This window comes from Arthrobacter sp. zg-Y1171 (assembly GCF_025244845.1).
GTDB lineage: Bacteria > Actinomycetota > Actinomycetes > Actinomycetales > Micrococcaceae > Arthrobacter_B.
This window is the reverse complement of sequence record NZ_CP104264.1, coordinates 2,732,982-3,421,827: the sequence shown is the minus strand read 5'-3', so window position 1 is coordinate 3,421,827 and position 688,846 is coordinate 2,732,982. Positions and strand designations below refer to the sequence as shown.

The window sequence follows — 688,846 nt, the reverse complement described above, 5'->3', positions numbered from 1 at the left end:
TTGTGTCTGCTATCTGTACTCACACATGCCCTGCAGGGGTTCTGGAAATCAGGGTCCAGGTCCGGGCGAGTACAGACAGACACATGAAAAAAGCGCCGCTTGTTCTTCCCCCTTGTCGCAACAAGTGCCGGCGCGACTCAAGATTGTCTTGGAGTAACTACCGTGAGCAAGCGGACTTTTCAGCCGAATAACCGCCGTCGTGCCAAGAAGCACGGCTTCCGCCTTCGCATGCGTACCCGTGCCGGCCGTGCCATCCTTTCCGCACGCCGTGGCAAGGGCCGTACCGAACTGTCGGCCTAAATAACCTCAAAGTTTGTCGATGCTGCCTCTTAGCAGCTTTACTCCGGATTCCAGGTGGTCATAATGCTGGCCGTGCGGAACCGGGTAAGGGCATCGGCAGATTTTTCTCGTACTGTACGTTCCGGTGCCCGCAGTGGGCGCCGGAACGTAGTGCTATATGCGCTTCCTACGGGTGGCCAGCCGAGCCGCATAGGCTTCATAGTGGCCAAATCCGTCGGGAACGCGGTGACACGCAACCTCGTTAAGAGAAGACTGAGGGAAGCGGCAGCGCAGAGCCTCGCTCTTCACCCCACCGGGTTTGACGTGGTGGTGCGGGCCCTGCCTGCTTCCGCGTCGGCGTCGTGGCCGGTACTGAGTGCCGACTACCACAGCGCTTTGAACGCCTGCATAGCCAAACTTTCGCAGCTTTAGACATGCCAGGTGAGGAAGGATGAGCCAGCGATGAGGGACTCCGGATCTATTCCGTTGAGGGCCTTGATTGTTGTTGCCCGTTTTTTATGGAACCTCCCGCGCATGCTCCTCATCGGCCTGCTGATGGCGTACCGGAAGACCGTTTCCCCCCTCTACGGGCAGGTCTGCCGATTTTTCCCATCGTGTTCCGCCTATGCCCTCGAAGCAGTCACCGTCCACGGAGCCGTCAAGGGTTCCTGGCTGGCTTTCCGACGGCTTATCCGCTGCCATCCTTGGAACGGCGGCGGCGTGGACCACGTACCTGATGGACACCGGATTTGGGACTCAAAGAAGGTCCCGAGGATCATTGTGCTGAATCACCCCGTGATTCCAGCTGACGAAGACAGCCGCTCGGCGGCCTGAGGAGAGTAAATGGGTTTCTTCGAGACGATACTGTTCCCCTTTAAGTGGGTAGTGTCATGGATCATGTGGGTCTTCCACGAGGGATTCGTTTTCCTCGGGATGGATGCCGCATCCGGGTGGACCTGGACGTTGTCCATCATCGGCTTGGTGATCGTGATCCGTGCAGCGTTGATTCCGGTCTTCGTCAAGCAGATCAAGGCGCAGCGCGGCATGCAGTCCCTGCAGCCGGACCTGCGCAAGCTGCAGCAGAAGTACAAGGGCAAGACCGACCAGCTTTCGCGTCAGGCAATGACGCAGGAGCAGATGGCCCTGTACAAGAAGCACGGCACCAACCCGTTTGCTGCCTGCCTGCCCATGCTCGTGCAGATGCCGTTCTTCTTTGCCCTGTTCCAGGTGCTGAACGGGATCTCCACCTCGAATGCCGAGGGCAAGGGCCAGGGCGCGCTGTCGCACAGCGCCATCCAGCAGTTTGACGAGGCCACCATCTTCGGTGCCCCGCTGTCCTCCTCGCTCCTGCACGGTTTCGGCGACGAAGGCCACTTCTCGGTTGTAGTGCTCTCGATCATCATGATCCTGGCGATGACCGCTTCGCAGTTCATTACGCAGAAGCAGATCATGTCCAAGAACATGTCCGAAGAGGCACTTGCCAGCCCGTTCATGCGCCAGCAGAAGATGATGCTCTACGTACTGCCCATCGTCTTCGGCGTCGGCGGCATCAACTTCCCCATCGGTGTGCTCATCTACTGGACCACCACCAACCTGTGGACCATGGGACAGCAGTTCTTCGTCATCCGGCGGATGCCTACCCCCGGCTCGCCGGCGGCAAAGGCCCTCGCCGAGCGCCGTGCCCGCAAGGGCCTGCCGATGGCGCCGCTCCTCGGAGAGAAGAAGGGCGAGGCACCGGTCGAGGTTCCCGCGGCACCCAAGGGCCAGCGCGTCCAGCCCGCGCGGAAGAACAGGAAAAGGAAATGAGCACTGAGCACATTGACGACCCCGTAGTTCCCCTGGAAGAAGCCGAGGAACCTGTGCAGGCGCGCACCGGGAGGCTCGAGGAAGAAGGCGACGTAGCCGCTGACTACCTGGAAGAGCTCCTGGATATCGCCGACATCGACGGGGATATCGACATTGAGGTCCGAAACGGCCGGACGTATATCTCCGTAGTGTCCGAGGAAGGCGACGACGCCGCTCTTCAGGCACTCGTGGGACGCGATGGCGAAGTGCTTGAGGCATTGCAGGAACTCACGCGGCTGTCGGTGCTGACAGCAACGGAAAACCGCTCCCGCTTGGTCCTGGACATCGTTGGCTACCGTGAAGAACGCGGCGGCCAGCTGCAGTCCATAGCTGAGGACGCAGCCAAGCGTGCCAAGGAAACCGGGCAGGAAGTGGCGCTCGTTCCCATGAGCGCCTATGAGCGCAAGATTGTTCACGACGCCGTGGCCGAGCTTGGCCTGGTCAGTGAATCCGAGGGTGAAGGCGCGGACCGCCACATCGTCGTTTCCCTGCCTGCTTCCTAGTTATCCCCGCCCGGCAGTGCAGACAAGGAATATGAAGTAAGTGGTTGAAACAACTCCCGCAGAACTGGACGCCGCCCGGAAGATCTTCGGTGACCGCCTGGATCTGGCGCAAAGATACGTAGAGCACCTCGCGACGTCGGGCATGGAACGGGGACTCCTCGGCCCGCGGGAAGTTCCGCGGCTATGGAGCAGGCACGTCCTGAACTGCGCCGTGGTTGCCGAGCTGATCCCTGCGAATGCCGCCGTCGCGGATGTCGGCAGCGGTGCCGGGCTGCCCGGCTTGTGCTTGGCCATTGCCCGGCCTGACCTCTCCATGACGCTCATAGAGCCCCTCGAGCGTCGGGTCATATGGCTCAACGAAGTCGTTACGGATCTTGGACTCGACAATGTCCGCGTGATCCGCGGCCGTGCCGAACAGGTAGTCGACGAGGTAAATGTGGATGTGGCCACCGCCCGGGCCGTTTCGGCCCTCGGCGGTTTGGCCGGACTGACAGTACCCCTGCTGCACGGCAGGGGGCAGGTGCTGGCCATCAAGGGCCGCAGCGCTGAAGAAGAAGTGCAGAAAGCCGCGAAAGCAATCCGCAAGCTCGGCGGACGGGATACCGCGGTGCTGACCGTAGGGGCGGATGTACTTGAAGAACCCACCACGGTGGTACGCATCTCCGTAGGGTGAGAAGCCCGACACCTCAGCTTTCATGCACACACCCATGCCGGTCCCGGGGAATGGCCGCGAAGCGGATAGTCTAGATGAACTAATGCCTTAACGCTTTATGTTGGAAAGTGAGCATGACCAGGTGAGTGCGCGTGATTCTGCCGCAAAACGAATTCCTCCCTTCGCCGCACTCGGTTCTGCCCTGTCCGCCTCATTCGGTAGAAAGCAACCCCAATTGGTTGTGGACAAGCCGGCCGCCGTTTCACGTGAAACGGTGCCGGCCGAGCCGCTGGAACCCGCCAAGCAGCAGGAACCCGCCAAGCCGCTGGAACCCGCCAAGCCGCTGGAACCCGCCAAGACTGAAAGCAGTGCCGCACTCGTGCAGGCCCCCCGAGCTATCGAAGGTGGTGTATCCGAAGAAGCCGCTGCTGTGGCGACCTCGGAAGACGTTATGGATTTGATGGACGAGAGCACCCCGCTGGCGCGGGAACTGGCTAGTGAAAACCGGCGTCGGGAGAAGCTCCGCGGACGCGTTCTGCCGCGGCCTCCCCAGACGCGCATCATGACGGTGAGCAACCAGAAGGGCGGGGTGGGGAAAACGACCACCACGGTCAACCTTGCTGCTGCTCTGGCGACTGCCGGCCAGAACGTCCTGGTTATCGACATCGATCCGCAGGGAAACGCATCAACGGCCCTGGGGATCGACCACCGTGCTGACGTGGAGAGCATCTACGACGTGCTGATTGATGACCTGCCGCTGGCAAATGTGGTTGCGCAGTGCCCGGACATCAGTAACCTCATCTGTGCACCGGCCACGATCCACCTCGCCGGGGCGGAGATCGAACTGGTATCGCTGGTTGCGCGTGAACAGCGTTTGAGCCGCGCCATTAACGTCTACGCGGCCGAACGGGAAAAGCAGGGCCTGGAGCGTCTGGATTACATATTCATCGACTGCCCGCCGAGCCTTGGCCTCCTCACCGTCAATGCCTTTGTCGCGGCAAGGGAAGTCCTGATCCCAATCCAGTGCGAGTACTACGCGCTCGAGGGCCTCAGCCAGCTGCTGAAGAACATCGAAATGATCCAGAAGCATTTGAACGCCGATCTGGTTGTCTCCACCATTCTGCTGACCATGTACGACGGTAGAACGAACCTTGCCGCACAAGTCGCCGCCGAGGTGCGCGAGCACTTCCCGGAGCAGGTCCTGCGCGCCGTCGTGCCGCGCTCCGTGCGCGTTTCGGAGGCTCCCAGCTACCAGCAGACGGTCATGACCTATGACCCGTCTTCAACGGGTGCGCTGTCCTATTTGGAAGCGGCAGCCGAGATAGCCCAGCGCGCCTAGTGACACCCCGGCGGGGTTCGGCTGCCAGCTTGGCTCCGCGCCATAGAATACTCTCACAATCAATCCGTGCCGCTTGAAGTGCGGGCATAAGGGAAGGACTTACCCATGGCCGAGAAGCGTCGGGGTTTAGGCCGCGGTCTGGGAGCTTTGATTCCTAGCAGTGCGGAACCTGCGGAGACAGAAAACTCGAGCCAGGGAACCGTTACTCAGGGACGTCCGGCTGATTTGTTCTTCGCCGCAGCCGATGAGTCCCGCTCACAGTTCGGTGGTACGGGTCCGCGTAAGGGCGCGGGGATCAATAAGGAAGCGCTTCGCGGTCCGGCAAAGAAGTCAACAACGCGCAGCTCTGCGGCCCGTTCGGGAGTCCGTACCGACAAAGGTGTGGAGCCGGTGCCCAGCCCTGTCCCCGCTGCCAATCCCGATGACGCCACGTCTGTAGGGACGGATGCTGGGACCACCCCGGCTTCCGCCCAGGCTTCCGGAAGCAAGGGCACCAAGCGGGCTTCCAAGGCCTCTCAGGGGGCTGTGGAGGTGGCGGCGAAGGCCAAGGATCCCGAAAGTCCTGAGACCGCCGCAGAAGACGTGCAGTCGGCACCTGCTTCGCTGCCGGTCCCCGCGGAGGCCGCCCCGGAAGCGTCGAAGCAGGCAGCTGCTGCCCCGGTGGAAGCGGATGTTTCCCGTGAAACATCGTCCCCGGATTACAGTGGTGAGGATGGCCTGGTCCAGGTTCCCGGCGCGACGTTCGCCGAGCTTCCCATTGATTCCATCCACCCGAACCGTAAGCAGCCGCGGTCCGTCTTCGATGAAGACGACATGGCCGAACTGGTGCATTCCATTAGGGAAATCGGCGTGCTGCAGCCGATTGTTGTTCGCCCCTCGCTCGAGGAGGATGCGGAACACCCCTATGAACTTGTTATGGGTGAACGTCGCTGGCGTGCATCACGCGAAGCTGGACTATCCTCGGTGCCGGCTATCATCCGCTCCACACAGGATGTCGATCTCCTCCGTGACGCCCTCCTGGAGAACCTGCACCGGAGCCAGCTGAACCCGTTGGAAGAAGCGGCGGCTTACCAGCAGCTTCTGGACGACTTCGGCTGCTCGCACGAAGAACTCGCAGACCGCATCGGACGCTCGCGGCCGCAGGTAACCAACACCTTGCGGTTGATGAAGCTTCCGCCGTTGGTTCAGCGCCGGCTGGCGGCTGGAGTTCTGTCAGCGGGGCATGCACGCGCGTTGCTCGGGCTGGGTGACCCGGCGGAGATGGAAAAGCTGGCCCAGAAGATCGTGGCGGAGGGCCTTTCCGTTCGTGCCACCGAAGAGATCGTGTCGCTGGCCGACGGCCTGCGGAAGCCGGCGAAGACTTCCAAGCCGAAGATCGGCGCACGCCACGAACGGCTGGACTACCTGGCAACGTCTTTGGCTGACCGCCTGGACACGAACGTCAAGATCACCCTTGGAGCACGCAAGGGCAAGGTCAGCATCGAATTCGCTAGCGTGGATGACCTGAATCGAATTATGGGCGTACTCTCCACACCCGGAGAGTAGCTCCAAGCTCGGCGAGGTTCCCGAAGGGTCGGTGTTTCACGTGAAACACCGGCCCTTTCGGCTTTCCGGGCGCACCTGGATGGGTAGGTGCGCCCAGCCGGTGCGAAGGCTGGTTGCAGGAATGCACCCGCAACCGCGGGCCAGCTGAGCAAATCGACAAAGTGCCGGACGATCGGTACCCCCGCCACTGTCGGCTGTAACCTGCACCAGGTGCGTGAGGCCCAAACCCGCTGCCTGTGGGGCCTGTCCGCCCCGGAGCTGTCCGTACCGGGTAGCGAAACAAGACGGCATGCCCCTTCTGTCGTATTTCGCGCGCCGTCCTACAGTCTGGGCTTACGTGTTTCACGTGAAACACGTAAGACTCGTTCAGGTGTCCTCACTCCGGGTGCCTGAACGCTGACGTGATTACCGCACTCGTTGCCGCTCGGACCGAGTGAGTCGACGTTTCACGTGAAGCCTACCTCCCGCTGCGTCGGTACGTCCGGTATCCGGACCCTGCAACTACATTTCCGCCGCGGGTCGTCCGGGGTATCCTCTCGTAGTTGAATGCCGGTCCGGGTGTAGGTAAGGAGCTGGATGGAGTCGTATGGAGCCAAACCGCGAGTATCACAGGAACCAGGCTGCGCCTATTTGCTGGGCGTAGTCGGCGGTGCATTTGCGTAGTTAGGTGCTGCAACTCTTTACGTAAGTTGGGGGTCACTGAGCTCAGTTTGGAGGTTCGTCGCAACGGCCCCAGTGGTGCGGTTGATTATCAGAGCGGCGAGCCCCGGGTAATGTGCAGTTTTGGCTCCAAAAACTCTCCGCGGGCCACCCTCAGGTCGGCATAGCTTCCGTGTTTGGCAGACTTCTTGCCGGGCCGGACGGGTCTATGAGCCGGAGCAGCTATACAGCAGGCGGTGTTTCACGTGAAACGATGCCTTGGCTGCAGCCAGCGCCCGGTACTGCAGTCCACTAAAAGCCATTCGTCCACTGACCGGGTCGAATCAGGCCGTGCGGTCGGCTTCGGTAGCCGGGTGGACGCCGCGCGCAATGGTAGTTTGCACGGTCCTTGCAGAGCTCCAATGTCTATGCAATCGGCCTCCTTACAGGTCCAGGCAGAAGGGTTACCACCTCCCCGCCGCCAGAACTGACGTCCCGGACGTCCAGTCTGTAAGCCGGATAGGAAACGCAATCAGCGCTTTGCCTGCCAAACACGCGTATAGGGCGTCGGTCATGTACCGGGCATGGGAGCTTGGCATGACGTGCCATAGGGCGTATGCCCGTGGCGCCGAATAGAGGATAGGGGCGGGGTTTCACGTGAAACATTGTCGAAGGCGGCCAACCACGACGTGTGGCTAGCCATGCAGATGACATGTCCAACCGCCGTACACGGTAGAGCGCGGCCGGATTGGGGCCTGCAAAGCGGCTCTCTGTGCACCCCGTCGCAGCAAAGGCTGCGTATGAATTCTTAGAACTGGGGCCAGCGCCTGGCGGTGTTTCACGTGAAACTGGGGCGTCCGAGTCCCTACAAAGGAACCCCACCCTAGGCTGTTGTGCCTGGGAAGGCGAGGCTTGGGTGCTAGGAATCGTACTCTCTGGAGCGGCTTTAGGCGCGGCCTGGGATGGCAGGGCTGTCTTCGGCGGGTTACCCCTTGCACCGACCGGCTCTCTGCCGGCCTGCCTGCCCGGCCTGCCTGCCCGCCCTGCCTGCCCGCCCTGCCTGCCCGCCCTGCCGGGCCTCCTGCCCGCCCGCCCTGCCGGGTCATAAGCACGCTATGGGCGGCTGCCGGCAAACCAGTATCCAATGCCTATCTTCCCTTTGCCGGGCATCAGGAAGTCGTCCATGGGGCGGAGAATGCCATCAAGCTACCTGCACAAGCTACCGCCGATGCCGGCTCCCGTTTCGGTTATCCGATATGCGGTTAGGTGCGCGTTGCCTCGTTTTCGTGCGGGGAGTCCCATGACCTATCGTCCGCAACTAGACGATATCTCCCCCCACGCTGCCTAAAATACGCGCCGATCTCCGGTGGAAACAACTACACACTGCTGCTTCAGAGAACATCTAAGCGAAGGCAAGAAGGGAATCGAACCACGAACAATGGTGGCAGCGGATGTGTGGCGGGTCCCTGGAGTCGGGTCCGTGGCGTTTCCAAGCCCTGCCCAGGTGGAAGCGCCGCAGCGGATATCGCCGCCTGGTGGGGTAAACGTGGCCCTTGGCGTATGTCTAGCTGCCGCTGTCCCAACACCAGGGGTATGCCTTGATAGAGGCGGATTGTGTGCAGGGCTGTCGAGTAGGGCCTTGTCTGGGAAGTGAAGTGAAGTGAAGTGAAGTGGAGTACGCTGCAGGGCAGGGAGGCTGGGGGCAGGGGGGCAGGGCAGGGCGGGGCCTTGCTTGTCTTGCGCAGCCACGCTTGAGCCGACGATTGCCTGCCGCTCGTGGCCCTGCCCAGCGTTCGGCAGCCGCGCTGCGGCTCGACTTCAGCCGTCCCGTGACGTCTTTGGTGCAGTGAGGGAGCCCTCCCGGAGCCTGAGGACGTTATTCGCCCACCCTGATCGATCACGTCTATTCATTACCGTCGGGCGGATCGAACGAATACTGCGTAGCTGCGCCGCTGCTAAATCCTGGGGGAAGAGAGTAGCAGGCAATGCTCGAGAACCATTATGGTTTCACTCTCGGCCCCCAACGCTCAGTATTGAGCTCCCGGCACGGGCACTCGGCACCCGGCACCCAGCACCAAGCAGCGCACCGCACACGCAGACCAGATCCGCCCTCGGCGTCGTGTTTCACGTGAAACGAGACGCCGAACTTGTACTCGGCGTCAGCGGCGGAGGAACATGTGAAGGCTTACGGGGCGGAAGGCGTGGCCGATGCTGGGTGTTCATCGGGTAGCTTCCGCATGCTCCGCAGGGGAGACAAGGTGACGGGCAGGAAGGCCACACAGGCCGCCCATGCAGCCATCCACAGCGCGGCCTCAGCTCCGTAAAGCTGTCCAAGCAGGCCGCCAATCAGCGCGCCGACGGGCTGGGTTCCCCAGACCAGGAAACGCATGGTGGCGTTCATGCGGCCTAGCAGGCGGTCCGGAGTCAGTCTTTGCCGGAAGCTCACCTGTGTGACGTTGTAGACGACCATGCCGAAGCTGGCCACAGCTAGCCCGGCCGCGCCGAGCCAAACCGACCATTCGCCCCCCGCCGCAGGCATCAGGAGCGCAAAGGGAGCTGTCGCCGCCACGGACCAACAAATGGCGGGTCCTTCACCCAGCCACAGGGTCAGTCGGCGGGTAGCCAGGGCGCCGGCAAGACCGCCCACACCGAGGACCGAAAATACTATGCCGATTTGGTGCGCGCCCAGGCCGACTTCTCTCGGAAGGAAGAACACCAGCATCGCCATGTAGGCCGCGAAAGCCAGGTTGAACAGTCCTGTGGACCCGGCAATCGCCCGCAGCAACGGGTTGCCCAGGACGAAACGCAGGCCCTCTGCGATGTCCGTGCCCAGCCGGGACCCCGGTACCGGCTCCGGCTTGGGCTGCCGGTGCCGCATGCGCCCAACGAATAGTGCGGACAACCCCATCGCAATGGCATCCAGGGCCAGGGCAACGGGTGCCGTCAGCCAGGCGATCAGCTGGCCGGCTGCGACCGGACCAGCGAGTTGGGCAACCGAGTGCACCGTTTCCAACTTGGCATTGCCTTCAACCAAATGGTCACGCCCGACAAGGCGCGGCAGAAAGCTCTGGTAAGCGACGTCAAAGAAGACGCTGAACACGCCGATGAGCAGCGCCACGACGTAGAGCTGCCAGACTGTCAACACCCCGAGCCACCAGGCGAGCGGAACAGTGAGCAGGACCGCTGCCCGAATCAGGTCCGACGAGACGAGCACGTGGCGGTACCGCATCCGATCGACCCAGACTCCGGCGGGCAAGCCAATCAACAGGAACGCAGCGGTGCTCAGGGCCGAAAGCAGCCCCACTTCGAATTCACTGGCAGTCAGCGTCACCACCGCCACGAGTGGCAAGGCGAGACTGGATACCTGCTGCCCAAGTTGGCTCAAGGAGGTGGAATAGAAAAGGAATCGGAAGTCACGGTCCCGCAGGACGCCGCCAGGAACCGTGGCTGCGCCGCCGTCTTCAGTCGTCATGCGGTTGACTCTGGTCAATCGATTGATATTTGTCAATAGCCCTCTGGTATTCTGCACACATGACAGACGAGAGCGGCCAGGTCCCTCGGCGGTCAGCGAGTGAGGAAGAGGCGAAGGCCCTTGCCTCGGCAACGCGTATCCGCATTTTGCGGCTCTGCATGAAAGAGCAGCTGACCAACAAGGAAATTGCAACCATGCTCGCCGCCAACCCGGCAACGGTGCTCTATCACGTCCGCAAGCTGGTCTCGGCAGGCTTCCTCGAACCCCAAGAGGCGCGGTCCGGACCGAGTGGCGCATATGAGATTCCCTACCGTGCCACGGGGAAGTCGTGGCGGTTGAATCTCGACGGCCGGGATCTGCGCTTGCGGGGCGCAATGATCGGTGCGTTCGTGTCCGAGGTGGGACAGCTCCCTGCATCGGATCAGGTCGGAATCTCCCGGCTGGGTGTACGCCTCACGGAAGAAGGACATGCCCGGCTCCTCGAACGTGTGCAGGACCTGCTGGATGAGTTCGAGGCCGAAGAACCTCCTGAGGGCAGCACCCACTACTCGGTCTTTATGGCCATCCATCCTGATCGGCACCCGGAGCAGAATCCGGAAAGAGCCGCTGAGGGCAACCCTTGAGGGTTTAGGTGGGTCATATCGGACGACGACGCCGGGCTGCGCGGCGGCAGGAAACGTGTTGTTTCACGTGAAACGGATCAGACGATTGACTGCAGGCGCTCGGTTGCGTCGATAAAGGGTTGCAGTGGCGGGGTGAAATAAATCGCGCCGGCAAGTCCACCGCTGCGCAGGGTCGCCCCGATGTGCACCGGAGGTACGAGGCGGCGCTCCACGATCGCGGCAGCGTCCATACCCCAAGGGACCCCGCGCCCGCCCAGTGCCGGAATCCGCATCGTCGGGTGCTCCGACGATGCAACCGCGTACAGGGAGCTCGTCAGTTCCATCATTTGCGCCGGAGTCCCGACGGAGACCGGACTCAGGGCAGGAGCCGCCGCCGCAGCAGCGCCGCCCAGCCCCAGCGTTTCCATAATCAAGCTGTCACCACCGCTGTACCCCAGATCGGCGGGCGTCCAGGGCACCATGATTCTTCCGGGAAACCCGGAGATCGGCGGTAGGGGCGCGCGGAACCACTGGCCCGGCAAGCCGGAAACCCTGACTGCGAACTCCTTCTCATTCATCGCCATCGCCGTGACGATTGAGCTCCCCGGAATTGAGTCTGCTGTGTCCGCAATAACCTTTGCGGCTGCCATCGCGACGTGCAGGAAATGGAATTCCGCTGTGTCGAGGTAGGCCAGCAACGCAGCGGATTCCGGGGCATTGCCCCGGAGGTGGAGGAGGCGTTCCAGGACGGCGTTCCGGAACAGCAGCCCGGCGGCAGTCTGCCTGCCGTGCAGTTCGTCGCCCATGGCCAGCGCCTGGGCCATGATCGGCAGGAGCGGTATCGGAGATGCCCGGAGGATACGAGCCAGGGCAGGCGGCACTCGGTCCCTGATGCGGGCCAGATTGGCGGTGACTGCTGGTCCCTGGGAGCCGAATGTAAGGGCCCGCGTGCCCGCGCCTTCATTCATCCTGCATGTAGCGGTGCGCCCGGACAGGCGGTCCTGTACAACCAGTACGGGCATGGAGGCGGAACAAACGCCCGTAAGCGAACCTACGGCACCGTACTCGTGGCAGGAGGCCAGCCGGATCGCGCCGGAGCGGAGCAAGCCGTCAGCCTCTGCCGGAGAGGCCGCAAGTCCTTCGAATACAGCCGCACCGACAACCGCCAAGCGTTGGCAACCCGTGTAATCCTGCCACCGCATCAGCGGACCCGAGACGAGGATGATGTCATTGGCCATGCCCGGAACCGCCTCCAGGGCCGGGAGAACGTCGATCAACTCGGGCTCCGCGGAAAGCATTGCCGCGACAGCTGCTTCGTTGGCAGAGAGTCGGGAAGCATCCCTTGTCGTCGTCGTCACATTATTTCCGTCGCCATGGCATTCCCCGGACCGTCATGCCAGAAGCATGGCATACGGCACGGTACGTTGGTGCGATGAACGAGGGAGCCCTGCACAGTGTCCCCGGCGCCGACGCCCGGGCCTACAACCTTGTTTCCCAGGCCTACGCGGAGCTGATCCCCACTGCCGGCAGGGAGGGAGACCCGGAGGACGAGCAGGACTTGGCCATGGTGCGCAGGTTCGCCGGTTCACTGCCGTCCGGGGCAGCCGTCCTGGACGCGGGGTGCGGAGCCGGCCGAATGATTACCTATCTCGACACCCTGGCGCCGCTGGCCATCGAAGGGTGCGACATTTCCGCAGGCATGGTCCGGCAGGCCCGGAAGGCACATCCGCATCGGAGATTCGAGGTCACGGCGATGTCCTCGTTGCCCTACGGCGACGGGTCATTTCAGGGGGTGCTGGCCTGGTATTCGATTATCCATACCCCGTCTGCAGGGCTGCCGGCGGTTTTCGCCGAGTTTCGACGGATCCTGCGTCCCGGCGGCCGGCTCCTGTTGGGTTTTCAGGCAGGAACGGGTTCCCGTCGAATAACGACGGCCTACGGACATGCCGTGGAACTCACGGGCTACCTCCACGACATCCCGGAAACCGCCGCGCTGCTGGAGGGCGAAGATTTCCAGGTTGATGAACACCTGCTCCGCTCCCCGACAGCTGCGGAACGCTATGCGCAGGGGTTCATCAGCGCCGGGAAAAGCGGCAGAACGGCCTAGAGGCCGGAAACCCGCCTGGTAGCCGGCTCTTCCGTCGGGTTGAACTTGAGGACGTCGTCCAAAGCCAGGGTGCCCGTGGGCTGGTCCTCCTCCTCGAGGAGGTACAGGCGCTGGATGCCAATCACGATTGAATCGGCAACCGTCTGGCGGAAAACCGGATCGGCGAGGCGCTCGGCGTCGTGCGCATTGCTGAGGTAGCCCAGATCGAGGCCCACGGAGGGTACACCGGGCACCTTGAGCGTGTCCCAGGTCCGGGCATGCACGCCCAGATTGTCCAAGTCGGTACGGGCACCCAGTTCCTTCAAAAGCAGGACGGCGGCCCTGTGGCCGATGGGGGAGCGTGCCTCACCGGTACCGGGTAGGCCCCAGTAGTAGGCAGCCATCCCCGAGGCGGCCTGCTGGTCCAGCCAGTCACAATGGATATCCAGGTTCAGGCTGGGCACGTTCCGCCGAGACCCCGATTCGGTGGCCGCACCGCTTTGCTGCGGAACCAGCCGGGCACCGAATTCACGCAGGATGCGTTCTACACGCCCGGCGATGTCAGTGGTGACCAGCAGCTCGGTCAGCGGATCCCCGCTGAGCCGCTCGACGCCGTGCGGAGACACCAGCCGCGCACGGCCGATGTTCACGGAGATAACACGTCCGCGCAGGGCCGCGGTGGATCGGTCCAGCCGTTCGTAGTCGCGCAGGGCGAACGCCTGGCTGGGCGAGATGGCGCGGTTCACGCGGGACATGGAACGCATGGTGTCGGCGTCGCACACACCGGTGCCCGGCAGCCCGAGGTTCTGCTGCAGCTCGGCCACGGCGTAGCGGGTACGCACCCCGAAACTGCCGTCGATGTGGCCGTAGTAGAACCCCAGGTGGGACAGGTGGCGCTGGAGTTCGGCGACGTCGTCGCCCCGCAGCTGCCCGCCCTCAACATAGTTCAGCGTCCGGTCGCCAAAGCGGAACTGCGCTTCGGACAAGGCCCGCTGGGTGTCCGGACCGGCAACGCCGTCGACAATCAGGCCTCGGCTCTGCTGGAACGCGCGGACCGCCGCGTCAACGTGGTCATCGAAAATGGTCGGATCGTTTACCGCGTCCGGTGCCAGGTAGGACAGGGTGACGCCGGCGCGCAGCAGCGCTTCACGAAGCGCCACCACACGCCGGCTGGCATCCAGCCTCCGCAGGCTTTCACCATGCACACTCATTGCTGTTTACTTCAGGAAGGCCGCGAATTCCTGCTCCAGGACCTGCTTCGGCTTTGCGCCGATGGAAGTCGCCGCAACCTCACCGCCCTGGAACACGTACACCGCCGGGATGGAGGTGATGCCGTACTGAGCGGCGATCGCGGGGTTTTCATCCACGTTCACCTTCACAACGTCCACCTTGTCGCTGTACTGGGCGGCAATGTCGTCGAGGATGGGGGACAGCATGCGGCACGGGCCGCACCATTCAGCCCAGAAGTCCACGATTACGGGCTTGTCCGCGGTCAGGACATCGGTACCGAAAGAAGCATCGGTTACTGCTTTTGCACTGCTCATTTTTGCTCTCCTAAGCGAGGAACGGAATTAGAGGGCTGCGTGTTCGGAAACAGCCTCGGACGGCGGGGTGGGGACCTCCGCCGCGGTGGGGACGGAATCGCCCAGATCGGCGAGGTAGTGTTCGACGTCGACGGCGGCCACACAGCCGGAGCCCGACGCGGTGATGGCCTGCCGGTAGGTCGGATCGATGACGTCGCCGGCCGCGAAGACGCCCGGAAGGGACGTCTTGGAGGTGCGTCCGAGGACCGCGATGGTGCCCTCCTCGGTCAGTTCAAGCTGGCCGCGGACCAGGTCCACCCGGGGGTCGTTGCCGATGGCCACGAACACACCCGTGACGGCAAGCTCGGATTCGGAACCGTCCTTGGTGCTGCGCAGCACGAGGCCGGTGACCTTGTCCTCGCCGCGGATGGCGGCTACTTCAGAATCCCAGGCGAAGCGGATCTTCTCGTGGGAAAGGGCCCGCTCCTGCATGATCTTGGAGGCCCGCAGGCTGTCGCGGCGGTGCACCACGGTTACCGAAGAAGCGAACTTGGTCAGGAACAGTGCTTCCTCCAAAGCGGAGTCGCCGCCGCCGATGACGGCGATGTCCTGGCCCTTGAAGAAGAAGCCGTCGCAGGTAGCACACCAGCTGACACCGCGGCCGGAAAGGCGCTTCTCGTCCGGCAGTCCCAGTTCACGGTAGGCGGACCCGGTGGAGATGATGACTGCGCGGGCGCGGAAGGTCTCGCCCGTGCCGATCGTCACCGTTTTGATGTCGCCGGTCAGGTCCACCTCGGTGACGTCCTCGAAAAGGATTTCGGTGCCGAAACGGGCGGCCTGCTTTTCGAAGTTGGCCATCAGGTCCGGCCCCATGACGCCTTCGGGGAAGCCGGGGAAGTTCTCCACATCGGTGGTGTTCATGAGCTCCCCACCGGCGGTGACGGAGCTCGCAATCAGGAGCGGCTTCAGATTGGCACGTGCCGCGTAAACGGCTGCCGTGTATCCGGAAGGGCCGGAACCGACGATGATGACCTCGCGGACGTCGCCGGCAGCAGCGGCGCCGTCTGTGGCAACGGAGTTTGCGGTGCTCACTGGGGGGTGTTCCTCTTCCTTGTTGAACTACAGTGTCGAACTAAAAATACGGACCGATCCGAAAGGACCGGTTCATAAGTGGATCACCCGGCACAACGGATACCGGGTCCAGCTTATTCCGGCAGCCCGGCGCTGGACATGCTCATCACAGCCGGACGGCCGGTCCGGAGCGTAGTAGTCAGGACACGCCGATTTCGGCGATCCTGAGTCCCCACGGGTAAGCAGCCTGGACCCCGTTAAGCCGGGGCAGCTGCGTGAAGTTGACGATCACGTAGCGGGCAGTGGCAGCCTGGCCATCCGTCTTCGGCACCGGAATGCTGGTGGTGGGACCGGTAAAGCCGCTCTGGGCAACCGACGTCGCACCCTCCAGGTCCGGAGTGTCGTTGAGCATTACGGAGAAGCTGCCGCCCGTGCCGTTCAGCTGGGTGATGTTGACCTCGTTGACCGCCGAATCCGCACCCAGGTCCACCACCAAGGCCAAGCTGGGGGCGAGCCCGCCGAACGTGTCACTGGCGTAGACGTAGCTGGACCAGTACGAGGACGGGTTGCCGTCGATGATCTGCGGCAGCGCGCCGTCGTTGGCCGAATCAAGCTGCGGATTGCCTGGAACCAGACGTGTGATGCCTGCAATCTCCGGTGCCGGTGCAGGTGCGGCGGCGTCCGCGCTCGGGGCGGCCTGTGCAGCCTCCTGCGTGGGGGCGGTGGATGCACCGGCTTCCGGGTCGGATCCGAAGATATCGCCCATTTTGCCCAGCTGGGAAACCGCCAGCACCACTGCGAGGACAAGCACGAGGCTCAGGACCGCTCCGATAAGCACGCGGCCGGACTTGCGGTTCGGCTTCTCCTCGGCGCTGTCCTCTTCGTAGTCGTCGTCCGGATCGCCGTACCCGTAGCCGTCATCGTCGTAACCGCCTGCCGCCAGGGCGGACTTGGGGAAGGTCGACGCAGAGCGGGAGTTCCGTTCCGGAACCGGTGCCGACTGGGGCTCGTCATCTTCCCACTTGGTGACCTTTGCCGGCCGGGCTTCTGCGGCGGACTGCTTGGGCCGGGTAGTGGGAGCCGGGGGAACGTTGGCACCGCCGGTGGCGGCCTCTGCCGGAGCGTCGGCGGCCTCGCCGAACTGAAGATCGCGCTCCGCCGCAGCGGCCCCGGCTCCGGTTCCGGCAGCAGCCCCGGCTCCGGCAGCAGCAGCGTTGCGTCCGAACCGGGGGAGCTTGGGCTTGTGCGACCCGGAGAGCAGCGGCTTGCGCGGCTCGCGCTCCTCATGTTCGACGTAGCGGTCTTCTTCGACGGTTTCCGGTTCGCGGGAACGGGGCATGCCGAAGATTTCCGAGCCCAGGGTGTCGGTGAAGAAAGGCTCGACGTAGGGGGCATCGCGCTCAATCACGAGATCCAGGAGATCCGCCGCGCTGGCGGTATTCGTGATCAGGTACGTGCGGCCGTCGCTGACGCCCAAATCCAGCACCTGGACATTGCCATGGCGTTCACCGGTGGCGATTTCGCGGGCGCTTGCCGAGACCTGGCTGGCATTCATGGGGGCGGCTACGAGGATGCTGACGGAACGGTTCAGGACCTGGTCCACACCATCGAGCACCATGTCCTGCTCAGCTGAAGCGAGTACAAGGGCTGTCACCTTGTAACGTCCGCCCAGCACTGAACCGACGTCTACGGACTGTGGCACGTGTTCCTCCCATGAAAACGGCAATAAGACTGCGTCAGGCTTATCTGACATTGCGTACTCGGATGTTCGTTCACGGACACGGAACACGGCCGGCTGCCGCAGTCCTGAACTGCCTGCTTTGTTCCCATGCTACCCGTGCCGAAAGCAGAATGCCGGAAGCGGCACTTTAGGGAGTCCGCCGGAGTTTGGCAAGGAGCGGTGCCAGGAACGCGTCCAGCTCGGAGACCTTCAGAACCCGCAGCATGAAGTAGTACGCCACGGCCATCAGGGAGCCGCAGACCACCAGGACCACTGTGGCGGAAGGCACCGACTGCCAGGCGAAGCCGTCGGCCGAGTACCCGCCCAGCAGGGCCAAGGCGGCCGAACCGACGGCGCCGGCGGCCAAAGCGGCAACCACGAGCCGGACATGGACGTCGAAGACCCGGGCTCCGCCGTAATCGCCGAGGCTGCGGCGGAGGAAAATATGGCTGAGGACGACGGCCGCGACGTTGCCCAGGGAATAGGCAATTGCCAGGGCGAAGATGATCTGGTCCGCCGGCAGGGCGGCCGCCCCCAGGGCAAGCGCAATGCCGAAGGCCGACAGGATCAGCTGCATAACAAGCGGGGTTTTCGCGTCCTCGTTGGCATAGAAGGCACGGTTCATCAGGAAGGTGGCACTGAGGAAGGGCGCGGTGATGGCCAGCAGCACCAGCACCTGGGCCTGCAGCGCGGCGGAAACATTCGATCCGCCGCTGAACCAGATGCTGATCGGTCCGGCCAGGACAATCAGCACCGCAGAGCAAAAGACAGTGGCCACCCCGATGGCCCGGAGCCCCTGCGAAAGGGTCTCCCGGACGCCGTCGTAGTTTTTCTCCGCATAGGCGTGGGACATCTGGTTGAAGAGCACCGTGGCGAGGGACAACGTGATGACCGAGTGCGGAATGATGTACAGCATCGACGCCGTTTCCAGGTTCATCTGCCCGGCAATCTCACGGCCCATGGCTTGGTATTCGGGCCGCGCTTCCGAGGCGATCGTGGCCACGGCCGTGTAGACCAGGTAAGCGCCGTTGCCCACGAGCATGGTGATGATCGTCCACTTGGCCACCTTCCCGGTTTCCCTCAGGCCCACCCCGCGAAGCCCGAACGAGGGACGCAGCCCCAGGCCCAGGCGGCGCAGCGGGACCAGCAGGACCACTGCCTGCATCACAATGCCGAGGGTGGTGCTGCCGGCCAGGATGAGGGTGGCCTGCGAAGTCCAGTTCTCCGGCGAGAACGACGACGTCTCCTCCCTGCCGATGAACGTAATGAAGACGAGCAGGCCGGCGATCGCGATGATGTTGTTGACCACGGGCGCCCACATATAGGCGCCGAACCTGCCGTTGGCGTTGAGGATCTGCCCGATCACCGCATAGGCGCCGTAGAAGAAGATCTGCGGGAAAAGCCAGTAGGCGAAGGTGGTCGCCAGCGTCAGCTGGTCCGGGCCCAGCGACAGGACCGTGGACAGGATCACGGGTGCCGCGAGCGTGGCCACGAGGGCTATGCCGGCGAGCACGAGGAGGCAGAGCGTGAGGATCCGGGAAACGTACTCGGCGCCCCGGTCAGGCCGCTTGCTCGCCTTGATGATCTGCGGAACCAGCACTGCGTTGAAGACACCGCCGGCCACCATCAGGTAGATAAAGTTCGGCAGCACGTTCGCTGAGCTGAAGATATCGGTGACCAGTCCGGTGCTGCCGATGGCGATTGCCAACAGGGCGGTGCGGACCAGTCCAAGGACACGGGAAACCAGGGTTCCCGATGCCATCACAACACTCGAACGCGTAGTACTGGGGGCTATGTTCTTTTCGGCCATCGTGACCCTATGTTCTCACCTCCGGTACGGATTGCCTCAAACGGCGCTGCGCACCGGGGGAGTCACAGGTAGCGGGGGAGGATCTCGCGGGCGAGGTCCGCGATGCGGCGCTCGTTGGGGAAGGAGAGCCTCCGGCCGAGCTCCGCCAGCGGAACCCAGGCGACGTCCACAGCTTCGTGGTCCGGATCGTTCTCGATGGTCAGGTGCCCGCCGCAGGCTTCCAGGAGGAAGTGGTGGACCGTCTTATGCACCCGGTGCCCGCTGACCGTAAACCAGTAATCGATGCTGCCCAGCGCCGTCAGGATGCGGCCGTCGATGCCCGTTTCCTCCGCAATTTCGCGGATGGCAGCAGCCTGGCTGTCTTCGTCGTTTTCCGGGTGGCCCTTCGGTAGGCACCATTCCAGCCGGCCGCCGCGGTTCAGGCGGGCAATAATCGCCACGTGCAACTGCTCCGTTGAGGTGTCGACCACAATCCCGCCGGCAGAAACCTCCTCCACCGTTGGGAGGGGGGCATGTACCGAATGCGCACCGGCGCCACCCATTGACGCAGTCAACGGGGTCCGCTTGGGCGCGCTCGGTACGGGATGGGCCATACTCCCACTGTAACGATCTTTGCCGGGGGATGATGACTGTTATGCGGGCTGCCGGAGAGGAAGCGGGAACCCTCGGCGTGTCCGCGCTCCGGCTCCCACCCCTTGTCGGCCTTCACCGTTTTATCTGGCAGGCTTAAAGCACTATGGTGCACCTTTTTGATAGTTCGGCCTTGAAGTCCCCGTTACCCGAGGTGATCCCGGAACTCGGGGCGCGTTTCGAGGATGCCGGGTACGAGCTTTCGCTCGTAGGCGGTCCCGTCCGCGACCTGTTCCTGGGCAGGGTTTCCCCGGACCTGGATTTCACCACCAACGCGCGCCCGGACGACATCATCCGGGTGATCAAGGGCTGGGCCGACACTTACTGGGAGATCGGCCGGGAGTTCGGCACCATCGGAATGCGCAAGGACGGCTTCCAGGTGGAGGTCACCACCTACCGTGCCGATGCCTATGATCCCGACTCCCGCAAGCCCTCCGTGGCTTTCGGCGACAAGCTTGAAGACGATCTGTACCGCCGCGACTTCACCATGAACGCAATGGCGCTGCGGCTGCCGTCGATGGAACTGGTGGATCCCTTTGGCGGAGCCCGCGACCTGCATGCCGGTATGGTGCGTACCCCCGGTGCGCCGTCGACGTCGTTCTCCGACGATCCGCTGCGCATGATGCGGGCCGCACGGTTCGCCTCCCAGCTGGGCGTGGAGGTGGCGCCGGACGTTTTTGAAGCGATGCGGGACATGGCCGGGCGGATCGAAATCATCTCCGCCGAACGGGTCCGGGACGAATTGACCAAGCTGATCTGCGGCAAGGCGCCGTGGACCGGCGTGAACCTGCTCGTGGAGAGCGGCCTGGCCGACCACGTGCTGCCCGAGGTCTCGGCACTGCGCCTCGAGATTGACGAGCACCACCGGCACAAGGACGTGTACCAGCACTCGCTGACGGTCCTCCGCCAGGCGTGCGAACTGGAAACCGACAGCGACGGTCCGGTGCCGGCACCGGATTTCGTGCTGCGCTTCGCGGCCCTGATGCACGACGTCGGAAAACCCTCCACCCGCCGTTTTGAGTCAACCGGATCCGTGAGCTTCCTGCACCACGACGCCGTCGGCGCCAAGCTGACCGCGAAGCGGATGAAGGCCCTGCGGTTCGACAATGACACCATCAAGGCCGTGGCCCGGCTGGTGGAACTGCACATGCGCTTCTACGGCTACGGCGATGCAGGCTGGACCGACTCGGCAGTGCGCCGCTACGTCAACGACGCCGGTCCGCTGCTGCAGCGGCTGCACCGGCTCACGCGCTCCGATGTCACCACCCGCAACCGCCGCAAGGCCGAACGGCTGGCTTTCGCCTACGACGATTTGGAGCAGCGCATTGCTGTCCTGGCCGAGCAGGAAGAGCTGGCCGCGATCCGTCCGGACCTGGACGGCGAACAGATCATGGCCCTGCTGCAGATCCGTCCCGGGCCGGTGGTGGGCCGCGCGTACCGGTTCCTGCTGGAGGAACGGATGGAAAACGGTCCGCGGAGCGAGGCCGAAACAGCGCAGCTGCTCCGCGCCTGGTGGGCGGAACAGCCGGAGAACCCGATTGCTGCCGCTGGCACAGCACCTGATACAACGGAAAAGGAACCCCAGCGGGAACCGGAAGTATCAGGTACGAATGTGAAGGACAGCGAAAAATGAGCAACGGGGAAAACTTCGGACCGGCAGTTCCGGACCTGACTCCGTCCGGAACCCGGCTGCCCCGCCTCTGGCTGCTGCGCCACGGGGAAACCGAATGGTCCCGGGAAGGCAACTACACCGGCCTGACGGATATCCCCCTTACGGCCGAGGGGGAAGCCCAGGCTGAGGCCGCGCGGGCCAAGATCGGTCCGGTGACCTTTGACCGGGTACTGACCTCTCCGCTGATCCGTGCCCGCCGCACCGCCGAACTGGTGGGTTACCCCGACGCCGAGGTGGTTCCGCACGCCCACGAGTGGGACTACGGCGACAACGAGGGCCGCAACAGCCGGCAGGTCCGCGCCGAGAATCCCGGGTACCTGATCTGGAAGGACGGCGTGCCCAACGGGGAGACCCTGGCACAGGTTGCCGCACGGGCCGACCTCATCATCTCCTCCGTGCAGGCCGGCTGCGGCACCGAAATGGACCGCGACCCCGAGGCGACGCCGGTGGAGAAGGTCCTGCTCGTGGCGCACGGCCATTTCCTCCGTATCCTGGCGGCCCGCTGGCTCGGCCTTGCCCCGGAGATGGGCCGGCACTTTGCGCTCAGCACCGCAGCGGTCTGCACCCTCGGTTGGGACAAACACACGCCCGCCGTTGTCGGCTGGAACCTCTAGTACCGCGATACGGCCCTGCCCGCACGACCCTGGAATAAAAGTTTTTTAGGGAATTTTGTGAAAGTGCTTGGCAGGGCCACGAACTCTGTTGTACCTTTCTTTTGCGGGCACATTAATTGTCCGCAATAGACCGAACTGGATTCCCTGCTTATGTAGCTGCTTCTGCAGCCACGCCAGGCTCCAGTACCCCGGGTACCGCGAACAGGAGGTGGAGATTGATGAACACTAATGGAATTCACATCGTAGTTACCGGTGGCAACACCGGCGGCAATCTCCGGCCGTCCTTCCGGAATCCGCAGGTACCGCCTTCGGTCCTCCCCGGTCGGCCCTATGCCGCTTCCCGGTTTACCGTGACTGCCAGCTGGTCGGCCGTTTCAGCGTAAACGCTGCCGGCCCGGCAAGCCGTCCACGCCACCGGGGCAAGCACCGCGCACTTCCGTCCGACTCCACACCCGCTCTTTGGGCACCCCTCGTTTCCAGGGGAAGTTGGCGGAACCCGTGTATCGGGTGTGTGCGGAACCGCAGCCGGAATTCCCCTTTGAAAGACATTGCCGCGTCATGGTCGGGTATTTACCGCAAATCGCCTTGACGTCGCTTTAACGTCCTTTATTGGTTTCCTGCGTCATTTCGACGTCCTTTTATCCGCTTATTCTTTTGCGCCCTTTTTTGCGCCTCCCCGTCGGAGCTTCCAATGCCTGAATTGCCCCTGCCCAATACCACTCTGCCCAAAACCAACCAACCCGGCCCACGGCCCGGACTTCCGGACCGGCTGCCCTATGACGCCGCCGGCAGCGACGAGCCGCTGCTGCCCCGTGCCCGGCCTCCGGAACAGGCCGCTCCTGTCCTGCGACGCGCAGCCAAGGGGGTGTACACAATGCTCAAGCGCCTGCGGAGCTCCTTTCTCCGTTCCAATGCCGTCCACCATGCCCGGATGGACGCGGCCCTGAAAGGCGAACAGGGTCACCTGCTGATGCACTACTTCAATTCCGTCAAGTAATCGAAGTACCCGCCCGGACCTGGTCAACCGTCACTGCCCGGCGCCTCCCTTGGGGTGCCGGGCAGTGCCGTGCCCGGCGTCCGGAGGCGAGGGGACGGACGTGTTCTGGCTGACAGGAAACAAAGCTCGAGCCCGTGGCGTTATAAAGTCGATAGAGAAGATAACGGTCAGGAAGGGAGCGAAGTGCCCCAGGTCAAGCGTGTGGCCATGCTCTCCCTTCATACCTCCCCGCTTGAACAGCCCGGGTCCGGTGATGCCGGCGGCATGAACGTCTACGTCCGGTCCGTCGCCCTCGAACTGGCACGCGCAGGTACTGAGGTGGAGATCTTCACCCGGGCGACCGACCCGCTGCAGACCGCCGACGTTGCCCTGGCCCCCGGGGTGAAGGTTCGCCACGTGGTTGCCGGTCCCGTCCGCAAGGTGGCCAAGGAACAGTTGCCGTACCTGGATCTGGCCGGCGCGGTGGCAGAAGCGCAGCCGTTCCTGCTGGACGGCGGTTTCGACGTTGTCCACTCCCACTACTGGGTTTCAGGCGCCGCAGGACTATCCGTGGCGCAGCAGTGGGACCTTCCGCTGGTCCACACCATGCACACCATGGCTCGGGTCAAGAACCTGCAGGGGCAGCCCGGCGAGGCGCTCGAGCCGCAGATCCGGATCGACGGCGAGGAGCAGATAGTCCGCGGCGCCACCCGGTTGATAGCCAATACCAGCACCGAGGCAGCCGAACTGGAAACGCTCTACGGAGCCGATCCGGAGTCTGTGGACGTGGTGGCGCCGGGCGTGGACCTGAATGTGTTTTCACCACGCGGCAGGCCCGGAGTGCAGGCCGGAATGGGCTTCCTCCCCGGGGTCTTCCATGTGGTCTTTGCCGGCCGGATCCAGCGCATGAAGGGCCCTCAGATCCTGGTGGAGGCCGCCGCCGAGCTGCGCCGCCGCCGGCCGGACATTCCCCTGCGCGTAAGCATCCTCGGCGCCGGCAGCGGCTCCTCCGTGCTTGACCTGGCACCGCTGGTCCGCCGGCTGGGACTGCAGGACACGGTGTCCCTGCGCCCGCCGGTCGAGCCGCACCAGCTCGCTGCCTGGTTCCGGTCCGCCGACGTTGTGGCCGTGCCTTCCTTCAGCGAATCATTCGGCCTGGTTGCCCTCGAGGCCCAGGCCTGCGGCACCCCTGTCCTCGCCGCCAACGTGGGCGGGCTGCCCAAGGCCGTGCGCAACGGCAGCAGCGGCGTTCTCGTTGACGGCCACGCCCCGGGCCGGTGGGCCGCCGAACTGGAGGCACTCTACGACGGCACCGACCGCCGTCGTGCGCTCGGAGAAGGCGCGGCCGCCCATGCCCAGGCGTTCGGCTGGCGCCGGACAGCCATGCTGACGGCGGAAAGCTACCGCGAGGCAGCGGACCAGTTCGCCAGCCGTTCCGTGCGCAAGTAGGCCGAAGCAGCCCCCGCGGGCCGGCACTGCTGGTAGCTTGGCTTCCATCCAGCGACCAGCAGCCGTCCAGCGAATCCGTTGACGGCACAGCGGAAGGAACGCAGAACATGCGTATCAGTGCCGATATGCCCTCGGACCTCGAAATTTCCCGGGCGGCCCGCCTGCTGCCGATCACGGAGATTGCCCGCGCCGCGTCGATTCCCGACGCCGCCCTGGAATCCTACGGACGGTACAAGGCGAAAATCGACCCGGCGCTCCTGCGGGAGGATTCGGTCCGCGGCCGGGTGGTCCTGGTGACGGCCATGAGCCCCACGCCTGCCGGTGAAGGCAAATCAACTGTGACGGTGGGTCTGGCGGACGCCCTGCACCGGGCCGGGGAAAACGTGATGATTGCCCTGCGTGAGCCGTCCATGGGTCCGGTTCTCGGTATGAAGGGAGGCGCCACCGGCGGCGGCTACTCGCAGGTGGTGCCCATGGAGGACATTAACCTGCATTTCACCGGCGATTTCCACGCCATTACCTCGGCGAACAATGCACTGGCCGCACTGCTGGACAACCACATCTTCCAAGGCAACCAGCTGGGCCTGGATCCGCGGCGCATCACCATCAAACGCGTCCTGGACATGAATGACCGCGCCCTGCGCGACGTCGTCATCGGCCTCGGCGGACCGGCCCAGGGCGTGCCGCGGCAGGACGGCTTCGACATCACCGTGGCCTCGGAGGTGATGGCTGTTTTCTGCCTCGCCCGGAACCTGGCGGACCTCACGGAACGCCTGTCCCGGATCACCGTCGGCTACACCTACGACCGGCGGCCCGTCACCGTTGCCGATCTCGGCGCGCAGGGCGCCATGACGCTGCTGCTGCGCGACGCACTGAAACCGAACCTGGTGCAGACCCTGGCCGGAACCCCGGCCCTCGTCCACGGCGGGCCGTTCGCCAACATCGCGCACGGCTGCAATTCGGTCATTGCCACGTCCGCTGCCCTCCGCCTGGCCGACCTCGTTGTGACGGAAGCCGGGTTCGGGGCGGACCTCGGGGCGGAGAAGTACCTGGACATCAAGTCCCGGGTGGCGGATGTCGCCCCGGACGCCATAGTGGTGGTGGCCACCGTCCGTGCCCTGAAGATGCACGGGGGCGTGCCCAAGACCGGCCTGGCGGCGGAGAACCTTCCTGCACTGCGGGCCGGCGTCGTCAACCTGCACCGGCACCTGGAGAACGTCCGCCGGTTCGGGATCAACCCCGTGGTGGCGGTCAACCGCTTCAGCACCGATACGGATGCCGAACTGCGCTGGCTGATGGACTGGTGCGCCGAGCAGGGCGTCAGCGCTGCAGTGGCCGAGGTGTGGGCGCACGGCGGCGGCGGAACGGGCGGCGATGACCTGGCTGCGGCGGTGCTCCGGGCCCTGGAGCGGCCGGCGGACTTCCGGTTCCTCTATCGGGACGAGCTGCCGGTGGAGCAGAAGATCCGGGCCGTGGCCCGGGAGATTTACGGTGCCGCCGACGTCGAATTTGCCCCGGCCGCGCTGCGCCGGCTGGAGGAGATTGCGGCGCGGGGACTGGAGCACCTGCCGGTCTGCATGGCCAAAACGCCGTACTCCTTCTCCGACGACCCCGCGGCCCTGGGCGCGCCGTCGGGCTTCACCCTGCACGTGCGGGATCTGTCCATCAAGACCGGGGCCGGCTTCGTGGTGGCCCTGACCGGGGCGGTCATGACCATGCCGGGATTGCCCAGGGAACCTGCGGCGCTGCGCATGGGTGTCGCCGCGGACGGGACGCCGAGCGGACTTATCTAGGATTCAGGTCCGGGGCCCGGGGGAGGACCGGGCACGGCAAGGCCCCCGGTCCCGGAGCGTTCCGGGGACGGGGGCCTTGTGCTGCCGGGGTCCTAGCGCTCGACCTCGCCGCGGATGAACTGCTCTACCTTTTCCTTGGCGAGGTCATCGTTGTACTGCTCCGGCGGCGACTTCATGAAGTAGCTCGAGGCCGAGAGGATGGGACCGCCGACGCCGCGGTCCAGGGCGATCTTGGCGGCACGCACGGCATCGATGATGACGCCGGCGGAGTTGGGGGAGTCCCAGACCTCCAGCTTGTACTCCAGGGACACCGGAGCGTCGCCGAAGTTGCGTCCCTCGAGGCGGACGAAGGCCCATTTGCGGTCATCGAGCCACGCGACGTAGTCCGACGGGCCGATGTGGACGTCGTCGGCCTTCAGGTGGGCCGAGGTATTGGAGGTGACGGCCTGCGTCTTGGAAATCTTCTTGGATTCCAGGCGCTCGCGTTCGAGCATGTTCTTGAAGTCCATGTTGCCGCCGACATTCAGCTGGTACGTGCGGTCCAGGATGACGCCGCGGTCCTCGAACAGCTTGGCCATGACGCGGTGCGTGATGGTCGCACCGATCTGGCTCTTGATGTCGTCGCCGACAATCGGCACGCCGGCGGCGGTGAACTTATCCGCCCACTCCTTGGTGCCGGCAATAAAGACGGGCAGCGCGTTGACGAAGGCGACACCGGCGTCGATGGCGCACTGGGCGTAGAACTTCGCAGCCTGCTCGGAACCGACCGGCAGGTAGCAGACCATAACGTCCACCGCGTTGTCCCGAAGGGCGGCAACAATGTCCACCGGCGACGCATCGGATTCGGTGATGGTCTCCCGGTAGTACTTGCCCAGCCCGTCTAGGGTGTGCCCGCGCTGCACGGTGATGCCGGTCTGCGGGACGTCGGCGATCTTGATGGTGTTGTTCTCGCTTGCGCCGATCGCATCAGCCAGGTCAAGGCCGACTTTCTTGCTGTCGACGTCGAACGCGGCAACGAACTGCACGTCATTGACGTGGTATTCGCCGAACTTCACGTGCATCAGGCCAGGGACGGTTTCGTTGGGATCGGCGCTTCGGTAGTACTGGACACCCTGCACCAGCGAAGCTGCGCAGTTTCCAACACCGACAATTGCCACCCGGATGGGGTTCTCGGACACGGTTCTCCTTTGAAGAAAAATGTTGAACGCTGCGCCCCCGGCGCAGACAACCTCCACAGTCTACGTGCTTGGCATCACATCTTCGGTTTGGGTCCGGACCGCCGGGTCATCAAGGGGCATTTTCCCTCGTTACCCCGTCCGTTTCCCCGGTTCCCCGCCGGGACCGAAGCGGTGGTTCGCTAGTGGATACTGGACCCATGCAGCCCAACTCCCGGCGCGGCCCGCAGCGCATTGCGGCGCCCTCCCGCAACGATCCGTTCCTGAGGAAGTTCGCGGAAGGCATCGGCGGCCCCATGGGCCGCCACGCCGCCCCGGGCATGGTCTCGCCCGGATTTTTCACCGTGGAACGGGTGCTGGTCCTGTTCACGATCGTCTCCGCGCTGCTGGCCGTCCTGGTTAAGACTCCCTGCCGTGCGGGCGGCTGGGGCACTCCGGACCAGTTTTACTCCGCCTGCTATTCGGACTGGCCGGAGCTCTTCCGTACCCGGGGGATAGGCGACGGCGTTTTCCCGTTCCTGACGGAGGGCACCCTTTTTGAGTATCCGGTCCTCCTGGGACTCCTGGCCGGTGCCACCGCACTGGTGGTTCCCGGCGAAGGCGGCACGGCCCTGAGGTCGCTGCAGTATTTCGACGTCAACGCGCTCCTGGCCACGGGGGCCTGGATTGCCACGGTCATAGCAACCATGCGCCTGGCCGGGCGCCGGCCATGGGACGCAGCCATGGTGGCCGTCGCCCCGGCGGCGATCCTGTCGGTGTTCATCAACTGGGACATTTTCGCAGTGATGCTGGCCACGGCCGGCATGCTGGCTTTTGCCCGGAACCGTCCGGTGGCAGCAGGAGTGCTGATCGGGCTGGGCGCCGCATTGAAGCTTTATCCCGTGCTGATTCTCGGCGCCGTGCTGGTGCTCGCGCTGCGGACACTCCGCCTGCGGCCGGCGGTGCTGACCTTCACGGCTGCGGCAGCAACCTGGCTGGCCGTCAACCTGCCGTTCCTGCTCCGCGATTACGAGTCCTGGCGCTTCTTCCTCACGTTCACCGCGGAGCGCCCGGCGGGCTACTCGTCGATCTGGTTCGCCTGGAACCTGACCGTGGAGCGGGCCGGCGGAACCGGCGTCGGACCCGAATTCATCAATCTGTGGGCTTACCTGCTGTTTGCGCTGGCGTGCCTTGGAATCGCCGTGCTGGCGCTGCGCTGCGGGCGGCGGCCGCGGCTGGCGCAGCTGGTTTTCCTGATTGTGGCGGCATTCGTCCTCACCAACAAGGTGTACTCGCCGCAGTTTGTCCTCTGGCTCATTCCCCTGGTCGCCCTGGCCCGGCCGAGGTGGCTCGACTTCCTGATCTGGCAGTTCTTCGAAGTGATGCACTGGTGGGCTATCTGGATGTACCTCGCGAAAGAGACCTCCGGCGGAGCGGCCGAGAACAACCTCGATTCGCCCTACTATGTGCTGGCGGTGCTGGGCCACGTGCTGGCCACGCTCTATCTGATGTACCGGGTGGTGTCCGACATCCTGGAGCCCGACGGCGACCCCGTGCGCCGGCACGGCGTCGACGATCCGCAGGGCGGACCGTTCAACGGCGCCCCCGACCGCTGGGCCCTGCGGCGGCGAAGGCCGGTATCCTTGGAAACGCATGCGGCCCCGGCGAAAGAAGCACAGTGACCCCCGTTCCATACCGTTCCGAGCAGCTCAGCCACGAGGAGTTCGAGGCGCTCGCCGCCGCGCACCCCGATGTGGTGATCCCGCTGGAGCAGACCCCCTATTGGGCGGATTTTGAGCGGAAGCTTGGCCGCAGCCCCTACGGCATCTGGGCCTATTACGACGGCGGCACCCTGGTTGCCACCGCCAGTTACCTCCGCTCCGAACGGCGGCTGCGGCCGTCGCTGGTGGTCGTTAACGGCCCCACCTGGTTCACCACGCGCACGCACAACGCCGAGGCCCGGCTCGTTTCCACCGTGCAGGAACAGTTCCGGGCTGATCCCGCCGTGGACCCGCTGTACATCCGGATGCAGATCGCGCATCCGCAGCCACCCGTCACCGGTCCGCTGGAACACGGCTGGTACGAACGGGAAATCGTCGTCGACCTGACTCCGGATACGGACGAAATCTTCGCGTCTTTCCGTTCCAACGCGCGGAACCTGATCCGCAAGGCGGAGAAGCTGGGCGTCAAGGTCCAGACCATCGAGCGCGCACGCTGGGCGGAGGTGTTCCGCACCGAACTCTTCCCCATCATGCAGGAAACCGCTTCGCGGGACGGCTTCTCGAGTTTCGAGTCCTCCTTCTACGAAACCCTGCTTACCGAACTCGGTGACCATCTGCGCCTCATGGTGGCCTACATGGACGGACAGGCCGTGTCCTGGCTGATCACCACCGAGTACCGCGGCTACTCCGTCTACTACTTCGCGGCGAGCTCGCACAGCGCCCGCAAGACCAACGCGCCCTACCTGCTGCTCTGGGAGGCCTTCAAGGTCCTCAAGGAAGCGGGCAACACGGCGTGCGGGCTGACCGGGATCGTCAGCGACAACTACCCGAGCCTGATTAACGTCACCACGTTCAAGCGGAACTTCTCCAAGACCGTGGTCACCATCCCCACTACCTATGACGTTCCCCTCCACCCGCTGCGGTACGCTCTGGTGGCAAACGCCCTGAAGCTGCGGCGCGAGGGGCCCGCGAAGCTGCGCAGCCTGCCGGCCTCTGCCAAGGGTCTGGCCGGCCGGATCCCCGGACGGAAGGGCGAAAAGGCGGCCTAATGAGCGATGTCAGTGTAGTCGGGGCCGGTCCCAACGGACTCGCGGCGGCGGTCATCATGGCCCGCGCCGGCCTCAAGGTCGAGGTGTTCGAAACCCAGTCCACGGTGGGCGGCGGCAGCCGCACCAGGGAACTGATGGCACCCGGCCACCTGCACGACATCTGCTCCGCAGTGCACCCCATGGCCCTGGCCTCTCCGTTCTTCCGCAGCTTCGGACTGGACCGGCGGATTGACCTGGTGGTGCCGGAGATTTCCTACGCCTCGCCGCTCGACGGCGGACGCGCCGCACTGGCGTATCGGGACCTGGACCGGACGGTGGAGGGACTCGGAAGGGACGGTGCCGCCTACCGACGGCTGATGGAGCCATTGGTCCGGCGCAGCGAAGCAGTCACTGAACTGCTGATGGGTTCCCTCCTGAGCGTCCCCCGGGATCCGATTGCGCTGGCGTGCTTCGGCCTGGCCGCCCTGGACCAGGGCACGCCCATGTGGAACCGGCGGTTCGTGGAGGACGCTGCACCGGCGCTGCTCTCCGGCGTAGCGGCGCATCCGGTGGGGAAAATGCCTTCCCTGCCCTCCGCCGGAGGCGGTTTGATGCTCGGGACGCTCGCCCATTCAGTCGGCTGGCCCATCCCGGTAGGCGGTTCCCAGGCCATCGCCGAGGCGATGGCCGACGATCTGCGGGCGCACGGCGGCAGGATCTCCACCGGCCACCGCATCACCTCCCTGGACGAGGTGGCCGGCTCCCGGGCCGTCATCCTCGATGTCTCCCCTTCGGTGCTGCTGGAGCTGGGCGGGGACCGCCTGCCTCCGCGCTATGCGCGGGCGCTGGAACGCTTCCGCTACGGCAATGCCGCCTGCAAGGTGGACTTCATCCTCTCCGGTCCGGTCCCTTGGGCGAATCCGGAAATGGCCCGTACCGGCACCGCCCACCTGGGCGGCACCCGGGCGGAACTGGCCGCAGCGGAGGCCGACGTCGCCGCCGGCCGGCACCCGGCCCGCCCCTACGTCCTGTTGTCCCAGCCCAGCGGCTTCGATCCCACCCGGGCCCCGGCGGGCCGTTCCGTGCTCTGGTCCTACTGCCATGTGCCAGCCGGATCCACGGTGGACATGACGGAAGCGGTCACGGCGCAGATCGAGCGTTTCGCGCCGGGCTTCCGGGATGTGGTTGTCGATTCGCGGGTGACGACGGCGGCGGACCTGGCCCGGTACAACGCCAACTATGTGGGCGGGGACTTCGGCGGCGGGGCAGTGACGCTGGCCCAGATGCTGATTCGGCCGGTCCTGTCCCCGAAGCCGTGGCGTACGGCGCTTCCCGGTGTCTACCTCAGTTCGGCCTCCACCCCGCCGGGGCCGGGCGTTCACGGGATGGGCGGCCTGCATGCTGCGAAGCTGGCACTGGAGGACGTGTTCGGGCTGCCGATGCCCTCACTGGAACCTGCGCAGGGAGCCCGCTAGGGACCTCCGCCTCCCGGTTATCCGGGGGTCCTCGGCACCCCGTTTCCCGCCCTGCCGTGATTGTGACCCATGCCATAAAGCCTTGTATGTTATCCGGTACCGGCACCGTAGCCGGGTACTTGAACTGGGGGACAAGTCATGGGGGACAGACAAATGGATAGCCACGGTCCGGTTGTTGGCGCACAGGGGAACCAGGGGGCTCCGCCGCCGCCCGGTCCGGGCGCCGAGCAGCAACAACCACAGCAGCCGCACCAGCCCAATCCCCCTGCTCCGCAGGCACCGGGACCGCAGGGGCAATGGCCCCAGGCGGCTCCTCCGCCACCCGGGGGACCCGGACTGCCGGGACAGGCATCGAAGCAGCCGAACCCGAAGCGGCGTAAAGGCCTGATCATTGCCGGCAGCGTTGCGGCTGGATTGCTGGTGATTCTGGGCGTCGGAGGGTTCTTCGGCTACAAACACCTCAGCGAGACGACTTACAGCCCCCGGGTGCAGGCAGAGGAATACCTCCAGGCGCTCGTCGACGCGGACGTTGAGCGCGCCATGGAAATGGCTCCTGCCACCGGGGATGAGCTGGACTACTCGTTGATGACGAACGAGGTTTACTCGAAGGCCACCGACAGGATCAGCGGATTCGAAGTGACCGATGTGGTGGTCAACGACGGCACCGCTGACGTGACCGTGGACGTCAAACAGGGGGACGACACCCAGGCCATGAAGCTGGAGCTGTCAGAGAACGGCACGGAGGCAGTGTTTTTCAAGAAGTGGAAGCTGGACGCCCCGCTGGGCTCCTGGTCGCTGCGCTACACGCTGGATGAGGATGCCTCCGAACCTGCCGTAAACGGCGTCAGCGTGGAAATGCCCGAGGACGGCAGGAAGCTGGCCGTGCTGCCGGGCGAGTACACCTTCAATGCACCTACCGGAACGAAGTTCGTCAGCTACGGCGGGGACGAGAAAATGTCCGTCCGCCTGGACGGCCAGGAATCATTGATGGGGGTCGCATTCATCCCGGAGATCACGGACGCGGCGCGCGAGGAGATCAAGGCCCGGACAAAGGCGCACCTGGAAAGCTGCCTGAAGCTGACGGAACTGCAGCCCAAGGGCTGCCCAAACCAAGCGGACGGCGAGGATCCCAACAACTTCCGCAACATCAAATGGAGCATGGCCAAGGAACCCGCTTACGAGTCGATTGAGGGGGACCCGTCATTCCCGTTCTCGGTGGAGCTAGTAAACGGGCAGTTCACCCTGGATGCGGAAATGAAGGAGGGTGACGAGTGGCGGGCCATGAAGGGAACTGTTGAGCTCTACTCGCTGCCCGCCATGGTGGACATCCAGGGCGAAACGATCACCATGACTTTCGCCGACTAGCAGCAGGCGGCCCCGCCGGATCCGGCGGGGCCGTAATTGTTACCTCCGTCATAAAACCCGATAAGTTATCGAGTGCCGGCCGCGCAGCCGGGTACTTGAACCGGGGGAACAAGTCATGGCGGACCAGAATGTCGATTACTACGGGCCGGGGGCGGGGGCAGGGGTGTACCCAGCCTCGCCGCCGCCGGGTGCGGGCAGTGAAGACCGGCAGCAGTGGCCAAAACAGCAGTGGCCGCCGCCGCCCGGACAGAACGGCATGCAGGGACAGGAACCGCCCAAAGCCGACCCGTCGCAGCGCAACACCCTGTTGATCGCCGCCGGCGTTACCGTCGCCGTGCTGGCGGCATTGGTTGCAGGAGGCTACTTCGCTTTCAGGCACTTCAACGAGACCGTGTACGGCCCGCAGGTGCTGGCTGAAGAGTATCTTCAGGCAATTGTCGACGGTGACGTGGAACGGGCCATCGGCATGGGTCCCGACCTTGACTGGGAGGACTACTCCCTGATGACCAACGAGGTGTACGCCGAGGCGGAAAACACAATCACCGGCTTTGAAGTGACCGATGTGGTGGTCACCGACGGCCAGGCTGACGTGAGCGTGGACATCGAACAGGGCGGCGACAGCCATGCCGTAACACTGGATCTGCGCACCGCCGGCAGCGAAGCGTTGTTCTTTCGGAAATGGAAGCTGAATATCGGCCTGGGGAGCACCCAGGTGCACTACATCCTGCGGGGAGACGCCACTGCCGTCGCTGTCAACGGGGTGGACATCCCCGGCCAGGACATGGAGGCGCTCCGCAGAAGCACGGTGTTTAATTTCCTGCCCGGCGACTACACCCTGAGTGCCGCTACCGGCAGCCCTTATTCCGGCTATCCGGACCGGGTGGTGAGCGCGCGCCTGAACCCGGACGGCGCTGCGGCTGTACGGGCGGGAACCGTCGACCTGAAGCCGCAGGTCACGGAAGCCGGCCGCGGGGAAATCGAGGCCGGGCTAACGGCGCACCTCGAAAAGTGCATGAAGGCGACTGAACTGATGCCGAAGGGCTGCCCGAACCAGTGGACGGCCGAGGATCCGGATAGTTACCGGAACATCTCCTGGAGCATGAAGACTCCGCCCACCCTCGACCCCATCGAAAGCGATCCCACGGGACCGTTCCCGGTGCGGGCCGTGGACGGGGAATTCATCCTGGACGCCGAAGTGAATCGGGGCGGTTCGTGGCAACCGGAGCGGGAGAGCTACCAGCTTTACTGGATGTACGCCGAAGTGGAGATCAACGGCGAGGAACTCTCCCTCACCTTCGCAGACTGACAGCACTCCGGCTCCGGACGAAGGCTCCGGACGAAAAGCGGCCCTATTCGACCGTCAGCTCACCCATCCGGGACCATTCTTCGCCCTCAATGACGGTGTTGATGATCTTCGGGGTTTCCACCAGCGCCGGGACCATGTCCTTCATGGCCTGCTGGAAGTGGTCGCTCTGGACGTGGGCGGCCGCGGCGTCGTCCTTGAACGCCTCCACGAGGACAAACTCGTTGGGGTTTTCCAGGCTGCGGGACCAGTCGAACCAGAGGTTCCCCGGCTCGGCCCGGGTGGCTTCGGTGAAGCCGGCGGTCAGTTCCGGCCAGCGCTCGGTCCACTCGGGCTTGACGAGGAACTTGACGGTTATGAAGATCATTTCAGTCCTGCTTTCGCTGATTCTCGGGGTTTTCATCGTATGCCCCGACGGCGGCACCGGGCCACCGGAGGGAGGGACGGAAGGATGGCAAGATGGGTACGTGGCGCACCTCGACGTATCCAACATTGACTATTTCCTCTCCGACGGACGGCAGCTGCTCAACGGCGTCAGCTTCAAGGTCGGCGACGGGCACAAGACCGCTCTGATCGGCCCCAACGGCACCGGAAAAACCACCCTGCTCCGGATCATCGCCGGTGACCTGATGCCGGACGAGGGCACGGTTTCCCGGTCCGGGAACATGGGCATCATGCGCCAGTTCGTCGGGCAGGTCCGGGATGACAGCACGGTCCGCGACCTGCTCGTCTCGGCCGCGCCGCCGGCACTTGCTGCCGCTGCCCGCGAAGTGGACGCCGCCGAGCTGGCCATGATGGAGCACGACGACGAGCCCACCCAGATGCGCTATGCCACCGCCATCACCGAATGGGGCGACGTCGGCGGGTACGAGCAGGAGACGGTCTGGGACGAGGTGACCATGGCGGCGCTCGGGCTGCCCTTCGACCGGGCGCAGTACCGCAAGGCCGCCACCCTTTCCGGCGGCGAGCAGAAGCGGCTGGTCCTGGAAGCGCTTTTCGCCGGCCCCGACGAGCTCCTGCTCCTGGATGAACCGGACAACTACCTCGACGTGCCAGGCAAACGCTGGCTCGAAGGAAAACTTGCCGCCTCCAAGAAGTCCGTGCTGTTCGTCAGCCACGACCGGGAGCTGCTGGACAACGCCGCCACCCGCATCGTGACCCTGGAGCCGGGCATCAACGGCGCCTCCGCATGGATCCACGGCGGCGCATTCGGCAGCTACGTCAAGGCCAGGGAAGACCGCAACGCCCGGTTCGAGGAACTGCGCCGGCGGTGGGACGAGGAGCATCTCAAGCTCAAGGAACTCGTCAACATGTACAAGAACAAGGCCGCGTTCCGCTCCGACATGGCCAACCGCTATCACGCCGCCCAGACCCGGCTGGCCAAGTTCCTGGAAGCCGGGCCGCCGGAGGCCCTGCCGGTGGAACAGAACGTCAAGATGCGGCTGCGCGGCGGCCGCACGGCCAAGCGCGCCGTCGTCGCCGAGAAGCTGGAACTGACCGGCCTGATGAAACCGTTCAGTACCGAGATCTGGTTCGGCGACCGGGTGGGGGTGCTCGGCTCCAACGGCTCCGGAAAATCCCACTTCCTGCGCCTGCTGGCCCTGGGCGGCAGCGATCCGGACCGGGAACACGAACCGGTGTCGGAGGTGGAGATCGCCCCGGTGCCGCATGCCGGCTCGGTGAAGCTGGGTGCCCGCATCCGGCCCGGGTTCTTCGCCCAGACCATGATGCGCCCGGACCTGGCCGAACGGACCCTGCTGGACATCCTGCACCGCGGCGACGAACACCGCTCCGGGCTGGGCCGCGAAGCAGCCGCGGGCGCCCTGGACCGCTACGGGCTGGCCGCCTCTTCGGAGCAGAAGTTCGAGTCGCTCTCCGGCGGCCAGCAGGCGAGGATGCAGATCCTGCTCCTGGAGCTGTCCGGCGCCACCCTGCTCCTGCTGGATGAGCCCACCGACAACCTGGACCTGCACTCGGCCGAGGCGCTGGAAAAGGCCATTGACGCGTTCGAGGGGACCGTCCTGGCGGTCACCCACGACCGCTGGTTTGCCCGCAGCTTCGATCGGTTCCTGGTGTTCGGCTCCGACGGCAGGGTCTACGAGTCCGAGACACCGGTCTGGGACGAGAAACGCGTGGAGCGTGTGCGGTAGGGGACAATACTGGCGTGAACGAAAACAGTGCGCAGCCCCTCAATGATGCCGCCCTCCGCCATGAAACCGGAGTGAATAAGGCGCTCATCGCCGTCTTCGTGATCTTCGGCCTCAACGGCTTGGTGTTTGCCAGCTGGGCAGCCCGCATTCCGGCCGCCGCAGAGGATTTGGGGATCGGCGCCGCCGGTGTTGGCCTGCTCCTGCTGTTCTCGGCCATCGGATCCGTGGCCGCGCTGCCGCTGGCCGGTTCGGTGGCGCAGCGCATCGGCACCGCAGGCACCGTGCGCGCCGGTGGAATTACGACGTCGATAGCCTCCCTCGTCATAGCCGCCGGACTCAGCCTGGGGTCGATTCCGCTGACCGGTGCCGGTCTGCTGGTCTTCGGCGTCGGCATTGCCGGCTGGGATGTCGCCATGAACCTGGAAGGGGCCGACGTCGAACGCCGGGTGGGCCGGACGGTGATGCCCAAGTTCCACGGCGCCTTCAGCGCCGGGGCGTTTGTGGGTGCCATGATCGGTGCGTTGCTCTCCTGGGCGGGAATCTCGCTGTCCCTGCATCTGCTGGGCATCCTGACGGTGGTCTGCGTGGCGGTGCTGATCGTGCCGCGGAACTTCCTCCAGTTGCCGCACGCATCTGCAGGCCACGGCGCCGACGCGACGGCTAAACCCTCCCGGTTCGGTGCCTGGCGGGAGGGCAGGACGCTGCTGATCGGCGTCGTCGTCATGGGCGCAGCCCTCACCGAAGGTGCGGCAAATGACTGGGTTGCCAAGGCGACCGTGGACGGACTGGGCACCAGTGAGTCCGCCGGCGCCGTGATGTTCGGCGTCTTCGTGGCAGCCATGACCCTTACCCGCTGGTTCGGTGCCCGGCTGATCGACCGGATGGGCCGCGTACCGGCGCTGCGGGTGTGCATGAGCGCCTCCCTGGCCGGACTGCTGCTCTTCGTTTTCGCCCCGAACCTCGGTCTCGCCGCCCTCGGCGCCGTGCTGTGGGGCATCGGTGCGGCCCTGGGCTTCCCGATGGGCATGTCTGCCGCGGGGGAAGATCCGGTCCATGCCGCGGGCCGGGTATCGGTGGTGTCCACCATCGGCTACATGGCCTTCTTCGTCGGACCGCCGGTGCTGGGTTTCCTGGGCGAACACTGGGGCATACGCAACGCCCTGCTGGTGGTGGGCGCAGCCATGCTGGTTTCCATTGCTTTTGCTCCGGCCGCCGCCGAGCAGAAGGCCGGGTCCGAACCCGCCTAAAGCTGCGGACCGTTTCTGTCCGCAAAGCACGGGCGCGGGGGCCCTTCCCGGTCCTACCCTCGACCCATGTCCTTTTCACCACAGTCCACGCCGTTGATTTCCGCCGAGGGGCTGACCAAGGTCTACTCCTCGAAATCCGGTCCCGTGCATGCCCTGGACGGACTGGATATTACTGTCCCTGAAGGAACGGTGACCGCTTTGCTGGGCCCCAACGGGGCCGGGAAAACGACTGCCGTCAAGGTCCTCACCACCCTGATCCGGCCCGATTCGGGCACAGCCGTCATTGACGGCATAGACGTTCTCTCCAACCCCAAAGAAGTACGCCGGGTCATTGGAGTGTCCGGCCAGTACTCCGCCGTGGACGAAAACCTCACCGGTATCGAAAACCTGGACATGGTGGGGCATCTGTACCACCTGCCTGCCCGGCGCGCGAAGGAACGGGCGATCGAACTTATCGACATGTTCGAGCTTTCCGACGCCGGCAACCGGCCGGTCAAGGGCTATTCCGGCGGCATGCGCCGCCGCCTGGATCTCGCCGGCGCGCTGGTGAACCAACCCCGGGTCCTGTTCCTGGACGAACCGACAACGGGGCTGGATCCGCGGTCCCGGATAGCACTGTGGGGCGTCATCACCGACCTCGTGGCCCGGGGAACCACCCTGCTGCTGACCACCCAGTACCTGGAGGAAGCGGACCAGCTGGCAGACAAGGTGGCCGTGATCGATGAGGGGAAGGTTATCGCCGAGGGGACCTCGGATGACCTGAAGGCACAGATCGGCGGGCACCGAGTGGCGGTGGCCCTGCACCGCCAGGAGGACGCTGACGCAGCGGTGACCATCCTGGGCCGGCACGGTTCGGGCGATCCGCACGTTTCCGGCGACGGCCGGACCCTGGAGGTCGCCGTCGTCGACGGTCCCGCAGCGCTCCAGCGCATCCTGTCCGAGCTGGAGGCCGGCGGCATCGAACTGCACGACGCCGGCATCCGCCGCCCCACCCTGGACGACGTCTTCCTGCAGCTCACCGGCAAGCCGACCGCAGAGGACAGCGAAACGGAGAAAGAGGAGGCACGCCGATGAGCGCGGCAGTATCCGCAACCGGCATCCGGACCGGCACCCCCAGTCTTCCGGCACGGTGGGCAGGGGACGGGTGGACCGTCACCAAACGGAACCTGATCAAGATCAAGCGGTCCCCGGACATGATCATCTTCGCGGTGCTGCAGCCGATCATGTTCGTGCTGCTGTTCAGCCAGGTCTACGGCGGGTCCATTGCCGTTGCGGGGACGGATTACACCCAGTTCCTGATGGCGGGCATCTTCGCCCAAACCGTGGTGTTCGGGTCCACGTTCTCCGGCTCCGCCATGGCGCAGGACCTGAAGGAGGGGATCATTGACCGCTTCCGGACCCTGCCGATGAGCCCGTCCGCGGTGCTGATCGGCAGGACCAACGCCGACCTGGCGCTCAACGGGATCTCCATGCTCATCATGATGGGTACCGGCCTGCTGGTGGGCTGGCGGGTGAACTCCACGCCCGGCCGGTTCGTGGCCGCCATCGCCCTGCTGCTGCTGTTCTCCTACGCCTTCAGCTGGGTCATGGCCCTGCTCGGTATGTCGGTGCGTTCACCGGAGACAATCAACAACGCGTCCTTTATGATCCTGTTTCCGATCACCTTTATCTCCAACGCATTCGTGCAGAGTTCCACCCTCCCCGGCCCGCTGGAGGCTTTTGCGGACTGGAACCCGGTCTCGGCACTCGTGCAGGCCGTGCGCGAACTGTTCGGCAACCTCGGCACCGCCCCGGTGCCGGACACCTGGCCGATGCAGAACGCCGTTGCCACGGTGGTGATCGGCGCGGTCGTGATGCTCGTCGTCTTCGTCCCGCTGGCGGTACGGAAGTTTGAGTCGATCAGCTCCCGGTAGCGGGGCGGAGCCCTTCGGAAACGAGGATCAACCATGATTGAGGCCCGCAGCCTCGCCAAGGTCTTCGGCGGCAAGACTGCCGTCGACGGCATCTCCTTCGATGTCCAGCCCGGCAAGGTCACCGGCTTCCTCGGCCCGAACGGGGCCGGCAAGTCGACCACCATGCGCATGATCATGGGGCTCGACCATCCAACCGCCGGCAGTGTGGAGGTCAACGGACGGCCCTACGCCGACCATAAGGCGCCCCTGCGGGAGGTCGGTGCGCTCCTGGAGGCAAAGGCTGTCCACCCTAAGCGGACGGCATACAACCATCTGCGGGCGCTCGCCGCCAGCCACGGCATTCCCAGGGAACGCATCACCGAGGTCATCGAACTGACGGGCCTCGGAGCGGCGGCCAACAAACGCGTGGGCGGTTTCTCCATGGGGATGGGCCAGCGGCTGGGAATCGCCGCGGCGTTGCTGGGAGACCCCCGCACGCTTATCTTCGACGAGCCGGTCAACGGACTGGACCCGGAAGGCGTGCAGTGGGTCCGGCATCTTGCCAGGGGCCTAGCCGCGGAGGGCCGCACGGTGTTCATTTCCTCGCACTTGATGAGCGAAATGGCAGTGACCGCCGACCACCTGATCGTGATCGGCCGCGGCAGGATCCTGGCGGACGCACCCATGGACCAGGTCCTCGCCGGCAGCGGGCGTGAACGCACCCTGGTGCGCGCGGACGACGTCGATGCCCTGGCGGCCGCAATAGGTTCGGACGGCGTGGAAATACGCCGGCCGGCACCGGGCCAGCTCGAAATCCTCGGGCTGTCCGCCCGCGGGATTGCCGAAGCCGCGCTGTCACGGCGGATCCTGGTCACGGAGCTGACCCCGCTGCAGGCATCCCTGGAGGACGCCTATATGGAGTTGACCCGAGGAGAGGTCGAGTACCAATCCCGGGACATCGGGCAGGGTCGGGGAAACCCCTAGTCATCCCTAAGGGGGACCCCTGATTCATCCCTTGGACCGGTCCCGTTGCGGCGCCGGCCCTCTATGGTGGAGGTAGACCCCCCAGCTTTTGCTTCCCAACGTGAGGATCACCCATGATCGAGGCATCCGGCCTCTCCAAGCGCTACGGCGGAAAAACAGCCGTCGATAATGTTTCCTTTACTGTCCAGCCGGGCAAAGTCACCGGCTTCCTGGGTCCGAACGGGGCCGGTAAATCCACCACCATGCGCATGATCGTGGGCCTGGACCGGCCCACCGCCGGCAAGGTTCTGGTCAACGGCAAGCCCTACGCCCAGCACAAGGCGCCGCTTCGCGAGGTGGGAGCGCTGCTGGATGCGAAGGCCGTGCACACCAAGCGCAGCGCGTACAACCATCTGCGGGCGATGGCAGCCACCCACGGTATTTCAACCAAGCGGATCAACGAGGTCATTGAACTCACCGGCCTCTCTCCGGTGGCGAAAAAGCGGGTGGGCGGCTTCTCCCTGGGCATGGGCCAGCGGCTGGGCATCGCGGTGGCGCTGCTGGGGGATCCGCACACGGTCATCCTGGACGAACCGGTCAACGGCCTGGATCCCGAGGGAGTGCTCTGGGTGCGGCACCTGGCCCGCGGGCTGGCATCGGAGGGGCGTACGGTCTTCCTTTCCTCGCACCTCATGAGCGAAATGGCACAGACCGCAGATCACCTCATCGTGATCGGCCGCGGCAGGATCATCGCCGACGCCCCCATCAGCGAAATCATCGCCGGAGAGGACAAGGTCCGCACGCTTGTCCGCACGGACAGCCCGCGGGAGCTGTTGCTTGCCCTGGACCGCCCCGGGGTTGCCGGTGTGGAGAAGGAAGGCGGGCTGCTGGAGATCACCGGCGCCGATCCGCGCCTGATCGCCGAAACGGCACTGGAACGCCGGATCCTGGTGTACGAACTGACACCCCAGCAGGTGTCCCTCGAGGACGCTTACATGGAACTGACACGCGACGACGTCGAATACCGGTCTCAGGACCTGCCGCAGGACCTTGTTCCTGCGGGCGCTGCCTCCGGGAAGGGGAACTAGCACCGTGAGTACTGCTACATCAACTAACAAACACGGCGCGCCCGCCCCGACCGGCTCCGGTGTCAACTTCGGCCGGGTCCTCAAATCCGAGTGGATCAAGGTCAACACCGTACCCTCCACCGTCATCCTGCTGGCCATCACGGTTGTGGTGATGGTCGGCCTGGCCGCCCTGGCGGCCTGGCAGGTGGTGGCCGTGCTGGACATGATCAGCTCGGCGAGCACCCCCGAAGAAGCCATGGCGTTCGGCGATCCGAAGATATACACCGATCTGGTGCCTGAAATACCCGCCAGCGGCCTGTTCTTCGGCCAGCTGCTGATCGCTTCGCTGGGCGTGGTGCTGATCGCCTCGGAGTGGGGCACCGGCATGATCCGCTCCACGTTCAGTGCGGTCCCGAAGCGGATCCCCGCACTGCTGGCCAAGGCCCTGGTCATTGCCGTGATCTCCTTCGTCATCGGCGCCGGCGCCGCCTTCATTTCCTTCCTGGTGGCACAGCCAATCCTGGACAGCGGGGACCTCAGCCTGTCGCTGGATGACAACGGCGTGCTCGCCAGCATCCTGAACACCGGTACCTGCCTGGCCCTGATCGCCGTGTTCTCGATGGCGATCGGCACGCTGCTGCGCAACACCGCCGGGGGAGTGGTCACCGCCATCGGCATCATCTTCGTACTGCCGCTGGTGGTTCAGATTGTGCAGGGAATCGCCGACTGGATCCCCGACGCCGCGCGGTTCCTGCCGAGCAACGCCGGCACCCAGCTGGTCACCGCCGGGGCCACCGCCGAAGGGGCCCTGACCCAGCTGCAGGGCGGCCTGGTGTTGGCGGCCTGGGCCGTGGTCCTGCTCATTGCTGCCCTGATCGTCACCAAGCGCCGCGACGTCTAAGGGAAACCCGGACTTCGGTGAAGGCGGCGGCGGAAGAACGGCCGCCCCCGCCTTCACCGGACATCACCTCCACAACCCCCGGCAATGGTCTTGCCGGGGGTTCTTTACGTCCCGGAAGGCCGATGGTTACGCCGGGGCGGCGGGCTCTGGTTGAATCGGAGCATGTCTGACGCATTGGCCCACATAAATGACCTCGGCGCGTTTGTCAGCGCCTCACCCTCCAGCTTCCACGCGGCGCGTGAAGGCGCGCGCCGCCTGGCGGAGGCAGGGTTCACGGAAGTACTCGAGACCGGGGATTTCCCGCGCTCGTCCGGAAAATTCTTTGTGGTGCGCGACGGCGCATTCATCGCCTGGGTCACGCCTGAGGCCGCCGGCCCCGCCACCGGGTTCTCGATCTTCGGTACCCACACCGATTCCCCGTCCTTCAAGCTCAAGCCCCGGCCCACCACCGGACGGCTCGGCTGGCTGCAGGCCGGCGTCGAAGTCTACGGCGGCCCGCTGCTGAACTCCTGGCTGGACCGGGAGCTGCAGCTTGCCGGACGGATGGTCACCCTGGCCGGCGAGGAGCGGCTCGTGGAGACCGGCCCGCTGATGCGCTTTCCGCAGCTGGCCATCCACCTGGACCGGGCCGTGAATGAGGGCTTGAAGCTGGATAAACAACAGCACATGAACCCGGTCTGGGGACTGGGGGACCCGTCCACTTCCGACCTCGTGGCTCTGCTGGCGGCCAAGGCCGGCCTGGCCCCGGAGGAGATCGGCGGCTACGACATCGTTGCCGCCGACACCCAGGCACCGCAGGTTTTCGGCGCCGAGGGGGAGTTCTTCGCCTCCGGGCGGCTGGACAACCTTTCCTCTGTCCACGCCGGCGTCGTCGCACTTATCGCGGCCGACGTCGCGCCCACCGCACCGGTTGCCGTCCTCGCGGCGTTCGACCATGAAGAGGTGGGCAGCGGCAGCCGGTCCGGCGCTGCCGGCCCGTTCCTCGAAGATGTACTGCTGCGGATCGGTGACGGACTCGGCGCGACGACGGCGGACCGTGCCCGCGCGATGGCCGCCTCCTTCTGTATTTCCGCGGATGTCGGCCACGCCGTCCACCCCAACTACGCGGAGCGGCATGATCCCGCCAACCACCCGGTGCTCAACGGCGGGCCGCTGCTGAAGATCAACGCCAACCAGCGTTACACCACCGACGCCCCCGGCATGGCCCGCTGGGCGAGCCTCTGTGCGGCCGCCGAGGTGCCGTACCAGGAATTCGTTTCCCACAACTCCGTCCCCTGCGGCTCCACCATTGGACCCCTGACCGCAACCCGGCTCGGCATCCGGACCGTGGATGTCGGGATTCCCGTACTCTCCATGCACTCGGCCCGGGAAATGGCAGGCGTGCAGGACCCCCGGCGCCTGGCCGCAGTGGCACAGTTGTTCTTCGCGGCGGGGGCGGCCTGACCCGGACGGAAGGGTCGGCGGATCCCGGCGTGTCAATCCCGTCCCGGGAAATCGGATAGGATAAGAAAGTCTGTGCTGTCGGCTTCGGCCGGCAGATTCCCCCCGCTGCGGATCAGCTGCATGCCGAGGGGAGACAACGCAAAAGAACCTCCTGTTACGGAAATGCCGTGACCGTATAGCCCAAAGGAGGTGGGTTCACAAATGCGTGCTTATGAACTGATGGTAATCATCGACCCCGAGGTCGAAGAGCGTACCGTCGAGCCTTCGCTCGACAAGTTCCTCAATGTTGTCCGCAACGATGGTGGAACCATCGACAAGGTAGACATCTGGGGCCGTCGTCGACTGGCCTACGAAATCCAGAAAAAGACTGAAGGCATCTACGCGGTGGTTAACTTCACCGGTACGCCTGCAGCAGCAGCCGAGCTTGATCGCCAGCTGAGCCTCAATGAGACCATCATGCGCACCAAGATCATCCGCCCGGAAGAGCAGAAGATCTCGAAGAAGGATGCCAAGAAGGCCGCTAAGGACGCTGCAAAGGTTTCCGCAGAATAATTTCGGCAACCCGTACTGATATCAGGAGGCTTTCATGGCAGGCGAGACAACAATCACCGTCGTCGGTAACCTAACCAACGACCCGGAACTGCGGTTCACTCCGTCCGGTTCGGCAGTGGCGAACTTCACCATTGCCTCGACCCCGCGGACCTTCGACCGTCAGTCCAACGAGTGGAAGGACGGCGAAACGCTGTTCCTCCGCGCGTCTGTCTGGCGTGAAGCTGCTGAAAACGTCGCCGAGTCCCTCACCAAGGGAACCCGCGTAGTTTGCCAGGGCCGCCTGAAGTCGCGTTCGTACGAAACCAAAGAAGGCGAAAAGCGCACCGTAATGGAGCTTGAGGTCGACGAAATCGGCCCCTCGCTGCGTTATGCCTCTGCCAAGGTCACCCGCACCCAGCGCTCCGGCGGTGGCGGTGGCGGCTTCGGCGGCAACAACGGCGGCGGTGGCGGTGGCGGCTTCGGCGGCAACTCCAACTCCGGTTGGGGCGGCGGCCAGCAGCAGCCCGCGCAGTCCGCACCGGCTGACGATCCCTGGGGCGCCCCTGCGGGCGGCAACTCCGGTGGATGGGGCAGCGGCCCGGATTCGAACGATCCGCCCTTCTAAACCTCTTCATCCGAAGAGCGGCGACCCCCATTCGGGAGAAGCGGCCCTTCACCCGGCGCCTTCGGGCGCCATCCTCAGACGGCAACCGCCGTCGAGCCCATCCCGTGGAAAATGTATCCACGGGCTCCACTAGACATAAGGAGCTCCACGATGGCTAAGGCTGAACTTCGCAAGCCCAAACCAAAGTCCAATCCCTTGAAGGCCGCTGACATCACTGTCATCGACTACAAGGACGTAGCATTGCTGCGCAAGTTCATTTCCGACCGCGGAAAGATCCGCGCTCGTCGCGTAACTGGCGTCACCGTGCAGGAACAGCGCAAGATCGCCCAGGCAATCAAGAATGCCCGCGAAGTTGCTCTCCTGCCTTACTCCGGCGCTGGCCGCGGCTAAAGGAAAGGAACCTAACTCATGGCAAAGCTCATTCTGACCCACGAAGTAACCGGTCTCGGCGCTGCCGGCGACGTCATCGAGGTTAAGGACGGTTACGCACGTAACTACCTCCTGCCCCGCGGCTTCGCTCTGACCTGGACCAAGGGTGGCGAGAAGCAGGTTGAGTCCATCAAGGCTGCCCGCGCTGCCCGCGAGCACGCTTCCCTGGAAGATGCTCAGAAGCAGGCTGCTGCTCTCTCCGCCAAGCCGGTCAAGCTGACCGTCAAGGCCGGCGAGTCCGGACGCCTCTTCGGTACCGTCAAGCCCGGCGACGTTGCCGCTGCTGTCGAAGCCGCCGGTCTCGGCGCCATCGACAAGCGCAAGGTTGAACTCCCGACGCACATCAAGTCGGTTGGTTCCTTCCAGGCCAACGTCCGCCTGCACAACGATGTTGCAGCTGTCATCGACCTCGAGGTCGTTGCAGGCTAACGTCTGACGCAGACACCAAAGCACCCTCCTGCCTTCGGGCCGGGGGGTGCTTTTTTTGTGCGGGGAACCGCTGATCCGGCCGCCGTTCTGCATGCCCCGGCAGCAGACGTACGCAATCCATGCTCCGTTGAGACTGCTGTTGTGGATATCGCGGGGGGTATTTGTGGATTTCGGCACTCCTAGGCCTGTTTTGAGCTGCTGTCAACACGGCACCGGCAGCCGGGCGCGGCGGAAAAATAGTTTGTTTACACAGGTGTGGACAAGCGTTTGCCCTAGTCAGAGCCCCTTTTGTGGAAAAAACTAAGATTTATCCACATGCTTATGCCCAGCCTGTGCACAAGACACGCCGCGTTATGCACAGCCTGTCCACAGGACCTGTGGATAACTCGTTTGTCGGTAGGGCGAAGGAGGCATACGGTTGCGGTGAATCCCTTCTTCAGACGCATGTCCGCCGGCTCGGATCCGTCAGCACGCCGCCGCCGTTCCGGCGATAGTCAGTGCGGGCTGATAGAGATAAGCAAGCCCTCCGGCAGGGCAGGGATCGAAACGTCTTAGCCTTTATGGAAAGGGTCACAGTGTCGCTCACGCATACGGACTCCCCGGCATCAACATCAAGTCCGGACTTCGCGAGGACACCGCCGCAGGACCTGGTTGCAGAACAATCGGTGCTTGGCGGCATGATGCTCTCCAAGGATGCCATCGCAGACTGCGTGGAAGTCCTGCGCGGGCTGGACTTCTACCGCCCTGCACATGAGGCCATCTACGAGGCCATCATTGATCTCTACGGCCGCGGGGAACCGGCCGATGCCGTCACCGTTTCGGATGAACTCACCAAGCGGGGCGAGATTGGCCGGATCGGCGGACCGGCCTACCTGCACGAGCTGATCCAGTCCGTTCCCACCGCGGCCAATGCCGGCTTCTATGCCGAAATCGTGCGCGAGCGGGCGGTTCTCCGCCGCCTTGTTGGTGCCGGCACCAAGATTGTCCAGTTGGGCTACTCCAACGAGGGCATGGAAGTGGATGACATTGTCAACGCTGCCCAGGCAGAAATCTACGCCGTGGCCGAGCGGCGGACTGCTGAAGACTACGTGCCCCTGAAGGACATCATCGAGGGCACGGTGGACGAGATTGAGTCCGCCGGGCACCGCGGCGAAGGCATGACCGGCGTGCCCACCGGCTTCTACGAACTGGACGAGCTCACCCAGGGCCTGCACCCGGGCCAGATGATCGTTATCGCTGCCCGTCCGGCCGTCGGAAAGTCCACCTTCGCGCTGGACTTCGCCCGGTCCGCGGCCATCAAGAACAACATGACCACCGTCTTCTTCTCCCTCGAAATGGGCCGCAACGAAATCGCCATGCGCCTGCTCTCGGCTGAAGCGACCATCGGGCTTCAGGACCTGCGCAAGGGCACCATCAAGGACGAACAGTGGGGCAAGATTGCCACCACGATGGGGCGCATGAATGATGCGCCGCTGTTCATCGATGACAGCCCGAACATGTCCCTGATGGAGATCCGTGCGAAGTGCCGCCGCCTGAAGCAGCGCCACGACCTCAAGCTCGTGGTGCTGGACTACCTCCAGCTGATGTCCTCGGGCAAGCGCGTGGAATCCCGTCAGCAGGAAGTCTCCGAGTTCTCACGTGCCCTGAAGCTGCTGGCCAAGGAGCTCGAAGTCCCCGTGATCGCGTTGTCGCAGCTGAACCGAGGTTCGGAGCAGCGCACCGACAAGAAGCCCATGGTCTCCGATCTGCGTGAATCGGGCTCCATCGAGCAGGATGCGGACATGGTCATCCTGCTGCACCGCGAGGACATCTACGACAAGGAATCGCCGCGCGCCGGCGAGGCCGACGTCATTGTGGCCAAGCACCGTAACGGCCCCACCAAGACCATCGTCGTAGGGTTCCAGGGCCACTATTCACGCTTCTCGAACATGGCGGTTGAGGGCGGCAGCGGCTTCTAGCCGCCGCGTTCACCCCTCCACCGCTTTCCCCCACCGCCGCAGGAGATCCAGCATGCCCAAGTCCAAGCCCCGCAAGAAAGCTGTTTCCAAAAAGAAGCAGGCCCGCCGCGCCGAGCATGAAGTCAATGCCCTGCTGCGCGGCGAAACCGCCTACTTCAGCGATGAGGCAGAGGCACTGCTGACCGCCCGCGGCTGGATCAGCGAGCGGGACCAGCCCGGCGGCCCTGACCAGGGCGACGCCTGGTACTGGATGCCGTCCCAGCTGCCGGCGTACCTGGAGGAAGGCGAACCCGTCCCCACCTCCATCTACCCGTCTTCCGAGAGCACCTTCGTCAGCCAGCTGGCGACACCGGACGGCTCCGTTCCCCCCGTGGCACAGACGGAGTACGACTCCCTGGCGGAACTTGAGGCGGACCTGGACCGGCTGCAGGCCTACCGGGTGCCCGACGGCGAGTGGACTGTCCTGGGCGGAGGCCCGTCCGCTGAAGAGACCCCGGGCGATCTCATCGACTCGATTACCGAGGAATGGGAGCTCATTGCAGAGCTCATCCACTTCCCGTACAGCAGCGACGCCGGTGCGCGCTCCTTTGCTGTCGTGGAGCAGGCCGTGCAGGACGGCAGGCTTACTGAGTACGCCTACCGGTCAATCCTCGCCGGCCGCGCCGGAAAGTAGGCGCCCCCGGGGGAGTAGGCGCCCCGGCCGCGCCTAGCCCCGGTTTGACGCGCCGGGGCCGCCCGCCGGCTCTCCGTGGGCATCGTGGCTGGACGCCAGCTGCCACGGCACGGAGGCAACCATGATGGCCGGCTCGAAGTGGAGCCGGGCCTTGATGCGCAGGGCGGTCTGGTTATGCACCAGCTGCTCCCACCAACGGCCCACCACGTACTCCGGAATGTAGACCACGAACAGTTCCCGCGGCGCGTTTCGCCGGGCATCGCGCAGGTACGCCAGCACCGGGGAGATGGTCTCGCGGTACGGCGAGGAGAGGACCGTCAGCGGCACGGGAATCTGCAGCCGCTCCCAGTCAGCCAGCGTGCGGCGGGTGTCCTCCGGATCAAGATCCACAATGATCGCGTTCAAGCTGGAGGGACGGGACGCCCGCGCATAGGCAATGGCCCGCAGGGCCGGCTTGTGGACCTGCGAAATCAGGATCACCGCATTGACCCGGGAGGGCAGGGCCAGGCCGTGGTCGTCAGCGCTGAGCGCCAGCTCGCGGGCAACCGTGTCGTAGTGGACCCGGATGCTGTACATGATCACGTAGAGCACGGCCATGGCCAGCAGGGCAATCCACGCGCCGTGGGTGAACTTGGTGATGATGACGATGAGCAGCACCAGGGCCGTCATGCCGAAGCCGAGGGAGTTGATCGCCCGGGAACGCTGCATCCGGCGTCGTACGTCCTTATCCCGCTCGGTGCGCAGCTTGCCGGTCCAGTGCCGGATCATACCCAGCTGGCTGGCGGTGAAGGAGACGAAGACCCCGACAATATAGAGCTGGATCAGCTGGGTGACATCGGCGTCGAAGGCCACGATAAGCACCAGGGCGCCCAGGCCGAGCGAAATGATGCCGTTGCTGAACGCCAGCCGGTCCCCGCGGGTGCGCATCTGGCGCGGGAGGAACCCGTCCTTGGCCAGGATCGAGGCCAGCACGGGGAAGCCGTTGAACGCGGTATTGGAGGCAAAGACCAGGATCAGCCCGGTGGCGGCCACGACAAGGTAGAACGCGATGCTGCCGTCGCCGAAGATGGTCTCCGCCAACTGGCTGATCACCGGATGCTGCACGTAGTCCTCGCCCACGGGTGAACCGTTGGATGTGAGCTGGGTGGCCGGGTCCTGGGCGACATGGACCTTGGTGAGGTTGGCCATGGCGATGATCCCGCCGATCATGGCAGCGGAAATCACGCCCAGGAGCAAGAGGGTGGTGGCGGCATTGGCGCTCTTGGGTTTGCGGAACGTGGGGACGCCGTTGCTGATGGCTTCAACGCCGGTCAGTGCGGCTGCGCCGGAGGAAAAGGCCCGCAGCAGCAGGAGGACGCCGGCAAGTCCTACGAGCCCTTCGTCGAAACCGGATTCCCGCACCAGTTCAAAGGATGCCGAGGGGGCCTGGCGGAGGTCTCCGCTGAGGAACTGGAGGAAGCCGGTGAGGCACATGCCCAGTACGGAGAGCATGAAGATGTAGGTAGGTACGGCAAACAAGGCGCCGGCCTCCCGGATGCCGCGCAGGTTCACCAGGACCAGTACGGCCACCCCGATCACGGCGATGGTGGCCTGGGTGCCGTGCAGCGCGGGGATGGCCGTCACGAGGTAGGACGCCGCCGAGGACATCGACACAGCGACGGTGAGCACGTAGTCCACCAGCAGTGCGGAGGCGACGGTCAGGCCGGCGGGCTTGCCCAGGTTGGTGCTCGCGATTTCGTAGTCGCCGCCGCCGGACGGGTAGGCGTGGACGTTCTGGCGGTAGGACGCCACCACCGTGAGCAGGACGACAATAACGGCCAGCCCCACCCAGGGGGACAGGGTCACGGCAGCCACGCCGGCCAGGGCCAGGGTAAGGAGAATCTCATCGGGCGCATAGGCAGCAGATGAGAGGGCGTCCGAGGCGAAAACCGGGAGCGCAATCCGCTTGGGGAGGAGGGTGTGCGAGAGCCGTTCGTTGCCGTAAGGACGCCCGACCAGAATGCGTTTGAGCGCATTGAAGAATGTGAGCACGAGGACCAACGTTAGACGGGTCCGCCTGCACTGTCCAGAAGCGGAAAAACGCGGCGGCTGCGCCCTTCCCGGGCCGGGGCGCGGCTGGCTCCCCGGCACCGTCCGGAACCCGGGCGCCGGTATCGGCGCGATCACCGGAGCATGATCAAGGACACGCTGAATAACGGTATGGCTGTTGCACATGGGGTGGGAACGGGTCTCGGCAAGAAGCTGTAGGCGGCGGACGTCCGCACGGCGTCTGCCGGCGTTCTTTTGATGGCGTTCCTCACTGCTTTGAGGATGACCCGGATCACGGAAAACGCGTCCTGGGCCCCGAAAATGAATACGTGACGGAATCTACAAAAACGGGTGTGGATTGTACTTCTGCCGCTTATCTACGCGGATCTGGAAAAGATAACGATTCGTGCATATTTGATATCGATTTGATCTCGATAAAAGACTCCCTTACGTTGGTTAAGGCCCTGATCGAGGGCTGGACCGCCTGACTGAATCGAAGTCGGCGGCGGCCGCTACTAATGCTGGTGCGGCCTCAAACCAGTAAGCCTGATGCCACGCGTCCACTGCACGTCGCCGCTGCGTGGCATCCAAGAAGACCTCTATCAATATGGGGAAGGCGACGGCGTGCAGACGCCCGGGGACGGGATGAGCGCAGGTGGAACCCGTGGGAGCACAAAACTTATGAAGAACCAGAAGATCCGTCGTATCGTACGTCGCGGCCTGGCTACCGCCGCCATCACCGGTGCTGGCGCTGCCGGCCTCGCCGGCCTGGCCGCTCCGGCAAACGCAGCCTCCATGGACTGGGATGCCCTTGCACAGTGCGAGAGCGGTGGAAACTGGGCTATCAACACCGGCAACGGTTTCTCCGGCGGGCTGCAGTTCACGCCCAGCACCTGGGCAGCCTTCGGCGGTACCGGCAACCCGGCAGACGCCAGCCGCGAGCAGCAGATTGCCGTGGCTGAGCGTGTCCTGGCTGAGCAGGGCCCCGGCGCCTGGCCTGCCTGCACCGCCAAGCTGGGCCTGACCGGCGCCACCGCCAACCCGCAGGCCGCCCAGCCTGCTCCGGTTGAGCAGGCTCCTGTCACCGAAGCCGCTCCGGTTGAGACCTACACCGAGCCTGCTCCGGTTGAGACCTACACCGAGCCCGCTCCGGTTGAGACCTACACCGAGCCTGCTCCTGTGGTCGAGGCCGCTCCGGTCGAGACCTACGTACAGCCGCAGACCGTTGCTCCGGCACCGACCAGCGTCCCGGTTGAGGCCGTTGCACCGGTACAGACCCCGGCTCCGGCCCTGTCCGGCGAGACCTACGTCATCCAGGCCGGCGACACCCTCTCCGGGATCGCCGAGAAGCTTGGCATCGAGGGCGGCTGGCAGGCGCTGTACAACGCCAACCTGGATACCGTTATCCACCAGGACCTGATCTTCACCGGTCAGACCCTGCAGCTGCCGGCCTAGTCACGGCAGCGTGAGTCTTCGGTAGCTGTTCCGCCTTAGTGCGGCGATCGAAGCAGAACGGGCGCTTTACGCGAAATGCGTAAAGCGCCCGTTCCTTTTAACTATCCTCACCCGCCGGCGATCGACTGCAGGACCAGAAGCTCCGCACGGGCGGGCAGCACGGTGGAAGCGCCGTCCAGGTCCCGGATGTCCTCGCCGTCCAGGTACAGGTTCACATAGCGGCGCAGCTCCCCGGTCTCGTCGCAGATCCGGCGGTACACACCGGCGAAATCGGACTGCAGGAGCGCCAGGACATCCGCAACGGTGATGTTTTCCGGTGTGCCTTCGCCAGGCGCGGGACGAAGCGTCAACAGGCGGCGTCCGTCCGCGGCGTCGGCCAGCGCCGCCGGGAGCAACAGCTCGACGTCGGTGCGGCCGGGAGCGTCAGGCCGCAACGGCGCGGACACAGAGCACATCCGGAAGATTGGCTGCCACCAGGTGAAAGCTCTCGCCCTCGTCGGCGCTCGCATACACCTCGCCGCCGCGGGTACCGAAGTAGATGCCGGCGGGATCGGCGTCGTCCACGTAGGCGGCATCGCGCAGCACGGCGTTGAAATCATAGGCGGGCAGACCGGCGTCGAACCGCTCCCAGCTCCCGCCTGCATTTGTGCTGCGGTATACCGCCGGGCGGCCCTGCGGCGGATTGCGTTCCCCCGCCGAACCCAGCGGAATGGTCCAGATGGTATCCGGGCGGGTGGGGTGGGCAAGCATCACGAAACCGAAATCCGCGGGAAGGCCGTCCGCAATGGACAACCACTGTCCGCCGGCGTCGTCGCTGCGGTACACCCCGCCGTGGTTCTGGGCGTATAGCCGCTGCGGGTTGCCCGCGTCCCGGGCAACCTTGTGCACGCACTGCCCGAACTCGGGATACTTCTCCGGCATAAAGTCCGCGATGATGCCGGTGTTGAATGCGTCCCAGGTCTCCCCGCGGTCATCGGAGCGGTAGACCCCGCCGCTGCTGATCGCCACGTGGACGGAATCGTCGCTGGGGCTGGGCAGGACCGTATGGGCGGCCGGGCCGCCGTAGCCGGCACCCCACTGGGTGCGGTGCGGGTGGTCCCACAACCCCCGCACCAGTTCGAAGTGCTTGCCGCCGTCCTGGGAGCGGAACACGGAGATCGGTTCGCAGCCCGCCCAGACAACGCCCGGCCGGTCCGCGTTGTCCGGCGCCAGCTGCCAAATGCGCTCCAGCGAGGCGCCGGTGTCCTCCGGAAAGGCAATGGCCGCCTGCTCGGGTTCCTGCCAGGTCCGCCCCAGGTCATCCGAAATCGCGACATTGGTGCCCCACCACTCGGACCGGACGCCGGCCAGCAGGCGCGGGGTCCCGCTGCGGGCGTCAAAGGCCAGGGACGGGACCTCCGTCATCGCAAACTCCGGCCCGCGCAGCTCCCAGTTGCGGCGGTCGGGGCTCGTGGCCAGCCACAGGCCCTTGCGGGTCCCGATGGCGACGACGGTGGAGGCACCGGGGGATGCGGCGGCGGGCACGGCAGCGGGGTCGGCGGCGGGCATCGCTTCGGGCACGGCATCCATGCGGTTATTCCAGCACCGGGGGGTCCCCGGAACAAGGGGTTGCGCAAAGACCGGCTGCCCGGCGGTCCGACGGATGCGCTGCCGCATGGAAATTGCTGCCCCGGGTGCGATAGACATACAGGATGCTGTTGCTGCAGCCGGAAACCCGGCGTCCATGATCTACATCGATCCGCCGATGTGGCCGGCGCACAACACCCTCTTCTCGCACCTGATCTCCAACTCCGGGCTGGACGAGCTGCACGCGTTCACCCGGGAGGCCGGCATCTCGGACCGGGCGTTCGACGGCGACCACTACGACGTGCCCCGGGAACGCTATGACGCGCTCGTGTCGCTTGGGGCCGTGCCGGTCAGCTGCGGCGACCTGGTCCGCATCCTGATCTCCAGCGGGCTCCGGATCCCGGCGAGGGAGCGTCCCTCTGCCCTTGCCGCCCCGCTGCGCCACCGGTGGAACCGGCTGCTTCCCGGGACCCCGGAGCTGGGCGAACACCTGCTCCAGCTCTGGAATGAACCGCACCGCCGCTACCACGACCGCAGGCATCTGCTGCAGGTCCTGGAGGCCCTGGACCTGCTTGCCGGCGGCGAAGTGCCCCGCCCCGTGGCCCTGGCCGCCTGGTTCCACGACGCCGTGTACACCGGCCGGGCCGGCGCCGATGAGGATGCCTCGGCCCGGCTGGCGGAGCAGCTGCTCTCCGGCGCGGGCGTAGCTGCGGCCGAGACCGCCGAATGCGCACGGCTGATCCGCCTGACCGCCAGCCACGATCCGGCTCCGGCGGACGGCAACGGCGCGCTGCTCACGGACGCGGACCTAGCCGTGCTGGCCCGCGACCCGGCGGGCTATGCCGCCTACCTGCAGGCGGTCCGCGCCGAGTACGCGCACCTTTCAGCAGATGACTTCACTGCCGGACGACGCCGGGTGGTCCGGCAGCTTGCCGCAGCCGATCCGCTCTACCGGACGCCCGCCGGCCGGCAGCTCTGGGAGGAACGGGCCCGCCGCAACCTGGCCGCGGAACTGGCGGAAGACCCGTCCGAGGCATCGAGGACCGCGCCCGCCGGCACGGCCCGGGACGCGGCAACGGACCAGCCATGACGAGACGCGATGACGCGCCCGGGTCCAGCGGCCAGTTCACCGGGCACCGGCGCGGCAGCCCCGGCTACCGCGGCGTCCTGGTGGGACTGGCCGCGGCCGGTGTGGCTACCTTCGCCCAGCTGTACTCCCTGCAGGGAGTCCTGCCCGAACTCGCTGCCGATCTGGGTATCTCCGCCTCGTCGGCGGCGTTGACGGTTTCCGCAGCCACCCTCGGACTCGCCGTCACGGTGATTCCCTGGTCCGCCGCAGCGGACCGGTTCGGCCGGCTGCCGGCCATGCGCCTGGCAATCCTGGCCGCCGTGGTGCTGGGCCTGGCCGTTCCGCTCAGCCCCAATCTGCCGATGCTGCTGGGACTCCGCTTCCTTGAGGGGGCGGCGCTGGGCGGGATTCCGGCGGTGGCGCTGGCTTACCTCAGCGAGGAAGTGAGCAGGCTGCATGCCGCAGTGGCGGCCGGGACCTACGTTTCGGGCACCACCATCGGCGGTCTCGCGGGCCGGATCCTGGCCGCGCCCCTGGCGGAACTGGTGAACTGGCGGGTGGGTGTAGCCGCGGTGAGTCTCCTGGCAGCCGGAGCCGCAGTCGTTTTTATGCTCACCGCACCCCGCCAGCACGGTTTTCTGCCCGTCCGCCGTGCCGCCTCCGGACACGGCCTGGCTGCGCGGCTGGCGGCGAACCTTCGCAGCCCGCGGCTGCTGGCCCTGTATTCACAGGGCTTCCTGCTGATGGGCGGGTTCGTGGCGGTTTACAACTACCTGGGTTTCCGGCTGGGCGAGCCGCCCTTCGGGCTGCCCCAGAGCCTGGCCAGCTCCCTGTTCCTCGCCTATCTCGCCGGAACCTGGTCCTCCCGGGCCGCCGGTACCCTTGCGGCCCGGCTTCGCGGCGGGCGGAAGCCGGTGCTGCTGCTGTCCCTCGGTGCCATGGCCGTGGGTCTTGCCCTGACGCTGGCCGAGAACCTTCCGGCCATCGTGGCCGGACTGCTCGTCTTCACCGCCGGTTTCTTCGCCGCGCATTCCATTGCCTCCGGCTGGACTCCGCTACTCGCCCGGGAGGGGCGGGCACAGGCCTCCTCGCTCTACAACCTCTTCTACTACACCGGGTCCAGCCTGCTGGGCTGGGTGGGCGGCTATTACTTCCAGCAGGGCGGCTGGCTGTTCCTGGTGGTTTTTGTCGGCGTGCTGCTGCTGGCGGCGGCACTGGCGGCCGTCCTGGTCCTGCGCAGCAACGACGACGGCGGCGCCGGGGCGGCGGACCCCGCCGCAGCGGCACCGGACAACGGACGCAAAACGTAGGCTGGATGGTGTGAAGACCGAAGCCGACCTTTCCTCCCGGCGGCTCAGCCGCCGGATCCTGGCCCTGGCCCTCCCGGCGCTGGGCGCACTGATTGCCGAACCCCTGTTCCTGCTGGCGGATTCCGCCATTGTCGGGCACCTCGGCGTGGCCCAGCTGGCCGGCGTGGGCCTCGCCTCCACGGTGCTGCAGACCGCCGTCGGGCTGATGGTCTTCCTGGCCTATTCCACCACCGGCACGGTGGCGCGCTACCTCGGCGGCAACCGGCAGCCTGAGGCGCTCGCCGCGGGACGGGACGGCATTGCCCTGGCCGTCCTGTTGGGCGCCGTGCTTTCGACCGCGGGGTACCTCTTCGCTCCACAGCTGTGCAGTGCCATGGGTGCCACCGGTGACGTGCACCGCTACGCCGTCGATTACCTGCGCTTTTCAATGCCCGGCCTGACCGCGATGCTGGTGGTCCTGGCCGCCACCGGCGTCCTGCGCGGGCTGCAGGACACCCGCACCCCGCTGGTGGTTGCCACGGCCGGCTTCGCCGTGAACATCGGGCTGAATTACCTGCTGGTCTACGGGTTCTCCCTGTCCGTGGCGGGATCTGCCCTGGGCACCAGCATCGCGCAGTGGGGCATGGCGGTGTTCTACCTGATCGCGGTGGCGCGGATGGCACGCTCCCAAGGCGTACCCCTGCTTCCCGCAGTGTCGGGGATCCGGGCCACCGCCCACGTGGGTTCGTGGCTGATGCTGCGGACGCTGAGCCTGCGTGCCGCGGTGCTCGCGACCGTCCTGGTTGCCACCGCGCAGGGGCCGGAATCCCTCGCGGCCCACCAGCTGGTCATGACCGTGTTTACCTTCCTGGCGTTCGCGCTGGACGCCCTGGCCATCGCGGCGCAGGCAATGATCGGGAAGGAACTGGGAGCCGGAGATACCGTGACGGCCCGCGCGCTGACCCGGCGGATGATTGTGTGGGGTGTGGGCTTCGGCGTCATCACCGGGGCCCTGTTGGCGCTGGTGGCGCCGGTGGCAGGGGTGCTCTTCACCAGCGACGCCGGAGTGCAGCAGGCCATGACCGCCGGGCTTTGGGTCCTCGCGGTTTCGCAGCCGATCTGCGGTCTGGTGTTTGTGCTGGACGGCGTGCTGATCGGGGCGGGGGACGCCAGATACCTGGCCCTCACCGGCGTGCTGAACCTGGCCGCCTATCTGCCGCTGCTGATCTGGGTGCACGCTGCGGGGCTGTCCGGCGCCGGGGGGATCGCCTGGTTGTGGGCGGCGTTTGCCCTTGGCTACATGAGCGCACGCGGAATCACCTTGTCCTGGCGGACCCGGCGGGACGCCTGGATGGTGACCGGTGCCCGGGCCGGAGCAGGGAGCGACTAAGCTTGACGGTGGCCAACCGGCCACCGAAATGACGCAAAAGTGAAAGCGGAGGCTCTGCAGTGGGCGCATCCAATCCCGGAGCACCTTGGGGACCCATGCTGGTCCGTTCAATGGTCGCAGCAGTCTACGGCGTGCTGACCGTGTTCTGGCAGGACCCCACCGAGCCCGTCCTGGTGGTTGCCGGCGGCACGTATCTGCTGCTCACCGGCGTCGCACTCTGGCCCATGCTCACCGCGGCACGCGGACACGGCAACGTTCGGGCTTTCCTGCTGGTTGAAGCCGCCGCCTACGTTCTGGCCGGTGCGGCCACGCTGGTCTTCGCCTCGGCCGAGGCATTCCGGGCCGCGGCTGCCGCCGCCCTCATCCTCGGGGGAGCCCTGGAAATCATCCTCTGGGTCCGGAACCGCAGCGGCTTCCTGCCGGCCCGTGACTGGCTGATCACCGGTGCCGCCGCCCTGGGGGCCGGCATCCTGGTGCCGCTCGTCTACAGCCTGGGTGTCCGCGCCTTGCTCGGCGTGACCGGTGGCGCGGCGATCATCATTGCGGTGATCGTGGCCATTTCCGCCCTGGGCGCCCGGCATGATTCCCGTGCAGCCGTGGACGAGCAGGCATAGGCCGTAAACTAGGTAACGCGCGCGGTGCATCTACGCTCCGATCCGCGCCACCCCAACGCAGCAGGAGGCAATCATAGTGGCGAACAGCTCAACCGGTGGACCGCAGAGGCGGAACTCCGTTAAGGCACCGCTGATTTTCTCTGCCGTGCTGGCGTTGATTGCCGGCATTGCCACCATGATCTTCGCCACCGGGGGAGCGGAGCAGGAACTGAGGTTCGACCTCGGGCTCATTGCCGTCGGCATTGCGTTCATCGCGTCGCTGCTGGTCTCTTCGCTGCTGCTGATGACGGAGAAGCCGAACCCCGAGCACCTAAGCCAGGGTTCGGGTGTCCACCGCAGTTCGGCAAAGATCCCGGGCGGTGCGGGAAACGTGGGCAAGCCAACCGCGCCCGCAACGGATCAGGACGATTCGCCCCGGCCCGCGGATCCCACCGCCTGAGCAGCTAGATCTCCCGTCCGCTGGACGGGTCGCACCCGCCGGTGCCCAGAATGAGCTCGGCAGCGTCAGCGGACCGGTCGGTAACCGTGGTCGGCGACTCCAGGTGCACTGCGCCGGAGGGAATCATTCCGGCGCCGCCGAACCTCTCCATTACCCGCCACTGGGCGGCCACGTCCTCCCCGGCGTGCCCCGGCGGCAGCTGGTCCCAGAACCCGAAGCCGCCGCACGCAAGCAGGGCCTGCCGGTCATAGAGGACGCACGCCCCCACCCAGGCGATCCGGTACAGCCGCCATTCTCCCGGCGGAATCCCGAGTCCGGACGCCACATGTGCCAGATTCGCGGCGTTGTGCAGGGTCCAGCGCGAGAAGCCCGGCTGGTTGCGGCGGATCCGCTCCGGCTGCACCTGTCCGTTCTCCCAGGCCTCGAACGGCTGCTGTTCCTCGGGCCGCCGGTCGGCGAGGTAGGACAGCCCCTGGACGGCCGCCCCCACAAACCCGCCGCCGGACGCCGCCAGGGCCGCCGTCAGCCGGGCCAGCATGTCCGGTTCCAGCCAGACGTCGTCGTCCAGGAACAGGACCAGCGGCGCGACGGCCTGCCCAAGCAGGAAGTGCCGCTGTTCGGCCAGCCCCCGGGCCGGCAGGTGCCTCAGCAACCGGACCGGGCGGCCCTGCGCCTGCAGGACCCGGACCATCGCTTCGGCGGCGGGATGGTCCCAGGACGGGACGTCGGTGCTTTGGTCGCTGATGACGACGGCGAAGTCCGGCCCGTCCTGTGCGGCCAGCCCGGCGAGGGTGACCGCGAGTTCGGCCGGCCGGTTGCGGGTCGGAATCAGCACGTCCACCGCCATCGCACTGCCCGCATCGGGTGGGCGGGCCCAGTCCCCGGACCAGCGGCGCGTCACGGCGGGATCCCGGGGCCGTTCCCGCCTGCGGTTGCTTCCGAGCCGCCGTTGCCCGCGGGGTTTCCCTCAGTCGCGCCGGGACCATTCCCGGTGCCGCCGGACCGGATCCGGGACACCAGCGCAGTGGTGGAGTGGTCGGAAACGTAGTCCAGGATCAGCACCCGGCCGCCGCACTCCTCCACCACCGGGGTTTCAGCCAGCATCTGGGCGGAGTAGTCCCCGCCCTTGGCGTAAATATCCGGGCGCAGCTCCCGGATGAGCGGAATCGGCGTGTCCGTGTCGAACACGGTCACGTAGTCCACGCAGCTGAGCGCGGCAATGATTCCGGCCCGGTCATGGACGGGATTGATGGGACGGCCCGGTCCTTTCAGCCGTCGGGCGGACGCGTCGCTGTTCAGGGCGACCACCAGGATGTCGCCGAGCTGTTTGGCCTGGTTCAGGTACCGGGTGTGCCCGCGGTGCAGGACGTCGAAACAGCCGTTGGTCAGGACAATCCTGCGCCCGGCGGCACGTTCGACGGCGGTCCGGGCCAGGAGATCGGCCTGGCTGAGTGCCGTGTCGGCAAAGCTGTCCAGATGCTTTTCCAGGTCGGCGGTGCTGCAGACGGAGGTGCCGGGCCGCTGGACCACAATATCGGCGGCGTTCTGCGCCAGGTCCGCGGCGGTGGACAGGGGCAGGCCTGCGGCCCGGGCCAGCGTCAGGCAGGCAACGAAGGTGTCGCCTGCTCCCGACGCCTGTTTTTCGGCGGCGGGACGCGCCCAGGTGCGGTGGAACCCGCCGTCCGCGCCGATCACGGCCGCGCCGTCGCGGTCCAGGGTGACGGCTGCCGCTGCCGCACCGGCGGCGGCGAGCAGGGCCGGTGCAGCGGTCCGAACCGCTGCCGCCCGGTCATGCCCCAGCGACTTTGACCCGCCCAGCAGTTGCGCGGCTTCGGCGGCATTCGGCGTGACCAGGTCGGGGGACAGATGGGCCCAGCCCGCGGCGTCGTGGGCGTCCACGACGGTGAGGCGGCCGCCGCGCAGTGCCACCAGGGCGTCGCGGACGGCCCCGTGCAGCAGCCCGGTGCCGTAGTCGCAGACCACCAATGCATCGGCGCCCTCCAGCAGTGCAGGCACGGAAGCCGCCAGCAGTTCTTCTGCCTCCGGCGGGAACCGCCCGCCGTCGTCGAGCCGGAACAGGACCTGTTCCGCGGCGACAATCCGGTCCTTCGTGGCGGTCTGCGCGTCGGGGTGCCGCACCATCCCGCGCAGGTCCACGCCTGCCTCTGCCAGGATGCCGCGCAGCCGGTCACCGGCGGCGTCGGTGCCGGTCAGTCCGCCGAGCCGGACCCGTGCTCCGAGCGCCTGCAGGTTCATGGCGGTGTTTCCCGCACCGCCGGGTGCGTAGTTTTTCCGCTGCACATCCACCACGGGAGCCGGGGCCTCGCGGCAGAACCGTTCGGTGACCCCGGACCACCAGCCGTCCAGCATCACATCGCCGATGACCGCTATGCACAGGGAGGCGGCCGCGAGGCGATCAGGGAGCCCGGGAGCGAGGCTGCGGACCTCCCCGGGGTTCCGGAAGTCCGTCACTCCGGTATTCCCGGTGCCGCGGTGCCCGGAGAGCCGACGTGGACCACCTTTACGAGGGAGAACTCGTCCAGCAGTTCCGGGCCGTAGCCAAATCCTCGGCCGCTCCGGCGCCGGGGCTGTGCCGAACCGCCCGGGGCGCCGCCGAACACGGCGTTGATCTTCACCGTGCCCACGTCCAGGCCAGCCACTGCCTGCTGCGCGTGGGCAATGCTGCCCGTCAAGACCGTGGCGGCCAGCCCGTAGGACCCCGCAGCGGCGAGGGCGAGCCCTTCGTCGAAGCTGTCCACCACCTGCACGGCGGCCACCGGGCCGAATGTTTCGGCATCGAAGACCTCCATCCCCGCCGAGCAGTTCAGCAGGACGGTCGCGGGGTAGTGGGCTCCGGGTCCTTCCGGTAATGCGCCGCCCTCCGCAACCGTGGCACCGCGGCCCAGCGCCTGGGTGACCTGATGGTGCACGGTGTCGCGGAGCCGGGTATCCACCAGCGGCGCGACCGCGTGCGCGCGGTTGCGCCGCCGCGCTTCGGCCATCAGCTCGGCGCAGAACGCATCCGCGATGTTGCGGTGAACGTAAATGCGCTCCACCGAGGTACAGATCTGTCCGCTGTTGCTGAATGCCCCGACAGCTGCCTGTCCGGCCGCCCATCGCGGATCCACATCTGCATCAACCAGCAGCGGATCGTTGCCGCCGTTCTCGAGAATGACGTGGGCTCCCGTCAGGGCAGCCGCCCGGGCAATCCTGGCGCCGGCCGCACTGGAACCCACGTGTGCCAGGACGTCCACCCCTGCCTCCATGGTCAGCTGGGCACCCGCGTCCGGGCCGCCGGTGACCGTGGTGAGGACACCGGCGGGGAACAGCGGAGCGAGGATCTCCCCGAGCAGTTTCCCGGTGTGGGGAGAACGCTCGCTGGGCTTGTGAATCACCGTGTTTCCGGTGACCAGCGCCGCGCCGATCAACCCGGCGGCGACGGCCACCGGGTCGTTCCACGGAGTCAGCACGACGGCGACGCCGCGAGGCCCGGCTACCGTGTAGTCCGCAGCCAGCGATGCACCGCGGAGGCTATGCCCCCGGTGCACAGGGCCAAGTTCGGCGTATTGCTCCAATGCGGCCACCCCGGCCTGCACCCCGGCAAGGGCTTCGGTCCCGGGCCGTCCGGTCTCACGGGTGTTCCACTTGGCCAGTTCGGCGGCCCGCAGCTCCAGGGCAGCGGCGGCGGCGCGCAGGAGGCGCCCCCGCTCTGCGGGGTCGGTGCCCGCCCACCCGGGCAGGGCGCCGCGGGCTGCCGCCACGGCGGCGCGGATGCCGGCCCGTCCGTCCTGCTCCACCCGACCCACCGGCGTTCCGTCCCGGGGATCGAAAATGGTGAGCGGCTCGGGGGAACCGGCGGGGTGCATCGGGGAGGCGGGCCGGAGAGCCGGCGGCTGGATGGTGGTGGACATGCTGCTCCTTGTCGCGCGTTGTATAGCTCCCATACCCCGTTTCCGGCGGATTCAGACAGGCGCGGAAAGCAGGTGCGGGGCTGCAGGCGGCGGCACGGGGTTCCGGCCGCCTCGACGGACGTATGCCGTCAGCGGCATATATTGCCGGAGCCTTCTGGTCGTTCGGACCGCGATCCGCCGCGGCCAACTGGAGTAGGCATCTCCCTTGGGTCCGGCGTCGCCAGCACCTATGGTGAGTGCCCACAGGGCAGACCGGCGCGGCACGCGCGTCCTCGGCGAAAGGAAGCCCAATGAAGCAGCAGACCACGGAACAGCGCGGGCCGCTGCACCCGCCTGGCGACCGGGCGGGGCTCGTCCGCGGTGTCGGCCCCCTGGCCGCACCCTTTCCGGCGGTGAAGAAAATCGCCGTGCTGCGCGGCGGAGGGCTGGGGGACCTGATGTTCGCCCTGCCTGCGGTCGAAGCGCTCGCCGCCGCCTATCCGTCCGCGTCCATCACGTTGCTTGGTACTGCACTGCACGCCGCCCTGCTGGCGGACCGGCCCGGGCCGGTGCAGCGGGTGGAGGTCCTGCCCGCCGCCCCCGGCATTGCCTCCGGACCGGCGGACCCGGCGGCCGTTGAGGCATTCCTGGCCCGGATGCAGCGGGAGCGGTTCGATCTGGCAGTACAGGTGCACGGGGGCGGCCGGAATTCGAACCCCTTCCTGCTCCGCTTGGGGGCACGGCACACAGTGGGGACCCGCACCCCCGATGCTGCTGCCCTGGAGCGGAGCATTCCCTACGTCTACTACCAGCACGAGGTCTTCCGGGCCCTGGAAGTGGCCGGGCTCGCCGGGGCCGCCCCCGTCAGCCTGGACGCGCAGCTGCCCGTCCTGCCCGAAGAAGCAGCAGCGGCGCGGGCCCTGGTATTGCCGGGCCGGAACCTGGTGACCCTGCACCCTGGGGCCACGGACCCGCGGCGGCGGTGGCCGGCGTCGTGCTTCGCGGAGGTGGCGGTGCGCGCCGCCGCCCGGGGCTGCCAGGTTGTGGTGGTGGGCGACGACGCCGACCGGGGCCTCGCGCACGAGGTTGTGGACCTTGCGCTCGCCGAGGCCGGACCCGATGCGCCCGTCCGCTCACTCGCCGGCGAACTGGGCATCGGCACGCTCGGTGCCCTGCTGCAGGCCAGTGCGGTGATGGTGGGCAATGACAGCGGGCCCCGGCATCTGGCGCAGGCGGTTGGCGCGGCCACGGTGGGGATCTACTGGTTCGGCAACGTCGTCAACGCCGGGGCGATGGGCCGCACCCGGCACCGGGTGCACATGTCCTGGGTGTCGGAGTGCCCCGTCTGCAAGGCGGACGTCACGCAGGTCGGCTGGACGGCGGAGCGGTGCGAACACGATGACTCGTTTGTGGCGGAAGTGCGGACCGCAGATGTGTGGGCCGACGTCGACGAGCTGCTGGGGTAGCGCCGGGATCCCCTTGATGCCAGCGGAGGAGAGGGAGTTTACGGCACCGTAACGGAGCGATACCGCACCGTAACAGGGGGTGTCCGCCGCAGAAACAAAGCGTTCGTAGGCTCGGGATTCATCACCCCGCACCTACTGAAAGCGGTACCCATGAACGTCCTGCCCCGGCTGCGCACACGCGCCGCGAATACACGAATCCTGCTCGGCACACTCGCCGCGTCCAGCCTTCTGATGGTCACCGCCTGCGGCGGGTCTGCCGACGCCGGGGACGCGGAGTACGACACCCTGGACGTGAACCTGTCCTGGATCAAGAACGCCGAATTCGCCGGTGAGTACTTCGCCGAGGAGAAGGGCTATTACGCGGATGCGGGCTTCTCCGAGGTGAACCTCATAGCAGGCGGTCCCGGCGGCACCTCGACGGAAACCATGGTCCTCTCCGGCGGTGCACTGGTGGGAACCTCCAGCCCCATGGGGGTGGCCCCGGTTATCGCGGAGCAGGACGCACCGCTGAAAATCATCGGCACCACCTATCAGAAGAACCCGTTCGTCATTATCTCCCTGGATTCCCTGCCCATCACCACGCCGGAGGACCTCGTTGGCAAACGGATCGGAGTGCAGGCCGGCGTCAACGAAACACTCTTTGACGCCCTGCTCGAGGTCAATGGGATCGATCCCGGTTCCGTGGAGAAGGTCCCGGTGCAGTATGACCCGCAGCCGCTGGTCAACGGGGATGTGGACGGATTCTTCGGCTACCTCACCAATGAAGTGCTGACACTGGAGCAGGCCGGGCATCAAACCGCCGTACTGCCCTTCGCCGACAACGGCCTCCCGTTCATCGCAGAGAGCTTCGTGACGACTGACGAAGCCATTGAAACCCGCCGGGAGGAACTCAAGGCATTCCTGAAGGCGACCGCGCAGGGATGGAAGGACGCCGTCGCCGACCCCGAGGAGTCCGCACGGCTGGCCGTCGAGGTCTACGGCACGGACCTGAACCTGGACACGGCCAAGGAGACCCGGCAGGCCGAGGAACAGAACACCAAGCTTGTTGTATCCGCGGATACCGAAGCCAACGGATTGTTCACCATCTCGGACTCACTGATCGCGGAGAACCTGGAAATCCTGAAACTGGCCGGATATGACCTCACCGCCGAGCAGGTGTTCGATATGAGCCTCCTGGCCGAGGTGTACGAGGAAAACCCGGAGCTGAAGTAGATGCAGTCCGAACACGCCCTGGCACCGGCTTCCCCGGGCATCACAGCACCCGGGGAAGCCGTCCGGCCGGGCAGCGGCACGGGAATCCGGCTCACGAATCTCGGTAAGACGTTCGGATCGGGGCGGAAAGAGGTGACAGCCCTGGCGGAGACCAACCTCGTCACCGACCGCGGATCCTTCATCTCCCTGCTGGGTCCTTCCGGCTGCGGAAAATCCACCGTGCTGCGGATCCTGGCCGGGTTGGAAACACCGACCACCGGGGAAGTCCTTGTAGACGGAAAGTCGCCCCAGGATCTCCGGCGCGGCCATGAACTGGGCATCGCCTTCCAGGACTCGGCGCTGCTGCCGTGGCGGAGCGTGTACGCGAATATCCGGTTGCCGCTGGAGGTCGCCGGGCGTGCAGCGGATGACGCTTATATCCGCGAGCTGATCAATCTGGTAGGGCTGGAGGGATTCGAAAAGGCCCGGCCCGCGCAGCTCTCCGGCGGCATGCGGCAACGCGTTTCGATTGCGCGGGCGCTGGTTCTGAAACCGTCGGTACTGCTGCTGGATGAGCCCTTCGGGGCCCTGGACGATATGACCCGCCAGCGCCTGAACCTTGAACTGCTGCGGATCTGGACCGAGAAACCCGCCACGACGCTGATGGTCACCCACGGAATTTCCGAGGCCATCTTCCTCTCGGACACGGTGGCGGTGATGAGCCCGCGTCCCGGCCGCGTGAAGGAGGTCATCACCGTGGACCTCCCGCGGCCGCGCACCCCGCAAATGATGCGGACCCCCGAATTCCACGCCCTGCACGACCACGCCTCCGAGCTGCTTTTCGGCGGACCGTCCTCCGCGGAGGCATCATGACCCGCGTGCCGCCGTGGGCCGTGGGGGTCACCGGCGCGGCTGCCGTACTGGCCCTCTGGTGGGTGGGTGCGGCCACCTTCCTCAGCGGCATCGGCGCCGCAGGCGACGGCGGCCCCGGAGCCATCCCGACCCCGTGGGAGGTGCTCGCCCAGGTGGGGGCCGACGGATGGGGTTTCTACTGGCGCAATGCCGCCGTGACCCTGGCCGAAGCCGGCGCCGGTTATCTGTGGGGCAACGCCCTGGCCCTGCTGCTGGCGTTCCTGGTGCTGTTGGTCCCGCGGCTCGAGCAGCTCGCCACGCAGCTGGCCGTCGTCAGCTACTGCCTGCCGGTGGTCGCCGTCGGCCCCGTGATCTTTATTGTCCTGGGCCCGCCGCGGTCCGGAGAGTCCTCGGGAACGGCGGTGGCACTGGCTGCACTGTCGGTGTTTTTCACCACGATGGTCAGCGCCCTGGCCGGGTTGAAAGCGGCGGACCGTGCCTGCCTGGACATCGTCACGGTGTTCGGCGGCCGCCGGATCCATCAGTTGCTCAAGGTCCGCATCATTGCCGCCCTGCCGTCGGTCCTGGCTGCGTTGAAAATTGCCGCACCGGCCGCGTTGCTTGGTGCCATCCTCGGTGAGTACGTGGGCGGAGTGGACCGTGGACTGGGGCCCGCGATGGTCAACGCGCAGCAGACCCTGGAAGTGGCACGGGTATGGGGTGTGGCGGGTGCCTGTGCCGCCCTGGCCGGTTCCGCCTACGCGGTGCTGGGGCTCCTGTCCCGATTTGCTGTTCCGTGGGCCTCCGGCGGGCCGGGTGTCCGGGTGGGCGGCCTGTGATGGGCGCGCTGGTCCGGTCCGTCGGCCGGATGCTGCTGGGCCTGGCGGTGTCACTGGCCGTGGTTGGTGCGCTCTGGATCGGGCTGCTGAAGGTTTTCGACGTGTCCGCCTACATCGGCAAGGGACCGTGGGAGGTCTGGACATTCCTGGTCCTGGACCCGGAGGCCGCAGAGAACCGCGCGCTGGTGGGCGGGCAGCTGGGACAGACACTGCTCGACGCCGGCATGGGGTTCGCCGCCGGAATGCTGGCCGCGCTCGCCGCGGCCTGTGTCTTCACCCTGTTCCGCGGGGTGGAGCACGCTCTGATGCCGCTGGCCATGCTCCTGCGCTCGGTGCCGCTGGTGGCACTCGCGCCGATGATCATCCTGGTCTTCGGCCGGCAGGAAGCTGCGGTGGCCGCGATGGGCGGCATAGTGGTGCTGTTCCCCGCGCTCGTCACCATCGTGTTCGGCCTGCGCTCCGCCTCACCGGCCATGCTCGAAGTGGTGCAGGTGTACGGGGGCAGCCGGTTCGATGCCTTCCGGAAGGTGGCGGTGCCGACCGCAGTGCCCGCCCTGTTCACCGCCCTGCGGGTCTCCATTCCCGGGGCACTGACCGGGGCGTTGCTCGCGGAGTGGCTCGCCACGGGGCAGGGAATCGGCTACGGGATAGTCTCCGCGGTGTCCCGGGCGCGGTATGACCAGGTGTGGGCCGCCGTCGTCGCCGTGACCTTGGCCTCGATCCTGCTGTACGCGGTGGTTGCCGCAGTGGAGGCGGCCCTGAAGCAGCGCGCAGGGACGTAGCCTGCCACCCGCCGTCCCGGCTCCGGGGGAGGGCAAAGCCGCGGAAACGGTTGAGTGCCGGGCGGCGCGGCGCAAGACTGTTGGCGTCGGGTGTATCCGCCCGCGTGCGCCGAGCCGGCAGGCCGGCGGACTTTGAAAAGACAGGACGGACACCATGGAGCTTGTTCCGAACAATTCCCTCAAGTGCGCCACCCCGGAGGAAGGCCGGCAGCTGGCCATTCAACTGGCGCTGCAGACCGCCTTTGCCATCCAGCCGGACGGGCAGGCGGAGCACATCATCCGGGATGCCTATGCCAACAACCCGGACGGCATCATTGCGGCCTCACACGTGGTTGCCACAGAGTTCGCGACCGTTGCGGCCGCGAACAACTACTGGCGGTAGTCCTCCGGCCCGCCTGCCCCGACCGCCTAGGCGTACAGCCGGCTGAGGAACCGCGCAATGACTGCCGGGCGCTCCTGGCCCTCGATTTCGATGGTGAGGTCCGCGACCACGTGCAGGCCGTTGCCCTTGACCTCCTGGACCTCGGCGATCGCGGCGGTCATCCGGATCCGGGAACCGACCTTCACCGGCGAGGTGAAGCGGACCTTGTCCAGGCCGTAGTTGACCTTTGTCTTGACGCCCGTCACGTCGAACAGCTCGCCCCACATCGGGATCAGCAGTGACAGCGTCAGGAAGCCGTGGGCTATCGGGGCGCCGAAGGGGCCGTCCTTGGCCCGCTCCGGATCCACGTGGATCCACTGGTGGTCGTCGGTGGCATCGGCAAACAGGTCCACCTGCCCCTGGGTAATCTCGCGGTACGCCGAGGTGCCGAGGTTCTTGCCAATGAGGTCCTTGACCTCTTCGAACGCTACGACGGTCTGGGCGGAGGCGGGTGCTTCAGTCATGGAAAACTCCTAGGTTGCTGGACGGATACGGCGGAGCGTGTCAGGCGAAGGCGCTCTTGCCGGTGACTGCGCGGCCTACGACCAGCGCATTGATTTCGTGGGTTCCCTCGTAGGAATAGACGGCCTCGGCGTCGGCGTGGAAACGGGCGACGTCGGTGGCCAGGGTGATCCCGTTGCCGCCGACCACTTCGCGGGCCAGGGCAACGGTTTCACGCATGTGCAGGCTGATCCACATCTTCGCCAGGGCGGAATCCTCATCCCGGAAAATCCCTTCCTGCTGGCGCTCCGCGAGGCCTGCCACCAGATTCAGGGACGCGGTGACGTTGCCCAGCATGCGGGCAAGTTTTTCCTGGACCAGCTGGAAGCTGCCCAGCGACCGGCCGAACTGTTCGCGGCTGCGCACGTACCGCAGGGCAGCTTCGTATGCTCCGGCCTGGATGCCGGTGGCAATCCAGGCCACGTCGGACCGCATGGCCCGCAGCATCGCCGCGACGTCCTTAAAGGAGTTCACATTGCCGAGCCGCCGGGATTCAGGAACACGGACACCGTCGAGGTAAATATCGGCATTCTGCATCATCCGCAGAGACGTTTTGCCGCGGATCTTTTCGAGCCGCACCCCGGCTGCTTCGCGGTCCACGAGGAACCCCTTGACCTGTCCGTCGGCGCTGTCCCGGGCGAAGACGGCCAGGTAATCGGCGGTGAACGCCCCGCCGATCCACCGCTTGGCGCCGTCCAGGATCCACTCCTCGCCGTCGCGGCGTGCCGACGTCGCCAACCCGCCGGCAATGTCCGAACCGTGCTCGGGCTCGGTCAGGCAGAACACGCCGGTCATCTCAAAGGAGGTGATCAATGGATCCCACTGGGCGAACTGCTCCGGCGTTCCGCCTACCCGGCACGCGGTGCGGAACAGCCCGGCCTGCGCGGTGTAGTAGGTGGCAAGCGAGGCGTCGGTGCGGGCCAGTTCGAAGATCCGGAAGCCGTGGTAGAGCGCGCGGGGTTCGGCGCCGTCCGCGGTGAGTTCCTCCGGCACCATCAGGTTCAGCTCCCGCAGCGGGCCGTCCAATTGGTACGGAAACTCCCCGGCCTCCCAGTATTCCGCCAGCAGCGGCCGGGCTGAGTCCTCGAGTACCCGGCGCAGGCGCCGCAGCGGAGCCTTCTCCGCCTCGGTCAGCCGCCCCTCGACGTTGAACGGATCGCAGTCCGGGTACAGGCGCGGCTCGGTCAGCAGCCCGGTCATGCGCTTTCCCCTGCGCTGGCGGCGCCGGCGGCAGCACCGGCCGCGGTATCCAGCCCGAGCAGGCGCACCGCGTTGTCCTTCAGGATCTTCGGGCGTACTTCATCCTTGAAACTCTGCTGCTCAAAGGCACCCAGCCACTTCTGCGGGGAGATCAGCGGATAGTCGGTGCCGAACAGGACCTTGTCGGCCAGCATCGAGTTCGAAGCCCGGACCAGGGACTCCGGGAAGTACTTCGGCGACCAGCCGGACAGATCGATCCAGACGTTGGCCTTGTGGGTGGCAATGGAGTTGGCCTCGTCCTGCCACGGCACGGAGGGGTGGGCCATGATGACCTGCAGCTCCGGGAAATCCGCGGCGACGGCGTCGAGCAGCATCGGGTTCGAATACGCAAGCTTGATGCCGTAGCCCCCGGGAAGCCCGGCCCCCATGCCGTTCTGCCCGGTGTGGAACAGGGCCGGGACGCCCAGGGCGGAGATCGCCTCGTAGATCGGATAGAACTGCTGGTCCGAAGGATCGAAGCCCTGCAGCGAAGGGTGGAACTTGAAGCCCTTGACCCCGTAGTCCTCCACCAGCATCCGCGCCCGGTCCACGGCACGGCTGCCCTGCAGCGGATCCACTGAACCGAAGGGGATCAGTACGTCGTTGTTGCGTGCCGCGCCCTCGGCTATCTCCTCGATGGAGTTCGGTTCATGGCCCAGCGCGGTGGTGGCATCCACGGTGAAAACGACGGCGGCCATCCGCCATTCGCGGTACCGCTCGGCGATGGTGTCCAGGGAGGGGCTGCGGTCCTCCGATTTGAAGTACTTGGCCGACGCCTCGGTGAGGGCTGCCGGCAGCGACGCGTGGCCGTGGTCGGAGCACTCGATGTGCACGTGCATGTCGATGGCGTCCAGGGACGCGAGGTCCAAGCCGTATTCGTAGCGCATATCGGTCTCCGTCCCTACCGGGCCTGCGGTTCGAGCTCTTCAGGCAGCGGAGGCATCTTCTCGCCGACCGGCTGCAGGTTCCCCTCCAGGAGTGCCGGGAACTGCTCGCGCAGGGCCTCAAACGTCCAACCGCCCTCACGGTATTCGGTGACCACGGGTACGGGGTGGGAGAAGATCTGCAGCCGGTCGCCGCCGGCACCGATGACCTGCCCGGTGATCCCCGCCGCGTCGTCGGAGGCCAGGTACGCAACCAGCCCGGCGACGTCGGCGGAGGTGCCGAAACCCAGGTCCTTGCGGAAGAAGTCCGGCATCGGTTCGCCGCGGCGGTCAGCCTCGACGGCGGCGCGGAAGTAGGGGACAGTCTCGGTCATGGCGGTGGCGGCCACGGGAATGACGGCGTTGGCGGTGACGCCGGCCTTGCGCATTTCCAGCGCCCAGGTGCGGACCATGCCGACAATGCCGGCCTTGGCGGCGGCGTAGTTGGTCTGCCCGAAGTTGCCGTACTGGCCAGTGGGGGAGCCGATGGTGATGATCCGGCCGGCCACGTTGTTTTCCTTGAAATACCGGTAGGCCTCGCGGGCGCAGGTGAACGTTCCGCGCAGATGCACCTGGATCACGAGGTCAAAATCCTCGTCCGTCATCTTCAGCAGCGACTTGTCCCGCAGCACACCCGCGTTGGTGACCAGGATGTCCAGGCGACCGAAGGCGGACACGGCGCCTTCCACCAGGGCTACGGCGGCCTCCGTGGTGCCTACCGGGGCGACGACGGCGACGGCCCGGCCTCCGGCGGAAGTAATCATTTCGACGGCGCGGTCTGCTGTTTCCTGGACCACGTCATTGATAACGACGGCGGCGCCCTGGCGGGCGAGTTCGGCGGCGTAGGCCAGCCCGAGGCCCTGGCCGGAGCCGGTGACAACGGCGACCTTTCCGGCGAGTGCACCAGTGGATTCAGTGGTCATGCGAAGCTCCTTTGCTCAGGCCGGCCGCATGTGACTGCGGCCACGTTGCGGCGGTGTTCCCATTCCACGGCATATCATTGAAAAAGTCAACAGTTAATATCCTCACTTATTGGGAGAAGCGACTATCTCCTAGGATGGGGTTCTGACCGTGCCCCTGCCGAAGGATCAAACACTCCATGAGCACCTTCCCTGACGGCGTTGCCGCCCGCTTCGCCGCTACCGATCTCGGTGCCGAACCCGTCTTCCTGATGGCCCGCGCCGCGTCCATGGGCTCGGCCGAGGCCAACCGCCGGCTGGCCGACCTCGGCCTGAAGGTGCGCCACTACTCCGTGCTGTCCCTGGCCTGCAGCGGAGCGGCGCCAACACAGCGGGAGCTGAGCCAGTTCCTGGTGCTGGATCCCAGCCAGATCGTGGCCATCATCGACGAGCTGGAGAGCCGCGGCGCCGTCGAACGCCAGACCGACCCCCGGGACCGCCGCTCAAAGGTCATTGCGCCCACCAAGGACGGAGACGAGCTGTATGCGCGGGCCAGGGAGGCAGTGGTCGGAGCCACAGCGGCCTCCATGGCGCAGCTCTCCGCCGCCGAACAGGACGAACTCCGCCGGCTGCTGCAGCAGGTCGCTTTCTAGCTGCCGCGGGCTGGGCCGGGGAGTGTCATCCCGCTTCCGGGGCGGACCCCTGAAGCGGGGAGCTGGACGCCGTAGTGCCGCATCCTCTAGCAGCGGAGGATGCGGCACCGTTTTGAGGCGGGGTCAGTGCTCGTGCGTCTCCAGGTCATAGTCCTTGGATTCGCGGGTCAGCAGGATGAAGATGGCACTGATCAGTGCCATTCCGGCCAGGTACCAGACCACGGGCCCGGTGTCCCGGCCGCTGGAGGCATAGATCGAGGACAGGATGCCGGGTGTGAAGCCGGCACCGAGCAGGGTGGCGAACTGGTAGCCCAGGGACGCACCGGTGTACCGGGCGGTGGTGCCGAACTGTTCGGAGATGAACGCGGCCAGCGGTCCGTAAATGGCGGCATGGAAGAGTAAGCCCAGCATAAAGACGGCGAAGATCAGCCAGACGTTGCCCGTCGACAGCCAGGAGAACATCGGGAAGATCATGGCGATGAACAGCACCAGGCCGGCGACCATGACCGGACGGCGGCCCAGCCGGTCGGAGAGCCGGCCCATACCCACCACGAACGCGACGCTGAGGATGGAAGCGGCGGCGAAGACGTAGAGGACCGACTGGCGCTCGGCTCCGTGTTCGACGGCGTAGCTCACGGCGAAGGTGGCCAGGAATACCTGCAGGGCAAAGCCCGAGGCTCCGCCGAGCATGGTGAAGATCAACGCACGCGGCCGGCGCAGCACCTGCAGGATCGGCAGCTTGGGCTTGGCGTAGCCCTGATCGGCTGCTTCCTTTTCCACGGCTGCCTTGAAAATGGGGCTTTCGGAAACGCGGGAACGTACAAAGAGTCCCACCACAAGGAGCAGCGCCGAGAGCAGGAACGGAACCCGCCAGCCCCAGGACAGGAACTGGTCCTCCGGCATGGAGGCGAAGAGGCCCAGGATGAACGTGCCGAGGGCCGCACCGGTGGGGGCTCCGGCATTGGTGAAGGAGGCGGCGAATCCGCGTTTCCCCTTCGCTGAGTGCTCCAGTGCCATGAGGGCGGCTCCGCCCCATTCGCCGCCTACGGCAATGCCCTGGCAGACGCGCAGCAGGATCAGGATCACGGCGCCCCAGGAACCAATGGTGTTGGCGCTGGGGATCAGGCCGATCAGGGTGGAGGCGATGCCCATGATGAGCATCGACAGAATAAGCATCTTCTTGCGGCCCAGCCGGTCACCGAAGTGCCCGAACACGGCACCGCCCAGCGGCCGGGCAAGATAGCCGGCGGCGAAGGTGCCGTAGGAGGCGATGGTGCCGGCCAGCGGATCCAGGTTGGTGAAGAAGACATGCGGAAACACCAGTGCCGAGGCGGAGGCGTAAAGCAGGAAGTCGTAGAACTCGATGGTCGAGCCGAGGTAGCTGGAGAGAATGACCCGGCGGGCCTCGTTCTTTCCGGTGCGCAGCGCCGGGGCGGCCGGAGCGTCAGGAGCGGATGACATGGTTTCCTTCGAAGGGGAGTGATGGATAGCGGGGTTGCGGGCCGGTGCCCTGCTCAGGCACCGGCACGCAGGACGTGCTTTTGGATCTTGCCGGTCGCGGTGCGGGGAAGCTCGGTAACGACGTTGATCCGGCGCGGCAGCTTGTAGGTGGCCAGCCGCTGGCCCAGCTGGGCGCGGAGGTCCTCGCTGGTGCGGGAGTCGCCGTCGGCCAGGACAATGAAGGCCAATCCGGTTTCGCCCCACTTCGAGTCGGGGATGCCGATGACCGCTGCATCCCGGACGCCGGGGATGTTCAGCAGCGCGTTTTCCACCTCGGCGGGATAAACGTTCTCGCCGCCGGAAATGTACATGTCCTTGATCCGGTCCTTGATGTACATGTATCCGTCTTCGTCCACGACGGCGATGTCACCGGAGTGATACCAACCGTCAGCAAGTGCCTTGGCGGTTTCTTCCGGCTTGTTCCAGTAACCGGACATCACGTTGGGGCCCCGGACGATCACTTCTCCGGGCGCACCCGGCGGCACGGGCTTGCCGTCGAAATCCACCACCTGATGCTCCGTGAAGAAATGCGAACGGCCCGCTGAGCCGGCTTTCGTAACGCCGTCACGTGCCTCGAGCATGCACACCCCGGGACCGGTCTCCGTCATGCCGAAGCCCTGCATGATGGCCGCCCCCTTGCCCGCCCAGGTGCGGATCATCCGTTCGGGGACCGGTGATCCTCCCACCATGAATCCACGAACCGAGGACAAATCCGCATCGGCAAACCCGGGGTGCTCGCTGAGTGCATCGAGCATGGCCGGAACCATGAAGGAGGAGGTGACTCGGGAAGCGGCGATTTCGCGCAGTACGGCGTCCGGCTTGAAGGAGCGGTGGATGATGATCCGGCCGCCCAGGGTGAAGGCGGGCAGGGTCATCATGTTCAACCCGGCAATATGGAACAGCGGCGCCACGGCCAGGTGCACCTCGTCCTGCCGCAGATCGACGCCGATCAGCGCGTTTACGTACTGGTAGAACAGATTCTGGTGCGAAAGCATCGCGCCCTTCGGCCGGCCGGTGGTGCCGGAGGTGTACATAATCAGGGCGAGATCCTCCATCTCGACGCCGTCCGGCACCGGATCCTCGCTGCCGGCGGAGAGGAAGTCTTCGAACCCGGTTCCCGGCCCGCCGCCGTCCACGCTCAGCCACCGGTCGACGTCGAGCTCCGCGGCGAGCTGTTCAATGTTCTCCCGCTGCTCATCGGTGTAGACCACGGCCCTGGCGCCGCAGTCGCGCAGGATGTAGTCCACCTCGGCCTGCCGCAGGCGCGGATTGACCAGGACGCAGGCGGCGCCGATCAGGCCGGCGGCAAAGAAGGTTTCCAACAGGGCCGGATGGTTGAAGCCGACGTAGGCCACGCGGTCTCCGCGGCGGATCCCGGCGTTGAGCAGGGCATTGGCCAGCTGGCGGACGCGGCGGTCCACGTCCGCGTAGCTCCACTCGCGACCCTCGAACACGATCGCCGGATCATGCGGGCGTACCTTTGCCCGCCGTGCCGGCCAGGAACCAATTCCCAGATTCACCATGACTCCTTTGTCGTGAGCTAGTTCACATCAAAAACCATTGGAACAGCAATCTATTGATAAAGTCAATGATTGTTGATGCGGACGACGGCGAAGGCGTTGGGCGCCCGGCGCGGTCGAAGATGACCGAGGCCTGACTGGAATGCTGGCGAGGGGCCGGATATCAACGGGCTGAATCCCGCCGCCGGCATCTCCCTGGTGCGCGTGCCGCTGGCCCTCAGCTGCTTTTGAGAATTCTCAAAGCAACAAGTTCGAGGATGGTAACCGTCAGCAAACCACTTATTCGGAGGTGAAACAGCACCATGGGTATAGGCAGCGGAGCTCGGAAAGTCATCGTCTGGGGCGGCGGTGCCCTTGCCGGTGTGGGCCTGCTGGTTGCCAGTTTTTTTGCGGGTACCGCCGTAGCGGAGAACCCGGAGTTTGAGCAGGTCGGCTCCACCGCCCAGGAACAGGATGCCGGGGACAACGAGAGCCGGGACTTCTTCGACGAGCAGGACACCCAGGACAAGCAGGACGAGCAGGACGAGCAGGACACCCGGGACGAGGAACGCCGGGACGCCGACGGCGAGGCGGAACAGGGTCCGGACGGCCAAGGTCCCGAGCAGAAGGACCCGGACGCCGAGGAGGGTGAAGGCCGGTACGACGACCACGGCCGCCACCACGGCCGGCACCATGACGGCGGCCACCACGACGGCGGACCGGATGCGGACGCGGAGAACCAAAGCGGGGACGGATCGGCCCCCGCGTAGTTTCCGCAGTCAAAGGGCCGGGTGCAGCGGCACCCGGCCCTTTTTGTGTGTCGAGCGACCGGTTCGCTCGTGTTCTTGAAGTTCATCGCGCGGTTTTCGGTATCCTGCCGCGCCCTGAAGTGGAACCATGGCAAAAAGGGCCGGCGGACAAACCGATCAGGAATCGTGCGTGAGGCGCACCGTGCAACGACCGATCAGGAAAGGGCGGTTTTCGCCGTCCCAGAGAGGGTGAGCCCGATGGGCATCTCCATCAATGCGGTATTTCTTCCCCAGACCGATCCCGATGCTTCGCTGGCGTTCTACCGCGACGTGCTGGGCTTCGAGGTCCGCAACGATGTCGGCTACGGCGACATGCGGTGGATCACGGTGGGGCCGCCGGACCAGCCGGGAACTTCCATTGTGCTGGAACCGCCCGCAGCGGACCCCGGCATCACTGACGCCGAGCGCAGGACCATCGAGGAAATGATGGCCAAGGGCACCTATGCCGGGATGATGCTGGCAACTGCCGATCTGGACGCGGCATTCGAGCGCGCCGTCGCCGGCGGAGCGGAGGTGGTCCAGGAGCCCATGGAGCAGGACTGGGGAGCGAGGGACTGCGCGCTGCGGGACCCGGCGGGCAATCAGCTGCGGATCCAGGAACTGCGGTAGCCTCCCGGCCCTACTCCCGGCGCGGCTCGGGCACCAGGTCCAGGAGGTGGGTTTCCACGTAGTCCAGGGCCAGGCGCACCGCACCGGTGGGCACCAGCATGGTGCCCAGGTTCGAAACGGCGACCCGGGGCGGTTTCACCACGTACCCGTTCAGCTCACGCGTCATGGCGGGCAGCAGGGCAGTGGCCGACGCCGCCACCGCGCCGCCGATCACGATCAGCCGAGGATCGAAGAACGAGGACACCAGTGCCAGTACCCGGGCCATCCGGCGGGCAATCCGGTCCAGGATTTCTTCGGCCACCGGGTCTCCGGCCTCGGCCGCTTCGAACACCAGCCGGGCCGAGGCGCGGTTGGTATCCGGTCCCACGAGTTCGCGGATGCGGCCGTTGTGCCCTTCCTTCAGTGCGGCACTGCCCCAAAGGCGGGCAAGCTTGGCAATGCCGTCCTCGTTGCCTACGCCTTCCACCAGGTCCAGCGCACCCATGGCGCCGGTGCCGCCGGTCGCACCGTGCAGCAGGCGGCCGGACTCGATGATGCCGCTGCCGAGGCGCTCGCCGGCCAGGATCACCGCCAGGTCGTTTTCGCCCGCGCCGACCCCGCGCCAGCGTTCGGCGAGGGCTGCCAGCTTGGCATCGTTTTCCACGAGCAGCGGCCAGCCGCGGGAATCGCTGAAGATGGTGCTCAGTCCGAGATCGAACATCGGCGCCACCTCCTGCCCCGGGGCGACGTCGCCGGCGCCGGTGACCTGCGCGGCGATGCCCATCCCCGCGCACAGCACGGCCGACGGGGAAATCCCTGCGTCCTGCAGGGCGGCATCGACGGCCTCGGTGACCACGCGCCGTCGTTGTTCCGGTTCGCCGCCGTGACGCGGGAACCGTGCCTCCGATTCGCCGACGACGGCGCCCGCGAGGTCGGCGACCAGTACCCGGACGGTGGCGATGCCGACGTCGAGCCCCAGGACATAGCCGGCACTTTCGTTGAATTCGAACCGGCGGGCGGGCCGGCCTTTTTGCCGGTCGATGCGCGGGGACTCCGTTTCCCGGGCCCAGCCCCGGGCAATCAGGTCATCACACACGGCAATGACGGTGGCGCGGGTCAGGCCGGTGGCGTTGATCAGGTCGGTGCCCGTGACGGAGGGGGCAGCACGGAGCACCTCCAGCACCGCGCGCAGGTTGGTGCGGCGCAGTAGCTGCGGAGTGTTTGCTGAGGCGTCCATGGAAGTGCCCTTTGACGTGTGGCGGTAATAACAGCATAATTATAGGAGACAATAAATTTAGTTCCTAAATTTAGTTTCAGCATCAAGGAGGCACCAGTGACGGTACGCGTCGGAATCAACGGTTTTGGTCGGATTGGCCGCAATTACCTGCGGGCAGCCCTGCAGCACGGCGAAGGGTTCGAGGTTGTCGCAGTCAACGACCTTGGCGACCCCGCGCAGCTGGCCCACCTGCTCAAGTACGATTCGGTAGCCGGACGCCTGGCCGAGAAGGTCACCGTCGAAGACGGAAACCTCGTGGTCGGCGGCCACACCATCAAGGTCTTCGCTGAGCGCGATCCCAGCAACCTGCCCTGGGCCGACCTCAACGTGGACATCGTCATCGAATCCACCGGCTTCTTCACCAACGCCGAGGATGCACGCAAGCACATCTCCGCCGGCGCCAAGAAGGTCCTGGTTTCCGCACCGGCCAAGGGTGACGCGTTCACCGTGGTCATGGGCGTGAATGACGGCGACTACGACGCCGAGAAGCACGACGTCATCTCGAACGCTTCCTGCACCACCAACTGCCTGGGCCCGCTGGCCAAGGTCCTGAACGACGCCTTCGGCATCGAAAAGGGCCTCATGACCACCGTGCACGCCTACACGGCAGACCAGAACCTGCAGGACGGCCCGCACAAGGACCTGCGCCGCGCCCGCGCCGCAGCCCTGAACATGGTTCCCACCTCCACCGGTGCCGCCAAGGCCATCGGCCTGGTCCTGCCGGAACTGAAGGGCAAGCTGGACGGTTTCGCCATCCGCGTTCCCGTCCCCACCGGTTCCGTCACCGACCTGACCGTCACGCTGGAAAAGGAAGCCACGGTCGAGGAGATCAACGCCGCCTACGCCAAGGCTGCACAGGATCCGCGCTGGGCCGGCATCCTCACCTACACCGAGGACGAGATCGTTTCCTCGGACATCGTGGGCGATCCGTCCTCCTGCATCTTCGACTCCGGCCTGACCCGCGTCATGGGCAACCAGGTCAAGATCGTCGGCTGGTACGACAACGAGTGGGGCTACTCCAACCGCCTGGTCGACCTGACCGGACTGGTTGCTTCCAAGCTCTAACAAGCAACAACGCACGACGGCGCCGCGCCGGACTCCCTGTGAGTCCGGGCGGCGCCGTCGTCGTTTAATGTGCAGGTTGCTGAAACAGGGGAAAGACGAAAAGAAAATCGGGGGAACCGTGAACCATTTGCGGTGAGCGGGCATTACAGGGTGTGAACACAGACAAAGAGATTGTGGAGCGGTCGCGGAGCGCCCCCGCCACATTCGGGGAACTCTATGACCGGCACGCGCCGGACATCTACCGGTACGCGGCCCGCCGTGCCGGTGACTTTGCTGCCGAAGACGTGATGGCGGAAACCTTCCTGGTCGCCTTCGAAGGCCGGGCCGGCTTTGACGGGCCGGCCGAAGCCGTGCGGCCCTGGCTCTTCGGCATCGCCACCAATTTGCTGCGCCGGCACCATCGCGCCGAAGCGCGCATGCTGCGTGCCCTGGCCCGAAACGGCGGCCGCGGACACTCCGCGGACGGGCTCGATGCGGTGGACGCGAAAGTGGATGCCGACGGCGACCGGTCCCGGATCGGTGCGGCCCTGCATGCGCTGGCACCGATCGAGCGGGAAGCCATCCTCCTCTACGCGTGGGCGGACCTGACCTACGACGGAATCGCCACCGCCACCGGCGTGCCTATCGGCACCGTCCGCTCCCGCATCAACCGTGCCCGGCGCAAGCTCCGGGCCGACCTCGGCTTTGCCCTTTTCGACGATATGGACAGTGATCATGGACGAACTGCACCTGCTCCGCACAACGCGTAACAGCACCGGAACGGTACTCCCGGCCGTCCTGGCCGCCGGGCGGGAGAAACTGATGCAAAAGGCCGCGGAAGAGGAATCCTCCCGTCGCGCGGCGGGCCCGGTGCACGCCCGGCGGCCCTGGCGCCGCACTCTGTTGGCCTCCGCCGCGGCTGCGGCGCTCGTTGCAACGCTCGTGGCGGTGGACGTTGTCGGAGCCAATGAACGCGCGGGTGCGACGGCGGAGGCGGCCTTGGTCCTCAACGCTGCGGCGACAGCCGCGATCAACATGTCTGATCCCGTAGTCCAGCCAGGCCAGTACCTGAAGATCGAAACCACCGGCGTGATAATGATGTTCGAGCGCGGGCCCGCAAATGACGCTACTCACCGGTGGCTAGCCAGTATGGACCGGCAGATGTATGTGCCGGCCGATAGGACCGGGGAATGGGTCTGGGCCTCGGAGCCCAGCGCACCGGTGCAATTCTTCGGCGAAGGTTCGCGGCAGGCGTCCGAGAGGATGGCGGCGGAAAGGCGGGCCTTCGGAATGCCGATGGAAGGCGAAGTGCTGCGTGCACCCGGCGGGCAATGGGGCGGCTCCGACTGGTATGTCCTCAACGATATGTCGCTGAACGAGGTGATTAAAAGCGCCCCCCGCGACCCGGACGAATTGTTGAAGATGATCTATGCACAAACAGAGGGCAACCACTGGAACACGGAGGCCGAAGCCTTCATGGCCTTCGCGAATATCCTGCGTACGGGAGCCGTTCCTGCGGACCTGCGTGCTGTGATCTACCAGGCCATTGCGCTGATTCCGGGAGTGTCCGTGGTGGACCGCGAGGCCACGTTGGACGGGCGGACCGGAGTCTCCCTGGGAATGAAAAGCAGCAATTACCGGGCCAGGATGGAAATCATCATCGACCCGGCGTCCGGCCACGTGATCGGCGAGCGGGAGGTGCAGCTCAGGGAGGACAAAGGGGTCCCGGCGGGCACCGTGACTGCTTGGACCGCAATCACCGCCTCCGTGGTGGATTCGGCGCCCTAGTTTGCCGGAACCCCTTGCCGGACCTCTCGATTGTCGATAAGTATTGATTGTCCTTCAATCGAAGTGGTCCGGTAGGGAGAGCCTGATGGGAAAAGCAACCATCCTGGCATTGCGGATAGTGCTGGTGCTGGTGTTCCTCGGCACCCTGTTTGTGCAGGCCGTACTGGTGCCGCTGTTCGGCATTGACCTGGCCGAGGCGGGCGCCGAAGCCGTCCGTGTGCCGGTCCTGGTGATTGTGGTGCTGGGGGTCCTCGCCTTCCAGGTCTGCCTGGTCTGCGTCTGGCGCCTGCTGACCATGGTCCGGCGGGAGACCGTGTTTTCCTCTGCGGCTTTCCGTTACGTGGATGTGGTGATTGGTGCGCTCTCGGTGGCAGCCCTGCTGCTCTTTGCGCTGGGGGCAGTGCTGGCACCGGGGGAAGGGGTGGCTCCCGGCATTGTCCTGCTGATTGGCGGCATGGGGGTGACCGTTGCGGCCGGTGCCCTGCTGGTGCTGGTGATGCGGGCGCTTCTGGCCTCCGCCGTCGACACCGCGGCCGAAGCCAGCCGCCTGCGCGCCGAACTCGGCGGGGTGATCTGATGCCGATCATTGTGGACATCGACGTGATGCTGGCGAAGCGCAAGATGCCGGTTGGCGTGCTGGCCGAGCGGATCGGCATCACCCCGGCGAACCTTGCCGTGCTGAAGAACGGCCGTGCCAAGGCGGTGCGGTTCACCACTCTGGCTGCCCTTTGCGAGGTACTGGACTGCCAGCCCGGGGACCTGCTGCGCTGGGAGGCCGGTGAAACGGACGGGGCCGACGACAGTGGCGGGTTCCTCGTCGCCGTGCCCCGCCAACCGGCAGACTAGGCCATCGATTCATCTGTCGCGTCCGTGAGGATCCGGCCTCCTTGCAGGTCTTCCCGTCCGGAAGCCGCGTCTTCTGCCAGTCCGGCTTTTAGTCGGGCGGCAGCGTGCTGTCCGGCACGGCGGCCGCTGAAAATGCAGTCTGCGAGGGATAGTCCGCTGACGTAACTGTTGGAACAGACGCCGACAGCATTGCGGCCAGCGGCATAGAGGCCAGGGATAAGCGTCCCGTCCTGCCGTTTCACCAGCCCGGACTCCCCGTCCACCACCAGTCCGCCCAGCGTGAGGCCCGGAATCGGATAGAACGGCGAGGCATCAACGGAAATGTCGTAGGCATAGAAGGGAGCCTTGCCTACGGGAACGGATAGTTCAGGAGCTTTATGGGCGGGATCGCCGGCGCCGCTGGCAATACCATGGTTGTAGGCCTCAACGGTTTGCTGCAGACCCGAGGCATCAACACCGATTTTCATCGCCAGCTCCGCGAGGGTATCCGCTTTCTTGTGGCCCACGGTCAGAAGGAAGGCGACCTGTAGCTTTTGGAAAATCTGGGTCTGGGACCGGACCTGGCCGCGCGCTTTCTTCCAACTCACCGAGTCATAGACGGCCCAGCCCTTGCCGCCGAACTCCCGCATCAGCACGTTGCCGTGGGTGGCCCCGTAGAGATCCTCGTTCTTGATCCGGCGGCCGTTCAGCCCCACGGTAACTCCTTCTATGAAGGCGCTCGGCGGGGAGAGGAACCGCCAGGCCGTCACGTTGCCCATCTTGGCCGTGGCTCCGCCCGCATCCATGCCGAGCCGGATTCCCGACCCATCATCCGCCGGTGTTCCCAGCGGGGAAATCCCGGTAAATTCCGGGGCGTAACGCTGGACCCATTCCTGGTTGTAGATGAAGCCTCCAGCAGCCAGAACCACTGCTGTCGCGCGGGCTTCCTTCTCTTCGGCGCCGTTTTCCCACAGGCTCTTGATCTTCGCCACCGGTCCTTTCACCAGACCGGGAGCCCAGTTGCCCAGCTTCCCCGTGAGGCGGGTCAGCCGTGCGTGTTCCGCCGCATTGGCATGGTCCTGCCCGAGTACGCGGTACCGCACCCCCACCACGCCTCCGTCCTCGACGATCAGGTCACTCACTTGGGCCAGTGGAACGAACACCACCCCCTTCCGACGGGCGGCGGCAGCGAGGGCTGACCACAGCACCTTGCCTGAAGCCAGCCCCTTGGCAACGGCGCGGTGTCCACGCGGCGCGGGTTCGGCAGTGAGGTTGTACGGATAGGCCTTCTCGTTGCCGGAAAAATACAGGTAGTGCTGATCGGTGGGGTACGACGTCTTGTAGGACGGAACACTGCTTCCGAAGACCACTCCCTGCTGCTCCAGCCAGGTGATTGTCTCCGGGCTCTGGGCGCAGAAGCGGCGAAGCGTTGAGTCGTCAACACTGTTGCCCGCCTCCTGCCGCAGGTAGTTGTAGAGGTTCTCGACGGTGTCTTCGTAGCCGGCCTCGCGTTGCTGCCGGGTGCCGCCACCTGCATAAACGACGCCTCCGGAAAGGGCGCTCGCTCCGCCGCCGTAAGACCGGTCCAACACCAACACCCGTGCTCCGTTGTCGGCTGCCTCAATGGCTGCTGCCGCACCTGCGTCTCCGTACCCCACTACGATCACATCGAACTGCTGCACTTCGGGCATAACGACCTCCTTGTCGGTACCTCAATTCCGGCAGAGTCTGCCATAACTCGCAGAACGGGACAAGGGCTACGGTTGAGCCATGAGTTCGAGCAGACGGGCACCGGGACGGCCCCCGCTTCTGGAAGACGTTGAATTGCGTGCACGGGCATTCGACGTCGTCGTCCGGCAGGGCTACGAAAACGTCACCGTTGGAGACATCGCGGCGGAGGTAGGAGTAAGCGTCCGTACCCTGCATCGATACTTTCCTGCCAAGGCGGACATTGTCTGGGGAGCCGTTGACTCTGCTTTTGAGGCGTTGAAGCAGGGGTTCGATCAAGCGGGAGAGGACCTTCCCCTCATCGACCTCATCATCGCCGCCGTCACGGCGGCGTTCGGAGAGCCCGATGAACATTCCGTGCTCAGCCGCCAGCGCATGCGGCTGATCGTGACCATCCGCGAACTGCAGTCCAGCCAGTCGGAGATGTACCAGTTGTGGCACGGTCAACTGGTAGAGATCATCTCCAGGCGACTGGGTGAACCCGAGGACGGACTCCGACCGAGGGCGCTGGCCTCGGCCGTGCAGGCTGCGATCATGGAAGCCCTCGCGTTCTGGGCATTCCAGGATGATGCAGACACGCCTTCGGCGGTTGTCGCCAAGGCACTGAGGGCGTTCGAGCTGTTGAATGCGGCGGCGGCGCGGGACTAGCGGTCAGCCGTGCCGGTGCTGCTCCAGCACCCGCCCCAAGATGCGCGCCCCCTCGCCGAACGCACCGGGATTCGGCCCGGAGTAGTTCAGCCGCAGATAGGCACCGGCCTGCTCGGCCGGAAACCACTCGTTCCCCGGTGCCACCCGCACGCCGGCGCTTTCGCAGTCCCGGGTGAGGGCGGCGAGGTCCGTGTTGTCCGGCAGGCGCACCCACAGGTTGAGTCCGCCCTTGGGGACCGCCTCCACCTGGGCTAGCGGAGCGTGCTCCCGGAGCGCATCAATCAGCAGGTCCCGCCGTCCTGCCAGCTGGGGCCGCAGCTGGCGCAGATGCGTGCGCCAGGCGGGCTGGGTGACGACGTCGAGCGCCACCGCCTGCAGTATTCCGCTGACATACACGGAGGATGCCTGGAAATCCGCCAGCAGCCGTTCGCGTGCAGGGCCGCGGGCAATGATGGCCGCCACCCGCACCGCCGGGGAAATGCTCTTGGTGAGGGAGCGCAGGTACACCACGTGCCCGCCGTCATCGCGGGCGGCCAGGGGCGCGGGATCAGCGGCAATGCCGAAGTCATGTGCCCAGTCATCTTCGATCAAAAACGCCCCGTGCCGCCGTACGGTCTGCAGCACCTGGTCGGCCCGCTGCCGCGACCAATAGGCACCGGTGGGGTTGGCGAAAGCGGGCTGGGCGTAGAAAGCCCGCGCGCCGGTCTGAGCGAAGGCGCGGGCCAGCTCCTCCGGGTCCGGTCCGTCACCGCCGCTGGGCACCGGGACCACCTGCACCCCGGCCTGCGCGGCGGCCAGGATGGCGCCCCAATAGGTGGGGGATTCCATCAGCAGCGGGCGTCCGGACCCCACGAGGGCGCGGAAGGCGGCGCTGAGCCCGATCTGGCTGCCGGGGAGGATTACGACGTCGGAGGCTGCCGGAGGTGCCACCCCCGGCGGGGCATCCCTGCCCAGTTCGGCGGCAAACCAGGCACGCAGTTCGGGCAGCCCGGCGGCGGGGGAGCGGGAGAGGGCGGCGTCGGTGCGGGCGGCGCGGGCGAAAGCTGCCCGGACCAGGCGTCCGGGCAGCAGCTCCGGGTCCGGATAGCCGGAGTGCAGCGCAATCACGTCATCCGCCACGGACCGCATGGCGGTGGAGAGGGTGGGCAGGCTGCGCGGAGCGCCGAGGGCGGCGGTCTGCCAGCCGTAGTCGTGAGCGCGGGCAACGGTGCGGGCGCGGACGAAAGTTCCTGCACCGGGCCGGCCTTCCACCAGGCCCAGGGATGCCAGGGTCCGCAGCGCTTTCTGCACCGTGACCGGGCTGGCTCCGTGCCGTGCCACGAGCTCCCGGGTGGACGGCAACTGTGCCCCGGGAGCCGCCGCCGAGATCCACGAGCGCAGGTCTGCCACGATCCGGTTCGCACTGCTACTATCGGCCATGAAGCCACATAATAGCGCTACTCTCCGAGTGCCAACAGTGCTACCGCCCAGCCGCGAGGGCCTGTGGTGGGGCCTGCTCGGCGTCACCGCCTTCTCCTTTACCCTTCCCTTCACCCGACTCGCCGTGGCGGGCGGCATGGCGCCGCTTTTTGTCGGATCAGGCCGGGCGGTGGTCGCCGCCCTGCTCGCTGCCGCCGCGCTTGCACTGACCCGGCAGCGGCTGCCCCGGGGCACGCAATGGGCGCGCCTGACCCTGGTAGGCGGCGGCGTGGTAGCCGGTTTCCCGCTGCTGACCTCCTTCGCACTCGCCACCGCCCCGGCCAGCCACGGCGCCGTTGTCACCGCCCTCCTGCCCGCCGCCACCGCCGTTATGGCAGTCCTGCGCACGCATGAGCGTCCGCCCCGCCGGTTCTGGGTTATGGCAGCCGTCGGGGCAGCGGCCGCCGTTGGGTTCGCGGCCCTCCAGGGCGGCGGGCTGGCCGGGCTGCACCCGTCGGACCTGCTGTTGTTCGCCGCGGTGATCGCCGGAGCGGTTGGCTACGCCGAGGGCGGCATCCTGACCCGGGAGCTGGGTGCCTGGCAGACCATTTCCTGGGCGCTGGTGCTCGCCTCGCCGGTGATGGCAGGCCTGACTTTGTTCAGCCTTGCCGGGAGGGCACCTGCCGGCGGCCCGGGGGAATGGGCTGCCTTCGCCTACCTGGGTGTGGTGAGCATGTTCCTGGGCTTCTTCGCCTGGTACCGCGGCCTGGGCATCGGCCCCATGGCCCAGGTCAGCCAGGTACAGCTGGCCCAGCCGGTGCTGACCATCTGCTGGGCAGCCCTGCTCCTGCATGAGCAGCTGACCTGGGCCACCGTCCTGGGCGGGCTGGCCGTCATCCTCTGCGCCGGCGTCGCCGTGCGGACCCGCGGACGGAAGGCGCCGCCGTCGTCCGCGTGACCGGCACGCACCGGAGCCGGGCTCAGGGCCAGGAATCCTCCTGATCGTGGCAGATCAGCATTTCGCGGACTTCGCAGCCGACGGGCTGGCCCAGCACAAAGAGGATTGCCGCGGCCACGTTTTCCGGATCGTTCAGCCGTGAATCGTCCTGCGGGCGGTACTGCTCGGTGCGGTCCTCGAAAAACCGCGTTTTCATGCCGCCGGGAATCATGGTGGTCACACCCACCTGGCCGCGGGTCTCGGCGGCCAGGGCGCGGCTGAAGCCGATCACCCCGAACTTGGAGGCGCAGTACGCCGTCGCATCGGAGACGGCCTTGAGCCCCAGCGTGGAAGCCACGGTGATGACCCGGCCGTGGGAGGCGGCCAGATACGGCAGGGCGGCGCGGACCACGGAGACCGTGCCCAGCAGGTTCACGCCGATGACCTTCTCCCATTCCTCCGCCGCCACGTCTTCTAGCCGGCCGCAGCGGTCAATACCGGCGGCGGTGACCACGGCATCGAGTCCGCCCAGGATCTGCGCCGCCTCCCGGACGGCCGCTTCCACGCCGGCGCGGTCCGCCACGTCCACCTGCACGGCCTTGGCCTCCGTGACGGCGCTGATATCCCGGTCCAGCACCACCACGGACCCGCCGGCGGCGGTCACGGCGGCACTGACGGCGGCGCCCAGCCCGGAGGCGCCGCCGGTGACCAGCACCCGGCCGGTAAACACCGCGGGAAGGGGGCGCGTTTGGAGGAGGGGGTCCGGAACCGGGACAGGACCGGGCACAGGATCGGGCAGTGAAGCCGGCGCGGGGGCCGCGGGGAACAGGGTCATGGGAATTCCTTTCAGCGGAGTTATTAGGGGGCAGTGGAGCCAGGGGCCGGGGCCGCTCAGCCGACCTTCGCGAGTGCGGAGGCCAGGGCCGTGGTGGAACGGGCCGGATGGAACGGGACGGTGACCGTTTCCCCGCCCCATGAACGGATCAGCGCGGCCTCCGGAAGTTGGTCTTCGCGGTAATCCCCGCCCTTGACCCAGATGTCCGGGCGCAGCCGTTCCAGCACGGCGGCCGGGGTGTCCTCTTCGAAGACCAGGACCCCGTCCACGCATTCCAGGGACTGCAGCAGTTCCGCCCGGTCCCCGGCACCGATAATCGGGCGCTGCTCTCCTTTGAGCCGCCGGACGGAATCGTCGGAGTTCAGGCAGACAATCAGGCAGTCGCCCAGCCCCCGGGCCGCCAGCAGGGTGCGGGCATGCCCGGCGTGGAGCAGATCGAAGCAACCGCCGGTGGCCACCACGGTTCCGCCGCGCGCCCGGACCTGCGCCGCGGTCGCCATCGCGTCCGGTGTTTCGGTGCCGAAGATGGGGTCCTCCGCGTCCAGTCCGGCCACCCCGCCGGCGGCCAGGAAAGAGGCCGCCGCCTGCACCGCGCCTTCGGCGGCGGTTTCCAGCCCGTCGCCGTCGAGCAGCCGCACGGCGAGGGAAGCGGCAAACCGGTCTCCGGCACCGCACGCGTCCTCGGCGGAAACCTTCGGGGCCGGAAGTATCTGTGCCAACCCCGCTGCGGGGAGGGCCAGCGCGCCCTGCGCCCCCAGGGTGAGCACCACGGATTGGCTTTGCCAGCGGGTCAGCAGTTTTTCCGCCGCCCGAAGTGCGGCCGGAACCCCGCCCGGTGCCTCCCCGGCAGCGGACAGGGCCTCAGCCAGGTTCGGCGTCACTGCCGCAACCCCGGGCACCGGATCGGCCCCGGCCGGGTGCGGGTCCCAGACCACGGGGATACGCCCTGCCAAGGTCCCCAGCAGGTCCCGGAGGGCCGGGTTGGCCGTGAGCCCGCGGCCGTAGTCGGCAACCACCACCGCATCGGCCGCCGCGACCACGGACAGCATCTGCGCGGTGACCGCAGGGACCGGGGCGGGGGAGCAGCCCTGGTCGAAGCGGACCACGGCGTGGGTGCCGGCCCGGATCCGCGTCTTTACCGGGGTGGGAGCGTCGGACGGGCCGGAGGTCAGGGGGATGCCGGCCAGCGCGGTCCGCAGCAGCCCGGAGGCGTCGTCGTCGGAGAGTACCGTCACCAGATGGACCTGCCGGCCGTCCCGCTCCAGCAGGCGCGCCACCAGGCCCGCTCCGCCGGCCCGGCGTCCGACGTCGTCCACGTCCACCACGGGCACGGGCGCATCGGGGGAGAGGCGCTGGGCCGAGCCGGAAATGTCCGTGTCCAGCAGGACATCACCCACCACTACGATTGTCTTCACGCGGTTCCTCCTGCAGCGGTGAGCCGTTCAATCTCGGCGTCAAAGGACCGGCAGAGGGCATGCAGGGCAACCAGATGGGCCTCCTGTGCATTTGCTGCCGGTGCATCAATGGCAATGAAGTCCTCACAGGCCGCCGCGAGCGGATTCGGCGCCCGGCCGGTCAACGCCCAGGTCCGCAGCCCGGCAGCGTGTGCGGCCTGCACTGCGGCCAGCAGGTTGGGGCTCGCGCCGCTGGTGGAGAAGAGGATGAGGACGTCTCCGGGCCTGCCGTGGCCCCGCACCTGCCGGGCGTAGAGCTGGTCGAAGCCGTAGTCGTTGGCGATGGCCGTCACGGCTGAGGTTTCGGCATGCAGGGCAATCGCGGAAAACGGGCGGCGCTCGCCGTCGAACCGTCCCACCAGTTCCGCGCTCAGGTGCTGGGCTTCGGCCGCGGACCCCCCGTTTCCGGCGGTCAGCAGCCGGTGCCCGGCCAACAGGCGGGCCGCCAGCTCAAGGCCCCATTCCGTCAGGTGCCGGGCCTGCCGTTGGAGGGAGAGCAGGGCGGGCTGCGCCTGGGCCAGGTGGTCCAGCACTGCCTGCTCCGGCCCGGAGACGGGCGCGGTGACCGGTGATTCGATGCTCACAGCGCCTTCCCTCCCAGCGGCTGCAGCCGTCCGGGCCTCGCCGCGGCGCCCAGCGCCAGCTGATAGGCCTTCTCCGTCTCCAGTGCCACCCGGTCCCAGGAGTAGCGGGCGGCGGCGCGCTGCTTGCCCGCTGCGCCGAGCCGCCGGGCGTAGCGGGGGTTCTGCAGCAGCTCCTTGAGCGCGGCGGCCAGGGCTGCCGGATCCCGTGGCGGCACATGCAGGCCGGTTCTGCCGTGGACCACGGTGTCGATCAGCCCGCCCACTGCCGAGGCAACAACGGGCACTCCGCACGCCATCGCCTCCAGCGGCACGATCCCGAAGGGTTCATACCAGGGCGCGCACACCACGGCATCGGCGCTGCGCAGTACTGCGGGCATTTGTTCGCGGGGGACCTGGCCCCGGAGCAGCACCCGGTCCGCCACATCCAGGGACCGGGCGAGGGCCAGCAGCCGGCGGGCCTCCGGATCCGATTCCAGTCCGGCACTGTCACTGGAGCCGCCGACAATCAGCAGCTCCACATCTTCCAGGCCCTCGTCCCGCAGCAGTGCAAGGGCCCGGATGGCCAGGTCCACGCCCTTGCGCGGCACCAGGCGCCCGACGGCGGCAATCCGGTGCCGCCGTCCGCGTGGTTCCGCCGGCCCGCTGGAAGAGAAGAGGGACAGATCCACGCCGCAGGGCGCAATGGAGATCCGGCTGCCCGGCACCCCGATGGCCTTGAGTTCGAAGACCTCGTCCGAACAGGTGGCCAGCACCCGGTCCGCCCGCCGGCCCACGGAGGGTTCCAGCCAGGCCCGTTCCGGCGGGGACGTGTCCTCGGCACCCTGATGCCGTTTCTTCACGGTGCCCAGGGCGTGGAAGGTGTGGACCACCGGCACGCCCTCGTCTCCGGCGCTCCGGGCCGCCTCCAGCGCGGCGAGCCCGGACATCCAGAAGTGCGAGTGCACGACGTCGGGCGGTTCGGTTCCCCAGTCGGCCAGCACGCCGCCGGCCAGCTGCCCCATGTACGGCAGCAGGTCATCCTTGGGCAGCGGCAGGGCCGGACCGGCGGTCAGGTGCACTACCTCCAGGCCGTCCTGCACCTGCACCCGGTCCGGGAGCCCGGGATCGTCCCTCCGCGTGTACACCTGCACGGTGTGGCCGCGGGCGGCCAGCGCCACGGACAGCGCGGCCACATGCACGTTCTGGCCGCCGGCATCCACCCCGCCCAGTGCGGCCAGCGGACTTGCATGTTCGGACACCATTGAGATTCTCACTGTTGTCCCCCTCCTGTTGATGCCGGTGCGGTTCCCGCGGCCGGAAGAAACGTTGCGGCGGAAACCGTCTCGGTCAGCAGGTCCGCGAAGAGCCGGTCCCAGTCGGAGAGGAACCGCTCCAACCCGTACCGGGCCAATGCCGCCGTACGGGCGGCCCGGCCGCAGGCGCGTGCCTGCTCGGGCTCGGCCAGGAACATCCGTGCCGCCCGGACCAGCTCGTCGGGATCGTTGCTGGCCATCCCCGCCTCCGGCGGGATTGCCCGGACCGCTTCAGTGGTTGCAAGGGCCAGGACCGGCAGTCCCAGATGCATAGCCTCAAGCAGGGACAGGCCCAGCGACGTCCAGCGCATCGGGTGCAGGTAGGCCCGGCAGCCGGCCAGTTCCCGGTGCAGCCTGGCAACGGGCAGGTCGCCGCGGACCAGCAGGCGGTCTGCGCCCAGCAGTCCGGGCAGCCGTTCCGTGCCCATCCCGAAGATTTCCAGCGGTGCGGCCCGGGCAAATCCGGGCAGGAGATCGGTGCCGGCCACCCGGCTGCGGCGGACCGGCTCGTTCACCACCACTCCAAGATGCGGGCGCTCCCCGGTGTAGCGGTAGCCGGGGTCGGGGATGCCGTGTTCGATCACCCGTACCGGCGCCCTCCCGGTGTCCCAGATCAAGCGGTTGAACTGCGTGACGTGCACAACCGGGATGTCCGTTCGGCCCGCCAGCGGATGCCGGGTCTCGGGCACGTTGCCGCGCGGGGTGTTGTGTTCCAGGTACACCGCCGGAATGTCGCGGCCGGGCCGCCTGCCGAGCAGGCGGGTGCAGGCTTCGATCTCTTCGGGACGCTGCAGCACGACGACGTCGATCTGCTGTGTGCGTAGATCTTCCGGCACCACTTCCACGGCAGCTGCCGGCCAGGACCGGCCGCCGCGTCCCAGCCCCCAGCCATCCCGTGCGGGAGTAGCCGGCAGCAGGTACTCATGGGCGCCGCGGACAAAGGCCTCCATCCAGCCGCCGTGCACGTGCCACAGCAGAATCCTCATCGGTGCCTCATTTCACGGTGCGTCTGCAGCGACGGCACGCCGGTGACCAGGCGCTGCACCGCTTCCACCACCTGCTCTGGGGAAACGCCGGAGAGGCAGGGATGCCCGGGCACCGGGCAGATCCGGGCACGGGTTCCGCTGCAGGCAGCGTGCTGGTTCCCCAGCAGTTCCAGCGGAACCCCGTAGGGCGCCCACCGGATGGCGGGCACCACGGGTGCGAAGAGGCTCACCACCGGAGTGCCTGCCGCGGCCGCCAGATGGGCCGGCCCGGTGTTTCCGGCCACCACCGCGTCCGCTCCGGCCAGGACTGCCGCCAGCGTGGCCAGATCCGTGCGTCCGCCCAGGTCCAGGCCGGCTACCGCCGCCACGGTGGCGGTCAGCTCCTTCTCTCCGGGGCCGCCGGTGACCACCACGCGGAAGCCGGCGGCGGTAAGCAGTTCGACGGCGGCGGCATGGTGCAGCGCCGGCCAGGCCCGGGCCGGGACGGCGGCACCCGGATGCACCGCGATGTAGGGTCCGGTGCCCACCAGGTGGGAGACGTCGGGCAAGGGTCCCAGCCGCAGCCGGCCGTCGTCGCCGGCGGGAAGCGGAAAACCTGCGGCGGCAGCGATCCGCAGCGCACGATCCACCTCCGGCTGGTCTTCGGGGAAGTCCTCCCCGGGTTTGAGCCGGTGGGCCAGTAAGGCACCGGCGTAATCCGAGGACGCCCCCGTAATAGTGCGTACCCCGGCTTCGCGGAGCAGCAATGCCAGGGGCAGCGGGGACTGGTGGAAGGACGTCAGGATCACCGCCTCCTCGGCCCGGACGGACCGCACCATGACCCGCAGTGCCTCCAGCAGGTCCCGGGAAGGTTCCGGGGCAGGATTCAGGATCCAGGGACAGGACCACTCCAGCACCTGCGCGACCCCGGGCAGCAGCCGTCCGGCGGGCGCCCCCTGCGGACCGCACAGCAGCACCGTTTCCACCTCCGGTGCCGCCGCCACCGCCCGGACGGCAGGGCCCGCGAGCAGGACGTCCCCGGCGCCGTCGAGCCGGGCCACCAACACCCGGCGGCTCATCGGCTGCCCCACAGCAACTCCACGGCCTCGGCCAGGTCGCCCGCCACGAGCGGAGCCGCGGCGGTTTCCTCGGCACGGGTAGCGGCGGTGGGCACCAGCACGCCGCGTGCACCGGCGGCCGCGGCGGCTCCGACGTCGGCACCAATGTCACCGATGACGGCGACTTCTGCCGGATCGAGCCCCAGGCGGCGGCTGGCCCGCAGCACCATGCCGGGCATCGGCTTGCGGCAGGCGCAGCCGTCGCCCGGTGCATGCGGGCAGATTTCCCAGACATCGAACGGTCCCAGCAGGCCTTCGACGGCGTCGTTCACTCCCGCTACTTCTTCGGCGGACAGCATTCCGCGGCCGATGCCGGACTGGTTGGTGATTACCCCTACGGCCACGCCGGCTTGCCGCAGCCCGGCCAGCACCTCGACGGCGCCGGGCACCGGCCGCACGCGCGCCGGATCCGCGTTGTAGGGCACGTCAAAAATCAGCGTGCCGTCCCGGTCAAACAGGACGGCACGCGGCGGCGACGGCAAAAATCCCATACCGCATCTGTTCCCCGCCGGAAGGGAAGCTAAACACCGCGGGGACCACTTCTTCGACAACCGGATCAGCCGCCCCACGCGTATCCCGCGGCACAATCTTCTGGCAGGATGTGGACGTTCTGGCAGGAGTTGACCCGACCGGAAGGAAACTGCGCCCATGTCCGAGGTGCCCGAGCGTCCCGAACTGCTGGTGCTGCGAGCCTTGAAACTGGGGGATCTGCTGGTTGCAGTTCCGGCGCTGAAGGCCCTGCGGCGGGAGTATCCGGAGCACCGTATCCGGTATGCCGCGCAGGAGTGGCTGCGTCCCATCCTGCCGCTCACCGGCGCCGTGGATGACCTGCTTCCCCTGCACGGCCTGGATGTGCCCATTCCGCTCGAACCCGGACAAATCGACGTGGCCGTGAACCTGCACGGCAGCGGTCCGGAGAGCTGCAGCAGGATCGAGGCGCTGCAGCCCCGTCGCCGGATCGGGCACGCCGGACCCGGATGGGACGGTCCGCCGTGGAAGGACGGCGTCCACGAACGCGAGCGGTGGGCAGGACTGCTGTCCTGGCACGGCATCCCGGCGGATCCGCTGGATTACCGGTTGGCTCCGCCGCCGGCGGCGGAAAACGCACCGGAAACGGTAGTGATCCATGTGGGCGCGGCCTACGGCAGCCGGCTCTGGCCCGCGGACCGGTTTGCCGACGTCGCCCGTGAACTCGCCGCCACCGGTTCCCCGATTCTCTTTACGGGCAGCGGGTCCGAGCGGCAGCGGGCGCTCGCCGTCGCCGCCGCCGCCGGGCTTGGGGCGGAGTGCGTTGTGGCCGGTGAGCTCCGGCTGGACGAGTTCGCCGCCGTGATTTCCCGATCCCGGCTGGTGATCTCGGCCGATACCGGTGCGGCGCATCTGGCGTCGGCCTATGCCCGGCCGTCAGTGGTCCTGTTCGGCCCGGCGCCGGTCAGTGAATGGGGTCCGCCGCCGGGTCCGCACATCGCCCTGACCGACGGAAGCCGACGCCGCGGAGACACCTTCGCCACGGATCCGGACCCTGCGCTGCTGGCGGTCACAGTGGAGGACGTCCTGGCCGCCGTGGATAAGCTCGAGGCGCTCTAACGGTCGCTGAGGCGCAGCCGGCCGCCGGACGCGTCCACCGTTAGATCCGCCCGCCCGCCGATCGGCAGGGTCAGCTGCGGCTGGGTGTGCCCGAAATCCACGTTCGCCAGAACCGGCAGGCCTGCCAGGGCAGGCTGGGCAGCGATCTCCTGCAGATGCGGCAGCGTGATGCCGCTGGACGCCTGGAACCTGCCGATGACCAGACCCTGAATATCTTCCGCGTCCGGCTGCTGGAGCAGGGAGGTGAGGTCACGGGCAAAGGTCATGGGATCGGTGGAGGCATCGTCCTCCAGCATGAGGACGGCGCCGGCCAGCGGAGGCATCTGCGCGGTCCCCTGCAGGAGGTTCAGCGTGCACAGGTTTCCTCCGATAATTCGGCCGGAGGCGCTGCCCTGCTGCACGGGCCACCATCCGGTCCCCGGCCGGGGACTGCGGTTGTCCTGGTCCAGGAACCAGGCATCGTCGGTCCACTCCGGGGAGGGGGAAAGCTCCATCCGGTAGCCGTTCACCAGCGCGTCCTCGAACCACTGCTGCGTTAGGTCAAAGTGGTCCCGCATACCGAAGCTGGACCAGTGCGGACCGGAATAGGTCACCAGGCCGGTGTGGGCGAAGATCGCGTTCTGCAGCGCCGTAATGTCGGAATATCCGCACAGGATCTTCGGATTGGCGGCAATCAGGTCCCAATCCAGATAGGGGAGCAGCTCGTTGCTGTTGAAGCCGCCGATGACGGTCAGGATGCCCTTGACCTCCGGATCCGCAAACGCGTCATGCAGGTCGGCAACGCGGGAGGCGACCGATGTGGAGTCGAAAATGTCGCGCTCATCCACGTGGCGGCCGTAGGAAAGCCGCAGGCCCAAGTCGGCGAAACGGCGTTCGATGAGGGCGCTGTGATCGTGTTCGGCCACCATGGCGCGGCTGGCCGCCGGGGCAATGACGCGCAGCAGGTCGCCCCTGGCCAGTTTGGGCGGGACGGTGGCTGGCGGGACTCTATTTTCCGGGCTGGCAGTTTCCGGAGCGGCGGCAGGATCCATGCTGGAACGGTAACAGGGCGCCGTGCGGTATCCGGGGAGGGCAGGGCAGGCCGCGCGGCGGTTCAGGCGGTTGCGCTGCCCCTGGCCGCGGGCGTCGCTGCTTGGCTGAGTGGCTTGGGCGCATCCAGCAGGTCATGCTGCAGCCGCACCAGGATCCTCGCCAGTCCGCGGGAGACCTGCATCTGGGTCAGGCCCAGCCGCTCTCCGATGGCCTGCTGGGATTCCTCGTGGAAATACCGCAGGAACAGCAGCTCCTTGTCCTGGTCCGTCAGGTCCCGCACGGCGCGGCGCAGCATGGCAAGGTTCTCGGCCCGCTCCAGCCGGCCATCGGCTACGGCCCATTGTTCGGCGCCGGTGGTGTCCGCCAAGGCTTCGAGGGATTCCGGGCGAAGGCTGCTCTGGCAGTTCAGTGCTTCCGAAACGGCTTTCGTGGGAACTCCCAATGCCTCGGACAATTCACGGAGTGACGCTTCCCGCCCCAGTGTCTGCAGGAGTTCCGGTTGCAGCCTGGCGATGGCGGTCCGCAGGTCCTGGAGCTGCCTCGGCGGCCGGACAACCCAGGAGTGATCCCGAAGATAGCGCTTGAGCTCGCCATGAATGGTGGGAACCGCGAAGGCGGGAAAGTGCGGGCCGACGGCAGGGTCAAAGCGGCGCACCGCCTTGATCAGGCCCATGTAGGCGACCTGGCGCAGGTCCGCCAGCTCGCGCCCTCTCCCCGCGTAGGCGGCGGCAGCCGTTTCGGCGATTTCCCGGTACCGGAGGACAAGTTCGTTGTGCAGCGCCTGCTGCAGGTCACCGCGTGCCTGGCGGGCCTTTTCAAACGGAAGCAGGGAGGACGGAACACCGGAGAAATCGCTCATGAGCAGCACGGGTTTTCAGGAGCAGGTCCGGCCCCCTGCTGGACCGCCTGATCAGGACACCAGAGCGCTCAGGGGTTATCAATAGTCCGGACCACCTGTTTTGTTACTGCTTCTTGAGCTCTCGGTGGAGCAGAAGGTATAAGCGCCGTGAACGGTCCGCATCCTCCGGCACGGCGGGACCGGCTCCGTTTGCGGCGCCGGCCCGGTCCACGGAGCGGTGCAGGACCAACGCGGCGACGGCGGCCGCAGCCACCGGCACGCTTCCCAGGGCAAGCATAAGACTGCAGTACATCCACAGGAACATCAGGGTGGGCGGGGTGCCGAGCGGTGCCTCCAGGAATCCGGTGGCCAGAACCAGCCAGAACGCCGCACAGACGGCGAGGAGAATCCACGCGGTGCGGCGACTGAGCAGGGTGAGCAGCTTTTGTTCCATGGGAACATCCAGACAGGAAGAACGGAGGTGCCGCCTGCTTGACCCAACAACCCTAGGCCCGCAGGCGGCTTCACCGCCGGTTTTGCGGAGCTTGTCCCTACTTTGTGGACAGAGGGGTTGCCATTCCCGCTGATTCCTCCACAATTATGGATATTTCCCCGGCCGGTGCCTGCTCATCGGCTGCCGATTGCAGTGCGGCGACCTGATCCGCTGGGACCTGGACAGTCACCGCGCCGGCGCGTCCGCTGGTGCTGATCGAGTGCACTTCCAGGTCCGGAACGGGCTTGGCCGCGAGCCAGGCCTGCACTTGGCTGCGGGCCTGCTGCAGTTGGTCGGCGTTGAACGCCACGAGGACCGGCTCTGCACCGGCGTCGCGCACCTTGGCCTCGGCCTCCGGACCGGTTACCGCGACGTGGAGAACGCCGCGGTCAATCCAGCCGTCCGCGTAATCGGCTCCCAGCTCATTCTTGAGGCGCGCGTGCAGCAGCAGGAGCTGGGCAGCGGGTCCGTCCGTTGTCATGGTTGCATCCGATCCTGGTGTAGGTGACGTGGCAGTGCCGGATGGTGAATCCGGCGGGGCGCCCGGGCCTTCGTCTGCGGATAGCGGCGCGCAGCCGGTAACCGCGCCTGCGGCGATCACGGTCGCCAGGGCGACCCCGGCCAGGGATCGGGCTGAAAGCAGGTGGAGCGACGGCGGCGTCCGGTTTCGGATCATGATTCCTCCTGGTGCGTGACAGTAGCTTAAGTCAAAGCGGGTCCCGGCCGTTGGCAGGGACCCGCTTCAGTGTGTACCGCTGGTGCTGTTAGGCGTCCACAGAAACCCGGCGGCGCTTGTTGTACATCAGCGCTGCAGCACCGGCGGCGAGCAGGGATGCTCCGCCTCCGGCCAGCAGGCCGAGGTTGGCGGCGCCGGTGTCAGGCAGCCCGCCACCCGGATTGGCGGCCGGAGCCGGGTTCACCACAACCGGAGCTGCGGTGACCGTGATGCCCGCGGAGGCGTCGGCCGACGGAGCGCTGTTGATGGTCTGGACGGCCGTGATTGCGTAGTCGCCCGCGGTCAAATCGCCCATCGGAACAGACCAGTTGCCGTCTTCGTCCACGACTACGGCCTCGAGGGCCTCGTCATCGACCGCAACGGTCACCTCGACGCCGGCGGTGCCGGTACCGGTGATTTCGTTGGGGAGTGAACCTTCAACGAACTCCTGGCCGTCAGTTGGGGAGGTGATCACCGGAGCGTCGGGTGCGACCGTAAGGTTCAGCGTCGCTGCCGCCGAGTCTTCCTTGCCGGCAATGCCGCCCTGGACTGCGGACAGCTTGTAGACGCCGTACGTCAGCGGTTCCTCGAGGGTTACCGCCCAGTTGCCTTCGTCGTCGACCTCGGTATCGAGAACTGCAGCGGCTGCTACTTCCTCTTCCTCGGCGTCGCCCGGCACAGTCAGGGACACGGTGGCGCCGGCTACGCCGGTGCCTTCAACGGTCTCGATGGAATGCAGCACCGTGGCGGGGGTCGTGAAGACCGGGGCCGGCAGGGGAGCTTCCTTGACCGTCAGTTCGAAGTTGCTGACGGTGGACTTGCTGTATCCGTTGACGGCCTGCGCAGTGATGGTGAGCTTTTCGTCGGCCGGCACCAGGGTCGGTGCCTTGAAGGACCAGGTGCCGTCCGCGGCGACCTCTACCGTCGAGTCGACGCCGTCGACGGTCAGGTCCACGGTCTTGGCGCCCGTTGCGGTGCCGGTGATGACCGCGTCGGTGTCAACGGTGCCGTTGTTCGCCGGGCTGGTCAGCGCGGGTGCGTCCAGGTGGATGGCGAGGGTGTAGCCGGAGAGCACGGGCATGGCACGGTCGAGGTCGGCGCCCGTGACCTTGCCGGAGCCGGGTACGCCCGCGCTGATGAGGCCTACGGCCAGGTTGCCGGAGATCATGGATCCGCCGGAGTCGCCCTGCGCAGCCTGGAGCTGGGCTTCAAACCCTTCAACCCAGGAGCCCTCAACGTTGACAAGATGATCACTCTGCAGGATGGTGCCGCAGGTCCAGAAGGTTGTCCGGCCGGACTTGCAGATCGGTGCGCCCACGACGGGTGAGGTGGTTCCGGTGACCTTCACTGTGGTGGCGGAAAGATCATCAACGTTCTCCCACTGCAGGGTCTCCGGCAGCAGGGTCAGCTCGGGGTTGATGTCGTCGATGACGCCGATATCGGTACCGGGATCGGTCTCGGTGCCGCCGAATTCATAGGTGGCGCTGAAGAGGCCCAGGTCGTAGTCATGATGTTCGAGAGTGGTCTCGGGGAATGCTCCGTCCGGGCAGTGCCCGGCGGTGATGGCGGCAGCCTCGCCGTCGGCGTTGAACCCGGCGAAACCGATGGAGCAGGCAAAGGCACCTTCGGCGGTCGCGAAGAGGTAGCCCGAACCATTCGGAATGTCTTCAAACTTCAACGTGGTCCCGTGGTCGTAGGTGACCGTGACGTTTGAGTACAGCTCGTCGAACTGCTGCGGCGTCATAGGTGCAGTCGTGCCGCGGGCCCTCTGGGAACCCAGCGCTTCTGCGGGATCGCCCACCTTGAGTTCAAACCCCTGCTCAATGTTGCCGCTGACCGACTGCAGCTTGTCCGCACTGCCCGTTGCTGCGGCGTATTCGGACAGGAGGCTCCGGAGATCCGATGCCCGCTTTGCCTTTACATCAGCCGGAGCTTTGTCCTCGGCTGCTTCGGTTTCGGCGGGCTGGACTGCGGGGGACGCCGCGGGGGCCGGTTCTGCGCTGGGAGCCTCCACAACCGGGGCCTCAGGCTTAACGACTGTGGCGTCGAGTTCGGTAGCGAGTGCCTGGAGTTCTTCGCCGCTGCCGGTGATAACCAGGCTGCCGTCGAGGACCTCAATGCCGACGAAGCCCGCAGTGGCCTTGAGCCGCTCGAGGTTGTCCGAGGCCTTCTTGCCGAGGTCGCCTGCAGCCACGAATTCGTCGACGGTCATGCCGAGGTCGCGCTGGAGGGCCTCCTCGAGACCGGGAGCCAGTTCTCCGGTGCCCTGCATTGCAGCGGCGGGTGTTTCGGTCGTGGTCGGCTGCGGGGTGTCCCCGGTATCAGCCATGGCCGGGCCGGCGATGAATGCGCCGCTCACCGCCAGAAGGGCAGCGGCGCTAAGGGCGCCTACCCGTGCGTAGAGCGGGCGTGAACTTTCCTGCATGAAATTTTTCCCCCATAAAACATCGACCACCGGCGTTTCCGTGCAGGCGCACGTACGGCACCTGGAGATTGCGGAGGTAATGAGACTGACACTACTGAATTTGTACCGATCCCGGCCGATTCCCTGAAAGGCCGTTATCCTGCCAATGAATTCAACCGGCCGGAATTAAAGCACCGGGTAACCGAGATCACAGACACGCGAAAGAATAGCGGCCACCGCCCGGTATGGCAAGGCTTGTGCATGGGCGCTTTGCATGCCGGGCCTAACGCCACCGCGTTCGCGAAAAAGGGCATAAACGCGAAGCGGGCCCCGGCTATTCGCCGGGGCCCGCCTCGTCTATTGCTTAGGAATTCCTAGGACTCGGAAGCCGCGTTGCGGCGCCGGTTGAACAGCAGGGCTGCACCACCGGCGGTGAGCAGGGCTGCTCCGCCTCCGGCCAGCAGGCCCAGGTTCGCCGCACCGGTGTCGGGCAGTCCGCCGGCTCCCGGGTTTCCGGCCGGAACGGGATTGACGGTGACGGGCGGAGCAACAACTGCAGCCGTAACGGTGAAGCTGGTGTCGGAGAAATCGGAGATTGCATCCCCGACGGCCTGGATGGCAACAATGTTGTGGGCACCCTCAGCCAAAGGAGTCAGCGGGACGGACCAGTTGCCACTGGCATCGGCGACAGTTGCCTGGATCGCGAGTTCATCCACATCGGCCTCACCGTCGAGGTCGAAGTCGACCACGAGCTCGACGTCCGCACCGGGCACCGCGGTGCCGGTGATTGCTGCCGGCAGCTTGTTGACGGGGACTTCGGCACCCTCGCCCGGGGTGGTGACCACCGGAGCGGCGGGGACCACATCGATGAAGTCGGTGATTGTCTCGGAGCTTTCCTTGCCCTCCTGCGACTGCACGAGGGTCAGGTCATACCCTCCGTAGCCCAGCGGCGTCTCGAGGGCCAGCTCCCAGATACCGTTCTCGCCAACCGTGACAACTCCGGTAATCGGTGCTGCTACGTCCCCGGCGATCGTGATCGTGACGGTGGCTCCCGGCACGCCGTTGCCGGTGAGAACCTTCAGGGAGTCCACGACGCGGGTCGGGGTGGTGACTCCGGGTGCCGGCAGTGGTGCATCTTCAAGGGTCACAACGACAGTGGTGGGTTCTGACCGGGTGTCGCCGTTGATGGCAACTATCGTAAGGGTCAGCGTAGCCCCCCCTTCCGCCGTGAAGGTGGGCGCGAGAATACTCCACGTGCCGTCTGCCGCTACAGCAATGGTGTCCGGCTTTGCTCCATTGATGGACAATTCCACGGAGGTTGCCCCCGGAGCTGTTCCCTTGATGAGGTGGCTCGTCTTAATGACATCACCATCGGCCAGATTGGTCGTGGGCGGCGCCAGAACTGCGGGTGCGGTGGGTGCCTCGGTGGCCGGTGCGGTCGGTTCCTGGGTGGCCGGCGGCGTGGCCGGTGCGGTGGGTTCCTGGGTGGCCGGCGGCGTCGTCGGCGGCGTGGTCGGTTCCTCGGTGGGCGGCGGCGTCGTCGGCGGCGTAGTGGCCGGCGGCGAGGCGGGTGCCGACGGGTCCAGCTCTCCGGCCATCGCGGGGCTGGCAATGAATGCGCCGCTGACTGCCAAAAGGGCTACGGCGCTGACGGCGCCGACCCGTGCCGAAATGTTGCGTGAATTTTCCTGCATGAAATTTTCCCCCATAAAACCGTCAACCTCCGACGTTTCCATGCTGGTAAGGCGGCAAATGGAGAATGCGGAGGAAACGAGACTGAAACTGCTGAACAAGTATTTGAAGTACGCACAGTAATGTGCGCCATCAATAAGTGGTACCTGCACCGGATAGAGACCCATGCCGCAGGTAAGGGCGAGAATAGCGTGCCTCTCCTCAGATAGCAAGGATGCAGATTATCCGGACAAAGAGCATATTGAAAGCGCTCCCCGGGCCGGGTAGCGTCGCCGTCGTAATCCCGGACCCTCAGTCCCGGGCTGTCCTAAACCGCAGGGAGATTCATGGCACGGGCGCGGACAAAAGGCAGCCAAACGGCACTGCGGCCGGGAGCGGCCGGGATTCTCGTGGCGCTGGCATCGTCGGCGGTGTTTGGATTGTCCGGATCCTTTGCGAAGGCGCTGCTGGAAACCGGTTGGAGCCCCACCGGCGCCGTTGCTGTCCGGATGCTCGGAGCAGCACTCGTCCTCGCGGTTCCCACAGCTCTCGTCCTGCGCGGACGCTGGAGCCAGGTGCGGAGCAACTGGCGCACCATCGTACTGTTCGGGTTCATCGGGGTGGCCGGTTGCCAGTTCTTCTATTTCAACGCGGTGGAGCGCCTGTCCGTGGGCGTTGCCCTGCTCCTGGAGTTCCTTGCCCCGGTACTGATGGTGCTTTGGATCTGGGTCGCCACGCGACGCCGCCCCGGCATCCGCACGGTCCTTGGTACGGTGGCCGCCGTGGCGGGGCTGGTCCTGGTCCTGGACCTGGGCGGGAGCACGCGGATTGACCCGGTGGGAGTGCTGTGGGGACTCGCCGCCGCGGTCTGCCTGGCGAGCTATTTCTTCATCACCGCCAAGCAGAACGATTCCCTTCCGCCATTGGTGCTGGCCACGGGCGGGATGTTCGTGGGCGGTGCCACCATGGCCGCGTTGGGCCTCACCGGCGTCCTTTCCCTGGATTTCAGCACCACGGATGTGGACCTGGCCGGCTGGCGGACCGCATGGTGGGTCCCGCTGATCGGCCTGGTGCTGTTTTCCACGGTGCTGGCGTACGTCACCGGGATTATTGCGGCCCGCTCCCTCGGCTCGCGGGTGGCTTCGTTCGTGTCCCTGACCGAGGTGCTGTTCGCGGTCCTGTGGGCGTGGCTGCTGCTTTCGGAGCTGCCACGCCCCGTCCAGCTGGCAGGCGGGTGCCTGATTGTTGCCGGTGTTGTGCTGGTCCGTTCCGACGAATCGGCCGGGCTGCCGGGGGAGGCAGCGGCCGACGTCGAGCCCTACGCCTAGCCGCCGCTTAACCCTTCAATTCCCGCAACGCCTGCGGGCCGCAAACTGGAGACTGGCACTTGCTGGCCCTTCCGCGGGCACCGGAGGGGCCTGGAGGAAGGCGGCTTTAATATTCTCGCGAGCTCTGCGAGCGGAGAATTTCGTTGCCGCCGTTCCAGGCCCCGTAGGGGCCTAAAGGCCCCAGGCCCCGGGCCGCTACACCCCGGGCGCCTCAGCCGCCAGGGGAGCGGAAACCTTGATTTCCCGCTTCAGGATCTTGCCCGTGGGCCCCTTGGGCAGCGCGTCGGTCAGCTCGATCCGGCGCGGATACTTGTACGCGGCCAGCCGGTCCTTGGTGAACTGCTGGATGTCTGCGATCAGCTCGTCCCGTGCTGCGTCGTCAGCGGGCATTGCTTCTTCACGAAGTCCGACCACCGCCACGATTTCCTCGCCGTGCAGCGAATCGGGGATGCCGATGACCGCTGCTTCGGCCACGGCCGGGTGCTCGTAAAGGACCTCTTCGACCTCACGCGGGTAGACGTTGTAGCCGCCGCGCAGAATGATGTCCTTCTTCCGGTCCACTATGTAGATGTTCCCGTCCTCGTCGAAACGGGCCAGGTCCCCGGTCCGGAACCAGCCGTCCGGGATGGCAGCGGCCGTGGCGTCGTCGTTCTTCCAGTAGCCCTTCATCACGCCGTCGCCGCGGACGGACAGCTCCCCGACCTCGCCGACCGGAACGTCGTTGCCGTCCGGGTCCAGCATCCGGACCTCCGTCCCCGCCACGGTTTTACCGATGGAGCCGGGCCGGCGGTCGCCGCCGGGAACATTGAAGGAGACAATCGGCGAGGTCTCCGAGAGGCCGTAACCCTCCAGGAGTTCGATGCCGAAAACCTCCTCGAACTCGTGCAGGATTTCCAGCGGCATGGCGGAACCGCCGGTGATGGCTCCGCGCAGGGATGACAGGTTGGTGGTCTTGACCGCCGGGTGGCGGAGCATGCCCACGTACATGGTGGGCACGCCTTCGAAGATGGTTACGCCGTCGCGCTCGATGATCTCCAGGGCCTTGCCCGCATCGAAACGAGGCAGCAGGCTGATGGACGCGCCGGACAGGACGGACGAGTTCAGGGCCGCGGTCTGGCCGAACACATGGAAGAAGGGCAGGCCGCCGAAGTGGACATCCGTCTCCACCGTGTTCAGCAGGGACTGCGCCACGTAGGCGTTGGTGAGGAGGTTCCGGTGCGTGAGGGCTGCGCCCTTGGGCCGTCCCGTGGTTCCGGAGGTGTAAAGGATCACCGCGGTGTCCTGGTCATCCACTTCAGCCACTTCGGTGCGGCTGTCCGCACCGGCCAGCAACTGCAGGAATGCGGCCGAATCCACGGAAACCACCTCCACTCCGCCGGCCTCTTCCGCCCCGGCAGAGACTTCCCCGGCCACGCCTTCCCACGCGAAGGCAATCCGGGCACCCGAGTCCTGCAGGTGGTAGGCCACCTCGCGGGCCTTCAGCAGCGGGTTCATGGGAACGACGACGGCGCCGTGGCGCAGGGCGCCGAAGTACAGGAACGCCATCTGCGGGATGTTCGGCATCACCAGCGCAACGCGGTCTCCGGGCTCCACGCCCCGGCTGGCGAGGAAACCGGCAACCTTGGCGCTCATGGCGTCGAGGGCGGCGTAGGAGACTACGGTTTCATCTAGCTTCAGGGCTGTCCGCTCCGGAAAGCGCGCCACCGTGTCGGTCAGAATGCCGGCGAGGTTGTGCATGGGGTGATCTCCTTTGATCTGCGACGTAGAGGGAAGTCTAGCCACCGCCGTCGGACGCGGGAAACTTTCTTGACCCGGCGGCTCACAAACGGAGCGCGGAAAACGTCTACCGTATGTGGAAGTGAAACCCTTTGAGCAGATTGTCCGCGAACACGGCCCGTCCGTGCTGCGCGTCTGCCGTGCCGTCGTGGGCCCGGACCAGGCCGAAGATGCGTGGTCCGAAACGTTCCTCGCCGCCCTGGGCGCCTACCCGGACCTGCCCGAGGGCGCCAACGTCCAGGCCTGGTTGGTGACCATAGCCAAGCGGAAGGCCGTGGACCAGCACCGTTCCGCCGCCCGAAACCCGGTTCCGGTGGACGAAGTCCCCGAACCGGTGAGGGCACCGCAGGTGGACACCGACGGACTGTGGTCGGCCCTGAAAACCCTGCCGGTCCGCCAGCGCGAGGCGCTCGCGTACCATCACCTCGCCGGGCTCCCGTATGCCGAAGTGGCCCGGCTGCTCGGCGGCAGCGAAGCCGCCTGCCGCCGCTCCGCGGCAGACGGGATCAAGAAACTACGAACCCTGTATGAGGAGGACCGCCATGGCATCCTTTGAGACCACCGACGCCGGCCCCTCCAGTGCCGGGCTCCTGGACCCCGACCCCCGCGAGGGCGCGGTCCTTGCCGCCCTGCATTCCCGCCTGGCCGCAGGAGCCGGGTTAGCCGGGCTGCTGGACGTTGCCTACACCGTCATCGACAGTCCCGTGGGCCGGCTCATCCTTGCCGCCACCGACGCCGGCCTGGTCCGGGTCGCGTTCGAATGCGAAGGGGTGGATACCGTGCTGCAGGACCTCAGCACCCGGATCAGCCCGCGGATCCTCGAGGCTCCGGAGCGCCTGGCCCGTCCCGCCGCCCAACTCCGCGAGTACTTCGAAGGGACCCGGCGCAGCTTCGACCTGGACCTGGACCTGCGGCTCACCGCCGGATACCGGCGGACCGTGGTCCAGGCGCTGCAGCAGATCGGTTACGGGCACACCTCCACGTATGCGGGCATAGCCGCACTAACCGGAAACCCCGGTGCCGTCCGGGCTGTGGGCACCGCCTGCGGCCGCAATCCGCTGCCCCTGGTCATCCCCTGCCACCGGGTCCTGCGCTCCGACGGGACTACCGGCGGCTACCGCGGCGGTCCCGCCGCCAAGAAGATCCTCCTCGACCTGGAAGCCGCCGCATGAGCAACTCCCTCTTTCCCCGCGAACGATCCGAACCCGCCGTCGGCGCCGTCCATGTGCCGGGCTGGCTGCCGCCGGAGAAACAGCAGCGCATTGTCCAGGCCTGCCGGCAGTGGGCCATCGGGCCCGTTCCCATGCGCGCGGCCGTCCTCCCCGGCGGGCACACCATGTCCGTGCAGACCGTATGCCTGGGCTGGCACTGGCAGCCCTACAAGTACACGCGGACGGCCGACGACGTCGGGGGCGGCCGCGTTGCCGAGCTGCCGGACTGGCTGGTCGAGCTGGGCCGCGACGCCCTACGCGAGGCCTATCGGCAGCCCGACGGCGGGTACGCCCGGGACGATTTCCGGCCGGAGAACTACACCCCCGATACGGCGCTGATCAACTACTACGCCGAGGGCGCCCACATGGGCATGCACCAGGACAAGGACGAGAAATCCAGCGCACCGGTGGTATCCATCAGCATCGGGGACACCTGCGTTTTCCGGTTCGGGAACACCGAGACGCGGACCCGGCCCTACACCGACTTGGAGCTGGAATCCGGAGACCTGTTTGTCTTCGGCGGTCCCTCCCGGTTCGCCTACCACGGTGTTCCGCGGACCCTGGCAGGCACGGCGGACCCGGCATCCGGCCTGCCCGCGGGGCGGATCAACATCACGCTGCGCATGACCGGACTGTCATGACCGAGGGGGCGGCCCTGGCAGGCAGGCAGCGGCGTCCACTCCGGCACCGCGGCCCCTTCGCCTGGGAACCGCTCGCCGGTGCCCTGCAGGCGCACGCCGTGCCCGGCCTGGAGCGGGTTACCCGGACGGACGACGGCGCTACGGTCGAGCGGTTGCTGGAGGGAGCTTCGTCCCCCGTCGCCGTGGCAGTGTCCCTGGCGGACGCCGGAGTAGTCCTCGACCTGCCCGCGCTGCCCGCGGCGGAGGAAGCCGCCCTCATATCAACGGTCCGGACCTGGCTGGACCTGGATGCTGATCCGGGCGTAGTGGACCCGTTCCTCTCCCGATTCGAGCTGCTGGAACCCCTGGTGAACAGGCACCCCGGCCTGCGGGTGCCCGGCTCCACGGACGGCTTTGAAACCGGCGTCCAGACTGTCCTCGGGCAGCAGGTATCCCTCGCGGCCGCCCGGACCTTCGGCTCCCGGCTGGTTGCGGCGTTCGGGGAGCCCGGGCCGAACGGGTTGTCCGCTTTTCCGACGGCGGAGCGGCTGGCAGCAGTGCCGGCCGCCGAGATCCAATCCGCGGTCCGGATCACCCATGCCCGTGCCCGAACTCTTTCTGCGCTGGCCGAAGCCGTGGCCGGTGGCCTGCCGCTGCGCCCGGGAGCGGAGCCGGCGGCCGTGCGCACCGGCCTGCTGGCCCTGCCCGGAATCGGACCGTGGACAGCGGACTACCTGGCTGTACGGGTGCTGGGGGACCGGGATGCCTACCCGGCCGATGACTTGGTGTTGAAACGCGCTCTCGGGGTGGGGAGCGGGCGGGAGGCAGCCCTGCTTTCGCAGCCCTGGCGCCCGTGGCGCTCCTACGCCCTGTTCCACCTGTGGACCCGGGCAGCCTACGCGGTGCCGGCCCCCGCTGCGCGGTAGCTTCCGCCCGCGGCCCGTCAGGTCCCGAGCAGCGCAAAGACGAGGGACAACGCCGCCGGACCGCCCTGCACCAGGGACAGCCTGCCCATTCTCCTGTCGCTGAGCACCAGGACCACCGCAGCGAGCAGCATGCACGCAGTGGTGAAGGTCATCAGCGTCAGCCCGGCCACGGCATTACCGGCGACAAGCAGGACCACACCCAGTCCTGCGCCCACCGCCAGGAACAGGTTGTAGAACCCCAGGTTGTAGGCCAGTTGTGCGGTGGCCGCGGCATTGGTTCCCCGCAGCTGAAAGATCGCCGCGGTTTCCGGCTCGGCCCAGCGCAGGGATTCGAGCATAAAGAAGTAGAACGCCACGGCGGCGGCTACTACGGCAAAAATTGCGGCGGCAATCAGCACGGGCACTCCTTGCGGATGCGGGGGCTGCCGGCGCAGTCGCGCCCCAGCAGTGTTCTCCGCAGTGCCGTCAATGCTGACAGCAGACCCCGGCGATCCTCAAGGGGGAAGGGGTTTTCGGTTGGCAGGCGGGACCGATTCCCCGCTAGCCTTGAAAGGGCAGCATTTTTGTACCTGCCTCCCCGGCGCTGGACGCCGTATCCGCTTCTTTGGAAGGACACCCCTTGCGCCCGATCCGCCCCGCCCGTTCCCTGGCCACGGTGGTGCTGGCAACGCTTGCCCTGACCGCCTGCGGATCCGATTACCCCCTCGGTGACGCCCAGCGCGAGGCTGCCGAGAACAGCACCTCCAACCTCACCGGAGTGCTGTCCGGCGCCGGATCGAGTGCCCAGGGCCCTGCAATGGATTCCTGGATCGCCGGTTTCGGGACGCTGCATCCCAAAGTCCAGCTCCAGTATTCGCCGGACGGCTCCGGTGCAGGGCGCAGCGCGCTGCTGGCCGGTGCGGTGAACTTCGCCGGGTCCGACGCCTATCTGCAGGAAGAAGAGATAGAGGACGCCAAGGCAGTCTGCGGGCCGGAGGGTGCCCTGGACATTCCCGCCTACATTTCCCCGATTGCCGTGGCGTTCAACCTCCCCGGCATCGAGTCGCTGAACCTGGATGCCGTCACCATTGCCCGGATGTTCCGCGGCGAGATTGACACCTGGAACGATCCGGCCATCGCCGCACTCAACCCGGGCGTGCAGCTGCCTGAAACCCGGATCACTCCCGTCAGCCGGGCGGATGACTCGGGCACCACGGAGAACTTCACCGAATACCTGCACGAAGTGGCGCCCGATGCCTGGCCGGATGCACCGTCCGGAACCTGGCCGGGAGGGCTGCAGGGCGAGAACGCACAGGGAAGCTCCGGCGTCGTCAGCACGGTGACACGCACCGAGGGAGCCGTCACCTACGCCGACGACTCGGTGATCGACGATTCCATGGGCACCGCCAACCTGCTCGTCGGAACCGAATTCGTGCCGATCAGCGCCGAAGCGGCAAGCACCGCCGTCGAACAGTCCAAGCGCGTCCCCGGACGCGGGGAACATGACATTGCGCTCCAGCTGGACCGGCGGACCACGGCGCCGGGGGCCTACCCGCTGGTGCTGGTTTCCTACCAGATCTACTGCAGTTCGTATGACGACGCCGACCTCGTCGAGCGGGTGCGGACCTTCGGCCAGTACGTGGTGAGCGAGGAGGGGCAGCAGACCTCCGCGGAAGCAGCGAAGAGCGCCCCCATCCCCGAATCCCTGGCCGAAGAGGCCCGCGAGGCGCTGGAATCCATCACCGTCCGCGACTAGTTCCACGGGCCTGCGGTGCTACCTGCCGGTAGCACCGCAGCTTCCCCTGCTGCTCTTTCGTTGCCCTCTTGCGCCCCCTCATCGCCGGTGTCACCGTGGATTTACGCAACGCTGAAGGGGGCTGCTGTGGAACCCATCCGAATCGAACGCTGGTGGCCTTACCTGGACGGTTCGGCCAAGGACTGGTTGAGGCACAATCTCCGCCAGGACGGCCTGCCGCCCAAGGTCCAGGACCGGATTGCCGAGGCCGGCGGCCCCGTCATGGACCCCATCCTCGCCGAGCCGGACTGGGCCTTCATCGAACTGGACGCCCAGGCCGTCGAGTAGGGGTGCGGCACCAAGGCTGCTATGGGAGGGGCCGAGCCAATCTGCTAGATTGGCCGCACCCCGGCCTAAGGCGGCATTATGACCAAGCTCAGTGACGAGTCCCTGCCCCATCTCCCGCAGTCCATTGCCCGGCCCGGCTATGACCGCTCCCGGCTCAGCACCGGCATCGTGCATTTCGGTGTCGGAGGATTCCACCGGGCACACCAGGCGATGTACCTGGACCGGCTGATGAACGCTGGCAAAGCCCTGGACTGGGCTATTTGCGGAGTGGGTGTACTGTCCTCCGACGCCGCCATGAAAACCGTGATGGACAGCCAGGACTGCCTGTACACCTTGGTCCTGAAGCACCCCGACGGGGCCCTGGAAGCCCGCGTGATCGGCTCGATTGCCGAGTACCTTTTCGCACCCGAGAATCCCGAAGCGGTCATTGAAAAAATGGCATCCCTGGCCACGCGCATCGTCTCGCTCACGATTACCGAGGGCGGCTACAACATCAGCGACACCACGGGAGAATTCGATCCCGGAAATGCCGGCGTGGCGGCGGACCTGCAGCCCGGTGCGGTGCCCTCAAGCGTCTTCGGCCTGGTGGTCGAGGCACTGCGCCGCAGGCGCGAGCGAGGGCTGGCACCGTTCGCGGTGATGTCCTGCGACAACGTCCCGGGCAACGGCGAAGTGGCGCGAAAGGCCTTCGGGGAGTTCGCCCGGCTGCGGGACCCGGAGCTGGGCAAGTGGGTGCAGGAGGCTGTTTCCTTCCCCTCCTCGATGGTGGACCGGATCACTCCGGCGACCACCGATGCCGACCGCGCGCTGCTGTCGGAGGAGTTCGGCGTCGAGGACGCGTGGCCCGTGGTGGCCGAGGACTTCGAGCAGTGGGCACTCGAGGACGCCTTCCCGCAGGGCAGGCCACCGTGGGAAGACGCCGGTGTGAGCATGGCGACGGATGTGGAGCCGTACGAGCACATGAAACTGCGCCTGCTGAACTGCGGCCACCAGGGTCTGGCCTATCTGGGCTACCTTGAGGGCTACCGCTACGTGCATGAAGCAGCCCGTGACCCGCAGTTGGCACAGTTCCTGCTGGACTACATGGATAAAGAAGCCACGCCCACCCTGCTCCCCGTCCCGGGCATCGATCTGGCCGAATACAAGAAACGGCTGCTGCAGCGCTTCGGCAATGAACACGTCCGGGACACCCTCGCCCGCCTGTGCGCTGAAAGCTCGGACCGGATTCCGAAGTGGCTGGTTCCTGTGGTCCGCGAGAACGTGGCGGCCGGCGGCGAAGTCTCCCGTTCCGCTGCGATCATTGCCGCCTGGGCACGTTACGCCGAGGGCGTGGATGAGGCAGGCGAACCGATACGGGTTGTGGACAACCGGCGGGACGAGGTAATGGCCGTAGCCGCCCGGAACCGGGAGGATCCGCTGGCCTTCATTTCCCAGCAGCAGTTCTTCGGCGATCTGGCCTCCGATGCCCGGTTCACGGAAGCGTACCTATCCGCTCTGGGGACCCTGCACCGCAGCGGAGCCGCGGCTGCCGTCGCCGCACTGGTGGACAAGGCCTGACCGGACAGCGTCCAGAGGCACGCCCTAGTCGACGAAGTGGGTTTTCACAGCCTGCGAGGTCACGGACTGCACCACGCGCTCGGCGACGTCCCGGAGTTTCACGTTCCGGTTGCTGGAGGCGTCGCGCAGGATTTCGAAGGCCGCTTCCTGGCTGCATTTGTTCTGCGCCATGACAATGCCCACGGCAACGTCGATGGTGGTCCTGGCTCCCATGGCCGCGCGGAGGTGATCGGCGGTGCTCCTGTGCCGGGCGATCTGGACGGCCAATTGCAGGGTAACTGCCGCCTCGGCGGCGAACATTTCGGCTGACCGGATGATGTCCGGCGTGAAGTGACCGGCGTCCCGGGCATACAGGTTGAGCCCGGCACCGCCGTCGTTACCGAGGATGAGCGGAACGCCGAGGATGGAATAGAAGCCGCGGTCCCGGATGGCGTCCGCATACTCCGGCCACCGCGGGTCGGTGCGCACGTCTTCCACCACGACGGTCCGCCCTGTCCGCGAGGCCCGCATGCACGGCCCGTCTCCGAAGCCGTACTGGATTTCGTCCAGCGCCCGCGCCGCCTCGCTGCTGCTGGCCACGGTGGTGCCCTGCTTGTTCCGAAGCAGGGTCACCCCGGCCAGGACTTCGGCATCGCTGCTGAAAAGCTCAGCGGCACGCATGGCGAACCCCTCAAGGAAGAACTCCACCGACTCAGTCTGCAGAATTAGCTGCTGCAATTCAGCTGCAACGGACTGCTGGTCCGCGGTTAGGCTCATACGCTGATTCTATCGCCGCCCGGCCCCGCACCCGTCCGCGCAACCGCTGCCCGCCACGCCTAGGTGGCCTCCACCAATTCGGTTTCCTTCTCCCTGCTCCACGTCCTGGCATAGACCCCGATCAGTGCCTCCTGGCGAAGCGTGAATCCCAGCCGGTTCAACAGGCCGTGCGCCTGGTACACAGTGAGGTGCTGGGCGCTGCGGCTGGCTCCGGCCTTGTCTGCCCGGTAGAGGTAGGTGTCAATGGTCCGCAGCCAGCGCCGGCGCCAGTTGGTGACGGCGGGTTCGGAGGCGGTGGCCATCATCAGCCGGTGCACGGGCATCAACTGGGCCTGGGCCTGCGCACCGGTAGCCTTCTGCACTCCGGCAGCCCGCGGATCGGAAGCGGTGCAGCTATAGAGATGGCTGTCCCAGTAGTACTCCCAGGAAACACGACGGCGGTCCGGCCATGTGGAGGCCCGCGGTCCCTTCATCATGGCGTAGGCCGAATCGAAGAGAAGCAGGGATGCCAGCGCCGATCGGTTCTGTGCCTTCGCAAACCGGGCGGTTGCCCAGAGGCAGAGATCGGAGGAAAGCTCGAAGACTTCCTCTGCCAAGGCCAGCCCGTCAACGCCGCCGTAGCGGGCCAGGTCCGCTTCGACCGACGGCAGCAGCGCGTCCGTGCCGATTGTCCGGTCCAGCACCGGTTCGTTGAATTCATGCTCCACCGAGAGGCTGCGCACCGGATCCCCGGACTGCTCCTGCAGTGCCCCCAGCAGGGACTGAAGCCGATCCAGGGTTTCCACGGGGGCAAGTACCCGAAGCCGGACCTGCGCATTGGACGGCTGCATCCGTCGGGTATAGAACCACCGCTTGGTTCCGCAAAGCCTCGCCTGCGCAACGAGGGGGGTCACAAGTTCACCGATGATCCGGTCTGCCAGTTCGAAACTACCGGCATCGACGGTCAGGTTCCACCATGTGGGGTGAGGAGAGGGGCGGGAGGGGGTGCGGAGCGCGGCTGGCTGGGTCATGGCCATCCTTTCGGTGCTTGTTGTGCTGAGCCACCCCACCCGGAACGCCTGTTTCAGCGCGTCCCGGGATGGAAGTCTTTCCCAATCCAGCGGCCGTGTCCACCACCTGAGGTTCCTCGCTGCGAAGACGGGCGGAACCCATCCCGAAGCGCTCGATTAGTAGTAATATCTCCTGCTTGTGCACGCGGGTCCGGGGGTGCCGCACAGCCGCACCCCCGGTACTGCAGGGGCCGGGAATAGGGTAATTCCGTCATATTTACGGATATCGCAAGCAGGCTGATAAATTGTTTGGCCGGGCACAAGACTTCTTCGAATATCCGATGAATGCGGGCCCCGGAAATTGTCCCTGCATAACTTGTTCTTCCAAAAGGTCCGGCATGCCCATGATTTCCCGCCGTTTTCCGCGCATCGGCCGGCAACGGACGTCCATTCCGGACTGGCCGGCCCTTTTCCACTGTTCCCCGTCCGGATACGTTGTGGTTTCCGGGCAGGGCGTCATCCTGGAATCAAACTCCACTTTCGCGGCGTGGATCGGCAGGAACCGGAGCGCGCTCGCAGGCACCGTTTTTGCCGATCTCCTTTCGCCCGAAGACCTGCTGGAATACCAGCGCTGGAGCGCGGCACTCACAACAACACCTGCAGCGAATCTAAGCGTCGACTTCAACGGAGCCGGAAACACCAGGCTGCCGGCTCACATCTCGGCGGTCCGGACCGCCTCCCGCGGCCGCACCGTGGACCTGGTCACGGTTTTCCCCATGCCCGGAAGGCGCAGGTATGAACGCGACCTGGTTGACGCGCTCCAGCAGGCCGAAGCCGCAGAAGCCGCACGCGGTGCTGCCGAGCGCGCGGCCAAGGAGCGGGAATCACTTCTGAAAACCATCCTGGACACGGTGGACGTGGGGGTGCTCGTGGTGGATGACGAGGGCCGGGAAATCCTCGCCAACGCCCATATGGAGGCCAGCCGGACCATATTGGGGGCCGAAGACCTGAGCGACTTCGAGTCCGGAGCGTGGTCTGTCTACGGTCCGGACCGGATCACACCGCTTCCGGACGAGTTGCTCCCCATCCGCCGTGCCGTTGCCGGTGAATCCTTTTCGCAGCAGATCATGTGGATCGGCACCGGCGAGGGCAAGATGGCGGTCAGCGTGTGTGCACGCCCGGTGCGGAACGGAGGGGACTTCAAGTGCTCGGTCCTGGCATTCAGCGACGTCACCCAGCTGGTGCGCGCGCTGGCGGCACAGGGTGAGTTCGTGGGTAATGTGTCCCACGAGCTGCGTACACCCCTGACGTCCATCCTCGGCTACCTGGATATGGCCCTGGAAGAAGAAGGACAGTTGCCGGGCACGGTCGAATCGGCCCTGCAGGCAGCGGTTCGAAATTCCGAGCGGCTGCTGCAGCTGGTCTCCGATCTGCTGTCCGTGGCATCCGACAACGGCGCGATGGAACTGCAGGAAGTGGATCTGGCTTCCACCGTCGCAGCCGCCGCCGATTCCTTCCGCCCCCACGCGCGGATCAACGGGGTGGAAATCGGTGTTGAGGTGGCGGCCGGGCTGCGGGCAGTGGCGGACGAAGGCCGGATCCGGCAGGTGCTGGAAAACCTGGTGTCCAATGCCGTCAAGTTTTCACCCGGCGGCGGAACGGTGCGGATAGGGGCGCGGAGGCAGGATGAAGCCGTGGTGATTGAGGTCGCCGACACCGGAATCGGCATGACGCCGGCGGAGCAGGAACAGGTCTTCAGCAAGTTCTTCAGGTCCGGGCAGGTTCTCACCGCGGCCATCCCCGGGGCAGGATTGGGCCTGGTGATCACCCGCAGGATTGTGGAAGAGCACGGGGGGAGCATCGACTTCAGCAGCGAGGCGGGGCGGGGAAGCGTCTTCACCGTGAAGCTGCCGGCGGCTGGGCCGGGTACAAGCTTGCAAAGTTAGTAAGTCTGCTTATCGTTAAGGGGCCAGATCCGGCTTCAGAGCGAGGAGACTGTCCAATGCGAGCGATGGTGTACCGAGGGCCCTACAAGGTGAGGGTGGAAGAAAAGGACATACCGCCGATCGAGCACCCCAATGATGCCGTCGTGCGGGTCACCCGGGCGGCCATCTGCGGCTCCGATCTGCACCTTTACCACGGCCTGATGCCGGATACCCGGGTCGGCACGACGTTCGGCCACGAGTTCATCGGAGTGGTGGAGGAAGTCGGATCGTCCGTGCAGAACCTCAAGGTCGGGGACCGTGTGATGGTCCCGGCCAACATCTACTGCGGATCCTGCTATTTCTGCGCACGGGGGCTCTACTCGAACTGCCACAACGTCAACCCCAACGCCACGGCCGTAGGCAGTCTCTACGGCTATTCGCACACCACCGGCGGTTACGACGGCGGCCAGGCGGAGTTCGTCCGGGTCCCGTTCGCCGACGTCGGACCCTCCCTCATCCCCGAGTGGATGGACGAAGAAGACGCCCTGATGTGCACCGATGCACTCGCCACGGGCTATTTCGGCGCCCAGCTGGGGGACATCGTCGAAGGTGACACCGTAGTGGTTTTCGGTGCCGGCCCGGTGGGTTTGTACGCCGCCAAGTCCGCCTGGCTGATGGGCGCCGGCCGGGTGATCGTGATTGACCACCTGGACTACCGGCTCGAAAAGGCCCGGACCTTCGCCCACGCCGAGACCTACAACTTCACCGAGTACGACGACATTGTGGTGCACATGAAGAAGATCACCGACTACCTGGGTGCCGACGTCGCAATCGACGCCGTGGGAGCCGAGGCTGACGGTAATTTCCTGCAGCAGGTTACGGGCACGAAGCTCAAACTGCAGGGAGGGTCCGCAGTGGCACTCAACTGGGCGATCGACTCGGTACGCAAGGCCGGCACCGTGTCCGTCATGGGCGCCTACGGTCCGCTCTTCAGCGCCGTGAAGTTCGGAGACGCACTGAACAAGGGCCTGACGCTGAACATGAACCAGACGCCGATGAAACGGCAGTGGCCGCGCCTGTTCGAGCACATCAAGGCCGGCTACCTCAAGCCCAGCGAGATCATCACGCACCGGATTCCGCTGGAGCACATCGCCGAGGGTTATCACATGTTCTCCGCCAAGCTGGATAACTGCATCAAGCCCGTCATCGTCCCCGGTTCCTGAAAGGAAGGACACTGCAATGGCCTACACGCCGCAAAAGCCGACCCGAACCCCGTCCAGCGAGGAACTGCGCGCGCGGATCCCGGGCTGGGGTGTTGACCTCGATCCTCGGGACCGTCCTGCCGTGCCCAAGCTGCAGTTTGATCCCACCCTCAGCGGCGCGCATTGGGAATTCCCGGAACGGCAGGAAGAAAAGTTCCCGCGGGAGCGCTCGATCGAGCACAAGTTCCTCACCCCGGTGTTCGGCACCGCCTGCCCGCCCAAGGGACTGTCCGGCGTGATGCGCCGGTACGCCTACCGCCGGTACAGCGAGGCCCGTGCGGCCCACTGGCTGATCCTGCTCGCCGCGGACCGCGTAGACGCCGTGGAGAGCCATCTTGCTTCCTTCGCGACCCTGCACCCGGATAATCCGATCACGGAGACCGGGGTGCTGAGCGAGTTCACCCGCCACGGCGTCTCCTCCCGGGTGGGCCGGAAGCGGGCGGACGTCAATCACCAGTGGATCGACCCGATCATCGTCGGCGGCCCGTGGCTGCTGGCCGGTGCGGGGGCGGCTACCGCCGTCGGCGCCGTGGTGCGCCGGCTGCGGAAGTAGCGCGGAACCGGGCACGCCTTCGTCGTGTCTGCCGTTGGTCCTTAGTAGGAATACCGGAGAGGTCCGAATCGGTTAAGACACCACACGGGACACGTTAGGCGGCGGGAGATCATGGACGGCAGGGGCGTTGAGCAGTACCGGCGCAGGATGGAACGGGCCGCACAGCTGCGGGCGGCGGCGGCCGGCGGAGGGCTCGACGATGAAGACCTCCAGCGTGCAGAGGCCGAGGAAGGGCTGCGGCACAAGCGCCGGAAAGTCGACGACGCCGCCAAAGCCGATTATCTGGTTCGGGATGCCATGGCCCGGGGCGAATTCGACAACCTGAAGTACGCCGGAAAACCTATCCCGAACCTGGGCGACGGCCATGATCCGGACTGGTGGATCAAGGGGCTGATGCAGCGCGAGAACGTGACTGGATTGGGACCCAAGGCCATCCTGCTGCGCACGGAAGACGCGGAACTGGACGCTCGGCTGGACACGCGGTGGACCGAAAAGCAGGTTCGGGAGATCGTCCAGGATTTCAATGCGCGTGTCATCGATGCGCGCCGCCAGCTCGAAGGAGGTCCGCCCGTTATCACGCGCACCCGCGACGTCGAGCAGGAAGTGCAGCGCTGGCGGGAACGGAAGGCGGAGGAAGCCGAAAAAGAAGCCGCCGCCGCTCCGGAGCCGGAGCAGCGGCGGCCTTGGTGGAAACGCAGGCGCTAGGCGTTAGACGGTGGTGGCGTCGTGGACTTCGCCCACCAGCTCTTCGATGATGTCCTCGAGGAACAGGACACCCGTGGTGTTGCCCTTCGCGTCAAAAACCCGAGCCACGTGGGCGCCGGTGCGGCGCATGGTGGCCAGGGCATCCTCCAGCTCGCTGCCCCGGTAAGCGGACGCCAGGCGGCGGATCCGCTTGGCGGGCACCGATGCGGCGAACTCGTCCGGCGTGGTGAGGTCCATGACGTCCTTCAGGTGAAGGTAGCCGTCGGGATCGCCGTCGTCGTTGGTGAGGATGTACCGCGAGTAACCGTGGACGTCCACAGCCTGCTGCAGGTCCGCAGGGGTTGCGGTCTCGGGCAGCAGCACCATCTGGCTGATCGGAACTTCGACGTCGGCCACGGTCTTCTCCGTGAACTCGAACGCGGCCGTCAGGGTACCGCTGCGGTCTGAAAGGACACCGTCACGCGTGGACTGCTCCACGATGTTCGCGACCTCGTCCAGGGTGTAGGCGCTGGTGGCTTCGTCCTTGGGCTCCACCCGAAACAGGCGCAGGACACCGTTTGCTATGCCGTTCAGCGTCCAGATGATCGGACGGACAATGCGGGACACGATCACCAGGGGCGGAGCCAGCAGCAGTGCGGCGCGGGTGGGCACGGAGAACGAGATGTTCTTCGGCACCATTTCACCCACCACCACGTGCAGGAACGTCACCAGCAGCAGCGCCACCACAAACGCGATAATGCCGATGGCGTCTGCGGACAGCGGAGTCAGGCCCAGCGGAATCTCCAGCAGGTGGTGGATGGCCGGTTCCGAGACATTCAGGATGACCAGGGAACAGACGGTGATGCCAAGCTGGCTGGTCGCCAGCATCAGCGTGGCGTGCTCCATGGCCCACAGGGTGGTTTTCGCGGCCTTGCTGCCGGCTTCGGCCTTGGGTTCAATCTGTGACCGGCGGGCCGAGATGACGGCGAATTCAGCACCGACGAAGAACGCGTTGACCACCAGCAGCACTACGAGCCAGATGATTCCGGGCAGGTATTCACTCATGGGTCAGGTCCTTGGTCAGCGAGTCGACAATGCGGTCATGGGCGCTCACCGGGGTCTCCAGCGAGCCCGACGGGGTGAAGCGCAGGCGTTCGATGTGGTTGCGGACCACCCGTTCCACACGGAGCGTGCCGCCCTCGATTTCCACTTCGTCGCCCAGCTCCGGCAGCCGGTCCAGTACGTCCGTGACAAAACCGGCGATGGTGTCATATTCCTCGCCGTCGGGAACCTCGACGCCGGTGCGGTCCAGGAGTTCGTCCGGCCGGAGCGAGGCGTCGAAGGTGATGGCGCGGCCCGTGCGGACGACGCCGACGCGCGCGCGGTCGTGTTCGTCCTCGAGTTCGCCCACAATCTCCTCCACGAGGTCTTCGAGGGTGACGATGCCGGCGGTGCCGCCGTGCTCGTCGGACACGATCGCGACCTGCAGGCCCTGGGCGCGCAGCAGTCCCAGCAGCGTGTCAACGCCCATGGACTCGGGTACATGCAGCGGTTCCACCATGAGTTCTGCGGCCGTGACGGAGGTCCGTGCGGCCAGCGGTACGGCGAAGGCCTGCTTGAGGTGCAGCACGCCCAGAACGTCGTCCGAATCGCGTCCGATCACGGGGAAGCGGGAATAGCCGGTTGCCGTGGCAACGGCGACCACCTGTTCGGCAGTGTCGGACTCGTGGACCGTCCGCATGCGGACCCGGGGGGTCATAACGTCCGCCGCGGAGTGTTCGGCGAAGCGCAAAGTTCGGTTCAGGAGCACGGCGTGGTCCAGGTCCAGCACGCCTTCCAGCGCTGAACGCCGAACCAGGGAGCTGAGTTCTTCGGCGCTGCGTGCGCCCGAGAGCTCTTCCTTGGGTTCGATGCCGAAGGACCGGATGATGGCGTTCGCCGTGTTGTTGAACAGCAGGATGACGGGCTTGAACACCGTGGTGAAAACGGTCTGGAAGGGCACTACCAGCTTGGCGGTGGCCAGGGGGAGCGCCAGGGCAAAGTTCTTGGGAACCAGTTCGCCGATGATCATCGAGAAGATGGTGGCGAGGAAAATGCCGGCGACGGCGCCGACGCCCGGCACCATCCCCTCCGGCAGGCCCAGCGCCGTGAGCGGGGAGCGCAGCATCGAGCTGATTGCAGGTTCGAAGGTGTACCCGGTCAGCAGGGTGGTCAGGGTGATGCCGAGCTGTGCGCTGGAAAGATGGGTGGAGGTGATCTTCAGCGCGTTGATTGTGGGATTGAGGCGTTTTTCGCCCTTGTCGCGGCGGGACTCAAGGTCCGCACGGTCCAAATTGACGAGCGCAAATTCGGAGGCGACAAACAGTCCGGTGCCGACGGTGAGGAGCAATCCTACGCCGACCATGAGCCATTCATACATGGGGCTGCCCCTCTCTCGTGATAGCCGGTGCAGCCGGAGTGGGCACGGTCTGCAGGTCGGTCAGGACGGGGAGGGGCATGGGTTTATGTGAGGGAGGGTCATCCATAGTCCAAGGAATGTTACAGGATGGACCTGTTTGCTGTTCCAAGGTTTCCTTCAGGCTGCAGCCGGAAACCACGTCAATGCCTACCAGCTGCCCTGCCCGTGCCGATACGTGGGCTCGTGGTTGGTGGAGGCCGCCACCCGGTGCTGGCGCACCAGGCAAAACGGGTCATAAAGTTCGATCCCCAGCCGGCCGGTGCCGGGCACGGGCTGGCAAAAGCAGGTGCAGGGAAAGTTCACGGGCGCCTTTCCGGGCCCTCGCTTCAAGGCCCTCGAAGTTCTCTTGATCCGCAGCGGAGGGTCCCCGCGGGAAGCGGAAACCGTCCTACTTTCCTTGATACAACGCCAGCGCGTCCTGAGCCAAAACGGGCAGTTTCCGCAGCCTTCCCGTCCTTCCGCACGTCGGTGGAATGCGGAAGGACGGGAAGCGGCGGCCGGGAACTAGCTGGTCGCCAGCTCCGGCTCGCTAACCGTTTCCATCAGGACGGAATCGAGCAGGTCACCGGCGTCCTCCGCTGACGAGGATCGGGCCAGGGCAAGTTCGGAGACAAGCAGCTGCCTGGCCTTCAGCAGCATCCGCTTTTCCCCGGTGGACAGGGGGTGGGTCCGCTCGCGGCACCACAGGTCGCGGACAACTTCTGCGATCAGGCGAAGTTCACCGGTGGACATTTTGCCTTCGTTGGCCTTGAACCGCCGGGACCAGTTGTCCGGTTCCATCCCCACGGGTCCGCGAAGCACCGTAAACACGGCCTCTACGCCGGCGTCGTCGATGACGGAACGTACCCCTACGTCTTCGGCGTTGTCCGCCGGGAGCTTGATGGTCAGTTCAGTCGCGTGGACGCGGAAGGTCAGGGTTTCCCGCTCCACTCCCTTGACTGTCATGGGGGAAATATCGGTAACGGTGACGGCGCCGTGGTGCGGGTACACCAGGGTCTGCCCGACGGTGAAATTCAAAATGACGTCCCTCTGTTCAAATGGTTCCGAGCTTGCTTCGGAAGCGGGCTCCCGAGACCGCTTGGACCTGTCCGGGCCGGTCACCGGTGAAGGGTGACGGCCGGGCGCGCGGGCAATAGAGAAGGAGTCAATTTCCAGGCGGGAGGTGCGGATCTTGCTGAAAAGGTTGACGGATTAGTCGTTGACTGTCCGGCTCGCGGTCCCCACGCTGTCCCGTCAGCTTATCCTCCCTGCGCAAGTGCCTTTCTTTTCGGGGCCGCTGGCAGTGCTTGTTTCTGCCGCTCGGCGCACTTGCGCTCAGGCTTTCCCCCGTGAGGCGTCGGGGTCCTCGGGTGCCTCACTGCGCCGCTGTGCCACCAGTTCCTTGGTGCGCACCAGCCGCAGTGCCGTGACCAGCACCAGCCCGCCCAGCATGTTGAACAGCAGGGTGTAACCGAACCAGCCCAGCCATTCGAGGTACGTGATTTCCGCGCCGGAGATGATCGCGCCGAAGATCAGCAGCGAGTCTAGGATGGAGTGGAAAAGCTGGAGCCCGGCGAGCAGGAAACCGCCGATTACCGTCGCCACGATCTTTGCCGGGTCCGAGGTGGTTCCCTGCTGCATACGGCTCATCAGGGTGATGGTGCTGCCGCCCAGAACCGCCAGTGCCACGGTCTGGAGTGAGAAGGGCGCCTCGGTAAAGTGCGACGCCGATGTTGCCACCGTGGACGACCACTGCGGAAAGGCCTGCATCACTATCCACATGAAGATCCAACCGCCGGCCAGGTTGGCCAGCAGGGTCCCGCCCCAGAGCTTGGCGAGCAGTTTCATGCTGCCTTCCCTTGCGGCAACTGCCGCGACGGGCATGAGGAAGTTCTCCGTGAACAGCTCGCTGTGGGCCAGGAAGAGGGCGATCAGGCCGACACTGAATGCCAGGCCCGCCAGGAGGTGGTCTCCCGTTTCATGCATCACGGCGAGATAGGCCATGACGCCCAGGCCAACCTCCATGCCGCCGAACACCCCGGTCACCAGGATGGTCCGGAAGGTGCGGTGCAGCCGTTCTGCGCCTTCCGTCACCGTCTTGTCGAAGGATTCCTTAAGTTCGTCCTCCACCGGCGCTGCGGAGTCTCCGATTTCGCTGCGGCGTTCCTCGCTCATGGCGTCCTTCCGGTGCGGCTGGATCTTTCTGGATGCGGTGCTGTTAAACCATAAAGCGGCCGGGGCGCGGTTCAATTCCCATTCCGTGAGTCCGTACCCGTACCGGCTTCGCACAGACATGGCACAGTCTCAGCACAGGGTGGAGACAGCAGGGAAAATACCGGGACGCAAAAGGGAACTTTGCGCTTACGCTTGACCCAGCCACCGGCACCGAGCCAAAGGACGTATTCATGGCACACGTTTCGTCCCAATCGCCCACGGGTAATCTTCCGCGCCTCGCGCACCCGGACGGGAGTCCGATCCGGGCGCTGGTGGTCGACGACGAGACCAGCCTCGCGGAGCTTGTTGGCATGGGCCTGCGGATGCTGGGCTGGAACGTCGTTACTGCAGGTAATGGACTCGGTGCGGTCTCTGCTGCCCGCGAATTCCGGCCCGACGTCCTGGTGCTGGACGTGATGATCCCCGGGGTCAACGGGCTTCAGGCCCTGCAGAAGATCAGGACCTTTCTGCCGCAGGTTCCCGCTCTGTTCCTTACCGCCAGGGATGCCGTGGAGGACCGTATCTCAGGGCTGGCCGCCGGCGGGGATGACTACGTGACCAAGCCGTTCAGCATGGAGGAACTGATGCTCCGCCTGCACCGCCTGGTGCAGCGTTCCGGGGCCGCGGCGTCGGGCTCGGACGAACTGGTGGTCGGCGACCTGGTGATGAACCTGGAAACCCGCGAGGTCATCAGGAGCGGGGAGGACATTGCCCTCACGAATACCCAGTGGGAGCTGCTGCGGTACCTTATGGAAAACCCGAGGCGGGTGCTGAGTAAGGCGCAGATCCTGACGAATGTCTGGAACTACGATTTCGGCGGCCAGGCGAACATTGTCGAGCTGTACATTTCCTACCTGCGCAAGAAGATCGACGTCGGACGCCCGCCCATGATCCATACGGTCCGGGGCGCCGGCTACGTGCTTAAACCGGCGGCCCCATGATCCACGCGGGTACTCGTCCGGCTGCCGGGGGATCGCAGATACGCAGCCATCCGCTGCGCACCAAGCTCATACTCACCACCCTGGCGCTCCTGACTGTGACCTGTGCGGCGTTGGGCATTTTCAGCCACGTGGCCATGGACCGGTATCTCACTGGAGTGCTCGACGACGGATTGGAACGTGCGGCGGCCAGAGCCGGGTTCCGCCCCGGCCACTCTGCGGGGGAGTATCCGTCGCCCCAAAAGGAGCCGGCCCCGGGCACCGCCGGCACGGACAACGGAGCCGGGGAACGCGGTGACGGCAGCGACTACCAGTCCGGCCAGCGCCCGGGCTCCCTGAATGCCTTCTTCGAGGACGGCGCTGCCCGCCGATCCACGCTTGTGCTTGAGGACGGCTCTGCGGTGTCGCTGAACGGGGCAGACCTGGAACTGCTGGCGGGAATGGATCCGGCCCGCGGCCCCCAGGACATGAACCTGTCCAGCGAGCATTACCGGGTGGATGCGTTCCCCGCCCCGCCCGGCGCCGGGAACGGAATGCTGGTCACCGGACTTTCAACTGCGCAGCGGGAGAGCACCCTGGCCTCGCTCGATCTGACCATGGTTGTGCTGTCCCTGGCCGGCCTGCTCGTCACCGGGTTTGCAGGCACAATGATCATCCGCCGCTCGCTGCGCCCGCTGGATGAGCTGGCCGCCGTCGCGACCTCCGTATCCAAGCTGCCGCTGGCCTCCGGAGAGGTGGAGATTCCAGTCCGTGTGCCCCCGGCGGCCGCGCGGCCCGGGTCCGAAGTCGGAACGGTGGGGATGGCCCTAAACGGCATGATCGATCACGTTACCAACGCCCTGCGCGCCCGGCAGGACAGCGAAACGAAGGTGCGGCGGTTCGTTGCCGACGCCAGCCACGAGCTGCGCACGCCGCTCACCTCGATCCGCGGGTACACGGAGCTGGTCCTGCTCAGCGAACACGTCAGCCCTCCGGGCCGCGCCGCGTTGGAACGCGTGGACAGTGAGTCCAAGCGTATGTCCGCGTTAGTTGAAGACCTGCTGCTGCTGGCGAGGCTGGACGAGGGCCAGCGGGGCGAGCGGACCGGCGTCGACCTCACCGAACTGATCGTGGAGGCAGTCAGCGATGCGCAGGTCTCGGCCCCGGAGTATCAGTGGACGCTGATGCTGCCTGATGAACCGGTAGTGGTGTCCGCCGTCGAGCCCGAGCTGCGGCAAGTGCTTATTAATCTGCTTTCCAATGCCCATAAGCACACTCCTCGGGGGACCCGCGTGGAAATCGGACTGCAGGCAGGAGCAACCTGGGCCACCTTGACGGTGACGGATGACGGCCAGGGGATAGAGCCGGACTTCATCGATTCACTGTTCGCCCGGTTCAGCAAGGCCGATTCCGCGCGGACCGGGAATACGAGCAACACGGGGCTCGGCCTGGCCATTGTCTATGCCCTCGTTGCGGCCAACGGGGGGACCATCGAGGTCGAGAGCAAACCCGGCCGCACCAGCTTCACCGTGGTGCTGCCGCTGGCTGGTGCGGTAGCGGTCTGAGCCCGTCGGGCAATTAATCGGGCAGGCCGATCCAGTACCGCCGCGTGCCGTCCCGGCTGTCCTCATAGACTCCGCCGTTTTTCTCGATGACCGCCCGGGAGCCGGCGTTGTCTTCGGCGCAGGTGACGAGTACCCGTGCAATGCCCAGCTGGCGGGCAACCGGCAGGGCGTCCTGAAGTGCGCGTGCGGCATGCCCCCGCCGGCGTGCGGAGGGCCGGACGCTGTAACCAATGTGGCCACCCTGCTCGAAGAGGAAATCATTCAGGGTGTGCCGGACGGCAAGCGAACCCAGGAACTCATCGCCGTCCACCAGCCACAGATAGGTGCAGGGCACCAAGCCTTCCTGCCGCGGTGTGTCCGGGAACCGTTCCTTGACCAGGCTGTCGACGAAACCGGCAAAGTCCCCGGCAATTTCCGTGCGAATGCGCTCTTTCGAGGTGTCCCCGTACACGCCGGAACCGTCCATCCTCTCGCCGTTGAATTCTTCGGCCGCGGCCAGCCAACTGTTCCGGAAACGGACATCGGGGGTAATCAGGGTTGCCATTGGCAAAGTGTAGGGCTATTCCGCAATCGAGCCTGAATTCTCCGCATTAGTTCGATATCCGGAAGGTCTGCCGGGTTGTGTTCCCTGTATTACCTATGAATGCAGGGTCCCGCGGTGAAGGGTTCCGCAGACAGGGAACCGAACGTATCCTCCGAGGATGGACCCGGTTCGCGTTTGTTTGGAGATATTCGCCGCTGCCTGCGCCGGAACCTGGGTGCTGTCACTGATCACCCGGGAATACTCCTGGACAGACCGCATCTGGTCCGTCATTCCGCTGGCCTACCTTTGGGTGTTTGCCGTCGCGTCCGACGGCGACCACCGGGTAACGCTGATGGCGGTCCTGGTTACGCTGTGGGGCGTCCGGCTGACGTTCAATTTTGCCCGCAAGGGCGGTTACGCCCCGGGCGGTGAAGACTACCGGTGGGGGATCCTGCGCCAACGGCTGAAGCCGTGGCAGTTCCAGGCCTTCAACCTGCTGTTCATCAGCATCTACCAGAACATCGTCATCTGGGTGATGACCCTGCCGGTGCTGACCGTCTATCAACACCCCGGAGCGCTCACGGGCTGGGACTGGCTGCTGGCGGTCCTGTTCCTGGCCGCGCTGGCCGGAGAAACCGTGGCGGACCAGCAGCAGTGGAACTTCCAGCAGTGGAAAAAGGCACTGCGGACCGCCGGACGAATTCCGCCGGCCGACTTCCTCCGCACGGGACTGTTCCGGTACTCGCGCCACCCGAACTTCTTCTTTGAACAGCTCCAATGGTGGCTCTTCTACGGTTTCGCCGTCACCGCCTCGGGGGAGTGGCTGCATTGGACGCTGGCAGGGCCGGTCCTGCTGACCCTGCTCTTCGCCGGGTCCACCGCCTTCACCGAGAGCATTTCCCTGGCACGCTACCCCGACTACGCGCGGTACCGGCGCCGGACCTCCCCGCTCGTTCCGCTCCCTCCCCGCCTGAGTTCAAAGCACTCCCGCTAGGCGGGAAGGCAAGGCGGAAGGTTGAGTGGGCCGCCGGGCCCAATCCGCGCCAACAGCTGTCTCCTCAGTCACATTCGACGGTTTTGGGAACGGCAGGTTCTTCTACAGGTGTTGAATAGGGCAGGATAGAAACGTACCGGTGCTGTTCCCGGCGAACCGCTGGGCCGGTTACAACTAAAAGTTTGCGGCGTCCCCCAGCGCCGCGGCACGGAAGGGCTTCGCTTCGGCGGGGCCCTTCCGTGTATCTGAGAAGATTGGTCGCATGCCCGGACTGCACCGCCCAAAGCCGCATCGGCACTCACCGTCGGATGAGCCGCGGATAACGCGCACCCGGGACGCGCTCGAGGCGGGACTGTGGGAGCTGCTTCGGGGCCACGACCTCGCGGATATCAGCGTGGCTGCACTCTGCCGGCAGGCCGGGGTGCACCGCACCACTTTCTACGGACACCACCGGAACATTTTCGACTTCGCCGGCTCGGTATACGCCGGCGTCGTGGACCGGCTCGGCACAGTTGAACTGGACCAACGCGGCACCGGCCGGACAATCGCGGAGATCGGGGACCTGTACGTCGAGTCCATCCGGCAGATCCTGCAGCACACCAAGGCAGAACAGCGGGTCTACCGGGCGCTTTTTCACACGGAGACCTTCCTCGGGATCCTCGCCGACCGGCTAAACGCGCGGATTCTCCTGGCACTGCATGTCTGGCGGGCGCACAACGCGCCGCCGGCGGCCCTGGACCTGGACACGACTGCGGCCTTCCTGGGCGGCGCCTATGCCTCCTGGTTCGAACATTGGGTGGTCAGTGACGACGATGACGTCGAGGCCTGGCTGGGTTCCCTGCGGAACCTGCTGCCCGCCTGGTGGCCGCGGGACGCTCTTCCCCCGGCACCCCCGGCACCCCCTGCGCCGCGTAGCGCCTAGAGCCGGTGCAGGGATCCGCGCAGCGAGGCCAGGTCCGGGTAGCCGTTGACCGCCATGGTCAGGTCGGCTTCGGCGAGCAGGCTGCGCATCACATGTGTCACCCCTGCCTGCCCGGCCGCCGCCAGGCCATAGACGTAGGGCCGGCCGATCCCCACCGCTGTAGCTCCGAGTGCCAGCGCGCGGAGGGCATCCACGCCGGAACGCACGCCTGAATCGAAAAGCACAGGGGCGCCGTCGGCCGCCTCAACGACGCCCGGCAGGCAGCCGATTGCCGGGATGCCGCCGTTTGCCTGCCGTCCACCGTGGTTGGAGCAGTAAATGCCGTCCATCCCGCCGTCCAGCGCGCGCCGGGCGTCGTCAGGTGAGCAAATGCCCTTGAGGATGATCGGCAGCGAGGTCAGGGACCGGAACCACTCCAGGTCCTCCCACGTCATGGCGGGGTTGCCGAACAGCGAGGCCCACAGCATTACGGCAGCGGCAGGGTCTGGTGACCCCTGGTCGGCCAGGAGCTTCCGGAACCGGTCATCGGTCAGGTAGTTGGCCAGGCACTGGCCGGACAGCATCGGCAGGTAGGCGGCACTGAGGTCGCGGGGCCGCCAGCCGTTCACCCACGTATCCAACGTGATGACGATGCCCGAGTACCCGGCTGCTTCGGCGCGGTGCACCAGCGACTCGGCCAGCTCCCGGTCCGCCGGCGGGTAGAGCTGGAAGAACCCGGGGGTTTCACCGGCGGCTGCACGGACCTGTTCCAGCGGAGCGGCGGAGAGGGTGGACGCCACCATCGGGATGCCCAGCTCTGCGGAAGCGGCAGCCGTCGCCAGGTCGCCGTCGTCAGCCACTGCGCCCAGCACCCCCACCGGAGCGAAGAACAGGGGAGAAGGCAGCCGGTGCCCCAGCAGATCAATGCCCATGCTGCGCCGGGCGGCTCCGACGAGCATCCGCGGCATGATGCCGAGCCGCTCAAAGGCAGCCACATTGGCACGTTGGGTGTGCTCGTTGCCGGCACCGCCGGCCACGTAGCCCAGGATCCGCGGATCCATCCTGCTTTCTGCCAGGTCCTCCATGGCGGCGGAGCTCATGGGCAGATCCGGCAGGACGCCGCGTGCGCCGTTCATGTAGATGCCAAGCTGATAATCGCCGTAGTTCGTGCTCATGGAGGCTCCGCCTTTTCTTTCCGGCCGCTTTGCCGGTTTTCCGCTTTGCCCGGATGCTACTCCAGCGGCAGCGGGGCATCCTGCCGACCCGCGGCGAAACGTTCCAGCCGTTCCTCCAGGCCGGCGCGGACTGCCGGCCATTCGTCGGCCAGGACCGAGTACACCGCGGTGTCCCGCCAGCTGCCGTCGGCGCGGCGTTTGTCCCGGCGCCTGATGCCCTCGAAGACGGCACCGATCCCGCTGATCGCCGCGCGGGAACGGGTATTGAGCGAGTCCGCCTGGATGCTGATTCGTCCGAAACCGGCTGCAAAGGCGGAGCCGAGCAGGAGCAGCTTCGTTTCTGTGTTGACCGCAGTGCCCCAGACCGCGGGAGCGTAGGCGGTCCACCCCAGCTGCGCGGATTCGCCGGGCAGGTCCAGATCAGCGAGGCTGCTGGTCCCCACGACGGCGCCCGGCGTATTGCCCTGGACCAGCCGCACCGCGAACGGCAGCTCGTCCCAGCGGTAATAGGCGCGGGCCCAGGCAGTGAACCCGTCCAGATCCGGGTGCAGCCCGGCGGGCCCGCCGCCGTAGCCACCGGCAAAGACCTCAGGAACCGCAATGGCCCGGTGCAGGTCCGGGATCAGGTCCAAGGTGAGCGGCTCGAGCCGGACAAACCGGCCGGAAAGAACCGAGTGCCGGGGCCGTGCGGCGCTCATGCGGTCAATCCGGCGTTGCCTGCCACGCTCAACCCGCCGTGACCTGGAACTTGTTGCGCCAGTCCGTGATCAGCCATTCGCCCGCGTCCTGCCCCGGCCGCGAGCAAAGCGTCATGGACGCCTCGATAACCTGTGTGTTGGTTCCGGGTTCGCCGACACCGGGTGCCACCTCCATTTCCGCGGATGCGGAAATCTCGGTGACGATGCTCTTGTTGTCGTCAGCCAGCCACACCTCGAGGACTTCGATGTCCAGCTTGGTGAAGCGTGACCGGTCATGTTCGTAGACATACCGGTAGGAATCGCCGTAACGCTCCTGATGGAAGGTGCTTTGCATAACGACTCCACCAAAGGGCGAACCGTCGTTGAGGCTCTGCTGAGCCATGCCTTGGAGCTCCGGAGCGATCCGCTGCCCATTCGCGGCCCACCATTCCTCCGGCGTCCAGGCGCCGCCGTTAAGCGGGGAGTCGAGCCCTTCCTCGACCATAAAAGCCAGGTTGTTCCGGTGCGCTTCCTCGATTTGCGCCTGCGAGTACAGGGAAAGCAGCTTCGGCTCCACCACCGCCGGATCGAGGGTCCACGCCGGATCATCTTCGGCCGGCGAAACCTGCAGGTAGGTTCCGTGGGCCGTGTCCACGTTGCCCTTGACTCCCAGCCCGCGCTGGGAAGCGGACGACGTCGGCGGCGGACTCGTCGTCGGCGGTGCCGAGGGGGAGGGCTTGGCCTTCACTGATGCTTTTTCCGTCGATTTCACTGCGGGAGACGCCGAAGGCGAGCTGGAAGCGGTGGACCTGCTGGTGTCGGTGTTCGCCGGGTCGGTGCCGCAGCCGGCAAGGACGGTCACCAGCAAGGCCAGACCCGCTGCGGCCGGGCGCGGGCCGGCTGAAATACCCATGGTCACGATTCCCCCAATCGGAACACACCGATTCCCGGTGCGGAAAGCGCCAGTATAGGGCGGGAATTCCGGCCGAGCGCACCGCCACGGGCAGCCCGGTCAGGCCAGGAACTTGTCCGGGGTCAGCGGCAGGTCCCGGATCCGGGTGCCGGAGGCGTTATAGGCGGCATTGGCAATGGCCGCAGCGCTGCCCACAATCCCTATTTCTCCGATGCCGCGGGCACCCAGCGGGCCGGCATGCTCGTCACGGTCCTCGATCCACAACGCCTCCATGTCCAGCACGTCCGCGTTGGTGGGGATGTGGTATTCCGCAAGGTCGGAGTTCACGAAGATCCCGAACCGCGGATCCAGCACCCCTTGCTCGTGCAGTGCCATGCCCAGGCCCATGGTCATGGCGCCGAGGAACTGGGACCGGGCCGTGCGCGGGTTGATGATCCGGCCGGCAGAAAACACCCCGAGCATGCGGGGGACCCGGATCTCCCCGGTATCCGCGTGGATCCGGACCTCGGCGAAGTGCGCACCGAAGGAATACAGGGCAAGGTTCGCAGCCTCCGGGTCTTCCGGTGGCTGCGCTTCCGTGTGGGCCCCGGGGGAGGGATGCTCGCCGTGATCCTCCCGGAAGGCACGCGCGGCGGCAATGATAGTGCCGCCCCAGCTGGCCGTCCCCGAGGAACCGCCGGCCACGCTGGCAGTCGGGAACCGGGTGTCACCGATGCCCAGCCTGATCCGGTCCACCGGCACCCGCAGGGCATCGGCGGCGATCTGCGTCAGGGCGGTCCAGCTGCCCGTGCCGATGTCAGAGGCACCGATCTGCACCGAGTAGACGCCGTCCTGCTCATACTGGATCCGCGCCGTGTTCGAGGGCTGGCGCATGAAGGGGTACACGGCGCTGGCGGTACCCATCCCCACCAGCCAGCCGTCCTGCTGAACGGAGCGTGGGCGGGCCACCCGGTTCTCCCAGCCAAACCGCTCGGCCCCGAGGTCGAAGCATTCCAGCAAGTGCCGACTGGAGAACGGATTGCCGGTTTCCGGGTCCACCTCCGGTTCGTTGCGTCGGCGCAGCTCGATCGGATCCAGGCCGGCCGCCGCCGCCAGCTCATCCATGGCCACCTCGGGGCCGAACATGCCCGGGCATTCCCCGGGGGCCCGCATCCAGGACGGCACCGGTATATCCAGCGGCGCCAGCCGCGTGCTGGTTCGCCGGTTAGGGGCGGCGTACATCATCCGAAACGGTGCCGGGGTCTGCTCGGCGAACTCCTTGATCCGGGAGGTGTGTTCCAGGATGTCCAGCGACATGGCGGTGAGCCGTCCGTCGTCGGCCGCACCCAGCCGGACATGCTGGATGGTGGGGGTTCGGTGGCTGGTCAGCGTGTACATCTGCTGCCGGCTGACCGGGAACTTCACCGGCCGGCCGTCCGTGCACTGCGCGGCCAAGGCCGCCATCACCACCTGCACGTGCGGCATACCCTTGGATCCGAAGCCGCCGCCCACGTGCGGCGCGATGACGCGGACCTGCTCCTCATCAAGACCCAGCACCTGCGCCAGCGTGCTCTTCACCGCGTGGACGCCCTGCGTGGAGTCCCAGAGGGTCATGACGGTCCCGTCCCACTGCGCCACCGTGACGTGCGGCTCCAGCGGGTTGTTGTGTTCGGGCGGAGTGGAATACGTCGCGTCGATCCGCAGTGCGGCGGTGTCAAAGGCGCCGTCAAAATCGCCCTGGCTGCTGTCCGTCGGGGTGCCGGCGTTCAGCTCCTCGGGGGCATACAGTGCAGGATCGTCAGCGCGCAGCTGGGCGGTGAACGGCTCCTCCGTGTAGGTCACCTGCACGGCAGCGGCTGCCTCCCGGGCGGTTTCCGGGGTCTCGGCCAGTACTGCAGCCACTATCTGCCCCCGGTAGCCCACGCTGGGATCCTGCAGGACCGCCAGTTCCCGGTCCGAGCTGTCTGCCAGTCGGGGAGTGGTCTCCGCTGTAAGGATGGTCAGGACCCCGTCGAGGGCCTCCGCTGCGGCGGTCTCCACCCGCTCCACCCGCCCGCGGGCAATGGTGGAAAGCACGGGATAGAGGTGGACGGGGTTCTCCACCGGCTGTTCATAGGCATAGGGCGCGGTGCCGCGGACCTTAAGTTCGCCGTCGAGCCGTTCATACGGGGTACCGATGGCGGAAGCGGGCATCAGCTTGCTCATGAGTTCAATTCCTCCCAGCCTGCGTCATCCGGGCCGCCGGGCCCTTCCGGATGGTCCGTCCCCGGTGCACTGGCGTCCGGCCTGGCGGTGCCGGTCAGGTCCCGCAGCACTGCGGCCAGGGTGTTCCGGACCATGGGCACCTTGAAGCCATTCCCGTTGAGCGTCTCGGCGTGCCTTAGCTCGGCATCCGCGGCGGCCCGGAAATTGTCCTCGGTGGCTGCGGCCCCGCGGAGCACCGCTTCGGCCTGGAGCGCCCGCCAGGGTTTGTGCGCCACTCCGCCCAGCGCTATCCGCACGTCCCGGATCACCGGGACGGCGGCGGCGTCGTCGTCCAGCTCCAGTGCCGCGGCCACGGAAACCAGGGCGAAGGCGTAGGACGCACGGTCGCGGACCTTGCGGTACGCGGAACGGGCCGGTGCCGGCGGGAGTTCAACGGCGGTGATCAGCTCGCCGTGGTCAAGCACCGTGTCCTTCTGCGGCTCGTTGCCGGGCAGCCGGTGCAGATCGGATACGGGGAGCACTCGTTCGCCCGCGGGGCCCATGACGACGACGGCGGCATCCAGGGCGGCCAGCGCCACCGCCATATCCGACGGATGGGTGGCAACGCAGTCCTCGGAGGCGCCGAGGATGGCGTGGTACCGGGTGTAACCCTCCAGTGCGGAGCAGCCGGTGCCGGGCTCCCGCTTGTTGCATGGCGTGGTGGGGTTCTGGAAATACACGCAGCGGGTGCGCTGAAGCAGGTTTCCGCCGGTGGTGGCCAGGTTCCGCAACTGGCCCGAGGCTCCGGCTAGCAAAGCCTGGGACAGGGCGGGGTAGCGGCTGCGGATGAACGTGTTGGCCGCCAGGTCCGCGTTGCGCACATTCGTACCGATCCTGACCCGCCCGTCTTCCTGCACCTCCACCGTGTCCAACGGCAGCCTGGAGATGTCCACCACCAGGGTGGGTTGGGCGACGCCGAGCTTCATCCGGTCCACCAGGTTGGTGCCCCCGGCCAGGAAAGCGGCCTCAGGGTTGCCGCTCACCAAGGCGACAGCCGACGCGACGTCCTCGGCGCGGTGATAATCGAACGGGATCATGCGCGTTCCTCCGGATGCTCGGGCATCGATTCCGCGGTGGGGGAGTCCGCCACTACCGGAACCTCCGGGTCGGGCGCTCCGCCCCGCCGTGCCGCGGCTGCTTCGGCGGCCTGCCGGACGGCGGCAACAATGTTCACGTACGCCCCGCAGCGGCACAGGTTTCCGCTCATGCGTTCGCGGATTTCAGCATCGGTGAGGTTTATGCCGCCCTCGGCCCGCAGATCTTCCGTGGCCGTGGACGGGTGCCCGGCGGCGGCTTCCTCGATGATGCCCGCGGCGGAACAGACCTGCCCCGGAGTGCAGTAACCGCATTGGAACCCGTCCTGTTCCAGGAAAGCGCGCTGGACCGGGTGCAGTTCGCCGTCGGGCGTGCCGCCGGCCAGGCCCTCGGCCGTGATCACCTCGGCGCCGTCATGGGCTACGGCCAGGGCGAGGCAGGAATTGGCGCGGCGCCCGTCCAGGAGGACCGTGCAGGCGCCGCATTGGCCGTGGTCGCAGCCCTTCTTGGGGCTCGTGACGCCCAGCTGGTCCCGCAGCGCGTCCAGGACCGTGGTGCGGGTATCCACCGTCAGGGTGCGCGGTTCGCCGTCCACCTGCAGGGTTATTCCGGCTTTCATGAGATGTGGACCACCTGTCCCTCGCGGTTTGTTCTCGCAAACTACCGGAGGGGATGTGGTGGAGACAACCAATGCCGGGACAAAAAAGATCCCGATCCGGGTTTCCGGATCGGGATCTTTTTCTTGGTTGCGGGGGCAAGATTTGAACTTGCGACCTCTGGGTTATGAGCCCAGCGAGCTACCGAACTGCTCCACCCCGCGGCGTGGTCTCAACTTTACCGCAGATCCGCCGCACAGCGTAATCCAGTGGCCGGGCTCACAATTTCCGCCGTCCGGTTCGGTACGCTGGGGCGGGTGAGCCTGCCGAAAACCGATACCGCCGTCACCTATCCCGCCGGAGCCCTGACGGGCACGGGAGCCGTACTCCACGTGGAGACACTGCCGGACGGAAGGCTTGCGGTGCTCCTGGACACCACTCCCGTACACCCGGTGGACGCCGGCTGGCCGGACCAGGGGCCGGACCGGGCAACGCTAACGACGCCGGACGGCCGCGAGGTGCCCGTGCTCGACTGCGTGGTCGGGGCCACGGACGGCACCGCATTGTTCCTGGGCGGGGACATCCCGGTCCGCAAGGGCACCGAGGGCTGGGTGTTCGCGGTGGTTCATGTGCTGCCGGGAGATACCGGCATTGCGGAGGGAAACCGTGTCGAGGTCCGGGTAGACGGCGAACACCGGGCCGCTCTTTCTGCCGGGCACACAGCCTGCCACCTGGCGGCCCTTGCCCTGAACCGGCAGCTGGCCGGGGCATGGAAAAAGGACGTGCCCGCAGACGCGGCCGGCAACCCGAACTTCGACGCCCTGGCGATCGAGACAACCACGATTCTGCCCGGAGGTTCCCGGGACGTTTACCGGTTGGGGAAGTCACTGCGACGCAAGGGCTTTTTGCCGGACGCGTTGCTGACGGACCCTGCCGCCGTGGAAAAGGGTGTGAACGCAACGTTGGCGGAGTGGGTGGCCTCCGATGCGGAGGTCCGCATCGAGTGCGAATCGGACCTCCTTACCGGCATGCGCCGCTGGGTCTGCGACCTGCCCGGCGGATCGGTCGGCATTCCCTGCGGCGGCACCCATCTGGCCTCCTTGGCCGCTGTTTCCGAAATTGAAGTGCGGTTGAGCTGCGAACCCGGCGAGGGAGCCGCGGAAGTAGTTATGGATACCATTTGCACCCGCACCGGATCGGCTTAGCCGGCAAACGATTCCCGGCCTGCCGCCGCGGGTATTCCTCAGCGCCCTCTTTCGACAGCATTCCCCGCTGCCCCTTGCCTCCGGAAATGCCTTGCGCCAATTGATCCGGTAACCCAGGGATAACCCTTGCCCGCTCGAATGGATGAACGTAGTGTTCCGCGCACGTGAGCGGAACCGCTGTCTCAAATGAGCAAAGGTGACCAGATGAGATTTCGACGCAGCAGGGGAAATCACAACCACCGCCGTTACCGGCTTCGAGCGGGTCTGGCATCCGCGGCAGCAGCCGCCCTGGCGCTGACCGGCTGCGGCGGTTCCGAGGCGGAGGGCCGGGATGAGATTGTCGTAGCCATTGTCTCCAACCCGCAGATGCAGGACGCAATCACTCTCCAGGACGAATTCAAGGCCCAGTATCCGGACATTGACGTCAGCTTTGTATCCCTTCCCGAAAACGAGGCACGGGCGAAGATCACTGCCTCTGTTGCCACCCAGGGCGGGGAATTCGACGTCGTGATGATCTCCAATTACGAGACGCCGATGTGGGCGGAAAACGGCTGGATCACTAATCTTCAGGACTATGCCGATTCCACCGAAGGGTACGACCCCGATGATTTCGTCCCCACTATCCGGGACGCACTGAGTTACGAGGGAGATCTCTACTCCGTTCCGTTCTACGGTGAATCCTCCTTCCTCGTCTACCGGCAGGACCTGTTCGACGAAGCCGGCCTGACCATGCCGGAAAGCCCCACCTGGGAAGACATCCGCGGCTTCGCCGAAGCACTCAACGATCCGGAAAATGACATGTCCGGAGTCTGCCTGCGGGGGCTGGCCGGCTGGGGTGAGGTGATGGCGCCGCTGGGCACCATGATCAACACCTACGGCGGCCGCTGGTTCGACGAAGACTGGAACGCCCGCCTGGACGAGCCCGTAGTGGAAGAAGCCGTCACCGATTATGTGGACCTGGTGCAGAACTACGGGCAGGCCGGTGCCGCTACCAGCGGCTACGGGGACTGCCTGACCCTCTACAGCCAGGGAAACACTGCCATGTGGTACGACGCCACGGCCATGGTTTCCGCAATCGAGGACCCCGCGTCCTCACTCGTAGTCGGCAAAAGCGGGTATGCGCCGGCACCCGTCAAGGAGACGGAGTCCTCCGGCTGGCTCTACAGCTGGTCCCTGGCCATCCCCACCACCAGCGACTCAAAAGACGCTGCCTGGGACTTCGTTTCCTGGATGACCAATAAGGAGTACATCCAGCTTGTCGGTGAGGAGATCGGCTGGGAACGGGTGCCGCCGGGCAGCCGGCTCTCCACCTATGAGATCCCCGAATACGCCGAGGTGGCCGAGGCCTATGCCGAGCCGACCCTGGATGCCATGGCCGGGGCATCCCAGGAAAACAGCATGGTCCGCGGTGTGCCCTACACCGGGCTCCAATTTGTCGGTATCCCGGAGTTCCAGGATCTGGGCACGCGGGTGGGGCAGCAGATTTCGGCGGCCATAGCCGGGCAGCAGACAGTCCAAGAAGCGCTGGAACAATCCCAGGGCTACGCCGAAACGGTGGCGGAAAGCTACCAGGACGGAGCGGGTTAAATGTCCACGTTGGTAGAGCGGCAACAGGTCCGCGCCAGGAAGGCCGCAACGGAGCGGGAGGGCGGGGGAATGTCCTCCGCCGAGGGGTGGCGGCGGCGGCTGCCGCTGTTGCCGGCCCTGATTTTCACCTTGATCGTGACGCAGGTGCCCTTCCTCTTCACCATCTGGTACTCCCTGCAGAACTGGAACCTGCTGCGGCCGGAGGGAAACCAGTTTGTGGGGCTGGGGAACTACATCGATATTTTCTCGGACTCCACGTTCCGCGGGGCGGCGCTGAACAGCGTCCTCTTCACCGTGGCCTGTGTTTTCTTCGCGATGTTGCTGGGCATCATCTTCGCCCTGTTGCTGGACCGCAGTTTCGCCGGCCGGGGAGTGGTGCGTACCCTCCTGATCACCCCGTTCCTGATCATGCCGGTGGCGAGCTCCCTGCTGTGGTCCATTTCAATCCTCAATCCGAGCTACGGCCTGCTGAACTGGGTGATCGGGCTGGTGGGCATCCCGCCGGTGGACTGGACGTCGCAGCACCCGATCGTGTCCATCCTGATGGCGCTGGTGTGGCAGTGGACGCCGTTCATGATGCTGCTGGTCCTGTCCGGGCTCCAGGCGCAGTCCAAGGACGTGCTGGAAGCCGCACAGGTGGACGGCGCGGGGTGGTGGCGGACGTTCATCTCGGTGACGTTGCCGCAGTTGCGCCGGTACATCGAACTCGGAATCCTGCTTGGCGCCATCTACGTGGTGAACACCTTCGACCAGATCTACCTCATGACCGCCGGCGGACCCGGGACGGCCAGTGCAAACCTGCCGTTCTACATCTACCAGCGGGCTTTCCTTGGCTTTGACATCGGCCAGGCCGCTGCCATGGGCGTGGTGGTTGTCATTGCCACCATCATTGTGGCCACCCTGGCCCTCCGCCTGATTTTCAAGAGCTTCGACGTAAAGGACTGACGACGTGGCTACCCAGACTGCTGCACCTACTCCCGCCGGGAAAGAAACAACTCCCGCTGCCAATACCGTTCGGAAACCGGCCCGGCGTTTCAACTCCGCACCCATCCTCACCACGGTGACGTGGGTCCTGGCACTGATTTTCTTCTCACCGGTGCTCTGGATGGTGCTGACCTCCTTCAAGCAGGAGTCCGCCGCCGCATCCGATCCGCCGGTGTTCTTCTTCGCCCCCACGCTGGACCAGTACCGGGCGGTGCTGGACAGCGGGGCCGGAAGCTATTTCGCCAACTCCGCGATTGCCACCGGCGTCTCCACCATCCTGGTGGTCATCCTGGCGGTGCCGGCCTCCTATGCCTTGAGCATCCGGCCGGTGAAAAAGACCTCGGACGTGCTGTTCTTCTTCATCTCCACCCGCATGCTGCCGGTAGTGGCCGTGATTATGCCGATCTACGTGATTGCCGGGCAGCTAAAGGTATTGGATAACGTGTGGACGCTGGTGGTGTTGTACACCTCGATGAACCTGCCCATCGCCGTGTGGATGATGCGCTCGTTTTTCCTGGAAGTGCCCGGCGAGGTGCTGGAGGCGGCGCAGATGGACGGAGCCGGGCTGATGAAAACCCTCCTGCGGGTCCTAATGCCCATGGTCGCCCCCGGCCTTGCCGCGACGGCATTGATCTGCGTGATTTTCGCCTGGAACGAGTTCTTCTTCGCACTGATCCTCACGGCGGGCCAATCGGCTACGGTCCCGGTCTTCCTGGTGTCCCAGATGACCAGCGAAGGCCTGTTCCTGGCGCAGCTCTCGGCAGCATCGGTGCTGGCTTCGCTGCCGGTGGTGATTGCCGGGTGGGTGGCGCAGAAGCAGCTGGTCCGCGGCCTGTCCATGGGCGCGGTCAAGTAGCCGGCAAGCGCCTTGACCGGGCCGCACCGGAGCCCGGTCAAAGCGCGGAGTTCTGCTCCTGGACCGTGGCGTTGGAGGAAACCTCGAAGGTGCGCTCGGGCGGCTCGACATTGGAGGGATCCATCCACATGAACTCCCAGACGTGTCCGTCCGGGTCGGTTGCCGAGCCGCTGTACATTCCGGGCATATGCTCCTCAGCCGGCGCGTAGAGGGCACCCCCGCCGGAGGCGCAGGCGGCCAGGAAACGGTCCACTTCGTCCGTGCTGTCGCAGCTGATGCAGTTCAGTACTTCCTTGCCTGCCGAAGCCAGGTGCGGCGTGTCCCCTTCGGGGAGGAAGCCCTGGTAGAAGTCCTGCTGCAGCAGCATCACCACGATGCTGTCCGAAATGACGATGGCGGTGGCGTTTTCATCACTGAACTGCGGGTTCTTGGTGAATCCGAGACCCAGATAGAAGTTCTCTGCAGTCTTGAGGTTCGCCACCGGCAGGTTGGGGAAAATCATGCGTTCCATGTCTGGTCCTTCCTTCGAAGCCCGCGGGTGCCCTTCGCGGGGGAGAACCCGCGGTGGAGGTGCGTTCGGGTAGCGCGCTGTTCCTTCACAATCCCACTGCCCGCCCCTGCTGACAACGGGTACCCGGAACGATCGGCAGCGGATCCGGGGCTCCGCCCACGACGGGCTGTCAAGGCCACGATTCACTTTAGAAAGGAAACCTCCTCCGGTCCTCAGTGGAAAGGGAAGAGCAAGTGTCCGCTCTCGGACAGTACCCTCGCCAGCAGGTCTGCAGAACGCTGATCGCGAGGCCTTCCCTGCGGAGTCTGCCGGGGATCGGACTCGAGTCCGGGAAGACTGCGGCGGTTCTTCTTGGCCTGTCTGCGATTCATGGCGGTGCCTCCCTTGTGGCTCCCCTTTCGGGAGCTTAGGGCTACAGCAAACGTGCTCAAGTGCACTTGAGGTCAAATCCCCGTCACAGTTCTTCGGTTGCCCGACAGCGTGCGCAACACTGGACGAGTGAACCAACCACCACGCCCATTGCTGGCTATCGGCGAGGTGGCGGAGCGCGCCGGTATTTCGGTGCCTGCCGTCCGCTACTACGAAGAGCGCGGATTAATCGTTTCCTACCGCACCAGCAGCAATCAGAGACAGTTCCCGCGCCACGTCCTGCGCCGGCTGGCTGTCATTTCCGCAGGCCGTCGTATCGGTCTGTCGTTCGAGGAAGTGGGTGTTGCCCTGGGCGGGCTACCTGTGGACCGGGCGCCCACGAAGAGCGAGTGGGCTGCCATGAGCGCCGACTGGTCACGGATGGTCGCCGGAAGAATCCGCGTACTTCAGGCGTTGCAGGCGTCCCTTGACGGATGCATCGGATGCGGATGCCTGTCCCGGGAACGGTGCGGGATCTTCAACCCCGGCGATCAGGCAGCACTGGAGGGACCCGGCTCCCGCTGGGAGCGCGAGGCCCGCGGCAAGGCAGGAAACGATTTCGCATCATGACGCAGCCCATATTCCCCTTGTCCCAATAACTGCTAGTCTCACTGCTGCGAAGGCGGGCCGGACACTTCCGGCTATCTACCTGGCACAACCGGACCAAGGGAGAAGCCATGAGCAGCACTTCGGACGATATTTACCTGGCCCAGGCCATTCGCCTTGCCACGGAGAATGTGGCCAACGACGGCGGACCGTTCGGTGCCGTCGTCGTCACCGCCGAAGGCGCGGCGTTTGAGGGCGTGAACCGGGTGACCGCGAACAACGATCCCACCGCACATGCCGAGGTCACGGCCATCCGCAACGCGTGCGCAGCCCTGGGCACGTTCGACCTCACGGGCGCGGTGCTCTACACCAGCTGCGAACCGTGCCCCATGTGCCTGGCGTCCTCGCTCTGGGCCCGCGTGGACCGGGTGGTTTTTGCCGCGGACCGGCACGACGCCGCCAGCGCAGGTTTCGACGACGCCGCCTTCTACGAATTCTTTGAAACGCCGCTGGACCAGCGCTCCATGCAGGTCACCCAGCGGGGTGTGGAGGGCACCCCCTCAATGGCTCCGTTCAATGCCTGGACCGCGGCGTCGGAGCGGATCGACTACTAGGCTCTGGCTCGTCCGGCGCTCGCAGCGGGCGCCGCAGCGGGCGCCGGACGCCTAGAACCGGTGCTCCAGCGCAGCGCCGATGGTCTTGGAATAGCAGGTTGACCCATCGGAGGCGATATACGGGCCGAAGTTCGGCACCACCCGGTAGCCGGCGTTCTCGTAAAAGCGGTGACCGTCCGGCTGGGCGGAGCCTGCTTCTGCCGTAAGGACAGCGAATCCCATCTGCTTCGCTCGTGCCTCCAACGCCCCGAGGACCGCCGTCGCCACTCCTGAACCGCGGGCATACGGCAGGACATACACGCGCTTGATCTCCGCCGTCGTGGTATCCAGCCGCCGAAGCCCCCCGCAGCCCAGCGGCTGGCCCGTGCTGCGCTCGTAGGCGATGAGGAAGACTGCGGAATCGGATGCGCGCGGCGGATTGGGGTCGTGTTCCGCGGTGCCGTAGCGGGCGTCCAGTTCCGCCTGCTGGGCTTCGCGCAGGTCAGCGCCTACGGGGTTGCTCCACGGCACTTCGCGGATCCGCAGGTGCGGGGTGGAGTAGGGACGGAATCCGGAAAAGGGTCGCAAATCCGACATGCTGCCTCCAGCGTCAGGGGTAGTGCTTCCACGCTAGGAGCCCGGGGTTTCACCCGTGTTTCGGCAGTGTGCCGTCCCGGCAAAAGGAATGTTCCGGATATGCGAACCGTGCGAGAATAGTAGCGATGTCAACTGTCGATTCTTCCCCCGAGAAAAACACCGCCAAAAAGCAGCGCACCGCCCGCGCGCTTCCCACCGCCACCGGACTGCAGGTCCGCCCCGCCACGGAGGGTTGGGAACAGGCCAAGGAGCCCGACGGCCGCCCGCTGCTGCAGTTCAAGTCGCCGCGCGTGTCCCAGCCGCCGGCGCATCTGGCCGATATGACGCTGGCCGAACGCCAGGAGAAGCTGAAGTCCCTGGGCCTGCCTGCGTTCCGCGCGAAGCAGCTGTCGGTGCACTACTTCCAGCACTACACCACCGACCCCGAAGCCATGAGCGACCTCCCGAAGGAACGCCGTGACGAGCTGGTGGGCGAAATGTTCCCCACGCTGCTCACCGAGATCAAGCGCCTGACCACCGATAACGGCGACACGATCAAGTTCCTCTGGCGCCTCTTCGACGGCTCCCTCGTCGAGTCCGTGCTGATGCGCTACCCCGGCCGCATCACCTTGTGCGTCTCCAGCCAGTGCGGCTGCGGCATGAACTGCCCGTTCTGCGCCACCGGCCAGGCCGGCCTGACCCGCAACATGTCCACCGCGGAAATCCTGGACCAGATTGTCCAGGCAAACCGCGTGATCAAGGAAGGCGGCCTGGGCGGCAAGCGCCGCGACGGCGGCCACGATGCCGAGCGCGTCACCAACATTGTCTTCATGGGCATGGGCGAGCCGCTGGCCAACTACAAGCGCGTGATGAACGCCGTCCACCGGATGGCCGCCGAGGTTCCCGAAGGCCTGGGCATGAGCGCCCGCAACATCACCGTCTCCACCGTGGGCCTGGTTCCGGCCATCAAGAAGCTTGCCGAGGAAAACATCCCGGTGACCTTCGCACTGAGCCTGCACGCCCCGGACGACGAGCTGCGCGACGAGCTGATCCCGGTCAACAGCCGGTGGAAGGTGGACGAGGCCCTGGACGCCGCGTACAACTACTACCGCGTCACCGGCCGCCGCGTCTCCATCGAGTACGCGCTGATCAAGGACATGAACGACCACGCCTGGCGTGCGGACCTGCTGGCCAAGAAGCTCAATGCCCGCGGCCGCGGCTGGGTGCACGTGAACCCCATTCCGCTGAACCCCACGCCCGGTTCCATCTGGACGTCGCCGGAGCCCGAGGTCATGCAGGAGTTCATCAACCACCTGATCGACGCCGGCATCCCCACCACCATCCGCGACACCCGCGGCAAGGAAATCGACGGCGCCTGCGGCCAGCTCGCCGCGGCGGACTAGCACCGGTAACGACTTCTTAACCACTTAACCACTTAACGACGACGGCGGGAGGCCGGGCTGCGAGCCCGGCTCCCGCCGTCGTCGTTTTGGCTTAAAGCGGGCAGCCTATTTGAGGTGGTCCACCAGGGTGTCCGCGATGCCCGTGTACTTGGCGGGGGTGAGGGCCTGCAGGCGGGCTTCCGCCTCGGCGGGAAGGCCAAGCCCGGCAATGAATTCCTTCATCCGCTCTGCGTCCACGCGGTGGCCGCGGGTGAGGTCCTTGAGCCGTTCGTAGGGGTTTTCCATGCCCTCAACGCCGGCCACGGCTTCGGCGCGCATCACCATCTGGATGGCTTCCCCGAGCACCTCCCAATTGGAGTCCAGGTCAACGGCCAGGACCTCTTCGGCAACGTGCAGCCGCTGGAGTCCCTTGGCGACGTTGGAAATTGCCAGCACCGAGTGTCCGAAGGCCACTCCGATGTTGCGCTGCGAGGAGGAGTCGGTGAGGTCGCGCTGCCAGCGGGAGGTGACCAGGGTGGAAGCCAGGGTGTCCAGCAGTCCGTTGGAGATTTCCAGGTTTGCTTCGGCGTTCTCGAAGCGGATCGGATTCACCTTGTGCGGCATGGTGGAGGAGCCGGTGGCGCCTTCCACGGGGACCTGCGCGAAGTAGCCAATGGAGATGTAGCTCCAGACATCCGTGCAGAAGTTGTGCAGGATGCGGTTGAAGCGGGCGATGTCTGCGTAGAGCTCTGCCTGCCAGTCGTGGGATTCGATCTGCGTGGTCAGCGGGTTCCAGGCCAGGCCCAGGACTTCCACGAAGCTGCGCGCCACCTGCTGCCAGTCTGTCTGCGGAGCCGCGGCGTAGTGGGCCGCGTACGTTCCGGTGGCGCCGTTGATCTTGCCCAGGAACTCAGTGTTGCGGATCCGGCGCAGCTGGCGGGTGAGGCGGTGGACGGTTACGGCCAGTTCCTTGCCCAAAGTGGTGGGGGTGGCCGGCTGTCCGTGCGTCCGGGACAGCATGGGCACGGTGCGGGTGTCCTCCGCCATCCCGGCAATCTGGTCCACCAGGTCCTGCGCGGCCGGCAGCCAGACGTTTTCGACGGCGCCCTTGATGCCGAGCGCGTAGGAAAGGTTGTTGATGTCTTCGGATGTGCAGCCGAAGTGCACGAGGCTCTTCAGATTCTCGAGACCGAGGGCCGGAAGCCTGTCGGCAATGTAGTACTCGACGGCCTTGACGTCGTGCACGGTGCGCTTTTCAATTTCGCCCAGCTCGGCCACGGAGTTGCCGTCGAAGCCCGTCACGATTTCCCGCAGCTGGTTCTGCTGGTCTTCCGTAAGCGGCGCGGTGCCCGGCAGGACGGCGTTGGAGGTCAGGTGAATCAGCCATTCCACCTCCACATGGGTCCGGTCCCGGTTAAGCGCGGCTTCGGACAGGTAGTCCACCAGCGGCGCGGTGGCGCTGCGGTAGCGGCCGTCCAGCGGGCCCAGGGCGATAGCGGGGGATACGGAGGCGAGGGAGACACGGGGTTCGGATGCGGCCATGCGGCAATTCTTTCATGCCGGCGCGGCGCTGTTGGTGTGTGACTCATCGCTGCTCTGCGGTTTTGCCCTGGGTCGGCACACTTTCCCTCGACACCCGGGCGTCACCGCGCACAGGTCCCGGTTGTTTCCACCGGAGGAGTGCGGAACGCCGCGGTCCGGTGACATGCACGGCACCCTTGACGGACCGGCGTCGTTCTTGAGCGGTCCTCGTCCAGACCCCTCCTGACCCGGCCCTGCACCCGGACGGCCTGGGCCGGGTTCATTCGAGATGTGGACAATCCGTCACCCGAGGGAGGAAATGATGAACCAAATGGCTGCTGCAGCATATGCGGCGGAGACGGAACGGTTGCTTTTGGCATTCGCTGTAGAAACCGACGAACTGGAGCATGAGGTTGCCGTCGCCGCAGTTGTCCAGTGGGAGTCTCCCGCGGCAGACGCGTTCCGGCAGGAGCTCCTTGCCGTAGCGCAGCGGTTCCCCGACGTTTCGCTGCAGCTGCGGTTCTCCGCGGGGGAGCTGCAGCAGGATCCGCTCATGTTGGCTGCGGGGAGCTGACAATGGCGGAGACAGGAACCTGCGACCGGCCGATGTACGAGGTACGGGGTGGGGCCGCAGGTCTCCTGGTCCAGTACGAGGACCTGGTCCGGGTTGCGGGCAGGCTGGAGTCGACCGCGGACCGCCTGCGGCTGCTCGGGCAGAGGGTGACGGAACTTTGGCTGGAGGTCGGGGCCGTTGGCGGCGGTTCGGCGCCGGCTGACCGCGTGCGGTTGCGGATGCAGGAGGCGGCCCACACCCTAAAAACCTCCGCTGCCGCCGTCGATGCCCTTACGGACGGGGTGCGCGGGAGTGCCCGTGCCTATGCGGAAGCGGAAGGCCGGATCAAGGAACGGACGCCTTCCATCGGCCTGTTCCCGGTGAACCCCTGGTTCGTCCGCGGCTCCTATCCGCGGGCGAAGTGGTGGTTCCCCACCCTGCGCCAGTCAGAGATGGGCCTTGCCGATCCGGCCTCCGAAACCTTGATGAACGCTGCTTTGCTCCTGCTTTACGGAGCCGGGAGGGGGAAGCTGCGGCCGGTGGAGGTATCGGAGCTGCCCGGCGAACAAGGCCGCGTACGCCTGGACGGAACTGCTGCCGGGCTGCTGGAGCGGTCAAAGGTACTGTTGCGGGAAAACAGGCCAGGCGTGATCGAAGTCCTGCCGGTCACGGGGAGCGACGGAAAGAAGACGTTTGTTGTCACCCTTCCCGGCACGCAGAGCTCCGGCATTTCCCCCGGAAGCGAGAACCCGTTCGATGCCATGGGTGTCTTCGAACCTTCGCTGAAAGACAGTTCGTACGTTACGGCGGGAGTGCGGGAGGCCTTGCGGCTGGCCGGGGCGGAAGCGGAGGATGCCGTCATCCTTTCCGGTTACAGCCAGGGCGGGGACCATGCCATCCGCGTTGCCGCATACCTGGCCGAGGAAAGCGACTACAACGTGGCGTACCTGCTGACCGCCGGCAGCCACACCGGAGCCGCCGACCTGCCCCCGGGCGTCCCCGCACTGCACCTGGAGCATGTGCAGGACTGGGTGCCCGGGATCGACGGCATCGCCAATCCTGATACACCGGACCGGGTCACCATGACCCTGACAAATCCGGTGGCCACACCGGTTGGGGAGGACGCCGGTTTGGGTCCCGGGCACCGGCTGGACAATTACCGTCGGGGTGCCGCGCTCGCAGACGCCAGTGATGATGCGTCGCTGCGGGCCTCTGTGGCATCCCTCGGCGCCGCCGTTGCGGCTGGAAGCGTTGCAACCAGGCACTTGTACCGTCTCTCCCGGGAAGAACTGCCGCAGCGGGAAGTGAGGGTTGTGTCGAGGCCTTCGCCGGGGCCGGGGAAGGACTACCGGCCGCCCGTCGGACCCTAGCTTTCCGGAAGATCGAAGCGGTTCGCCTCCCGCTTCAGCTGGGGGCTAGTTGCGGCTCCGGCTGTAACTCCGGTTCCGGCTCCGCCTGCCGGTGACCGTATCCAGGACCAGCGACACAAGGCTGATGACAACAGCGCCCAGAACGGCGGTCCAGAAGAAGGAATCGACCTCGAAGCGGATGGGAGTGTAGCTGCTGAGCCAGGCGGTGAGCTCTAGCATGGCGGCATTGATGACTATCCGGAACAACCCCAGGGTCAGGATGGCCAACGGCAAGGTCAGTCCCTGCGCGATGGGACGGACCAGGGCGTTCACCACGCCGAAAATCAGGCCCACAAAAAGATAAGCGAGCACCGTATCGATCACCGGATCACCGCTGAGGCTGCCGGTCGGCGCGCTCACCGTGAGGCCCGGTAAAAGCCAGCCGGCCACCCAGAGGGCAACGGCGTTCAGGACTATCCGCAGCAACAGAGAGAACATGCCCCCATGCTGGCAGAAAACGGACCATTACTGTTAACGCCATGACCACTACCGAGAATGACACCGACGCAGTTGAAGTTCCCGCACCCGGCGTCGCCCCACGGCCCGTTATCGGGATGCTGCCCCAATACGCCGCCGGCAAGCCGCCGGTGGTTGTAGAAGGGCTGCAGAGCTACAAACTCTCTTCCAATGAGAACCCGTTCCCGCCGCTGCCCGCCGTGCTGGATGCGATAAACGCTGCCGCGACGGTAAACCGGTATCCGGATCCGCTTTCCACTGCCCTGCGCAATGAACTCTCCACCTTCCTGGACGTTCCTGCGGAAGACATCGTTACCGGCGGCGGCAGCCTGGGAGCACTGAATCAGCTGCTCGCCACCTTTGCCGGACAGAACACGGACGGAGCAGCAGACGAGGTTATCTACCCCTGGCGTTCCTTCGAGGCCTACCCCATCAGCGTCGGCCTGGCCGGCGCCCGGAGCGTCCAGGTGCCGCTGAACTCCGACGGCACCCATAACCTGGCAGCCATGGCCGAAGCGGTCACTGACCGGACCAAAGTGATTCTGCTGTGCACCCCCAACAACCCGACCGGCCCGGTCCTGACGACAGCACAGGTGGAGGACTTCCTCCGGCGGATCCCCACCCACATCATTGTGGTCATCGATGAAGCGTATGAGGATTTTGTCCGGGACGAGGAAGCCGTCAACGGCGTCGAAATGTACCGCAGGCACCCCAATGTGGTGGTGCTGAGGACCTTCTCCAAGGGTGCTGGACTGGCCGGACTGCGCGTGGGCTACTCCATTGCGCACGCGCCGATCACCCAGCACCTCCGGGTGGCGGCTGTCCCGTTTGCCGTGTCCACCATCGCCGAACAGGCGGCCGTGGCCTCCCTCCGGCACCACGACCAAATTGTGGAGAGAATACAAGGACTCGTTGCTGAACGAACCCGGGTGGTGGAAGGGCTGCAGGCGCTGGGCTGGTCCATTCCTACTGCGCAGGGGAACTTTGTATGGCTGGCCCTGGGCGAAAATACCCCCGAGTTTGCAGCACTGGCGGGGCAGCAGGCGCTGGCTGTCAGGGCCTTCGGTAACGAAGGTATGCGAGTGACCATCGGCGAAGAGGAAGCAAACACGCGGTTCCTGGCGTTATGTGCGACTTATACAAAAGGCCCACGCGTTTCCTAGCGTGTCTTAGGTAGGGCCGGAAGCCGCACCGTCGTTAGGCTTTGGAAGGTAACTTCCACTTATATGCGACACAGGGAATGTATTCCCTGCGAGGTATATTTCCAGCGCGGTGCGGCTTTCGGCTGTCCAGGCAAGGAGAAGGCATGGACGTAGGACATTTGCCGGCCAGTGAATTCGACTCGGCCGGACTAGAGCAATCCCTCATGGGTGCTCCGGAGGAAAACCCTGTCCCCGACATGGTTCAGCTGCTCAGTATCGACGGCGAGCTCCTGCAGGACGAGACCTACGGCAGCTACGTCCAGGGCCTGACTTCCGAGGAACTCCGCGGGTTCTACCGCGACATGTTCCTGGTCCGCCGGTTCGATGAAGAAGCCACCGCCCTTCAGCGGCAGGGCGAACTGGTGATGTGGGTTCCGCTCACCGGCCAGGAAGGCGCGCAGATCGGTTCCGGCAGGGCCCTGGAGCCGCAGGATTACGTTTTCCCCACTTACCGGGAACACGGCGTCGCCTACACCCGGGGCCTGGAACTCGCCCAGCTGCTCCGGCGGTTCCGCGGCATCTCCCACGGAGGCTGGGACCCGCGCGAGGCCAACTTCCACCTCTACACGCTGGTGCTGGCCGCCCAGGTGCCGCACGCGGTCGGCTATGCCATGGGAATGGCCCGCGACCGGCTGGTCGACCCCAAGCTGCCCGAAGCCGCCACTGTTGCCTACTTCGGCGACGGGGCGAGCTCCGAAGGCGACGTGCACGAAGGCATGGTCTTTGCCGCGTCCTACGACGCACCGGTGGTCTTCTTCTGCCAGAACAACCACTGGGCCATCTCCGTGCCCACCGAAGTCCAGTCACGCATCCCCCTGGCCAACCGGGCACAGGGCTACGGCTTCCCGGGAGTGCGCGTTGACGGCAACGACGTCCTGGCCGTCCACGCCGTGACGCGCTGGGCGCTGGAACACGCCCGTTCGGGCGGCGGTCCGGTGCTCATCGAAGCCTTCACCTACCGGATGAGCGCGCATACGACGGCGGACGACCCCACCAAATACCGCCTCAGCGCCGACGAGGAAGCCTGGCTGGACCGGGACCCGCTGCTGCGGATGGAAAAGTACCTGCGCCGCCAGGGGCTGGCCGATGATGCGTTCTTTGAGGACCTCCGCGAGGAAGGCCGCAGCATGGCCGTCCGGCTCCGCGAGAACGTCCAGCAGATGGAGGCGCCGGGCTTTGAAGACGCCTTCGCCGACGTCTACGCAGAGGCCCATCCGCTGATCCGCGAAGAGCTGGATGAGCATCGCCGGTACGAAGCCGGATTCGCCGGCGCCGACGACGACGCCAGCCCCGCCACCACCAACCCCGCCGCCCCGGAGCACACCGCATGAGCACCACCATGACCATGGCCAAGGCCATCAACGCCGGTCTGCGCGCAGCCCTCGAATCCCACCCGAACTCCCTGCTCATGGGTGAGGACATCGGTTCCCTGGGCGGTGTATACCGGGTCACCGAGGGCCTGTTGGCCGACTTCGGTGCGGACCGCGTTATGGACACGCCCCTGGCTGAATCCGGAATCATCGGAACCGCCATCGGCCTGGCCCTGCGCGGCTACCTGCCCGTCTGCGAAATCCAGTTCGACGGATTCGTCTTCCCGGGTTTCAACCAGATCACCACCCAGCTGGCGAAAATGCACTCCCGCAGCGAGGGGGCGCTCAGCGCACCCGTGGTCATCCGGATCCCGTACGGCGGCGGCATCGGCTCCATTGAGCACCACTCGGAATCACCCGAAGCGCTCTTTGCCCACACCGCAGGTCTGCGCATCATCACGCCGTCGAACCCCCAGGACGCCTACTGGATGATCCAGCAGGCCGTGGCCTGCAAGGACCCGGTCATCGTCTTCGAACCCAAGCGCCGTTACTGGCTCAAGGGCGACGTCGACACCACCGCCCCGACCTCGGATCCGTTCTCTGCCCATATCGTCCGCGAAGGAACCGACGCAACCATCGTCGCCTACGGCCCGCTGGTCCCCGTCGCCCTGGCCGCAGCCGCAGCGGCTGAGGAGGACGGACGGTCCGTCGAGGTGGTGGATCTGCGGTCCATTTCACCCATCGACTTCGACACCGTGACCGAGTCCGTACGGAAGACGGGACGGCTGATTGTCACCCACGAAGCCCCTACCTTCGGCGGGATCGGCGGCGAGATCGCCGCACGGGTGGCCGAACGCGCCTTCCTGTCCCTGGAAGCTCCGGTGCTTCGCGTGGGTGGCTTCCACATGCCCTACCCGGTAGCGAAGGTCGAGGAACACTACCTGCCGGACATCGACCGCCTGCTTGAGGCGCTGGACCGCTCCTTCGCCTACTGATGCGCCTGCCCGCCCGCCTACACTCCATGACGAAGAACGAGTTGCAATGACTGAAAAGACATTCCGCCTGCCGGACGTGGGCGAAGGCCTGACCGAAGCCGATATCGTGCAGTGGAAGGTGTCGCCGGGGGACACGGTTGCCGTCAATGACGTGATCGTGGAAATCGAAACGGCGAAGTCCCTGGTGGAACTTCCCTCCCCGTTCGCCGGCACGGTCTCTGCCCTGATGGTTGCGGAAGGCGAAACGGTCGACGTCGGCACGCCCATTATCAGCGTGACGGTCGACGACGGCGCCGGGCCCAAGGCGCCGCCGGCGGCAGGGAAGCCTGCAGCCTCCGCGCCGGAAGAGGTTCCCGCGGAAACCAACCCCATGCCGTCCGCAGCGGCAGGGGAAGCTCCGGCAGCCTCGCTGACCGGCACCGGCCCCAAGCCGGACGCGGTGCGTCGCCGCCCGCGCCGCCCCGTGTCCTCCGGTGCGCCGGCGGCCGCGAAGCCGGAACCAGCCGCAGGGTCGGCTTCGGCCGCTCCCGCCGCTCCCGCCGCTCCCGCCGCTCCCGCCGCTCCCGCCGCTCCCGCCGCTCCGGCTCCGGCAGCTCCGGCTCCGGCGTCGTCCGGCACCGCAGCAGTCCAGGACCGGGTCAACCGGCTGATCCAGCGCGTGCTGGCCAAACCGCCGGTCCGCAAGGCTGCCAAGGACCTGGGCATCAATCTGGCGGACGTCACCGCCACCGGAGCCAGCGGCGAGGTAACCAAGCAGGACCTGATCAGCTACCAGGCCCAGCGTGAAGCAGAGCGCGAGTCGGCCGGCGACTTCTGGTCCCCGGGTGCCGGTGCCATTGATTCGCGGATTGAACGGATCCCTGTCAAGGGAGTGCGCCGCGCCACCGCAAAGGCCATGGTGGAAAGCGCCTTCAGCGCACCCCACGTCAGCATCTTCGTCGACGTGGATGCGTCCCGGACCATGGAGTTCGTGAAGCGGCTGAAGGCGGCCAAGGACTTTGAAGGCATCCGGGTTTCACCGCTGCTGATCCTGGCGAAGGCCGTCATCTGGGCGGCCGCACGCAATCCGTCCGTCAACGCCACCTGGGCCGGTGACGAGATCCTGGTGAAGCACTTCATGAACCTCGGGATTGCGGCGGCCACCCCGCGGGGACTGATGGTGCCGAACATCAAGGATGCGCAGGAACTGTCCCTGAAGGAACTCGCGATCGCCCTGAACACCCTGGCGGCAACGGCCCGAGAGGGACGGACCCCGCCGGCCGATATGCGGGGCGGCACGCTGACCGTGACCAATATCGGTTCGCTGGGCATCGACACAGGGACCCCGATTATCAATCCCGGCGAGGTGGCCATCGTGGCGTTCGGCACCATCAAGCAGAAGCCCTGGGTAGTTGACGGCGAGGTGGTGCCGCGCTGGATCACCACCCTGGGCGGTTCCTTTGACCACCGCGTGGTCGACGGCGACCTGTCTGCCCGCTTCATGGCGGACGTCGCCTCAATCCTGGAAGAGCCTGCACTGCTCCTGGAGTAGGCCCTTACGGCGCCGGACGGGTCCTCAGCGGACCCTCAGCGGACCCTTACGGCGCCGACGGCGGCACTCAGGATCGGTGCCAGCCGGCGCACACCCTCGGCTATGTCTTCGGAGGAGACGGCACTGAAGGCCAGCCGCAGCTTGTTGGAGGGGCCCTCGCCGGGCGTGAACGCCGCGCCCGGGATGAAGACTGTCCCGGCGTCGATCGCTTCATAGAGCAGGGGATAGGTGTCCACACCCTCGGGCAGCGTCACCCAGATGAAGAACCCGCCGTTCGGCCGGGTCCACGTGACACCCTCGGGCATGTGTTCGTCCAAGGCGTCCAGCATCGCGGAGCACCGCTCGGCGTAGAGGCTGCGGGAGCTGCGTACATGGCCCATCCAGTCGTACTCGCGCAGGTACGCGGAGACCAGCATCTGCGTCAAAGGCGAGGGGCAGAGGACCACGGCCTCGCAGGCGAGGTAGAACCGCCGGTAAAGGTGGCGGGGGACCAGTGCCCAGCCGAGCCGGACTCCGGGGGCGAAGATCTTGGAGAACGAGCCCAGGTACAGCACGTCCTGGGCGTTCCCTGCCCGCATCGGGGTCAGGGGTTCGCCGTCGAACCGGAGGAGGCCGTAAGGGTTGTCCTCCAGGATCAGGATGTTGTTCCGCCGGCAGATTTCCACTACCGCCTGCCGGCGGTCGGCGGTCAGGGTGACGCCGCTGGGATTGTTGAAGCTCGGGATCGTATAGAGCAGCTTGATGGTTTTGCCTTCGGCACGAACCTCGCGGATCCGCTGCTCGAGTGCCTCCGGGACGAGGCCGCCGTCGTCCATCGGGACGGTGCGTACATCCACCTCATAGGCCTCGAAGGCATTCAGCGCCCCTACGTACGTGGGATCCTCGCAGAGGATGACGTCTCCCGGATCGCAGAAGACCTTGGCTGCGACATCCTGCGCGGACTGCGAGCCGGTGGTGATGACGATGTCGGCCGGATCGGCGTCGAGGATGCCCTCCGCAGCCATGACCTCGCATGCCTGCGTGCGCAGCTCTTCCATCCCCTGCCCGCCGCCGTACTGCAGCGCCTCCAGCCCGTGTTCCGCAATAATGCGCTGGGCGGTCCGGCCGAGGTCTTCCAGGGGGAGCGAACGCAGATAGGGACTCCCGCCTGCCAGGGAAATCAGGCCCGGACGGATGGAAATGTCGAAGACATCCCGTACCGCGGACTGCTTGATGTGGAAGGCGCGGTTGGAGAACAGCACCTCGTGGCGATGGGAGCCGGCGGCGCGCTCCAAAGCAGCCATGGTGTCAACGGGCAGTTCTACGGCATCGGAGAATTCCTCGCGGGTCATGCCACCCATGCTAACCCCAATAGTTGACCGTCAGGCAACGGCTGTTTAGTACACCAATGCCGGGCACTCCGGGTCCGGCTGAACCCGATCAACCGGCGGAGCCTTAGATCCAGCCGGCCTTGTGGGCCTTGATCCCGGCCTGGAACCGGCTCTCCGCACCCAGCTCCTCCAGCATCCAGGCGATGTGGCGGCGGCAGGTCCGCACACTGATGCCAACCCGTCGGGCAATGGCCTCATCCGAATAACCGGCCGCCAGTGCCGTGAGGACGGACCGCTGGGTGCTGGTAAGGCCCTCCCTGCTGGGGTCGTCAATCAGGAAGGGCTCCGCCAAGCCCCACGCAAACTCGAAGAGCAACCCGAAGATACGGATCAGGTTGGTATCCCGCACTACCAGCCCGGCAACGTCGCCGGGGTGCAGATCGCGGGCCACCACCGCCACTTTGTCATCGAAGATCAGTGTTCTCAGCGGCATGTAGGGAAGGGTGCGGAACTGCCCTCCTGCTTGGGTAATAACTTCCACGGCTTTGCGGGTGGGCACATGGTCCCGCGTGCTTGCGTGGTACAGCGTTTGCCGGCGGACGCCGCTGCGCAGGAGATCCAGGTCCTTCTGCACGCTTTCCTCATGGATGTCTGCGTTGGCACCCTGTCCCGGACGGGCGATCAGCACACGGTCGGTGGCGCTGCGCCCGTACTCGATCAGTACCCGCTGGACTTTCTCCTGGTCCTCGACCACCTCCACCGAGGAATCGGCCGCCAGGCGCTTGCGTGCCTCGACATAGGCCGGGGTCAATGCCGCCATTTCCCGCCGGCGGGTGCTGATTCTTCCGCGCAGTTCCAGCAGGGTCCGTTCGTCCGGATCCACCAGTTCCGCGAGGGCAACATCAGGAGAAACCGCCGTGTAGCTCGGGCAGTCCGCGCCCTGCTGCAGCAGCAGGCAGCTTGCGGTCAGTTCGGAGATGGCGCCGTCGATTACCTTGCTGGTGTACCCCAAGGCCTCGGAAGCCTCCTTCGCCGTCCACCCCGGACGGCTCACGGCAAAGCGGTAGACGTCGAGCGAAACCTGAGACAGCACGGCGAATCCTTTCAAAGCATCAGCTGTAGCCCCCACAGCTACCCTACCCAGCGGGCCCGGTTTCCGGGCCGCATGTGACAAAAGTGTTTTGTGACCGCAACACACTTTGGAATGCAGGACATGGCCGGTTAATGCCAACGGCGGCGGTGCAAAGTTCCTGCCGCGGAAAACCTCAGGCCATGGGGCTTTCCGTCCCGGCTGCAATAGGGATAAGGAACCCCGAGGGTCCACATCCGGACATGTCAGGAACCGGGCAGCGGAGGCTATTTACAGGCCGTGCAGCGGCGGGGGAAGCTTTCGGAGTCAATCAAGGCGCCGGCTGAGCAACAGCCCAAGACCCAAGGGGGATAGCAATCATGAAGAGCTGGGATTGGTTCTAACTGAGGCCCCCAAGGGGCCATAGACAAGTAACTCGAACACTAGAACACTGAAAGGCCGCCCAGTGGCGGTAACCGCACCCCGAGGGGAAAGACGCATATGAGCCAGCTAGCTGCAGTTCGACCAGCCTCACGGACGCAACCGGGCACTCATTGGTGGTCGCTCTCCATTCATACCGGGGGCTTTGATGTAGCGGACGGCATCATCGGAGAACTGGTTACCCCGCTGGCGGCTCAGGCCCAGCTCCTGGGCGCGCAGCGCTGGTATTTCACGCGGTGCTCGGATCCGGCCAACGCACATGTAAAACTCCGGGTGCTCGCACCTACAAGCACGCTTGACCGGCTGCAGTCGCTGATGGTGGCCCTGCAGGACCAGTCCAGCGGTGTCATCGGCCACCTCGAAACCAGCCAGCAGTTCAGCGAGCCGGCAACGGACCGGCTCAGCCCGGGCGGCGGCGAGCCGCAGGACCCGCGCATTGAAGCAGACCTCGCGAAATACGGCGGTGTGGAAGGACTTTCCCTCGCCGAAGAGGTTTTCGAGCTCTCTTCCGATCTGGCGAGTTGGGCGACCGCACGCTTCCCCAAGGTCCAGAACCGCTGGGCACTGGGATCGCTCCTGCTGTTCGATGCGGCCCGGAGCATGATGAAAGGCCCCCGGGCATCAGCGTGGCCGGACCGGCGCCGCCTTTCCTGGGACTACTACTGGGACAGCCACCTGCGCAGCTGCACGGCAGGGTTCGGCCCGCGGGCAGCCGGTGTGCGGCAGGCCATGACGGTCCAGGTGGGCGCGAAGGTCATGCCCACCCACCGGCTAATGGCAGCGACGGCAGCCGAATCCGCCGTCGAAAACTGGCGGCGGCGCTGGTTCCGGGGCATTGACACGTATTTGTATCGGGCGGACAAGGCCCGGCTGAGCCGTAGCGCCCAGCACCTGACGGTCTACCAGGCGCACATGCTCCTGAACCGCCTGGGCCTGAGCCTCCGCGAGGAAGCGGCCATGGGATTGTACGCACGGACCTGGAGTCCGGAACGGGAATCAGTTCTGCTCGATAAGCGCTGAACCTGCGCACAATGGGAAGGGGGCCCATCCGGTGGCCGATCATGAAGAAGTAGTGGTAGCGGACGCGCAGGAACTCGGCTCGGTCCTCGGTTGCTCGGAAGACGTCCTGGCGGATCTGAAGAACAGCGGCGTCCTGGCGCCCTACGGCGAAGCCTGGAATGTTGGTCCGGCGCGTGAATACCTAAGGGACGCGGCCTGGGCGGACGAGGTCTGGTACTAGCAGGACGCCGAACGCAGAAGAGGGACGGACCCGTGACGGTCCGTCCCTCTTTTCTGTCTGTTTTGCCTAGGCTACGGAGACAGACGCCTCAGCGAGAACGCGGACGGCCTCGCCGAGCTGGGCCACGGTGTCCGGGTCATCCTGCGGGTGCAGTCCGGCGTAACGCGTTACGGATCCGCCGATGGCCAGGCGCACTTCCTCGACTACGCGGGCGCCGGCGATACCGACCGACTTGCGTGCATCGTCCTGTGCCCAAACGCCGCCGTACTGGCCGAAGGCGGCACCGATGACGGCGGTGGGCATACCGGAGATGGCACCGGCGCCGAAGGGGCGGGACAGCCAGTCAATGGCGTTCTTCAGCACTGCAGGCATGGTGCCGTTGTACTCGGGGCTGATCAGCAGCAGGCCGTCGGACGCAGCGGCGGCGTCGCGCAGTACCTGTGCTGCCTCCGGGACGAGCCCCTCCACATCAATGTCCTCGTTGTAGAACGGAATTTCGCCCAACCCCTCAAAGAGCTTCACCTCGACGCCTTCCGGAGCGCCGACGGCCGCGGCTTCAGCGAGCTGGCGGTTGATGGAACCGGCGCGGAGGCTGCCGACGAGGGTCAGGATGGTGGTGCTCAAAATTGGAACTCCTGTCTTGGCCGCGCCGCCTTGGGGGCACGGGCACGGATTCTTCTTCTAGGCCTTAAGCGGACTACAGTCCGATTTTATTCCCCACGGCGATACACTGGCCCGCATGGGCGGGAGAGGACCATCACAAGCGGGTATCCGGGTGGATGCCGCCCGGAACCATCACCGCCTGCTCGAAGCAGCTTTGGAACTCGTGGCCGCCGGCGGTGCGGACGCCCTGACGATGGATGACCTTGCCGAGCGCGCACACGTGGGCAAGGGGACGGTGTTCCGGCGCTTCGGCTCCCGTGCCGGCTTGATGCAGGCGCTTCTGGACCATGCCGAGCAGGGGTTCCGGACCGCCTACCTGTTCGGTCCGCCCCCGTTGGGGCCAGGGGCGCCGCCCAGGGACCGGCTGCTTGCCTTCGGCCTGGCACGGTTGGCATCGCTGGCCGTGACCGGCGAGCTGGCCCGGGCCGCCGACGTCGATCCCCGGACCCGCTACCAGCATCCGTCCCGGAGCCTTGCACGCCGACACCTCGCCGGGCTGCTCCGGCTGACCGGCACGGTTCCGGACCCGGAACTCGCCGCCTACCAGTTGATGGCCTTCCTGGATGCAGGCCTGCTTCTCCACCTGCGCGGCGAGGAAGGCATGAGCCTGTCCCGCCTGGAGACGGGGTGGGAGGAGCTGGTGGGCGCGCTTGCCCGCCCCGCGGGTTCCTGAGCTCAGGGTTCCTTCTGCGTGCCGCCTTCGGGCTGCTCGAGCCGAAGCGAGGAGATGAGGGTGCGCAGCGCCTGCCGCAGTTCCTGGCTGTCCTCTGCGTCCAGGGTCGCTTCCGCCTGGGCCAGATTGGCGCACTCCATGACGTTGAGGCCTGCCTCCGTAACCGACCAGATCCCGGATCCGTCCCGGGCGGAGTATCCGGAGGACTGGAGCTGCAGGAGGTGGACTCTTATAGCCGTTGAGGACTGGCCGGCGGCCTTGGCCAGCTCAGCTTCCGTAGCCGGCGCTGAGGCAAGGCAGCCAAGCAGGTGAAAGCTGTCCCGGTTCAGGCCGAACCGGTCCAGTGCACTGTCTGAGGCGATGTGTTTTACATGGGCAGCTGCCGAGAGGAGCCGGGGGAAATAGCCCGGTGCCGCGGCGGGCTCGGAACCGGAGACGGTGTTCAGGCCGGGGGTGGGGCCCGAAGCTGGTTCTTCGCCGCGGGCCGGCGTCACGCTGCCGCCCACGATGTGCGGAAGCTGACGGACAAGCGCGTAACCGTGGTCTTAGGGGCGCTCAGGAAAAAGGTGTCGCGGGGGCAGACGTGGCAAAACGGCACTGGTTCCTCGGAGGTTTAACATTTGGGTGCGGCTGGCAAGCAGCCTGTGGCCACGTCTTGACCAATGGTCATCCTATTGTGAAGTATCCACGCCGGACAAGCGGGATCAGACCGCGCCGCCGCCTGCTGAGCCGGTGCCGGGTCTGTAACGATTCCGATGTCCGGCGACACGGAATCTTTTTGTGACGTAGTTCTCAGTTAGCTTTGTTTGGTGCAAATTAAGGAACGGATCGAAGATTCGCGGATGAGCCCCCGGCAGGTGGCTATTATCGCCATCTGCACCACCCTTTACATGATCGACGGCTTCGATGTCCTGGTCATGGCCTTCAGCGCCAGCCATGTAGCCGAAGAGTGGGGATTGAACGGTGCACAGCTGGGCTACCTGCTCAGCGCCGCACTCGTGGGCATGGCCGTCGGATCCATCTTCGTCTCGACGGTCTCAGACATTATCGGGCGCCAGAAAACGCTGCTGATCGGTGTCTGCATTGTCGCCGCCGGCATGCTGGCCTCCTACTTCGCCCCGAACTATGGGGTGCTGCTGATTCTGCGCCTCCTGACGGGCGTGGCCATTGGAACGCTCCAGTCCACCATCAGCGTCTTTGCCTCTGAGTTCTCCAACGCCAAGCGCCGATCCACCGCCCTGTCCCTCGTCAGCATCGGACAGCCGATCGGCGGCGTCCTCGGCGGCCTGATCAGCGGCGTCTTGATCAGCCAATACGGCTGGCGTTCCGCGTTCCTGTTCGGCGCCGTCGTCACCCTCCTGATGATCCCGCTGGTGATGAAGGTATTCCCGGAATCCGTCGACTACCTGTTGACCCGCCGGCCGGCCGGCGCACTGGAACGGGTCAACCGCAGCCTGCGGGCCATCCGGCAGCCGGCCGTGGATGAGCTGCCGGAATCCGTCGCCGTCGAGCAGAACAAATCCCGTTTTGCGGACGTCCTAACCGGCTACAACGCCCGCCGGACCATCCTGCTGGCCATGGCCTACTTTGTCCTCATGGCGAGCTTCTACTTCGCGAACTCCTGGACCCCTCGACTGATTGCGGAAAGCGGGTTCACCGCCCAGGACGGCATCAACGCAGGAGTGCTTTTCAGCGTCGGCGCGATTGTCGGCGGCGTCCTGCTGGGCCTGCTGGGGGCGCGCTTCCCCATGCGCAGGGTCCTTGCCGTGTTCTTCGTGATTGGGGCAGCCACCTTCGTCGTGTTCGCCAACTCGACCAACGGTTCGCTTGGCTGGGCACTGTTCGCGGCGGCGCTGGTAGGGTTCGGCTCCAATGCGCCCATCGCAGGCATGCTGGCGATCAGCCCCACCTACTACACGAGCGAGGTCCGCGGGACCGCCCTGGGACTGGTGATCGGCATGGGCCGCATCGGCGCCATCATCTCGCCGATCCTGGCCGGCACCCTGATGGACGGCGGCTGGACGCCCGGTGACCTGTACTTCCTGTTCGTTATCCCGATGGCACTGGGCGCCGTCATCATTTCCATGCTCGGCCAGCCGGTCCTTCGCGGCCCCAGCCCCAAGGCTGCCGCACCGGTTCACTGACTCCCGCCGTCCGATCCGCCGCCGTCCGATCCAAACGGCCGCGGACCGGACGGTCGCCGGTGGAACTGCTAGGAAGTCACCAAATCAGGCCACTCCGAGGCCAGCTCCAACCCGTGGGCTGCAGAGACCGATGAGTGGGTGACGCGGCCGCCGGCGATGTTGAGCCCGTGCGCGAGGTCCGGGTGCTTCTCAAAGGCGCCGGCCACACCGAGGCTGGCCAGCGAAACCGCGTACGGCAGCGTCACGTTGGTCAACGCGTAGGTGGAAGTATTCGGAACCGCACCGGGCATGTTGGCCACGCAGTAGAACAGGGAGCCGTGCACCCGGAAAGTCGGATCTTCGTGCGTGGTGGGGTGGCTGTCTTCGAAGCAGCCGCCCTGGTCCACCGCGATGTCCACCAGTACGCTTCCCGGCTTCATCCGCGAAACCATCTCATTGGTGACCAGCTTCGGAGCCCGTGCCCCGGGGACCAGTACCGAGCCGATCACGAGGTCCGCATCCACTACGGCCCGCTCGATCTCGAAGGCGTTGGATGCCACCGTCTTGATCCGGCCGGCATACAGCTCATCGAGCTCCCGCAGCCGGTCGATATTGATGTCCAGGACCGTGACGTCCGCATGGGCGCCTACGGCCGCCGCCGCCGCGTTGGTTCCGGCCACGCCGGCCCCCAGCACCACGACCTTGGCCGACCGGACACCCGGAACGCCGCCCAGCAGCAGGCCGGGCCCGCCCGCCGGGGCCATCATGGACTGCGCACCTACCTGGACCGAAAGCCGCCCGGCTACTTCGGACATGGGTGCCAGCAGGGGGAGGGCCCGGCCGCGCTGCACGGTCTCATAGGCGATCGCGGTGACTCCGCGGTCCAGCAGGGCAGCCGTCAGTTCCGGCTCCGCGGCCAGATGCAGGTAAGTGAAGAGGATCAGGCCCGGCCGGAAATGCCGGTATTCGGAGGCAACGGGCTCCTTGACCTTGAGGATCATGGCTGCCTGGGCCCAGACGTCGTCGGCTGAGTCCAGGATCTGCGCCCCGGCGGCGGTGTATTCCGCGTCCGTAATGTTCGAGCCGGTGCCGGCACCGCTTTGTACCAGCACCTGGTGGCCATGGGAGCGCAGTTCGTGCACGCCCGAGGCGGTTATTGCTACACGGAATTCATTGTTCTTGATTTCCTTGGGGATACCGATGATCACAGTATTGCTCCGTCAGTAGGGTCAGCCGGCGGGGTGTCCGCCGACACATCCCCAGCATAGGTCCCCGCCACACGGCCGTGCAGTGGCACCGGGAGCCGGTTTTCCGCCGGCGGACTTCCGGTATCAGGTGCCGGGAGTCTCCGCGCTGTTCCCGGTTGCTTCCCCGGCTGCTTTGGCTGCCCTCGCGGCCTGCTGCGAGTCGAGCCAGGCCTGGACGTCTTCCATCCGGATACGGCGGTGCGAGCCGCGGTATTGGACCGGGATAATCCCGGCATCCGTCAGGTTGCGCAGGTAGGTATGGGAGATGCCGGCAGCAGCGGCCGCCTGGGAAGTGGTCAGCAGCGGCACGGATCCGGCCGGAAGCGGTGGATCCACCGGCGCCGCCGGCTCCGAGGACACGGTCACGGGGGCGCCCGCCGCGAGACGGGACAGCAGGTCCAGCACAGCGTCCCGGGCGGCGTCGGGCAGCCGCAGCGCCGTACCGTCCACGAAGACGGTGACATCGCCGGCAGCCAACGCACGCTTCAGCGCAAGGGTGTCTTTGTCCGGCAGCGCCGGTACGGTCCTGGAACTCTCATTCATGGCCCTAATCTTGCCAGTGGAACGGCGGGCGGGCGGGCACCGGTGCCGTGTTGAGGCGGTTCGGGCAGCGGAAACAGCGGGACGGCCCGGGTTCTTCGTGGTGGAATAGTGCTGGCGTATCGCGAAAGGGACCGGAAGCCGGTTCGAAATCTACTCGAAGGAGAGTTCATGGGCACCGAGAGCACCCGGTCCATCCGCGGCGCGGTCCTGCAGACCATCGGCGCCCCGCGCCCCTACGCTCAGTCCCGGCCGGTGGTGGTCCAGGACCTCCAGCTGCAGCCGCCCGGGCCCGGGGAAATCATGGTGCGCATCGAGGCTGCGAGCCTGTGCCACTCGGACCTGTCGGTGGTAAACGGCAGCCGGGTGAGGCCGCTGCCCATGCTGCTCGGGCACGAGGCCGCGGGCAAGGTGGAGGAGCTGGGCGAGGGCGTGGACGACCTCGCCGTCGGACAGCGCGTGGTGATGGCCTTCCTGCCCCGCTGCGGTGAATGTGCGGGCTGCCGGACCGAGGGCAAGATGCCCTGCATCCCGGGATCCGCAGCGAATAATGCCGGCACGCTGCTCGACGGCGGGATGCGCCTGACCGCCGCGGACGGCGGCGAAGTACGCCATCACCTCGGCGTCTCCGGCTTCGCCACGCATGCCGTGGTCAACCGGAAGTCAGTGGTACCCGTCGATGACGACATTCCGCCGCACGTGGCGGCCCTGCTGGGGTGCGCCGTCCTCACCGGTGGCGGCGCGGTGCTGAACCCGGCCCGTCCGGGCAAGGACGACGACGTCGCGATCGTCGGGCTCGGCGGCGTCGGCATGGCTGCGCTCCTGACGGCACTGTCCCTGGACGTGCACAGTGTGATCGGCATTGACTCATTGCCGGAGAAACTGGCACGCGCCCGGGAGCTCGGAGCCGACGCCGTGTATACGCCGCAGGAGGCGCTCGACGCCGGCATCCGGCCCGCGCTGGTGATCGAGGCTGCCGGCCATCCCCGCGCCTTCGAAACGGCCGTACGGATCACGGCCCCCGGGGGTACCACCGTCACGGTAGGGCTGCCGGCCCCGGACCAAACCTCCGAAATCACGCCGCTGACGCTGACCGCCGAAGCCCGGACCATCATCGGCAGCTACCTCGGTTCCGCCGTTCCTGCCCGGGACATCCCGGTTTACGCGCAGCTGTGGCGGGAGGGGAAACTGCCCGTGGAGGAACTGGTCTCCTCCACTATTGCGCTGGAGGACATCAACTCGGCCATGGATACCCTGGCGGACGGCCTCGCCATCCGCCAGGTCATCCGCTTCGAGCCCGACGGCGCTTCTGCATGAGCAACCCGCGCCCCCGGCGCCGGTGGGAACCGGACATCCTGGGTGAGGGATTCGACCAGCTGACCCTGGACCTGCCCGGCGGCAAGGTTGCCACCCTGGTCCGCTACACGCCGTCGGACACGCCGTCGGACCCGCCGTCCGACCCGCCCGCGTCCGGGCCGACGGCGGATGTCCTCTACGTGCACGGCTGGTCGGACTATTTCTTCCAGACCGAGCTGGCGCGCTACTGGGCCGGGCAGGGTGCGCGGTTCTTCGCCGTTGACCTGCACAACTACGGGCGCAGCCTGCGCCCGGGGGAGGAACCCGGCTATGTCCAGGACCTCCGCGACTATGACGCGGATGTGGGTGCAGCACTGGAAGCCATGGGGCAGGACGCGGCCGACGCCCGACCGCTGATCCTGCTTGGGCACTCCACGGGCGGCCTGACGCTGGCGCTCTGGGCGCAGCGCCACCCCGGCCGGGCCGCAGCCCTGATCCTGAACAGTCCGTGGCTGGAATTCCAGGCCACGGAACTGGCCCGCCGGGTTATTTCACCGCTGGTCAGCCTGGAGGCGCAGCATCACCCGCGCCGCCCGTTGCCGCCGGTTGACCCCGGAATCTACACCCGGACGGTGTCTGCGGCGTTCGGCGGGGAATGGCAGTACGACACCGAATGGCGTCCCGTGCGCGGGTTCCCGGTCACGGTCGCTTTCCTGCATGCAGTGTTCTCCGCCCAGGCAACGGTCGCCGCGGGACTGCAGCTGCAGCTGCCTGTGCTGGTGCTGCTGTCAGACAACAGCTACCTGCATCCGCGCTGGTCGGAAGATGCGGCGCGCTCCGACGTCGTGCTGGACGTCAACGTGGTGGCTCACCGCTCGCTCTCCCTGGGCTCCACCGTGAACGTGGACCGGATCCCCAATGCGATGCACGACGTGTTCCTGTCCGCACCGGCGGTCCGGGCACAGGCGTACAACGCCATTACCCGCTGGGGGAGCGGCTACCTGCGGGCCCTGCCGCACTTCGGCAAGGCCCGCCCGCCCGAGGGCTAGTCGATCAGCTCGTACGCCGGCAGGGTCAGGAAGTCCGTGTAGTCCTTGGACAGGCTGATCTCCCCGATGATCCGGCTGGCCGGCTCGAAGTACCCCGTGAACATTTCGTCCGACACCTCCCCGCGCAGCCGTTCCGTTTCTTCGGCCAGGATCCGGCTGACGAGCTCCTCGGAGACGGTCTCGCCGGTATCCTCAAGCACCACGTTGTTGCGGACCTGCTGCCAGACCTGGGAGCGGGAAATCTCCGCAGTGGCAGCGTCCTCCATCAGGTTCCGGATGGCAACGGCACCGTTGCCGGAGAGCCAGACGGCCACGTAGTTGACGGCCACATAGAGGTTGGACCGCAGCCCTGCTTCCGTGATGGAGCCTTCGGCGGTGCTGACGTCGAGCAGGTCGGTGGCAGTGACGGACACGTCTTCACGCTGCCGGTCCACCTGGTTCGGCTTGTCGCCCAGGACGTCATCGAAGACCTCCCGGCAGACGGGCACCAGATCAGGGTGGGCCACCCAGGAACCGTCAAAGCCGTCGCCGGCCTCACGGGTTTTGTCCGCCTTCACTTTAGCCAGGGCGGCGGCCGTCACCTCAGGCTCACGCCGGTTGGGGATGAAGGCCGCCATGCCGCCCATGGCAAAGGCGCCGCGGCGGTGGCAGGTCTTCACGAGCAGTTCGGTGTAGGCGCGCATGAAGGGTGCGGTCATGGAGACGTCGGCCCGGTCCGGCAGCAGATAGTCCTTCCCGGCGTCGCGGAAGACCTTGATCATGCTGAAGAGGTAATCCCAGCGCCCGGCGTTCAGGCCGGAGGCGTGATCGCGCAGTTCGTAGAGAATCTCCTCCATTTCGAAGGCAGCAGGAATGGTCTCGATCAGGACGGTGGCCCGGACGGAGCCCTGCGGCACGCCCACGTACTCCTCGGCGAAGTTGAAGACGTCGTTCCAGAGCCGTGCCTCCAGATGGCTTTCCATCTTGGGCAGGTAGTAGTACGGTCCCTGTCCGTTGTCCAGCAGCTGCCGGGCATTGGAGAAAAAGTGGAGTCCGAAATCCACCAGGGCGCCAACGGCAGGTTCGCCGTCGATCAGCACATGTTTTTCGGGCAGGTGCCATCCGCGCGGGCGCATTACGACGACGGCGAGCGGGGCATCGGTGCGCAGTGCATACTCCTTGCCCTCGGGTGAGGTGAAGGAGAGGTCATTGCGTGCGGCACGGTAGAGGTTCACCTGCGAATCCACCACGTTGTGCCAGGTGGGGGTGCAGGCATCTTCAAGGTCGGCCAGCCAGACCTTGGCGCCGGAGTTCAGGGCGTTGATGGCCATTTTGGCGGGGGAAGCCGGGCCGGTCATTTCCACCCGGCGGTCCTGCAGGGCGGCGGGTGCCTCGGCCACCTTCCAGTCTCCGCTGCGGATGTCGGCGGTCTCGGGCAGGAAATCCAGTCGGCCGGTGGAGGCGGCTTCCTGGCGGCGGACGGCGCGGGCGGCAAGCCGCTCGTCGCGGGTGCTGCGGAAGCGGCGGTGGAGTTCCTCGATGAATTCCAGCGCTTCGGGGGTCAGGATGTGTTCCGCTCCTTCGGCGGGCGAGGAGTCGGTTACTTCAATGGCCATAATGATTCTCCCTGTGGCAATGCCGGTGGACAGCAATAAAAGTGATGCCGGTTACTTCTTCCGTATCGTGGATATTATTGTCTGACAAGTGGAATTACAAGGGATTACCGCCACGGCGTCATGGCTGCTGACAGGTGTTCGCGGGCCCGCGACAACCGTCCGCGCACGGCCTGCGGGCTGATCCGCAGCGCAGCGCCGATCTCCGCATAGCTCTGTCCATGGACTTCACGAAGCAGCCAGCAGGCCCGCTGATCCGCAGGAAGCAGGGAGAGGGCCCGCCGCAGGGCGTCCAATTCTGCCGCCACCTCCGCCGTGCGGTGCGGATCCGCTTCCCGGTCCGAGTCGCGGGCGGTGGCGACCGCGGCGGCGTCGGCCAGCGGATCGGCGCCCGGCAGGTCCTGCGGGTGGGAAGTGCGGTGCCGAAGGACGTCCAGGCAGCGGTTGGTGGCCGTCCGGTAGACCCAGCCGCCGAAGGCTTCCTCCCGGTTCAAGGTCGGGAGCATCCGCCAGCCGGCCGTCAGCGTGTCCTGCACGACGTCCTCGGCATCACCGCGGTCCCGAAGCATGCGGTAGGCGAGCCGGAACAACCTGCGCTGGTAAATGGCCACAAGATGCTCGAAGGCGGGAAGGTCTCCTCCGCGGGCCAGTGCGACCAGGGCCGCCTCGTCCGGATACCGGTGCCCTGGCCCGGTGCGCGGGGATCTCCCGCCGTTATGCGCCGCCTGCGGCAGCTCGGATCCCGCCATGGTGTCCCTGTCCCGTCCGGCAGCGGCCGGACGTGGCTCGATTGTCCCAGAACGGCGGCCATCAAGGAATAACCGCAGGACGGACCGGGCGAAAGACGGTCGAAGTCCCGGTTCTGCCGTGACGATTCGGTCCTTCGCACGTCATTAACTCTGTAAGGGACGCGCGCGGTGCATCCGCAATGAACGCAGGAGATGATTCCCATGGCAGATCCATCAAAGACAGCGGGGGCAACGTCCGCTACGGCCAATCCGCAGGGTGCCCAGAGTATGCAGACCGGACAGGGTTCACCCCAGGGGCAGGGCGGCTCCTCCGCGTCGCCGTCGGCTGACGCCGAGCGCCGGACCGGACCGCTGCACACACCCCGGGGCGACACCACCATCGAGGAAACCGTGGTGCAGAAGCTGGCAGGCATGGCCACCCGCGAGGTGCCGGGCGTGCATGCCATGGGCAATGCCGCCCGGCGTGCTTTCAGTTCCATGACCGAAAGGATCCCGGGCTCGCAGACCAACGTCAGCAACGGCGTCACGGTGGAAAAGGGCGAACGCCAGGCCGCGATCGACGTCAGCATCGTGGTGGAGTACGGCTTTTCCGTGGTGGAGGTGAGCCAGGGCATCCGGCGCAACGTCATCCGGTCCGTGGAAAACGCCACCGGCCTGGAAGTGCTGGAGGTGAACGTGAATGTCACCGATGTCCACCTGCCGGATGAGAACGAGGACCAGGACGACCAGCAGCCCTCCAGCCCGTCCAAGAGCCTGGAGTAAGGGCCGTACAACAACCAAAAGGAGGACTCCATGTCCGCAACGCGGTGGTGTCTGTTAATCGGGCTGGTGCTGGGAATCGTGCTGGCCTTCGGCGGTTGGCTGGCGTTCCTCATTACGCTGCTGTTCGGCCTGATCGGGCTGCTGGTGGGGTTGGTGGCGGATGGGAAGGTGGACGTGGCGGGAATGCTCGGTAAAGCGTCAAGCCGATGAGCATTCCCTCGGCTCCGCCGTCGCTGGTTTCGGGGCGGGATGCCGATGACCGCGGCGAAACCGTCCTGGCCCGGCGGGTGCTGGAAAAAACGGCCAGCCAGGTAGCCCGGGATGAAACGTTTGCAGGCGGAAGCTCCGGAGGATTCCTTGGTATCGGCAGCCGGGCGGATCTTTCCGCACGGCCGGATGCCAGCGTGGAGTTGGCCGGAAACGTCGCCAGCCTCAAGGTCACTGTGGGGTTGCCGTATCCGATGCCGCTGCGCCAGGCCACCGAGCAGCTGCGCCGCCGGATCACGGAGCGGGTCACCGAGCTGACCGGAGTCCAGGTGCGGCAGGTGGACATTACGGTTGCCTGGCTGAAGCCGCCGCAGCGGGATACGCGTGGCCGAAGGAAACTGCAATGAATGCGAAGATCCCGCCGCCGGTGTCCATGCGGCGCAGGCCCAGCCGCTCCGTTCCCGCAGCAATTTCCGCCATCGTGATGCTGGCGCTCGGTGTAAGCCTGGTCTGGGCCGCCGTCGCCCGCCTCATTCAGGGGAGTTGGCCGGCCTTCGTGACGGAACCGCTGCGTTGGCTCTCCGAGACCGGGTGGGACAGCACCCGGGGCTGGACCGGTGCCGTAGTGCTGCTCCTGATCGGGCTGATCCTGCTGCTGTGCGGAATGGTCCCCGGTGACTTCTCCGCACTGCCGCTGCGGGCAAAGCCGGTGAATATGCCGGGGCTGCCCGGAGCGGGGGAAGCGGGCGGCGTTCCGTCGGTCCGGGGAGGGGAAACCGTGGTGATGAGCCGGCGTGCAGTTGCGCGGTTGGCGGCATCCACCTGCGACCACATTGACGGGGTGGCCACCGCCTCTGCGACGGCGTCCTCGCGCAAGGTCCATCTGGATGTGCGGACGGCGCTGCACGGCACCACCGATCTGCAGCACTGGGTGGTGGACGGGGTGCGCTCCCGCCTGGCCGCCACCGGACTGGATCCGGTGCCGGAAGTCACGGCAACCATTCGGACGCGGGACTGACAGACGGGACCAGGAGAGGAAGGCAGGGGCAATGCGGCACCATTCAGGTAGGGCCAACCGGACGTGGCTGATTATCCTCGGGGTCCTGTTCCTTGCGGCAGGAGTGCTGGCAGCACTTATTGCCAGCGGAACCCTGGACCGCCTCATCGGGGGCAGCCCGGGCCGTTCGGACCGGGTGCTGTCCGAATCCGACGGCCAGGGGTTCCTGGCCGGGGAGTACGTGCCCTGGGGCATGCTGCTGGCCGGGGTGATCCTTGGCATCCTGGGGCTGTGGTGGCTTCAAGCCCAGATTCCCCGGGCCTGGCCGGCGGGGACATTCCGGTTGCAGGAAGACCCGGCGCACGGCGTCACCGTGTGTGATCCGCAGGTGCTGGCCTCCGCCGTCAGCAATGAGACGGATCAGCTGCCCGGCGTGGTGGGCTCAACCGTCCGCCTGCGCGGCACTGCGGACGAGCCGGACCTGGCCATGAAGGTGACGGTGAATTCCGACGCCGACGTGCAGGGCGTGATCGCCCGGATCCAGCAGGAAGTGGTGCCGCACCTGGTCTCGGCCCTGGAGGTGCCGCTGAATACCTTCGGACTGGAGATAGACGCCAGCAGCAAAGCCGGCGCCCCGGGAGGCGGCGCAACGGTCAGCTCCCGGGGAACGGTGGTGTACTAGGCGCCGCTTATGGCTTCGCAGCGGGGAGCGCAGCGCGCTCGCGGGCGACGTCGTCGTGGTGTGCAGCCACCCGCGCCTGATGCACGGGGGTCCGCCGCAGGACGGCATAGACAATGCCCAGCAGGACGAACCACGCGGGGGTCACGAGGAGCGCCTGCAGGGTGTCTGCCTGGGTGGTGAGCGTCCACAGGATAAACACGAAGAACGCCAGCACGAGGTAGGCCATCATGACGCCGCCGGGCATCGGAAACTTCGACGCCTCATGCAGCTGCGGCCGGCGCCTGCGGTACACCAGGTAGCTGATCAGGATGATGGACCAGACGAACATAAAGCACAGGGCCGAAATGGTGCTCACCAAGGTGAATGCCGCGCTGACGGATTCGCCCGCGTACAGCAGGGCGACGCCGGCCAGCAGGAAGGTGCAGGAGAAGAACAGCGCGTTCTGGGGGACCTTCCGCCGGGAGAGGCGGCCGAACTGACGGGGAGCATCGCCCTCCTGCGCCAGGCCGAAAACCATACGCGAAGTGGAATATATCCCGGAATTCGCTGAAGATGCCGCGGATGTCAGCACTACGAAGTTCACGATGGCTGCGGCGGTGCCAAGCCCGGCCAAGGTGAACATACCCACGAACGGGCTTTCGTCGGCGCTGAATTCGTCCCACGGGATCACAGCCATCAGGACGGTCAGGGCGCCTACGTAGAAGAGCAGGATACGGATCGGAATGGAGTTCACGGCCCGGGGCAGGTTCTTTTCCGGATCCTTGGTTTCCGCCGCGGTGGTGCCCACCAGTTCAATGCCGACAAACGCGAACACCGCGATCTGGAAGCCGGCGACAAAGCCCATGGGGCCGGTGGGGAAGAAACCGCCGTGTTCCCAGAGGTTGCCGAAGCCGGCGGTAACCCCGTCGCCGTGCGTGAAGCCGGTCAGGATCATGACCAGCCCAACTACGATGAGCGTCAGGATGGCGACGATCTTGACCAGCGCAAACCAGAATTCGGTTTCGCCGAACGCCTTGACCGTCGGCAGGTTCAGGGCCAGCAGGACCAGGATGCAGGCCAGGGCCGGGATCCACAGGGGAGCGTTGCCCCACCAGAAGGTGACGTAGTGGGCAATCGCCACCACGTCGGCAATGCCGGTGACCACCCAGCAGAACCAGTAGGTCCAGCCCGTGAAGAAGCCTGCCCAGGGACCCAGCAGGTCCGCGGAGAAGTCGGTGAAGGACTTGTAACGAAGGTCGGAGAGCAGCAGCTCGCCCATGGCCCGCATAACGAAGAAGAGCATGAAGCCGATGATCGCGTAGACGAAGATCACTGACGGGCCGGCCGCGGAGATGGTCTTGCCTGACCCCATGAACAATCCCGTGCCGATGGCCCCGCCGATGGCCAGCAGCTGGATGTGCCGGCTGGACAGGGAACGGGCGAGGTGGGGTTCTTCCGCACTGTTTTGCGGCGCGGAAACAGAACTGTCGCTTGGTGGGCGGGTTATGTGCTCAGACATTGAAATCTCTCTTTTAGGCACCCGCCGGCAGCTCATCCGCCGTAATCGCCTATGCCGCCCGATAAGGCAAACCTGGATGTTGGCGCTGCCGCCGACATTTCAGTTTGGAAGCCGTTAACAGGCCCCGTCAAATTCAGGCAGCTGTGACGTTGCAGGTCACACGGGGGTTCGGAAGGCTTCCCGGGCGGAAGCCGGCACCCGCGCCCGGGCGTGTCTGAGGGTTGAGGCGCTGCCGGGGGCAGGCTAAAGTTGGCCGTGTCACATCAGCAGTTCCAACTGAATATGCCTTTATCAGCCGTGGCGGGAGAGTCCCGCCGGATGCGCATCAGCATCGGCGGGCGCCGTAGGAGCAAACCCTCCCCGGGAATCTCTCAGGCCCCCGTACCGCCACAGCGAGGCAACTCTGGAAAGCAGTTCCCGGCCGCGCCGGAAACTCACCGACGGTGCAAGCGGAAGTACACCCGCGGAATCTCTCAGGTCCAATACAGAGCGGGGAGGAGCCGTCGCCGTCGACGTACCCCCGTCTGCCTTTCCTGGAGCCTCACATGCCTGTAGAACCGTCCTCCTCTACTCTTGCCGCCGCGTTTGTGGACCGGCACATCGGTGCCCGCGCCGACGCCGTGGAAACCATGCTCAAAGCCGTCGGCTACGACTCCCTTGACGGTCTGGTGGACATGGCCGTCCCCGCCGCGATCCGGCAGAATTTCCCGTTGGTCCTGGATCCGGCGAAGAGCGAAGAGGAAACCCTCGCGGCCCTGCGGAGGATTGCCGGGAAGAACAAGACGGCCGTCCAGATGATCGGCCAGGGCTACTACGGCACCCACACCCCTCCGGTGATCCTGCGCAACGTGGTCGAGGACCCGGCCTGGTACACGGCCTACACCCCCTACCAGCCCGAAATCTCCCAGGGCCGGCTCGAAGCGCTGCTGAACTTCCAGACCATGGTCCAGGACCTCACCGCCCTGCCCATCGCCAACGCGTCCCTGCTGGACGAAGCCACTGCCGTGGCCGAGGCCGTGCTGCTGATGCGCCGGTCCAACAAGTCCCACAGCAACGGCGCCATCGTGCTGGACTCGGAGCTCTTCCCGCAGACCATCGCCGTGGTGAAGGGCCGGGCCAAGGCGCTCGGCTTCGACGTCATTGTTGCCGACCTTGCCGACGGCCTGCCCGAAGGCGAGCTGGCCGGCGTTGTGCTCCAGCAGCCCGGCGCCTCCGGCGTGGTGCGCGACTCCTCCGCCCTGATCGCCGAGGCGAAGGACCGCGGGGCGCTCGTCACCGTGGCCGCGGACCTGCTGGCCCTGACCCTCATCACGCCTCCCGGTGAGCAGGGCGCGGACATTGCCGTCGGCTCCGTACAGCGCTTCGGCGTTCCCCTGTTCTACGGCGGACCGCACGCCGCCTACATGGCCGTCCGCAAGGGCCTGGAGCGTTCCCTGCCCGGCCGCCTGGTGGGCGTCTCCAAGGATTCCGCCGGCACCCCCGCCTACCGCCTGGCGCTGCAGACCCGGGAGCAGCACATCCGCCGCGAAAAGGCGACCTCGAACATCTGCACCGCGCAGGCGCTGCTGGCCATCGTGGCCTCCATGTACGCCGTCTACCACGGCCCCGAAGGCCTCACCGCGATTGCCCGCCGCGCCCACGATTCCGCCCGGGCGCTGGCTACCGCACTGAAGGCCGCTGGCGTCGAACTGCTGCACGAGTCCTTCTTCGACACCGTTACTGCCCGCGTTCCCGGCCGCGCTGCGGAGGTCATCGCCGCCGCGGAGGCGAAGGGCATCAACCTGCGCCGGATCGATGCGGACACCGTGGGTATCTCCGCCGACGAAACGACGACGCCGGCCGTGATCGCCGACGTCGCCGCAGCCTTCGGTGCCGCCTCCGTGGAAGCGGCGGACGGCTTCGACCTGCCGGCTGGGATCCTGCGTACCTCGGAGTTCATGACGCACCCGGTGTTCTCCTCCTACCGCTCCGAAACCCAGATGCTGCGCTACCTGCGCCGCCTCTCGGACCGCGACCTGGCCCTGGACCGCACCATGATCCCGCTGGGCTCCTGCACCATGAAGCTCAACGCCACCGCCGAAATGCAGGCCATGACCTGGCCGGAGTTCGCCTCCATCCACCCGTTCGCTCCGGATTCCCAGACCGAGGGCTGGCGCGAACTGATCGCGGACCTGGAGGAGAAGCTCGCGGTCATCACCGGCTATGACACGGTTTCCATCCAGCCCAACGCCGGTTCGCAGGGTGAACTGGCTGGGCTGCTTGCCATCCGCGGCTACCACCACTCGCGCGGCGACGAACAGCGCACTGTCTGCCTCATCCCCGCCTCGGCGCACGGCACCAACGCCGCCTCCGCAGTGCTGGCCGGCATGAAGGTGGTGGTGGTGGCCACCGCCGACGACGGCGCCATCGACCACGCGGACCTGCGCGCCAAGATCGATGCGAACCGCGAAAACCTCGCCGCCATCATGATTACCTACCCCTCCACCCACGGCGTGTTCGACGACGACGTCCGCGACGTCTGCGAAGCGGTCCACGAGGCCGGCGGCCAGGTCTACATTGACGGCGCCAACCTCAACGCGCTGGTCGGCCTGGCGCAGCCGGGTGAGTTCGGCGGCGACGTGTCCCACCTGAACCTGCACAAGACCTTCTGCATCCCGCACGGCGGCGGCGGTCCCGGCGTCGGCCCCGTGGCAGCCAAGGCGCACCTCGCGCCCTTCATGCCCGGCGATGCCGCCACCTGGACCGGCGGCGAGGACATTCCCGTGTCCGCGTCCCGCTTCGGCTCCGCCGGCGTGCTTCCCATCTCCTGGGCGTACGTCAGCCTGATGGGCGGTGAAGGCCTGACCAGCGCCACCAAGCACGCCCTGCTCGCGGCGAACTACGTGGCTGCCCGGCTGAACGAGTACTACCCCGTGCTCTACACCGGCAAGGGTGGACTGGTGGCGCACGAGTGCATCCTGGACCTGCGGGAACTGACCGCCAAAACCGGCGTTACCGCCGAGGACGTGGCCAAGCGGCTGGTGGACTACGGGTTCCATGCCCCCACGCTGTCCTTCCCGGTGGCCGGCACCCTGATGGTGGAACCCACCGAGTCCGAGGACCTGGGCGAAATGGACCGCTTCATCGACGCGATGATCGCCATCCGTGCCGAAATCGACCAGGTGGCGGCCGGGGACTTCACCCTCGAAGGCAGCCCGCTGCGCAATGCCCCGCACACCGCCGTCGTCGTGGCAGCCAATGAATGGGACCGCGCCTACCCGCGCGAACAGGCCGCTTTCCCGCTGCGCAGCCTGCGCATGGACAAGTACTTCCCGCCGGTAGGCCGCATTGACGGCGCCGCAGGGGACCGGAACCTGATCTGCTCCTGCCCGCCCATCGAAGACTTCGAAAACTAGAAGGAACATTCCATGACTGAGAAGTACACGGCGCTCTACGAGGCGCACAAACAGCTGGGCGCTTCCTTCACCGACTTCGGCGGCTGGCAGATGCCCCTGAAATACAGCTCCGAGTTGGCCGAACATAAGGCCGTGCGCAGCGCAGCCGGGCTGTTCGACCTCTCCCACATGGGTGAAGTGGAGGTCTCCGGGCCCGACGCCGGGGCGTTCCTGGACTACGCCCTGGTCGGCAAACTCTCCGCAGTGAAGGTGGGACGCGCCAAGTATTCGCTGATCACCAACAACGACGGCGGGATCATCGATGACCTGATCAGCTACCGGCTCGCCGACGATTCCTACCTGGTGGTGCCCAACGCGGGCAACGCGGACACCGTGGCCGCCGAACTGGCGTCCCGCGCCGAGGACTTCGACGTCGCCGTGAACAATGTCTCGGCGGAAACCTCGCTGGTTGCCGTCCAGGGCCCGGTGGCCGAAGCGATCCTGCTGGACCTGGTCCCCGCCGATCAGGCTGAGACCGTCACCGGGATGAAGTACTACGCCGCGGCCACGGTGGGCATCCGGGCGGGGGAGCGGACCTTGGACCTGCTCGTGGCCCGCACCGGGTACACCGGCGAAGACGGGTTCGAGATCTACGTCTCCAACGACGACGCCGCGGCCCTCTGGTCTGCGCTGCTGGCTGCGGGTGAGGACCGGGGGCTGATTCCGGCGGGTCTGGCCTGCCGCGATTCGCTCCGTCTGGAAGCCGGGATGCCGCTCTACGGCAACGAGCTCACGCTGGACACGGACCCGTACGCCGCAGGCCTGGGGCCCGTCGTCGCCCTCTCCAAGGAGGGGAACTTCGTGGGGCGTGCCGCCCTCGAAGCCCGGAAGGCCGCCGGACCGGCCCGCCGCCTCGTGGGCCTCAAGGGCTCCGGCCGCCGTTCGGCGCGCAGCCACTATCCGGTCCTCAGCAGCGACGGCGAAACGGTCATCGGCGAAGTCACCTCCGGTGCTCCCAGCCCGACCCTCGGCTTCCTTATCGCCCTCGCCTATGTGGATACGCCATTCACGGAGCCCGGCACGGCCCTCTCAGTGGACCTCCGTGGCAAACCCGAACCCTTCACGGTTGTGGAACTTCCGTTCTATAAGCGCAGCAAGCAGTAACGCCCAAGACAAAAAGATTCTTGTGACGGCGGCGCGGGGTGACGCTGTGGGCAAGGTACAGACAGCGGCTCACGTGTGTAGGTGAGCACGTTTCTGACACCTTTGAACGGTGCGCGCGGCGCGGCGTTCGTGTAGCCCCGCATCGCCGAACGAGGAACGAGCGAGGCAGTGAAAGATCCAGGGTCCCCTCTCCGAGCTTGCGAGGAGGAGGGCAGGATCTGGAACGCTAAGGGCGGCAGAATGCCGCGCTTCCGACGCCCCGGCCTAGACTTTGAACCAGACCCGAACGCACCCGACACAGCTTCGAAAGGCAAACAGATGAGCAAAGTAAACGCAGGACTCCGCTATTCCGCCGAACACGAGTGGGTAGACTCCTCGAGCCCCGTCCGCGTCGGCATTTCAGCTGTCGCCGCAGACGCCCTCGGCGATGTCGTCTATGTTGACCTTCCTGCCGTCGGCGACACCGTGACCGCCGGCGAAACCTGCGGCGAGGTTGAGTCCACCAAGTCCGTCTCGGATCTCTACGCGCCGGTGTCCGGCGAGATCGTGGAGATCAACCAGGAGGCCATCGACAATCCGGCCCTCCTGAACGAGGACCCGTACGGTGCCGGCTGGCTGTTCACCGTTAATGCCACGAGTGAAGGCGCACTGCTCAGCGCCGAGGAATACGCGGAAAAGAACGGCGGCGAACTGTGAGCGATTACCTCAACGACTCCCTCGCGGTAGTTGACCCCGAGGTCGCAGCGCAGATCGACAACGAGCTCCGCCGGCAGCAGCAGGGCCTGGAGATGATCGCCTCCGAGAACCACACCGCCGTTTCCGTCATGGAAGCCCAGGGATCGGTGCTGACCAACAAGTACGCCGAAGGCTACCCGGGACGGCGCTACTACGGCGGCTGCGAATTCGTGGACGTCATTGAGCAGCTGGCCATCGACCGCGCCAAGTCCCTGTTCGGTGCGGGCTTCGCCAACGTCCAGCCGCACTCCGGCGCGCAGGCCAACGCCTCCGTTATGCACGCCCTGATCCGGCCCGGAGACACCATCCTGGGCCTGTCCCTGGCGCACGGCGGGCACCTGACGCACGGCATGAAGATCAACTTCTCCGGCCGGCTCTACAACGTGGTCCCCTACAACGTGTCCGAAGAGGACCACCGCGTGGACATGGCCGAAGTAGAGGCCCTTGCCAAGGAACACCGGCCCAAGCTGATCGTGGCCGGCTGGTCCGCCTACGCCCGCCAGCTGGACTTCGCCGAATTCCGCCGCATCGCGGATGAGGTGGGTGCTTTCCTGATGGTGGATATGGCCCACTTCGCCGGTCTGGTGGCCGCGGGACTGCACCCCAGCCCCGTCCCCCACGCCCACGTGGTCACCACCACCACGCACAAGACCCTTGCCGGTCCCCGCGGCGGCATCATCCTGTCCAACGACGCCGACATTGCCAAGAAGATCAACTCTGCAGTGTTCCCGGGCCAGCAGGGCGGACCGCTGGAACACGTGATTGCCGGCAAGGCGACAGCCTTCAAGATTGCAGCCACCCCCGAGTTCAAAGAGCGGCAGGAGCGCACGCTCGCCGGCGCCCGGATCCTTGCCGAACGCCTGCTGGCCGACGACGTCGCTGCCGCCGGCATCTCGGTGGTCTCCGGCGGCACGGATGTGCACCTGGTGCTCGTGGACCTGCGCAATGCGGCCCTCAACGGCCAGGAAGCCGAAGACCGTCTCGCGCAGATAGACATCACCGTGAACCGCAACGCCGTGCCGTTCGATCCGCGGCCGCCCATGGTGACCTCGGGCCTGCGGATCGGCACCCCCGCCCTGGCCACCCGCGGCTTCGGTGAAGACGCATTCCGGGAAGTCGCGGACATCATTGCCCAGGCTCTCATCGCCGGTGAGGACACCGATCTGGCACCGCTGCGCGAACGAGTTACCGCTCTCGCGCAGGCCCATCCGCTGTACCCGGAGGTGGCGGATCTCGCTGCTGCCCCCGCTGCGGCAAACCGTTAGGAAGCACTACCTTGGCTGTCGGCGTTTTTGACCTGTTTACCGTGGGCATCGGCCCATCGAGCTCCCACACGGTGGGGCCGATGCGTGCCGCTGCCGTGTTCGCGGCGGAGCTGGTCGACGCCGGCAGCCTGGCCGACGTCGCCGGCCTGAGGGTGGACCTGTACGGTTCCCTCGCGGCGACCGGCCGGGGCCACGGCACCATGACTGCAGTGCTGCTGGGTCTGGAGGGCTTCGCCCCCGAACTCATCCTGCCCGAACAGGTGGAGCAGCGGCTGGCCGACATTGAGGCGACCCGGAAACTGCAGCTGTGCGCGCAGGTTCCCGGTGCAGTGGCCTGCCCGCTGGAGTACGGCGAGGCGGACATCGTGCTGCACCCGCTGACGGTGCTGCCGCGGCACACCAACGGCATGAAGTTCGCCGCCCTGGCCGCCGACGGCTCCGTGCTGCGGGACGCTACCTTCTTCTCCGTGGGCGGCGGCTTCATTGTCCGCGAGGGTGAAGAACGGGCGGATGCCCTGGAACTCGAGGCCAGCAAATCCGACCTGCCGTACCCCTTCCGCACCGCCGTCGAGCTGCTGCAGCACTGCACCGGCAGCGGACTGAGCATTAGCGAAGTGATGCTGGCCAACGAGCTGGCCTCCCGCACCGAAGCGGAGATCCGCTCCGGCCTGCTGCACATCCGCGACGTGATGGAGGAGTGCAAGAACTCCGCCATCCGCCGCACCGGCCTCCTGCCCGGCGGACTGAAGGTCCGCCGTCGTGCGCCGGCCTGGCACACCCGGCTGCGCGCCGAGGATCCGAACCGGGACCCGAAGTTCTGGCAGGAATGGGTGAACCTCGTGGCACTGGCCGTTAACGAGGAAAACGCCTCCGGCGGGCGCGTAGTCACCGCCCCCACCAACGGCGCGGCGGGCATCATCCCCGCAGTGATGTTCTACGCCACCCACTACGGTCCGGGCATGGAGAACGCCACACCGGAGCAGCGCGACGACGTCGTGGTCCGCTTCCTGCTTGCCGCCGCCGCCGTGGGGGTGCTCTACAAGGAGCAGGCCTCCATTTCCGGCGCCGAGGTGGGCTGCCAGGGCGAGGTGGGATCGGCGTCGTCCATGGCCGCCGCCGGGCTGGCCGAAATCCTGGGCGGTACCCCGGAACAGGTGGAAAACGCCGCCGAGATTGCCATGGAGCACAACCTCGGCCTGACCTGCGATCCGATCGGCGGGCTGGTGCAGGTGCCCTGCATCGAGCGGAACGCCATCGGCGCCGCGAAGGCTGTCAATGCCGCCAAAATGGCACTTTGGGGCGACGGCGAACATCGGGTCTCGCTGGATGAAGTCATTGTGACGATGCGGGAAACCGGCCGCGATATGAGCTCCAAGTACAAGGAAACCGCGCTCGGCGGGCTGGCCGTGAATGTGGTGGAGTGCTGACCGGCTGTCTCACGTACAGCGTGTGATTTGTGCGATACCCCTGTGTTAAGCGAGGCTATGTTGTCGCATTCGACAGCACACTTACTTGAAACAGGGGTTCGAACCAAATGAACGCAGCTCGGGCAGTCTCCATGGCACCGGCATCTGAGGACGGTGGGTTGCTCGGCACCATCGACTCCGCGGTCAACTCCTTTTTCGAACCGATTACCACCGTGTTCTCCGGGATCGTGTTCTTCCCGGTCAGCATCGGCGACTTCAGTTTCCCCGTAGTGGTCGCCTGGCTGATCCTCGCCGGCATCGTCTTCACTTTCTACTTCGGCTTCATCCAGTTCCGCGGACTGAAGGTGGCCACCCAGGTGGTCCGCGGCAAATTCTCCTCCAAGGATGATCCGGGGGAGGTGCCGCATTTCCAGGCCCTTACCTCCGCCCTGTCCGGCACAGTCGGCCTCGGCAACATCGCCGGCGTCGGTGCGGCCATGGCCCTGGGCGGTCCCGGCGCAACCTTCTGGATGATCCTGGCCGGCCTGCTGGGCATGGCCTCGAAGTTCGCGGAATGCACGCTCGGCGTGAAGTACCGCGAAGTCCATGAAGACGGCTCGATCAGCGGCGGTCCGTTCAAGTACCTGCCGGTAGCCTTCCGGCGCCTGGGCCGCTGGCCCGCGAAGATCCTCACCGGAATCTTTGCGGTAGCGATCCTGATCTTCGGCATTGCCGGCGGCAACATGTTCCAGGCCAACCAGACCTTCGCGCAGATCCAGAACGTCACCGGCGGCGAGGACGGTCTCCTCGGCAGCGCGGGCGCGGCCCTGATCTTCGGACTGGTCCTGGCGGCCCTGGTGGCCGTGGTGATCCTCGGCGGCATCAAGTCCATCGGTGCCACCACTTCCAAGCTGGTGCCGGCCATGGGTGGCATCTACATTCTGGCCTGCCTGTTCGTCATCATCGTCAACTTCGAGAACGTGCCGGCAGCCTTCGGCGCCATCATCGAGGGGGCGTTCCGTCCCGAGGGCTTCGCCGGCGGCATCTTAGGCGTTATGATCGTGGGCTTCCAGCGGGCGTCCTTCTCGAACGAGGCGGGCGTCGGTTCCGCAGCTATCGCCCACTCGGCGGTCAAGACCCGCCGGCCGGTCAGCGAAGGCTTCGTGGCGCTCTTCGAACCGCTGGTGGACACCGTGCTCATCTGCACCATGACCGCCCTGGCCATCATCATGGCCTCCACCCCCAGCCTGCAGGCAGGAATTGACCAGGTCCAGGCCGGAGGCGACGCGCCCGACGGCGTCATCCTCACCTCCGATGCGTTCGCCACCGTCCTGCCGTGGTTCCCGATCGTGCTCTCCATCGCCGTGGCGCTCTTCGCCTACTCCACCCTGATCACCTGGTCCTACTACGGCCTGAAGTCCTGGGAGTACCTCTTCGGCCGCGGCAAGCGCCGCGAGATCGCCTACAAGGTCATCTTCCTGCTCTTCACCGTGGCCGGCTGCGTCCTGTCCTTCAGCCAGGTCATCAGCTTCGCCGACGCCGCGCTCTTTGTCTGCGCGTTCGTGAACCTGCTCGGCGTGTACCTGCTGCTGCCCGTGATCAAGAAGGAAATGAAGCAGTACCTGGCAGACCGCAAGAGCGGAAAGCTGGAGATGCTGGGCATTGACGACGACGACATCGAGGCCGCCGCCGCCACCGCGTAACCGTGCGTCGGGCAGGTGCCCTTGCTGCCAAACTCCTCCGCCGCTTCCGGGTATCGCCCGGAAGCCGCGGGGGAGTTTTTGGTTGAGCCCGTGCCGCGCAGGGTGGTAGACCGTAAGGAAATCTACGGACAGGGATGACGATGCCTAAGACCGGCAAGAACGACCGCGCAGTGAAGAGCGAACTGCCTTCGACCCTGCAGCGCTCGGATTCCAAGGCTCAGAACACGTTCGCCAAAACCTACGATTCCGCGGTGGAGGAATACGGCGACGGCGAGCGGGCCGCCCGGACGGCGTACGCCTCCCTCAAGCACACCCACGAAAAAGTGGGCGACCACTGGGAGGAAAAGGAGCAGAAAGGACCCTCCGATGCCCGTGCTGCCGAAGGGCGTACTTCGTCCAAGGACACGGCCGGAGGAGTGGACGCCAACGCGTCCAAGGCGCACTTGTACGAACTCGCGTCCCGGCTGGACATTCCCGGCCGCTCGAAGATGACCAAGGACGAGCTGGTGGAGGCGCTGCAGAAGGCCAGCGAAAAGCAGACCCGGAAGGCCCGGGAAAGCTAGCGGCGGGGCCCTAGCCGCGGCCGCCGAAAGGCATCCCGGCCGCGGTAACCAGCAGTGAGCGGACATTGGCCGACGCCGGGGCGGAGGCCATAAACAGTACGGCGGCAGCGGCCTCCTCCGCGGGGAACGAGGGTTCCTCGGCCCGGGTGCCGTTGGCCTGCAGCGCCCCCTGCCCGCCGCCGATCCCCGCAAGCAGGTCGGTGGCGGCGTTGCCGATGTCGATCTGCCCGCAGGTGATGCCGAAGGGGCGCCCGTCCAGGTCTATGGCCTTGGTCAGGCCGGTGACCGCGTGCTTGGTCGCGGTATACGCCGCCGAAAGTGGACGGGGCGTGTGCGCCGACACCGAGCCGTTGTTGATGATCCGGCCGCCGTGCGGGGACTGGGCCTTCATGTGCCGCACGGCCGCAGCGGCACACAGCATGGTGCCGGTGACGTTGACCGCCAGGGTCCGGTTCCAGTCCTCGATGCTCAGCTCGTCGATGCTGCCCGTGGGACCGAACGTCCCGGCATTGTTGAACAACACGTCTATCCGCCCGAATGCGCCGACGGCCGCGGCGAAAAGCCGCTCGACGTCGTCGGGCACCGTTATGTCCGCGGGCACCACGAGTGCCGCTTCGGAGCCGGCGGCGGTTTCCTGCAGCTCCGCCTCCCGGCGGCCGGCCAGGACCACCCGGAAACCGGCGGACAGGAAAGCCCGGGCCGTGGCACGGCCGATCCCCGAACCCGCCCCGGTAATAACGGCGGTCAGGGGCGGAGGTGTTTCGGTCGAACGGGTCTGGTTGTCCATCATTGCATTGTGCCTTGCCCTTCCTCCGGGCGGCACCGGTTCCGGAACGGGCCTGCCGCATCGCGTGCCGCTGCCTGCTGATTCCCGCAGGGGTCTGGCGGGCTGTCCGCCGCCGCCATACGATACCAAGCACAGTCTCGGATGTTCCTGGCAGGGCAGTACCCTTCGGCGGATCGGGATAGTTCCATGTCGACAGTGAAATACACCGCGGAACCGGACGGAACGTTTGTAGCGCCCCGGGTGGTGCCGGTGTCCAGGGGGCGGATCGTCGTCAACTGGATCACCTCCACGGACCACAAGACCATCGGCTACATGTACCTGATCACGTCCTTCGTCTTTTTCTCGCTGGCCGGTGTGATGGCACTGATTATCCGCGCCGAGCTGTTTGAACCGGGGATGCAGATCCTGCAGACGCGGGAGCAGTACAACCAGCTCTTCACGATGCACGGCACCGCCATGCTGCTGATGTTTGCCACTCCGCTTTTCGCCGGCTTCGCGAACGTGATCATGCCGCTGCAGATCGGGGCGCCCGACGTCGCGTTCCCGCGCCTGAACGCCTTGGCATTCTGGTTCTTCCTGTTTGGCTCGCTGATTGCACTGTCCGGGTTTATCACCCCGCAGGGCACCGCGTCCTTCGGCTGGACAGCCTATACGCCGCTGTCCAACGTCGCGTTCAGCCCCGGCCTCGGCGGTGACCTGTGGGTCTTCGGACTGGCGTTATCCGGCTTCGGCACCATCCTGGGCTCGGTCAACTTTGTCACCACCATCATCTGCCTGCGCGCGCCCGGCATGACCATGTGGCGGATGCCGATCTTCACCTGGAACACCCTCGTGACGGCGATTCTGGTCCTGATGGCGTTCCCGCCCCTGGCCGCAGCACTGTTCGCCCTGGGCGCGGACCGGCGCTTCGGGGCGGACATCTTCAACCCGGAACGCGGCGGCTCCATCCTCTGGCAGCACCTGTTCTGGTTCTTCGGCCATCCCGAGGTCTACATCATCGCGCTGCCGTTCTTCGGCATCGTCTCCGAAATCCTCCCGGTGTTCAGCCGGAAATCCATTTTCGGCTACAAGGGCCTGGTGTTCGCCACGATTGCCATCGCCGCCCTGTCGATGACCGTTTGGGCGCACCACATGTACGTGACCGGCGCCGTTATGCTGCCCTTCTTCTCCTTCATGACCATGCTGATCGCAGTGCCCACCGGGGTGAAGTTCTTCAACTGGATCGGCACCATGTGGCGGGGGTCCATTACCTTCGAAACCCCCATGCTCTGGAGCATCGGCTTCCTGATCACGTTCCTCTTCGGCGGACTGACCGGCATCATCCTGTCCTCCCCGCCGCTGGACTTCCACGTCTCGGACACGTACTTCGTGGTGGCGCACTTCCACTACGTGGTGTTCGGGACCGTGGTCTTTGCAATGTTCGCGGGATTCTATTTCTGGTGGCCCAAATTCACCGGGAAAATGCTGAACGAACGGCTCGGCAAGATCCACTTCTGGCTGCTTTTCCTGGGTTTCCACACCACGTTCCTGATCCAGCATTGGCTGGGCGTGCTGGGGATGCCCCGGCGGTACGCCGACTACCTGGTGGAGGACAACTTCGCCGGAATGAACCAGCTCTCCACCATCGGATCGGGCATCCTGGCGCTGTCCATGATTCCCTTCTTCTGGAATGTCTACAGCACCTGGCGGCACGGCAAGAAGGTCGAGGTGGATGATCCGTGGGGCTTCGGCGGATCGCTGGAGTGGGCCACTTCCTGCCCGCCGCCGCGGCACAACTTCACCTCGCTGCCGAAGATCCGCTCGGAACGGCCCGCGCTGGACCTCCACCATCCCGAACTGATGGCGCGCGCGAACTCCGACACGAATTCGCCGGCGGAAAAACTGTTCGGTGCTGCGGATATGGGCAGCGAGCAGCCGCGCAATCCCGATCCGCGGCAATAGGTAACCACTGCAGCCGCCGCCGCGGTTCCCGGGCCGTCACCGGCAGGGAACCGCGGCGGCGATTGTGTTTACGGCGCTTCGGTTTGGCTGAGCCGATTTTGTTCCGGGTGGTCACCAACCGTTGACCCTGCCAAGGGGCGGGCCTAGGGTCAACGCATCATCACCGTGGATGTGGAAACAAAAACAAAGGAGTTTTTGTGACGACTGCTGCTGCGTTCCAACAGCCCCTCGACCCGATGGCCGGTTCCCTGGCCCTGTCCGCCATCCTGGCCGCGCTGCCGCTGCTGATTCTGTTTGTCCTGCTGGGCGTGTTCCGGATGAAGGCCTACCAGGCGGCACTGATCAGCCTGGCACTGTCCATCATCCTTGCCGTCGTGGGCTGGAAGATGCCGGTGGGGCAGGTCCTTTCAGCCACGGGGCTCGGCGCCTTCTATGCCATCTTCCCCATCCTCTGGATCCTGATCAACGCCCTGTGGATCTACAAGCTGACCGTGGCAACGCCGTGGTTTGAGGTCCTGGGGCGCACCATCCGCTCCATCTCGGACGATCTGCGCATCCTGTCCATCCTGATCGCCTTCTGCTTCGGCGCCCTGCTGGAATCCCTGGCCGGCTTCGGAGCGCCCGTAGCCATCGCGGCTGCCATGCTGATGGCCGCAGGCATGAAGCCGCTGAAATCCGCCATGGTCGCCCTGCTGGCGAACACGGCGCCGGTGGCCTTCGGCGCCATGGCGGCACCGATCATCGCGCTGAACGGTGTCACGGGCATCCCGCTGCAGGAACTGTCCTCCATGACCGGACGGCAGACACCCTTCATTGCACTGGTGGTGCCGCTGATCCTGGTCTTCCTGGTGGACGGTAAACGCGGTCTGCGGCAGACGTGGCCGGTAGCACTGGTCGCCGGAGCGGCCTTCGGGCTGGCACAGTTCGCGGCCTCGAACTTCTTCATTGTGGAACTGACCGACGTCGTTGCCGCCGTCGTGACAGTGGTGGCAGTACTCCTGATGCTCCGGGTCTGGCAGCCGTCCGAGATCATCGGCATGACCGGTGAAACCCGCGAGGCCGAGAAGGCAGGGGAAACCGCGTCGGTGTCGGAAACGGAATCCGTCGGAACGGACACCCTCACCGGAGCGGGCCGCGGTTCCGCACCAGGGGCCGGAACCAGTGCCGCAAGCGGAGGGGCTGCCGGGGGAGCAACCGCCGTGGGCGCGGGGGCCGACGGCGGGGAGGGAGACGGAGCTGCCAGCGGCACCACCTCGTCCACCGGACGGCCCTCCGGACACGATGTCTGGATGGCCATCGCACCTTATCTGGTGATCATCGTGGTGTTCTCCATTGCCCAGGTTCCCGTGGTCAAGACCTGGCTGACCAGCATCGGCAGCACCACGTTCCTGTGGCCGGGACTCGACGTCACCGGAAACAACGGCAAACCGGCGGCTGCCCAGACACTGCGTTTTGACCACATCCGGGCCACCGGCACCCTGCTGCTTTTCTCCGGCATCATCACCATGGTGCTGTACCGGATCGCGGCGGGCCGCGGAGTACGCGTCTACGGAGAAACGCTGAAGCAGCTGCGCTGGACCATCCTGACCGTCTGCTCCGTGCTGGCCCTGTCCTTCGTGATGAACCTTTCCGGCCAGACCACCACCCTCGGGGTCGCCCTGGCCTCCGCGGGAAGCTTCTTCGCACTGCTTTCCCCTCTGCTGGGGTGGATCGGCGTGGCCCTTACGGGTTCCGACACCTCCTCGAACTCCCTGTTCGGCGCCCTGCAGGTAGCCGCGGCCAACGAAACCGGGCTGTCGCCCACGCTCATGGCCGCAGCCAACTCCTCCGCAGGCGTTATGGGCAAGATGCTTTCGCTGCAGAACCTGGCCATCGCCTCCGCCGCTGTAGGCCTGGAGGGGGCGGAAGGAACCCTGCTGCGCAAACTCATCGGCTGGAGCCTTGGCCTGCTGGCGTTCATCACCGTGCTGATCTGGCTGCAGTCCACGTCGATTCTTGGCTGGATGGTCCCCTAATCCCTGCCCGAACCACCTCCCCGAACTACAAGGAGAAGTCCCGTGAGCACGCACTCCCTCAACCCGGTTCCCGCTAACACTGCCGGCTCCGGCAGCACCGTCCTAAGCGGCTTCCCTTCCGTTTCCTTCCTGGAAGCGGACCGGCAACGGGTGAGCACCGACAGGTCCGGCTTCGTTCCGGAATCGCTGCCGGACGGCGTGGTTCTCGCCCGCACCGCCGACGACGTCGTCGCCACCCTCAAGTTGGCCACCGAACACCGCATACCCGTGGTTCCGCGGGGAGCCGGCACCGGGCTCGCCGCGGCGTCGTCCTCCCGGGCCGGGGAACTGGTGCTCGATGTTTCGGGCATGAACCGGATCCTGCGCATCGACCCCGTGGAGCAGTTGGCCGTGGTGGAGCCCGGAGTGCTCAACGCCGACCTCAATGCGGCCGCCGCGGAGTATGGGCTCTTCTATGCACCGGATCCGGCAAGCACCGCCATCTGCAGCATCGGCGGCAACATCGCCACGAACGCCGGCGGCATGCGCTGCGCCAAGTACGGCGTCACCCGGGAATCGGTGCTGGCCCTGCGCGTGATCCTGGCGGACGGACGGGAACTGCGGACCGGCCGCGAAACCATCAAGGGTGTCAGCGGCTATGACCTCAACGCCCTGATGATCGGTTCGGAGGGGACGCTGGGGGTGGTGGTCGAAGCCACGCTGCGGCTGCGCCCGCTACCGGTGCATACCGCCACAGTGGCTGCCTTCTTCCCGGACGTCACCGCCGCTGCCCAGGCCGCGTCCGCCGTCGTAGCCGCCCGGATCCAGCCGTCCGTGATGGAGCTGATGGACGGACAAACGCTGGAAGCGGTGGATATGGCCATGGGGACGGATTACCGCTCAAAGGGCGGAGCGTTCCTGCTGGTGCAGACGGACGGGTACGGTGCGTTCCTTGAACAGGACGTGGTGATGGACGTCCTGACGACGCTGGGCAGCTGCGAAAGGGCCGTCGACGACGAGCACGCCGCCGCGCTGATCACTGCGCGCCGGGAAGCCATCCCCTCACTGGAGAAGCTGGGCCGGGTGTCGATCGGCGATATCGGCGTTCCCCGGGGACGGCTGGCGGAAGTGGTGACTGGGCTCGAAGAAATCTCCGCGCGCACCGGGGTCCGCATCTTCACCATCGCGCATGCCTCCGACGGGAACCTGCATCCCATGATCGTGCTGGACCCGGAGGACTCGGTCACCACCGGTCCGGCGAAAGCGGCCCTGGGGGAGATGTTCCACCTTGCCCATGGACTGGGCGGCACCCTCACCGGCGAACACGGCATCGGGCTGCTCAAGCGGGATTGGCTGGCAGAGGAGCTGGGCGAGGTATCCCTCGAGGTCATGCACACCATCCGCACCGCCCTGGACCCGCTGGGCATCCTCAACCCGGGAAAGGCGCTCTAGGCCGGGCCGGCCCCCGGGACCGGGGGCCGGCGCAACAGTACCCGGGGGCGCCGCGGTGCCGCGGTTTCGGTGGCGCACGCCCCGGGCGGGGCCTACCCTGTGCAGTCCACCAGCTGTTTATCCCCGTGAGGAGGGGCCATGCGCCGACTGCCCTTGGTTACTGTTGCCGACAAACTGGAAAACGCGGGCTGGCTGGACCCTGCAGCCGGCTGGATGGCGAAGACCGTGAAGTCGGTGCTGCCCTGGCCTGCCGTCCGGGACGTCCTGCACGGCGTCCCCTTGGGACATCCCCTGCACCCGCTGATGATCGTGGTGCCGCTGGGAGCGTGGGTTTCCGCTGCCGTGCTGGACGTGCTGCCCGGTAACGAGCGGGCCGCCCGGACCCTGGTTGGCGTGGGCGTAGCAGCGGCTGGTCCCACGGCGCTCGCGGGCGCCGCGGACTTCTCCCAGCTGGATACCGAACAGCGGCGCACCGGAATTGTGCACCAGGGCGCCAACGCACTCGCCGTCGGCCTCTATTCCGCCTCCTGGCTGGTGCGGGGGCGGGGCCGGACGGGCCTGGGCCGGGTCCTGGCCTTCACCGGCCTTGCAGTCACCGGTGCCGGCGGCTTCCTGGGCGGACACCTGTCCTACCGGCAGGGGGCGGGAGTCAACCGCAATGGGGACTTCGCCGGGAAGGTGCCGGAAGGCTGGCACTCGCTGGGACCCGCGGCGTCGTTCGCTTCGGGGGTTCCGCAGCCGGCCCGGCTCGGAACGGTGAACCTCATGGTGCTTAAACGGACCGACGGCGCCGCGGACGGTGCGGTTTCCGTCCTGGCGGACACATGCAGCCATCTCGGCGGTCCCCTGCACGAGGGTGAGCTCCGCCAAGTGAAAAACGAGCTGTGCATTGTCTGTCCCTGGCACGGCAGCACGTTCTCCGTGCAGTCGGGTGAAGTGGTGCACGGACCGGCTACCTCCCCGCAGCCGGTTTTTTCCACCCGGATCCGGGACGGTCTGCTGGAAGTGAGCGTTAAGCCTTAAACCTGTCCGCTGCACTACGCAAGGAGCCTGCAATGCGTACAACTTCACTGGGAGCCAATGGTCCAGAGGTCGGCGTCATCGGCCTGGGTTGCATGGGCATGAGCTACGCCTACGACATGAATGCGGAACGCGACGACGAAACCTCTATCTCGGTAATCCGCGGAGCGATCGAACTCGGGACCACCCTGATTGACACCGCCGACGTGTACGGCCCCTACACCAATGAGGAACTCGTGGGGCAGGCGTTGAAGGACGGCTACCGGGAGCGGGTGGTGCTGTCTACCAAGGTGGGGCTGGAGGTCAGCAACGAGGCCCCGGCTGCCGGAACCATGCCCGGACTGAAGAAGGACGGCCGCCCCGAGCACATCCGCGCATCCATCGATGCGAGCCTGCGCCGGCTCGGCACCGATCACGTGGACTTATACATCCTGCACCGGGTGGATCCGCAGGTGCCGCTTGAGGAATCCTGGGGCGCCATGGCCCAGGTGGTCCGTGACGGCAAGGCCCGGGCCATCGGCCTGTCCGAGGCCGGCGTGGAACAGATCCGGCTGGCGCAGACGGTGCATCCGGTGACCGCCGTGCAGTCCGAACTCTCGCTCTGGACCCGGGACCGGCTGGCCGACGTCGTGCCCTACTGCGAGGAGCAGGGGATGGCGTTCCTGCCCTTCTCGCCGCTGGGCCGCGGTTTCCTCACCGGCCGCTTCACCTCCTTCGACGACCTGCCCGCTGATGACATGCGCCGCAGGCTTCCGCGCTTCCAGCAGGAGAACCTCAAGGCAAACCTCGCCATTGTGCAACGGGTGCACGACGTCGCGGCACGGGTGGGGGCCACGCCCGCCCAGGTGGCGCTGGCGTGGACGGTGGCCCAGGGCCGGCGGGTAATTCCGATTCCCGGCACCAAGACCCCCAAATACCTGCGCGAAAACGTGGGTGCCGGGGACCTGGTGCTCAGTGGCGAGGACCTGGCATTGCTCAATGACGCACCGCAGCCGGAGGGCGCCCGGTACTGACCCGGCGGATCGCGTCAGGCCCCGCCCACTGCCGTCAGATCCGCGCGGACCTGCTCGGGTATCGACGCCTTCCGGAATCGTTTGCACCGAGTGCAATGATGCACGTAGTGTAGAAACGTGCTCACCACCCTCCCGGTTGAAGACCGCCGCAAAGCGCTGAAAAGCCGCCACCGGCAGGACATTGTTGCTGCCGCGGCCGCGCTGATGGACGAACGCCAGGCCACGGACTTCACCGTGGACGAGTTGGCGCAGCGCGCAGACGTTTCGCGCCGCACGGTGTTCAACCACTTTGCCTCCATCAACGACATTGTCTCGGAGGTGTGCAGCGACATACTCAGCGCCGCCGTCGCCAGCCTGACCGCCGTCCCGGCGTCCGACGGCCCGGCCGTGCTGGACGAAATTGCCGAGGCCTTCCGCAAGGCGGACCTGGTGGCACCCATGGCCTACCTGAACCGCGTGCTCGGCGACGGCGGGCCGGCGGTGACGGCACATCCCATGGCCCTGCGGGCCTTCACCGAGCTCAGCGAACGGCTGTCAGCCGTGATGCTCAGCCGCCACCCCGAGGCCGACAAGCTCAGCGTGCACCTTCTGGTGGGCGCCCTGACCAGCGGGCTTGGGGTGCTGTACCACCACTGGCATTGCGCCACCGGCGCCGTCGACACCCCGGAGTCCCGGCGCAGCTGGGCGCGGATGCTGGACCAGCTCCTCGAAACCGTCCGTACCGGCCATGCCGCCGGACCGGCCGGCCAGGCCGGCCAACCCTGCCCTAGTTCCGTAGTTTCCTCCAACCATCCCTCTAAAGGACAGACTCTCAATGGCTGAATTCCTCTACCGCCTCGGAGCAGCTGCAGCCCGCCGTGCACGCACTGTGCTGGCGGCGTGGTTCGCAGTGCTCGTGGTGGCCGGCGTGGCCTTCACGCTCTTCAGCGGTACCCTCACCACCGCGTTCTCCATTCCCGACACGCCCACCACCCAGGTCACCGAACGCCTGCAGGAAAAGCTTCCGCAGGCATCGGGCGGCTCCGGCTCCGTGATGGTCCAGACGGAGGACGGCTCCCGCTTCACCGACGCCCAGCAGCAGGAAATCACCGCTCTGGTGAACAAGGCAGCCGAGATCGACGGCGTGGAAAACGTCATCGATCCGTTCGCCACCGAGGCGGACCGGGCCAAGCAGGGGCAGGAGCTCGAGGCAGGCCTGGCGCAGGTTGAGGCGGGCCGCGCCCAGATCGAGGACGGCCGCGCCCAGCTGGAGGCCGGGCAGGCCCAGCTCGACACCGCACGGCAGCAGGCCGAAGCAGCCGGCGCCCCCGCCGAAATGATGGCGGCGCTGGACGCGCAGCAGGCCGAACTGGATGCCAAGCGCGCGGAACTGGACGCCGGCAGTGAAGAGCTGGAAGCCGGCGCGGTGCAGGCCGAACAGGGTGCAGCCCTGCTGGACATGGCCAAGGAGATCCGCATGGTTTCCGAGGACGGCAGCGCCGCCATCCTGAACGTGACCTTCACGGATACGCAGATGGAAGTGACGGAGGAAACCAAGGACGCCCTGGTGGCCGTCTTTGAAGACGAGCCTATCGACGGGGTGAAAGTGGATTACTCCGCCGAGATCTCCGCCGCGGTGCCTGCACTCTTCGGCATCGGTGAAGTAGTTGGCCTCGTCATCGCAGGAATCGTCCTGTTTGTGATGCTGGGGACCCTGATCGGTGCCGGCCTGCCGCTGCTGACCGCCCTGATCGGTGTGGGCATCGGCGCCCTCGGCGCGCTGGCCTTCTCCGGCGTCGTCGAAATGGCGTCGGTAACCCCCGTACTCGGCCTGATGCTTGGCCTGGCAGTGGGCATTGACTACGCACTGTTCATCGTCAACCGGCATCGCCGGCAGCTCAAGACCGGCCTCTCCCTGCAGGAATCCATTGCGCTGGCCAACGGCACCTCCGGCAACGCCGTGGTGTTCGCCGGTGCCACCGTGTTCATCGCCCTGCTCGCCCTGAACATCACGGGCATCCCGTTCCTGGGCCTCATGGGAACCGTGGGGGCAGCCTGTGTTGCCATCGCTGTCCTGGTTGCGGTCACCCTGACCCCGGCACTGCTGAAGCTTGTAGGCATGCGCATCCTCAGCCGCAAGGAACGCGCTGCCATCACCCCGGCCGAGGGCGCCGACTCCAAGGAAGGCCGCCCGCAGCTCGCCGAGGCCAAGCCCATGTCGACCGGCCGTGCAGTGATCACGGTTGTTGCCTCCATTGCCGCGCTGCTGCTGCTGGCGGTGCCTTCCATGGACCTCCGGCTGAACCTTCCCGACGGTTCTTCCGAATCCCACGACACCACCCAGTACCGGGCTTACGCTGCAGTCTCTGAGAAGTTCGGGGAAGGCCAGAACGGCCCGCTGCTGCTGGTGGCCGAGCTGCCCGGCGAGCCTAGCGAAGAGGAAGCACTGGTAGCCCAGAATGAGATTGCCAGCGCCATCTTCGACCAGGACGATGTGGCGGCAGTGGCCCCCATCGGTACCTCCGAGGACCGCAGCGTGGCCGCCTTCCAGGTGATCCCGGAAGAAGGCCCCACGAGCGAATCCACCGAGGCCCTGGTGAACTCGCTGCGCGGCATGTCCCCGATTGAGGGTGAGAACGGCGACTACGAGATCGGCGTGGCCGGCTCCGCCAGCGGCAACATCGACATCTCCGAGAAGCTGGGCGAAGCCCTGCCGCTCTACCTCGGCGTGGTGGTGGGACTGTCCCTGCTGATCCTGATCCTGGTGTTCCGGTCCATCTTTGTTCCGATCATCGCCACGCTCGGCTTCATCCTGTCCTACTTCGCCGCGCTCGGCGGCGTGGTGGCCATCTACCAGTGGGGCTGGCTGTCCGGCATCTTCGGGGTGGAAACCCCCGGCCCGATCCTGAGCTTCCTGCCGACCATCCTGGCGGGCATCCTCTTCGGACTCGCCATGGACTACATGCTCTTCCTCGGTTCGGGCATGCGGGAGGCCTACGTCCACGGAGCCCCTGCACGCCTCGCCGTGGCGCAGGGCTTCCGCGCCGGCCGCTCGGTGGTTGCCGCGGCCGCCATCATCATGGCGTCCGTGTTCGGCGGGTTCATCTTCTCGCACAGCACGATGATCCGGCCGATTGGTTTCGCCCTGGCCTTCGGTGTCCTGGTTGATGCCTTCGTGGTCCGGATGCTGCTGATCCCGGCTCTGATGCACCTTGCCGGCGACAAGGCCTGGTGGCTGCCGAAGTGGGTGGACAAGATCCTGCCGGACGTCGACGTCGAGGGCGCGTCCCTGGAACGCCGCCATCCGCACGTCGATGAGCAGCACTCAGAGGTGGAGGAACCGGTCCGGAGCTAGTTTCCGCCCGTTTCCTGAGAACAAAAGGTGCCGCCCTTCCTTCGGGAAGGGCGGCACCTTTTTGGTTCGGGAATGGGAGTCCGGGAAGAGCGTGCCTAGACGGCTGCGGCCTCTTCGGCCGGAGCTTCCACGGACGCACGCGTGAGCAGCAGGAAGGACGCGGCGGCCAGGACCAGGAAACCGAGCATGGCGACGCCCATCGGCACGCCGGTCTCTTCGCCCCACAGGCCAACCAGCGGGGACACGAGGGCTGCCAGCAGGAACTGCAGGGAGCCCAGGAAAGCGGAGCCGGTGCCGGCGTGGTGCCCGGCCTCTTCGAGCGCCAGCGCCGTGGCGTTGCCGAAGATCAGGCCCAGGGAACCCTGGAAGACGGCGAACAGCACCAGGGTGGGGACTGTCGGGGTGCCGTTGGACACCGAAATGAGCATGCCGGCAGCCGCCAGGACGGCGACGGACAGGCCAACGGCGATCATCAGGCGGTACGGTGCCTTGCCCGCCAGGGCGGCAGCTACGGCACTGACGATGGTGATGGCGACGGCGTTCATGGCGAACACGAGTGAGAACCGGGTTTCGGACATGCCCAGGATGTTCTGGATGACGAACGGGGAGGCGGCGATGTACGCAAAGAGGCCAGCGAAGGAGAAGCAGAAGGTCAGCAGGTAGCCGGTGTAGTTGCGGTTGCGGAGTACTTCTCCCGCCACGCGGAAGGTGGTCTTGAGGCCGCCGCGGTTGCGGTCGGCGTCGGGCAGGGTTTCCTTCACTCCGAACAGTGCGCCCAGGAACATCAGCAGGACCAGGACCGCGAGGACCCAGAACACCATCCGCCAGCCGCCGGCGGCAATGATGCCGCCGCCGGCCAGCGGGCCGATCACGGGGGCAATGACGCTGATCATGGTCAGCACACCCAGCAGCTTGGCAGCTGCCGCGCCGCGGGAGGTGTCCGAGACAATGGCGCGGGCCAGCACAATGCCGGCGGCGCCGCCGAGGCCCTGCAGGAAGCGGGCGGTGGCCAGGATTTCAACGTTCGGGGCAGCGGCGCAGAGCACGGTGGCCAGCAAGGCAACGAAGGAGCCGACCAGCAGCGGCTTGCGGCGGCCGACGCCGTCGGAGAGCGGGCCGATAACCAGCTGACCGAGGGCCAGGCCCACCAGGAACGCCGTCATGGTGAGCTGGATGCCGGTGGCGCTGGTGTTCAGGTCATGCGCCATGTGCGGGAAGGCCGGCAGATACATGTCGATGGACAGCGGGGCCACCGCGGTCAGCAGGGCCAGGATGCCCGTCAGCATGCCGGCGTTGGGCCGCTTGGAGGGCGGTGCGGGGAGCGTGGTGCTCGTCATGGAAAACCTTCTTCTAAAACCGTTTAAGTGTCGAGCGAGCATAGCATATGTAGACATATATATCCTAAGATATGCGCTAGGATCGTTGGCATGACGAACGACGGCGCATCGGCGGCAACGCGCGAAATTGCGGACCTGCTGCGCGATCTTTCCTGGAACATCCACCGGAAGGCGCCCGAGATCACCGGGATCGAACCGCTGCCCAACACAGAGCTGGCCGTGCTCAAGCATGTGCTGGACAACCCGGGCCTGACGGTCACGGAACTCGCCCGGCTGATGGGGCTGAAGCAGAGCAATGCCAGCGCCGCCGTCCGTACGCTGGCCGACCGCGGGCTGGTGACGCGGTCGAGCAGCCCGACGGACCGGCGGGTCAGCCTCCTGCTGCCGACGGAAGAGGCGCGGGCGCAGAACGAGGTCATTGCCCACGCCTGGGCGGGGCCGATCCGTGCCGGGATCGAGCGGCTGAATGCCGACCAGCGGGAAGCGCTGGCGGCGGCATCGGGGGCGCTGGTTGCCCTGAACCGCACCATGCAGGCCCGGGGCTGAACGCCTGCTGCCGGTTCACACCGGCAGCAGAAAGGTAAACCGGCGGCCGAAATTCCCGTGACAGCCGGCGGCATGGGGTCCTAAGCTTCCGGCCATGGCTATCGCACGCGTTCCCAACACTGTTATCGACTGCCCGGATCCCGAGGCACTCGCCACCTTCTACGGCACCCTCCTGGACTGGAAGGTGGGTGTGGACGACGACGGCTGGGCCGACATCACCGACGTCACCGGCCAGCGCTTCGCCTTCCAGCGGGTGGAGGACTACACGCCGCCGGCCTGGCCCGGCCAGGACGTTCCCCAGCAGATGCATATCGACGTCGATGTGGATGACCTGGATGAGGCGGAAGCCGCTGTCCTCGCCCTTGGCGCCACCAAGCACGAGTACCAGCCGGGGGAGACCTTTCGGGTGTTCCTTGACCCGGCCGGCCATCCGTTCTGCCTCTGCGTCGGCTAGCAGGATGACTGAAGCCCGGCGCCCGCCCGGCATCGGGTGGGCAGAAATTCCGTGACAGCCGGCGGCAGGGTGCTCTAAGGTTCCAGCCATGGCTATTGCACGAGTACCCAGCACGGTTATCGACTGCCCGGACCCCGAGGCACTCGCCCTCTTCTACGGCGCCCTCCTGGACTGGAAGGTGGACCTGGACGGGTACGACGGCGACTGGACCGAAATCTCCGACGTCACCGGCCAGCGCTTCGCTTTCCAGCGGGTGGAAAACTACACTCCGCCGGTCTGGCCGGGCCAGGATGTTCCCCAGCAGATGCATATCGATGTCGATGTGGACGATCTGGACGAAGGGGAAGCCGCGGTTCTCGCGCTTGGGGCAACCAAACACGAGCAACAGCTGGGGAGGACTTTCCGCGTGTTCCTGGATCCGGCAGGTCATCCGTTCTGCCTCTGCCAGGCCTAGCCGTCCGGGGCGGCCGGCGTCCCGCAGATTAGCGGGCGAGGTTGTCCTCCAATGTGGCGGTGTGCGCGGCAAGCCGGGCGAACGCGCCCTCGGCCGCCCGCAGCTCGGCGGGCGTGCCCGCTTCGATGACCCGGCCGGCGTCGAGCACCACCACCTGATCCGCATTCTCCACGGTGGAGAGCCGGTGCGCGATGGTCAGCGTGGTGCGCCCGGCGGACAGCCGCTCGAGGGCTAGCTGCACCTGCGCTTCGGTGGTGTTGTCCAGCGCCGAGGTGGCCTCGTCCAGGACGAGCACCGGCGGATTGCGCAGGATGGTGCGGGCAATGGCGAGCCGCTGCTGCTCCCCGCCGGAGAAGCGGTGGCCGCGCGCACCCACCAGGGTGTCCAGGCCGTCGGGCAGGGCGCCGACGGTGTCGGCCATCTGCGCGGCGGCAAGCGCGGACCAGAGCTGCTCGTCGGTGGCGTCCGCCTCGGCCAGCAGCAGATTCTCGCGGATGGAGGCATGGATCAGGTAGGTCTCCTGCGAGACGACGCCGACAATCCGGGCGAGGTCCTCGGGGGCCAGGTCGCGCACGTCCACGCCGTCGATGGTGACGCGGCCGGAGCCGGTGTCATTGAGCCGCGGCAGCAGGGACGCCAGGGTGCTCTTGCCGGAGCCGGTGGGGCCGACGACGGCGGTGGCGGTCCCGGCGGGCAGCGTCAGGTCGATGCCGTGCAGGACTTCCGTGCCGTCGTCGTACGCAAAGTGCACGTCCTCGAACCGCACGTCGCCGCGCACGGTTGCCGGGTCCAGCCGGACCGGATTTTCGGCCGGCCGGATCTGCGGCTCGAGGTCCAGGTACTCGAAGATCCGGCTGAAGAACGCCAGCGCGGTCACCCACTGCACGCCGATGTTCAGCAGCCCCATGACCGGCCGGAAGATGCCGGCCTGCAGTCCGGTGAACGCCACCAGGGTGCCGATGGTCATGCCGCCGCTGGTGGCGGGGAAACCGGCGGCGAGGTAGATGACGGCCGGAATGGCGGCGAAGACAATCTGCATGGTGGCCATCCGCCAGCGCCCGGCGAGCTGGCTGCGCAGTTCCAGTCCCACCAGGGTTTCGGAGCGGGCGCGGAACCGGTCGGCGTCGCGCGGACCGGTGCCCAGCGTTTTGGCCAGCCGGACGCCCGAGACCGAGAGGCCCTCCTCCACCTGGGTGTGCAGGGCGGCGAGCTCGCGCTGGCGTTCGTCGGTGACGTCGCGGCGGATCATCGCCACGCGGCGGGAGAGCCAGATCGCCGGCGGGAGCACCACCAGCGAAATCAGGCTCAGGCCGGGGGAGAGTGCCACCATCGCCACGGCGGTGGCGACCGCCGTCGTGAGGTTGGATGCCACGCCCGTGGCGGTGGTGGTGACCACGGACTGCATGCCGGAGATATCGTGCGTGAGCCGGGACTGCACCTCCCCGCCGCGGGTGCGGGTGAAGAAGCCGAGCGACTGGGCCTGCAGATGGGTGAAGAGATCCACGCGCAGGGTGTGCATAACGCGCTGGCCCATGCTGGTGGCCAGCCAGGTCTGTACGACGCCGATGGCGGCGGTCAGGGCGGCCACGCCCACCATGGATGCGGTCAGGAACAGCAGCAGCCGGGTGTTGCCGTGCGGCAGTGCGTCGTCAATCACCGCGCGGACCAGGAACGGCTGTGCCAGGCCGACCACCGACGAGGCAGTGATCAGCAGGACGACGACGGCGATGGTCCCCTTGTGCGGGGCGAATAGTGCGGCGATGCGCCGCAGGTGAACCGGATGCCGGTTCAGTTGCTTTTGGTCGGCGGGATTCAGCTTTGCGGGGCCGCGGCCGCCGCCTGGTCCCCTGCCGCTTCCGGGGCCTTCGGGGGCCGCTTCGGGAATAGCCATGGTTCCTCCTGTCGCTGCCGGAAGATGCGATTCGGCAGCTAATGCAGAGGTTACCTCATTATGTGGTTACCGCGAAATGGGTAGACTGTTTTCATGACTGATGCTTCTGCCGATCCGGCCGCCCTGGGGGAACTGATGCATACGGCGTTCCGCGGACTGCGGAAGCGCTGGATGCAGCAGCTGGCCCCGTATGACCTGACGCCGCACCAGTTCCGGGCGCTGAGCGCCGTGGCACGGGCAGCGGCGCACGGGGCGGCACCGGACACGGCCGGGGTCGGCTGCGAGCCGGGGCTGCGGCTGAAGGAACTGGCGGAGCGGCTGCGCATTGCCCCGCGCTCGGCCACGGAGGTGGTGGACCAGTTGACTGCCAAGGGGCTGGTGGAGCGCCGGGCGCATCCGACCGACCGTCGGGCTACCCTGCTGACGCTGACGCAGGCAGGGGAGCGGCTGCGGGAAACGGTGCTGGCGGACCGGAAGCGCGAGGCGGACGAGTTCTTTTCCGTCCTGGAGCCGGGTGACCGGGCGGAGCTGGCGCGGATCCTGGGGGAACTTGGCGGAGGCAGGGACGGGTCCCGGCAAAACATGATGGAAAGCTAAGCAGCCTGATTTTCTCCTGTGGCGGTCGCTCTGTTAGATTTCGAACGGGAATTCCACGCATTGCTGCGTGCCTTCCTTGGCGGCAATTTGCCGGTGATTGAAAAAAGTCTCGATATAAGGTCTCTATTTCATGTGTAAAACGAGCGGTAAGTCCCTCACCCGGGCGGGTTTCGCGGCCCCGGCACGGCCCGCACTAAGTTCCTCGCCGCCCCCGAATCCTGCCCGCCCCTTGTAGGGCGCCGGCGCAGGACGGCCAGCGTACACAGCAGCTGCCGCGCGCCCCACGGGATGCCCGTGCCTTTCTCGCTCTTTTCCATCCGCTGAACCGCCCCGCTCACGCTTCGAACGGATCAACCGAAAGCAGGTGCAGGATGAATGCCCAGGCAGTAATCCAGCGCAACAACGTCCGGGTGCTTGGACGTCCCGATGGCCCTGTGCTGCTGCTGGTCCAGGGCTTTGGCTGCGACCAGGTGATCTGGGACCCGATCCTGCCGTTCTTCACGGACGCCTACAAAGTGGTGCTGTTTGATCATGTAGGAACCGGGGAGGCCGATCCGGAGGCTTACAACGCAGCAAAATACGCTGATCTGGAAGGTTATCTGGGCGACCTCATCGAGGTGCTGGATGCCCTGGATGTGCAGGACGCCACCATCGTGGGGCACAGCATTGCCGGCACCATGGCGCTGGCCGCCTCAGCGCGCACCCCTCGGATTGCACGCCTCATCCTGCTCTGCACCTCGCCCTGCTACGTCAACGACGAGGGCTATTCGGGTGGATTCGCCCCCGGCGACATCCAGAAGGTTATTGATGCGGTGGAGGCCAACTACCCCCTCTGGGCGAGGACGATGAGCGCGGGCATAGCGGGAGCGGACGCAGGCCCGGAGATCAATGACATATTGGCGGACCGGCTGTGCCGGTTGCATCCGGAGTACGTGCGGGACTTCCTGCGAATGAGCTTTGCCACGGACATCCGGCACCTGCTGCCCCTGGTATCTGTTCCGACCCTGGTGCTGCAGTCGCGGGCCGACCCGCTGACCCCGGAAACGGCGTCGTTGTACCTGCACCGGCATCTCCCCGGCAGCACGCTTGTGGAACTGGAAACGCGCGGCAACATGCCGCACATCATCAACCCCCGAGAGACGGCCGAGGCCATCCTCCAGTACCTGCCGACGGTTCAGGCATGACCGGCGCGACCAGCGCAGCGGCGGATGGTCCGCAGGCCGGCGACGGCGTGTACGAGGAGCACTTCCACGCGGCGGCTTCCGGGTACCTCGTCCTCACCACGGACGGAACGATCCTGGATGCCAACCGGACGCTGGCCTCCTGGACCGGGCATTCCCGGGAGGGGCTGCTCGGAGGCAACATCATTGACCTGATGCCGTTGGCAGACCAGGTGGTCTTCACCTCCTACGCCGTACCGCAGCTGGCCGTGGCGGGATGCTTCAACGAAATGGCGGCGGAGCTGGTATCCGCAGACGGGGACCTGATTCCGGTTCTCCTCTCCGGCGTGCGCTCGGAGGAAAAAGACGCCCGAGACGGGGCCGGCGTGGACCGGATCGCCGTCTTTAACGCCTCCGAACGCAGGCTCTACGAGCGGGAGCTGGTGGCTGCCCTGCGCAAAGCCGAGGCGGCTGAAGCAGCGCGGGCCGCAGCGGAAGAAGAAACCCGGGAAAAGCAGAAGGCACTGGAGGAGAAAGACCGCGTCCTGCAGGCGAATCTGGCGAAGAGCAGGGAGCGCGAAGCCTTACTGGAAACGGTGCTCAACACGATCGACGTCGGCCTGCTTGTGGTGGATGCGCAGGGCAGGACCATGCTGACAAACGCCCACCTCCAGTCCGCCTGGAACAGGGTGCAAACGGATGTCACCCCGGGCGGGGACCGGCCGATTTTCGGTCCGGACCGCGTCACGCCCCTGTCCGATGTCGAGAGTCCGGTGAGGCGGGCCGTCGCGGGTGAGTCCTTCTCGAACCGGTTGGTATGGTTCGGGTCCTTGGACCGTGGAAACCAGATGGCCCTCAATGTCTCCGCCCGGCCCATCAGGGCGGAAGGAGTGGTTTCCGGATCGGTGATCGTCTACAGCGATGTCAGCCGGTTGGTCCATGCCGTCGCGGCCCAGGAGGAATTCGTGGCGAGTGTGTCCCACGAACTGCGGACCCCGCTGACTTCGATCATGGGTTACCTTGACCTCGCACTGGACGAGGAGGGACTGTCCCCGGTGGTGACCTCAGCGCTGAATGTTGCGCTGCGCAACTCGGAACGACTGTTGGCGCTGGTGTCCGATCTGCTGTCCGTAGCGTCCGGAGCCACCAAAATGGACCGCCGGCCGGTGGACCTGGCCGAAATCGTGCGGGCAGGCGTGGTGTCGGTATCCCCGAAGGCAACTGCGGGACGGGTGGACCTGGTGTCGGAGATTCCGGCCTCGCTGACGGCTGATGCGGATCCGCAGCGCCTGGCCCAGGTGGTCGATAATCTGCTGTCCAACGCCGTGAAGTACTCCCCGGACGGGGGAACGGTGACAGTCCGCCTTCAGCAGGACGAGCACGCGGTCCGCCTTTCCGTGGCAGACACCGGGATCGGAATGAGCGAAGCAGAACAGGAAAAGGTATTCACAAAGTTCTTCCGGTCCCGCCGTGCTGTCGCCTCGGCGGTGCCCGGGGTCGGGCTGGGCCTGGTGATCACCAAGAACATTGTGGAATCGCACGGAGGAAAGCTGAGCTTCGTCAGCATTCCGGGGCAGGGAAGCGAGTTCACGGTGTCCCTGCCCCTGCCCCTGGCCGCGGAAACCGCGGCCGGAATCAGTCCCGCTCGTTAAGCTTCTTCAGCAGGTCGGTAAGGTTCTGCAGCTCGGACGAAGTCCAGCTCCCGAGCCGGTCCCGCAGGAGGGCCCGCTTCGCCGAGTGGGCATTCTCGAAACGGGCCCGGCCTTCCGGCGTCAGGTCCAGCAGCTGGACCCGCCCGTCGGAAGGGTTCGCCCGGCGGACCACCAGGCCCAGGGTTTCCAGCTGTGACACGGTCCGGCTGAGCAGGGCCTTGTCCACCTGAAGGGCCTCGGCCACGCTGCCCTGCGGACATTCGCCGCCGCGGTACAGGGTCATCAGCACCGTGAACCCCAGCGGCTGCACGCCCGGATGAACCGCTGAGGCGGCGTCCTTGAACGTCCCCCGAGCGGCGGCAAGCATCACCGAAAACTCGCGCTCCACTTCCAGGACGGCGGACTCGAAGGTGATGTTGTCAGCGTCCCCGGCTGCCGACGTCGTCACCCTATGCGTTGTTCTTCCCGGCCGGAACATCCTTTCCGGGCGCTACGTCCGGATCCTGCCCGGCTGCCTCTTCGGACACGGCGGCTACCGTTTCTGCAGTGGTCCCGGAGTCCTTCGCGGACTTATCCCCGGAGTCCTTGCCGGACGCCGCAGCAGCTTCTTCGGCCTGCATCTTCTCGTGCCGGGTCAGGCTGCCCAGCGGCAGGTTCGGCAGGAAGAGCACCGCCAGCAGGGTCAGGATCCCCAGCGGGGCGGCGATCATGAAGATGTGCGCCACCGAGGAGCCGTACACGGATTCCACAATGAGGCGCACGGATTCGGGCAGCGCTTTCACATTCGGGATGCTGCCGGAGGCCAGCGACGCGGCGACCGCCTTGCCCTCCTCGCCCAGCGCGCCGATGGCGGCCATCAGCTCGCCCTGCTTCTCGGCCAGACGGTCCGTCACCTGGGTGGCCAGCACCGCGCCCAGCGCGGAAACTCCGACGGTGCCGCCGATGGTGCGGAAGAAGTTGATGCTGGAGCTGGCGACGCCGAGATCCCGGGTGGAAACGTCGTTCTGCACCACAAGCACCAGGTTCTGCATCACCATGCCCACGCCGGCGCCGAGCAGGAACATGTACAGGGAAACCAGCCCGAAGTTCGTGTCATATTCGATGGTGCCCATGAGGACCAGGCCCGCCGTCAGCAGCACGGAACCGACCACCACGTAGGCCTTCCATTTGCCGCTCTTGGTGATCATCCGGCCCACGATGGTGGAGATGATCAGCAGGCCTGCCATCATCGGGATGGTCATCAGCCCGGACATGGTCGCGGATGCGCCGCGGGCCAGCTGCATGTACTGGGACAGGAACACGGTGGTGCCGAACATGGCGACGCCGACGGCGAGGGAGCCGATCACTGCGAAGGTGAAGGTCCGGTTGCGGAACAGGGTCAGCGGGATCAGCGGCTCCGGGGCCTTCAGTTCCACGGCCACGAACGCCGCCAGGCCCAGCAGTGAACCGCCGACCATCCATGCGGTGGCCGCACTGGCCCAGCCGAAGTCGGTGCCGACCAGGGAAACCCAGATGAGCAGGCAGGACACGGATGCCGAAAGCAGCACGATGCCGGCGTAGTCGATCTGCACCTTGCGCTTCTTCAGCGGCGGCAGGTGCAGGGTCTTCTGGATCATCACCAGGGCGACGGCGGCAAGCGGCACGGCGACGTAGAAGTTCCAACGCCAGTTGACGGTGTCCGTGATGACGCCGCCGATCAGCGGCCCGCCCACCGTGGACAGGGCCATCACGGCGCCGAACAGGCCCATGTACCGGCCGCGTTCGCGCGGCGAAACAATGTCCGCCATGACAATCTGGGTCAGCGCGCCGAGGCCGCCGGCGCCGATGCCCTGCACCACGCGCATGGCGATCAGCCAGTCGGTGTTATGCGCGAAACCTGCCGCGGCGCTGGCGACAATGAAGATGATCAGGGCCAGCTGGACCAGGACCTTGCGGTTGAGCAGGTCTGCGAGCTTGCCCCAGATCGGGGTCGAAACCGCGGTGGCCAGCAGGGTGGCGGTGACCACCCAGGTGAAGGCGGCCTGGTCGCCGTCGAGGTCCGAGATGATCACCGGCAGCGAGGTGCTCACCACCGTATTCGCCAGCATCGAGACGAACATGCCCAGCAGCAGGCCGGTCAGGGCCTGGAGAACGGCACGGTGCTTGCGTTTTGCTTCAGCCCGCACCTCGGCTCGGGTTGTGGGTGCGGCGCCCTGCGGGGCAGGGGAAACGGACATGGGGTACTCCAAAAAGCCGAACGACGGTTAAAGGTTGATTTAAATCAACGGTACGTCCGGGGTTTTTGCTGCCCTGACCAGATGCGCCCCTCGGTGACTGATCTCATGGGGGAAGGTGACGAGGTCGTCTTCCGGCTGTGGGATCGGAGCGCGCAGCGGTGAAGCCGGGCACAATGAAGGGTGGCCGAGATTCCGCTTTCCAAGGGGCACCGATGAGCAATACCGTGCATGGTTCGTCCACCTTCCCGCCGCACCACCCGGGCCTGGAGCCGCGCTTCCGGGTGTCCCGGGAGGCGCTGCGTGCCTCCCTCTGGTTTTGGCCCACCTGCGCCTCGCTTGCAGCGGTGCTGCTGACCCTGCTGCTGCTGCAGGTCCGCCCGGGCGACGACGTCGCGTGGGCACGCTGGATCTGGCCGGCCGGCGTCGATGCCGCGAGCAGCCTGCTGCAGACCGTGGCCACCAGCGTGATGACGGCCGCGACCGTGACGTTCTCCCTGACCGTGGTGGCACTGCAGCTGGCCTCGCAGCAGTTTTCGCCCCGGCTGCTGCGCGACTTTGCCCGGGATGCCCGGACCCAGACCATCCTGGGCGTGCTGATGGGAACGTTTATGGCGTCCGTCACCGGCCTCTACGGGATGGAGGTGGACCGCTCCGTCCCGGTGCTGGTGGTGGGCCTGGTCTACGTGCTGGGGATTGCCAGCGGCGTGGTGCTGCTCCTGTTCATCGGGCACATCACCCGGTCGCTGCGGGTGGACACCATGATGCTCAACGCGCATCAGGGCTGCCTGGCGGTGCTGCGCGAAACCTATCCCGCATCCGATACCGGCGAGGTGCAGGACTTTCCCCGGCCCGACGGCGGCACTCCCGTGCCGGTCGGCCGCAGCGGCATCGTGCAGGCAGTGCACGCGAAGCCCCTGGTCCAGATGCTGCACGAACACGGGCTGACTATGCGGATGGAGGTGCAGCCAGGCGACCACGTCACCATCGGCACGCCGGTGGCCCGGGTCTGGAGCGACGACGGCGGCCCGGTCCCGCTGGGTGCCGTGCGCGAGTCTCTGGCGGGTGCGCTGGAGATCGGCTATGAACGGACACCGGAGCAGGACGCCGCGCTGGGGCTGCGCCAGCTGACCGACATTGCGGTCAAGGCCATTTCCCCGAGCATCAATGATCCGATCACCGCCGCCCATGCACTGGGCTACTGTGCGGATCTGTTGGTGGACATCTCGCGCCGGCGGCTCGGCCCCGAGGGGCAGGAAGATCGCGACGGGGTGCTGCGCCTGGTCACTGTGGGCCGTGACTACCGGTACTTCTTGGACCTGGTCTGCGGACCGGTCCGCCGCTTCGCGGATTCCGAACCGATTGTGCTCACCGCCGTGCAGCGCCTGCTGCGTGACTGCGCGGCCACTGCCGTCAATGAGAACCAGCGCGAGGAGATCCGCCGGCAGTCCTCGCTGGTGCTCGAGAACACCTCACGGAACCTGGCGGTGGCTGACGGGCAGGAGGTCCGCGACATGGCCCGCCGGGTGGAGGAGGCCCTGGCCGGGGACCTGGAAGCCGCCTTCGGGGACCGGGCGGGGGAGACCCGCTCGGTCTAAGGCAGCAATTCCATGGCCAGGACGAAAATGCCCATGGCCAGCACGAAGAACCCGAAGCCGCGGCGCAGTGAGGCCTCGGGAATGCGTCCGACCAGCCGGGCGCCGATCAGCGATCCGACGATGGCCGCCGCAGTGACACCGCCCACCAGCGCCCAGTCCAGGGACACGGTGGTGAGGTAGCCGGCGAGGCCGGCGAAGGACTTCAGGGAAATGACCACCAACGAAGTTCCCACCGCCACGGGCATGGAAAGCCCGCCCAGCAGGGCCAGCGCCGGGACCACCAGGAAGCCGCCGCCGGCGCCCACCAGGCCGGTCACCAAACCCACCACCAGGCCTTCCACAATGACCTTCCCCACCGGGAGTTCCTTGCTATGGGATTCCACGGCCCCGCCCTTGCGCCCGCGGATCATCGCCGCCGAGGTGGCGATCATCATCAGGGCGAAGGCGACCATCAGCACCGCTCCCGGTATCCGCCCGCCGAGCAGGCCGCCTGCAAACGCCCCTGTCATCCCGGCCGCGCCGAAGAGCAGCCCGGTGCGCCACTTCACCCGGCCCTTGCGGGCGTGTCCGACGGCACTGAAGGCCGAGGTGACGCCAACAACGAACAGGGAGGAGGCAATGGCTTCGCGGGGGCTCATGCCGGCCACGTAGGTCAGGATCGGGACGGTGAGGATGGACCCGCCGCCGCCGAGCAGGCCGAGCGAGAGCCCGATCAGCACGGAAAGCAGGAGGGTCGCGGCGAGGGGGACGGTCATGGGTGGTGTCCTTGAAAGTGGGGCAGTGGTGGTGGATGCGGGCCGGGTCAGCGCTTTGCGGGCAATGCGCTAATGGCCGACTCCGCCGTGGGCTCGGATGCCGCCTTGTTCCACGGCATCTTCGACAGCGCCTGGCCCATGGCGCAGGTATTGGTCGCAGCGGAGAACGTCAGTCCGGCACCGATTCCCCCGGCCAGCAGCCGCACCTTGGGGGAGACGAACCGGCCGCCGGCGAGGCCGGCGATCACCAGGGAGCCTGCGGCCATACGGACCTGGCGCTCCAGGGACCAGCGCTGGGCCCCTCGGACGACGTCGCCGCCGGCCGCGGCGAACGCGGGAACTCCTCCGGTGAGGACCTGGGCGGTGTTAATGCCGGTGCCGCTGAGCCGCCCGCGGGCCTGTTCGGCGCGGACACCGGACTGGCAGACCAGCACCACGCGGTCGCCCAGGCGTGTGGCCAGTTCATCGGTGTGCTCGGACAGCAGCGGCAGCGGCACGTTGTAGGAGCCCCGGATGTGCATGCTTTCAAACTCGGCAGCGGAACGGACGTCGAGGATCACGAGGTCCTCGTGCCGGCCCATCCAGTTCTGCAGGGTGGCGGCGTCGAGCTCGGTTACGGGGGAAGCGGAGGAGGCCATGGGGCCCTCATTTCTGTAGGTAGGTAGTTCTGCGGGGCATGCTGGGGCGAAACCCCTGGGGGTATACTTCCGGTAGGAAAACCACCACCGGAGGAGAAATCCATGCAGCTGGACAGCAACGAACTCGCACCCGTCATCAACCGGTTGAAGCGGGCTCAGGGGCAGCTGGCCGCCGTCACCCGCATGCTCGAGGAGGGGCGGGACTGCAAGGACATCGTCACGCAGCTGGCCGCTGTGTCGAAGGCCCTGGACAAGGCAGGATTCGCAGTCATCGCGGCCGGTCTGGAGCAGTGCCTGCTCAACGAGGACGGCTCCATGGACAAGAAGGACCTCGAAAAGCTTTTCCTCTCCCTGGCCTAGGCGGAAATCAGCTGTTGTTGCGGGCCTGCATGCCGGTCCATCCGGCGTAGCTGCCGTCCAGTTCGACGATGTCGTACCCGGCCCGGCGCAGGGCGCTGGCGGCCACGGAATTGCGCACGCCGCTCTGGCAGTACGTCACGATGGTCCCCTCGTCCGGCAGCTGGTCCAGGTTCCAGAGCACCCGGCCGGCACTGAGCTGCTTGGAGCCGGGGATATGGCCGGCGCCGTGCTCGGTGCGGTTGCGGACATCAAGGACCAGGGCAGCGTCGAAGCCGTCCAGCTCCTCCGGCTGGATCAGGCGCGGCAGGGTCTGCGGCAGGCCGTCCAGGGTGGTGGTGAATCCGGCCACCTGGTCAATGCCGACCCGGACCAGGTGGTCCCACATCTCCTGCGCAGAGCCCTGATCGGCGGCGAGCAGCACCAGCGGGCGCTGGTCGGTTTCGGGGTCGACGGCCCAGGCGCCGAAGCTGGCGGTCTTGGTGCCTGCGGGGATGTTGACCGATCCGGAGACGGTTCCCTTGTGGACCTGGCCGTTCGGACGGGTGTCCACGAAGGTGAGGGTGTCCTGCGCCAACCCGCGGGCGACGTCGTCCGTGGACAGTTCCTGCAGCGGTGAGCGTTCGCCCATCACGGCCGGACCCTGCCGGTTTTCGCGCTTCATCCGGCCGAAGTAGGCGTGCGCATCGGGCTGCCCGTCGAGCAGTTCATCCACGAAGCCCTGCTCGTCATTGGCGGCAAGGTACTTGCCCCACCATGCGTAGAGGCGTTCGTAGCCCACGGTGGTGGAGGGGAGCGCGCCGAGCGCCTTGCCGCAGGCGCTGCCCGAGCCGTGGCCGGGGTAGACCTGGATGTGGTCGGGCAGGGTCAGGAACTTCTCCTGCAGGCTGCGGAAAATCTGCCGCGCGCCTTCGAAGCGGGTGTCCACGCCGCCGGCGGCTTCATCCAGCAGGTCGGGGCGGCCCAGGTCTCCCGAGAAGACGAAGTCGCCGGAGAGCAGGTAGCCGGGTTCGCTGCTGAAGGCGCCGTCGGTGACCAGGAAGGAGAGGTGTTCCGGCGTGTGGCCCGGGGTATGCAGGGCCTGGAGGGTGATGTTTCCGAGGGAAACGGTGTCGCCGTCGTGCAGTCGGGCTGCCTCGAACCGGTACTGCCAGTCGGTGCCGCCCTCGCCGGAAACGTACATTTCGGCGCCGGTGGCGGCCGCGAGCTCGCGGGTGCCGGAGAGGTAATCGGCATGGATGTGGGTTTCGGTGACTGCGACAATGCGCATGCCGTTGGCGGCGGCGAGCTCCAGGTAGGTGTTGATGTCGCGGCGGGCGTCCACCACCACGGCCTCGCCCTGGCGCTGGCAGCCGATGAAGTAGCTTGCCTGGGCCAGGTCCTCGTCATAGATGCGTTCAAGCAGCATGGAATCTCCTTTTGGGGGTTTTGGACACCCCCTGGGGTATCCGTCTGCTTCGACGGTAATACCTCCGGGGGTATGCAGGCAAACCGGAGGAGTATGCTTTTGCATACCCTAGGGGGTATCTGCCACGATGGTGGAGGGGCACCAAGTCCGGTAGGAAATCGAGCCAAGGAACAAGCAAAATGTGCAGAGCAGTAAAGTGCGGCAAATGCGGCAAGACCACGTGGGCCGGATGCGGAAACCACGTTGACCAGGTGATGCGCGGGGTGCCGAAGGCGGACCGCTGCAGCTGCGGCGCGGACGCCGGAAAAGCTGCGGCCGGCGCCCAGTCGTCCGGCGGATGGCTGGGGAAACTGTTCGGGCGTAAGTAAGCGACGTCCGGGGCAGGCCGCGCCTCCGGCCTCGGCAGGTGCGGCTGTGGCAGGCTGGCGGCATGGAAACCAGCACCGGCATGCCAGCCTGGCCGTCCGTCGATCCGCAGCACGGCAACGTGCGCCTGCGGCCCTTCCGGGATGAGGACGCGGCCACGGTCATGGAGATGTCCCGGGACGAGTATTTCCCCGCCATTGGCACTCTTGCCGGGAACGCCAGTGTGGAGCAGGCGATGGAGTGGGTGGAGCGGCAGCGGAACCGGTACGCGGAAGGTGCCGGCTTTTCCTTTGCGGTGGCCGACGCCGGCACCGACCGCTGCGTGGGTCAGCTGGGGCTGTGGCTCCGGGAGCTGGCGACGGGCCGCGCCCAGGCCGGCTACGGGATAACTCCGTCGGCCCGCGGCCACCGGTTTGCCGCCTCGGCACTTCTCGCCGCGTTGGAGTTCGCTTGGACCATTCCGGAACTGCACCGCGTGGAGCTGTACATCGAGCCCTGGAATACCGCCTCCATCCGCACTGCCGAACTCGCGGGTTTTGCGCGCGAAGGACTATTGCGCAGCTACATGGAGATTTCCGGGCAGCGGCGGGACCTGCTGGTTTATGGAGCGGTCAGGGGACACGAGGGGTAGCTGGCGCCGGGACGGTGCACCCGCAATCATCCGCTCCGGCACACACGCGGCCCTCGTCCGTTGACGCCCCGCCCCGCGGAAGCGGACAGTTGAGGAATGCCAGGCATCGCCGCACCCCTCTGGGACAGGCTGACCGAGACCGTCCAATCGGGCTGGTGCCCGGGACTGGTGGCAGGGGTCCGGATCAACGGGCAGACCGAAATCTTCGCCACCGGGTCACTGGGACTCGACCAGTCCGAGCCGATGGCCGAGGACACTCCGTTCCGCATCTCCTCGCTGAGCAAGCTGATCGGCGGCGCCCTGGCCATGAGCCTGGTGGCCGACGGCGCGCTGGGATTGAATGACGAGGCCGGCCGGTGGCTGCCGGGGCTCGCAAACCTGCGGGTGCTTCCCACACCGGATGCCCCTTTGACGCTGACGGTCCCGGCCCGCGGCCCCGTCACGGTGCGCCACCTGCTGACCTTCACCGCCGGCGTCGACTTCGATCCGACCCCGTACGTGGCGGCCACCCAGGACTTCCTCTGGGGACCCAACCCGCCGGACATGACCCCCGAGGAGTATCTGGCCCGGCTCGGCAGCCTGCCGCTGGCCTACCAGCCGGGGGAGCGCTGGATGTACCACGCCAGCGCGGACGTGCTCTCGGTCCTGCTCGCGGCAGCCACTGTCACACCCCTGGACCAGCTGGTGCAGGAGCGGATCAGCGAACCGTTCGGGCTGACCGGCACCGGCTTCCCGACGGGCACCGAACATTTCCCGGTGGTGTACGCGGTTAACGACGACGGCGCGTTGTTCGAGGCGGTGTCCTACCGGGATGCCATGGCGGGACCGCCGAAGTTCGCGTCCCTGGGCGGCGGCATGGTCTCCACCGTGCCGGACTTCATGCGCTTTCTCACCGGGCTCGCGGATGACACGGTGCTGCCGGCCGAGCTGCGGCACCAGATGACCGCGGACCAGCTGACCTCCCCGCAGCAGGTCGGCGTGGCTGAAGTGGCAGGTCCGGACGAGTCCTGGGGGTTCATGACCGCCGTACAGACCGGGCGCGGGGCGCCTTGGTCGGAGCCGGGCATGTGGGGGTGGGCCGGCGGATCCGGCACCAGCGCCGCCGTTTATCCCGACGGGGACATCGGCGTCGTGTTCACCCAACGGTTCATGGGTAGCCCGCAGGAGCATTTCGATTTCTTCTGGGAACCGTTCGGGGAGCTGCGGGAGAGTATTCGGAATACCGCTACTTAGTCGGCCGCGGCCTGGAGGTCTTCCTATGCGAAGTGGGTTGCTACCTTGGCAGCGGTCACCGACTCGACCAGCCGTTCAGCCAGCTCGCGCAGCTTGATGTTCTGGTGGCTGGACGCCCGCCGGAGGATGCCAAAGGCTTCCTCCTGGCTGCAGCGGTTCTGTCCGGCAACGATACCGACGGCAATGTCGATGGCGGTGCGGGATTCCATGGCTTTGCGCAGATCGTCGCTGTCGTCTTTGTGGTTGGCGATTTGAACGGCAACCTGCAGCGTCACGGCAGCTTCCGCCGCATAGTCCTCAACGGCATGCACGAAATCATCGGTGAAAATACCGGTGCTCTTGCCGTACAGGTTGAGGGCCGCGCCGCCGTCGTCACCAATGAGCAGGGGGACGGCGAGCATGGAATAGCAGCCCAGGCCATGGATAGCCTCGAAGTACTCAATCCAGCGGGAACCGGTGCGGGTATCCGGCACCAGCGTCAGCTCTCCGCTCTCCGCCGCGTACAGGCACGGACCGTCGCCGTACCCGTACTGGAGTTCATCGAGCTTGTTGGCCTCGGTGCTGCTGCTGGCCACGGTCTGGGCGCGTTTGTCCCGCTTCAGGGTGATGCTGCAGAAGAGCTGGTCCGGGTCGCTGAAGAGTTCCGCAGCTTGTCCGGCGAAGGCTTCAAGAAAAAGCTCCATGCCCGGGTTGTCCAGAATGAGTTGCTGCAGCTGCGCCGCAACTGAGGTTCCGCGAGTAAGGGCTGTCATTGCAACAGCTTACCCAACGTGCTTCTCCGCGAGACGGTTGGGAAATGGTCCACGGACGACGGCGCGCGGCCGGCGGCAACGCGGCCTGAACTTACGCGTTACGCTCCGGATGGGACCGACGAGCCCTAGGATAAACGCAGTCCCGAAGCGCAGCAGAAACACAGCACCGTAGAAACGAGGCCCCGTGTCCACGCCCCACCCTGATCCGCAGAACGACCACTACCCCTACCCAACAACAGCGGAATCGGGGGATCGTCCCCCGGCGTCGGCTCAATTCCCGTCCTACCCGGCGTCTGCCCAGCTGCCCGGCGGGCGTGCAGCGGGGGAGGGCTTTAAGAACCAGTCGCTGCTCTTCGGTGTGCTCGGCCTGTTTGTCGCTGGATTCGTCCTCGGTCCCATGGCCATTTACTACGCCCAGAAAGCCGAGGCGCTGAATGTCCCTGCAACTGCGGGCAAGGTGCTCGGCTGGGTCAACGTGGTTATGTGCGCCATCACCGTGGCTATCTTCCAGACGCTGATTTACTTCCTGGTGTTCGCCGCGGTTACCGGGTTTGGGGGCCGCGCCATCTAAGTGCTTGACCCTGACACAGTGGCAGGCAGGAGAACTGAGACATGCTATCCATCGGAGCCTTCGCGCAGATCGGCCAGGTGACCCACCGCATGCTGCGGCACTGGGACACCGCCGGGCTGCTCGTCCCGGCCCACGTGAACGAGTTCAGCGGCTACCGCTCCTACGATCCCTCGCAGCTGGAACGGCTGCACCGGATCGTCGCCCTCCGCCAGCTCGGCTTCGGCCTGGAGGAAGTTGCCTCCATCCTCGATGCCGGCGTCGACGCCGACCGGATCGCCCGGATGCTCCGCATCCGGCGGGCCGAGGTGGAGAGCGAACAGCGGACAGCGGCCGCGAGGCTCCTCGACGTGGAACGACGGCTCCATCTCATTGAAAAGGAAAATGCCATGTCCCAGATCGAAATTGTGCAGAAGTCCCTGCCCGCGGTCCGTTTGGCCGCCCGCACCGCCGTCGTCTCCGAACAGCACGAGGTGGCCGCCGTCGTCGGGCCGTTGTTCGACGCCGTGGCGAAGGCCCTGGCACCCACCGGCGCATCCCTGGATAGGCCGATCGCCCAGTACGAGACGAGCGAAAACGGCATGCACATCATGGCCGGGTATGCCGTCTCCACTGCAGGTCCCGACGGCGTGGAGCTGGTGGATCTGCCGTCCGTCCCGACGGCCATCTGCGGTGTCCACCTCGGCGCCATGGACCGCATAGGGGAAAGCTGGCAGGCCGTGCATACAGAGACCATTGCCCGCGGCTTTGTTCTCTCGGGTCCGTGCCGCGAGGTGTATATCCGTGCGGCCTCCGATGACCAGTCGGACTGGGTCACGGAGCTGCAGCAGCCCGTCCAGCCGGCGTAAGGAAACCTGCCCGAGGACAAGCACCGCGGACCGGCGCCGGGTGCGCCGGTCCGCGGATCTCCGCCGCTTTAGACGTTGTAGATCTTCCCGGCGGTGATCCCGCCGTCCACCACGAACTCCGCGCCCGTGGAGAAGCTGGACTCGTCGCTGGCCAGGAAGACGACCACACTGGTGACCTCTTCCGGAGCCGCCGGCCGGGTGAGGGTGGTTTCGGTGAAGTCGATCGGCTTCTGCCTGCCCATCACGGCGGTCATCGGGGTCTGGATGGACCCGGGGTGCACCGAGTTGACCCGCACGTGGGACGCGGCGAGTTCCAGTGCGGTGGACTTCGTCAGTCCGCGCAGGCCGAACTTCGACGCCGTGTAGCCGTGCATTCCGGCAATGCCCTCCAGCCCGGCGGTGGAGGAAATGTTGATGACCGACGACGGCGCGGACGCCTTGAGCGCCTCGACTGCTGCGGACATGCCGAGGAAGGGTCCGGTCAGGTTGATGTCCAGTGCCCGCTGCCAGCGCTCCGCCGGGTATTGGCCGAGCGGGCCGCCGTCGAGGATGCCGGCGTTGTTCACCAGGATGTTGAGCCCGCCGAAGGTGTCCAGCGTGGCTGCCACGGCGGCCGCCCAGTCCTCGGCGCTGGTGACATTCAGATGCACGTAGCGGGCGGCGTCGCCCAGTTCCGCGGCCAGGGCGGCACCGGCGTCGTCGTTGATGTCGGCGATCATCACCTTGGCGCCTTCACGCACGAAAGCGCGCGCATGGGAAGCGCCCATACCGCTGGCTGCGCCGGTAATCAGGGCTACTTTGTCTTTGAGTCGTTCGCTCACGGTTGGATCCTCCTGGTTGGATTGCCGGTTTCCACGGCACGTTCGGCGCTGGGGTGGGGCGGGGCCCTTTTTCGATCGTACGGCGGCGGAATCGGGCAATACCCGACGGAGTGGCCCCGTTGTGGGCAGTGTCATATCCGCAGGAAACCCTTTAGGCTCCTCCTCATGGCATCCCTGATCTCCCACACCTCCTTCGACAGCCTCGACGCCTACGGGCAGTCCGTGTTCTGGCGGCGGATCCTCGGCTTCCGGGAAGACCCGGAGGACCCGAACCGGCCCGGCGAGGAGGAATGCATGATCTTCTCGCAGGACGGCACCCAGCGGCTGCTGTTCATCGAGGTTCCGGACGCCAAGCAGATCAAGAACCGCGTCCATCTGGACTTGAAGCCCGCCGAAGGTACCCGCGACCAGGAACTCGAGCGACTCCTGGGGCTGGGCGCCCGCGAAGTGGACGACCGGCGCAACGCGGACGGCACCGGGTGGGTGGTGCTCGCCGATCCGGAGGGCAACGAATTCTGCATCCTGCGCAGCGACGAGGAGCGCCGGGCGTCGGCGGCAGCAGTCTAAGGCCTCTGATCAGAAGGGCCGGTGCCGGCGCGGAACTGCCGGTACCAAATTTGGCCGTCCGGCGTGGAAACGGTGCGGAGAGCCTCCCGCCTGCCGGTCACAGCTTGTAATCTCGAAAGGCCCATGGCGGCCGAATGACCGCAGCATCCGCGGCCACCCGTACACCCCGCCGAACCCGTTCGCCCAGGGAGCCCCCATGCAACTGGAACCGCGCAGACCCAGCACCAAGGGACCGGCACACATGTTCACCGGCGACGTTTGGTTCGAAGTCATTGCGGCACCGCAGCCGGCACCGTCCCGGATGCGTGTCAACGCCGTGCACTTTGCTCCCGGCGCCCGCACCGCCTGGCACGTCCACGCCGTTGGGCAGACCCTGCACGTCACCGAAGGCTACGGCCTGATTCAGTCCCGGGGCGGGGACATCCTGACGATGCGCCCCGGAGACACCGTCTACACCCCGCCGGGGGAGTGGCACTGGCACGGCGCCGCCCCGGACAACCTCATGACCCACCTGGCCATGTGGGAGGCCCCGCTCGACGACGGCGCGGAGTCCGACTGGGGCGATCTCGTCACCGACGAGGAATACGGTACCCGGCCCTGATTTCGGATGACCAACGAGAGGAATGCCGATGGAAAACGTGACCCTGAACAACGGCGTCGAAATGCCGATCCTGGGCTTCGGCGTGTACCAGGTCCCGCCGGACGAGACCGAAGAGGCCGTGACCAACGCGCTGGCCGCGGGATACCGCTCGCTGGACACCGCCGCGGCCTACCAAAACGAGGCCGCCGTGGGGCGTGCAGTGCAGAAGAGCGGCCTGGCACGCAACGAACTGTTCATCACCACTAAGCTCTGGATCCAGGACAACGGTGAGGCCACCACCACGCGGGCCTTCGAGGCCTCGCTGCAGAACCTGGGTACGGAGTACGTGGACCTGTACCTGATCCACCAGCCCTTCGGAGACGTCTACGGCGAGTGGCGGGTGATGGAACAGCTCTACAGCGACGGCGCGGCGCGGGCCATCGGGGTCTCGAACTTCGCCCCTGACCGGCTGGTGGACCTGGTCATTCACCACGACGTGGTTCCGGCCGTGAACCAGATTGAAACCAACCCGTTCTACCAGCGGGCGGTCGAAAACCAGCTGATGAGCGACCGCGGCATCCGGCACGAGTCCTGGGCACCGTTCGCCGAGGGGAAGAACAACCTCTTCTCCGATCCCACTCTCTCGGCCGTCGGCGAGGCGCATGGGAAGTCCATTCCCCAGGTAGTGCTCCGCTGGCTGATCCAACGCGGGATAGTGGTGATCCCGAAATCGGTCCGGCCGGACCGGATGGCGGAAAACTTCGACGTGTTCGACTTCGAGCTCAGCCCCCAGGAAATGGCCGCGATTGCCGACCTGGACACCGGGAAGTCCATGTTCTTCGACCACCGGGACCCCGAGGCTGTGGCCCGGTTGAGCGGGGTCACTTTGGAGTAGGTTCGGGCGCCCGGGTGTCTTACTTCGTTTCGGGCGCCCGATGCAGGTCCCGCACGAGGTAGAGCCATGGGAAGGACCGGCTCCCCACCTGCCAGCCGTCCGTTTCGTAGTGGGAGGACGGCCGGGTCCAGAGGACGCGGCGGTGTTCCCACTGGGTGTCCGTCTGCAGCATCCGGTGCCGGAGCATGTCGACGCCGATGGTGCGCCAGCCGAGCCGCCCGGCCAGTTCCAGCTCGGGCATTTCATCGAAGGCCGTGACCGGGCCGAGCCAGCGCTCGCGGGAACCGGGGGCCTGTTCCTCCGGGCGGGCACCGAAACGCTGTTGCACCGCCTGCCGGGTCATCCCCAGCTCACGGCCCAATGCGGCCCAGCTGACTCCCGCGCTCCGGGCCGCCGCGACGGCACGGTGCTGCAGCTGCTGGCTGGCCTGCTCGGCGGCTCCCGCCCTAGCCACCAGGGCGAGGTGGTCCTCCTCGGTGAGGGTCCCGGCGTCGTCGTAGTCGCCGAGGATCAGTGCGCCGATCTGTTCCTGCAGATCGGTGACCGGGCCGCGGGTCACGGCTGTTCCCCGGCATCTCGGCTGGGCAGCCAGTATTCGGTGCCGCTGCTGTCCGTGTTTCCCCGCCGGACCTGCGTGACGGCAAGGTACACGCTGAGCGCGATCAGAGCGAAGCCACCGCCCTGGCAGAGGCCCTTGGGGAAACCATGCAGGTCAAGCAGCAACCAGATGGCAAACAGAGCAACACCAACCAGGAACATCACTGCGGCGTAAACGGCGGTGAAGATGCGGAAAGTTTTCATGGTGTCAATCAAAGCTTGACGCCATAGAAACGTCAAGGATTTGTTGACACTTCTTTTTCCGGCTTGCGGTACTCGCGTATTAGGGGGCCGCGGCGGCTAGGGTGCGGGCATTGGTGCACCATCAGCGGTGCCCTGAAAAGAAGGTGCGCTGAAGAGAAGAGGAGCAGACGTGGAACGTTCGGTGTTGTCGTTGTGGTCATCCGGGTCGGTGCTGTCCATCGGGTCGAAGAACTCGGTGCTGTCGATCGGCAGTGTGGGATCGGCGTGTTCGATCGGTTCGATCGGATCGTTTGGGTCGGTGCTGTCCATCGGATCCGCGCTATCCGCGGCGGCGGTGATGTCCTGGCTGTCCGTCGGGTCGATCATGTCTTCACGGTCGAAGGCGGGGGTCATGGCCGCAGGGAAGGCCTAGCCTGCGGGCGCCCAAGCTGTGACCGTCAGATAGCCGGGTTCCGCCAGATCGATGTCCGCCTCCAGTTCCTGCCGCTGGGTCCCGGAGTAGGGCGCCACCAGCAAAGTGCCTACCCGGACCATGCCCGCGCCGGCCGTACCGCGCCAGCCGATCGAGGCCGCTGCTTCCTCGCCCGGGGCCAGCGTCACCGGCTCCACCGGAGGATCCTCGGTCATATGGGAGCCGCCGTGCACCGCGGTGATGCCCATGACCCAGCCATCGCTGCTCTCGAAGTCCAGATCCGGGTAGCCCTGCACCGTGCAGGACCGTGTTCCCGTGTTTCGCACGGTGATCTGCGCTGCCCGGTGGCCCGTGGCCGCATCCCACCCGCCGATCGAGGACTCGACTTCTTCACCGGTGCACCACAGCGGATCTGGCTCGGAGAGGGCGGCACCCACCGGGGCGGCACCGTAAACCGTTGGCTCCGGAGTGGGCGTCGCGGCAGGTTCCGGGGCCGGCTGCGAGGGGTCGCGGGCGGTGAGCGGAAGCGCAACCATCACGGCTGCGGAGAAAAGGGCGAATGCCCCCAAGGCCCAGCCACGCTGCCGAACCCGGGCGGTGAGGGCGGGTTCCTCCGGAACCCGGGCTGCGTGACGTTTCTCCGGCAGATGGGAACCCGCCCCGTCGGAAGCGGGGGCGGAAAGGAAGGTGGCCACGAGGGCCGGCACCCAGCCCCAGGCAACCCCCCAATACGCTCCGGTGAGCAGCGAGGGCCCAAGCAGGTCAAAAATCCACTGTGCCCGGCCCAGGGGCCATTGGGCTAGGACCGAAGCCACGGCCAGCACCGCTGAACCGGCCACGGCCGCCAGCGTCACGCTCATCCAGTTGGCCAGGAAGAGCGCGCCCCGGGTACCGGTCTTCCTGCTATCGGGCAGGAGCACCAAGGTGAACGCGGCCACGGCCAGGGCTGTTAACCCGGCCACCAGCACCAGGCCGGAACCGTCTAGGAGAGATTTGATGCGGACCGGCATAGTGTCCGGGGAGACCAGTGAAGCCAGATGGATCGGTATCCGGCCGTTCCCTGCGGTCAGCAGCGCTTCGAAGGCCCAGCCGGAAAGCAGCCAGAGGGCGGCGACGGCGGCGGGTAGAAGCAGCGGTTTCAATCTTGCGGCAGAGTTCCCCATGCCGCGAGGGTACCCCGTCATCCTCAAGCCGGATCCGGCAGCGGCGCGTGCGGGGAGTTACCGCACCGCTGCCGGTGCGAGTTGCCGTCGCAGCTCCGCGCACAGTTCCGCCAGCGCCTGCGGTGCGCTGCGGCACAGCCGCGGGAAGGCCAGGTAACCGTGCGGCATCCCTACATAGGTGGTGACGCGGACGGGAACGCCCGCCTTGCGCAGCACTTCGGCGTAGCGCAGCCCGTCGTCGCGGATGGGGTCGTGTTCGGCTACCTGGATCAGTGCCGGCGGCAGCCCGGTGTGGTCCAGTGCGAGCAGGGGTGAGGCGTACGGGTTGCTGCGGTCTTTCAGGTCAGGGACATAGAGGCTGCCGTAGCGGAGGATGTCCTTCTTGGTGAGGATGGGTGCGTTGGCGTTTTCCTCGATTGACGGGCTGCCCAAGGTCATATCGGTGGCGGGGTAGATCAGCCCCTGGAACGCGATGGCGGGACCGGACCGGTCCCGGCACATCAGCGTCAGCACCGCCGCCAGGTTGCCTCCGGCACTGTCGCCCACCACGGCGAGCCGGCCGGCGTCGGCCTCCCATTCATCGGCACGGGCGGCCACCTCAAGCAGCGCCGCATAGCAGTCCTCGGCGGCGGCGGGCCAGGGATGCGTCGGCGCCAGCCGGTACTCGAGGGAAACGACGACGGCGCGTGCGTCCCGGGCGATGGTGCTGGCCAGCGAGTCATAAATATCCAGGTTGCCGACGGTCCAGCCGCCGCCGTGGATCAGGACCACCAGGGGCAACGTTCCGTCGGCGTCCTTCGGCCGGTACACCCGGACGGGGATCCGGCCCTCCGCACCCGCGGCGGTGTCGTCCTTCAGCTTTACGCCGGACGCTACCCCGCCCAGCACCCAGTCCAGAACCGGGTTGTGCTTGATGGTGCGCTGCTGGTCAGCGAGGATCTGTTCCTCGCTCTTGTGCGCCACCGAAACCCTGCCCAGCACCTTGCCCACCAGCCGCACCCGGAGATCAAGCTTTGCCATCGTGAACCTTCCTTCTGCTTACCGGCACAGCCAGGGAACTTCCTCCGCTGCTCCGGACGGGCTATACCCCCGGCCGCCCGGGGCGCCCTCGCACCACTCGCTCACCAACGCCCCGCCGAGGCTCAGCGTAACGGGAAGCGCACCCACAAGGAGCAGCATCCCGGTGAGTGTTGAACATAGCCAGGCCTGGCCCGCAGAGGTGGCACGCCGCAACACGATATAGGCAGCTACCGCCCCGAAAAACGTGAGAAGAAAGGGCAGGAAGCGCAGAGCCTGGTCCCAGGTGGAGCCCGTCCCGGCGAGGGCGGACTGGAGGGAAGCTGCCGCCAGGACCGCCCCGATTAGGGCCGGTACCCCGCAGATGGCCCACACGATCATTGCCAAGGTCAGCGGCGCCTGGGGAGGGGGTGCAGCGTATGCGGGCATGCGCCCGAGTGTAGCTCAGGCGCCGATGTGCAGGATCGGCCAGGCCTTCCGCGCGTGCGGAAAGGCCGCGCCTGCCGGGACCCGCCGTCGTCGTTCCCGTCAGCCGTTGCCGCGCCGGAAGCGACCGGGCAGAATCGGACCGTCGGTGAAGGCACGGGACAATGAGGCCCGGGTACCGGCCTGGGCGGATGGAGCGGCAATGAGCACGGACACGACGACGAGCACGGGCACCGGGGCGGCGGCCCACGCCGCGGACAGCCATGACGTGATCCGGGTGCAGGGTGCACGGGTGAACAACCTGCGCGACATCAGCATCGAGATTCCCAAGCGGCGGCTGACCGTGTTTACCGGAGTGTCCGGTTCCGGCAAGAGCTCGCTGGTATTCGGGACCGTGGCTGCAGAATCCCAGCGGCTGATCAACGAGACCTACAGTGCCTTTGTGCAGGGGTTTATGCCCTCCCTGGCCCGGCCGGAGGTGGACCTGCTTGAGGGGCTGACCACCGCGATCATTGTTGACCAGGAACGGATGGGATCGAACCCGCGCTCCACGGTGGGTACCGCCACCGACGCCAACGCGATGTTGCGCATCCTGTTCAGCCGGCTGGGGCAGCCGAACATCGGCCCGCCCAACGCGTATTCCTTCAATGTCCCGTCCGTGAAGGCATCCGGCGCCATCACGGTGGAGCGGGGCGACGGTAAGACCCGGGCGGAAAAGGCGGTGTTCAACCGGCTCGGCGGCATGTGCCCGCGCTGCGAGGGGACGGGAGCGGTCACCGACTTCGACCTCACGGCACTGTTCGACGGCGCGAAATCACTGTCCGAAGGCGCCATCACGGTGCCGGGCTACAGCATGGAGGGCTGGTTCGGGCGGATCTACGCCGGCTCCGGGTTCTTCAACATGGACAAGCCGATTGCAAAGTTCAACAAGCGCGAGCTGCATGACCTGCTGTACAAGGAGCCCACCAAGATCAAGGTGGAGGGCATCAACCTCACCTATGAAGGGCTGATCCCCAAGATCTCCAAGTCCATGCTGTCCAAGGATCCCGAAGCGATGCAGCCGCACATCCGCGCCTTCGTGGAACGGGCCATTACCTTCAGCACCTGTCCCGAATGCGACGGCACCCGGATCAGCCCGGAGGCGCGGTCCTCGAAGATCGGCGGCCTCAACATCGCCGATGTCTGCGCCATGCAGATCAGCGACCTCGCCGGGTGGGTGCGCGGCCTGAAGGAACCCTCGGTGGCGCCGCTGCTGGCCGGACTGCAGCACCTGCTGGATGCCTTCGCCGAAATCGGGCTGGGCTACCTCTCCCTGGACCGCCCCTCGGGCACCCTCTCCGGCGGGGAGTCGCAGCGGACCAAGATGATCCGCCACCTGGGCTCCTCGCTGACCGACGTCACCTATGTCTTCGACGAACCGACCATCGGCCTGCACCCGCACGACATTGCCCGGATGAACCAGCTGCTGCTGCAGCTGCGGGACAAGGGCAACACGGTGCTGGTGGTGGAACACAAACCGGAAACCATCGCGATTGCGGACCACGTGGTGGACCTGGGGCCGGGCGCCGGCACCGAGGGCGGCACAGTGACCTTCGAGGGGCCGCTGGAGGGACTGCGGAAGAGCGGCACCCTGACCGGCCGCCACCTCGGGGACCGGGCCCGGCTCAAGGACTCGGTGCGGCGGGCGTCGTCGTCCCTGGAAGTGCGCGGTGCCGCCACCAACAACCTGCGCGACGTCGACGTCGACATTCCGCTGGGCGTGCTGGTGGTCCTCACCGGGGTGGCCGGCTCCGGCAAGAGCTCGCTGATCACCGGGTCGGTGTCCGGGCGGGACGGCGTGGTGACGGTGGACCAGGGTGCCATCCGCGGCTCCCGGCGCAGCAACCCGGCCACGTACACCGGTCTGCTGGAACCGATCCGCAAGGCGTTCGCGAAGGTCAACGGGGTGAAGCCTGCCCTGTTTTCCTCCAATTCCGAAGGGGCGTGCCCGTCCTGCAACGGCGCCGGCGTGATCTACACCGAGCTGGGCGTGATGGCCACGGTGGAATCGGTGTGCGAGGACTGCGAAGGCCGCCGCTTCCAGGCGTCGGTGCTGGAATACACGCTGGGCGGGAAGGATATTGCCGAGGTGCTGGCCCTGTCAGTGGCCGAGGCGCAGGAGTTCTTCGGCGACGGCGAAGCCCGCACCCCGGCCGCACATAAGATCCTGAGCCAGCTGGCCGACGTCGGGCTCGGGTACCTGCAGCTGGGGCAGCCGCTGACCACGCTTTCCGGCGGCGAGCGGCAGCGGCTGAAGCTGGCCACGCATATGGGCGGCAAGGAAGGCGTCTTTGTACTGGACGAGCCGACCACCGGGCTGCACCTGGCCGACGTCGAGCAACTGCTGGCCCTGCTGGACCGGCTGGTGGATGCCGGGAAGTCCGTGATCGTGATCGAGCACCACCAGGCGGTGATGGCGCATGCGGACTGGATTATCGATCTGGGTCCCGGTGCCGGGCGGGACGGCGGGAGCATCGTGTTCGAGGGGACCCCGGCGGATCTGGTGGCGGACGCGTCCACGCTGACCGGCCAGCATCTGGCGGCGTACGTGGCGGGGTAGGTTTGCTGCCGGCAGGGTTTTCCCCCAGCGGCAGCCGCTCCTAGACCCCTTCGACCGCGGGCAGGCGCCCGGAACGTACCGCGTCGGCGAAGGTTTGATAGTCCTGCTCATTTTGATCTGCGTACCGTTCGCAGAAGTCGGTGACCGAGTTATCGAACAGCAGGATCCGCTCGGGTGAGGCGAATACCCCGAACTTCGATAAATGGGCGTCGCCGCAGAGCTGGGTGATCAGGCCGGATCAGGTCCTGCGGGGTCAGACTCTGTCCGGCAGCTGACGCCCGTAGAATATCGGGCTGGCTTCCCCGAGGGGATGGGTCCGGCGTCGGGGACAGCCCTGCCCTCCGTATTCACCGCCGTCTTCCCGGACTATTCCGGCGGCCCGCTGGGCGTCCGCTCTCGACGGCCACGGGACTATCTCGTAGGTTGAGTGCTGGTCATACCCCATGCAAGGACCGCCACCGGTGTCACAAGTACGGGGAGGGACACGATGCTCTCGCTACTGCTCGGAGCCGCGGTACTGATGGTTTTCGGTGCCTTTTCGGCGCCGCTGAGCCGCCGCGGGGTGACGAGTGCCATGGTGTTCGTGCTCGCCGGGGCTGTCCTCGCGGCGGCATTGGGCGGACCACCAACCGTGGAAAGCCGCCCCGTCGAGCGGGTCACCGAACTGGCCCTTGTATTCCTTCTGTTTACCGACGCTGCCCGGCTCGATCTTGGAATCCTGCGCCGAAGTCTCGGGTGGCCGGGGCGGTTGCTGCTGATCGGGCTGCCGCTGACCATTGTCCTTGGCGTCGGGGCCGGGCTGCTCCTCTTCCCCGAACTTCCCCTGGCCAGTGCTTTCCTCCTGTCCGCGATGCTCTGCTCGACCGACGCCGCGCTGGGGCAGAGGGTCGTCGAGGACACTGCAGTGCCGGGACGCGTGCGCCAGGCACTGACTGTGGAAAGCGGTCTGAACGATGGCCTCGCGGTGCCGTTCTTTCTGGTGTCGCTGAACATCTCGTCGGCGACGCTGGACGGCAGCGTGCCGTCGGCTGTCGCCGGTGCCATCACGGAGCAAATCGGATGGGGGCTGCTGGCCGGGGTGGGTGTCGGGGGAGCAGGCGGGTACCTGCTGCGGGCCGCGGCCGGACGGATTGAAACGCAGTGGCGCCAGCCGTTCACGCTGGCCGTTGCCCTCGGCGCCTATGCGGCGGCCGGTTTGCTCGGCGGCAGTGCGTTCATCGCGGCGTTTGTGGGAGGAATGGCGTTCCGCCTGGCCTGCCGCGCAAGGAACATCGACGCTACTTCCTTCACCGCCGAAGTGGGGAGTGTTCTTGCTGCGGCCACTTGGATGATCTTCGGCGCAGTAGCGGTCCTGGCCGCCGTCCCGAACATCACCTGGCAGGTTGTGGCCTACGCCGTGCTGAGCCTCACCGTCGTGCGGATGCTGCCGGTCGCCGTCGCCCTGGCCGGCAGCGGTGTGCGGTGGCAAACCCAGGCGTTCATGGGGTGGTTCGGCCCCCGGGGGCTAACCTCCGTGGTGTTCGGCCTGTTGGCCTTTGAGCGGGGAATCCCGGCGGCAACCACACTCCTGACTACGGTGGTTGTCACCATCGTCCTAAGTGTCTTCGCGCATGGGCTTTCGGCCAAGCTGCTCGTGGCTTCCTACCACCGCTGGTCCGAGGCCAATCCCGGAAAGTAGTATCCGGCTGCCCAAGCAGTTACGACACCGGGCTGCGGGGACCGGCCGGCGCCTAGAGTTCCCGGATCGGGGTGCCGGCCAGGAACGCCGAGATGTCCTCCACCACCTGCGGAAAGAACGTGCGGTAGTTCCGCTCGGTGACGTACCCGAGGTGCGGCGTCGCCAGAACGTTGGGCAGGTCCCGGAACGGGGAATCTGCGGACAGGGGTTCTTCGGCAAACACGTCCAGCCCGGCGCCGGCAATCGTCTGCTGCCGCAACGCATGGAGCAAGGCGGGCTGGTCGACTATCCCCGCCCGGGAGGTATTGATCAGGAAGGCGTTCGGTCTCATCAGCGCCAGCTCCCCGGCCCCAATCAGCCCGCGTGTCCGGTCGCTCAGCACCAGATGGATGGACACGACGTCGGACGCTGCCAGCAGCGCCTCCTTGGAGGGAGCGAGTCGGGCGCCGGCGGCTTCGGCCCGCTCGGTGGTGAGGTGCTGGCTCCAGGCGAGGACCTCCATCCCGAACGCAGCGCCTACCCGTGCCACCTGCACCCCGATTTTCCCCAACCCCAGCAGGCCGAGCGTGGCACCATGCAGATCGGTGCCGATGGTCTGCTGCCAGGGTCCGCGGTCGCGGAGCGCAGTTGCCTCCGGGACCAGGTGCCGAGACAGCCCCAGGATCAGCGCCCAGGTCAGCTCGGCGGGCGGCGTCGAACTGCTCGCCGTGCCGCAGACCGTCACGCCCCGCTCCCGGGCGGCGGCGAGATCGATCGAGGCGTTGCGGGCCCCGGAGGTGACCAGCAGCTTCAGGCGGGGAAGCCGGGCGAGCAGGCTCGCCGGGAAGGGGGTGCGCTCGCGCATGATGACGACGACGTCGAACCCGGCCAGGCGCGCGGCTACTTCGTCCTCGTCGGCCAGGTGGTCGGAGAAGACGGTCAGCTCCACCTGATCAGCCAGCCGTTCCCAATCGGCGAACCGGGTGGCGGCGTGCTGGTAATCGTCGAGCACTGCGCATGTAACGGTCATGAACTCTTCCCTGCTGCGGTGGACGGGATGGGGAACGGCTGGGAACAAAGTACCGCGCCCGGCGGCAAATACGGCTCCCGGCTCCGGCAGGCCGACCGAAAACGAGGCCGGAAGTCACGCCGAACCGTTCCGCTTGTGACCCACGTCATGTCTCCGGTACGGTGACTACACCCCGGCGGTTCGACTATCGAACGTTCTGTTCAAATAACGAACACGATCGGCGGCACCAACGGCACAACGAAGTGAGGACCCCCGTGCAGTTCCACCACCACGGCTACGTATCCGGTGACCCCCGCATCCAGCCCGCCGCCGGCACCGGCGTCGACCGCCCCGCAGACCTGCCCGACAAAGTGGACGTGCTGATCGTCGGTTCCGGCCCCGCCGGGATGCTCACCGCCGCACAGCTCTCGCAGTTCTCCGGCGTAACCACCCGAATCGTGGAGCGCCGGGACAGCCGCCTCGCCATCGGCCAGGCGGACGGCATCCAGGCCCGCAGCGTGGAAACTTTCCAGGCCTTCGGCTTCGCCGAGGAAATCACCGCCGAGGCCTACCGCATCACGGAGATGTGCTTCTGGCGCCCGGACCCGGAAAACCCGGAGAACATCGTCCGCTCCGGCCGCGCCCTGGATGATCCGGCCGGAATCAGCGAATTCCCGCACCTGATCGTCAACCAGGCCCGCGTGCTGGACTACTTCGCCCGGTTCATGGCCAACTCACCCACCCGCATGCGGCCCGACTACGGGTTCGAGTTCCGCGGCCTCGAGGTCGACGACGACGCCGAGTACCCGGTCACCGTCACCCTCCTGTCCACGGCCGGCCCGGACGAAGGCACCGAACGCACGGTTAAAGCCAAGTACGTGGTGGGCTCCGACGGCGCCCGCAGCAAGGTCCGCGACGCCATCGGCTGCACCATGGCCGGAGACAAGGCGAACCACGCCTGGGGCGTGATGGACGTGCTGGCCAACACCGACTTCCCCGATATCCGCACCAAGTGCGCCATCCAGTCCTCCAACGGCGGCAGCATCCTGCTCATCCCGCGCGAGGGCGGCCACCTGTTCCGCATGTACGTGGATCTCGGCGTTGTGCCCGAAGGAGACAACGGCGCCGTCCGGAAGACCTCCGTTGACCAGATCATCGCCAAGGCCAACGGCATCATGGCCCCCTACACGCTCGACGTCCGCAACGTCGCCTGGCACAGCGTGTACGAAGTGGGCCACCGGCTCACCGACCGGTTCGACGACGTCCGGCCCGAGGACCTCGGCACCCGCACCCCGCGCGTCTTCATCACCGGCGACGCCTGCCACACGCACAGCGCCAAGGCCGGCCAGGGCATGAACGTCTCCATGCAGGACGGCTTCAACCTGGGCTGGAAACTCGGCCACGTGCTGGACGGCCGCAGCCCCGAAACCCTGCTCTCCACCTACTCGGCGGAACGCCAGGTGGTGGCGAAGAACCTCATCGACTTCGACAAAGAGTGGTCCACGCTCATGGCGAAGAAGCCCGAGGAGTTCGAGAACCCCTCGGACCTGGAGGACTTCTACGTCCGCACCGCCGAGTTCCCGGCCGGGTTCATGACCGAATACACCCCCTCCATGCTCATTGCGGAGCCGAAGCACCAGGACCTGGCCGCCGGCTTCCCCCTCGGCAAGCGCTTCAAGTCCGCACCCGTGCTGCGTGTCTGCGACACCAACCCGGTGCAGTTGGGCCACCAGGCGCGGGCGGACGGCAAGTGGCGGATCTATGTCTTCGCCGACGCCGCGGCCGCGGGCACCCCCTCACCGGTCACGGAGCTGGCCGAATGGCTGGACACGGCGCCGGATTCCCCGCTCGCGGCCACGCCGGAAGGCGCGGACCGGGATGCCTGGTTCGACGTCAAGGTGATTTACCAGCAGGACCACACGGGCATCGACCTCGGCGCCGTTCCGGCGGTGTTCAAGCCGCAGGTCGGACCGTTCCAGCTCGATGACCTGGCCAAGGTCTACGGCGCGGACCCGACCGCCGACATCTTCGAGGCGCGCGGCATTTCCCGCAACGGCGCCGTGGTGGTGGTCCGCCCGGACCAGTACGTGGCCAACGTGCTGCCGCTGACTGCCACGGCGGAGCTCGCCGGGTTCTTCGCACCCCTGCTGCCTGCCCGCCAGCAGGCGTAACCGGTTCCCAACGTACGACGACGGCGGCGCCTTAGGCGGCGCCGTCGTCACGCGTTAACGGCAGTGCGGCTGGCAGACTGCCCCGTATGGACCCATTCGAAAGGCACCAATGAGCTATACGCAGTACCCCATGCCCAGTCCGCCCAAGAAGGCGTCACTCGGACCGGTTGGAAAGACGGCCATTGCAGTGACCGCTTTCCTGCTGGTTATGGCCGTAGTGGCGGTAGGAGTCTTCATCGCGAGGGGTGGAGACGGGTATCAGGACCGTGATTGGGCAGACAAGGTGGACTCCATGGTCGACTCGCTGCTCCCGATGGTGTCCGGCGAGGTGGACGACCCCCACGGCGACGAGTTCGATGAGTTCTGGAAAGACCCGGCGATGAATACCCCGGAGGCCACCGCCCTCACGGCCGCGTTGACAGCTCAGTGGGAGTCCCACTTCCGCACCAACCAGCTTCAGGCGCAGGGATACCTGTCCAAGATCGAGGATGCGGACGCCAAGGCGAGAGCCCAAGAGAAGATGGACCAGCTTGACCGTGCGTTTGCCGACGACCGACCGGCGCGTGGAAAGGTGGTCATCTTCGAGGACCTGTCCCCGTTCCTCTCTGCGAGTTGCGACCCGGACGACAGCGACAAAGACCTGATCAAGTTCGACTCCTCCGGGAAACCCCAGCCGCAGTTCACCAATCGCAACACTCGGGCCGGTACTTGGCCTTCGGACCCCGATTTTGAAGCTCGGGTTAAGCCCCTGATCGCGAAGGCGTACCCGGAGATGTATGACGCTTGGCTCTCCGAGCGTTGTAGCAAGTAACCCTGGGCGGGACCTTTGCCGACGCGGATGAGGCTTTCGCCTACGACGAGGGTGAAGATGACCGGAGCCCTAAACGGTTCAGCCCCGCCGGAAACCGCCCTCGGTGCTGATCGTCTGGCCGACCACCCAGCGGCCCTCGTCGGACACCAGCCAGGCGATCAGCCGGGCCGGATCATCGGGGGCGCCGATGCGGCCGCCGGGGAACCGGGACCCGACGTCGTCGAGGACTTCCAGCGGACGGTCCGCCGTCGCCGGATCCAGGTAACCAGTGTTGACCGGCCCCGGATTGACGGTGTTAAGCAGGATCCCGCGGTCGGCGAGGTCAGCCGAGACTGATGGAGTGATGCCGGCGAGGGCGGCCTTCGAGGTGCAATAGGCAATTTCATCTGGCATCGGCCCCAGCAGCTGTCCACTGGTGAACCAGATGACCCGCCCGCCCGTCCGCCCGTCGTGCTGGTCGGCGAAGCGGGCGGTGGCGAGCAGCACGGAGCGGGCATTGACGGCCCAGTGCGTGTCCAGCATGGCGGCGTCCAGTGCCTGCAACCGACCGTCGCCCCCGCTGCGGGCATGGTTGCAGATCAGGATGTCCAGGTGCCCAAGGGCTGCCGAGGCGTCGCGGATCAGGGAATCGGGCGCCTCGGGTGCAGCGAAATCGTGTTCACCGTGGGCAAGCCGGGCGCCGGGCTGCAGCCGTGCCCGCAGCAGGTCCATCACTTCGTCGATGTCCTCGGCACCCCACGGCTGTTCGTCGTCGTGCGGCGCGAAGTGCTGCAGGTACAGGCTGGCACCCATATCGGCCAACCGTGCGGCAACGGCGAAGCCAATGCCCCGGCGGCGGCTCACGCCGGTGACGACGGCGGTGCGGCCGGTCAGGGGAGGGGTAGTCATCGGGCCATGCTAGCGGGAGGACTCCGCGGACCTGCGGAAGGACGAGCAGCCGCCCTTGAAATACTCCCGCAGCTGAGCGGGATCTCCGGCCTGTGCGGGGGCAATCACGGAGGCATCAAAGACTTCGGGGTTGACCATGAACTCCTGCGTTGAGGGCAGGGAGGTGTACTTGGCCAGGTACTCCATGCTGTGGTCCTGGCCCGCCGCGTCTCCGCTGTCGAGGGCCTGGAGGTAGGAATCCATCCACGCGCAGAGCCAGTAGCCGGCGACCGTGGTGTCCTGGACTCCGTCCTGGATGCTGATCCCTCCCTGCTGGGTTCCGGACGAGGGGTCGCTGAAATTGCTGAGTTCGATCCGCCATTCCATCCCGGCCGGCAGCGGCTCCGGGAACTCGGCGATGGCTTCCGCCACCGCCTGGTCGTAGCAACCGGGTGCGATGCTCACGTAGCCCCCGGCCGGGTCGATCCGCAGACTTTCGCCGCCCGGGCAGGGCCGCAGGGTCATTGTGGGTTCCGGGGTGGGACGGGCGCTGGCCTCGGCGCGGGCCGCTTCCTCGTTTCGTTCCGCGTCGGTGGTTCCGCAGCCCGCAAGCATGCCGGTGAATAGGACGCCGGCTGCGGCAACGCCCATCGCTGCGGTAAATCGAGTTTTCATGTGTCCCCCCGGTCTACGCAGACAATAGCCGAGCAGCGACCGGGGGGATAGCCGCATTTTTTGGCGAGCAGGCCGGGGCTAAGCCGTCCGGACGCGGGTTCGCCCTACCAAGGCAGGGGACCGTCCTCATCGCTGAAGGTGCCGGTGGGTCCGTTGGCCGGGATGGTGGCCATCCGGACGGCGGCCCTGGCACCCTGCTCCGGGGTGCGTGTTCCCCGGAAACCGTTCAGTTCCGTGGCAACAAAGCCCGGGCAAACCGCATTGACCAGGATGCCCTCCGGCGCCAGCCCTTTCGCATACTGCAGCGTCAGGGAGGTCAGGGCCGTTTTGGACGGGGCGTACCCGGCGGCGATCGGGTCGGCATTGGCCGGATCGGATACTGCGGCGAGGGATCCGGCCACGCTGGAGACGTTGACGATCCGAGCGGCCGCGGAGAGGCGCAGCAGCGGCAGGAAGGCGGCGGTCACGGAGATGACCCCGAAGAAGTTGGTCTCGAAGACGGAGCGGATTTCATTCACGTCCGCCGAGCCCGGCTGCTGGGCAGCAAAGCTGACTCCCGGCGTCGCCACAATCCCGGCGTTGTTGATCAGGGCATCCAGCCGCCCGAAGCGGCGTTTGACCTCGTCCGCAGCGGCCGCCACCGAGGCCGGATCGGTCACATCGAGGACGACGGCGACGGCGTCTCCACCCTCCGCGCGCACGGCCGCGGCAGCCCGCTCACCGGCGTCGGCGTTCCGTGCGGCTACCACCACGGTGTGGCCGAGCGCCGCCAGCTGGCCGGCAATCTGCCGCCCAATACCTTTGTTGGCTCCCGTGACGAGGGAAATCATGCTGTCATTCATGGCACTCCTTGAAAAAGCGGTTTCTTCCGGGTTGTGGAAGATACCTCCACTCTGTCTCCTCTATTCGGGACTGGGAATAAGGAAAAGTCCGCATTTCTTGCTCTAGAGTACAAACATGGTTTCCGACCGTTTATCCGAAGTCCTTGATTTCATCCAAGTCCGGGGCGTCATTTCCGGCAGCATTGCCGTGCACGGCCGCTGGGAAACGGAGGCAAGGATAGACGACGACATGAAGTTCTTTGCCGTGGTGCAGGGCAGCATGAAACTGGCGACCGACGGCCTTGAAGAACCACTGCATTTGGAGGCGGGCGACGTCGTCGTACTTAACGGCCGCACCTGGCTGCGGCTCCACGGCGGCAGCGGAGACGCAGTGCCCGCCCGCCTCGATCCCCCCGCCAGCGGCACCTTTGTCCGGGCGGGGGAGGGGGAGCCCGGAACCGAGGACATCATCATTGGCGGCCGGGTGGCGGTAAATACCGTGGGCAGGGACCTGCTGCTGCAGGCGCTTCCGCCCGTGGCCCACGTCCGGTCCGGCACCGACGCCGCACCCCACCTGCCCATGCTGATTCGGCGTCTTTTCGACGAAGTTTCCCGGCAGCAGATCGGCTCGGGGTTTGCGGTCCGCCAATATGCGCAGCTCCTGCTGCTGGACGTACTCCGGTCCTTCATCACCGATGCCGAACTCCCGCAGGGATGGCTGAAGCTGATAGCCGATGAACGGCTCCGCCCGGCCCTCGCCCTGATCCATGCCCCGGGGGCTCCGCCTCCGAGCCTGGCGGAACTCGCGAACGCAGCCGCCATGTCCCGCACCGCCTTCGCGGAGCGGTTTCGGGACGTTGCCGGCACTCCGCCTCGCGCGTACCTGAACAACTGGCGCATGCTCGTGGCGCAGCGGGAACTGAGGTCCGGGGATACCCGGATCCGGTCATTGGCGTTGGACCTGGGTTTCTCGTCCGAGAGCGCCTTCAGCACAGCGTTCAAGCGCAGCGTGGGCGAATCGCCGTTGCATTACCGGTCCCGGGTGCGGGCGCTGGAACCGGTGGATTAGCTCGCGCTGGCCGGACGGCGGCGGCGGGAGCGGGCGTAGATCCTCGCCCCGTCGCTGGACAGGGCAAGGATCAACAGGACGTCGAAGGCGTAGCCGAACAGGTTGGTCCGCAGTGCGGTCTCGGGACCGGCGGACACGGCTGCTACCTGCACGGCAATGGCAACGGAGCTCAGGGACATCGCTGTGAGCCGGGCCGAGTTGCTGCCGCGCAGAATGAGTACGGCAAGCACCGCCTCCACCCCGGCGAACACGGTCAGGGAGACGCTGGTGGGAGCGTAGGCGCTGCCCAGCTCGGCAACGCCGCGGCTCTGCGTACCCAGCAGGTTGATCACCAGGGAGATGTCGGTCAGGTGCACCAGGAAGGGCGCCGCCACCGCCAGGGAGGCGAATCCGCGCAGGAACACCAGAACGGCACCGAAAATAACCGCAGCCGGCGGCCGGTCCCGGGCGGCAGCTGTGCCGACGGGCACGGCCGGGCCGGTTTCCGGGAGCCTGCTCAGGTCCGCCACCGGCAGGTCCCCGTCGGTGACAATTGAGTCCCCGCCGCCGTTGCGGGAGTGGTATCCGGTGGAGAAGTTCTTGATGACCTCCACGGACACCGCGGGGGAGGCTTCCCGGAGGGAGTTGATCAGGTAGTCCCGTTCGGCGTCGATGTTCTCGCCGACCCGGTGCGTGACCTGCAGGGTAAACAGGGATAAACCAACGGCACGGTCAAAGGACGCGGCACCCAGCCAGTCCGCGGCAATGCCGCCGGGGAGCATCCAGCCCTCGGGGCAGCGCCAGAAACGGACATGGTGGCGCTGCCGCGGGTTGCCGTGCATTTCCTGCTCGTAGGCAAAATCCTGCTGCCGGTCGAACAGGAGCAGGGGGCTCACCGGGGCGTGGATGTAGCTGCGGTGCAGCAGGGTGGAGGAGGCAATGCGCCAGCTGCTGGCCAGGGTCACCGGGTCCGCAAGGTGCCAGCCGGCCTTTTCCATGGCGCCCCGCAGCTGCGCCTCGCTGCCAAGGAAGGCCAGGTTGACGGCGTCGCCGAACAGGCCGGCATTGGTGCGGGTGCGGCCCATGAAGTAGTTGGGAATGAAAATCTGCGTCAGGACGCGGTCCAGGCGCGGCAGCACCAAGTACGCCAGCGCGGCCCAGAACACCACCAGGAACCAGATATGCCGCTGCTGCAGGCTTTCCTCCAGCAGCAGCACGGCGAACCAGGCTGCACCGATGCCGCTGAACGTAAAGAAAGCCCAGTCGACGGCGGTTGCGCCCGGCCCGCCGTCGGACTCCGCTGCGGTGCCCGGCCGGATCATCCGGAAGTCATAACCCCGGCACTTCGCCGTTTGCCCGGGCCTCAATCCAGTCCACGGCCGCATCCGGCAGGTAATAGGCCCCGCTGCCGTCCGAAGCCATGCCGCGGCTGCGGGAGATCTCCTCCACCACCCACGGCTCTACGGCGTCACCGTTATTGGCGGTCAGCCACTCGCGGGACTCGGAGGTGAGCATCGGCCACCAGAGGGCAATGTCCAGGTCATCGCGCTCAAACTGTTCATCAGTCATGGCTAAAACTCTGGCACTAACGGACCGGATGGTCGACGGTCTGCGCTTCCCGGTTACCAACCGGCCGGAAATTCCCGGGCCCACCCGCCGCGAAGCCGGGTTGCCCCGGAAAACCGGACGTGCGACCGTGGAAGGGAGGCCGCGACACGGTCTCCCGGACGAGGGGTGCCGTACCCGGTGTGCGACAAGACGGCCCAAGGGAGACTCTCATGTCATGGATTGTTCTGGTGCTGTCCGGCGTCCTGGAAGCAGTGTGGGCCACCGCGCTGGACAAATCGCAGGGGTTCAGCCGGTTCTGGCCCTCGGCCATCTTCGTTACCGCCCTGCTGGCGAGCATGGCCGGGCTCGCATACGCCATGCGGGAACTGCCGCTGGGCACCTCGTATGCCGTCTGGGTGGGCATCGGCGCCACGCTGACCGTCATCTACGCCATGGCCACCGGCGCGGAATCCGTGTCCCTGCTGAAGATCGTGTTCCTGGCGATGATTGTGGGCGGCGTGATCGGCCTGAAGTCGCTCCACTAGACGGCGCCCCGGGCCCGCTAGATTAGACGGCATGACTGCTGCGGGGGCCGTGCTCGAGATTTCCAACCTACTGGTGGGCTACGCCGGTGCACCCGTCTGCGGCGCCATCACCGCGCACGCGGACGCGGGGGAGATCCTCGGCGTCGTGGGCTTCAACGGTGCGGGCAAGTCCACCGCCGCCCGCACCATCGCCGGGAAACAGCTGATGCTCGACGGCGAGGTGCGCGTCCACGGGCTGCCCGCCAACGAGGACGCCATCCCGTTCCGCCGGCAGGTGGCCGCACTCTTCGATGAGGACGCCTTCTTCCCCTCCCTGTCGCTGCGGGAACATCTGCAGCTGGTCGCCCGCGGGCACGGGGTCGCGGACCCGGACGCCGCCGTCGACGCGGAACTGGACTTTTTCGGCCTGCAGGACCGCGCAGACGCCGTCCCGGAGTCCGTCTCCTCCGGCCAGAGGCGGCGGCTGCTGCTCGCCTCGGCCCTGATCCGGCCGTCCTCCCTGCTGATCCTCGACGAACCGGAACAGCGCCTGGACCCGGTGATGCGCGAACGGGTGGGGAAGCGGATCCGCCAATACGCCGACGACGGCGGCACGGTTCTGCTTGTGACCCACGATCCGGCGTTGCTCCTGGCGACCGCGGAACGCTGCCTGCTGATCGATGACCAGGTGCAGGAGATCGAACCGGCCCGGGCCGCGGCCGAGATCGCGGGCCGGTAACCCGTGACCCGCATCGAAGCCGCCCCGAGGGCGACGGAGTTCAACCCGGCCCGCTACACTCGTGCAGCCTCGCGGGAACACCGCCGGGGCAGTGTCCGCGTCCGGGATGTGCTGCTGGACGCCTATGCCACCTTGCTGGGAGTCGGAACCATTGGCGCTCTGGCCGGGGGACTGGTGCTGGCGATGCGGAACGAGGTCGCGAAGGCCCTGGGTTCCGGAACCGGCAGCCGCCGCACTGTTATCACCGCGGACTGGACCGCCCTGCACGACGGCGCCGCGGCGACCGTCCTGCTGTTCGCGGCCCTGGCTGCGGTGTTGGCCGGTGCCCGGAAGCTCGGGCCGGTGGCCGTGGCCTCGGCCGAGGGGTACTGGTGGCTGAGCCTGCCCGTGGACCGTCGCCCCTTCCTGGCCGGACCGCTGCTCCGCCGAGCAGGCCTGGTCTGGGCCGGAGGTGCGGTGCTATATCTGCCGGTCGGCTTCATCAGCGACCTGCAGGCACCATTGCAAGGCCAGTTCCTCGGTGCCGCCGTCTTCGGGCTGGCGGCGGTCTGTGCACTGTTGCTGGCGGCCCTGCGGCAGTCGGCGGGGACCGGTTTCCCGGGCGGAACAGCGGGTACGGCCGGCGGGCTGGTGCTGCTGGTCCTGCTGAGTTTCGTTCCCCGGCTGGCCGCCGCCGGGGAGCTATGGCCGGCCGCCGCAGCGTTGGCCGCCGTCGTTGGACTGTGGGCGCTGGTGTTCGCACGGATAGGTGCGATCCCGGGCCGTGAGCTGATCCGGGGCGGCGGGGTGTCCGGGCACGCCGGTGCTGCGCTGTATCTGATGGACACCAACGAGCTTGGCCGGGCGTTCGCCGGCACGCCGAAGGTCCGGACGACCTCCCGCGCGCGGCGCTGGTACGCCAGGGGAGCGCGCACCCCGTTCGGCGCACTGCTGCGGGCGGATGCCACCGCATTCCTGCGCACCCCCGGGACCTGGGGCCGTCCCGTACTGCTGCTCCTGCTCTGCATCACGGTTCTGCTGTCCGCCGGACAGCAGCCCGCGCCGCTGCAGCTGGTCATCATCCTGCTCACCATCTGCGCGGTGGTTCCGGCGCTGGGCACCCTGGCCCGGCAAACCGCAATCACACCGGGGCTGGACGCCCTGCTGCCGCTGTCCCCGGCACTGGTGCGGCTGAGCCGGACGGCCCTGCCCGCGGCCGCACTGATGATGTGGTCCGCAGGGTTCTGCGCCGTCCTGGTGCTGCTGGGTGCGGGCAGCCCGGCGCTGATCGGGCTTGGCGCGCTCGCCGGGGTCGGGTTCGGTGCTGCGGCGGTCCGGGGTGCGTACCGGCCGCTGCCGGACTGGACCGCTCCGCCGACCGAAACCGTGTTCGGTCCGGTGCCCACAGCGCAGACCGGATCCCTGGCCCAGGGGCTGGATGCGATCCTGCTGGCCGCGGTGCCGTTGCTGCTGGGCCTGTTCCTCGGCTACGTTCCCGTAGTGCTGCTGCTGGCCCAGGCGGTCTTTTCCGCGGTCTGCGTCCTGCTGGTGATGTATTCGCGGAAATAGGACGGGCGGCAGACTCGATGGCGCACTGGGCCTTACGTGAGCAGTGCTTCGCGGTGCATGCGCGCCAGCGCCCTTGTGCAGGGAAAGACCCGGGGGTTGAGTTGCGGGATGGGATCCCTTACATACTCCATGAACTGCTCACTGGACGGGTACGGCGCCGACGCTGACGGCAACTTCGCCTGGTTGGAGCCGACCGAAGATTTTCTTGCCTCACACTCCGAGGACCTGGAAGACGCGACCGCCGTGCTCTACGGGCGGCGCATGTACGAAACCATGGCCGTGTGGGAAACCGATCCAACCTTGGCCGCGGGGCCGCCGGGGGCAGCCCGGTTCGCGGCGGCCTGGACGGCGGTGCCCAAGGTCGTGTTTTCCTCCACACTGCAGGATGTTTTCACCGGCCGGACGACTTTGGAACGCACCCTGACTCCGGAAGCCGTGGAACGGGCCAAAGCCGCGGGAAACGTTATGATCGGCGGCCCGGAACTGGCCAAGAGCGCTATGCGAATGGGGCTGGTGGACATTGTGTCGCTGGTGATCTGTCCGGTAATTGCCGGCGGCGGTGCGCGGGCCCTGCCCGACGGGTTGCCGCTGGACCTTCGCCTGCTGCGGGAACAACGCCTCGACAACGGGGGAGTCCGGGTGACCTACGCCGTGGGCTGAGGCGTGCTTTCTGCGCGGCGGCCGGATCGGAACCAACCGCCGCGCACCCTGCTCCCGCCTAGAAGAGGCGTTCGGCCACGTTCACCCGGGTGGCCGACGCCAGCGCGGACTCGACCTTCGCCTTGGGTGTTGTGCCCGGAACCGAACTCATCAGCTGGTCATCGGGTGTGCCGGCATCCGCGAGGTAAAGACGGGTGTAGCCCGCGGAGTCCGGCTCAAACCTCCAGCTCTCGGCGACTGTGCCGGCGTCGACGACGTCGAAGCCCAGTCCGTCGATGAGTGCGGCCGCCTCGGCCTTGGCTGAGTCGTCGTCGGAGGCGATGGGCAGCGCGGAGCGGTCAGCGGACCCGGCGGGGCGGGCCAGAAGCGGAATGTGATGGGCCAGGATGTTATTGAAGGCCTTGACGTACTGCGCCCCGGGAAGCCGGCTCTGCACCAGTTCACTGGTGGTCACCGTGCTGTCATCAAGCTCGGCGATCCGCCCGTCCCGGGACGGGTAGTAATTGCTGGTGTCCAGGACGATTTTGCCGGCCAGCAATCCATCCGGAAGAGCGGAAACCGCATTCAACGGAATGGAAAGCACGACGGCGTCGCCGAGTTTTGCGGCGTCTTCCACCGTTCCGGCCTGGGCCAGCGGCCCGAGGTCGGCCACCAGTTCCGTGAGCGTTTCAGGTCCCCTCGAGTTGGCAATCACGACGTTCATGCCCGCCGCAACCGCGAGACGCGCGACTGCCGATCCGATGTTTCCGCTTCCAATGATGCCCAATGTCGGCATGGCGTATCCCTTCGATGATGTTTCGTTGGACTGGCGCGGGTGTACTCCGGCAGTCCCTAAAGGAGGCAACTGCCCGTGCTGCGGAGGAATTCCTTCGGGGCGTCGACGGCGGCGCCCCCGACGGCGGCTTTCGGGCGGAAAGTGCTAGGCGAACCGTGCCCCGGCGGACATCGCGAGGTTCCGGGCTCCGGTGAAGTGCTCGGCCGTGGCGACACGGTTCAGCAGCCGTGCCGCCCGGACCATGAGGTTTCCCCGCCGACGCCGGCCGGCGTCGTAGCGCTGCAGGCCGGCGGTGACGTCGGGAGCCGCACTGAGTGCGTCGATCAGGGCCACCGCGTCCAGAAGAGCGTCACAGGCACCGCGGCCAAGGTTCGGCGCCATGCCGTGCGCAGCGTCGCCCAGCAGTGCCAAGTTGCCGGAAACGTAGGACGGGAGCGGCGGAACGTCGAACAGTTCCCGGTAATCCATCGGGCTTCCGTCCAGTTTCCCCAGGACCCGGGCGACGTCCGGATGCCACCCGCGGTAGAGGCTGCGCAGCAGTTCTACCCCCTGGGCGCCGATAGCCTCCGGGGAACCCAGCGGAGGAAGGTCTGTGGAACGGAGGCAGGCAAACCAGTTGGTGCTACCGGCATCCAGCGGGGTAATGCCGAACAGACGGCCGCGCCCCCACGTCTCGCTGACCCCGCCGGCCGGGCCGGGTACAACGCCGCGAAAGGCCACTGTTCCCAGCGCCCGGGGCGGTATTCCGTTGCAGGCGGTGCGCAGGCGGCTGAAGATTCCGTCGGCGGCCACAACAACATCCGCAGAGGGCAGGGTTGAGGGCCCTGCAGCCGGTGAATTCCATTGGATAAGCCCGGCAGGCAAGTCCCCGGCCAACGCCTCCAGCAGGACGGTGCGCGGCACCAGGCGGGCGGTCCGGCTGCGGCCCATGGCGGCGATCTGGCTGCCGTCCGGTTTCAGGATCCGTGCGCCCTGCTCTACCACCGAGCCGGCGCGGACTGCGTCACCGGCGCCCAATGCGTCGAGGGCCCGCATCGCCTCGGGCCACATGGCCAGCGCCGTTCCGCTGCCGGGAAGGTTTGCGCCGCGTTCGAGCACCTGGACCGACCATCCTGCGCGGAGCAGCCCCCGCGCAACGGCGGTTCCTGCGATACCCGCTCCGACGATCAGTGCTGAACCGCGCATGCGTGTCTCCTCATCATCAATGGTCCGGTTCCGTCGGGCTCGGGGTGGCCCCCGTCTGAGGGTGATTCCGTTCCTGCGGGAATCTACGCCGCCTGCTGCCTGCTGTCGACGTCGGCCGCCAGGTCCGCGGCGGTCTCCCGAGGCCGTCGGAAACCGACGACCGTCAGGTAGATCCCCAGCGACGCCTCCCAGATGATCTCCGGGAGCGTGGCCAGCGCGGAGGGAACCGAAGACTGTTCGTAGGCGCCGAAAAGCACGGCAATACCGGACAGCGACATCAGCGGACCGCCGACCAGGCCGAACAGTGCCATCGGCCGCGGCACCAGATGCGATCGGTACATCAGGAACCCGAGCAGCAGGCCGTTGCCGATACCCACCACGAACCCCGGGCCGAGCAGGAACGTCCAGTCATGCACCGTCACCAGTGCCCGCGCCACGGGCAGGTATTGCCCGGCGTCGGCACCCCCAGTCTGCCGCAGCGTCACCACGGTGAGCACGCTGAGAATCCCGAAGGCAATAAGCGCGCACTCCATGATCCGGGCCGCAACATAGCCGACAGCGGCAGTCTCGCTGTAGCGCCGCAGCACGGGAAACAGCACGACGGCGGTCCCGATGTTCGCGACGATCAGCACCAGTTCGCAGACGGCGCCGAGCAGGATCCGGGTGTCGGCGCCGGGTCCGGCGAGGTAGTTGGGGTCGGTGAGCAGCGGTGCGTACAGTGCGGCCCCGGCGATGGCGGAGGCGAAGGTGAGGAGGAAGAGGATCCCGGCGGTCCGGGCCGTGCGGTTAGAGGTCTGCATGACGCTCCTGTCGGCCAAAGGTGTACGACGTACACCGGATGCGATGAACTTAGGTGTATGTCGTACACTCTGTCAAGCATCGATTTCCGGGAAGGCGGCCCTGTGGGACAGGTATCCAAGGCACGGCAGCAGGAACCGTCCGCGCGGCGTCCGCGCCTGAACCGGGACGCCGTGCTGCGCGCCGGCGTCGAACTGGCTGACCAGGTGGGCACCGACGGCTTCACCATGCGCACGCTGGCGGACGAACTCGGCGTGGTTCCCATGGCGCTGTACAAGCACGTGGCCAACAAGCAGGAACTGCTTGAGGGCATGGTGGACCTGGTCTGGGCCGAGGTCACGGAACCGGAGAGTGCGCGCGGCTGGAAACAGGCCGTGCGTGATCGCGCCGCCTCCCTCTGGACCGCATTGGTCACGCACCGCTGGGCGGTGGGGCGGATGGAAGCGGCAGGCCGGCCGGGGCCGGAGAGCCTGCGCCAGCACAACGCGATGCTGGGCTGCCTGCGGCAGAGCGGATTCACGTTCCGCGCCGCCGTCCACGTCATGAGCCTGCTGGATGCCTACGTGTACGGCTTCGCCCTGCAGCAGAAGACGCTGTCCTTCGAAACCCCGGAGGAGTCGGCCGAGGCCGCCGCCGACACTCTCAACGGGGAATCGGCGGAGGTTGCGGCTCGGTATCCGTACCTGCTCGAAGTGGTGGGCGAGCTGGCGAAGCAAGGCTACGACTACGACGCCGAATTCAACGTCGGGCTCGACGTGCTGTTGGACGGCATCGAAACCCTGCGGGGCTCCTGGCGGGACGGCTAGGTTCGTCGGAGCGAGATCATCATTTCTTTGACGGCTTGATACTCAGCAGTGCGCTGATACGCCTCGAAAAAGCTGCTGTTCCCGGTAGCTTTGAGGCTCGGATGGAAAGTCTGACTTGAAAGTATTGATGCTCATTTCAGCACCCACTTCGCCACAGACCGGGTTGAACCTTGTTTCATAGTGATAAGCGATTGCCGTCCCTTCATGGGTTGGGACAATCTGCTCACCCGGGATTTTCTGATATTCGAGCGGAACAGGTGCGATAGGCCCGGCGACCACCGAGTCATTGACTGCTGGAAAACCTGCGACAAAAGCAGCCATCTGCCTTCCTTGCGCATCCTGCACGATGAGGGACGTGGACACTTCGTTCGGGCCCGAGGCGGGATTGGAGACCACTGACCATTCGGAGGGGTAATCGAACTCGAACATGCCGTCGGGGGTAACGTGCGTCGAAACCCGAGGTGTGGAGACCACCGGTTGAAGAATACGGTGGCTTTGAGGCATGGATTTCAATATCCCCTGATTTTATCGCTGATCGCAACATGAAACTCCGACAATCAGTAATTTATCGGAGATCCCGCGCTTTCGACGTGAGAGCAGGCGTGCTCCGTCGGATAATATGTCCGGGTCGACCTAATTGTTCCGGTATTTGCCAGGTGTGCGGCAACTTCGGAATCGACCGTAGCTGCAATCTCCGCTGCGGCGAAGACATGACGCTTTGACATCGTCGACTACTGAAGCACAACCCTGATAACAGAAAAGGCAAACACCTTAATGAGCACTACCGAAACAAGCTATAAACCCGTTATCGGCACCGGGAAGTCCTTTGTCGTGACATGGCTGCTCGCGCTCTTCCTGGGCGGGCTGGGTATCGACCGGTTCTACCTGGGCAAGATCGGGACCGGTGTCCTGAAGCTCCTGACGGGTGGCGGTTTCGGCATCTGGACGCTGGTTGACCTGATCATCACCCTGACCGGGAACCAGAAGGACAAGCAGGGCCGCCCGCTGGACGGGTATCAGCAGAGCAAGAAGACGGCGTGGATCGTCACCATCATCGTGTGGGTCCTGAACGTCATTGTTTCGGTGATCATGATTGTCACCATGACGGCGACAATTAGCGCGGCTGTTCAGGAAAGCCAGAAGGCATCGGAGACGAACAGCACTACGCTGTCCAGCCCGGCCCCGGCCTACTCCGCACCGACCGAGGAGGCACCAGCTGCTCCTGCCGTTCCAAAGAACAATGACAATATGCAGGCGCTGAACAGTGCCACGTTCTACAGCGACTCCCTGCACATGAGCAAGGCCGCCATCCAGGACCAGCTGGGCGGGGAATACGGCCAGTACACCCCGGAGGCCGCGCAGTACGCCGTCGATAACCTCAAGGCCGATTACAAGACCAACGCGCTGGAAGCCGCGAAGTCTTTGCAGAAGGAAACCCCGATGCCCCTGGATGAGCTGCGGGATTACCTCGCCAGCACCGATATGTACGGCGCAATGTTCACCCCTGAGGAAGCCGACTACGCCATTCAGAACCTGAAGTAGTCCCCTTCCGCAAAACTCCGATGCCGGCCGGCGGCTGGCGACCCGAGGACGACGACGGCGGGGCGAATGCCGCGGCATTCGCCCCGCTGATCCGGGAGCTGTTGCCACCCCGCTGCACCGGTGCAACGGTAGGACGGGTAGGCCAACCGACAAGGGGCACCATGGACCTCCAGGAACTGCTCGCGGCGCTCAACGCAGGCGAAACCGTTACCGCCGGATCACCGCTGCATGAAGCCATGCATCACGCCAGCCAGGCCGCCCTGCAGGTTACCGGCGAGCTCAACGGCGGCTACCACGAACCGGCCCGGGTGCGGGAGCTGCTCTCCCGGCTGACCGGGAGGCCGGTGGACGAAACCGTCGCCCTGTTCCCGCCGTTCTCCTCCGACTTCGGGAAGAACATCAGCCTGGGGAAACGGGTGTTTATTAACGCCGGCTGCCGGTTCCAGGACCAGGGCGGGATCCGCATCGGCGATGACTGCCTGATCGGCCACAACGTTGTCCTGGCCACCCTCAACCATGATCTGGCACCGAAACGCCGGGCGGACATGCATCCGGCGCCGGTCACGCTCGGCCGGAACGTCTGGCTCGGCTCCAACGTCACGGTCCTGCCGGGGGTGACGATCGGCGACGATTCCGTGGTGGCCGCCGGCGCCGTCGTCACCAAGGACGTTCCGGCGCGGGCCCTGGCCGTCGGGTCACCGGCACGGGTTCTCCGGCACCTCGCGGATTAGACCGGCGGGCGGCAGGCGTGTGGCGGGCGCAGCCCTTTAGTTGCCGTGAACGCCGGTGTTAGCTTGAGGCACGGATTGAATCGATGTGCGGGAACACCCGTACGGGATGGAGATCGCCATGACTGAACACCTCCACAAATACGCCGACCTGTACCGGAAACAAGGACCCTGGTGCGCGGCCTATGTCGATGCCGGGGCCGGAACCGTGGAAGGCCGGGAAGCGGCCGAAGTCCGCCCGGGCGCTGTCCGGAGGGCACTGGCGGAAAAGGGGGCTCCGCCGGCGGACCTTGAGGCCATGGAAGCCGCGGTGGCTCCTGCCTACGGCGTGCCCGCCCCGGTCTCGCGCTTCGTCCTAGTCCGGCAGGGGACGGAGGAACTGAACGAACTCCTGCCCGGCCCGCTTGTCGGCCCGAAGCACGTTTCCGTGGGGCCCGTTCCGGACCTGCTGCCGCTGCTCAAGCACCGTCCGGAAGAATTCCCGTACATCGTTGCGGAAGTGTCGCGGGAAGGCGCCGAGATCCGGCTGGCACACGTGGGCCGCCCCGGTCCCGCCAGCATCCAGGATGTCGCAGGCTCCACCGAGGACATCCGCAAACTCTCCGCCGGCGACGGCTGGGCGCAGGACAAGCAGCAGCGCAGGACCGAAGGCATCTGGCGCCGGAACGCGGACGAGGTCGCCGGCCAGATCGACAGCATCGTGGACAGCAGCGGTGCCCGGCTGATCGTGCTCGCCGGTGATGTCCGTGCCCGCGGACTGGTGCAGGACCAGCTCGCCGAAGCGCACCGGAACCTGGTCCGCATGCTCGATTCGCATACCCGTACCGGCGGTGCCCATCATGAGGGTTTCGAGGACCGCGTCCAGGAACTGATTGCCCTGCAGTGGGCGGACGAGCAGGAACAGATCATGGACCGCCTCGCCCTGCAGCAAGGGCAGGCCAACCCCGAGTCGACCACCGGCATCGGTGCTGTTGTCCAGGCCCTTCAACAGGCGCAGGTGGACATGCTGATCCTGAATGACACTGCGCTCGCCGACCACCGGTTGTTGGCCCTCGCCGTCGAGCCGTGGGTGGCCACTGCGGAGGAGCAGGCGCTGGGCTCAGACGTGCTGGGCAAGGTTTCCGCTCCAGTGGCCCTGCTGCGCGCGGCGGCCCTGACCGATGCTCGCCTCCTTCTGGTGCCCGACGGCGTCCTGCCCGCCGGAGCCGGCGTCGCCGCGCTGCTGCGCTGGCCCACCGGCCCCGAAGCTCCCGGCAGGAACGCGACCTAGGGGCAGTCGCGGATTAGCGCTCGCGGACGGCCTGGACGACGACGTCGCGCAAGGTGACCTGGCTGCCGTCCGGCGCGGTCATGGAGCGCGGATGTTCCTCGGCGACGGTGATGCTCCATGTCGCCGGATCCAGCAGCGCCCGGATGGCTTCGGCAGTCACGACCGTGTCGGCCGGCGGGTGGTGCCCGTGCGCTGTGGTGGCCTCGTCGTCGTGCGCGTGCCCGACAATCAGGAGGGTGCCGCCCGGTGCCACCCACTCCGCGACCCGGGTATAGAACGTCAGCTGCGGCATCGCCGGGTGGGCGTAGTTGGTGGTGACCAGGTCAAAGCGGCGTCCCGGTTCCCAGGAGACCAGGTCCGCCTCGATCCAGTCCACACTGCCGGACAGGGTCTGCGCTTCGGCACGCCGGGACGCTGCGGCGAGGGCAGATGCCGATACGTCCGCACCCACTACCGTCCAGCCGTGCGCGGCCAGTTCCAGGGCTTCCGCGCCCGTTCCGCAGCCGGCGTCCAGCGCGGTGCCTGCCGGGAGCTCCGCCGCGAGGCGCGCCACGTAGGGGTTCGCGGGCGGCTGGTGGCCGGCGGCCGGGTTGGTGTCCGGGGCCTCGTGCCAGTGCTGCTCCCAGTAGTCCTTGCCGAAGCTGTGTGTCATTGTTCCAGCGTAGTCCGGGGCCGCGCCGGAGCTAGCTGGAGGTGTCCTCCTGCAGCAAGGCGGTGGCATCGCTGCACGTGGTGACGGCGCCGAAGCCGGTGTGGTGCAGTGGGCGTCGCTGGTTCGCAAAACCCATAGTCGCTCAGCATGCGAAGGAAAAGCCCCCCTGACACAAATATGAAATTTCCTAGAGGCCGTATGGACATTCATATTTTGGCAACACAGTGTTGGCGACACCCTGTTGGGAACGCAGTGTGGGAACCCACCTACAGAAGCCAAGACGATCATTTTGGGGATGATATGAGCCACATAGTGCAATCAAACACTGTTCATCGAGAGGCAACTACCCGTCCTGTGCAGCACCACGCCAGCACAACCACCCTGTGGTCCGTCCTGAGCATAGAGCCCGAGCGGAGGGATGCGGGTGATGAGATAGTCCGCCGTATTGTGGGACCGCTGTCTTCCCAACTGCGGGTCGGGGAGGGGAGCCGGTTCCGGTTTTCACGCAACCTGGAATCCGCCCATCCGGCCGTACTCCTGCATTTGCTTGCCACCGACGACGTCGTTAAGCGCCTATGGAAGTTTGCGCACGCGCTGGCGGACGAAAGCGCTGCCACACTGGGCTCCGTGAAGATCTCACAGGCGCCGGACATCATTTATCCACCACGGCCGGGCGAACCGGTACCTGAGGTGGTGGAAGCGGGGCTTGCCCGGTTCGGTGGACCAAAGGGCTTGGAACTGGCTTCCGGGATTTGCGAGGTGTCTTCGGACCTGGCTTTGTGGGCAGTCAACCGCTTTCCCCGCCTCAACATGCGCTCGATGCTGGCTGCCCTGCTTCTCTTCGACGCCGGCCACGCCATGATGCGCGGACCCCGGTCCGCTGTTTGGCCCGACCGCAGAACCACTAGCTGGGACTTCTACTGGAACGCTCATCTGCACGCCTGCACAGGATCTTTTGGCTCGCAGTCGGAGCATGCGCGCAGGGCAGCGATGGCGCAGATGGCACCGCGGGTTATGCCCGCGCACAGGGTGATGGCCGCGCTTGCCGCGGAGTCGGCAGTGGATGTCTGGCGGAAGCGCTGGGCAAGGACCGTCGATGAGTATTTGTACCGGGCAGACAAGCAACGCATCAGTCGCAGTGCGCAGCAGCTGGCTACGGGGGCCAGCCAGCTGGCACTGAAACAGCTGGGCTTCCCGCTCCGGGAACAGGGGGCCCTCGGGATCTACGCGCGTGCTTGGAGTAAGGATATTGAAGCGCGGTATTCCGGTGAGGAGAGCTCGTCGCAGCCGTCGAAGCAGGGTAGGAAATGACGGTGTAGGCGGCACCGGCCAGGGGCCACCGCTTATGCTCGGGACCACAATTTCCTAGAACTGGATCCCCCGGGAGAGGGCGCCGTCCGCCAGGACGTTCGCTCCGGTCATCCGGGAGGCGCGCGGGCTGGAGACGAACACAACGACGTCGGCCACCTCCTGCGCGCTGCCCATCCGCCCGGTGGGATTCAGCGCCATGGACGAGGCGAACATCTCCGGACTGTTCCGTTCCATGCTCTGCCAGACGCCGCCGTCGTGATAGGTGTTGCCCGGCGACACCGTGTTCGCGCGGATCCCTGTCCCGGCCAACTGGAAGGCCAGCCCTGCCATATAGGCGATCAGCGCGGACTTGACCGTTCCGTACGGGCCGGACGCGAAATCCACCTCCCGGCCGGAGACGCTGGAAATGGCCACCAGCGACGGCGACTCGCTGCGCCCAACATGCGGGACCGCAGCCTGCATCAGGCGTACGGTGCCCATCAGGTCTACCCGCAGGCACGCTTCCCACGATTCGGCGCTGTCGTCGATGGCCAGGGCGCTGACGTTGCTGACCACCGCGTCCAAACCGCCGAAGCGTCCGGCGACGGCATCCACCCAGGCGGCCACGGCATCGCCGTCGCCCACGTCCAGGACGGCGCCTTCCACCTTCACCCCGCTGCCGGCCAACGCCGTTTCGGTAGCGGTGATTTCCGCCGCGTCCCGGGCACAGAAGGCCACGTTGGCCCCTTCCGCGGCGAACGCTTCCACGATGGCCCGCCCGATTCCGCGGGTTCCGCCGGTGACCAGTGCCGTCTTGCCGTTCAACTGCAGATCCATGATTCCTCCGGAGCGGGTTGTCGGGTCTTAGAGAAGTTCTTCGCTGCGCCGGCGCAGGTCGGCGTGCAGCCCGTCGTAGGCCGTGGCGGGCGGGAACAGGGCCTTGCGTGCCTTGACCACCACGGAGTAATTGGCGTCCACGGCGTTGGCGATCGGGGCCTGCGCTGTCTGGGTGAGCAGCTGGTAGGCGTCCATCTGGTGCAGGCCGAAGAGCTCACCGAACCAGCGCACCATCTCCACCTGGCCGATGCGCCAGGAATCCTCCATGGGCCGGGACGAACCGACGGCCATCCACTCGGCATCGGTTTCCAGCCTCGGCCAGGCCGGGGCGCCGCCCTTGATCAGTTCCACCAGGATCGTGGAATGCATGGCCCCTTCCACGGCGGTGCCGCAGGCTTCACCTTCGCCCTGGCGGTAGTGCCCGTCGCCGATGGAGAACAGTGCGCCCGGCTGGTTCACCCCGAGGTACACGGTGGTTCCGGCCTTCACCTCCGGGGCGTCCATGTTTCCGCCGAAGCGTTCCGGGACCAGGGAGGAGCGGACCTCCCCGCCGGGAGGAGCCACCCCCACCGTTCCCAGCATGGGTTCCAGCGGCAGGGCGACCTCAAAGTTCCCGAACCGGGCGGAGAAACCGACGGTGGATCGGGCCGAGTCCACGTGGTAGATCCAGGTGGTGTCCGGCAACGGATCCTGCAGGAAAGCGGTCCGGTCGGTGCTGGTGAGCCCGCCGAAGAACGGGATGGTGGCGGAGGCGCCGTAGCTTCGCGCCGGGGTCAGCTCCACGATGTGCAGGGCGAGCGTATCGCCGGGTTCGGCACCCTCGACGTAGAACGGCCCGGTCTGCGGGTTGACGAAGTTGAGGTCGACCTTTTCGCTGGACAGGTCCTCGACCGAAGTCAGCGCGTTGTTGAACGCGTCCTCGGACCAGAGCTTCAACGCGGTTCCCGGCCGGACTGTCATCACGGGCTCAGCCCCGCCGAAGGTGTACACCAGCTGATCCGGACGCGGGCGGTACTCAAGGATTTCCATGGGGCCGGATGCTATCGAAGGATTCCGGTTCTGGATACACGCGGCGTCGGGCTTGCTCCAGGCGAAGCGGCGGCGCCGGCCCGGTTTCCATCGAAACCGGGCCGGTAGCCGGAGCGCCGGGCGTCTTGCTCTCCGAGGACGTCGTCTCTTACGCCCTTGAGGGCAAACGATCCTTGAGACGGCGGTACCGGCGGCGGATGAGGCTAACGAGGCTTGCGTCGCTGACTGCGGCTTCCAGAAGTCGCGCCCGTTCCTCTGCCCTCTCTGTTTGGGCCTTCAGCTCGTGCAGAAGGCTCTCGGAATAGTTGAGCCGCTGGTGCAGGTGGTGGAAGTGTTCCTCGATTGATCCCTCCAGGTGCAGCAACGGGGCGATGCCCTGGCTGCCCGCATATTCCCGGAGGTAACGGTCGCGGACCACCCGGTCGTAGAGCCTATGCGCTTCGTTGCCCGCGAGGACACTGTTCGCGGTCTCGTCTGTGGCCTCCAAACGTTGCCGCCAGAAGGCGAGCGGCTCGCCGTCGATGAACCCGACGGGGTGCACCTGCATGACCCGAAGCAGGAATTCCCAATCCCCGACGGCGGTCAGGTTCTCATCGAAGCCGCCAACCTCTTCGTGGAGTGAGCGCCGGTACAGCAGGGAAATGGGAACGCAGCGGTTGTAGCGCAGGATTTCGCCCAGCAAAAGCGCCGGCACTGCGGGGCCGAACGGTGCACGTCCGGTTTCCGTGATGGTTTCCCCGTCCAGGCGCTCGTAGACGATTTCAGTCCGCACCCCCACCGCGGCGTCGGTGCTGCTGTCCAGGTATTCGACGGTCCGGGCGAGGAAATCCGCGTGCCAGGTGTCATCGTCGTCGTGGATTACCAGATACTGCGACGACGACGCCGCGATCCCGGCGTTCGAAGCGGCTTCCATTCCACGGCTGGTGGCGTGGTGGATGACGGTCACCCGGTCCTCGAGTTTGTCCTTGAAGCCATTCACGAGTTCATCGACCACGGCCGCCCGGCCGCCGTCATTGACGATGACGAGATGCCAGTTCTGGAATTTCTGGTCGAGCACATCTCCGATTGCACGCTTCAGCAGAACCGGGCGGTTCTTTGTGCGCATGATGATTGCGACGTCGGCGGTACGCATCTGCATGGTTGCCTCTTTCTTGGAAACAGTTGGCGGGGAGCGGCTATCCTTCTCGCCATTCTTACCCATTTCCAGCGGAGGGCCGAACGCGGCAAACTGCCGTGGTGCCCCTTGCACCGGCCCGGCGGAACGGTCAGGGCGCGAGCAACCGCAGCAGGCGGGCGACTTCGCCGGCCACCGCGTTCCGGGCAGGAGTGATGTACTTGCGGGGATCAACAAGTGCGGCATCGGCATTGAGCGCCTGCCTGGCCGCCGCGGTGAAGAGCCCGTTGAGATGGGTGGAGATGTTGATCTTGGTCATCCCGGCACCGACGGCGCCGATTAACTCCTCATCGCTCAATCCGGAGGAGCCGTGCAGAACAAGGGGGACACCGGCACAGGCAGCCAGTTCTCCTATGAGCTCGCGGTCAACGGTCGCAACCCGGGCGGTCATGGCGTGTGAGGTTCCCACGGCGACGGCGAGGGCATCCACCCCCGTGGCGGCCACAAAGGCGGCTACCTCGTCCGGACGGCTTCGGGCGCCGGGGGCGTGCACGCCGTCCTTTCCGCCGACCTCGCCCAGCTCGGCTTCCACGAAGACCCCATGATCGTGGCAGAACTCAACGACTTTGCGGGTAGTTGCCACGTTCTCCTCATAATCGAGGGTGGAACCGTCAAACATCACGCTCTGCACCCCGAATTCGACGGCGGTGTACACAAGCTGAAGGTCTTCGGCATGGTCGAGGTGCACGATTGCCGGCACGCTTGCCGTGCGCGCAATGGCCAGGCTTGCCGCCATGATGGGTTCAAAGGACCCGTGGTAACTGACCGTGTTTTGGCTGATCTGAAGAATCACCGGCCGGCCCGCCCGCTCAGCTCCGGCCACGATGGCCTCCGCATGCTCAAGCAGCACCACGTTGAAGGCGCCGATTCCCTGGCGGGCCGCGCTGGCGTTGGCCACGAGGTCGAGTTCAGTGGACGAGTTCATGAATACCCCAGGGGTCGATAGTGGGCGGGAGGGTGAATGGCATGGCGCCTAGCGGTGCGCCTCAAGGCGTTCGCTGAGCAGGGTGAGGTGGGCGGGATCAATCGCTCCCGCTGTCGGAGCGAGCACCGCGGCGGCGCCGACGACGGCGGCCCGTCGAAGCGCCTCCGGCAGGGTCGCGCCGCCCACAAGTGCCGCCACGAGGCCGGCGGTCGTTGCGTCTCCGGCCCCGGTCGGATTGCCCGAAACGCCAGGCACGCCCGGCTGGGATTCACGGGTTCCGTCGCTGGAGGCGAGGATGAGGCCTGCCGCGCCCCTCGAGGCGATAACGCTCCCGGCGCCCTGCTCCAGCAACCGGGCAATGCCCGACTCGAGGTCTGCGGATCCCGTGGCCTCGAGCAGCTCTGCCTCGTTGGGCTTCACCAGATGGGCCCCGGCGCCGGCCGCGGCAACCAAAGCCGGTCCCCGGGCATCGACAATGACGAATGCTCCCGCGGTCCGGCCCGCTGCCACCAGCGAGGCGACCTGGCGGGGCGTGGTGCCGGGCGGGAAGGATCCGGCGATGACGAGGAAGCCGCCGGGTTCGCAGTTCTCCGCGGCCGCAGCCAGAAGAAGGTCCCAGCCCCGTGGGCCGAGGGAGCCGCCGGGTTCGGCATAGAGCGTCGGATGCGCCAGGTCGTCAACAACTGCAACCGTCGTGCGGGTCTCATGGGCGGCATCAATGTTTACGGCCGCTACTCCGTCATCGGCGAGCTGCCTGCGGATCGACTCCCCGGCGGCGCCGCCGAGCGGCTGCACGGCCAAGGCATCCACCCCCAACTGCCGGAGCACCTGCACCACGTTGATGCCCTTGCCGCCGGCACGACGCCGCACGCGCAGGACACGCACGGTCTCGCCGAGCACCTGCCGTGCCACGTTGTAGGTGACATCCACCGCCGGGTGCGGCGTGATCACGACTACGCGCGCCACGGCCCGGCCCTCAGCGCGGACACGACCCCGGACTCCCGCGCCCCGAAGCCGCCGGCCGCCCCGCCGCGCAGGCTGCTTCCCGCCGCGGTCATGTCAGGACAACGGAGCGGGTCAGCGAGCGGGGATGGTCGGGGTCAAGGCCGCGGGACTTCGCCAGGCCCACGGCGAAGCGTTGCGCCACCACCAGCCCGGCCTGCGGGTCCAGATCGTGGTGCAGGAATCTGGCACCCGTCGCGGCAACCTCTTCGGCCAGCCCGGCCGGGGGTTCGCCCAGGCTCCAGACCAGCCGGCCGGGCTCGGCAATCGAGATCGGCCCGTGCCGGTAATCCATGGCCGGGTAAGACTCCGCCCAGAACTGCGCGGACTCGCGGGTTTTCAGGGCAGCTTCATACGTGAGGCCGACTGCGAAGCCGCGGCCGACGAACGTGCATTGGCCCGCGGGGAGCAGTTCATCAACCGGAATGCTCAGCGCTGTCTGCACGTCGGTGAGCAGGAGCTCGATGTCTTCGCCGAGATGGACGCGCAGCAGAGTCAGCACCGAGGTGGCGAACCGGGTCTGCACCACGGACTGCTCGTCGGCGAACGGCAGGGCGATAACGGAATCCGCCGCGGCCCCGGCGGGGGAATCGGCCACGGCCGTGATCAGCGTGGTGGGGGTCGACCCCAGTGATTTCAGCAGATCCACGATCTCCGTGGTGGTGCCTGAGCGGGAGATGGCGATTACCCGGTCGTAGTCCCGGCCGGCGGGGTATTCACTTCCGGCATAGGCGTCGGTCACGCCGTGTCCTGCCTTCTCACGCAGCACGGCGTAGGACATGGCCATGAACCAGCTGGTCCCGCATCCGATGACGGCAACCCGCTCGCCGCTGCGGGGAAGCCTCTCGGCGATCTCGGGCACCAACTGGGCAGCGAGCCTCCAGGTGTCGGGTTGGGAGGCAATCTCTGCTTCTACGAAGGTGGCAGGCATGGGCTTCTTTCGGTCACAGGGGGCGCTGAACAAACTAAGATTGGTTTTGATCGATATACCGTTAGTTGAGCAGAATCAATCAGGGTTAGCAAGGTTTTGTGTGAGAAAATGACCAGATAACGAAAGGTTGGCCGTCAGATGACCCAGCAACAGCGCCTGAATGTCGTACTTGATCTCGTGAGCGAACGGGGGAGCGTCTCGATCGCTGAGGTGAGCGAGGCGCTCGGAGTCTCCACTGCCACCGTGCGGCGCGACCTCAATACGCTCGCCGACCAACGCCTGGTGACGCGTACCCACGGCGGTGCGGCAGCACTTGGGTCCGGCTACGAACTGCCCCTGCAGTACAAGATTGCCCGCCAGGCGGACGCCAAGGGCGCGATCGCCAAGGCTGTCGCCGACCTCATCCACCCCGGCGAATCGGTGGGCCTCAACGGCGGCACAACGACCAGTGAGGTGGCCCGGATGCTCGGGCGCAGTGCACAGCTGCATCCGGTCGGAGATGCTCCGGGCGTCACGATTGTGACCAACGCGCTCAACATCGCCTACGAGATGTCGGTGCGCGAGCACATCAAGATTGTCGTCACGGGCGGGGTGCCGCGGCGCCAGTCCTATGAACTCATCGGGCCCCTCGTGGCCGCGTCCTTGCGGGACTTCAGTATCGATACGGCGGTTCTCGGCGTCGACGGGCTCAGTGCCGCCTTCGGGGCGACAACTCTGCATGAGGGCGAGGCGGAGGCAAGCCGGGAAATTGCTGCGGTCTCGCGGAGGGTCGTCATCGCCGCTGACTCGACCAAGCTGGGGCGCAGCACCTTTGCCCGCATCTGCCCGCTCGCGAACATCGACGTCCTGGTCACCGACCAGCCCGTCGCCCCGGACCTTGCTGCGGAGTTTGCGGCGGCCGGGGTGGACGTCATCGTGGCGGCAGCAGTCCGGTAGCGCCGGTACCCTCCCGGACTCCCGCGGACTCTCCACTCCGGCACGCGGCGGGCGGACAGCGCCAAGAGGCCGGTCGGCGTACCTGGAGGTTGTAGCCTCGGGCGTGGAACAGAGCAGCTGCGCCACTTCCTTTTGTCACAAGATGATCACTTTGGATTAGTTAGTGACAAATTCGTGCACGTGCTGCAAGATGGCGTCATGCACAATGATCCGGAATCCCAGAGCGCCGCCGCCCCAGCCGCAGACGCGGCTCCGCTTCGGGTGGCCGTGATCGGTTTCGGTGCCCGCGCTGCCATTGCCGGGAACGTGGCCCTGGCCCGCCCGGGTGCCCGTGTCGTCGCCGTCGTTGAACCCCATGAAGCCGGCCGTGACCGCGCCAGGCGGACCTACCCCGATGCCGTGCTCCACGCCGAGCTTGACGCCCTGATTCGGGAAGGCGGCATCGACGCCGCGATCGTGACCTCCCCGGACCACACCCACGAAGCCATAGCGGTGAAACTGCTCAAGGCGGGCATCGCTTCCTATCTCGAGAAACCCCTGGCGATCACGCTCGAGGGGGCGGACAGGGTCCTCACCGCAGCAGCCGAATCCGGCACCCTGCTCTACGTGGGCCACAACTTCCGCCATTCCGGGGTGGTCCGGGCGATGCGGGAAATCATCGAGCGGGGTGAAATCGGCGAGGTCAAGGCCGTCTGGGTGCGGCACTTTGTGGGCAACGGCGGCGACTATTACTACAAGGACTGGCACGCTGACCGCTCAAAGACCGGCAGCCTGCTGCTGCAGAAGGCCAGCCACGACATCGATGCGGTGCACTACCTCGCCTCGGGATACACCCGCCGGGTGGTCGCCATGGGGGAGCTGATGGTTTACGGCGGCGTCACCGACCGCCGCACCCGGCACGGCGAAACCATGCCCGACTGGTTCTCCTACGACAACTGGCCGCCCGGCCGGCAGACCGGGCTCAACCCGGTGGTGGACGTGGAGGACCTGTCCATGATGCTGATGACGCTCGATAACGGTGTGATGGCCAGCTACCAGCAGTGCCATTTCACGCCCGACTACTGGCGCAACTACACGGTGATCGGCACGGAAGGCCGGCTCGAGAACGTCGGCGACACCGCCGGCGGCAGTATCAAGGTCTGGAACCGGCGCCGTGAATGGCAGGTCGCGGGTGACCTCGAATATCCCATTGACGGCGCAGCCAGCGGCCATGAAGACGCAGACCTGCTCACGATGACTGAATTCTTCGACGCCCTGGTCGACGGCGCCCCCACAGTTGTCAGCCCGCGCGCGGCCCGGGAAGCGGTCGCGGCGGCTTACCTCGCCGCCGAGTCCCTTCGCAACGGGTCGCGGCCCATCGACGTGCCCGCCCTCCCGGCGCATGTCGCCCGGCACTTCCCGCAAACGCCGGCCCCGGTGACCACACCGGCCACAGACTCCATTCACACCGCGCAATCAACCCTTGGAAGGACCTCCTGATGAAAAACCTGTTCCCTTCTGCCGCTTGGCGCTCCGCCCGGCGCACTCCCGTACGCCCGCCCACCCGGCGGGTCGCCGCCGGGGTCGCGCTCGGCGTCGGGCTGGCCATGGTGGCCAGCGGATGCGGTTCGAATGCGGAGTCCGCCGAGCCGGGCGAGTATTCGGCTGCCGACAAAGACCTGACCGCAGAGATCACCTACGGGGTGTGGGACAAGAACCAGGTGGCGGCGATCGAAGAGAACATCACCGCGTTCAACGAGGAGTACCCGAACATTGACGTCTCGGTCAATGTCACGCCCTATGCCGAATACTGGACCAAGCTGCAAACGCAGGCCTCCAGCGATACCCTTCCTGATCTCTTCTGGATCAACGGCCCGAACATCGGTCTTTACGCCTCGAACGGCAAGCTTGAGCCGATTACCGGCGCCGTTGACGCGGGCGATATCGATCCGGCCAACTATCCGGAAGCACTTGTTGACCTGTACACGATCGACGACGTCCGGTACGGCGTGCCCAAGGACTTCGACACCATCGGCATCTGGGCCAACAAAGCCCTCTTCGAGAAGGCCGGCGTGCCGCTGCCCACCGGGGACTGGACCTGGGAAGAGTTCCAGAAGACGGCTGCCGACATCTCCGCGGCGCTGGCTGCCGACGGCTCATACGGCGGCGCCGGCGGAATGGACGGCCAGACCACGTACTACAACACCATCTTCCAGGCCGGCGGCACCGTGATCGAAGACGGCACATCGGGCTACTCCTCACCGGAGACGCAGGCGGGGATCCAGTTCTGGACCGACTTGATCGCCAACAACGGTTCGCCGTCCATCCAGCAGCTCACGGACACGACGGCGGACCAGTGGTTCACCTCGGGCAAGCTCGCCATGTACTGGGGCGGCAGCTGGTTCCGCTCGGCGCTGACCGATACGGAAATGGAAAGCGACGTCGTGGTGCTGCCGCTGCCGCAGGGCGAGGAACAAGCCACCGTGATCCACGGCGTGGCGAACGTTGTCTCGGCAACATCGAAGGAGAAGCAGGCGGCGCAGGCCCTGCAGGCCTTCCTTGCCAGCAAGGAGGCGCAGCAGCAACAGGGCGACGCCGGAGCGGTCATCCCCGCCTTCGAAGGAACCCAGAGCGCATTCACCGGTTCCATGCCCGAGGCCAATCTCCAGGTATTCCTTGACGCACTCGACTACGCCCAGCCCCTCCCGGTAAGCAAAAACTCCGCCGTGTGGAACGCCTTTGAGACCGACTTGCTGCCGCAGGGGTTCTCCGGGGAGAAGCCGGTGAAGGACACAGCGGATGAGCTGGCAAGCAAGATGAACGCTGCGCTCGCCGAAGAATGATGCCATGACGACAACTGACCGCCGTGCAGGCCGCCCCGCGCCGTCCCAGGAGGACGGCGCGGGGCCGGCCCGCACGGCCCCGCTGCCCGGACCGGCAGGGAAGCGCAGGCGCCCCGGCAGGGACGGACTGTGGCCGTGGTTCTTTATTGCGCCGCTGGTGCTCGGCATCGCCGTGTTCTACCTGTGGCCGATTGTCCAGACCGTCGCCATGTCCTTCACGGAGACAGGGCCGTTCGGCGGGTCGACCTTTGCGGGCCTGCAGAATTACACCGAGCTGCTGGCCGACCCGCAGCTGTACCGGTCGCTGGGCAACACGCTGCTGTACACCGGCATTGTGATGCTGGGGATACCCATCGCGGTCTACCTGGCGAGCCTGCTGAACCTTCCGGGCCTGCGCTTCGCCTCCGTCTACCGGGTGCTTTTCTTCCTCCCGTACGTCGCCATGCCGACGGCGGTCGCCATGGTCTGGCGGCTCATTTTCAACGGCGATTTCGGGCTGGTGAACTACGGCCTGGGATTCCTGGGCATTGACGGGCCCTACTGGATCAGCACGCCGGTGTTCGCAATGGTGGCGGTGGCGATTGTGGGACTGTGGTCCTCGCTCGGATTCAGCCTGATTGTGCTGGCTGCAGGGCTCAAGAACATTCCGCCGGAACTCTATGAAGCCGCCGAGCTCGACGGTGCAACCCGCTGGGGACAGTTCAAATCCATCACCGTTCCGCTGCTTTCACCCAGCGTCTTCTTCGTCACGATCGTTACGGTCATCTCCAGCTTCCAGCTCTTCGACCTGCTCTACGCGATCCTGGGCAGCAGCAACCCCGTCCTGCCCAAGAGCATGTCCCTCGTCTACTTCTTCTACCGAGAAGGATTCGTCAACAACGACAAGGGGTTCGCGGCCGCGATCGCCATGGTGATCCTCCTGATCATCGGCTTCGTCACCCTGCTGCAGTTCCGGTTCCAGAAGAAGTGGGTGCAGAGTGACTAACAGGTTAATGCCCGTGCGGATGCCCGATGCGGTGCCGGAGACGGCGTCGAAATCGCTGCAGCGGAAGTCCCGCGCCCGGGCGAGGGCACGGGCCCGACGGCGGGGCGGCTCCCACGCCGTGGCGCACATTGTGCTGGGACTGGGTGCACTGGTCATGGCTTTCCCCTTCGTGTGGCAGATCATCATGTCGCTGTCCACCAACGCAGAGGTCCAAAGCGTCACGCCGGTGTTCTGGCCGGCGGAGCTGCAGTGGTCGAACTATGCGGAGGTCTTCGAGCGGCTGCCCTTCCTGGGCCAGCTGCAGAACTCCGTGGTGATTACGGTGATCCGCACCCTGGCACAGATCCTCTTCTGCACGCTGGCCGGCTATGCCTTCGCCCGGATGCGTTTCCGCGGCCGGTCGGTCCTGCTCGCCCTGGTGCTGTCGATCCTGATGGTCCCGTCGCAGGTTTACCTCCTGTCCCAGTACCAGATTGTGCAGGGCCTCGGGCTGCTGGACAGTGTGGGCGGCCTTGTCCTGCCCGGCCTTTTCAGCGCTTTCGGGACCTACCTGATGCGCACGGCCTTCCTGAGCATGCCCGCGGAGTTGGAGGAAGCCGCACGGCTGGACGGCGCGAATCCGTTCCAGATTTTCTGGCGGGTCATGCTGCCGCTGGCGCGGCCCACCATGAGCGTCCTGGCCATCACCACAGTGCTGTGGTCATGGAACGAGTTGCTCTGGCCGCTGGTGGTAACCACCTTCAGCGACCGGATGCCGTTGTCTGCCGGGCTGGCAACCCTGATTGGCGACCGTACTACGGACTACCCCGTGGTGATGGCCGCGAGCCTGCTGGCCATGGCGCCGGTGCTTCTCTTGTTCATCTTGTTGCAGCGCCGGGTTATTGACGGCCTCGCCTCAAGCGGCCTGAAGTAATCCTCGACATCTGGAGAATCATGAAAAAACCTACGCTGGCGGTTCTTCTGGCTGCCGCTGTCGCCCTTGCCGGGCCGGCGGCAGCAGCCGTCGCCCTTGACCCCGCACCCGCCCCCTCCGTCTACGTGCCGGGCGATACGGCCGCCACGGTGGCCTACGAACCCAGCAACGAGGTGATCGCCAACCCCCAGCGAGGGTTCTACCACCACACCGAGACCCACTACCGCGCGGACGGTTCGGGCTACGTCCCGCTCGATGCAGCGGCCCTGGCAGCACTCCGGCCGCAGGGCATAACGCAGATCCTGCGGGTCTTTTACCTGGAGAAGTTCGCAGCGGACCCGGTCCTCGACGAGGAGTTCCTGGCGCTGGTCCAGGCCGACTACGACACGGCACGTGAAGCCGGAGTGTCGGTGATTACGCGGTTCGCCTATGTCCAGGGCGGCGCCTGGCCCTACACGCCGCCTTACGGAGACGCACCCCTGGACGTGGTGCTTGCGCATATCAAACAGCTTGGACCGGTGCTGCGCGCGAACTCCGACGTGATTCCAGTAGTGCAGAACGGGCTGATCGGGTTGTGGGGCGAGGGCTACTACACGGATCACTTCGTGGCAGACCCGGCGAATCCCGGTGTCGTGACCCCGGAGGACTGGGCCAAGCGCTCGGCCGTCACCCAGGCCCTGCTCGATGAGCTGCCCGCAGACCGCGGTGTCCAGGTGCGCACGATGGCTTCGAAGCAGCAGATGCTCGGCGTGCCCGCCGCGGCGTCGAGTGCAGTCACGGCCGCGGAAGCGTACACGGATACCGTCATAGCGCGCACCGGACACCACAACGACTGCCTGCTCGCCGCCCCGGACGACTGGGGCACCTTCCTTTCGGACCCGATTACCCTGGACCAGGAGTACCTGGCCGCTGACAGCCTCTACGTTCCGGTGGGCGGCGAAACCTGCAACGTGAACCCGCCCCGGTCGGAATGGGAAAGCGCCTCGGCCGAACTGGCCCGCTATCACTACAGCTACCTCAACACCGACTACAACCGGGACGTGCTGAATTCCTGGGGTGAGGCAGGGCTTGCCGAGACGGCGAAGAGGCTGGGCTACCGGTTTGTTATGGAGTCCTCCTCCGTTGCACCGGCGGATGGGTCCGCCGTGTCCACTGCAGCGGCGGATGAGTCCGTGGTGGTTTCCGTTGACGTACGCAATGACGGGTGGGCCGCCCCCTATGCGCCGCGGACGGCCCTGCTGGTGCTGACCGGCAGCGATGGTTCCACAACTTCGGTGCCGTTCACGTCCAACGCCGATCTCCGCCGCTGGCTGCCGGGAACAACCAACACGTTGTCCACCACGCTGAGCCTGTCCGATCCGGCGCTCGCTTCCCTGGCCGAAGGCAGCTATCAGCTCGCGGTTGCCTTCCCGTCATCCGATCCGGGTACCGCAGCCGATGCCCGGTTCGCCGTGCAGGCCGCAAATATCGGCACCTGGAATGCGTCCGAGGGCACGAACCTGTTGGGACAGACCGTAATGATCGGCTCCCGGGCCGCGGTGCCCGGGCCGGTGAGTCCTGAGCCGTCGACGGCGCCGGTTGTGCCGCCGGTTGCGCCGCCGGTAGCGACTACGCCAGCCCCGCCCACCCCGCAGGTGGATGTCCTTGCCAATACCGGCGGCGGACTGGGGCCTGTCTCCGCTCTCGCGCTGGGCGGTTCAGCCCTGCTGGCCATCCTCGTCGGCGGTGCCTTCCTGGTCTATCGGCGGCAGCTGGAGCGGCGCACCTGACGCCCGGGAATAACCGGATCCCTGCAGCTGCCGGGGGATCATTGGCCCGTTGGGTCATCACAACGCCGCTACGACGAGGAAACCAGCATGTCCCTACCAGCCATATCGCTCGGTGCCGGATCTTCAACGGTCCTGGCCTTCGACGTCGGCGGAACCTATATCAAGGCAGGAGTGGTCGGCCCCTCGGGCCGGCTGCAGGCGTTCTGCCGTGTTCCGACTCCCCTCGACAAGGCCAGGCCCGCAGAAGCAGTGCTGGACCGGATTGCGGAGCTTGCCCGCGACTTCAGGAGCGAGCTGCCCGAAAGCCGGATCGAGGCCGCGGGGGTGATCGTGCCCGGGATTGTTGACCCGGGCACGGGAACCGCTGTCTATTCCGCCAACCTCGGCTGGCGGAACTATCCCTTTGCGGAGGAAGCGGAACGAAGGCTGGGAATCCCCGTGGCGTTTGGACACGACGTCGCTGCCGCCGGAGACGCGGAATTGCGGTTGGGCGGGGCGAAGGACTTCCGGGACGTCCTGGTCATCGTCATCGGAACCGGGATCGCCGCCGCCGTTTTCTGCGAGGGCAAACGGGTCACGGCCGGGGGGTATGCCGGCGAAATCGGGCAGGCCCTTGTCCCGGCCGGTTCGCTGACCGGTACTGCCACGCTGGAATCCGTGGCGTCCGCCGCCGCTATCGCCCGGAGGTATGCGGCACAGGCGGGGCACCAGATGGACGGTGCCCGGGAGGTGGCGGACCGTGCCCTGCAGGGGGATGCGGTGGCGCGGCGGGTCTGGGGCGACGCCGTGGACGCCCTCGCCTTCAGCATCGCCCAGTGCGCCAACATTCTTGGGACGGAAGCCTTCATCATCGGCGGCGGGTTGTCCCAGGCCGGTGATGCCCTCCTGGTTCCCCTGCGCGAGCGCCTGGACCGGCTGCTGGGATCTGCCCGGCGTCCGCATCTCCTGTGCGCCCGGCTGGGCCAGGATGCCGGCTTCATCGGAGCCGCCCTGAACGCGCGGGAGCTGCTGCTGAACCGGCCTGCCCGTCTGTCACCGGAATCCGCACCGTCAGGAACCGCATGATCGTCGAAGCCGCAGCAGTGCTCACCCCCGAGGGCATGCAGGAGCCGGGCTGGATCGAAGTGGACGGAGAGGACATTACTGACGCCGGCCCCGGCAGCCCTCCACGCCGGGCTGACTACAGTCTTGACGGCACGGTGGTTCCCGGATTCATCGATGCGCACGTCCATGGCGGCGGCGGGTACTCCTTCAGCGACCCGGAGGCCAACGCTGCCGATCGTATTGCCGCCGTCCACCTGGCCCACGGCACCACCACCATGATGGCCAGCCTCGTGACCCGCCCCCATAACGAACTCGTGGCAAGTGTTCGCGGCCTTGCAGGAAAGGTGCGGGACGGCGTCGTCGTTGGTATTCATCTGGAAGGCCCTTGGCTGAGTCCTGACCACCGGGGTGCGCACGCGCCCGAATTCCTGCAGGAACTGCGGATGCCGGAGTTGCTGGAACTCCTCGAGGCCGGGGCGGGGACCATCCGGATGGTCACCCTGGCGCCGGAGTTGGACGGCAGCCGCGAAGCCATTGCGGCAATCACCGCCCATGGAGCAAAAGCGGCGATCGGCCATACCGGTGCCACGTATGCCCAAACGCTGGCGGCCATCGGGGCCGGTGCCCGCATTGGCACGCACTTGTTCAACGGCATGCGTCCGGTGCATCACCGCGAACCTGGACCTGCGATTGCACTATTGGAAAACAGTGCGGTCTTCGCCGAAGTCATAGCTGACGGCGTGCATCTGCACCCGGCGGCTGTCCGCACGGTGTTCAACAGCCCGTGCCGCACGGTCCTGGTCACCGATGCCATGGCCGCCGCCTGCGCCCCGGACGGCCGCTATGCCCTGGGCGGTGTCGCGGTGGATGTGCATCAGGGGCAGGCGCGGGCCGTTGAGGGCGGAAGCATTGCCGGCAGCACACTGACTCTCGACGCCGCCCTGAGGTACACCGTGAAGACGGTGGGCATACCGCTGCCCAAGGCCGTCGAAGCACTCACCGGGAGCCCGGCCGCGATGCTTGGCCTCAGCAACGTCGGCCGAATCGAAGCCGCCCGGCGCGCTGATCTGGTTGCCCTGGACGGCGACCTGGCGGTGAAGGCCGTTATGCGCGCAGGGCAGTGGGTTAGCGGCCCTTGAATGGATGGGCCCGGACGCTGCCTTGGCGGCGGCCGTGCTCACCTTCCGCGCAGGAGTTTCAGACGCACTTGAGCCGGCGATGCGGCCCGGCCGGAACCTCCACGCGGATTTCGTCGTGGACGCTCACCAGCCCGCCTGCCAGCACGATGCCCATGATTCCCGTCTTCCGCACGACTTTTCCCGCGCTGTCGCGGGGCAGCACTGCTTTGAGCAGTCCGGTTTGGAAGCGGTCAATCTGCCGGCAGGGATTCCGCAGGCCGGTTACCTGAACGACGGCGGCGGGTCCTATGCGTAGGAGGGTTCCCTCGGGCAGGTGCAGGAGGTCGATGCCGCGGGTGGTGATGTTTTCCCCGAGGTCGCCGGGACGTACCTCGAAGCCGTCCTGCGCCAGTTCGTCGAACAGCTCCGCATGGATCAGATGCACCTGCCGGAGGTTGGGCTGTGTCGGGTTGGACCGCATTTTGTACAGATGCTGCACGGTGGTGCCGGAATGCGCATCTCCGTCAACGCCCAGCCCTTCCACCAGCAGAACCGAGTCCACCTGGTCCTTGCTGAAGTTGTGCCTGCTGCTTTGACTGACCGAGACCACTGTCGATCCTTGGGGATTCCATCTGACAGTCATTGACGGATCATTTCATATCCCGCCACGGCCCACGGGAAGGGTCCCGGGGCACGCCAACCGTGACGGGAAGTCGGTTTTCCCAACTCGAGCTAGACCGTGTACCTCCCGGAATTGGGTGCGCACCGGCCCAAGAGGACACGAACAGGTAATGATTTGGGGGGCCGGTATGGACTTACACGTTTTGGGAACACAGGATGAAGACAGTACAAACACCCACGTCAGACATCATTCTTGGGGATGAAATGAGCCGCGTAATGCAGTCGAATACTGTCCAGCGAGGTGCTGCTACCCGCCCTGTGAAGCAGCACCCCAGCACAACCCTGTGGTCCATCCTGACTATTGAGCCGGAGCGTAAGAATGTCGGCGACGACATTATCCGCCATGTTGTTGCCCCTTTGCCTTCCCAACTGCGGACCGGGGAGGGGAGCCGGTTTCGGTTGTCACGCAGCCCGGAATCCGACCGTCACGCCGTGCTCCTGCATTTGCTTGCCACCGACGACGTCGCTAAGCGCCTATGGAAGTTTACGCACGCGCTGGCGGACGAAAACGCTGCCACGCTGGGTACCTTGAAGATCTCCCACTCGCCGGGGCTCGTTTATCCGCCGCTGCCGGGCGAACCGGTACCTGAGGTGGTGGAAGCGGCATTTGCACGGTTCGGGGGGCCAAAGGGCTTGGACCTGGCAACTGAGATTGGCGAGGTCTCCATGGATCTGACTTTGTGGGCGGTCAACCGCTTTCCCAGCCTCAACACGCGCTCGATGCTGGCTGCCCTGCTTCTCTTCGACGCCGGCCACGCCATGATGCGGGGCCCCCGGTCCGCTGTTTGGCCCGACCGCAGAACCACTAGCTGGGACTTCTACTGGAACGCTCATCTGCACGCCTGTACAGGTTCTTTTGGCCCGCACGCTGCGCAAGCGCGCAGGGCAATGAGGACCCGGATCGCACCCCGGGTTATGCCCGCACACCGGGTGATGGCCGCTCTTGCCTCAGAGCCGGCAGTGGATATCTGGCGGAAGCGGTGGGCAAGGGCCATGGATGAGTATTTGTACCGGGCAGACAAACAACGCGTCAGCCGCAGTGCCCAGCAACTGGCAATGGGGGCTAGCCAGCACGCACTCAACGGGCTGGGCTTCCCGCTCAGGGAGCAGGCGGCCCTTGGCCTATACGCGCGTGCGTGGAGTAAGGAAATTGAAGCGCAGTATTCCGGTGAGGAGCGCGCGTCGCAGCCGTCAAAACGGTAAGAAACAACGGCGCAGGCGGTACCGGCTAGTGGCCACGTAACACTTCGTTCTACATCGGTTCTCCCAAGGATCGCGGGTGCGGGTCCGGGTTTTTCCACCCGCCCCGATGCGTCATGGACGGTTCGACCGGTTCCGGTGCCCGCCGCACGACAATAAGGATCGTGGCAATGGGCCCTAACAGGAGCGATAACAGGAACCAGATCCAGCGGGAGCGATTCTTCTGCTCGGCAAGGCCGGCATTTATAAGCGCCACCATGAACCAGAATGTGCCGGTACTTACGTAATCGTCCATTGGCCTACCTAACCACAAGCCGCAATATACCGAGGCGCGGACAGGCCGTTGGCAGCCGTGCATGAACGAGCATTTCCGTCCCATGGGCGCCGCCCATGATCGACGCGAAACTGGATCCCGATCATCCGCTGACAATGCGACGGCAGGCCTCCCGCATCTCTTGCGTAAGGCCTGCCGTCGTTCGTTTCGGCTATGAAACCGGAGCGAGCTCCGGGTAGTCCGTGTAGCCGGCGGCACCGTCGGTGTAGACGGTGGCCTGGTCGATCTCGTTCAGCGGGTGGTCCTCCTGCCAGCGACGGGCCAGGTCCGGGTTGGCGATGACCGGGCGGCCGACGACGGCGGCGTCGGCCAGGTTCTCCTCGAGCAGCATGATGGCGTCCTCGCGGCTGGTGACCGTGCCGAAGCCGGTGTTCATCAGCACCGGGCCGTCGAAGCGGCGGCGCAGGCCCTGGACCAGCTCGTCGGCCGGGTCGGCGTGCAGGATGCTCAGGTAGGCCGGCTTCAGATCGGCGATGCCGTCCACCAGGGCGGTGTAGGTGGCGGTCACGTCGGCGCGGTCGGTTTCCAGCACACCCTGGATGTTGTGCTCAGGGGAGATGCGGATGCCGGTGTGCTCGGCGCCGACGGCGTCGGCCACGGCGCGGAAGGCCTCGATGACCAGGCGCGCCCGGTTCTCCGGGGAGCCGCCGTAGTTGTCGGTGCGGGTGTTGGAGACGGGGGAGAGGAATTCCTGCAGCAGGTACCCGTTGGCACCGTGCAGCTCGACGCCGTCGAACCCTGCCTTCATCGCGTTCTGCGCGGCGGAGACGAAGTCCTGCACGACGCCGGGGAGCTCGGCTTCGGTGAGGGCGTGCGGCACGGGGAAGGGCTGCTTGCCGTCGTAGGTGTGTGCCATGCCTTCAACCGCGATGGCGCTGGGGGCGACGACGGGACGGCCGCCGTTGATGTTCTCGTGCGCGACGCGGCCCGAGTGCATCAGCTGGGCAACGATCCGGCCGCCGGCTTCGTGGACGGCGTCGGTGACGCGCTTCCAGCCGGCGACGTGGTCCTCGGTGACCAGGCCGGGCATCAGGGCGTTGCCCTGGCCGGTGAAGGAGGGGTAGATGCCGTCAGTGATGATCAGGCCCATGGAGGCGCGCTGGCGGTAGTGCTCGACCATGATATCGGTGGGCACGCCCTTGCGGTCGGCGCGTACGCGGGACATCGGCGCCATGACCAGGCGGTTGGGCAGTTCCATGGTGCCGACGGTCAGGGGGGTAAAGAGTTTCACTGAGGGGTTTCCTTCTGTTGCTTGTGCTCGGGGATCTGGGATGGCCCAAGCGGAAGTACGTCTATCGAGCGACAACCGCGGGAACGGCTTCGGATATTCCGCAGGCGGACCAGGTCACACCGGGACCGTGCAGTGGAGCCGTCCGCAACGACGCTCAGCTCGATAAAGTGTTTCTGTCCTCCACCAAGGAATACGTGGCTATCCGGTCCGTCACCGCCCATCGCACGAAGACGGTACCTTTGCACGTGCTACGGTCACCGCCGGACCCTCGCCGTGGAGGACAAGCTGACCAGCATGCCCGTCTATAGGGTGGACAGCCTGACCGACGCCTACCGGCTGGCCAAGCAGGCAGTGAAGAACGAATGGCGGCAGGCACTGACCGAACAGGACCGAACCCTTCCAGTAGCTCTCTCATGGATCGAAGCGGCAGTGCACCGCGAAGTACGGCGCCTGCAGCGCAAACACAACGAGGGCAGGAAATGGGCACCGGTACCGGCCGCCACCCTCCGCCCCGGCCGGAGGACCCTGAAAGAAGAGGGGCGCCCGGCCCGATAGATTTCCTTCGTCGGTTGCGGAGGATAGTAAGGGAAGCGGGAGCCGTGTGGTGCGGCTCCCGCTTCCACCCTTTAAAACCACCTAGCCGCAGGCAGCGGAGAAGGCTGGCGGAAACAGTCTTGGTGACCGCACGGAGCGCGCGGCCTCCCGCGCCGGCCTCAGCTGAGCAGATCGGGTCCCGTCCCGATACGATAAACGTACTGCCGGTGCGAAAGGCTCCGCAGTGCGGTGCACTGCCGCCAAACTTCTCTGGGGGGCTCTTGAGAGCATCACGATTGGCAGGCCTATTCGCGGCGACAGCAATGCTCTTGGCCGGGTGTGGCGGACAACCCGAGCAGGACGGGCACCCTCCCGCACCGACTGCCTTAGCGGAACCCAGCTCCGCATCGCCATCTCCAACAGCGAGTCTGGAGAAGGTTCGGATCCTCGACTCCTGTCTCGCCCTCTTCGATACAGGCGGATCAGCTGTTGAGGCCGACAATTTCCTGCGGACGGTCGAATCTCTCGACGCCGACACTGCTCGAGAGGCGACCGAGATCCAAGATCGGTTGGAAGAGGTGTCGGTGACGGCGCAGCCCGAACTGGCAGCAGCTATCGAGGACCTCAGCGCCGTCCTGGAGGATTTCGCCTATCAATGGGAGATTTCCGGCACCTTCAGCCTGGAACCCGACTCCTACCAAGACGTGAGGTTCGGGATCCTGGACATTTGCCAGCCGGTGGTGAACGCTGCGGATGCTGACAACAAGGCGAATCAGGAGCCCACCGGGGAGCCGGCGCCGATGCTGACCGAGGACGAGCAGGCAGAACAGGCATTCCTCTCCGGTGTCAGATCATTGCACCCGAACCTCGAGAACTTTACGGACGAGGATCTCGTCAAGACTGCACGAAACTTCTGCCTGATATACAGCAAGCCAGAGGGCGCACCCGTGGTCGAGGAGCTCATCACCAAGGTCGCCGGTCTGAAGTACTCCCTCGCAGAGCTACGGTCGATGAACTATGCAGGCGTCGAGACTTTGTGCCCCGAGCACTCGGACAAGCTCGGTTGACCAGCCGGGCCCTCCGGTCTAGGACTGGCTTACCTGCTGGTCCTGAACCACGCCGTCTTTGTGGTCCTGGACAAGGCTGTCATATTCAGGACCAGGCCCATGCTTACCGTCATGTCGGCCCAACGGTAGTGCGGCCGCCTAGCGGACAGGTCGGGTTCTAGCGGTCGTTGCAACACCCAGACTTTTGGGAGTCGCAACGACCGTGGCGTCCTTAACGAAGAAATCGCTCGAGAAGGAAAGCACCGTGCCGCGCAGTAGCCGGTGGTCCAGCTGCGGATACTGAGGAGACCGCAAGAGCCCACTGTGCGACGGCCTTGCTGCTTGAACGGTTTGGCAGCAGCGAGGGCACCCGGCCGCAGATGCGGGGACCGGCTCAATATGATGCCAACAAAAGCCAGGCAGGCACGGGCGATGTATGACGAGAAGACCTACACGGTGCAGCAGATCGAGGAGACATTTGGGGTTTCCCGGGGCGCGACCTGCCGCCACCTCGGCCAAGACATTACCGCCTAGGTAAGCGGTCGGTCGCGGTTCAGCACAGAGCGATTGTTTAGAAAGGTGCTTGGGGAGGTCGCTGATCCATTGGGGTACCCCTAGCTTGTTCGGACCCCTTTGGTGGCCACCCTCCGGCAGCCCCTAAACTCACTACAGACACCCGACCCCTACGGATAAAGGCGATGAAGCAAGCAGGAACCGGCCGGCTTCATCCCCTATTTCAGCGTCGAAGACGCCGACCAGGTCCGCGCAGCATTCCTCGCCGCGGGCCACGCCGAAGGCTACAACTCCGTGTCAGAATTGATCGAAGCAGCAGTGCAATGCACCGCGAAGTACGGCGCCTGCAGCGAAAACACAACGAGGGCAGGAAATGGGCACCGGTACCGGCCGGCACCCTCCACCCAGGCCGGCGGACGCTGAAAGAAGAGGGCCGCCAGGCAAAATAGATTTCCTTCGTTGGTCGCTGAGGACAGCAAGAAGGGAAGCGGGAACCGTGTGGTGCGGCTCCCGCTTCCACGATTTAGCCCACCAAGGTGTAGAGGCAGACAATGGAAAGCAGCTTCAGCGACCGCATTGAGGCAGAAATTCCATGCGGCACTATCTCTTCCCTTGAAGAAGAGGAACGTGCTGAGCTGGGGCGCTGGTTGGTCACTGCTGCACCCTCTGCGGGCGGCCTTCCATCCCTTAGGGGACGCCGGTAGTAGGCCACAGCAGTAGCGCTGGAGCAATCCCCGTAGAACGAACGTGTCACCCAGCTCGCTGACTTCCGTAATGCCACAGGAGGCTCCCGCACGGGTACGTAGACAGCGAAAGCCATCTCTATGGGTTTGTGCAGTACCACGGCAGGTGAACACTCTACATATGACCATAGGATTCTCGTCGTTGAGGTTGATCGAGGACCTTGTTGAGCAGTCCTTCGAGTCAGAATTCTGCTATTTTGTTAGAATTTTCAGATCGACGTCTATCCCTGCGTCACTCAACTCTCCGGCGAGCTTGCCCTTCCAATCGTTGGCAAAACTTCCGTATGGAATGTAGAGCATGCCTCTCATATCTCCGGGTTCCGTAACATCTGTGGCATGTAGGACAGCTACTCTGTCCCGTCCGAGCAATGCCATGAAGTAGCCCATCTCGAACACGACGTTCTGACGTCCACGAGGTTCAAGGTCAGTCTCAACTTTTGCCTTGCCCAAGTCATCCGCCGTCAAAAGCACCACAGCAAAGTTAACTTTATCCGCAGCGTTTTCCAACTTTTCGATCAGTGATTGACCTGAATTTCCCTGTTCGTGGAGTACGACGGCGTCCTTACCAGTGAGCCTGTTGAGGAAGAGATGAACAAAATTTTTAGCCGTCTCATCATGGCCGTGAACGATAAAGATTCTCTTTTCTTCTGGCGGCGATGTAATCGCATCCGTGCTGGGCACGCCGCCTGTGATGCTCACCGCTGGTGCGATCGAGACGCTTCCCGGACTGAGTGACTGCTGAAGGTGGGGTGCTGAGTCGATCAGTTCCACAGCAGTGGGACTGCCGTGTTCTACGGCATCCAACGGGTCTCGGGTTACCGTCGGTCCGACCTTATATAGGGGATGCCCGCTCAGCGTCCCGTCCTGTCTGAACGCGTATCCATCGCCCCTCAACACAGTGTTGTAAGTCTCCACCAATGAGGCCGCGGCGTCGCTGGAAAGTACTACCGGATGTACAGTCATCTCAAGGAAGTTGAGGAAATTCTCATCTGTACCCCACAGGAGATTGAAACGAGGATCGATGAAGATGTAATCATCCGTCCAATCATCCGGATTGTTGACGCGATGTTGAGTGACGTCACCGTATGCGTCATTGAACCGATAGTCGTTGCTTGGCAAATCCCTGAGCGGGTAGAGGCGAGCCAAGAAATCTGGCTCCGCAAGACGTCCGGACCAGGCGATGGGCAACAACGTGTACAGGTCCATAACCTTGCGTCGCGTGACCTCGGTAATCGAATTAGGCACTGCTCTGGCTACCCCTCTTTTAACTATGAGGTTGCACAGTCGCAGCTCCTCTAGTTACGAACTTTAGCCCCTTGAGGTCTAACCCTGCGGAGGGGCCGCTTGTAGGTAGAGCTCTCTTATGCGAACACCTAACGCTTCCTGAGTTTCAGATGTAGCTGTCACTGCCTTGTTCATCGCGCGGTCTGCATCTACAGCATTGCTGTGGAACATGACTGAGGGTGTTCTCAGCGCATCCCGAGTTTCCTTGAGTCTCTGCCTCAGATTGTCGTCGAATACGAGTTCAATCTCGGAGGAGAGCTGAACTGCCGCTTGGCGAAATTCTTCGTCAAGCTCAGCGCCGGTTAGATCCTCGATGCGCCGTGACGCGTAGGAACCAACTTCTTTCGCGACGGACATGTCAACGAGGTGGAATCTCATCGCCGCTCTCGCCAAGCGGTTCAACGATGAATAAGCGTTCCGTAGGACTTCGAGTTCGAACTGATCTCTCCTGTCTTGCATATTCTCTCGACGGTCCCGGATACGTATTGCGTCGTCGCGGCGAGACTGGAGGCCATTACGCAGGAGCTCGCTTGCAAGGGCTGCGGCGTATCCGATGAGCGGAAGGGCAACAGTGACCCAAAGAGGAACATCATTCATACAGTCATTATGTGCTTAGTAAGGCTATCCGTGTTCCTCCACAGTGGCACTCTCAATTGGAGGATGTAGGCGTGGCAATAATGGCATTCGCCGAATGACGTCATCAACAACCCGGAGACCACCGGCATGTTCTACCACCTACCGGAGTCGGAGAAGTGCTACGGTCCGCGGTTCAGATGCTCACCGGTTCCCGAGTTGCATTGGAGTGAGGAGGTCATAGTCACAGCGGGGAGGGTTACTACTTCTCCGGTAGGTAAGAGAGCCTCACCTCTGCCTAGACGCTGATGCCAGCGAAGGTTCCGGCATTGGGGTCCATTAGATTACCCATTTGGATAGCCACTCCTGCCTTCTTCAAAGCATTTGCGAGGCGTTCCCGGCTATCCCAGTCATCTTGAAGGGTGATCCAGTTGATACCAGCGATATCCGATATTTCCCTGGTTCGTCCGATTCGCACAAAAACGGTCCTGTCAGGAGCCATGCCTAGCGCCATTCCAGCTTCTAGCGTGACGTTCTGCCGGGATTGACCTGTGACGTTTCGTTCGTCTGGTCCGTCTTCCGGTTCTATGAACTGCTCCTTAAGTCGCGCCTCGTCGTCCGGACTAAAGAGAACGAGGATGGCCTGAGCCATGTTCATGCCGGCCTCGATAATGTCGCGGGTTTTTTCGATAGGGCTATCAACAGCGTTAGCTGCCTGAGTCCACGATATGGGCCGCGCGTCGAGGTGCTTAAGAAACTTTATGAGCTCGTCTCTGGCTGCAAGATTCCGTCCATGCACGACGAAAATTGAACGAGAGTCCTTAGTTGTGCTCAAGGTATCCCCTGCTGCTAGGAATGGTTGGTGTACACCGTCGTCATCAACGGTAAAGTTTTTTTCATACAGGCGGACCAGAAGAGGTTTAAATGTATCGTCCTGTCTTCTGCTATCTCCCTTAGGCGAAAAGTAAAAGGCTTCATTGATGAGCTCGGTTAGCTTGTCGTCAGCGTCGTGGCGCTTGGCCACGCGGCTCACTAGTTGCGTAGCCCGGTGAACTTTGTTCCCATCCGGCATTTCCCCAACATCGCCCACAAACTCACTCCATAGGACTCCGATGTCTGACTGGGTTAGTCGTTCGTTCGACCCCAAGGCTTGAATAAGTTTAGTCAAGTCACGCCGGGCAAAAATTGAAGGGGTCATTCGTCCATACTAGACAATCTTCGAGGATCTAACCCCCCGTTCCCAGTCGGCAGGCGGATCCGTATACCGCAACTCATCGCCGGGCTTTTGGTGCGATCGTTGGATGCAAGACATCTCAGGTTCATAGCGACGGTGGGTTTTTATCGAGCCCCTGGGGGAGATGGGGCCCGGGGTAGTCCACCTTAACCCTTGACGTGACCCACACCACATGGAACCCTGATCATATACGATTTCGTACTTGATCCAGGAGAGACATGGGCAACGACGCCACCACGGACACGCTGAAGCAGGCCGGCAAGGTCATCGCCGTCCACATCAACTATCCCTCACGGGCAGCAGAGCGCGGCCGCACCCCGGAACAGCCCTCCTACTTCCTCAAGCCCAGTTCCTCCCTGGCCCTGACCGGCGGCAGCGTGGAACGCCCGGCGGGCTGCGAACTGCTCGGCTTCGAAGGCGAAATCGCCCTCGTCATTGGCAAGACCGCCCGCCGCGTCTCAATTGAGGACGCCTGGAGCTACGTCGGGGGAGTGACCGCCAGCAATGACCTGGGCGTGTACGACCTGCGCTGGGCAGACAAAGGCTCCAACCTCCGCTCCAAGGGCGGCGACGGCTTCACCCCCGTGGGCCCCGCCATCCTCAACGCGGCCGACGTCGACCCCGCCAACCTGCGCGTCCGCACCTGGGTCAACGGCGAACTCGCGCAGGACGACACCACCGCAGACCTGCTCTTCCCCTTCGCCCAGCTGGTGGCCGACCTCTCCCAGCTGCTCACCCTGGAACCGGGCGATCTGATCCTCACCGGCACCCCCGCCGGTGCCTCCGTGGCCGTCCCCGGCGACCGCCTCGAAGTGGAAGTCGACGTTCCCGGCACGGACCAGACCACCGGGCGCCTCGCCACCACGGTCACCGACGGCACGACGCCGCTGGCTCCCTTCGGCGCCCAGCCTCGAATCGACGATAAGCAGCGCGAAGAAGCCTGGGGTTCCGCCGAAAAGGCCGGCCTGACCCCCAAAGAACAGCCCAAAACCCTCACCCCGGCACTCAAGGCCAAGCTGGAATCCGTCGCTACCGCCACCCTGTCCTCCCAGATGCGCGCCCGCGGCCTGAACAACGTCTCCATCGACGGCCTCACCGGCACCCGCCCCGGCCGCAAGGTGGTCGGCACCGCCCGCACCCTGCGCTTTGTCCCTAACCGCGAGGACCTCTTCAAGTCCCACGGCGGCGGCTACAACGCGCAGAAACGCGCCATCGACTCCGTGGGTGACGGCGAAATCCTGGTCATGGAGGCCCGCGGCGAAAAGGGCACCGGCACCCTGGGCGACATCCTCGCCCTGCGCGCCAAGCACAACGGCGCCGCCGCCATCATCACCGACGGCGGCGTCCGCGACTACTCCACCGTCGCCGGCATCGACCTGCCCGTCTACTGCGCCAACCCGCACCCCGCGGTCCTCGGCCGCAGGCACGTCCCCTGGGACACTGACATCACCATCGCCTGCGGCGGCGCCACGGTGCAGCCCGGCGACATCATCGTGGCCGACGACGACGGCATCCTCGTCATCCCGCCGGCCATCGCCGAGGAGCTGGTGGAGGCGTGCATCAAGCAGGAACACCAGGAAGAGTTCATTGCCGAAATGGTGAAGGCCGGCCACGGCGTCGACGGGCTGTACCCGATGAACGCCGCCTGGAAGGAAAAGTACGAGGCCTGGGCAGCGGAACAAGCATGAGCGCAGACGCCAACAGCAACGGGCGGGCCACCAGCACCGCTCCGGGCACCGGCTCCAAGTCGGAGCAGGCCTATACCCTGCTGAAGGACCGCATCCTCGGCGGCGAAATGAGTCCGGGCTACCGCCTGGTGCTCAGCAGCATCGCCACCGAGATGGGCTGCAGCGTGGTCCCCGTTCGGGAAGCCATCCGCCGGCTCGAAGCCGAAGGACTGGTGCACTTTGTCCGCAACGTCGGCGCCACGGTGGCCGGCATTGACCCGGACCTGTACCTGCACACCATGCAGACCCTCAGCATCATCGAAGGCGCCGCCACCGCCCTGGCCGCCCCGAGCATCAGCGCCGAGGAACTGGCTAAGGCCCGGGAACTGAACGCCCAGATGCGCGAGGTCCTCGACAACTTCGACCCGGTCCGCTTCACCGCGCTGAACACCGAATTCCACGCCCTGCTCTACGCCCGCTGCCCCAATCCGCACATCCTGGACCTCGTGCACCGCGGCTGGAACCGGCTGGGCCGCATGCGCTCCTCTGTCTTCCGGTACGTCCCGGACCGGGCGCACGCGTCAGTGCAGGAGCACGACGCGCTGCTGGATCTGATCGAGACGCACGCCCCGGCGGCCGACGTCGAGCACGCCGCCCGCGCGCACCGCACCAACACCCTCAACGCCTTCCTGGCCCAGAGCCACCAGCCGCCCTCGCCGATCTAGATCTTCCAAGACTCCAACGACGAAAGAGGAACACCCCATGACCACGCACTTCGTCCCCGAGAACCTCCCCACCCACATCCAGCACTTCATCAACGGCAAGTTTGTGGACTCCGCCAGCGGTGCCACCTTCGATGTCCTGGATCCGGTCACCAACAAGACCTACGCCACCGCCGCCGCGGGTCAGAAGGAAGACATCGACGCCGCCGTCGCCGCCGCCCGCGAAGCCTTCGTCAACGGCCCGTGGCCGAAGATGAAGCCGCGCGAACGCGCCCGCATCCTCAACAGGATCGCCGACGCCGTCGAAGCCCAGGAAGAGCGCCTGGCCGAAATGGAAACCTTCGACACCGGCCTGCCCATCACCCAGGCCAAGGGCCAGGCCCTGCGCGCCGCGGAGAACTTCCGCTTCTTCGCGGACCTGATCGTCGCCCAGTTCGACGACGCCATGAAGGTCCCCGGCGCCCAGATCAACTACGTGAACCGCAAACCCATCGGCGTCGCCGGGCTCATCACCCCGTGGAACACCCCGTTTATGCTCGAATCCTGGAAGCTCGCCCCGGCGCTGGCCACGGGCAACACCGTGGTGCTCAAGCCGGCCGAATTCACCCCGCTCTCCGCGTCCCTCTGGGCCGACATCTTCACCGAAGCCGGCGTCCCCGCGGGCGTCTTCAACCTGGTCAACGGCCTGGGCGAGGAAGCCGGCGATGCGCTGGTGAAGCACCCGCAGGTCCCGCTGATCTCCTTCACCGGCGAAACCACCACCGGGCAGACCATCTTCCGCAACGCCGCGGAAAACCTGAAGGGCCTGTCCATGGAGCTCGGCGGCAAGAGCCCCTGCGTCATCTTCGCCGACGCGGACCTGGACGCCGCCATCGACTCCGCCCTGTTCGGCGTTTTCTCCCTCAACGGGGAACGCTGCACCGCCGGCTCCCGCATCCTGGTCGAACGCGGCATCTACGACGAGTTCTGCGAACGCTTCGCCGCCCGCGCCAAGACCATCGTCGTCGGCGACCCGCACGATCCGAAGACCCAGGTGGGCGCCCTGGTGCACCCGGAACACTTCGAAAAGGTCGCCTCCTACGTGGAAATCGGCAAGACCGAAGGCCGCCTGCTCGCCGGCGGCGGCCGCCCCGAAGGCCTCGAAGAAGGCAACTACATCGCACCTACCGTCTTCGCCGACGTCGCCCCCGACGCCCGGATCTTCCAGGAGGAAATCTTCGGCCCCGTCGTCGCCATCACCCCCTTCGACACCGAAGCCGAAGCCCTGGACCTGGCCAACAACACCAAATACGGCCTCGCCGCCTACATCTGGACGCAGGACCTCACCCGCGCGCACAACTTCGCGCAGAACACCGAGGCCGGCATGGTCTGGCTCAACAGCCACAACGTCCGCGACCTGCGCACCCCGTTCGGCGGCGTGAAGGCCTCCGGCCTGGGCCACGAGGGCGGCTACCGCTCCATCGACTTCTACACCGACCAGCAGGCCGTGCACATCACCCTGGGCAAGGTCCACACCCCCAAGTTCGGGACCGACGACGCCGCCAAGGTCGACGGCTAACCCTTCCCCGACACTTCCCCCGCCTTTTGCAAAGGAGCAAAACCATGGAGATCGAAAACCGCATTCCCACCCCCAGCATCGCCCCGCCGGACATCGTCCGCTGCGCCTACACGGACCTGGTGGTCACCGACCTGGAACGGTCCCGGAAGTTCTACGTGGATGTCCTCGGCCTGCACGTCACCGAAGAGGACGAGAACGCCATCTACCTGCGCTCCCTGGAGGAGTTCATCCACCACAACCTGGTGCTGCGCAAGGGCCCGGTGGCCGCCGTCGCCGCCCTGGCCTACCGCGTCCGCACCCCGGAGGATGTGGACGTGGCCGAGGTGTACTACCAGGAACTGGGCTGCCGCACCGAGCGCCGCAAGGACGGCTTCGTGAAGGGCATCGGCGACTCCGTACGCGTGGAGGACCCGCTGGGATTCCCCTACGAGTTCTTCTACGAAACCGAGCACGTGGAACGCCTCACCCAGCGCTACGACCTCTACTCCGCCGGCGAACTGGTCCGCCTGGACCACTTCAACCAGGTCACCCCGGACGTGCCCCGCGGCCGCGCCTACCTGGAGGACCTCGGCTTCCGCGTCTCCGAGGACATCAAGGATTCCGACGGCGTCACCTACGCCGCCTGGATGCACCGCAAGCACACCGTCCATGACACCGCCCTGACCGGCGGCGACGGCCCGCGCATGCACCACATGGCCTTCGCCACGCACGAAAAGCACAACATCATCCAGATCTGCGACAAGATGGGCGCCCTGCGCATCTCCGACCGGATTGAACGCGGCCCCGGCCGGCACGGCGTCTCCAACGCCTTCTACCTCTACATCCTGGATCCGGACGACCACCGCATCGAGATCTACACGCAGGACTACTACACGGGCGATCCGGACAACCCGACCATCACTTGGGACGTCCACGACAACCAGCGCCGCGACTGGTGGGGCAATCCCGTGGTCCCGTCCTGGTACACCGAGGCCTCCCTGGTGCTGGATCTGGACGGCAACCCGCAGCCGCTCACCGCCCGCACCGAAACCTCCGAAATGGCGGTCACCATCGGCGCGGACGGGTTCTCCTACACCCGCCCCGACGACGACGACAGCTCCTCCGGCGAGCCCGCGCAGGGCTTCAAGATCGGCACCCAGCTCTAGACCGGGCCCGACGACGGCGCTGAAGCCGCCGTCGTCGTCGTCGCATCCTCCGAACACCAAGGAATCGCCGTGCTAGATAACCAGACTCTCCGGGCGGTGGCCGATGAGCTGCTCGAAGCCCAACGCACCCGCACTCCGGTGCCGCGCCTGACCGAGCGCTACCCGGACATGACCATCGATGACTCCTATGCCGTGCAGAACCTGTGGCGGGAACGGATGATCGCCTCCGGGCGGTCCCTGGCCGGCCACAAGATCGGCCTCACCTCCAAGGCCATGCAGGCCGCCACCGGCATCACCGAACCCGACTACGGCGTCATCCTCGACGACATGGTGCTGGAAAACGGCTGCACCCTGGAGTGGGACCGGTACACGCACCCGCGGATCGAGGTGGAGCTGGCGTTTGTGCTGGGCAAGCCGCTCTCCGGGCCGAACTGCACGCTGTTCGACGTCCTGGACGCCACGGACTACGTGGTGCCCGCACTGGAAATCCTGGATTCCCGGATCGAGATGGAGGGCCGGACCATCGTGGACACCATCGCGGACAACGCGGCGATGGGCGCCATGGTGGTCGGCGGGAACCCGGTGCGGCCGGCCGACGTCGACCTGCGCTGGGTGTCGGCCCTGCTCTACCGCAACCAGGGCATCGAGGAAACCGGCGTCGCCGCCGGAGTGCTGAACCATCCCGCCGCCGGCGTGTACTGGCTGGCGAACAAGCTCGCCGTGCACGGCACCTCGCTGGAGGCCGGGGAAATCATCCTCGCCGGCTCCTTCACCCGCCCGATGTGGGTATACAAGGGCGACACCGTCTTTGCCGACTACGGACCGTTGGGAACCATCACATGCCGCTTCGAGTAGAAGAAACCTTCGCCGCCCGGCTGGCCGCCGGGGGCCGGCAGACCGGCATGTGGGTCTGCTCCGGCAGCCCGCTGGTCGCCGAAATCTGCGCCGGGTCCGGGCTGGACTGGCTGCTGATCGACGCCGAGCACAGCCCCAACGGGATCGAGTCCCTGCTGGCCCAGCTGCAGGCCGTGCATGGCTATCCGGTCACCGCGGTGGTCCGCCCGCCGATTGGGGACGCGGTGCTGCTCAAGCAGTACCTGGACCTGGGCGCGCAGAACCTGCTGATTCCCATGGTCGATACCCCGGAACAGGCCGCCGAGCTGGTCCGGGCCGTCCGGTATCCGCCGCTGGGCATCCGCGGGGTGGGCAGCGCCCTGGCCCGCGCCTCGCGCTGGAACCGGATCGAGGGGTACCTCGAGAATGCCGCCGAGTCCGTGACGCTGCTGGTGCAGATCGAGACCGCCGCCGCCGTCGAAAACGTGGAGGCGATTGCCGCCGTCGACGGGGTGGACGGGCTGTTCATCGGGCCGGCGGACCTCGCCGCGTCCATGGGCCACCTCGGCCAGCAGGAGCATCCCGACGTGATTGCCGCCGTCGAGCACTGCATCCGGATGGTGAAGGCCGCCGGGAAACCGGTGGGCGTGAACGCGTTCGCCGAGGCCACTGCCCGCCGGTATATCGACGCCGGCGTGGACTTCATCCTGGTGGGTGCCGACGTCGCGCTCCTGGCCCGGGGCAGCGAAGCCCTGGCTGCTAAATATCTCCCTGCCGCGGATGACGACGTGCGCGCGAGTTACTGACTTAAGCCTGCGGACGGTGGCGGACCCCTTTGGTGCGGCGGCGGAGCGGGGATAAGGCCTGCCCCGGCTGGGGTGCATCAGGGCGCTTCCACCGTCGAAGCCTCCTGCGGCAGCATGTTCTCCCGTGGGATAAACGTGCGGCCGCGGGCAGGCTTCTCACCGAAGGACCGGAACACCAGCGGCAATCCGCGGGCGGTCCACGGGTCGGCTCCGTCCATGGCCTGCACATGCACGTGGGGCTGGGTGGAGTTGCCCGAGTTCCCACAGTCCCCGAGCTGCTGGCCTTCGCGGACCTGCTCACCGGTGCCAACCCGGATCGAGCCGGAGCGCAGGTGCATCACCCCGACCACCGGGCCGCCGTCGGACGTCTCGACAAGGACGTAGTTCCCGGCAATCGCCCCGGCGCCCTGCCGCAGCCGCGCCTGCTGGCCCAGCAGGTAGGGGATGAGGGCCAGCTGCGACCGGCGGGCCTCGTGGTCCGCTTCGCCGTCGTGCACGGTAACCACCTGTCCGCTGACCGGAGCCAGGATCGGGCGACCGAAGGCGAAGAACAGCTCCGGCGGCTCGGTGCCGAACGCGGTACGCCAGCTGACCGCGGGAGCCGACCGGCCGGCGTCGTCCACGCCCACAAAGTCGATGGCGTAGGTAGTGGCGAGCAGATGCGTGCCGTGGCTGGGCACCCGCCGCAGGGGACTGTTCTGCACCTTCCATTTCCCGGTGAAGGGGAGGGAGACCTCCAGCGGGGTGTCGGGGGTGTTCATCATGGTTCCCTTTATAGGCACGCCGCCCCTCGTGCACGATGACCTGCGCGGTTTCGGGTTCGAGAAGGGCGGGGAGACTGCCGCGGACACGGGGTTCGGACCTAACCTGAAAGCGCACGGAGGGTGCGGGCTGGTTGGCACCGTAACTCCTGGGCAACTTCTCCGGCATAGGTCCACCGAACAGGCGAAGCACCGTCAGGGCTTCGCCGCAACAGGGAGCATCCATATGTGCACAGGCATCAGGTTCTCGGACGGCAGCGGCAACCTCTATTTCGCGCGTAACCTCGACTGGACGTCTGACTTCGGGGAGCGGGTGGTGGTGACGCCCACCGGGTACGCCACGAAGTCGCCCTTCGGGGCGGTGCCGAAGATCCAGCATGCCGTCATCGGCATGGGCATCGTTCAGGAAGACACGCCCCTGTACTTCGACTGCGGAAACGACGCAGGCCTGGCCGTCGGCGGCCTCAACTTTCCGGGGTACGCGGAGTACGCGTCCGAACCGGCCTTCGGCGCGGTGAACGTCGCCGCCTTCGAGTTTCCGCTCTGGGTGGCCTCCCAGTTCTCCACCGTGGACGAGGTCGAGGCCGCACTGGACGACGTCGTGATCGTAGACAAACCGATCAACGAGAAGTACCCGAGCTCGCTGCTGCACTGGCTGATCGGCGACTCGACGCGATCCATCGTGGTGGAGTACACACACGACGGCATGCACGTCTTCCACGACGACGTTGACGTCCTGGCCAACCAGCCCGGCTTCGGCTGGCACCACGAGAACCTGCGCAACTACCTCAATGCCTCGCCCGATTTCCCCGAGGAGGTTGTGCTCAACCAGGCACACTTGGCCCCGTTCGGCTCGGGGTCGCTGATGCGGGGGATCCCCGGCGACTACTACTCGCCGTCGCGGTTTGTGCGCGCGGCCTACGTCCACGCGCACTACCCGCCCAAGACGACGGAAGAGGACAACGTCAGCCGCGCGTTCCATACCCTGCAGGGGGTTGCGATGGTGGACGGCAGTGCGGCCATGGGCTCGGGCGAGTTTGAGAAGACCACCTACACCGGGCTCTTCTCGTCCCGGACGATGACCTACTACTGGAATACCTATGAGGATCCGGCGATCCAGAGCGTCGCGCTGGCCGACCATGCGGCCGACGGAACGGAGCTTGTGGTGGTGTAGGGCTTCGAGGGGTACCCGAAACCCGCTGTCCCGTGTAGATTACTTCGCATGCGAAATAATAGTGTGTCAGCCGTCACGTCCGAACGGATCAGCATCCCCGTCCCTGCGGGCGGCGCGCTCGCCGGCACCCTGCGCCTGCCGGACGACGACGCGCCCCGCGCCGCCGTCGTCATCCACCCCGCCACGGCGGTGGCCGAGCGGCTGTACACCGGCTTCAGCGAATACCTGGCCGAAAACGGGTACGCGGTCCTGACCTACGACTACCGCGGAACCGGTGCCTCCGGCAGTCCGAAGGCCAACCGGAAGCTGCGGATGCGCGACTGGATGGGCCAGGATGTGCCCGCCGCCGCGGACTGGATGGCCGCGCGGTTCCCGGACCTGCCGCGCCTGGCCGTAGGGCACAGTATCGGCGGACATGCGATGGCCCTGAACAACGGCACGGACGGACTGCTCGGATTCGTGGCCATCGCCTCGCACGCCGGCGTCACCAAGACCATCCAGGATCCGAAGGAGCGGCTGCGCGTGGGACTGGTCCTGCGGGTCCTCGGCCCGCTTACCGGCCGGCTGCTCGGCGCCGTGCCGGGCCGGAAAATGGGCCTGGGTGAGGACATGCCCGGCGGCGCCATGCTCGAGTGGAGCTCCTGGTCCCGCCGGCCCAACTACTTCTTCGACGATCCCAGCATGGACGCCGCCGAACGCGCAGCCCGGGTCAAGACCGAGGTGCTGTCCATCGGCTTCACCGACGACCTCTGGGCCACCCCGGGACAGATCAACGCCATCTACAGCCGGCTCACCAACGCCCCGCTGGAGCGGCGTACCTACTCGCCCGACGACGCCGGGGTACCCACCATTGGGCACATGGGCTTCTTCCGACGCGGCGTCAAGGACAAGCTGTGGCCCGAAGTCCTCGCCTGGCTGGACGGGCGGATCGCGAACCGGACATGACCGCGGGAGGCAACGGCGGAACGGGTGGCGCTGGTCGGCGTCCGCCGCGGCTGATCTTCCTGACGCTGACCGCCGAGCGAAGGCTGCGGCGGTGGATCGGACGCCGGGGCGAGGACCGCGGACTGAGCGCACCGGCCGCCGGGGTGCTGCTGTATCTGGCCACCCGTCCCGGCGCGAGCACCGGCGAGGTGGCCGAAGCAGTGGACTCCTCGCCGGCCGGGCTGAGCGGGCTACTGTCCCGGCTGGAAAAGGCCGGACTCATCACCCGTGCACCGGATCCGGCCGACCGCCGGACCATCCGGGTGAACCTGACCGCCGACGGGAAGGCCGCGCTCGGCGTCGTGCAAGCGGCCCTAAGCGAGTTGAACGGGAAGATTACCGACGGGTTCAGCGCCGAGGAGCTGGCCGTCGTCGCGCGCTGGCTGCAGCATGTGGGCCGGGTGCTGGACTAGGCCGGGTCCGCGAGTGACAGCCCGCTGTCTGCAACGTCCTGGGCAAGCCGGATCGTCGCCTTCCACCCCCACACGGAGGTTGTCCTGCCCACATAGAGCGGGCCGTACCACCGCTCCTGCCCTGCATCGTTCGGCTCTGCATTCCCGATCACCTGCAGGTGACCTTCGGTGAAGATCTCGATCCGGGTCAACGCCCGTTCCAGCGGGACGAGTCCCGCCACCTCGGCGGTGCCGGGCGCCGATCCGCCGCGCCAAGGCAGCAGGGCCACGATGAAATTCTTGCGCTTCAGAGGCCGGACTTCCACGACCTGCAGGCACGCCCAATTGCCGGACAGGCCCTGTACGGGGACCAAGTCACCGACCATGAGCGAGGTGGCGGACGTCGGCGAGAAAGGGAACGTTCTGGGGGTCATTGGGGTCATTGAAGGCTCGGGCCGATCCGGCTCAGACCGCTCCCGGGCGGAAACCCCGGTAGCCAAGTGCCGCGGCGAAACCGAGCCAAATGGCACCGGAAACGTAGTCGAACCATTCGGACGCGTTTCCGAAAGCGAGTATTGAGAACATCAGCATGGCGACCGCACCACAGAAATACGTGACGGCGTCACTTGAGCGGTTGTCGGATTCGGTACCCCCGGGAATTGTCATGCTCGGAAGAATACCTTGCTGCCCATGATCGGGTGACAGGTCAGGGGTTCGATTCCCCTAAGCCTGTTGAACGGAACCGGGGGAGGCCCCGCTTAGGATGGGCGCATGCGCCAAGACCCGAGCGACTGGACTCCCCTGAGCACCGAGCGACTGCTGCTGCGCAGGCTTGAACGGGCGGACTACGATGCCGCCGTCCGGATCCACACGGACCCCCGGACCAACCGGCACAATCCGCATACCCCCACCGTGGAATCCGTGACAAGGAGCCTGCAGGATTTCCTGGACCACTGGGACCGGGAGGGCTTCGGCTACTGGGCGGTGGCCGAACACGAGGCGCCGGAGACCGTCGTCGGTTTCACCGGACTGCAGCGCGCCGTGGTGGACAGCCGGACCATCCTGAATCTGTACTACCGCTACGACCCGGCGGTCTGGGGCAGGGGCTACGCGAAAGAGGGAGCGGTTGAAGGGGTGCGCCTCGGCCGGAAGCTGATGCCGGAGCTGCCGATCCTGGCCCGCACGACGACGACGAACACCGGCTCCCAGCGAACCGCCCTCGCCGCCGGACTGGGGCACTTTCCCGGGTTGGACCGGGAGTATGCCGGGGTGCCGGAGATGTACCTGGCCCTGGGCTGGCCTGGGATCTCCGGCGGAGACCCGTCCTAGCGGTTGGGAAGACTGCGGCCGGTCCTGCCTCGGTTCCTGGTTTCCATTCCCGCAGCGTTTCTGGATACCCGCAGAGTTTCTGGTTAACAGCCGGCCCAGGTGTTCTTTTGTGGGGCCCGCACACGTGGTTATCCGTTTCGCAAATACGAGGTATCCCAATTAGTCTCTTCCTCACATAGTCCGGCTCCTTCACAGTGGTTGCAACGTGATGTACGTCACGTTCAACTTTGACTGTCAATGGAGACCCGATGAGAAGCACGAAGCCGAGAATGAAGGTCCCGGGCGCACTCAGCGCCTTGCTGATTGCCAGCCTCGCTCTGGCATCCTGCAGTACGGCAACTGCAGAGAATGAACCCGCTGACACACAATCCGCTTCGGCAGCCACCTCCGGGAACACCGACGCTTTGGCCGCCGCTTATGAAGGTACGGTTGGCACCCCGCCCACCGAATCGGTTCCAGTCCCTGAAGGCCTCACGGCCTGGATTGTCTCCTGCGGGCAGTCACAGGTGACCTGCTCGACACCTGCCCAGGCAGCAGCGGATGCAGCGGAAGCCATCGGCTGGCAAAGCAACATCTGTGACGGCCAACTCAATCCCAACGGCTGGGCCAGCTGCATCCGTCAGGGTGTGGGTGCCAACGCGGACGTCATCCTTGTGATGGGCCAGGACTGCTCCAGTTTCCAGGGCCCCCTCGAGGAAGCCCGCGCGGCAGGAATCACTACGGTCGGGGTCGGTGCAAACGACTGTGACATCGACGGCGGTGAGCCGCTGTACTCCGGCATAACCCAGAAGCTGGACGGACTGGACAACGAGCAGTGGTGGAACATGGTCGGCCAACTGCAGGCAGACTGGCTGATCGGCCAGACCGACGGCGATCTGAAGCTGCTGGAAGTGACGTTCGCCGACGCCAGGTTCGGGCCCTGGATCAGCGACGGCCTGAACGCCGAACTTGCGGACTGTGACACCTGCGAAGTCGTGGGAACACTGCAGCTGAGCAACCAGGACGCAGCGACCGGCACCATGGCGCAGAAGCTCTCCACCGCCCTGCTCCAGGCGCCGGACGCCAACGCCGTCTCCGTTCCGCTGGACGGCTGGTTCCTGGCAGGTCTCTCGCAGGCCATTGTGTCTTCCCAGCGTTCTGACAAGCTGGCCGTCATCGGCACCTTCGGCCAACGCAGCAACCTGGACCTGATTGCGGCAGGCGAAGGACAGGATGCATCAGTTACCTTCAGCCTGGAGTGGGACGGCTGGTCCGGTGTGGACACCGCTCTGAGACTGCTGGCTGATCAGGAGATTGCCGCCTCCGGCGTCGGGCTCCAGGTGGTGGACGCGGAAACCAATATGCCCGCCGACGGCACCTCCTTCACGTACAACCCGGAAATCGATTTCAAGCAGGCCTATCTGGAGGCTTGGGGCAAGTAGTGGCTGCTCATAACGAAAACCGCCGTTCCGTGCCCGCGGCAGCCGCGGGCACGGAACGTGCGGATGACCAAGCAGGGACCGTTGCCTTGGCCGCACACGGGCTGGTGAAGTCATTCGCCGGCGCCAAAGCGCTCTCGGGTGTGGACCTGACGGTCAACGGCGGAACCATCCATGCGCTGCTCGGGGGCAACGGGTCGGGCAAATCGACACTGATCAAGTGCCTCGCCGGCGTCTACCAGGCCGATGCAGGCACGATCAGCATCCACGGAGAAAACCTTCCGGCCAGGCAGGTGACCCCGCGCCGCGCCCGTGCCGCCGGACTGAGATTTGTTCATCAGGATCTTGGCCTGTTCGACTCCCTGAGCGTGGCGGAGAATTTCGCGCTGGACGCGGGTTTCCCCACCAATCCGCTGCACGGAATCCGTTGGCGCGAATTGCAGAACCGGGTGGACGGGTTGCTGGCGCACTACGCCATAGCGGCCCGGGCAACCGACAGATTGGGTTCGCTGCGGCCCAGCCAAAAAACCATGGTGGCCGTGGCCCGAGCCCTCGCCGACCAGCAGGACAGCGAATACACGCTGCTGCTGGACGAGCCGACGGCGTCTCTCGCTGAGGACGAGTCCAGGGAACTGATGGCGGCACTGCGCTCCCGGGCCAACCACGGGCAGACAATCGTGCTGGTGACGCACCGTTTCCGTGAAATTGAGGAAGTTGCAGACCACGTAACAGTGCTCCGCGACGGCATCGTTGCCGGCGGCGGACCCGTGGCCGATACGTCCATCGCTGCCATCGTGGACATGATGTCGGGCGCCGGACCCGCTGGACCGGCCAGCGCCGCCGGCAATGACGCGGTGCTTCGAACTCCGGCGCCACCGGCCCCGGGCACCGGCGCGCAGAGCCCCCTCTTTGAAGGCAGGGACCTTTCCCGCTACCCGCTGACAGACGTAAACCTCTCGGTGGCATCCGGTGAAATCGTGGGCCTGGCCGGACTGGCCGGGTCAGGCCGCTCCACCGTCCTGCGCGCGATTTTCGGAGACACCTCCCTGACCGGCGGAAGCATGAGCCTGGCCGGTGCACCCCATGAACCGTCCTCTCCCGCGGACGCAGTCCGTTCCGGCGTCGTCTTCGTACCGGAAAACCGCCACCGGGACGCGGCCTTCCTGGACCTCGGAGTACGGGAAAACGCCTCCGCCACCGTCATCGGGCGCTACTGGCGCAGGCTCGTGATGAACCTGCGGATGGAACGCGATGAGACCCACCGGCTGCTGGCCGACCATTCGGTTCGCGCTGACGGAATAGAGATCCCGATCAGCAGGCTCTCCGGCGGCAACCAGCAGAAGGTGATCCTGGCACGCTGGTTGCGGCGAAAACCCCGGCTCCTCCTGCTCGACGAACCAACGCAGGGAGTCGATGTGACCTCCCGTCGGGATATCTACCGGTCGCTGCGGGACATCGCGGCACAGGGGTGCGGAGTGCTGGTGGCCTCCAGCGACCTCGACGAACTCGCCGAGCTGTGCGACCGGATCCTGGTCCTGGTGGAAGGCCGTATCGTCGCCGATCTTGACCCCGCGGACACCGGACGCAGCACGCTTGCCGCTGCCGTGATGGCCGCAAATCACCCCGTCCGTGCCCCTCAAGAAGGATCAGAAGACTAATGGACAGCAGCCACGCACCGGCGGGATCCCTCGAGACCCGGAAGGCCAAAGTCTCCGGCCAGGCCGGGGCGGAAAGCTCCCGGGCCCGGCCACAACGCAGGGAGGGAAGCCGGCTTCTGGGCGCGCACCTGGAACGTTTCGCCCTGCCGCTGCTGCTGGTCCTGATCATCGCCTTCTTCGGCGTTTTCCCGGCCAGTTCCTCCATCTTTCTCAGCGGAGCCAACGTCTCCGTGGTGCTGGCCAACCAGTCCGTCGTTACCCTCGTCGCCCTCGCCCTGATATTTCCCCTTGTCGCAGGACACTTTGATTTCTCGGTTGGCGGCATCGCGGTCCTGAGCAGCGTAGTCACGGCGGCCTCCATGGCGCATTTTTCGCTGCCGCTGTGGCTGTCCTGCCTACTCGGAGTGGCAGTAGCTGCGGTAGTGGGCGCGGTAAACGGGCTCCTCGTTGCACGCTTTGGGATGAACGCCTTCGTCTCCACCCTTGGCATGGCCACACTCCTGGGCGGACTCATCCAGTGGTACACCGGCGGGCTGGCCATCATCGGCGTGGATCCGGCGTTCACGACGTTCGGCAGCAGCAGCTGGCTGGGCCTGCCGCGGGTGGTGTTCGTGGTGGCAGTGCTCGCTTTCCTGGCCTGGTATCTCCTGACACATACTCCCTTCGGCCGCGCCCTCTACGCCATTGGGTCCAACAACCGGGCCGCCGTCCTGGTGGGCCTGCCGCTGCGCCGGTACACCCAGACCGCCTTTTGCCTCTCCGGCACTCTGGCAGGGCTGGCAGGAGTCATCCTTGCGGCACGAACGGGCGGGGCCAATGCGGACAACGGAACCTACCTCCTTTTCCCTGCCCTGGCAGCTGTCTTCCTGGGAGCAACCGCCATACTGCCGGGCCGCTTCAACGTGGTTGGAACCGTGTTCGGAGTGCTGTTCGTGGCGGTCAGCGTCAGCGGCCTGACACTGAGCGGCGCTGCCAACTGGGTGGACCAGGTCTTTAACGGCATGGCGCTTCTTGTCGCCGTCGGGCTGTCCAGTTATCTCGGCCGGCGCCGTTCGGGCCAAGGGACGTAGTGGAAGGACAGCTCAACCGCCCCGATGGGAAGAAGACGAGCCAAGTAGCCGCTCGCCTATGCTGTCCCGCATGAAGTCCATCGATCTGAACCTCCTACCGACGCTTCAGGCCCTGCTCCGGCTGCGCAACGTCTCGAGGACGGCGGAACACCTGCAGCTGAGTCAACCGGCTACAAGTGCCGCCCTTTCCCGGCTGCGCCGCTATTTCGACGACGAGCTGCTCGTCCGTTCCGGCAGGCACTTCGAGCTGACCCCGCTGGCGCAGGATCTGGTCCCGCTGGTGGACGAAGCGCTGCAGGGCCTGGACCGGGTCACCGGCATCCGGAGCAGGTTCGATCCCTTCACCAGCGACCGCGAGTTCACCATCGCAGCATCGGACTACGCAGCAACGGTGATCCTGGAACCGCTGCGCGGCATCCTGCAGGTCGAGGCACCCGGTGTCAGCGTCAACGTTGTCTCGGGAGATGCGATGCCCCTGCATCAGGCCGATTTCACCCGCTGCGACCTGATGGTCGGACCCACCGGGTACTCCCTGCCCGGGGAGAAAAAGGCGGTCTTCCGGGACAGCTTTGTGGCGGTGGTCGATTCCGGGAACCCCATCCTGCAGGCGGACCCCCTCCGTGCGGAGGACCTGGGCCGGCTTCCGCACGCGGTGGGCAACTTCGGCGCCTCGATCAAAACCCCTGCGGACCTCTTCTGGGAAACCCTGGGAATTCAACGCCGGGTCGCCGCGCAGGTATCCGGGTTGCTTGCCCTCCCGCTGCTCGTCGAAGGGACGGACCTGGTGGCGGTGGTTCCGAAAATGCTCGCCCTCAAATCGCAGCGGGGAGCAGGGATTTCGATCATCGAATTTCCCGCGGAAACGGAACCCGTGCTGGTGGAGGCCATGTTCTGGCACCCCAGCCGGGCCGAAGACCCGGCGAGCCTGTGGCTCCGTTCCGTGGTCCAGCGCGCCTGCGCCCAGCGGCACCCGGAGAGCACCGTCGTGACCCGCCTGGCGGAGGTCAGCGGGCCACCGCAGCCCTGACGTTCAGCCCCGCGCCGCCGCGGCCCTGACGTTCAGCCCCGCGCCGCCGCGGCGCCGTCGTAACTGCGCGGCAGGCGCTGCCGGGGCCGGGCACGCACCAGGGTGGATGCTTCACGACGGGGTCCCACGGTGTTCGTGATGGTGCCGATGCCCTCCACCGTCATACTGACGCTGTCCCCCGTCTGCAGGGGAGGCGGAGCCTGATCACCGAGACGTCCCCACAGTTCGGCAAGACAGCCGCTGCCGCAGGTGCCGGACCCCAGCACGTCGCCCGGAAGCACCCGGGAATCCTGCGACGCGTAGGCCACCAGCTCGGCAAACGGCCAGCCCATATTGGACAGCAGATCCTCTCCGACCCGAGACCCGTTAACGACCACGCTCATCTGCAGGGCCAGGAACCCGTCGGAGTCGTGCCGGTGGGCGAATTCGTCGGCAGTGACAATCCACGGACCCAGGGTGCCGGCGAAGTCCTTTCCCTTGCACGGACCCAGGCTGACCTTCATCTCCCGGCGCTGCAGGTCCCGGGCGGACCAGTCGTTAAAGACTGTGTAACCGAAGATGTGCTGCTGCGCCTGCGCTGCGCTGAGGTTGCTGCCGCTGCTGCCGGGAACCCGCCCGATGACGGCGGCGACCTCCGTCTCGAAATCCAGTTGGCTGCAGCCGGCCGGGATGGGAATCTCGTCACCCGTGGCCCGGATGGTGTGCGGATTGCTGAAGTAGAACGTGGGGGCCTGGTACCACTCCTCCATAACGCCGGGCGGCGCGCCGTCGATGCTGATCCGCATCCCCTCCACGTGTTCCTCGAAAGCAACGAAATCGCGCAGGGTGGCCGGCACCAGCGGAGCCAGCAGCACCACGGCGGACAGCGGCGCGGACGAGGCGGCTCCGATGACCCGTTCCGCGGTTGCCAGGGTCTCGTCCAACCCGGCCCCGAGCAGGTCGTTGGCAGTCTGTCCTCCGGGAAGCCCGTAGGCCCGGTCCTCATGGATGAAGCCGGAGCGGACCTCACCGCCGTCGTTCCAGCGTGCGAGCTTAACCATCGATTTCAATTCCTTCCCTGGGTGCGGCACCACTGGCGCCGGCCTCGGCACGGCCGGCCCGGATCCCGAGCGCTGCGGCATTGCCGGCGAGGAGTGCCTGTTCCTCCCCCACGGACAGACCGGCGGCCCGGACGTCCCCTATCGGGTCCTCTGAGCCCATGTCGAACGGATAGTCGGAGCCCAGCAGGATCCGGTCCGCCCCGGCGGCCCCGGCCAGTGCGCGCAGTTCAGCAGGACTGTGGGTGAGCGAGTCGAACCACAGGCGGCTGATGTACGACGACGGCGGGGCAGCGCACACGCGTGCGTCCGGCCTGACCCGCCAGGCATGGTCGGACCGGCCGAGCGTGGTGGGCAGGTAGCCGCCGCCGTGCGCCGCGATGATCCGCAGCTCCGGGTAGCGGTCCAGCACCCCGGCGAAGATCAGGTGGGAGAGGGCAACGGCGTTCTCCGCCGGCTGCGAGACGGTATTCGCCAGGTAGAACCGGTCCAGCCGCTCATCCAGCGAGCAGCCGAAAGGGTGCAGGAAAACGAGCGCTCCGAGTTCTTCGGCCCGGGCCCAGAAAGGCTCCAGGCGGGCGTCGGACAGTTCCACGGTCCCGGCGTTCGGTTCCTGCCCGGGGAGACGGTCGAATCCGGGGGCGTAGGACCCGATTTCCACCCCCAGCAGGCCGCAGTCCAGCACCGCATGCTCCAGGGCCGCGACCATGGCCTCCGGATGCTGCAACGGAACCAGTCCCAGCCCCGCAAGCCGGCCTGGGGCGGACGCCACCAGCTCCATGACCGCGGTGTTGGCACGGCGGGCGATTTCCCCGCCGAGCTCCAGGCCGGCGAAATAGTAATAGTGCGACGGCGAGGGCGAGACCAGCTGCACGTCGACTCCCGCGGCATCCATGTCCGCGAGCCGCCGGGACAGGTCCACCAGCCGCGGCCAGCGTTCCCGGATCATGGCGCCGGAGATTTTCACCGATTCGGGTCCCTGCCGGCGGGCATCGAGCTCCTGTGCAGCAGCAAACTCCGCCGGAGCGCAGGCCGCCACATACTCCTGCAGCGCCGGAAGGACCACGTGGGCATGGACATCCACCACCGCGGGCAGGGACTCTTTTCCGGTCATGCGGGCTGGCTCACGGTTGCCGCTACGGTAGCGATCACGCCCGGGACGTCGGCGTCCCGCATCCGTCCTTCGAGCATCCACTGTCCCAGCTGCACCGATCCGCGGATGACGGTGCGGGCCCGTTCCAGCCGTCGCTGCGTGAAGGCCGTCCAGAGCGAGTCATCCAGCGTTTCCCGGCTGGTCAGCAGATCCGCCAGGACCGCCCCGTCTTCCACGGCCATGGCCGCACCCTGGGCGATGGTGGGCGGGCAGCTGTGGGCGGCATCGCCGATAATCACGGCCCTGCCGCGGTTCCAGGGTCCGTCCACCAAGTGCGCAGTGAACCGGGTGTAGTTGATCCGCGCACTGTGGTCCAGGCTGGCCCGGATCTCCGTCCACGGCCCGCCGTAGGCTGCCGCGAGTCCGGCCATGATCTCCGGTCCGTCCTCCACCCTGCGCTCCTGGGCGTCCTCGACCAGATAGGCATACATGCTGTCCTGGCCGGTGGGGCAGTACCCGGCAATGTAGCAGGGCCCGCCGTAGGTCAGATCGGTGCGGACCACATCGGCCGGCCGGTCCACGAACGCCCGCCAGATTCCCATTCCGGTGGGCTCCGGCTCGGTGGTGATCCCGATCGCGGTCCGCACCGCCGAGTGCAGTCCGTCGGCGCCGATCAGCAGGTCATAGGTGAGGCGGTCGCCGTCGTCGGTAATGACGGTGACTGAACCCGTGTCCTGTTCCACCCCCTTGAGCCGCCTGCCGTAGCTGATCCGTACTCCGGCATCCGCGGCGCGGCGCCGGAGCGCGTCGGTAAGGTCCGGCCGGTACATGCCCAGGGTGGCGGGCAGATCCGGCCCGCCGGTCCGGACGTCGTCAACCACGGACAGCACTGTTCCCGCCGGATCCGGTGCGCGGAAGCCGAGCTCGCTGAAGGCGAAGCCCTTGGCGGCAATTTCGTCCCAGATGCCGAGCTGCCGGAAGATCCGCAGGGCGTTGCCCTGCAGGGTGATGCCGGAGCCGAGCGGGGACGGGGCCGCTTCTTTCTCCAGGACTTCCACGTCCACCCCCGCGTCGGCCAGCAGAATCGCCGCCGTTAACCCGGCTGCGCCCGACCCGACAATGCCTACCCTGTTCACAGCTGCCATGATGCAAACTCCTTTGTTTTCATTCCGGCGGATTATGTAGCGGCTTATTTCACGGCGATGGGATTGACCGGCGAGCCGACGGCGCCGGTGATGGGCAGCGGGGCCGCCGTCAGCAGAAAGTCATATTGGCCGTCCGCCGCGCAGGACGCGGCAAGCTGCTCCGGATCCCACATTTCGCCCAGATAGAGGCCCAGGTTGGGGATGGCGATCTGGTGCAGCGGCTGGAACGCGGTGTCGAATTCGTTCGGCCGGACCTCGAACCCCCACGTGTCGGTGGCGATTCCGGCGATCTCGCTGCGGTGCAGCCAGGGCGCCATGCTGAAGGACAGTCCCGGCGCCGGCCCGCCCGCATAGTCTCCCCACCCCTGCCGCAGGGTCCGGGCGTATTGGCCGGTGCGCAGCACCACGATGTCACCGCGCCGGATCTCCGAGCTGGGCCCCTGCTGCTCGATGGTGGCCTCGATATGCTCGGCGGTGATGGCGAATCCGTCCGGCAGCTCCCCGTCGCCGCTGCCCGCGCCGGGTCCCAGCGCCCGGCCGACGTCGAGCAGCACGCCCCGGGTGACGATCCGGGCCGCCGCGGTCTGGATTCCGGTGAGCTGGTCGCCTTCGCTGGTCACCACCGCACCCGCCCGCCGGCCGTTCCAGGCCTTTCCCCGGTCGAAAATGTGGCCGAGCCCGTCCCACTGCGTGGAGCACTGCAGCGGCATCGCGATGAAGTCGTCGGCTCCTCCGATGCCGTGCGGAAATCCCTGGTTGCCGAACTCCGCTTCCGTGCCGGTGTCGGTCATGGTGTGGACGGGGTTGATGCGGCGGCGCCAGCCCTTCTGCGGACCGTCGGTATTGAACGGCTGGGACAGGGAGAACGTCTGGCCGGTGCGGACCAGCCGGGCCGCCTCCACCCGCTTGGCCTCATCGATGAAGTTCAGGGTGCCCAGGACGTCATCCGGCCCCCAGCGCCCCCAGTTGTTGTGCGCAGCAGCCATCGCCTCGATGCTTCCCAGCGCGTCATCGCTGCGGATCATCTCCTGGTCTTCGGCATTGATTCCGGTCACGGTGCCACCTCATCCCTGCAGCGCACTAGCTGCGTTCCCAACCCGGTAATCGTGCCTTCCATAACGTCGCCGTCGCGGAGCATCCGTCCCCAGTGGGCCCCGTTGCCGGCGGGGCTGCCGGTCAGGATCAGGTCCCCGGGCAGCAGCGGCATCTGCTGGGAGGCATGCGAAACCAGCTGGGCCACGGTGAAGATCATGTCGGCGGTCGATTCTGCCTGCATGGTTTTGCCGTTGAGCCGCAGCGTCACCATGAGGTCCTGCGGATCGGCCACGAACTTTGCCGGCAGCACCAGCGGTCCCGTCGGCAGGAAACCCGGGGCGTTCTTGGACCGGTACCAGTCACTGCCGATGGCCGGCATGTCCTTGCGGAAGACGAGGTCACGGGTCGTGATGTCGTTGACCATCGTGTAGCCGAAGACGTAGTCCAGGGCATCCTCGGGGCTCACACGGAAGGCCCGCTTGCCGACGACGGCGGCGAGCTCCAGCTCCCAGTCATGGGCCTGGCTGTAGCCAGGGAGCACCAGGTCCTCGGTGGCGGAGGCCATCGCCGTCGGGAGGCCGATGAAAAAGTACGGGGTACCCTCGGCGGCCCGCCGGTCCATCGTGGCGGCGGTCCGTTCCCGGATCTCCTCGTCCGTGCCTTCACCGTCGCGGTGCGCCACTGCCAGGTCAATGACGTGCTGGCGGTAATTGGCCCCGGCCTGCAGGACCTGCTGCGGCCGCAGCGGCGCGAGCACCGTGAGGTCCGCGTAGTCGAGCCAGCCGGCGGCAGCACCGGCGGACTCTTCCGCGAGCCGGTCCAACTGGCCCTCGGCTTTGTCCCAGTGTTCGACTACCGCTTCCAGGGTGACCCTGTTTCCGGGCAGGTCCAGGTTCGCGTCCGTCAGCGGCAGGACGCGGCCGCCGGTTTCCAGTCCGGCCCGGGGCTCGCCGGTGCCCGGGTCCCGAAACGTGATCAGCGAGTAGGTCATCGATTCAGCCCCTGCCGTGCTTGGCGTAGGGGTTGAGCAGCGCTTGTTTCATTTCCTCCGAGGCGCCTTCCTCCGTGGCGGTGAACCCGTCCGCCAACGGGAAGGATTCGGTCAGCGAATGCGGCATGGCCCCGTTGCGGTAGAAATTGTTTGATCCCTGGGACGGTGTCCAGGTGCGTGGCTCCCAGTCGGGCACGTAGTTGCGGTAGCCGCCCGAGTTCAGTTCCACCCGCAGAGCGCTCGGCTCCCGGAAGTACAGGAAGTTCTGCTCGCCGATGCCGTGGATGGAGGGGCCGTATTCCATCGGGGTGCCGTTTTCCATCAACACGTCCGCGGCGCGCAGCAGATCCTCATGGGTGTCCACCCAGAACGCGATGTGGTTGACGCGTCCGGCCCGGCCCGAGGTGTCCATGACCACCCCCAGATCGTGCGATTTTTCATTGGTGGTAAGCACGGAGAAGACCGTGATCGGTGCTTCGTCCAAGGTGGTGAAAGCCATGATCCGGAAGCCCAGGGCGGCGCTGTACCAGTCGGCGAACCCGGTGACGTCGCTGCTGGCCACGGTCACATGGTCCAGGAACCGCGGTGCCGCGGCGTGGCTGCTCCGGCGCTCGGGCCGGTCCGGGTAGATGGATGTCCAGCCGGGTTCCGCTGCGTACGGCTCCACCTCGTAGAACAGTTTCATCGGGTGCCCGTAGGGGCCGGTGAACTGATAGGCCTTGCCGTGGGCGTGCCCGCCCGGAATCCATTCGCCCTGCACCCCCGCGGCTTCCACGTTTGCCGCCGCCGCCTCGAGTGCCTCAGCGGAAGCCGTGCGCCAGGCCATGTTCGCCAGGGACGGTTCTTCCCCCGGCCGCACCACCAGGCTGTACCGGTAATGGTCGCCCCAGCAGCGCAGATAGGAAACGCCGTCAAGGGAATCAACCAGGCGCATGCCGAAGTTCTCGACATAGAACCGGGTGGAGGCCTCGACGTCGGGGCTGGTGATCTCCAGATGTGCCAGATGGGAGAGGAGTCGTTCCACGGGCATTCTCACATTCGCTAGGTGCTGAGCTTTTCAGAACCTAACTGTGATCGCCATCACGTAGTTGTGGAAGCAGTCTTTTCCTATGGCAGGTATCCATGCAACGAATGGTCATGCGCCGGCACCGGCGCGGTGGCCCAGAACGCCAGTGCCGCGACCGGCAGCACCACGCCCAGGCCCGTGAACAGCTCCAGCGCCGCCGGACCCTGGCCGCTGACCGTGCCGGTGAGCATCATGGTGACGGTGATCGAGGAGAGCATGAACACCGGCACCAGCGCCACCAGCAGCGCGATGCCCGCGCCGCGGCACCCGGCCCGCCGTCGTCGTACCGCCACCCACAGTGCCGGCAGCACCAGTGCGATCCAGACCCAGTGGTGGAACCAGGAAATCGGCGAGATCGCGAGCATCACCACGGCGTTCGCGCTGATCGCCGCCACCGTGTCGCCGCGGGCGTCGGAGCGGCGGATGGCGAAGAAGCCCAGCACGACGACGGCGGCCGAGGCCAGCAGCCAGAGCGGACGCTGCAGCGCCTCGGGTGTGCCCAGATGCGTGAGCAGCGAGTTCAGCGACACGTTGTACATGTCCGTGGTGTCCCCGACACGGTCGGAATCGAAGAGCGAGTCGAACCAGAAGGTCCGCGACTGCTCCGGCGACGCGAGCCAGCCGGCGGCAATAGTGGCGGCGAACGTGGCCCCCATGGTCAGGATGGCCCGCCAGTCGCGGCGGACCAGGAAGATCAGCCCGAAGGCCAGCGGGGTGAGCTTGATGCCTGCCGCAAGTCCGATGAGGATGCCGCGAGGAAGCTTTGACGACGCCGGCCGGAGCAGGTCCGCGACGATCAGGAGCATCAGCATCGGGTTGATCTGGCCGAAGCCCAGGCCCTCGCGCCACGGTCCGAGCACGCCGATCAGCAGGGTGGCGAGGACGGCAACGCCGGTGCTGCCGCCCAGGGCGGTGTGCAGCCGCGGCGGCAGCACCTTGTTTTCCGTGAGGTAGCGGGCAACCAGGAAGGCGGTCAGCACCAGGCAGGCGCACGACGTCGCGGTCAGCAGGACCAGCCCCACGGCCTCGGGCAGGACCGCGAACGGTGTCAGCAGCAGGGCGGCGAAGGGCGGATACGTGAACGGCAGGCCGCGGGTGTCCGTTTCGACCAGGCTCGGGTCATACAGGCGGTGCTCGCCCAGGCCGAGGAACGCCCGGGCTCCTTCGCGGTACACGGTGAAATCCAGGCCGTGGATCTGGGCGCCGAGGACCACCAGGAGCAGCGCAACCGGAAGGCCGAGCGCGAGCCAGAGGATCCGGGTGCGGGTGCGGGACGCCGGGTCCGCCGTTGATATTGCCATGCCTGCCAGTTTAGACGGCGGCGTTCCGGCGGCTTTGAGATGGCAGGCTGATCAGGCCGTGACGATGCGCCCACACAGCGCCCGGCGTCGTCGTGCTCTTTATTCTTTGGGTGTTTCGCGCGTGCTGAAGGTCAGCGGCGTCTCGGGTTCGGGATCGGGGCCGCCGCCAGGGCACGCTGTGCTGCAAGAATTTCGGTCAGGGTCCCGGGCTTGGCATAGACCTTGCCCTCCGGGGAGGCATCCGGGACGGCGGCGGCTTCCGCCGGGCCGGTCGCGGCGGCCCGCAGGTCCAGGCACATGAAGGTGCTGTTGGGATCGGCGCGGTAGCTGCCGAACGGCGGGCACGGGGTGAAACCCGAACGCTGATACAGCCGCCTGGACGAGGCAAAGAACTCCTGGGTGCCGGTTTCCAGCAGCAACGCGATGTAGCCGCGGGCGCGGGCGTTCGTGATGATCTGCTGCAGGAGCATCTGGGCAACACCCCGTCCGCGGGCGGACTCGACCGTGCGCATCGAGGTGATCTCGCCGTATTCGCCTGCTGCGCCTCCGAACAGGGGAGGAAGTTCCTTCAACGCGCCGCAGCCCAGCAGGGTGCCGTCCTCGCGGACCGTCCAGAAGGTGACGGAGGGGTCCCGCAGGGACGGAGGAGTCAGGCCGGCGGCTACCGTTCCGGCGGGATACAGCAGGTCGCGGTTCTCTGCGAGGAGGGCCCGGACATCGCCTTTGCCCGGATCGTCCCGGATTACGCTCACCCGGTGCGCCTCCAGAGCGCGCGGGCCGGCCTGCCCTCCCCGGACGGCGGGGCGCGTGTCGCGGAGGTCCGGGATAACGGGCAGGGCCGCCGTCGTCGCCTGGCCCGCTCCGGCGAACGGGACCGGACCCGGAACGCGGATCGGCGGCGGCGTGGGGATGTAACCGGGCATTTCTACTTCTTCCAACTCTGAAACGGAGACGGGCTCCCGAATGTCTTCCGGGACGTCGACTGTTGTCCCGGCAGAACTCAGGCGACGCCGCCGGAGTGCAGCTGCGGGGACCCGCCGCGTCTTCTCAGCCAGAGTCTAACCGGTGCCCGCCGTGACGGCGGACACCGGCATGGCTGGGTCGGGTTAGCGGACCGTGAGCTCCCTAGCGGCGGCCGCAAGCTCGGCGATCCGGGGGTTGGATTTCTCCAGCTCGGCTGCGTGCTCGGCGACAACCTCTTTCTTGGTCTCAAGGGTCAGGGCGTCGAATTCATCCCGCACGCCCGTTTCCACGGAGCAGTTGTAGTACTTCACGGCCAGGGCAGCTTCGGCGGGAGTGGGTGCATACGTGATTTCAACGTCGGCGGGAATGATCTCCACCCCGGAGGCCTGCTTCGGGCCGCTGCGTTCGGGGTATTCCACCGCCGTACCGAGCTCGACGTCCGATGTGAAGCCGTACAGCTCGCCGGACGCCGGCGTCACCGGCACCCCGGCGTCGACCAGGCACTGGACCACTTCCTGCTGGAGGGGGGCCAGGGCCTCAAATGTCCGGTCGGCCAGGCCGCCGGCCAGTTTGCTGCTGAGCCGGTTGTAGTCGATCAGGCTCTGCTCGGCGTTCTCTCCCAGTGCAGTCCAGGCTTTTGTGTTGCAGGCTTCGGATACTGCCTCGAAGGCGTCGTCATGCACAAAGACCTTGGCCGGTGACGGGCCGAACTGTTCACCGCGGAGCCCGCTGGACGTGGCGTCCTGCACGCTTTCGAAGAACGCGTCATCAACGGTGAGCTGGTCCAGCAGATCGGGGCGCCACTGCACTGCCGGTTCCTCCGGGATGAACGCCTCGTATTCGGGATAGCCGTTGTCCGCGTAGCACTGGAAGCGGAGGGTGTCCTGGGCAAGGTGGATGGCGTCCATATCTTCGGCCAAATAGATTTCGAACGGGTCGGCCGAGGACTCCGAAACCGGTGCCAGGCCGGAATCGGCGGCACAGCCGGCGAGAGCGGCGGCTCCGAGGGCGATGACCCCGAGGCCGGCAAGATAACGACGACGCCGGGCCGGTGCGGCGGGGTCGGAGGCCGGTGCGGGCGCAACGGGGGAGAGTCGGTTGCGGTTCATGGTGTGCCTTTCGAGACTGGATCCAGGGTGCGGTGCCGGACCGGCTCATCGGGAGCATGTCCGTAGAACGACAGCAGTCAGGTGGAGCAGGCAGTGCTGGTGGGGCGAGTGGTGCAGGGAAGCTGAGGACGCGGGTTAGGCGGTTCGGAGCCGGCGGAAGCGGAGCTTCTGGTCCGCGGCGGCCAGTGCTGCCGTGGCCAAGGCCAATCCGAGGAACGCCCATTCCCAGTGGGCGGTAACTGGGCCGGGTAAGCCCGAGGCGGCAAGCCAGGTTTCGAGGGAATCTCCGGACCAGAGCCGGACCAGCAACGGCGCCGATGCCACGGCTAGGCCGGCAGTCCAGGGGATCGTCCGGCTTCCGCTGACCAGGACCATTCCGACGGCCAGCATCAGCGCCGCCGCTGCCAGCGTCAGGGACCGGGCATCAACGGCAAGCACGCTCGCCGCGTCGTAGAAGAACAGGGCAGCGCCGCCGGACAACCGGCTGACGGCCAGCCACAGACCCGCCAACGAGACACCGGCCGTGACGGCCCCCAGCAGGACGTGGCGGGAAGCGCTGGCCGCGGGGTTGCCGATGAGGGCCAGCAGCGCCAGGCCGCTGAGCACGAGCATGGGAGTGAGCGGCGGTGCGAGGATTCCCGCGACGGCGCCGGAGAGGGGAATCAGCGGAGCTGCCACTGCCGCGCTGAGATGCAGTGTCCGGCGCAGGGAGTGCCGGCCGGCCAGCGCAGCAACGAATCCGGCGAGCAGTGCCAGGTAAACCGCCGCGGCCGCCGTCGTGAACGGTCCCGCGGCCAGGAACGCCTCACCGAACCCCTCGCCCGTGGGCCGCCAGCGCAGCGTGCCCGGCCGGACCCACGGACCCCATTCGCCCAGCAGTGTCAGGGTGAGCGCAAGGTAGGTGGCCAGCACGGTGGCAGTGAAGGCGATGCCGTTGCGTCGCCGCCGGCCCACGCTGCCGAGCAGTTCCAGGCCGCGGGTAGCCAGGCCGTTGCCCACGAGGTTGAGCAGTTCGGCCGGGGTGGCCTTGGTGCGGTGCTCGGAACGGGCGACGTAGAGCAGTACGCCGATCAGTTCCTCGCCCTGCTCCCGGCGCCAGCGGCGCGGGTAGGCTCCCAGCGCCCGTGTGTAGGTGGCCTCCAGTTTGGAGGCTCCGCCGTTCATGCTCCGGCCTGCGCTGCACGCAGTCGCAGCTTCGACATGGCCTGGCGGGCGTTGGCTGCCAGACGGTCCGCTTCCTTGGCGAGGGTGGCGGCGCCGCCGTCGGTAATCCGGTAGTAGCGGCGGGCTCGGCCGTCCACCACGTCCTCGCCGGAAATCTCCACCAACCCGTCTTCCCGCAGCCGGTCCAGCACCCCGTAGAGGGTGCCGGGCTGCAGCTTCACCCGGCCGCCGGAGAGATCCTTCGTCTCCGCGATCAGGGCGTAGCCGTGCTTGGGTCCGTCAGCCAGGGCCGAGAGGACCAGGAAGGTCGGCTCGCGCATCTCATGCTTGCTCATGCCCTGAACGATAGTCAGAAAAACTGAATATAGGGAAGAAATGAATATAACGGTTAAGTCACGGTTGTTTCAGTGCTGCCTGGGCTATGGGATCCGGGCCGATTTCCTGCGGTTTGTGGCAATCCCTGCGCTTTGTGGCAATCCCTGCGCCGCGCGCCGCAGGGATCCGGACAAACCGCAGGGATCCGTACAGACCGCAGGATTTTCCGGGTCCGACGGCCATGCCAGCAGGGAAGTCGTGAACGTGGAAGGGCCTGCAGCAGCCGACCCGCAAGCGGAAGGGAACCGTCAGCTGTCCAGCTTGGCCAGCAGTGCTGCCAGCGCCTCCCGCTCGCCGTCGCCCAGGGCGTTCAACAGCCGGTGTTCGGTGGCCACATGGTCCGGAAGGGCGGCGTCGACGGCGGTCCGGCCGGCGTCGGTCAGGGTCACCTGCTTGCCGCGCCGGTCCGCGGAACTGGGGGAGCGCAGGACGTATCCCTGCGCCTCCAATCGGTTCAACCGCTGCGCTATGGCGCTGGAGGTGACCATGGACCCTGCAGAGAGGTCCTTGGGGCTGAGCGTGTAGGGCGGGCCCGAACGGCGCAGCGTGGCCAGCACGTCGAAGGAGGCCGCATCCAGGCCGTGCTTGGCGAAGGTTGCAGCAAGTTGTTCATCGAACCGGCGGGCCACCCGGGACAGCCGGCCGACCACGGCCATGGGGGAGACATCCAAGTCCGGCCGTTCCGCTGCCCACTGCCGGAGAACCATGTCCACGTGATCGCTCATGGAATGCACCCTAGCAATTAACTAAGCACTTAGCTATATTGGCTAAGTGCTTAGCAAAACTGGACTTCTGACCGCGACGACGGCCCTGGCGCCGATCGTCTGGGGCACCACCTACATCGTGGCCGCCGAGCTGCTGCCGCCGGACCGGCCGCTGCTGGCCGCCCTGCTGCGCTCGCTGCCCGCGGGCCTGTTGCTGCTCCTGCTGGTCCGGCGGTTGCCCCGCGGCAGTTGGTGGTGGCGCTCGGCGGTATTGGGGGTGCTGAACATCGGGCTGTTCTTCGCGCTCCTGTTTGTGGCCGCCTACCGGCTGCCCGGCGGCGTCGCTGCCACTGTTGGTGCGGTGCAGCCGCTGCTGGTGGCGCTGTTTGCCTCGCGGTGGATCGGTGAACGCCTGACCGGACGGAAGCTGGCGGCAGGCATGGCCGGGCTGGCCGGCGTCGGGCTGCTGGTGCTGCAGGCGCAGGCGCGGCTGGATGTGCTGGGCGTGGCGGCCGCGCTCGGAGGAGCAGTGGGCATGGCGGCGGGGGTGGTCCTGACCAAGAAGTGGGGCACCCCGGATACGCTGCTGGCTGCCACATCCTGGCAGCTGGTCGCCGGCGGGTTGTTCCTGCTGCCGGTGGCCCTGCTGGTGGAGGGTCCGCCGCCCGCACTGACCGGCGTCAACCTGGCCGGGTACGCCTACCTCGGCGTGATCGGCACGGCGCTGGCCTACTGCCTCTGGTTCCGCGGCCTGCACCGGCTGCCCGCCTCAAGCACGGCACTGCTGGGGCTGCTTAGCCCGGTGGTCGCGGCGGCCGCCGGCTGGCTGCTCGCCGGGCAATCGCTCAGTCCCGGCCAGTGCCTGGGCGCGGCGATGGTTCTTGCCACCCTGGTGCTGGCGGGGCCGGCCGGACATCGGCGTGCCACGGCCGCGGCGGTGCGCCCGCATGATGTGCTGGGCCGGTCGGTGTCCCCACGTTGAAACGAGCTCCCGTGTTCACAGGTCTGTCCGCCTTTCCCCTGACACCCGTTATCCACGACACGGTGGATGAGGACCTCTTTGCCGCGCTGGTCCACCGTGCGGTGGAGGCCGGGGTGGATTCCATCGGTGCGTTGGGGTCCACCGGCAGTTACGCCTATCTGTCCCGGGAGGAACGACGCCGGGTGGCAGCTGCCGCGGTGCAGGCAGCCGGGGCGGTGCCGGTGATCGTGGGGATCGGGGCGCTGCGGACCTCCGATGTCCTGCGCGGAGCCGAGGATGCCCAGAACGCCGGTGCCGCCGGCCTGTTGCTCGCGCCGGTGTCCTACCAGCCGCTGACCGAGGACGAGGTGGCCGGCCTGTTCGAGTCCGTCTCCGCCGCCAGCTCGGTGCCCATCTGCATCTATGACAATCCGACCACCACCCGGTTCACGTTTACGAACGAGCTCTATGCCCGGCTCGGCGCCCTGCCGCAGGTGAAGGCCGTGAAAATTCCGCCCCGGCCGGTGGACGAAGCGGACCGGCGGATCCGTGAGGTGCGGGCCGCGCTGCCGGACCGGATGGCACTGGGGGTCAGCGGCGACGAGTTTGCTGCCCCGGCCCTGCTCGCCGGTGCGGATGTGTGGTTCAGCGTGTTGGGCGGCACCCTGCCGGACCTGGCGCTCGTGATCACCCGCGCCGCTCAGGCCGGGGATGCCGAGACCGCCCGGCGTTTGTCGGCACAGCTGGCACCGGTCTGGGAGTTGTTCCGGGAGTTCGGCAGCCTGCGCGTGACCTCCGCGTTAGCGGCAGAGCTTGGCCTGCTGCCGGTGGAGAACCTGCCCGCCCCGCTGCGGCCCCTGTCCGCGGACGTTCAGCGGAGGATCGGCGGGGTGCTGCGGACCCTTCGGGGCTCAGCGGCCGGTTAGCCCACGGCGCATCCCGCCGCAGGACGCAAAACTCCTCCGCTTCGGGAAAACCCCTCGGTTTGTGACAAATCCTGCCTCGCGCGGCGCAGGGATCCGGACAAACCGCAGGGAATCGGACAGATCGCAGGGATTCGCTCCTGATTTCCGGGATACAGACGTCGGGCTACACCGTCGGAGCCTCCCGCTGAGCCGGAGCCGCCGCAGGACGCAAAACTCCTCCGGTTTGGGAAAACCCTGCCGGTTTGGGAAAGCCCTGCCACGGCGCAGCGGAGGGATTTCCCAAACTGGAGGGAAAATGCACAAACCGTAGGGAAACCAGTCGACCTACACGGCAGGAGCCGGCGCAGCCTCCGGTTCCACAGGCGCGGCCTCCCGCTCAGCCGCAGCCGCAGCCTCGGCTGGAGCCTCCGGTTCCGCGGCAACCTCAGCTTCAACCCGGACAGCCCGCAGCCCCAGATACACCCGGTCCCGGGCGAACGGTGTCCGGGCGAACCGGATCCCGGTGGCATCCCGAAGCGCATTGGCCAGCGCCGGCGCCACGGGGTTGAACGGGCTTTCGCTCATGGACTTGGCACCCATCGGGCCCAGCGAATCGTCCGTCTCGGCGAAGAAGATCTCCGTGCGCGGCACGTCGGCGAATGTGGGGACGTGGTATTCGCGCAGGATCCGGGTCTCCACCGTGCCCTCGGCGTCGATCCGCACTTCCTCGAACAATGCCGCCCCGAGAGCCTGGGCAATGCCGCCCTCGATCTGGCCGCGGCACTGCATCGGATTCACGACGACGCCGGCGTCCGCAGCGTGCACGCTCTGCAGGATCCGGATCTCCCCGGTCCCGGCATGCACCGCCACCCGGAAGCCCTGCACGTTGAAGGCAACCGACCGCGGGGTGCCGCCCCACCGGCCCTCCGCGGACAGGTCGATGCCTTCCTCGCGTGCCCGGACGGCGACGTCGGCCAGCGGGATCCGCTCGCCGCCGCACTGCACGGCGTCCGCCAGCAGATGCACCTGCGCCGAGGTGGAGCTAAACAGCGACGCGGCGAAGCCCTTGAGCAGGGTGGCCAGTTCCTCCGCTGCGGCCAGCGACGCCTTGCCCGCCACCACCGTGCCGGTGGAGCCGTACGCACCGGTGTCGTGGTCCACCAGATCGGTGTCCGATTGCCGGATCACCACCCGGTCCGCGGTGGTGTGCAGCGCCGTCGAGGCCAGCTGCGCGTGCACGGTGGTGGTGCCGTTACCGAACTCGGCGGTGCCGACGTCGAGCCCGTACCGGCCGTCCTCGCGGAGAGAGATCTTTGCGTGGCTGATGTGTCCGCGCGGAGGCACGGTGTCGATCATGGCGACTGCGGTGCCCTCGCCGATCAGCCACCCGCCGCCGTCGTCGGCCGCGTCGGACGGCCCGGCCGCCCCGGACGACGCGGCTGAAACAAGCTCCGCCCCGGAGGTCTCCGGCCGCTCCCGCCCCGCAGCCAGCGCACCGGACACCAGCTCCAGGCACTGGTCCAGGCCGTAGCTGCCGTAATGCACGTCTTCGGCAGGTTCGGGGGAGGTGGAGACCATGCGGTCGCCGTGCGCCACCACGTTGCGGCGGCGGAAGTCCAGCGGATCCATGCCCAGGTCCCGGGCCAGTTCGTCCATGGCGGATTCGATCGCGTAGATCATCTGGCTCAGCCCGTAGCCGCGGAACGCCCCGGAGGGCAGCGTGTTGGTGTAGACGGAGCGGGCGTCCACTTTCTTGTTGGCGCACCGGTAGACGGCCACGGATTCCCCGCAGCCGTGGAACATCACGCCGGGGGCGTGGTTGCCGTAGGCGCCGGTGTTGGCGGTGACATCCAGGGCCAGCGCGGTCAGGGTGCCGTCCGCGGAGGCGCCGGCGCGGACCTTCACGGCGAAGGGGTGCCGGGTGGTGGTGGCGGTGAACTGCTCCTCGCGGGTCAGTTCCAGCTGCACCGGGCGCTTCAGCTTCAGCGCGGCCAGCGCGGCAAGGTCCTCGGTGAGCACTTCCTGCTTGCCTCCGAACCCGCCGCCCACCCGGCCGGCGAGCACGCGCACCGAGGCAAGCTTCAGCCCGAAGATCCGGCACAGCGTCCGCCGGACGAGGAACGGCACCTGTGTGGAGGTCCGCACAACCAGCCGGCCCAGATCATCGAAGTACGCGATCGAGCCGTGCGTCTCCAGCGCGACGTGCTGCAGGCGCTGGCTGTAGTAGGTGTTTTCGTGCACGACGTCGGCCGCTGCGAGTCCGGCGGCAACGTCGCCGACCTCGGAGTGCAGTTCCGCCACGACGTTCCCGGCGGTGCCGGGATGGACCTCCGGAGCGCCGGGTGCCAGGGCCGCTTCGGGATCCAGCACCGCGGGCAGCAGCTCATACTCGACCTTCAGTGCACGCACGCCTTCGGCCGCAGCGCCCATGGTGTCGGCGACGACGGCGGCCACCCGCTGGCCGCGGAACCTGACCACATTGTCCAGGACCCGGGTGTCGTTGGGGTCGTCGGTGTGCAGTTCGTGCTGGGCGGTGGAGAAGAGCTGGTCCGGGGCGTCCTCGTGGGTGAGCACCGCTTCAACGCCGGGCACGGCCAGGGCGGCGCTCGCATCGATGGACAGGATCCGGGCATGTGCGTGAGGGGAGCGCAGAATCTTCAGGTGCAGCAGCCCGGGCAGGTCCTTGGCCGGGACATCCAGGGTGTAGCGGGCGCGGCCGGTGACGATGTCCGGTCCCGCCGGAGCGGCCACGTTGGCGCCGACAGTCCGTGCGTTTACGGTCTGCGCTGGGGTCGCTCCGCCAGTGTTGTGGGTGGGAGAGGAGAGGCCCGCGCCGGCGACGGTCTGCGCGGAGGTCGCTCCGCCGGAGGACGGCTCGGCGCCGGCGGTGCTCGTTTCAGTGTGCCGGTGCCCGCAGACAGCATCTTCGATGCTCCGGTAACCGGTGCAGCGGCAGAGGTTGCCCTTGAGGTTCCGGGGCAGGTTCTCCTTCTGCTGATCGTCGAAGGTCGCTGCGGTCATCACCATGCCGGCGGTGCAGAATCCGCACTGGAAGCCCTGCGCGTCCAGGAACTGCTGCTGCATCGGATGCAGGGCGTCGCCGTCGGCCAAGCCGTCGCCGTCGGCCCGTCCGACACTGTCGGCCAGCCGCGCCGTGTCGGCCAGCCCCTCGATGGTGGTGATCTCCCGGCCCTCGGCCCGGACCGCGGGGTAGATGCAGCTGTGCACGGGTTTTCCGTCCACATGCACGGTGCACGCGCCGCAGTCGCCGGCGTCGCAGCCCTTTTTGACGCCCAGGTTGCCCTGTTCGCGGAGGAAGGTGCGCAGGCACTGCCCGGGGAAGGGTTGGGCTTCCACCTCGGCGTTGTTGATCCGGTAGGTCACAGGGAGCCGTCCTCGGGTGCGGGTGCGGGTGCGGGTGCGGGTGCGAAAGCGGATGCTGGTCCGGCAAGTTCGGTGCGGATTTCCTCCGCCAGCCGGTAGGTCATGTCCTGCCGCCATTCGGGCAGCCCGTGCACGTCGTCGTGCCAGAGCCCGGCATCAATCGCATCCTCCAAGCCGGCCCGCAGCTCGGCGGCGTCCGGCACCGCGGAAAAACGCAGCTGGACCGGACGCTTCGTGGCCGCAGTGACGGTCAGGACAAAACAACCGTCCTCGTCGACGCGGCCGATCAGGAGCACCCCGGATCGGCCCAGATTAGTCAGCGAGAGCCGCCGGAATGCAGTGCGTGCCCGCAGCGCGGCGGCGGGGAGCGAAATGCTGCGCAGCAGTTCCCCCGGCGCCAGCGCGGTACGCCCGTCGCCGGTCACGAGTTCGGCCACCGGCACCCGGCGGGAAGTGCCGCCGGGGGAGTGGATCAGTCCGACGCCGTCCAGCGCCGCGGTCAGCGAGGTCATGGGCCCGGCGGGCAGGCCGGTGCAGATGTTCCCGCCCACAGTGGACACGTTCCAGACTTTGAAGGAGGCCACGAAGGAGTCGCAGCACGGCTGCACCAGGTCCAGTGCCGGCCAGGCCTGCCGCAGTCCGGGTGCGGCGGCGTCCGGGAATGCATACAGTTCGGCGATGGTGCAGGTGGCGGCGATCTCGAGTCCGTCGTCGTTCAGCACCAGCGGCTCCCAGCCGGTGGCCGTGACATCCAGCAGCCGCTGCAGGGTTTCACTGCCGTAGGAGAACAGCACAGTGCCGCCCGCGAGCCAGGCGTCTCCGGGACGCCAGCGCTGCGGGTCCGCGGTGCGGATCAGCTCGGAAACGGTGGGTAGGTCCATGGGATTTCCTCAGCTGGCGCGGAGCCGGTTGGTCGGATGGATGGGGCCGGAAACATCGCGCAGCGGTTGTCCGCTGGCGGCGGCTCCGGACCGGGCAGCCACGATCTCCGCGAAAACGGATACTGCGGTCTCCTCGGGGGTGGCGGCACCGATGTCGAGCCCGATGGGGGAGTGCAGCTTCGCCAACTCGGGTCCGGCCAGCCCGGCTGCGTGCAGTGCAGCCAGCCGCGCGTCGTGGGTCCGGCGGGACCCCATTGCCCCGACAAAGGCCAGCTCTAGACGCAGGGCCTCGGCCAGGACCGGGACGTCGAACCTGGCGTCGTGGCTGAGTACACAGACCACGCTGCGGGCATCCAGCCGCCCGGCCGACGCCTCCCCGCGCAGGTACGCGTCCGGCCACTGCACGTGCACCTCGTGGGCGTCGGGAAACCGCTCCGGCATGGTGAACGCAGGCCGCGCGTCGCAGATGGTCACGTGGTAGCCGAGCATCCGTCCCTGCCGGGCAAGGGCGGCGGAAAAGTCGTTGGACCCGATCAGCACCAGCCGCGGCGGTGCCAGCCGGGACTCCAGGAACAGGACGGCGCTGCCGCCGTCGCACTCCGGACCGCCGGGCTCTCCCAGCTCGACGACGCCGGTGCGGCCGGCCGCCAGCAGCGGAGCGAGGCGGGCTGCGGCACGCGCCGGGTCGAGGCCCAGCATCGCGGCCAGCGCGGGGCCGTGGGCGGAAAGCAGACCTGCAGGCGTTGCCCCTGCCGGGTCCCCGATCAGCAGCGGAACGGAAGCCGCGCCGTCGTCGATCCGCCGGAGCAGTGCGCAGGGCTCGCCGGGAGGCGGAACGGCGGGAACCGTGCCGGAGAACACCGGGGAGATGAAGACTTCCAGGGTGCCGCCGCAGCTCAGCCCGACGGCGAATGCGTCGGAGTCGCTGTAACCGAAGGACTCGAGCCGCGGGCGGCCGTCCGAGAGGACCTCCTCGGCAGCGGCGACGACGGCTGCCTCCACGCAGCCGCCCGAAAGGGAACCGGAAATCACCCCGGTGCCGCTGACCAGCATGGTGGTGCCGACCGGCCGGGGGACAGAGCCGGAGGCGCGGACGATGGTCGCCGCGGCGCAGGGAATCCCCCCGGCCGTGGCGGCCGCCAACTCTTCCAACATGTCCAGCACTGCGGCCTACCCTCCGGCAACCCGGCGGCAACCGCCACCGGCTAGCCCAGCAACCAAAGCGGTGAGTTCCCCCTGCGGGATAGAACGGGCAGGGGCCTTAATTCCGCAAAACAATGAAACATTTCAAATGCGCATTACTTTGTAACTGCCGGCCGCAAAAGAATGTTCTTTCCGGCACCGCAAATCCGATCCAAAACCTCCAGGGCTCCGGTAATTGCAGGGAAGCGTACCACGCGGTTCTTTCCGGCGGGATACCCCGCGGGAAATGGCGTGCTGTCCTCAGCGGGCGCGTTCGCGCGGGTTATCCCGTCCGGCACGGGACAGCACGAGATAGCCGAGCAGGGCTCCACCCCACAGCAGGAACAGCGGGTCCCAGAGCCAGGCATGCCCGATCGTAGCCATGCGGTCATACCCGGTGTCCGGGCGGATCAGTCCGGCCAGCACGGCATTGCTCACCAGTGTGTTCGCACCCCCGTACAGCACCAGCACCACGGCGCCGATCCAGCTCAGCGTCCGCCAGAGGCCCGGCTTCGGCACCCTGCCGTACGCCGCCGCCGTGGGAATCAGTGCGGCCGCGGCCTTGAAAGCGGCCACGGCTCCCAGCAGCAGCCCGGTCCGCAACGGCGCCTCAGTGGATTCCTGCACGGCCCACTGGCCCACGGTAGCCAGCAGCCAGCGGCCGCCCAGGGCCCAGTAGAGGCTGAAGCCGGCGTGCAGCAGGCCCGCGGCGCACGCCGTCCAAAGACAGGCACGGCCGAGCCCGGTCGGGGCCTGCCGGCGGCCTGCCTTCCGTTCACCGGAGGAGTCCATGGAAGTCATTGTGGAAGCCGGCCGGCCGGACAGGAAGCATCCGCGGAACAGCGCACAAATTAACCTGCAGTAATACTGCACGTTTAATAACGGGCAGTTCCTTGACAGATACTGCGGGGGCGCACAGACTGTCCCAAATATAAATTCCGTTCCGGAACATCGAATCAAGTCGGCGTCGCCGATGGTCAAGGGTGTCCAGCGCCGGCGGCGGATGAGTTCTGACTGAAAGCTGACACCCGTGCCCCCAGAAGACACGCCTCCAGAAGCAGCGGACTTCCTTGCCGCCTTCAACGCCGCGTCCCGGCCGGATGCCGAAGCGATGCTGCGGCCCTGCGTGGACATTCCCCGCTGGTGCAACGAGGTGGCTGCCGCCCGGCCGTTCGCCACGCCCGGGGAGCTGCTGAGTTTCGCCGAACTGGCCGCCCCGGATTTCACCCAGGCAGAGATCGACGCCGCCCTGGCCCACCACCCGCGCATCGGCGACCGCGCCGACGGCACCGGCGCTGAAGCCCGCTTCTCCCGCGGCGAGCAGGCGTCCGTGAGCGGGCTCGAGGGGATCCAGGACCGGCTGCGGGCCGGCAACCGCGCGTACGAAGACCGGTTCGGCCGCGTCTTCCTCATCCGCGCAGCCGGCCGCAGCGCAGAGGAAATCCTGGCCGTCCTCGAGGAACGGCTGCAGAACACCGACGCCGAAGAACTCCCGGTCATTGCAGCCCAGCTGCGCGACATTGCCATCCTCCGACTCGAAGGACTGTTGAACGCATGACCCGCAGCCACGTCACCACCCACATCCTGGACACCGCCGCCGGCTGGCCCGCCGCCGGCGTCGCCGCCTCCCTCTGGTCCCTGCACGACGGCGGCGAGACGCGGGTGGGGGAGGGAACCACGGACGGGGACGGCCGGATCGGCAGCCTCGGCCCGGCGGAATTGGAGCCGGGCACGTACCGGATCGACTTCGCCACCGGCGACTACTTTGCCGCCGCCGGAACGGACACGTTTTTCCCCAGCGTCTCCCTGACCTTTAGCCTCACCGACCCGGCCCAGCACTACCACGTGCCGCTGCTGCTGAGCCCGTTTGCCTACTCCACCTACCGAGGAAGCTGAGCCATGACCGAAGCAACGCAGGCCCCCGCGGGGGTCAACACCTCCACCGCCAGCACCGAATCGAAGATCGTGCTCGGCCGCAACCAATACGGCAAGGCCGAAGTCCGGCTGGTGAAGGTCACCCGCGACACCGCCCGGCACTCCCTCGAGGACCTCAGCGTCACCTCCCAGCTGCACGGCGACTTCGAGGCCGCCCACACGCAGGGGGACAACTCCTCGGTGGTGGCCACCGACACGCAGAAGAACACCATCTACGCCTTCGCCCGCGACGGCGTCGGCTCGCCCGAGGCGTTCCTGCTGCGCCTGGAACAGCACTTCACTGGCGGGTTCGGCTGGGTCACCGGTGGACGCTGGGCCGCGGAGCAGTACTTCTGGAACCGGATCAGCGACCATGACCACGCCTTCGCCAAGGACAAATCCGAAATCCGCACCGCCGTCCTGGTGTCCGAAGCCGGGCACCAGCACCTGGTCTCGGGGATCAGCGGCCTGACGGTGCTCAAATCCACCGGCTCGGAGTTCCACGGTTTCCCGCGGGACCGCTACACCACCCTCGCCGAAACCACGGACCGGATCCTCGCCACGGACGTCACCGCCAAATGGCGCTACGCCCCGGAGACGGACCTGGCCGCCCTGGATTTCAACGCCCTCTACGCCTCCGCACGGACCCTGCTCCTGGACGCCTTCGCCGCCACGCACTCCCTGGCCCTGCAGCAGACCATGTTTGAAATGGGCAAAGCCGTGATTGCTGCCCACCCGGAAATCGTGGAAGTGCGCCTCTCCCTGCCGAACAACCACCACTTCCTGGTGGACCTGTCACCCTTCGGCCTGGACAACCCCAACGAAGTCTTTTTCGCCGCGGACCGGCCCTACGGGCTGATCGAGGCGTCCGTGCTGCGCGAGGGCACGGACCCGGAAGCGCCGGTCTGGAGCACCGTGGGCGGGTTCTGCTGATGAGCCGCGCGCACCGCGCCGCGCCGGCGCGGGCCGCCGCCCGCCCCGAGGACGCCCGGCTGCCGCTGGGCAGCACGTTCGCGTATGGCTTCCAGCACGTGCTGACCATGTACGGCGGGATCATCGCCCCGCCGCTGATTGTCGGCACCGCCGCCGGCCTGGATTCCACCGACGTCGGCATGCTGGTGGCCGCCTGCCTGTTTGTCGGCGGCCTGGCCACCCTGCTGCAGACCGTCGGCATTCCCTTCTTCGGCTCCCAGCTGCCCCTGGTCCAGGGCGTGTCCTTCGCCGGAGTGGCCACCATGACCGCCATTCTCGACGGCGGCGGCGGGCTGCAGTCCGTCTTCGGCGCCGTGATCGTGGCGTCCCTGATCGGGCTGCTGATCACCCCGGTGTTCGCCAAGGTGATCCGCTTCTTCCCGCCGGTGGTCACCGGCGTCGTGATCACCACCATCGGACTGACCCTGATGCCCGTGGCGGCGAACTGGGCCATGGGCGGCAGCAGCGCCGCCCCGGACTACGGCAGCGTCTCCAACATCGGCCTGGCCGGGCTGACCCTGCTGCTGGTGCTGCTGCTGAGCAAACTGGGCAGCTCCACCATTTCCCGGCTGTCCATCCTCATCGCCATTGTCCTGGGCACGGTCTTCGCCCTCATCACCGGCAAGGCGGATTTTTCCGGGGTGGGCACCGGCCCCGTGTTCGCGTTCCCGCAGCCCTTCGCTTTCGGGCTGCCCACCTTCGAGGCGGCGGCCATCATTTCCATGGTGATCGTCATCCTGGTGACCCTCACCGAAACCACCGCGGACATCATCGCCGTCGGGGAGATCGTGGACACCAAGGTGGACGCCAAGCGGATCGGCAACGGACTGCGGGCCGACATGCTTTCCAGCGCCCTGTCCCCGGTGTTCAACTCCTTCACGCAGAGCGCCTTCGCCCAGAACGTGGGCCTGGTGGCCATCACCGGAGTCAAGAGCCGCTTTGTGGTCAGTGCCGGCGGATTGATCCTGGTCATCCTTGGCCTGTTGCCGATCCTCGGGCGGGTAGTGGCAGCGGTGCCGACGCCGGTGCTCGGCGGCGCCGGAATTGTCCTGTTCGGCACGGTGGCGGCCAGCGGTATCCGCACCCTGGCCAAGGTGGACTACCGGGACAACATGAACTTCATCATCGTTGCCACGTCCATCGGCTTCGGCATGATCCCGATTGCCGCCCCCACCTTCTACGACCGGTTCCCCACCTGGTTCGGCACCATTTTCCACTCCGGCATCAGCTCCGCCGCCGTCATGGCCATCCTGATGAACATCCTGTTCAACCACATCCGCTCGGGAAACCCGAAGGACCCCTCCGTTTTCGCCGAAGGCGCCGACCGGATTGTGCGCGTCGAGAACCTGGCGGCGCTGAAGGAGGGCGACCATGTGCAGGACGGCAAGCTGCTGGACGCCGACGGCCAGGAAATCCCGCTGACCACCACCGGAACCGAACCCCATGAGGATCTAAACCGTGACACCAACCCTTGAGTACAACCCCGTCCTCGGCGCCGAGCACCTGGCCCGGCTGGACGCCGTCCTCGCGGACACCGACCGGCTGCTCGCAACGGCTTACCCCGGCGACGACGGCAGCCGCCAGCCCGTGCACACCGTCTACATCCCGGCGGACCGCTGCGTGCCCGCACTCCCCGGAACCTGGGGCGAGGAGGGGCTGGCCGCGGTGGCGGAGCACGGCAGCCTCGCCGGGTTGGCGGACCAACTGGGGATCGGCGCCGGAACAGCTGCCGCCGTCGTCCCGCTGGTCGAGGCGAAGCTGCGCACCGAACCGATCGAGGACCTACGCCTGGACTTCGAGGACGGCTACGGTGTCCGGCCCGACGACGAGGAGGACGGCCATGCCCGGCAGGCGGCCGCCGCCGTCGCCGGGGCGGTGGCTGCCGGGACCGCGCCGCCGTTTGTCGGCATCCGGTTCAAGTCCTTCGAAGCTGCCACCCGCGCCCGCGGCGTCCGCACGCTGGACCTGTTCCTGGCCGGCCTGCTGGCAGCGGGGCCGCTGCCGGACGGGCTGGTGCTGACCCTGCCCAAGGTCTCCACCGTGGAACAGGTCGAGGCCATGGTTTTCATCTGCGAACTGCTGGAGGACGCCCACGGGCTGCCCGAAGGCCGGCTCCGGTTCGAGGTCCAGGTGGAAACCCCGCAGCTGATCCTGGCCGCCAACGGCACCGTGCCCGCCGCGCAGCTGATCCACCGGGCCAAGGGCCGGGTTAGCGCCCTGCACTACGGCACCTACGACTATTCCGATTCGGTGCAGATCGCCGCCGCCTACCAGTCCATGGAGCATCCGGCCGCGGACTACGCCAAAGCCGTGATGCAGGTGGCCGCCGCCGGCACCGGCGTCCGGCTCTCCGACGGCTCCACCAACATCCTCCCGCTGGGTACACCCGCCGAGATCCTCTCGGCCTGGCAGCTGCACGCCCGGCTGGTGCGCCGGTCCCTGGAACGCGGCTTCTACCAGGGCTGGGACCTGCATCCGGCGCAGCTGCCCACCCGCTTCCTGGCCACCTATGCCTTTTACCGGGAGGGGTTCGACGCCGCCGCGGTGCGCCTGCGCAATTACGTGCAGAAACGCGGCGGCAGCGTCCTCGACGAGCCGGCCACGGCCCGTGCGCTGGCCCGGTTTGTCCACCGCGGGCTGCTGTGCGGAGCACTCACCGAAGCCGAGATTGCACGGGACACCGGGCTCACCGGCGTCGAACTTGCCGCCCTCGCCCATCCAGCCGCCCGGCCCACCCCCACCCCCACGGCCACCCCCGCCGCCACCACCGAAGAAAAGGTCCGATAGTGAACACGCCCCGCTACTACGCCCCCGAGGGCGGCCTGCCCGCACAGACCGATCTGCTCACCGGACGGGCCGTGGTCACCGAGGCCTACACCGTGATTCCCCGCGGCGTGCTGCGGGACATCGTGGTCAGCGTGCTGCCCGAATGGGCCGATACCCGCGCCTGGATCCTTAACCGGCCGGTCGCCGGCGGGGCCACCACCTTCGCCCAGTACCTGATGGAGGTGGCCCCGGGCGGCGGCTCCCGCGCCCCCGAGCCGGAACTTGAAGTGCAGTCCTTCATTTTCGTCCTCGAGGGCACCCTGACCGTCCGCCGTCTGGGCCGGGACCATGTGCTGACTCCGGGCGGGTTCGCTTATCTGCCGCCGGAAACGCTGTGGGGAGCGTTCAACGAGGGGCAGGAAACAGTGAAATTCGCTTGGATCCGCAAGGCCTACCAGCCGCTGGTCGGGCATACTCCGGCGCCGGTATTCGGCAACGAGGCGGACATTGCGCCGACGCCGATGCCCGGCACGGACAACAAATGGCGCACCACCCGGATGATCCCGGTGGACGACGTCGCCTATGACATGCACGTGAACGTGGTGACCTTTGAACCCGGCGCCGTGATTCCCTTCGCCGAAACCCACGTGATGGAGCACGGGCTGTACGTGCTTGAGGGCAAGGCGGTGTACCGGCTCAACCAGGACTGGGTGGAGGTGGAGGAAGGCGACTACCTGTCCCTGCGCGCGTTCTGCCCGCAGGCCTGTTACGCCGGCGGCCCCTCGAACTTCCGCTACCTCCTTTACAAGGACGTAAACCGCCAGGTCCGGCTGGGAGGCCGGTGATGCACGACGGCGCCCGCTCCGGTTACTCGGTGAACTGCTCCATCCTGTTCACCGAACTTCCCCTGCTGGAACGTCCGGCCGCCGCGCGCGCCGCGGGCTTCGACACCGTGGAGTTCTGGTGGCCGTTTCCCGAACCGGTCCCGCCGCAGGCGCAGGTGGCCGAGTTCGAGGCAGCCATCCGCGACGCCGGGGTGCGCCTGGGCGCTTTGAACTTCGACGCCGGGGCAATGCCCGCGGGCGAACGCGGACTGCTCTCCCTGCCGCACCGGGGAGCGGATTTCCGGGCCAACGTGCAGGTGGTGGCGGGAATCGGGGAACGGCTGGGCTGCCGGCTGTTCAACGCCCTCTACGGCAACCGCACTCCCCGCTTCAGCCCCGGGGAGCAGGATGCCGAAGCCGCGCGGAACCTGCTCGTGGCGGCCCGCGCCGTCGCACCCTTCGGCGGAACCGTGCTGCTGGAACCGCTCAGCGGCGCGCCGGACTATCCCCTGAAAACGGCCGCGGATGTCTTCGCGGTGCTGGACCGGATGCACCGCGCCGGGGCGGCCAACACGGCGCTGCTCGCCGATTTCTACCATCTGGCGGTGAACGGCGACGACGTCGCGGCGCTGGTGGCCGCCGATGCCGGCCGGTTCGGGCACGTCCAGATTGCCGATGCTCCCGGCCGCGGCGCGCCCGGAACCGGAAGTCTGCCCCTGGCGGAGTGGGTCCGGGCGAGCCGCAGCGGCGGCTACCGGGGGGATATAGCGCTGGAATACGCGGCACCGGCTTCCGGGGCTTTTGACTGGCTGGATTCGGAGGGGGAGGCTGCCCCCGTGGCGCCGTCGAAGGCATCCGCCGCGACGCCGGAGGCAGACCGCTACGACCTGGTGATCCGCGGCCAGGCGGTCCTCACCCCGGAAGGAATTGTCCCGGCGGAAGTGGCCGTGCGGAACGGGTTGATTGCCGCCGTCGTCCCGCTGGGCACCGGGCTGGCAGGGGAGCGGCTGCTGGAACTGGCCGAGGATGAAACCCTGCTGCCCGGACTGGTCGATACCCATGTGCACGTGAACGAGCCGGGACGCACCGAGTGGGAGGGATTCGCGTCGGCCACCCGGGCGGCAGCGGCCGGCGGGGTCACCACGCTGATCGACATGCCGCTGAACAGCATCCCGCCCACCGTGAACGTGGAGGCGCTGGAGGCCAAGCGGGCCTGCGCCGAGCCGCAGGCCGCCGTCGACGTCGGATTCTGGGGCGGAGCCGTCCCCGGAAACGCAGCGGACCTGCGTCCCCTGCATGACGCCGGCGTGTTCGGCTTCAAGTGCTTCCTGGTCCACTCCGGCGTCGACGAATTCCCGCACCTGGAACCGGCGGAAATGGAAACCGTCCTCGCCGAACTGAAAACCTTCGACGCCCTGCTGATTGTCCACGCCGAAGACCCGGACAAGATCCAGGACACCCCGGCCGGCTCGCGGTACGCCGGCTTCCTCGCCTCGCGGCCGCCGGAAGCGGAAAACACCGCCGTCGGACACGTCATCGAGGCGGCACGGCGCACCGGGGCACGGGCGCACATCCTGCACCTGTCCTCCGCCGAGGCGCTGCCCCTGATCCGCGCGGCGAAGGACGACGGCGTCCGCCTCACCGCCGAGACCTGCCCGCATTACCTGACCCTGACCGCCGAGGAGATTCCCGACGGCGCCACGGCGTTCAAATGCTGCCCGCCGATCCGCGGGGATGCGAACCGGGAACAGCTCTGGGCCGGACTGGCGGACGGGACCATCGACTGCATTGTCTCGGACCACTCGCCCAGCACCCAGGACCTGAAGGACCTGGTGCGCGGCGACTTCGGCGTGGCCTGGGGCGGGGTGTCCTCGCTGCAGCTGGGCCTGCCGCTGATCTGGACCGAGGCCCGCAGCCGGGGAATCCCGCTGGAGCGGGTGCTGCACTGGATGTCTGCGGCGCCGGCAGCGTTGGCCGGCCTGGACCGGAAGGGCGGCATTGTTCCGGGCAAGGACGCCGACTTTGCGGTCTTCGCGGCCGGGGATACCTTCACCGTGGATCCTGCCGCCCTGCAGCATAAGAATCCGGTCACGCCCTACGCGGGGAAGCAGCTCAGCGGCGTCGTGCGGCGGACGCTGCTGGCCGGCGTCGACGTCGACCCCGCCGCTCCTGCCGGCCGGCTGCTGCGCCGGGGCGAGGCGTAGGCGGACCGTTTGCGTGACGGTGCCCACATGACGCCCGTCGCATTTACGCAACCGCCGACCCTGAAAGTAATGTCTTCTGTATGGCCCCTTTCCGAAACAGCCGAGCCGCTGCCCTTCCCGCAAAACTGTCCCGTTCCTGGCTGCTGGCGTCCGCCGCAGACGAAGCGAACTTTGCACCGGCGCTGGCGTCCGAAGCTGATTCGGTGGTCTTCGACATGGAAGACGCCGTTCCGGCCGGCGGCAAGGCCGAAGCCCGTGAACGGGTTGTCGAGGCCCTGTCCACCGGCATGACCGCGTGGGTGCGCGTCAACGGCATCGAAACCGAGTACTGGGCCGATGACCTCGCCGCCCTCTCCAAGGCCCCGGGCCTGCGCGGCGTGATGCTCGCGATGACCGAAAAGCCCGAGCAGGTCACCCACACGGCCATGCGGCTGCAGGCCGGCACCCCGGTGCTCGCCCTCGTGGAATCGGCCCTCGGCATCGAGAACGCCACCGCCATCGCCAGCGCGCCGGGCACGTTCCGCCTCGCGTTCGGCGTCGGCGATTTCCGCCGCGACACCGGCGCCTCGGATGATCCGATGGCCCTGGCCTACGCCCGCTCCAAGCTCGTTGTTGCGTCCCGCGTCGGCCAGCTGCCCGGCCCTATCGACGGTCCCACCGTCGGCGCACTGGGCGAGAAGCTGCTGGACGCCTGCAAGGTCACCCAGAGCATGGGCATGACCGGCAAGCTGTGCCTCATGCCCGAGGCGACGGACTTCATCAACCAGGGGCTCTCGCCGAGCGGCTCGGAAATCACCTGGGCCCACGAGCTGCTGGAAGCGCACGCAGCCGGTGCTGTGGTGGGCGACGGCTCCTACCTGCCGCGCCTGGCCCGCGCCCAGAAGATCTCCTCGCTGGCGGACTCCTACGGACTCTGGAACGCCTAAGCGGGGTTGTCCGCCCGCTCCAGCAGCTGGAGCACCAGCCGGGTGAGCGTGAACGCCGCGTCCATGTCGTAGTCCGGCAGGCTGATGTCAGCGAACAGGTGCGAGGCACCCATATAGAGGAAAAGGTCGGCGTCCGGCGTGGACGCGGCCAGGTTCTCCGCGGCGTCCAGGTCCCCGCTGTCCACGAATTCCTCATCGGCGTCCATGCCGTGGATCTGCACCGGCACACCGGCCGGCCAGATATCACCGAAGGGACCAAGCGGCACGCAGGCGCTGACGAGCACCGCGCCACGCGCGCCGGGGCGGGTCTGCGCCAGCCGCTGGGCCGGGATCACGCCGAGGGAGAAGCCGATATAGACCATGTCCTCCGGGAACCGGTCTGCAATGCTGACACCCAGTTCTTCGATGGTGTCCATGCCGATCTCCTGGGCATAGGCCACTCCGTCCTCCAGGTCGGTGAAGGTACGCCCGTCATAGAGATCGGGCACCGTCACCGTGTGGCCGGCCTCCCGCAGGACCTCGGCGAAGGCGTCCATGCCGGAGGTCAGGCCGAGCGCGTGGTGGAAGAGCAGGACGTTGGCCATCGGGACTCCTAGGGTTCGACGAGGATCCCGTCCTCATCGGCGTAGAGCACGGCGCCGGGACGGAAGGTGACGCCGCCGAACTCTACGGGCACATCCACCTCGCCGACAGAGTTTTTGGCACTCTTGCGCGGATTCGAGCCCAGTGCCTTCACGCCCAGGGGCAGCTTGGCGACGGCGGCACGGTCACGGATGGCGCCGTTGATGACGACGCCGGCCCAGCCGTTCTCCACGGCGGCCCCGGCAATCAGATCTCCCATCAGTGCGGTGTTCAGCGACCCGGCGCCGTCGACCACCAATACCGCGCCCTCGCCCGGGGAGTTCAGCAGGGACTTGATGATGCCGTTGTCCTCCAGGCAGCGGACGGTGCGGATGGGGCCGGTGAAGCCCACATGCCCGCCCAGGTCCTGGAACTGCAGGGACACCGAGGCCAGCTCGTCGCCGCGTTCGTCGTACAGGTCAGCTGTGCTTGTATTCATGGCACCACTGTGGCAGACGGCACAGCAGTGAATCATCCTGCCACGCCGAGGGTTGGGCCTACGCCGGCCCTCGGTTTGTCCGGATCCCTGCAGTTTGTCCGGATCCCTGCGTTGCGCGGCGCAGGGATTGTCACAAACCGCAGGGTTTTTCCCAAACCACGGGGAATTCCGCGCCGGACACTGTCGGGTGTCGCCGGAAGGTTACGTCTGCGCCTGCTGGGCGTGGGATTTCAGGACATCCACGATTTCCAGCAGGTCGGAGACGGAATGCGTGCGGCTGTCACGGGTGGCCTGCGGCCAGCCGCCGGGCAGCCCCTCGTTGTAATACAAGCCGTCGGCCAGCAGGGTGATGGCACGGGCAATGCCCGGATCGCCCACCTCGTCATGGACCAGGTCGAACCAGCTGTGGTGGATGTCCTGCAGCAGCTCCGAGGCTACGGGATCGGATGCCTGCGCCAGGCGGACGACGCCGATCAGTGCCCGGTCCAGCTCGCTGCCGACGTACACGGAGCTGCGGACCAGGTACCGCGCCGGCCCTTCCGGATCCTCGCGCATGGTCTGCAGGTCTGCCGCGGCGAGGCTGCGGAGCTTTTCGATCAGGGCCCCGGCCATCGCTTCCTTGTTCTTGAAGTGATACAGCAGGCCGCCTTTGGAAACCTCGGCGCGGGCGACGACGGCGTCCAGGGTGGCGCCGCGGGGGCCTTCATTGATGAGGAGTTCCTCATAGGCATCGAGGATGCGGTCCCGGGCGGGACGAGTGTTGGGCATGCTTTTACGCTACGCCATCAGCGGACGAAACAGCCGCAATTTGGCTACCATACAGTCTAGACGGTACAGTACTTCGGTGGGGTTTTCCCTGCCCAGAATCCGTGAAAGATCAACCTTGAAGGAGGAAGCCGTGCTGGCGGTCCAGGAAAAACCCGCAGTTACGCGTGCAGGAACGCGTGAATGGTGGGGACTCGCAGTCCTGATGCTGCCCGTTCTGCTCATCTCCATCGACAACAACGTCCTGAGCTTCGCCATCCCGTCGCTCTCGCAGGCGCTGGCACCCACCGGCGTCGAACTGTTGTGGATCGTGGACGTCTACGCCCTGGTCCTTGCCGGCCTGCTGGTGCCCATGGGCAGCCTCGGTGACCGGATCGGCCGGCTCCGCCTGCTGATGATCGGCAGCGTGGGCTTCGGCGTCTTCTCCCTGGTGGCCGCGTTTGCGCCCTCCGCGGCGCTGCTGATCGTGGCCCGTGCCCTGATGGGCGTGTTCGGTGCCATGCTGATGCCCGCCACCCTGTCGCTGATCCGCAACATCTTCACCGACCCGTCCCAGCGCCGGATCGCGGTGGCGATCTGGGCCGCCGGCTTCTCCGGCGGCGCGGCCCTCGGCCCGATCGTGGGCGGCGTGCTGCTCGAGCACTTCTGGTGGGGTTCGGTGTTCCTGCTGTCCATCCCGGTGCTGCTGCCGCTGCTGATCTTCGCCCCGATACTGCTGCCCGAATCCAAGGACCCCAGCCCCGGCGCCGTCGACATTCTCGGCGTTGTCCTGGTCATGGGCGCCATGCTCTCGGTCACCTACGGCATCAAGGAGTTCGCGCACGACGGCGCCGCGGCCGGCCTGCCGTTCATCGCCGCCGGTCTGGTGTTGGGCTTCTTCTTTGTCCGCCGCCAGCTGTCGCGGGAAAAACCGATGCTCGACGTCCGGCTGTTCCGGAACCCGGTCTTCAGCGGCTCCATCGCCGCGAACCTGCTCAGCCTGTTCGCCATGGTGGGCTTCATCTTCTTCCTCTCCCAGCACCTGCAGCTGGTGGTCGGACAGACGCCCATCGAAGCCGGCCTGACCATGCTGCCCGGACTGGTGCTCACCATCATCACCGGCCTGGCCGTGGTGCCCCTGGTGAAACGGGTCCGCCCTGCGGTTGTGGTGGCCGGCGGGCTGCTCTTCAACGGAGCCGGCTATGCCCTGGTCTTTGCTGCGGGGGAGTCGGTGACCGTGCTCCAGCTGATCATCGCGTTCCTGCTGCTGGGCGTTGGCGTGGGGGCTGCGGAAACCATTTCCAATGACCTGATCCTGGCCAGCGTTCCGCCGTCCCGTGCTGGATCCGCCTCGGCTATTTCCGAGACGGCCTACGAGATCGGGTCCGTCCTGGGTACTGCCGTGCTGGGCAGCATTCTCACCGCGGCCTACCGCAACGGCGTCCAGGTCCCGGCCGGTTTGACCCCGGAGCAGACGGCTGCCGCCGGGGAAACCCTGGGCGGCGCCGTCGAGGCTGCCCGGGACCTGCCCGCAGATGCTGCCTCGGCACTGCTGCATTCCGCGCAGACGGCCTTCGACTCCGGCGTCAACATCACCTCGCTGATCGGCCTGGTCACCATGGTGGTGGCCGCCGCGGGTGCGGCCGTGCTGCTGCGCCGGGTTCCGGCTCACCGGTAGTTCTGGTCCGGTAGCTCCGGCCCCGATCCCTACATGCGCTCGTCGGCCGCCCCCGGGCCGGGATCCGGTCCGGGCCCGTCCGGGCGTCCCGCGCCTTCCGTATAGACGATGCTGGCTGGTTTAGTCCCGGTGGGGGCGGGCAATCAGCACCGGGCAGTAGGCGTGCGCGGCCACAGCGGTGCTGACCGAGCCAAGCAGCAGCCCGGCAAAACCGCCGCGTCCTCGGTTGCCCACCACCAGCATCTCCGCCCCGCGGCTGGCTTCCATCAGCACCCGGGCGGTTTGTCCGGCCACCGCTGACTGGGTGAGACCCTCCGGAATGCCCTTCCCTTCGAAGGCTGCTTCCACCGCCTCGGCCAGGCCCCGCTCGGCTTCCACCCGCGGGGACCATTCGGTGGTGGGAAACGGCGTGGCGAGCATTGCCGGAAACTCCCACACCGAGATGGCCTCAATGCGGCATTCCAGCAGGTCCGCCAGTCGGCGGGCCAGGCGCAGCGCCTCCAATGACTCCTCTGAGCCGTCCACGCCAACGACAATCCGCTTCCGGGTTCCTTCAGTCATGATGTTCCTTCCAAGGCAGTTGGATATGCAGCAGTTTGCGCCCCCGGCAGCGGGCAGGGCCATAGCAGCGGCGATTTGTGCGGCGGAACCGCGGACTTGAGCAGAAGCGCCAATCGGGCATAGGGTAATAAGCATGCTTACGTTAGCGTGAGCGACCGCCTTTCACGGCGGCCCTAGCCGGACCGCCCGAATGGACTGACCTACCGAAAGTGGGAACTTCTATGACAAACGGCAACAAGTCGGACCAGTACACCTTCCAAAACCCCGTGGACCGCTACCCGTCCATCGCACCGCCCATCCAGGACCAGCCCGAGCCGGGCCTGGACAAGGACATGACCCCGCACGTGGACCACGGCGAGGATACCTACCGCGGCACCGGACGCCTGGAAGGCCGGAAGGCGCTTATTACCGGCGGCGATTCCGGCATCGGTGCGGCTGTGGCCATTGCGTTCGCCCGTGAGGGGGCCGACGTCGCCATCTCCTACCTTCCCGAGGAGGAGCCGGACGCCCAGCACATTGCCGAGGTGGTCGAGAAGACCGGCCGTAAGCTGGTGAGGCTTCCCGGTGACCTCAAGGATCCCGAGTACTGCCGCCAGCTGGTCGAGGATGCCGTTTCGGCCTTGGGTGGGCTGGACATCCTGGTCAACAACGCGGGCAAGCAGATTGCCGTGGAGAACCTTGAAGATCTCTCCGACGAGCAGCTGGACCATACGTTCAAGACCAACATCTACTCGTTCTTCCGGGTGACGAAGGCTGCGCTGAAGCACCTGCCGGCCGGATCGACCATCATCAACACCACCTCGATCCAGGCCTACGAGCCGTCCGCCGACCTGCTGGACTACGCCAGCACCAAGGCGGCCATCAACAACTTCACCAAGGGCCTTGGCCAGCAGCTTGCACCCAAGGGAATCCGTGTGAATGCCGTGGCGCCGGGTCCGTTCTGGACCCCGCTGCAGCCGTCCGACGGACAGCAGAAGGAAGCGCTGACGGAGTTCGGCCAGAGCACCCCGCTGGGCCGTGCGGGCCAGCCCACCGAACTGGCCCCGGCCTACGTCTTCCTTGCTTCGCCGGAATCCAGCTACGTGATCGGCGAAACGCTGAACGTCAACGGCGGCACCCCGTCCCCGTAACGTCTGCGGTTTCATCCCGTTAGAGCTGAGGCCCCGCATATGCGGGGCCTCAGTGTGTTTAAGGTGTCGGGCACTGATTCCTGCTCGCCTGGCACTGTGGCCCGCACGGCATCCCACTACGTGGTGCCGGTGTTACTGGTGAGGTCACAGGCGCCACTTCCGTACCGGATGGCGGGACGTCCTGATCCTGACGGAAACAGCATCCCACGACGTGGTGCAGGTGTTGCAGGTGAGGTCCCAGTCGTCACTTCCGCACCGGAGCGTGGGACGTCCTGCTGGGTGAGGGGGCCAACAAAAAACGGCCGCTGCAATCCCCGGAAACCGGAGGTTGCAGCGGCCGTTAGGACCGACAACGTCTTAGCGGACGACGGTCTCTTCCGTGCGGAAGTCTGCACGGTCAATACGGCGGTGGTAACGCATACCGGCCAGGCCGCCCAGGATGGCGCCGAGCAGGGTGGCCAGCAGGCTGGCAGCGACGGCGATCCAGGTGCCGGCGTCCATGCCTTCCAGGTTCTCGGGCAGCGGCGCAACCGAGTTGAGCTGGCTGATGCTGCGGATGTCGTTGCCGAAGATCAGGCCCAGGATGATGACGACGGCGGCCGCCACCAGTGCCCACAGCCAGACGGCCAGGCCCTGCTTGGCGCCGTTGAAGCGGGCCATGCGCCCGGCGACGTATCCGCCGGCAAAGTAGGAGAGCAGCAGGACCAGGAGCATGATGATCGCGCCGACGATCCCGGCGGACTGGTTGGCTGCTGCAGATTCCAGGGCCTGGCCGAGGTTGGTTTCAGCCGAAAGGCCCACGGCAGCGCCAATCGCCGCAGCCAGCGCCGAAAGCAGCACCACCATTCCGGTAGCGGTCAGCCAGCCGAAGAACGCCGCACCGAACTTGAAGCCGCCGAAGCGTTCCTTCTCCCGGGCCAGCAGTGCCTCACGGTTGGGCAGGGCGGCCTCGCGGGTGTGCACGGCGTCACGATCATCAATTCGGCCGTCCCGGTCCTGGTCGCGTACGACGCCGCGGTCATCGTTCCGGTCATCGTTCCGGTCGTCGCGGGCGTCGCGTCGATCATCCGTCGTGTCGCCGGCGTTCATGGCGTGCCGGTTCTCGGCGTCGCGGTCAGAATCGCGCTCAGTGTCTGCGTCACGGTGGTCACGCACGGCAGATACCGATGTTGCGCCGCGGTGTTCGCCGGTGCCGTCAGCGTCGGGGGAACGGGTGGCGGTGACTGGTGCGACCCGGGTACTCGTATCTTCGGAGGCGGATTCGGAGCCCGAACGGGAATCGGAGACCGGCATCGCGCGGCCGGCGGCGTCGTCGTTCGTGGTGCCCGCTACCGGTTCGGCGGCATGGCTGCCCGCACGGCGGCCGGTGGCATGCGACGGAGAAGAGGAGGCGGTGTCGGTGTCCATGGCCCGGGTGGCGGTGTCCTCCCGGTGACCGTCCACGGGAATGGCCTGGCTGTCGTCGACGGGCGCGGGCCGATCGGACCGGTCCCGGAACGGGCCGCCGTCAGAGGCTCCGCGTCCGGTGTTGGAAGCGTTTGTGTTCCCTGGTTCGGTGCTCATTTACTGCTCTCCTGTTTTCCGTCCGGTGAATCGGGCTGAAGATGCCACCTTATAAGCATCCTTAGTAGTTTCTCCACCCGGCGGTCCGAGCCACGCCGGGGATTTCGGGCCCGGCAGACCGGGTAAAGGCTCCAGTTTGGGAAAACCCGACCGGTTTGGGAAATCCCTGCCACTGCGCAGCGGAGGGATTTCCCCAACCGGCAGCGGAATCCCCAACCGGCAGCGGAATCCCCAACCGGCAGCAGAATCGCAAAGGCCGAACCGCCCCGGCGGGCAAATACGAGGGGAGTGGACAGCTGGTGGAACACTGGGGGAATGGATCCGGACCTTCTTGTAACCATTGCCGCAGCCCTGGTGATCGCCGTGGGCCTGATCGGCATTGTGGTGCCCGTGCTGCCGGGCAGCATCCTGATCCTCATTGCCCTGCTGGGCTGGGCCCTCGGAGTGCAGAGCGCGCCGGCCTGGTGGTCCTTCGGGATCGGTGCCGTGCTCCTGATCGCCGGAATGCTGTCCAGTGCCTTCCTCACCGGACGGCGGCTCAAGGAACGGGAAATCCCCAAGCGCTCCATCGTGGCGGGCGTGGCTGTGGGCATCGTTGGAATGTTCACCATTCCTGCCGTGGGCCTGTTTATCGGGTTCGCCGTCGGCCTGCTGCTCAGCGAGTGGCTGCGCAAGCGGGACCTGTCCGCCGCCTGGTCCTCCAGTGTGGCCACCCTGAAGGCCATGGGCATCGGGATCCTTGCCGAACTGGCGCTGGCGCTGACCGCAGGCGGACTCTGGGGCGGGGCTGTCTGGCTGCACTTCGCCACCCGGTAACACCGTTCCCCAGGGGAAGCCGCGTGGGTAAGGTCTGGCATTATGAGCGAGCCGCCGATCAACCGCAGCCTGCGGTCCGTTGATGATCTCCTGAGGCTGATGGACGGGCTGTTTGCCCGTGACTCGGTCCGCTGGACCCATGACGCAGGCAGCACCTGGTGGAACAGGTTCTATGCCGACCGGACCCGGCCCGTCCCGTTCTTCGCCGACAAACCCGACGAAAACCTGGCCCGGTGGGTCAGCGCCGAAGTGTTCGCGCCGACGAGGGTACTGGATATCGGGTCAGGTCCTGGCCGCAATGCCCTGTTCCTGGCGGAAAACGGTTACACCGTGGATGCCGTTGATCTCTCATCCGAGGCCGTGGCGTGGGGCCGGGAACGTGCCGCAGCGCGGCGGCTGGAGGTCTCATTCACCTGCGGCGACGCCTTTGCCCTGCCGCCGGAAGCGTTTTCAGGAACGTACGGACTGGTCTACGACTCAGGGTGCCTGCACCACCTTCCCCCGCACCGCCGCATCAGCTACCTCCAACTGCTGAAGCGCACCCTCGCGCCCGGCGGCTATCTGGGGCTGGCCTGTTTCGCCCGGGGCCGGATGGGCTCGGAAGCTCCCGACGAACAGCTCTACCGCGACGGGACATTCGAAGCGGGAATTGCCTTCAGCCCTGACGACTTGCGATGGGTTTTTGCGGCCTTCGAGGAAATCGAAATCCGCCCGATGGCCGCTCAGGAACAGGACTCGCCCTGGTTTGGGGAATCTTTCCTGCTCACCGCACTGTTCCGCCGCCCGCCGGCCCCCTGAACCCTAGGCCCCGGTCACGAACCCCGCGAGGTTGCGCAGCTGGTCGGCACGGCAGCCGGGGTTTACGTACATCATGTGCCCGGCCTCGTAGTAGTGGTGCGTGAACCGGGACCGTGCTTCATCGCTCAGCCGCATGTGCGCCCACACGTACTCCGCGGCGAAATGCGGCGTGGCGCCGTCGTAGTAGCCGTAGTCCACGTGCACGCGCAGCGCCGGGTTGTGCACCAGCAGCCGTTCCAGGGTGCCGGTGACATCCACGGGCACACCCTCGAAGGTCTTGTAGCTCCACGGCTGGACCCGGCCGCTGAGGATTTCGTAGGGGAGATCGTTCTCGTAGCCGAGCTCGGCGCGGACATAGTGGTTGATGGCCGCGGAATAGGGCCCGTTGATGGCCACCAGGCTGGGATCGTCCCAGTTGATCCAGTCCTGCTGGTGCGCCGGCGCGGCGGTAAACCGGCCGTCGATGCGCCCCACGGCCAGGTTTTCCTCCCGCAGCAGCTCCGCAGAGAACATGGCGTAGTCCCAGCGCAGATTGGTACGCCGGATGAAGCCCTCGCTCAGGGTGGTGATGGCGGCGAGGCGGGCGATGACGTCGTCGTACTCCTCCGCGCTCAGCCGGGACCCCTGGGTCAGCGCATATCCGTACTCGCGCGCGGCGTAGGCTTCGGCTTCGCGGACGACGTCGGCCAGCTCGCGGCCCGGAAGCCGGCCGTGGAAGTGCGCGATGGCGGCGTAGGTCGGCAGGTGCAGCGCATAGGGGGTGTCCCGCCCGGGTGCGAAATCCAGGGTGGCCAGGTTCAGGACAGTCGAGATCAGGCCCAGGCCGTTGACTGCCAGTCCGTAGGCGTCGAACAGCTTCCCGGCCACGGCCACCGCGCGCAGGGTGCCGTAGGACTCACCCACCAGGTACTTCGGGCTCAGCCAGCGGTTGTTCCGCGTGGTCCAGAGCCGGATCACCTCGGCCACCAGGTCCCGGTCCTCCTCGAACCCGTGGAACTCCGCGGCGTCGTTGCCGTTCACCACCCGGGAGAAGCCCGTGTTCACCGGATCGATCAGCACCAGGTCCGCGTGTTCCAGCAGGGTCTGCGGGTTGTCCACCAGGTCGAACGGGGGAGGAGTCAGGGAACCGGCGTCGCCCGAGTCCACCATCCGCGGGCCCAGCAGGCCCATGTGCAGCCAGACGGAGGAGGAACCCGGCCCGCCGTTGAAGGCAAACACCACAGGGCGCCGGTTGGGGCCGGTCTCCGGCGCGTCCGCCGTGTAGGCGACCAGGAAGATCTCCGCCTTGGGCCGGAAGCCGTCCGACTTTCCGTCGCTGACTTCTTCCTTGCGGAAGACCATCCGTCCGGTGGTGGTGGTGTAGCCCAGGCCCGAGGGCAGGGTGTGCCGGCGGACTGCGAAGTCGTCGGTGACGTCCGACGCCGGGCTCGCGTCCGGATCGGCGGGGGCGGAGGCAGCGGTGTCGGGGCGTTCCTGGGAGACCATGGCAAGGACACTACCCGTGTCTCGGCCGATTACCCGGGAGGTGGGTCCGGCAAGTGCACTGCCTACTCTTCCGCGGATTCCGGTGCGGGTCTACGTTGGAAACACCGTGACCGGCCACGGCACCCCGCAGAGGGAACGCCGATTCCGGCGCCGGTCCACAAGGTGCGGAGGCATTATGTTTTTCCATAAACAGGAACTCCAGTTCAAGTCCACCCCGGAGAAGCCGGATGCGGTGTTTGCCCGGAAGCTTCAAGAGGCACTGGGCGGCCAGTACGGCGAAATCACGGTAGCCATGCAGTACGGATTCCAGTCCTGGAATGCGCACATTCCGGGCAAATACCGGGACCTGCTGTACGGCATTGCCGCAGAGGAAATGGGCCATGTGGAAATGCTGGCCATCATGATTGCGCAGCTGCTGGAAAAGGCTCCGCTGGGGGTTACCGACGACGCCGTCCAGAACGATCCCACGGTTGCCGCCGTGATGGGCGGCATGGACGTGCAGCACGCCATCGTGGCCGGTGCCGGCGCGCGCCCCGTGGACAGCAACGGCAATCCCTGGACCGGCGGCTACATCACGGCCAGCGGCAATATGCTGGCGGACTTTACGTCCAACGCCAACATCGAAATGCAGGGCCGCATTGCCGTTGCCCGGCTCTACCACATGACCGATGACCACGGGGTGCGGGACCTGCTGGCGTTCCTGCTGGCCCGGGACACCATGCACCAGAACCAGTGGACCACCGCGGCCCTGGAACTTCAGGCGGAGAACATGGAACAGCTACCGGTACCCAGCAACTTCCCGCTCAACAAGGAACACCGCGAGGTGTCCTACCAGTACCTGAACTTCTCCGACGGCGAGCACGCCAAGGAAGGGTCCTGGGCCAAGGGTCCGACGCCGGACGGCAAGGGCGAATTCAGCTACCACGACGGTCCCACCACCCGGGCCCCGATGCCGCCCCCCACCCGCCCGGACGCCCGGTACTACGGGACCACGGACATCCCCAACCCGGTCGAGAAGGCAGCCGGCGCCGTGCAGGACAAGCTGAACAAGGAATAACCCCTGCCGGACGCAAAACCGGGCGGAGCCGCAGAGGCTCCGCCCGGTTTTGTGCTGTCCGGGGTTTTAGCCCTTCGAGGAGGTCCGTGCCGCTTCCCGGGCCCCGCCCGAGGTGAGTTCAGGAGCAGGTTTGGCGTAGAACAGCGAGGCCAGCAGGGCAAGGAGGATGACGGCCGCGGGCAGGTACAGGGACTGCCCCATGGCCTCGGAATAGCCGGCTTTGAGGGCTTCCGGGAACACGCCGCCGGCCGGTGCGGTGCCGCCGTCGGCTGCACCTCCGCCCAGGTGCGCCGTCAGCCGCGACTGCATGACCGCGGCGATGGCGCTGCTGCCGATCACCGCGCCGAACTGCCGGGTGGTGTTGTAAACGCCGGAACCGGCACCGGCGACGTCGGCCGCGAGGTTGCGCGTGGCGGTCAGCGACACCGAGGGCCAGATGCATGCGTTCGCCAGTCCCATGAGGGCCATCGGCAGGAGAAGGTGCCAGTAGGGGACGTCCGGGCTGAGGATGGAACCGAGCCAGATGAGGGATGCCGCCATGGCAGCGAACCCGAACACCGCAATGAACCGGGGGTTCCCGCGCTGGACGATTTTGCCCGCAGCCGGGGCGAGGACTCCGGCCAGGACGGCCATCGGGGCCAGCAGCAGAGCCGCCTGGGTTGGGCTCAGCCCGCGCACGTTCTGCGCAAAGAGGATCACCGGCAGCGAGAACGCGGTGACGGCGAAGCCCATGCCGGTGATGGAGATGTTGGCCAGGGAGAAGTTGCGGTCCCGGAAGAGCTTCAGCGGCAGGAGCGGCTCGGCGCGGTTCAGCCGCTGCCAGAGGACAAAGAGTCCCAGCAGCAGCACCCCGGCAATGATCAGGGACCAGACGGACAACGGCCCGGCAATGGTTCCCCAGTTGTAGCTTTCGCCTTCCTGGATGCCGAAGACCAGGCAGAACATCCCCGCCGCGCTGAGCAGCACGCCCAGGTAATCGAAGCGGTGCACGGCGGTGGGGAGCTGCGGCACCAGCCGGTAGGCCAGGATGAAGCCCAGCACGCCCACCGGCACGTTGATGAAGAAGATCCATTCCCAGCCCAGTCCGTCTACCAGCACACCGCCCAGGATCGGACCCACGAGGGTGGCGACGCCGGCGGTTGCGCCCCAGAGGCCCAGTGCGGTGCCGCGCTTGTCCGGCGGGAAGATCCGGGTAATCACGGACATGGTCTGCGGGGTCATCAGCGCAGCGCCGAAGCCCTGGGCCACACGGGCGAGGATCAGCGCGTCCACGCTGTGCGCAAAGCCGCACCAGAGGCTGGAGAGTGTGAAGACCACCAGTCCGATCAGATAGACCCGGCGCGGGCCGAACCGGTCACCGAGCCTGCCGGTAATCAGCAGCGGCACGGCGTAGGCCAGCAGGTAGGCGCTGATCACCCAGATCACCTGGTCGAGTCCTGCGCCCAGGTCCGCCATGATGGCGGGGGTGGCGATGTTTACGATCGTGGAGTCCACCAGGATCATGAAGAACCCGATGACCAGGGACCAGAGCGCCGGCCACGGTTTAAGGTCCGGCTGGGAGGTGTTCAAGATGCGTTGCTGCCGTTCGGTCGAGAAAGCGGTGAGGGCGGAAAAGAGCCGAAGTCTATTGTGGACCTTTCTTCCCTGTGCGGCATACCCCGGGCGGTTCCCCCGGGGGAATTCCGTGATGTCCTGAAACTCGCCGGTCCGGGTAAGGTGCCCGACGCCGGGGCGGGCGTACGATGCCAGCATCCGGCTGCGGGGACCGGGTCCGTTTTCCACGTCACTGTCCGTCTCAAAACAATGGAGTTTTAGATGAGTGTCAATGCCGCGTCCGCCGTGCCTTCCTCCGGCCGGATGAGCCGGGAGGAACGCAAGGTCCTCGCCGGAACCCTGGTCGGCACCACTATCGAGTGGTACGACTTCTTCATTTACGCCCAGGCTGCCGGCCTGGTGCTGGCCACCCTGTATTTCGGTCCCATCAACGACGGCCCGCTGGGCCAGGTGGTCTCCTTTGCGACCATCGGCATCAGTTTCCTGTTCCGTCCCCTGGGCGCCGTCGTCGCCGGACATCTGGGAGACCGGATCGGCCGGAAGAAAATGCTGGTGTTCACGCTGGTCATGATGGGTATCTCCACCGCCCTGATCGGTGTGGTGCCCACCTACGCGCAGATCGGCGTCGCCGGTCCGATCCTGCTGATTGTGCTGCGCATCATGCAGGGCTTCTCCGCCGGCGGGGAGTGGGGCGGGGCCGCCCTGCTCTCGGTGGAACACGCCCCGGCGGGCAAGCGCGGTCTCTTCGGCGCCTACCCGCAGATCGGCGTGCCGGTGGGCATGATCCTGGCGACGTTCGTAATGTACGTGCTGAGCACGAGCCTGAGCGAGGAGGACTTCCTGGCCTGGGGCTGGCGGATCCCGTTCCTGGTCTCGGTGGTACTGATCATTGTCGGCTACTTCATCCGCCGCTCGGTGGCCGAGAGCCCCATTTTCAAGGAGATCCAGGAGCGGAAGAAGGAATCGTCCGCTCCGCTGAGCCAGCTGTTCCGGCACAACAGCCGCGAGGTGATCCTCAGTGCGTTGATTTTCATTGCCAACAATGCGGCCGGGTACCTGGTCATCGCCTTCTTCGCCTCTTACGCCACCGGTAAGCCGGCCGCGGGCGGCCTGGGAATGGACCGGCCCTCGGTGCTGCTGGCCACCACGCTGGGATCCTTCGGCTGGCTGATCTTCACGCTCTACGGCGGGATCCTTTCCGACCGGATCGGCCGGGTCCGCACCTTCCAGATCGGCTACGCCTGGGTGTTCCTGTGGTCGGTCCCGATGTTCCTGCTCATCGACACCACCAACATTGTGCTGTTCGCGGTGGCGATTTTCGTCCTGACCATCGGCCTGGGCCTGTCCTACGGTCCGCAGTCAGCGATGTATGCCGAGATGTTCCCGGCCCGGGTGCGGTACTCGGGTGTCTCCATCGGGTACGCCCTCGGGGCCATCCTGGGCGGGGCGTTCGCGCCGACCATTGCCCAGGCGCTGTTGAACGAGACCGGCTGGTCGCCGTCCATCGGCCTCTACATCATGGTGCTGTGCGTGGTGTCCTTTGTGGCCGTGACCATGGTGAAGGAAACCAAGGGCAACGACCTGCACGTGGAGGGCTCGCCGAAGCAGCAGTCCCGGCACTAGCGCCCTACCGTTCCAAGACGCCGATTTCGTTGCCGGCCTGGTCATAGATCCGCAGGGTGCCGCCGTCGACGTCGGCCGCGGCACCCGCGGCGAGCCATGTGTCCATTCCGGGCGGGCAGGCCATCAGGGTGGTGGCCATGTCCCGGAGGGTGACGCGGTTGCCGGAGACGCTCCAGTGCCCCATCAAACGGTTGCAGCCGTCCGTGCCGCTGACCCGCCCGTCGGGGCTGAAGTCCAGGGACGGTGCGTCCGGATTATCGACGTCGCCCCACGGCCCGGTCACATCGGCGGCCGAACTCCCGCCGCTCCCGCCGGGATCCGGGGAAGCACCGGCGTTGTTCCCGCAGGCGCTCAGCAGCAGCGCGCCCGCCAGCACGGGGAGCAGTAGCCGCATCAGAGCCACTTGTTCCGTTTGAAGGTCACGTACAGGATGGCGCCCATCCCGAACATCGCCACGATGGCCAGCGGATAGCCGAACTGCCAGCCGAGTTCGGGCATGTGTTCAAAGTTCATGCCGTAAATGGTGCCCACCAGGGTGGGGGCAAAGAGGATGGCAGCCCACGAGGAAATCCGCTTCACCTGTTCGTTCTGTTCAATGCTCGTCTCCGCGAGGCGGTTGGAGGCAAGTGTCGAGGACAGGGTGAGTGCGTTGTCCAGGATGGCGCGGTATGCGTTGACCCGGTCAATCAGGCGCAGCACATGGTCCAGCACGTCCCCGAGGTTGTCATGCAGGTCCGCCGGGATGCCGTACTGCTCCGCGTTCTGGCGCAGTTCGCCCACCACGTTTTCCAGCGGACTGATGGCCCGGTGGAACTGGATGACTTCGCGGGAGAGCTCGTAGATGCGGCGGGACACCTCGGCGTCGCCGCCGAACAACTGGTCCTCAATCTCGTCAATGTCGTTCTCCAGCCCGGCCGCGACGGGAGCATATTCATCCACCACCTGGTCCAGCACCGCGTAGAGCACGGCCTGCGGGCCAAGTGCCAGCAGGTCCGGCTCCTGTTCCAGCCGCTTGCGGACACGGGTCAGGTCCGGTGATTCGGCGTGCCGGACGGTCACGACGAAGTTGGGGCCCACAAACAGGTGCAGCTCACCGAACTCGACGCGTTCGACGTCGTCCAGGTAGCGGGCGGGCCGGAGCACCAGGAACAGCTGGTCACCGTACTGCTCGAGCTTCGAGCGCTGGTGGCCGGCCAGCGCGTCTTCGACAATAAGCAGGTTCAGGCCGAACTCCTCGGCGACGGCCAGCAGCTCCACCTCGTCCGGGCGGTACAGGCCGATCCATGCCATGCCGCCGGAGCTGCGGGTCAGTTCGAACGTTTCATCCAGGCTGTCCGGGTTATGGTGGCGCTTGCCGTTCACATACACCGCATTGTCGACCAACGTCATGGACATTCCCCTAGCGTCTAAACCAAAAAACCCGTCAACGGCCGGGCACCGGGCGGCGGCCACTGCCCATTATCCCTGCCCGCCGGTCCCCGTGCCGCTCGGAGCCGCGAGCGGGACGGCGTCCAGCCCCGTGCAGGGCGCGCAGGGCATTGAGGATGGCGGCCAAATCCACCAATTCCTGGGTCAGGGCACCGGCGACCGCCGGAATGTACCCGAAGGCTGCCACCAGCATCAGGGCCACGCTCAGCGCGATGCCGAGCCGGATGCTCTGCAGCGCCACCCGGAGCGTGTGCTGGCCGATGTCGACGGCGACGGCCACGCGGGAGAGGTCGTCGGCGGCAATCACCGCGTCGGCGGACTCGCCCGCAGCGGTGGAACCCCTGGCACCCATGGCAATGCCGACGTCGGCCGCGGCCAGCACCGGTGCGTCATTGACGCCGTCGCCCACCATCAGGACCGGCCGGTCGGGCAGGGCGGCAACCGCCCGGACCTTGTCCGCCGGCAGCAAACCGGAGGAGACCTGCGTAATGCCCAGCTCGTGGGCGACGCTGTGCGCGGTTCCGGCGGCGTCACCGGTGAGCATCACCGTGGACCGGACTCCCAGCCGCCGCAGGTCCGTGAGCGTGGCCGCGGCATTGGGGCGCACGGTATCGCTAAGCACCAAGGTGCCGGCGAAGCTGCCCTCCACCCCGACATAGACGGCGAGTTCGCCGGGCCGCAGCGGCTGTTCCGCCGGGTCCGCGCCCGTGCCGGCAATGAACCGCTGCTTGCCCACCCGGATCCTGCGGCCGCCGATCAGCGCTTCCACCCCGTTGGTCGCCGCCTCCGAGGCGTAGTGGGCCGGCAGCAAAGCCAGCCCCCGCGCGGTGGCCGCGGACTGGACAGCGGCGGCCAGCACATGGGAGGAATACTGCTCCGCGGACGCAGCCAGGGCCAGCAGCTCATCCTCCGTGAACGGCGGCTGCGGATGCACTGCCACCAGTTCCGGCCGGCCGACGGTCAGCGTGCCGGTCTTGTCGAAGGCGGCCGTGCGGATCCGGGCAAGCTGTTCCAAGGTGGCGCCGCCCTTGACGATGATGCCGTGCCGGGCAGCCCGGCTCATGCCGCCCATAAAGGCCACCGGGGCAGCGATCAGCAACGGGCAGGGGGTGGCCAGGACCAGTACCTCCGCAAAGCGGCCGGGATCGCCGCTGGCCAGCCAGGCAGCGCCGGCAATCAGCAGGGAAAGCCCGGTGAACGGAAGGGCGTACCGGTCCGCCAGCCGCACCAAGGGTGCCCGCGACGCCGCGGCCTCCTGCACCAGGGCCACAATCCGCTGGTACTGGCTGTCCGCCGTCGTCGCCGTGGCACGGATACGGACGGCAGCGGTGCCGTTGACCGACCCGCTGAGCACCGTCTCCCCGGCGCTGCGCAGGGCGGGCAGGGATTCGCCCGTGAGTGAGGATTCATCGAACTCCGCGGCCGGATCCAGCAGGATGCCGTCCACAGGCACCAGCTCGGCGGGCCGGACCAGCAGGATGTCGCCGGGCCGGACCTCGGTGGCGGCAAGGTCGACGACGGCGTCCGCTTCCAGCCGGTGGGCCTGCTGGGGTGCGCGTTCCAACAGGGCATCAAGCTCGCTGCGGGCCCGGCCGGCGGCATAATCCTCCAGCGCCTCGCCGCCGGAAAGCATCAGCACGATGATCAGCGCGGCGAGGTATTCGCCAACGGCGATGGTGCTGAGGATGGCAATGACGGCCAGGATGTCCAAACCCCAGTTGCCGGCACGGATGTTCCGGACCATCCCCGCGGCGGTCTGCAGTGCCACGGCGCCCGCGTACAGGCTTGCCGTCCAGGCCGCGGCGGTACCGGCGTCAACGGCGAGCAGGGCAAGGACCGCCAAGCCGACCAGCAGTGTGGCGAACACCAGCGGATAGCGGCGCACCGCGTCCGGGATCCTGGGTATTCTGCTGCTCCTCATGCCTTCAGTTTTAGGCCGGTTGCGGAGCAGTTTCCAGCAAGATAATGCTTACCTAAATTTTCCCGGCGAGGCTCTCAGCGGAGGGCCGCTTCAATCCGCCGGGCGGTTTCGGCCAGCCGCAGTCCCATGGCGTCTTCGTCCTTACCGGAGCCGAAGTACACCACCGACACCGCGGCGGGCAGCTGGCCTGCGGCAGTAACCGGAGCGGCAACGGCGGAAACCCCTTCGATGACCTCGTTGTGGCTGACGGCGTAGCCGCGCTCACGGGCCACACGGCTTTCGCTGCGGTACTTCTGCCCCGGGGCCAGCCGGTCCCACTGCTCTTCCGTCATGGCGGACTGGATCGCGATCCCGGGAGCGCCGGCAGTGAAGGAGTGCCGGGTACCCGGGCGTTGGATGAGGGCGGTGCGGCTGTGGGTGGGTTCCACGGTCATCAGGGTGACGCAGTTCTGCCGGTCCCAGACCGCAACAAAGGCCGTCATGGACAGCTCGTTGGCCAGCACGCCGAGCTCGGGCAGCGCCGCCGACTGCAGGTCCCGCGACACGCCCCGCGCCAGCGCCGCGAGGCCGGGCGCGGCCGAAACCCGGCCGGCGTCGTCGCGCATCACCAGGGAGTGGGATTCCAGAGTCCGCAGGATCCGGTAGGCGATGGAGCGGTGTACCCCAAGTCGTTCGGAGAGTTCGGCAATGCTCAGGGCGCCCTCCGCGTCCGCGAGGAGTTCCAGGGCGCGGATGCCGCGGGAGAGGGTCTGCGACTGGGAGCCGGCTCCGGTTGGCTCAGGGGGTGTCATGGGCCAATCCTAAGCGCACGGCCCTGCGTTGCCGTGCCGTGACGGGAGGCGCCGGATGCCCCGTTACGGGCCGGCCGTTACACGCCGCGGCGGCGGCTGAGCAGCCCGGACATCAGCAGCAGCAGCCCGCCCGTGAGCGGCCAGAGGATGTACATGCTCAGCAGCGCACCGAAGGAAGCGACCACGAGGCTGGCCAGCATGGTGCTGCAGACCAAGATCATTCCCAGAACAATCCGAGCCTGGCCGCGGTGCGGCGAGGGAATGGGCGGAAGCCATGCGGGACGCTCATCTGTCCAGCTCATGCGAGCCATTTTAGGACTGCGCGGCGAGGAAGGAACCGGTCCGCGGCCTGTTTTCTGCGGCGGCCCTCAAACGGCCTCTTCCCGGACGCCGGACCGGCGTGAAACGATGGCAAAATCCTGCCGCCAACCCTGAGGGAGCCTGCCGCGATGGACGAAAGCGATCTCCTTATCGATGCCTTCGGACGGCTCCCCGGCGCAGTCCGGCGGGCAGTGAACAACCTCGACGCCGGTGCACTGAATCACCGCCCCTATCCGGACGGAAACTCCATTGCCTGGCTGATTTGGCACCTGAGCCGGGTGGAGGACCACCAGATTGCCGAGGTGTCGGGGCAGGAGCAGGCCTGGACCGCCGACGGCTGGGCCAAAAGGTTGGGGCTGCCGCTGGCGGTGGAGGACACCGGCTACGGGCATACCTCCGAGCAGGTGGCGCTGGTCCAGGTGCACTCCGCGGAGCTGCTGCTGGGCTATTACGACGACGTGCATTCCCGCACCGAGGCCTTCGTCTCGGGACTGTCGGGCGAGGACCTGGGCCGGATCGTGGACCGGGCCTGGGATCCGCCGGTCACGCTGGGCGTCCGGCTGGTGAGCACCTTCGCGGACTGCCTTGAGCACGTGGGGCAGGCGGCCTATGTCCGGGGAATGGTGCTGGCGCACTAACCGCGTGAGGTCAGCAGTTTTTCGCAGGCGTTGATGCAGCGGCGGCAGGCTTCCGCGCAGATCCGGCAATGCGGGTGCATGGCGGCGTGCTGCTGGCATTCCTCGGCACACGCGGCGCAGGCTGCAATGCAGGCATGCAGCAGGCTGGCGGTCGCCGGCCCCGTGGCACCTGTTCGGGACAGCACTGCGGACGTGGTCGCGCAGATCTCGGCACAGTCCAGGTCGATGCGGATGCAGCTGACCAGCTCGCCCACCATTTCCTCGCTCAGGCAGGCGTCCGCGCAGGCATTGCAGACCTGGGCACATTCACCGCAGGCCAGCAGGCACTCGACCAGGAGGCGGGGATCCGATGTGCGGGGGCCGGCGGGATGGTTTTCGAGCATTTCGGTGATCAGGGCCATGGCATTCTCCTTGGTTCCGGTGTGCTTTGCGCAGGACCGCTCTCCGCGGGCGAACCGTGCCGGTTCCTCGACGGTAGCGAGGGTCCCGAGGCATTCCTAGGGTGCCGGGGGTTTGGTGCGGGCCCGAGCACGTGTTTAGAATCGGTGTAGCCTAGCGGGGTCGGTTGTTCGCGTTTCGATCCGTAGTTCGGACCGGGTACGACGCCGCGCGGTGCAGTTTGGGGCTTTAGCTCAGTTGGTAGAGCGTTTCGTTCGCAATGAAAAGGTCAGGGGTTCGATTCCCCTAAGCTCCACAGGAAAACCCCCGGGAAACCGGGGGTTTTTGCTTTGTCCGGAGCGGTCCTTCCGTGACGGGGCGTCCCGGAGGGACCGATAGAGTTGGTTCATGAACAACTTCAAGCAGAGTGCAGCGCTCATCTCCTGGGGCGGCGCGATTCTGCTCCTCGGTGCCCTCTTTATCCTCTTTTCGGCCATGGATGTCCTGATGTCATCAGGTGCTTATTCCGATTCGCATAACAGCGTGATGTTCCTGTATCTGGGTGTGGTCGTCGCCATCGCAGGTGTTTCGATGCTCCTCGTAGGCATTCACCGCGTAGTTTCCTCCTTGGGTGTGCCAGGAAATCCCGCCGTGCAGGATCAGCCCGTGCCTAACGAGCCGGCAAACCTCGCCTAGCCGCATTTCCCGGTGACCGGGCGTTCCGCGGCGGAGACCGGTGCCGGGCCATCAGCAGGCCAGGGGTGTTAGACACAACACGCTTCATGCGGGCAGGGGACCCGTACCGCGCCTAGGCTGAAAGCATGAAAGTCACTGGCATCATGCGTCCTATCGAAACCCGGGAATTGGAAGCCGAGGGGGAGGGATTCCTCGAAGCCCGGGAAGCACTCCAGGCCCAGGTTCCGGAAGGCTGGCAATTGATTATGGTAACCACTCATCAGTAAGGGTTGAATTAGCGGTACCGGAAGTCCCTAATATAATTCTTTAGCGATACCGGGAGTCCCTTTTATCTTGAAATACTCCTGAAAAACCGCGGATTGCCGCAGGATCGCGGCACCCACTCGGTCCGTCAATAGCGGAATAAAAGAACGGTGCCGGAAATGTTTGATTTACCGGTGACATAATCCGGGGTGCGTGTCATGATTTGCCAATGCCGACCCGTGAAGAAATAGAAGCAGCACGTACTCCTGCAGGTGGTTTCACCAAACAGCAGCTTGAGTTGTGGGGTATCTCCTGGCCGCCCCCGCGCGGCTGGCGCCTCCGCCTCGAAGAAGAAGCCGAAAAGTCCGCCCTGACCGGAAGCCAGGACCGGATCGGCGCGCTCTAGAACCCCGCACGCTACACTTCCCGCATGTCCACCACCTTCCGCAGGATGACCCCTGACGACGCCAGTGCGGTCACTGCCTTCCTGGCCTCAAACCGGTTCCCCTTCCATGTGAATACGGCGCCCGACGAGTTCCAGGCGAACAAGCGGGTGGCGGAGGGGCACTTCTGGAGCAAGGAATCCCAGGGGTACTGGGTGCAGCACGGCGGCAAAGACATTGGGCTGGTGGTCCTGGAGGACCTTGAGGACGACAACCCTGTCTTTGACCTTCGCCTGGCGGAAAGCCAGCGCGGCCGCGGACTGGGCGTGGAGGTGGTTCGGGCCTTGTGTCGGCTGGCCTTCACCGAATTGCCGGATATTGTCCGGTTTGAAGGCCAGACACGGGAAGACAACATTGCCATGCGTAAAACGTTCCTGCGGGCAGGGTTCGTCAAAGAGGCCCACTACCGGCAGGCGTGGCCGACGGCGGACGGCACCCGGCTTGCCTCCGTGGCCTATGCGATACTTCGCTCGGACTGGGAAAACAACACGGTGACTCCACTGGAATTCGACGACCTGCTCCTGGATGCATAGAACCGCAAAAAGCTAGGGGAGCCAATTGGGAACTACGGATGCCGCAATCTCCGTTCGGGGATTGACCAAACGCTTCGGCCGGGTGGCGGCTGTGGACGATTTGTCCTTTGACGTGGAGCCAGGGAGCGTTTTCGCCTTCCTGGGTGCCAACGGTGCGGGGAAGTCCACCACCATTTCCTGCCTGACCACTGTCCTGCCGTTCGACGCCGGCACTGTCGAGGTAGCCGGGCACGACGTCCGCGGCAGCGGCGGCGGCGTCCGTGAAGCCATTGGGGTGGTGTTCCAGGATTCGATGCTGGATCCGATCCTCACCGGCCGGGAAAACCTTCAAACCCGGGCACGGTTCTATTCACCCGACAAAGCGGCCAATAATGCCCGCATTGATGAGCTGGGCCGGATGGTCGGCCTGGGGGAATTCCTCGACCGGCGCTATGCCACCTATTCCGGCGGAGAACGACGCCGCGTGGACATCGCCCGGGCGCTGCTGCACTCGCCGTCGATCATCTTCCTGGACGAACCCACCGCCGGCCTGGATCCGGCCAGCCGTGCCCTCGTCTGGTCCACCATCCACGACCTGCGGGAAAACCACGGCCTCACCGTTTTCCTGACTACCCATTACATGGAGGAAACCGAGGAAGCGGACCGGGTCTGCGTGATTGAGAAGGGGCAGATCATTGCCGACGGCACGCCCACCACGCTGCGCGCCGAATACAGCAGCAGCATCCTCTCCATCACCTCCTCCGACCCGCAGGCGCTGACGTCCCTGGCCCGCGACGCCGGGGTCGATGTCGCCGGGGTGGACGGCAACGTGCTGCGGCTGCGGGTAGACCGCTCCGATACCGCCCGCCGTCTCCTCGCGGCGCACGGCGACAGCGTCCTGGACTTCGAATTCCGCCACGGGACCATGGACGACGTCTTCCTGGCCCTGACCGGCCGGCAGGGGGAAGCAGGATGAACGTAGTCCTGGACATCACCGGCCGGAACCTACGCCTGTACTTCCGTGACCGGCTCAACCTGTTCTTTTCCCTCCTCGGCGCACTGGTCCTGTTCCTGCTCTACACCCTGTTCCTGGGCAACCAGCAGACCGAAGGCCTGGCGGAAATGTTTCCGCAGGCCGCCGAGGAGGACATCAAGGGTTTTGTGGACGCGTGGATGTTCGCCGGGATCGTGGGTATCACCGCAATCACCACGGGGCTCGCCGCCGTGAACGTGATCGTGGATGACACCGCCAGCGGGCGTTTCCGGGACTTCCTGGTGTCCCCGATCAGCCGCGGGCAGCTGGTCCTGGGGTATCTGCTCTCCACCGTCGCGATCGCGCTGATCATGACCACAGTGGTGCTGGCCGTGAGCCTGGGATACCTGGCCGCGGTGGACGGCGTGGTGCTCACGGCGGGCCGGCTGGCCCGCACCTACGGTTACCTGGTGCTCAGCTGCATCGCGTTCGGATCATTGAGCGCCTTCATCGTCACCTTCGTCCGTACCCCGGGTTCTTTCGCGGCACTGTCCACACTGGTAGGCACCATCCTCGGCTTCGCTGCCGGCTCCTACATTCCGGTGGGGGCTTTTCCCGAGGGTGTAAAAAACTTCGTCAGCGCGCTGCCCTTTATGCAGGCCTCCATGGTGGTGCGCCAGGAAATGACCGCCGGACCCATGGACGCCGTGACGGACCAGCCCGAAGCGGTGGCCGCGGTGCAGGACATTTTCGGCATTACTGCACAGGTGGGGGACTGGTCAGTGCCCACCGGCTACGTTGTGGCTGTACTCGCGGCCATGGTGGTGGTCTTCGTCCTGCTGGCGGCGCTGCGGATCCGTTCCCGTATCCGCTGAGCGCCAGGCTGAGCGTCAGGGGCGGGCGTCGTCGGCAAGGACGGCCATCGAGATCGCGTCCACCCATTCCCCGTCCCAGTGCAGCGCTTCTCGGCGCCGGCCCTCCACCACAAACCCGCACTTTTCATACACACGCCGTGCCCGCGGGTTGAACTCGAAGACCTCCAGTTCAATCCGGTGCAGTCCGAGGTCGTCAAAGGCATGGCTCAGCACCGCGCGGGTGGCTTCCGTGCCGTAGCCCAGTCCGAAGACCTTCGGGGAGGACAAAGCGATGCGGAACCCTATCGACTCGTTGTCCGGGTCCAGGTCATTCAGCACTACCTCGCCCACATAAACACCGTCCTCGGCCCGGATTATTGCCCAGTCCGCCCGGTCTGCTTCACCGGCGCGGGTCTGCAGCCAGCTCCGGATCTGCTCCGGAGTGAAAACCGCGTGGGTGCCGGTCAGCCTGCGGCCCTCCGGATCCTGCAGTGCCGCCCACGCGCCGTCGAAGTGCTCCGGTCCCAGCGGCTCGAGCCGCAGGCGGTTCGTGGTGAGCGTGGATTGCTGCGCGAAGAGGTTCCCGGCAATCATGCGGCGGTCCCGGTATCGGCTGCCGCTTCGATGCGGGTGCCCAGGTTCTGCAGGCCGGAGCGGATCATGGCACCGTAGCCTTCGCTCCCGAGCTCCTCGGCAAGGGCCAGGCCCTGTTCCAGATGGCCGCGCGCACGCCCGGGCTCGCCGCGCCGCAGGTAGCCGTCCCCGAGATTCAAATGCAGCGAAGGAGCGAAACCTCCCGCCGACGGGATGCCCAACGGTGCAAGATCTTCGTCGCTGACCCCGGCATGTTCCGCAAGGGCGGCCTCGTCCCATGAGATCTCCGCGTCGAGGTCCGTTTCCGAGTCCGCGAGGTAGTGCGCCAGGACGCATCGATAGGCGTGCTGGTCCGGCACCGTATCCTCCCAGCACGCCAGCAGTGCCTGCTGTCCTGCGGCCTTGTCTCCGCCCAGAGCCACCGTGACGGCGGCCGTGATCTCTGTCCAGGTTGTCATTCGAGCGATCCTAGCGGACCGGCGTCAGTCGCCTCCCGCCGGGAGTTCATAAACGATCTCCAGCCCGTCCTCGTCATCCCATTGCTCACCTGTGGCCACGAACCCGTACTGTTCCACCAGCCGCCGGGAGGCACCGTTATCCGGGCTGATGGTTGCCCGAACGGTGCGGATCGAGGGTTCCCCGGCAGCCACGGCAAGCAGCGCCTCCAGTGCGGCACGGGCGTAGCCCTGCCGCCGGTAGGCCGGGTCCACCGAGTACCCGACTTCCACCGTGCCGTTGCCGTCCGGAGGGCCGTGGAACCCGGCCAGGCCCACCGCCCGGCCCAGTCCGGGGTCAAAGATGGCGCGGGTAATCCAGGCCGCGTCCCCGGGATTCTCTTCCAGCTGCGCGCTCCGGATACGCCACAGCGGCTGCCGGTCCTGGGAAAAGTGCTCGGTAAGCTCCAGAGGCGCCTGCCGGTTGGCGCCGGGCAGGTCACCGGCGGCAAGCGCATCAATCACGCCGCGGGGAAGCTGGATCAGTTCAATGGGTTTGAGTGCCGCTGCCACTACTGGCTCCTTTGCCGATTCCGGCACCGCTTAATGCGCCCGGGCTACCGACCCTAGCCTCCTCCCCGACAGACTTGAAGGACCGCTGCAGCGAAGGGAAGAGCAGATGGGTACAGATTCCGTCCTGATCATCGGGTCCGGTCCGGCCGGTTACACCGCAGGGATCTACGCCGCCCGGGCCGGATTGAAACCCCGCATCCTCGCGGGCTCCGTCACCGCCGGCGGCGCCCTGATGAACACCACGGAGGTGGAGAACTTTCCGGGTTTTCCCGACGGTATCCTCGGGCCCGACCTGATGGAGAACCTGCGCAGGCAGGCGGAGAAATTCGGCGCCCTGGTGGAGTACGACGACGCCGTGTCAGTGGAGCTGGGTGCCCACACCAAGCGGGTGGCCACGGGCAGCGGGGAAACCTACAAGGCCCGCAGCGTCATCCTCGCCACCGGCTCCGTCTATAAGGAGCTGGGGCTGCCGGAGGAAAAACAGCTCAACGGCCGGGGCATTTCCTGGTGCGCCACCTGCGACGGCTTTTTCTTCCGCAACCAGGACATCGTGGTGGTCGGCGGCGGGGATTCAGCCATGGAGGAGGCACTGTTCCTGACCCGTTTCGCGGCGTCGGTGACCGTCGTCGTACGCCGGGACACGCTGCGTGCCTCCCGCATCATGGCCCAGCGGGCCCGGGACCACGCGAAGATCCACTTTGAGTTCAACAGCGAGGTCACTGCGATCCACGGGACGGACAAGGTCACGGGCATGACCCTTACGGACACCGTCACCGGCGCCACGCGGAATCTGCCGGCGCAGGGGGTTTTTGTCGCCATTGGCCATGCCCCGCGTACCGATCTCCTGGCGGGACAAGTGGATCTGGATCCGGAGGGGTACATCAGGGTCGCGGCTCCGAGCACGCAGACCAACCTGGACGGGGTCTTCGCGTGCGGCGACGCCGTGGACCACCGCTACCGGCAGGCGATTACCGCTGCGGGCACCGGCTGCTCCGCTGCGCTGGACGCGGAGCGGTATCTCGCGGCTCAGGCGGATGCCGACAGCATCGCCACCGCACTGGTGGAGGGGTCGCTGAACGGCTAGCCTCAGGCGCCGGTGAAGGTCAGTACCAGCAGGGTGACGTTCAGCCCAACGAGCAGCACCGAAACCAGCACGCCCAGGCCCGTGGTCCACCAATGGTTGCGGTGGCTCCCCATCAGGTCCCGCTGCGCAGTCAGCCAGACCAGCGGAATCAAAGCGAACGGAATGCCGAAGGACAGGATCACCTGGCTGAGGATCAGGGCCCAGGTGGGATCGATGCCGACGGCGAGGATCGCCAGCGCGGGGAGCAGGGTAATCAGGCGGCGCAGCAGCATGGGGATGCGCACCTTCAGCAGGCCCTGCATGATTTCGGCACCCGCATACGCGCCCACCGACGTCGAGGCCAGGCCGGATGCGAGCAGTCCTACAGCGAACAGGGTGGCCACCACCGAGCCCAGCGAGGCGGCAATGGCGGCATGGGCGCCCTCGAGGGTATCGGTCCCTTCCACACCCTGCAGCGAACCGGCGGCGAGCAGCAGGATGGCCAGGTTCACCGAGCCCGCCACGGCCAGGGCAATGGTCACGTCCCATTTGGTGGCCTTGATCAGCCGGGTGGTGGTGAGGGAAGCGGTGCGTCCGGGGAAGCGGTCCCGGGTCAGGGCGGAGTGCGCATAAATGGCGTGCGGCATCACGGTCGCGCCCAGGATGGATGCAGCGAGGAGCACCGATTCGCTGCCTTCGAAGCGAGGCACCAGGCCTTCGACCACGGAGCCGCCGTCGGGCGGGTTGAGGAAGACGCCGGCCGTGAAGCCGACGGCGATCACCAGCATCAGCGTGACGATGACGTACTCGAAGCTCCGGTGCCGGCCGCTGTTCTGCAACTGCAGCACCACCATGGAGATGGCGCCGGTAATGATGCCGCCCAGGAACAGCGGAAGATCAAAGAGCAGCCAGAGCGCGACGGCGCCGCCGATCACCTCCGCGACATCAGTGGCCATCGCGACGAGTTCAGCCTGCAGCCAGTACAGCCGCCGGGCAGGTCTGAGTCCGATGCGTTCCCCGAGGAGTTCGGGCAGGCTGCGGCCGGTGACCAGGCCCAGCTTGGCCGAGAGGTACTGGATCAGCCACGCCATCACGTTGCCCGTCACCACCACCCAGACCAGTAGGTAGCCGAACTTCGCCCCTGCAGTCATGTTGCTGGCAACGTTGCCGGGATCCAGGTAGGCGACCCCGGCTACCAGTGCGGGGCCAAGCAGCCACAGGATATGGCGGGGGCGCGTTGCGGGGCGCGGGGTGTCGGGGAGCTGGACGGTACGGGCCATGACAGCAACCTAACACCTTAAGTTCGGCGTGCCTAACAATTCTTCGGGGGAAGCCTGAGCAGCGGTGAAATCCCGTGTCCCGCCGACTGGTGCCGGTGCAAAGCGCAAAGAAAAGGCGCGCATCCCCGGGGGATGCGCGCCTTGTACGGGCGGGGTGTGGGTTAGTGTCCGGCCGGCGCGTAAGCGGGCTGGTTCGGGTTCTTGGCCAGGTCGAAGGGACCCTTGCTGGCCTGCGGGCCGAAGTACCGGGCGGAGCCGTAGGAAAGGTAGAAGTACACAAAGAGGCCGAAGAAAATGATCAAGACGGCAATCAGGACGCCCTGGCCGAACACCTTCGCAAGGTTGATCGCCAGGAGCACGGCTGCCACGATGTTCAGGACCGGCACTGCGAGGGCCAGGATCCACCAGCCGGACATGCCGGCGATGCGGAACAGCACAACCGTGGAGTAGACGGGAATAAAGGCTTCCCAGGTCTTGCGGCCGGCCTTCTTGAACATCCCCATCATGGCCAGGCCGCTGATAACGAAGCCGATGATGCCGAACACGAGCATGGAGCCAACGAGGGCGCCGACCCCAATGGTTGTTTCCTGCGTAGTTGTGCTGAATTCGGAGGCAGAAAGAACAGACGGAAGAATCGAGACTGGATTGATCATGCCGAGAACGATATTGGGTGGCGTACCCAAGTCAAGGCCCGCGGCTGTGTTTATCGAACCGTTATTCGTTCTTGTTCTTGAGTTCTCCTGCCGGACGCTTCCATGGCAGGGAACCGGTGACTTCCAGCTGCAGCGAATAACTTAAAAACGTGCGGATAAGCACGATTATGGCGAGTATTCCCACCGACTCGAAGGTAGGGGTCACAGCCACCGTGCGGATAATGTCTGCAGCCACCAATAACTCCAGTCCGAGCAGAATGCTTCGCCCCAGCCGCTGCCGGTATTCCTCATAGACCGGGCCGCGCCGGCGCATCGCAGCGGCGGCAGCAGCGATGGTGGCTGCCACGGCACCCAGGACGATGGCGGCTACTCCCGCCAGGTCCATCAATTCCCCCACGGATTCGATCAAATGCTGAAAGTCCATGCGTCAACGTCCTGCCGCAAACACCGCCGGAACAGAGTTCCGGGTGCGGCGGTTACGCCGCACCCTTCCATCAGTCCCTTTCTGCAGTGAGGGGTCAAGAGGGCACCGGCAGCGCAGCGCTGCTTCCATGCGAATCCGGGGCAGGGCGAATCCGGGGAGGGTCAGGCGGCGGCGGGGGAGGACTGGTAATAGAACCGGAAGTCGTCGTAAGGGTCGCGCCAGGCGGAATCGTCCCGGGCAATCCGGCGCACAGTGGAAGCCGGAGTCCACCGGTTATGGGCCTGGCCGTCGTCGTCAATCCAGTGCAGGAGGACCTCCGTGCGTGTCCAGGCCACGGCCTTTCCATCAACGCTGCCGTTTCCCGTCCGGCAGCGGACGTAGGGTTCCCGGCGGTAGCGGGCGTGGGTGACAGGGCCGGCGGGGGCGGAGGGCATTCGGGTGCCCAGTGAGGAACTCATGACCTCCACAATGGCAACCGCCTCTGACATTCCTGCCGTTGGGGCTGCCTCGTCGGTGCAGGCTAGGAAGCGCGGTCCCGCCATTTGGCGGCGGCACGGCTGGTGAGGGCAGCGCCACGGACCGCGGCACGGCTGGTCAGGGCGGCACCGTGGACGGCGGCGCGGCGGGGCATCATCCGGATTACGGGCGCCAGGCCGTTGCCGTGTGCCTCCCCGGCCTGCGGTGCAGCAGATGGTGCTGCGTGTCCCTTCGGCCGGTTGAGCACGAGGTACGCAATACAGATCGGGAGGAAAAGCAGCGAAATGAGCGTGAGCGTGCTGAGGGCAAACACGGCAAGAGCAGCATGTATGGGTGAACCGAAAAGGGCGGCGACAAAGTCCGCGGCGCCAAAAAGCATCCATAGCCAGAAAGCCGCAATCAGTACGAGCCCGCTGCGGGCACGGCGGAAAAGCATGGTGGACCGCCTCGGTGCAGAAGGCATGGCCTGAGACTGACTGCCCATTCGGTTATTCTCCCCAACTGAGGGTCCATTTTTTCGGAACCCATAAGGCAGATAATAGCCGCTATTTATTGAATTGGAAGGAAGGATGCCGCGCCTCGTCCTGTGTTGGCAGCTCCTGCAGTCAGTTTTCCGGCCGGGGATTCATCTTGAGGCTCCGATGCCGCGGACTGTTTGGATTCAGCAGGGAATGCCTGTACCCGTAGAACGCGTAAACCAGCACCCCGATGACCAGCCAAATACCGAAACGCAGCCAGGTTTCCCAGTGCAGCTGCAGCATCAGGAACCCCGAGGCGAGGACGCCGAACGCCGGTACCCACGGCATCAGCGGGAGCCTGAACTCCCGCGGGGCGTCCGGCTGACGGTAGCGCAGCACAATCACTGCCACGCAAACCACCACGAACGCGGCGAGGATGCCGATGTTGGTCAGATCTGCCACGGCACGAATGGGGAAGAATCCGGCCAGTAAAGCGGAAGTGCCGCCGGCGATCCAGGTCACCCGCTGCGGCGTGCCCCGCTTGTCCGTTCCGGCGAACCAGCCCGGAAGCAGCCCGTCCCGGCTCATGGCGAACCACACCCGGGTCACGCCGAGCAGGAACGTAAGCATCACGGTAAGGATGGACAGCACAGCGAAGGCTGAAATGACGGTGGCGATGACGGGCAGCCCGACGGATTGGAACGCGGAGGCGAAACCGGCGGTCGGGCTGATGTCCCGGTAATTCTGCATTCCGGTCAGTACCAGCGTGGCGAGGATGTACAGGACCATCGCGATGGCCAGGGAGAGCAGGATGGCTTTGGGCATGTGTTTCTTGCCGTCCGTGGCTTCCTCGGCGGCGGTGCTCATGGCGTCGTAGCCGAAGACGGCAAAGAAGACGGTGGCTGCCCCGGTGAACACCGCCCCGAAACCGCTGGGCAGGAACGGGGTGTAGTTGTCCGCGTTGATGTAGAAGAACCCCAGTCCCACGATGAACACGATGAGCAGGACTTTCAGGCCCACGGCCACCAGTTCAAAGCGTCCGAAGGTCTTGGTGCCGCGGCTGAGGATCCAGGTAATGAACAGGCAGACGACGGCGGCGGGCAGGTTGATCAGCCCGCCCTCCACCGTGTCCCCGGTTCCCTGCATCCAGATGGGCATCTCGATGCCGAAACCGGCGAGGAACTCGGTGAAGTAGCCGGAGATGCCGATGGCCACCACTGCCACGATTGCGGTGTATTCCAGCAGCAGGTCCCAGCCGATGAACCACCCGATCAGTTCACCCAGCGCCACGTACCCGTAGGTGTAGGCGGACCCGGCGCGGGGCACCAGTCCGGCGAACTCGGCGTAGGACAGGGCCGCCGCGGCGCTGGCCAGGCCGGCGACCAGGAAGGAGAGCAGCACGGCCGGGCCCACGGGGGCGGCGTCGGGACCGCCGTTGGCCACCAGTCCGGCGAGGGTGAAGATCCCGACGCCGATGATGCCGCCCACGCCGATGGCCGTCAGCTGCCAGAGGCCAAGGCTCTTGAACAGCTTGTTGCCGGTTTTCTCCTCGTCGATTTCCTCAATGGGCTTGCGGCGAAGGACGGAACCGCCGCTGCCGGGGACTGTGGACATGTCTGCTCCCCTCCGCGCCCGGCGGGACCGCCGGAATCAAGGTCTACGGCTTCAGCTACGGCAGAAGTATGGACCTTCATCGGCCGGCGGGGTACCCCGCCGCCTTCCAGCGGTCGCCGAGCGACTCAGAGCAGGAACAGGCTCAGGACCCAGACCGCTGCGAAACCTGCAATGCCCTGCACGGCAGTGGCCGGTGTCAGCGTGCGGTACGCGGTGGCAGTCGGGATGCGGCTGAACTGGGAGACCACCCAGAAGTACGAGTCGTTGGCGTGTGACACCACCATGGCGCCGGCGCCGATAGCGAGGACCGCGAGGACGGGCCCGGCACCGCCGGCCAGTCCCAGCGGTTCCAGCAGCGGCAGAAGCATGGCCGACGTCGTCACCATGGCAACGGTGGAGGAACCCTGGGCCGTCTTCAAGGCAGCTGAAATCACGAACGGCACCGCAATGCCAAGGCCCAGCGTTGCCAGGTTGTCGGAGAGGAAAGCGGTGATGGAGCTCTTGCCCAGCACCCCGCCGAATGCAGCCCCGGCACTGGTGATCAGCAGGATGGGTGCCGCCAGCACAATCGAGTCCGAGATCTGGGTGTTGAAGGTGCTGAGCCTGCCTTTGCCGCGCAGCAGGAACACCGCCGCCAGCAGGCCGAGCGCAAGTGCGACCACGGGAGTTCCCACGAAGACGGCGGTTGCGGCCAGGCCGCCCTCACCCATCGGGGCGCCGGGCAGCTTGGCTATCGAGGACAGGCAGATCAGCGTAATCGGCAGCAGGATCGGCAGGAAGGCCATAAAGCCGCTCGGCAGCGTTCCATACTGTGTCCTCAGGTCCTCGTAGCTGACCTCCACCTCTTCGGCCGGAACGGGCAGCAGTTCAATGTCTTTTTTCAGGAACCGGTTGGCGTAGAGCAGGGCGGCACCCGCCGAAACCGCGGCCACCACCAGGCCGAGGCCGATCAGCAGGCCCAGGCTGTCCACCACATTCAGGTTGGAGGCGGCGGCCAGCGGTCCGGGCGTGGGCGGGACCATCGTGTGCGTGGCATACAGACCGGTCATCAACGCTATGGACATGGCGACCAGGGATACCTTGGCCCGTTCAGCCATGGCCTTCTTCAGCGAATTGAGAATGATGTAGCCGGAGTCGCAGAAGACGGGAATAGAGACGATGTAGCCAATGATGCTCATGGTCAGGGTCGGAAACCGCGTCCCCAGGACCTTGATCAACACATCAGCCATGGCGATGGCGCCGCCGGACCGCTCCAGGATTACGCCGATCATCGTGCCGAAAAGAATCACCAGGCCGATGTTGCCCATGGTGTTGCCGAACGCCGTCGTAATTGTCGGGATGATTTCATCAACCGGCAGGCGAAACGCAAACGCACCGATAAAGGCGGCGGCGAGGAGGGCGAGGAACGGCGAGATTTTGAGCTTTGCAGTGACGGCGACGATGCCGACGACCAGCAGCAGCAATATCAACAGATCAATCATGGTTTCCTAAAAGTGAAAAACTTCGATGTTTATCAACAGGGCAAATCATGGAATCACGGGTTTTCCCGAAGTCCAAAACGCGGTGCAGCCCGCTGCGTAACGCAACGGCGGCTGGGACGGGGCGGCGGTGTCAGTGGTCGCCCTGCACCTCTGCGAACCCTTGCGGGGCTTGGGAGGTCCGCACAGAATTGAGGCAATCGCTCCACGCCGCACACCCGTGTCGGCGGACCGCCGGGGGAACAGGTTGTCAATGGAACTTCTGCCAACGCACAGCATGCGGATCAATGACTGGTTGGGCGACTATGCAATGAACCTGGGCCGCTACCAGGGCGCGGAGGAGGGCATCCACGGTGCAGTCCTTGCCCGGCTGGCCGACGACGGATTGAACTACCACCACATCCAGCACCGGGTGAAGGCCATCGACTCGCTGGGGAAGAAGCTTGAACGGCGGACCGAGGACGGAGCGCCGCGGTATATCAATGGGCTCAATGACATTGATGACCTGATTGGCGTTCGGATCATCCTCTTCCTGGAATCGGATATCCCTGCTGCCATGGAGGCGTTGTCCGGCACCTTTGAAGAACTGGACCACGTGGACAAGTCCGCCGAGCAGAAAATACGCGGCGATTTCGGCTACTCCGGGCAGCACCTCATCCTCCGGGTCCCCACCGGCAATCCGCCGTCGGGCTGTGAATTGTTCGGCGGGCAGCGGTTCGAAGTGCAGTTCCGCACCATCCTCCAGCACGCCTGGGCCGAGTTCGAGCACGAAATCCGCTACAAAGGCACCGGCCCGGTACCGCCGGAGGTGAACCGGGCGTTCACGCTCGCGTCCGGACTGATCGAACTGGCGGACCGCGAGTTTGATGCCATCAACCACGTGGTTGCGCTCCAGCGGGTGCGCGGGGAAGCCCGCAGCGCCGGAGCTTCGAGCGGGGATGAACTGACCGCTGCCGCGCTCCGCGAGGTTCTCGAGCAGGAACTGCCGGAACATCCGCGCAGCCGTGCCGACCACTATGACTGGCTGGTGCAGGCGCTGGAAGCCAACACCGTCTATTCACTGGCCGAGGCCACCGCACTGCTGCGCTCGGCCGACTGGCCGTCCCTGGCGTCCCGGCTGCGGTACCGGTTTCCGCCGGGCCATGTCCGGGCCGCCGATGACTTCCTGCTGGAACAGTGGGGCAGGGGTTACATCCAGCGCACGGCACACCTGAGCGATGACGGCACCCGGCGCGGAAAACTGGAATACCGGCTGCGGCGGCTGCTTGCCTGATCCGCAGCCGCAGCCGCAGCCGCAGCCGCAGCCGCAGCCGCAGCCGCAGCCGCAGCCGCAGTCGTTGTTACCGCTGCGTACGCAGGGCCGCCGCGGCGTCGCTGGCCGTAGTGCGGATCCGGTACAGGCTGGTGGTTGCCGTCATATACAGCGTCCGGCCGTCCTGCCCGCCGAAGCAGACGTTGCTGACGGTTTCGGGCACCGGGATGTGCTCGAGTAGCTCGCCGGCCGGTGAAAACACCCGCACGCCGTCGCCGCCGGAGGACCAGATGTTCCCGTCCGTATCCACCCGGAACCCGTCGGGCACACCGGGGGCAACGCGCACGAACACCCGGCCGTTCTTCGCCTGCCGGCCCTCGATGACGTCGTAGGCACGGATCGGGTTGCCCTCGGACTGCGCCGGGCCGTACGGCGAGACGGCCTCTTCGGCGGTGTCGGAAACGTAGAGGACGGATTCGTCCGGGGAGAACGCCAGGCCGTTGGGGGCCATGATGTCGGTGATCACCGCGGTGAGCTCGCCGGTGGCCGGATCAAAGCGGAACACGTACCGGTCTCCGTACTCCAGTTCGCCGGGGTGGCCTTCGGCCGGGTTGTCGATCCCGTAGGAGGGATCCGAGAACCAGATGGTGCCGTCGGACTTCACGACGACGTCGTTGGGCGAGTTGAAGCGGACCTCGCCGAAGCGGTCCACCAGGGTTTCCACGGTGCCGTTGCGGTCCCGTTCCACGGCCCTGCGCCCGTGCGAGCACTGCACCACGGAGCCGTCCGCGTCCAGCGCTCGGCCGTTGGTGAACTCGATGTCGGAGCCGTAGACGCTGAGCTCGCCGGTGGTTTCGCTGTATTCCAGGATCCGGTTGGACCGCACGTCGCTGTAGCGCACCGCGTTGCGCTCCGGGACCCAGACGGGACCCTCCGCCCAGACCGCGCCCGTACCCACCTGCTCCAGCGAGGCTCCGTCTTCCAGCAGTGTCGAGGGGCGTGCGTCCATTGCGTTGTCTCCTTCTGAAGGTCCGGCCGGGCCTGCTTTTCGTGCGGGTGGTCTGCGTCCTTTTATACGCGAGGCTGCGGCGCCCGCCCAAAGGCACCCCTCGTCACGTCCAGGCTGGGCGGATGACGACGTCGGCCCGATGTATGGACTCCTGGACCAGGCGCGCATTGGGGCCGTCGACGTCCCGGACCCAGGCGGCGGCCGCTTCCGGCGTCTTCCCGAACCGGACATGCCGCTCCACCAGGCGCTGCACGCGTTGGTCTTCGTAGGGCTGGCAGTACCAGACCTCGGTGCACCGGGAGCGGACCTCACGCCATTCCGGGCGGTCCAGCAGCAGATAGTTCCCCTCCGTCAGGATCACCTTCGCTGCCGGAAACACCGGAATGTCGCCGGCCAGCGGCTGTTCCAGCGTCCGCTCGAAACCGGGCGCGTAGACCACGGTGGTCCGCGCTGACCGGAGGCGTTCCAGGAGCGCCGCATAGCCGTAGGCGTCGAAGGTTTCCGGGGCGCCCTTGCGCGCCAGCAGCCCGAGACGGGTCAGCTCCCGGTCCGAGAGATGGAAGCCGTCCATGGGAATGTGGGCAAAGGGCTGCGACTCGACGTCGTCGACGGCGCCGTTCAGCTCGCGGACCAGTGATTCCACGAGGGTGGTCTTTCCTGCTCCGGGGGCACCGGCGACGCCGATGACCACGGTTCCAGCCGAAGCCGAGGCCAGCGCCGAGATCCGGTTTTCCAGCTCCGTGAGTAGGGTTCGGGAATCTGCCACGGTCCTCCGCTCGTGCTCCGCTGTTGGCGGGCACCAGTCTACGACGGCGGCTGCGGTCCCCGCGGGTGCCGTCCGCCGCCGGTTTGGTCCAACGCAGGAAGCGGGCGGCACGGACCCCGGCATAAGCTGGAGGTGTTGCCTATTTCGAGGAGAAAACCTTGTCCCTGCTGACCCCTTTGATCACCTCCGCCGGCCTGATCGGCGGCTACCAGACCGCACGTTCCACCGGTAACCGCCAGCTGGGCGGAGCCGTGCTCGCCGCCGCCGGAGCCGGTGCATTTGCCCTCTGGAAGCGAGACGCCGGAACGGGCACCGCCGCGGCACTGACCGCAGGCTATGTAGCCGCCTTCGGCCTCTCCCATCCGCTCGCCAAGAAGATGGGCGCCTGGCCTGCCGTCTACACCGTCACGGGTGCCGTGGCCGCGGCGTCGCTGGTTTTCGGCCGACGCCGCTAGCCGCCTGGCCGGTCCGCGCCTCCTCACATCCCGCACCGCATCAAAAAGGTGCGGCCGAGCGGGAATGATCCGCGGGCCGGCGTCGTTAAAATCTGTGGACGGCCCGGGAGGGTCGCCGGCGGAAACGGTGCTTGGTAACTCAATACGGGGATGATCGGTTTCGACGATGTTTGTTGAGCCAGGGGAAGCGGGCCGAGAACGCAGAGTTATCTCGTTAACGCTCTCTGCAAAACAATAAGTGCCAAACCTATGCGCACTGACTTCGCTCTCGCTGCCTAAGCAGCCGGAGTAGTCCGTCAGCCCGGAGTCGCTCTCGCTCCGGATCCTGGCGTCGTTTAGAGGGCCACTGCCGAACACTCCCGCCGTCGGGGTGTTCGGGACATTTTGACGGCTGGGCCCGGATCAGCCACCTGTATGCAGGATGGCTGGGGCCGAGAAAATCCGACGCATACTGCGCCCGGAGAAGCCCTGACAAAACAACACCGGACGGGGGTTCGATTCCCCCCATCTCCACCATATTTTGAAGGCCTGCCCCCATGGGGCGGGCCTTCATTGTTTCCGCGGCCGTTTCGACTCTGCCTGTGCCGAGTCTTACCGGCGCGGCCGCGGCGCTAATCTGGGATACAGACAGCAAGCAGCCGCGGGAAGGAAACCACATGCAGGCATTGATAATCACCCCCGGGCAGAAGGACTCGCTGGAGCTGCGGGATCTTCCCGAGCCGGAAGCCGGTGAAGGAAGCGTGCTGGTGGAGACGCTCGCGGTGGGCCTGTGCGCCACCGACCGCGAAGTCATTGCCGCCGAATTCGGCACCGCACCCGAGGACCGGGACTACCTGGTGATGGGACACGAGAACCTGGGCCGCGTCGTCGAGGCACCCGAGGGCTCGGACCTTGCCGCCGGGGACCTGGTGGTCGGGATTGTCCGCCGACCCTGTGCGGAAAACTGCCGGGCCTGCGCCGCCGGCGAGTGGGACATGTGCCTGACCGGAACCTACACCGAACACGGTATTGAAGGACTCGACGGTTTCGCGCGCGAATACTGGCGCGGGGACCCCGATGACATGGTGAAGCTCGAACCCTCGCTGGAACGCGTAGGGGTCCTGCTGGAACCCGCCACCATCCTGGCCAAGGCCTGGGAACAGATCGACCGGATCGGCGGCCGCGCCTACTTCCGGCCGCAGGTTGTCGCCGTGACCGGCGCCGGGCCCGTGGGACTGCTCGGTGCCTTGTTCGGGGTGCAGCGCGGACTCGAAGTGCACGTCTTCGACCTGGAAGAGGACGGACCGAAGGAGGAACTGACCAAGGAACTTGGCGCCGTCTTCCACACCGACACCCTCCCCGAATCCGGCATCAACCCGGACATCATCATCGAATGCACCGGGGTGCCCACGGTGATCAATGACGTGCTGCAGCATGGCGCCAAAAACTCGGTCACCTGCCTCACCGGGGTCTCCGAGGCCGACGGCGAGCAGCCCGTGGACCTGGGTGCCCTGAACCTGAACCTGGTGATGGACAACCGCGTGGTCTTCGGCACCGTCAACGCCAACCGCCGCCACTACCTCAAGGCGGCCGCGGCTCTGGCCAAGAGCGATGCACGGTGGCTTGAGCAACTGATCTCCCGCCGGGTTCCGCTGGCGGACTATGCACAGGCCTTCGAGGACCGCGACGGGGACATCAAGGTGGTGCTGGACCTGCGGGACGACGCCTGACCCGTCCGCAGGCTATTTCTACTGGGCGGCTTCGGTGATAGACAGAAGGGACGGAAGCCGCCCCGGCGGCCACGGCAACCTGCATTGGAGGCACGCATATGCGTAAGGACGCTGACCAACCGGTAATTCCCGACGGTTCGGAGGGTGACCGGGCCGAGCAGTCACTGCCCGCGGTTCCCGGTGCAGGCGACGCCGGACCGGAAGGTGAAATCCACCGGGACGGTTCCGAGGCGGACGGCATTGAGCAGGACATTCCCGCAGTTCCGGGCGCAGGCGACGCCGGACCGGAAGGTGAAATCCACCCGGACGGGTCCGAGGCCGACATCCTGGAACAGAAAGCAGACGTACCGGGGAGTGACGAGGACTATCCGCCGGGGGACGGCTGATCCCGTTTAGCCCCGTTGGTATTTGTCACGGTGGCTTCCGGTTCATTCCGCCGCCGGCTGTAAAACCCGTGGTTTGTCTGAATCCCTGCGGTTTGGGTGAATTCCTCCGCTGCGCAGCGGAGGGATTTGCACAGACCGCAGGATTTTCCGGGCCCGCAGCCACGTAGAATGAACGGCGGCAGAACGGGCAACGGAAACAGCAGGAGCGGCGTGGATCTTTTCGACCCGAGGGCGGTGTTCGACGCCGTCGATCTCGCCGGGGTGCTGGCGAACGGAGTCCTCGGCGGCGCGGTCGCGCGGCAGCTGCGGATGGACCCGGTGGGTTTCCTGGTCCTGGCGCTCACCTCGGCGTTGGGCGGCGGCGTGTTGCGTGACACCCTCCTGCAGGCCGGCACCCCCGTAGCGCTGACAAACCCCGCTTATCTCTTTGCGGCAATCGCCGGAGCCGTCATTGCCTATGCCATTGAGCTCAAGGGCAAATGGGCCAACCGGTTCCTCATCGTGATCGACGCCTTCGCACTGGGCTGCTGGGCCGCCACCGGCACGGCCAAGGCGCTGGGGCTGGGGCTGGAATGGCTGCCGGCCATCCTGATCGGTGTTGTCACCGCCGTGGGCGGCGGCATGATCCGCGACATCGTGGTGGGCCGGGTGCCGGCCATTTTCGGCGGCAACACCCTGTACGCCACCGGTGCCCTCGTGGCCGCCGTCGAAATGGTGATCCTCTATCAGCTGGGCCTGCAGAACGTGGGCATGGGCGTGGCCATCGGCACCTGCGCCGTGCTGTGCACGGTGGCCCGCCGCCGCGGGTGGCGGCTGCCCGGACCGGGGGAGTTCAGCGTCCGGCTGAGCCGGCGTCCGCGCACGGAGGACCGGAGAAGCTCGGGCCAGGGCTGGCCGCGGCCGAAGTTCTGGAAACTCCGCCGCTGAGCCGACGTCGGCCCGCCGTCGACCTGTCCGGGCCCGTCGTCGACCTGTCCGGGACCGACAGGTGCCGAGGGCCTGCCGGCAGCCGCGGCTCCGCTTTGCGGTAATTCGCGCCGCAAAGCCCCTGAAACAAGAACCGACGCGGATTTAGTCCCGGAAATCCAGGCTTTCGCAGACTGGATTTGCAGGGAGTAGCGTGGCCAATATGAGTGCTTACAAGAGCGTAAATCCAGCCACCGGAGAAACCCTTCAGGAATTCGCTGAAGCCACCGACGCCGAAATCAACCAGGCCGTCACTGCAGCACATGAGGCCTTCGCCAGCTGGCGGAACGAGCCCGTGGAGAACCGCACCAAGGTCATCACCCGCGTTGCGGAACTGTACCGGGAACGCGCCGAGGAGCTCGCCAAGCTGATTGCCCTCGAAATGGGCAAGCCGCTGCGCGAGGCGAAGAATGAGGTTGCCCTCTCCGCCAACATCTACGAGTACTACGCCACCCAGGGCCCCGGCTTCATGGCTGACGAGCAGCTCGACGTCAAGGGCGGCGGCAACGCCGTGGTCCGCACCGAGCCCGTAGGCGCGCTTCTGGGCATCATGCCGTGGAACTACCCGTACTACCAGGTGGCCCGCTTTGCCGGCCCCAACCTGATGCTCGGCAACACCGTGCTGCTCAAGCATGCGAACAACTGCCCGCAGTCCGCCCTGGCGATGGCACAGATCTTCGCCGACGCCGGCGTACCCGAGGGTGCCTACGTCAACCTGTTCGCCACCAACGAGCAGGCCGCGGACATCATCGCGGATGCCCGGATCCAGGGCGTGTCCCTGACCGGCTCCGAGCGGGCAGGCTCCGCCGTCGCCGAGGTGGCCGGCCGGAACCTGAAGAAGTACGTCCTCGAACTCGGCGGCAGCGATCCGTTCATCGTCCTCGACACCGAGGACCTCGACACCACCGTCAAGGCCGCCGTCGCCGGCCGGATGGGCAACGGCGGGCAGGCCTGCAACGCCGCCAAGCGCTTCATTGTGATGGAGGACCTCTACGACGATTTCGTGGAGAAGTTCACCGCCCGGATGGCCGCCATTGAACCCGGCGATCCGCTGCAGCCGGAAACCCGTTTCGGTCCCCTCTCCACGCAGGCTGCCGCAGACGGCCTGGTGGAGCAGATCCGCGACGCCGTGGACAAGGGTGCAACCCTGCACACCGGCGGCAGCCTGATCGACGGCCCGGGTGCCTTCGTACAGCCGACCGTGCTGACCGATGTCACGCCGGAAATGCGGGCGTTCTCCGAGGAGCTGTTCGGCCCCGCCGCCGTCATCTACAAGGTGTCCAGCGAGGAAGAAGCCATTGAACTGGCCAACAACTCCCCGTTCGGCCTGGGCGGAGCGGTGTTCAGCGCCGACGAAGACCGCGCCCTGAACGTCGCCGACCAGCTGGAAAGCGGCATGGTCTGGATCAACGGCACCTCCGGCACGCAGGAAGACCTGCCCTTCGGCGGCGTCAAGCGCTCCGGTGTGGGCCGCGAGCTGGGACGGTTCGGCATGGCCGAATTCGTCAACAAGAAGCTGATCCGCACCCCGCAGAAGAAGTAGTAGGTCCAGCAGAAAACCCGGGGCGGCCTACCGCCCCGGGTTTTTTATGCCTGTGAGGTTTCGAGGACGAAACCGGCGTAGTCCGGTGCCTCGTCCACCAACCCGGATTCGGTGTGGAAGGCCGATGCCACTTTGTAGGACTCCTCGGTGACCTTCGTGGAGGTGGCGATTTCCTTGGGCAGCAGGGCCACCAGCGCATCGACGGTCTGCGGTTGGGTGTCCTTCAGGTACTCGCCCAAGAGGGTCCGTGCCTTTTCCGGGTTTTCCTGGATCAGGGCCAGCGACTTATCCAGTGCCCGGTTGAATCCGTCCACGAGATCCTGTTTGGCCTCGATCTGGGCGCCCGTGCTGAACACTGCGCCGTGGATAGGCGACCGCAGCGTTTCGATATCGCCGCGGGTCGGGGAGATGTAGATGGTGCCCTCGCCCGCGGTTTCAACCTGCTGTCCGATCGGCTGGAAGAAACACAGTGCGTCCACCCTGCCGGCGGTCAGCGCGCCGATTGCGGCGGTGGCGGCACTGCCGATGTTGACCATGGTGGAATCTGTCTGGGCGTTCTTGCCGATCTGCTTGAACAGGTAAGTCATGAGCGCTTCCGTGCCGCTGCCCGGTCCGGTGATGCCGATCTGCTTACCGACCAGCGCCTGGATCCGTTCCTCGAGCGGTGCGTCAGCGGAGGGCCCGTCAAAGTTGTTCCCCACCACCACGTCCACGTAGTACTCGGTGACCAGGCCGCTGACCAGTTTCGCGTCGTCGTCGATCTTGTACAGGTTGAACGCGTCGGTGATGACGCCGGCGCCGAGATCGATGCTGCCCGATTTCAGGGCGGCGGCCACCTTGGCACCCGTTCCGAGCCGGGGGCGTTCTCCCATGGTCACTCCTTCGGCGGTGAAGAAGCCCTCCTGCTCGGCTACGAACAGGGGGAAAAACGCGATCGAGTCGCTGATCTGGCCCACATTCAGCACTCCCGGATCGGAGCTGCCCGCGTTGTTGGCGCAGGAGGCCAGGGCGGGCACGGCGGCGATGGCGGGAAGGACGAGCATCGACTTGAGCATGCTGCGTCTGGAGGGGGTAACCGTTTCAAACATTGGAGTTCCAATCTGTGGAGGAAGAGTTAGTGCTCGTCCAGCGGCTTCCAGCGGTTGATCCGCTTGCTGAGGACGGCGACGCCGGAGTTCAGGATGGTGGCAACGATGGTGAGCACCACCAGGGTGGCGAAGACGCCGGCAGTGTCGAACTGGGCGGCTGAGGCGTTGATCAGGTAGCCGAGTCCCTGGTTGGACGCGACCAGCTCGCCGATGACCGCACCGATCAGTGCATACGGGATGGCTACCTTCAAGCCGGTGAGGAAGCCGGTCATGGAGGAGGGGAGTACGACCTTGAAGGCGACATGGCGGCGGTTGCCGCCCATCAGCCGGACTGCGTCGATCAGGCCGCGGTCCACTTCGCGGACCCCGGCGGCGGTGTTGAGGAAGACGAGGAAGAATACCGTGGCGGCTGCCAGCAGCACCTTCATGTCCATGCCGATGCCGAACCACACGATGAACAGCGGTGCCAGGGCAACCTTGGGGATGGAATACAGGGCGAGCATAAACGGATCCAGCACCTGGTAGAGCAGGTTGAAGGAGGCCAGCAGGTATCCCACCAGGGCGCCGGCAAGGGCTCCGAAGAAGAACCCGAGCAAGATCTCCTGCAGGGTGATCCAGGTGTGCGTCCAGAGCGTGCCGTCAGCGATCCAGTCCACCAGCCGTTCCAGGATCAGGCTGGGCTTGCTGATGAAGGTGATATCGATGACCGGTCCTGCGGTGATCTGCCACAGGGCCAGGAAGGCCACCAGTACTGCCGCACGCAGGCCCCAGACGATGGTTGAGTGGCCGAACTTGTCCCACCACGTGCGGTTCAGGTTTTCCTTGACGGGACCGGATCCGGCCGCCAGCGGCGGTACCCGGCCTGTTCCCGGTGCGGTTGCCGCCGGCAGCGCCGGCTCGGCCGCGGATGCAGCGCTCATGCCGTGGATCCTTCCTTGAGGGCGGCAGCAAGCTTCTTGTGCAGCGCCACGAATGTGGGGTCGATCCGGGTTTCATCCACCGAGCGGGGACGCGGAATATTGATCGGCTCATCCAGCAGGATCCGGCCGAGCTGGCCCAGGACCACCACGCGGTCGCCGAGGAGGAGGGCCTCCTCGATGTCATGGGTGACAAAAACCACCGTCTGCCCGGAGCCCTGCCACAACCGCAGCAGCTCTTCCTGGAGTTCGTTGCGCAGCTGTGCATCCAGCGCTCCGAAGGGTTCGTCCATCAGGAGGGTCTTCGGTGCCCCTGCCAGCATTCGGGCCAGGCTGGCCCGGCGCCGCATTCCGCCGGAGAGTTCCCGGGGATAGTGGTTCTCGAATCCGGTCAGTCCGACCTTGGCTATGAGTGACTGCGCCACCTCCCGGCGCTTCTCCTTGGATTCACCGCGGATTTCCAGCGGCATTTCGACGTTGCGAACGACGTCGCGCCACGGCATAAGCGTGTCCGACTGGGTCAGGTAGCCGATGTCCACGTTGGGGCCGTTCAGCACCGCGCCCTGGTAATGGACGGTTCCCGAACTGGGCCGGGTAAGCCCGGAGAGCAGGTTCAGCATGGTGGATTTCCCGCAGCCGCTGCGGCCGAGGATGCTGACGAATGTGCCTTCCTCGATGGAGAGGTCAAAGTCCCGCAGGGCAACGGTGGCGGTGTCATCGCGCTCGAACTGCTTGCTCAGCCCGGAGATTTCCAGCAGGGAGCTCATACGGCCTGCACCTTGCCCCGGTGGTGGGACGGGGCATCCGGCAGCGGGTCCGCGCCGGCCAGCCAGCGGCTGTTATGCACAGTCATCAGCCGGACCTCTTCCTCCGTGAAATCCTGCGCCAGTAAAAGGTCCGCGGCGATGGCCAACCCGTCCTCCACAGGAGGGTTGAAGGGCTGGCCGAGGTCACTGCTGATGACCGAGTTTTCCGGGCCGGCATGGCGGATGTTGGAGAACCAGAGGTCCCAGGACACTTTGCCGGTGAGGGGAGTGGTGAGGCACCGCTCCAGCAGTGCACCCTGCTCGGCCAGCTCCCGCTGCTGATCCAGCAACATGCGCTGGGAGGTGAACTCCGGGTGGGTAATCACCATCCGGCGCACGCCCAACTCCACGGCTGCCGGAATCAGGCTGCCGGATTCGTCGGCGTGCAGGTGGCCGGTGGCAAGCGTCATGTCATGCTTTGCGATCAGCTCCAGGACCTGGCGGGCCTCCGGGACCAGCCCGCCGCCGGATTCCACCTCCACGGCGGGTGCGGCCATTCCGGCGGTGCGCAGGTCCTCCTGCAGCTGGGCCCACATGGGCGGGGTGGCGCCTTCGGGTTCTTCGGCGAGGCAGGACCGCTGGTTTGAGCTGTCCACGGTGGGCAGCCAGACAAACTGGGCTCCGCCACGCGCGGCAATCTCCACGGCGATAGGGTTCAGGCCCCCCACGGAGGCATTGAGTGTGATGGCTCCGAGGACATCCACGCCCGGGTGGACCTTGCGGACGACGGCGGCGCGCTCTGCGGTGGGCGTGTAGTGGGACTTCAGCACAAATCCGGCCATTCCGAGCTCTGCGAAACGGGCGGCTAGATCAAGGTCGTCAATTCGGCGGCGCATAACGTCCGGCGCAATGTGCACATGGACGTCATAGGCGTCCCGGACTAGGTCCCGTGCGCGGGCTGAGGGCTGGTGATGGTCGGACATAAGGCTCCCTTGCCTGATGAGCGGTTGGTGCCCAAATTGTCGCCAATAATGTCAACGGTTGTCAATCCGAAAAAGTGAGCTGCTTCACAATCGGGGCAGGACAACAAATAACGCCGACGCGAAATGCGCCGGCGTAGGAACTTCAGTGGGGAAAAAGGGGGGGGGCAGCTAGACCGAGCGGGTGTTTTCCGGTTCCGGTTCCGGTTGCCCCGCGCGGTCGCTGGGACCGTTGAACACCACATACCGGTACGCGAAGTAGCGGAAGATATTGCCCAGGCCGATGCCCACCACGTTGCCCGAAATGTTGTCCGCAAAGGTGCTGCGGAAATCCAGCACGTAGTGGGAGATGAACAGGCAGCCGGTGGAAATAAGCAGCCCCACCAGATTGGTCAGGGCGAAAAGCAGCGTTTCACTGCGGATGCTCCGGGTGCGCAGCTTCCGGAAGGTCACGTAACGGCTGCCCAGCCACGAAACGGTGGTGGCCGCCGCTACCGAGATGGTCTTGGCGGCGATGGGGCTGTCCGGCACGAGGGTGGCAGAGAGAATATTGAACAGGACTACGTCAACCACGAAGGCGACGGCGCCCACTGCTGAAAACGAGCCCAGACGGCGGACGATTGCGCGCACCTTGCTGGTTTCTGCCATTACCGAAAAATCCATTCAACGCATTGCTGCGGGACGCAGCTTCCTGCCCTGGCCGGTGCACACACGCGGGGAGGGACTTTTACCTTTCGGATGATGGCACAAAGTGCATTTGGCCTCAAAATCCGTGCCGACGCAAGCCGGATCAGGGCAGTGTGACCGTAAAGACAGTGCCCTTGCCTGCCTGGCTTTCCATGGCGATGGTGCCCCCGTGCTCTTCCACAATCCGCTTGGTGATTACCAGTCCCAGCCCGACGCCGGGGATCTGCGCCCGGCGTGCGGTGCCGGAGCGGAAGAACTTAGTGAAGACCTCCGCCTGCTCGGCCTCGGTCATGCCGATGCCGGAGTCCGCTACCCGAAGGACGGTGGCACCGGTTTCGGCGCGCCAGGCGCTGACCGTCACCCGGCCGCCGTCGGGCGAGTACTTCACCGCGTTGGAGAGCAGGTTGTCCAGCACCTGGGAAATGCGCTTGGGATCGACCATGGCCGGCAGGGTCTCGGGAACCTCGGCAACGATGGTCACCGCGTTGATTTCGGCACGCGGTGCGGCGGAGGTGATGCCGGAGCGGACCAGTTCGCTGAGGTCCGTGACTTCCTGCTGGACATTGGCGGAGCCGGCCGCGGCGGTCAGCAGGTCCGAGACCAGGTGCAGGAGCTTCTCGGAATTCCGCTGCGCCACCTTCAGCGAGGAGGCCACATACGCCGGGATGGCATCTTCTTCGTCCAGCGCCAGTTCCAGGTAGCCCATGATCGAGGTCAGCGGGGTGCGCAGCTCATGGGACACATTCGCCACGAAGTCGTCCTTCGCCGCCACGGCGTTCACCAGGCCGGTGACGTCGCTGTAGGCGATCACGGAACCGCGGAAGGCGTCGTCGTCGCCCTTGACGGAGCGGGCCGAGACGCTCAGCGCCTTCTGCTCCTCACCGTTCCCGTACCAGACGAGTTGGTCCGAGAAGGACTGGCCGAGGGCTGCCCGCTTCACCGGGCGCTGGTCCACGGGGATCGGTGTGGTGCGGTCCGGCCCGAAAATGTACATCTCCGCTTCGGTGGGGCGGGTGGTGAAGGACGGGGCCGCGAGGCGCTCGTGGAGCTGCTGGCGGGAATTGGTAAGGATGCGGCGGCCGTCCTCGTCAATGACCGCCACGCCCACCCGGATGGTGTTCAGGATGGTTTCCAGCATCGACTCCTTGCGCAGGCTTTCCATCAGAGAGGCCTGCAGCACCACATCCTTTTCCTGCAGCACCACTGCCTGGGCGGTGAGGCTGGCCTCGGCCTCGGCACGGGCGGCCTCGGCGTCCTCGGCGGTGCGCAGGGCCGAAATGAGGTCACGCTCGTACAGTCGGCGCTCGTGCGCATAGAAGGCAACCACCTGGTCAAGGGCGGGCCTCCCGCCGGCCGCGGGGGAACGGGTGGCGGAGAGCAGGACCGGGATGCGCTGGCCGTCGGGTCCCAGGAGGTCGACGGCGAGTTCGGCAAACGCGGCGTTCAAGGCCAACTGCGGCATGGCGTGCGTGGTGTAGACAATCCGGTCACCCACGGGCAGCAGCTTCAGGAAGCTGGTGCCGCGGACGTCCTCCAACGCCTTGCCGATCCATTTCTGCGCCGTGCCGTTGGCGTCCACCACGGTACCGTCCGCCAGGGTGATGAAGTACCCGGCCGGAGCGGTTTGGGACAGGGCGCGGTAGTCAAGCCGGAAATCCAGGTCCATGATGCTCCTACTTTGCCTGTTGCAGGTAGGCGAGGATGATGTCCGCGGTTTCCTCGGGAGCGCTGACATGGGGGAGGTGGCCGGTGGCTTCCATCTGCACCAGCGTGCTTTGCGGGAGGTGTTCCTGCAGGTAGCGGCCCACATGGTCCGGGGCGAGCAGGTCCGCGGAGGCCTGCATGATCAGCGCGGGGACTGAGACCCGGGGCAGCAGGCTGCGGACGTCGCTCAGGAAAGCCACGCGGGCAAACTGGCGGGCAATGCCCGGGTTGACCCGGCAGAAACTGCCTTCGAGTTCGGCGCCCAAAGCCGGAGCTGCCGGGTTGCCCATGATCACCGGCGCCATGGTGGCGGCCCAGACGAGGTAATTGGTGTCCAGGGATTCGAGGAGGTCATCGAGGTCGGCGCGGCTGAAGCCGCCTTCGTAGCCGTCCTCGGGGTAGTCCATGTAGCTGGGTGACGGTGCAACCAGGACGATGCGGGCAAGGCGCTCGGCGGCGGTGGCGCCGGCGGCAATGGCCATCATGGCGCTGACGCTGTGGCCGATGAAGGTGACGTCCTGCAGGTCCAGGTCTTCGCACAGTTCCAGGACATCGGCGACGTAGCCGTCCAAGGTGGCGTACTTGGCCGGGGTGTAGGCGGCGAGATCGGAACCGCCGGCACCGACGTGGTCGAAGAGAACCACTTTGTATTCATCGGTGAAACGCGGCAGTACCCGGGACCACATGCCCTGGTCGCAGCCGAAACCGTGGGCGAAAAGCAGTACCGGTCCGTCCGCTCGTCCCAGGACGCGAACATTGTTCCGGGTGCGGATATCTGTCTTCATTTACCTGTACGCCTGCTTTTCTTCTTATGCCGTGCCCGCATTGCCGTGAGCGGAGTCTCAGCAAACATTACAGGTGTAATACCGCTTAAACGGCCAGCCGGGCCGCGGACGGAAATGCTGTTCGGCGGGGCTGTCGGTAATGCAGGGAAAACGGGTTGGCCTGGGCCGCATTCACCGACCGAACGTGCCGTGGTTACCGTTTGTTTCCCGGCAAACGGTCTTTACGGCACTTGCGCCACGGCATAGCGGAGCTCGGCAGCGCCGCCGTTGAACTGCGTGCTGGCGATCAGCCGCATGGGTGCGGTGGGGCCGGCCACCGGAAGCAGGCGCCGCCCGCTGCCCAATGCCACCGGCATGTAGGTGACCCACAGTTCGTCCAGCAGCCCGGCCTCGGCGAACTGTGCCGCCACATTGCCGCCGCCCACCACCCAGATGTTCCCTTCTCCCGCCGCGTCCCGAGCCTCCCGGAGCACCTCGCGGACGTCGCCGGAGGCAAACCGGACGTCCCCCTCCGCCGGGCCGGACTCTTCCCCGTGCGTCAGCACCCAGCACGGCTGGGCGTACTCCCAGCTGTCCGGTTGCTCCGCCCGGACCCAGCGGTAGGTTTCCGCCCCCATGACCACCGCGCCGACGTCGGCCATAAACCGGTCGTAGTGGTCCTGGAACGCCTCGAAACCGAACTGGAGCAGCCAGTCCAAACGGTTGTCATCGGTGGCAATAAAACCGTCAAGGGAGGACGCGACGTAATAGATGACCTTGGGCATGGGATGAGGATAGCCCGTGGCCTCGGGAGGGGCGTAGGGTCAGGCGGACCTGGCCGGCCGGAATAAACGGATTCCGCCTAGAAGGGATATCCGGCAATTCCGGGCCGCATGGTCAGCCACTGCGTTTCGGTAAACGCTTCGATGTTGGCGCCCGCCCCGCCGAAACGGGAACCCGTGCCGGAGGCGCCCATCCCGCCGAACGGTGAATTGGCTTCATCGGAGACGGTTTGTTCGTTAATGTGCACTTTTCCCGAGATCATGCGGTCTGCCACCTCCATCGCCAACCCCACCTCACCCAGTACGCCCACGGAAAGGCCGTATTCGGAGGCATTGGCCAGCTCGACCGCCTCATCGACGGTCGAGAACCCCAGCACGGGGGCCACCGGACCGAAGATCTCCTCCGTCCAGGCGGGGTTGTCCGGCGTCAGCTCCGTCAAGACAGTGGGCTGGTAGAAGAGGCCCTCATAGTTTCCACCTGCCGCAATCCGGGCACCGGCGTCCTTGGCCGCCCGTACCAGGCGATCAATGTTGTCGCGCTGGCGCTCGTCGATGATCGGGCCCAGCGCCACGCTGCCGGTGTGCGGATCACCGACCGGCAGCGCCCTGGCTTTGGCCGAGAGCCTGTCGATGTACTCCTCCAGCAGGGATTCGTGGACCAGGTGGCGTCCGGTGGTCATGCAGATCTGTCCCTGGTGCATGAAGGAACCGAAGGCGCCGGCAGACGCGGCCAGTTCAATGTCGGCGCCGGGCAGCACGATCAAGGCGTTGTTGCCGCCCAGCTCCAGGTGGGCGCGCTTGAGCAGGCGGCCCGCAGTCTCGCCGACCTTGCGCCCGGCCGCCGTGGAACCCGTGAAGGAGATGATGCGTACCTCCGGCGCTTCCACCAGGGCCTGCCCAACGTCGGCACCCCCGGGGAGCAGCTGCAGGACGCCGGCAGGAAGGCCGGCCAGTTCGAAGATGCGCATGATGGACACGCCGCCGGAGACGCTGGTGCGGGGGTCCGGCTTCAGCAGTACGGCGTTGCCGAGCGCCAGGGCCGGCGCCACCGACCGGATGGAGAGGATCAGGGGGAAGTTGAAGGGGGAAATCACCGAAACGACGCCGGCAGCCCGGCGCCGCGCGAAGGACCAGCGGTTTTCATTGGAGGTCAGCACTTCCCCGGCAGGGTGGGCGGGAAGCGCAGCCGCTTCGAAACATTCGTTGGCGGCAATGTGGGTCTCCAGCGCCGCCTTTGCCTCGATTCCGCCGGTTTCGCGAATGATCCATCCTTGGATCTCCTTGGCGTGGTCCTCGAAAAGCATCCCCGCCCGCCGCAGCACCGCGGCACGCTCCTCCGGCTTGGTCTGTGCCCATGCCTGCTGCGCGGCAGCCGCCCGGGTTGCGGCGGCAAGGGCATCGGCGCGGTCCGCTGCCCCAACGGCACCCAGGACAAGCCCGGTGGAGGGTTCGACGACGTCGATAACGCCGCCGGACCCGGCCGTCCAGGAATCGGTGTGGATTTTTCCGTGCCAGGCGGATGTGGCGAGGATGGACATGGCTGCTCCTAGATTGCGGTGAAACAAGATGGCTGCGAAGGATTGGTTCCCTTGCGGGAGGGATCAGGCCGGGGTGGAGGCACCTTGACCGGGTGGTGTTTCTGCCGGGGTGGAACCCGCTGCCGCAGAGGCCGGACGCACGGCCCGCGTCTTGCGGCGCTGCACCAGCGTGGCGGCTGAGACGGCGATCAGCAAAGCTACCCCGTTGAAGACGTTCGTAACCCAGGTCTTGGCGCCCAGGATGACCAGCCCGTTGGCTCCGACGGCAAGCAGGTACACGCCCGTTACAGTGCCCCAGACGTTGAAGTAGCCGGCACGGATGGCCGTGGCGCCCAGGAACGCAGCGGCGTAGGCCGGCAGCAGGAATTCCGGGCCAAGGTCCGGCGTCGCATTTCCAGCGCGGGAAGCCTGCAGCGTTCCGGCAAGTCCGCCGAGCAGTCCGGCGCCGATGAAGGCCGCGGCCAGGTATCTCTTGGTGCGCACCCCGGACAGTTCGGCGGCGTCGCGCCCCAAACCGGTGGCCCGCAGGTATCGGCCGAAGGGAGTGCGTTCCAGGACAAACCAGAGGATGAGGGCCGCGGCGAGGAAATAGAACACAACTACCTGCAGCCCGCCGGGCAGGCGGAGCCCGGTCAGGGCCGAGAACGCATCCGAGGAATGGGTGATCAGCGTGGAATTGGTCAGCAGCAGGTTCAAACCGGCCAGGATGGTGGCCATGCCCAAGGTCGCAATAAAGGCGTTGACGCCGACGACGATGGTCATGAACGCGTTGATGGCGCCGATCAGCATTCCCAGGGCAAGCGTGGCGAGCAGGATCAGCGGCAGCGGCAGGCCGGTACCGGCCAGGACTATTCCGGTGATGGTGCAGATACCGAGGTTGGCACCCACGGAAAGATCGAACTCTCCGGCGGCCAGCGGCAGGATGACGGCCAGTGCCAGGATGCCCGGGACCGCCTGGTCGGCGAGGATTTGCCGGAAGTTGCCGGACGTCGCGAAGGTATCCGGCATAAGCAGCGCGAAGACGGCGATCATCAGTACCAGGAAGACCACGATGCCGTAGTTCTTCATGAGGATGCCGGGGTTGAGGCGGAGGTTCACTGTAGAGGCTCCTTGGTGGGGTGTGCGTAGTAGGTGGGGCGGGGCCTAAGCCGGTGCGCCGGTCTGGCAGGCGAGGGCGATTCCGTCCTCGGTGATTTCCGGCCCGGAGAGCTCCGCGGCGATCCGGCCGCGGTCCAGGACCACCACGCGGTCGGCCAGGCCGACGAAGTCGTCGTAGTCGGTGCTGGCAACCAGGACCGCCACGCCGTCGTCGGCAAGTTCCTTGAGCAGCCGGCTGATCTCCTGCCGGGCCAGTGCGTCAACGCCCTGGGAGGGTTCATCCAGCAGCAGCAGCAACGGCGTGCCGCTCGCTGCGCGTGCGACAACCACTTTCTGCTGGTTGCCGCCGGAGAGGCTGCGCACAGGTGCGGCGAGGGACGCGGTCTTCACCAGGAAGCGGCGGGAGAGGTCCTCCGCGGCGGCCTTCTCCGCAGCGCGGTTTATGACCGGTCCGCGGGTATACCGGCGGAGGCGCCCGAGCGTCAGGTTTTCCCCGACCCCCAGGTCCAGGACGACGCCGTCCCGCCGGCGGTTTTGCGGAACGCAGGCCACCCCTGTCGTGATTGCGGCTGCAGGGGAATCCGGTGCGTACGGCTTGCCGGCCAAGGTCATGGACCCGGCGGAGGGCTGTTGGGCACCGGCGATCAGGCGGACCAGTTCGCTGCGGCCGCAGCCGACCAGGCCCGTAACCCCCACGATCTCGCCGGCGTGCACATCGAGGTCGATGCCGTCCAGCCGGGGTCCGCTGAGTGCACGGGTGCTCAGCAGCACCGGGCCTTCGCGTTCCTCGGCGCTGCGGACGGCGGGGGACTCCAATTCGCGGCCGATGACCAGGGAAACGACCGCGGCAGCGTCACGTTCGCCCAGCGGCTCGTCCGCAACGAGCAGGCCGTCGCGGAGCACGGCGACGTTGTCCGCGATGCGGCGGACCTCCTCGATCCGGTGGCTGACATAGACGGCGGTTCCGCCGTGGCCGCGCAGCATGTCCAACAGGGCCAGCACGCGGTCTGCCTCGTGCGCGGGCAGCGAGGCGGTGGGCTCGTCCAGGATCAGGATGTTGCGGCGGAGCGCGTCGACGTCGGCGGGGGCGCCGTCGTCGACGCTGCCGGAGCGGTGCTGGAAGGCACGGGCGATCCCCACCATGGTGCGGGTGGAGGGGGTGAGGTCACCGACCAGCCTGCCGGGATGTTCGTCGATGCCCAGAAGTTCCAACGTGGCTGCCACGTGGGCGTGTTCCTTCCGGAGCTTCACCGGGGAAAAAGCGGTGCGGGTAAAGAACCCGTCGGAAAGCGCAAAGTTGTCGGCGATGGTCAGCGCGTCCACGAGCCCCAGGTCCTGGTGAAGGAAGCGCAGGCCTGCGGCGTGTGCGGCCGCGGGTGTAAGCGGCAGTTGCAGGTCCTTGCCGCGGACCGAAAGGCTTCCGCCCGGATCCGGCGCGTAGACCCCGGCCAGGATCTTGATCAGCGTCGACTTTCCGGAGCCGTTCATGCCCAACAGTGCGGTCACTTTGCCGGTCTGGATGTCGAGGCTGACGCCGTCGAGGGCCCGTTGTCCGGTAAAGGTCTTGCTGATTCCGCGGATGCTCAGGGCTGCGGTGTGCTCCATGGGTACTCCTGAATGTGTGGCAGCGGGAAAGCGGTATACGGCCGGCCCGGATAACCGGGCCGGCCGCGTGGGTTCCGCGGAAACTAGCCCGCGTTCTCCCACAGAGCCGTGAAGGCTGACTTCCAGTCGGAGTCACCCGTCCACGGCAGCTCGGGCAGGGTCTCCTGCAGCACCATGCGTTTGGGCATTTCGATGATCTGGTGCCCGCTGGCACCGTTGGCGAAGAGATTGTTCATCTCATGCACGGACAGGTAGCCCGTGTGCTCCATCGGCTTGATGACGTCCGCGAACTGGCTCTTGCCGTCCTTGATCAGGTTCAGGTTGGCGGAGTTGCCGTCGTAGGAGACCATCTTGATCTTCTCGCCGTTGGCACTACGCTCCACGGTGGCCTGGGTGGAGACGACGGCGGCACCGGTGTGGGTCCAGATGTAGTCGATGTCCGGGTTGGCGGTCAGGGTGGCCTGGATCTGCGGCGGCAGTCCGGACTGCAGCTGGGACATCTGCGTTTCGATGGTCTCGACGATCTCGCAGCCGGAGCAAAGCTCGGGGAGCCACTTCTCGAACGCCTCGGTGCGCGCCGTGATGGACGGGAAAGCCGGGTCGGTGGTGAGCAGGATCTTCGCGTCTCCGCCGCTGTCCTGGGCGATGGCAGCAGCCATCATCTTGCCCGAGACCTCCTCATCCGGCACAACCTCGACATCGAAGCGGTCATCGGCAGGGGACATGCTGTTGACCAGGAAAATGCCGGCTTCCCGGGCCTGCTTCAGCGAAGCATCGATCTGGTCACCTACGGCGGCGGTGAAGATGATGCCGTCGGCACCGAGCTGGATCGCCTGGTCGATGGCCTGGCGGGCTTTTTCCGGATTGCCGGCCGGATCGATCATGCGGGTTTCCCAGCCAAGGGATTCAGCCGCTTCCATGGCAGCGTCGGCTCCGCGGGCGCAGGCTTCCGACGAATAGGTGCAGGGAATGACCACGATGCTCTTGTCTTTCGCGATGGCCGCGGACTCCGTCGGTACCTCTTCTTCGAGGGGCTTCTGGAAGTCGGTGAGCATGGTCTCGAGCGCCGCTGTGTCCACGGACGAGGAACCGGTCTCGGCGGCGTCGGACGCAGTGCCGGCATCGTCACCGCAGGCGGCAAGGGACAGGACCAGTGCCGGGACAGCGAGCAGCCCGAGCAGGTGGCGGGGAGAGGTTTTCATAGGGTCCGGAGCCTTTCGGAAATGACACTGGGTGTGATGTAGCTCCCACTGTCACCGGCAGGGCAGGCCCGCTGAAGGCCTGGTCCGGAACAGACAAGCCGATGTCCGGATTCGGCAAGGTTCACACTCCGGAAAGGGCCGGCTTAGTCCGCCTGGCGTGCCGCCGCTGAAACGCGGGCGTCGCGGGGAGTGCAGCCGTACTCCAGGCGGAACGCCCGGGAGAAGTGGGCGGCCGAAACGAATCCGACGGACGCCGCGACTGCTGCGATGGAGGTGGCGGCGTGGGCCGGATTTGCCAGCAGCTCCTGGGCGCGGGTCAGCCGGGTCTCCAGCACATACCGAGCCGGGCTGGTACCAGCCTCGGCGAAGACCCGGGTCAGGTGGCGTTCGCTGATTCCCACCGCACGGGCTATCTGGGCCAGGGACAGGGCCGGCCGGCCCAGATGTGCACCGATGTAATCGCGGGCGGCTGCGAGATAGGCCAGCGAAGGCGCGGCTCCGGGCTCGCCGGTAATGATGGAGAACATTTCCAGCACGCTCCGTTCCAGCTCGTCCGTATCTTCAACCGGATCCCGGAAAGCCCCTAGTACAGCGTTGGCCGTGGTGTTTGCGTGCGTGGCGGCGGGTGACCCGGCGATGCGGAGTACCCGCGGACGGAAGTACTCCTCGCGTGCCGACTGCTCGCGCAGCACCGTGCGGGGTACCTCCACGATGACCTGGCGCATATCCGTGGAAAAGCCGTACATAAAAGGCCGGTTGGCGTCATAAACGACAGCTTCGCCCGCGGCCAGGGTTTCGCAGCCGGCGTCGTGGTAGAAAAACGCCTTCCCCTCGAGCAGCAGGCAGAGCATCACGGCGTCGACCGGGTTCCTGCGGATATTCTCCGGCGCGCGTTCAATCACATGGTCATTCCCAATGATGTGCGTCAGCCGGATCCGGGGCAGCGCAAGGTTGTTCTGGGTGGCCAGGAGGCTGCGTTCCGAGAGGGTGCTGCAGCGCAGCCCGAACAGCGCCTGCTCGTTGTACTCCTCCCACAAATCCAGCCGTTGGCGCAGCGGCGCCTGTGCGGTGGAAAACCGGCTGGTCCGGCGGGCTCCTTCAAGGGGGTCGAGAGGTGCGGAATCGTTCATTGGAACGGGAATCGGCACGGCCGAGCCTCCAATCGGGCATCTTTGTCACGAATCAGGAGCAATGCACCCAAGGGTACGTGAATGTGGTGCACGTCACTATACGGAAGTATGAGGTGGAGATGGCGCACCTGGTGCCTGCTGTGTCGCCCCCGGGTTCCCGGGGCGGGCACTCAATGCAATAGTGTGGCCGTATCGTAAGCATGCTGATTACAGGAGGCTTCCATGAGTGAGCGGCTCGTAGCGGATCTGATTGTCGAACGCCTGAAGGCCTGGAATGTGGACCGGGTGTTCGGCTACAGCGGAGACGGCATCAACACGGTCCTGGGTGCGATGCGCCGCAGCGGCGACCCCGAGTTCATCCAGGTCCGGCACGAGGAAAACGCGGCCTTCATGGCGGTGGGGCATGCAAAGTACACCGGCGGGGTAGGGGTGATGATGTCCACCCAGGGGCCCGGTGCCATCCATCTGCTCAACGGCCTGTACGACGCCCGGCTGGACGGGGCACCCGTGGTGGCCATCGTCGGGCAGCAGTCCCGCAGCGTGCTGGGGTCCTCCTACATGCAGGAAGTGGACCTGATGAACCTGACGCGGGATGTTGCCTCGGCGTTCCGCCAGCAGATCAATTCCCCCGAGCAGGTCCCACTGGTGCTGGACCGCGCGTTCAAGAAGGCGCTGGCCACCGGCACGCCCGCCGTCGTCATCATCCCGCATGACGTGCAGCAGGCCCCGGCCCCGGAACTGGAACAGGAGCACGGCATCCTCAACACCGTTCCGGTGTTCAGCCCCGCGCGGACCTCGCCGGACCCGGCGGACATCCGGGCCGCCGCGGACCTGATCAATTCCGGCGAGCGGGTGGCCCTGCTCGTGGGGCAGGGTGCACGGGACGCCCGCGCCCAGGTCGCCGCCCTGGCCGAGAAGATCGGTGCGGGCATCACCACCAGCCTGCTCGGCAAGCCGTACGTGGATGAAACCCTGCCGCTGGCCGCCGGAACCATGGGACACCTTGGCACCAGTTCCGCCGGCTACGTGATGGACAACTGCGACACCCTGCTGATCATCGGATCCAGCGACCCGTGGACCGAGTTCTACCCCAAGCCGGGGACGGCGCGCGGGGTGCAGATTGACCGGGACGCTTCCGCGATCGGGAACCGTTACCCGGTGGAGGTCGGCATCACCGGAGACACCGTAGCCACCCTGGACGCCCTGATCCCGTTGCTGGAAGCTAAACCGGAGGCTCCCTGGCGGCGGCAGGTGGAGGAAAGCGTGCGCCGTTGGCACGAACTGGCCCGGGTGCGGGCGATGACGCCCGCCGATCCGGTGAACCCCGAACGCGTGGTCTACGAGCTGAACCGGCGCCTGCCGGACAACGCGCAGGTGGCGGTCGACGTCGGCAGCTCCGTGTACTGGTACGCGCGGCAGCTGCACCTTCCGGAGGGCGTGCCGGCGCACCTGTCCAGCACGCTGGCCAGCATGGGCTGCGCCGTGCCGTACGGACTGGCCGCGAAGCTGGCGTATCCGGACCGGCCGGTGGTGGCGCTCTCCGGGGACGGTGCCATGCAGATGGCCGGGGTGACCGAACTGATCACCCTGAGCCGGCTCTGGCAGAAGTGGGAGGATCCGCGGTTCGTTCTCTGCGTGCTGAACAACCGCGAGCTGGCCGAGGTCACCTGGGAGCAGCGCGAAATGGAGGGCGATCCGCGGTTCGAGGACAGCCAGTCGCTGCCGGACTTCAAGTACGCCGAGTACGCCAAGCTGCTGGGACTGGAAAGCATCCGGGTGGAGGATCCGGAGCTCCTGGGGGAGGCCTGGGACGTGGCGCTCGCCGCCACCCGGCCGTTCCTGATCGAAGTGGTCACCGATCCCGCGGTGCCGCTGCTTCCTCCCTTCCCCAGCGGTGCGGCACAGGCCGAAACCATGAAGGACGGCCTGGCGCAGGAGGGCGCCGCGGGCGAGCATTCACGCCGGCTGCTGGACATCTACCTCGAGCAGGAAGAGGGCCTGTACCGGGACCTCTGAGCCGGCCGGGGCCGGAAACAACCCGGCATACCGGAACGGGCGCACCCGCGGTGGGTGCGCCCGTTCCTCCTTTCGGTGCCCGTCCTACGTGCGGGTCGGCGCGCCGAGCTCCACGGGTTCTTCATCATTCAGGTACGCGGATTCGGAGTGCGCCATGAGGTCGATGCCCTTGAGTTCACTCTCTTCGGGGATGCGCAGGCCGATGGTCAGCTGCAGAACCTTGGCAATCAGCCAGGTCACCACGAAGGAGTAGACCAGTACGGCTCCGCAGGCGACTGCCTGGCTGCCGAGCAGGGAGAAGCCGCCGCCGTAGAAGAGGCCGCTGACCCCGTTGGGTGCAGCCTCGGTGGCGAACAGGCCAATCAGGAGGGTGCCCAGCAGGCCGCCGACGGCGTGTACCGCCACCACGTCCAGCGAGTCATCGAAGCCAAGGCGGAACTTCAATTCGATGGCCAGGGAGCAGACCAGCCCGGCGATCGCACCGATGGCGACGGCGCCCAGGGGGCTTACCGCCCCGCAGGCCGGAGTAATGGCCACCAGGGCGGCGATCAGGCCCGACGCCGCGCCAAGGCTCGAGGAGCGTCCCAGCCGCAGGCGTTCCATCAGCATCCAGCCAAGCATGCCCGCAGCTGCCGCGACTGCCGTGTTGAGGAAGACGACGGCTGCTGAGTGCCCGGCGCTGAGGGCGGACCCGGCGTTGAAGCCGTACCACCCGATCCAGAGCAGGCTTGCTCCCAGCAGGATCAGCGGCCGGCTGTGCGGCTGGCCGTGCGAGTGCGGCCAGCCTTTGCTGCGGCCCAGGACCAGTGCCAGGGCCAGGGCGGCAACGCCGGCGTTCAGGTGCACCGCGGTGCCGCCGGCGAAGTCGATGGCGCCCAGCTGGTTGGCGATCCAGCCGCCGACGACGGTGCCTTCCGCGTTGTCGAAGGCGAACACCCAGTGTGCCACCGGGAAGTAGACCAGCGTGGCCCAGAGTCCGGCGAAGACCATCCAGGCGCCGAACTTCATCCGTCCGGCTGCGGACCCGGCAACCAGGGCGGTGGTTACGCACGCGAACATCAGCTGGAAGGCAGCGAACAGGGCCACCGGGATGGCCGCGGCCGGATCTTCAGTAAGGAGTGCGGAGAGGCCGAGGTATTCCAGCGGGTCGCCCAGCAGGCCCATGCCGCCCAGCGAGTCGCCGAACGCTGCGGAATAGCCGTAAAGCACCCAAAGGACGGCCACGAGGCTGGCCCCGCCAAAGCACATCATCATCATGTTCAGGATCCGCCGTGAGCCCACCATGCCGCCGTAGAAGAAGGCGATCCCGGGGATCATCAGGCAGACCAATGCGGAACTGGCCAGCAGCCAGGCTGTGTTTCCAGAGTCCATGGAGGTACTCCCGTTCGGGTTGTGCGCCCGTTCCTGCCTCTGCCGATGCAGCCGGGCGGAGAATATGGACGGGCCAGCCCCCCGCGGCTGACCGGCACCCCGGTACCGGCGGCGCTGGTTTAAGCATGGGGCCGGTATGTTACGGCCGGGAGCGCCTCCAGGTTAGCGCTGCGTTAACGCGGTCTGGATGTCTGCTGGGAGGTTTCTGGACGTGCACGGCGGGTTGCGGGCGCGGCTGGTGGACTACGCGGTGCGGGGCATGCCGCGGCCGAAGGCGAAGGCACGGACAATCTGGAGCACACCCAGGACCACAAGGAAGATCCCGCCGTAAATCACCAGGACCGCGAGGCTTTCCAGGGGGAGGAAGAGCACCACTATCCCGGCGAGGATGCTCAGGATCCCCAGCACAATGGCGAACCAGCGGGACCCGCCGCGGTCCGATTCGGCCAGGGCCATCACGCCCTCCACGATCCACGCAATCCCGATGATCAGCCCCAGCGCCGTCAGGGTTTCGGCGGGGTTCCGCATGGCAATGACGCCCACCACCAGGAGCGCCAGGCCCACCAGGATATTGAGGATTTTCAATCCCGCACCCAGCCCGGTGAAGATGCCCAGCAGGATGCGGACGGCGCCGGCAATGACGAAATACAGGCCGAAGAGGGCCGCCAGCACCTCAAGCGTCGCTCCGGGCCAGAAGAGGATCAGCAGCCCAAGGACCACGGAAACCACCCCGGTGATGCACAGTCCGAGGCGGATACCGCGGACGACGGATTTGGCCAGGTTCATGGCGTCCAACGCAAACCCGCCCTCTTGCTGGAACTCGCTGCCTGATGCGGACATCCTCAAGACCTCCAAAGATATTCCCCCATCGGCCCGGCTGGCCGGTCTCCCCAGTATCCGGTGCCAACGCCCGGCTTCTCTAGGGAACAGCCGCGGAACCAGCCGTTTGGACCCGGATCGTCGCTGCGGCCGGCCTGTGCCGGAGGGGTGGGTGCGCCCGTCAGGCGCCCAGCAGGTCCCGGACCTCGGCGTCGGTGGTCTGGCCGAACCGGCGGTACGCCAGTCCCACGGCGTCCAATCCGCTGCGCGGCCAGGGCACCACGACGTCGTCGGCCGGCGGGCTGAGCAGCTCCGCCGCACTGCCGCACGCCACCGGCGCAGCGGCGACCAGGCGGGCCGGGTCCAGCTGCCGGACCGCGCCAAGGGCCGCACGCATGGTCGCTCCGGTGGCCAACCCGTCATCCACCGCAATGACGGTGCAGCCGGCAATGCGCCGTTCCGGTGATCCTTGGCGGAACAGCTCCTCCCGGCTCCGGACCTCGCTGAGCTGCTGCTCGACGGCGGCCGCGAACAGCGCGTCCGCGTCCTGCGTGCGGCTGCGCCAATACCGGAGCACGTCCTCGTTGCGGACAATGCAGACCGTTCCAGCGATGCCGGCGACTGCGCCGGCCGCCAGTTCGGGCTGTTCCGGATAGCCGATCTTCCGCACCACCACCACATCCAGCGGCGCGGACAGCGCACGGGCCACCTCGGCTGCCACGGGAACCCCGCCGCGGGGGAGGCCCAGGACCAGCAGGTCCGGTGCACCCGCGTAGGGGAACAGCCCGACGGCGAGCGCGCGGCCGGCGTCGGCGCGGTCCTGCCAGCGCGGGGAGGGGGCGGAGTTCGAGAAAAACATGGGATGGGCGGATCCGGTGGGACGGAAAATCGGGTTCGGGTGCTCCTCCCAAGCTAGGGACCGCCGCAGGCACCGGCAAGGGGTCCACCCAACCCGCTGCGTTGGACGAACGCGAAGCCAAAGAATCAGGCCACGAGAACGATTCGTCAGCCTGGCAGGAGTCCGAGCCGCTCTACGGGCTCGGTAACGACCAACCCCACACTGCGGAAGCAACGGAAGCTGCCGCATTACGAGGTGGCGCGGAAGGAATACTGCAACTACGTGTATTCGCAGCACGCCCAAGGCGAATCGGAGCTTTCCTTCATCGTGAATGAGAAGGGACGCAGGGTAGGGATTGAGTCAATGGACCTCTTCACCGGACCCGTTTCACGAGCCAAGACTTATGGCACTGAGGAACAGCAATCGTGGTACGCGGCCAACGGGCGGCATATCTGGGGATCGTTCCGATATGCACTCTTCGGATGGGCGTCAGATGGCGGGGCAATTCACCGGAATCGTTTGGAAGGTGGGAATGTGCAGCAAGATCTTTATAGGGTGGAAGTACTGGCCGCCCTGAGGGCCAGCTGCCGCGCCCGGGTGCCCAGCCATTTGCCTCGTATAACCTCACAGAGTTGGTGCTGGCCGAGAACCCAAGATTCATACTGGCTAAGTGTGAGTGCGATTGGATCAATGGCCCCGCGAATTTCCTTGGTCGGCGCGATCCGGAACGAGTCGCAGCAACGATACTCACCCTTTCCCCGAGCTCACCAAAGGTGTTGCTACCCCTGATGAGTCTATGGATATCTGCCTGACTCTTGGCGATCTCGGCCAAAGTCACGGGTTCGATGTTGATCGTTGAAGTCGGTTCGGGATTAGCGGGATGCGGAGCAGTGAAGAAATAAGAAATGGGCCCGACTAGAGAACTAGTCGGGCCCATTCGCGGATAGTAGGGGATTCGAACCCCTGAGGGCGATTAACCCAACCCGGGTATCAACCGGGCGCAATAGGCCACTATGCGAACTATAGGGCGATCCTACCTGATCATTTCCTTCTTCGTGACAGGGCGCAGCTCGGATAGAATCCGATCTCGGGGGGAGCTGGCTGCTTACTGCTTAGTGGTGGCATGGGTGGATCCCTGTACCCAATAAAATCGCGAACAGTCAGGAATACCGTGGGAAGTTTTACCAAACACCGTTACTTATTGGCAGTATTCGTTATTGCTGGCCTGGCCCTCTCGGGCTGCTCGGCAAGCGAGAGCAACTCTAACAATGAAGGCCGTGGGGACTCGGAGGCCGCAGACGACTCAAGCGAGGATACTTTCACAGCCAAGGGGGTCCTCAGGGATCGAACCTTGCCCGGTTATCGAGTTGGCGAGGTATGTGACGGACCAAATGTATTCAACCTCCAAGACGGATACGAATTCAAGATTCAGGCTGAGGGGAAGACAGTGGCTATGGGCACGCTCCCATCGGGTACTTTTTCCAAGGAAGAAGGGAATTTCTGTGAGTTCGAGTTCTCAGTTGATGATGTTCCGGCGGGTCTCGGTTTCTACACCATCGACTTAGGGGAACGTAACGGCCACAAGGAGTTCTCAGAGGAAGAGATGAGAACTGGTGTGGTCACGAAGACCGAAAAATTCGAGGGTGGCATATAAAGCACATATCGGGTTCGTGAATGGCAGTTCGTCGCTGACGATCCCGCCCTGGATGCGTTCCAGACCCTCCTGAGCGCCGAGGCCTGCCCTGCCAGCGCTGAGTGTTTAGCCACCCAAACAGTCTAGGAGCGGGGTTGCCTTTGGCTGTGCATTGGTGGGGTCACGGGGCGTGGCCCCCCCTTGTATTCCTGCGCCTCCGCTGCTGCTGGTCCAAGAATGGGTGGGGGAAAGGCGGGCAATCGTAGGCTGTGCCTCCCCTACCTAGTTCGAGGTCGATGTCAGAATCTGCTGTATGGCTCAGTCCCCTGTCGCTATTCGTAAGCGCATTCCGCAGATGTTCGTCGGCTTTCTCATCCTCGGAACCACGCTGGCCGGGTGCGGTTCCACAGACTATTCCGACCACCACTTTGACACCATGGCAGAACTGTCTGATGCAGCGGCGGACGGGGGATTGGATTGCGGTAAAGATCTACTGACCCCTGTTGAAGAAGACAAGGTTGAAGAATCACTGGCGAAATACGATTGGGCCCAAGACGGCTATGGCAGCTCTTGCGTTCTGATGCTATTTGAGTCCGGCGTGAAGCGAGAAGAAATTGTGGAAAAAAACCTGGATCCTGACGAAGCCACCCTGGTCGGCGGTAACTGGGCAATCAGTGGTGGGCAGTACTCCATTGAGGCGTTGGCAAAGGAAATGGGTGGGGAATTGATCCAACCTTAGGTTGGGCACCTTGGTTATTTCTCCTGGCAAATCCGGAGAGGGGAAAACGGGTTCGGGTGCTCCTCCCAAGCTAGGGACCGCCGCAGGCACCGGCAAGGGGTCCACCCAACCCGCTGCGTTGCCAAACCGGGGCCGGCATAGAAAGGTGTCCTTATGACGCAGACAGCAGTTGTTACAGGAGCCACTTCCGGAATCGGCGCGGAGTTCGCCCGCCAGCTGGCGCAGCGAGGCTATGACCTGGTGCTCACCGGCCGGAATACCGAGCGGCTGGAATCCACCGCGGCGGAACTGGCCCGGGACTACTCCGTGAAGACCGAGTGGATCGCGGCCGACCTCGCCACCTCCGAGGGAGTGGACGCCGTCGCCGACCGCGTGCAGAAGCCCGACGTCGGACTCCTGGTGAATAACGCCGGATACGGTCTGAAAAACGATTTTGCCCGGAACGAGCTGCAGGCCGAGATCGACCACCTGAATGTGCTGGTGGGTGCGCCGCTGCAGCTGAGCCACGCGGCACTGAACGCCATGCAGTCCAACGGCGGCGGCCGGATCATCAACGTGGCCTCCGTAGCCGGCTTCATCCCGCGGGGAACCTACAGCGCCGCCAAGGCATGGGTGATCAACTTCAGCCGCTGGGCCAACCTCTATTACCGGGGCCGCGGCATCACCGTGACCGCGGTATGCCCGGGGTTTGTGCACACGGAATTCCATGCGCGCATGGAAATGGACAAGAGCGTTTACCCCAAGTGGATGTGGCTCAGTGCGGACCGCGTGGTGCGTGAAGCCCTGGCCGACGCCTTTGCGGGCAAGGGCATTTCCATTCCGTCCAAGCGGTACCGGGTGCTGGCCACGGTGGGCAGCCGGGCACCGCAGGCGCTGGTGGCCCGGCTGGCGGGCCGGGGGCGGTAGGGGGCCGCTGACGTCGGGCGTCACGGAAGCTGGCGGAGCCGTGGCAGCGGGCCTAGGGTTGCCCTGCACCGCCTGCCCTGCACCGCCTGCCCTGCCCGGGGCCGACGACGAAACCGGTGAAAGCGAGTTCCATGAGCACCCCCACGGTCTATGCCCTGCATGAGAATCCCGAATGGTTCCCTCCCTTTGCCCGCGCCTTCGAGGCCGAAGGCGTGCATGTGGAGGAATGGCTGCTGACGGACGGCGTCCTGGACCTGGACTCGGTGCCGCCGGAGGGGATTTTCTGGTCCCGGATCAGCGCCTCCTCGCACACCAGGGACCATGGCCTGTCCAAGGACTACGCCCGGGCGGTGCTGTCCTGGCTGGAAGCGCACGGACGGCGCACGGTCAACGGCCGCCGGGTGCTGGAACTGGAAATGAGCAAGGTGGACCAGCTGACCGCGCTGCGCGCCGCGGGCATCGACACCCCGCGTACCGTGGCCGCCGTCGGACGCCACCAGATCCTGGCCGCCGCCAAGGAATTCCCCGCACCGTTCATCACCAAGCACAACCAGGGCGGCAAGGGGCTCGGGGTGCGGAAGTTCGAATCCCACGGGGAACTGGCGGACTACGTGGCGTCGGCGGACTTCGAGGAGCCTGCGGACGGCATCACCCTGATCCAGGAATACATTGTTGCGGCCGAGCCCTTCATCACCCGGGCGGAGATTGTGGGCGGGGAATTCGTCTACGCCATCAAGGCGGACACGGCCCGCGGCGGGTTCCAGCTCTGCCCGGCGGATGCCTGCGCCATCGACCCGTCCACCGGCAAGCCGATCATGCCGCCCGGCGCCACCATTGCACCGGATGCGGACACCCAGCTGTTCAGCCTGCGCGAAGATTTCGACCATCCGGTGATCGGCAAGTACCTCGAGTTCGCCCGCCGGAACCGGCTGGAGGTCTGCGGCATAGAGTTCATCGAGGCCGCCGACGGCCGCCTGCTGACCTATGACGTAAACACGAACACCAACTACAACGCCGCCGTCGAAGCCGTGGCACCGCGGTCCGCACCCCGGGCCCTGGCCCGGTACCTGGCGTCCCTGGCGCCGGCCGCGGAATAGCGTGGTGCGGCTCAAGTTTTTTATCCACAGGGCTGCGGCCTCGATATAGTCGTGGTATCGCCCAACCTGAAGGAGACCTCCATGTCCGCTGCCCTGGAACCGCATTGGGTCAAGAACTACCAGCCCGGCGTTCCCGCGCAGATTGAGCTGCCCACCGAATCCCTTACCGCCATGATGGAAGACGCCGTGGAGCGGTTCGGCAGCAAGGTGGCCCTGGAATTCTTCGGCGCCGAAACCACGTATCGGGACCTGGGGGACCGGATCAACCGGGCCGCCGAAGGCCTGCGCAAGCTGGGGGTGCGGAAGGGCCACCGGGTGGCAATCATCCTGCCCAACTGCCCGCAGTACCTCATCGCTTTCTACGCCGTGCTCCGGCTGGGCGCCGTCGTCGTCGGCCACAACCCGCTCTACACCGAGCGCGAGCTGCGCCACCAGTTCGAGAACCACGGCGCCAAGGTGGCCATCGTCTGGGACAAGGCAGTGGAGAAGGTACAGGAATTCCCCGGTGACGTAGCCGTGGAAACCATCGTGGCCGTGAACATCACCAAGGCGATGCCCCGGATCAAGCGGATGGCCCTGGCTCTTCCGGTCCCCTCCCTGCGGCGCACCCGTGCGGGCCTGACCGCCAAGACCGAGCGCACCATGTCCTGGGAGGAACTGCTCGACAACGCTCCGCTGTCCGCGGACCACCCCCGCCCGGTTGTTTCCGATCTGGCGGCCCTGCAGTACACCTCGGGCACCACCGGTATCCCCAAGGGCGTCATGCTCACGCATTACAACCTGCGGTCCAACGCCCTGCAGGGCAAGGCCTGGATGCACGGTGCGCAGGAGGGCAAGGAAGTCATTTACGGCGTGCTGCCCATGTTCCACGCCTTCGGCCTCACCCTGTACCTGACCTTCTCCGTCCTCACCGGGTCGCGGCTCGTATTGTTCCCCAAGTTCGATGTGGACCTGGTCCTGACCGCCGCGAAGAAATCCAAGCCCACCGTCTTCTGCGCCGTCCCGCCGATCTACGAAAAGACCGCGCACGAGTCCAAGAAGCGCGGCGTGGACCTGTCCACCATCCGCTACGCCATTTCCGGGGCCATGACCCTGCCGGCAGCCACGGTGAAGCTCTGGGAAGAGGTCTCCGGCGGCCTGCTGGTGGAGGGCTACGGCCTCACCGAATCCTCTCCCGTGGCCCTGGGCAACCCGTTTGCCGAGTCGCGCCGCAACGGCACCATCGGTGTTCCCTTCCCCAGCACCGAGATGCGCGTGGTGGACCCGGAGAACCCCGTGAACGACGTCGAACCCGGTGCCGCCGGTGAGCTCCTGGTCCGCGGGCCGCAGGTCTTCGCCGGCTACTGGAACAACCCCGAGGACACCGCCGAGGTGCTGCTCGACGGCGGCTGGCTGCGCACCGGCGACATTGTCACCGTGGACGAAGACGGCTTCGTGAAGGTGGTGGACCGCCGCAAGGAACTCATCATCACCGGCGGCTTCAACGTCTCCCCGTCGGAGGTCGAGGACGTGCTGCGCACCCACCAGTACATCCTCGACGCCGCCGTGGTGGGCCTGCCCCGGGCCGACGGCGGCGAGCAGGTGGTGGCCGCCGTCGTCCTGCAGGAGGGCGCCGAGCTTGATGAAGCCGCCCTGCGCGCCTACTGCCGCGAGCGGCTGACCCCCTACAAGGTGCCGCGGAAGATCGTGGTTATCGAGGACCTGCCCAAGTCCATGCTGGGCAAGGTGCTGCGCCGCCAGGTGCGGGACGCCCTGCTGCAGGACGCGTAGTCCCCTCCTCGCAGCAAGTACCTATTGACGGGTCCGGAGGCGGGGGGCTGGAATTGTAAGTGGGCTTGGTATGTATGCCAGGTTCCTCACCAGTCAACCAGCCGGCCCGGAGCCGCAGGCGGATACCGACCGCCTTGTCCTCTGTCTCCGATCAGGCCAGTGGTGAATTACCGCCGGTCAACCGATTCGGCGGATTCGCTGTCGCGAGGAGAACAAGATGATCACGAATCAGCAGGTCGAAGGACTCATGAGCGGTTCGGGCAACGTAGTTGGCTCGAACGGTGACCGTATCGGTTCCGTTGGTACCTTCTACCTGGATGACCAGACCGACGAACCGGCATGGGTCACCGTGAACACCGGCCTCTTCGGCACGTCGGAAACGTTTATCCCCCTCAGTGAGGCAACCGTCGAAGGTGTCGACGTCCTGGTGCCCTACTCCAAGGAAGAGGTCAAGAACGCGCCGCACATCGAAAGCGACGGTTCGATCAGCCCCGAGGAGGAAGTCACGCTCTACCGGTACTACGGCTTCAGCTACGACGACGGTTCTTCGGAATCCGTCTCTGAAACCGACACGATTACCGAGACGCGGGACAGCGGCATGCGGGGCAGCGACATGAGCAGCGGTACCTCCACGGTGTCGGAGAGCGAGAGGTCCGGGACGTCCAGCAGCAGCGGGACGTCCGACCTTTCTTCCAGTTCCTCCAGTTCGGGATCCAGCGGGGACGACTCCATGACCCGTTCGGAGGAGCGCCTCAACGTCGGCACCGAGAACCGGGCGGTGGGCAAGGCCCGGCTGCGCAAGTACATCGTGACGGAGACCGTCACCAAGCAGGTGCCGGTCAGCCACGAGGAAGTGCGGATCGAGCGTGAGCCCATTACGGATGCCAATGCGGGGGATGCCCTGTCAGGTGCCGAACTCACGGAAGACGAGCACGAGGTGACGCTCCATGCCGAGGAGGCTGTGGTCTCCAAGCACACCGAGCCGGTGGAACGCGTCCGCCTGGACACCGAGACGGTGACCGGCACGGAGAGCGTCTCCGAAGAGATCCGCAAGGAGCAGATCGACACGGACGTCAATGATTCCTCCTCCCGCGGGAAAAAGTCCGGCGGGTCGGGGTCGGGGTCCGGTTCGGGTTCCTCCGGGTCCTCCGGGTCCGGATCCGGCGGCAGCCGCTAGGTCCTGGCTCTCTTAACACGCACGACGCTTCATCAGCACGACGGCGGGTCCCGGGTTTCCGGGGTCCGCCGTTTTGCTGTGTCCGGTCGGGGGCTGCTTTGTTGCTCCGCTGGACCGGGGCTACTGAGCAGACGAAGGTTTTGCGCGGGCGGGCCGGGGGCACCTGCATCTAGTGGGCAGATAACGGGCTTATCGGGCGGCCATAACCCCATTAACTGCTCAGTCGATGAGTTGTGCAGGCTGGAGCATCCGCAGTGCCAGCACAGCGTCCCATAGGGTGGTGCTGCTGTTGCCTTGTGGCACCCCATTTGCCACAACAGCACCACCGGATGGGATGTCCTGTCCGGCCCCGATTCCGGGCGGATCTAGTGAGCAGATAACGGGGTTGTGGGCAGGGGTCCCGGATCTACTGAGCAGATAACGGGGTTATCGGGCGGCCATAACCCCATTAACTGCTCAGTCGATGAGTTGTGCAGGCTGGAGCATCCGCAGTGCCAGCACAGCGTCCCACAGGGTGGTGCTGCTGTTGCCTTGTGGGAAATCATCTGCCACAACGGCACCACCGGATGGGTTGTCCTGTCCGGCCCCGGCCCGACGCTCGGCTCCGCAGCGGCACCAAAAGCCCTGGCGGCCCGGTGCAGGTGCTAGGTTGGGGCAACTGTCTACGAAGTCCCGGGGGAACCATGAGAAAGACCGCAGCCATTCCGGTCCTGGCCCTGCTGTTCGTCACCGGCTGCAGCGCAGAAGCAACGGAGCCCGAAGCCTCCTCCGCCCCTGCCGCCGCCGCGCCGGCTGCCGGGTCAACAGCCGAAACGGTGGCTCTGGACTCAGCAGAGGAAACGTGCCGCAAGCTCCTCGGGACCGACGGTAACGGCCCCCTCTACCGGGCGATCTACTTCGTGAAAGACAACGGTTCAACGTTCGGCTTCGAGGGCTCCGACGGTACGGGTGCAAGCGCGCTCAACACGGAAGTCCGCGGTATTGCCGACAGCGCCCCGGAGGGCATGGATACCCTTTTGAAGGAGTTGTCAGCTCCGATTGCAAACGCCATGCCGGTGGCCGGGGACTCCGGTTCAGCCCTGCACTTCGATATCTATGCCTGGAGAAACGCTGTTTCGGAGATCCTGGCCCAGTGCGCGCCCTATGAGGCCGCGGCCAGCGACGCCGGGGCAGCACCCGATGTGTCAGCTCCGTCCAAAGCGGGCGAGACCAGCGCGGCGTTCCCGGGCTACCCACTGATCGTGAACGCCGCCTCCGTGGATTACCGGGTGGCCGCCTGGTTCGACAGCAAGCTCGTCGACGGGCTGGTGGTTGCGCTGGCGCCGGGGCTGTATGCGGCGTTCGACCCCAACGTTCCTGACCTGTCGTCCTACTACGTTCCGGGCGGCGTGGCCGGGGACCGGGCCATGAAGGCAACCGTCTTTCCCAACTCAGGCGGCGCCGCCAGCTGGTCCGGAGTGAACCCCGGCCCTGAGGAACCGCAGTAGGGCGGGCAGGAGAACCCACCCGGCAGAGACCGCACACCTAGGACACCAGCCGGGCCGTCCGCTCCAGGACCTCACGGCACGCGAGAATGGCCGGACGCCGGCTCCCCGCCTCCCGGACGGATGTGAAGATGGTCCGCCGCGGCCGGCCCGGCAGATCCAGCAGCCGGACCGTCGGGGTGCGGCCGGTCCACACAAGCTCTGGCATGAGGCCGACGGCGTTGCCGGACTCGATCAGCCGGATCTGCGCCTGCAGGTCAGCCGTTTCATACCGGACGTCCGGCTCGAACCCGGCCTGCCGGCACGCCTGCTCCGCCCAGTGCCGGGAGGCGGCGCCGCGGGGTTCCATGACCCAGGCCCGGGAGGCGGTGTCCGCGATGGAGCGGATGTCCCCGCCGTCCGGGGAATCGGGCACTGCCAGCTGGATGGCGTCCGTGGTGAGCTGCACGCGGTCAAGGCCGGGATGCCGGGGCGCGGCATGCCCGGGGTACTGTTCGGCGATCACCAGGTCGAAATCCCGGGCCCAGGTTTCATACAGTGCGGTTTCGGGTTCGCGCTGGGTCATTTCGATCCGCACCTCGGGATAGTCCCGCCCCAGGATGGTGAGGGCGTCCGGCATCAGGGCCAGCGCCGCCGACTGGAAGACGGCCACCCGGACCGTTCCCGCCACGGTGGTCAGGGACTCGGCCAGATCAGCTTCCGCCCGCTCCATGGCGTCCAGGATCCCGGCGGCGTGGTCCACCAGGATCTCGGCCTGCGGAGTGAGGGTGACCCGGCGTCCGGTCTTCCGCAGCAGGGGCACCCCTACCTCGCTCTCCAGCAGGGCCAACTGCTGCGACACCGAGGAGGGACTGAAGTTCAGGGCCGCGGCAACAGAGGCCAGCGTGCCCCGGACCTTGAGTTCGCGCAGCAGCCGCAGCCGGCGGATATCGAGCACGCGGGGACCTTTCTGATTAGTAAGCAGAGCCAAAGTGTATCGGTCGGAAAAGATCGCTTTATCTAATTGAACAACGGGCGGATACTTGGTCAGTACCTTCGGGGGGATAACTACCTGTTAGATGAAAAGAGCACCAACTAATGACCGATACCTTTGAGGACCGCGCCAGCGCCGACGCCGCCCCCAGCGCCGGGCTGGCAGAGCAGTCCGTAGCCCTCGTCCGCCGCTGGCTGACCGAGGCCTCGGCCGTCCCCGTGGACGCCTCCGCCGCGCAGCTGGCCGGCGTGCTGAAGGACCCGGACGGCCTGGGCTTCACCGTGGGCTTCGTCGACGGCGTTGTGCGCCCCGAAGACATCCGCGTCGCAGCCCGCAACCTCGCCGCCCTGGCCCCCCGCGTCCCCGGCTTCCTGCCCTGGTACATGCGCGCGGCCGTGCGCGCCGGCGGCATCCTCGGCCCGGTGGTGCCGCAGATCGTCATTCCCGCCGCCCGCAAGGTGCTGCGCGAAATGGTCGGGCACCTGATTGTCGATGCCACGGACGCGAAGCTGGGCAAGGCCATCGCCGGCATCCGCAAGGACAACACCCGGCTGAACATGAACCTCCTCGGCGAGGCCGTCCTCGGCCAGCACGAAGCAGCCCGCCGGCTGGAAGGAACCCATGCCCTCCTGGCCCGCGACGACGTCGACTACGTCTCCATCAAGGTTTCCTCCACCGTGGCGCCGCACTCCCCGTGGGCGTTCAACGAGGCCGTGCAGCACGTCATCGAATCCCTGACCCCGCTCTTCCGCCGGGCCGCGCAGTCCCCGGTGAAGAAGTTCATCAACCTGGACATGGAGGAGTACAAGGACCTGGAGATGACCATGGCGGTCTTCACCGGAATCCTCTCGCAGCCCGAGTTCAAGGACCTGGAAGCCGGCATCGTGCTCCAGGCCTACCTCCCGGACGCCCTCTCGGCCATGATGCGCCTGCAGGAATTCGCTGCCGCCCGCCGCGCCGACGGCGGTGCCGCCATCAAGGTCCGCGTGGTCAAGGGCGCCAACCTGCCCATGGAACAGGTGGAAGCCTCCCTGCACGGCTGGCCGCTGGCCACCTGGCACACCAAGGCGGACAGCGACACCAACTACAAGCGCGTCATCAACTACGCCCTGCACCCGGACCGCATCAAGAACGTGCGGATCGGCGTCGCCGGACACAACCTGTTCGACGTCGCGTTCGCCTGGCTGCTGGCCGGGGAACGCGGCGTGCGGGACGGCATCGAATTCGAAATGCTGCTCGGCATGGCCGCCGGCCAGGCCGAGGTGGTGCGCCGCGACGTCGGCAGCCTGCTGCTCTACACCCCGGTAGTGCACCCCGCGGAATTCGACGTCGCCATCGCCTACCTGATCCGCCGGCTGGAGGAAGGCGCCAGCTCGGAGAACTTCATGTCCGCCGTGTTCGAACTGGCCGACAACGAGGCATTGTTCGAACGCGAGAAGCTGCGCTTCCTGGCCTCGCTGGAGAACCTGGACACCGCCGTTCCCGCCCCGCACCGCGTGCAGGACCGCAACCTTCCCGCCGTGGCTGCGGCTACGGACAGCTTCGACAACACCCCGGACAGCGACCCGTCGCTGCCCGCCAACCAGGCCTGGGGCCGGGGCATCCTCGCCCGCGTCCCCGGTTCCGAACTGGGCAAGGCCGCCGTGGCCGCTGCCGCCGTCGGCACCGAGGCGGAGCTCGACGCCGTCATCAACACCGCCGTCGCCAAGGGCAAGGCATGGGGTGCACTCAGCGGTGCCGAACGCGCCGAGGTCCTGCACCGCGCCGGCGAAGTCCTCGAGGCACGCCGTGCCGATCTGATGGAGGTCATGGCCGCCGAAACCGGCAAGACCCTGGACCAGTCGGACCCCGAGGTTTCCGAAGCCATCGACTTCGCGCATTACTACGCCGAGCTCGCCCGCGAACTCGACAACGTGGAGGGCGCCCGCTTCGTACCGGCCCGCCTGACCGTGGTCACCCCGCCGTGGAACTTCCCGGTAGCCATCCCGGCCGGTTCAACCCTCGCCGCCCTGGCCGCCGGGTCCGCCGTCGTCATCAAGCCCGCCCGCCAGTCCGCGCGAAGCGGTGCCGTCATGGTGGAAGCGCTCTGGGAAGCCGGCGTTCCGCGCGACGTCCTGCAGCTCGTCCAGCTGGGGGAAAACGAACTCGGCCGCCAGCTGATCTCCAACCCGGCCGTGGACCGTGTGATCCTGACCGGCGGCTACGAGACCGCCGAACTGTTCCGCTCCTTCCGCCCCGATCTGCCGCTGCTGGCCGAAACCTCGGGCAAGAACACCGTGATCGTCACCCCGAGCGCGGACTTCGACCTCGCCGCCCGCGACGTCGCCGCGTCCGCCTTCGGGCACGCCGGGCAGAAGTGCTCCGCCGCTTCGCTGGTGATCCTGGTCGGTTCCGTGGCCAAGTCACCGCGCTTCCGGAACCAGCTCGTGGACGCCGTCCAGTCACTGAAGGTCGGCTACCCCGAAGATCCCACCACGCAAATGGGCCCGGTCATCGAGCCCGCCGCCGGCAAGCTCCTCAAGGGCCTCACCGAGCTGGGCGAAGGCGAAACCTGGCTGCTGAAGCCGGAACAGCTGGACGAGAGCGGCCGGCTGTGGAGCCCGGGCATCCGCACCGGTGTCCGCCGCGGCTCCGAGTACCACCGCACCGAGTACTTCGGCCCGATCCTGGGCGTTATGACCGCAGCCACCCTCGAAGAGGCCATCGACATGGCCAATGACATCGACTACGGCCTCACCGCCGGGCTGCATTCCCTCGAGCCGGCGGAAATGGACGTCTGGCTGAACCGCATCCAGGCGGGCAACCTGTACGTGAACCGCGGCATCACCGGCGCCATCGTCCGGCGCCAGCCGTTCGGCGGCTGGAAGAAGTCCGCCGTGGGTGCGGGCACCAAGGCCGGCGGCCCGAACTACCTGATCGGCCTGGGCAACTGGGAAGCCGTCAACGGCACCTCCGACGAGACAGCCGCAGAGCTGCCCGCCGCCGCGCCGGCAGCACGCCTTGTCGCTGCCGCCGAATCCGCAGGCTCGGCGTTCACCGCCGACGACGCCGCGTTCCTCCGTCGCGCCGCGAACAGCGACGCCCGCGCCTGGAACGGCGAGTTCGGCACCGCCAAGGACGTGTCCGCCCTGTCCGCGGAGCGGAATGTCTTCCGCTACGTACCCGTTCCGGTGACTGTCCGCCTCGCCGAAGGCCAGCCGGCAGCCCTGCTGGTCCGGGTCCTGGCCGCAGCGCTGACCGCCGGATCGGCAGTCACCGTGTCCACCGCCGTCGACCTCCCGGCCGGCCTGCGGGCCGTCCTGACCGAACTCGGACTGCAGTTCCGGGTTCAGGACGACGCCGCGTGGCTGGCTTCCGCTGCTTCGCTGACGTCCGGGCGGATCCGGCTGATCGGCGGCTCCGTGCAGGCGCTGGCCGAAGCCACCGGCGGAACCCCGGACATTGCCGTCTACGCCCAGCCCGTCACCGAGTCAGGCCGCCTGGAGCTGCTGCCCTTCCTGCATGAGCAGGCCGTCAGCATCACCGCGCACCGCTTCGGAACGCCGAACTTCCTCTCGGACGCCCTGATCTAGGCGTTTACCGGAGGTTCGGAATCCGACGCCGAGCGGGAAGCACGCAGCAGGAAACGCTGCAGCTTCCCGCTCGGCGTTTTTGGCAGCTCCTCCACAAAGTGCACCGCCCGCGGATACGCATGGGCGGCATACTGCGTCTTGACCAGCTGCTGTAGTTCCGCCGCCAGCTCGGGGGAGCCGGAGCCGGAGCGGAGCACCACGTAGGCTTCGAGCCGTTCTCCGCGCAGCTCGTCCGGAACCCCGATGACGGCGCTCTCCGCTACCTCCGGGTGCGTGGCCAGCACGGATTCGACCTCGAACGGGCCGATCCGGTAGCCGGCCATGATGATCACATCGTCATCCCGGGCGGAGAAGTAGGTGTACCCGTCGGCATCGCGTGAACCGGTGTCTCCGGTGTAATACCAGCGGCCGTCGCTGCTGTAGCGTTCGGCGGTTTTCTCCGGGTTGTCCGTGTACCCGCTGAACCACATCAGCGGGCTGGCCGGAACGTCAATGGCCACCCGCCCCTTCTCGCCGGACGCGGCCGGGGAATCTTCTTCCAGCGACAGCACTTCGGTGCGGTAGCCGGGCAGGGCGTGGCCCATCGAGCCGGGCCGGATCTCGCGGGACACCGAGTCCTCCCAGCCGTTCACAATGCACATCCCCATTTCGGTCTGCCCGTAGTGGTCCCGCACAGCGGTACCCAGGCAGCGCGTGGCCCAGCTGATGGTCTCCGCGTCCAGGGGCTCACCCGCACTGGAGGCGCGCTGCAGCGCCAGGGGGCCGACGCCGTCGGGCGCCTCGGCCCGGAGCGAGCGGAAAATGGTGGGCGCCGCGGCGAAGTTCGTAACGCGGAACCGGTCCAGCACCTCCCAGCACAGCTTCGCGCTGAAGCTGCCGCGCAGCAGCAGGTTCCGGCGGCCCGCCGCCAGCGGAGCGAGGATCCCGTAATACAGGCCGTAGGCCCAGCCCGGATCGGCGGCGTTCCAGAAGACGTCCCCTTCCTGCACGTCCAGTCCGTAGTGGAAGTAGGCGGAGAACGCTTCGAGCGCCGAAACCGGCACCGTCACGCCCTTCGGTGCGCCGGTGGTGCCCGACGTGAAGATTTCCACGAGCACCTCCTGCGGGTCCAGGACTGCCGCCGGCATTCCCGGCTGTTCGGCGGAGAGCAGCTGTGTCCAGTCCAGGGCATCTGCGGCACCCGCGGTGTCCAATCCGCCCGCGTCCGCGCCGGCGCCAGTACCGGCCGCCAGGACCGTAAGGCCCAGCTCCGGTACCAGGGGTGCCACCTTGGCCAGCTGGTTTTCGTCGGCCACCACCAACCGGGCACCGCTGGCGGCCAGGCGTACGGAAATGGCCGGCGTGGCAAAAGCCGTGAACAGCGGCACGTGGACGGCGCCCAGGCGCCACAGACCCAGCAGCACCGTCACCAGGTCACCGCTCTTGCCCATCAGGGTTGCCACCCGGTCCCCGCGGCGTACCCCCCGCCGGGCGAAGGCCGCCGCGGCCCGCTCGGAGCCCGCCTGGAGTTCTCCGTAGGTGAGGTCGGTGGCGGAAAGGTCCTGCTCAATGACGGTGAAGGCAACAGAGTCAGCGGGATGCCGGTCGCACAGCAGTGCGGCGGGCGCCACCGGTTCCTGGACAGTGAGGGGGTTGAACATCTTATGCGGCTCCGTTCCATCAAATGTGCCGTGGATCACTCCCCGGCCGTAATCTCCATGCTAGGCCGACGCCGGCTTCGCCGGAGACATTGTGTCCTCACCGGGCAGCAGCCCATGATGGGGATCGAACGCCATGGGGCCGGCGGGAACGGGCCGGGACCGGCAGGACAACCGGAAGGCGGAACCATGGAGCAGCTGCTCATCGGGAAGAACGCGGTGATCTACGGCGGCGGGGGAGGCATCGGCGGCGCCGTGGCGCAGGCATTCGCCCGGGAAGGGGCGCGGGTCTTCCTCGCAGGGCGCACGCCGGAGCCGCTCGAGGCCGTGGCGGATCGGATCCGGCATGCCGGGGGAACGGTGGACACGGCACTGCTGGATGCCACCAATGAGCGGGCGGTTCGCGAACATGCGGACGACGTCGCGGCCGCGGCCGGCAGCCTCGATATCTCCATGAACGTGATCCAGCACGGGGACGTGCAGGGAACGCCCATGGCCGAAATGTCCGTCGCCGACTATCTGCGGCCGGTCGCCACCGCCGTCCAGACCTTTTTCCTGACCTCGCAGGCGGCCGCGAGGCACATGATGCGCCAGCGCTCCGGGGTGATCCTGGTGTTCGGCGGCTCGGGGGACCCGGTGCCCGGCCTGTACCTGGGCGGACTGCAGACCGCCTTTGAAGCGATGGAATCCATGCGCCGCCAGCTTTCCAGCGAACTGGGGGCCTACGGGATCCGGGTGGTGACCCTGCGCAGCGGCGGCGTTCCGGAAACCCTGCCGGAAAACATGGAAGGCGCCGGCGAGATTGCCGACGCCATGATTCGCTCCACCATGCTGGGCCGCGCTGCCACGCTGGAGGATGTGGGCTACGCAGCGGCCTTCGCTGCTTCGGACCGGGCCGCCAGCATGACCGCCGCAACGCTGAATATCAGCGCCGGCGCCCTGATTGACCGGTGACCGCAGCCGGGGGTGCGGCTACAGCTTCCAGAGGCTGAAATCGTCCATGCTGGCCGCAGTCCGTTGACCGGTGGACTCATCCCGGATCCAGACGGTGGACAGGCCCGGGGCTGTGTCCTGGACCTCGCCGTGGAAATAGGTGGTTCCGCCGCTGCGTGCTTCAACGATGTCTCCGCGGCGGAGGGAACGGATGCTGCGCACGCGCCTGGCACGTGCTGTCTTTTTGGGGGAGTGGGTATCGGCTACCGGCAAAAGGCATCTCCTCAATTAGTTGATACTTACACTAACGAGCGCTTGGCCGTTAAATATTCCCGTTCGCGCATGGACCACTGACCGGCGGGCGGTCCGCCGGGTAGGATTCGGCCCATGGATATCGTGGATTTCCTGGTCATCCGCTTCCAAGAAGACATCTCCGAGGCCCGCAAACTACTGGCATCTTCCGACGTTTCGCTCTCGGACCGCTGGTATGAGGAGCGGCTGCTGAAGGAATGCGAAACTAAGCTCATGCTCATCGAGATCATCGGAGGTGCCCGCCGCCATGCACTTTCACGCATGGTCGTGGACCCCGACGACGATCCCCAGTTCCGTGAGGAGCTGGAGTGGACCACGTTGGCGCTGTCCGCCCTCGCCGCCGTGCACGAGGACCATCCGGAGTTCCAGGACAACTGGCGCCTGACGCAGGAACGCCCTTAGCGGTACGTTCGCTGCCAGCGATGGAAGAACGTGCGGCGTTGTCCTGCGGGCCATAGATTGGTTCCATGAGTGAAAAGCCAAAAGCCCCGTCCGCCCGCCCTGATCCGGACGCCGCAGGCCTCCTCCGCCAGCTTGCCGACTTTCACAAGGTAGCCACCACCTTCACCGGCTGGGACGGTTCCGAGCAGCAGGTATCCGACTCCACGCTGCGCAGCGTCCTCTCCGCACTGGGCCTGGCCGTCGAATCGGAACAGGACCTGGAACGGTCCCTCGCAGAGTCAAAGGCGGCCGCCTGGAAGCGCCCGCTGCCGCCGACCGCCGTCGTGCGCCAGGGCAAGCCCGGCAGCGTGCCCGTCCACCTGCCGCCGGGCAGCACCGCAAAACTGACCCTGCGGCTGGAAGACGGCTCAGAGCAGGAACTCGCCTGGCCTGAGCAACCCGAGGAGGAACGGGACATCGACGGCTCGGCCGTGGCACGCACCCTGGTTCCCCTGCCCGAGGGGTTGGAGCTGGGCTGGCACACGCTCGAAGCGGCAAGCGGCGACATCTCCGCCACTGCCGTTCTGGTGGTCACCCCTGACCGGCTCGACACCGCGGACAAGCTGGAAACCGAGCGCGCCTGGGGGGTGCAGGCCCAGCTTTACTCGGTCCGCTCCTCCCGGTCCTGGGGGATCGGGGACCTCACCGACCTGGCGGATCTCGCCGCCGTCGCCGGCACGGATTACGACGCCGGGTTTGTCCTGATCAACCCGCTGCACGCCGCGGAACCCGTCCCGCCGATTGAGCCGTCCCCGTACCTGCCCACCACCCGGCGGTTCTTCAACCCGCTGTACATCCGGGTGGAAGCCGTGCCGGAATACGCGTACCTGACCGACGGCCAGCGGCAGGCCGCTGAAGAGGCGGCCCGATCCCTGTACCCGGCCAACACCTCCGCAGCGGAACTGGACCGCGACGCCAGCTACGCGGCCAAGCTGCGCGTACTGCAGGACGTGTACCAGGTGGAACGCAGCCCGAGCCGGCAGAAACAGTTCGATGCCTTCAAGGCCGACGCCGGGCAGGGCCTGGAGAACTTCGCCCGCTGGTGTGCCCTGGCCGAGGAACTGGCCCCCGGCGCACCGGAGTGGGCCGAGGCCACGGGCCCGGACAGCGACTACGTGATCCGCCGGCTGCCCCGGCTGCAGGAACGCATCGACTTCTTCAAGTGGCTGCAGTGGATCTGCGACGAACAGCTGGAGGGCGTGCAGCTGGCAGCGAAGAAGGCAGGCATGGGGATCGGCGTGATCCACGACCTCGCCGTGGGCGTGCACCCCAGCGGCGCCGATGCGTGGATGCTGCGCGACGTGCTGGCCTCCGGCATCTCCGTCGGCGCGCCGCCGGACATGTTCAACCAGCGCGGCCAGGACTGGAGCCAGCCGCCGTGGCACCCCGGACGGCTGGCCGACTCCGGCTATGCCGCCTACCGGGACATGATCCGCACCATCCTCCGGCACGCCGGCGGCATCCGGGTGGACCACATCCTGGGCCTGTTCCGGCTCTGGTGGATCCCGCAGGGTGCCGGATCCCCGGGCGAGGGCGCGTATGTCTACTACGACCATGAGGCGATGATCGGCATCCTCGCGCTGGAAGCGCAGCGGGCCGGCGCCGTCGTTATCGGTGAGGACCTGGGCGTCTTTGAGCCGTGGGTCCAGGAGTACCTCGGGGAGCGCGGGGTGCTGGGCACCTCCATCCTGTGGTTCGAGCAGACCGAGGACGGCCCGCGCGATCCGGAGGTATACCGGGTGGGCGCCCTGACCAGCGTGAACACCCATGACCTCCCGCCGACCGCCGGCTACCTGGCCGGTGAACACGTGAACCTGCGCGAATCCCTCGGCCTGCTCAACCGTCCGGTGGAGGAAGAGCGGAAGGCAGACAGCGAGGGGCAGGAAGCTGTCCTGAATGCGCTCCGCCAGCGCGGGCTGCTGCCCGAATCCGCCTCCGACCAGGTGGCCGGCCAGATGCACGGCGAGGAAGTGCAGCAGACGGTGGAGGCGCTGCACGAATTTATCCTGCAGACGCCGTCGGTGCTTCTCGGCGTGGCCCTGGCCGACCTGGTAGGCGAGAAAAAGACCCAGAACCAGCCGGGGACCGCCGATGAGTATCCGAACTGGCGGATTCCCCTCTGCGGTCCCGACGGCGAGGCGGTGCTGTTGGACGACCTGGAACGGAACGAAAGGTTCCGGTCCCTGGCGGCCCTGATGCAAAAGGGGATCTAGGCTTACCCCCCCCCCCGCCCCCCGGTCCTCGCCCCCGCCTCGCCGGCGGGCGTTGCGGCGGGCGTTGCGGTGGCCACGGTCAAGCGCCGGTGCAGTGGTCTGCTTTGCGGACCACCGCACCGGTTTTTTGTGCGCTCCCTGGGCCGCTGCCGGTATGCGGGAACAAATACTGTTGACATTCTCAACGATCCGGGGTGACATGGAGCCAGCCACCGGCACGGGTTCAGGGAACCCGGCCCGGGTAACGGCCAGGGCACCACTCTTACCACCACAATGAAGAGGTAGGTCATGAGGAACACGATCACCAGGAAACTGTCCACTGCTGCGGCAGGCGGAGTTCTGCTGGCACTGGCACTGACCGGCTGCTCCGGTTCGACCGCCGGATCCGACGCCGAGTCGTCGCCGTCGGGCAGCGAAAGTTCCGGCAGCGGTGAACTTCAGCAGGTAGTGGTGGGGGTGTTGTCCATCGCGCCGTCCTCGGCTATGCAGTACGGCATTGATGAAGGCATTTTCGAGAAGCACGGGCTGGAGATCGAGCTCCAGCGCGGCACCGGCGGGGCAGCCATGCTGCCGGCGGTCTCCACCGGCGACATCCATTTTGCCGTGGGTAACCCGCTGTCGGTCATGGTGGCCAAGGACAAGGGCCTGGATATGAAGATCGTGTCCGGGTACTCCAATTCCCTCGCCGAAGGCGATGACATCAACGGTGTGGTGGCCCGCGCGGACTCCGGGATCACGTCCTTCGCCGATCTGGAAGGCAAAACCACCACCGTCAACGCGGTCAATACCCAGGGCGATCTGACCATCATGGAAAGCGCCGCCCTGGCCGGCGCCGATCCGGAGCAGCTCAACTTCAACGAGCTGCCGTTCCAGGATATGGAAGCCGCGCTCGAGCGAGGCAATACGGACGCGGTCTGGCTGCCCGAGCCTTTCCTGAGCCGCGCCCTGGCCAATCCCGACTACGTCCTGGTTGGCTATCCGAACCAGGAAGCGGTCGCCGGGATGCCTACGATGGTCACGTTTACCTCCGGCCGGTATGCGGACGAAAATGCGGAAACCGTCACGGCCTTCAAGGATGCCGTCACCGAAACGCTCACCTCTGCGCAGGCCAACGTCGACGACGTCCGCGCCACCCTTCCGACGTTCATGGGGATGGACGCGGCAGTCGCCGAGAACCTGAAGATGGAGGAGTTCGACGGCGAACTTCGAAGCGACGAGCTGGATGACCTGGGCGCACTCATGCTGAAGTACGAGTTTGTGGCAAAGGAACCGGACGTCGATGCCATGACGGTGCAGTAGCACCATGGAGAATCAGGGGCTGGGATCGTGGATACACCGCCGGCGCCTGAAGTCCGCCGGCCGCACGGCACTGGTCTTCCAGGGCCGGAACATCAGCTACACGGAGCTGGACGAGCGGATCAACCGGCTGGCACAGGCACTGCGTGCCTCCGGTGTGGACCACGGCTCCCGGGTGGCTTTCCTCGGGGATAACCATCCCGCATTCCTGGAGACGTTTTTTGCGGCCGGAACGCTGGGCGCCGTCTTCGTTCCGTTGAACACCCGGCTGGCGCCGCCCGAAATCCAGTTTGCGCTGCAGGATTCGGGCAGCTCGGTACTGGTGTACACCGGTGCGCTCGCCCGGCTGGCGCAGCTGGGGTCGGCCGGCACCGCGGTGGCGGTGCGGCTGGAAGTGGCCGACGGCGCCGCGCCGGCCGACGGTAACGCAGCGGACGAGGCGGGCGGAGAAAGTGTGTCCGACTTCGACGCCGTGATCGCCGCGGCGTCGCCGGACCGGCTGGACCTGCCGGTCGCGGGAGACGACGGGGCGATGATCCTCTACACCTCCGGCACCACCGGCCGGCCCAAAGGCGCCCTGCTCTCCCACGCGAACCTGGCCTGGAACTGCTACAACGTGCTGGTCGACTACGACGTGTCCGGGACGGAGGTCGCGCTGATGATCTCCCCGATGTTCCACGTCGCATCCCTGGACATGGGCGTGCTGCCGGTGCTCCTCAAGGGCGGCACCGTGGTGCTGGAAACCCGGTTCGAACCGGGCCGCACACTTGCCGCGATTGAACAGTATGCAGCCACCTACATCAGCGGCGTGCCCACCACCTACCAGATGCTGTGCGAGCATCCGGACTGGGACAAGCGGGACATCAGCTCGCTGACCACCATCACCTGCGGCGGATCCGCAGTGCCGCTCCGGGTCCTGGAGGCCTATGAAGCCCGCGGCCTGTCCTTCTCCAACGGTTACGGAATGACTGAAACGGCCCCGGGCGCCACGGCGCTTCCGGCCGCCCGATCGAGGGAAAAGGCCGGTTCCGCCGGATTGCCGCACTTCTTCACCGACGTTCGGATCACGGGTCCGGACGGCGGGGTGCTCCCGGCGGGAGAGGTGGGGGAGATCCAGATTTCCGGACCCAACGTCATCCGCTCCTATTGGAACCGGCCCGACGCCACCGCGGAAGCCTATGCCGACGACGCATGGTTCCGGTCAGGGGACATGGGCTATTTCGACGACGACGGGTACCTGTTCATCTCCGACCGGCTGAAGGACATGATCATTTCCGGCGGGGAGAATATTTATCCGGCCGAGGTCGAGCAGGTTATTGCGGAGCTGGAGGCCGTGGCTGCCGTTGCCGTGATCGGGGTGCCGGACAGCAGATGGGGCGAAGTGCCCCGCGCGGTCATCAGCCTGCGGGAGGGATACGCGCTGACGGCCGAGGAAGTGCAGGAACACCTCTTCGGCCGCCTGGCCCGGTACAAAGTGCCGCGCACGGTGACGATGGTCGAGGACTTTCCCCGAACGGCGAGCGGAAAGATCCGCAAAGCCGAACTGCGCCGGCAATATCCGGACTGACTGCAGCACAAATGAAAGCACAAATGAAACAGGCGGGGAGCCGATGCTCCCCGCCTGCCGCTGTGATGCTCCCCGCCGGGGCTACTGCTCCAGCTTCATGGCCTTGCGCAGCGTCAGCGAGCCGCCGCTCTGCAGGACGGCCCGCCGGTAGATCTTGGCGCCAAAGCCCAGCAGCGCGTAGGCCGCGGCCAGCGCAATGGCCAGCGAGGCGAAGGTCTGCCACAGCGGCACCTCCGAGCTGAGCATCCGCACGGGCATCGCCACGGAGGAAATCACCGGCACGAACGAGGCGATGACCAGCAGCTGGCCCTTGGCAAACATCCCGGCAAACAGGGCGGCGAAGATGATTGCCATGACCGGGGTGGAACTGCTGTTCAGGTCCTCGGACCGGCTGGCCATGGCCCCGAGCATTGCCCAGCCGGCGGCCAGGATCAGGAACCCGACGAGGAAGAAGACCAGGAACCAGCCGGACACCGGAATGATGGAGCCCACCATGTCCGCCGTTCCGGTCAGGTTCAGCGCCAGCAGGGCTGCCCCGCCGTACAGTGCCAGCTGAACCACGGCCAGGACGGTGTTGCCGATCACCTTGCCGTAAAGGAGCTGGCGGATGGGAATGGCGGTAGCCAGGATTTCCACCACCCGGTTCTGCTTCTCCTCCAGCACGGAGGTGGCAATCGCCATGCCGAAAATGATGGTGGCCATGTAGAAGAGGAAGCTGAACGCGAAGCCGACGACGGCGGCGATTCCGGCCTGCTCGGCGTTGCCTTCCAGCAGCGCTTCTTCCAGCTCGCTGCCGGCGGTCAGTTCCGCCGCCGTCGTGCCGGCCGCTGCGGCGTTGGCGCTGAGGACATAGCTTGTCAGGGCCTCGGAGACCGGCCCGCGGATCCCGGAACCGATCTCGTCCTTTCCGGTCAGGGTCCAGCTGCCGTTCTCCGCTTGGATCAGTGCGGCATCGGCCTCCTCCTCGCGGACCAGCTGCAGGGCAGCCTCGGGGGAGTCTGCCGTTACGGCTTCGAAGGAGGTGTTCCCGTCGCCTTCCTGTCCGGCGGCATCCGCAGCGGAGATGATTTCGGCGGCGGCGGAATCTGCCACGGCCACCGTATGGTCCGAACCGCGCGAGGACATGTAGGCGTTGAAGAGGACACCGCCCACGATCAGCAGCAGGGTCACCAGCGTGGAGAGCAGGTAGGTACGGTCGCGCATCTTGACCATGACTTCGCGCAGCGTCACGATGGCCCAGGCGGGCGTGTTGTCAGGGGTTTCCGGAGCTTGCCCGGGCTTGGCCACGGGGGTTCGGGTTGCGGTGCTCATGCTGTCACCTCACGGTAGATGTCGCTCAGGGACGGACGGATGGGGGCAAATTCCTGTACCGTGCCGCGGGAGAGGGCGGCGGCCAGGGTGCGCTGGGCATGGGCGTCGTCGTCGAACTCCACGAGTGCGGAGGGGCCGGCGACGTCGATGACGGTGAGCCCGGTTTCCTCGCGCAGCCAGCCGGCGTCGGGAGAGACCGTGATGCGGTGCCGGCGGGGTGCCGTGGCGCGCAGCTCGTCGCCGGTGCCGGCGGCCATGAGGCGGCCGCCCTGCAGGACCACCAGGTTGTCGCAGAGCCGGTCCACCAGGTCCAGCTGGTGGCTGGAGAACAGGACCGGCACGCCGGCGGCGGTGCGTTCGCGCAGCAGCTCCACCATGGAGTCGACGGCGACGGGGTCCAGCCCGGAGAACGGCTCGTCCAGGATCAGGGCGGTGGGCCGGTGCAGCAGCGAGGCGGCGATCTGCACGCGCTGCTGGTTGCCCAGGGAGAGCGATTCGAGCTTGTCCTTGCTCCGGTCGGCCAGGTTAAACCGGTCCAGCAGTTCCATTGCCTCGCGGCGGGCAGAGGACTGACTCATCCGGTGCAGCTGGCCGAGGTAGACCAGCTGGTCGATGATGGGCTGCTTGGGGTAGAGGCCGCGTTCTTCGGGCATGTACCCGAACTGGGCGCGCTGGGCGGCGGTCACGGGGGACCCGTCCAGCAGCACTTCGCCGGACGTGGCGGTCAGGACTCCCATGACCATACGCATGGTGGTGGTCTTGCCGGCGCCGTTTGCACCCACGAAGCCGGTCATGCGGCCGGACGGAATGTCGAACGTGACGTCGTCGACGGCGGTTTTGTCCCCGAAGCGTCGGGTGAGATTGCGGACCTGCAGCATGTGCTGCTCCTTCCCCGGAAGAGGCCGGGCCTAGTGATGAACTTCTGCTTCGAGCTTAGGCAAAAGAGCAGCACGGCGGATCGGCCGCGGGATGGAACCTTCCCGGGTCAGCCGGCGGCCGGCTTGTCCCCCGGGAGGATGAGGCCGGACTCGTAGGCGAACACCACTGCCTGCACCCGGTCCCGGACCTGAATCTTGCCCAGCAGGTTGGAGACATGGGTCTTGACGGTCGCCTCGGCCACGAACATCCCCGCGGCGATCTCGGCATTGCTCCGGCCCGCGGCAACGTTCACGAGCACTTCGCGCTCGCGGGAGGTCAGCGAGTCCAGCAGTTTCTGCTGCTGGGCGGACCCCGAGGGCGGGCGGGTTCCGACGGCGGTGGCCGGGGCAGCGGTTGGGTGGCCGGTTGGCAGGGCAGCGGCACCGGCGGCCTCGGCATGCAGCTGCCGGGCGAAGCGTTCGATGACCCGCACCGTCATTTCCGGTGCCAGCAGGGCGTGTCCGCCGGCGACGGCATGCACCGCCGCCACCAGGTCATCCGGATCGGAGTTCTTCAGCAGGAAGCCGCTGGCGCCGGCGCTGATGGCATCAAAAAGGTAGTCGTCGCGTTCAAAGGTGGTGAGGATGATGACCTTCGCGGTGCCGGCCTGCACTACCTGCTCGGTGGCCCGGATCCCGTCCAGGACCGGCATCTGCACGTCCATGAGGATGATGTCCACGGGGTGTGCCGCAGCAAATGCCACCGCCTCGGCGCCGTTGGCGGCCTGGCCCACCACCTCGATTTCGTCCTCCACGGAGAGCATCATGGCAAAGCCTGCCCGCAGCAGGGCCTGGTCATCAGCCAGCAGGACCCGGATCGGTTCCATTACTTACGTTTTCCCTTTCGAAGGAGTTCTGCCGGTCGCAGCATGCGGCCTTCGGCAACCACGGTAACGGTCAATGGAGCGGAAACCGGACCCGGACGCGCCAGCCGCCGCCGGACCGCGGTCCGATTTCGGTGGTGCCGCCGTGCAGGTCTGCCCGTTCCCGGATGCCCCGGATGCCGAACCCGGAGCCGGCGGTGCTGCCGGTGCGCGGCCTGCCGTTGTCCACGGTCTCCACCTCCACCCAGCTCTTGCCGGTCCCCGTGGTGCCCGTGCGGAGGGCGACGACGGCGGAGCCTGCGGTGGAGTGCCGGCGGACGTTGGCGAGGGACTCCTGGACGGTGCGGTAAATCGAGAGGCCCAGCGGTGCGGGGACCCGGTCCAGCGAGCCGGGTACATCTTCGGACCGGTGATATGACACGGACAGGCCCAACTGCTCGTGCTCCGCCACCAGGGCCGGGAGGTCCGCCAGGCCGGGCTCCGGGGTGCGCCGCGCGCCGCCGTCGGACTCCGACCCCGGTTCCTCACCAGCGCGGAGTACGCCCAGCAGGGACCGCATCTGTTCCACTGCTTCGCGGGAGGAGGCTTCGATGGTCTGCAGGGCGCCCGCGGTGGCCTCGGGTTTCTTCTCCAGCACCCGCCGGGCCGCGCCGGCCTGGACGCCGATCACCGCGATGTGGTGCGCGACGACGTCGTGCAGCTCCCGGGCGATGCGCAGCCGTTCATCCAGCACCGCCTGCCGGGCCAGTTCCGTCGCCTGGAGTTCCAGCTGGGCGGACTGTTTGACCAGCAGTTCGCGCTGGTGCGCACTGCGCCAGGCACTCATGCCGAACATGATGGCCCCGCCGAAGAAGGCGGCGTTGATTGCCAGGTTGTAGAGGGCCAGGGACGCCAGCGGCGGCAGGAAACCGCGGTAGGAGTCATCGCCCTCCATGATCCGTTCCAGCATGCCGTCATAAGCGGAGGAGACGGTGAAGGAAAGGATCACCCACAGTGCCATCACGGCAATAACCACGGTGGTGCCGAGCCAGAGTATCCGGCGGTCCTTCGCCCAGGCCACGGCGGTGTAGAGCGAGGCGAAATAGGCCGCCTGGAAGCTCGTCTGTGTGGCGACCATGGGCACCAGCAGCCCCAGGCCCAGGAACACGGCGCTGCAGATCAGCATGACGGCCACCGGGTATCGTCGGCGCACCACCAGGGGCAGGATGATCAGGGCCAGCGCCAGATGCTGGAACCAGATGGGCCCGGTTTCCCCGGCCAGGGCACCGATGCCGCGGCTCACCTCCATAACGAGCGCGGAGACCAGCAGCAGGATGATCGTTCCGATGACGTCGTGGCGCTGCTGCGTGCGGGTGGGTCCCGGGCGTTCCCAGTCCTCCCCGGTGCGCCAGGGGAGCCGGGCGAGCCAGCCGGGCCGGGTCCGTGCGTTCCGTGCCGGGCCGGCGTCGGCCGTGTCGAAGGCCATGGTCTCGATCATGGTGCCCAGTCTAGGAGCTGCACCGCGGGCAGGGGGTCCGCCGCAGGGATGAACGACCTGCGGCGGATGAAGCGCACTCCTTGCCAGGAGCCCCGTTCACCGCCGTCGTCGGGCCGGAACCGGTGCGGTTGGGGCCGTCCCCCCCTGTGCTGGAGCGAAAGGAGTGATTTACTGCGTAGGTAGCGGCAGTCCGAACGGCAGCCGGCCATCAGCGTAGATGACAGGACTTCAAGCATGTTTGTACAGGAAGCACAGGCGATCCTGCCTGATCTGGTGGCCCTGCGGCGGGAGCTGCACCTGGATCCGGAGACCGGGATCAACCTGCCCCGGACGCAGGAAAAGGTCCTCGCCGCCCTCGAAGGGCTGGACCTGGAAATCACCCTGGGGGTGAAGACCACCTCCGTGGTCGCCGTGCTGCGCGGCGCCGAGCCCGGTCCGACCGTCCTGCTGCGCGGGGACATGGACGCGCTGCCGGTGAGCGAACTGACCGATCTGGACTATGCCTCCACCAACGGATCCATGCATGCCTGCGGGCATGACCTGCACGTCGCGGGCCTGGTGGGGGCCGCCCGGCTGCTCTGCGCCCAGCAGCAGGACCTCTCCGGCAACGTGATCTTTATGTTCCAGCCGGGGGAGGAGGGCCACGACGGTGCAAGTCTGATGCTCGACGAGGGGGTGCTCGACGCCGCCGGGGATCGTCCCGTAGCCGCCTACGGCATCCACGTCCGGCCCGGACCGCTGGGAGTCTTCCGCACCAAGCCCGGCACGCTGATGGCCGGCGCGAATGAACTGAGAATCACCGTGAAGGGCTCCGGCGGGCACAGCTCCCAGCCGCAGACAGCCATTGATCCGGTGCCCGCGCTGACCGAAATCGCCACGGCGCTGCAGACCATGGCCACGCGCCGGTTTTCCGCCTTCGACCCGATCGTGCTCACCGTGACCCAGCTTTCCGCCGGCGAGGCAATCAACGTCATTCCCGATACCGCCAGCCTCGGCGCCTCGGTCCGCACCCTCTCGGAGGAATCCCTGGACCGGGTGATCGTGGAGTCCAAGGCGCTCGCCGAGGGCATTGCCGCCGCGCACGGCTGCAGCGCGGAGGTGGACTTCACCATCCGCTACCCCGTTACCTGCAACGATCCGGACCGGACGCGGGAAGCCGTCACCGGCCTGCGGGAGATCTTCGGCGAGGACCGGGTGCTGGAATCCCGTGACCCGCTGATGGGATCGGAGGACTTCTCCCTGGTGCTCAACGAGGTCCCCGGGACCTTCATCTTCCTCGGTGCGACGCCGCCGGCGGTCAATCCGGTCACCGCTGCCTGGAACCATTCACCGCGCGTGGTCTTTGACGACTCGGTGCTGGGGGACCAGGCCGCCGCTCTGGCGCAGCTGGCATACAACCGGCTGACTTGAGCTGGGCTGAGCTGCCGTTGACTGCACCCCTGCCCCGGCCCGGGCAGGGGTGTTAGCGTCGGGACCATGTCTGCCATCTCGAAGGTCCTTGCCCTTGCTTCCCGCCCCGCGCCGCCGACGTCGAAACCCCGCCGCATCGGCGCCGTTGCCCTCGGTTCGTTCCTGGCCTTCGCCGGGACCTCGCACCTGACCTTCGCCCGGCAGGAGTTCCAGGCGCAGGTGCCGGACTGGGTTCCGCTGAACGAGGATGCCGTGGTGCTGCTCTCCGGCGTGGCCGAAATCAGCCTGGGTGCGGCGCTGATCCTGCTGCGGAAACGCCGGGTGCCGGTTGGGCTGGCCGCCGCTGCGTTCTTCATTGCGATCTTCCCGGGCAACATTTCCCAGTACGTCACCCACACGGACGCGTTCGGCCTGGATTCGGACCGCGCCCGGCTGGTGCGGCTGTTCTTCCAGCCGCCGCTGGTGCTGTGGGCGCTGTGGTCCACCGGGGCGTGGAAGGAACTGCGGGCGGCGCTGAAGGGCTAACCCGGCGGGTCAGGGCGCGGCCTGTTGCATCCTGGCGCGGCGTTTCTCTTCCCGAGCCGCCGCGTTCGCCTGCAGCAGCCGGGCCTTCTCCTTCTCCCGCCGCCGTTTGTCCCGACGGCGGGAGCGCCGTGCCCGGCGTCGTTCCTCGTTCCGTTCCTCGAGCTCGAATTGGGCCGCTTCCCAGTCGCGGTACCACCGGGGCAGCAGGAGGGGGCGGAGGAACTTCGGCAGGAAGTAGATATGGATCATCACCACGGTCATGCAAAACACGGCGGGAGCCAGCATGAGCCCACGCGTCACACCGGGGTCCACGCCGAGCACTTCCAGTCCGAGGAGAATGTCCACCGCGGTCATGGGCAGCCCCGCCCAGAACATCATGAATCCCAGCCGGGAGTGCTTTGCCGTTGAAGGGTAACTGGACGGACCTGCCCAGGACGTCCAACGGCCGGAATATGCGAGGATGCCCGCCGTGAGCAGGACCGGACCGGCGCATATTGCGAGGGCAGCGAACGCAATGACGGCAAACTGCGGTGGGGAGTCCATGGCGATCACTCTAGGGGACAGGGTTCGGGGTTAAAGTGCCTTTCCCTTACAGATGGGTCTCGCCTGCCGAATGTATATAGGGGCGTGCACCCGAAAGCGGTCGCGCGTGCGGCGGCGGTGTGCACACCCGCCTCGATCCGCACCAGCGAAAAGACCCACGAATGTCGCAGCAGCACGCCAGTCAGTCCACCCCGGAGCAGCCACCGGTTGGAGGACCAGAAACCGCAGAGATGCTTACTGCCGGCTCAGTACCTCCTCCGCCACCTGCGCCCGATGCCGATACCCCAGCGTCCCCGCGGGGTAGGAAAGCACGAGGAGACCGGCGCACGGCCATGAACCCTGCGGACAAACCACTGGTGGACCGACAGGTGGCGAAGCGTAAAGCCGCACGGATCTGGCTAGCGGCCGCCGGCGTCGTACTGCTGGCCGGCGGCGCTGTAGGTGGACATTTCCTGACCGACCCGACCCGGAGCGAGGAATACATCGCGCTCTCGGAAGAATCGGCGCAGCGCCAGTCGATGCTCGAGAAGTCCCAGGACGACTACAGCGTCATGAAGGAGGACTACAACAAGCTCTCCAGCGGCATATACGCCCGGGAGCTGAAGGTCGGGGAGCGGGAAGAAGCTGCCGCGAAGGCCGAGGCCGATGTGGAAAAGCGGGAATCTGCCGTCACCGCCGCGGAGAAGCAGAAGGCAGCCGACACCATCAGCGACGGTACCTGGACGGTGGGCACCAACGTTTCGCCGGGGACCTATACAACCGCGGCCGACGTCGGCTCCAGCTGTTACTGGGGAATCTACCGAAGCGGTTCGAACGGTGACGACATCCTGCAAAACGATCTGCCCGGCGGAGGCCGTCCCACCGTCACCCTGTCCGAGGGCCAGGACTTCAAGTCCAGCCGATGCGGCAAGTGGGAGAAGCAGTAATGACGCAGGAAGACGCAATGAACCCGGGTCCGCAGAACCCCGCCGACAGCACGGAGAGTGCGCGGATGAAGTCTATGCCGCCGCTGCCTCCAGCCCCTCCAGCACAGTCCGGGCCGCCCGCGCAGTCCGGGACCGGACCGGTGAATCCCGCGGCACTGCCGTTCGGTATGACGCCGTACCCGCCTACCGTCCAGTTGCCGCCGTCCCGGCGGAACTACGCATTGTTCGCCGGTGCTGGGCTTGTTGTCGGTCTGGGTGCTGGGCTCCTGCTCGCGCAGATTGACTTGCCCTCCAATTCCACCGCTCTGGTTGACGCTGTGGAGCTCTGCGATCTCACGGACCAGTCGGGTATCGCCCTTGGCGACGAGGGGCAGAGCTTGACGATGTCCGGTCAGGGTAACGAGACCTTCGGTTATGGAGCCAAATTCGCAGATATCCAATGTGTGCTGGCCGCCATTGATATGCCTGACAGTGTGAGCAGCAGGTTGGGGAATACCCGGGCACTGGACGGAACTCAAACTGCTCAATGGGGTGAGTTCTCCACCTTTTGGAACTACCACCCGGATGACGGCATGAACGTGACCGTTGAGGTTGTTGGCGAAAAGTAGCCGAGCCGTTCACCAGGCCCGGACCGGCCTCAACCGACCGACGGAATCTGAGGTGCTGAGGCACCAGGGCAAGTCGAGAAGCGTCCCCTGCGGGATCCGCAGGGGGCGCTTCTGTACTATCAACGGACTGGGGGAGCGGCCGCTGCCCTGCCAACTACTGGGGGACTCACGCCGTGCACATTCCGGAAATACTCACTGAGGAACAGACCGACAATGCAGTCACGCTGCTCAGCAACTACTACACCCAGCTCGGTTCCAAGGGGCGGGTCCGCACCGGGGCGCGGTTCGACACCTGGGCCGGAGGTGGAGACGCACCCGACGTCGTGAACACCATCACGGCCGATGACATGCTCGCCGCCTCGTTCCTCTCCGTTCCGTTCGAGCCAACGGCGGTCATCGGCATCCTGGACGAGCGGCGTGTAGACGTGGCGGCACTGCTGAGTAAGATCCCTTTCGATCTGGACCTTGCCGATCTCCAAGACGGCGATTTCGAAGCTGTCCTTGGCGCAGGAAGCCCAGCTTGGCAGCTCTGGGACATTCTCCGCGGCAATGATCTGGATGAGAAGGAAAAGTGGGGGATTGGCCCAACCCGAGCGAGCAAGCTGATGGCCCGCAAGCGTCCCCGCCTGATTCCGATCTGGGATTCAGTGGTTCAGGAGCAGACCGAATCGAAGGGCTCCCTGACCCAGTGGAAGGATTGGTATGCGGCGCTTACGAAGGACGGCGGCGTACTCGCCCTCCACCTCGATGAAATCCAGCGCCGCGCAGAGCTCCCACATCCCGTTTCCCGGCTCCGCGCCATGGATGTGGTGCTGTGGATGCGCGGCAGGCAAGCGGTCTAGCCTCCGGCCGGCGAAGACGAAGAGGCTTAGCCCCTCAGCGTGCGTCTGTTGTACAGATAACGGGGTTATCCCCACGGAATAACCCCGGTATCTGTACAACCGGCGCGGAGAAGCCCCGGGATCTGTACAACCGGCGCCGCCCGCACGTCGATAGTGCAGTTGATGCTGCCTCCCGGCCGGTCAGGGAGGCAGCATCTACTGCACTATGAACGCGTGCGGGCCCATGAATCGCGTAGACATACCCACCTAATGGGGCTCCTGCTTCCGGTGTGACAACAGCTGGCCGCACAGTGATTGGGAAATCCCAGGAAGCGCCGCCTTCCGTACGGCTGACGCCGCCCGAGACCAGCTCGGCAGCATCGCCTGCCGGCGGAAATCCGGATCGAATAACTTAACGCAGACAACGATGGGGGACGAATGACAATGAACAGGCTGCTCACCGACGAGGAAGTCTTCGCAGAGCACCGGCGGCTCCTGGCCCGTGGGGAGAAGCGATTCCTTCATCGGACGGAGTTTGGCAATCTGCAGAGTTACGCCTCGGATGAACTCGGGTTCCGACCCGACGGTGCTCCGCCGTCGGATCACCCCACTTCCTGGGTGCGGGGGGTGATCCTCCTCATCATGTATGCCGTATTCATTCTCTTTTTCGCCGGTGTTGGCCTTTTCCCGTCAGATGATTGGCTCTTGAGGGTCCTCGCGGCGATTCTCGTGGCCGTGATGCTCGGTTGTTCTTTCCGGCTCGCCGCGGCGACGCGAAAGGAATTCCGGGCCGCGAAAGTGCGGAAGCAGCGCGGGCTTCCGAGGCCCGGCCGCCAGGGTGTGGTTGCCCTGCCGGACGTTGTCGATGGGCGTTTCGGTTTCCGGCACTGACCGGACGTCGCCCGCTGCGCAGGGGTCCTCGTCGCCCGCTGCGCAGGGATCATCTTCGCCGGGGCGCGAAGAATCGGTTGCCGTAAATCCGGTGTACAGATAACGGGCTTATACCGGCCGAATAACCCCGTTATCTGTACACCGGACGAGGCTTAGCCCCGTTATCTGTACAACCGACGCCGCCCGCACGTTCATAGTGCAGTAGATGCTGCCCGCGGGCCGGTGAGGGGGCACCTACTGCACTATGAACCGGTCCAACCGCTGAACCGCCACAGAGAAGATCCCATCCAGCGGGGCTGGTGTTCCTGGAACGACAACCGCAGCCACAAGGGTCCCAGAGAGTGTGGGAATCCAGTTGGGCTGGCCCATCGGTGCTGCCTTCTGTACAGCTGATGCGGCCTGGGGCTGCGGCGGACAGCATCAGCTGTACAGAAGGTGAGGCCTATCGGGAAGCCGGCACTCCGGAGGCCCCCACCCCGGCCCACTCCGAAGGCCCGGAAGCCGGCCCACTCGAAGGCCACCACCCCCACCCGCCCGTTGCAAAAACGTCACGATGCGCTCGTTTGGAGCTTCTCGGAGCGCTTTGTGAAGCAGGTAACGGTAAGGTTGCTGGGTAGTTTTCGCTCGGACACCAAACTCCGACACCAAACACGGACACCAAGCGCCGGGCGGCGACAAGAAACATACGTAACCAAAGTGAAGAGGTCTTGATGTGTGGGAATTCGTGGCGGACCGGTATCAGCAGATCCTGTTCGCCGGATGGCAGCACTTCAGCCTAGTTGTCCAGTGCCTGATCCTGGCCACGGTCATTGCCGTGGTTATTGCGGCCCTGGTTTACCGCAATAAGACCCTCAGCGGAGTGGCCAACGGCGTCTCCGCGGTGGGCCTGACGTTGCCGTCCTTCGCCCTGATCGGCCTGCTGATCGCACCCTTCGGGTTCGGTGCCGTGCCGGCCGTGATCGTGGTGGCGTTCTATGCCACCCTGCCCATCCTGCGCAACGCGGTGGTGGGCCTGGCCGGGATTTCCCCGACCGTTGTTGAATCCGCCCGCGGTGTCGGCATGAGCCGGCTGCGCACGCTGCTGCGCATCGAACTGCCGCTGGCCTGGCCGGTCATCCTTGCCGGCGTGCGCGTGTCCGCCCAGATGGTGATGGGTATTGCCGCCATCGCGGCCTACGCCCTCGGCCCGGGACTCGGCGGCTTCATCTTCACCGGCCTGTCCCGCCTGGGCGGGGCCAACTCCCTCGAGTCCGTGGTGGTCGGCGTCGTCGGCGTCATCCTGCTGGCCCTGATCCTTGACCTTCTCCTGGTCGGCCTCGGCCGGCTCACAACCCCGCGAGGTATCCGTGTCTGAGACTCTTTCCCCAACCACCGGCGCCAAAGCCACCGCCACCGGCATCCTGCTCGAAGACGTCACCAAGCGCTTCCCCGGGCAGGACAAGCCGGCGGTCGGCGGCCTGACCATGGAGATTCCGCGGGGCAGCATCGTGATGCTGGTCGGCCCGTCGGGCTGCGGCAAGACCACCACGCTGAAGATGATCAACCGGCTCATCGAGCCCACCAGCGGACGGATCATCCTCGACGGCGAAGACGTCACCGGGATCGACGGCGACCAGCTGCGCCGCGGGATCGGCTACGTCATCCAGGCCGGCGGGCTCTTTCCGCACATGACCGTGGCGGCGAACATCGCCGTCGTCCCCAAGATGCTCAACTGGGACAAGGACCGCATCCAGGCCCGGGTGGACGAGCTGCTCGAACTGGTCTCCCTGGATCCGGCCCTGTACCGGGACCGGTACCCGAAGGAGCTGTCCGGCGGGCAGCAGCAGCGCGTGGGGGTGGCCCGTGCGCTGGCCGCCGATCCGCCCGTGCTGCTCATGGATGAACCGTTCGGCGCCGTGGACCCGATCACCCGCCAGCGGCTGCAGGACGAACTGCTGCACATCCAGTCCGAGCTGCACAAGACCATCGTCTGCGTCACCCATGACTTCGACGAAGCGGTGAAGCTGGGGGACTGGATCGCCATCTTCGACGAGGGCGCCCAGCTGGTCCAGTACGACTCCCCGGAACGGATCCTGGCCAACCCCGCCAACGAGTTCGTGGAGAACTTCATCGGCTCCGGCGCGGGCCTGAAGCAGCTCACCCTGACCCGCGTGAACGAGGTGGAGCTGGCGTCCCCGATTACGGCCGTCGTCGGCGACCTTGCCAGCGACACGCTCTCCCGCCTGCAGGGCGCCGGCGAGCAGAACGCCGTGTTGCTGGACGAACGGGAGCGGCCCATCCAGTGGCTCTCCCGCCGCCAGCTCAGCCGCCTGGACCGGCACACGGACGCCGTTGATGCCAAGCTTCCGGTGATCAGCGAGCATTCCACGCTCAATGACGCGCTGGACACCATGCTGGTCTCCAGCACGGGCGCCGCCCTGGTGACGGGTCCGCGGGACCGGTTCCTCGGCCTGGTCACCGTCCAGACGGTGATGGAAGCGATCACGGCAGCGAACGACGCCGCGCAGCAGGGCTCCTCCGGCGCACCGGTGGGCCTCAACAGCGGCGGCATCCGACGCGGCACAGAGACAGACGCGCAGGCGGCGGTGCAGGACGACGCCGGTGCTGCCGCCGGCCAGGGCACCCGATGACCGCCGTTTCCACGGCCGCCCAGGCCCGGACCGAAGCCGAAAGCGGCGCCGGCCCGACATCCTGGCGGCCGCTGCTGCTGCAGCTGGCCGGCATCGCGGTGGCCTTCGGGCTCCTGATGCTCTGGCTGACCACCGCCGAGCTCAGCGTCACCGAGCGCACCACCCTGGCCCCTGCAGCACTGTGGGACTACACCGTCCAGCACCTCCTGCTCACCGGGGTGTCCGCGGTGATCGTGCTGGTGATCGCCATCCCGCTGGGCGTGCTGCTCACCCGCGGACGGATGCGCCGGGTCACCGGACCGATCATGGCGCTGGCCAACATCGGCCAGGCGGCGCCGGCCATCGGGCTGCTGGTGCTGCTGGCCTTCTGGGTCGGGTTCGGCTTCCGGGCAGCCATCGGCGCGCTGGTGGTCTACGCCCTGCTGCCGGTCATGCGGAACACCATGGTGGGCCTGCAGCAGGTGGACCCGCGCATCGTGGAGGCCGGCCGCGGCGTCGGCATGAGCAACGCCCAGGTGCTGTTTCGGCTGGAACTGCCGCTCGCGGTGCCCGTGATGCTCTCCGGCGTCCGGACCGCCCTGGTGCTCCTGGTGGGCACCGCCACCCTGGCCACGTTCGTCAACGGCGGCGGGCTAGGGATCCTCATCACTACCGGCGTGAACCTGAACCTGACCACGGTGCTGGTGGCCGGAGCCCTGCTGGTGGCGCTGCTGGCCCTGGTGGTCGACTGGATCGGACGCCTGGTCGAGCACGTTGCCCGGCCGAAGGGACTCTAATGAAAAAGCAGCCAAACGCACGCGTCCGCCTCGCTGCCGCAGGAGCCGCCGCCGTCAGCCTGTTGCTTGCGGGCTGCGGACTGCAGCCCGCAGCCTCCTATGTGCCGGAGGCGGACCCCGGGCTGATCCAGCCCGTCGAGGGCCTGCCCGACGACGCGAAACTCACCGTCACCAGCAAGAACTTCACCGAACAGCTCATCCTGGGCAAGATCGCGGTGCTGGCCACCAAGGTAGCCGGCTTCGACGTCACCGACCTGACCAACGTGCCCGGCAGCCAGCCGGCCCGGGAGCTGCTCCTGTCCGGGCAGGCCGGCATGACGTGGGAATACACCGGCACCGGATGGATCGCCTACCTCGGCCAGAGCGAAGGCATCCCAGACAAACAGGAACAATGGCAGGCCGTGCATGACGCGGACCTTGCCAACGGCGTCACCTGGGGCGATCCGGCGCCGCTGAACAACACCTACGCCATGGCCATCCGCAGCGAAGCGGCCGAGGAACTGGGCGTGGACAGCATCTCCGACATCGCCAACCTGCCGGTGGAGGAGCGCACGTTCTGCCTCGAGGCCGAGTTCAACTCGCGTCCGGACGGCATGAACCCGCTGCTGGAAAAGTACGGCATACCGCGCGGGGCGCCCAACGGCGTGCCGGACGCCAATATCGGCATCTATGACACCGGTGCCGTGTATTCGGCGACCGACGCCGGGGAGTGCAACTTCGGCGAGGTCTTTGCCACGGACGGACGGATCGATTCGCTGGGACTGACCGTGCTCGAGGATGATCTGGCCTACTTCCCCGCCTACAACGCCGCGCCGGTCTTCAATACCGAGGCGCTGGAGGAATATCCGGAGCTGGTAGACATCTTCGCGCAGGTGTCCCCTTTGCTTACGGACGAAGAACTGCGCAAGATGAACCTTGCCGTAGACGTCTACGGCCAGGAGCCTGCCGACGTCGCCTTCGACTGGATGGTCGAGAAGGGCCTGATTACCGCTCCCGAGTGAGGTGGACACCGTGGACCTTCCAGCCATCCTCGACGCCGGCCACGTCGACGACGCCGCCGGCCTGCTGCACCGCTACTACACGCAGAAACTGACCTCCGGGCATGTGCGGACCGGGGCAAGGTTCGACACCTGGGCCGGCGGGGGAGACTCCCCGGGGGCCGCCAACCGGATCACCGCCGATGACCTGGTTGCCCTGGCCCTGCTCGGCGAGGAAATCAAGGGGCCGGCGGTGGTGGGGCTGCTCGAGACCAAGGCCCCGGAGATCGGCGAGCTGTTGGAACTAATTCCGGTGAACCTGGAGCTGGCGGACGTTACCGGCGTCGAATACGTCCACGTCCTCGGCAAGGACAGCCCGGCATGGCTGCTCTGGGAAGTGTTCCGGGGCTACCGGGGCGGGCAATGGAAGATGGGCCCCATGAAAACCAGCAAGCTGCTGGCCCGCAAGCGGCCGAAACTGATCCCGATCTGGGATTCGATGGTCGCCCGCAGCATCGGAGCGGGTACTTCCCTCACGCAGTGGGAGGAGTGGCATGCGCTGCTCACCGACAATGACCGGGAACTGGCCCGGCGACTCGATGCGGTCCAGGACCGGGCGGCCTTGCCGGTCCGGGTTTCCCGGTTGCGGGCCATGGACGTGGTGCTGTGGATGGACGCCAAGCAGCGCGGTTTCCGGGCGGCGCCGGGCGACGACGACTGAATTGCCGGGCCGGTGGAAGACGCCGGCGGCTAGTTCCGGTAGGTGAACACGGTCAGCCCGCCGGTCGCGAAACGGGGGATATCGGCGTTGGCGGCCTGCCCCTCGGCGGTGGTCAGGGACTCCTGCATGGCCGATTCGTCGTCGAAATCGGCTTCAAACAGTGCAAAATACGGCGGCTGCTCCTCCGCCGACCTCAGCTCCTCGGAAGCCCGCAGCTCGCGGAGGCCGGGAATGTTGCGCACCAGCGGCAGGTGTACGTTGCGGTAGTGCCGGCGGAAGGCAACCGGGTCCCGCGGCTGCCGGAACAAAACAACGAGGGTGTGCATGCAGAAAAGGTAACGCGGCCGGCGGCAACGGGACAGGGGGTTGGTCCGGCGCCGTTAAGGACAGGTAGTGCCGCACCGGACTAGAGTCCTCAGTACGCCGGGACGCCATGCCCGCGGACCCGCAACGAAGAGGAACCCTTATGTCACTTTCCACCAGCCCAGCCGCGACGCCGACGCCGACGCCGGAGCTTCCGGACAGCATGCGCGTCTCGGTCCTGCGCGTCCCGGCCGCCGGGGGTGAAGGTACCGACAGCCACGCCTCCAACCAGCTCTCCGTCGATGAACGCCCGCTTCCGCAGTTGGCGCCGAACGAGGTGCTGGTCCGGGTGGCCGCCGTCGGTGTCTGCGGCAGCGACGTGCACTACTTCCGGCACGGGCGGATCGGGCAGTTTGTCGTGGAGGAGCCTCTGGTGCTCGGGCACGAAGCGTCCGGGACCATTGCCGCCGTCGGCGCCGCCGTGGACCCGGAGCGGATCGGCCAGCGCGTGTCCATCGAGCCGCAGAAACCCTGCCGCCGCTGCGGGCAGTGCAAGCAGGGCCGCTACAACCTGTGCCCGGACATGGCCTTCTATGCCACCCCGCCGGTCGACGGTGCCTTTGCCGAATACGTGGCGATCGAGTCCGATTTCGCCCACGCCGTTCCGGACACCGTCTCGGACGAAGCCGCGGCCCTGATGGAGCCGCTGTCGGTGGGGATCTGGGCCTGCCAAAAGGCCGGCGTCGGGCCCGGACAGCGGGTCCTGATAGCCGGGGCCGGGCCGATCGGCGTGATCATTGCCCAGGTGGCGCGCGCTTTCGGTGCCAGCGCCGTGTACATCAGCGACATCGCGCAGGAACGGCTGGACTTCGCCGCCCGGCACGGAGCCACGCACACCGTGCATGCCGCCCAGCCGGTGGACGGGCTGGGCGTGGATGCGTTCATCGACGCGTCCGGAGCTCCCAGCGCGGTCCGCGCAGGCATCCGGGCGGTGGCCCCGGGCGGGCGGGCCGTGTTGGTGGGCATGGGCGCCGAGGACGTCGAACTGCCGGTCGGCGTCATCCAGAACCGCGAAATCTGGCTCACCGGCGTCTTCCGCTATGCCAACACCTGGCCGACGGCGATCTCGCTGGTGGCAGAGGGCAAGGTGGACCTGGACGTGCTGGTCACCCATGAGTTCGGGCTCGGCCAGGTGCGGGAGGCGCTCGACGCCGGGCAGGAACCGGGCGCACTCAAGGCCATGGTCCAGCCATGGCGCTGACGGACGGCGCCGCGGAGTCCGGCACCGGTCCGCGCGGAGCGGACCGGGAAAAGAAAACTCCGCGGCGCACCTCGACACTAAGTTACTGAGCGGTAATATAGCGGGCATGCACCTCATTCTGCGCACCATCCTGACCCTGTTCCGCGCCCGACGCCGGCCCAAGCTGGGCTTCTTCGAGACCTCCTCAGTGCCCGCGAAGGTCCTGGTCACCGACATCGACTTTGCGATGCACCTGAACAACGGCATGTACTTCTCGATGATGGACCTGGGCCGCTTCGACCTGCTGGTCCGCAGCGGCGTCTGGGACATCATGAAAAAGCGCGGCTGGAGCCCGGTGGCGAACAACGAAACCATCAGCTTCCGAAAATCCCTGCAGCTGCACCAGCAGTACAGCATCGAAACCCGGGTCATCGGGTTCGATGAACGGGCCATCTACATTGAGCAGCGCATGGTGGCGGACGGCGAGATCTATGCCAGCGCGGTCATCTGCACCCGTCTGGTATCCAAGAGCGGCCCGGTGAGCAACGAGGAGATCTTCGAGGCCGTGGGTGCTGTCCCGCCGTCGGACCTGGAACTGCCGGAGTGGATCACCGACTGGCGTGCCGCCGTCGCGCTGCCGAGCACCCGCCGCCCCGCTCCGCACACCTGGGCCTAAGCGGTGCTCCGGTCCCGGGCGTTGCCCGGGACCGTTGACACCCCCGGATGCCGGGCCGAACCTAGAAGCAGGGGGACCTAGGAACGGGGTGCTCGGTGAAGCTGACGGTCAACACTTTTCTGACGTTGAACGGCGTGATGCAGGCTCCGGGCAGCGTGGAGGAAGACCCGTCCGGCGGTTTCACCGGCGGCGGGTGGCTGACTCCGCTTGCTGATCCTGACCTGGAGCAGATTGTCTCCGAGTGGTACGCCATGGCCGATGCACTGCTGCTCGGGCGTAACACGTACGACATGATGCAGCCCTACTGGGAGGCCGCGAACCAACCCGGGGACTTCATTGCCACAGCACTGAACCGACTGCCGAAGTATCTGGTCTCCACCGCAATGCCGTCGGCGCCCTGGCACAACACCCATCTGCTCGAAGGAGAGCTGGTCTCGAGCGTGGAACGGCTGAAGTCCCGGCGCAGCGGCGAACTCCAGGTCCATGGCAGCTATCAGCTGGTGCAGGCGCTGGCGGCGGCCGGGCTGGTGGACGCGTACCGGCTGCTGATTTTCCCGGTGGTGGTGGGCCAGGGCAAGCGGCTCTTCGAAGACATCCGCGAGGCCGCCTCCTACAGCGTCTCCCGGCCGCAGACCACCCGCTCCGGAGCCATCTGCGTCACGCTGCACCCCGCCGCGCTGCCGGCTGAAACGGGGTCCGACGCCGGATCCGGAATGTCCGCCTGACGCCGTTCAGTCAGGCCCAAATAAGGAAGAAGTTTTCCGCTCTGCGATAAAGTGGGGGCAATTCGTGGGGAGGGGCAATCATGGCTGAACGGGCCGCCGGATCCGGCGTGCAGTCAGTGGAACGGGTCTTTGAACTGCTGGAGCTGATTGCCGACGCCGGCGGGGCAGTGACGCTGAGCGAACTTGCCGCCTCCACCTCCCTGCCCCTGCCCACCATCCACCGGCTGCTGCGCACCCTTGTGGGCCGGGGGTATGCCCGGCAGCTGCCCAACCGGCGTTACGCCCTCGGGCCGAAGCTGATCCGGCTCGGGGAAGGCGCCAACCTGCAGCTCGGTGCGCTGGCGATGCCGCAGCTCAAGGGCCTCGCGGACGATCTGGGCGAGACCTCAAACATGGCAGTGCTCGACGCCGACATGGTGGTTTATGTGGCCCAGGTTCCCTCGCGGCATTCCATGCGGATGTTCACGGAAGTCGGCCGCCGGGTGCATACCCATGACACCGGCGTCGGCAAGGCGATCCTGGCGCAGCTGCCGGATGAACAGGTCCGCAGCATCGTGGGCAGGGCGGGCATGCCCACCCCCACCGGTCACAGCCTGGGCAGCGTCGATGCGCTGCTGGCAGATCTGGCAGGCATCCGGGAGCGCGGGTACTCCGTGGACGAGCAGGAACAGGAACTCGGGGTGCGCTGCTTCGCCATGGCCGTCCCCAACGCGCCCACGCCGTCGGCGGTTTCCGTCTCGGGGCCGGTCTCGCGGGTGGATGAAGCCTTCGCGGACCGTGCGGTGCCGCTGCTGCGCGCAGCCGTGGAGCGGATCTCCGCCGAGCTGAACCGCTAGGACATTTCCCGGGAGCCTTTTCGGGCAGCCTTCCCGGGCATGGAAAAGGGCAGGTGCCGCGGCTGCGGTACCTGCCCTTTTCTCAGTGATGCGAGGTGATGCGGTGCTGCCTAACTGTGTGCTGCCCGGACCTTAGTGCTGGTTGCCGCGGCGGGTGCCGGCGATCAGCATGCCGATCGGAACCAGCAGCAGGAGCAGCGGGATGAGTACGGCCAGGATCTTCGGGGAGGTGAAGATTTCGCCCGGGGTCAGCGCCGTGGTGCTGGCCCGCATGGTGTCTGCACCTTCGGAGATCTTGCCGTTGCCGTCTGCCAGGGTCTTGCTGCCTTCGGCCAGTTCGGTGTTGCCGTCGGCCAGCTTCTTCGCGCCATCCTTCAGGTCGCTCGTGCCAGCGGTCAGCGTCTTGCCGCCGTCGTCGAGCTTCACAACACCCTCGTCCAGGGACTCGGTGCCGGTGACCAGGCGGCTGGTGCCGTCGGAGAGGCTGATGGTGCCGTCGTAGATCTTGTAGTTGCCGTCGGCCAGCGTGTAAGCGCCGGTTTCCAGGGTGTCCAGGCCGGTGGCGAGGGTTCCTGCGCCGGTGGCGAGCTTGCCGTTGCCTTCGGCCAGCGTGTACGCGCCGGTCTCGAGGGTCTTCAGGCCGGTGTTCAGCTCGGCGGCACCTCCGGAAAGCGTTCCGGCACCGTCATAGGCCGTCTTGACCCCATTAGCTGCGGTCTGAGCGCCTTCAGAGAGTGCGGGAGCCTTGGTGTTGAGTTCCGTCAGCCCGGCGGAGACGGCTCCGGTGCCGTACAACAGGCCTTGCGCATCGACCTGGGGGGTTCCGTTAGCGGTCAGGTGGTACGGCGTAGGGCCGTCGACGGCGGGGTCATAGCCCGTGATTCCGTTATCGAGACCCGCTACCAGCCATTCGAGTCCTTCGAGTTTGTCAGCTGCCTGAGTAAAGGCTCCGCTTGCAATTGGGTCAAGAGCGTACAGCTTGGCGAGCCCGCGGAGCTGTTCGACACCCTTGGACGTTGCACCGGGCTGGTAGGAAACCAGGTCATTACGAATGTTCGTGTACGCGGTATTCCCGTCCTTGCCCGGAGTCGCGTGGATAGCGTTCCACATCTTGAGAGCTCCGCCGTTGACACTCTCCGCACCGGGAGCGAGCTGTCCGATGCCGGCTACGGCCTCTTTGGACTTGTCAGCGAGGAGCTGAGACCCGCTCACCAGCGGCTCCATCCCCGTGTGCAGATCGTTCGCACCGGTGGCCAGCCTGTCGGAGCCCTCACGCGCCGTCGTCGCACCGGCAGCCAGCGTGTTGGCGCCGTCGGCAGCGCTGTAGGCGCCGGCGGTCAGCGTGCCCGCACCCGTACGGGCGTTGGTGGCACCGGCAGCAAGCTTGTTGGCACCTTCGTTGGCGGCCTCGGCACCGGTGAGGAGCTTGACGGCTCCTTCATCCAGCGTGGTGGCGCCTTCCTTCAGGGTGGTCACGCCGGCCTTGGCGGAACCGATGCCCTTGGCCAGGGTGTTGGCGCCCGCGTCAACCTTTTCGGTACCTTCTGAGAGGTCCTTGGCACCGGTCTGCGCCTTCTCGGCGCCGGCCTTCAGGTCTCCTGCGCCGGTGGAGGCGCGCTCGGCGCCGTCGCTCAGCTCCGATGCGCCGCTGGCAACCTTGCCCGTAAAGAGCACGAAGAAGGCGAGGAGGAGGACCAGGAACAACGCCAAAAGTACGGTTAAAAGTGTGTGTGGGCGGCTGGAGGCGCGCCCGGACGTGGAACTCGTCATTGAATATCCTTCTTCTGCTTCTTACGATTCGAGACTGACTAAGCGGCGAGCGGCAAGGACGCAGCCTCCGCGGATGCAAGGTGACCGGGTCCGTCGCTACGTTGAGACGTAATCAGCCAAGACCAGTGTGATGTCTGTTACATCTAAGCTACCCGCGGGTAACAAAGCAAGGCTTTTTCGAAATTAGTTACCGATGAGTAGGTTGCGCGGTATGTTTTGCTGCGCTAGTGGTACTCAGCGTGTCGAATCCATGTAACCCAGCCCACACCGGGCATCGTTGAGTGCAGACAGGATCGGCGTGAGATAAGGGAGTCTGTATGAGCTGGCTGGACCGCGACCGCACAATCGCCCCGCCCGGGTTCAATCGATGGCTGATTCCGCCGGCTGCGCTGGCCGTACACCTGTGCATCGGACAGGTCTACGCCACCAGCGTCTACAAGACGGCGCTCGTGGAATACTTCGGCGCCAGCCTCACGCAGATCGGCATTATCTTCTCCATCGCCATCGTGATGCTCGGGCTCTCCGCCGCCGTGATGGGCACTTGGGTGGATGCCAACGGACCCCGCAAGGCCATGTTCGTTTCGGCCATGTTCTGGGTCAGCGGCTTCCTCATTGGTGCCTTGGGTATCTTCACCGGGCAGCTCTGGCTGCTGTACCTCGGCTACGGCTTCATCGGCGGCATCGGCCTGGGGATCGGCTACATTTCCCCGGTCTCCACCCTGATCAAATGGTTCCCCGACCGGCCCGGCCTCGCCACGGGCATGGCCATCATGGGCTTCGGCGGCGGTGCGCTGATCGCCAGCCCGCTCTCCTCGGCACTGCTCACCTTCTTTGACCCTGAATCCGGCACCCCCGGATGGGTGGCCAGCGGCGACGCCGTGGGCAAGCTGTTCCTCACCCTGGGCGCCCTCTACCTGGTGTACATGCTCTACGGTGCCTGGAGCATCCGGGTGCCGGCAGCGGACTGGAAGCCCGAGGGCTTTGACCCCTCCACCGTCGCCTCCAAGTCCCTGGTCACCACCAACCACGTCTCGGCCGCCAACGCCATCAAGACCCGGCAGTTCTGGCTGGTCTGGATTGTGCTCTTCTGCAACGTCACCGCGGGCATCGGCATCCTGGAACAGGCAGCGCCCATGATCCAGGACTTCTTCCGCCAGCCCGACGGCGCCTCGCTGGTGACGGCCGCCGTCGCCGGCGGTTTTGTCGGCCTGCTCTCGATCGGCAACATGGGCGGGCGCTTCGTCTGGTCCGCCACCTCCGACCTGATCGGCCGCAAGCGCATCTACATGATCTACCTCGGTGCCGGCGCTGTCCTGTACGCCCTGCTGTCCTTCTTCGGAGACACGTCCACCATCCTCTACGTGGCCCTGGCGTTCGTGATCCTGTCCTTCTATGGCGGCGGGTTTGCCACGGTTCCCGCCTACCTGCGGGACCTCTTCGGCACGTTCCAGGTCGGTGCCATCCATGGCCGGCTCCTCACGGCCTGGTCCGCTGCCGGCATTGCCGGTCCGCTGATCGTCAACTCCTTCCTGGATGCCCAGGGCACCCCGGGGGAGCTGACCGCGGCGGCGTACTATCCGGCACTGCTGACCATGGTGGGACTGCTGGTGGTTGGCTTCATCGCCAACCTGCTGGTGACGCCGGTTGCGTCCCGCTACCATGAACCCGCGAAATCCGAGCCGGCCGCCCCGGCCCGGACCGCCACCCAGGACGGAGAACGCTGATGACCAAGGCAAAGCTGACGGTGAGCTGGCTGCTGGTGGGGGTCCCCCTGGCCTACGGGGTGTTCCAGACCCTGACCCGGGCCGCGGCGCTCTTCGGCTGACCGAGGCACCGCGGATCACGGGTATGGGGCAGGACATGGCCGGCAGCTGGAATGAGGTTCGGATCCTGCCGCCGGAAGCGCGGCCGGACGCCTATACCCAGCTGCCGTTCACGGGCTGGTTCCTCATGATGGGATGGGCGGCGAGGGCGCAGCACACCTACCGCCATCCCGGCACGCTCTATGAAACCCTGCCGACCCAGGAGCTGTTTGCCCCCGAGGACGAGGAATGGGTCTACCAAATGACCAATGACTATCTGGCGCTGGTCGGCATTCCACCCGTCCCGCGCGGATACGTCTGGTTCCTGGCCCGGCCTGCAGGAATCACCTCGGATGAAGCCCTGTGGCGGCGGCTGAACGAAAAAATCGATGAGGTGGGAGGCATACCCCACTTCGACGGCCCCGCCTACGCCACGGGGGCCTATCCGGTCATCGCGGAGGCGGTGCGGCGGCTCTACTGACGGGGCTTCGAAACCTTGGCGTCCTTCGAATCCATCACCTGGTCCATGACCAGGGAATAGAGCACCGCTGCCATTGCCATGACGGGACGGGGCCGGGCCACTCGGCGTCGGACCAGCCACGCTTCGACAGCCTCATCCAGTACGAGGCTCAATGCCGTGATCCCGCTGACGGCTGCGCCCATCAGCACAGCCAGACCCGTCAGCGCAATTCCCGGCATCCGCCTCTGGGGCCCGGCTGCACGCACGTAGGAAGGGGCGGTTGCGGAATCACCCCCGGCCCCGACGGTGAACGGGGTGACGAGGTCAACCGTTCCGGCGGCGGCCAGCTCACTCCCTTTTCGCATGCCCCTACTGAGGGCCACGACGCCGATGGCGCCCACGGCTGCGCCCGGTACAAGAACATAGGCGCGGCGCAGTCCCGGGGACCAGTCGGCCGGCCTCGACAGGGTAAAACCGCCGACGGCAGCGGCAATCGTGAGTGACAGCGGAAGATTCTTCATGGCCCACACGGTACCTGCCGCCGGAGGGGCTGTGGAACCGGGAACACGGTGCAACGATTGAAGTGCAAAATCCATCCATCGCGCCGTGGCGGATCCTTGCCGGTGCGGAGAGCAGGAGTATGCCATGAAGGCCCTTCAATACCGCGCCATCGGCCAGCCGCCCGAAGTGGTGGAGATTGATACCCCCGAACCCGGCCCCGGGCAGGTCCGCCTGAAGGTCACCGCCGCCGGGGTCTGCCACTCGGACGAATTCATCATGAGCCTCCCTGAGGAGGAGTACATCTACGGTCTGCCCCTGACGCTGGGGCACGAGGGTGCCGGCGTGGTGGACCGGGTGGGCGACGGCGTGCAGTACATCGAGGAGGGCACGTCCATGGCCGTCTACGGGCCGTGGGGCTGCGGGATTTGCTACGAGTGCTCCAGCGGCCGGGAGAACTACTGCCGCAACGCCGCGAAGTTGGGCATTGTCCCGCCCGGGCTCGGCGCACCCGGTGCCATGGCCGAATACCTGATTGTGGACAGCCCCCGCCATCTGCTTCCCCTCGGGGACCTGGATCCGGTGCAGAATGTGTCCCTGACCGACGCCGGGCTCACGCCGTACCATGCGATTAAAGGCTCCCTGGAGAAGCTGCCCTCCGGTGCCACCGCCGTCGTCATCGGCGTGGGCGGGCTGGGGCACGTGGCCGTGCAGATCCTGCGCGCCATGACTGCAGCCACCGTGGTGGCGCTGGATATCGATGAGGCGAAACTGAACCTCGCCACCGACGTCGGCGCGCACTACACCTTCCCGTCCGAGCCGGGCGCAGCGGACCTGGTCCGGGACCTGACCGGCGGCAGGGGAGTGGACGCCGTCTTTGACTTCGTGACCAACCAGGCCACCCTGGACCTGGGCCAGGCGATGGTGGGATCGCAGGGCGACCAGGTGCTGGTGGGGGTTGGCTCGGGCACCGTGTCGGTGGGTCTGGCTGCCACAGCCGCCTGGGAAACCTCCATCCGTGCCCCGTACTGGGGTTCGCGGTCCGAGCTGTTCGAGGTGCTGGACCTGGCCCGGGGCGAAGGCATCAACGTGCATACCGAGGTCTTCAGCCTGGACGAGGCCCCGGCGGCCTACGAGAAGCTGAAGAACAACCAGCTGATCGGCCGCGCCGTCGTCGTGCCGTAACTCCGGCGCGGAAGCTGCAGCGGTGCCGGAAGTTACAGCGGTGCCGGTGCCAGCCCGGCGAACCCGGCGGCGGACCGCAGCAGCTGCGGCACGCCGGCCTCCAGCGACGGGGCGAATATCCGGTCGTTGGGGCGCTCGCCCTTGAGCCAGCGGGTATAAATGGCCTCGCAGAAAATCGATGCCTTCCACAGGGCCAGGGCCTGGTACCAGGGCAGCGCTGCCAGATCCAGGTCCATCCGCTGCCGGTATGCCTCAATGACATCCTCCCGGGTGTAATAGCCCGGGTAGCGGGTCACTCCGGTGAGCTCCAGCGGCGTAGCGACGCTGCCCGGCTCGGAGTAGGTGGCGGTGAGGTAGCCCAGATCGGCCAGCGGATCGCCGATGGCGGACATTTCCCAGTCCAGGACGGCGATCACCCGGGCGGGGGACTGCGGGGCGAACATCAGGTTCCCGGGCCGGTAATCTCCGTGCAGCACCGAGGCGGCCTGGCTGTCAGGCACGTTGTCCGCCAGCCAGCTGCCGATCCGGGCCACCTCGGGAAGGTTGCGCATGGTGTTGACCTCCCACAGCCCGGAGAACCGGGCCACCTGCCGCTGCAGGTACCCCTCCGGCTTGCCGAAGGAGGCCAGGTCCCCGCTGCTGACATCCACGGAATGGATGCGGACCAGGGCGTCGACGACGGCGGCGCTGGTGGCCCGGCGGTCCTCCATGGCGGACAGCGCGGTCGGGATGGTGTTGGTGATGACCAGTCCGTCGAGGAAGCCCATCACGTAAAACGGCACCCCGAGCACGGACTCGTCTTCGCAGAGGGCCAGGATTTCCGGCACCGGCACACCCTGCACGCGCAGCAGCTGCTGGATCCGGGCTTCGCGGACCATGTCATGCGTGGAGCGGGGCAGCGGCGGGCGGGGGCCGCGCCGCAGCACAAAGTCATCATTCCCGCGCCGGATCCGGTAGGTGATGTTGGACTGCCCGTCCCCGATCTGCGCCCAGGACAGCGGCCCCGAACCCAGTCCGTGTGCGTCGAAGAACGCCGTCACTTCATCCAGGATCAGCAGCGGAGGGGAGGCCAAGGACTCGGCCTGGGTACGGGTGGCTACAACTTCGGTGCCGTCGGCAGTGGTGTGCATGGGGTTCAGGCTTTCGCTTCGGCGGGGAATCCGGCGTCGTCCGCGGGCGCCGGGCGGGACACATCGGCAAGATCCGGAGCGCCGCGCTCCGTTTCCCGGCGGCGGCCGGCGGAAGCACGGCGGGCAATGGCCCACTTATGCGTTTCGTTGGAGCCGTCATAGATGCGGAAGGCGCGGACCTCGTTGAGGTAGGAGGCCAGCGGCAGCCGGTCGGTGACGCCGTCGCCCCCGCACAGCTGCAGGCTCCGGTCGATCACCCGGTACACCGCCTCCGAGGTGTGGGCCTTGGCCACCGAGGACAGCGCCGAACCCGCCTTGGCATCGGTTTCCAGCAGGGCGGCGGTCTTGGTGATGATGGCGTCGGAAGTCTCTATATCGATGACGGACTGCGCGATCATTTCCTGGGCCAGGCCGAGTTCGTTCATCACCGAGCCGAAGATCTCCCGGCGGTTGGTGCGGTCCAACGCGATGTCCAGGGACCGCCGGGCCAGGCCGAGCCAGCGCATGCAGTGGGTCAGCCGGGCCGGACCGAGCCGGACCTGCGCGTACCGGAAGCCTTCCCCGGGTGCGCCGAGCACGGCGGCGTCCGGAACAAACACGTCCTCGAAGTGGACGTGCGGATGCCCGCCGCCGATCGCCCGGTCCATGGTGTGCAGCTGCTCGCCGATCCGCACTCCGGGGGCGTCCATGTCCACCAGGAGCATGGTGGCACCGGCGGGCGCACCGTCCACCGCGTCGGTGCGCACCATGGCAATGCAGAAGGTGGCGTTGTTGGCGCCGCTGGTGAAGCGCTTATGCCCGTTGATCAGCCAGCCGCCGTCCACCTTCGCGGCGCTGCTGCGCAGGGCGGCGGGGTCCGATCCGGCGCCCGGGTGCGGCTCGGTCATGCCGAAGCAGGAGCGGGCCTCGCCGGAGACCAGCGGGGCGAGGTAGCGGCGCTTCTGCTCCTCGCTGCCGATCAGGTGCAGCATGTGCATATTCCCCTCATCCGGGGCCATGCAGTTCAGTACCGAAGGGCCGATCAGCGAATAGCCGGCCTCCTGGAAGACGGGGGACCAGTACGCCAGCGGCACCCCCTGCCCGCCGTACTCGCGCGGTGCGTGCGGGGCGAAGACCCCGGCGGCCTTCGCGGCGGCACGCAGTTCCTCCAGCAGCGCCTCCGGAACGACGGCGCCCGGCCGCGGTTCTGCGGGCATTACCGTGCCGCGGATGAACTCGCGGGTGCGCAGGCGGAGGTCTTCGATTTCCGCAGGCAGGGAAACAGTGCTCATGAGTGGTCCTTAGGGGATGCGGTGGGAGCGGTCAGGCCGAGCCGCCGGCCACGAGCAGGCCGCCGTCGAGGTTGATGATCTGCCCGGTGATCCAGGCGGCGTCGTCGGAAGCCAGGAAGGCGGCCGCGCCGGCGACGTCCTCCGGGGTGCCGAGCCGCTTCAGCGGGTAGGTGGAGCTGACTTTCTCTTCGCGGCCCTCATACAGGGCGCGCGCAAACTGGGTCTTGACGACGGCGGGCGCCAGCGCGTTCACGCGCACCGTGGGGGCCAGCTCGACGGCGAGGGTGCGGGTGAGCTGTTCCACGGCGGCCTTGCTGATGCCGTAGAAGCCGATGCCGGCGGCCGGGGTCTGCGCCGAGACCGAGGAAAGGTTCAGCACCGATCCGCCGCGGCCGAGGAAATCCAGGGCCTCGTGCGCGCAGACGGCGGAAACCCAGGCGAGGGTGCCCAGCACGTTGACGTCCAGGATTCGGCGGGCGGCCTCCGGGTCCAGCTTGCTCAGGGGTCCGTACACGGGGTTCACGCCGGCGTTGTTGACGAGAATGTCCAGCCGGCCCCAGGTCTCGGCCACGGTGTCCAGCACCTCGGCCCGGTGGTCCGGATCATCGGATTTGCCGGCTATCGCCAGGACGCTGCCTTCGGGGAACTCGGCGGCGGCTTCCTTCAGCGGTCCGATGTTGCGGGCAGTGATGCAGACCTTCGCCCCTTCGGCCGCCAGGCGGTGTGCGATCGCCAGCCCGATACCGCGGCTGGCTCCGGTGACAACGGCTGTTTTGCCCTCGAGGCGCCGCCCGCCTGCAGACTGCTCCGGTTTGGTCATGTGCTCCGCCAACTTCCGTCTCCAACCGCTACCGAGCGACCGCTCGGTACGGTTAGTCTGGTGCAGGCCCCGTAAAGTGTCAAGGATCACACCGGGTATTCGACCATCGAGGGGACGCCATGACCGCAGTCCGTACGCAGCCCGACTGGCGCGACTTTTCCGTGCCCGCCCTGCCGCCGCTGCTGCGCAACGCGCTGGACTGCTTTGTGGAGCACGGCTACCACGGGACCAGCATCCGCACCGTGGCCACCCGGGCCGGCTTGTCGGTGCCCGGGCTCTACCACCACTATCCGTCCAAGCAGGCGCTGCTGGTGGGGATAGCCGAATCCGCGATGGCGGATCTCTACGCCCGGAGCACCGCCGCCCTTGCCGAGGCGGGCGAGGACGTCGAGGACCGCTTTGCCCTGCTGATCGAATGCCTTGTCCTGGTCCATGCCTACCGCTGGGAACACGCGTTCATCGCGGCCAGCGAGATCCGCAGCCTGGAGGGCACGGCCCGGGCCGCGCACATCGCGGCCCGGGACCGGCAGCAGAAACTCCTCGACGACGTGGTGTCAGCAGGCGTCCGCAGCGGCCGCTTCGCCACCGGACATCCCAAGGACGCCAGCCGGGCGGTCACCACCATGTGCACCGGAGTGTCCCAGTGGTACCGCGCCGGAGGTCCGCTCAGCCCGGAGGAACTGGCGGTGCGCTATGTGCAGATCTGCCGCGGTGCGGTGGGAGCGACGTAAGGCTCACCGGTACCGGCGGTGCAGGTTCTCCTTCGGTTCGTCGCCGAGGGCCGTCTCCGAAATCCACGGACCCGTCCCCTCGGATGCATCCAGCACACCGTTTTCCTGCCAGGTGTAGCGACCGTCCAGGACTCCCTTGGACAGCCGCCGGTCGGACTCGTCGGAGTTGTGCCACAGCCCGTCGAACAGGGACTCGATCCGCACCCGGGACTGCCGGCTGAAGGCGTCCGCAAGCTCGAACGCGCTTTCACCCTCCGCCGGATCCTCGCGCCGGATGTTCAGCGCGCGGACGCACGAGGCCGAGATCGCGAAGATTTCCGCGCCGATGTCCACAATCCGGCCCAGGAAGACCTGGTGGTGTTCCAGTCCCGCCTGCCAGCGGGCCATGCCGAGGAACGTGGAACGGGCCAGCCGGCGGGAGGCCCGCTCGGCGTAGCGCAGGTGCCGGGCCAGCAGGCCGAACTCGGCGTAGGACGTGGGGACGTTGCCCTTGCCCGCGGCGAGCGTCGGCAGCCACTTGCCGTAAAAGCCGCTGGCCTTCAGTGCAGCCCGCGCCTTGGCGCCCACCGGGGCGTCCGCCACCGCCAGGTCTCCGGCCGCGGACAGATGCGCGTCCACGGCTTCCCGCGCAATGAACAGGTGCATGATCTCGGTGGAGCCCTCGAATACCCGGTTGATGCGGAGGTCCCGCAGCTGCTGTTCGGCCGGGACCGCGCGCTCGCCGCGGGCGGCGAGGGAATCTGCGGTCTCGAAACCGCGTCCGCCGCGCACCTGCACCAGCTCGTCGGCAACGTTGTAGGCCATTTCACTGGCCCAGAGCTTCGCCAGTGCCGCCTCGATGCGGATGTCCTTGGTGCCGGCGTCGGCGAGCTGGGCGGAGAGTTCGAAGACCGCCTCCAGCGCGAAGCTGGTAGCCGCAATGTAGGCGAGTTTCTTGGCCACAGCCTCGTGCCGGCCGATGGGCCGGCCCCACTGTTCCCTGGCGCCGGACCAGCCGCGGGCAATCTTCAGCGACCATTTCCCGGAGGCCGCGCACATGGCCGGAATGGAGAGGCGGCCGGTGTTCAGCGTGGTCAGGGCAATCTTCAGGCCCTGGCCTTCGCGGCCCAGCCGGTTGGCCGCCGGAACGCGGACATTGGTGAAGCGGGTGACCCCGTTCTCGATGCCGCGCAGGCCCATGAAGTTGTTGCGGTTCTCCACCGTGATGCCGGGGGAGGACATTTCCACCACGAACGCGCTGATGCCGCCCTTGGAACCGCCGTGCGGCGGAACGGCGGCCATCACCACCACCAGTTCGGCAATGACGCCGTTGGTGGTCCACAGCTTGACGCCGTCAATCACGTATTCGCTGCCGTCTTCGGAGGGGATGGCCGTGGTGCGCAGCCGCGCCGGGTCCGATCCGACGTCGGGCTCGGTGAGCAGGAACGCGGTCACCGCCCCGGCGGCGCAGCGCGGCAGGTACTCTTCCTTCTGCTCCTCGGTGCCGAAGACCTTCACCGGCTCCGGCACGCCGATGGACTGGTGGGCCGAGACCAGTGCCCCCAGGCTGGGGTGCACGCTGCCCAGGAGCATCAGGGCGCGTCCGTAGTTCAGCAGGGACAGTCCGAGCCCGCCGTAGTGCTGGGGGATCTTGATGCCGAACACCCCCAGATCCGCGAGTCCGCGCAGGTTCTCGTCCGGAATCACCCCGGTGCGTTCAATGGCCAGTCCGTCCATGGTCCGGCAGTACTCGGTCAGGGCTTCCAGGAACAGCTGGGCGCGGGCCTCCTCGTCGAGGTCCGCCGGAGGCAGGGAGCCGACCAGGTCCAGGTTGTAATTGCCGAGGTAGATCCCCTTGGCGAAACTCGGGCGGGATTCCCCGGTATCTCGTGCTGCTTCGGTGGCGTTGCGGGCGTCCTGTTCGGTGACCACGCGCTCTTTGATTCTGCTGGCACTTCGGTTGCGGCCGGCATCTTGGGAAATATCAGTGGTGCTCATGGGATTTCTCCTCCGTCATGGCTGCACCGTGGATCCGGCACCGTGTCCGGCCTCGCAGCCCACTGTGGGGACCATGCTACGCGTCAGTAGGTAGGGGTAAAGGGGGTGCGGTCGCTAATGTTGGCCGCAGGCCGTAAAGCCGGAGGGAAGCTCCCGGAAAAGGGAGAAAACCGGCAGGGGTTCAACGTGAAGGAGATCGACATGGCATGGGTGGAGACGGAACGCGCGGAATTGGTCCGGACGCTGCGAGAGGCGGATCCGCTGGCGCCGACGCTGTGTGAGGGATGGGATGTGCGCCGGCTGCTGGCCCATCTGGTGCTTCGTGAGCACGCCCCCTGGAAGATTGCCGCCGATGCGGTGCAACGGTCCAAGCCGGGGCAGGAAAAACAGCTGGGGATCGAGGCCGCCGCCGCGGGCACGCCCGAAGGCTATGCCGCATTGGTGGACCGGTTCGCCGCTGGTCCGGCCCGTTTTTCACCGTTCCGGCTGGATGCGGCGAACCTGGTGGAATACGTCATCCACCACGAGGACATCCGCCGCGGGGGAGCAGCGGCAGCGCCGCGGGAACTTCCCGCAGGGGAGCAGCAGGCCCTGTGGAAGCAGCTGGGCCTCATGGCCCGGATGGGCTATCGCGGCAGCCCGGTGGGCGTGGAGCTGGCAGCGCCCGGTTCCGGCCGGCGCCGGGTCAAGGGCGGCACCCCGTCGGTGCTTATTTCCGGAGACGTGGTGGATCTCGCCCTGCATGCCATGGGAAGGCGCGCGGCGGCCAATGTGAGCATCGAAGGCGGGGGTGACACGGTCCGGGCGTTCCGCCAGTGGGCCGCCCGCTAACTTCGCCCGGCTTGACAAGTACCCCCTCTTTGCCGTTGAAATAGTAAGCACACTGATTGTTTCAGCGGAGCAGGACCGCCTACCAATGACGTATCAGGGAAGCAGGAAGATGCAGAACGAGGGGGACTGGGAACCCGTGCGGCTGCTCTCAACGGCTGCAAGACTGGTAAGACGAGAAGTAGATAACAAGCTCCGCGCCGTGGGGCTGACCCAGGAGCGCGTGACGGTGCTGCGCGTGCTCCTGGCGGAGGGGCCCATGCGGCGCGCGGAGCTGGCCAGACGCCTGCGCGTCACCGCGCAGACCCTGGGCACGGCGCTGGTGAGCATGGCCGCGCAAGGTCTCGTGGAAGAGGTGTCGGCGGAGACCGTCGGCCGCTCCGGACGATGGATGGCCATCTCCGAGCGCGGACAGAAACTGCTGGCGGACGCCGAAAACCTGGAGCAGGACGATTCCACGGCCGGAATCGGTCCGGAGCTGCGATCGGAGCTGATTGCGCTCATCCGCGGCCTGGAGCATGGCAAGCAGCAGCGGCCTTCCGGCACGCCGCCCCTGGCCGGGGTGCAGCAGAACGGCTCCCCGCTGGCGGCGGCCTCCGAGCCTCCGCTGCCGGGGTAACGTGTTGACCTAAGAGCAGCACGTTATTGGCCTGGTGCCGGGGAAGGAAGGGCATGAGCGAGGGTATCCGCGTTGCCGATGTTGACGAGATAGACGAGGGCGAAGCCCTGACCGTGGACGCCGAAACGGCGGGCACCTCGGACGATATCGCCGTGTTCCACAGCGACAACGGACGCTTTTATGCGCTCAACGACACCTGCACGCATGAGGATGCCTCCCTTGCCGACGGATGGATCGAAGGGGACGAGGTGGAATGCCCCGTCCACTCCGCGCGGTTCTGCCTCCGCACCGGTGAAGCCCTGTGCCTGCCGGCCCTCATCAACACCAAGGCGCACCGCGTTGACGTGCGCGACGGAGCCGTGTGGCTCTACCCGAACGAGAGCCCCCTCAACGTTTGACGGCCCCTGCAGCCCCCGCGTCCATTGCCGTAGTGGGCGGCGGAATCGCCGGCTTCAGCGCCGTCCGTGAACTCCGGCGGCGCGGCTACGCCGGCGCCCTCTTCCTGGTGGACCCCGCCGGGCTGCCCTATGACCGGCCGCCGCTGAGCAAGGCCTTCCTCGCCGGAACCCTGGACAGGCTCCGCCTGCAGCTTGCCCCGGAACAGTGGTACGAAGACAACGGCATTACGGTGCTCGCCGACACCGTGGACAAGCTCGACGCCGGGAACGGCACCGAGGCGCCCGTCCTCGCGCTGGCCTCGGGCAGGGACCTCGCCGCCGACGTCGTCCTGCTCGCCACCGGCGCCCGGGCCCGCCGGCTGCCGCTGCCCGGCATGGACCTGCCCGGCGTCTTCACCCTGCGCAGTGCCGACGATGCCCGGGCCCTGCAGGGGCACCTGGCGGCCGGCGCCCACCTGGTGATCCTCGGCGCGGGACTGGTCGGCGCCGAGGTGGCGGGAACGGCCCGCGCGCTGGGAGCCGGCGTCACGTTGGTGGATCCCGCCGAACTCCCGTTCGCACAGGCCGTGGGCCCCGCCATGGCCGGTTACCTGCACCACCTCCACGCTGTGCACGGGACAGGGCATGTGCGGGGTGCGGCGGCAGCGATCTTCCCGGACGGAAACTCCCTGCGGGTGGAACTGGCGGACGGAGGCAGCCTGGCCGGCACCGCCGTCCTGGTCGCCGCGGGCAGCGAGCCCGAAACGGCGCTCGCCGAAGCCGCAGGACTCGCCGTGGACGGCGGCCTGCTGGTGGATGCATCCGGCCGCACCTCCCATCCGCGTATTTTCGCCGCCGGTGATTCCTCCCGCCGCCTCGGCCCCGACGGCGTGCCCGGCCGCCGCTATGAACACTGGGATGCCGCCCGCCGCACCGGCGAAGCGGCCGCTGCCGGAATGCTCGGCGCCGAACCTCCCGCCGGCACCGCGGACTGGTTCTGGTCCGACCGCTACGGCGTGCACCTGGAAGTGGCCGGCCGCATGGCCGTCCCGGGGCGGACCGTGCTCCGCGGCGAGCCCGGCTCCGGATTTATGGTGTTCCGGCTGGGCCTGGACGGAGCGCTGGCGGGAGCGGCCGCCGTTGACGGCGGAACCGCTGTCCGGGCGGCCCGGAAGCTCATTGAATCCGGCCGGATCCTCGACCCGGCGCAGCTGCAGGACCCGGCCGTCGACCTGCGCCGGCTGGCCCGCGCGAAGGCCTGAAACAGGCGGCGGACACCGGGCCCGGAGGCATTTTCAGACCCCCGGATGGATTACGAAAGGTTAGCGTTGCGTAATTAGGGAAAACCTAGGCTAACCTTACTTTTGGATCCGCGACCGCTGGGTCCGTTCCGTTCGTTTAGTGATCCAAGGAGCCCCACATGGCCCTGTCCCGGATGCGCCGCGTTGCCGCTGCGGCCGCCGTCGCCGTTCTGTCCCTTTCCGCCTGCTCCACCGGTGCCGCGGGGGAAAACGAATCCTCCGGCAGTGCTGCAGCTGCGGAAGACCAGTTTCCCGTGACCATCAAGCATGCCTTCGGTGAGACCACCATTGAAGGGGTTCCCGAGCGGGTAGCCGCCGTGGCCTGGGCCAACGCCGAAACCGCGCTGGCACTGGACGTGGTTCCCGTGGGGATGCCTCTGATCGAATTCGGCGGCAATGACCAGGGCACCACTCCTTGGATTGACGAGGCACTCGAAGACCTGGATGCATCCATCGGATCGGAAAACGCTCCGGTGCAGTACTCCGAGGCTGACGGCATTGCCTTCGACGACGTCGCCGCCACCGACCCCGACGTCATCCTCGCCGCGTACTCCGGCTTGTCCCAGGAGGACTACGACAAGCTGAGCAAGATCGCTCCCGTGGTGGCCTACCCCGAAACCGCCTGGGGCACCTCGTGGCAGGACACCGCCACCATGATCGGCGAAGCGCTCGGCAAGAGCGACGAAGCCGAGCAGCTGGTGGCAGACACCGAGCAGGCCATCACCGACAAGGCGGCCGAATACCCGCAGCTCGAGGGCAAGTCCTTCATCTACGGCAACCTCGCCCCGGGTGCGGAGAACTCCGTCTACACCGCGCTGGACAACCGCCCCAAGTTCATGGAATCCCTGGGCCTCACCATGGCACCGGTGGTAGCGGAGAACACCAAGGGCGACGAGTTCTACATCCCCTGGTCGGATGAAAACCTCAACCAGCTGGATTCCGACATCTTTGTCAGCTGGGTGGCCAGCGAAGAGGTAGCCGACAGCATTGCCTCCGACCCGCTGCTGGGGCAGATCCCCGCTGTGAAGAACGGCGGCCTCGTGGCCGACGCCGACCCGACGCGCGTCTTCTCCACCTCGGCCATCAACGTGCTCAGCATCCCCTACGCCCTGGACAACGTGGTGCCGATGATCGCCGACGCCGCAACGGCGGCCGACGAGGCAAAGTAGGACCCGTTACCTCCGCCTTCTCCGGAAGGCGCAGCGGACACCCCGGAATCCTCCGGGGTGTCCGCTGTTTAACCGCCCGGCGGGCAGGCTCCGCCCGCCCCCGCCGCGGGGCCTGATTGGACAGCCACCCACGGCTGTTTGCAATGATCGAAGGTATGGAAGACCTGCTCTCGCTTGCTGTCAGCTTTAAACCGCTCTTTGCCGTGCTGGTGGCAGTGGGTGTGGCCCTGATCGTGGCCCGGATCCTGCGGGAAGTGGTCCACCGGGCCTTCCGCAAGACGCCGGGTATCCGGGAGATCTCCGTCAACGCCCGGAACCCGCTGCGGCTGGGGCTCTCGCTGATCGGCGCGCGGATTGCCCTCGGAGCGACCGCTGCCGGTGCCTCGTGGCTGCCGGCTGTGGATTACGTGCTGGTGCTGGGACTGATCGGGGCCGTGGCGTGGCTGGGCGTGGTCCTGCTGCTGGTGATCGAGGCCATGATCCTCACGAAGTACAGCACGGACACCCGGGACAACCGCCGGCTGCGGCGCTTGAAGACCCAGGTGATCCTTGGCCGGCGGGTGGGCATAGCCGTGCTGATCACCATTGGCGTTGCCTGCGTGCTGCTGACTATCCCCGAGGTCCGCGCACTCGGTGCCGGCATCCTCGCCTCCGCCGGCGTGCTGTCCATTGTGGCCGGCCTCGCCGTGCAGGGGACGCTGACCAATGTCTTTGCCGGCATGCAGCTGGCCTTCACCGACGCGATCCGGGTGGACGACGTCGTCGTGGTGGAAGGCGAGTGGGGAACCATCGAGGAAATCACCATGACGTACGTGGTGCTCCACATCTGGGACGACCGCCGCCTGATCCTGCCCTCCACCTACTTCACCACCACGCCGTTCCAGAACTGGACCCGCCGCCAGTCGGACATCCTGGGCACGGTGGAACTGGACCTGGACTGGCGTGTGCCGGTGGGGGACCTGCGCACCCTGCTGAAGGAAATCCTCGCGGACACCGATCTGTGGGACCAGCGCACCAGCGTGCTGCAGGTGACGGACGCCGTGAAGGGCCTGGTGCGGATCCGCATCCTCGTCAGCGCCGTGGACAGCGGCACCCTGTTCGACCTGCGCTGCCTCATCCGTGAAAGCATGGTCGCCTATCTCCAAGAATGGCATCCGGATGCCCTGCCGCGCCAGCGCTGGGAAGAAGTCCGTCCCGCCGGCAGCGCGGTGCACAGCGGCCCGCGTGCCGCGTCGGTTCCCCGCAACGAGGACACCAGCGACTCGCAGTTCTTCACCGGAAGCATCGATGCCGTGGAGCGCCGGGTGAACTTCTCCGGCCCCGGTGAAGAGGTCTTCGCCGAACGGGAGGAAAACGCCGTCGACGGCGAGCCGCGCTGACTTCCCCGTTCCCCGCCGGACGGTCCGCCCGCAGGTGTTGACAGCAGGGCTTGCGCCGGGCGGCAATAAGAACCCCGGCAGTTCGGCCGGGCCGGCGAAGGGACGAGAAGATGGCGGATGCATTCACGCTCCACGAAATCCAGGGCTCCAGCGTTTGGGCGAAAGACGGCGAGCGGCTGGGGCTGGTGGGTGAAGTGCACCTGGACCGCGCCACCGCAGAGCCGGTCTGGATCACGGTTGACCTGGGCCTGTTCGAACCCCAGGAACACTATGTTCCGCTGGCCGGTGCCCGCCGCGACGGCCAGGACATCTTCGTGAACTACTCCAGGGACCAGGTGGCGCACTCGCCCGGTGCCAATCCGGAGAACCCGCTCAGCCCCGGCGAAGAGGCCGTCCTGATGGACTATTACCGGATCCGCTGAGTTCCGGATCCGGGGGCGGAGCGGGATCCCTTTGTTGGTAAGAACGCTTACTAATACGATGGGGGCTGAACATCCATCCCAGCAGGAGGCCGCAGTGGCACAGGACACCAACAGCAAAGCCGAGACCGCACCCAGTCCGGACGATGCCAGTAAGCCCGATAAACCCACCGAGGTATCCAAGCCCAGTTGGAAATACATCCTCAAGAAGACACTCCGTGAATTCTCCAAGGACCAGTGCACCGACCTTGCCGCGGCCCTGACCTACTACACCGTCCTGGCGATCTTCCCGGCCCTGCTGGCGCTGGTCTCCATTCTCGGCCTGGTGGGCCAGGCCGAAAGCACCACCGAGGCCCTGCTGGACCTCGTGCGGCAGTTCGCTCCCGGTGAAGCAGTCAGCGTAGTGGAAGGACCCATCGAGCAGCTGACCTCATCCAGCGCTGCCGGCCTCGCGCTGATTGTCGGTATCCTGGGCGCCCTCTGGTCCGCCTCCGGCTTCGTGAAGGCGTTTGGCCGTTCCCTGAACCGGATTTACGAAGTCGAGGAAGGCCGGCCCGCCTGGAAGCTGCTTCCCACGCAGCTGCTCGTGACCCTGGTCCTGGTCCTGATGGCGGCCGCGCTGCTGCTGATGCTGGTGATTTCCGGCCCGATCGCCGAAGCGATCGGCAATGTCATCGGCCTGGGCAGTGAAGCGGTAACCATCTGGAACATCGCCAAGTGGCCGGTCATGGTGATCTTCGCCGTGCTGATCATCGCCGTCCTCTACTACGCCACCCCGAACGTCAAGCAGCCCAAGTTCCGCTGGATGAGCATGGGCTCGCTGATTGCCCTCGTGATCCTGGCGATCGTGACCCTTGGCTTCAGCTTCTACGTCGCAAACTTCGGCAACTACAACGCGACCTACGGCGCCATCGGCGGCGTGATCGTGCTGCTGCTGTGGATCTGGCTGGCCAATGTGTCCCTGCTCTTCGGTGCGGAGTTCGACGCCGAGGTGGAGCGCGGCCGCGAGCTGCAGGCCGGCATCCAGGCCGAGGAATCCGTGCAGCTTCCGCCGCGTGACACCCGGCAGACGGAGAAGCGCCAGGAGCAGGAAGAGAAGGACATTGCCGAGGGCCGGAAGCTGCGCCAGCAGCACGCCGGCAAGGACTACGACGACCACCTTCACGAGTAACCGTTAGCGCTCTGTAGAGCCACGCACACCAGAAGCGCCCCGGACCAATTGGTCCGGGGCGCTTCTGCGTGCCGGGGTGGTGCCGGTGGTTACCAAAACGTGAGTTGTCTCACAATGTATTAACTAGTAAGTTACAAACGATCGGCAGGGCTGCCGACGTTGTTGACGAAGGAGTCAAGTGCCGGACAAGCAGAAGCCACCACCCGGAGAACAGGGGCGGTGGGGAAGAATCGCGGCGGTCATCACCCGCATTGAAGTAGTTATCGGAGCAGTCTCGCTCATCACCATCCTGGCCATGGTGTTCCTGCAGGCGCTGCAGCGCTACCTGCCCGGAGGGGGTTTCGCCTGGACCGGCGAACTGGCCCGCTTTGCGCTCATCTGGCTGACCTTCGCGGCAGCGGGCGTTCTGGTCAGCACCAACGGGCATATCGCACTGGAAATCGTGGATGCCATCCCCAACCAGATGGTGGTGCGCTGGGTCCAGGTCGTTGCGCTGCTGGTAGTTGCAGCTACCGGAATCGGACTGACCATCGAGGCATTCGCACTCATTGACTCGCAGCAGATCATCAAATCACCTGTGCTGGGTGTTCCCATGTCATGGGTCTACATCCCGGTGCTTATCGGAGTCATAAGCCTCGCTATCCGGGCAGTGATCGCCGCCGTACTCGTCGCCAGGAACGGGCCGATGCTCACGGAATACGACACCGACGAGGGTACGGAGGCAGTCCTGTGATGCTCGCCTTCCTTGGTCTCGCCATTGCCGTACTCCTCATCATCCGTGTCCCCGTGGCAATCGCGTTCCTCGGCCCGTCACTGGTGTACATGATGATGAACGGCCGCTCTCCGGGGAGTGCGCTGCGCGAGGTAGCCAACGCTGCCGACAGCTTCCCGCTGCTGGCCGTGCCCCTCTTTATCCTGCTCGGAGCCCTTGCCAACCACGCCGGAATAGCCGACCGCCTGTTCCGCTTCGCGATGGCCGCTTTTGCCTCCGTGCGCGGCAACCTCGGCTACGTGAGTGTGGGCGTCAGCCTCGGCTTCTCCTGGATGAGCGGATCCGCCGTCGCAGACGCCGCGGCGCTGGGCAAGGTGGAAATCCCGGCCATGCTCCGCAACGGGTACAGCCGCCGCTTCGCTACCGGTGTCGTGGCGTCGTCGTCGCTCATTGCGCCGGTTATGCCGCCGAGCATTCCGGCGGTCATCTTCTCGGGGCTGGCTGCCGTTTCCACCGGTGCGCTGTTCGCAGCCTCCGTGCTGCCGGCATTGGCCATGACCCTCGGGCTCTGCATCGTTGTCTTTGTCCTGGTGCGGCGGCAGCCCAACATCGTCCGGGGTACCTTCGACAAGGCCGAGTTCACCGCCTCGCTCAAAGGCGTGGCACTGCCCCTGCTGGCACCGATCATCATCCTCGGCGGCATCCTCGGAGGCGTCTTCACTCCCACCGAAGCCGCCGCCGTGGGCGTGGTGTACATGCTCCTGCTGGGAATCGTTCAGCGCAGCCTTTCGCTGGCAGGACTGCTTGCCGCCATCCGGGAAACCGTCCTCACCACGTCGGGCATCATGCTGATTGTCGCCAGCGCGTCCCTCCTGGGCTACATCCTTGCGCGGGAGCGGCTGCCGCAGATGCTGACGGAGGCGATGTTCGGCTTCACCGACAACCCCACGGTCTTCCTGATCCTGGTGGTCCTGCTGGCACTGGTGCTCGGCACCGTCATTGACGCCACCGCAATCCTGGTACTCGTGGTCCCCATCCTGATGCCGATCGCGGTGCAGTACGGGGTGGACCCGATTTCCTTCGGTGTGCTGCTGATTATCGCCCTCATGATCGGCCTGCTGACGCCTCCGGTGGGAACGGTTCTTTTCGTTACCTCTGCGGTGTCCAGGACCCGGATCGGCGAAGTCTTCCGCGGATCCCTGCCGTTCACCATCCCGTTCCTGGTGATCCTGGCGCTGATTGTCGCGTTCCCGCAGGCCCTGCAGGTACTTCCAGGCCTGTTGGGTCTCTAAACCGATGAACCCCAAAGCAACAGACACGCACAACCGATGAGAGGAACAACCATGAAAGTACAACGAAGCAAGCACCTGGCCCTGGCCGCCCTGGCTGTGTTGCCGGCAATGATGCTGGTGGGCTGCTCGGGCGGCAATACGGAATCCGACGGGGGAGGCGGGGGCGGAGAGGAAATCGAGCTCACCCTTGCCCACAGCTATAACGAGGACCAGCCGCAGCACCGCTGCGGAGCCCAGGTCATCGCTGACGAGGTAGCGGCGGCCGACGTCGGAGTGTCGGTGGAGATCTTCCCGTCCAGCCAGCTTGGCGGCGACGCGGACCGTATCTCCTCCGTCGCCTCCGGGGACGTCGACATCGATATCCAGGGGGCTTCAGCCCTGGGATCGGTCTACGAGCCCATCAGCGTCCTCGACGCCGCCTACGTCTTCGAGGACGCGGACCACCTTGCCGCCTTTATGGCCAGCGACGAATCGCAGACCGTGATTGACGGTTTCGCGGATGCCGCAGGGGTCCAGACCCTGGGCGCGTGGTCCGCCGGGGCCCGGCAGTTCACTGCCAACAAGCCCGTCACCGAGCCTGCCGACCTCGAGGGACTGCGGATCCGGTTCCCCGGTTCACCCCAGTTCCTGATGAACGCAGAAGCCCTGGGTGCATCCGCCACCGAGGTGGCCTATGAAGAGCTGTACCTCGCGCTCCAGCAGGGCACCGTGGACGGTCAGGAAAACCCGATCACCAACATCAAGGCGCAGAACCTTGCCGAGGTGCAGGATTACTTGAGCATGACCAACCACCAGCTCAACACGAACCTCATTATTGCGGGGCCGGTCTGGAACGACCTCTCGGAAGAACAGCAGGAGGCAGTGAATGCCGCCGTGGAGAAGGCCGTCACGGAGGTTACGGCCTGCGTTGAGGAGGACGAAGCCGAAACACTGGCCCAGTGGAAGGCCGACGGTGCCTGGGAAATCGTCGAGGACGTTGACGTGGACTCCTTCCGCAGTGAAGCCCTTGAGTACCTGGAAGGGGAGTACAGCGGAGACTCCCTGGCAGTGTTCGAGGCAATCCGCGCTACGGCTGACTAACCGGCGTGGGGTCGACGACGGCGGCGCGCACCGTGCCAACCTTCACCGGGGACATCCCAGCGGATGAGCTCGGGACAACCCTCATCCACGAGCACGTTTTTGTAGGGCATCCCGAACTCGACCTCAACCTGCCCCATCCCGAATGGGATGAGGAGCAGGCGGTTGAGAAGGCCGTAGCGGGTTTCGAGCGGCTTTACGCGCTCGGGGTGCGCACCGTCGTCGACCTCACAGTGCCCGGGCTGGGCCGCGACGTTGCACGCGTGCTGCGTGTGGCGCGGCGCAGCCCGGTGCGGCTGGTGGCAGCCACGGGTTACTACACCGCCGACGGGTTGCCGCAGTTCTTCCGGACCCATGGTCCCGGCGGGCTGGTGGACTCGGCAGATCCGCTTGTTGAGCTCTTCCTTCGGGATATCCGGGAGGGAATAGCCGGCACGGACATTCGGGCGGGCATGCTGAAAGTCTTCTCCGACGCAGAGGGGATCACCCCCGACGTGGAACGTGTGTTCGCGGCGGCTGCTCAGGCACATCTCGAGACCGGGGTGCCGGTGACCACGCACTCACATGCACCATCCCGCGGCGGCCTAGACCAGCAGAGGGTGCTGGCCCGGCTGGGAGTGCCGCTGGACCGCGTGGTGATTGGCCACGCAGGGGATTCCGGGGACCTGGACTATCTGATGGCCCTTGCCGATTCCGGATCCTTCCTGGGATTCGACCGGTTCGGGATGGATCACGTGGTCTCCGACGCGCAACGGTTCCGGGTGCTCTGGGCGCTCCTTAGCCGCGGGTACGCTGATCAGATTGTGCTCTCGCATGACGCGGCTTTCTTCAGCAGGATTACCCCGCCGTCATGGCGCGAGCGCGCCGTGCCGAACTGGCACATGGAAAACGTGCATACCCGGGTGTTGCCGCGGCTGCGGGAACTGGGGCTGGATGAAACGGTCCTCGAGACCATGATGATCGATAATCCACGCCGCCTATTGGCACACGGGCCATAATTGAGATGAAAGACGGTGAACTTATCACCAGCCATTCCGTGCAGCAGCACGAGACACTGCGAAAGCGCGACCCCGAGCGCACACGAGCCGAGATCCTCGCGGTATCGACCGAGGTTTTCGCCGCCCAGGGATACTCCGGGGCGCGCGTGGATGAAATTGCGGACCGGACCCGCACCACGAAGCGGATGATCTACTACTACTTCGGCAGCAAGGAACAGCTCTACCTCGCGGTGCTCAAGAAGGCGTACAGCGGTATCCGTGAGGCCGAGCGCGCCATCCAGGTTTGCAGCCTGGAACCTACCGAAGCCATCCGCCAACTCGCCGAACTGACCTATGACCACCATGTCCGCAACAGCGATTTCATTCGGCTGGTCATGATTGAGAACATCCACCGGGGCGTCTTCATCCGGCAGATTGAATCAATGCGCGAGATTGTGGAGCCGGCCGTCGGCATGCTGGACGAGATCCTCACCCGAGGGCAAAGCGAGGGAGTGTTCCGCCATGACGTGGACGCCTTTGACGTGCACCTGCTCATTAGTGCGTACTGCGTTTTCCAGGTGGCGAACCAGTACACCTTCGGCTATCTCTTCGGCAGGGACCTGCACGCCGCGCCGCTGAGCGGGCATCTCCGGTCCATGCTCGGCGACGTGGTCGTGTCATGGCTGCTGGCACCGGAGGGAACGGCCCGGCCGGTCACCTAAAGTGAAACCGCCCCGGACCAGCTGGTCCGGGGCGGTTTTTGCGTGCGGGGTGCGGCCGGGGCGTCCCGGATCGAGTGTTTGGCGCCTACCGCTCCTGCGTGGTTTCGGTGCTGCTTTCGTTCGACTTGCCCGCACCGCGGCGGCCCTTGGCGCCGAGGTTCTTGCCCTTGGCCAGGAACCGGGCTCCGAACAACAGCAGCCCGATGGCCATCAGCGCGCCGGCCCGCAGCCAGACGGTGCCGTCCTGCTGGGTCAGGAGCAGCAGGCAGGAGGCGATAGCGAGGTACGGCATCACAATCGGAGCCTGGAAGTGCTTCTCCTCCACCTTGTCCTTGCGCAGCACAATCACGGCGACGTTGGTGCTGAGGAAGACGAAGAGCAGCAGGAGGACCACGGTCTCGGCCAGCGAGGCCAGTCCGCCGGTCATGGTCAGGATCATGGCGACGGCGGTGGTGGCGATGATGGCCACCCACGGGGTCTTCCGGTTGGGCAGCACCCGGCCGAAGACGGCGGGAAGCAGGCCCTGTTCCGACATGCCGTAGGTCAGCCGCGAGGACATGATCATGGTCAGCAGGGCGCCGTTGGCCACGGCGACCAGGGCCACCAAGCTGAAGAGCCAGTCCGGAATGCCGAAGCCGGTGGCGCTGACGACGTCGAGCAGTGGACCCGAGGACCCCGCGAGGTCCTCAGTGGGCAGGGCAATGGATGCAGCCAGTCCGATCAGGACGTAGACGAAGCCTGCGGTGAGCATCGCCGCGAAGATGGCCTTCGGGTACACCCGGCGGACATCCCGGACTTCCTCGGCAATGTTGGCGGAAACTTCGAAGCCCACGAAGGAGTAGTAGGCAATCACCGACGCGGCGAGGACCGCCGTGCCCGGATTCACGCCTGCCGGGAACTGGGTGATCTGCTCCGTGAAGCCTTCGCCCTTACCCAGCATGAGGCCCACCAGCACGATCACCAGGACCAGCCCGGAGAGCTCGATAATGGTCATGACCACGTTGCTGCGCACCGATTCCGTAATGCCGCGGGCGTTCAGCAGCGCCACCAGCAAAAGGAACACGATGGCGGCGGGGACAGGCGGGACGTCCAGGAACGGACTCAGGTAGTCGCCGGTGAATGCCAGTGCCAGTCCGGCCGCACTGGTCACGCCGGCGGCGAGCATGGCGAAACCGACCAGGAACGAAATGGCCGGCACTTTGAAGGCACGCTGGGCGAACACCGCGGCGCCGCCGGCCTTCGGGTACTTCGTCACCAGCTCGGCGTAGGAGGCGGCGGTCAACAGCGCAAGCACCAGGGCAACCAGCAGCGGCACCCAGATGGCACCGCCCACCTGGCCCGAAACCTCGCCCACCAGCGCATAGATACCCGCACCAAGTACGTCGCCGAGGATGAACAGATACAGCATGGGGCCGGTGATGCCCTGCTTGAGTTTGGAGGCAGGCTTTTCCTGCGTGGTTTCTTCCATGCGGAAAAGTCTAGACAACATAGTAAGAATGCTGATGATTTCCGCCGGATCCTGTAAAAAGTAGCTATGACCAGTTCTGAATCTTCCCCTGCTGCTCCCGAATACGACGTGGTGATCGTGGGCGGCGGCATAGCCGGACTCACCGCTGCGCTGGTCCTGGGGCGGGCCCGCCGGCGGGTGGTGGTGCTCGACGCCGGGTCCCCGCGTAACGCTCCTGCCGGCCATGTGCATGGTTTCCCCACGCGAGACGGCATGCCGCCGGCCGAACTGCTTGAGCTCGCCCGCGCCGAGGTCCGCGGCTACGGCGTGGAACTGGCGGAGGCCACCGTGGCCGCCGTGGAACCCTCCGGCACGGTCAGGACCGGCGACGGCGGAGAGTTCCGCGGCCGGCAGTTGATCCTGGCCACCGGGCTGCGGGACGTCCTGCCGGACATCGAGGGCCTGCACTCGCGCTGGGGCCGCGACGTGCTGCAGTGCCCCTACTGCCACGGCTACGAAACAATCGACAAAAAGCTGGCCGTGCTGGGAACCGGGGAAACCTCCATCCAGCAGGCACAGCTGGTCCGCAGTTTCTCGGAGCATGTGGTGCTGGTGCTGCACGGGGACATTTCCCTCAGTGAAGAGGACGCGTCCGGCCTGGCCGCCATGGGGATCCGGGTGGTGGACGGCACAGTGGCGGAGCTGAGCGTCGAGAACGATGCCCTGGCGGCCCTGGTGCTGGCCGACGGGCAGACCGTTCCCTGCGAAGCGCTGTTCCTGGAGCCCGCCGCGGAGATGGACACCGGGCTGACCGAGTATCTGGAAGTGGACGACGACGGCTGCATTGTCACCGACGAAATGGGACGCACCAGCCAGGAGCGGATCTGGGCCGTGGGCAATGCCACCGATCCGTCCGCCCAGGTGGTCGCCGCCGCCGGCGACGCGTACCGGCTGGCAGTGGTGGTCAACGCCAAGCTGCTCGAAGAGGATCTCGGGCTGGCGGTGGCCGCCGCACGCCCGGCAGCAGGCATGGTGGAAGCAGCGGACCTGCGCGAAGCGGTCTAGGTACCGGCTAGCGGCGCACCTGGCTGCGGGGTGCCAGCAGCGGAGAGCCGGCCACGCCGTCGCCGTCGCTCATCCCGTCCAACACGAACTGCAGGGCTTCCAGCGAGGTGCGCCGCGGCTGCCAGCCCAGCTCTTCGCGCGCCCGGGCGGTGTCCATTACCGGCACACCGGCGGCCAAGTCGATCCAGCCCGGATCCGAGGCCTGCAGGTGCGCCGCCCAGGTCAGGCCGACGACGGCGCGCACCAGTTTCACCGGCACGTTCAGGACCCGCTTGGCGCCCAGCACCCCGGCCAGGAGCTCGGGCGTGATGACCGGATCGGCGGCAATGTTGAAGGCACCCTCCGCGCGCTGGTCCACCACGCGCCAGTAGGCGTCGGCCATGTCATCGGCGTGGACCGCCTGGAAAACAAACTCGCTGGGCAGCGGGATCAACGGCAAGCGGAGCTTGTTGAGGATGAACTTGGGGATCACCCGGCCCACAAAGTAGACGCCGATCTCGCTTCCGGCGTCGGAGGAGAAGACCAGCCCCTGCCGCAGCCGGGCCACGGCGATCTCCGGGTACTCCAGTTCGAACCGGTCCAGGAGCGCTTCCTGCTCGCCCTTGTGCCTGCTGTAGTGCGAGCTGGCAATGCCGCGCGCCGGCCAGGATTCATCCGTCAGCCGGTCCTTGGGAGCCGGGCTGTACGCTCCCACCGAGGAGGCGCAGACAAACTGCCGGACCCCGGCGGCGGCCGCCGCGGCCAGCGCATTTTCCGTGCCCTTGACGTTGACCCGGTGCAGCTCGGCTTCGTCGCGGTTGGGCTGGATCAGCCAGGCAAGGTGGATGACCGCATCGGACCCGCGCAGCGCCTCGGTCAACTTGTCCACGTTGGCGGCGTCGCCGACGTCGATGCTGTGCCACTCGACATCGTTGTACGGAGGCAGCGAGGTATCCGGAATCCGGCGGGCAATCCCCACCACCTCCAGATCGCCGCGTTCGCTGCGGGCCTCGGCAAGCCGGCGCAGGATCGCCGTTCCAACGTTTCCGGTTGCTCCGATAACCGCTACTCGCATGTCCAGATCCTTCCGTTGAACTGCTGCCGGCGTTGGGTTCGACTCTACCGCCGCGCCCGTTTTCCGGCAGCCCCGAACGCAGCCCCGAACGCAGCCCGGAACGCATCGCAGACCGCCGGCCGACCGCCCGCGGCCGGGCGCAACGCGTTAGTCTGGTGGGCATGACAGCTCAGAGATCAGCTCCGGCGGACAGCTCCGCGCACAGCACCAAAGGCGCCTATGTCACCGGCGGCACCGAATACACGCGGGACACGAACTACATCGAAACCCGGATCACCAGGGACGGCCGGGACGGCTACCCGGTGGAGGCCGGACGCTACCGGCTGGTCGCGGCGCGCGCCTGCCCGTGGGCCAACCGGACCATCATTGTCCGGCGGCTGCTGGGCCTGGAGGATGCCATCTCGCTGGGCACCCCCGGGCCCACCCATGACGCCCGCAGCTGGACCTTCGACCTGGATCCGGACGGAAAGGACCCGGTGCTCGGCATTGAACGGCTGCAGGAGGCCTTCTTCAAGCGGGTGCCGGATTACTCGCGCGGCATCACCGTGCCCGCCGTCGTGGACATCCCCACCGGCGCCGTGGTGACCAACAACTTCCCGCAGATCACCCTGGACTTCTCCACCGAGTGGAAGGAGTTCCACCGCGAAGGTGCTCCGGACCTGCTGCCCGCCGAGCACCTGGAGGAGATGGAGGCCGTCAACAAGCGGATCTTCACCGAGGTGAACAACGGCGTCTACCGCTGCGGCTTCGCCGGCTCGCAGGAGGCCTACAACGCGGCTTATGACCGGCTCTGGGCTGCGATGGACTGGCTGGAGGACCGGCTTTCGACACAGCGCTACCTGGTGGGGGACACCATCACCGAGGCGGACGTCCGGCTGTTCACCACCCTGGTGCGCTTCGATCCCGTCTATCACGGGCACTTCAAATGCAACCGGAACAAGCTCACCGAGATGCCCGCCCTGTGGGGATACGCGCGGGACCTGTTCCAGACACCCGGCTTCGGCGACACCGTGGACTTCGAGCAGATCAAGGCGCACTACTACATCGTCCACGAGGACATTAACCCCACCGGGATTGTGCCCAAAGGACCGGACCTGTCCAACTGGCTTTCGGAGCACGGCCGCGAGGAGCTGGGAGGCCGGCCCTTCGGCGACGGAACCGCACCCGGACCGGTGCGGGAATCGGAACGGGTTGCCCCCGGACACGGCGCCGGCAACTAACCCGCGGCAGGCGTCCTAATACGCAACATAAACGTTTCTTAAAGGCAGTAACCATAGGCTAGCCTTACTTAAGAAATTGCCTGTTGCTCTAGGGAGGTGCCTACGTGAGCGTTGCCGCACGCCCGTCAGGCGTTCCCCGCCAGCGCGGCTCCCGCGTGCACCTCACCGAAGCGGCTTCCTCCGCGGGCACGACCACCGGTCCCGGCACCGAACCTGTTAGTTCCCGCCCGGACACCGCTGGAAACCGCCGATCCGGACGACGTTTCGGCCTGCTCCTCCTGACCCTTGCGGTCCTTGCCGTGGCATGTGCCGCGTCCGTCGCCGTCGGCGCCCGGCCGGTCGCCCCCGGCACCGTCTGGGAGGCCTTTACCGCCTTCGACCCGGCCAACGGAGACCATGCCGTGGTCCACGCACGCGTTCCGCGCACGGTCCTGGGCCTGGTCACCGGCGCGGCCCTCGGCCTGGCAGGTGCGGCCATGCAGGGCGTGGCCCGCAATCCGCTGGCAGACCCCGGTATCCTGGGCGTCAACGCCGGCGCGGCGTTCGCCGTGGTGCTGGGCATCTACATCTTCGGCGTCACCAGCCTCAACGGCTACATCTGGTTTGCCCTGGCCGGCGCCGCCGGAGCCGCCGTCGTCGTTTACCTGGTGGCGAGCCTCGGCCGGGAAGGCGCCACGCCGGTCAAGCTGGCACTGGCCGGCGCAGCGCTCAGCGCCGGACTGATGTCCCTGCTCAGCGCCGTGCTGGTTTCCAGCCAGCAGACCCTGGACACCTTCCGCTTCTGGCAGGTGGGCAGCGTGTCCGGACGCAACTGGGACACCATCGTCGCGGTGCTGCCGTTCCTGGTGGCCGGCGCCCTGATCACAGTCTTCGCCGGCCGGGCCCTGAACGGCCTGAGCCTGGGTGACGACGTTGCCCGCGGGCTCGGCCAGCGCGTGGGACTCACACGGGGGATCACGGCGCTGGGCGTGGTGCTGCTGTGCGGTGCTGCCACCGCCGCGGCCGGCCCTATCGCGTTCATCGGCCTGGTCATCCCGCACGTGGTGCGCAGTTTCACCGGCCCGGATTACCGCTGGATCCTGCCCTTCTCCATGCTCCTCGCCCCGGCACTGCTGGTCACCGCCGACGTGGTGGGCCGGGTCCTGCTGCCGCCGGGGGAAATCCCCGTCGGGGTTACTACCGCGGTGATCGGCGCGCCGGTCTTCATCTGGCTCGTGCGGCGGCGGAAGCTGGCCGAACTGTGAGCACCGCCGTCGAGACTCCCCGCGGACCCCGCACCGCACCGGCCGGTGCGGCAGAAGCGGTCCGGGCGGCCCGGCGACAGGGACGCCGACGCCGGGTGCTGGTGCCGTCGCTGCTGGGCGCCGCGGTGTTCGTGCTGTTCGCTGTCTACGTCCTGCTGGGCACCTATACCTTCACCATCCCGGATTTCTTCCGGATCCTGTTCGGGGAGCAAATCCCCGGCGCAAGCTACATCCTGATGGAGAGCAAGCTTCCCCGGGCCGTCATCGGCACCTTGATCGGGGTGGGGTTCGGGATAGCCGGGGCGGTATTCCAGACGCTGCTGCGCAATCCCCTGGCCAGCCCCGACATCATCGGCATCAGCTACGGCGCCAGTGCCAGCGCGGTGGGTGCAATCGTGCTGTTCGGTGCCGCCGGGACCACGGTGTCCGTCGTCGCGCTGGTAGGAGCACTGGTGGTGGCCCTGGCCATCTACCTGCTTTCCCGCCGCGGCGGTGCGGCGGGTTACCGGCTGGTGCTGGTGGGCATCGGCTTCGCCGCCGTGATGCAGGCACTGGTGAGTTTCCTGCTGACCCGGACGGACATCCGCACCGCCTCCGAAGCGCTGGTGTGGCTGAACGGTTCCCTGAACAACAGCAGCTGGGACCGTGCAGCGGTCCTGGCCGCCTTCCTGCTGGTGCTGCTTCCCGCCGCGGCCGTGCTCTCCCGCAGCCTGCGCGGACTGGAACTCGGCGACGACGCCGCTGCCGGCCTCGGTATCCGCGTTGAAACAGCACGGCTGGCCCTGATCATCGTCGGCGTAGGCCTGGCCGCCGTCGCCACCGCGGCAGCCGGCCCGGTGGCCTTCATCGCGTTCCTCTCCGGACCCATCGCCCGCCGGCTGATGGGCGGGGAAGGCACGCTGCTCACCGCCGGACTGGTCGGCGCCTGCATTGTCCTGGCAGCGGACTTCGTCGGTGCCAACCTCGTCCCCGGCGTCACCCTGCCCGTGGGCGTGGTGACCGGCGCCCTCGGGGCCCCTTTCCTTCTGTGGCTGCTGGTCACGTCAAACCGCGTAGGCCAAGGAGGCTGACATGGAGAACCTGCTTTCCGCTGAAAAGCTGGAGCTCGGCTACGACGAGCGCAAAGTGGTGGACTCGCTTTCGCTCACCCTCCCCGCCGGGAAAATCACGATCATCGTCGGTGCCAATGCCTGCGGAAAGTCCACCCTGCTGCGGGGCCTGGCCCGGCTGCTGAAGCCCACCGCCGGCACCGTCTACCTGAACGGCAAGGACATCTCCGCCGTGCCCAGCCGGCAGGTGGCGCGCACGCTCGGACTGCTTCCGCAGACACCCACCGCCCCCGAGGGGATCACGGTGGCGGACCTGGTGGGCCGCGGCCGCTACCCCCACCAGGGCTGGTTCCGGCAGTGGACCTCCGCCGACGACGACGCGGTGGCCGCCGCACTGGCCGCCACGGACACGGTGGACCTGGCCGGACGCAGCGTGGATGAGCTTTCCGGCGGCCAGCGCCAGCGGGTCTGGATTGCCATGGCCCTGGCACAGGAAACAGACATCCTGCTGCTGGACGAACCCACCACCTTCCTGGACGTCACCCACCAGATCGAAGTCCTGGACCTGATTACCGACCTCAACCGGCGGGCCGGCACCACCGTGGCCATCGTGCTGCACGATTTGAACCTGGCCGCCCGTTACGCGGACCACCTGGTGGCCATGAAGGACGGGAAGATTGCCGCGGAAGGCGCCCCGGCCGACGTCGTGACCGAGGAACTGGTGGGCACCGTCTTCGGGCTGGCCTCCCGCGTCATCCCGGACCCGGTCTCCGGCACGCCGATGGTCGTCCCGCTTGGCCGCCACCACAGCGCCGCACCGGAAACGGAATCGGAGCCGGAACCCGAACCGGAGCCGGAAAAACCACGGGGCTACCTGCCCAATCCGGGGGACGGCCAGCGCCGGTCCGGCATCAACGAGCCCATGGAGGCCGCATCATGACGCACGTCCGCTCCGCCAACGGGGCAACTGCGGCTTCCGCCGCAACCGCCGCACCCGCCGCACCCGTTCCGGCCCGCCACGGCCGCCGGGCCCGAAGCGCCGGCGCCGTGATGTCCTTCGACGTTGAGGTCAAACGGATTGCCCGGGTGGGTACCAACTTCCAGCGCGTCACCTTCGCCGGTCCCTGCCTGGCCGACTTCGGCGTGCAGGGACTGACCCATGACCTGCGGATCAAGGTGATTGTTCCCTGCGTCGACGCGGACGGCACCTCCCTGCCGCTGCCGGACCTGTCCACGCTGGACGCCGGCTGGTACCAGGCCTGGCTGAAGCTGGATCCGGCCACCCGCGGCTGCATGCGCACTTACACCGTCCGCGATGCACGCTGCTCCGGACCCGAACCGGAGATCGACGTCGACTTCGTGATGCACTTCGACGAGGACGGCAAGGGCGGGCCGGCTTCCAGCTGGGCGGCCTCCGCGGAACCGGGGGACCGGGTCTGCATCATTGGACCGAACGTTGCCCAGTGCGTCACCGCCGAGTCCTACGGCGGCATCGAATGGCGTCCCGGCATGGCCCGGCACGTGCTGCTCGCCGGGGATGAAACCGCCGTACCGGCCATCACCGCAATCCTGGAGTCGCTGCCCGAAGACGTCACCGGCCACGCCCTGATGGAAATTCCGTCCAGCGGCGACCGCCAGGAGGTCAGCACCAACTCCGGCGTGCAGATGATCTGGTTGGCCCGCGGCTCCCGGCCGCACGGCGAACTGCTCGACGCCGCGGTGCGGCAGGTCGTGGCGCTGCCGGGCTGGGCATCGGTGGAGACGGCCGACGGCGCACCGTTCCGTCCCAGCCCCACCCTGCGGGAACCCGAGGAAGTCAACGTGGACGAGGCCATCCTGTGGGAAACCCCGCAGCGGCTGGATCCCGCCGTGGTGGAAGCCTCACGGAATCCGCACGCCCCGTCCGGTGCCCTTCCCTTCTATGCCTGGATTGCCGGAGAGGCCGCCGTGGTGCGCGGCCTGCGCCGCTACCTGGTGCGCGACGTCGGGATCGACCGCAAGCAGGTGGCCTTTATGGGCTACTGGCGCAAGGGCCGCGCCGAGCTTTCCTAACGGATTCCCCACCTGATTTTTCATTCGACGGGCCTGCCACACGGCGGGCCCGTCCTCCTGAGAGGAAGAACCATGAAAAGAACTCCGATTGCCGCTGCGCTGGTGGTCCCTGCGGTCCTGCTGGCCCTGAGCGGCTGCGGCGCAGACGCGGGGGACAGCCCGGAGGCCGGGGCAAGCACCGCAGGGTCGGAGCACTTCCCGGTAACCATCGACTCCGCCCTGGGGCAGGCCGTGGTTGAGGAAAAGCCCGAACGCGTGGTCACCATCGGCTGGGGCTCCGCGGACACCGCCGTCGCGCTGGGCACCACGCCGGTGGGCGTCGAAGAAGTCACCTGGGGCAACGACGAACACGGCAACTACCCGTGGGTCAGCGAAGCCATCGAGGAGCGCGGCGACGATTTCCCGGCCACCTTCACCGGAGGGCAGGACATTGACATTGATGCCATTGTTGCCCTGGAACCGGACCTGATCCTGGCCCCGAACTCCGGCATCACCCAGGAGGACTTCGACATCCTCAACGATCTCGCTCCCACAGTGGCCTACCCGGAGCAGGCCTGGAACATCAGCTGGGATGACCAGATTTCGCTCATCGGCAAAGCCCTCGGCGAACCGGAGGCAGCACAGGACGCAGTTGACGGCATCGGACAGTCCCTTGCGGACAGCGCCGCCGAGCATCCCGAGTTTGCCGGAAAGACCTTCGCCTATGTCTGGGGCGGCGGCGCCCCCGGCTCCCTGGTGCTTTACAACGAGGGTGACGCACGCGTGGATATCCTCACCGCGCTGGGCATGACCGTGGCCCCCGAGGTGCGGGACATTCCCTCGAGCGAGGGAAGCTTCACCTCGGACCTGGGGCTGGAGAACGCAGGCAAGCTGAACGACGTCGACGTGCTGTTCACCTGGTACAACGACGAAGCAGAGCAGCAGCGCACCGAAGAACAGCGGCTTTTCGCGCAGATCCCCGCGGTTGAACGCGACTCCGTGGTGCGCAGCCTGGACCGCCAGGTCGGCATGGCCTCCAGCTTCCTGACGCCGTTGAGCGTTCCGTGGGTCCTGGATCGGTTCGAGCCGATGATTGAAGAAGCAGTTGCCAAGGTCGACTAATTCGACGCCTGGCTTGGTTCCGGCGCAGGCCGGAAACCCGGGAGCGGCCGGTGCAGGTGCGCAGGCCGCTCCCCGGCGTCCGCTGCTGGGCGCCGGGCGCGGGACGGCACTGCTGGCCGCAGGGCTGGGCATGTTGTTCCTCGCGGTCATCACCAGCCTCGCCGTCGGCGCCCACCAGCTGAGCCCGGCGGAGGTCGCGGCCTCGCTGTGGACGGAAATCAGCGGCACCGGCAGCACCTATGCAGATGACGTGGTAGCCAGCCGGATGCCGCGGACCGTCCTGGGCATGGTGGCCGGAGCCGCCCTGGCCGTGGCCGGGGTAATCATGCAGGGCCTGACCCGCAATCCGCTCGCGGATCCCGGCATCCTGGGCGTCAACGCTGGAGCCGCAGCCGCGATGGTCACGGGCATGGCGTTCTTCGGCCTCGGCGCCACGAGCGCGAATGTCTGGGTAGCCCTGCCCGGTGCGCTGCTCACCGTACTGGTGGTGTACGGCCTGGCCTCCGGCCGGCGCGGTTCGACGCCGGTCCGGCTGGTGCTGGCCGGCACCGTGATCTCTGCGGTGCTGCTCTCCTACATCCAGGCCATTGCCCTGACCCGGCCGGATGTGTTCACCATGTACCGGTTCTGGGCAGTGGGGTCCCTTAGCGGCCGGACCATGGAACAGGCCTATGACGTGCTGCCGTTCTTCCTGGTGGGACTGGTTGCCGCCCTCGCCACCGGCCGGACCCTGAATGCCCTGGCACTGGGCGAGGAAGCGGCGGCATCACTCGGGCTGCGGCCGCAGACCGCCAAGGTCACCGGTGCCCTGGCCGCCGCTCTCCTGTGCGCCTCGGCGACCGCAGCCGTCGGGCCCATCGGCTTTGTCGGCCTCGCGGTGCCCCACATCGTGCGCAGCTTTACCGGCCCGGACCACCGCTGGCTGCTGGTCCTGAGCGCCGTTGTCGGGCCTGCCCTGCTCCTGTTTGCGGATGTCGCCGGCCGCCTCGTGGCACAGCCCGGGGAAATGCTTACCGGCGTCATCACCGCCCTGCTGGGCGCACCGCTGCTGATCCTGGCCGTCCGCCGGATGCGGGCAGTGGCATGAGCGGCGTCCGCACCGTGCCGGGGAACCGCACCACGCGCGGCGTTCGCACGGCACCCGGAACCCGCACCTTCCGCCTGGGGAAGCGCGTGAGCTTCCAGTACCGCAGGCGCAGCCTCCTGATCTGCCTCCTCCTGACCAGCGCACTGATCCTGGTGGGAGCATTCACGCTGACCGCAGGGGAGCTGGGGCTGACCTGGCGCGAGTTGTTCGGACTTGCCGTCTCGCCGCCGGAGGGAAGTGCTTCCTTTGTGCTCGAACGGCTGCGCGGGCCGCGGTTCCTGACCGCAGTGGGCGCAGGCATCGCGTTCGGTGTGGCCGGATCCCTCTTCCAAACGGTCACCCGCAACCCGCTGGGCAGTCCCGAGGTGGTTGGTTTGACCAGCGGTGCGGCTGCCGGAGCCGCCGCCACCACGCTTTGGCCGGGCTACCTGCCCGTACCCGTCGCCGCGATCCTGGGCGGTGCCGTGGCAGTGGGACTGGTCTGGCTCAGTACCGGCCGCGGATTCGCGCGGCCCGGGAAGCTGATTGTGGCCGGTATCGGCATTTCCGCCGTAGCAACCGCCCTGACCTCGCTGGCGATGACGACTGTGGGGGAACAGCAGGCGCAGACACTGGCCTTCTACCTCAACGGGTCCCTGGCTTCCCGGTCCTGGTCCCATGTGGCCACGATCGCCGTCGCCGTCGTCCTTGTACTGCCCGCCGCGGCAGCACTGCAGCGGCAGTTGAACCTGGTGTCCCTCGGCGATGACATAGCCGCCGGGCTCGGCGTCCGGGTGGTGCGTACCCGTACGGTCGCCGTCCTACTGGCGGTGGTGTTGGCTGCAGCGGCCGTCAGCGTGTGCGGGCCCGTGGCGTTCGTGGCCCTGGTTGCCCCGCAGATCGCGCTGCGCCTGCTCGGGGTTTCCTCACCCGGTGTTGTCGCACCGGCGCTGGTAGGTGCGCTGGTACTGACGCTGTCCGACTTCGCCGTCCAGCAGATCGACGTCGGTGCGGCCCTTCCCGTGGGCATCTTCACCGCGGCCCTGGGCAGCCTCTACCTGGGCTACCTGTTGTTCGGGGAAGCACGCAAGGGCGTGCTCTGAGCCGGACCGGCCGTGGGCCCGGCGTTGGCGAGAGCCCTGACACGGGGGTGCCGGACACGGGTCACGGGGTGTGTTGGGATTGGCCACAAAAGGGGGACCGGCGGCCTCCCGGTTCCTAAAATTAAAAGCGGGCCGGATTGCCATGCGGAGGACCGGGATGGTCCCGCAGGTACGTTCCAATCCGGCTTGAGTGCTCCGGGGAACCCGGTGAAGGCTACCCGGGCCCGGAGAACGCAACGGACGGCAGAAAGTCCGGATCACAGAAGAGTCCTTGACCAACGCACACTGAGGTGATTGTTGACCGAGCACTTTTTAGACTCCGCACATTCAAAGAACTCCGATTCCTTCCCTGCGGGCGAACAGGCTCCCAAGCGAAATCCCCTTGATCTCCGGATCTCCGCCGAACGCGTGCGGGCCCGCGCAAAGGACCTGCGCACCCAGGCCGGAACGCTCCGTACGCGGGCTGAAGACCTGAGCGGCCGTGCGGTTAAGGAGGCGGGGGCCCGGGCAAAGGAACTGGGGGCCCACGCCAAGGTGCTGGGCGCACGGACCAGGAACTGGATCCAGGAGAACGATGCCCCTAACCGGCGGACCGGTGCACTGTCCATCGCCGCCGCCGTCGCTATCGGCGGGCTCGTCACCGGAACGGCCGGAGCAGTCGAACCGGACCTGCGGATTGAACGCCAGGTTGTGGTGTCCGAGGTGCCCACAGTCCACCGCACGGACGGCGGAGACGGTACGGACGGCGCGGACGCCGGTGCCCCGGCAGGGGAGGCGCCCGAACCGGCAGCTGCGGCGGAACCGGCTGCAGCGGAACCGGCCGCCGAGCCTGCTCCGGAACCGGTTGCCGAACCGGACCCGGGACCTGTCCCGCCCGTGGACGACATGGTGGTCACGTCTCCGTTCGGCAACCGGAACAACCCGCTGGCCCCGGGCGCCTTGGAATTCCATACCGGAACGGACTTCGGCGCGGTGACCGGAACCCCGGTGAAGGCCATGCTCGGCGGCACCGTCACCGAAGCCGGCTGGCATACCACCGGCGGCGGCGGGCTGCGCGTGGTTGTTGACCACGGCGACGGCCTGCAGACCACCTACAACCACCTCAACAGCATTGACGTGAGTGTGGGGCAGGCCGTGGACGCCGGCGCGGTGGTGGGTGGAGTCGGCAGCACCGGCAACTCCACCGGGCCGCACCTGCACTTCGAAGTGCTGCGCCACGGGGACTACGAAGACCCGATGGGCTGGTTGTAACCGGGCCGTCCGGAGACGGCCCGGTTCACGGGTTACGGCACCGGGTTGGTGAGGACCGCAGGGTCCTTCTTGCCGTGGGGCATCCGGATGCGCAGGGCACTGGCATCCATCTCGAACAGGATATGGGTGGCGTTGCCCAGATGGTCGCCGTCCATTTCGAAGTCCAGCGGCGACTCGGCCCACACCTCGGCACGCTTGCACTGGTAGTACTCCACTGCGGTGCTGCTGCCCTTGCCGCGGCGCAGCAGCCCGGTCACCACGCCAACCCAGCCCAGCTTGCCCTTGGGCGCCAGGGTCAGGATGTCGAGCAGGCCGTCATCGAGTTTGGCACCCGGGAAAATCTCCAGGCCGCCGGTGATCTTGCCGCAGTTGCCACCCATGACGCTGCGGAGACGGCGGTGGACCGGCTTGCCGCCGTCAATCGAAATGGTGGTCTTCACGGGCTTGCCGGGAAGGTTCCGGATGCCGGCGTCGACGTACGCCAGCCAGCCGATCTTGTCCTTGAGCGTGTCCTTGGTGTCCGCCATCATGCCGGCGTCGTAGCCCAGCCCCGCCATCACCAGGAAAGTGTCACTGTCCACGGCTTCGTCAACGGTGACGTGGACGACGTCGATGCGCCGCTCCGTGCCGTTGAGGGCGGCGCGGACCGCCTGCTCCGGGTCATCGACGCCGATGTCAAGGTTGCGGGCCAGGAGGTTGCCGGTGCCCAGCGGCAGCAGGCCCATGGGGAAGGAGGTGCCGGCCAGCTCCGCGGCGACGCAGCGCACTGTACCGTCTCCGCCGGCGGCAATCACCAGGTCGACACCGGCTTCCATGGCCTTGCGCGCCATGGAGTGCCCCGGGTCCGCTTCCTCGGTGTCGAAGAACAACGGCTCATCCCAGCCTTCGTCGGCGCAGATTTCCGCAACCCGCACCCGGACGTCAAAATCCGTCTTCTTGATGGGGTTCACAATGACGGCGGCACGGGGACGCGACTGGGTGTCTGGGCTGGTCATGGTGTCCTTATCGTAAGCATGCGAACTATGGTCCGGCTCTGAGTCTAGCCCGGCACGGAGCCCGTCGGCGGCGTGCGCGGCATCCTGCTTGGAACGGGAGTTTCCCGAGGAAGCTTGTAATCTGTGGTGGTGACTTTCAAGCAGCGATACGTGGCCCTGGGTGATTCGTTTACGGAAGGCGTGGGGGACGAGGATGAGACCCGTCCCAACGGCGTGCGTGGCTGGGCGGACCGCGTGGCCGAGCAACTGGTGCTCGCGGACAGCTCCTGGGGGTATGCGAACCTCGCCATCCGCGGCAAGAAGCTGCACCAGGTCCTGAACGAGCAGGTGGATGCCGCCATCGCGCTGTCGCCCACGCTGGTGACCATCTATGCCGGGGGCAATGACATCCTGCGTCCCAAGGTGGACATTGACGCCATAGTTGCCGCCTACGACGCCGGGATTGCGAAGCTGTGCTCCAGCGGTGCCGCGGTGCTTGTCTTCACGGGATTCGATTCGGGCAACTCCCCGGTCTTCGGCCGCACCCGCGGACGCACGGCGATCTACAACGAACTGGTCCGCGAGGCGGTGGAGAAGAACGACGCCGTGCTGGTGGACTACTGGCGCATGAAGAACCTCCAGGACGAACGGTACTGGGCCGTGGACCGCCTGCACATGTCCCCGGCCGGTCACATGCTGACCGCCAAGAAGGTGCTGGAAGTGCTCCGCGGAACGGACGCCATTAGCACTCCGGAGCTGGAGGAGCTGCCCGCGCGCAACCGGGTGGAGCAGCTCCGCCGGGATGCCCAGTGGGCGCGCGAATACCTCGGTCCGTGGGTGAGCCGCAGGCTCCGCGGAGTGTCTTCCGGGGACAACCTCAGCCCCCGTTATCCGGACCTGACGCACCCGCCGCTGCCCGCTTCGTAAACGCCCGTGCGGGAAATCACATATGCGGCGATAAGTACGCTGTTTGTCTACCGAAACCGCTCCCGGCCCCTGCCCTGACAAGGGAAATTACGTTCCTCGATTCGGTGGATGCACCGCATTTTTCCTAAACTTGTAGGCCTGCCCGGCACCGTGTGGTGTTCGGGTGGTTGCTTCTGTCTCCAGCAGCCGACTTCGATCGAGGGAAGGCCCACATGCCGAAAGATGCACCCCCCCACGTCTCCGGAACCCCGGATTCACCGTCCAGACCGACGGCCCGCAAGACCCGCAGGTCCCCCCTGCGGCGCCGCCGTCTTGAGGTGGACGACGTAAATGTCGTCGACAAGTCCATGATGAAAAAGGCTGTCGGCGGCACGGTTGTCGGCAACACCATGGAATGGTTCGACGTCGGTGTCTACGGCTACCTCGCCGTCACCATGGGTGCCGTCTTCCTGTCCGACGCCGACAAGGACGCGCAGCTGCTCTTCAGCCTCGGCGTCTTCGCTGCCACCTTCATCGCCCGTCCGCTGGGCGGCGTCGTCTTCGGGCGCCTCGGCGACCGTATGGGCCGCCAGAAGACCCTGGCCATCACGCTGATCATGATGGCCGGTTCCACTTTCGTCATCGGCCTGCTGCCCAGCTACGGCACCATCGGCATCTGGGCTCCGATCCTGCTGGTGCTCATGAAGCTGCTGCAGGGCTTCTCCACCGGCGGCGAGTACGCCGGTGCCACCACCTTTGTTACCGAATACGCCTCCGACAAGCGGCGCGGCTTCCTCGCCAGCATCCTGGACCTGGGCAGCTACCTGGGCTTCGCCCTGGGTGCAGCCGTCGTATCGGTAATGCAGCTGCTGCTCTCCGACGCCGACATGGTGGACTGGGGCTGGCGCATCCCGTTCCTGGTTGCGGGGCCGATGGGCGCCGTCGCCATTTACTTCCGGCTCAAGATCGAAGAATCCCCGGCGTTCCAGGCCACCCTGGATGCACAGGAAGCCGGCGCCAAGGCCGGCGACGAAACCGAGTCGCTGGGCACCATGGGCATTTTCCGTGCCTACTGGCGTCCGATCGTGCTGGCCATGGTCCTCGTGGCCGCAGCCAACACCGTGGGCTACGCGCTGACGTCCTACATGCCCTCCTACCTGACGGATTCCAAGGGCTACGATCCGGTCCACGGCACCATGCTGACCATCCCCGTGCTGGTTCTGATGGCACTGTGCATTCCGCTCACCGGCAAGCTCTCCGACCGCATCGGACGCCGTCCGGTGCTGTGGATGGGTGCCGGCTCCACCATCGTCCTGGCCGTTCCGTCCTTCTGGCTGATTGGCCAGGGTCCGGTTGCCACCACCCTGCTTGGCCTGGCGCTGCTCGCCGTCCCGGTGACCTTCTACGTGTCCAACCTGGCCTCCGCACTGCCGGCGCTCTTCCCGACTGCCAGCCGCTACGGTGCCATGGGCATCTCCTACAACTTCGCCGTTGCCATCTTCGGCGGCACCGCGCCGCTGATCATGCAGGGCCTGATCACCCTTACGGACAACGACATGATGCCGGCCTACTGGCTGATGTTCACCTCCGTGGCGGGTGCCATTGCCGTGGGCGTTATGAAGGAATCGGCCAACCGGCCGATGCCCGGTTCCATGCCGAGCGTGGACACCCACGCCGAGGCACACGAACTGGTGGCCGGCCAGGACGAGAACCCGCTGCTCGACGTCGATTCGCTGCCGTTCGACACCCTGGGAAGCCAGCAGGCGCCCTCCACTGCACAGCCCGCTGACAACCGCGCGGAGCCCGGCGTCAGCCGCTAACCGCAATACCGCCAGCCACAGGAGCCGGCCGGACGCCCCGCGCGACCGGCCGGCTCCTGCCGTTGGGCACCGGTTGGAGCGCAGCCCCAACCCTGCGATCATTGAAACGTAAAGCTTTGACGAGAGGAACGCCGGGATGACTGAGAGCACCCCCCGCTGGCTAAGCGCCCCGGAACGGCAGGCCTGGCTGGCCCTGTACGCGGTATCGGGCCTTCTCCCGGCCGCGCTCGACGCCGATCTGTTCCGCCGTGCGCGGATCACCCTCTTCGATTACCACGTCCTGGCCATGGTCTCCGAGGCCGAAGGCAGGTCCCTGCCGATGAGCGAGCTGGCCGCGCGCTCCAACGCTTCGCTGTCCCGGCTTTCCCATGTGGTGAAGAAACTGGAGCAGCGCGGCTGGATGTCCCGGACTCCCTCGCCTGCGGATGCCCGGGTGACGACGGCGGCACTGACGGATGAAGGCATGGCCGCCCTCGAAGGACTCGCGCCGGAACATGTTGAATCCGTCCGGAAGGCGGTCTTCGATGCCCTCTCCGACGAAGACGTCGCGGATCTGGAACGGGTGGGAAAGAAGATACTCGCCCGCCTCGACCCCGGCAACGGCATTCTCGGGCCGAATCAGGCACCGTAGCGCCAAAGTCAACTTGTTGCCCGGGTGCCTGCCCTTGTTAACGTGGTTAGTACTGAGCTAACGCTCGATATCCACGGCACGATGAGAGGCACCACAGCATGCGCGTACCCCGAATCCTGACCGTAGTCCTCGCCGGCGGTGCCGGCGGACGGTTGGGCAGCTTAACGGACCACCGAGCGAAACCGGCCATCCCGGTTGCCGGGTCCTACAACCTCATCGACATTTCCCTCTCCAACCTGCACAACAGCGGCTTCGGCGATGTCTGGATTGTGGAGCAGTACAAGCCCCAGTCGCTCAATGACCAGATGGTCAGCGGGCGGCCCTGGGACCTTGACCGCACCCAGGGCGGGCTGCGGGTGCTTCCGCCCTTCCAAGGCGGCGACGGCGAAGGCTTCGCCCAGGGCAACGCGGACGCGCTGTACCGCCAGGCGGAGTACATCCGCGAATTTGATCCGGACCTCGTGCTGGTGCTCAGCGCCGACCATCTCTACCGTCTGGACTACCGCGACGTCGTCGAAACGCATCAGGCAAACGGGGCGGCCCTGACCCTGGTCACCACGAAGATCAACAACAACCCGGGAGACCACGGGGTGGTCGAGGTAACCGACGGGCTGGTCACCGGATTCGAGTACAAGCCCCAGGACCCGAAGACGGACCTGGTGGCGGCGGAGATCTTCCTCTATGACACCGATGTCCTCCTGAACGCACTGGACACCCTGGTGAAGCGGGACGGCCAGCTCGAGGATTACGGCGACCAGCTCATTCCCTACCTGGTGGAGCAGGAAAAGGTCGTGGAATACCGGCTGCCGGGGTACTGGCGGGACATGGGCACGCCGCGCAGTTACCACCAGGCGCACCTGGACCTGATCGAGGGCAACGGCCTGGATTTTGATGATCCGCAGTGGCCGATCCTCTCCGCCAGCCCGCGGCGGCTGCCGGCCTATGTCGGGCCGAACGGTGTCGCCGTGGAGAGCCTGCTGTCTCCCGGTGCCCGGGTCGAAGGCAGCGTCCGCCGCAGCGTTCTCAGCGCCGGTGCAGTAGTGGAGGCCGGTGCCGAAGTGGATTCCTGCGTGCTGCTGGACGGCGTGGTGGTCCGGTCCGGAGCGCGGATCGCAAACCTGATCGTGGACTCCACGACGGTGATCGGCGGAGGGCGGAAACTGGACGGCGCGGAGCTGGATCCCGAAAACGGCGTGGCCGTGGTGGGACGCGATTCAAAGGCGGACGCGCCGTCGTCGTGATACCCGGCACGCAGGTACCTCCGAGTTTGAACGAAACGCCCGTTGCCCCTAGGATAGAGAGGCGTTAAGTCGTGTGTGTGTTAACCTGTTCCGCTCCGCGCGGGCAGGGGAGTATTTGCACGGCCACCCGTATAAACCTAGAATTGAAGGCTGTCGAGCCGGGTTCTCCCGTTCGGCTGCCTGAACTTCACCGTCTTCCCCGCGGCGAGGCACTTCGGCTGGATCTCACCCCGCCAGGTTAACCTCCGGAAAGTCGCAGTAATAACGGTGTCAAAACTGGTGGCGGGACGCTCTTTATGGCAGGTGCTTAGGCGCTTCCGCCTTGTGTCTGTTTTTTGAGGACCGTCATATTTACTACAACTGGAGGAGAGATCATGGCAGCTTACTGCCAGGTAACCGGAGCCATCCCCGGCTTTGGTCACAGCATTTCGCACTCGCACCGCCGCAACAAGCGTCGGTTCGACCCGAATATTCAGAAGAAGCGCTACTGGGTTCCGTCCCTGCGCCGCAACGTGACGCTGCAGGTTTCTGCACGCGGCATCAAGACGATTGACATCCGCGGCATCGACGCTGTTGTTACCGATCTGATCGCGAAGGGTGTGAAGCTGTAGTGGCTAAGGACAAGGACGTACGTCCGATCATCAAGCTGAAGTCCACTGCGGGCACCGGCTACACCTACGTAACTCGCAAGAACCGTCGTAACGATCCGGATCGTATGGTTCTGAAGAAGTACGATCCCAAGATCCGCCAGCACGTCGATTTCCGTGAGGAGCGCTAAGAATGGCAAAGAAGTCCAAGATTGCCCGCAATGAGCAGCGCAAGGTTGTTGTTGAGCGCTACGCTGCCAAGCGCCTCGAACTGAAGAAGACCCTGGTCGACGCTAACGCTACCGACGAAGCCCGCGAAGCTGCACGCCTCGGCCTGCAGAAGCTTCCGCGCAACGCTTCCCCGGTCCGCCTTCGTAACCGCGACCAGATTGACGGCCGCCCCCGCGGTACCCTCCAGAAGTTCGGTATCTCGCGTGTGCGTTTCCGCAACATGGCCCACGCAGGCGAACTGCCGGGCATCAAGAAGTCCAGCTGGTAAGCACTGCCTACCGCTTTAGAAGGACGGTCCCTCAACGGGGCCGTCCTTCTTGCTGTTAACGACCCTTTTGCGGGCCGGCCTCACCGGATGGAATTCCCTGACAAGGATTTCGCTGTCCCACCCGTCCGGAGGCCGGTCCGGCACTGATAGCGCAGATATCGGGGTTACGGGCCCCGGATAAGCCCGTTATCTGCACACCGGATGCGGGGCGGGGTCGGCCGAGGCCCCGCGGCGGAGGAACAAGACCCGCGGGCGCCGGCTCCGACGGCCCCGCCGGCAACCGCATATCACGGGACCAGCTTCCACGCGAGTTGACTGCTTATTGAGGGCAAAAAGCCACTTTTCGGCCGGGTTATCGGGAAAAATCCGCTAAATGCAGGGGTTTTTGCCGGAGTTGGGGGTCCAAGCTGGTAAGTTTTCGAACAGCGGCGGTTTCGCATCCGCGTTCCGCTCGAGTTACCCCAGAGTCCAGGAGGACATAAATTGGCTATGAACCGCAGTGAACTTGTTGCCGCAGTTGCAGAAAAGTCCGGCAACAGCCAGACCGCAGTCAACGGCGTGCTGGATGCCGTCTTCGACATCTTCGTAGATTCCGTTGCCAAGGGCGAGAAGATCACCATCCCGGGTTGGCTGGCAGTTGAGCGCACCGACCGCGCTGCACGTACGGGCCGCAACCCGCAGACCGGCGAAACCATTCAGATCCCGGCAGGCCACAGCGTCAAGCTGACCGCCGGCTCCAAGCTGAAGGCTGCCGTCTCCACCAAGAAGTAGCAGAACACCAGCGGCAACCTGCCGCAGCATTTGAGAGGGCCGGCATCGCGAAGATGCCGGCCCTCCCGTGTTTTCGGGTACCGGCCGGGGAGCCCAGCCGAAATGCCGCCGCGGCCGCACCGGCTGCAAACCCGTGACAGCCGCGACAATGATTGGCCCTATTTTTACAGCGGGTAGAGAATGGGTACTGTGCCAAAATCCGTCAAAACCCAGACCGATCGCCCCGCCGGCAGTTCGCGGCTTCCGCAGCACGGCAACGGGGGCGACCCAAGCGCAGCAGGGGCGAGCAGCAGCGCTGTTCCCGGCGTGCGCACCGGCTGGCTTGCAGCCGCCGGCGCCCTCGCCTTCATCGCCCTGGCAGCGGCCATGCTTTTCACCGGTGCCGCCGGAGCAACGCAGCTGGGGGATCCCGGATCGCTGACCCGCTGGGCGCTCCCCGCAGCGAAGGCCGTGCAGAATATTTCCATGGCTGCCGTTATAGGCTCGCTTGTTTTCGCCGTGACGATCCTGCCCAAAAGCCTGAATTTTCGACGCGTGCGGAAAAACACGTCCGGCCGGCCTGCACCTGCTGAGCCCGAGCATCCTGCGTTCACCCGTGCGCTGACCCTGACCTCGGTTGCCGCGGTCGTCTGGACGCTCTCCGCGCTGGCGGTGATGGTGTTTACGTACTCGGATGTTTCCGGCCTGCCGCTCGGCACCGACTCCACCTACACGGCGGGCCTGGCGTCCTTCCTGACTGACTTTTCCACCGGCCGGGCCTGGCTGGCAGTGAGCATCATCGCCGCCGTAGTCACCGCACTGTCCTTCGGCGTGCGGTCCCTCGGCATGCTGGCCTTCACACTGGTCCTCGCCGTCGGCGCCCTGCTCCCCACCGCCCTGATCGGGCACTCCGCCGGCGGGGACGATCATGCCGCAGCGGTGAACTCGATCGGGCTGCACCTGCTGGGCGTATGCCTTTGGATCGGCGGAATCATTGTCCTGGCCGTCGTATCCAGGCAGCTGGGTTCCATCACGGGCGTAGTCCTTGCCAGGTTCTCGGCCCTCGCCGGCTTCGCCTTCGCGCTGGTCTTCCTCTCCGGCGTCGTCAATGCGTCCCTGCGGATCAATTCGCTGGACCAGCTGGGGACGCCCTGGGGCGGCCTGGTCCTCACCAAAGCCGGGCTCACGCTGCTCCTGGGCGTTCTGGGGCTGATGCACCGCAACTGGATCATTCCGCGCCTCGCCGGTTCCCACCCGTCCCGTACCCCGGTGCCCGCCGGCACGGCGGTCCCCAACGGAGGGCTGTCGGCCCAACGGGTGCTGTGGCAGCTCATTGCCGTGGAACTGGCCGTGATGGGTGCCGTGTCCGGCGTGGCCGTGGCCCTGGGCCGCACCGCGCCGCCGCGTTCCGAAGAGCTTCCCCAGGATGCCTCCCCGGCTCGTATCCTGACCGGCTACGACCTCCCGCCCGAGCTGACGCCGGAACGCTACCTCACCGAGTGGCGGCCGGACTGGCTCTGGGTTGCCGTCATCCTGACGCTGGCCACGTCCTATCTCATCGGCGCGGTGCGGCTGCGCCGCCGTGGAGACAAATGGCCGGTCCGGCGCACGGCCTGCTGGCTGGTTGGCCTGCTGGCCCTCGGCTACATCACCTGCGGCGCGCCGCAGGTTTACGGCATGGTCCTGTTCAGCACGCACATGCTGGCGCACATGGCCCTGACCATGGTGGTGCCGCTGTTCCTCGTCCTGGGAGCCCCGGTCACCCTGGCGCTCAAGGCACTGACTCCCCGCACCGACGGTACCCGCGGGATCCGGGAATGGATCCTCATCGGAGTGCATTCACGCTTCTCGAAGATCATCACCAACCCGATCGTGGCCGCCGTGAACTTTGCCGGCTCCATTGTGGTCTTCTACTATTCGGACCTCTTCGGGCTGGCCCTGCGCGAACACGTTGGGCACGAGCTGATGGTGGTGCACTTCCTGCTGACCGGTTACATCTTCATCCTGACGATGATCGGGATCGACCCGCTGCCCGGCCGCGCGCCGTACCCGCTGCGCCTGGTGATCCTGCTCGCCACCATGGCCTTCCACGCCTTCTTCGGAGTGGCGGTGATGGGCGGAACGGCATTGATCCAGGCTTCCTACTTCGGGAACATGGGCCGGGAATGGGGACTGTCGGCCCTGGCGGACCAGCAGCTGGGCGGTTCGTTGATGTGGGGAATCGGTGAAATTCCGACCCTGTTCGTGGCCATCGGGGTGGCTTATCAGTGGTCCAAGAGCGACGCCCGGGAAACCCGGCGGCTGGACCGCGCAGCGGAGCGGAATAATGACGCCGATCTGACTGCTTACAACAACATGTTTGCAAACCTGGCACAGCGTGATGCCGGGACCCCGGATCAAGGAGATCGTTAATGACTGAAACCGTGCGCGCCGGATACCGGGTGCGGGCCTCGGAGCTTGAGGGCCGCAACTGGCTGAACACCGGCGGCCGGCAGCTGAACCTGGAGGATCTCCGCGGCAAGATCGTGTTGCTGGATTTCTGGACTTTCTGCTGCATCAACTGCCTGCACGTGCTGGACGAGCTCCGGCCCCTGGAGGAAAAGTTCTCCGACGTGCTGGTCACGGTGGGAGTCCATTCCCCGAAGTTCGAGCACGAAGCGGACCCGGTGGCCCTCGCCGCCGCTGTGGAGCGCTACGAAATCCACCACCCCGTGCTGGATGACCCGGAGCTGCTCACCTGGCAGGCCTACACCGCCCGTGCCTGGCCCACCCTGGTGGTCCTGGACCCCGAGGGGTACATCGTGGCGCACCTGTCCGGCGAAGGGCACGCAGCGGGCCTGGAATCGCTTGTGGCCGAGCTTGTGGAGGAACACGAGGCCAAGGGGACACTGCACCGCGGCGACGGCCCCTACGTCCCGGCTGAACCCACCGCCGGGGACCTGCGGTTCCCGGGAAAGGTGACCGCGCTGCCCGGGGGCACCTTCCTGGTTGCCGATACGGGCCACCACCGCCTCGTGGAGCTGGAAGCGGACCTGACGGGCGTCCGCCGGACCATCGGCGACGGCACCAAGGGCTGGCGGGACGGCGACGCCGGGACGGCACGCTTCAACGAACCCCAGGGTGTGGCCCTGCTGCCTGCCGACGTGGCGGAAAAGGCAGGGTACGACGTCGTAGTGGCGGACACGGTCAACCACCGCCTGCGTTTGGTGAACCTCGCTACCGGTGCCGTCCAGACCATCGCCGGCAACGGCGTGCAGCGGCTGCTGGACGCCGGGAACCAGACCAAGGCGGGTGCGGCATCCGCCGGATCCGGTGAAGCCGCGGGGGACAGTGCCCCCTCCGATTCCTCCGATCTGCTGGGCGCCGACCCGCTCAACATTTCGCTGTCCTCGCCGTGGGACCTGGTCTGGTCCTCGAAGCTGCAGCAGCTGGTCATCGCCATGGCCGGCACCCACCAGATCTTCAGCTTTGATCCGGTAACCGGGGCCGTAGCCGTCCTGGCCGGCACGGGACTGGAAGGCCTGCTCGACGGTGCCGCCTCCGCGGCCTGGTTCGCCCAGTCCTCCGGCCTCGCCGAAGACAACGAAGGAAACCTCTGGGTGGCGGACTCCGAGACGTCCGCCCTGCGCAAGCTGTCCCTGGACGGCACCGGCATCCAGGTGGAAACCGCCGTCGGCACCGGCCTGTTCGACTTTGGCTTCCGCGACGGCGCCGCCTCCCAGGCCCGGCTGCAGCACCCGCTGGGCGTAGCCGTGCTGCCGGACGGTTCCGTGGCCGTTGCCGACACCTACAACGGTGCGGTGCGGCGCTACGATCCGGTCACGGGCACCGTGTCCACCCTGGCCCGCGGACTTTCCGAGCCTTCGGACGTGCTGGTGGACAACAGCGCCGCCGAACCGCTGCTGATTGTGGTCGAGTCCAACCGGCACCAGCTGGTCCGCCTGCCCATCCCGAAGGAAGCCCAGTCCGTGGATGAAGGCGCCCGGCAGACGCAGCGGCCGAAGACCCCCGTGGAAGCCGGACCAATGTCCCTGACGGTGCGCTTTGCCGCTCCCAAGGGCCAGAAGCTCGATGACCGCTGGGGCGATCCCACGCAGTTAAAGATCTCCGCCTCCCCGGAGGCACTGCTCGTTTCCGGCGGCGGTACGGCCACGGGGCTGACCCGTGAGCTCGTGCTCTCCGACACGGTGACGGATGGAGTACTCCACATCACCGCCCGTGCTGCCGCCTGCGACGGAGAGCCGGGCGGGGAGATCCCGGACCACGCGGCCTGCCACATGTACCAGCAGGACTGGGGCATTCCGGTAGTGCTGCAGGCCGGCGGCGAGTCCGAGCTGGTCCTGGACCTGCGCGGACTGGACTGAGCACATCTTCCCTGACAGGGCGGCCCTGACCGGGCCCGCTTAACGACGCAGGCGGCGGCATGGGAATCCATGCCGCCGCCTGCGCTTTGTTGAGGGCTGCTAGTCGACCTGCGGGCTCAGCGTGACGTTTTCGCCGTCCACGCGGAGGGAAGCACTGAAGGTGAAGGGCTCATCGGCCACCAGCGGGCTCTTGTCGCCGCTGAAGAGGTCCACCTGGGTGGCGGTGACCTGCGCGGTGCCGCTCAGCGGGCTGAGCACCCAGGCGCCCTCAGCCTGGGTCAGTTCAACGTCGGGGTAGTCGGTGATGCTCCACCTGATTGGCTGGTCCACCCGGTTGTTGGTGAGGTGGTAGAACGGACAGCCCGGAGGCGCCAGACGGTCAGCGGCCGTGCAGCCGTCGAGGAACTCGCGGATACCGGCATCAATCTTGGAAACCAGTTCCTTGGTTGCCTCCGGCACGAGGGTGAGCTGCGGCTCGGCGTCGTCCGACACCAGGATCTCCCGCTCCGCGGCGGCCAGGTACTGGCTGTCATAGGAGGCCGTCACCCGCGACGCCGGGAAGGCGGCGAACGTATTGGCGCCCTCCGGGAGCGTTACCCGGACCCCGTTGAGGGTTGCTTCCCGCAGCGCCGGAGCATTGACCTGAACGGTCGGCAGCGTGGCCGGCACAAAGTCCCAGGTGTCGAAGAAGAGCCAGCGTTTGCCGGTGTTCTCCAGCACGAACCTGGTTGTTCCCTCGGCCTCGCCGTAGGCGTAGTCCACCGCAACCTCGACGCGGTTCCCGCCGATCTCCTCGGCGTCGCCGATTTCACGCACCTGCTGCCCCTTCACGGAGGCACGGAGGGCATCGCCGTCCAGCAGTGCGGCGTTGGCCTCGGGGACCTGCGCGTTGAGCATCCCGAGTGCCTGTTCGCCCTCGCCGTCGGCCAGCTTCTGCAGATAGCTCTCGACGTGTTTCTCGGGGCCGTACGTCTTGGCGTTAACGAAGTAGATCACGACGACGGCGGCCGCGATGGTGAGCATGAGGGCAAGCAGCCAGGCGGCTACTGCCTTGATTACCGGTGATGTTCCCTGCACTGCTCTTACGTTACCTGCCCGGACGGACGAAGGCCGGATCGGTTTCCCGTCCGGCCTTCGTGTCAGCTGCCCTGGGGGGAGGGCTGTGCCAGTTGTCCCGCTGCTAGGACGCTGCCGCCGGGACGGACTCGTGGGCAGCGGCGATCTCCTCGGCCCGGGCAGCATTGGCTTCCTCGGTCAGCTCGGCGCCCGCTGCGGCGTCGCGTGTGAGGTTTTCACCGGTTTCCGGGTCGAAGAGGTGCACCTTGCGTGTGTCCAGCCACAGCTCGGCGTCGCGTCCGCCGCGGATCCGGCTGGCGGCGTCGAGCGTCACCACCACCTGCGGGCGCAGCTCGTCGGCGTCCATGTCCCGGGCCAGGTTGTTCAGCAGCTCGCGTACCTCGGGGGTGGGGTCGAAGTGGATGTACCCGTACTGCTCGTTGCCCAGCCACTCCGTATGCGTGATCGGTGCCGTGAACGTGGAACCGTGCTGCAGCTTGCTTTCCTCCACCAGGGAGGCATCCTCGAAGAACTCCGGGCGGATGCCCACCAGCACAACCTGCTTGCCGGCGGCCTTTGCTGCCTTGTCTTCGGGGACGCGGATGTCGCCGACGGCGGTCTTCAGCACCCCGTTCTCCAGCGTTGCAGGCAGGAAGTTCATGGAGGGGGATCCGATGAAGCCGGCCACGAACAGGTTGATGGGCTGTTCGTAGAGCTCGCGCGGGGAGGCGACCTGCTGCAGGATGCCCTTCTTCAGCACCGCCACACGGTCACCAAGCGTCATGGCCTCGGTCTGGTCATGGGTGACGTAGACGCTGGTGGTGCCCAGGCGGCGCTGCATCTGCGCAATCTCCGAACGCATCTGGCCGCGCAGCTTCGCGTCCAGGTTCGAGAGCGGCTCATCGAAGAGGAACGCATCGGCCTGCCGGACGATGGCGCGGCCCATGGCCACCCGCTGCCGCTGGCCGCCTGAGAGGTTGGCCGGCTTGCGGTCCAGGTGGTCGGTCAGTTCCAGTGTTGCGGCGGCATCGGTCACGAGCTTGCGGACCTGCTCGTCGTTGTACTTTCCCTTGTTCAGGCGCAGCGGGAACGCGATGTTCTCGTAGACCGTGAGGTGCGGGTAGAGCGCGTAGTTCTGGAACACCATGGCCAGGTTGCGGTCACGCGGTGCCTTGTCATTGACGCGCTCTCCGTTGATAAGCAGATCACCGGAGGTGATGTCCTCCAGCCCTACGATCATGCGCAGCAACGTCGATTTTCCGCAGCCCGACGGGCCCACCAGGATGATGAACTCGCCGTCGGCAATGTCCAGGCTGACATCGTTGACGGCCGGAAAACCGTCGCCGTACTTCTTGACGAGGTTCTTGAGGGTGATAGATGCCATGGTTAGGGATCCTTTTCTTCAGTCCGGGTGCCGAAAGGGAACTAGCCCTTGACGGCGCCCTGGGTTAGGCCGGAGACGATTTGGCGCTGGAACGCGAGCACCAGGACAACTACGGGAATGGTGACGATGATCGCCGCGGCGGAGATGGCACCGGTGGGCTCCTCGAACTGTGAAGCGCCGGTGAAGAACGCCAGGGCTGCCGGTACCGGCCGCGCCGCCTCGGTGGAGGTCAGCGATATGCCGTACACGAAGTCATTCCAGGCGATGAAGAACGCAATGATCGCGGTGGTGAAGACGCCGGGGGCGGCCAGGGGAACGATGGCCTTGCGGAACGCCTGCCACGTGGTGGCGCCGTCAACCTGGGCTGCCTGCTCCAGCTCCCACGGGATCTGCCGGAAGAATGCCGCCAGGGTCCAGATGGAGATCGGCAGCGTCAGGGACAGGTAGGGGATGATGAGTCCGGGCCACGTGTCGTAGAGCCCGATGTTGCGCCAGAGGTTGAACAGCGGGGTCACGATGGAGATCACCGGGAAGATCGAGACACCCAGCGCCGTGGTCAGCACCAGTTTCTTGCCCGGGAAGTCCAGGCGGGCAATTGCATAGGCGCACAGGGTGGCCAGGATGACCGCGATGAAGGTGGCGATCAGGCAGATGCCGATGGAGTTGCGCAGGCTGCTCAGGAACAGCCCCTGCGCGTCGCCGACGAGGATCTGCTCGTAGTTGCTCCATGACCAGTTGGTCGGGAGGAAGGTCCCGGAAGTCAGGTCGCTGGGCAGCTTGAACGAGGTGGCCAGGATCGATGCCACGGGGAACAGCGCGTACAGGACAACCAGAACCGAAATAATGGTCCAGATTGTCCGCCGTTTGGCAGGTGAGGACTTCACTTATTTACCCCCTCGTGCGCCGGAAAGGTCCACTTTGAACAGTTTGATGGCGATGAAACAGATGATGATGACGCAGATGAACAGCAGCACCGACACGGCCGAGCCCATGCCGATTTCCAGGCGGGTAATCGAAGTCCGGTAGGCCAGCAGCGAAAGCACCTCGGTGCCGTACGCGCCGTTGGTCATGATGTAGACGTTGTCGAAGATGCGGAAGGCGTCCAGTGCGCGGAACAGGACGGCGACCATGATGGCGGCCTTCATGTTCGGGATGATCACCTTGGACATCCGCTGCCACCAGGACGCGCCGTCAACCTCTGCCGCTTCCGTCAGCTCGCCCGGAACCTGGGCCAGGCCCGCCAGCAGCAGCAGGGAGATGAACGGGGTGGTCTTCCAGATTTCCGAGGCCATGATGACGGACAGTGCCGTCCAGGTGTCGGCGAACCAGTTCAGGTCCGAGTCGATACCGGGCACCCAGTTGAACCAGCTGTTGATGTAGCCGGAGTTGATGTCGAAGGCATAGAACCAGGCGAAGGCGGAAACCACGGTGATGATGCCGTACGGCACGAGGATCGCGGTGCGCAGCCAGCCGCGGACGGCCTTCAGCGCGCTGTTCATCACCAGGGCCAGGGCAAAGCCGAGAATCAGCTCGACGACGACGGTGATGACCGTGATCAGCACCGTCACCCCCAGGTCCCGCCAGAACAGGCCGTCCGAAAGGATGGTCGCGTAGTTGCCCAGTCCCACGAACTCCCGGTCCGCCGGGGCGGTCAGGCGGTACTTGAACAGCGATTCCCAGAGCGCCAGGAGGATCGGATAGGCGGTGACCGCGAGCATGATGATGAAGGCGGGCCCGGCGAGCCAGAAACCCAGCCGCCGCTCCGCTTTGGCGCGGTCACTGAGGGGCTGTTTGGACGGAGTGGGCTTGGCCGGGGCGTCCCGGACCGCTTCGACGGAAGTGCTCACAGCAGTTTCTCCCCTCTAAGGACTGCGAGAATGAATTCCTGGCTCTCGGCCGGGGTGGTATCGGGGTTGACGTCGCTCGGCGGAGTCCAGGTCTGCTGGATGCCGGTGGAGATCTCGTTGTAGTAGGGGGTCTGCGGCCGGGGCACGGCCAGTTCCAGCGAGTCCCGGATGACCGGGGCCATCGGGAATGTCTCTTCGATCCCCGGAGCGTTGTAGGCCTCTTCGTTCGACGGCGGGTTGCCGTTGGTGGTGAAGTACTGGGCCTGGTTCTCGGGCGAGACGATGCATTCGATGGCCTCGAACGCCAGGTCGGGGTGCTCGCTGTTGGAGCCCACACCGAGGTTGATGCCGCCCAGCGGGGGAGCCGTATCCTCGCCCTCGTTCATGGCCGGGTAGAGGGCCCAGCCGATGTCGTCGATGAGGGACGCAGGCAAGGCACCCTCCTCGACCGACGCGTTGGTGGCCGGCCAGACGAAGGGATAGTTGACCATGAACGAACCCTGGTCACCCTGGAACTGGATCATGGAGGTGTTTTCCGTCTGGGTGGGCAGACCGGGACCGCCCAGGCCCTCCTTGCCGATCGTGGAGACAACCTCTGCTGCCTGCTTTCCGGCCTCGGTGTCGAGACCCAGCTGCAGTTCATCCGCCGACGCGTCCGGATTCTGCACGATTTCACCGCCGGCAGACGCCACCAGGGCGTTCACCCACACGGTCATGGACTCCGCGCGGGCGCCCTGGACGCCGATGTATTTATCCTGGCTCTGCGCGGCATCGATGATCTGGTCCCAGGTCACCGGCTTGGTCATGTCCAGCTGTGCCGCCTCGGCCACGGATTTGCGGTACCAGAGGATCTGGGTGTTGGCCCAGAACGGTACGGCCACCACTTTGTCTTTCCACTTTGCCCCGGCCAGGGCGCCTTCCAGCACGCCCTCCGTGGTCCGCTCCGCTACGTCATCGGGTACGGGTGCCAGGTAACCCGGCTCCGCGTACTCGGGAACGTTGGGCGGATCCAGGCTCATGATGTCCATGCTCTTGTCCCCGGCCGCGAGGCGCCGGGCCAGCTGTTCACGCTGGGAGGCGGCATCGTTCGGCAGCAGGGAGGTCTCGATGGTGTAGGCGCCCCCGGAGGCATCGCTGCACTGCTTCGCCAGTTCGGCCTGTCCACCGGCATCCGGATTGATGTACCAGGTCAAGGTGGGTGCTGCGCCCTCGTCGGATCCGCAGCCGGTCAGGAGGGTTGCGCCCAAGGCCAGAGCAACGCCGGCCGCAGCCCGTGCCCCTTTCCGGGTACGACCCCAGTATCTTGCGTCGTTTGGCATCGGTACTGTGCCTCCACCTCGTCGTAAGTGTCCCCTGCGGCGTTGCCTGAGACGGGCCACACACTAAGCAGCCTTCAGTTTGACCATATGCCTTGAACGTAATTTACGCCACATTCCTGCCGGTCAAACCGGGCGTTTCATCAGGTCAGCAGCGCTGCGGCCAGGACCAGCACGGGCAGCGAGGCAATGGTGGTGAGCAGCACGGTGTCCTTGGCCACCAGCACGCCTTCTTCGTAGCGGGCAGCAGCAACGAAGACATTCTGGGCGGTGGGAAGGGCAGCGGTGACCACGACGGCGAAAAGCAGGTGTCCTTCCATCCCCAGGATGAAGCGGGCCAGCAGGAAAGCCAGCAGCGGCTGGACAAGGAGCTTGAAGGCAGAGGCGAGGATGACGTCGGCCCGCCTGCCGCCGTCGGCATTCAGGGGCCGCGACCCCACCAGCGAAAGCCCGAAGGCAAGCAGCATGGCGGGAACCGCTGCACCGCCGATCAGGGACACCGGTTCATGGATGATTTCGGGCAGCTGCGTGCCGGTGGCGGCCAGCAGCAGGCCGATCAGCGAGCCGACGATTATCGGGTTGCGGACCACCTGCGCGGCGAAAACCCGGACTGAGGTCCGCCGGCCGCTGGTGGCCGAATCCATCATCATCAGGAAGAGCGGGGTGAAGAAAGCGAGCTGGAAAATCAGCACGGGTGCGATATAGGCGGCGTCCCCGAGGACGTACACGCAGATGGGCAACCCAAGATTGGCGGCATTGACCAGGGACGAAGACATGGCCGAAATAAGCATTTCCGGCAGCGGACGGCGCAGCCACCAGCGGGTAATGAGCACATAGAGGACTGCCGTGGCTCCGGCGCTGGCGGCGGCCACCAGCAGCGGAAACGAGAAGACAGTGGGCAGGTCCGCATCGCTGAGGGTAACGAGCAGGAGCGCGGGCGATGCAACGAAGAACGCCAGGCGGCTCAGTACGGTCTGGGCGTTTTCACCAAGTATGCCGAGCCGGCCGATGGCATACCCGGTAAGGATGATGATCCAGACAACGGCGAATCCGGTGAGTACCCCCAGCACCGGATGCTGCTATCTGGCTTCGGCTGCGGCGCCCGGGTTGCCGGCCATGACCTGGGTGTTGTCCAGGGCCAGCGGAGGACGCTCGGTGCCTTCCGTCACGGCCTCGGCCGGGTCCGTCCCCAGTTCCAGGATCCGGTTGGCGGAATCAACGTGGACAACCGTCGGCACGAAGGAGCGGGCCTCATCGGTGGTCATATCGGCATAGGTAATGAGGATGACCGTGTCGCCCACATGCACCAGGTGGGCCGCTGCACCGTTGATGCCCAGCACCCCCGAGCCGCGTTCGCCGGCGATGGTGTACGTCTCAAGCCGGGCGCCGTTGTCGACGTCGACGATCGAGACGAGCTCGCCGGGCAGGATGTCCGCGGCTTCAAGGAGGTCAAGGTCAACCGTCACGGACCCCACGTAGTGCAGGTCGGCATGGGTCACCGTGGCGCGGTGGATTTTGGACTTAAACATTTTCCGGTTCATCGCGGATAAGTCTACGCCGAATACCCCGGACTTTGAGCCGGGGGTTGACACGCTGACAGCGAAAGTGCAGTGCAGGGGGAGGGATGGAGTCTTGCCCCGAAGTGGAGCGGGCGACGGGAATCGAACCCGCGTATCAAGCTTGGGAAGCTAGCGCTCTACCATTGAGCTACGCCCGCAGTGTCCGGAAGGAATCCGGCACAGCTCCTAACTTTACATGGAACCCGCCGGTTGCCTAATTCGTTCGCCGGTGCTGCCGAAAGGTTTCCGGACGGGTTGCCCAAACACCGGCCAGCCTAGTCTTCGGAGCCCTCGCCGGGTTCGGAATCGGCGCCGGCGCGGGCCCGCTCCACGAGTTCGCGCCACCTGCCCTTGACCTGCCGCTCCGGGATGGTGACGGCGGCCGGGCCCACGGAGATCTCATACGTGAACCGGTCCGGTTCGCTGTCCGGGGCTTCGGGCGGATCGCTGAGGAGCGGCAGCCACCGCTCCTGTGCCTCTTCGGAGCTGACCTGCGTGCTCCAGGTGCGCTGCATGCCCGCAAAGCCGCCGCTGCGCACTACAACCAGTCTCATACCAAGACGTTAACCTCTTTCCATGCGGCCTGCACAGCAGTACTTTCCTCCGTCCCCGCTCCGTACCGTTTTTCCGCTGCGGTGACCGTGGCGGCGGCGAAGACGGCGAAGGTGGCGTCGGAGGGAAAATTCCGTTCGGTGATGGTGTCGTACCAGATCTTGCCGGCGCGTTCCCAGGCATACCCGCCCAGGGCTTCAGCCACCAGGTAGAAGGCGCGGTTGGGGATTCCGGAGTTGATGTGGACACCGCCGTTGTCCGCCGCGGTCTTCACGAAGTCAGCCATGGACGCCGGCTGCGGATCCTTGCCAAGCACGTCGTCGTCGTAGGCAGTGCCCGGTGCCTTCAGGGACCGCAGTGCCTGCCCCTGCACCAGGTCCGTGAACAGGCCCTCGCCAACCAGCCAGCCGGCCTGGTCCGCTGTCTGTCCCAGCAGTTTCTGCTCGACCAGGACGCCGAAGACATCCGCTACTGATTCGTTGAGTGCCCCGGACTGGTCACGGTAGTCCAGCTGCGCGGTGTACTGGATGATTCCGTGGGCCAGCTCGTGGCCGATCACGGTGAGGGATTTGCTGAAGCGTTCAAACACCTCGCCGTCGCCGTCTCCGAGCACCATCCGGGAACCGTCCCAGAAAGCGTTGTCGTAGGCGTGTCCATAGTGGACGGTGGCCTCCAAGGCCCGCCCCGCGCCGTCGAGCGAGGATCGTCCGTAGGCATCGCTGAAGAGACGGTACGTGGCGCCGAGGCCGGCATAGGTTTCGTCCACCGCCGGGTCGCCCGTGTCCGGTTCGCCCTCGGTCCGCACTACCGTGCCCGGCAGTTCCTCCAGGCCCAGGGCATCGGAGATGGTGCGGCGCAGGGACGGGGTAAACGCCGTGCCTGATCCGCGGGACGGCGCAGAACGCGGCGCCGAGCGCGCGGATTCCACGCCGTCGATCCCGGTCAGGGCGCGGCGGGCCGCCTTCGCCGCCGTTGCCTTTGCAGGGTCTTCGGCGGCGGCCAGGCGGGCAAGCAGATACGGCGGAACGATGGAACAGATCGAAGAAGCAACGCTTGAGTTGGTCACGGTACAGCCCTCCCTCTGTTGTGAGGTTCCCCAGCGTAGGCCCCGGCACTGACACTGCAAGCGCTAGGCCTGCAAAAACGGCATCAAATGGCCATAACGCAACCTAATCGGCTGTTTTCGACCCTTCTACGGCTGGATCGACCCTTCTACGGCTGGATCAGTCCTGTTCCGTGCCGGCAGGGTCCTGTGCCTGCGCGGCGGCCTTTTCGGACGCCTCGACAAGTGAAGCCACAACGTCCGGGCCGATCTCCAGCCCTACTTCGTGTCCCGGATTGACGGACATGCCGTATCCCGGGGCAATGCTGCGGATGGTGGCTTCGCCGCTGGCCTTGACGACCGCCGGTGCTGCTTCGCGCAGCTGCGCGGGGATGCGGTCCGCGGAGGTGAAGGTGGCAGCCACGGAGTAGTCGGCGTCCGGGGCCTTCAGGACCACTGTCTGGAAGGTGGAGGGATCGTCGGCCTTCGTCAGGCGCCCCACGCTCAGTAGTTCCGACGTCCAGATGACGGACATGACCTCGCGGTTGGTGAGCCTGCCCTCACGGCCGGCGGTGATGGCTTCTTCAAGCGCGGCGCCGGGCGCTTCGACGTCGTCCTGGGCCAGCGGCATTGTCGGGATCTCGGGGGTGTTGTCCGGTTCCATGGGGACTCCTTCTCAGGGCTCGGTGCCAAAACCCCAAGTCTGGCATATGGAGCGGATACCGTGGTGGGCATGAGTCCGAACGAGAACACCCGCAGCCTCGAAGCAGGCATCGAGCGGGACTTCAGCGACAAGATGAGCTACGGGTCCTACCTTGCCCTGGATGAACTGCTATCCGCACAGCATCCGGTGAGCAGCCCGGAGCACCATGACGAGATGCTGTTCATCATCCAGCACCAGACCTCGGAACTGTGGCTGAAGCTCGTCCTGCATGAGTTGCTGGCCGTGCGTGCACGCCTGGCGGCGGATGACCTGCGTTCGGCCATGAAGGGAATTGCCCGGATCAAGCACATCCAGCGCTCGCTGACTGAACAGTGGTCCGTGCTGGCGACGCTGACCCCGTCCGAGTACGCCGAATTCCGCGATGATCTGGGCGCCTCGAGCGGCTTCCAGTCCTACCAGTACCGTGCCGTCGAGTTCCTGCTGGGCAACAAGAACGAGGCAATGATTGCGGTGTTTGCGGCAGACCCCGCCGCTCAGGAGCTGCTGTCCGGCCTGCTTTCCGAAACCAGCATCTACGACGAGTTCATCCGCTATCTTGCCCGCCGCGGCTATGCCGTGGCGCCGGAGCTCCTGGACCGCGACGTGACGCAGGCACATGTGTATGACGAGTCACTGCTGGCGGTCTACAAGTACGTCTACGAAAACGCCGCCGGGAACTGGGATGTCTATGAGGCCTGCGAAGAGCTGGTGGACCTCGAGGACAATTTCCAGCTGTGGCGTTTCCGACACCTGAAAACCGTGGAACGCACTATCGGCATGAAGCGGGGTACGGGCGGTTCCAGCGGTGCCGGCTTCCTGCGGCGTGCCCTCGAACTGACGTTCTTCCCCGAGCTCTATGCGGTGCGGACCGAAATCGGCCGCTAGGGGCATGCGCTATTTTTGAAGAGTGCTGATTTCTGACCGCGACATCCGAGCCGAGATTGCCGACAACCGGATTGCCCTGGACCCCTATGACCCCGCCATGGTCCAGCCTTCCAGCGTCGATGTGCGCATCGACCGCTTCTTCCGGCTATTCGACAACCATAAGTACGCCCACATCGACCCCTCGCAGGACCAACCTGAGCTGACCCGCCTGGTGGAAGTGGATCCGGATGAGCCGTTCATCCTCCACCCCGGGGAGTTTGTCCTGGGTTCCACCTACGAGCAGGTGACCCTGCCGGACGATATCGCCGCGCGGCTGGAGGGCAAGTCCTCGCTGGGCCGGCTTGGGCTGCTGACACACTCCACGGCTGGCTTCATTGATCCCGGCTTCTCCGGCCACGTCACGCTGGAGCTTTCCAACATGGCAACGCTGCCCATCAAGCTGTGGCCCGGCTCCAAGATCGGCCAGCTGTGCTTCTTCCGGCTCAGCTCCCCGGCGGAGCACGCGTACGGCTCGGGCCGCTACGGCAACCGGTACCAGGGCCAGCGGGGCCCGACGGCGTCGCGCAGCCACCTGAACTTCCACCGCACCGATGTCACTGCTGCGTCGAATGACGAGGACACGGCGGGCGTCAGCGCCTCCTAAGGGCTGGCGAGGACGCGGCGGGACCGTCAGCGCCTCCTAAGGGCTGGCGAGGAGGGGGCGGCACCGTCCGGCTGTAGGGCCTGGCGGAGGCGGCTTTAATATTCCAAGCGAGCTCTGCGAGCGAAGGAATTTCGTTGCCGCCGGAGCCAGGCCCGTAGGCCGGTCCCGGAGCCAGGCCGGTCCCGGAGCCAGGCCGGTCCCGGAGCCAGGCCCGTAGGCCGGTCCCGGAGCCAGGCCCGCGAGCCCTACTCCTTACCGACGGGCAGAGCGGTCCGTGCGGCGGGGGAGCGGACCGGGAGCAGCACCAGCAGGCCGATCAGCAGCACGGCCATGATGCCGATGATGCCGTACCGCTGGGAGCCGAAGATCACGATGCAGGTGGAGAACAGCATGGGGGCCAGGAAGCTGACCGCCCGCCCGGTGGTGGCATAGAGGCCGAACAGCTCGCCTTCCTTCCCTTCCGGGGCGAGCCTGGCGAGGAACGCCCGGGACGCGGACTGGGCCGGGCCCACGAACAAGCACAGCAGCAGGCCGAAGATCCAGAACGTGGTGTCGCCGGTCCACTGCAGTCCAAACAGGTCCTGGTCATCCGGGCCCAGGACCACAATGGCCGTGCCGGCAAGGATCAGTCCGATCAGCGAACCGACGATCACGGCCTTGGGGCCGGAGCGGTCATCGAGGAAGCCGCCGACCACGGACCCGGCGGCGGCGACCACGTTGCCGAAGATGGCGAACATAATCACCTCTGACAGTTCCCAGTCGAAAGTGCCGGACGCGATAACGCCGCCGAAGGTGAACACTGCCGCCAGGCCGTCGCGGAAGACGGCGCTGGCGAGCAGGAAGTAAATGGTGTGCGGGTCGGTCCGGAAGAGGGCCTTGATGCGCTTGAAGAGGAGCTTGTAGGACGCAAGAATCCCCAGCCGTGCCAGCGCCTCCTGCCGGGGAACCTCGGGCACGGTGAACATCAGCGGCAGGGCGAACAGCAGGAACCAAACGGCGGAAAACAGTGCGACGAAGCGGATGTTCATTCCGTCTTCGGAGGTGACGCCGAACCAGCCGACGTCGGGCTGCACAAAGCCCACGAGTACCAGCGCCAGGGCAGCGATTCCGCCTACATAGCCCATGGCCCAGCCCAGGCCGCTGATTTTGCCGACGGTAGCCGGTGTGGAGATCTGGCTGAGCATGGCGTTGTAGTTCACGCCCGCAAATTCGAAGAACAGGTTTGCCGCGGCGATCAGTGCCACACCCAGGATCAGATAGTCGGGCGACGGGAAGACGAACCAGCACGCCGCGACCAGGGCGCAGGTCAGCAGGGTGTTGACGGTGAGCCAGGTGCGGCGGCGTCCACCCGCGTCCGACCGTTGGCCGGTGACCGGCGCCAGGACGGCCACGGCGACGCCGGCAAGGGCGAGGCCTGCGCCGAGGACGGCGGAGTTCTCGTCTTTATCACCGAATTGGGCGGACGTCAGGTAGACAGTGAACACAAAAGTGGTCATCACTGCATTGAAGGAAGCGGACCCCCAGTCCCAGGCAGCCCAGGCCGCCACCTGTTTCCAGCGTGCAGGTGCGGAGGCGCGCGGCGCGGGGACACCCGGAGACGTATTTTTTGTGCTGAGACTCATGCCGCTGAGCCTAGCGGCTGCCGCGGCCCGGAACGGTATTCAACCCCCAAAACGCCGGTGGCCGGTTCCGGTGCAGAACCGCCCGAATAGGAGGGCGTAGGTATGCCATGGGTAGAATGTACATACGACCTTGACCGCCCCCCTTGATAACTGCAGCCAAAATCAGGCTGAAACATCGACGAAAAAGCCCGGGAGATCATAGTGCTGTTTGTGCTCACCGTTTTGTTTACGGTGGCATTGGTTGCGCCCTTGGTGTTCCGCAAAGTCGGCCGGTCGGCGTTCTACATTCTCGCGGCCTTCCCTGCCGCCGCGTTCATTTGGCTGATAGCCACTTTCCCCCGGTACACCGGTGCAGACCAGACGCTGGCCTCCGGCGCCCCGAACGCGCCGCCGTCGGTCACCATTGCCTGGATTCCCGACCTCCGGGTGGAACTGGCCTTCCGGATGGACACCCTTGCGGCCGTGCTGTCCATCCTGATCCTCGGCGTAGGCGCCCTGGTCCTCTTCTACTGCGCCCGGTACTTCCGGCCGAATGACCCGAAAATGGGCAGCTTCGGTGCCCAGCTGCTGGCGTTCGCCGCCGCCATGTTCGGCTTGGTTACGGCGGATGACCTCATCCTGCTGTTCATTTTCTGGGAACTGACCACCATCCTTTCCTACCTGCTGATCGGGTACTCGGCGCACCGGCTCTCTGCCCGCCGCGCGGCCCTGCAGGCACTGATCGTCACCACCTTCGGCGGCCTGGCGATGCTGGTCGGCATGATCATGCTCGGCACCGCCGCAGGGACGTACCGGATTTCGGAAATCCTGGCGCAGGCACCGGAACTGGTGAACGCCGGGACGATGGTCAACGTTGCCATCGCCCTGCTGCTGGTCGGCGCCGTCTCCAAATCCGCCCTCGTGCCCTTCCACTTCTGGCTGCCCGCCGCCATGGCGGCACCCACCCCGGTCAGCGCCTATCTGCATGCCGCCGCGATGGTGAAGGCCGGCATCTACCTCATCGCCCGGCTGGCCCCCGGCTTCTCCGAGACGCTGCTGTGGCACCCCATCGTGCTGCTCCTGGGCCTGACAACCATGCTGCTGGGCGGCTGGCGCGCCCTGCGCCAGTACGACATCAAACTGATCCTCGCCTACGGCACGGTCAGCCAGCTCGGTTTCCTTACCCTGGTGGTGGGCCTCGGCAGCCGGGAGGCCGCAGTCGCCGGGATGGGACTGCTCCTGGCGCACGGCTTCTTCAAGGCGACCCTGTTCCTGGTGGTCGGGATTATCGACCACCAGGCCGGCACCCGGGACATCCGCAAACTCTCGGGAATCTTCCGGGCAGCACCGAAACTGGCCGTCGTCGCCGTCATCGGTGCGGCATCCATGGCAGGTGTGCCGCCGCTGCTGGGCTTCGTGGCCAAGGAATCGGTCTATGAGACCTTTGTGCATTACGGCGAGCAGCAGGGCACCATCGCGGCTTGGCTCCTGCTGGCCGGCGTGGTGACCGGTTCCATCCTCACCTTCGCCTACAGTGCCCGCTTCATCTGGGGCGCCTTTGCAGCCAAGGAGGGCCGCACACCTACCCCGTTCAAGGCGGTGTCCTGGTCCTTCCTCGCCGCTCCGGCGATCCTGGCCGGTGTCACAGTACTGTTCGGGCTCTGGCCTGCACCGCTGGATTCTGCGATTGCGTCCTACGCGGATCTCTTCCCTGCCGAAGGCAAGCCCACCCACCTGGCCCTCTGGCACGGCCTGACCCCGGCGCTGGGCCTGACCGTGCTCACCCTCGGGGTCGGCGTCGTCCTGTTCCTGCTGGCCCGGCAGGTAGAGGACCTCCAGCGGGATGTCGCCTTCCCGGTCGACGCCGAGCGGTCCTACCGAGGCGCCATCGGGGTACTCGACGACGTCGCCGTGTGGGTTACCGGGCGCACGCAGCGCGGTTCGCTGCTGTTCTACCTGTTCGTCATCCTGACCATGGCGATCCTGACGCCGCTGACGGCACTGATCCTGCGGTCCGCGCCCCTGCCGCAGGACTTCCGCTGGTTCGATACTCCGCTGCAGGCCGTGATCGGCGCTGCAGTGGTCCTGGGCGCCGTTGCCGCGGCCCGCGCGACGAAGCGTTTCCTGGCCGTGCTGATGGTGTCCGTCAGCGGTTACGGCATTGCGCTGATCTTCGCGCTGCAGGGAGCCCCGGACCTGGCCCTCACCCAGATGCTCGTCGAAACCATTGTCCTGGTGGCGTTCGTGCTGGCCCTGCGGTCCCTGCCGGCCCGCTTGTGGAAGCGCGAGCCCAAGCGCCACCGCTTCCTGAGGGCACTGCTGGGCATCGCCTTCGGCGCCAGCATGGTCGTGTTCGCCATGACCGCCATGGCTTCCCGTGTCGCCACGCCCGTATCCCTCGACTTCCCGCAGCTGGCCTACGACGGCGGCGGTGGTTCCAACATTGTCAACGTCACCCTGGTGGATATCCGTGCCTGGGATACATTCGGTGAAATCACCGTGCTGGCCATCGCGGCCACGGGCCTTGCGTCCCTGATCTTCGTCCGCGGACGCGGCGACAAGCGGCGCCGGGCCGAGGGCGTGGCCAGCGGTTCCGTGGACCGGGGGCGGGAGCAGTTTGCCCCCACTGCCCGGCGACAGGCCACCCTCGTTATGGCCCGCAGGTTCTCCAGCGTGGGCCGTGACGCCTGGCTGGTGGCCGGCCGGACGCTGGCGCCCGAGCGCCGGTCCATCATCTTCGAGGTGATTACCCGGCTGCTGTTCCACTCCGTCATCCTGTTCTCCGTCTACCTGCTGATTGCCGGCCACAACCTGCCCGGCGGCGGGTTCGCCGGCGGGCTGATGGCCGGACTGGCGCTGACCATCCGTTACCTGGCCGGCGGCCGCTTCGAGCTGGCCGAAGCCAGCCCGGTCAGCGCCGGAACGCTGCTGGGCGGCGGCTTGGGCGTGATTGCCCTGTCCGCTGCGGCGCCCCTGTTCTTCGGCGGGCAGATCCTGCAAAGCGCAATCCTCAAGTTCACCTGGCCGATCTTCGGGGAGGTCAAATTCGTCACCTCCACGATCTTCGACATCGGCGTGTACCTGGTGGTGGTGGGGCTGGTGCTGGACGTCCTGCGCAGCCTGGGCTCGGAGATCGACGAGCGCAGCGAGGGTGATGCCGACGATGAGGACGACGACGAAAACACTGTGGAGGAACCGGAAATCATCGACGTTGCCGCCCGTCCCGAAGAGGAAGAGGTGTCACGGTGACTGTTAACCTCACCCTCCTCGTGGTCATGGGGTGCCTGTATGCAGCCGGCATCTACCTGCTGCTTGAGCGGAGCCTGACCCGGGTGGTGCTTGGCCTGGCCATGCTCACCAATGCAACGAACATCCTGCTGCTCGCCACCGGCGGGCCGGCGGGGCTCGCACCGATCTTCAACAAGGACATTGCCGCGGATGCCTACAACGATCCGCTGCCGCAGGCCTTCATCCTGACCTCGATCGTCATTTCCTTCTCGGTCACCGCCTTTATGCTCGGCATCATTTACCGGTCCTGGGTGCTGGGCCGGCAGGACGAGGTCCAGGACGACGTTGAGGACCGGCGCGTGGCAAGCCAGAGCAGCTTCGACGCCGAAGATGACGCAGACGTCCCGGAGGACACCACGGAATTCACACCGCCGGAGGAAGCCGAAGAGGCTCCCGGCTCCCAGCGCGGCAACACACCAAACGAACCGGAGGTGAACCGATGAACACAGCCAGCCTTGCACCGCTGGCGGTGGTGCTCCCGGTCTTCGGTGCCGCCCTCGCGTTCATCCTGATCCGGCACCAGCGCGCCCAGCGGGTAGTCAGCATCAGCATCCTCAGCGGAACCCTGATCCTGGAAATCGTCCTGCTGGGCTCCGTCTGGACAGCAGGCGCGCAGGCCGTGAACCTGGGTGCCTGGCTTCCACCGTTCGGCATCACCATGGTGGTGGACCAGTTCTCCGCGTTGATGCTGGTGGTCTCTTCGGCGATCAGCCTCTCCGTGCTGATCTATGCCGCCGGCCAGGGCATGGCCGACGGCGACGAAGACGGACCCATTTCGATCTTCCACCCGACCTACCTCATCCTGGTGGCAGGCGTTTCCAATGCCTTCCTCGCCGGGGACCTGTTCAACCTGTACGTGGGCTTCGAAATCCTGCTGACCGCCAGCTATGTCCTGATGACCCTCGGCGGGACAACGCCGCGGATCCGCGCCGGCGTGACGTATGTAGTGGTCAGCGTGGTGTCGTCGCTGCTGTTCCTGATTTCCATTGCCATGGTCTACGCGGCCACCGGCACCGTGAACATGGCCGACCTGGCCCTGAAGCTCGGCGAGCTGGATCCGGCGACCCAGCTGATGCTGCACCTCATGCTCCTGGTGGCATTCGGCATCAAGGCCGCCATTTTCCCGTTGTCCTTCTGGCTGCCGGACTCCTATCCCACCGCACCGGCCCCGGTCACCGCTGTGTTCGCCGGCCTGCTGACCAAGGTGGGTGTGTATGCCATGGTCCGCACCGAGACCCTGCTCTTCCCCGGGGACAGGATCAACACGCTGCTGATGGTGGTGGCGGGGCTGACCATGCTGGTGGGCATCCTGGGTGCCCTGGCGCAGACCGACATCAAACGTATGCTCTCCTTCACCCTGGTCAGCCACATCGGCTACATGGTGTTCGGCCTGGCGATTGCCTCCGTGATGGGCATCGGTTCCACCGTGTTCTACGTGGTGCACCACATTACGGTGCAGACTTCGCTGTTCCTGGTGACGGGCCTGATCGAACGCCGCGGCGGAACCGCCAACATGGACCGGCTCGGCGGGCTGGCACGGCTGTCGCCGCTGCTGGCGGTGCTGTACTTCATTCCCGCCATCAACCTGGCCGGCATCCCGCCGTTCTCCGGCTTCCTGGGCAAGCTCGGCCTGATGCAGGCGGGCGTGGACCTCGGCACGCCGCTGGCCTACGTCCTGGTCGGTGCAGGAGCCGCCACCAGCCTGCTGACCCTGCTGGTCATGGCCCGGGTCTGGAACCGTGCATTCTGGCGTACCCCCGAGGATGCCGTGCACCCGGATCCCATCCTGCTGGCCACCAGCACCGACGGATCCAGCCTGCGCAGCTCCGAGCATGTCATCGAGCATGCCACGGGACGGTTCTCCGGCAGGGAGTCCGTGGACCTGCTGCCCCGGACCATGGTGTACCCGACCGTGGGCCTGGTTGCCCTCGGCGTCGCCCTGACCGTGGCTGCCGGACCACTGTTTTCCCTCAGCGACGACGCCGCCCGGGACCTGCTGGACCGCACCCCGTACATTGAAGCGGTACTGGGCGAGGGGGCAGCACAATGACCAAGGAAGCACGCATGCGCAGCCGGTCCCGCGTTCCGCTGCTGCAGGAACTGCCCCTGCTGATCTGGCTGGTGTTCCTGTGGGGGGCGCTGTGGCAGGACTTCAGTGCCGGGAACCTGGTCTTCGGGGCGGTGATCGCCTTCTTCGTGGCGAACATCTTCTACCTCCCGCCCGTGGAACTCAGCGGCAGGTTCAACCCGCTCTACGGGCTGCTCTTCGCCGGACGCTTCCTCTACAAGCTGGTGCAGGCCAGCTTCCATGTGCTCTGGCTCGCGCTAGTCCGCGGCCCGCGGATCCGCAACGGGGTCATCGGGGTGAAGCTGCGCAGCCGCTCGGACCTGCTGGTCACGGCCACCGGCCACGTGCTCTCCCTGATCCCCGGCTCGTTGATTGTCGACGTCGACCGTTCCACCTCGACCCTGTACCTGCACGCGCTGAACGTGTCCACAGCGGAACAGGCCGAAAAGGTGCGGGCCGATGCCCTGGACGCCGAGGCCTGGCTGATCCGCACCCTGGGAACCAAAGAGGAGCTGGCCGCCCTGCGCGCCGAAACCGCTGAAACACGGAAACGAAAGATTGGAGGCCGGGCATGATGAGCGCAGCTGTGGTGGCCGTGTCCGTCATGTTGGCAGTGGCCGGCGCCGGCGCCATTTACCGGATTGCCCGGGGCCCCTCGATCCTGGACCGGGTACTGGCCTCGGACGTGCTGCTGGCCATTGTGGGTGCGGCCCTGATCACGGACATGATCGTTTACCGCAACCTGGACTACCTGGCCCTAGTGGTCGCTATCTCCCTGATCGGCTTCATCGGCTCCGTGACCGTTGCCCGTTTCGTAACGGACAGGCGGTAGCACCATGGAGGAGACCGTCTATGACGTGATCACAGCCGTGCTGATGCTCGGCGGCGCCCTGATGTCCCTGGCCGCCGCCATCGGCCTGATCCGATTCCCCGACCTGCTCAGCCGTATGCACGCAGCCACCAAACCCCAGGTGCTGGGGCTCCTGCTGTTCCTGCTGGCCATGGCCGTGGAATTCCGCAGCTGGAAGCTGCTGCCGATCCTGTTCGTGGCCTGGATCTTTATGCTCCTGACCGCACCGGTCTCGGCCCACATGGTTGGCCGCGCCGGTTACCGGACCAAGCACCTGCGGCCCGAACTGCTGGTCATCGACGAACTGGACGACGTCGTCGAGCGTGCCCAGCGACTGCTCCGGGAAGCGGAAGAGGAAGTGCTCGAAGACGAGGATGACGATCCCCGCGTGGACGACGATCCGGGGCACAGCTACACCGGGGAGCTCGACGACGACGAGATGCTGCGCGCCCGGGGAACCGGCGCAGGCGGGGCGTTAAACAGCGACGCCCAGCGCCCGGGGAAAAACCCCGAGGGCTGAGCGCGGCTCCTCCGCCAAAGGCGGAGGCTTCGATAATCGAAGGCTTAGACGATTTCCGGCGTCTTCTGGTAGCGCTGGATGGCCCGCTGCGTGCCGCGGTTGGTCAGCACGCGGATGACCTGGCTGACGGCACCCGAAACCACGGCGAACGCCACGGCGGAACGGAGGCTGTTTTCCAGGCTGCCCTCGGCATCCTTCGGCGGCTCGTTGCCGGTGGCCTTGGTCCAGGCGAAGTCCAGCACCTTGGCGGCGACGATTCCGGAGAGGATGCTCGCTCCGGTTCCGAGCAGTTTGAGGATCAGGTTCATGAATACTCCTAGCTTCGGGCGTTTTTCCTAACCCTACGGTACCTGTTTGCCCGTCGCCGGATCAGGAACACGTGTGTAGAGTGGAACCGCAAACATACGACAGGGGAGCGCCGTCCCGCAGCAGGTCTTCGGACCGCGAAGGACAAGGCGCTGAGAGTGCGGATATCCGCAGACCCTCGAACCTGATCCGGTTAGTACCGGCGAAGGGAGTCGAGAACTCAGGGAAATTCCCCGTTGGCCGGCAACGGCCCGCGGGGAAGCGCGCCGGTTTACCGGTGCAGCATCACCCTCCCCTCCTGACCTCAGGAGGATATTCATGAAAGACCAATCCGCAGCACCCGACCGCACCCGGCCCGCAGCCCCAAGGCGTTCCTGGCGGGTGGTGGACATTGTTGTTGCCTCCGTGCTCGCGGTGGCCGTGGGCGTGATTTTCTGGGCCTGGTCCCTGGGCTACGCCGGGATCAGCGTACTCACCGCGGCGTTTCCGCCGCTCGCCGGGCTTTACACCGGCGGCTGGCTGATTGCCGGGGTGTTGGGCGGGCTCATCATCCGTAAACCCGGCGCGGCGATCTACTGCGAGATGCTGGCATCCGCCGTGTCAGGCGTGCTGGGCACGCAGTTCGGCCTCTCCGTGCTGCTTTCGGGCTTCCTGCAGGGCCTGGGCGCCGAGCTGGTGTTCCTGCTGTTCCTGTACCGGCGGTTCTCCCTTCCCGTGGCACTGCTGGCCGGGCTGGGGTCCGGCCTGTTCCTCGGCCTGAGCGAAAACGTCCTGTACAACGTGGAATGGGCTGCACAGTGGCAGCTGCTGTACGCGCTGCTCACCTGCGTCTCGGGAGCGGTCATTGCCGGCGGGCTGTCCTGGCTGGCGGTCCGCGCGCTGGCACGGACGGGTGCCCTTGCACCCTTCGCATCGGGTCGGACGGGAACGGCGTAACGGTGCTGTTCGGGAAGAAGGGCGGGAGACGCCCGCCTGCAGCGGCTTCCATTCCGTTGCGGGACGCCGCCCCGGGCTCCCGACGCCGGCCCCGCCCGGCCGCCGTCGCAGCCCGCGGCTGGGGCTGGCAGCACGGGGGACGGACCGGCTCGGCGGTGTCAGGCCTGGACCTGGTGATTTCCCCGGGTGAGCGGGTGCTGCTGCTGGGCGCTTCCGGCGCCGGAAAATCCACGTTCCTGCACGCTCTTGCCGGTGTCCTCGGCCCGGATACCGGCGGGGAGGAACAGGGGGTCCTGACGCTCGACGGCGTCCATCCCGCGAACGCCCGCGGACGGACCGGGCTGGTCCTGCAGGACCCCGACTCCCAGACCGTCCTGTCCCGGGTCGGAGACGAAGTGGCCTTCGGCGCGGAAAACCTGGCCGTTCCGGCGGCGGAAATCTGGCCGCGGGTGCATGCGGCACTGGCCGACGTCGGACTGGAGGTTCCGCTGGACCGCTCCACCGCCGCGCTCTCCGGCGGACAGAAGCAACGCCTGGCCCTCGCGTCAGTGATGGCCATGGAACCGGGCCTGCTGCTGCTCGATGAGCCGACGGCCAACCTGGACCCGGACGGCGTGGTGGAAATCCGCGACGCCGTGACCCGGGTGTTGGACCGCACCGGTGCCACGCTCATCGTGGTGGAGCACCGGGTGGATGTCTGGGCCGGCGTTGTGGACCGCGTTATTGTCCTCGCCGCCGGCGGCGGCGTGCTGGCGGACGGTTCCCCGGAACAGGTACTGGGCAATCCCGCGCACCGCAGCACCCTGGCGGAGTCCGGTGTCTGGCTGCCCGGTACCAGGCCGGAAATTCCTGGCGGACCCTGGGCGCCGGCTGCGGCCGGTCCCCGGCTGCTGGAGGCCCGCGGGCTGGCCGTTGCGCGTTCACTCCGCGGTCCCGCCGTGCTCACCGGAGCGGACCTGAGCCTGGACGCCGGCACCGCCGTCGGGATCACCGGACCGAACGGTGCAGGCAAATCCACGCTTGCCCTGACTCTCGGCGGCCTGCTCCGGCCAAGGGAAGGAACCCTCACCGCGGCCCCGGCCCTGGCCGGCGCAGCCCGCCCGGAACCCGGCCGCTGGACCTCCGCGCAGCTGGTGGACCGCATCGGCACCGTCTTCCAGGAGCCCGAGCACCAGTTCCTGGCCAACACCGTGCTGGACGAACTGGCCTTCGGGCCGCGTCGGCTGGGCCGGGAGACGGACGCGCAGGTGCTGGCACGGGTGCACCACCTGGCGGAACGGCTCCGGCTGGACAAACTGCTCGAGGCCAACCCGTTCACGCTTTCGGGCGGGGAGAAACGCCGCCTGTCAGTGGCAACCATGCTTGCCACTGAGCCGTCCATCCTGCTGCTGGATGAGCCGACCTTCGGACAGGACGCCCGCACCTGGGCAGAACTGGTGGCCCTGCTGCGCGGCCAGTTGTCGGAAGGGCGCTGCGTGGTTTCCGTGACGCATGACGCCGAGTTCATCGAGGCGCTGGCCTCCCGGAACCTCCGGGCGGCGGACGGGGTGCTCACCCCTGTTGTTCCTGCCGACGACGCCGGAACGGCCCGTGACGCCGGAACGGCAAGCGACGTCCGGGTGCGGCGATGAGCGCTGCAGCTGCCGCGGCTCCGGCCCGCCCCGCCGGCACGTTCCTGGCCCGCGCCAACCCGCTCTCCAAGCTTGCCGCGGCTGTGCTGCTGACCCTGGCAGTACTAGTGACGGTGGACTGGGTGAGTGCCGCCGTCGTCCTCACCGCCGAACTGGCCCTGCTGCCGCTGCTGCACATCCGGATCGGAACGCTGGTCCGGCGGATCTGGCCGCTGCTGGCCGCGGCGCTGATCGGTGCGTGGGGCACGGCGCTGCTGGCGGAAAAGACCGGGACGGTGCTGCTCGAGGCCGGGCCGCTGGTGTTCACCTCCGGCTCCGTAGCCGCGGGCATCGCCATCGGGCTGCGCGGCCTGGCGATAGCCCTGCCGGGAATCTACCTGCTGGCCACCACTGATCCCACGGACCTGGCCGACGCCCTGGCCCAGAAACTGGGGCTGCCGCACCGCTTTGTCCTGGGCGCGTTGGCGGCCATGCGTCTGGTGGGGCTGCTGGTGGAGGAATGGCGCACCATCGGACTGGCCCGGCACGCCCGCGGTGCGGGACCGGATGCCGGGGGAGCGGCCCGGCTGCGGGGGTTCGCGGGGCAGTCCCTCGCGCTGCTGGTGCAGGCGATCCGCCGGGCCACCCGCCTTGCGACGGCAATGGAAGCGCGCGGCTTCGGCGCCGCGGAACGGACCTGGGCTCGAACGTCGACCTTCAGCGGGGTGGACGCCGCCGTGTTCGCGGTGGGGGCGGCCGTGTCCGCCGCTGCCGTGGCAGGCGCGGTGGCGGCCGGCACGTTCAACTTCATCCTGACCTGAGGCCTCCCGGCCCGGCCGGCTCAGAGGGCCGCGTCCGCCAGCTTGGTGAGTTCGGCGTTCAGGACCTCGGAGAAGGGCAGTTCCCTGCCGTCGATGGAGCGCACCGGCACCAGCAGCCGGATGCTGGACGCCAGCCAGACGCCGTCGGCCGCGAACAGGTCTTCGGGCACCAGCGGCCCGTATCCCAGTTCCCAGCCGGCGGCTTCGGCCGCACGGAAGAGGGCATCCTGCGTGGTTCCGGCCAGGATGCCGCTCCTGCGCTCCGGAGTGAGCAGGGTGCGCACGCCGTTGCGTTCGCGGGCCAGCACCACGGTGGACGTGGGCCCTTCGAGGACCTTGCCGTCGGAGGAGGTGAAGATTGCGTCATCGGCGCCGTTCGCGCGGACGTGGCGCAGGGCCGCCATGTTCACGGCGTAGGAGAGTGTCTTGGCGCCGAGCAGCAGCCACGGAGCCCGGGCGGCCGCCAGGCTGTCATAACCGCGGTCCAGGAGCAGGACCTTGATGCCCTCCGTACGCTGCCGTGAGGCATCGGCGGCAGGGGTGACCTGCACCCACGCCGTGGGCGTGCCGGCGCCCTCGACGCCGCGGGTCACCACAAGCTTCACCGCCGCGCGGGCAGGGGACCCGGTGCCGGCGGTTTGCGCCTGCGCGTGCAGGGCGAGCGCGGTGGCAATGGCCCGTTCCCAGGCGCCGCGCGGGGGAATCTCCAGTTCCAGCAGCCGCGCGGAGGACGCCAGCCGGTCCAGATGGGCATCCGGCTTGCGGGGCACGGAATCCACGGCCAGCAGCGATTCGAAGATCCCGTCTCCGCGGGTCACGCCCAGGTCATTGATCATCAGCTGGGGGACTCCGGCGTCGGCCGGGCGTCCGTCGGGAAAGGCGGAATCCAGGAAAACCAGAACAGTCATGGGCCCAGCCTAGCCGCGGCGGGCCCGACCAGCCCGGCCGGACCGATAGGCTGTCTGGAAGGCGGCGTCGGGGAGGAGCAGGGTGTGTGGTGGTCTGTGTCGGGTTTTGACGTGTCCGGGTGGACAGCCGTCGTCCTGACCACGGTGGATTATGCGATCCGGATCATTGCCCTGGGCGTTGTACCCGGCAACCGCCGTCCCACCACCGCCATGGCCTGGCTGTTGTGCATCTTCTTCCTGCCGATTCCCGGGATCATCCTTTTTTCCTTCTTCGGCAACCACCGGCTGTCCGAGCACCGGGTGAAACGGCAGGCCGAAATCAGCCGCCTGGTCCGTGAAAACACCAAGGAACTGGAAACCGAGGGCACCAATTACGACGGCCCCGAGTGGGTGCTGAATGCGGCGGAACTCAACCGCCGGCTGGGATCCTTCCCCACCCTGGACGGCAACAAGGTGGACCTGCAACGTGACTACCACGAGTCCGTTTTCGAAATGACCGAGGCCGTGGGGAAGGCTACGCGGTACGTCCATGTGGAGTTCTACATCATGGGGTACGACGCCGTCACCCGCGACTTTTTCCGGGCACTGAATGACGCTGCCGCCCGCGGCGTCACCGTCCGGCTCCTGTTTGACCACATCGGCACCCTCCGCATCCCCGGTTACCGGAAGCTGCTGCGCGAACTGCGCGGCAGTGACATCCAGTGGCGGCGGATGCTGCCGGTCAATCCCTTCCGCGGGCGCTGGCGCCGGCCGGATCTGCGCAACCACCGCAAGATCCTGGTGGTGGACGGGGATGTGGGCTTCACCGGCTCCCAGAACCTGGTGGAACCGGCCTACAACAAACGCCGCAACCGCCGGTCCGGACGCAAATGGGTCGAACTGATGGCCCGGATGGAAGGGCCGGTGGTGGATGAACTCAACGTCGTCTTCGCCACGGACTGGAACGCCGAGACCGACGAAAACCTGGAACGGGAACTGAGCCTGTACGAATCGTCGTCCAATCCGGGCGGCGTCACGTGCCAGGTGGTGCCCAGCGGTCCCGGTTTCAGCACCGAAAACAACCTGCGCCTCTTCGCGTCCCTCATTTATTCGGCGAGCGACCGCATTTCCATTACCAGCCCGTACTTCGTCCCCGATGACACGCTGCTTTACGCAGTGACGACGGCGGCGCAGCGAGGCGTGGAAGTGGAGCTGTTCGTCTCCGAGAAAGGCGACCAGTTCCTCGTGGACCACGCGCAGCGCTCCTATTACGAGGCGCTGCTGCGGGCGGGGGTGCGGATTTACCAGTACCCCAAACCGCTGGTACTGCATGCGAAGCACTTCACCATCGACAATGAGGTGGCGGTGCTGGGGTCCAGCAACATGGACATGCGCTCCTTCTCGCTGAACCTCGAGGTCTCCGTGATGATGTTCGACGGCACCATCGTCGAGCAGATGCGCCGCATCGAGGACACCTACCGCGCACTGTCCAAGGAGCTCATCCTGGACAACTGGGTGGGCCGGCCGCTGTGGCAGCGGTACATCGACAACGTGGCCAGGCTGACGGCGACCCTGCAGTAGTCCCTAGCCGGGAATGTTCCGCGGTTCCGGCTGCAGCCGGGACAGGACGGTCCCCAGCGCTGCCGCGGCGTTCCCCTGCGGACCCACGAGCCGTACGGTGAGATCCGCGGCGGAGGCGGCGTCGTCGTCGGCCGCCCAGCGCCGTTCCTGCGCCGCCCACCGTTCCCAGTGCGGAGCATAGGTTCCGCCGTCGCGCTCCAGCGCGACCCGGCGGCGGACGCTTTCCTCACCCGCCACCCAGATCGTGGTGTCCAGCAGCTGCCGGGCAGCGCGGTGGGCGGCGCCGACGCCTTCGAAGACCACGGCGTCGGCCGGTTCGGTTCTCTGCCAGCCGCCGCAGCGTCCGGCGGCCCAGTCCCACGACTGCCAGCGGGCCGCCCGTCCCTGGGCGAGCGGGCGCAGGATGTGCTCGCGGTAGTAGGTCATTCCCGCTTCCAGCCCGTCCCAGCCGGGGTAGACATCCTCCAGATGGAACACCCGCACGGAACCGGAGCGGGACAGGGCAGCGGCAATCCCGGCGGCCAGGGTGGTTTTTCCGGCGCCGGAGAAGCCGTCCACCGCAATGAGCAGGGGTGCGGCGGGGCTAACCGGCATCGGGGGAGTTCCCGGTGCACACGGTCATGATGGCGGACATTCCTTAACCCTAGCCAGAAACGGTCAGGCCCTGAGGAGCAGTTCCCCGCAGGGAATTAGGAACCAGCCGTCCGGGGCACCGGCCCACTCCTGCCAGCCGGCGGCAAGCTGCGCCAGCAGGTGGCTGTCCGCCAGTCCGCGTTCCTGCGCCTGCTCCGCGAAGGCGGAGTGCAGTACGCGTTCGGACCAGGAGTCCGCGTGCCCGCGCCGCTCTTCCGGTGTTGCGTAGAGCCAGTTGGAGGATGAGGGTGTGACGTCGGTGAAGCCGGCCTCCAGCGCCCAGGCCAGCAGGTGCCGGCCGGCATCGGGCTCAGCGGAGTTGCCGCGGGCAATCTCCTGGTAGATCCGCATCCACTCCGCCAGCGCGGGCGTGGGCGGATGCCAGATCATGCCGGAGAAATCGGCGTCGCGCACCGCCACCAGTCCGCCCGGTTTGGCGACCCGGCGCATTTCCCGAAGTGCGGCCACCGGGTCCATCAGGTGCTGGAGCACCTGGTGGGCATGGACAACGTCGAACGTTTCGTCCGGAAAATCCAGGTCATAGACGTTCCCGGCAATAAAGGAGGCGTTGGCCAGTCCGCGTCCGGCCGCCCGTGCCCGGGCCTGGACAAGGACGTCTTCGGAGGAGTCCAGGCCCACCACCGGGCCCGGAGCCGCAAGCGCGGCGAAGTCGGCGGTGATGCTGCCCGGGCCGCAGCCGACGTCGAGAATGCTCACTCCCGGCTGCAGCTCCGGCAGCAGATACGCGGCGCAGTCCCGTGCCGTGCGGAGGGCATGGGCGTCCACCACGCTGCGGTGATGGCCGTGGGAATAGGTTTCGGAAGCCATGGCAGGACCCTACCGCCCGGCCCGCCGGAGAAGGGGAAGGTCCCGCTGCCGTGTTCCGCAACCTCCGGGCGCAAAGTTGAGCCTGAGACGCTCAAGTTTGTTGACAAAGAAGTACTGCTGAGTAAAGTTGAGTGCAGAACGCTCAATTGCTCTACGTGGCGATCCGCGGACCCTACCTGGCAGATTCGACTACAGGTGTGGTCCGGGCGGAGCCGTCACGAGATGCGGGTTTCTCCAAGGAAAGAGGAAGCAAATATGTCACGTGCAGTAGGTATTGACCTCGGTACTACCAACTCGGTTGTCTCGGTCCTGGAAGGCGGCGAGCCCACGGTTATCGCCAACGCCGAAGGCGGCCGCACCACTCCGTCCGTCGTAGCCTTCGCCAAGTCCGGCGAAGTCCTGGTCGGCGAGATCGCCAAGCGCCAGGCAGTCAACAACATTGACCGCACCATCGCTTCCGTCAAGCGCCACATGGGCACCGACTGGAACGTAGACGTGGACGGCAAGAAGTACACCGCCCAGGAGATCTCCGCCCGCATCCTGATGAAGCTGAAGAACGACGCCGAGGCGTACCTCGGCGAGAAGGTCACGGACGCCGTGGTCACCGTTCCCGCCTACTTCAACGACGCCGAGCGCCAGGCCACCAAGGAAGCCGGCGAGATTGCCGGCCTGAACGTGCTGCGCATCGTCAACGAGCCCACCGCGGCTGCCCTGGCCTACGGCCTGGACAAGGGCAAGGAAGACGAACTCATCCTGGTCTTCGACCTCGGCGGCGGCACCTTCGACGTTTCCCTGCTGGAAGTCGGCAAGGACGAAGACGAGTTCTCCACCATCCAGGTCCGTGCCACGGCCGGCGACAACCGCCTCGGCGGCGACGACTGGGACCAGCGGATTGTCGATTACCTGCTGAGCCAGGCCAAGGCCAAGGGTGCTGATCTGTCCAAGGACAAGATCGCCCTGCAGCGCCTGAAGGAAGCAGCGGAGCAGGCCAAGAAGGAACTCTCCTCGGCTACCTCCACCAACATCTCCCTGCAGTACCTCTCGGTCACCCCCGAAGGCCCGGTCCACCTGGACGAGCACCTGTCGCGTGCCAAGTTCCAGGACCTGACCAAGGACCTGCTGGACCGCACCAAGAAGCCGTTCAACGACGTCATCAGCGAAGCCGGCATCAAGGTTTCGGACATCGACCACATCATCCTCGTGGGCGGTTCCACCCGTATGCCCGCCGTCTCCGAACTGGTGAAGGAACTGGCCGGCGGCCAGGAGCCCAACAAGGGCGTGAACCCGGACGAGGTTGTGGCCGTGGGCGCTGCCCTGCAGGCCGGCGTGCTGAAGGGTGAGCGCAAGGACGTCCTCCTCATCGACGTCACGCCGCTGTCCCTGGGCATCGAAACCAAGGGCGGTGTGATGACCAAGCTGATCGAGCGCAACACGGCCATCCCCACCAAGCGCAGCGAGACCTTCACCACCGCGGATGACAACCAGCCGTCCGTGGCCATCCAGGTCTTCCAGGGCGAACGCGAGTTCACCCGCGACAACAAGCCGCTGGGTACGTTCGAGCTGACCGGCATTGCGCCGGCTCCGCGCGGCGTTCCGCAGATCGAGGTCACCTTCGACATCGACGCCAACGGCATTGTGCACGTGTCCGCCAAGGACAAGGGCACCGGCGCCGAGCAGTCCATGACCATCACCGGCGGGTCCTCCCTCAACAAGGAAGACATCGACCGGATGGTCCGCGAGGCCGAAGAGCACGCCGCGGAGGACAAGAAGCGCCGCGAGGCCGCCGACATCCGCAACTCGGCCGAGCAGCTCGCCTACTCGGTGGACAAGCTCCTCGCCGACAATGACGACAAGCTGCCCGAAGACGTCAAGACCGAGGTCAAGGGCGACGTCGACGCGCTGAAGAAGGCGCTCGAAGGCACGGACAACGACGACGAGGTCAAGACTGCGTTTGAGAAGCTGCAGGCTTCCCAGACCAAGCTGGGCGAAGCTATCTACGCCCAGGCCTCCGCCGCCGGTGCTGACAGCACCCCCGGTGCCGCTGACGGTGCTCCGTCCGGTGACGGCTCTGCCGCAGGCAGTGCTGCCGGTGACGAAGACATCGTTGACGCCGAAGTTGTCGACGACGAAGAAAAGAAGTAATCATGCCGGCGGAAAACGAGCACGGGAACACTCCCGAAGGTGAAGAGCCCGTAAAGGGCCAGGAAACGCCCGGCTCGGGCGAGACTGCGGATTCCGCCAACGGTGGCGCGGCAGGGGAGGAAGCTTCGGCTTCCGCCCCGGCCGCCGGGGCCGACGGAGATGCACTCTCCCAGGCGGAGCAGATCCTGAACAACGCCGACGTACCGGCCCAGCCTGCCGCGTCCGGTTCACCGGAAGCCGCTGAACTGCGCAACGACCTGCTGCGCCTGCAGGCCGAGTACGTGAACTACCGCAAGCGGGTGGAACGCGACCGCGACGTCGCCCGGGACATGGCTGTCATTGGAGTGCTGAACTCCCTGATGCCCGTCCTGGACGACATTGACGCCGCGCGCCAGCACGGCGACCTGGCGGAGGGCCCCTTCGCCGCGATCGCTACCAAGCTGGAAAACTCGCTGAAGACGTACGGACTCAGCCGCATCGATGAGACCGGGGTGGAGTTCGATCCGAACATCCACGAGGCACTCATCCAGCAGCAGAGCGCGGACGTAACGTTCGATACGGTGACGCAGATCCTGAGGGCCGGCTACAAGTCCGGCGACCGGGTCCTGCGAGCCGCGCAGGTGATTGTTTCGGTTCCGGAACAGTAGTTGCACCGTGTCCGGGGCCGCCGTAAAGCGGCCCCGGACATTTTTCCATCGGCAGGTCCCGCAGCAGGGGCAGCAGGCCCGGCAGCCGTGTTTTCGCGGCAATGCAGCGGGATTCGCAAATGAGGAAGGGACACCAATTGGCTAGTCAGGATTGGGTCGATAAGGACTTTTACAAGATTCTGGGTGTTCCCAAGGATGCGTCCGACGCCGACATCAAGAAGGCGTACCGCAAACTGGCGCGGAAGTACCATCCCGATCAGAACCAGGGCGACGCCAACTCCGAGCGGATGTTCAAGGACCTCTCCGAGGCGTATTCGGTCCTGTCCGACGCCGAGGAACGCCAGCAGTATGACGCCATCCGTGCCATGGGCAGCGGCGCCCGGTTTACTGCCGGCGGCCCCCAGGGCGGCGGCGGTGCCGGCGGAGCCGGCTTCGAGGACATCTTCGGTGACCTGTTCGGCCAGACCGCACGCGGCGGCGGCCGGCGGACCACCTTCAACGCGGGCGGCAGCAACATCCCGCCCGAATTCGCCGACCTTTTCGGCGGCGGCGGCTTCGGCGGCGGCGGTTTCGGCGCCCCGCCGCCCACCAAGGGTGCCGACCGCACGGCCAGCACCACCATTTCCTTCGCCGGGTCCATTAACGGAACCGTGATCGGCCTGCGCGAACCCAGCGGCGAAGTGGTGGAGGTCCGGGTGCCGGCCGGCGTCAAGGACGGCCAGAAGATCCGGGTGCGCGGCAAGGGCCAGCCCGGCGCCGCAGGCGCGGGGGACCTGATGGTCACCGTCCACGTCACGCCGCACGATTTCTTCACCCGCGAGGGCAACAACATCCGGATCCACGTTCCGGTCTCGTTCCCCGAGGCCGCCCTCGGTGCGACCATCGAGGTGCCCACCCTCACCTCCGACACCGTCCGGCTCAAGGTACCCGCCGGAACACCGTCGGGACGCACCCTGCGGGTCAAGGGCCGCGGCGTGCACACCTCCAAGGGCAACGGGGACCTGTTGGTGACTATCGACGTCGCCGTTCCCACCCACCTGAACAAGGACGCCCGGGAAGCCGTCGAGGCATTCGCCGACGCGACCAAGGGCGAGGACCCCAGGGCCGGATTGGCAGCAAAAGCACGGTTGTAATTCCGGCGCTCCGCTCCCCGGAGGGTGAACTTCCCGCGTTACCATTTCAACAGCAGTGAAGGAGGAACAATGGGCATAGACGTCAATGCGCCTATCTTCGTGATCTCCGTTGCCGCTGAGCTCGCGGAGATGCATCCGCAGACCCTCCGGCAATACGACCGGCTCGGGATTGTCCGTCCCAGCCGGGCTCCGGGGCGGTCCCGCCGTTACTCCCAGCGCGACATCGAACTGCTGCGCGAGGTCCAGAAGCTCTCCCAGGAGGGGGTCTCCCTCGAAGGCATCAAGCGGATCATGGAGCTGCAGAACCAAGTCACCGGCCTGCGCCAGCGGATCGTGGAACTCTCCACCGAACTGGACGAGGCCCAGCGGCGCGCCCCCGACCGCAGCCGCGTCTTCGCTGCCGGGCTCGCCGGCGACGTCGTCACCCTCAGCCGCGGGCAGCGCCCGCCGGCCGCCGCCACCGCCGTGCAGCAGCTGGGCCTGGTCTCGCTGATGGAACGCCGGAGCCGGCTGCGCGCGCTTCCCGCCGGCAAGTCCGCCGAACGGAACTACGCCGACGACGGCTACATCCAGTCGCTCTAAGCGCCGGCCTGCAGGGCCTTTATGACACAATGCCGGGATGCCATATGAGGAAACCCCCGTAGGTAGCGTCCAGGCGTTGTACCGCTATCCGGTCAAGTCGACCGCGGGCCAGGCGCTGCGCGCCTCCACCGTGACCGACCGGGGATTGCAGCATGACCGCCGGTGGGCGGTTTACACCGACGACGGCGGCATCGCCAGCGGCAAACGGACCCGGCGCTTCCGCCCCGTGCCCGGGTTAATGCAGTGGTCCTCCAGGATCGAGGACAGTGAAACTGCGCCGTTGCTGCTGAGCCCCGAGGGCCGTCAATATCGAGTCGATGATCCGGGCGCCTCCCGGGCGCTGAGCGCGGCCTTCGGCCGGGAACTGACCCTGCGGCCCGAAACCGCCGTCAGGCACCATGACGAGACACCCCTGCACCTGGTGACCACATCCTCACTTGCCGCACTCGAGGGCCTGGCCGGTGCGGTGGATGAGCGCCGCTTCCGTGCCAATATCGTCATCGACACCGGTTCCCGGCCGGCGTTCTGCGAGGACGGCTGGGTCGGCGCCGAACTGGTTCTCGGCGGCGAGGTCATTTTGCGTCTGGGGGAGGGGATGCCGCGCTGCGTGATGATCGACCAGGCGCAGGCCGGTGTCCCGGCGGAGCGCAAGGCGTTGAAGCTCCTCGGCGCGCACCACTCCGCGGAATTCGGGCTCCAGGCGCATGCCGTGCAGACCGGGAAGCTGCGGGTCGGAGACGTCGTCACCCTTCGCCGCAACCGAACCGCGTAACGGCTAGGTGCCGCCGCTCTGGTCAGGACCCGACGAGTCCGGTTCCGGGGGTCGGTCCCGCCCAGCCGTAGCGCAGGAGGACAGCTCCCTTTTCCGAAGCCTCCGGCGCCCCGAGCAGTCTCAGTTCCGCGGGCGGGCCGTCCGGAGGGAACAGGCGTTTCCCGGGGCCGACGACCACCGGATTCACCCACAGGTTCAGGGAGTCGAACATGCCGCCCGCGACGAGGGTGCGCGAGAAGTCGATGCTTCCGATGACATGGATTTCCCGGTGCCGCTCCCGTAAGCCTGCCATCGCCGTCGCCAGGTCCCCGTCGAGCAGGTGCGAGTCCCGCCACCGGCCCAGTTCCGGGGTTCCCCGCGATGCCACGTATTTGGGGACGGCATCGAACCTGCGTGCAATGCCGGAGTCCTCGCCCTCCAGTTGGTGCGGCCAGTAGGCGGCGAAGATGTCGTACGTCTTCCGCCCCAGCAGCAGCGCGTCCATGGACTGGATGCCCTCGTCCACCTGCGCACCGATGGTTTCGTCGAGAAGGGGAGCCTGCCAGCCGCCGTAGGCGAAGCCGCCCTCCAGGTCTTCCTCCGGGCCGCCCGGAGCCTGGGCGACACCGTCCAGCGTCATAAACAGATCGATGGAAACACGGCCGGACATGGTGCCCTCCCCGTTTTGATGACGGCACTGGTAACCGTGCCAGGCACCATGCTCGCGACGCCGCGTTGCACCTGTCAATGAGCGGGAGGCGAGCAGGCGGTCCCCCGGGAAGCAGCCGGAGGGCTAGCGCAGCCGCCGTGCGCGCAGCACAACATCCTCGGTGTGGTGGGCGCCCGCACCGCTGGCAACGTGCCGTGGGCGGGTTTCGTCGACCTCTGTCCGCCAATCGTCATCGAGCAGTGCGGCCACGTCGGCAACTCCCACGTACTCGTGAAGGTCAATTCCGCGGGCCTTCGCTTCCTCCGCAGTGGGCGGCGGATGGTGCACCCACAGGAGAACCCCGCCCGGCGCGACGGCGCGAAGCAGCGCGTGTTCCGCTTCGTTCCCGTCAGTCCGCAGGAGTACGGGGTACTGCGCCGAAACCAGGTCAAAGGACGCCGGCGGCAGGGCAGCCTCGACCAGACCGGCATGCACCCACTCCACCCGGACCGAACGCAGCCCGGCTTGGCGGGCCGCCCGGGCGAGGGCTACCCCCGAGACGTCCAGTGCAGTGACGTCCCACCCCTGTTCCGCCAGCCACAGGGCGTCTGCACCCTCACCGCAGCCCACATCCAAGGCGCGCGCGGGCCGGAGCCCCCGGGCCTCGCTGACCAGCACGGCATTCGGCTGCCCGCTCCACAGTTCGCTGCTGCCGGCGTAGCGCCGGTCCCACAGCTCCTCGACGGCTGCAGGATCCCGCGGCTGGAAATCGGAGGGCTCGGCGCTGCGTGTCACCGGCGGGTGTCAGCCTCCGGGCGAAGACGGATAAGGCGCTGGGGTCCGTCGTCGTCCAGCTCCACCAGGTCGCCGTGCGAGGAGAGGAAATCGGTGAAGGACCGGAAGCCCAGCGGCTTCTCGTTGAAGGCCGGGTCCATCCGGCGCATCTGGTTCTTGACCGTGCCCGTGTTGAGCCACTCGTCGGCGTCGCCCTTGGCGTGGCCGATCTGCAGGGCCCGTACGAGGAGTTCCGTGGCGAGGACACCCGGGTCGACGTCGTCGGCGGGTTCCGGCTCCTCAAACCCGGCCTGTCCCGTGTGCGAGAACATGGGGACCGTAGTGAGCCTGCGGGCAGGGGCGGGATCGGGCTGGGAATCCGTCGGGGCCGCGGTTTTCCCGGCAGCGGTATCCGCCGCGGCCGGAGCGGCGGCTGCGGCTTCGATGCCGGGAAGCGAGTCGTAATCCTCGAACTCATCGCAGGCCGCAGCGAGGGACGTGCTGGTCGACCCGGCGACGCCGATGCCGACGACGAAGCGGCCGAGCCGCTTGGACTTCTGCGCGAGGGCAATGTAATCGCTGTCGCCGGCCACGATGATGACATGGGTCAGGTCGGGCAGGCGGAAGAGGTCTTCGACGACGTCCACGGCGAGGCGGATATCCGCCCCGTTCTTGGTTCCGCGCGTGGTGGTGGTGAACAGCTGCGTGAGGTCCACTGCCCGGGACATCAGCTGGCGCTGGTAACTCGCGTTCACCGGCACCGACCAGTCGGCATAGGCGCGGTTGACCACGAGGGTGCCGAAGGAAGCGGCGAAATCGATAATGGCGTTGAAATCGACCGTGGCGGCGGTGAGCTTGGCGGCAACTTCGGGATCGGCCTCGCGGTTCGTCCGGTCGAAATTGCGGATACCGTCGCGCTGGAACGCGTTGCGGCCATGCAACTGCTGATAGCGCGAGATGACAATGTTGTCGAAATCGATGTAGAGGCCGACGCGTGCGTCGTTCGGTTCAGTCATTTCAGTTAGATCCTTCGGTAAGCAAGGTCGAAAATCAGTCGGCCGGCCTCGTGGGCCTTGTTCTCGAAGCTGGTCAGGGTACGGCCTTCGAAGCGCGGGGCCCAGCCGCCGCGGGTATCGACGTCGTCTTCCGGGGCCTTGTTCTCCAGGCCCTCCCGGTGCACGCGCGTCAGCGGGCTTTCTTCACCGGCACGCTCGCCGGCGTGCAGATTCTCGAACCGCGCCGATGCATCCAGCACCTCGCGCATCTGCACGGCGTAGTCGGACCAGTCGGTTGCCAGGCGCCACGTACCGCCGGGCTCCAGCACCCGGGCCACCAGCTCCGCGAAGGATTCCTTGACCAGGCGGCGCTTGTGGTGGCGGGTCTTGTGCCAGGGGTCGGGGAAGAACACCCAAACCTCCGCCACGGACCCGGCCGGGAGCATGCTGGCCAGCACCTCCGGGGCATTTGCCTGGACCACGCGGATATTCGTCAGGCCCTTCTGGCCGATCCGCTGCAGCGTCTGCGCCAGGCCGGGAAGATAGACCTCCACGGCAAGGAAGTCCTTGTCCGGATTCTGCTCGGCGGCATGGGCAACGGCTTCACCCAGGCCGGAGCCGATTTCGACGACGAGCGGAGCGGTGCGCCCGAACTCGGCGGCGGCGTCGAACACGTACCCGGGGTGCACCGAGGTGTCCGCTTCGTCACGCGGAACATCAACCACGAAGCGGTCGGAGAGTTCGTCCCAGGCCTGCTGGCGGCGGCCCTGCAGGCGCGAGCCGCGCCGGACAAAGGACACCGGAGAGCGGAAATGCTGCTCCTCGTCGGTGCCGGCGGCGGGATCCACCGGCCCGGTTTCGGCGGCGTCGGGCAGGGCTGGTTCAGTAGTCATTACTGTTAATGCTATCGGCTGCCGCGGGTCCGGATTTCACCGCAGCCCCCGCCCCCGATTAGGAAAGTTTCCGCATTGCGGTAAACTGGAGGCAGATGTTGGTCCTGCCACTGTTGAACCGTGCTTAAAATCCAAGGTTTAAACAGTGTGTGTAAGCAGTCCAGCCTGCGTCGATGAACGCTTTCTTTTGTCCCGCTTCAGTGCGGTAGACACTGTCTGACTTTTCTTCGGCGAACCCCCGGCCCAAACGGCGTTGGGGGCCTCTTACCGAAAGTTGCCTGTCTTTAATGACCACTTTTGCTGCCCTTGGTGTGCCCAAGGCACTTGTTTCCTCCCTCGCCGCCGCCGGAATTGACGAGGCCTTCCCCATCCAGGTGGAAACCCTTCCGGACACCCTCAAGGGCCGCGACGTCCTGGGCCGCGGCCGCACCGGCTCGGGCAAGACCCTCGCCTTCTCCCTCCCGCTGGTCACCCGGCTGGCCGAGAACGAGGCAGCCTACCGCCGCCGCCCGAACCGCCCGCTGGGCCTGGTCCTGGCGCCGACCCGCGAACTGGCCACGCAGATCAACAACGTGATTGAGCCGCTCGCGAAGGAACTGGGCCTGAACACCACCGTGATTTACGGCGGCGTGTCCCAGCAGCGCCAGGAAAAGGCACTCAAGGCCGGCGTCGATATCGTCATCGCCTGCCCGGGCCGCCTCGAAGACCTGATGAAGCAGAAGGTCATCAGCCTCGAGTCCGTCGAGATCACCGTCCTGGACGAGGCCGACCACATGGCGGACCTCGGCTTCCTGCCGGTTGTCCAGCGCCTGCTGGACCGCACTCCGGAAAAGGGCCAGCGGATGCTGTTCTCCGCCACGCTGGACAACGGCGTGGACAAGCTGGTCCGCCGTTACCTGTCCAACCCGCTGACGCACTCCGTCGATGAGCCGCAGGCAGCGGTGTCCACCATGGAGCACCACGTGCTGCTGGTCCAGGACCAGACCGCCAAGAAGCTGCTGGTCAAGGAACTGGCCGGTGGCCAGGGCCGCCGCATCATGTTCATGCGCACCAAGCACCACGCCCGCAAGATGGCCCAGTTCCTCACGGACAACGGAATCCCCACGGTGGACCTGCACGGCAACCTGTCCCAGAATGCCCGTGACCGCAACCTGGCGGAGTTCGCGTCCGGCGACGTCCGCGTCCTGGTCGCCACCGACGTCGCCGCCCGCGGCGTCCACGTGGATGACGTTGAACTCGTGGTCCACATTGATCCGCCCACGGAGCACAAGGCCTACCTCCACCGTTCAGGCCGTACGGCCCGCGCCGGATCCAGCGGAACCGTGGTGACGCTGACCCTCCCGGAGCAGAAGAGCGAGGTGTCGAAGCTGATGAAGGCTGCCGGCGTCGACGTTTCCATCGAGAAGGTCAGCCATAATTCGCCGTCCATCGCCAAGCTTGTCGGCGAACGCGCGGCCGTTGTGGAACCGCACGTCCGCGCTGCGCAGCTTGCAGCCAAGTCCCCGCAGCAGGGCGGCGGCCGCTCCACCGGCGCCAACGCCCAGCGCAAGCGCGCAGCCCGCAGCACGGGTGCTCCCCGCGCCGGCGGACGCGGCGGTACAGGCGGACGCGGCCGCGTTTCGGCTGAACGCCCGGACCGCAGCGAACGCAACGACCGCGCAGCAGCAGGCGACGACCTGCGTACGCAGCGTCCGGCCCGGTCTTCGGACGGACGCCGCAACAGCGCATCGGCTGCGACCGCATCCGGCCGTAACCGCCGCCCGGCAACCGGCCAGCGCGCCGAGGGTGCCGGCGGCGGCCAGCGTGCAGGCGGAGTCTCCCGCGGCGCCGGTGCAGCTTCCGGCCGTCCGGCACGCGCCGCCGGTCCCCGCCGCGCCACCGCGCCGGCGTCGAACGAACGCCGTTCCCGCTAAGGCATAGCAACAGCCGAAAGAGGCGCCGCACCCACGAGGTGCGGCGCCTCTTTTGGCGTCTGCTTTACGCGCGAGCGGGCTACTCCGTGTAGAGCCCCATTCCACGCAGCACATTGCGGCGGGCAGCATTGGAGAGAAGGAACCGGCGGCCGGTTGTCAGTTCCGGTTCAATGCGGACAAACGCGTTTTTCGGCCCCGTCTGCCAGGGGAAGAGCGGGAGTTCCTCGGAATCCAGGATCTCCGAGAAGTCTTCGAGCAGGGTGGCGCTGCCCTTGAGCACCACGCTCCAGGCGGAGGACAGCGTGTCATCATAACCGTCAATTTCGAACGCAACCCGATTGCCCGAGAGCGCGCCGGCCAGCTTGGTTCCGGTCGCGGTGCGGAAAACCACCGTGCCGTGGTCAACGGCGAAGTTAACGGGGAAAATGTCGGGATGTCCGTCGACAATCACGGCGAGCCGGCCGAACTTGGCTTGCCGGACGTAGGTCCAGCACTGGCTGGAAGTCAGGTGGTCTGCGGGGTTCTCGTCGCTGATCGGCATGGCGCCAGTCTAGGACAGGTGCAGGCGGGCGGGTATGCAGGCGGCGAAGCCGTGGCTAATCAGTACCGGGTAGAGAACAATGGAGCCATGAAAGCGATCCTGAACGTCATCTGGCTTCTGTTCGGCGGTATCTGGCTTGCCCTCGGTTATGCACTGGCGGGTGTGGTCTGCTGCCTGCTGATTGTCACCATCCCGTTCGGTATCGCATCCTTCCGCATCGCCAACTATGCGCTCTGGCCGTTCGGTCGGACGGTCGTGGACCGGGGCGGGTTCACCGGCCCGCTCAGCCTGCTGGGAAACATCATCTGGCTGCTGCTGGCCGGCATCTGGATCGCCATTGGACACATCCTGACGGCCATCCCCATGTTCGTGAGCATCGTCGGGATTCCGCTGGGCATCGCGAATTTGAAGATGCTGCCGATTTCGCTGATGCCGCTGGGCAAGGTCATAGTGCCTACGGACACCTGGCAGATCACTCCGTACGCCGGGAACGCGTACCGGCAGCCGGGCTACCAGGGCCGGGTTGCACCCCGGCAGCAGTGGCCCTCCTGAGCCGTTCCCTTCGCGGTTAGCCCTGGGCGCCCTCAAGGAAGGCCTTCATCAGCGGCCCGCCTGAGGTGGAGCCCCGCTCACCCTGCTCCACGAACACCGCAACGGCCAGGTCGCCCTGGATCGCCAGCACCCATGCGTGGGTTTCCGGCGGCGTCTGGCTGCCGAACTCAGCGGTTCCGGTCTTGGCGAGCACGGGTTCGCCCGGCACGCCGAGCAGCATCTGCACTCCGCCTTCGGCGACGACGGCGCGCATCATTTCCCGCAGCGATGCGGCTTCCTCTGCCGTGAGGTTCCCCGGCACCGGAGCTGTCGTTTCCGGAGCGGAAGCGGTGGGAGAAGCCGAAGCGGACCCGCCGGCCGGGGCCGGCGAGGCGGATTCCCGGATCAGCGTGGGGGAGACCCGTTCACCCTTGCCGATAGAGGCACCGGCAACCGCCATGGCGAGCGGGGAGACCAGGACCTGCCCCTGTCCGATCAGCGAGGCTGCATGTTCGGTGCCTTCAGCCTCCGCCGGCACGGAGCCCAGGAACGCGTCCGTGCCGATCGAAGCATCCACACCGATACCCAGGTCTCCGGCGGCAGCGGAGAGGCCCTGCTGGGAAACGGTGCCCTGGGCATTGAGGAAGGCAGTGTTGCACGAGTTCGCGAATGCCGTGCGCAGTGGGATGCTGCCAGTGGCCTCGGCCGGGTAGCCGGGGACGTTGTTGAACTTCCGGCCGTCGACGTTAAGTTCGGACGGGCACTCCACAGTGCTGTCCGGTGTGGTGCCGTTACGCAGCATTGCCAGCGCGGTGGCTGTCTTGAACGTGGATCCCGGCGGGTACTGGCCCAGGAGGGCGGTTTGCTGGCCTTCGCTGCCGGGGCCGTTCGCCACGGTCAGGATTTCGCCGGTGGAGGGCTGGATGGCCACGATGGCGGACGCCGACGGCTCCTGCTCCAGGACTTCCTCAGCCAGCTGCTGCAGCCGTGGATCCAGGGTGGTCTGCAGATCAGCACCCGTCTGCGGGTCGATGCTCTTGACGGTGTCGCTGGTTCCGGCTGCATTTTCGACGGTGACTGTTACGCCGGGACTGCCCTGGAGCTGCGGGTTGTACTGCTTCTGCAGCCCGGACAGACCGGTCTGGTCCCCGGCGGACACCCTGCCCTCGGATTCCTCAACCAATTCCGCAGTCGCCTCGCCCACTGTGCCCAGCAGGGCACGGGCAAAGCTGCGGGTGGGCGCCAGGATCCGCTGCGCGGGTATGGCAAGTGCGCCGGGGATGGCTTCGATGGCCGCCGGGGTTGCCGGTCCCTCAGCTTCCTCACGCTGGACAAGCGCCTCGACAAAGGCTTCGGGGCCGGAGGCCTGCACCTGGGCGGTGTACGAGGATGGGTCCAGCCCCACCAGTTCGGCCAGTGCCGCCGACGAGGACGCATACTGCTCCTCGGAGAGATCCGGCTTGTTGATGCCGATGCGGAGCACCGGCCGCGCGTTCATCAGCGGTTCCCCGTTGCGGTCGAGGATGTCTGCGCGGCCGCCTGGAGTAGTGGAGCGGACCAGCCGATCGCCGTCGACAAGGGGACTGAACAGGACGGATGGCGCCCACTCAACCAGCCACTTGTCGTCTTCTCCGCGGCGGAGCTGGGCGGAGCTCTCATAGGTCCAGTCCGGCTCCGAATCACTGTTGACGTCCCAGGCGTAGGTCAGCCGTGCGGTGGCGGCGGCGTCGTCGTCCTCGTCTTCCTCAACGCCGGCCACCGCGACGGCAGGGCGGATCGGGCCCATGCCGGCGAGCAGCTCTTCCAGCTCGGCATTCACGTCGGCGGGGGTGCCCGCCGTAAAGGCAGACGCCGAAACATCCATCTGGCTCAGGCCCTCCGCCAATTCGGCGGCGGCGTTGTCAGGCGCCGGCTTGTCCCCCGAGCAGGACACCAGGGTCAGGGCCAGGGCGGCCACGGCAAGGACGGAAACGGAAGTACGGTTTTTCCCCATCCGCACAGGCTACCGGGGGCGGGCCCCGACTATGGATTCCGGACACGCAAAAGGACGGTGCGGAATCTATCAAAGGGACTTGCGCTGTTCCGATTTCCTCGATGTGGCTCACCATCGGTGCCCGTCTGCTGTGATCCCGGGGCCGGTTTGCCCCGGTCGGGAACCCTGTGCAGGGCATGTTTTCCCTGCTACGGTTTTTGGAAACGGCCAGGGACGTGGCCTTATAAATACAACTCGCTTCCACCGGCACCCTGCGGACAGCCGGAACGGCCGCAAAGGCCGCTGGAGGACCGGATCGGTTGCCGGTTGTTCTACGGCAGGAGTGGGCAAAATGTCCGATCTGGACATAATTCTCGAGAAGACGGTGCGGTCCTACGGGCGGCGGCAGATCCAGGCCGGCCACGCACTGATGATCGTCATGGCACGCGATATCCCATACCCCATCGGAGAAGTGTGGTCCGCCCTCGCGGATCCGGAACGATTGGGTCAATGGGTGGCGCTTCCCGAAGGGGACCTGCGGCGAGGCGGCACCTACAGTCTCCCGGACGGATCCCACGGAGCGATCCTCCGTTGTGACGGCCCCCGCCTTCTGACCGTGTCCTGGGCGCGGGAAGGAACCTCCGCTGCCGAGGTGGAATTTCACCTGACCGGGGAGAACGGCGATACCCGGCTGGAACTGCGGTACGCCTCGGTGCGCAAGGGATTCGCGGTAACCGCGGCCCCCGGCGCAGGACTCTGGACCGGCGGTGCGGGGTGGGAATACTTCCTCGACGTCCTGGAAGAGTACCTGGCCGGGAATATCCCCGAGGAGCCGCCCGGGATCCGTTTTGAAATCGAAGCAGCCGGGCCGCTGGCACAGCTCTTTGAAGCGCGGAACGAACGCTGGCGAAGGACGGCAGATGAATTTGACCGGGAGCACATCCCTTAGGCGTCCCCAGTCGCGGTGGTGCGCTAGAGAACTTTACTTCCAAAGTTGAGCGAACTAGACTCAACTTTGTTTAGCATTGCGGAAGCATTCTTCGCTGAGGTTTTGAGGAGCCACCGTGGACACCAAATTCACGAACAAGAGCCAGGAAGCACTTTCGGCTGCGGCCATGAACGCGAACACTGCGGGGAATCCGCAGATTGAACCGGCGCATCTGCTGAAAGCGCTTATGGATCAGCGGCAGGGGGTCGCCGTCGCCCTCCTGAAGGCTGCAGGAATCAATGTGGACACCGTCAGCGCCGCTGCCAGCACCGCCATTCACCAGCTGCCTTCCTCCTCCGGCAGCTCGGTGGCGCAGCCCCAGTTTTCCAGGCCCCTGCTTCAAGTCATCAACGCGGCGCAGCAGGAGGCAGAGAAGCTGGGGGATGCCTTTGTCTCCACCGAACACCTCCTGCTCGGGTTGTCCCTCGACAACGGTCCCGCAGGAAAAGCGCTTCGGGACAACAACGCCGGGCACGACGCGCTCAGCGCCGTGCTTCCAACCGTACGAGGAGACCGCAAAGTGACCAACGCTGATCCGGAGAACACCTTCCAGGCCCTGGAAAAATTCAGTACCGACCTGACGGAAATGGCCCGCTCGGGCAAGCTGGACCCCGTGATCGGGCGGGACGCCGAGATCCGGCGCGTCATCCAGGTACTCAGCCGCCGCACCAAGAACAACCCGGTACTCATTGGCGAGCCGGGCGTGGGCAAGACAGCGGTCGTCGAAGGACTGGCCCAGCGCATCATTGCTGGGGACGTGCCCGAGAGTCTGAGCGGCAAGACCCTGCTGTCCCTTGACCTGGGATCCATGGTCGCCGGTGCCAAGTACCGCGGCGAGTTCGAAGAGCGGTTCAAAGCCGTACTCGAGGAAATCTCCAATGCCGAAGGCCAGATCGTCACCTTCATCGACGAGCTGCACACCGTAGTAGGGGCGGGTGCGGCCGAAGGGTCCATGGATGCCGGCAATATGCTTAAGCCAATGCTGGCGCGCGGAGAGCTGCGGCTGATCGGCGCCACCACGCTGGACGAATACCGCGAAAATATCGAAAAGGATGCGGCATTGGAGCGCCGTTTCCAGCAGGTATACGTGGGCGAGCCCAGCGTCCCGGACACCATCGGCATCCTGCGCGGCCTGAAGGAGCGGTACGAGGCCCACCACAAGGTCGCTATCGCCGACTCCGCCCTGGTTGCCGCCGCAACGCTGTCCAACCGCTACATCACCGGACGCCAGCTTCCGGACAAGGCCATTGACCTGGTGGATGAGGCTGCTTCCCGCCTGCGGATGGAAATCGACTCCGCGCCCGAGGAGATCGATGAGCTCCGGCGTGCCGTGGACCGGCTCACCATGGAGGAACTCGCACTGGCGAATGAAACGGACGAGGCCTCGATTGAGCGGCTGGCCGTCCTGCGCGAAGACATGGCCAATAAAAAGGAACAGCTGGCCGCGCTCAACGCCCGGTGGGAAGCCGAAAAGGCAGGCCTCAACCGCGTCGGTGACATCAAGGCCCAGATTGACGAGCGGCGGAGTGAGGCGGAGAAGTTCCAGCGCGACGGCGACCTCACGGAAGCCTCCCGCATCCTGTACGGCGAAATCCCGGCTCTCCAGAAGGAACTGGAAGCAGCGCAGCAGGCGGAGGCGAACAGTTCCGGAGAAGAAACCCGTGAACTGATGGTCTCCGAGGAAGTCACCGCAGACGACATTGCCGAAGTGGTCTCCGCCTGGACGGGTATCCCCGCCGGGCGGATGCTGCAGGGCGAATCCCAGAAACTGCTGGACATGGAAGAAGCCATCGGCTCGCGCCTGATCGGGCAGGGCAAGGCCGTGGCGGCGGTCTCGGACGCCGTGCGCCGCTCGCGGGCAGGCGTCAGCGACCCGGACCGCCCCACCGGTTCCTTCCTGTTCCTAGGCCCCACCGGCGTCGGCAAGACCGAGCTGGCGAAGGCCCTGGCGGACTTCCTCTTCGACGACGAGCGGGCCATGGTCCGCATCGACATGAGTGAGTACTCCGAGAAGCACGCGGTATCCCGCCTGGTGGGTGCGCCTCCCGGATACGTGGGCTATGAAGAGGGCGGCCAGCTCACCGAAGCAGTGCGCCGCCGCCCCTACTCGGTGATCCTGCTGGACGAAGTGGAGAAGGCGCATCCGGACGTCTTCGACATCCTGCTGCAGGTGCTCGACGACGGCCGGCTGACTGACGGCCAGGGCCGGACGGTGGACTTCCGCAACGTCATCCTGATCCTGACGTCCAACCTCGGGTCCCAGTTCCTGGTGGACCCGGGCCTGACCGAGGAGCAGAAACGCGAATCGGTGATGTCCATGGTCAACGCGAACTTCAAGCCGGAGTTCCTCAACCGGCTCGACGACGTGATCCTGTTCGATCCGCTGAGCCTGGAGGACCTGACCCGGATCGTGGACATCCAGGTGCGTGCCCTGGCCAACCGCCTCCACGAGCGCAGGCTGGTGCTTGACGTGACCGATGCAGCACGGGAATGGCTGGCGCTGACCGGCTACGACCCTGCGTACGGTGCCCGGCCCCTGCGCCGCCTGGTGCAGCGTGAAATCGGCGACCAGCTGGCCCGCGGAATCCTGGCCGGAAAGATCAGCGACGGCAACACGGTCCTGGTGGATAGGCCCGCAGACGGTCTGGACGGGGACGGGCTGGTGGCCGAGCCCGGGCTGACGGTGGCAGCGGTCTAGGTCCGAAGACCAAAAAGGCGCGCGGCGGATGATGCCCGCCGCGCGCCTTTGTGCTGTTTGGCTGCGCTTACTCCCGTACCCGCTTACTCCTGCACCAGGGACTCGGTGAGGTCCTGGCCCTCGGGGGCGAAAACAATGCAGTCCACGCGGCGGTCGCCGGAGGCCCAGGTCTGCTCGGTAGGGATGGACTTGGTCAGCTTCAAGCCCGGGGACTCCGCGGCGGCGTCGGCATACTCCACGGCCTTGCAGACCTCGTTGACCCGCTCCTCCAGGGCGCCGGTGCCGGGGAAGGCAGCATCCTCGGTGTAGCTGTCGGTGGCGACCAGCTGGGCGTTGTGCGGTGTTTCGCAGGTGACTACGGTGGCGCCGGAGTTGACGTCGTCCCAATCCTTCAGGCACGCTCCCTCCACCAGCTCCAGGGGGCTCACATCCTCGGAGATGACGCCTTCCTCCTTGTCGTTAAAGACGAACACGAAAAGCAGGATGGCGACGACGGCGGCGAGCACAACGCCGCCGAGTACCAGAAGCAGGCGGGTGTTGCTCTTGCTCTTGCCGCTGCCCTTTGCCGCGGCGGGAGCGATGCCTGCCGCCGTCCCTGCCCCTGTTGCGGAGGCCGTGGCGCCGGAGGCTGCGCCGGGCTGCTTGGAGGCTGCTGTTGCCCCCGATGCCTGGCTTTCGGCCAGCCGGCGTGACCGGCGGGTGTCGCCCGCCGGCACAGCTGCCGCAACGGGCTCCGGTTCGCCGGATGCAGCAACCGGGGCTACTGCTCGCTCCTGGGGTGCGGCGGTCATCGGTGCGGCCGCGTTGATGCCATGCAGGGGGTGCGGTTCAGTGTCCCCTCCGGACGGCTCCTGCTCCGCTTCAGCGGCCGGTTCAGGTGTTTCACCGGACGCCGGAACGTCTAGCCCTGCGGCGGCTTCACCTTCGCCGCCATCGGCTTTGAAGCCCTCAGCCTCGTCGGTGCTGTCGGGCACGGCTTCAGTCTCGGTGCCCTCGGCGTTGGAGTTATCTGCACCGTCTCCGTGGGCCGCGGCGTCTTCCGTACCGTCGGTGCCGTCCGGAACGGCTTCGGCGTCGGTGCCGTCCGGCACGGCTTCAGCCTCCGCGCCGTCGGCCGCAGCGGTACCGGCAGCTGAACCGGAGGCCGTTGCCTCGCCATCTTCGGGTGTTGAACCGGAAAGAGCGGTCGTCTCGTCAGTTTCTCCGCGCCCATCGGTGCCGGCGGCGTTAGCGTCCACCTGGACTTCGGTCCCGGCAGGAGCCGGTTCAAGTCCGGACAGGCGCCCTGCTTCCGCCGCGTTGGCCTCGGCTGCAGCGGTTTCCGAGGCAACCTGGTCGAGGGCCGCTGCTTCCACGGCGTCCTCACTCAGGGCCGGCTCGGCCAGGGAGGGTTCTTCCAGCTCGAGGTCCTCGGGTGCCACCACCACCGGCTCCGCGGGAAGCTCCAACGCAGCGGTTTCGTCGCCGTCGCGTTCAGTTCCGGCGTCCGTAGCCAGTGCAGTCGCTGCGGAGCCCGCGCCGTCAGCCCCTTCGGCAGCCATGTCAGGCTCCCCGGCACCCTCGAAACTGCGTTCCCAGACACCGGCGTCGTGGTTTCCGTCTTCAGAGAGCCACGCGGGGGAGTCCGAATGCGCGCTCAGATCGGGGAGGGCTCCCGGCGTACTGTCCTTCTCCGGCGGCGGATAAACCGCTTCCGGTGTACTTTTCTGATCGCTCATGGTGAACGTCTGTCCTCCCTGTAGGCGGTGGCATGATGCACCCCAAAACTGTCTCTACCCCTGACTTTAGCCAATATCTGAGGGCGGGCGCAGGGACCGGCGTGCCGGAGGCCCTGTGCTAATGCCCCGGGAATACTCCTCGCCGCGGTCAAGGGGGCACAAGCCAGCGGGAAAACATGTAACCTGTACTTACGACAAATTGACCAAATATTCCGGGGCCCTCGTTCATCTGCCCGAACGACTAACCTCCGGATCGACGCAAAAAGGGGGTCACGCCATGGGGCGCGGCCGTCAAAAGGCAAAAGCAACCAAGCAGGCTCGGGAGATGAAGTACTTCACCCCGGCCACGGACTACTCGGCGCTGCAGCGTGAGCTCTCAGGACCGACGAGTCGTCCATCCAGTCGATATCCCGAGGAGCCGGCTGAGCCCGACTACTCGGCGTACGAAGATAAGTACGCGGATCAATTTGGCGACGATGACGATGATGAGGGTAACCGCCGCGTAGGCTAGCGGTAATTTCCTCAACGACGTTGGCCAATTGCCTCCTTCAGCGGATCACCTTAGGGTGGGTCCGCTGATTGGCGTTAAGCCTGTAAGTAGGTTTCTCTTAGGTCAAGGCCCCGCACCGGCGTATCCGGTGCGGGGCCTTGCTCTACCCGGCCGGAGCGCTCAGGCGTAGGTCCCGACCAAGCGGACGGCACCGCCGTCGACGCCCTTGGCGCCCTGCACAAAATCGGAATCGGCGCCGGACGGCGTTTCAATCCCGCCGACGGTGCCCATGACCCAGGCAGGGACGCCGCGGGCCGCGAGGCGCTCGAGGGCGGCCTCCGCGCTTCCTGCATCGACGATCGCCACCATGCCGACACCGAGGTTCAGCGTCCGTTCAAGGTCCGGCTGAGGCACGTTGCCCAGTTCAGCGATCAGCTTGAACACCGGCGGCAGTTCCCAGGTGGAGCGGTCCACCGTGGCCTGCAACCCCTTCGGCAGCACACGGGCCAGGTTTGCTGCCAACCCGCCGCCGGTCACGTGGCTGAAACCATGCACTCCGGCCGCCTCGTAGCGGGCGAGGTCAAGGCAGTCAGCGGCGTAGACGCGGGTAGGTTCGAGCAGTTCCTCGCCCAGGGTGCGTCCCAGTTCGGAAACCTGGCGTTCAAGCTGCCACCCGGCATGGTTGATGACGCGGCGGACCAGGGAGTAGCCGTTGGAGTGGATCCCCGAAGATGCCATACCGATGACTACGTCGCCGCGGCGCACCCGGTCCGGGCCGAGGAGCCGGTCCGCCTCCACCACGCCCGTGGCAGCGCCCGCGACGTCGTACTCGTGCTCACCCAGCAGGCCTGGATGCTCGGCGGTTTCCCCGCCGACCAGCGCCGTGCCGGCCACCTCGCAGGCCGCCGCGATGCCGCGGACTATGTCGGCGATGCGCTCCGGCACAACCTTGCCGCAGGCGATGTAGTCCGTCATGAACAACGGCTCGGCTCCCACCACCACGATGTCGTCCACCACCATGCCCACGAGATCGAAGCCGATGGTGTCGTGGATGTCCATAGCCTGCGCGATGGCAACCTTGGTTCCGACGCCGTCCGTGGACGTTGCGAGGAGCGGCTTCCGGTAGCTGAGCAGCCGCGAGGCATCGTAAAGGCCGGCGAAACCGCCCACTCCGCCCAGCACCGACGGATTGTGGGTGGCCTTGACGGCCGCCTTCATCAGTTCAACGGCTTTATCGCCGGCTTCGACATCCACTCCTGCGGACGCGTAGGTGATGGAGGTGGCGTTCATACGGCTTCTTTCTTTTCGGCGTCGGTAAGCAGGTTCTCGTATTCGCTGTCCGGTCCCGGGTCACAGCCGTTGGATCCGGCGGCTTCCGCGGGATTGGCAGGTTCCAGCAGGTTCTTCCCCAACCGGTCCGCGGCGGGCAGCTCGATGGGGTAGACGCCGGTGAAGCACGCCGTGCACAACCGTTCCCGCGGCTGCAGGGTCGCATCGATCATGCCGTCTTCGGAAATGTACGCCAGGCTGTCCGCACCGATGGACGCGCGGATTTCCTCCACGGCAGCGCCGTTGGCGATCAACTCGGCCCGGGACGCGAAGTCGATGCCGTAGAAGCACGGCCACTTCACCGGGGGAGAGGAGATCTTCACGTGGACCTCGAGGGCGCCGGCTTCGTGCAGCATCCGGACAATGGCACGCTGCGTATTGCCGCGCACGATGGAATCATCCACCACCACTACCCGCTTCCCGCGGATTACCGATTCGAGGGCGTTCAGCTTCAGTTTGATGCCGAGCTGGCGAAGGGTCTGGCTGGGCTGGATGAAGGTACGGCCAACGTAGGAGTTCTTGACGAACCCGTGGGCAAAGGGAATGCCGGACTCCTCGGCGTATCCCACTGCCGCCGGGGTGCCGGATTCCGGAACCGGGATCACGATGTCCGCCTCGACCGCGTTTTCCCGTGCCAGCTGCCGGCCCATCTCGACCCGGGATTCGTACACCGACCGGCCGGCAATGGTGGCGTCGGGGCGGGCGAGGTAAACGTACTCGAACACGCAGCCGGCCGGCGTCGGCTCCCCGAAGGTGCGGCTGCGGACCCCGGATTCGTCAATGGCAATGAATTCGCCCGGCTTGATCTCCCGGATGAAACTGGCTCCCACCGTGGCGAGGGCGGAGCCTTCGGAGGCCACCACCCAGCCACGCTCCAGCCTTCCAAGCACCAGCGGCCGGACGCCGTAGGTGTCCCGCGCGGCGTAGAGGGTGCCCTCATCCATAAACACAAAGGAGAACGCGCCGCGCAGTTTCGGCAGCAGCTCCATGGCCGTGTCCTCCAGGGAGCGTCCGTCGCTGCCGTTGAGCAAAGCGGTGACCAACGCCGTGTCGGAGGTGTTGCCCTGGGCGATTTCGCCGGAGCGGGGCCGGCCTTCGCGCTCGAGGATCAGTTCATACAGTTCAGCGGAGTTGGTCAGGTTGCCGTTGTGCGCCAGGGCCACGGTGCCGCTCGCGGTGGCGCCGAGGGTGGGCTGGGCATTGGCCCAGTGGGAGGCTCCGGTGGTCGAATACCGGCAGTGCCCCACCGCAATGTGCCCCAAAAGGGTATTGAGCGTGGTTTCGTCGAAGACCTGGGATACCAGCCCCATGTCCTTGTATACGCTGATGCGGTTGCCGTCGCTGGTTGCTATGCCGGCGGACTCCTGTCCGCGGTGCTGCAGGGCGTACAACCCGTAATAGGTAAGCTTCGCCACCTCTTCGCCGGGGGCCCAGACTCCGAAGACTCCGCAGGCATCCTGCGGGCCTTTTTCTCCGGGCATCAGATCATGGGAAAGCTGTCCGTCTCCACGTGCCATGTGTGAATTGTCTCATGGACAACCGGCGGCGCGGGCTGTGCGCGCAACCGTTACGACGACGGCTGTTCCCGGCTCTCCGGTTCCGCGGGATCTACGCTTTCCACCATGGACCGGCGGGCCCTGCGGACACTGATCCAATCCAGGATGAGGGCGGTCAAGGCGCCCAGCAGCAGCCCCGGGAGGCCGAACATGACGGTGAAGAACCCGAGGGTGGCTTCACGCGTGAAGCTGGGGTTCTCGGCCCCGCCGTAAGCGACGAAGAGGGCAGCAATAAACCCGGCAACCACTCCCAGTGCCAGGAAAGGGACGAAACGGGGAGCGCGGCGGACCGTAATCTCGCGGCGCTCAGGGCTGTGCTGCTCGGAAACCATGCTTCGATTCTACCGGCCGGGCACTCTCCCGCTTGCCGATGGAAACCAGGCGCGGACGGGACGGATCCCGGCCGGGGATCCTAGGACCCGGTCCGGAAGAGCGGCAGCACCTCGGAAAGGTCCGCGCGCAGCCCCGAGGCGGCCACCTTCCCCGCGGCAACGGCGTCGGCCCAGGACTGCCGGCCGGTGACCAGCGCCAGCCAGGTGGCGCCGTCGGTCTCGATGACGTTCGGGGGAGTGCCGCGGGTGTGCCGGGGGCCTGCCACGCACTGGGTCACCCCGAAGGGCGGAACCCGGACCTCGACGCTGTTGCCGGGGGCGCGTTCGGCAAGTTCCTCCAGGGCATACCGCACTGCCATGGCAGTGGTGCCGCGGTCAGTTGCCCCGGCTGCCGCTGCCTGCAGGGCGGCCCTGCCGTCTTCGCCCGAGATCCGGCGCCGTGCCACGCTTCTAGCCCAGCAGCGCCGTGACCGGCGCACCCAGCCGCAGGCTTCCCACGGGCTGTCCGCCGCCGAGTACCGGCTGCATGATCTTGGTCAGCACCTTCTCCACGGCCAGCGGATCGACGGCGCCGCTGGCAGCCAGCAGCGTCAGGCCCACCAGGGATGCGGCGCGGGTATTGCCGTCGAGCATCTTCAGCGCCACGGCAACGCCGGTGTCGGTGCCCAGCACCAGGACACCCTCGGCGCCGTTCTTGGCGATGATCCCCAGGTCCTCCATCACAACCGAGTTCTCGCGGCCGTGGCCGTGCACCGCCCACGGATAGTCGAGCATCGCGGTGGCAACCGTTGCCGCACGGGCGTTGCCGTGCTTGCCGGACGGCGCCTTGGCCAGCCGGCCGATGCCGCGGGCCAGCCCGGTCAGCGAGACAGCGGCCAGCGGCGCGCCGCAGCCGTCCACCGCCCAGTGCTGCACGGTTTCACCGGTGAATTCCTCGATCACCTCTGCGATGCGGCGCTGCAGCGGATGCTGGGGATCCAGGTAGGTGGCGTGGTCCCAGTTGTTCTCGGTGCACGCCCAGAGGAAGGCGGCATGCTTGCCGGAACAGTTGAATGCGATCCGCTGAGGCCCCTTGCCTTCGCGGATGAGTTCATTTCGAGCCTCGGTGTCCTGCGGCCAGTCCTCGGGGCACTGCAGGTGCCCCTCGGTGACGCCGGCGGCGGCCAGCATGCCGCGGACGACGTCGGTGTGTTCCCGGGAGCCGACGTGGCTGGCGGCGGCAAGTGCCACCTGCGGCCCGCGCAGCGGCACCCCGGACTGCATGGCCGCGACGGCTTGGAACGGCTTGAGCGTGGAGCGGGGGAAGATCGGCGTGGCGATGTCACCGAGTTCCGTAACCACGGTGCCGTCGGCGGCCATCACGACGGCGGAGCCGATGTGGCGGGATTCAATAAAACCGTTGCGCTCCAGCACTGCCAGTTCAACGGCGTCGGACGCGGTAAAAGTTGCGTTCATGTTATTCAGTCTAAAGGGGTGCGGGGGGCGAACCGGCGATGACGGCCCCGGCACCGCCGTCGATCTCGCTGCCCCCCGCCGTTCCTCGGTATGCGCCGCACCGCTGCAGCGCCCGCACTTCCACTATCGATCCGCCTCGGGGCTACCTGCAAGGGACGCCGGCCTGCAGGTACCGGACGGATGGCAAATAGGTAGCCCGGGATGCCGAGCTGCCGCGGGCAGGCATCCCTGCGGCAATCCGTGCCGCGGCGTCATGTTGGGCAGGTGCTTTCAGGCGGTCCATCCCAGCAAGTACCCTGATCTACTGTGAAGGTTCTCGTAGTAGGCCCCGGCGGCCGCGAACATGCCCTTGTCCGAGCGCTCCTGGCTGATCCCTATGTCCGCGAGGTCCACGCGGCACCCGGGAACGCAGGCATTGCCCAGCTGGTGCCGGTCCACCCGGTCGAGGCCACCGACCCCTCCGCGGTCACGGAACTGGCCCGCTCCCTCGGTTCCGACCTGGTGGTCATCGGACCGGAAGCACCGCTTGCGGCAGGTGTGGCCGACGCGCTGCGGGAGGCGGGGTTTGCCGTGTTCGGTCCGTCACGGGCCGCCGCCCAGCTCGAAGCTTCCAAAGCCTTCGCCAAGCAGGTCATGGCGGCCGCCAATGTTCCCACGGCCATGGCGCGCATGGCCGGCACCATGGAGGAAGCCGCCGACGCACTCGACACCTTCGGCACCCCGTACGTGGTCAAGGACGACGGGCTGGCCGCGGGCAAGGGCGTGGTGGTGACTTCGGACCGGAAGGAAGCACTGGAGCATGCCCGCGCCTGCTTCCAGGCGGGCGGAACCGTGGTGATCGAGGAATTCCTGGACGGCCCCGAGGTCTCGCTCTTCGTGCTCTCGGACGGACGGCATGTGGTGCCGCTGGCTCCGGCCCAGGACTTCAAGCGGATTTTCGACAACGACGCCGGCCCCAACACCGGTGGCATGGGCGCCTACTCGCCTGTGGACTGGGCACCGGCCGGGCTGGTGCAGGACGTAGTCCGCCGGGTCGCGCAGCCGACCATCGACGAAATGGCTTCCCGCGGCACCCCTTTCGTGGGCGTGCTGTACTGCGGGCTTGCCCTGACGACGCGCGGGGTGCGGGTCATCGAATTCAACGCCCGCTTCGGTGACCCGGAGACGCAGGCGGTGCTGGCCCGGTTGAAGACACCGCTCGGCGGGCTGCTGATGGCGGCGGCCAAGGGGGAGCTGGACGCCATGGAACAGCTGAAATGGGACCCGCGCCCCGCCGTCGCCGTCGTGGTGGCAGCAGAAAACTATCCGGGCAAGCCGAGGACCGGAGACCGGGTGCGCGGGCTGAAGAAAGCCGGGCGGCTGGAGGGCGTACACGTGCTGCACGCCGGGACCAAGCTCAAGAAGGACAAAGTGCACAGCGCCGGCGGGCGGGTGCTTTCCGTTGTCGCGCTGGGTTCGGACCTGAACGAGGCGAGGGACCGTGCCTACGCCGGCGTCGATCTGATCCGGCTCGAAGGGTCCCAGCACCGCACCGATATTGCCCTGAAGGCTGCCCGCGGCGAAGTGCGGGTTCCGGAAGGCAGCTCGGGGCAGCCGGGCAGCACCGCCGAGCCGGAGGCCGAAGTGGCCCGCGAAGGGAAACTCGCATGAGTGACGGTACGGGCCGTGCGCCCCAGCTGCCCGGCTGGCGGCATGTGTATTCGGGCAAGGTGCGCGATCTGTACGTGCCCGAAGGGGACGGGGACGACGCCGGCCGCGTGCTGGTAGTGGCCAGCGACCGGATCAGCGCGTATGACCACGTGCTGGCCAGCACCATTCCGGACAAGGGGCGGATCCTCACCCAGCTCAGTCTTTGGTGGTTTGACCAGCTGGGGGACATCCCGAACCATGTGATTTCCGCCCGGGATGGTGTTCCGGAGGCGGTGGCCGGCCGGGCGATGATCTGCAAAAAGCTGGAGATGTACCCGGTGGAGTGTATTGCGCGCGGTTACCTGACCGGCTCCGGGCTGGCCGAGTACCAGGCCTCCCGGACAGTATGCGGGTTGCCGCTGCCTGCCGGGCTGGTGGACGGTTCGCGGATTGAACCGGCCGTGTTTACCCCCTCGGCCAAGGCCGAGCAGGGCGAACATGACGAGAACATCACCTATGAGGCAGTGGTGGACACAGTGGGCCCCGGCACGGCGGAAGAGCTGCGTACGCTGACGCTGCAGATCTACACCCGGGCAGAAGCCGTGGCACGGGAACGCGGGATCATCCTTGCGGATACCAAAGTGGAGTTCGGAAAGGATCCGGTGACCGGTGCGGTCACTTTGGGGGACGAAGTGCTGACCCCGGATTCGTCCCGTTTCTGGGACGCGGCACTGTATTCACCCGGCCAGGCCCAGCCGTCCTTCGATAAGCAATATGTGCGGGACTGGCTTACCTCACCGGCCTCGGGCTGGGACCGGTACTCCGATGCGCCGCCCCCTGCCCTCCCGGACGACGTCGTCGAACGCACCCGGAGCCGGTATGTGGAGGCCTATGAACGGCTTACCGGGGAGAAGTTCGTCTAGTCCCGGCATGTGCTCTTGGCACCTTAACGCAAAAGGGCCGGTCAGATTTCTCTGACCGGCCCTTTCTGGTCGGGGTGACAGGATTTGAACCTGCGACCTCGTCGTCCCGAACGACGCGCGCTACCAAGCTGCGCCACACCCCGTAACCACTGTTCCGCTGAAGTGTTTGACGACCTCGCGAAGCAACTTTACAAGGATACTAGACAAATCCCGATTCCGCGAAACGGACGTCTTGAACCTCTCCGGCGGCCCCTGCGGAAGGGCCGGTCCGGAGCCCGATCCGGGCTTAGGTGTCCCGCGCCGTCAGGGTCAGCAGGACTGCCTCGGGACGGCAGGCAAAGCGCACCGGTGCGTAGCGCGAGGTGCCGATGCCGGCGGAGACGTTCAGCGGCACCCGGCGTCCTGCGTGCGCCCAGGAGGTAAGCCCGCGGGCCTGCCAGGTCGGCAGGTCGCAGTTGCTGACCAGGGCGCCGTAGCCGGGAATGCAGACCTGTCCGCCGTGGGTGTGCCCGGCGAGGATGATCTCGGCGCCTCCGCCGGTGAACTCGTTGAGCACGCGCTGGTAGGGAGCGTGGGCGACGCCGATCTTCACTTCGGGTGCTGTGTTGGTTCCCGTGGATGCGGATGCGCCGGACGGAGCAAAGCCCTGATATTTGTCCCGTCCCAGGTGCGGGTCATCCACTCCGGAAAAGTTCAGGCGCAGGCCGGGCAGGTCCATCACACTGCTGGTGTTGGTCAGGTTCTGCCAGCCGGCGTCCTGGAAGGAGTCGAAGAGGCTGCCCCAAGGCAGCTTCTCAGGTTCGAGCCGATGCTTGGAGGGGCCGGTGAAGTATGTGAACGGATTCTTCAGGACCGGGGCGTAGTAGTCGTTGGAGCCCGGGACAAAGACGCCCGGGAAACGCATCACGGGTTTCAACGCCTCAAGCACGGCTGGTACTGCCTGCGGGTGGCTGAGATTGTCGCCGGTGTTGACTACCAGATCCGGTTCCAGCTCAGCCAGGCCCTGCAGCCAACGGACTTTCCGCTCCTGGCCGGGAACAAAGTGGATGTCCGAAAGGTGCAGGACCCGCAGGGGAGCGCTTCCGGTCGGCAGGACCCGGACGGTTTCTTCACGGACACCGAAGAGGTTCCGTTCTATCAGGGAGCCGTAGGCGAAGGCCGCAGCGCCGGTGCCGGCGAGGCCGCCGGCCAGCCATGCTGCCTTCCGCACCACGGAGGTGAGGGTCGAATCAGCCACTAGCCGTTACCGCCGCTGTTGCCGCCGCCGTTACCGTTGCCGCCGCCTTCACCGCCGCCGTTACCGCCGTTACCGTTGCCGCCACCGTTACCGTTGCCGCCGCCTTCACCGCCGCCGTTGCCGCCGTTACCGTTGCCGCCGCCGTTGCCAGGCCCCTGATCTGCGGCAGGGGAGGCCGGCGGGGAAGCCGGCGGAGTGGCGCGGGGCGGTGCCGTGTTGCCGACCATGCTGGCCGGGGGAGCGGTAAACGCGTTGGCTTCGTACTGGCCGGCAATCCGCTGGATGTAATTCTTCCAGGAGGGACCGGCGATCAGGGAGCCGTCGATTTCCGGGTAGGTCCGTCCGCCGATCAGCTTGTCGGACATGGTGGTGTTATTGGCTTTCCAGTTGCCGATCCACGAGGCGGTGACCATTCCGGTGCTGTAGCCCATGAACCAGGTCTGCGAGCGGGTGTCGTTGGTGCCGGTCTTGCCGGCGGTGGGAACACCGACCTGCAGGTTCACACCGGAACCGTTGGTCATCACCCGCTGAGTGGCCATATTGACGCCCTGGGCAACCTCTTTGCGCATCACCTGCTCGCAGGACTGCTCCGGAACCGGATATTCGGTGCCGTCGGCGCCGGTGACGGACTCAAGCGCAATGGGGTCACACTTCACGCCTTCGGCGGCAAGAGTAGCAAAACCGGTGGCCATGGACAGCGGAGAGGCGTCGCCGCCGCCGCCGAAGGTGGACGGCGGGTCGACGGAGAGCATGTCCTCTTTGCCTTCCGAGCTCTTGCCGTTGTGGATTCCTGCGGCAAAGGCGATTTCCTGGAAGGAGCACAAATCCAGCTGGTTGATCTCCGCGAGGGTGATGGTGTTGTAGGACTGCGCCAGGCCGTCCAGGACGGTGGTGCTCTTGTAGTTCGTGTCGCCGTAGTTGATGGGCGTCCACGGTTCAAGTGCAACGTAGCGGCCGCCGGGCAGGCACTTGGCGTTCCAGGAGTGCCCCGCGGGGTAGGTGCGCTTGGACCCGTTCAGGGTGGTGTTCAGGGTTTTGCCCGAATCCAGCCAGGCAGCAACTGTGAACGGCTTGTACGTGGACCCGGGCTGGAAACCACCCAAGCCGTTGAGCGGTTTGCTTGGATCACCGTCTTGGTTGACGTCCACGTTGAAGTTCTGGACGGAGTTGCCGTCCGCGAGTTCCGGCGTGTACCGGGTGTTCTGGGCCATGGTCAGGATCTTGCCGGTGCCCGGTTCGATGCTGACCATCGCGTGGCCGATCTCAGCGTCGGTGGTGTCCGGATTGGCCGTTTCGTTGACGGCTGTCTGCGCGGCATTCTGGAACGTTGGGTTCAGGGTGGTCTTGATGGTGAGGCCGCCGCGCTTGAGCAGCTTGTCCCGATCTTCCTCGGTGGCGCCGAAGTTCTCGTCGTTGAGCACAAGGCGTGTTACGTAGTCACAGAAATACGGAGCCTGGGAGGCACCAACGCAGTTGCTCGATACCGGCGTGATCTGCAGGTCCAGTCCGGTGGCAACAGCGGCGTCGAAGTCTGCCTGCGCGATGCGGCCCTTATCCAACATGGCCTGGAGCACCAGGTTCCGGCGTTCCAGGGCGCGCTCGGGGTTCAGCTCCGGGCTGTAGAAAGTGGGACCGTTGACGACGCCGGCCAGCAGGGCCGACTGGGCGATGGTCAGGTCCTTGGCATCAACGTTGAAGAAGTAGCGGGCCGCAGCCTGGACGCCGTACGTGGTGCCGCTGAACGGAACGATATTGAAGTAGCCCTCAAGGATTTCGTCCTTGCTGAGCTCTTTTTCCACCGCAATTGCAAGCTTCATTTCGCGAAGCTTGTCGCCAACCGATTTACCGCCGCTGAAAACAACTTCCTCGTTGTTCTGCATGTTGGTGTCAATGATGACGTTGTTTACGTATTGCTGGGTGATGGTGGAAGCACCGCGCGTGCTGTCACTGGTGGCATTGGACACAAGGGCACCCATGATGCCCTGCAGGTCCACCCCGCCGTGATCGTAGAACCGGTCATCCTCGATGGCCAGCATGGCATCGACCATATTCGGCGACACCTGGTCGAGGGTCACCGGCTGGCGGTTCTCCTCGTACACCGTGGCGATCAGGGAGCCGTCGTTTGCGTAGATCTTTGACGGCGTGGCCAGTGCCCCGCGTTCCAGCTCCGAGGGAAGCTGGTCAAAGAACTGGATGGATCCGGATGCGGCTGTGCCTGCTGCTGCGGCTACGGGAACCAGGAGACCGGCAGCCAGGACTCCGCAAAGAGCACTGATGCCGAAGAACGCGACGAGCTTCCCGAGAGTGGTCGCCGTGTCAAAGAACGGTGATTTGCGTGCTGCCATGCGAGACAGTCTACAAGCACGTTACGCTTTCCCTTATGACCAAATGGGAATACTTCATTACGCCTCTTCCACTGCACACACCAGGCCAAGTCCTCAATATGCACGGGGACGAAGGTTGGGAACTGGTACAGATCGCTTCGGCGCCGAACGGAACCGGTTCCGTCGCCTACATGAAACGCGAAAAAAACCAGTGACCAGCGCTGCCGGTGCAGTCTCGGCTGTTGAGGTCAGGCTCCGGGAACTGGGCCTGAGCCTTCCGGCCGTCGCGTCTCCGGTGGCCGTCTACGTTCCGGCCGTGATCACCGGAAACCTCGTCCACACTTCCGGCCAGTTGCCGTTTGTGGACGGGGTCCTGCCGGCCACGGGCAAGGTCGGTGCCGAAGTAGGCGCAGAGGAGGCCGCGTCCTACGCGGCCATCTGCGCCGTCAATGCCCTGGCCGCCGTGAAGGCTCAGATTGGTGACCTTGACCGCGTGGTACGCGTGGTGAAGGTGGTGGGCTACGTCGCCTCCGACCCTTCCTTCACCGGCCAGCCGGCCGTCATTAACGGTGCTTCCGAGCTGCTGGGAAATGTCTTCGGCAAGGCGGGAAGCCATGCCCGTTCCGCCGTCGGTGTCGCGGTCCTGCCCCTGGACGCGCCTGTTGAAGTAGAAATGATCGTTGAATTTGCCTAACTCCACAGTCCGGCTTTTCCCGGTAGCCCCCGCGGACCGGGTGGCGGCCCAGACTTGGTTCGAGCGCCCCGACCGCACGCCCCGCAAACCGCGGCTGGCGTCCTCGGTGGTGCTGCTCCGGGACTCCCCGCGCGGTACCCAGACGTACCTTTCCTACCGGCGCGGCGAATCGCCCCTGGGTAAGGTCGCCTTCCCGGGCGGCAGCATCGAAGAGAACGACGACGCGCAGGTCGCGTGGTACGGTCCGGCCCCGGCACTGTGGGCGAAGTCCATGGGTGCCGACGACGCGCGGCTCGCCCGCCGCCACGTCGTGGCCGCGATCCGCGAGTTGTTCGAAGAAACCGGCATCCTGCTCGCCGGCCCCGACGAGTCCACACTGCTGGAAAGCAACCGCGGCCCGGAATGGATGGCTGCACGGACGGCCATTGCCACCCAGGAGGCATCCTTCCTGGAGCTGCTTGGAAAGCGCGGCCTCGGCCTGCGCACTGACCTTTTGCGCCCGCTCTCCAACTGGCACAGCGCCGACTTTGCGCTCCGGCGCTTCGATACCCGTTACTTTGCCGCGGTCCAGCCGGTGGGCCAGGACGCCACCCTGCTGGAGGGTAAAGGTGTCTGGGCAGACTGGAAACCGGCGGCGGAAGTCATTGCCGCGCGGGACAGCACCGAGTTGGGCGACGAAATCGGCCAGCCGGACACGACCGGGCTGACCCTGGGCGAACTGGTGGTTCCCGCCGTCGAACTCACCCTGGAAAAGGTAGCGTCCGCCCGAGGCTGTATCGCGTATCTTTCGAGCCGCCGGCCCGCGGCCGTTTACCAGCCGGAACTGGTCGAGGTTGATGGGAAGCCCTGCGTAGCCGTCCGCCCAGGTGGCGGCACCGAAGGATCCTCCCAGCACGGGCGTTAGCCGGCCTCGGCTCGGCCGGTGCACAAACGTGCACGGATCCCAACCAACAACGGCGGCGTCGGTCCCAGGGACCGGCGCCGCCGTTGTTGGTGTTTCGTGCCTTTAGCGGGAGCGCTGGCGCAGCCGCTGGACGTCAAGAATGACAACCGCGCGGGCTTCCAGGCGCAGCCACCCACGCTGGACAAACTCGGCGAGGGCCTTGTTCACAGTTTCGCGGGAGGCGCCAACCAGCTGGGCCAGCTCCTCCTGGGTGAGCTCGTGCGCAACCAGGATGCCGTCGGTCGCGGGACGGCCGAAGCGGTCCGCCAGGTCCAACAGCGCCTTTGCCACGCGGCCCGGAACGTCGGAGAACACGAGGTCCGCCAGGGACTCGTTCGTCCGGCGAAGCCTGCGGGCCAGTGCCTGCAGCAGCTGGACGGAAACCTCGGGGCGGGTTTCAATCAGGGCGCGCAGGTTCTCGTGCCGCAGGCCCGCAAGGCGGGTTTCGGAAACGGCGGTTGCCGTGGCGTTCCGGGGCGAGGGATCAAAGAGGGCCATCTCGCCGAACAGTTCGCCCGGGCCGAGGATCGCCAGCAGGTTTTCCCGGCCGTCCGGGGCGGAGCGGCCAAGCTTGATCTTGCCGGAGACGATGAAATAGAGCTGGTCGCCCTGATCGCCTTCGCGGAAGACGGAGGCGCCGCGTGAGAGGTCGACCTCAGTGAGCTCTTCGGTCAGGGCGGCGAAGACGTCGTCTCCCAGAGAGGCGAACAACGGCGCGCGGCGCAGTACCTCGATATCCATGAAATCTCCTGTAAATAGTGGTCTCTCCTTATTATCTTGCCGCACGTCACCCCCTAGTGATACCTAAAGCACGTTTGTTCACCGATAGGTCCGAAAAAGAGGGCAGGACCACAGGCGCCGGGTCAATCCTGATAACGGGTTCCGGAGGTTGTCCCTATAAACTCGCACTGCAGCGGCCTTCCACCGCCCGGCCACCCGATTGACACGCTTGGAGCTCTTTGTGCTCGGACTGACACTTCTGGACATCATCCTGCTCCTCGTCCTGATCTTCTACCTCGTTGCAGGACTGCGCAACGGACTGGTGGTGACCCTCGGCGGGATCGTGGGATTCGTTGCCGGCGCCGTTGGCGCCTTCTTTGCCATTCCGCTGGTTGCCGAATGGGTTCCGGATAACGGCTGGCGGCTGACGGTGGTCATTGCCACGGCCGTCGTCCTGGTGCTCGTGGGCCATGCAGCCGGGGCCGCGCTTGGCGGAATGATCCGCAGGTGGTTGAATTTCCCGCCGCTGAAGTTCCTGGACCGGGTACTCGGCGGTGCCGCCAACCTTGTAGTGGCAGCGCTGGTCATGGCCATGCTTGCCTTCAGCGTGACGACGCTGGGCGTTCCGTTCCTGTCCCAGCAGATTGCCGCCTCGAAGGTACTCACCACCATTGACGATGCCACCCCCGAGCAGGTGAAGACGTGGAGTGCGCAGATTCGTTCCTTCACTGTCTCCGAGGGGCTGCCGACCATCCTTGACAGCGCCGCGCCCCAAACGGCTGTCCCGCCCAGCGCGGAGGTGGACTCCGAGGAGCTGCGGACCGCGTCGGCGTCGGTCCTCAAAATCACCGGCACGGCGTATCAGTGCGGTCAGAACCAGACAGGGTCAGGCGTTGTGGTGGCGGATGACCGCGTGCTCACCAACGCCCACGTGGTTGCCGGCGTGAACGAACCGGTGGTGGAGGTTCCCGACGGCAGCGTGCTCCCCGGACGGGTGGTCCACTTCGATTCAGCACGCGACCTGGCCGTCCTCGCTGTGGAAGGGCTCGACGCCGATCCCGTCCCCGTGGGCGAGCCGCTTGCGGCCGGCACCACCGCGGCCTTTGCCGGTTATCCGGCAGGCGGCCCGTTCCGGCTGCAGGCCGCAAGCGTCGAGGGCCTGTCCAACGTGTCCGTCCGGGATATCTACGGAACCTCCCCAACGGTGCTGGAGGTCTACACCCTGGCCGCGAACGTGCAGCAGGGTAATTCCGGCGGGCCGCTGCTGGACATGGACGGCCGCCTCGCCGGCATCATTTTCGCCAAGACCACCAGCGACCAGCCGATCGGCTATGCCCTCTCACTGGCCGAGGTCGGCCCTGTGGTTGACGCCGCACCGGGTTACGACAGCCCGGTTTCGGCCGGTCAGTGCACCAGCAAATAATCCTGCCCCAGCTACGCCGTGCCGGCCATGGCTACTCCGCGGCCCGGCCGCCCGCGGACCCGATCAGGTAGTCCACCGCCATGCGGTAGCCGCTGATACCGGCCCCGCAGATCACTACCTCCGCCACTGCGGAGACGAAGGAGTGATGGCGGAACTCCTCGCGGCGGTGGATGTTGCTCAGGTGAACCTCGACCACCGGCAGCTCCACGCCGGACAAGGCGTCCGGGATGGCCACCGACGTGTGGCTGTAGGCACCGGGATTGATGACAATGCCGTCCGCAGTGCCGCGCGCCGCGTGGATGGCATCGATCAGATCGCCTTCGTGGTTGGACTGGACACAGTCCACGGTCCAGCCGTGGGCGGAGGCCGCGGCCATTGCCGCGGCCTCCACATCCGCCAGGGTGGAGCTGCCGTAGATCGCCGGTTCGCGGGTGCCCAACAGGTTCAGGTTGGGGCCGTTAAGGACGAGGAGGTTGCGGGTTCCGGCTGCAGTCATGGCTTAACTATGCCGGAGCTTGGATAAGAAGGCTGCACGGCGGCCGTGTTGCGCGCTGTCATGCGGCGGGCGGCCAGCGCGCCGGCAATGGTGATCAGGGACATCAGGGCCAGGACGACGCCGGGATGCCACCACGCACCGCCGGTTGCGTTGGAGAACACCTGGGTGATGGACGGGGTGAACCCGGAGAGGATGCCGGCCAGGCTGTAGGCCAGGGACATGGCGGTGAAGCCGGTTCGGGCCGGGAACAGATCCGCCATCAATCCGCCCAGCGCCGCCCATGCCGCCGTCGGTGCGATGCCGCCGATGAGGATGGTCAGGATGTAGACCGGCGCGGTGGCGTTGCTGATGATGAAGTACAGCGGGAAGGAGATCAGCAGGGTGGCCACGGCTCCGGCCATCACCATCCGTGCCGAACCGATCCGGTTGGCCAGGAAACCGAACGCGGGGATGGTTGCCAGCTGCAGCACCGAACCGACCAAGGCCGCGTTCAGGACCGTGGATTCGGACAGCCCAAGCACAGTTGTGCCGTAGGACTGGGTGTAGGTGGTCATCAGGAAGTAGGAGCCGATACCCAGCAGTGCAGCCGCGGCCGCCACCAGGACTGCAGCCCACTGGGTGCGGAGCACCTCCAGCAGCGGAACCCGGGTGATCTGGTGTGCCTGTGCCACGCCCTTGAAAACGGGGGTTTCATCGATGGCCAGCCGCAGGTACAGGGCGATGCCCATAAAGGGGAAGGCCAGCAGGAACGGAATGCGCCAGACCCCGGCCGCCAGGTCCTCGTCGGAAACCTGGGTGAGCAGCAGGAAGATGCCGGTGACCATGATGGTGCCTACCGGCGAACCGATCTGCGGAATGGCCGCGTACAGCGCCCGCTTTCGGGGAGCGGCGTGCTCGGTGGCAATCAGGATGGAACCGCCCCATTCACCCCCGACGGCCAGGCCCTGGAGCAGGCGCAGCGCGACCAGCAGCAGCGGCGCCCAGATCCCGATGGTGTTGTAGTCCGGCAGCAGGCCGACGGCGCCGGTGGCGGTACCCATCAGGACGATGGTTCCGATCAGGGACGTTTTGCGTCCTACCCGGTCACCGATGTGGCCGAAGAGAATGGCGCCCAGGGGGCGGGCGATGAAGCCCATGCCCAGGGTCAGGAAGGACAGCAGGATGCCGGTCGCTGCATCCACGTCGGGAAAGAAAATCCGGTTCAGGATCAGGGCTGCGGCGGTGCCGAAAACGTAGAAGTCGTAGGACTCCAGGGCGGTGCCGATAAACGAGGCGCCCGCAACTTTGCGGGCCATCTTGGAAGAGGTGGGGGTGGGGGGTGCGGCTGGTGCGGCCGGTGCGGCCGGTGCGGGTGTAGTAGACACAGACAGGAATTGTCCTAGCAGCGGCGGCTTTCACCAAGTCCATGAGTCCAACGTCACATTGGTCCGGATTTCCGCGGAGCTAGGAGGGCTGTCCCGGTTTCGGGAGGCGGGGAAGAACCAGCGCTCTTCCGGCGGTGATCAACGCCGGTTCGACGGCGGTGCCGTCCGCCACGTATCCGTGCACCATTGCGCCGTCCCGCAGCATCAGCAGCTGGTCCGCGAGCTGTCCGGCGTCCGCGGCGCCCAGCTGCTGCAGCCGTTCGGTGACGAGGGAATGCAGCCACGCGCGGTGCTCGGAAACAACCACCCGGACGGGATGGCCGGGGTCCGGATATTCCGCCGCCGCATTGATGAACGGGCAGCCGCGGAAGCCTGCGCTGCAGGCCTCGGAACCCATTGCTTCAGCGAACTGCAGCAGCCCGGTGCACGGATCCGGGTCCAGCTCCGCGGCCCGTGCCCGCATTGCCGCCGACTGCTCCCGCAGGTACGCGACCACGAGGTCATCCTTCGAGCGGAAGTAGCGGTAGAAGGTCACCTTCGTGGTGCCGGCAGCGGCAATGATCTTGTCGGCACTGACTGCCCGGATGCCCTCTCGGTAAAACAGGAGAGAGGCCTGTGCCAGGATGCGCTCCCGCACGGCTGTAGCTGCCATCATGGTTCCCCTGACTCCCTCACTTGCAGTAGACGTACTAGTTAGTCTACCTTGAGGTCTACCGACTTTTCCCCACAAAAGGAGTTCCCCATGAGCGCTTTGTACACTGCCGCCGCCACCGCCACCGGCGACGGCCGCAACGGTGAAGCCCGTACCAGCGACGGCAAGCTCGAGGTGAACCTGTCCACTCCGACCGAAATGGGCGGTTCCGGCGAAGGCACGAACCCGGAGCAGCTTTTTGCCGCCGGCTACGCCGCATGCTTCCTCTCCGCACTGAAGATGATTGCCCGTGCGGAAAAGGCACCCATCTCGGATGCCGCCGTAACGGCGGACGTCAGCATCTTCAAGAACGACGACGGCGGCTTCAAGCTGGGCGTTGAACTCCACGTGGAGATGTCCGGCGTCGACGAAGCCACTGCGGACAAGCTGACCCAGGCCGCCCACCAGGTCTGCCCCTACTCCAACGCCACCCGCGGCAACATCGACGTGAACCTGGACGTCACCGTCGGCTAAGCCGCACGGTTAAACAACGGCAGGTGCCGTCCCGGTCTGGGGCGGCACCTGCCGTTGTCTGCGGGGCCTACTTCTTGAGCGAAGCCGCAATCTGCTGCATCACTGTATTGTCCGCCAGCGTGCTCGAGTCGCCGGCTTCGCGGCCCTCGGCCACGTCCTTGAGCAGCCGGCGCATGATCTTGCCGCTGCGGGTCTTGGGCAGTTCGGGAACCACCAGGATGTGCCGCGGCTTGGCGATGGGTCCGATCTCCTTGCCCACGTGGTTGCGCAGGGTGGTGACAATGTCGTCGTCGTCCTTTGCGCTGCCGCGCAGGATAACGAAGGCAACCACGGCTTCTCCGGTGGTGTCGTCAGCAGCGCCGACGACGGCGGCTTCGGCCACCGAAGGGTGGCTGACCAGGGCGGACTCGATTTCCGTGGTGGAGAGCCGGTGCCCGGAGACATTCATAACGTCGTCCACGCGGCCGAGGAGCCAGATGTCGCCGTCTTCGTCCTTCTTGGCGCCGTCACCGGCGAAGTACATGTTGTCGAACCGGGACCAGTAGGTCTCCTTGAAGCGTTCCGGGTCACCCCAGATGCCGCGCAGCATGGACGGCCAGGGTTCCTTGACCACGAGGAAACCGCCGGACCCGTTGGGCACCGATTCGCCCATCTCATCCACCACGTCCACTGAAATGCCGGGGACGGCCACCTGGGCAGAGCCCGGTTTGGTGGCCGTGATGCCGGGCATCGGTGCGATCATGTGGGCGCCGGTTTCCGTCTGCCACCACGTGTCCACGATGGGGGCGGGGTGTTCCTTCTTGCCGCCGTTGGCGCCGATGACCTGCCGGTACCACATCCACGCTTCGGGGTTGATCGGTTCGCCCACGGAGCCCAGTACCCGGATGGAGTCGAGGTTGTACTTCTGCGGAATGTCCCGGCCCCACTTCATGCAGGTGCGGATGGCGGTGGGCGCGGTGTAGAGGATGGAGACCTTGTACTTCTCCACCAGCTCCCACCAGCGGCCCTGGTGCGGGGTATCCGGGGTGCCTTCGTAAATCAGCTGCGTGGCTCCGTTGATCAGCGGGGCGTAGGCGACGTAGCTGTGGCCGGTAACCCAGCCGATGTCCGCGGTGCACCAGTACACGTCCGTTTCGGGGTGCAGGTCAAAGGTGTTCAGGTGCGTAAAGGCAGTCTGGGTGAGGAACCCGCCGGTGGTGTGCAGGATGCCCTTGGGCTTTCCCGTGGTTCCCGAGGTGTAGAGGATGAACAACGGATGCTCGGAGTCGTGGGCTACGGGGGTGTGCTCGGCGCTCGCAGTGTCCACGACGTCGTGCCACCAGCGGTCCAGGCCGTCGTTCCACTCCACGGGCTCGCCGTTGCGGCGGACCACCAGCACGTTTTCGACGGTATGGCCGTCCTTGGCGAGGGCTTCGTCCACGGCGGGCTTGAGTGCGCTGGGCTTGCCGCGGCGGTAGGAGCCGTCCGCCGTGACCACAAGCTTCGCCTCGGCGTCATCGATCCGGCTGCGCAGGGCGTCGGCGGAGAAACCGCCGAAGACCACCGAGTGCACGGCGCCGATCCGGGCGCAGGCCAGCATGGTGATAACCGCTTCGGGGATCATCGGCAGGTACACTGCTACGCGGTCGCCCTTGGCGACACCCAGGGATTCGAACGCATTCGCCGCCTTCTTGACCTCTTCGGTCAGCTGCGCATAGGTGTAAGTGCGCGTATCCCCGGGTTCGCCCTCGAAGTAAATGGCCACCCGGTCTCCGCGGCCTTCTTCGACGTGCCGGTCCAGGGCGTTGTACGCCGCGTTGAGCTTGCCGCCGACAAACCATTTGGCGAACGGAGCATCAGTCCAGTCCAGCGCCTGGGTGAAATCCTGTTCCCAAGAGAGAATGCTCCGCGCCTGCCGCGCCCAGAATTCGGGACCCTCGGCTGCCGCCTCCTCGTACAGCGAGGGCCGGGCCACTGCGGATGCTGCAAATTCGGCACTCGGCGGGAAGCTCCGGCTCTCATGCAGCAGGTTCTCGAAGGCGTCTCCGTGCTTCTTTGCAGGGGACTGATCAGACATGGTTGAACCCTTTCACTTCGCTGAAAATCCATCACTAGGGGAATCGTGCATGGCTGCAAACCACCCTATCCCCGGATTCACGCCACTGTGTCCGCGCTCACATAATCTGTTACAAAACGGCGCGATTATGCGGTGAGCGGTATGTCACTCCGCCGGGACGCGCCGCCCCCGCGCTAGTCTGCCTCGCCGTCGTTGATTAGGCTGTCTGAAGGAAGCAACCGCCTACGTACCGTAGATGCGCACCTCCAGTTCTTGTCCGCACCCCGTGCGGACAAGGGGCAGGGGGGTCGTGAATGGAGATCAGTATGAACAACCCCCCTGTTGAGAACGAGGCCCGCACCACGGCCGGATCTTCGGAAACCGGCGGACACCCCTCCGCGACGGACAAGGGCCTGCAGGCACATCCGGCCGCCACGGACCAGGAAGCCCTCGTTGGGCCCTTCGGGCTTCGGGACACCGTTGTAGGCGCCTCGGTCCTGGTGATGCTCGTGGGCAGCATCCTGCCGTTCTTCACGGTGACCCGCCTCGGGTTTGAAGAGGACTTCAACCTTTGGAATGCGTTTTCCCTGTTCTTCATCGGCATTGGCATCCTGCTGCCGCTGCTGGTAGCCGGACTGTTTGCCGGCCGCCGCCTCGCGCCCAAGATGAAGCCCCGCGTCGGATCGCTTTCCCTGGACCAGTTCGCCTCCGTGGCAGCTGTGCTGGCCCTGGCGTTCTTCTTCATCCAGACGGTGACCGACTTCAGCGTCGGCGCGATGGTCGCGCTGGTCGGTTCCCTGGGCCTGGTGGTGTCCACCACCCTGGCGCCGCACCTTCCCTTCTTTGCCCGGGAATTCCGTAACCGCCCCGAGTCTGCTGCCGCGCTGACTGCCCGCGACGCTTTGCCGCTGCGTCCGCGTCCGGCCCGCCCGAAGCCCGAAGCGAAGCCGGAGACGGAGAACGCCGCCGGCGCCCGCCGTTTCACCAACCCGCTGCGCCGCAACGAGGACACCCGCACCACCGTGCATGACGCGCCGAGCCAGGGCGGCTCCGAACTTTCCGCTCCGGGCGGCACCGCCGTCGTCGGAACCTCCACCGCCGGGGCGGCAGCGGCCGCTCCCGCCACCTCCGCGCACGCTGCCTCCGCCCCCTCGACGCAGGTTTCCCCTGCCACGGCATCCCCGGCTACGCAGGCGCAGCCCGCTGCCGCTCCGGCCGCCGGAATGCAGGCCGAGGAGCCCATGGCCGCCACTACCGTGAATCCGGTGGTCCGCGACGCCGGAACCCCCGAAACGTCCGCAGCAGGGGCACACGAAGCCGAAGCCGGCAACGCGGAACCCATTACCGCTACCCGTGACGAGTCCGAGGCAGTGGTCGAGGCGTTCTGGTTCGCCGTGGGGACCCCCCGCCAGATTGTCGACGAGCGCACCGGCCTGCCGCTGTTTATGTTCCACCCGGGTGACTGGGAACTGGGCCTGGAAGACCGCGGCGACGAATTCCTTGTCCAGGACAAGCGCACCGGACGCATCGGCGTGCTGCGCGACCTCAGCAACATTGAGCGCGTCGACGCCGACCAGTAGGCCGTTCGGGCCATCAGCAGTATCCAACCGTCAGTAGAAGGACACCCAGCAGTGGCAAAGGCAACCGGCAGCGATCCGTCCCTCCTCGCTTTGAAGCGGAGGGCACGGCGGATCAACCGGATGCTCGGCGAGGTTTATCCCTACGCCGTGGCCGAGCTGGACTTCACCAACGCGTTTGAGCTGCTGGTGGCCACTGTGCTTTCGGCGCAGACCACGGACATCCGGGTCAATGCCGTCACGCCCATCCTCTTCGCCCGGTACCCCGACGCCAAGGCGATGGCGGAGGCCGACGAGGAGACGCTGCAGGAGATAATCCGGCCCACCGGATTCTTCCGTGCGAAAGCGGCCAGCGTGAAAGCTTTGTCCACCCGGCTGGTCGACGAGTTCGACGGCGAAGTGCCGGACCGGCTCGAGGACCTGGTCACCCTGCCCGGCGTCGGCCGGAAGACCGCCAACGTGGTGCTTGGCAACGCTTTCGGCGTTCCGGGAATCACGGTGGACACCCACTTCGGGCGCCTGTCCCGCCGGTTCGGCTGGACCACTGCCACGGACCCGGTGAAGGTGGAAGAAGACGTTGCGGCGCTGTTCGAGCCGAAGGACTGGACCCCGCTTTCCAACCGGGTGGTGTTCCACGGCCGGCGGGTCTGCCACGCCAGGAAACCCGCCTGCGGCGCCTGCGCCGTCGCCCAGCTCTGCCCCTCCTACGGTGAAGGCGAGACGGACCCCGAGAAGGCACGCAAACTGCTCAAGTATGAGCTGGCCCCCGGCCGCGAGGAACTGCACGCCCGGATGATGGCCGCCGAAACCCGGGCCCAGCTGCGGGCCGCCGGCTTCGGCCTGGAAGCATGAGCGCCTACGCCGATCTGCGGGCGCTGGGTGTCTCCGCAGCGGCCCGCACCACCTACTTCGACGCGAACCTGGAGCTGATGCGCCGCAGCGTGGATCCGGCCACGGCCCGCCGTGCCGCCGTGCTGATTCTCTTCGGCAACCTGGATGACAAGCCCTCGGACTTCCGCTCCGCCGGGGTCCCCGCCGAACTCGATGTCCTGCTGATCGAGCGGGCAGCCACACTCAACGACCACCCCGGTCAGGTGGCCTTTCCCGGCGGCTCCCTGGATGCCGGCGACGCCGGCCCGGAAGCCGCAGCCCTGCGCGAAGCCCGGGAGGAAACGGGACTGGACCCCGACGGCGTCACGGTCCTCGGGACCCTGCCGGAGGTGGGGCTGCCCGTCAGCAACTTCCTGGTCACCCCGGTGCTGGGCTGGTGGGACCGGCCCACGCCGGTGGACGTGGTGGACTACGGAGAGTCCGCATCGGTGTTCCGCGTACCGGTGGCCGACCTGCTCAATCCGGAAAACCGGCGGACCGCCGTCATCACGAACGGCTCGCGGACGTACCGTTCGCCGGCCTTCCGCGTGAACGGGGTGCTGGTGTGGGGCTTCACCGGCATCATCCTCAACGCCGTGCTGGATGAACTGGGCTGGACCCTGCCCTGGGATGAGGGCCGGGACATCGTTCCGGCTCTCTAGTCGGCACTGCTACTTGGCGTCCGCGTAGGAGTCCACGGCAACTGCAACCACCGGGAACTCCAGCGGAATCGGCCCGAACAGCAGCCGTGTGGCCGCCGATGCTGCCTCCGTCACCAGCGCGCTGACCTCCTCGACCCGTTCGGCGGGGACCTGGAGCATCACCTCGTCATGCAGGAAAAAGACCAGTTCCCCGGCGGGGGAGGACGAGGACGCCGCCCGCAGCCGCCGTCGTATCTCCGCCAGCCAGCACAGCGCCCATTCCGCCGCCGTCGCCTGGACCACGAAGTTGCGGGTGAACCGGCCCTGGGCGCGGGCGAGTGAATCGGCGCGGCGCTGCTCCTCGGCGCTGGTGCTTTGCTGGGCGCGGAGCCAGCGTTCCGAAACAGGCGGCGAAGTGCGGCCCAGATGGCTGCTCACCACCTGCCCGGCCTCACCTGCCCGGGCGCCGCGTTCCACCACGGCGATGGCCTGCGGGTAGGCGCGGGTCAGCACCGGCATCAGCCGGCCCGATTCCCCGCTGGTGGCACCGTACATGGCCCCGAGCATTGCCATCTTGGCCTTGGCCCGGTCGCCGTCGAAACTGCGGTCGGCGATGCCCTGGTAGAGGTCCTTGCCGCGGGCCGCTGTCGCCAGTGCATTGTCCTGCCCCAGGGCAGCGAGGACCCGGGGTTCCAGCTGCGCGGCGTCGGCCACGATGAGCCGGTGGCCGGGGTCCGGGCGAACGGCGTCCCGCACGGTCTTGGGAATCTGCAGCGCCCCGCCGCCGCGCGAGGCCCAGCGCCCGGACACCACGCCACCCACCACGTACTCGGGCCGGAAGCGGCCGCCGTCCACCCAGGCATCCAGCCAGGCCCACCCGTTGGCGGTCAGGAGCCGGGACAGCTTTTTGTACTGCAGCAGCGGCTCGATGGCGGGATGGTCCTGCTGCTGGAGCTCCCAGGAGCGGGTGCTGTGCACCTCGATCCCGGCGCGGTGCAGGGCACGCAGCAGCTCCTGCGGGGAGTCCGGGTTGAAGCCGGGGTTGCCCAGCAGCCGGCGCAGCTCCGCGGCGAGCTGTTCGAGCTTTTCGGGGCGCTGGCCCTCCGGGGGCCGGGGGCCGAGGGTGTCCCGGAGCATGGCTTCGTGGATCTCCCGGCGCCACGGGATGCCGGAGTTTTCCATTTCCACGGCAATCAGGCCGCCGGTGGACTCCGCGACGGCCAGCAGGTTCAGTTTCGCCGGGGACGCGGCACGCGCGATCGCATCCAGTTGGTCCGCCAGCTCGGCGGCGAGCTCTGCAGCGGTGGCCTGCTGCGGTCCGGCCGCCGCTCCGGCGGGGGCATCGAGGGTATCGAAGATGGAGGTCTGGTCGGGGGAATGCTGGACCGGGAGCAGCTGGCGGGGTGCCGGGTCTGGAGCCTCTTCCGCGGCGCGCAGTTTTTCGATGTAGGGAGTGGAGGGCACCGACTCGGCGAACCGCAGGATCCCGCGGACCAGCGCGAGGTCGTGGCAGCGCTCCACCGTGAGTCCGGCATCCAGCAGCCGGAAATAGACTGCGCGGGCGGATTCCCAGACCCAGCGGACCGGCTGTCGTTCATAGTGCCGCACCGCGGCGGCCAGCCGGTCCCGGGTAATGACGACGGCGGGCGCGGAGGGAACGCCGGCGTCGTCGGTTTCCTGCAGGGTCCAGGTCTCGTCCTTCGCCTGGGCAGCGCCGGTGCCGGGTGCGAGGACGATGTACATGCTTCTATTCTCACCCGGAACCGGCAGCACCGTGCTTAGCTGCTTCGGGCGGGGGAACCTGCGGTGCGGCGATAGGGGAGACTGGAAGCTCACCAACTCTCAGGGCGGAACCACTTGATCACTCTTCAGCAGGACAATGACGGCTTTATTCGGATGGACCGGCATTTCCCGGCGTCCGCCTCCATCGCGGTCCGCTTCAGCGACGGAACCAGCGAAGTGCTCACCGGCGCCCGGCTGAATCAGGCGTACGACGACGCCGTGGCCGTTTTCCGCGCAAAGAACCATCTGGATGCCAAGGGTTTCTCCCGTGTGCCGAAGAAGGTTTTCCCCGGCGCCAACAAGATCAATGTCGTTCCGGTGCAGCCCGGGATGGGCGACTAGCTCAAACTCACGCCGATTCCACGGTGCGGGCGCCCAGGTGCCCGGTGACGAGCCTCAGCAGTTCGGGCACCACCGCGGGGGAGAAGTAGTGGCCCATACCGGGGATCGTGGCCAGCCGTGAGCCGGGTATGGCGGCCACCGTCGCGGCGCCCCCGCTGGGATGCACAATCGGATCCCGGTCGCCGTGGATGACAAGTGTCGGTACCCGGATTCCGGCCAGGGCCCCGGTGCGGTCGCCGGAGGCATTGATGGCGCCGAGCTGCCGGGCCCGGGCCGTCCCGCCGTCCGGATAGGCTCCGCGGTCCCAGGCCTGGCCGGCCAGTTCGGCTTCCGTCGCCGGATCCGCCGGGTGGGTCCACCCGGAAAGATGACGCATCATGGCCACGCGTGCCCGGATGAACTCTTCGCGGGTCCGCGGCGGCCGTGCCGCGAACCGGCGCTTGGTGGAGAAAGCTGCGGCACCCACGTCCCGGGCTCCCGTGGTGGAGATGACGGAGGTCAGGGTCAGGACGCGGTCCGGGTGATGGGCAGCCACGGACTGGGCGATCATGCCGCCCAGCGACATCCCCACCACATGGGCCTTGCCCACCTGCAGGTGCTCGAGCAGCCCCGCGACGTCGTCGGCCATGTCCTCAATCCGGTAGGCGCCGGGCATCGGCCGGGCGAGTGCCTGATGCAGGAGGGTGGGGGTGGGGGTGTCCATTCGGCCGGAGCGTCCGACGTCCCGGTTATCCGACCGGATGACGCGGTAACCGGCAGCGGTCAGGCCCTGCACGAATTCCGCCGGCCACGCCGCCAGGTCCAGTCCGAGGCCGGACAAAAGGACCACCGGCTCGCCGTCGTCGGGCCCCTCGATCCGGTAACACAGCCGCAGCCCGGACTCGAGCGTGACGAACCGGTCCTCCGCCGAATTGTCGGCGCCGCCGGCATCGCCGCTGAAGTGCAGGTACTCGTCCGCCAGCGCGCCTTTCTGCAGGTCCCTTCGGTCGGCCAGGAAGTTCATGGTCATCAGCCAGGGAGCCTGGTCGCCCTGCCGGGGCAGGGACGACAGGCTGCGCTGGACATACCCGGCGCCAAAGTCCAGCAGCGGCCGGGTGGGCATGCCCGGCGGCGCCACGGGGACGGCCGATGTGTAGCCGTGCCGGTCCATGGAACTGAGCAGCCGCGAGAACCACTGCGTCAGCAGCCCGACCTTCAGCGTCCAGGAAGCGTTGGTGTAACCGATGGCGAAGGCCATGTTCGGGATGCCGCTGAGCATCACTCCGCGGTAGGCAACGTGCTCGGCCAGGTTTACCCGCACGCCGTCGAGCCTCAGTTCCATACCGCCCAGCACCTGGACGGTGAATCCGGTGGCGGTCACCACGACGTCGGCCGCCACTTCCTCTCCGGAAGCCAGCCTGAGGCCGCGCTCGGTAAACCCGGTGGTCCGGCCGGTCACCACGGTCGTGTTGCCGCTGCGCAGGGCGGTGAAGAAATCGCCGTCCGGCACCGCGCACAGCCGCTGGTCCCACGGCCGGTACGGCGGGTTCAGGTGCTTATCCAGCTCAAAACCTTCCGGTACATTACGGGACTGGATACCGCGGATGAGCTTCCGGGCAAGGTTCGGCCAGCGCTGGCAGAACAGCCAGATGGCCCGCTGGCGGCGGGCACTGACCTCGGCCATGATCCGGCCGGTGCGTTCGGGCCCGACGACGCCGCGCAGCCGCCGGGCCAGCGGATCCTCCGCCGGGACGGGAAGGATATAGGTAGGCGTGCGCTGGACCATCGTCACGCTGGCGCCCATCTCCGCCAGCGCCGGAACCAGGGTGACGGCCGTAGCGCCGCTGCCAAGGACCGCAATCCGTTTCCCTGCAACGTCCAGGTTTCCGGGCCAGTGCTGCGGATGCACCACCGGTCCGGCGAATAGTTCCCGGTCGGCGAGCTCCGGTGCGTAGCCCTCCCCGTAGCGGTAGTAGCCGGCAGCGTTGAAGATCCAGCCGGCGGTGAGCTGCCGGATCTCCCCGGTCCCCACCGGTTCGGCCGGGACAAGGTCGGGGCCGGCTTCCGGCGTCCGCGTGCGCTCGACCGTGACGGTCCAGTGCGCGTCCCGGCTGGACCAATCCGCGGAGAGCACGCGGTGGTGGTAGCGGATCAGGGAATCCACGCCGTATTCGGCGGCGGTCTCTTTGAGGTAGTGCAGGATGCTCGGGCCGTCGGCAATGGCTTTCTCTTCACGCCACGGACGGAAGTCATAGCCGAAGGTGTAGAGGTCCGAGTCGGAGCGGATTCCGGGGTACCGGAAGAGGTCCCAGGTGCCGCCTGCGCGGCCGCGGGTCTCCAAGAGGGCGACGGAACGCCCCGGATGGTCCATGCGCATGCGGCAGGCCGCGCCGATGCCGCTCAGGCCGGCGCCGATGATCAGCACGTCCAGGTGTTCCATATCGGTTTCCATGACTCCCTGCTTCCTTCGCCGGCACGCCGCTGTGCCGGATTGTCGGTGCCGAACCGTTGCTGAACCGTTCCTGCTGCAATGTCCGCTCCCGGTTAGCGCCGACCCTATCGGATTCCTCCGACGGTAGCTGATGCAGCCGGAGGCGGCCGGACCTTTCCTCCACAACCTTCTTGCCGGCAGCAGTTTCTCAGGATGCCTCGGCCGGCAGATACACCAGGCCGGTCCTCGGTGCGACGGTGAGGCGCATGGACATGGAACGAGGTGCGCCGGGCACCGGCCGGACACGCACCCGACGGCTGCCGGAAACACGGCCCGGCCGCAGGCTGCCGGGCACGGCTGGCAGGGACGCCGTCGTCGCTGTGCTCGTAGCCGGGGATCAGGCTCTGCAGGATGAAGTGGCCCGGGCCGCTGCGGCTGCCGGCGTGGAGATTCCCGTGGCTCCGGATATCCCAGAGGCGATGGCCTTGGTGCCGGATGTGCTGCTGCTGGGCACCGGGCACCTCCGGTTCCTGGCCGAACAAGGAGGGCCGGGTCGCGCGCTCGCCGCTGCGGGAGCCGGTTCGGCAGGAACGGGGAAGCCCGAGGTCATTGTGGTCAGCCTGGCGGAGGACTCCAGCGTCTGGGATGCGGCTGCGGGAAGTTCCGCGGGCCGGGTCGCGGTCCTCCCCGCAGCGGCCGGCTGGCTCGCGGGCTTTCTCGGCAGACGGCGCAGCCTCGCCGGAGGTACGGTCCTGGGGGTTTTGGGCGGCGGGGGAACCGGTGCCTCCACCGTGGCGTGCTGGTTGAGTGCCAATGCAGCTGAGATCGGCCACTCGGTGCTGTTGCTGGAGGGGGATCCCTGGGGAGCCGGCTTGGAGTGGGCTTTGGGGGCCGCCGATCTGGAGGGGATCCGCTGGCCGGATTTGGAGGGGCTAAGCGGCAGCCTGAATCCCGTGCAGCTCGCGGCCGGGTTACCGGCGCTCGCCGGCTTTTCGCTTTTGGGCAGGGGGACAGGGTTCCCTCCGGCTGATGAGGCTGTTGCCGCGGCGGTCATGGACGCAGCGCGGAGCGGATATCAGCTGACCATCGTTGATCTGGGCCGGACCGTCGGCGCAGCGTCGCTGCTGCGTTTCTGCGACCAGGTGCTGTTGGCGGTGCCGGGCCGGACCGGTGGGGTCCTGGGGGCGCAGGCATTGCTGCCGTACCTCCGGGAGGTGCCGGCCCATGTAGTGGTGCGCGGGCCGCTTGGAAACGGATTGGACGAAGTCCTGGTGGCCGAAGCCCTGGGGTTGCCGCTGTCCGGTTACCTGCCCTTCCAACGGGGAACCGGCGGGGAGTACGGCCAGGCGCTGGCGGGTGCGGGACGCCGGCGGATCAAGCGCGTATCGCAGCGGATTCTGGCGACGGTGTTGTCCGGGCCGGTTGGGGCAGCGCCGTGAGTATGTCCGGCGCCGGCAGCGGGGGAGTTCACCGCCCACGGCGTGGCCAGCCGCCTGGCCAGCCGCTTGGCCCGGATCCGCTGTTGGCACGGGTGCGGGACCGGATGCTGGCACGCTCCGAACCGGTGACCGGAGCACGGCTCGCGGCAGCGGTGCAGGCCAGCGGGCAGCTCCTGGGCTCCGAGGGGACACTGCACGCGGTGGACCGCATGCGCGCCGAGCTGCAGGGCCTGGGCCCGCTTCAGCCGCTGGCATTGCTTCCCGGCGTCAGCGACATCCTGGTGAACGGTCCGGACCGGGTCTGGGTGGATGCCGGCCGCGGCTTGGAACTTACGGCCATCCGGTTTGCCTCGGACTCGGAGGTGCAGGCACTTGCCACGCGCCTGGTGGCGGCCGGGGGTCGGCGGCTGGACGATTCCTGTCCCTGCGTCGATGTCCAGCTGCAGGGTTACCGTGTGCATGCAGTGCTCCGCCCGGTTTCCACCGGGGCTACGCTCCTCTCGGTCCGTATTCACCGGAGCCGGTCTTTCACCCTGGCGGAACTGACACGCGGCGGAACCCTGGACCGGGAGTGTGAAGCCCTGCTCCGCGCCATTGTCCGCCGACGCTTGAACTTTCTCGTCAGCGGAGCCACCGGGACCGGGAAAACGACGCTTCTCTCCACGTTGCTTTCCCTCAGTGGACCGCAGGAACGGCTGGTGCTGGTGGAGGACGCAGCGGAACTGGAACCGGACCATCCCCATGTGGTGGGCCTGCAGAGCCGGCACGGAAATGTGGAGGGCAGCGGGGTATTGGATCAGGCCGAACTGGTGCGGCAGGCCCTGCGCATGCGGCCGGACCGTCTCGTGGTGGGGGAGTGCAGGGGAGCCGAGGTCCGGGAACTCCTGGCAGCGCTGAACACCGGCCACGACGGAGCCGGCGGAACCATTCACGCCAACTCTGCCGCGGGAGTGCCTGCCCGGTTGGTGGCATTGGGTGCACTTGCCGGTATGGCGCCGGAAGCAGTGGCACTGCAGGCGGCAGCAGCGCTGGACGTGGTGGTCCATCTGCACCGGTCGGCCGGCACCCGCACTATTGCCGAGATTGCGGTCCTGGTGATCGCCGACGGAAAACTGACTGCCGTTCCGGCCCTGGTCCTCAGCGGAGGGGAATACCGGCGCGGCAGCGGGTGGTCCGAGCTCGAACAGCGGCTGGAGGTACGGGCAGCCGCTGAAAACGGTGCCGGATCCGTGCCGGCGGGCAGTTAGTGTCGGCGTGGCAGGGCTGACCGTCGCGGTACTCCTCGCCACGGCAGCGGCCCTGACACTCGGGGCTCCGCCACGCCGGCCGCCGGTTGCCCGCCGCAGGTCTGCGCGCGTAGCGGACGGCCTTCTTCTCCGGCGGCGCCGTCGCCCTCGCCCAAAACTCGACGGTGATGCCCCGGCGCTGCTGGTGCGGGAACTGGCGGGGCTGCTGTCGGCGGGACGCTCAACCCATCGGATCTGGGCGGACGCAGCCACACTGTACGAAGCCCCGGCTTCAGCGGAGACCCCCGTTCACCCCTTTTCCCCGGTGCTGCAGGCGGCCGCGGCGTCGGCAGCGCTGGGTCTTAGTCCGGTGCCGGTGCTTGCCGCCGCGGAGCGGGCAGGCAGCCGGGAAACCGATCCGGCACTGCAGCAGCTGTGGTCCGGTTTGGCGCTCTGCCTACGCGTATCGGAGCGGAGCGGTGCCCCGCTGGCCGCGGTGCTCAGCCGGTATGCCGGGCAACTGGAAGCCGCCCGTGATGCCGCCTCGGACCGGGAAGCGGCAATGGCCGGCCCGCGTGCCACTATGCGGCTCCTGACCTGGCTGCCGGGCGGCGGGATCCTCCTGGGCTACCTGCTGGGTGGCAACCCGCTGCAGATCCTGACGGCGACGCCGCCGGGGTGGCTTGCGGCTGCAGCCGGAACCGGGTTCTGGCTGGCAGGGCGTCTGTGGTCTTCACGGCTGGTGCGGAACGCCCAGGCGCCGGTGCAGGGCAATTCCGGATGACCGGCCTGCTGGTGTTCGCGCTCCTTTCGACGGCCGCCCTGCTCCTGACCGGATCCGAGGAGCGTCCGCGGCAGCAGCACCTCCGGCAGAGGATCGAACCCGGGTCGGAGGGCAGCACCGGCGATCCCGCCCTGATGCTGGATTTGATTGCGGCGATGTTGGAAGCGGGACAACCGCTGCCCTCGGCGTTGGCCATCCTGCGTGACGGCGTGGATCCGGCTACGTCCCGGGATCTTGACCGGCTCCTGCAGGCACTGGACCTCGGAATTCCCTGGGATGCCGCGTGGCAGTTGTCCGCCGGTTCCGCCTCCGCCGGAGCGCAGCCAGCGGGTGGCGAACGGGTATCCCGGGTCAGCGGAATGCCAGCCTCGGCACTCGCGGCACTCGGTCCGGCGCTGCGCTTCACAGCCGTTACGGGGGCACCGTCAGCTGCTGTGCTTCATTCCCAGGCGGACGCCCTTCGGCGGCGCCGGCAGACGGAGAGCAGGCGGCGCGCAGCGGCGCTCGGGGTTCGTCTGGTGATGCCGCTGGGGCTGTGTTCGCTGCCCGCGTTTGTGGCTTTGACCGTGGTGCCGCTGCTGATGTCCCTGCTGCCAGGGTGGAAATAACCAGTTTCGGCAGGACTGGTTTCACCTGTTTGTTCCTCCACAGCCCACCGCCGGACCGGGGTTGTCCCCATCGGCGTCCGGGCTGCAACCGTCGGCCGGCGGCCGGAGGCAGGCTCGAAGTTCAGACCCTTTCAGCAGGAGGAAAGACACATGCCACACAGCACCAGATCCGTTGCCGCACCATCCCAGGCCGCTGCCCGCTCCGAAATGGATGGGGGAGGGCAGGACAGACGGCAGGCCTGCCCGAACCCGGGATCGGACGGCAGCAACGGGGTGTACAGCCTGTCCGGGCGCACTGCCGCGGATGCTCCCCGCCTGACACTGGTGAAGCCGCTGCCGGCGACGCAGGAACCGGTGGATCCGTCGTGGGATGACCGAGAGGCCGGCATGGCCACCGCCGAATATGCCATTGCCACGCTCGCCGCCGTGCACCCAACAAAACATACTTGATCTCGGGTTGACGGACAGTTTTCCTAGCATCCCGTAACCGCGTAACAACGGATAGAGCGTGATCCAAGTCCGTAACCCGAGGTTTGCTAATCGATGAACCTGCAGCAAATCAACGGCGATGGCATTTTTTAAGTGGACTTATACACGCCTCCGCGCGTCACAATTGAATGACACTTGGGAGCTATCTATGATCGCATTCTGTTGCTCTAAAGCTTCAGGAAGTAAACAAAGAAAGCATTCCCCAGGAAAACGGAGAGTTGCGAAGTGTCGGGAAATCTCGTTCCAACTATGATCACGCGCCCTCTCCCTTGGGCGGCAAGCATGGGTTCTGAAGTTCGTTGGGACCCCATGTCCTCCCGATACGTACCGGCCGATTACCCGATGATATTTTTTGACTCCCATCAGAAGGTCGGGACGTACCTGCATGACATCGACACTGCATATAATCGGCTCGTTGACGATAACCGCCGGGCAGGTCACCAGCCCCCGCTAACTCTTGGAATTTCCTCTTTTTATTCCCAGTATGAAGTTGCGTTACCTGTCTTCGGCCTCATCCGGAGCCTCGACTATGAAGGCATCACACTTCAGCGGGTTGGTGTCGGGAAAAGCCCCACAGAGCTGCCAATCATCCAGCCCAACGGTCAGGACGGACCCGCTCTGATTGTGGGTTCACGCTATGAAATGTGCATCTCGTACGACCGAAGAGAAGTCCTCCCCCCAATACTTCCCGGGTCGAGCACGCCCGTCCGGCGGCTTCGCGGGTACGACTTCAAACTCACACTTTTCGGCCACCAGGCAAAACTGCAGACATCGTGCTTGGTATTTAGCTCGGAGACAAAAGGATCATATGGTCAAGACCAACCAGATCCAGGATTGCCGCCACTCCCACTGATCGACAACGCTCAGTATTCGTTTGATTCCCTTATCCAGAATCCCCGAGTCATTGGTGAAGCGCTTGAAAGTGCCGTTGGGCCTCTCATTGCCGCCTACTGGGATCACGGCAGTCTCCGAGTGGTCAGGGAACTCGGAGCCATCTACATGGACCTGGCAATGACGTTCGAGCCACGCTACCTGAGCCCAGACCAATTCTTGGACTTCTTTGTTGCCGCGATGGCGATGGAGCGTTGGGCGAATAAGGAGCGTTAGGCTCGGCAGAGACATTTCCACTCATGCTGGCGGTCAAGTCCGCTTTTAGGGCGCCATCGAAAGCTGGTGGATTCGCTCGCACATTCCAGTGATTCACGCGTCTCCTGAGACTCGACATCGCCTGCCAGGATCGCCGGCAATGAGATAGACCGTTCCAATGCAGCAAACGCGTTGGTCACGGAGATCAGTTCCCGTTGAGCCCGTGCTTCCTCGTATCCATTGCGTGCTTGAAGTGGCTTTCAGCCGCGTCGATCACCGGGGCCGGGGTGGTGGGGTCAAAAACCCTCATCAGTGAGTAGCGGAAGCTCGTTGGGTCGCAGCTGCGAAGCTCCACATTGCCACCGTGACCATTTGTCGCGTATGCGCTCCAGCGCTGACGGATGCTCTCCGCCCCGTCGGCTTTGCCCACGTAGTGCCGGCCGTCGCGTGTGTCAGTAATGAGGTAGACGCCTACGACTGACGACAGGGCCGTGCGCCAGGACGCGTACCGATGCTCGCGCATTACCGCCTGGAGTTGGGCGTGGTCCAGGACGAGGCGGTCAAAGCCGGGGAATGGCACCGGCTGGGCGTCGGCAATTTCCATGACCGGGTAGCCGGCAGCCGTGGGACCGTTAAGCCGCCAGGTCCGCGGAGACCTCCAGCCGATGACAAGGCGGTTCCTAAGGTCGGCCAGATGTTCGGTAAAAACCAGGTCAAACGTTCGCCGAACGCCATCGTTCGAGATCTGGCCCCGGTTCTGTACCACGGCCCACAGCCGGGCCCGATCACCGCCCTCACGAACGAATACCACCCAGACATGTGGCGGTATAACGGGGAAGGTCCGCGGATTCACTGACTGCTGGCTCGTGTAGGCGAGGATCTCGTCGTCGGTGGAATCGGCGTGGATACCTCTGAGGCCGGTGTCACCGTGCTCGCGCACGAAGGCATGACGTATCACTTGGGTATCGGCCGGGTCGATGCCGGCGCTTAGCAGGATTGGTTCGAGCGTCAGCGTCATGACCTCGACCCTAGCTGTTGAGCAATCCTGAAAGGACGGCGCCTCACCGTCAGCCGGGGAGCAGGAGACCAAGCGGAGAGCAGCAAATCGTTTCTTACTCTCCACCTTTGATCCCGGAAATTCGGGGCAGTTGACCCATGGGAGAGCAAGGAGAGCAAGAAAAGGAAGGCTCTACCATCAAATGCGTGCGTGGCCGTCTAACACCGTGCCCGCGATGACACGCACACACGCACTTGTTGCTGCCGGATGCCGTGTGGGCCTGCTCTCCCGCTCTCCGGGCGCCCCATTCTGGGCTCCCTGACAGCAGATGGGAGGGAGAGCGAAACGGAGAGCACCCGCTCGTCGCCGTCCATGGCTCTCCACCGGACGGGCAAACGAGCCTGCGTACCCGGACGGCCGGGTGTTGCAGGAGTGGTTACTCGCCGCGGGCGTCTTCAAGTTCTGCAATGCGCCGACGCGTCGCGGACATCGAATCCTGCGCCTGCTGAGCTTCCTCCTCGGCTTGGCTCAGCTGCCATTGATGCAGGCTGAGGTCTCGCCGAAGTTCGTCTATTTCTTCATCGATGGCGTCCTTGTCCCGGAGTAGGGAAGTGAGCGGCATCTGGAGCACGTCGGCGATCGCGACGGCCTCATCAAGCCTGATGGCCCGTTCGTGCTTCTCTGCCCGGGCAACAGCGCTGGGATCCATGCTGCGTCCGATCAAGTCAGTGATGCGCGCAGCAAGCGCTGCCTGTGACAGGCCCGCCCGCTGCCGCTCCTCGGAGAGCCTCCGGGCAAATGTCTCCGTTGCGGCCGTCATGTGCTACATCCTCTCTTCTGACTTGTGGCTAGTACATGATTATCGCTATACATTGCGATAATCACATTCTATCGTTATCGTTGAGGCACGACAGGTCGCGATAACGCTACAGTCCACACACCAATCTTCTTTGGGTGGCGGTGACCTCCGATTCCCGGAACGACGGACGCATGGGACCCCATTGAGAGGTCCTAATGTCCCCTTCGACCGTATGCCTCCCGCAGACTCTGCGTCTGTCCAGCGGAGACGACCCGCTTCTCGCCCTTCGCGCCGCTCATGAGCGCGGCTGGCCGAAACCGCACACACTCCGCAAGTACGTCCATGCCGGCCGCCTTCCCGCTGTCCGGATCGGAAAGCAGTTCATGGTCAGGGAATCTGATCTCGAGCGGCTGATAACGCCAGTGGACGTCGCCGACTCAAGCCCTCGAATCCAGGGGTCTTCCACGGACGACCTTACCGATCTCGCCGCCCTTGCGGCTCATATGGTCACGTCCTGGCCACGTCTGAGTGAACAGCGCAAGGCCGAGCTAAGCAGGCTCCTTGCCTCCGCCTGAAACAAAACAAGAGCCCCGCCGAAGCGGAGCTCTTGCAGACAATTCTTAGACAATTCGGCCCGACGGCAGTTCGCACCTGCCCCAGGCCCCGGAGGAAACAAGGTCCTCATGAACACTATAGACGATGTCCCGGAACTCACTAGATCCGATTTTGCGGGCGACGGAGCAGCAGCAAAACTCCCCGGTAATCCGGCGTGCCATCCAGCATTGGCTCCTGAGCACGCCCGGGAGCTTCACGAAAGCGCCATCCCTGATTCAATTGCGGTCGCCCAGGGAGTCCACAGTGCCTACGAACGTGGTGAACTCCCGTCTTGGGCCCAATGGATTGTCGATATCCACGGGGACGCTGTATTTCCATGTCTGGTCTACCCCATGGCAGATCCCGACGGTTCAGTGACAGGTCAGGTAAAACCGGCTCCAGGGAGCGTGACCGACAGGGACGGTGAGGTCCTCAAATACGTCTCGCCGGGCAGCGCACACAATCCACCGCGACTGCCTGTTCTGCGCGCAAAGCAGAACCCGGAAGTGGTTCTTATCGTGGAGGGCGTCAAGCAAGCGCTGGCAGCTCTCGCTTGGGCCCCGGAAACCTGGTCGATCTACCGCATCACAGGCATCTGGTCCTGGCGTGTCGCCGGCGACGACGATGACCAGGGGACCCCGACGCCGCATCTGGCCATTGTCCAGGGCTGCGATGTCATTATCGTGCCGGACACTGACGCGAAAACCAACATCCGCGTCTTCGACGGTGCGGCCGCGCTTGGCGAAGCCTGCAAGGCGTACGCCGCCTCGAGCGTGAAGTTCGCCCGAATCCCCGGTGTGGGCAAGGATGGCCTGGACGACCTGCTCGCACGGCTCGCAGACGGTGAAGCCCGGCGGGACATGCTGGTGTCGTTGATCACAAGGGCACAGAATAAACCTGCAGACCTGGATAAGCGGGAACAGCAGAAAATGCGGAGAGCACTGCAAGAAAAGCGTGCAGCCGCTCGTTCCGGTTCCCCCTTGACGTCGCCTGACGAACGAACCTCAGTCAACGTCGGAGGAGACCAGCGGCAGGCTTCACTCGAGCTTCTCAAGGCTCTGGTCGATCGTTCCGGTGGGGTGCGTGTCTTCCAACGCAACCAGGAGCTCGTACGCGTCCGGCGTGCGAAGGATGCCAAAGGAGGTGACGGGCCGCTGCACGTGACCCCGCTTGACCGGCGAGGTCTCCGGCGCGAACTGCTGGATGTCAGCTATCCGTACAGTGAAGGAGCGAAAGGGCAGGTGCCGGCGGGGCTTTCGGATAATCTCATCGATGTTGTCGCCGATCACTACGACGTGCTCCCGTACCTCGCCGGCGTTACCCGCTCCCCCCTCGTACTCGCCGAGGGCACAGTTCTCACTGACTCCGGATATCACGCCAAGAGCGGTGTGTACCTTGATCTCACGCCCGATGTTCAGGGTATTGGAGTGCCTGACCACCCGACCGATGCTGACATATCAGCAGCGGTCTCACTGCTTCGCGACGATCTCTTCGCGATGGACGGCGCCAACGGTTATGACGGATGGGCGTTTGCTTCTGAGGCGGACCAGACGCACGCGATCGCAGGTCTCATCACTCCGGTTATCCGCGCTTCCGTCACGAAAGTGCCGATGCTCGTGCTTGACGGAATCCACCGTGGCGTGGGCAAGGGCGGCTGTCTGGATGTGATACATCGGATTGCCTTCGGAGCTCCTGCGCCGATCCAAACCGCCCCGAAGTCCGACGAGGAGATGGACAAGCGAATCACGGCCAAGCTTCGGGCCAGCGCCGACACTATCTGTCTTGACGAGGTGCAGGATGACGCTGGCTCCCGGTTGCTCTCGAACTCGCTCGGGGCAGCGTTAACGTCTGAGGTTTACGAGGGGCGAAAGCTTGGATCGTCGGAGATGCTCAGCCTGCCTCAGACAGCCAGCTGGTACGCCTTGGGGAACAACGTCGAGATTCCTGGTGACATGGCTCGGCGCATCTATACCTGCAGAATGGCCTCCGACCGGGACGATCTGGAAACGCGAGACAACTTTCGTCACGACCTCGAAACCTGGGTGCCGGGTCACCGCTCGGAGCTGCTGCGCGCCGTGCTGGTTCTTGTCCGGGCTTGGTATGACAGGGGGTGCCCAGCGGCCCCGCGTGCATTCGGGTTCAAATCTTTCACGGAATGGCAACGGGTCGTCGGCGGAATCCTTCACCTTGCCGGCATCCGTGGGTTCCTCTCAACTGTCCTTGAGGTTCGTGAAAGTGCGGACAGCGAGGCCGTCGACAACGCAGAACACTGGGAGTGGGTTGAATCGCTCTTCCCCGCCGGAACTCGATTCGGAGCTCCTGAAGTCCTGGCTCAGGCGAGGGCCCAGACAGACCCGCCGCCGCCCTATGGCAAATCCTGGGATGAGATGGACGCACGCAAGCTCTCGATGTACTACGGACAGCACCCGAAATGGTACGCCGGCCTTCGTATCGTCCAGACCGGCAAACTGCATGGCAGGGGAAAAGCCTATGTTGTTGAACGGCAGGCGGGCGTTGCGACGTTGAATGGCTCTCACCGGAACGCCTCAGGGGCCGCCGGACCGCGTCCGGCGGCGGGTGCCGCTCCTGGAGAGCTCATCGAGCTCACGGGACGTGGCGGTTTCAAACAGCAGGTCGCCCGAGCGATGCCGCCCATGACCGGCAGGACCATCTCAGAGCTTGGCGGTGATGCTTCATGAGTATCCTCTACCTGAACCTCGGAACCGCGGATGCCGATCGTATCTGGGACTATGGACCTGGCTTTGTCCGCCTCGCGGGTGTTGGTGTCGGCGGATCGGAGGTGGTCACCACTACCGACATCCGATCGGTAGTCGAGATGATTCTGCAGGCTGACCTTGTGGTCGGGCACGACTTGCTCGCCTTCGGCTTGCCCGCGCTGGAGCGATACCACGGACTCGATCTCGCACGCCTTGTACGGGAGCGCCGGGTGATGGACACACTTCTTGCCGCACGGCAGAACGATCCGCCGCTGTCAGGCAAAGCCGATGCCCGGCGGTACAACCTTGCTGCCCTGTGCCGGCGCGTACTTGGCGCCGCCAAGGTTCCCGACGACTCTGAATCGATGCTCAGGGTGCTCGCCCGCCAGTTCGGTGGCTACGACAGGATCCCCGTCGGTCACCCTGAGTACGTGAGGTACCTCGTCCGGGACGTCGAACTGGTTCGCGAGCTCGCCCAGTACCTTGCCGTTGATGAGTACATTTGGCGGGAGCATGAAGTGATGTGGCGGCTGGGGCACATCAGCAAGCAGGGTTGGCGGGTCGATGCCGACCGTGTCCAGGCAGTACTCATGGCTCAGGAGGAGCGAGTGAGCCTGCACAAGGAGCGCCTCCATCACGTCTACGGACTGCCTCTAGAAGGCGCGAAGCCGCAGGCAACGTCTGCGGGAAAGGAAGCCCTTATCCAGGCCTTTACGGACCTCGGAGTCAGGCCCCCTCGGACTCCGAAGGGCAACCTGGCTACCGGTAAAGACACGCTGGAAGCGCTTGAAGCGGAGCATCCCGACAACACTGGCTTGCTCGAACTGTGCAGCGTTCTGCGTGCCTCGAACGGTGAACGTTCGTCAGCTCAGACGATCTTTCAGCACACCGGCCCCGACGGACGCGTCCATCCGCGTGTCACGGCCTCACAAGCGTTCGGTCGATTCTCTGTCACCAAGCCCGGACTCACGGTCCAAGGCAAGCGAGACCGCGGAAACCTACTGGAGCGGTCGCTGCTTTTGCCTGACGAAGGACATGTGCTCATCACAGCCGACCTGGCACAAATCGATGCCCGGGCTATTGCGATGCATGCCCAGGACCCAGGCTATATCGCTGCAGTCGCACCCGGCGCTGACCTGCACGACGAGATGGCTGCGGCTGTCTTCGGCGAGGATGGCTGGGGCCGCGGGGCGGGCCATCACCCCCGGCGTGGCGATGCCAAAGCGATCACACACGCGACGTCGTACGGGATGGGCGCAACGGGGCTGGCGGCCTATGCCGGCATCCCAGTCGACGAGGCTCAGCGGCAACTAGCCACGCTGGACGCTCAGTTTCCCCGGCTGGCCACCTTCAAGTCAGCGATCCGGAATCAAGCCCGGGGGCAGATCCTTGTGAACGCATACGGCCGTCGGATGCGCGTGCATCCCGGCCGGGAATATACACAAGGGCCAGCCGCGATGGGCCAAGGTACCGCCCGCGACCTTATGACCGAGGGAATACTGCGTCTCCCTGAGTGGCTGCTGCCGTGCCTGCGGGCGATCATCCATGACGAGCTTGTGCTTTCAGTCCCCGAAAACCGGGTTGAGGAGGCAGAAAATGCGGTGCTTAATGCCCTGCAGTTCTCCCACCAGGTTGCGCCGGGGGCGACGCCCGTACCCGTCCTCGCAGCGAAGGGCGCGCGAGGGCGTGACTGGGCTGACTGCTACCGCAGGGAAAAGCCCGGCTGGCCCGAGGTGGCCCGTGATCACCGCGAGCTAATAACGTGCAGCGACAGGCGCTGCTCGTGGCACACCGCCGACAACATCACCGACACCAACACCGAGGAGATCCCAGCATGACGATCAATAACCGACCCGAGGAAGAGCAACACCGGCTGAACAACCACATGCGCCGCAAGGACGTGCTGGAGGGGGTCCTTTTTCAATCGCTCCACGCCGAACCAGCAAGCGAAGAGCAAGTGAAGCGGTTCCTTGCGGCTGCTCCGCCCGAGGTTTTCGTTCTGCTGGACGGTTTGGTACCGCAGCCCTCGCCGGCGGGCATCCATAACGAAGCCCTGCACGAGAACAGAGTTGTGCAGGGCTTCGTCGCTACGGTCATGGCGCACAGGAAACGTAACTGGATGGGTACCCAGTGAGTGCGGCCAACGCGCGCACGGGTCTTTCGTGTGTCTGCCGGGTTGGACCCGTCACTTCCAGAGCAGGCATTCGTTCCAGGTTCAAGTCCCAACTCGCCCGCATACTTGCGATGTCGGGCGGTATTCTCGGCCTGAGTAGGTCCGCGAGGCTTCCTAAGACCCCGGCTGGATCTGGGCCACCCTTAGGAAGAAACACGCCGCTGTGACCTTTGGACGCCCTAGCATGGGTTTTCCAGTCGAGGTTGGATGTCCACGAGGTCTGCTAATGGACAACCAAACGCCGTCTGTGCGGCACCGTCCAGCTCAGTTCGGAGGTTCTGCACTGCTTCGAAGCACGCTTGGCTTGTACGCAGCCGAAGGTCTTTCCGCAAAATCAGTGAACCTCGGAACCTCGGAACATTTCTCCAGACCCTTACGACAAGCGCTTCTTCACTGCAGCAGCCAGAGTCTTGGTGACCTGCGCCCGAATAAGTTCCCCGGTGTGCTCGTAGCCCGACGGAACTTTGCCGTCCGCGTCAAGTTGGACGAACTGCCGGAGGACTTTGTCATACAGGTCCGTCACCTCGCTGATCGTGGATTCATCCCACACAGGCGCAGCCTCGAAGCCCTCGTCGAGGTGTTGCACGAGGGCGTTACCGATGAGTCGCTTTTCGGACTCGTTATCGAAGTCAAAGAGGGCTTCTTCAATCGTCTGAGTCTTGAGCTTGACGGTTTCGTCACCGTTGGTGAGCGCAGCGACTGCCGCCTGTTGGCTAGACTCGGTGAAAGCTTTGATGTCTCGGAGCAGCTTCCCGCCGCCGGTGGAACCGGCTCTGGTTCGCCCGCTGGTCGCAACAATCTCCCTTTCACGGCGGCGGAGGGTAGTCTCGTGAGCCTCTCGGAGCGCCTCCTCGGCGCCGGCTTGCGGCTCGGACAAACCGGCTGCCTTCGCCACAGCGACGTTTAGGACCTGCCAGCTGGCCTTCGCCGCAGTGGTCATCTCAAAGACTTTGCCGTACTTTAACTTGCGGAAGTCGCGGTAAGCAGCCAGGACGCTGTCCTTGTCGTTTGCACTGACCTTGCTCCAATCGAGGACCCTCCAACCTTCGAGGTTGCCTGTAGACACCCATCTGACGCCTTCGCAGCCGACTTCGTTGCTGCGGTACAAAGACGAGAGGTTTCCGTAGACGCTGGCGAGTCCTGCAGCGACGAGTTCCTGGTCCTGCTTGGAGACAGCTGTAGGCAGAGAGATTGCCTGGAAGTTATCCGTAGCGACGAATTCCTCATCGCTCCACCAGACCTGGGGCTGGAACTGTGGGTGCACTCCCACTGCGATGCGTGAGAGTTTCCAATGTACCGACCACCAGTTCTTTCCCTTAGCCTTCACACTCGGAGCGTCCGCCGCACCGGCTCGCTTCACCGCCCGGACGTAGGTGTCGAGACCGCCGCCCTTTGGCAGTGTCGCGGGAGCAGAGAGGATCCACCAAGCGGCAGTTGATGGGTCAAACTCCCCGGTCGCTTCATCTTTCGGGGAGCGGAAAAGCGGCGTCAGGTATTTTCGGTGGAGGGAGGTCTGGATATCGAAGCCCACAAGAGAGCGGAGGGCGCCGGATTTTTTCGGATCGCGGTCCTTGAGTCGGTAGAACGCATGACCGAGCTTGTTCCCACGGAAAAGAGAAACTCCGGTGATGGAGCCTAGCCGCGCGACGTTTGGAGCGTTCTCAAAATCGGATAGGCTCGACGCTTTGGTTCCCGCGATCAGCGCATCCCTCTCGGGCCTCAGCTCACTCAGATCGCGTACCTCATGGGCATCAGTGGGACGCGGGAAACCATCGACAACGGTGATAGTGCCGCTGACGGGCTCAAGGACGTTGACGAATTCAAAGCGACCGTACGGCCCTGAAGTGTGCTCGCGTCCCTTCAGGAACAGTGTTATCGGAGCGACGCGTGCATCAGAAAACCACACGTCAGATTCTGTGTGCCAGACCGAAACGTCAAAGCGAGAGCGAAGCCATTTCATCAGCGCAACGTGCTTCTCGTTCTGCAAAATAGCTGCAGGCAGGACGAGGGCGATCCGGCCGCCAGGCTTCAGCCACACCGCAGCGAGGAGCACAAACCATGCCGCCAAGTTGATGTTGTCGGGCAGGCCGGCGGGCAGGACAGTAGGGCCGGCATTTCCGGCGATAGCTGCAAGGTCTTTCTTGTAGGCCTCCGGAGTCAGCGCCTTCTCGTCATACGGGGGGTTGCCGAGTACGACTTCGAAGCCAGCGGGATAGTTGAGCCGATACGGCGCACCGACATTCGGCATGACCTCGACGGCGGCGTCACCTGGACGTATTGAGAGCCCATCGCGGTTCGACACCGCTGGGAAGTTGTGTCCCTTGTACACGTCGCGAGTAGCGAGGTTCACCGTGGACAGGTGCACAGCGAAGGAGTCTAAGTCGTTTCCGAATACTTGTTCGAGAACGACTTCGTGGGGCTTACTTTCTCGCAACCTTGTATAGGCCTCTACAAGGAACGTCCCGCCGCCCGCACAGAAGTCGACGACCCGATCGTCAGGAGTTTGAATTGCCCAGGCGGTCATGGCCCTGGCCAAACGAGTCTGAGTGTAGTGCTGGCCCATCTCCTGACGTTGGTCGGCCGAGATCAGCCGTTCGAAAATTACCCCGATGATCTCGGAGTTCACTTCCTCAAACCGGACGCCGTCTAGCGCCGCAAACAGTTCAAGCCATAAGGCGCGGAGTGTGTGGCTTTCGATGCTGAGTATGTACTTCGCGCCCTCGGAGAGGCCGAAAATGGTCTCGTAGTCACCAGTGACCCGAGTCGCCTCGGCGAGGTTCTTCAACAGTAACTCGCACATGAGTTCTGATGTGGCGGGCGATGCGCCAGAGAGAATTCCCTTAAGGGAGAACGTTGGGCGGACGGTTTCGTAGAACAACCCAGAGGTGAGCACCTCACCGATTGCCTGAGCGACAAAGTAGCGGACGACATCGACCTTCGTCGTGTCGAACCCGCGGTCCTTGGCCTCCTGAGCCACTTCGGCCGGGAGCTTCAGGGTGGAGATGGCGTCCAGCACCGAAGGAAGTGCCTCAGAGAGAAGAGCGTCCGAGGACGCCTTGAAGATGGCGAGATAGACCTCGTCCTTACCGACCTTGGAGACAGACTGACCCTGCTGAAGGAGGGCGCGGAGTTGCGCGAAGAATGCTTCGAGCCCAGGGCGGATTAGGGCGGTACGACGCTCGGGAGTGAGGACAGCCCACCAGTCGGGGACCATTGCCTCCTTCTCATCCAACAGGCTTAGTTCCCTGCCCACCAGCGCATTGAGGTAGCCGGAACTGGCGTCGTAAGCCCGCGCGTCAAACATCGCTACGGAAAGGAAGTTGGTGGTGAACGCCAACTGTCCACCGAGCGCCTTCGCTTTCGCAATGGCCCCTGTGACCTCGCCCAGAACGTATGGATGGAGGCCCTCCGGGGTCTCAGGACGCTTGGCTTCGCCCGAGATGAGAAGCTCACGGTTACCATCGGCCCGTCGGATCTCCACGTCGGGTCGCTTGTTTATCTTTTTCGCGTTGGTCTCGACCGCCCACTCGATCTTGAAGCCGAGCACCTCTTCGCCGATCTTCTCCGCAGTCTCTCGGATGTCAGAGAGCATCCCGACCTCATTACGACCGGTGGAGAAGCGTTTCGCCATTGATAGATCCTTCTGCTCGCATTCTTCGTTAACGAGCCAAGTCTAGTTGCGGCACCGTTTCGTCAGGACGTGACGCGGCCGGATGCCGATGGTTCTTCCGATCTCACTCCCGGCGTCGACTTCAAATTCGATCGATGACGTCCACTCCCAGCTATCAATCTGGTTCCGCCCACACTCTAGACCTTGGCCTCTTCGCGAATCGCATGATGTAGATGTAAGCAGTCCAGATGTAGCCAAGGGGCGGCAGGCACAACGAGGCACGCCTCGACCTTGCCCGCCTCACAGGCGGCAACGCGTTGTCGCTCGCGATTCAGGCGAAGCGCCAAGGAGCTCAACGCGTCTCCGTGCTCCCGCTAGTCCCGGTATCTGGGAGACACTGGTCCGACTGCCGAATAGCTTCAAACCTCGGCAGCGAAAAAAACCATATGATCCTTATTTCCGTAGCATCCACTCAACTGGCTATTACTGCTGGGTTTGGTGGCAGCTAGCTCATTTGGAACTGCAGGAGGAGCAGATCTACAGCCCCGTGCTCTCTGTTTCCTGACTGCTTCACGGGCAGCGGGGGGGGCAGCGTGCTGCGGGATCTTCGCCGAGCATCTCCGGAAGGTCCCATGCGAGGGCCCAGCGCGTCCTGACGTTGCGGTTTGCATCCTGCCGCGACGCATGACCTCAGCTATCGACCGCGCGCATAAGGCGCACACCGCACACACCATAACCGACATTATGTTGTGGGCTTTCAGTCACCTTTCCAAGCTGTCAGAAAAAATATCCATCGGTTATCCGCCCTGACCCTTGTGGCATGTCACAGTGTGTGAAGCTAGGACGCATGGCTGACATGGTGCGGGTTGGTGGGGTTGAGCGACCCTGTGATGAGGTTCTGGAATACGCGAGGGATTACCTCAGCGGAAACGGCAAATGGGCCTACCCGGCGTACGACTCGTACCCTGGAACACCGGGCGGGATGGTGGGTGACGCAGATTTGTTGGCCGTTTGTCTGCTGAACGCTGGTCAGCAGATGATTCCCGCCTACTACGGTCTGCAACGCCTGATAGAGGCCATGAACGAGACGCTTAGGCATCCCGACTTAGCCGGCAACTTCGCAGATGCTGGCCCCGAGACCCTGAGTGCAGTCGCCGATATGTTTGGCATCCTGGACAAACACCCCACACCCCACGTGCGCAAGACAAAGCTCATGAAGGTACTGCATCGAAAACGCCCGGAACTCATTCCCTTGTTCGATGAGAACATTCGTCGCTGCTACAGCGAGCTTGGTTCCCGGCCCGTACCAGCAGTAACGGGACGCCTGCACCGAGACTTCGCCATGGCATGGTTACCGGTTCTGCAGAGGGACCTGTGTGAGCAGCGGGGGTTTTGGGACGAGATCGTGAGCATGGCAGACCCAGCGGTGCCGATTACGCCATTGCGTGCTATGGACATCGTCGGATGGCACATGGGACGAAGGCCACGGTAAACGGGCAAAACTATGCTGACTGCCTCACCGGGTTGTCCCGTCCTGTGTTCGGCGCTCCTCCGCATCTGGACTCCACGACCTCGGAACCGTGCGGCGACGGAATCTTGCTCACCGTCAAGACCTAGAGCATCGACGGTGTCCATGCCAGGTGTAGGGAACTGAGTGCTGCAGGTGTTCCAGCAGCCAAGGTTTAGCGATCGCTGGATCCTCAAGTTGTCCCGGTTTTCTAGAAGCGATCCGTGCAGCTGACCGATTCGGAAGTAATTGCTCAGTCCAAGACCACGAATGCCCGCCAACGTCCAAAGGCGCTTCATATCGGGCCATAAGGTCATCCCACCGCTTCCATGGAAATGCCTCGGGGTTTTCGCCTGCTATAAAGCAGCACACCCACTACGCGCTGCCAGCACGTGCCCCCTGACGCATGCCGCACCCCCGGACATATCCACGAGATAGTCTCTCCTTAGGAGGCAGACAGTCACAGAGTTATTATCTCCAGACGATGAGTACGCCTTTTTCATGCTCGTCTAAGAAAACATCACCAGGCCCCTACTAACTAAAGGACAAGACAAAGTGAACGACCATATCCGGCAGGCGGGCAAGTTCGTAATGGAAAGCGTTCAGGAGTCCGCTCGCCAGGAGTCTCGCGATCAGTTCGACGACGGACACAAAAGGGGTTTCACCAGTGCTGCTGGCATCACTCTGCGTCATATCCAGGAGAAGCTCGACGTCTTCAAGGAGCAGATGAAGAGCCCCGGTCTGAATAAGGTCGAGCAAGCGGTCTACGCCCAACTGGACGAACTGAAGTCCGAGATCGAAGCAGACTGTGACGGCTACTGGCAAGGAAGCGGCGTTGACTGGCGTCCTCTCAAGCCCGTTGCCAAGGTAGTCGCCAGGCGAACCGAAGACTCAATGTCGGAGGACTGAAGCGTTACCGGGCTAGGCATCACCACCATTGCGTGGCCTGGAAGGGCTGCTGACTCGATCAGAGACCGGGGCGGCCGTGGCTCTAAACGATTGGATGGCCGGGCTGCCGCTTCCTATACCTGCCTGCGGGCGAACGACGGGTGTGGTTACGTCCTACTCGTTCGTGTCGTGCTGGCGGAGGATGAAGTCTGCCATCCCGGGGACGGTGAAGGCTACCAGTCCATGCTCCGGGGCATAAATGAGTCCTTTAGCTATGAGTCCCGCGCGTGCAGGCCCCAGGCTTTGATGACTCGATCGAAGGCGCTCGGCGACAGTTTTGGTAGTGCAGGCCTGTTCCCCGTCCTGCGCCATGGCACGTAGGTAATTGCGTTCGCTCCTGGTAGCCCGTTCCCACCGGGCCGGAAAAAAGCCGGAATCAAGCTGACTGCGCCCGGCCTTAATGGCTAAGACCGCGTCCGTCTGGGTGAAAGGTGTCGAGGGGGCAATATCCCAAATCGCCTTTCCATACTCCTGGATGAAGTAGGGATAGCCGCCGGCGGCCAGAGCGAGTTCTTCGACGGCTTTCGGCTCAAATCGCGCTCCGAACTTGACCGCCGGTTCTTCCAGTGCCTGGCGGGCAGCGGGTTCATCCAGGGGCCCTATCCGGCGGTAATCAAAGAGCCGCTCGGCGTAGGAGCGTGCCTCGCTGAGAACTGCAGGCAGGTTCGGCAGTCCGGCTCCGATGATGTAAAACGGCCATTCACGCTGGCCGGCCTGGTGCTGGACCGCGATCAAGGCCGCGAGCAACTCTGAGTCCAGGTCCTGCATCTCGTCGATAAACAGGCCGAACGCGCTTCGTTCCTCCTTCAAGGCAAGGGCGAGGTCCTCGACCATCTCCTCAAGATCGATTTCGATTGATCCCGAATCGGCCCTCCCTTGAGTGGTTTCGAAGCCGAATTCCGCTCCTGCTACGCCGACCGTCGCGGAGAAGGAGCTGATGCTTTTTACGGCTTCCTTGATCTTTGATGTGGTCGAGCGCCGTACGAGTTTGCGCGAAGCCATCAATAGTTCCCGTGCGAGTTTCTCGCGCATTACTGTTGCGCCGGTTCCCCCGGACATCCCCTCTAACCCGATGGTGAACCACCCCATCCGGTCTGCGTGGGCCCGCAGCGAGTTCAGCAGAACTGTTTTACCCACGCCCCGCAGGCCGGTAAGCACCATGCCCCGGCTGTGCAGCTGCCGCTTGCTGCGGGCAACGATCAGGTCGAAGGCGTCGATTTCGGCTGTCCGGCCTGTCATGGAGGGTGGCCGCAGGCCGGACCCGGGTGCGTAAGGGTTGAGCTCACTGTGCATGTAACAGAGTCTATCCACGTATAAGAAAATAGCTATACATCCCTAGACATCCTTAGGCCGTCCGGCACCCGACGCGCCCTTCCAAGGCGTTCGCTGAATGATGCGGTACGCAGTGCTACGCGCGACCTTGAACTGCTCAGCGATCTCGGCCGTGGTGCGCTGCCCCGACTTATGCAGGGAGACCATGTCGACTTCTGGGTTCTCGGCGACGCAAATTGTTGCTGCGAGGAGATAGGTTTGTGTAAAGGAGGCGCGCCTCGTCTTTGGGGCTTCGCAAGCGGCCCCCTTGGCCTCAGCTCCCAAGCGGTGTAATGATGCTGACGACGCGCAGGGCACGTTACGTATAAACCGGGAGGCAGTGGTGGCTGTAACAGCAGCGGAAGCCAAGCGTGATCTGACCCGTCTCATCGAACAGGTCAACTCGGACCGGATAGACATCGAGATCGTGGCGGAGCGCGGGTCCGCAGTATTGATGTCCAAAGACGCGTATGACTCCTTGATGGAAACCAACTATCTCCTTAGCTCGCCCCAAAACGCGCAGCGGCTCTTGGCGTCACTCGCATCTGCACGGAGTGGCACGACGGAACATAAATGCTCGGAACCGTGACCCACGCCTAAGAAGACCTCGGAACCCGGTGGACCGTTTCCAGGCTGGATTCCCTTTTCAACGACCTGCCCGTGGCGGCAGACTCGAATATGGTGAACCTTGCCAATACTTGTAAGGCGCCACCCATCACCACCGAACTAAGCACCTTCTCTAACTAATTGGGCCAGATTCGGAACACTCAGAACATCCCAACAGGTTGAGGACTGCGCGAAATCCTATGCCAGCTACCTCTCATGGGTTGCTCAACCAAGCATGGGTGTGCCCCCTGCCCCACAGTCAGCTATCGCCGAGCCTTTCGGCGATGGAACCCTGCTCGCGGTCAAAGACTGGAGTATTGACGGGGTACGCAATCTGCATGAGGAGCTCTTGGCCGCCGGCATACCAGGAAAGGTAGCGGACAACCGTGAACCCAAGTCGTTCCGCAGTTCCCATCAGACTTATCCTGGGCCACGGCCCGACGGCAACGCGGTACGCACCTAGTGGCTGCCACCGGGGCCGGCATCGCCTCGTATGTGGTCCCCGTCTGCCTGTGACACACGTGCCGGCAGCAAGCGGCAGCCGACGCCCCCCGGCTGCTAGCAGCTGTATGCGGATCCTGAGTATTAGTTTCTTCGTGAACTTGAAACCGGGTCGACAGGGTTCAACTTGTACGCCGCTACGGTGTGACCGCTGGCGCGATATTCCGAGGCCCCCGGCGGGACCATGAAGGTGTTGTAGGCCGCCATATCGCTGCGATGAGCGACGTAAACGCGTGTCCACTCGCCGGATTCGCCGGTGATTGCAGACAGCTGACGGGCAAATAGTCCGCTTTGGCGGAGCTGCACGCCTTCGACCGCTTGCGCGTGAAACCAGTCACGGTAGCGCTCGTATATGAAGCTAAAGGTCACGAATGGTGCGAAGTCCTGAACATGGGTCTGCCAAAACAGTCGGACGTGCTCGTCTATGGGTACCCGACAGGATGGTAGACGTTCCGGTATGGCATTCATACGATCGGGGGGTGCCGAAGGACTCGTCGTTGCGTGGTTGCCTTCTTTCACCTCTTTGTCCGTACGGCAGCACGGGATGAGTCTCACGCCAGCGGAGTGTACGGAGTACCTGAACGTTCTGATCGTCCAGCCCTCATCCAGGAGCTCCAGAACGCTGTCGGCGGCTCTTGGATGGATGGACGCTGCGATGATCATGAGTGCCGGAAGATCATTCAGGGTTTCTGGCAGCGGACGTCCGAAGCGTTGTTGGAAAGCCACTGGCAAGTCGATCTCCAGATCACCGTCAGCGACGATCTGGATCAATTCGTCTCTGTTCATCCGCTTGATTGAGCGGCGGTAGCCAAGAACCTGAGCAATGACGGAGGGGGATGCTTCGTTCAGCTTCAGCTCGACGATGTGTATTACGCCGGCAGAGTCGATCGCGAGCAGGTCAATTAGCCCACCGCCCACCTTCACTTGTCGTCCGATGATCAATAGGTCCTGCACGATAAGAGAAAGATGGTCCTCCAGATAGTCCTCCAGCTCCTTCTCAAGCCGGAATCCGCGCAGTTTCGTCAGTTCGGTCATCGCCTATCGTCCGATCCTTCGTGTAGTGCCTGTCCTGTTGATGTGTGTAGCTGGAGAAATCTGCCCGGATAGGCCAGTATCCGGCGCGATTCAGGTGAACCTTTTGACTTGCAGATCCGCAAGCTCACACACAAGGGGGGAGGTCTGACAGCCGAGCTCCTGATCCAGGACGGCTTTCAGGCGAGCAGCGAGGACCTCTCGGTAGAGAGAACCGGAACCTTCCCTAATATGCTCTGGACGCTCCGACCGAGAATTGTCATCGGACGCAGAAACTGTGCTGCGTTCAATGAGGAGTCGGCGTATCGCCGAGTCCCTCATCTGGGTGCCGGTCGTTTTCCAGACTGTGTCAAGAAGGGCCTTCTCCTCGTTGCTGGCGGCACCGCTCTGAGCAAGCACGGTCAGCATGGCGGCACCATATCCAAACTTGCGGTCGCTAGGGGAAGCCATCGCCTCAAAGGCCCACATGGCGCGGGTCCACCATTCCCTATTGGAATAGAAGTTTCTTGGACCACAGAACGAGGGCACCATCCGGTTCATGTTCACCTGGCGTTTCATACATCACCTCGAATCAGCAGTAAGTCATTCAATGCGGAGGTCCCGGAGTGTAATCCTGACGCCGTAATCGGCGTCCGACATCGGGGGTACCTAAATAATAAACAAACGGCATGTGTTTTGCGAATTGCCAGAAATGGGAAAAATACGCATATCCCGCACCTCAAAAATCTATTGATAAATGAGGATAAAATGCATATTTGGCTATATTGACTAAGTGCGCCGGCCGTCGTTTGCTGGGGCCGGGAGCTTCGAAGGGAAGCCCAGGGGGATGAGCATCCTGTCAATGCTGGGCAAACGAGCGTCGTCCGCGCACCCCGTGCACTCCTCGCATTAGCGCTACCTCATCCACCCCCATCCTCTCCGAACCCAGTTCCCCAAGCCGGAGGGAACGCCGTTGCACAATGGCTGCCCCACCAATTTCGCCTCGCGGTTCCGCGGTGTCAGCCGTCCCGGCCGCACACCCTTGACGACCGCACCATCGATCCCGGAAGGAGGTGAGGCCGGTGTGTTCGTTGCTAATGGGTGAAGGTCAGCGGGGACTTAGGCGGAGGCCACATCCCGGATCCCAGCGATGGTTCTTCAGCCCTCGTTTTCTTGCTTTCTGACGGACATCCAAATAAATGACTGGACCGGAACCAGCCCGGTTCTGGTCCGGTTCGGGGCCAGAACCGGGATATCGATAGAGGCCGCCCCGCACTGTGTCCATTTGTGGGCCGGACGTGGGCCATTGCCGGGCTACGAAAGCCCTGGTGATCGCGCTGGGCCAGATTAGGGTCCGATCCGTCCGGATCATGCCCAGATCTGGTCCAAAAGCGGCCCGATACCCTTGGAAGCCCGCAAGTAATCAAAACTTCACTCAAGAACACCCGTTGTCGTCCTTGACGGGACAGTTTTTGACCAGAATCGGGCCAGCTTTGTCCACAACGTTGCAGCCTTAGGGCTGCATTTTTTACCATCCCGGCGGCCGGGGGCGCCAAGCCAGGGCGGAAGGCAAGCTGCCAGGAGTGTGGACGGATGGAGCGGGTGGCGATTCGAGGTCCGGAACGGATCCGCTGAGGCCGCCGGCTACCTCCATTCGGGAAGGATCCACAGAGTCCGCCGGCGATCCTGGAACGACGTTCTGCAGTGCCTTCGGAACAGCCGGCCGCGGCCGGCTGAGCAGTTCGTTGCGGCCACGGTGAAGCTGTGGCCACGAGCGCTGAAACAGGAGCTGTGACAGCCCCTGCAGCGGCTGCGTTTCGAGCACGGAACCGTCTTCGTTCCTCAGTCGTCTCCGCGCTGCCACCTCGTACGGGATCGCTGCTCCTGCGTCACAGCGCCCTGTCGGTGTGAGAAATGAAGACGATGACTTCGTCCCCTTTTTGGGCATGAACACGGTGCCGCTCCTTCGTCGGACCCCGTGACGCTGCTTCGCAGCACCGCTTTCCACCGGGTGCCACGCACCCCAAAACCCGGTGGAAAGCCAGCAGCCCAAAACCCGCGGAAAGTAGCACCACTCCAACCCGACCTTCCACCAGTGGAAACCATAAATGGTCGGGTTGAAAGCCAGCGGTGGAAGCTACTTTCCAAGCGAGAGGCACACTGCGTCTGCTTCCTACCGGGTGCCATGCACCTAAAAACCCGGTAGGAAGCAAAAGGCCCGAAACCCGCGGAAACTAGCGCCACCTCTACCCTCCCTCCTACGAGTAGGAACCATAAATGGTCGGGTAGGAAGCAGGTGGTAGGCGCTACTTTCCTCTGAAACACCAGCAGAACTCCCCTCGATCTTCCGCTAAAGCTCCAGATGCGAGGGAAAAAGGGAAAGGGCATAAGGGGGGATGGCACCTCGCTACGCTTCGGTGGTCGGCACAGCCGACATCCCTTCGGTCGCTGCGCTCCGGGCCCCTACTACGTTCGCTGGCGCTCTCTTGCCCCGCCAATGCTGCGCATCGTCGGGGTGCCCCTGGAACCATCGCTGGCGCGCGCCTCTCTCCTTCGGCAGGAACCGCGCCTTCGGACTGGAGACCGGGATCCCGTGTCAACCCTCTGACGCCGCACGGTTTTCAGCTTCCCACAGCCAGAGCATCCGTTTGGTCGTGCCTACGACAGCCGCGCTAGGGTCGGCTGCGTTCTCAAGCACGGTAACGGGGATGGCTCCAGGACATGGAACTTCTACTTCTTTGAGGATGGGCCGGGACACCCCTAAGCGCTGTGCCTTTCCAGGGACTGCCACCACATATGTATGACGGGGCGTGGAGGTGAGCCATCTTTTCATCGATCGGGCCTTGACACGGGAGAATTGCGTCTCTCGGAACCTTGCAACGATGGCGGCCGGCACGTCCAGGGGAACATGACCCCAGACGGTAAGTTCCCTCCACTCATCATCCATGTTGCACAGCTGGCCTTCCGACTCCGCTGGCCCCATCGGATGCTCGATAAAGTCTTGGATCCGGATGCTTTGCGGGTCGTCCGGAGTCTCGATGCCTGACCTGATCACTGACGCCAGGTTCTGAGCCCACCCAACGACCTTGAGTGCCTGCTCCTCCAGGGCTGGAAGGGCATCCGGGCCATCCATGGCATCGACATCAGTGAAAGTCCATGGGCGGCTAACGACGCGCAGAGATGGGGGGAGATCAGGGTGCCCCGCCGGCCAGACGGTCACCCGGGATCCATCCTTGGCCGTGACGACCTGTTTAGCCGCTTCCAGCTGGTTCACCAAGGTGGACGTGCGCTTGACGAAGGGTTCGGACAGCCTCGCGGCAAGTGCAGTCTGCCTAATCCCCGGCTCGGCAGCCGCGATGTCCCGCACTGATTGATACACGTCAATAAGCTTGAGTGACTCCAGCAAACGGTCCCGCTGTTCGGAGATATGGTCCAGCCTGCCCTGCAGGCTGGCCTTGTGCCGCTGCATCTGGTCCTCATAGGGCATCAGACCTGAGACCGTAATTCCCTGAGCGCTAAGGTCCGGCAGTTTTGTCGGCTCATCTAGCCCGGCACTGATCTGTTCCAGTGCTTTGGACTCTGTGGCTGCGGCCAAGCGGATGAGGTCGTCCCTTCCTGCTGTAGCTGCGGCAGTGGCGTGCACGGGATGGATCCACCTCCAGTTCGTCGCCTGACCACCGTCCAGTGTGGACTGCCTCTCCAGCCGTGCTTTCAGGCCCGTCTCGAGGAGTTCCATGGCGGTATCGGTTTCCCCGCGGTCCATGGCCGCCAGGGAAACGAACAGGGCGTTCTCGGACAACTGCAGGAGGCAGTTTTGGAGTGCCGCCGGCATGTCGTACTCTAAGGCCATTTTTCTCTTGTGTTCGATAGTCATGATCCCCCTGGTCACTCGTTTTCCGGTCATCCTATCGGCGGATCTCAGCCTTTGAGTTCCGACGTCACAGTCCCTGCTGCGCACCCGCTGCGCAGGCTCAACTTCAGCCCCTGTCCCCGGGGGCAGGGGCTGAAAGTCAGTCGGTACCTTGTCCGGGTTAGGATCAAATCTCGACGAAAGAAGGGCGGCGGACCGGTGCAGAACCTGTGGAATTTCCGGAGCAGAGCAGTGAACGGGGGTGTCTGGAAAGAGACCCCGCTGTTCCTCAGTTGGTCCCTCCCTGGCGCCCACACGGTCTCGGACGATAACCTCCCGGATGAGATGAGCGCCGAACAGGCCTTGGGCGCCTGGATCCAGCACATAGGACGACGGGGGACGCTACCCATCTCCTGGGCGATTTCCGGCCCTGCGATCTACGAGAAGGCTCCGTTCTGCCCTGACGATGGCCCGTACCCTGAGAACTTCCTCAGCTTCTACACCTGGCCGGTACACTCCGTGTCGGGAACGAGACTGAACTTCCTCCACCTGCCAGTCGAAGACGAGCTGTGGGAAGCCGGACGCAACAGAGGCAAGGCGGGCTTCGTCCAGGCGGCACTCGGATGGAAGCCAAGCCCACTGCAACAGACAATGGACCTGGAGATACTGGTCAAAAGCAAGTCGGCATTCGCCACCTATTAGGCAGAGATTTCGTACTGTTTGACGACGAAGCTACCTAGCTCAAAAGGGTGAAGCGTCGAAGGGCGCTGTTGCTCTTGACGCTCCCCTGGACAGCGCAGCGAAGTATCTCAGGAGCCGAGAGCATTCAACGTCAGATACTGGACCAAACACCACGATGCGCACATACCCGAACGCACGGGCTCTGCCTAGCAGCACCCGCGCGAGTCCGTGGGCCTTCCACTTGGAAACTGGTGAGGAGGACGCTCCTGTCGTTTGCCCTGCGTTGGGCGGAACAGCTGGGAGGCTGGGGACAGCCGAACCCGCCAGTCACGAAGTCGCCAGAAATGTCGTGCTCTGGCCCGCTTCGTCCGGTTAGGTTTTTTTGTTCAGCACGTAGCTTTAATAGCGGGACGGATCCTGCCGCGTGTTAGTTCAAACCTTAGGTTTGACTTGGACCGTTTCTTTAACTTGCTCCCACCCCGCAAGGCGGCGTCCCTTCCCGATTGGACAAATGGAAACGCTCATCAGGAAGTCCACGACCGCCCGGCGACGAGCGAGGGTAGCGGACTCCCACCAAGCTCGGACGTCCTCGACACCGACCAGGTCGGCAAAGGGGCTCCGGCTGGTGACGCGCGTGATTTCCTCGTCGAGTGTCCTCAGCTGGTCTTCCAGATCATTAAGCCGATCCTCGGCGTCTGCGAGCCGGGCAGGGTCGTCGTCGATGAGTGAGAAGACGTTTTTCCTGCTCGCTCGGAGCGCCTCGCGGCGGTTATGCAGCGCGGAGATGTCCGCCCCGTTGGTCTCAGGCACGAGTAGGGCCGCTGCATCGGCCTCCGACAGGCGAGCAACGCACAATGCTGCGACATAGTCGTCGATGACGTCCCCGTTCCGCATGAAGTGACCGTTTACGCAGCGGTAGGTGTGGTAACGCTGGCTAGGAGCGGTGCCGGTGCCGTCCCTTCGGGCTGTTGGATGCGTCTCTCCACGTGCTGAACGAACGGGCTCGCTGCAGACGGAACAAGTGGCCAAACCGGATAGCAACCATCTACGGGCGGTGCCATTGTGATTAGGTTTGACACCGACCAGGCGGCCGCGTGCGGCGATCAACTGTTCGACTTCCACAATCGCTTCCCAAGCACCAGGAGTGCACGCCCCCAGGTCGATCTGTGCCAGGGAATGCTTGCCGGAGGGCTGGGCCGGCGGCAACAGGGCTGCATAGAACGGGTTCATGAGGATCCGGCGCACATTGTCCGAGCGCCACCTTGCGCCTTTGCGCGTTGAACTGCCAGCGCCGTTGAGGTCTCGAGCTATTTGTCCGAGCGATGCACCTACGAGAAACTCGGTGAAAATCTTTCGGACGTCCGAGGCTTCGGTTTCATCTACGACGTAGCGAGTGTTTGCAGGGCCTCGGTCGGGTGCGGACACCCATCGGTATCCGTGCGGTGTCTTCCCTGCGCCTGGATGGCCTTCCTTGCGGCGCTCTGCGGCGTAACGAGCTGCGCGCGCCGCCTTGATTTTGACCTCGCGCTCGGCGAGGAGCACCAGCTGTTTAAGCATGAAGTCATCGACGTCGGTGTCGATGCCCTCACGGATCACTACAACACGGACGTCACGGCGGGGCGGGCATACGTCGAGGACATCAGTGAGGCTTCGGGTCAGCCGCGATGTTTCCGTGACTAGCAATAGGTCAAACGTACCGGCATCGAACTCACCCAGCATCTTGTACCAGTCGGTCTTCGGGCCGCGGGCCTTGCTGGCGCCGGTATCGTTGTCCCGGAACTCAGCCACTACGCGCCAGCTCCGCCGGGCGGCCTCCGCCCGGCAATCATCGAGTTGCTGGACGATGCCCTGGTCAACGTCCTCCGACTGACGGGCGTATATGGCAACTCGGGGACGAGCGGTTGTGGCAGGAGACATGCGTCACAGCTTAGCTGAAAGTATGTCTAAGACCGTGCACGGCGGCGGCCGTGGCTTTTGCGGGTTTGCTGGCCATCATTCTGGGCGGTGACGAGGTCCGCGGCATGCTGGTCTCGCTCATCCGGTCCGCGCTGACTTTGGGGTAGGCGAAGGAAGGAGCGCGGAACAGTGCCCACGGGACAAACATGTCTGGACCAGCCGTCACAGCGGAGTCGGCGGGGAAAACAGCCGTGAAACCACAGGACGCGAGGCAGAAGATGACAGCCGCCGGTGCGGCACGCGAAACTCCGAGACAGAGCGACCGCGGAGCGGTGACAGCCGAGTTCGCGGTGGCGCTGCCAGCCATTGTGCTTGTCCTGGTGGGCGGGCTGACCGGTATTTCCGCAGGTATCACCCAGCTTCGGCTGGAGGAGGCAGCCCGGGCGGCGGCGCGTGAGGTCATGCGCGCAGATCAGCCCGCCGCGGCGGCTGCAGTTCAGCGGCTGGCCGGCGATTCGGCCGAGCTGATCCTCTCTGTTGAGGGGGCATGGACCGCTGTGGAGGTCCGCAGCTCCCTGACCCTGCCCGTGCTGAGCCTGCTCCCGCTGGAACTCTCCGCGGACGCCGTCGCTTTCCCGGGGGACGGAGGCCTGCCGCATGGCATTCCGTCCACCGGATAAACCCCAAGCCGACGTTGCGGCAGGAGCCCGAGGGGATCCCGAAGCCAGCCGTCCGGAAGGCAGTATGGAAGGCAGGACGGAAGGCAGGACGGAAGGCAAGGCGGAACCGGCCAACCCCGGAGCTGCTAACACCGAGCCGAATGACCGGGGTGCCGGTACGGTTGCCGCGCTGGCGATCTGCATGGTGTTGCTGGGGTTCTCCGTGGTCGCGCTGGTGATGGTGCAGGCATCGGTGGCTGCTGTAAGGGCCGCCGCTGCCGCGGATCTCGCCGCGCTCGCCGGTGCGGATGCCCTGCGCGGGCTGGGGCCGTCCGGAGCCGCCCCCAGCGCGGACTACGCTGCCGGCATTCAGGGTTTCAGCGGCCTCGATGCCGGTGCGGGCGCCGACGCCGGCAATCAGGGTTCCAGTCGCCTCGATGTCGATGTCGATGTCGATGCCGATGCCGACACCGGTGCAGGTGCCGCTTCCCGCACCGGGAATGCCTGCAGGGTGGCCGGAGAAGTGGCCGCGCGCAACAACGCAGCACTGCGCGACTGCACTGCGGATCCACGTTCCGGCTCCGTCACCGTGGAAATGGAAGTGCAGGTCCCGGCGCTTCCGGTGCCGGCCACGGCCCGGGCGCGAGCCGGACCTCCCGGCTAGGTCTGGCGGCCGTCCGGCTAGGAGGTCAGGGCCAGGGCCTCCGGAGCGTGGTCCAACAGCACATTCAACAGCGTGACGGCACCCTTCTTATCCAGCGGATTGTTCTTGTTGCCGCACTTGGGGGACTGCACGCAGGAGGGGCAGCCGCCGTCGCATTCGCAGGCACGGATGGCATCGCGGGTCGCAGCCAGCCAGATCCGTGCCGCCTCGTAACCTCGCTCGGCAAAGCCGGCGCCGCCGGGATGCCCGTCGTACACGAAGATGGTCGGCTTCTCAGTGTCTGCATGCAGGGCAGTGGACACCCCGCCGATGTCCCAGCGGTCGCTGGTCGCCACGAGCGGCAGCATGCCGATGGAAGCGTGTTCGGCGGCATGCAGGGAACCGGGGAAATCAGCAGGGGCAAGCCCGGCCGAGACGAGGAACTTCTCATCTATGACAAACCACACGGCCTTGGTGAACAGTTCCTTGGCCTCCAGTTCCAACGGCTCCTCACCGAGGATCTCGTTCGAGATCAGGGCCTTGCGCTGGTAGGAGACCACCTGCGTGGTGACCTTCACCGTGCCGAAGCAGACCTGGATGCCGTTCCACTCGGAGGTGCGGTCCGTTTCCAGCACCTCTACCTGGGTAATGTCACGGGCCTGGGTGTAGAACTCCGGATTGGTGCGGGTGACCATGGCGCAGTGGTCGGCCTCGTTGAGCTCATCCACCAGGAACGTCTGCCCCTGATGGACGTAGATTGCCCCGGTGTGCGCCTGGTACTGCGCCTGCGGGGAGTCCATGGTGCCCAGCAGCGTGCCGGTTTCCGTCTCGACGATGTTGATCGGCCCGCCGCCGGCCGCCCGCAGGTTGACCATGGACGCGGCGCTTTCCGGATGCGTCCAGAACCAGCCGGAGGGCCGGCGCCGCAGATAGCCCTGGTCCACGAGCTGCTCCAGCAGCCCGCCCGCGGTGGGACCGAACAGCTCCCGTTCGTCCGGAGTTATCGGCAGCTCGGCTGCGGCAGCGCAGAGATGCGGTCCCAGCACGTACGGGTTGGACGGGTCAAAGACCGTCGCCTCCACGGAAATGTCGAAAATGGCCTCGGGATGGTGCACCAGATAGGTGTCGAGCGGATCGTCGCTGGCGACAAAAGCGGCCAGCGCATCCTGCCCGGACCGCCCGGCCCGGCCGATCTGCTGGAACAGCGATGCCCTGGTGCCAGGCCAGCCGGCAACCAGCACCGCGTCCAGCCCGGAAATGTCTATGCCCAGTTCCAGCGCCGAGGTGCTGGCGATACCCAGCAGTTCACCGCTGCGCAGCCGCCGTTCCAGCTCCCGCCGTTCCTCCGGCAGGTAGCCGGAACGGTAGGCCGCCACCCGGTCCGGCAGGGATGGATGTACCTCGTCCAGCAGCCGCCGGGTGATGGTGGCAATGGTTTCCGCCCCGCGGCGGGATTTGATGAACGCGATGGTGCGGACCTGCGCTGCGACCAGGTTGGCCAGCAGATCGGCGGTCTCCGCCACCACTGTGCGCCGCGACCGTGCTCCGTTCTCGCCCTTCAGCTCGGTCAGCTGCGGCTCCCACAAGGCCACCGTGGTGGACCCGTGCGGCGAATGGTCCTGCGTCACCGCGGTGACCGGTGCACCGATCAGCCGGCTGAAGGAATCCGACGGTTCGGCGGAAGTGGCCGAGGCACCGATGAACACCGGATCGGCACCGTAGTACCGGCAGATCCGCCGGAGCCGGCGCATCAGGTTGGCGACATTCGAACCGAAGACCCCGCGGTAGCTGTGCGCCTCGTCGATGATGACGTATTTCAGGCGTCGGAAGAACCGCGCCCACCAGGCGTGGTTCGGCAGGACGCCGAAGTGCAGCATGTCCGGGTTGGCGAGCACGAGGTTGGCATGGTCCCGGATCCAGCGCCTGGCACCCGTGTCCGTGTCGCCGTCGTACGTCTCGGCCCGGACCGTGGGAAGCTGCAGCGACTTGACCGCGGCAAGCTGATCGGCAGCCAGCGCCTTGGTGGGGGCCAGATACAGTGCGACGGCGCCGGAGGGCTCCAGCGTGGCGCGGTCGTCGAGGGAAGTGCGGTGGATCGCGTCGAGGACGGGCAGCTGGTAGGCCAGCGACTTGCCCGACGCCGTGCCGGTGGCAATGATCGTGTGCTGCCCGCTGTGTGCGGCTTCGGCGGCTTCCATCTGGTGTGCCCACGGCTCGTGGATGCCGCGGCGTTGGTAGGCGGCAACGACGTCGGGGTGCGCCCATTCGGGCCACGGCGCGGTGACGGCACGGCGCGCAGGAATATGGTGCACGTGCATCAGCTGCTCGGGCTCGGCGCCGCCGCCCAGCAGCGGAATCAGGGAATCATGAAGAGCCACGTGCTCATTGTCCCACCCGGAAATCCGCGGGCACGCTTGTTCACTGCCGGGGGAAAAGGGGGTACGAAGGTCAAAGCCGCGGCTCGAACATAACGACGGCGGCGAGGGACTCCCAGCCCAGGTACCGGTAGAGCTCCTGCCCGTCCAGCGAGGCGATAAGCAGCCCGGAATCGGCATCGTCCTCCAACGCCAGCGCGGTTAATGCCCGCATCACGTAGCTTCCCAAGCCCCTGCGCCGGTACGCAGGCTCGGTGATGATCCGATCAAACACGGCGTAACCGTCGATCACAGCGACCCGTCCCTGCGCTATCGGCTGCCCCGCGTCAAGCACCGTTACGGTGCCCACCTTGTTCTCGTGGGTGCTTTCGGTCTCATAGCCGTCCCACGGCAGCACGGGGTATTCGATGTCCTGGCCCGCCATATCGGCGACCATCAGGACCTCGTCGCTTGAACGGATGTGCAGCCCGTACACGGACGCCGCCCCATGGATTTCGTGGACCCGCGTGGTCACGATGGTGAACAGCCGGGTGGGGCTGTGCCGGGCGGAAGAAGCCAGGGCGGCGAACTCGTCGTGGGAGGGTTCGAGCGCGAAATACTCCCAGTCATTGGTCCGGTCATGCAGGAGTGCCGCCGGAAAGCGGCCCTCATGGCGGGTCCGGTACCCCCGGGCCTGGGCCCACCCGGAGACCCAGGTCTCAAGCAAATCGTCATCCAGCGCTCTCATAGATGCACACTAGCGGCCACCCGGTGCGAACGGTATGCATCCGAGATGAAATGCGCATGCCTGCCTCGGTCTACCCTTGTCTTGTGGCACTGAACCGAATCGCACTGTATTACGCTTTCACTCCTCTTCCCGATCCGGAGGCAATCCGCCTCTGGCAGCGCGCGCTCTGTGAAAAACTGGGCCTGCGCGGGCGCATCCTGATCTCGCAGGACGGCATCAACGGCACCGTCGGAGGAGAGCTGGACGCCGTCAAGGCCTACGTCAAGGCCACCCGGGAATACCCCGCCTTCAAGAAGATGGACATCAAGTACTCCGAGGGCTCCGCGGAGGATTTCCCGCGCCTGAGCGTGAAGGTGCGCAACGAGATAGTGAGTTTCGGCGCACCGGGCGAATTGAAGGTGGACGAAAACGGCGTGGTCGGCGGCGGCACGCACCTGCGCCCGGAAGAACTCCACCAGCTGGTCGAAGAGAAGGAAAAGGCCGGCGAGGAAGTGGTCTTTTTCGACGGACGCAACGCCTTCGAAGCGCAGATCGGAAAGTTCAAGGGCGCCGTGGTGCCCGACGTGTCCACCACGCATGACTTCATCGCCGAACTGGAATCGGGCAAGTACGACGACCTCAAGGACAAGCCGGTAGTCACCTACTGCACCGGAGGCATCCGCTGCGAGGTGCTCTCCAGCCTGATGGTGAACCGCGGGTTCTCCGAGGTCTATCAGATGAAGGGCGGCATTGTCCGATACGGGGAAACCTACGGCGACAAGGGCCTCTGGGAAGGCTCGCTCTACGTCTTTGACAAGCGGATGCACACCGAATTCACGGACGACGCCGTGACCATCGGCCAGTGCGTGCGTTGCCAGGCCCCCACGAGCAAGTTCGAGAACTGCTCCAACCCGTCCTGCCGCAAGCTGACCCTGTACTGCGCGGACTGCGCCTCGGACCCCGCCACGCTCCGCTGCCCCGACGGCTGCGACGGGTAACGCCCCAAACTTACTTAGGCTGCGGCTAACTGCCTATATACTTCCCCACCCGCCGTTGTTAGCATCGCGGCACGGGCGCTGGCGCCCGGAACAGGCCTGAGCGGAACCGGCGTCTGCCGGGCACCCCGGATTCGGGCGCAGCCCAAAGGCGGGGGAATATGGAAACGGTTGACACGGCAGACGCCGCAAAGAAGACAAATGAATGGGACCGGATAGTCGATGTCCTGGTGGTGGGATCGGGCGCAGCCGCGCTGACAGCGGCCATCACCGCAGCGGACGAAGGACTGGATGTCCTGGTCGTGGAAAGCACCAAGCTCTGGGGCGGCACCACCTCCATTTCCGGCGGCGGTCTCTGGATGCCCAACAACCCCCTGATGAAAGAGGCAGGGGTGCAGGACAGCCAGGAGAACGCGCTCACCTATATGGAAGAGGTGATTGCCGACGTCGGTCCGGCCTCCTCGCGCGAACGAAAACTCGCGTTCCTGCGCACCGTGCCCGAGGTCGTGACGTTCCTGGGCGGTCTCGGGGTGCAGTGGATGCGCTCCAAGGACTACCCGGACTACTACCCGGACCGGCCCGGCGGCATGGTCGGACGTTCCCTCGAGGTGAAGGCCTTCGACACGAAACTGCTGGGGCCGTGGTTCAAGCAGTCCCGTCCGGCGGCATCGGGCATCCCCGCGCCGCTGGCCACCGACGACGTCTGGGAGCTCTCCAGGGCCTGGTCTACGCCGAGCGGGTTCATCCGCGGTGCCCGCTTCGTTTTCCGCACCCTCGGGGGCCTGGTCCGGGGCAAACGGCTGTACGGCCTGGGCGGAGCCCTGTCCTCCTCGCTGATGTACATCGTGCGTAACCAGCAGACGCCGGTCTGGCTCTCGGCACCGCTGACGGACCTGGTCCAGGACGACGACGGCGCGGTGCTGGGCGCCGTCGTCCGCCGTCAGGGACGGGACGTCCGGATTCGGGCACGGCGCGGCGTGGTGCTGGGCGCCGGCGGCTTTGCACGAAACGCCGAATGGCGGGAAAAGTACCAGGGCCTGGAGAAGGAATACTCCTCGGCGCCGGAAGGCGACCTCGGACAGGCCATCGACATTGTGGCCTCCCGGGGCGGCGCTCTGGCGCTCATGGACGATGCCTGGTGGGGGCCGACCGCCGTCGGGCCCAAGGGAAAGGTCACCTTCACCCTTGCCGAGCGGTCCATGCCGTTCTCCCTGGTGGTGGACGCTGCGGGCAAGCGGTTCCTGAACGAGTCCGAATCCTACGTGGATTTCGGCCACCACATGCTCGAGAACAACAGAAAAGTACCGGGCGATCCCGCCTGGCTGGTGTTCGAGGCCCGGCACGCCCGCCGCTACCTGTTCAACGCCCTGCTGATCGGGCGCAAGGACTGGACGCGGCAGGGACTGCTGCTTCGGGACGACACGGTGGAGGGGCTGGCGGAGAAGATGGGTGTGCCGCCGGCCGCCCTGCAGGCCACTGTGGAACGGTTCAACGGCTTCGCGCGGACCGGCGTCGACGAAGATTTCCATCGCGGTGACACCGTCTATGACAACTACTACAGCGATCCACGGGTGAAGCCGAACCCGAACCTGGGTCCGCTGGAGAAGGCGCCGTTTTCCGCCGTGCGCCTGTACCCCGGAGACCTGGGCACCAAGGGCGGACTGGTGACGGACGCCGATGCGCGGGTGCTCCGCGAGGACGGCAGCGTCATTCCCGGCCTGTATGCCGCGGGAAACACCACCGCGTCCGTCATGGGCCGGACCTATCCAGGGGCCGGGGCAACCATCGCACCGGCCGTGGTCTTCGGTTACCGTGCTGCCCGGCACGCGGCGGCCCACGGGCTCTCCGCTGTGGACCCGGCGGAGGCAACACCGGCGGTATTTGAGTCAGCACCGGCGGAGGCAACACCGGCAGCACCGGCAGCACCGGCAGCAACACCGGCGTCGGCGGCCGGAGTGCAGGGCACGGCCGGGTAGAGGGCTCTCCGGCAGGGCGGACGGGCATCCGGATGCGAAGGAGGTGCCCGTCCGCCGATTGCACGGACCGCCGATAGCGCGGCCCTAGACTGGGGGATGTGATTGATTTCTCTTCCGTTCCTTCAGCACCCCTGAGCCGCGACACCTGGCTCCTCAAGGCGCTCGCCGCCGATCTGGAGGAGGCCGGATACACCGTAAACGGTGTGGCCGGGTTCCTAGGCGAGGCCGCCTCGGCGGCCCTGCAGCGGGACCAGCTGGTTCCGGCCCTGCTGGCCTGCCGTGCGGAAGCGGAAGCGGCTTCTCCCCGTCGAGTGGCGGTTCCCATCCAGCTTTGGCTGTTGGGGGAAACGGCTGAGCGGGCCGAACTGGACAGCGCGTTCCCGCGCACCGGCACCGAAGGCCTGCTGGAACTCGGACTCATTGAACGCGGACGCATCTTCGGCACATTCCGGGCAGCAGTGGACCTGCGCCCCTACGGCACCGACGACGGCGGCTCCGGTTCCGCCGGGAATCCCGACGGTGACCTCTGGGTGGCCAGCGACCTGGGCAGCCACCAGCGGCCCGGCGTGCTGCGCCGCGACCACGTCCTCGGCATCGGGCAGGCCTCCCTGAGCCTGGCCCAGCTCACCGTACGCGCGCCGGTGGGACGTGCCCTGGATCTGGGCACCGGATGCGGGATCCAGGCCTTCCATCTGCTCCGGCACGCGGACCACGTCACGGCAACCGACATTTCCGAGCGAGCCCTCGGCTTCGCCCGGTTCAACCTGCTGCTCAACGCCCCCCAGCTGGACATCGATCCGGACCAGCCCGAGGAGCGGTTCACCCTCCGGCTCGGCAGCCTGCTGGAGCCCGTTGCCGGCGAAAAGTTTGATCTGGTGGTCTCCAACCCGCCGTTCGTCATCACTCCGCGCACCGGCGGCGGCGACGATGAGAGGTACACCTACCGCGACGGCGGCCTGGCCGGTGACGGCATCGTCGCGGCCCTGGTGGCCGGCCTCGAGGAGGTCCTGCGTCCGGGCGGCACCGCCCAGATGCTGGGCAACTGGGAGATCCCGGCCGGCCGGGGCGAGGAATGGTCCGCCCGGCTCGAGGAATGGCTTCCGGACGGGACAGACGCCTGGGTTATCCAGCGTGAAACCCTCACCCCGACGGAGTACGCCGAAATGTGGCTCCGCGACGCCGCGCAGGGCCGCGAACGCGAGGAATACGCTGCGGCGTACGCCGGTTACCTGGCGGATTTCGCTTCCCGGAATGTCGGCACTGTGGGGTTCGGCTCACTTTGGCTGCGCCGGCGCCGGAAGCCCGGCGCCGAACCGTTGCGCAGGTTCGAGGAAATCACCCATCCCATCGAACAGCCCGTGGGCCCGCACCTGGATGCCGCCGTACGCCGGTTCGACTGGGTCAGCAGCCGCACCAAGCTGGAGACCGTGCACCTGCTGGTTGCCGACGACGTGACGGAGGAACGCCATCAGCGCCCCGGAGCCGAGCATCCCGGGGTGATTCTGCTCCGTCAGGGCGCGGGACTGCGGCGGACCAACCTCATGAGTACGGAGCTCACCGGGTTCGTGTCAGCCTGCGACGGCGAGCTCTCCGTGGGACAGATAGTCTCAGCCCTCGCCGCCCTGCTGGACCGCCCGGAACCTGAGTTTGGCGAAAACCTGATCGCGGAAGTGCGTAATCTGGTCTTGGACGGGTTCCTCGTTCCGGACCGCTGGTAGGCACTGCGCCTGTCCCGGTGCAGATCATGCCTGCGGTGCTTTCCGGTTACCCTAGTGCTGGGGCATCGCGCATACTGTCTGTGGATGTACCGGACTGCCGATGCACCAAAGCGCCGGAACGACGCGCCCCGAACTTATTTGAACCACCCCGTTACGTAGGAGAACAGTGCCAGTTAAGGCAACGGACAAGAAGACCGGCAAGAAGAAGCTTGTAATTGTCGAGTCTCCGGCCAAGGGCAAGACCATCGCCGGATACCTCGGCGAAGGCTTCGAGGTGACGGCGTCGATGGGTCATATCCGTGACCTTCCGCAGCCCTCCGACCTGCCCGCCGAGTTGAAGAAGACGGGTGTCGGCAAGTTTGCCGTGGACCTCGACAATGACTTCGAGCCGTATTACGTGGTCTCCGCGGACAAGAAAAAGAAGGTCGCCGAGCTCAAGGCAGCCCTCAAGGACGCCGACGAACTCTACCTCGCAACTGACGGTGACCGCGAAGGTGAAGCCATTGCCTGGCACCTGCTCCAGGTGCTCAAGCCCAAGGTCCCGGTGCACCGCCTGACCTTCCCCGAAATCACCAAGGAAGCCATCCAGCGCGCCCTGCTGGAAATGCGCGACGTCGACGTCGCCATGGTGGATGCCCAGGAAACCCGCCGTATCCTTGACCGGCTCTACGGCTACGAGATTTCCCCGGTGCTGTGGCGCAAGGTTGCCCGCGGCCTGTCCGCCGGACGCGTGCAGTCCGTCGCCACCCGGCTCGTGGTCGAACGCGAGCGGGAGCGCATGGCGTTCCGCGCGGCGTCGTACTGGGACCTTGTGGGAACCTTCGCTACGGAGGCGGCCGAGAAATTCAAGGCCCGCCTGGTTTCCGTCGACGGCTCCCGCGTAGCCACCGGCAAGGACTTCACCGACCGCGGTGAGCTGAAGTCCAAGACTGCCGTGCACCTGGACGAAGCAGCAGCCGTGTCGCTTGCCGCCGGCCTGGAATCGGCCGTGTTCAGCGTCCGTTCCGTCGACACCAAGCCGTACACCCGCCGTCCGGCCGCGCCGTTCACCACCTCCACCCTGCAGCAGGAAGCCGGCCGCAAGCTGCGCTTCTCCTCGCGGGTGACCATGCAGGTGGCCCAGCGGCTGTACGAAAACGGTTACATCACCTATATGCGTACGGACTCTCCGGCGCTGTCGGACCAGGCCATTAACGCCGCCCGCCGCCAGGCCTCGGAGCTTTACGGCCCCGAGTACGTGCCCGAAGCCCGGCGCGTCTACAAGGGCAAGTCCAAGAACGCCCAGGAAGCGCACGAGGCCATCCGCCCCGCCGGTGACTCCTTCCGCACTCCGGCGCAGGTGGCCTCCTCGCTGCGCGGCGACGAGTTCCGGCTCTACGAGCTGATCTGGAAGCGTACCGTCGCCTCCCAGATGGCCGACGCCAAGGGTTCCACGGCATCCGTGCGCATCGGTGCAGTGTCCGCTGACGGGCGCGACGCCGAGTTCTCGGCTTCCGGGACGGTCATCACCTTCCGCGGCTTCATGGCTGCCTATGAAGAGGGCCGCGACGCCGTCCGCGACGACGACGAGGCCGAGGGCACCGAAGGCGCCCGCCTGCCGGTGCTGAAGGCCCAGGACACCCTGACCGCTGCAGACATCGCTGCCGGCGGCCACGAGACCTCCCCGCCGCCGCGTTTCACTGAAGCGTCGCTGGTGAAGATGCTCGAAGAACTCGGCATCGGCCGCCCCTCCACGTACGCCGCCACCATCTCCACGATCATGGACCGCGGCTATGTGACCAGCCGCGGCCAGGCCCTCGTGCCGAGCTGGATCGCGTTCTCCGTGGTCCGCCTGCTGGAGGAACACTTCACGGATTACGTCGACTACGACTTCACCGCGGAGCTCGAAGAGGACCTGGACCGTATCTCCCGCGGCGAAGCCGGCCGTGTGGAGTGGCTGAACCAGTTCTACTACGGCGACCGTGTGCAGACCGGCCTGCACACCATCGTGAACGACCTCGGCGAAATCGATGCGAAGGCGATCAACTCGATCGAGATTGCCGACGGCATTGTGCTGCGCGTGGGCAAGTTCGGCCCCTACCTGGAGCGTCCGCTGCCCGCAGACGCCCCCGAAGGGACCGAGCCCGAGCGGGCGAACGTTCCCGAGGACCTGGCCCCTGACGAACTCACCGCCGAAAAGGCCGTGGAACTGATGGAGACCGCCGCTCCCGAAGAGCGCGTGCTGGGCACCGATCCGGAGACGGGCCGGACCATCGTGGCCCGCAACGGCCGCTACGGCCCGTACGTGATCGAGCTGATCCCGGAACCCACCGAAGAGGACCTGGCGAACCAGCCGGTGGAGTACTACAAGAACGGCAAGCCCAAGCCGCCGAAGAAGCCGGTGAAGGTCAAGCCGCGCACCGGTTCGCTCTTCAAGTCCATGAGCGTGGAAACGGTGACCCTGGACGAGGCGCTGAAGCTGATGAAGCTGCCGCGCGTCCTGGGCACCGACGCCGAGGGCAACGAGATCACGGTGCAGAACGGCCGGTTCGGTCCGTACCTGAAGAAGGGCACGGATTCACGGTCGATCGGTTCCGAAGAGGAGATCTTCACGATCACGCTCGAGCAGGCGCTGGAGATCTATTCGCAGCCCAAGCAGCGCGGCGGCCGGCAGGCTGCGGCACCGCTGGCTGAATTCGGTGCCGACCCCGTGTCGGAAAAGCCGATTGTGGTGAAGGACGGCCGCTTCGGTCCCTACATCACGGACGGCATCACCAACATCACGGTGCCCCGCTCCACGGCCATCGAAGAGCTGACCCGGGAGCAGGCCATTGAGCTGCTGGCGGAGAAGCGCGAGAAGGGCCCGGCGAAGAAACCCGTGAAGAAGCGCGCGGCGCCTCGGAAAGCCCCGGCGAAGAAGTAGGGGCCGGTAGAGCGATAATGGAATCATGCGCCTAGGCGTTCTCGACATCGGGTCCAACACCGTCCACCTCCTGCTGGTGGACGCCCATCCCGGTGCGCGTCCCGTCTCCTTCGCCTCGCACAAGCGCCCGCTGCAGCTGGTGTCCTATCTGGACGCCGACGGCGCGATAAGCGAGGCCGGGCAGGACGAACTGATCGGGTTCGTCAACGAGGCCTGGAACTTCGCCCGCCGGCACGGCGCGCAGGATCTGCTGGCCTTCTCCACCTCCGCCATCCGGGAATCGGCCAACGGCGCCGAGGTCCTGGCCCGGGTGCAGCGGGAGACTCCGGTGCAGCTGGAGGAACTCTCCGGCGGAGACGAAGCGGCGATGACTTTCCTCGCCGTCCGCCGCTGGTACGGCTGGGGTGCCGGTTCCATCCTGGACCTGGATATCGGCGGAGGTTCCTTCGAAATGGCACTGGGCCAGGACGAGCTTCCGGAAATCGCCCGGTCCCTGCCGCTCGGTGCCGGACGGCTGACCCGGGACTGGCTTCCCGAGGATCCGCCCTCGCCCAAGAGCATCAAAAAGCTGCGCAAATACATCCGCGGCATGGTCGGGGAAGCGGCTGAGGAGTTCAGCGCCTTCGGCCGCCCGGACCTCGTCGCCGGAACGTCCAAGACCTTCCGGTCGCTGGCGCGCATTGCCGGCGCCGCGCCGTCGGCCGCCGGACCGTTTGTGCCCCGCATGCTCACGTTGGAGGACCTGTCCCTCTGGACCAAGCGGCTGGGCGCCCTGAGCGCCCGGGACCGTGCCGGACTGGACGGTGTGTCCGCGCTGCGCGCACCGCAGATGCTCGCCGGAGCGCTGGTGGCGCAGGCCGCCATGGAAGCCTTCGACGTGCAGTCCCTGAAGATCTGCCCCTGGGCGCTGCGCGAGGGCTTGATCCTGCGCCGATTCGACACGCTTCGTTTTGAAACAACCGGCGACCTGCCCCGCGGCCCCGCCGAAGGGGAGGAATTCCTCGTGGCTGCAGGGGCGGGTCCTTCGTCCAATGGAAAGCCAAGCTGAACATGCCGACGTCCCTCCCGCAGCCCGGACGCGCCGCTATTCCGGTGGCGCTGTCCAGCGCTTCCGTGTACCCGCTGTCCGTACATGACACCTTCGCGGTGGCTCATGACCTGGGCTACGACGGTGTCGAAATCATGGTCACCAACAGCCAGGTCAGCCAGGACCCGGACTCCCTCAGGGAGCTGAGCGAGCAGTACCGGCAGCCGATCCTGGCCATCCACGCTCCCACCCTGCTCCTGACGCAGCAGGTCTGGGGTGCCGCTTGGACAAAGATCGAACTGTCCGCGGCGATGGCCGCGGAAGTAGGTGCTGCCACCGTGGTGGCGCACCCTCCGTTCCGGTGGCAGACGGGTTACGCGGAGAACTTCGCCGAAGGCGTGAAGGACATCGCCGAACAATACGGCGTCACCATCGCCGTGGAGAACATGTATCCGTGGCGGGTCCGGGGGCGCGAGGCCAAAGCGTACCTGCCGCACTGGAACCCGATCCCCGAGCCGTATGAAAACGTCACCTGGGACTTTTCCCACGCTGCCATTGCCGGTATGGACTCCTTTGAGCAGATCCGCAAACTCGGGGATCGGCTCCGGCACGTCCATCTGACGGATGGAACTCCCAACGGCAAGGATGAGCATCTGCTGCCCGGCGAGGGTACGCAGCGGTGCGCCGAGGCGTTGTCCTACCTGGCCGACGGCGGTTTCGACGGCGTGGTGGCCGTGGAGGTCAGCACCCGAAAGGCGCGGGGAGCGGGGGAGCGCGAGGAACAGTTGAAGCAGACCCTGGAGTTCGCGCGGGAACACCTCCGGCCCAAAGCCGTCCTGGCCGGACACGACGCCTAATAGCCGGCGGGCTTTGCCGGTCCGAACCGGCGTATTAGCGGCATGACAGAATCGAAGTCATGGAAAGCGCACAGAATCCCCGACTGACATTCCTTGGCTGCGGCTCGATGAACGAAGCCATCCTCGGCGGAATCCTCGCCGGAGGCCTTGCCGCCGAGCAGGTAACCGCCACCGTCCGCCGCGCCGAACGGGCTGAAGAGCTTCGCACGGCCCACGGCATCACCGTCCTTGCAGGCAGCGAGGATCCGGACGCGAACCGGAAAGCCGTCGCCGAAGCCGACCTCGTCATTGTGGGCGTCAAGCCCGTGGGCGTGGCTGACCTGCTGCGCGAAATCGCTGCGGACCTGCCCCGCGGCGCCGTCGTCCTCAGCGTGGCTGCCGCCGTGCCGCTGGCCCTGATGGAGTCGCTGCTGCCGGAAGGCCAGTCCGTCATCCGTGCGATGCCCAACACCCCGTCCAGCCTCGGCCGCGGCGTCACGTCCATTTCCGCCGGCCGTTCCGCGGGCCCCGACGCGATGGACCTGGCCCGCCGCGTGCTGTCCGCCACCGGCACCGTGGTGGAGGTGCCCGAAGAACAAGTCGACGCCGTTTCCGCCGTCAGCGGTTCCGGTCCCGCCTACGCGTTCTACCTGGCCGAGGCCATGGCCCGGGCCGGCGTCGAGCTCGGCCTGGACCCGGATCTCTCGGCCCTGCTGGCACGCGAAACGGTGGCCGGTGCCGGGTACATGCTGGCCGAGCCCGACGCCGATGCTCCGGCCCTGCGTCGAGCCGTCACCAGCCCCAAGGGCACCACGGAAGCGGCCATCCGGACCTTCGACGAGCTGAACCTGCCCGGCGTGATCGAGGCCGGTGCCCGTGCGGCAGCGGCTCGGGCCGAAGAAATTACGAAGCAGCTGACTGCTTAGGGCTGGTGGCTGGTCGGCTGGGCCTGTGGCTGGGCCGGCTGCGCCGGCCTTCGGGCCTGGCTCCGGCGGCAACGAAATTCCTACGCTCGCAGAGCTCGCTCGGAATATTAAAGCCGCCTCCGCCAGGCCCTACGGCCGGACGGTAACGCTGCCATCTCCAGCACTGCGCCCAGGATCCCCTCGGTTTGTCGGGTTCCCTGCGGTTTGTGACAATCCCTGCGCCGCGCGGCGGAGGGAAGTGCACAAACCGCAGGGCTTTGGACAAACCGCAGGGTTTGCGTTCGGGTCGACAGGCATCACCGGCGCTGTCGGCTGTGCGGGCTGTTGCGATTCCTTCTGCCGCCTTTGCCTCGGCGACTGCGCGCATCAACGAGTCCGGTGCCCGTGCGGCAGCGGCCCGGGCATCGGAAATCACGAGGCAACGCACCGCGCAGATCTGTCTAGCTCTACAGGCGGGGTGCGTGCAGGTGCGAACCGCCGGAAGGCGTGGCGGAGGCGGCTTTAATATTCCAAGCGAGCTCTGCGAGCGAGGAATTTCGTTGCCGCCGGAGCCACGCCTGGCGGCGACCCACAGGTTCCCCGCCGCCGGAGCCACGCCTGAAGCCGGCCGGCGGGCTACCGGAAAACCGACCTACGGCCGGGCCGCAAACCGTTCCAGCAGATCCACGTGCCCGGACACGATCAGGGTGTCGCGGCTGGAGACCTTGGTATCGGGCTGCGCGTAGGTGAAGTCCTCACCGGGGGATTTCACGCCGACCACGGTGACGCCGTACTTCGCCCGTACATTGGACTCGCCGAGGGTGAATCCCTGCGTCTCCTTCGGCGGGTACATCTTCACGATTGCGAAACCGTCATCGAACTCGATGAAGTCCAGCATGCGGCCGCCCACCAGGTGCGCGGCCCGCCGTCCGGCGTCGGCCTCCGGGTAGATCACGTGGTTCGCCCCGATGCGGGTGAGGATCTTGCCGTGCGCCGGCGTGATGGCCTTGACCCACAGGTGCTCAATGCCCAGGTCCACCAGGTTTACGGTGATCAGCACGCTGGACTCGATCGAGGTTCCCACGCCCACGACGGCGGCGGAGAAGTCCTCGGCGCCCAGTTGTTTGAGTGCCTCGATGTTGGTCGCGTCGGCCTGGACCACGTGCGTCAGCAGGCCGGACGCCTTCTGGACGAGCGCCGGATCGCGTTCCACGGCCAACACCTCGCGGCCCTGGCGGACCAGCTGCTCGGCGGTGGCGGCACCGAAGCGGCCGAGTCCGATGACCAGGACCGGTGCGTTGTGGGGAGGTCTGTCAGCCAATGATCGGCCTTTCTTCGGGGTAGTGGTAGAGGGTGCTGCGGTGGCGCACGGCGAGTGCCGCGGCAAGGGTGATGGTGCCGACGCGTCCGGCGAACATAAGCATCGACAGGACGTACTTCCCGGACGGCGGCAGGGCTTCGCTGAGGCCGGTACTCAGCCCCACCGTGGCGAAGGCGGAAATAACCTCGAAGAGGACCGGCTCCAGGGACTCATTCGTGATGACCAGCAAGGCCGACGTGGCCACCGCCACCAGGGTGGCGCCCAGGATGGTCACCGAGATAGCAACCCGCATGGCGCCCTGCGGGATGGTGCGGCCAAAGGCCCGGACGTCGGCGTCGCCCCGGGCCTCGGCCACCACGGCCAGGAACAGGACGGCTATGGTGGTGACCTTGATGCCGCCTGCCGTGGAGGCGGAACCGCCGCCGGCGAACATCAGCATGTCGGTAAGGAGCAGGGTGCTGGAGTCCAAGTCCGTCATGGAGACCAGGTTGAAGCCGCCGGACCGGGTCATCACCGAGGCGAAGATCGAGTGGATGATCTTGTCCCCCAGGGACAGGTCCCCGATGGTGCTGGTGTTGAACCATTCAAAGGCGCCCCAGATTATCGCGCCGGCCACCAGCAGGATGGAGGACACCAGCACGGTCAGCTTGGTGTGCAGGTTCCATTTGCTGACCCGGGCACGGGTCTGCAGCAGGACCATGATGACCGGAAAGCCCAGCGAGCCGATAAATACACCGAGCATCAGCGGAATGAGGATCCACAGATCTTCTTCGTACGGCACCAGGCCGTCGGAGTGCGGGGTGAAACCGGCGTTGTTGAACGCGGAAATGGAATAGAAGACCGCATGCCAGATTGCCTGGCCGGGGGATTCACCCAGGATCATGAACCGCGGCGCCATGATCAGGGCCAGGGCCAGTTCAATGACGACGGCGGTGCTGAAGACGATGCGCAGCAGGTGGCCCACTTCGCCGAGCCGGCCCGTGTTCATGCCTTCCTGGGCCATGAGCTTGCCGCGGACGCCGAGCCGCTTGTTCACGGCCAGCGCCAGCAGCGAGGCCAGGGTCAGGATGCCCAGCCCGCCTACCTGGATCGCGATCAGGATCAGCACCTGTCCGAAGGTGGACCAGTAGGTGGCGGTGGAGACCACGGTGAGGCCGGTGACGCAGACGGCCGAGACCGCGGTAAAGAAGGCGTCGTGCAGCGGCGCGGATTCTCCGCTGCTGGAAGCGGCAGGCAGGCTCAGCAGGGCGGTGAAGAGCAGGATGACCAGGCTGAACACGATAAGCGCCAGCCGCGCGGGCCGGCCGGTGACCAGCCCGCCCACAAACTCACGGATCCCGGCAACGATGGCGGGACCGCTGTGCTGCTCTTTCTCCAGCAGGGATTGCCGTGGGATTGCCATGGGTGGTCCAGTTCTTTTCCGCGGTGGTTCCGCTCAGTAGTAGCACTTATCCGGCAGATGGGCGCGGACACCAATATCAGAGTAGCGCCCGCATCACGTAGCCTGTCTGCATGATCAGTTCCGGGCTAAGCCTTCCCATTATGCCGACGTGCATTGTCTGGGATGAATCCATGCTGGCTTACGATTTCGGCGCAGGCCATCCGATGAGCCCGGCGCGCCTGGACCTGACGGCCCGGCTGGCCCGTGAACTGGGACTTTTCGACCTCGAAGGCGTCTCCATGGCCGAGCCGTACGTCGCCTCGGCGGCCGACCTGCTGACCGTCCACGGCTTCGACTACATCAGCGCCGTGCAGGCAGCCGGAGCCGACCCCGCGAACTGCAACACCCTGCTGGGACTGGGCACCGAGGACACGCCGGTCTTCGCCGGCATGCACGAAGCCAGCGCCCGGCTGGTCGGCGGTTCCCTGGCCGCTGCGGATGCCATCCTCTCCGGCGAGGTGACGCACGCGGTCAACTTCGCCGGCGGCATGCATCATGCCGGCTATGAAAAAGCGTCCGGATTCTGCGTCTATAACGACGCCGCGGCCGCCGTCGCGCGGCTCCTAGCCAACGGCGTGCAGCGGGTGGTGTACATCGACGTCGACGCCCACCACGGTGACGGCACGCAGAACATTTTCTGGGACGATCCGCGCGTTATGACCATCTCGCTGCATGAAAGCGGACTGACCCTGTTCCCGGGGACGGGATTCGCCAACGAAACCGGCGGCAAGGCAGCCGAAGGAACCGCGGTCAACATTGCCGTACCGGCGCGTACCACCGACGCCGGCTGGCTGCGGGCCTTCCACGCAGTGGTACCCCAGCTGACTGAGGCCTTCGCCCCGGAAGTGATTGTCAGCCAGCACGGCTGCGACAGCCACACGGATGATCCCATGACCAGCCTCCGGGTCAGCGTGGAGGCCCAGCGGCAGGCCGCCCTGACCATCAGCGACCTGGCCGGCCGCCTGTGCGAAGGACGCTGGATTGCCACCGGCGGAGGCGGCTACAACGTTGCCTCCGTGGTGCCGCGGTCCTGGGCGTTGCTGATGTCGGTGGCTGCCAACGGTCGGGTGCGTCCCGCCACCCCGCTGCCCCCGGCCTGGCGCGACTACGTGCTGGAGAAGCACGGCGTGAAGACGGGCGAGACGCTGGGTGACGGGGCCGATATCTGGTGGCGTTCCTGGGAAGTGGGCTACGACCCGAATGACGAGATCGACCGGACCGTGATGGCCACCCGCAAGGAACTGTTCCCGCTGCACGGGCTGGATCCTTGGTTCGACTAGGCGGTTCCTCGGGGATGCTCCCGGTCCCATATCCGCTAGGGTAAATGCCATGGTCTTTGACGATGTGTTTGCAGTAATCGCGGAAGGTACGCGGCGTGAAATCCTGGGCGCCCTGCGTACCGGCGACAAGTCCGTAGGGGCACTGGTGGAGGAACTCGAGGTCAGCCAGCCCACGGTCTCCAAGCACCTGAAAGTGCTGCGCGAAGCCGGACTCGTCTCCATGCGGGCCGAAGGCCAGCGCCGGTACTACTCGCTGGAAACTGCCCCGCTCGAGGAACTGGTCCTGTGGCTGCGGGCCTTTGACCTCGCGTCACTCACGGAGTCCCGCCTGGCATCCGTTTCTGCAAGCCCCAAACCCGCCACCGCTGCTGCCGCAGCGGCCGGTGCGCTGGTGCCCGGCGCCGCAGAGACCCGCTCGCTGCCGGTGGACGCCGGCGTGCAGAACCTCGGCCGCACGGTGGGGCGGGCCGCAGAGCGGGCCGCCGACCTGTTCGGCCAGTTCCCGAAATTCCGCCGCCGCCGGCCCTAGGGACGCGGCCCGCAGGCACTTTGGCCCGACTTGCATCGCATCCCCGGCATCCGCGGGGCTAGCGTAGTCCTAACCGGGGAATCAAATCTCTAAGGAGCAGCACATGGAACGTGTACTGACGCGCGTACGCGACGACGTCTTCCGCCGCAATCCCGGGGAAACCGAGTTTCACCAAGCCGTCGTGGAAGTCTTCGACTCCCTCGCCCCAGTGCTGCGCAAGCATCCCGAATTTGCCGAGGCCGCGATCCTGCAGCGGATCTGCGAGCCCGAAAGGCAGATCATCTTCCGGGTGCCCTGGGTAGACGACAAGGGCCAGGTGCAGATTAACCGGGGCTTCCGGGTGGAATTCAACTCTGCCCTCGGCCCGTACAAGGGCGGACTCCGGTTCCATCCCTCCGTGTACCTGGGCATCATCAAGTTCCTCGGTTTCGAACAGATCTTCAAGAACGCTCTCACCGGCATGCCGATCGGCGGCGGCAAGGGCGGCTCGGACTTCGACCCGCGGGGCAAATCCGACGCTGAAGTGATGCGCTTCTGCCAGTCCTTCATGACCGAGCTGTACCGGCACATCGGCGAGTACACGGACGTTCCGGCCGGTGACATCGGCGTTGGCGGCCGCGAGATCGGTTACCTCTTCGGACAGTACAAACGCATCACGAACCGCTACGAATCGGGCGTCCTCACCGGGAAGGGCGTGAGCTGGGGCGGATCCCTGGTCCGTCCCGAGGCCACCGGCTACGGCGCGGTGATGTTTGTCGAGGAGATGCTCAAAACCAAGGGCATGAGCCTGGACGGGCAGCGGGTGATTGTCTCCGGCTCCGGCAATGTGGCCATCAACGCCATAGACAAGGCCCAGATGCTCGGCGCCACGGTGGTGGCCTGCTCGGATTCCGCGGGCTACATAGTTGATGAAAAGGGCATTGACGTTCCGTTGCTGCGGCAGATCAAGGAAACGGAGCGGGGCCGGATCTCGGAATATGCCGAGCGCCGCGGACACTCCGTGAACTACGTGACGGAGGGTTCCATCTGGAACGCGGGAGCCGGCGTCGCCCTGCCCTGCGCCACCCAGAACGAACTGGACGAAGCGGACGCGCTGGCATTGATCAAGTCCGGGGTCCGGGCCGTGGCCGAGGGTGCGAACATGCCGTGCACTCCGGCCGCCATCAGCGCCTTCCAGGCCGCCGGGGTGCTGTTCGGCCCGGGTAAGGCGGCCAACGCGGGCGGCGTCGCCACCTCCGCGCTGGAGATGCAGCAGAACGCGAGCCGGGACTCCTGGTCCTTCGAGCATACGGAACGCCGGCTCAGCGAGATCATGGTCAACATCCACGAGCGGTGCGCCCGGACTGCGGAGGAATACGGTTCCCCCGGCGACTACGTGGTGGGCGCCAACATCAGCGGCTTCGTGAAGGTAGCCGATGCGATGCTGGCCCAGGGCGTGATCTAGACCGGCTTGCACTGCCCGGGCCCCGCGGCCGCGGAAAGAACTTCCACTATGGTTACTCCTGCCACTACAGTAGGGACCATACGGGGCCATCAGTGACGCACGTCGCAACAGGCCGGTGACGCGATATCCTTCAGCCGCAGGTGCTCCACATGGCTTGCTGTCGGGAGCGGCGGCAATGAGCAAAGGAACGGGACTAAATGGCAGACGAGGGAAACTTCTCGGATGTGCGGTTTCTGACGGTATCGGAAGTTGCCGACGTCATGCGGGTCTCCAAGATGACTGTGTACCGGCTGGTCCATTCCGGCGAGCTGCCGGCCGTCCGTTTCGGCCGGTCCTACCGTGTGCCGGAATCGGCCGTCCAGAAGGTGCTCCGCGACGCCGTTATTGACCGGCGTACAGACACTGCCTAAGCCCTGCCCCGGGTATCCGTCTTCAGATAACAGCGACGGAGTGGACCGTTCCCGGCTGCTGTTCCGGGCTGGCAAATTCCACAGCCCCGAAGCTGTACCCTGTTAAGGAACGTTTTAATCGAAAGCCAGTAACTACCGGCAACCAGCCCCTGTGCCCACGGCAACAGGGGAAGGGAATCGGTGACTCCTAATAAGTTTGTGAGGACTCTGTGGGTTCAGTAATCAAGAAGCGCCGCAAGCGTATGGCCAAGAAGAAGCACCGCAAGCTGCTTCGCAAGACCCGCCACCAGCGTCGTAATAAGAAGTAGATCCTTCTTAGCGACCGTTGTCAGCTGGCCCCCGCTGCATGTGCAGTGCCGGGTCCGCTAAGGCAGAGCCCGCCAGTCCCCAGGGATAGGCGGGCTCCGGTTTTTAAGCAGCCGGGCGGCTAGCTCTGCCGGGCTGTCAGCGGGCCCGCACCCAGGAGAACCCCCGCCACAGCCCGTAGGCAGCCCCGGCAACGGTTGCGGACTTCAGGCCCAGTGTTGCCGCCCTGCGGCCTGAACGGAAGTCGTACACGGGCCAGTTGCGCTCACGGGCATGACGGCGCAGGCGCGCGTCCGGATTGATCGCCACCGGATGGCCCACCAGACTCAGCAGCGGAACGTCGTTGTAGGAATCGCTGTACGCCCAGCAGCTTTGCAGATCCAGGCCTTCCTTCTCGGCCAGCGCCCGGACACCGGCAGCCTTGGCCGGCCCATGCAGGAACTCACCCACCAGGCGCCCGGTGTACATGCCGTCGGCGACCTCGCTGACTGTGCCGAGGGCGCCGGTGAGATCGAGCCGGCTCGCGATGACCGAAGCAACTTCGATGGGCGTTCCGGTGACCAGCCAAACCGGCCTGCCGGACTTCATATGCTGCTGGGTCAGCGCCCGGGTGCCGGGCCAGATCTTGGAGACAATCATCTCGTCGTAGACCTCTTCGCCCAGCGTGCGCACGTCCTCCGAAGAGAGGCCGGTCGCGAAGGCCAAGGCTGCGTCGCGGACCGAGTGGACGTCCTTGAGGTTTTCACCCTGCAGCATGAACCTCAGCTGCTTGCTCGCGAAGCCGGCTGCTTCACGGATGGTGAAGACTTTCCGCTGGTACATCTTCCGGCCTACATGGAACAGGCTGGCACCGCGCATGAGCGTATTGTCGACGTCGAAAAAGGCCGCTTCGCCAGGTTTGCCCACCGCGTCTGTGGTTCCGGTGGCTCGGACTACAGTGGCTCGGGGCATGGTCCGAGTCTACGCAAAACCCGGCCTGAGCGCGGAAATCCGACGTATTGGGGCTATTTTGGACATATGAGTGAATCCGTCGGACCGGAAGTCGTCCTCCTTACCCGGCCGGGCTGCCATTTGTGCGAAGACGCCCGCCTGGTGCTCCGGCGCGTGGGGGAGGACCTTGGCATCCCCTGGCAGGAACGCAGCGCGGAGGAAGACCCGGAACTCGCCGCCCGCTTCGGTGAGGAGATCCCGGTGTTGTTCATCGACGGCGTCCAACGGGACTTCTGGAAAATCGACGAAACACGGCTGCGGCGTCTGCTGGGGTCGTGATGGCATCCGAGGAAGTCCGGTCGGAACGAGCCGATCTGGAGGGCGGGACGGCCAACAGCGGCCAGGCGGCCGGAACGTCGTCGGCCGCAGCGGGCGAAGGGCGGCACATACCGCCGGCGTCACTGGCGCGGTTGACCATCTACTTGAGGGCGCTGTCCGCCATGCTGGCCGACGGGATAGAGCGTGTGTCCTCTGAAGAGCTGGCTGAAGCCGCCGGCGTCAATTCGCCCAAGCTGCGCAAGGATCTGTCCTACCTGGGGTCCTACGGGACCCGCGGCGTCGGATACGACGTCCCGTATCTCAGCGGACAGATTTCCGCCGCTCTTGGCCTGACATTGAACTGGCGGGTGGCCATAGTAGGAGCCGGCAACCTCGGCCGCGCCTTGGCAGGCTATCCCGGGTTCGGCTCGAGGGGCTTCGAGGTTGTGGCACTGTTCGACGCCGACCCGATGGTAATCGGCCAGGAGGTGGGCTGGCTAAGGATCAGCCCGGTGGACTCGCTGGAAGCAGTGCTCGCGAAGACCGGGGCAAACATGGCGGTGCTTTCGGTGCCCGCCGAGGTTGCCCAGGATCTATGCGACCGCCTCGTGGAGTCCGGGATTACCAGCATCCTCAGCTTTGCTCCCGTAGTGCTGCAGGCGCCCGAAGAAGTCCAGATCCGCAAAGTGGACATGGCGACCGAACTGCAGATCCTTGCCTACCACGCACAGCGCTCACAGGTTTCGCAGATCGCCGCCCGGGCCCGTCTGGCGCGCTAGGACCGGATCCGGCTGCAGGGTTTCCGCCTGGTCCCCGAGGCGATGGTGCGGTTTTGCCTGGTGCCGTTGCGGCCCGAATGGCTGCACCGAGGGTACCCGCGGGTGGAACCACGGGGCTGCTCCCTTGGCGAAGGTGATCGCGGCTCCTGCGACACCCAGGGCTGCAGCGAGAGACTGGGTGCCGGTTCCTGCGTTCATCGCGTAGAACAGTGCGGTGCCGGCAAGGACCGCGGAGACTACCCGCGCCCAGCGCCGCTTGTCCCGAACGGCAACCGCAAGCAGCAGGGCGGTTCCCATGATCACCAGGGCATAGGCGATCGCTATCGCCGCGAGCGTCCTGGCATAGTGGGTGCCGGTCACTCCGTACCGCTCGAGGAGGGCAAGGGCAGGCGGCAGCGAATCAGGTACGGGCATCCGGGAAACGGTTGAAAGGGTGCCCCACAGATTGATCAGGCCCGCACCTGAAATCAGCGCGAATGCGGCTGCAATGGCAGGAACCGGGTTGCCGGTTTTCGCCGGCAGCCGGCGTTGCACGGCCCGCACCACCACGGCTATCGCGTGCCCTGTGGTGCGGGCTGCCACTGAGGTGGTGTGTGCGACGGCGCGGGCACCGACGGCTGTGACGCGCGCTGTGGTTCGGGCACCGACAGCTGTGGCGTGCGCTGTGGTTCGGGCACCGACAGCTGTGGCGTGCCCTGTGGTGCGGGCTGCCACGGAGGTGGTGTGTGCGACGGCGCGGGCACCGACAGCTGTGACGCGCGCTGTGGTTCGGGTACCGACGGCCGTGGCGTGCCCTGTGGTGCGGGCTGCCATCGAAACTGAGCGTGCGGTGGCGCGGGCACCTACGGCTATGGCGTGCGCCGTTGTTCGGGCTGCACTGGAGATGGCATTTCCGATGGTGCGAACTACCACGGCACCGGCGCGGGCAGTGGTGCGGGCGGCCGTCGCAACGGCGTCAGCGACAGTGCGGGCGGCCGACGAAACCGAACGTGCAACGGCCTGGGCCGCCACCGACACCGCATGGGCGGCAGCCCGCGCCCCTGCGACCGTCGCGTGTACGGCGGATTGGGCCGCCGCCGATGCTGCGTGTGCAGCGGCCAGTATCCAGTTCCAGACAGCATGGGCCACGGCTTGGAGCCACGCCGAGGCGGCACGGGCACCGGCGCCGACACGGTTGGCCCCGGACTGGACCGCAGCGCTGGTGGCATGGGCACCGGCCTGGACCTGAACGGATGTTGCATGCGCCCCGGCGTGGACACCTGCAGAAGTTGCCTGGGCCCCCGCTTGAACCCGGAACGAAACGGCGTGTGCCCCCGCGCGGACCCGAACAACCCCCGTGCGGACGCCGGCAGAGGTGACCCGGGCTCCCGTTCGGGCTTGGTTGGAGGTGGCCTGCGCCGCGGCTTGGATCCGAGTGGACGCACGGCGCACCAAGCTGCGGAGCCAGGCGTAGGCTCCCTGCACTCCTATGCGGAGCCAGACGACGGTCCCGACCGCCCCGACCCGAAGCCAGGCGGATACGCCACGCAGGCCTGCGCCGAACCACGCAAAGGTGCCGCGAATACCGCTGCCAATCCAGGCGACGACACCCTGGAGCCCGGCCCGGAGCCAGAGGTAGAAGGCATGGCCGCTGCCATTCTCCCCGGTCCCTGAGGATGAGCCGGGTTCAGGGGAGGTAAGTTCCTCCCGGTCCGGAGAGCCGCGGCCGGGATCGGAACCTGCTGGGGAGCCCCCGGATACCGTCGGGGGATGGAGCGGTGCTTCCGGGATGAAGATGTTGGCCCCTGCATACTCCGGAGAATCGACTGCCCGGTGCAGATAGCGCAGGGGAATGCGTGTTTTTTGTTGCTGCGGGTTAGGAAGCAGAGCTGCCATGGTCCTCCCCTTCACGGCGGAACGGCACCTCCGGGGCACCTTGCGAAGCAACTCGCCGCCGGAGGAGAACACAACGCTACGCGGGCACGGCCGGTGTGTGACCCCTCCACTGCGAAACCCGATCCGGCAAGGGAAAAGTCCCGCCGAAACCGACGGGACTCTGCGAACTCAGTAGGGGTAGAGCGGAGCCTTGCGGAAGTACGGGGTGGACGGCCGCAGATACAGCATCACGATCCCGGCAATTCCCAGGAGGCTGGAGGCCAGCGAAATCAGGCTCAGTGGTGAGGTGAAGTAAGCGCCCAGCATGGTGAGGATGCCGATCAGGGAGAAGGCGGCAAACACGGTGCCTAGAATGCGGGCCCAGTTTTTCCCCCTCCGCACAAAGAACGCGATCAGTAGGTAGATTGCAAAGCCGATCAGGGCCACGACGATGCCAAAGGAAATGAGGAAGGAGCTCACGCCTTCTTCGTCCAAACCGGTTTCGGCGAACGCCTCCTGCTCCTGGGACGTCATGATCGACGGCAGGCTGAAGGAGGTGATGACGTTGTTGATGAGGCTCAGCACGCCTGCCGCAATGATCAACCAGGATCCGATGATGACCTCGCGAGGGGCAGGGCCCTTCGCCGGTTTGACCGGCGGTGCATAGGAGTAAGGCTGGGCGTAGCCGGAGGGCTGGGTGTAGCCGGAGGGACCGGACTTGTCGTAGGGGCCGCCAGGGGCATACTGGCCGTACTGCGGCTCAGGGCGGGAGCCGGGACCGGCTCCGGGAAGGGTGAATCCATCGGGATTCGCAGCGCCGCCTGCACCCGCGGGGCTGGTGGGGCCGTCCGGATTGGTCGGGTGGTTGGGCTCGCGCCCTGGCTCGGGAGTGTTTTCTGGTGTGCTCATGTCCGCCTGCTTGCTGGTTGGTGTCTCGAAGCGGCTGGACGAAGGTGCCGTCGGCGTGGCCGGGGCGCCCCCGCAGCCAAACATCCAGCGTATCGCGGTGGGGCCGGGACGGTCAGGGGTCCCGGAAAGATGGCCCCGGAACGCACCCCGGAAAACAGCCCCAAAAAAACGGCCCCGGACCAATGGGTCCGGGGCCGCCCTGTGGGGGGATATGGGGGTCTAGGCTGCTACGAAGGCCGCGTCGACGTTGATGGTGACCTTGTCGCCCACCAGGACGCCGCCGGTTTCCAGTGCCGCGTTCCAGGTCAGGTCGAAGTCCTTGCGGCTGATCACCGTGCTGGCGGAGAAGCCGGAGCGGGTGGCGCCGAAGGGATCCACGGCCACACCGTTGAACTCCGTGTCCATGACGACGGAGTGGGTGATGCCCTTGATCGTCAGGTCGCCGGTGACCTTGTAGGTGGAGCCGGCGCTTTCAATTCCGGTCGCAGTGAACGTCAGCTCCGGGAACTGCTCGACGTCGAAGAAGTCCGCGCTCTTGACGTGGGCGTCGCGGTTGGCGTCGTTGGAGTTGAAGGAGTCAGCGGCAATGACGGCAGTTACCACGGTGTCAGCCAGGGTCTCGCCGACCACGAGCGTGGCCTCGACCTTGTCGAAGTTGCCGCGGACCTTGCTGATGCCGGCGTGACGGACGGTGAAGCCCACTTCGCTGTGGGAGGCGTCGAAATTCCAGGTTCCGGTGGTGAGGCCGCTGGGGATCATGGAGAGCTCCTTCTGGTAGCGGTGCTGCCGGGAGGCCCCGACGGCACTTTCATGCATTTGCATACAGTGTTGCACGGTTTGGTTAAAGGTTCAAGTGAAATGGGCCCGTCGATTTCGAAGATTTAGCTGACGGCTCCAACTCTGCGAAACTGGGACACATGTCCCGCTCATCCATACACCTCGTGCGCCACGGTGAAGTCTTCAATCCGGACAAGGTCCTTTACGGACGCCTTCCGGAGTTCCATTTGTCCGACCTCGGGCGCCAGATGGCGGACCGGGTGGCGGAACACTTCATCGAAGAGCGCAGCAAGGGGGCCAACCTGGTCTACCTGGTTGCTTCGCCGCTGACCCGGGCCCAGGAGACCGCCGCCCCGCTGGCGGCCGGACTGAACCTGGAGATCGCCACGGACGAGCGGATTATTGAGGCGGAAAACCGCTTTGAGGGTATGTCCCGCATCAAGAGCCAGCTGCGCAATCCGCGCTACTGGCCGCTCCTGCGCAATCCCATGCGGCCTTCCTGGGGGGAGCCGTACGCCAAGCAGGTTGCCCGTGTGATGTCCGCCGTTGATGATGCGCGGATGCGCGCCGTGGAACTCGGCGGAGATGATGCCGAAGCCGTTTTGGTCAGCCACCAGCTGCCGATCTGGGTCACCCGGCTCGCCGCCGAGGGGCGGAAGCTCTGGCATGACCCCCGCCAGCGCGAGTGCACATTGACCTCCGTCACCACCCTGGAGTTCGACGGCGCCGTACTCACCGGCGTGCGCTACGCCGAGCCCAGCGCGGACCTCCTTCCCGGTGCAGCAAATGTTCCGGGAGCATAATAGAATTACTACGCGTTGTAGAAGTGGCTCCTCCCTGCCGCGATGAAAGCTGGAAATCCTTGAAGAACCGCACACGCCCTGCTGAGCCGGAAGCCCTTGGACGCCGTTCCTTCCTTCGGCTCGGTGCCGGGCTGGCCCTCGCCGTCCCCTTTGCCGCAGCTGCCGCCGGCTGTTCCACGGATGACCCCCTGGCCGAGCAGGCCAACGCTGGAGACAACAAGAACTACATTGCCGGAGACGGCTCCGTCACTGAATACGACGCCGCCGAACGCGGCGAAGCGGTGCAGTTCTCCGGTTCCTTGTTCGACGGCACCGAGGTGACCTCCGCCGACTGGGCGGGCGACGTCGTCGTACTCAACTTCTGGTACGCGGCCTGCGCCCCGTGCCGGAAGGAAGCCCCGGACCTGGTGGAGCTGCACGATGAGTTCGCCGGTGCCGGTGCCCGCTTCTACGGCGTGAATATCCGGGACGAGAAGGCCACCGCGGAAGCCTTCGAACGGAACTTCAACATTCCGTACCCCAGTTTCCGGGACAAGGACGGCGGCGTGCTGCTGGCCATGACCAACTTCGTTCCGCCGTCGGCCGTACCCACCACGCTGGTGCTGGACCGGCAGGGCCGCGTGGCTGCCCGCATCCTCGGACTGGCAGACAAGGGCACCTTGAAGGCCCTGATCAGCGACTCGCTGGCAGCGTAGGGACAGTGTCCTTCCTTACTGCCGTCGTGGCCCCGGTGACTGAGTCCACCGCCAATACCTTTGCCGACACCGTCCTGAACGGGTCCGTCCTGCTGGCTATCCCCGTGGCTGCCCTCGCAGGTCTCGTATCCTTCCTTTCCCCCTGTGTGCTGCCCCTGGTTCCGGGCTACCTCGGCTATGTCACCGGGTTGACCGGCGTCGACCTGCAAAAGCAGCGGCGGGGACGGATGTTCGCCGGCATCGGATTGTTCGTGCTCGGCTTCTCCGTGGTCTTCGTGGCCCTGGGCGCCGGAATCGGACAGCTGGGTGCGTGGTTGAAAGGCTCCGAACAGGCTTGGATCTCGCAGGTCCTCGGCCTCGTTGTGATCCTGCTGGGCATCGTGTTTATGGGCGGCATGAGCTGGTTCCAGCGGGACCGCAAGATCGAAGCCAAGCCGCCGGCCGGGCTCTGGGGAGCTCCGGTGCTCGGCATCACCTTCGGGCTGGGCTGGGCACCGTGCATCGGCCCAACGCTTTCGGCAGTCCAGCTGCTTTCCTTCTCCGGCAGCGACGCCAGTGCCGCAAAGGGAGCCCTGCTGACCTTCGTGTACTGCCTCGGACTGGGGCTGCCTTTCCTGCTCATTGCCGTCGGGTTCCGCCGCGGCATGGGCGCCCTTGGCGTCTTCCGCCGGCACCGGCTGGCCCTGCAGCGTTTCGGGGGCGGCATGCTGATTGCCCTGGGCCTGCTGATGGTCAGCGGTGTCTGGAACCAGTGGATCAACCAGCTCCAAGGTTGGTTGGGTAATGTGACCCTGCCGATCTGATGCCGAAACCCAGTGAAGAACAGACGACCAATGAGAACACCTTGACCCCGGGACCGGATGACGTGACAGACAAAGCAACAACGCCCCGCCCGTCCAACCCCCGCCCTGCCAAGGGACGCCGGGACGACGTTGCGCTGCCCGCCCTGGGGCTGCTTGGCACGCTGCGCTGGGCCTGGAACCAGCTGACCAGCATGAAGACGGCGCTGTTCCTGCTGCTGCTGCTCGCCGTCGCCGCCGTGCCCGGATCGCTGTTTCCGCAGCGCCCCGCCGATCCCTCGGTAGTCACGCAGTACATCAAGGACAACCCGGAAACCGGGCCCTGGCTGGACCGCTTCCAGCTTTTCGACGTGTATTCCTCCGTCTGGTTCTCGGCGATCTACCTGCTGCTGTTCATCTCGCTGATCGGCTGCGTGATTCCCCGGGCCAAGGCCCACTTCAAGGCCATGCGTTCCAAGCCTCCGCGCACGCCGAGCCGTCTCTCCCGGATGCCCGAATACGGCACGCTGACGGTTCCGGCGTCGATGTCTATGACGCCGGCCGAAGCCGTGCGGGACGCTGCCTCAATCCTGCGCCGCCGCGGTTACCGTGTGGATGTCCGGGACGCGGACGGCGACCGACCCTCCGTCGGAGCCGAGCGCGGCTTCGCCAAGGAACTGGGCAACCTGGTGTTCCACACCAGCCTGATCGGCGTCCTGGCCTGCGTGGCTCTGGGCGGGTTGTTCGGCTACAGCGGACAGAAGATCGTGGTGGAGGGGGAGTCCTTCGTCAACACCCTGGTCAGCTACGACACCTTCACGCCCGGCTCCAACTTCACCGAAGACCAGCTGAGCCCCTATTCGCTGACACTGGACGACTTCCAGATCGAGTTCGACCGCGAATCCGAGACCCACTACGGACAGCCCCTGGACTTCACGGCGAACGTGACCGTGAAAGAAGACCCCGGGGCCGAGCCCGAGGAACAGGTCCTGAAGGTCAACTCGCCCCTGACGCTGGGCGGCACCCGGGTGTACCTGGTGGGCAACGGCTACGCCCCGGTAGTGACCGTGCGCGACGGCGAGGGCAACGTGGCGCTGGAAGGCCCGGTCGTGGCCGTACCCACCGATGCCATGTACACCTCCCTGGCAGTGGTCAAGGCTCCGGATGCCAAGCCGGACCAGCTCGGCTTCGTCGGATTCTTCCTGCCCACCGCCATGATCGACGAAGCCGGAGTCAGCTACTCCGGCGACCCGGATCCGATCAACCCCCAGCTGAACCTCAACTCCTACTACGGAGACCTGGGGCTGGACGAAGGTGTACCCTCCAACGTCTACGTGCTGGAAACCGAAGACCTGACCCCGCTGAACAACCGCGACCTCGACGCCGGCGGCATTGTGCTGGGCGCCAACCAGACCTACGAACTCCCCGACGGCAAGGGATCCATCACCTTCGACGGCCTCAAACGGTACGCCGCCCTGGACATCCACTACGATCCGGGAAAGACCGGCGTCCTGGTGTTTGCCGTGCTCTCCCTGTCCGGTCTGGCTGCCTCGCTGTTCCTGGCACGCCGGCGGGTCTGGGTGCGGGCCGGCCAGCACCCGGACGGACGGGTCATGGTCGAATACGGGCTGCTGGCCCGGGGCGAAGATCCCCGGCTGACCAGTGAAGCAGCTGCGCTCCGCGGACTGTTCGCAGAGAAGTGGTTGGCACCGCAGGACGCAGAAGGACAGAATGTTGGACGGGCCACCGTCTCCGCAAACGCAACGGCGGACAGCAATGCCGCAGAAAATCCAGGTAAGGACCAGTAATGCCCTCCATCGATTACACCCTCGCCCTTTACAGTGAGCGCTTTATGCTGCTGGCGGCGTTCGCCTACACGGTCGCCTTCCTGGCGTTCGCGTGGGACCTGGCAAAGAGCAGCAAGACCATCCGGGCGGTGGAGAGCCGGCTGGAACAGAAGACCGCCGTGCGTGAAGCCGTTCCCGCCGGCTCCGGCAACGGCTTCGCCCGGGACTGGGATGCCGACGGCAGCCGCGAGGCACAGACCGCTGACAGCGCCATGGGCTATACCGGTCCGCGGCGCAACGCAGCCCGGGTAGGCGTTGCCCTGACCGTGCTGGCCGCAGCCGTCCACGCGGCCGGCGTCATCACCCGCGGCATGGCCGCGCACCGGGTTCCCTGGGGCAACATGTACGAGTTCTGCACTACGGGCGCCCTGGTGGTGGCCGTGGTGTTCCTGCTGGTGCTGACCCGCCGGGACCTGCGTTTCCTCGGCACCGTGGTGGTGGGCCTGGTGCTGGTTATGATGATGGCCGCCACTATCGGCTTCCCGACGCCGGTGGCACACCTGGTTCCGGCGCTGCAGAGCTACTGGCTGATCATCCATGTTTCGGTTGCCGTGATTGCGTCGGCACTGTTCACGCTGACGTTCGCCATGTCCGTCCTGCAGCTCCTGCAGGCTGACCGCGAAACCCGGATCCGCTCCGGACGCAAGGAACGGCTGCCGTTCATGCGCATTGTGCCTTCCGCGCAGAGCCTGGAAAACCTGTCCTACCGCATCAACGCAGTGGCTTTCGTATTGTGGACCTTCACCCTCATGGCCGGCTCCATCTGGGCCGAACAGGCGTGGGGCCGGTACTGGGGCTGGGACACCAAGGAAGTCTGGACCTTCGTTATCTGGGTGGTCTACGCAGGCTACCTGCACGCCCGTGCCACCCGCGGCTGGACCGGAACCCGTTCCGCCTGGCTGTCGATCGTCGGCTACCTCTGCGTGGTCTTCAACTTCACGATCGTCAACATGTTCTTCTCCGGCCTGCACAGCTACTCCGGCGTCTAACTCAACCGGGGTCCAGCCCCACAAGGGCTTGGCTGCCCGGCCCCGCAGACATGGAAAGACCCGTTCCGGGACATCCGGAACGGGTCTTTTTATGTGCAGCTATGGCTGCGAAGTGCTGCAGGGGCCTCAGGCGCCGGGCTTGCCGTCGTCGTTCTGTTTGTCCCTGCCTTCTTCCTTGGCCCGCAGCGCGGCCTCCCGGGCCCGCAGCTCGGCTTCCTTCTGTGCCTGGCGGCGCCGGACCTCGAGATTGCGCAGGAACTCCGGATCGTCGTCGGGCGCCGAGGGGCGCCGCGGCTCGCGCGGGCCGGGCCCTGCGGCGGGCCGGCCGAACAGGAACCAAAGCACTGCGCCCAGGACCGGAATGAGGACGATGGTGAACATCCAGGACACCTTGGAGATGCTGCGCACCTCGTTTGCCCGGGACATGAGGCAGTCGATAACGGCGTAAATGATCACGGCAGCGACGATGATGACGCCGAACAAGACAAGACGGGGCATACGGACATTGTAGTGGAGGGCACGGTCCGTGGCGTCGGATGGACGGAAGGAACACCGGGGACGCCGAGCGCCTAGAATGAAGGCGTGGCTTTCTGGAAATTTACTGCTCTCCGCCTGGGTTTGGTGGCCGTCTTCTTCGTGATCTGCATGGTGCTGCAACTCGGCCTCCTGCTCTCGGCGCTTGCCGCCGCCGTCCTGGCCTGGTGCGTGACCTACCTGTTTGCCCGCGATATGCGGGACGAAGCGGCCCGTACGGTGCAGCGGCGCTTCACCGAGGAACGTGCGCCCAAGCGCAACCGCGGAGAACTGGATGATTCCGCGGCGGAGGACACCTTGGTGGCCGAGAACCCGGATGTGCAGATCGACAACGACCGCCGCCGCGACGCCTAGCCTGCCGCGGCGACGCGGTAAGCCTAGGCCAGCAGCCGCGTGAGGACGAGTCCGGCGCCGTAGAGCACGCTGAAGCCGAGGTTGATCAGGCCGGTGTGCTTCAGGACCGGGATCAGGCTGGAACCCTTTTTACCCGTGAGCATCAGCCCGCAGGGCAGGATGCACGCCGGAATGAGCAGCAGCACCAGCAGGATCCACGGGTAGCTGCCCGCGATGAAGAGCGGCAGCAGCAGCGCCAGGGCCAGCATCATCACGTAGCTGATCCGTGCCGCGCCGTCGCCCAGCCGAACGGCGAGGGTCCGCTTGCCGGCCACCCGGTCCGTGGGGATGTCCCGGACGTTGTTGGCCATCAGCAGGGCCATGGCGATCAGGCCGGTGCCGATGGCGCCCAGCACCGAGGCTGTGTTGATTTCCAGCGCCTGCGTGTAGGTGGTGCCCAGCGTGGCCACCAGTCCGAAGAACACAAAGACGAAGATGTCGCCCAGCCCCCGGTAGCCGTAGGGGTTCTTCCCGCCGGTGTAGCCCCAGGCAGCGGCAACGCAGCCGATGCCCACGAGGATCAGGTACGGCGTGCCGGCCAGGACCACGAGGGCCACTCCCGCCAGCATGGCGGCGGCGAAGCAACCGAACGCCGCGTACTTGACCTGCTTCGGGGACGCCAGCCGGGAACCGGTCAGCCGCAGCGGCCCCACCCGGTTGTCATCCGTGCCGCGGATGCCGTCCGAATAATCGTTCGCGTAGTTCACGCCCACCTGCAGCAGTACGGCAATCAGGGCGGCCAGGACGGCACGGACGGGAGAGAAACCCCCGAGGTCGTACGCGGCGGCGGATCCGATAATGACCGGCGCGATTGCCATCGGCAGCGTCCTGGGGCGGGCGCCTTCTAACCATTGGGCGGCTGTAGCCACGGTGTTGTTCCTTAGTTCTTGAGTTGAGACAGGTGCGTAAAAGACGGGTCAGTGCCGCGCGGCGGCCAGCAGCCGCAGCAGCGTCATGCGGTCCGCCTTGCCGTTGGGCAGCAAGGGCAGGGATTCAAGCAGCAGGACCACCTTCGGGACGGCAGCGGCGCCCAGCCGGGAGCGGACGGCATCTCGGATCAGTTCGGGGTCCACGCTGCCCACGACGGCGGCGCCCACCCGGGAGCCCCATTCGGCGTCGTCCAGGCCCAGCACAAAGGCCTGGTCGACGCCGGCAACCGTCTCCACTGCCTCGGCCACGGCCTGCGCGGAGACCTTGATCCCGCCGCTGACAATGACGTCGTCCAGCCTGCCGGAGACGGTGACCCTGCCGGCGTCATCCACTGTGCCGGTGTCATCCGTGCGGAACCAGCGGCGTCCGGAGTTGAACCGGAAACGGTCCTCGGTCAGGTCCGGCCGGCCCATGTACCCGTCCGAAAGGACGTCACCGGCAATCCAGAGGCGCCCCTCCCACCGGATGACGTCGACGCCGGGCAGCGGCACGCCGTCGTAAACGCACCCGCCGCAGGTTTCGCTCATCCCGTACGTGGTCACAATGTTCAGCCCGTAGCCGCGGGCCTTTTCCAGCAGGGGAGCGCCGGCCGGAGCGCCGCCGAGCAGGATGGCGTTGAACCGGCGCAGCACGCGCAGGGTTTCCGGCGCCGGATCCTGCAGCAGGCGGTGGAGCTGGGTGGGCACCAGCGAGGTGAAGCGGTTGCGGTCCGTCATGTCCTCGGCTGCGCGGGTGAACACCTCGGCGCTGAACGGCACGGACAGGTCCATGAAGACCGGCTGCGTCCCGGCGTACAGGGAGCGGACCAGGACCTGGATGCCGGCAATGTAATTGACCGGCAGGGCCGCCAGCCACTGCCCGTCCGCCTTCAGGGCCATGGCGGTGGCCATGGAGGACGCAGCCAGCGCGTCCGTGCTGAGCATGGTCTGCTTCGGGGTGCCGGTGGAGCCGGAGGTGCTCACCACCAGGGCAATGTCGTCATTGGGCAGTTCGCCCTCGAACGTCTGGTCCGGGTCGGTGTGCGGCGCCACCGCGGGGCCTTCACCGGCCAGGGCATCGGCAAGCGGGGAGAGGAGCATGCCGGCGTCGAAGCCGGGGGTAATCAGGACTGGGAGCAGTTCCAAGGAGGTCCTAGAAGTAGTAGGGGAACGAGGACCAGTCCGGGTCGCGTTTGGCAAGGAACGCTTCCTTGCCCTCCACCGCCTCGTCCGTCATGTAGGCCAGCCGCGTCGCCTCGCCGGCAAAGACCTGCTGCCCGGCCAGGCCGTCGTCGGCCAGGTTGAAGGCGAACTTGAGCATCCGGATGGCCTGCGGCGACTGCCGGGCAATGTCTGCGGCGTATTCCAGGGCGACCTTTTCCAGGTCCGCGTGGTCCACGGCTTCGTTGACGGCGCCCATGGCCACCATCTCCTCGGCGGAGTACTCCCGGGCGAGGAAGAAGATCTCGCGGGCCTTTTTCTGCCCGATCTGCCGGGCCAGGAGCGCCGAGCCGTAACCGGCGTCGAAGCTGCCCACGGTCGCGTCGGTCTGCTTGAACTTGCCGTGCTGGCGCGAGGCGATGGTCAGGTCCGAGACCACGTGCAGGCTGTGGCCGCCGCCGGCTGCCCAGCCGTTCACGACACTGATGACCACCTTGGGCATGGTGCGCATCAGGCGCTGCACTTCCAGGATGTGCAGCCGGCCGGCGCGCGCCGGGTCGATGGTTTCCTTCGTCTCTCCCTCGGCGTACCGGTACCCGTCTCGGCCGCGGATCCGCTGGTCCCCGCCGGAGCAGAAGGAGTGGCCGCCGTCCTTGGGGGAGGGGCCGTTGCCGGTGAGCAGGACGGTGGCGACGTCGGGCGTCATCCGGGCGTGGTCCATGGCCCGGTACAGCTCGTCCACGGTGCCCGGACGGAAGGCATTGCGGACCTCCGGCCGGTTGAACGCGATACGCACGGTCGGCAGGTCACGCACGACTGCGCCGTCGGCGTCGCGCTCCACCTGGCGGTGGTACGTCATGTCCTGCAGGTCCTCGAACCCGGAAACAAGACGCCACTGCTGCGGGTCGAAGATATCGGACACCTGTACTGGAAGTTCTGTGCTCACAAACCGAGTTTATCGCCAGTGGGCAAAACCGCCGGACGGCGGGCTCCCGTCCGGCGAAGCATCCGCCCGGGCACCGGTGTGCCCGGCTCCGGGGCCAGTTCTCCGCTTACCCCTGTCGGGTCCGTGCGCCCTGCTCCAAGCTTGTAGGTATGGCTGGCTCCGTTTCGGGGATCGATGGCCCCGCATCCGATGCAATGCTCTCTCTCGGCAGGTTCTTCACCCGGTGGGATGAAACGGGTGACGGACGGGCCGTGTTCCGGGAAGGCGGCCGTGAGGGGGACGCCTTCTACCGGAACCGGTGGAGCCACGACAAGGTGGTGCGCTCCACCCACGGCGTGAACTGCACGGGCTCCTGTTCGTGGAAGGTGTACGTCAAGGACGGGATCATCACCTGGGAGGCGCAGGAAACCGACTATCCCTCGGTGGGGCCGGACCGGCCGGAGTATGAGCCCCGCGGCTGCCCCCGCGGTGCGGCCTTTTCCTGGTACACCTATTCCCCCACCAGGGTCCGGTTCCCCTACATCCGCGGGGTGCTGCTGGAAATGTACCGGGAGGCCAGACAGCGCACGGGGGACCCGGTGCTGGCCTGGGAAGAGATCGTGAATGATCCGCAGCTCCGCCGGACCTACCAGCAGGCCCGCGGCAAGGGCGGGCTGGTGCGCTCCAGCTGGGCCGAAGCACTGGAGATGACGGCCGCAGCGCACATTTCGACGATCAAAAACTACGGACCGGACCGCTGCACGGGCTTCTCGCCGATTCCGGCCATGTCCATGGTGTCGCACGCGGCCGGAGCGCGGTTCATCAACCTCATCGGCGGGGTGATGAACAGCTTCTACGACTGGTACGCGGACCTTCCCGTGGCCAGCCCGCAGGTGTTCGGCGACCAGACGGACGTCCCCGAATCCGGGGACTGGTGGGATGCCACCTACCTGATGATGTGGGGCTCCAACATCCCGGTGACGCGCACCCCGGATGCGCACTGGATGGTGGAAGGGCGCTACCGCGGGACCAAGGTGGTCTCCGTCAGCCCCGACTATGCGGACAACACGAAGTTCGCGGACGAATGGCTGCCGGCCGCCGCCGGCTCCGACGGTGCGCTCGCCATGGCCATGGGACACGTGATCCTCAAGGAAAACTTCGTGGACCGGCGCGTGCCGTTCTTCGAAGGCTACGTGCTGCAGTACACCGACCTGCCGTTCCTCGTCACGCTCGAGGAGCGGGACGACGGCACCGTGGTGCCCGGAAAGTTCCTCACCGCCGCGGACCTGGGACGCCGCGAAGCCAAGGCCTCCGACTCCGCGTTCAAGACGGTCCTGCTGGACCGCGAGGCCGGCACCCCGGTAGTGCCCAACGGATCGGTGGGATTCCGGTACAACGAGGCCGACGCCGGCAAGTGGAACCTCGACCTGCAGGGCGTGGTGCCGGCACTGTCCATCGCGGATGCCGCGAGCGTCCGGCAGGGGACCAGCCGGGTGGACCTGCCCGCCTTTACGGATCCCGGCGGCACGGGGTCCGTCCTGCGCCGCGGCGTGCCGGTGACCACCGTGGCGGGAAAAACCGTCACCACCGTGTTCGATCTGATGCTTGCCCAGTACGGACTCGGGCGGAACGGCCTGCCGGGGGACTGGGCGGCGGGCTTCGACGACGCCGCAACCCCCTACACTCCGGCGTGGCAGCAGGAGGTCACCAACGTGGCCCCCGACGCCGTGATCCGCACGGCCCGGGACTTCGCGGCCAACGCGGAGAAGTCGAACGGCCGGTCCATGATCATCCTCGGCGCCGGCATCTGCCAGTGGTACCACGGGGACGTGACCTACCGGGCCATCCTGGCTCTGCTGATGCTCTGCGGCTGCCAGGGCCGCAACGGCGGCGGCTGGGCGCACTACGTGGGCCAGGAAAAGTGCCGGCCCATCACCGGCTGGGCGGCCATGGCCTCGGCCGGGGACTGGAACCGGCCGCCGCGCTTTATGATCGGCACCGCGTTCTGGTACATGCATACCGACCAGTTCCGTTCCGACGGCTATTCCTCCGACTCGATGCAGTCACCCCTGGCCAGCGGACACCTGCGCGGTCTGCACACCGCCGACGTCATCGCGAAGTCCACCCGGATGGGCTGGATGCCTTTCTTCCCCCAGTTCGATGCGAAGAACTCCCTCGATGTTGCCGACGAGGCGGCTGCAGGGGTGGCCCGGGGCGAGGCGCCCGACGAGCCGGGGTGGGTGGCGCAGCAACTCAAGGACGGGCGGCTGCGGTTTGCCGTGGAGGACGTGGACGCTCCGGAAAACTGGCCGAGGACGCTGATCCTGTGGCGGTCGAACCTGCTGGGCTCCTCCGCCAAGGGGGAGGAGTATTTCCAGAAACACCTGCTCGGCACGCTGAACAACGTGATGGGCGCGGATCACAGCGAGTCCCGGCCGCGCGACGTCGTCTGGCGCGAAGACGCGCCGCAGGGCAAGCTCGATCTGCTGGTTTCCGCCGACTTCCGGATGACGAGCTCCACGCTGCTGTCCGACGTCGTGTTTCCCGCTGCCACCTGGTACGAGAAATACGACCTTTCCTCCACGGACATGCACCCCTACGTGCACGCGTTCACGCCCGCCATCCCGCCGCCGTGGGAAGCGAAGACGGATTACGACCTGTTCCGCCTGCTCTCGGAGGAGTTCTCCCGGCAGGCCGCCACGCACCTCGGCGTGCGGAAGGACATGGTGGCCACGGCACTGACCCATGACACGCCCGGAGAGATCGCGCAGCCCGGAGGGCACGCCCCGGACTGGAAGGGCACCGACATCCCCGCGGTTCCGGGAAAGAACCTGCCCTCCCTTGCCGTGGTGGAGCGGGACTATACGGCCATCGCCGAGAAGTTCGCCGCCGTCGGACCGCTGGCGGACAAACTGGGATTCACCACCAAATACGTCAAGTACGACGTGACGCGGCCCTTGGAACAGCTGGCCCGCAAGCACGGCGTCTTTGACCGGGGTGCAGCGGCGGGCCGCCCGGCCGTGGACACCGACGCCCGCATGGCCGAGGCGATCCTGCTGCTCTCCGGTACCACCAACGGGGAACTGGCCGTGCAGGGGTTCCGGACCCTGGAGAAACGGACCGGAACGCCGCTCGTGGATCTGGCCGAGGGTGCCGAGGACCGGCAGATCACCTTCCGAGACACCCAGGACCGGCCGACGCCGGTGCTGACCTCCCCGGAATGGTCCGGCTCCGAGACCGGGGGCCGGCGCTACGCACCGTTCACGATCAACATCGAACGGCTCAAGCCCTTCCACACCCTGACCGGGCGGATGCATTTCTTCCTCGACCATGACTGGATCCTGGACATGGGCGAGGCCCTGCCGATCTACCGGCCGCCGCTGGACATGCACCGCCTGTTCGGGGAACCACAGCTGGGCACCCGCGGGGAGCTCTCCGTGGCAGTGCGCTACCTGACCCCGCACAACAAGTGGTCCATCCACTCCGAATACCAGGACAACCTGCTGATGCTCTCGCTGTCCCGCGGCGGAACCTCGGTTTGGATGAGCCCGCAGGACGCCGCCCTGATCGAGGTATCGGACAACGAGTGGGTGGAATGCGTGTCCAACTCGGGGGTGCTGGTGGGCCGGGCGATTGTCAGCAGCCGGATGCCGGCCGGAGTGATTTACGTCTACCACGCGCAGGAACGCATCATCGATGTGCCCAAGTCCGAAGCCACCGGCCGGCGCGGCGGCATCCACAACTCCGTGACCCGGATCCTGGTCAAACCCACCCACATGATCGGCGGGTATGCCCAGCTGTCCTGGGCCTTCAACTATCTCGGCCCCACCGGCAACCAGCGGGACATTGTCTCCGTGGTGCGTAAACGTTCCCAGGAGGTGCAGTACTGATGCGGATCATGGCGCAGACAGCAATGGTGATGGCGCTGGACAAGTGCATCGGCTGCCACACCTGTTCGGTGACCTGCAAACAGGCCTGGACCAACCGGGCCGGCACCGAGTACGTGTGGTTCAACAACGTGGAGACCCGGCCCGGGCAGGGGTATCCGCGCAGGTACGAAGACCAGGAGCGGTGGAAGGGCGGCTGGGAGCTGAACAACCGCGGCAGGCTGAAGCTCAAAGCCGGCGGGAGGCTGGCCAAGCTCTTCGGTATCTTTGCCAGCCCGGTCCAGCCGGAGCTGAATGACTACTACGAGCCCTGGACCTACGACTACGAAAACCTGATCAACGCACCGGCCGGCAATGACTTTCCCGTGGCCAAGCCCAAGTCCCTGATCACCGGCAAGGACATGAAAATCACCTGGTCGGCCAACTGGGACGACGACCTGGGCGGGTCCGAGCGCACCGGCGGGCAGGACCCGGTGCTGGAGAAAATGCGCCGGGACGCGGAGGAGAAGGTGAAGCTGGAATTCGATTCCACCTTCATGTTCTATCTGCCGAGGATCTGCGAGCACTGCCTGAATCCCTCCTGCATGGCTTCCTGCCCGTCGGGCGCAATCTACAAGCGCGAAGAGGACGGCATTGTGCTGGTGGACCAGGACCGCTGCCGGGGCTGGCGGCAGTGCATCACCGGCTGCCCCTACAAGAAGATGTACTTCAACCACCGCTCCGGCAAGGCGGAGAAGTGCACGTTCTGCTATCCGCGCATCGAGGTGGGCATCCCCACGGTCTGCGCCGAAACGTGTGTGGGCCGGCTGCGGTACATCGGGATCTTCCTGTACGACGCCGACCGGGTCACCGAAGCCGCGTCCGTGCCCAACGAGCAGGACCTCTACGAGGCGCAGCTGGACCTGATGATGGACCCCAATGATCCGGAGGTCATTGCCGGCGCCCGGGCCGAAGGCATCCCGGAGGACTGGCTGGACGCCGCCCGGCGCTCGCCGGTCTACGCCCTGGCCAAGGAAATGCGGGTGGCGCTGCCGCTGCACCCCGAATACCGCACGATGCCGATGGTCTGGTACGTGCCGCCGCTGTCCCCGATCGTGGACGTGCTGAAGGAGCAGGGGCACGACGGCGAAGCGGCGGAGAATCTCTTCGGCGCCATCGAGGCCCTGCGGATTCCGGTGGAATACCTCGCCGAACTGTTCACAGCAGGGGACACGGACCTGGTCACCGCAGTGCTGCGGAAACTCGCCGCCATGCGCGCCTACATGCGGAACATCACCCTGGGTGATGAGCCTGACGAGCGGATCGCGGCCGACGTCGGCATGACCGGCGCGCAGATTGTCGCGATGTACCGGCTGATGGCCATTGCAAAGTACGAGGAGCGGTACGTGATTCCCGCCGCGCACGCGGAGGACGCGCACAACCTTGAGGAGATCGGCTGTTCCCTGGACGTGGACGGCGGCCCCGGGATGGGGCAGACAGGGGTCTTCGGTGAGGCTTCCGGGCGGCCGATGCCCGTGGCGGTGGAGAACTTCGAGGCCCTGCAGGCCCGGCAGCGCGGGGAGGACCCGACGGGCAACGGCAACCTGGGCGGGCGGGTGAACCTGCTCAACTGGGATGGACGGGGCTCTCCGCAGGGGTTGTTTCCGGCCAACAACAACCGCGGCGCACCCGATGAGGGAGCCGGCGAGGGCATGGGCGCGGGCTACGACCAGGCCGAGGGAGACGGGCCCGGTTCGGATCAAGGCAGGGCTGATAAATGAGCCTGCTGGAGAAGCTGCTCGGCAAACCCGGGAAGGGCACCCTGGCGCCCGAGCCCTACGCCGATGCCCGGCCGGGCCGCAGCCGGGTGATCCGGCAGGCGGCTGCCCTGCTGCTCGAATACCCCGACGAGCAGCTGGTGGAACTGATCCCGGGAATCCGCGCGGCCCTGGCTGAAGCCGGGGCACCGGCGGAGGAGCTGGAGCCGCTCTTCGCCTGGCTGTCGTCCCGGCCGCTGCCGGATGTGCAGGCGGCCTATGTGCAGGAATTCGACCTGTCCAAGCGGCACAGCCTGCACCTGACCTACTGGACCGACGGGGATACCCGCCGCCGGGGTGAGGCGCTCGCCGCCTTCAAGGAGATCTACCGCTCCCACGGTGTGCTGCCGGAAGGCACCGAGCTGCCGGACTACCTGCCCCTGGTGCTGGAATTCGCCGCCAAGGTTTCTCCGGAGGACGGTTACGAACTGCTGCAGCGCTACCGTCCGTCAGTGGAACTGCTCCGGCTGGCCCTGCGGGACGACGACCTGCCCTACGAGGGCGTCCTGACCCTGGTCTGCTCCACCCTTCCCGGTGTGTCACCCGAAACCCAGGCCGCCGTGATGCGTACCGCGGGCTACGGCCCGCCCACCGAAACCGTGGGGCTGGAACCGTACAGCTCGCGGCTGCTGCCGGTGAGCGAAAGGAGCCACCCATGACTGCCGTACCCGCACCGCTGGACGTGCCGCCGCCGGGGAACGTGCAGGTGGGAGTGGACGACGTCATGCTTTGGGGAGTGCTGCCCTATCTGGTGCTGGCCATCCTGGTGCTCGGCTCCATCTGGCGGTACCGGTATGACCAGTTCGGCTGGACCACCCGGTCATCCCAGCTCTACGAGTCCCGGCTGCTGCGCATCGCTTCCCCGCTCTTCCACTTCGGGATCCTGGCGGTGATTGTGGGGCATTTCGTCGGATTGGTGATTCCGAAAACCTGGATGGACGCGATCGGACTCAACGAGGACACCTACCATTTCTTCGCCCTGAGCGTGGGCATCCTGGCGGGCGTAGCCACGCTGGTGGGGATAGTGCTGTTGATTTACCGACGCCGGACCACCGGCCCGGTCTTCATGGCCACCACCCGCAATGACAAAGGGATGTACATCTTCCTCCTGGCTGCGATCCTGACCGGACTCGCGACCACGGTCTTTTCCGTTTTCGACACGAACATCGTCAACTACCGGGACACCGTGGCGCCGTGGTTCCGCTCCATCTTCATCCTGCAGCCCGACATCACGGGAATGACGGCTGCCTCCATGTCCTTCAAGATCCATACGGTCTTCGGGCTGGTGCTCTTTGCCCTCTGGCCCTTCACCCGGCTGGTCCATGCGTTTACCGCGCCCGTGCACTACCTGTTCCGGCCCTACATCGTCTACCGCTCACGGGGCCGGCGGCCGGTTCCGGGGGCCAGGACGCCGCGCGGCGGCTGGGACCCCGTGGGGACCCCCGACCGGGACCGCCCGGGCACACCTTAGGAACCGAGTTCATCTGGCGGAAGGCAGGCAGCCCATGTCCACAGCATCTTCTCCTCCGGCCGCAGGCGCAGACCTCCGGTCCGGCCAGCTGCGGAACCTGATCGTCGCAACCATTGCCTCCACAGTGGGGTTCTGGGCCTGGACGATCATCGGACCGCTCTCCAGCCGCTACGCCGCAGACATGGACCTGGGTGCCGGACAAACCTCGGTCCTTGTGGCCATGCCGATCCTGGTCGGCTCGGTGGCCCGGATCCCCGTCGGCGCCCTGACGGACCGCTACGGCGGCCGCGTCATGTTCACCGTGATCCTGGGAGTGACGGCCCCGCTGGTACTGCTCACCGGAATCGTCGGCCAGCAGGGCAACTTCCCCTTCCTGGTGGTCATCGCGTTCTTCCTCGGCATCGCCGGGACCGTCTTCGCGATCGGCATCCCCTTCTGCTCCGCCTGGTACGAACGCAGCCGGAAGGGCTTCGCCACCGGGGTGTTCGGGGCCGGCATGGTGGGGACGGCCGTGTCGGCGTTCTTCACCCCGCGGCTGGTGGCCGCCGTCGGCTACATGGGCACCCACATCACCATCGCCGTCGTCGTCGCGGCCATGGCAGTGCTGAGCTGGCTGATCCTGCGCGAATCCCCGGCCTGGTCAAGGCCCACGGAACCGGTGCTGCCGAAGATCACCCACGCCTTCACCCTGCGCGTCACCTGGCAGCTGTGCTTCCTGTACGGCGTGGTGTTCGGTGCGTTTGTGGCGTTCTCCAACTACCTGCCCACCTATCTGGGCAATGTCTACGATTACGATGCGACCGCGGCAGGAACCAGGACCGCAGGCTTCGCCGTGGCCGCCGTCATCGCCCGGCCGATCGGCGGCACCATCGCGGACAAGGTCGGGCCGAAACTGGTCACGCTCGCTTCCTTTGCCGGCACGGCAGTCCTGGCCGTTATTGTTGCCCTCCGGCCGGAGGAGGAGGAGGTCTACGGTACGGCGTTCATCCTGATGGCCTTGTTCCTGGGGCTGGGCACCGGCGGAGTGTTCGCCTGGGTGGGCCGTGCCGCTCCGGCGCAGGACGTGGGCACCGTCGGCGGGATTATTGCCGCCGCCGGCGGGCTCGGCGGCTACTTCCCTCCGCTGGTTATGGGGGCAACCTATGATCCGGCGAACCGCAGCTATTTCGTGGGCCTGATGCTGCTTGCGGCCTTTGCCGCCGTCGCCCTGCTGCTGACGTTCACGGTGCGCAACGGCGGCAGGGTGGATACCCGCTCCGGTACCTGAGCCCTTGGCCTCCGGAGACCGGCGGGTAGAGTCGGAGCATGGGTGCAACTGAACTGATTCTGGTCCGCCACGGTGAATCCGCCGGCAACGTGGCCGCTACCCGCGCAGGCCGCGAGGGCGCCGAACGTATCGACCTTCCCTGGCGGGACCCCGATGTCCCGCTCAGCTCCGACGGCGAGCAGCAGGCGGCAGCGCTTGGCCGCTGGATTGCCGGGCTTCCCGCCGAAGAGCTGCCCGAGTCCGTCTGGTGTTCGCCCTACCTGCGGGCCCGGCAGACGGCCGAACTGGCGGGGCTGGCCGGCCTCACCGGTGGCATGCGGATTGACGAGCGCCTGCGGGACCGGGAACTCGGGATCCTGGATCTGTTGACCTCCGCCGGCGTCGCGGCGCGTTTCCCCGGGGAAGCCGAACGCCGGTCCTGGCTGGGGAAATTCGCCTACCGTCCGCCGGGCGGCGAGTCCTGGGCCGACGTCGCGCTGCGGCTGCGGTCGGTGTTCCGGGACCTCGACGACGAGGAAGACGGCAAGCGTGTGGCGGTGGTTTGCCACGACGCCGTGATCCTGCTGATCCGTTACGTGCTGGAACGGATCAGCGAGCAGGAACTGCTGGACACCGCCGCCGCCAACAGCGTGCGGAACGGCTCCGTGACCCGGCTGGTGCGCCCCACCGGCACCGGGCTCTGGAAACTACACACCTTCAACAGCGTGCTCCACCTGCAGGACAGCGGAGCACCGGTAACCGAACATGCAGGAGAAACCGATGACATCCACCCCCGTTGAGCTTGTTACCCCCGCACTGCTGCGCGGCTGGCGGCTTTCCACCGAGGCCTCCGGCAAGGAGGACCGCGGCACCGTGCTGGTGATCGGCGGAGCGCGCAGCACCCCGGGAGCGGTGATGCTGACCGGGCTTGCCGGACTGCGGGTCGGCGCCGGCCGCCTGACCATGGGGTTGGCGGAATCGGCGGCGATCGCCGTCGCCGTGGCCATCCCCGAATCCGGGGTGGTGGGACTGCCGGAGGAAGACGGCGGGATTGACGGCGCGGCGGCCGGCAAGCGGCTCGAATCCGATCTTTCGACGGCGTCGGCAGTAGTGATCGGCCCCGGCCTGGACGACGCCGAGCAGGCCGCAGCGCTCCTGCGTTCAGTGGTTCCGCTGCTCGGGGAAAAGACACAGGTGGTACTGGACGCCTTTGCCCTCGGAGTGCTGCCCGGGCTGCCGGAACTTTACGACACCCTGGCCGGCCGGCTGGTCCTGACCCCGAACGGTGCTGAAATCCTGCGCCTCCTCGAGGACGAGGATGCCGACGAAGACTCCCTGGACCTGCCGAAAGCCTCCCTGGAGGTGGCACGGAAATACCGGGCGGTGGTCAGCGCGCACAACGTCATTACCGCTCCTGACGGAAGGAGCTGGGAAGTGCCGGCCGGGAACTCGGGCCTGGGTACCTCCGGGTCCGGGGATGTCCTTGCCGGTGCGGTGGGCGGGTTCCTTGCCCGCGGTGCGACGCCGGAACAGGCAGCGTGCTGGGGCACCTATCTGCACGCGGTGAGCGGGGACCGGCTCTCCGCCTCGCGGGGACCGCTCAGCTTCCTGGCGCGGGAGCTGCTCGAGGCCATGCCGCCGGTGATCGCGGAGTTGAGCTAGCGAGGGCTGTATCCCGGCGGAACGGCCCATATCCTGAGGTAATGACAGCGAACGAATACCGGACCGGCCCTCCGGGGCGACCTGCGGCCCACATTCCGTGGCTTTCCTACCGTTTCACCCGCCGTGACGCCGTGGCAGCAGGTTTCTACGTGGTGTTCCTGCTGGTCCTGAGCTTTGCGCCTGGACTCGTTATGCCTGTCCTGGTGATGCTGGTTCCGGATCCGGTTGCAGCCGCCTACGTCCTGAACCTGGCGTTTTACGGGGTCGCAGGCCTCCTGGCTTTCCTCGCGGCCCGGCCCTACGTGGTGCGGGAAACGAAGATTCTGGCTACCCGGCCGGTGCTGTCCCTGTCCCTGATTCCGGCCGGCGTCCTCGTCATGCTCATTGTCACCATGATCGGGGCGTTGCTGAGCGGGCAGGTCGAAACGGCGGTGAACCAGGAAGCCGTCGAGGGATTTGTGGGGTCCGTATCGCCGTGGCTGGTGGTGCCGCTGCTGGTGGTGCTGGCGCCCTTTGTCGAGGAGTACATTTTCCGCCACCTGCTGATCGGCAAGCTCAGCCGGTACTGGAACCTCTGGGGATGCTGCATCCTGTCGGTCCTGTTATTCGCCTCCATCCACATTGTGGGCAAGGAATCCCTGACCCTGCCGGTGCTGATGCCCTACCTGGCGATGGGCGCCACCCTCGTAGGCATCTACGTCTGGGCCGGAAACAACTTCATGCTTTCCTACGGTGTGCACGCCGCGAAAAACCTGCTGGGTGTCATCCTCCTCTACAGCGTGCCGCCGGAGCTGTTGCAGCAGTAGCTGCTGCCTGCGTAGCTGCCGCGTCCCAGCGTCCGCCTTCTGTACAAGGGTGAGTCCCGGCGTCGTCAACCGATGCAGAATTCGTTCCCTTCCGGGTCGGCCATGGTGTACCAGGATTGCGGCCCCTGGCTGGCTTCATAAAGGAAGGTGGCTCCCCGCTGTTCCAGCCTGGGGCGTGCTTCCTCCTTGGCCATGTCATCCAGAATCACGTCGAGGTGGATCCGGTCCTTGACTGTCTTGGGTTCCGGCACCGTCTGGAACAGGATGCGCAGCCGCCCGCGGCGGCCCACCTGGTCGGGCGGGCAAATGGCCGCGACATCCCCCCAGACCCGGACGCCGTGGTGTTCCACTACGTCCGTCGGTGAGGCAAGGCCCTGGTCCAGGGCGGATTGGAGGACCTCCTGGTCGGTGGGTTCCCTGGCCCATTTGAGGGTTTCGGCCCACCAATCCGCTTGGTTGAGGGCATGGGTGCAGTCCACACAGATTTGTATGTTGTATGCCATGGCGCCCAGCGTAGGTTCGCGGCCGCTCCGGGGTCGCGCGTAGCGGCGGGCCGCGGACGTTCGGGCCTGCCCAGCTCCTCGCACGCGGCTGCACCGTCTCGGAATCCGTACGGGTCCCGAGACGGAGCGGCAGCTAGGAGCCGGCCTTTTCGATCCGCTCAGTTTCCGGGGCCCGAACCAGGGAGCCGTTGCAGGGAACGACCCGCTCCGGCCGGGCCAAGTAGAAAAAAGAACTCCGGGCATCGGAATCAAACCCGCCCGGCACCATCAGTGTGGAATAGTGCCGGCACCACTGCGGGGTATCGACGGCGGCCGCGAGCGCGGTGGCGACAGCCGGAACATTGTGGAACCACATCAGGTGCTGGGTACCTTCGGACACCAGATAGATGAGGTCCAGCTGCGGATCCGCCGTGACTTCGACGTCCGACCACTGTTCCCAGCCCTCGAGGCGGCGGCTGTGGATCCAATGGATGTTGTGCCCGGGGGCGAAGCCGCTGCAGTTGCTGAGACCGGATTTGCTGACACTGGAGATGCTCACAGTGGGTTCCTTTGCAGGTTGTCCTTGCCTGCGACGAATGACGCAGGCCGCTTCGTCATCCGAACCACCCGCCGAACAATGGGGTTGGTGTGGGGCCAGTCGGAGCTTTTGTGCCCGGTAAACCGGGCGAAGGCCACATCTCGTGAAGCTGAAAACTACTCTAGCGGAGGCCACTGACATTTCGACAGTGGACCGTTTTCGGGATGCCGTTCGAGGGTTCCGTTGGGGTGCGCCGGGGCGGACCGATGGGGGTACGTTCCGGTGGGTGCGCCGGGCGGACAGGAACGGCGGCAACGAAAATCCCTGCTCGCAGAGCTCGCAAGGATTATTAAAGCCGCCTAACCCGGTCCGTCCGGCGCCTACGCACCTCGCCTTCCGTCGGCGCGAGGACCTCGGGGGCGACGCCCGTCCCTCCCAGTCGAAGATGTACGCAGGCCGCGTCCTGGTTGGGACGCTGCCCGTGGCCGGAGGGCCTGGAGGAAGGCGCTCCGGCACCTATAACCGCCACCGGAGGAGCTGGGCCCAGCCCGCCCCGGAAGGTGCTGGACACCACGCGCCGCCACCGGAGGGGCTGGAGGAAGGCGGCTTTAATATTTCCCGCGAGCTCTGCGAGCGGGGAATTTCGTTGCCGCCGTTCCAGCCCCGCAGGGGGCGGACCCGGCGGACCCGGCTGGACCCGGCTGGACCCGGGCAAGACGAGACTTACCGCCAGCCGGCCCCCGGCGCCACAAGCTTGACGATGCTCTCCAGCAAATGCGCGTTGTACTCCACGCCCAGCTGGTTCGGCACGGTCACCAGGACAGTGTCGGCTTCCTGCACCGCAGCATCCGCGGCCAATTCGGCAGCAATGACGTCCGGTTCACCGATGTAGCTCTTCCCGAACCGGGCCAATCCGCCGTCGAGGTGGCCCACCTGGTCCCGTCCTTCGGCCTGTGCGCGCAGCCCGAAGTAGTGCCGGTCCTGCCCGGTCACCAGCGGAATGATGCTGCGGCTGACGGACACCCGCGGGGTGCCCTGGTGTCCGGCGTCGGCCCAGGCCTTCCGGTACACCGCAATCTGCTCGGCCTGCAGCTGGTCGAACGGCATCCCGGTGTCCTCGGTCAGGAGCGTGGAGCTCATCAGGTTCATGCCCTGCTCACCGGTCCACTTGGCGGTGGCCCGGGTCCCGGACCCCCACCAGATCCGCTCCGGCAGTCCGGGGGACAGCGGGTCAATGGCCATGGCTCCGGTGCTGCCGGTCATGGCCGGATCGGCCTGCGCCACTCCTGCGCCGGCAATGGCGGCACGGAACACTTCGGTGTGCTGCCGGGCCATGTCGGCGTCGGAGGAATCCGGGCCGGGAACGTAGCCGAAGGACTCATAACCGCGCAGGGCGGGCTCGGGGGATCCCCGGCTGATGCCGAGCTGCAGCCTGCCGCCGCTGATCAGGTCCGCCACTGCGGCGTCTTCTGCCATCGCCAGCGGATTCATGTAGCGCATGTCGATCACTCCCGTGCCCAGCTCGATCCTGCTGGTCCGCGCGGCCATGGCGGCGAGCATGGGGAAGGGGGCGGAGAACTGCGGGGCAAAGTGGTGCACCCGCATATACGCGCCGTCGACGCCGATTTCCTCGGCGGCGACCGTCAGCTCAATCTGCTGCAGTATTGCGTCCTGCGCACTGGGAGTCATCGACCCCACAGCATTCCGGTAATGTCCGAAGGACAGGAATCCTATTTTCTTCATAGAAGCTCCAGCGCCGGAAGCGTCGGCAGTATTCCCGGTCACCTGCGCCGAACCAGCGAAAGGAAACAGCCCTCATGCACATCACCATGGTCCCGGGCTATCAGGGCTCACCGCCGGAGCAGTGGCAGAGCCGCTGGGAAGCGGAGCTGCCGGACGTCACCCGCATCGCGCCGTCGTCGTGGGATGAACCCGAGCTTCAGGACTGGATGGCGGCGCTGGACCGGGCCGCCGGCGCGCAGAAGGGGCAGACGGTCCTCGTGGCCCACAGCCTGGGCTGCCTGGCCGCGGTGGAGTGGCTGCATCGAAACCCCGACGGCGCCCGCGGAGTGTTCCTGGTCAGCCCGCCGGATCCCGTTGCCGCCTCGTTTCCGCAGGCCGCGGAAACGTTCCGGAATCCGCGGATGCAGGAACTGCCAGTGCCCGGCCTCCTGATTGCCAGCGAGAGCGATCCGTACTGTGCGCTGCCGTCCGCCCAAAGCATCGCTGCGGCCTGGAAACTGCCCGTTATCAACGCCGGCGAGCTCGCCCACATCAACGAAAAGAGCGGGGTGGGCTACTGGGAGCAGGGCCGCGACCTGCTCACGGCCTTCACCGCAGGGCTGGGGGAACCGGCCGCAATCGGATAAGAATGGGCACATGGACCTTCCAGTGATGCCCCCGGTTGCGCCGATGCTGGCCAAATCCGTCAGCGCCCTGCCCCGCGGGGACTACCTGTACGAACCCAAATGGGACGGATTCCGGTCCATCATTTTCCGGGACGGCGACGACGTCGAGATCGGCTCCCGGAACGAAAAGCCGATGACGCGGTATTTCCCCGAACTCGTGGAAGCACTTAAAGCGAACCTGCCGGAGCGGTGCGTGCTGGACGGCGAGATCGTCATGGTGGCTCCGGACGGCAAACGGCTGGACTTCGAACTGCTGCAGCAGCGGATCCATCCCGCCGCCAGCCGGGTGAAGCTGCTCGCGGAGGAAACTCCGGCCCGGTTCGTGGCCTTCGACCTGCTGGCCCTGGGCGACGTCGACTACCGGAACCGGCCCTTCTCCGAACGCCGGGAGGCCCTGGTGCAGGCGTTGAAAACGGCGCAGGCACCGGTGTCCGTCACCGCCGCCACCGACGACGCCGACCGGGCGCAGGACTGGTTCGGCCGTTTTGAAGGTGCGGGCCTGGACGGCGTGGTGGCCAAACCCCTGGCCGGACCCTACGCGCCGAACAAGCGCACCATGGCCAAGCTCAAGCACGAACGCACGGCGGACTGCGTGCTCGCCGGCTACCGGGTGCACAAGTCCGGCCCCGATCTGATCGGCTACCGGGTGCACAAGTCCGGCCCCGATCTGATCGGCTCCCTGCTGCTGGGGCTCTACAACGACGACGGCGTGCTGGTGAACGTGGGGGCGGCAAGTTCCTTCCCGATGGACCGCCGCCGGGAACTGTTCGAGGAACTCCAGCCGCTGGTCGCCGTCGAGGACGGACACCCGTGGGCCGAGGGGGAGCAGGAGAAGGGGACACGCACCCCGCGCAACTCCGAGGGCAGCCGATGGAGCGGGAAAAAGGACTTCTCTTTCGTGCCGCTGCGCCCGGAACGGGTGGTGGAGGTGCGCTACGACCACATGGAGGGCGAGCGGTTCCGCCATGTGGCCCAGTTTTCCCGCTGGCGGCTGGACCGCACGCCCGAATCCTGCACTTATGAGCAGTTGGAGGAACCGGTGAAGTTCGATCTGGCGGAGGTGCTCGGAAGCTAGCGGAAATTGTCCGGCGGGGCTAGGCAGGGAAGCACTTCGGTGCCTAGCATTTTTTGGCGGCATCTCCGGTCCGCGGGCCCGGCGGCCGCGGACACCCGCCCACAAGGAGCCAAAGATGATCCAGGCAGCCGACCTCGAAACCCTCCGCAACGTAGTCCACGGCCCGCTGAACAGTCCCGGGGAACCGGGGTACGCCGTCGACACCGCCGGCTTCAACCCCTCGGTGATCCAGCGTCCCGATGCCGTGCTCGGGGCAGCCGCCGTCGAGGATGTACAGAATGCCGTCCGCTGGGCAGCTGAGCGCGGTATTCCTGTCGGGATGCAGGCGACCGGCCACGGTGCTGCCGCCGTGATGGACGAGGGCCTGCTGATCAACACCTCCCGGCTGCAGGACCTGGCGGTGGACCCCGACGCCGGCACGGTCACCGTGGGTGCCGGCGTCCGCTGGCGCTCCGTGCTGGAGGAGACAGTGCTGCTCGGGCTTACGGGCCCCCACGGCTCCTCCGGAACCGTGGGAGTGGTGGGCTACGCGTCCGGCGGAGGGCTGCCGCTGATGGGCCGGGCGCTGGGATTCGCCAGCGACCATGTGCAGGCTATCGATGTTGTGACTTCCGACGGCAGCCTGAGGCACCTCGAAGGAGGCAGCGCCGAAGACGCCGGGTTGTTTGCGGCGCTGCGCGGCGGCAAGGGCAATTTCGGCGTCATCACGTCCATGACGCTCGGGTTGACCCCGTTCCGGGAGTTTTACGGCGGCGGCATCATGTACCCGGAAGATGCCGGTCCGGAGGTGCTGGCTGCGTTCCGAGCCTGGACACCCCAGCTGCCGACGGATGTTTCAGCGTCCCTGGCCTTCCTGCACCTGCCGGATGTCCCGTTCCTTCCCGAGGAACTGCGCGGTACCGCACCGGTGCACCTGCGGTTCGCGGTGTTCGGCAGCCGGGAAGAGGGCGACACGCTGCTGGAACCCATGCGGCATGTATCCGCGCCCTTCATGGATACGGCCGGGCCGATGGACTACGGGGCAGTAGGCAGCATCCACATGGATCCGGACGAACCGGTGCCCGGCCTGGACCGCGGGACCCTGCTGGCCGAGCTGCCCGATGAACTGGCGGCCGGTTTGCTGGGCCAGGTGGGGCCGGGATCGCATACTCCGCTGATGATGACGGAAATCCGGTTGATGGGCGGATCCCTGGCTCTGGATCCTCCGTTCGAGGATGCGGTGTCCGGCCGGCAGGCAGGCTTCAACCTCTACTCCGTGGGACTCAACGTCCCGCCGGCTGCGGACGCCACAGCAGCGGCCCTGGATCTGCTCGACGTCGTCGTCGGCCCCTACACTGCGGGTGCGCTGGTCAACCTCAGCGGACCGGCACGCACGGAGGCGGGCGCCCAGCCTGCGTGGGATCCGGAGGTTTTCGGACGGCTGCAGGCGGCCAAGGCCGCCTACGATCCGCAGAACCTCTTCCGGTTCGGCCACGCGGTTCCGCTGCCGGCCTCCTGAGAACGGTTTCTGTGGCTGGGTCGACCCGTACGGAAGGTGGCGCTACCGATGGTGCCCTCGCCGGCAGCCGACCCCGAACTCGCTGCCTGCGTCCTCGAGGATGGCCGCGGTGTAGCCCTCCCGGTAACCCGTCTCCGTGGGGTGCAGGTTGTACGGGCTTGCAGTGTCGAAGATGATCCACGAATCGGCGGAACCGACACCGTGCCCGGCAAACTCGTCCACCACGTCCACAAACACGCCGTCTTCGGGAACCTGCGCGGCGATGACGGCATTCAGGGCGTCGGTGCCGCCATTGAACAGGGCCTGTGCCTCGGCACTGAGCGGTCCCGGAGCGCCGGCTTCGAACAGATGCGGGTATCCGGTAACCACCAGGGTGGCCCGTGGCGCCGCCTCGGCAATACTGGCAAATGCCGCAGCCAGCTGCGGTGCCAGCGCGGTTTGGGCGTAAGCGGTGGCCTGCTCGATGGCCGGTGCACAGGTGGCCGGCAGCTGCGCCCCGGCGCAGGCGGCCACCACGGCACCGAACCGTACGTCGTTGCCGCCGATCGTCAGGGTCACGACGTCGGTCCGGGCGTTGAGCTCGCCGTAGGCTGAGGCATTGTTGATCTGTTGGGGCAGGTCCACCGGCGTGTCGGACGGAGTGCTCAGGGCCGTGGCGCCGGCGCAGGTGGCGTCAGCTTCCAGATCCACCCGGTTCAAGGCGTCCAGCAGGGCGGGGTAGCCCTGTGCGGTACGGCCGCAGGCGTCCAGTAGGGGACCGCCGCCGTAGCCGGAGGCGTAGGAATCTCCGAAGGCCACATAGTCGACGTCGCGTCCCCAGCCCTGACCGCCGCCGTGCCCTCCGCCGTGGCCACCTCCATGCCCGTGCCCGCCGCGGGAATCGGATTCGTGGCCGCCGGCAGTGGCCGGGGCAGTGCCTCCGGCCAGGAGGGCGGCGATGGTCAGGGTCAGGACAGCCAGACGGCGGAACAGCAGCGGTTTGGGGCTCATCATCGTGCTCCTTAGCGGGGGTATTGCAAACGTTCGAGGGCAGAAGTCTGTCGCAGGGAGGGGGCAGCGGCAACCAGCAGTATGCCGTCGCGGCACTCCGGCAGTAATTAAAGTCCAACGGGTGTGGGAAGGGCCGCTTTCGGCTAGGGTGTCGATATACCGACCGCATGGTCAGTAATCCCGCGGCAACGATGCCTGCAGGAGAGCGGCTGCGGTTTCTTCCCGTTTCGAAAGGCACCGAAATGACGGCCACCGCCATCGACGTCGAAACCGTTCCCAGCTACGTCCGGGGGGCCTGGTGGACACCGGATCCGGCCGGAGCCCGCGGCACCGAAGTGCACGATGCCAGCACCGGTGAGCTGCTGGCGCTGGTCAGCAGTGAGGGTCTGGACACCGCCGCCGTCGTCGACTATGCCCGAACCGTCGGGCAGGCCGAACTGGGGAAGTCCACCTTCCACCAGCGGGCCCTGCTGCTCAAGGAACTCGCAATGCACCTCAATGCGCAGCGCGAGGAGCTGTACGCCGTGTCCGCCCGCAGCGGCGCCACCCGGACCGATTCCCTCGTGGACATTGACGGCGGGATCGGCGTCTTGTTTGCCTACGGTTCCAAGGGCCGCCGCGAACTGCCGAACTCCACCGTGATTGTCGACGGCGCCGTGGAACAGCTCGCCAAGGACGGCTCGTTCCTCGGTGAGCACATCTACACCCGCATTCCCGGCGTCGCCGTGCAGATCAACGCCTTCAACTTCCCGGTCTGGGGCATGCTGGAAAAGCTGGCCCCGGCGTTCCTCGCCGGGGTGCCGAGCATCGTCAAGCCCGCCAGCCCCACGGGGTACATCACGGCAGCGGCCGTGCGGATGATCGTGGACTCGGGCATTCTTCCCGCCGGATCCCTGCAGCTGATTTCCGGTTCCGCGCGGGACCTCCCGGATCACCTCGATTACCGGGACATGGTCTCCTTCACCGGCTCGGCCTCCACCGCCGAACGACTGCGTGCCCATCCGCAGATCGCCGTCGGCGGTGTCCGCTTCACGGCGGAAACGGATTCGCTCAACGCGGCACTCCTGGGTCCGGACGCCGTTCCGGGTACCCCCGAGTTTGACGCCTTCATCCGCTCCCTGGTCACCGAAATCACGGCCAAGGCCGGCCAGAAATGCACCGCAATCCGCCGGGCCATCGTCCCTGCCGGGCTCGTCGATGACGTGGTTTCCGCCGCCGGGGAGCGCATCCGCGGGCGCGTGGTCCTGGGCGATCCGCGTGCCGACAACGTGACGATGGGTGCCCTGGCCTCCCGGGAGCAGCTTGAGGGGGTCCGGGAAGCGGTGCAGCGGATGCTGGCGGCCGGCGCCCAGCTGGCGCTGGGATCGCTGGACGCCCCCGACGTCGTACGCGCCGACGGAAGCGAGGGAACCTCGCCGGACGGCGCCTTCATGGAGCCGCTGCTGCTGACCTGGCCGGACAGCGACGCGGATGCCCTGCACAATATCGAAGCCTTCGGCCCCGTGGCCTCGGTGGTGGGCTACACCGACGCCGCCGACGCCGTCCGGCTGGCCGCCCGCGGCGGAGGATCGCTGGTCGCCACGGTCTGCACCAATGACCCGGACGTGGCCCGGGAAATGCTTACCGGCATCGCCGGACACCACGGGCGGGTATTGTTCCTGAACCGCGAAGACGCGCGCTCCTCCACCGGGCACGGTTCGCCTGTGCCACACCTGGTGCACGGTGGTCCGGGCCGTGCCGGCGGCGGCGAGGAGCTGGGCGGCATCCGTGCGGTGCGGCATTACATGCAGCGCACCGCCGTGCAGGGCTCACCGAATATGCTCACCGCCCTCACCGGTATCTGGCATCCGGGGGCGGACCGCCGGTTCGACGCCGGCCATCCGTTCCGCAGGCACCTCAGCGAGCTGCGGGTGGGCGACGCCGTGCGGTCGGACCTGCGGGAAGTGACCATCGAGGATATCGCCGCCTTTGCGGAGACCACCGGGGACACGTTCTACGCCCACACGAACGCTGCAGCCGCAGAGGCGAATCCGTTCTTCCCGGGCATCGTGGCGCACGGCTACCTGCTGCTGTCCTGGGGTGCGGGCCTGTTCGTGGATCCCGCGCCGGGGCCGGTGCTGGCCAACTACGGACTGGAAAACCTGCGGTTCCTGACGCCGGTGGCCGCGGGGGACTCCATCCGCGTGACGCTGACCGCCAAGAGGATCACGCCGCGTGAAACGGACGGGTACGGCGAGGTGGCCTGGGACGCCGTCCTGACCAACCAGAACGACGAACTGGTGGCCACCTACGACGTGCTGACCCTGGTGGAGAAGTAAGTTCCGGAGGGGCGAGCCAGGAGTCCGGGCTAGGCATTCCGTTTGCGGTAGGCCTGCATCTTTGTGCGGGCGCCGCAGATCTCCATGGCGCACCAGGTTCCGCCCCGGTTGCGTGAAGTGTCAAAGAAGACCCAGCGGCAGACGTCCCGGCGACACGCTTTCAGGCGCTGAAGCTGGGCCGGGTCGGCATGGACCAGGACGGCACCGATGCGGGCGAGTGCCTCGCGCACCGGGGGCTGGGGCACCGGTTCAACGCGCGGCTCTCCTCCGGAGGCCACGACCCGAACGGGAAGCTGCTCCAGGGCACGGTCCAGGCGCTCCAGGCCGACGACGGTGTCGGGTGCCGGGGTGCCGTGCAGGTGCCCGCCGTCGTCGTGCGCAGCCTCGCTGTGCCCGCCGTCGTGGTGCGTGAGGAAGAGAGAACGCAGCCCCTCCCGAAGTTCGATCGCCAGGGCAAGATCCTCATCGGTAGCCTGCGTGCCTGCCCCGAAGAGCCCATAGCTGCCCAGCCACGCCGTCAGGCTGTCGGTGTTGTCCAGGGCGTCCTGCCCGGCTTCCCTGTCGGCAGTATTGGCGAACACCTGGAGGAGCCGCAGGGGAGCAGGGGCCGGTGCGCGCCCGCCCGGCTCCGGGTATCCGCTGTCCGCAGGAACATTTGGTTCCGGAGTGTTACCACTCATATCTGATTGCCGGTAACGTATGCCGGAGCAGCGGAAAAGGACAGGCCGTCAGGGGACCCAGCTATGCACGCATCAGCTCGATCGAGGATGGCTCGTCGTCCCGACCGCCTGGCTCGATTCTTCGTCGCAGCGGGTCTCCCTTTCCGGCACATGCCTTCATTATTGCCTGTCACGCCCGCAGCCGCCGTACAGCCGAGGGCCGCGGCATGAAGGACCCAAGCTGGGTGCTGCTGCGCACCGACCGCAGTTTCCGCCGCTACTGGCTGGGGCAGGGCGCTGCCAGCGCCGGGGCCCAGGTCACGGGCATCGCGGTTCCGCTGGTTACAGCCATCGCCCTCGATGCCGGGCCGGCGGCGGTCAGCCTTGTCGCTGCGGCCGGCACCCTGCCGTACCTGCTGTTCTCGCTGGTGGCCGGGCATGTCCTGCAGGGACGGGACCAGCGGCGCTCCATGGTGGCGGCCGATCTTGCCCAATGCGTGCTTCTGGCCCAGATTCCCCTGGCCTGGGCCGGGGGATGGCTCAGCGTCCCCCTGCTGGCCGCCGTCACCTTCCTCAGCGGCTGCTGCGCGCTGATTTTCGGGTTATCGGCCTTCGCCTTTGTGCCCGCGCTCGTTGCGGACCGGGACCTCGCGCCGGCCAACCGCGCCGTCCAAGCCACTCGAACCGTCACGGAGATCAGCGGCCCGGGGCTGGCCGGCCTGCTGGTCTCGGCGGTGGGCGCTCCCGGCGCCTTGATTGCCACCATGCTTGGGCACCTGGCTTCCGCTGCGGGAGTGGCCTCGAGCCGTCCGCGGTCCCGGACTGTCGGTGCGGGCTCGACGGCGGTGGTCCCCGACCCCGGCCCCGAGCCCGGCCGATCCTCGAAACCCGCCCCGTCCAAGGAGAAGCGGCCCACCATCCTCACCGGACTGCGGATCCTGTTCGCTGACCGCCATCTGCGCGCCTTGACCGTCCATGCGGCCACCTATAACGCCGCGGAACAGATCCTGATGCTGAACCTGATTCTCTGGGCGGTGCAGCAGCAGGACGTCGGTGTTGGCGCCTATGGCCTGGCGCTGGCCGGAGCCGGTGTCGGCGGCCTTCTCGGCACCCTGGTTGCGCTCCGCCTGGCCGACAAAGCAGGCCTTGGCCCGGCATTTGCCGTTTCGCTGGTGCTGTCCTGCGCGGTGCCGCTGCTGCTGCCGGTCTGGCCGGTCACCGGGTGGACCCTGGCTGCTGTCATTGCTGCGGTCATGCTGCTGCGGGGCATCGGCGAGGGCAACGCCAATATCTACTCGCTGACGATGCGCCAGCAGCTCATTCCGCGGGATGAACTCACCCGCTCCGCCGGTGCCTATACCCAGGTGATGTACGGCTCCATTCCGCTGGGCGCCCTGCTGGCCGGCGTCGTCGGCGAAACGCTGGGGGTCCGCGCCGGAGTCCTGATCGGCGCCGTCGGGCTGGTGCTCTCCGCGGTGCCGATGCTCACCCCCGCGTTCCTGCGGCTCCGCACCATCCCTGTCCCTGCCGCCGCCTGACGGCTGCGGGGACACATGCTCAGGCCCGGCGGGTGTGCAGCCCGTCGAAAACCATGGTGATGATGTTGTCTGCGAGCTTCTGCGCGGGCAGCGGCCCGCCGGGTCGATACCATTCCACGATCGAGTTGATGGTGCCGAACAGCAGGCGCGTGGTGGTGCGCGGATCGATGTCGCTGCGCACCGACCCCTCGCTGCGGGCCGCGTCCACGAGCCCTGACACCCGGTGGTCGAACTCGCGGCGGCGGGCCAGGGCACTGCGTTCGATTTCTGTGTTGCCGCGCAGGCGCAGCAACAGCGTCACGAACGGCAGTCGCTCAGTCAGCACTTCGATGGTGCCGCGCAGGACGAATTCCAGCCGGGCATCCGCCGCACCGGCCGAAGCCCGAGGGTCGTCCAGCACGGCCTCGAGTCCGTCCAGCGCATGGTCCAGCGCCAGGCGCAGCAGATCGCCCTTGGACGTTACGTGGTGGTAGATCGCGGACTTCGTGATGCCCAGATTCTCGGCCAGGATGCCCATGGACGTGGCTTCATAGCCGTGCCGGTTGAACACGTCCACGGCCACATTCAGAACTGTCTGCTGGTCGTATCCGGGCCGGCCGCGGCGCGGTCCGGATGCCGGTCCGGCCGCAGGCTCGGACCCGGGGCCGACGGCGGCAGCGGTCTGCTCCGGTTCAGTCTCGGCAGCGGGAACGGGAGCAGGTTCGGAGGAAGCTCCGGCGGCGGCAGGCATGGCGCTATTTTCCCACGTCAACGGGCGGTTCACTGCGCCGGGGCGGTATCGGTGACACGGCGCAGGTCGTAGATCCGGCGCAGCTTGCCGCTGGAGCGTGCCAGCGTCCCGGGGTCGACCACCTCAACGAGGCAGGAGGAACCGACGTGGATCTTGACCTGCGCGGCGAGTTCCAACGCAGCCGCCGCGGAGTCCGGCGTCGTGGCGTCTTCCCGGCGCTCAATCCGGACCGTGAGCTCATCCAGGCGTTCCGGGCGGGTGATTTCGAGCTGGAAGTGCGGGCTCAGCGCCGGGATGCGCAGCGCGATTTCCTCGATCTGGGTGGGGAAAAGGTTCACTCCGCGCAGGATGATCATGTCGTCGCTGCGGCCGGTGATGCGTCCCATCCTGCGCATGGAGGGCCGGGCCGTTCCGGGCAGCAGACGGGTCAGGTCATGGGTCCGGTAGCGGATGATCGGCAGCGCCTCTTTCGTCAGGGAGGTAAAAACCAGCTCGCCCGGCTCGCCGTCGCCCAGGACCCGGGTCTCGTCAAACGGGTCGATGATCTCCGGCCGGAAGTGATCCTCCCAGATATGGGCCCCGTCCTTGCTCTCCACGCACTCGCCGGCCACGCCGGGCCCCATGACTTCCGAGAGTCCGTAAATGTCGCACGCGTCCAGGTCCATCAGCGTTTCGAGTTCGTGCCGCATTTCCTCGGTCCACGGCTCGGCCCCGAGGACCGCGTTCTTCAGCGAAGTCGAGCGCGGATCGATGCCGGCCGCTGTCATGGCGTCGGCGATGGCCAGTAGGTAGGTCGGCGTGCAGAGGATGGTGTCCGGTTCGAAGTCCACGATGAGCTGGACCTGCCGCTCCGTCTGCCCGCCGGAAACGGGGATCACCGTGCAGCCGAGTCTCTCCGCGCCGAAGTGGGCCCCCAGCCCGCCGGTGAAGAGACCGTAACCGTAGGCATTGTGCACCTTGTATCCCCGGCGCACTCCGGAGGCACGCAGGGAACGGGCCACCAGGGTGCTCCAGCGGTCCAGGTCCCCGGCGGTGTAGCCGACGACGGTGGGCCGCCCCGTGGTTCCGGAGGACGCGTGGATGCGGGCCACCTGCTGCTGCGGGACGGCGAACATCCCAAACGGATACGTCGAGCGCAGGTCCTCCTTCGTGGTGTACGGGAACCGTGCGAGGTCGCTCAGTTCGCCCAGGTCGGAGGGGTGCACCCCGGCGTCGTCGAACTTGCGCCGGTACAGCGGAACCCGTTCGTATGCGTAGGCGACGGTCTGCTTCAGACGCACCAACTGGAGGGCCTCCAATTCGTCCCGGCTCATACGTTCCTCCGGGTCCAGCGTCGAGGGATCGGCTGCGGCGGACTTGATCGGAGGAGAGGGGGCTTTCATGGGCGGCTTTCGATCGAGGCGCCGGACGGTGTCCGGGCGGGGTTGGGGATGGTGCGTGAACGTCCGCGGAAGAGGGCGACGACGGCGGCGGTCCCGTCGGGGCGTTCGGACCGCACCTCCACGTCGTAGACGCCGCTGCGGCCGTTGCCGGCACGGTGCTCGGCGGAAGCCGTCAGCCGGTCACCAGCCCTGGCCGGAGCCAGGAAGGTGACGTCGGCACCGGCAGCCACCGTGATGTGTTCCCGTTCCCGTGCCGGCCCGCCGCCTTCCGGATTGCAGGCCAGGGCGAAGGCCGTGTCGGCAAACGCGAAGACCATCCCTCCGTGCCCGATGCCGAAACCGTTGACCATCTGCGGGCGGAGCAGCATCGAAATACGTGCCGTGCCGGGGCCGATGTCCAACACGTCAATGCCCATCCAGGCCGAGGCGGCGTCGTCGACCAGGAGGGGATGGGCAGGGGACGCGACCCCGGGAACCTCGGTGTCAGCCATGGGACCTCTTTTCTTTACCGAATGTTCATTAGGTAATCCCGCCAGGTGTTCGGCTGTCAAGGATTCCGGCCGTCCCGGTCGGCAGCCGCCTGCGGACCGAACTTCCAGACAGTCGGGGAATGGCCGGGGGCAGTGGCGTAACCTAGTGAGGTGACTCTCTCTGCGGCCACAGCCGTTTCCGGTCCTGTCCGCCCTCCAATGTCTTCCCTTTTGCCTGAGTGGCTGGACCCCCAGGTATTCCTTGCCGACCCGGCCCTCGCGCCGTGGGTGGTCCTGATGGTCTGCGGCATCGTGTTCGCAGAAACCGGGCTGCTGATCGGCTTCTTCCTGCCGGGGGATTCCCTGCTGTTCACCGCCGGGCTCCTGGTGGCTACGGGCACCATCGATATCAACGTGTGGCTGCTTGCTGTCCTGGTCTTCATCAGCGCCTTCGTAGGCGACCAGACCGGCTATTACATCGGCAGGAAGGCCGGCCCCGCCGTCTTTAACCGGCCGGACAGCAGGCTCTTCAAGCGGGAGAACGTAAGGCGCGCCCAGGTGTTCTTTGACCACCACGGCGGCAAAGCCGTGATCCTGGCCCGGTTCGTACCGGTGGTTCGGACCTTCACCCCGGTGGTGGCCGGCGTTGCCGAGATGAAGTACAAGGCGTTCGTTTCGTTCAACGCGGTGGGTGCGTTCGTCTGGGGCGTCGGCGTGACCCTCCTGGGCTACGTCCTCGGCGACCGCGTGCCCTTTGTCCGGGAAAACCTGGACCTGATCTTCGTGGCCGTGGTGGTGCTCTCCGTGATTCCGATTGTCATTGAGGTCCTGCGCCAGTCCCACAAGGCCGTCACCAAGGATGATGACGAGGAGGACGACGGCGAGGACAGCGGCACCGAAGCGGCTGCGTCAGCAAAGGAAGCCGGTACCGTACCGGAGCGCAACGCCGAGACCGGACGTGCCGCCGACGTCGTCGAACACTCCGGCCGGCACACCGGTTCCGCGGAAGCCCGCCGCATCACCGCACCGAAGCCCAAGGTGGAAGGCGCAGGAGCGGTCGAGTAGCCGTCGAAGCCCCGGCTGGAGAACGTCCAGCGCAAGCAGGCCCGGACCTTTTGGTCCGGGCTTTTTTGTGCCCGCCGGAGCCGTACGGCGGGGCATCCCTCGGTAACGATTTCATAACCGCCGCGGCCCCATCAGGGGGTTGACCTGCGGATACGCAGCTGGGGTGATTCTTTGCGGGGAGTGTGGGAGCGCTCCCACTTGACATGTGATTCAGCACACATCACGATGGCCTGAGCTTGTGGGAGCGCTCCCACCGTTTTATCTTGGCCGCCGGTTCGGCAGCAGGGCGCATCCGTAAGGCAGCGGCACGGAACGCGCGGAGGTATCGCGGACGCTCGTGCTTCGATACCCGGATTATGACAAAGGAGTCAGCAATGAGTACCAAACCCACTTCCGCCGGCCGTGCACGCCGCGGACCTGCGCTTGCCGCATCCGTTGCAGCCGCAGCCCTTCTCCTGACCGCATGCGGCGGGGGCGACGACGGAGCTTCCGAAGGCGACGGGACGGTGACGCTCAGCGTCAGTACCTTCAATGAGTTCGGTTACGAGGACCTGTTCAAGGAATACGAGGAGGCAAACCCCAACGTCAAGATTGTCCATGACAAGAAGGCGACGTCGGACAATGCGCATGACAACCTGAACACCAAACTCGCTGCCGGTTCCGGGTTGTCGGATATTGAAGGCATCGAGGTGGACTGGCTGCCCGAACTGAAGCAGTACCCGGACCAGTTTGCCGATCTTGCCAGTCCCGAGGTTGAGGGCCGTTGGCTGGACTGGAAGACCGAAGCCGCCACCACCGAGGACGGCAAGCTGATCGGTTACGGCACCGATGTTGGCCCCGAAGGCGTCTGCTACCGCGCTGATCTCTTCGCCGCTGCAGGCCTTCCGACGGACCGCGAGGAAGTTGCCGAGCTGCTGGAGGGCGACTGGGACCACTACTTCGAGGTGGGCGAGCAATTCACGGAAAAGTCTGATGCCGCGTGGTATGACTCGGCCATGGCTGTGTACCAGGGCCAGATCAACCAGGTCCAGAACGCCTACGAGGAAAATGACGGCACCGTCATTGCCACCGAGAACCCGGAGGTGAAGGACATTTACACCAAGGTCCTCGAGAACTCCGTGGACAAGGACCTCTCTGCCCATCTGGAACAGTGGTCCGACGACTACACGGCAGGTTTCCAGAGCGGCGCCTTCGCGACCACGCTGTGCCCGGGCTGGATGCTTGGCAGCATTGAGGGCAACGCAGCCGGCGTTGAAGGCTGGGACATCGCCAACGTGTTCCCCGGCGGCGGCGGCAACTGGGGCGGCTCGTACCTGACGGTTCCCTCGCAGGGCAAGAACCAGGAAGAGGCCATCAAGCTGGCGCAGTGGCTGACAGCGCCCGAGCAGCAGATCAAGGCCTTCGAGTCCAAGGGGACCTTCCCGAGCCAGGTCGAAGCGTATGAATCCGAAACCCTGCTGGGCTCCACCAACGAGTTCTTCAACAACGCACCGGTGGGCGAGATCCTGGTGGACCGGGCGGAAGCCGTCACCATGACGCCGTTCAAGGGCCCGAACTACTTCACCATCAACACGTCGATGGCACAGGCACTGAACCGGGTGGACGTGCTCAAGACGGATGATGCCGACTCCTCCTGGAAGAAGTTCGTAGCCAGCGTGGACGCTCTGCAGTAATCCCTCCAGGCCACCGGTGCCTGCGGCTGCATACTGCGTCGCAGGCACCGGACCACCACTTCTTGCCCTCGCAACGTTAGGAAGAAACCCATGGCCGTCACCGTCAAGCCGCCCGCCGCGCGGACGCCGGTACGCCGGGTAGGGTTCAGCAGCAGGCTGGCCCGCTGGGACGTCAAAGTCTCCCCGTACCTCTATATCTCGCCGTTCTTTATCCTGTTCTCAATCGTGGGACTGTTCCCGCTGATCTACACCGGATGGGTCTCGCTGCACAACTGGAACCTCATCGGCGGCAACCTCGGATTCAGCGGCACGGAGAACTTCACCTTCGTCCTGTCCCAGCCCTACTTTTGGAACGCCGTCGGCAATACCTTCAGCATCTTCCTGATCTCGGCCGTTCCGCAGATCATCGTGGCCATTGCCATTGCTGCGGTGCTGGACGCCAACCTGCGCGCCAAGACATTCTGGCGCATGGGTGTGCTGCTTCCCTACATTGTTGCGCCGGTGGCCGTGGGACTCATCTTCGGCAACCTCTTCGCCGACCAGTCCGGTGCCATCAACGGTGCGCTGACGTCTTTGGGGCTGAGCCCGGTTCCGTGGCATGCCAATCCTCTCGCCAGCCATGTGGCTATTGCCGTCATGGTGGATTTCCGCTGGACCGGCTACAACGCGTTGATCTTCCTGGCAGCCATGCAGGCGGTTCCGCGGGATATGTACGAAGCGGCAATCATCGACGGCGCCAGCCGCTGGCGGCAGTTCATCTCGGTGACTGTCCCCATGCTGCGGCCCACCATCATCTTCGTGGTCATCACCGCAACCATCGGCGGACTGCAGATTTTCGATGAACCGCGTGTATTCGACAATTACGGGCTGGGCGGAGCTGACCGCCAGTGGCAGACCCTGACCATGTATATCTGGGAACTCGGCTGGGGCCAGCGCAACCTGGGCCGGGCGTCAGCCGTGGCATGGCTGTTGTTCGTCATCATCGTTCTCATTGCGGCACTCAATTTCCTTATCACCCGACGCATCGCCACCCAGGGAGGACGGAAATGACTTCCGTACCCATGGTCGAACAGACCGCCGGCCGCAAGGCCGCCGAAGCAGCCAAACGCCGCCGGGACCGCGGCGGTGCGCAGCCTCCGCGCCCGTCACTGGCGCGCGGGCGGAAGACCGGCGGTTTCAACCGCCGGCCGGGCTTCCTTACCTACGGACTGCTGGGTGCCGTCATTCTTGGATCGGCGCTGCCGATCCTGTGGTCCGTCCTGGTGGCAAGCCATGACAGCACAGTGATCGCCAAGGGCGTCCCGCTGATTCCGGGCGGCAACTTCTTCGCAAACGCAGCGACGGTGCTGGATACCATTCCGTTCTGGAAAGCCCTGGGCAACAGCATCCTTGTCTCCACTGTGACTGCTGCTTCCGTGGTGCTCTTCTCTTCCATGGCAGGTTTTGCCTTCGCGAAGCTGCGCTTCAAGGGAAACAAGGCACTGCTGGTGTTCGTAGTGGCCACCATGGCCGTTCCTACCCAGCTTGGCGTCATTCCGCTGTTCATTGTGATGTCCAAGCTGGGCTGGACCGGCACCATGGGAGCGGTCATCATCCCCGGGCTGGTCACCGCCTTCGGCGTGTTCTGGATGACCCAGTACCTGCAGGACGCTCTGCCGAACGAACTGATCGAGGCGGTGCGCGTGGACGGTGCCAATATGTGGCAGGCGTTCTGGCACGTGGGCCTGCCGGCAGCGCGCCCGGCTGCGGCGATGCTGGCACTCTTCACCTTTGTCGCCACCTGGACCAACTTCTTCTGGCCGTTGATTGTGCTCAATGCGCAGAATCCGACCCTGCCGGTGGCCCTGCAGCAACTGCAGTCCGCACGCTTCGTGGACTATTCGGTGGTCCTTGCCGGCGTCGTACTCTCCACCATTCCGCTCTTCATTGTCTTTGCCCTCGCAGGACGGCATCTGGTTGCAGGAATCATGCAGGGAGCGGTGAAGGGATGACCATGAACAACAACTCCTCATTCCCGTCCGGATTCGTGTGGGGTGCGGCGACCGCCGCCTACCAGGTGGAGGGCGCTGCTTCGGAAGACGGCCGGAAGGATTCCATCTGGGACACTTTCAGCCGCGTTCCCGGGGCCGTGGTGAACGGTGACAACGGGGACATCGCCTGCGACCACTATCACCGGATGGACGATGACGTGGCCCTCATGAAGTCACTGAACCTGGACTCTTACCGGTTCTCCACGTCCTGGGCACGGATCCGGCCCGACGGCGGCCCGGTCAACGCTGCGGGGCTCGACTTCTACAGCCGGCTGACGGATTCGCTGCTCGAGGCCGGGATCCAGCCGTGGCTGACCCTGTACCACTGGGACCTGCCGCAGGCCCTGCAGGACCAGGGCGGCTGGGCCAACCGGGATACTGCCTATCGGTTTGCCGACTACGCCCTCAGCGTCCACGACGTGCTGGGGGACAGGGTGACGGCCTGGACCACCCTGAACGAGCCCTGGTGCTCGGCCTATGTCGGCTACGCCAGCGGCGAGCATGCGCCCGGACTGCAGGACCGAAAACTCGCGGTTGCCGCGAACCATCACCTGCTGCTGGCGCACGGACTTGCCGTCCAGGCGCTCAAGGGCCGGGACGCGGGCCTGGACACCGGCCTGACCCTGAACTTCACGGTCGCGGATCCCGCCGATCCGCACAACCCCGGCGACGTCGACGCAGCCCGCAGCATCGACGGGCAGTTCAACCGGATGTTCGCGGACCCCGTCTTCCACGGGAAATACCCCGAGGACGTGGTGGCGGACCTGGCTCCCTACGGCTTCGAATCCCACGTCCAGGACGGAGACCTGGCGGTCATCAGTTCCCCCATCGACTTCCTGGGGGTGAATTACTACCACGGTGATGCCTTCACCAAGACCCCGCCGACGGAACCCCTGACGACGGCGGCGCCGTCGGCACGTCCTACGGCGAGCCCGTATCCTGCCGCGGACGGGATCCATGCCGTGCGGCGCGGACTGCCGCAGACGAACATGGGCTGGGAGATCCAGCCCGAGGGACTTCGGCGGCTGCTGAACCGGCTGCAGCACGACTACACCGGGCCGGCGGGTGTGCCGCTGTACATTACCGAAAACGGTGCAGCCTTCGATGACGACGTTGTGGCCGACGGGACCGTCCAGGACCTGGACCGGCTCGACTTCATCCGCTCGCATCTGGCAGCGGTGCAGGAGGCTGTGGCGGACGGCGTCGACGTCCGCGGCTACTTTGCCTGGTCACTGATGGACAACTTCGAGTGGGCCTGGGGCTACGCCAAGCGGTTCGGGATTGTGCATGTCGATTACGAAACACTGCAGCGCACGCCCAAGGCCAGCGCCCGCTGGTACGCGGAAGCGGCAGCCACCAATGCCCTGCCCCCGGGCCTGCCGGTACCGGGCACCGCAACCCCTGCGTATGTCGTATCGTCGAAACGATGAGCAGCCTTAAGCCCGGGCCCCGGAGCGGGTCGGTGAAACCCCGGCGCAGCAGCCCCACGTTGGAAGACGTGGCGGCGCTGTCCGGTGTTTCCCGCTCGACCGTGTCCCGAGCCATCAACGGCGGTGCCCGGGTCAGCGCCCAAACGCAGGCCGCCATTGACGCGGCGATCGGGGAACTGGGGTTCACGCCCAACCGCGCGGCCCGTTCCCTGGCCACCAGCCGTGCCGATTCCATTGCCCTGGTGATCCCGGAGCCGGATGGCCGGGTCCTGGTGGATCCCTTCTTCGCCATGACGTTGAACGGAATCACGGAGGCTTTGAAGGATACCGAGGTGCAGCTGGTACTGCTGATTGCCCGGCAGGGCGAGAAGGAAGGGCAGTTCATCCGATACCTGCGCAGCGGCCACGTGGACGGAGCCATCATCGTTTCCCACCACAAAGCCGACGCCCTGGAAACCGAGCTGGCGGACGCAACGCTGCCGGCCGTGTTCATCGGCCGGCCGTGGCAGGACCGTGCCGGACTGGCTTTCGTGGATACGGATAACCGAACCGGCGGACTGCTCGCTGCCCGGCACCTTACGGGCCGCGGCTACCGGCGGATCGCCACGGTCACCGGACCGGCGGACATGACAGCCGCCCAGGACCGGACCGAGGGGTGGCGGCTGGGACTGGCCGAGGCAGGGCTCGAACCGGCCGGCGTCGAATCCGGACACTTCACCACCGAGGGCGGTGCCGCCGCCGCCGCCCGGCTGCTCGACGCCGACCCGGGCATCGACGCGATCTTCGCTGCATCCGACCCGATGGCCCTGGGTGTGCTGGAGGTTCTGCGCGAGCGAGGACTGTCCGTGCCCGGCGACGTAGCGCTGGTGGGATACGACAACCACCGGCTCGCATCCTCCAGCACGCCGGGCCTGACCACGGTGGTCAACCCGATGGTCGAGATGGCCCGGCGGGCCGCCGAGATGCTGCTGCGCGAAATCGAGGAGCCCGGTTCACATCTGGAGCCCGTCGTCTACCCGCCGGAACTGGTGGTCCGGGAGTCCGCCTAGGCTACCGGGACATTCTGCCGCCCTTCGGCTGCCTCGCTCGTTCCTCGCTCGGCGATGCAGGCTACGCAGAATGCCCCGTCCGCCTAGGCCGCGTTTTCCCGGCGAGCAGCCGGCAGCAGTTCCCGGGCGCCGAGTGCGGACAGGATGAACGCGTAGTCCCACGCCCGGTCCTTCCATGCCTCGTACCGGCCCGATGCTCCGCCGTGGCCGCCGTCCATTTCGATCTTCAGGACAATCGGTTCGCTGCCGGTAGTGGTCTCGCGCAGCTGTGCCACCCACTTGGCCGGTTCGACGTACAGCACACGGGTGTCGTTGAAGCTGGTGACCGCCGCGATCTGCGGGTAGTCCACGGCCCGGATGTTTTCGTACGGGGTGTACTCCTTCATGTACCGGTAGACCTCCGGATCGGTGATGGGGTTACCCCATTCCTCCCATTCCAGGGCCGACAGCGGCAGGTCGGGATCCAGGATGGTGGTCAGCGCATCCACGAAAGGCACCTGCGCCACAATGGCACGGTACTTTTCCGGGGCCAGGTTTGCGACGGCGCCCATCAGCAGGCCACCGGCGGAACCGCCCATTGCGGCAATCCGGTCCGGATCCGCCCAGCCCGAGGCGGCAACCCAGTCCGTGGCATCCACGAAGTCGGTGAAGGTGTTCTTCTTGTTCAGCTTCTTGCCGTTGTCGTACCAGGCGCGGCCCATCTCCCCGCCGCCGCGGATGTGCGCCACCACGTAGACGACGCCGCGGTCCAGCAGCGACAGCCGGGCGATGTTGAATGCCGGATCCATGCTCAGTTCGTAGCTGCCGTACGCGTAGACCAGCGCCGGGTTGCTGCCGTCCCGCTGCAGGTCCGCCCGGCGGATGACGGAGAGCGGAATGCGGGTGCCGTCCGCCGCCGTCGCCCATTCGCGTTCGGCGACGTACTCCTCGGAACGGTAGCCGCCCTTCACGGGGGTTTCCTTCCGCAGTTCCAGCTCACCGGTGGCCAGCACGTAGTCGTAGACGCGCGGCGGCGTGAGGTAGGAGGTGTAGCTGAGGCGGATGATCGGGGAATCGAACTCGGCGTTGGCCAGGTTGGCCGTGTAAAGCTCTTCGTCGAAGGCCGGTTCCACGGGCGTGCCCTGCGCCGGAATGCCGAGGCCGTCCACGGGAAGGATCTGCACCCGCTCGGTGGTGTCCTTGCGGACCGACACGAGCACATGGGTGCGGGTGACGGCGGCACCGTTCACACGCACGGTGTCATCGTGCGCAATGACGGTCTCCCAGTGCTGGTCCGCCAGCGGCTTGGCGAATTCCTCTTCGGCGACGAGCGAGAGCATCGAGTTCAGGGCGTTCCGGTTGTGCGTCACCAGGTATTTGCGTGCGCCGTCCAGGGTCAGCGGCTCGGCTTCGTAAAGGATGCGCTCGCTGCGGGGAATCAGCGTGCGGACGGTGCCGGAGGGGTCGTCGAAGTCCAGGACCCGGTATTCGCTGTATTCGGAGCTGCTGATGCCGATGAGCAGCTGCCGGCGGTCGGCCGAGAGGTCGAAGCCGGTCCACATGGCAATGTCGTCTTCCTGGTAGATGACGACGTCGTCCTCCACCGGGGTGCCGAGCGTGTGGGCCTTGACCTGGTAGGGACGCCAGGAATCATCCACCACGGTGTAGAAGACGCGGCGGCCGTCGGGGGAGAAGGCCAGCGAGTAGAAGACGTTGGAAATGACGTCCGGCAGCAGGTCGCCGGTGCGCAGGTCCTTGATCCGCAGCGTGAACCGCTCGTCTCCGGCGTTGTCCTCGGAGTAGGCCAGCAGGTTTCCGTCTTCGGTGACCGCCAGGCCGCCGAGCGAGAAGAAGGGCTTGCCCTCGGCCTCGGCGTTGCCGTCCACGAGGATCTGTTCGCCCGGAACCGGAACACCGGGGACCACGGCGGGCGGCGTCCAGTCGGCGTCGAGGTTCCCGGTGTCCTGTGCGGCCGTGCGGCAGTGGATGGCGTACTGCTTGCCTTCCTCGGTGCGGGTGTAATACCACCAGCCCTTTTTGCGTGCCGGAACGGACAGGTCCGTTTCCTCGGTGCGGTTCTTGATTTCGTTGAAGATCTGTCCGCGCAGCTCTTCCTGGTCTGCCGTCATCGCGGCGGAGTAGGCGTTCTCTGCCTTGAGGTGTTCCACCACCTCCGGGTTTTCCTTCTCCCGGAGCCACTCATAGTTGTCAATGAACGTGTCACCGTGGCGGGTGCGTTCGGTGGGGACTTTCTTGGCAACCGGAGGCAGGGGAGTAGTCATGCTTCGAATATATCCATCCCGGCGGCGGCGTCGAAGGACCGCGCTGCCGTTATGCTCGCGGCTTAGCCCCGCGGCCGGTCTCCGGGGGTTGGTCTCGAGGTTGGCCGTGGGCCAATCCCGGGCGGTTAATCCCCCGGGCGGTTAATCCCCGGGTGGGCTAGTTCCCGGCAGGCTAGTCTCCCAGCAGCAGCCAGGCGCAAAGTGCACCGGCGGCGAGGAAGAGTGCCCAGTTCACTGCCACCACCAGCAAAGTGGAGGTAAAGGAGCGCGCGGAGGCTTGGTGCCGGGGAAGCAGCACCGGCTCGGGCGCCGGACCCTTGCGGAACTGGCCCCACAGGCTCGTCGACAGCAGGACGCCTCCTCCGCACAGGGCCAGCGGGAGCGCCGGCAGCGAGAACAGGATCATCTCCGGTGCGAACAGGAACAGTAGGGTCTCCATCAGGAGGCAGGCCGCCAGCAGGAGGGCCGGCCGCCGAAGGGATCCCCAGGTGGGATTCACTGCGTAAAGCGGGCTGACTCCGGCCACCACCATGGCGGTAAGGGCCAGCAGCAGACCCGGAACGGTGACGCTGACGGTCGCCTCTTCAGCAGTCACGGCTGCCGACACGGCAAAGAAACCCAGCAGACCCAGAAGCGTGGGGACGATGACGGCCGCAGCCGACGCCCGTCCCGTCGGTCCGGTTCCGACCAACTCCGGCGAGGGTCCGCTGCTGGCCGAAGCTACACCCGCGCGGATGGCCCGACGGCCGGCGTCGGGCTCTGGAACACCCATGACTTTCCTTTCCGCAACGCAACGTCTACTCACCAGTTTTACATGGCCTGCCCCTTGACGGGCCCATTCCGCCTCCATATCCTGAACGAACGGTCGGTAATTATTCAGCGGGACGGCTACCGGTCGGAATGACTGCTATTCGGCGCAATGAAAGCGGAGAAACCATGAGCGGGCAAGAGCACTTTGACGCACTCATTGCAGCGGATGCCCGGGTGGAGCCGCGGGACTGGATGCCCGAGGGGTACCGAAAGACGCTCGTCCGGCAGATCTCCCAGCACGCACACTCGGAAATCATCGGCATGCAGCCGGAAGCAAACTGGATCACCCGTGCACCGTCCCTGAAACGCAAAGCGATCCTGATGGCGAAGGTGCAGGACGAAGCAGGCCACGGCCTCTACCTCTACTCCGCCGCTGAAACCCTGGGCACCCCGCGGGACCAAATGACTGCCGACCTCATTGCCGGCAAGGCGCGCTACTCCAGCATCTTCAACTACCCCACGCTGACGTGGGCGGATATGGGTGCCATCGGCTGGCTGGTGGACGGTGCCGCCATCTGCAACCAGGTCCCGCTCTGCCGTGCCTCCTACGGTCCCTACGGGCGGGCCATGGTCCGGATCTGCAAGGAGGAGTCCTTCCACCAGCGGCAGGGCTTCGAGATCCTGCTGGAGCTGGCCAACGGCACCCCCGCACAGCGGGAGCTGGCCCAGGACGCCATCAACCGCTGGTACGCCCCCTCGCTGATGATGTTCGGACCGCCGGACGATGATTCGCCGAACTCCCGCCAGTCCATGGCGTGGAACATCAAACGCTTCTCCAACGACGAGCTGCGTTCCCGTTTTGTCGGCATGATTGTGGAGCAGGTGAAGGTGCTCGGCCTGACCCTTCCCGATGCGGATATCCGTTACAACGAGGAGACCGGACGCTGGGAACACGGGCCGCTGGACTGGGACGAGTTCTCCGAAGTCCTCGCCGGCCGCGGCCAGTGCAACTCACAGCGGCTGGCCCGACGGCGGGAAGCCCACGAAGACGGTGCCTGGGTGCGTGAAGCCGCGGCGGCCTATGCCGCCCGCCAGGCCGGCCACAGCAGCGAAGGCGCGATGTCCAGCGAAGCGGGGGCGGCGTAGCCATGACGGGCGGATCAACCACGGGCGACGACGGTTCGAAGCCTGCCGTCGCGGGCACGGGTACGGCCGCAGGGAACGACGGCGGCGCGGCGCCGGGTGCCGTACGCGATGGTGGCCTGCAGCCTGCGGGCACGCCAACGGGTACACAGACCCCCACTGCGTCCTGGCCGCTGTGGGAAGTGTTTGTCCGCTCCTCCCGGGGCCTGTCCCATGTGCATGCCGGTTCGCTCCATGCACCGGACGCGGATATGGCGGTACGCAATGCCAGGGATCTCTACACCCGGCGAAACGAGGGTGTCTCGCTCTGGGTGGTGCCGGCGTCGGCCATCATCGCCAGCGATCCCGACGCCAAGGGACAGTTCTTCGAATCCCCGCAGGGCAAGGATTACCGCCACGCCACCTACTACACCAAGTCGGAAGGGGTGAAGCACCTGTGAGTTCAGACAGCGCCACCCGGATTACACCGGGCAACGCCCTGCGGCCGGAGGACATTGCCGCCGCGGGAACGCGTGCGGATCCCGACGCCGCCGCTTACGCCCTGCGCCTGGGCGACGACGCACTGGTACTGGCGCAGCGGCTCGGCTGGTGGATCTCCCGGGCACCCGAACTGGAAGAGGATGTGGCACTGGGGAACATTGCCCTGGACCTGATCGGGCATGCCCGGTCCTTCCTCAGCTATACCGGCAGCGCCGACGGCCGTACCGAGGACGATCTCGCGTATTGGCGGAAGGAAACAGAATTCCGCTCCGTGCATCTGGTGGAACAGCCCAACGGTGATTTTGCCCGCACCATTGCCCGGCAGCTCGTGGTGTCCTTTTACCAGTTCGAGCTGTACGGCGCGCTGCAGCATTCCACGGATTCCACCCTTGCAGCGATCGCGGCGAAGGCGGTCAAGGAAGTGGACTACCACCGGGACCACAGCGCACAGTGGGTGCTCCGGCTCGGCCTGGGCACGGACGAATCCCGACGCCGGATGATCCGTGCGCTCGAACTGACCTGGCCGTACGTGGCAGAGCTGTTCGACGACGACGAGCTTGTGGCTTCGCTCGGCGACCGGGCCGTTCTGCCCTCGTCCCTGAAGCCTGCCTTCGACGGCAACATTGCCGGCGTGCTGCGCGAAGCGGAACTGGACCTGCCCGCGGTGCCGCCTGCTCCCGGCGGCGGCCGGCGCGGACGGCACAGCGAACATCTGGGTTATCTGCTGGCCGAGATGCAGGTGCTGGCCCGCGAACATCCCGGTGCCTCGTGGTGAGCCTGATGGAATCCTCCCTGCGTCCGGCGGACCCTGCCGTGGAGAACCCGGTGGAACGCTCGGTGCTGCGTCCGGCGGACCCTGCCGCAGCAGCAGCCTGGGATATCGCCGCCACGGTCTGCGACCCCGAAATCCCCGTACTGACCATCGAGGACCTGGGTGTGCTCCGGCGGGTGGAGGTCATCGGCGCGCGGGTGTTGGTGGCCGTTACCCCCACCTATTCCGGCTGCCCCGCCATGGACGCCATCCGGCAGGACGTCGCCGCCGCCCTGGATGCTGCCGGTTATCCCAGCGTCCAGGTTTCCCTGGAACTGGCTCCGGCGTGGACCACCGACTGGATGAGCAGTGCAGGCAAAGCCAAGTTGGACGCCTACGGAATCGCGCCGCCGTCGGGACAGGCCGCTGCGGGTCCCGTGCGGGTGGGCCTGAGCGTGAAATGTCCCCAGTGCTCCTCTTTGAATACCCGTGAGCTGACCCGCTTCGGCTCCACGTCCTGCAAGGCGCTGTGGGTGTGCGGCGACTGCCGGGAACCGTTCGACTACTTCAAGGTGCTCTGAAGCCATGACAGCCCTTCCCGAAGCGCCGGCCCGCCGCGGCGCCTTCCATCCACTGACCGTGGCCGCAGTGCGCCGGTTGACCGAAGACGCCGTCGAGGTCACCTTCGCGGTGCCGTCCGGGCTCGTGGAGGCCTACTCCTATCTGCCGGGACAGTACGTTGCCCTGCGCACGGTGCTGGACGGCACGGAACTGAGGCGCAGCTACTCCATCTGCGCCGAACCGAAGCCCGGCGAACTGAGGGTTGCCGTCAAGCGGGACCTGGGCGGGTTGTTTTCCTCCTGGGTGAACGAGCATTTGAGGGCCGGTGACGTGCTGGATGTGATGAGTCCGGCCGGCAGTTTCATCTCCCGGCATGCCCCGGGCCAACCTGGACTGGAAGCGGTGCACGGGCAGGTGTTTGCCGCCGTAGCCGCAGGGTCCGGCATCACCCCGGTGATCGCAATTGCCCGCACCGTGCTGGCGTCCTCCGACAGCACGCGCTTTGACCTGGTCTACGCCAACAAGGCGGCCATGGACGTGATGTTCCTGGAGGAGCTGGCGGACCTGAAGGACCGCTACCCGTCCCGGTTCGCCCTGCATCACGTTCTCTCCCGCGAGCAGCGGATTTCGCCGCTCCTCAGCGGACGGCTCGACGCCGGGAAGCTCACCACCCTGATCGACTCGGTGCTCCCTGCAGCAGCTGTCGATGAGTGGTTCCTCTGCGGCCCGTTCGACCTGGTGCAGTTGTGCCGTGATGCGCTCGCCGAACGCGGGGTCGACCCGGCCCGGGTGCGTTTTGAACTCTTCACCACCGGGCGTCCCGACCGCCCGGAAGGTTCCGCCGGCCGTCCGGTCCTGCCCGACAGCTCGGGCGAGAACTTCGACATCACCTTCCGGCTTGACGGGCTGCAGGGCAAGGTGGCCAGCCCGGTGCACGCCCGGGAATCCGTGCTCAACGCAGCCCTCCGCGTCCGCCCGGACGTGCCCTTCGCCTGTGCCGGCGGTGTCTGCGGAACCTGCCGGGCCAAGCTGGTTTCCGGCACGGTGGACATGGAGGAGAACTACGCGCTGGAACCGGAGGAACTGGAGCGCGGCTACGTGCTGACCTGCCAGAGCCGGCCCACCAGCCCGGAGGTGACCGTTGATTACGACTTCTAGGAGCACCCGTTGATTGAACTCGATATCCACGACGGCGTGGCCGAAGTGGTCCTGAACGCCCCGCAGAAACTCAACGCCCTGGACGCCCGCGCCCTGGCGGACCTGGGCCGGGCGTACGACGACGCCGCTGCCGCGGGCGTGCGGGCGCTTTTGCTGCGGGGTGAGGGCAGGAGCTTCTGTGCAGGGCGGGACCTTTCCACTGTCTCGCCGGACCACGACGATGCCCGCGGCTACCTCGTGGATGCCCTGCTGCCGCTGCTGCAGAAAATGTCCGCCTTTCCCGCGCCGACGTTCGCTGCTGCCCAGGGTGCGTGCCTGGGAGTGGGGCTCGGATTGTTGGTGGCCACCGACGTCGTCTACGTAGCTGCCGATGCGAAGATCGGCTCGCCGTTCGCGAACCTGGGTGCGGCGCTGGATTCGGGTGGACACTGGCTGTTCACGGAACGCCTGGGGCCGCACCGCACGCTGGACCTGATCTACACGGCGGAACTGATGAGCGGTGCGGAAGCGGTGGCTGCCGGACTGTTCAGCCGCGCCATGGACCCCGCCGAACTGCTGGACCGCACCCGTGCCACGGCCTTGAGCGTCGCCTCCGGTCCCACGCAGGCCTTTACCGCGTCCCGGGAACTCGTGGCACAGATCCGCGACCGGCGGCTGGGTTTCTGGGAGGCTCTCGATGCGGAGAACACCGTGCAGGAAAAGCTCAGCGGAACACCCGACTATGCGGAGGGGTTCAAGGCCTTCCTGGCCAAGCGCAAGCCCGTTTTCCAGGGCTGACGTGTTCCTGCTCAGCTTGTGATGCGGTGGACACCGGACTACCTTGGAGGTAACTCGTAAGCATGCTTACAACAGGTGCTTGCCGGCGCTGGAGAACCCTGAGACACCGAGGAGGCAGGAATATGGCCGAAAGCTATAACCCGAACAATGACCCGGCGAACCCGGATAAGCCGAAGGATGCGCAAAAGGGCTCCGATACGCAGGAGGGCACCGGGAACCATGTCCACAGCGAGGCCAAGGCCGGAAGCACCAATCCGGATCCGATGGACGGCAACATCACCGGCCTCGAGCCCGGCGGCGGCGTTCCTCCGGGAGAGACCCCTCCGGCGGAGGACCAGATGAGCACCGACCAGGGCCATGACGAAAACTGACCTGCCGGACTGGATGAACCGCTTGGCTAACGAAGCAGCCCGGGCTGCGTCCGGGCAGACATAAAAAGCGGACGAAAAAGCAGGGCCTGCAGTTGCGGGCCCTGCTTTTTACCTTCCCTGCTGCGCCGCTAGCGGGTATCGCGTTCCTCGAAGACCAGGAACGTCTGAGTGTCCAGGACACCCGGCATGGACTGCAGCTGGTCGAAAATGACCCTGCGCAGGTGAACGTTGTCCTCGGCCCGGACCAGCACGATAACGTCGAACGAGCCGCCCACCAGGGCAATGTGGTGGATCTCCGGCACCTCGCTGAGCCGGTCCTTCAATTCCCGCCAGGCGTGCTGGCGGACCTTCAGCGTCACATACGCCGAGGAGCCCAGACCGGCCTTTTCCGGATCCACCAGCGCGGTGAACCGGCTGAGGACTCCGGACTCGGTGAGCCGGGCAATCCGCGAGTAGGCGTGCGCCCGGGAGATATGGACCGCCTGCGCGACGGCGGTAAACGAGGCCCTGCCGTCGGCCCGCAGGACGGCCAGGATCTTCCGGTCAATGTCATCCAGCGCCTGCACCTGCGTTGTAGTCATAATGTCCACGCTCTCCCCAAGTAATCTGCGTCACATTTGCAAGGTGTCCATCAGATTACTCCCGCAGGCCGCTGGCGTCCAAGATTTCGGGGAATGCTGGTAACAATTCAGCGCCCGAAAGCATACTGGCAAGACAGAAGTTCCGCGTGCAAGGATGCCGCGGCACTGCGGACGGAGGCTCGCGATGACCATCTCTACCGACAGGACCCGCCAGGCTGCCTTTGGCACAGAAAGCGGTTCCGGGAGCGTCGATGCCCTGTTGCCCTCGGACGTCCCCGTCCAGCTGATCGATGCCGGCGGCGCAGCCCGCCAGGATTCCCGATACGCGATGCCTGCCGATGACATGCTGCTGGATGCCTATGCCCGTCTGGTGGCGGGCCGGCGCATCAATGACCAGGCCAATGCCCTGGTGCGTCAGGGACGGCTGGCCGTCTACCCTTCCTCCCACGGGCAGGAAGCCTGCCAGGTAGCCGCCGCTGCGGTGCTCCAAACACAGGATTGGCTGTTTCCCACATACCGGGACAGTGTTGCCGTGATGTCCCGCGGAGTGGACCCGCTGCAGGTGCTGACGCTGTTGCGCGGAGACTGGCACAGCGGATATGACCCGTACGAGCACCGGGTGGCGCCGCAGGCCACCCCCCTGGCCACCCAGCTGCTGCACGCCGTCGGCGTTGCGCACGCCGCGAAACTCAAGGGGGAGGACACCGTGGTGCTTGCCCTGTGCGGTGACGGTGCCACCAGCGAGGGCGACTTCCACGAAGCGCTGAACTTTGCCGCGGTGTTCCACGTGCCCGTGGTGTTCTTCATCCAGAACAACGAATACGCCATCTCGGTGCCGCTGAAGAACCAGTCCGCGGCGCCGTCGCTGGCCCACAAAGCCATCGGATACGGCATGCCGGGGGAGCGGGTGGACGGAAACGACGTCGGCGCCCTCCTCTCCGTCCTGGGTGCGGCAGTGCTGCGGGCACGCGAAGGCGGCGGACCGGCACTGGTGGAAGCACATACCTACCGCATGCAGGCCCACACCAACGCGGATGACGCCACCCGGTACCGTTCGGCGGAAGAAGTGCAGGACTGGTTGCCCCGGGACCCGCTGGCCCGGACCCGCACCTACCTGCGCGGCCGCGGACTACTCGATGATGCACGCGAGGATGACCTGGCCGCGGCGGCCGAAGCGCTCGCGGCAGCCATGCGCGAGGGCCTGAATGCCGACGTTGAACCGGACCCGCTGGCGCTGTTTGAACACGTCTATACCCGGCGAACACCGCAGCTGGAGGAACAGTCCGAGGTGCTGCGCGGTGAACTGCAGCGCGACGTGCTCGAACGCGATGCGCTGGTCCGCCACGCCGACGCAGGCCCGGGCGACGCCGGAAACCCCGCAGATCCCGGCGTTTCGCGGTGACACCTCCTGATCCGAAAGGCAGCACCATGGCAGCAACTCCAACGGTCACTGAGCCCCGGACGGGGGAGATGACCGACGCCGGGGCAGAGTCCGGCCCGGAAATCCTGACCTTCGCCAAGGCGCTCAACACCGCGCTCGCCGACGAAATGGCGGCCGATCCGACGGTGGTGGTTTTCGGAGAGGACGTGGGTCCGCTCGGCGGGGTCTTCCGGATCACCGACGGGCTGACTGCTCGGTTCGGAACCGGCCGCTGCTTCGACACTCCGCTGGCCGAATCCGGGATCATGGGCATGGCCGTGGGCATGGCGATGAACGGTCTGCGTCCGGTGGTGGAGATGCAGTTTGACGCCTTCGCCTATCCTGCGTTCGAGCAGGTGGTCAGCCACGTGGCGAAGATGTCCAACCGCACCAGGGGAAAGGTGAAGCTTCCGCTGGTGATCCGCATTCCGTATGCGGGCGGGATCGGCGGGGTGGAACACCACTGTGATTCCTCCGAGGCCTACTACGCGCACACCCCCGGCCTGACCGTCGTCGCGCCGGCAACCGTAGCGGACGCCTACACGCTGCTGCGCGACGCGATCCGGCTGAATGATCCCGTGGTTTTCCTGGAACCGAAGAAGCTCTACTGGAGCAAGGAACCAGTGGACCTGGCCGTCCTGCGCCGCGCCGCCGATGAAGCGCTGCGCACGGGCCAACAGGTTTCGGGCGGGATCGGCACCGCAGCCGTGGCACGCACCGGAACGGATGCAACGTTGGTGGCTTACGGGCCGTCAGTGTCGACGGCGCTGGCTGCAGCGGCAGCCGCCGAAGCAGAGGGCCGGTCCCTGGAAGTCATCGACCTGCGCTCGATTGTTCCGTACGACGACGCCACCGTGGACGCGTCCGTCCGGCGCACCGGACGCGCAGTGGTCATTGCCGAAGCACCGGGGTTTGCGTCTGTCGCTTCGGAAATCGCGGCCCGCATCTCCGAACGCTGCTTCCATTCCCTCGCCGCACCGGTGCTGCGGGTGACCGGCTTCGATGTGCCGTATCCGGCGCCGAAGCTGGAACACTGGTTCCTGCCCGGAGTGGACCGCATCCTGGACGCCGTGGATGAACTGCAGTGGGAGGAGCCGGAGGCTCCCGGTGCCGGCACCGGCCCCCGAATCTCTGCTTCGGAGGATCCCCGATGAGTGTTCGTACCTTCCTGCTGCCGGACCTGGGCGAGGGCCTGACCGAGGCGGAACTCGTCCACTGGCTCGTGGCGGTGGGGGACACAGTGGTGGTGGACCAGCCGGTGGCCGAAGTGGAAACGGCAAAGTCCCTGGTGGAAGTTCCGTCCCCCTTTGCGGGCCGCGTGGCGCAGTTGCACGGCCAGGCCGGCGAGAGTGTCGACGTCGGGCGTCCGTTGATCTCGGTGGACACAGCGGCTGGGGCAACGGTGGGGGCCGGTCTGGCCGCCGGAATGACAGCCTCGGGAACCGGGGAAACGATCGCACCTGCGGCTGCCGTTGGACCGGCGGAAGCGGCCGAAGCAGTAGCGGCTGCGGCATCCGCCGGCGAGACTGCGGCAGGGGAGGCCTACCGGGAGGAAGAGAAGGCAGGGTCCGGGAACGTCCTCATCGGCTACGGAACCCCGGCCAACGGGCAGTCCCCGCGGCGCACCCGTGCGCCGCGGCGGCGGACGGTCGCGGCTGCCGGCCAAGTTGCCGGCCAAGTTGCCGGCACCTCGGCTCGAACGGAAGCTCCGCGTTGTGTATCCCCTCTGGTCCGCCGCCTGGCCCGTGACGCCGGATTGAAGCTGGCGGATGTAGCCGGCAGCGGTCCTGACGGGCTGATCCTGCGCCGCGATGTCGAAGCCGCCACGGCGCCCGCTGGGGCGGAAGGAACCACTGGAGAAGCGGCTGCCCGAGGTAATGCCGGCGGAACCGGAGCCGAGGCCGGCCGGGACGTTCATTCTGCCCGGAAAGCCGGCGGAACCAGGACCGGAGCCACCGGTGAATCCGGGACCGCAACGGATGCGCGGACGGAGCTCACCGTCACCTCGCGCATTCCGGTGCGCGGCCTGCGGCGCACTGTCGCCGCAAACCTGAGCCGCAGCCGCAGCCTGATCCCCGAGGCGACCGTGTGGGTGGACGTGGATGCCACGGCCCTGATGGACCTGCGCACGGACCTTTCCGGGCAGGGGAAGGATGCACCGTCGCTGCTGGCTTTCCTGGCCCGCTTCACGCTGGCCGGACTCACCCGGTTCCCGGAACTCAACACCCGGTTTGTGCCTGCGGAGGAGAGAGTCGGTGCGGGCCCGGGGGAGGACACACGGGATAACGCGGACGAGGCCAAGGACGGCCAACAGGCCGTGATTGAGGCCTTCGACGGCGTGAACCTGGGCATCGCAGTGCAGGCTGAGCGCGGGTTGATGGTCCCCTCGGTTCGGCGGGCGGACACCCTGTCCACTCGGGAACTGGACGCGGAGATCCGCCGTCTCACCTCTGCTGCCCAGGCCGGCCGGGCAACCCCCGCCGAACTTTCCTCAGGCACATTCACGCTCAACAACTACGGTGTCTACGGGGTGGACGGCAGTGCTGCCATCATCAATTACCCCGAGTCGGCCATCCTTGGAGTGGGACGCATCATCGAAAAACCGTGGGTGGTTTCCAGCCAGCTCGCGGTCCGGAAGGTCACCCAGCTGACCCTGGTGTTCGATCACCGAGTCTGCGACGGCGCGACCGCCGGAGGCTTCCTGCGCTACGTTGCCGACGCCGTCGAAAACCCGGGCCGCGTGCTGGCGGACCTGTAATACGTGCCGCAGACAGCCACCCGCGATAGGTTGGAAACCGGCCGGCGAAAAGGAAAGCTGACATGACAGAGACACCGCAGCAGCACATCCCCACCCAGCGCAGCTGGAAGGAGGTCGCACCCCGGGTATGGGTGCGCGCCAATGCTGCCTTTGCCGTCAATACCGGGCTGGTGATCGGGGACGATCGGGCGCTGCTGATCGATACCGGAGCAGGCCCCGGCATGGCGCAGGAAATTTACGATTCCGCCCGGATGCTGACCGACCTGCCGCTCACGGCCGTCAACACGCACGCCCACTTTGACCATTACTTCGGCAACGCCCTGATGCTCGCCAACGGCGTCGAGGATATCTGGGGTACCGCCGGATGCGCCGCGAGTATCCGTGAAAACGGAAACAGCCACCGTCCGCAGGTCGCCGACGTCGAACCCGAGATGGCTGCGGCCATGGGCGAAAACACGGAAATCGTCGAACCCACGAAGCTGGTGGAGGACGCACCGGTGGACCTGGACCTGGGCGGCATCTCCGTGACCCTCTTCCACCTCGGACGCGGCCACACGGACCACGACCTGCTGGTGGGAGCCGGGGACGTGCTCTTCACCGGCGATCTCGTCGAACAGGGCGCCGATCCGGCCTTCGAGGATTCCTTCCCCAAGGACTGGATCCGCACGCTGGGGAAAATTTCGGCACTCGAGGACCTGTACACGGTTTTCGTTCCGGGGCACGGCAAGCCCGTCACGGTGGATTTCGTGACCACTCAAATGAACAAGATGCGCACGGCCGTCGCCGTCACCCGCAGCGCCATGGACCAGGCCTCGGTGGACATGACGAAGGCAATTCCCATCCTGCCGTACGGGCCGGACCAGTCCCGGGCATTGCTCACCCGCCTGCGGACCCTTGCCCGGTGGAAGTGGCTCAAGCAGTAACCAGACCCGGACCGGAACCGGTTTGGAGATAGTCTGGGGCCGTGCCAGCGGATGATTTCAGCCTTCGGAAAATAGCTGTCCCGGCCTACGGGCCTACCCTGCTTTACGGGTTGGCGACCGGAGCCATCCTGCCGGTCATTGCGCTCAGCGCCCGCGGTCTGGGCGCCACTGTTGCCCTGGCGGCGCTGGTGATCACCCTTACCGGCGTCGGTTCACTCCTGACGAACGTGCCTGCCACGATTGTGACCACGCGGTTCGGGGAGAAATGGGCGCTTGTCGCTGCTTCGGCCTGGTGCGCGCTGGCGATGGTCCTTGCCGCGGCAGTCCCGGTGCTGGCGGTTTTCGCCCTGGCCGTGTTTATGGTCGGTATGGCGGGGTCGGTCTTCGGGCTCGCCCGGCAGAGCTACCTGACGGAAGCCGTACCGGTGAACTTCCGGGCACGGGCCCTGTCCACACTTGGCGGGGTGAACCGGATCGGCGTCTTCATCGGCCCTTTCGCAGCTGCCGGTGCAATCCACTTCTTCGGCACCACCGGGGCGTACTGGGTGGGTGCCGCGGCTGCCGTCGGCGCCGGGATCCTCAGCCTCCAGGTACCGGATCTTGTGGTCCGCTCCGGTAGGAGCGGATCGGGGATGGTGTCCAAGGCCGACGCCGGCCCCGCGCCCACCGTGCGGTCCATCCTGCGAAGCCATGCCCGGATTTTCCGGACCATCGGTATCGGGGTGCTGCTGATCGCTGCCGTCCGTGCGACACGGCAGGCAGTGATTCCGCTCTGGGGCCAGCACATCGGCCTGGACCCCACCGCCACGGCGCTGATCTACGGGCTCTCCGGAGCCATCGACATGCTGATCTTCTATCCCGCGGGCAAAGCCATGGACACCTGGGGGCGGCGTTCGGTGGCGGTGCCCTGCATGCTGATCATGGGGCTGGGCCTCGGGCTGCTGCCGCTGGCTTCCGAGGCAACCGGACTGCTGCTGGCCGCACTGCTGATCGGGTTCGGCAACGGCATCGGCTCCGGGATCGTTATGACCCTTGGTGCGGACTTCTCGCCTTCGCCCGGACGTCCGCAGTTCCTGGGCATCTGGCGGCTGATGGCCGATTTGGGGACCATGGGCGGCCCCGGCATCCTCTCCGGTGTGACTGCCCTCGTGTCGCTCTCGGCAGGGATCGGGGCCACCGCTGTCCTGGGACTGCTGGGCGCCGTCGTGCTCTGGATCTGGGTTCCCGGGCGGAAGGCCGCAGGCAACCCGCTGACCGCCGGGCAGGCCCGCTAGCGGCGATTGCCCCGGGAACCGCCCGCTACCCGTGCGGGGTCTCCGGCCTGCTGGTTGAACAGCCAGCAGGCGAGGGCGCTGACGAGGAAGCCGACACCCACTATCAGGGTCAGGCCCGCCCAGAAGTACAGCGGTGCGGAGGTGCTCACCGCCGTCGGGTCCCAGCGGGCATAGAAGTACAGTCCCAGGCTGGCAGCCGTGGCCAGCACTCCGGGCACGGCGCAGATCACGGCAATAACTTTCGCTGTTCCCTGTGCCGCTCCGTTGGCGGGCCAGCGGTTCCAGTCCGGGTTGGTCCGCATCATCACCAGGCCGCCGATAAGGGTCCAGGCGGCCACCACCAGGAGCGAAGCGACGACGTCGGCCGGCCGGTGCCAGAGGTTGAGGAAAGTGGCCGCGCCCGCGAGCACGGCGTAGCTGCCGCCGAAGAGTGCAACCAGGGGCCGCCAGCGCGGCGAGGCGAGCAGGAAGACCGCCGCGGCTGCAGAGGCAGCCAGCGTGGTGTGGCCGGACGGCAGCGAGTTGAAATCCAGGGTCACCACCCCGCGGTCCGGCCGGTCCAGCACGGTCCGTTTCAGCAGCTGGCTGCTGACATTTGCTGCTCCGAAAGTGCCGAGGGCAATCACCGCCGGTGAAATCCGGTGCCGCAGGATGGATACAAACACCACCACAATCACGGCGATGAAGACGGAGATCAGCGGCAGCTCGTCGAGGAAGGCGATCACCGGCCGTTCGGTGGCAGGTGCAATCAGCTCCGCTTCCTGGAAAGCGGACTCATCGGCGAGCTGGCCGGTGGTGGTGCGGACAAAGAACCAATACGTTGCGGCAACGCCGGCAGCGCAGAGGAGGGCCGCGAACAGAAAGAGCGCCGGATTATGCGCAGCCGGTCGTTCGGCACGGGCGCGCTGTGCCAGCAAGTTGCGAGTATCCATTGCATCCAGATTGCCACATCATCGTGGTCCTTACCTGTTCGACCCGAAGCGGGCAGCCGGCGAGCGTCAAAGCGTAGGCTGGCAGGGTGCCGAACAATCCTGACCTGTCTGCCCTCCTAGCCGGAGCCCGCGTGGTCTCCATTCCCATGCGGGTGAAGTTCCGCGGCATCCTGCACCGCGAGGCCCTGCTGATCGAGGGGCCGGCAGGCTGGGGCGAGTTTTCCCCGTTCCCGGAATACTCCGACGCAGAGGCCTCACCCTGGCTCGCCTCGGCCTTGGAAGCGGCCTGGCAGGGCTATCCCGCAGCGGTGCGGAAGGCCATCCCGGTGAACGGCACGGTCCCCGCCGTGCCGGTGCACCAGGTGGAGGGCGTGCTGGCCCGGTTCGGAAATGTCCCTGCCGTGAAGGTCAAAGTGGCTGAAACCGGCCAGACTCCGCTTCAGGACCTCGCCCGGGTGGCCGAGGTACGCCGGTTGCTGCCCGACGCCGGTATCCGGGTGGACGCCAACGCCGGCTGGGACGTGCCCACCGCCGTCGACACGCTGACCCTGCTGGCCGAGGCCGGGCTGGAATATGCCGAACAACCCGTAGCGGGCATTGACGGCCTGCGTGCCGTCCGGACCGAGATGCGCCGGCGCGGAGTTCCCGTGCTGATCGCCGCCGACGAAAGCGTGCGGAAGGAAAGCGACCCGCTGAAGGTCGCCCGGGAAGACGCTGCGGACCTGATCGTCATCAAGGCGGCCCCGTTGGGCGGGGTACGCCGGGCCGTCGAGATTGTGGCGCAGGCCGGGCTGCCGGCCGTGGTGAGCTCCGCCATCGACACATCCGTGGGAATCCGTACCGGCGTCGCGCTGGCCGCTGCGCTGCCCGAGCTGCCCTATGCCTGCGGGCTGGGTACCTTGTCACTCATGGCCGGAGACGTGACCGAAGAATCGCTGGTGCCCGACGGCGGTGCCCTGGCCGTGCGGGACGTGCCGGTGTCCGAGGAGTTGCTCGAACGGTTTGCCGCCCCGCCGGAGCGTCGGAAGTGGTGGCTGGACCGGTTGGAGCGGGTGCATGCGCAGTTGGTGACGGCCCGGCAGCGTTAGGATACCGAGCCGCGCATATGTCGCGTCGGCGTCAGCCGCCGATGCCGGTGACCCCCACCATGATGGGCACAATGCTGATGATGAGCGCTGCCCCGAGGATGTCGAAGACGAGTCCCGTGCGGATCATCCTCGTGATGGGTATGGTTCCGGACCCGTAGACAATGGCGTTCTGCGGCGTCGATACCGGGAGCATAAAGCCGAACGACGCCGCGAAGCTCGCCGCCAGGGCGGGGATGAACGGGTCCACGTCCATCGCTATGCACAGGGGAATCACGATGGGTACGACGACGGCCGCAGACGCGGTGTTGCTGGTGGTTTCGGAGATAAGGATCGCCAGGATCACCGAGAAAGCGGTGATGGTGATGACGCTGGTGACACCCAGGGTGTCGGAGGCGGTGGTTCCGATGGTTTCGGCCAGGCCCGTTGCCGAGAGCAGGGAACCGAAGATGATGCCGGTGCCGAACAGGATGATGGTTCCCCAGTCGATCTTGGCGGCATCCGCCCAGGTGAGGGTGGCTTCGCGCTTCTTCCAGTCGGTGGGCAGAATGAACAGGAGCGAGGCCCCGAGCACTGCCACGATGCCTTCGTCCAGCCTGTCGTCCAGGAAGATGTACTGCCCGGAGTCCGTGCCGAAGATGAGGCTCGCGAACGCGGGGAGCAGCCAGAGGGTGACGGTAAAGCCGAAGGCGATGAGGGTGTTGACCTCCGCCCGCTTCATCTTGCCCTGCTCGGCCTTTTTCTCGCTGATGAACCCGTCAACGCCTTCAATCCTGCGGATCTCGGGCTTGTTGAGCAGGAACATAACGAGCGCGAGCACGATGAACATGGCGAGGCAGAGCGGTGCAGCGGTTGCGGTCCACTGGGCAAACGAGATGCGCACCCCGGTCGCTTCCTCGATCAGGCCGCGGCCGATGAGGTTCGGCGGGGAACCCACGGGCGTGAGCAGGCCGCCGACGCTGGCGCCGTAGGCCAGCATCAGCATGAGTGCGGCACCGACGCGCAGGCGCAGCGGATCGAAGTCGGATTTGACGGTGCCACGGGCCTGCATAAGTTCGCCGATGACCGTCAGGATGCCCAGGGCAGTGGGCAGGAGCATGGCCACCGTCGCGGTGTTCGAGACGAAGGCCGAGAGCAGGCAGGTGATCACGCCGAAGGCGGTGATGATGCGGTAGGTCGATTTTGCCACTCCCGGGATGGACAGGACGGCGAAGGCCAGCCGCTGCGCGATGCCGTGCTTGAGCATGGCCTGGGCCAGTATGAAGGCGCCGATAAACGTGAAGATGGTCGTGGAGCCAAAGGGCTGCAGAACCTCTGCGGCCGGTGCGATCCCGAGGATTACGACGGCGGCAACCCCCATGAGGCCACCCACGGGGATGGGTACCGGTTCACAGATCCACAGGATGATCACCCCGAGCAGGACGGCAGCCAGCAGTTGCTGGGTCGGGTCCATCGCTGTGGGCAGGAGGGCAAAGACGAGTGCAACGGCCGGGGCGAGGAACAACCCCAGCGTCTGGCGTGCCCGCTCAAACTTCTCCTCACGGGGAGAGAGGGACTGTTCGCTCAGGCTTCGGAACGTTTTCCCGCCCAGCAGGGCGGCTTTCACATCGGTGAACCCCGGCGTCTTCGGGGCCGGCATGGACAGCGGCACATTCTGGGACATCTTCGTCCTCCGCATATTGGGTGCATTTTCTCGGTTCGACGGGCCGCGGCCCGTGGTGTGCCGCCGTGGAGCTGAAGCGGCAACATACGACCGTCGAAACCCCTTCGGGTTATCCGGCGGCTACGGCACTGATTTCATCGGCTATGGCCTTTCCCAGCTGTTCGGTGGTTCCGCTGCCGCCGAGATCGGGCGTGAGGGAGACGTCTGACCGGGCCAGCACGTTCTCGAACGCCTGGACCACGGCGGCTGCTGCTGCCTGCTCGCCCAGGTGCTGCAGCATCATGGACGCGCTCCAGATCTGGCCGATGGGATTCGCGATCCCCTGGCCGGCAATGTCCGGAGCGGATCCGTGGACAGGTTCGAAAAGGCTCGGGAAGCGGCGTTCGGGGTTTATGTTGCCGCTGGGTGCGACGCCGATGGTGCCCGTGCATGCCGGGCCCAGGTCCGAGAGGATGTCGCCGAAGAGGTTGCTGGCCACGACCACGTCAAACCTTTCGGGATGCAGCACGAAGTGCGCCGTAAGGATGTCGATGTGGTAGCTGTCGATCCTCACATCTGCGTACTTGCCGGACATTCGAGCTACCCGCTCGTCCCAGTACGGCATGGTCACCGAAATTCCGTTGCTTTTGGTGGCGGAGGTCAGGTGCTTCTTGGGCCGGCTGCGGGCCAGGTCGAATGCGTACTTGAGGATGCGGTCCACACCGGTCCGGGTCATGACCGTTTCCTGGATCACCGTTTCCCTGTCGGTGCCCTCGAACATCCGCCCGCCAATGCTGGAGTACTCGCCCTCGGTGTTCTCGCGGACAACGTAAAAGTCGATCTCCCCGGGCCGGCGTCCGGCCAGCGGACTCCGAACTCCGGCCAGCAGCTTCACCGGGCGGAGGTTGACGTACTGGTCGAAGTGGCGGCGAAACTGGAGGAGGCTTCCCCACAGGGATATATGGTCCGGAACCGTCTCAGGGGAACCGACAGCGCCGAAAAAGATGGCGTCGAAACCCTCAAGCTGCTCAACCCAGTTGTCGGGCAGCATCCTGCCGTGCTTGAGGTAGTAGTCGCCGTTGGCAAAATCGAAGTCGGTGCTTTTCAGGGTGAAGTCAAAAGCCTCAGCTGCGGCGGCCAACGCCCGCATTCCTTCGGGCACCACTTCCTGTCCGATCCCGTCTCCGGCGATGGTTGCGATTCTGTGGGTCTGCGTCATAGCGGACCTTCCGGTCTCGGCGCGCCTGTGCGCCGAACGAGTCTCAAGGTGCTGGTTCCAACAGTGTAGGGACGGCGCGAAGCTACGGTTAGACCTTCCGGGCAAAGCATTATGTCCCGTTCAGAAAGAAGGGATTCGGCTCGGCGTGCAGCTCGGATCGGGAGCCCATGCCCAGCGACCCTGCACTGTGGCTGCTACGGCCCGGATGTCCCGAACCCTAGGATGGAAGGGTGAACGGAACCCCGAAGTCTCCCAACCCGTCCCCCGCATCCGGGCCGTCTGCCTCCTCTGCGGCAGGCACTCCTGACCCGGTAGATGGGACGCGGACCGGATTGAGCTCCCTGCAGGCAGCCCGCTCCGCCGTCGCCGCCCTGGCTTCCGCAGGAGTGCGCGACGTCGTCCTGGCCCCGGGATCGCGCAGCGCACCGCTGGCCTACGCGCTGGCGGAAGCGGAACTGCAGGACCGGATGCGGGTGCACGTACGGATAGATGAACGGGTTGCCGGCTTTACTGCCCTCGGCCTGGCGCGCGGCGGGCGCCGTCCCGCAGCCGTCGTGACGACGTCGGGCACTGCCGTGGGTGAACTGATGCCTGCCGTGATGGAAGCCCACCATGGCGGCGTTCCGCTGGTGGTCCTCTCCGCGGACAGGCCGGCCGAGCTGCACGGCACCGGCGCCAACCAAACCACCGTGCAGCCGGGCCTCTTTGCGCACTTCCCGGTGACGGCTGCGGATGTGGAGGCCGGCACCGATCCTGCCGAAGCCATTTCCGCCGCCCTGGCCCGCCTCGGCAACGGCATTCCCGTGGGACCGGTGCACGTGAACCTCCAGTTCCGGGATCCGCTGACGCCCGGCGAAACCGACCCCTTGTTCCTCGAATCCGGTTCCATTCCGGAGGCTTTGCCTGCCTCCGCACCGGTCCCGGCGGAGGACCGGGTCCCCGCCGCCGATCCGCCGATTCCCGGCGCTCACCGCACCGTGGTGGTGGCGGGCGACGGCGCCGGGGAGCTCGCTGCGCTCTTTGCCCTGCGTGCCGGGCTGCCGCTGCTGGCGGAACCGTCCTCCAACGCCCGCTTCGGTCCCAACGCCGTGGGTGCGTACCGTTTGCTGCTGCCGGAACTCGGCCCGATGATTGAACGCGTTGTGGTGTTCGGCCGCCCCACGCTCTCCCGTCCGGTAGCCGGACTGCTGGCTCGTACCGACGTCGAAAAAGCCCTTTATCTGCCCCGGCCGGTGAACTGGTTTACCGAGGGACGGCGTCCGGAAACCATCATCAGCGACATTCCCGGACTCTTCGAGTTCGCCGGAACCGGTGCGCCCGGCTGGCTTGAGCAGTGGCGGACGGCCTCGGAAGCGGCCATGAACACGCTGAACAACCTGCTGGAACAGGAGGCCGGACTCACAGGCCTGCAGGTCGCGGACCTGGTGTGGGACGCTGCAGACGCCAACCTGGTACTCGGTTCCTCCAACGTCATCCGGGACATGGACCTGGTTGCCTCTCCGGGCTGGCATCCGCTGGACGTGTACGCCAACCGCGGCCTGGCCGGAATCGACGGGACCATTTCCACGGCCACGGGCATTGCGCTCGCCAACGGCATTCCCACCCGGCTGCTGCTGGGTGACCTCACATTCCTGCACGACGCCGGTGCCCTGCTCCTTGGCGACGGGGAGGATGAGCCGGACCTGCAGATCATCGTGTTGAACGACGCCGGCGGCGGCATTTTCTCCGTCCTCGAACATGGTGCACTGGGGGAGGACCCCCGGTACACGGCCTTGGTGGAACGATTCTTCGGGACACCGCACCGGGCCGATCTGGCCGCACTGTGCCGCGGCTACGGTGTCCGGCACCAAGTGATCCGCTCTGCCGACGAACTCGAAGCCGCCCTGGCCGAACCTGTCTGCGGACGGTCGGTGCTGGAAGTACGCACCGCGCGCCAGACGCTGCGCAGCCTGCATCAGCAGGTGCAGTCGGCTGTGGGGGCAGCGGTGCGGAGCTAGTGCTGCGCGGGTAGGGCTGGAAAACGTCGCTTCGCGCATCCTCCACCTAGTCGAGGACCCAGATGCTGATCCGAACCGCCGAGGGAAGCCTCGTACCCGAACCAACGAGGATGCGGGAGGATAGCCAGGCCCATTCGGGTCCGCCCGAGAGCAGCCGGGGCGTGCATCGAAAGTAGATGCGTGCGGGATCGACTTCGTCGCCGCGCACCAACGCGGCAATGTCCTCGGCTGATCCAGACCGAACGCCGAAATTGGTGACGTAGATCCGCTCTCCGCTGTCCGTCTCGATCGAATACTTGGCTTCGAGCTCAGTGAGGGTAGCTGAGCGCAGCAGTTGGAAGTCCGCTCCGCCCGGCAGGACCTTGCCGTTGAGCAGCGGGCCCCGGACCGTGCCCCCGAGGATCGGGATAAGGCGTCTGGTGCCTTCGGTGGTGGGCCCGATTTCGAGGGGTTCCCCGATATCGATGACGAAGGTGGCCAGGAAAACCATTCCCGGGGTGCTGGGCGGCTGGGCATCGTGTGATGCTGCAGCCGGGGCCGTGGAGGCGCCCGCCGCCGGGGCCGGGGTTTCTCCCGGAGCTTCTCCCGTCGCCGGGGGGACCGATTCGCCCGTGCCGCGGGAGCTGTCAGCGCCGCTGCTGCCGGTGCCGGATGTCTGCGTCGTCATGGCTTTGACGGTACCTCTGCCGGAGGGCAGCCGGGATGGCTGTATTTCCGACATGGCATGGTGGAAATAACTCGTTGAGGTTTTCAACGGTCACGGCGACACTGTGAGGACATGAGTCCACCCGCTCGATGAGGAGCCGCAATGACGCAGAGTTACGAGACCGCTCCACCCCGCGCCAGGGGGCGGAAAGGCAAGGATCTGCTGGCCGTAAACATCGGCAACGCACTCGAATGGTTCGACTGGAACATCTATGCGATCTTCGCGCCCTTCTTTGCGGCCCAGTTCTTCGTTTCCGATGACCCGATTTCCAGCCTGCTTTCAACCCTCGCCGTCTTTGCCGTTGGATTCCTCATGCGTCCGGTGGGCGGCTGGGTCTTCGGCCGGATTGCGGACGAGCGGGGCCGGCGCTTCAGCCTCACCCTTGCCATCCTGCTTGCGGCGGTGGGAAGCCTCGCGATCGCCGTGGCGCCCACCTTTGAATCGGTGGGGGCTTTCGCCGCGGTCATCCTGTTGCTGGCACGAATGCTGCAGGGGCTCTCCCACGGCGGTGAAACCGGATCGGCGTTTACCTATCTTGCGGAAATGGCACCGAAGGAGAAGCGGGGGCTGTGGTCCAGCACCCCGTGGCTGGGAGTGGCAGCCGGCACAATGCTTGCCACAGGCCTCGGCGTGCTGCTGACCGCTCTCTTCACGGCAGACCAGATGGCAGATTTCGGCTGGCGTATTCCCTTCGCCGTCGGGGCCGTGCTTGGCCTTTATGCCATCTACATCCGCCGGACCATGAGTGAATCCGATGTCCACACTGCGGCCAAGGAAGCCGCAGGCGGAGAGCGTCCGACCCTCTCGGCAGTGTTGGCCGAGCTGGGCCGGGAGCGGGCAGCCCTGCTGCGCATTGTCGGACTGACCATCAGCGGCGTCGTCGCCTTCTACACCTGGTTCATTTTTGCGCCGGGCTACGCGGCCCGGGAGTTCGGGATGGATCCGAATGCCTCCCTCGTGGCCGGGCTGCTGGGCCAGTCGGTGTTCCTGCTGGCTGTGCCTGTCATGGGCAGGCTCTCGGACAAGTGGGGCCGCAGGCCGGTGCTGATGGTCTTCGCTGCCGGCTTTGCGTTGATGGCCTTCCCGCTGGAAGGCATGCTCAGCGGCAATCCGCTTGCGCTGTTCGGCACGATGGCGATCGGCTCCGTGCTGCTGGCGGCCAACTGCGCACCGCTCGGGGCAGTGTTCTCCGAGCTGGTGCCCACCCGGCTGCGCGCCACCATCATCGGGATCGGCTATGCCACCTCCGGGGCTATCTTCGGCGGGACCGCGCCCTACCTGAACACGTGGTTGTCGAGTCAGGGCATTCATTGGATTTTCGTCGCCTATATGGTTGTCTTGTGCCTGATCAGCGCGTTGGTCATCATCAAGATGCCCGAGACCAAGGGCACCGAGCTCCGGTAGCCGGATCGAGCGGGGAGGCGGGCAATGCCGAAGTTCACCCTCCGCCAGCTCGAGTATTTCCGGGCCGTTGCTTTGAACGGCAGCATCAGTGCGGCAGCCGAAGCGGAGCGGGTTTCGCGCTCTTCGGTTGCAGCGGCCCTTGATGACCTCGAATCGGCCCTGGGCAGCGCCCTCTGTATCCGGACCAAGGCCCAGGGGATCGATCTGACTGCCAACGGGCGGATCATCCTCGCCAGCGTTGAAACGATTTTGGACGATGTAGCGGAACTCCAGCAGCTCGGCAGCGGGACCGAGCTAAGCGGAACGCTGACAATCGGCTGCTTCCCGTCCCTTGCCCCCACCATGATTCCGCTCCTGTGGCAGGACTTTGCCCGCGATCACCCCAAAGTGAAGCTGGACGTAGTCACAGGCAGCCGTTCGGAATTGGTGGAGAAGCTGGCCCGCGGGGAGGTGGACCTGGTGCTGGCCTACAACCTGCATGAGTTCGATTCCGTGGAGTCCGCGGCGCTTTATGACACCTGCATGCACGCGATCCTCGCGCCGGAGCATCCGCTGGCCTCCCAGCCGAGCGTCTCTGCAGCTGACCTGGCAGAGGAACCGCTGCTATTGATGGACGTGCCGCCGTCTGCCGACGATATTCTGGGCTATTTCTCGTCGTTGGGCCTGTCTCCGCGGATCGGGTTGCGCAGCCAGCAATTCGAATTCATCCGCTCATTGGTAGCCCGTGGTGCAGGGTATTCGCTGTTCATCCAGCGTCCCCGCACATCCACCAGCTATGAAGGCCTGCCGGTTGTGGCCCTGCGGGTTGTGCCGGCGCCGCCGCTGGAGCGTGCGGGAATCGGATGGTCAAGCCGTCGGCGGCTTTCCCGCCGGTCCAGGGCTTTCATTGACCTGGTCCGGGCCCGCGCGGCTGATCTTGCGCCGGAGCCCGTATAGGAGCGGTGATTCCACGAAAACAGCCCTTCCGGACAAAGCCGGAAGGGCTGTTTTTTTTGGGGGGAACCGGGTTAGAGAACCTTGGAGAGGAACGCCCGGGTGCGCTCGTGCTGCGGGTTGCCCAGGACGTCTTCGGGACGGCCCTGCTCCACGACGACACCGCCGTCCATGAAGACAACGCGGTCGCCCACTTCGCGGGCGAAGCCCATCTCGTGGGTCACCACCATCATGGTCATGCCTTCCTCGGCAAGCTGGCGCATCACGGCGAGCACGTCACCAACGAGTTCCGGGTCCAAGGCGCTGGTCGGCTCGTCGAACAGCATCATGTCCGGATCCATGGACAGTGCGCGGGCAATGGCCACACGCTGCTGCTGGCCGCCGGAGAGCTGTGCGGGGAAGGCCGTTGCACGGTCCTCCAGACCCACCTTGGCGAGGTTCTTCAGCGCCACCTTGGTGGCTTCCTCCTGGCCGCGCTTCTTCGCCCGGCGCTGCGCCAGGGTCAGGTTGCGCAGCACGTTCAGGTGAGGGAAGAGATTGAACTGCTGGAAGACCATGCCGATCCGGGTGCGTACCTTGTCCAGGTCCGTGTCCGGATGGGTAATGTCAACGCCCTCCACCAGGACGGTGCCGCTGGTGGGCTCCTCCAGGCGGTTGACGCAGCGCAGCAGAGTGGACTTGCCGGAACCGGACGGACCGATCACGCAGACCACTTCGCCCTGGTCTACATGGAAGTCGATGCCTTTCAGCACCTCGTTGCTTCCGAAGGACTTGTGAAGGTTGCGGACCTCGATGGCAGGGGCGGTGGTGTTCGGGACGCTCATGGCTGCTACCTGCCTCTCTGGTTGTGTCGTTCGAGCTTTGCCACCAGCTGGGTCAGCGGCAGCGTAATGATCAGGTACATCAGGGCAGCGAGCACCAGGGGTGTGGCGTTTGCGGTCTGGGACACGGAGTCACGCGCAAACGTGGTCAGCTCGCGGTCCTGCAGTGCCATACCGGCAATGAACAGCAGCGAAGTGTCCTTGATCAGGATGACCAGTTCGTTGGTCAGCGGCGGCGTGATGATCCGGAAGGCCTGGGGCAGGGTCACGGAAATCATGGTCCAGGTCGGACCCATGCCCAGCGAACGGGCAGCCTCGGCCTGACCGGAGGGCACTGCCTGGATTCCGGCACGGATGGTTTCGGCGATATAGGCGCCGGAAACGATGATCAGGGCCAGGAGCCCTGCGCCTGCGCTGCCTCCCGGCGGACGCCAGTCAAAGGCGATCGGCACGGCGAAGGCGAACCCGAAGATCACCAGCAGTGCGGGGAGCCCGCGGAAAAGTTCGATGTAGGCCGTGGCGGCCCAGCGGTACGGCGCTACCGGGGAAAGCTTCATCAGCGCCAGCAGCAGGCCCAGGAGGAGCCCGCCGGCGAAAGCAATAACGGTATAGATAATCGTGTTCTTGACCGCCACCGTGATGATGGTGGGGAAGGCCTCACGGGCCACCTCGGCGTCGAAGAAGTTCTCGCCGATGGCTTCCCAATCGGCAGCCAGCACTACGGCTACGAGTGCGATGACGAAAACGGCGTACAGGACGCCCCGGAACAGGCGTCTGCGGGTGGAGGGTTTCAAAGTGGGGAGCCTTCCAAGGAAGAAAAGGGGTCGTCCCGGGCACCCGGGCCCGGGACGACTCAGTGGTCTAGGCGTTATTCGGTGAAGTACTTGTCGTAGATTTCCTGGTACTTGCCGTTGTCCCGCAGCTTGGTGAGCTGCTCATTGACGGCGGAGATGAGTTCGGTGTTGTCCTTCTTCATGGCGAAGCCGTAGGACTCATCCGTCTCATACTCTTCGGCGATGGTGAATTCACCATCCTCCGTGTGTCCAATGTTCACCGGCAGGTCCTGGAGCACAGCATCGACGTTACCGGACTGGATGGCAGGGAAGAGTTCGGCATCGCTCGGGAAAGCCACGATTTCCGCTCCGGGAGCATTCTCGCGGGCGTAGGACTCACCGGTGGTGTTTCCCTGGACGCCGAGCTTCTTGCCCTCCAGGTCCTCGATGCTCTTGATGTCCGAGTCGACGGGGACCAGCAGCGACTGCAGCGAGTCATAGTACGGATCGGCGAAGCCCATGGCCTCTTGACGTTCCGGGGTGATGGTGATTGCGCTGGCCTCAAGGTCACACTGTCCCGCCGCGAGCACGGTGCCGCTGGCAATTCCCTCGAACCCGGCGTCCTGGACTGCGAGTTCAAGGTCAAGGCCGGTCGCGATCTCCTTGACCAGGTCCATGTCGAAACCGGTGTATTCGCCGTTCTCTTCATACTCGAACGGAACGTACGGGATGTCCGAGCAGACTGTCAGCGTGCCTTCGGATACCAGGTTGTATCCGTTGGCAGCGTCGTCGGAGGCTCCGGCGTCGTCACCACCGCAGGCGGTCAGCGAAAGGGCGCCGATAGCCAAAAAGGCGAAGGCGGCGGTGCGGGCTTTGTACGGCATTGGTTAACAACCTTACGTCGGACGGTGTGAGCAGTCTCACCCGTAGCTGGGTATTGGGATGCAGTCTAGAGCGTACGTAGTCCATATTTCGGTAACGTGTCCGCCACTGTCGGCAGCAAAACAGAAGCCCCGTGGCGTGCCGTACTGCGGCACCCGGTTCCCTGGGCTGCTACTTCGTGAAGAACCGGTCGTGGAGCTCCTGGTACTTGCCATTCTCCCGTAGATCAGCAAGCTGTTCATTCACCTTCGAAACCAGTTCCTCGCTGCCTTCCTTCTTCATGGCGAAGCCATAGGACTCACCCGTCTCGAAGCTCGCTGAGATCCGGAACTTGCCGTCCTCGGTGTGGTCCTGGTTCACCGCGTGGTCCTGGAGGACCGCATCAATGTTTCCGGCCTGCAGTCCCTGGAACAGCTCCGCATCGGTCTGGAAGGACATAATCTCGGCGTCGGCGGCGTTTTCCCGTGCGTAGCTCTCACCGGTGGTGCCCTGCTGGACCCCTACCTTCTTGCCCTTGAGGTCTGCCAGGGAAGCAACCGAGGAATCGGCAGGAACCAGGAGGGTCTGAGGCGAGTCATAGTACGGGTCCGAAAATGCCAGTTTCTCGGCCCGCTCATCGGTGATGGACATGGCCGCGGCAATCACATCGCACTGGCGGGCGGCCAGTACGGTTCCGCTCTGCAGGCCGTCGAATCCAACGTTCTGCACCTCATGCTCCAGGCCCATGCCCTTGGCAATTTCGCGGGTGAGCTCGATATCGAAGCCGGTGAACTCACCGTCCACCACGTATTCGAACGGCTTGAAAGGAACGTTGGAGCACACCGTGAGGGTGCCCTCGTTGACGGTCGTGAGACCGGACTCCGCGGAGTCGTCTCCTCCGCCGCAGGCGGTCAGGGACAACGCTCCGATAGCAAGGAAGGCGGCAAGAGTGGTGCGGGCTTTGTGCGGCATTGCGATTCAGAACCTTAGGTCGGCAGGAACAGAAGAGGCCGCAGGCGGAAACCAAACCGTCTCCAGAGCGGCATAGGGCGGAACGGCCACGACGGCACGATCCGAGTTTCTATTCTACCCACTGTAAATTTATGCAACGAACCAAACGGTTATGCAGCCGGTCTCCGCAGGTGGGGGCGAGGGGCCTCAGGAGCCGGCGGGAGAGGATGCGAAATCGGGGTTGCGCACCGGAACGGCGCGGGGCCGGTCCAAGCCCAGGGCCTCAAGCATTGGACGGAACTTGCTCCAGGTTTCCTCTAGTTCCGCGGCAGGATTGGAGCCGGCCACAATTCCACAGCCTGCATAAAGGCGCACTTCCGTGCGGCTCTCGATCACAGCGCCGCGCAGGGCGATACCCCATTCACCGTTTCCGGCAGCGTCCATCCAGCCGACGGGTCCGGAGTAGGGGCCGCGGTCCATGTGTTCAAGCTCACTAATAAGTTCGCCGGCCACGCTGGTGGGGAAGCCGCAGACAGCGGCAGTGGGATGCAGCGCTTCGACCAGGGTCAGGGGCGTGGGAATCAGTCCGCCCGCATCCCGCGCGAGCTCGGCAGTGACGTCGGAGGCCAGATGCCAGACGTTGGGCAGTTCAAGGACAAACGGCTCCGTGTGGGAAGTCATCGACGAGGTGAAAGGCTCAAGGGACCGGGTGAGGGAATCGATGGCAATTTGATGCTCGTGCTGCTGCTTGGCGGACCCGGCCAGCACCCGCTTGGCGTAGTGGGGATCGTCGGCAGGAGCAGTAGCGCGGTCCAGTGTTCCGGCCAGCACGCGTGCCTCGGCGGTGCCGTTTTCGACCTTGATCAGCATCTCGGGCGTGGACCCGATCAAGCCGTCCACCGAATACGTCCAGCAGTCGCGGTAGCGCACGGCCAGTTCACGCAGTACCTGTGAAGCCACGAGGGGGCTGCCCAACTCCACGGCAATGTCGCGGGCCAGGACAATCTTGCTCAAATCGCCGGCTGCTACATGGGCCACCGACCGCGCCACGGCATTTTTCCACTCCGACTCGCTCAGCATTCCCGGCAGGACCCGGTCGGCGGGATCGCTTTCCCGGTAGAGCGGTAGATCGTCCAGATAGCGGGCCAGGGCGGCCTTCGCTGTCTCCGCGTTTAGTTCCGCTTCGGGATCCGCGGTTGTGTACGTCACCCAGCCGGCGCCGTCGCGCAGCCCGACGACGATTTCCGGAACCACCAGGCGGGATTCAAAGGGGGAGCGTTTGGAAAAAGCGAAGGAGCCAAAGGCGACGATGCCGGTGCCGGGAGTGTTAAGAGGGTTCTCGACGTCGGCTTCCGCAAGGAGGGACCGCCACCATTCCTGTGCGCGGGCAAAGCGCTCGGGGCCGCTGGAAGTGAAGCGGGCCGCTTCTCCAAAGCCGACCAGTCCCTCCTGGCGCCGAATCCAGCACAGTTGCTCGTCAAGAACCAGATACTCCAGGAGACCGATGGCGGCGGAAAGCTCACCGACGGGCACTGTCACAGAACGCAGGGTGGTCATAGTGGTTCCAGACTACTCCGCCGTAGGTACCTGCCCGATATCGGGGTCCGTGGCTGAGAGCAACACGACAGCGCAGCGGCCGGTTCGGCGGCCCTCCCATTGTTTGAGACAATGACAGAGTGAACCGCGCATCGTTGGAAAAACGCCCGGATGAAGTTGCTGCCATGTTTGATGACGTGGCACCTAAATACGACGTCGTAAACGACGTGCTGTCCCTGGGGCAGACGCGCCGCTGGCGCCGCATTGTGGTGGACGCCGTCGGAGCCGTGCCCGGACAGCGGGTCCTGGACCTGGCCGCCGGCACCGGCACCTCAAGTGAGCCCTACGCGGACGCGGGAATCGACGTCGTTGCCTGCGACTTCTCGCTCGGGATGCTCAAGGTCGGCAAGCGCCGGCGCCCGGATATCGACTTCGTTGCCGGTGATGCCACCAACCTGCCGTTCGAAGACAACTCCTTCGACGCCTCCACCATCTCCTTCGGCCTCCGCAACGTCAACGAGCCGAAAAAGGCCCTGGCGGAAATGCTCCGGGTCACCAAGCCCGGCGGCCGCCTTGTCATTGCGGAATTCTCTTCGCCGGTCATTCCGGTGTGGCGCACCATGTACACCGAATACCTGATGCGTGCCCTTCCTTCGATCGCCCGCAAGGTCGCCTCCAATCCCGATGCCTACGTCTACCTCGCCGAATCCATCCGGGCCTGGCCGAACCAGGACGGCCTGGCCGCCTGGATTGCGGAAACCGGCTGGCAGGATGTTGCCTACCGCAACCTGACCGGCGGCATCGTGGCTGTGCACCGCGCCGTCAAGCCCGGAGGGCATCCGGCCAAGTGAAGGTCCTTATTGTCGGTGCCGGCCCGGCCGGTTCCACAGCCGCGTACTACCTCGCCTCTGCAGGGGTGGATGTCACCGTTCTCGAAAAGACCGCTTTCCCGCGGGAAAAGGTCTGCGGCGACGGCCTGACCCCCCGCGCCGTGCGCGAAATCCAGTTCCTGGGCCTGCCGCACGAAGAAGCCGAAGGGTGGCGCCGGAATAAGGGGCTACGCCTGATTGCCGGCGGCCGGACACTGGAACTGCCGTGGCCTGCGCTCTCGGATTTCCCGGATTACGGCCTGATCCGTACCCGTCTCGGTTTCGACGAGGCCCTTGCCCGCCACGCGCAGGCTGCCGGAGCGAAGATCCTTGAGCGGCACACAGTGGTCTCTGCCATCCGCGGCGACGACGGACGCGTGGAAGGTGCAGTCGCCAACATCCTGGATGAAAACGGGAGGCGCACAGGCGAACGGCGGGAGTTCTTCGCCGACGTCGTCCTGGCTGCCGACGGAAACTCGAGCCGGACCGCCCTGAGCGTGGGCATCGAAAAACGCGACGACCGTCCCATGGGCGTGGCCGTGCGCACCTACTTCGAGAGCCCGCGCACCAATGACGACTGGATGGAAGGCTGGCTGGAGCTTCCGGATGCCTCCGGCAACCCGCTGCCCGGCTACGGCTGGGTCTTCGGGGTGGGAGACGGAACGTCCAACGTCGGCCTGGGCATCCTGAACTCTTCCAAGGAATTCGGAAAGCTGGACTACCGCAAGGTCCTGCGCGACTGGACCGCCGGCATGCCCGCAGAATGGGGCTTCACCCCGGAAAACCAAGTGGGCGAGATCCGCGGGGCAGCCCTGCCCATGGGCTTCAACCGCACGCCGCACTACTCGCCGGGGCTGCTGCTGCTCGGCGATGCCGGCGGCATGGTCAGCCCGTTCAACGGTGAAGGCATTTCCTACGCGATGGAATCGGCCCGGTTTGCGGCCGAACACATCATCGAAGGCTCCGGGGCCGCACTGGCGCCGGGCCTGCTCACATCACGGGCCGCGTTCGACGTCGAACTGCGCGCCTATGCCGGTCACGTGCGGGATGAATGGGGCAGCCACTTCACGCTCGGCCGCATTTTCGCCGCCATGATCGGCCGCCCCGCAGTCATGAAACTGGCACTGCGCACAGGAATGCCGATTCCCGTGCTTATGCGTTTCGTGGTGCGTATGCTCGCTAACCTGACGGACAGCAGTTCCAAGGGCATAGAGGATAGAGTGATTGCCTTACTGGAAATGCTGGTTCCGCCGGCAAGCAACCAAGGAACGCCGATAACTCCCCGGCAGCCCGCGCAGCACCCGTGACTTCTATGCCTGTTGTCCACCCGTTCCGACAAATAGTGAGTCTTGAACAGTGACTGAATCCACCAACACCAGCCCGGAAACCGTGCCGGCCACTTCCGCACTGCCGCCGGGCTTCGCCCTGCTGGCTGAGGACCCGAGGCTTGGCCCGTCAATGGCCGCATCCCTGGAGCAGGTGGAACTGCGGCTGCGCGAAGCTGTAGCCAACTCCGATCCCTTCGCCGACGTCACCTCCCGGCACCTTGTGGAGGCCGGCGGCAAGCGGATCCGCCCGCTCCTGACCCTTCTGGCTTCCCATCTCGGTGCCGAGGATGCGCCGGAAAAGGTTATCCAGTCGGCCGTGGTCGTCGAGCTGACGCATCTTGCCACGCTCTACCACGACGACGTGATGGACGAGGCACCGTACCGGCGCGGAGCCCCGACTGCGCATGAACTCTGGGGCAACTCGGTTGCCGTGCTCACCGGCGACCTCATCTTCGCGCGGGCTTCCAGCCTGGTCTCCGCCCTGGGCGGCCCGGCGCTGGCTATCCAGGCACACACGTTCGAGCGGCTGTGCCTGGGCCAGCTGCATGAAACCGTCGGCCCTGCCGAAGGCCAGGATCCGCTCGAACACTACCTGTCCGTCATCGCGGACAAGACCGGATCCCTGATTGCCGCCTCCGGCCAGTTCGGTGCATTGTTCTCCGGTGCGGGCCAGGAAACCATCGACATCATGGTTGAGTACGGCGAGAAGGTGGGCATCGCCTTCCAACTGGCCGACGACGTCATTGACGTTACGGGCAAGCAGGCGAAGTCCGGGAAGACGCCGGGCACCGACCTGCGCGAAGGCGTTCCGACCTTGCCCGTGCTGCTGCTCCGACGTGCCGCAGCCGGCGGGGATGCCGACGCTGCAGCCGTGCTCGAACTGGTGGAAAAGGACTTGAGCTCGGACGAGGCGCTGGCCGAAGCCGTAGCTGCCCTGCGCAGCAGCCCGGTCACCGAACAGTCCTGGGAAGTTGCACGCAGCTGGTCCGAAGACGCCGTAGCTGCCCTCGCACCGCTGCCCGACTCCGTCGTGAAGGAAGCCCTGGCCGCCTTTGCGCGAGCAGTGGTCAACCGCGAGGTCTAGGTTCTGCTGCCGGGCCGGCTGATTCCCGAAATTCCTCGCACGGCTGCGGTTTCCTGCTGGAACTGCGGCTACAGGACCGCGCGCAGCTCGGCGGCCTTGCGGGCCCGGACAGCCGGCGGCACGATGGGCCGCTTGGGTGTGAAGTAGAGCCCGTCGTCCGTCCAGCGGGGGAGCACATGCTGGTGGTAGTGCCAGACGTGCTGGCTCCCTGCGGGCTCGTTGTGCTGCCGGGTGGTGACGCCGTCGGGGTGCCAGGCCTTCTTGATGGCCACCGCCATATCCCGGGTCACGAGCATGATCCGCGCGGCGACGTCGTCGGGCAGCTCATAGAGCAGTTCGTAGTGCCGGCGCGGCGTGACGAGGACGTGGCCCGGCTCAGGATCAAACCCGTGTGAAGCAATGAACGCAAGCACCAGCTCATCGGAGTAGATCAGGTCCCCGGGCTCACAGAGGTTTCCGGGATACCGGAATTCGCCCGAGGCCATGTCGCAGAACGGGCACTCATACCCGTCCGGCGCGTGGCTTTTCCAAGCTGTTTCGGGGAAAACGTCCTTCATCGACGACTCAGTCCTCGTCTTCATCCTCTTCGAAGACCCACTCGAACATGTCCAGGACATACTCGCTCAGGGTGCCTTCTTCGCTCTGCCAGTCACCGCGCGCGTTGTTGCGGCGCCACACGATGGGGTCGGGAACGTCCAGCTGGTCGGCACGGATGCCCCAGACGAACTTCTCGTCCTCATCTTCGAGGAAGAGCAGGTAGCCGTCTTCGATCTCCAGCTCGTCCGGATCCCAGAAGAAGTGGAAGGCCTCCATCAGGTCTTCGCATCCGCCGAGGGCGAGGTAGAACTCACGCAGTACCAGCGGGATGTTGAAATCGTGGGCAGCCAGCATCGCGTCGAGCTCCCCTTCGGGGATGCCGTCCTCTTCCCTCCAGTTGTCCTCAAGGTACTTGGGGACCAAGGCGCGGAACCGATCCAGGAAAATTTCACTCATGTGGTCTCCAAGCGTGCGTTGAGTGGATGTATTCCAATCCTAGCCGGGACACGGAGCGGGTCCGGACGTGGGGAACCTTTGCGGAGCCTGGGAGCTTAGGACCTGGGGCCGTGTGCCCTAGGGCAGGCGTGTGGCCAGTCCGGGATAGTCGATGACCATGCCGTCGGCGTCCACGGTGAGTTCGGCGGTGAACCCGCGGTTGGCCGAGCTGTAGAGGACGACGGCGTGGCCCGCGTCAGGGGAGTAGGCCCGCACCTGTGAATACACCTGCTTGCCGGGCAGGACCCGCAGGCTGGGCATTTCCACCCAGGCCATTGTCAGCTGTGTCTCGTCCGGGGGAGCGGAATCGTTCAGTAGGTCCAGCCGCAGGATCGGCATGGTGTTAGTCAGCGGGCACAGCCCGAGGTCACAGTCCTGAGCTTCGTCGAGGCTGCGCGGGTCGGCGATCCCGGGGGCGGGCAGGTCCGTGAGTCCGGACGTGGTTGTCTCCGCGCTCCATCTGCCCTCGGTGCTGCGTTCGAGCTCCAGGCTCCGGGACCAGCCCTTTCCCGTCACCTCTACCGTCAGCCGCCGGGTGACCCACCCCGGGATGGTGGAGAGTGTCCAGGATGCCCGGTATTCGGCGGTGACAGAGGTGCCGGCTGCGGCTAGCTCCCGGTCCCGGAAGGAGACCACTACCGTGTCCGTACGCTCCGGATCGTCCTGTCCCTGCCAGCGGACGGTCCGGGCCTGCGCGGTTGTAGTCATCCCTACAGGTTAACTGCCCAAGCGGCGGACGTTCAGCGCAAGGTACAGGTGTACCCGGTCTGCGGTCACTGCCGGGTCGTATCCGGTCAGCTCGGCAATCTGTGCCAAGCGGTAGCGGACAGTGTTGCGGTGCAGGCCCAGATCCGCGGCGACGGCGGCCACGGATCCGTTCAGGAGCAGGTAGGTGTCCAGGGTGGGAATCAGTTGCGCGCCGTGCCTGTTGTCGAAGGCGACCAGAGGGTCCAGGGCTTCGGCTGCCAGATCCGATAGCGGAACATCGCGGCTGGCCATCAGCAGGGAAGTGAGGTTCAAACGGTCGGGTTCGTTCACAGCTGCACCGTTGCGGAGTGCCTCCCGTGCCTCGTAGTAACTCCAGCGCAGCCCTGCTGTTTCGGTGTACGAGCCGCCGATCCCCACCTTTGCCGTCAACCCGGCTCCAAAGAGATACACACTCAACTCAGCGGCCAGCCCGTTCGCGTCGGCAGCGGGAACCACCAAAGCCAGCCGGTTTTCATGAAGGGCAGTGGGCGCGCCGTTGAACCCCGTCGGCAGCGGGAGAGCAGGCAGGGTGCGGATCTGGCCGGACGCTACTTCCACCAGAAGCACGGCTTGCCGCAGGTCCGTGGCGATACCCGCAGCCTGCAGCCTCACAGCAGCGTCCTGGCCTGCGAGCCGGCCATCCACCACGTCTCCCAGGAGCTGGCCGGTGACGGCCCTGCTGCTGGCCCGCCTGGCGGCCTGGTTGTTCAACTCCACGCCGATCAGGCTCTGCGCGTAGGCAATGATGTCCGGTTGTACAGACGGTTCGGCAATGGCCAAGGTGCAGCGGTCCCGCATTCCGGTGGGGACGGGGATCCGCCGCCAGGAAGGATCGGGGTCGGAGGTCGCGAAGACCGGTGCGCCGTATTGGAAGAGGGCGACGTCGGCCTCCACCAGTCGGGAGAGTTGTGCCAGCAGCCGTGGCAGTCCCTTGCCGCTGAGCAGCGCCTCTGCCAGCACCTGATGGCCGGAAAGCAATTGGTGCAGCTGCGCGACGTGCTGGGCAGAGAGGGAATCCGCAACCAGCTTTCCCAGAGCCATGAACGGTGTGCCGTAGGGGACCTCGAATACGGGCATGCCGAGTCGGTCCGCCTCGGCGAGCAGGGGAGCCGGCACCGAGGCGTGGCTGAGGCCGGTGCCGAAACCGATTCCCAGCGCTCCGGCCCGCTCCACGCTTTGCACAAAACGTTGCTGGGCCGCGCTGCTGCCGTGCCGCAGACCCGTAGTCAGAACCACCTCTCCGCCGCCGAGGAACGGAGACGGATCCTCCAGTTCGGTCACAGCAACCCACTGAATAGGCCGTGGAGACAGGGGCGCAGACCCGTGGCGCGTCAGTTCCAGCCCGCCCGCCGCCAGCAGGTCCGAGAGTGTGATCGACATTGCACCACTATAGACCGCGGACTTTTATGCGATCGCACTGCATCTGCCCCAAATGGCTGTGCAGGCGGCCGTATGTGTGACCTGCGCTTCACAGTAGGTTTGGGGTAATCGAATACGCACCCGCCCGCCCCGAAAGGACGTCCGGCATGGCTGAGACACTGCAGAACTTCATTAACGGCGAGTTTGTCCCGTCCCGCGGAACCGAGGTGCTGGATGTCGTGAATCCCACCAACGGCGAAGTGGTTGCCGTGTCGCCCATATCCGTGCAGGCGGACGTCGACGCAGCAATGGACGCAGCCGCGGCGGCGTTCCGTACGTGGAAGCGCACCACTCCCAGCGAACGCCAGCGCATGCTGCTTCGTCTGGCGGATGCTTTTGAGGCCCATTCCGACGAATTGGTGGAAGCACAGCACCGCAATACGGGTCAGGTTCGCTCATTGATTGCCGCAGAAGAAGTGGCCGTCGGGGCGGATCAGCTCCGCTTCTTTGCCGGCGCGGCCCGGCTTCTGGAGGGAAAATCCGCCGGCGAGTACATGGAAGGCTTTACCTCCTTCATCCGCCGCGAGCCGATCGGCGTCGTCGCCCAAGTGGCTCCGTGGAACTACCCGTTGCTGATGGCGGTCTGGAAGATCGGTCCGGCGCTTGCCGCGGGAAACACGGTGGTGCTCAAGCCCTCCGACACCACCCCCGAATCCACCTTGGTTCTGGCCCGGCTTGCGGCGGACATCTTCCCTGCCGGCGTGTTCAACGTAGTGCTGGGCACGGGTGCTACCGGTGAGCTGATGGTTGAACACCCCGTGCCCGGCCTGGTTTCCATCACGGGGTCCGTGCGGGCAGGCATCGCCGTGGCCTCCGGTGCGGCGAAGACCCTCAAGCGGGCCCACCTGGAACTGGGAGGCAAGGCACCCGCAGTCGTATTTGCAGACGCAGACCTGGACCGGACCGCCACGGCCATTGCCGAATTCGCGTTCTTTAATGCCGGCCAGGACTGCACTGCCATCACCCGCGTCCTGGTGGAGGATTCCGTGCACGATGCACTGGTGGACAAGCTGGTCGCTGCTGCCAGGGAGTTGAAGACCGGCAGCGACAACGACGAGGAAAACTACTTCGGTCCGCTGAACAACATCAACCACTTCAACGCCGTGAATGCCGTGATCGAAGCTCTGCCCGCGCATTGCCGTGTGGAGACCGGCGGACGGAGGGCAGGGTCCAAGGGTTTCTTCTTCGAACCCACCGTCATCACCGGTGCCCGCCAAGACGACGACGTGGTGCAGAAGGAAACCTTCGGCCCGGTCATCACCGTGCAGAAGTTCGACAACGAGGAGCAGGCCGTGGAAATGGCCAACGACGTCGAATACGCCCTTGCCTCCAGCGTCTGGACCACGAACCACGGCCGGGCCATGCGCCTGTCGCGGGATCTGGATTTCGGAGCCGTCTGGATCAACACGCACATCATGCTCACCGCCGAGATGCCGCACGGAGGCTTCAAGAGTTCCGGTTACGGCAAGGACCTCTCCATGTACGGCGTGGAGGACTACACCCGCATCAAGCACGTGATGAGCGCGCTGGACGCCTAGCCCGGCATCCGAACCCTGTTCCTCACGCAGTACTTCCGAAAGGCAATCCCATGAGCATCTCCGTCACCACTCCGAGTTACCGCATCGAACAGCGACGCCGGATTACCGGCACTTTCCCGGGCCCGAAGTCTGCGGCGCTGGAGGCGCGGCGTGCTGCAGTTGTTGCGAAGGGCGTTGCCTCGAGCATTCCCGTGTATGCCGCTGACGCCGACGGCGGCATCATCGTGGACGTGGACGGCAATGCCTTCACTGACCTGGGCTCGGGCATCGCCGTGACCAGCGTGGGTGCCTCCGATCCAGCCGTTGTCGCCGCCGTGCAGGAACAAGTGGAGCACTTCACGCACACGTGCTTCATGGTGACGCCCTACGAGGGGTATGTGGCCGTTGCCGAACGTCTTGCTGCCGTGACTCCGGGGGACTTCGAAAAACGGACCGTGCTGTTCAACTCCGGTGCCGAAGCGGTGGAGAACGCCGTGAAGATTGCCCGCTCGGCTACCGGGCGCGACGCAGTGGTCGCTTTCGACCACGCGTACCACGGCCGCACCAACCTCACCATGGGGTTGACGGCCAAGGCCATGCCTTACAAGACAGGGTTCGGACCGTTCGCTCCGGAGATCTACCGGATGCCCATGAGTTATCCGTTCCGTGAAGAGAACCCGGACCTGACCGGCGCGGAGGCTGCGGACCGGGCCATCCTGGCCATCGAGAAGCAGATCGGTGCGGACCAGCTTGCCGCGCTCCTCATTGAACCGATTCAGGGTGAGGGGGGATTCATTGTTCCGGCGGAGGGCTTCCTGCCGCGGCTCGCGGAGTGGGCGCAGGCCAACGGCGTGGTCTTCATCGCGGACGAGGTGCAGTCCGGTTTCTGCCGTACGGGTGAATGGTTTGCGGTACAGCACGAAGGAGTGGTTCCGGACCTGATCACCATGGCCAAGGGGATTGCCGGAGGGCTGCCGCTTTCGGCCGTCACGGGACGCGCGGAATTGCTCGACGCTGTCCACCCCGGTGGTCTGGGAGGTACATATGGCGGCAACCCCGTGGCCTGCGCAGCTGCGCTGGCGGCGATGGACACCATGGTTTCGCAGGACCTGGCCGGTCGGGCACGGCACATCGAGGAGCTCGTCCTGCCCAGGCTGGAGGCACTTGCGGTGGAAGGCGGCGTCGTCGGCGATGTCCGCGGACGCGGTGCCATGCTCGCGATGGAATTCGTTCGCCCCGGATCTAAGACGCCCGACGCCGAGGCGGCGAAGGCTATCGCGGCAGCCTGCCTGCAGGAGGGTGTCATTGTGCTGACCTGCGGAACCTACGGGAACGTTATTCGGCTGCTGCCGCCGCTGACCATTGACGATGAGCTCCTGCTTGATGCACTTGAGGTTCTGGAGGCCGCCGTCAGCGCCCGGAGCTGATGCCGTCACGGAAGGTCCTTGCGGTGAGGCGTCAGGTTCCGTTTGGAGTTCCGCCGGAGGCTGGGAAACCAGGGTGGAAGTAGGTGTTCCGCAGCGGTCTGCGCTCCGGATCCACGTAAGCCGGCGGCCGGAACCAGGGAATGCCTGCCTGCATTGATACGTGCCAGTTGCCCTGATGGATCAAGTGGTGGTGGAAGGAACACAGCAGCACCCCGTTTCCGATGCTGGTGTCTCCGCCCCGCTCCCAGAAAGTGACATGGTGCGCTTCGGTCCAAGGTCCCGGAACTGTACATCCGGGGAAAGCGCAGCCTCGGTCGCGGGCGTGGAGGGCCTTCCTCAGGTGGGGAGGGAAGAGTCTTGCCGCCCGGCCCAGGTCCAGCACCTGTCCCTTGGATCCCAGGACTACCGGAATCAGGTCCGCGTCGCAGGCTATGCGCCGGACAGTCCGGGTGTCGATTGGTCCGGAGAAGGCAGCGATGCCAGGCGACGGAGAACGCGATGTTTCGGTGTTCCTGTTATCCGGACCATTGGCGGAATGCGGTTCGTCTGGGCGATCCCCGCGGATCGTGCGGTTCCTCGCGTCCGGCTCGCCAGTTGCGTTCGTCAGCCCCAGCAAGAGGGCGTCATGACTGATAGTGACCATAACTTGGGGACGCAGCCCTCCGGAAGCGGGCAGCCCTCCGGAAGCGGGCAGGCCCCCGGAAGCCAGGGCGGCGCGGACAGCGGCGAGCAGCCCCTCCAAGAGCAGTTGCGGGCGGGTGGGCCTGGGCAGCCGGTCAAGGATATGGGGGTGCGGAGGTGAATCCTGTCCCGCTGTTGCCGGTGTAAAAGCTCCCTCAGCGGGAATGTGCCGCTCGGGCTGAGTGCTGCCGGGTGTGGTCGCGCGGTCCGGATTGGTCGCAGGGCGGGGTTCTGTCGCGCAGCCCGGTGATGTCGTGCAGCCCGGTTCGGTCGCACTGCCGGCTGATGTCGCGCAGCCTGGCTCGGTCGGACCGCCGGGTTCTGTCGCGCAGCCTGGCTCGCTTGCACTGCCGGGTTCTGTCATGTGGTCTGGTTCCGGTGTGCCGCGGTTGGTACCGTACTGGCCGTTCACTCGCGGGTTGGAGGCGCTGTTCATCAGGGTGGTGAGCGCCTCGTGCTGTTCGTCGGTGCAGTAAATGTGGAGATGGTTCAGTCCATTTCGGCGTCGTCCCGGGAAGATCCCTTGGAAACGGAGGAGCTCTTCCTCGCTGGGTGGCCGTTCCTGGTCCAGCAAGGCGCTCCAGTGTTTCGCCGTACGGACGAGAAAATCATGGTCCTGATGGGAGCCGATATCAGTGAGCTGCTTTTCCATGGCGTCGAGAGCCTGTGGTTCCATCCGCGGAAGCGCTTCTTCCAATGCATGTGCAATCACATCCGCATCAGCTGCAGCGAGAGCGGCATCAGCACATGCATCAGCTAACAGCGGATACGCGGGTGGGCGTCTCCCGCCTGTGACAGTGGTTGTGGGAAGGACAGTTGAACCGAGTGCCAGCCGGCGGCGAGCTTCGGCGCGTGAGATCCGAAGGCGGGCTCGCATGAAGTCCGGAGTGCTCCGGAACTCCCGCAGGCCGCCCTCGCCAAACGTCTGAGCGGGTCTCTGCCGATCGATGGCCGCGGCTGCGACCAGCTTCAGGTAGTCCGTAACGCGTGAAATACCCTCAATGGCCGCAGCGAAATCCACCGCGTCCTGAAAACCCAGAAGATCCCAGGCCTCAGTCGCGTCTCCACAGAGGTCACGGGCTTCCGCGACGAGCGATTCCGCACGCTGCATCAGGCTCACACCTGATGTAGCGACGGACAATTCCGCCGGTAGCTGCAACTCGCTCAAAGTTTCCGAAGCCATCCAACAAGCCTGCCGGAGTGGAGCGACTGATGGTCCGGTGGGGCCCGCGTTGGGGACAACAATCAAGACGCGCTGTCCAGGGCCCAGGCGGGGGAGGACTAGTCGGCAGACCGCCGTAACCTCGCCAGTCCGCCTCTAACAACGCAGCCACCCGGATAACCACACAGTCCGCCCCTAACCACACAGTCCGCCCCTAACCACACAGTCCGCCCCTAACCACACAGTCCGCCCCTAACCACACAGTCCGCCCCTAACCACACAGGCCGCCGGAGCAGGCCCGATCGGGGTGGTTCGGGACGGCCGGGTGGGCGTGGTTAGGACATCTGCTTCGCTGAACTAACCCCTAGACAGCCGCCGCAGCACGCAGCCGCCGGTTGCGGCGGGGTCCGCCGATCATGTCGACCGTCAGCATCACCAGCGCAAGCCAGACGAGGCCGAAGCCCGCCCAGCGCTCGGGCGGCATCGCTTCCTTGAACACGGTCAGCGCCAGGATGAATTGCAGGGTAGGCGCCAGATACTGCAGCAGTCCCACAGTGGACAGCGGCAGGCGGCGTGCAGCCGCCCCGAAGAAGATCAGCGGCACGGCAGTGATGATGCCGGACGCGACCAGAAGCCAGAGATGCCCGGCCCCGTTGGTAGTCAGCGTGGCCGCTCCGGTCACCGAAAGCCAGATCATCACGCCGACTGCAATAGGTGTGAGCACAGCCGTTTCAATCGTCAGGCTGGAAACTGCGTCAACACGCGAGCCGATGCCCTTCTTGACCAAGCCGTAGAACCCGAAGCTGAAGGCCAGGGCCAAAGCCACCCAAGGCACGGTTCCGTACGCAAAGGCCAGGACCAGAACGGCAATGAAGCCCACTGCCATGGCGGCCCACTGGAGCGGACGCAGTTTTTCCTTGAGCACCAGCACGCCGAGCAGGACCGACACGATCGGATTAATGAAGTAGCCCAATGCTGCTTCCACTGCGTGTTCGTTCAACACGGCCCAGGAATACGTCAGCCAGTTCACGGCGATCAACAGGGCAGCGCCCGCCAGGGTTCCTACTGTGCGGGGGTTCCGTCCGGCGGCAAGCATCGGCTTCCAAGCCCGCATGACGGTGAGCAGGATCGCGCAGAACACCAGTGACCAGACAACGCGGTTGGCAACGATTTCCACCGCACCGGCCGGCTTGAGGACCATGAAATAGAGCGGAAGCAGACCCCAGAGCCCGTACGCACCAATTCCGAAGAGGATGCCGGGAAGGTTCTCGCGTCCCGTCCCGGCAGGCCCGGACGACGACGGCCCGGACGACGACGGAGCAGCGGACTGGTCCGGCGCACCTGGCGCCCCGGACGAACCGGCGGTCGCACCGGCGGACGGGCCCCCGGACAGACGGGAGGACGCGCCGGCGCCCTCGCCGGGCATGGCGGTACGGACGCCGCGGCGGGCGGGGACAGGCTTTGAGAAAGGCACGCAGGGCTTAACGCGCCTGCACCCGTGCGTATTCCCAAGGCGTCCCGCACCCGTTTTTTCGAGCCGTTTAGACGGTGGCGAACCCGGCATTTAGAATAAATAACTGTGTGTTAATTGCGCACCCAGAAGCTCAGAAGAGAAGAAGGACTATCAGTGACTAACCCTGCCGCGGACAGCGCCCAGCGTCCTTTGAGGGTCGCCATTATCGGCGCAGGCCCCGCCGGTGTTTACGCCGCCGACATCCTTACCAAAGCCGATCGGGACTTCGAGGTCAGCATTGACCTCTTCGACCAGTACCCCGCGCCCTACGGGCTCATCCGCTACGGTGTGGCTCCCGACCATCCCCGGATCAAGGGCATCGTCAACGCCCTGCATAAGGTGCTGGACCGCGGGGACATCCGATTCCTGGGCAACGTCAACTACGGCCGCGACCTGACGCTGGCAGACTTCCGGCACTTCTATGACGCCATCATCTTTGCCACGGGCGCCATCAAGGACGCCCCGTTGAACGTGCCCGGCGTCGATCTGGAAGGCTCCTTCGGCGGTGCGGAATTCGTGTCCTGGTATGACGGGCATCCGGACGTGCCGCGCGAATGGCCGCTGGACGCCAAGGAAGTGGCAGTGATCGGCAACGGCAACGTGGCCCTCGACGTCGCCCGCATCCTTTCCAAGCACGCCGATGACCTGCTCACCACGGAAATCCCGACCAACGTCTACGAGGGCCTGAAGAAGTCCCCGGTCACCGATGTGCACATCTTCGGCCGCCGCGGACCGGCGCAGGTGAAGTTCACGCCGCTGGAACTGCGTGAACTCTCGCATTCGCGCGACGTCGATATCGTCCTCTACCCCGAGGACTTCGAATTCGACGAAGGCTCCGACGAGCAGATCCGCACCAACAACCAGACCAAGACCATGGTCAACACCCTCACCAACTGGCTGGTGGAGGAGCAGGACACCGGAGCTTCCCGCCGCCTGCACCTGCACTTCCTGCACAGCCCCGTGGAGATCTATGACGATCCCGCTGATCCGGGCAAGGTCGCCGGCATGAAGTTCGAGCGTACCGAGCTGGACGGCACCGGGAACGTCCGCGGCACCGGCGAGATTGTCGATTACCCGGTCCAGGCCGTTTACCGGGCCATCGGGTACTTCGGCTCCGAGCTGCCCGAAGTGGGCTACGACGAGCAGCGCGGCGTGATCCCCAACGAGGGCGGCCGCGTCATCAACGAAGACGGCGCTCCGGTGCCGGGCATCTACACCACCGGTTGGATCAAGCGCGGCCCCGTGGGCCTGATCGGCCACACCAAGGGCGACGCGCTGGAAACCATCGGCTTCCTGCTCGAGGACCGGCTGAACCTGCCGGCCGCCACGCATCCGGACCCGTCGTCGATCATTGAGCTGCTGGAAGAGCGCGGCGTCAAGTACACCACCTGGGAAGGCTGGCTGAAACTGGATGCCTATGAGCGCAGCCTCGGCGCCTCCTACATCCACCCCGACCCGCTGACCGGCGAACTCGTCCGTGAGCGTGTCAAGGTGGTCGACCGCGAGGAAATGACCCGCATCTCCCGCGGCGAGTAGTCGTAAGCAGCACCCTGCAGTTCCTCTGGCCTCCGCCGGTCCGCGCATGGGAGCATATCCAGCAAGGTGTGTTCCCTAACCGGACAACGTCCATTCCGAGACGTTGTCCGTTTATCAGCGTGGATAGGCGGGGGCCGTGCGCATTGCGGCGCGAAATGAAGGTTTGGCCCAGAACGGGCAGTCCGGTGTCCTGCCGCGGATACCGGCGGACGCGCTGCTTCGCAACGCCCTCCGGGCCCACGAGTCGCTCGGTGCCGGCAGCGGCTGGCTGGACCGGCTTAGGCCTTCCATCCGGGAGTCCTGGCAGCGTTCGCTGCAGCACCACTCGGACCCGGACGTTTCGCGTCCCGAGTTGGTGTTCGACGACGCCGCCCTGGACCGTTACCGTGCCGCGCATCCGCTCGCTGCAGTGATGCCGGTAATCCGACGCCTGCTCGTGGAGCCCGGAGAGGACTCCGGGCTGTTGGTGGCCGTCGGCGACGAACTGGGCCGCCTGCTGTGGGTCGACGGCAATGCTGCCCTGCGCCGCCGCGCGGAAGGCATGCTGTTTCTGCCCGGCGCGGATTGGTCCGAACGAACGGTCGGCACCAGTGCGCCCGGAACCGCCCTCGCCACAGGGGCCGACGTGCAGATTGCCGGACCGGAGCATTTCAGCCGGCTTGTGCACTCCTGGAGCTGCACCGCCGTGCCCGTGCATGACCCGGACACCGGTTCCGTGCTGGGCGTCGTGGACGTCACCGGCGGCCCCGAAGCCGTCGCTCCGCATACGCTCGCCCTTGTCCGGGCAGCTGTCGCAGCCGCCGAAGCCCGGCTCCAGGTCCAGCGGCTGCAGGCCCGCCGGGATACCCGTAACGGATCATCCACCGCCTCCGGAGCTCCGCTGCGCCGTCGTACCCGCCGGAAGCCCCCGCAGCCTGTCCCCGACTCCACGGAAAGCCTGGAGCTGCTCGGCCGGGACCGGGCCGTCCTGCATATCAATGGCAGGTCGGTGGAACTCAGTTCCCGCCACGGCGAACTGCTGGCCGTGCTGGCGCTGCACCCGGGCGGGCTGACGGCAGAGGAACTCGCCTCCCTTGCCTACCCCGATGGCGGGCAGGCAGGCACGGTGCGCGCCGAGATGCTGCGGCTGCGCAACCTCATGGAAGGCGTGGCCGCCGGAACCGAGCCGCTGGTGCCGCGCTCCCGCCCCTACCGCCTGGCCCGTCCGCTCGAAGTGGACGCCGCACAGGTCCTGCGGTTCCTGGAACACGGCGCCTACCGGTTGGCCCTGCGGAGGTACGGCGGACCGGTGCTGCCGCGTTCGGAGGCGCCCGCCGTCATCCGGCTGCGGACCGAGGTCTCTGCCGTACTGCGCCAGGCCATGCTGTCCGACGCCGGTGCAGACACCCTGCTCCAGTACCTGCACCTGCCGGAGGCAGAGCACGACGCCGAGGCCTGGCAGCTTGCCCTGCGTGTGCTTCCGCCGCGCTCGCCCCGCAGGGCCGCCGTCATCGCCGCCCTGGAACGGATCGAACGGGACCTGGCCTGAAGGCACAAACCTTTCGTTGCAACCTGCTTGCAACGTTGCGCTCCGTAGCCTCGGGGATGTCCGCAACCGACACCGACGTCGAACGCACAAGGAGCGCAACATGACCGTTTACGCACAGCCAGGCACCGAAGGCTCGAAAGTCACCTTCAAACCGCGCTATGACAACTGGATCGGCGGCGAATGGGTGGCCCCGGTCAAGGGGGAGTACTTCGAGAACATTTCGCCGATCAACGGCCGGGCATTCTGCGAAGTGGCCCGCGGTACATCGGCTGACATCGATCTCGCGCTGGACGCCGCGCACAAGGCCGCCGGGGCCTGGGGCAAGACTGCGGTAGCCGAACGGGCCCTGGTCCTGACCCGCATCGCGGACCGGATCGAAGCCAACCTCGAAATGCTCGCCGTCGCCGAAACCTGGGACAACGGCAAACCGATCCGGGAAGTCCTGGCCGCCGACCTGCCGCTGGCCGTCGACCACTTCCGCTACTTCGCCGGCGCCATCCGCGCCCAGGAGGGCGGCATCTCCCAGATCGACGACAACACCACCTCGTACCACTTCCACGAGCCGCTGGGAGTAGTGGGACAGATCATTCCGTGGAACTTCCCCATCCTGATGGCCGTCTGGAAACTGGCTCCGGCGCTGGCGGCAGGCAACGCCATCGTGCTGAAACCCGCCGAGCAGACGCCGACGTCGATCCTGGTCCTGATGGAACTCATCGCGGACCTGCTGCCGGCAGGCGTGCTGAACGTGGTGAACGGCTTCGGGGTGGAAGCCGGCAAGCCCCTGGCATCCTCGAACCGGATCCGGAAGATCGCCTTCACCGGTGAGACCACCACGGGCCGGCTGATCATGCAGTACGCCAGCCAGAACCTGATTCCGGTGACCCTCGAACTGGGCGGCAAGAGCCCGAATATCTTCTTCGCCGACGTCGCCGCCGCCGATGACTCGTTCTACGACAAGGCGCTCGAAGGCTTCAACATGTTCGCCCTGAACCAGGGCGAGGTCTGCACCTGCCCGTCCCGTGCACTGGTCCAGGACTCCATGTATGACTCCTTCATGGCGGACGCACTGGCCCGCACGGCACAGATGATCCAGGGCAATCCCCTCGATACCAACACCATGGTGGGCGCCCAGGCGTCCAACGATCAGTTGGAGAAGATCCTCTCCTACCTGGATATCGGCAAGCAGGAGGGTGCACGGGTCCTCGCCGGAGGCGAGCGGGCCCACTTCGACGGCGACCTTGCCGGCGGCTTCTACGTCCAGCCCACCGTTTTCGAGGGCACCAACAACATGCGCATCTTCCAGGAGGAAATCTTCGGTCCGGTGGTTTCCGTGACCCGGTTCTCCGACTACGGGGAGGCCATGGCCATTGCCAATGACACGCTGTACGGCCTTGGTGCCGGTGTCTGGTCCCGGGACGGCAACACCGCCTACCGGGCAGGACGCGATATCCAGGCCGGCCGGGTATGGGTGAACAATTACCACGCCTATCCTGCCCATTCCGCTTTCGGCGGCTACAAGTCCTCCGGCATCGGCCGCGAGAACCATGCCATGATGCTGGACCACTACCAGCAGACCAAGAACCTGCTGGTCAGCTACGCGGAAAACAAGCAGGGGTTCTTCTAAGCGGCCCGCGGACCTGCCTAGGCTTGGGTGTCACTCGCTTTCGACTGGAATTACCCTAAACCGCTGACAGAACGAGGACCCCATGGCAAGCATGCAGGCAGCAGTAGTGAACCAACTCGGTGAAGGCCTCTCCATCGAGGAAATGGCGGTGCTTGAACCAGGTCCGGGCCAGGCGCTCGTCAAGCTGGTGGCGACTGGTGTATGCCATACGGACCTCCATGCCGCAGACGGTGACTGGCCCGTGAAGCCGACTCCGCCGTTCATCCCCGGCCATGAGGGGGTGGGGGAAGTGGTGCAGGTCGGTGAAGGGGTTACCGACCTGCACCCGGGCGACATGGTGGGCAACGCCTGGCTCGCCTACGCCTGCGGTGTGTGCGAGTACTGCCGGACCGGCTGGGAAACCCTGTGTGAGCAGCAGAAGAACAGTGGTTACTCGGTGGACGGCTCCTTCGGCCAGTACATGCTGGTGGATGCGCGTTTTGCGGCGCGCATCCCTGACGGGGCCGATCCGCAGGAAATCGCTCCGGTCCTCTGCGCAGGCGTCACGGTCTACAAAGGACTGAAAGTCAGCGAGGCACGGCCCGGTCAGTGGGTCGTTATCTCCGGCATAGGCGGTTTGGGACACGTGGCAGTGCAGTACGCCATTGCCATGGGCCTGCGCGTCGCCGCCGTGGATATCGCAGATGACAAGCTGGAGCTGGCCACGAGGTACGGAGCCGAGGTTGTGGTCAATGCGAGCAACGAGGACCCGGCCGAGGTTATCCAGGAAAAGACCGGCGGTGCGCACGCAATACTGGTCACCGCAGTGCATCCGACAGCCTTCGCACAGGCCATCGGAATGGCCCGGCGCGGCGGAACGATTGTCTTTGTCGGGTTGCCGCCGGGGGACTTCCCGGCCCCGATCTTTGACACTGTGCTTAAGGGCCTCACCATCCGGGGGTCGATCGTGGGTACCCGCCAGGACCTGGCGGAGGCAATCGACTTCTACGACCGCGGACTGATCCACCCCAACATCACCGTCCGCAGCTTGGAAGAGATTAATGACGTGATGACTGAACTCCGAGAAGGCCGTGTTGATGGCCGTGTGGTGATTGGATACTGATGGATTCTTCGCTTGCTTCTCCGCTGGAAGCGGCTGCCGCACTGCCCGGGGAGACGTTCTCCCGGGTGGCGCTGACGCCGCAGGCACAGGCCCTGCTGCTGCGGCTGCGGCCCATCCACGGTGCGCTGATGTTCCACCAGTCCGGAGGCTGCTGTGACGGGTCCTCGCCCATGTGCTTTCCGAAGGGGGAGTTTCTCACTTCAGATGCCGACGTCCTTCTGGGGGTCTTCGACCTGGCAGGTGAGGAACTGGAGTTCTGGATGTCGCGTGAGCAGTTTGAGTACTGGAAGCACACCCATCTGACCGTGGATGTTGTCTCCGGACGGGGAAGTGGGTTTTCCGTGGAAGCGCCTGAGGGTAAACGCTTCCTTATCCGGTCCCGCCTGCTTGACTAGGATCCAAATAGTAAGCTGACTGTTGAACCTGTCGTTTTGAACGGTAGGGTGCAGTGGACGGAACTTATCAAGGCCCCGTGAGGGCAGGAGAAGAGGAAGACCATGGTAAAGAAGTTTGTATTTCTGGCGGGCGCGGGTATTGGCTACCTGGTTGGCTCCAAGGGCGGCCGCGAAAAGCTGATGCAGCTTTGGAATGACCCGAAGGTGCAGGAAACCGTTTCCCACGGCACCGACTGGGCGAAGGAAAAGGCCCCGGGCCTGCAGGACAAGGTTACGGGCGTCGCCAAGGATGCCGCCTCCAAGGTCACCGGTTCCAGCAGTGGATCCGGCTCTTCCGGCAGCACCGGATCCGGTTCCACCGGGTCCTCCACGGGTTCTTCCGCGGCCGGCAGCACGGGAACCAATGGTTCCTACACCTCCGGCGGCGAGCAGAAGATGTCCCCGGCCGAACCGCAGCCTGAGGCATAACCGCAAAGAGCAAGAGAAGCACCGGACAGGCAGGCAAAAACCTGTTTGTCCGGTGCTTTTTCGTTCCCCTTGCCCGTCGTGCAAAGTTGCACTTAGTGTATTGGCGTGGCAGCAGGAGAAACAGCCGCCCCCTCACGGCGGGAACAAAACAAATCGGTGACACGCGCAGCCATCGCCGCGGCAGCCCTCAGCCTGGTCCGCAGTAACGGCCCGGGCAATTTCACGGTGGACGACATCGCGGAGCGGGCCGGCGTCTCGCGCAGGACCTTCTTCAACTATTTTTCCAGTATTGAAGCGTCGCTTACGGTGGCCATGGAAGGATTCCTGGAAACCGTGCTGGGCCACTTCGAGTCCCGTCCGCAGACCGAGAACATCGTGGAGTCCATGCTGGAGGCCCTGACCGCCCCGGCGGACCCTGAGCGGCTGGCGGTGACTGCCGAGCTCTACGCCATTGCCCAGGACAACCCGGAAATGATGCGGTTCCAGCTGGAGGCCTGGAACCGGGCGGAACAGCGCATCGTCGCTTCCATCCGGCAGCGGTTGGGCGATGCCGCCGATCCGTTCTACAGCTCCTGCCTGGTGGGTTCAGTGCTGACCTGCGGGCGAAGCGCCTTTGCCCAGTGGGAACGGCGCACACAGGGCGTTATTACCCCGGAGTCACTTAAGCTGCTGGAAGAGCTGTTTGCCGAAGCGATTGGCTTCCTCCGCAACGGATTCAACCGTTAACAAGTCCCGCCGAAAAAGCGGAACCAGCACGTCTGGACGCACGTTGGGTAGGAAAGGGTGCGCGGGGGACCGCATAATGGACCCGCGGACGGCTTCCCGGCACAACGCGCACTTTCGGCGTCCGCGGGGCGGACGCCCGAGGTCCGGAGAAAGAAAAACGGCAGCCGAACGGCCGATGGGAATAGTACGAGACCGTACAACCGTTATGTTCGGCTAGTATCGAGTGCCCCGGAAACAACATAACTACGGATTTGGAGTGTGAGCCGAGAATATGGCTACAGATTATGACGCGCCGCGCAAGACTGAGGAAGAAGCCGGCCCGGCTTCTATCGAAGAGCTTCAGGCACGGCGCAGTGACAAGCAGTCTGCCGTAGTTGACGTGGATGAAACCGAGGCAGCTGAAGGATTCGAACTGCCCGGCGCAGACCTGTCCGGTGAAGAACTGCTCGTCCGCGTAGTGCCGCCGCAGGAAGACGAGTTCACCTGCAACTCCTGCTTCCTGGTCCGCCACCGCTCCCAGCTGGCCGTCGAAAAGAACGGTCTGGCCTACTGCAAGGACTGTGAAGGCTAATAACCCGAAACCTCAGCCGTCGCACCACCTAGGGTGCGGCGGCTGCCTGTTTAAGTCCGGACCGGAGTGAGGACAGACCAATGATCGGAACGACGACGGCGGTCCTGCTGGCTGCCGGTGCCGGCAGACGCCTCGGCCGCGGACCGAAGGCGCTGCTGCCTTTCCGCGGGCGGCCCCTGATCGAGCATCAGGTGGCGGTGCTCCTGGCCGGCGGGTGTACCCACGTGGTCGCGGTGCTGGGCGCCGGTAGCGCTGACATTTTGGCCTCAGCTCGGCTGCAGGATGCTGCACCGGTCGTGAATCCACAGTGGGAGCTGGGAATGGGCACCAGTTACCGTTGCGGGATTTTGGCGGCACTGGCCCGGGAACCGGAGACCTCGGTCCTTGTGGCCCTGGTCGACCAGCCCGGACTGACTCCTGCCGTGGTCTCCCGCGTCCTCGCCGCGGGGCAGCCCGGCAGGATCACCGCCGCCGGCTACCGGGCGCCGGATGGGAAGTTGCGGCGCGGACACCCCGTTCTGCTCGATGCTTCCCTGGCCGCGCGCAGCTTGGAACCGGAGGCAAGCTATGCAGGGGCTGAACCTGCGGGAGAAAGGAGGCCGGGAGCCAATCCGGATTCCGGGGCCCGTGCGTTCCTCGCCGCCCATCCGGAGCTCCTGCATGTCGTGGACTGTACCGATCTGGCCGACGGGCGGGACGTGGACTGCGATGCGGACCTGGCCCTGTTAGACTGAGGGCTTCGTAGGGGAGTATCCCAGAACGCAGATATCCGTCAACACGTGGAGCACCGACGCTCCGCCGGGTTCAGCGGCCAGCCAGTTCATGGTGGCGGGAGAGACCTATGCTCCTTTGGCATACCCTACGAAAGCAGAGATTCCATGACTGTTTCCCCCTTGGTCTGGGGAGTGACCATCGCGGTCATCCTGGCCCTTTTGGCCTTTGATTACTTCTTCCACATCCGCAAGGCGCACATCCCTACGCTGAAGGAAGCGGCCATTTGGTCCTCCATTTACGTAGGCCTGGCCTTGATTTTCGGCGGTGTTGTCTGGGTCCTTGGTGGAACCCAGATGGGCACCGAGTACTTCGCCGGATACATCACCGAGAAAGCGCTTTCGGTGGACAACCTGTTTGTCTTCCTGATCATCATGGCGAGCTTCCGGGTTCCGCGTGAAGACCAGCAGAAGGTCCTCCTCTTCGGCATCGTCTTCTCCCTGATCGCCCGTACCGCGTTCATCCTTCTCGGCGCCGCGCTGATCAACTCCTTCTCCTGGGTCTTCTACATCTTCGGCCTGATCCTGCTGATCACCGCGGGCAACCTGCTCAAGCCTGAAAGCACGGAGGGCGACGACGAAGCCAACAACTTCATCATTCGGCTCGCCCGCAAAATCTTCCACACGTCGGACACGTACGACGGCGACAAGCTCTTCACCATGGAGAACGGCAAGCGGGTCCTCACCCCGATGCTGCTGGTGATGGTGGCCATCGGCGGCACCGACATCCTCTTCGCGCTCGATTCCATCCCCGCGATCTTCGGCCTGACGCAGAATGTCTTCATTGTCTTCACCGCCACGGCGTTCTCCCTGATGGGCCTGCGCCAGCTCTACTTCCTCATTGACGGACTGCTGGACCGCCTGATCTACCTCAGCTACGGCCTGGCAACCATCCTGGCGTTCATCGGCGTCAAGCTTGTCCTGCACGCCCTGCATGAGAACACCCTGCCGTTCATCAACGGCGGCGAGCACGTTCCGGTTATCGAGATCACCACCGGCCTCTCGCTCTCCGTCATTGTGGGCGTCCTGCTGGTGACCGTTGTTGCGTCCCTGGTCAGCCCGGCGGGCAAGGCCATGACCGCCGTGAACAACGCGCGGCGCCATGCGGATTCGTACCTGGACCTGTCCTACACCGCCGATCCTGCAGAGCGGGAACGGGTCTACAAGGCCCTGTGCGATGAGGAACAGGACATCCTGAAGATGGACCTCAAGTACCGCAACAAGGTCAAGGACATCGAAGAGATCCGCGAAACCGTAGCCCGCGCCCACAGCGAGCACGAGCGGTACCTCTCCCGCTAGCGATAACAGCCGGCGGTGATCCGCCGGCAGTGCCGGGCATTCCGGGCAGCACAGCTGCCCGGAATGCCCTTCGCAGTTAAGCCCGGATGCGCCGGGCCACAGCCTGCTCTGCCAGCAGCCGCGCGAGCCCGGGCTAGCGGTGGGTACGGTGCGGCAGCGGGGCATTCGGCCGCGCACCGGACCGGCGGACCGCAAAACCCAGGCACAGACCGGCCGCCAGCGCGCCCAGCCCTCCGGCGGCCAGATCTCCCATGGTGTCCGCGTACCCGACGTTGATGCTTGCATCCACGTACGTGTGGCCCCACCACTCACCGATTTCCCAGAGCACACTCATCCCCAATCCCAACGCCAGCACCAGCAGGGGAACCACCACGGGGAGCGAGGGGGAGTGACGGTGCGGGCGCTGGACGGCAGGTACTGCGCCGAACTGCACCAGCAGGAAATAGGCCATCACGGCCAGCGCACCTGTGGTGGCAAAGTGGATGGCGAGATCCCACCAGGAGATGCGGGCGTAGAGGTCTGCCACGCTGCTCCACGCCGCGGCCAGCAGCACCACGCCGTAGGCGGCGTCGAAACCAGGGAAGACCGCCAGTGCCCGGGAGACCAAAAGCCCCAGCAGCACCAGCAGGAACAGAGCCGTTTCCACCGGTCCGAGCAGTACCAGCGCCGTCAGGACACTAAGCACTCCCAGTGCACGTACCGTGTCGGCAAGGTATGCCTGCCGGGACTCGGGCGGGCGGAGCAGCGCATCGATCATTCTCATACGGTAGCCCGGCACCACTGACCGAGGCAGTGGGCACCGGAAACGGGCCGGGATACCCAGTGCCTCCACGCTAAACTCAGCCCATGCCTTCTGAGCTTCCGGCAGTTGCCGTGGTCATCCCGTGCCGCAATGATGCCGCCCTCCTGGAAGCGTGCCTGGAGTCCCTGGCCGAGCAGAGCCTGCAGCCACGGGAAATAGTGGTGGTGGACAACAACAGCAGCGATGCCAGCGCGGAGGTTGCCCGGCGGTTCGGCGCCCGCGTGGTTTTCGAACCGGCTGCGGGAATCCCTGCCGCTGCCGGTGCCGGGTACGACGCCGCTGCTCAGGGCCTCGACGCGGACGCCATTATTGCGAGATGTGACGCTGATTGCGTCCTGCCCCCGGATTGGATTGCGCGCATAGCTGAAGCCTTCGCTGCCGACCCGCAGCTGGAAGTGCTTAGCGGTCCCGGTGTTTTCTACGGGATGCCCCGCCTCCCGGCGCTGCTGCTCTCCCGGTTGTATCTGGGGTCCTATTACCTGGCCATGGGTTCAGCTTTGGCCCACTGGCCGTTTTTCGGCTCGAACCTGGCTCTGCGCGCCGGAACCTGGCAAGCGGTCAGCGGCGAGGTGCACAGGAACGATGCGCAGATGCACGACGACGTCTGCCTCAGCTTCCATCTCGGCCAAGGCCGTCGCTGCCGCCGGGATCCGCACCTGACCGTGGGAATGGCGCCGCGGGCGGTGCAAAGCCGGGCAAACGTGGCCCTGCGCTTCCGCAGGGCCTTCCACACCCTGTCCGGCCACTGGCCCCAGGAATACCCCTGGGTCCGCTGGGCCCGGAGGTTCGCGGGCAGCAAAACCGCCGCACCGGCAAACTGAGCGCCTGCCGCGCAGCAGGCCGAACCCACACCGTCAGGCAGCACGCACACACAGCCAGGCCGACCCCACACCGCCAGGCAGGCCGGACCGGATCTAGGGGTAGAGCAGCGGCAGCTGCAGCACCAGCCAGGGACTGAACGCCCAAGGCGTCAGCCGAACCGCCGGAACAAGCTGCGCCGGATCCGCCCACTCCCAGTCCATGACCTCGTCCGGTGCCGGGACCGGATCGGCGTCGGCCACGGCCGTGTAAACGGGGCAGATCTCATGCTCGACGATCCCCGAGGCATCCACGGCACGGTAGCGGAAATCCGGCAGCCGCAGCGTCAGGTCCCGCACCTCGAGCCCCAGCTCGCGCCGGGCGCGCCGGTTCACGGCGTCCTTCGTAGCTTCTCCTGGACCGGGGTGGCCGCAGAAGGAATTCGTCCAGACTCCCGGCCAGGTCAGCTTGGACATCGCCCGGCGGGTAACCAGCAATTCGCCGCGGGTATTGAAGACGTGGGTGGAGAACGCCAGATGCAGCGGCGTGTCAGTGGTGTGCACGGCGGCCTTGTCGCGGGTGCCCACGGGACGGCCGTCATTGTCTACCAGAACCACGCGTTCTGAGCCGTCTGTCATTTCTTCCCCTAGTCCCATACGTGTTTACTTTACCTATGCAGATGCACCCCCCGCTCGACCTGTCTATCGGCCAGGACCTGGTCGAGACCGTTCTGAACCGGTTTTACGAGCGGGCCAAAGACCGCGCGGCCAAACTGGGTCCCGGCTACCTCTCACTGTGGCAGGCACTGGAAAACTCGACCGCCGGAGGCAAACGGGTGCGCCCGCGCATCCTCTTGACGGCTTACCTGAACCTCGGCGGTACCGACACGGCGGCAGCGGCCAGGGTAGGCGCCGCTTTCGAACTGCTGCATACGGCCCTGATCGTGCACGACGACGTCATCGACCTGGATTTCACCCGCCGCGGCCACGAAAACGTTTCCGGCGTCTATCGGGGGCTGGCCGCCGCCGCAGGCGTTGAAACAGGTGCCGCACGGCACCGCGGGCTCTCCGCCGGGGTCATTGCAGGGGACCTGGCCTTGACCGGCGCATTCCGCATGCTGGACAGTGCCGAGGTGGACACCGACATCCGGTTACGGCTGGCCGAGATCCTGGACGAGGCCGTCTTCGCATCCGCCGGCGGAGAGCTGATCGACGTCGACCTTTCCTTCCATCCGGATGCCCCGCCGATCGCCGAAATCCTGCACATGGAGCGGCTCAAGACCGCCGTCTACTCCTTCGAAGCGCCGCTGCAGGCCGGGGCGGTGCTTGCCGGGGCATCGAACGACGTCGTTACCACCCTCGGCCTCTACGGCCGGGACATCGGGATTGCCTACCAGG

At 66.2% G+C, this 688,846-nt stretch carries 651 protein-coding genes, 5 tRNA genes, 1 other RNA gene, 3 pseudogenes and 4 riboswitches (1 of these 664 running past the window's edge); of the genes and pseudogenes, 387 read left to right on the top strand and 273 right to left on the bottom strand.

The window, feature by feature from the left end:
• Nucleotides 1–162: 162 nt before the first annotated feature.
• From rpmH to N2L00_RS16095, 8 genes are all read left to right on the top strand, one after another.
• The gene (gene rpmH, locus N2L00_RS16130) at nucleotides 163–300 is read left to right on the top strand and encodes a 50S ribosomal protein L34 (RefSeq protein ID WP_022892375.1); all 138 of its coding nucleotides are present in this window, start codon (nucleotides 163–165) and stop codon (nucleotides 298–300) included.
• A 63-nt stretch (nucleotides 301–363) separates the two neighbouring features.
• Nucleotides 364–711, top strand: a complete 348-nt coding sequence (rnpA, locus tag N2L00_RS16125) for a ribonuclease P protein component (protein WP_255862216.1) — start codon at nucleotides 364–366, stop codon at nucleotides 709–711.
• A 30-nt stretch (nucleotides 712–741) separates the two neighbouring features.
• The gene (yidD, locus tag N2L00_RS16120; protein WP_255765516.1) at nucleotides 742–1,113 is read left to right on the top strand and encodes a membrane protein insertion efficiency factor YidD; all 372 of its coding nucleotides are present in this window, start codon (nucleotides 742–744) and stop codon (nucleotides 1,111–1,113) included.
• A 9-nt stretch (nucleotides 1,114–1,122) separates the two neighbouring features.
• Nucleotides 1,123–2,085, top strand: coding sequence for a membrane protein insertase YidC (gene yidC, locus N2L00_RS16115; protein ID WP_255765515.1), 963 nt, complete (start codon nucleotides 1,123–1,125; stop codon nucleotides 2,083–2,085).
• Entirely contained in the window at nucleotides 2,082–2,627 is a 546-nt protein-coding gene (locus N2L00_RS16110) for a R3H domain-containing nucleic acid-binding protein (RefSeq protein WP_255765514.1), read from the top strand. Before yidC ends, N2L00_RS16110 begins: the two co-directional genes overlap by 4 nt.
• Nucleotides 2,628–2,667: 40 nt before the next feature.
• Entirely contained in the window at nucleotides 2,668–3,300 is a 633-nt protein-coding gene (gene rsmG, locus N2L00_RS16105) for a 16S rRNA (guanine(527)-N(7))-methyltransferase RsmG (RefSeq protein ID WP_255862217.1), read from the top strand.
• A 376-nt stretch (nucleotides 3,301–3,676) separates the two neighbouring features.
• The gene (locus tag N2L00_RS16100; protein ID WP_255765741.1) at nucleotides 3,677–4,618 is read left to right on the top strand and encodes a ParA family protein; all 942 of its coding nucleotides are present in this window, start codon (nucleotides 3,677–3,679) and stop codon (nucleotides 4,616–4,618) included.
• Between the two features lie 105 nt (nucleotides 4,619–4,723).
• Nucleotides 4,724–6,163 (top strand): ParB/RepB/Spo0J family partition protein, encoded by a 1,440-nt coding sequence (locus tag N2L00_RS16095; protein WP_255862218.1) that lies wholly within the window; start codon nucleotides 4,724–4,726, stop codon nucleotides 6,161–6,163.
• Between the two features lie 2,824 nt (nucleotides 6,164–8,987).
• Here N2L00_RS16095 and N2L00_RS16090 read toward each other — a convergent pair.
• Nucleotides 8,988–10,274 (bottom strand): MFS transporter, encoded by a 1,287-nt coding sequence (locus tag N2L00_RS16090; RefSeq protein ID WP_255862219.1) that lies wholly within the window; start codon nucleotides 10,272–10,274, stop codon nucleotides 8,988–8,990.
• 59 nt (nucleotides 10,275–10,333) lie between these two features.
• Between N2L00_RS16090 and N2L00_RS16085 the strand changes: the two genes are divergently transcribed.
• A complete protein-coding gene (locus N2L00_RS16085) occupies nucleotides 10,334–10,897 on the top strand; it encodes a winged helix-turn-helix domain-containing protein (RefSeq protein WP_255862220.1) in 564 nt (187 codons plus the stop codon).
• Between the two features lie 77 nt (nucleotides 10,898–10,974).
• On the opposite strand, the gene N2L00_RS16080 is transcribed toward N2L00_RS16085, so the two are convergent.
• On the bottom strand, nucleotides 10,975–12,234 hold the full coding sequence (locus N2L00_RS16080) for a DUF1116 domain-containing protein (protein ID WP_255862221.1): 1,260 nt from the start codon (nucleotides 12,232–12,234) through the stop codon (nucleotides 10,975–10,977).
• A gap of 74 nt (nucleotides 12,235–12,308) precedes the next feature.
• On the opposite strand from N2L00_RS16080, the gene N2L00_RS16075 reads away from it, so the two are divergent.
• Nucleotides 12,309–12,983, top strand: coding sequence for a class I SAM-dependent methyltransferase (locus tag N2L00_RS16075; RefSeq protein ID WP_255862222.1), 675 nt, complete (start codon nucleotides 12,309–12,311; stop codon nucleotides 12,981–12,983).
• Here the strand turns inward: N2L00_RS16075 and N2L00_RS16070 are convergent.
• From N2L00_RS16070 to N2L00_RS16045, 6 genes are all read right to left on the bottom strand, one after another.
• Entirely contained in the window at nucleotides 12,980–14,173 is a 1,194-nt protein-coding gene (locus N2L00_RS16070) for a peptidoglycan-binding protein (protein WP_255765507.1), read from the bottom strand. The genes N2L00_RS16075 and N2L00_RS16070 overlap by 4 nt on opposite strands.
• Before the next feature lie 6 nt (nucleotides 14,174–14,179).
• Complete coding sequence (gene trxA, locus N2L00_RS16065) at nucleotides 14,180–14,506, bottom strand: thioredoxin (protein WP_229951243.1); 327 nt, start codon at nucleotides 14,504–14,506, stop codon at nucleotides 14,180–14,182.
• Nucleotides 14,507–14,533: 27 nt separating this feature from the next.
• Nucleotides 14,534–15,577: a thioredoxin-disulfide reductase gene (gene trxB / locus N2L00_RS16060; protein ID WP_255862223.1), complete on the bottom strand. Its 1,044-nt coding sequence runs from the start codon at nucleotides 15,575–15,577 to the stop codon at nucleotides 14,534–14,536.
• 178 nt (nucleotides 15,578–15,755) lie between these two features.
• Nucleotides 15,756–17,258 carry an ABC transporter substrate-binding protein gene (locus tag N2L00_RS16055; protein WP_255765505.1) on the bottom strand — a complete coding sequence of 501 codons (1,503 nt, stop codon included), beginning with the start codon at nucleotides 17,256–17,258 and terminating at the stop codon, nucleotides 15,756–15,758.
• Between the two features lie 166 nt (nucleotides 17,259–17,424).
• A complete protein-coding gene (gene murJ / locus N2L00_RS16050) occupies nucleotides 17,425–19,038 on the bottom strand; it encodes a murein biosynthesis integral membrane protein MurJ (protein ID WP_255765504.1) in 1,614 nt (537 codons plus the stop codon).
• Between the two features lie 110 nt (nucleotides 19,039–19,148).
• Nucleotides 19,149–19,679 carry an NUDIX hydrolase gene (locus N2L00_RS16045; RefSeq protein WP_255765503.1) on the bottom strand — a complete coding sequence of 177 codons (531 nt, stop codon included), beginning with the start codon at nucleotides 19,677–19,679 and terminating at the stop codon, nucleotides 19,149–19,151.
• 143 nt (nucleotides 19,680–19,822) lie between these two features.
• Between N2L00_RS16045 and N2L00_RS16040 the strand changes: the two genes are divergently transcribed.
• From N2L00_RS16040 to N2L00_RS16020, 5 genes are all read left to right on the top strand, one after another.
• Nucleotides 19,823–21,349 carry a CCA tRNA nucleotidyltransferase gene (locus N2L00_RS16040; RefSeq protein ID WP_255862224.1) on the top strand — a complete coding sequence of 509 codons (1,527 nt, stop codon included), beginning with the start codon at nucleotides 19,823–19,825 and terminating at the stop codon, nucleotides 21,347–21,349.
• Nucleotides 21,346–22,002 (top strand): histidine phosphatase family protein, encoded by a 657-nt coding sequence (locus N2L00_RS16035; RefSeq protein ID WP_255765501.1) that lies wholly within the window; start codon nucleotides 21,346–21,348, stop codon nucleotides 22,000–22,002. Before N2L00_RS16040 ends, N2L00_RS16035 begins: the two co-directional genes overlap by 4 nt.
• A 691-nt stretch (nucleotides 22,003–22,693) precedes the next feature.
• Entirely contained in the window at nucleotides 22,694–22,999 is a 306-nt protein-coding gene (locus N2L00_RS16030) for a hypothetical protein (RefSeq protein ID WP_255862225.1), read from the top strand.
• Between the two features lie 183 nt (nucleotides 23,000–23,182).
• Entirely contained in the window at nucleotides 23,183–24,427 is a 1,245-nt protein-coding gene (gene mshA / locus N2L00_RS16025; protein ID WP_255862226.1) for a D-inositol-3-phosphate glycosyltransferase, read from the top strand.
• A gap of 107 nt (nucleotides 24,428–24,534) precedes the next feature.
• A complete protein-coding gene (locus N2L00_RS16020; RefSeq protein ID WP_255765498.1) occupies nucleotides 24,535–26,220 on the top strand; it encodes a formate--tetrahydrofolate ligase in 1,686 nt (561 codons plus the stop codon).
• Nucleotides 26,221–26,312: 92 nt separating this feature from the next.
• On the opposite strand, the gene N2L00_RS16015 is transcribed toward N2L00_RS16020, so the two are convergent.
• Nucleotides 26,313–27,398 carry an inositol-3-phosphate synthase gene (locus N2L00_RS16015; RefSeq protein ID WP_255765497.1) on the bottom strand — a complete coding sequence of 362 codons (1,086 nt, stop codon included), beginning with the start codon at nucleotides 27,396–27,398 and terminating at the stop codon, nucleotides 26,313–26,315.
• Nucleotides 27,399–27,595: 197 nt separating this feature from the next.
• Here N2L00_RS16015 and N2L00_RS16010 point away from each other — a divergent pair, with 197 nt between their 5' ends.
• The 5 genes from N2L00_RS16010 to N2L00_RS15990 all read left to right on the top strand — a co-directional run bounded on the left by N2L00_RS16010 (nucleotide 27,596) and on the right by N2L00_RS15990 (nucleotide 34,269).
• Nucleotides 27,596–29,056 (top strand): glycosyltransferase family 87 protein, encoded by a 1,461-nt coding sequence (locus tag N2L00_RS16010; RefSeq protein WP_255862227.1) that lies wholly within the window; start codon nucleotides 27,596–27,598, stop codon nucleotides 29,054–29,056.
• Nucleotides 29,053–30,144 (top strand): peptidoglycan bridge formation glycyltransferase FemA/FemB family protein, encoded by a 1,092-nt coding sequence (locus N2L00_RS16005; protein WP_255862228.1) that lies wholly within the window; start codon nucleotides 29,053–29,055, stop codon nucleotides 30,142–30,144. The genes N2L00_RS16010 and N2L00_RS16005 overlap by 4 nt, the downstream gene beginning before the upstream one ends.
• A complete protein-coding gene (locus tag N2L00_RS16000) occupies nucleotides 30,144–31,598 on the top strand; it encodes an NAD(P)/FAD-dependent oxidoreductase (protein WP_255862229.1) in 1,455 nt (484 codons plus the stop codon). The genes N2L00_RS16005 and N2L00_RS16000 overlap by 1 nt, the downstream gene beginning before the upstream one ends.
• Before the next feature lie 153 nt (nucleotides 31,599–31,751).
• A complete protein-coding gene (locus N2L00_RS15995; RefSeq protein ID WP_260554413.1) occupies nucleotides 31,752–32,963 on the top strand; it encodes a hypothetical protein in 1,212 nt (403 codons plus the stop codon).
• A gap of 115 nt (nucleotides 32,964–33,078) precedes the next feature.
• Nucleotides 33,079–34,269, top strand: a complete 1,191-nt coding sequence (locus N2L00_RS15990; RefSeq protein WP_255862231.1) for a hypothetical protein — start codon at nucleotides 33,079–33,081, stop codon at nucleotides 34,267–34,269.
• Between the two features lie 43 nt (nucleotides 34,270–34,312).
• Here N2L00_RS15990 and N2L00_RS15985 read toward each other — a convergent pair whose 3' ends face one another.
• Nucleotides 34,313–34,633, bottom strand: coding sequence for a putative quinol monooxygenase (locus N2L00_RS15985; RefSeq protein WP_227920318.1), 321 nt, complete (start codon nucleotides 34,631–34,633; stop codon nucleotides 34,313–34,315).
• 100 nt (nucleotides 34,634–34,733) lie between these two features.
• On the opposite strand from N2L00_RS15985, the gene N2L00_RS15980 reads away from it, so the two are divergent.
• From N2L00_RS15980 to N2L00_RS15915, 14 genes are all read left to right on the top strand, one after another.
• The gene (locus tag N2L00_RS15980; protein ID WP_255862790.1) at nucleotides 34,734–36,416 is read left to right on the top strand and encodes an ABC-F family ATP-binding cassette domain-containing protein; all 1,683 of its coding nucleotides are present in this window, start codon (nucleotides 34,734–34,736) and stop codon (nucleotides 36,414–36,416) included.
• Between the two features lie 14 nt (nucleotides 36,417–36,430).
• Entirely contained in the window at nucleotides 36,431–37,663 is a 1,233-nt protein-coding gene (locus N2L00_RS15975) for an MFS transporter (protein WP_374676595.1), read from the top strand.
• 66 nt (nucleotides 37,664–37,729) lie between these two features.
• The gene (locus tag N2L00_RS15970) at nucleotides 37,730–38,737 is read left to right on the top strand and encodes an ATP-binding cassette domain-containing protein (RefSeq protein WP_255862232.1); all 1,008 of its coding nucleotides are present in this window, start codon (nucleotides 37,730–37,732) and stop codon (nucleotides 38,735–38,737) included.
• Nucleotides 38,734–39,576 carry an ABC transporter permease gene (locus tag N2L00_RS15965; RefSeq protein WP_255765490.1) on the top strand — a complete coding sequence of 281 codons (843 nt, stop codon included), beginning with the start codon at nucleotides 38,734–38,736 and terminating at the stop codon, nucleotides 39,574–39,576. The genes N2L00_RS15970 and N2L00_RS15965 overlap by 4 nt, the downstream gene beginning before the upstream one ends.
• Before the next feature lie 33 nt (nucleotides 39,577–39,609).
• Nucleotides 39,610–40,539, top strand: coding sequence for an ABC transporter ATP-binding protein (locus N2L00_RS15960; RefSeq protein ID WP_255765489.1), 930 nt, complete (start codon nucleotides 39,610–39,612; stop codon nucleotides 40,537–40,539).
• Between the two features lie 113 nt (nucleotides 40,540–40,652).
• The gene (locus tag N2L00_RS15955; protein WP_255765488.1) at nucleotides 40,653–41,606 is read left to right on the top strand and encodes an ABC transporter ATP-binding protein; all 954 of its coding nucleotides are present in this window, start codon (nucleotides 40,653–40,655) and stop codon (nucleotides 41,604–41,606) included.
• A gap of 4 nt (nucleotides 41,607–41,610) precedes the next feature.
• Nucleotides 41,611–42,486 (top strand): ABC transporter permease subunit, encoded by an 876-nt coding sequence (locus tag N2L00_RS15950; RefSeq protein WP_255765487.1) that lies wholly within the window; start codon nucleotides 41,611–41,613, stop codon nucleotides 42,484–42,486.
• Nucleotides 42,487–42,648: 162 nt separating this feature from the next.
• Entirely contained in the window at nucleotides 42,649–43,929 is a 1,281-nt protein-coding gene (locus N2L00_RS15945; RefSeq protein ID WP_255862233.1) for a M18 family aminopeptidase, read from the top strand.
• A gap of 201 nt (nucleotides 43,930–44,130) precedes the next feature.
• Complete coding sequence (gene rpsF / locus N2L00_RS15940) at nucleotides 44,131–44,481, top strand: 30S ribosomal protein S6 (protein ID WP_227920298.1); 351 nt, start codon at nucleotides 44,131–44,133, stop codon at nucleotides 44,479–44,481.
• A 34-nt stretch (nucleotides 44,482–44,515) separates the two neighbouring features.
• Entirely contained in the window at nucleotides 44,516–45,085 is a 570-nt protein-coding gene (locus N2L00_RS15935) for a single-stranded DNA-binding protein (protein WP_255765485.1), read from the top strand.
• A 150-nt stretch (nucleotides 45,086–45,235) separates the two neighbouring features.
• Nucleotides 45,236–45,475: a 30S ribosomal protein S18 gene (gene rpsR, locus N2L00_RS15930; protein ID WP_003800144.1), complete on the top strand. Its 240-nt coding sequence runs from the start codon at nucleotides 45,236–45,238 to the stop codon at nucleotides 45,473–45,475.
• Nucleotides 45,476–45,493: 18 nt separating this feature from the next.
• Nucleotides 45,494–45,943, top strand: a complete 450-nt coding sequence (gene rplI, locus N2L00_RS15925; RefSeq protein ID WP_146359901.1) for a 50S ribosomal protein L9 — start codon at nucleotides 45,494–45,496, stop codon at nucleotides 45,941–45,943.
• A 575-nt stretch (nucleotides 45,944–46,518) separates the two neighbouring features.
• The gene (dnaB, locus tag N2L00_RS15920; RefSeq protein WP_229951200.1) at nucleotides 46,519–47,901 is read left to right on the top strand and encodes a replicative DNA helicase; all 1,383 of its coding nucleotides are present in this window, start codon (nucleotides 46,519–46,521) and stop codon (nucleotides 47,899–47,901) included.
• A 52-nt stretch (nucleotides 47,902–47,953) separates the two neighbouring features.
• A complete protein-coding gene (locus tag N2L00_RS15915; RefSeq protein ID WP_255862234.1) occupies nucleotides 47,954–48,574 on the top strand; it encodes a cell division protein CrgA in 621 nt (206 codons plus the stop codon).
• A gap of 33 nt (nucleotides 48,575–48,607) precedes the next feature.
• On the opposite strand, the gene N2L00_RS15910 is transcribed toward N2L00_RS15915, so the two are convergent.
• A complete protein-coding gene (locus N2L00_RS15910; RefSeq protein WP_255862235.1) occupies nucleotides 48,608–50,605 on the bottom strand; it encodes an APC family permease in 1,998 nt (665 codons plus the stop codon).
• A 678-nt stretch (nucleotides 50,606–51,283) separates the two neighbouring features.
• Here N2L00_RS15910 and N2L00_RS15905 point away from each other — a divergent pair.
• Nucleotides 51,284–52,057, top strand: a complete 774-nt coding sequence (locus tag N2L00_RS15905; RefSeq protein WP_255862236.1) for a transglycosylase family protein — start codon at nucleotides 51,284–51,286, stop codon at nucleotides 52,055–52,057.
• Between the two features lie 107 nt (nucleotides 52,058–52,164).
• On the opposite strand, the gene N2L00_RS15900 is transcribed toward N2L00_RS15905, so the two are convergent.
• Both N2L00_RS15900 and N2L00_RS15895 read right to left on the bottom strand, forming a co-directional pair.
• Nucleotides 52,165–52,503, bottom strand: a complete 339-nt coding sequence (locus N2L00_RS15900; RefSeq protein WP_255862237.1) for a MoaD/ThiS family protein — start codon at nucleotides 52,501–52,503, stop codon at nucleotides 52,165–52,167.
• Complete coding sequence (locus N2L00_RS15895; protein WP_255862792.1) at nucleotides 52,481–53,605, bottom strand: exo-alpha-sialidase; 1,125 nt, start codon at nucleotides 53,603–53,605, stop codon at nucleotides 52,481–52,483. Before N2L00_RS15895 ends, N2L00_RS15900 begins: the two co-directional genes overlap by 23 nt.
• Before the next feature lie 175 nt (nucleotides 53,606–53,780).
• On the opposite strand from N2L00_RS15895, the gene N2L00_RS15890 reads away from it, so the two are divergent.
• From N2L00_RS15890 to N2L00_RS15870, 5 genes are all read left to right on the top strand, one after another.
• Nucleotides 53,781–54,713 carry a DUF4031 domain-containing protein gene (locus N2L00_RS15890; protein ID WP_255862793.1) on the top strand — a complete coding sequence of 311 codons (933 nt, stop codon included), beginning with the start codon at nucleotides 53,781–53,783 and terminating at the stop codon, nucleotides 54,711–54,713.
• Nucleotides 54,710–56,002: an MFS transporter gene (locus tag N2L00_RS15885; RefSeq protein ID WP_255862238.1), complete on the top strand. Its 1,293-nt coding sequence runs from the start codon at nucleotides 54,710–54,712 to the stop codon at nucleotides 56,000–56,002. The genes N2L00_RS15890 and N2L00_RS15885 overlap by 4 nt, the downstream gene beginning before the upstream one ends.
• A 10-nt stretch (nucleotides 56,003–56,012) precedes the next feature.
• Entirely contained in the window at nucleotides 56,013–57,371 is a 1,359-nt protein-coding gene (locus N2L00_RS15880; RefSeq protein WP_255862239.1) for an MATE family efflux transporter, read from the top strand.
• Between the two features lie 95 nt (nucleotides 57,372–57,466).
• On the top strand, nucleotides 57,467–57,985 hold the full coding sequence (locus N2L00_RS15875; RefSeq protein WP_255867189.1) for a hypothetical protein: 519 nt from the start codon (nucleotides 57,467–57,469) through the stop codon (nucleotides 57,983–57,985).
• A gap of 76 nt (nucleotides 57,986–58,061) precedes the next feature.
• The gene (locus tag N2L00_RS15870; RefSeq protein ID WP_255765477.1) at nucleotides 58,062–58,424 is read left to right on the top strand and encodes a hypothetical protein; all 363 of its coding nucleotides are present in this window, start codon (nucleotides 58,062–58,064) and stop codon (nucleotides 58,422–58,424) included.
• Nucleotides 58,425–58,428: 4 nt separating this feature from the next.
• Here the strand turns inward: N2L00_RS15870 and N2L00_RS15865 are convergent, their stop codons facing one another.
• Genes N2L00_RS15865 through N2L00_RS15855 form a run of 3 tightly spaced genes read right to left on the bottom strand, consistent with a single transcriptional unit; the run spans nucleotide 58,429 to nucleotide 62,335 of the window.
• Nucleotides 58,429–59,325, bottom strand: a complete 897-nt coding sequence (locus tag N2L00_RS15865) for a glycosyltransferase family A protein (protein WP_255862241.1) — start codon at nucleotides 59,323–59,325, stop codon at nucleotides 58,429–58,431.
• Complete coding sequence (rfaE2, locus tag N2L00_RS15860; protein WP_255862242.1) at nucleotides 59,322–60,896, bottom strand: D-glycero-beta-D-manno-heptose 1-phosphate adenylyltransferase; 1,575 nt, start codon at nucleotides 60,894–60,896, stop codon at nucleotides 59,322–59,324. The genes N2L00_RS15865 and rfaE2 overlap by 4 nt, the downstream gene beginning before the upstream one ends.
• Nucleotides 60,893–62,335, bottom strand: a complete 1,443-nt coding sequence (locus N2L00_RS15855) for an aldehyde dehydrogenase (RefSeq protein ID WP_255862243.1) — start codon at nucleotides 62,333–62,335, stop codon at nucleotides 60,893–60,895. The genes rfaE2 and N2L00_RS15855 overlap by 4 nt, the downstream gene beginning before the upstream one ends.
• A 290-nt stretch (nucleotides 62,336–62,625) precedes the next feature.
• Here N2L00_RS15855 and N2L00_RS15850 point away from each other — a divergent pair, with 290 nt between their 5' ends.
• From N2L00_RS15850 to N2L00_RS15825, 6 genes are all read left to right on the top strand, one after another.
• Nucleotides 62,626–63,780: a glycosyltransferase family 9 protein gene (locus tag N2L00_RS15850; RefSeq protein WP_255862244.1), complete on the top strand. Its 1,155-nt coding sequence runs from the start codon at nucleotides 62,626–62,628 to the stop codon at nucleotides 63,778–63,780.
• 150 nt (nucleotides 63,781–63,930) lie between these two features.
• Nucleotides 63,931–64,992, top strand: coding sequence for an ABC transporter substrate-binding protein (locus tag N2L00_RS15845; protein WP_255862245.1), 1,062 nt, complete (start codon nucleotides 63,931–63,933; stop codon nucleotides 64,990–64,992).
• Nucleotides 64,993–65,844, top strand: coding sequence for an ABC transporter ATP-binding protein (locus N2L00_RS15840; RefSeq protein WP_255862246.1), 852 nt, complete (start codon nucleotides 64,993–64,995; stop codon nucleotides 65,842–65,844).
• Nucleotides 65,841–66,662 carry an ABC transporter permease gene (locus N2L00_RS15835; protein ID WP_255862247.1) on the top strand — a complete coding sequence of 274 codons (822 nt, stop codon included), beginning with the start codon at nucleotides 65,841–65,843 and terminating at the stop codon, nucleotides 66,660–66,662. The genes N2L00_RS15840 and N2L00_RS15835 overlap by 4 nt, the downstream gene beginning before the upstream one ends.
• Nucleotides 66,662–67,444 carry an ABC transporter permease gene (locus N2L00_RS15830; protein ID WP_255765469.1) on the top strand — a complete coding sequence of 261 codons (783 nt, stop codon included), beginning with the start codon at nucleotides 66,662–66,664 and terminating at the stop codon, nucleotides 67,442–67,444. Before N2L00_RS15835 ends, N2L00_RS15830 begins: the two co-directional genes overlap by 1 nt.
• Nucleotides 67,445–67,598: 154 nt before the next feature.
• Nucleotides 67,599–67,826 (top strand): hexameric tyrosine-coordinated heme protein, encoded by a 228-nt coding sequence (locus N2L00_RS15825; protein ID WP_227920259.1) that lies wholly within the window; start codon nucleotides 67,599–67,601, stop codon nucleotides 67,824–67,826.
• Between the two features lie 26 nt (nucleotides 67,827–67,852).
• On the opposite strand, the gene N2L00_RS15820 is transcribed toward N2L00_RS15825, so the two are convergent.
• The 4 genes from N2L00_RS15820 to N2L00_RS15805 are packed head-to-tail and all read right to left on the bottom strand — an operon-like array spanning nucleotide 67,853 to nucleotide 71,451.
• Nucleotides 67,853–68,329 carry a MaoC family dehydratase gene (locus N2L00_RS15820; protein ID WP_255862248.1) on the bottom strand — a complete coding sequence of 159 codons (477 nt, stop codon included), beginning with the start codon at nucleotides 68,327–68,329 and terminating at the stop codon, nucleotides 67,853–67,855.
• Nucleotides 68,330–68,369: 40 nt separating this feature from the next.
• A complete protein-coding gene (locus tag N2L00_RS15815) occupies nucleotides 68,370–69,566 on the bottom strand; it encodes an acyl-CoA dehydrogenase family protein (protein WP_255765467.1) in 1,197 nt (398 codons plus the stop codon).
• Entirely contained in the window at nucleotides 69,563–70,492 is a 930-nt protein-coding gene (locus tag N2L00_RS15810) for an amidohydrolase family protein (RefSeq protein WP_255765466.1), read from the bottom strand. Before N2L00_RS15810 ends, N2L00_RS15815 begins: the two co-directional genes overlap by 4 nt.
• A 14-nt stretch (nucleotides 70,493–70,506) precedes the next feature.
• Nucleotides 70,507–71,451: an SDR family NAD(P)-dependent oxidoreductase gene (locus N2L00_RS15805; protein WP_255862249.1), complete on the bottom strand. Its 945-nt coding sequence runs from the start codon at nucleotides 71,449–71,451 to the stop codon at nucleotides 70,507–70,509.
• Between the two features lie 176 nt (nucleotides 71,452–71,627).
• Here N2L00_RS15805 and N2L00_RS15800 point away from each other — a divergent pair, with 176 nt between their 5' ends.
• Entirely contained in the window at nucleotides 71,628–72,080 is a 453-nt protein-coding gene (locus N2L00_RS15800) for a MarR family winged helix-turn-helix transcriptional regulator (protein ID WP_255765464.1), read from the top strand.
• Between the two features lie 123 nt (nucleotides 72,081–72,203).
• Here the strand turns inward: N2L00_RS15800 and N2L00_RS15795 are convergent, their stop codons facing one another.
• Together N2L00_RS15795 and N2L00_RS15790 are read right to left on the bottom strand one after the other, a co-directional pair.
• Nucleotides 72,204–73,541, bottom strand: coding sequence for an MFS transporter (locus N2L00_RS15795; protein WP_255765463.1), 1,338 nt, complete (start codon nucleotides 73,539–73,541; stop codon nucleotides 72,204–72,206).
• Between the two features lie 53 nt (nucleotides 73,542–73,594).
• Nucleotides 73,595–75,100: a long-chain fatty acid--CoA ligase gene (locus N2L00_RS15790; RefSeq protein ID WP_255862250.1), complete on the bottom strand. Its 1,506-nt coding sequence runs from the start codon at nucleotides 75,098–75,100 to the stop codon at nucleotides 73,595–73,597.
• 302 nt (nucleotides 75,101–75,402) lie between these two features.
• Here N2L00_RS15790 and N2L00_RS15785 point away from each other — a divergent pair, with 302 nt between their 5' ends.
• A complete protein-coding gene (locus N2L00_RS15785) occupies nucleotides 75,403–75,849 on the top strand; it encodes a hypothetical protein (RefSeq protein ID WP_255862251.1) in 447 nt (148 codons plus the stop codon).
• A gap of 237 nt (nucleotides 75,850–76,086) precedes the next feature.
• The gene (locus N2L00_RS15780; RefSeq protein ID WP_255862252.1) at nucleotides 76,087–76,497 is read left to right on the top strand and encodes a VOC family protein; all 411 of its coding nucleotides are present in this window, start codon (nucleotides 76,087–76,089) and stop codon (nucleotides 76,495–76,497) included.
• A 10-nt stretch (nucleotides 76,498–76,507) separates the two neighbouring features.
• Here the strand turns inward: N2L00_RS15780 and N2L00_RS15775 are convergent, their stop codons facing one another.
• Nucleotides 76,508–77,713: an ROK family protein gene (locus N2L00_RS15775; RefSeq protein ID WP_255765458.1), complete on the bottom strand. Its 1,206-nt coding sequence runs from the start codon at nucleotides 77,711–77,713 to the stop codon at nucleotides 76,508–76,510.
• 96 nt (nucleotides 77,714–77,809) lie between these two features.
• On the opposite strand from N2L00_RS15775, the gene gap reads away from it, so the two are divergent.
• The 5 genes from gap to N2L00_RS15750 all read left to right on the top strand — a co-directional run bounded on the left by gap (nucleotide 77,810) and on the right by N2L00_RS15750 (nucleotide 81,430).
• Nucleotides 77,810–78,817 (top strand): type I glyceraldehyde-3-phosphate dehydrogenase, encoded by a 1,008-nt coding sequence (gene gap, locus N2L00_RS15770; RefSeq protein WP_255765457.1) that lies wholly within the window; start codon nucleotides 77,810–77,812, stop codon nucleotides 78,815–78,817.
• Between the two features lie 152 nt (nucleotides 78,818–78,969).
• Entirely contained in the window at nucleotides 78,970–79,566 is a 597-nt protein-coding gene (locus N2L00_RS15765) for an RNA polymerase sigma factor (RefSeq protein WP_255765456.1), read from the top strand.
• The gene (locus N2L00_RS15760; protein ID WP_255862253.1) at nucleotides 79,532–80,584 is read left to right on the top strand and encodes a CU044_5270 family protein; all 1,053 of its coding nucleotides are present in this window, start codon (nucleotides 79,532–79,534) and stop codon (nucleotides 80,582–80,584) included. The genes N2L00_RS15765 and N2L00_RS15760 overlap by 35 nt, the downstream gene beginning before the upstream one ends.
• An 85-nt stretch (nucleotides 80,585–80,669) precedes the next feature.
• Nucleotides 80,670–81,161: a DUF2975 domain-containing protein gene (locus tag N2L00_RS15755; RefSeq protein WP_255862254.1), complete on the top strand. Its 492-nt coding sequence runs from the start codon at nucleotides 80,670–80,672 to the stop codon at nucleotides 81,159–81,161.
• Entirely contained in the window at nucleotides 81,161–81,430 is a 270-nt protein-coding gene (locus N2L00_RS15750) for a helix-turn-helix transcriptional regulator (protein WP_255862255.1), read from the top strand. The genes N2L00_RS15755 and N2L00_RS15750 overlap by 1 nt, the downstream gene beginning before the upstream one ends.
• On the opposite strand, the gene N2L00_RS15745 is transcribed toward N2L00_RS15750, so the two are convergent.
• Nucleotides 81,427–83,100, bottom strand: a complete 1,674-nt coding sequence (locus N2L00_RS15745) for an FAD-binding protein (protein ID WP_255862256.1) — start codon at nucleotides 83,098–83,100, stop codon at nucleotides 81,427–81,429. The genes N2L00_RS15750 and N2L00_RS15745 overlap by 4 nt on opposite strands.
• Before the next feature lie 79 nt (nucleotides 83,101–83,179).
• Between N2L00_RS15745 and N2L00_RS15740 the strand changes: the two genes are divergently transcribed.
• Nucleotides 83,180–83,785: a TetR family transcriptional regulator gene (locus N2L00_RS15740; RefSeq protein WP_255765451.1), complete on the top strand. Its 606-nt coding sequence runs from the start codon at nucleotides 83,180–83,182 to the stop codon at nucleotides 83,783–83,785.
• A gap of 3 nt (nucleotides 83,786–83,788) precedes the next feature.
• Here N2L00_RS15740 and N2L00_RS15735 read toward each other — a convergent pair whose 3' ends face one another.
• Nucleotides 83,789–85,204 (bottom strand): PLP-dependent aminotransferase family protein, encoded by a 1,416-nt coding sequence (locus N2L00_RS15735; RefSeq protein WP_255862257.1) that lies wholly within the window; start codon nucleotides 85,202–85,204, stop codon nucleotides 83,789–83,791.
• Between N2L00_RS15735 and N2L00_RS15730 the strand changes: the two genes are divergently transcribed.
• Nucleotides 85,203–86,141 (top strand): DMT family transporter, encoded by a 939-nt coding sequence (locus tag N2L00_RS15730; RefSeq protein ID WP_255862258.1) that lies wholly within the window; start codon nucleotides 85,203–85,205, stop codon nucleotides 86,139–86,141. The two genes, N2L00_RS15735 and N2L00_RS15730, sit on opposite strands and share 2 nt — an antisense overlap.
• Before the next feature lie 22 nt (nucleotides 86,142–86,163).
• Here N2L00_RS15730 and N2L00_RS15725 read toward each other — a convergent pair whose 3' ends face one another.
• The 7 genes from N2L00_RS15725 to N2L00_RS15695 are packed head-to-tail and all read right to left on the bottom strand — an operon-like array spanning nucleotide 86,164 to nucleotide 92,859.
• Nucleotides 86,164–86,955, bottom strand: a complete 792-nt coding sequence (locus tag N2L00_RS15725; RefSeq protein ID WP_255862259.1) for an SDR family oxidoreductase — start codon at nucleotides 86,953–86,955, stop codon at nucleotides 86,164–86,166.
• Nucleotides 86,956–87,011: 56 nt separating this feature from the next.
• Nucleotides 87,012–88,370, bottom strand: a complete 1,359-nt coding sequence (locus tag N2L00_RS15720; RefSeq protein WP_255862260.1) for a PfkB family carbohydrate kinase — start codon at nucleotides 88,368–88,370, stop codon at nucleotides 87,012–87,014.
• Nucleotides 88,367–88,993 (bottom strand): SIS domain-containing protein, encoded by a 627-nt coding sequence (locus N2L00_RS15715; RefSeq protein WP_370646956.1) that lies wholly within the window; start codon nucleotides 88,991–88,993, stop codon nucleotides 88,367–88,369. The genes N2L00_RS15720 and N2L00_RS15715 overlap by 4 nt, the downstream gene beginning before the upstream one ends.
• Complete coding sequence (locus tag N2L00_RS15710) at nucleotides 88,990–90,246, bottom strand: glycosyltransferase (RefSeq protein ID WP_255862261.1); 1,257 nt, start codon at nucleotides 90,244–90,246, stop codon at nucleotides 88,990–88,992. The genes N2L00_RS15715 and N2L00_RS15710 overlap by 4 nt, the downstream gene beginning before the upstream one ends.
• On the bottom strand, nucleotides 90,243–91,271 hold the full coding sequence (locus N2L00_RS15705; RefSeq protein ID WP_255862262.1) for a glycosyltransferase: 1,029 nt from the start codon (nucleotides 91,269–91,271) through the stop codon (nucleotides 90,243–90,245). Before N2L00_RS15705 ends, N2L00_RS15710 begins: the two co-directional genes overlap by 4 nt.
• Nucleotides 91,268–92,329: a glycosyltransferase family 9 protein gene (locus tag N2L00_RS15700; RefSeq protein WP_255862794.1), complete on the bottom strand. Its 1,062-nt coding sequence runs from the start codon at nucleotides 92,327–92,329 to the stop codon at nucleotides 91,268–91,270. Before N2L00_RS15700 ends, N2L00_RS15705 begins: the two co-directional genes overlap by 4 nt.
• Nucleotides 92,326–92,859: an HAD-IIIA family hydrolase gene (locus tag N2L00_RS15695; protein WP_255765444.1), complete on the bottom strand. Its 534-nt coding sequence runs from the start codon at nucleotides 92,857–92,859 to the stop codon at nucleotides 92,326–92,328. The genes N2L00_RS15700 and N2L00_RS15695 overlap by 4 nt, the downstream gene beginning before the upstream one ends.
• 157 nt (nucleotides 92,860–93,016) lie before the next feature.
• Here N2L00_RS15695 and N2L00_RS15690 point away from each other — a divergent pair, with 157 nt between their 5' ends.
• Nucleotides 93,017–93,955, top strand: a complete 939-nt coding sequence (locus N2L00_RS15690) for a glycosyltransferase family 9 protein (RefSeq protein WP_255862263.1) — start codon at nucleotides 93,017–93,019, stop codon at nucleotides 93,953–93,955.
• Here the strand turns inward: N2L00_RS15690 and N2L00_RS15685 are convergent.
• From N2L00_RS15685 to N2L00_RS15660, 6 genes are all read right to left on the bottom strand, one after another.
• A complete protein-coding gene (locus N2L00_RS15685; RefSeq protein WP_255862264.1) occupies nucleotides 93,952–94,986 on the bottom strand; it encodes a S66 peptidase family protein in 1,035 nt (344 codons plus the stop codon). The genes N2L00_RS15690 and N2L00_RS15685 overlap by 4 nt on opposite strands.
• Before the next feature lie 62 nt (nucleotides 94,987–95,048).
• Nucleotides 95,049–95,846, bottom strand: a complete 798-nt coding sequence (locus N2L00_RS15680) for a sigma-70 family RNA polymerase sigma factor (protein WP_255862265.1) — start codon at nucleotides 95,844–95,846, stop codon at nucleotides 95,049–95,051.
• 103 nt (nucleotides 95,847–95,949) lie between these two features.
• Nucleotides 95,950–96,279 carry a hypothetical protein gene (locus N2L00_RS15675; RefSeq protein ID WP_255765440.1) on the bottom strand — a complete coding sequence of 110 codons (330 nt, stop codon included), beginning with the start codon at nucleotides 96,277–96,279 and terminating at the stop codon, nucleotides 95,950–95,952.
• A gap of 97 nt (nucleotides 96,280–96,376) precedes the next feature.
• Nucleotides 96,377–96,799, bottom strand: a complete 423-nt coding sequence (locus tag N2L00_RS15670; RefSeq protein ID WP_255862266.1) for a hypothetical protein — start codon at nucleotides 96,797–96,799, stop codon at nucleotides 96,377–96,379.
• Nucleotides 96,800–97,082: 283 nt separating this feature from the next.
• Nucleotides 97,083–99,458: an LPXTG cell wall anchor domain-containing protein gene (locus tag N2L00_RS15665; protein ID WP_255862267.1), complete on the bottom strand. Its 2,376-nt coding sequence runs from the start codon at nucleotides 99,456–99,458 to the stop codon at nucleotides 97,083–97,085.
• 353 nt (nucleotides 99,459–99,811) lie between these two features.
• Complete coding sequence (locus N2L00_RS15660) at nucleotides 99,812–101,131, bottom strand: LPXTG cell wall anchor domain-containing protein (protein ID WP_255862268.1); 1,320 nt, start codon at nucleotides 101,129–101,131, stop codon at nucleotides 99,812–99,814.
• A 324-nt stretch (nucleotides 101,132–101,455) separates the two neighbouring features.
• On the opposite strand from N2L00_RS15660, the gene N2L00_RS15655 reads away from it, so the two are divergent.
• Complete coding sequence (locus N2L00_RS15655; RefSeq protein WP_255862269.1) at nucleotides 101,456–102,436, top strand: DMT family transporter; 981 nt, start codon at nucleotides 101,456–101,458, stop codon at nucleotides 102,434–102,436.
• Nucleotides 102,437–102,631: 195 nt separating this feature from the next.
• On the opposite strand, the gene N2L00_RS15650 is transcribed toward N2L00_RS15655, so the two are convergent.
• Nucleotides 102,632–104,173 carry a long-chain fatty acid--CoA ligase gene (locus tag N2L00_RS15650; RefSeq protein WP_255765435.1) on the bottom strand — a complete coding sequence of 514 codons (1,542 nt, stop codon included), beginning with the start codon at nucleotides 104,171–104,173 and terminating at the stop codon, nucleotides 102,632–102,634.
• A 121-nt stretch (nucleotides 104,174–104,294) separates the two neighbouring features.
• Here N2L00_RS15650 and N2L00_RS15645 point away from each other — a divergent pair, with 121 nt between their 5' ends.
• From N2L00_RS15645 to N2L00_RS15630, 4 genes are read left to right on the top strand one after another with little or no spacing between them, the layout of a single operon-like run.
• A complete protein-coding gene (locus N2L00_RS15645) occupies nucleotides 104,295–104,768 on the top strand; it encodes an RNA polymerase sigma factor (protein ID WP_255765434.1) in 474 nt (157 codons plus the stop codon).
• Complete coding sequence (locus N2L00_RS15640; RefSeq protein ID WP_255765433.1) at nucleotides 104,755–105,384, top strand: methylated-DNA--[protein]-cysteine S-methyltransferase; 630 nt, start codon at nucleotides 104,755–104,757, stop codon at nucleotides 105,382–105,384. The genes N2L00_RS15645 and N2L00_RS15640 overlap by 14 nt, the downstream gene beginning before the upstream one ends.
• Nucleotides 105,381–106,064: an alpha-ketoglutarate-dependent dioxygenase AlkB gene (locus tag N2L00_RS15635; RefSeq protein ID WP_255765432.1), complete on the top strand. Its 684-nt coding sequence runs from the start codon at nucleotides 105,381–105,383 to the stop codon at nucleotides 106,062–106,064. The genes N2L00_RS15640 and N2L00_RS15635 overlap by 4 nt, the downstream gene beginning before the upstream one ends.
• Nucleotides 106,061–106,969, top strand: coding sequence for a DNA-3-methyladenine glycosylase (locus N2L00_RS15630; RefSeq protein ID WP_255862270.1), 909 nt, complete (start codon nucleotides 106,061–106,063; stop codon nucleotides 106,967–106,969). The genes N2L00_RS15635 and N2L00_RS15630 overlap by 4 nt, the downstream gene beginning before the upstream one ends.
• A gap of 17 nt (nucleotides 106,970–106,986) precedes the next feature.
• On the opposite strand, the gene N2L00_RS15625 is transcribed toward N2L00_RS15630, so the two are convergent.
• Entirely contained in the window at nucleotides 106,987–107,367 is a 381-nt protein-coding gene (locus N2L00_RS15625; protein WP_255765430.1) for a DUF1304 domain-containing protein, read from the bottom strand.
• Nucleotides 107,368–107,588: 221 nt separating this feature from the next.
• On the opposite strand from N2L00_RS15625, the gene pstS reads away from it, so the two are divergent.
• The 3 genes from pstS to N2L00_RS15610 all read left to right on the top strand — a co-directional run bounded on the left by pstS (nucleotide 107,589) and on the right by N2L00_RS15610 (nucleotide 110,588).
• Nucleotides 107,589–108,704 carry a phosphate ABC transporter substrate-binding protein PstS gene (gene pstS / locus N2L00_RS15620; protein ID WP_255765429.1) on the top strand — a complete coding sequence of 372 codons (1,116 nt, stop codon included), beginning with the start codon at nucleotides 107,589–107,591 and terminating at the stop codon, nucleotides 108,702–108,704.
• A 126-nt stretch (nucleotides 108,705–108,830) separates the two neighbouring features.
• Nucleotides 108,831–109,031, top strand: coding sequence for a hypothetical protein (locus N2L00_RS15615; RefSeq protein ID WP_227920152.1), 201 nt, complete (start codon nucleotides 108,831–108,833; stop codon nucleotides 109,029–109,031).
• Nucleotides 109,032–109,109: 78 nt separating this feature from the next.
• Nucleotides 109,110–110,588, top strand: a complete 1,479-nt coding sequence (locus tag N2L00_RS15610; protein ID WP_255862271.1) for a mannitol dehydrogenase family protein — start codon at nucleotides 109,110–109,112, stop codon at nucleotides 110,586–110,588.
• A gap of 24 nt (nucleotides 110,589–110,612) precedes the next feature.
• Here the strand turns inward: N2L00_RS15610 and N2L00_RS15605 are convergent, their stop codons facing one another.
• Nucleotides 110,613–111,344: a GAF and ANTAR domain-containing protein gene (locus tag N2L00_RS15605; protein WP_255862272.1), complete on the bottom strand. Its 732-nt coding sequence runs from the start codon at nucleotides 111,342–111,344 to the stop codon at nucleotides 110,613–110,615.
• 59 nt (nucleotides 111,345–111,403) lie between these two features.
• Nucleotides 111,404–112,354: a lantibiotic dehydratase C-terminal domain-containing protein gene (locus N2L00_RS15600; protein ID WP_255862273.1), complete on the bottom strand. Its 951-nt coding sequence runs from the start codon at nucleotides 112,352–112,354 to the stop codon at nucleotides 111,404–111,406.
• Between the two features lie 377 nt (nucleotides 112,355–112,731).
• On the opposite strand from N2L00_RS15600, the gene N2L00_RS15595 reads away from it, so the two are divergent.
• The 4 genes from N2L00_RS15595 to N2L00_RS15580 all read left to right on the top strand — a co-directional run bounded on the left by N2L00_RS15595 (nucleotide 112,732) and on the right by N2L00_RS15580 (nucleotide 116,778).
• Entirely contained in the window at nucleotides 112,732–114,279 is a 1,548-nt protein-coding gene (locus tag N2L00_RS15595) for an ATP-binding protein (protein ID WP_255862274.1), read from the top strand.
• 56 nt (nucleotides 114,280–114,335) lie between these two features.
• Nucleotides 114,336–115,481 (top strand): zinc-dependent alcohol dehydrogenase, encoded by a 1,146-nt coding sequence (locus N2L00_RS15590; protein WP_255862275.1) that lies wholly within the window; start codon nucleotides 114,336–114,338, stop codon nucleotides 115,479–115,481.
• A gap of 16 nt (nucleotides 115,482–115,497) precedes the next feature.
• Nucleotides 115,498–116,073 (top strand): hypothetical protein, encoded by a 576-nt coding sequence (locus N2L00_RS15585; protein WP_255862276.1) that lies wholly within the window; start codon nucleotides 115,498–115,500, stop codon nucleotides 116,071–116,073.
• A gap of 111 nt (nucleotides 116,074–116,184) precedes the next feature.
• On the top strand, nucleotides 116,185–116,778 hold the full coding sequence (locus tag N2L00_RS15580) for a DUF1992 domain-containing protein (protein ID WP_255862277.1): 594 nt from the start codon (nucleotides 116,185–116,187) through the stop codon (nucleotides 116,776–116,778).
• 3 nt (nucleotides 116,779–116,781) lie between these two features.
• Here N2L00_RS15580 and N2L00_RS15575 read toward each other — a convergent pair whose 3' ends face one another.
• The 4 genes from N2L00_RS15575 to N2L00_RS15560 all read right to left on the bottom strand — a co-directional run bounded on the left by N2L00_RS15575 (nucleotide 116,782) and on the right by N2L00_RS15560 (nucleotide 121,369).
• Nucleotides 116,782–117,822: a hemolysin family protein gene (locus tag N2L00_RS15575; RefSeq protein ID WP_227920127.1), complete on the bottom strand. Its 1,041-nt coding sequence runs from the start codon at nucleotides 117,820–117,822 to the stop codon at nucleotides 116,782–116,784.
• On the bottom strand, nucleotides 117,815–119,176 hold the full coding sequence (locus tag N2L00_RS15570) for a hemolysin family protein (RefSeq protein ID WP_255862278.1): 1,362 nt from the start codon (nucleotides 119,174–119,176) through the stop codon (nucleotides 117,815–117,817). The genes N2L00_RS15575 and N2L00_RS15570 overlap by 8 nt, the downstream gene beginning before the upstream one ends.
• Before the next feature lie 543 nt (nucleotides 119,177–119,719).
• Nucleotides 119,720–120,232 carry a CarD family transcriptional regulator gene (locus N2L00_RS15565; protein ID WP_255765420.1) on the bottom strand — a complete coding sequence of 171 codons (513 nt, stop codon included), beginning with the start codon at nucleotides 120,230–120,232 and terminating at the stop codon, nucleotides 119,720–119,722.
• A gap of 297 nt (nucleotides 120,233–120,529) precedes the next feature.
• Entirely contained in the window at nucleotides 120,530–121,369 is an 840-nt protein-coding gene (locus N2L00_RS15560; RefSeq protein WP_255862279.1) for a formate/nitrite transporter family protein, read from the bottom strand.
• A 230-nt stretch (nucleotides 121,370–121,599) separates the two neighbouring features.
• Here N2L00_RS15560 and N2L00_RS15555 point away from each other — a divergent pair, with 230 nt between their 5' ends.
• A complete protein-coding gene (locus N2L00_RS15555) occupies nucleotides 121,600–122,349 on the top strand; it encodes a response regulator transcription factor (RefSeq protein ID WP_255862280.1) in 750 nt (249 codons plus the stop codon).
• Nucleotides 122,346–123,890: a cell wall metabolism sensor histidine kinase WalK gene (locus N2L00_RS15550; protein ID WP_255862281.1), complete on the top strand. Its 1,545-nt coding sequence runs from the start codon at nucleotides 122,346–122,348 to the stop codon at nucleotides 123,888–123,890. Before N2L00_RS15555 ends, N2L00_RS15550 begins: the two co-directional genes overlap by 4 nt.
• A 13-nt stretch (nucleotides 123,891–123,903) precedes the next feature.
• Here N2L00_RS15550 and N2L00_RS15545 read toward each other — a convergent pair whose 3' ends face one another.
• Entirely contained in the window at nucleotides 123,904–124,434 is a 531-nt protein-coding gene (locus tag N2L00_RS15545) for a GNAT family N-acetyltransferase (protein WP_255862282.1), read from the bottom strand.
• A gap of 157 nt (nucleotides 124,435–124,591) precedes the next feature.
• On the opposite strand from N2L00_RS15545, the gene N2L00_RS15540 reads away from it, so the two are divergent.
• Nucleotides 124,592–125,407, top strand: coding sequence for a DUF1295 domain-containing protein (locus tag N2L00_RS15540; protein ID WP_255862283.1), 816 nt, complete (start codon nucleotides 124,592–124,594; stop codon nucleotides 125,405–125,407).
• A gap of 262 nt (nucleotides 125,408–125,669) precedes the next feature.
• On the top strand, nucleotides 125,670–126,329 hold the full coding sequence (locus N2L00_RS15535; protein WP_255862284.1) for a TetR/AcrR family transcriptional regulator: 660 nt from the start codon (nucleotides 125,670–125,672) through the stop codon (nucleotides 126,327–126,329).
• Here N2L00_RS15535 and N2L00_RS15530 read toward each other — a convergent pair.
• The 7 genes from N2L00_RS15530 to N2L00_RS15500 all read right to left on the bottom strand — a co-directional run bounded on the left by N2L00_RS15530 (nucleotide 126,326) and on the right by N2L00_RS15500 (nucleotide 133,151).
• Nucleotides 126,326–127,483 (bottom strand): alpha-hydroxy-acid oxidizing protein, encoded by a 1,158-nt coding sequence (locus N2L00_RS15530; protein WP_255862285.1) that lies wholly within the window; start codon nucleotides 127,481–127,483, stop codon nucleotides 126,326–126,328. The genes N2L00_RS15535 and N2L00_RS15530 overlap by 4 nt on opposite strands.
• A 56-nt stretch (nucleotides 127,484–127,539) precedes the next feature.
• Complete coding sequence (locus tag N2L00_RS15525) at nucleotides 127,540–128,181, bottom strand: GNAT family N-acetyltransferase (RefSeq protein WP_255862286.1); 642 nt, start codon at nucleotides 128,179–128,181, stop codon at nucleotides 127,540–127,542.
• A 28-nt stretch (nucleotides 128,182–128,209) separates the two neighbouring features.
• Nucleotides 128,210–129,073 carry a hypothetical protein gene (locus N2L00_RS15520; RefSeq protein WP_255862287.1) on the bottom strand — a complete coding sequence of 288 codons (864 nt, stop codon included), beginning with the start codon at nucleotides 129,071–129,073 and terminating at the stop codon, nucleotides 128,210–128,212.
• 99 nt (nucleotides 129,074–129,172) lie between these two features.
• Nucleotides 129,173–131,257, bottom strand: coding sequence for a xanthine dehydrogenase family protein molybdopterin-binding subunit (locus tag N2L00_RS15515; RefSeq protein ID WP_255765410.1), 2,085 nt, complete (start codon nucleotides 131,255–131,257; stop codon nucleotides 129,173–129,175).
• Entirely contained in the window at nucleotides 131,254–132,333 is a 1,080-nt protein-coding gene (locus N2L00_RS15510) for a xanthine dehydrogenase family protein subunit M (RefSeq protein WP_255862288.1), read from the bottom strand. Before N2L00_RS15510 ends, N2L00_RS15515 begins: the two co-directional genes overlap by 4 nt.
• A complete protein-coding gene (locus N2L00_RS15505) occupies nucleotides 132,330–132,950 on the bottom strand; it encodes a (2Fe-2S)-binding protein (RefSeq protein WP_255862289.1) in 621 nt (206 codons plus the stop codon). The genes N2L00_RS15510 and N2L00_RS15505 overlap by 4 nt, the downstream gene beginning before the upstream one ends.
• A gap of 124 nt (nucleotides 132,951–133,074) precedes the next feature.
• Nucleotides 133,075–133,151, bottom strand: a tRNA-Met gene (locus N2L00_RS15500).
• A gap of 45 nt (nucleotides 133,152–133,196) precedes the next feature.
• On the opposite strand from N2L00_RS15500, the gene N2L00_RS15495 reads away from it, so the two are divergent.
• From N2L00_RS15495 to N2L00_RS15480, 4 genes are all read left to right on the top strand, one after another.
• The gene (locus N2L00_RS15495) at nucleotides 133,197–134,132 is read left to right on the top strand and encodes a metal-dependent hydrolase (RefSeq protein WP_255862290.1); all 936 of its coding nucleotides are present in this window, start codon (nucleotides 133,197–133,199) and stop codon (nucleotides 134,130–134,132) included.
• A 204-nt stretch (nucleotides 134,133–134,336) separates the two neighbouring features.
• Nucleotides 134,337–135,719, top strand: a complete 1,383-nt coding sequence (locus N2L00_RS15490) for a sugar ABC transporter substrate-binding protein (RefSeq protein ID WP_255862291.1) — start codon at nucleotides 134,337–134,339, stop codon at nucleotides 135,717–135,719.
• On the top strand, nucleotides 135,720–136,664 hold the full coding sequence (locus N2L00_RS15485; RefSeq protein WP_255765405.1) for a carbohydrate ABC transporter permease: 945 nt from the start codon (nucleotides 135,720–135,722) through the stop codon (nucleotides 136,662–136,664).
• 103 nt (nucleotides 136,665–136,767) lie between these two features.
• On the top strand, nucleotides 136,768–137,559 hold the full coding sequence (locus tag N2L00_RS15480) for a carbohydrate ABC transporter permease (RefSeq protein WP_227920933.1): 792 nt from the start codon (nucleotides 136,768–136,770) through the stop codon (nucleotides 137,557–137,559).
• 37 nt (nucleotides 137,560–137,596) lie between these two features.
• Here N2L00_RS15480 and N2L00_RS15475 read toward each other — a convergent pair whose 3' ends face one another.
• The gene (locus tag N2L00_RS15475; RefSeq protein WP_255765404.1) at nucleotides 137,597–138,070 is read right to left on the bottom strand and encodes a VOC family protein; all 474 of its coding nucleotides are present in this window, start codon (nucleotides 138,068–138,070) and stop codon (nucleotides 137,597–137,599) included.
• 498 nt (nucleotides 138,071–138,568) lie between these two features.
• Here N2L00_RS15475 and soxR point away from each other — a divergent pair, with 498 nt between their 5' ends.
• Nucleotides 138,569–139,048: a redox-sensitive transcriptional activator SoxR gene (gene soxR, locus N2L00_RS15470; RefSeq protein ID WP_255862292.1), complete on the top strand. Its 480-nt coding sequence runs from the start codon at nucleotides 138,569–138,571 to the stop codon at nucleotides 139,046–139,048.
• Nucleotides 139,049–139,155: 107 nt separating this feature from the next.
• Nucleotides 139,156–139,638: a nucleoside deaminase gene (locus N2L00_RS15465; RefSeq protein WP_255862293.1), complete on the top strand. Its 483-nt coding sequence runs from the start codon at nucleotides 139,156–139,158 to the stop codon at nucleotides 139,636–139,638.
• A gap of 51 nt (nucleotides 139,639–139,689) precedes the next feature.
• Here the strand turns inward: N2L00_RS15465 and N2L00_RS15460 are convergent, their stop codons facing one another.
• On the bottom strand, nucleotides 139,690–140,214 hold the full coding sequence (locus N2L00_RS15460; RefSeq protein WP_227920072.1) for a GNAT family N-acetyltransferase: 525 nt from the start codon (nucleotides 140,212–140,214) through the stop codon (nucleotides 139,690–139,692).
• Between the two features lie 125 nt (nucleotides 140,215–140,339).
• Here N2L00_RS15460 and rlmN point away from each other — a divergent pair, with 125 nt between their 5' ends.
• The gene (rlmN, locus tag N2L00_RS15455; RefSeq protein WP_255765400.1) at nucleotides 140,340–141,596 is read left to right on the top strand and encodes a 23S rRNA (adenine(2503)-C(2))-methyltransferase RlmN; all 1,257 of its coding nucleotides are present in this window, start codon (nucleotides 140,340–140,342) and stop codon (nucleotides 141,594–141,596) included.
• A 105-nt stretch (nucleotides 141,597–141,701) separates the two neighbouring features.
• On the opposite strand, the gene purB is transcribed toward rlmN, so the two are convergent.
• Nucleotides 141,702–143,117: an adenylosuccinate lyase gene (gene purB, locus N2L00_RS15450; protein ID WP_255862294.1), complete on the bottom strand. Its 1,416-nt coding sequence runs from the start codon at nucleotides 143,115–143,117 to the stop codon at nucleotides 141,702–141,704.
• Between the two features lie 310 nt (nucleotides 143,118–143,427).
• Here purB and N2L00_RS15445 point away from each other — a divergent pair, with 310 nt between their 5' ends.
• Nucleotides 143,428–143,670, top strand: a complete 243-nt coding sequence (locus N2L00_RS15445; protein WP_255862295.1) for a hypothetical protein — start codon at nucleotides 143,428–143,430, stop codon at nucleotides 143,668–143,670.
• A gap of 2 nt (nucleotides 143,671–143,672) precedes the next feature.
• Nucleotides 143,673–145,019 (top strand): WXG100 family type VII secretion target, encoded by a 1,347-nt coding sequence (locus N2L00_RS15440; protein ID WP_255862296.1) that lies wholly within the window; start codon nucleotides 143,673–143,675, stop codon nucleotides 145,017–145,019.
• Between the two features lie 45 nt (nucleotides 145,020–145,064).
• Here the strand turns inward: N2L00_RS15440 and N2L00_RS15435 are convergent, their stop codons facing one another.
• Nucleotides 145,065–145,496, bottom strand: a complete 432-nt coding sequence (locus N2L00_RS15435; protein WP_255765396.1) for a phage holin family protein — start codon at nucleotides 145,494–145,496, stop codon at nucleotides 145,065–145,067.
• A 41-nt stretch (nucleotides 145,497–145,537) separates the two neighbouring features.
• Here N2L00_RS15435 and N2L00_RS15430 point away from each other — a divergent pair, with 41 nt between their 5' ends.
• The 4 genes from N2L00_RS15430 (at nucleotide 145,538) to N2L00_RS15415 (ending at nucleotide 150,552) form a co-directional block, all read left to right on the top strand.
• Entirely contained in the window at nucleotides 145,538–146,677 is a 1,140-nt protein-coding gene (locus N2L00_RS15430; protein WP_255862297.1) for a histidinol-phosphate transaminase, read from the top strand.
• A gap of 143 nt (nucleotides 146,678–146,820) precedes the next feature.
• Nucleotides 146,821–148,047 (top strand): pyruvate dehydrogenase (acetyl-transferring) E1 component subunit alpha, encoded by a 1,227-nt coding sequence (pdhA, locus tag N2L00_RS15425; RefSeq protein WP_370647224.1) that lies wholly within the window; start codon nucleotides 146,821–146,823, stop codon nucleotides 148,045–148,047.
• Nucleotides 148,044–149,021, top strand: a complete 978-nt coding sequence (locus N2L00_RS15420) for an alpha-ketoacid dehydrogenase subunit beta (protein ID WP_255765394.1) — start codon at nucleotides 148,044–148,046, stop codon at nucleotides 149,019–149,021. Before pdhA (N2L00_RS15425) ends, N2L00_RS15420 begins: the two co-directional genes overlap by 4 nt.
• Before the next feature lie 46 nt (nucleotides 149,022–149,067).
• Nucleotides 149,068–150,552: a dihydrolipoamide acetyltransferase family protein gene (locus tag N2L00_RS15415; RefSeq protein ID WP_255862298.1), complete on the top strand. Its 1,485-nt coding sequence runs from the start codon at nucleotides 149,068–149,070 to the stop codon at nucleotides 150,550–150,552.
• 35 nt (nucleotides 150,553–150,587) lie between these two features.
• Here N2L00_RS15415 and N2L00_RS15410 read toward each other — a convergent pair whose 3' ends face one another.
• Both N2L00_RS15410 and N2L00_RS15405 read right to left on the bottom strand, forming a co-directional pair.
• A complete protein-coding gene (locus N2L00_RS15410) occupies nucleotides 150,588–151,883 on the bottom strand; it encodes a PLP-dependent aminotransferase family protein (protein ID WP_255862299.1) in 1,296 nt (431 codons plus the stop codon).
• A 103-nt stretch (nucleotides 151,884–151,986) separates the two neighbouring features.
• Nucleotides 151,987–152,955, bottom strand: coding sequence for a helix-turn-helix transcriptional regulator (locus N2L00_RS15405; protein WP_255862300.1), 969 nt, complete (start codon nucleotides 152,953–152,955; stop codon nucleotides 151,987–151,989).
• 477 nt (nucleotides 152,956–153,432) lie between these two features.
• On the opposite strand from N2L00_RS15405, the gene N2L00_RS15400 reads away from it, so the two are divergent.
• Entirely contained in the window at nucleotides 153,433–154,392 is a 960-nt protein-coding gene (locus N2L00_RS15400) for a lantibiotic dehydratase C-terminal domain-containing protein (protein WP_255765390.1), read from the top strand.
• A gap of 31 nt (nucleotides 154,393–154,423) precedes the next feature.
• Nucleotides 154,424–154,612, top strand: coding sequence for a hypothetical protein (locus N2L00_RS15395; RefSeq protein ID WP_227920034.1), 189 nt, complete (start codon nucleotides 154,424–154,426; stop codon nucleotides 154,610–154,612).
• Between the two features lie 66 nt (nucleotides 154,613–154,678).
• Here N2L00_RS15395 and N2L00_RS15390 read toward each other — a convergent pair whose 3' ends face one another.
• Nucleotides 154,679–155,239 (bottom strand): NADPH-dependent FMN reductase, encoded by a 561-nt coding sequence (locus N2L00_RS15390; protein ID WP_255862795.1) that lies wholly within the window; start codon nucleotides 155,237–155,239, stop codon nucleotides 154,679–154,681.
• A 112-nt stretch (nucleotides 155,240–155,351) separates the two neighbouring features.
• Between N2L00_RS15390 and N2L00_RS15385 the strand changes: the two genes are divergently transcribed.
• Entirely contained in the window at nucleotides 155,352–155,948 is a 597-nt protein-coding gene (locus N2L00_RS15385; protein WP_255862301.1) for a TetR/AcrR family transcriptional regulator, read from the top strand.
• Nucleotides 155,949–155,950: 2 nt separating this feature from the next.
• On the opposite strand, the gene N2L00_RS15380 is transcribed toward N2L00_RS15385, so the two are convergent.
• Nucleotides 155,951–156,454, bottom strand: a complete 504-nt coding sequence (locus N2L00_RS15380; RefSeq protein ID WP_255862302.1) for a MarR family winged helix-turn-helix transcriptional regulator — start codon at nucleotides 156,452–156,454, stop codon at nucleotides 155,951–155,953.
• Nucleotides 156,455–156,757: 303 nt separating this feature from the next.
• Here N2L00_RS15380 and N2L00_RS15375 point away from each other — a divergent pair, with 303 nt between their 5' ends.
• Complete coding sequence (locus N2L00_RS15375) at nucleotides 156,758–158,092, top strand: MFS transporter (protein ID WP_255765386.1); 1,335 nt, start codon at nucleotides 156,758–156,760, stop codon at nucleotides 158,090–158,092.
• Between the two features lie 68 nt (nucleotides 158,093–158,160).
• Here N2L00_RS15375 and ald read toward each other — a convergent pair whose 3' ends face one another.
• Both ald and N2L00_RS15365 read right to left on the bottom strand, forming a co-directional pair.
• Nucleotides 158,161–159,279 carry an alanine dehydrogenase gene (ald, locus tag N2L00_RS15370; protein ID WP_255862303.1) on the bottom strand — a complete coding sequence of 373 codons (1,119 nt, stop codon included), beginning with the start codon at nucleotides 159,277–159,279 and terminating at the stop codon, nucleotides 158,161–158,163.
• 123 nt (nucleotides 159,280–159,402) lie between these two features.
• Nucleotides 159,403–159,861 carry a helix-turn-helix domain-containing protein gene (locus tag N2L00_RS15365; protein ID WP_255862304.1) on the bottom strand — a complete coding sequence of 153 codons (459 nt, stop codon included), beginning with the start codon at nucleotides 159,859–159,861 and terminating at the stop codon, nucleotides 159,403–159,405.
• Between the two features lie 168 nt (nucleotides 159,862–160,029).
• Here N2L00_RS15365 and N2L00_RS15360 point away from each other — a divergent pair, with 168 nt between their 5' ends.
• Together N2L00_RS15360 and N2L00_RS15355 are read left to right on the top strand one after the other, a co-directional pair.
• Nucleotides 160,030–161,175, top strand: coding sequence for an alcohol dehydrogenase catalytic domain-containing protein (locus N2L00_RS15360; RefSeq protein ID WP_255862305.1), 1,146 nt, complete (start codon nucleotides 160,030–160,032; stop codon nucleotides 161,173–161,175).
• Nucleotides 161,172–162,203, top strand: coding sequence for an alpha/beta hydrolase (locus tag N2L00_RS15355; protein WP_255862306.1), 1,032 nt, complete (start codon nucleotides 161,172–161,174; stop codon nucleotides 162,201–162,203). Before N2L00_RS15360 ends, N2L00_RS15355 begins: the two co-directional genes overlap by 4 nt.
• Here the strand turns inward: N2L00_RS15355 and aceB are convergent.
• Both aceB and N2L00_RS15345 read right to left on the bottom strand, forming a co-directional pair.
• On the bottom strand, nucleotides 162,200–163,798 hold the full coding sequence (aceB, locus tag N2L00_RS15350) for a malate synthase A (RefSeq protein WP_255862307.1): 1,599 nt from the start codon (nucleotides 163,796–163,798) through the stop codon (nucleotides 162,200–162,202). The two genes, N2L00_RS15355 and aceB, sit on opposite strands and share 4 nt — an antisense overlap.
• A gap of 104 nt (nucleotides 163,799–163,902) precedes the next feature.
• Nucleotides 163,903–164,544 (bottom strand): RNA polymerase sigma factor, encoded by a 642-nt coding sequence (locus N2L00_RS15345; protein ID WP_255862308.1) that lies wholly within the window; start codon nucleotides 164,542–164,544, stop codon nucleotides 163,903–163,905.
• Between the two features lie 201 nt (nucleotides 164,545–164,745).
• On the opposite strand from N2L00_RS15345, the gene N2L00_RS15340 reads away from it, so the two are divergent.
• Genes N2L00_RS15340 through N2L00_RS15320 form a run of 5 tightly spaced genes read left to right on the top strand, consistent with a single transcriptional unit; the run spans nucleotide 164,746 to nucleotide 167,192 of the window.
• Nucleotides 164,746–165,306, top strand: coding sequence for an Asp23/Gls24 family envelope stress response protein (locus tag N2L00_RS15340; protein ID WP_255862309.1), 561 nt, complete (start codon nucleotides 164,746–164,748; stop codon nucleotides 165,304–165,306).
• Nucleotides 165,307–165,336: 30 nt separating this feature from the next.
• On the top strand, nucleotides 165,337–165,516 hold the full coding sequence (locus N2L00_RS15335) for a hypothetical protein (RefSeq protein ID WP_227919989.1): 180 nt from the start codon (nucleotides 165,337–165,339) through the stop codon (nucleotides 165,514–165,516).
• Nucleotides 165,513–165,920, top strand: coding sequence for an alkaline shock response membrane anchor protein AmaP (locus tag N2L00_RS15330; RefSeq protein WP_255765378.1), 408 nt, complete (start codon nucleotides 165,513–165,515; stop codon nucleotides 165,918–165,920). Before N2L00_RS15335 ends, N2L00_RS15330 begins: the two co-directional genes overlap by 4 nt.
• Complete coding sequence (locus N2L00_RS15325; protein WP_255862310.1) at nucleotides 165,917–166,531, top strand: DUF6286 domain-containing protein; 615 nt, start codon at nucleotides 165,917–165,919, stop codon at nucleotides 166,529–166,531. The genes N2L00_RS15330 and N2L00_RS15325 overlap by 4 nt, the downstream gene beginning before the upstream one ends.
• Nucleotides 166,532–166,562: 31 nt before the next feature.
• A complete protein-coding gene (locus N2L00_RS15320; protein WP_255862311.1) occupies nucleotides 166,563–167,192 on the top strand; it encodes an alkaline shock response membrane anchor protein AmaP in 630 nt (209 codons plus the stop codon).
• A 7-nt stretch (nucleotides 167,193–167,199) separates the two neighbouring features.
• Here N2L00_RS15320 and cycA read toward each other — a convergent pair whose 3' ends face one another.
• Nucleotides 167,200–168,690 (bottom strand): D-serine/D-alanine/glycine transporter, encoded by a 1,491-nt coding sequence (cycA, locus tag N2L00_RS15315; RefSeq protein ID WP_255862312.1) that lies wholly within the window; start codon nucleotides 168,688–168,690, stop codon nucleotides 167,200–167,202.
• 291 nt (nucleotides 168,691–168,981) lie between these two features.
• A riboswitch (glycine riboswitch) is annotated at nucleotides 168,982–169,087 on the top strand.
• Between the two features lie 148 nt (nucleotides 169,088–169,235).
• Here cycA and gcvP point away from each other — a divergent pair.
• From gcvP to N2L00_RS15280, 7 genes are all read left to right on the top strand, one after another.
• Nucleotides 169,236–172,085 carry an aminomethyl-transferring glycine dehydrogenase gene (gene gcvP / locus N2L00_RS15310; RefSeq protein WP_255765374.1) on the top strand — a complete coding sequence of 950 codons (2,850 nt, stop codon included), beginning with the start codon at nucleotides 169,236–169,238 and terminating at the stop codon, nucleotides 172,083–172,085.
• 12 nt (nucleotides 172,086–172,097) lie between these two features.
• The gene (gene gcvT / locus N2L00_RS15305) at nucleotides 172,098–173,228 is read left to right on the top strand and encodes a glycine cleavage system aminomethyltransferase GcvT (RefSeq protein ID WP_255862313.1); all 1,131 of its coding nucleotides are present in this window, start codon (nucleotides 172,098–172,100) and stop codon (nucleotides 173,226–173,228) included.
• A gap of 318 nt (nucleotides 173,229–173,546) precedes the next feature.
• The gene (gene gcvH / locus N2L00_RS15300; RefSeq protein ID WP_255765372.1) at nucleotides 173,547–173,924 is read left to right on the top strand and encodes a glycine cleavage system protein GcvH; all 378 of its coding nucleotides are present in this window, start codon (nucleotides 173,547–173,549) and stop codon (nucleotides 173,922–173,924) included.
• Nucleotides 173,921–175,228, top strand: coding sequence for a serine hydroxymethyltransferase (gene glyA / locus N2L00_RS15295; protein ID WP_255765371.1), 1,308 nt, complete (start codon nucleotides 173,921–173,923; stop codon nucleotides 175,226–175,228). The genes gcvH and glyA overlap by 4 nt, the downstream gene beginning before the upstream one ends.
• 11 nt (nucleotides 175,229–175,239) lie before the next feature.
• Nucleotides 175,240–176,655, top strand: coding sequence for an L-serine ammonia-lyase (locus tag N2L00_RS15290; RefSeq protein ID WP_255765370.1), 1,416 nt, complete (start codon nucleotides 175,240–175,242; stop codon nucleotides 176,653–176,655).
• Nucleotides 176,656–176,786: 131 nt separating this feature from the next.
• The gene (locus N2L00_RS15285; protein ID WP_260554394.1) at nucleotides 176,787–178,337 is read left to right on the top strand and encodes a sodium:alanine symporter family protein; all 1,551 of its coding nucleotides are present in this window, start codon (nucleotides 176,787–176,789) and stop codon (nucleotides 178,335–178,337) included.
• 140 nt (nucleotides 178,338–178,477) lie between these two features.
• Entirely contained in the window at nucleotides 178,478–178,900 is a 423-nt protein-coding gene (locus N2L00_RS15280) for a ChaB family protein (protein WP_255862796.1), read from the top strand.
• A 10-nt stretch (nucleotides 178,901–178,910) separates the two neighbouring features.
• Here the strand turns inward: N2L00_RS15280 and N2L00_RS15275 are convergent, their stop codons facing one another.
• Nucleotides 178,911–179,687, bottom strand: a complete 777-nt coding sequence (locus tag N2L00_RS15275) for an SDR family oxidoreductase (RefSeq protein WP_255862315.1) — start codon at nucleotides 179,685–179,687, stop codon at nucleotides 178,911–178,913.
• A gap of 186 nt (nucleotides 179,688–179,873) precedes the next feature.
• Between N2L00_RS15275 and ctaD the strand changes: the two genes are divergently transcribed.
• The 7 genes from ctaD (at nucleotide 179,874) to N2L00_RS15240 (ending at nucleotide 190,441) form a co-directional block, all read left to right on the top strand.
• Nucleotides 179,874–181,628 carry a cytochrome c oxidase subunit I gene (gene ctaD, locus N2L00_RS15270; RefSeq protein WP_255765367.1) on the top strand — a complete coding sequence of 585 codons (1,755 nt, stop codon included), beginning with the start codon at nucleotides 179,874–179,876 and terminating at the stop codon, nucleotides 181,626–181,628.
• Nucleotides 181,629–181,864: 236 nt separating this feature from the next.
• Nucleotides 181,865–183,643: an L-lactate permease gene (locus N2L00_RS15265; RefSeq protein ID WP_255862797.1), complete on the top strand. Its 1,779-nt coding sequence runs from the start codon at nucleotides 181,865–181,867 to the stop codon at nucleotides 183,641–183,643.
• A 42-nt stretch (nucleotides 183,644–183,685) separates the two neighbouring features.
• A complete protein-coding gene (locus tag N2L00_RS15260) occupies nucleotides 183,686–185,074 on the top strand; it encodes an FAD-binding oxidoreductase (protein ID WP_255765365.1) in 1,389 nt (462 codons plus the stop codon).
• 138 nt (nucleotides 185,075–185,212) lie between these two features.
• Complete coding sequence (locus tag N2L00_RS15255; protein WP_255765364.1) at nucleotides 185,213–186,097, top strand: Rieske 2Fe-2S domain-containing protein; 885 nt, start codon at nucleotides 185,213–185,215, stop codon at nucleotides 186,095–186,097.
• A 32-nt stretch (nucleotides 186,098–186,129) separates the two neighbouring features.
• Nucleotides 186,130–187,107, top strand: coding sequence for an aldo/keto reductase (locus N2L00_RS15250; RefSeq protein ID WP_255765363.1), 978 nt, complete (start codon nucleotides 186,130–186,132; stop codon nucleotides 187,105–187,107).
• A 117-nt stretch (nucleotides 187,108–187,224) separates the two neighbouring features.
• Nucleotides 187,225–187,929 carry a TetR/AcrR family transcriptional regulator gene (locus N2L00_RS15245; RefSeq protein ID WP_255765362.1) on the top strand — a complete coding sequence of 235 codons (705 nt, stop codon included), beginning with the start codon at nucleotides 187,225–187,227 and terminating at the stop codon, nucleotides 187,927–187,929.
• Nucleotides 187,922–190,441 (top strand): MMPL family transporter, encoded by a 2,520-nt coding sequence (locus tag N2L00_RS15240; RefSeq protein WP_255765361.1) that lies wholly within the window; start codon nucleotides 187,922–187,924, stop codon nucleotides 190,439–190,441. The genes N2L00_RS15245 and N2L00_RS15240 overlap by 8 nt, the downstream gene beginning before the upstream one ends.
• 95 nt (nucleotides 190,442–190,536) lie before the next feature.
• On the opposite strand, the gene N2L00_RS15235 is transcribed toward N2L00_RS15240, so the two are convergent.
• Entirely contained in the window at nucleotides 190,537–191,778 is a 1,242-nt protein-coding gene (locus N2L00_RS15235) for a multidrug effflux MFS transporter (protein WP_255765360.1), read from the bottom strand.
• Between the two features lie 90 nt (nucleotides 191,779–191,868).
• Here N2L00_RS15235 and N2L00_RS15230 point away from each other — a divergent pair, with 90 nt between their 5' ends.
• The 3 genes from N2L00_RS15230 to N2L00_RS15220 all read left to right on the top strand — a co-directional run bounded on the left by N2L00_RS15230 (nucleotide 191,869) and on the right by N2L00_RS15220 (nucleotide 193,232).
• Nucleotides 191,869–192,324, top strand: coding sequence for a MarR family winged helix-turn-helix transcriptional regulator (locus tag N2L00_RS15230; protein WP_255765359.1), 456 nt, complete (start codon nucleotides 191,869–191,871; stop codon nucleotides 192,322–192,324).
• A gap of 94 nt (nucleotides 192,325–192,418) precedes the next feature.
• Entirely contained in the window at nucleotides 192,419–192,778 is a 360-nt protein-coding gene (locus N2L00_RS15225; RefSeq protein WP_255765358.1) for a VOC family protein, read from the top strand.
• A gap of 88 nt (nucleotides 192,779–192,866) precedes the next feature.
• Entirely contained in the window at nucleotides 192,867–193,232 is a 366-nt protein-coding gene (locus N2L00_RS15220; protein ID WP_255765357.1) for a VOC family protein, read from the top strand.
• A gap of 28 nt (nucleotides 193,233–193,260) precedes the next feature.
• Here N2L00_RS15220 and N2L00_RS15215 read toward each other — a convergent pair whose 3' ends face one another.
• Nucleotides 193,261–195,123, bottom strand: a complete 1,863-nt coding sequence (locus tag N2L00_RS15215; RefSeq protein WP_255862316.1) for an ABC transporter ATP-binding protein — start codon at nucleotides 195,121–195,123, stop codon at nucleotides 193,261–193,263.
• Between the two features lie 93 nt (nucleotides 195,124–195,216).
• Here N2L00_RS15215 and N2L00_RS15210 point away from each other — a divergent pair, with 93 nt between their 5' ends.
• The 3 genes from N2L00_RS15210 (at nucleotide 195,217) to N2L00_RS15200 (ending at nucleotide 198,532) form a co-directional block, all read left to right on the top strand.
• On the top strand, nucleotides 195,217–195,720 hold the full coding sequence (locus N2L00_RS15210; protein ID WP_255765355.1) for a MarR family winged helix-turn-helix transcriptional regulator: 504 nt from the start codon (nucleotides 195,217–195,219) through the stop codon (nucleotides 195,718–195,720).
• 371 nt (nucleotides 195,721–196,091) lie between these two features.
• Nucleotides 196,092–196,904: an alpha/beta fold hydrolase gene (locus N2L00_RS15205; protein ID WP_255765354.1), complete on the top strand. Its 813-nt coding sequence runs from the start codon at nucleotides 196,092–196,094 to the stop codon at nucleotides 196,902–196,904.
• On the top strand, nucleotides 196,901–198,532 hold the full coding sequence (locus N2L00_RS15200; RefSeq protein ID WP_255862317.1) for a PAS domain-containing sensor histidine kinase: 1,632 nt from the start codon (nucleotides 196,901–196,903) through the stop codon (nucleotides 198,530–198,532). Before N2L00_RS15205 ends, N2L00_RS15200 begins: the two co-directional genes overlap by 4 nt.
• On the opposite strand, the gene N2L00_RS15195 is transcribed toward N2L00_RS15200, so the two are convergent.
• The gene (locus tag N2L00_RS15195; RefSeq protein WP_255862318.1) at nucleotides 198,516–198,980 is read right to left on the bottom strand and encodes a MarR family winged helix-turn-helix transcriptional regulator; all 465 of its coding nucleotides are present in this window, start codon (nucleotides 198,978–198,980) and stop codon (nucleotides 198,516–198,518) included. The genes N2L00_RS15200 and N2L00_RS15195 overlap by 17 nt on opposite strands.
• A gap of 1 nt (nucleotide 198,981) precedes the next feature.
• The gene (locus tag N2L00_RS15190) at nucleotides 198,982–200,748 is read right to left on the bottom strand and encodes an MDR family MFS transporter (protein ID WP_255862319.1); all 1,767 of its coding nucleotides are present in this window, start codon (nucleotides 200,746–200,748) and stop codon (nucleotides 198,982–198,984) included.
• Between the two features lie 212 nt (nucleotides 200,749–200,960).
• Between N2L00_RS15190 and N2L00_RS15185 the strand changes: the two genes are divergently transcribed.
• Nucleotides 200,961–202,343, top strand: coding sequence for a DUF2254 domain-containing protein (locus N2L00_RS15185; protein WP_255862320.1), 1,383 nt, complete (start codon nucleotides 200,961–200,963; stop codon nucleotides 202,341–202,343).
• Here N2L00_RS15185 and N2L00_RS15180 read toward each other — a convergent pair.
• Nucleotides 202,340–203,098, bottom strand: coding sequence for a sulfite exporter TauE/SafE family protein (locus N2L00_RS15180; protein WP_255862321.1), 759 nt, complete (start codon nucleotides 203,096–203,098; stop codon nucleotides 202,340–202,342). The genes N2L00_RS15185 and N2L00_RS15180 overlap by 4 nt on opposite strands.
• Before the next feature lie 47 nt (nucleotides 203,099–203,145).
• Nucleotides 203,146–203,736, bottom strand: a complete 591-nt coding sequence (locus N2L00_RS15175) for a rhodanese-like domain-containing protein (protein ID WP_255765348.1) — start codon at nucleotides 203,734–203,736, stop codon at nucleotides 203,146–203,148.
• A gap of 102 nt (nucleotides 203,737–203,838) precedes the next feature.
• Here N2L00_RS15175 and N2L00_RS15170 point away from each other — a divergent pair, with 102 nt between their 5' ends.
• On the top strand, nucleotides 203,839–204,096 hold the full coding sequence (locus tag N2L00_RS15170) for a metal-sensitive transcriptional regulator (RefSeq protein ID WP_255862322.1): 258 nt from the start codon (nucleotides 203,839–203,841) through the stop codon (nucleotides 204,094–204,096).
• Nucleotides 204,097–204,103: 7 nt separating this feature from the next.
• Here N2L00_RS15170 and N2L00_RS15165 read toward each other — a convergent pair whose 3' ends face one another.
• On the bottom strand, nucleotides 204,104–205,501 hold the full coding sequence (locus tag N2L00_RS15165; RefSeq protein WP_255862323.1) for a rhodanese-like domain-containing protein: 1,398 nt from the start codon (nucleotides 205,499–205,501) through the stop codon (nucleotides 204,104–204,106).
• A 179-nt stretch (nucleotides 205,502–205,680) separates the two neighbouring features.
• Between N2L00_RS15165 and N2L00_RS15160 the strand changes: the two genes are divergently transcribed.
• The 3 genes from N2L00_RS15160 (at nucleotide 205,681) to N2L00_RS15150 (ending at nucleotide 207,731) form a co-directional block, all read left to right on the top strand.
• On the top strand, nucleotides 205,681–205,869 hold the full coding sequence (locus tag N2L00_RS15160; protein ID WP_255862324.1) for a hypothetical protein: 189 nt from the start codon (nucleotides 205,681–205,683) through the stop codon (nucleotides 205,867–205,869).
• Nucleotides 205,870–205,931: 62 nt separating this feature from the next.
• The gene (locus N2L00_RS15155; RefSeq protein WP_255862325.1) at nucleotides 205,932–206,498 is read left to right on the top strand and encodes a GNAT family N-acetyltransferase; all 567 of its coding nucleotides are present in this window, start codon (nucleotides 205,932–205,934) and stop codon (nucleotides 206,496–206,498) included.
• A 96-nt stretch (nucleotides 206,499–206,594) separates the two neighbouring features.
• On the top strand, nucleotides 206,595–207,731 hold the full coding sequence (locus tag N2L00_RS15150) for a serine hydrolase (protein ID WP_255862326.1): 1,137 nt from the start codon (nucleotides 206,595–206,597) through the stop codon (nucleotides 207,729–207,731).
• A 23-nt stretch (nucleotides 207,732–207,754) separates the two neighbouring features.
• On the opposite strand, the gene N2L00_RS15145 is transcribed toward N2L00_RS15150, so the two are convergent.
• Entirely contained in the window at nucleotides 207,755–208,483 is a 729-nt protein-coding gene (locus N2L00_RS15145; protein WP_255862327.1) for a GAF and ANTAR domain-containing protein, read from the bottom strand.
• Between the two features lie 184 nt (nucleotides 208,484–208,667).
• On the opposite strand from N2L00_RS15145, the gene N2L00_RS15140 reads away from it, so the two are divergent.
• Together N2L00_RS15140 and N2L00_RS15135 are read left to right on the top strand one after the other, a co-directional pair.
• Nucleotides 208,668–209,054, top strand: a complete 387-nt coding sequence (locus N2L00_RS15140; protein ID WP_255765341.1) for a hypothetical protein — start codon at nucleotides 208,668–208,670, stop codon at nucleotides 209,052–209,054.
• Nucleotides 209,055–209,095: 41 nt separating this feature from the next.
• Nucleotides 209,096–209,899 carry a MerR family transcriptional regulator gene (locus N2L00_RS15135; RefSeq protein ID WP_255765340.1) on the top strand — a complete coding sequence of 268 codons (804 nt, stop codon included), beginning with the start codon at nucleotides 209,096–209,098 and terminating at the stop codon, nucleotides 209,897–209,899.
• Nucleotides 209,900–209,967: 68 nt separating this feature from the next.
• Here the strand turns inward: N2L00_RS15135 and N2L00_RS15130 are convergent, their stop codons facing one another.
• On the bottom strand, nucleotides 209,968–210,720 hold the full coding sequence (locus tag N2L00_RS15130; protein WP_255765339.1) for a glucose 1-dehydrogenase: 753 nt from the start codon (nucleotides 210,718–210,720) through the stop codon (nucleotides 209,968–209,970).
• A gap of 165 nt (nucleotides 210,721–210,885) precedes the next feature.
• Between N2L00_RS15130 and N2L00_RS15125 the strand changes: the two genes are divergently transcribed.
• The 3 genes from N2L00_RS15125 (at nucleotide 210,886) to N2L00_RS15115 (ending at nucleotide 212,762) form a co-directional block, all read left to right on the top strand.
• Nucleotides 210,886–211,287, top strand: a complete 402-nt coding sequence (locus N2L00_RS15125) for a VOC family protein (protein ID WP_255765338.1) — start codon at nucleotides 210,886–210,888, stop codon at nucleotides 211,285–211,287.
• 196 nt (nucleotides 211,288–211,483) lie between these two features.
• The gene (locus N2L00_RS15120) at nucleotides 211,484–211,888 is read left to right on the top strand and encodes a cupin domain-containing protein (RefSeq protein WP_255765337.1); all 405 of its coding nucleotides are present in this window, start codon (nucleotides 211,484–211,486) and stop codon (nucleotides 211,886–211,888) included.
• 28 nt (nucleotides 211,889–211,916) lie between these two features.
• On the top strand, nucleotides 211,917–212,762 hold the full coding sequence (locus N2L00_RS15115) for an aldo/keto reductase (protein WP_255765336.1): 846 nt from the start codon (nucleotides 211,917–211,919) through the stop codon (nucleotides 212,760–212,762).
• A gap of 19 nt (nucleotides 212,763–212,781) precedes the next feature.
• Here the strand turns inward: N2L00_RS15115 and N2L00_RS15110 are convergent, their stop codons facing one another.
• From N2L00_RS15110 to N2L00_RS15085, 6 genes are all read right to left on the bottom strand, one after another.
• Nucleotides 212,782–213,321 (bottom strand): hypothetical protein, encoded by a 540-nt coding sequence (locus tag N2L00_RS15110; protein WP_255862328.1) that lies wholly within the window; start codon nucleotides 213,319–213,321, stop codon nucleotides 212,782–212,784.
• Nucleotides 213,318–213,563 carry a hypothetical protein gene (locus N2L00_RS15105; protein WP_255862329.1) on the bottom strand — a complete coding sequence of 82 codons (246 nt, stop codon included), beginning with the start codon at nucleotides 213,561–213,563 and terminating at the stop codon, nucleotides 213,318–213,320. The genes N2L00_RS15110 and N2L00_RS15105 overlap by 4 nt, the downstream gene beginning before the upstream one ends.
• Nucleotides 213,564–213,659: 96 nt before the next feature.
• Complete coding sequence (locus tag N2L00_RS15100; RefSeq protein ID WP_255765333.1) at nucleotides 213,660–213,956, bottom strand: hypothetical protein; 297 nt, start codon at nucleotides 213,954–213,956, stop codon at nucleotides 213,660–213,662.
• Nucleotides 213,957–213,971: 15 nt separating this feature from the next.
• Nucleotides 213,972–215,138 (bottom strand): DUF4232 domain-containing protein, encoded by a 1,167-nt coding sequence (locus tag N2L00_RS15095; RefSeq protein ID WP_255862330.1) that lies wholly within the window; start codon nucleotides 215,136–215,138, stop codon nucleotides 213,972–213,974.
• A 57-nt stretch (nucleotides 215,139–215,195) separates the two neighbouring features.
• A complete protein-coding gene (locus N2L00_RS15090; RefSeq protein ID WP_255862331.1) occupies nucleotides 215,196–216,158 on the bottom strand; it encodes an alpha/beta hydrolase in 963 nt (320 codons plus the stop codon).
• Nucleotides 216,159–216,176: 18 nt separating this feature from the next.
• Nucleotides 216,177–216,584 (bottom strand): hypothetical protein, encoded by a 408-nt coding sequence (locus N2L00_RS15085; protein WP_255862332.1) that lies wholly within the window; start codon nucleotides 216,582–216,584, stop codon nucleotides 216,177–216,179.
• A 199-nt stretch (nucleotides 216,585–216,783) separates the two neighbouring features.
• On the opposite strand from N2L00_RS15085, the gene N2L00_RS15080 reads away from it, so the two are divergent.
• Entirely contained in the window at nucleotides 216,784–219,180 is a 2,397-nt protein-coding gene (locus tag N2L00_RS15080; protein WP_255862333.1) for an excinuclease ABC subunit UvrA, read from the top strand.
• A gap of 40 nt (nucleotides 219,181–219,220) precedes the next feature.
• Here N2L00_RS15080 and N2L00_RS15075 read toward each other — a convergent pair whose 3' ends face one another.
• A complete protein-coding gene (locus N2L00_RS15075; RefSeq protein WP_255862798.1) occupies nucleotides 219,221–219,409 on the bottom strand; it encodes a DUF2252 family protein in 189 nt (62 codons plus the stop codon).
• A gap of 258 nt (nucleotides 219,410–219,667) precedes the next feature.
• Here N2L00_RS15075 and N2L00_RS15070 point away from each other — a divergent pair, with 258 nt between their 5' ends.
• Entirely contained in the window at nucleotides 219,668–220,858 is a 1,191-nt protein-coding gene (locus N2L00_RS15070) for a cation:proton antiporter (RefSeq protein WP_255862334.1), read from the top strand.
• Nucleotides 220,859–220,910: 52 nt separating this feature from the next.
• Here N2L00_RS15070 and N2L00_RS15065 read toward each other — a convergent pair whose 3' ends face one another.
• Complete coding sequence (locus tag N2L00_RS15065) at nucleotides 220,911–221,867, bottom strand: D-2-hydroxyacid dehydrogenase family protein (RefSeq protein WP_255862335.1); 957 nt, start codon at nucleotides 221,865–221,867, stop codon at nucleotides 220,911–220,913.
• A gap of 254 nt (nucleotides 221,868–222,121) precedes the next feature.
• Between N2L00_RS15065 and N2L00_RS15060 the strand changes: the two genes are divergently transcribed.
• Nucleotides 222,122–224,017, top strand: a complete 1,896-nt coding sequence (locus N2L00_RS15060; protein WP_255862799.1) for an FAD-binding monooxygenase — start codon at nucleotides 222,122–222,124, stop codon at nucleotides 224,015–224,017.
• A gap of 109 nt (nucleotides 224,018–224,126) precedes the next feature.
• The gene (locus N2L00_RS15055; RefSeq protein WP_255862336.1) at nucleotides 224,127–224,828 is read left to right on the top strand and encodes a hypothetical protein; all 702 of its coding nucleotides are present in this window, start codon (nucleotides 224,127–224,129) and stop codon (nucleotides 224,826–224,828) included.
• Between the two features lie 78 nt (nucleotides 224,829–224,906).
• Here the strand turns inward: N2L00_RS15055 and N2L00_RS15050 are convergent, their stop codons facing one another.
• The 3 genes from N2L00_RS15050 to N2L00_RS15040 all read right to left on the bottom strand — a co-directional run bounded on the left by N2L00_RS15050 (nucleotide 224,907) and on the right by N2L00_RS15040 (nucleotide 227,212).
• Nucleotides 224,907–225,716, bottom strand: coding sequence for an SDR family oxidoreductase (locus N2L00_RS15050; protein ID WP_255862337.1), 810 nt, complete (start codon nucleotides 225,714–225,716; stop codon nucleotides 224,907–224,909).
• A gap of 9 nt (nucleotides 225,717–225,725) precedes the next feature.
• Nucleotides 225,726–226,370, bottom strand: a complete 645-nt coding sequence (locus N2L00_RS15045; RefSeq protein WP_255862338.1) for a hypothetical protein — start codon at nucleotides 226,368–226,370, stop codon at nucleotides 225,726–225,728.
• Between the two features lie 104 nt (nucleotides 226,371–226,474).
• Complete coding sequence (locus N2L00_RS15040; RefSeq protein ID WP_255862339.1) at nucleotides 226,475–227,212, bottom strand: SDR family NAD(P)-dependent oxidoreductase; 738 nt, start codon at nucleotides 227,210–227,212, stop codon at nucleotides 226,475–226,477.
• Nucleotides 227,213–227,327: 115 nt separating this feature from the next.
• On the opposite strand from N2L00_RS15040, the gene N2L00_RS15035 reads away from it, so the two are divergent.
• Nucleotides 227,328–228,260, top strand: a complete 933-nt coding sequence (locus tag N2L00_RS15035; protein ID WP_255862340.1) for an AraC family transcriptional regulator — start codon at nucleotides 227,328–227,330, stop codon at nucleotides 228,258–228,260.
• On the opposite strand, the gene N2L00_RS15030 is transcribed toward N2L00_RS15035, so the two are convergent.
• Entirely contained in the window at nucleotides 228,257–229,561 is a 1,305-nt protein-coding gene (locus N2L00_RS15030; RefSeq protein WP_255862341.1) for an LssY C-terminal domain-containing protein, read from the bottom strand. The genes N2L00_RS15035 and N2L00_RS15030 overlap by 4 nt on opposite strands.
• Nucleotides 229,562–229,568: 7 nt before the next feature.
• Nucleotides 229,569–229,808 carry a hypothetical protein gene (locus tag N2L00_RS15025; RefSeq protein WP_255765319.1) on the bottom strand — a complete coding sequence of 80 codons (240 nt, stop codon included), beginning with the start codon at nucleotides 229,806–229,808 and terminating at the stop codon, nucleotides 229,569–229,571.
• A 132-nt stretch (nucleotides 229,809–229,940) separates the two neighbouring features.
• A riboswitch (guanidine-III (ykkC-III) riboswitch) is annotated at nucleotides 229,941–230,007 on the top strand.
• A gap of 10 nt (nucleotides 230,008–230,017) precedes the next feature.
• Here N2L00_RS15025 and N2L00_RS15020 point away from each other — a divergent pair.
• The 4 genes from N2L00_RS15020 to N2L00_RS15005 all read left to right on the top strand — a co-directional run bounded on the left by N2L00_RS15020 (nucleotide 230,018) and on the right by N2L00_RS15005 (nucleotide 233,258).
• On the top strand, nucleotides 230,018–230,332 hold the full coding sequence (locus tag N2L00_RS15020; RefSeq protein ID WP_255765318.1) for a multidrug efflux SMR transporter: 315 nt from the start codon (nucleotides 230,018–230,020) through the stop codon (nucleotides 230,330–230,332).
• A 31-nt stretch (nucleotides 230,333–230,363) separates the two neighbouring features.
• Nucleotides 230,364–231,050: an ABC transporter ATP-binding protein gene (locus N2L00_RS15015; protein ID WP_255765317.1), complete on the top strand. Its 687-nt coding sequence runs from the start codon at nucleotides 230,364–230,366 to the stop codon at nucleotides 231,048–231,050.
• Between the two features lie 3 nt (nucleotides 231,051–231,053).
• Complete coding sequence (locus N2L00_RS15010) at nucleotides 231,054–232,598, top strand: DUF6297 family protein (protein WP_255765316.1); 1,545 nt, start codon at nucleotides 231,054–231,056, stop codon at nucleotides 232,596–232,598.
• Between the two features lie 108 nt (nucleotides 232,599–232,706).
• Nucleotides 232,707–233,258 (top strand): dihydrofolate reductase family protein, encoded by a 552-nt coding sequence (locus N2L00_RS15005; RefSeq protein WP_255862342.1) that lies wholly within the window; start codon nucleotides 232,707–232,709, stop codon nucleotides 233,256–233,258.
• A 58-nt stretch (nucleotides 233,259–233,316) separates the two neighbouring features.
• Here N2L00_RS15005 and N2L00_RS15000 read toward each other — a convergent pair whose 3' ends face one another.
• The 3 genes from N2L00_RS15000 to N2L00_RS14990 all read right to left on the bottom strand — a co-directional run bounded on the left by N2L00_RS15000 (nucleotide 233,317) and on the right by N2L00_RS14990 (nucleotide 236,018).
• Nucleotides 233,317–234,102, bottom strand: coding sequence for an NADPH-dependent F420 reductase (locus N2L00_RS15000; RefSeq protein ID WP_255862343.1), 786 nt, complete (start codon nucleotides 234,100–234,102; stop codon nucleotides 233,317–233,319).
• Nucleotides 234,103–234,177: 75 nt separating this feature from the next.
• Nucleotides 234,178–235,218: an FAD-dependent monooxygenase gene (locus tag N2L00_RS14995; RefSeq protein ID WP_255862344.1), complete on the bottom strand. Its 1,041-nt coding sequence runs from the start codon at nucleotides 235,216–235,218 to the stop codon at nucleotides 234,178–234,180.
• Between the two features lie 83 nt (nucleotides 235,219–235,301).
• On the bottom strand, nucleotides 235,302–236,018 hold the full coding sequence (locus N2L00_RS14990) for a DUF4386 domain-containing protein (RefSeq protein ID WP_255765312.1): 717 nt from the start codon (nucleotides 236,016–236,018) through the stop codon (nucleotides 235,302–235,304).
• Between the two features lie 57 nt (nucleotides 236,019–236,075).
• Between N2L00_RS14990 and N2L00_RS14985 the strand changes: the two genes are divergently transcribed.
• Nucleotides 236,076–236,822 (top strand): TetR/AcrR family transcriptional regulator C-terminal domain-containing protein, encoded by a 747-nt coding sequence (locus N2L00_RS14985; protein ID WP_255862345.1) that lies wholly within the window; start codon nucleotides 236,076–236,078, stop codon nucleotides 236,820–236,822.
• A gap of 42 nt (nucleotides 236,823–236,864) precedes the next feature.
• Here N2L00_RS14985 and N2L00_RS14980 read toward each other — a convergent pair whose 3' ends face one another.
• The gene (locus tag N2L00_RS14980) at nucleotides 236,865–237,326 is read right to left on the bottom strand and encodes a hypothetical protein (protein WP_260554388.1); all 462 of its coding nucleotides are present in this window, start codon (nucleotides 237,324–237,326) and stop codon (nucleotides 236,865–236,867) included.
• A 270-nt stretch (nucleotides 237,327–237,596) separates the two neighbouring features.
• Here N2L00_RS14980 and N2L00_RS14975 point away from each other — a divergent pair, with 270 nt between their 5' ends.
• From N2L00_RS14975 to N2L00_RS14965, 3 genes are all read left to right on the top strand, one after another.
• Nucleotides 237,597–238,364 carry an Ltp family lipoprotein gene (locus tag N2L00_RS14975; RefSeq protein WP_255862347.1) on the top strand — a complete coding sequence of 256 codons (768 nt, stop codon included), beginning with the start codon at nucleotides 237,597–237,599 and terminating at the stop codon, nucleotides 238,362–238,364.
• 161 nt (nucleotides 238,365–238,525) lie between these two features.
• Nucleotides 238,526–239,095 carry a sugar O-acetyltransferase gene (locus N2L00_RS14970; RefSeq protein ID WP_255862348.1) on the top strand — a complete coding sequence of 190 codons (570 nt, stop codon included), beginning with the start codon at nucleotides 238,526–238,528 and terminating at the stop codon, nucleotides 239,093–239,095.
• A gap of 118 nt (nucleotides 239,096–239,213) precedes the next feature.
• Entirely contained in the window at nucleotides 239,214–240,362 is a 1,149-nt protein-coding gene (locus tag N2L00_RS14965) for a Vms1/Ankzf1 family peptidyl-tRNA hydrolase (protein WP_255867092.1), read from the top strand.
• A 13-nt stretch (nucleotides 240,363–240,375) separates the two neighbouring features.
• On the opposite strand, the gene N2L00_RS14960 is transcribed toward N2L00_RS14965, so the two are convergent.
• On the bottom strand, nucleotides 240,376–241,014 hold the full coding sequence (locus N2L00_RS14960; RefSeq protein WP_255862349.1) for a bifunctional 2-polyprenyl-6-hydroxyphenol methylase/3-demethylubiquinol 3-O-methyltransferase UbiG: 639 nt from the start codon (nucleotides 241,012–241,014) through the stop codon (nucleotides 240,376–240,378).
• Nucleotides 241,015–241,368: 354 nt separating this feature from the next.
• Here N2L00_RS14960 and N2L00_RS14955 point away from each other — a divergent pair, with 354 nt between their 5' ends.
• Nucleotides 241,369–242,325 carry a lantibiotic dehydratase C-terminal domain-containing protein gene (locus N2L00_RS14955; protein WP_255862350.1) on the top strand — a complete coding sequence of 319 codons (957 nt, stop codon included), beginning with the start codon at nucleotides 241,369–241,371 and terminating at the stop codon, nucleotides 242,323–242,325.
• 54 nt (nucleotides 242,326–242,379) lie between these two features.
• On the opposite strand, the gene N2L00_RS14950 is transcribed toward N2L00_RS14955, so the two are convergent.
• The 6 genes from N2L00_RS14950 to N2L00_RS14925 form a co-directional block, all read right to left on the bottom strand.
• Nucleotides 242,380–243,141: an SDR family NAD(P)-dependent oxidoreductase gene (locus N2L00_RS14950; protein WP_255862351.1), complete on the bottom strand. Its 762-nt coding sequence runs from the start codon at nucleotides 243,139–243,141 to the stop codon at nucleotides 242,380–242,382.
• A gap of 27 nt (nucleotides 243,142–243,168) precedes the next feature.
• Nucleotides 243,169–244,170 (bottom strand): acetamidase/formamidase family protein, encoded by a 1,002-nt coding sequence (locus N2L00_RS14945; protein ID WP_255765303.1) that lies wholly within the window; start codon nucleotides 244,168–244,170, stop codon nucleotides 243,169–243,171.
• Between the two features lie 148 nt (nucleotides 244,171–244,318).
• On the bottom strand, nucleotides 244,319–245,308 hold the full coding sequence (locus N2L00_RS14940) for a glycosyltransferase family 2 protein (RefSeq protein ID WP_255765302.1): 990 nt from the start codon (nucleotides 245,306–245,308) through the stop codon (nucleotides 244,319–244,321).
• Between the two features lie 127 nt (nucleotides 245,309–245,435).
• A complete protein-coding gene (locus N2L00_RS14935) occupies nucleotides 245,436–246,269 on the bottom strand; it encodes a class II fructose-bisphosphate aldolase (RefSeq protein WP_255765301.1) in 834 nt (277 codons plus the stop codon).
• A 48-nt stretch (nucleotides 246,270–246,317) separates the two neighbouring features.
• Nucleotides 246,318–247,235 (bottom strand): 1-phosphofructokinase family hexose kinase, encoded by a 918-nt coding sequence (locus N2L00_RS14930; protein WP_255862352.1) that lies wholly within the window; start codon nucleotides 247,233–247,235, stop codon nucleotides 246,318–246,320.
• A gap of 88 nt (nucleotides 247,236–247,323) precedes the next feature.
• The gene (locus N2L00_RS14925) at nucleotides 247,324–248,202 is read right to left on the bottom strand and encodes an SIS domain-containing protein (protein ID WP_255862353.1); all 879 of its coding nucleotides are present in this window, start codon (nucleotides 248,200–248,202) and stop codon (nucleotides 247,324–247,326) included.
• Between the two features lie 138 nt (nucleotides 248,203–248,340).
• Between N2L00_RS14925 and N2L00_RS14920 the strand changes: the two genes are divergently transcribed.
• The 8 genes from N2L00_RS14920 (at nucleotide 248,341) to nagA (ending at nucleotide 257,810) form a co-directional block, all read left to right on the top strand.
• Nucleotides 248,341–249,138 (top strand): DeoR/GlpR family DNA-binding transcription regulator, encoded by a 798-nt coding sequence (locus tag N2L00_RS14920; RefSeq protein WP_255765296.1) that lies wholly within the window; start codon nucleotides 248,341–248,343, stop codon nucleotides 249,136–249,138.
• A 198-nt stretch (nucleotides 249,139–249,336) separates the two neighbouring features.
• On the top strand, nucleotides 249,337–250,617 hold the full coding sequence (locus N2L00_RS14915; protein WP_255862354.1) for a Gfo/Idh/MocA family protein: 1,281 nt from the start codon (nucleotides 249,337–249,339) through the stop codon (nucleotides 250,615–250,617).
• Nucleotides 250,617–251,960: a sugar ABC transporter substrate-binding protein gene (locus N2L00_RS14910; protein WP_255862355.1), complete on the top strand. Its 1,344-nt coding sequence runs from the start codon at nucleotides 250,617–250,619 to the stop codon at nucleotides 251,958–251,960. The genes N2L00_RS14915 and N2L00_RS14910 overlap by 1 nt, the downstream gene beginning before the upstream one ends.
• 4 nt (nucleotides 251,961–251,964) lie before the next feature.
• A complete protein-coding gene (locus N2L00_RS14905) occupies nucleotides 251,965–252,945 on the top strand; it encodes a carbohydrate ABC transporter permease (protein ID WP_255862356.1) in 981 nt (326 codons plus the stop codon).
• The gene (locus N2L00_RS14900; protein ID WP_255765292.1) at nucleotides 252,938–253,858 is read left to right on the top strand and encodes a carbohydrate ABC transporter permease; all 921 of its coding nucleotides are present in this window, start codon (nucleotides 252,938–252,940) and stop codon (nucleotides 253,856–253,858) included. Before N2L00_RS14905 ends, N2L00_RS14900 begins: the two co-directional genes overlap by 8 nt.
• Nucleotides 253,859–253,878: 20 nt before the next feature.
• Nucleotides 253,879–255,627, top strand: coding sequence for a DUF4832 domain-containing protein (locus N2L00_RS14895; RefSeq protein WP_255862357.1), 1,749 nt, complete (start codon nucleotides 253,879–253,881; stop codon nucleotides 255,625–255,627).
• 87 nt (nucleotides 255,628–255,714) lie between these two features.
• On the top strand, nucleotides 255,715–256,692 hold the full coding sequence (locus tag N2L00_RS14890; RefSeq protein WP_255862358.1) for an ROK family protein: 978 nt from the start codon (nucleotides 255,715–255,717) through the stop codon (nucleotides 256,690–256,692).
• Nucleotides 256,689–257,810, top strand: coding sequence for an N-acetylglucosamine-6-phosphate deacetylase (gene nagA / locus N2L00_RS14885; protein ID WP_255862359.1), 1,122 nt, complete (start codon nucleotides 256,689–256,691; stop codon nucleotides 257,808–257,810). The genes N2L00_RS14890 and nagA overlap by 4 nt, the downstream gene beginning before the upstream one ends.
• Nucleotides 257,811–257,868: 58 nt before the next feature.
• Here nagA and N2L00_RS14880 read toward each other — a convergent pair whose 3' ends face one another.
• On the bottom strand, nucleotides 257,869–258,432 hold the full coding sequence (locus tag N2L00_RS14880) for an MOSC domain-containing protein (protein WP_255862360.1): 564 nt from the start codon (nucleotides 258,430–258,432) through the stop codon (nucleotides 257,869–257,871).
• Between the two features lie 194 nt (nucleotides 258,433–258,626).
• Here N2L00_RS14880 and N2L00_RS14875 point away from each other — a divergent pair, with 194 nt between their 5' ends.
• Complete coding sequence (locus N2L00_RS14875; protein ID WP_255862361.1) at nucleotides 258,627–259,673, top strand: hypothetical protein; 1,047 nt, start codon at nucleotides 258,627–258,629, stop codon at nucleotides 259,671–259,673.
• Nucleotides 259,674–259,722: 49 nt separating this feature from the next.
• On the opposite strand, the gene N2L00_RS14870 is transcribed toward N2L00_RS14875, so the two are convergent.
• Together N2L00_RS14870 and N2L00_RS14865 are read right to left on the bottom strand one after the other, a co-directional pair.
• A complete protein-coding gene (locus N2L00_RS14870) occupies nucleotides 259,723–259,965 on the bottom strand; it encodes a hypothetical protein (RefSeq protein WP_255862362.1) in 243 nt (80 codons plus the stop codon).
• A 190-nt stretch (nucleotides 259,966–260,155) separates the two neighbouring features.
• Nucleotides 260,156–261,235, bottom strand: coding sequence for an alkene reductase (locus N2L00_RS14865; RefSeq protein ID WP_255862363.1), 1,080 nt, complete (start codon nucleotides 261,233–261,235; stop codon nucleotides 260,156–260,158).
• Between the two features lie 294 nt (nucleotides 261,236–261,529).
• Here N2L00_RS14865 and N2L00_RS14860 point away from each other — a divergent pair, with 294 nt between their 5' ends.
• The 3 genes from N2L00_RS14860 (at nucleotide 261,530) to N2L00_RS16235 (ending at nucleotide 263,751) form a co-directional block, all read left to right on the top strand.
• Nucleotides 261,530–261,790, top strand: a complete 261-nt coding sequence (locus tag N2L00_RS14860; protein WP_255862364.1) for a ParB family protein — start codon at nucleotides 261,530–261,532, stop codon at nucleotides 261,788–261,790.
• Nucleotides 261,791–262,065: 275 nt separating this feature from the next.
• The gene (locus N2L00_RS14855) at nucleotides 262,066–262,836 is read left to right on the top strand and encodes a hypothetical protein (RefSeq protein ID WP_255862365.1); all 771 of its coding nucleotides are present in this window, start codon (nucleotides 262,066–262,068) and stop codon (nucleotides 262,834–262,836) included.
• Between the two features lie 705 nt (nucleotides 262,837–263,541).
• Nucleotides 263,542–263,751, top strand: coding sequence for a ParB family protein (locus N2L00_RS16235; RefSeq protein ID WP_308219725.1), 210 nt, complete (start codon nucleotides 263,542–263,544; stop codon nucleotides 263,749–263,751).
• Between the two features lie 512 nt (nucleotides 263,752–264,263).
• Here the strand turns inward: N2L00_RS16235 and N2L00_RS14845 are convergent.
• The 3 genes from N2L00_RS14845 to N2L00_RS14835 form a co-directional block, all read right to left on the bottom strand.
• The gene (locus tag N2L00_RS14845; RefSeq protein ID WP_255862366.1) at nucleotides 264,264–265,316 is read right to left on the bottom strand and encodes a TIR domain-containing protein; all 1,053 of its coding nucleotides are present in this window, start codon (nucleotides 265,314–265,316) and stop codon (nucleotides 264,264–264,266) included.
• 78 nt (nucleotides 265,317–265,394) lie between these two features.
• A complete protein-coding gene (locus tag N2L00_RS14840; RefSeq protein ID WP_255862367.1) occupies nucleotides 265,395–265,952 on the bottom strand; it encodes a hypothetical protein in 558 nt (185 codons plus the stop codon).
• Nucleotides 265,953–266,226: 274 nt separating this feature from the next.
• A complete protein-coding gene (locus N2L00_RS14835) occupies nucleotides 266,227–267,126 on the bottom strand; it encodes a TIR domain-containing protein (RefSeq protein ID WP_255862368.1) in 900 nt (299 codons plus the stop codon).
• Between the two features lie 254 nt (nucleotides 267,127–267,380).
• Here N2L00_RS14835 and N2L00_RS14830 point away from each other — a divergent pair, with 254 nt between their 5' ends.
• From N2L00_RS14830 to N2L00_RS14805, 6 genes are all read left to right on the top strand, one after another.
• Complete coding sequence (locus tag N2L00_RS14830) at nucleotides 267,381–268,850, top strand: fumarylacetoacetate hydrolase family protein (RefSeq protein ID WP_255862369.1); 1,470 nt, start codon at nucleotides 267,381–267,383, stop codon at nucleotides 268,848–268,850.
• Nucleotides 268,847–269,554, top strand: coding sequence for a GntR family transcriptional regulator (locus N2L00_RS14825; RefSeq protein ID WP_255862370.1), 708 nt, complete (start codon nucleotides 268,847–268,849; stop codon nucleotides 269,552–269,554). The genes N2L00_RS14830 and N2L00_RS14825 overlap by 4 nt, the downstream gene beginning before the upstream one ends.
• Nucleotides 269,555–269,591: 37 nt before the next feature.
• On the top strand, nucleotides 269,592–271,109 hold the full coding sequence (hpaE, locus tag N2L00_RS14820) for a 5-carboxymethyl-2-hydroxymuconate semialdehyde dehydrogenase (RefSeq protein WP_255862371.1): 1,518 nt from the start codon (nucleotides 269,592–269,594) through the stop codon (nucleotides 271,107–271,109).
• 50 nt (nucleotides 271,110–271,159) lie between these two features.
• Nucleotides 271,160–272,254, top strand: coding sequence for a 3,4-dihydroxyphenylacetate 2,3-dioxygenase (gene hpaD / locus N2L00_RS14815; RefSeq protein ID WP_255862801.1), 1,095 nt, complete (start codon nucleotides 271,160–271,162; stop codon nucleotides 272,252–272,254).
• Nucleotides 272,255–272,323: 69 nt separating this feature from the next.
• The gene (gene hpaH / locus N2L00_RS14810) at nucleotides 272,324–273,109 is read left to right on the top strand and encodes a 2-oxo-hept-4-ene-1,7-dioate hydratase (protein WP_255862372.1); all 786 of its coding nucleotides are present in this window, start codon (nucleotides 272,324–272,326) and stop codon (nucleotides 273,107–273,109) included.
• On the top strand, nucleotides 273,094–273,894 hold the full coding sequence (locus N2L00_RS14805) for an HpcH/HpaI aldolase/citrate lyase family protein (RefSeq protein ID WP_255862373.1): 801 nt from the start codon (nucleotides 273,094–273,096) through the stop codon (nucleotides 273,892–273,894). Before hpaH ends, N2L00_RS14805 begins: the two co-directional genes overlap by 16 nt.
• A gap of 77 nt (nucleotides 273,895–273,971) precedes the next feature.
• Here N2L00_RS14805 and N2L00_RS14800 read toward each other — a convergent pair whose 3' ends face one another.
• Entirely contained in the window at nucleotides 273,972–274,658 is a 687-nt protein-coding gene (locus N2L00_RS14800; protein ID WP_255862374.1) for a M23 family metallopeptidase, read from the bottom strand.
• A 223-nt stretch (nucleotides 274,659–274,881) separates the two neighbouring features.
• On the opposite strand from N2L00_RS14800, the gene bsh reads away from it, so the two are divergent.
• The 3 genes from bsh to N2L00_RS14785 are packed head-to-tail and all read left to right on the top strand — an operon-like array spanning nucleotide 274,882 to nucleotide 277,226.
• On the top strand, nucleotides 274,882–275,829 hold the full coding sequence (gene bsh, locus N2L00_RS14795) for a choloylglycine hydrolase (protein WP_255765274.1): 948 nt from the start codon (nucleotides 274,882–274,884) through the stop codon (nucleotides 275,827–275,829).
• 48 nt (nucleotides 275,830–275,877) lie between these two features.
• Complete coding sequence (locus N2L00_RS14790; RefSeq protein ID WP_255862375.1) at nucleotides 275,878–276,774, top strand: alpha/beta fold hydrolase; 897 nt, start codon at nucleotides 275,878–275,880, stop codon at nucleotides 276,772–276,774.
• Nucleotides 276,771–277,226, top strand: a complete 456-nt coding sequence (locus tag N2L00_RS14785) for a MarR family winged helix-turn-helix transcriptional regulator (RefSeq protein ID WP_255862376.1) — start codon at nucleotides 276,771–276,773, stop codon at nucleotides 277,224–277,226. The genes N2L00_RS14790 and N2L00_RS14785 overlap by 4 nt, the downstream gene beginning before the upstream one ends.
• Here the strand turns inward: N2L00_RS14785 and N2L00_RS14780 are convergent.
• Entirely contained in the window at nucleotides 277,223–277,639 is a 417-nt protein-coding gene (locus N2L00_RS14780; RefSeq protein ID WP_255765271.1) for a hypothetical protein, read from the bottom strand. The two genes, N2L00_RS14785 and N2L00_RS14780, sit on opposite strands and share 4 nt — an antisense overlap.
• A gap of 31 nt (nucleotides 277,640–277,670) precedes the next feature.
• A complete protein-coding gene (locus N2L00_RS14775) occupies nucleotides 277,671–277,871 on the bottom strand; it encodes a hypothetical protein (RefSeq protein WP_255765270.1) in 201 nt (66 codons plus the stop codon).
• 105 nt (nucleotides 277,872–277,976) lie between these two features.
• Between N2L00_RS14775 and N2L00_RS14770 the strand changes: the two genes are divergently transcribed.
• From N2L00_RS14770 to N2L00_RS14750, 5 genes are all read left to right on the top strand, one after another.
• Nucleotides 277,977–278,534: a GNAT family N-acetyltransferase gene (locus N2L00_RS14770; protein WP_255765269.1), complete on the top strand. Its 558-nt coding sequence runs from the start codon at nucleotides 277,977–277,979 to the stop codon at nucleotides 278,532–278,534.
• Between the two features lie 248 nt (nucleotides 278,535–278,782).
• A complete protein-coding gene (locus N2L00_RS14765) occupies nucleotides 278,783–279,955 on the top strand; it encodes a substrate-binding domain-containing protein (protein WP_255862377.1) in 1,173 nt (390 codons plus the stop codon).
• Entirely contained in the window at nucleotides 279,955–281,610 is a 1,656-nt protein-coding gene (locus N2L00_RS14760; RefSeq protein WP_255862378.1) for a sugar ABC transporter ATP-binding protein, read from the top strand. The genes N2L00_RS14765 and N2L00_RS14760 overlap by 1 nt, the downstream gene beginning before the upstream one ends.
• Nucleotides 281,610–282,680 carry an ABC transporter permease gene (locus tag N2L00_RS14755; protein ID WP_255862379.1) on the top strand — a complete coding sequence of 357 codons (1,071 nt, stop codon included), beginning with the start codon at nucleotides 281,610–281,612 and terminating at the stop codon, nucleotides 282,678–282,680. The genes N2L00_RS14760 and N2L00_RS14755 overlap by 1 nt, the downstream gene beginning before the upstream one ends.
• 70 nt (nucleotides 282,681–282,750) lie before the next feature.
• Nucleotides 282,751–283,707: a LysR family transcriptional regulator gene (locus N2L00_RS14750; RefSeq protein ID WP_255862380.1), complete on the top strand. Its 957-nt coding sequence runs from the start codon at nucleotides 282,751–282,753 to the stop codon at nucleotides 283,705–283,707.
• Nucleotides 283,708–283,739: 32 nt separating this feature from the next.
• Here N2L00_RS14750 and N2L00_RS14745 read toward each other — a convergent pair whose 3' ends face one another.
• The 12 genes from N2L00_RS14745 to N2L00_RS14690 form a co-directional block, all read right to left on the bottom strand.
• On the bottom strand, nucleotides 283,740–284,747 hold the full coding sequence (locus N2L00_RS14745) for a fumarylacetoacetate hydrolase family protein (RefSeq protein WP_255862381.1): 1,008 nt from the start codon (nucleotides 284,745–284,747) through the stop codon (nucleotides 283,740–283,742).
• Nucleotides 284,740–285,858, bottom strand: a complete 1,119-nt coding sequence (locus N2L00_RS14740) for an amidohydrolase family protein (RefSeq protein ID WP_255862382.1) — start codon at nucleotides 285,856–285,858, stop codon at nucleotides 284,740–284,742. Before N2L00_RS14740 ends, N2L00_RS14745 begins: the two co-directional genes overlap by 8 nt.
• A complete protein-coding gene (locus tag N2L00_RS14735; protein WP_255862383.1) occupies nucleotides 285,855–286,982 on the bottom strand; it encodes an FAD-dependent monooxygenase in 1,128 nt (375 codons plus the stop codon). Before N2L00_RS14735 ends, N2L00_RS14740 begins: the two co-directional genes overlap by 4 nt.
• 44 nt (nucleotides 286,983–287,026) lie before the next feature.
• Complete coding sequence (locus N2L00_RS14730; protein ID WP_255862802.1) at nucleotides 287,027–288,007, bottom strand: cyclase family protein; 981 nt, start codon at nucleotides 288,005–288,007, stop codon at nucleotides 287,027–287,029.
• A 26-nt stretch (nucleotides 288,008–288,033) separates the two neighbouring features.
• Nucleotides 288,034–289,008: a fumarylacetoacetate hydrolase family protein gene (locus tag N2L00_RS14725; RefSeq protein ID WP_255862384.1), complete on the bottom strand. Its 975-nt coding sequence runs from the start codon at nucleotides 289,006–289,008 to the stop codon at nucleotides 288,034–288,036.
• Nucleotides 289,009–289,012: 4 nt separating this feature from the next.
• Nucleotides 289,013–290,032, bottom strand: a complete 1,020-nt coding sequence (locus tag N2L00_RS14720) for a VOC family protein (RefSeq protein ID WP_255862385.1) — start codon at nucleotides 290,030–290,032, stop codon at nucleotides 289,013–289,015.
• Nucleotides 290,033–290,115: 83 nt separating this feature from the next.
• On the bottom strand, nucleotides 290,116–291,375 hold the full coding sequence (locus N2L00_RS14715; protein ID WP_255862386.1) for a glycosyltransferase 87 family protein: 1,260 nt from the start codon (nucleotides 291,373–291,375) through the stop codon (nucleotides 290,116–290,118).
• Between the two features lie 131 nt (nucleotides 291,376–291,506).
• On the bottom strand, nucleotides 291,507–292,298 hold the full coding sequence (locus tag N2L00_RS16185; protein WP_308219718.1) for a GNAT family N-acetyltransferase: 792 nt from the start codon (nucleotides 292,296–292,298) through the stop codon (nucleotides 291,507–291,509).
• 183 nt (nucleotides 292,299–292,481) lie between these two features.
• Nucleotides 292,482–293,447 (bottom strand): hypothetical protein, encoded by a 966-nt coding sequence (locus tag N2L00_RS14705; protein ID WP_255862387.1) that lies wholly within the window; start codon nucleotides 293,445–293,447, stop codon nucleotides 292,482–292,484.
• A gap of 135 nt (nucleotides 293,448–293,582) precedes the next feature.
• A complete protein-coding gene (locus N2L00_RS14700) occupies nucleotides 293,583–294,611 on the bottom strand; it encodes a hypothetical protein (RefSeq protein WP_255862388.1) in 1,029 nt (342 codons plus the stop codon).
• Nucleotides 294,608–294,946 (bottom strand): PadR family transcriptional regulator, encoded by a 339-nt coding sequence (locus N2L00_RS14695; protein WP_227919600.1) that lies wholly within the window; start codon nucleotides 294,944–294,946, stop codon nucleotides 294,608–294,610. Before N2L00_RS14695 ends, N2L00_RS14700 begins: the two co-directional genes overlap by 4 nt.
• A 288-nt stretch (nucleotides 294,947–295,234) precedes the next feature.
• A complete protein-coding gene (locus N2L00_RS14690; RefSeq protein WP_255862389.1) occupies nucleotides 295,235–295,711 on the bottom strand; it encodes a MarR family winged helix-turn-helix transcriptional regulator in 477 nt (158 codons plus the stop codon).
• Between the two features lie 46 nt (nucleotides 295,712–295,757).
• Here N2L00_RS14690 and N2L00_RS14685 point away from each other — a divergent pair, with 46 nt between their 5' ends.
• Together N2L00_RS14685 and N2L00_RS14680 are read left to right on the top strand one after the other, a co-directional pair.
• Nucleotides 295,758–296,672 carry an EamA family transporter gene (locus tag N2L00_RS14685; RefSeq protein WP_255862390.1) on the top strand — a complete coding sequence of 305 codons (915 nt, stop codon included), beginning with the start codon at nucleotides 295,758–295,760 and terminating at the stop codon, nucleotides 296,670–296,672.
• Between the two features lie 11 nt (nucleotides 296,673–296,683).
• Nucleotides 296,684–297,577: a dihydrodipicolinate synthase family protein gene (locus tag N2L00_RS14680; RefSeq protein ID WP_255862391.1), complete on the top strand. Its 894-nt coding sequence runs from the start codon at nucleotides 296,684–296,686 to the stop codon at nucleotides 297,575–297,577.
• Nucleotides 297,578–297,901: 324 nt separating this feature from the next.
• On the opposite strand, the gene N2L00_RS14675 is transcribed toward N2L00_RS14680, so the two are convergent.
• From N2L00_RS14675 to N2L00_RS14660, 4 genes are all read right to left on the bottom strand, one after another.
• Entirely contained in the window at nucleotides 297,902–300,940 is a 3,039-nt protein-coding gene (locus N2L00_RS14675) for a molybdopterin-dependent oxidoreductase (RefSeq protein ID WP_255862392.1), read from the bottom strand.
• Nucleotides 300,937–301,821 (bottom strand): xanthine dehydrogenase family protein subunit M, encoded by an 885-nt coding sequence (locus N2L00_RS14670; protein ID WP_255862393.1) that lies wholly within the window; start codon nucleotides 301,819–301,821, stop codon nucleotides 300,937–300,939. Before N2L00_RS14670 ends, N2L00_RS14675 begins: the two co-directional genes overlap by 4 nt.
• Before the next feature lie 9 nt (nucleotides 301,822–301,830).
• Nucleotides 301,831–302,976: an XdhC family protein gene (locus N2L00_RS14665; protein ID WP_255862803.1), complete on the bottom strand. Its 1,146-nt coding sequence runs from the start codon at nucleotides 302,974–302,976 to the stop codon at nucleotides 301,831–301,833.
• A gap of 288 nt (nucleotides 302,977–303,264) precedes the next feature.
• Nucleotides 303,265–303,795: a DUF3995 domain-containing protein gene (locus N2L00_RS14660; protein ID WP_255862394.1), complete on the bottom strand. Its 531-nt coding sequence runs from the start codon at nucleotides 303,793–303,795 to the stop codon at nucleotides 303,265–303,267.
• Nucleotides 303,796–304,033: 238 nt separating this feature from the next.
• On the opposite strand from N2L00_RS14660, the gene uraD reads away from it, so the two are divergent.
• From uraD to N2L00_RS14615, 9 genes and pseudogenes are all read left to right on the top strand, one after another.
• Complete coding sequence (uraD, locus tag N2L00_RS14655) at nucleotides 304,034–304,561, top strand: 2-oxo-4-hydroxy-4-carboxy-5-ureidoimidazoline decarboxylase (RefSeq protein ID WP_255765251.1); 528 nt, start codon at nucleotides 304,034–304,036, stop codon at nucleotides 304,559–304,561.
• Entirely contained in the window at nucleotides 304,558–304,899 is a 342-nt protein-coding gene (gene uraH / locus N2L00_RS14650) for a hydroxyisourate hydrolase (protein ID WP_255862395.1), read from the top strand. Before uraD ends, uraH begins: the two co-directional genes overlap by 4 nt.
• 3 nt (nucleotides 304,900–304,902) lie before the next feature.
• Nucleotides 304,903–305,850 carry a factor-independent urate hydroxylase gene (gene pucL, locus N2L00_RS14645; RefSeq protein WP_255862396.1) on the top strand — a complete coding sequence of 316 codons (948 nt, stop codon included), beginning with the start codon at nucleotides 304,903–304,905 and terminating at the stop codon, nucleotides 305,848–305,850.
• Nucleotides 305,850–307,364 carry a nucleobase:cation symporter-2 family protein gene (locus N2L00_RS14640; protein WP_255862397.1) on the top strand — a complete coding sequence of 505 codons (1,515 nt, stop codon included), beginning with the start codon at nucleotides 305,850–305,852 and terminating at the stop codon, nucleotides 307,362–307,364. Before pucL ends, N2L00_RS14640 begins: the two co-directional genes overlap by 1 nt.
• Nucleotides 307,348–308,676 carry a DUF6986 family protein gene (locus N2L00_RS14635; protein WP_255862398.1) on the top strand — a complete coding sequence of 443 codons (1,329 nt, stop codon included), beginning with the start codon at nucleotides 307,348–307,350 and terminating at the stop codon, nucleotides 308,674–308,676. The genes N2L00_RS14640 and N2L00_RS14635 overlap by 17 nt, the downstream gene beginning before the upstream one ends.
• Nucleotides 308,676–309,500 (top strand): bifunctional allantoicase/(S)-ureidoglycine aminohydrolase, encoded by an 825-nt coding sequence (locus tag N2L00_RS14630; RefSeq protein ID WP_255862399.1) that lies wholly within the window; start codon nucleotides 308,676–308,678, stop codon nucleotides 309,498–309,500. Before N2L00_RS14635 ends, N2L00_RS14630 begins: the two co-directional genes overlap by 1 nt.
• A pseudogene (locus N2L00_RS14625) lies at nucleotides 309,500–310,288 on the top strand (hydroxypyruvate isomerase family protein); the annotation flags it as partial. The gene N2L00_RS14630 and the pseudogene N2L00_RS14625, both read left to right, overlap by 1 nt.
• 27 nt (nucleotides 310,289–310,315) lie before the next feature.
• The gene (allB, locus tag N2L00_RS14620) at nucleotides 310,316–311,683 is read left to right on the top strand and encodes an allantoinase AllB (protein ID WP_255862804.1); all 1,368 of its coding nucleotides are present in this window, start codon (nucleotides 310,316–310,318) and stop codon (nucleotides 311,681–311,683) included.
• Nucleotides 311,684–311,763: 80 nt separating this feature from the next.
• Nucleotides 311,764–312,609: a CoA ester lyase gene (locus tag N2L00_RS14615; RefSeq protein ID WP_227919561.1), complete on the top strand. Its 846-nt coding sequence runs from the start codon at nucleotides 311,764–311,766 to the stop codon at nucleotides 312,607–312,609.
• On the opposite strand, the gene N2L00_RS14610 is transcribed toward N2L00_RS14615, so the two are convergent.
• From N2L00_RS14610 to N2L00_RS14600, 3 genes are all read right to left on the bottom strand, one after another.
• Nucleotides 312,606–313,193 carry a dienelactone hydrolase family protein gene (locus tag N2L00_RS14610; protein ID WP_255862400.1) on the bottom strand — a complete coding sequence of 196 codons (588 nt, stop codon included), beginning with the start codon at nucleotides 313,191–313,193 and terminating at the stop codon, nucleotides 312,606–312,608. The genes N2L00_RS14615 and N2L00_RS14610 overlap by 4 nt on opposite strands.
• Nucleotides 313,194–313,201: 8 nt before the next feature.
• Nucleotides 313,202–313,669 (bottom strand): ribonuclease E activity regulator RraA, encoded by a 468-nt coding sequence (rraA, locus tag N2L00_RS14605; protein ID WP_255765244.1) that lies wholly within the window; start codon nucleotides 313,667–313,669, stop codon nucleotides 313,202–313,204.
• A 201-nt stretch (nucleotides 313,670–313,870) separates the two neighbouring features.
• Nucleotides 313,871–314,437: a TetR/AcrR family transcriptional regulator gene (locus tag N2L00_RS14600; protein WP_255765243.1), complete on the bottom strand. Its 567-nt coding sequence runs from the start codon at nucleotides 314,435–314,437 to the stop codon at nucleotides 313,871–313,873.
• A 115-nt stretch (nucleotides 314,438–314,552) separates the two neighbouring features.
• Here N2L00_RS14600 and N2L00_RS14595 point away from each other — a divergent pair, with 115 nt between their 5' ends.
• Nucleotides 314,553–316,091 carry an MFS transporter gene (locus N2L00_RS14595; RefSeq protein ID WP_370646944.1) on the top strand — a complete coding sequence of 513 codons (1,539 nt, stop codon included), beginning with the start codon at nucleotides 314,553–314,555 and terminating at the stop codon, nucleotides 316,089–316,091.
• Nucleotides 316,092–316,211: 120 nt separating this feature from the next.
• Here N2L00_RS14595 and N2L00_RS14590 read toward each other — a convergent pair whose 3' ends face one another.
• Nucleotides 316,212–316,652 carry a universal stress protein gene (locus N2L00_RS14590; RefSeq protein ID WP_255765242.1) on the bottom strand — a complete coding sequence of 147 codons (441 nt, stop codon included), beginning with the start codon at nucleotides 316,650–316,652 and terminating at the stop codon, nucleotides 316,212–316,214.
• Between the two features lie 221 nt (nucleotides 316,653–316,873).
• Between N2L00_RS14590 and N2L00_RS14585 the strand changes: the two genes are divergently transcribed.
• Nucleotides 316,874–317,782, top strand: coding sequence for an SDR family oxidoreductase (locus N2L00_RS14585; RefSeq protein WP_255862401.1), 909 nt, complete (start codon nucleotides 316,874–316,876; stop codon nucleotides 317,780–317,782).
• Nucleotides 317,783–318,139: 357 nt separating this feature from the next.
• On the opposite strand, the gene N2L00_RS14580 is transcribed toward N2L00_RS14585, so the two are convergent.
• Nucleotides 318,140–319,345, bottom strand: a complete 1,206-nt coding sequence (locus N2L00_RS14580; protein WP_255862402.1) for a YrzE family protein — start codon at nucleotides 319,343–319,345, stop codon at nucleotides 318,140–318,142.
• 315 nt (nucleotides 319,346–319,660) lie between these two features.
• Between N2L00_RS14580 and N2L00_RS14575 the strand changes: the two genes are divergently transcribed.
• On the top strand, nucleotides 319,661–320,161 hold the full coding sequence (locus N2L00_RS14575; RefSeq protein ID WP_255862403.1) for a DUF456 domain-containing protein: 501 nt from the start codon (nucleotides 319,661–319,663) through the stop codon (nucleotides 320,159–320,161).
• Nucleotides 320,162–320,203: 42 nt separating this feature from the next.
• Entirely contained in the window at nucleotides 320,204–320,959 is a 756-nt protein-coding gene (locus N2L00_RS14570) for a bifunctional 2-polyprenyl-6-hydroxyphenol methylase/3-demethylubiquinol 3-O-methyltransferase UbiG (RefSeq protein WP_255862404.1), read from the top strand.
• A gap of 3 nt (nucleotides 320,960–320,962) precedes the next feature.
• Here N2L00_RS14570 and N2L00_RS14565 read toward each other — a convergent pair whose 3' ends face one another.
• A complete protein-coding gene (locus N2L00_RS14565) occupies nucleotides 320,963–322,444 on the bottom strand; it encodes a S10 family peptidase (RefSeq protein WP_255862405.1) in 1,482 nt (493 codons plus the stop codon).
• Nucleotides 322,445–322,619: 175 nt separating this feature from the next.
• Between N2L00_RS14565 and N2L00_RS14560 the strand changes: the two genes are divergently transcribed.
• Nucleotides 322,620–323,501 carry a manganese catalase family protein gene (locus N2L00_RS14560; RefSeq protein ID WP_255765237.1) on the top strand — a complete coding sequence of 294 codons (882 nt, stop codon included), beginning with the start codon at nucleotides 322,620–322,622 and terminating at the stop codon, nucleotides 323,499–323,501.
• 66 nt (nucleotides 323,502–323,567) lie between these two features.
• Here N2L00_RS14560 and N2L00_RS14555 read toward each other — a convergent pair whose 3' ends face one another.
• Nucleotides 323,568–325,004, bottom strand: coding sequence for a DHA2 family efflux MFS transporter permease subunit (locus N2L00_RS14555; protein WP_374676604.1), 1,437 nt, complete (start codon nucleotides 325,002–325,004; stop codon nucleotides 323,568–323,570).
• A gap of 312 nt (nucleotides 325,005–325,316) precedes the next feature.
• Between N2L00_RS14555 and N2L00_RS14550 the strand changes: the two genes are divergently transcribed.
• A complete protein-coding gene (locus N2L00_RS14550) occupies nucleotides 325,317–326,678 on the top strand; it encodes an MFS transporter (RefSeq protein ID WP_255862407.1) in 1,362 nt (453 codons plus the stop codon).
• Nucleotides 326,679–326,682: 4 nt separating this feature from the next.
• Here the strand turns inward: N2L00_RS14550 and N2L00_RS14545 are convergent, their stop codons facing one another.
• The 5 genes from N2L00_RS14545 to N2L00_RS14525 all read right to left on the bottom strand — a co-directional run bounded on the left by N2L00_RS14545 (nucleotide 326,683) and on the right by N2L00_RS14525 (nucleotide 331,120).
• Nucleotides 326,683–327,072 carry an META domain-containing protein gene (locus N2L00_RS14545; protein ID WP_255862408.1) on the bottom strand — a complete coding sequence of 130 codons (390 nt, stop codon included), beginning with the start codon at nucleotides 327,070–327,072 and terminating at the stop codon, nucleotides 326,683–326,685.
• Complete coding sequence (locus tag N2L00_RS14540; protein WP_255862805.1) at nucleotides 327,072–328,067, bottom strand: magnesium and cobalt transport protein CorA; 996 nt, start codon at nucleotides 328,065–328,067, stop codon at nucleotides 327,072–327,074. The genes N2L00_RS14545 and N2L00_RS14540 overlap by 1 nt, the downstream gene beginning before the upstream one ends.
• 34 nt (nucleotides 328,068–328,101) lie before the next feature.
• Nucleotides 328,102–330,027, bottom strand: coding sequence for a heavy metal translocating P-type ATPase (locus tag N2L00_RS14535; protein ID WP_255862409.1), 1,926 nt, complete (start codon nucleotides 330,025–330,027; stop codon nucleotides 328,102–328,104).
• Between the two features lie 74 nt (nucleotides 330,028–330,101).
• A complete protein-coding gene (locus tag N2L00_RS14530) occupies nucleotides 330,102–330,818 on the bottom strand; it encodes an IclR family transcriptional regulator (RefSeq protein WP_255765233.1) in 717 nt (238 codons plus the stop codon).
• Between the two features lie 77 nt (nucleotides 330,819–330,895).
• Complete coding sequence (locus tag N2L00_RS14525; protein WP_255765232.1) at nucleotides 330,896–331,120, bottom strand: hypothetical protein; 225 nt, start codon at nucleotides 331,118–331,120, stop codon at nucleotides 330,896–330,898.
• Nucleotides 331,121–331,267: 147 nt separating this feature from the next.
• Here N2L00_RS14525 and N2L00_RS14520 point away from each other — a divergent pair, with 147 nt between their 5' ends.
• Nucleotides 331,268–331,777, top strand: a complete 510-nt coding sequence (locus tag N2L00_RS14520; RefSeq protein ID WP_255765231.1) for a mycothiol transferase — start codon at nucleotides 331,268–331,270, stop codon at nucleotides 331,775–331,777.
• Here N2L00_RS14520 and N2L00_RS14515 read toward each other — a convergent pair.
• Nucleotides 331,774–332,178 (bottom strand): four-helix bundle copper-binding protein, encoded by a 405-nt coding sequence (locus N2L00_RS14515; protein WP_255862410.1) that lies wholly within the window; start codon nucleotides 332,176–332,178, stop codon nucleotides 331,774–331,776. The two genes, N2L00_RS14520 and N2L00_RS14515, sit on opposite strands and share 4 nt — an antisense overlap.
• A 220-nt stretch (nucleotides 332,179–332,398) precedes the next feature.
• Here N2L00_RS14515 and N2L00_RS14510 point away from each other — a divergent pair.
• From N2L00_RS14510 to N2L00_RS14480, 7 genes are all read left to right on the top strand, one after another.
• A tRNA-Ala gene (locus N2L00_RS14510) sits at nucleotides 332,399–332,471 on the top strand.
• 92 nt (nucleotides 332,472–332,563) lie between these two features.
• Nucleotides 332,564–332,851, top strand: coding sequence for a hypothetical protein (locus tag N2L00_RS14505; protein WP_255862411.1), 288 nt, complete (start codon nucleotides 332,564–332,566; stop codon nucleotides 332,849–332,851).
• Between the two features lie 125 nt (nucleotides 332,852–332,976).
• Complete coding sequence (locus N2L00_RS14500) at nucleotides 332,977–333,117, top strand: hypothetical protein (protein ID WP_255862412.1); 141 nt, start codon at nucleotides 332,977–332,979, stop codon at nucleotides 333,115–333,117.
• Nucleotides 333,118–333,323: 206 nt separating this feature from the next.
• The gene (locus N2L00_RS14495) at nucleotides 333,324–333,500 is read left to right on the top strand and encodes a hypothetical protein (RefSeq protein ID WP_255765228.1); all 177 of its coding nucleotides are present in this window, start codon (nucleotides 333,324–333,326) and stop codon (nucleotides 333,498–333,500) included.
• 24 nt (nucleotides 333,501–333,524) lie between these two features.
• Nucleotides 333,525–334,070, top strand: a complete 546-nt coding sequence (locus N2L00_RS14490; RefSeq protein ID WP_255862413.1) for a GNAT family N-acetyltransferase — start codon at nucleotides 333,525–333,527, stop codon at nucleotides 334,068–334,070.
• Between the two features lie 25 nt (nucleotides 334,071–334,095).
• Nucleotides 334,096–335,025 (top strand): ABC transporter ATP-binding protein, encoded by a 930-nt coding sequence (locus N2L00_RS14485; RefSeq protein ID WP_255862414.1) that lies wholly within the window; start codon nucleotides 334,096–334,098, stop codon nucleotides 335,023–335,025.
• On the top strand, nucleotides 335,022–335,897 hold the full coding sequence (locus N2L00_RS14480; RefSeq protein WP_255862415.1) for an ABC transporter permease: 876 nt from the start codon (nucleotides 335,022–335,024) through the stop codon (nucleotides 335,895–335,897). Before N2L00_RS14485 ends, N2L00_RS14480 begins: the two co-directional genes overlap by 4 nt.
• Before the next feature lie 15 nt (nucleotides 335,898–335,912).
• Here the strand turns inward: N2L00_RS14480 and N2L00_RS14475 are convergent, their stop codons facing one another.
• The 3 genes from N2L00_RS14475 to N2L00_RS14465 are packed head-to-tail and all read right to left on the bottom strand — an operon-like array spanning nucleotide 335,913 to nucleotide 337,477.
• Nucleotides 335,913–336,470 carry a GNAT family N-acetyltransferase gene (locus tag N2L00_RS14475; protein WP_255862416.1) on the bottom strand — a complete coding sequence of 186 codons (558 nt, stop codon included), beginning with the start codon at nucleotides 336,468–336,470 and terminating at the stop codon, nucleotides 335,913–335,915.
• Nucleotides 336,467–336,928: a hypothetical protein gene (locus N2L00_RS14470; RefSeq protein WP_255862417.1), complete on the bottom strand. Its 462-nt coding sequence runs from the start codon at nucleotides 336,926–336,928 to the stop codon at nucleotides 336,467–336,469. Before N2L00_RS14470 ends, N2L00_RS14475 begins: the two co-directional genes overlap by 4 nt.
• Before the next feature lie 24 nt (nucleotides 336,929–336,952).
• The gene (locus tag N2L00_RS14465; RefSeq protein WP_255862418.1) at nucleotides 336,953–337,477 is read right to left on the bottom strand and encodes a GNAT family N-acetyltransferase; all 525 of its coding nucleotides are present in this window, start codon (nucleotides 337,475–337,477) and stop codon (nucleotides 336,953–336,955) included.
• A 106-nt stretch (nucleotides 337,478–337,583) separates the two neighbouring features.
• On the opposite strand from N2L00_RS14465, the gene trxB (N2L00_RS14460) reads away from it, so the two are divergent.
• On the top strand, nucleotides 337,584–338,561 hold the full coding sequence (gene trxB, locus N2L00_RS14460) for a thioredoxin-disulfide reductase (protein WP_255862419.1): 978 nt from the start codon (nucleotides 337,584–337,586) through the stop codon (nucleotides 338,559–338,561).
• Between the two features lie 2 nt (nucleotides 338,562–338,563).
• Here the strand turns inward: trxB (N2L00_RS14460) and N2L00_RS14455 are convergent, their stop codons facing one another.
• The 7 genes from N2L00_RS14455 to N2L00_RS14425 form a co-directional block, all read right to left on the bottom strand.
• Nucleotides 338,564–339,820, bottom strand: coding sequence for an Nramp family divalent metal transporter (locus tag N2L00_RS14455; RefSeq protein WP_255862420.1), 1,257 nt, complete (start codon nucleotides 339,818–339,820; stop codon nucleotides 338,564–338,566).
• Between the two features lie 161 nt (nucleotides 339,821–339,981).
• On the bottom strand, nucleotides 339,982–340,473 hold the full coding sequence (locus N2L00_RS14450) for a DUF5684 domain-containing protein (RefSeq protein ID WP_255862421.1): 492 nt from the start codon (nucleotides 340,471–340,473) through the stop codon (nucleotides 339,982–339,984).
• Nucleotides 340,474–340,534: 61 nt separating this feature from the next.
• Nucleotides 340,535–340,897 carry a DUF1622 domain-containing protein gene (locus tag N2L00_RS14445; protein ID WP_227919480.1) on the bottom strand — a complete coding sequence of 121 codons (363 nt, stop codon included), beginning with the start codon at nucleotides 340,895–340,897 and terminating at the stop codon, nucleotides 340,535–340,537.
• 161 nt (nucleotides 340,898–341,058) lie between these two features.
• A complete protein-coding gene (locus N2L00_RS14440) occupies nucleotides 341,059–341,355 on the bottom strand; it encodes a hypothetical protein (protein WP_255765217.1) in 297 nt (98 codons plus the stop codon).
• 62 nt (nucleotides 341,356–341,417) lie between these two features.
• Nucleotides 341,418–341,858 carry a hypothetical protein gene (locus N2L00_RS14435; RefSeq protein ID WP_255862422.1) on the bottom strand — a complete coding sequence of 147 codons (441 nt, stop codon included), beginning with the start codon at nucleotides 341,856–341,858 and terminating at the stop codon, nucleotides 341,418–341,420.
• A 121-nt stretch (nucleotides 341,859–341,979) separates the two neighbouring features.
• Nucleotides 341,980–343,446, bottom strand: a complete 1,467-nt coding sequence (locus N2L00_RS14430; RefSeq protein WP_255765215.1) for an amino acid permease — start codon at nucleotides 343,444–343,446, stop codon at nucleotides 341,980–341,982.
• Nucleotides 343,447–343,571: 125 nt separating this feature from the next.
• Nucleotides 343,572–344,927, bottom strand: coding sequence for a GntP family permease (locus tag N2L00_RS14425; protein WP_255765214.1), 1,356 nt, complete (start codon nucleotides 344,925–344,927; stop codon nucleotides 343,572–343,574).
• A gap of 250 nt (nucleotides 344,928–345,177) precedes the next feature.
• On the opposite strand from N2L00_RS14425, the gene N2L00_RS14420 reads away from it, so the two are divergent.
• Nucleotides 345,178–346,197, top strand: coding sequence for a GTP pyrophosphokinase family protein (locus tag N2L00_RS14420; RefSeq protein WP_255765213.1), 1,020 nt, complete (start codon nucleotides 345,178–345,180; stop codon nucleotides 346,195–346,197).
• Nucleotides 346,198–346,264: 67 nt separating this feature from the next.
• On the opposite strand, the gene N2L00_RS14415 is transcribed toward N2L00_RS14420, so the two are convergent.
• Nucleotides 346,265–347,185 (bottom strand): SMP-30/gluconolactonase/LRE family protein, encoded by a 921-nt coding sequence (locus tag N2L00_RS14415; RefSeq protein ID WP_255862423.1) that lies wholly within the window; start codon nucleotides 347,183–347,185, stop codon nucleotides 346,265–346,267.
• A gap of 103 nt (nucleotides 347,186–347,288) precedes the next feature.
• Nucleotides 347,289–347,951 carry a nucleoside/nucleotide kinase family protein gene (locus tag N2L00_RS14410; RefSeq protein WP_255862424.1) on the bottom strand — a complete coding sequence of 221 codons (663 nt, stop codon included), beginning with the start codon at nucleotides 347,949–347,951 and terminating at the stop codon, nucleotides 347,289–347,291.
• Between the two features lie 158 nt (nucleotides 347,952–348,109).
• Here N2L00_RS14410 and N2L00_RS14405 point away from each other — a divergent pair, with 158 nt between their 5' ends.
• From N2L00_RS14405 to N2L00_RS14380, 6 genes are all read left to right on the top strand, one after another.
• Nucleotides 348,110–348,406: a hypothetical protein gene (locus N2L00_RS14405; RefSeq protein ID WP_227919463.1), complete on the top strand. Its 297-nt coding sequence runs from the start codon at nucleotides 348,110–348,112 to the stop codon at nucleotides 348,404–348,406.
• Between the two features lie 146 nt (nucleotides 348,407–348,552).
• Nucleotides 348,553–348,922: a transfer-messenger RNA gene (gene ssrA, locus N2L00_RS14400) on the top strand.
• Between the two features lie 140 nt (nucleotides 348,923–349,062).
• Nucleotides 349,063–350,115 (top strand): glucose 1-dehydrogenase, encoded by a 1,053-nt coding sequence (locus N2L00_RS14395; RefSeq protein ID WP_255862425.1) that lies wholly within the window; start codon nucleotides 349,063–349,065, stop codon nucleotides 350,113–350,115.
• A 98-nt stretch (nucleotides 350,116–350,213) separates the two neighbouring features.
• On the top strand, nucleotides 350,214–350,501 hold the full coding sequence (locus N2L00_RS14390) for a hypothetical protein (protein ID WP_255765208.1): 288 nt from the start codon (nucleotides 350,214–350,216) through the stop codon (nucleotides 350,499–350,501).
• A 168-nt stretch (nucleotides 350,502–350,669) separates the two neighbouring features.
• Nucleotides 350,670–351,428: a trimeric intracellular cation channel family protein gene (locus tag N2L00_RS14385; protein WP_255862426.1), complete on the top strand. Its 759-nt coding sequence runs from the start codon at nucleotides 350,670–350,672 to the stop codon at nucleotides 351,426–351,428.
• Nucleotides 351,429–351,630: 202 nt separating this feature from the next.
• A complete protein-coding gene (locus tag N2L00_RS14380) occupies nucleotides 351,631–353,010 on the top strand; it encodes an NAD-dependent succinate-semialdehyde dehydrogenase (protein ID WP_255765206.1) in 1,380 nt (459 codons plus the stop codon).
• A 44-nt stretch (nucleotides 353,011–353,054) separates the two neighbouring features.
• Here N2L00_RS14380 and N2L00_RS14375 read toward each other — a convergent pair whose 3' ends face one another.
• From N2L00_RS14375 to N2L00_RS14315, 13 genes are all read right to left on the bottom strand, one after another.
• Nucleotides 353,055–354,098 (bottom strand): ABC transporter substrate-binding protein, encoded by a 1,044-nt coding sequence (locus N2L00_RS14375; protein WP_255862427.1) that lies wholly within the window; start codon nucleotides 354,096–354,098, stop codon nucleotides 353,055–353,057.
• Between the two features lie 26 nt (nucleotides 354,099–354,124).
• Nucleotides 354,125–355,018, bottom strand: coding sequence for an ABC transporter permease (locus N2L00_RS14370; protein ID WP_255862428.1), 894 nt, complete (start codon nucleotides 355,016–355,018; stop codon nucleotides 354,125–354,127).
• Nucleotides 355,015–355,782, bottom strand: coding sequence for an ABC transporter ATP-binding protein (locus N2L00_RS14365; RefSeq protein ID WP_255765202.1), 768 nt, complete (start codon nucleotides 355,780–355,782; stop codon nucleotides 355,015–355,017). The genes N2L00_RS14370 and N2L00_RS14365 overlap by 4 nt, the downstream gene beginning before the upstream one ends.
• Nucleotides 355,779–356,744, bottom strand: a complete 966-nt coding sequence (locus N2L00_RS14360) for a DUF6282 family protein (RefSeq protein WP_255862429.1) — start codon at nucleotides 356,742–356,744, stop codon at nucleotides 355,779–355,781. Before N2L00_RS14360 ends, N2L00_RS14365 begins: the two co-directional genes overlap by 4 nt.
• Nucleotides 356,745–356,912: 168 nt before the next feature.
• A complete protein-coding gene (locus N2L00_RS14355) occupies nucleotides 356,913–357,389 on the bottom strand; it encodes a GtrA family protein (protein WP_255862430.1) in 477 nt (158 codons plus the stop codon).
• Nucleotides 357,390–357,531: 142 nt separating this feature from the next.
• Complete coding sequence (locus N2L00_RS14350; RefSeq protein ID WP_255862431.1) at nucleotides 357,532–359,094, bottom strand: ATP-binding protein; 1,563 nt, start codon at nucleotides 359,092–359,094, stop codon at nucleotides 357,532–357,534.
• 7 nt (nucleotides 359,095–359,101) lie between these two features.
• Entirely contained in the window at nucleotides 359,102–359,917 is an 816-nt protein-coding gene (locus N2L00_RS14345; protein ID WP_255765198.1) for an alpha/beta fold hydrolase, read from the bottom strand.
• 221 nt (nucleotides 359,918–360,138) lie between these two features.
• Nucleotides 360,139–360,681, bottom strand: coding sequence for a dihydrofolate reductase family protein (locus N2L00_RS14340; protein ID WP_255862432.1), 543 nt, complete (start codon nucleotides 360,679–360,681; stop codon nucleotides 360,139–360,141).
• Between the two features lie 77 nt (nucleotides 360,682–360,758).
• Nucleotides 360,759–362,216 carry a benzaldehyde dehydrogenase gene (locus tag N2L00_RS14335; RefSeq protein ID WP_255862433.1) on the bottom strand — a complete coding sequence of 486 codons (1,458 nt, stop codon included), beginning with the start codon at nucleotides 362,214–362,216 and terminating at the stop codon, nucleotides 360,759–360,761.
• Nucleotides 362,217–362,279: 63 nt separating this feature from the next.
• The gene (locus N2L00_RS14330; protein WP_255765195.1) at nucleotides 362,280–363,314 is read right to left on the bottom strand and encodes an ABC transporter permease; all 1,035 of its coding nucleotides are present in this window, start codon (nucleotides 363,312–363,314) and stop codon (nucleotides 362,280–362,282) included.
• A 45-nt stretch (nucleotides 363,315–363,359) separates the two neighbouring features.
• Nucleotides 363,360–364,919 carry a sugar ABC transporter ATP-binding protein gene (locus N2L00_RS14325; RefSeq protein ID WP_255765194.1) on the bottom strand — a complete coding sequence of 520 codons (1,560 nt, stop codon included), beginning with the start codon at nucleotides 364,917–364,919 and terminating at the stop codon, nucleotides 363,360–363,362.
• Between the two features lie 83 nt (nucleotides 364,920–365,002).
• Nucleotides 365,003–366,121 (bottom strand): sugar ABC transporter substrate-binding protein, encoded by a 1,119-nt coding sequence (locus tag N2L00_RS14320; protein ID WP_255862434.1) that lies wholly within the window; start codon nucleotides 366,119–366,121, stop codon nucleotides 365,003–365,005.
• A 143-nt stretch (nucleotides 366,122–366,264) separates the two neighbouring features.
• Complete coding sequence (locus tag N2L00_RS14315) at nucleotides 366,265–367,251, bottom strand: helix-turn-helix domain-containing protein (protein ID WP_255862435.1); 987 nt, start codon at nucleotides 367,249–367,251, stop codon at nucleotides 366,265–366,267.
• Between the two features lie 222 nt (nucleotides 367,252–367,473).
• Between N2L00_RS14315 and N2L00_RS14310 the strand changes: the two genes are divergently transcribed.
• The gene (locus tag N2L00_RS14310; protein ID WP_255862436.1) at nucleotides 367,474–369,267 is read left to right on the top strand and encodes a thiamine pyrophosphate-requiring protein; all 1,794 of its coding nucleotides are present in this window, start codon (nucleotides 367,474–367,476) and stop codon (nucleotides 369,265–369,267) included.
• 84 nt (nucleotides 369,268–369,351) lie between these two features.
• Here N2L00_RS14310 and N2L00_RS14305 read toward each other — a convergent pair whose 3' ends face one another.
• From N2L00_RS14305 to N2L00_RS14290, 4 genes are all read right to left on the bottom strand, one after another.
• Nucleotides 369,352–370,638 carry an ammonium transporter gene (locus N2L00_RS14305; protein WP_255862437.1) on the bottom strand — a complete coding sequence of 429 codons (1,287 nt, stop codon included), beginning with the start codon at nucleotides 370,636–370,638 and terminating at the stop codon, nucleotides 369,352–369,354.
• 243 nt (nucleotides 370,639–370,881) lie between these two features.
• Nucleotides 370,882–371,478: an HdeD family acid-resistance protein gene (locus N2L00_RS14300; RefSeq protein WP_255862438.1), complete on the bottom strand. Its 597-nt coding sequence runs from the start codon at nucleotides 371,476–371,478 to the stop codon at nucleotides 370,882–370,884.
• Nucleotides 371,479–371,638: 160 nt separating this feature from the next.
• Nucleotides 371,639–372,316, bottom strand: a complete 678-nt coding sequence (locus N2L00_RS14295) for a phosphoribosyltransferase (RefSeq protein WP_255862439.1) — start codon at nucleotides 372,314–372,316, stop codon at nucleotides 371,639–371,641.
• A gap of 919 nt (nucleotides 372,317–373,235) precedes the next feature.
• Nucleotides 373,236–373,319, bottom strand: a tRNA-Ile gene (locus N2L00_RS14290).
• Nucleotides 373,320–373,496: 177 nt separating this feature from the next.
• Between N2L00_RS14290 and N2L00_RS14285 the strand changes: the two genes are divergently transcribed.
• The 7 genes from N2L00_RS14285 (at nucleotide 373,497) to N2L00_RS14255 (ending at nucleotide 381,104) form a co-directional block, all read left to right on the top strand.
• Nucleotides 373,497–373,949, top strand: coding sequence for a hypothetical protein (locus tag N2L00_RS14285; RefSeq protein WP_255862440.1), 453 nt, complete (start codon nucleotides 373,497–373,499; stop codon nucleotides 373,947–373,949).
• A 292-nt stretch (nucleotides 373,950–374,241) separates the two neighbouring features.
• A complete protein-coding gene (locus N2L00_RS14280) occupies nucleotides 374,242–374,667 on the top strand; it encodes a hypothetical protein (protein WP_255862441.1) in 426 nt (141 codons plus the stop codon).
• A 153-nt stretch (nucleotides 374,668–374,820) separates the two neighbouring features.
• Nucleotides 374,821–375,573: an SDR family oxidoreductase gene (locus tag N2L00_RS14275; RefSeq protein ID WP_255765187.1), complete on the top strand. Its 753-nt coding sequence runs from the start codon at nucleotides 374,821–374,823 to the stop codon at nucleotides 375,571–375,573.
• A 131-nt stretch (nucleotides 375,574–375,704) separates the two neighbouring features.
• A complete protein-coding gene (locus N2L00_RS14270) occupies nucleotides 375,705–376,670 on the top strand; it encodes a RimK family alpha-L-glutamate ligase (RefSeq protein WP_255765186.1) in 966 nt (321 codons plus the stop codon).
• An 81-nt stretch (nucleotides 376,671–376,751) separates the two neighbouring features.
• A complete protein-coding gene (locus N2L00_RS14265) occupies nucleotides 376,752–378,440 on the top strand; it encodes a long-chain-fatty-acid--CoA ligase (protein WP_255765185.1) in 1,689 nt (562 codons plus the stop codon).
• A gap of 217 nt (nucleotides 378,441–378,657) precedes the next feature.
• Nucleotides 378,658–379,617: a DUF2382 domain-containing protein gene (locus N2L00_RS14260; RefSeq protein ID WP_255862442.1), complete on the top strand. Its 960-nt coding sequence runs from the start codon at nucleotides 378,658–378,660 to the stop codon at nucleotides 379,615–379,617.
• A 683-nt stretch (nucleotides 379,618–380,300) separates the two neighbouring features.
• The gene (locus N2L00_RS14255; protein ID WP_255862443.1) at nucleotides 380,301–381,104 is read left to right on the top strand and encodes a hypothetical protein; all 804 of its coding nucleotides are present in this window, start codon (nucleotides 380,301–380,303) and stop codon (nucleotides 381,102–381,104) included.
• Nucleotides 381,105–381,141: 37 nt separating this feature from the next.
• On the opposite strand, the gene N2L00_RS14250 is transcribed toward N2L00_RS14255, so the two are convergent.
• On the bottom strand, nucleotides 381,142–382,038 hold the full coding sequence (locus tag N2L00_RS14250; RefSeq protein WP_255765182.1) for a LysR substrate-binding domain-containing protein: 897 nt from the start codon (nucleotides 382,036–382,038) through the stop codon (nucleotides 381,142–381,144).
• Between the two features lie 140 nt (nucleotides 382,039–382,178).
• On the opposite strand from N2L00_RS14250, the gene N2L00_RS14245 reads away from it, so the two are divergent.
• Nucleotides 382,179–385,646, top strand: coding sequence for a bifunctional proline dehydrogenase/L-glutamate gamma-semialdehyde dehydrogenase (locus tag N2L00_RS14245; protein ID WP_255862444.1), 3,468 nt, complete (start codon nucleotides 382,179–382,181; stop codon nucleotides 385,644–385,646).
• On the opposite strand, the gene N2L00_RS14240 is transcribed toward N2L00_RS14245, so the two are convergent.
• On the bottom strand, nucleotides 385,643–387,286 hold the full coding sequence (locus tag N2L00_RS14240) for an AMP-binding protein (RefSeq protein ID WP_255862445.1): 1,644 nt from the start codon (nucleotides 387,284–387,286) through the stop codon (nucleotides 385,643–385,645). The two genes, N2L00_RS14245 and N2L00_RS14240, sit on opposite strands and share 4 nt — an antisense overlap.
• Nucleotides 387,287–387,472: 186 nt before the next feature.
• On the opposite strand from N2L00_RS14240, the gene N2L00_RS14235 reads away from it, so the two are divergent.
• A complete protein-coding gene (locus N2L00_RS14235) occupies nucleotides 387,473–388,237 on the top strand; it encodes an SDR family NAD(P)-dependent oxidoreductase (protein ID WP_255862446.1) in 765 nt (254 codons plus the stop codon).
• Nucleotides 388,238–388,255: 18 nt separating this feature from the next.
• Here the strand turns inward: N2L00_RS14235 and N2L00_RS14230 are convergent, their stop codons facing one another.
• A complete protein-coding gene (locus tag N2L00_RS14230) occupies nucleotides 388,256–388,489 on the bottom strand; it encodes a hypothetical protein (protein ID WP_255862447.1) in 234 nt (77 codons plus the stop codon).
• A 114-nt stretch (nucleotides 388,490–388,603) separates the two neighbouring features.
• Here N2L00_RS14230 and N2L00_RS14225 point away from each other — a divergent pair, with 114 nt between their 5' ends.
• From N2L00_RS14225 to N2L00_RS14210, 4 genes are all read left to right on the top strand, one after another.
• Entirely contained in the window at nucleotides 388,604–388,930 is a 327-nt protein-coding gene (locus tag N2L00_RS14225) for a DUF6221 family protein (protein ID WP_255765177.1), read from the top strand.
• Nucleotides 388,931–388,995: 65 nt separating this feature from the next.
• Nucleotides 388,996–391,182, top strand: a complete 2,187-nt coding sequence (gene malQ, locus N2L00_RS14220; protein WP_255862448.1) for a 4-alpha-glucanotransferase — start codon at nucleotides 388,996–388,998, stop codon at nucleotides 391,180–391,182.
• Nucleotides 391,183–391,470: 288 nt separating this feature from the next.
• Complete coding sequence (locus tag N2L00_RS14215) at nucleotides 391,471–392,481, top strand: ABC transporter substrate-binding protein (protein ID WP_255862449.1); 1,011 nt, start codon at nucleotides 391,471–391,473, stop codon at nucleotides 392,479–392,481.
• A 4-nt stretch (nucleotides 392,482–392,485) separates the two neighbouring features.
• Nucleotides 392,486–394,045 carry a long-chain fatty acid--CoA ligase gene (locus N2L00_RS14210; protein WP_255862450.1) on the top strand — a complete coding sequence of 520 codons (1,560 nt, stop codon included), beginning with the start codon at nucleotides 392,486–392,488 and terminating at the stop codon, nucleotides 394,043–394,045.
• Nucleotides 394,046–394,126: 81 nt separating this feature from the next.
• On the opposite strand, the gene N2L00_RS14205 is transcribed toward N2L00_RS14210, so the two are convergent.
• The 4 genes from N2L00_RS14205 to N2L00_RS14190 form a co-directional block, all read right to left on the bottom strand.
• Nucleotides 394,127–395,356, bottom strand: a complete 1,230-nt coding sequence (locus N2L00_RS14205) for an ABC transporter permease (protein WP_255862451.1) — start codon at nucleotides 395,354–395,356, stop codon at nucleotides 394,127–394,129.
• Nucleotides 395,353–396,234 carry an ABC transporter ATP-binding protein gene (locus tag N2L00_RS14200; RefSeq protein WP_255765172.1) on the bottom strand — a complete coding sequence of 294 codons (882 nt, stop codon included), beginning with the start codon at nucleotides 396,232–396,234 and terminating at the stop codon, nucleotides 395,353–395,355. The genes N2L00_RS14205 and N2L00_RS14200 overlap by 4 nt, the downstream gene beginning before the upstream one ends.
• Nucleotides 396,235–396,341: 107 nt before the next feature.
• Nucleotides 396,342–397,100 (bottom strand): response regulator transcription factor, encoded by a 759-nt coding sequence (locus tag N2L00_RS14195; protein WP_255862452.1) that lies wholly within the window; start codon nucleotides 397,098–397,100, stop codon nucleotides 396,342–396,344.
• 70 nt (nucleotides 397,101–397,170) lie between these two features.
• A complete protein-coding gene (locus tag N2L00_RS14190) occupies nucleotides 397,171–398,574 on the bottom strand; it encodes a sensor histidine kinase (protein ID WP_255862453.1) in 1,404 nt (467 codons plus the stop codon).
• Between the two features lie 234 nt (nucleotides 398,575–398,808).
• On the opposite strand from N2L00_RS14190, the gene N2L00_RS14185 reads away from it, so the two are divergent.
• Nucleotides 398,809–399,984 carry a M20 family metallopeptidase gene (locus tag N2L00_RS14185; RefSeq protein ID WP_255862454.1) on the top strand — a complete coding sequence of 392 codons (1,176 nt, stop codon included), beginning with the start codon at nucleotides 398,809–398,811 and terminating at the stop codon, nucleotides 399,982–399,984.
• Nucleotides 399,985–400,050: 66 nt separating this feature from the next.
• A complete protein-coding gene (locus N2L00_RS14180) occupies nucleotides 400,051–400,509 on the top strand; it encodes a hypothetical protein (protein ID WP_255862455.1) in 459 nt (152 codons plus the stop codon).
• Between the two features lie 9 nt (nucleotides 400,510–400,518).
• Here N2L00_RS14180 and N2L00_RS14175 read toward each other — a convergent pair whose 3' ends face one another.
• A complete protein-coding gene (locus N2L00_RS14175) occupies nucleotides 400,519–401,052 on the bottom strand; it encodes a hypothetical protein (protein ID WP_255862456.1) in 534 nt (177 codons plus the stop codon).
• A 332-nt stretch (nucleotides 401,053–401,384) separates the two neighbouring features.
• On the opposite strand from N2L00_RS14175, the gene N2L00_RS14170 reads away from it, so the two are divergent.
• The 9 genes from N2L00_RS14170 to N2L00_RS14130 all read left to right on the top strand — a co-directional run bounded on the left by N2L00_RS14170 (nucleotide 401,385) and on the right by N2L00_RS14130 (nucleotide 409,402).
• Complete coding sequence (locus N2L00_RS14170) at nucleotides 401,385–401,978, top strand: hypothetical protein (protein ID WP_255862457.1); 594 nt, start codon at nucleotides 401,385–401,387, stop codon at nucleotides 401,976–401,978.
• On the top strand, nucleotides 401,978–402,586 hold the full coding sequence (locus N2L00_RS14165; protein WP_255862458.1) for a hypothetical protein: 609 nt from the start codon (nucleotides 401,978–401,980) through the stop codon (nucleotides 402,584–402,586). Before N2L00_RS14170 ends, N2L00_RS14165 begins: the two co-directional genes overlap by 1 nt.
• A 173-nt stretch (nucleotides 402,587–402,759) precedes the next feature.
• Nucleotides 402,760–403,428 (top strand): DUF6308 family protein, encoded by a 669-nt coding sequence (locus tag N2L00_RS14160; protein ID WP_255862459.1) that lies wholly within the window; start codon nucleotides 402,760–402,762, stop codon nucleotides 403,426–403,428.
• Nucleotides 403,429–403,851: 423 nt separating this feature from the next.
• Nucleotides 403,852–404,298, top strand: a complete 447-nt coding sequence (locus N2L00_RS14155; protein ID WP_255862460.1) for a hypothetical protein — start codon at nucleotides 403,852–403,854, stop codon at nucleotides 404,296–404,298.
• A gap of 712 nt (nucleotides 404,299–405,010) precedes the next feature.
• Nucleotides 405,011–405,652 carry an ABC transporter permease gene (locus N2L00_RS14150; RefSeq protein ID WP_227919365.1) on the top strand — a complete coding sequence of 214 codons (642 nt, stop codon included), beginning with the start codon at nucleotides 405,011–405,013 and terminating at the stop codon, nucleotides 405,650–405,652.
• Nucleotides 405,645–406,928, top strand: coding sequence for an ATP-binding cassette domain-containing protein (locus tag N2L00_RS14145; RefSeq protein ID WP_255765162.1), 1,284 nt, complete (start codon nucleotides 405,645–405,647; stop codon nucleotides 406,926–406,928). Before N2L00_RS14150 ends, N2L00_RS14145 begins: the two co-directional genes overlap by 8 nt.
• Nucleotides 406,925–407,704 carry an ABC transporter permease gene (locus N2L00_RS14140; RefSeq protein WP_370647220.1) on the top strand — a complete coding sequence of 260 codons (780 nt, stop codon included), beginning with the start codon at nucleotides 406,925–406,927 and terminating at the stop codon, nucleotides 407,702–407,704. Before N2L00_RS14145 ends, N2L00_RS14140 begins: the two co-directional genes overlap by 4 nt.
• Nucleotides 407,704–408,705: a glycine betaine ABC transporter substrate-binding protein gene (locus tag N2L00_RS14135; RefSeq protein WP_255862461.1), complete on the top strand. Its 1,002-nt coding sequence runs from the start codon at nucleotides 407,704–407,706 to the stop codon at nucleotides 408,703–408,705. The genes N2L00_RS14140 and N2L00_RS14135 overlap by 1 nt, the downstream gene beginning before the upstream one ends.
• 10 nt (nucleotides 408,706–408,715) lie before the next feature.
• On the top strand, nucleotides 408,716–409,402 hold the full coding sequence (locus N2L00_RS14130) for a DUF6308 family protein (protein ID WP_255765160.1): 687 nt from the start codon (nucleotides 408,716–408,718) through the stop codon (nucleotides 409,400–409,402).
• A 29-nt stretch (nucleotides 409,403–409,431) separates the two neighbouring features.
• Here the strand turns inward: N2L00_RS14130 and N2L00_RS14125 are convergent, their stop codons facing one another.
• Complete coding sequence (locus N2L00_RS14125) at nucleotides 409,432–409,728, bottom strand: EthD family reductase (RefSeq protein WP_255862462.1); 297 nt, start codon at nucleotides 409,726–409,728, stop codon at nucleotides 409,432–409,434.
• Between the two features lie 140 nt (nucleotides 409,729–409,868).
• On the opposite strand from N2L00_RS14125, the gene N2L00_RS14120 reads away from it, so the two are divergent.
• The 4 genes from N2L00_RS14120 to N2L00_RS14105 all read left to right on the top strand — a co-directional run bounded on the left by N2L00_RS14120 (nucleotide 409,869) and on the right by N2L00_RS14105 (nucleotide 413,182).
• Nucleotides 409,869–410,966 (top strand): NAD(P)-dependent alcohol dehydrogenase, encoded by a 1,098-nt coding sequence (locus N2L00_RS14120; RefSeq protein ID WP_255862463.1) that lies wholly within the window; start codon nucleotides 409,869–409,871, stop codon nucleotides 410,964–410,966.
• A gap of 106 nt (nucleotides 410,967–411,072) precedes the next feature.
• On the top strand, nucleotides 411,073–411,621 hold the full coding sequence (locus N2L00_RS14115; protein WP_255862464.1) for a thioesterase family protein: 549 nt from the start codon (nucleotides 411,073–411,075) through the stop codon (nucleotides 411,619–411,621).
• 95 nt (nucleotides 411,622–411,716) lie between these two features.
• Nucleotides 411,717–412,346, top strand: a complete 630-nt coding sequence (locus N2L00_RS14110; RefSeq protein ID WP_255765157.1) for a dihydrofolate reductase family protein — start codon at nucleotides 411,717–411,719, stop codon at nucleotides 412,344–412,346.
• Between the two features lie 80 nt (nucleotides 412,347–412,426).
• Nucleotides 412,427–413,182 carry an IclR family transcriptional regulator gene (locus tag N2L00_RS14105; protein WP_255765156.1) on the top strand — a complete coding sequence of 252 codons (756 nt, stop codon included), beginning with the start codon at nucleotides 412,427–412,429 and terminating at the stop codon, nucleotides 413,180–413,182.
• Between the two features lie 132 nt (nucleotides 413,183–413,314).
• On the opposite strand, the gene N2L00_RS14100 is transcribed toward N2L00_RS14105, so the two are convergent.
• Nucleotides 413,315–414,952, bottom strand: a complete 1,638-nt coding sequence (locus N2L00_RS14100) for a hypothetical protein (protein WP_255862465.1) — start codon at nucleotides 414,950–414,952, stop codon at nucleotides 413,315–413,317.
• Between the two features lie 317 nt (nucleotides 414,953–415,269).
• Between N2L00_RS14100 and N2L00_RS14095 the strand changes: the two genes are divergently transcribed.
• Together N2L00_RS14095 and N2L00_RS14090 are read left to right on the top strand one after the other, a co-directional pair.
• Nucleotides 415,270–416,676: an OFA family MFS transporter gene (locus tag N2L00_RS14095; protein WP_255765154.1), complete on the top strand. Its 1,407-nt coding sequence runs from the start codon at nucleotides 415,270–415,272 to the stop codon at nucleotides 416,674–416,676.
• 124 nt (nucleotides 416,677–416,800) lie between these two features.
• Complete coding sequence (locus N2L00_RS14090; RefSeq protein ID WP_255862466.1) at nucleotides 416,801–417,235, top strand: DUF5956 family protein; 435 nt, start codon at nucleotides 416,801–416,803, stop codon at nucleotides 417,233–417,235.
• Here N2L00_RS14090 and N2L00_RS14085 read toward each other — a convergent pair.
• On the bottom strand, nucleotides 417,229–417,735 hold the full coding sequence (locus N2L00_RS14085) for a hypothetical protein (protein WP_255862467.1): 507 nt from the start codon (nucleotides 417,733–417,735) through the stop codon (nucleotides 417,229–417,231). The two genes, N2L00_RS14090 and N2L00_RS14085, sit on opposite strands and share 7 nt — an antisense overlap.
• 124 nt (nucleotides 417,736–417,859) lie before the next feature.
• Here N2L00_RS14085 and N2L00_RS14080 point away from each other — a divergent pair, with 124 nt between their 5' ends.
• Nucleotides 417,860–418,897 carry an NAD(P)-dependent alcohol dehydrogenase gene (locus N2L00_RS14080; protein ID WP_255862468.1) on the top strand — a complete coding sequence of 346 codons (1,038 nt, stop codon included), beginning with the start codon at nucleotides 417,860–417,862 and terminating at the stop codon, nucleotides 418,895–418,897.
• A gap of 32 nt (nucleotides 418,898–418,929) precedes the next feature.
• Here N2L00_RS14080 and N2L00_RS14075 read toward each other — a convergent pair whose 3' ends face one another.
• From N2L00_RS14075 to N2L00_RS14065, 3 genes are read right to left on the bottom strand one after another with little or no spacing between them, the layout of a single operon-like run.
• On the bottom strand, nucleotides 418,930–420,027 hold the full coding sequence (locus N2L00_RS14075; RefSeq protein ID WP_255862469.1) for a phosphotransferase family protein: 1,098 nt from the start codon (nucleotides 420,025–420,027) through the stop codon (nucleotides 418,930–418,932).
• Between the two features lie 5 nt (nucleotides 420,028–420,032).
• Nucleotides 420,033–421,298, bottom strand: a complete 1,266-nt coding sequence (locus tag N2L00_RS14070; protein ID WP_255862470.1) for an acyl-CoA dehydrogenase family protein — start codon at nucleotides 421,296–421,298, stop codon at nucleotides 420,033–420,035.
• A 31-nt stretch (nucleotides 421,299–421,329) separates the two neighbouring features.
• Entirely contained in the window at nucleotides 421,330–422,118 is a 789-nt protein-coding gene (locus N2L00_RS14065; protein WP_255765149.1) for an SDR family oxidoreductase, read from the bottom strand.
• Nucleotides 422,119–422,237: 119 nt separating this feature from the next.
• On the opposite strand from N2L00_RS14065, the gene N2L00_RS14060 reads away from it, so the two are divergent.
• A complete protein-coding gene (locus N2L00_RS14060; protein ID WP_255862471.1) occupies nucleotides 422,238–422,849 on the top strand; it encodes a TetR/AcrR family transcriptional regulator in 612 nt (203 codons plus the stop codon).
• A 3-nt stretch (nucleotides 422,850–422,852) separates the two neighbouring features.
• Here the strand turns inward: N2L00_RS14060 and N2L00_RS14055 are convergent, their stop codons facing one another.
• Nucleotides 422,853–424,826: an acyl-CoA dehydrogenase family protein gene (locus N2L00_RS14055; RefSeq protein ID WP_255862472.1), complete on the bottom strand. Its 1,974-nt coding sequence runs from the start codon at nucleotides 424,824–424,826 to the stop codon at nucleotides 422,853–422,855.
• 186 nt (nucleotides 424,827–425,012) lie between these two features.
• Here N2L00_RS14055 and N2L00_RS14050 point away from each other — a divergent pair, with 186 nt between their 5' ends.
• From N2L00_RS14050 to N2L00_RS13990, 13 genes are all read left to right on the top strand, one after another.
• A complete protein-coding gene (locus N2L00_RS14050; RefSeq protein WP_255862473.1) occupies nucleotides 425,013–425,657 on the top strand; it encodes a TIGR03085 family metal-binding protein in 645 nt (214 codons plus the stop codon).
• A gap of 199 nt (nucleotides 425,658–425,856) precedes the next feature.
• Nucleotides 425,857–426,273 (top strand): helix-turn-helix domain-containing protein, encoded by a 417-nt coding sequence (locus N2L00_RS14045; protein ID WP_255765145.1) that lies wholly within the window; start codon nucleotides 425,857–425,859, stop codon nucleotides 426,271–426,273.
• A gap of 53 nt (nucleotides 426,274–426,326) precedes the next feature.
• Nucleotides 426,327–426,671, top strand: coding sequence for a bifunctional 3-phenylpropionate/cinnamic acid dioxygenase ferredoxin subunit (locus N2L00_RS14040; protein WP_255765144.1), 345 nt, complete (start codon nucleotides 426,327–426,329; stop codon nucleotides 426,669–426,671).
• Nucleotides 426,668–427,912: an NAD(P)/FAD-dependent oxidoreductase gene (locus N2L00_RS14035; RefSeq protein WP_255862474.1), complete on the top strand. Its 1,245-nt coding sequence runs from the start codon at nucleotides 426,668–426,670 to the stop codon at nucleotides 427,910–427,912. The genes N2L00_RS14040 and N2L00_RS14035 overlap by 4 nt, the downstream gene beginning before the upstream one ends.
• A 158-nt stretch (nucleotides 427,913–428,070) precedes the next feature.
• Complete coding sequence (locus N2L00_RS14030; protein WP_255765142.1) at nucleotides 428,071–429,120, top strand: iron-siderophore ABC transporter substrate-binding protein; 1,050 nt, start codon at nucleotides 428,071–428,073, stop codon at nucleotides 429,118–429,120.
• A 143-nt stretch (nucleotides 429,121–429,263) separates the two neighbouring features.
• The gene (locus tag N2L00_RS14025; RefSeq protein WP_255765141.1) at nucleotides 429,264–430,499 is read left to right on the top strand and encodes a mechanosensitive ion channel family protein; all 1,236 of its coding nucleotides are present in this window, start codon (nucleotides 429,264–429,266) and stop codon (nucleotides 430,497–430,499) included.
• A 110-nt stretch (nucleotides 430,500–430,609) separates the two neighbouring features.
• Nucleotides 430,610–430,921: a PRC-barrel domain-containing protein gene (locus N2L00_RS14020; RefSeq protein ID WP_255862475.1), complete on the top strand. Its 312-nt coding sequence runs from the start codon at nucleotides 430,610–430,612 to the stop codon at nucleotides 430,919–430,921.
• A gap of 58 nt (nucleotides 430,922–430,979) precedes the next feature.
• Nucleotides 430,980–432,089, top strand: a complete 1,110-nt coding sequence (locus N2L00_RS14015) for a YihY/virulence factor BrkB family protein (RefSeq protein WP_255862476.1) — start codon at nucleotides 430,980–430,982, stop codon at nucleotides 432,087–432,089.
• Between the two features lie 178 nt (nucleotides 432,090–432,267).
• Nucleotides 432,268–432,822, top strand: coding sequence for a TRAP transporter small permease (locus N2L00_RS14010; protein WP_255862477.1), 555 nt, complete (start codon nucleotides 432,268–432,270; stop codon nucleotides 432,820–432,822).
• Nucleotides 432,822–434,093 (top strand): TRAP transporter large permease, encoded by a 1,272-nt coding sequence (locus tag N2L00_RS14005; RefSeq protein ID WP_255862478.1) that lies wholly within the window; start codon nucleotides 432,822–432,824, stop codon nucleotides 434,091–434,093. Before N2L00_RS14010 ends, N2L00_RS14005 begins: the two co-directional genes overlap by 1 nt.
• A gap of 51 nt (nucleotides 434,094–434,144) precedes the next feature.
• The gene (locus tag N2L00_RS14000) at nucleotides 434,145–435,173 is read left to right on the top strand and encodes a DctP family TRAP transporter solute-binding subunit (RefSeq protein ID WP_255862479.1); all 1,029 of its coding nucleotides are present in this window, start codon (nucleotides 434,145–434,147) and stop codon (nucleotides 435,171–435,173) included.
• A gap of 32 nt (nucleotides 435,174–435,205) precedes the next feature.
• Nucleotides 435,206–436,168: a phosphotriesterase gene (locus N2L00_RS13995; RefSeq protein WP_255862480.1), complete on the top strand. Its 963-nt coding sequence runs from the start codon at nucleotides 435,206–435,208 to the stop codon at nucleotides 436,166–436,168.
• Nucleotides 436,169–436,173: 5 nt separating this feature from the next.
• Nucleotides 436,174–436,869, top strand: a complete 696-nt coding sequence (locus N2L00_RS13990; RefSeq protein ID WP_255765134.1) for a TetR/AcrR family transcriptional regulator — start codon at nucleotides 436,174–436,176, stop codon at nucleotides 436,867–436,869.
• A gap of 85 nt (nucleotides 436,870–436,954) precedes the next feature.
• On the opposite strand, the gene N2L00_RS13985 is transcribed toward N2L00_RS13990, so the two are convergent.
• Nucleotides 436,955–438,337 (bottom strand): APC family permease, encoded by a 1,383-nt coding sequence (locus N2L00_RS13985; RefSeq protein ID WP_255862481.1) that lies wholly within the window; start codon nucleotides 438,335–438,337, stop codon nucleotides 436,955–436,957.
• 66 nt (nucleotides 438,338–438,403) lie between these two features.
• Between N2L00_RS13985 and N2L00_RS13980 the strand changes: the two genes are divergently transcribed.
• The gene (locus N2L00_RS13980) at nucleotides 438,404–439,381 is read left to right on the top strand and encodes an NAD(P)/FAD-dependent oxidoreductase (RefSeq protein ID WP_255765132.1); all 978 of its coding nucleotides are present in this window, start codon (nucleotides 438,404–438,406) and stop codon (nucleotides 439,379–439,381) included.
• Between the two features lie 7 nt (nucleotides 439,382–439,388).
• Here N2L00_RS13980 and N2L00_RS13975 read toward each other — a convergent pair whose 3' ends face one another.
• The gene (locus tag N2L00_RS13975; RefSeq protein WP_255862482.1) at nucleotides 439,389–440,435 is read right to left on the bottom strand and encodes an NAD-dependent epimerase/dehydratase family protein; all 1,047 of its coding nucleotides are present in this window, start codon (nucleotides 440,433–440,435) and stop codon (nucleotides 439,389–439,391) included.
• Nucleotides 440,436–440,596: 161 nt separating this feature from the next.
• Between N2L00_RS13975 and N2L00_RS13970 the strand changes: the two genes are divergently transcribed.
• From N2L00_RS13970 to N2L00_RS13930, 9 genes are all read left to right on the top strand, one after another.
• A complete protein-coding gene (locus tag N2L00_RS13970; protein ID WP_255862483.1) occupies nucleotides 440,597–441,655 on the top strand; it encodes a glutathione S-transferase family protein in 1,059 nt (352 codons plus the stop codon).
• A 155-nt stretch (nucleotides 441,656–441,810) separates the two neighbouring features.
• Nucleotides 441,811–442,899, top strand: a complete 1,089-nt coding sequence (locus tag N2L00_RS13965) for a FecCD family ABC transporter permease (RefSeq protein WP_370646976.1) — start codon at nucleotides 441,811–441,813, stop codon at nucleotides 442,897–442,899.
• Between the two features lie 95 nt (nucleotides 442,900–442,994).
• A complete protein-coding gene (locus N2L00_RS13960; protein WP_255862806.1) occupies nucleotides 442,995–443,969 on the top strand; it encodes an iron chelate uptake ABC transporter family permease subunit in 975 nt (324 codons plus the stop codon).
• Between the two features lies 1 nt (nucleotide 443,970).
• Complete coding sequence (locus N2L00_RS13955) at nucleotides 443,971–444,888, top strand: ABC transporter ATP-binding protein (protein WP_255765129.1); 918 nt, start codon at nucleotides 443,971–443,973, stop codon at nucleotides 444,886–444,888.
• A gap of 110 nt (nucleotides 444,889–444,998) precedes the next feature.
• A complete protein-coding gene (locus N2L00_RS13950; protein WP_255862807.1) occupies nucleotides 444,999–446,000 on the top strand; it encodes a siderophore-interacting protein in 1,002 nt (333 codons plus the stop codon).
• 72 nt (nucleotides 446,001–446,072) lie between these two features.
• The gene (locus N2L00_RS13945; RefSeq protein ID WP_255765128.1) at nucleotides 446,073–447,101 is read left to right on the top strand and encodes an iron-siderophore ABC transporter substrate-binding protein; all 1,029 of its coding nucleotides are present in this window, start codon (nucleotides 446,073–446,075) and stop codon (nucleotides 447,099–447,101) included.
• On the top strand, nucleotides 447,085–448,188 hold the full coding sequence (locus tag N2L00_RS13940) for an iron ABC transporter permease (protein ID WP_255862485.1): 1,104 nt from the start codon (nucleotides 447,085–447,087) through the stop codon (nucleotides 448,186–448,188). Before N2L00_RS13945 ends, N2L00_RS13940 begins: the two co-directional genes overlap by 17 nt.
• Nucleotides 448,185–449,270, top strand: coding sequence for an iron chelate uptake ABC transporter family permease subunit (locus tag N2L00_RS13935; RefSeq protein ID WP_255765126.1), 1,086 nt, complete (start codon nucleotides 448,185–448,187; stop codon nucleotides 449,268–449,270). Before N2L00_RS13940 ends, N2L00_RS13935 begins: the two co-directional genes overlap by 4 nt.
• 297 nt (nucleotides 449,271–449,567) lie before the next feature.
• Complete coding sequence (locus N2L00_RS13930; RefSeq protein ID WP_255862486.1) at nucleotides 449,568–450,521, top strand: M23 family metallopeptidase; 954 nt, start codon at nucleotides 449,568–449,570, stop codon at nucleotides 450,519–450,521.
• Nucleotides 450,522–450,553: 32 nt separating this feature from the next.
• Here the strand turns inward: N2L00_RS13930 and N2L00_RS13925 are convergent, their stop codons facing one another.
• Nucleotides 450,554–451,516, bottom strand: a complete 963-nt coding sequence (locus tag N2L00_RS13925; RefSeq protein WP_255765124.1) for a diacylglycerol kinase family protein — start codon at nucleotides 451,514–451,516, stop codon at nucleotides 450,554–450,556.
• A gap of 129 nt (nucleotides 451,517–451,645) precedes the next feature.
• Between N2L00_RS13925 and N2L00_RS13920 the strand changes: the two genes are divergently transcribed.
• The 10 genes from N2L00_RS13920 (at nucleotide 451,646) to N2L00_RS13875 (ending at nucleotide 462,293) form a co-directional block, all read left to right on the top strand.
• Complete coding sequence (locus N2L00_RS13920) at nucleotides 451,646–452,422, top strand: SGNH/GDSL hydrolase family protein (RefSeq protein WP_255765123.1); 777 nt, start codon at nucleotides 451,646–451,648, stop codon at nucleotides 452,420–452,422.
• A 212-nt stretch (nucleotides 452,423–452,634) separates the two neighbouring features.
• Nucleotides 452,635–454,221 carry an MFS transporter gene (locus tag N2L00_RS13915; RefSeq protein WP_255765122.1) on the top strand — a complete coding sequence of 529 codons (1,587 nt, stop codon included), beginning with the start codon at nucleotides 452,635–452,637 and terminating at the stop codon, nucleotides 454,219–454,221.
• Between the two features lie 136 nt (nucleotides 454,222–454,357).
• Nucleotides 454,358–454,852, top strand: a complete 495-nt coding sequence (locus N2L00_RS13910; RefSeq protein WP_255765121.1) for a MarR family winged helix-turn-helix transcriptional regulator — start codon at nucleotides 454,358–454,360, stop codon at nucleotides 454,850–454,852.
• A gap of 98 nt (nucleotides 454,853–454,950) precedes the next feature.
• Nucleotides 454,951–456,093, top strand: coding sequence for a glucose-1-phosphate adenylyltransferase family protein (locus tag N2L00_RS13905; protein ID WP_255765120.1), 1,143 nt, complete (start codon nucleotides 454,951–454,953; stop codon nucleotides 456,091–456,093).
• Between the two features lie 374 nt (nucleotides 456,094–456,467).
• Complete coding sequence (gene rpmB, locus N2L00_RS13900) at nucleotides 456,468–456,704, top strand: 50S ribosomal protein L28 (RefSeq protein ID WP_146360594.1); 237 nt, start codon at nucleotides 456,468–456,470, stop codon at nucleotides 456,702–456,704.
• Nucleotides 456,704–456,871 carry a 50S ribosomal protein L33 gene (gene rpmG, locus N2L00_RS13895; RefSeq protein WP_227919278.1) on the top strand — a complete coding sequence of 56 codons (168 nt, stop codon included), beginning with the start codon at nucleotides 456,704–456,706 and terminating at the stop codon, nucleotides 456,869–456,871. The genes rpmB and rpmG overlap by 1 nt, the downstream gene beginning before the upstream one ends.
• A 2-nt stretch (nucleotides 456,872–456,873) precedes the next feature.
• A complete protein-coding gene (rpsN, locus tag N2L00_RS13890) occupies nucleotides 456,874–457,179 on the top strand; it encodes a 30S ribosomal protein S14 (RefSeq protein ID WP_146360596.1) in 306 nt (101 codons plus the stop codon).
• Between the two features lie 483 nt (nucleotides 457,180–457,662).
• Entirely contained in the window at nucleotides 457,663–457,950 is a 288-nt protein-coding gene (locus N2L00_RS13885; RefSeq protein WP_269440137.1) for an HU family DNA-binding protein, read from the top strand.
• A 180-nt stretch (nucleotides 457,951–458,130) separates the two neighbouring features.
• Nucleotides 458,131–460,341, top strand: coding sequence for a cytochrome c oxidase assembly protein (locus N2L00_RS13880; protein ID WP_396124519.1), 2,211 nt, complete (start codon nucleotides 458,131–458,133; stop codon nucleotides 460,339–460,341).
• Nucleotides 460,341–462,293, top strand: coding sequence for an NHL domain-containing thioredoxin family protein (locus tag N2L00_RS13875; protein ID WP_255862487.1), 1,953 nt, complete (start codon nucleotides 460,341–460,343; stop codon nucleotides 462,291–462,293). The genes N2L00_RS13880 and N2L00_RS13875 overlap by 1 nt, the downstream gene beginning before the upstream one ends.
• A gap of 99 nt (nucleotides 462,294–462,392) precedes the next feature.
• Here N2L00_RS13875 and N2L00_RS13870 read toward each other — a convergent pair whose 3' ends face one another.
• The 11 genes from N2L00_RS13870 to N2L00_RS13820 form a co-directional block, all read right to left on the bottom strand.
• Complete coding sequence (locus N2L00_RS13870) at nucleotides 462,393–463,370, bottom strand: hypothetical protein (protein WP_255862488.1); 978 nt, start codon at nucleotides 463,368–463,370, stop codon at nucleotides 462,393–462,395.
• A gap of 103 nt (nucleotides 463,371–463,473) precedes the next feature.
• Nucleotides 463,474–464,733, bottom strand: a complete 1,260-nt coding sequence (locus N2L00_RS13865; RefSeq protein WP_255862489.1) for an ABC transporter ATP-binding protein — start codon at nucleotides 464,731–464,733, stop codon at nucleotides 463,474–463,476.
• Nucleotides 464,734–464,774: 41 nt separating this feature from the next.
• Nucleotides 464,775–465,617: a carbohydrate ABC transporter permease gene (locus tag N2L00_RS13860; RefSeq protein WP_255765114.1), complete on the bottom strand. Its 843-nt coding sequence runs from the start codon at nucleotides 465,615–465,617 to the stop codon at nucleotides 464,775–464,777.
• Nucleotides 465,618–466,580, bottom strand: a complete 963-nt coding sequence (locus N2L00_RS13855; RefSeq protein WP_255765113.1) for a carbohydrate ABC transporter permease — start codon at nucleotides 466,578–466,580, stop codon at nucleotides 465,618–465,620.
• Entirely contained in the window at nucleotides 466,577–467,899 is a 1,323-nt protein-coding gene (locus tag N2L00_RS13850; protein ID WP_374676596.1) for an extracellular solute-binding protein, read from the bottom strand. Before N2L00_RS13850 ends, N2L00_RS13855 begins: the two co-directional genes overlap by 4 nt.
• A 140-nt stretch (nucleotides 467,900–468,039) precedes the next feature.
• Nucleotides 468,040–468,966 carry an AEC family transporter gene (locus tag N2L00_RS13845; RefSeq protein ID WP_255765111.1) on the bottom strand — a complete coding sequence of 309 codons (927 nt, stop codon included), beginning with the start codon at nucleotides 468,964–468,966 and terminating at the stop codon, nucleotides 468,040–468,042.
• 9 nt (nucleotides 468,967–468,975) lie between these two features.
• Nucleotides 468,976–469,437, bottom strand: a complete 462-nt coding sequence (gene panD, locus N2L00_RS13840) for an aspartate 1-decarboxylase (protein ID WP_227919251.1) — start codon at nucleotides 469,435–469,437, stop codon at nucleotides 468,976–468,978.
• 102 nt (nucleotides 469,438–469,539) lie between these two features.
• Nucleotides 469,540–469,613: transfer RNA gene (locus N2L00_RS13835), tRNA-Gly, on the bottom strand.
• A gap of 117 nt (nucleotides 469,614–469,730) precedes the next feature.
• Nucleotides 469,731–470,009 (bottom strand): protealysin inhibitor emfourin, encoded by a 279-nt coding sequence (locus tag N2L00_RS13830; RefSeq protein ID WP_255765110.1) that lies wholly within the window; start codon nucleotides 470,007–470,009, stop codon nucleotides 469,731–469,733.
• Entirely contained in the window at nucleotides 470,006–471,073 is a 1,068-nt protein-coding gene (locus N2L00_RS13825; RefSeq protein WP_255862491.1) for a M4 family metallopeptidase, read from the bottom strand. Before N2L00_RS13825 ends, N2L00_RS13830 begins: the two co-directional genes overlap by 4 nt.
• A gap of 157 nt (nucleotides 471,074–471,230) precedes the next feature.
• Nucleotides 471,231–471,713, bottom strand: coding sequence for an SseB family protein (locus N2L00_RS13820; protein WP_255862492.1), 483 nt, complete (start codon nucleotides 471,711–471,713; stop codon nucleotides 471,231–471,233).
• 69 nt (nucleotides 471,714–471,782) lie between these two features.
• Here N2L00_RS13820 and N2L00_RS13815 point away from each other — a divergent pair, with 69 nt between their 5' ends.
• Both N2L00_RS13815 and dcd read left to right on the top strand, forming a co-directional pair.
• The gene (locus tag N2L00_RS13815) at nucleotides 471,783–472,637 is read left to right on the top strand and encodes a tryptophan 2,3-dioxygenase (protein WP_255862493.1); all 855 of its coding nucleotides are present in this window, start codon (nucleotides 471,783–471,785) and stop codon (nucleotides 472,635–472,637) included.
• Nucleotides 472,638–472,659: 22 nt separating this feature from the next.
• Nucleotides 472,660–473,280, top strand: a complete 621-nt coding sequence (gene dcd / locus N2L00_RS13810) for a dCTP deaminase (RefSeq protein WP_227919236.1) — start codon at nucleotides 472,660–472,662, stop codon at nucleotides 473,278–473,280.
• A 245-nt stretch (nucleotides 473,281–473,525) separates the two neighbouring features.
• Here dcd and N2L00_RS13805 read toward each other — a convergent pair whose 3' ends face one another.
• A complete protein-coding gene (locus N2L00_RS13805; protein ID WP_255862494.1) occupies nucleotides 473,526–474,902 on the bottom strand; it encodes an MFS transporter in 1,377 nt (458 codons plus the stop codon).
• Nucleotides 474,903–475,103: 201 nt separating this feature from the next.
• Between N2L00_RS13805 and N2L00_RS13800 the strand changes: the two genes are divergently transcribed.
• The 6 genes and pseudogenes from N2L00_RS13800 to mnhG form a co-directional block, all read left to right on the top strand.
• Nucleotides 475,104–478,130, top strand: coding sequence for a Na+/H+ antiporter subunit A (locus N2L00_RS13800; protein WP_255765105.1), 3,027 nt, complete (start codon nucleotides 475,104–475,106; stop codon nucleotides 478,128–478,130).
• Complete coding sequence (locus N2L00_RS13795) at nucleotides 478,127–478,612, top strand: Na(+)/H(+) antiporter subunit C (RefSeq protein WP_255765104.1); 486 nt, start codon at nucleotides 478,127–478,129, stop codon at nucleotides 478,610–478,612. The genes N2L00_RS13800 and N2L00_RS13795 overlap by 4 nt, the downstream gene beginning before the upstream one ends.
• Entirely contained in the window at nucleotides 478,609–480,219 is a 1,611-nt protein-coding gene (locus N2L00_RS13790; protein ID WP_255765103.1) for a Na+/H+ antiporter subunit D, read from the top strand. The genes N2L00_RS13795 and N2L00_RS13790 overlap by 4 nt, the downstream gene beginning before the upstream one ends.
• Nucleotides 480,216–480,812 (top strand): Na+/H+ antiporter subunit E, encoded by a 597-nt coding sequence (locus N2L00_RS13785; RefSeq protein ID WP_255765102.1) that lies wholly within the window; start codon nucleotides 480,216–480,218, stop codon nucleotides 480,810–480,812. The genes N2L00_RS13790 and N2L00_RS13785 overlap by 4 nt, the downstream gene beginning before the upstream one ends.
• The gene (locus N2L00_RS13780; protein ID WP_227919225.1) at nucleotides 480,809–481,069 is read left to right on the top strand and encodes a monovalent cation/H+ antiporter complex subunit F; all 261 of its coding nucleotides are present in this window, start codon (nucleotides 480,809–480,811) and stop codon (nucleotides 481,067–481,069) included. The genes N2L00_RS13785 and N2L00_RS13780 overlap by 4 nt, the downstream gene beginning before the upstream one ends.
• A 4-nt stretch (nucleotides 481,070–481,073) precedes the next feature.
• Nucleotides 481,074–481,442 (top strand): annotated as a pseudogene (mnhG, locus tag N2L00_RS13775) (monovalent cation/H(+) antiporter subunit G); the annotation flags it as partial.
• 209 nt (nucleotides 481,443–481,651) lie between these two features.
• On the opposite strand, the gene N2L00_RS13770 reads toward mnhG, so the two are convergent.
• A complete protein-coding gene (locus N2L00_RS13770; RefSeq protein ID WP_227919224.1) occupies nucleotides 481,652–481,915 on the bottom strand; it encodes a DUF4235 domain-containing protein in 264 nt (87 codons plus the stop codon).
• A gap of 91 nt (nucleotides 481,916–482,006) precedes the next feature.
• A riboswitch (TPP riboswitch) is annotated at nucleotides 482,007–482,141 on the top strand.
• Between the two features lie 90 nt (nucleotides 482,142–482,231).
• On the opposite strand from N2L00_RS13770, the gene N2L00_RS13765 reads away from it, so the two are divergent.
• Genes N2L00_RS13765 through N2L00_RS13755 form a run of 3 tightly spaced genes read left to right on the top strand, consistent with a single transcriptional unit; the run spans nucleotide 482,232 to nucleotide 485,280 of the window.
• Complete coding sequence (locus N2L00_RS13765) at nucleotides 482,232–482,849, top strand: ECF transporter S component (RefSeq protein WP_255862495.1); 618 nt, start codon at nucleotides 482,232–482,234, stop codon at nucleotides 482,847–482,849.
• Nucleotides 482,850–482,905: 56 nt separating this feature from the next.
• On the top strand, nucleotides 482,906–484,480 hold the full coding sequence (locus N2L00_RS13760; protein WP_255862809.1) for an ABC transporter ATP-binding protein: 1,575 nt from the start codon (nucleotides 482,906–482,908) through the stop codon (nucleotides 484,478–484,480).
• Nucleotides 484,477–485,280, top strand: a complete 804-nt coding sequence (locus N2L00_RS13755) for an energy-coupling factor transporter transmembrane protein EcfT (protein ID WP_255862496.1) — start codon at nucleotides 484,477–484,479, stop codon at nucleotides 485,278–485,280. Before N2L00_RS13760 ends, N2L00_RS13755 begins: the two co-directional genes overlap by 4 nt.
• A gap of 20 nt (nucleotides 485,281–485,300) precedes the next feature.
• Here the strand turns inward: N2L00_RS13755 and N2L00_RS13750 are convergent, their stop codons facing one another.
• A complete protein-coding gene (locus tag N2L00_RS13750; RefSeq protein WP_255862497.1) occupies nucleotides 485,301–486,188 on the bottom strand; it encodes an aminodeoxychorismate lyase in 888 nt (295 codons plus the stop codon).
• Between the two features lie 84 nt (nucleotides 486,189–486,272).
• On the opposite strand from N2L00_RS13750, the gene cls reads away from it, so the two are divergent.
• Entirely contained in the window at nucleotides 486,273–487,748 is a 1,476-nt protein-coding gene (gene cls, locus N2L00_RS13745) for a cardiolipin synthase (RefSeq protein ID WP_396124518.1), read from the top strand.
• A gap of 3 nt (nucleotides 487,749–487,751) precedes the next feature.
• Here the strand turns inward: cls and N2L00_RS13740 are convergent, their stop codons facing one another.
• Nucleotides 487,752–488,342 carry a hypothetical protein gene (locus N2L00_RS13740; RefSeq protein WP_255862499.1) on the bottom strand — a complete coding sequence of 197 codons (591 nt, stop codon included), beginning with the start codon at nucleotides 488,340–488,342 and terminating at the stop codon, nucleotides 487,752–487,754.
• A gap of 63 nt (nucleotides 488,343–488,405) precedes the next feature.
• The gene (locus N2L00_RS13735; protein WP_255862500.1) at nucleotides 488,406–489,209 is read right to left on the bottom strand and encodes a methyltransferase domain-containing protein; all 804 of its coding nucleotides are present in this window, start codon (nucleotides 489,207–489,209) and stop codon (nucleotides 488,406–488,408) included.
• A 255-nt stretch (nucleotides 489,210–489,464) separates the two neighbouring features.
• Between N2L00_RS13735 and dnaK the strand changes: the two genes are divergently transcribed.
• From dnaK to N2L00_RS13710, 5 genes and pseudogenes are all read left to right on the top strand, one after another.
• Entirely contained in the window at nucleotides 489,465–491,351 is a 1,887-nt protein-coding gene (gene dnaK / locus N2L00_RS13730; protein WP_255765094.1) for a molecular chaperone DnaK, read from the top strand.
• Between the two features lie 2 nt (nucleotides 491,352–491,353).
• On the top strand, nucleotides 491,354–491,998 hold the full coding sequence (locus N2L00_RS13725; RefSeq protein WP_255765093.1) for a nucleotide exchange factor GrpE: 645 nt from the start codon (nucleotides 491,354–491,356) through the stop codon (nucleotides 491,996–491,998).
• A gap of 137 nt (nucleotides 491,999–492,135) precedes the next feature.
• Entirely contained in the window at nucleotides 492,136–493,131 is a 996-nt protein-coding gene (locus N2L00_RS13720; protein ID WP_255862501.1) for a DnaJ C-terminal domain-containing protein, read from the top strand.
• A gap of 69 nt (nucleotides 493,132–493,200) precedes the next feature.
• Nucleotides 493,201–493,599, top strand: a pseudogene (locus N2L00_RS13715) (heat shock protein transcriptional repressor HspR); the annotation flags it as partial.
• A 151-nt stretch (nucleotides 493,600–493,750) separates the two neighbouring features.
• Nucleotides 493,751–494,485, top strand: coding sequence for an MOSC domain-containing protein (locus tag N2L00_RS13710; RefSeq protein WP_255862502.1), 735 nt, complete (start codon nucleotides 493,751–493,753; stop codon nucleotides 494,483–494,485).
• Nucleotides 494,486–494,507: 22 nt separating this feature from the next.
• On the opposite strand, the gene N2L00_RS13705 is transcribed toward N2L00_RS13710, so the two are convergent.
• The 4 genes from N2L00_RS13705 to trmB all read right to left on the bottom strand — a co-directional run bounded on the left by N2L00_RS13705 (nucleotide 494,508) and on the right by trmB (nucleotide 497,775).
• Complete coding sequence (locus N2L00_RS13705) at nucleotides 494,508–495,134, bottom strand: dihydrofolate reductase family protein (RefSeq protein WP_255862503.1); 627 nt, start codon at nucleotides 495,132–495,134, stop codon at nucleotides 494,508–494,510.
• A 123-nt stretch (nucleotides 495,135–495,257) separates the two neighbouring features.
• Nucleotides 495,258–495,908 (bottom strand): bifunctional 2-polyprenyl-6-hydroxyphenol methylase/3-demethylubiquinol 3-O-methyltransferase UbiG, encoded by a 651-nt coding sequence (locus N2L00_RS13700; protein ID WP_255862504.1) that lies wholly within the window; start codon nucleotides 495,906–495,908, stop codon nucleotides 495,258–495,260.
• A complete protein-coding gene (locus tag N2L00_RS13695; RefSeq protein ID WP_227919205.1) occupies nucleotides 495,905–496,903 on the bottom strand; it encodes an NYN domain-containing protein in 999 nt (332 codons plus the stop codon). The genes N2L00_RS13700 and N2L00_RS13695 overlap by 4 nt, the downstream gene beginning before the upstream one ends.
• A 5-nt stretch (nucleotides 496,904–496,908) precedes the next feature.
• Entirely contained in the window at nucleotides 496,909–497,775 is an 867-nt protein-coding gene (trmB, locus tag N2L00_RS13690; protein ID WP_255862505.1) for a tRNA (guanosine(46)-N7)-methyltransferase TrmB, read from the bottom strand.
• 287 nt (nucleotides 497,776–498,062) lie between these two features.
• On the opposite strand from trmB, the gene N2L00_RS13685 reads away from it, so the two are divergent.
• Nucleotides 498,063–499,688 carry a DEAD/DEAH box helicase gene (locus tag N2L00_RS13685; RefSeq protein ID WP_255862506.1) on the top strand — a complete coding sequence of 542 codons (1,626 nt, stop codon included), beginning with the start codon at nucleotides 498,063–498,065 and terminating at the stop codon, nucleotides 499,686–499,688.
• A gap of 79 nt (nucleotides 499,689–499,767) precedes the next feature.
• Here N2L00_RS13685 and N2L00_RS13680 read toward each other — a convergent pair whose 3' ends face one another.
• Nucleotides 499,768–500,229: a pyridoxamine 5'-phosphate oxidase family protein gene (locus N2L00_RS13680; RefSeq protein ID WP_255862507.1), complete on the bottom strand. Its 462-nt coding sequence runs from the start codon at nucleotides 500,227–500,229 to the stop codon at nucleotides 499,768–499,770.
• 87 nt (nucleotides 500,230–500,316) lie between these two features.
• Here N2L00_RS13680 and N2L00_RS13675 point away from each other — a divergent pair, with 87 nt between their 5' ends.
• A complete protein-coding gene (locus N2L00_RS13675) occupies nucleotides 500,317–500,781 on the top strand; it encodes a YccF domain-containing protein (protein WP_255862508.1) in 465 nt (154 codons plus the stop codon).
• Nucleotides 500,782–500,797: 16 nt separating this feature from the next.
• Here N2L00_RS13675 and N2L00_RS13670 read toward each other — a convergent pair whose 3' ends face one another.
• Nucleotides 500,798–502,753 carry a penicillin-binding transpeptidase domain-containing protein gene (locus tag N2L00_RS13670; protein ID WP_255862509.1) on the bottom strand — a complete coding sequence of 652 codons (1,956 nt, stop codon included), beginning with the start codon at nucleotides 502,751–502,753 and terminating at the stop codon, nucleotides 500,798–500,800.
• 331 nt (nucleotides 502,754–503,084) lie between these two features.
• On the opposite strand from N2L00_RS13670, the gene N2L00_RS13665 reads away from it, so the two are divergent.
• Nucleotides 503,085–503,681, top strand: coding sequence for an SRPBCC domain-containing protein (locus N2L00_RS13665; RefSeq protein WP_255765082.1), 597 nt, complete (start codon nucleotides 503,085–503,087; stop codon nucleotides 503,679–503,681).
• 115 nt (nucleotides 503,682–503,796) lie between these two features.
• Nucleotides 503,797–506,418: an ATP-dependent chaperone ClpB gene (gene clpB, locus N2L00_RS13660; RefSeq protein WP_255862510.1), complete on the top strand. Its 2,622-nt coding sequence runs from the start codon at nucleotides 503,797–503,799 to the stop codon at nucleotides 506,416–506,418.
• Nucleotides 506,419–506,501: 83 nt separating this feature from the next.
• Here the strand turns inward: clpB and N2L00_RS13655 are convergent, their stop codons facing one another.
• Nucleotides 506,502–508,136 carry a septum formation family protein gene (locus N2L00_RS13655; protein WP_255862511.1) on the bottom strand — a complete coding sequence of 545 codons (1,635 nt, stop codon included), beginning with the start codon at nucleotides 508,134–508,136 and terminating at the stop codon, nucleotides 506,502–506,504.
• A gap of 277 nt (nucleotides 508,137–508,413) precedes the next feature.
• Between N2L00_RS13655 and N2L00_RS13650 the strand changes: the two genes are divergently transcribed.
• Nucleotides 508,414–508,647, top strand: coding sequence for a DUF3073 domain-containing protein (locus N2L00_RS13650; RefSeq protein ID WP_146361664.1), 234 nt, complete (start codon nucleotides 508,414–508,416; stop codon nucleotides 508,645–508,647).
• Nucleotides 508,648–508,806: 159 nt separating this feature from the next.
• On the opposite strand, the gene purM is transcribed toward N2L00_RS13650, so the two are convergent.
• From purM to N2L00_RS13625, 5 genes are all read right to left on the bottom strand, one after another.
• Nucleotides 508,807–509,916 carry a phosphoribosylformylglycinamidine cyclo-ligase gene (gene purM / locus N2L00_RS13645; protein ID WP_255765079.1) on the bottom strand — a complete coding sequence of 370 codons (1,110 nt, stop codon included), beginning with the start codon at nucleotides 509,914–509,916 and terminating at the stop codon, nucleotides 508,807–508,809.
• Nucleotides 509,913–511,472 (bottom strand): amidophosphoribosyltransferase, encoded by a 1,560-nt coding sequence (gene purF / locus N2L00_RS13640; RefSeq protein ID WP_255765078.1) that lies wholly within the window; start codon nucleotides 511,470–511,472, stop codon nucleotides 509,913–509,915. Before purF ends, purM begins: the two co-directional genes overlap by 4 nt.
• Before the next feature lie 50 nt (nucleotides 511,473–511,522).
• Entirely contained in the window at nucleotides 511,523–511,843 is a 321-nt protein-coding gene (locus N2L00_RS13635; RefSeq protein WP_255765077.1) for a hypothetical protein, read from the bottom strand.
• Between the two features lie 80 nt (nucleotides 511,844–511,923).
• On the bottom strand, nucleotides 511,924–512,289 hold the full coding sequence (locus N2L00_RS13630) for a sterol carrier family protein (protein WP_255765076.1): 366 nt from the start codon (nucleotides 512,287–512,289) through the stop codon (nucleotides 511,924–511,926).
• 4 nt (nucleotides 512,290–512,293) lie between these two features.
• A complete protein-coding gene (locus tag N2L00_RS13625; RefSeq protein ID WP_255862512.1) occupies nucleotides 512,294–513,298 on the bottom strand; it encodes an asparaginase in 1,005 nt (334 codons plus the stop codon).
• A gap of 306 nt (nucleotides 513,299–513,604) precedes the next feature.
• Between N2L00_RS13625 and purD the strand changes: the two genes are divergently transcribed.
• Together purD and N2L00_RS13615 are read left to right on the top strand one after the other, a co-directional pair.
• Complete coding sequence (gene purD, locus N2L00_RS13620; protein WP_255862513.1) at nucleotides 513,605–514,948, top strand: phosphoribosylamine--glycine ligase; 1,344 nt, start codon at nucleotides 513,605–513,607, stop codon at nucleotides 514,946–514,948.
• On the top strand, nucleotides 514,945–515,850 hold the full coding sequence (locus N2L00_RS13615) for a phosphoribosylaminoimidazolesuccinocarboxamide synthase (RefSeq protein WP_255862514.1): 906 nt from the start codon (nucleotides 514,945–514,947) through the stop codon (nucleotides 515,848–515,850). Before purD ends, N2L00_RS13615 begins: the two co-directional genes overlap by 4 nt.
• A gap of 66 nt (nucleotides 515,851–515,916) precedes the next feature.
• Here N2L00_RS13615 and N2L00_RS13610 read toward each other — a convergent pair.
• The 3 genes from N2L00_RS13610 to N2L00_RS13600 form a co-directional block, all read right to left on the bottom strand.
• A tRNA-Pro gene (locus N2L00_RS13610) sits at nucleotides 515,917–515,993 on the bottom strand.
• 143 nt (nucleotides 515,994–516,136) lie between these two features.
• The gene (locus tag N2L00_RS13605; RefSeq protein ID WP_374676597.1) at nucleotides 516,137–517,087 is read right to left on the bottom strand and encodes a metallophosphoesterase; all 951 of its coding nucleotides are present in this window, start codon (nucleotides 517,085–517,087) and stop codon (nucleotides 516,137–516,139) included.
• Nucleotides 517,087–519,432 carry a transglycosylase domain-containing protein gene (locus N2L00_RS13600; RefSeq protein ID WP_255862515.1) on the bottom strand — a complete coding sequence of 782 codons (2,346 nt, stop codon included), beginning with the start codon at nucleotides 519,430–519,432 and terminating at the stop codon, nucleotides 517,087–517,089. Before N2L00_RS13600 ends, N2L00_RS13605 begins: the two co-directional genes overlap by 1 nt.
• A gap of 190 nt (nucleotides 519,433–519,622) precedes the next feature.
• On the opposite strand from N2L00_RS13600, the gene N2L00_RS13590 reads away from it, so the two are divergent.
• Both N2L00_RS13590 and N2L00_RS13585 read left to right on the top strand, forming a co-directional pair.
• Nucleotides 519,623–520,105 (top strand): RidA family protein, encoded by a 483-nt coding sequence (locus N2L00_RS13590; RefSeq protein WP_255862516.1) that lies wholly within the window; start codon nucleotides 519,623–519,625, stop codon nucleotides 520,103–520,105.
• A complete protein-coding gene (locus N2L00_RS13585; RefSeq protein WP_255862517.1) occupies nucleotides 520,098–521,009 on the top strand; it encodes an NUDIX hydrolase in 912 nt (303 codons plus the stop codon). Before N2L00_RS13590 ends, N2L00_RS13585 begins: the two co-directional genes overlap by 8 nt.
• Nucleotides 521,010–521,111: 102 nt before the next feature.
• Here the strand turns inward: N2L00_RS13585 and N2L00_RS13580 are convergent, their stop codons facing one another.
• Complete coding sequence (locus tag N2L00_RS13580; protein WP_146360700.1) at nucleotides 521,112–521,789, bottom strand: Crp/Fnr family transcriptional regulator; 678 nt, start codon at nucleotides 521,787–521,789, stop codon at nucleotides 521,112–521,114.
• Between the two features lie 220 nt (nucleotides 521,790–522,009).
• On the opposite strand from N2L00_RS13580, the gene N2L00_RS13575 reads away from it, so the two are divergent.
• Nucleotides 522,010–523,191, top strand: coding sequence for a MarP family serine protease (locus N2L00_RS13575; protein WP_255765069.1), 1,182 nt, complete (start codon nucleotides 522,010–522,012; stop codon nucleotides 523,189–523,191).
• Between the two features lie 31 nt (nucleotides 523,192–523,222).
• Here the strand turns inward: N2L00_RS13575 and aroQ are convergent, their stop codons facing one another.
• The 3 genes from aroQ to N2L00_RS13560 form a co-directional block, all read right to left on the bottom strand.
• Entirely contained in the window at nucleotides 523,223–523,687 is a 465-nt protein-coding gene (gene aroQ / locus N2L00_RS13570) for a type II 3-dehydroquinate dehydratase (RefSeq protein WP_255765068.1), read from the bottom strand.
• Nucleotides 523,684–525,051 carry an MFS transporter gene (locus N2L00_RS13565; protein ID WP_255862518.1) on the bottom strand — a complete coding sequence of 456 codons (1,368 nt, stop codon included), beginning with the start codon at nucleotides 525,049–525,051 and terminating at the stop codon, nucleotides 523,684–523,686. Before N2L00_RS13565 ends, aroQ begins: the two co-directional genes overlap by 4 nt.
• 79 nt (nucleotides 525,052–525,130) lie before the next feature.
• Nucleotides 525,131–525,706: a TetR/AcrR family transcriptional regulator gene (locus N2L00_RS13560; protein ID WP_255862519.1), complete on the bottom strand. Its 576-nt coding sequence runs from the start codon at nucleotides 525,704–525,706 to the stop codon at nucleotides 525,131–525,133.
• Between the two features lie 87 nt (nucleotides 525,707–525,793).
• On the opposite strand from N2L00_RS13560, the gene N2L00_RS13555 reads away from it, so the two are divergent.
• Nucleotides 525,794–526,216, top strand: coding sequence for an organic hydroperoxide resistance protein (locus N2L00_RS13555; RefSeq protein ID WP_255862520.1), 423 nt, complete (start codon nucleotides 525,794–525,796; stop codon nucleotides 526,214–526,216).
• A 67-nt stretch (nucleotides 526,217–526,283) separates the two neighbouring features.
• Here N2L00_RS13555 and acs read toward each other — a convergent pair whose 3' ends face one another.
• Nucleotides 526,284–528,272 (bottom strand): acetate--CoA ligase, encoded by a 1,989-nt coding sequence (gene acs, locus N2L00_RS13550; RefSeq protein WP_255862521.1) that lies wholly within the window; start codon nucleotides 528,270–528,272, stop codon nucleotides 526,284–526,286.
• 305 nt (nucleotides 528,273–528,577) lie between these two features.
• On the opposite strand from acs, the gene N2L00_RS13545 reads away from it, so the two are divergent.
• From N2L00_RS13545 to N2L00_RS13535, 3 genes are read left to right on the top strand one after another with little or no spacing between them, the layout of a single operon-like run.
• Nucleotides 528,578–529,831, top strand: coding sequence for a hypothetical protein (locus N2L00_RS13545; RefSeq protein WP_255862522.1), 1,254 nt, complete (start codon nucleotides 528,578–528,580; stop codon nucleotides 529,829–529,831).
• A 51-nt stretch (nucleotides 529,832–529,882) separates the two neighbouring features.
• A complete protein-coding gene (gene nth, locus N2L00_RS13540) occupies nucleotides 529,883–530,680 on the top strand; it encodes an endonuclease III (protein ID WP_255862523.1) in 798 nt (265 codons plus the stop codon).
• Nucleotides 530,677–531,360 (top strand): CoA pyrophosphatase, encoded by a 684-nt coding sequence (locus N2L00_RS13535; protein ID WP_370646932.1) that lies wholly within the window; start codon nucleotides 530,677–530,679, stop codon nucleotides 531,358–531,360. The genes nth and N2L00_RS13535 overlap by 4 nt, the downstream gene beginning before the upstream one ends.
• 9 nt (nucleotides 531,361–531,369) lie before the next feature.
• Here N2L00_RS13535 and N2L00_RS13530 read toward each other — a convergent pair whose 3' ends face one another.
• Nucleotides 531,370–533,082, bottom strand: a complete 1,713-nt coding sequence (locus N2L00_RS13530) for a bifunctional 3'-5' exonuclease/DNA polymerase (RefSeq protein ID WP_255862524.1) — start codon at nucleotides 533,080–533,082, stop codon at nucleotides 531,370–531,372.
• Between the two features lie 114 nt (nucleotides 533,083–533,196).
• Between N2L00_RS13530 and N2L00_RS13525 the strand changes: the two genes are divergently transcribed.
• A complete protein-coding gene (locus N2L00_RS13525) occupies nucleotides 533,197–533,463 on the top strand; it encodes a hypothetical protein (protein WP_227919136.1) in 267 nt (88 codons plus the stop codon).
• 7 nt (nucleotides 533,464–533,470) lie between these two features.
• On the opposite strand, the gene N2L00_RS13520 is transcribed toward N2L00_RS13525, so the two are convergent.
• On the bottom strand, nucleotides 533,471–535,894 hold the full coding sequence (locus N2L00_RS13520; protein WP_255862525.1) for an alpha/beta fold hydrolase: 2,424 nt from the start codon (nucleotides 535,892–535,894) through the stop codon (nucleotides 533,471–533,473).
• 245 nt (nucleotides 535,895–536,139) lie between these two features.
• Here N2L00_RS13520 and ssd point away from each other — a divergent pair, with 245 nt between their 5' ends.
• From ssd to N2L00_RS13490, 6 genes are all read left to right on the top strand, one after another.
• Nucleotides 536,140–537,312: a septum site-determining protein Ssd gene (gene ssd, locus N2L00_RS13515; RefSeq protein ID WP_255862526.1), complete on the top strand. Its 1,173-nt coding sequence runs from the start codon at nucleotides 536,140–536,142 to the stop codon at nucleotides 537,310–537,312.
• Between the two features lie 2 nt (nucleotides 537,313–537,314).
• The gene (locus tag N2L00_RS13510; RefSeq protein WP_257794876.1) at nucleotides 537,315–538,559 is read left to right on the top strand and encodes a TadA family conjugal transfer-associated ATPase; all 1,245 of its coding nucleotides are present in this window, start codon (nucleotides 537,315–537,317) and stop codon (nucleotides 538,557–538,559) included.
• A 7-nt stretch (nucleotides 538,560–538,566) separates the two neighbouring features.
• Nucleotides 538,567–539,322, top strand: coding sequence for a type II secretion system F family protein (locus tag N2L00_RS13505; RefSeq protein ID WP_255862528.1), 756 nt, complete (start codon nucleotides 538,567–538,569; stop codon nucleotides 539,320–539,322).
• Nucleotides 539,319–539,930, top strand: coding sequence for a type II secretion system F family protein (locus N2L00_RS13500; protein WP_255765049.1), 612 nt, complete (start codon nucleotides 539,319–539,321; stop codon nucleotides 539,928–539,930). Before N2L00_RS13505 ends, N2L00_RS13500 begins: the two co-directional genes overlap by 4 nt.
• 150 nt (nucleotides 539,931–540,080) lie before the next feature.
• The gene (locus tag N2L00_RS13495; RefSeq protein ID WP_255862529.1) at nucleotides 540,081–540,380 is read left to right on the top strand and encodes a DUF4244 domain-containing protein; all 300 of its coding nucleotides are present in this window, start codon (nucleotides 540,081–540,083) and stop codon (nucleotides 540,378–540,380) included.
• 321 nt (nucleotides 540,381–540,701) lie between these two features.
• The gene (locus N2L00_RS13490) at nucleotides 540,702–541,526 is read left to right on the top strand and encodes a hypothetical protein (protein WP_255862530.1); all 825 of its coding nucleotides are present in this window, start codon (nucleotides 540,702–540,704) and stop codon (nucleotides 541,524–541,526) included.
• Nucleotides 541,527–541,710: 184 nt separating this feature from the next.
• On the opposite strand, the gene N2L00_RS13485 is transcribed toward N2L00_RS13490, so the two are convergent.
• Complete coding sequence (locus tag N2L00_RS13485) at nucleotides 541,711–542,523, bottom strand: GIY-YIG nuclease family protein (protein WP_255862531.1); 813 nt, start codon at nucleotides 542,521–542,523, stop codon at nucleotides 541,711–541,713.
• Between the two features lie 415 nt (nucleotides 542,524–542,938).
• Nucleotides 542,939–543,322 carry a helix-turn-helix domain-containing protein gene (locus tag N2L00_RS13480; protein WP_255862532.1) on the bottom strand — a complete coding sequence of 128 codons (384 nt, stop codon included), beginning with the start codon at nucleotides 543,320–543,322 and terminating at the stop codon, nucleotides 542,939–542,941.
• A 194-nt stretch (nucleotides 543,323–543,516) separates the two neighbouring features.
• Here N2L00_RS13480 and N2L00_RS16230 point away from each other — a divergent pair, with 194 nt between their 5' ends.
• The 4 genes from N2L00_RS16230 (at nucleotide 543,517) to N2L00_RS13465 (ending at nucleotide 548,746) form a co-directional block, all read left to right on the top strand.
• Nucleotides 543,517–543,876: a helix-turn-helix domain-containing protein gene (locus tag N2L00_RS16230; protein ID WP_374676598.1), complete on the top strand. Its 360-nt coding sequence runs from the start codon at nucleotides 543,517–543,519 to the stop codon at nucleotides 543,874–543,876.
• Nucleotides 543,877–543,984: 108 nt separating this feature from the next.
• The gene (locus N2L00_RS13475; protein ID WP_260554359.1) at nucleotides 543,985–546,594 is read left to right on the top strand and encodes a DUF3854 domain-containing protein; all 2,610 of its coding nucleotides are present in this window, start codon (nucleotides 543,985–543,987) and stop codon (nucleotides 546,592–546,594) included.
• Nucleotides 546,591–548,450 (top strand): DNA polymerase, encoded by a 1,860-nt coding sequence (locus N2L00_RS13470; RefSeq protein ID WP_255862534.1) that lies wholly within the window; start codon nucleotides 546,591–546,593, stop codon nucleotides 548,448–548,450. The genes N2L00_RS13475 and N2L00_RS13470 overlap by 4 nt, the downstream gene beginning before the upstream one ends.
• Complete coding sequence (locus N2L00_RS13465; protein ID WP_255862535.1) at nucleotides 548,447–548,746, top strand: hypothetical protein; 300 nt, start codon at nucleotides 548,447–548,449, stop codon at nucleotides 548,744–548,746. Before N2L00_RS13470 ends, N2L00_RS13465 begins: the two co-directional genes overlap by 4 nt.
• Before the next feature lie 412 nt (nucleotides 548,747–549,158).
• On the opposite strand, the gene N2L00_RS13460 is transcribed toward N2L00_RS13465, so the two are convergent.
• A complete protein-coding gene (locus N2L00_RS13460) occupies nucleotides 549,159–552,416 on the bottom strand; it encodes a class I SAM-dependent DNA methyltransferase (RefSeq protein WP_255862536.1) in 3,258 nt (1,085 codons plus the stop codon).
• Between the two features lie 826 nt (nucleotides 552,417–553,242).
• On the opposite strand from N2L00_RS13460, the gene N2L00_RS13455 reads away from it, so the two are divergent.
• Both N2L00_RS13455 and N2L00_RS13450 read left to right on the top strand, forming a co-directional pair.
• On the top strand, nucleotides 553,243–553,887 hold the full coding sequence (locus N2L00_RS13455; protein ID WP_255862537.1) for a DUF6308 family protein: 645 nt from the start codon (nucleotides 553,243–553,245) through the stop codon (nucleotides 553,885–553,887).
• A gap of 570 nt (nucleotides 553,888–554,457) precedes the next feature.
• Entirely contained in the window at nucleotides 554,458–554,811 is a 354-nt protein-coding gene (locus N2L00_RS13450; protein ID WP_255862538.1) for a hypothetical protein, read from the top strand.
• A 153-nt stretch (nucleotides 554,812–554,964) separates the two neighbouring features.
• On the opposite strand, the gene N2L00_RS13445 is transcribed toward N2L00_RS13450, so the two are convergent.
• The gene (locus N2L00_RS13445) at nucleotides 554,965–556,143 is read right to left on the bottom strand and encodes an ATP-binding protein (protein WP_255862539.1); all 1,179 of its coding nucleotides are present in this window, start codon (nucleotides 556,141–556,143) and stop codon (nucleotides 554,965–554,967) included.
• 42 nt (nucleotides 556,144–556,185) lie between these two features.
• Entirely contained in the window at nucleotides 556,186–556,329 is a 144-nt protein-coding gene (locus N2L00_RS13440; RefSeq protein ID WP_255862540.1) for a helix-turn-helix domain-containing protein, read from the bottom strand.
• 172 nt (nucleotides 556,330–556,501) lie between these two features.
• On the opposite strand from N2L00_RS13440, the gene N2L00_RS13435 reads away from it, so the two are divergent.
• Nucleotides 556,502–556,750, top strand: coding sequence for a type II toxin-antitoxin system prevent-host-death family antitoxin (locus N2L00_RS13435; protein ID WP_312847315.1), 249 nt, complete (start codon nucleotides 556,502–556,504; stop codon nucleotides 556,748–556,750).
• Between the two features lie 602 nt (nucleotides 556,751–557,352).
• Here the strand turns inward: N2L00_RS13435 and N2L00_RS13430 are convergent.
• From N2L00_RS13430 to N2L00_RS13420, 3 genes are all read right to left on the bottom strand, one after another.
• A complete protein-coding gene (locus tag N2L00_RS13430) occupies nucleotides 557,353–558,303 on the bottom strand; it encodes an endonuclease NucS domain-containing protein (protein WP_255862542.1) in 951 nt (316 codons plus the stop codon).
• Between the two features lie 90 nt (nucleotides 558,304–558,393).
• Nucleotides 558,394–558,858, bottom strand: a complete 465-nt coding sequence (locus tag N2L00_RS13425; protein WP_255862543.1) for a hypothetical protein — start codon at nucleotides 558,856–558,858, stop codon at nucleotides 558,394–558,396.
• A gap of 2,017 nt (nucleotides 558,859–560,875) precedes the next feature.
• A complete protein-coding gene (locus tag N2L00_RS13420; RefSeq protein WP_255862544.1) occupies nucleotides 560,876–562,153 on the bottom strand; it encodes a hypothetical protein in 1,278 nt (425 codons plus the stop codon).
• A 321-nt stretch (nucleotides 562,154–562,474) separates the two neighbouring features.
• Here N2L00_RS13420 and N2L00_RS13415 point away from each other — a divergent pair, with 321 nt between their 5' ends.
• Nucleotides 562,475–562,831, top strand: coding sequence for a hypothetical protein (locus N2L00_RS13415; RefSeq protein ID WP_255862545.1), 357 nt, complete (start codon nucleotides 562,475–562,477; stop codon nucleotides 562,829–562,831).
• Nucleotides 562,832–563,242: 411 nt separating this feature from the next.
• On the opposite strand, the gene N2L00_RS13410 is transcribed toward N2L00_RS13415, so the two are convergent.
• On the bottom strand, nucleotides 563,243–564,727 hold the full coding sequence (locus N2L00_RS13410) for a recombinase family protein (protein WP_255862546.1): 1,485 nt from the start codon (nucleotides 564,725–564,727) through the stop codon (nucleotides 563,243–563,245).
• A 50-nt stretch (nucleotides 564,728–564,777) separates the two neighbouring features.
• Here N2L00_RS13410 and N2L00_RS13405 point away from each other — a divergent pair, with 50 nt between their 5' ends.
• From N2L00_RS13405 to N2L00_RS13395, 3 genes are all read left to right on the top strand, one after another.
• Nucleotides 564,778–564,873, top strand: a complete 96-nt coding sequence (locus N2L00_RS13405) for a DUF4244 domain-containing protein (protein WP_255862547.1) — start codon at nucleotides 564,778–564,780, stop codon at nucleotides 564,871–564,873.
• An 84-nt stretch (nucleotides 564,874–564,957) separates the two neighbouring features.
• Nucleotides 564,958–565,386, top strand: a complete 429-nt coding sequence (locus tag N2L00_RS13400) for a TadE family type IV pilus minor pilin (RefSeq protein ID WP_255765047.1) — start codon at nucleotides 564,958–564,960, stop codon at nucleotides 565,384–565,386.
• Entirely contained in the window at nucleotides 565,364–566,029 is a 666-nt protein-coding gene (locus tag N2L00_RS13395; protein ID WP_255862548.1) for a hypothetical protein, read from the top strand. Before N2L00_RS13400 ends, N2L00_RS13395 begins: the two co-directional genes overlap by 23 nt.
• 17 nt (nucleotides 566,030–566,046) lie before the next feature.
• Here N2L00_RS13395 and N2L00_RS13390 read toward each other — a convergent pair whose 3' ends face one another.
• Complete coding sequence (locus N2L00_RS13390; RefSeq protein WP_255765045.1) at nucleotides 566,047–568,386, bottom strand: DEAD/DEAH box helicase; 2,340 nt, start codon at nucleotides 568,384–568,386, stop codon at nucleotides 566,047–566,049.
• A 70-nt stretch (nucleotides 568,387–568,456) separates the two neighbouring features.
• Nucleotides 568,457–569,110, bottom strand: coding sequence for a GNAT family N-acetyltransferase (locus N2L00_RS13385; protein WP_255765044.1), 654 nt, complete (start codon nucleotides 569,108–569,110; stop codon nucleotides 568,457–568,459).
• 83 nt (nucleotides 569,111–569,193) lie between these two features.
• Between N2L00_RS13385 and N2L00_RS13380 the strand changes: the two genes are divergently transcribed.
• The 7 genes from N2L00_RS13380 to proC all read left to right on the top strand — a co-directional run bounded on the left by N2L00_RS13380 (nucleotide 569,194) and on the right by proC (nucleotide 579,469).
• Entirely contained in the window at nucleotides 569,194–570,087 is an 894-nt protein-coding gene (locus tag N2L00_RS13380; protein ID WP_255765043.1) for a rhodanese-related sulfurtransferase, read from the top strand.
• Between the two features lie 158 nt (nucleotides 570,088–570,245).
• Entirely contained in the window at nucleotides 570,246–572,060 is a 1,815-nt protein-coding gene (locus N2L00_RS13375; protein ID WP_255862550.1) for an FAD-dependent oxidoreductase, read from the top strand.
• Nucleotides 572,061–572,158: 98 nt separating this feature from the next.
• On the top strand, nucleotides 572,159–573,778 hold the full coding sequence (locus N2L00_RS13370; RefSeq protein WP_255862551.1) for a methyltransferase: 1,620 nt from the start codon (nucleotides 572,159–572,161) through the stop codon (nucleotides 573,776–573,778).
• A gap of 166 nt (nucleotides 573,779–573,944) precedes the next feature.
• Nucleotides 573,945–576,680, top strand: a complete 2,736-nt coding sequence (topA, locus tag N2L00_RS13365; RefSeq protein WP_255862552.1) for a type I DNA topoisomerase — start codon at nucleotides 573,945–573,947, stop codon at nucleotides 576,678–576,680.
• Nucleotides 576,681–576,705: 25 nt separating this feature from the next.
• A complete protein-coding gene (locus tag N2L00_RS13360) occupies nucleotides 576,706–577,728 on the top strand; it encodes a Ppx/GppA phosphatase family protein (protein WP_255862553.1) in 1,023 nt (340 codons plus the stop codon).
• Between the two features lie 2 nt (nucleotides 577,729–577,730).
• Nucleotides 577,731–578,564 (top strand): sugar phosphate isomerase/epimerase, encoded by an 834-nt coding sequence (locus N2L00_RS13355; protein ID WP_255765038.1) that lies wholly within the window; start codon nucleotides 577,731–577,733, stop codon nucleotides 578,562–578,564.
• A gap of 59 nt (nucleotides 578,565–578,623) precedes the next feature.
• A complete protein-coding gene (gene proC / locus N2L00_RS13350) occupies nucleotides 578,624–579,469 on the top strand; it encodes a pyrroline-5-carboxylate reductase (RefSeq protein WP_255862554.1) in 846 nt (281 codons plus the stop codon).
• Between the two features lie 631 nt (nucleotides 579,470–580,100).
• Here the strand turns inward: proC and N2L00_RS13345 are convergent.
• A complete protein-coding gene (locus tag N2L00_RS13345; protein ID WP_227919084.1) occupies nucleotides 580,101–580,769 on the bottom strand; it encodes a TrkA family potassium uptake protein in 669 nt (222 codons plus the stop codon).
• Nucleotides 580,762–582,171: a TrkH family potassium uptake protein gene (locus N2L00_RS13340; RefSeq protein ID WP_255765036.1), complete on the bottom strand. Its 1,410-nt coding sequence runs from the start codon at nucleotides 582,169–582,171 to the stop codon at nucleotides 580,762–580,764. The genes N2L00_RS13345 and N2L00_RS13340 overlap by 8 nt, the downstream gene beginning before the upstream one ends.
• A 110-nt stretch (nucleotides 582,172–582,281) precedes the next feature.
• Here N2L00_RS13340 and N2L00_RS13335 point away from each other — a divergent pair, with 110 nt between their 5' ends.
• From N2L00_RS13335 to N2L00_RS13315, 5 genes are all read left to right on the top strand, one after another.
• Nucleotides 582,282–583,490 carry an acetoin utilization protein AcuC gene (locus tag N2L00_RS13335; protein ID WP_255862555.1) on the top strand — a complete coding sequence of 403 codons (1,209 nt, stop codon included), beginning with the start codon at nucleotides 582,282–582,284 and terminating at the stop codon, nucleotides 583,488–583,490.
• Nucleotides 583,491–583,539: 49 nt separating this feature from the next.
• On the top strand, nucleotides 583,540–584,019 hold the full coding sequence (locus N2L00_RS13330) for a helix-turn-helix transcriptional regulator (RefSeq protein ID WP_255862556.1): 480 nt from the start codon (nucleotides 583,540–583,542) through the stop codon (nucleotides 584,017–584,019).
• 103 nt (nucleotides 584,020–584,122) lie between these two features.
• Nucleotides 584,123–585,463, top strand: a complete 1,341-nt coding sequence (gdhA, locus tag N2L00_RS13325) for an NADP-specific glutamate dehydrogenase (protein ID WP_255862557.1) — start codon at nucleotides 584,123–584,125, stop codon at nucleotides 585,461–585,463.
• Nucleotides 585,464–585,660: 197 nt separating this feature from the next.
• Nucleotides 585,661–585,873, top strand: coding sequence for a helix-turn-helix domain-containing protein (locus N2L00_RS13320; RefSeq protein WP_227919077.1), 213 nt, complete (start codon nucleotides 585,661–585,663; stop codon nucleotides 585,871–585,873).
• Between the two features lie 209 nt (nucleotides 585,874–586,082).
• Nucleotides 586,083–586,181 carry a 30S ribosomal protein bS22 gene (locus N2L00_RS13315; protein WP_003792170.1) on the top strand — a complete coding sequence of 33 codons (99 nt, stop codon included), beginning with the start codon at nucleotides 586,083–586,085 and terminating at the stop codon, nucleotides 586,179–586,181.
• Between the two features lie 136 nt (nucleotides 586,182–586,317).
• Here the strand turns inward: N2L00_RS13315 and N2L00_RS13310 are convergent, their stop codons facing one another.
• A complete protein-coding gene (locus N2L00_RS13310; RefSeq protein ID WP_255765032.1) occupies nucleotides 586,318–587,130 on the bottom strand; it encodes an HAD family phosphatase in 813 nt (270 codons plus the stop codon).
• Nucleotides 587,131–587,196: 66 nt separating this feature from the next.
• On the opposite strand from N2L00_RS13310, the gene N2L00_RS13305 reads away from it, so the two are divergent.
• Both N2L00_RS13305 and N2L00_RS13300 read left to right on the top strand, forming a co-directional pair.
• Nucleotides 587,197–587,448: a glutaredoxin family protein gene (locus N2L00_RS13305; RefSeq protein WP_255765031.1), complete on the top strand. Its 252-nt coding sequence runs from the start codon at nucleotides 587,197–587,199 to the stop codon at nucleotides 587,446–587,448.
• A complete protein-coding gene (locus N2L00_RS13300; RefSeq protein ID WP_255765030.1) occupies nucleotides 587,448–588,206 on the top strand; it encodes a redox-sensing transcriptional repressor Rex in 759 nt (252 codons plus the stop codon). Before N2L00_RS13305 ends, N2L00_RS13300 begins: the two co-directional genes overlap by 1 nt.
• Here N2L00_RS13300 and N2L00_RS13295 read toward each other — a convergent pair.
• From N2L00_RS13295 to N2L00_RS13285, 3 genes are all read right to left on the bottom strand, one after another.
• Complete coding sequence (locus N2L00_RS13295) at nucleotides 588,162–590,081, bottom strand: hypothetical protein (RefSeq protein ID WP_255862558.1); 1,920 nt, start codon at nucleotides 590,079–590,081, stop codon at nucleotides 588,162–588,164. The two genes, N2L00_RS13300 and N2L00_RS13295, sit on opposite strands and share 45 nt — an antisense overlap.
• Nucleotides 590,082–590,249: 168 nt before the next feature.
• Complete coding sequence (locus tag N2L00_RS13290; RefSeq protein WP_255862559.1) at nucleotides 590,250–590,969, bottom strand: hypothetical protein; 720 nt, start codon at nucleotides 590,967–590,969, stop codon at nucleotides 590,250–590,252.
• 219 nt (nucleotides 590,970–591,188) lie between these two features.
• Complete coding sequence (locus tag N2L00_RS13285; protein ID WP_255765712.1) at nucleotides 591,189–591,728, bottom strand: YceI family protein; 540 nt, start codon at nucleotides 591,726–591,728, stop codon at nucleotides 591,189–591,191.
• Between the two features lie 158 nt (nucleotides 591,729–591,886).
• Here N2L00_RS13285 and N2L00_RS13280 point away from each other — a divergent pair, with 158 nt between their 5' ends.
• From N2L00_RS13280 to ccsB, 5 genes are read left to right on the top strand one after another with little or no spacing between them, the layout of a single operon-like run.
• The gene (locus tag N2L00_RS13280; RefSeq protein ID WP_227919063.1) at nucleotides 591,887–592,549 is read left to right on the top strand and encodes a histidine phosphatase family protein; all 663 of its coding nucleotides are present in this window, start codon (nucleotides 591,887–591,889) and stop codon (nucleotides 592,547–592,549) included.
• Between the two features lie 59 nt (nucleotides 592,550–592,608).
• Nucleotides 592,609–593,244: a TlpA family protein disulfide reductase gene (locus tag N2L00_RS13275; protein ID WP_370646931.1), complete on the top strand. Its 636-nt coding sequence runs from the start codon at nucleotides 592,609–592,611 to the stop codon at nucleotides 593,242–593,244.
• A gap of 5 nt (nucleotides 593,245–593,249) precedes the next feature.
• Entirely contained in the window at nucleotides 593,250–594,047 is a 798-nt protein-coding gene (locus tag N2L00_RS13270) for a cytochrome c biogenesis CcdA family protein (protein WP_255765027.1), read from the top strand.
• Complete coding sequence (locus tag N2L00_RS13265) at nucleotides 594,047–595,831, top strand: cytochrome c biogenesis protein ResB (RefSeq protein ID WP_260554355.1); 1,785 nt, start codon at nucleotides 594,047–594,049, stop codon at nucleotides 595,829–595,831. Before N2L00_RS13270 ends, N2L00_RS13265 begins: the two co-directional genes overlap by 1 nt.
• On the top strand, nucleotides 595,831–596,859 hold the full coding sequence (gene ccsB, locus N2L00_RS13260; RefSeq protein WP_255765026.1) for a c-type cytochrome biogenesis protein CcsB: 1,029 nt from the start codon (nucleotides 595,831–595,833) through the stop codon (nucleotides 596,857–596,859). The genes N2L00_RS13265 and ccsB overlap by 1 nt, the downstream gene beginning before the upstream one ends.
• Nucleotides 596,860–596,985: 126 nt before the next feature.
• On the opposite strand, the gene N2L00_RS13255 is transcribed toward ccsB, so the two are convergent.
• Nucleotides 596,986–597,357 carry a PLD nuclease N-terminal domain-containing protein gene (locus tag N2L00_RS13255; protein ID WP_255862560.1) on the bottom strand — a complete coding sequence of 124 codons (372 nt, stop codon included), beginning with the start codon at nucleotides 597,355–597,357 and terminating at the stop codon, nucleotides 596,986–596,988.
• Nucleotides 597,358–597,441: 84 nt separating this feature from the next.
• Between N2L00_RS13255 and N2L00_RS13250 the strand changes: the two genes are divergently transcribed.
• Entirely contained in the window at nucleotides 597,442–597,747 is a 306-nt protein-coding gene (locus N2L00_RS13250) for a DUF4229 domain-containing protein (protein ID WP_255765024.1), read from the top strand.
• A gap of 23 nt (nucleotides 597,748–597,770) precedes the next feature.
• Here the strand turns inward: N2L00_RS13250 and N2L00_RS13245 are convergent, their stop codons facing one another.
• From N2L00_RS13245 to N2L00_RS13235, 3 genes are read right to left on the bottom strand one after another with little or no spacing between them, the layout of a single operon-like run.
• A complete protein-coding gene (locus N2L00_RS13245; RefSeq protein ID WP_227919052.1) occupies nucleotides 597,771–598,655 on the bottom strand; it encodes a 1,4-dihydroxy-2-naphthoate polyprenyltransferase in 885 nt (294 codons plus the stop codon).
• A gap of 48 nt (nucleotides 598,656–598,703) precedes the next feature.
• On the bottom strand, nucleotides 598,704–599,840 hold the full coding sequence (locus tag N2L00_RS13240; protein ID WP_255765023.1) for an AMP-binding protein: 1,137 nt from the start codon (nucleotides 599,838–599,840) through the stop codon (nucleotides 598,704–598,706).
• Between the two features lie 7 nt (nucleotides 599,841–599,847).
• Entirely contained in the window at nucleotides 599,848–600,801 is a 954-nt protein-coding gene (locus N2L00_RS13235) for a 1,4-dihydroxy-2-naphthoyl-CoA synthase (RefSeq protein WP_255765022.1), read from the bottom strand.
• Between the two features lie 149 nt (nucleotides 600,802–600,950).
• Between N2L00_RS13235 and N2L00_RS13230 the strand changes: the two genes are divergently transcribed.
• Genes N2L00_RS13230 through N2L00_RS13195 form a run of 8 tightly spaced genes read left to right on the top strand, consistent with a single transcriptional unit; the run spans nucleotide 600,951 to nucleotide 611,648 of the window.
• On the top strand, nucleotides 600,951–604,670 hold the full coding sequence (locus tag N2L00_RS13230; RefSeq protein ID WP_255862561.1) for a nitrate reductase subunit alpha: 3,720 nt from the start codon (nucleotides 600,951–600,953) through the stop codon (nucleotides 604,668–604,670).
• Complete coding sequence (gene narH / locus N2L00_RS13225) at nucleotides 604,670–606,427, top strand: nitrate reductase subunit beta (RefSeq protein ID WP_255862562.1); 1,758 nt, start codon at nucleotides 604,670–604,672, stop codon at nucleotides 606,425–606,427. Before N2L00_RS13230 ends, narH begins: the two co-directional genes overlap by 1 nt.
• Nucleotides 606,424–607,122: a nitrate reductase molybdenum cofactor assembly chaperone gene (gene narJ, locus N2L00_RS13220; protein ID WP_255765019.1), complete on the top strand. Its 699-nt coding sequence runs from the start codon at nucleotides 606,424–606,426 to the stop codon at nucleotides 607,120–607,122. The genes narH and narJ overlap by 4 nt, the downstream gene beginning before the upstream one ends.
• A complete protein-coding gene (gene narI, locus N2L00_RS13215) occupies nucleotides 607,119–607,934 on the top strand; it encodes a respiratory nitrate reductase subunit gamma (RefSeq protein WP_255765018.1) in 816 nt (271 codons plus the stop codon). Before narJ ends, narI begins: the two co-directional genes overlap by 4 nt.
• Nucleotides 607,935–607,968: 34 nt before the next feature.
• Nucleotides 607,969–609,201: an MFS transporter gene (locus N2L00_RS13210; protein ID WP_255862563.1), complete on the top strand. Its 1,233-nt coding sequence runs from the start codon at nucleotides 607,969–607,971 to the stop codon at nucleotides 609,199–609,201.
• Between the two features lie 38 nt (nucleotides 609,202–609,239).
• The gene (locus N2L00_RS13205) at nucleotides 609,240–609,980 is read left to right on the top strand and encodes a histidine phosphatase family protein (RefSeq protein WP_255862564.1); all 741 of its coding nucleotides are present in this window, start codon (nucleotides 609,240–609,242) and stop codon (nucleotides 609,978–609,980) included.
• Entirely contained in the window at nucleotides 609,961–610,842 is an 882-nt protein-coding gene (locus N2L00_RS13200) for an NAD(P)H-hydrate dehydratase (protein ID WP_255765015.1), read from the top strand. Before N2L00_RS13205 ends, N2L00_RS13200 begins: the two co-directional genes overlap by 20 nt.
• 41 nt (nucleotides 610,843–610,883) lie before the next feature.
• A complete protein-coding gene (locus N2L00_RS13195; RefSeq protein WP_255765014.1) occupies nucleotides 610,884–611,648 on the top strand; it encodes a CPBP family intramembrane glutamic endopeptidase in 765 nt (254 codons plus the stop codon).
• A gap of 65 nt (nucleotides 611,649–611,713) precedes the next feature.
• Here the strand turns inward: N2L00_RS13195 and N2L00_RS13190 are convergent, their stop codons facing one another.
• The 3 genes from N2L00_RS13190 to N2L00_RS13180 all read right to left on the bottom strand — a co-directional run bounded on the left by N2L00_RS13190 (nucleotide 611,714) and on the right by N2L00_RS13180 (nucleotide 614,411).
• Nucleotides 611,714–612,151 carry a VOC family protein gene (locus N2L00_RS13190; protein ID WP_255862565.1) on the bottom strand — a complete coding sequence of 146 codons (438 nt, stop codon included), beginning with the start codon at nucleotides 612,149–612,151 and terminating at the stop codon, nucleotides 611,714–611,716.
• A 133-nt stretch (nucleotides 612,152–612,284) separates the two neighbouring features.
• Nucleotides 612,285–612,689 carry a hypothetical protein gene (locus N2L00_RS13185; protein WP_255862566.1) on the bottom strand — a complete coding sequence of 135 codons (405 nt, stop codon included), beginning with the start codon at nucleotides 612,687–612,689 and terminating at the stop codon, nucleotides 612,285–612,287.
• Nucleotides 612,690–612,704: 15 nt separating this feature from the next.
• A riboswitch (SAM riboswitch) is annotated at nucleotides 612,705–612,837 on the bottom strand.
• 554 nt (nucleotides 612,838–613,391) lie between these two features.
• A complete protein-coding gene (locus N2L00_RS13180; RefSeq protein WP_255862567.1) occupies nucleotides 613,392–614,411 on the bottom strand; it encodes an LLM class flavin-dependent oxidoreductase in 1,020 nt (339 codons plus the stop codon).
• 74 nt (nucleotides 614,412–614,485) lie between these two features.
• Here N2L00_RS13180 and N2L00_RS13175 point away from each other — a divergent pair, with 74 nt between their 5' ends.
• From N2L00_RS13175 to N2L00_RS13165, 3 genes are all read left to right on the top strand, one after another.
• Entirely contained in the window at nucleotides 614,486–615,037 is a 552-nt protein-coding gene (locus N2L00_RS13175; RefSeq protein ID WP_255765010.1) for an alpha/beta hydrolase, read from the top strand.
• A gap of 10 nt (nucleotides 615,038–615,047) precedes the next feature.
• Nucleotides 615,048–616,151 (top strand): ATP-dependent DNA ligase, encoded by a 1,104-nt coding sequence (locus N2L00_RS13170; RefSeq protein ID WP_255862568.1) that lies wholly within the window; start codon nucleotides 615,048–615,050, stop codon nucleotides 616,149–616,151.
• A gap of 115 nt (nucleotides 616,152–616,266) precedes the next feature.
• Nucleotides 616,267–617,649 carry an FAD-binding oxidoreductase gene (locus N2L00_RS13165; RefSeq protein ID WP_255862569.1) on the top strand — a complete coding sequence of 461 codons (1,383 nt, stop codon included), beginning with the start codon at nucleotides 616,267–616,269 and terminating at the stop codon, nucleotides 617,647–617,649.
• Nucleotides 617,650–617,691: 42 nt separating this feature from the next.
• On the opposite strand, the gene N2L00_RS13160 is transcribed toward N2L00_RS13165, so the two are convergent.
• Nucleotides 617,692–618,639, bottom strand: a complete 948-nt coding sequence (locus tag N2L00_RS13160; protein ID WP_255862570.1) for an SGNH/GDSL hydrolase family protein — start codon at nucleotides 618,637–618,639, stop codon at nucleotides 617,692–617,694.
• 242 nt (nucleotides 618,640–618,881) lie between these two features.
• On the opposite strand from N2L00_RS13160, the gene paaZ reads away from it, so the two are divergent.
• Complete coding sequence (paaZ, locus tag N2L00_RS13155; protein WP_255862571.1) at nucleotides 618,882–620,957, top strand: phenylacetic acid degradation bifunctional protein PaaZ; 2,076 nt, start codon at nucleotides 618,882–618,884, stop codon at nucleotides 620,955–620,957.
• Nucleotides 620,958–620,986: 29 nt separating this feature from the next.
• On the opposite strand, the gene N2L00_RS13150 is transcribed toward paaZ, so the two are convergent.
• On the bottom strand, nucleotides 620,987–621,637 hold the full coding sequence (locus N2L00_RS13150; protein ID WP_255862572.1) for a CGNR zinc finger domain-containing protein: 651 nt from the start codon (nucleotides 621,635–621,637) through the stop codon (nucleotides 620,987–620,989).
• Nucleotides 621,638–621,843: 206 nt separating this feature from the next.
• Between N2L00_RS13150 and N2L00_RS13145 the strand changes: the two genes are divergently transcribed.
• Nucleotides 621,844–623,154 (top strand): MFS transporter, encoded by a 1,311-nt coding sequence (locus N2L00_RS13145; protein ID WP_255862573.1) that lies wholly within the window; start codon nucleotides 621,844–621,846, stop codon nucleotides 623,152–623,154.
• 19 nt (nucleotides 623,155–623,173) lie between these two features.
• Here N2L00_RS13145 and N2L00_RS13140 read toward each other — a convergent pair whose 3' ends face one another.
• From N2L00_RS13140 to paaI, 3 genes are read right to left on the bottom strand one after another with little or no spacing between them, the layout of a single operon-like run.
• Nucleotides 623,174–623,884: a TetR/AcrR family transcriptional regulator gene (locus N2L00_RS13140; protein ID WP_255862574.1), complete on the bottom strand. Its 711-nt coding sequence runs from the start codon at nucleotides 623,882–623,884 to the stop codon at nucleotides 623,174–623,176.
• Nucleotides 623,885–623,913: 29 nt separating this feature from the next.
• Nucleotides 623,914–625,266, bottom strand: a complete 1,353-nt coding sequence (paaK, locus tag N2L00_RS13135) for a phenylacetate--CoA ligase PaaK (protein ID WP_255765003.1) — start codon at nucleotides 625,264–625,266, stop codon at nucleotides 623,914–623,916.
• Nucleotides 625,263–625,757, bottom strand: a complete 495-nt coding sequence (paaI, locus tag N2L00_RS13130; RefSeq protein WP_255765002.1) for a hydroxyphenylacetyl-CoA thioesterase PaaI — start codon at nucleotides 625,755–625,757, stop codon at nucleotides 625,263–625,265. The genes paaK and paaI overlap by 4 nt, the downstream gene beginning before the upstream one ends.
• A gap of 210 nt (nucleotides 625,758–625,967) precedes the next feature.
• Between paaI and N2L00_RS13125 the strand changes: the two genes are divergently transcribed.
• From N2L00_RS13125 to N2L00_RS13100, 6 genes are all read left to right on the top strand, one after another.
• The gene (locus tag N2L00_RS13125; RefSeq protein ID WP_312847301.1) at nucleotides 625,968–626,801 is read left to right on the top strand and encodes a VTT domain-containing protein; all 834 of its coding nucleotides are present in this window, start codon (nucleotides 625,968–625,970) and stop codon (nucleotides 626,799–626,801) included.
• A 374-nt stretch (nucleotides 626,802–627,175) separates the two neighbouring features.
• Nucleotides 627,176–628,474: an ABC transporter substrate-binding protein gene (locus N2L00_RS13120; protein WP_255765000.1), complete on the top strand. Its 1,299-nt coding sequence runs from the start codon at nucleotides 627,176–627,178 to the stop codon at nucleotides 628,472–628,474.
• A 90-nt stretch (nucleotides 628,475–628,564) separates the two neighbouring features.
• Entirely contained in the window at nucleotides 628,565–629,524 is a 960-nt protein-coding gene (locus N2L00_RS13115; protein WP_255764999.1) for a carbohydrate ABC transporter permease, read from the top strand.
• The gene (locus N2L00_RS13110) at nucleotides 629,521–630,465 is read left to right on the top strand and encodes a carbohydrate ABC transporter permease (protein WP_255862575.1); all 945 of its coding nucleotides are present in this window, start codon (nucleotides 629,521–629,523) and stop codon (nucleotides 630,463–630,465) included. The genes N2L00_RS13115 and N2L00_RS13110 overlap by 4 nt, the downstream gene beginning before the upstream one ends.
• Before the next feature lie 2 nt (nucleotides 630,466–630,467).
• Complete coding sequence (locus N2L00_RS13105; RefSeq protein WP_374676599.1) at nucleotides 630,468–631,934, top strand: GH1 family beta-glucosidase; 1,467 nt, start codon at nucleotides 630,468–630,470, stop codon at nucleotides 631,932–631,934.
• On the top strand, nucleotides 631,931–632,983 hold the full coding sequence (locus N2L00_RS13100; RefSeq protein WP_255862577.1) for a LacI family DNA-binding transcriptional regulator: 1,053 nt from the start codon (nucleotides 631,931–631,933) through the stop codon (nucleotides 632,981–632,983). The genes N2L00_RS13105 and N2L00_RS13100 overlap by 4 nt, the downstream gene beginning before the upstream one ends.
• An 83-nt stretch (nucleotides 632,984–633,066) precedes the next feature.
• Here the strand turns inward: N2L00_RS13100 and N2L00_RS13095 are convergent, their stop codons facing one another.
• Both N2L00_RS13095 and N2L00_RS13090 read right to left on the bottom strand, forming a co-directional pair.
• The gene (locus tag N2L00_RS13095) at nucleotides 633,067–635,244 is read right to left on the bottom strand and encodes a S9 family peptidase (protein ID WP_255862578.1); all 2,178 of its coding nucleotides are present in this window, start codon (nucleotides 635,242–635,244) and stop codon (nucleotides 633,067–633,069) included.
• Between the two features lie 172 nt (nucleotides 635,245–635,416).
• Nucleotides 635,417–636,016 carry a hypothetical protein gene (locus N2L00_RS13090; RefSeq protein WP_255862579.1) on the bottom strand — a complete coding sequence of 200 codons (600 nt, stop codon included), beginning with the start codon at nucleotides 636,014–636,016 and terminating at the stop codon, nucleotides 635,417–635,419.
• A gap of 164 nt (nucleotides 636,017–636,180) precedes the next feature.
• Here N2L00_RS13090 and paaA point away from each other — a divergent pair, with 164 nt between their 5' ends.
• The 7 genes from paaA (at nucleotide 636,181) to N2L00_RS13055 (ending at nucleotide 641,235) form a co-directional block, all read left to right on the top strand.
• Nucleotides 636,181–637,140, top strand: coding sequence for a 1,2-phenylacetyl-CoA epoxidase subunit PaaA (gene paaA, locus N2L00_RS13085; RefSeq protein WP_304661036.1), 960 nt, complete (start codon nucleotides 636,181–636,183; stop codon nucleotides 637,138–637,140).
• A gap of 2 nt (nucleotides 637,141–637,142) precedes the next feature.
• On the top strand, nucleotides 637,143–637,577 hold the full coding sequence (paaB, locus tag N2L00_RS13080; protein WP_255862581.1) for a 1,2-phenylacetyl-CoA epoxidase subunit PaaB: 435 nt from the start codon (nucleotides 637,143–637,145) through the stop codon (nucleotides 637,575–637,577).
• Nucleotides 637,574–638,392, top strand: a complete 819-nt coding sequence (paaC, locus tag N2L00_RS13075; protein WP_255862582.1) for a 1,2-phenylacetyl-CoA epoxidase subunit PaaC — start codon at nucleotides 637,574–637,576, stop codon at nucleotides 638,390–638,392. The genes paaB and paaC overlap by 4 nt, the downstream gene beginning before the upstream one ends.
• A 5-nt stretch (nucleotides 638,393–638,397) precedes the next feature.
• Nucleotides 638,398–638,949 carry a 1,2-phenylacetyl-CoA epoxidase subunit PaaD gene (paaD, locus tag N2L00_RS13070; RefSeq protein WP_255764990.1) on the top strand — a complete coding sequence of 184 codons (552 nt, stop codon included), beginning with the start codon at nucleotides 638,398–638,400 and terminating at the stop codon, nucleotides 638,947–638,949.
• Between the two features lie 4 nt (nucleotides 638,950–638,953).
• Entirely contained in the window at nucleotides 638,954–640,087 is a 1,134-nt protein-coding gene (gene paaE, locus N2L00_RS13065) for a 1,2-phenylacetyl-CoA epoxidase subunit PaaE (protein ID WP_255862583.1), read from the top strand.
• Nucleotides 640,088–640,096: 9 nt separating this feature from the next.
• Nucleotides 640,097–640,864: an enoyl-CoA hydratase/isomerase family protein gene (locus tag N2L00_RS13060; RefSeq protein ID WP_255862584.1), complete on the top strand. Its 768-nt coding sequence runs from the start codon at nucleotides 640,097–640,099 to the stop codon at nucleotides 640,862–640,864.
• A 122-nt stretch (nucleotides 640,865–640,986) separates the two neighbouring features.
• A complete protein-coding gene (locus N2L00_RS13055) occupies nucleotides 640,987–641,235 on the top strand; it encodes a DUF6480 family protein (RefSeq protein ID WP_255862585.1) in 249 nt (82 codons plus the stop codon).
• Nucleotides 641,236–641,363: 128 nt separating this feature from the next.
• Here the strand turns inward: N2L00_RS13055 and N2L00_RS13050 are convergent, their stop codons facing one another.
• Nucleotides 641,364–641,816: an Lrp/AsnC family transcriptional regulator gene (locus N2L00_RS13050; RefSeq protein ID WP_255764986.1), complete on the bottom strand. Its 453-nt coding sequence runs from the start codon at nucleotides 641,814–641,816 to the stop codon at nucleotides 641,364–641,366.
• A 184-nt stretch (nucleotides 641,817–642,000) separates the two neighbouring features.
• On the opposite strand from N2L00_RS13050, the gene pdhA (N2L00_RS13045) reads away from it, so the two are divergent.
• From pdhA (N2L00_RS13045) to N2L00_RS13025, 5 genes are all read left to right on the top strand, one after another.
• A complete protein-coding gene (pdhA, locus tag N2L00_RS13045) occupies nucleotides 642,001–643,218 on the top strand; it encodes a pyruvate dehydrogenase (acetyl-transferring) E1 component subunit alpha (RefSeq protein ID WP_255862586.1) in 1,218 nt (405 codons plus the stop codon).
• Nucleotides 643,219–643,286: 68 nt separating this feature from the next.
• Complete coding sequence (locus tag N2L00_RS13040) at nucleotides 643,287–644,390, top strand: alpha-ketoacid dehydrogenase subunit beta (RefSeq protein ID WP_255862813.1); 1,104 nt, start codon at nucleotides 643,287–643,289, stop codon at nucleotides 644,388–644,390.
• Nucleotides 644,387–645,994: a dihydrolipoamide acetyltransferase family protein gene (locus N2L00_RS13035; protein WP_255862587.1), complete on the top strand. Its 1,608-nt coding sequence runs from the start codon at nucleotides 644,387–644,389 to the stop codon at nucleotides 645,992–645,994. Before N2L00_RS13040 ends, N2L00_RS13035 begins: the two co-directional genes overlap by 4 nt.
• 62 nt (nucleotides 645,995–646,056) lie before the next feature.
• Nucleotides 646,057–646,917 (top strand): MBL fold metallo-hydrolase, encoded by an 861-nt coding sequence (locus N2L00_RS13030; RefSeq protein WP_255862588.1) that lies wholly within the window; start codon nucleotides 646,057–646,059, stop codon nucleotides 646,915–646,917.
• A gap of 41 nt (nucleotides 646,918–646,958) precedes the next feature.
• Complete coding sequence (locus tag N2L00_RS13025) at nucleotides 646,959–648,191, top strand: MFS transporter (RefSeq protein WP_255862589.1); 1,233 nt, start codon at nucleotides 646,959–646,961, stop codon at nucleotides 648,189–648,191.
• Here the strand turns inward: N2L00_RS13025 and N2L00_RS13020 are convergent.
• The gene (locus N2L00_RS13020; RefSeq protein WP_255862590.1) at nucleotides 648,188–649,123 is read right to left on the bottom strand and encodes a phosphatase PAP2 family protein; all 936 of its coding nucleotides are present in this window, start codon (nucleotides 649,121–649,123) and stop codon (nucleotides 648,188–648,190) included. The genes N2L00_RS13025 and N2L00_RS13020 overlap by 4 nt on opposite strands.
• Nucleotides 649,124–649,209: 86 nt before the next feature.
• Here N2L00_RS13020 and N2L00_RS13015 point away from each other — a divergent pair, with 86 nt between their 5' ends.
• Entirely contained in the window at nucleotides 649,210–650,211 is a 1,002-nt protein-coding gene (locus tag N2L00_RS13015) for an o-succinylbenzoate synthase (protein WP_255862591.1), read from the top strand.
• A gap of 31 nt (nucleotides 650,212–650,242) precedes the next feature.
• On the opposite strand, the gene N2L00_RS13010 is transcribed toward N2L00_RS13015, so the two are convergent.
• Both N2L00_RS13010 and N2L00_RS13005 read right to left on the bottom strand, forming a co-directional pair.
• Complete coding sequence (locus N2L00_RS13010; protein ID WP_255764979.1) at nucleotides 650,243–651,871, bottom strand: DASS family sodium-coupled anion symporter; 1,629 nt, start codon at nucleotides 651,869–651,871, stop codon at nucleotides 650,243–650,245.
• Nucleotides 651,872–651,980: 109 nt separating this feature from the next.
• Complete coding sequence (locus N2L00_RS13005) at nucleotides 651,981–653,069, bottom strand: tartrate dehydrogenase (protein ID WP_255862592.1); 1,089 nt, start codon at nucleotides 653,067–653,069, stop codon at nucleotides 651,981–651,983.
• A gap of 332 nt (nucleotides 653,070–653,401) precedes the next feature.
• On the opposite strand from N2L00_RS13005, the gene menD reads away from it, so the two are divergent.
• Nucleotides 653,402–655,066, top strand: coding sequence for a 2-succinyl-5-enolpyruvyl-6-hydroxy-3-cyclohexene-1-carboxylic-acid synthase (gene menD, locus N2L00_RS13000; RefSeq protein WP_255862593.1), 1,665 nt, complete (start codon nucleotides 653,402–653,404; stop codon nucleotides 655,064–655,066).
• A 46-nt stretch (nucleotides 655,067–655,112) separates the two neighbouring features.
• Here menD and N2L00_RS12995 read toward each other — a convergent pair whose 3' ends face one another.
• Nucleotides 655,113–655,733, bottom strand: coding sequence for a DUF3237 domain-containing protein (locus N2L00_RS12995; RefSeq protein ID WP_255764977.1), 621 nt, complete (start codon nucleotides 655,731–655,733; stop codon nucleotides 655,113–655,115).
• Between the two features lie 141 nt (nucleotides 655,734–655,874).
• Between N2L00_RS12995 and N2L00_RS12990 the strand changes: the two genes are divergently transcribed.
• On the top strand, nucleotides 655,875–657,176 hold the full coding sequence (locus N2L00_RS12990; RefSeq protein ID WP_255764976.1) for an MFS transporter: 1,302 nt from the start codon (nucleotides 655,875–655,877) through the stop codon (nucleotides 657,174–657,176).
• Nucleotides 657,177–657,200: 24 nt separating this feature from the next.
• Complete coding sequence (locus N2L00_RS12985; RefSeq protein ID WP_255862594.1) at nucleotides 657,201–658,112, top strand: LysR substrate-binding domain-containing protein; 912 nt, start codon at nucleotides 657,201–657,203, stop codon at nucleotides 658,110–658,112.
• 71 nt (nucleotides 658,113–658,183) lie between these two features.
• On the opposite strand, the gene N2L00_RS12980 is transcribed toward N2L00_RS12985, so the two are convergent.
• The 5 genes from N2L00_RS12980 to N2L00_RS12960 all read right to left on the bottom strand — a co-directional run bounded on the left by N2L00_RS12980 (nucleotide 658,184) and on the right by N2L00_RS12960 (nucleotide 663,072).
• On the bottom strand, nucleotides 658,184–658,933 hold the full coding sequence (locus N2L00_RS12980; protein WP_255862595.1) for an amino acid ABC transporter ATP-binding protein: 750 nt from the start codon (nucleotides 658,931–658,933) through the stop codon (nucleotides 658,184–658,186).
• A gap of 5 nt (nucleotides 658,934–658,938) precedes the next feature.
• A complete protein-coding gene (locus N2L00_RS12975) occupies nucleotides 658,939–659,724 on the bottom strand; it encodes an amino acid ABC transporter permease (protein ID WP_227918949.1) in 786 nt (261 codons plus the stop codon).
• A gap of 74 nt (nucleotides 659,725–659,798) precedes the next feature.
• Nucleotides 659,799–660,587: a basic amino acid ABC transporter substrate-binding protein gene (locus N2L00_RS12970; protein WP_255764973.1), complete on the bottom strand. Its 789-nt coding sequence runs from the start codon at nucleotides 660,585–660,587 to the stop codon at nucleotides 659,799–659,801.
• A gap of 169 nt (nucleotides 660,588–660,756) precedes the next feature.
• Nucleotides 660,757–661,536: a basic amino acid ABC transporter substrate-binding protein gene (locus tag N2L00_RS12965; protein WP_255764972.1), complete on the bottom strand. Its 780-nt coding sequence runs from the start codon at nucleotides 661,534–661,536 to the stop codon at nucleotides 660,757–660,759.
• Between the two features lie 186 nt (nucleotides 661,537–661,722).
• Nucleotides 661,723–663,072 carry an isochorismate synthase MenF gene (locus N2L00_RS12960; protein WP_255862596.1) on the bottom strand — a complete coding sequence of 450 codons (1,350 nt, stop codon included), beginning with the start codon at nucleotides 663,070–663,072 and terminating at the stop codon, nucleotides 661,723–661,725.
• A 119-nt stretch (nucleotides 663,073–663,191) separates the two neighbouring features.
• Between N2L00_RS12960 and N2L00_RS12955 the strand changes: the two genes are divergently transcribed.
• The 3 genes from N2L00_RS12955 to N2L00_RS12945 are packed head-to-tail and all read left to right on the top strand — an operon-like array spanning nucleotide 663,192 to nucleotide 666,332.
• Nucleotides 663,192–663,902: a demethylmenaquinone methyltransferase gene (locus N2L00_RS12955; protein ID WP_227918937.1), complete on the top strand. Its 711-nt coding sequence runs from the start codon at nucleotides 663,192–663,194 to the stop codon at nucleotides 663,900–663,902.
• The gene (locus tag N2L00_RS12950) at nucleotides 663,899–665,227 is read left to right on the top strand and encodes a geranylgeranyl reductase family protein (RefSeq protein ID WP_255764970.1); all 1,329 of its coding nucleotides are present in this window, start codon (nucleotides 663,899–663,901) and stop codon (nucleotides 665,225–665,227) included. Before N2L00_RS12955 ends, N2L00_RS12950 begins: the two co-directional genes overlap by 4 nt.
• Nucleotides 665,228–665,276: 49 nt before the next feature.
• A complete protein-coding gene (locus N2L00_RS12945; protein WP_255862597.1) occupies nucleotides 665,277–666,332 on the top strand; it encodes a polyprenyl synthetase family protein in 1,056 nt (351 codons plus the stop codon).
• Between the two features lie 68 nt (nucleotides 666,333–666,400).
• Here N2L00_RS12945 and N2L00_RS12940 read toward each other — a convergent pair whose 3' ends face one another.
• The 4 genes from N2L00_RS12940 to N2L00_RS12925 all read right to left on the bottom strand — a co-directional run bounded on the left by N2L00_RS12940 (nucleotide 666,401) and on the right by N2L00_RS12925 (nucleotide 669,491).
• The gene (locus N2L00_RS12940; RefSeq protein ID WP_260554344.1) at nucleotides 666,401–666,913 is read right to left on the bottom strand and encodes an HIT family protein; all 513 of its coding nucleotides are present in this window, start codon (nucleotides 666,911–666,913) and stop codon (nucleotides 666,401–666,403) included.
• Nucleotides 666,897–667,325: a hypothetical protein gene (locus tag N2L00_RS12935; RefSeq protein ID WP_255862598.1), complete on the bottom strand. Its 429-nt coding sequence runs from the start codon at nucleotides 667,323–667,325 to the stop codon at nucleotides 666,897–666,899. The genes N2L00_RS12940 and N2L00_RS12935 overlap by 17 nt, the downstream gene beginning before the upstream one ends.
• A 117-nt stretch (nucleotides 667,326–667,442) precedes the next feature.
• A complete protein-coding gene (locus N2L00_RS12930) occupies nucleotides 667,443–668,072 on the bottom strand; it encodes a putative glycolipid-binding domain-containing protein (RefSeq protein WP_255764966.1) in 630 nt (209 codons plus the stop codon).
• A gap of 9 nt (nucleotides 668,073–668,081) precedes the next feature.
• Complete coding sequence (locus tag N2L00_RS12925) at nucleotides 668,082–669,491, bottom strand: PucR family transcriptional regulator (RefSeq protein WP_255862599.1); 1,410 nt, start codon at nucleotides 669,489–669,491, stop codon at nucleotides 668,082–668,084.
• Between the two features lie 146 nt (nucleotides 669,492–669,637).
• Between N2L00_RS12925 and N2L00_RS12920 the strand changes: the two genes are divergently transcribed.
• Nucleotides 669,638–671,068 (top strand): gamma-aminobutyraldehyde dehydrogenase, encoded by a 1,431-nt coding sequence (locus N2L00_RS12920; RefSeq protein WP_255862600.1) that lies wholly within the window; start codon nucleotides 669,638–669,640, stop codon nucleotides 671,066–671,068.
• 50 nt (nucleotides 671,069–671,118) lie between these two features.
• Complete coding sequence (gene gabT / locus N2L00_RS12915) at nucleotides 671,119–672,474, top strand: 4-aminobutyrate--2-oxoglutarate transaminase (protein ID WP_255862601.1); 1,356 nt, start codon at nucleotides 671,119–671,121, stop codon at nucleotides 672,472–672,474.
• Nucleotides 672,475–672,505: 31 nt separating this feature from the next.
• Here the strand turns inward: gabT and N2L00_RS12910 are convergent, their stop codons facing one another.
• Together N2L00_RS12910 and rarD are read right to left on the bottom strand one after the other, a co-directional pair.
• On the bottom strand, nucleotides 672,506–674,338 hold the full coding sequence (locus N2L00_RS12910) for an HNH endonuclease signature motif containing protein (RefSeq protein ID WP_255862602.1): 1,833 nt from the start codon (nucleotides 674,336–674,338) through the stop codon (nucleotides 672,506–672,508).
• Nucleotides 674,339–674,681: 343 nt separating this feature from the next.
• Nucleotides 674,682–675,791: an EamA family transporter RarD gene (rarD, locus tag N2L00_RS12905; RefSeq protein ID WP_255862603.1), complete on the bottom strand. Its 1,110-nt coding sequence runs from the start codon at nucleotides 675,789–675,791 to the stop codon at nucleotides 674,682–674,684.
• A gap of 153 nt (nucleotides 675,792–675,944) precedes the next feature.
• Here rarD and N2L00_RS12900 point away from each other — a divergent pair, with 153 nt between their 5' ends.
• From N2L00_RS12900 to N2L00_RS12855, 10 genes are all read left to right on the top strand, one after another.
• Nucleotides 675,945–677,366, top strand: a complete 1,422-nt coding sequence (locus N2L00_RS12900; RefSeq protein WP_229950156.1) for an FAD-dependent oxidoreductase — start codon at nucleotides 675,945–675,947, stop codon at nucleotides 677,364–677,366.
• 163 nt (nucleotides 677,367–677,529) lie between these two features.
• Nucleotides 677,530–678,894: a GAF domain-containing protein gene (locus N2L00_RS12895; protein WP_255862604.1), complete on the top strand. Its 1,365-nt coding sequence runs from the start codon at nucleotides 677,530–677,532 to the stop codon at nucleotides 678,892–678,894.
• A 100-nt stretch (nucleotides 678,895–678,994) separates the two neighbouring features.
• A complete protein-coding gene (locus N2L00_RS12890) occupies nucleotides 678,995–680,518 on the top strand; it encodes an aldehyde dehydrogenase family protein (protein WP_255764959.1) in 1,524 nt (507 codons plus the stop codon).
• An 82-nt stretch (nucleotides 680,519–680,600) separates the two neighbouring features.
• Nucleotides 680,601–681,620, top strand: coding sequence for an alcohol dehydrogenase AdhP (adhP, locus tag N2L00_RS12885; protein ID WP_255764958.1), 1,020 nt, complete (start codon nucleotides 680,601–680,603; stop codon nucleotides 681,618–681,620).
• Entirely contained in the window at nucleotides 681,620–682,015 is a 396-nt protein-coding gene (locus tag N2L00_RS12880) for a DUF779 domain-containing protein (protein ID WP_255764957.1), read from the top strand. The genes adhP and N2L00_RS12880 overlap by 1 nt, the downstream gene beginning before the upstream one ends.
• 102 nt (nucleotides 682,016–682,117) lie before the next feature.
• On the top strand, nucleotides 682,118–682,483 hold the full coding sequence (locus N2L00_RS12875) for a hypothetical protein (RefSeq protein ID WP_255764956.1): 366 nt from the start codon (nucleotides 682,118–682,120) through the stop codon (nucleotides 682,481–682,483).
• A 156-nt stretch (nucleotides 682,484–682,639) separates the two neighbouring features.
• The gene (locus N2L00_RS12870) at nucleotides 682,640–683,209 is read left to right on the top strand and encodes a TetR/AcrR family transcriptional regulator (protein ID WP_255862605.1); all 570 of its coding nucleotides are present in this window, start codon (nucleotides 682,640–682,642) and stop codon (nucleotides 683,207–683,209) included.
• A 271-nt stretch (nucleotides 683,210–683,480) separates the two neighbouring features.
• Nucleotides 683,481–683,780 carry a DUF4193 domain-containing protein gene (locus N2L00_RS12865; protein ID WP_146360892.1) on the top strand — a complete coding sequence of 100 codons (300 nt, stop codon included), beginning with the start codon at nucleotides 683,481–683,483 and terminating at the stop codon, nucleotides 683,778–683,780.
• Nucleotides 683,781–683,860: 80 nt separating this feature from the next.
• Nucleotides 683,861–684,514 (top strand): NTP transferase domain-containing protein, encoded by a 654-nt coding sequence (locus N2L00_RS12860; protein ID WP_255862606.1) that lies wholly within the window; start codon nucleotides 683,861–683,863, stop codon nucleotides 684,512–684,514.
• Between the two features lie 144 nt (nucleotides 684,515–684,658).
• On the top strand, nucleotides 684,659–685,849 hold the full coding sequence (locus N2L00_RS12855) for a TerC family protein (protein WP_255764953.1): 1,191 nt from the start codon (nucleotides 684,659–684,661) through the stop codon (nucleotides 685,847–685,849).
• Nucleotides 685,850–685,982: 133 nt separating this feature from the next.
• On the opposite strand, the gene N2L00_RS12850 is transcribed toward N2L00_RS12855, so the two are convergent.
• Nucleotides 685,983–686,606 (bottom strand): hypothetical protein, encoded by a 624-nt coding sequence (locus N2L00_RS12850; protein WP_255862607.1) that lies wholly within the window; start codon nucleotides 686,604–686,606, stop codon nucleotides 685,983–685,985.
• Between the two features lie 89 nt (nucleotides 686,607–686,695).
• Between N2L00_RS12850 and N2L00_RS12845 the strand changes: the two genes are divergently transcribed.
• Nucleotides 686,696–687,472 (top strand): glycosyltransferase family A protein, encoded by a 777-nt coding sequence (locus tag N2L00_RS12845; protein ID WP_255862608.1) that lies wholly within the window; start codon nucleotides 686,696–686,698, stop codon nucleotides 687,470–687,472.
• A gap of 93 nt (nucleotides 687,473–687,565) precedes the next feature.
• Here the strand turns inward: N2L00_RS12845 and idi are convergent, their stop codons facing one another.
• Entirely contained in the window at nucleotides 687,566–688,087 is a 522-nt protein-coding gene (gene idi / locus N2L00_RS12840) for an isopentenyl-diphosphate Delta-isomerase (RefSeq protein WP_255862609.1), read from the bottom strand.
• A 35-nt stretch (nucleotides 688,088–688,122) separates the two neighbouring features.
• Here idi and N2L00_RS12835 point away from each other — a divergent pair, with 35 nt between their 5' ends.
• Nucleotides 688,123–688,846, top strand: the 5' portion of a protein-coding gene (locus N2L00_RS12835; protein WP_255862610.1) for a polyprenyl synthetase family protein. The gene runs 344 nt beyond the window's last position; 724 of the gene's 1,068 nt are visible here — the first part of the coding sequence; the start codon lies at nucleotides 688,123–688,125; its stop codon lies beyond the right edge, outside the window.

Bases quoted from the DNA above. Each gene is read 5' to 3' on its own strand.
- N2L00_RS14570 (WP_255862404.1), top strand. From the start codon at position 320,204: ATGAGCGAGCCGCCGATCAACCGCAGCCTGCGGTCCGTTGATGATCTC.
- N2L00_RS15650 (WP_255765435.1), bottom strand. From the start codon at position 104,173: ATGCACAACCTCGCCGGCATTCTGACCGACACGGTGGCGCGCTTTCCG.
- N2L00_RS14835 (WP_255862368.1), bottom strand. From the start codon at position 267,126: ATGACCCCTTCAATTTTTGCCCGGCGTGACTTGACTAAACTTATTCAA.
- N2L00_RS13815 (WP_255862493.1), top strand. From the start codon at position 471,783: ATGAGTCCGAACGAGAACACCCGCAGCCTCGAAGCAGGCATCGAGCGG.
- N2L00_RS15795 (WP_255765463.1), bottom strand. From the start codon at position 73,541: ATGTCATCCGCTCCTGACGCTCCGGCCGCCCCGGCGCTGCGCACCGGA.
- N2L00_RS15170 (WP_255862322.1), top strand. From the start codon at position 203,839: ATGCAGCTGGACAGCAACGAACTCGCACCCGTCATCAACCGGTTGAAG.
- N2L00_RS13880 (WP_396124519.1), top strand. From the start codon at position 458,131: ATGGGTACTGTGCCAAAATCCGTCAAAACCCAGACCGATCGCCCCGCC.
- N2L00_RS14095 (WP_255765154.1), top strand. From the start codon at position 415,270: ATGAGCTGGCTGGACCGCGACCGCACAATCGCCCCGCCCGGGTTCAAT.
- narJ (WP_255765019.1), top strand. From the start codon at position 606,424: ATGAGCCTGCTGGAGAAGCTGCTCGGCAAACCCGGGAAGGGCACCCTG.
- N2L00_RS14065 (WP_255765149.1), bottom strand. From the start codon at position 422,118: ATGACCAAACCGGAGCAGTCTGCAGGCGGGCGGCGCCTCGAGGGCAAA.
- N2L00_RS16085 (WP_255862220.1), top strand. From the start codon at position 10,334: ATGACAGACGAGAGCGGCCAGGTCCCTCGGCGGTCAGCGAGTGAGGAA.
- N2L00_RS15050 (WP_255862337.1), bottom strand. From the start codon at position 225,716: ATGACTACCCCTCCCCTGACCGGCCGCACCGCCGTCGTCACCGGCGTG.
- N2L00_RS16045 (WP_255765503.1), bottom strand. From the start codon at position 19,679: ATGGCCCATCCCGTACCGAGCGCGCCCAAGCGGACCCCGTTGACTGCG.
- N2L00_RS13460 (WP_255862536.1), bottom strand. From the start codon at position 552,416: ATGGCGAAACGCTTCTCCACCGGTCGTAATGAGGTCGGGATGCTCTCT.
- N2L00_RS13780 (WP_227919225.1), top strand. From the start codon at position 480,809: ATGATGAGCGCAGCTGTGGTGGCCGTGTCCGTCATGTTGGCAGTGGCC.
- N2L00_RS15115 (WP_255765336.1), top strand. From the start codon at position 211,917: ATGGAAAACGTGACCCTGAACAACGGCGTCGAAATGCCGATCCTGGGC.
- N2L00_RS14255 (WP_255862443.1), top strand. From the start codon at position 380,301: ATGAGAAAGACCGCAGCCATTCCGGTCCTGGCCCTGCTGTTCGTCACC.
- N2L00_RS14420 (WP_255765213.1), top strand. From the start codon at position 345,178: ATGGAACTTCTGCCAACGCACAGCATGCGGATCAATGACTGGTTGGGC.
- N2L00_RS14265 (WP_255765185.1), top strand. From the start codon at position 376,752: ATGTCCGCTGCCCTGGAACCGCATTGGGTCAAGAACTACCAGCCCGGC.
- paaA (WP_304661036.1), top strand. From the start codon at position 636,181: ATGAGCGGGCAAGAGCACTTTGACGCACTCATTGCAGCGGATGCCCGG.
- N2L00_RS14790 (WP_255862375.1), top strand. From the start codon at position 275,878: ATGCGAAATAATAGTGTGTCAGCCGTCACGTCCGAACGGATCAGCATC.
- N2L00_RS15915 (WP_255862234.1), top strand. From the start codon at position 47,954: ATGCCCAAGTCCAAGCCCCGCAAGAAAGCTGTTTCCAAAAAGAAGCAG.
- N2L00_RS13200 (WP_255765015.1), top strand. From the start codon at position 609,961: ATGACATCCACCCCCGTTGAGCTTGTTACCCCCGCACTGCTGCGCGGC.
- N2L00_RS14690 (WP_255862389.1), bottom strand. From the start codon at position 295,711: ATGAGCGATCACGTGGACATGGTTCTCCGGCAGTGGGCAGCGGAACGG.
- N2L00_RS14600 (WP_255765243.1), bottom strand. From the start codon at position 314,437: ATGCCCAACACTCGTCCCGCCCGGGACCGCATCCTCGATGCCTATGAG.
- N2L00_RS15535 (WP_255862284.1), top strand. From the start codon at position 125,670: ATGCCCGGACTGCACCGCCCAAAGCCGCATCGGCACTCACCGTCGGAT.
- N2L00_RS15105 (WP_255862329.1), bottom strand. From the start codon at position 213,563: ATGAAAACTTTCCGCATCTTCACCGCCGTTTACGCCGCAGTGATGTTC.
- N2L00_RS13050 (WP_255764986.1), bottom strand. From the start codon at position 641,816: ATGACTACAACGCAGGTGCAGGCGCTGGATGACATTGACCGGAAGATC.
- N2L00_RS13300 (WP_255765030.1), top strand. From the start codon at position 587,448: ATGGCATCCGAGGAAGTCCGGTCGGAACGAGCCGATCTGGAGGGCGGG.
- N2L00_RS15420 (WP_255765394.1), top strand. From the start codon at position 148,044: ATGAGCACCACCATGACCATGGCCAAGGCCATCAACGCCGGTCTGCGC.
- N2L00_RS15815 (WP_255765467.1), bottom strand. From the start codon at position 69,566: ATGACCGGGCTGCTGACCGAGCCGCGCCTGTACCCGGACTGCGATCCG.
- N2L00_RS15345 (WP_255862308.1), bottom strand. From the start codon at position 164,544: ATGGCGGGATCCGAGCTGCCGCAGGCGGCGCATAACGGCGGGAGATCC.
- N2L00_RS13635 (WP_255765077.1), bottom strand. From the start codon at position 511,843: ATGGTTTCCGAGCAGCACAGCCCTGAGCGCCGCGAGATTACGGTCCGC.
- N2L00_RS13530 (WP_255862524.1), bottom strand. From the start codon at position 533,082: ATGTACATCGTCCTCGCACCCGGCACCGGCGCTGCCCAGGCGAAGGAC.
- N2L00_RS12865 (WP_146360892.1), top strand. From the start codon at position 683,481: ATGGCTACAGATTATGACGCGCCGCGCAAGACTGAGGAAGAAGCCGGC.
- N2L00_RS15845 (WP_255862245.1), top strand. From the start codon at position 63,931: ATGAACGTCCTGCCCCGGCTGCGCACACGCGCCGCGAATACACGAATC.
- N2L00_RS16095 (WP_255862218.1), top strand. From the start codon at position 4,724: ATGGCCGAGAAGCGTCGGGGTTTAGGCCGCGGTCTGGGAGCTTTGATT.
- N2L00_RS15230 (WP_255765359.1), top strand. From the start codon at position 191,869: ATGACGAACGACGGCGCATCGGCGGCAACGCGCGAAATTGCGGACCTG.
- N2L00_RS13625 (WP_255862512.1), bottom strand. From the start codon at position 513,298: ATGAACGCAACTTTTACCGCGTCCGACGCCGTTGAACTGGCAGTGCTG.
- N2L00_RS15700 (WP_255862794.1), bottom strand. From the start codon at position 92,329: ATGAGCCGCCGGGTGTTGGTGGCCCGGCTCGACGGCGCCGGGGACGTC.
- bsh (WP_255765274.1), top strand. From the start codon at position 274,882: ATGTGCACAGGCATCAGGTTCTCGGACGGCAGCGGCAACCTCTATTTC.
- N2L00_RS13785 (WP_255765102.1), top strand. From the start codon at position 480,216: ATGACCAAGGAAGCACGCATGCGCAGCCGGTCCCGCGTTCCGCTGCTG.
- purF (WP_255765078.1), bottom strand. From the start codon at position 511,472: ATGGCACGTGGAGACGGACAGCTTTCCCATGATCTGATGCCCGGAGAA.
- N2L00_RS14215 (WP_255862449.1), top strand. From the start codon at position 391,471: ATGAGGAACACGATCACCAGGAAACTGTCCACTGCTGCGGCAGGCGGA.
- N2L00_RS15165 (WP_255862323.1), bottom strand. From the start codon at position 205,501: ATGCTGCTTGAACGCATCTATGACGAGGACCTGGCCCAGGCAAGCTAC.
- trxA (WP_229951243.1), bottom strand. From the start codon at position 14,506: ATGAGCAGTGCAAAAGCAGTAACCGATGCTTCTTTCGGTACCGATGTC.
- N2L00_RS14260 (WP_255862442.1), top strand. From the start codon at position 378,658: ATGATCACGAATCAGCAGGTCGAAGGACTCATGAGCGGTTCGGGCAAC.
- N2L00_RS13500 (WP_255765049.1), top strand. From the start codon at position 539,319: ATGACCGGCCTGCTGGTGTTCGCGCTCCTTTCGACGGCCGCCCTGCTC.
- N2L00_RS15340 (WP_255862309.1), top strand. From the start codon at position 164,746: ATGGCAGATCCATCAAAGACAGCGGGGGCAACGTCCGCTACGGCCAAT.
- N2L00_RS14200 (WP_255765172.1), bottom strand. From the start codon at position 396,234: ATGCTGCAGGTCCGCAATCTCACCCGACGCTTCGGGGACAAAACCGCC.
- N2L00_RS14125 (WP_255862462.1), bottom strand. From the start codon at position 409,728: ATGCACACCCTCGTTGTTTTGTTCCGGCAGCCGCGGGACCCGGTTGCC.
- N2L00_RS14185 (WP_255862454.1), top strand. From the start codon at position 398,809: ATGTTTGTACAGGAAGCACAGGCGATCCTGCCTGATCTGGTGGCCCTG.
- N2L00_RS14225 (WP_255765177.1), top strand. From the start codon at position 388,604: ATGGATATCGTGGATTTCCTGGTCATCCGCTTCCAAGAAGACATCTCC.
- N2L00_RS15825 (WP_227920259.1), top strand. From the start codon at position 67,599: ATGGAGCTTGTTCCGAACAATTCCCTCAAGTGCGCCACCCCGGAGGAA.
- cycA (WP_255862312.1), bottom strand. From the start codon at position 168,690: ATGTCTGAGCACATAACCCGCCCACCAAGCGACAGTTCTGTTTCCGCG.
- N2L00_RS14325 (WP_255765194.1), bottom strand. From the start codon at position 364,919: ATGGAGCACACCGCAGCCCTGAGCATCCGCGGAATCAGCAAGACCTTT.
- N2L00_RS14705 (WP_255862387.1), bottom strand. From the start codon at position 293,447: ATGAACCGCAACCGACTCTCCCCCGTTGCGCCCGCACCGGCCTCCGAC.
- N2L00_RS13100 (WP_255862577.1), top strand. From the start codon at position 631,931: ATGAGCAGCCTTAAGCCCGGGCCCCGGAGCGGGTCGGTGAAACCCCGG.
- N2L00_RS13520 (WP_255862525.1), bottom strand. From the start codon at position 535,894: ATGGAAACCGATATGGAACACCTGGACGTGCTGATCATCGGCGCCGGC.
- N2L00_RS14535 (WP_255862409.1), bottom strand. From the start codon at position 330,027: ATGAGGAGCAGCAGAATACCCAGGATCCCGGACGCGGTGCGCCGCTAT.
- N2L00_RS14890 (WP_255862358.1), top strand. From the start codon at position 255,715: ATGTCCCTACCAGCCATATCGCTCGGTGCCGGATCTTCAACGGTCCTG.
- N2L00_RS14515 (WP_255862410.1), bottom strand. From the start codon at position 332,178: ATGGCCCTGATCACCGAAATGCTCGAAAACCATCCCGCCGGCCCCCGC.
- N2L00_RS14500 (WP_255862412.1), top strand. From the start codon at position 332,977: ATGAAAGTCACTGGCATCATGCGTCCTATCGAAACCCGGGAATTGGAA.
- N2L00_RS13035 (WP_255862587.1), top strand. From the start codon at position 644,387: ATGAGTGTTCGTACCTTCCTGCTGCCGGACCTGGGCGAGGGCCTGACC.
- N2L00_RS14245 (WP_255862444.1), top strand. From the start codon at position 382,179: ATGACCGATACCTTTGAGGACCGCGCCAGCGCCGACGCCGCCCCCAGC.
- N2L00_RS15505 (WP_255862289.1), bottom strand. From the start codon at position 132,950: ATGAAAGCCGGAATAACCCTGCAGGTGGACGGCGAACCGCGCACCCTG.
- N2L00_RS14135 (WP_255862461.1), top strand. From the start codon at position 407,704: ATGAAAAAGCAGCCAAACGCACGCGTCCGCCTCGCTGCCGCAGGAGCC.
- N2L00_RS14475 (WP_255862416.1), bottom strand. From the start codon at position 336,470: ATGATTGCCGGGAACCTCTTCGCGCAGCAATCCACGCTCACCACGAAC.
- N2L00_RS15935 (WP_255765485.1), top strand. From the start codon at position 44,516: ATGGCAGGCGAGACAACAATCACCGTCGTCGGTAACCTAACCAACGAC.
- N2L00_RS15120 (WP_255765337.1), top strand. From the start codon at position 211,484: ATGCAACTGGAACCGCGCAGACCCAGCACCAAGGGACCGGCACACATG.
- yidD (WP_255765516.1), top strand. From the start codon at position 742: ATGAGGGACTCCGGATCTATTCCGTTGAGGGCCTTGATTGTTGTTGCC.
- paaK (WP_255765003.1), bottom strand. From the start codon at position 625,266: ATGAAAGCCCCCTCTCCTCCGATCAAGTCCGCCGCAGCCGATCCCTCG.
- N2L00_RS14365 (WP_255765202.1), bottom strand. From the start codon at position 355,782: ATGAGCTCCCTGCTGGAAATCTCCGGGCTGAGCAAGCAGTTCGAGCGC.
- N2L00_RS14480 (WP_255862415.1), top strand. From the start codon at position 335,022: ATGAACGTAGTCCTGGACATCACCGGCCGGAACCTACGCCTGTACTTC.
- N2L00_RS14030 (WP_255765142.1), top strand. From the start codon at position 428,071: ATGGCCCTGTCCCGGATGCGCCGCGTTGCCGCTGCGGCCGCCGTCGCC.
- N2L00_RS15655 (WP_255862269.1), top strand. From the start codon at position 101,456: ATGGCACGGGCGCGGACAAAAGGCAGCCAAACGGCACTGCGGCCGGGA.
- malQ (WP_255862448.1), top strand. From the start codon at position 388,996: ATGAGTGAAAAGCCAAAAGCCCCGTCCGCCCGCCCTGATCCGGACGCC.
- N2L00_RS13580 (WP_146360700.1), bottom strand. From the start codon at position 521,789: ATGGATATCGAGGTACTGCGCCGCGCGCCGTTGTTCGCCTCTCTGGGA.
- N2L00_RS13490 (WP_255862530.1), top strand. From the start codon at position 540,702: ATGGGTTCTGAAGTTCGTTGGGACCCCATGTCCTCCCGATACGTACCG.
- N2L00_RS14740 (WP_255862382.1), bottom strand. From the start codon at position 285,858: ATGACCGGAAAAGAGTCCCTGCCCGCGGTGGTGGATGTCCATGCCCAC.
- aceB (WP_255862307.1), bottom strand. From the start codon at position 163,798: ATGGCCATTGAAGTAACCGACTCCTCGCCCGCCGAAGGAGCGGAACAC.
- N2L00_RS15215 (WP_255862316.1), bottom strand. From the start codon at position 195,123: ATGGCTATTCCCGAAGCGGCCCCCGAAGGCCCCGGAAGCGGCAGGGGA.
- N2L00_RS14925 (WP_255862353.1), bottom strand. From the start codon at position 248,202: ATGCCTGCCACCTTCGTAGAAGCAGAGATTGCCTCCCAACCCGACACC.
- N2L00_RS15705 (WP_255862262.1), bottom strand. From the start codon at position 91,271: ATGAGGATTCTGCTGTGGCACGTGCACGGCGGCTGGATGGAGGCCTTT.
- N2L00_RS15745 (WP_255862256.1), bottom strand. From the start codon at position 83,100: ATGCCCGAAGTGCAGCAGTTCGATGTGATCGTAGTGGGGTACGGAGAC.
- N2L00_RS13820 (WP_255862492.1), bottom strand. From the start codon at position 471,713: ATGGAACCGGACAACACCCCCGAGATCCCGACAATGCCGCTGGCCCAG.
- N2L00_RS15335 (WP_227919989.1), top strand. From the start codon at position 165,337: ATGTCCGCAACGCGGTGGTGTCTGTTAATCGGGCTGGTGCTGGGAATC.
- rraA (WP_255765244.1), bottom strand. From the start codon at position 313,669: ATGAATACAAGCACAGCTGACCTGTACGACGAACGCGGCGACGAGCTG.
- N2L00_RS13040 (WP_255862813.1), top strand. From the start codon at position 643,287: ATGACCGACGCCGGGGCAGAGTCCGGCCCGGAAATCCTGACCTTCGCC.
- N2L00_RS15685 (WP_255862264.1), bottom strand. From the start codon at position 94,986: ATGGATCCTGCCGCCGCTCCGGAAACTGCCAGCCCGGAAAATAGAGTC.
- N2L00_RS14800 (WP_255862374.1), bottom strand. From the start codon at position 274,658: ATGATGAACACCCCCGACACCCCGCTGGAGGTCTCCCTCCCCTTCACC.
- N2L00_RS12990 (WP_255764976.1), top strand. From the start codon at position 655,875: ATGACGCAGAGTTACGAGACCGCTCCACCCCGCGCCAGGGGGCGGAAA.
- N2L00_RS13650 (WP_146361664.1), top strand. From the start codon at position 508,414: ATGGGGCGCGGCCGTCAAAAGGCAAAAGCAACCAAGCAGGCTCGGGAG.
- N2L00_RS15320 (WP_255862311.1), top strand. From the start codon at position 166,563: ATGCGGCACCATTCAGGTAGGGCCAACCGGACGTGGCTGATTATCCTC.
- N2L00_RS14565 (WP_255862405.1), bottom strand. From the start codon at position 322,444: ATGGTCTCCCAGGAACGCCCCGACACCGCTGCCTCCGCCCCCGCCGAT.
- N2L00_RS14120 (WP_255862463.1), top strand. From the start codon at position 409,869: ATGTCACTTTCCACCAGCCCAGCCGCGACGCCGACGCCGACGCCGGAG.
- N2L00_RS14755 (WP_255862379.1), top strand. From the start codon at position 281,610: ATGGACAGCAGCCACGCACCGGCGGGATCCCTCGAGACCCGGAAGGCC.
- N2L00_RS15410 (WP_255862299.1), bottom strand. From the start codon at position 151,883: ATGACCCGCGAGGAATTCTCCGATGCCGTAGAACTGCCCGTTGACACC.
- N2L00_RS14380 (WP_255765206.1), top strand. From the start codon at position 351,631: ATGAGTGCTTACAAGAGCGTAAATCCAGCCACCGGAGAAACCCTTCAG.
- N2L00_RS15530 (WP_255862285.1), bottom strand. From the start codon at position 127,483: ATGAGCACGAACTACGGCGATTATCAGCTTGGCATCTACATGAACGGC.
- N2L00_RS14730 (WP_255862802.1), bottom strand. From the start codon at position 288,007: ATGATCCGCAGCGATGACGCGCTGGGAAGCATCGAGGCGATGGCTGCT.
- N2L00_RS14455 (WP_255862420.1), bottom strand. From the start codon at position 339,820: ATGGCCCGTACCGTCCAGCTCCCCGACACCCCGCGCCCCGCAACGCGC.
- N2L00_RS13495 (WP_255862529.1), top strand. From the start codon at position 540,081: ATGCCACACAGCACCAGATCCGTTGCCGCACCATCCCAGGCCGCTGCC.
- N2L00_RS16040 (WP_255862224.1), top strand. From the start codon at position 19,823: ATGGTGCACCTTTTTGATAGTTCGGCCTTGAAGTCCCCGTTACCCGAG.
- N2L00_RS14715 (WP_255862386.1), bottom strand. From the start codon at position 291,375: ATGGCAATATCAACGGCGGACCCGGCGTCCCGCACCCGCACCCGGATC.
- N2L00_RS14610 (WP_255862400.1), bottom strand. From the start codon at position 313,193: ATGGCCAACGTCCTGCTCTTCCACCACGCGCTCGGCCTGACCTCCGGC.
- gcvT (WP_255862313.1), top strand. From the start codon at position 172,098: ATGACTGAGAAGTACACGGCGCTCTACGAGGCGCACAAACAGCTGGGC.
- N2L00_RS14840 (WP_255862367.1), bottom strand. From the start codon at position 265,952: ATGAATGATGTTCCTCTTTGGGTCACTGTTGCCCTTCCGCTCATCGGA.
- N2L00_RS14520 (WP_255765231.1), top strand. From the start codon at position 331,268: ATGGACGAAAGCGATCTCCTTATCGATGCCTTCGGACGGCTCCCCGGC.
- N2L00_RS15510 (WP_255862288.1), bottom strand. From the start codon at position 132,333: ATGATCCCGTTCGATTATCACCGCGCCGAGGACGTCGCGTCGGCTGTC.
- N2L00_RS12960 (WP_255862596.1), bottom strand. From the start codon at position 663,072: ATGACCACCCTGCGTTCTGTGACAGTGCCCGTCGGTGAGCTTTCCGCC.
- N2L00_RS14105 (WP_255765156.1), top strand. From the start codon at position 412,427: ATGGCTGAACGGGCCGCCGGATCCGGCGTGCAGTCAGTGGAACGGGTC.
- N2L00_RS14750 (WP_255862380.1), top strand. From the start codon at position 282,751: ATGAAGTCCATCGATCTGAACCTCCTACCGACGCTTCAGGCCCTGCTC.
- N2L00_RS14280 (WP_255862441.1), top strand. From the start codon at position 374,242: ATGGCTCAGTCCCCTGTCGCTATTCGTAAGCGCATTCCGCAGATGTTC.
- N2L00_RS13560 (WP_255862519.1), bottom strand. From the start codon at position 525,706: ATGATGGCAGCTACAGCCGTGCGGGAGCGCATCCTGGCACAGGCCTCT.
- N2L00_RS15990 (WP_255862231.1), top strand. From the start codon at position 33,079: ATGGCGGACCAGAATGTCGATTACTACGGGCCGGGGGCGGGGGCAGGG.
- N2L00_RS14580 (WP_255862402.1), bottom strand. From the start codon at position 319,345: ATGAGCACCGAACCAGGGAACACAAACGCTTCCAACACCGGACGCGGA.
- N2L00_RS13970 (WP_255862483.1), top strand. From the start codon at position 440,597: ATGACAGCTCAGAGATCAGCTCCGGCGGACAGCTCCGCGCACAGCACC.
- N2L00_RS14970 (WP_255862348.1), top strand. From the start codon at position 238,526: ATGGACCTCCAGGAACTGCTCGCGGCGCTCAACGCAGGCGAAACCGTT.
- N2L00_RS13735 (WP_255862500.1), bottom strand. From the start codon at position 489,209: ATGGCTTCCGAAACCTATTCCCACGGCCATCACCGCAGCGTGGTGGAC.
- N2L00_RS15065 (WP_255862335.1), bottom strand. From the start codon at position 221,867: ATGACCGTTACATGCGCAGTGCTCGACGATTACCAGCACGCCGCCACC.
- N2L00_RS15325 (WP_255862310.1), top strand. From the start codon at position 165,917: ATGAATGCGAAGATCCCGCCGCCGGTGTCCATGCGGCGCAGGCCCAGC.
- N2L00_RS15205 (WP_255765354.1), top strand. From the start codon at position 196,092: ATGAATGCCCAGGCAGTAATCCAGCGCAACAACGTCCGGGTGCTTGGA.
- N2L00_RS13440 (WP_255862540.1), bottom strand. From the start codon at position 556,329: ATGGTCTCCCTGCATAAGTCGGGGCAGCGCACCACGGCCGAGATCGCT.
- N2L00_RS12970 (WP_255764973.1), bottom strand. From the start codon at position 660,587: ATGCCGTACAAAGCCCGCACCGCCGCCTTCGCCTTTTTGGCTATCGGC.
- N2L00_RS15840 (WP_255862246.1), top strand. From the start codon at position 64,993: ATGCAGTCCGAACACGCCCTGGCACCGGCTTCCCCGGGCATCACAGCA.
- N2L00_RS15890 (WP_255862793.1), top strand. From the start codon at position 53,781: ATGATCTACATCGATCCGCCGATGTGGCCGGCGCACAACACCCTCTTC.
- N2L00_RS12925 (WP_255862599.1), bottom strand. From the start codon at position 669,491: ATGTCGATCACACTCTCGGACCTGCTGGCGGCGGGCGGGCTGGAACTG.
- N2L00_RS14945 (WP_255765303.1), bottom strand. From the start codon at position 244,170: ATGGAAATCCTTGAGTACCGCCCGCGTCCGGATCAGCTGGTGTACACC.
- N2L00_RS15660 (WP_255862268.1), bottom strand. From the start codon at position 101,131: ATGCAGGAAAATTCACGCAACATTTCGGCACGGGTCGGCGCCGTCAGC.
- N2L00_RS13950 (WP_255862807.1), top strand. From the start codon at position 444,999: ATGTCCTTCGACGTTGAGGTCAAACGGATTGCCCGGGTGGGTACCAAC.
- N2L00_RS13385 (WP_255765044.1), bottom strand. From the start codon at position 569,110: ATGAGAGCGCTGGATGACGATTTGCTTGAGACCTGGGTCTCCGGGTGG.
- N2L00_RS14980 (WP_260554388.1), bottom strand. From the start codon at position 237,326: ATGCCTCAAAGCCACCGTATTCTTCAACCGGTGGTCTCCACACCTCGG.
- N2L00_RS15200 (WP_255862317.1), top strand. From the start codon at position 196,901: ATGACCGGCGCGACCAGCGCAGCGGCGGATGGTCCGCAGGCCGGCGAC.
- N2L00_RS12910 (WP_255862602.1), bottom strand. From the start codon at position 674,338: ATGGCTTCGGAAACTTTGAGCGAGTTGCAGCTACCGGCGGAATTGTCC.
- N2L00_RS15155 (WP_255862325.1), top strand. From the start codon at position 205,932: ATGGAAACCAGCACCGGCATGCCAGCCTGGCCGTCCGTCGATCCGCAG.
- uraH (WP_255862395.1), top strand. From the start codon at position 304,558: ATGACCCGCAGCCACGTCACCACCCACATCCTGGACACCGCCGCCGGC.
- N2L00_RS15045 (WP_255862338.1), bottom strand. From the start codon at position 226,370: ATGAAAACTCGATTTACCGCAGCGATGGGCGTTGCCGCAGCCGGCGTC.
- N2L00_RS15525 (WP_255862286.1), bottom strand. From the start codon at position 128,181: ATGAGCGCCGCACGGCCCCGGCACTCGGTTCTTTCCGGCCGGTTTGTC.
- N2L00_RS14355 (WP_255862430.1), bottom strand. From the start codon at position 357,389: ATGGCAGAAACCAGCAAGGTGCGCGCAATCGTCCGCCGTCTGGGCTCG.
- N2L00_RS13020 (WP_255862590.1), bottom strand. From the start codon at position 649,123: ATGGATACTCGCAACTTGCTGGCACAGCGCGCCCGTGCCGAACGACCG.
- N2L00_RS14575 (WP_255862403.1), top strand. From the start codon at position 319,661: ATGGATCCGGACCTTCTTGTAACCATTGCCGCAGCCCTGGTGATCGCC.
- N2L00_RS13165 (WP_255862569.1), top strand. From the start codon at position 616,267: ATGATCCAGGCAGCCGACCTCGAAACCCTCCGCAACGTAGTCCACGGC.
- rpsR (WP_003800144.1), top strand. From the start codon at position 45,236: ATGGCTAAGGCTGAACTTCGCAAGCCCAAACCAAAGTCCAATCCCTTG.
- N2L00_RS15965 (WP_255765490.1), top strand. From the start codon at position 38,734: ATGAGCGCGGCAGTATCCGCAACCGGCATCCGGACCGGCACCCCCAGT.
- N2L00_RS15030 (WP_255862341.1), bottom strand. From the start codon at position 229,561: ATGATCCGGCCGGGCACCGCAGCGGAGTCCGACGGCGGGCCGGGCGCA.
- N2L00_RS15220 (WP_255765357.1), top strand. From the start codon at position 192,867: ATGGCTATTGCACGAGTACCCAGCACGGTTATCGACTGCCCGGACCCC.
- N2L00_RS13925 (WP_255765124.1), bottom strand. From the start codon at position 451,516: ATGACCAGCCCAGACACCCAGTCGCGTCCCCGTGCCGCCGTCATTGTG.
- N2L00_RS15400 (WP_255765390.1), top strand. From the start codon at position 153,433: ATGAGCCAGCTAGCTGCAGTTCGACCAGCCTCACGGACGCAACCGGGC.
- N2L00_RS13865 (WP_255862489.1), bottom strand. From the start codon at position 464,733: ATGGCATCTATCACCCTCAAGAACCTCGTCAAGAAGTACGGCGACGGT.
- N2L00_RS13115 (WP_255764999.1), top strand. From the start codon at position 628,565: ATGGCCGTCACCGTCAAGCCGCCCGCCGCGCGGACGCCGGTACGCCGG.
- rpsN (WP_146360596.1), top strand. From the start codon at position 456,874: ATGGCAAAGAAGTCCAAGATTGCCCGCAATGAGCAGCGCAAGGTTGTT.
- N2L00_RS13355 (WP_255765038.1), top strand. From the start codon at position 577,731: ATGCCGACGTCCCTCCCGCAGCCCGGACGCGCCGCTATTCCGGTGGCG.
- N2L00_RS15960 (WP_255765489.1), top strand. From the start codon at position 39,610: ATGATTGAGGCCCGCAGCCTCGCCAAGGTCTTCGGCGGCAAGACTGCC.
- N2L00_RS13280 (WP_227919063.1), top strand. From the start codon at position 591,887: ATGTCCCGCTCATCCATACACCTCGTGCGCCACGGTGAAGTCTTCAAT.
- adhP (WP_255764958.1), top strand. From the start codon at position 680,601: ATGGCAAGCATGCAGGCAGCAGTAGTGAACCAACTCGGTGAAGGCCTC.
- N2L00_RS13375 (WP_255862550.1), top strand. From the start codon at position 570,246: ATGGAAACGGTTGACACGGCAGACGCCGCAAAGAAGACAAATGAATGG.
- N2L00_RS13340 (WP_255765036.1), bottom strand. From the start codon at position 582,171: ATGGCAATCCCACGGCAATCCCTGCTGGAGAAAGAGCAGCACAGCGGT.
- N2L00_RS14375 (WP_255862427.1), bottom strand. From the start codon at position 354,098: ATGTTTGAAACGGTTACCCCCTCCAGACGCAGCATGCTCAAGTCGATG.
- N2L00_RS13790 (WP_255765103.1), top strand. From the start codon at position 478,609: ATGAACACAGCCAGCCTTGCACCGCTGGCGGTGGTGCTCCCGGTCTTC.
- ssd (WP_255862526.1), top strand. From the start codon at position 536,140: ATGGACATGGAACGAGGTGCGCCGGGCACCGGCCGGACACGCACCCGA.
- N2L00_RS15630 (WP_255862270.1), top strand. From the start codon at position 106,061: ATGACCGAGGGGGCGGCCCTGGCAGGCAGGCAGCGGCGTCCACTCCGG.
- N2L00_RS15475 (WP_255765404.1), bottom strand. From the start codon at position 138,070: ATGGAACGCATGATTTTCCCCAACCTGCCGGTGGCGAACCTCAAGACT.
- N2L00_RS14805 (WP_255862373.1), top strand. From the start codon at position 273,094: ATGCCGCTTCGAGTAGAAGAAACCTTCGCCGCCCGGCTGGCCGCCGGG.
- N2L00_RS14495 (WP_255765228.1), top strand. From the start codon at position 333,324: ATGCCGACCCGTGAAGAAATAGAAGCAGCACGTACTCCTGCAGGTGGT.
- N2L00_RS12855 (WP_255764953.1), top strand. From the start codon at position 684,659: ATGACTGTTTCCCCCTTGGTCTGGGGAGTGACCATCGCGGTCATCCTG.
- N2L00_RS15360 (WP_255862305.1), top strand. From the start codon at position 160,030: ATGGGCACCGAGAGCACCCGGTCCATCCGCGGCGCGGTCCTGCAGACC.
- N2L00_RS15275 (WP_255862315.1), bottom strand. From the start codon at position 179,687: ATGGACAACCAGACCCGTTCGACCGAAACACCTCCGCCCCTGACCGCC.
- N2L00_RS12980 (WP_255862595.1), bottom strand. From the start codon at position 658,933: ATGAGCGTCCCGAACACCACCGCCCCTGCCATCGAGGTCCGCAACCTT.
- N2L00_RS14975 (WP_255862347.1), top strand. From the start codon at position 237,597: ATGAGCACTACCGAAACAAGCTATAAACCCGTTATCGGCACCGGGAAG.
- N2L00_RS13290 (WP_255862559.1), bottom strand. From the start codon at position 590,969: ATGAGCACACCAGAAAACACTCCCGAGCCAGGGCGCGAGCCCAACCAC.
- N2L00_RS13210 (WP_255862563.1), top strand. From the start codon at position 607,969: ATGTCCACAGCATCTTCTCCTCCGGCCGCAGGCGCAGACCTCCGGTCC.
- N2L00_RS15755 (WP_255862254.1), top strand. From the start codon at position 80,670: ATGGGAAAAGCAACCATCCTGGCATTGCGGATAGTGCTGGTGCTGGTG.
- N2L00_RS13655 (WP_255862511.1), bottom strand. From the start codon at position 508,136: ATGAGCGATCAGAAAAGTACACCGGAAGCGGTTTATCCGCCGCCGGAG.
- N2L00_RS14830 (WP_255862369.1), top strand. From the start codon at position 267,381: ATGGGCAACGACGCCACCACGGACACGCTGAAGCAGGCCGGCAAGGTC.
- N2L00_RS15750 (WP_255862255.1), top strand. From the start codon at position 81,161: ATGCCGATCATTGTGGACATCGACGTGATGCTGGCGAAGCGCAAGATG.
- N2L00_RS16070 (WP_255765507.1), bottom strand. From the start codon at position 14,173: ATGAGTGTGCATGGTGAAAGCCTGCGGAGGCTGGATGCCAGCCGGCGT.
- N2L00_RS15095 (WP_255862330.1), bottom strand. From the start codon at position 215,138: ATGGGGAACTCTGCCGCAAGATTGAAACCGCTGCTTCTACCCGCCGCC.
- N2L00_RS15600 (WP_255862273.1), bottom strand. From the start codon at position 112,354: ATGACCCAGCCAGCCGCGCTCCGCACCCCCTCCCGCCCCTCTCCTCAC.
- N2L00_RS14165 (WP_255862458.1), top strand. From the start codon at position 401,978: ATGACGCAGGAAGACGCAATGAACCCGGGTCCGCAGAACCCCGCCGAC.
- N2L00_RS15225 (WP_255765358.1), top strand. From the start codon at position 192,419: ATGGCTATCGCACGCGTTCCCAACACTGTTATCGACTGCCCGGATCCC.
- N2L00_RS15800 (WP_255765464.1), top strand. From the start codon at position 71,628: ATGAGCACCTTCCCTGACGGCGTTGCCGCCCGCTTCGCCGCTACCGAT.
- N2L00_RS14965 (WP_255867092.1), top strand. From the start codon at position 239,214: ATGACTGAACACCTCCACAAATACGCCGACCTGTACCGGAAACAAGGA.
- N2L00_RS13705 (WP_255862503.1), bottom strand. From the start codon at position 495,134: ATGTCCGGCCGTGTTTCCATCGATCTGTTTATGACGCTGGACGGTGTC.
- N2L00_RS14785 (WP_255862376.1), top strand. From the start codon at position 276,771: ATGACCGCGGGAGGCAACGGCGGAACGGGTGGCGCTGGTCGGCGTCCG.
- N2L00_RS14665 (WP_255862803.1), bottom strand. From the start codon at position 302,976: ATGTTGGAAGAGTTGGCGGCCGCCACGGCCGGGGGGATTCCCTGCGCC.
- N2L00_RS15555 (WP_255862280.1), top strand. From the start codon at position 121,600: ATGGCACACGTTTCGTCCCAATCGCCCACGGGTAATCTTCCGCGCCTC.
- N2L00_RS14940 (WP_255765302.1), bottom strand. From the start codon at position 245,308: ATGCAGATGCGTACCGCCGACGTCGCAATCATCATGCGCACAAAGAAC.
- N2L00_RS15850 (WP_255862244.1), top strand. From the start codon at position 62,626: ATGAAGCAGCAGACCACGGAACAGCGCGGGCCGCTGCACCCGCCTGGC.
- N2L00_RS15590 (WP_255862275.1), top strand. From the start codon at position 114,336: ATGCGAGCGATGGTGTACCGAGGGCCCTACAAGGTGAGGGTGGAAGAA.
- N2L00_RS13670 (WP_255862509.1), bottom strand. From the start codon at position 502,753: ATGGGGAAAAACCGTACTTCCGTTTCCGTCCTTGCCGTGGCCGCCCTG.
- gabT (WP_255862601.1), top strand. From the start codon at position 671,119: ATGAGCATCTCCGTCACCACTCCGAGTTACCGCATCGAACAGCGACGC.
- N2L00_RS14235 (WP_255862446.1), top strand. From the start codon at position 387,473: ATGGAGCAGCTGCTCATCGGGAAGAACGCGGTGATCTACGGCGGCGGG.
- N2L00_RS12880 (WP_255764957.1), top strand. From the start codon at position 681,620: ATGGATTCTTCGCTTGCTTCTCCGCTGGAAGCGGCTGCCGCACTGCCC.
- N2L00_RS14340 (WP_255862432.1), bottom strand. From the start codon at position 360,681: ATGCCCAAGGTCATCTATTACGTCGCGTCCTCCCTTGACGGTTTTATT.
- N2L00_RS14015 (WP_255862476.1), top strand. From the start codon at position 430,980: ATGGGGGCTGAACATCCATCCCAGCAGGAGGCCGCAGTGGCACAGGAC.
- N2L00_RS14275 (WP_255765187.1), top strand. From the start codon at position 374,821: ATGACGCAGACAGCAGTTGTTACAGGAGCCACTTCCGGAATCGGCGCG.
- N2L00_RS15055 (WP_255862336.1), top strand. From the start codon at position 224,127: ATGAGCTATACGCAGTACCCCATGCCCAGTCCGCCCAAGAAGGCGTCA.
- N2L00_RS14115 (WP_255862464.1), top strand. From the start codon at position 411,073: ATGCACCTCATTCTGCGCACCATCCTGACCCTGTTCCGCGCCCGACGC.
- N2L00_RS14560 (WP_255765237.1), top strand. From the start codon at position 322,620: ATGTTTTTCCATAAACAGGAACTCCAGTTCAAGTCCACCCCGGAGAAG.
- N2L00_RS15855 (WP_255862243.1), bottom strand. From the start codon at position 62,335: ATGTCCACCACCATCCAGCCGCCGGCTCTCCGGCCCGCCTCCCCGATG.
- N2L00_RS13410 (WP_255862546.1), bottom strand. From the start codon at position 564,727: ATGTCTCCTGCCACAACCGCTCGTCCCCGAGTTGCCATATACGCCCGT.
- N2L00_RS15185 (WP_255862320.1), top strand. From the start codon at position 200,961: ATGAGCAATACCGTGCATGGTTCGTCCACCTTCCCGCCGCACCACCCG.
- N2L00_RS13105 (WP_374676599.1), top strand. From the start codon at position 630,468: ATGAACAACAACTCCTCATTCCCGTCCGGATTCGTGTGGGGTGCGGCG.
- acs (WP_255862521.1), bottom strand. From the start codon at position 528,272: ATGTCTGATCAGTCCCCTGCAAAGAAGCACGGAGACGCCTTCGAGAAC.
- N2L00_RS13470 (WP_255862534.1), top strand. From the start codon at position 546,591: ATGAGTATCCTCTACCTGAACCTCGGAACCGCGGATGCCGATCGTATC.
- N2L00_RS15020 (WP_255765318.1), top strand. From the start codon at position 230,018: ATGTCATGGATTGTTCTGGTGCTGTCCGGCGTCCTGGAAGCAGTGTGG.
- N2L00_RS14305 (WP_255862437.1), bottom strand. From the start codon at position 370,638: ATGGACTCTGGAAACACAGCCTGGCTGCTGGCCAGTTCCGCATTGGTC.
- N2L00_RS15550 (WP_255862281.1), top strand. From the start codon at position 122,346: ATGATCCACGCGGGTACTCGTCCGGCTGCCGGGGGATCGCAGATACGC.
- N2L00_RS15070 (WP_255862334.1), top strand. From the start codon at position 219,668: ATGCTCTCGCTACTGCTCGGAGCCGCGGTACTGATGGTTTTCGGTGCC.
- N2L00_RS14080 (WP_255862468.1), top strand. From the start codon at position 417,860: ATGAAGGCCCTTCAATACCGCGCCATCGGCCAGCCGCCCGAAGTGGTG.
- N2L00_RS13600 (WP_255862515.1), bottom strand. From the start codon at position 519,432: ATGGCAGCACGCAAATCACCGTTCTTTGACACGGCGACCACTCTCGGG.
- N2L00_RS15955 (WP_255765488.1), top strand. From the start codon at position 40,653: ATGATCGAGGCATCCGGCCTCTCCAAGCGCTACGGCGGAAAAACAGCC.
- N2L00_RS15040 (WP_255862339.1), bottom strand. From the start codon at position 227,212: ATGAATGACAGCATGATTTCCCTCGTCACGGGAGCCAACAAAGGTATT.
- N2L00_RS13535 (WP_370646932.1), top strand. From the start codon at position 530,677: ATGAGCGCCTACGCCGATCTGCGGGCGCTGGGTGTCTCCGCAGCGGCC.
- N2L00_RS15635 (WP_255765432.1), top strand. From the start codon at position 105,381: ATGAGCAACTCCCTCTTTCCCCGCGAACGATCCGAACCCGCCGTCGGC.
- N2L00_RS13330 (WP_255862556.1), top strand. From the start codon at position 583,540: ATGGTCTTTGACGATGTGTTTGCAGTAATCGCGGAAGGTACGCGGCGT.
- N2L00_RS15025 (WP_255765319.1), bottom strand. From the start codon at position 229,808: ATGACTGATGAACAGTTTGAGCGCGATGACCTGGACATTGCCCTCTGG.
- N2L00_RS14175 (WP_255862456.1), bottom strand. From the start codon at position 401,052: ATGGACTCCCCACCGCAGTTTGCCGTCATTGCGTTCGCTGCCCTCGCA.
- rpsF (WP_227920298.1), top strand. From the start codon at position 44,131: ATGCGTGCTTATGAACTGATGGTAATCATCGACCCCGAGGTCGAAGAG.
- purB (WP_255862294.1), bottom strand. From the start codon at position 143,117: ATGGCCGCATCCGAACCCCGTGTCTCCCTCGCCTCCGTATCCCCCGCT.
- N2L00_RS13695 (WP_227919205.1), bottom strand. From the start codon at position 496,903: ATGACTGAACCGAACGACGCACGCGTCGGCCTCTACATCGATTTCGAC.
- paaZ (WP_255862571.1), top strand. From the start codon at position 618,882: ATGACGGCCACCGCCATCGACGTCGAAACCGTTCCCAGCTACGTCCGG.
- yidC (WP_255765515.1), top strand. From the start codon at position 1,123: ATGGGTTTCTTCGAGACGATACTGTTCCCCTTTAAGTGGGTAGTGTCA.
- N2L00_RS15875 (WP_255867189.1), top strand. From the start codon at position 57,467: ATGCTGGTCCGTTCAATGGTCGCAGCAGTCTACGGCGTGCTGACCGTG.
- N2L00_RS15570 (WP_255862278.1), bottom strand. From the start codon at position 119,176: ATGTATGAATGGCTCATGGTCGGCGTAGGATTGCTCCTCACCGTCGGC.
- N2L00_RS15435 (WP_255765396.1), bottom strand. From the start codon at position 145,496: ATGTTCTCTCTGTTGCTGCGGATAGTCCTGAACGCCGTTGCCCTCTGG.
- N2L00_RS14490 (WP_255862413.1), top strand. From the start codon at position 333,525: ATGTCCACCACCTTCCGCAGGATGACCCCTGACGACGCCAGTGCGGTC.
- N2L00_RS14360 (WP_255862429.1), bottom strand. From the start codon at position 356,744: ATGTCCGACCATCACCAGCCCTCAGCCCGCGCACGGGACCTAGTCCGG.
- murJ (WP_255765504.1), bottom strand. From the start codon at position 19,038: ATGGCATCGGGAACCCTGGTTTCCCGTGTCCTTGGACTGGTCCGCACC.
- N2L00_RS15675 (WP_255765440.1), bottom strand. From the start codon at position 96,279: ATGGAACAAAAGCTGCTCACCCTGCTCAGTCGCCGCACCGCGTGGATT.
- N2L00_RS14765 (WP_255862377.1), top strand. From the start codon at position 278,783: ATGAGAAGCACGAAGCCGAGAATGAAGGTCCCGGGCGCACTCAGCGCC.
- N2L00_RS14075 (WP_255862469.1), bottom strand. From the start codon at position 420,027: ATGCACACCACTGCCGACGGCACCGAAGTTGTAGCCACCCGTACCCAG.
- N2L00_RS15585 (WP_255862276.1), top strand. From the start codon at position 115,498: ATGGCCTACACGCCGCAAAAGCCGACCCGAACCCCGTCCAGCGAGGAA.
- N2L00_RS13110 (WP_255862575.1), top strand. From the start codon at position 629,521: ATGACTTCCGTACCCATGGTCGAACAGACCGCCGGCCGCAAGGCCGCC.
- N2L00_RS14085 (WP_255862467.1), bottom strand. From the start codon at position 417,735: ATGAAGAATCTTCCGCTGTCACTCACGATTGCCGCTGCCGTCGGCGGT.
- N2L00_RS14195 (WP_255862452.1), bottom strand. From the start codon at position 397,100: ATGGAACCGATCCGGGTCCTGCTGGCTGATGACCAGGCCCTGCTGCGG.
- N2L00_RS14210 (WP_255862450.1), top strand. From the start codon at position 392,486: ATGGAGAATCAGGGGCTGGGATCGTGGATACACCGCCGGCGCCTGAAG.
- N2L00_RS13905 (WP_255765120.1), top strand. From the start codon at position 454,951: ATGCGCGTACCCCGAATCCTGACCGTAGTCCTCGCCGGCGGTGCCGGC.
- N2L00_RS13310 (WP_255765032.1), bottom strand. From the start codon at position 587,130: ATGCCCCGAGCCACTGTAGTCCGAGCCACCGGAACCACAGACGCGGTG.
- N2L00_RS15135 (WP_255765340.1), top strand. From the start codon at position 209,096: ATGCTATCCATCGGAGCCTTCGCGCAGATCGGCCAGGTGACCCACCGC.
- N2L00_RS15190 (WP_255862319.1), bottom strand. From the start codon at position 200,748: ATGTCCGTTTCCCCTGCCCCGCAGGGCGCCGCACCCACAACCCGAGCC.
- N2L00_RS14440 (WP_255765217.1), bottom strand. From the start codon at position 341,355: ATGAGTTCCTCACTGGGCACCCGAATGCCCTCCGCCCCCGCCGGCCCT.
- N2L00_RS14735 (WP_255862383.1), bottom strand. From the start codon at position 286,982: ATGGCAGCTGTGAACAGGGTAGGCATTGTCGGGTCGGGCGCAGCCGGG.
- N2L00_RS15885 (WP_255862238.1), top strand. From the start codon at position 54,710: ATGACGAGACGCGATGACGCGCCCGGGTCCAGCGGCCAGTTCACCGGG.
- N2L00_RS14020 (WP_255862475.1), top strand. From the start codon at position 430,610: ATGGCGGATGCATTCACGCTCCACGAAATCCAGGGCTCCAGCGTTTGG.
- N2L00_RS14425 (WP_255765214.1), bottom strand. From the start codon at position 344,927: ATGATTGATCTGTTGATATTGCTGCTGCTGGTCGTCGGCATCGTCGCC.
- N2L00_RS13175 (WP_255765010.1), top strand. From the start codon at position 614,486: ATGCACATCACCATGGTCCCGGGCTATCAGGGCTCACCGCCGGAGCAG.
- N2L00_RS14100 (WP_255862465.1), bottom strand. From the start codon at position 414,952: ATGACGAGTTCCACGTCCGGGCGCGCCTCCAGCCGCCCACACACACTT.
- N2L00_RS14300 (WP_255862438.1), bottom strand. From the start codon at position 371,478: ATGTCCGCATCAGGCAGCGAGTTCCAGCAAGAGGGCGGGTTTGCGTTG.
- gcvP (WP_255765374.1), top strand. From the start codon at position 169,236: ATGCCTGTAGAACCGTCCTCCTCTACTCTTGCCGCCGCGTTTGTGGAC.
- N2L00_RS13665 (WP_255765082.1), top strand. From the start codon at position 503,085: ATGTCCGATCTGGACATAATTCTCGAGAAGACGGTGCGGTCCTACGGG.
- N2L00_RS15440 (WP_255862296.1), top strand. From the start codon at position 143,673: ATGGCGGAGACAGGAACCTGCGACCGGCCGATGTACGAGGTACGGGGT.
- N2L00_RS13710 (WP_255862502.1), top strand. From the start codon at position 493,751: ATGCCATATGAGGAAACCCCCGTAGGTAGCGTCCAGGCGTTGTACCGC.
- N2L00_RS15330 (WP_255765378.1), top strand. From the start codon at position 165,513: ATGAGCATTCCCTCGGCTCCGCCGTCGCTGGTTTCGGGGCGGGATGCC.
- trxB (WP_255862419.1), top strand. From the start codon at position 337,584: ATGGGTACAGATTCCGTCCTGATCATCGGGTCCGGTCCGGCCGGTTAC.
- nagA (WP_255862359.1), top strand. From the start codon at position 256,689: ATGATCGTCGAAGCCGCAGCAGTGCTCACCCCCGAGGGCATGCAGGAG.
- N2L00_RS14745 (WP_255862381.1), bottom strand. From the start codon at position 284,747: ATGGTTAAGCTCGCACGCTGGAACGACGGCGGTGAGGTCCGCTCCGGC.
- N2L00_RS14310 (WP_255862436.1), top strand. From the start codon at position 367,474: ATGAGTGAGCGGCTCGTAGCGGATCTGATTGTCGAACGCCTGAAGGCC.
- pucL (WP_255862396.1), top strand. From the start codon at position 304,903: ATGACCGAAGCAACGCAGGCCCCCGCGGGGGTCAACACCTCCACCGCC.
- N2L00_RS14550 (WP_255862407.1), top strand. From the start codon at position 325,317: ATGAGTGTCAATGCCGCGTCCGCCGTGCCTTCCTCCGGCCGGATGAGC.
- N2L00_RS13680 (WP_255862507.1), bottom strand. From the start codon at position 500,229: ATGCCGATCAGCGACGAGAACCCCGCAGACCACCTGACTTCCAGCCAG.
- N2L00_RS13320 (WP_227919077.1), top strand. From the start codon at position 585,661: ATGGCAGACGAGGGAAACTTCTCGGATGTGCGGTTTCTGACGGTATCG.
- paaI (WP_255765002.1), bottom strand. From the start codon at position 625,757: ATGGCTGACACCGAGGTTCCCGGGGTCGCGTCCCCTGCCCATCCCCTC.
- N2L00_RS12920 (WP_255862600.1), top strand. From the start codon at position 669,638: ATGGCTGAGACACTGCAGAACTTCATTAACGGCGAGTTTGTCCCGTCC.
- N2L00_RS15835 (WP_255862247.1), top strand. From the start codon at position 65,841: ATGACCCGCGTGCCGCCGTGGGCCGTGGGGGTCACCGGCGCGGCTGCC.
- N2L00_RS13170 (WP_255862568.1), top strand. From the start codon at position 615,048: ATGGACCTTCCAGTGATGCCCCCGGTTGCGCCGATGCTGGCCAAATCC.
- panD (WP_227919251.1), bottom strand. From the start codon at position 469,437: ATGAACCGGAAAATGTTTAAGTCCAAAATCCACCGCGCCACGGTGACC.
- N2L00_RS15490 (WP_255862291.1), top strand. From the start codon at position 134,337: ATGAGATTTCGACGCAGCAGGGGAAATCACAACCACCGCCGTTACCGG.
- N2L00_RS13425 (WP_255862543.1), bottom strand. From the start codon at position 558,858: ATGAAACGCCAGGTGAACATGAACCGGATGGTGCCCTCGTTCTGTGGT.
- N2L00_RS15365 (WP_255862304.1), bottom strand. From the start codon at position 159,861: ATGAATGAGAGTTCCAGGACCGTACCGGCGCTGCCGGACAAAGACACC.
- N2L00_RS13770 (WP_227919224.1), bottom strand. From the start codon at position 481,915: ATGAACCTGATCCTCAAACTGCTCGGAACCGGAGCGAGCATCCTCTCC.
- N2L00_RS14350 (WP_255862431.1), bottom strand. From the start codon at position 359,094: ATGGACCTGGATTTCCGGCTTGACTACCGCGCCCTGTCCCAAACCGCT.
- N2L00_RS15995 (WP_260554413.1), top strand. From the start codon at position 31,752: ATGGATAGCCACGGTCCGGTTGTTGGCGCACAGGGGAACCAGGGGGCT.
- N2L00_RS13615 (WP_255862514.1), top strand. From the start codon at position 514,945: ATGAGTGACGGTACGGGCCGTGCGCCCCAGCTGCCCGGCTGGCGGCAT.
- N2L00_RS14910 (WP_255862355.1), top strand. From the start codon at position 250,617: ATGAAAAACCTGTTCCCTTCTGCCGCTTGGCGCTCCGCCCGGCGCACT.
- N2L00_RS14585 (WP_255862401.1), top strand. From the start codon at position 316,874: ATGACAAACGGCAACAAGTCGGACCAGTACACCTTCCAAAACCCCGTG.
- N2L00_RS14040 (WP_255765144.1), top strand. From the start codon at position 426,327: ATGAGCGAGGGTATCCGCGTTGCCGATGTTGACGAGATAGACGAGGGC.
- N2L00_RS14450 (WP_255862421.1), bottom strand. From the start codon at position 340,473: ATGATCAATCCAGTCTCGATTCTTCCGTCTGTTCTTTCTGCCTCCGAA.
- N2L00_RS15235 (WP_255765360.1), bottom strand. From the start codon at position 191,778: ATGACGAGCACCACGCTCCCCGCACCGCCCTCCAAGCGGCCCAACGCC.
- N2L00_RS13360 (WP_255862553.1), top strand. From the start codon at position 576,706: ATGCGCCTAGGCGTTCTCGACATCGGGTCCAACACCGTCCACCTCCTG.
- N2L00_RS15445 (WP_255862295.1), top strand. From the start codon at position 143,428: ATGGCTGCTGCAGCATATGCGGCGGAGACGGAACGGTTGCTTTTGGCA.
- N2L00_RS14370 (WP_255862428.1), bottom strand. From the start codon at position 355,018: ATGAGCGCTGCATCCGCGGCCGAGCCGGCGCTGCCGGCGGCAACCGCA.
- N2L00_RS13910 (WP_255765121.1), top strand. From the start codon at position 454,358: ATGACTGAGAGCACCCCCCGCTGGCTAAGCGCCCCGGAACGGCAGGCC.
- N2L00_RS14060 (WP_255862471.1), top strand. From the start codon at position 422,238: ATGACCGCAGTCCGTACGCAGCCCGACTGGCGCGACTTTTCCGTGCCC.
- narI (WP_255765018.1), top strand. From the start codon at position 607,119: ATGACTGCCGTACCCGCACCGCTGGACGTGCCGCCGCCGGGGAACGTG.
- N2L00_RS13485 (WP_255862531.1), bottom strand. From the start codon at position 542,523: ATGACGCTGACGCTCGAACCAATCCTGCTAAGCGCCGGCATCGACCCG.
- N2L00_RS13090 (WP_255862579.1), bottom strand. From the start codon at position 636,016: ATGGGTGTTCCAGAGCCCGACGCCGGCCGTCGGGCCATCCGCGCGGGT.
- paaE (WP_255862583.1), top strand. From the start codon at position 638,954: ATGACAGCCCTTCCCGAAGCGCCGGCCCGCCGCGGCGCCTTCCATCCA.
- N2L00_RS15005 (WP_255862342.1), top strand. From the start codon at position 232,707: ATGGGATCCCTTACATACTCCATGAACTGCTCACTGGACGGGTACGGC.
- N2L00_RS15945 (WP_255862233.1), top strand. From the start codon at position 42,649: ATGTCTGACGCATTGGCCCACATAAATGACCTCGGCGCGTTTGTCAGC.
- N2L00_RS16010 (WP_255862227.1), top strand. From the start codon at position 27,596: ATGCAGCCCAACTCCCGGCGCGGCCCGCAGCGCATTGCGGCGCCCTCC.
- N2L00_RS15785 (WP_255862251.1), top strand. From the start codon at position 75,403: ATGGGTATAGGCAGCGGAGCTCGGAAAGTCATCGTCTGGGGCGGCGGT.
- N2L00_RS13445 (WP_255862539.1), bottom strand. From the start codon at position 556,143: ATGCACAGTGAGCTCAACCCTTACGCACCCGGGTCCGGCCTGCGGCCA.
- N2L00_RS14055 (WP_255862472.1), bottom strand. From the start codon at position 424,826: ATGAGCACCACTGATATTTCCCAAGATGCCGGCCGCAACCGAAGTGCC.
- N2L00_RS15160 (WP_255862324.1), top strand. From the start codon at position 205,681: ATGTGCAGAGCAGTAAAGTGCGGCAAATGCGGCAAGACCACGTGGGCC.
- N2L00_RS16075 (WP_255862222.1), top strand. From the start codon at position 12,309: ATGAACGAGGGAGCCCTGCACAGTGTCCCCGGCGCCGACGCCCGGGCC.
- N2L00_RS14445 (WP_227919480.1), bottom strand. From the start codon at position 340,897: ATGGACTTTCAGCATTTGATCGAATCCGTGGGGGAATTGATGGACCTG.
- N2L00_RS14825 (WP_255862370.1), top strand. From the start codon at position 268,847: ATGAGCGCAGACGCCAACAGCAACGGGCGGGCCACCAGCACCGCTCCG.
- N2L00_RS13120 (WP_255765000.1), top strand. From the start codon at position 627,176: ATGAGTACCAAACCCACTTCCGCCGGCCGTGCACGCCGCGGACCTGCG.
- N2L00_RS14915 (WP_255862354.1), top strand. From the start codon at position 249,337: ATGCACAATGATCCGGAATCCCAGAGCGCCGCCGCCCCAGCCGCAGAC.
- N2L00_RS15265 (WP_255862797.1), top strand. From the start codon at position 181,865: ATGGCCGGTTCCCTGGCCCTGTCCGCCATCCTGGCCGCGCTGCCGCTG.
- rlmN (WP_255765400.1), top strand. From the start codon at position 140,340: ATGTCAACTGTCGATTCTTCCCCCGAGAAAAACACCGCCAAAAAGCAG.
- N2L00_RS13475 (WP_260554359.1), top strand. From the start codon at position 543,985: ATGAACACTATAGACGATGTCCCGGAACTCACTAGATCCGATTTTGCG.
- N2L00_RS16090 (WP_255862219.1), bottom strand. From the start codon at position 10,274: ATGACGACTGAAGACGGCGGCGCAGCCACGGTTCCTGGCGGCGTCCTG.
- pdhA (WP_370647224.1), top strand. From the start codon at position 146,821: ATGGACGTAGGACATTTGCCGGCCAGTGAATTCGACTCGGCCGGACTA.
- N2L00_RS14990 (WP_255765312.1), bottom strand. From the start codon at position 236,018: ATGCAGACCTCTAACCGCACGGCCCGGACCGCCGGGATCCTCTTCCTC.
- N2L00_RS16230 (WP_374676598.1), top strand. From the start codon at position 543,517: ATGTCCCCTTCGACCGTATGCCTCCCGCAGACTCTGCGTCTGTCCAGC.
- N2L00_RS13420 (WP_255862544.1), bottom strand. From the start codon at position 562,153: ATGACTATCGAACACAAGAGAAAAATGGCCTTAGAGTACGACATGCCG.
- N2L00_RS14670 (WP_255862393.1), bottom strand. From the start codon at position 301,821: ATGGACCTACCCACCGTTTCCGAGCTGATCCGCACCGCGGACCCGCAG.
- N2L00_RS13030 (WP_255862588.1), top strand. From the start codon at position 646,057: ATGACAGAGACACCGCAGCAGCACATCCCCACCCAGCGCAGCTGGAAG.
- ctaD (WP_255765367.1), top strand. From the start codon at position 179,874: ATGTCGACAGTGAAATACACCGCGGAACCGGACGGAACGTTTGTAGCG.
- N2L00_RS14880 (WP_255862360.1), bottom strand. From the start codon at position 258,432: ATGACTGTCAGATGGAATCCCCAAGGATCGACAGTGGTCTCGGTCAGT.
- N2L00_RS14660 (WP_255862394.1), bottom strand. From the start codon at position 303,795: ATGGACTCCTCCGGTGAACGGAAGGCAGGCCGCCGGCAGGCCCCGACC.
- narH (WP_255862562.1), top strand. From the start codon at position 604,670: ATGCGGATCATGGCGCAGACAGCAATGGTGATGGCGCTGGACAAGTGC.
- N2L00_RS14240 (WP_255862445.1), bottom strand. From the start codon at position 387,286: ATGTTCAACCCCCTCACTGTCCAGGAACCGGTGGCGCCCGCCGCACTG.
- N2L00_RS14775 (WP_255765270.1), bottom strand. From the start codon at position 277,871: ATGACAATTCCCGGGGGTACCGAATCCGACAACCGCTCAAGTGACGCC.
- N2L00_RS14170 (WP_255862457.1), top strand. From the start codon at position 401,385: ATGAACCCTGCGGACAAACCACTGGTGGACCGACAGGTGGCGAAGCGT.
- N2L00_RS15250 (WP_255765363.1), top strand. From the start codon at position 186,130: ATGCGTACAACTTCACTGGGAGCCAATGGTCCAGAGGTCGGCGTCATC.
- N2L00_RS13510 (WP_257794876.1), top strand. From the start codon at position 537,315: ATGTCCGGCGCCGGCAGCGGGGGAGTTCACCGCCCACGGCGTGGCCAG.
- N2L00_RS15560 (WP_255862279.1), bottom strand. From the start codon at position 121,369: ATGAGCGAGGAACGCCGCAGCGAAATCGGAGACTCCGCAGCGCCGGTG.
- N2L00_RS12860 (WP_255862606.1), top strand. From the start codon at position 683,861: ATGATCGGAACGACGACGGCGGTCCTGCTGGCTGCCGGTGCCGGCAGA.
- N2L00_RS13335 (WP_255862555.1), top strand. From the start codon at position 582,282: ATGATCAGTTCCGGGCTAAGCCTTCCCATTATGCCGACGTGCATTGTC.
- N2L00_RS13230 (WP_255862561.1), top strand. From the start codon at position 600,951: ATGGCTGGCTCCGTTTCGGGGATCGATGGCCCCGCATCCGATGCAATG.
- N2L00_RS15805 (WP_255862249.1), bottom strand. From the start codon at position 71,451: ATGACCACTGAATCCACTGGTGCACTCGCCGGAAAGGTCGCCGTTGTC.
- N2L00_RS15285 (WP_260554394.1), top strand. From the start codon at position 176,787: ATGGCACCGGCATCTGAGGACGGTGGGTTGCTCGGCACCATCGACTCC.
- N2L00_RS14995 (WP_255862344.1), bottom strand. From the start codon at position 235,218: ATGCGCGGTTCAGCACTGATCGTCGGAGCGGGTATCGCAGGAACCGCC.
- N2L00_RS14180 (WP_255862455.1), top strand. From the start codon at position 400,051: ATGTCTGCCATCTCGAAGGTCCTTGCCCTTGCTTCCCGCCCCGCGCCG.
- N2L00_RS14190 (WP_255862453.1), bottom strand. From the start codon at position 398,574: ATGATCGAGACCATGGCCTTCGACACGGCCGACGCCGGCCCGGCACGG.
- N2L00_RS13285 (WP_255765712.1), bottom strand. From the start codon at position 591,728: ATGATCCCCAGCGGCCTCACCACCGGAACCTGGAATTTCGACGCCTCC.
- N2L00_RS13195 (WP_255765014.1), top strand. From the start codon at position 610,884: ATGACAGCGAACGAATACCGGACCGGCCCTCCGGGGCGACCTGCGGCC.
- N2L00_RS14725 (WP_255862384.1), bottom strand. From the start codon at position 289,008: ATGACCTACTCGCTGATCACGTTTCGGGACCCGGGCACCGGCGAGCCC.
- N2L00_RS15780 (WP_255862252.1), top strand. From the start codon at position 76,087: ATGGGCATCTCCATCAATGCGGTATTTCTTCCCCAGACCGATCCCGAT.
- N2L00_RS13740 (WP_255862499.1), bottom strand. From the start codon at position 488,342: ATGCCGGTTAGCCCCGCCGCACCCCTGCTCATTGCGGTGGACGGCTTC.
- N2L00_RS15460 (WP_227920072.1), bottom strand. From the start codon at position 140,214: ATGTCGGATTTGCGACCCTTTTCCGGATTCCGTCCCTACTCCACCCCG.
- N2L00_RS13750 (WP_255862497.1), bottom strand. From the start codon at position 486,188: ATGACTGTTCTGGTTTTCCTGGATTCCGCCTTTCCCGACGGACGCCCG.
- N2L00_RS13295 (WP_255862558.1), bottom strand. From the start codon at position 590,081: ATGGCAGCTCTGCTTCCTAACCCGCAGCAACAAAAAACACGCATTCCC.
- N2L00_RS15280 (WP_255862796.1), top strand. From the start codon at position 178,478: ATGCCTAAGACCGGCAAGAACGACCGCGCAGTGAAGAGCGAACTGCCT.
- N2L00_RS15255 (WP_255765364.1), top strand. From the start codon at position 185,213: ATGCGCCGACTGCCCTTGGTTACTGTTGCCGACAAACTGGAAAACGCG.
- N2L00_RS15610 (WP_255862271.1), top strand. From the start codon at position 109,110: ATGACCAAGCTCAGTGACGAGTCCCTGCCCCATCTCCCGCAGTCCATT.
- N2L00_RS15735 (WP_255862257.1), bottom strand. From the start codon at position 85,204: ATGGCCGATAGTAGCAGTGCGAACCGGATCGTGGCAGACCTGCGCTCG.
- N2L00_RS13935 (WP_255765126.1), top strand. From the start codon at position 448,185: ATGAGCGGCGTCCGCACCGTGCCGGGGAACCGCACCACGCGCGGCGTT.
- N2L00_RS15575 (WP_227920127.1), bottom strand. From the start codon at position 117,822: ATGAGTGAATACCTGCCCGGAATCATCTGGCTCGTAGTGCTGCTGGTG.
- N2L00_RS14875 (WP_255862361.1), top strand. From the start codon at position 258,627: ATGAAGACAGTACAAACACCCACGTCAGACATCATTCTTGGGGATGAA.
- N2L00_RS15085 (WP_255862332.1), bottom strand. From the start codon at position 216,584: ATGCCCGCATACGCTGCACCCCCTCCCCAGGCGCCGCTGACCTTGGCA.
- N2L00_RS15665 (WP_255862267.1), bottom strand. From the start codon at position 99,458: ATGCAGGAAAGTTCACGCCCGCTCTACGCACGGGTAGGCGCCCTTAGC.
- N2L00_RS13430 (WP_255862542.1), bottom strand. From the start codon at position 558,303: ATGACCGAACTGACGAAACTGCGCGGATTCCGGCTTGAGAAGGAGCTG.
- N2L00_RS13395 (WP_255862548.1), top strand. From the start codon at position 565,364: ATGGCATTCCGTCCACCGGATAAACCCCAAGCCGACGTTGCGGCAGGA.
- N2L00_RS13545 (WP_255862522.1), top strand. From the start codon at position 528,578: ATGAACAACCCCCCTGTTGAGAACGAGGCCCGCACCACGGCCGGATCT.
- N2L00_RS15680 (WP_255862265.1), bottom strand. From the start codon at position 95,846: ATGAGCGATTTCTCCGGTGTTCCGTCCTCCCTGCTTCCGTTTGAAAAG.
- N2L00_RS15485 (WP_255765405.1), top strand. From the start codon at position 135,720: ATGTCCACGTTGGTAGAGCGGCAACAGGTCCGCGCCAGGAAGGCCGCA.
- N2L00_RS14780 (WP_255765271.1), bottom strand. From the start codon at position 277,639: ATGACCCCCAGAACGTTCCCTTTCTCGCCGACGTCCGCCACCTCGCTC.
- N2L00_RS13140 (WP_255862574.1), bottom strand. From the start codon at position 623,884: ATGCCTGCCGCCGCCGGAGCTTCCTCCGAACCTGCTCCCGTTCCCGCT.
- N2L00_RS15415 (WP_255862298.1), top strand. From the start codon at position 149,068: ATGACTGAAAAGACATTCCGCCTGCCGGACGTGGGCGAAGGCCTGACC.
- N2L00_RS14345 (WP_255765198.1), bottom strand. From the start codon at position 359,917: ATGAAGACAGATATCCGCACCCGGAACAATGTTCGCGTCCTGGGACGA.
- N2L00_RS15595 (WP_255862274.1), top strand. From the start codon at position 112,732: ATGCCCATGATTTCCCGCCGTTTTCCGCGCATCGGCCGGCAACGGACG.
- N2L00_RS14205 (WP_255862451.1), bottom strand. From the start codon at position 395,356: ATGAGCACCGCAACCCGAACCCCCGTGGCCAAGCCCGGGCAAGCTCCG.
- N2L00_RS15895 (WP_255862792.1), bottom strand. From the start codon at position 53,605: ATGCCCGCCGCCGACCCCGCTGCCGTGCCCGCCGCCGCATCCCCCGGT.
- N2L00_RS12935 (WP_255862598.1), bottom strand. From the start codon at position 667,325: ATGAGTGAAATTTTCCTGGATCGGTTCCGCGCCTTGGTCCCCAAGTAC.
- N2L00_RS15970 (WP_255862232.1), top strand. From the start codon at position 37,730: ATGTCCTTTTCACCACAGTCCACGCCGTTGATTTCCGCCGAGGGGCTG.
- N2L00_RS14540 (WP_255862805.1), bottom strand. From the start codon at position 328,067: ATGACGTTGGTCGACAATGCGGTGTATGTGAACGGCAAGCGCCACCAT.
- N2L00_RS15015 (WP_255765317.1), top strand. From the start codon at position 230,364: ATGACTGCTGCGGGGGCCGTGCTCGAGATTTCCAACCTACTGGTGGGC.
- gdhA (WP_255862557.1), top strand. From the start codon at position 584,123: ATGGAACGTGTACTGACGCGCGTACGCGACGACGTCTTCCGCCGCAAT.
- N2L00_RS15545 (WP_255862282.1), bottom strand. From the start codon at position 124,434: ATGGCAACCCTGATTACCCCCGATGTCCGTTTCCGGAACAGTTGGCTG.
- trmB (WP_255862505.1), bottom strand. From the start codon at position 497,775: ATGACTACTGAACCAGCCCTGCCCGACGCCGCCGAAACCGGGCCGGTG.
- N2L00_RS12850 (WP_255862607.1), bottom strand. From the start codon at position 686,606: ATGATCGATGCGCTGCTCCGCCCGCCCGAGTCCCGGCAGGCATACCTT.
- N2L00_RS13465 (WP_255862535.1), top strand. From the start codon at position 548,447: ATGACGATCAATAACCGACCCGAGGAAGAGCAACACCGGCTGAACAAC.
- N2L00_RS13805 (WP_255862494.1), bottom strand. From the start codon at position 474,902: ATGAGTCTCAGCACAAAAAATACGTCTCCGGGTGTCCCCGCGCCGCGC.
- N2L00_RS13005 (WP_255862592.1), bottom strand. From the start codon at position 653,069: ATGACGCAGACCCACAGAATCGCAACCATCGCCGGAGACGGGATCGGA.
- idi (WP_255862609.1), bottom strand. From the start codon at position 688,087: ATGACAGACGGCTCAGAACGCGTGGTTCTGGTAGACAATGACGGCCGT.
- N2L00_RS13180 (WP_255862567.1), bottom strand. From the start codon at position 614,411: ATGAAGAAAATAGGATTCCTGTCCTTCGGACATTACCGGAATGCTGTG.
- N2L00_RS16000 (WP_255862229.1), top strand. From the start codon at position 30,144: ATGAGCGATGTCAGTGTAGTCGGGGCCGGTCCCAACGGACTCGCGGCG.
- N2L00_RS13915 (WP_255765122.1), top strand. From the start codon at position 452,635: ATGCCGAAAGATGCACCCCCCCACGTCTCCGGAACCCCGGATTCACCG.
- N2L00_RS15150 (WP_255862326.1), top strand. From the start codon at position 206,595: ATGCCAGGCATCGCCGCACCCCTCTGGGACAGGCTGACCGAGACCGTC.
- N2L00_RS14525 (WP_255765232.1), bottom strand. From the start codon at position 331,120: ATGAGCTGGACAGATGAGCGTCCCGCATGGCTTCCGCCCATTCCCTCG.
- N2L00_RS15690 (WP_255862263.1), top strand. From the start codon at position 93,017: ATGTCCGAGGTGCCCGAGCGTCCCGAACTGCTGGTGCTGCGAGCCTTG.
- N2L00_RS14555 (WP_374676604.1), bottom strand. From the start codon at position 325,004: ATGATCCTGGTGGACTCCACGATCGTAAACATCGCCACCCCCGCCATC.
- N2L00_RS14870 (WP_255862362.1), bottom strand. From the start codon at position 259,965: ATGGACGATTACGTAAGTACCGGCACATTCTGGTTCATGGTGGCGCTT.
- N2L00_RS15605 (WP_255862272.1), bottom strand. From the start codon at position 111,344: ATGAGCCTAACCGCGGACCAGCAGTCCGTTGCAGCTGAATTGCAGCAG.
- N2L00_RS13255 (WP_255862560.1), bottom strand. From the start codon at position 597,357: ATGCCCCGTCTTGTCTTGTTCGGCGTCATCATCGTCGCTGCCGTGATC.
- N2L00_RS13305 (WP_255765031.1), top strand. From the start codon at position 587,197: ATGAGTGAATCCGTCGGACCGGAAGTCGTCCTCCTTACCCGGCCGGGC.
- N2L00_RS15670 (WP_255862266.1), bottom strand. From the start codon at position 96,799: ATGACAACGGACGGACCCGCTGCCCAGCTCCTGCTGCTGCACGCGCGC.
- N2L00_RS14415 (WP_255862423.1), bottom strand. From the start codon at position 347,185: ATGGACGCACGCCCCTCGACACTGCTGGAAGACGGAGCCTCGCTGGAG.
- N2L00_RS14320 (WP_255862434.1), bottom strand. From the start codon at position 366,121: ATGAAAACCTCTCCCCGCCACCTGCTCGGGCTGCTCGCTGTCCCGGCA.
- N2L00_RS14920 (WP_255765296.1), top strand. From the start codon at position 248,341: ATGACCCAGCAACAGCGCCTGAATGTCGTACTTGATCTCGTGAGCGAA.
- N2L00_RS13150 (WP_255862572.1), bottom strand. From the start codon at position 621,637: ATGAGTGGTAACACTCCGGAACCAAATGTTCCTGCGGACAGCGGATAC.
- N2L00_RS16110 (WP_255765514.1), top strand. From the start codon at position 2,082: ATGAGCACTGAGCACATTGACGACCCCGTAGTTCCCCTGGAAGAAGCC.
- purM (WP_255765079.1), bottom strand. From the start codon at position 509,916: ATGAACGCCACCTCCATCACCTACGCGTCCGCAGGAGTGGATGTCGAA.
- N2L00_RS14435 (WP_255862422.1), bottom strand. From the start codon at position 341,858: ATGGGCAGTCAGTCTCAGGCCATGCCTTCTGCACCGAGGCGGTCCACC.
- gcvH (WP_255765372.1), top strand. From the start codon at position 173,547: ATGAGCAAAGTAAACGCAGGACTCCGCTATTCCGCCGAACACGAGTGG.
- N2L00_RS15090 (WP_255862331.1), bottom strand. From the start codon at position 216,158: ATGGCAAAGCTTGATCTCCGGGTGCGGCTGGTGGGCAAGGTGCTGGGC.
- N2L00_RS14935 (WP_255765301.1), bottom strand. From the start codon at position 246,269: ATGAACTCGTCCACTGAACTCGACCTCGTGGCCAACGCCAGCGCGGCC.
- N2L00_RS12875 (WP_255764956.1), top strand. From the start codon at position 682,118: ATGGTAAAGAAGTTTGTATTTCTGGCGGGCGCGGGTATTGGCTACCTG.
- N2L00_RS15820 (WP_255862248.1), bottom strand. From the start codon at position 68,329: ATGACTGAAGCACCCGCCTCCGCCCAGACCGTCGTAGCGTTCGAAGAG.
- N2L00_RS14960 (WP_255862349.1), bottom strand. From the start codon at position 241,014: ATGACACACAGCTTCGGCAAGGACTACTGGGAGCAGCACTGGCACGAG.
- N2L00_RS12995 (WP_255764977.1), bottom strand. From the start codon at position 655,733: ATGACGACGCAGACATCCGGCACCGGCAGCAGCGGCGCTGACAGCTCC.
- N2L00_RS15695 (WP_255765444.1), bottom strand. From the start codon at position 92,859: ATGGGATTTTTGCCGTCGCCGCCGCGTGCCGTCCTGTTTGACCGGGAC.
- N2L00_RS13985 (WP_255862481.1), bottom strand. From the start codon at position 438,337: ATGGAAGAAACCACGCAGGAAAAGCCTGCCTCCAAACTCAAGCAGGGC.
- N2L00_RS13095 (WP_255862578.1), bottom strand. From the start codon at position 635,244: ATGACTACTCCCCTGCCTCCGGTTGCCAAGAAAGTCCCCACCGAACGC.
- N2L00_RS15760 (WP_255862253.1), top strand. From the start codon at position 79,532: ATGGACGAACTGCACCTGCTCCGCACAACGCGTAACAGCACCGGAACG.
- N2L00_RS15385 (WP_255862301.1), top strand. From the start codon at position 155,352: ATGGGCGGGAGAGGACCATCACAAGCGGGTATCCGGGTGGATGCCGCC.
- N2L00_RS14985 (WP_255862345.1), top strand. From the start codon at position 236,076: ATGTCGTACACTCTGTCAAGCATCGATTTCCGGGAAGGCGGCCCTGTG.
- N2L00_RS13975 (WP_255862482.1), bottom strand. From the start codon at position 440,435: ATGCGAGTAGCGGTTATCGGAGCAACCGGAAACGTTGGAACGGCGATC.
- N2L00_RS16030 (WP_255862225.1), top strand. From the start codon at position 22,694: ATGCCTGAATTGCCCCTGCCCAATACCACTCTGCCCAAAACCAACCAA.
- N2L00_RS15830 (WP_255765469.1), top strand. From the start codon at position 66,662: ATGGGCGCGCTGGTCCGGTCCGTCGGCCGGATGCTGCTGGGCCTGGCG.
- N2L00_RS14335 (WP_255862433.1), bottom strand. From the start codon at position 362,216: ATGTCCATCCTCGCCACATCCGCCTGGCACGGAAAAATCCACACCGAT.
- hpaE (WP_255862371.1), top strand. From the start codon at position 269,592: ATGACCACGCACTTCGTCCCCGAGAACCTCCCCACCCACATCCAGCAC.
- N2L00_RS15640 (WP_255765433.1), top strand. From the start codon at position 104,755: ATGGCATCCTTTGAGACCACCGACGCCGGCCCCTCCAGTGCCGGGCTC.
- N2L00_RS14700 (WP_255862388.1), bottom strand. From the start codon at position 294,611: ATGAACGGCGGAGCCTCCAAACTGGAGGCCACCTACACACGGGCGCTG.
- N2L00_RS15175 (WP_255765348.1), bottom strand. From the start codon at position 203,736: ATGGCCTCCTCCGCTTCCCCCGTAACCGAGCTCGACGCCGCCACCCTG.
- N2L00_RS14895 (WP_255862357.1), top strand. From the start codon at position 253,879: ATGAAAAAACCTACGCTGGCGGTTCTTCTGGCTGCCGCTGTCGCCCTT.
- N2L00_RS14615 (WP_227919561.1), top strand. From the start codon at position 311,764: ATGGCCCCTTTCCGAAACAGCCGAGCCGCTGCCCTTCCCGCAAAACTG.
- N2L00_RS15540 (WP_255862283.1), top strand. From the start codon at position 124,592: ATGGACCCGGTTCGCGTTTGTTTGGAGATATTCGCCGCTGCCTGCGCC.
- N2L00_RS15080 (WP_255862333.1), top strand. From the start codon at position 216,784: ATGAGCACGGACACGACGACGAGCACGGGCACCGGGGCGGCGGCCCAC.
- N2L00_RS14315 (WP_255862435.1), bottom strand. From the start codon at position 367,251: ATGAACGATTCCGCACCTCTCGACCCCCTTGAAGGAGCCCGCCGGACC.
- N2L00_RS14505 (WP_255862411.1), top strand. From the start codon at position 332,564: ATGAACAACTTCAAGCAGAGTGCAGCGCTCATCTCCTGGGGCGGCGCG.
- N2L00_RS14155 (WP_255862460.1), top strand. From the start codon at position 403,852: ATGAACAGGCTGCTCACCGACGAGGAAGTCTTCGCAGAGCACCGGCGG.
- N2L00_RS13415 (WP_255862545.1), top strand. From the start codon at position 562,475: ATGAGCGCCGAACAGGCCTTGGGCGCCTGGATCCAGCACATAGGACGA.
- N2L00_RS15180 (WP_255862321.1), bottom strand. From the start codon at position 203,098: ATGACCGTCCCCCTCGCCGCGACCCTCCTGCTTTCCGTGCTGATCGGG.
- N2L00_RS15580 (WP_255862277.1), top strand. From the start codon at position 116,185: ATGGACGGCAGGGGCGTTGAGCAGTACCGGCGCAGGATGGAACGGGCC.
- N2L00_RS14640 (WP_255862397.1), top strand. From the start codon at position 305,850: ATGAGCCGCGCGCACCGCGCCGCGCCGGCGCGGGCCGCCGCCCGCCCC.
- paaD (WP_255764990.1), top strand. From the start codon at position 638,398: ATGGAATCCTCCCTGCGTCCGGCGGACCCTGCCGTGGAGAACCCGGTG.
- N2L00_RS14270 (WP_255765186.1), top strand. From the start codon at position 375,705: ATGAGCACCCCCACGGTCTATGCCCTGCATGAGAATCCCGAATGGTTC.
- N2L00_RS14590 (WP_255765242.1), bottom strand. From the start codon at position 316,652: ATGACTGAAGGAACCCGGAAGCGGATTGTCGTTGGCGTGGACGGCTCA.
- N2L00_RS13160 (WP_255862570.1), bottom strand. From the start codon at position 618,639: ATGAGCCCCAAACCGCTGCTGTTCCGCCGTCTGGCTGTCCTGACCCTG.
- N2L00_RS15730 (WP_255862258.1), top strand. From the start codon at position 85,203: ATGAAGCCACATAATAGCGCTACTCTCCGAGTGCCAACAGTGCTACCG.
- N2L00_RS13455 (WP_255862537.1), top strand. From the start codon at position 553,243: ATGGCTGACATGGTGCGGGTTGGTGGGGTTGAGCGACCCTGTGATGAG.
- N2L00_RS14545 (WP_255862408.1), bottom strand. From the start codon at position 327,072: ATGCGGCTACTGCTCCCCGTGCTGGCGGGCGCGCTGCTGCTGAGCGCC.
- N2L00_RS14905 (WP_255862356.1), top strand. From the start codon at position 251,965: ATGACGACAACTGACCGCCGTGCAGGCCGCCCCGCGCCGTCCCAGGAG.
- N2L00_RS13055 (WP_255862585.1), top strand. From the start codon at position 640,987: ATGGCCGAAAGCTATAACCCGAACAATGACCCGGCGAACCCGGATAAG.
- N2L00_RS12890 (WP_255764959.1), top strand. From the start codon at position 678,995: ATGACCGTTTACGCACAGCCAGGCACCGAAGGCTCGAAAGTCACCTTC.
- N2L00_RS13765 (WP_255862495.1), top strand. From the start codon at position 482,232: ATGAAAGACCAATCCGCAGCACCCGACCGCACCCGGCCCGCAGCCCCA.
- N2L00_RS13980 (WP_255765132.1), top strand. From the start codon at position 438,404: ATGACCAGTTCTGAATCTTCCCCTGCTGCTCCCGAATACGACGTGGTG.
- N2L00_RS14385 (WP_255862426.1), top strand. From the start codon at position 350,670: ATGAACGGCGGCAGAACGGGCAACGGAAACAGCAGGAGCGGCGTGGAT.
- N2L00_RS15430 (WP_255862297.1), top strand. From the start codon at position 145,538: ATGACCACTACCGAGAATGACACCGACGCAGTTGAAGTTCCCGCACCC.
- N2L00_RS14005 (WP_255862478.1), top strand. From the start codon at position 432,822: ATGCTCGCCTTCCTTGGTCTCGCCATTGCCGTACTCCTCATCATCCGT.
- N2L00_RS15210 (WP_255765355.1), top strand. From the start codon at position 195,217: ATGACTGATGCTTCTGCCGATCCGGCCGCCCTGGGGGAACTGATGCAT.
- N2L00_RS16035 (WP_255765501.1), top strand. From the start codon at position 21,346: ATGAGCAACGGGGAAAACTTCGGACCGGCAGTTCCGGACCTGACTCCG.
- rpmB (WP_146360594.1), top strand. From the start codon at position 456,468: ATGGCAGCTTACTGCCAGGTAACCGGAGCCATCCCCGGCTTTGGTCAC.
- N2L00_RS14070 (WP_255862470.1), bottom strand. From the start codon at position 421,298: ATGAGCACTGTTTCCCTGCCTGCGGAAATCGAAGACCTCCGCCTGCGC.
- N2L00_RS13945 (WP_255765128.1), top strand. From the start codon at position 446,073: ATGAAAAGAACTCCGATTGCCGCTGCGCTGGTGGTCCCTGCGGTCCTG.
- N2L00_RS12940 (WP_260554344.1), bottom strand. From the start codon at position 666,913: ATGAAGACGAGGACTGAGTCGTCGATGAAGGACGTTTTCCCCGAAACA.
- N2L00_RS13755 (WP_255862496.1), top strand. From the start codon at position 484,477: ATGAGCGCTGCAGCTGCCGCGGCTCCGGCCCGCCCCGCCGGCACGTTC.
- N2L00_RS15740 (WP_255765451.1), top strand. From the start codon at position 83,180: ATGAGTTCGAGCAGACGGGCACCGGGACGGCCCCCGCTTCTGGAAGAC.
- N2L00_RS14530 (WP_255765233.1), bottom strand. From the start codon at position 330,818: ATGACACCCCCTGAGCCAACCGGAGCCGGCTCCCAGTCGCAGACCCTC.
- N2L00_RS13685 (WP_255862506.1), top strand. From the start codon at position 498,063: ATGACCACTTTTGCTGCCCTTGGTGTGCCCAAGGCACTTGTTTCCTCC.
- N2L00_RS15465 (WP_255862293.1), top strand. From the start codon at position 139,156: ATGAGCAGCACTTCGGACGATATTTACCTGGCCCAGGCCATTCGCCTT.
- rnpA (WP_255862216.1), top strand. From the start codon at position 364: ATGCTGGCCGTGCGGAACCGGGTAAGGGCATCGGCAGATTTTTCTCGT.
- N2L00_RS12965 (WP_255764972.1), bottom strand. From the start codon at position 661,536: ATGCCGCACAAAGCCCGCACCACTCTTGCCGCCTTCCTTGCTATCGGA.
- N2L00_RS14470 (WP_255862417.1), bottom strand. From the start codon at position 336,928: ATGACAACCTGGACAGAGATCACGGCCGCCGTCACGGTGGCTCTGGGC.
- N2L00_RS13875 (WP_255862487.1), top strand. From the start codon at position 460,341: ATGACTGAAACCGTGCGCGCCGGATACCGGGTGCGGGCCTCGGAGCTT.
- N2L00_RS16185 (WP_308219718.1), bottom strand. From the start codon at position 292,298: ATGCCCGGTTACATCCCCACGCCGCCGCCGATCCGCGTTCCGGGTCCG.
- aroQ (WP_255765068.1), bottom strand. From the start codon at position 523,687: ATGACTGCAGCCGGAACCCGCAACCTCCTCGTCCTTAACGGCCCCAAC.
- N2L00_RS13850 (WP_374676596.1), bottom strand. From the start codon at position 467,899: ATGCCAAACGACGCAAGATACTGGGGTCGTACCCGGAAAGGGGCACGG.
- N2L00_RS15125 (WP_255765338.1), top strand. From the start codon at position 210,886: ATGGCATCCCTGATCTCCCACACCTCCTTCGACAGCCTCGACGCCTAC.
- N2L00_RS13145 (WP_255862573.1), top strand. From the start codon at position 621,844: ATGAAGGACCCAAGCTGGGTGCTGCTGCGCACCGACCGCAGTTTCCGC.
- N2L00_RS13480 (WP_255862532.1), bottom strand. From the start codon at position 543,322: ATGACGGCCGCAACGGAGACATTTGCCCGGAGGCTCTCCGAGGAGCGG.
- N2L00_RS15355 (WP_255862306.1), top strand. From the start codon at position 161,172: ATGAGCAACCCGCGCCCCCGGCGCCGGTGGGAACCGGACATCCTGGGT.
- N2L00_RS13675 (WP_255862508.1), top strand. From the start codon at position 500,317: ATGAAAGCGATCCTGAACGTCATCTGGCTTCTGTTCGGCGGTATCTGG.
- N2L00_RS13830 (WP_255765110.1), bottom strand. From the start codon at position 470,009: ATGAGACTGGTTGTAGTGCGCAGCGGCGGCTTTGCGGGCATGCAGCGC.
- rplI (WP_146359901.1), top strand. From the start codon at position 45,494: ATGGCAAAGCTCATTCTGACCCACGAAGTAACCGGTCTCGGCGCTGCC.
- N2L00_RS15520 (WP_255862287.1), bottom strand. From the start codon at position 129,073: ATGGGTATTTCAGCCGGCCCGCGCCCGGCCGCAGCGGGTCTGGCCTTG.
- N2L00_RS14860 (WP_255862364.1), top strand. From the start codon at position 261,530: ATGCCCGTCTATAGGGTGGACAGCCTGACCGACGCCTACCGGCTGGCC.
- N2L00_RS15985 (WP_227920318.1), bottom strand. From the start codon at position 34,633: ATGATCTTCATAACCGTCAAGTTCCTCGTCAAGCCCGAGTGGACCGAG.
- N2L00_RS15100 (WP_255765333.1), bottom strand. From the start codon at position 213,956: ATGACCCCCGCCTTCGACCGTGAAGACATGATCGACCCGACGGACAGC.
- N2L00_RS14430 (WP_255765215.1), bottom strand. From the start codon at position 343,446: ATGTCCACAGTCCCCGGCAGCGGCGGTTCCGTCCTTCGCCGCAAGCCC.
- N2L00_RS13265 (WP_260554355.1), top strand. From the start codon at position 594,047: ATGCCGAAACCCAGTGAAGAACAGACGACCAATGAGAACACCTTGACC.
- N2L00_RS14025 (WP_255765141.1), top strand. From the start codon at position 429,264: ATGATCGAAGGTATGGAAGACCTGCTCTCGCTTGCTGTCAGCTTTAAA.
- N2L00_RS15240 (WP_255765361.1), top strand. From the start codon at position 187,922: ATGGCTGAATTCCTCTACCGCCTCGGAGCAGCTGCAGCCCGCCGTGCA.
- N2L00_RS14295 (WP_255862439.1), bottom strand. From the start codon at position 372,316: ATGTTTTTCTCGAACTCCGCCCCCTCCCCGCGCTGGCAGGACCGCGCC.
- N2L00_RS14395 (WP_255862425.1), top strand. From the start codon at position 349,063: ATGCAGGCATTGATAATCACCCCCGGGCAGAAGGACTCGCTGGAGCTG.
- N2L00_RS14140 (WP_370647220.1), top strand. From the start codon at position 406,925: ATGACCGCCGTTTCCACGGCCGCCCAGGCCCGGACCGAAGCCGAAAGC.
- N2L00_RS16020 (WP_255765498.1), top strand. From the start codon at position 24,535: ATGCGTATCAGTGCCGATATGCCCTCGGACCTCGAAATTTCCCGGGCG.
- ccsB (WP_255765026.1), top strand. From the start codon at position 595,831: ATGCCCTCCATCGATTACACCCTCGCCCTTTACAGTGAGCGCTTTATG.
- N2L00_RS13955 (WP_255765129.1), top strand. From the start codon at position 443,971: ATGGAGAACCTGCTTTCCGCTGAAAAGCTGGAGCTCGGCTACGACGAG.
- N2L00_RS13205 (WP_255862564.1), top strand. From the start codon at position 609,240: ATGGGTGCAACTGAACTGATTCTGGTCCGCCACGGTGAATCCGCCGGC.
- N2L00_RS13010 (WP_255764979.1), bottom strand. From the start codon at position 651,871: ATGTCCCAGAATGTGCCGCTGTCCATGCCGGCCCCGAAGACGCCGGGG.
- N2L00_RS15035 (WP_255862340.1), top strand. From the start codon at position 227,328: ATGGTTTCCGACCGTTTATCCGAAGTCCTTGATTTCATCCAAGTCCGG.
- N2L00_RS14390 (WP_255765208.1), top strand. From the start codon at position 350,214: ATGCGTAAGGACGCTGACCAACCGGTAATTCCCGACGGTTCGGAGGGT.
- N2L00_RS15515 (WP_255765410.1), bottom strand. From the start codon at position 131,257: ATGAGCAAGCTGATGCCCGCTTCCGCCATCGGTACCCCGTATGAACGG.
- paaB (WP_255862581.1), top strand. From the start codon at position 637,143: ATGACGGGCGGATCAACCACGGGCGACGACGGTTCGAAGCCTGCCGTC.
- N2L00_RS12930 (WP_255764966.1), bottom strand. From the start codon at position 668,072: ATGACTACAACCGCGCAGGCCCGGACCGTCCGCTGGCAGGGACAGGAC.
- N2L00_RS14090 (WP_255862466.1), top strand. From the start codon at position 416,801: ATGGGGCAGGACATGGCCGGCAGCTGGAATGAGGTTCGGATCCTGCCG.
- N2L00_RS14950 (WP_255862351.1), bottom strand. From the start codon at position 243,141: ATGGATCTGCAGTTGAACGGCAAGACGGCACTGGTCACCGGCGGAACC.
- N2L00_RS15810 (WP_255765466.1), bottom strand. From the start codon at position 70,492: ATGCGCTACGAATACGGCTTGGACCTCGCGTCCCTGGACGCCATCGAC.
- dnaK (WP_255765094.1), top strand. From the start codon at position 489,465: ATGTCACGTGCAGTAGGTATTGACCTCGGTACTACCAACTCGGTTGTC.
- N2L00_RS14770 (WP_255765269.1), top strand. From the start codon at position 277,977: ATGCGCCAAGACCCGAGCGACTGGACTCCCCTGAGCACCGAGCGACTG.
- N2L00_RS12845 (WP_255862608.1), top strand. From the start codon at position 686,696: ATGCCTTCTGAGCTTCCGGCAGTTGCCGTGGTCATCCCGTGCCGCAAT.
- N2L00_RS12985 (WP_255862594.1), top strand. From the start codon at position 657,201: ATGCCGAAGTTCACCCTCCGCCAGCTCGAGTATTTCCGGGCCGTTGCT.
- N2L00_RS14695 (WP_227919600.1), bottom strand. From the start codon at position 294,946: ATGAGCAAGCATGAGATGCGCGAGCCGACCTTCCTGGTCCTCTCGGCC.
- N2L00_RS15905 (WP_255862236.1), top strand. From the start codon at position 51,284: ATGAAGAACCAGAAGATCCGTCGTATCGTACGTCGCGGCCTGGCTACC.
- proC (WP_255862554.1), top strand. From the start codon at position 578,624: ATGGAAAGCGCACAGAATCCCCGACTGACATTCCTTGGCTGCGGCTCG.
- N2L00_RS13190 (WP_255862565.1), bottom strand. From the start codon at position 612,151: ATGGCATACAACATACAAATCTGTGTGGACTGCACCCATGCCCTCAAC.
- N2L00_RS13725 (WP_255765093.1), top strand. From the start codon at position 491,354: ATGCCGGCGGAAAACGAGCACGGGAACACTCCCGAAGGTGAAGAGCCC.
- N2L00_RS15775 (WP_255765458.1), bottom strand. From the start codon at position 77,713: ATGGACGCCTCAGCAAACACTCCGCAGCTACTGCGCCGCACCAACCTG.
- N2L00_RS13555 (WP_255862520.1), top strand. From the start codon at position 525,794: ATGAGCGCTTTGTACACTGCCGCCGCCACCGCCACCGGCGACGGCCGC.
- N2L00_RS13990 (WP_255765134.1), top strand. From the start codon at position 436,174: ATGAAAGACGGTGAACTTATCACCAGCCATTCCGTGCAGCAGCACGAG.
- N2L00_RS15725 (WP_255862259.1), bottom strand. From the start codon at position 86,955: ATGACCCTGTTCCCCGCGGCCCCCGCGCCGGCTTCACTGCCCGATCCT.
- pdhA (WP_255862586.1), top strand. From the start codon at position 642,001: ATGACCATCTCTACCGACAGGACCCGCCAGGCTGCCTTTGGCACAGAA.
- N2L00_RS14000 (WP_255862479.1), top strand. From the start codon at position 434,145: ATGAAAGTACAACGAAGCAAGCACCTGGCCCTGGCCGCCCTGGCTGTG.
- N2L00_RS15145 (WP_255862327.1), bottom strand. From the start codon at position 208,483: ATGACAGCCCTTACTCGCGGAACCTCAGTTGCGGCGCAGCTGCAGCAA.